The following is a 782772-nucleotide window of genomic DNA, read 5'->3' on the forward strand; positions in this document are numbered from 1 at the left end:
CAAGGAGCAAGGGGTGAATTTTCAGCGGTATGCTAGTGCGATGCAGATGCGAGCGCATGAAAGACTCCAGTTGGAGAATGATTTGCGGCGTGCGCTTGAAAATGAAGAATTTTCATTGGTGTATCAGCCACGTGTCCACCTGCAAAGTGGCGAGCTAACGAGTTTGGAAGCGCTGGTACGTTGGAATCATCCTCATCGCGGGATGGTGATGCCGGGTGATTTTATTCCAGTAGCTGAAGAAAGTGGCCTGATCGTGCCCTTGGGGGAATGGGTGTTGCGTGAGGCATGTCTCCAAAATAAGCAGTGGCAGGAGCTGGGGTATCCATCGATTCCGATTTCGGTCAATTTATCCATGCGCCAATTCCAGCAAAAAAAGCTGGTTGATGTCATTCGGGGCATTTTGTCCGATACGGGACTGGAGGCACGCTATTTAGAGCTGGAGATTACCGAGAGTATGACTTTTGATAAGGACCGGGCCTTTGAACAGTTGAAAAAAATAAAAGCTATTGGTGTTGCAATCAGTATTGATGATTTTGGAACGGGTTATAGCTCATTGCATTATTTGAAAAATCTTCCGATTGATCGTCTGAAAATTGACCGGTCCTTTGTAAATGAGGTACTGGTTGACAGCAAAAATGCGGCCATTGTATCTACCATTGCCTCTATGGCTCACCATTTGAAGCTGAAGGTTACGGCTGAAGGGGTGGAGAATGAGGAGCAGCTTCAATTTTTGCAGGCGCAGGATTGTCATGAAGGTCAGGGGTATTATTTTAGCCGTCCCATTCCGGCAGAAGTTTTTGAAAAATTGTTTTTACGTAAACCTGTGAATTGGCTGGCTCAGGATGGCGTCTAGTAGGCTTGCATTTTACAAAAAGGTAAGTTATACTAAATACCATCCTGATTCAGTTAGTTGACAAAGGTTTGTGCATGTCATACATAAGAATCAAGATGTTATATAATGCGGGTGTAGTTCAATGGTAGAACTTCAGCCTTCCAAGCTGATAGCGTGGGTTCGATTCCCATCACCCGCTTACGATTTTTAAAATTTCGAAACCCTCGTGACTCAAGGGTTTTTATTTTGTTTGCAATAAGAATATATTTTAGCCGGGATACCAATGGGGGATCCCGGCTTTTTGCGTTCCTACGAACTATTTTCACGCTGATAAATAATACAATATTAAATATTTTTCTTATATGCTAAAAATAAACAGATAAAAAGAACTATTTACCATTTTGCGAAAAAAGTATAGTCTTGTAATTGGAATTTAATATAAAAAAAGGATGGTGTAGCTGTGATGAGAAAAATCTCTTTTCTTTTAGCTTTAGCCTTTGTGTTTTTTACTTTTTCAGCAAGTGCTACGTTCGCTGCGACTGATTTCCCAAATACGTCGACGAATGGCATGATTGGTTTTGCTGGACAGGCTAAAAGCGAAACGGGAGCTTCAAAGCCTGCTACAACAGGGGGCAAAAATGGTCAGGTCATCTATATCAATAATCTAAACGAATTGAAAAATCAGCTAGGGGACTCAACACCTAAAATTCTGGTCATCGAAAAGAATATTTCTGCTTCTTCTAAAACCGTGATCAATATTGGTTCCAACAAATCGCTAATCGGCTCTTATGCGCAAAATAAGCTAATCAATATTCATTTGAAAACAACAGCTAACTCGGGAAATGTGATCTTTCAAAATTTAACTTTTGAGCACAGCGCCAGCATTAATGGTAATGATGATATCCAGCTATATCTTACTGCGGGCACAAATTATTGGATTGATCATGTTACTTTTGCAGGACATAATTATAATGCAAATGGCTCGGATCTGGACAAGCTTTTGTACATAGGGCAATCGGCTGATTATGTAACCATCAGCAACTCCAAATTTGCTAATCATAAATATGGCCTTATTCTGGGTTATCCAGATGACAGCAATAAAAATTATGATGGCATGCCGCATATTACAATTGCTAATAATTATTTTGAAAACTTACTTGTACGCGGTCCAGGTCTGATGAGATATGGATATTTCCATGTGAAAAATAATTATATTAATAATTTTCAGTTGGCTTACACAATAGCAACCAATGCACGAATTTATTCCGAAAATAATTATTTTGGAAAAGGTAGTGAAAAGGGCGGTATTCTGGATGATAAAGCCAATGGTGAATTTAAAGATGTAGGTAGTTTTCCAGCCATCACCAACCAAAAATCGCCTGTGACCCGATGGAATCCGAGCAAGAACTACAGTTATCAAGTTCAAACCCCTGAATATACTAAAGAATTTGTAACTAAGTATGCAGGTTCGTCCAATACAACGTTGGTATTTGGAAAATAAAACTGGTATTGCAAAAATATTGTGATCTGCTATACTAACTGCAAGTAAGTATCCCATAAAAAGGAAGGTAACCATACGTCCGATGAAGTAAGCACACTGATTTTCCCACTCAACTGCACGTTACTGGCAGGCGGCTGCAAGCTGCAACGGGAGAAGTGTGTCTGAAATGAAAGTAGGGACGTATGCGTATATTTCCGAAACGGGATTTGTTTTTTTCGTTCGCGGTGTTATTTTTCATATGCATAAGTTCTGAAATAATTCATAGCAGTCATTCTATTTTCCTGTATGCAAGCCGCAGCCTTCTGCGGCTTTTTTTATTGCTTCCGGTGTAAAAACCGGGCTGGGAAAGGATGATCGTGGTATGAAAACCATTTTGCGAGTTCGCAATGTAGTCAAGGAATGGAACGGGACATCTATATTTGAGAATGTGTCGATGGATGTGACGGAAGGAGAACGGCTCGCGTTGTTTGGGAGGAATGGAGCCGGTAAAACAACGTTATTACGAATATTGCTGGGAGATGAAGCGCCAACCTCCGGTCAAGTAGAATATGATTTGCCCATGGAAGAGCGAGGCTGGCTGAAGCAGCAGGATACAGTGGATAGGTCTCGAACCGCACTGGAGGCCGCACAGCAGGCCAGCCCTCGGCATTGGCGTCTCAAGCAAACGCTGGGAGAGCTGGAAGCTGACCTAGCCGATGCTGGTAAGGATATGGAGCAGCAACTGGAGCGTTACGGCGAGCTGATGGATGAATACGAACGCCTGCAAGGCTTTGCTTGGGAGTCTGAGGTGGAAAAGGCGCTCACCCGAATGGGAATGCCTGCACAGACGTGGTCCATTGCTTATGGTGATCTGAGTGGCGGACAGAAGACGAGAATACGACTGGCTGGCCTGATGGTCAGGCAGCCCAAGCTGCTGGTACTGGATGAGCCAACCAACCATTTGGATGCCGAAAGTATGCTCTGGCTGGAGCAGTGGCTGTCCTCGTATCCTGGAACACTGCTGTTTGTATCGCATGACAGAGCCTTTTTGGATCAGGTGGCTACGAGTATAGTTGAGCTTACATCCACAGGTATTGAGCGCTATAAAGGTGGTTATAAGGAATATAAAGCGCAGAAGGAGCGGGAACTGCGAGAGCAGGAGGCCAGCTATCGGAAGCAGGAACTGGCGAGACAGGCGCTGGAGGAAACGATTCGAAATTACAGGGAATGGTTTCATCAGGCGCATCGCAGCGCATCCAAGGTTGAAATGGCCATTACGCAGAGCTTTTACAAGGCCAAGGCTAAAAAAAATATTTCCCGTTATCATGCAAAGGAGAAGGAATTGGAGCGACTGGAGGCTAACAGGATAGAGCAACCACGTGAAGCTCCGTCTTTGCACATGAAATTAAATGACAGCGGGTTTCAGGCTAAATATTTGCTGCGTACTGAGCAGGTTGACTTTAGCTACGACGACCATGTCATCGTGAAAAATCTAAATCTGAACGTTGCACGTGGGGATCGTTTGGCTGTTCGAGGACCCAATGGAATTGGCAAAACCACGCTGCTTCGGTTATTAACAGGTCAGCTTGAACCGAAGACGGGAAAAATCACAGCCAACCCACAGTTGAATATCGGGTATTTTTCACAGGAGTTGGAGCAGCTTCCAGAGGATCAGACGTTGCTCGACAGTCTGCTTGCACTCCCAATCATGACCCAAACAGAAGCGAGAACGGTGCTGGGCTGTTTTTTATTTGCCAAAGAGGATGTATTCAAAAGGATCGGAACGCTCAGTATGGGAGAAAAATGCAGGGTAGCTTTTCTGCGTCTGTACTTTAGTGGAGCCAATCTGCTGGTGCTGGATGAACCGACGAATTACTTTGACATTGAAACCCGTGAAATTGTAGAGGACTCTTTACGCCGATATGATGGGGCATTGGTACTCGTCTCGCATGACCGGGAGCTGGTGCGTTGTACGGCAACTCGATTACTCGATATGCAGCCGGGGGGCGGATATGAAATCTACGAGGGGACGGCCGACGAAAAACAAGAAGATGAACGGAGAAGCATCCGAGAGCCCAAGGATCAGGGAGAGCGGGAGGAACGTCTACGATTACAGCTGCGTCTTACCGAACTGATGGGAATGACGGGGACGAGTGAAGCAAATGAGGAGCTCTTGAGCGATATCAGGCGCATTCGTGCCAAGCTGGATCAGTTGAATGATCCCGATATCTGAAGGAATGAAATATAGGCGCTGCTTGCCAAAGTGCAGTAGTTTGCATATAATAATGAACAATAGTTCGTATTTAGAAAATGTCTTGATGGAGAAGAGTAGGCAGTGTCCGATTGAACAGGGAGGAAGCGCCGTAGGATTGAGAGCGTTTCTGCAAATATTGGGCTGTTGAAGTTCGCTCCGGAGCAGTTCCTTGAACCTCAAGCGTCATGTAAATGGCGGTTGTGCAAGTAGGGGATACCGGTTCACGACCGTTACAACGTGCAGAGCGAGATGATGATGCATAGCATGAATGAACCCCCGTACTGATTGCCACAAGGCAACGCGTCGGGTAGCTGAACTTCATTGTCTAACGAGGGTGGTACCACGGTCTTTTCGTCCCTTTTCGGGAGAAAAGACCTTTTTTTGTTGTCTGAAAAGCTGGATATGAAGAAAGGGGACTGAACAGGCGATGAGCGAAACCATCCAAATGAAGGAACATTTGCTGGCCTTGAAGGAAGAAGCACTGGAAGTATTGGAGAAGGTGGAAACACCCAAGGAGCTGGCTGATCTACGAGTTAAATATTCGGGTAAAAAGGGTGCACTGACCGAAATTTTGCGCGGTATGGGCAAGCTGAGTGCGGAAGAGCGTCCAGTTGTTGGCCAGGTAGCCAATGAGGTGCGTGAGGCGATTGAAGAGGTCGTTAACCGTAAGCAGGACGAGTTCACGAAAGCAGAAACGAATGAGCGCCTGCAAGCAGAAAAAATCGACGTTACGTTGCCTGGACGCGCAATGCCGCAAGGCGGGCTCCACCCACTTAACAAAGTGATCGAGCAAATCGAAGATATTTTTACAGGTATGGGATATCGAGTGGCTGAGGGACCACAGGCAGAGACCGATTATTATAACTTCGAAGCTTTGAATCTGCCTAAAAACCACCCGGCACGTGATATGCAGGATTCATTTTACCTGACCGAGGATCTGTTGATGCGTACTCATACGTCACCAGTTCAGATTCGCGCGATGGAGGCGATGAAGGGTGAAACGCCTATTAAGGTGATTTGTCCGGGTACGGTATTCCGACGTGATGATGACGATGCAACGCATTCCTTCCAATTCCACCAAATTGAAGGCCTTGTGATTGGAAAAGACATTCGTATGAGTGATTTGAAAGGAACCTTGCTGCAATTTGCACGCGAAATGTTCGGGGAATCGACCGAAATCCGCTTGCGCCCAAGCTTCTTTCCGTTCACCGAGCCAAGTGCTGAAGTAGACGTGACTTTTGTGAAGAAAAACGGCGAGCGCGTGTGGATTGAAATTTTGGGCTGTGGTATGGTGCATCCGAAAGTGCTGGAAATGGGTGGTTTTGATCCCGAGGTGTACAGTGGCTTTGCATTCGGTATGGGTGTAGAACGGATAGCCATTTTGAAATACGGCATTGACGATATTCGCCATTTTTATAACAGCGATCTGTCGTTCTTGAAGCAGTTTGCGCGTCAATAAACAACTATATCAAGGGAAGTGAACCCATATGAAAGTATCATTCGAGTGGCTGTCCGAGTATGTATCACTGGATCAAGTGAGTGCGGAGGAGCTAGCAGAAAAAATCACCCGTTCGGGCATTGAAATTGATGAAGTTGAACATCGTAACCAAGGAATTACTGGCGTCGTTGTAGGCTATGTCAAAAGCAAGGAAAAGCACCCGGATGCGGATAAGCTGAATGTGTGTATTGTCGATGCGGGTCAGGGAGAAGACTTGCAAATTGTGTGTGGTGCCAAGAACGTGGATGCAGGTCAAAAGGTTCCTGTTGCAGTTGTAGGTGCCAAGCTACCAGGAGATTTCCATATTAAAAAGGCCAAGCTGCGTGGTGTTGTGTCCATGGGCATGATCTGCTCGGCCAAAGAACTGGGCATGAATGATAAGCTATTGCCAAAAGAATTGCAGGAAGGCATTTTGGTGCTGCCAGAGGATGCTGAAATTGGTACGCCAATTACGAAGCTGCTTGCTCTGGATGATCAAGTGCTGGATTTTGATTTGACACCCAACCGCTCGGATTGCCTGAGTATGCATGGAGCTGCATATGAAGTAAGTGCCATTCTAGGACGTGACATTTCGCTCGCTGACCCTGCTAAGGATCTGGTGGAAATTAGCGATGCTGCGGCAGATCACTTGTCCGTTAAGGTAGATACTCCTGAACTGTGCACACACTATGCAGCGCGTTATATCACAGGTGTTAAGGTGGGCCCTTCACCGTTATGGATTCAAAACCGTCTGATGGCGGCAGGTGTTCGTCCGATCAACAATATCGTAGATATTACGAACTACGTTATGCTGGAATATGGTCAGCCGTTGCATGCTTTTGATGCGGATAAGCTGGAAAATGGAAATATTGAGGTGCGACTTGCTCGTACAGGCGAAACTTTGATTACACTTGACGATCAGGAGCGTAAGCTGGAACCACATATGCTGTTGATCACAGACGGTGTAAAGCCGATTGCATTGGCAGGCGTGATGGGTGGAGCCAACTCTGAGGTTACGGATGCGACGGTTAGCATTGCGTTGGAATCTGCGAAGTTTGACGGCGGTACCGTTCGTAAAACATCCCGCCAACTGGGACTGCGTTCGGAAGCAAGTCTGCGTTTTGAAAAAGAAGTTGATCCAGGAGCTGTTATACCTGCTGTAAATCGTGCAGCTGCGCTGATTCAGCGTTATGCAGGGGGCACTGTACACCAGGGTATTGTAGAGTCTGCTTCCGCAAAAGCTGAAAATCATATTATCAAGCTGTCGCTAGATAAAATAAATCGATATTTGGGAACCGAACTGTCCCTGCTTGAGGTGAAGACGATTTTTGGTAGACTTCATTTCGGATGCGGCGACACAGAGCCAGGGGTGCTGGAAGTTGAAGTACCTACACGCCGTGGAGATATTACCATTGATGTGGACTTAATCGAAGAAGTAGCACGTTTGTATGGTTATGACAATATCCCAACCACGCCTATTGAGGGACCGACAACTCCAGGAGCTTTGACGGCATCGCAGTCCCTGCGTCGTTCCTTGCGCAGATTGCTGGCTCATGGTGGCTGGCAGGAAACGATCAGTTACTCTTTTGTGCATCCGCAAAGCACAGCTTTATTTAATGCTCTGACAGAAGGCACCCATCCGGTACGTTTGGCTATGCCTATGAGCGAAGACCGTAGTGTATTGCGTACAAGCATCATTCCGCAAATGCTGGATACAGCGGTGTACAACATGAATCGGAAGCAAGATAATCTGGCGATTTTTGAGATGGGAACTGTATTTTATACAGAAGAGCAAACCTTAACCCGCCAGCCGCAGGAAATTCAAGTGCTGAGTCTGCTGCTGACTGGAGTGCGCCGTGAAAAACAATGGAACATCGGAGCCGAAAAGGTCGACTTCTTTGATATTAAAGGTGCGCTTGAAACAGTGTTCGACTATTTTGGACTAAGTGCCAGCATTCGCTATGTGGCTGACCAGCCGCAAAGCTACCACCCAGGACGTTCCGCTTCGGTATGGCTGGATGTGAACGGAAACTCCCAACGGATCGGTACAGTTGGGCAGATTCATCCTGAACTGCAACAGTCCTATGGGCTGAACGATACGTATGTAGCTGAAATCGCGTTGCAACAGCTCGTTGAGCACGCAAACTCCCATATTCAGTTCAGAGAGCTGGCTCGCTTCCCGTCCGTGGAACGTGACATTGCCCTCGTGGTGAATAAAGACGTTGAGGCAGGTGAACTGCTTCGTGTTATTCACGCTGCAGGCGGAGAACTGTTGCAGGATGCACGGGTGTTTGATGTATTTACAGGCAGCAAGCTTGGTGAAGACAAGAAGAGCGTGGCTATTTCCCTGACCTATCGTCATTGGGAGCATACGTTGACGGATGAAGAGATTAATGCGGCGCATTCTCCTGTCGTTACGTCTCTAGAACAAACTTTTGGAGCGGAATTGAGAAAGTAGCAGGAAATGCGGGAAGCCGTATCGAATCTTAGTGACAGAGGTTCGATACGGCTTTTTGGCCTATCATCATAGAAGCTCTCTACTCTGATATTCACCCGCTGCGGGGAAGCCGGACTAATAAGGTTGAACGCTTCACGGAAGGCGGGTTACCCTAGTACCGGACACACCTTAGAATCAACATACAGTAGTATTGAAGGAGGGCATAATTGTGACTACACCAGATCGTACTCGCGTCACTGTAGAGATCTACGGTACTTCTTATAAACTTGTCGGCAGTAATAGCGATTATATGAAGCAGGTTGCTAATTACGTAGATGAACGTATGCACAGCATTTCTCAAGCACATTCGCGTCTGGATATGCCCCGAATTGCCGTGCTGGCTGCGGTTCATATGGCTGAAGAAGCTGTACAAATTCAGGAGATTCAGAGCCATATGAACCGCTTGGCAGCGGAACGGGCGGAGCTCCGGGGAGATCTGGCCCAACTCCAGACGGCTCTAGGGGAACAACAGCAGAAAAATACAGATATGCACCAAGCCCTTGTTCAATTGAGGGAAGAAAAAGAAACGACGCAGAAGAAACTGGTGGAGACCGAATCTACATCAGCCAAGGAAATTGCCGAACTAAGGGCAAAGCTTGAACAGCAGGAGAAAAAAGCGGCTGAACTTGAAAATGCACAAAAACAAGCTAAGCGTGAATTGGAGGAATCTCGTCAAGAAGCTTCTCGTAAGCTGAAAGAGCAGCAAGAGGCTGCAAATGCGCGTGTCCGGCAGACAGAAGAGCAGTTGAAGAAGGAAATAGCCGAAGCGGCTAAACAGGCTGAAGCTAAGCTTTCCGCTGCGGAAAAGGCTCATCAGGAGCGAAAACGTATAGAGCTGGACAATTTGCGATCTACTTTGCAGCAAGAGCATAGCCAGAAGATAAGCGAATGGCAGATCAAGTGCTCCGGGCTGAATGAGCAGTTGGAGCAGGAACGTAAACAGGCTGAATTGGCTCTAAATGAGGAAAAGCTTCAGTATGAGGAAGCGCAGAAACGTGCTGAAGAAGCTGCACTGGAGCAGGAGATTCGGATGGAGGAGCTTCAGAAGCAATTAGAACAAGTACAAGCAGGAAATGCAGAGCTTTCTTCTCGTCTGGAGAAGGCTCAAGAGCAAGCTGCAGCATTGGAGCAACAACAGTCCGAGCTGGAGGCTCAGCTACAAGCACAGCAACAGGCGGCAACAGAGCGGGAGCAGGCAAACACGCTTGCGCGTGAAGAACTGCAAAGCAGATATGATCAGTTGGTGAATGAAGCCAAGGCTACGCAGCAGCAGGCGGCTAAGCTGGAGGAAGAGCAGCGCCGGATGCAGAAGCTGCTGGAGCAAGCTCATGTATCTTCTCGCAAGCTGCAAAGCGAGCTGGCTACGCTGGCTGAAAGTGAGAAGGCATGGAAGAAGCTTGCAGAAGAACGTCAGTTGGCAGCCGATGAGTTGGAGCTTTCCCTGCTGGAAGCGCGTGAACAGAAGGAAGCGACAGAGGAACAACTACAGCAGACTGTGGCTGAGGTTGAGGCTGCTAATGATAAATATGCTTCACAACAGCAACGGCTGGTTCAACTTGAAGCGAAAATCAAGGAGCTGTCGCCTGAGCTGATTCGTGTTCAGGACGAGCTTGAGAAAGCCCAAGTCCGAGAGCAAGAGAGTGCGAAGGCGTATCAATCGCTTCAGGATCAATATGGAAGCATGAAGAGCCGAGCTGGACAGCTGGAGCAACATATTAAGCAACTCCAGCAGGAAAATCATGACCGGCAAAGTGAATTGGAACGTGCTGAGAAGGCCTCTGTGGAATGGCAGCTTAAATACGATCAGTTGAAGGCTGAAGCGGAACGTTTGGAAGCTGAAGATGCTGCCCGCAAGGAAGAATTTGCTTCTTGGGAACGGGAAATAGCGGTAACGATTGAACAAAAAGAACAGCTTCAGGAGGAGATTCGTTCCGCGGTTGAAGCTGCCAACACCGCAAAGGCAGAACAGCAGTCCATAGAGCAGGAACGCATGGCCTTGCAGTCTGAGTTAGATGAAGTAGGTCAAAAATATGAAATGGCGGCTCATCAGCTTCGTTTACTACAAGTACAACAGGACGTAGACCGAGAAAATGCAGAGAAGATTTCAACAGAATTGCGTCAACTAAAGGAAGAATACACCAAGCTTCAAACCGAGTATAATGAATGGATTGAGCTTATCGAACAGGATCAGTAGATACGGATTATAAATGTAAGGCAATCCCCGGCTGCTCATGGCCGGGGATTGTTTGTTTATGGTATCGCTAAGAAGTATAAATGACAAAAAGCTGTCCTTTGGCAGATGAATCTGCTTCGGGACAGCTATGCTGGAAGTGTTTGCCGAAATTATTTCCCTTCCTTGCGCCCGGCTTCAAATGGTGTCGATACCGGAATGAAGAGATCGATAATCCCGATAACCAATGCAGCGAGCAATGCGCCCATAATCGAAACACTAACATGGGCCACGACATATTGAGCGACCCAGATAACCAGAGCGCTCACTAGAAAACCAACGATACCGCGTCCAAATGGAGAAACGCGTCGACCAAATATCGCCTCGACGATATAGCCAATCAAGGCAATGACAATGGCAAGGATCAGCGCACTCCAAAAGCCGCCTACACTAAATCCGGGAACGATCCAGCTTACGACCATCAGAACCAGAGCGGCAACGATGAAACGTACAATGTGCCCAAGAATGCTCACGGAATAACCTCCTTTGTTTTTTTGAATTAACAGGGTTAGACAAAGGTTAGTGTGTGGCATGAAGAGCTTTCTTATGTGTAAAGCAGAGTTGGCAAATAGCGTAAGTTTGCTGCTTTCGGTATAATATAGATATAAGTGAAAGGAGCAGTGAAGTTGGACTCTAAAATTTTTAAAACCCTTGAATATCAAAAAATTCTAAATAAACTAAGTCACTATGCCCAAACGGCAACGGGACAACAGACAGCCCTTCGATTACAGCCCAGCGATGATTTGGAGCATATCAAGAAATTGCTGAAAGGTACGGATGAGGCCTATGCTGCTGATCGGCTGAAAGGAGTGCCTTCATTTAACGGAGTGGTGGATATCACTCCTACGGTGAAGCGTGCCCGTATTGGAGGAACGTTAAGTCCGCAGGAGTTACATGGTATTCGGACAACGGTTCAAGCTGCACGCCGTATACAGGTGTATGTAACAAGTTTGCATGAGGAAAATCCGGTTGAAACATTGCTGTATTGGAGTGAGCAACTTTCGGAACAAAGAAGTTTGGAAAACTCCATTAAAGGCTGTATTGACGAAAATGCAGAGGTACTGGATTCTGCCAGTACAGAGCTTTCACAAATTCGCCGGGAACTGCGCTCCGGTGAAGTGCGTATTCGTGAAAAGCTGGATTCCATGATTCGTTCCTCAACTGTGTCCAAAATGCTTCAGGATCAGTTGATTACGATTCGTGGAGATCGTTTTGTCATCCCGGTCAAGGCCGAATACCGTTCTTATTTTGGCGGAATTGTGCATGATCAATCCGGCTCTGGCGCAACCTTGTTTATCGAGCCAGAATCCATCGTGGCCATGAACAACAAGCTGAGGGAAACCAGGCTGAGAGAAGAGCGTGAAATTGAAGTCATTTTACAAAAGCTGACCGCACTTGTCGCAGAACAAGCGGATATGTTGCTGTATGATGTGGATATTTTAGGCAATCTTGATTTTATTTTTGCGAAAGCTCGTCTCGCTCGTGAAATGAAGGCAACGCTTCCCTTAATGAATGATCGCGGGTACTTGAAGCTGAAAAAGGGTAGACACCCTCTAATTCCGTTGGAACAGGTCGTTCCCATAGATGTGGAACTGGGTAATTCGTATACCTCCATTATCGTTACCGGACCGAACACAGGGGGGAAAACCGTTACCCTGAAAACGATAGGTCTGCTAAGCTTGATGGCGATGTCTGGACTGTTTGTGCCTGTTGAGGATGAAAGCCAGCTCTGCGTGTTTGATGCAATCTATGCCGATATTGGTGACGAGCAGAGCATTGAGCAAAACTTGAGTACATTTTCCAGTCACATGACCAATATTATTAGCATCTTGAAAAATATGACACCCAAAAGTCTTGTATTGCTTGACGAAGTGGGAGCAGGAACGGACCCGGCAGAAGGTTCAGCCCTGGCTGTATCTATTCTGGAGCATATACATGCTCTGGGTTGCCGCATGGTGGCGACGACTCACTATAGTGAATTGAAGGCGTATGCCTATGAGCGCAAAGGAATTATTAATGCAAGTATGGAGTTTGATGTTGCTACATTAAGCCCGACTTACCGCCTTCTGGTTGGTGTTCCTGGGCGAAGTAACGCTTTTGCTATTGCCGAGCGATTGGGATTACCAGGACGTATATTAGACTATGCCCGTGGTGAGGTAACCGAAGAAGACCAGCGCGTCGAGCACATGATTGCGTCACTGGAGCAGAACCGTTTGACCGCTGAGCAAGAACGGGAAAAAGCAGAGCAACTGCGTAAGGAAATGGAAGTATTGCGTACACGTCATCAGACCGAGCTGGATAAGCTGGAGTCACAACGGGACCGTATGCTAGAAAAGGCCGAAGACGAAGCAAGAGTTCTCGTGGATAAGGCTCGTAGTGAAGCAGAGAAAATCATTACGGATTTGCGTAAATTGGCTCAGGAAGAGGGAGCCTCGGTTAAGGAGCACAAGCTGATTGCAGCGCGTAGAGAACTGGATGAAGCAGAACCGAAACAACGTAAGAAAAGTACAGTCAAACGTCCGGCGACTCCGCGTACTCGTTCCATCATGGCTGGCGATGAAGTATCCGTTCACAGTCTGAATAAAAAAGGCCATGTGGTTGAACTAACTGGCAGCAAGGAAGCTATCGTTCAACTGGGTATCATGAAAATGAAGGTTAGTCTGGATGATCTGGAGCTGCTGCAACCAGCCCCAACGACTACTCCAAAGGTCCAAAAGCCAGTGACTGGCGTTAAGCGGACACGGGATGATAACGTGCGAAGTGAACTTGACCTTCGGGGGGCAAACGTGGAGGAAGCGCTGATGGAAGTGGACCGCTTCATGGATGAAGCGTTTTTAGCCAATCTGGGTCAGGTATACATTATTCACGGCAAAGGTACGGGGGTCCTGAGAACTGGTATTCAGGAGTACCTTCGCAAGCATAAGCATGTGAAAAGCTACCGTATCGGTAACTACAATGAAGGCGGCACGGGTGTAACGGTTGCTGAATTGGAATAGATATGGGTTGCTGACCGAGAACGCTTGGTAGAACGGGAGGGACGAGGTGAAGATGGCGATTGATGAATTGCTATCACATCCGTTGGGGATGATGCTGGGTTATTTCTCCGTGGCGGTGCTGGAGTTGATTGTATTTTTGTCCTGCTTTGAGCTGGTAACCCGTTATAAATGTTGGGAAGAGATCAAGCGAGGCAATGTTTCGGTAGCCATGGCAACGGGTGGGAAAATGTTTGGTATTTGCAACGTGCTCCGCTTTGCGATGGAGGCTAAATCCAGCGTATATGATACGATGATCTGGTCATTCGTTGGTTTTTTACTGCTACTTGCGGCGTACTTTCTTTTTGAATTTCTGACACCGGTATTTTCTATCGATCAAGAGATTAAAGAAGATAACCGTGCGGTCGGCTTGTTCTCTATGATTATTTCAATATCGTTATCGTATGTGATTGGTGCGAGTGTAACTTGACACATCCTGTATACTAAAGCTTGGTATACGCATCGGAACGGAAGGATGATAAAGCTTGGAAATGACTATTTGTCCATGGTGTAACATGGAAATTATTTGGGATGAAGAATTAGGACCTGAAGAAGAGTGTCCTTATTGCCATAATGATCTGAAAGGATACTCAGACATAGCCGATGACGAAGAGGAGTCTGAGTCAGTTTCTCCATCTGTTCACAGACATACGGATGGGCATGAAGATGCGACACACGATCATGCGGTTTCTGTAAGTCCGGCGCTCGGCGCTCATGGAAAAGAAGACCTCAAGGGTTATCGTACATTAAGTATTCAGCTCGGCGATGATGAGGAGCAGGATATTTTATACGAGGCAGAGGATGAAATCGTATCTGAAAAGCCAGCTGATGCACCGTTATTGCAGGATAATGAGCTTCATAAGCTGCCTGTGCTGCATACTTTACAAAAATTCGAAGAAAGCGGTGCGGATCTAATGGCTTATGAGCAAGGTGCTGAACAATTACTCGACAGACAAGATGAGGTTCTTGAATGTTCCCAATGTGGAGAGTATATGCTGCATGCGGGTTCGCAAACCGTAACCAGAGAGGGCTTCGAACCATCGATGTCTCCGGTGCTCGGCAAACCTGTTCTGGACTTGCCGTTCGTCTTGAATGTTTATGTGTGTCCTAGCTGCTTCCATGTTCAGCAGACTTTGTCAGAGAATGACCGACTGCGAATGCTGGAGAAGCTCAGCGGTTTTTCCAATAATTAAATGGCAATTCCCCGGATAGGTCCAAGCTCAATACGGGCATGTTAAATCAAAGAAATCTTTGAACAAGCTGACTCGTAATAAGCTGATTGGTGATTTTTCCGTTAGGGGGAACTGCATTGAAATCAAACCTGAACGGACAATCCATTCTGCTATTAAGCTTGAATGGATTGTTTGTGTTTGCAGCAGCATTGTCCGGCACATTTCTTAATGTGTATTTGTGGAAAAGCAGGCAGGATTACGCGATGATCGGCTGGTTTAATGTCAGTCAACAAATTGCGCTGGGAATTATGGTCTGGGTAGCTGGAAAGTGGGTCAAGGAACATAATAAAATGAATGCCCTGCGCGTGGGAACCGCATTGTCCGGCTTATTTTATCTCATCGTGTTGTATACAGGACCGCAGGCTGTAAACTACATATGGCCGCTCGGAATGTTGTTGGGTGCAGCCTTAGGTTTATTTTGGCTAGCGTTTAATGTCATTTTTTTCGAAGTCACGGATCAGGCAAGCCGTGATCATTTTAACGGATGGGTGGGTCTGCTGGGCTCGTTTTCCGGTATAGTGGGTCCTTGGCTCTCTGGTTGGATTATTGCGCGTATGGAGGATGACGCGGGTTATCGCGTGATATTCAGTATTTCTTTGGCCTTTTATGTCGTAGGAGTGGTGCTAAGTTTCTTTCTTCGCAAGCGTAAACCGACAGGAAAGTACAATTGGAAAGAGCCTAAGCAGCGTTTGTCACAAAAAGGAAGTATGTGGCGTCCGTTGTCGTTATCACTTGTTACACAGGGCATCCGTGAGGGAGTGTTTGCTTTCCTGATTACGCTGCTCGTGTATGTAGTTACTCAACAGGAATGGAAGCTAGCACAGTTTTCACTTATTACATCGGGGGTTTCATTTTTCAGCTTTTGGGCTGTCGGAAAATGGCTCAAGCCACACTATCGCTCGGCTGGTATGTTGTTGGGTGCCGTGCTGTTGGTGATCGCGCTTTTACCATTATTGTGGCGTATGGAGTATAGCACGCTGCTGATTATGGGGATTGGCACCGCTTTGTTCATGCCCTTGTATTTAATTCCTATGATCTCTGCGAGCTTTGATCTAATGGGTACGAGTGAAGGAGATGCTAATCAGAGAGTGGAACTGGTTGTACTGCGCGAATTATGCTTAATGATAGGTCGGTTGACAGGAACACTCATTTTCTTGGGTGTCCTAAGTATCAGCAAGGCTCCTACAGCGATGATCTGGTTGTTGATTGGGCTGGCATTAATGCCAGTGATTGGATGGGTTTTTATGCGAAGTGTGCTGAAAATGGAACAAAAAACGAAGCAAAGCAAGTCTCATTCCCATGCACGACGCTTGCACAAGCAAACCGAATAATTGAAAAATTCAATACAAAAGAGCCTCCAAATCCGTTGATATAGGAAAAGGAGGTCTTTTTGTATCACATTTAAATCATCGGTTCTGTTGTCTCAGGCGAGGGTTTGGTGGGACGGGTCAGAGAAAAAAGCTCCATTTCAGGTCGGTGTGTGCCCGTCAGTTCATCAGCCAATAGCTGTGCGGCCACCATGCTCGTAACCGTCCCATTTCCCCCGTAACCCTCCAAAAAGTAGCAGTTAGGAAAACGCGGATGTGGACCAATATACGGCAAGCCGTCGTGAGAAGAGCCGAATACAGCCGCCCAAGCATAATCGATTTGAAAGGGGACACCGGGAAAATGTTCCTGTAGTGCTTGCAGCAGCTTGTGCTGTTGGTGCAACAGCCTGATTTCGCGCTGCTTGGCAACCAGTACAGGTTCATCCAAACCACCAATGATGATGCGCCCTTCCTGTGTTGAGCGCATATATAGATAAGGACGAGCAGTTTCCCAGATCAGACACTGTTCATGCCATAAAGGCGCCTCTCCGATTGGATTGGTGGCGATAGCGTAAGAGCTTTCTAGCACGGCTCCGCGATCTGTTTTAATCTCTTGAGTTTCATAACCTGTTGCAAAAACAACTTTTTTTGCACGGATCATCCGGCCATTGGCATGACAAACGACCTCATTCTCTTTGAATTCAAAATGCTTAGCTTCTGTATGCTCATATAAGCGAACACCGAGACGGCTGGCAGATTGCAGCAGTCCCTGGGCAAACAAAAATGGATTAACCTCGGCATCTTCGTGCGTATACAAGGCTGCTGGTTTTCGAAATGGAAATCGGGCAGCAACCTGTTGCTCATCCCAGTATTCCACTGGAAATCCAAAACGGGTTAACTGTTTATATTCTTCCTGCAGCACCTGCACATCCTCTGCAGTACTTGCGTAGTACAGGCTGCTGCGGCGAATAAAGGAAGGGTCTCTGTCCAGTGTGGCAGCCAGTTGATCTAGCTGATTCAGAGCATCCCTACACATACGGTAAAACAGTACGCCGTTGGTCTCGCCAAACGTGTTAATAAAAGAGGTTAAAGTCTTGTCATTGCTATATTGCAGCAATCCAGTATTGGCTGAAGAACTTCCATGTACCAGCCTTCGCTTGTCAATAAGTACAGTGTCAACCTGTCGTTCTCCTAATAACCGGGAGCAGATGGATCCGCCCATCCCGCCGCCGATGATTAGTACATCACAATTTATATCCTCAGCTAAAGGAGGAAAATCCAGCGTTTGCTCCAAGGTACTCGGCCAATACGTATTCCCGCTTATTAATTCCATATAAATAGCACTCCCCATAGGCAATATGTAGTATCTCTTATGTGTACATAGTATTTCGCCAAACGGACAAGATAACCAGCGTGCAACAAAACATTTAAGGAGGGACAAAAAGACTATGCAATCTATGAACATGCAACCCTTGTCAGGCAAAGAACTGGAGTACATCGTTGACTCCATTTCCAATGAGGAACTCCTGTTAAAACAATGTGCGGCAACAGCGGCGTCTATTCAGCAGCCTGCCATTCAACAAGCCTGTTTGCAACTGGCGAAAACTCATGAGCACCACTTGAATGTACTTTTCAATGCTCTTCAACAACATCAACAGCTTGCTCCTATGCAACCGCAGCAGTAATTACTACAAAAGGAGGTTTGACAGGATGTATTCACAAAACAATATGTCATTTATGCCCGAAGAAGATTTGCTCTATAGCATTCTTGCTGATATGAAACGTACAGTACGCGAGTACACAACAGCGACGACAGAATCCAATTGTCCGTCTGTGCGTCAGATGTTCACCGACCTTACGAATGATACATTGCGTATGCAAGGTGATTTGTATCATCTAATGAGCCAGAACAATATGTACGCCGCCCCAACGAAAGCACTGCGCATTGATTTGGACAAACAGATTCAAGAAGCTCGCAAGACCCAACAGGAATGCCAACAGTTCATTCAGCAGAAGTCATCATCCGCCAGAGCATATGGCCAGCCTATGCATCAAGGCCAGTCTACTCACCAAAGTAACCCTTATTATATGTAAACGGGATTTTCCGTTTTTGAAGCAATTTCCCATAACAGCCGTCCGTCTGCCGGGTTTACCGGGGAGGACGGTTTTTCTTTGCAGGTTTAAAGTGCGTATTGTATGATGTATAGTAATCTCTTTCGATGGAGGCCTTATGTAGAATGACAGAGCTGAATGAATTGAAATTAAAAGTACTGGAATTGTTAAAAGAAGATGCAAGAAGAACACCGACTTTGTTGGCTACTTTGCTGGGGGTTGACGAGCAGGATGTACGCACCTCAATTAAAGAGCTCGAAGATCAACATGTGATTGTCAAGTACGCCGCTGTAGTCAATTGGGACAAAGTTGATGACGAAAAGGTTACCGCTTTGATTGAAGTACAGATTACACCTGAGCGTGGAAGAGGATTTGAAGGGATTGCAGAGCGGATTTATTTGTATCCGCAAGTTAAATCTGTTTATCTCATGTCCGGAGCATATGACTTGCTGGTAGAGGTGGAGGGCCGAAACCTCCGTGAAGTCGCTAATTTTGTGTCGGAGAAATTGTCGCCTATTGACTCGGTTTTGTCTACCAAGACTAATTTTACGCTTAAAAAATACAAGCAGGACGGAATTATCTTTGAGGACCATGAGGAAGATAATCGTCTGATGATTTCGCCGTAAAGGAAGATCATGATGAATCTCAAAACAGAAGCATTTACCGACAGCAACAAAGCCATGAGTTCTTATTTATCCCCATTGGTACGCGAGATCCCATCATCGGGTATTCGTAAGTTTTTTGACCTGGTGGGTGGTAACAAGGACATTATTACCCTGGGGGTAGGCGAACCCGATTTTACAACCCCTTGGCACATGCGGGAAGCCTGTGTCTATTCATTGGAGCGAGGCTTCACCAGCTATACATCTAATGCGGGAACGCCAGAACTGCGTGAAGCGATTAGTGAGTATCTGAATGAGCAATTTGACGTCCGCTATGATCCTAAAAATGAGATTATCGTAACAGTTGGAGGTAGCGAGGCGATTGATCTTGCGTTGCGTGCCTTAATTGTACCTGGTGATGAAATTCTTGTGCCTGAGCCGTGTTACATCTCCTATTCTCCAATCACTTCGATTGGAGGCGGGATTCCGGTCGGCATTGAAACGTTTGCCAAGGACGAGTTTAAGCTGACGGCTGAGGCGCTGGAGGCCAAAATTACACCTAAATCCAAGGTGCTAATTTTATGCTATCCGAGCAACCCGACCGGTGCTACGATGACTTATGAAGATTGGCTTCCGATTGCAGAAATCGTGGAAAAACATGATTTGATCGTCATCTCTGATGAAATCTATGCCGAATTGAATTATGGCGATAAGCACGTCAGCTTTGCTTCGGTACCAGGTATGATGGATCGTACGATTCTCGTCAGTGGTTTTTCCAAAGCCTTCGCTATGACTGGCTGGCGTATTGGATATACTTGCGGGCATCCTGATTTGATTGCTGCTATGCTCAAAATCCATCAGTACACCGTCATGTGTGCGCCCTCTATGGGCCAAGTTGCAGCCTTGGAAGGCTTGCGAAATGGTATGGGTGAAAAAGATCGAATGGTAGAAGCCTATAATCAGCGTCGTCGTCTAATGGTTGAGGGATTCCGTGACATTGGTCTGGAATGCCACGAGCCAAGAGGGGCTTTTTACGTTTTCCCGAGTATTCAAAGCACAGGCCTCAGCTCGGATGAATTTGCACAGCGCCTACTGGCAGAGGCCAAAGTTGCGGCTGTACCGGGCAATGTGTTTGGTTTGGGAGGCGAAGGGTATCTTCGTTGCTCATATGCGACTTCTGTCACTCAGCTGACGGAAGCTCTGGATCGAATTGGTCATTTTGTAGAAAAAGTGAAAAAAGAAGGTTAAATTTATTTTTTTATGGGTAATTCATAGAAAATAGTCTTTTATTTCTAAATTTCTATGCTATAATTTGAAATCGGAAGCAGGAAGTTCAATTTTTCAATTACAGGAGGAGTGCTCATGTCATATGTTGGATATAATTCGCCGAGTTCAATAGGATACGACATTTCCCTGGAAGATGAAATTTTGTTCCTGCGCAATGAGATGATGCGGACGTTTCAGGAAGAGCAGTCCTTGACCTCTGATCTTGTCATCGAGATTAGCTGCAAACTAGATTTGAAAATCAATGAATACATGAAGCTGTACGGTACGGAATGCAGAGTGTAACTGTGTGAAGTCACCATAGCTACGAAGAAGGCCGCAGGGCCTTCTTTTTTTGCGTTCACAACTTATGATATATTAGTGGCATGGAAGAGGGGGCGTACAGATGAAAGCAGGGCTAAAAAGGCTATCGCCATGGATCATCGGAATCATAGCACTTGTACTATTGGCTGGATGTGGGGGGCGAGACAAGGACAGCTTCTCCATATTTATTATGGATAAAGGGGATGCTTCAGTCATTCGTGACGAGCTGGCACAAAAGCTTAAGGATAAGCTGGGCGAACAGGCTCCGACAATCGAGATTTCAGTCAGCCCACTGTATAATCAGCAGAAGCTGGTCGTAGAATATGCGGCCGGAGAACATGATTTGTTTCTTTTGCCGGAAGAGGACATGAAGTTGTATGGACAAAATGGTTCGAATCTACCCTTAGATGATGCCTTTGACAAGAAGACATATGCCCGGGGTGTATTCGAAGGCGGCGTATTTAAGAAAAAGGAGCAAGGGGAAGAAGGAACGGATGTCATCAAGGAAACTCATTTGTTCGGAATTCCGGTGGAGCAGATGAAGATGTTTAAGGACCTAAAATATAACTCAAACACATTATTTGCTACCGTACCGCCACGCACAAGCAATAAGGAAGAAGCCATCAAGGTGCTGAAAGCACTCACAGAATGATAAAGGGGATGAAAAAGTATGGGGATTTATACCAGAACAGGTGATGAAGGTCAAACTTCTGTGATCGGCGGTCGAGTGTCTAAAGATGACGACCGTGTGGAGGCGTACGGTACCATTGACGAGCTGAACAGCTTTGTAGGACAAGCGATCAGCTTTGCCGAAGGGGAAAAGTTTGCGGACATTCGGACTCAATTGGAGGAAATACAGCAGGAGCTGTTCGATTGTGGTTCAGATTTGGCGTTTGTTAAAATCAGTGAAAGTAAATATAAGGTCAAAGACGAGCTGGCAGAGCGGCTGGAAGGCTGGATTGATGCATGCCAGGAGGAAAACCCGAAGGTGGAGCGCTTTATTATCCCGGGAGGCAGTACATTATCTTCGACGCTTCATGTTTGCCGCACGGTTTGCCGACGTGCGGAACGCCGTGCTGTTACACTAGGTAAGCACACAGATATCAATCCTGCGGTACGTCGGTATTTGAACCGCCTGTCCGATTATTTCTTTGTTGTGGCTCGCACTGCGAATGTACGTCAGGGTGTACCTGATGTCGAATATGTTCGCAGCAAAAAAGTGTTCCGCAAATAAGGAGGCAATCGGGAATTTGTGATGAGCTTGTACTATGAACCTATCGTATATATGATCCCTCCTGAGGAGGAGGGCATGCTGCTGAAGACCATTCTACAAAAACGTATGAACATTTCTCGCAAGCTCATATCCAAACTCAAGCTGACCGAACAGGGGATCATGCTGAACGGGATACGTGTGTATATCAGCGTAAAGGTGAAGTCCGGGGATCGAGTAGAGATCCGCATGGAGCGCGAGCGTTCCGATGATATTTTACCGGAACCCATTCCTTTTGAGATTTTGTTTGAGGATGAACATCTGTTAGTAGTGAACAAGGCGGCGGGGATGATTGTCCATCCGACTCACGGTCATTACACAGGAACGCTGGCGAACGGGGTTGTGCATTATTGGCAGATCAAGGGAGAGATGTTTCGGTTTCGTCCTGTTCATCGTCTTGATCAGGAGACGACGGGCGTGCTGGTTGTAGCTAAAAATCCGTATGTACACCAGCATATTTCCGAACAGATGATTGCGGGAACGGTGGACAAGCGCTATACAGCTTTGGTGCATGGGCGCCCTGAGCAGCAGGAAGGCAGGGTGGACGGACCGATTGACCGCAACCCGGATAATCCGCATTTGCGTATGGTGACTCCAGATGGTTATCCTGCCCTTACGCTATATAAGCTGGAGGAAGTATGGAGAGAAGGAAGCCGCATCGGTCTAAAATTGGAATCCGGACGTACGCACCAAATTCGGGTTCACATGACATATATCGGATGCCCGTTAATCGGAGACAAAATGTACCGGATTACACCCGATGACGCTGTGCAACGTGAGCGATATGATCAGCTTGATGCCAGGATGCCTCGACAAGCCCTGCATGCTTCAGAATTATCCTTGGTGCACCCTGTGACCGGGGAGCGAATGTCGTTTTGTGCTCCTCTACCGGATGATATGATCGGAATGCAAGAGCTGTTAAGGGCTCAATATCCAGAATAAATATTCAACAAAGATTGAAACCAAATGGAGGTTAATCTAGCGATGAGCCAACTGAAAGTATACCAGTATTCTAAATGCAGCACCTGTCGTAATGCAGTGAAATGGCTGCAAAACAAGGGGCATGAGACGGAACTGATTCCTATTTTTGAACAACCGCCCGGCCCGGAGGAATTGGAAGACTTGATTAAAAAAAGCGGGCTGGAACTGAAAAAGTTTTTCAATACGAGCGGTGAAGTATACAAAGAGTTAAAGCTGAAAGATAAGCTTGGAGACATGAGCCGTGAAGAGCAAATTTCGCTTTTGTCCTCGAATGGAAGATTAATTAAACGCCCGATTGTAACTGACGGGAATAAAGTAACGGTAGGATTCAAAGAGGAAACATTTGAGGGGACATGGGGAGCTCAGTAAAGCCCAATTTACCCCCACATTATGTTATACTGTGAGGGTTAAATATTATGATGAATGGGAGCAATACAATCTGTGACACAACGCAATGAACAATCCGTAATGCTGGTTGACGGCATGGCCCTGCTTTTTCGTGCTTATTATGCAACCGCTGCAAACGGTTATATCCGTCGTACAAAAGCTGGAGTACCAACGAACGCCATATATGGTTTTATTCGATATTTTTGGGATGCAGTTCAAACCTTTAATCCTACACATGTCATTTGCTGCTGGGATATGGGTGGAACGACATTCCGTGGGGAACATTTTGCTGCGTATAAGGGCAACCGTGCCGACGCGCCAGATGATTTGATTCCTCAATTTACTTTGATCCGTGAAGTGACGGACAGCCTCGGCATTCCCAACATTGGGGCGGAAGGCTTTGAAGCGGATGATTGTATCGGTACGCTCGCACGTCATTATTCGCAAAATGAGGATATGGATGTCATGATTCTCTCGGGAGATCATGATTTACTTCAATTGGTAGATGAGCGGACACGGGTCATTATTATGAAAAAAGGGCATGGAAATTATATGGTATATACCCCGGAGACCCTGCTGTCAGAAAAAGGGCTTAAGCCAAGCCAAGTGGTCGACCTCAAAGGCTTGATGGGTGATGCAAGTGACAATTACCCGGGAGTACGCGGAATCGGTGAGAAAACTGCCCTCAAGCTGGTGCAGGAGTACGACTCCATTGAAGGCATTCTGGAAAATCTGGATCAATTGACTCCATCGGTTCGTAAAAAGATCGAGAGTGATTTGGATATGCTGCATCTTTCACGCAAACTTGCTAAAATTCACTGTGATGTGCCTGTTGCGTGTGCTTTAGACAGCTGTCTGTTGACGCTGGATCACGTGCAAATTGTCGATAAGTTTGAGCAGCTTGAAATGAAGAGCTTGTGTACGTTGATGGGTGTCGCAACCGGATCATAATGAAGCTGTTAGGCTTGTGCTGTGCATTTCAGGTGGACTAAGTTATATAGGGATGCTGGCGCTTGGTGCGTTAGTGTCCTTATTTGTATACAACTAACTCAGCTTAGGTATATAACCATGTGAAGGATTTTATACAATTGTGATAAGGGGATTGACCTTAGGCTCGTTTCAGGTGAATATAATGGAGAGAGATCATGGAGAGGGGATTACAGCAGCTATGACAGTATTGGGAGCAATTGAGGCAGGCGGTACCAAATTTGTATGTGGAATTGGAAATGAACGAGGAGAAGTATTGGAAAGAGCAAGCTTTCCAACAACGACTCCAGCAGAAACCATGGAGAATGTCATTGCATTTTTTGAAGGCAAGGGGATTGAAGCGCTGGGTGTAGGCTCATTCGGACCGATTGATCCTATCGAAGGCAGTGATACATATGGTTATATTACAACAACGCCAAAGCCGCATTGGGGAAATTATAATCTGATTGGCAAACTGAAGGAGCATTTCGATGTACCTATGGGGTTTGACACGGATGTGAATGGAGCAGCACTGGGTGAGTCCATTTGGGGTGCGGCTAAAGGATTGGACAACTGTCTGTATATTACAATAGGTACAGGCATCGGAGCGGGTGCTTTGGTTGGCGGAAAGCTGGTACATGGATTATCCCACCCGGAAATGGGACATATTTTGGTACGTCGTCATCCAGAAGATCACTATGAGGGCACATGTCCATATCATGGAGATTGTCTGGAAGGACTGGCAGCGGGGCCAGCACTCGAAAAAAGATGGAAGGTTAAAGGGCATGAGCTTTCTGTGGATCACCCGGCCTGGGAAATGGAGGCGCATTATCTGGCCCAGGCTTTAATGAGCTATGTATTAATCCTGTCACCGCAAAAAATTATTATGGGCGGCGGAGTAATGAAGCAGGATCAATTGTTCCCGCTCATTCGTACCAAGCTTCAACAACTTTTAAATGGGTACGTACAGCATCCGAGTCTGACTACAGAAATTGAGCAATATATCGTATCTCCGGGCTTGGGTGACAATGCTGGATTGTGCGGTGCTCTGGCTTTGGCCAAGGAAAAGCTGAATTCTTAGAATTTATGGTTGACGGTACTCCAAGGTCCGGTTATCATATAGGCAACAGCATAGTACGGATCAAAAAGGGAAGCACCTTTCTTGCGAATACGCAGGATAGGTGCTTTTTTTGCGTTGTGTATTGTGCGAGTCAGTCATTTTAACCTTATGAGGGAGGAAGAACCATGGAGATTGTATTTTTAAATCGCTTGTCCAAACGGAATGAACAGGGCTGTGAGGACTTTGCGCAGGTATGGATCGGACAACATGAAGGGGGATGGAGTGCAGGCTGGAGCACACATCATGTACCAGATGAAAGTATAGACGACCTTTGGTATGAAGGCAGTTTGTGGCAGGAATTACTGCATGTATACCGTCATGAGCTGGCACTCAAGATGGCTGAGGGCTACAGGCCTCTAATTCATGGCGTTTTTCATGAGCAAGAAGGATCATCAGGACGTGGACAAACGCTACAAAAGCTGTATTGCTATAGTGATTTGTTTCCGCGTGATGAGGTGTATGAACAATTAACAATGTGGAGACGGCAAAAGGCAGCAACTGAGCGAAAAGCACCTTATTTTATCGCTACGAATCGACTACTTCGACTCATCAGCGTCTATCTTCCTCATACCGAAGAAGAATTGTTAGAACTACCTGGTATGGGCCTGGGTAAGGTGTCGCAATATGGGACGGAGCTATTGGCTATAACGAAACAAAATGATCGGACCACGCCCTTTCCGCTGAACTGGGTAACAGAGACACTTGAAGAAGAAGTTTTTTTGTCATGGCTGTACAAGCAAAAAGAAAACCAGTACAGACAGGAACTGAATAAGTTTAGCCTGACTAGAGCGATTATCGAAGGCATTTCGGACGGTCTTTCACTGGAGCATATCGGAATGAAGACAGGCTTGCACCGTCGAGAAATGATTGAAGCTGTGGAGCATTTGGATAGGGATGGAATGGATATGGAGAAGCTGATCCGCAAGGAATTGGCACATGTATCAGAGGAGGAGCAGGCAGCCATCTGGTCTGCTTATGCAGAGTTGGGAGATACGCTGCTCAAGCCCATTATGCTAAAAGTGTATGGAGAAGAAAAAGCGACGGAAGCAGGGCTGGATCAAATTTATGAGCGACTGCGACTGATTCGTATACGGTTCCGCCATCAGGAGATACCTGACCGACATGTTGGATAATATAGAGACGATTGAAAGTGTCCTAAAGTAAAAATAAGGTGCAACATAAAAAAAGCAGCAGCGAGTTCCTTATAGGAATCGGCTGCTGCTTTTGATGACCAAGCTTGAAAACCGAAATAATTCAAACCCAATCTTTCTTGCGGAAAATACAGAACATACTGACACCTAGTGCCACCATAATCCCAATGACGACAAAATAACCATAACGTGTATGAAGCTCAGGCATATTATCAAAGTTCATCCCATATATTCCGGTAATGACCGTCAACGGCATAAATACAGTTGTAATGGCGGTAAACACACGCATGATTTCATTAGCACGGTTGGCGATACTTGACTGATAAGCTTCTCTAAGGTTCCCCATCAAGTCGCGATAAGTTTCGAAAGTCTCCGAAATTTTCACAGCATTTTCATAAATGTCGCTAAAATATTTTTGTAGTTGATCGTCGATAAGCCGCAAATCCCGTTTGTTCAGGGTATTGATGACTTCCTTTTGTGGGCCGAGCACTTTTTTTAGCCATAGAATTTCACTGCGCAATCCGATGATTTCGTTCAAGTGCGACTTTTTCGTATGCATTAGAATGTCTTCTTCCAGCTTTTCAATACGAACTTCAATCCGGTCACCAACCAGAAAATAGTTATCAACGATCAAATCGACCAACAGATACATAAAACGGTCAGGCTGGCTAACTTCCTGCTCCCACAGCATAGGCTTGAGAGTACGAAGCTCATTGATTTTCTGCTTGGTCACCGTAATGATAAAATGGCGGCCGAGAAAAATGTTCAAAGCACGCAAAAATATTTCTTCATCATCAAAACGAATACTATTTACAACGATAAAATAATGGCTTTCATAAATTTCAATCTTTGGACGCTGTTCTTCTTCACTCAAACAGTCTTCTACTGCAAGATCATGCATAGAAAATAAGGGCTGAAGCACTGTCAGATCCTCGACATCGGCATCAATCCAATAAAAGCCTTCTGCCGGTGCAGTGAGCGCCATTTCAATTTCTTCGACAGGGGTAAAAACCCCGTTGTTAACCAAACGGATTTTCATATATGTCACTCCTTATGCTCCGTCGTAACGGAAATACGTTTACCTTAAGCATAAGGAATGGACTCAGTTAGCCAGTTAGCCGGTGCGGGTAAGCGTGCATACCATCAAAAGCAGAAGGCTTTTGGAGCATGCGGAGCCTGGCGTCCCGTCTTTCGGCAAGCTGAAGTCATTCCTATGCTGTTGTTCAGGGATCGCCGCCTATTCGGACTCGGGTCGCCTTCCATTCCGGATTCACCTCACATATGTTCTTTTTTAGGTTGCCACAGTATCGAAGAAAACACTCTAATCTACACTGTTGCACCGTATTTTTGCCTATTAGCACTTGTATAGTATAACGCTCGGCCTACGGCCTTTCAAGGGCAAAATCATGGGCTAAATCAACAGCAGTCATATGAGCTTCTGCGAAAGGGGGGGATATGATTTAACCTATGGAAAAGGTAGACAAAATGTGAATGCAGGGCACAAATTTACAAGTCCATCTTGACGAAGCCCAGCCGATGCATTAAAGTGAACAACAAGAACTTTGTGAACCCAAAATGAATATAGCGAAATCTTATCAAGAGCAGGTGGAGGGACTAGCCCGATGATACCCGGCAACCGGCGATTTTTATCGCACGGTGCTAATTCTTGCAGGACTCGCGCTTTGTACAAAGAAGCGTAGCCCTGACAGATGAGAGAGGCGCATATGGATACAAATATGACCTTTCTCTAACCGAGAAAGGTCTTTTTATTATATGCCCGGCATCTCTACCAGACGATTTTCGCACAACTTACCGATCAAGGAGTGAGTTTACATGCCGATTAAAATTCCAGATACACTGCCTGCTAAGGAAGTACTGGAGGGCGAAAATATTTTCGTAATGGACGAAAGCCTGGCTTATCATCAGGATATTCGTCCGTTGCGCATCGCCATTTTGAATTTGATGCCTACGAAGGAAACAACGGAAACCCAACTGTTGCGTCTGGTCGGCAATACGCCGTTACAAGTGGATGTCACGTTGGTGCATATGAAGTCACATGTATCTAAAAATACATCGCAAGAATATTTGAACATGTTTTATAAAACGTTTGATGAGATCAAGAACAGTCGTTTTGACGGCATGATTATTACAGGAGCCCCCGTAGAACAACTTGAGTTTGAGGATGTGACCTACTGGGAGGAGATCCGGCAAATCTTTGAGTGGACGAAAACAAATGTTACTTCGACCATGCATATCTGTTGGGCCTCACAGGCAGGCTTATACCATCATTTCAATGTTCCGAAATACGGGCTCGATACCAAATGCTTTGGGGTATTCCCACACACCGTTATTAAACCTAAAGTGAAACTGCTACGCGGCTTTGATGAACTGTTTTATGCTCCCCACTCTCGGCATACCGAGGTTCGGCGGGAAGATATTGACCATATTGCCGAATTAGAAGTTTTATCCGAATCCGAGGAAGCTGGAGTGTACCTGGTAGCCACGCTTGATGGTAAACAAATTTTTGTAACAGGGCATTCTGAATATGACCCACTTTCGCTGAAATGGGAATACGATCGCGATATAGCCAAAGGACTGGATATTGACGTCCCCAAAAATTATTATCCTAATGATGATCCTGGACGCATACCGCCCTCGATCTGGCGGGCTCATGCCAATTTATTATTTTCAAATTGGCTTAACTATTATGTATACCAAGAAACACCTTATGATATCGGACCTCAGATTTAAAAATGGGCTTGTAGTTTACCCTTATACAGTACCACCTTGCAGTAGCGCAGCAGTATAGTCTTGGACATCCATTTTTGCAGCATATGTTATAGCACCTACTATGGAAGTGAACAGGAGGATTCATATGAGTGATAAGCAGTGGAGAATCGAAAGCAGATTGGCACAAATCGGTTCAGTAGAGGAGCCAGTAACCGGGGCTGTTAATTACCCGATTTACCAATCTACGGCGTTCCGCCATCCCCGTCTGGGTCAAAGCACAGGGTTTGATTACATTCGGACGATTAATCCCACGCGAAAGGTACTGGAAGAGGCTGCTGCTGCACTTGAATCTGGTGATGCAGGCTTTGCTTGCAGCTCAGGTATGGCAGCGCTGCAAACGGTATTTGCTTTGTTTGGACAGGGAGACCACCTCATTGTATCGCTGGATCTTTATGGCGGGACCTATCGTTTGCTAGAGCGTATTTTATCCAAATTTGGTGTGACCGCAACTTATGTGGATACAAACGATCTCGAAGCACTCCAACAGTCATGTCGACCGAATACCAAAGCCGTATTCATAGAAACGCCTACCAATCCGTTAATGATGATTACTGATATTCAAGCGGTGGCTACATGGGCATCACAACATGAGTTGCTTACTATTGTAGATAATACGCTGCTAACACCATATTTCCAGCGGCCATTGGAACTAGGTGCGGATATTGTGGTACATAGCGCAACCAAATATTTGGGCGGACACAACGATGTGCTGGCAGGGTTGATTGTAAGCAAAGGAAAAGAGCTGTCAGCTGAAATTTCCTTCCTGCACAATTCCATAGGGGCCGTGCTTTCCCCAAGCGACTGCTATCAGTTGATGAAGGGGATGAAAACGTTAGCGCTACGTATGGATCGACATGAGCATAATGCTACGGTGTTGTCTAATTATTTACTGACGCATCCAGCAGTGGCGGAAGTATTTTACCCGGCGCTTGAGGGCCATCCAGGTCGTGAGATACAAAATAAACAATCCAGCGGAAACACGGGTATTTTCTCTTTCAAAGTAAAGGATGCTCGCTATGTGGAGCCTTTGCTTCGTCATATTAAGCTTATTGCGTTTGCCGAAAGTCTAGGCGGTGTGGAATCGCTAATGACCTATCCTGCTGTGCAGACACATGCGGACATACCGGCAGAAATTCGGGATGCAGTCGGGGTAGATGACAGGTTGCTTCGTTTCTCCGTAGGTATCGAGCATACAGATGACCTGATTGAAGATTTGCGTTCGGCACTGGAAGCGGCACGTCAAGAAGTAGAAGGAGGGGAGCAGCAATGATAGAGGATGCGAGGAAGATCGGAGAGGATCTGGACAAAGGGCGGAAATTCGCAACCAAGCTGCTGCATTTTGGCTCTGAAATTGATAGTGTTACAGGGGCATCAAGTGTCCCGATCTATCAAGCTTCGACCTTTCACCATCATGATATTTTTAATCCTCCACAGCATGATTATAGCCGATCAGGTAATCCGACACGACAAGCATTGGAAGATTATATCGCCTTATTAGAAGGTGGAGCTTGTGGTTTTGCCTTTGCATCAGGTATGGCTGCTATCTCCACTACATTTATGCTCTTATCCGCTGGTGATCATGTCATTGTTTCGGAGGACGTATATGGAGGAACATATCGACTGCTGACCTCCATCTTGAAACGGATGAATATCGAAACGACCTTCGTTGACATGACGGATCTCAACCTTGTGAAAGAGGCGTTGCAGGAAAATACAAGGGCTGTGTATATGGAAACCCCATCTAATCCGACCCTCAAAATTACCAATGTAGCTGGAATAACCTCTTGGGCTAGGGATAATGGACTTTTGACGTTGTTGGATAATACTTTTATGACACCTTATTATCAACGTCCGATTGAGCAGGGAGTCGATATTGTATTGCACAGTGCGACCAAGTTTTTGGGTGGACACAGCGACGTACTGGCAGGGCTTGCGGTAGCTCGTACCGAATCGTTGGGGAGACAAATCAAGCAGCTTCAAAATGGATTAGGTACTGTGCTGGCACCGCAAGAGTCTTGGCTGCTCATGCGTGGTATGAAGACACTGGAGGCGCGTATGGCTCACAGCGAAAAAAGTGCAGCTAAGCTTGCCAATTGGCTAAACGAGCGCAATGACATTGAAGCGGTATACTATCCGGGCCTGGAAAATCATCCAGGGCGTGTGATTCATGAGAGTCAATCGAGCGGTTATGGTGCAGTGATATCGTTTGATGTGGGTTCGGGTGAACGTGCAAAAGAGGTCCTCAGTCGCGTACGTATTCCCATTGTGGCGGTGAGTCTGGGAGCTGTGGAAAGTATTTTGTCGTACCCAGCAATGATGTCACATGCGGCAATGCCGCAAAGTGTACGGTTGGAGCGCGGGATTACAGACGGACTACTTCGTTTCTCCGTAGGTCTGGAGGACATTGATGACCTGATCCGTGATCTGGATGAGGCGCTGAGCTAGAATGTTAGACGCCCATAGCATCTCAACGTTATACGAAGGAAGCAAATAGGTACAGCCCTAAGCAGCAGGTTTCCGGTATTCAGGAGACTTGCTGTTTTCTATATGAAAGACATGATAGACAGTGTGAAAAAAGGCACTTTTCAGTCTAAGTATGGTTCCTTACCAAAAGATATGTTAGTATTATCATTAGGTTTTACTATGCTAAATAGCACAGACAACATACAAGGCTAGTCATGAACATACATTACGGCAGGGTTCGAACGCAGGTTTGTGAAAGCATTCTCGTTCATAAGTCCTGTCTTTCATTTCGTCGCCCTGTGACAGCGAAGGAGGATACACCATGAGTGTAATCGACCATATTTTAGATAAAGCCCTGCGCGGCGAACGCCTGAATTTAGAGGATACCGTTGCTTTGTTCGAATCAGACGAGGTTGAAAAAATAGGTCATGCGGCGAATAAAGTCATGAATCGCATGCATCCCGATCCCATAAAAACCTTCGTCATCGGACGAAATATTAACTATACGAACGTGTGTGACGTATACTGCCGCTTTTGCGCTTTTTACCGCAGACCGGGTTCCGATGAAGGTTATGTTTTGCCGGATGAGGTGATTTTCCAAAAAATTAAGGAAACGCAGGATGTAGGTGGCACCGAAATCTTAATGCAAGGCGGTGTAAATCCAAACCTGCCGTTCAGCTATTATACCGATTTGCTGAAAGCTATTAAGGAACGTTTTCCAGATATTACAATGCACTCCTTCTCACCAGCTGAAATTCACAAAATGAAGGAAAAATCCGGCCTATCCATGGAGGAAACGATCCGAGCCATTCATGAAGCTGGATTGGATTCGCTGCCGGGTGGAGGCGGAGAAATTTTGGATGACCGTACACGCCGCAAAATTAGCCGTCTCAAAGGCTCCTGGCGTGATTGGATGGATGTCATGCAAACAGCTCACAAGGTTGGGATGAACACAACGGCTACCATGGTAATCGGATTTGGCGAGCTGATGGAGGAGCGTGCGCTGCATTTGCTGCGTGTCCGTGATGCTCAGGACGAATGCATTGAAAACAAATATAATTCTGAAGGATTTCTGGCCTTTATTCCTTGGACCTTCCAACCAGACAACACTAATTTGAAGAAAGAACGCCAGACGCCAGAGGAATATTTGAAGACTGTAGCGATCAGTCGTCTTGTTTTGGATAACATCAAGCATATCCAGTCTTCATGGGTAACGATGGGACCGGAAATCGGTAAAAAATCACTGTACTACGGTTGTGATGATTTTGGCAGCACCATGATTGAGGAAAATGTAGTTTCCGCTGCAGGCGCAACGTATAAGGTTAACATCGAATCCATTTTACAGTTGATCCGTGAGACGGGTCACATTCCGGCACAGCGCAATACCCGTTATGATATTATTCGTACTTTTGACAGTGCCAGCAGTATTGAGCATGACTTTATTATGCAAAATTAATATCAGCTAATATATAGTACATTACAAAACGCTTATCTTTCACTATCCTATGTACAAGGATAGTGAAGATAAGCGTTTTTGTGCGGAAGAGTGGATACTACAATATCTTTAATCATTTTTCTATTATGGTTAATATATTTGGGATTTGCTACGTTTCCCATCGCTTCATATACATGATCTCAGCCTGTGGGTCTGCCATTTGGATGGCCGCCTTAAAGCGCTGCAAATCCAAAAGATGAACACTGTAAATGATGACCATTTGTTCTTTTTTATCTGATTCGCTTTTAATCTTGCCCTTTATCTGGGCGGCAGAACCTTCAATAGGTGTGCTGTGTAAACGCAACCTGCGATATATGGCATCTTCGACAGTTGGCTGTTTTTTGCTGACAACACAGACCATGCGTCTCAGACCAGTAAACATCAGCCGAGTCGTTTCATAGGCAGCGAGACAGGATAAGGCGGAATAGAGGGCTGGCTCCCAGCCTAACACAAAACCAGCCGTAATGAGCAGCAGGCCATTACACAACATTACGATCTGTATTAACGGAATTTTCCGATGAATTAGCAACAAAGTGGATGGACGGCCATCGTCAGATTCGCTGAGTCCTAATGAATCAAGCAACCCCCCGTGACGAGCTGTCAGCGCTGCGCCAAGTCCAATACAGATTCCGCCTCCCAAAGCGCATACGACCGGATGGCCGCTCACTGCCGGAAAAGGCGAGAGAATGATGGCTGAGCCTGAAAAGGCAAACAAGCCGGGGAGTGCGCGAAGCAGCATGGGTTTGTGAGTAGACAAAGAATACAGCAGCATTAGTGGCAAGTTCAAAACGAATAGCAGTAACCCAAAATGCTCCTGTGTATAAAGCGACATGAGTCTGGAGATTCCCGTAACGCCTCCAGCGATCATATCATGCGGATGTAAAAACAATTCCAGACCGACGGATGCCGTAATTCCGCCAATTACCGTATAAAAGACAGGGAACCTGCTCGCATCTCCTGAAGCGGGCTTCACAAGCCGCCTCATAAAGTTTCGGCATGTTTTACAGCGTGCGGCATAGCCTTCCCTCCTATGGATTGTCGTATCCAGCTTTTACAGTTACGCCGATTTGCTTTCTTCCTTTCGTAAGCGAGGGTCCTTAAATTTGAATATTTTGTTTAGCATATTAAAGATAGGCTTTGACTGCTTTGTCAGAAGCGGTCCAAGAATGGCCAATATGAGTACATAGATGGCTGCAAAAGGTTGAACAATATCAAGCAAACCGCCTTCTTTACCCAAATTGGCCATGATGATCGAAAATTCGCCTCGCGCCACAATAGTCAAACCGATATTTGCGGATGCTTTGGGAGATAGGGACGCTGTACGCCCAGCCAGCATACCCGCCCAAATGTTACCAAATAGTGTGAGAAGGACTGCTGCCAGCGCAAGCCATATGGCGTTACCTCCTAGGGACAGCGGATCAATGGACAGTCCGAAACTGAAGAAGAACAGGGCACCAAAGAAATCGCGGAAAGGAACAATTAAATGCTCAATCCGTTTGGCGTGTTCCGTTTCGGCCAGTACCAGACCGACCAACAGGGCTCCAATAGCTTCTGCTACATGGATCGTTTCTGAAAAACCAGCCACCAGAAACAGTGAGCCAAAAACAACGAGTCCGAATACCTCATTGGAGCGGATACGGAGAATCCGATTTAGCAGAGGGACGGCCTTTCGACCGATAATAATAACTGCAAGCATAAAGCCAAGTGCGATGAGTGCCGATAGCAGTACACCCCCGAGCGAGGAAGAGTCGCTAAGAACCAATCCGGAGAGGATGGAGATGTAGACGGCGAGGAAAACATCCTCAAACATAATAATACCTAAAATCATTTCTGTTTCAGCATTAGCGGTACGCTTGAGATCGACTAGCACCTTGGCTGCAATCGCACTGGATGATATTGTCGTAATTCCGGCAATAACTAGTGTCTCGGCTACAGGAAAGCCGCTCAGGAAGCCGAGAGCCAGCCCCAGTGTAAAATTGATGCCAATATAAATGGTACCGCCCACAGCAATGGAACGACCTGATTTAATCAACCGACCTACTGAGAACTCCAGCCCTAGGTAGAAGAGAAGAAACAGCACTCCGATTCTCCCCATAAAATCAATAAACGGGGCGCTTTCGATAAACCGAAAATCAAAATGCCATAGCTCCATCGCATGAGGTCCAACTGCCATTCCGATCAGAATATAAAAAGGGATGACCGAGAAGCGCAGTTTGGAGGATATCAGCCCCGCTGCAGCGATTAGAGCAATAGCCAATCCAACCTCAAATACCAGATGATCCATCCAATCACCCGCTTCCGTTCATAAGGATTTGTTTAAAGCGTTTCTGCTGGTCACGTTCTCCAACAACAACTACAGTGGCATCATCGCTAATAATCACTTCAGGGCCAGGATTTACATATTTTTTTCCCTTTTTCTCCACAATGGCAATAACCGTGGCACCCGAATTTTGCCTTACATCGAGCTCCCCAATGGATTTGCCTACACTTGCATAGTGGGATTCCACTCTGTACCATTCGATAATAAAATCGTCAAATGTCATCTCTACACTTTCGAGCTGCTTGGGCTTATAAGTCATACCACCGATGATGGAGGCTACTAATCGTGCTTCCTGATCATTCAGGGTCGTCATAGAAATGCTTTGTTCCAGATCCTCGTAATCAAAGTGATATAGCTCACGTCTGCCATCATCATGAATAATAATGACAATTCGGTCGCCACTCTCCGCATCAATTCGATACTTAATTCCGATTCCTGGCAAAATAGACTCTCGAATATCCATTTATAATGCCTCCTGTATAATACGTTTATTTAAGTGAATGATATGGGAAATAAATCACATACTTTGGAAGTGATATGAAAAAATAGATTGCATTAAATTTTAGATAAAAATGGAAAATTAAATTTTACGCAGTAGATGAATAGGAAAAGTTAGCAAAGAGACATGCAAATATGGTGATATGCATGCTAAAAGGAGGTTAAGCCACATAACTAGAGGTAAATTTGATGGGGAACAAAAACAATTGCTTCTTTAGCTTACAGATGACAGGAATAAAAGGCAGACGTAGCTTAGGAATGCTCATTATCAGCACAAGCGCTATCAGAATGACAAAGGGAAGTGATTTAGCCGCAGCGATTACCAGATGCAGTAATGGGGAGGATTTGCGCACCGCTGGTTTGGAATGATGTTCCAGACCGTGAGAATCCGTTTCTAACGAAGTAACATCAGCATGAAGCATAAGTGCAGATCCCGAAGTAAACTGAAGGGATTGAGTGGTATCTTCCGCGTGAAACGTCACAGGAAGGGACAAAATCTGAACGAGGCTCAATATGACGATCATGAATGTGCGCAGCATGTTCAGCATCGTTGACATCTTATCCCCTCCCTCTTGTGAAAAATTCATATCACTATAACCTTAACATACCCCACCCTAAATATTCAAACGTCTTTCAGTTTTTACCTAAACACGGTAATTGTTTATAACACGCTTAACGTCTCTTTGAAACCAGATCACCTCTTTTGCATATGTCTTTTTGTTTCCAGTCGTTCACTTCGTATAACCCTTCAGAGGCCGCCATATACTGAAAGCAGTGATCGAAAGGAGTGAGCCAATGGAACTGTTTACAGTGTGGACCAATACAGACGGAGATCAAGAAACCGACCGTTTTTACGAAGTGGTCAAAAGTAGAACCAAGGGACTACATATGTCACGGCGCGGATTTCGATTCACTTTCAGACAGCTGGACAACAAAGTGGCATGGACCTGCAAGGGCACTGAAAGCAATTCAGCGTTTGAAAGCTTTCTTCCCTGTGTATACAGCATCATGTCTTCGGCAATAGCGGATTATATTATCGAAGTCAGGGAGTGGGGGATTCTCGATCATATTCTCAACAAAGCCTGCTCGTTGCTGGAGAAAGAGGACGTTGAACAAATTCGTAGCATGATTCGCTCACTGTTAAATGATGATGGTCCCCGAGGACGTTTAAAGCGCCATGGTAAGCTGACCACCCTCTTGGAAAAGGACTTTAAGGAGCTTCGTGTAATCAATTTGGAAGGGCTTATTCAATTCAGACTGCATGCGTACAAAAAAGAGCTTGAAGAAATTGTTGACTATGCGATGGAAGAATTCTGGGCAGATCGGCAATACGAAGAATTTATGGGGCTGCTTAAATATTTTGTGTTTTTTCAGGAGAGCAAAGTTCCACTCGTGCATGTACTTCACCAAGGCGGGCATGATTTTATCATTCTCGATAGTGCCATGGTGCCCATACCGACTCCTGATGCAGATGATATTATTGTGGAAATGCCCGGTATTGAACTGGAGATGGAGGTAGAGGATCGAATCGTCAGCACTCTTATTTCGATATCTCCTGCTTCCATTATATTGCACACAGACGATGAGCACACCCCTATTGTGCGGACGCTTCTGCATATTTTTGAAGACAAAGTGAAGCTGAGCAGACTTTATCCGGGGCAGGATGTTCAAAAATAATTAATAGTCCGTATAAACTCATGGATTTCTGGAAAGCCTTTGCCTCAAGGGGAGGTTTTTTATGAGATCCATGTTGGTATGGAAACGGGTTTTGGGAACCATGTTAATCGCAATCTGTCTGGTATTATCCGGCAATGAGGTTTACGGTCACAAAGAACCGGTCCAGCATAAGAAATGGCAATCCGCACCTGTTATAGCTCCACGCGAAGAGCAGGTTATTACGACCATGACGGTCACGGCAACAGGTTATACAGCAGGGTATGAATCCACTGGCAAACGGCCGAATCATCCCGGTTACGGTATTACGTATTCCGGTGTAAAAGTGCGTCGTGACAAAAATACACTGTCCACGATTGCGGCTGATCCGAAGATGTTTCCTTTGGGCAGCATATTGTACATTCCAGGTTACGGTTACGGGATTGTAGCAGATACAGGTTCAGCGATTAAGGGCAATAAAATTGACTTGTATTTTAAAACAATCCGGCAGGTGTATTCTGAATGGGGCAAGAAAGATGTGGATGTTCAAATCATAAAAAAAGGAAACGGCAAGTGTACCGAAAAAATGATAAAATCGCTGCAAAAGGCGATAGAAACGCATAAGACCATTCCGCCCGAGACACTGGATGCTTCCATATAATCCTTGAATATTGTTTTTCCTGACTTCACATACTATGTTTCGGGATGAGCTTATCCCGCAAACCATACTGGGAGGTCGAGGAATATGCCAAATCAAGGCGGTAGTTCTTTCATGAACAAAGGCTTCAAAGCAAACACAGGAAATCAGTTCAAAGCGGAATTTGCACAAGACGATACGGTAGGCGTTGTTTCTCAAAAGGTGAAGCAGTCTGAACAAAATAAAATTCAAGACAACTTCCAAACACCAAATGAGAAGTATGATGAAGAATTTGCAACAGATCAAGGCGGTACAAGTGCAGTAGCGCAAAAAGTTCAAAACTCTAGTCGCAGCAAAATTCAAAGCAATGCACAAACACCGAACGAAAAGTTCGACGAGAACTTTAACACAAAATAAAAAGCATACTCAACGCGAAATGCTCCGGATTGAATTCCGGGGCATTTCGCGTTGAGTAAAAGTGGCTAGATACAATAGGTCTGAGGTTTTATCTCCTTTTTAATTTTTTTTAAGGTGGAATTAAGGTTTAAAGTGCAAAATAAAGTCAGCTAAACAACACCACCTTGAAGCATAGGGTTTGGGAGGAGATATACAATGGACGAATTTAAAAATAATAATTCCGGGCGCCGGAACGACAATGATCAGGTTGATAACGATAAAACAACTCGGCCAAACGATTCAAATGGTTCCTCATATTACTATTCCTATGGCCCTTTCTCCTCAGTGCAGTCGGACGGACAACGCAGAGAAGGGCAGTCGGTGGAGAACGTTGAGATTACGCCACCGCAGGCAGTGAGACCGCTTCCTTCCTCTTATCAACGTGCTATGCCTGAGCAACAGGATGGTTCTGGTCGGAATAGCGGCAACTGGCAATTTAAACCGAATAAGCCCAAATCCCAGGTAAAAACGATTTTGTTATCTTTTTTAGCCGGAATGCTGGTCATTACGGTATTGATGTATACAGCTGACCGAACCAATATGTTCACACCGGAGACAGCGTTGACTTCGGCGGCAGCTGAAAGCGGAGAAACGACGAATTCGGGAACCACTAACTCGTCTCCAAGCGCAGTTCCGGCTGTTATGCCTTCAGGTACGGCTGATGTTCAATCTGTTGTAGCCAAGGCTGGCCCGGCGGTCGTCAAAATTGAAACACTTGCCAAGCAATCTAGTGCTGGAAGCGGCAGACAAAGCAGCCCTTATTACAATGACCCGCTGTATCAATACTTTTTCGGTAACCAGTATGGGGATAGTGGCAGCAGCGGCAATAGTAATGAAAATGAAGGCAGCAACAGTGGACAGCTGACTCCGCTGGGTATTGGTTCCGGTTTTATTTTTGATAAATCGGGTTACGTCCTGACTAACAACCATGTTGTGGAAGGCGCGAGTGTGGTACAGGTTACAGTAGAGGGAACCAACAAGCCTTACGAAGCCAAAGTCTTGGGCAAAAATGCAGATCTAGATTTGGCAGTTCTTAAAATTGAAGGCAAAAATAACTTCCCAACCGTAACCTTGGGAGACTCCGATAACGCTAAAGTCGGCGAGTGGATGGTTGCAATCGGTAACCCAGAAGGCTTTGAGCATTCGGTAACAGCCGGTGTGCTAAGCGCGAAAGAACGTACCATCACCATTAATAGTGAGTCAACTGGAAAACCGACGCAATACAAGCATCTCATTCAGACGGATGCCTCCATTAATCCTGGTAACTCTGGCGGACCGTTGTTAAATCTGCAAGGGCAGGTTATCGGTATGAACGTAGCTGTTAGTGCAGATGCACAGGGGATCGGGTTTGCAATTCCGTCCAATACGATTTTGGAAGTCGTCGATAAGCTGAAAAATAACCAGCCTATTCCAAAAGAACCTGTACCTTTCATTGGTGCAAGTCTGTTGAACTTGAGCCCTGAAGTAGCCAAGGAATTGGGTACATCTCTGACCGAAGGCTCGGTTGTTCGGGATATTATATACAAATCACCAGCTTATCAGGCCGATCTACGTCCTTATGATGTAATTATCGGAGCTAATGGCACGCCTTATAGCACATCACAGGAGTTAATTCAATTCATTCAAAAACAAAAAGTGGGTACAGCACTTACGCTTAACATCGAACGAGCCGGGCAGAAAAAAGATATTCAGCTGAAAATAGGCAACAAAAATGACTTTAGCTCGACTCTTCAGCAGTAAGAGAATAACTCTAGAATTGAACACGAACGTAAGAAACGGAAGGAAAACGACCCTTCCGTTTCTTGCTGCATGGGGTGGCAAGATGCTACACGCGTTTACTCCTGCTACAATAGAGGGAAAAGAAGAAGAGATAAAGGAGTTTGATCGTGTATGCGTTCTACTATTCTGATCATTGATGATGATGAAAAAATTGTATCCATGCTGCGTAGAGGGCTGGCTTTTGAAGGATATGAAGTGCTGACAGCCGCCAATGGAGCAGAGGGATTAAATAAAATGCTAACAGCTGAGCCTGATTTGGTCGTGCTCGATGTAATGATGCCGCAGGTCGATGGTTTTGAGGTTTGCCGTCGTATGCGGGAGGGAGGAAGCACGGTACCTGTCCTGATGCTTACAGCTAAGGATGAGGTGGAGAACCGGGTGAAGGGTCTGGACCTGGGGGCTGATGATTATCTCGTAAAGCCGTTTGCTCTGGAGGAGCTGCTGGCACGCGTACGAGCGCTTTTGCGGCGTAAAACTGAACAGCAGGACAATAATGGGAATCGGCTTACCTTCGAGGATTTACAACTGGATAACGAATCACGTGAAGTAGTTCGTGGTGGCAAACGCTTGGAACTGACGGCCAAAGAATTTGAACTACTCCATCTGTTCATGCAAAACCCAAAACGCGTTCTGTCGCGTGATCTGATTATGGATAAAATTTGGGGCTATGACTATAGCGGAGAATCGAATGTGCTGGAAGTATATATTGCCATGTTGCGACAAAAAACGGAGCAGGATGGTGGCAAACGGCTTATTCGTACCATTCGGGGAGCTGGCTATATTTTAAGAGGTGATGTGTAATATGTCTATTCGGTGGCGGCTGACAGCTTGGTATTCGAGCATCTTGGCTATAGTGCTTGTCATTTTTGGTCTGGCTATTTACGGACTAGTATATTACTACACATATAATGAAGTGAAAAGTCAGCTTATGACTCAGGCGCCACAAATTAACAAGCAATTACGCCTTATTATAAAAGGGGGATTGTTTGAGGTCCCTAATCTGGATTTGGGATTGGAGCAGGGGCGTGGAATAGATGACTCACAGCTCTATGTTCAAATTTACAATTATACGTCCGGTGTAACCAAAACGACCCAAAATATGAAAGACCTCAGTATCACCTTCCCTGTTCCGTCTACAGCGGCAGGAGCAGTTCAAAATGAGGGGATTCGGCGTGTGAACGTAAATGGTGATTCCTTTATGATTATTCAACAGCCGATCAAATCCGAGGAGTTGGGCTTGGTGGTCGGGCTGCTACAGGTAGGGCAATTCACGGGCTCTCAGGACCGACTTATGAACAGGTTACAAAATGTGCTTGTGTACGGTTCACTATTTGCCTTACTCGCTGCTGCGACCTCTGGTCTCTTCCTGGCTCGTAAATCTATGAAGCCGCTGGTTAAGGTCATTGAGGGGGCCAATCAAATTCAATCCAGTAATGATTTGAGTGTTCGGATTGAATATGACGGTCCGCCAGATGAAATTGGACAATTGATCGGGACGGTTAACAACATGCTGGGGCGTACAGAAGTGTTCTACAAGGAACTTGAAGATGCATATGGTGCGCAGCGCCGGTTTGTGGCCGATGCTTCCCATGAACTGCGCACACCCTTGACGACGATTCGTGGCAACGTTGATTTTCTGCTCAAAATGTGGACTACCGAACCGGACGAGCGACCGAATATGGATGAAGCCATGATTCGCGAGCTTTCCATGGAGGCGCTGAATGACATGGCGGATGAAGGCAAGCGAATGAGTCGCTTGGTGAGCGATATGTTGTCACTCGCAAGAGCGGACACGGGGAAAACATTCGATAAAATGCCTGTTGCGCTGGAGCCGCTCGTAAACGAGGTTGCTCGTCGTGCTCAGTTTTTGGAGCGAACGGCCGAATGGAATGTGGGCGACTTTTCGTTGTTGAATGGTATTTATATGGACGGAAGCAAAGATTATTTGCAGCAAATGCTATTCATATTCATTGATAATGCTTTTAAATATACACCTGAAGGCACAGTCCGATTTGATGCGATTGTTTATCAGGGACAGGTGGGGCTACGGATCAGTGATACAGGTATTGGTATGGACAAAAGTGAGGTTCCCTTTATTTTTGACCGGTTTTACCGGGCAGATGAGTCACGCGGCGTGACAGAGGGAATTGGCTTGGGATTATCTATTGCCAAGTGGATTATTGATGAACATCAGGGGTCTGTGGAAGTGGTTACGCGCCAAGGAGAAGGAACGACCTTTGTCATTTGGCTTCCAGTCAGCTTTTCCGCGCCTTTGGAATAGGCTATAATAGGAGGGGAACTACATCATAGAATTGGCCGGTAGAGGCATAAAAGCCCACAGCTGTCCAGTTATTGGGGCTGTATACTGTGTCGAAGAAAGTGGGGGCTATTTTTGGAGGTACTCAGAATTTCGCCCCGGGGTTACTGCTACGGCGTAGTCGATGCCATGGTATTGGCTCGTCAGGCAGCCAGAAATTTGGACTTACCCCGGCCTATTTATATACTAGGCATGATTGTTCATAACAGTCATGTCACCAATTCCTTCGAAGACGAAGGGATCATTACATTGGACGGACCGAACCGCATGGAGATTTTAAGCCAGGTAGAGAGTGGTACTGTCATTTTCACTGCTCATGGCGTATCACCAGAGGTTCGCAAGCTGGCACGAGATAAAGGATTGACTACGGTTGACGCAACCTGCCCTGACGTCACGAAGACACATGATCTGATTCGGGAGAAGTCTGCCGAAGGCTACCAGATTATTTATATTGGCAAAAAGAATCATCCAGAGCCAGAGGGAGCTATCGGTATTGCTCCTGACCATGTTCATCTGATTGAAAAGGAAGAAGAGATTGACAGTCTTACACTGTCAGCAGACAAAATCCTGATTACGAATCAGACGACCATGAGTCAATGGGACATCAAGCACATTATGAAGAAGCTGCTGGAAAAATACCCAGGTGCCGAGATACACAATGAAATCTGTTTGGCGACGCAGGTACGTCAGGAAGCGGTAGCTGAGCAGGCAGGACAGGCGGATCTGGTAATCGTGGTCGGTGACCCGCGAAGCAACAATTCCAACCGATTGGCTCAGGTGTCAGAGGAAATAGCTGGTACTACGGCTTATCGTATTTCTGATATAACCGAGCTGAAGAGGGAGTGGCTTAAGGGCGTAGCCAAAGTAGCTGTGACCTCCGGGGCTTCAACACCTACACTGATTACCAAAGAGGTCATTACGTATTTGGAACAGTATGATGCGGATAACCCGGAAACATGGGAGATTCGGAGAACCATTGATATGAAAAAACTGCTGCCTCCTGTACGAGAAAAGTCAAAAACGACGAAATAGTATGTCATTGATTACAGCCGTTATTCGGATACAAACATCCGGGTAGCGGCTTTTTTCAAATTGTTTAAGTACCGATATTATTCAATTAGATCAGCTTCACTAAGTCAAAAAATAGAACTATTCGGGATAATTAAGCCTTGACGAGGCAAGTTAAAACAGGTATAGTTGCTTTAACGAATAAAAGCTTAAAAGCGAACAAGCGTCTAAGTGTCATAACATTATTCTATGTGGATAATAAAATATGGTTTATAGAGAGGAAGAAAAAAATGATCGTTATCGCTGGTGTTCAAACACCTGAAGAACATATTCAAGCTATTGTTGAAGTGATTGAAAAAGAAGGATTGCAGGCTCATGTATCCCGAGGATCGGATCGTACGATTATCGGACTGATTGGTAGCGTAGAGCCGAAGCTGGCAGAACATCTACGCCAAATGAAGGGTGTAGAAAATGTAGTTAAAATTTCGAAGTCCTACAAATTGGCCAGCCGTGATTTTCATCCGGAAAATACGGTGATCTCCATCAAAGGTGTAAATATCGGCGGCGGCGAGCTTGTCGTTATGGGGGGACCATGTGCTGTTGAGTCTGCTGCACAGATCGATGAAATTGCCGGATTGGTCAAAGCTGCAGGCGCGCAAGTCCTTCGTGGAGGTGCTTTTAAGCCGCGTACAGGGCCATACAGCTTCCAAGGAACGGGTGTAGAAGGTTTAATCATGATGGCTGAGGCGGGGCAGAAGCACGATCTCTTGACCATCACAGAGGTCATGACACCTGAGTACGTAGACATCTGCGCGGAATATGCCGATATTCTGCAAGTAGGTACACGTAATATGCAAAACTTTGATTTGCTGCGCAAGCTGGGTACTTGCGGCAAGCCAGTATTGCTCAAGCGCGGTTTCAGCTCAACTTATGATGAGTTTTTGAATGCTGCCGAGTACATCTTGGCAGGCGGCAACCCGAACGTTATGTTATGTGAGCGCGGTATCCGTACATTCGAAACCTACACTAGAAATACGCTCGACTTGTCCGCGATCCCTGTTTTGCAGCAGTTGAGCCATTTGCCGGTCATTTCCGATCCTAGCCATGGCACAGGTAGACGTGAACTGGTTGTTCCTATGACGAAGGCTTCGGTAGCGGCGGGAGCGGATGGTTTAATTATTGAAATGCATACAGACCCTGACAACTCGATGACGGGTGATGGTGTACAGTCCCTATTCCCGGATCAATTTGCAGATTTACTAAAAGACTTGGAATTGTTGGCTCCTGCAATTGGAAAAACATTCCACACACCTAGTGCTGTATCTTAAAACTAATTATTAACATTAATGCATAAAAGTTTTGCCGCAATGCAGTAAATAAGAGTAAAATCACCTAAAAGCCCGATGTTTCGGGCTTTTTGTATTGTTCAAATGTTATCAAGGGCGTAAGCATATCTAACATTAGTTTAAAAAATACCTTACATAGCTATTGACCCGTGTCATGTTTGAGATTTATAATGACGACAGAAAAAAACATTCGATCATGAACATTTCAGGGTTGTATAAGACTTAATGTTCGGAAAAATTGGGAGGAAGAAGACATGTCCGTTGAAAACGTATTGAAAACAATTCAGGAAAATAATATTGAGTGGGTAGATTTTCGTTTTGTAGATTTGTCTGGTCGTGCTCACCATATTTCATTGCCAGCTTCCGAAGTAGATGAAGAAACATTTGTTAACGGTGTTGCTTTCGACGGTTCTTCCATTCCCGGCTATCGTGGCATTGAGGAATCCGACATGGTTATGCTGCCCGATCCAGAAGCGGTTTTTATCGACCCTTTCACTCAGCATCCTACACTGAATATCCTGTGTGATATTGCTACGCCAGACGGCGAAAAATATGACCGTGATCCTCGTGGTATTGCCAAAAAAGCTGAGGAATTTCTGCAATCCGCAGGAGTGGGTACAGCGGCATTCTTTGCACCTGAATCTGAATTTTTCATCTTTGATGATGTTCGCTACGAAAGTGGCATGAACAGCTCCTCCTTCTTCGTAGATTCCGAGGAAGCAGCTTGGAACACGAACCGTAAGGAAGAAGGCGGCAACCTGGCCTTTAAAGTGGGTGTGAAGGGCGGCTATGTACCGGTAGCACCAGTAGACACCCAGCAAGACATTCGTAGTGAAATGTGCCGTTTGCTTGAAGAAGCAGGTCTGAGAATTGAGCGCCATCACCATGAGGTGGCTACGGCAGGCCAAGCGGAAATCAACTTCCGTTTTGATACACTCAAGAAAACAGCAGACAACCTGCTCGTTTATAAATACATTGTACACAACACAGCGCGTCAATATGGTAAAGTGGCAACATTCATGCCGAAACCGATTTTCGGGGACAACGGAAGCGGTATGCACGTTCACCAATCTATTTTCGATGGCGACACTCCTTTGTTCTACGAAAAAGGTGGTTATGCTAATCTGAGCGAAATGGCTCTTCATTACATTGGCGGTATTCTGTACCATGCACCTGCGTTGATCGCTTTGACCAACCCAAGCACCAACTCGTTCAAACGTCTCGTTCCTGGCTACGAAGCGCCGGTTAACCTGGTATTCTCCAAAGGTAACCGTTCTGCGGCTGTACGTATTCCAGTAGCGGCTGTAACGCCTAAAGGCTGTCGAATCGAGTTCCGTACACCAGACTCCACAGCTAACCCATACCTTGCTTTCTCAGCAATGCTGATGGCGGGTCTGGATGGCATCAAGCGCAAACTGAACCCAGTCGAATTGGGCTATGGTCCACTCGACACTAACATCTATGAGCTGTCTGACGCTGAAAAAGGCAAAATCCGCAGTGTACCTGGTACACTAGATGAAGCTCTGGACGCTCTGGAAGCCGATTACGAATTCCTGACTGAAGGCGGCGTATTTACGAAGGACTTTATCGATAACTATGTAGAGTTCAAACGTTCTGAAGCTAAATCAGTGAACATCCGTGTTCATCCACATGAATACAGCTTGTATTTTGACTGCTAATACTACATTGATAGCATAGCAGATTTGAATAACACTCATTAGCCTGCGGGGAATAGTTGTTGTTCAAGATAGGTCTCCGGTCTTATGCCGGAGACCTTTTACCATTATGATAAATACTACAAAATGAAGATGTTAAATATATTAACATTCACAGCTTTGTCACATCATAAAGGAAATCGGAAACATTTTTATACAAGTATTGAACGCATTTATGAATACTGCTATCATAGCGATAATATCCACACCAGAGTAGAGAAGGGATGGGAAATTGTTGAGTAAGAGAGCCTACAATTTTAATGCAGGACCAGCGGCATTGCCGCTCAAAGTACTGGAACGTGTACAAGCTGAATTCGTAGATTTCCAGGGGACAGGGATGTCCATCATGGAAATGTCTCACCGTGGAGCCGTGTATGAATCTGTCCATAATGAAGCGCAGGAACGTCTGCTATCTCTGCTGGGCAATCCACAAGGCTACAAGGTGTTGTTCTTGCAAGGGGGCGCAAGCACGCAGTTTGCCATGCTGCCTTTAAATTTCTTAGGCGAAGGACAGATCGGAAGCTATGTAATGACAGGCAGCTGGTCGGACAAGGCATATAAAGAAGCTAAGCTATTGGGCAAGGCTCACATTGCCGCCTCCTCCGCTGATGAGAAATTCATGCGTCTTCCGAATGTGGATTCCTTGGACTTGCCTGAGAATACTGCATATGTGCATATGACGTCCAATGAGACGATTGAAGGTACACAATTTAAGCAATTCCCGGATACGGGTTCCGTACCGCTGATTGTGGACATGTCCAGTGATATTTTTTGCAAGCCTTTTGATGTTACTCAATTTGGATTGATTTATGCTGGTGCGCAAAAAAATCTGGGACCTTCTGGTGTAACGGTCGTGGTTGCCCGTGAAGAGCTACTGGCTTCCTCACCAGGCAATATTCCTACGATGCTGCGTTACAGTACTTATGAAAAGAATAACTCTCTCTACAATACTCCCCCATCCTTTGCCATATACATGGTGAATGAAGTGCTCAAATGGATCCAGGAGGAAGGCGGTTTAGAAGGCATCGAGCGTGTGAATCAGCAGAAAGCTGATCTGCTATACGACCGTATTGACAGAAGCGAAGGCTTCTATCGTGGTTGTGTGGACAGCGCTGATCGTTCTATTATGAACGTAACCTTCCGCCTTGCGAATGAGGATCTGGAAAAACAATTTATTAAAGAATCCGAACATGCGGGTTTCATCGGATTGAAGGGGCATCGCAGTGTTGGAGGGCTTCGCGCCTCAATCTACAATGCGGTTCCACTGGAGAACTGTCAAGCATTAGCCGAGTTTATGGATGGATTTAAGCAACGTAACAGTTGATTATACAGACATATATTTCGATACACGATATTTGATATCGAAAAAGTAAAAATAAAGCCTTCCCTGAATGTGTATAGGGGAAGGCTTTTAGTGGTGTAGGGAAATTGATATTTTTTTGTCGTTTGATGTCTATATCCCTCTGATTTTGTTAAAATGAAGAAAGTGTATGTTTTCAGTATACACATTTTAGTTAGACTTTAGGTTATTTGTCTAATGAATTTAATAATGAAAGGAACGAAAAACTGATGCCATTACATATTGTGCTTGTCGAGCCGGAAATTCCAGCTAACACAGGGAATATTGCCAGAACGTGTGCTGCAACCGGAACTCATCTGCATCTGGTTAAGCCCCTGGGCTTCCGTACCGATGATGCTACGTTAAAACGGGCTGGGCTTGATTATTGGTATGCTGTTCACATTGAGTATCACGATTCTTTTGCTGAAGTACAAGAGAAATATCAAGAAGGTCGCTTTTTTTATGCGACGACAAAGGCAAAACAGCAGTATAGTGATATTGAATTTCAGGATGGAGACTTTTTGGTGTTTGGTAAAGAAACGAAAGGTTTGCCTCCTGAACTGTTAGCTGCTAATCCTGATACATGTATCAAGATGCCTATGTCAGATAAAGTAAGATCTCTAAACTTGTCGAATTCCGCTGCGATTATCGTATATGAAGCGCTGAGACAATTGGATTTTCCAGGTTTATCGTAAAGAACATCAATCGATCAAGTATAAATGCGAATAAAGAACCAGGACCTTAGTTGCTGATAAAAGTTGCACTATTATTGCTCGAAAGTACATGACAGTAGAGCTTAAATAAAGGATATATGGTCATAAATTTGCGGAAATTCTCTGTGAAGGCTAATGATAATTGGCTTTCCGGTCGATAAAAATATTATAGACATTCTGTACCATACTTTGATATGGTTCATGATTTTATGAAAAAATGTAATAAAATTTCCTGTGATCAGCAGGATTCGACAAAAAGACAGCGAATACTACATAAAGAATAGTGTCTTTGTACCTAGTTTTTCGCCTGGAAAGAAAATTGCAAGCTAATACTCAATAGGAGAGGTGTACGATCACGATGAAACCTGCCGGTGTGGTACGTAAAGTTGATCAGTTGGGGAGAATAGTTCTGCCTAAGTCATTGCGTAAAAGATATCAAATGAATGAGGGAGATCCTGTCGAAATTTTGGTTCAGGGCGACCATATTATTTTGGAGCGTTATCGTCCAAAATGTGTATTCTGCGGCTCAATAGAACAAGTGAACGATTTCAAAGAACGTTATATTTGTGCTCAATGCCTGACAGAAATGACACAGTACTCCTCCTAAATGAGGCAAAAGCATCACGACATTCGTTCGTGATGCTTTTTTTCGGATAGAGCTATGCCTGAACAGCATATATTTAATTGGATGGTAAACTACACTACACCTAACTATTTATAGAACAAAAAATGAGTAGGGACTGGACGCAAATTACCATCTGACGGTTTGTTTACGATTCGGCCGTTTAGTATAAGGGACGATGAACCGCCGCCGTCCAAATTATAAGCATCTTGAACACCCAGATTGAACATCTTCCCTTGGAGTTCTTCGAGCGTTGCACCTGAACCCCCGCTTTCATTGTAGCCGTCTACGACAATAATGAGCAACTGATCATCTTTATAGTTGCCAATGACCGTACGTGGAGCCCGCTTGGGAGAGACTTTCCATTTGTCAGGAATAGGCACTTTTTGTCCCCTTTGCAACAGAACGGGAACAAAGGTAGCTCCAAAGGCAGGTTTCAAGCTGTCAAGAGCACTTTGATTGTAAAATTTGCCCCCAATAAGCTTGCCATCGTTACTCAATCCGACGAATGACAAGTCCTTAAAACTCGACTGAAAGCCAGTAAGGTAGCGGCCGTTCAAGACAGTAGTGCTTAATGGATAGCGTTTGCCATCTCCATCGGCAAAGCCGCCTGCGTTGATGCCTGCAATGGCTCCGTGTCTCAAGACTGCACGCATGGTCGTTTCTGAGCCACCCAATTTGTCATTTCCCAAAGACATTTTCATTGCCGTAGGATCTTTAAGTTTGACTTTCATAGCGTATCCGTGATAAATTCCCGGGTTTACTTTAAACAATTCAATGGTAATCCGGTTGCTATCTACCTGGTAGTAGGGAACCCCCAGTTTGGCAGTGATGCGCCGATTATAGATAACCGCGGGTCGCTTGGACTGCGCAGAGGCAGTCACGACAAGCTGATTCATCGTTTGGGTCGTTTGTTTGTAGAGCTCAGACGTCCGGCGAATCGTAGATAAGGTATACGTTGCTGTTTGCTTGGCTTCATCAAGCTGCTTGCCTACTGATTGCGTTTGTAAAGTAATTTCGGCTTTTTGCAGACTTGGAGATGTAGATTCAGGAAAGCTCAAAGGGGGATGCACTAACAAAATACACCCTAACAAACCGATAAAAGGAGCAAGGGCCAACATAAAGAACCGGTTTACTAGCTTTGCATCTACATTCATTTTAGCAAGTCCATTTTTTTCTGAAGTGTATTGAGCTGCTGCTTGACTTCATTTAATTGGGTATACAGTTTATTGCTATTATCGGTCTTATTATTGGCATTATCCTTTGTAAAGGTCAGTAGTTCGTTGAAGGACTGAACCTTGCCCTGTAATCCGCTAACTTCCTTGGAAAGTGCAGTCAGTTGCTTTTCATAGTCGGATTTGAGTACTTGAATCTGTTGGTCTGTATGGGTTTGCATTTCGTTTAGCATTTGCTGCTTTAAGTGATTGCTATACAGATAGGTTGCGAGAGCACCTAGTATAATAAGAAGAAACCAAAATAGCAGAAAAGTCTTTACGGGCAACCCCTTTCTTGAATTGCTCCGCCGGGCTTCGGCAGGAGGACGTTCAGGTGAAGCTTGCATGTGATTTTCAACTCCCGTGTAAATTCAAATTTCCAGTCTTTATTTGCAGTACCAATTCTATCATGGGCCTATTTATTTCGCAAAAGCGAAATAGTCATATAAAAATATTGGAAAAAGAGATTGCATCGGAAGGAAGTCCTAGGATACAATTTCCTTAAATCGTTTTCGCTTCCTATACGTTCACATTTACGCAATTTCTACATAAGCACTCTCTAGTTTTGTGATTACTTTCGCTAAATATGTATTTTTTTGTAAATCAGGAGGTTTAGATATGAGAAAAGTATGGCAGGTGGTCATCATAGATATCCATCCTACAAGTATGCTGGGAACAAAGCTTATTTTGGAAGACCAGCAGGATTTGCTTGTTAGAGGGATGTCTTCCTCCGGCACAGAAGGCCTGGAGCTGGTTTGCTCCATTCGCCCGGAAATTATTTTAATGGACTATAGGTTGCCTGAAGGAACGGCGGAACCGTTTTTGACACAAATGCGGGTCTTGTCTCCGGACAGCCATATTGTTATTATGACGGATGAGGACAATATTACGTTGTTCCAGCAGTTAATCTCGCTTGGCGCAAATGGAATGCTATCCAAGCAGGCATCACCGAGCCAGTTAATTCACCTGATCAACGGTTTGCGCGAAGGATTTGCTTCATTACCAATGGATTGGATTCGTTGTGGAAACTGGCCATTTATGCCGTTAATGGCTTCTGAGCCTTTTGACGAATTGACGCAAACCGAAGTTTTTATTATGGAACGTATTGTACAAGGAATTACATATGACAAAATTGCTATTGAGATCGAAGTTAGCCGGCGCTCCATTGATAATTATTTACGTAAAATTTATGCGAAATTAGGTGTGTCCAGCCGGGCGCAGGCGATTGAACGTTATGCCTTATATGCGCGTCAGATGAAGCAGTTATATGCTTGACGCGTCAGCCCGGAGATCATGACTATTTTTCAGGAGAAGGAGGATGTTCATGCAATATTCCTTTGCTTCACGAACGGCTGCGATGTTGGCTTCTCCAGTGCGTCATATCCGGGAAAATGCGAGAAGACATTCCTTTATATCTTTGGCTGAAGAATTGCCTGCACAAGAGCTGTTTCCGGTGAAACTGTTGGAAGAAGCAGCTCATGATGTGTTTGGCTCCGGCCCTGACGCCCTCCAGTATGGTGAACCGGAGGGCTATTTTCCGTTGCGGGCATGGCTTGCGGGAGAGTGGGAGCAGCGTAAAGGAGTAAGAGTACCGCCAGGTCAAATTCTTCTCACCACAGGCAGCCAGCAGGCCATTGACTTGATCGTAAGGCTGATGGTGGATGAACGTGATCCGGTATTGGTCGAGAACCCGACATCCCCTGGGTGTTTACAGGTACTATCTATGCAAGGGGCGCAGGTCGTTCCTGTAGAATCGGATGGGGAGGGCGTTATTCCCGATAAGCTTGAAGCTTTAATGATCCGTTATCGCCCCAAGCTTTTTTTTGCTACGCCAACGTTTACGAATCCGACAGGCGCCTTATGGAGCGCGGCTAGACGGCAGGAAATTTTGGACCTCTGTAGGCGTCATGAGGTGTTGGTCGTTGAGGACGATTCTTACGGTGAATTGCATTTTAAGCAAAAACACGAAACCCATGATAAGAGTCCACATGCCCAGAGCCGAAAGTTTGCAGAGGCTTACCCCTCACTATTCGCACTGGATCATGCGGGTCAGGGAGGTCAAGTGCTATATATCGGTTCATTTAATAAAACAGTTGCCCCTGCACTGCGAACTGGCTGGGCGGCTGGTCCTGCGCCGCTGATCGAAGGGATGTACGCCTTGAAGCAGCTGGCTGACGTGCAATCCAGTACGATGAACCAACGGCTGCTGTTCCAATTGCTGACCAATTCGCGTTTTCAATGGCATGAGCACTTGGCAATGTTGAACAAGGAATATTCAACTCGGCTCCAATTACTCTTAGAGCTGCTGAAGCGTCCGTTTTGGAAAGACGTGACGTATCATATTCCATCTGGTGGGATGTATGTGTGGGTGAAATTGCCCGCTGGGCTGGACAGCGCCTTGCTGCTCAAAGCGGCGCTACCCAAGGGCGTAGCCTTTATGCCAGGTGCGTTGTGTGCGGTTGGCGATGAAGGTGCGGCCCATATTCGCCTTAACTTTAGCCACCCGGGTCGAGAACAACTGCTTATGGGCATGAATTTAATCGGTGAGACGATCGGTGAATTCACAGCGCGAAGCTAGTAATAATCACTATCCGGGGTCAGTCATCCTCTGCCGTCATTCCAGACGCCGCTTCAATGCCCTGTTGCTGCAGTACTTCTGCATACTCGCTCAGAGCGGCTTCACCGAACGGAGTCAGCCGATAACGCCCGCGGGCTACACGTTCAAACCAACCGTAGTAGTTGCGCTGGAGTACGGCAGCAGCGTCGCTGACGGCTGCTGTGCGGGCGAGCTGCGCCGGGGCGGCTTCCCCCAAACCCTGTAAAGCAGCGGCTACGCGCAGCGCTTTTTCCCGGTAGGCGGTGACCAGCTTGCGCCGGGTGCTCCCGCCGACATTGTGGTCACCGCTGCGTGCGTGAAATTCCCGCAGCAGCTTTTCCTTGCGCGAGCCGCGGCGAACGGTGGTCGTTTTGTGAACATCATCACTAGATGCCACGGGCTTACACAGCACCTCAACGAGCGGAGGCTTTGTTTTAAAATGCGTGACGGTGAGCAAGCCAAGCCCCAACTGGCGGCACAGTCCGACCAGCTCACTCCAGCGTTGATTCACCGCCCCTTTTTTGGCACGATTCCGTTCTACAGCCACATATACATTGCTGCTTAGCTTCAAGCGCTGCATGCCTTGCAGTACCAGCGCCAGGTTAAACGTCTTTTTTATCTCCACAATTAGAGGCGCTTGCTGCCCTGGCTTGATCCCCATCAAATCGCAGTTGCGCACTTCTCCTTTGACTTCATATCCCAAATTTTCAAAAAAGGCTTTGACCGGAGCGTACAGCTCCGTCTCATGCCGAACCGCCATGGATTCTCCCGCTCCTTTATCCCATTATTCCGAGCTTATATTGTACCATAATGCGTCAGGTCCGCGTTGTTGTTGTCTATTTTAGCATAGTGAATCCCTTTATTTTTGGAAAAAGCCTAGAGACCTGTCACAAAAAAATAGGTCAATTCTGAAATCAATCTGCATAGGTATGTATTACACTTTTTTTAAGAGGATCTCATTATATCCTGAAAGGCGTGACGAGTGTAGCCATAATCATCAAGAGTGGAGGATAGTCATTACGCAGTCATGGGAGGAACCGAGCATGAATATTTTTGACCGCCTTGCGGAGTACCGAGCGGAGAACAACCGCTTGGCCTGGAACGGCACTTTTAGAGAGTATATCGAGATACTCAAGAAAGACCCGACACCGGCGATGACCGCTCATGCACGGGTTTACAAAATGATTGAATCTTTTGGTGTAGAAGAGGTTGGGGGACATAAGCGATATAAGTTTTTTGAGCAGGAGATTTTTGGGCTGGATCGTGCACTGGAGAAGTTGGTGGAGGAGTACTTCCATTCCTCAGCCAGGCGGCTCGATGTCCGCAAGCGTATCCTTCTTTTGATGGGACCTGTTAGCGGAGGGAAATCAACACTGGTCACTTTGCTAAAGCGTGGTCTGGAGAAGTTTTCGAGAACAGATCAGGGAGCCGTGTATGCCATAGAAGGCTGCCCTATGCACGAAGATCCCCTTCATCTTATTCCTCATGAGTTGCGTCCCGAATTCGAAAAGGAATTGGGTGTGCGCATTGAAGGTAATTTGTGCCCATCCTGCCAAATGAGATTACGTACGGAATTTGATGGTGATATTGAAAAGGTTCGCGTGGAGCGGGTATTTATATCGGAAGAAAACCGGATCGGCATAGGTACGTTCAGTCCTTCTGATCCGAAGTCACAGGATATTGCCGATTTGACAGGCAGCATCGACTTTTCCACCATTACAGAGTATGGTTCGGAATCGGATCCACGCGCCTATCGATTTGACGGAGAGCTGAATAAAGCGAATCGCGGACTGATGGAATTTCAGGAAATGCTGAAGTGCGATGAGAAATTTTTGTGGAATTTACTGTCTCTGACCCAGGAAGGAAATTTCAAGGCCGGACGGTTTGCGCTCATCAGTGCAGATGAATTGATCGTAGCTCACACCAATGAATCGGAGTATAAAAGCTTTATTGCGAATAAAAAGAACGAGGCGTTGCAATCGCGGATGATTGTAATGCCAATTCCCTATAATCTGAAAGTTTCCGAGGAAGAAAAGATTTATGCCAAGCTCATTGAGCAAAGTGACATGCGTCATATTCACATCGCTCCTCATGCGCTGCGAACGGCTGCCATTTTCTCTGTACTCACCCGGTTGAAAGAAACCAAGAAGCAGGGGATGGATCTGGTTAAAAAGATGCGCATGTATGATGGTGAGGAGGTCGAAGGCTATAAGGAGGCCGATCTGAAGGAGATGCAACATGAGTTTCTGGAAGAAGGCATGTCCGGTGTAGACCCAAGGTACGTCATTAATCGTATTTCCAGTGCGCTGATTAAGCAAAATGTGGAGTCCATCAATGCTCTGGATATTTTACGAGCCATTAAGGATGGTTTAGACCAGCACGCTTCTATCACAAAGGAAGAGCGGGAGCGGTATCTGAATTTCATTTCCGTGGCTCGTAAGGAATATGATGAATTGGCGAAAAAAGAAGTACAAAAGGCCTTTGTGTACTCTTTCGAAGAATCAGCCAAGACGCTGTTTGATAACTATTTGGATAACATCGAGGCTTTTTGCAATTGGGCGAAAATCCGCGATCCGCTCACAGATGAGGAGCTCGACCCGGATGAGCGGCTTATGCGCTCCATCGAGGAGCAAATCGGGGTGTCGGAAAATGCGAAAAAGGCATTCCGTGAGGAAATATTAATCCGTATTTCTGCCTATTCCCGCAAGGGGCGAAAGTTTGAGTATCATCATCATGATCGGCTGCGAGAAGCCATTGAAAAGAAGCTGTTCGCCGATTTGAAGGATATTGTGAAGATCACAACTTCAACCAAAACGCCTGATGCTAATCAGCTCAAACGGATGAATGAGGTGATTAAGCGGCTGATTGAGGAGCATGGCTACACTGGAGCCAGCGCCAACGATCTATTGAGGTATGTAGGCAGCCTCCTGAATCGGTAAGGGGAAATAAACAATTGTGTAATGAGGCTATGGATTGAAATGGATGGTGAAGAGAATCCGGCAGGCACAGAGCGTTTGAGGTGCTGACGGGTTCTTTTTTTGTATGAATAGAGAGTTGGATTTATATGTTTTTCTGAAATTAATATGTAAACAATCACAATCAATCTTCTGCTTTTTTAACATTTTCTAAAAAGTTGCCGATAAATATGGTAATGTAAAATCTATGTAAACTATTATTTGGAGGAACTTATGATTCATGTCGCTGAGAGTAGATTAAAACAGATACAATACATTGGTATTACTGATGGCGATTTGGCTTTATTGCATCATTATCAGGGGTTATTCCAATCTATTGTAAATGAGGTAGTGGATCGTTTTTATAAGCATGTAGAAAAGGTTCCCCATCTCATGTCAATTATCTCTAAATGGTCGAATATTGAGCGACTAAAGCAAACACAACGTGAATACTGGCTTTCTCTCGCAGATGGGAAAATAGATGATCAGTTTATCGAGCACCGCCTTTTTGTGGGGCAGGTACATTCCCGGATTGGATTATCTTCCGATTATTATTTGGGTACGTACATTGCTTATCTGGATATTGCAGTAGACATTTTAAAGCGTTCGGGGATAGAGGATTGGTATTCTATTGTGCACGCTCTTTCCAAAATGTTCAATCTGGATTCCCAACTTGTGCTGGAAGCTTATCAGGAAAAGGAAAAGGAACAAGTTAACGAGCTAGCCGATGAACAAACGCAGATGCTGACTGTGGTGTCCCGAATTGCACAAAATTTGACGGGGATGATTGCCGAACTTAGGGAAAATACCGATAATATCGCGGAGAGTGCCTGCAACACTGCTTCTTCACAGGAACATACAGAGGAACTGGTACTGCAATTGAGCGATGAGATTAAGCATATTGAACAGATGAGCAGTACCATTCGAGAATTGTCCGATCAGACTCATTTGCTGGGACTGAATGCGGCAATTGAGGCAGCCCATGCACAAGAAGCAGGGCGTGGATTTCAAGTGGTGGCGCAGGAAGTGCGAAAGCTGGCATCTAATTCAAAGCAAGCACAGGAGCAAATTCAGCGCAAGGTGCTGGATATTGCCCGTATGCTTGACAGTGTGCAATCCGAAACCGCTGCCACAACAGCCAGTGCCCGGCAACAGGCCTCCAGCTCGGAAGAATTGGCTTCATTCACAAAGCTGATTGAAAACATGGTGAAGGAATTGGAAATGTTGCAGCACTCCTCGGAATTGCTGGAGGTGTGAGATGTAGCTTGAGCAGTATATCCTGGGGAACTGGAAGTTTTCGGGGCGTTAGCTGGCTGGATACTGGCAAAGCGGCGATCTTCCTGTTGGCAGTCCAGTCAACACAACAGAGGCAACAGAGGAAGTGCATATTCCTATGAAAGAATGACCGAATTTTTGAAACAAGGAATTAGAGGAAGCTTTTTTTCCAATCCATATGAGCCGCAAGTACTCTTTTCCATAACTCGTCCCGTTCCTGGTGGCTGTAGTTAACGAGCGGCTCACCAAATACATCAGCCAATACTTCCAGCCACTGCGATTTCTTATCCAGCTCTATTTTTTCCAAACCGTTTAGCCCGCGTTTTTTCCACATACATCCTCTGAGTTCATTCGCTTCTAATGCTTGCCTTTGCCGAATTAGAAACAGGTTAAACCATGGAGATTCCACGGAGCGGCTATAGAAATGATGTTTCGGCTTAAATTCTTCCAAATCCTGAACAACCGTAGGGGCAAAATCAACGCCAACAAATGAAGCGAGCGGGTCATGTTCTAAACGCCAACCTTTAGTAACAACTTCAGATTCCATAACTTTATAACGAAGAGGGGCTTGTTCATAAGTCCCCATAAGGAGTGGAAGAGGCTCATATGGCATATCGCCCAGTCCGACATCTACAATCCATACTTCATCTTCTTGCTGCTCATTTAGCAAGTTCACTGTTAGTCCAAGATGAAATGAATTAATGCGTGGCTCAGCTCCTAAAGGTTGTACCCCAGCATGATGCAAAGAAACTTTGTACCCTAGCGAATGTAGCAGCGCACTAAAGGCACCATTCAGATGAAAACAATAACCACTTCTCCCATGTAGAATGAGCTGAACGGATTCTTGAAAACCAATGGCAGCCGGCTTTCTTGCAAAAATGTCCAACGTTTGCCATGAAAGATTTTTTACATGTGCCTTATGCAACTCCACTAAATAGGATGGGGTAGGAGGCTGAACTTCGGAAATTCCAATTCTGTTCAAATAAGCCTTTATTTCTTCTTTTGTCATGGTGTACATGTGCAGTCACCTCTATTGTTAGTTTGCCAAATTCTCTTCTCGAAACAAATGAGCATTGAGTCTTAGCATCATTGTAAAAGGGGTACGTGCTGTGTACAATGCTATAAATTTATGGCTGTACCGGTACAATCAGCAAATCAATTCGTTTAGTAACATGTCGATTTCCCGTAGATGGCTGTCAGAACACAAAAAAACAGACCTGATTATCGGGTCTGTTTTTTTTCTTATTTTCAAGCTAACTAATTATAGCAGTGATCTAAGTTCACGTCGGTATTTGTTCAAATGCACGAACGATGGAATGACTCGCTTGGCAGAACGGAAGCCACCTATTCTAAGGTTGCGGACCACATGATAGGGAGAGATCAATAGCGTATGAAGCAGATGCAGATCCTGAGTACTCAACGGTCGATATCGTTGATAAAAGTCTATCGCGCGCAGCATCTTTGTCGCGTTCCAAAGACAATTCCGATGAAGAAGATGGGAGAGATCTTTCATCCTTACGTGTAGGGAACAATTTTCAAAGTCAATCAAATGGATTTTGAGCTGCCTGTCTTTGACCAGATTGGGATAGTTATAGTCACCGTGTATTAATGCAGCTGCTTTTTGCTCCTGCTGGATTGCAGCTCGAACTTTGGGCTGCTGTAGACGATATAACACTTCTTCACAAAGAGCTAGGAGATGTGCTGTGCCTTTGTAAGGACTGAGACGTTTTTTATATTCAGCTATTTCATCGCTCAAGCCTTCATAACGGATTCTGGAAGGCGGCGCTTCCGTGACAGGAAAGCCTACGGCACTGGTGTGGAATTTGGCTAAAGTAGAAATTCCCTTTTTGAAGTCTATTCTTTTTGTAAATTCCGGTCTGGGTCCATGAACCCAATTAGTTAGTGTATACGAAACACCTTCATAGGTCATGTAGGCTGTTTGCTGTACGGTTGGATAGACCTTTTGGCTACGTGTAAACCCGCGTTCATCCAGGTAGGACAAGACACGTGTAATAAAACGAATCTCTTCTTCCGGAAATTTGTAGGGTTTTAAGCAATAAGTTGTATTAGCGGTTTCAATCTTGTGAATGTCCTTCATTTGACGGCTACGCTGAATTTTGATTCCGTACATTTGCTCAACGTTCGATAAAATCGACATTTTGCTCCTCACTTTCTTTTATACACGGGCCCATTCCTGCAAAATATGGATGATTTGTAATCGAAGAGGCCACGACTGAGCCCAGTTGTCTAGGATTTCGCGGTCTCTTGAACGATTCGGATGTCGAGAAGCATGCCAAGCTTCTCGTGGCAGTTTATATAAAGCTGTAACAATCTTCCGCTCAGTTCGGCTGAGTGGTTTGCGTTTTTGATATCCCCTTAACAAAGATTGCACAAATTCAGGATTGAATTGAGTTGTATTCATAAGAGCCTTTGCCAAATCAGCATAGACGGAGCCAATCTTAGCCCGATCCCAATCAATGATTTTGAGATGACCGTCGTCTGAAATAATGACATTCGGGGTAGTGATATCACTGTGTATCAAGGAGGGATGCCGGCGTTCCGTTCGAAGTAGTCTTATAATGGATGCGTCCTGCAAATCCTTCCATGCACGTCTGGATAAACGTATACAGTCCTTGCCATGAGTGTTGTACCAGTTGCGATACTCTTTATCCTTGCGGCTGATTTTTGTCATTTTTTTTTGGAAAAGACGGTCTTGCTTTTTCCATATCCGCAATTGTTGAATGGTCGAAGGGGAATTTCCTTTCTCCATCCGATGTAAGCCGGTGGATGTAGCGTGAAGTGTGGCAAGGGCTAACCCTAGTTTTTCGAAATCTTCAGCGGTTTCCAGTCCCCGTCCTTTGATCCATTGACTTACATAAAATGGCGTTCCTTGATGTAGTGTCCATAGCTTGCCGGAATGAGTAGGGAGCCATGTGGGCATGTAGTTATACTTTCTCTTTTTCAAAAGCCTTATATAGCTCGCAGCTCGTTCCATCTGTTGAATCGTATTGGAACGAGCCATCTTTGAACGACTAAAGGGCTTTAATGCATAAGTTCCCTTTTTCGTTTTTACTTGGATTACTGCATTTTTTCGGTACAGTGATGAGACTAAGCTTGATTTTAAGGGGATCAGGCCGAAACGACGGGTGATTTCGCGAATCTGTGCTTTTGTATAGGATTTCGCCATAAGAACCTCACTTGACTTTTAATTGAAGAAAAAGGTAATCCTCTGTTAGTTATCAGTCTATTCATAAGGAAATAATAGGTGCAGTTTTATGGAGCTATTCTCTTACTTTTCCTGTTCACATTCGTCAAAAAAACGGAGCAGCGAAAGTTCGCTGCTCCGTTTTAATTTGCTCTGTATTACGCAAGCCTGATTATGAATGATTGATCAGTTATCGTTGTCATCTTCTTCGTCTGTATCCACGATCGCTCCAGACGATGCATGGATTTCAAGCTCGACAGTTCCTTCGTTGGTGAGTACCTTGACCTCATAGATGAACTGTCCGTCTTCCTTATCTAATTTAGAAGACAGAAGGGTACTCCCAGGCACATGCTTAAGTGCAATTTGTCCAGCCTGCTTTTCAGTTAGAGTGACGTGGTTGGGCTTGTAAAAGGAAGACTCGTCATTCGAGTCATGATCAAGCTCAGAATTGGAACGGATAGTTTTCCCGGTATAAGCATCAACATCTATATCCCAATCTTTATCTCCTTGCTGAAGATCCACCTCATAGTATACCTTTCCGTTCTTGCGCTCCAGTTCGACATCCTCAACTTGCGCATCATTTCCCACAGCCTTCTTGGCAATATTGGCAGCAGCAGTCGCTCCAATTAATCCCGTAGGTTTAGCAGCCCATACGGCATTTGCCGAGACACCTGTAACCGTAACTCCAAGCAGAACCGTGGCTGCTATTATTCCTAATGTATAGTTTTTTTTCATTACCTAATTCCTCCTTGAACTGTATGCTTGAATACAGCTTAACCCTTGAATATGAGAGGAACATAATAGAATCATGAGAAAACAATGAGAAGCTATAAGCAAGATCATCAGGGCGTCATGATTCGTCGTGATCCTGTTTTTCTTTTTCCCAAGTGATAGAGTCGATTGAGCCTGATACTGCATTGATCTGCACCACTGCCTCACGCCCATCTTGTATCTCAACCTCAACAAGATAATAGAGGCCTTTGTCATTGCGGTGCAGTTCAATATCATCGGATGTTCCATTCACTGCTTTTGCAGCAAGCTTGGCTGCTTCATTCTCTGTAATGACAAGAGAAACCGGGTCAGGTTTATGGACTGGATTTGATTTGTCATTGGGTTGTGAGGAACCGGGGGGGTGATCTTGGGGTTCCTGCTTTGCATCTGTATACATCTGTGTCCGCTTAATGGATTGAATGACACCATCATAGGCATTGACTTTTATTACATACTTCCCTTTGGTGCGTTCTAGCTTGATCACATAAAAATTATCCAAACGTTGGGATTCGAGCACCTCACCGGGATACTGATGCAATACAGATTGGACCACGGTTTTTTCTTCCAAGGGCGAAGCTGATAACGATCGTGCCCAGGGCCACTGTAAAAGGCAAATGGTGATTAATATAGCCGCTACCATACCTCCAATCATCCAGGTATAGATCGTTTTCATTGGTTTTGCCTCCTTTGGCTTATTATTCTGGAACAGTAGGGAGGATGATCGTTGCAGTTGTTCCACTTCCCTCTATGCTTTCTAGCCCAATTTGTGCTTGAATAGCTTGAGCAATTCCTGTAGCTAATGATAAGCCTAGCCCGGTCCCACCTTCCTCGCGGCTTCTGGCTTCGTCCACACGATAAAAGCGGTCGAAAACTTTAGATAACTTTTCTTCAGGGATTCCAATTCCTTGATCTGTGATTCTTATGCAAGGTTGAGCCGTACCGCCCACAATATCAATCATCAGGTGTATCGGCTCGTCACTGTATTTGCGCGCATTATCCAAAAATATAAATAAAAGTTGTTTTAATTTATTTTCGTCCGTATAGGCGATGCAGTCTGTTTGTACATCCAGTTGAATTTGTCTGGCGAAAGCATTTTCAAATGTAGCTTTCAGTTCTGTCCCTACTTTGGTCAAGCGCACAGGTTCTAACACGACATTCCATTGTTCTTCGTTTCTGGCCAATAGAAGAAGCTGCTCTGCCATATCCTTCATTCGGAGCGCCTCAGAATGGATCGCTTCAACGGATTCGGCAAAAATACTGGGATTCTGCAATCCCCGTCGTTTAAGCAGACTGGCATAACTTTCAATAATGGTTAGAGGTGTTTTCAATTCATGGGACGCATTCGAAACGAAATGTTCTTGGCGAACAAAATTCCGCTCCAGCAATTCAATCATGTCATTAAACGTTTCTCCCATTTCGACTAGCTCGTCGCGTGATGACGAATTGAGCGGAAGACGTTTGAATTTCCCGCTACGTTGAATCTCTTTCATCGTGTTAATCATGGATGTGATTGGATGTGTAATCAGTCTGCCCAGCAGTCTTCCCGATAGGACGACAGGAATAAAAGCAATTCCTGTGACTGCAATAAGTACGATCCTGAGTACCTGAAGCGTCTGCATCGTCGGTTGCAGGCTCTCGGTCACCTGAAGATTGACAACCTCTCCATTCGACCAAATCATGGGGACCGATACGTAAATATAACGGTTGCTTTCATAGGTAATGATGCGAACCTGCCGTGTTTCATTAAAAACGCCCTTCACCAAGCTGAGAGACTGCTCTGATGAAGAGGTGATAGGGGCAAGAAAGTCGCCTTCCGGTCTCATTAGCCGAAGCATACCATCCAGCGGCACATAAGCTCGTAGAAGATCCTCAGTGGCTACGGATACTGGAGCGCGTTGAATGCCATGAATCATGTTTTCTGCTGCGGCTTCTACCTGGTTTTTTCGACTGTCTATCGAAAGTTGGCTGAATAGAAAATAGACTAAGAAATTAATGACTACAAGTAAAACCCCGAATAGTAACGAGGTGTACGTATGGATTTTGTTCTGCAGCTTCATAACGATTCCTTCAGAACATAGCCAATTCCGCGTACAGTATGAATCAGCTCAGGGAGTTGGCGCGAAGGGTCAATTTTATTCCGCACGTAGCGAATATACACATCGACCACATTGGTATCACCAATATAATCAATGCCCCATACATTCTCCAGTAATTGTTCACGACTAAGTACCTGCCGCTGATGTCGAAGTAAATGAACGAGCAAGTCAAACTCTCGCGGCGTAAGCTCAATGTTGTGCTCTCCACGAAGAACTTCACGAGTACCTTCATGGAGACGTAAGTCCCCGGCACTAAGCCATTGATCTGCCACTTGTGAAGCCATGTCTTTCGCTGCACCTACCCTGAGCGCGGCCCTTACACGTGCAAGCAGCTCTTCGATCACAAAAGGTTTGGTAACATAGTCATTGGCTCCCAAATCGAGTCCCTCTACCTTATCTGCAATGGAACTTTTAGCCGTTAGTAAAATGACAGGAACGTTCGCATCATGTTTACGAATCCTCCGCAGGAGTTCGATGCCATTAAGACCGGGAATCATAATATCCAGTAAAACCAGATCCCAACTACCTTTGCAATAGGTCTCCAGTCCGTCAATTCCGTTTTTTTCTTTACTTACTTGATAGCCTTCAAATTCAAGTTCGATCTCTAGAAGTCGGGCAATCTTCTCTTCGTCTTCTACGATCAAAATGGATTGGTTCATAATCATGCCCTCCTGTAGGCGAATAGCCGATACGGAAGTATTTTAGCATATACGGACAGGTAAGACACTTCAAAGCACGGGACTGGGAGAGAAAGAGCTTAGCATAATGCGTTATAATTATGGACAATCCCCTCGGTCAGATGTGGCCCCTATCATAGAAAGGGCATTAGCGACCGGGGAGTCAGTGGGTCACATGGCAGTGATTTACTCAAAACATTATTTTATTGTTTGGAAAACAGGGGCAGTCTGATAGATACAGCAAATTATTTTTTTATACATCATAATTCGGTAAAATATAGACTGGAACGGATACGCGACATGACGGATTTTGATCTTAATGATTCCCGCGAGCAGTTTATATGCCATACATGTCTAATACATTATTATTTGCGGGAGTATAAGTAGTCGAACGTTTTTTGAGGCAGGGAGGGAAGGACATGGATAAAAGAATACTGATAGCGGACGATGAGGCGAGTATTCGAAATGCACTGGCCTATGCGTTAAAGCGGGAAGGTTTTTTGGTGGAAACTGCCGTGGATGGAGAGGATGCATTGGAAAAAGTGCGTTTGTTTCACCCGGATGTGCTCATACTGGATGTGATGATGCCCAAACTGGGCGGATATGAAGTGTGTCGCCGTTTGGAAAGCCGAAAGGGCATCGGTATTTTACTGCTAACCGCAAAAAACGATATCGTCGATAAGGTGCTTGGACTGGAGTTGGGGGCGGACGATTTTATGAGCAAGCCGTTTGACCTAAGAGAACTGCTCGCACGTATTAAGGCATTGGTACGGAGACTGGAACGAGAAGGAGCGCCTGCGCCGGAAGGAACGGAAATAATACTGGACCTGTTGCGAGTGCGTCCGTCCAGTCGAACGGCTGAACTCGGAGCAAAAGCATTGGATCTGACCCCCAAGGAGTTTGATGTGCTGGCGCTACTGGTGTCCCATGCTGGAAGGGTATATACGCGGGACGAGTTGCTGGAACAAGTATGGGGCATCGATTATGCAGGGGGAACGCGGACGGTGGATATTCATATTCAGCGCTTGCGCAAGAAGCTGGAGCCGCACCAGTCGATGCTGCAAACTGTGTATGGAATCGGCTATAAGGCGGAGAAAATGACGTGAACGAACATCATTCACTCCATCCAGAAGGAAGCTTGCAATCCACTGACCAGCCAAAGCGCAAACGTAAGCGTACAGGCTTGAGCCTGCGCTGGAAATTTCCGCTGGTCCTGGCGGCTTTACTGCTGTTTACTGTCGGTGTGCTGAGCTGGCTCGTACTTACCGGTATTCGTGCTAATCAGACAGACCAAATGGAACGCGGCTTAAAGCGTCAGGCGGAAATCGTGGAGATGCGCGTAAAACAGTCTTACCTGTTGGGAGTTCACCAATCGCCCGAAGACTTCATGAAAAAGCAAGCGCCGCAGCTTGCCGTGGAGCTTGGCGTATCCAGTAATATGCGCGTTATTTTATATGATGGCCGGGGAGATGAGGTCGGAAATTCTCTACCACTGGCTTATAGAACAAACGTCGGCCAGGCGCTTTCTTATGCGCTCCAAGGGAAAATTGCGTATATTACGGAAGGTAGCTCAGTTACTTATTTGGCTCCGCTGCAAGGTCCGGACGGCTTGCTGGGAGTGGTACAGCTTCATAGCTCAACAGAAGCGCAGCAGCAGTTCTACCAGGCGATTGCCCGCTTGTTTTTATGGACAGGAGGGGCGGTGCTGGTTTTAAGCTTTGTTCTGGGCTTAGGCTATGTCAGCCGCCAGACGAGGGACATCGGACGACTGACTCGCGTTTCTGAGCAGATCTCGGCAGGGCACTTTCCAGAAGCTCGATTGCTGCGACGTCAGGACGAGCTAGGAAGGCTGGATGAAGGGATGCTCCAGATGAGTCATGTGATCCGGGCTAGTATTACCGCGCTCGAGAATGAAAAGCTTCGGCTGGAAGAAGCAGTTCAGCGTTTGCGAGAGCTGGAGCAGCAGCAGAAGACTTTTATTGGCAATATCAGTCATGAACTGAAGACTCCGTTGACCTCTATTCAGGCTTACGCTGATTTGCTGGATATGTATGGGGATGATCCCGAATTGGTGCGTGAAGCCAGAGAAAGTATCGGTAAGGAAACAAAACGGTTGTATGAGCTTGTCGAGGATTCACTGAGACTATCTGTGCTGGACAAATACGATTTTGAATTACATACGGAGGAAGTGGAGCTGCATTTGCTGCTCGAAGATGCAGGTAGCCGAATCCGGGGGAAAGCTGCGGCGCGTGGACTAAATTTTTCGATGGATACCATTCCAGCCAAGGTGTGTGGAGATCCTAAGCATCTAATGCATATTGTACTGAATTTGCTGGATAATGCAGTAAAATATAATCAGGACAAAGGCTGGATCACGTTATCCAATCGAGTGGAAAAGGACACCGTGATAGTGTATATATGCAATTCCGGTCCATGGATTCCTAGGGAAGAATGGGACATGATTTTTGAGCCGTTTGTTACCTTAAGCCGTGATCGTTCTCGCCAGGACAGTGGTACGGGACTTGGCCTGCCTCTGGCACGCAGACTGGCGGAGCGCATGGGTGGAGAGTTGCAGCTTACAGCTTCGGGCGGTACTGGGTTGGAAAATAGCAATGGTCATTCAGTTGCAAGTGGCAATGAATTTTCGCTCAGGCTCCCCCTGTTGGTTCACGATGGCTCTCAGTAGATAGCTTTAGAACTGAAAATGTTGTCTTATTTACAATTTGGAAACAATTCGATGTATTCACGAGATGTTCAGGCATTAAGCTGGGGGTAACGTTAACAAGGAGGCCGTTATACATGATGAAGAAAAACCTAGACAGCTACGGGCAAAAGAACGGCTTTCCTCGTCTCGAATATCCCTATGCACGCTTTTTCAGACACAAAGTCACAGGCTTGCTCATGACTGGTTTGATCGCTGGAGGATTGCTCAGCGGCTGCGGCATAAAAAGCGCAGGAGAGACAATTCCAACATCCGGTATGAAAACGGGGCAAAAGCTTACTGTGATTGACATGGATGCAGCTCGGCAGCAAGTATCGGACGAACTGGTGGTACAGTCCATCGACAGGCTGGGAGATGTCTACGCGAGGTCATGGCTGAGTGATGAAGAATTGATTGTGGAGCGCCAGAATCAGTTATGGATTCATAATGTAAAGACCAACAAGGAGCGAGTTTTAACACCAGGTCGTAACGCTCTACAGTTACTTGCTGTGGTATCACCGGATCAACGCCATGTGTTTTTTACGGAGGGCAGTGCCAGCAGCAAGTATGATATCCAGGGCTATATTTTAGAACTCAGCAGTGGTAAGGTTACATCGGTTGGTCAGCTGGACATGACTAACGAAGTGAGCTGGGGCGATAAGGATCATCTCATTACAGGTACACCAGACGGTAAGATACATCTGATTGGTCTGAACGGCAAAGCAGAAGAACTAAGCTTTCAAGATCCGAATCACTCAGAATTAATTGCTCATGTCGAGAAGGTGGGTAACGACATATTTTATACAGGCAATGATAAACAAGGGTATCCGGTACTGAATCGGTTCTCTCTCAATCATCCTCAAGCTGTGACCATTGCAGAGGGGGCCATGTCTTTTGCTGTGTCGCTTGATGGTAAATCTATTGCCATTGAAAAGCGGAAATGGAATACATCCGAACCAGCCCGTATGATCATTTTGGATGAACAAGGCAAAGAGAAAGGGATCGTGGGTCAAGGGACTTTAATGAGTCGTGGAAGCTGGTCCAGCGACGGGACCAAGCTTGCTTTTTCCATTTATGATGAGGATCAGCAAGGAATGAGAGGGCTGTATGTGTTTGACCAATCCACGGGTAAAACCACTCCCGTTACGACCGATATCCAATCCTATGACAGTCCAACAGTGTGGAGCCCTTCCGCCCGGTTTTTATCCATGTACCAGAACATTTCGGAAGGTGGAAAACAACTGAATCAGAGCTACATCGTCGAATTTAAGAAAAAGTAGTAAAAAAGGGCGCATTTCCTTCTTCGGAATGCACCTTTTTTAAATTAGGCTGGCTATTCGATTGTGGGTCACTGCACAAACTTGCGATGATGTTTCTTCCCATCATATGAAAATAAGGCGAGCTTCCCCTCAATCATCGTTTCCAAATGAACGGTACGCCCCCACAGTTGATATACATATGGAAGCGTGCGCTCCATATATTTTAAATCCAGCTCAATGCCTTCATACTGATGCTTGAGCTTTAACTCGCCCGTATGCAGGTAGTCTCCGTCCTCAACGACGATGTAAGGGGAGCCTCCATTTACGCGTGAGAACACAAGCTGATCCCGTATGTTTTCCCAGGATTTATCGGTAATTTTCCAATCCGGCCCCCGTTTCTCAAACACGTACAAATCTAAATCCTCTGTTAGCTGCTTGGTCATGTAATTGCGTATAAAAGAGGTGTCCGAATCAAACTCTCGCACCTCGAACATTTTAGCTCGGCCCTCGCCCGGTTTGCGTCCTTGACGCTCTTGCTCCTCACGGGTCGGGTTATCCCATCGCTTTTCAATATCTTCAAATATCTTCAATCCCAAATAATACGGATTCAAGCTTTGCTTGGAAGGCTGCACAACGGAAGCATTTAGCATGGCAAATTCAACAGTTTCATCCCCGGTCAGATCCAGTTCCCTGACAATCCGTTGATGCCAATAAGAGGCCCAGCCTTCATTCATGATTTTGGTCTCCATTTGGGGCCAGAAATACAGCATTTCGTCCCGCAGCATCGTCATGATGTCCCGCTGCCAATCCTCCAGTACCTCGGAGAATTCCTGAATAAACCAGACAATATCCTTTTCAGGTTCCGGTGGGAACTGGCGTACCTTGATCCCCTCGGTCTCGGCCGAATCATGCTGCTTTACTGTGTCCAGTGACCACAGATCATCGTAAGGTCCGATGGGACGCTGGTGTTTTTTAGGTTCTTTTTGCTCCTTGATTTTGAGTTCCATATAGCGTTGTTTATCCAGATGTCTTGGTTTGATGAGCTGTGGGTCTACATGCTCCTGTATCGCCAGTACAGAGTCAATGAAGGATTCCACGGCCTTGGAGCCGTACTCCATTTCATAGCTGCTGATCCGTTCCGCGGTGGCAGACATGCTCTCGACCATATTGCGGTTGGAGGCCGAGAAGCGGGCGTTGTGTTTGAAAAAATCGCAGTGTGCCAGTACATGGGCGACAATCAGTTTATTTTGCACCAAAGAATTTCCATCCAGCAGGAAAGCGTAGCAGGGATTGGAGTTAATGACCAGCTCATAGATTTTACTCAATCCAAAATCGTACTGCATTTTCATCTTGTGAAATGTTTTTCCGAAACTCCAGTGGCTGAAGCGCGTGGGCATACCATACGCACCGAATGTGTATACAATATCCGCCGGACAAATTTCATACCGCATCGGATAGTAGTCGAGACCGAATCCATTTGCAATCTCCATAATTTCTGATATCGCGTATTCCAGCTCTTTCTGGTCGGTACTCATCCCACCGTTCCCCCTTCCCGTTTGCGAAAAAAGGTGCGTAGGGCTTGGTATACCTCACCTTTTTCCTTGATGACATAGTACATAAACTGATCTGTCTTAATATTCTTATAGGCTGACATCAGCGTACTGCTGCGATTATATTGGTTCACCTCTCCATAGCCGAACAGATTGCTGCGCTTCATAAGCTCCTCAATTAGTTTCACACACCGTTCATTGTCTGAGCTTAGGTTATCGCCATCGGAGAAATGGAAGGGATAAATATTATAAGTGGAAGGAGGATAGCGCTTGTCGATAATCTCCAATGCTTTCAAATAAGCAGAAGAGCAGATTGTTCCGCCACTTTCACCGCGAGTAAAAAATTCTTCCTCCGTAACCTCCTTGGCTTCGGTATGATGCGCAAGAAAGACAATTTCCACCTTTTCATATTGGCGGCGCAAAAAGCGAGTCATCCAGAAAAAGAAGCTGCGGGCGCAATATTTTTCAAAAGATCCCATGCTGCCTGAGGTGTCCATCATAGCTATAATTACCGCATTGGATTGGGGAATGGTTTTCTCTTCCCATGTTTTGTAACGAAGATCGTCCGGACTAATATGATGAATGCCCGGATTCCCCTCACGAGCATTGCGGCGCAGATTTTCGAGTATCGTTCGCTTCTTGTCAATGTTCGCTTGCATGCCTTTTTTGCGTATATCATTGAATACGATAGATTCAACCTCAATTTGATCCTTATCTTTTTGCTGCAAATGCGGTAATTCCATTTTCTCGAACAGCATATCTTCGAGTTCTTCTATGCTGACTTCAGTTTCCATAATATCGTGTCCTGGCTGGTCGCCTGCTTTCTCGCCTTTACCTGGCTTCTGGGAAGCAGGATCACGTCCGATGACATCCCCCACCTGACTGTCGCCATCCCCTTGACCTACATGCTTTTGCTTTTGGTAGTTATAAATGAAGCGATATTCATCCAGACTGCGAATGGGCACTTTGATAATCTGTTGACCGTCCGACATTATAATATTTTCTTCCGTTATCAGATCGGGTAGATTTTGCTTAATGACATCTTTGACCTTCTGCTGATGGCGTTGCTGATCCTGGTACCCTTTGCGATGCAGCGACCAATCTTCACGGGATACGACGAATGAATATGGCTGGCGTGGTTCCGTCATTGTTAGGCACCCCCCAAGTGGATACACGGCACAGTTTGGCCTTGTTGGTTATTAAGTATATTCACGGGGATGTACGATATGTGATGGAACTCGATTTAAATTCTGCCCGTTTGCTTTTATAATGAAAGTAAAAAATGTAAAAAAAGAATGGAGAACCTTGGTTATGGAAGAAATTGCAGTGCTTATCGTAGACGATGAACAGGGACTGCGAGATATGCTGACAACGGTATTAAAAAAAGAAGGGTTTCTTCAGGTTAAGCATGCAGCCACGGGTCAAGAAGCGCTGCAAATCGTGATGGAATCTCGAATTGATGTGATCGTGCTTGATGTTATGCTTCCTGATCACGATGGGTTTGAGGTGTGTCGTCAGATGCGTCTATATACGGAAGCTCCTATTCTTTTTTTGACAGCAAGAGATACAGATTTGGACAAATTAATGGGCTTTGGTATTGGAGGGGACGATTATATCACCAAACCATTTAACCCGTTGGAAGTCGTAGCGCGTATGAAAGCTCGAATGAAATATCGAAAAGTGACAACAGCGGACATGAAGCCTGCCTTACGAACCTTAGATTTTGGATATTTTTGTCTGGAATTGGAATCAGGTGTGTTGTATGTGCAAGACCAAGAGGTCGATTGTCCTGCGCGTGAATGGCTGCTGCTGGTATTTTTGTGCAAGCATCCTAACCGTATATTCAGTGTGCGTCAGCTATACGAAGCACTATGGAGCGAGACCTTCCTTGGTGATGAAAAGACAGTAGTCATTCATATCTCTCGTTTGCGAAAAAAAATAGAACCTGATCCCAAGCATCCGCAATTTTTAGTTAATGTAAGAGGGCTAGGTTATAAAATGATATCAGTCAAGAGGGGGGAGCAAGAATGAACTCTCTGATCAAGATGTCCTTTCGTTTTATAAAAGTAACATTATGTTTTGCTCTAGCCTATGTTCTTTGTTTTCTTATCTGTACTGTTATATATATTTTTATAAAAAGTACATTTGGTACATCTCATAATATGAATATTGATCTCTTCTGGATCGGACTTGGAATCATGCAGAGCCTTGTGTTTATAGTTGTCTATGGATGGTATATAGGCAAACCCTTGGTGTATGTAATTAAATGGATTGGAAATATAGCAACAGGGGAATTCCAGGCACCGCTAAGTGAGCTAGAACTGCCAGAGCGCAAAAAAAATCAGAGAAATAATTATAAGCCTCCGTATCAATTGTATAAAGAAGTTTTTGAACAAATGAACATCTTATCTGCTCAATTGCGCAGTAATGAGGAAGAGAGAATAGAAATAGAAAAGCGAAAACAGCAGTGGGTAGCAGGCGTAAGCCATGATCTCAAAACACCATTATCCTATATTGAAGGATATGCAGCCATGCTGACTACTCAAGAGTATGATTGGTCCGATGAAGAAAAAAGAAGCTTTAGTATGGCTATCAGTGAGAAAGTGACGGAAATGAAGCAGTTAATTCAGGATTTGAATGCTTCTATGCAGCTCAAGGAGGGTGCCTTGCCGATCCAACTGAAGAAGGAGGACATTGTGGAGTTTCTCCGCAATACAGTCATAGATATCGCTAACCATCCTTCGGCCGAGCAGTACGAATTTTCTTTTATGTCATTGGAGGCAGTATGTACCATGCCCTTCGATAGTAAATTATTAGGTAGAGCGCTGAAAAATTTTTTGATGAACGCAATCATTCATAATCCTTCAGGTACACATATTTCAATGGATGTAAATAAAGAGAGCGACAAGCTTCATATTTCGATCGAAGATGATGGAAAAGGAATGAATCCAACTGAATGTATACAGGTGTCTCATTCCAAAGAGCATGGCATACCTATTGCCAAAAGCTTTATTGAAGCTCATAACGGAACGCTTCATATTCTTCCGGGAAGTAAAAAGGGTACCAGGGTGGAAATTACTTTGCCGCTAAATATGTAACTCTTTAACATCTGTGCCTTCACATTTTGGAGTTCGCTCGTTTTTTTGCCTGTTGTTTAGGAACTGTTTACCTGATGTTAACTTTCCTTCTGTAAACTGTATGTAACTAAAACTTCAGCATTAAAAGTCGAGAGGAGATCAGGAAATGTCTGAATATATAATACATACACAGCAGCTAACCAGGCGTTTTGGAAAACGAGAATTTGTCAAACAAATAAATCTCCAGGTACCTGAGAAGCAAATTTACGGATTTTTGGGACCAAACGGGGCGGGAAAAACGACCACGATTCGTATGCTACTCGGGCTGATTAAATCCACATCCGGGGAGATTGAGATTTTTGGGAAAAAGCTCAAGGATCATCGCATGGAAATATTAAAGGATGTAGGTTCTCTGGTTGAATCACCTGCCTATTATGCCCATTTGTCTGCATATCGAAATTTGGAAATCGTTACAACAATGCGTGGGCTGCCGACCCGAAAAATTCATAAAGTGCTGGATTTGGTGAGATTAAGCAAAGATGCGTATCGACCGGTAAAAGGATACTCCTTGGGGATGAGGCAAAGGCTAGGAATTGCCATGGCGTTGATTGCTGATCCCAAATTGTTGATTCTTGATGAACCGACGAATGGTTTGGACCCGTCTGGTATCCAGGAAATTCGGGAGTTAATTATGAGCCTGCCTGATGCTTACGGAATGACGGTATTGGTTTCGAGCCATCTACTAAGTGAAATCGAACAGATCGCAACCTATGTAGGGATTATTAATCAAGGAGAAATGATTTTCCAGGGAACGATGAAAGAACTTACAGACAAAAGCAAGCCTCAATTATTCATTGAAACCCAAAATCCTGTTCAGGCTGCTGGAGCCCTGATGCAGCATGGATGGATTGCCGGAGCTGAATCCATGGAGCAAAAAGAGGTCATAACTCCTATTGTGGATCGGCAACAATCATCGGAGATGATCAAAGTGTTGGTAGAGCACAATCACCCCGTCTATCGGGTAAGGGAGAAGAAAAAAACATTGGAGGAAATATTCCTGGAGCTGACGGGTAAGGAGCGAAGTTTATGATACTCCAAGTTATCAAGGCGGAAGGATATAAGCTGAAAAAAATATGCTGGTGGCTTCCTCTAATACAGGGCTGTGTCCTTACAGGGATGACTGTCATGGAATGGTATCTCTACTTTCGTCAGGGGCCAGGAGGGGTCTATGCTGGTTTTGCGGTTATGTTTATGTTCATCTCGTTTGTAATGCTGCTTGGCGGTACACTTCTAGCAAGTATTATGGCGGGTACAGAGCATGATACCCAAACATGGAAGCAGCTTATGGCCATGCCGGTTCCCAGAAGCTACATCTACTTATCCAAAATGTTTTGGATTGTGATTCTGCAGTTTGGTACTGCCTTGATTACGATAGCAGGGATGAGTCTCATCTGGGTGCTGTATACAAACGAGTCCATTCCTTGGCGAGTTATGCTGCTGCAGCCGATTAACGCCAGCTTGGCTACTCTGCCTGTACTTGCAATTCAACTTTGGTTGTCTACGCTTTTTACTAATCAGGCATTCCCGTTAGCATTTGGCATATTTGGTTCTATTGCCAGCTTGTTTTTGGCACGAACCAGTATTCTTTGGATTAAATTATTACCTTGGTCGTATCCGGCTCTATCAAGTCCTCTAATTAAGGGATACGTAATGTGGGTGATCATTGCTTTATGTGCAGGGGTCATCTTCACAGGACTCGGTACTCTACAGTTTAGAAAGCATGAATTCAAATAGGAGGAGGAGAAGTATGGGATCCATTTTACGCGTGGAAGCGATGAAGCTTCAATGGGTCATGGTATGGATTCTCATTATATTAGATGCGGTTATCAATTCTTTAATGGGAGTCCTGGAACTGAACGATTTGAAGCAGTTTTATGAGCCTAGCTGGTTAATGCTATACACCTATGCGGCGCAATTTCACTCGATGTTTTTTTATCCGCTTTATTGTGGAATTATCGCTTCTCTTTTGTGCGCATACGAACATCGAGACGGGGGATGGAAGATTTTATTGAGCAGTCCATATCCCCGTCAGCGAATCTATTATGCAAAATATATATTGCTCATTCTCATCCTGTTTCTTGATCAGCTTACATTCATAGTAGGATATTTTGTAGGTGGGTATATAGCAGGTGCTCCAGGAAAAATCCCTTGGTTGCTCGTCCTTTCTACCGGATGGAGAGGGTGGTTCGGGATTCTACCATTGGCAGCCCTCCAGCTTATGCTCTCGGTGAAAATTCGCAATTTTGGAGCTTCACTAGGAATGGCTATTTGCTGTGTGGTGCCTAATATTGTTATGACAGGCTTTCACTCTTCCATAGGCGCATGGTTTCCTTTTACGATTCCTTATTATATCATGTTGCCGCAAACAGCGAGCTATGCTCCTAGAGTTGAGCCTTATAGTCTTGGTTTGATTGTACTTTTTACGTTTTTAGCCTATCTATTTGCTGGAAGAAAGATGTTTGTGAATAGAGATTGGCTGTAGCTAGGATAGCATGAGCATGTAATCCCAGGGCATCTCTTTGTTCTCAGAAACACTTAATAAAGCAGAAGCAATCCCGGCGACGCCTTCAAGCAGGCCTGCTTTTGTCAGCCAGGCCAAAGAGCTGTCTGCCCTTGGCTCGGGGTCCAGATATCCAAGTGGGCTATCGGCTTGAAAGCGATCTATCAGCTGACTGGTTAAGTGTTGAATAAGCGGGATAAACGCTGGTTCCTTACTGTGACACCACATTCGCCAGGAGATCGTAAGTAACCCGGCAAGACCATGGCACAATGCAGAGGAGTCCATTTCCTGCTTAGTAATCTCATAGGTAATGGCACCGATACAGGCCTTCACAGCCATTTTTTGCAGTTCTTCATCATGAAGAGCCTTCCCAGCAAGATATAAGGAACAGGCAACGCCGGGAGTACCGTAACACCAGGCTTCTCTTGCTCGTTTTAAATCTAACTGTAAAGAGGCTGTTTCAGCTTCAAAAGGAACAATATGAGGCCAGTAGTAGCCGTATGTATCCTCATTTTTATACTTAAGCAGCCATTCCGTAATCGTTTCAATCGCTTGATATTGGCCTTTTACTTCAATTCCAGAACTGTAAGCTACAGATAGTAAGGCCAGTGGTCCGGGAATGCCGTGTGCCATTCCGCAATTGAAATTACCCATAGCATAATTGCTTTTATCACGATCCAAAAATTGGAACTTTTGCGGAGAGTACCAGCCTGGAACATAGCGGTTGTGAATTTTTATAGGATATGTGAGATCGGTTAAAAATTGAAGAATAGGCTCGACAAGAGGAGTACAACTAGGATCGGTTGAGTTCATCACAATATATCTCCCAATCCCTGAGGCTCCTGAAATCGTATCAAAGGATTGCATGGGCATCCCTTCGTGCAGAGCTAATTGTGCTGTATTCAATTGCAGCCATTGTTCTGTCAGAGGAATCATCCATTCATGTATTTGCTGTAAAAAATGGCTGTAGTATTCGCCATGATTGGAGGCTTCTCTCACAGAAGAAGCAATGCCGGTCCAGCCGCTGTAAAGTGAGACATCATTCAGACCTTTTTTAGCAAGTGAAGCTTGAATGTGCTTCATATTCAAGTAGATTGCCTGATTCCAATCATACGTGGAGTCTGAAGCACGACATTGAGATAGTAAAAAAATATTACCCGGATAACCGTGTGAAAGTGAAGTATCTCCCCATGGGTGATATTTTGTTTCGGGTGAAATATTTTGCTCTGCGTGGACTGCTTTGTAGACCGATTCAGGGTTACTCAGGCGCAAGGCGATTGTTGTACTGAAGTCTTTTGCCTGTAATTGCTCGCATGCTTCCATAATAAAATGGTCCGTTTTCATACGAATGCCCCTTTCATTTTTTCCTTCATTATATTGTTGCTCAAAGCTGGCGAGTTGTCCTTAAAAATTCTAAAAAGTAACGAGGGATTATCTTAATTGCATTCACTAAATTTAAGATGTATGTAAGAGTTTTATAAAGTCTAGTTAAGATTATATAAATTATAATAAAATTGTAAAAAATAAAAGGAGGTAGCAAAATGAAAAATCAATTTGATCTGGACTTGCAAGTTGCCAAAAATGAGGTTGCTCCTAAAGAGGTTCAACCAGCTAGTGGTCTTATCTGTACTCCTTCATGTGCAACAGGTACTTTGAATTGCCAAGTTAGTCTTTCTTTCTGCAAAACGTGTTAATAACGAGAAACAAGGTACAAAAGGCACGGTTTTATAACCGTGTCTTTTCCCGGTTATAAAATAGGGGGAGGAATTATGGTTGGAGATTTGCAGGAAAGGTCAGTTGAGATCAGCAAAAATATTACACAAAAACTGATAGACCTATCATATACAGAAAAAATAGTTCATCATAGAAACAACCTTTCACCTTCGCGTGGGACGGCCCCTTGGAATCCCGGCTGGCTTGCTGATGGAGTTCCAGGTGTATTCGTGCTGTTGGCCGAGTGGGGTTATCTGAAACCTGATCAGAATTGGGCAGAACATGTGCATACACAGTTGTTGTATTTACATCGCAATTCTTTAATATTACTACCCGATATATCTCTGTACTATGGTTCTACAGGTGTAGCATATGGAATATTGCTTGCCTCAAATAACAGAGCTAATTATCAGCAACTGTTAAATCAAATAAATGATTATATTCGTACTCAATGGGTAAAGTCACCCGTTATAAATACAATTACAGAGTTCAGCAAGCAGATGGACGTTATCCACGGCCTGCTCGGAGTGGGCAGATACACATTAGAGATTCCTGAAGACGACGAGAAGATGTGCAATCTGACCCATCAACTATTAGATACTATAACGCACTTTATACCTGAATATATACATTCGGTATCAAGGGGAAGTTCGACTTCGATTCATCTAGGAATGGCGCATGGCATCACCGGAATCCTTGCACTACTTGTCACTGCCCTACAAAAAAAGATTAGAGTTAAAGGATTACATGAGGCTATAGAATATATAGCCGATTTTTTGCTTATTCAAATTCAGGAGGATCAATATGGTTTGTATTGGCCTGTAAGCTCTCAAGCGACTTCAATGAACAAGACAGATAACAAAGAAGGAATGAGAGAAATTGAAGGCTGGTGCCATGGAACCTGTGGGATAGCATGGACTTTATTCAGAGCAGGAATGGAGTGTAGCAATGAAGAATGGACAAAGATAGCTGAACAAGCTATGAAATCCGTATTTTGCTTGGATGATGAGCTTTTAAACGCGCTATCCCCCACTTTCTGTCATGGATTGGCGGGTTTGCTTCATATGGCTCATAGATTCTATTACTTCACTGGTAATCAAGCTGCATTAGGCTTTGCCGACCAAATAGCATTAAAGTTGATGAATCTATACGATGAAGAGCTCCCATTTGGTTATCAGGACTTGGAGGGGACAACTCATGTTCATAATATAGGAATACTGCAAGGGGCAACAGGAATTGCATTAAGCTTGTTGGACTATGGAGTAGGGAAGGAACAACCTAAATATTCAGGGAGATGGAGTGAATTGTTTCTAATTTCGTAAAAGCTCTGTCTTAACTGCTTATCTGAAGCCGTGCTTTTGGGGAGGATTAGATGAAACAAAAATTTATGGTTATATCATCCTTTAAGAAGATTAAGCATTTTTTTGAGACTTTAAGCACTCCAGAAAACATTCAAATTATGTTTTATGATTCGCTTTACCAGGCTCTACCGGATATTGATGAGCAGTGCATCGGTGTAGCTTTGAATCAGGATCACGTAACGCTAGAGGATTTATCTCACTGGCACACCATTAAAGAAAAATTTACAGTCCCATTTATCTTCCTATCCTATCATTGTGATGACAAACGGCAATTGGATCTCCTCAAACAACTGCTTTCCATGGCTTCATCTGAATATGGGCTGGAAAGAGATCAGGAGGCAATTAGTTTATCACCCAATGTCATTTTTGATCCTGCTGGTAAGGTTATTTGGAAGCAAGGACATGAGCATATGCTGACGATGATGGAATTTCGATTATTGATGTATCTCCTTACAGCGAAAGAGTGTGCATCCACGATTGATCACATTATAGACAGAGTATGGGGAGTTGATGCTTTTACTACATCTAATACGGTGTATGTGCATATCCGAAAATTGAGAGAGAAAATAGAAGATGATCCAAGTCATCCGAAAATACTGGTAACATGCCATGGAATCGGTTACAGGTTGAATATATTTCCTAAAAACTTGGAGGTGGCCAGTTGTGAAGAGACAACTGCATTACACTGATGCTCATAACCTACATAGAGAACCGAGAGATAAGAATGAACGATGGTTCAGCGCATGTGATTATTTTCTAATCAGAGCCCCATTACTACCGTTAGAGCAATATTTTGAGGTGTTTTCGGATCAAGATGTAGATAGCCATCTTTCTTTGGAGGAAATCACTCGTCGACTAAAGCTTGTGTCCCGTGAAGCTGTTATTCGAGAAGCTATTTCATTGGCCTCTCCGTCCCTTATGCAGTTTCTACACTACTTGAACGATGACGATGCTTTGGAAGATAAAGGAGAGTTACAAAAGTATGAGAAGACGCTGAATAGTTTTTATCGTTATTTTATTCGGATGACTACCCGAACGACTCCATTTGGATTATTTTCAGGGGTGGGGCAAGGGATTTGTAAGGATACTACCCATTTGGACATAGGTACCTATCATCAACATCTGAAGAGAGCTAGACCTGACATGGAATGGATATATAAGATTATCCGAAAAATGGAGTCTGACCCAGTCATATTTGATCAATTAAAGGTTTTCTTAAACCGAACGGTTATGATCAAGGGCGATCGCGCCAAATTACCATTTCGGCCTAAGCATGGAGCGGCAGAAACCGATGATTCGGCCGAAATGTTTAGTTCCATTCGGCTTACGGACGTCGTTCGCCTGACGTTTGAAGCTGCTGAGCATCCGATTCAGGTGATGGAGCTTAAAGAATTACTATTGAAGGCATTTCCTGACGCTACTACGGAAATCATCGCTCATTTTTTGCAGCAGCTTGTAGAGCAAGAGTTTATTTTGAGCGAGCTTAGACCTCCACTGATGGATCACTCACCTTTTCATTACATATTTGAAAAAATTAAAAAAATGGACATGTCTGATCATTGGACTGACATTTTACACGAAATTGATATTTTATTACGACAATACAATCAGTGCATGATTGGAGAAGGAGAGAAGGCCTACCGAGAACTATGTGGAAAAATGCTAGATATCATTGCTGTAAAAACGCCTGTACAGGTCGATGTCAAATTAGCTCAAGAAGTAACGCTGCCGAGACATGTGCTCGATGATGTTGCATTAGGAGCTGAAGTCATGTGCAGGTTGTTTTCATCCCCAAAAACGGATGAACTGGACGAATATTTAAATCGTTTTTTGGAAAAGTACGGAGTGTACCAGGAGGTCCCTATCAATGAACTGTTTGATGAGGATTGGGGACTTGGTATACCAAAGACGTATCGTACCAATGAGAAAAAATCAATGGGCATGGAAGCATTTAAACGCAACGCAGTTCTCTTTCAATGGCTTTCGAATGCCATTGCCAAACATGACATAGAAATCGTTCTTTCAGATGAGCAGTTGGAGCAGCTGACGATATCCGATAATGATGACACTTCCCCGGAATCTTTGGAGGTATACTACAGTATATTTGCCGAATCACCTGAAAAAGTTGATTTAGGAGACTATAAGCTTTTACTTGGGCCCAGCGCCGGTTCTAATCGGGCAGGTAAAACTTTTGGACGTTTTCTGGATATGTTTAATGAAGAGTATGTTCAGAAATTCTCTGATATCTATGATCATCACCGATGCTTTCATCCCGACGCCTTGTTGGCAGAGATGGTTTTTATGCCTGACCAGGGAAAAATATCGAATATATCACTGAGCAAAAATTTTATGGAATATGAAATCGTGTCCGGAACGACCTCTTCTAAAGATGAGGAGCAGACACTACACATGGATGATTTATTGATAGGTGCAACTCACGACCGTTTCTATGTCAAGTCCAGGCGTTTGGGTAAAGAAATCATCCCCCTGCAAACCCATATGCTTAATTACAAGCTTTCACCGCATATATTCAGATTCTTGACCGATATCACCAACAAAGAGCTTGGCACATGGTCATACTTTGACTGGGGGCCACTAGAGCAGTCTCCTTTTTTGCCAAGACTTGTATATGGAAAAATTGTTATTGGTGCTGCGCAGTGGAGGCTTGGCAAGGCTGCATTGAATATTTCAGATTTAACTGAGCCTCAAGCAAGGGAGGAGCTTTTTCATACTTGGAGAGAACAGTGGAATGTGCCACGCTATGTTTATTTAACGATGGGAGATAACCGACTGTTATTGGACCTGTGCAATCTCTTCCATATCAAAGAATTGCTTCGTGAGATGAGCAAGATGAGGGAAGGACAGGAACTGCTTCTTACCGAGTGTTTGGGCGATCCATTCCATACCCCGCTACATGGGACCGCTGGAAGATATATGGGGGAATTTGTGTTTCCGCTCAAGAAGAAAAAAATAAAGGGGAAGCCGAGTATTCCAAGTTTACCCCACAAGATGGATTCTCAAAAATTCATGGCTTATACCCCTTCGGGCATTCATAGAGGGTTCCTTCCAGGAGGTGAATGGCTGTACCTTAAATTGTATGGAGTCAAGGAAAGGGAAACGGATCTTATTTCCTTAAGCTTGGATCAACTCCGAAATAACCCGGAATTTGAGGATTGGAGTAAAAAATCTTATTTTTTGCGGTACGTTGATCCTGAGCATCATATTCGTCTGCGGTTTCAAGGAGAGCCAGGTCAACTATGGAGTGCTGGCTTGGCGCAATTAAATCAGTGGGCAGGTGAGCTGCGTGAAGAGGGATTTATCACACATATGGTACTGGATACATACCTTCCTGAGTTGGAGAGGTATGGAGGGCAGACACTTATGGACCTGGCAGAACAGGTTTTTGACGTGGATAGCCGATGGGTTATCGCCTATATGGCAGGAATTCGTTCCAAAGCTTTCAATCTGGACATAGAGATTGCAGCTGTGATTAACATTATTCACTATTTAAGCAGCTTTGGTTTAACGATTCAGGAGCAAGTGGACTGGCTAGAAGGTAGAATTGACAGCAAGCCTTATATGAAGGCGTTCAGGGATATTAAAAAAGCATTGATTACCGCTGTAGAATCGGAATATGAATGGATTAGACAAGCGGATACGGCTACACAGGTCGCTTTGTTGGCACTTGTAGAAAAAAGACAGGCCATGATTCAACAGTATGCTCAAGCGATAACCCTGGCTGAAAACAATCATGAGCTTACGAATCATGCTAATGATATTTTAGGCAGTATCATTCATATGCACCTGAATCGTCTGCTGGGTGTAAATCGGGAACGGGAAATGAAATGTATGGCTTTGGCAAAGCATACAGCGGCCAACCTGTTGCATCGGAAAGGAGTGCGCCATGTCACAGTCTAAAGGACAAACCAATGACCTGGTTTCCTTGTCCTACCAAAATATATTTCGTACCTTTTTATTTTGGCCTCGTATATTCAGGCTGCTTTGGGACACACACCCTACTTTTTTGATCGCTATACTTATTACAAATTTGTTGAAGGGTGCCGTTCCTGCTGTGATCCTTTTAGCAACGAGGGAATTAATTAATAGTGTTGTGGCAGGAGCGTCAGGAGGAAGCTTTCAGCCTGTTTTTATAGCTTTTGGTGTTCTAATAGGTGTCAATTTGCTGTACGATCTGATCAATATTGGGGAAAGCTTTTTTCGTAAAATGTTTCAAAGCCGGCTATCAAACCAGGTAAATATCAGAATTATTGAAAAAGCACAAAAGATGTCTTTGCAGTCGTTTGAGGATGCAGATGTGCAAAATATGCTTCAACGTGCTCAGGGAGAAGCAGATTACAGACCATTTGAAATATTTACTCAGATCCTCGCCATTATGAGCAGTGTGGTAACCTTATTTTCGACGGGTGCTATTCTTATTGCGTGGAGATGGTGGGCATTTTTATTCATTTTTCTCATTCCATGTTTGTCATTCTATTCCTTTTTACGCATTGGGCAAAGAGAATTTAATGTTCACTTTCAAAGAGCAGGAAGACAACGTGAATCCTGGTATTTGTCTTTTTTGGTGACGAGAGATAACAGCTTTAAAGAAGTGAAGATCTTTCAACTGGGAGATTATCTGCGAAAAAGGTATAAAACAATACTCGAAGGGTTTTATCGTGAGGATAAAGTGCTGGCGGTTCGTAGATCCTATACTTCTCTTGCATTTCAGATTGTGAATCAGGGTGCATGCGCATTTATTATTTTCATGGCCATACAAGCCACTTATGTTGGTCAAATTTTAGTGGGGAACCTGGTGAGCTTAATTCAAGGTATCACGTTAACCCAGTCAACGTCGCAGAGCATTGTACAAGGTATTTTAAGTCTGTGTCAAAATAATTTGTATATTAAGCAGCTTTTTGACTTTCTGGATATGCCGGAGGAAACAAAAATGCAAAAGTCAGTTCAAAACTTTCCTTTGTCTGCTATACACAGTATTGAATTTCGGAATGTATCGTTTAGATATCCTAACACGGAGGAGAATGCCATTTCTAATGTTAGCTTTACTCTTCATCAAGGAGAGAAGCTAGCCATTGTAGGGAGAAATGGATCGGGTAAATCAACAATTGTGAAGTTACTCACTCATCTGTATTCTGATTTTGAAGGAGAAATCTTAATTAATGGACACTCAATACACGAATTGGATAAAGACAGCTTTAGGGGAAAGATAGGCGTCGTTTTTCAGGACTTTGTACATTATGAGATGTCTGTTAGGGATAATATAGGCTTTGGTCATGTGGCTGCCAGAGAAAATGATGAGGCCATTTGGACAGCTATTGATAAGGCAGGCATTGTAGATTTGATAGCTGGTCTGCCAGAAAAACTGAACACTCTGCTTGGAAAATGGTTTGAAGATGGACAACAGCTATCTGGAGGGCAGTGGCAGCGCATAGCAATAGCTAGGGCTTTTATGAGAAATGCTGATATCTATGTGTTGGATGAGCCGAGTTCTTTTTTAGACCCACACGCAGAGAAGGAAGTTTTTCAAAAATTTGATCAGCTTGTTCACGAGAGAATAGGAGTATTTATTTCACACAGATTGTCCTCCGCACGTATGGCGGATACCATTATTTTAATGAAGGAGGGCAGAATTGTGGAAGCGGGCAGTCATAAACACTTAATGGATATGGACGGAGTATACGCTGAAATGTTCAGGCTACAAGCATCTTCGTATCTTTCACAAGGAGAAAGTGAACTTGAGCAAGAGATGCTGTCACCTCCGTTGGTAAAGGCGACAGGCGGATCGTAAGAAAGGACAAATCCCCTCCTATTTTAGGAGGGGATTTTCTATCCCAACCACAAAACTCGAACTACAGCCATACTCACAATACCCACAACCACAGTAGCCAGCAAATTTTTGCTCCACAAAGCGGTCACCAGCGTAGGAAGGACCGCTATAAGCACTTGCCCATTAAGAGTGACCGAGGTTTCAGTTCGTACGAGCAGATTTTCCATGACCAGTGCCGTGAAGATGCAAATGGGGATGTAGGACAGCCACTGTAACACAGGTTTGGGCAACGTCAGTTTTTGCAGCACGACGAAGGGGATGATTCTCGGAATTGCCGTGACAATCATGCCGCCGATAATGATATACAGGACATTGGGACTAATATTCATTTGTCAGTTAACACTCCAATCGTTGCGGTGATCATGGTCGCTACAATGACGGCGATATGTGATGGCACCCACCAGGATAAAAGGTACATTAGAACGGCCATACATAGCACAAGTAGCAGGCGATGCTTGAGTTTGGAGGTCTGGACACTTTGGAGCTGGGAAATGAGTAGGGCCAGAAACATTGCAGGTAAGGCAAAGTCTAGACCAAATGCTTCCGGCTGGGAAATCCAATTCCCTAGCACTCCACCAGCCACACAGGAAGCAATCCAAGCGAGATAAGCTGTAATATTAAGTCCGTTCATCCAGCGGTCACTGACCTGCCCGCCTTTAGCCAATTTATCCGACGCTACCCCAAAGGATTCATCCGTCAAAAGGATACCGATGCCTATGTTTTTCCACAGTGAGTATTTAGAAAAGTAAGGAGCCAATGACGCACTTAAAAGCAGATGGCGAGCATTCACAATAAATGTCGTTAAAATAATGACAGACGGAGGACTGGCTGCCGCCAGCATCGAGCACATAATAAACTGGGAGGCGCCTGCGTATACAAGCGCTGACATCAGACCAATTTCCATGGTGCTAACCCCTGATGAAGCGCCCACAATGCCAGCTGCGAATCCAATACATACATAACCAAGCAGTGTAGGAATACAATCTTTAACCCCTTGTAAAACGCTCAGTGAATCGGGCTTCGTTCCGCTCAATTCCGAAGCTATGGACATGTTAACCTTACCCCCAGTGTATAAATTTTATAATAGTATATAACGGAAATTGCGAAGTATCAATATATTATACAATTGTATGTTATATTGAATAATCCCTATAGCGAACAAGTAGTTCGTAAAAAAAGGGCGCCCCAGTCAGTTCATGACTTATGGGACAACCCTAAGGTGGTGGCTTATATAAGCTCTTGCCGTTTTTTCAGATATCCGTAGAGAATCATTCCCGAGACCGCGCAGATGGCTGCACATAGACCAATAACTCCATATCCCGCCTGAAGCCCGCGCAGTATGCCAAGCTCAGTGGTTGCTCCGTAGACTATCTTGACCCCTTCGATTACCCAGCCGATCACATAGTTGCCAATGACACTACCTATGCCCATCAGTGTGACGACGAACGTAATAGCTGTATCACTGTCTTTCGGATATCTCCGTGCTATGAACGCCATCACGGTCGGATAGATCATTGCAATGCCGGCACCCGATGCGGCAAAGAGAAACGCCAGTCTCTCCCCACCCGCGATTGCTGCAAACGTACATATCGCTGAGAAGGCGGAGAATAGAATCGTCGAAAGTACAAACCCCATCCGGTCTGTGAGCGGACCAAGCAACAGGCGCCCCAACGAGAAGGTAAGAAAAAACGCTGAGAGCATGCTGGACGCCTTCACCGTGCTCCATGAATACGCTTTCTCTAAAAAGTTGACTAGCCAGCCCCCAACTGCGAGCTCAGAGACTACCCCAAACGACAGGATCATTACCATCATCCAGAGTGCCGGATCGCGGGTTAGGGTCTTGAGTGAGGTCCGTTCCTCATGCTGCAGATCGTCTCCCGGGAAGGTGCTGAGCAGCGCGGCCACAATCGGCAGCAGGCAGAGCGACAACATAGCCAGATACATTCCCCGCCAGTCTAGCGTATGCCCAAATACCGTCAGTGACATGACTCCCGTCGCCAGCAAAGGGGCGACTGTTGAGCTAAGCCCATAGAAAAAGTGAGACAAATTCATCATCGTGCCGGTATTTTTCACAAAAATCCTCGCCCCCAAAATTGCGAGTGCAATCTCCAGCATGCCGTTCCCGATATACATCAAGAAGTAGGACGAAGCGAAGAACGGATACGTGTGCGACAGGTAGATGAACACTCCCGAGATGATCATGGAAGCAAAAGAAATGATGCTGACCGCCTTGATTCCCCACTTTCGGACAAGGACAGCGGTGAACGAGCAGGCAATCAAATAACCAAGTGCGTTTAGAGACAACAATGTTCCGAGCTGCTGTTCATCCAGATTGAAGTCGAATTGAATGCGTGGAATGGCAGGACCTTTTATATTCTCCGAGATACCAAATACAATAAAGCCAATAAAAATTGTCGCCAGCTGCATCATGTACATGTGGCGGGACTTGCGGGTTTGCGGATTCAAATTTAGTCCCTCCTAGATAGTCAACGTTGATTTTCTCGCCTGTTGGGTGTTCAGGGATGGAAAAGTCACAGGATAGCGGCCCCCTTCAGGATATTACAATAGTTTTGAAAAACGTTTTAGTAAGTGAAGTTTAAGGACATTTATAGTTAATGTCAACAGTAAATTATAGCTACAGCGGACACTTTTGTGTATTCTTCATATATAGACTTTGGGATACGAGGAGGTATAATTCGGTGGATTCAATGCAATATATTATTGGTTCTAATTTGGCTCAAATTAGGAAAACTAGAGGACTTAGTTTGGATAAGGTGGCTGAACTGACAGGGGTTAGCAAAGGGATGCTGGCTCAAATTGAGAAGGGGAAATCTAATCCTACGGTAACCACACTTTGGAAGATTGCGAACGGCTTGCACGTATCCTTTTCGACCTTTCTTAAGGAAGACCCGCCGCAAATCACGAAGATTCGTAGAGCAGATCTGCATCCAGTTATTGATGAGGACGGTAACTATTTTGTTTACCCTGTCTTCCCGTATCACTCGGAAAAGAAGTTCGAGGTATTCACGGTAAGTCTGAAGCCAGGCTTTACACACAAGGCAGAAGAGCATCTGGGAGAGGAAACGATCCTCATGATCCGTGGGGAAATGTACTTTGAAATGCAGGGGCAACAGCTCCGATTGAGTGCAGGGGACGCCGTACAATTTCAAGGATCTGATATCCATACCTATCGTAATGATTCGGATGAGGATGCCGATTTTTATGTATTGATTTATTATGCGGATTAGTGGGATGATTAATATAGTCTACAACAGACTTCCACACAGGATTCTGCAAAATCCTGAGATATAAAAAGAGAGCAACGAGGAAAAGAGAGGAAAGAACCCATGGAAAGCAAGTACATCCGAGAAACCTACTGCTTTAAGACGTCCCGAGTATTTCCCAACGATATCAACAATCATAACACGCTCTTTGGAGGCCGATTGATGTCATATATCGACGATATCGCATCTATTGCTGCCGCCAAGCTGTGCCGTACGAACACAGTAACAGCCTCGACGGATTCGGTAGATTTTTTGCTGCCTATCCACCCGAGCGATTCTGTCACGCTGGAAGCGTTCGTAACTTGGACAGGCCGCAGCTCGATGGAGGTGTTCGTAAAAGTGATTCGCGAGGGATTGATGACTGGTGATCGCAAAATTGCAGCTACCGCCTTCCTGACCTTTGTGGCATTGGACGAGAACAATCGTAAAGTGACCGTCCCACAGGTGATTCCGGAAACAGAGGAGCAAATACAATTACACCAGACGGCTCCATCGCGCGCAGCCATACGGCGTCAGCGGAGGGAAGAAAGCAAGCAGCTGGCTAGTTTTCTGACGACAGATTTTCCGTGGGAAGTGTAGTGTACTAGACATCACCCATTTTACCGTTTTAGCATAAAAAGGAGCCGTTTTCCGTTAGAGATCACTACGATCTGTTCGGATGACGGCTCCTTTTGATAAGGATCTGAGCTATTCCACTTTGACTACACGGAAATGCTGGTTCGTCCCGCCATTATCGCCCCATTGAATGGCTTTAGCTCCATCGGCAGTGGCACCTTCGGAAATGTCGATTAGCTTGCCCGTTGCCCGATTTTTCAGCTTGTAATAGCCTCCGGTTACGGATACGAGCTGCCAATGCTGGCTGGACCAGCCTCCATCATTCCACTGTTCAATAACTGCGCCGTCTGCTGTAGCACCGCTTTCAACACCAATCAGCTTCCCGCTGTTCCGATTCACAATTTTATAATATCCGCCGCCTGCATCCTTAAGCTGCCATTGCTGGCTTGGCGCTCCGGAATTCACACGCTGCTCTAAATCTGCTCCGTCTGTCATCGCATTGCCAATGATGCCTAGCGACTTGTTGCTCTTGCGGCTTACCAGCTGATAATAACTATCCGGGTCGATGACCATCGGCGTAGTTACGCCCTCCACCACACCACTGGCGGTATCAATATTAATGCTGTCGAACCAATCCATAGCTAATGAGGTCGCGGTTGGAAAACGCAGCGGCAGCCATACATATTGAGAATCCTGCACAGGACCACTCCACGCCCCAGCCCAACGGTCGCCCAAATACAGATACGAGGTCGTCTGCGTACCTTCAACAGGAATGACGTAGGCCGACTGTGAACCATAGGTTGTACTATCCCCGAAATTCATCGTATTGCTCCAAGTTCCCTCAATGCTGGATGCGGTAGCATACTTGGCCTGATTGGGATTCCAGCCGGTTGCCCCGGATGTAATCAGGAAGTAGACGTCTCCTTTTTTGAACATCGCTGGAGCTTCACGATATTGTCCTGGCCAAAGTGTAGTCACCAGCGATTCAACTTGAAGGAAATCCGGTGTCAGACGATAAATGTTCAGATCCGCGTTTACACGGGTAGCCGAAATCAGGTATGCAGTACCGTTATCGTTGTATACGGTCATATCGCGCGAATCATAATCCAGCGGACGGAAGCTGCCCTGATACGTATAATCTCCGTCTACAGTATCGGATGAGGCAACTGCCACTCGGGCTTCGTTGTAATTAATCCCGTTTTCCTTGTGCATCCATAATACGTATTTGCGTGTTTTTTCGTTGTAAATCACTTTCGGACGTTCAATATTCGATACATTCAGCTCTGCGGCCGAGCTGCTGGTCAGCACGTTTTTACGAAACTCCCAATTTTTTAAATCAGAGGAACGATAGGCGGAGACCGCCTTGAACGTTCCATTCGGATTACGATTTTCACCAAACCAATAATAATAACCGTCCACCTTAATCATCCCGCCCCCATGGGCATGGACCACGTTTCCATCTGTATCTTTAAACTGAATGCCATTTACTACATTCGCTGAAGCAGCTGAAGCGATCTTAGGTGAAAACATCTGAAAAATGCTTAACGAAAGCAAAATAGTGAGCATAATACACAGCAAGCGGGCAAAATCATATTTCATTGTTTCGTCCTCCTCTGTATGGTTATTTTAAAGCGCTTTCATTAATAGGGTCTATGAAGTAGTTTTGATAGAGCTGCTTATCCCAATTGTATCCATATTGAATTGAAAGTGCTAGAGTAGTATATTGACCATGTATATGGCAAGTGTCATCCTAATTTAACAGACTTCAATCGACTGGTGAGTGTTACAAACTGGCTAATATCCATTAGGAATACAGGAGGCGACCATGGAAATATACGCGATTGATACAAGCAAGCCGGAGGCTGAGGAACATTATGAATTACTGGTAAATCAGGTTTCACTGGAAAAACAGCACAAGTTGGATCGTTTTTTACATCGAGAAGACGCTTTGAGGGGGTTATACGCCGATGTGCTGTTAAGGTGGTTGGTTTGTCGGCAATTAAAAATACCAAATGTCAGCCTTCAGTTTACATACAATGCTTTTGGCAAGCCCTCCTTGTTGAATGCGCCGGCATTCCATTTTAATGTTTCCCATTCGGGAAAATGGGTAGTATGCGCCATTGATGATCATCCGCTTGGTATTGACATTGAACAGCTCCGTCCTATTGATTTTGAGGTAGGCAGGGTATGCTTTTCAGACACAGAGTACGATGCATTAATGCAGCAGGATGCAGAGAGTCGTTTATCCTATTTTTACGATCTTTGGACGCTTAAGGAAAGTTTTGTGAAGGCCGAAGGGCAGGGGCTAACGCTACCATTAAAGTCTTTTTCATTCGAGTTGGAAGCACGACCGTCTATAGGGTTCACGACAGAGGGCTTTACTACTGAGTATTGTCATTTTAAGCAGTATGAGCTAGACCCAGATTATAAAATGGCTGTCTGTGCAGCTCATGATCACTTTGCGCAGGAGGTACAGCAGGTAGATATAAATACACTACGTTTGGAAGTGGCAACCTTGGCGTAATATGCAGCAGATCAAGCATATAGTTGGAGAAAAGGAGATGAGTGGCGTTGACATTCGTTTTGTTCAAGCGCGGCAGGTTATATGGGGACTGGGCTTCCAAAGGAGACTCCATCGTTGTACAGCATGGCCGCATACAGGCCATTGGATATGCCCGGGAGCTTGAATTGCAGTTGTCAGGTAAGGAGTACGAGACGGTGGATTGGGAGGGTGCCAATGTACTGCCGGGCTTAACTGATGCCCATATGCATTTGTCTATGCATGGTATGAAGCTGGCTATGCTGGATTTCACATCAGCTACTTCCAAGGACGAGATGCTGGCTATGCTGCGCAAGCGGGTCGCTGTAACACCGCCGGGAGAGTGGATTTTAGGTCTTAATTGGAACGAAAACGCGTTTATTCCTGTTGAAATTCCAAATATAGCTGAGCTGGATGCCATTACAGATCAGCACCCGGTATATCTGACTCGTACGTGCTTTCATACGTTTTTGGCCAATTCAGAGGCATTTCGGCGTGCAGGTATTCACGAGAACACCCCTGATCCGGCTTCAGGAGCCTATGGACGAGACGCAGAGGGACGGTTAAATGGATTGATTTATGAGGAAGCATCCTTTGCCTTTACAAGCGTGCAGCCAGAGCCGGATTATTCGGCGAAGAAGGATACGATCCGGCGAGCTTGTCTGGATGCGCTACGGCTGGGTCTGACTGCTGCACACACGGAGGATTTACGTTTTTTGGGCAGCGTAGAGACGATGCAGCGAATTTACAAGGAGCTGCGAGAAGAAGGTCTTGCTTTTCGCACACACCAGCTCATCTATCATCCATTTATGGAAGAAGTGAAAGTACAGAAGCTCCGTGCAGGTACCGGAAATGAGTGGTTCAAAATCGGTGCAATTAAAATATTTGCTGATGGCGCTATTGGTGGAAGAACGGCTTTATTATCCGAACCATATAGTGATGCTCCACATACGTGTGGAATGGCGATTCAACCACAGCCAGAGCTGAATCAGATGGTGGCAGCAGCCAGAGCCGCAGGCTTTCCAGTGGCTGTACATGCCATCGGAGATGGGGCGGCGCACATGATTTTGACAGCAATGGAGGCCCATGGACTAACGGAGGAAAGCGGGTTGCCGGATCGTCTGATTCATGGGCAGGTGCTACGGGCTGATTTGGTTAAAAGAATGGCGAAGCTGCCGCTGATTGTAGACATCCAGCCTCGTTTTGTCGCAAGTGATTTTCCCTGGGTGCTGGATCGGGTTGGGAAAGAACGGACCGAGTATTTATATGCCTGGAAAAAGCTGCTGCAAGCAGGCATTCCGTGTGCTGGAGGCAGTGATGCGCCGATCGAGCCCCTAAACCCATTTCTGGGTATACATGCGGCAGTGACTCGCGCCAAGCCGGAAGAAATGCATGAGGGCTATCTTCCTGCTGAGAAGCTGGATGTTCACGAAGCCATTCATCTGTTTACTATGGGAAGCGCAGTAGCGGCTGGGGAAGCTGATGAAAGAGGGACAATCGCTGAAGGCAAAGCCGCTGACTTTACCGTTATTGACCGCGATGTATCGGAAAGTCACCAAGCTTTGCTTGATGTTAAGGTACGAATGACCGTTGTGAACGGGCAAGTTGCATACCGGTCGTAGGCTGGTAATACGTGTGTATGGCAAAAGCCTTCAACTTCACTTTTTACGTGAGGTTGAAGGCTTTTGAATTTTTACAAGCCACGCTGTATGAAGCGGTCCGCATTTTTCACACTGGCCCACAGATCAGAGCTTGCGCCGCCTGGATACCAGTAGGCGAAGCCAGCAAATCCTTGATCCTGACCCAAGCGGTACTTACGAGTGAAGGATCGCCCTTCTTCCAGCCATAGCTTATGAAGCTGAGTATCTTTGTAAGACACGGTATACTGCTGAATATCCTCGTTCCAGATCGGTTTGGAGGAGATACGGGACACCAGCAGATTTTGCAGATCTAGTGAAATATCAGAGGAAGCGATGGATTGCCCGTTAGCGTTAAGTGTCCAATTCCGTGTAAATAACGGCAGCGCCAAAATTGCTTTTTCCGGATCGGTGGTTTGTACAAAGCGCCGCACGCTTTCACGCAGCCATGGCAGGGAGGACACGGAGCCGGGGATCGAGCTCCCCCCCCAATGCTCGTCATATCCCATCAGGATTAGATAGTCTGCAGCAGCGCCAAGCTTTTGATAATCAAAAGCGGCAGTCCAGTCCGTTCCGTAATCAGGAGATACACAGAGCGCCAGTACTGCATTTTGACTTTTCAACTTCGCTTTTAATTGTTGGACGAACAATGTAAGATAGGCACGATCCTGACCATCTACATTTTCAAAATCAATGACAAGCCCATCTAAACCATGTATAGATACAGCATTGGCAAGTTGAGTTATGGTTTTAGCCCGTAGAACCTCACTGGACAGAATTTGGTGCGTCAGCGCCAGATTGGAACGGTTGCCCACCATAGCCCAGATTTTTTTTTGATGCTGTTTGGACCAGGAAAGCAGCGAAGAGTTAGTGTAATCGCTGATACTGCCCGTTTCGTTCAGAAAAAACCAGCGTGGTGACAGGGTGTTGATGTTGGATTGAAGCACCGTATTTTGAAATTGCTGAACGGTTTGGTCATATTGCCAGCCTAATCGAATGGAAGAAGCGGTGGAAGCAGCTTGGCGAGCATGCTGTGTTGAATACGTCAGCAGACGCTCCAATAATGCCGCTGTTTCTTCACGAGTGAGAGAAGATGCCGGGTGGAAATAGTTGTTTTCACCTTTCATAAAGCCGTAACGATTCACGGTGGTTACCCCTTCAAGAGCCCAATCTGCAATTTCGTCACGATCGGTGAAAGAGGATGTGGTGCTACCTGATCCGCCCGAAGAGCGGATGAGACGTGCAATCATTAAGGCTGCTTCTTGCCGAGTTATAGGACTGTTGGGTTGGAATGTGCCGGACGTTCCTCCCTGGACGATATCGAGCTGCGAAGCCGCTTCGATCCAACCGTAGTACCACGCTTGTTTGGGAACATCCCGATAGGAGGAAACAGCTGCTTGTACAGGCTTCAGAGCGAGGACACGGTCCAATGCGGTAACCCATTCAGCTCTGGTAACGGCCTTTTTAGGTGAGAAGTAACCAGGTTGTGTACCGTTCAAAATTCCTTTAGCGTGTAGGGAAATAATAGACTGATAGGCGTAGCTGTGTGAAATATCTCGAAAAGCTACGCCGGTTGCTGCTGCCGGGGCAGCTAAGTATGAAGTGAATGCTGTGAATATTGTAATGGCTGTAGTTGCCGATAGAGTAAACCTGGTTAGCCAACGCGATCGTTTGGAACTCATCCCAATAACCTTCTTTTTTATGATAGATTGTAAGTGTATATATTGTTACTCGACGAATAATACTATCAAAAAGAGGAAAGTTATTCATTGCTAAATTGCTGGAAAAATACCAAAAAACCCGCTACCGATGGGTAACAGGTTTGATATTGGATAAACTATGCTTTTTTGGCATACATAATACCGATCGTTTGTGGACCACAATGACTAGATATAACACAGCCTGCTGTTGTTAACAGTACCTCTTGTGCGTTCGTTTCCTCTTGTAGGCGTGCTTGCAGCATCAGCGCATCTTCCTCAGCCAGAGCGTGCACGACAATGATCATATCGTTATCCATCAAATCCCGCTGGTTCAGGGCATTTTGCAGCATTTGTTCCAGTGCTTTTTCACGTTTGCCGCGGACCTTATAGGCAGGCGTCATTTTTCCATCAATCACTTTGATTACCGGACGAATTTTGAGCAGACTGCCGATCAGGTTTTGCATGCCTGAGCATCTTCCGCCTTTATATAGATATTCGAGTGTATCAATCACAAATTCCGTGTCGATTAGCGGTCTGGTTGCCGTCAACATATCTACAATCTGCTCTATTGTACTACCGTTTGCTGCCGCGCGAGCAGCTTTCATCACAAGCAAGCCAAAGCCGCACGAGAGATTTAGGGAATCAAAAACCGTAATGCGACCTTCTGGAAATTCGGAGGCAGCGAGCAGCGCATTCTGGTACGTCGATGATAGCTCGGAGGACAGACTGATATATAAAATGTCCTCTCCTTGTTCTATGTAGGGCGTAAAGGCTTGAATAAAATCTGCCGGAGAAGGTGCGGCGGTACGAGGTAAACGTCCCTCGCGGCTGACACGCTGAAATAATTGTTCCGGGTGAATGTTCACCCCATCTTGCAATGCTTCATCACCAAATACGGTATACAATGGTACAATGCTAATCTCGTACTGTTGACGCCAGTGAGCAGGAACATCACTGGTACTGTCTGCAAAAATTTTAATTTTGTTCATACATTAAATCCTCTCTGTGAGATGCAGAAAAATCATAAAGATTGCACAGACGAAGGATAAATATCCGCCGTGCTATTCGGAATGGCGAGACCGATGGCAAGTAGTGCAATAAAGCCTACAATAATGAGTGCATTAATGATTAATCCAATAATAGCAAAGGTTTTCTTACGGTTTTTTAACGCAATGCCGATGATTCCGACCACAAGTCCGCTACAATTGAGCAGTAGGCTGGCTAAAAAAATAAAGGGAATCAGCATGGTTCCGGTTTGCTGCAAGGCGACTTCCGGGTTCATAGTTTGGTATTGGCTGAAATGAGCCATCAGATTAATGACCATAATAGCCAGAATAATATATCCGATCAGACTGACGAGCGACATAATAAAAGAAGCAATTCCGGGACCGGAATGCTTGAGCTTGACCGGAGGCTGGAACACAGGAGCTTCTGAAAAAACAGGATGCTCCTCAGACGCAGCAGGCTTTTGCAAATTAGGATCTTGGTAACTCATTTTTTCAACTCCTTGAACATAGTCCGAACAGGTACTAATTTTCCACAAAATAAACAAAAAAGCAAGCCACTTTACACATTACCCTCCAATAGACAGGGCTTAATCATCAAATTTTGTATGCGGTTTGTTTACACACACTGGCTGGTAAACTTCATGCTGTTCCGATAAAATAAGAAGAACATTCGGGTAAAAGGATCAGTGAAAAGGAGTATAAAAAAACATGCAACGAAGATGGATTATGGTAGGATCTATAATGATGATGTTGGCGGTAGCCATTGGAGCGTTTGGGGCGCATATTGTAAAAGCACGGATTGATGCGGATGCATTGGCCGTATATGAAACCGGTGTGAAATATCATATGATTCACGCTGTCGGATTGCTGATCATTGCGTTGGCTGCCGGACAGTGGGGCCCTTCGACCCGCTTAAGATGGGCTGCGCGGCTGTTGTTCACGGGTATCATTTTATTTTCCGGCAGCCTGTATGTGCTAAGTTTAACCGGAATCCGTGTGCTGGGTGCGATCACCCCATTAGGAGGCGTGTGTTTTATTGCAGGATGGATATTGTTGGCATGGGCTGCTGCCGGTCTAAAGAAAGAGAATTAGAAAGCTCATTGCCCCATTTTAAAAAAGAGAATCGATAGGAAAGACGCCATGTTTTTCCACCGATTCTCTTTTTTCATGCTTACTTGTTCTAGTGAGATATTACATTTACGATGTGATCTCATCAATCTCATTCATTTTAAAGGAGTACACTTGCTTCTCATCAACATGATACACACTCAGCAGGTTATTATCATGATCCAGGTTGAGTATGCGGCATGGAATGCTGCGCTGTCCGCCATAGCGGTTCACGATTAACCGTACAAGCGTATTATCATGTATATAGCGTTTGATCCATTCGTACGTACTAAGGTCTTGTTGTATTGCAGGCTTTGGCTGTACGTGGGATTGTTTGATCTCTTGAATAACGGGTGTCTTGTTCGTAATTGCGGCTGATTTCTTTTTGGAGAATTTTTCCGCAAGCGTAGCGGCTGCATCAGACGGGCTATTAACGGCCGACTGTTTTTTTAGATACAATGCAGCTTCAATTAAATTACCAAGTTCAATACCGGATTGAATCCGACTATCCGCAATTTGTTCGTTTTGGCTCAAGAGATGAAGCAGGAACTGAAGGGCCTCTACGTTCGAACGACCTTTAACTAATACATCAACATTAAATAAATAACTGGTTTCGTCTTGATTTGATTCCTTTTTCATACATCCTCCAGCCCAAGCCCTGGGTAATTAGTCTTTTGTAGTACCTATCAATATATCATTAAAATGTAATCTGTCATAGGGCCTAGGGCCCTGTTGTTGGACATTAGCAAAAATAAGTTCTATATAAAGCCCTATGCGCTAAATTTTTTCTGAATCCACAGGAAATGTACATTTTAGCATGTGTGTACATGAATGAGGACTGTATATGAGAAGAATTAATAGAGCTAAAGTATGCATATACCGAGAATAAGTGAGGTGGGGAATGAAATCAAGTAATTTAAAATTTAAATATTTTACAAAAAAGTATAGCGTGGCATATCTTCATTAAGGATCTTTTTCCGCCGAGAAAAAAATTAAAATCCCCCTTAACGAAAGAGGGATTTGGCATATCGAAAACATGGTATATTATAGTAAGCAAAAAATAAAGTGGATGTTATATTCAATCAAAATGGGATTCGTTGTGATTGAATATGATAGTCATGTTCGACTGCCCAACTCACAAGACCACTCCAGAAATTTTCACAGACTGAAATGATCTTTGTTGGTTCCGCTAAATCTCCGGACATAACCAACTTAACTAGATGATCAAATCCCTCTGGACGATCCGGCAGTTCCAGTGCTTCTGGTAGAACCATTGAGCCCGTTGAGAAAAGCTTCTGATTGTGTAACCCAACTAACATAGCTCCATATTGGGCAAACTGCATGATCAAGTACGGCAAGTAGGTACGAGGGCCATTTATACTGACATTTCTAAGCTTTCCAATAAACTCATACATTTCACCTACAAGCACTTCGTTGATTGCATGCCTGAAATCTTCCTTTGTTGGGGATTCGGCAGCTTCCTTTAATATGGAAAAAAAGTCTTTAGGATCATACAGACGAAGTGGGGAAAAGAAGGGTCCATGTGTCAACGGCCACGTACCCTCAACAGTAGAGGCGGTTTTCAGGAGAATGTCTGAACTACAGACGTTCACCTCGGCTTTCCAGGGACCGGCCGACCATTCATGGCTAAAATCTACGGGAGCGTTGGATTCACTTAGTACACAAAACATTTCAATATCTGAGAAAGGGCCGTCCGTACCTTTGGCAACAGATCCATAGACCCCTATAGCTAGAATTATGTCTTTGTATACTTCATGTAACCTAGCAGCTATTTCATGGCACGTCTGAAGCCTCTCATTTCGGGAAATGTGGACAGGTCCATTCATGTTCATTTGTGATTCTCCCTCCGTTTTTAGCAAGCATGGTATGGAGTGCTGTGGGGAAATAGCGACAAGTGAAAACATCTATTTTATCAGTAGTGTGGTGACTTATGAAGCCCTTTGTTAAGATAACTAAAAACATTACGGTCAATAATTTTATTTTTCATTGTGTGATTAATGAAATGCCTAGCAAAGATTTTGTCAGTCTTAGAATATACTCTTCCAAAACTTCATTTTTTGAAGTGAGCTTTTCATGGAAGGGGAGCTGGTCCATCAACCTTCATAAACCCAATACTTGTGCCCGTATCATTAAATATGCTATAGCACTCGGATGGGATTACAGCCAAGAAAAGAAACAGATGAAAATGGATCAGGCTGATTTTCTTATAGCCGAACTAGGCTTAGAGGACTAAGGTGAAGTGTTTGATCGTACCAACTAAGAGATTTGTCCAATCTACTGATTCGCCATTTGATTCGCCATTCAGCGAGGGTTTAATTTCACCTGTGAGCCCTTGCCGCCCGTCTGGATTCCAGTTTCCTTTACACCGACTTCCTTCAGATCGCCCAGTAGACGCTCCAGCACCGCTTTGGCGACAGGTGCTTCTTTTGCGCCTGAGGCCTTAACGACCAACTGTACCGGTTTACCAGAACGGAGTTGTTTGTCCGCCTGACGCAGCTTCGTGTCGTAATCATGCTCCTCAATGTGAGCGGTGAAGCGAAGCTCCTTGACCTTTACTTTACCATGGTTTCCTGCGGCTTGGCCGTTATTTGTTTTGCTTGCTGCGGCTTTTTTTTGCACAAGCGCTTTTCCTTTGCCCTTTGCAACCAAGCTGCACGGTGGCGGACTACTCATCAGTGAGGTGCAGACCAGGTCCACTCCCTTGGATCGGGCCATAGCCAAGGCTTCTGACTTGGAAACAACGCCGAGCTTCTCCCCTGAGAGTCCGGTGAGCACCACCTCGTCAGCTTTAATTTGCTCGTTGATTAATACTGCCACTTCAATGTAGCCTCCCTTAAACAATGATAAAACTATCATATACGGAACCTATGTGCGATTCAATTGAACTTCGATATATCCTTATTGACAAAAATCACTAACCCCTATACTCTTTTACTGATAATGATTATCATTTTCCGATGCATATACATACAGGGGTGATTGAGAGAAATGAAAAAGATGTGGAATGGCCTATTGTTATTTGTAGTTTTAGCGATTGTATTGGCAGGCTGCGGTTCGGCTGCGAATAGCTCGAAGACGGAAGGAGCTACAGGGTCTGAGCAGACATCTACAGCGGCTGGTCCGGTTACGGTTAAGGACGACCATGGGGAAGTCAAGCTGGACAAGCCAGCGGAACGTGTCGTTGTACTCGAATGGACGTTTACCGAGGATCTGATAGCACTTGGCGTACAGCCGGTCGGGAATGCGGACAATGCCAATTACAAGCTGTGGGTGACACCAGAGGCGAAGCTGGCTGATACCGTAACGGATATCGGTACACGGGGCGAACCCAATCTCGAAGCGATTGCGGCGCTCAAGCCGGATCTTATTATCTCTAACGCCGATAACAATGCAGCGATCTATGCACAGCTTAAGGGAATTGCACCGACGATAGAGTTTGATCCTTACAAGGGGAACGGCTATGATTACGACCGTATGGTCGAGATTTTCAAGCAAATCGCGATGGCTACCGGTAAAACGGAACAGGCTGATAAAGTCTTAAGCGAACTTGACCAGCACTATGTAGAGGCAAAGGCAACATTGGAGAAGGCGGGCAAAGCAGACTTTCACTATGCGCTGACACAGGCCTTTACAGCTCAAAATGCTGCCAGTCTGCGTATGTTCAAGGATAATTCGGTTGTAGCGGGAACGCTTGCGAAAATTGGCCTGGTGAACGACTGGAAGTCGGACCAGACTGAGAAGTACGGATTTAGTACCGTTGGAATCGAAGCTCTTCCAGCTGTACAGGACAGTAATTTTATCTACATTACGCAGAAGACGGACGATATATTTGGCGCTGCGATGAAGAACAACACGGTATGGAACGGACTGAACTTTGTTAAAGAAAAACGCACCTACCCGCTGGACGGTACAACATGGACTTTCGGCGGCCCAATTTCGTCCAAAGTACTGGTTGATCAAGTAGTTGGAGCTCTGACGAAATGACCCGAACGGACACAACGGGATTATCGAAGACTTGGCGTATAGGAAGCATCTTTGGGGGCGGCTTGATCGTCCTCATCGTGCTTTTTTTTGTAAGCTTGTGTTATGGGGAGGCTTCGATCCCGCTCCATACAGTCATCGAGGCGTTGACCCAGCGTCAGGATACGCTTGAGCATAACATGGTTTGGGATCTTCGGATGCCGCGTACGGTCATTGGAATCCTGGCTGGCGGTGCGCTGGCCATCGCGGGTGCTTTGCTTCAGGCCATCACTAAAAATCCACTGGCAGCTTCTGATACCCTAGGGATAAACGCTGGTGCCTACTTTGTGGTCGTACTGGGTGCGGTGATGTTTCCCGGATTGCTGCACCAGGCGCCATTTCTATTTGCCGCTGCTGGCGGTCTGTTGGCAGCGGTGTTGGCTTACTTTATGGGCGGGGGAAGAGCTGGAACTCCGATTCGGTTGGCGCTTGCCGGCTTGATCGTATCCATGGTTCTTGGTTCGTTCACCGGAGCGCTACATATCTTTTATTCATTTGAAACACAGGGACTGTTTCTCTGGGGTTCGGGCTCACTGGTGCAAAATGATTGGAGTGGGACGACTTACGCTTGGCCTTGGGTCGTAGGACTCTCGGTCATTGCTGTCTTGCTGTCAAGGCAGTTTGATGTGCTGGATCTGGATGAGTCCACATCCACGTCCCTTGGACAAAAGGTTAGCTTAACCCGGGCGGTGGGTATTGTATTGGCGGTTCTGCTGTCGACCATTACAGTCAGCGTCATTGGGCCCATCGGGTTTGTAGGTTTGGTGGCTCCGCATTTGGTGCGCCTAAGCGGGTTGAAAATGCATCGTTGGGTGCTGCCCGGTTCCTTCCTCTGGGGGGCACTGCTGTTGATCGGCGCAGACGTGCTGGCGAAAATGATTCACAAATCAAGCATGGATCTGCCAACCGGAGCGGTCATGGCCTTGATTGGGGCACCTTGGTTGATTTGGCTGATTTTGCGGAAAATGAAGCTGCCATCCGGTATCGGCGGACAGTCTTCCATGAACATAGGTGTGCGCTCTCGGAAATTACCGTTTGGCAGACTGGCTACAATATTTGCGTGCTGTGCCGTGCTGCTAACGGTATTCAGCCTGATGTTTGGAGGAATGCGCATTCCAGTGGGGGATCTGCTATCAGGCCTGTTTGGCGGGGAGAGTGCGAATTCGGCTTTGCTTCAATTTAGAATACCACGTACGCTGGTGGCGGCCGGGGCTGGTATCGCGCTTGCGGTCAGCGGCGTCTTGATCCAACTAGCGGTTCGTAATCCTTTGGCGGATGCCTCGATCATTGGAGTTTCGTCAGGGGCTGGTTTCGGTGCGCTTGCAGTGATTATCGTGTGGCCTGGGCTGCCTATTTATATGCTGCCCATCGCGGCGATTGCTGGAGCGACAGTGTCGGCAGCGGTGATCTTCTTTTTATCGTGGAACAAGCACCTAAATCCGTCAGTGGTCATCCTGCTTGGGATTGCCGTATCTGCCATCGGATCAGCCGGTATTCAGGTGTTGATCATCCAAGGTTCGCTCTGGGGTAGCACAGGCTATATCTGGCTGACTGGTAGCACCTACGCTCGAAACTGGGGGCAGGTGGCAACCATTCTGGCCTTTCTACTCGTGTTGTTGCCAGTAGCATGGTGGCTGGCTCGCCGTTTCGATCTTTTGGTATTTGACGATAGCAGCGCTATGGGACTGGGGCTTCCGGTGCGCCGCACCCGGCTGTGGGCGATGGTAGTAGGTGTGCTGCTGGCGGGTGGAGCAGTAGCCTGTGTGGGTACAATCGGCTTCATTGGGCTGATTGCTCCGCATATCGTGCGTACGTTGATCGGGCACCATGTACGCCGTTCCATTGTTCTGTCTAGCATCTTGGGAGCGGTCATGCTGGTGCTGGCGGATACGATTGGACGGACCGTGCTTGCGCCGACCGAAATTCCTTCTGGATTGCTGATTGCACTAATCGGTGCACCGTATTTTCTGTACTTGATGTACCGCTCGAATAAGAGTAAATCTGTGTAGTTGAGATGACACGAACAGGCTGTTTCCAAGCGGATTCTCCGTGAGGAAGCAGCCTTTATTATTTTTTTCTATGTAATCATCTGAGGAATCATCTGAATTAAATATTTACAAATCTAATAAAGTAGATATAATGTGAAGTATGGAACCGTCATTGATTTATAAAGCTTTGTCGAACGAGACTCGTCGTCTGATTATGCAGTGGTTAAAAAAACCAGAAGATTATTTTGATGAGCAGGCTTATTTAAAGCAAGGGCTCAATTTTCAAATTGGTGTATGTGTGGGAGATATTCAGGCCAAATCGGGACTTGCACAGTCTGTAATCTCAAGTTATTTATTAACGATGCAAAAATCCGGTTTGTTAGAGTCTGAGCGAGTAGGAAAGTGGACGTACTACCGTCGGAATGAAAAAACAATACAGGAATTTGCCGAGTACATCCAAAAAGAACTATAAACAGAAAGGAGTTTTTTTTCACATAACATATCTATAAATCTATATATATAATTAATTGGAGGCTTATACTTAAATATGAAAAAGGTTAACCCGTTACTTATTATCATTCTAGCTTTGGGCGTGTTCGGCATTATTACAACGGAAATGGGGATTATAGGCGTTCTTCCCCAAGTCACTCAAAAATTCAATATATCAGCTTCCCAAGCTGGTTGGCTCGTCAGTATATTTTCTTTCGTTGTTGCGATCTCAGGACCGTTTTTGACCTTACTCGTTTCTGGCATGAATCGTAAAGTTGTTCTATTAATAGCAGTATTCAGTTTTGTTATTTCAAATCTTGTCTATGCCTATACTACTCATTTTGAGGTCATGCTCATTTTTCGTGTTCTTCCTGCAATATTTCATCCTGTCTTTTTTTCAGTTGCCCTCGTGACCGCATCTAATCTTGTTCCCCCTGAAAAGAGCAGTAAAGCCGTCACCAAGGTTTTCGCCGGAATCACGGTGGGATTTGCTTTTGGCGTACCCTTGACTTCTTATCTTGCTGAGAAAATAGCGTTAGAAGCTGCTTTCTGGTTTGGAGCTGTCGTAAGCATGATTGCATTTGTAGGAATCCTCATATGGCTTCCTTCTCTACCTGTTCAGGAAAAAATGTCTTATGGCAGACAGCTAAGTGTATTACGCAAGCCTCAATTATGGTTCAATATTGTGTCAGTTATTTTTATCTTTGCAGCTATGTTTTCAGTGTATAGCTATTTTGCTGAATATCTTGGAGAAATAACCCGTATGAACGGGTCATGGATCAGTATGATGCTGATGGTCTTTGGAATCGTTATGATTTTTGGGAACTTTTTATTTGGGGGATTACTACATAAAAATCTGACAAAGACTGTCATCACGTTCCCGTTGCTATATATGGTCATTTACGTACTCACTTATGCTCTGGGTACTTCTTTCCTACCGATGATTGTGGTTGTGCTCATTTGGGGAGCTGTACATTCCGGAGGGCTAATTATTAGCCAAGCATGGTTAACCACTGAAGCGAAAGAAGCTCCAGAGTTCGGTAATAGCCTATTTGTCTCATTTTCTAATCTCGGTATTACGATAGGGGCTGCTATGGGTGGGTGGTTTATCTCTCACTTGGGAATACACCAGCTCATCTGGAGCGGAATGATGTTTGCACTGCTAGCATTTTTATCAATTATCATAAAAATAAAAATGTTCAAATCAAATGCAACGGAAGTCAACGTGCGTTAAAATATGGAGAGGCAAACGGGATCTTGGCGTTGCTCACCTGGGGAGTGATATCCTTAATTAAGCGTTTTCGCTAATCGTAATAAAGGAGTAGACATCTCTATGTGTTGAAATTACATAATTTATGGGGAGGAATCTGATGGATATTCGAATGTATCACGATCTGGAGGCTCAATTGGAAGAAGCGATTTGGGCTCTTGGAGAGGAAGCAGCTCTTACACTTCCCATAGATAGCGGTATGGCCGAGGAAAAGGCACAGAAGGCTTGGGATCTAATCCCTGAGCCAAAGCATACATGGGGCATTACAGGTGTAACCTTGCATCAGTATGTTCAAATACTCAACTATAACAGTCATATGGAGCGATCAGTAGAGCTTTTAAATGACGAAATTTTAGATTTGGAAGGTTCAGGGTACCGAATTATACATGCAGAGCCTTACATTTTAATGGCGGAAACGCATCTTCTTCAGAGCAAGCCTGGATTAGCTCATAAATATCTCAAGAAGGCATACTCGATTGGGGGCGCACGGGCATTTCGGGATCAGCCCAAGCTTTATCTCGAAATGGCGAAAAGTAAAGCTCTGGATGAACAGGATGTATTACTTCGATTTAAGGCGTTGGATGTGAATGCCAAACTTTTGAGCGAATTAAAAGATAGCCAATAATCAATGTAATGGTCTTATTTTTTATTTATGAGGAGGACGACTGCTTTGAAATTAAAAGAAGTGCTCTTAGGTACACACAGCTTCGAAGCGATGAAGATTTTTTACGGTTCTCTCCTGGATTTGCAGGTTGTAGAGGAGGGGACTTCGCGGTTATCGTTTCAAGTAGGTGAATCGGTGCTTGCTTTTCAGGAATCCTCCCATATGGAAAATGAGTTTTACCATATTGCCTTTACGATTCCAACCAATAAATTTATAGAAGCCAAACAGTGGGCTATCAACCGAGGAATTTCGTTGATTTCAAGGCACCAAGAAGATGAGTTTTATTTCGAAAACTGGAATGCAACCGCGTTTTACTTCTATGATCCGGATCAAAACCTCGTTGAATTCATTGCTCACCATACACTCGATAATGCAGTCGCTGAAGCTTTCGGATCTCACTCGATACTTCGTATAAGCGAGATTGGTCTTCCGGTCGATGATGTTCCAGAGGGTTCTAGAATAATTACCGAAACGTTCCAACTTAATTCATGGGGAGGGGCTGGACAGAAATTTGTACCGCTAGGGGATGTGGAAGGTTCCTTTATTGTTACAGACAAGCAACGTCCCTGGTTTCCTGATGATAGGCTTCCGACCGTGTTCAGCATCCGTGTCTTGTTTGAAGGTATATGCTCTGCCCGTCTTTCGCTTCATAATGGGTCGTATGAATTGAGATCAACCTGAGTTAAGGCTTCATCTCATTGCCACCACCCTGGATTTCTAGAATAGATCAATAAGAGGAATATCCGGGGATTACCATACATATAGGAGAGAATAGATGAATATTAGATTGCTAAATTCAAATGAAAATTATCCGTTAGAGCTCTTGTTACTAGCTGATCCTTCGCGCCAACTTGTTGAGGAATATTTGAAAAGAGGGCAGTGTTATGTAGCAGAAATTGACCATCAAATTGTGGGAGTCTATGTTCTTTTACCTACAAGACCTGAAACAATTGAGGTGGTGAATATTGCAGTATCGGAAGTCATGCAGGGTAAGGGGATTGGCAGACAATTAGTGACACATGCGATTGAAACAGCCCGGATACAAGGCTATAAAACATTAGAAATTGGTACAGGAAACTCTAGCATTGGACAGTTAGCTCTCTACCAAAAATGTGGTTTCAGAATTGTAGGTGTAGATCTAGATTTCTTTGTCAGACATAATTATGTAGAAGAAATTTATGAGAATGGCATACAGTGTAGAGATATGATTCGTATGTCTCAGGATTTGTAGAGCTTAATTTTCTTTGCAAACCCTTCAAAGGTATCTTAAGTAAGGTTCTGAAAGGTATATGATATTGTGCCAAAAGATGGTACAATGAATTGCGGAAAGGCTATACAATCATTGGATTGCAATAGTCCTTTTTTAATGAGCTGATATCCTACTAAGTTCCTGACAAGGGGTGGTTACTTTGTACAACACAACAACCACGATACTCACAGAGATAGCAAAACATATGAGAGATCATGATTTAATCCTAAGTGATTTAGCTAGAGCAGCCGAAATGAATCCGGGCACCATGAGCAGTATTATTAATGGGAATCGCACACTTTCAGTCGATCAGTTAGACCGAATTACACAAGCGATGGGCTATCCCGTTGGTTATTACTATGAACGCTACGTGTCTGAGTATTTAGCAGAGGCTAATCCGAATTGGCGTCGAATGAGTCCTTTTATACATAATTGTGCGAGACTCAATAAATTGGACTGCATTCATGATGTGGTTAATTTATTGATGGATAAGTTAGGCTATTCAGAATCTTTATTTGAGCTTGCCGAAGAATTATTTCATGAAAAAATGTATCAAGCGGCAACCATACTTTATGAAAATGTGGCTATAAGTGAAAAAAAGCAATATTCGGAACGTCTGGCTATGTGTCAGTACCGTTTGTTCCATACTAGGCAAGGAGATAATCAAGAGAAAAACTATGAAGCAGCCGTTCAATTTGAAATATACGTTGATCGACTAGATGAGATAGAACAGTTAGATGCATTAAAAGATCTGGCGAATACATACCGTTCGTTACGAAAATGGGACAAAGTAGAATTATTCGCTAAAGCTCTGGGAGACAAGGCAAAAATTCAATATAAACTGGAGCAAGAACGCCATCCATCCAAAAGAGAAAATGCAAAGAAACCAAGCTTTCCTCTGTTTGCGTATTGGGCTTTTTCTCATTTGCTTCGTGCAGAAGTTTGTGAGGCTCATAAAGATTATGAGAAGGCACTTCAGCATACGTACAAATATGGTGACTTAAGTTGGGTGAAAGATTCAGATGAAATCACTTCAGAATGGAAAATGAGATATAAAGAATGGTCTAAAGCCAATACTTATGTAAATAAACTTCATGCTGGTGAAATTGGTGTTCTGGCTGATTATGTAACATTATTTTCTTCAAGGAAAGAAGAATTACTTTCGGGATTAGATAACATACTTGAGGCTGCTAATCGATTTCATTTAAATGTTGATCATATTCTAAATCAATTTAAAACAGAAATTTTAGCTTTGCTGGATAAACCCGAGTGTGTAGGTACGTACAATCAACAATTAGTTATAGAACGTTATATCCATTTCACACATGAATTAGCAGTTTACTACTTTAACAAAAGTAATTTTGTAAATGGCTTTACTTTTTTGTTAAATTGTTTGGAAAAATCTACATCAATCAATAATAAGTCGTATATAATTAAGTGTGTAAAACTGTATGAGTTCTATCAAGAGTGTGCAGCATCTGAGACGAAGACAGCATATAGAAATATAATTAATGAGGTGGATAATGATGAGACGTAAAGTAATTCTATCTTTTTTAGTTACTAGTTTTATACTAGTAGTAGTAGTTCCCCCTCTTCAGTATCAAGACAAAGGGTCTATTTATGAGCCCACTGGACAACACGGAGGAATGTGAGAATAAAAAGGTCTCCAGTATAGGACACAGTAGAACCTAAAAATATACTATTAATAAGTGGTTAGATGGAATGATCCGTCTAGCCTTTTTATTACCTATTTTGCTGTATACCAGCAATATGAGGAAATTTTCTTTTGAGAAATATATGTAAAAAGTGCAAAAATATAATGTGTGCTGTTGTAAACAACTAAAAAGGGTGTTTGGCTTTGTTCTAAAAACAGTACAATTATGATTGATAAAGTAATATTTACTAACTATTTATCTATTACATCGCTTAACTATATATATCATATTCCGAGTCTACGTTAAAAGGAAAGGGTGGTATATCTATGGAGATCACACCTACGATTAGAGCAGAAGTTCAAACCTATCTGATACGGAAAAGCTTAACCATGACCGAGTTTGGTCACATGATTGATTTGAATGTAGGTACAGTTAGTGGCATTGTGACGGGCAACCGACCTATTTCTGTTCACCAGCTAGATCGCATCACTATGGGAATGAATTTACCACCAGATTATTTTTATGAACGTTATATTGTTGAGTGTATTGAAGAAGAACCGCTCAACTGGCGAAGAATCAGCCCTTTTTTGTACCGATGCGTGGAGTTAGGACGACTTGATTGCTTGCGAAGAGTTGTAGGTATGTTGCTAGATAATCCTATTTATCTTCCTTCACTTTTTGAAGTAGCCGAGGATTCTTATAAAAAAGGTTTTACTGAAGCAGCGGCGTTCCTTTATGAAAATGTGTCAGAAGGGGAAAAGTATCAGTATTCAGAACGATTGGCGGTTTGCCAGTATCGATTGTTTACGATTCGTATTGGAGACGATCAAGAGAAAAACTATGATGCAGCAGTTCAATTTGAACCTTACGTTGAACGATTAGATGAGATAGATCAGCTTGATGCGCTAAGAGCGTTAGTGAATACATATCGTTCTCTACGAAAGTGGGATAAATTGGATGTGTTTGCCAAAGCATTAGGAAATAAAGCTACAATACAATACAAAATTGATCAACAGCATCATGAAAATAATGAACAAACAAAGAAGCCGCTATACCCTCCATTTGTCTACTGGGCATTTTCGCATTTAATACGTGCTGAAGTTTGTGATGCTAATAAAGATTATGAGACAGCGCTCCAACATATCCAGAAATATGCCGATTTAAGCTGGGTAGAAGAGAAAGATGAAACGACTCTAGAATGGAAAAATCAATTTAAAGAATGGGCAACCGCTAATATTTATGTGAATAGGCTTATGTCAGGCGACTTAGGTGTAATCCCTGATTATGTTGCTTATTTCTCTTCAGAGAAAGGTGAAATACTCCCTGCAATAGATAATATAATTGAGGCGGCTAATCGATATAATATTAATGTAGATCACATCCTTGAAATGTTTAAAACAGAAATTCAATCTTTTTTGAATGAACAGAATCAGGTAGGCGTGTATACTCAACAAATTAGTTCAGAACGTTTTACTCATTTATCAAGGGGATTGGCAATCTATCATTTGCGTAAAGGGAAGTTTTCAGATGGGTTCACATTTTTGTTCAGCTGTTTGGAAAAGTCTGCTGAAGCTAATAATAGAATACAGGCAATCAGATGTATGAGGTTGTTTACACATTTTAAAGAACATGCATCTGCTCACACGAAGGCAGTCTATGGAGAACTGATTAAAGCGGTTAACGAAGAGGAAGAGTAAGCTGATCCCACCATTCCAATTGCAAATAAAATGCTTTTAAGTTCAAAACTACACCTGACACTGATTCCTGAGTTGCAGGATATGGTTGAGGGGCGAAGTTTAGGGCTAATAGTGCCACGTTAATAAATGTATCTTATAACAAGGGAGTATGATACTTAAGACATAATAAATCTGTTTATTTCAGTTCAAATGTCACAAGGATTAAAAGGAAATAACAGGATAGTAGATGGATTTTCCTAAATCACCCCTTTTGATAAGATTATTTCCATCAAAATTAAAGTGGGCGTGGTAGAATGGGGAGAATTTTAGTTCCACCTGACAAATTGATGGAAGTGGCTGATCAGTTCTTACACGGAAAGCATGAAATGGAACGTATGCTGAATTCTTTGAGCGGACAAATTGATTTTGTGCAACAAGGCTGGTCAGGGGCTACCCGAGAAAGATTTTTTCAGGAATTCCAGGTTTCTCGACAATCCATGAGTGTAACGCTTGAACGACTTTCTACGGTTGCACAAGAACTCATTTTTATTTCAAATAACTTCACACAAGTAGATGGGGAAAAAGTCGTATTAGATGTGCCAGGGAATGGTGTACCTATCAAAACAGCATCCAGCGGTGAAGGTTGGTTACATAAAATTTTTGAACAGATTGGAAAAGCGGAGATCACCAAGGCCGAAGCCCAACTGGAAGCTAGCAAGCTACAAGGAGAAATTTTCTGGGATACTGCACAGGGAGCAAAAGGTGCTATTCAAGAAGATTTAACCTTAGGGATACTGCCTGATAAAGAACGGGATTATGATCATCCTATGGCAGCTAAAGTAGGCGAAATTCTCGGTCACGTAGCTACGACATTGCAGGGCGCCGGTGAGGTAGTAGCTGGATTAGGTGGAGAAGGATTATCAGTTGCTGTTTCATCTACAGGAGTTGGAAGTATCGTTGGAGTACCAGGATTAATTGGATCTGCAGCTTTGGCAGCGCATGGAAGTACCACCGCATTTAAAGGTGCAAGTGGAATAGGGAAAAGCTCAGCGGAATTGTGGCAGATGGCGAAAGGAGAAGGTGGAGGCTCATCAAAATCTACCCCTTCTTCTGGAGCTAAGGCAGAAAGTGTACCTCATACACAAGGAAACGGTGAAACTGCACAGATTGGTGACACTTTTGGCAAGTCAGGGACATTAGTTGAAAATCCGGGGACACAAATAGATTGGTCTAATTCTTCTAATCATGCTTTAGAAAGAATGCAGGAGCGAGGCGTAACCAAAGAAATGGCAGATTCTTGGGTGGAGAATGGGAAAGCCCTTTCCCAGAATAATGGTAGTAAGCATTTGTTTTTTTCAAAAGAAGGTGCTGCTGTAGTTGCTAACGATGGGACACTTGTTACAGTTATTCCTAAGAGTAAGTATGATGATGTATATAAAGCACTATCAAAATCGTTATTTGGAGAGTAGGAGTGTATAGAAATGAACGATGATATTGTACAAATGATTAATGAATGGAACCCCGTCGAAATATATCCTCTATTAGAAGATGAATATTATTCAGAAATACGTAGAATCCATGAAAAAAGTAAGGAAACAAACTCTGTTGAAGAATTAGCAGAGCAGATTCATTCGGTATTCGCTCAATCTTTTAAAAAGGAATTCGATAAAAGTATTGAAGAATGTCGGTTAATCGCTGAAAAGATAATTAATGCTACAAAATAATTTATTTTTGAGCTTTCTCCCTTAACAATAAAATAAAGTAGGCTTTTTTTGCATAATTGGTCAATCAAAAATAAAGGACACGAGTTTTTGAATACAGCAAACAATAATATCATCCATGATAAGATGGTCGTGCCTGGATAGGGAAATAAGGAATTGGGATAATGGTTAATTTATAGCGAAACACTAGCGGTACCATTGAATTCAAAGACGAGAAGAGCCTTAAACCAAGGAGAAGGATATGGGATATGATTCCTTAATTAAAGCAATTATTTCAGTGCCAAAAGAAGAATTAACTTTTCATTGGGGAAATAGATTAAAAATTGTTGGTACTAGGGACACCATCTATGAAACAAACAATGGTTTAGATGAAGATGATCATGGGTTCCTTGAATATGATGCTGCGGTTATTGAAGTCAAAAAAATAGTATCTAAGCCGATTAACGAGGAAGGAAGTATCTATAAATGGTTGCAAAAAGGAAAAAGCTCCTTTATTGAAATTTCTCTCCATGACGACCCCCCTAGCATGATTACATCTTCAGATGGGTCTATTATCTGGAAAAATGAATAGCTTAGACCATCCTCAATTGAGTATTTTTCATTGAATTGAGGATGTTCATGACTATTACGACTGATAAGTTTTATTTTAATGCAGAACAGAAGAAAGTTATACTTTATATTGATAAGCCTTTGGGCAATCTATCTCAAAGAAAAATTAGATAATATCAAGAAACTAGGAGTAACTGTTGTAAATTCCTTGGAGGAATTAAGAAAGTGGTTAAGTGATGGGGAGTTCGGCTTTTATTTTAATAGAACGAGAAAAATATACACCTGAGAAATTACTAGGAGATGCAATCGTAGCTGCCTTTCATGCAGATGCTGGATTATATTTTGAGAATGATAAAAAATATAAAAATGAACAGTTTTTTTCAACAACTCTAAATATATCCTATAACCCACTGGGTGCTGAAAACAACCAGCAGTTTATATTCTATATTGACGGAATTGATAATTACGAAATTAATTATGAACATGATGAGAATATTAGTGGATTAGATTCAAGCTTGTCTTTGTACCAAGTAGGATGTATTGAAGATATCTATGGTGTTGAAAAGCTGATTTTTCGATTTATATATGAATATCTCAAGCTTAATCCTACTGATTATTTTTGGATTCCTGATTATGATTGGGTTTATAGTTTAGAAGATATGCAGAAGTTAACATCTCTACCTTATGATCCAAACTGGTGCTATAGAAATCCTAAATCAATATAATTCACAACGATTAATGAATATCTATAAGCTTGCTCCTTTAACAATAAAATGGGAGCAAGTTTTTTCATAGTAATTTATCTGATAAAGAAGATAATTTGCATGCACCTAAGAATTAAGAGGCGGGTTTAAACAGGAGAGTCTTCAGTCAGGCTACTAACTTAGCGATATGGGTAAAGTATACAGAAGGTGCGTGAATGTTATGAAGTATGATACATTCTTAAAATTATGGGAAGAACAAAATAGTCTAATGAGACTATTGTTCTGTGAAAATAAAGTGTTAGACTGAAAAACAAAGCATTAGACCGTGAAAAATAAAGTTGTAGACTGGCAGCCGGCGTTAGCAGACGGGCAGGACAACGCACCATTAGATGGACTTATGGTTCTCATATGATACAATTTATCCCAGAAGTATCTTCGCGGGTTAATGAAAAGCAGCGGTGACGAACTAATAGGAGACCAACACAAAAAAGCGGTAGTTTTATGGATATGCAATAGTTTACTATAGGATCTTATTCCTCGGTTCGTCTGAACCGATTGTAACGGAGATTCATGAAGTGCCTGGAGATATGGAAATAAAAGTGTTGCCTGACAATGGACAGAGCGGGATTGGAAGAGCGGAAGTGAAGTGGCAAAGCCCGTAAGCGTAGGTCACAGCTCATAATACGAACGGAGAACTATAGCTTAACCAGGAAATTACTGGGAAATGCGGAGGATAATTTGGATCGCAATTCGCTAGAATCGAGCGGAGATTCACTTCGCAGACAACTGGAGGCACTACGCGCCGAATGGAACTTGGTACTAAAAGGAGGGGTAGGACACATGCGAGAAGAACAGGAAATATTCGTGGGCAAAGGATATAATAGGTCGTACGCAATTGCTACGGGTCTACCGATTTTAAATATTAGGGGTAGCTTATCGCGTGAAAGTAACGGCCAACTACCGTTTCCGTGGGTGACAACGGGCATCAAGATTGATAAAGAACAGATGTTGGAAACCGTTATGAAGCAGAAGACACTCGAGTATTTGTTCAAGATGCAATTCAGTAAGGAGGAAATGACCGACCGCAATTTGGTTGTAGGCTGTTATGAATATAAGAATCCGAATGACAAGGAACAAATAACGCTATATGCGCTGGTTTCGTTGAAGGAATTTCTCGCGAGATACGGCGATGAACGGGCATCAGAGATTCTGATGCGAGTTGGCTGCGCATACGAGAAGATTATGGAAGAATGCGATGAAGCCATTGAAGAACACTATGCAGTGTTGCGCCGGGCACTTCATTTGAAGAATCTGAGGGGCAAATATGACGTCGTTTACGAGTGGGTTGAAGAGGAAGGGCAAAAGACGTACATAAACAGATACACCAAATCGAGTTATACGAAGATTAAAGCTGAATCATTCGTAGAGTTGACCAAACTCTATGATGAACAACGGAAGAAGGATGCAAAGAAGACGTTCTCAACTCTGGAGCCGTTAGAAGCATTCATGCAAGCATAAGAAAACCGCCCCTTTACGGGGCGGTTATTCAACGTTTCATCGAACGAAGATTCGAGGAATATCCAGCGATAGAGAGGATTCTCGACAGTCGCATCGGAAAGTGCTGACCCGTACGCCAGATATGGTCGAATGGAACTGATGGAAGACGTTGATCCAGCCAATTATTTCGGCAAAACCATAGAGGTGGAACGATTTAAGGCGATTGGAAGCCTAGCGATTCAGGGAGAATTTATCGACCTCGGTATTTCTTACTGACGACAAGCCGATCGGTAGCACCGAAACGGTTGTAGATATCAACGGGGGTGGCTGTTCTCGCTCCCTAGTGGCAAGCCGCTGCAGAGTATAAGTGGCAAGTCCTTCGAGGCGTGGCAGCGCGACTAGCTGGATCGGTACGGCGGATGACAAGAACCTCATCTTGTATCAAATAAAATTTATCAAAACAGCCAGTCTTATCGCATGAAATAATTTTACACCACTTGTTACGCTAACAGAGAACGTTAGTTCAATAAACCAGCGGCAGTCTAGGACTTTATTTTCAGGTCCTTGACTGCCGCTGGTTTTATATTTGGGTCAGTCTAAAACTTATTATTCCAAGTCTGACGATTTAGCAATTCAGAATCAGCTTAGGAGCAACAAATCCAGTCTAAATCTTTATTTTCATCGGACAACTATTAGAGAGAGGAGGGATTTAAGAATCGGAAATTTTTTATCATGGATTTGATAAGAGGTATTTTCAGTTATTTTCATTGTGGGCTGGGACTTGCAAAAATATTGGAGGCTTATAACAGATACAGTCTAAGAGGTTTTTTAATTGGAGCTACATCTTTCCTTATCGGAGGTTTGGGGCTTTACTTCACAAGGCGCTATGTATCATTGGATAGGTTATTATAGATAGACAAATATTTTATTAAAGGAGTATACAATGCTAACATCAAAACAAGAAGAGAGCCTTAGTAAATTTATGAGTAAGATTCTGAGGCATACACCAGAACAGTTTGGTCTTGAGCTAGACCATGAGGGTTATTGTGACATTCAAGACCTGATGCAAGGAATAAGATCAGAGAACAGATGGTCTCATGTCAGTGAGTCGGATATCGAGCAAGTAGTAAGCCATTGTCCAAAACAAAGATATGAGATGGTTAATGGGTACATAAGAGCTAATTACGGGCACAGTGCAGGCAGATTGAATTATAAGGAAGCTATTCCACCAACGATCCTCTATCATGGTACAAACACAAAGGTAATTCATAACATTTTCGCTGAAGGAATTAAGCCAATGGGCAGAAAGTATGTACATCTGTCTGAATCCCTTGAGTTTGCAATTTTAGCAGGCAAAAGACGTGGGGAACTATTGATCCTCGAAGTCGACACAGCAAAGGCATTAGCTAATCAAGTGAAGTTTTATAAAGCCAACCATGGTGTTTGGCTTGCCGATTTGGTGCCACCACAGTATTTAAAGAAGCTTGAATAAAGCATAACTCCAGAACATTAACGATGATCATAGAGACTAGATGGAACGATTCGTCTAGTCTTTTTGATATCGCCTGTTTTGCTGTACATACATGATCCGCCTAAAATTTTGAATGTATCTACGGGTGTCCACACCCGCCTGCAAATGCCGCATAAAATAACCCGGATGAACAAAGAGGAGGTGCATGTAATAACCATGATACACATGGAACCCATTCAAGTGGGTGAGCATACATTATCGGAGTCGAGGTCAAACTGCCTAAAACAACGCTGTTGACGACTCCAACTTCCGTGGTTACATCATGTGTGGTGTGTCTAAGATGTACCGAATTTGGAATAGTGAAATTTTTCGCTTTTTAAGCCGTAAAGTCAAACGGGACAAGCTTTCATAGCAATTTTCATTTACTGATCTGTACTGATTTATTCTATTAAAATCTTATAAATGACTGAATTTTGTGACCGCATTTGTGACCTTTTTAAGGGGAACAAGCATGTGACTGTGCATTTTACTTCTGTGAGGTCTGCTCAAATGGTTGTTTGAGTTGAATAAAAAATCTATTAAAAAGAAGATATATGTATATGGACAAAATGATCGAATGATATAGCATTCTTCGTAACAGTGGTTCTGGGAAATTTATTCTAGAGAAAAAAAACTACAACTATGAATTATGAAATGATCTTAAAAGATTATGAATATCAGCAGGAGAGAATAGTAAACAAGATAAGCTCAAAGGAGAGCATTAAGCCAACACTGATTAAAGTTACGGGGATTTTGAGACTTCCCTGTTTATAACGTGAATAACTGCCTTAAAACGAATGTGAGAGCGTACAAAGGACAATATATGTTTAATTCATTCCAAGTTCATGTGAAGTATCAATTTTACACACGATATATTTTAAATTTAAATGACTGTTCACAGAATGTTCATCGATATTAACATTTATTTCAATATATTGTTTACTTATGGTAAAAAAATCACTATGATAAACGTGTATCCCAAATATGAGAGGATGATAGAGATGAAAAAGAAACTTTTAGTTGGCCTGTTGACTGTTGTAGCGTGTTTCACTCTTGGATCAACATCTTTTGCTGCAACAGCAGTAACATCAAATTCGAGCAATGTATCAACAGAAAGTGCAGTAGCTCCTGCTGCTACTAAATATATTACTTGGCAAATAGTTTTACCAAAATCTCAGTTCCCTACCCTTGGAGACATTCCAACAACCGCTAGTTATAACGTAGATCCATATCGTGGAACATTAACGCTGAGTTCAGTCGATGGACAAACAGGTTACACTTGGACAGTCACTTATGCAGGATGGGTTACTTATTAATATTTAAAACTGTATAAAACCTCCTTGAGTATCTTTATATATTTGAGGAGGTTTTATTTGTTAACTTGTTACTCACTAAAATCTTTATTTTGCTGGATTCTTTCTTCTTAAAATAAAGGTGAATTATTCTATATTATCTTCAGTACTCCATATAAAACACCAATTTTACCATCCAGTTGTCCACATATTGACGGTGACTGGATTTTTTTGTATCCAAATGCGTCATTGGGAAGCTTCTAGGGAAATTTCGGGGAACCTTCTTGGTGTTCTTCCCTGTCGCCAAATACTTAAACAATTTCAGTATTAGGCTGCTAAGTTAAACGTAGGAGGTTCAAAGTAGGGCAAACCAAATTGTATTGTTGTCACTATATATATATGTCACCAAGTGACACGATACCTCGCTGGACAATTCTGTCCACCCTGCTATTTTACTTGCTTCGCGAAATACTCCTTCACTTAGGAAGGTACGAAATTGTGATGTCTCACTTTTATTCTTCGCTGGACAGAATTGTCCAATGTAACGATGTCGTTACAACTTGATGTCCGGTGAAAATAAAGTTTTAGACCAAGAAAACAAAGTTGTAGACTGGCTGCTGGTATTAAGCTAACGGGCAGTATGGCGTAGCCATGATATTTGAATATATGATACGGTTCACCGTACCGTAGTGTATTTAAACACAAAGTACAATTTGACCACAAAATATACCTCTATATAAAGACAAAGCCACTCCTTACAATGGAGTGGTTTCTTTGCATGGAACTTCTCTTTTACTTATAACTGAGTAACGGCTTTTTTCTATGTTTTGTTCGTTGTTCATATGCAAATGCTATACGAATTAGCATAGGTTCACTAAATGCCTTTCCTGCAAACGTAACTCCAAATGGTCTGCCGTTGTCTTTGAAGCCAGCGGGAACAGCTACTGATGGATACCCTGCCCTTGCACAAATTTCTGCTCCCACATATGATGGAAACATAATTGCATCCAATCCGTATTTCGCTATGGTATAATCTATGCCTTCATTCTGGGAATAATATAAATCAGTTAAAGACTCTAATATATAGTTCGGATTCTTCAATGGATTCACTAAATGTTGACGGTTCTTCAGTAAATCTTGTCCATATTTCAAAGCCTTCTCGGAGTTTTTTTCGTTCCACTCAACCAATTCACTAAATGTATGTACAGGCATACTTTGTGGAAGGTTTCGGAGATAGTTATCAAGACCATGCTTAAATTCGTTATTCAGCTTGTTCCAATTCCATTTCCTATCGAAGGCTGGCATTTCAATGTCTTCAATGACGATTGCTCCCGCATTTGTTAGTTCCTCTACAGTATTATTAAATAATATTTTATCATATTCGTCAGGGTCACGAAATTGCTCTAATGGTACATCTCTATAAACCCCAATTTTCGCCCCTTCTAAGCCATTCTTGTCTAAGTAAGTTGAATAGTCAATCGTATCATCATTTTTCCATGTAGCAGGGTCATTATCGTCTTTACCTGCAAGTACACTAAGTAAGATTGACGCATCTGATACGGTCCTTGCAATTGCTCCAGCGGTATCTTGAGAATAGGAATAAGGTATTATACCTGTACGACTTATAAGCCCAACTGTAGGCTTTATACCAACAATCGAGTTTTGAATAGCTGGACTTAAAATTGATGCTGAAGTTTCCGTACCAACTGCAACACTTGTAAAATTTGACGCCACAGCTACAGCAGAACCAGTGCTTGACCCACCCACGAAAAAGTCACCGTATGGATTTAATACTTGTCCGCCTTTAGAACTGTAACCTGCCCACATTTTTGAGGATACGCCGTTTGCCAATTCAGTCATGTTTGTTTTTCCAAGGATAATGGCTCCAGCTTCTCTAAGTTTTTTTACAAGAAAGGCATCAGTTTCGCTAATGTTGTTTTCCAGTGCCAACGCTCCTGCACTCGTCCGCATTTTGTCCTTTGTTTCAATGTTTTCTTTCAACAAAACAGGTATACCATGTAAATACCCTCTAATTCCTCTTGTTTTTCTTTCTTTGTCTAGGGCTTCTGCAATAAAAATCGCATCTGGGTTGATTTCCATTATAGAATTTATATTTTGGCCACTCTGGTCGTGTGTTGCAATACGATACATGTAGTACATAACAAGTTCCCTAGAAGTAACCTCCCCTTTTCCCATTGCTTCTTGCAATTCAAAAATGGTTACTTCCTCACCATTTAGATTCTTAAGTTTAAAATTAGGTTCCATTTAGTTGCTCCTTCCAATGATGAACTTTTCTATTAGAAATCACATGAAATCTATTCTTTGTATACTATCTTCTATACTACCATATGTTGGAACTCCCTGCTATATCCGTTATCGCTTCATATTCTGCTTATAGTCGGTCTATCAAAGTGCCTACGGTATATGTGATAACTCTGATTACGAAATAGCTCAAGTATGGGACAGATTACAAAAAAGGATTACAAACAGAAAAAGATATGGATTTGCTTAACCATGAATTGTTTGAATCCAGATTTGAGGGTATATTTAAAACAGACTATGAGACTGCTCATAAAGCTGCGGTAAGGTCGGGTCGTCCATGGGAAATAGAGTAGGGGAGATTTTATAATGGGAGCATTTGTTTTACTTTTTAAAAGAACATGAAGATGAGAATGTAGTTATTTATAGATATGGCCCTAATGAACACATTATGGGGAAAATTCAATTGAACAAAGAGACTAAGTTATTCTCTGAAATTGAACCTTTACCAGATCCGAGCCATTCAAATAAATTTTATTTTGATAGGGCTGCACAGAGGATGGCACGTTGCTTCGTTAAAGAAGGGGGGATATTTCCCGATAAGATGACATTTGAATCATAAAGTAATTCAATAATATGAACCTAGCTTGCTCCTTTGATAATAAAATGAGAGTAGGCTTTTTTTCATAGCAATCCATCTGATAAAGAGGAAAATTCTCATTTACCCTAGAATTAAGAGACGATGTTAAAAAGGAGAATCTTCAATTACACAGTTAGTTAAACGAAGAAACTTTCAACTCGTGATCCCTCAATTCGGTGAAATGCTCAATACTTTCAATCATGGTGGACTATTTAAAGGATGGAAAGCTATATCTAAAATTCCAGATCAATATATAAATAAATATTTTATTAGAAGGAGTACATCATGTTAACATCAAAACAAGAAGAGAGCCTCAGTAAATTTATGAGTAAGATTCTTAGGCATACACCAGAACAGTTTGGTCTTGAGCTGGACCATGAGGGTTATTGTGACGTTCAAGACCTGATTCAAGGAATAAGATCAGAGAATAGATGGTCTGAGGTCAGTGAGTCGGATATCGAACAAGTAGTAAGCCATTGTCCAAAACAAAGATATGAAATGGTTAATGGGTACATAAGAGCTAATTATGGGCACAGTGCAGGCAGATTAAATTATGAGGAAGCTACTCCACCAACGATTCTCTATCATGGTACAAACACAAAGGTAATCCATAACATTTTCACCGAAGGAATTAAGCCGATGGGGAGAAAGTATGTACATCTGTCTGAATCGCTTGAGTTTGCAATTTTAGCAGGCAAAAGACGTGGAGAACTCGTGATCCTCGAAGTCGACACAGCAAAGGCATTAGCTAATCAAGTGAAGTTTTATAAAGCCAACCATGGAGTTTGGCTTGCCGACTTTGTACCCCCACAGTATTTAAAGAAGTGTGAATAAAGCATAACTCCAGAACATTAACGATGATCATAGAGACTAGATGGAACGATTCGTCTAGTCTTTTTAATATCGCCTTTTTTGCTGTACATACATCATCCTCCTAAAATTTTGAATGTATCCACGGGTGTCCACACCCACCTGCAAATGCCGCATAAAATATCCCGGATGAACAAAGAGGAGGTGCATGTAATAACCATGATACACATGGAACCCATTCAAGTGGGTGAGCATACATTTATCGGAGTCGAGGTCAAACTGCCTAAAACAACGCTGTTGACGATCTCCAACTCCCGTGGTTACATCATGTGTGGTGCGTCTAAGATGTACCGAATTTGGGGTAGTAAAATTTTTCGCTGGTTAAGCCGTAAAGTCAAACGGGACAAGCTTTCATAGCAATTTTCGATTTACTGATCTGTACTGATACATTCTATTAAAATCTTATAAATGACTGAATTTTGTGACCGCATTTGTGACCTTTTGAAGGGAGACAAGCATGTGACTGTGTATCCTATTCCTGTGTAATAAAAGGAGAAATTAACAAATCAACAAGTGGGTGAAAAACATAATTGATTTTTGATATACAGAAAATTCCATCTATTATTATTCTTGCTCTTTTTGTTTTTTAGATTGTTGTATGGCATTGTGCATCCTGAAATCAGTGATAATTTTCCTGAAGGAGTTACGGGTACAGTTAAATGGTTCTTGGAGTTAATTCGAGGTGCTATTACCTTATTACAGCCCGATTTCTCGAATGCTTGATTATAATACCTCCTAACGATACAAATAACCTCCTTAAAAACGACGTTGAGAGCGTCTCGGAAGGTATGCGTTGCTCCCATATTGATGGTAATTAGATTTTACTGTATCTAAAGACGATAACATTGACTCATTTGAGCAGTTTGGACTGTATCACGATATTGGAAGAAAGGGAGAATAAATACTAGAACATTGCCCAACGGTCAATGCAGCAAAGGATCAATAATTCTACTGAAAAGATGTTGTTTATATAAAAGATCAAATACAAGAAGTCGAATTTCAAAGGGTGATTTCTTCATAATGAAGAATTCCTGACTTCTTGGAATTCATTAAAAATATTCTTTTTATACTTTATCTTTACTTTAATATCAAAGGTTTTCACATAATAAGAAAAGCCTAAGTTTAACTTAGTGTAAACTACTGCTGGTTGTTATTACTTAATCAAAATCAGTACTGGAGAAGCTTAGCATAGTTGGGAAGAACACAAAAACTCCGAGCTTTACGGAGTTTCTTGTGTGTTATATAAGTGCTTTACCATTTCGCCAGGTTCTCCGTGTTGATTGCTCAAATTTTGTACGCTCATTTTGAGTCTGCATGGAGGAAGAATCTACATGGTCAACTACGATCAATTGAGGTTTTATCTCAGTATCTATATAAATTTGTTCAATTTCATCGAACATAACTTTGTACATTTTTGTAACAGCGAGTTTGTCATTTTCAATTTCTTGCGTAGACTTTTTGCTATCACTTTCTGTAATATCTTGTGGAAAGTAAACTTGGCTTGGTTGATCAAAAAACATAATTAGAGGCATAGGCGATTTATTTTTTTGAGAAGTAAAATAGCGCAGAAGACTTAAAAAAAGTGCAATGTGGCATGATACCCAGTTAGCACCGCTTCCCATTTCACTTAGGCTAACTCTTTCTCCGTATTTACCTTCAAGTGCAAGTTCAAATTCCTCTAAATTAAATGTTAAATTATACTGTTTAAATTCTTCTTCAAAATCAAGTTCACTTTTTAGTCTGTTCATATTCTGATTAATTCTTTTGAGTGCTATTTTCTTCTCTGCATCAAAATTAAATTGAGCAAGTTTATTATTACATTCATCAATTTTTATTTGAATTTCTTCAAGTTCTTTATCCAGATTATTAAAAAGCCCCTTATCAATTGTCTCAATATAAATTTGAATTTCTAATCTACAGTATTCCAATTTTTTCTCTAAGCCAAATCGATTACTCTGGGACAAATAATTTCTTTCTATATTTCTTTTTTGTGCCCATAAGCTCTTAATTTTTTTTATAACTCGATCCATTTCTTCAGCAATTTTCCTTCTTTCTTCAGAAAACTGATCTGTACTTGTTGTAATTAAACTGATCTCATCTGTAAGCCATAAAGAAGCTTTTTCAACTTCTTGTGTGATTTCGTGTAGATCATTGCATTCTGAACCGCATAAAGGACAGGCAAACTCAATTTCATTGTGCATAGATAGTTCGGATTTATATTTTAATGTTTCTAATGAAGAAATATAGTCACTACTGTTGTCCGCTGCCGATTCTAGTTTAATCAATCTGCTTTTAAACAGTTGCTCTTGTGCTCTAAGATCCTCTATTTCACTATTGATTTCCTCATAACGTGATACGATTTGATCTGAGGTATATGAGTTCTCATTAAGAGTAGGTAAATTGTTCGCTATATTAATCAGCTCTTCTAAAGTAGGTTTTGTCTTAAAGTCAATTCCAATTAACGCATGATAATTTTTCACTTTTGGCAAAAGATTATTTAAAGCATCAGCTTTAATTCTCTGATCACTTACTAGATTGTTTTGAATTTTCTTTAATTCTTTTTTGTATGTGTTTAAGAGCATAAGAGTAGAGTAGTACTCTTGGCCGACGATACCAGCAAAAATGGGGAACTGTTGTATTACATCCTTTTTCTTCTGATAGTCATCAAATCTATAAAAAAGTGCGAATTTACTAGCCATTAAATTTTGGTGTTGAAACATGTATGACGTCATGTGTCTTAGGGAAGCCGATTCTTTAGTTTCCTCAGCATTATCTTTAACATTTGAAACTCGAAGATTTAAAGTTTTTTCTAATTGCTTCTGTACAATCTTGTAATCTAGAAATTTCTCATCATTTAAATAAGATTTAGTTAGTGTAAAACAAGTTACTTCACTAGGTATCGGTGAAAAAAACATTCGCTTTTTCTCTAAATAAGTATTTTTTCTTGCTAAAATATATCTTTTTGAATCAATAACGAGGATCAAAGAAAAAATACTTGCAAAGTCCGTGATTTTACCCTTTGGAATGGTTGATCGGGAACTACAAAAGCAATAATCAATAATTTCAACTAGAGCACTTTTCCCTGTTTTAGATTCTCCAGAGATGATATTCATTCCCTCGTTTAAATCGACAAAGCGTTTTTCTTCTTCGTTATTTAGTATAATAATTGCTTCTATTCTGCTCTTCATAATAGCACCTACGCTTCTATTTTAAGTTCTAAAAAGTTTTCTAATTCGGTTATTTCAACATTCCTAAGTATTACACCTAAATAATGTGCACTTTTGAAGTATTCTCTGACAGAAACAGGTATCCCTTTGAAATCAAGTTTATCTAATAAAATAATCTTTGTCTTAAATTTAATCTTCCTTTGACTTCCCAGAATGATAATGCTTTTTTTGGTAGCATCGATATATTCCTCAAATAAATCCGCGACTTGGCTCAAACTAAATTTCGAATTTAATTTTAAATTATAGTCGTTAAACTGAACTTCCTTTGAGAAGATGGAATATAAAGTACTATTTGATCTTGCTGTATTTAATCTATCTCTGGATTCTTTATACATTACAATAGGTAGTACGTAAAAGATTTTCTTTAAGTCGACTTCTTTGTTATAACCCGTTAGGAATGCTTGAACTATTTTGCTTAAAAAAAATGGGTTGTACATTAAAGTTTCAATGTGTTGTATGTTCATTAGTCATCACCTATATGCCATGTTAATTGTTTGTTATCTACTATGCTGTGAATAACGCCTCTTTGAAAGAAATCTCGATTATTACTTACACCATTTATTTTGCGTGCTTCCATCTTCATTGATTCTAAGTACAACTTTTGCGACTCTGTTAAAATCCTTTTGGTATCATTCTTGCAATTAAGCTTTGATAATTTTTTACTAGTAGACAATGTTTTTTGTAATTGTTTTCTGTAATCTTTTAAATCCTTAGATTTTACTATATTATTTTCAAAATATTTAATTACAGTTTTATTTGCCCTACAGTAATCATTTATGGCATCTGTTACTTCATCAGATAAATCTATCCTTTGTATCTCTGAAACAAAGTGCTTTTTGATTAATTCTTGCTGTTCAGAAATGTTTGGTTCATAATCCTCGAAGGAAAGTTGTAGTGGCGTTTCAGAACTATCTGTAAATCTTTTGGCATAATTTTTAAAAAGGGTATTAAAGTCCTCATACGTGATCTCCCATCGCTTTTGATGTATCGGGAGTGTAAGTAAAACACCTATTAGAGCAGATACAAACTCCTCCATTTGTTTCTCATTACCTAGAAATCTAAATGTGGTTTTGTAGTACTGATTAATAATTGTTTTTATGGTTTGTTGTTCAGAAAGAATTTTAAACCGACCTAGAATACATTTTAGTTTCTCTGGATCGTGTTCAGGGGAAAAAATTTTATCATACAATTTTCTGAACTTTTGTTCATTCGTTTTTTTGTTTTCGCCAATAGCTTTGAACACAAGATATCTTTTATCAAGGTCAATAGAATGCCATTCACGAAAAATTGATTTTTGAGATAGTTTGGCTGTTGTAAAAAGTATCATTTCATCAATTTTTATATATTTATTCGAGTTGTTGTACCAATTCCAAACGGTATTCCAAATTTCCTGGCTCCTATCGGATAGAGTAGTCTCATCTAAATGATGCTTAACCTCAATTTGTTGCGAAGATGTAGATGTAGATATCTTTGTGACATCTCCAAGATGCTCTATGACAATTTTCTCATTTGAATTCATTTCTAGACATTTAATTAAGCCAATGTAAGTTTGATATATAAAACCAAGAGTTTTTAACGTATTATCGTTGGTAGTCATTAGGTCCCCCCTCTTAATACCTATGCTTGTCTTGTTCAGGTGTATAAAGACAAGAAAAGACTACATTTTGGAATAATTTTTCTTCTATAACTATACTATATAGGTCGGAAGAGGGGGAGGGTATTGTTAAAATTTTCAATAAGATTCTTCGAATATACTAAATGTTGCTACGAGAGAGGTGTTAAAAAATTACCAATGTAAGCTTTTGATTTACTAAGCTATTGATATCATTACGTATTGGGAATGGAGTGCGGCTGGAGGTACATGTTTGAAGGCTATCCAGTACAAACGTGAGGAACCTTCGCTGTCGTTTATTCAGGCTATTGAACGTACTGAAGACGAAGCGCGAGGGATTGCTTCAGGCTTCTAATGTGTCACGTGACACAACTATAAACCGAATGGAGAAGATACAATATATGCCCACAACTAATAGACAAGTGATTGTCACGACCACTACGGAAATTCCGTACCACTCTGACCTAACAATTGAAAAGCTCTGCTACTTCCTCGAAATTTCACCTGAAGCAACGATCATTATTGACTTGATGAAATTTCACCTTAAAACGATTGATCGACTAAATGAGTTTTGTTGAACGATTGCTGTTTGAAACTAGCGGTAGCGTACCTGAATTATCATTGGTTGCTAAAATGAGAAAAGAGGACATCGACAGACACAGCTACACCGACAAAGCGACTTTCGTTTACGATTATTATTGCGATAAACAATCTGCATTGGAAAAGTTGTTTCAAGAACCGATGAAGGCGGTCAAGATTAGACGTTTTAAAACTGACGATCCAGAACGTATCTATGACGCCTACTTCAAACAATGTAGATATTCTTCATCGCTAATTGTGGCATTATCCATCTAATTCAACAATACATAGCAGGATAGGTTGCAATTACATATTCATTATAGATCATATCCTGTCCTGTTAAATCATATAACAAATAATTAGTAACATTAATGAGGTGTCGTTATGGATAATAATTTGCATCAATCATTATATGAAAAATTCATAAAAGAACATAATGGTGCAGCTATGTTACTTGTCTACATGTTCCAAGTTGCCAGCAGATACGAAGGAAAAACGTTTAACCCACTCGTTGATGTAATAGACAAGAGACAAGCCTGTAAACAGTCCTGAACTTAATTTGCTTAATAGTAGCATTGCTGAATCATTTAAGCTTGTTGTTAATCATGCATTAATTGACTTAGAAATTGAAAAGAAACAGAAGGAAATTGAAGAATTGCAATCAATGTAAAATTACTATTTCATTGTAACATCGTATCGTAACAGGATACACAGCACTGGAATAAGAACAATAATGTAGCAATACATTTAATCAACAAGGAGCGATAACAAATGTATAAATGCGGACGACTCATTAAAGGGAAGCTCTTCCTGCAAACTTGGGATGGTCAATTAATTAGTCTCAAAACATTAGCTCAGTGTGACAGAAAGGCTATGTAAGATGGATTTGGTTGAAATCCCTCCTTTGAATATTAGTCTAAAACGCCTAGCGATAGGTGCATTATCATTACTATGGACCTATAACTATAGGCGTGGTAAGCTAAAGGAAAATGTTGGAGGGCAACAATAATGAAAAATCACAAAATACTAATTATTGCTATGGTTGTAATATTGGTAGCACTCTTTAGCGGCTGTGTAAATAAAGAGGAGGAGCTTCAAAGTGAAGTAACAAGTTTGACAGATAGAGCCGATCAATATTATAAAGAGGATAAAATGGATGATGCTCTAGAAGTTTATGAAAAAGCTCTTGAGAAAAAAGAATCTTCTGAAATTAGAGATAGGATTGACTCAATAAAAGCTGAAATCAAATCAATAGAAAAAGCTCGGAATTTTAAAGATGAGTTGTATACGATTAGAAAAGAACGCCTTAGTGCAGGGGTTTCAGTAACACCAACTGATATGAAATTTATAATTGAAGATTTGGATAAGCTGGTGACTGAATTCGACAATATTGACACATCAACGGAGACTACAATCACAAACTATGTATAAGAAGTCAAGCGCAGCACTTATTACGAATTGCTCAAAGTAAACATTGACAGTTCCTTACATGATGATGCAGAAGTCAATGAAGCGCTTGGTGCAATAGATTCTGATTTTGAAGTCCTAAATTCTTTTACAGTTGCACATACAAGAAATGATCTTACAGATAAAATAGACAAATTACTCGAAATTCCATTTCCTTCTCAATATGAATGAAATGAAGACTATGAATGAATAAGAGTCAAAGGATCAATCACATTTAGCAAGTTTAAGCGCCTAACGAAAGGCGTTTTTTTGTTACTACTAGAGCAGACGCAATTCCCATATATAAATAAAGAATCACAACATGTAGTATAATAATCATTATTGACAGTCTACATATGGTGTAATAAGATAAGAAGTACCAATTATTTCATATAAGGGAGGTGTTTACAATGGCTAAATCTAGCACTCGTAAAGTGTCGTCTAAACAAATGTCTTCTAAAGCTTCTTCCGTGTTAAAAAGCAAGTCTTCAAGCAAAATAGCAAAATCACTAGCTGGATCTGTATTGTCTCAGTCTCGCGCTGGTCGTAAATAGGAAACTTCATTTAACTACGGAGAAAGTGATTTTATTGGAAAATCTCATTAATGACAATGAATTTATTTATAAAATTCTCAAAGAAAACAACCTAAATAGATTAAAAGAATTGAAGTGGATATATGGATTACAAGCAATGGATACCACATAAAACTACACGATGTTCCCGGGGTATTTATAGCTGTTGACCAATTTGGTGATATTCATGCAGGTTGCACTAAAAGTATAACTCAAAGGTATAAACAACTACCAAAAGAAGACAGAACCAGGTTTGCAACTCATTTTGCTTTTGCTAAAGTGATAGCTATTTTTGGCGATTTTACTATAGACATGAAATAAAATTGTATTACAAATTTAAGGAGTTAGACCAACAAGATATTACTCCCCAAGTGATTTAGCTTGGGAGTTTTATATGTAGAATGATGATTTTATAGGGAAGGTGGAATAACTATGACTGATAACAAATTAAATGAAAATACTCCAATTGTATTCCTGAAATTTTCCAATAATGTTGACTGGTTAAATGATATAAAGAACGGTAACTTATATATGAACAATGGAAGATACTTTATTGAGAGAGAAAAAGCAACTGGGGAAAAAGGCATCGGAGATAAATTTGAACTTTCGAATATTATAAAAAATGCAGAAATTAGAGATGCAAATACAGAGGTATTGTTTGGGACCGGAGATATAAATTTTAGATTTGATTTTTTGGGGAACAAGCCTTTATTTTGTTTAAGTTTGTTGCAACTAAAACATTTTAAACTAATTGAGACTAACGATGTGGAGAGTATTTACTCACTAAACTTAAGCAGGGAAAGTCTTGAACAAATGAGGGGAGAATTTGGGGAATACGCCCTTATAATAAACTATAGAGATTTTAGTGATCGTATTTCTGAGAGCTTCCAGAAACAAAACTACAAGTTTTTTCATGGTTCAGTTATTTATCATGATGAAAATTCACTAGCAGAAAGATTTCAAGCACACATTAAATTTGATCCTAAGTTGTTCTTTTATAAACATAATACTTTTTCCCATCAACTTGAATATAGATTTGTATTGGATAATGTTCAAAGTGAACAACCATTAAAAGTAAACATCGGAGATCTGTCAGATATAGCTCAAAGGATTTTAACTATAGAAGAATTGTCAACTTGTAAATTTAGATCTCCACACCGATGATTTATTCACGAAAAATTTGATAGTTATGAGATGAGTAAAGCATATAGACCAAGAAAACATAAATAATTTGGGAAAACGATGATTTTATTAGGTGAATAAAGAAATCTAGATAATGGAGGATAAGATATGGAAATTATAACTAAATATTTACCTTTAGTCGGGGCTGGATCTGTAGTCGCGCTCGCCTTACTAATTTTCAAAGGAATTGCGTTAATTAACTCAACTCCTCTTGAAAAGCTATTGTATAAGAGCAACAAAAAATATATGGTAACACCACTGTCAATTGCTCTAACTGTCGCTGCTACTGCTACACTAATTGTCATCATGAGTTTTTTTACTGGGGACATCAAAACTATAAAAGATTTGAAGGTTATAATATTAGGATCTGCAATTCTTAGTTTTTTATTATGCTTAATTGCTTATGTGTCTTTATATTTTGTAGCAAAGAAGATAGGAAGAGTATACTATTTCACAGATAACATAAACGGCATAGATATTGAGCTTTACTTATTAAAAACTACTGATGAGGGTTATATTGTATTGTCTGATAAACCAGACATTTATTCTAGGGATGGATTCAAGATATTAAAGAAACAAGAAGACATACTCAATAAGAAGATTTATTCAAAGAAAATCAATACGTAGTATTAAAGGAGCAGCTTCATATATGAATCTAAACCAGTATTATACTATGACCTACACGCTAAACAGCGGCATCAAAGGAAGTGTAAACCTATCCACCAAACAAATACAAGACTGGATAGAATCTTATCGTGTTGGGAGTAAATATGTAACCACAGTTGGTAAAGAATACTTCGGATTGAATCCTGAGCTTGTTGCAGATTTTAAAGTACATAATGAATTTTCCGAGCAAAGGGAATATGTAGCAGCAATACAGCAACCAACAGTAGCGAGTAAGGCCAGTGAACAGTTAGCGGATGCATATAGCCAGCACAAGGTATTGATTCAGGTAGAGTGTAAATGTGGGGCTTCTTATATAGAAGAGTCAGTGTACAAAATGAATAAATGGGGATGTAAAGAATGTGGTGAGATTGTATTTATGGATAGCAAGAAGGGTATGGTTAATACGAATAAAGGAAAAGCATGGTATATGACCAATAAGTACTTTGTTGAGAGGTGAACATTTAACATAGCGTTAAACTCAGTGATATCAAGGGTTATGACATAATGTAGAAAGGCAGAGTTCCAGCTTCAGCTATTCTCATATTAACAGTTACGGGTAAGATACTCACGCAAAGCCCAGACACAGCGATAGGTGTTACCACAGATAAAATGGTCGGTATTGAATTTGATGATAGAGAGTTGCAATCATGTAATTTTTGGGTGCTAACATCCTCCTGTGGGGCTATTTGCGGTTTGGTTTTTCTTACCATTGTAATATCATATGGTATAGTACTCAATTAAAAAAATTCGGAATCGGGTGAAAGTATGGTACTGACAGACAAGACAGCTCCTAAAAGTTAAAAACACATACTACTACTTTTAGGAGGATAATCATGAATTCTAACAAAATAAATTTGGAGCAGTGGAATCGCAAAGAACATTTTGAACAGGGAGACAACATACAACTGGCTGTTTTAAGCGAGGATAAAGTAATGATAAAACAAGAATTGAAAATAGAGGGTATCCCGGCAATTTTGTGGGGTGGTAAATCAGATAAGATATTTATAGCTATCCACGGTAATATGTCAAACAAGGCAGATGATGCGATCGTTATATTTGCTGAAGAAGCAACGGTACAAGGGTATCAAGTCATTAGTTTTGATTTGCCTGAACATGGTGACCGCAAAGAAGAAGCATACGCCTGTAAAGTTCAAAATTGTGTTCATGATCTTGACATAATCATGCGTTACACACAAAAGCAATCGGATGACATCAGTATCTTCGCTTGTAGCATGGGTGCGTATTTTAGTTTGCTTGCTTATAATAATTTCCCACTTAAACAATGCCTGTTTCTTTCTCCAGTGCTAGATATGGAGAGAATAATCAAAAATATGATGACATTTTTCACACGAAGGAGCAACTGCAGTTTTATAGGCAGTGGTTGAAAGAACATTTATTCGCCAAATAAGCATAATGGGAAGCAAGGAGTTTTATCTCACTGCTTCCCATTTTGCATACCATCCAGCGCTGTTTTCATCTTCTATAAGCTAAAAGCAAATTGCTGGGCAGTCGTTATTTGAGATTGGGCGACGATTGAAGCATGTGAAAGAGAATGACTTGGTACATGATGAGTGGGAGAAGTGGCTAAAGACAGTCGATTTTACTCCCAGAACAGCACAAAGAATGATTAAAGCATTTGAACAATTCGGGAATGCGACGTCGCAACTGCCAGTCAGAAAAATATTTGAAATGCTCTCCTGCCTGAATCAATTGACCGTCTGGAGTTTGTTAATCATCAGGAGCATACCATCCCTTCAACTGGTGAATGGAAGACAGTGGATGAAATGACTGTGCGTGAGGTTAGAGAAGTTAAGTTGAGTTTCTTCTATTATATACATGAACCAACTTGATAGAGTGAAAAAACATGAAAATAACACTTCCACTCCGCGATTCTTGTTACGATTCACGATAGAGATTTGCTGTTTTTAAAAACATAGATAAATAAAGGGTATTTCGAAACTAGATTTTGAACAATTTTATTTATAAAAACTTAAATATCCCTTGAGGCATCAAGCTTTTTTGCACATTATTTCTCGATACCTACGATTGAAGTCGCGATGCAAAGCAATTCTTCATAAATCCCTTTGTTTATCTGCATTTTAGCTATTTTTTCGATAGGTAACGATGTAAATATATTATGGTACAATTTTGAACCACAATGATTCAAAAAGCCATATGGAGTAAGTGTTTTATCATCATATTATCAATTTTGACGATTGAGCTTCGATAAGGGTGTCGATACAGGTCTTTTTCTATAGTGCGCTCAGAGTTGGCAATACCCCTATAATGGTTGACACAGCGTCAACATTGACTGGATGTACATCTATAAATCACACGAATTCGATATTTTCTAAGTTGTACATAGGGTTGTAACGCTGCGTAAAATGATAAACTTGTATAAACGAATATGTCGTAGAAGTAGACTTCCACGCAATAATCGGGTTATAATGTGTCGTAGAAGTAATTGATATGGAGGAGCTAAGTATGGAAAAATATTGCGTAGAAGTACTGTCATTCCTAAAAGAACAAGAAGCGCTTGGTAAGAGTGAGAATACTGTCCGTACATATATGAGAATAATGAATGCTTTTGTAAGCTGGATTGAACCCAATGGAGGAGAAGTGAATGACTTAACGAGATATGATGTGCAAGCCTATATAAAGTATTTAGAACAGGATGGAAAGAGCGCATCAACAGTAGATAAAGTGTTTGCTTGTTTGAGTGTGTATGCTCGTTTCATCTCACGACCTGATATTGTTGATCGGATTAAGCGTACTCGACCTCAAAGACAAACACAAACAGCCCCAAAGTCACTAAGCGACTTAGAACGTAAACGTATACTTCGTGAAGTTGAAAAGGACGGGATTTTACGAGATATTGCTATCATGTATGTTTTGATGCAATGTGGATTACGTGTATCTGAACTATGCTCACTCAACCGTAGTGATGTAACTTTGTCAGAACGTGGAGGGAAATTGATTGTACGCGAAAGTAAAGGTGGCGAGTCGCGTTCTCTACCGCTAGCTGTTGACGTGCGATATCATATCAGTAAATACCTTGACTCAAGGACGGATGAAAACGAAGCCTTGTTTATCAGTAATGAACGTAAACGTATTTCAGTTCGAACAGTACAGCATATGCTAAGTAAGTATGGAACACATCCCCATGCACTCAGACATACCTTTGTGCGTACCCTTGTTAAATCAGGGAATGATATTGCAGTTGTGGCTGAAATGGCTGGGCATAAAGATGTAAATGTAACGCGCCGCTATTCTAAACCAGATGAACAAGAAATGATTACAGCAATTGAAAGAGCATTCTCATAATAATCATGTGTACACTACGTACACACTGCGGCTTAGATGATTCATGTCTAGGCTTTTTTGTTTTTAATATCCACATATTTCCGCTTGATTAAATTAAGGGGGGATAGTTTACACCCAAAACGCCTATTAAATTTCCAAATAATGCAGCAGCACATCTAGCTCCACACTGAAGTTATTTTGCTTATGATGATTAAGCTTATGAACGGATTTGTCCGATGTTGGGGAATTTAAGTAGAGTAATCACTCTATATTCTAAATTTATCTCTAATAAAAATATTGATCGTAGAAAATATAGTATTTTCTTAGTGCTTAGGTTAAGATAAGTCCCCTGTTTAAGCACTACATGCTACCCGCGTACGTTCTTTAAAAGGTGATTGGAAATGGAATATAATGAGGAGGACGTAGCCCAAGCGAAGGCGCGGGAACGTTCTTTTTATTGAACTAACTGACAGGATAGTTCAATCGTTTCTCGAATATTTTCTGAATTGGATAATTTAATGAACTTTGTGAATATAACGTTATCTGAAAGATACGAAATAACTATTTTTTGAAGGGATGATTAAATTGAAGCAAGGGATATTAGTTTTTCTAAATGGAACTTCAAGTTCCGGAAAGACCTCCATATCGACTGAACTGATAAATCAGAAAGAGATCCTTTTTTATCATTTATCAATTGATGATTTTTTTAATAATTACTATGATTTTATTAATAATAAATTTCCAGATGATCCTCCAAAAGAAATAGATCATCAAGTTGTCTCACAAATACTTGATGATTCCATATTCTCAGTGTACCATTCGACAATTAAATTATTATTAGAATTAGGTTTTAATGTAATAGCAGATACCATAATCGACAATGACAAGAGGTTTAATGAGTTTCTTGATCAATTTTTCGATCAGCCTACGTTATTTATAGGTGTAATATGCTCGGAAGAAGAACTCATAAAAAGAGAGCAAACAAGAGGGGATAGACAGATTGGACTAGTAGCTTCACAGTTTAGCAAAATATATTGCTTTGATGAATATGACCTCGAAGTAAATACGGAAGAGATGAACCCAATAGAATGTGCCGAAAAGATATTAAGTTTTATTAAGTCCAATAAGAAATACTCGGTTTTTAAGAAATTAAGTAAAAGAAATGTTAGTGTTTCCTAGATGGCGTATCCATCAGATAACACCATATTCAAACATTGGGGCTATCGTCCCTCGGTCTGCCCGAGGGATTTCGGAATTAAGCTAACGGAGATTGTTAGCTCAATAAAGCAGCCGCAGTCTAAAACTTTATTTTTCAAGTCATAGGATGCGGCTGTCTTAACTTTGGGGTGAATCTAGTACTTATTTTTCGTAGTCTGCTGGTTTTGCAATTCAGAATCCTCGTAGGATCAACATAGTCGGTCTAAAACTTTATTTTCTTCGAACAAATATACCCCGGGGATGATTAAAATCAATTAGCCACTTAACATCTACAAATATCCCCATAGCACTTCCATTCCCCGACATAGCCTCGATACCATCCCTAATATCATTAAGGTTGCTTGTATGCCATACATCCATTCTAAGCTCAATCCATAGATAAATTATAATGGAATACGAACATAACTATTAATCTGGTAACTTGGTATTAATTGCGTTGTATTATGATTTTTCCAATAACTATACATCAATATGAGGACGATACTTTTAATCATATAATCATCGTAAACTATCCCAAAAGGTATCTATAGTACACATATGAAAGGTATATGATTTTATTCCAAAAGATGGTACAATCAAGAAAAATATTTTACTACTTGTTTCACAACTACATAATAATTTTAACTATGCATCGTATTATGAGTTCATGTTGAAAGGGTGGTTTATAGATGAAAATTACACCCACGATTAGAGCAGAATTGGAACAATATCTAAAACAAGAAGGCTTGAGTTTAACGCAGTTTGGGAATCTATCAGGGATGAATAGAGGAATAATAAGTAGTATTTTAGCAGGGAATAAGTCAATGTCTGTTAATCAACTTGACCTAATCACCAAGGCTATGGGTTTACCAGAGGGCTACTTTTACGATCTATTTATAGAAAACTATATCATCGACACGCCCCCGAATATGAGACGAATTGAGCCGTTTTTGTTTCGCTGTGCGGAATTGGACAAGCTGGATTCGATCCGTCGAGTAGTGGGAGCCATCATGGATAATCTGTTGTATTCACCCAAGCTATTTGAAATTGCAGAAGAATTGCTGGAACAGGGACGACATGAAGCCGCATTGCTGCTCTATGAAGGGGTAGCTGAAGCGGAGAGATATCAACATTCTGAACGTTTGGCAGTCTGCCAATATCGTATATTCACGATTCAAATCGGAGACGATCAAAGTCGTAATCTCAGGGCAGCTACGATATTTGAAGTTTTTGTGGAACGCCTAGATGATATAGAACAGCTTGATGCCTTGAAGGATTTGGCGAATGTGTACAGGTCTTTGCGCATGTGGGACAAGGTTGAGGAAATGGCTAAAAAAATGAAGGCGAAAGCAAAAATCCAATATTCAATGAAGCATAAACAAAAGAGCAGAGAACACAATGAGGTCATTAAGAAACTGAGCCGCCCAATGTTTGTATATATCACCTACGCTGATTTATTGTGTGCTGGTGTATGTGAATCACGTGAAGATTATGGACAGGCATTACAATATACGTATGAATACGCTAATTTAGATTGGGTCCAAGAGACAGATGAGAACACCCTTCATTGGGTTAAGTTATTTCAACATTGGGCGCAAGCTAACGTTATTGTGAACAAGCTTCTATCTGGAGATATGAAGGTCTTAAATGATTATGTAGAATATATTGCTGCATCGTCAGATACAACTGACCAAGATAGGGTTACCCAATTGTTGAACATTATGATGACGGCAAACCGATATCAGAAAGACGTAAATGATATACTTCAGCGTTTTGAAACGGAAGTTAATTCACTTTTGCAATTGCCTCAATTTAATGATATATATACTCAACATGTAATTCCAGAACAGTTTGCACGTCTGGGATACGAATTGGCTTATTATTATTTACATCGGGGGATATACAGTAATGGCTTTAAACATTTGGTGTATTCAATGGAGAAATATCATATACTAAATAATGAGACTTATTTTATAAAATGTATGGTGCTGTTTGAGCGTTATCGAGACTATGTAGTACCCGAAACTAAGGCAGCATATTTAAAGTTTATTGAAAAGGTGTGGATAGATGATGTTAAGAAAAATGGTGCTATTGATCTCCGCAATTAGTTTTTTGTTTATCGTGACTGCGCCTGTTCAGACTCATAGCCAACACCAGATTATCGTACTTTATGATCAACATGGGGGGGCTTAATATTTCGGACGAATAAGGAAAGAAAAAGCCCAGCTTTAAAAATACACTCCCTAGGATGGATATTGGATGAACCTAAAACAGGTTGAACCGATAATCTAAGGAGTGTATTTTTTATGTAATAGACAATTTAGAAGGAAGCAACCAGTATACAAATAAAAGTGCCGAGCAAAATAATTTTGGTCAGCAAAAAACACAGGCTGATATCGCTCAAGAACTTAATATCACGAAACAGCAGTTACATAACTATAAAAAACTTCTAACTCTTATCCCTGAATTGCAGGATATGGCTGAGGACTTAAGCCTTTAGACGCAGGCACAAAGGTGTCTAATTTCACATAACAATTAGGAATTAAGTTCGTTTTCCACAAATCGGAATAATGTTACTATGTCATAACGAACTCATGACTAGAGGTAAACTATGACAACTATTAAAGTGACACCTGAGCAGCTTATGACTGTCTCCAAGCAGTTTGAGTTAGCACAGCAAACGGCAACTCAAATGAACAGTAACTTAGTACAACAAATTTTATCTATGGGGCAGTTATGGGAGGGTATAACAAAGGAGCGCTTTTACTATTCCTTCCAGACCTCTCAAAAGAATATGAATGACTTTGTTACACTAACAGATTCTATTGCAAAAGAATTACGTCACCATGCGGACAAGTTTAGATTAGCTGATTTGATGGAAGCAGGTAACATTGACGCAAGCTGTTTACCACCTCCACCGAATTCATGTGCTACTCCTGCTCCAGATACACGAAATGCGTTCCAGAAATCGGCAGATAGCTTAACTGAACTAGGTCAGGATTTTGTAGACGCTAATTCAGTACGTTATGAGAAAAAGTTTGATTCGGTTTGGAGCTTCTTAGATTATATGACATATGGTATTCCAAAAGGAATGTACCAAGGGTACATGGAACGGGCAGCTAAACAAAACGATTCGTGGAATGACATGCTCAATTTCGGTACATTTGGAGTAACGGGTATGATTCAGGGAGCATTCAATCCTAACAATGCCTGGTCAAAGGAACACTGGGCTAATATAATCGGTACAGCAGGATTGTTTGGAGGAGTTAGTTCTGTAATCAAACCCAAACTTGGATTGAAATCATCCATTAAGTATGAGATTCCAAAGAACAATACAAATTCAAAATTGGGTAATTCAATAGAAACTGAACCTAAAACAGAAGTACAAACAGGTGGAAGAAACGATCTTTCAATTGATGAATATTTTCGTAGAGAAGCTGAAGCAGACGAGATGTATGATCAAATCAGAGCTTCTGATAGTGATGATGTAAGAGCAATAGCCGAAAATTCTGGAATGAAAGAAAGTAGAGTTCAAAGAATCAAAGAACATGTTTTCATAAATGAACACATAAAGTCAAGTGGTTATGGCAGATTTCATTCTGATTACGAAATAGCTCAAGCATGGGAAAGATTACAAAAAGGATTACAAACAGAAAAAGATATGGATTTGCTTAATCATGAATTGTTTGAATCCAGATTTGAGGGTATATTTAAAACAGACTATGAGACTGCTCATAAAGCTGCGGTAAGGTCGGGGCGTCCATGGGAAATAGACTAGAGGAGATTTTATAATGGGAGCATTTGTTTTACTTTTTAAAGAACATGAGGATGAGAATGTAGTTATTTATAAATATGGCCCAAATGAACACATTATGGGGAAAATTCAATTAAATAAAGAGACTAAGTTGTTCTCTGAAATTGAACCTTTACCAGATCCGAGTCATTCAAATAAATTTTATTTCGATAGGGCTGCACAACGGATGGCACGTTGTTTCATTAAAGAAGGTGGTATATTTCCCGACAAGATGACATTTGAATCATAAAGTAGCTTCAAGAATACGAACCGAGCTTGCTCCTTGGGCAATAAAATGGGAGTAAGCTTTTTTTATAGTTATCCAATCTGATAAAGGGGATAATTTTGCATACACCTTAGAATTAAGAGACGATATTTAAAAAGGATAATCTTTAATTAGGCAACTAACTTTGTGATATAGTTAAAGTATACGGAAGGGACGTGAATGATATGAAGTTTGATACATACTCAAAATTATGGGAAGAACAGAATAGTCTAATGAGACTGTTCGATAAAGCTCAATTACCATCGTTGCCTGTTGAATCGTTTAATTCTATTACACGGTTGGTTGAACGCAATAACTTTCAACGCATGATCCCTCAATTCGGTGAAATGCTCAATAATTTCAATCATGATGGACTGTTTAAAGAATGGGAGGCTATATCTAAAATTTCAACTCAAATGCTGTCTTTGAATTTTAATAATCACAGCTATATTGATAACCTCACTATTGATTATTTGGATGGCTTTGTTGATGCTATTGAAGAAGTATTACCTGATATTGTTGAGGAAGAGCAAAGAGAAGAGATAAAGGAATTAACTTCAAATTATCGTTTTTTCGATTGGAACGAAATTACTTTATCCAAAACTATTCCTTGGATTATGACCTTATTAGCTGTATTCCTAACATACTATCTCAATCATAACTTTAGTAATAGTGAACCAGCATCAGATAAATATGAAGAACTTGAGCAACGAGTCCACCAACTTGAAAGCAATGATCGTCTAAGACAATCAATTGAGAATCTAACGACTGATTTACAAAAGTATAATAACAATGGTGAAGAGAAGATTCAATAAAATAGTGAATTTTTACGACATAAGCTTAATAGTAAAAAAACGCCAATAAAGTTCCCGGGAATTACCCGAAGTTGGGTGTCCTCTTTTTACGGATGCCCAATTAGCTATGGTAGTCGTCATATCCGAAAATCAACCGTGATAAAATAGTCATGTATGGACACTTGAGAGATAAGCCTGTACTTTGAGTTGATGAGTGTTGCTGATAGTAATAGTGAATTTGAATGTAATCTGCTCGGCATAAAGGAGACTCAAATTTTTTCTTCATTATATGCATTATACGTTTCTGATATTCACATGCTGATGCACACGCACAATTCCTGATTGTAAAAAATATTTCGATTTACTGTTGACAGATATATTCCCATGATATACTATGGGTATATCAACCAGAGCATGACAGACTTCAGTTGAAATTACAATGAAAAGGAGAAAAAAAGTGAGGCGAAGGTGAACGAACCGAAGGAAATGAAGTTGAGCAGTAGATGACAATACATAAGCTTTACCAAGGACAAAATTAACAAAGTAGATTCAAATTACAGCAAGTAGACAAGATGGATACTAGATTAGATAAAATATTTTTTGGATCGGCGAACTTAATATTGTTTATTTGCTTTATCTGGAATGAGCGTTAAGTTTATTTGTTGTGCCGATCTTTGAAAACTGAATTAATGATACACACTTAGGTGGACTTTCTTTGTTTCTGGGAAAGCTTTGTTTTTGTGTGCGCTTCATTATAGTTTGCTCAATTATGACAAGGCTTAAATCAGTTTTGGGAGCGGAATTTATATCGAGCTTGTGGAGCTTGATGTTATTTCTTATCTAATTATGATCTAAAGTTATTTGTTGTATGCTTTTTTGAGGAATTATAAAAAACGGGAGTAGTCTATATTCTATAGGTAACAATGTCATTAGGTTGAGTAAACTACCCGTTTATCTTTAAATAAAGATACTTATGTGCTGAGCAGAAAGGAGAAATTTTGACACAATCAACAAAGAAAAGAATTACTGTTTCAGATGTACTAACTGAACATATCCATAAATGGCAACGTGGAGACATTATAACAATCGAAGCTGGTACGGGTGTGGGTAAAAGTCACTTTATAAAAAATGAACTCTATCCCATAGCGAAGAAGGAGAGAGCTAGAATTCTTTTCTTCCTCAATCGAACTAGGCTAAATGAACAGTTTCGAGAGGAAATTAATCGGGATGGCAAGTCAGATGTAATCACAATTATTCTGTATCAAAAGTATGAATGGGAGCTACGAAAAAATAGTGCGATTGTCAAAGCAGACTATAAATACATAGTGTGTGACGAGTTTCACTACTTTCTAACTGAGTCAAGATACAACAAAAACACAGAAGATTCATTCTATGCGATGATCAATGAGAAAAGTAAGATAAGAATATGTATGTCTGCAACTGCGGACGCTATGATTGCTTTTTTCAAGTATAAGGATATACAACACGAAAGCTATTCTATTCCTCATGATTACAGTCACATCAAGGAATTAATTTTCTATCAGAATGACAAAGTGTTGGAAAAGTTTCTATGTCAAATACCCAAGAATCACAAGGTAATCTGTTTCACAAATAGTTCAGCTAAGGCGTTCAAACTACATGATACATTTAAAGATTCCATGTTTGTGTGTTCGCGTTCTGGAACTGCTTCAGAGAAAAGATACATGAACAAAGAACAAGTTAGTAAGATGCTGATTGATGAAAAATTTGATGAACAGTTTGTATTCAGTACATCCACCCAAGACAATGGGATCAATCTTAAAGATAAACAGATTAAATATGTGATTGCCGATATTATGGATGTAGATGTTCTGATTCAGTGTCTAGGACGAAAAAGAATCATCGACAAAACTGAAACAGTCACTGTAATCATTAAAAATATATCAAATAAAATGTTGAAGAAGCTGATCAGAGATTGTGATAGACAAATAGAGCCAGCTCTGTACCTACAAGAACATGGAGCATCAAGTTATGTACAGAAGTATAAGAAGCAATCAAATCGAATTATATATGATCGTCCAGTAAATAATGAAGTTGGATATGATAAAGCTATCAATGATTTGATGTTCTTTAAAGAAATCTTTGACAAGCAGTTTTTTGAACAAGTAGCCAGTGAAGAAAACGGATATATGAACTACATAAAAACGAAGCTCCAACAAGATGCATATACAATATTAGATGATACATATGAAAAAGCTGATATTACAGATTACTTAGATTCAATTATAGGTACACGTTTATACAAGGAAGAACAAGCAGAACTAATTAAAAAAGTAAACTTGCGCGATGGAAGAGGTAGGCAACAGAAAGATGTTGAACAGTTGAATATCTACTTTCAAAAGAATAGTCTACCATACAATATCAACAATGATTCTAAAATGAACAAGGACAGAAGAAGACGATTAGATAATGGTAATGCCAATCCAAACTATAACAAGAGGTACTGGATATTAGCTAAACATATGGTTTTTGACTAATATGTTGCGTCCAAACGGTGGAAAAATGCCTATATAGACACCCTTAAATCACAAAATTGATAAAAAATCCTTTGTTTATATAGCTTTTTGTGCGTCCAGAACATGGATAGTATACTCTCAAATTGAAAAAAATCAAAATAGGAGCAAAGGGGTGAATTGCTGAAAGCAAGAGGGGAAACGGTGACAAGCAATACTACTATGTAGCGTAGCGGAATAGTTTTATTGCCGCTGAGTTTCCCTTGCACTTAAAGCTTTTAAAGATCAAGGTCAAAAGACTCTCCGCAAGCGCTGCGCTATTGCTACGTCATCCAGTCACAAGTGACTGTCTGTAATTTAGATATTTTACACCTAAAGAGAAATCTATTTGCTTCTGGCTCAGAGTTCCTAAGAAGTAAAGTAGTAGAATGAATATTCTTTAAGAGTTTTTACAACAAACAGGAGGATGCGTCGAACAAAAAGCAAAATGAGAAAGACCACCATAAAAAGAAGGTGGTCTAGATTAGGAAATGTTAATGGGAAGTTGTAATGTTCACATTTAATGTTCCATCTATTTTTTTAGCATCAACTTTAGCTCCCAATACTTCGGAAACAATTCGCAATGGAACTTGAATGCGAGTTGCCGGACTTTGTGGTGCGACAAGCAAGGTTTTCTCTTCACCATTGACATACGCAATTTTGCTACCGACCGCTAATTTAATTACAGTTCCGTCTTTCGATTGAATGGTGACTTGTTGCAAAGCTTTGTTCCAATCTGTTACTTTGCCACCTAAATTTTCAGAAACAAAACGAAGAGGAACAAAAGCTGTATTTGTAGCATTATCAATATACGGAGGCGCATCTGAATTAGTTCCGAAATTAACAGGAACACTGTTTACCTCTACATTAATTGCATAACTATAAGGATGTTTTGTTGCACTGGCTTGTACGCTTAATGCAAGTGAAAAAATAAGAAATACAGATACTGTAAAGAATCTTTTCATGATGTATTTCTCCTTTATAATTCAAAGTATAATCAATTTACTGAAAAGACATATCTTTCTGACTGACCCGATGTAGTATAATCTATTTTTCCTCCATGAGTCCATACATCGTTGCTTAATCCGGAGACACTACTTGGGTAAACTGAACTGGAACTATTGTTAGTTAGAAATTTCATATTGTTCCAAATAGCAGGTGTAGTGTATCCATAGTGGAATGGGCTGGTGGTTGAAGTGGCAGAACCCATAGCTATTGCAGTTAGCCGCTTAACTGATCTACCTGTACTTCCTAACCCATTAAATCTAACAACATAAATATCCGAGTAATTTATTTGCTCTCTAATGGTGAGAGTTGAGTCTGTTGAGTAATAATATACTTTATAGCCGTTAATTTTGTCACCACCATAGAACTTTTTAGTTGTATCATAATAATATTTTCCACTACTAGGTTGTGGTATGCCATTGGTATTTCCTGAATCAACAGTATGATTTGATTTTGCATGGAACATTGGATACCACCCAGCTGGAGTAAACTGAGAAGCAATTCCTTCAAATCCAACTTCAGCTACTCCATCAACACCAGTGTATAAGTAGGCCGCCTCTGAATATTTCAAAGCATCAGTGATATTATAAGTTGGCAAAACAACAGAGTCTGCAACTACGCCATTATATATTTTATTAGTGTTACTAGCGGGGGTTTGAAGGCGATGGAATGCCCCTGTTTCTTTGCCAGCTGTGTTTCCTTGATTACCTAAGTAAGATTGTGTAGAGATTCTTTCGTTTGGTTCAGTTCCGTATGTAGATTCTGTAGTTGTGATTTCTTTTGTTTCAAAATTTGATCGGATATCGCCTTTATCTGAGGAAGTTGCGTTAATTAATTCTCCATCTGAATCGAAATCTAGAAGAATAACTTCAGCATCCTCCAATTTTTTGATGTTTTCCTTTGTGGTTTGACTAATGCTAGAACTTTCTGTGATGTTGTCTAAAGTTTTATCGAACTCCTTATTGCTCATAGTTGACATACCTTTTGCAGCACTAGATGCGCCTTTATCTAGCAAGATTTCTTGTTCAATCGCTTCTTTAATATACTGGTCATAGTTGTTGGGGGTGGCATTTTCTTGGGCATTCGCCATTAAAGAAGGGATTGATGCAGATAGGAGCAAAACAGATAAAGCAACTTTAGCTACTTTTAACATAGTATATCCTCCTTGATATTGGATTTATATAGTAAGCTGGCCAGCATTACTTCTCAAAAAAACTTACTGAAAAAGTATAATATGAATAAAAATATATAGCAAGGAAAAATTTTGTGATTATTTACTAGTATAAAACATAGATTTTACCATAATACATACAAAAGGATGATAAAGTATGAGTAAGTTATATGAGCTTGGGGAGCAGTATAGAGTATTTAACAATTTTGTAGATTCTGCGTGGGACAATGACGATTTAACGGAAGATGATTTGCAACTGTATATTGAGACACTAGAATCTATTGAAGATAAGATTAGTAATAAGGCAGAGAATATCGCTAAGTTCATGAAAAACATCGAGGGAGATATCAAAGCCTTAAAAGAAGAAGAGGATCGTTTGGCTAAAAAACGCAAATACCTTCAGAACAAAGTAGAAGGATTAAAGAGCTACACTCAAGCTGTATTAGAAGTAAATAAGATTGACAAGATAGACGCAGGTCTATTCAAGGTTAGACTACAAAAGAATCCTCCATCCATCCATTAATATTGTGAATGAAAAAGCTATTCCAAATACATATAGAGTCCCACAACCCGATATAACGATGAACGTGGTCGTAATATCGGTCATGCGAACATCAAATTTGTAGAACGTGGATGGACGATTTCGTATCCTGAACTGTCAAAACTGTTGATTAAGCTAAACGATGTTGGACTAAGTGAGAATGAGATTGAGTAGCTGACTTCTTTTACCCGTTTTATATTCTTTAATGAGGTGTTTATTATGGAAGGTAAAAAATTTGTTCTTATGCTTTTACTTTTTTGCTTGTTCGGTATTATAGGACTAATCGCTTTAATGTATGGATTCCTCTGGTTAGTTTTCAACGGATAGTTTATAAAATTGGCATTTTACAATCGGTTGTTGTATTAAGAAGTGAGCATATACATACAAGTTGCTTCACACAGATGAAAACGTTGGTTTAAGGGCAATATGATTTAGATTAGTCCGAAGGGAAGGGCAATAAATTTAGAAGCTAAGAAGACAAGCTAGACTCTATACATAGGAAGTTGAGAAATAGCGCGGCAAGATTTATGAAGCAGTTAAACAAGGAATGGAATAGGACAAATTAAAACATACATAGGAGTATTTTGAGGTGAGCGTGATGACTAAAACGATGGAAAGCGGAAGAGTTATGATTGGTGTGACGGATATTATGCGTAAGATGGGAATCGGACGAGATAAGGCATATGAGTTAATTAAATCCAAGCAGTTCTACACCATAAAATTAGGAACCAGATATCTGGTGCATGAAGATGTGTTTGAAGACTGGATGAAAGGTCGGTTATAGCTGATTACAAATAGGTTATAGGGAGGCTTTCATGTGGTATGATTACTTTTAGTCACATGCTTGACCTCCTTTCTTATTGTCACAAGAAGGGAGTTTTAAATGGCAGAACCTTTTGTTAATGAGAAGACAAAAAAATGGGATTTTGTTTTTGGTTATTACGACGAAACGGGGAAGAGGCGGCAAATCCGCAGAAAAGGCTTTAAGACAAAACGCGAAGCAAATGATAAGATGATTGAGCTTCAGAATGATGTGAAGAATAAAGAATATATCAGGAAAGATAACACTACACTCAATGAGTTTATGGATTACTGGCTGGATAACATCCGGGTTCATGAATGTGGCGAAACAACGCTTTACAATAACAAGTTATATTTCAAAAATCATATTAAGCCTAAATTCGGAAAAGTAAAGTTGCAAAATTTTGATTTATTGAAATGTCAAAATTTCGTGAATGAGTTGCACAAGAAGAATTTTGCGAGGAATACAATAGATCGCATTACAACGATGGTCAAAAAAGTATTTGATAAGGCGATTGAATATGGCTTCATCAAAGAAAATCCCATGCGAAAAGTGACACTTCCCAAGCGAGTAAAAAAAGAAATGTCTATTTGGACGTTGGAACAAGTGAATCATTTTCTCCAATGTACCAAAGAAGATCGTTATCATTGTGTTTATGGACTCGCTTTATTAGCAGGAATGAGGCAAGGGGAGATTTTAGGGTTAAGATGGAAGGATATTGATTTTGAATCAAAGACAATTACCATCAGACAAACGCTTGCTCATTATGGAACTCGGATCAAATCTGGAGCTAAAACTACCGCCGGGGAACGTAAAATATCTATACCTAATCAACTGATTGCGATTCTTGAAGAACAGCGTAGGCTACATGAAGCTTACAAAGTAAAGTGGAAAAGAGAGTTTGGAGACGGTTTTATCGATATGGATATTGTTATTTTCAATTTAAAAAATGGTAAAACAGTGTTCCCTGCTAATTTGTCCAAGGCTTATAAAAAGGATGTTATAAGTGCCAAGCTTCCGCATATCCGTTTCCATGATATGAGACATACCCATGCGACGATGCTGTTAGAAAAGAAAATGAATGTCAAAGTGATTTCAGAGAGATTAGGTCACAGTAAGATATCTGTCACGCTGGATACGTACAGTCATGTACTTCCTAGTATGCAACAAGAGGTAGCCGATGAGCTTGAGCAGATGATCATATTGTGATTTTTGTGACCTTTTTGTGACCTCAAATGAGTTGTTGCTTAAAAACTGTTGATATACAAAGCTTTACTGATAGTTTACATCATGTGTGGTGCGCTGGATGTCGGATTGCTCAATGAACGGCTGGCGGATCGGAAAATTCTGGCCGCACGTGCTGTAGGGGTAAAAACACTAAAGGAACTGTTGGAAGCACCAATGGAGTCAGTGACGACGGAAGCTGAGCAACTTGGAATTAAGCCAGGGATGCCAGGCTATGAAGCATTATTGAAACTGGTGTAAGAAGCCTAGTAATAGTTGTTGGATAAAAGCAAAAAAGAAAAAGTTAAAAAACCGGGCGCTACGGCTCCGGTTTTTTCTGTGAAATTTTTCATTCTATCGAGTGGAACTATTTGAATTATATACGAAGTGTATAACCTGCAAGAACAATTAATCGGCAAACAAAGCGGTAAGGTTCTCGCTAAAGGGGGCTTGGACAATTCCTTTTTCGGTAATGATGGCGGTAATGTACTCATGTGGTGTAACGTCGAAAGCCGGGTTGTAGACTTTGATACCTTGTGGGGCAGTTCTTTTGCCAAAGCTCTCGGTAACTTCCTCCGCAGAACGCTCCTCAATCGGAATATCTGCGCCTGTAGCGGTCTGTAAATCAATGGTAGATAGTGGCGAAGCAACGTAAAAAGGTATACCATGCGCCTTCGCCAACACTGCCAGGCTATAGGTGCCGATTTTGTTGGCCACATCCCCATTAACGGCGACTCTGTCTGTACCGACAATGACTGCTTGCACCCATCCTTTAGACATCACCATGCCTGCCATATTGTCACAGAGCAGGGTGACATCTATGCCTGCCTGCTGAAGCTCAAAGGCGGTCAGACGCGCACCCTGCAATACGGGGCGGGTTTCGTCAGCAAATACTTTCAGGTGGATTCCGTTCTCCTGAGCCAAATACATAGGCGCGAGCGCTGTTCCGTATTTCGCTGTTGCCAAGCCGCCTGCGTTGCAATGAGTGAGTACGCCCATCCCATCCTCGAACAGAGGTAAAGCATGGATGCCGATTAGGCGGCAAACTTCTTCATCCTCTGCCTGAATGGCTATAGCTTCACGCTCCAGCCCTGCATTCCAGTCTTCGATCTGGCCCACCTCAGCCTCTGTGACGAGTTCGCCGGCTCGCTTCTTCATGCGGTCCAGAGCCCAGAACAGATTTACGGCAGTCGGCCGTGAGGTAGCCAAATGTCTGCACACCGCGTGTACATGCTCCAGCCACTCAGCAGCGTCATTGCCGCGATAGGAGGTAGCCCCCAGCACCACACCGTAGGCTGCGGCCATCCCGATGGCGGGGGCGCCCCGTACCTTCATGGCATGGATGCCATCCCACACTTCTTCGGTGGTGAATAAATCCAGCATGACTATCTTTTCGGGCAGTAGACGCTGATCCAGCATGGACAAGTGGTTTCCCTTCCACACCAGTGAAGTTAGAGCCTGTCCAGACACAGTTGCTTCATGGGAGGATGCGGGAAGAGATTCTTTATTTTCACTCATATGCGTGATGCTCCTTTAGTTTGGGTCGCTGTTGCTGTCCGAACAATGTCTTCTAGTTCCCGGATCGAATGAAGCTCGCGATTGCGGAGAACCAAGGCTTTTCCGATCGATAACGCGAGACGTTCCGCAGCTTCCTTAATATCAGGATCGGCAATGGTATCGATATCCGCCACATGCGACAGGCTGATGATCCGGCGGATCACTTTGCACCCTGCAAAGCCAATCGTATCTTGCAGTACTTTCTGGAGGTATAAGTCCTGATATCCGGGTGTACGTGCCAAATGATCGGTGACGTGCTCGTTCCACAGTGTACGAAACCTGCTCTCAAACTGCTCCCATACTTGAATGACAGTCTCCAGGAGCCAGTCACGTCGTTCCTTTAGCGAAGTCTCGCTAGAAGTCCATCCGGGCTGTGCTGCGTAGTTCAACAGCAGATTGGCGATGACTGCTCCGATATCAAACCCCATGGGGCCGTAATAGGCAAATTCAGGATCAATGACTTTAGTCGATTCAGCTGTTACAAAAATACTGCCTGTATGAAGGTCGCCGTGTAGCAGTGCTTCTGTTCGTGTCATAAACTTTTCTCGCAGCAAAGCTACTTCCAGATGAAGCAACTGATCTGTACGGAGTGCCTCTGCTTCGTCTTCAATGTACATACCATAGTTGTTATTATCTGAAAATCGGTAGGGTTCATCCAAAATCAGATCCTCAGTTATTTTGCAGAGTTCAGGGTTAATAAAGCGTTTAACCAGCTCTTTTTTAGCCTGCTGATTCATGCCCAAATCTGAGGTGAAAAAGAGCGTGCGTGCCAGAAATTCGCCAATATGATTAGCAAAAAGAGGGTATGTGTTGCCTTCAATTAGCCCCTTACGCATGATTGTGTGTGAGCTAAGATCCTCCATCACGGTTAACGCAAGCTCATCGTCATAGCCTAGTACCGCAGGAACCAATTCGGGGCAAAGCCGGTGCTCCTGCTGAAGTGCCTCGCGTTCAATACGGGCGCGATCCAGCGACAACGGCCAGGATTCACCCACAATTTTTACATAGGGAAGTGCCTGCTTGGCAATGATACTCTTGTTAGATTTGGAATCTGTAATATGAAAAACCAGATTTAAGTTGCCATCGCCGATTTCTCGGCATTCCAGATGAGCTTCCTGGCTAAAAAATCCGGGAATGTTCTTCACGAATTCGATTGCTTCTTCGGTCGTTAAGGGATGATATTTGGACAATGAGGTCACCTCCGTAAATTGCGCACATGTAAATGGTAAGAAAAAAAATCACAATATTAAACCAAGTATTTTGATAGGATAGAGAAAGTATAACGAAAATCACTGAATTTTTGTACATTTTTTTTATGATGGATTGGAAGAGGTGGGCTTCTTCTTTTTGTTTCGTCTCTGTATAGAAAGGGTAAATATGAAACAGACGTCCGGCAGGTGATATTCAAATGCCCGCTGGCGTCTTACCGTCAGCAGGGACGGTGATGGATACGTAAACGCTTCTGAAAGTCAATTTGATGAAAAAGGAAGGGATTTATGATGGCTAAAACAACAAGTAACTCGAAAAATACGCAAACCAAATCGGTGGAGGAACTTTTAAACCGTCAAGTCGCTAACCTCAATGTGTTATATGTGAAAATTCATAACTATCACTGGTACGTGAAAGGCTCCAGCTTTTATACACTCCATGTTAAATTCGAAGAATTATACAATGAAGTGACATTGAAAATGGATGAGATTGCCGAGCGCTTGCTTGCCTTGAAAGGTTCTCCTTCCGCAACATTGAAGGAATACCTGGAGCTGTCCTCAATTCAAGAGGCTACCGGTAATGAAGATGCTCCAAAAATGGTGCAAACCCTGATTGAGGATTTTGCGACGGTATGTGAGGAGTTTCAGGAAGGTATCGAATTGGCGGAAAGTAATTCCGACCAGCCTACTGCAGATTTGCTGATCGGCTACAAAGCAGATTTGGAGAAACACATGTGGATGCTTCGCTCTTATTTGGGCTAACTCATCAGGCTTTCGCACTAAAATAACCGCTTTACATGTAAAACGCTACTGACGTCAAGCTGTCAGTAGCGTTTTTATGGCTAAAAAAGAGATTATGTATCCCATGGTTTTTGTACTACACTATAACTATGTAATCATTCGAAGGATGTATTTTGCCATTTGTGTGATTGGTAGGATGAACATTTTATGAAGAAAGGTGGATAACGTGCGTCTGTTGGTTGCACCCTTAAAGATATTTATTATAAAATAACTTGAGAATCATTGAGAATCAGTTTAGAATGATTATAAATAAATTTTTAATTATTACATTTGCTTGAAATCAGGGGGCTCCCCTGTTTAAATATCTTTCTGATTTCGACACCACACTACATTTTTTGGAGGGTATTGCGAATATGGCTACAAACTTTAAGATTGAAGGTCTCAAAGCGACCATTGAAGGTAAAGAAATTTTGAAGGGGATTAACCTCGAAATGAAGGGCGGAGAAATCCACGCCATCATGGGTCCTAACGGAACGGGTAAAAGTACGCTCGCATCTGCTTTGATGGGTCATCCTAAATATGAAGTCACAGATGGCAAAGTAACTTTGGATGGAGAAGACGTGCTGGATATGGAAGTGGATGAGCGTGCACGTGCAGGATTGTTCCTGGCGATGCAGTATCCAAGTGAAATTGCAGGGGTAACAAACTCCGACTTTTTGCGTAGTGCTATCAACGCGCGCCGTGAAGAAGGACAAGAGATTTCCCTGATTAAGTTTATCCGCCAAATGGAAGGCAAAATGAAAGAGCTTGAAATGAATCCTGAGTTTGCTCACCGTTACCTGAACGAAGGTTTTTCCGGTGGTGAGAAAAAGCGGAATGAAATTCTGCAAATGATGATGCTTGATCCCAAAATTGTCGTTCTGGACGAAATTGACTCCGGTCTGGATATCGATGCTTTGAGAATCGTAGCTAACGGCGTAAACGCTATGCGTTCTGAAGACCGTGGCTTCCTTGTGATTACTCACTACCAACGTCTGTTGAACTACATCAAACCAGATTATGTACACGTAATGATGCAAGGACGTATCGTTAAATCCGGTGGTCCTGAGCTTGCTGAGCGTCTGGAAGCGGACGGTTACGACTGGATCAAGGAAGAGCTGGGTATCGTTGATGAAACTGTAGGACAAGAGGCGTAAGCCGGAAGCGAGGAGGAAAACTGATGACAACACAAACAATCCTTCCGGTAGATTCCGAGCAACTGCGTGTTCTGTCCGAACGTAATGGCGAGCCATCTTGGCTGGCCGAAGACAGACAAAAAGCACTTGAGCTTGCAGGCCAACTGGAGCTTCCGGTATTTGAAAAAACAAAAATCGAACGTTGGAATTTAAACGATTACGGTCAACATAAATTGAGCGAGGTCATTGCATCTGTAGGCGAGGTTCCTACAGCCATTGCTGATCTGGTTAAAGAACAGCAAGAGGGCGGTCTGATCATCCAGCGCAACTCCGGTGCGGTATACGTGAAGCTGAGCGAGGAATTGGCGGCGCAAGGCGTCATTTTCACGGATTTGCAAACGGCGGTCAAAGAGCATGCTGATTTGGTCAAAGCTCATCTGAACACTGTTATTAAGGCTGAAGAAAATTCATTGTCGGCATTGCATGCAGCACTCTGGAACGGTGGAGTATTTGCTTATGTGCCTAAAAATGTAGAACTGAACGTACCGCTTCAAGCTGTGTTCCTCACGGATGATGCGACTGCAACTTTTGCGCCGCATGTGCTGCTCATAGCTGAAAACCATAGTTCAGTGACGTACGTAGACAACTATGTATCTGCAGATTTGGCGGCACCTGTTCTTCATAACGGTGCGGTAGAAGTGGTTGCGAATGCAGGCGCTAAAGTACGCTACGCGACAGTGCATCAGTTTGGAGAGCAAGTAACGGATATTTCCATTCGTCGTGCCACGCTCGGAAATGACGCTGCTATCGAATGGATTGTAGGCGAAATGAACAACGGCAATACAGCGAGCAATACCATGTCTGTGCTCAAAGGCAATGGCTCCAACTCGGATGCCAAGGTTATTGCTGTAGGTTCTGGTTCACAAAAGCTGAACTATACGACACAAGCACAGCATTTTGGTAAAAATTCCTCTAGTCAGATGATTACACGCGCAGTTATGCGTGAAGAAGCATCTTCCATCATTAACGGAATTACGAAAATTGAAAAAGGCGCTACCAAAGCAGACGGTCAGCAAACGGAGCGTGTACTGATGCTCAGCCCGAAAGCACGTGGTGACGCTAACCCGATCCTGTTGATTGATGAAGATGATGTAACGGCTGGACACGCAGCCTCGGTTGGTCAGGTTAACCGTGAGCAAGTGTATTACTTGATGTCCCGCGGAATTAGCCGTGCAGAAGCTGAACGATTGATTATTTATGGCTTCCTGGCACCTGTCGTATCTGAAATTCCGCTCGAAGGACTTCAACATCAGCTGCAAAGCCTTGTTGAAAGGAAGTTAGGCCAATGAACACTGCATTGATCCGTGAACAATTCCCGATTTTACATCAGGAGATTAACGGTCATCCGCTGGTTTATTTGGATAATGCGGCCACTTCGCAAAAGCCGCTAGCGGTCATCGAGGCGATCAAGCACTATTACGAGTTTGATAATTCGAATGTACACCGTGGTGTGCATACCTTGGGTAGCCGTGCTACGGATGCTTATGAAGGTGCGAGGGAGAAGGTAGCCCGTTTTCTGAATGCCAAGCGCAGTCAGGAAATCATTTTTACACGCGGGACAACAACCGCGCTGAATCTGGTGGCTTCTTCTTACGGTAGAGCTAACTGTAAGGAGGGTGATGAAATTGTCATTACTCCGATGGAACATCACAGTAATCTGATTCCGTGGCAACAGGTAGCCAAAGCCACTGGTGCGACTTTAAAATATATTCCGCTTCAAGAGGACGGTAGCGTTGATCTTGCAGACGTGGAGAAAACCGTCACAGAACACACAAAAATTGTTGCGATTGCGCATGTCTCCAATGTGCTTGGCGTTGTGAATCCGGTCAAAGAGATTGCTGCTATTGCACATCGCAAAGGTGCAGTTATCGTTGTCGACGGTGCACAAAGTACGCCACATATGAAAGTAGACGTGCAAGACATAGATGCTGATTTTTATGCTTTCTCTGGTCACAAAATGTGTGCTCCTACAGGAATTGGTGCACTCTACGGCAAGAAGGCGTTGCTGGAAAACATGGAGCCCGTTGAGTTTGGCGGTGAAATGATCGACGATGTGGGATTGTATGAATCCACATGGAAGGAGCTACCTTGGAAATTCGAAGGTGGCACCCCGATTATTGCTGGGGCAGTTGGCTTGGGAGCTGCCATTGATTTTCTGGAAAGCATCGGACTAGACGCCATTGCACAGCATGAGAGCCGTCTATCGAATTATGCACTCAAACGTCTCCGTGAAGTGGAGGGTTTGACGATCTACGGACCTGCTGAACGTCATGTCGGGCTTGTAACATTCAACTTGGATGATGTGCATCCGCATGATGTAGCTACTGTACTGGATAGCAAAGGGGTGGCCATACGTGCGGGCCATCATTGCTGCCAGCCATTGATGCGCTGGTTGAAAGCCAGTGCAACTGCACGTGCCAGCTTTTACCTCTATAACACGGAAGAGGATATCGACGCTCTGGTCAGCGCCTTAATCCAAACGAAGGAGTATTTTGGCGATGCAACTTGATGACTTGTACCGACGCGTGATTATGGATCATTATAAAAATCCGCGCAATCGCGGACGTTTTGAGGACGATGCTGTTACAGTGGATTTGAATAATCCTACGTGTGGTGACCGGATATCCCTTCAACTCAAAACGAAAAACGGCGTAGTCGAGGATGCCCGTTTTACAGGCGAAGGCTGCTCGATTAGTATGTCCTCGGCTTCGATGATGACAGAAGCGGTCAAAGGAAAAACGATTGATCAGGCCTTGGATATGGCGAGTCGCTTCTCCTCTCTGATGAAGGGCGAAGCGGTCGAATTTGATGATTATGAAGAATTGGAAGCTTTGTCAGGGGTCAATAAGTTCCCGGCTCGCATTAAATGTGCGACATTGGCTTGGAACGCGCTGCGCAAAGGGATTGACGAAGATAAATAATTTAAATAGAACAGAGGAGGTTTGAGAAACATGGCCAAGAAAGCACCGGAAATGGAAGAGTATAAGTATGGCTTTCGTGACGAGCACAAGTCCATTTTCCAAACAGGTAAGGGTCTCACTCCGGAAATTGTAAAGGAAATCTCCAAAATTAAGGGTGAACCGGATTGGATGTTGGAGTTCCGTCTGAAAGCATTGAAGCAATTTGAAAAAATGCCAATGCCAAAATGGGGCGGAGACATGGATGAACTGGATTTCGATGATATCCAGTACTATGTAAGACCTTCCGAGAAGCAAGGGAAAACGTGGGAAGAGGTTCCTACAGAAATTAAGGAAACCTTTGATAAACTGGGGATTCCTGAAGCGGAACAAAAGTTTTTGGCTGGTGTATCCGCACAGTATGAATCCGAGGTTGTCTACCACAGCATGCAAAAGGACCTGGAAGAGCAGGGTGTCATTTTCATGGATACCGATACAGCGTTGCGTGAGCATCCTGAGATTCTGAAAGAGTATTTTGCCACAGTCGTACCTCCTGCGGACAATAAGTTTGCGGCCCTGAACAGTGCGGTATGGTCAGGCGGTAGCTTTATCTACGTGCCTAAAGGTGTGAAATGTGAAGTTCCATTGCAGGCTTACTTCCGTATCAACTCGGAAAACATGGGTCAATTTGAGCGTACGCTCATTATTGCTGACGAAGACAGCTTTGTGCATTATGTAGAAGGCTGTACAGCTCCAATTTACAGCACGAACTCGCTGCATAGTGCTGTGGTTGAAATTATTTGTAAGAAAAACGCACGCGTTCGTTACACAACGATTCAGAACTGGGCACCAAACATTTACAACCTGGTAACTAAACGTGCGGTTGCTGAAGAAAATGCAACGATGGAATGGGTTGATGGCAACATCGGTTCCAAGCTGACAATGAAGTATCCTGCCGTTGTATTGAAAGGTCGTGGAGCGAAAGGGATGGTCTTGTCCATCGCTGTTGCAGGCAAAGGCCAGCATCAGGATGCAGGTGCGAAAATGATCCACTTGGCACCAGATACTACATCCACCATTGTATCCAAATCGATCAGTAAGCACGGTGGTAAAGTAACGTATCGCGGATTAGCTTCCTTTGGTCGTCAGGCTCAAGGTGCAAAATCGAATATTAAGTGTGATACGTTGATTTTGGATAATCACTCAACTTCAGATACTATTCCTTATAATGAGATCATGAATGACGATATTACACTTGAGCACGAAGCAACGGTGTCCAAAGTATCGGAAGATCAACTCTTCTATCTGATGAGCCGTGGTCTGACCGAAGCTGAGGCAACACAAATGATCGTTATGGGCTTCATTGAGCCGTTCACCAAAGAACTACCGATGGAATATGCGGTAGAAATGAACCGCTTGATCAAGTTCGAAATGGAAGGTAGTATCGGTTAAAACGCGGTAACCCTTGGTGAGACAAGGTACTTGAGGTAATTAAAGCTGTTTAATCCGAGTCGTGCCGATTTTGTGCCGACTCGAATTTCCTTTTAAATGTAGAAGGCGAACTTTTTAAGTTCGTCTTCTTCTTTTTTTCTAATGCCATGTGAAACCAAAAATTTATTGTTAGGACTGCAGATAATCGCCTAGCACGTAACTATGCTTGCTTAATAGGATATTGTAAAAACTGCAAAACATAAGGAGGCAGGCAACGGATGCAGAAGAATAAACCTGTAGTCAAGAAGAAAACAATCTCAGCTAAACAGACACAGAGGCATGTACATGAATTTGAAGGTAGTACCAAACTGGCTGAAGCAGGCGCAGACCGACATAACCACCGCTTTGCAGGTGTTACTGGGCAAGCGATTCGAGTTGGAAGAAGTCATGTCCACGAAATTGATCTTACGAAAACTGATTTTGTGAACCATTTTCATAATCTGAGAAGGATTAGAACAGGACCAGCTATTCCAGTCGGAAATGGAAAACACGTACATTTCGTTACGGGCCAAACTACATTAAATGATGGTCATGTACACCAGTTTAATTTCGCAACATTGATTGAGGAACCTCTTGTTTAATGAACGATGGTTTGACTGAAGCAGAGGCCGATTGTGTACCGACTCGGATCTCCTGCTAGTATAGGAGGCGAACTTTTTAAGTTCGTCTTCTTCTATTTTTTTTGGTTACGTGTAAATACGTGTTTACGTTTGAAGTGGGTTTACAGATCCTTAATAGGTCGACAAAAAGCCAAAGCCGCCCCAAAAGTTGGGACAGCTCGCTTCTACATATTTATTTATCTGAAGTTTTATGGTCTAAGTCATGATGCAACTCGGTTGCTGGTATTTTGGCATTATAGATCTGTCCTTTGGCAATGGGGTTAGAGATGTATACATAGCTTCCGGTTCCATCCGGCGCACTTCCTGTTGCCCACAGACCTTCACTAGATTCTTCGCCTTCTGACAAGTTCCAAAACTCATATGCTTCAGGCTGAGATTCTTGCTCTGCTTCAGGAGGGAAGGAAGCCGGTACCACAACACCATTTTTTTCTTCTAATTCTTGAATTGCCGCCATCCATTGATATTGATGATAGCGGTCGCGTGCTAGCATTTTCCGTAATGTAGCCCTAACGCTTTCGTCTTGCGTCATATGATATAGTCTGGCTACCTGCAATCGACCTTGGCTCTCTGCATGCAGATTGGACCGCATATCTGCCAAAAGATTGCCACTAGCCACAATGTAAGAACCATTCCATGGAACTCCATTGGAATTAGTAGGCAATCCACCAAGACCGCTGACCAGCAGGTGCTGCGGGTTAATTCCTCCCATAATGGCAGCTGTAACAGGGTCTTTGGCAGCTTGCTCCTGATCTTCTGGTTTAGCCCCATCAAGTAATTGACTAATTAAAGCACACAGCATCTCCACATGTCCTATTTCTTCTGTTCCAATATCCATTAACATATCTTTATATTTTTCATCACCGCGACAGTTAAACCCCTGAAACAAATATTGCATCATCACGGTCATTTCTCCAAATTGGCCTCCCAAAACTTCTTGTACCTGTCGGGCAAATAGAGGGTCAGGTCGCTCTACTTTCACTTCGAACTGCAACTCTTTTTGATGTCTAAACATAATTAGTCCTCCTATAGGTTAAAAGCAGTTTAGTGAATCCAAGCTATATTAACCCATTCAATGCGCAACAAAACGAGGATCTGCCTAACCATAAAATCCCCTAATACTACTAGAATGATAGGAGCCTTCATGAAAATAACTTTTCTGGTTCTTTGACTTGTATAAAAATGATAAAAAAGGGTAGCATATGTTTCACTTCAAAATAAAACTCTAAGGGGGTTTTGGTATTGTATTTTTATAAAGAAGATTTAATTAACTTAATAGTACCTGATAAACCCGACCCAGCTGCTGCAAAAGTGATTCAGGAGGTATTGGGTGGTCGATTTGGAGAAATGCGTACCATGATGCAGTTTTTCTTTCAAAGTAATAATTTTCGTGGTAACGCTGTACAGTATAGAGATTTGATACGAGGAGTTTTTCTAGAGGAGCTTAGTCATGTTGAACTGGTCCAACATACCATAAATCAACTTCTGACTGGCTCAGGTGAAGACCAAGCCGGCGATGCTGGAGTTGATCATGCTCCTTTGGATGAAGCGATAAAACATGCCAATCCTCATCATTTTATTATGGGAGCTCAAAGTTCCTTACCCGTTGATGCAAGTGGAAATCCTTGGTTAGGCAGTTATGTCTATTCCCACGGTAATCTGATTAGTGATTTGCTTGATAATCTCGTACTCGAATCTACAGGGGTTCTGCAAAAATCTCGAATTTACGAAATGAGCTCGAACAAAACATTTCGGGAAACATTGGCTTTTTTGATTGTACGGGATAATGCTCATCAAAATGCATTTGCCAAAGCATTAGAGACACTTGGAGTGGATTGGGGAAAATTGTTCCCGGTTCCAAACTACGATATTAACAAGTATCCAGAATGTCGGAAGTATGTTGAAATGGGCTTTCACAATGCACAGTTTAATTTTCGATTGGACTCTACCCGTATTGGAGAAATATTCAATGGGCAAACTCCAAGCAGAAACGGTGGGGATTTGAATGTCATTGACCCTCCAGAAGGCTTTCCTCTTCCGTATATGCCTGAATTGCCTAATGAACATAGCCCAGGTCTACAAGATCTTAACTCCTAGGATTAAATATAAAAATACAGATAGTAATTAGGCTTATATCCGTAATACAAAAAGAGGCTGTCCCTTGTAGGAAAAACCTACGGATTAAGGACAGTCTCTTTTCATTCGTGTAACCTGTGCTTCGAACAATCATTCCATACAAACAAAGTAACGCGGGGTGGCAGTGGCAGATCAGGATTCCAGATAAATCTCATCAATGGATACATGGCGTTCCCTGGATAAATCTATATATTCATCGTCGTTAATTCTTACTAACGGTCTGAAGTAATCCACAGGATTGTTCAGAATAATGGTTCCTGTCTGGCCTGTAGTCAATAGAACTTGCTTATTAATAAAATTCGGTAGCATATGTCTGATGAACACTTGAGTAGTTTCTGGATTTAGATGTCCAAAACTCATACTGTGCAGCTCGCGTAATACAGTCAGCAACTCCTGCTTCGTCTGATACACACGATTGGAAATCATCGCGCTGTATACGTCGGCAACAGCTGTTATGCTGGCAAAAGGATGAATTTCTTCCTTGAACAGTCCATGGGGGTACCCACTTCCGTCTTCGCGCTCGTGATGCTGCAAGGCGACGATTGCTGAAATCTCATCGCTGGTTGAATTGCGAATAATATCATAGCCATACAGAGAATGCTTTTTCATCTCATGAAATTCTTCAGGTGTCAGTTTACCCGGTTTGTTCAAAATCTCATCCGGTATCATGGACTTGCCTATATCGTGTAAATATCCAGCTTTACCAGCGGCATATGCCTCTTCCTCTGTATATCCTAGCCAAGTGGCAATGTAATATGACAGTATGCCTACTTGGAGAGAATGATTATAGGTATAGTGGTCTCCTCGTTCCATAATTAACAGCAGAGATACGACATCTTTTTGACGAGCCAGTTCTGAAACGAGAGGGCCGAACAGCTCATCAACTCGATATTCATCAAATTTTCCAGTTGAGGAAGCTTCGAGGAACATGCTTTCAAAGCCGCTGATCGTCTGCTCTATGAGGGGAACGGCGCGTTTAAGGGACTCGGGGGAAGCTGGAACATCGGGGGCAAAGCCAACCGGAATGCTCGTAGAACCAGCATCAATGTCGATATAATCGACACCGTGCATAATGAGCTTGGAAATATCGTCATGCTGAAGCTCGGTGCCCTGTATCATGACAGGCACACCATGCCCATTGTATGTATCGGATTTGAGGCGATCGCCCGGCTTGGCATCGGTAACGTGAACTCTCATGCGCTAACCTCCTTATTGTCGTAAATTTGTCGAAAATACGAAACAAACTTAATATATCAAGAATTATATGGGATGACAACGACTAATTTACTATTATTCCAAGCTGTAAAATAGGTCCCAAGGACCCGTCACCTCTGAGTTACATATAGAAGGTAATGTCAATGATTTTCACTATCTATGTCCACCTCATATGTACCATATTGCTAAATAACATGGTATGCTTAAACATTAGAAGCTCCAAAGTCGATATATAAAATATAGAGGAGGGCGGTTATGGAGATGACGACTCGGCAAACGTTGACCATTTTGCATACCAATGATATCCATAGTCATTTTGGCAGTATGCCTTCGATAGCCGCGATGATCAATGAACGAAGAGCTGCATCAGGGGATGCGCTTCTTGTGCTGGACATAGGAGACCACATGGATCGGATGGCCCCCGAAACGGAAGGAACGCTCGGTGGGACAAATGTGGATGTGATTAATCTGACAGGATACGATGCAATTACGATCGGCAATAATGAGGGACTGACTTTTACCTCGGATATGATTGAACAGGCATATGCAGGCATTCATTGTCCAGTTGTATGTGGCAATCTGACAGAGCGTGCTACGGGGAGGAATCCTTCGTGGATGAAGGAATCCGTTATTTTGAACAAAGCAGGAATCAAGATCGGTTTACTAGGTGTGACGGCTCCTTTTACAGAGTTTTATCAATTGTTGGGCTGGGATGTGCTTGATCCGTTTGAGGTGCTGGGGAAGCAGATTGCGGCACTCAGAAAGCAGGTGGATGTGGTGGTCGTGATGTCTCATCTGGGTTTACCCTCTGATGAGAAATTAGCGTCCCAGTTTCCTGAGATTGACGTTATTCTTGGTGGTCACACCCACCATGTGCTGGAGGAACCGCTTCAGATCGGGAACACCGTTCTATGTGGGGCCGGGAAGTTCGGAACGTTGCTCGGTGAAGTGACACTAACCCGTAACCATAGTCTTGAACCGTTTCGAGTTACCTCAGGCGGCGTAGTTCCTGTGAATCAGACGCTGCTGGACGAAAAAGTGGCATCGGCCATTGTGTTGCATCGCAGACAAGCAGAACGCGCCATGGAGAGCACGGTGGCAGTAACGGATCGGGAATTGGAGATCGCCTATAATGAGGAGTCCCCTTTCGGGAATTTGCTGGCACAATCGGTATCCCATTTTACAGGAACCGAAATTGCCCTCGTCAATGCAGGTCAACTGCTTGGTCCGTTGCCTCAAGGAGATATTAGCAAAGGAATACTACATTCCTTATGCCCATCGCCGATTAATCCCTGTGTTATGAAGTTGCGGGGAAGAGACATTCGGTTGGCACTGGAGCAGTCCCTGCTGCCTGAATTTACAGACAAGCCCATGACCGGCTTTGGCTTTAGAGGCAAAGTACTTGGCACCATGTGTGTGGAAGGGTTGACCATTCAGTATGATCCGGACCGTGCTCCTTATGAAAAAGTGACGGACATTCGTGTAGCGGGTCAAACCTTGGAAGAAGATGAGGAATACACAGTGGGCACGTTGGATATGTTCACTTTCAAAGCAGGCTATAAGGTGCTTGCGAACGGAACAGATCTCCAATTTATGCTTCCAGAATTTTTACGGGATTTGATTGAAATGGAGTTGAAGCGTCCGGGCGCGATGGAAGAATGTTTTGCAGCTAGGTGGCTTCAGGTATCAAAACAATCGGGAGAGGATTAAGCTGCGACTGGTACCTGTTACATTATTGAGAGCCGGCATGAAGCTGGGCAAAAAAATATACAATGAAAATGGAATGGTGCTGCTCTCGGAAGGTGTTGAGCTTACTTCGCGATTGATTGAACGTCTAGGCCAAGTCGGAATTGGATATGTATACATTGAGGATGCAGTGACAGAAGATATCGTCATACCCGAGATGATCCATGAACAGACAAGGGCGGCGGCGCTACAGGAAATCAAAAAGCAGTTTCAGGGTTTGTCATCCTACTCCGTAGATCATAAGCACAAATATTTTGGCAAGTCTTTTTATAAGGTAATGGAATCCATTCTGGACGATATTGGAGGCCGCCAGGATGCCATCATAATGTTGATGGATATCGGGGCTGCGGATCAGGATTTGTATCATCATTCTTTGAATGTATGCTTGTATTCACTAGTCCTGGGGATATCCAATGGCTACGATAATAACCAGCTCATGGAGCTAGGGATAGGTTCATTACTGCACGATATCGGTAAAATGAAGATTTCACCTCAAGTGCTCTATAAGCCGGGTAAATTGACGGACGAGGAATATGAGCACATGAAAACACATACAGTGATCGGCTATAAGCTACTTAAAGACGAACCCGGGATTCCCTTGTTGTCAGCTCATTGTGCATTACAGCATCATGAGCGTATTGACGGCAGTGGATACCCACATGGTTGGAAAAAGGACCAAATCCACGAATATGCGAAATGGATCGGTCTGGCGGACTCGTATGACGCGATGACGGCAAGTCGAATATACAAGCAGGCTTTGCTGCCTTATGAAGCGATGGAGGTGCTATACGCCGGGGCAGGAACGCTGTATGAGCAGCGGATGCTGGAAGCCTTTCGTGACTGTGTAGCTATTTATCCTCTGGGGCTCTCTGTGGTGCTCAACACAGGGGAAGAGGGAGTCGTAGTGCGTATACACCCCAAAATCCCGCAAAGGCCTGTCATTCGTATTGTAAGAGACCAGGATGGACAGGAACTGAAGGCGCCTTATGATGTGGATTTGTCCGTATCCCTTTCGGTTATGATTACAAACACATTGGGTGCAGCTACCGGTCCTTTCGGAGGAGTTCACGTAGATTAGCAGAGGATGTGGAAGAAAGCATGCAGACACTTTACACATCATGATATGATAATTATACGTCTTTTGAGGTTAATAACAGAAATAAGGTGAAAACATAATGACAGTTCTACAAAATAACACGCTACCCCAAATATCGCCAACGTATGATCCGTGGGACCCGATTGTATCACTGCGTACGCATGGTCGTCATTTGCTTACAAGTGTGGAAATGACCGTAACACATTTATGTAATATGCGCTGTGAGCATTGTGCCGTCGGTGACATGCTGGTTATGAAGGAGGCCCCTTTTCTTCCTTTAGATCTGATGCTGAAGCGCCTGGATGAAGTTGAGCATCTGGAGACAATAAGTATTACAGGCGGAGAACCTGCTTTGCTTGATAAAACAGTGGACGATGTGATCGTTCCGCTGTTGAAGTATGCTAAAGAGCGCGGTATTCGTTCGCAAATCAACTCCAACCTGACATTGGATATCCGAAGATATGAGAAGATGCTTCCGTATCTGGATGTCATGCATATATCGTTTAATTATTTAAATGCTGACGATTTTTATGAAGTGGGATTTGCAAATACCGGACGTCCGACTCCACGCGCGGGTGCTGTGCGCCTGTATGAAAAAATGATAGAGAATGCACGCGAATTGAGCGAAATGGGAATGTTCATTTCAGCTGAGTCCATGATTAATTATCGGACACATACGAAGCTAGGAGGCATTCATCAGTTGATCAACGAAATGGGATGCCGCCGGCATGAGGTTCACCCGATGTATGCGTCGAATTTTGCTTCTGCCTTGCCTGTACTGTCCCTTGACGATATGCGGAACTCGATTGATAAGTTGCTGGATGTACGGAATCAGGATATGTGGATGTTATTTGGTACACTACCATTCTTTGCTTGTTCAGAGCGGGAGGAAGACCGTAAATTGCTTCGCCGTTTGCGACAAGAACCGAATATTACGGTGCGTAATGATCCAGACGGAAGAAACCGTGTAAATGTGAATATGTTCACGGGTAGCGTATATGTGACGGATTTTGCAGACATTCCAGATTTTGGAAACATTCAGGAAAACAGTCTAGATAATATTTTCGGTGAATGGCTGAATGAGCATCCGCTGAATCAGACCGTGAACTGTCATTGTGATGCGGCTGCGTGTTGCGGACCAAACCTACTCGTAGCAGATATGTATTACAAGGGTGTAGACTTTAAATCAAGAAAAGCTTTGCAATTATAAGCATTTTTACATGATTCTAATTACAGTTTCCGATCATAAATACTGAATTGAATAACTTACAAGTCGAATGGTGCAAAATGCTAACTAAAGAAATGGGGAGTTCGTATTGGATGGTCATACCGAGTTTCATTGGGGATTGCTAGGGGTGAATCTCTTCTTGGTACTGCTGCTTGTCTTTCTAAACGGTGTTTTTGTGGCCGCAGAGTTTTCGCTGGTCAAAATGCGCCAATCCCGATTGACGCAGCTCCAAAGTGAGGGTCATCGCCTGGCAGGCTATGCGCTGAAGGTGAACCAAAAGTTGGATGCTTATCTGTCTGCCACCCAATTGGGCATTACGCTGGCCTCATTGGGGCTAGGCTGGATTGGTGAGCCAGCAATATCCGGCTACCTGATAGAGCCACTCATGCACAAACTCGGTGTAACTGACGGTACACTGATTACAACGGTATCCGTTGTCGTCGGATTTTGCGTCATTACTTTTTTGCATATTGTATTGGGCGAACTGGCTCCCAAGTCTTTGGCGATTCAAAAGACTGAAGGTGTGGCGTTGTTTTTATCGGCGCCCTTGCTGCTTTTTTATAAGGTTTTTCTACCTGTAATCTGGGTGTTAAATGCTGCCGCAAACATGTTGTTACGGGCATTCGGCATTCAGCCGGCGAGTGAAGCCGAAGCGGCACATTCTGAGGAAGAGATCCGTATATTGATGAATCAGAGCGCCAAGAGCGGTGTAATCGATAAGGATGAAATCAAGCTGATGGATAATATCTTTGATTTTTCCGACTTGCTTGCTCGTGAAATCATGTTGCCGCGTACAGATATGGATTGCTTGTACACGAATTTGTCGTTTAAGGAAAATTTGAAGATTATCAGTGAGACCAAGCATTCCCGTTACCCGGTAGCGGTTGAAGATAAAGATCAGATTATCGGTTTTGTCCATATTACAGATCTTCTGTTAGCTGAGCAGGGTGAGCAACTGGATCTGGCCTCGGTGGTGCGTCCTATTCTGAATGTGCCTGAGTCCATGGAAGTAAGTCATGTGCTACGCCTTATGCAGAAAAAGCATTCCCAAATGACTCTCGTGGTGGATGAATACGGTGGAACCGCCGGTCTGCTGACAGCGGAGGAAATTCTGGAGGAAATCGTCGGGGATCTCTATGATGAGTTTGAGGATGAACGTCCAAGCGTGGAAATGAAGGAAGACTTTATCTCTGTGGACGGTCGTATGCTCATTGAGGATGTGAATGATTTAACTGGAGTGAACATTGAAGACGACGAAGTGGATTCCATCGGAGGCTGGCTGTTCAAGGAATTGGAAGGCAGTCCGGTGAAAGGGAAGAAAATAGAGTTTTATAATCTGACCTTTGAAGTGGAGGAAGCAACAAGGCTTCGCATTATGAGAGTGAAAATTCACCGTAAAACTGAGCCTGTCATTGAAGATGAGCTTTCTAACGATGAGGAATCCTAATCCACAGAGATAGCCATGATTAGTTCAGATATGTAGTTATATAGAGTGCGGAAAGAAAGAGCCTTTAAATCCACGTTACCGTGGTTTTAAAGGCTCTTTTTGAGTTAGTTACTACTGCAATTCAATCGAAATATAGATAGCGGGGAGGATGCCATAATCAGCTTGAGCAGCAGTTGTATAGTTTATTTCTTTGAACAAAAATTTGTATCCGTTATTTTTTTGTTCGAGACTTGGGCGATGCGGCATATGTTGAATAGTAAAGCAGATGGATCAATTAAAGGAGGTTCCGGCCCGTGAAATTTCCACAGCAAGGTCAGTATGCCCCGTTTGTCGGCCCGTTCGATCCGTGTCCGCCCGTTCTGTGCAAGACTTATGTGCTCCCGCCAAACTTGTTTATACAATTTCAGCCCCCTGGTCTGCCACAATTCAGTCCAGAGGAGGCACTGACGAAAGGAACGCTATGGCCATTGCTTTACAGTCCTTATGAGCCTAGGAGAAACCAGGGGGGAGGCGAATAAAATGGAGAATCCAAATCAGGGTCAGTCCCCAAATCAATTCCAACAGCCAAATCAGCCTGAGGGTGGACATCAACAGCCGAATCAGTCTCAAAGCCCTTATTCAAATTCATATCAATACCAGAACCAATATCAATATCAGAACCAGTATCAAAATCAAGCCCAGGACTATAGTCAACCCAGAGAACCGATCCAAGGTTATACGCCCCAAGCCTATGCGCCTCAAACCAAGCCAGGTGATGCCCAGTTTTATGCGCTATTGGAGAAGCTCCAAGCGGTGGATTTTGTGCTGGTGGAACTGAATTTGTATCTGGATACACACCCGGATGATTTGCAGGCCATCGAACAGTTCAACAAGCTGACACAGGAAAGAACGGCGATTGCTAACGAGTATCAACTCCTATATGGACCCTTACAGAATTTTGGTCGTGCCTATTCCAAGTATCCTTGGGAGTGGAGCCAATCACCTTGGCCGTGGCAGGTATAGGTAGGGAATCGTACAACCTTTTGTATAAAGGAGGAACATAAATGTGGGTATATGAGAAAAAACTGCAATATCCCGTACGTGTCAGTAAATGTGATCCTCATATGGCCAAACTGCTGATGGAGCAGTATGGCGGAGCGGATGGCGAGCTGGCAGCGGCTTTGCGCTATCTGAATCAGCGGTATACGATTCCCGATAAAGTGATCGGTGTACTCAATGACATCGGCACGGAGGAATTTGCGCACCTCGAGATGATTGCGACTATGATTTACAAGCTAACCAAGGATGCGAGTGTGGAGCAAATGGAGGCAGCCGGTCTAGGCGAATATTATGCGGCACACGACCATGCGTTATTTTACCAAAACGCTTCCGGAGTGCCTTTTACAGCGGCCTATATCCAAGCTAAAGGTGACCCGATTGCTGATCTGTATGAGGATATTGCGGCAGAGGAAAAGGCGCGAGCTACATATCAGTGGCTGATTGATTTGACAGACGATGTGGATTTGCAGGATAGTTTGAAGTTTCTGCGTGAACGTGAGGTGATTCATTCGTTGCGTTTCCGTGAGTCAGTAGAAATTTTGAAGGGAGAAAGAGACCGGAAAAAGGTGTTCTGAAGGAGTCTTGTATGACGAATAGGAAAGGCCATCTGCAAGCATCACGTGCAGGTGGCCTTTCCTATCTATAAAACTAGTAACTTGTAAACAAAGCAGATTGTAGCTAATAAAGTCGATTTTCTACAAAAGAAATCGACTTTTTCAATGGCGCTCAACAGAATATTATTTTTGGTCTAGCTGTGCAAAATACTGCTCGTTATATAAAACACTTGGATGAGTAGGATGGTGCAACTGGGCTATGCGATGATGCGATTTTGCTTTTTCGATGTCACCGATTCGGTCATAACAGAGACATAATTGCAAGTGTGGAAACCAGGTATAGTACGACGAATTGGTTAAGGCCATCACATTTTGCGGGGGCTCAATCAGCGTCGCCTGATGAAACCAATAAATGGCTTGAGCATACTGCTCATCTTCAATGAACAAATTGCCGAAAGCACAGCAGAATTGGGCGCGTGGTACATCGAGGGTAAGTGTGCGGAGCAGTGCCATCCGTTGCTCCTGTTTTTGTGCTTGACGACCGTAGCAATCCGCAAGCTTAAAGCAAGCAGCAATCCGATCTTCTATCCATCCTTGATTTAGCCCTAGATAATGTTCGTACTGCTGAATGGCTTCTAGTGTGCGTCCGTTATCATATAATTCATTGGCGAAGTAGTAGTGATCTCGTTCAGAAAATACGGTGCCCTGCTCCCGATGCTTGAGATATATGTGCAAATTACGAGCAGTATAAGCTCGTGTTTTGTTATGAGTCACCGCCATATTACTGTGAAAGATGCTGCCTGTTACATTCAGGAACTCGTGAACAAATCCGGTCCATCTGAATCTGCGATCACGCCGTACAATTCGGTTTCTTTTGAGCTTATACAACGGCTGTCCTTGTTCATCTACGGATAGCACATAATCCATTGTAATGCTGTCATAAGAGAGGGTGGCTTGTTTTTTCCAGTTGAGAAAGGATAGTCGATCTTTTTCTTCCAGTATGTCATCGGCATCCAGCCAAAATTGATATTCTTGCGTGGCCTGATCAAACGCATAATTACGGGCAGCGGAGAAATCATCGCACCACTCAAAGTTGTATATCCGAGCGTTGAATGATGCAGCGACCTCTTGGGTTCTATCGGTAGATCCAGTATCAACGATAATGATTTCATCCACCAGGTCATGGACTGATTTCAGACAGGTATGAAGGGCTTCTTCTTCGTTTTTGACAATCATACATAAGCTGACAGTCACCATGCTCTTAGTCCCTCCCAAAAAACTTGGTATAATTTCCATTTTATTAGGATAGCTTGCTCATTATGTAGTAATTCGGCTTGAACATGTAAAGGGGATATGATGATCATAAATTCAGTTCTGCTCTAATAAATTAGAAAATCAAAGCTGGATGTTTGGGGGAAGGGTATGGATTGAAGATGTGGGTGACGTTCCGGGTTAGGATGTGCGACAGGATGGGTTTTATCGTTGAGTGGGGAAATTGTATTTTGTATTGATGTCGTTTTCATTGATATTTCCAGGTGTAAGTCCATTCATACCACGCTCACTCCCATATCGCTTGGTCGCAATTATGGTATGCGTTAGGACATGGAGGGGGAATGGTTATGAGGCTTCCGCCTGATGGAGGCGTTGACACATGCGTATACTAATCGGCAGCCCGGTGCACCAGAAGCCGGAAATTTTGTCTTTGTTCCTTCAAGCATTGGAGCGTCTGGAGGCACCTGACGTGCTACCGGATTATTTGTTTGTCGATGATAATGACAATCCGATTTCAAGCCAGTGGCTAGTTGACTTTTCCAATCGACTTCCGGGACGGGTTTTACCCTTGTTAACAGGCTCGCAGCAAGTGGAGAACCGAAGTGATGAGCACACTCATTATTGGCCGCCTGCTCTTGTCTGGAAAGTGGCTGGCTTTAAAAATCGTCTTATTGATTATGCACTTCAGCACAATTATGACGCGTTGTTTCTAGTCGATTCAGACCTGGTTCTCCATTCCCGTACCTTGTGCAGGCTGGTGGAGACGGAGAAGGATATTGTATCAGAGATTTTCTGGACACGCTGGCAACCGGAAGGACCGCTATTGCCTCAAGTGTGGGTTAGTGATGAATATAACTTGTTCCATCGTGAAGATGGCGAAGTGTTGTCCGCAGAGGAGCGAGCGCAACGTGAGTTGCATTTTATACACCAGTTGCATGTTCCAGGTTTGTATGAGGTGGGTGGTCTAGGGGCGTGTACCTTAATCCGCAGACGGGCGCTGGAAGCAGGGATTCATTTTGGTAAAATCAAAAACGTTTCTTATTGGGGAGAAGATCGACATTTTTGTATTCGAGCGGCTGCATTTGGATTTCCACTTTTTGTAGACACACACTATCCGGCAATGCATCTATATCGGGAAGCCGATCGAATGAAGGCAGAACAGCTATTATTCACCCTAAAGTACTTTACATCGAACCGCCCAGAGCATGTAACACATGCGGAACACTCCGATATTTCTCCAAGCTCTCCAGCCTTCAATCGTCCAGCATCGTCAAGAACCCCTAAATTCAACGAACCTCCAGTTATACCCGATGATCTCCGCGAAACTGCTGTCTTTGCCAAGTACACGGCAGATTCGTTTGTTGTACCCCCGGCGTTCACTGGTCCACGACAAAGTGAGCTTTATACACCGCCTGTCTCTAATCCTAAATTGACGCTGACCATGACGGTATGCAATGAGGCAGATCGCAAGCTTACAGACGTGCTGCTGAGTCACCGGGAATACATTGATGAAGCAGTCATTATTGATGATGGTAGTCATGACGATAGCGGAGCGTTGTGCCGGGAAATCTTACAAGGAATCCCTCTGCGTCTGATCCGCAATGAAACACCCTCTTTTATCAATGAAGTCGAACTTCGAAAGCAGCAGTGGAGAGAGACATTGGCTTCTTCTCCCGAATGGATATTAAGCATGGATGCTGACGAAATGTTCGAATCCCGCTTTGCCCAAGGGGTACATTCTTTGTTAGCGGGAACGAAAGCGGATACGATTTGTTTCAGGTTGTTTGATATGTGGTCTTCGACGCATTACCGTGATGATGACTATTGGCAGGCTCATCGGTATTACCGTCCTTTTTTAATTCGCTATAAAGAGGGGTTCCCTTATAAATGGAAGGAGCAGTCCTTGCACTGTGGGAGATTACCCGAAAATGTACTTGACCTTCCCACAGAGATCAGCAACTACCGTATTCAACATTGGGGTTGGTATACACCTGCTATTCGCATGGCTAAATTTGAGCGGTACCAGCTGCTTGACCCAAGTGCTCGTTATGGATGGAAAGAGCAATATGAATCCATTTTGGACCCGAACCCACGACTCACGCTCTGGGTGGATCAGGACAACAAAAATACAGAAAAAGAACCTACATCAGAATATGAACCTGACCATCAGGTGAACGCCTTGGATGTCGCCAAGGTGGCCAGTGTACAGGTCATGAACAAACCCGAACTACAAATAAAAAGTGAAGCCAAGGACACCTTTTATGCTACGGAGAAGGGGAAAGGAGCAGAGCAGAGTGTAAAATGCAAACTGTGTGGCTCATCTGACACGGTAGTATTTCATGATTATCAACGCTTTACCTTGATGGGATGCGGCTCCTGTGGATTGGTTTTTCGTAAGGATGTAGATCATATTCAGTCTGAGGAAATGATAGCAGAGATTTATAATGCCGATTGGGTTGCTATGCGGGATAGTGCGGCGACGTCCACCTATGGGGATCATGCTCTTTTTGGACTTATGTTGCTCGATATGTTCAGTCCCAGAAAAGGAAAATTGCTTGAGATTGGCTCAGGCACCGGAGAATTTATCCATGCTGCCCTTCAAGCTGGCTGGAATGCAGTGGGCATTGAGCCGTCCAGTGACTCGCGTGCCTATGCCAAATGCAAATATGAGGTAGATTTATTATCAGGCTATTGGAACGGTGAAACAGAATTAGATGCTCAAATACAACAAACTGTGGAAATTCACCGAGATCATGAAGATCAGGAAGGGATTGAGACTGAAAGTTTAGAGGAAGAAGCGGACTTACCTCTGGAGCACCAATACGAAGCCATCGCATGCTGGCATGTACTGGAGCATATCGCGGACCCGATCACATTTTTGACGGATTTGCGTGATCAGCTTCAACCTGATGGAACGTTATATATTACGGTCCCCAATAAAAACTCGTTTACCAACGAGGCCTATGGCGTTCACTCGCCTTTATTTACGGAGGAAGATCATTTGTACCATTATTCGGATCATACACTGACGCTCTTGCTGGAAAAGTCCGGCTTGCGCCCGGTGGCTTTGTTCACCCGCCAGCTTCCTGCTGGTTTGGATGCCTTGCTGCAAGCACATCCTTTGTACGGTGAGCTTGCCTTTACAGAGCAAATGGGATTGTTGGCTAAGCTTCAAGGTGAGAAACGGGGTCATGAATTATGCTGTGTAGCAAGAGTAATCTAAACATCTCCAAAGGAGGCTACATTCATGAATATGGCTGACCCGTATCTGTCTCGCTTTTTTGTATATTCTGATCCCAATTCGTCCAATATGATTTACAGACTCCCTCAAAGCTGGTGGAGTCGTCCCTATGAGTATGAGTGGTGTCTCCAATTTATGTCCGGGCAAGATACAGTATTGGACGCGGCTTGTGGAATACCGCACCCGTTCAAATTCGAGCTTGCCCGCCGTTGCGCTCAGGTTTATGCCTGCGATTTGGATATACGCATCGTTTCTGTAGATGCCATCTTGGCTGAGGTGCGGCGGGATATTGGGGAGGAGGCTGCTGAGCGCATTCAGGAGATTTTACCGGTTCGGCTCCACTCCGCACATGCCAATTTAACTGCTCTGCCCTATGAGGATGCCAGTTTTGACAAAATTGTATGTATATCAGTGTTGGAGCACTTAACCCCCGATGAATCTTTGGCAGCCTTGCGTGAATTTCACCGAACGTTAAGGGATGACGGAATGCTTTTACTGACATTTGATTATCCTACAGTGGACCTTTCAGCGATGGAACAGTGGATAGAAGAGGCGGGGTTTTCGTATTGGAGTGGGGTGGATCTTAAGCTTCCACGGGGGGCTTTACACACAGATATGTGGGGCGGTTTACATTGTTTTAGGACTGTTCTAAAAAAATATAAGAGTTAACGATATGCGCAATGAGGTTTACACAGACCTCTCTTATTGCTTATCATGAGAGGGGTTGGAGTGTAAACTTACATAGGAAAGGAATGACTGATAACTACATGAACAATGCACCTGTGTTGAAGAAACCTGAGGCTATGGTATTTGATATGGACGGTACGCTTTTTCAGACAGAGACGCTATTGCTTCCTGCGTACCACAAGCTGTTTGATACGCTGCGCGCCGAAGGGCTTTATGAAGGAGAGACTCCTCCCGAGGAGCTTATTTTGAATAGTTTGGGTATGCTGCTGGATGAAATCTGGAGAAGAGTGATGCCAGAAGCCAGTGAAGCGGCTCACAGAAGAGCGGACGAGTTGTTGCTTCAGCTGGAGCTGGAGGGATTGAAGAATGGAAGTCATGCTCTGTATCCACATGTAAAAGAAACACTTCAGGCACTTCATGAGCAAGGTGTCCGATTATTCGTAGCCAGTAACGGGCTGGAGGATTATGTAAAGGGGATCGCTGCAGCGTATGAAATGGTTCCTATTTTTGAAGGACTGTACAGCGCTGGGGAATACAGTACGCTTTCCAAAGTGAATTTGCTAGAAATTCTGTTGAGCAAGCACGATATTTCGAATGTATGGATGGTAGGAGATCGTTCCTCAGATGTGGAAGCTGGCAAAAAGAACGGACAGACGGTGATCGGCTGTGCTTATGCTGGATTTGGTGTGAATGATGAGTTGGAAGGGTCCGATGCGATTATTACAGACTTTACGCAGTTGCTTACGCTTTATAAAAACGCCGAGTAACGGTGAAAACGCAGATAAGCGTTATAAATCGCTGTGGCGTACCATATAAATAATACATGCAAACGATGTTAAGCAGATAACAAAACAAAGGAAGGCAGCCACTTAGGCGGAGCCTTCCTTTGCTTTACTTTCTGTCTTATCTTCTGTTTGTTCTTCTGCTTTTTGTTCCGTCTGCGGCTTCGGATTAATCTGAGTGTGGTAGACCCATAGGGCATATTCCATAGGTTTGGTGATGGCACGACGATAGGTTTCTTTTTCGCCAATGCGTGAAAATACCTCGCGAGCCGGCTTCGGGTTGACCTCAAGCACGTAGATATGACCGTCCTTATTAATTGCCAAATCGAGCGCAAGCTCACATAATGCCCCATAGCTTTCTTCCAGATATGCAGCAATGTCCAGTCCGAGCTTTTCCCCTTGCTTGATGATTTTCTCTCTGTGGCCTTCATCACGAATCCATTGCGTCAGCAATTGCTTCATCGGTACTGCCTTGCCTCCGCCATGCAGGTTGGAAGTGACACTCCGATGTGCCCCGATGCGCCCGGCACATCCCGTTAGCTCCCATACTCCCTGGCTATTTTTCTGTACCAGCATACGGTAATCATGGACCCTGCCATTCGGCAACTGCACAGGAATGCCTTCCTGAACAATGTAGTTATCCATGTTCCAGCTACTCAGACGCGGCTCCAGACGATCCAGACGTACCCGTTGCTGGGGAATAATATGGCGCTTGCGATTGCGTCCCTCAATCAGATACAGGCCACTCTGCTTGTTAACAGGCTCAATGCGTAAAATGCCGCGGCCTCCTGTGCCGTTAATTGGCTTGAGGTATACTAGTGAATTCTGTTTGAGCATTCGCTTTACACTATGAAATCCATCGAACGGCTCTGTTGCAGGCAGATGGGGGCGAAAGGCAGCCTTTCTCGCAAGCTGCTGATGAATGGCCCATTTATTGCTCAGCGGTCGGTTTAAATAAACAAGGTCTGTATACTGCAATCGGAATTTCTTTAATTGACGATACCGCTCACTGCGCTGCACTCGGCAGCGGTCGAAAATCATATCCGGAAATTCTCGCCATTTTCGAGTCCATTTACCGCTATGTGGATCATAAATTTGGGCAAGGAGCAGTCTGCGATCCTTATGGACATCCGCAGGAGTGAATACATACATATCCAGCCCCAGCCTTTTGCCTTCTGCGATCATGCGTTCATATATGTCACGTTCCTCCAGTTGCTTCTTACTGTTCAAATACAAAGTCATGATGCCTAGGACAGGTTTTGGCACAGCATTCCACCTTCCTCTGCCGTCTGCTCATCTTCGGACAACTCCCCACAAAATATCAGCGTGGGCTTTCCCGTCGGTCCAGTCGTCATTTCATGCGCAATAAGTCCAGCGCCGAAACAGGTTTTGAGACTGGCCATATTGTCGGTGGCTACGCTGCACGTCAGACGGCGCAGCTGTTGGAGCTGGGCGGACAGCAGTCTAGCGCCCAGTCTGCGGCCCCGGTAAAGCGGACGAACAATCACGATGCAAGCATCTTTCCCATAATTCAGAGCGAGGGAAAATCCCGCAATCCGTAGCCCCTTCTCCGTGCGCACATATGCGCACAGGAGGGAGGAGCCAGGGGTGTTCAATTGCTCCGGCGTTAAAACAGCCAACTGCCGCAGAGCATTGCGAGTAATGCGCATGCCGCCCGAACTGCGAGCCAGAAACAGCAACTGTCGTCGTCTCAGTACCCAACTCCGGGCAGGCAAATGTTGAACATCGCTAATTTGCGGCATGATTCCACTTCCTTGAGATTATTTCATTCGTTCGGCCAAAAAGGAGCTGTATTGAAATATACGTCTAAGTGATTTTTGACGGATTTCGGGCTCGTCGAATTTCATCGGTTTGGCATTGGCTTCAAAAAACCAGAGGGTCCCGAGTGTGTCTACGCCCAAATCCATAGACATTTCACCGTGAGAAAGACCGGATGCGCGTTCAATTTGACGTGCAATCTGAATGGCCGTACTTTTAACCTTATCCAGCAAATCTGTGCTGTCCTCAGGTCCAAAGATTGAGGATAGCAGCTTGAACGGATCCTCCACACTTCCCCCACGCGGAACATGTGTTGTAATACTTCCCTTACCCGCTAGTCTGGCGCCTACTCCGGTAATGCTCCATGCGCCACGGGCATTTTTTTGCACCAGAAGCCGCAAATCGAAGGGCTTTTTCTGATAGGTTGCCAGATCGATACCCTGCTGAATGATATAAGGCGAGTTGCCTGTTTCTCGGCGAATACGTCCCCATAACCGAGACAAGGATACAGATCGGTAGGTTATGCTTTTTTTGTCATGTTGAATGGTCAACCTGTATGCCATCAGATGCTCAGGGTTGAATCTGAGAATCATAATTCCCTTTCCGGCTTTACCGTTTTCCGGTTTGAGATACAGGTATGGATATGCAGACAGCATTTTTCCTAAGGAAGACAGGTTGCTCAACCGTTTGGTAATTGGAACAAGTTGACGAGTGGATTCCGAGGTACGGAGCCATTTGAACAGTTCCCATTTGTTAAAAAAGCCCGGATTGTACAGCTCAACGCCTGAGGCATGTGAAATTTCATCCAGCTTTGCGCGCACAGAAGTTTTAAGTTCATAATTACGGTTGGGGATACGATTATAAATGACCTGTGGAGATGGGAAATCTTGTTCCTCCCATATTTGTGAGTTTTTGTTATAGATGTAGCCCTTCACTGTTTCATCTGCCAGCTTCAAGTCCCTGACAGTAACAATGTACACCTGATACCCCATGCGCGTTCCCGTTTCTAGAATATCCCTGAAGTTTCGCTGATTTCCTTTGAAAAATTGTTCATCGTCGTGCACTGTCAATACAGCAACAACTGGTTTTTGCTCCGCCCGGGTATTCATAGTTCCTCTTTTCTGCGGAATTTACTGAGGTAAAGACAGTGGTCCAAAATATGCTCCACGGATGCTTTACCCTCCGCACGCAACGATGGATGCTGAAAAATGGATCGACCTGGCTTAGAATTGGCTTCAAACATCCATACCTTTTCATCCTGATCAATGCCCAGGTCGAATCCGATTTCACCCAGTAGATGCTGGTGGTGATATTCAATGGCTTCTGCTAGCGTAACTGCTACATTCTTGGCACGTTGAAGCACTTCACCCGCTCGGTCTCCGAATACCCGACCGAGCGCTTGCTCGGGTGTCATCAGGGAACCGCCGTTTTTGATATGAGTCGTGACACTGCCACGTCCGGCCTTTTTGGCTCCAATGCCAACGACGACCCATTGGTTATTGCCGTCTTTGTGCATATGAAACCGGAAATCAATCGGGCAATTATCAATCTCGATTAGTTGAATGCCCTGCTGAATGACGTAGCCTTTTAGCGTCTGTCCCTTATTGGAGTGAAGCATCCGCAGCATGGAGTTAAAAGTGGTAAACCGCAGCAGTACATTGCTATTTTTCTTCCGATACCTCACATAGTATCCTTGTTTGGGGACATAGGACAGACGATAGATTCCTTTGCCCAGACTGCCGCTACTTGGCTTATAATAAGCAAATTGATGCCGCTCCAGCATACCTCGGATACGTTCAGAGCTGGGATTCATATAGGATTCAGGGACATAACGGTTAACCTCTGGATTATTTTCCAGCAGATGATAGATATCGGATTTATTGAAAAAGCTCCAGTTAAAGAAAGGAATTCGTTTGCGGGAAAAGCGTTCGCGTAGTTGATTAATCGCTGGGGAAAAATCTGAGCGGCGGCTCGGCAAACGATTATAAATTACGTCCGGCAGAGGTACGAGTTTACGTGTAAACTCCCCGCTGGATGACAGAAAATAGCCGTTAATCGTATCATTTTGCCAGTTGATATCCCGTGGGGTGAAGGCAAAAATATAAGATTTTTTGCTGCCTTCCTTCAAAAGTTGCTTAATAAAGCCTGTGCGTGATCCGAAAGGGCGGGTGGTGGAGTTAGTAGCATCAGACAATACTCCAATCAACGGTCCAAGCTGAACATCTCCGTCCAGATTCCGCAAATAAATAGACCCGCTTTTGGGAACACGGATTGCGTTGCGCAAGCCGGAGGTCAAGTATAAATGACGTCCCGCCTTCTGAATGGGTTTTACTGTTGCGGGAATCTGATCCTTGCCAAGTCGCAGACGAATGGACTTGGCTCCAGATAACTTAAGGCTTTTCAACAAGGCAGTGGATATATACGCCACCTTGTCGGGCTGCTGTGAGAAATGCACATTGCAATGCGTTAAACTCATCTGTTTATCCTCCTATACCGTATGTTCAAGGGAGGCGCCCGCGCCCTTTGGCCCTGTCGCTTTGGAATGGGTCATTAAATATCGAGCATATTCGAGCGGGCGGTTGACCGACCGAAAAGCGCACTCTGGCTGACGAGTCTGAAAAAAGGAGGCCCGGCCAGGGCGGGAATTAACCTCCAACAGCCAGATATTCCCGCTCCGGTCAATACCATAATCAATTCCCAACTCGCCAAGGCGGCCATAGCGTTCCTCCAACGCCCCGGCAATGGTCAAGGACAGCTCTATCATCTGTCCGATGATGAGACGTGTGCTGTCCACACCAAATTGTTCACGAAGGTAAGGCTCTGCCGGATGGGCTTCGCCCCCACCGTGCAGATTGGAAGTCAGAGTTCCTTTTCTGCCTTCCCTCACGGCAAAGCCCGTCAGGCGCCAACAGCCGTTGCCGTCCTTTTGCATGAGCGCGCGAACATCAAAGGGATGATTGCTTTGGCTTGTTAATTTCAAATAAGGCTGCACGATATAGGCGCGTTTGTGTGCAATACCGTCAATCCATGACAATCCTGCATCCAATTCAGTAAACAAGCGACGGAACGGGCGGTTTTGGGAGTTCCTGCCTTGTACGTACAGTCCCTGACCTCCTTCCGCCAGCCGGAGATACAGCGTGCCCTTGCCATGTGTTCCGGACTGTGGTTTCATAAATAGCTCCGAATGGCGTTGCAGCCACTCCACAAGCTGGGTCGTATCCCGGTATGGGGCCGTAGGCGGTACAAAGGGCCGTACTTTATCTACCGTATGCAGAGCGCGATACACCTGCCATTTGCCAGGCAAGTTACGCGACCAGTAGATGAGCTTGCGTGACTTTTGCTCCGCTATGTCTCCCAGTGTGCGCTTGACATTCTGGCTCTCATGGATATGGAGACAGCGGTTATAAACAATATCCGGCAAGGGAAAGCGGCCAAATGTCCATACTCCAGCACGATAAACATAACCCCGTATGGAATGATCTTCAGGTGAAACTCCTTCGGCGGTAAACGCCATTACGCTAATACCAGAGCGCTTGCCCAACAAGCTTAGCCTGCGGCAGAAATCGGCTTCGGTAATAGGGGGAGTAGCGTCCTGCTTTCGGCTAACAAGCACGCCCAGCATGCCTGGCATAACAAGAGACACCGACAACAGCTCCTTTGGCAGCCGGACTCTGGAAGAGATGGATTCATTTGAATCCGGCTGAATAACAGCAGTATTCAATCATTTTTTTTACGGACGGGCGGGTTTTCTGATCGTTTAACGGCGTATTGTCATTTTTTGATGGTTTGGAATTGACCTCCAGCAACCAGATACGCCCCGTGCTGTCAATCGCCAAATCAATACCAAATTCCGCGAAATGGGCGGGAATTGCCTTTTCTACTCCGCTTGCGATATCCAGTGCTGCTGTTTTGAGAGAGGTAAGACCATTCGATTTAACAGTTGCGGGCAGCGTGGTTTTGGCCAGTGCTTCCTTGACTGTACTGAGCGTACCGCCTCTTGCCAGATTGGATACAAAGTGGCTGCCTCCGGCGATCCGAGCGACAATGGATGTTACGGTCCAGGTTCCAGACGCATTTTTTTGTACAAGCGCGCGAAAATCGACCGGACGTTTACCGTGATCAATCAAGGTAAGGCCCTGTTGCAGCTGAAAGCGTGTCGATTTCATTTTTCCCGCTAAGCTTTTGTACAGTTTATCGACGTTGGCGTACGTTTGCTTTCGGGGTGTGCCCGCTGTTGTGGATAGCACCGAAAAGGTACCATCGGTTTGCTTGTTAATGCGCATAATGCCTTTACCAAGGCTTCCGCGCACGGGTTTGAGAAAAACAGAGGGATACTGGGTGCACATTTTTTTGAAAACGGCAAAGGTTTGCAGCAAGTGGGACTCGGGTAAATACTTGCGTAGGGAAGAATTCGATTTGAGTGCATCAAACACTTCATTCTTATCCAAAAACTTTTCATTAAAAAAGGCCGTGCCGTACTGCGATTTTACTTCTTTCATGAAATGCTGTACGCTAGTTCTGTTCTCGAGTTTACGGGAGGTAAGCCGGTTATTGACGACATCGCCGGCAGGCATGACCGTCTTTTTCCAGCCTCCGTCATACACCCATCCCTGAACTCGCCCGGGCTGACTTCCGATATGCTCCGGGGTGAAGAAATACACATATGCTCCTTGTCTGCGGCATTCCCCGACTAGTTCACGGCAGAACAGGGTGATCGACCCGAAAGGCTTGTCGGGTTGTTCGGGATAGTCCCGACTAACCAGCACGCTAATAAGTGGGCCCACTCGAAGTGTCCGGCGGCCTCGGCTGTAGGTTACTCGCAGATTACAACTGTCATGACTGGCATGAAGCCCCATTTTTCGGGCCAGTACGCTTCCCACGCGTAGACCGCTGTATCGGGGTACCGATATGACGGTAACCTCTTGGCGGAACGAACCGAAGGCGAGCTGAACGGGGTGGCCTGCGGATATTTTCCATTTGCGAAGCAGGGACTCGCCGACCATGAGTACGTCATCCTGCAAGATGCCCGATCCGATGATTTGAATCGTTGTTTTTTTGATGGACATCGTGGATCTCCTTCCGGGCAGCAACTTGATGTCTTGAAAGTAACGGGAAACGTGAATGGGCTGTAATAGCACTGATTCATCATATGAGGACATATATACCTTGGTGATTGACGGACAATGTGAAATGTTGACACAAAACTTGTAATGGAGGAATGAACAATCATGAATATCTATGACAAAGCCCATGATTTAGCAAAAGCATTGAAAGAAAGCAAAGAGGTAGAGGAAATTACGTCAGCGATGAAGCTGATTGAAACGGATCCAGAAGCCAAGAAAATGCTCGACGATTTCCGTGAACGCCAAATGGAAGTGCAACAGCGGATGATGAGCGGCGATATGCCAGCACAGGAAGAGATGGAAAAGATGGAAAAAATGTTCGAGGTACTCAGCTTGAACCTCAACATCCGTCGTCTGTTCGACGCTGAACGTCGCTTGAGCGTGATTATTGAGGACGTAAATAAGATTATTGCGGACAGTCTTCAACATTTGTACGGTTCGTCTCTGTAAGTTTGTCTCATATTCCTTCCTGTCCTCTCATAGACTAGATACATAGAGTCACAGGGAGAGGAAGGGATACGATTGGGTTCATTTAAGAAATGGAAACACGGTTTGTACACACTGATTGCATTGGCTATGGTATTGGTCGCATTACCACGCATCTCGTTGGCAGGTGGTTTGAACTGGGTCAACGGCTTTGGGATGGTATGGGTACTTTTTGCATTGCTTGTCATCGGAGCGAACCTCCATTTTTTGCTGGGTGTAGATGAGGAAAAGCGTAAAACGCTGGAGCGTGTGCGACGGGCCAAAATGCAGCAGTGGCAGATGAAATGGGATAATAAAGCTGACAAAGGCAATATGCTGTAAGTGTTTCTAGTACGAAGCGGTCTCTTGTAACAAGGGACCGCTTTTTTGTTATTTTCAAAGCAAAGATATCCTAATAACAAGGGTCTAAAACAAAGGGGTTTTGTGGTATAATAGATACAGAATGATACAGATTGAACGTTGGGGGTGTAACAGAGTTGGACGGGCTAGATGAAACAGTTACGAAGCATGAGCAGCTATTGCGTCATATCGAGCAGTTAAAAATAGGCTCCAAAATTTCTGTACGCAGGTTGGCTAAAGAAATGAGTGTTAGCGAAGGCACGGCTTATCGGGCTGTGAAAGAAGCAGAGAATTTGGGAATTGTCATTACCAAGGAACGGATCGGAACAGTACGAGTGGAGAAGCGTCCACGCGGCTTGTCTGAGCAGCTGACCTTTGCGGATGTCGTGAATATTGTAGAGGGACATGTGCTGGGCGGAAGCGAGGGGCTCGAGAAGCCGCTGCACAAGTATGTGATCGGGGCGATGCGTGAGGAAGCCATGGCTCGTTATATTGACGCAGGCAGTTTGCTGATCGTAGGTAACCGAGAGGATGCGCATTCGCTTGCATTAGAGCAAGGAGCAGGTGTGCTGATTACAGGGGGGTTCGGTACGAGTCGGGAGGTTAAGCAGCTTGCAGACCAGATCAGTCTGCCGATTATTTCCTCGCGTCATGATACATTTACCGTGGCTTCTATGATTAATAGAGCGATATTTGACCGTTTGATCAAAAAGAAAATTATGTTGATTGAAGACATTGCGGCCAGCAAACCGAAGACACTGACCTTGAAAATCAACAGCACGCTGACCGAATTTGAAGAGCTATCAGCGACCACGGGATATCATCATTTTGCCATAGTGGATGAATGGAATCGTTTAATTGGTATCGTCAGCCGTAAAGATGTGGAAGGACTTCAACCTGAGCATACGATGGATAAATGTATGATCCGTAACCCAATTACGGTCACTTACCAGACCTCGCTGGCTTCTGCTGCTCAAATGATGGCATGGGAAGGTGTAGATTACTTGCCGGTCGTGGACCGCAACCGTAAGCTGCTCGGGTCCGTTACACGGCGTGAGGTGCTGGAGGCGCTGCGTAACGCCCAAAAGCAGCCACAACTTGGCGAGACGTTCGACCAGCTGATCTGGAACGGTTTTGCTGAGGAGCGTAATGAGGACGGATCATTATTTTTTCGCGGCTTTATCATTCCACAGATGGCTACCAATTTAGGGACGATCTCGGAAGGCGTACTGGTCAACGTGATGACACAAGCGGGCTACCGGGCAGCTAGAGATATGAGCGGCAAGGATTATGTGCTGGATAATTTGACAACTTATTTTATTCGACCAGTACAGATTGAGGATGCTGTCGTTCTTCGTCCTTTACTGCTTGAGATGAGTCGCCGCACCTGCAAGCTAGAAATTGCGATTTCTCGGGAAAATCATTTGGTGTGCAAAGCAGTGATGACGCTTCAATCCATTGAACATGGTTAATCCACCTCTGGATTGGAGCAGAAGATGGAGTTAAATAGATCGACTTAGTGGCTTTGAGGCAGTCTTTCTTTGGCCTCCAGCCAGATTTGCAGCACACCTTCCATTACAAGCATCGTTTTGACCTGGATTGTATACTCCTTGTCACGAACGGTGTATTTTTTTTGGTGCAGCAACATACGTACCAGCTTGCTGTCAGAGTCAATCTCAAACATATCTCTGCCGCGCAGCACCTCCAGATCACGACTGACGCGGCGAAGAAGCTCTTTCAGATTAATAGAGTCAATTTTTTCAGCCGTGGCTTCCTCCGCAATCAGCTTGATTTCTTTGATGACGGTTTGGCGCTTGCTGTATTTACGTAATGTTTTGTTGTCCTCTTCAGCTTGCTGGAGCTGGAATTGAAGGTCCTGGTTGTTCATCCACAGCTGATTGAAGCTCGCATGCCAGATGGCATTGTAGATCAATCCTCCCGTAATCATACCGAGTACAAAAACGGAGGATAATTGCATAAAAGGGCGCAGGCGCTCAAAGGGAGGGACTCTCATAGTCGTTTCACCTCACGGCCGTCCGTTGCCGCATACCCACTTGACCAGCTCTGCACCCATATGAGCGCCTAAAAAGGCGAAAATCAAATACAATATTTGCTTAATGGCAGGTGACAAATTACCATCCAACATATTACTCTCAATGACCCGGATCGGGTCCATCGTTCCTCCCACAGCGGCGGCAAGCGCCCATATTTTAATCCTTCCTGCAACCTCCAGCATCGTCTGGGTAGGCGGCTGAAGCGATACTACAGCTCCCATTCCGCCGAGCATGGCTCCTCCGAGCACGATGCCGAAGGCAATGAAGAAGTCGAGAATCGCTTTGGATATAAAAGTGCTCATGCTCTTTTCCTCCTTGGGTATACGAATCAGGACCGCGCTTGTCCGCCCGGGTCTGTACTTTTATTCTATGGGCGCTACTAACGTGGATATGATAAAATAGTTTGAAGAAAATCAAGCGGTGAAGGGAAGAGAAGCGCATGAGTTCATTTGTGCATTTGCATGTTCACAGCGAGTACAGCCTGCTGGACGGCGCGGCTCGTACCGCGGAATTGGTCAAACAGGCATCAGCTTATGGAATGGAGGCGCTGGCTCTTACAGATCATGGGGTCATGTACGGTGCCATTCCTTTTTATAGAGCATGTGTAGAGAACGGCATTAAGCCGATTATCGGGTGTGAGGCTTATATGACGGCAGGATCGCGCAAGGAGCGTGGCAGCCGGAAGGATCAGCCCATATATCATTTAATTTTGCTCGCCAAAAATAAAACAGGCTATCAAAATTTGATGAAGTTGTGCTCCATTGGCCATTTGGAGGGTTTTCACTATAAGCCGCGCATCGATATGGATGCTTTGGCTGCCCATCATGAAGGCATCATATGCTTGAGCGCTTGCTTGGGCGGTGAAGTGCCGCAGCATTTGCTGCATGGTCGGGAAGCCGAAGCACGACGTGCGGCCGAACGATACCGTAGCATTTTTGGCGAAGATTTTTATCTGGAGCTTCAGGATCATGGTCTGTCGGAGCAAAAACGCGTAAATCCTCAATTGATCGCATTGGCGAAGGAACTGGATATTCCGCTAGTGGCGACGAATGACGTGCATTACTTAACCGAGCCGGATGCTGATGTCCAGGACGTTCTGATTTGTATCGGGACAGGGAAGACAGTTGACGATGAGGAGCGCTTGCGTATACCAACACGTCAGTTGTATCTGAAAAGTCAAGAGGACATGGCTCGTTTATTTCCACATGTAGCAGAAGCCATCGCTAATACGGTGCGTATTGCTGAAAAATGCGAGCTGGAGCTGGAATTCGGCCAATCGATTTTGCCTGAATATCGCCCGCTGCCAGAGGACATGACGTCTTCGTCCTATTTGCGTAGTCTGTGCATGCAAGGGCTAGAGCGTCGCTACGGAGGCGATCCTGTATGGGAGCAGCCGGAGGAGCGGGAAAAACTGGACCAGCGGCTAAACTACGAATTAAATACGATCGACAGTATGGGCTTCAGCGATTATTTCTTGATTGTATGGGATTTTATTGCTTTTGCTCATAAGCATAAGATTGCAACCGGTCCGGGACGGGGTTCCTCCGCCGGTAGTTTGGTCGCCTATGTGCTTAATATCACGAATGTCGATCCGATAAAATACAATCTGCTCTTTGAACGGTTTCTGAACCCTGAACGGATCAGCATGCCAGATATAGATATTGATTTTAGCGATGAACGCCGTGACGAGGTTATCGACTATGTAGTACAGAAGTACGGAAATGAGCATGTTGCGCAAATTATTACCTTTGGGACATTAGCGGCAAGAGCCGCAGTCCGTGACGTCGGCCGTGTATTGAACGTGCCGTATGGCGAGGTGGACAAGGCGGCCAAGTTGATCCCGGCGCAGCTCGGTATTAATATCCGGCATGCGCTGGAGATTACCCCTGAGCTGAAGGCTCTGTATGAAACGAAGCCCAAGACACGTGAACTGCTGGATATGGCGATCAAAGTAGAAGGAATGCCTCGCCATGCTTCGACACATGCGGCGGGTGTTGTCATCTCGCGGACTCCATTGACCGATGCGGTTCCGCTGCAAGAGGGGAGCGAAGGGGTTCCTTTAACGCAGTACTCAATGGAAAATCTGGAGCGCATCGGTTTGTTGAAAATGGATTTTCTTGGACTACGTACGCTCTCCATTATTGAACGGTGCATGCGCTGGGTTGCGGAGCAGCATGGAGAAACACCTGACTTTAGCCGTGTTCCCGACGATGACCCGCATACCTATGACTTGCTGGGCAAAGGAGATACAGGAGGCGTGTTCCAGCTGGAGTCGGCCGGTATACGCCGGGTACTCAAGGATTTGAAACCGAGTGTTTTCGAGGATATCATTTCTGTCCTGGCTTTGTATCGTCCGGGCCCAATGGGTTTTATTCCCAACTTTATACAGGCTAAGCACGGACAGATTGAGGTTTCTTATCCGCATCCTGATCTTGAACCGATCTTAAAGGATACGTACGGTATTATTGTGTATCAGGAACAAATCATGCAGATTGCATCGCGCATGGCTGGCTTTTCCTTGGGAGAGGCCGATCTGCTGCGCCGCGCGGTGTCTAAGAAAAAACGCGAGGTGCTGGATCTGGAGCGTGGTCATTTTGTCGAAGGCAGTATTAAACAGGGGTACACAGAGGAGGAAGCCGGCAGGGTTTACGATATGATCGTCCGTTTTGCTGACTACGGTTTTCCGCGTGCCCATGCAGCTGCTTATGGTGTGCTAGCATTCCAGACGGCTTATCTTAAGGCCCATTATCCAGTACAATTCATGGCTTCCATGCTGACGGCCGTCATGGGAAGTCATCGAAAAGTGGCTGAATATGTCGTCGAATGCCGTCGTATGGATATCGCAGTGTTGCCGCCTGATGTGAATGAGAGTGGGGTACTGTTTACCCCATTACAGCAGGGTGATATCCGCTTTGGACTGGCTGCCATTAAAAATGTCGGCACACAAGCAATGGAAAGCATTCTTGCTGTTCGTAAGGAACGCCCTTTCGACAGCTTGCTCGATTTTTGTCGACGCGTTGATTTGAGGGTGTGTAATAAGAGAGTGATTGAATCGCTCATTCAGGCAGGGGCATTTGATTCATTGACAGGCCATCGGGCACAGTTGCTTGCCATGCTGGATGAAACGGTGGATGCAGCTGCCAAATGGCGCAAGGAACGTGACGATTTGCAAATTGATATGTTTGGCTTTGTGGAAATGCCTAATTGGGATATTGAATACCCCAATGTACCTCCATTTAGTACCAGCCAGCAATTAGAGCTGGAACGCGAACTGCTGGGACTGTATTTGTCTGGGCATCCGCTAGATGATTTTGAATCGCTGCTGGAAAGCAGCCAAGCGGATCGTCTGATGGAGCTGAGCGACGTGCCAGATGAAACAGTTATTGTAACCGCAGGCATGGTGGTGTCACTCAAGACGATTACGACCAAGCAGGGAAAGGCCATGGCCTTCATTGAGCTGGAGGATCAGATTGAGCGCTGTGAGGTTGTGCTGTTTCCTGAGGTATGGAAGCGAAGCCAGCAGTGGATTGAAAAGGGTGCCTTGCTTGCACTACGTGCCAAGATGCAGCAGCAGGACGAGCACTTCAAGCTCCTTGCAGATGAGGCAGCCCCGCTGGCGGAAGACGCGTTGGCAAGGCTTCTTCAGCGCCGGCGTACCGGCGCACGTTCGTCAGCAGCAGCTGGAACATCCGTGTCAGCTGCTGGCAGTCCGGGCGGGAGAGCGCCGCGTATGTCGCCCTCGCCTTCAACAGCCGCTCCATCAGCTTCGCCGCAGCAGAAGGCGGCTCGTCCCGTAGCGGCCCCCTCACAACGCGGAGGCGAAGCGGCTCACGGTGAGCAGGTGCCTTCCCCGCGCGGCTCGGAAGCGTCCGCCCGTCAGCGGGTGTTTGTCAAAATCACCCGCCAGGCCGAGGAGGACGCCAGCTTGCTGGTCAGCCTCAAGGCATTGCTACAGGAGCATCCCGGTGCTGTGCCTACCGTACTTTTTTACGAGAGCAACCAGCGTCTGCTGGCGTTGAGTGATGCTTACAGCATTAAGCCTTCTCCTCAGCTTTTTGATCGAATGGAGTCGATGCTGGGTGAAGGCACCGTGAAAGTCAAATGACAGACACACAGCAACTCGCCCTTATTGTAACGGTTTAATGAACATTTTCCTTCCCTTTCGCATACACTTGGAAAACTGGCGGAACAGGAGATTCAACACGTGTCCTGCACCATTAGGTCCCGCACGGTGGAAGAATAGAACTGCATGGTGAAAGCGGGAGGGAAATTATGTCCTATGAATATGCAGAAACCTTGTTAAATCGCAGAGGCATTCGGATCGAGTCCATTGCGGACATTGTTTTTCAGCTTCAGCTAAAATATTATCCTCATTTGACTATGGAAGAATGTGTAGAAAGTGTCAAAGCGGTTTTGCAAAAGCGAGAGGTACAATATACACTGCTGACAGGCATTGCACTCGATGAGCTGGCCGAAAAAAAACTTCTTCCCCAGCCACTTCAAGCCATTATGGAGGCAGACGAACCGCTGTATGGAGTGGACGAGACAATGGCTCTTGGCATTACGAGCGTGTACGGCATGATTGGCTTGACCAGTTTTGGCTATCTGGATAAAGAAAAGATTGGAATTATCGATAAGCTGAACCAAAAAGGCAGTGGTATTCATGTGTTTTTAGACGATCTTGTCGCCGGATTGGCTGCCGCCGCTTCTTCGCGTATTGCCCATCGGAGCCTTCATGCCAAGCATTATCCTGCATCATTGGATGTTTAATTGGCCTGAATAAACAGAATTAATGATTATCTAGGCCCTCCGACGGAACTTGAATGATCAGGAGGGCTTTTGTTGCGGGAAAAAAGTAAGGTATGTTATCATGAGTCTATTATATGGGCTCAAAACTTGAGGCTTAGGGGGTAGAAACAAGGCATGTGGACGGTGATATATATTGCACCGACGGCCAGACTGGCTGACATGATTAAGCTCAAACTGTCTGAAGAAGGTTTTATGGTGCAGACCCGGGCCATCAGTGCATCCAAGCAACAGTTTGAGATACTTGTGCCTTCGGGTGAAGTCGAAGAAATACAGGAAGTGCTTAATTCGATTTTGCGCCCTTGAGTCCGGAACGGCGGAAGTGATACAGCAGCATGAATGGAACAAAGGATGCACGATCGGCGGTAATGTTGTATTAACAGGCGTTGACGTGTGTATGAACATAATGCTTAGAGGTGCCGCATCGACGGCAGAGGACCTTGTATCGGTTACGGCTGACAAATAAACGGCTGGAGAGGTGTAGTTGTGTTTAAAGATTTATTCCAAAAGAAGCGTAAATACGCGACCATCCCTTCGGAACGGGCGCTGAGCGGCGATCAAGCGGACATGCCGGATCGTCCCAAACGGGAAATTCCCGAAGGTCTTATGACCAAATGTGGCAAGTGTGGAAGTATTCAATACAGCAAAGAGTTGGAGAAAAATTTGAAAGTGTGTCCGGTGTGCGGATACCATATGCGTTTGAATGCAATGGATCGCATTCGCATGGTGCTCGACGAAGACACGTTTACGGAATATGATGCCGATATGATTTCGGTTGATCCGCTGGACTTTCCGGGATATGCAAGTAAGTTGGAGCAACAGACCCTGAAATCTGGCCTGCGCGAGGCTGTCGTTACGGGCGACGGCCTTATTCATGGGCATCCTGTTGTCGTAGCGGTGATGAGCTTTGACTTTTTTACAGGCAGTATGGGCTCGGTCGTAGGAGAGAAAATTACGCGTGCCATTGAGCAGGCGATTGACAAGCGCTTGCCGCTTATCATCTTCTCCACATCCGGTGGGGCGCGTATGCAGGAAAGTATTCTGAGTCTGATGCAGATGGCCAAAACAAGCGCTGCTCTCGCTCGTCTGGACGAGCAGGGATTGCTCTATATTTCTGTGATCACTGATCCGACTACAGGTGGAGTCTCCGCCAGCTTTGCTATGCTTGGAGATATTATTATTGCAGAGCCAGGTGCTGTATTTGGTTTTGCAGGTCGTATTGTAATTGAGCAAACGATCAGACAGAAGCTGCCGGATGATTTCCAAACTTCCGAATTTAATTTGCAGCACGGACAATTGGATATGGTTGTACATCGCAAGGAACTGCGTGATACCCTTGGGCAATTGCTTGATCTGCACAGTGTGAAAGGGGAGGAATAAATGGCTGGCGAATTGCCTTATGAAAAGCCCCTGGTCGAGATGCGACAGAAGATCGAAGAACTTAAGCAATTCGGACAGGACAAGCAAATTGATTTTACAGATGAAATTAACCGTCTGGAAGAACGTTATCTCCAGATGGAAGAAGAAATATACACGAACATTACAGCATCGCAAAAGATGCATCTGGCTCGTCATCATCAAAGACCAACGTCCCTTGATTTGATCGAGCAGGTGTTTACAGATTTTATTGAATTGCATGGCGACCGCTTGTTCGGAGACGATCTGGCGGTTGTGGGCGGGATTGCCAAGCTAAATGGTATTCCGGTGACCGTCATTGGTCAGCAACGTGGTAAGGATACGAAAGATAACATTGCACGCTTTTTTGGTAGTGCCCATCCGGAAGGATTCCGTAAAGGCTTGCGGCTGATGCAGCAGGCTGAAAAATTTAAGCGTCCTATTATTACATTTATTGATACGAAGGGCGCTTATCCGGGTAATACAGCAGAGGAGAGAGGTCAATCGGAAGCGATTGCCCGCAATTTGCGGGAGATGGCAAAGCTTTCGGTGCCTGTTATTTGTGTGGTCATCGGCGAGGGTGGAAGCGGCGGTGCGCTTGCGTTTGCAGTGGGTAACCGTGTGCTGATGCTGGAACACGCCATTTATTCGGCCATTTCTCCGAACGGCGCAGCCTCGATTCTATGGAAAGATGCTTCTAAGGCAGATCAGGCAGCTGAAGCGATGAAGATCACCGCTAATGACCTCCTGCGCATGGAGATTATCGAGGATATCGTGCCAGAGCCGAAAGGGGGCGCACATCGTAACTATGAAGTGACTGCTGCCGCAATCAAGGAGTTATTAGAACGTCATTTGGCAGACCTTACGAATATGAGCTGCGATGAATTGAGAGAAGACAGGTATCAAAAATTCCGGAAAATAGGACAATATACTTTCTTAAAACCTTCGGAATCTGAACCTATGTTGTAATACGCTGGAAACGGGTAACAATAAATATGACGAACTTCCTATACAAATAGGAAAAAGTGTAGTAGATTTAATTGTTGGAAAAAGATATAAAGAGTAGCACCTTTGAAAACGGAGGAAAAACCCAAATGCGCAAAACTAAGATTGTATGTACCATCGGTCCTTCCAGTGAATCATTGGAAAATGTGAAGAAACTGATTATGGCTGGTATGAACGTAGCCCGCCTGAATTTCTCTCACGGTGATTTCGAGGAGCATGGCAACCGGATTAAAAACATCCGTCAAGCTTGTAAGGAGCTTAACAAAAATGTTGCTATTTTGCTCGATACGAAGGGGCCGGAAATCCGGACAGGAAAGCTCGAAGTTGAACCTATTGAGCTTGTTCAGGACGAGTTCATTACGCTGACAACGGAAGAAATTCTCGGTACGCAAGATCGTATCTCCATTACGTACAAGGATCTTCCCTCGGACGTGGAGCCCGGCTCCACCATTCTGATCGACGATGGTCTGATCGGACTCACCGTTATTGAAGTATCAGGCACTGAAATCAAATGCCGCATTGTCAATGGCGGAACGATCAAAAGCAAGAAGGGCGTTAACGTTCCAGGCGTTGCTATCTCATTGCCTGGTATTACGGAGAAAGATGCGAATGATATCATTTTTGGTATTGAGCAGGACATTGATTTCATCGCGGCTTCTTTTGTTCGTAAAGCAAGTGATGTACAGGAAATTCGTGAATTGCTGGCTAAGCACAACGCAAGCCACATTCAAATCATCTCCAAAATAGAAAATCAGCAAGGTGTTGACAACCTGGATGAAATTTTGGAAGCTTCGGATGGTCTGATGGTTGCCCGTGGTGACCTCGGTGTGGAAATTCCTGCTGAAGAAGTGCCTCTGGCGCAAAAATTGATGATTAACAAATGTAATGTAGCTGGCAAGCCTGTTATTACAGCAACACAAATGCTGGATTCCATGCAACGTAACCCGCGTCCGACTCGTGCGGAAGCAAGTGACGTAGCCAATGCTATTTTTGACGGAACAGATGCAATTATGCTGTCCGGCGAAACAGCTGCGGGTAAATATCCGGTAGAATCTGTATTGACCATGTCACGTATTGCCGAAAAAGCTGAGTCTTCTCTGAACTACCGCGATTTGTTCAAAAAACAAAGAACGGCTCAAGAAATTAGTATTACAGAAGCAATCAGCCAATCCGTTTCTATTTCTGCACTTGACCTGCATGCCAAAGCAATCCTGACGTCCACGCAAAGCGGAACAACGGCGCGTATGATCTCTAAATACCGTCCTGAAGCTCCGATTGTCGCTGTGACAACACAGGAAAGAACAGTTCGCCGTTTGGCTCTGATCTGGGGCGTACATGCAGTACAAGGCAGACCCATCGTTGACACAACAGACAGTCTGTTTGACAATGCGCTGGAAGGTGGCCGCAAATCTGGCCTCGTTAAAGAGGGCGATTTGGTTGTGATTACAGCGGGCGTACCTCTTGGTGATTCCGGTTCCACGAACCTGATCAAAATTAGCTGCGTACCAGCACAAGCGTAATTGTAGTCCCCGCAAACTAATACAGGGATAGCATTTACTCGTTACAATAAGTAAAAGAGCATTCAGGTCCATAAGACCTGAATGCTCTTTTTTTGTTAACTAGTTCTTATTCCTTCTCGTCGTATAAAATCAAGGAATGCCTGTTGCATCATGTTCCTATGTGTATCTTGTTGATACACGATCTTTATTTGATAATAGCTCTTTTTTTTGTCAGCTTCGGGAAAAGGAAGCCATTCCACCGAGGGGACAGTATGATCCTCGCTACGAACTCCGCAGGCAGGAAAGAAGGCAAGCGCGTCACCGCCACTTACCACTTGCTTTACTGCTTCCCAAGAGTTGATTTCCAGATGGGATTTAATTAGCGAAGAATAGGAATCTACAACGGATGCCCCGCTATATTTTACCCATATGTGCTTATCCAGCGTATCGAGCCCATTGATGTCCAGTGACTTGGATGTCTCAGCCGATGCAGAGCGGATAATCCCCACCTGATCTGAAGCCACTGGTTCTGCCACCGTATTCTCCAGAAGAGATTCTCCATCGTCGAGAAAAGCAAAATCAATATCTCCCTCTTTCAGTAGCTGCTTGATTACATCCGGAGATTGAATCTCTAACTGAATACGCCATTCTGGATATTGTTGTGCAAATTCAGCCATGATAGTTGGGAGAAGATACATGCCTGAAATCGACTCTGCGCCCAGATGTAAGAGGCTCTGAGATTCTTCTGTCTGTTCATCTACAGCTTGTCGGGCCTCTTGCTCAAGAGAGAGAATCTGCTTTGCGTAAGGCAACATTTTTTTACCAGCCTCGGTTAGCATAATTCTGCCTTGTTGGAGAGAGAACAGAGTCGCACCCATTTCCTTTTCCAGACTTTTCATATGAAAGCTGACGGTGGGCTGTTTGATTTGTAAAGTTTCGGCCACCTCCGTCGCTTTATGGTATTTATCGATCAGCACTAAGATGCGCAATTTTAAAATATTCATAGAATCGAACAACTCTCCTTACTTGATATTTATGCGTGAATTTAAACTATAGATTAATTATATACCGAAAAATAATTTATCTATCAATATTTTATATTTGTTTTACAAAACCTAGTCGTTCGTCTAACATTCCGGGCCTACAATGTAAAAGTGTTGATGGTCATAAATAAAAAACCGTCACTTAACTAAGGGGAGGACAATAAAAAATGTTGAAAAAATGGCCGTTCATTCTGATGACTCTCACCATGGTATTTGCACTTGCAGCTTGCGGATCCGGTAACAATGCTGCACCACAAGGAGACGCTGCTGCAGGAACAGACAATAAAGCAGCTGCTGAACTGACAGGTAACATTCTGGCTGTTGGCTCCACTGCACTTCAACCATTGGTAGAGCAAGCGGGACAAAAATTTATGGCTGTCGATAAATATAAAGGCATTGCGGTTCAAGTGCAGGGTGGCGGTAGCGGTACTGGCTTGACTCAAGTTTCCGGTGGACAAGCGGATATCGGTAACTCTGACGTATTTGCAAAGGAAAAACTGGAGAGCGGCGCAGAAGAGCTGGTCGATCACCAAGTAGCTGTTGTAGCTATGTCAGCGGTAGCGAATCCTAAAGTAGGCGTAACAGACCTGAAGAAAGATCAACTGGTACAAATCTTCACAGGTAAAATTACGAACTGGAAAGAGGTTGGCGGTGCAGATCAAAAAATCGTGATCGTGAACCGTCCAAGTAGCTCCGGTACTCGTGCAACCTTTGAAAAATACGCGCTGGGACAAAAAACAGAAGATCTGCCAGGCTCCATTCAGGAAGATTCCTCTGGTACTGTGAAAAAGCTGATTGCTGAAACACCTGGTGCGATTGGTTACCTGGCTCTGTCCTACATCGACAACACAGTTACTGCTTTGAAGTACGACGGTGTGGAAGCTAACGTTGAAAATGTAGAACAAGGTAAATATCCAGTGTGGGCATATGAGCATATGTACACTAAAGGTGAGCCAAAAGAACATGTAAAAGCATTCCTGGACTATATTCTGTCTGATGAAATCCAAAAAGCAGACGTTGTAGACCTGGGATACATCCCGGTATCAGGTATGCAAGTGAAACGTGATGCTGACGGTAATATCACGAAATAAGGAGAGCGATCTCCTGTTCGGATGAACGCAGCTAACACGAGTATATTCACGAAGAAGAGGCGGACTAACGTCCGGCCTCTATTCTTCGCTTAAAGGAGTTACAGTATGGAACCAATTGAAGGGAAGGCATACATGGAACAGAATAAACGATCCCGAGTTATGAAAGAAAGACATTACTGGGAAGAATGGACCGGCCGCATCTATACGTCGGTTTGTGTCGTTTTTTTAGTTGCAGTCATTGTCTCCATCGTATATTTTGTTGCCTCAAAAGGTGTAGCTACATTTGCGGTGAATGGAGTCAGTCTGCGAGAATTTTTCTTTGGAACCAAATGGAGCCCGGATGGCGAGCCCAAGTCCTTCGGCGCGCTTCCGTTCATTACGGGTTCTTTTGCCGTAACCATACTAGCGGCCTTAATTGCCAGTCCGCTTAGCTTGTGCGCAGCTTTGTTTATGACGGAAATCGTGCCGAAATCGGGTAAACGTATCCTTCAGCCTGCCATTGAATTGTTATCCGGCATTCCGTCGGTTGTCTATGGCTTTGTCGGCTTGACCGTAATCGTCCCATTGCTGCGAAACGTGTTCGGGGGACAAGGCATCGGTATTCTCGCAGGTTGCCTTGTGTTGTCGGTTATGATTTTACCGACGATTACGAGTATTATGGCGGATGCGTTGTCTTCCCTGCCGGGGGGACTGCGAGAATCCTCTTATGCATTGGGGGCTACCCGCTGGCAGACAATTGCCCGTGTTATTATCCCGACGCTGCTGCCTGCTCTTTTAACAGGAATTATTCTCGGGATGGCTCGTGCCTTCGGAGAAGCGTTGGCTGTACAGATGGTCATCGGGAATGCTCCGCACATACCGCATTCCTTGCTGGAATCCGCTTCGACCTTGACCAGCGTCATTACTCTTAGCATGGGCAACACAGCGATGGGCTCCGTTCATAACAATGCACTCTGGAGTATGGCGCTTGTTCTTCTGCTCATGACATTTATTTTCGTGCTGCTGGTAAGGCTGCTTGAAAGGAGAAACCGGGTTTGATGAAAGCTAAAACGACCGACAAGATCGCTACATTTGTAATCTGTTTCTTCGCCTTGTTCATTGTTGCACTTTTGGTGGGATTGCTGGGCTTCATTTTGGCCCGTGGAGTCAGTCATATTTCTTTTGACTTTCTAACCAGTGCTCCGCAAACGTTACGTGCAGGTGGCGGCATTGGTCCGCAACTGTTTAATTCTGTATTTTTGCTAATCTTAACTTTGATTATCACCATTCCAATTGGCTGGGGCGCTGGCATTTATATGGCGCAATATGCAAAGCCGGGAAAAATTACGGACTTCATACGACTTGTCGTCGAAGTATTGTCCTCGTTCCCGTCGATCGTCATTGGATTGTTTGGACTATTACTCATCGTCAATACATTTAATTTTGGCTTTTCCCTCTTGTCAGGGGCGCTGGCTCTAGCCGTATTCAATCTGCCGCTGATGGTTCGCACAACTGAGCAGGCTTTCCGTGCTGTACCGAAGGAGCAAAAGGAAGCCGGACTTGCGCTCGGATTGTCCAAGTGGAAAATCATTACCTCCATTTTGTTGCCAGCAGCGCTGCCAAGCTTGATTACGGGTACCATCTTGGCTGCAGGCCGTATTTTTGGGGAAGCCGCCGCATTGCTGTTTACAGCAGGGATGAGTACACCGCCGCTTGATTTTACCGATTGGAATCCATTGCATGCCAGATCGCCCATTAATCCGATGCGACCTGCCGAAACATTGGCTGTTCATATTTGGAAGGTCAACAGTGAAGGCATTGCTCCTGACTCCAAAGATATCGCCGCAGGCGCTTCTGCGGTATTGGTGCTGCTCGTTCTGGTCTTCAACTTGAGTGCAAGATGGTTCGGAAGAGTCGTTTACCGTCGGTTGACAGCTGCCAAACGAATGGATTAGAAAGGGGATGGAGAACAATGGAACATGTGATTACACGAACGGCAAAAACCGCCACACCAGCAACATCCGTTCAGTCTACGCGTTCAGAACAACTTGCGGGGCAAGCGCCACATCCGTTCAGTACTGAGGATTTGAGTATTTATTACGGAAGCTTTGAGGCCGTGAAAAAAGTAAACTTAGCTTTTCCAGAGCAGACCGTGACCGCCCTGATTGGACCTTCCGGCTGTGGTAAATCGACTTTTTTGCGTTCCCTTAACCGAATGAATGATGAGATTGCGTCTTCATCGACAACGGGACATATTTGGATGGACGGACAGGATTTAACGGCACCTGAGACGGACGTGATCAAGCTGCGTCAGCAAATAGGCATGGTGTGGCAACGGCCTAACCCTTTTTACAAATCGATTTATAATAACATTGCGTTCGGTCCTAAATACCGGGGAGTGCGCAAAAAGAAGCAGCTCGATGAAATCGTCGAGAGCAGCCTGCGTAAGGCGGCATTATGGGATGAGGTCAAGGATCGTCTTCACGATTCGGCTCTTGCTCTGTCTGGCGGGCAACAGCAGCGGCTTTGTATTGCACGTGCACTTTCCGTTCAACCGAAAATCCTGTTGCTTGACGAGCCAGCTTCCGCGCTGGACCCTGTGTCTACAGGCAAGGTGGAAGAGCTTATTACCGAATTAAAAAAAGAACTGCGCATCGTTATTGTGACGCACAATATGCAGCAGGCTGCACGAATTTCCGATTATACTGCCTATTTTTATGTTGGAAGTTTGGTGGAACATGGGAAAACAAACGATATATTCACCAATCCTGAAAACGAGTTGACTCAAGAGTATATCATGGGTCGCTTTGGATAAGCCGTCCAGATTGACGACTTGTTATAGATATAAAACATGAGAAACATCTTACTAATCTAGTATTGGTAAGATGTTTTTTTATTAGTTTAGTAAACTCTTACATTTGTATATAATAAAATATATTGATTATTTGGTTATATTTTCATATAATACATGTGTTTAATAGTTCTTGAAATACCACAATCCAATTAAAGGAGAGGTTTGCAATGAAGTTTAACGTTAAAAAATCTGTCAAATGGATTGCTTTTTCTGGAATGGCTATTACCCTAACAACTGGACTTGTTAGCCCTTCATGGGCAGCAGCTGAGCAGAATGTGACTGATGCAGGTGCGAGTGTTACCCAAGCCGTATACAATGATGCAAACGTTTACAAAAATACTATTGTTCCACTGGCTAGTGTGAATGTGAGTAGTTTGCTGGATAAGTATCGTGATTTTAGTAAATTTTCTACAGGAAATACATCCAAGGACACTACGCTTGCTTTGAATATTGTATCGTGGCAATTGCCGCATGGTGGATTCTTCAAAGCGATGGAAAAGAATTATAAATCCAAATGGGATGGCAAAGCAGCACGTTCTACATGGAAGAGCAAGGATGGTGTTGAACTCGGAACGTTTGATAACGAGGCCACGACAACCGAGATCCGCTTTTTAGCGGATGTATACAAAAAAACTAAAAACAAAGACATTAAAAACAGTGTACAAAAAGCAGTTGATTTCGTACTAACCTCTCAATATTCCTCTGGCGCTTGGCCGCAGGTATACCCTAAACGTGGTAATTATTCTGATGCCGCAACCTACAACGATGATGCTATGGTTAGAGTGATGGTACTAGCAGATGACATTGTAAACAAAAGGCAGCCGTTTGATAGCGATATTCTTGACAATACATATCGCTCCAGACTTCAGCAGGCTCTGAATAAAGGCGTACAGTATACACTAAAAGCTCAAATTGTAAACAATGGCACACCAACAATTTGGGGAGCACAGCATGATCCGGTTACTTATGAATCTGTGCCTGCGCGAGCATTCGAGCTTGCTTCCAAAACAACGACGGAATCGGTAGGCATTACCGCATTCTTAATGTCTCAACCGCAGACGACTGAGGTGAAAAAAGCAGCTCAGAGTGCCTTGAAATGGTTTGACACGAATAGGATCGACGGTATGAAATACAATCGTCAAGGTCCGGAGTTTTTCCAAAAGGATGCATCAAGCGTGATGTGGTATCGTTTCTACAACGTGGAGGACAATAAGTATTTCTTCTCAGACCGAGATGGCAAAAAGTATACGGACATCATGAAAATTAGTGAAGAAAGACGACTTGGTTACGCCTGGGCGGGAAGTCAGGCGAAGAGTTTATTGAAACTGGCTTCGGAAAGTGGATATTATAAACTGTCCAAGCCGTTGCCACAATAATAAAGCCATCATTGTAAATGCTTTGAGAGGGAGAGCCGTATGGTTCGGCCCTCTTTTTGTTCCCAGGCGGTAAATATGGTTTAATGGAGAGAGGGCAAAATAGAGATAAAGATGCACAAAGATAGGAGAGCTTGTATGACTCAAGAGGAGAAACAAACGCAACTACGATGGTATGGCGCACCTCTACGTGTCCGTTATCAGGAAAGCGACCAGATGGGGGTCGTGTATCATGCGAATTATTTAAACTGGTTTGAGATCGGGCGTACGGAAATGATTCGGCAGGCAGGCTTTAACTACCGGAGCATGGAAGATCGAGGAGTTTTGCTGCCAGTTATTGAAATCAATGCGAAATATGCGAGCCCTGCTCGATATGATGATTTAGTTACTATCTATACCGCTATTACGGACTTCTCCAGACTACGTCTGAACTATACTTATGAGGTTCGACGGGTAACGGATGAGGAGCACCAAAACAATGTGGGAAAGGTATGGACAGAGGCTGACACGCTGCCGGGAGAACTGCTGGTCACAGGATCGACACGACATGTGTGGTTGAATACCGACTGGAAGCCCGTTCGGCTCGATCAGGCACTGCCTGAGTTGTACACTGCGTTAAGGTCTGCTTTTACAGGCGGGGAGGGACAGAAGTCATGATGATGCGTAAACGTCTGTGGCTGTTGCTGCTGCTCATTCCTTTGGCGGAGCTGTACGGGTTTATATGGGTAAGTCACTGGATTGGAGCGGGGAAAACTATTCTGCTCATTATTCTGACGACCCTGATTGGCGCTGCCATGATGCAATTTGAAGGTCGAAAGGTGATTGCCGATGCCAAAAATGAAATGAACCGGGGCCAAATGCCTGGCCGTAAAATGCTGGATGGATTATGTGTGTTTTTCGGCGGGAGCTTGCTGCTTATCCCTGGATTTATAACGGATATTATTGGTTTTACGTTGGTGTTTCCTTTAACACGAGTATTGTACCGACGTTTTTTATTAAAGTGGCTGGAGAAAAAAATGAAAAACGGCAGTATTACGTTTCGGCGGTTTTGACTGAGCTGCCGTTGTCCCCTCTCTATAACCTAGCGGACTCTTCCAGCAAGAATGTAGTTGCGCAAGTCCTGAATGACATTTGCACGATTCAGTGCATCAAGAACGATGAGTGATACAGGTCCGATAATGAGTCCTAAAACGCCAAACAGCTTGAGCCCGATGAACATACCGATGAGGGTGGGAAGCGGGTTCAATCCCACGCTGCTGGCCAGCACCTTAGGCTCCACGATCTGCCGTCCAATCAACAGGATGGCATAGAGGATCGACAATCCAACCCCTAGTGCCAAATTCCCTGACATATACGCATACAGTGTCCACGGAATCATCACAATGCCAACCCCTAAATAAGGTAACAAATCCACCAGCCCGATCATCAAACCGATGGTAAAGGCCGATTCCACACGCAAGATGAACAGCCCAATGATAACCGTTAATGCGGTAATGGAAATGATAATAAACTGTGCACGCAAATAGCCGTACAATGCTTTACGCAGATCGTGCCAAATATCTGACAATGGTTTGCGGATCGTATCAGGAACCGTATTCGAAAGTATTCGACTATGTCGATCCCAATCCTTACTAATAAAAAAGGCCGCTAATACAATAACCATTAGCACAGCTCCCATATTAGGCAGAGAGGTTAGCAAATTTAAAACCCCATTAAAAAATTGACCGACTAGCGTAGTAACAGCAGAACTGACGGTTTGAGTCGTTTTATCAATATTGCTGTTAATGGTGTGTTGGTAATCGGGATTATCCCGAATAAAATGGTTGATTTCAATAATTATATTTTGGATTAAATCGCTTTGCGTCCAATCAATAAACAGGCTTTTAAAACGCTCGATATGCCCGTCAAAAGTCATGGCCAGCTTAATCATTTCTCGAACCATTCGGGTGATTGCAGCAGACAGGATGATTGCGATTCCGCCTAAATATACAAATAAGGAGACCGTGACAGCCGCCCAACGTGGCATACGAGCCTTGTTACGCAAAAAAACGACCAATGGGTTCATAGCATAGGCCACAAGCCAGGCGAATAGGAAAGGATAAACGAGAGGGAACAGCATATATATGCCCAGCAACAGAGCTACAATCACGATTACGACCCATAGAGCACGAAATATGCGATTCAAGATTAACCGACTCAAGCTCTCACGACTCCTTTCTTTTCGATGGCACTCCTTAAAGGAAGTGCTCTACTATACTTATGCGGGAGGAGGGTAAGACAAGACCTATGTAAAAAAGTGCAAATGAACGCATATATTTTGTAAGGGGTTTCAAAAATTTCTTTATAGATGCGATAAAACATTTGAATGTGTTGGAATAGCCCTCAATGTTCACATAAACGACAAAATCCAGTATAGTGAAAGAAGGTTTAAATATTGACATATGGCGTTAACATTACTCAGCTAAATAAAAGACATATCTTACTTTTGAAAATGTTTACATTGCAAGTCCGTTCACAATGTTTTTACAAAGGAGAGATGTAACGATGACAGCGACTAAAGGTCTGGAAGGGATCGTAGCGACCACTTCCTCCATAAGCTCTATCGTAGATGGCGTTCTCACGTACCGGGGTTATAACATTGATGATTTGGCTGTTAACGCCGATTTTGAAGAGGTAGCTTATTTGTTGTGGTTTGGAAAATTACCTGACCAAGAGCAATTGCAAGAGCTTCGCAGCCAGTTAAGCGAATATGCTGCTATTCCGGATGAAATTATTACTCAATTAAAGTTATACCCGAAAGAATTGAGTACGATGGCTGCCTTGAGGTCAGCTGTATCGTCTCTTGCTTTGTATGACCCAGAGGCGGATGATATGTCAAGAGAGTCCAATGTGACCAAAACCGTCAAGCTTCAGGCGCAATTGCCCACAATTGTGGCAGCCATAGCGCGTATACGCGAAGGCTTGGAGCCAATTGCGCCTAAAAAAGGTGTTTCCATTGCTGAAAACTTTTTGTATCAGCTGACTGGCAAGGACCCGGAGGAGACGGCTATTAAGGCGTTCAATCAGGCTCTCGTGCTGCATGCCGATCATGAATTGAATGCTTCGACCTTTGCTGCGCGTGTAACGGTAGCCACTTTATCAGATATTTATTCCGGGATCACGTCTGCCATTGGGGCCTTAAAAGGACCGTTACATGGTGGGGCCAATGAGGCTGTTGCTAAAACACTGGAGGAGATTGGCGGATTGGATCAGGTGGACTCCTATATTCAGGCCAAACTGGATAACCGCGAAAAAATTATGGGCTTTGGGCATCGTGTCTATAAAAACGGTGATCCGCGTGCCAAACATTTGCACAAAATGTCCCGCGAGCTGGGAGAAATGAACGGCGACACTACGTTGTTTGATATGTCAGTTCGAATTGAGAGTATTGTAACAGGGCAAAAAGGCTTGAAGCCGAATGTGGATTTTTATTCTGCCTCCGTATATACCCAGTTGGGTATCAAGAGGGACCTGTTTACTCCTATCTTTGCTGTAAGCCGTGTATCGGGGTGGACTGCACACATTTTGGAGCAGTATGAAAATAACCGCTTGATTCGTCCGCGTGCGGAATACACAGGTCCGATGGATCAAAAATATGTGTCACCAGAGTTGCGCTAACCTTTGGAGGAAGATTGAGGTTGTATACCCTGAATTTAAAAAATAAGGTACAATAGAAGGGTCGGCGAGAGATATACGTTTTTGTCTGTGATAAAGATCATGTCTTTCGTCCTGTACCCATTCATATCTGAGGAGGAAAAGGAACTTATGGCGAAATTTGAAAAGTTTGAGCTCCCAACTGAAGGCGAAAAAATTACAATTGATAACGGTCAACTGCAGGTTCCAAATCATCCGGTAATTCCGTTTATCGAGGGTGACGGCACAGGTCGCGACATCTGGAAAGCTTCCAAGCGCGTACTGGACGCGGCTGTAGAAAAAGCATATAACGGTACGAAAAAGATTGCCTGGTATGAAGTATTCGCTGGTGAGAAAGCTTTCAATACATACGGCGAGTGGCTCCCTAACGATACTTTGGAAGCCATCCGTGAGTATATTGTAGCCATTAAAGGTCCACTTACGACACCTATTGGCGGTGGTATCCGTTCATTGAATGTGGCATTGCGCCAAGAACTGGACTTATACGTATGCCTGCGTCCTGTTCGCTACTTTAACGGTGTCCCATCTCCAGTAAAACGTCCTGAGTTGGTAGACATGGTCATTTTCCGTGAGAATACAGAAGATATTTACGCAGGGATCGAATATGCCGAAGGGTCTGAAGACGTGAAAAAGGTAATTCAGTTCCTTCAGCAAGAGCTGGGCGTGAATAAAATCCGTTTCCCTGAAACCTCAGGAATTGGGATTAAGCCAGTTTCCTCCGAGGGTTCAAAGCGTCTGGTACGGGCAGCTATTCAGTATGCCGTTGACCATGGGCGCAAGAGTGTAACGCTCGTACACAAAGGTAACATTATGAAATTTACCGAAGGTGCCTTCAAAAACTGGGGTTATGAAGTAGCTGAGCAAGAGTTTGCAGATAAAGTATTTACTTGGGCTCAGTATGATGTCATCAAGGAAAAAGAAGGTGAGGATGCGGCAAATGCAGCTCAAAAAGCAGCTGAAGATGCAGGCAAAATCATTATTAAGGATGCGATTGCTGATATTGCACTTCAACAAGTGCTGACTCGTCCTTCTGAATTTGATGTCATTGCTACGCTGAACCTGAACGGGGACTATCTGTCCGATGCTTTGGCTGCTCAAGTTGGTGGAATTGGGATCGCGCCAGGTGCAAACATTAACTATGTAACCGGGCATGCTATCTTTGAAGCTACGCATGGTACAGCTCCAAAATATGCAGACAAAGACGTAGTGAACCCTGGTTCCGTAATTCTGTCCGGCGTTATGCTGCTTGAACATTTGGGCTGGAAAGAAGCAGCTGACCTGATTTACAAGGGGCTGGAGACGTCCATTAATAAAAAGATCGTAACTTATGACTTTGCCCGTCTGATGGACGGTGCTACACAGGTGAAATGCTCCGAGTTCGCGGACACTATTATTAGTAACCTGTAAGGAAGGGGAATACTACTTGACCATTCAACGCAAAAAAATATCCATTGTTGGCGCCGGTTTTACCGGTGCCACTACCGCATTGCTGCTGGCTCAAAAGGAGTTAGGTGATATCGTACTCATTGATATTCCGCAACTAGAGAATCCGACTAAAGGCAAAGCGCTTGATATTTTGGAAGCTGGTCCAGTGCAGGGATTTGACACCCAGATCATGGGCACTTCTAATTATGAGGATGCAGCCAACTCGGATATCGTCATTATTACAGCCGGGATCGCGCGCAAGCCGGGGATGAGCCGTGATGATTTGGTCAACACGAACGCAGGAATTATAAAATCCGTATGTGAGAATGTGAAGAAGTACGCGCCCAATGCTATCGTCATTATTCTGAGTAATCCGGTCGATGCTATGACCTATACGGCGTACCAAACGCTTGGCTTCCCGAAAAATCGGGTTATTGGCCAATCAGGTGTGTTGGATACGGCTCGGTATTGTACCTTTATTGCCCAGGAACTGAATGTTTCGGTTGAAGACGTGCGCGGCTTCGTTATGGGGGGTCACGGTGATGATATGGTGCCGCTCGTACGCTATTCCAGCGTAGGAGGTATACCTATCGATAACCTGATTTCTCAGGAACGTATCGAAGCGATTGTACAACGTACACGAGTGGGTGGCGGAGAAATCGTTAACCTATTGGGTAACGGTAGCGCATATTATGCTCCGGCAGCTTCGCTTGCGCAAATGACAGAAGCGATTGTAAAAGATAAAAAGCGGATTATACCAGTCATTGCTTACCTGGAAGGAGAGTATGGCTATCAGGACCTGTTCCTCGGTGTACCTACACTTCTTGGCGGGAACGGCATCGAAAAAGTGTTCGAGTTGGAATTGACAGCTGCAGAAAAAGCAGCGCTCGATCAATCTGCCGAAGCGGTTCGTAATGTGACTAAAATAGTCAACGTATAAATACGATTTGCTACTAAAACGGTATACTTTTTTACTTAAAGAGGTGTCCACAAGTCATAGTTATGGCTGTCGGCCACCTCTTTTATTTTTAAATAGTCTATTGTTTTCTTCCTTTTCTTTTAATATTGAAAGTTTCAGTTAGGATTTGCTGGCACCAGCGGAGCGAACGGAATGATTGCGGACAAGCATCCACCCGAGTTGAAACTTTCCCCCTCATACTCCTTTGCTTTGACCCACTTCCCCGGTATAATAGAGTTCATATGCATTAATAGTTACATAGAAAAGCATGTCCCAAAACATTGCAAAGATGCTAGTCATTCGTTGGAATATGATCGTTCTATGGAAAAATCAGTTTGTAAGAAAACAAAGAATTGGAGGTTATAAAGAATGTTTTTTATTCACATTATTGGATCACTGGCAATGGGCTTTTATTTATTGCTTCCCTTCGTCGTGGGCAAAATCGACAAATTGGCTCCAAGTGCGCAGGAGGGAACGATATCGGCTGTGCAGCTATTGAACCGTTTGGCGCAATTTGCACTAATCCTTGTGCTTATTAGCGGCATCTATATGATTTTTGCTTGGAAGTCTTATTCGGTAGCATGGATCGTGGTCGTGTTGTTGTTGTTTCTTGCTATTTCTGGTATCGCAGGTGCTATGGGTAAGCCATTACGATTGTCACTGGAAGCGGTTCGCAACCAACAGCCAATTACGCAATACGCTGGTAAAGTGCGAATGTTCAGTACACTGTTGGCCGTCTTCATGATCTTAATTACGTTTTTAATGGTATACAGCCATATTATTTAATGAATCATTTTATGAGCGGTTGGAATTGAATAATGACAACGGCTAACGTTGAAAAAACGGTCTGTGCAGAATAAGCATAGGTCGTTTTTTTGTGTGCTCACATAGCTGGATTTTTCTTTTTTCGTTTAACGGATAAGTTTGTGTGGTAAATCAGGAGTAGAGTGGATGCAAATGTTGCATCCTAAAAAATATCTGATTTTGAAGGGAGAATGTACAATGGCTAAAAGCAACCAACCTCAGCAAACCTTGCCCCCGCAGCACCAGGAACAGCAACCGGGGATTGAGTCCAAAATGACGCCTGCACCGCAATTTGAAAAACCAACTTACAAAGCGGCTGGCAAGCTAACAGGCAAAGTTGCACTGATTACTGGTGGAGACAGTGGAATTGGGCGGGCTGTAGCTGTCACGTACGCCAAAGAAGGTGCGGATGTAGCTATCGTCTACTTGAATGAGCATAAGGATGCGGAAGAAACCAAACGTCAGGTCGAACAGGAAGGACGCAAATGCGTGTTGATTCCTGGCGATATCGGAGATGACCAATTTGCCAAAAAAGCGGTGCAACAGACGGTGAACGAATTGGGCAAGCTCGATATCGTCGTGAACAATGCGGCCGAGCAGCATCCACAGCAAAAGCTGGAGGATATCACCAAGGAACAGCTGGAGCGCACGTTCCGCACGAATATCTTCGGTATGTTCTTCCTAACACAAGCGGCATTGCCGCATTTGAAGAAAGGGAGCGCGATCGTCAACACAACGTCGATTACCGCATACGCTGGGAATAAAACACTCATTGATTATTCCTCCACCAAAGGGGCAATCACATCATTCACTCGTTCCCTATCACTCAATTTGGTGGATCAAGGTATTCGAGTGAACGCTGTAGCCCCAGGGCCGATCTGGACACCGTTAATCCCGTCTACCTTTGATGCCAAGACGGTCAGCGAATTTGGAGGAGCACAGCCCATGAAGCGACCGGGTCAGCCGGAAGAACTGGCGCCAGCTTATGTGTACCTTGCTTCAGACGATTCGTCTTATGTAAGCGGGCAGGTTATTCATATCAATGGCGGTGAAGTTGTAAACGGATAAGAGGATAAAGAAAAGGTTGGGGCAGTCTTTTGCTCCGGCCTTTTTTCTTTTCACAGTGGAACATAATGCAGGTAGCCTGTAGAATGAGATTAACTTACATAAAAGGATGGGCAAATTTCTATGAAATCGTTTCGTTTCAGGCTTACCCTGATCATGCTGATTTTGATTGGCGTATCTGTCCTTGCTGCTGGAATCACTATGGGACAAATTTTCAAAAATTCGAATATGAAGGTGCTAGAGGAGAACATGGGCCGCGAGATTGACTTGCTTCGCGCTACTTTCCCATTTGTTAATGCTGATGCCCTATCCAGCACAGATTACGTCTCCTATTATTCTGAGAAGGCGAAGGAAATTGCCCATCTGACCGATTCGCGAGTGACCTTCATTCGTAAGGACGGGACGGTGGTGGGTGATTCGTTAAGCGATCCGCGCAAAATGGAAAACCATGCATCGCGTGAAGAAATACGACAAGCTACGTCGGAAGGAATCGGACGGACGATACGCTACAGTGAAACTTTGCAACGAAACATGCTATACGTCGCTGAGCCTGTTGTATCGGACAAGGGCTTTGACGGATATATCCGTTTATCCATGAGTCTGAAAGCGGTGGAAGAGGGAATGCAGCGCGGCTGGACGGCCATCGGGGTTGGTCTTGTGTTGCTGTTTATTGCTGCTGGACTGATGAGCTATCGTATTGCTCGCAGCCTCACCTCGCCCATTGAACATATTACAGGGGTAGCCAACCGTATTTCAGGACTGGATTATGACGCAAGGGTCGGCGTACAGCGCCGGGATGAGGTAGGACAACTGGGTGAAGCCATTAATCGTATGGCTGACAGCCTCCAAAACCAAATGAAAACGATTCGTGACAATGAGGATCTGCTGCAAAGCGTCATGAGTAATATGACAGGCGGGATTCTGATGATCGATGCTAATGAACGCATTGCGCTTGTCAACCGTGAGTCTGAGCGTATGCTCGGTGTCGCGGGTAAGCGGGTGACAGACAAGCCGTATCATGAGCTGAAGAAGCACTATGAGCTCACAAAGCTAATTGAGGGCAGTATACAAAGCCGAGAAAGGCTACATGGTGAGGTGCATTTGTACAATCCCGAAGAACGACTCGTTTTGCTAGATGGTGTCCCTATGTATGAGGATGAAGGGGGATACCGGGGGATGCTGTTCCTTTTGCAGGATATTACAGCTATTCGACGGTTAGAAAATATGCGAAGCGAATTTGTGGCAAACGTCTCTCATGAGCTAAAAACACCGATTGCCGCAGTCAAGGGTTTTGCCGAGACATTGCTTGGTGGCGGGGTCAAAGATGAGGAAACAGCCCGTTCCTTTTTACAAATTATATATGACGAAAGCGAACGACTGAATCGACTGATCGGCGATATTCTGGAGCTTTCCAAAATCGAGTCCAAGCGCTCTCCGCTGGATTGCTCTCCAATTCATATCTCTTCTTTCATAGAATCATTGCTGGAGAAACTGAACAATGTAGCAGCGAAGAAAAGGATTACACTGCACATGGATATCCCGGATGAATTGTTTATGGAGGCAGATGAAGATAAGCTTCAGCAGATTTTCCTGAACCTTTTGTCTAATGGCATTAACTATACACTTGATGGCGGCAAGGTAAAAATCAAGGTTATAACGCTACAGCGAGACCATGACACGGAAAAGGTCGTATTTACAGTCAGTGATACGGGTATTGGGATACCGAAAAAGGACCTGCCACGTATCTTTGAGCGCTTTTATCGGGTGGACAAAGGTCGCTCACGCAACTCGGGCGGAACGGGCTTGGGATTATCTATTGTCAAGCACCTGGTTGATCTGCATCATGGTACACTTTCGGTCGAAAGCGAGCTTGGTTTGGGTACGACGTTTACCGTTGAATTACCGTTATTGCAACAGGAAGAATGAACTATAACATTTTTTACATTGTGTTAACAATGCCGTGATAAAATAAACGTGTGTCGCATGAGCATGGAAAAGATTTCAGGATTTTGACTAATGCGCCTTTAACAGGTAAACAGGAGATGAAGTTATTAATGGGACAACGTTTGCTGGTTATTGAGGATGAACCAACGCTTGCCAGATTGCTATCCTACAATTTGATACAAGAAGGTTTCGAAGTGGACACGGAGGATCATGGCAGTGCTGGGTTTGAAAGAGCCTCCAGAGAATCCTACGATTTGATCCTGCTGGATTTGATGCTGCCAGGAATGAATGGACTGGACATTCTGAGCAGACTTCGCCATCAGGGGCTGACGACACCTATCATTATTCTCACCGCTAAAAACGGGGAGGCTGAGGTGGTCCAAGGACTGAAGTCGGGTGCTGATGACTACATCACAAAGCCTTTTGGCGTTTCTGAGCTGTTGGCCCGTGTAACGGCTGTGCTGCGAAGAACATCCGGAGGGGATGAGGGAGTGCTGTCTGAACAGAAGGATGGCTCCAAAATTCAACTGGGCGAGCTGGAAATCTACCCTGAAAAATATGAAGTCATTCTTGGAGGTCAATCCATCAGCTTAAGACCCAAGGAATTTGAGGTACTTCTCTATTTGTCCCGCAAGCCGGGTGTCGTCCTGACTCGAGATGATCTAATGAATGCCGTGTGGGGCTTTGACTACATCGGTGGTCAACGGACGGTGGATGTACACGTCAGCTCCTTACGTAAAAAGCTGGAGCTTGATCCTGACTCGGTTCATATTGATTCGATCCGCGGAGTGGGGTATAAGCTGGTTGTAAATAAAAAAAGAAGCGCTTCTCATTTGTTATAAATGAGGAGCGTTTTTCTCTTTCCAGGCCGTAGCAGCAACTTTTATGTCCATTTTGTGATTTTACATTTCGTTGACAAAACTAGCCATTAAAATCAACAAATGACCGATATGATGTTCCCGTCACTCCAAGTAGTTAAAAAAAGGGGACTTCAGAACGATGATAACGGAACCAAAGACCCAGCCGAGTTCCACTGCCGTGATTGAACGTGAAACGTTCAAGCTGATTACTACCTATGTGCCATGCCGGGAGGTTCCGATCATTGGCACGGATATGTCTTGCAAGGAACTGTTAGCACTCATGAAGACACAGGAAGATATTCCCTGTGTCATCGTTGTGGATAAAAATGATCTTCCTTTGGGCATTATCATGAGAGATGCGTACAATCGTCATTTTACGGGCAGGTTCGCTGCGGCGTTGTTCTATGATAAACCGGCTTCCCTATTTGCCGATCCGAATACATTAATTGTGGATTTGAAAAGTCCGGCAGCGGAAATTGTAGAACAGGCGATGATGCGTGAAGATCAGCGTTTTTACGATTGTTTATTGATAAAGGAAGGGACAAGATTACTCGGTGTACTCACAATTCGTGATATCCTGTCTGTCGTTCAGCGAATGCAAAGAGAAGCAGACGAAGATCGGGGCGATGTGATTCGACATAGCTATGACGGAGTCCAGCGTATTCGGATGACTGTTTTGGATGCAGCGAAAGAGGCGGATGACAGTGTGCAGCTAACTCGCTCAATGAGTGAATTATCCCGCCGTGGTAAAGTGGAACTGGAGGATGTTCTGCTTTCTTATCATGCAGTAACGGAACAAATGAAGCGCCAGCATGAGCAGATGACAGCCTTAACCCAATCGCTGAATGATATTGCGGGCATGGCCTCATCCATTCGTGCATTGGCAGATCACAGCGGATTGCTGGCGATCAATGCGTCTATTGAAGCGGCCCATGCTGGCGAACACGGGCGTGGCTTTCAGATTGTGTCTCAAGAGGTTCGGAATATGTCACTCCAGACCAAAGCTTTTTCTGTACAGATTACCGGCTTACTCACTCATATTGAGCAAATGCTGCGTGACACTGCTGAACTGACGGATACGAGTATGCAGCAGATTCATACAGGCTCTAAATTTATATCTGCCGGAACCCAAACGTTTACCAAATTATTGCAGGCAGTCGATGAAATAGAGGCTAAAAATAGTGAAATGTCCCGTTCCGCAGAAGAAGCTGCCTTGAATGCAGCTGGAATAGCACAGGAGCTTGAGCTCATGCTGAGTTCTTGATCATTTTACATACCGTTAACAAATCCACCACACTGAATTTACACACAGCTTATATAATCTTCATATTGTGCAAATCAGGTGCAATGCTTGAGGACCATAACTGCAACACGAAGGAGATCATAAATCCATGAATGATTCCGTAATCCGGATTGATAAGCTGAATTTGTATTATGAAAAATTCCACGCGCTGAAACATATAAACCTGGATATTCCTGAAAAAACGGTAACAGCCTTCATCGGCCCATCCGGCTGTGGAAAATCAACCTTGCTGCGTACGCTAAACCGGATGAATGACATGATACCGGGAACGCGTATTGAAGGCACCGTGAGCATCGCAGGTCAGGATATTTACGGCGATACTATGGAAGTAGAAACGCTGCGTAAACAGGTGGGAATGGTTTTTCAACAGCCTAACCCGTTTCCCAAATCCATTTATGATAACGTGGCCTATGGTCCGCGGTTGCATGGAATCCGGCAAAAGGACAAGTTAGATGAACTGGTAGAGCAAAGCCTACGGCAGGCAGCACTTTGGGAAGAGGTTAAAAATTTTCTCAAGCGTTCTGCTCTGAGTTTGTCCGGCGGACAGCAACAACGGCTATGTATTGCCCGGGCGCTTGCTGTACAGCCAGATATTTTACTTATGGATGAGGCTACATCTGCGCTGGACCCGATCTCGACGATGAAAATTGAAGAGCTGGTTCAAGAATTAAGAGACACGTATACCATCGTCATGGTGACGCATAACATGCATCAGGCAGCGCGTGTGTCTGGTCGAACTGCGTTCTTTTTGAATGGGGTTGTAGTAGAGGCAGCGGATACAGAGGCGATGTTTTCCACGCCACAGGATTCACGTACGGAAGATTATATTTCCGGGCGTTTTGGCTAAAGCCAAATTTGATGATTATGCGAGAAGGGGTGACTTCGAAATGATACGTAGAAAAGGTTTTGATGAAGGATTAGAAGAACTGAGAGCCGTACTGCGCGAAATGGGTGCACACGTTTCGAAGGCGCTCGATCAGGCTATTGAATGTTTGCAGACCAAAAATACAGAAATGGCCCAACAGGTAGTCAAAAATGATGCATCCCTTAATACAATGGAAGAAAATATTCTGGATATGGGCTCCAAGCTCATTATTACCCAGCAGCCAGTAGCGAAGGATTTACGCCGGATCATTGTTGCATTTAAAATTTCCAGTGATTTGGAACGTATGGGTGATTTGGCACTTGATATTGCCAAGGTCACACTTCGCTTGGAAGGACAGCAGGCGATGAAGCCGTTGGTGGATATTCCACACATGGCTTCCATTGTTAAAGAAATGATCGACAATGCGATCAAATCCTATTTGGATGAAAATACAGATCTGGCCTACAAAATGGCTAAAGAGGATGATCGGGTGGATTCCTTGTACAGCCACATGATCAGCGATCTATACGCTTTTATGGTAGAAAAGCCAGCAGAGGCTTCACAAGCCATGCTGCAACTGCTCGTAGGACGTTACATTGAACGCATTGGCGACCATGCTACGAATATCGGTGAAAGCACTGTATATCTCGTGACAGGAGAGCGACCAGATTTGAACCAGTAAGGCTTTTAGTATATAGCGGTTGTTTCTAATCCAGATTTGTCTTTGAGCAAAAGGCAAATTTGGCTAGGAAACAGCCGTTTTTTTCTGAAAAAGAGTCTTGTATGTTAAGATAGGAAGAGGAATGCGTAATACGTAAGAACGTTACGAATGCATTGATGAACTTGCGAGGTGCGAAATGGATAAACTCATGCTTATAGATGGTAACAGTATCATATACCGGGCGTTTTTTGCTATGCCGCCGTTGACGAATTCAAGCGGACAGCAGACGAATGCGGTGTACGGATTTACGACAATGTTATTGCGGCTTTTGGAGGAGCACAAACCAACGCATATTTTGGTTGCGTTTGATGCTGGTAAAATTACGTTTCGCCACAAAGGGTACGAGGATTACAAAGGTGGACGGGAGAAAACGCCGCCGGAGCTGTCCCAGCAATTTCCGCTGCTGAAAGAGCTATTGACCGCCTTCGGCATTGCCCAATTTGAACTGGATGGCTATGAGGCAGACGATATTATAGGCACCCTGTCCAAAACAGCGGACGAAGCGGGTTTTAATGTGCTGGTTGTGACCGGCGACAAGGATATGCTTCAATTGGCTTCAGACCATGTCACAGTCGGCTTGACCCGCAAAGGGGTTACCGAGGTGGAAACGTATGGACCTGAGCAGATTCAGGAACGTTACGGCTTAAAGCCGCTGCAAATCATAGACCTTAAGGGCCTAATGGGCGATACGTCGGATAACATTCCTGGTATTCCGGGCGTGGGTGAGAAAACAGCGCTCAAGCTGCTGCATCAATATGGTTCAGTTGAAGAGGTGCTGGCGCATACGGATGAGCTGAAGGGTAAAATGAAAGAACGCGTGGAGACTCATGCTGACGATGCGCGAATGAGCAAGGATTTGGCGACCATTTATCGGGATGTAACGTTGGACAAGCAACTGGAAGATGTGGTTTTCAGCGGGCTACAGGCAGAGACGGCTGGACCAGCTTTGGCGAAGCTGGAGTTCAAGTCCCTGCTGGAGCGTTTATCCTTTTCGGGCGAGGTCGGCAGTGCTGGAGTCGGCGTAGAGGAAGCCGTAGCAGACGTGACTGTGCTGGATGAACAGCGGATCAGCGAATTGGTAGAAGTGCTGAATAACGTAGATGTGCTGCATGTTGAGACGCATGGTGATAATCCGCATCATGCTGAGATTGTAGGCTTGATATTTGCCGCAACAGGGCGTCAGTTTTTTATGACACTGGAAGTTCTACAAAGTGATGCAGCTACCCCTATTCGGGAGTGGCTTGCCGACCCTGAACGCAAAAAACGCGGTCATGATCTGCATCGTACGGACTTGGCTTTACACTGGCATGGAATTGAGTTTGCTGGAGCTGAGTTTGATGTGCAGCTGGCCGGATACTTGCTAGATCCGACAGACGCCAATCAGACATTGAGTGGGCTGGCAGCCAAGTATGGCTTGTCATCAATTCGTCCAGACGACGAAGTGTTTGGTAAAGGAGCTAAATATAAAGTTCCTGACGTAGATGTACTATCCGATCATGTGGCGCGTAAGGCAGCGGTGATCGAAGCGTTGGTACCTGTGCAGCAGGCGGAGCTGGAAAAAACGGAAATGCACAAGCTGTTCCATGAGCTTGAGATGCCGTTATCCCGCATTCTGGCGGATATGGAGAAGCAGGGTATTTTGGTGAATGTAGAGGAACTGCGCGCTTTGGGAAAAGAATTTGAAGCCCAGATTACAAAGTTGGTGGGTGAGATCTACAGTATTGCAGGGGTAGAGTTCAATCTTAATTCGCCTAAGCAGTTGGGTGAGATTTTGTTTGATAAGCTGGGTCTGCCCGTTATTAAAAAGACAAAAACCGGGTACTCGACCGATGCAGAGGTGCTGGAAAAGCTTGCGCCATATCATGATATTGTGCAAAACATATTGCAATATCGCACCATTGCCAAACTTCAATCGACGTATGTCGAAGGATTGCTTAAAGAAATTTCGGAGAAGACAGGTAAAGTGCATACGTATTTCCGGCAGACGGTTGCAGCAACTGGACGCTTGAGCAGTCAATTTCCGAATTTGCAAAACATTCCGATCCGTCTCGAAGAAGGACGCAAAATCCGCAAAGTATTTGTTCCATCGGAGCCGGGCTGGTCGATTTTGGCGGCAGACTATTCACAAATCGAGCTGCGGGTGCTGGCTGATATTTCGGATGATGAGCGTTTGAAAGAGGCTTTTGTTCACGATATGGACATCCATACCAAGACCGCATCCGATGTGTTCGGTGTACCGGCAGAGGCTGTAGACTCCGATATGCGCCGTTCTGCAAAGGCGGTCAACTTTGGGATTGTTTACGGGATTAGTGACTATGGTCTGTCGCAAAATTTGAATATTACGCGGAAGGAAGCGGCTCGCTTTATCGACCAGTATTTTGACGTGTTCCAGGGTGTTCGCCGTTACATGGATGATATTGTGAAGGATGCGAAGAGGGATGGATACGTAAAAACGTTGTTGGAACGCAGACGATATTTGCCAGAGATAAACGCCAGCAATTTCAACCAGCGTTCGTTCGCCGAGCGTACAGCGATGAATACGCCGATTCAAGGTACCGCAGCCGATATTATCAAGCTGGCGATGGTGCAGATGGACGCAGCGCTGCGTGAGCGCAATCTTCGCAGCCGTATGCTGTTACAAGTACATGATGAGCTTGTATTCGAGGTTCCGCCTGAGGAAATGGAAACGATGAAAGAGCTTGTTCCCGCTACCATGGAAGCTGCATTAAAGCTGGCTGTGCCGCTTAAAGCGGAAGTAAGCTATGGCAGCAATTGGTATGAGGCCAAGTAAGATATTTCAATGAGTAGATAGTCCCAATTTGACGTTGCTTCCGTTATAATATAGGGTGAGGTGAAGACATCATGCCGGAATTACCGGAAGTAGAAACCATTAAACGAACACTAAACGAGCTTATAGTCGATAAACATATAGATCATGTAACCGTAAATTTGCCGCGTATTATCCAACGTCCCGATGATATTCACGCATTTGCGATGGAATTGGCTGACCACCGGATTATTGGGGTGGAAAGACGCGGTAAGTTTCTGCGGATTTTGCTGGACGGGCTAGTGCTTGTCTCCCATCTTCGAATGGAAGGACGCTATGGATTGTATTCACAAGATGATCCTGTGGAAAAGCATACCCATGTCATCTTTCATTTTAAAGATGGTACAGAGCTGCGTTATCAGGATGTGCGCCAATTTGGTACAATGCACTTATTTCCGGCAGGACAGGATTTGCTGGAAAAGCCGCTGAATAAACTCGGTCTGGAACCGATGGACGAGGCTTTTACACCTGAAATGCTGCGTGCCGCTGTTGGAACTCGTTCGACTTCGATCAAGGCAGCGCTGTTAAACCAGTCATATGTGGTAGGCATCGGGAATATTTATGTAGATGAATCGTTATTTAAGGCAGGGATTCATCCGGCACAGCCAGCCAAAAGCCTAACGGATAGCCAATTTCGCGTACTGCATGAAGCTATTGTCTCCACGCTGGGCGCGTCGATTCAGGTTGGTGGCTCGTCCATCAAATCTTTCGTTAACGGACAGGGCAAAACGGGCGATTTCCAGCATCAGTTGCAAATCTATGGACGCAACGCGAAGCCTTGTATTAACTGTGGTACATTGATCGAAAAATCCGTCGTAGCTGGACGTGGCACACATCATTGCCCGGTCTGCCAGCCTTTGCGCTAAACAGGCACAGTCACCCCAAGCCCATCCCTCTCATATATTGTTCCAAGTACCAATACTGCGAAGGGAGTCGGTTGCTGTAAGGCCCAGCCTTCGCAATGGGAGGGAATTGGAGTGGCTAATCATTGGGGAGCCCTGCTGTTACTGGCATTTGCGCTAAGTTTGGACAGTTTCGGAGTCGGTGTTACATATGGTCTGCGCAAAATGAAAATTCCATTGTTGTCGATTGCTATCATCTCCGTATGTTCAGGTTTGGTGATCGGCATATCCATGCAGCTCGGCGCATTACTATCCCGTGTCCTGTCTCCTGTATATACGACGGTTTTCGGTGCTGTCATTCTGATCTGTATCGGCTGTTACTCTTTGATTCAGGCTCTGCAACGCAAGGAAGATTTGACGGAAGAAACAGCGGAAGTCCCTCGGGATCTGCACCTTACGGAACAGGTTGATTCAGATTCAGGGCATATATCAGCTCTTGCGGAGAAAAAAAGTGCTGAGAATGCCAATACAGAGTCTCTAACCAGCTCAGGAAGAGATCTATCGACAGAGACTTCTTTGGAGCTACAGCAGGAGGAGCGAACGTTATTTTCGCTGGAGTTCCGCAAATGGGGGCTTGTTATTCGGATTCTTCGAAGCCCGTCTGCTGCGGATATGGACCGTTCCGGCAGTATATCTGCTACCGAAGCGGTTTGGTTAGGTATTGCATTATCGGTCGATGCGTTCGGAGCGGGCTTAGGTGCAGCCATGCTTGGTTTTCAGCCCCTGTCTACTGCGCTGGCTATTACGTTATTCAGTGGTGTATTTTTGATTGCTGGTATGAAGGCAGGGTTCTTCCTGTCAGCATTTCGATTTATGAAGGCGCTCGGCGTATTGCCGGCATTATTACTGATTATGATGGGTATATTGAAGCTGTTATGAGGTGAAGAGCATGAATATCGGATTAACCGGAGGGATCGCTACCGGAAAAAGCACCGTGTCGGCTCTTTTGGTCGCCAAGGGTGCGCTGCTGATCGACGCAGATGCCATTGCCCGGGAAGTTATGCTTCCGGGGCATCCGGTGCTGGCGGCGGTCATACAGCATTTTGGACAAGCTATAGTGAACAGTGACGGAACCCTGCACCGCAAAAGACTGGGAGAGATTGTATTCAGAGATCCTGTACAGCGACAGGCACTTAACGATATTACGCATCCTGCTATTCGTGAGGAAATGCGTCTGCGCATGGAAGCTTATGAACGGGAGCAGCCGGACAAGCTTGTTTTGGCAGATATCCCGTTAATGTATGAGTCTGGGCTGGAGAGCCTGTACGAGGAAATTATGGTTGTATATGTACCACGTGATGTTCAGCTCCGACGTCTGATGCTCAGAGACGGTCTGACAGAAGAGCAAGCCGAGCTTCGTTTGTCCGCACAAATGGATATCGAGCAGAAAAAAAATTTAGCTGATATTGTTATTGATAATAGCGGAACACAGTCTGAGACGCAGATGCAAATTGATCAGTTTTGGCAGCGAAAGGGACTTGCATGAACATTTTACGTAAGAAAAGAGTCCTGCTCATTTTGTTTGTCGGATTTGTCCTGATTCTGTTCCTCAACTCGAATTGGATGTCCTGGTTTTACCCGATTCAATATAAGGATGAGATTCGGCAGTATTCACAGACCTATGAAGTGGACCCATTTTTGGTGGCGTCTATTATCCGTGTGGAGACAAATTTTAAAACCAGCAAGCAGTCACACAAGGGTGCGCTGGGGCTTATGCAGATTATGCCGAACACAGCCAATTGGATTATGGAGAGTGCCCAGATTCAGAAGGTCCCGCTGGATAGTGTCAAGCACGAGCCCGGCACCAATATTGAGCTGGGGACCTGGTATCTGCATAACCTGTCTATGAAGTTTCAGGATAATCCTGTGGTCATCGTAGCGGCTTATAATGCTGGTCCAGGTAAAGTTCAGGAATGGCTGGATCAGGGGGTGTGGGATGGCAAAGAAGAGTCCATTAAGCAAATCCCTTTTGGTGAGACACGGCATTATGTACAGCGAGTCATCTACTACTACAGGCAATATACAAAAATTTATAACGAGTTTTAAGGGACAGGTTAATGACAACATGAGCCTTTTCGCTTTAAAATGAAAAAAAGCGCAGGACAGGCTGTTTTTAGCAGCCTATCCCTACACTTTTTCGTATTACTTCTTCATTATTACCGAGATTATTGGTATTGTCCTGCCAATTGTTGTTCGGCAATCGTTACGAGGCGTTTTGTGATGTAGCCCCCGATCGAACCGTTCTCATAGGAAGTCATGTTACCTTGGTATCCATCTTGAGGAATGCTGATACCCAGCTCTTGAGCGATTTCATATTTCATTTGCTCCAGAGCACCGGAGGATCTGCTGACTACCAGGTTGTTGGAGTTGCCATTGTTTCCTTGTGCCATTGTTGTTCACCTCCTCGCGACGTGGTAAACATATTATGATCCGTTTCGACAAAATTATTACTAAAAAGCTTCGGGAATTTATTGGAAAAAGGAAGTGATGAGATTATGAAGTGCCCGTATTGCGCTTACAACGGCACGAAAGTGTTGGATTCGCGACCAGCGAATGATAATAAGTCCATCCGACGCCGCCGCGAATGCGAACAGTGTGCCAGGCGTTTTACCACCTTTGAAATGGTGGAAGAGACCCCACTGATGGTCATCAAAAAAGATGGCAGCCGTGAAGAGTTTAGCCGTGATAAAATGCTGCGCGGTCTCATTCGAGCCTGTGAGAAGCGTCCAGTATCAGTCGAGCAGCTCGATCTGATTGTATCTCAGGTGGAGAACGCCATTCGCAACACGGCAGCCACAGAGGTGGATAGCCAGCAGATTGGTGAGCTGGTCATGGAACAGCTCTATCCTGTGGATGAAGTGGCCTACGTACGCTTTGCGTCCGTCTATCGGCAGTTCAAAGACATCAATATGTTTATGAAGGAACTGAAAACACTGTTATCTAAAGATACAGACAGCGACTGATCGCTGACTGTATCTTTTTAGGGTCGTGGCGGGAAGATGTTAATATTTTTTTATAAAAGTATTGACACAGAGTCGAATATTTTATATGATATAGAAGTCGCTTGAAACGTTAATTCACTTACTTGTGACGGGGCCTTAGCTCAGCTGGGAGAGCGCATCGCTGGCAGCGATGAGGTCAGGGGTTCGATCCCCCTAGGCTCCACCATAATTTTATATGGACTCTTAGCTCAGTTGGTAGAGCAGTTGACTCTTAATCAATTGGTCCAGGGTTCGAGTCCCTGAGAGTCCATCCTTTAAAAAAACGGCAGAAATGCCGTTTTTTTTGCTGTTTATATATCTATTCCCGGTCTAATAGAGTATACAGCAGTTCCAAGCTTAACGCTGACTAACATAATCGGCGAGAATTTGTAGATAATCATCATTTACCAATTGTCTGGGGGCAAATACGGCGGTTAAGAAGGTTAGGGACTTGGAATGCGCGATTTGTTCATTCATCATGGAATGGTCAACTTCTGGCAAATGAATAACAGACAGCAGGTCTGGAGATATCTTTTGGCGATATACTCGCTCAGTGTCTTTTACATCTACGTTTATATCTTTCCCAGCCAGAACCAAGAGTACAGGAGATTTAAAGTAGCTTAATTCTTCCGTAGAATCAGAACGAAAATTTTTGCCTATAAAGCTCCATCTTTCTTTGGAAATGATATCGTTAGGACTGGCTATGCTTAGGTATTCTTCATAGGAAGCATGATTTTTCAGTAATTGTAGAACCTTATGGTCGTAGTCAAGTCTCTTTTTAATTTGCTGCGGGCTAGCTCCTTCTTGTTCCAACTCTTTTTTTGTGTTAAATTGCCCTTGTGTAATCCAATTAACAGCCGGCGATACAAGGATGCTGAATGCAATATCATGCTCCTCTTTAACGATTTTCGGAATGACCCAGCCTGCTTGACTGGCTCCCCAAAGGCCGATTTTGTGCTTATCAATCATCGGTAAGGTTTTGGCCCAGTCAACTGCATATCGAATCTCCTGTGCCCGGTCCTTCATACTTTGCTCCAGCCAATCGCCTGGAGCGCGGTTAATACCGGGCTTATTCAGGGATAAGGAAGCATACCCCTTAGAAGCAAACCTTTCCCACAGTGGTTTGTATCCATCATCATAGGTGTCATTGATTGGACCATCTCCATGGACAAAAACAACCAATCCAACCTTTCCCGAGTAGTTTTTAGGCAAAGCCAGTGTACCTGTTAATACTCCTTTGGGAGTTGCAATTTGTATTTTTTCTTCCGTCATCTTGTAGGAATTTTGATATAAAACAATCAATATCAAGGCAACAGCCAGACCTGCCGCAATACCAAGGGTAAGTTTATATGTTTTTTTCAATGCTGTTCTCTCCTCGAATGCAGTTTTGTTCTTTCCAGCTCATTAGATGCCATACAGGCTCCTTGAACCAAAAATGTCGCCAATAATTATATTGAGACTGCTCAATTTCAAATGCTAGATTGTGGTACAAGCGGATAGCCTGCCGGTTCTGATGTGCTACATGAAGTGTCAACGCATGGAAACCGGATTCAACCGTAAACTGCTGTGCGAAAGCTAGAAAATGTCGCCCGATCCCTTGATTGCGATGACTTGAGCGAATCGCCAAATGATCAATGTAACACTCATCTATGGCAGGTTTATAGTCCAGCGCATACATGCCTGTCAAAAATTTAAATACATTGAAGCAGCCAAACTGTATTATAAGCGAAGCCAAAGAAGTGAGATTTGTTTTAGGAAGTGAAGAGGAGGGAGTCTTCCATTTGAGCGAAAGGACACCAACAACATCTTCGTTCTCTTTAACCACAAATTGCTTCCCAGATGTAGAATCAGGATGTTGAACCCAAACCTGCATTAATAAACGCTGTATATCTTGATCCTCCAAAGTAACAAGAGCTTGAAATTTTGCCTTAAACGATTCCACTAAGAGCTTACATACGGCTTCATGGTCTTGCTCTTGATAAGCAACAATGTCATAGGATTGTGGACTCATGTAACGTCCTCCTGCACATCAGAAATTTTTACTTGAATCTCATATTGCAGCTCGTTGCTGTCGAATATGGATAGATAGGATTTTTCCACCACAATGACCTTGCTTAGGCATTCATATTGGTGCTGGGTCGCATAATGCTCCAGTTGTTGGACTTGGTGTTCGATCTCAGCGTCTTCAGTGGCAGAGAAGTGCTTATAAAGATAGCTGCCTTCTTCCAGAATATAGTCAGCTGCTCCTGATGTCGTTTCATAATATAGTTTCACCTGTCCAGAATCAGATAGATAATGTAGATCATTTTCAAATAATTGTGGTGGTGAAGGCCGCTGCTCAAATAGATTCCTGGCCGTGAGTTCTTGATCACTCTCCAATGCAAACCACAGCTTTAAATGTCGAGTATCCAAAAGCTTGATTCGATACTCATTGTTTTGCCGGGTAAGGTTATGATGTTCTTTTAGCACTTTATGAATAAACTGTTCGAGCAGCTTTAAGTTAGCGATTTCATCCTGTACCTTCTGTAACGAATGTTCTAAAAGCTGGTTGTAATCATCGGCAGTGTAGGAAGTCATGCATTCTTCAATTTGGCCGACAGGGATATTTAATTTACGTAGCATTAAAATATGTGAAAGTTGATAAATTTCATGAAGTCCGTACATTCGATATTGATTTTCATCTGTGTATAACGGATAAAGGATACCCTTTTCTTCAAAATACCGCAGCTGATGTACAGATACATTCATGAGCTGAGCAAGCTGACTAATCGTAATGTGTTTTTTCAATGACAGGTCTCCTTCTTGATAATTGAATAACTTCACTATAAACCTTAGGTCAGACCTAAGGTCAATAGAAAATATCCACAGAGTTTACCTCTCGTTCATAACCCGTTATAATCATAAGATTAGTGAGCATAAACCAAATGTTCAGGATGAAGGTTAGAATGGGGAAATTATGTTGAAGACATTTAAGAAGGTATACATTGAGATAACAAGCATTTGCAATCTTGCATGCAGTTTTTGCCCTCAGACACAACGTGTCAAAAAGTTTATTGATCCAGAAGTCTTTCGGAATGTGCTTGATCAGGTCAAGCCGCATACGGATTACATTTATCTGCATGTCAAAGGAGAGCCTTTGCTCCATCCCAAAATTGATCTTTTGCTGGAGAGTGCGCATGAGAAAGGCTTAAAGGTCAACATTACCACCAATGGTACCTTGCTGCCGAAGACCGGACATAAGCTGCTTGGTCAGCCGGCATTACGGCAGATGAACTTTTCTCTTCATAGTTTTGACGGGCATGAAGGTTCTGTGGATCGAGAAGGTTATTTGGGTCATATTTTCACGTTTGTCAGAGAAGCTGTGAAGCACAATGTCATTATTTCATTCCGTCTCTGGAACCTGACTCAAGATAATTTGACTAATGTGCAGCGTCAGCGCAACCGCGAGACACTGGAGCAATTGGAGCAAGAGTTTGGGCTGGACTATCGGATTGAAGAAAAAGTAATGCCGGGCAGTGGGGTCAAAATCGCCCCCAATGTATATTTGAATCAAGACTACGAATTTGAATGGCCTAGCCTGAGTGCACCAGAAGATGACGGAAAAGGCTTTTGTCATGCGCTTCGCAGTCAGGCGGCGGTATTGGTAGATGGAACAGTGGTCCCTTGCTGTCTGGATGGAGAAGGCGTCATTAATTTAGGAAATGTGCATGAGCAAACTTTTTCCGAGATCGTGGAAGGTGAGCGTGCAAACCGTCTGTACTTTGGATTCTCCAAGAGAGAAGCAGTGGAAGAGTTGTGCCGAAAGTGTGGTTATCGCAAACGATTTGGAACCTAATCATATCGGTGGAAATCCAAGCGACAATTGAATGGTTTACAAAAAAAGATAGCCCTTTACAGGGCTTTTTCTTATATTTGGATAGGGGGTGAGCGGTAGTAATGAAGTTGAACGAACACATTTTATTGTGGAATCATGTGTTTATACAAGTGATGGATGTTCGCCATAAGAAAATGGATAAAGGGGAAGAATTGCGAAACTACAGACTTCCGGTCAGTGCGTTTTTATATACTGTACGCGGAAGTGCGCGGGTATGGTTAGATGACAGTGTTCATAGGGTGGATCGTTTTCATGTCCTACATGGGGGAAAAGGAATGTGCCTGAGCGTCATGACGGAGGATGTGCTTGAATATTACATCATTCTGTACAAGGCAACTTTGGCCCTACCTGGTCGGAAGGAGATCGCACAATTGCTGGAAAAGGGAAATCCTTTTCAGAATCAGTATGCTTTCGCACCTCATTACCCGCTGCCCCTGTATGATAAAGTGAAGCTGTTGGAGCAAGAATGGCATAAGGGATCGGGACTTGGTAAACTGCACGTCAAAGCTTTATTTCATCATTTTGTCTTCGAATTGTTACATCAATTGGATCGACAAGGCATTCAGCCCCTTAAGCCTGACTTGGTAGCGCAAGCTGTAACTTATATTTGTGAGCATTTTAGTCGGTCTATATCACTAGAGTCCATTGCGGAGGAGCTAGAGTGCAGTAGCGGACATTTATCAAGGCTGTTCAAAAGTATAATGCATACCAGTCCAATTCATTACTTGGGCCAGATACGGGCAAATCGAGCGGCAGAGCTGCTAATGCAGACGGATGCCACTTTGCAGGAGATCGCAGAGCGTGTGGGATATCCAGATGCTCATTCATTAAGTCGCAGCTTCAAGAAATATAAGGGACTATCTCCTATACGATTCAAAAAAGAACGGCAGCAGCATATCCAGGCGCAAGATCAGGATATGCCCCAAACGAAGCTTAAATATGCCCTTCAGCGGACAGCTTTCACCCGTTATACTGATATTGATTATCAATATCGGTATCATGCGGAAGGGGATTTATTCATGCACGGAAGAAGCAAAATTACAGCAATGATGATCATGTTGTGCTTATCATTGATGCTGGGAGCCTGCTCAGCTTCGACGAATACAAATGGAAGCTCGCAAACGAAAGCTAATCATACAGCGACATCATCCAACAGCGATGGACAAGCGGCAGTACAAGTACAGACCAGAACGGTTAAGACACTAAAAGGCGATGTGGAAGTACCTGCTAACCCGAAACGAGTAGCATCGGATCAGTATATGGGTCATCTTTTAAAACTGGGGATTATACCTGTAGGGGTCAGAAGCTTTATGTTGAATGAGGCTTGGATTGATCAATCGGGATATCCCAAAGAGAAGTTAGCCGGAATCAAAGATCTCGGGGATTTTCCTATGGATTTGGAGGAACTGACCGTACTGCAACCGGATTTAATTATCGGCTCAATTGAAAAGAACATCGACAGCTACCAGAAGGTAGGAACGACTGTGTTCCTGCCGTATTGGGAGGGTGAATCTACAGCGGGACCACTGGATAAATTCCGCAGAATCAGTGAAATATTTGGTAAGCAGAAAGAAGCCGAGCAGTGGATTGCTGAATATGAGAAGAAAGTTGCAGAGGCTAGAACTAAAATTGACGGTATTATTAAAGATGGAGAGACGGTTTCGATCGTACAAGTCGCCAATAAATCAATCTATGTTTTAGCGGCGAAAGGCGGTAACTACGGAAGTCCAACCATATATCAAATGCTACAGCTGCCACCCACTAAGAAAGCAATGAATATGAAAGAAGGATTTGAAAATATTTCGCTTGAGGTTTTACCCGAGTATATGGGAGATCACATCTTTGTATATGGCTCAGAAGATGAAGGGGCCAATCAGATTCTACATAGTGAGCTATGGAAGGGTCTTCCGGCTGTAAAAAAAGGACAGGTGTACATGTACGGTTCATTCAGCGATAAAGGGGATGAGTTTGTGATGGAAGATCCCTATTCGCTGGAGCTTCAACTGGACACTATAGTTAATCTCTTATTAGCCCACAAAAGATAAGAATTAAGGTGATATAGTTCCATTTTAATATGGAGAAGTTTTTAGGATTTCAAGCTGTGATAGTCACATAGAAAAAATTCGCTTTACACAAAGATTTTTAAGGGTTTGGCGGATTTTGTCATGTCTATATTTCTTCTTCTCTATATGTTTTGGTGTATCTTTGAAATTCAGATTTTTGATTATCGTAATAATCAGCTCTCGTCCAAAAAATAATTTGAGAGAAAGAATCGGTATGCTCCAAATAAGTGATTAAATATACAACTTTCACTTTATCGTTCTCTGTCCATACTTCGTATTGCAAGCCTTGATTCCCGTTAATATTGACCTTTATTGGTCCCATCAATATTATCCCTTTTCCAGACCTTTTAAGTACTAATTGAGCTGAAAACTCAGCGTATTCTTTTAATGTGATCATTGAGGATTTCTCATAAGGTAGTTCAGATTTCCAATCCTTGATGACCACCATGTACGCATCGTTTTTCTCATACCAGGCTTGAATTAACGCATCTGGATTAAGAATTAAACCAGCCTTCCATACATAAGGGAGACGGATTCGTTGCTGGGCATCTTCGCTTTTAAAAGTTTTTAAAATAGTTGTTGAACGAAGATCAGGCTCCACTTGTGAGTCGCTTAATATTTTTAAGGAGCTGGCTATTGTCGCAAATTCGTGATGTTTTTCTATAGCTGAGCCTCCCCTTGAATAGATCAATACTTGAAGATAATGCTGTTTGCTCTCAAACATGGCACTGAAGTAATAGACCTGTTGGCCCTGGAAATTCCCACTATAATCGGCTGTTCTAGCGGTTGTGGAATCAATCTGGATTGGGGTAGTATCCACAGCCTTAAAGTTTTCTAGGCCCAGTGCGGAGATTTCTTCACGTTGCTGTACGAATTCGTCGAGCGTCGTATTATTTGCAAAAGCTGACTTGGGGACACGGAAAACCAGACCTACGTTCTTTTTTTCTTTGTCACAAACACTAAGCACTGAATCCAGTTGTCCTTGTTTAAATTTACGCCAGCCAGCGGGAATGGTGAGAGCCACAAGATCCTTATCCGAGGTAACGGTATGAGCTGACGACTCTGTGACGTGTGGGACAGGTTGACTTTCTTTGTCCACAACGGCTGTATTATGAGTCGTATTGTCTACATTAGAATTCATTTGGACTGTAGTTACAGCATTTTTGGAATTGCAACTGGTAAGAATGAATAGTGCTATAAGTGCAATAATATAAAATCGAAAATAGGCATAACTGAATCGCATGGAAATAACTCCCTCTGTTTCATATTTATAAAGGGAATTTTACCCTTTTATTAAATTATAAAAAAGAGGCGTTTGTCCTGTTTTACGTAGATCAGTCGCTTATTGTGGTCGTCACGGTGACGTTGTTGACAGATGTTGAGGAAGCGCTGGTGTTGAAATTGATCACCTCAATAACTACGGTAGCGCCAACTAACAAGCCAGTATTTATGATTAGATTAGTAGGAGAAAGTGTCGTTAGTCCGCCTCGCTGCAACGTTCCATTCACAAATACATTGTAGTAACCGTTACTGGTCGGAACCAGCAGACTGTTTGCCGCAACTGAAGTCCCACTATCATTCGTAAAATTTTGTGCCGGGATGGTGGTCACTCCCCCTAGGATGTTGCCGAGCACAACAACGGCTGTGTACCGATTGACAATTGGAGTGACATTTATATTCGTGGTGATCGCAATGTTCCCAGATACAACACTGTCTGCTTCCAGATAGATTCGGATAATAGACATAGGAATTCCTCCATTCCTAATATTCCAGATGTATCTCATAGTTTATGTAAATATTCTAGCTATGGATTGGATGGGGAGGAGTCTCCAGATTATTCCATTTTGTTCAAGCTTCTTTGTGCCCGAGTTACTATTCGCTTCGTTTCCTTTGTATCTGAAGCCAACAGCCATGTATCACATACCTGAATTACCCATTCCGGGTTAGTTTTGCTGGCATCATTCAGCCAATTGCCCACCGAGTCTTGAACATATTTGACAGGGTCAGATTGAACCACTTCCAAAAGTGGAAGGGCTAACTCGGGATGTTCTTTTAGTTCAGGGATGTGTTTGGCCCAAACGCCTTGTGGTCGGGTTAATTCTATAGCAAAACGACGTATGTTAGCATCCTTGTTTCGCATCCAGCTGTTTAACAGCACAAGCGCCTCATCCAGTTGCAAGGATATAGGTTCTCTCATTGCCATCCAGGCAATTTCACGTACTCCGAAATGGGAATCTGCTGCAAATGGTCGAATACCAGCTAATTTTTCTTCTAGACTTAAACGGGAATCTACCCCGATGATGTAGGCAGCCCAGCAGCGAATGCTATCTGAAAGATGAGAGGCCATCGCGTCAAAGATACGAGTACGCTCTTCTAACGTTTGTTGCTCAAACACATGAAGCCATGCTTGTGCTATTGCGGGTATTATTTTCATGATCTTTTTTTCCTTCAGATGATCCAATTCAGTCAAGAAGACATTGAATGATCGCTGCAATCCAAACTCATCAAGAGCGTTCCGCAGAAGTACAATATGATCTACAGCCAGCCATTCGGTAAGATTCACAGTCTCAAGTTGTCCCTGTTGTAGCAATTGAAGTACATCAGTAGGGATATCTGTTCTTTTGCGAGCCCCTTTGCGGTGTAGCATTTCATCACTCCATATCGTATATTTGCTGGTAGGTATACGATAATTCTTTTGTCAGGAGGAAAGATGTAATGTAGCTTACAACTTCACTAGCTTTTGGCGATGGATGTAAATTGTCTTAAAGCCGGTCTTAATGACCCTTTCTTTGACGAGCTCCTGTAGAGCGGTTGTTACAGCCTCACGGGTGGCTCCAACCAAATGTGCTATTTCCTGGTGAGAAAGCGGGAAATCAATTTTGTAATACTCATCATGCCTTTGAAGGGCAAATTGATCGCATAATTTTAAAAGAACATATAAAATTTTATCCTGTAAATTTCCCAAGGCTAAATGCTGGGCCAGACTGCTCATTCCTGAGATTCGGTCACTTAGCACCTTGATCATGTTCATCATAAACCGGGGATGTTGTATTAAAAAATGCTCAAACCGGTCTTTGTCCATCCGGCAGATATCGCATTCTTCTATCGTTTCTATATACATATCCCTTGTCCCTAATGAAATCATATCCATTTCACCAAATACATTCCCCTCATTGAGGATATCCAAAGTAAATTGCTTCCCGTCAGCATTTAGCTTATATAGACGTACTTTTCCCTTCTTCACAAAATAAAGCCCTTCGGAAAAGGTATCTGGGGTTTGAATAAATGTATTTTTTGGTAGAGTCGTAATGGAGGTCATTTGATCCATTTCAATCAAATTTTCTCGTGAGAGACTATACAGCAAATTGAATTGGGATAAATATTGAATGCTATTCATATGTTCTCCTTTTCGTTACATCGAGTATAAAGAATCAACTACAATTATAGCTTCTATAAGGCATATTCACCTATACTCTCAATTGTTTGCATTAGAGTGAGCAAATAAACTGGGGAGTCAGGCGGATTTAAGTAAACGGAAGATTGGTATAAAATAGATGTACATGAATAGCAGATACATAAAGAGTGAGGGTATACGATGATCCAATTAAAAGATATCGGCAAATTTGACGTTCTTCCAGAAATCGTAATGCATATTGTAGAAGGCAATATATCGGCATTACGCCAAGCGCTGACCGAAGGCTGGGATATAGAACAAGAAATTAAACTCAGCAAATATTCGACGTTAAGTCCATTAGACCTTGCGCTTATTTGCGAGCGATTGGATGTGTTGAAGCTGTTGGTGGAGCAGGGAGCTCAGCTCAATGCGAAAGATCGCCCTGCATTTTTAACAGCTGTTCGCTACTGCTCAGAAGAGATTGTCCGCTATGTGGTTGCCCATGGTGCCAAGCTGGATGGGAAAAATCAGGTCAAAGCCGGTGCTTATGAGCAAGCCTATTATGGCAATAAAAAGAATATCTTGCTGATTCACGAACTTGGCCTCGATATAAAGCAGCACGGTGGGGCAACGCTGCGCAACGCAGTTAGTAAACATGATCTGAACACAGTGGCACTACTGTTGGAGCATGGTGCGGATATTAATTACAATGCCCCTAATATGGTATATCCCTATAAAGCGACTCCTTTAACTGTGGCAGCACGAAATAATGATTTTGCGATGGTTAAGTACCTGGTAGAGTATGGAGCTGATGTGACACTGGCAGAAAAGGATGGAGATCGGGCATATACGATTGCTGTTAGCAATAAGAACGTGGAAATGGCCGAATATCTAAAGTCTGTGGAACCACCAGCGTTTCATAATCTGGAGAATAAACGACATACCTTAAAAAGCTACAAGCTTCCTAAGGATCTTGTAGCCTTTCTGATGGGAGATCAGCTCCGTGTGGATCTTCCAGAAAATGATTTAGATATCCAATTTGTTGAGTTCTTCTCTTTCATAGATACGGTTGAGATGAAGGTGGAACGGCAAAAGCTGTTGCGTTTGTCTCTAAACGTAGATAACTATTCGGATATCCTTTTGGTGTGGAATCCGAAGCACAAGTGTCTTGGTTATTATGACGAGGAGCATCAAGAATATGCGGATGTATGCAGCTTTGCTGAGTTTCTTGCGCAGCCGGAAGATTATCTAGAGAAGATGATTGAGGGGGAATATTTATCCTAATGAGGTGAGCCATGAATGCGGTATGCACGCAGTCATGGCTCTTGTTGAGTTAATCCAAGCTTGCAGCACTGACCCTCGCGTCCAGGCCATAAGAAAGTTTTATGATTTGCTGGCTGAAGAATCGAGAATTACAGCTACAGCAATCCAGACCGTAGGGAGCAAGGGATATGATGGGGCATATTAAAGTGTCAGAACGTTTTTGAACGTTTACTGCTGAATTCCTATGTAAGAAGAATGAATTTACATAAAAGTAGCTGAATTTTCTTTAAAATGTAAACGCAATCATGCTGATTGGAGCAGGAATTCACCATTTTGTAAAAAAATGAAGTTGGAATGAATTTTTTTGAATCTTTTTGGAGAAAAATGATTGTTTTTTGCTAGGTTTGTGGTACGATAAGAACAGTTGGGGGAATGAAGATGCTGACGGAAGAAAGATACAAGTTAATAATACAGCGCTTACAAGAGCGTGGTGTTGTAAAATTGCAGGAATTGGCTGATCTCTTGGGAGCTTCTGAGTCAACGATTCGGCGTGATTTGATAGATCTTGAAGGCCGTCAGTTGTTAAAGCGGATTCATGGCGGGGCAACCTTGCTGAATCAGAAAAGTCAGGAACCTGGCATGGAAGAAAAAACATTCAAAAACGTTCAACAAAAAAACGCAGTCGCTCGTATGGCAGCCAAAGAAATTTTGGATGGTGAATGTATCTATCTGGATGCGGGAACAACAACGATGGCGATGATTCCTTACATTGAAGCTAAAGACGTGACGGTCGTGACGAATGGTCTCTCCCACGTAGAAGCACTGGTAAGCAAACGAATTAGAAGCTATCTACTGGGAGGGATGATGAAAATTCATACCAAAGCCGTAATCGGGAGTATTGCCCTACAGAATTTGGACAATTTCCGATTCGACAAGTGCTTTCTGGGAACGAACGGGGTAGACGTGGAGATGGGGTATACCACTCCTGATCCTGAAGAGGCGCTGATCAAGCGGCGTGCCCACCAGCTGTCCGGCAAAACATATGTGTTGGCCGATTCCAGCAAAATTGGAGAAGTAACCTTCGCCAAACTGTTCGAACTCAAGGAAGCTATCCTTATTACTGAATCGGTGCCGGAACGTTCACGCCGATCCATCGCACAGAAAACTAAGATAATCGAGGGATAACGATGATATATACAGTAACGCTGAACCCTTCCATTGATTATATCGTGGAAGTTGACGATTTGAAGCTTGGTGATTTGAACCGGATGAAACGTGATTTAAAACTGCCAGGTGGCAAGGGAATTAATGTATCACGTGTACTAAACCAGTTGGGGGCAGACAGCACGGCGATTGGTTTTCTCGGAGGGTTCACAGGCAGGTTTATCGACGATACATTGCGGGAAGAATCCATTAAAACTGATTTTGTAATGATCGAAGATGATACACGGATCAATATTAAGCTCAAGCATGGTGATGAAACGGAAATTAACGGTTTGGGGCCTGCGATTCGTGAGCAAGAAGCCGATGCATTGGTGCAAAAGCTGGCGAGTCTCCAGAAAAATGACATTGTCGTCTTGTCGGGAAGCATCCCGCCATCCCTTGGAGGGGACTTCTACGAGCGACTGATTCGCGTATGTCAGCACACCGGGGCTGAATTCGTTATCGACACCACAGGTGAGGCGCTGATGAAGGCCTTGGTTCATAAACCGCTGCTCATCAAGCCGAATCATCATGAGCTGGCTGAGTTGTTTGGCGTAACTATTCATTCTGAGGAGGAGATCGTCACTTACGGTCGTAAACTACTGGAAGCAGGTGCAAAAAATGTACTCATTTCCATGGCAGGAGAAGGGGCTTTGTTCATTACGGCAGATGAAGTGTATCACGCAAATGTACCGGCAGGAACGGTGAAAAATTCTGTAGGCGCAGGTGATTCTATGATTGCTGGATTCGTGGGTACGCTGGCTCTACATGGCGATCCGATCGAAGCCTTCCGTGCAGGAGTGGCATCCGGAAGCGCAACCGCGTTCTCCGATGATCTGGCTACGAGAGAGAAAATTGAACAATTACGGCCGCAAGTCACGATTTCAAAACGGTAATCTGGCTACAGCATGAGCTTATTATGCGTGTGTCTACACGCTGATCGAACTTAGGAGAGTGTGAACAATGAGAATAACAGACCTGATGATTAAAGAAACGATGATCATGGACCTGCAGGCAACGACAAAGGACGGGGCGATTGAGGAACTCATCACCAGTCTCGAAGCAAGTGGACGTATTAATGACCGGGCCTTGTTCAAAGAAATGATATACAAACGCGAAGCTGAATCCAGCACTGGAATCGGCGGTGGTATTGCGATGCCGCATGCCAAGACGAAAGCCGTGAATGAAGCGACCGTCGTTTTTGCCAAAAGCAGTAAAGGCGTAGAATTCGAATCGCTGGACGGTGAGCCCGCGAAGGTATTCTTTATGATTGCAGCTCCAGAGGGAGCAGCAAACACACATCTTCGCACACTGGCTGCCCTTTCTCGGTTGCTCATTGATACTGATTTCATCGACAAGCTGATGAATACACAAACACCGGATGAAGTAACAGAGCTATTTGATACTAAGCAGGCGGAAGAAGAAGCTGCCAAGAAAGCAAAAGAGGCCAAGAAAGAGGCAGCCAAAGCACAGCAAACGCCGGACGTTATCGTTGGCAACCCGGATTCTGACGAGTTTGTAGTTGCGGTGACCGCTTGTCCTACAGGCATTGCGCACACGTTTATGGCTGAAGACGCTCTCATTAAGAAAGCGAAAGAAATGGGAGTCAATATCCGGGTAGAAACGAACGGCTCGGAAGGCGCACAAAACGTACTGACAGCAGATGAAATCCGTCGTGCCAAAGGCGTCATTGTTGCAGCTGACAAGAAGGTTGAAATGGCCAGATTTGACGGTAAACCTGTATTGCAAAGACCGGTAAGTGACGGTATCCGTAAATCTGAAGAACTGATTCGCAAAGCGCTGAACGGCGAAGCGCCAATTTACCGTAGTGAAGGTAAAGGCAACGCTGAAGAGTCAAAAGCCGAGAAGACCAGCGTAGGCAGTAAAATTTACAAGGATTTAATGAACGGTATTTCTCATATGTTGCCATTCGTTGTCGGCGGGGGGATCTTGTTAGCGATTTCCTTCTTGATCGAACAAGTGGCTGGAGAAGATAATGTACTCTTCCAACTGCTGCAAACGATTGGCGGAGGAACTGGTGCGTTTCACTTCCTGATTCCGATACTGGCCGGATTTATCGCAATGAGCATTGGAGACCGCCCGGCACTGATGCCAGGTATGGTCGGTGGTTTGATGGCTGTAAACTCCAATGCAGGGTTCCTTGGCGGTCTGGCAGCTGGTTTCATGGCCGGTTATGTAGTTATCTTCCTGCGTAAAGCTTTTGCAGGTCTGCCGAAAGCTCTGGATGGTTTAAAACCAATCTTGTTATACCCTGTATTTGGACTCCTAATTTCAGGCGCGATTATGTTCTACCTGTTCGATCCAATTTTTGGTGGTATTAATACGTGGCTTGTCAATGTTCTGAACAATTTGGGAACTGGTAATGCGGTTATTTTGGGTCTGATTCTGGGCGGAATGATGTCGATCGACATGGGCGGACCTTTCAACAAAGCAGCATACGCATTTTCGATCGGTGTCTTTACTTCCAGCGGTAACACAAACGGGGCTATGATGGCAGCTGTTATGGCAGGCGGTATGGTGCCTCCACTGGCGATCGCACTAGCTTCGACGTTCTTTAAAAATAAATTTACCGAGCAAGAACGCAAGTCTGGCTTGACAAACTATGTACTCGGATTGTCCTTCATTACGGAAGGTGCCATTCCATTCGCGGCTGCTGACCCTCTGCGAGTCCTGACCTCTTGTATTGTAGGGTCGGCGATCGCTGGCGGTCTGACGCAATTCTGGCAAATCAATCTTCCAGCTCCGCATGGCGGAATTTTTGTAGCAGCTCTTGCCAACCATGCGTTGCTATTCTTGCTTGCAGTGGCGATCGGCTCCGTGATTTCCGCGCTCATTCTGGGACTGTGGAAAAAACCAGTTGAAACGAAATAACGAGTATCACAAGAGTATAGAAATTAAAAGAGGAGCCGAACTCCTCTTGGTCGTATCATAAAAAAACCGCTAAACACTCGTATATCGAGGTGTTTAGCGGTTTTTTTATGGGCTCATAATATTTTCAGCTCCAACGGGTGTCATTCCCCACTGTTTTTTTAACCAGCTGCATAAACAGCCTTTGGGCCGAAGTCAGGTATTGTGGGTGCTGATTGTTTTGTAATAGTCCGATGGGGATATTCGGATCTGTTAGCTGGAGAGGAATGGTGACCAGGTCCTTCTGCAAAGGCATTGATGACAGAACCACTCCAACCGAAGGAAACGTATGTACAAATGAGGGTATAGACGAAATTTGACTGACGGTATAAAAAAAAGGCATCGACGGGAAGCGGGAAAGCTCCTTCTCCAGTCGTATATGATACAAGCAGTTCTTACCTCCGACGATAAGCGGATACTCATACAGATCTTCGAGCTGAAGCTCACTTCTTGCCGCGAAGGGATGACTGCGGGACACGATAAAAGCAATTTGTTCATGATACAGAGGTTCGAAATGTAGGGAAGGAATCGAGTGAGGTTCTCCAGAGATTGCAGAATCCAGCGTACCGTCCAACAAAGCTTTGGAGAGTGCATCCGTGTTTCCCACTGTAAAGTGGCACGTAATATTCGGTTTATGCTCTCGAAACTGTCGTAGAATCAACGGCAGTGCGATAGTAGCTACCGTTTCAATCACACCGATATGGAGCGTGCCAATCTCTTCATTTTTCAGCGACTTCGCCTGATCCATTACAAAATTCCAATGCTGAATAAGACCGTCAACCTCTTCGGCATACATTTTTCCAGAGGCGGTTAATTCCGCATCCCAGCCTCTTTTAAAAAGCTGAAATCCCAGCTCTTTCTCTAGCCTCTGGATTTGGTTCGTAACTGTAGATTGTGCGTAGTTTAATTTAGCGGCAGCTTTTGAGAAGGTTCCTTCTTCAATAATGGTACGAAACGTAGTTAACTCTTTTAAATCCATATGGACTCATCTCCATCGATAAAATTGAATATGCTTATGATTATTTTCAATTATACAGATGAAGATAAGGAGAGTACAATCATCTTATCCCAACGGATAGGAGAGAATGCATATGCCCTTTGTACGAGTAGGCTATATGGAGCAGCAATACACAGAGCAGGAGCTGCCTGGCATTAGCCGCTGTATCATGAATGCTTTGATTGAACATTTTCAGGTCCCGCCCAAGGATTATTTTCAGGTTTTTCATGCTCATAAGCAGAGCGAGTTTTATTATAGTTCCGATTATTTGAATGTACCCAGAACAGACAAGCTGCTCTATATCCAAATTACGATGGGATCGGGTAGAACTACGGAACAAAAAAAGAGTTTTTACCAAAGATTAGCCGAACTCATATCTATTAAATGCAAGATTAGACCGGAGGATGTATTTGTGACACTGGTAGAGACCGAATTAGAGGATTGGTCCTTTGGCAACGGACTTGCCCAGATGATATTATGAAGCATAAATTAATTAGATCGAGTGTTCGGGAAACGATAGGTGATTTTGCACCCGCTTTTGTAACCTATACGGAGGAGGTTCTTTTTGGAGATGTATGGAGAAGAAGTGAGCTATCTCTTAGGGAACGGAGTCTCATTACAGTTGCCGCTCTGGTAGCGGGGGAGCATGTGAATCAACTTCCTTATCATCTGAACCTGGCCAAGGAGAACGGGATTTCGGAGGAAGAATTGATTGAGGTCATTACACAGCTAGCCTTTTACGTAGGATGGCCGCGGGCAGCCTCAGCAGTTCAGGTTGCCAAAGACATATTTTGCAAAGAAAAAGAACGTTAAGCATCAACTTAAAAACTGCTGAGCACAGGGATTTCGAGTGTTTGGCGGTTTTTTGGCATGATTGTATTGTTATTCTGCTTTGAAAGCGGTATAGTAAGAGTAATTGAATGAGGGGCATAGTGTCCTTCGGGATTGTTACTGATAAGCAGGCGATACCCAAATAATGACTAATGGACTTAGTCGTTATTTGGTTTTTTTTGTTATTCCAACTTTGTTATTACATCAATGAGGTGAGCAGATAGATGATCATCCGGCAAATATTTAACAACAATGTCATTCGGGCCGAAAATCAGGTAGGTCATGAGTTTGTTGTCATAGGGAACGGTCTGGGTTTTAAAAAGAAAAATGGTCAAAGGGTCGATGAAGAAAAAATAGAAAAAACCTTTGTATTAAAGTCCGATAAAATTCCGCAAAAATTAATTGATCTCATTGGGGAGACATCTGTAGAGTATTTGAAGGTGGCGGATGAAATTGTAGGCAGCGCCAAAAAAGAAATGGGAGATATTTTTAGTGATAATATCTATATTTCATTGATTGACCATATTCAATTTGCCATCTCTCGATACAGAAAATCCGTGGGACTTAAAAATTCACTGTTATGGCAGATCAAAAAATTTTACAAAAAAGAATTTATGATAGGTATGAATGCATTGGACATCATTCATGCTCAATTTGGCATTCAAATGGATGAGCATGAAGCAAGCTTTATTGCCATGCATTTTGTTAATGCAAGACAAGACGGTCAGGGAATGAAACAAACGGTTGAGATTACAGAGGTCATTGATGACATTTTCAATATTGTAACCGATTACTATCAGATTACCCTGGATGAAACCTCATTTAATTATTCGCGATTTATTACACATTTGCAATACTTTGCCCAGCGCTTGCTGAGCAATGAACAAGAGCAATTAGCATCAGGGGATAACTTCTTGTATGACCAAGTCAAAGAAAAATACGAGAGGGCTTTTCAGTGCACCCAATTAATTAATCAATACTTGGAATTAAAGCATGAAAGTGCGATGTCGATTGACGAGAAAGTGTATTTGACGATTCATATACAGCGTGTAACCTCCAGAAATGATTTGGCTGATGCTTAGAAAAAAAAGCTTGCAAACGATTTCGGAGTGTTTTATAGTAGGCTCACAACTTAAATTTAAGGATTGTTACTGATAAGCAGGCGATACCTAAATGAATGGCAGTGATCATTTTTTATGATCATGCAGGCCTTTCGTTTAGGTATTTTTTTGTTTTCAGGCAATCTGCCCAAGAGGAGAATGAACATGGACCATAAGAAAATGGGCGAGGATATCGTACGTCTCGTTGGAGGAGAAGAAAATATCAATGGGCTTGTCCATTGTGCTACACGGCTCCGATTTGACCTGAAGGATTCACGAAAAGCTGAAAGAGAAGCGCTTGAGAAACACGAGGGAGTCATTACTGTTGTTGAAAGCGGAGGACAATTTCAAGTCGTGATTGGCAGCCATGTTGCCTATGTATATACGGAAATCATGAAAAACAGGGATTTTGGGTCAGACAACTCTGCGGCGAACGAATCCAGCGGAAAGAAGACATCAGTCATATCTACAATCTTTGAGGTTATTTCCGGCAGCTTCTTCCCGTTGATTCCGGCGATGGCAGGCTCGGGGATGCTGAAAGCCCTCTTGACGGTTTTGACCTTGCTGGGCTGGATGTCCGCAACAAGTGATACCTATCTGATCCTGTCTGCTGCCGGGAATGCTGTATTTTACTTCTTGCCGATTTTACTAGGGATTACGCTCGGTATAAAGCTAAAAGCGAATCCTTATGTAGCTGGTGTGATCGGTGCAGCGCTCCTGGAACCCAACTTTACGGGACTGATGGACAAAGGTTCTGATGTATCGTTTTTGGGAATACCGGTGGTCATGATGAACTACTCAGCGAGTGTTTTTCCGATATTCATATCTATCAGCATCTATGCGTTGGTAGACAAGTTTTTGAAGAAGATCATTCTTAAGGATTTGCAGCTGTTTTTAGTTCCGATGTTGGCTTTAATGATTATGGTTCCTTTATCTGCAATAGCATTCGGACCGTTTGGTACAACAGTAGGAGATTGGATTTCTTCGGGTGTGACATGGTTAATCGGTGTAAGCGGCATTTTGTCAGGGATTGTGCTTGGCGGTTTTATGACCTTTATGGTCGTCTTCGGACTTCACTGGGGCTTTACCCCGATCACGATTCAAAATATCGGTGTTGGCGGTGATCCGATTGAGGCTATGGCGGCTGCGGCTGTATTTGCTCAAATTGGTGTCGCATTCGGTATCTTCCTGAAGGCGAAAAAAGATAAAACACTTAGAACCCTTGCGGGTTCCACGAGTATTACAGGCTTGCTGGCGGGTGTAACAGAGCCGATTGTGTATGGTCTGGTGCTTCGCTTTAAACGAGTCATTCCAATTGTCATTATCGCAGGGGCTATAGGCGGTGCCATCAATGGACATTTTGGAGTGAAAATGACGGCTTATGTGTTTCACAACATTTTTGCGATTCCAGTCTATACGCCGACCTTGGTTTACGTGATTGCCATTGCATGCTCGTTCGCGGTAGCCACGGTGCTGACTCTTATTTTTGGGTATGAAAGCAAAGTGAAGGGGGAGACGGCAGCAACTGTTGAGGCCGTTAAGACGGAAGAACCTCTACCAGCTGTTACAGCAACTAAGGCTGTTGACATCAAGAAAGAAACGATATATAGCCCGATCACAGGCAAGACTACACCACTGAGCCAAGTGAATGATTCGGCATTTTCAACAGGGGCAATGGGAAAAGGCTTAGCCATTGAACCATCTGTCGGTGAGGTCGTAGCGCCTATTGATGGAGTTGTAACCTCGCTGTTCCCTACAGGACACGCCATCGGCTTGACTTCCAAGGCGGGTACGGAGATATTAATTCATATCGGAATTAACACCGTCGCGCTGAAAGGGAAGCATTTTAATCCGGTCGTTCAAGAGGGAGATATCGTAAAACAAGGGGACTTGTTAATCCAATTTGACAGAGAGCAGATTATAGAAGCAGGGTACGAAATCGTAACCCCTGTCATTGTCACACTGACGAAAAACAAAGTGGACGTATTTGAGACAAGTCAGGAGCAGATTCAAAAAAATGAAGTATTGCTAACTTTGGTGGTGTAATACAGGAAAGCTCATCCTCACGTACATGAATTGCGAAATCAGAAGGATATAACGATAACTGGAGGGACTATAGAATGAAACATAATCAATTGAAGGCATTTCCTGAAAACTTCTTCTGGGGAGGTTCAACTTCCGCCTATCAAGTAGAGGGTGCATGGGACGAAGATGGAAAAGGACCCTCTGTCATTGACATGGCTAACCACGTCGAAGGAGTCACTGATTTTAAGGTAACCAGTGATCATTACCATATGTTCAAAGAGGACGTAGCTCTGATGGCTGAAATGGGCTTTAAGGCGTATCGCTTCTCGATCGCTTGGACACGCATCTATCCACAAGGCGCGGGTGAAGTCAATCCGAAGGGAATTGCATTTTACAGCTCATTGATTGACGAATTAATTAAATATGGTATTGAACCCATTGTTACTATGTATCATTTTGATCTGCCCTATGCGCTTGAACAACAAGGCGGATGGTCCAAAAGGGAAACGATTGATGCCTTCGAGCAGTATGCCAAAACGTTGTTTGAGAACTTTGGGGACAGAGTCAAATACTGGCTAACCATTAACGAACAAAACATGCTGATTCTCCATCCTGGTTCTATTGGTACATTGGATACAAGTCTGGAAAATCCGCAAAAGGTACTGTATCAACAAAATCATCATATGTTAGTTGCGCAGGCGAAGGCAATGGTATTGTGCCATGACATGCTACCTAATGCGAAAATTGGACCAGCACCGAATATTGGGGTCATTTATCCAGCTAGTTCCAAACCGGAAGATACGCTGGCAGCTGACAACTATGCAGCTATTCGCAACTGGCTCTACCTGGATATGGCTGTATTTGGCCGCTACAACCACATTGCCTGGAGCTATTTGGTCGAGAAGGGCTATGAGCCTGTTATTGAAGAAGGGGATATGGATATATTAGCGAAAGGAAATCCAGATTTTATCGCCTTTAACTACTATACCTCCCAAACTGTAGGGGAAAGTTTGGATGATGGAAATGATTTTTCACATACAGGCGATCAGCATGAAATTGTGGGTGAACCCGGAGCATACCGAGGTTCCGTGAACCCCAACCTGCAAAAGACAGAGTTTGGTTGGGAGATTGATCCGGTCGGTTTTAGAACCACCTTACGCCAAATATATTCTCGCTACCACTTGCCTTTGATCGTGACAGAGAATGGCTTGGGTGCATTTGACAAGCTGGAAGAAGGCGATGTAGTAAACGATCCTTATCGTATTGACTTCTTCAACAAGCATATCGAGCAGATTCAATTGGCTATTACAGACGGCGTAGACGTATTCGGTTTCTGTCCGTGGTCTGCGATTGATCTTGTGAGTACCCATCAGGGCTCCAGTAAGCGTTACGGGTTTATCTATGTGGATCGTGAGGAATTTGATCTCAAAGATCTGCGCCGCATTCGTAAACAAAGCTTCTACTGGTATCAAAAGCTGATCGCTACAAATGGTGAAGTCCGTTAATTAATACAACCGTGCAAAAGCACCTCCTTGAAATGGATGTTACCATTTTGAGGAGGTGTTTCTATTATCCCTTTGCCCAGAAGCGTGATTATGTATTATATAATAGAAGAAACACAAACGGAAAGGACATCATTCATTGACCTTACAACAATTAAAATATGTCATCGAGGTTACCAATCGTGGCTCCATGAATGAGGCGGCGAAGCGGTTGTTCATTTCCCAGCCCAGTCTGTCGAACGCGATTCGCGATCTGGAGGAAGAAATTCATATCACTATTTTTGAGCGTACCAATAAAGGCATTTCTTTGTCCAAAGAAGGCGTGGAATTCCTCGGTTATGCACGTCAGGTCGTTGAGCAGGCGGAGCTGCTGGAAAATCGCTATCTGGATGCCAAGCCTTCACCACAGCATTTTGCTGTGTCCACGCAGCATTATGCTTTTGCAGTAAATGCATTCGTAAATCTGGTGAATCAATATGGACAGGATGAATATGAACTGGCTTTGCGGGAGACCAAAACCCATGAAATCATACAGGATGTCAAAAGCCTGCGCAGTGAGATCGGAATCCTGTATCTGAACGAATTTAACGCTAAGGTCATCAACAAGCTGCTAAAAGATGCAAATCTGCAATTCAACAGCCTGTTTACGGCCAAGCCGCACATTTTTATCAGTGCCAATAATCCGCTATCCCGGCAGTCTAGCGTGACCATTGACCAGCTTCATCCTTATCCATACCTGTCCTTTGAGCAAGGGGAGTACAATTCCTTTCACTTCTCCGAGGAAATTCTGAGTACGTTGTCGCATCCCAAAAGCATTCATGTTAATGACCGGGCGACCCTTTTTAATCTGCTTATTGGCTTGAACGGCTATACCATTTCTACTGGGGTAATTAGTGCGGATCTGAACGGTAACGAGATAATTTCCGTCCCTCTGGAGTGTGATGAGTCTATTAATGTAGGATGGATTTGCCATAAAAACGTCGCGCTCTCCAAGCTGGCTACTGTCTATGTAGAAGCGTTGCATGAGGCGATAGGGGAATAAAAAAGTTTGATATAGCCTTAGGCTATAACTAGCTATAGTTTATTGGAGTTACCTTATAGCTGAAAATGTATGTTATCTTTCTTACAACAACTTCACTACTGAAGCGAAAAAGGAGATAACCCTAATGAGCAGCATCCTTGACAATGCATCCCAACGTAAAGTGACCCCTTTCAGACATGACATGGTCGGCAGCTTTTTGCGCCCGCAAGCGATCAAAGACGCCAGAACTCAATTTCAAAATAATGAAATCTCTGCGGACGAGCTGAGAAAGATTGAAGATGAAGAAATTATCAAGCTGGTCGAAAAGCAAAAATCCGTAGGACTTCAAGCTGTGACGGATGGTGAATTCAGACGGTCCTGGTGGCATCTTGATTTTATGTGGGGACTGGACGGCGTGGAAAAGGTACAGCTTGCAAACGGCTACCAATTCCAAGGTGTGGAAACAAGAGCGGAAACCGCACGCTTGTCCGGTAAAATCGGACATTCTCATCATCCTTTCATTGAAGATTTCAAATTTCTGAAACAAGTGGCAGGAGAGGATGCCATTGCTCGTCAAACGATTCCGGCACCTGCGCAGTTCCTGGCTGAGCTGCTGCGCGGAGAAAATAAAGAAACAACCGATACGTATTACAGCAATCTGGATGAACTGGTGACGGACATTGCCAAAGCCTACAAATCTGTGATCCAAGCGCTGTATAATGAAGGCTGCCGCAGCCTGCAACTGGATGATTGCACATGGGGCATGCTCTGTGATAAAAACTATTGGCAAGCTAGACAGCATGCGGGTGAAAATGTGGAAGATACCAAAAAGCTATTCGCTCGCGTGAATCAGGAAGCCGTGAAGGATCTTCCAGCCGATTTGGTCGTTACAACCCACGTATGCCGTGGTAACTACCATTCCACCTGGGCATCTTCAGGCGGCTATGAGCCTGTAGCCGAAACCCTGTTCGGCATCGATAACATCGACGGCTACTATCTCGAATTCGATACCGACCGTGCGGGTGATTTTACACCGCTTAAGCATCTGAAAGATGAAAAACAGGTCGTATTGGGTCTCGTTTCCTCCAAAACAGGTGAACTGGAAGACAAACAGACGGTCATTAACCGCATTAAGGAAGCGACTCAATTCGTGGACATTAACCACATCTGCCTCAGCCCACAATGCGGCTTTGCTTCGACAGAAGAAGGTAATATTCTGACCGAAGAGCAGCAATGGAAAAAGCTTGCTTTCATAAAAGAGATTGCGGACGAAATTTGGAAGTAAGGGTTTAGTTTAGAGGAATTGAATTGGAGAGAATCTAATTACTAAAACACGCCACTTGAGGGCGTGTTTTTTATTTGAAAACCTACCTACAGCACCTATAAAATATGCACTATTCACTAGTAATAATCCAAACGTTTTAATCACCACCACATTAGAAAGACAAAATCCTTATAGAATTTCTATAAAACTGACGAGTTGCGCACAGCATAAGCTGACACTGGAGCAGGAGAATGAGCGCAAACGGAAATTAATGACGTGTTGATTGAATGTGTGTATGTTAAATCTGATGGGAAGGGATAGCAAGTTATTGTTTTAGTGTTGGAAAAACTAGAAATTGCCCCAATTTGCGGTGATTTTACGGTGACTATTATGGGTTTAAATGGTAGAGTGAATATATTAAGTTAAAACATGGGCAGCCAATAAAGATAGGTGGGGTGGGCATGCAAATTTCTTTTTACAATGAATATTTAAATCTAGAGCAAGATGGTAGGGAGATTTATTTAATATACAATAGTCTATCTAATGGTTTCGGTGAGATTCAAAAAGAATTGTACAATGCCTTCATTACAAATGATGTATCTTACCTTGCAAAATGTGAAGAAATTGATCATTTGATTCGGGGACAGTTTGTATACCAAGAACCAATCAATGAATTAGAACAAATGGAACAGCGTTTCACTGCGATCCGAAACCAGGAAGACAGGTTAAGTCTAACGATTCTTCCTACATTTAATTGTAACTTTAGATGCTATTACTGTTATGAGAAGCTAACCGAGAAATCAGGTAATCATGCTTTTACAGATAAAATACAGAAGGACATCCTTTTATATGTACAACAATCCATGGAGGCTTCACATTTAAAACATGTTTCTGTGAATTGGACAGGCGGAGAACCATTGCTTGAATTTAAAAAGGTAACAGCAATGATGGAAAAAATGAACGAATTGGCAATAGAAAACCAAGTTGAAATCGTGCATAACATGGTGAGTAATGGATATTTGCTGACGAGGAAACGAGCTCAAGTATTAAAGGACCTGCGTTTGAGAAAAATTCAAATTACTCTGGATGGTAGCCAAAAAAATCACGATCAACGGAGAGTATTAGCTAACCAGCAAGGAACATTTGATCAAATAATAAATAATATTAGAGATTCATGTGATCTAATTCACATAACTGTACGTTCTAACGTAGACCATAGTAATGTAGAGTCATTTGACGAATATATAGAGTACTTGGGAAAACAAGATTTTAAGCACAAGATGGATATTTATTTCTCTCCTACGACGGACTACGATACAGGAGGATGTTCAAGTAGTGGTGGTTGTTTTGCGAATAAGGAATTTTCGAGAATTATTTTGGAATTGTATAGTAAGGCGTTGAAAAATGGTCTTCACATATCCTACTATCCTAAATATGAACCAGTGATTTGTGCTGCAATTTCAAAGAATACGATGGTTATACAGCCGGATGGTTGGATACAGAAGTGTTGGGACACTGTAGGGAATCCTAATCACGTAATTGGGCACATAAGTGACTTCACCAACACAAAAGGAGATGACGGAAAATGGATGGGGTTTTCTCCTTATACTGTTCCCAAATGTCGAAATTGTTCTGTTCTACCTTTATGTGGCGGAGGATGTGCACAGCAATCGTTTGAGAGTGCAGACAAACAGCCGATCTGCTGTGAATACAAATATAATCTAAAGGAGATGTTGGAATTTAATTTTCAACAACTTAGTATGTAAACGCTAACTTTATAGGCATCACTTCTATTCTTATGAAAGGAGGTGAGAAAAATGCGTTGGATTGTTGAACCTCAAGCTGTTCAAAACTCTGTTGAGCCTAACTGGTGTCTTGTACGTAACAGTAATGGTTGTGTGCTCCACTTTTAAGGCATCATTATACTTCGTCGCCGTCTGTTCAGTTATTGGACAGACGGTTATCTTTCTCTATCGAGTCACGCTTAAAGATGTATAAAATATGGGGGTTAGAATATGAATACCATATTAATTATAGATCATGTACGCTGTTCAGGAGAGTCTATTCAAACATGGATTGAAAATGAGGGCCAAGTGGATGTAATGCTTGTACATTCTATTGCACAGGCGCTCGAAAAGCTTAAAGTACATAGCATTGATCTTTTTATTTACATCGGGCACAAATCGCTGTCTGAAGAGGTGAAATGCATTCAGTTGCTCCCTCAAATTCCTATATTATATATCGGAATAATTAATGGTTATCCAGCATTAGACAGACTTTTACATAATGGCGTCACAGCAATATTAAAACAAGAATCATCACCCGAACAGATACTTAGAGCTGTCCATTCCGTACTGAATGGAATGGCAGTTCTTCCAGTACATTTACTTCATCAATTGCACCATCGGGAAGGAATGAAGGATTATGTGCTGCTTAATAGGAAGGAACGCTCGATTTTAGAATGGATTGCAGAGGGAAAAAGCAACAAGGAGCTTGCCACAATTTTTTGCGTAAGCCAGAGAACAATCGAATATTATCTAACAAATATATACAATAAATTCAAAGTTAGTTCTAGATGTGAGGCAGTTATTGCAGCTAAGGATAGAGGAATCATTAATGTATAGAAAACCGCTTTGTCGCCTACTAAAAGCACCTTTAGCCACTGAGTATAGCGAAGAGTTAATCATATGGATGGGGGTTATAGAATGAAATTATTTGTGCTGAAATATAAAAGTCAATTAATATTACTCATTCTATTAATTATAGTATCAAGTTTGACAAATATGTATATGGCATTTATATCTAGGGGGCTAGTAGATGTTGCTACGTCAGGACAAGGACGGGGCTTTGCAGTAAAGGTATTATGGGCTGTTGGTTTTATTATTGCAAGCACTGCATTTAGATTTTTTGCGTTATTAACATATTCTTCTTATATCAGAAAGACAATGATTTATTTGAAGGAGGTAGTTTTTTGTCATATAATTGGAAAAAGTTTGATGCAGTTTTCTGCGCGTAATAGTGCCCAATACATATCTCTCTTTAATAATGATCTCAAGATTATTGAAGATGATTATTTTAAAAATATATTTAATTTCATTGGTATCGTCATTTCATTTACAGCTTCTTTAATTGCGTTATTTCTCCTTAGTCCTACTATCATGGTAGCGCTACTGTTACTTACCTTTTTATCCATGTTCATACCACGCCTTTTTGAGCAAAAACTGATACATGGAAAAAGCAAAGTCGTAGACTCTCTGGGAAAATTCACAGTTAAGATGAATGACATGTACTCCGGATTTGCAATCGTTAAAAGTTTTGGCATTGAAAAACATATGATTGGACAATATGATGTTATCAATACAGAAGTAGAAAACAACAAATATAAGTTTGCTAAATTGAGCGCCGGGGTTAACTCTCTCAGCGATTTGTTCGGCGGATTTATGTTTATTTCAGTATTTATTATCGGGAGTTTTCTCACCATACAAAATTCTATCACACTGGGGACGATGATTGCTTGTGTCCAATTAACTAATAGTGTAGTAAATCCAATTCAGATGAGTATTCAGTATATTGCTCAAATCCGCTCATTACGTGACATTTCAATGAAAATTATGGATATATTGCAAACAGAAACTCACGACACGAAATATATCCGTAAGGCAACAATTGAAAATGAAATTTTATTTAGAGACGTATCCTTCGGGTATAATAAAGAGGGGCATGATCTTCATCATTTAAATATGCGACTAGAGAAAGGCAAGAAGTATGCTTTGGTAGGAACGAGCGGGTCGGGAAAATCAACGATACTTAAGCTCCTTATGAAGCAGTACGAGACATACGAGGGTACAATTAGTGTGGATGATGTAAATTTAAAAGAAGTATCTGCTGAAAATTGGTGTCGACTACAATCGGTATTACAGCAGGATGTTTTCCTATTCGACGCAAGTATACAAGATAATATTACATTGTATGAACCTTATGAAGAAAACGAAATGGATGATGTCATCTTTCAATCTGGTTTGAATGCGCTTATTACTAGACTTCCGAAAGGAGTTGAAACACAAGTAGGAGAAAACGGAAGTGTACTATCTGGGGGAGAAAAGCAAAGAATAGCTATTGCCAGAACATTGATGCGTCATGCGCCTCTGGTGCTAATGGATGAGCCAACATCTGCGCTTGATGCCGAGACGGCATATGAGATTGAAGAAATGGTAATAAATTTGGAAAACACACTTTGTGTCATTGTGACCCATAGATTGTCAAAATACATATTGGAACAGTATGATCTCATCTATATGTTTGACAATGGAATTATTGTCGAGCAAGGAACATTTAAAGAACTCATGGAAAAGAAGGAACGTTTCTACACTATGTATGCAAGAACAGGAGAGGCGGAGATGACAGGAGAATTTAAAGATTTAAGCTTGGCTCATAGTCAAAGTAATGCCTGAAAATACAATTTTTAGGCAACGTCATTATAGCCCTTTCTCCATCTTAACATACGTGGAGTGCGTGGTAGTAATATTCGGTCTCTCATCATATTGGAGTGTGGAAAGAACCATAGTCGAAAACCCACCTGCATTGAAGAAACAGGTGGGCTTATTTGATTTTCATAAATTTGAAAATTCTTTTAATTTGTAATCTCCCGTATCACATTCCTCGCCAAGCGTACTTTCTCTGGACTCGATTTTTGAAGTATATTTACGATTTCTTGTATACCCTCTTCATGCTTCGTAACCTTAATATCCTCATTTACATAAGCGAACAGCTGAATCAAACTAACATCCAGTGCATCAGCAATTTTAGTTATGTTTATTAAAGATACGTTTTTTTCTCCAAGCGACTCCTGAGACAATCCTTTTTCTTTTCGCAAAGCCTGTATTCTGGCACCCCTAGTTTGAGAACTTCTTTGTCTTCCATCGTCTACACCTCACTATTTTAAAAGTGAAGACAAGAAATCTAAATGAAAACATTGGTCCATGGCAAATAAACTTGCCGATTCGCCCGGTCGTTATCCGCTTTTCTACATACGATAAGAGTAAGCTTTAACGCAAGGAGGGATTTAGATATGGGTGAAGTAGGTTACGGTGGAGCATGGACATCCACAGGCGCGATTTTGGTATTGTTCATTTTGCTGGTGATTATCACCAAATCTTTTCTGATCTAACAGCAGGTTCAGATTTTCTAAAATTCACAAAGCGGCCCTTTTTCACGACAGCGTGAGGGAGGGCTTTTTTAATGCAGAATGGATGGTAGCCCTAGTATGTTGTCTGGCCCTGCAAGCATTGTTATACTTTACATACAGGGATATTTTCCCTCAAGTGTATAGCAATTTGGATAGCGGAAGACGTGAGAAAACGGAAATTCGCTGACCATGATCAGGAGGATCGCATGATGAACATGGCAGGTAGTCCATTTCAATTTACGACAGACACGGCGACTCTTTGCCTATTTGATACGCAAGCTCTGAAGCATCGCTTGAACGATGAGCCTGATTGGTGGTCCATCGAAGAGGACGAGCTAGGGGAGTTAAATGCGGGAAACGCTGCTTTTTTGAATCTGGGAGCGGACGGGACGTATGAGGTTGTGATAGCAGATCATATCGAGCAGCCGACGGTGCGGCTGTTTTTGAAGGTACCCTCAGGAAACATATTTATTGGTGCAGGAGAGGAAGCCACAGGTGGTGAGTTGGAACCTGATTGTGTATGGGGAGGGTCATTCCTGTCTGTGCAACCCGGACTTTATGAATGCTTGGCCAGCAGAGAAAATAACCGTATATACCTTTCTTTAAAAAAAGGGAGCGAAGGCAGCAACAGCTTTTCCAGTCTGATTCGATTGTAGATTGTAGGATCAAACTGTAACGGATCAGGCAAGCCGCTTCAACACAGGGAATCTATAATAACCGTGACTGGGAAAATGAAAAAGGCTATCCCCACGGCTTGTATATCCGTGAGAACAGCGCTTTATTCGTCTATTGATACTTTACAATAATGGCGTTGCTGATTTGGCGGCCGGGTGTGGTGAGGTAAGAGCCGTTGTAGTACAGTCCGCTGGAAGCACCGCCATCCAGATTCATAGCCTGATAAGCACCAGCCTGCTTCATCATTTGGGCGAGCTGCGGAATAGTCGCTCCGCTTGTGGTCAGGAGGATCAGCTTATGATCCCTAGTAATTCCAAGTGCGCTACGGGCGCCGCCGCCTGTTAATATTTTAGGGTCCTTGAAGCCTTCGGCTTTGACATTCAGGGAAACCTGGCCGTTCGTGACCAGACGAGGTCCAGCTTGAAGAGCACCTTCGACGCTACCTTGGGTTAACCGTTGTTCAAAGGCAGAGCCCGACACGAGCTCAGCTAAATGGTTAGCATCGTAGGTGAAGACAGTGCGTTGATCGCCGGAGCTTTTTTTCAACATCTTGCCATGGCTGACCAGATAGCCGTAAGGTGTCTTGTAGGAGCTTTTGGTATAGGCGTCAAAGAATGTGCCATTAATGGCTACAACCGCTTGATTGCGTTTGGCGAGACTGCTTAAGTTTTCCACTTTACCAATGGTATTCCCCGCCAGTGCTACGTCCAAACTCACCTTGGGATGGAGCATGGAGATGGTGACTACCTTAGCGGAAAAGGTACGAGACCCAACCTTGAAGCTTTTATGAGCTGTCGTGATGGGGGAAGTATTTCCGGGTAGCTTGCCGGTAAGTACCGGAAGCGTAACAGACGTTGTACCTTGCGTAATACGCACAGCTGAGTTTTCTTTTAGCCATAAGACTTGCAGGTTTAGATGTTGGCTGATGAACTGTAAGGGTACATAGGTAGTGCCGTTATCGGTAAAAGGTGCATTTTGCATACGAACTGTTTGGTCATTTACTTTAGCAGCAGCTTGTCCCGTAAATAATGTAAGCCGGGTATTGCCTTGCGCAATTTCTATTTTTTTGTCTGCTGGGTTCAGGTTGAGTGTGATCCCTTCATAGCTGTTTAGGAGGCGAAGCGGGATGAAGGAGTGGTTACTCTGATCCACATAAACCAGCATAGGTGTTGGTGCAGCAGCGTAGATCGGGGTTACAAGTAAGAGCATAGACAGAATAATAAGTGCGGTGATTCTTTTCATGAATAGATCAATCTCCTTATGTAGTCTTAACTATTGACAAGGTGCTTGTACTTATATCGGGTTTTATGAGTTATAAATGTATGTTACGCGAATTTTGAGTGTTTGGATGATACAGAAACGGGGTGGCTGGAGATGAGCAGGTATGAGACAAGACTTGAGGATTACCGTCGCAGGGAGCGCCCTTCTTATCGTGTATTTGAAGGATTGCAGGAATTGGTGCGCAGCGTGGGGCAACTTCATAATAACTGGTTATATGTGAATGTGGATCAATGGGATCAGGACCCTGTTCAAACACCGATTTATTATTTGGATGAGCATTGGCTGGAGGAATGTGCAGAGGACGGTACAGCCGCAACCAACGAACAGGACGAGTATATTCCCCTATGGATATCAGATCGTCAGGTTCAAACTTGGTTTGAGCTGGCCACCTTTGAAAGTATTGTAGAAGTTCTTAAGGCTGCTAGACAGCCAGTGACGATTCAGATGGTGATTGTGGCGGTCAAATATTACGAACAGCACGATGCCTACCTGGATTATGAGGAGGTAAAAGCAGTGACAGACCTGTGGTCTGTGTTGACGAAGGTGAGAAACCACCTAACAGAATGAATAAAGCCTGTAGAACAAACCGGGGATACATAGACGACTGGGATGGGGGAGCAGAATGAGCTGGTTGAATCATGAATTGGCAGCACAGTGGCGACAGGAAGGCAAAAGGTATGCCGCAGATGTGAACGAATTTGTCAGAATCGGTATGGAAAGCCAGTGGCAGCAGGAGCAACCAGAGCCAAAGCAGGACGAACGCTCTAAGCTGGCCAAAGATATTTTTCGTATGATTCAGGAAGCGAATCAGGCAGGGGAAACAGAGCAGTTACGTCGGGAAATTCCGGCTGCATCCTGGCCGCTTACACCAGCGTTTGAAGAGGCCTTGCAAGCCGTTAGACCGATGGCATTTATGAATGGAAGCAACGAGGTTATTCTGCATGCAGGCAATCCTCGGGAACGTGGCAAGATCTATGTTACAGGGAAAGATGGAATCAGGCAAATCCCCGGAATGCATCGTGTAGGTTGTTCGCCGGACGAGAGTTATTTTGCGCTGGTGGACGGACAAGGGATTCGGATTATTCGTCACCCGGATCAGAACCTGGAAGGCGAAGAGACAGCGCATTTTCAATGGACGGATATACGTGTCCGCTTAAAAGCATCTATTCCTGACTTGGAATGCTTGGCGGATGAGGAACACCCTGAGGATATATTAGATGAAGTGATTCCGTTTGGCGATGGACAGCGCCTGTTGCTGGTTTGCGGTTACGGTGTTTATTTGCTGGCTGGTGATCAGGTGGATTTGATCCATCCCAAGGCGTCTGAACGAAGAGAATTGGGGCTGGAAGACACGATTGTGGATATGGCGCATGGAGCTGTGTCGAAGGATGGACGCTGGATCGCTTATGGAAGCCAGATGAGTGAGCATTTGCTCATGGACTTAACCGATAAGACGGTGCATACATGGGAGCCGAGCTCCAGCTATCCGCATTATGCTCTATTTTCCAAAGATGGTCTGGATGTCTGGTACAATGCCTGTCATTTCTACAACGGTGCCACCATTCAGGTGCCGATTGCCGAAGTGGAGCAGGGACTTGCTCAGAATACGGAAGAATGGCCGATAATAAATGAAGAAATGCGAGTATACGCTGCAGTAGCGCTGACGCAAGGAGCTATTCTAGGTGATGCCTACGGATATCTCCGTCTTATGGATCGAGAGGGACGTGAACTTTGGCGCTATTTTGTCGGAAGTACGATATCTGGACTGGCAGTTACATCTGATGAAGGCATGTTGGCGGTTGGAACGTATGGCGGTATGCTTCATTTGATTGATTTGCAGCATGGTACCAAGGATGAATATACCATTGGCACTGCTCCAATTCACGAGATAGAGCGTTGGTTGCTCTGGCGTAACTATGAGCCATTGCGCTGGTAATACTAATATTCCGCAAATGGTGAAAAAAGCAAGTTCTGATAAGCTGAACATAAAAAGTATAGTGGCATATGATTGCAATGCTATTCTCATATAGAGACGCATGAGGCATACATCTATGATGCAAAATGCGAATAAAAAGGAAAGAGGTGTGAGGACATGGACAAGAAAGCGGATATTCGCACATCCATGAAGGAGTTATTTGCACAGATGGATGAAGCCTTTTTTATGGATGTGGAAGAAAATGTACCGTTCGAAATGCGTGATGGGAACGTCGATGAGGAGGGATGGATCAAGTGGAAGCCCCTTCCTTCACAGATTACAGAACAGGAAGTTCGGGAGATGGAAGAAAAATACCATTTTGAACTGCCGCCTCTGCTGAGGAATTTTATCATGTCCTACCATTATGTATCTTTACAATTCGATAATGAATCTATTCCGGGAGTATACTGGAGCGATTGTACGTTTGTAGAGTTTCCACGTCTGCCAGCAGGTCAAGGCTTAAAGGCATTTTATGATTTGATCGATCAATGGTCACCTTTGCTGTCAGCAGGCTATATTCCATTTGCAATTGCAGAAGACGATCAAGGCCCTGTATGTTTAAATGTAGGCAGCAGACATAAGGACGGCGATTATCCTATTGTCTGGTTCTTTCACGAGGATCTCCGGCATTTGGATGAGGATGAGCTACAGATTAGGAGTAACCTGCTTCCCCATGTGCAGGGGCTGTTTCCATCCACTGTCGAAATGTTTAACGTTATGTTTAAGCAAATCGGGCACTAACGATTCCCTGAAATGGAATTTTACTGTGCAGATTAACCAAGATATTGACATAAAAAATGAGGAATGTTATAAAAAAGGTAGGCTAGCACTCGAATGATGGGAGTGCTAACAAAGCTGAATCGTTTGCATAGCTCTTATCCGCTGGCCTTACATAGGTTTATATTTGAAAGGAGATATTCGAATGGAGAAAAAACAGTTTCAGGCTGAGTCCAAGCGTCTGCTCGAAATGATGATTAACTCGATTTACACTCAAAAGGAAATTTTCCTAAGAGAGCTGATCTCCAACGCAAGTGATGCGATTGACAAAATCTATTACAAAGCACTGACAGACGATCAATTAGTCTTTGACAAAGAGAATTATTATATTAAAGTAATTGCCGATAAGGATCATAGAACGCTAACTCTGCGTGATACCGGGATTGGGATGACCAAGGAAGAACTGGAAAATAACCTGGGCGTCATTGCTAAAAGTGGCTCACTGGCATTCAAAAATGAAAATGAGTCCAAGGATGGTCATGACATTATCGGTCAATTCGGCGTCGGCTTCTATTCAGCTTTCATGGTAGCAGATGTAGTTACAGTAACGACCAAGGCTTTGGGAAGCGATACTGCTTATAAATGGGAATCTACAGGTGCTGACGGTTATACCATTGAGGTGGCTGAGAAGGACGAGGTCGGAACCGAGATTGTTCTGAAAATCAAGGAAAACACCGAGGATGAGTCCTACGACGAATATTTGGACGAGTACCGTTTAAAAGCGCTTATTAAAAAATACTCCGACTTTATCCGCTACCCGATTAAAATGGATGTTACAGGCAAGCGTCTGAAAGAAGGAAGCGATAACGAGTTTGAGGATTACAAAGAAGAACAGCGTATTAACAGCATGGTGCCCATCTGGAGAAAAAATAAAAGCGAGCTAACCGACGAGGATTATCAAAATTTCTACGCGGAAAAACGCTATGGCTACGACAAGCCGCTCCAGCATATCCATGTCAGCGCGGACGGCGCGGTAGTGTACCAAGCGATTTTGTTTATTCCTGAGAATATTCCGTTTGATTTTTACTCTAAGGAATATGAAAAAGGGCTGGAGTTGTATGCTAACGGTGTGCTAATCATGGAAAAATCTCCTGACCTGCTGCCGGATTATTTTAGCTTTGTAAAAGGTATGGTTGACTCCGAAAGCCTGTCACTCAACATTTCGAGAGAAATGCTGCAGCATGATCGTCAGTTGAAGCTGATTGCCAAAAATATTGAAAGCAAAATTAAAGGCCAACTGTTGACTCTGCTCAAAAATGATCGGGAGAAATATGATCAATTCTACAAATCATTTGGAAGACAATTGAAATTTGGTGTGTACAACGATTACGGCAGACATAAAGAAACCCTTCAGGATCTGCTTATGTTCTACTCTTCTACAGAGAAAAAGCAGGTTACTTTGGACGAATATGTATCTCGTATGCCAGAGGATCAAAAGTATATTTATTATGCTTCCGGGGAGTCCAATGAGCGTATTGAAAAGCTACCGCAGACCGAATTGGTGGCCGATAAAGGCTACGAAATTTTGTACTTCACTGATGATATTGATGAGTTCGCTATTAAAATGCTCTTAAGCTATAAAGAGAAAGAATTCAAATCCGTATCGAGTGGCGATCTGGGCATTGAGTCTGACGAAAATGAGAAAGAAACTGAAGCGGAACAAAACGACAACAAGGAGTTGTTCGAGTACATGAAGGGCTTGCTGGAAGGCAAAGTATCCAGTGTTAAAGCCTCCAAGCGCTTGAAGACACATCCCGTATGTCTGTCCGCTGACGGCGAAGTGACCATTGAGATGGAGAAAATTTTGAACGCCATGCCGAATAACGCCGATGTCAAAGCGAATAAAGTGCTGGAAATCAACGTGAACCATGCGGTGTTCAACTCTTTGAAAGAAGCCTTTGCCGAGGATAAGGAGAAAGTGAACCTCTACACGGCATTGCTGTATAATCAGGCTTTGCTGATCGAGGGCTTGCCGCTGCAAGATCCGGTTGAATTCACGAACGATATTTGCAAAATCATGGTTTAATTTGCTTTATTATGATATAGAGCCGTTCCCACACCGGGGGCGGCTTTATTTATTATGACACTTCTTAAAGCTCCACAATAGGCCATATAACGCTTACAGTAGAAGCATAAGGCCTTGCACTGTGCCGACTATTCAATACCTAGGAGGGCGATTGTATGAGTCTGGATCGAGATCCATTGAACCCCCAAAGTTTAAGCCGAAGTGAGCTTATACAGTTGGTGGAAAAAATCATCAGAGGCGAGGGAACAGAGGAGGAACTCGACAGCATGCTGACCGTAGTCATGCAAAATACACCTCATCCGGGGATTAGTAATTTGATCTACTGGGATGACCGTGATTTGAGTGCGGCAGAGATTGTAGATGAAGCATTACGCTATCAGCCCATTTTTCTACCGCCTCATGAATCTTCTTCATAGGACGCGGAGGGGTAGTCTTTTGTTAAAAAATAAGATAATATAATTTTTTTAAAGGTTATGAGCATCATATTCAAGAAAACTTCCGTTAAAGGTGTGCTGGCTTCCCTGTAATGTATGGAGAAATGTCTGCTTTTTGCTCGCTTTACGGAGAATTTATGCCTAATTTTGGGGTTTGTAAAATTTTTGTGACATGCTCCTGTGAATTTTGACACAGCAAATTGTCGTTTTTCTTGATTATTTGGTGGGATGTCTTTATAATCATTTTGTTTGCAAGAATGAATAGCGATTAGCGTATGGAATAAGGAGGTTATTTATTTTGGGAAAAGCATTGATTATTGGCGCCGGTGGCGTGGCCAGCGTTGTGGTGCATAAATGTTGCCAAAACCCAGATGTATTTGAAGAAATTTGTATCGCAAGCAGAACTGTTGAGAAATGCGATGCGCTTAAAGAGAAGCTGGGTGGAGGTCGTACGAAGATCCAAACGGCTCAGCTTGATGCTGACAACACCGACATGGTCATTGACTTGATTCGAAGCTTTCAACCGGATGTAGTTATCAATGTGGCTCTCCCTTATCAGGATTTGACGATAATGGATGCTTGCCTTGAGACAGGTGTTCATTACGTTGATACGGCGAACTATGAACCGCCGGATACGCCGAAGTTTGAATACAGCTGGCAATGGGCCTACAAAGAAAGATTCGAAAAAGCAGGAATTACAGCTCTGCTGGGCAGCGGTTTTGATCCAGGCGTGACTGGAGTATTTACGGCTTATGCTCAAAAGCACTATTTTGATGAAATTCATACGATTGATATTGTGGATGCGAATGCAGGGGACCACGGATATCCTTTTGCAACTAATTTTAATCCGGAAATCAATATTCGTGAAATTACAGCGAAAGGCCGTTACTTTGAAAACGGAGAATGGATTGAAACTGAGCCACTTTCTGAGAAAAAGGTATACGACCTGCCTGAAATTGGACCGAAAAATATATATCTTTTGTACCATGAAGAACTGGAATCTCTTGCAGTGAATATTAAAGGCGTGAAAAAAATCCGTTTCTGGATGACGTTCTCGGACAATTATCTGAATCATTTGAACGTACTTCAAAACGTGGGCATGACTTCGATCGAGCCAATTGATTATGAAGGGCAACAAATCATTCCACTGCAATTCCTGAAAGCTATTTTGCCGGACCCGGCTTCTCTGGGACCAAGAACAAAAGGCAAAACAAACATTGGCTGCATCATCCAAGGCGTCAAAGATGGAAAGCCAAAAACCTACTATGTTTACAACGTTTGTGATCATGAAGAATGTTATGCAGAGGTTGGCTCCCAAGCCATTTCTTACACAACAGGTGTTCCGGCTATGATCGGTGCAATGCTTATTATCAAAGGCCTCTGGAAAAAACCAGGCGTTTACAACGTTGAGGAATTCGATCCAGATCCATTCATGGAAGCACTAAATAAACACGGATTGCCATGGCAAGAGAACTTTACGCCAACGTTGCTTGATTGAGGTCTGCGATGAATATTGATATTACCGGACTCCCATCACCTTGTTATCTTGTTGACGAAAGACTTCTTGTCAAAAACCTTGAGGTTTTGAATTCTGTACAAGAGCGGACAGGTTGCAGTATTCTGCTCGCTCTTAAGGGTTTTTCGATGTTTTCGACCTTTCCTCTGGTTGGCAAATACTTAAAAGGCGTAACCTCCAGCTCGTTGTTCGAGGCAAGACTTGGTCGCGAGAAAATGGACAAGGAGGTTCACGTATACGCACCTGCTTATGTTGACAGTGAATTTGATGAGCTATTGGAATATGTTGACCATGTTGTTTTCAACTCTTTTGATCAACTGAAACGCTTCAAAAGCAGAGTGCAAGGCGTAACTTCCAAAAAAATCGACATCGGCATTCGAGTAAATCCGGAATATTCGGAAATCGAAACGCCGCTGTATGATCCTTGCTACAACAACTCCAGAATGGGTGTGACTCTGGCTAACTTTAGACCTGAGGATCTGGATGGCGTGGACGGTATTCATTTTCATACGATGTGTGAACAGAATTCAGATACGCTGGAGCGTACCATTAAAGTCGTGGATGAGAAATTTGGGCCATATATTAAGCAAATGAAATGGCTCAATTTCGGCGGCGGTCACCATATTACCAGAGAAGACTATGATCTGGACACACTGGTGCGTTGTATTCAATACTTTCAGGATAAATACGGTGTACAAGTTTATCTTGAGCCAGGCGAAGCCATCGCCTTGAACACCGGATATCTGGTTGCGACTGTATTGGATACAATGAAGAACGGAATGGACATTGCCATTCTGGATACTTCGGCTGAATGTCATATGCCTGATGTACTGGCTATGCCTTACCGCCCGAACATCATTGGCGCAGGCAAGCCTGGTGAATATGCACATACCTACAGACTCGGTGGACTTACTTGCTTGGCCGGCGATGTCATTGGTGACTATTCCTTTAAAGAGCCATTGAAGCCAGGAGACAAACTTGTATTCTGCGACATGGCCCATTACACGATGGTCAAAAACCACATGTTCAACGGAGTCAACCTGCCAGCCATCGCCAGCTACAATGACGAAGAAGGCATCAAGGTAATCCGTCAGTTCTCCTACGAGGACTTTAGCTCGCGTTTGTCATAAGACAAGGGTAATGTGAAATAACAGAGTGTACCAATTGCATGATCTTAAAAAAGAGCCTAGCCCCTTAAAAAAAGGGCTAGGCTCTTGGTGTAGTTAGAGTTTTTTGATTTTTGTACGCGCCTTTTGTATGTATCCAACACAACAGCAGGCAGTAAATAATAATTTAACTATTTGGAAAGTTACATAAATTTATTTAGGCTACCTTATAACTTCAGTAGAAATTTTATAGTCGAATACCTTTCCTCCAGGTTGAAGTCCTGGTACATCGACAGCTAGGTAATATTCCTTACCTTTTTCAAGATCAGCATTTAAAGAATATTGGGCGTTTTTTGAACGTTTAATTCGTTTACCATTACTATCGTAAAGAGTTAGTTCCATCCAAGAATCAGGGTATTCGTCGCCTTCAATTATAAACTGAACTTCGTTCGATCTAAAAACCTTAATTTTAAATACATCGTAGGCTTCCCAGCCTCCTTGAACCTCTTTACCAAGGGTACCGATGACAGCATCACCTATAAAAAAATAGTTAGCTTGTTCAAAACTATCATTTGGCTCCTGTTCATTATATTCAAGTACAGAGGTTAGAGTTGATTCCTTTGCTACTGGTACAGAATTTGCTTCTTCGGCTAAAGCGACACTGGCAGAAGTACTTAACATAAGTGTCAGGCCTAATGAAGTTAACAACATTTTTTTCATTGATAAATTTCCTTCCTTTTTTGTGATTTATATTCATTTATATGAATATATTAGTAATTACGCTCGAGTTTATTGTATATCATTAACCAGGGAATTGGAATAATAAAAAGGAAAATTTATCAATAAAATAGATATAATAGAACATTTTGTTACAAGATTGCACTTTGTATGTTTATAAGTTTGTTCTAAGGGATCTGTTTAAAGGTTAGGTTTCTTGGAGGAAAATATATATGGTATACTCTTTAGATTAGGAACATACTTAGGCATGACTTGGATAATAAATTGTAACGATAGGCAGAGGTGAATTGCACATGTTCGACCCGACCGTTTTTGATAATTTAAAAGTAGCTATAGAAAATGCGGTTTACGATCTGGATAATCTGGATTCTCGTATTAACATTACACAGCGGACCGATAGGTTGGAGATGTCGGTAATGTCCCGTGAATTTGGCGTACAGTTCAGCCTGAGAGAACAGCCGGGTGTGACGGCAGAGCTTCAACTAAAGATGGATTTAAACAACCTGGCTGCAGAAATATTGGAAATGGAAGATCAAACTCCGGGATGTAGCTTGTTGCTGTATTTTGATATGAAGATTCGAGAGATGGAGACACAATGCAGCCAGATTGAAAATATACTGACCGACATTTGGAAGCCCGAACTTCGACCAGTACAAACGTTAAGTCAGATTTACGGAGAGAAGACGTCTACATACCAAAACAGGATTGAACTCCGATTTTCCAGGCAAATCAACGAAGATCAGATGGAGGATATTTCAGAGTTGTTGGAACACGTGTTGCTGACGCTTATGGAATTAAACAAGGTCTAACCCCCTCTTTCTCTTAATGAAAGACAGGCTGTGTCGTTGGGGGGATGTAGAGGTAAAGGAGCTAGGGATATATGATAAATGAACACGATTTTTCTGAAATATATGCGATTATGGAATCTTCTTTTCCAGCATCAGAATGCAGGACGTTTGAGGCTCAAAAGGCTTTATTGAAGCATCCTAGCTATCGTATTATCACTGAAAAAAATGAGCAGGGGAACATAGTGGCTTTTTTGGCAGGTTGGGAATTCGCGCATTTTCGGTTTGTAGAGCATATTGCGGTAGATTCCCGTATACGAGGTGGCGGATTAGGCCAAAAGCTTATGGGTAGATTTATCTCACAGTCTAACCAACCGGTAGTGCTGGAGGTTGAGCCGCCAGTGGATGAATGGTCACGGAGAAGAATTGGTTTTTACGAACGATTGGGATTCCATCTGAACCATTTTGAATATGTACAGCCCCCTCTAAGAGAAGGACAGACGGATCTGCGGCTTCAAATTATGAGCTATCCAGGTGCGCTGTCTGAACAGGAATTTACTCCGTTTAAAGAGATTTTATATACCGAGGTTTATGGGCTTAAATAAGAGACTAGACAGTAGTAGATAAAAGTAAAAGGCTCTGCTTGTTCCGTATGGGTACGGGAGTGGGGCCTTTGCTCTAAAAAGCTAGATGTGCTTCATTGTTGTTAATGTTTTGTCCATACCATCACAAATTCCTTCTCACCAGTCTCGGCATCCACTGACTCTGCTTGAATGGTAAATCCATTTTTAGTATAAAAGTTAAATGCTTTCGTGTTTGACTGATACACCTTTAATTGAATTTCCTCATGCTGTTGCTTAACCCCATCTAATAGTAACTTGCCATAGCCTTTTCTTTGAGAGTCAACACGTATAAACAGAGCAGCCAAGTATCCATCCAACATGGAAACAAAGCCGCCAATCGTATGATCATCTTGTATGATAACGTAGTTTTGAGCGAGGGGAAGGTATTTGTTCTCCATCTCGGCAGCTTGAGATGTCCAATACTGCGGAGCAATAAAATGATGGGCTTCTATAGAAGCATCCAGCCAGATGGCTACCAGTTCCTTTAATTCTTCTACTTTCGCAGGTCTAATCGACATTGTAACGCCTCTTTTCACAATATGTATCTGTAGTAGAGTATGATGTTGAAATAAAAAAGACCGTCCGTGGACGGTCTTTCTACCCGTGGCGCTTAATTAAAGCCTTGATCCGTATCCCGCGCCTCCGTCAACTCTGCAAATTAGAGAATAACGGACCGGGTAAGGGATACGCTCAACATATGATTATTGATGTTGACGCACCTCCTTTCCTGATGCGTTCATCTTACCATATCTGGTTGGTGATATCCAGTGATTTTCTTATATTTACTAGCATTATTCATAGAAAATATAATATAAATCTGCTTGCTTTTAAGCTCTATTCAAGATATAATCTTAATTACGGTGATTAAAGTATCGCCATCAATACATAGTATGCGGTCGTGGCGGAATTGGCAGACGCGCACGGTTCAGGTCCGTGTGGGCTAACCCCCCGTGGAGGTTCGAGTCCTCTCGACCGCATTATACCTAACAATTACAGGTTCTTGGATTGGCTGAATGCCTCCAAGAGCCTGTTTTTATATGGTTAAGATGCGTGCTATTAAACAGCCATTTTATTTATGCTGGAATATATATTTAATATAATCTTTTGCACTCTGGTTAATGTCTTCATCACTTGCTTGAAACGAGGCTCCGAAGACAGCGAAATAGGGTAATGTTACGGCGCCCACATGTACTGCGCTTGCTTTAAAAGGGGCTATAACTTCATCTACCGTAAATGTAACGGAACCCGTAGATAAGTAGTTTTCTTTTTTATCGCCAATCGACATGGCGATCCCTAGCTTCTTTCCTTTTAACTTATCACCTTTTGAACCATAAGCCCATCCATGGGCAAAAACATCATCAAACCACTTTTTTAATAAAGGAGGGTAACTATACCAGTATAAAGGGAACTGAAATATGATATTGCTGTGTACTTCAAGTAACTTTTGTTCTTTCAAAACATCAATGTTCCAGTTGGGATACTCTTTATAAATTTCATGAATTGTCAAATCATTGGTATATTGAAGTAATTCTTGTTTCCATCTTTGATTTACTCTGGAATCTTCAATATTCGGATGTGCTAAAATCACGAGAGTCTTCATTATAAATCACCTTTCTTACATCGCATCATTTGCTTTTTGTGGATACGTACTATTATTCTGTAAGCTATAAAAAAAGTAAATACACACAATAAAGTAATATAGTTACTTGAAAGTGTGCATGGTACTTAGAATGAAGATATGTGATTATAAAATGAATTCGATAAACTTAGTTATTTTAGTCTCGAAGAGGTGGTCGTATGAAACAATATAATTTAGGCATAGAAGCAACACTGGAGATCATCGGAGGTAAGTGGAAATCCTTAATCATATGCTTATTAATGTCTGGTAGAAAGAGGACCAGTGAATTACAGCGTAGTATTGCAGGCATTTCTCAAAAGGTTCTTATACAGCAACTTCGTGAACTTGAGAAGGATGGAATCATAGGCAGACATGTGTATAATCAAATGCCTCCAAAAGTGGAGTATTATATAACGGAGTATGGAATTACAGCAAATGAAATTATTGATTTAATGTGTACCTGGGGAAGGACTAATATCAAAATAAGACGAGAGCAAGGAGAAGATGTGATATTGCTAGAAAATAAGTCCAAATGAATATTGGAGTAAAAGAGCGCTGTAGACTATGATGTTTACGGCGATTTTCTTTTTGGCGTAGAGTCGCAGCTCGGGGATATCTGTATCATAGTATTTGATCACTTACCTTCAAGACTATGTTATATGTTGAGCCGCAAGCTGATTTGTAATATAGTTATGACTGGACAACCATTCCATCAATATTAAATGAATGCCAAAGTAGGGGGACCCTTGCAATGATTATTAAACCGAAAATTCGTGGTTTCATATGTACGACTGCGCATCCTGCAGGATGTGCGGCTCACGTTAATCGTCAAATCGACTACATCAAAGACAGCACGGGATTACAAGGAGCTAAAAAGGTACTTGTGATCGGAGCATCCACAGGTTATGGACTGGCTTCCCGCATTGCTGCGAGCTTCGGTATGGGAGCTGACACCGTAGGAGTATCCTTTGAACGTCCTGCTTCAGAGGGGCGCACGGCTTCGGCAGGCTGGTACAATACAGTGGCCTTTGAAAGAGCAGCCAGAGCGGCTGGCTACATAGCGGAGAGCATTAATGGAGATGCTTTTTCCCATGAAATTAAGCAGGAGACGTTGAAGCTGGTCAAAGAAAAGCTGGGCAAGGTAGACCTGATTGTATATAGTGTCGCCTCACCGCGACGGACACATCCTGATACGGGAGAAACCTTTAATTCCGTTCTCAAGCCCATTGGACAGCCGTTTACGAATAAAACGGTGAATACGAACACAGGTGTTGTGTCGGAAATTACGCTTGAACCAGCAACGCAGGAGGAGATTGATAACACCATCACGGTCATGGGTGGCGAGGATTGGTCCCTGTGGTTAAAAGCGTTGGAAGAAGCCGACCTGCTGGCTGAAGGGGTAACCACACTGGCTTACTCGTATATTGGTCCTGAGATTACGGAGGCTATTTATCGTAAAGGAACCATTGGCCAAGCTAAAAATGATTTGGAAGCCACAGCACATACGTTAACAAAGCAACTGGAGCGTTATCGTGGGAAGGCCTACGTTTCAGTGAATAAAGCTTTGGTTACACAATCCAGTTCGGCTATACCTGTTGTGCCTCTGTATATTTCCTTACTGTTTAAGGTCATGAAAGAAAAGGGACTGCACGAGGGTTGTATTGAGCAGGCGCAACGTCTGTTCGAGGCATTATACAGTGGATCCACTGTGGAAACAGACGATGAAGGACGCATTCGTCTGGACAACTGGGAAATGAGAGAGGATGTACAGCAAGCTGTTAAAGCGGCTTGGTCTGAGATCACTACCGAAAACGTATCCGAACTGGGTGATCTTGAGCAATATCGTCTGGATTTCCTTCAATTGTTTGGATTCGGTTTTGATGAAATTGATTATGAATTGGACGTTGATCCAGAAGTTCACACAACTTAGGTGAAAATGTGCTAAACCAAAAACGGGTACTCTCAAGCTGCAAATGGCTTGTGAGGCCCGTTTTTTTATGTATGCAGTCAAATTAAAATGGTCTGGCTTTCAACAGAATTCATTGAGAATTGGACGTAGAAAGCGACTTTCGGTGCAGCAAGCGAAAAACGGCAATGGTAATGATAATCCCTGCAATGCCAAAAACCGTGACAGAAGTCAGTGCACGATAAGCTTGCCAGCCGAACAAAAAAGCAACCCCACTGCCAAACGTTGTACCTGCCAGTAAACCGAGCGCACAGGCAATATCTGTTCCAAATTTCATAATCTTGTTCCTTTCAAATGGTTGAATTGAATCGTAACTTGTACGTTTTTTCTGGACTTGTACCCACACTTGTGCGTACAATTAAATAGTAATCGTTTTCAAACGGAATCTATTATTAGTATGGATCATTCTTGTACAAATTATTCCTTTTTCAGGAGGCTGATGAAATGAATATGAATGAGCAGATTAAGCTGTGGAACGAAGAGGCGCAGGCTAGTAACACTGATCATCCTCACCGAAAGGTTGAATTGTTTATCGAGGTACGGGATGGAGCACTTGAATCCATTGCTTCTTATTTGAATCAACAGAATTATAAGCATGTTACTCTAGTAGAGGATGAGCATACTTCAGCGGCAGCAGGGAAGAAAGTAGCTGATTTAATCCGTGAAGCAGGTTTGACAGTTGATGTAGTTCGGCTGCCTCCGAATGCGGTAGGGGATGTTATTGCTGATGAAACTTATATCATGAAGGTTTTTCTGGGTGTGGCGGATCAAAGTCAGGCTGTGCTTGCTGTAGGGTCAGGTACGATTCATGATCTGGTTCGCTTTGTGTGCTATAAAATGAATCGTCCGTTCTTGTCAGTCCCAACGGCTGCATCTGTAGATGGTTTTACCTCAGCTGGGGCCCCATTAATTGTGGATGGCAGCAAGCAGACGTTCCAAGCCGTTCCGCCGGAGGCGATCTTCGCTGACTTGTCCGTACTGGCAAGTGCCCCTCAAGTGATGACTGCCGCGGGTTTTGGCGATATGCTCGGTAAGTTCACCTCATTAGCAGACTGGCATGTGTCCAGAGATTTGGGAAACGAGCCATATTCACCTGTAGCTAATCGAATTACCGAGGAGGCTTTACGTGCTTGTGTAGAGCATGTCGATGAGATCGCGGCCGGCAGTAAGGCAGGGGTCGAGGTGTTGATGAATGCGCTGATTGCATCCGGTATTTCGATGTTGATGATTGATCATTCCCGTCCTGCCTCAGGGGGAGAGCATCATATTTCTCACCGAATTGAAATGGATTTTATTGCAGAGGGGCGCAAGCAAGTTTTGCATGGTGCCAAGGTGGGCGTTGCCTCCGCTTTGCTGTCTGACATGTATAGGGAATTGGCTGCCAATCAGGATGTGGAGGCTTTTGAAGTATATCGGACTTTGCCTACGTCGGAACAGATGCGTGCATGGCTAGCTCAGGTGGGAGGTCCGTCTACCATTGCCGAGCTGGGGGTTACACAGGAACAACTTGCTCGTGCTTTGCGCACGGCACATACTTTGCGTGATCGCTATACCGGACTCAAGTATATGAATGAACACCAGTTGCTTCGTTCGTAATGTGTGTTACACCTACACTAGAGTCCTTTAGATACTCAGTTTAAGCATGAGGAAGGGATTTGTGAATGGGTTTACGCCTCCGGCAGCTATACAACAATAACCTGCTCTTGTTACATTTGTATGTACAAATGGACGATATGCTATAATCGGAATACGAATAGGTACATGATATGGCAAGTACGGAGGACATTATGGCGCCCAAATATATACAAGTTAAACAGGAGATTTTATCATGGATTCATTCATCTAGACTGGAGCCGCAAAGCCAGCTTCCTTCTGAACATGAAATGTCTGAACAATTTGCAGTTAGTCGGCAAACGGTGCGTCAGGCGCTGGGTGAGCTGGTACAGGAAGGTTGGCTGCTTCGCATACAGGGCAAAGGAACCTTTGTCGCGGTACGGGATCATAAGCAGCCTGAAAATCCAAGGACGATTGGAGTTGTGACAACTTATATATCGGATTATATTTTTCCATCCATTGTACAGGGAATTGAATCCAAGCTAAGCCGGCAGGGCTACAAGCTGCTGCTATCAAGCACAGGCAATGACCCTGAACAAGAACGTCAGTGCTTGGAAATGCTGCTGAGTCAACCACTGAGCGGAATTATTATTGAGCCGACCAAAAGCGGGGAACGTAATCCCAATTTGAACTATTATTTAACCGTGGAGAATCGCCAAATCCCTTATTTAATGATCAATGCGCGTTATGAGGAGATGGATGCACCTTGTTTGCGTTTGGATGATGAAAAGGGTGGTTTTTTGGCGGCAGAGCATTTGATCAAGCTGGGGCACCGGCGATTGGCCGGATTTTTCAAAACCGATGATATGCAAGGAATTCTGCGGATGAAGGGATTTGTAGCCGCTCACCGTAAATATGGAGTGACGTTACATCCAAACGCAGTAACGACGTACCGGACTGAAGAAAAAAATGAGCTTCCGTTACAACGCGCATCACAGCTGTTGGCGATGGAGACAGGGGAACGTCCGACTGGATGGGTGACCTATAATGATGAATTGGCGGTGCGGCTACTGGATATTGTACGTTCGGCGGGCCTCAGTATTCCCCAGGATCTGTCACTGGTTGGGTTTGATGATTCATTTTTGGCGACAGCCACGGAAGTCAAACTTACAACCATTCGGCACCCCAAGGAAGAATTGGGGTTACGTGCCGCCGATACCATGCTATCGATGATTGAAGAAAAGGGATATCGTGAAGAAGAGCGTCAATGGATTATACCCCCAGAGTTAATTGTACGCGAATCCACGGGGCCAGCTTAGGAAATATTTAGTTAATTTTAAGTTGATGGTATGTTACTGGATACACGGAGCAGCCTGTTTTCTGGATTGCAGAAAAGGGGCTGTTTTTCTATACATTTTGAAAATGTGTACATAAATCTATCAAAAAGATATATAAAAAAGGTTGATTAGTTAGTTGTACGTACAAGTGTGCGATGAGAGTGGTGCCAGAAATGAAAGTAAGAAGAGTGACCTATGTATGTTTGAAACATTAAATAAGGACGTTTGGGAGGTCAACTGGCAGCCATGGCTATGGGAGCTGAAGTTGGGGCGGAGGATATGACAATCGCCGAAACAGCGCGTCATATGGCACGTATGCGTGATGAGAGCTTCAAGCCAATCCCTGAGAACGTGGACATCTATAATAAGCTCTATGAGGAATACAGCCGTCTTCACGACTACTTTGGATGTGGGGGCAACCCGGTTATGAAAAGGCTGAAGGCCACCAAGGCAGAAGCTGGACGTTCAACTGAAGCGGCAAGCACTCATTCCTAAGAAGTTACAAATTATAAGCAAGAAGCATTTAAATTTTGCTATCTAAAAAGCACAGTACGCCAGAATCGGCAGACTGTGCTTTTTTGCTTTTATATTCTGTAAATCACATGATGTGAAAGTCTCATTGAATGAAAGATGGTAATGCGTTCCTTTCAAAGACTTTCATGAAAATTTCAATCGTTTCGTTTTAAAGGACATTGTTACTTTTTCAGCATGGCATCAGCAAACAAAATGGATTTTGGAATACGGAAAAACTGTTCCGCCTGATCCTGGAAGGTTTGCGAAGGAACGGTACCCTGATGCAACCATTTCCGAAATGTACCCGGGTGAACGCCAATCCAATGACTGACATCAGTCACCGAAATATCATGTACCATGCACAAACCCGCCAAAATCCGGTTTTTAACTGGAGAACGAGTTACAGTCCGTTTCATGAAACGGGACGGTGATGGTTGACAAATGAGCGGTGAACGCCGGACAACCTCTTCATTAAATAGAATATGGTGCGGATAACCAAGTGTATTACACGTCTTTTCCAGATTAGTGTTGCCGGGAATGCGACCTTCATATACCCACGCGCTGACGCTGCGAGAGGAGATGGAAAGCTCCTCGGCAAGTTGGGACAGTTTAATGTCATTAGCCATCAAAACGGCAAGCAAAACGCGATTGCGTACTTGACAGCGTGTTGGTTTGCGAAAACGTTTGACACGCACGCCTTTTCCCAAATATTTGCGATTGATCAGAGACCACGCCTGAATGGAATGTTTGTCTTGTTGTTTAGGCATATACCCTCCGATTTTTTTTAAACACATACTACTATACCCGAAGGGGGCTTTGCAAGTGACTCTTCTCCTGATTTTCTTTTAATCCCATGGGCTTAACCGGTTTATGGAAAATAAGGTCCATTTGGCCTATAAAAATGGAAGTTTAAGGTGTCGATATATTAAAATGTGACATTTTTTATGGAAATGGAGGTAATATGTTCTTCTCTTATGATTGTAAGGTTGTACAGAGAGAAAAGTGGTTTTTTACAGCCCAACATGCAATTTTTTTGACGAGAAAAAGGGAGGTTATACAGCTAGATGATTTGTAAAAAGGTAATGATATGGTTTCTGACGGCACTTTTGGCAACGAACACTTTGCTGTGCTTGCCTAGTGTGGCAGGAGCGGAAAAACAAGATTTAAAGGACGGAATGCAACTAAATCATGCGGATCAAGCAGATTTGGTACAGAAGGAACAGGGGCTCACGAATGAAACAGTTTCTTTTGAGCCGCCAACTTCTGCGACAAACAGCGTGTATAATGCACTCATGATGAGTTTGGCAGCGGTGGAGTATACGTCAATCGTTATCGACCCTGGAGAAAGTTATGAATTTCAGAATACAGATACAGTTAGTAAATCTATATACAGCAACGCTTCTCAGTCAAAAGGTATTCTGTACGATAGTGTGAGCTACAAAGAGGACGGAGATATTAGCACTGTCCATATGGACTATGGCACAAGCCCCATTGGTGTTCCTGGGGGAGGTACAGCGTTTATTACGAATACAGGGACAGCAGCATTAACTGTAAAAGTAACAGACGTCTTCACCTACAGTACATCGGAGGACCCAGCATTAGAGCGAGTTACGCTCTCTAAGAATGAAAGCTACCGGATTGTGAATGAAGGATGGACAGCCCGTTCCATTCAGCATGATGGGTCAAATACAGACAATCGCCGTTTTGATTACGCAAAATACAAGGCAGACGGAACCTTATCCGCTTCCGCCCTTAATAGTATTGCTCACCCTACTTTGGCAGATGGCGAGGAACTGATTATTACAGGCTCCACTGCCAATGCGGTGACCTTCGGATTTCCATACGGCAAATACACTATAGAAAGCACCGGTGAGCCGGCTTATGCGCGGGTTACCTTAAATCAGGGGGAAAGCTACCAGTTTATCAATGTGGGAACACGATTGGATACGGTGGAAAGTGATGGTACATCTAAAGATAAACTTGACTATGTTGTTTATCTGGCAAACGGAACAGAGGCTTCACGCGGCAGTAGCACTACGGCGAAGCCGCAGATTGCTGTGGACAGATATGCGGTAATTACCCAGGTCACTGCAAACCCGGTGACATACGGGGCCCCGTATCGCAATTTTATTGCCCGTCCAGTGGGCGGAGATGCCATCAGCCGTGTAGAGCTTGAGGTGGGCAAGAGCTACATTTTCCATAATAACGGTACACTAATGAATCCGATCTACAATAACTCCAAAAAGGTAGGAAGCTTGTTCGACTATGCTATTTACAAGCCGGATGGAACGGTAAATTCCTCGGGTTTTAACAGCCAGTCTGGTCCCATGATCCCGCCTTCGGGATATGCCATTGTGACTGTGATCGGTCCAAGTCCCATTATCTTTGACTATACGGATGATTTTTCTTGGGAAATCAGCGATGATCCTGCTTTTTTACGCGTAACACTGTCGAAAGGTGAAAGTTATGCTTTCACTAATATTAGCGATCATTTGAGGAATCTGCACAACACAGCCAGTACCATTAAAGGGAAATTTGATGTGGTCCTGTATAAAGCAGATGGTACAGAGCAATCCAGGCGCAGTACCGGGAAATCAACCTTTTTGGTTGGTGCAGGTAAAAAGGCCAGCGTGACGGTAACTAGTGACACGTCAATCACTTTTGGTGGAATCTATCGGAGCTTTAAGGTCAGCGAAGATGACGATGGTATCGGGAAAACGACATTGGAGCCGGGAGATTCATATGAGTTCCGTAATCATGACAGTCAATCGAATTCATTGCGGCATGACAAAAGCAGTGGCAATGCACGCTTTGATGCTGCAAGTTATAAAGTACTTCGATTACTGACATCAGATCATTTCAACAATACAGTGGATCCAGAGATTGTCGCTGGCGGTAAAGCCATTGTCACCAATGTATCCGATCGGCCAATAACCTTTACCTATAGCAATAAGGTGGAGGCTTTGCTCAGCGGGCAGGCAGCCTTCCATCGAATTACATTGAAACGCGGTGAAAGCCGAAAATTTATAAACGTTAGCACTTTGGACAAAGCCCTGGACGTCATTTCAGTCAGCGGTATGAAATGGAATTACATTAATTATAAGGCAGATGGGACTGTATACAGCCAAGCTAATGATACGACTCAATTACCATTAGTACAGGCTGGTGGCTACGCCATTGTAACGACTGTTTCTGATGTGCCAGTTACTTATGGAGCTGTATTAGGAATATTCGATGTTGAGGCTGCCGATGTGCCAACAGGCAATCAGGTTACCATCAAGCAGGGAGAAAGCTATGTATTCCATAATACTGGCTCACAGGCTTCCTCATTAACCACAGATGCTTTAGACACAAGCCGTCTCTATGACTATGCCATGTATGGAGAAGGTAGCGGTGTGAATTCCAAGGTGGATAGAGCAGGTATGAGTGTTTCTTTACCTGAAATCTCACTTGGCGCAGGAGGTACGCTTGTTGTAACCGTTACTTCACCGCAAGCTGTAACCATTCATTTCAACAATGACATTAAAGCAGATCCAAGCACAGAACCAGCGTTATTAAAAACATCTTTATCTGGTGGCAAGCAGGAAGTATGGATCAATCGCGGGAGCCAGGAAGCACCTGTCTTGACGAATGCAAAGGCAACGGGTGGAACATATCAGTTCACTGTTGCAGATCGTGCTGGAAAAGTGATTAGAGAGCATAAAGAGGCGACAGACAATCAGCAGCAAGTGCCAGCTAACGCAAATATTCATCTTGCCGTAGCAGCCGCTACTCCTGCTGTTAACTTTGGAGCACCTTATCGTGTATTTGCTGTAAAAAATAACGATGACAGCAAGCTGGATGAGCTCATTGAACTCATAGAAAAGGAAGCTGACTTTACAGCAGGTCAGCAAGGGAAATATCGTTTTACACCCAAAGAAGACGGGATTTACCGTTTCGCGGTGAAGGAGAAATCCAACTTTGCTGCGCAGCAGCCCATTGTAGCCTTGTTTACAGACCCTGATTTTAGTAGCCAGCTTGTCTCCTCAACAGAGCAAGCACAAATATATGGTTGGGATTACACGGTCTTAGAGTATGAGATGAAGGCAGGTCAAACGGTTTATGTGAAGCTGTCAGAAATTAATAGCGGTGCATTACAAACCGTAATTGAGGCAGCCCATATGGCGCTTGGCAAGGACACTTCATATGAATACGGCAAAGGAAACCGACTGAATAAAGTTATTTTATTCACCGGTGACCAAATTCAATTGGATTATGATTTAAACGGAAACGTCATAAAACGGACGAAAAAGGTATTTCCTTTTACAGATTAAAAGGATGCTCTTGGCTTCGAAAAAATATAACAGATCATTAGATGTATAGGCATTATTAATAGGGGTGAGCGAGTGTTTAAACGTTATATTTGTAGTCTACTATGTGTGCTGATGTTGCTGGGTCCATGGAGCACATGGGCATATGGAGAAGAAGGGCAGAGGGAGGCAGCAGCTTCTCAGTCTTCTACGTCTTCTACTCCACAGATTATTACCAGAGCATGGCTTGCACAGCAAACAGGTAAGGATCAGGCGTGGGTCAATGCACAGTTATCCAAAGGCTATACTTTATATGATATTTATAAAGCATGGCAAAAAGATGGTGGAGAAAATTCATTGCCAGAACAAAGTCCAAGCTTGTGGGTACAGCAGAATGGACTGACATTGAGTACAAATGCAAAGGTGGAGCCGTCCGATGAGTCGGCTGCGCTGAAGGAGGGTGAAAAGCCCGCTCAGGTCACCCAGGATGAAAAGCTAACTCAACATCCACTAGATAAGGAAGAGGGTAAAGCGCCGGCTCCAGACACGACTGAGATGGATATCCCATCTATACCCCGAGTAAATGATTCCGTATATGCTCCGACTCCAGGAGAAAACGGACTAATCGGGCAGGATTTACTTAAACAGAGTTTGTTTCAGGTATCTGCTACAGCAGATGTGTATGCTCCTTTTGATCAGGCGGCGCTTGCACAAAGCAGGCTAAGTGATGATACGTCGCGTTATGGAATGGATTACGGTGACAACAGTGTGTCCACCGTTTCAGGACAGCTCGTTGTTCAAAATACGGACTTGGTGCTGCCGGGGTCATTGCCCTTTGCATTGACTCGTGTGTATAACAGTTCATTGGCAAATAATCAGATTGGTGTGCAGCAAAATGAAGGGTTGTATACAAACACAAGTGCCATCCGCGAGGAAGAAGCAGCTTCTGGCCTGGGGAGAGGCTGGAAATGGGATCTTCCTCATATACAGAAACAGGATGGTAAACGGTATTTGTATATTCCGGGAACAGGCTCCTATGAACTGAGAGATGATTTGCAGCTAGAAGGATATGCATACAAAGATCTGAAGATCAGTACAGATCAAAGCGTAAGTGTGCAGGGAGTAAGCAGTGCATACAAAATATCAGTACTGAATGGAAACGACTATTATCTCGATCAGGATGGTTATTTGATTTTGATCCAGGATGCGTATAAGAATCGAGTGGAATTTGATTATACAAGTTCTGGTGGAGCAAAGCTTATTCGTTCGATTCGAAACAGTGATGGTAGAGAGCTTGACTTCACTTACAATGCCGGGCAGCTTGTTGTTAAAGAGCAGGGCACAGACCATCAGTACACCTATCGCCAAAGTGGTGAGGGAAGCAGCAAGGTGCTGTCAGAAGTATTGGATTCTCTTTCCCGAAGCACAAGCTATGCTTATACATTCATGGATGCTCCTTTTAATGTGGTCATAGATGGTGAAGGAAAGACTGGAGCCCTAAAGCCCAATGAAACCGCGTTGCTTACACGAATTGTACGACCTACTTCATCGATTACAGACATTCGCTATGAAGCCTATAACAAGCAGATAGGCGTGTACGGTACACAAGGCGTGTTCAAGGTGGCTTCACGCGCTGATATGTACAGTACAACTGCCGGCGATCGTTTCTTAAATAAAATTGATTTCGTGTATTCCGGAGAAGATCTAGCCAGTTATGGAAAAAATGCTGAGTGGACGGTGGTTGCCAAAGGGACACGTACAACAGAAACCTTCCATTTTGGTAAAGTCTTTAGAGGAGATAACACACCAGACAAGCTTGTTCTTAACCGCTATGATCAAGAGGGTGATTCTACCGGCTATCATATAAACTACACCTATAATGAGGCCATGGATTGGAATTTGCCTGTGCAAATGCAAGAGTCCTATACGGAGGGAGGTTCTTCGTCAGAATCTGTAACCACCTCTTATGACTACAATGAATATGGTCTTCCACTAAAAGTATCCCAAAGTACCGGATTGGAGACTGTTCATACGTATAAAACCTCTAGTGAGCCTTTTTTCTGGGTTCAACCTTCCCAGACGGTTACTAAAATAAGTGAAGGAAAAACTGGAACGACAGTTCGAACTTATAAAGCAGAGGGCGCATTGTATGAACTAAAAAACTACGAAGGTACAGAGCAAGGGAAGCTTTTATCACATACCTATACTTTTTACAATGCAAAAGGGAATGTAAGCGGTCAGAAAGTTCTCATAGATGACAGAAACTATACAGATGTTTCTATTGATTATAAATCGCCATATGGTTCACAGCTCCCAACAAGGCAGCTTTTGCCTAAAGGTGTTGAGTATACGTATGACTACTATCCGACTGGAGAAATCAAGTCCCAAACAGATGCCAAGCGCAAAACAGAGTCCTATGTATATGACGCTTTGGGACGTGTAACGAAGGTTACTTATCCAGATGGAACTCAAACCGTCGTGGTGTACAAGGATGATGCGAATGATGTCACTGTCACAGGACCAGATGGAGTAAGTGCTGAAAGAATGTATAATCCATTCGGACAGATACTCCAGCAGCAGGTGGGTGATGCGATTTACGGATATGGTTATGATGATCATGGAGATATGGTAGAAAGCACGGATGCCGAACAAGCAACCACTCGCTATGCCTATGATGCCTTTGGACGACCTGTGAAGACGACCTATGCGGATGGAACAACAGATACTGTGACGTATAACGCGGCGGATCGTTCTGTCACTCAGACGGATGCGTCCGGTTATCGTGTGCGTGAAGTATCAGATGCTTTAGGTCGTGTGACTTCCACACAAGAAGCTAAAAATGGATCATTTCAGCCGCTGGAATCGTTAGCTTATAATTATGCGGGTATGGTTACTAGCCGGACAGACGGTAATGGTCAACGCACGCTCTATGATTACGATGCTCTGGGACAAATGACCTCGGTTACCGATCCATCCGGACAGCAGGTCAGCTATATGTATGATCTGGCCGGAAATTTGAAGACCGTTCAGTATCCTGATGGGCAAAAGAATGTGTATTCGTATGATGAGTTGGGCAGACGTACGTTACTTGAGAAATCAAGCGGAGGAACTACGTTAAATATTTACGATACGGATGGAACCGTCTCCCGTATGTTGACAGGAAAATCGGAGGCCATTACCTTTCAATATAACGCTGACGGATTAGTTACCGAAGCGGCAGGTCCTGATTTTAAAACCAATTACACCTATGACAGCGCAGGACGAAGAAAAAGCATGACAGATGGTCAGGGAACGACCACCTATACCTATGATCCAGCAGATGGGTCGTTGACTGGGCTGAAGTACCCTGATGGTACGCACATCAGCTATGAATACAACAAGCAGTCTCGTACAGGCTATGTGCTAACAGATGCTGCTGGCACGTCTATGCATGTTCAATCCAAGCTGGACAGTGTGGGCCGAGTTACTCAAATGGACATTAGCGCTGGGACCGGTGCGGCAAATGTACAGAGCTTGGGAGAAGCGAGTGCTGCTGCGGGCGGATCATTGGATCGTATGACATTTGAGTATGCTCCGAATGGGTTGCTGAAAAGTCAGTCTTCAAGCAGAGGATTGAATACGCGATTCAGCTACAACGGACTGGATTTGTCCGGGGTTACGGTAGAACAAGGCGGTACGGCGCTGCACCAATTTGGTTATGAGCGGGATGGGAATAAAAACATCATCGGACGTACACAAAACGGAACAACAGACCAGTTTGGATATGACCCGTCAAACCGTATTGCCAGCGAAGCCGCTGGTGAAAAGAATAAGACCTATGGCTACGATCCGAATGGAAACCGAAGTGCTGAAGGCAGTGGCAAAGTGTTCGGCATGAAAAATGCTGAATATACGTATGATTCTGCCAGCCGTCTGACAAAGGTGAGCGGTGAAGGCAAAGAGGTAGGTTACAGCTATAACGGAGACGGTCTACTGTACGAGCGTACAGAGGGCGGCAAAACGACTCGGTATTACTATGACGAAGAAGCGAAGCTGATTGCGGAGGCCGAAGTCCAAGGTGGAACAGCCAAGATCACCTACGCTTACGTATATGACTTGTCCGGTCAACTGTGGGCTAGACAGGACAAGGCAAGCGGACAGTTGCAATATTATCAGCTGAACGGTCACGGTGATGTGGTAGGCTTAAGTGATAGTTCGGGGAAGGAACTGAATAGCTACAGCTACGATATCTGGGGCGGCCCGGAGAAGGTCAAAGAGACCGTTCCGAATGTGCTGCGTTATGCTGGTGAGTATTGGGATGATACGACCGGGCTACAGTACCTACGGGCTCGCTGGTACGATCCGGGTACAGCCCGTTTTATGGGCGAGGATACGTATCAGGGCGAGATAAACGAACCGTTGAGTTTGAATGGATATACGTATGTGCATAATAATCCATTGACAAACAGTGACCCGACCGGGAACTGGTGCACAGCAACGGTTAGAGGGAAATATTATTCCCACCCTGGATATTGCAGTGGCTCAGGTAAAAATGCAGACTATATTCCAGATTCCATTTCTATTAATTTTGGTCGGTCTATTTACGCTGCCGGGGTGAAACAGGGGACATGGTATCCTAAAGGCGCGGCTCGTGTTAAATGGGATAAATCAGGTATATCTGATGCAGTAATGGGTTGCTACTATGATGTACAGTGTGCAAGTTTTGTAAGTGGTTCTCTTGTAGAAGGACCTGCAATAGCTAAAGTAACTAAAGGCAAAAGCGCCAGTACGGGCAAAACAGTAAAAGATGTTATAAGTAAATGTAATTGCTTTACAGCAGGTACGAAGGTTCAAACAGACGAAGGGGAAAAACCGATTGAGGATATTAAAGTCGGGGATAAGGTCCTTGCCAAAGATGATGAAACAGGTGAGATGGCTTACAAAGAAGTTGAATGGCTCTTCCAACGTGATGTTGAAAAAACTTATAATATTACTGTTGGCGGCGAAGTCATTACAACCACTGATGAGCATCCATTTTGGATTGTTGGCAAGGGATGGGTGGAAGCACGACACCTTGTGGTGGGGAATGTTCTTACAACCTCTGCTGACAAAAAATTGGCTATTGAAAAGATTAAAGTCAAAAAGGGAGAGGCTACAGTTTATAATTTCAAGGTAAAGGATTTTCATACCTATTTTGTTTCTAATCTTGGAATATGGACACATAATAAATGTTGGGATGTTGACCCTTCAAAATTAACAATGTCTAAGACTGCTGAAAAACACTTTTTCGAATTAACAAAAGCCGGAAAATCGTCTCGTCCTTACGTGAATTCCAATGGAACTACATCATTATTGAAAGAAATTATGGAATTTAAAGACCCTATTAAAGACCCGGGTGGATTGAAAAATGGGTGGAGATGGGATGTTGAAGGGACTTTTGCAGGTAAGAATGGGATTTGGGAACTTGTAATCGATGCTGATAAAAATTCTGTAGTGCATTTCTTATTTAATTCAAGGAAAAAGAAATAGGGGGAAGTCTTGGTTATGTTTCAGTATTCTGATAAGGTAAAGGCGAATAACGGACAAGTAATTTATGTAAAGGATGAAAACTCCTTCGATTTTGACCCTTCTTTAAGTGCTGATTTTTCTATCTTGGTAGGCTATCTTAATATTACTTTTGATACTGAATCAAAACTTGCTCGGCAAATATGGGGATTAAGTCCTCTAGATGTGTGGATTGAAAAACCACTTGTTGTTCCTACAGCTATGCTTGGTGGCTTGCTTTTGGTAAGCGGTGTTGAGATGGAATCTGGAGAATGCCAAAGAATTGTTGATGTAAATTCATGGAAAACATTCTATGACAAGTGTTCTGGGTGGGTGTGTATTGGAGATCCCAAATATGATAATGATGAAACTGCGGTGGAGTTTGCAAAGGACACTATCTCAGTACTACGCAATAATACGTTAAAATCACTATGGCTTAAGCCTGTTTTTGTCTAAGTTAAGAAACCGTCTAGTGAAACAGAGACTGACCCCATAGTATGAAGCGAATTAAAAACACCTTCAAGAAAATGCTGCTCTCATGTCGAAAGATGGGAGGAGAAATGTTGAAGGTGTTTTTGCCTTGACAACAAAAATGAACTATCCATTGGAATTGAAAGCGAAAGTATACAAAAGACCCAGTATGCGGGCTATAGAGCAAAAAATCAGTTGTTAAGTGCATACCAAAAGTGGACAGATGACGAAGTTCTTGGCATGTTTATAATGGGTATTATTGGTAATTTAGGTGGGTAGTCTACTGGTAGTGGGAAGTATAGTGGTAAATTAAAATCACGGAAATGTAATTGCTTTACCGTGGGTACTAAAGTTCAAACAAACGAAGAAGAGAAAAATATCGAAGACATTGAAGTCGGAAATCAAGTACTCGCCAAGGATGAGAATAACCCTAATAGAGAGTTGGCTTATAAAGAATTAACTGCTTCGCTAGAACTGCCAAGAAAGGTTCTACAAAAAGTTATGTTGATGGAGCTATCGAAGGCACAATTCGCTATAAAAAGAATGGAAAATATGTAGATATCACACCGGATGGAACGATAGTTTCTTTTGGTAAGTCCTAATATATTTATCTAGTTGGAGGTCTTCGGGTATGAAAAAAGAAGAGATTCTATTAAAAATACTAGACATGCATAAATTCATAAGGGTGAATCCCTTTCCATATGAGGGAACAAGCAAAATAATGGTTGATTTTGAAAGGAATTTTGTATTACTTGAAGATGAAAGTTTAAACGCTGACTTTAATGACTTTTGTACTGTGATTGTTGGAACGACGAGTTATATTTTGAAGGGTAACGTTGACAAAATACCAAATAGGCAAATTAATTTGTTGAATAAGAGTTTTTTTGAACGGTTTCCTCGATACCATTTTTTTGAATCAAGTCTGGAGAAATACCTCGACTTTCAAAATGAATACAACAAGCATGAGAAATTAAGAAAGCTGATTATTGATTATATGCACATTTAATTATACATCAAATTCTTTGCAGACCTTGAGGGTTTTCTCAAGTCTTTCTTTTACCGCCACCTAGTGCTAAATGAATACCTTCATATGATATTTCCCTAATATAGCTGTAAGTAAGATGCAGTTGCAAATAATAAAAATGCCATTACATTTAATCCTTCAGTACCTTCACTAGGTAAATATGGTTTTTAGTGATAAGTACTTACGCACTCTAAAGCATATAAAGCTTGGCAAATGGTCAGAAACCATAAAATGGACTCCGTAATAAATGCTTTGAAGGAGAAGAGGTATAAATGAAAGTGAAAAAAACATTGCTAAGCATTCCGTTGTTGTTGGCATTTGCAATCATAGCGTTCATTGCTTTACCTTGGCTTCTAATATTCATAGGGATTCAATTAGAACCAAATCCTTCACATCCTGAAATCATATATGGGGAATTTCCATTTCGTTTGGAATATGAAATTAACGGGCAACGAAAGTTAATTCAAGATACTTTAATATGCGAATATGATGGCATTGGTTCAAATGAAGCTCGTGGCAAATATCGTAATTGAAAGGAAAGATTAGCCAGCGGAGGTAGATTACTACCGTTGCTAGAAGTCAATAGCAGAACTGAAATATCCTATCATCTAGGGATTGCAGAGTACTATATGGGTGATTTGGATAGTACTGACGAGTATAAGCAAACTGCTGCTGACTCTATATTTATTGAACAAGAAGGCTTTATCATTAAAAAAGATGAAAGGGTTTTTGAAAATGATGGAAGGACTATTAACACTCAATTTTCCAATTCAAATGAACTACTTGCTAAGTACCATATTAAACTGATAAGCTGGGACTCTACCCCACCAATCAAGGGAAATTTTCCTGAAACCAAATAACGAGTAATTTAAAACAAAATTATAAAGCACTTGAAATTCCTTATGGTGATTTCAGGTGCTTTTTTGCGTCCCCGTATAATTCTATAAATCTAGTAACATAACTATGACATTTGAGGTTTATAGCTTCTACACAGGAGGAGGCATACAATCCATTCCACTTTTATTCTTCTAAATACGGTCGATTTATTCACAACTTTGTAACTTATTTGGTAAGATGGATTGCGAGATTGTTTTCAAATTGTTTTACTATATTTACCTACTATAGTCTGTTAATCTATTAATATGTATAGGGGGCCAAAAGACGTCCGGTTCAGTCGATTGAGATGCGTTTATGTTCTATATGTTGAGTGAATGTCTATATTGCCATGTCTATATCGTCATGTCTGTATAACTTCATAGACAAGCTAGAGATAGCTCCCGCACATTATAAAATACAGCACAGGATGGTGTAATGATGAAGCTTTTAAAAGTAAAATGGATGGCTGTATGCTTGATGGCAATCTGTTGTTTGGGGTTGCTGGGTATACATACGAATACAGCGAGTGCACAAGCGAAGGCTCCTTTACTTGGGGTCAATGATGTGTTGCTAGATTCGAATACAATTAAGCCCGTAATGGAAAATGATAAGTTGTATGTTCCTATCGTGACACTGGGGCAAAAAATGGGCATTTCTACTTCGGCCAATGGAAATACATTGGTGCTGACTGGGCATAATCGCAGCTTTACGCTGGATTTGAACAAGGGTGATGTGTTTGAGCGTGGAGGACGTACGATGCTGCCAATCCGCACTTTGACCGATGCGTTTGGCTTCACTATTACGATTCCTACGAGTAATGTGTATCGAATTCAGAATGCAAACGCTAGTTTGTCTGATGCTCAGTTCTTGAATACATTTGCGGCAGAAATTAAACAGTATGCAGCTGTTAAGCCAGGCAAAGCTAGCAATGCAGGCAGCAGGGGAAATGCCAAGCCTTCCAGCCGTACAATCTATTTGAGCTTTGATGATGGTCCAACGGCGCATACGTCGCAGTTGCTGGATATTCTGGACAAATATAATGCCAAGGCTACGTTCTTCATGCTGGGACCTGAAATTCGCCAACATAGCGCAGTGATGAAGAGAATGGTAGACGCAGGGCATGGCTTGGGCCTGCATGGGATGACGCATCAGGTGAAAAAGATCTATGCATCCCCGGCAGCAGCACTGGCAGAGATGAATCAGGATAATGAGATTTTATTTAAGGCCACAGGAAAACGCACTTCTTTGATTCGTACACCTTATGGCAGCAAACCGTATTTGAAGAAAGCATACCGTGATCAACTGACGGGTGCAGGTTATCATATTTGGGACTGGAATATAGATTCCAATGATTGGCGTTATACTAAAAATCCGCAGCATTTTGTACAGACGGTCCTCAGTGATATTAAGAGACTGAAAAAGCAAGGTAGAATACCAGTCGTTCTTATGCATGATAAGCCATCTACGATCAAGGTGCTTCCACAAATCATGGCGGCCTTGCAGAAAGAAGGATATTCGTTCGAGCCGTTGAATGATAACCTGACTCCGCTTAATTTTTGGAATGATCACCGTTAATAGAATAAACTTGAAAGGAAAGCAGGCTGCCCTACTTCAATTTTTTGAGAGGGGGTAGCCTGTTTTTTTATATAAACGATAAGCAGAAACCAAGCGTCATGGATAAAGTAGATGCACAATTGTTATATTCCCTCAAAAAATAAGTAAGGCACCTTTATCGCTCCTTTATAGGGGCTTTGAAGGTGCTTTTATTGTATTGCTCGGAAATGGTGAATTTCACAGCTTGTTTTATATGAATCTATGAATTGATATCTATGCACAGGTCATATGACTTTACGGGTGACGACGTCGCTGCATATATTACAATAACCGCCCCGAGAGGAGGAGCAGGTATGAATATTAATCCGAGTATGTTTAGTATGATTTGTGCCACCGCAGGAGCCATTATTACGTTTGCCTTTGGCGGCTGGAATCAGCTTATGGTGCTATTCACGGTTGCCCTGGCTGTTGATTATGTAACTGGAGTCGCTGCTGCCGTGAAGACTGGACAAGGGTTAAGCAGTAAAGCTGGCTTTTGGGGGTTGGCGAGAAAGGCTTTAATGCTCATGGTGATTTCTTTGGCGCATCATATGGATCTTCTGATGGGTACGGAAATCATGAAGGGGGCGGCAACGTATTTTTATTTATCCAACGAATTGATCTCGATTACGGAAAACTGTTCACGAATGGGTCTGCCGCTGCCACCGAAGCTTAAGAATTTTTTTGCCCTACTAAAGGACAAGGAGTCTGATGGTAAAAATGGTGGAAAAGATCGCTAAGATTACAAAGTTTCTTTCCGTATGTGGGGCGTTATGATAAAATTTTCAAGAGAACATTTTTAAGATAAGGAGCCTATACGCATGATTAAACATATTGTTTTGTTCAAATTGAAAGACCGCTCCCCTGAAAGCATTGAACATACGGCATCTATTTTGCGCAGCATGACTGGCAAGATCAAGGAGCTGCTGTCACTTGAAGTAGGTACGGATGTGATTCGTTCGGAACGTTCTTATGATATTTCCCTTACCGCTGTGGTAGAAACACTGGAAGACTTGCAAACGTATCAGGTACACCCTGTTCATCAGGAAATTATTGTACACATGAATGAAGTGAAGGATGTATCTATCGCAGTTGATTATGAAATCTAAAGCGGTTACTGGAGGTGCAGAACTTTGTATTATGTCAACCGGGAACAAATTGAGCTTCGACTAGGGGCTGTTCCCGACATTGTCGACGGCCTTCGCCAGACATCCGCCGCCTGGAAAGGCGATCTGTTGCAGGGGCTAGTGCAGGAGCGGTGTCTTCATCTGGCCATTGAGACGGTAACGGACGTAGGGAGCTATATCATCGACGGTTTTATTATGCGTGACGCCAGTAGCTATGAGGACATTATCGGTATCATTCATGAGGAAGGTGTATTGGATGATACCGTATTTCATTCACTATTAGAGCTGGTAGCCTTGCGCAAACCCTTAGTACAGGAGTATTTTTATTGGGACCGGACAAGCCTTCACCCACTCACACCTGAGCTGCCTGGGTTGCTGGAGCTTTTTGTATCTAGCGTGCACGATTATTTAAATAAGGAATTGGGTCCTGAGGGAGTGTAAAGGCAAAAGTGACGGATAAGTATATCGTACCCGAAATGCCCACTAGGCGCATGATCTTGACACTATTGAAAACCCAGGGACCTGTGGGCGTCGGAAGCTTGGCAGCTCAATTGGGCATTACCGAAATGGGGGTGCGCAGGCATCTCAAATTGATGGAGCAGGATGGTCTGATTGTGGCTACGATCCTGAGACAGGCGATGGGACGCCCAACGTTTTTGTACAGCCTGAGCGATCAGGGAAGCGAGCAGTTTCCTCGTAATTATGATCATCTATTACTGGAACTGTTAGAGGAGCTGGATGAAGAGCAGGGAATGGAAGCTGTACACTCGTTATTTGATGGTAGAAAACGTAAAATGATGAAGCGCTACGCCCCTCACATCGAGAGTGAGTCTACACTAGCTTCACGTGTGGAAAAGCTTTCGGGCATCCAGAACGCTTCAGGTTATATGGCAGAGTGGCGTGAGGAAGAGGATGGCAGTTACTCTATTATGGAATACAATTGTCCGATCTCTCAGATCGCCAATCGTTACCGCAAGGCTTGTGAATGCGAACAGCAAATGTTTGAGGAACTGCTTGATGCCGAGGTTGTCCGTGAGGATTGTTTGGCGGATGGAGGTCGTTGCTGCTTGTATCGTATCCGCTCCAAAAATAAGTAGAAATTTTCTGGCTTGTTCTCTGTATCATGACAGGCTCTCCATGCTTATAATGCATTAACAGATGGGCATTCGCCCGGGCATAAGGGAGAGATGAATATGAAAGAGAACTGCAAAAGCTTTATCCGTGGCGCGTTGGTAGGCAGCATTGCTGGTTCGGTTGCTGCGTTGTTATTTGCTCCTAAGTCAGGTCGCGAGCTGCGTCAGGATATTATAGACCAGGCACGTCACGTGAGTGATAAGGGACAGGAGCTTGTGGGGAAAATTTCAGATACTTCCATCGAGTATACTGACAAAATTAAGGAGACAGCTTCAGCCGTCATTCATGAATTAGGTCAATGGCGTAAAAAGAGTGATATTGCTTCAAAGGTTGGCATTTCATCCGTGCCTGTTGAAGAGAATACGGATGAAGATGCTTTGTAACTGTCTGTATATCGTAGGTGAAACAACTGGCTATAGCTTGAGTTTGTGGCTTCTCCCGTTGGGGTGAAGCCTTTTTGTTGATCGCTTCCTCGTTTTAGGGTAATCTTTTGGGGTACCTTTTACGCTAATACGACATAAGTTATGTAGCAGCAGAAAGATTTCCGAGATGAAACAACTCATATTTAAACAAAAAAGGAAGCGGTGTGTACGTGCAGCAAGCGATTGCAATATTGGATTCCGGTGTAGGAGGTTTGACGGTTGTTAAAGAAGTCATGCGTCAGCTTCCGCGGGAAAAAATTATTTATTTTGGAGACACTGCGCGCACCCCGTATGGTCCCCGACCATCGGAAGAGGTTAAAAAATTTACAGAGCAAATGGTTGATTTTCTGATTCAGTTTAATCCGAAAGTCATTATTATTGCTTGTAACACAGCAACGGCTGCGGCATTGGAGTATATAAGCCAAAAGGTATCCATTCCGGTGATCGGAGTTATCCACCCTGGGGCTCGTGCTGCGATCAGTGCGACCGCTACCGGGTATGTCGGGGTGATCGGAACTGTCGGTACGATTCGAAGCGGAGCATATACAGCTGCGCTCAAGCAGTTGTCTCCCTATGTAGACGTGGTGAGCCACGCTTGCCCTGCGCTTGTGCCTTTGGTGGAACAAGGGTTGTTCCGCTCCAAAACGACATCGCAGGTTGTGGAGGAATCATTGAGACCTATTCAAACGTATCCGATTGATTGTCTGATTCTTGGTTGTACGCATTATCCTTTTTTGAGGGAAACGATTCAGGAAGTCATGGGTCCTGCGGTGAAGCTCATTAGCTCGGCAGATGAAACAGCGCGCGAGACAAGTACCATTTTGTATAACAAGGGCAAATTGGAGGCCGGGGACGAAACGCCAGTGCATCAGCTTTTTTGTTCCGGCGATCCAGAGTTGTTCCAGCGCATTGCCGCACAGTGGCTTGGGGAGCAGATTCGGCAAACGCCTGTTGTCTGGCAAGTCACTCATCTGGATTAACGAGACAACCAACTTTTTTGTCATTGGACAAAAGAAGTTGGTTGTTTTGCTTTTCGCTACATCAAGACACGCAGCGTCTGCATAACATGCAGTAAGGCAGATGGAAGGGGCGTAGTAAGATGAGGGAATATATCGTTCAAAAAGGAGATACATTGCACCGGGTCGCCTCGGCTTTTAAACTATCGGCGGATACTTTGATCGCAGATAATCCGTGGGCCGCCACGCAACCCTATCTGATTTGTGGTCAATTGCTATATATTCGTCCGTCTACGGATCGTAAATACGTTATTCAGCCTGGGGAGAATGCAAGACAGATTGCCAAACAGTTCGGTGTAGAGCTTGTTGAGCTGCGGCTCGCTAATTCGGGACTTGCGGAGCATAATTTCGTGGAAGGAAAGATAATTATCATTCCTGAAGACCATCGGGATCAGATTGTACGGTTACGTGGAGAGTATAGCTATGAAGATTTAATGGAAGACCTGAAGGCATTGGTCCACAGATTTCCGTTTATTGAAGTTGGCAGCATTGGCACCAGTGTCATGGGGAAGGATATCCCTTATATACGGATTGGGCAGGGAACGAGGAAAATTCATGCCAACGCTTCTGTACATGCTAACGAATGGTTGACGACACCTTGTTTGCTGCGTTTTATAGAACAATATGCACGAGGGATTGATGGGGCTGAAGGACGGGATGCTGAGCAACTTCACGATGAATGGGGGAAACAGAAAGGAAATCCATGGGTGTATGGAGGCTCTCCGCAGGATTTAATGGAGCATACATCCTTATGGGTGGTACCAATGGTCAATCCAGATGGAGTGGAGCTGGTGCAACAGGGTGTACTCCCAACTCATCCGCTGTATCATGAACTCAGAAAATGGAATGAAGGACGTGCTAATTTTCGTGGCTGGAAGGCCAATATTCGCGGTGTTGACCTCAACGATCAGTTTCCGGCGTATTGGGAGGAGGAGGTGCGCAGACGCGGTAAAACAGGTCCGTCTCGACGAGACTATGCAGGACCTGCACCTTTGTCTGAGCCAGAGTCCAAGGCCCTTGCCAATCTAACGGAGCGCGAACAGTTCGACATGGTATTATCCATACACAGCCAGGGACAGGAAATCTATTGGAATTATCGAGATCTAGAGCCTAAGGAGAGCCGAGATTGGGCATTGCAGCTGGCTGCCGCAACAGGGTATCGGGCGGTAAAGCTGGGGGGAAGCGATGCAGGGTATAAGGATTGGTTTATACAACGGTTTGGTAAACCGGGATTTACCGTTGAAGTTGGTCTGGGCGTAAATCCGCTGCCTATGTGTGATTATGAGGATATTGCAGCAGAAGTTGGCATGTTAATGGCGACGGTGCTGTCATGGTAACAGATCGGACCTGCTGAAACGTATTGCATCATTTACACGTATTAGGAGGAGCACGTTTTTTACACGTGTTCCTCTTTACTTGTCCCTTCCATAGGGTATATATACTTAGGAGCATTGGAAATGGAGTGAACAACCTATGAAGTGGAAAAAACTACTATCTCTCCGTCAGTGGTCACATGTATTTCGTCGTATTCCCCGATTGATTACCTCTTCGAGGATTCCTTTGGGTGAAAAACTACTTTTTGCGGTGCCTGTATTGCTTTATTGGATACTGCCTGATGTCATGCCATTTATGCCCATTGACGACATTGGTGTGACGTTATTGCTTATGAATTGGTTCGTCACCCGTGCTGAACGAAAATATCCTGATGTGATTGAAAAACAGCACGTACGTGTTCGATAGATGTAAACTTATGATTTTCATGATTGCGATTTTTTGCGATTTTCTTTACAATAGGAATATTGCCTTGTGCTATGCTGCACAACTTCTTTTCATCAAGGAGAGGGGCTAATTTTTGGAATTGTTGATTTTATCCGCTAGGTTGTGTGGTGTGAATATATTTCCATCGAACCACATTTCATTTAATGAATATGAAGGAGATGAAGTTTAATGAACTGCAAAATTACTCGTAATGCAGCTAAAGTATTGAAGCTTGAATTGGATAAGGAAGAGAACCAAGGGAAGAGCCTGCGCGTTGTTATTACTCATGCTCATGGAGATCATGCTCATTATGGGCTAGATTTGGACACGCCTAAGGAAACAGATACTGTTGTATCTACAGATAAAGGTATTGATGTAATTTTGGAAAGCGGTCAGCCGTTGCTGGATGGTGTGAAAATTGATTACTTGTACTTCCCCGAAGAAGGATTTGTTATTACTAACCCTTCCCAAGGTAATCACGGCGACCACTAAGCCGGAGCTCGGAGGGATGACAGATGGCCAATGATATTCGCGTATGTGATGAGTGCAATCATATCCGCTTAAAAACGATCTTGCCTAAGTTGAAAAAGATGGCACCCGATGCGGAGATCAAAATCGGTTGCAAGTCGTATTGCGGTCCTTGTGGAAAACGGGCGTTTGTGTATGTGAACGGACGTTATGTGAGTGCGGCCACAGAGGATGAAGTATTAGAGAAGGCTGCACGCTTTATAAAATAGTTCGAGTGCGCATCGTTGGCACCTTTTGAATAGTTCCCCTCCTTCTGATCCATGCTAATGAATGTAGACCATGCCCAGAAGGAGGAGTGACTCATGGCCCAATATGATTCCAATCTCGACAATCACAGTGTCGAAGCTCAAACACAAAACTCGGTGGACAAGCTCCATAATGCCGTGTCTCAGGCATTGTCACATCCGGCTGAACAGCTGATTGAGCAAGCGGAGCAATCTCGCACTCATGCGGAGCATGCTATACAGCAGGCAAAGGATAGCCTTGGTGACGATGCAGTAGAAGTTGCTGAGGAAATGCTTGGTGAAGAGGTACAACGTCTTGATCAGGCTAAAAAAACGTTGCGTTCCTGAGTATTTGTTAATGGTAACAAGCGCAGTCCAATGACTGTCAATACAAAAATCCCGATCCACAGCCCTAACAAGCTGATGGATCGGGATTTTTGTTATTTCTTGGCTTCAGTCTCCCATTCGCGAATAAGATCGTATGTGATGACCTGATCGGATATGTTCAATCGATTGAGAGCCTCAGTATAGCCCGGCCCGCAGGCGTTCACATCTGTAGGTTGTCCTGTGCTCAGATTGTAACAGGTTCCCTTGGAGAATGTACCATCCTCAGATGGAATGTAATACACTCGTCCATCCGTGAAAGCACCAGTACGCAGCACAACCATACGAGGCTTTCCGCTAAACAAATCGTTACCCATAAAATGATATGGTTTTGTAGAAATCCCAAGTAGATGCATTACAGAAGGCGTTAGATCTAGCTGTCCTGCCGGTTCTGTATACGTGCCCGCCTGACTTCCGTCAGGAAGATGCACAAGTAATGGCACTTGGTTCATGATTTTCTGCATGTCCAAATCTGTAAGTGGCTTGCCTAAAAACTTTTCATACAGTGCTTTGTCTTTAATGGAATTGTCGTGATCCCCATAGAACATTAGAATCGTATTATCCCACAATCCGTCTTTCTTCATCTGATCTACCAATTCACCCAAAGCCTCATCCACGTAATGGACGGATTTCAGATAGTCTCCGAACATCGTACCTTCAAACTCGCCAACATCCAAATCTACAGCGTCAGGTGACAGGTTGTACGGATGATGGCTCGAAATACCGACCATATAGGCGTAGAACGGCTGCTTCACTTCGGTTGTGAGATCGTTGAGCGTTTGTCTAAAAAAGGATTTGTCTCCCAGGGACCAGCCGAGGGGCTCATCTATTTTAAAATCCTTTTTACTGTAGAACTTGTCATAGTTCATCGCCTTATACATTGTGTAACGGTTCCAGAAGCTGCTGTCGTACACGTGAAACGCATTAGGACTATAACCTGTATCCTTCAAGATGGAAGGCAACGTATCGAATTTATGGTCCGCATAACGGATAAATACAGAACCCGTAGGGAGCGGATGCAGCGAAGCGTGGGTAGAGAAGTCTGCGTCCGATGTACGACCCTGTGCAGTTTGATGGAAATAATTATTGAAATACATACTTTCTTTCGTCAGTTTGTCAAAGTTAGGTGTAATTGCTTGACCGTTGATCTGTTTGCCGATAAAAAAGTTCATGAACGCTTCAGCTTGGATGACCATCACATTTTTGCCCTTATACTTGCCGTAGAGATCATTTTTTACCTGAAGTAATTTCTGGTGTTGATTGAACCATTCTTTATCTTTATCGGATTCCACCTGAGCCAATGTAGGCTGTGGCCCAAGATGGTCCTGACCGTAGCGGTAAATATCATATCCATGAAATCCGATCAATCCGGTTACGTTGTACAAGGCCATTGACCACCAGTTGCCGACAAATATGCCGGTTGCCCAAGTGGAGGTATATATTTTGATCGGTCCAAATGTCAAAACATAGCCAATCAGGAAAGCCAATGCCCCCTTGGAGAAGCGAAACAGAAATTTTTTTGTGAAAGAGCTTCGTGATGCTTCCAAGTAATGATCATTCGTTGTAAACCGACGCCGTAACGAAGCCACGAATATGACATACGGAATGAATAAAATCCAGTCTGCAAAAAAGAAAATATCCCACCAGTACATAAGGGATGCGATGCTTCCACCCAGAGAATCAACTTGTCCAGCTTGAAGCAAAACGGGAATCGTAATGAAATCCTGGAAATACCGATAATAAACCATATCGGAATAAATGAGCGCGGTGAGCAATATATCGAGCACCACAAGAGCAATCAAACGTCCGCGACGTGGCAGCCACAAGGTCCAGAAGCTTACAAGCAACAGCGACCCAATAGCAATGACATAATCCAGCGGATTCATGTCGATATTTTGGGCATGCAGGTTATAGTGAATCAGTACAAGCTTGCCAATCATAAGTACAAAAAACAGAACTAAACCGAAATATTGAGACAGCAGCAGTCTGCTGAACATGTTACCAGTGCGTCTTGCACTGGTCGTGCGAATAACCAACACTTTACCCCCTCCGGCAGAAATGTTCGGCTAGTATAAACTACACATTAACGTAATGTTAAAACCGAAATGCCTTTAATTATTATAGCGCTCATCCTGCGCATTTCAATGATTAAGTAAAGAAACACGGCACAAATGAGGCCAGGACAACGAACAAAGGGTTCGTTTCCTGGCCTATATCTCGAACATTTAGGACTGCAACGGCGAAGTATCTTTGCGGCGCGGAGGCAGAGGGCCCAGATACTGATAGTATTGGCATTCAATTCGGCCGTTAAACAGCTTACGGCGCTTGTCGGCTTTGCGGCCCCAATAATGCTCAAATTGCTTGGTGGAGCTGATGGCAAAGAAGGACCAAGTCTTCATTTCGGCTGCCGTGCGTGCGAGTGTACGAATCAGCTTTTCCACCTCGGCTTGCTCGCTCAGTCTTTCGCCGTAAGGTGGATTTGTAATCATTACACCATACTGGCCCTCAAGCCTAACCTTGCTGGCAGGCAGCACCTTTAGTGGGATGTCTTTAGCAAAGCCTGCTGCTTTTACAGCTGCTTCAGCAACTTGTATAGCGCTAGGATCGATATCGCTACCTGCAATCTCAAAAGGAATGTCATCACGAGTCAGATCCATCGCCTCGTCGCGAGCCTGATTCCATAATTCTCTACCAATAACAGGCCAGTCTTCCGAGTTAAAGGTACGTCTCAGGCCTGGAGCAATGTTCCAGGCTTGCATAGCAGCTTCGACCAATAAAGTACCGGAACCGCAGCATGGGTCATAGAAGGGTCGATCCGGGCTCCAGCGACTAAGCTGAATAAGAGCAGAAGCCATTGTTTCCTTGAGAGGCGCCTCTGTAACAAGCTTGCGGTAGCCTCGTTTGTGCAGTCCTGGACCAGTTGTGTCCAGCGTTATCAGTGCACGGTCATTCAATAGAATGACCTCAATGACGTAACGAGGACCATCTTCAGCAAACCAGTCTGTATAGTAGGTTTCCTTGAGTTTCTCTACGATCGCCTTCTTGACGATTCCTTGACTGGCTGGTACGCTACTAAGCTGTGATTTGTGTGAACGTCCCTCTACGGGAAATTCACCATCTACAGGAATCCAATCCTGCCAAGGCAATGCCTTAGTACCCTCGAACAGCTCGTCGAAGGTAGTTGCAGCAAATTCGCCCATTTTAATAAGAACGCGGTCAGATGTGCGAAGCCACAGGTTGCATCGGCATATATCCTTATAATCTCCGGAAAAAACGACGCGGCCATTCTCGACGGTCAGATCCATGTACCCCAGTTCTCTGAGTTCTCGGGCCACAACGGCTTCCAGTCCCATCGGCGCAGTTGCAATTAGTTGCAGTTGAGTCATTAAACGTATTCACTCCGTCTCATAATCATGTAAGCTTGGTTCAATCCCTATAGTATAGGTCATTGTACTCGAAGAGACAAATCGTTAAGGCAAATAATTTACGAAGGACACCGCGTCCAACCTGCGTTATGATAAAGCAAGAAGGAGAGATGAAACGTGGAAATCACACCTAATATGACACCTGAACAATATGTAGACCAGCTGGTACAGGAAGATGAAGCGCTGCGCAACATTAGGGAGGCTATTGTTAAGGAAGGGATGCCGGAGGTATCGGTTGCTCATCCTTATGGAAAGCTGTTGACCTTTCTCATTGAAGTCTCAGGCGCACAGCAGGTACTGGAGATCGGAGCATTAGGAGGGTACAGTGGATTATGCCTGGCCCGTGGGCTGGGAGAGAAAGGTCGCATCGTGTCCCTGGAGCTAAAAGAGGCGTATGCAGCGCTGGCTCATCAACATCTGAAAAACAATGGCTACGGTGATCGTGTCGAGTATCGTATTGGACCCGCAGTCGACAGCCTGAAGAAGCTTCAGGAAGAAGGAAAGACTTTTGATTTTTTCTTCATTGATGCGGATAAGGAAAATTACCCAGTGTATCTAGAGTATGCGATTGCACTGGCCAATCCAGGCGCTATAATTGCCGGAGATAACTGTTTTCTTCGGGGACGGACACTGAACACAGACAAGAACGGACCTGCCGTACAGGCCGTGAGACGTTTTAACGAAACGATAGCAACGGACCCACGGCTAGTCAGTACACTTTTGCCAGCTTATGATGGATTGGCATTGGCACGAGTGAAGTAACGGGCGTCCCTAAGTGAAGCTATACCAAAAGAACCTCCTTATCCACAGTAACGTGGAGCGGAGGTTCTTGTCTGTTAAGGCAGGCTGTCCTACCTGAAGGTTGTCTTACCTGAAATGAGGCGTAGCCTTACGATCAAAAAGCTTCATACGTACCCAGATGATATTGACGATCAGCAGCACACCAGACATAATGAACAGTCCTTCGATGCCGATAAATCCGGAAAGCACTCCGCCAATGACCGCACCCAGCATATTCCCGAGCGCCAGCGAACTGGTATTGAATCCGAAAGAGCGGCTTTCCATTCCTTCAGGTGTATAGGTGCGAATCAGCGCATTTACGCTTGGTAGCAGACCGCCCATAAACACACCCATGAAAAAACGGATAATGACAAGCTGCCATACTTCATTGACAAAAGCTTGCGGAATGAGCATAACTGCCGTTCCAAGCAGTGCGATTGTCAAGATCTTGTGTGCTCCTATTTTGTCACTTAATCGTCCAAGGAGCGGTGCGGCTACCATATTGGATACGCCTGTAATAGCGGTAACGAATCCGGCAACTAGTGCAATTCCTTCTGCCGAGCCATATAGCTTTTGCACATACAAAGGTAGCAGAGAAACGGTACTGATCATAGCAAACTGGAGTAAGAACGTTACGGTGAACAAAGCCGGAAGCTGGGGCGTATGGCTTAGCTCCTTTAATCCGGCAAGAACCGAAATTTGTGGAATTCGTGCGGCTTCCGCTTTGCTGAAATTTTCTTTAACCAAAAACATTGCCATTAGAGAGGCTAGGAAAATAAGAGCTCCTGTAATGTAAAAGATCGGTCTGAATCCCACCCAGTCAGCCAAAAATCCACCTAGCAAAGGGCCGAGAATCGTGCCAGCCATTTGACCGGATTGCATAATTCCCATAGCAAATCCGGTTCGCTCTTTGGGAGTGGTACCCGACACTAGGGAAATAGAAGCCGGGTTGAAACCCGAAATTGTACCGTTTAGCAGGCGAAGCGCCAGCAGTTGCCATGGGTGGGTGACCAAACCCATACACCCGATGACCAGAGCCATGCCAAAGCCTGAGCGAAGCAGCATGACTTTACGTCCATATCGGTCGGCCAGCTTGCCCCATAATGGCTGAAATATAAACGAGGTCAAAAAGTTAGCTGCAAAAATAACTCCTGCCCACAGACCTATATCGTGCTCGCCCTTCACATGGAGGTCTTGAGCCAAATACAGGGCAAGGAACGGAGTAATCATTGTAATTCCCGCATTGACCAGAAACTGACCGAACCAAAGCACAATGAGATTGATTTTCCACGTCTCCCACGTTTTCAATGTGCTTTCACTTCCTTTCTGCCATTCTCATCCTGTTGTAAAGGTGCTTATTCATGTATAACTTTCCCGGAGCTTTAAAAAAGCCATTTCTCTAGTATAGCACACTTCATTGAAACTTTATCCAAATGTCATGGGTTTGTCATGGTTTGTTTGAGAGCGGCGGTTGTTACGACTCTTGAAAAAGGGCATAATAAAATATAGTATTTATGATTCGAACTGGAGGCTGAAGTCATGACCTACAATGATACTTTTATCCGCGCTTGCCGCAAGCAAGCTGTGGATCATATTCCCGTATGGTACATGCGGCAGGCCGGAAGGTATGACCCTGAGTATCGCAAAATTAAGGAAAAATATACGCTGCTTGAAATTTGTCGCCAGCCCGAGTTGGCCGCAGAAGTGACGTTGATGCCCGTCCGCAAGCTTGGGGTGGACGCTGCAATTTTATATTCTGATATTATGAATCCGGTAGCCTCGCTAGGGGTTGATTTTGATATTGTCAAAAATATTGGCCCGGTTATTGATAATCCGATCCGGTCAGCTGCAGACGTAGACAACTTGCGTCCGATTGATGTAGAACGCGATTTGGGTCATATTTTGGAAACCATCCGTATTTTAGACCGTGAGTTGAACGTGCCATTGATTACGTTTGCTGGAGCGCCTTTTACTATTGCAAGCTATTTAATAGAAGGAAGACCCTCCAAGGGATATATTCGCACCAAAGCGATGATGTATGGAGAGCCTGAACTGTGGCGTCGTTTGATGGATAAGCTAGGGGATATGGTTATTACATACGTGCGGGCCCATATCGCTAACGGCGGTAAGGCTTTTCAATTGTTTGATAGCTGGGTAGGTGCACTCTCGCCTTATGATTTTCAAACTTTTGTGTTGCCGACCATTGTACGTATTTTCCATGAGTTATCTGATCTGAATGTGCCTAAAATTTATTTTCCAGGCGTAAGCTCCGGTGAATTGCTTCCGCATTTGAGCGGGGTAAAAGCCGATGTGATTGGACTGGACTGGCGGGTAAGTATACCTGAAGGCCGTCGTCGCTTGGGTAACAGTTTTGGAGTACAGGGGAATTTGGACCCTTATGTACTTACTGCGCCGATGAATGTGATCAAGCAGTATGCAAAAACCATTGTAGATGAAGGCATCCTGGAGCCGGGCTACATTTTTAATCTTGGTCACGGCTTATTTCCTGAAGCCTCGCTAGATAAGCTAAGAGAGCTTACCGATTATGTACATGAGTATTCTCGCTCTGTTTTGTCAAAGAACTAAATACAACTAGAAAAGATAAGAGGGATCTGCCAATGAAAACCAAAGTGGGTGTACTGGTCATGTCCTACGGGACGCCGGAGAGTCTGGACCAGGTTGAAGCGTATTATACACATATTCGCCGTGGTCATGCTCCCTCACCGGAGCAGTTGAAAGAATTAAAAGATCGCTACGAAGCCATTGTGGGCGGCGTGTTTCCGTTGCGTCAGAACACAGATCGACAGGTTCACAACCTGCAGGAAACCTTAAACCAGGAAAATCGCAACCCGGACATAGAATTTGTCTGTTATCAGGGGCTCAAACACGCCAAGCCGTTTATTGAGGACGGTGTCGAAGCGATGGTGCAAGATGGCATTCGTACGGCGGTGGGTGTCGTGCTGGCTCCGCATTATTCCGTTATGAGTGTAGGCTCTTATATCAAGCGTGCACAGGCTAAGGCACAGGAACTGGATCTGGCCATATCGTTTGTGGAGAGCTATTATCTTCATCCAAAGCTAATCAAGACGCTGACTGAGCGTGTGAATGCGAAACTGGCGCTTTTTGAAGAAGCGGGAGCCAAGCGGGACGAAGTTCGTGTTCTGTTCAGTGCGCACAGCTTGCCTGAGCGGATTTTGGCTATGGGTGATCCTTATGTGGAGCAATTAATGGCTACTTCGCAGGCTGTCGCGGATAAGGCGGGAATTACCAACTGGCAGTTTACGTGGCAAAGTGCCGGCCGTACAGCAGAACCATGGCTGGGACCAGATATTTTGGATACCATGCACAGTCTGAAGGAAGAGCAAGTGGAGTATGTGCTGGCTGCGCCAGTCGGCTTTGTTTCTGATCACTTAGAGGTGTTATACGACCTGGATATTGAAGCACAGGCTTTGGCAAAGGAACTGGATATGCGTTTTCAGCGTATTGATTCACTCAACAGTGACCCACTGTATATGGAGACGCTTAGTGATGTCATCATAGACCAATGGAAAAAGGGATGAGGACATAATGGAGCAAAAGGTACGTAATATTGTAATTGTAGGCGGAGGCTTGACCGGGCTTAGCACTGCTTTTTATACACGGAAAATGTACAAAGAAGCTGGCTACACACCTCGAATTACGCTGGTGGAGAAAGCTTCCGTGCTGGGCGGAAAAATTGAAACATTGCATAAAGATGGTTTTGTCATTGAAAAGGGGCCAGATTCTTTTCTGGCCCGTAAAACGGCCATGATCGACCTGGCAAAAGAGCTGGAGCTGGATCATGAACTAGTAAGCACGAACCCTGAGGCTAAAAAGACATATATTTTGCATGAAGGTCGGCTTCATCCGATGCCTCCTGGGCTGGTGCTGGGTATTCCAACAGAACTGAAACCCTTTTTACGTAGTGGCTTGATTTCTTTAGGTGGAAAAATGCGGGCTATGATGGATTTTGTCATTCCGCCTCGTCGTGAACCGGGAGACGAGGCGTTGGGTGATTTTATTGAACGCCGACTGGGCAAAGAAGTGCTGGAGAATGTAACCGAGCCACTGCTGGCGGGAATCTATGCTGCCAACATGAAGACGCTAAGTTTGCAGGCTACTTTTCCACAGTTTGCTGAGGTGGAGCAGCAATATGGAAGCCTCATTCACGGAATGATGACAGGTCGAAACCCTGCTGAAACGCATACAGGTACCAAGAAAAGCGCCTTTTTGACCTTCCGTCAAGGCTTGCAAAGTTTGGTGCATGCATTGCTGAATGATTTATATGACTGTGATTTACGCACCGGAATTGCTGTTACCGAATTCACAAAGACGACTGAAAATGAAGAAAGTTCCTATCGCGTTATGTTGGACAATGGAGAGGCGCTGGAGGCAGACGATATTTTTGTAACGACTCCTAACTTCGCTGCTGCGCCGCTACTGCGAGAGCATGTAAATGTGACTGCACTGGAAGCTGTAAAATATGTATCCGTAGCGAACGTAGTCATGGCCTTTGATAAAACAGATATTGAAAACGTCTTTGACGGCTCCGGTTTCCTGGTTCCTCGCAAGGAAGGACGTAGCGTGACTGCATGTACGTGGACGTCCGCCAAATGGCTACATACCAGCCCGGACGATAAGGTACTGTTGCGTTGTTATGTAGGGCGAGCAGGTGCTGAAGAAACAGTAGAATTACCGGATAATGAGCTGATTGCGGTGGTACGCAAGGATTTGAAAGAGATGATGGGGGTTACAGCAACTCCGTTGTTCACGGAAATTACACGTCTTCGCAATTCCATGCCGCAATATCCGGTGGGGCACCCACAGGCTATAGCTGATCTGCGGGAAGAACTGCGCAGTGCGATGCCAGGTGTGTACGTTTTGGGCGCTGGTTATGATGCGATCGGTTTGCCAGACTGTATCCGTCAGGCCAAGGAATGGGCTTCCCATGCTGTTCAAGCGGCACAGCAGGAAGTCGTTAAGGTAGAGGTATAAATGTTCGATAATGAACCCTTCGCGATCCAGGCGAGGGGTTCTATTTATATAGAAATTTGATATATAATGGAGAAGGTGTAAAATTCGCCAGCTAATAAGGAATTCATGCATATGTAGTAGCATAGAAGGAGTGAAGAATGTACCCTCCCAGGTCACAGAGAAATGAAGGTCGAAAGAGAGCAAAAAAACCAAAAATAGGCAAGGCTTGGATCATTACGAATCTGGTCTTGCTGCTAATGATCGTAGGTCTTTTCGGTTATTATTACATATTTGAACGCGATAGTAGTGATTCTCTTGCGGAAAACGCCCAGTATTCGCAAACTGAAAAGAACATCCAAACGGGGTCTGCTAATGATGATGAGTACCCTACTCCCTCAGGAAGTGAAGAAGTTAATGAAACGAAGGAATCTACCGTTCCAGGCACAAGCAGTTCTCCCGTGACAACGCCCGACACCAATGCCTCCGAAGGCAGCTCTTCAGGAGCAAAATCATCTTCGGAGAAAGACAGGCAAGCACAGGAGGATTCGCCAAAAAAGGATGCAAACAACGATGATGGCAATTCTCCAGCAGTTACACTTCACTTCATAGGGGATGTGCAGTTCTCTGGTAAAGTTGAGCAGAGGTTGGAGCAGAATGGGTTTGATTTTCCATACCAATATCTCGGAAGCTTGTTCCATAAAGACGATCTAACGATTGCCAATCTGGAAACACCGGTGACCCCTAATGGCATTGGTGCGTTAAATAAAACGTATGTGTATAAATCTTCGCCCAAGGCGCTAACTGCAATGGCAGCGGCAGGGATCGATGCTGTAAATTTGGCCAACAATCATATTTTGGATCAGGGGACAAGCGGATTACTGGATACACTGAACTATTTGGATGAAAAGGGTATAGCCCATGCTGGAGCTGGACGCAATGCCAAAGAAGCGTATGCGCCGCATTATTTTGAACGTAACGGGATTAAAATTGCGTTGTTGGGGGCTACACGTGTCATGCCTGAAGCCAACTGGAATGCAGGTGCCCAGCAGCCCGGTGTAGCGGGGGCTTATGATTCGACCGCGATCGTAAAGTCCATTCGTGAGGCACGAAATCAGGCTGATTTGGTGATTGTGGTTGCCCATTGGGGCAAGGAGCGAGCCACTGCACTTGAGCCCCATCAAACTGAGTTATCTCACGCTTTTATTGACGCTGGGGCTGATCTTGTCGTTGGCGGTCATCCTCATGTGCTACAAGGGATGGAGCAATATAAAGGCAAATGGATTGCATACAGCACAGGCAATTTTATTTTTTCTAAATCAACGGTGCCAGCCACCTGGGATACAGCGATATTTCAGGCCACCTGTACCCGGAACGGGGACTGTAAGATGAAGCTGACCCCTTACCGAGCGGACCTGGGTCAACCGATTCCATTGAAGGATGCGGAGGCCAGCAAAATTTTGCAGAAAGTAGCGGCACTGTCACCAAGCAATGTCTCGATAGGTGTGGATGGTACGGTAAGCGTTCAGTAGCAGTAAGAAAGAAATTGTTAATATGGACATGGACGGAACGATCGTATGAGCGACTCCTTTGTGAATGGAGGTCATAACGGGATGAATCATATGTGCGTGGCTCACCGCGGTTTCTCGGGGATTGCTCCCGAGAACACGATGGCAGCCTTTAAGCTTGCGCTGGAACAGCCTTTTGTGCACTGGATTGAACTGGATGTACAGCTGTCAAAGGACGGTGTTCCGGTGGTCTTTCATGATTTTACGCTGGAGCGAACGACGAACGGTACGGGACGAGTAAAGGATGCAGACTGGAAAGACTTACAACGACTCGATGCAGGTAGCTGGAAAAATGCACAATATCACAGGGAACCTATTCCGTCCCTCGCCCAAGTGCTTGATTTGTGCCAGGGACGTGTATCGCTCAATATTGAGCTCAAAACTGCTGGTGATATGTATCCGGGACTAGAGAAAGCCGTCCTTCGTGAAATTATAATTAGGGGGATGGAGGGTGAGGTGGTTTTAACCTCTTTTGAGCGTGCGGCCTTGCGCCGAGCAAAAGAACTGGCACCCGAAATCCGTACCGGGCTAATTATTGATGCACGTCCAGACGATTTGGCAAAGCAATTAGAAAATTTACAATGTACATTTTTATCTATGGGTTATCCACGGTTGGACCGAAAGCTCTTGAAAGATTTGATCGGGCGGGGGATTACGGTCATGGCGTGGACGGTGGATGACCGGCGTATCATGCGGAGATTGTCCTCATTGCATCCTGAATTGATGATCTGTACCAACTGGCCGGATCGCTGGGAGCAGGTTTTTTTGCTTTCCAAGTCCCGGTTGTGGCACTATATACGTAAACTTATTCGTTAATCAATTGGACTACATACGCAGAAAGGGTGACGGATCGTAATGAATGTGGAAATTCGTAATGTTTATTGTGTCGGACGCAATTATAAGTTGCATGCGGAGGAACTGGGGAATGATGTTCCCTCAGAACCGATGATTTTCTTGAAACCATCTCATGCGGTTGTGCCATTGGATGGTGCTAAGCTGGAGCTTCCTCAGGGTAAGGGAGATATTCATTTTGAGACTGAACTGGTGGTGGCTGTAGGACGTAACTACGAACCAGGCATGACCGCAGATGCGTGTCTGAACGCTTTTGCGTTTGGCATTGATTTTACCCTGCGTGATGTACAAAGTACGCTCAAGAAAAAAGGTCATCCATGGACTGCTGCCAAAGGCTTTAAATCGTCTGCACCTGTGACACCGTTCTTGCCTTTAGAGAGCTTGGACATGCTGGAGCAGCAGGATTTTTCCTTGCTCAAAAATGGACAAGAGGTGCAGCGTGGGCATGTCAAGGACATGATCTTTTCCATCCAGCACATCGTTGAATATATAGCGACTCAATATGGACTGGGTGAGGGTGACATTATTTTTACAGGCACTCCGGCGGGTGTAGGGCCTACAGCGAGCGGGGACCACTTTGAGCTTTATTGGGGGAGTGACCGTCAGGGAAGCTTCATCATCGGTTAAATCTACAGAAGGCATTAATGAATATGATTTACAAAGCCTTGTGAAGGCCGTGTCCTGTGCGAAAGCATGGGGCACGGCTTTTATATAAGCGTATAGCATTGTACAATGATGTACAGAACCTACAGAACTAAAAGCGAAAAACAGAGATTCATCTCAAATGCGGGGGTATATCATGGACTGGATCATTGGGTTGCTTTCCGCTGCTGTAGTGGCGGGGGCTGCATTTTATAAAAAATCCTTAACCTTATCCGGCTTTGCTGCGGCTGTACTGATGGGAACTGTGTATTATGGGGCAGGCAACCTGTTTTGGTTCGGCACATTGCTCTTATTCTTTATCACGTCCACTCTATTGTCGAAGTTCAAAAAGGAGCGCAAGGCTGAGCTCGAAAAGTCATATGCCAAAACCGGTAACCGGGATGCAGGACAAGTGTGGGCCAATGGGGGCTTAGGCATGCTGCTATGCCTAGGTTATGCGATATGGCCTCATGTTGCCTGGCAACTAGCATTTGTCGGTGTTATGGCTACGGTCACAGCTGATACGTGGGCAACGGAATTTGGAAGCCTGAGTCGTAAGCCGCCTCGTTCGGTGCTTACCGGGAAGGTGCTGGCACCCGGAACCTCGGGAGGAGTATCTGTATTGGGAACGGCTGCGGCCTTGGCCGGTGGCATACTGATCGGTATAGGCGCATGGGGCTTTGGATACGCCGTAGGTATGCCGGAATTGCCAATATGGCTGTGGGCACTGATCGGAGGGTTATCTGGCAGTGCTGGAGCCTTCGCTGATTCCTATCTTGGTGCTACAGTGCAGTTGATGCGTTTCTGCCCAGTTTGCAAACGGGAAGTAGAGGTAGACTCGCATTGTGGGCAAACGACAGTCTATCTACGAGGCTGGCATTGGATGAGCAATGATCGGGTGAATAGCATCAGCTCTATTTTCGGAGGATTGGTCGCTCTTGCAGGTATCTTCTTTATGCTATGAGCCAGGCTGGAGATCGTTCTAGAGAATAACTGCGTGCTTCAATCATTGTTTCAGGAGGTGCAAAGATGGGGGATATGCACGGAGATAAATATGAAGCTATTTTGGACGCCGCTTACACTGTCTTCGGCACCAAAGGCTTTTATGAAAGCAAAATTTCCGAAATTGCAGAACAAGCGGGTGTTGCTAAAGGCACGGTATACTTGTACTTTAAAAGTAAAGAGCAGTTATTTACAGCAGTCACACGTAGAGATTGCGAACAATATCTATCCGAAATGCAAGGTGCATTGGTCAATCGTACTTTGGGAGAGGGACTGCTGCGGATGGCGAATTTGCATCTCCACTATTATTACAAACGCAAGCAGCATACTAAATTATTTTTTATGACTCCGAATAGTGACCCTGATCTTATGGAGTTTATGCGGGGATTTATTCAGGACTATACCGATCTGGTCAAAAATAAACTGGCGTCAGAGGGTGTGCCGCAGCCCGAATTTCATGCCAAGGCATTCATTGGTATGATGGAACGCCTAAAAATGGATATTTTGTTGAACCAAAATTTCCGTGCATGTGACGTGGATCAGACGGCTGCATTGGCAGCTAATTTATTTATGCATGGCTGTGAGGCCGGAGTACAAAAATTCTGACATGTGGTCTTTTAAAACCGTACTGGCTTTGTTCAGCTAACGGTTTTTTTAATCATTGGCTGTGTCTGTGTTAAAATAAACAAGATGCATCACAAAATTGGGGAAGAGTAGGGAATCTGTAATGAATATTATGACCGTTGAACATATAACCAAAAGCTACGGCGAGAAAATGTTGTTCGAGGATGTTTCCTTTGGTATGGATGAGCGCGACAAAATAGGGGTTGTTGGTGTAAATGGTACTGGCAAATCAACGTTTTTACGTGTAATTTCCGGCCTAGAGCCGCCAGATGACGGTAATATTGCAGTGAACAACGATGTGCGAATTCAGTATCTGGCACAAAATCCGGAGTTTGATCCTGAAATGAAGGTACTCCAGCATATTTTTCATGGCAACCAGCCTGAAATGAAAGCAGTGCGTGAATATACAGAAACGATGGAATTACTGGAATTGAATCCGGGTAGCGAGGAGCTCCAAAACCGCCTGCTGCGAGCAAGTCAGCAAATGGATACGTTCCAAGCATGGCAGCTGGAGAGCGAGGCCAAAAATATACTTACCCGACTGGGAATCACTCAGTTTGAGTCTCGTATGGGCGTTCTCTCTGGTGGTCAGCGTAAACGGGTTGCTTTGGCTGCGGCTTTGATCCAACCTTGTGAGCTGCTCATTTTGGACGAGCCTACCAACCATATTGATAATGATTCCGTTGCGTGGTTGGAGCAATATTTGCAAAAGAGACGTGGTGCGTTGTTAATGATCACGCATGATCGCTATTTTCTGGATAGAGTTGCTAATGTCATGTTAGAGCTGGATCATGGTCGCCTTTTCCGTTATGAGGCTAACTATACCCGTTTTCTGGAGCTGAAGGCAGAACGCGAGGAGCGGGAAGCATCTTCGGAACAAAAAAGGAAGAACCTGCTGCGTAATGAGCTGGCCTGGATTCGTCGAGGAGCAAAGGCACGTTCGACCAAGCAGAAAGCGCGTATTGACCGATATGAGCAGCTTAGGGATCAGCAACCGGAAGCTCGTTCTGGATCTGTAGATATGTCCGTGGCCTCCACACGTCTGGGTAAAAAGATATTGGAGATCGAGCATTTGTCCAAATCGGTAGATTCCCGTAAGCTGATTCAGGATTTGAGTTACATTGCGGTTCCTGGTGATCGTGTGGGCATCCTGGGACCTAACGGTAGTGGAAAATCCACTCTGCTCCAAATGATTGCCCAGCGTGTAGAACCAGATTCCGGCAGTGTTGTATTGGGACCAACTGTGAAGCTCGGTTATTTTACTCAAGAACATCAGGAAATGGACGAATCCTTGCGTGTCATTGAATATATTAAGGAAGAAGCGGAAGTGATTCGTACGGCAGATGGTTCGACGATTACAGCTGCGCAGATGCTGGAGCGTTTTCTGTTTGCACCAAGTGCGCAATGGACGGTTATTTCTCGTTTGTCCGGGGGCGAAAAACGTCGCTTGTATCTGCTGCGTGTCCTTATGTCCGCACCAAATGTACTATTGCTGGATGAACCGACAAATGATCTCGATATTCAGACTCTTTCCGTTTTGGAAGACTATCTGGATGAATTCCCAGGCGTAGTTTTTATCGTTTCCCATGATCGTTATTTCCTGGATCGGACCGTGGACAAAATACTGGCATTCGAAGGGAATGGACAGGTACGTGTACATGTAGGCGACTATAGCGAGTATGCAGAATGGATCAGTAAAAATGCACAGCTTTCTGCGAATACGTCTGTCTCGCCGGGCACAGCTTCCTCGAATCGGTCTTCTGCACCTAAGTCTGCGGGTCCTTCCGAATCAGTCAATGGGGCAAATAAACCCAAGCTTAAATTTACCTTTAAGGAACAGCGGGAATATGAGCAGATTGATGAGCTGATTGAACAAGCCGAACAGAAATTGGTCGACATTCAGCGACAGATGGAGGAATCTTTCAGCGATTCGGCACGGTTGCAGGAGCTGATGGCTGAGCAAGCGAAGGCTGAACAGCATCTAGAGTACCAAATGGAACGTTGGACCTATTTGAATGAGCTAGCCGAGCAAATTGAACAAAGTAAATCTTAAAAATAAAAGCAAGTCTCCATTTAGATGGAGGCTTGCTTTTTTGTAGAAGTAGAAGTATGTGCACCTGTTTTCCATGCAGCATAAAATGGTTAGGCTGTTACATAAGCCACGAGCAGACGGGCAGTGTTTAATACGGCCTGCTTATGCGTGCGCTCCATTGCGTGAGAGGCGTGTACGCCAGGTCCGATCAGTGCGGCACGAATGTTATTGCCTGCTTTAAGCGCAGCCGAAGCGTCTGAACCATAGTGCGGATAAATATCTACCGCATACGGAATATTCAGCTCCTTGGCCAGCTCAATCAGACGGGTCGTCATGTTATAGTCGTAAGGGCCTGAGGAGTCTTTGGCACAGATGGAAACGTCCGTTTCCTTGCAGCTCAGATCTTCACCTATGCAGCCCATGTCGACAGCAATCATCTCACTGATTCCTTCAGGTATGTAGGCCGCTCCGTGCCCCACTTCCTCATAGTTGGAAATGAGCAATTTAACAGTATGTCGAGGCTTCCAGCCTCCATGTACAGATGATTCTAATAAACCAAACAGTGCCGCTACGCTGGCTTTATCATCCAAGTGCCGCGACTTGATAAAGCCACTGGGCGTTACGACTGGGCGCGCTTCGAACGAAATAAAATCGCCCACCGAAATACCGAGCTGAAGCACGTCTTCTTTCGACTCGACAAGCTCGTCAATCCGTACCTCCATATGGCTCTCCTTGCGCTCAAAGCTTCGTGCATCATCATAGACGTGCACGGATGGGTGGCTGGATAGAATAGTGCCCGTATACGTTTGTCCGCTTCTGGTATGAATAAGGCAGTATTCGTTCTCAATGCTGTTCATCATGAAGCCACCCACAGATGTCAGGCGTAGGGTACCTTGCGCTGTAATCGAACGAACCATCGCCCCCAATGTATCCACATGCGCGCTAAGCGCCACTGTATGGTCCGTTTCTTCACCTTCCAGAGTCAGGATAGCACCACCTTTTGCATTCCATTCGATGGGTACCCCTAGCTTTTCGGCTTCCTTACGAATCAGCTCCATCACATGATGTGTATATCCGCTAGGACTGGGCGTGTTCAAAAGCTGATTTAAAAAGCTCATGATATAGTTTTCATTGAATTGAATTGTCATTTGTTGCTCCTCCTCATTTGGACAACCGATCAGGGTTAGAGGACGGTTGCTCTATACCTGGGTCGGATGTAGACACCGTGCTGGAAGAACCAGTCGTGTCATTGGACACATTCGCGTATGCTTCCACTGCCGATGTGTGCTCTTCTTGTAGTGTATGAAGCTGATTAGTCAGACGCTTGATCTCTCTCTGAAGCCTATATTGACGGAAGATTCCGAAAGAACCGACAATAAGTCCACCTAAAAGAGTGCAACCGAGAATAAGCAGAATCAAAGGAATGCTGACCCTGCTAAACAGAAGGTTCACTTGAACCGAATTGACATTAATAACAGCAAAAACAGCTGTTAACAAAGCTATAACAAGTGCTGCAATCAAAGACCATTGTGTTTTCAAAATGCCACCTCCTCCCGTTACATTATAAAATCCCTTGTCCTCCATGGACAAGGGATTTATCCGTGCATCTTTTTAATGCGGGATTCGAAGTGTGCACGGTTTTACTTTCCTTCAGTTAGCTTTTCCATTTCCGTAATGACTTCTTCAAATACGCTCATGGCTTCGCGAATCGGCTGCGGAGAGGACATGTCAACGCCAGCTTTCTTCAAAATATTGATTGAATAATCACTGCCACCGCTCTTCAGGAAGCCTAAGTAACGGTCAACGGCTGGCTGGCCTTCTTCCAGAATCTGTTTCGAAAAACTGGTTGCTGCCGAGAAGCCAGTAGCATATTTGTAGACATAGAAGCTGTTATAGAAATGAGGGATTCGTGCCCATTCCATTTCTATGTCTTTGTCTACCTTCATGCCAGGTCCGTGATATTTCACATTCAAATCATAGTAAATCTCCGACAAAAGCTGCGGTGTAAGGGATTCTCCCTGTTCAGCACGCTCATGTACAATCTTCTCAAATTCCGCAAACATCGTTTGACGGAATACTGTTGTACGGAATTGGTCCGCATAGTAGGTGAGAAGGTACATTTTCTCTTTTGGATCGGTAGACTTGTTCAGCAAATAATCCATCAGCAAGGCTTCATTAGTAGTGGAAGCCACTTCAGCCAGGAAAATGGTATACTGTGCATCTCGGTACTTCAATGCGTTGTCTGAATAGTACGAATGCAACGCATGCCCCATTTCATGCGCAAGCGTGAACATGCTGTTCAGGTTATCTTTATGGTTCAGGAGCACATAAGGGTGGGTGCCATAAGCTCCCCAGCTATAGGCGCCTGTACGCTTATTTTCATTTTCGTATACGTCAATCCAGCGCTCATCGTAGCCTTTTTGCAATGAAGCCAGATAGTCCTCGCCCAGAGGCTTAAGGCCTTCTTTGGTTTGCTTTTTGGCGTCTTCATACGTAATGTCCATCTTGTATTCGTCCACAAGCGGAGCGAATAAATCATACATATGAAGCTCATCCACGCCTAACAGCTTCTTACGCAGCTTGATATAACGGTGAAGCAGGGGCAAGCTTTCATGAATCGTATCAATAAGATTCGTATACACTTCTTTCGGAATATTATCACCGTATAGTGACATTTCCAGTACGGAAGGGTATTTGCGAACACGAGAATAAAAAATATTTTTGTTCACATTAGCACTCAATGTAGAGGCAATCGTATTTTTATTTTTGGCATATGTGTCATAAACCGCTTTAAAAGCACGTTCACGTACTTCGCGGTGTGGACTTTCGAGAAATTGGATGTAGCTACCATGAGTCAGCTCGACCTCTTTGCCATGCTCATCCTTGATTTTCGGAAACTTCAGATCCGCGTTGTTAAGCATCCCGAAAATTGTTTGCGGGGCTTGAGCCAGATTGCCAACCTGAGCGAGCAGTGCTTCTTCTGTTTTGCCCAAAATATGAGCTTTTTCCCGCTTCATTTCTTGAAGTGTAAACTTATAATCCGAAAGCTTCGGATCTTCAATGAAGGCATCAAGCTGATGATCGGGCAGCGCCAAAATTTCAGGTGTCACGAATGAAAGAGACTCGCTGACTTCCACGCCTAGTTTTTTAGCTTTTTGCGAAAGACCCTGATATGTAGGTTCAGCCGTATCTTCATCATGGTGAAGATGGGCATACACATATACACGCTCGGTTTTAAGTGACAGCTCATCTTCGAGTTTGAAGCAGTTGCCAATCGCTTCGGCTGAATTGAGCTTGCCTTGGAATTGAGCAGCCTTTTTGGCCAATTGTTTGACTTCTTCGTATTCTTGATCCCATGCCTTGCGGTTGGGGAACAGGTCTTCCAGTTTCCATGTATTTTCCACTGGCGCATCAGCGCGTTTTACAATTTCACTCATGGAGAGCCTCCTCTGATCGAACGTAATGTGGGATAGGGCTGCGGCGGTAAGGGACGGATGCCAAAACGAAGAAACCGCCACGCTTACCGTAAGCAGCAGGGCAAGAGGTTTTACAGGATGCATGTAACGGCATATCCTCCTTATACCATGGCTTGTTATGCCATAGTATGACCTTTTGCCCCTGAAAGTATAATTTTCCTTACTGTGGGTTGGAACCTATATTTAATAAGCTGTATACAATAAGATAAAAGGCAAGGCAAATCATGATTACGGCAGTGAGGGCCATCCACTTTTTGAGAGGAGTCGGTATCGTTTCACGCTTCATGATCAGCACTCCGCCCAGCGTGAAGGCCAGAATAATGAAGATGAGATAGCTGTTGGACACCATGAATAGGCTACACCTGTTTGAAAGCGTTCATGATCCGCTGCCACTCTTCCTCATTATCTTGAAAGGACTGCTTGGGGAAACGATTTTCAGCCCAATGCATCAGCGCCGGACGGCTCAAAAACGTGTGAGCTTCCTCGCCCCAATCATCAGATATTTCCCGCAGAACGATGTAACGGCCCTGCACCTCGACAGTCATCATATTCCACTTGTCTTTTTTGTATATTTCGTGTTTTTTCATCATATGCATGTCTCCGATTTTATAGATGTTTTGGTTCATGATACCGCAGTTTCTGCCGCAAAAGCAAATCATTCCAGACCGTAAAACCCGGAAAAACACCAATTGCAATGTGAAAAAGCATGAAGTATAATATGGATATTCGCCATAGATGGCGGTATTTTTAGGAGGTTGTTCACTTGAAAGGTACAGTTAAATGGTTTAACGCAGAAAAAGGTTATGGCTTCATCCAAGTGGATGGTGGCGAGGATGTATTTGTACATTTCTCCGCAATCCAAGGCGACGGTTTTAAAACTTTGGAAGAAGGTCAAGATGTTGAATTCGAAATTACTGAAGGCAACCGTGGACCACAAGCAGCTAACGTAATCAAACTGTAAGTGTAACTGAATTGTAAGAAATGTTCCGTTTTTACGGATGTCTTATATATTACGGTTAAACGATGAATTGAGAGCGCAGTTCCTTACATTTAAGGAACTGCGCTTTTTTGCGTAAAACGTTTATGATATGAGAAGGTTGGGCTGGAATAGGGTATTATACGTAATAAAACTAAGCGTGAGTTATCTTAAGTTGAGGGAGCTGAGAAAATGAGTGCAGCAGAGGCTAATCGTAATCCTTCCCTGATTGAAGGCCCTATTGCCAAAACACTGTTTATGTTCTCTTTGCCGATGCTGTTCGGAAACATTTTGCAATCCTTGAATGGAACGATTAATTCAATCTGGGTTGGGAAGTTTCTGGGAGAAGCCGCATTGACTGCCGCTTCGAATGGAAATATTATAATGTTCTTTCTGATCAGCTCGATTTTTGGAGTCACCATGGCGGCCACTATTCTGATTGGACAACATATCGGAGCGGGTGACATAGCAGAAACGAAGCGTGTAGTAGGTACAAGCGCTGTCTTTTTCCTGGTGCTTGCTTTTGCTATAGGTATTATTGGGTTTTTGGGCTCACCTTGGATTCTTCATGTGCTCAATACGCCTGCCGAATCAGTCGATATGGCGATCACCTATACGCGCATTATTTTCGCGGGTATGCCCTTTTTGTACGGATATAACTACATCATGACCGTAATGAGAGGGGCTGGAGATTCCAAAACACCATTTTATTTTCTGCTCGTTTCCGTCGTACTGGATGTTTTACTCAACCCACTACTCATATTCGGATGGGGGCCGATCCCTGCTATGGGCATCGGAGGCTCCGCCACAGCTACCCTGATTGCTCAAGGGATCAGCTTTGTTTTGATTCTCATTTACCTATATCGTGTAAAATACTTTCTGCGCATTACATCTTCAGAGCTTCACTTACTTCAATTTGATTGGAAGATTATTTGGACCCTTATTCGTAAAGGAGTCCCGATGGGACTGCAGATGATTGCTGTCTCCACCAGTGCGATTGCTTTAATGAACCTGATCAACGGCTACGGGACAGTCGCAGCGGCAGCCTATACAGCAGCTAACAATTTGTCCAGCTATGTGCAGATGCCGGCCATGGCATTAGGTGCAGCCGTATCTTCCTTCGCCGCTCAAAATATCGGAGCCGGACGCTGGGATCGAGTGCGCAGGACAACCTGGATTGGGATTGTGTATAATTTTGTATTGACTGGTGGGGCTGTAATATTCATTTACGTATTTAACCGTCAAGCCTTACTGATGTTTCTTCCTTCTACGGGAGGGGCATTGGAACTGGGGATGCAGATTAATCTGATCACCTTGTGGTCTTTTGTTATATTCGGTATTACCAATGTCATTACAGGGGTTGTTCGATCTACGGGCTCTGTAATGGTGCCGCTGTTCATTACCATTATTTCATTATGGGGCATTCGTATACCTTTGGCCTATGCATTTGTCGATGAGTATGGGCTGGATGCTGTATGGTGGAGCTTTCCTATTGGTTTTACGATCTCCGCCGTAGCAGTTATTTTCTATTACGTTTTCGGAAAATGGAAGCAGGCTAGCATGGGAGAGGGAAACCAAGGCATGAAGCTGGCCGAGGACAAGGGATAGATAGGACAATTCTACTATTTGCGATTAAAGTTTTATAAGGGTGGATCTAGTTTGACTGTTATTTTTGGCTAATTCAGTGGCACGGCTACAAAGCGTTTTTGTGAGAAGAGCTCATTTTTCTTGAATAGTAAAGAAAAAAGTGAGGTTGTTCATTTGTGCTAAAAGGTCGATCATATTATAATGAATATGGTTTGGATAGGTATAATTACGTAGACAACAATGTGGAGGCACCGTCATTTGAGTTATGTTGAGCAAGGACGTTATCAAGTACCGAGAGGCCCCATAGGTCTAATGAGCCGAATGTACAAGCACATTCTCCCTGAAACGAAACAAGAATTGAGTAACTGGAAGAGCAAGGCCGAACAAATTCCGGACCCTGAGCTGAGAAGTCAGGCGCTTGCGAGCATAGCAGAGAAGACGTTTCACTGCGTGGGGGGAGCGGTTTATGCTGCAGCCAATATGTCTGACCGTCAGACGCTAATTCCACTGATTGTGGCGTACCAGACGATTAGCGATTATCTGGACAACCTGTGTGATCGCAGTACGTCGATGGACCCGGATGATTTCAGGTTGCTGCATCAGTCGATGCTGGATGCGGTTAATCCGACGGCTAGGCCAGTGAATTATTATGAGTTGCGTCGTGAGCAGGAGGATGGCGGTTATTTGACCGGGCTGGTGACAACCTGTCAGTCTTGTGTAAGCAGGCTTCCGGGCTATGAGGCGGCAATGCCTTACGTTCAGGATTTGGCGCGATTATACACGGATTTGCAAGTATACAAGCATATTAAACCCGAGCTGCGGGAACAAGCGCTTTTGGACTGGTGGTCGATTCATAAAGACCGTACACCCGAGCTGCGCTGGAACGAGTTTGCTGCGGCTACTGGCTCAACCCTGGGGGTCTTTATGCTGTTTCTTGCTGCCAGCGACCGGCATCTCACAGATGCGGGGGCTGCCTCAATACATGCATCGTATTTTCCACATGTGTGCAGTCTTCATATTTTGCTGGATTATCTAATCGATCAAGACGAAGACCGGAAGGGCGGAGATCTTAACTTTTGCAATTATTATGAAGATACCGACATGATGCTGGACCGGATCGCCTACGTTGTGAATCGGGCGCGGGCTGATATTGCAGATGTCCCTGCCAGCTCCTTTCACCGGATGATTATCGAGGGATTGCTGGCTTTATATTTATCCGACCCTAAAGTTAGTGAGCAGCAGGATGTTCGCGCTGTTTCGAGACGTTTAATGAAAAATAGTCCGCTCATGCGTTTGTTTTTCTTATTAAACAGTCGATGGATAAGAAGGCTTATATGATTATTTTGAGGAGGTCATAAATCATGACAGCAGTTAAGAAAATTGCAGTATTAACAAGTGGTGGAGATTCACAAGGGATGAACGCGGCAGTTCGCGCCGTCGTGCGTAGCGGATTGTATTTTGGACTGGAAGTATTCGGGATTCAACGTGGATATCAAGGCCTTTTGAACGATGATATTTTTCCAATGGACCTGAGAAGCGTCGGAGATATTATCCAACGTGGGGGTACTGTACTTCAATCTGCAAGATGTCTGGAATTTACGACTGAAGAAGGTCAGAAGCGTGGCGCTGAAATTTTGCGTAATCGTGGAATTGACGGCGTAGTCGTCATCGGTGGCGACGGTTCTTATCAAGGGGCTAACAAGCTGACCAAGCAAGGCATTAAAACCATGTGTCTTCCAGGAACAATTGACAATGATATTTCCTTCACAGACTACACCATTGGTTTTGATACGGCGGTAAGTATTGTAGTGGACGCAATCAACAAGCTGCGTGATACGATGTCTTCCCATGAACGTTCTTCCATCGTGGAAGTTATGGGACGCCATTGTGGCGATATTGCTCTCCATGCGGGTCTGGCTTCCGGTGCAGAAACGATCTTGGTACCTGAGGTAGAATTTGACCTGAATGAAGTATCCGATCGGATGAAACAAAACTTCAAACATGGCAAACGCCACAGTATCATTATCGTTGCTGAGGGTGTAGGCAAAGGCGAAACAGTAGCCAAAGTAATCCAAGAAAACTGTCCGGATTATGAGCCTCGTGTTACAGTGCTTGGACACATTCAACGTGGAGGTACACCAACCGCGTTTGACCGCAACCTGGCAAGCCGTTTGGGTGACTTTGCTGTTCGTCAATTGATTGAGGGTGTATCTGACAAAGCTTGCGGAACGATCGACGGTAAGCTGGTAGCTACAGATATTGGCAAGGTTGTAAGCACCAAAAAAGATTTCAACATGGAGCTTTATGAGTTGGCTCTGCGTTTGTCCCAATAATAAGAACCTTTACGTTTAGTAGATGGGCTCTGATATGGGGAAAATTAAAATTATGCGGATGACCTGAGTCATCCGCTATTTTTTTAGCTTTGAATAGGGGTCAGGAGGTAATCATGCATGTATTTATTCAAAATGGAAGTGGACAGCTCGGAAGGAGCACTGACCGTTATTCTTGCTGCTGAGAATGAGGAACAGGCTTTTGAGGAAATGGACCAACATGTGGAGAGACACTTTTTATATCCCCCCGAGCTAAAGGAAGTGGCTATCGTAGAGAAGAAACGAATTACTGCTGGTGCAGCATATGTAATCGAAACACGCAAAGACTAAGTAGCCTTTGCGTGTTGTTTTTGTTCGGCAAAACGATGTTGCACTCTTACCAAACGCCAGAGAAGTAAAATGGCGCCTACGGCCAGACCTGTAATCAAGCCAATCCAGTAGCCGTAAGGTCCCCACGTGGTCCAGCGTGCGAGTATATACCCTACAGGAAGCCCAATCACCCAATAGGACAGGAATGTGAGTAAAAAGGCCGGATTGACATCTTTATACCCGCGTAGCGCCCCTTGTGTTGGTGTAGCGACAGCATCAGAGATCTGAAAGAAAATCGCATAGATTAAAAAGTGCTGGGCCAATTGAATGACCTGCAGGTCGGTAGAGTAAAGTCGAGCGACCTGTTCACCCCAGATAAGCAGTATAATAGCTGTAATCAATGATAGGCCTACTGCGCTGCTAATGCCCATTACGCTATACGTTTTGGCATCTCGTGAACGGGAAGCTCCTGTTTCAAAGCCGACCAAAATCGTAAGTGCCATGCAAATACTGAGTGGAATCATATACAGCGTAGATGCAAAGTTCATGGCTGCCTGATGAGCGGCTATGGTAGCTGTGTTATAGCTGCTCATGAAGAGCGTGACAGCTGAAAAGACGGCAGTCTCAAAAAATATAGCAAATCCAATAGGTACCCCGATTTTGATAAGCTCTTTTAAAGCACTGGCCGCAATCCCGTATATTTTGCTAAAGATTCGGTATTCGGCAAATATTTTTCCTCGGTGCGCAGTAATACCAGCGACCAGCATAATAATCCAGTAGGTGGTAGCCGTTGCTACCCCGGAGCCTACACCCCCCAAACGGGGAAAACCCCAGTTACCATAAATAAGTAGATAGTTCAATAAAACATTGATGGGCAATGACATGAGCGTGATTAACATCGTAAAACGGGTTTGTCCTAATGCATCCATAAAGCTTCGGAGCACAGTGTAGGCAAATAGAGGGACAACACCAAAGGCCATCGCACAAAGATAGTACAGAGCCACATTATGAACTCTCAATTCCAGATTCATACCGTTTAATATAGGCTTTACCAAAATGATGCCAGCAATTAAAACGACGATGGATAGGACGAGAGACAGCCAAAGAGCCTGAATGACATAGTAGGAGACTTTATCTTTGCGTTGTGCACCCACCAATTGGGATACAATGGGGGTAATAGCCATAAGTATGCCATTAAGGCCTGTTTGTACAGGGACCCATAGGCTTACTCCGATAGCTACTCCAGCTAGATCGGCAGGGGAAAAGTGTCCCGACATATTAGTGTCGAAAAAAGTCATGGCAGATAGTGCAAGCTGGGTAATCAGAATAGGGAGCAAAATGTAAAAAAGCTGCTTCCATTTCTGTCCCATGGTTAGAGTCAATTGCATTTTTGTTATCCTCATTTACTAGGGTTTGATTATTTGTACATATCATAACATGTAAATTTTATTGTAAGGGATACTGCAACAATTGAACAGCCATAAAAAAGACTGCATCCGTTCGTCAAACAACGGGGCAGTCTTCGATAATAAAGATATAAGTTCTAAAATTCGTATAAAAAAGAGGAGTCAGAAGGATAGTTATTTGTAGGTTACTCCGCTTGTATAGCGGTTAGTGGCATTCCAGAGTAAATATTCGTCCACCTTCATGTCCTTAAGCGCGCGAATTTGGTCCTCGACTTGTGTTTTCCCATATTTGGCATAATGTCCGCTTCCTAACCAACTTGCGGTAAAATCCTGAATCCACGGACGAATAATTGGCTTTAGCTTGCCTGTAGGATCGAGTTTTTTGTGTGTATCGGTCATGGAGCCTTTGATCGTCTGGTAGGGGTTTTTATCTGGGTCCTTTACACCAAACCAGCCTGTTGTATAGTGACTTGGATAAACCATCGGTGAAATGACATCCACATTTTCAGAAATTTTAGTGAAATCCTGTCCGATACCCTCGGCAGCAGGAACGGATGCGGCATATCCGAAAATATCTACCGATACCCTCACACCTAGTGGAGCAAGCTCTTTACGGGCATATTGTACGAATTCAGCGACCGTATCCGAGCGGGATTGATCGGATTTGGTATATTTTAGTTTGTCTGCTCTTTTTTCAAAACCTTCAGGGAAACGTACATAGTCAAATTGGATTTCCTTAAAACCGAGTTTTGCTGCTTCCTTGGCAATGGCGATATTATAATCCCATACTTCTTTATTATAGGGATTGACGAACCCATCTCCCTTGCCGTTTTTCCAAACAGAGCCGTCAGCATTGCGGAAGGACATCTCAGGATTTTTGTTGGCCAATACCGTATCCTTAAATACAACAATACGAGCAATCGGATAGACATTATGTTTTTTCAAACGGTCCATCAAACCGGAAATATCTTTAATAAATTTTTGCGGCTTGCCCAATTTCAGAAGCTCGGGGTTGGTCGTTGGATAAGTGATGTAACCTGCATCGTCCTTAATATCGATAACCATGGAATTGAGCTCTGTCTTGTCCAGTAATTCGAGTAGCTGAGTCATACGTGAACCGCCTGCGCTATAGGCTGTGACATAGATACCTTTAATAGCTGTAGTGGTCGGCTGTGGGTCAATTTTAACCGGCGGATTGGAGGCATCTACCTTTGTATTACTGTGTTGTGCCTGGATCATGGCACTGCTGATTGTCGTTGCCACCGTATCTTTTACATTTGGAGCGTTGGCTGACTGGCCCCCGTTTCCGCCTATTCCCATTGCCAATAGCATAATTGCCCAAATCATATTCATTTCCTAACTCTCTCCCTTATGTATGGCGCTTACCTGATTATACGTAAAGTTATGGATCGAAAAAACAACACGCTTGTAACCAATACTGGTATCATCAGGCATAGTCTTACATGATTAACCTAACTATCGCTCGATGAATCCGTAAATAGGCATAAATAATGCCGCTCTCTTCACGGTTGTGGATGCAACCGGAAGAAGCGGCACTTGGCAAAAAAATTTATTGAAGATAGTTATTGTCTTGGTGCTCACAAATACTGTACTGAATAATTTCAAGCGCATCCGTTGGCTTGAGTATGGACAACCCGTCTCGAAGCACAATCATCGAGTTTAGCTCATTCTTTTTGAGAGAAGGGAGCATTTCCGGGTACCATCTTAAGACAATGTCGGACAGTTTTACCGTTTCCATTTCCACAAAAATCACCCTTTCCTGCTCGGAATCATTCCAAAAGAATCATTCAATACGATTCGGAAAAGCAAAGTGCCTGTGAAATAGCAGGTAAAGCTGGTCTTTATATACTATGGGAACAGCGCACATACAGTGTACCACAAAAACAGTATTTTGACACTTGGGTTTGTGCTTATCTTCGGCGGAATGAACCCATTACTCCAACCGTTTCCACAATATTGACAAAAGCAGAAGGGTCTACTTCCTTAATGATGCGTTTTAATTCAACAAGCTCGTAGCGTGTCGTAACAGTCATCAGCATGTCCTTTTCGGTATGTGAAAATGCACCTTCAATTTTTATTTTGCTGACACCTCGTGGCGTGGTCAACATTCGGCTGAGTAGCTGGTCAGTGTGCTCTGTAATGATGTAGACGGTGATCTTCGTATGGCTTACATAGATTTGATCCAACACTTTACCAGTCACAAAAATGGATAACATAGAAGCCAGTGCAATATTCCAATCATCGTTCAAATATCCTGCTGCGAGAATGACCAGTCCATTCATGCCCACAAGTACAGTTCCGACGGGGAAGTCACGATATGTGGTAACGATGGAGCCGATAATGTCAAAACCGCCCGTAGACCCTCCTACCCGAAAGGAAATACCCGCCCCAACGCCGACCATTACCCCACCAAAGACAGAGGCCAGCAGGGGATCAGACACAACAGATTGTACGGGTACCCAGGCCAAAATCCACGTGGTAACGATAACCGATAGAATGCTCAGACTAATAAAACGCTTGCCTAAAATAAACCAGCCTGCAATAAGCATCGGGATATTGATGATAAAATACATGGTGCTGATATCGAATTTTGTGAAATAGCCAATTAGCATGGAAAGTCCGGCTACTCCCCCGCTCAGTAAGTGATGTGGGACGAGAAACAGATTAAAACCGCATGCTATGGCAGCGGCTCCAAGAATAACAGTTAAGCAGTTTAACACTATTTTTAACAACTTTTTTTCACCTCATTTTAATTATACAGAAAGCAACTTACTGGTATTCATGAATTGTTCTGTGCTATAATGCGATGTGGATATTCTTGAGTAGGGACCTATGTCCAGAGAAACACTTAAAATTTAAACTGTTTTAAAAAGGATAAATTCGTTTAAGATGTATCGGATAGGGTTCCCCGAATTCATTACAGAAAGATGCAGTTATAGAGTTAAATAAACTGTCACTGTATTGGGGAAAACTTATACAATAATATCGCTACTTAAGAATACAGACAACATTGTGGATTGTCCACCACATCCACCATTATGAAGGAGTTTGAATAAATTTGACGACATTTGCAGAATTTGATCTTGAACCGAAGGTAATTCAGGCGATTACGGAGCTGGGGTTTGAAGAAGCAACACCTATTCAATCCAAATCCATCCCGATTGCATTGCAAGGGAAAGACATGATTGGTCAAGCCCAAACAGGTACTGGTAAAACTGCTGCGTTTGGTATTCCGATGATCAATAAAATTTCTAAGAACGATGAAAAAATCAGAGCCCTGATTATGGCTCCAACACGTGAGCTTGCTATTCAAGTGGCTGAAGAAATCGAAAAACTCTCCCGCTTCAAAGGTCTTCGCACTTTGCCGATCTATGGTGGACAAGATATCGTACGCCAGATTCGCGCTTTGAAAAAGAAACCTCAAATTATTATCGGTACACCAGGACGTTTGCTTGATCATATTAATCGTAAAACCATTAAGCTAGAAGACGTAAACACCGTTGTTTTGGATGAAGCAGATGAAATGCTGGACATGGGCTTCATGGAAGATATTCAGTCCATTCTGAAGCAGGTTCCAGACGAGCGTCAAACGATGCTGTTCTCGGCTACAATGCCTCCTAACATTAAAAGATTGGCTGAGCAATTCCTTAAAGATCCTGAGCATGTATCCGTTATTCCTAAACAAGTTAGTGCTCCGCTGATTGATCAGGCCTATATTGAAGTTCCTGAGCGTCAAAAATTCGAAGCATTAAGCCGTTTGATCGACATGGAATCCCCAGAACTTGCTATCGTATTCGGTCGCACTAAGCGCCGGGTAGACGAGCTGGCTGAAGCTCTGCAAAAACGTGGTTATTCCGCAGACGGTTTGCATGGTGACTTGTCTCAAAACCAGCGTGATGCTGTTATGCGTAAATTCCGTGACGGAAGTATTGACGTACTCGTAGCGACTGACGTTGCTGCCCGTGGTTTGGACGTTTCTGGCGTAACTCACGTTGTGAACTTTGACCTTCCGCAAGATCCAGAGAGCTATGTTCACCGTATCGGACGTACGGGACGTGCAGGTAAAGAAGGGGAAGCTTGGTCATTCGTAACGCCTCGTGAAATTGACCATTTGCATTTCATTGAGCGTGTAACCCGTCACCGCATTCCACGTAAGCCTCTTCCAACGTTGGCAGAAGCTCTGGAAGGCAAACAACGTATCATCGCAGAACGCCTTCTAGAGGTTGTAGAAAAAGGCGAGCTGAATGAGTACAAAGGTTTGGCTATTCAAATGCTGGAGCAATATGATTCTGTACAACTACTCTCTGCTGCTCTGAAGCTGATGACTGGTGAGAAGAGAGAGGCATCTATTGAGCTGACTCCGGAAGATCCGATCCGTGCAAAACGTCGTAAACCAGACGTGCGTTCTGGCGGACGCAAGCCTTCCAACTATAGTGGACGCAGCAACGGTGGCTACAATTCCAACCGTGGCGGTAGCGGCAGTAAAGGTGGATACGGCGGTTACAACCGTGGCAAAGAAGGCGGTGGCTACAACCGTGATTCCGGAAGCCGCTATAGTGGAGATCGCAAACCACGCCCAAGCAGCAATGGCGAAACTCGCCGTCCTGCAAGACGTGAAGATTCCTCTTCTGAATAATAAGAAATAAATGATTAAAAAGTCGAAGCTAATGCTAGCTTCGACTTTTTTTGATCGGTAAGTATGAATTTTATGGGATTTACTTTAATGGACCACGTATGGATTTCACTAGCGCTTTAGGGATGAAATACGGTATGATATAGTCAAGAGCCGGAATTAACAGGCATAGCAACATAAGTCTTGGAACTGCCAAGGCTTGCGGAGGGAGAGACTAACATTGGAATTTAAAGGAGCTATGGGGGGGATTTACCGCCTAACCGAGTGGATTACCCGGCTGGCGGCTAGCAATTTGTTGTGGGTGTTATGTTCATCGCCTTTTGTATTCTGCCTCATACTGAAATTACTGGTTATGAATCAGAATTTGGCGAATGAATCGTTACAAATGAACTGGGCGATGGCTATTTTGGCACCGCTTACTTTATTTCCAGCAACATCGGCTTTGTTCTCAGTGGTTCGCAAATGGGTGATGGGCGATACCGATACAGGCGTGTTTCGTACCTTCTTTAAAGGATATAAAGAGAACTATAAGCAGAGTCTGATTGGGGGTATCTTTTACACGTTACTGTTTGTCGTCATGTATGTGGATTACACTGTATATATGACACAGCTCAGCAACTTGCAAATCGTGGGCGTTATCATGCTGATCCTCATCATTATTTTGCTTGTGTCTATGTTTAACTTCTTTTCGATGGTAGCTCATTATCATATGTCTACCGGACAAATTATTAAAAATGCGGTTTTATTGACGCTGATTCGACCATTCCGTGTATTTTCCACCATGCTCGGCAGCGCCGTTGTTATATACATTGGAGTTAAATATCCCGTGCTTTTCTTATTCTTCATCGGCAGTGTAGTTGCCTGGTTCGCTTTTTTTAATTTTTACGGAACCTTCCTCAAAATGCAGGATCAAATGGAGAAAATGAAACAGAAAGACGAAGAAAAGGCAACCATTGAAGACAAGAAAAGTGATAACCTCTAAAAATAAAACATATTTCTCCTAGCATTTACTTTCTGAGTGAGAAGCGCTATAATAAGGTCACATCCTGCGATGCACGTTACGGTCATTTGTTGTTTTGAACCAATGACAATGTCTAGGGAGATCTATACGAATGAATAGCTGAAAAGCCCTGTCAATTGCTGACAAGGGGACTTCAAAAGTTTATTCTGCGGTCACCCACCTGCTAAAGCAGGTTCAGAAGACGCTATGGTCGGACGGCATCGGCGGGTACTCCATAATGTAATGAACACACTCTGATACTGCTTATGCAGAAACAGGGTGTTTTTTGTATGCAACAATGTTAAACTAAGACATGAGGTACTAAGGTCGCATACCACAGGCATGATCGGACTCAATTTCGGTTGTTTATCGTGTTTTATAAAGCGCTTGCAGCAGAGGAAGCCGATGTGTCGTATGATAGGTAGCGATTATCGTGAAGGAGGAAATGTCTTGTCGTTGAAGAGGACTCTGGTAGGGATTGTGCGCAGCCAAGAAGGTACAAGCGACCGGGTCAAGGACCCCCAAATGAAGACACGCTATTATAACTTATCGAGAGACAAGGCTTGGGAAGAAGTATCATCTATCTTGAAAAAGATTCCTGGCTACAAGGTACTCCATGAGGTAGCATCCGTAGGTGAGATTACGTTGGAGAAGCGAACGGCGTTCGGCAGAACCGTCGACATTACCGTTTCGATTTTATCTGTCTCGCCAGTTCGAAGTGCGGTGGATATTTATTCTGCTTCACGCGGATCGTTAGGGGACTTGGGTGCGAATTACCGCATAATTTTGCAACTGTTCGCTATGATCGACAAGAAGTTGTCCGCTCATAAGGTCGTACAGTAATAGCAGCTTGTGAAGCAGTGATGTGGTAGACAAACATCAAAAAAAGCGAGGAAGGCAATCCTTCACTCGCTTTTTTAATATTCGGTCTTGATTTAGACCAGTTTTTTTACGGCTGCGATCGCTTGGTCATAGTCAGGATGCTCGGCCATTTCGCTCAAGTATTCTACGTAAGCGATTTTGTCATTTTGGTCAATGACAAAAATAGCTCTATGATCCAAATGGAATTCCTTAATGAATACACCATAAGCTTCACCAAAGGAATGATCTTTGTAGTCGGACAGTGTCAATACGCGATCAATACCAGCCGCACCGCACCAACGAGCTTGAGCGAAAGGCAAATCCACGCTGACCGTTAGTATCACAACTTGGTCCCCCAGGGAGTCTGCTTCCTGGTTGAAACGTCGCGTCTGTGCGTCACACACGCCTGTATCTAGAGAAGGGACAACGCTAATCAGTTTGACTTTGCCTGCAAAGTCTTGAAGCGTAGCTGCTTCCAATAAGTCTTTCTGTAATTTGAAATCAGGCGCCTGATCTCCAATTTTCAGTTCAGGACCTATGAGAGTCAAAGGATTGCCTTTAAAAGTAGCAACTCCTGTACGTTCTTGTGCCATATGTAATAGCCTCCTTTGGTTTTTGGCATTGGTTATCGTTGCCGAAATCTATTATAATCTTTTATAAAAGACATTGTCCAATTTGAATAAGGTGGAGACACCCCATGAAGGAAGGATTGCCTTGATTTTTTTACGTTATGAGAACTGGAAAAGTTATTTACGGTTTTACCCGGTAACCTGTCTGATTTTGCTTATCAATATTGTGATGTTTATTGTACTGACCGTGCAAGGTGGATCGGAAAATAGTTTGACGCTGATCCGGTATGGGGCTTTGATTAATGAGGCGCCATTCACTGACCAGCTGTGGCGGTATGTGTCAGCTATGTTTTTACATGCAGGCTTTGATCATCTTCTGTTTAATTCCTTTGCAATACTTGTATTCGCTCCTCCACTGGAGCGTTTGCTCGGGTCCTTACGATATGTGTTATTGTATCTAGTCACGGGCATTGTAGGGAATATACTGTCCATTGCACATTACAACATGCTGGCGGAAACGACAGTCTCTGTAGGAGCCTCAGGAGCGATTTATGGCATCTATGGGGCGTTTCTGTACGTTGCCTTATTCCAACGTTCCTTGATGGATGATGCTTCGCGCAAAACGCTGTACACGTTGCTTGGGTTTGGTATTCTGTTTTCTTTTGCTGTAGCGAACATTAACTGGACCGCTCACTTTGGGGGATTGCTCAGTGGGTTTTTCTTTTATGGATTATTGATTAGATTAACTGGCCAGCGCAAACGTCACTAAAGACAGCTTTATCGTAAGTTATCAGGGTAAGAAAGAGGATGATGTTCGATGGACATCTTCTTTCGGATGTTGAAAAACAGATTGGAGCGAATATCGGAGTGGAATTACGACAGTTGCAATACTTCATGAAAGTAGCGCAAAAAGAACATGTCACTCAGGCAGCCGAGGAGCTACATGTGGCGCAATCTGCGGTAAGTCGGCAAATTCATCAGCTTGAAGAAGAGCTGGGAGTTAATCTTTTTATGCAAAAGGGTCGCAATCTGCAGCTTACGCCAGTGGGACAGCTATTTTGCAAACGGGTGGAAACGATCATGAAAGACCTGGAGCGGGCTGTTTTGGAAGTGCATGAGTTTTTAGACCCTGAGGGGGGCGAAATCCGTATCGGTTTTCCGCACAGTTTGGGGATTCATCTTATTCCTACAGTGGTGGCTGAATTCCGTAAGCGGTATCCCAATGTTAAATTCAGATTTAAACAAGGAATGTACCCGAGTTTAATTCGTGATGTGTTAGCGGGTGAGGTGGATTTGGCTTTTGTATCTCCTTTTCCAGATCGACATGACCATGTCGAGGGGGATGTGGTGTTAACCGAGGAGTTATTTGCAGTTCTCCCGCCTAATCATCCTTTGGCTTCAGCCGAACACATCACATTGAGCCAGCTTAAGGGAGAAAAATTCATCTTGTTCAGAGATGGATATTCGTTACGCCCGATTGTCTGGCAGGCCTGTCTGGAGGCTGGATTTACACCGGATATTGCTTTTGAAGGCGAAGAGACTGATACGATTCGCGGATTAGTAGCTGCAGGTATGGGGGTTAGTCTTCTGCCTGAAATGGCGCTGTTTCAGACTAACCCGTTGCAACCTGCAAGGGTGTCGATTGTTGATCCAGAGGTGACAAGAACGATTGGCTTGATTCATCGCAGAGATGACAAGCTTCCATTAGTTGCTAAATCGTTCCGAACTTTTCTATTGCAATATTTTGGCCTTCATGGTAATGCTGCTACTTCGAACAAAACGGCAAAAGCAGATTGAGGGTACTAAGTATAGTTTATTGGCTTAAGATCAAGAAAAAAAAGGTTGTTCCTCTACCGTCATTGGTGGAGGAACAACCTTTTTTGCAACACAAGTGATTAATCCCGGCTATTAAAGATGCCGATTAGGCGGATCAGTTCCAGCAAGGAAACGAGAGCTGCAGCCACATAGGTCAATGCAGCAGCATTTAAAACTTTAGCTATACCACGTTCTTCATCACTACGGATAAATCCTTCAGAAACCATGATTTCCCGTGCGCGATTAGATGCATTAAACTCAACTGGCAATGTAATTAATTGAAAAGCAACAGTAGCCGAGAAGAAGATAATACCCAGACCGATCAGGTTCGTAAAGCTAAATAAGAAACCGGCAATCAGCAGAAATGGTGCAATCCCGGAAGCAAAGTTTACAATCGGAAAAATCCGGTGGCGAAGTGCCAGCATAGGGTAATGCTCTTTATGTTGGATGGCATGACCGACTTCATGGCAAGCCACAGCAACCGCAGAAATGGATTTTTCGTAATAAACGGGCTCAGACAAGCGCACCACTCGTTGTATCGGATCATAATGGTCAGATAGCGCGCCAGGTACTGGCTCAATAGGCACATCGTGCAAGCCATTACGATCTAGCATGTGCCGAGCTGCATCATAACCAGTCAGTCCATTTTCATTTGGAACATCAGACCATTTGTTAAACGTACCTTTTACACGAAATTGCGCCCATAAGGATAATCCGAACGCAAGAATAATCAATATATACATACCCATCATAAAGCAACCCTCCATTATTGTTCATACTACTAGCTCGGGTATCTACATCATAGAACTATGCTCCAACAGATACTTCAAAGCCTCAATACAAGCAGCGCTTTGTGGCAAAAGACCGGTAAGCAGCTTGCGAGCTTGGACGGGCTTGAGCTGTCCGAGAAGAGGTTGTAGTTCATTGACTTCACGCTCTAGACGCTGCATGTGCATTTCTAGACTCGTTAATTTGTCAGTGACGTGCTCTTCTCCTGCAACGGAGTTCCATTTAATCAGTGTCTGTCTGATTTCCTCGAGGCTATACTTCTCTTGTTTCATTTGGTTAATACGTTCAAGCCTGCTTAAGGTTTCACCATTATAAAGCCGATAATTTTTCAATGATCGTTCTTCAGGTGTGATCAAACCGAGTTTAGTGTAATAATCAATCGTTCGTTCGCTGACACCAGCCGCTTTGGCTAGTTCACCAATTCGATATAGCTTCATATCCCCATCTGTCTTCACCTCGCGCTCTTCGTTCAATCTTCAATAATAACATCTTAAACCGAGAGTTTATAAAGGATATTTTACATGATCCTCAACCATACAGTCAAACGTTATGCTTTTGATGAACACAAACGAGCTATTTATATAGTCAGAAAATATGACATGGAAGATTTAAAGGCTTATTTTTTTAACATAATAAAAAAAATCTTGTCAACTTTCATGTATTCTGCTTATAATGACAATAAGAATTTCACGAAATGTAAAGAAACCTAACATTCGAGGGAGTGGTCTTCATGAGAAAAAAGTGGTTAGTTGTATTATTGGCCATGCTGACGGTTCTGGCTTTTCCTGTAGGTGCGTTCGCTGCTGACGGGCCCACAAATATCCAACTTCAAGCTGGACTAAACACGGCCTTTACGTTCTTGGCATTTATACTTGTGTTTTTCATGCAAGCGGGATTTGCATTGCTGGAGGCAGGCTCGACACGAATGAAGAACGCGGGTCATGTCGCTGGTAAAACGATTCTCACGACGGGTGTTGCGGCTTTGTCCTTCTGGGCTCTCGGATTTGGCTTCGGCTTCGGCAATGATGGTGGTAACGGATTTATGGGGCTGACGGGTTTCTTCATGAGCGGGACAGATGCTGCTGCATCGTTTGATACTCTTTCAGGTTTGGATGTTCCAATTACGATTATGTTTTTGTTTCACTTTGCTTTTGCTGCGGTATCTCTTTCGATCGCATGCGGGGGGATGGCAGAGCGTGCAAAATTAAGTGTATACATTATTTTCGGTATTTTGTTCTCCATCGTGATCTATCCAGTTGTAGCTCACTGGGTATGGGGCGGTGGCTGGCTTGGCAAGTTGGGAATGCAGGATTACGCTGGTTCAACAGTAGTCCATTTGACAGGTGCTACGGCGGCACTCGTCGCTACGCTGCTGCTCAAACCGCGTCTGGGCAAGTTTAATAAAGATGGCAAGCCGAACATTATCCCTGGTCATAATCAGGTGTACTCGATCCTGGGTGTTATTATTCTCTGGTTTGGCTGGTTTGGATTTAACCCAGGTAGTGCTGTTTCTGCGATGAATGACGGATTCTTTGGATATGTAGCCCTGACTACAAATATTGCTGCGGCGGCAGGCGGAGTTTTCGCATTGCTCGTATCTTGGATGGTATACGGAAAAGCAGATATTCCGGCTATGCTAAATGGTGTGCTGGCAGCCTTGGTTGCCATTACGGGTTCTTGTGCCTTTGTGGCACCTTGGGCGGCATTGGTCATTGGCGCAGTTGCAGGGATCGTCACTTTCTTTACAGCGCAATGGTTTGAGCGTGCGAGAATAGATGACCCGGTATATGCTTTCTCCGTACATGGGGTTGCAGGGATGTGGGGCGCGGTATCCACAGGGTTGTTCGCTACTCCTGAGCTTGTAAAAATAACAGGTGTAGGTCAAGCGGGCCTGTTCTATGGTGGTGGTTTTACGCAATTAGGAGTACAGTTGCTTGGACTGATTGGCACTTTGGCATTCGTATTCGTCATTTCCTTCATTATTTTGGGTGCGATGAAAGCTATTATGGGGATTCGTGTTACGGAAGAGGAAGAAACGATGGGACTTGATATCAGTGAACACGGTACGTACGGCTATCCAGAGCAAATGAAGTTAGTTACCGAAGCTGAAAAGCGTTCTGGAATTGTCAGCTAATATGTAAAATATAAAGAGCCAGTATGGATGAGCGGAGGAGATGGAAGTATGGAACTGCAAAATATGGCCTCTTGGGTGAGTTCCGCCGAAGCGATTGATCATGCAGACACACCTGAGTCGTTAAGGCAGGCCAGGATCGATTCTCAGAAATGGCTGCTGGCTTCCCAAGCCTCCGCTCCGTTATCAGACTGGTTACGAACGGTGAATAAAATGCATGACCGCATCGCAGCCAGAGCTGTACAAATGTGCGAAAAAGGGATGGTTGAGGATGGCTTTGGGCCTCCTCCCGTCCCTTACGCATTTATAGCCTTCGGAAGCATGGGGCGCTCGGAATCGACGCTGTGGAGTGACCAGGATAACGGTATGATTATCAGTGACCTTGTGTCTGCTGACAAAGAATTGTATTTCAGCGAGTTTGGTCGCAGAGTGTCTGCGATGCTAGAGTATTTGGGATATCCCAAATGCGAGGGGAAAGTGATGTGCTCGGAGCCATTGTGGCGCCATACATTGTCTGGATGGCAAGAACAGCTATCCAAATGGTCGGAAGATTTTGCTTGGGAGCCGATTCGTTATCTTATTATCTCGTCTGATATGAGACATATCGCAGGCGATCAGCAATTGTCTGCAGAATGGAAGCGAAGTTTTTATAAGTTGTTCCGCAAACATCCCGATTTACCTTCAGCCGTACTTAGGAACACGGTAAGGCATAAAGCGACACTTAATATTTTAGGTCAGATCGTTACCGAGCGATTCGGTGAGCATGCAGGCGATTTTGATGTGAAATATGGGTTATACATTCCGTTGGTGAACGCCGTCCGTTTTTTGGCATTGCAACATGGTGTAGAGGAAACTTCTACCCTGAAAAGGCTCAGGCGTCTCGCATCACTTGAAGCGGCACCGTTGCCTTTACTTGATGCTTGCGAGCGAGCCTTTCGGGTCGCGCTTCAGCTTCGAATGGCTACTCCGGTAAAGGAGAAGGGTGGGTTGCTTCTCAGTAATGGCTATTTGGCTGTCAAGCCGCTGAAGCAAGGGAAAGGCTGGCATGAGTTGCGCGAGGCTCTTTCGACAGTACGACGGCTGCATCGTGCGTTGCAAAGGCAGCTGCGATTTATGGAAGGGAGAAGGTCATGAAGGAACCGGCGCAGGGAGGTGGCTTCTGGAGTGCTCTCCGCAGAGGAGGGGTACCGTCGGCAATCGCATCTGTAATGGGGGCTCCTACGGCTCAGAAGATGGCGTTTATTCGGTCCTTAACACGGGAACAACGGCGTTCTGAAGTATTGCGTACCCCGCTGGAGCGTTTGGAGACGGTAGTTTTTGATCTGGAGACAACAGGATTTTCGGCACAGCATGGAGATGAGATTTTATCGTTCGGAGCGATTCGGGTAGTCGGGGATGTGATTATGGAAAAAGAGCAGTTTTATACGCTTGTTAATCCGCGGACTGAGATTCCTAAACACATCACTGAGCTAACTGGGATTACCCGGGAAATGACGGATGAAGCTCCGCCGCTTATGAATGGACTGCATGACTTTATGTCCTTTGTAGGTGGACGGGTGCTTGTAGCGCATGCTAGCGCTCATGATAAGGCCTTTTTAAATGCTGCGCTATGGAAAACATCTAAAGTTCAGTTAACTCACCGTGTACTAGACACAATGATGCTCGCCAAATGGCTGGAGCCACAGCAACACCAAACCTATAGTTTGGATGAATTGTTGGCCTATCAATCCATTCCGATTGAAGGGCGGCATCATGCGTTAGAGGATGCGAAGATGACCGCTAAGCTATGGGTGGCGTATGTTCAGGAAATGCTGAAGCGTAATGTGACCAATTTGGCAGATATCTACGCGCATTTAAGCCATGCCTGATCAGTACAAGGCATAACATCTGACCTCACATAATAACAGCAAGTTCGCGATTTTCGTGGGTTTGCTGTTTTTTTTGTGTCCTGTTCAGATTGTAGAAGGTTAGAGGTGGGAGCAGTATGGGCATCCTATGGGGAAGGATAAAGGTCATTTAGATGAAAGATAGGTGATAAGACTTTGAAAAGATTTCTTTTCATCAGAGCAATAATGGTATTGGTTATGGTTGGGGCTTCATGGGGAATTATTGCAAACACAGTCAATGCAGCAAGCCTTCCCGTGAGAAATGCACGGTTGGAAGAAAAATACAAGGGTGAAAAAGAGCTTGAAATAGAGAAGAATGTAGGGACTGAATCAGATGCGGCAGAGGTAATGAAAAGAATCAAACTTGGACAACAGCTTCCTTCTATGATTTTAAAGGGGTTAAACGGAAAGTCCTACGATGTAGGGGCTCCGCGAAATAAAGCGATGATCATTAGCTTTTGGGCTTCGTGGTGCGATCCGTGCCGATTAGAAGCGCCTATGCTGAATGAATTGTATAGTAAATACAAACATGCTGTAGATGTGTATGGCATCAATGTAACCCGCTATGATCGATTAGAGGATGTGCAGAAGTTTTCCCGTTCTTTGGCCCTCCGATTCCCCATTTTACTGGATGAACAAGGAGCATTTTTTGAACAATTTGGAGGAGCGGCTTTTCCAACTCATGTAATGATTGACCATCATGGACAGGTACGAGAAATCATAATCGGCATGCTCAGTGAACGGGAATTGGAGGGTAAAATAGAAGCTCTTCAAAAAATAAAGTGACTTTAGGGGCCGATTAGACCGCCAAAGTCACTTTATTAGCTCATGCTTGTACTTGATTAGTGGTTAACTAAACCGTGATGAGTAAGCTCTGTTTGTTCATTTTTTGGAGTTGGTGCTTCCAGCAATGCGTAACGGAAGCTGTCCAAGAGAGCTTCCCAGCTCGCTTCAATAACATTTTCAGATACACCTACGTTACTCCAGACGTCCTCGTAATTTTTGGACTCAATGAGCACGCGTACCTTGGCGGCAGTGGCGTCTTTTTCGTCAAGCACACGCACCTTATAGTCAGCCAAATGCATGTCCCGCAAGGCTGGGAAATATTGAGAAAGAGCCTTGCGGAGTGCGTTATCAAGTGCATTGACAGGACCATTCCCTTCAGCTGCGGTATAGACACTTGTCCCTGCAACATTCAACTTTAAGAAGGCCTCGGAGACGACCGATCGGCCCGCTGTTTTTTCCACTAGCACTTTAAAGGATTCAAATGAGAACATTTCCTTTACTTCACCGCCAGCTTCACGAATAAGCAATTCCAGCGAAGCATCCGCGCCTTCAAACTGATATCCCTGATGCTCAAGCTCCTTGATACGACTAATGACACCACGTGCCTCATCACTGGACGGATCAAGGGTGATGCCCAGTTCTTGCGCCTTGGACACAACGTTGCTTTGTCCGGCCAATTCGGAGACCAAGACCCGCTGCTTGTTCCCCACCAGTTCGGGAGCGATGTGCTCATAGGTTCGTGAGTCGCGCAGAATAGCTGACACGTGAATGCCTCCCTTATGGGCAAAAGCAGCATTGCCAACATAAGGCTGGTTTACAGGCAGATTGACGTTGGCGACTTCACTCACAAAGCGAGCCGTATTGTGGAGTTGTTTTAGCTTCTCGGGATCTAGACAGTCGTAGCCCAGCTTGAGCTGCAAGTTCGGAATGACGGAGCATAAGTTGGCGTTACCACATCGTTCACCATAGCCATTGATGGTACCTTGGACCTGCCTTGCGCCTGCTTGAATTGCACTGAGTGAGTTGGCTACTGCCAATTCGCAATCATTGTGTGTATGAATGCCCAACTGTGACTTCGTTACCTGGCTTTGCAGCGTAGTAACAATTTCCTGTATTTCATGTGGCAGGGTACCGCCGTTGGTATCACACATCACGAGCCAATCCGCGCCTGCTTCCTCAGCTTTTTTCATAACGGCGAGTGCATACTCGGGGTTGTTTTTATATCCGTCAAAAAAATGCTCGGCATCAAAAATAACCTCCATGCCCCCTTGCTTTAAAAAGGCGATGGAGTCGTAAATCATAGACAGATTTTCCTCCAATGTTGTCTGTAAAGCAGTGTGTACATGAAAATCCCATGATTTACCGACTAGAGTAGCGGCCTGAGCGCCGGATTCCAGAATCCGTTGCAGATTGACATCTTGCGCTGCGATGCTATCTTTGCGGCGCGTGCTGCCGAAGGCGACAATTTTTGCCTGAAGCCCCAGCTCTTGTACCCGTTTGAAAAATTCGATATCCTTGCTGTTGCTCCCGGGAATCCCGCCTTCAATATAGTGAACACCGAGATCATCGAGTTTTTTGGCGATTTTCAATTTGTCATCAGCAGACAAGCTAATTCCTTCTCCTTGAGTGCCGTCTCGCAGCGTTGTGTCAAAGATAGAAATAGCGGTGGACATGAGGGACTCCTCCTTCGCAGATTGCTCAGATTGGTGATGCTCTGCTTTTTTAAGCACATTAATTTAGTTGTTTAACGCTTAAAAACAGGAAAGCGTTAGTTTGTCGTGTTCGTATGATAGTCGATTATAACAACTAATGACTTCAAATGTAATATATAATTATCTTTTTTGAACACAAAACCTATATTTTTTATGTAAAATAGGAATAGCATTCAAGGGTAACCCAAGTATAAAATCAAAGGACATATTCCTGATCTAACGAGTGAATTACAGTTAAAAAGAAGGGTTGAGCATGAAAGATGTCAGTGCTTATTATCCGGTTGGTGGACGAGTTATTCTGCATGTGGATATGAACGCATTTTATTGTTCCGTTCATGCAGCGGAGGAGCCGGAAAAATATAAAGGATTGCCTACCGCAGTGGCAGGCAGCAGTGAGCTGCGCAAGGGTGTAATTGTAACCTGCTCTTATGAAGCACGACGATTGGGCATTTCAACAGGGATGGTTGTTCAGCAGGCTCGCCGGATTTGTCCGCAGCTCATCGTAATACAGCCTGATTTTCATTTATACCGTCGTTATTCCAAAGCATTTATGAGTATTGCTTACTCGTATACGCCTATGCTGGAAGCAACTTCAATTGATGAATGTTATCTAGATATTTCCGGTTCCAAGCAGTTTGGAACACCTTTGGATATTGCCGAGGAAATCCAGCGTAGAGTAGAAGAAGAGCTAGGCTTGCCTTGTTCAATTGGGGTAGCGCCCAACAAACTACTGGCCAAAATGGCCTCTGATCTGAAAAAGCCACGCGGGATATCTGTTCTACGTTTGCGTGATGTACCCAACATTTTGTGGAACCTTCCATGTGGGCAGTTGTTTGGTGTGGGCCGAAAAACGGCAGACAAGCTTCTACAAATGAACATTCGTACCATTGGGCAACTGGCTAAGGCAGATGAACACATGCTGGTTAGCATATTTGGTGTAACGGGTTCTTGGTTAAAATTGGCGGCAAACGGAATTAATCATTCTCCAGTCAGCACTGAGCGGGAGCCAAACAAATCCATCGGGCACACCACCACCTTGCCTATGGATGTAGTAAAGCTCGAAGAAGCCCAAAGGGTACTGCTTAACATTAGTGATCAGGTAGCCCGGCGGCTTCGACGGCACGGTATGCTGGCAGGAGGTATTCAACTGACGATTCGGACCCCGGATATGAAGACCTTTACGCGTTCTCAAGTCAGGAGTACGCCTACGGAAAGTGCAGAAGACATATATAAGGAAGCTTGTGCATTATATCGTCGCCATTGGGGAGAGGATAAGCCGGTGCGTTTGTTGGGGATTACGCTGCAACAGCTCATTCCTAAGGAGGAAGCGGCTGTTCAATTAGATCTATTTGAATACCAGGACCAGCCTAAAAAAGAAAGTTTACTGAAAACGATGGATGCGCTGCGCGATAAGTTTGGTGAAAATGCGATTTTGACTGCGGGGATGCTGGGAGATGATCCTTCGTTACTTCTTCGTAATTCCAAGTTGCGCGGAACTTCGCTGCAAAAAGACAATCTACCCACTCCAGAGTGAACTTCGGGGAGGATTATTGTTGTATCAGTAACACACGCTATAAGCGTTTTTTGCATGAAGGATAAAGGAAAATAATTTGTAATAATATTGGGTTTGTATTAATATGTGAATAGAATGCAAAAGCTGGTTTGTTCGATTGTATAGGAGGAAGAGAAAAGTTATGGCTAAATACACTTGGGTAGAAAAAGATACATGCATTGCTTGCGGAGCCTGCGGCGCTACAGCACCAGACATCTATGATTATGATGATGAAGGTTTGGCTGAAGTGATCTTTGAAGGGGATGCAAACCAAGGCATCAAGGCGATCTCGGAAGACCTGTTTGATGATATGCAGGATGCTTGCGACGGTTGCCCTACAGATTCCATTAAAGTTGCAGACGAACCTTTTAATAAAGAAGGTTAAGTGTAAGTTTTTTGGACAGGCATAGCACCGCCAGTACCCTTCGCCGTATAACGGTGAAAGTATGCTGGCGGTGCTGTTTTTTTTATGTGCTGTCCATCAGACCTATTGTGACCGATATACATAATAGTAAGCAAGATTACACGATCAGGAGGATCCGATGGACCATTCGCCTCATCTTAAATCGTATGTAAAAAAGCACCCTGATAATAAAATGGCCTGGTATTTACTCGGTAAAGAGTATGAAAGCAGCGGCCAGGAGGGCAAAGCAAATTATTGCTTCAATCGTGCAGGGGAAGTGTTCGAAGCCTTTGAGCATAAACAGATTCCGGCAGACGTATGGATGGAATATCAGGATAAACTGGTTCAGATGTCTAAGGAGAAGGAGCGGAGAACCGCTCGAACACGCCACCTTCTAACTGCGTTAATGGTACTTCTGCTCATCTGGGTCCCTTCAGCCAATTCACCGAGCACTTTACCTGAGAGCGCATCCGTTCCATCCGGAACTGAGGACGCAGCGATTGATCATGCCGAAGTTGCAAAAGTGGCTACTGCAGATCCAAAGGAGAGGGCGCAGAACGGTGAGACTTATGTTGGTGGTGTGTTTACGGCTCAAGCCAGGCAAGGAAGTGGGGCTGGAACAGCGCTTACGGATATGTTGGCAAAGACGAGTCAAATGCCGTCCAAGACCACGGTGCTGGGCATGGAGCAGAGCGGGGCGTGGCTGATCTGGAGAGAAGGCATGAAGCCGTTACTTAGTGTACAGAACAAGGGAAACGGCGGATTAGCTGTTCAGTCTTACGACGCCGCTGCATGTGCTTGCAAGCCATCAGATAGTGAAACCCTCCGCATAACAGGTCTAAAATGGGCTGCCGGACAGGAAGAGCTGGCTGTGCTGAATAGCGCCATGCGTGCTTTTCGCTCGCAGCATCAACGTCTTCCCCAGAGTCTTGAGGAACTAACCCGAGATTTTCCCGATAACACGATGTACGGTACGACTGACGGGATGAAGAAGGCTTTTACACCTATGCGCACTTTACTTGCTTCTCCAGGACAGGGAACAGGGAAAGATCAGAACACTGGCGCAGCGGCTGAGAAAAGTCTATTGCTGGCATCGTCATTGCACGGGCGTCCTTTTCTGGGGCAACCGCTACGAATTGTGATAGACAAATCCAAGCACAGGCTAGCATTGGTGAGCGGCAATATACTTATTCGCAATTATCCCATCGGTTTGGGCGGAGAAAGAACACCGGAAGGGAAATTTGTGATTACCGATAAAGTCGTAAATCCGAACGGCAAATCCAACGGTGAGTTTGGTAGCCGTGGTATGCAACTGTCTGCAACGAATTATGCTATCCATGGTACGAACGAGCCAGACAGTATCGGCAAAAATGAGTCACTGGGTTGTGTCCGCATGGGGAAGGAAGACGTGGAGGAATTGTTTGCATTCGTACCTTCAGGTACGGAGGTGGTCATTGGTAACGGGGGACTGCCTGATCAAGTGCTTGTACCTGGTTCCCGATTTACGAGTGAGCCGCAGCACGACCAGACGAATCCCCGCAAAACCTATCACTGGCTAAATTAACGTTGTGGTGCCGCTGTTACTTGTTGATTAACGATTTCCTGCTTGTGCTAAAACAATGACCAGAACAATCACAATGATGAGTAGAACAAAGCTGATAGCGGTCCATACGATCGCTTTCTTGTTCACCTCATCCTTTTTCTTTTGCAGACTGGGCGGTTTACGCTTGGTCTTCATATCAGCATCCCTCTTTTCTTGCGGGCTAAGATCCTGTCTTACTATGTCCATTGTAAATGGTTTGATTATACATTTTCAATGACATCTCCATGACAACTGAATTGTTCTGATGTTGGACCTCGCAAATTACTTTCTTTTTGGTATGGAAAAAGCTAAACTATTTTGTAGAGATGTTTTTTTAGGATTGTGCAAGGGCATAGAACGGAGTGGATGAATCGTGTTGTATCGAAGGATCGCGAAACCTGTTTTTTTCAAAATGAGTCCAGAGAGGGCCCATCATGTAGTCATTGACGGCTTAAAACATGCTGGCTCACTTCCTGGTGGTGCGGCGACGTTGCGAGGGATGTATGGAGTCAAGGAAACGGAGGATCTTGCCGTTGACCTGTTTGGCATTCATTTTCCCAACCCGATTGGACTGGCTGCGGGACTGGATAAAAATGCTGAAGCGGTTGCCGGTTTTTCTTCCATCGGTTTTGGTTTTATGGAAGTAGGCACGGTGACACCTGTCGGACAGCCCGGCAATGATCAGCCCCGTTTGTTTCGACTGCCTCCCGATGAGGCATTAGTCAATCGGATGGGCTTTAACAATCTGGGTGCTGAGAGCATGGCCCAACGTTTGGCTACCCTTAAACATCGACCTGTACCGGTTGCTGTTAATATCGGCAAAAATAAAGTCACGCCAAATGAGGATGCCCATAAGGACTATGAGAAGTGTATTTCCGCACTGTATCCGTATGCGGACTTCTTTGTAGTGAACATTAGTTCACCCAATACTCCGGATTTACGAAAACTCCAGCATGGCAGTGAACTGAAGTCATTACTGGAAGCGGTTCGGGCAGAGATGGGAGTTCAGGCGACAAAGTATGGTAAAGCCAAGTCTGTACTGGTCAAAATTGCGCCGGATGTATCGGACGAGGAATTGGAATATATGACGGATGCGATTGCAGCTAGCGGAGTGGACGGCATTATTGCAACGAACACGACGATATCCAGAACTGGTCTGACGCATCGGAATGCAAGTGAAACCGGAGGATTGAGTGGTAAGCCGCTACGTGACCGTTCCACAGAGGTCATTGGACGGGTGTACCGCCAGACGGAAGGGAAGCTGCCTATTATTGGATCAGGCGGTATTTTTACCAGTCGTGATGCCTATGACAAAATTAAAGCAGGCGCTAGCCTGATTGAAATTTATACAGCATTGATCTATGAGGGGCCGGAAGTAAACCGGGCTATACATGCCGGTCTGCGTGAGTTGCTTCGAAAGGACGGCTTTAGACATATTACCGAGGCTGTTGGTGCAGCTCACAGATAAAAAAGTGTTGTCGGAAGAGACAGGAGGTACGGGGATGGACGGAAGAGACTGGGGAACATTTTTACTGCCATACGATCAGGCGGTGGAAGAGCTTAAGGTCAAGTTCAAAACAATGCGTGCGGAGCTGAAAAAGCGCGAGGAATACGCTCCTATCGAATTCGTAACTGGACGGGTTAAAAAAATATCCAGCATCCTCGATAAGGCGAAGAGATTACAGGTTCCACCTGATCAGCTGGAGACGGGGATCGAGGATATCGCCGGCATTCGCATTATGTGTCAATTCGTAGAGGATATCCGGCGGGTAGCCGAATATATTCGAAGACGTAAGGATTTGACGGTATTGTATGAAAAGGACTATATCACCAATTATAAAGATAGCGGCTATCGCAGCTTTCATATGATTGTGGAGTACCCGGTTCAGACAGCAGTGGGGTTAAAGATCGTACTAGCCGAAATTCAAATCCGTACGTTGGCTATGAATTTTTGGGCAACCATAGAGCATTCTCTTAGCTATAAGTATCGTGAGAGCTTACCGGATGATATGCGAGCCCGGTTGAAAAAAGCGGCTGAGGCAGCCTTTGTGCTGGATAATGAAATGTCTTCCATCCGCCTTGAAATATTGGAAGCGCAGAAGAAGTTTGAGGATGAAGCCAATATCGTATCCAAAGTCCTAACAGGCATGCATCGTCTGTATTTCTACCATAAAATTAGTGAAACGATTGAGGCGCAGCGCAGATTTAATGAACTGTGGGAGCGGCACGACATGGAAGGAATCAAGCAGCTGCATGATGAGGTCAAGGAGATGCTGGAAGCTTCAACTAAGGAAGAAGACAGGGATGAGTTTTAAATGGTGAACCCTTCCTATGAACCGTTGTACGTGACTTATTTGGTATACTTCAATCGGGATCGGGATTACTTTGAATGTCATGAGGTACTGGAAGAGCTGTGGCTTAAGCTGGACCGAGACCCTGTATATAAAGGTTTGCTGCAAGTTGCTGTAGGACTGTATCATTTTCGCAATGGTAACTATCGTGGTGGATACATGATGCTGGACAGTGCGGTACACAGGTTGGAACATGCTTCTTCGCAGGCGCTGGGTATTAATATGGCGAAGCTGGTAGACGAGGCGCGCGCTTGCGCCCGGCAGCTTGCTGAAGCTGTTATGGAAGGTTCGGAAGAGCTTCATCGTCAACCGCCGATTTATCGGGACTTGACGATTGAAATCATCGAACCTGGGCTGCGTCGGGCCGTGGAGAAGGCAGCGTTGTCCGTTCCGGTCAACGTCCCTCAGCAGAGAGGTCCTCGGCGTGGCGAAAAGCATGAGCAGCGTCAGCAGGCGCTGGAAGCTTCGATTAGGCGAAGACAGGCTGCTGGCAGCTTACGCTCAGCTACGGTGGAAACGAAGGATGCGCCTTGATGTTGTAGCGCATAATAAACGAGCAGCCCGATCCGTTTTATAGGGATCGGGCTGCTTTATCATTGTCAGACGTGAGGAGATTTGTCTAAGAGGTCGCGTTCTTTTTATATTTCTCAAAGAAGGTTTTGAAATCGTCGAGTGTGTATCCGTTGTCTGAAGGACTTTCCTTCAATCCACCAACCATACGTTCCTTTTCCACGCCTTTTTCGTAATAAACAAGCGTGGGAGTATACTCAATCTTGTACTTGTCCCAGCCAGCCTCATACTCACGTAGGTTAAATTCGTGCATCGTGATATTCTCCTGCTTGCTCAAAGGCATGAGCTTGGGAGTAGTGGCACGGCAGTGAACACAGTCGGAAGCGAAATGATAGACGAAAAAGCTTTCCTTTTTGTCAATTTTACTTTGTAAATCTTCTGGCTTAATAATTTGCTGATAGTTCGGATCATTTAGCAGTTCCTGGGTAGCAGGATTTAACGAGGCTGTGGAAACGCCGTACAGCTTGTTTTTAGTGCCCGAGTTTAAAGCGAGCAGCACTCCAAGCAAAATGACAAGCACAACAAAAAAGCCAATGACAGGGATAAGCTTTTTTTTGTTGGATTTTTGTGCGTTCAATGGAATCTCTCCTATCAAAATCTAAAATATGTAACTATGAACCTCATTATTATACAACATTACAGCTTGTAGTGAAAGTTTGTAAATCACACAGATATTGCCGGATAACAGGTTGATTATGGTACAATAAAATTTATTTTAACAGGACAGGATGATTACGATTATGGGTGTACAGCTCCCCACAGCATTTGTAAAGCGCATGGAACAACTGCTCGGTGATGAATTTGAGGCTTTTATGGCTGCCTATGACCACACGCCCCATGCCGGGATTCGCGTCAATACATTAAAAATTCCAGTAGAGGGCTTTAAGGAACGTTCTCCGTTCGAACTGCGGCCGATTCCGTGGTGCCCCACAGGTTTTTACATTCCGCACGGCACTAAGCCTGGACTTCACCCTTACTATCATGCTGGGTTGTACTATGTACAGGAACCAAGTGCGATGTCTCCGGTTGAACTGCTCAATATAGCTCAGGGTGAAGCTGTTTTGGACTTGTGCGCTGCACCGGGGGGGAAATCAACCCAAATCGCAGCCAAACTGCAAGGAAGTGGCGTACTGGTGACCAATGATATTAGCGCCGATCGAACCAAGGCGCTAGCTAAAAATGTGGAACTGTACGGTGTGCGCAATGCCGTGGTATTGAATGAAAGCCCGGATCGTATCGCAGATGCTTTTCCTCATTTCTTCAACAAAATTTTAATTGACGCACCTTGTTCGGGTGAAGGTATGTTCCGTAAGGATGAAGATATGGCCAAACAATGGGAGACACACTCGGTAGAAAAATGTGTGGTCATGCAACGGGACATTTTGCGTGTAGCGGCCTCGATGCTGAGCGATGGGGGAAGAATTGTCTATTCGACCTGCACCTTTGCCCCGGAAGAAAATGAAGGAATGATTGCGGAATTTCTGGAGGCTCATCCCGATTTTAACGTAGTCCCTGTTCCTTCGGAAGCAGGTTTTGCACCAGGCCACCCGGAATGGATGAATGAAGAGATTGCATCGGCACATCCGGAACTGCGAGGTACAGCACGCCTATGGCCGCATCTTGTAGAGGGTGAAGGGCATTTTATCGCCATATTGCAGCATCAGGGTGGTGGTCGTGTCACTTCGACAGCAGATCACACTGAGTCAGGGGAACTGGCTCCATATACGAACAAGAATGAAAGAATATTAAAAATAGAAGCAGCATATTCGCACAAGAAGCAACATTTGCCCGTCAAGGAAGCGCTGCTCCCAAGTGTCCAAGGAAGGCGCACGACTGATGAGCCTAAACGAACCGGAAAAGGAATGGGCGGAAAGTCAGGCAAAGGAAAGACCACGCGCGGCTTTGATGGTAACAAGTCACGTATGGGCAAAGAAAATGCAAAATCTGCTGTACGCTCCCCGCATGATGTGTTGGAATCTTATCATCAATTTGTTCAGGAGCAGTTGGAGGTTTCATTTGCAGGCTACACGGTGGTCTACGGAGATCGAATTTATCAGTCGCCGCTGGCATCACATCGTTTGGACGGGCTTAAGGTGGTACGTCCGGGTTGGTTTATGGGAACCGATAAGAATGGTCGTTTTGTACCTTCACATCCACTGGCGGTGGCTTTGCGCCCTTTTGAGGCGGTTAGAAGCATCAACCTTTCCAGCTCGGACGCTGAAGCCATCCGGTATTTAAAAGGTGAAACCTTGTCCATCCCTGTTGAGAGAATGGAGCTTCGGAATGAAGTCCAACCCAAGGGCTATACTCTCGTGTGTATTGATGGTTATTCGGCCGGGTGGGGCAAATGGCAGGATGGCATGCTTAAAAATGAATATCCTACAGGCTGGAGGTGGACATCGGTATGAGTGGAAAAGGAAGACAAACTCAGCGTTTGGACAAAATTTTAACCCATATGGGCTATGGTTCCCGTAGTGATATCAAGAGACAGGTAAAGCAAGGTATGATCACAGTAAACGGACGGATCATCAAGGATAGCGGCTTACAGGTTCATCCATATCAAGATCAAATTGAAGTGAACGGCGAACTTGTTGTTTTTAGAGAGTATATTTACATTATGCTGCACAAGCCCCCAGGTGTTATATCTGCAACCGAAGATACGAGGGAACGAACGGTGCTGGATTTGCTGAGTGCGGAGGAACGACATTTCGAGCCTTTTCCAGTAGGGCGGCTAGATAAAGATACAGAAGGCCTATTGTTATTGACCAACGATGGCAAGCTGGCGCACGAACTACTATCTCCGAGGCGTCATGTCCCCAAAACGTATGAAGCTACGGTGTTGGGACTTGTCACGGAGGAGGATATCCTTCAATTTACAGCAGGAGTGGAACTGGACGATGGGTATGTCACCCTTCCCGCGCAGTTGACGATTCTTCGGCATGAACAGCCGCATCAGGCAGATGGGGAAGTCATTTCCTATATTTCGCTTGTAATCCATGAAGGTAAGTTTCACCAAGTGAAGCGCATGTTCGAGGCGGTTGGTAAAAAAGTGACCTACTTGAAAAGAACAGCCATGGGGCCATTGAAGCTGGATGATCAGCTTCCACTGGGCAGCTATCGAGAGCTGACTAGCGAAGAACTGGCATTGATCGGCCGTGATATAGTTTCCGCAACATCAGAAGCTTGATGGTAAGATTAAATATAAATGACGCACAGACTCGTACGAGATTCCTGTGCGTCATTTTAGGATATAGACAATTAGACAGAGCAGTATTCATAGGCAGTCTTCGATAACAAATCGTAATTTGCGAATTATTGTGCGCGTGCTGCCCGATTTTGTTTCACTTCCGCTGCCTTATAAGCTGTAACCTTGTTTTTACCTGTCGTTTTGGATATGTACATGGCTTGATCGGCCTGTTTGACGAGTTCATCCGGGTTCATTTCCTTCTTCACAGTACTGTGTCCGACACTGATAGTGACGATGCTTTCCTCAGCAACACGTTCGCGGATTCGTTCTGCGACCAGCGCCACCTTGGCCCGACGATCCACAACCATTGCGACCAGTTCCTCGCCACCGTATCGTCCGGTCAGCCCGATTTCATCCAGTTCGTCCTCCATAATCTGTGCCACCTGCTTGAGAACTTCATCCGCACGAGCATGGCCCTGCGTATCATTCAGCTTTTTGAAATTGTCAATATCGCAAAAAATGACCGACACGCGGATTCCCTGGTCCATATATCGTCGTAGTCGCCCCGAAAAATATTTACGGTTATACAGTCCTGTCAGGCCATCGGTAATGGAAGAACGATAAATCCTTTGGAGTAGCTCCACAATCCGTTCAAACAGGATGACAAATAACGTAGTGTAGTACAGCAATGGTAAAAATGACATCCACAGGATTGTGTTTGATCCGTCTGCTTCTTCAGGGATGTCAATTCGCAGCCAGAGAAAACCAAGCCAGAGCAGATAAGTGAATAGGCCTGCCATAAATTTCTTTGGCTGTCCGATTCGCGGGGTGATGAACAGAAGGCTTAATATAAGCACTAACACTCGATAAAACAAAGTGAATCCAACCAACTTCACTGGGCTAATCCAAGTAGGCAGCAAACCTAAAGTCCAAGCCATTACCGGCAGTATTAATAACGCAGCCAGCAACAGCAAGACCCATTTTTCCATAAGCTTTAGCTTTCGGTAAAGCTGAAATACAGCGGCATTGATGAGCACGAAGGCAAACGCCTCCAAAGCATTTTTCCACACGATTCCCTGCAGTTGCATTTGGCCGCCGCCTGCCGAATAGAGATTCATCGCTTCATATGTCATAATAAAAATAGCGGCAACCGAAAAAAGGATATAGGCTTTTTTTCGTTGTCTGCTATATATGATCACGCACATTAGCGCCATCATGAGTATAATATACAAACCGCAGGCTGCACTTATGGCCCCGGCCAGAGATGGGGAGCCCAAGGTTCCCAATAAGGACAACAACGTCAACATCACCGACTCCATTTGTAAAATTAATCTATCTATTGAACGGACGATATCGTTCCGATACAATAGACAGGATTTATTCCAGTTAAAATGTTATAATTTTCTTTTGTGCCTAACATTTATTCTCAATATATCATCTTTCAGAAAATCCGGAAACCTATACATATATCCTGTGTTCCGGGCAGTTTAATGCTTGAAAGGGGAAGCACTCATGAAATTGCTACAGGCTCTCTTTTTCCCACCCGAGCAACCGGGAGGCGTTTCATCCATGATTCCATATTTGCAAGAGCGATTTACGTCCCCCCGTTGGGAAATGGAGTTATTTTCAATCCCTAAACGGATTCGTAACAAGGGTAGGGACGAAGTAATCTTTGATACCTTCGACTGGACGAGATATGAGCAATATCCTATCGTTCAAAAATATATTCAGACGTACCGTGATTATTTGTGGTGGACTCGGCTTCGTATTCAGAAGCCCTTTGACCTTATTCATGCTCATCATCCGATTGCCGGGCTAGCTATGAAAAACGTATTTCCTGATACCCCGCTCGTACAGACGATTCACTCTTCCTATGAGAAGGAGTTAATTCTGAACGGGAAAATAGAGGAGAACGGGCCTGAACACCAATTCTTAGTGTCACTGTACCGAGAAATGGAGCAGAAGGCGGATCGCCTGATAGCAGTATCGCAATCCTTTCAGCATTACTTAACACCTTATGTACAGCATCCGCAAGATGTTGTGGTTATTCCAAATGGATATGATGAGAAGCGATTTAAGCCCATTCCTCACGAAAATGAAGTGACACAGCTTATAACCGTTTGCCGACTTGTTCCCGCCAAAGGACTTGATATTCTATTACAGGCTTGCGCTGAGCTGAAAAAAAGAAATCAGGAATTTGTACTTCATATCATTGGTGATGGTCCGATTCGGCCTGAGATGGAAGAGATGGCGCGACAGCTAGATATATACCATGAGACGATTTTTTATGGATATACTCTTCACCCGGAAGAGTTTATGCCTTTCTTTGATGTATTTGTATTGCCTTCGCGGGCGGAGGCCTTTGGCTCCGTATTTGCAGAAGCGGCATTGAGCTGTCTGGCATTGGTAGGTACAGAAGTAGGGGGAATACCGGAGCAGATTGAAAATGGGGTAAATGGTCTGCTCGTGCCACCCGATAATCCGAAGGCACTGGCAGACGCATTAGAAAAGGTCATCGCTGACCCTGCCTATCGTTATGAACTGGCTAGATCTGCCTGCGACAAGGCTAAATCAAGCTATTCATTAAGTCGTGCTGTTAACGAACTGAAGAAAATGTATTTGAAATTTCCGCACTAACCATGACGGGTATCACCTGGTTTGGAATCAGAATGCCGAAAGCTGGAGCGAGGACGTGAGGAGCGGAAAGGTCTTCCGCGTCCTGCTAAGATCAGTTTACTGACCCACATCAGACTGAGCATTCCAAAAATAGGATAAAGCACAGATAACAGTGAGCTGAAGCCGAACTGACTGATTAAAAAACAGGTGAGCATAATGAATAATGTAATGAGCTTGGGCGAAATTTGGACATGCTGACGAATTTGTAGACTGACTCCATAAATGTCGGCCACAAAGGTACTGAAGATCTCCATGAAAATGAGTAGAATGTATATGATTTCAACAAGGGCGCCTAGACGGTAAGCAATGCTTCCCATAGGGATTTCAAATTGCTGAATGCCTGGCATTTGCGCTGACATGACAAAATGTGCAGCCATCAGCATAAAGCCAACACCAATTCCGCCCAAAACACCGCCCCAGCGGATCGTTTTACGGGAGAAAGTTTGGCTGCCTAGAGGGACAAGCACGGCCTGAGCCATAGCCAGATTGAAGGACGTGTACAGGAGCGGAGATATCCATGTGCGTAGCACACTGTGGTCTGTCGTATTCGTAATAAAGCTTTGCGGATTGGGCATGGAAAGGGTACTGTGAACGAGCAAAAGAGATATAGTGATCATCAGCGGGACAACAATGGTGTTCATATGCAAAATCGCTTTAATACCTTTATTCAGCAGCAAGTAAGTTCCGATTAGTGTAATGAGCAGTCCAGTCTGGTAGTGCAGGTGAAGGTGCTCCACAAAAACAGAGCCGGCTCCTGCCAGCATGACGCTGTTCACGCCAATCAGCACAATAAGTGTGAATATGCTGATCCATTTTCCGGCATTGGCACCAAAAAGGTGCTTGTTCAGATCCTCGTAGGAGCGGGCTGAAATATCATGAGCGATCAGCATCATTTTCGTACCCAACCATACAAATATGAGTGTGGACAGCATAATCGTGATTGTAGCCCAACGTCCATATTGCGTAAAGAATTGCAATATTTCTTGTCCGGTAGCGAAGCCGGCACCGACGATTGTACCAATGTATGTAAAAGCAATCTGAAAAACATGAATATTACGTTTCATTCCCAGTCCCCCCTTGCCTGCTTGAATAACGCTGCAGTGAGCATATAATACAAACTATGTTCAACTGAAATAGGACATGACTGGATGAGACTGAAAATAATTATACTGCATTTAATGAATAGCTTGACGGGAGCGTAATTTATGGGTCAAATCCTTGCATGGATACTGGAATACGGATATTTGGCAATGTTCGGCTTGCTTGCCCTTGGAGTAGCTGGTATGCCGATACCCGACGAAGTGCTAATGATCGCCTTTGGCGGGCTCGTGTCTCAAGGACACTACAACTTTATTGCTGCGCTGGCAGTCACATTTTTCGGTAGTATGACAGGCATGATGCTTAGCTACACATTAGGTCGTCTGCTGGGCAAACCACTATTGCACCGATACGGTAAATGGGTGAGGCTTACGCCCTCCAGGATTGCTTCTTCCGAAAATTGGTTCGGGCGCTATGGTACCTGGGGAATTTTGTTCGGATATTTTGTCCCCGGCTTGAGACATGTGTCATCCTATCTGGCAGGTACAACCCGTCTAGGTGTTTTTCGCTATATCGGCTATGCGTCAGCAGGAGCGTTGCTGTGGTGTGGTACATTTTTGGGGATCGGGCATGCGGTGGGCATGCACTGGGAACAGGTGGCTAAGCTGATGGAGAAGGTGACTCATCGGGTGGGCCTTATCGTTATTCTTTTAATCGTTTTGGGAGGAATCACCGCATGGTTCTGGAACAAACGTAAAAAAAATATCACATGAATGCATGGAAAACAGGCTATAGCTTGAAAGCGACGGGTGAAGTATGGTACTTTTACCGCATAGGAATGCCGTGGGAGGTCATGGAATGGAAGTACTAAAGAAACGAATTTTAAATGAAGGTGTGATTGCGTCAGATCAGGTACTAAAGCTGGATGGATTGCTTAATCACCAGGTTGATCCAGAGCTGACAATGGAAATGGGACGAGAGTTCGCAGCCCGTTTCCGGGAAGAGAAGATCACCAGAGTAGTGACCGTGGAATCCTCAGGCATTGCCATCGGGTTTGCGACAGCGTTGGAGTTGGGTGTACCGTTGGTATTTGCTCGTCGTAAAAAGACTTTATTAGCTGATCCAGATGCGCTGTGTGAGCGTGTACCTTCGTTTACAAAAGGGATTGTCACAGATATTATGTTGTCTCGTCAATTTATTCATGAGCATGATCGTGTCTTGTTCATTGATGATATTATCGCTAATGGCGATGCGGCACGAGGCATGGTTAAAATTATTCAACGCTCCGGAGCGGAGTTGGTTGGATTCGGAGTTGCGGTTGAAAAAATGTTTCAGGCCGGAGCGAGAACCATTCGTGAGCAGGGCATTCGTGTAGAATCATTGGTTAAAATTTCGTCATTGGCTGACGGTAAGATAGAGTTTGCTGAATAGTAACAATTCGAAGCTTCGGATCCTTATTTCTAATAATAACCTTTGCATGAGCATCAATTTCGCTTATAATATATATAAGGTTTGGGAGAGGAGGCAGCAACATGGGGAATGAACAATTGACCGAACAGTTTTTTCTGGAAAAACTGGCAGCGGCTAAAGTGCATTTTGAACGCGCCTTGGATTGTAAGCATACGGAATTCGACGATTTGTATCCCTATATGATTGAACATCCTCAGTTTTTTTGGTATAAACGCTATGTGGCCTGGTCTGAGTTGCTGACATTGGTTAACCTATGCGAAGAATTGTCTTTCTCTTGGAAAGAAGAATTTACTGCTCACCAAGTGGAGTATGTAGAACAGCGAGTGTTGTCTGCACAAGTGCTGGACTTCTGGTACGAGAAGAACGATACAAAAGAACATGATCACAGTGTAAATCAGTCGGGATAATTTGTTGCTCTGTTGGCAATCCATATAAGTAGTAAGCGGAAAGAGACCTAAATGATTCGTTTAGGTCTCTTTTTAAACTTTTTCATGCATATAAAATTATGGCCGTTGTGTTGAAAAAAATGGACAAGGAGGGGACATGAATGATAATGGACGAAGAATTGGATGCTTATCGACTTTCTGGTGAAAAGGTACGCGTCGTACGCGATGGATTGGAGTCCAACGATGTGGTTGGCATTGTACTGGCATGGGATGATGAACAGGTGCTTATTCGCCGCCAGAATCGACGTGTGGTCAAGTTGGATCGCAGCTATACATATCAGCCGTTCAGCGAGCCGCGACACAATCCGATAGATCTGGATTAAGAAACGAGTTCCCAATGGGGGATTGGCTAAAAAACGGGTGTTTCATTAGGCATACAGAAACTCTAAATCGGACACAGTAATGAAGGAAAACTCAACAGAGAGGGCGTGCTGTGTCAATGACGGTTATGGACGAAAAAGTACATGCATACAAGGATCAAATCAGCCATTTGGAAGATAAGTTGCCCGAGGTAGTTCATGCCTATCATCGCTTTACCGGAGAATGCTTTCAAGCCGGCAGTTTAGATGAAAAAACCAAGCAACTGATTGCGCTAGGTATTGGCTTATTTGCCAACAATGAGGTGTGTACGTTTTATCATGTGAATGAGGCGCGCTCCAAAGGAGCCAGTGATCAGGAGATTATGGAGACCGTTGCTGTAGCTGCTGCAGTTGGTGGAGGACATGCTCTAAGTCAAGGGGTTACCCGTGTACAGAAGGCGTTACATTAAAGCGAATCATTCATACAGATAACTTATAATCGTAATAGCGGACATAGATTGATCTCAACAAATGATGGTTATGAAAAGAAGCTTCCGAGCACAGTTAGTGCCTGCGGAAGCTTCTTTTTGCGTGTAGTGCGGGGATTATGCTCTTTTACTTGCAGCAAAAGCAGCAGGGCGAGGGGATTTATGCTTGTAGGCAGAAGAGGATGCAACCCAACTTCGCCCAACAACGCGTAGGGGTTTGGGGGTTGAGTTATTGGGTAATTCGGGGCGATATTTCTCTGGTAAAGGTAGAGCTGCCGTATGAGGCAAAGAGGTAGGGAGCCCCAAATAAGCTCGCATTCGTTCATACATTTCTTTGCGGAATGCGGACATAGGCATACGGAACTGTTCTTTGACGCCTTTATATATATAGGTGGCGTGAACGCCGGAGTGGTTTTGTTGGATGTCTAGAACACGAATGTGATACTTCTTAAATTCATGTTTGATTTCAGATAGCAGGATTCCGGTACGATCTATTCCTGCGTTAACCATTTCGACATAAAGATCAGGGGTTTTCAGCACGCCGCTTTCCTCAAGAATTAGACTGTCACGCTCAAATACTTTTTGAATAAAGGTAAGGAGCAGATAACTTTTCACAAGAGAGCATGGATGCTGAGTAGTATCTGAAGAGATCATTACCATTCACCGCCTTAGGGAAATGTGATGATAATTCATAGTCATCGAAGTGAAAGAACATAAGTTCATAGGAACTTATGTTCTTATATTATCGTATTATTCCTTTTTTATCAAGAATAAATAAAGAAAAATAAAAGGTTTGACAACTTTATTTGAGCATGGTATGATCTATCTTGTCGCTAAGAAAGATTGATTCTTTTGAAATAGACGACAAATATATATGCGGTCGTGGCGGAATTGGCAGACGCGCACGGTTCAGGTCCGTGTGGGCTAACCCCCCGTGGAGGTTCGAGTCCTCTCGACCGCATCCATTTAGAAAAGGTTTATAGAATTGCTCTCGTAGCAGTTTTATAAGCCTTTTCTTATGTTTCGGAGTTATTGCAGATTTCCCAGGAAGGACAATGTAAGGACTTGAATTTTATTCAAGTCCTTGAGCAATTCTTTTATAAGTTCAATTTTTAAGATATGATAGAAAGTAACACGTTTTATGATGAAGCTATTGAAAGGTTGGATGGAGAAAGCAACTTTTGCAGGTGGGTGCTTCTGGTGTATGGTGACTCCGTTTGAGGAGCAGCCGGGGATTCATAGTATTGTCTCAGGCTATACTGGAGGGGCGATTTCCGATCCGACCTACGAACAGGTTAAAACAGGAACAACAGGGCACTATGAGGTGGTGCAGATTACGTTTGATCCTGAGCTGTTTCCTTATGAAAAGCTACTTGAATTGTATTGGCCGCAAACAGATCCTACCGACGGAGAAGGTCAATTTCAGGACCGAGGCACACAATATAAACCTGCCATTTTTTATCATACGGAGCAGCAACGTGAGCTTGCACAGCAATCCAAGGAACAGTTGGTACAAAGCGGACGCTTTGATAAGCCAATTGTAACGGAGATTCTTCCGGCTTCGATTTTTTATCCGGCAGAGGATTATCATCAGGATTATCACAAGAAGAATGTGAAACATTATAAGGAAGATCGAGCCCAATCCGGTCGTGATGAATTTATCGACAAAAACTGGTAATCGGCTTTAATATACGTTATTATGCGCACTTCAAGGCAGATCAGAGATTATATCTCAGATCTGCCTTGTACATATTTAAACGGTTTTACTCACACAATGAAGGGACAGAGAAGGAGGCTGACCCGCAAATGAGTACACGACGGAAGCTGCACATGAGAAATATCATAAAAAAGGCTTTAAAAGCATCACGCAGCCGGAAGGATTCGTCTTATGCGCTTGCACACCATGCAAGATCTAGAATGCAAATAATTGTAGTGCTTTGTATTTCAGTCTGTATGTTATTTATGATCTGTAAAACTGCTGTTGCCGAAGCAATAGACCAGCAGAACCAGCAGCAAAAAAGGGTTGCTGTCATTATTGATGATTTAGGGAACAATATGAAAGGTACCGAGGAGATTCTAAATTTACCCGTCAAAATCACCGTTGCTGTCATGCCCTTCCTGCCAACAACCAAACAGGACGCTATGGAAGCGCATAAGCGTGGTCATGATGTTATCGTCCATCTTCCAATGGAGCCCAAGCAGGGCAAGCCTGAATGGCTTGGACCTGGAGCAATCAAGGCTAATATGACGGATGAAGAAGTACGCGCCAAGGTGACAGCAGCAATTAAGGATGTTCCTTATGCCATAGGAATGAACAACCATATGGGCTCCAAGGTCACCTCAGACAAGCGCATTATGTCCGTCGTTCTTGATGTTTGTAAGGAATATGGACTATTTTTTGTTGATAGCCGTACTAATTATTGGTCAGTGGTGCCTGAACTTGCCGCTAAAAAGGGAATGCCACCGGTGCGAAATGATGTTTTTTTGGATGATGTTCATACACTCGCTCATGTGAATCGGCAACTTAGTAAAGTGGTCGAATGGTTGGCAGAGCACGACACCTGTGTAACGATTGGACATGTCGGCGTGTCCGGCATGTATACCTCCTCAGGGCTTCATTCATCGGTCCCTAAATTAAAGGAGCATGCACAATTTGTCGGTATTAGCGATCTGGTGCGTGATGTATGGGGATGGACAGGAGACCCAGCCACGAATACTACCATGCCGTCAGATGCGCAATAATGCCTTCGGCAATAGCTTCAGCAATCCTTTTTTGACCGTGATCCCCGGAAAGCATGGCTCTGTCCTGCTCGTTGCTGATAAATCCGGTTTCCACTATTACAGCGGGATGTTGGATTTTATTCAGAAGATAAAAGGGTTTTCCATATATGGTTTGTCTATTCATGCAAAATAAGCGGTTTAATGAATGCTGAATCCGTTCAGCTAACAGATAGCTGCTGCCTTCATCCTGATACAGCACAATGGGTCCGCGTTTTTCGGCACGTTTGGTCCAATTGACATGCAGACTGACAACCAAAGAAGTAGGCAGTTGCTCTGTCAGGCTTTTACGTTGGGCGAGATCTTTAAGATGCCGCGATTTGGACTGCAACCAACGGTTATCATCACTCAGTGCGTAGTCCTTGTCCCGATTCAGGACAGCAGGGTAACCCTGGGAACGTAAGATCAAGTATAGTTTTTGAGCAATAGCAAGATTGATATCTTTTTCCAGAAGTCCTTTGTGACTTGCTCCACCATCCACACCACCATGACCTACATCTATCAGGACCACGGGTTTGGCAAAAGCGTGATAGGACCGGTTAAACGGGGGTTCTGTATGCTTGTTTATTTCGGTGCTTTTCTCTTCAGGCTGAGTAGTTGCATAAGCAAACGGGGTAAATACAGCACTACAAAGGAGGCAAAAACTTAACCCCAGCCCGGCCAGGCACATCTTCTTTAACTTTTTATTCAACACGTTCTATTCCTCCAATGGACGAATTGATTGTTTACTGAAAACCATGCATAACAGACGTCAAACCTAAAGTAGCGTAGCTGTCTTCAAATATAACAATAAGCCTTGAGGAAACTGTTATATTGAAGATAGTATGTTCCATTTAAGGGAAACCATGCATAGTTATCCCGCAAGGGTTAGAGCTGCTGAAAACTGTGCAAGCTAGTGGTATCTGAACCTAACGTGTAATTTGGTATTTCCAAGATACGGTGATCGGAAATGTTAGGTCAGATGAAGGAGGTCATGGAGGATGGCGAAGAGTGACGAACTGGTGACGTATATTACAGAGCGGATTGTGCGTTATATGGAAACGCCGCGCGATGTTCGACGCAGCCAAAAACAAGCCAAGGAGCCGTGGGTAAGCAAATGGTTTGGAATGTTGCCTCTCGCTCTAAAAATGTGGATAAAATCCACACGCAGAGGGCGAAGAGAGCAACGTTAAACACGCCAAAGAGACCACAAGAGGCATGGGTATGCCATTTGAGGTCTCTTTTTATGTTGTTTAGGGATAATTTCGAATTATTTTTAATGGTCCTAAAATTACTAAGATACCAAACGGTAAAATTGACCATGAGGCAACAGTTGTTTTAGGGGCACAAATCGGGAAAGACCATCGTGGTAGGTTAATGCATATAAAATGGGTTCGGACGGATGATCTGTAGATACCCAAGCTTGAAACCCGCTAATGGATAAGGGTCCCCCAAAGGCAAAATTGATGCTTGTGGCTGAAAAAATCATACGTGGTGAATTACTTAGCGCGTCCATAAATTGGTCTGTGTCATGAATGGAAAGTTTTTGCTTAGGTTGGAGCCAGCCCAGATCCTCATAGGGATCGAAAGGATCAGACGAGACAGTAACTGCTTGGGCCTGAGTTTTCAAAAAGGGTATAGATGAAGAAATCGCGTTGTTCTGAAGCTTATGTTTCCAGCTCCCATCTGTTACTTCTGCAGGTAGCGGATCGCCAGTAACCGCATCAATACATATTTGGCTACCCGTAGAGGAACGTACCTGCCAGTAGGCTAATAGAGGTTCCTCATACATAGGTGTAATTTGTAGCTTGTCGATAGAAGAAAATTCGGTTTCTGTGAGCGACTTCAGGGATTGGCGAAGTATATCCATACTATAAGGTCCGCCTGGCCCATTCCCGTATTCGTTGAGTTGATAAGAGCCGTTTGAGTCTGATCCGATAATCAGGTAGCCAATGTATTCTCCTGCATGGTTCACTTGAACAAGCCAGCTATGGGTTCCAGGTCCGAGCGGATGGTAGCTGAGCTCGGCGTCTTTCCACGAAGCAAAAGGGGCTTGCGACGATAGAGATTGTACGGTATCGCTCGCTGCCCGTTTCACGTCCTCAGGCACCCCTTGCTGCTGAGTAGGAGGCTTTGATGAAACGTCACCCGGGGATGTGGAAGAAGTAGAAGGGCTCCTGGATTCCATTGGAGGAACATGGGAGCTTTCGTTGTAGTTGGGTGCTGAGCTTACATTGCTTTCTTGAACGGCTGAGGGAGCCGCATGAATGGAAGCGAACGGACAGACTGCGGACAGGCCGATCAGCACAGCTGCGATCATACCTACGCTATAATGCCCGGAATGATTTTTTTTCAATGGAATCCACCTTTCTGTCGGATGGCTTGCCGACGGAGGCATTCTTTTTTAACTAGCATACAGCTTGTCCGATGAAAAGACTGCTGCACTCTGTCGGCGCAAATGTCGTATCCAGGTTCGCTTTTTGCTGTCGATACATAGGAGACAGGTTAGACTATGCTTGTGTTTGCAGCAGCAGAAACTGATGTAGGCTGAAGCAAGATGTTACAACTTGACGACATGTCTGCAACTAACCTGCGAAGGAGCGTGAGATATCAGTTACCGCAGATGAAATATGCCGCAGTTAATGGCGGATACGAGTACCTTTGGCTCATATTGCCAAACCATTTCTTTACGACGGGCTTGATGCTGCTCTAATACGGATTCTTTTTTATCCTCTTCCTCTTTCTGTTCCTTGATTAGATCTTCGTAGTAGTGGTCAATAACCTCTAGCTCCTCGCGCAGTCGTTCCTTCGCCTGCTCAGCCCAATCATAATCTTGCTGTCGGAGCTGTTCGGTGAGATAGCTTTCAAGCGAGGTGGAAGCCTCAGGGACAGATAGCTGCGCTGGCTGTACATGCATATTGCCTGCCAGCAGCGGGCTGAGCTGCCGGGTTTCGAGCATAGCGCCAAAATTAGCTACAATAGTGCCACTTTTGAGTGAAATACCTAGCCAATGAAGTTCCTCGCGCTTCAAATCGCAGGCAAACTCAATCTTGTAGCAGACGCTGAGCCAAGCTTCATAGACTACAGGAGAACGGGCAGACAACTGACGGGCATCCGGCTGCTCGAACAAATAAACATATTTTCCTCCATCCCGAGCAGCTTCAAAAATTTGATGCAGCCGACGGCTTCCGTATCGGAGCTCCTCCTGCATAATGCGACCAGGCCCTAATTGCGGTAACGTCGGTACATGACCGAAGTAACGCCCCATGACCTGATCTTGTGCTGCGTTGCCAGCTACAGGAGCTGGTGGCGTCTGATCCGCTAAACGTTCCTGTTCTGTCCGATAGGCTTCCCCATCAAAGATGAATGTGAAGGACATGGTTTGCGCTGGAACGCCAGTACGCTCTACGTATCCCCAATAGTAGGGGCGATTTGTCAAGGCTTTATCTGCCTCTGGAGACAGCTTGACAGTTACATGGTGGGGAGACCTCTCAATGATGCTGCACCCAGTAGATTCCAGATAAGTGTGGACAAAACGCTGGACTTGCTGTGCATTCATAGTCAAGGCTAGCGCCCCCCTTTCACACTGCGTCGAGCTTTGGTTGGAGGAACTGCATCACCTGCTAAGCCTAACAAATCCTCGGTAACACTTGAGCTTACTCCTGTTAGCCGTCCTTTAAGCTGTTTTGTTCCAGGTGACTTATCGGTTACTACATTTGGAGAGACTGACGGGTCTGTGCGTATTTGTGCTATTTCTTGTTTGATGGAATCCAGCGAGTGGCCCAACTTTTGCATTTTTCTACGAATCTCATCATCACTACTGGACTCAAGCATGATTTTATATAAACTCTTTTCAATGGATTCTTTTTTCTCAAACTTTTCCAGAATAACGTCCAATCCGCCAATGACCATCTCAAACATATTAATCTTTTCATGCAGAAGGTGCAGGATATGCTCTTCAATCGTTCCGGTAGTGGATAGGTTGAAGATATTTACGTCATGCTTCTGTCCAAGTCGATGCACCCGTCCAATCCGCTGTTCCACGCGCATGGGATTCCACGGCAAATCGAAGTTAATCATGTGGTGACAAAATTGCAGATTAATGCCTTCACCGCCTGCCTCAGTAGCAATCATGACCTGAATGCGACCACGGAACAGATCCATCATCCAATCTTTGCGGCCCCGGTTCATACCGCCTCGGTAAGGAACAGCAGACAGTCCGCGATCCCGGAAATAGTTTAGTAAATACTCCTGTGTGGCCCGATATTCTGTAAAAATAATCACTTTTTCGTTCATCTTCCGGATGAGCTCCAGTGCTTTTTCTGCTTTGGAATTGGCCTTGATCGCTTTAATGTGTGCGACCAAGTCCCAAACACGATCGCGTAGGGGAGAGTCAGGAGCCATCTTTTTGGACAAATTGACCAGCGTGACGAACACAGCGTCCCGGCTACTGCACACCTCCCGTTGAAGGGTAACGAGAGACAGCATGCTACTTAAATTTCCGCCATTCGCCTGATATTGTTCTTTGACAAAAGAGGTCACCCCATCGTACAGCGCTTGCTCTTCTGGCGAGAGTTCCAAGTGAATGTTGGAAACATTTCGTTTAGTGAATTGAACCGGACCTTCTCCACGACGATTGCGGATCATGACTTTAGACAGCTCATCCTTGAGCTGGTCTTCATTTTTGGGCAGACGTTTATCTACAACAAAGTTGGCTGAAAAATCGCCTTGTCTTCCCAATTGACCGGGCTTGAGTAACGTGATCAGATTAAACAGCTCAGATAGATCGTTTTGTACAGGTGTGGCTGTCAGGAGCAAACAATATTTTTTACGCAACTTCATAATGAACTGGTAGTTGGATGTTTTTTTATTCTTCAGCTTATGAGCCTCGTCAATAATGAGCAGGTCATAATCGGTATCTAGCAGGATGTTACTATGTGGCTCCCGTTTGGCCGTATCCATAGAGGCCACGACGACCTCGGAAGACCAGGAATACGCTTTTTTCTGGGCGACTGCGGGAATGCCGAATTTGCTATTCAGCTCACGCACCCATTGCAGAACCAGAGAAGCGGGTACAAGAATAAGCACTTTGGAAGCCAGCCCGCGAACCAGATATTCCTTAAGGATCATTCCGGCTTCAATCGTTTTGCCTAGGCCGACCTCATCGGCAAGAATGGCACGTCCAGACATCTCAAACAGTACCTTTCGAGCGGTATCGAGTTGATGGGGCAGTGGAGTGAGGTCTTGCAAATGCTGAAGACATTGAAGCTCATCAAAGCTCGGCACCAGCTTGGCCTTTTCCGCCTCGATTGCCAGCTGATACAGATCCCAATCTCCCCAAGGACCTCCCTTGTGCAGGCGTTGGTCCAGCTCGTCCTGCCAGCTGCGGTCAAATTGTATCGGAACAGGCAATGGTGCTTGGCTTTGTGCGTGCTGGGAACTTGTCGGTTTGGCTTTCATGATGATTCCCTCCCTCCTAGTAGTAGCACCGTTGAAGCTCTTGGCTCTGTCACATATATGACATCTATTTTGCACAGATCGTAGATGTAGTATGGACGGAAAAAGATATCTTCATAACAGGAGGGATAAAATCCTTTAGCTGCCTTCCATTAACTTTTGGAGTTTACTTTCCGTAGAAGTTTGCGCATTGGGGGTGTATATGCTGCAACGGAGATCGACACTGCCTTGTACCTGAAGGGAAGTCAGGTCAAATAACATTTTGCCAGCCTTAGCATGACGAAATTCAATGAGCACTTCTGGAGCGGAGCTTACCTCACTCTGATTCCAAAGCTCGTTAAACTCTGGGTAGGCCTGACTCATGTTTTGTATAAACTGAGCATACCAGGGGTCTGTCACGTATTGCCCGTAATAAGCGCGGAATATAGCAAGAAACCCCTTTACAAAGTGTTCCCAATTCACAGCCAGACTTTTAAACTCCTTTTTGGTAAATAGCAGTTCGATCATATTTCGCTGCTCATGTGGTAGTTCGGCAAAATCCATAAAAACATGAGCAGCAGCTTCATTCCAGCCGACAATATGGCAGCGCCGATCTGAAATAATAGCAGGACAGTAGTGCAACTCTTGTACGATCTTTTGCAAAGATGGAGAAATGATCGCTTGTTCTTCAGGAGCAGGAAGGTTATGAGACCCGGCTTCCAGCGCTAAATCGTACAAATATTTACGCTCATCCGTGTTCAACTGCAAGGCAGCAGCAATAGCATCCAGCACGGAGGCAGAGACCTTAATATCCCGCCCCTGCTCCAGCCAGGTATACCAGGTTGTACTGACACCTGCTAGTTGAGCGACTTCTTCTCTGCGTAAACCTGGTGTTCTGCGACGTGATCCAGGGGGAAGACCAACCATATGCGGATGGAGGCGGGCCCTTTTTGTTTTCAGAAAAACAGATAGTGCTTCCAGACGTGCTTCCGTTTTCATTAGATATTTTCTCTCCATTCGATGAGTGTATCTGAAGTAATTAGGCGCTTACTATAGTAGTGTTCATTATACCAGGATAAACAAACACTTGTAATAGGATAAGACGAGGGTAAAATGAGGATTATAAGTAAGCCATCGAGCAGGAGGAATGAATAGCTTATGCAAAGAGTAGTGATAACAGGTATGGGTGTCGTTTCGCCATTGGGCAATGAAGTAGGCACGCTGTGGAACAATTTGCTGGAAGGCAATTCAGGTATACGTAAAATAGATTCATTTGATGTGTCCGATTTAAAAGCACAAATTGCTGGACTGGTACAGGATTTTGATGCAGAAAAGCAGTGGGGCCGTAAGGATGCCAGACGAATGGATCGATTTACCCAGTTTGCATTATATGCGGCAGAGCAAGCGCTCAAGGATTCTGGTCTGGAACTGGATCACACTGATCTGGAGCGTGTAGGTGTCTATGTGGGGTCAGGAGTCGGCGGTTTGGATTCGTTGGTAGATAATGTGGACGTGCTGTTACATCGTGGTCCGGGTAGAGTTAGCCCAACGCTGGTACCTATGATGATCTCGAATATGGCTGCTGCACAAATAAGTATCGCGTTCGGAGCGATGGGTCCTACGCTTTCACCTGTAACGGCTTGTTCTATTGGGAACACTGCAATTGGGGAGGCGTTTCGGACCATTCGTACAGGAGATGCAGATGTCATTTTTGCCGGCGGAGCTGAAGCAGCAGTGTCCCGATTGGCCTTGGCAAGCTTCGCTAATGCAACTGCCTTGTCAACACGTAACGAGGAGCCTTCTACAGCAAGCCGACCGTTCGATCAGGATCGTGACGGCTTCGTCATGAGCGAAGGAGCGGGTATCCTGGTACTGGAGTCGCTGGAGCACGCTACCCGGCGTGGGGCGGAAATCTATGGTGAGGTCATCGGTTATGGAGCGAGTTCGGATGCCTATCATATGGTTGCACCGCATCCTGAAGGAACCGGAGCTTACCTAGCAATGAAAGCTGCCCTTCATTCGGCTCGCATCTCCCCTGAAGAAGTGGATGTGATCAGTGCCCATGCAACGAGTACGGCTGTAGGGGATATTGCTGAGACCTTGGCGATCCACAAGCTATTTGGTGAATATGCCTATCAGATACCGGTTACCGCGAATAAGTCCATGCTAGGTCATATGCTAGGAGCCGCAGGCGGTGTCGAAGCAATTGCGCTTGTTCAAAGTCTTCGGGAAGGTATCATTCCGCCAACGATGCATCTGGATAATCCCGACCCTGCTTGCGATCTGGATTATGTACCTAACGAAGCACGCAAGGCTCCACTAAATATTGGGTTATCTAATTCTTTCGGCTTTGGAGGTCATAATGCGGTCATTGTGCTGAAACGCTATGAGTCATAATACGTAATGAGTTTTGAACCTCAGGTGCTCTATCCGACTGGATCTAGCATCTGAGGTTATTTTAATCTAGGCATGATAGATTCAATTTAAATAAGAGATAGAGTAAGATGGAGGGAAACATTTGGAGGGACGGGAAGTCATGATCATAATCAGGAACATAGAGCCAGCAGACGCTGAAGTATATTGGAATTTAAGACTGGAAGCCTTAAAAATGAACCCCGAAGCTTTTGGAACCTCCTACGAGGAAGCTGTACAAGTTTCGTTAGCTGATGTAGTGAAGCAAATACAAAATAAGAGAGACCATTACATACTTGGTGCATTTACAAAGGATCATCAGCTCGCTGGTATGACCGGATTTAGAAGAGAACACAAAATAAAGACACAGCATAAAGGTGCGATTTGGGGAGTTTATGTACCACCGATTTACCGAGGTCAGGGGATCGCTAAGAAACTTTTATTGGAAGTTATCAGTCGAGGTAGAAAAGTGGAAGGATTGAAACAAATCAATCTGAGTGTGGTGGCTGCCAATCAAGCAGCTATCGAGCTTTATAGGAAATTGGGGTTTAAAACCTATGGTATTGAAAAGAACGCTTTGGAATATCAAGGTCAGGGGTATGATGAGGAACTCATGGTTTATTTTTATTAAGGGTGAAAGGTTTTGAAAACATGAAAATTGATCGATTGCTTTCTATCGTCATTTTGCTGCTGAAAAGAAATAGAATACAAGCAAAAGAACTCGCTGATTTGTATGAGGTTTCGATTCGGACGATTTATAGAGATATTGAAGCGATTAGTCTGGCTGGTATCCCAGTAGTAACTTTTCAGGGAGCAGGTGGAGGAATCGGCCTGATGGAAGGATATCGCCTGGATCGTAGTATGTTGACGGATCATGATATCAAGGACATTGTGATGGGCTTGCAGAGTTTGTCCTCGTCGTTGGGCGGTCCCAACGTATCCCGGTTACTTCATAAATTTGAAAGCATTATACCAGAGTCTGAAAAAGAGCAATTTAGTGTCCGTACCACACAGTTTATCGTCGATCATTCGGGATGGGGAAATCAGTCTGTCCAGGAAGCCAAATTAATCAAGATAAAAGAGGCAATGAGTCAAGCCCGTACGGTTGCTTTTACCTATCGAAATGCGGAAGGAGCCCGAACAGAACGGGATGTGGAACCGCATACGCTTGTGCTGAAAGGGCAACAATGGTTTGTGTATGCGTATTGTCCCGACAGGGGGCAATTTCGGTTGTTCAAGCTTTCCCGTATGAATGAGCCTGTGGTTACAGAGACGGCTTTCACTCGCAGGGATCTTTCTAATGAAGTGCTGCCGTGGAATGAGGGGCGGATGACGGCATCCAGCGCTGTACAACCATTTACGCTACAATTTAACCGCACCTCAAGACATCTGGCGGAGGATTGGTTTGGTGTGGAAGCATTGAACGAGCAGGAGGAAGGGATTTACACGGTTTCAGTCCCGTTTCCTGAGGATGCGTGGGTGTACGGGTTTATTTTAAGCCTCGGACCGGATGTGATTGTCAAAGAACCAGCCCATTTGCGAGACAAGATTTATAAGATGGCGTTGCGTATTGCGTCTAATTATGAAGAAGAACAGAAATTATAAAATAATTATTAGACTAAAGTAAAACGAACCTGACCCATAGTTGTCAGGTTTGTTTCGTTATACTGGTGGCATACCAGATACGAATTGGCGAAAGGGGATTTACGAGAATGGATAAAGCTTGTCAAAGTTGCGGGATGCCACTGGAGCATGAGGGTCAATATGGGACGGATGCACAACATCATAATACAGATGAGTATTGCAAGTATTGTTACAAGGAAGGTGCATTTGTACAGCCTGACTTGACGATGGAGGGAATGATCCAGCAGTGTGTGCCGATCATGGTAGAAGAGGGGATGCAGGCAGAAGAGGCGATTTCGATGCTGCGTAATTATCTACCAAACTTGAAGAGGTGGCGATCTTCAGAGGATGCAGAGCTTCAATTTGATGGCCCCATTCGGGAGGAGTACCGAGGTGAAATCCATTTAATTGGACTAAAAGCACGTACAAATAATCAGAAGGAACAAACGTCCCACGGGATCATTCCAAACATGTGGGAACGTTTTGTAGGTGAGGATGTGGCAGGCCGGATCAGAGGTCCTCATGGACTTGCTTCCGTCTATGGTTGCTATACTGACTATGAAAATGGAGCTTTGGGCGAGTATACATTTTTTATCGGAAAGGAAGCGGCTGAGGATTTCCAAGCTCCTGACGATCTTGAAGAACTTGTAATTCCGGCTGCACGCTACGCTATTTTTCAGGCAACCCATGAACCTTCTTCTGTCTTCCGTGTATGGCAGACAATTTGGGCATGGGCCGCGACGGGACAAGGGGAGCGGACCTACACAGGTGATTTTGAAGTGTATGGCAATCCAGATGAACCTGTTTTGATTTATATTGCAATCAAGTGATGGTTTACAGTGATAGAAGAGAACCGCCTAGGCCGTTGTTGAGGCCCAGGCGGTTTTTCGTTGATCCCATCCATATGGATGTACCATCAAGTTGAACGTCGAGTCATCGCCCAAAAAATGAGAGCCAGAGCACTGACACCCGCCCCCAATAGGCAAACTCCGTTCCACCCAGCATAGGTATACATGTGAGTGGAGGTAATGGCTCCAGTGGCGCTACCGATGGAATAAAAGATCATGTAGCCTGCGGTAAGTCGGCTCCGTGCTTCAGGGCGAACGTTGAAAATCAAGCTCTGGTTAGTGACATGTACAGCCTGTACGGCCAAATCCAAAAGAATGACACCAAGAGTTAAAGCGAATAGAGAATGCTCGGTGTAGCGTATAGGTAGCCAGGACAGCAGTAATACAACTAGTGCGATACCTGTCGTTCGTTGTCCCAAGCCTTGATCAGCAAGTCGCCCTGCTTGGGCTGCTGCTAATGCTCCGGCGACTCCAGCCAGGCCGAAGGCCCCAATTGCAGTGTGTGAAAGAGACAATGGGGGAGCACTAAGAGGTAATACAAGCGAAGTCCACAATATGCTGAACGCTGTGAAAATAAGCAGCGCAAGGACAGCACGAATACGCAGAATTCGTTCTTGGACGAACAGTGCGATAACCGAGCGAAGCAGCTGCGTATAGGAGAGTGTGGCGCTTGTGGGTTCGTTCTTTGGGAGTACTCGCAATAGAGCCACAGCCATAAACAGCGTAAGTATAGCAGAAATAAGGTAAACTGAACGCCAGTCTGCCAGATCAGTTAATACACCAGCAACGGTTCGTGCGAGTAAAATGCCGATAACGACTCCGCTGGTTACCAGTCCTACGACCTGCCCGCGTTCAGTCGGATGAGCCAAGGTCGAGGCGAATGCCACGAGTGTTTGAGTCACTACAGCCAGCAGCCCAACCATTGCCATGCCCATAAGCAGTATTGTACGGGTAGGGGCAAAGCTAACCAGGATTAATGCCAGCACAGATAGCAGCATCTGTCCTGTAATCAAGCGCCGCCTGTTCAAGAGATCGCCAAGCGGGACGAGTAGCAGCAGTCCTAACGCATAACAAATTTGCGTGACGGTAATAACGATACCGACCGATGAGTGTGTAATGCCAAACTCGTGCGCCAGCGCATCCAGTAATGGCTGTGCATAGTAAATGTTAGCGACAGCCAGCCCGCAGGCGATGGCAAACAAGAGCGCCACAGACCGGGATAGGACCGGAATGGGAGCTATTTCGGCAGTGCTGGCTACCGTTTGATGGGGGAGCAGTATCGCTTTTTCTTCTGACGTCTTCATTTTCACATACCACGTCGCTTTCTGTGATTTACATACCAATCAGTATAATATACTGATTGGTATGTAATAATTTTAGGTCAATATAACTCTCGTAAATAAGATTTGTCAAGAGTTTAACCCGTACTTATTTGACAGCCGCTTCTGAAGATCATACAATCTTAATATACTGAACGATACAAAAAGAAGGGGTTAAATATGGTTCGACCACGAGAATTTGATGAAGATCAAGCGTTGGATGCAGCGATGCAAGTTTTTTGGGAAAAGGGATTCGAGGCCACGTCTTTAAGTGATTTGACCTCCCGTATGGGAATACAACGCCCCAGCATATATGCTGCCTTTGGGGATAAAAAGCAATTATTCGAAGCTGCGCTGCGTAAATATACGCAATCTCATGCAGCTTGTGTAAGGGCTAAACTGCAAAATAGTTCATCTGTAAAAGAAGCATTTTACAATTTTTTTGGGGGAGTGGTGGCGGAAGAGTACGAGAAGGAGTCTAACAAGGGATGTTTTTGCATCAATACAATGGTAGAGTTAGCCCCTCATGATGAGAGGTTTGAAATTTTAACCAGAGAACATCAGATGTATCTTTCTGCTGTCTTTCAGGCGACCCTCGAACGTGGTATTCAATCTGGGGAGCTTGAGGTGACTATGGATGCACGAGCTTTGGCACATACTTTAGTCTCTTTGTTAATCGGGATAACTGTGATGATGAAGTCACGCCCAGCGCGTTCTTTTGTGGATCATGCGGTTGCGACCGCACTTATGTTGCTGGATGGAAAATAATTTAGGACAGGAGAACACTTGGATGCCACACATAAAAGCTATTCAAACACCGCTTGGTGAATTGCATGGACGGGATGCGGTCTATTTGGATCAGGTTCATATGAATTATGTAAAAAAAGAGCTGGTTTTGAAGGGAGAGATTAATGGGAGTTTAGCGCCGGAAGCAGTAGACGATTTTGTACCCTATGAGCTCATATTTACAGGAGTCTATTACTTTAATATGATTGAACTGGATGTGGCTCTAGACATGTCTGAGCAGAAGTATGCGCAAGGTAGCAGTTTTGACGAGCTTACAGATACGCCAATATTAGCGACAATAGCTAGTGCACGGGGGAAAAATCTAAGACACTTTCTGTTGAAAACCTATGACGATATATTAGAAATCGCTTGTAGAGACTATAAGATGGCTATATAACAAAGCTGGTTTTTAGAAGAGAAGGAGGATCAATGGATACCCAAATTGAACGATTTAACGTGATCATACGTGTGGTGCAAGGGGATATTACCCGTTGTAAGGCGGATATTATCGTCAATGCAGCAAATACAAGCTTGCTGGGTGGCGGTGGTGTAGATGGTGCGATTCATAGAGCTGGTGGTCCGGCTATATTGGAGGATTGTGTCCGTATCAGAAACAAACAAGGGGGATGTCCAGTAGGAGGTGCGGTTTATACGACGGCTGGCAAGCTGGATGCCCAATATGTTGTTCATACGGTCGGCCCAGTCTGGAATGGTGGCGACCATCAGGAAGAAGAACTATTGGCGACATGCTACCGTCATACACTGCAATTGGCTCTAGAACTGAATGCACGCAGCATTGCTTTTCCCAATATTAGCACAGGCATCTACCGATTCCCAAAAGAAAAGGCGGCCGAGATTGCTATACAGGAAGTGACATGTTTTGTACAGGAACATGCTGGGTTGAATGAGATTATTTTTGTTTGTTTTGATGCGGAAAATGCTCAGTTATATAGCCGTAAGCTATAGTCACCTAAAGATTAATCTTTTAGTATACATACTTAAGCTCCTCATTTACCTTAATCCAACGAATGAGTTGATGTAAGAGTGCTCAACTGGAGGTGTGTTATGCTGGCTAAGCTGGTAAATAAGATCCCGCGGGATTGGCTTGTATTCATGTATAAGCATACGCCGTTTACTCGATTGAAAAATGCTTTGGTGTACCGGGCACAACATAAATTTTTAATTGCTGTGCTGGGCATTTTCACGAATGAGGCCGGGGAAGTGCTGCTATTAAAGCACGTATACCGGAAGCAGCCGTGGGGGATTCCCGGCGGCTGGATGGAGCTAGAGCAGCCGGAAATTGCCCTGCGGCGCGAAGTCCGGGAAGAAACCGGGCTGGAGGTAGAGATCACCTCATTGGCGCAAGCCCAGTTTGGCCAGTTGCCGAACCGTGTGGATCTTATTTTTACAGGCCGGGTGATCCCGGGTACCTTTCGACCAAGCGCTGAAATCTCCGACATTTGTTATTGCCGCGTAGGGGAATGGCCGGAAGGTTTGCCAACACACCAGAAAAAGCTTATTCAGAAGTTGCTGAAGTAAATGTTCACCCCATGCTCATGTTCAGTCCATGTTATGGAAAATCGGGTTTACAGGCGTTTCAGGAATACGCTGATGCGTTCCAGAGCCATTTCCAACTGTTCACGCGATGACGCATACGAGCAGCGGATAAAGCCTTCGCCGCCTGGGCCAAATGCGGAACCCGGGACCGTTATAACTCCTTGTTCTTCCAGCAGTCGCTTGGCAAACTGTTCGGAGCTTAACCCTGTATGCGCAATGGAAGGAAAAGCATAGAAGGTACCGTTTGGTTCATGACATGGAAGTCCTGTCTGACATAGGCCGGCAACGAACCATTTTCGACGTTGATTATAGGACTCCATCATACGATCTTTCTCCTCTAGCCCATTGCGCAGGGATTCAATCGCGGCAATTTGCCCGATAATAGGAGCGCACATGGCTGTATACTGATGGATTTTCAGCATGGCTGAAATCAATTCTTTCGGACCGCATACATAGCCGACCCTCCAGCCTGTCATGGCAAATGCTTTGGAAAAGCCGCTGATGAGCAGGGTGCGTTCTTTCATTCCTGGCAGAGAAGCGAAACTTACATGCTGCTGTCCATAGGTCAATTCAGCATAAATTTCGTCCGATATGACAATAAGATTATGCTCCTCAACCAGACGGGCAATGGGTAGCCAATCCTCATAGGTCATCACCCCGCCTGTCGGGTTGTTCGGATAACAGAGAATAAGCACTTTGGATCGTGGAGTCAGCTTGGATTTGAGCGCCTCAGCTGTCAGCTTAAACTGCTGGTCGGCAGACGTTTCAACCGTTACGGTATGTCCTCCGTTCAAAAACGTGATAGGCGAATACGAAATATAACAGGGTGCTGGTATGAGTATTTCATCGTGTGTTGTGATGAGGGCGCGTAGCGCCAAATCCAATGCTTCACTGCTGCCAACAGTGACCATGATTTCATCTGCCGGGTTATAGGATGTACTGAAGCTGCTCTCCAGATATCCGGCAATTTCCTCGCGAAGCTCAGGGAGACCTGCATTGGGTGTGTATGAGGTTTTACCATTTTCCAGTGCTGTGATACAGGCCTTTCTCACATGTTGAGGGGTTATAAAATCCGGTTCACCGACACCAAGTGATACGATATCTTTTCTGCCTGCACTATATTCAAAAAACCGACGGATACCTGAAGGCGGCATTTCCCGTACAGCCGGAGTCAAAAAATCAGTTATAGATACTGCTGTCGATACATTTGTCATGTTGATTCCTCCTTATTGAAAAACAAAAAAACCCGCCCCTGTAAAAGGGACGAGTTTATACCCGTGTTACCACCCTAGTTTCATTCCATAGGAAATGACACTCTGTTCACGTATCCATCAATACGTGTTCCGGTTAACGCTGGAAAGGCGGCAGAGCTTACTTCAGGTTCAGCCCGCTTCTCAGAGATGGCGTTCAGCTACCCTCGGAATGTTGGCTTTCACCTGCCCCAACTCTCTGCAAATCCGCTGTATAGCTTACTCGTTCTCGTCATTGAAATTTGTTACCGTATCAATTTAGGTGTAATTATAAGCACAACATTTCAGAATAGCAAGTCTTTTTTTATAATTCTGGAAGACAGAAGCATCATCATTGACGACTGGAAGATTACGTATATAGTGGTATCATGGGGAATTCTGCCCCAAAATTTCACTGTGTTAAGACTATATTGGCTAGAGAGGGATGGTGTCCATATGAATGTATTTGAAGGCTTTAACGAAAAGGTTTTGCCTCAAGGATGGAGGTGGATCAACGAACCAACTGTATGGAGCTTCGATGAATCCAAGGCTTTACAAGTCTCTGCACCTTCACAGGCAGATTTTTTTAGAGATCCGTCCGGCGCAGTTATCAAATCGTCCGCTCCTTTTTTGCATACCACCCTACATGGAGATTTTACAATCTGGACGAGGGTTCGTGTCGATATGAAGCAGCCCTATGATTCAGGATGCTTGATGGTGATGGCGGATGATACTCATTGGGCTAAGGTATGCTTTGAATACTTTGAGAATACCCCCTCGATCCTTAGTGTGGTCACACGGGATACATCCGATGATTGTATATCGGGGGCGATGGATGCTTCTAATCCATATTTGCGAGTAACACGAGCTGGAAATTGCTTTGCCTTTCATTATTCCTCGGATGGTCAACATTGGAAACTGGCCAGATATTTTGGCATGAATGTTCCCAGCCAGCTAAAAGTTGGGGTTGTCGCACAATCTCCGGTAGGGGCGGGGTGTAATGTTACCTTTGATACTTTGACGATAACAGATCATGTGTTCGAGGATATACGAAACGTGGAATAAATAAAAGCCCTCTTTCTAAATGTGAAAGCGCTATAAGAGAGAACTGAAGAGACGTAAATACGCGTTCTTAGGCAGGAGGTAGATGGAAGTTTGCTGTTAAGAAGGAAGGGTTACAAGCTGCCCGGTATGTTGGGGGTGATGCTTGTAGCTACGTTGGGCTGTTTCGGACTCATTATGTATCTACAGTCCACAAGCGGGACGAGAATATATCAATTTCTGTACTGGGATATATTCCTGGCATAGGTTCCGGTGTTTATTTCATTGTTCATGGTGGCGTTATTCAGATTGCGAAATGCAAAAGTAAGAAATATTCTTTTATTTTTCGCCGCATGGGTATGGTTGTTTTTTCTGCCAAATGCTCTTTATTTAGTGACCGAACTACTACATGCATTCCGTTTGTACGATGTGAATCCTGGTACGCGTTTTTGGTTGAATACTCAATTTTGGCTAATCTTATTTACGTCCTTTTCGGCCGCTGGAATTGGTCTTTTTCTTACATCCCTTTGTGTATTGATGATCCATCGTATGTTGAGGAAGATTTGTTCAGGTTGGCTTGCATGGGCTGTAGTTTTTGTGATGTTATGGCTGGCCAGCATAGGTGTGTATATAGGCAGATTTGCCCGCTGGAATAGCTGGGATGTGTTGCTGCAACCGCTGGTGCTTTTTGCGGATCTTTGGAGATGGGCAGTACATGCAGGGGAGAAGCTTCATTTGCTGTCCTTTAGCTGGCTGGTGTTTGGGATGGCAATCATCTTTTATCTATTTATTTATATCTCTTTAAGTGAAGATTAGGATTTAGGCCGAGGACATGTATTCAATGAATACAGACTTCGGCCTTTTATCTGTGGCGAATTAGGAGTTGGAGTTATCTTTCTTCGTGTACATCGTAAAGCACGCGCACAAGCAAATCTTGGCCGAAATTTCCGAATCTTTTACCAAAAATAGTGAGTCCTCCTTTGTTTTGCGATTGATCAGATACGGATAAACGCAGTGTAATATCGCTTTTGTAATCAAGTCCAATATCGTCTATGGTGACTTCTGATATACGGCACCCGTCAATGAAGCTTCCATGCTGGTTGATGCGAATTAACTTCAGCATGCCGTATTGATTCAAGTGTGGGGGCCACCAATCAGGATTGAGAACCCCGGGAACAGCTCCAAAATCGCCTGGGCTCGTCCAGTGACCGATGGCAATACCATTTATATGAAAACAAATATCAGACGGATAGTCCTCACAATAACACGGTGCTTCTGATCCCAGCTCTGCGGAAAATTGAATTTCGGTAAAGGATTGATTCGCTTTCAAGTAGTTAGGAATGCGGTATTCCAGAAAGCCTTCTGCCATCCAGATCATTTCAGAGTCCAGTCGCGCGGGATCTGCAAAATAGCGTGGATCATCAAAATCGCCGATAATGCTGTCTTTGGTCACTAATCCACAAGTAGGAACCGCCTGGTAGTTACTATAATGACCGATGCGAATTTCTACCTCATACACATTTTTTTGTTCTCTGCTGCGCAGATCTACCATTAGCTTTTCCTTATTTAAATAGCACATTTTTCGGGTCCCGTGTTTACCGCTTACCGTATTGATTTCCACAAGCCCGCATTCTTCCAGTTTGCGAATATGCATCGTAATGGTGCCGTTGCTCAAATTTAGCTTGCTCGCAATATCATTCATACTTTGTCCTTGAACAGCAAGTAACTCAAGAATTTGAATGCGAATTTCCGAGCCCAGTGCTTTGAAAATATCTAACCCCGACATTAAGTTCTTAATATAAATCATAGCTATAGCCCATCCTTATCTATAAAAAATGTAATGTAAGCGCTTATATTTTTACTTTGATTTATGTTAAAATAAAATCATAAAGAAGTAAACTGCTTTTCTGTAAATATTTTTTACTAAAAGAAGAAGAGAGGAAATGACGTTCTAAAATAAGGTGTTTTTTATAATATAAATCGTATTTAAGTATTTTATTTAGTATTCATTGCGAAAATATACTTAAAAACGATTTAATTTTGCTTTTTAAGTTACTCCAATCTATGTTTTATAATTATTTAAAAAGATTGAAAAATGCATTGACGAACCGTAGAATGGCGTGCTATATTTTATTTGTAAACGAATTCATTATTGATAAAGGTAAATGTTAATTATATGGTACATGAGAGGGATGATAATCACAGCGGCAATCAACAACGGGTTGTGTACCGCACAGTTAAAGATTAGGCCGAGTGGTATGAAGTTATTTTAACACTTAATGTATGCGGTTTCATTTTAATTTTAGGAGGGGTCGCGTTGACAAAGAAAAAAGGTTTTGCACTAACAATGGTTGTTCTGTTGTTGATGGTTGCTGCACTGGCAGGCTGTAGTGGAGGAAGTTCCAGTAGCGATGGAAGCAAGGAATTGACTTTCATGTTCCGTGGAGGAACGGATGAGCAGAAGGCTTATAAGGATGTTATCAAGAAATTTGAAGAAGAACATCCTGGTGTAAAGGTTAAAATGGTCGTGACGGCAGCAGACCAATATGCTACAAAGCTTAGAGCTGCAATTACAGGTAACAATCTTCCAGATATCTTCTATTATGCCCCTGGAGATTTGAAAGCTTATGTTAACAGTGGGGTGTTGAAGGATCTGACACCTTATATTGAGAAGAGCAAGGATATAAATCTGGATAACATTTGGAAATACGGTGTAGATTTGTATCGCTATGACGGTAAAATGGCTGGTCAAGGAAATATTTACGGTATGCCGAAGGACTTGGGTCCATTCGCCTTGGGTTATAACAAAACCATGTTTGAAAAAGCAGGTGTTCCATTGCCTGACAAAGACAAACCGTATACATGGGAGGAGTTCATCAAGGTTAACCAAGAGCTGACCAAAGATACTAACGGGGACGGCAAACCAGATCAGTACGGAACAGGCTTTAACGTTCAGTGGGCATTGCAAGCCTTTGTATGGAGTAATGGCGCTGATTGGCTGGATGAGAGCAAAACCAAAGTAACGATTGACGATCCGAAATTTGCGGAAGCGCTTCAGTTCTTTGCTGATATGCAAAACAAATATAAAATTACACCTGGCATTGAACAATCACAAACATTGGACACATATCAACGCTGGATGAAAGGCGAAATGGCGTTCTTCCCAGTAGGGCCTTGGGATATGAGTACATTTGAAAAACTGCCATTCGAATATGATTTGTTGCCTTTCCCAACAGGATCGACTGGCAAACCGGCAACATGGATTGGTTCTCTGGGTATCGGTGTTTCCTCTAAAACAAAATATCCAGATGAAGCTGTAGAATTGGTTAACTATCTGACTACTTCCAAAGAAGGCATGAAGCAGCTCGTAGATGCCAAGGTACAGATTCCGAATCTGCTGGATATGGCTGATGAGTGGGTCAAAGATACAAAAACAAAGCCTAACAACAAACAAGAATTTATTGATATCGTAAAAGACTATGGACGTGCATTACCAGGTAACTATACGTATAACGCAGAATGGTACGATATTTTCTTCACAGATATCCAACCTGTGCTGGATGGCAAAATTACGGCAGCAGATTATGTGAAGCAAGAACAACCGAAGATGCAGAAACTGCTGGATAAAGCGGTGGAGCAAGAGAAAAAATCACAGAAATAATGCGTAAATAGAGGGAAAAGGATGATGTTAGTGGCTGAATATCATGCTGCTAACATCATCTTCATTCCAAATCAGAAACAGAGGTGAGCCCTGTGATAACCAAATCTAATCTCTACCGCAAAGAGAAGATATATGGATACTTATTTATTCTTCCACCTATTCTCGGTCTGCTAATCTTTACGTTGTTCCCGTTTGTCTATTCGTTATACGGCTCTTTTACAGACTGGGACGGATTGGGACAAATGAACTTTATTGGGTTCGACAATTTTAAGGATTTATTTAGCGATGAACTCTTTTACAAATCGATGTACAATACTCTTTTCTTAATGTTGGGTATTCCAATTGGTCTGGTACTAGCTTTACTACTGGCACTGGGACTGAATCGCAAGATTCCAGGTACGACAACATTTCGTGTGATCTATTATATTCCGGTCATTTCTTCGTTGGCTGCCGTTTCTATTATGTGGAACTGGGCCTACAACGGAGATTATGGTTTGGTGAACCAATTCCTTGAATTGTTCGGTATTAAGGGACCTAACTGGCTGATGGATAAGGACACAGTCAAACCGGCCCTGATTCTCATGACTGTATGGAAAGGTCTCGGATATACAATGTTGCTATATCTGGCTGCGCTGCAAAGCGTATCTCGCTCTTATTATGAAGCAGCAGAGCTGGACGGAGCTAGCGGATTCCAAATGTTCCGCAATATCACTTGGCCAATGGTGAAACCAGTAACCTTCTTCCTGGTCGTTACCAACATTATTGGTGGTTCGCAAATCTTTACTGAAATGAACATTATGACACCTACAGGGGGTCCGGAATACTCATCCGCCTCAATTGTCTTCTATATTTGGGATAAGGCATTTAAAAACCTGCAAATGGGATATGCCTCCGCGATGGCTATGATTCTCGGCATCTTCATTTTTATCGTAACTTTGATTCAATTTAAAATGAATGAAAAATCATCCTTTGATGGGGATTGATTTTCGCGGAAAGGAGTGAGGCTGATTATGTCCCATAGTCAAAAAACGAAAGTTACCAATATCATTATCTTTATTGTACTGGCGATTGGAGCGATTGCGATGATCGCACCGTTGCTTTGGATGTTGTCCACTTCGGTAAAAGAAAAGCAGGATGTCTTTGCACTCCCACCAGTATGGATACCAGAGGTGTTTCAGTTTGGTAAGTACAAGGAAATTTGGGAAGCAGGTCCTCTATTAAGCGGGATCAAGAACAGCGTGATTGTGGCTGTAAGTGTCACGGTTGTGGGTACCTTCACATCTAGTGTAGCTGCTTTTGCATTCGCAAAGCTGAGATTCCCTCATAAAAATAAACTGTTTTTGGCACTCATCGCATCCATGATGATTCCTTACCCAACAGTTATGATTCCACAGTTTATGATGTTCTCCAAACTTGGCTGGATAGATACGCTGTTGCCTCTGATCGTTCCCGGCTTGTTCGGTAATGTAGTCATGATCTTTTTCTTGCGGCAGTATTTGCTCAGTGTACCGGATGCTATTATCGAAGCTGCTAAAATTGACGGAAGCTCTTATTTCCGACTTTATTCATCGATTACGTTTCCGCTCATTAAGCCGGCAGTTGCGGCACAGCTAATTTTATGGTTTATGGGAATTTGGAACGATTACTTGGCACCGATTATTTACTTGAACTCACCAGAAACGCAGACATTGCAGCTGGTTATCGCGAATTTTAATGCGACTTATGCCATTCAGACGGACTATCCACTTATTATGGCGGCTTCCATTATAGCCTTGTTACCTGTGTTGATTATATTCCTAATCTTCCAGAAACAAATTATTGAGTCGGTTGCCATTTCTGGTGTCAAGGGTTAATTGACACTTGCACTTGGACGATTCGGTTAATGATGTAACGCAGTCACCCTATGTACTGAGTAAAGGAAGGAGGAGAATAACAGTTATGGTTATGCTGCTAATGCTGGGTCTATCTGGCTGTGGGGATAACACTCCGGACCCTGTATATCCGCAGGCTCCGCCTCCTGATCACTTGTATGATCAAAGTACGATAGACGATGAACAGCGCTGGACTATTAACAATGCCCATGACCCAGCGATTATCAAAACTGATCAGGGATATTATGTCTATTCGACGGATGTAAAGACAGGTGGAGAATTGAGGCCGGGTGTTATGGTGCGCAAATCGACCGACCTGATTCACTGGAGCTGGGTTCAATATGCTTTACCCGGCATTCCAAAGGAAGCGGGGGCATGGTCATCAGCAACGAATCTGTGGGCCCCGGACATTATAAAGATGGGCGATACCTATCGAATGTATTATTCTGCTTCCACATTTGGCAGCACACGATCAGCTATTGGGTTGCAGACATCCAACTCCCCGGAAGGTCCTTGGAAGGATGAGGGGCTGGTTATTAAAACGGATGAGCATGACAAGCTGAACGCAATTGATGCTAATCCGGTATTGGATGCCGAAGGAAATCTATGGATGGTATACGGATCATTTTTTGGCGGGATTCATATTACACCGCTCGATCCGCAGACTGGAAAGCTCAAAGAGCCAGGCTATGGTAAAAATATCGCTGCCAGAGATCGGGCAACCGAGGACGGAGCTGTGGAAGGACCGTACATTGTGTACAATCCTGTGTTCCGTAAATACTACTTGTTCGTCTCGTATGATTCTTTATTCGAGGACTACAATGTTCGCGTAGCTCGCTCGGATTCTATCACAGGTCCGTACGTGGATATAAATGGACATGATATGGCGGATACCAGTTATTTGCCTCAATATGAGATTGGGAACAAGGTGCTGGGTGGTTATCGTTTCAGCGAAGGAGAAGGCTGGGTTGCGCCAGGTCATAATTCCGTGCTGAAGGACGGAGACGATTACTACATTGTTCATCATGCGCGGGGAGAAACGGATAAAAGCTGGCCTTACTTGCATGTGCGCAAAATATTGTGGACGGCTGATGGTTGGCCTGTCGTATCGCCGGAGCGGTATGCGGGCGAAAAGGAACAGGATATACCCAAAAGGTTATTATCCGGCAACTGGGAGCGCATCGTGATAAGGCAAGAAGTAGACGGTCAGGTGGAAGCTGAACCGCTTCGTCTGGAAGCTGGAGGGCGGGCAACCAGTGGTTCTCTGGAAGGTCACTGGAGTTTTGATGGTAGACGTACGCTAACAATGGATTGGAGCAATGCGTCCGAAGGGTCAAAGGAGGAATTGCTATTGCTTCCTTCATGGGACTGGGAGCTCGGTCGTCATACTCTAATTTTCACGGGTATGAATGAAAAAGGAATTTCCATCTGGGGAAAACGTATCACCGATTAATCATATGAACTACATATTACACATAGAGGAGAGAAAAACCATGAATCAACCTGTATCTTTTAATAATCCGGTCATTGAGCAACGTGCAGACCCTTGGATTTACAAGCATAGTGATGGGTATTATTATTTTACCGGATCTGTGCCAGAGTATGACCGCATTGAGGTTCGGCGGGCACGTACTATTCAAGGCTTGAATACAGCAGAACCAGTGGCAGTGTGGCATAAATATGAAACGGGTCCGTTAAGCGCGAACATTTGGGCACCGGAAATTCATTATATTAACGACAAATGGTACATTTATTTTGCAGCAGCTCGTACTACAGAAACGAAGGAAGGTCTGTTCGACCATCGGATGTTTGTGCTGGAAAATGCTTCAGCTAATCCGCTGGAAGGTGAATGGGTGGAAAAGGGACAGATCAAAACTCGCTGGGAGACGTTTGCTCTCGATGCGACAACCTTCCAGCATAATGGCGTTCTATATTATGTATGGGCTCAGAAAGACCCGGACATCATAGGTAATTCCAATTTGTATATATCAGAAATGAGCAATCCGTGGACGCTGCGTGGTGAGCAGGTCATGATCTCAACACCAGAATATGACTGGGAAGTTATCGGTTTTAAGGTAAATGAAGGAGCAGCCGTTCTGAAACGGAACGGAAGGATTTTTATCAGCTATTCAGCTAGTGCTACAGATCACAATTATTGCATGGGTCTGCTAACGGCAGACGAGAATGCCAACTTACTTGACCCGAAATCGTGGGCAAAGTCTCCTGCGCCAGTATTCTGCACGAATGAGGAAACAGGTCAATTCGGACCTGGTCACAACAGCTTTACTGTTGCTGAGGATGGTAGTGACGTTATCGTATATCACGCTCGTAATTACAAGGAAATTACAGGTGACCCGCTGTATGATCCGAATCGTCATACACGTGTTCAGCGTTTGAACTGGAATGAGGATGGAACACCTGACTTTGGTATCCCGGTACCAGATGGCGTTTCTGTTGGTTAATCCAGTCGAAATATATGCTAGATGATTAACGTGTCACACAGCGACACTATAATTTTATAAACAACGTAGGAAAGTAATTTTGCTGCGTGTAACAATCGTAATAAGATACCTTCGACCTTAGGGTTGGAAGGTATCTTTTTGCTTTTGGGAGACGGAGCGAAGTTACGGGTACTTTAAATCATGGGATGCGATACACAGAACATGTCAAGCGAATAATTGATACAAATGTTTAATATTTTCCACGAGATGGAAGCTACAAATGTATGGTAAAGTGTAGGGTATACAAGATATTTTCAAAAGTCTCCTGTGCATACCGAATCGAATCACACGAGGTGAGAAAAATGTTACAATCGTTAAAAGCCATTGCTAATTACAGGAAAGAAAGTGATCTGGCCTGGGATACACCGACCTGGCTAAAGCTGCTTGTTTCGGCTGAGGAGCGTATTGTAAATTTGGAGCGCATTCGATCCATAGGTGAGTTAAAGGATGCTAATCCTGTACTGGATTATGTGGAGCGCACATTGCTTATTTTGGACGGACTTCCATTGTCATTCTGGGTTAAAGAGCTACTGGAGGATGTATTGGTATGGTCTGAGACCGCCAAAGGAGGCACAGTCCGCGAACGGCTACGCTGGCAGCATGAGGGCATTAATTTATTTGTACATAATATTGGCTCCTCCCAGCTGTATGTCAGACAGGCTCAAGCAGAGTCCCCTGCATACCCGCGTAACAGCATGACCCGGATTCTGATTGAGACGCATGGATTGATCGGGCAGTATATACGGGGAGAAATACCTTTTGCGGAAAATCGACTGCTGCTTGAAATTACTCGTAAAGGCTGGCTGAGCTCGGAGGAATTGGAGCTTGTGTTACGAGCACTGAACGAATGCATTATCGCTGGTGTAGATCCTGCATTATGGGAGCAAGTACGCGGTGAAGTGGAGCAGTTAATCGGCTGGATTGCCTGGGATAACGCCCCTGTAGTCTGGAGTGTAAAGGAGCGACTGGAGAGATTGCGGTCGGTTTCGATTCATGAAGGTGAGCCGTTTGAGCAGGCTTACGCCGAGCTGGAGCGGGAGCTGAATGTAGAGAAGGCGCTGGCTCCGCTGGAGAATCGGACACTTTGGTATGTAGAATCAGCTTTGCAGGATTTTTCACTTCAAGAATTGGTTAAGGTATTTTTACTCACGTTGAGGGATGGCACAGGGCAGGAACAGCCTGCAACGGTACGGCATATTAGTTTTGAATCGCTTATGAATACGATGTATTATGACTATCGTGGTGTTAAGAAAATTAACGTATACAAAAAAAGAATGATAGAAAAATATTTAAGCGCATTGTCCTGGCAGGATATCACAAAAGGGAAACGGGAGCATAATCCTCATTTGAGTGTAGTCGTAGAGCATAAGGAGGAGTTGCCAAGTACCGTATTTTTTAATTTTGTATTTTCATCAGCTGCAGAAAAATTGATCGACTTTTGTATTGAGGCAGAAAAGACGCCTCTGTATGACAAAGCAGTCCTGCTGCTGTTTGATCTGTTCGGATTACGGCGCGATGCCTATGATCGCTTTCACAATGAGGAAACATACCTTACAGATATGAACCAGACCGCCGATTTCAAAAGGGTCATTCTAGATTACGTGACTGGAACCCGTATACTGGATATCGGACCTGGCGGGGGCGTACTGCTGGACCTGATCGAGCAAGAAAGACCGGACTCGAAGCCGTTGGGTCTTGACATTTCTGTGAATGTGATTGAGGCCCTTAAACGTAAAAAGCAATTGGAGCACCGTCGTTGGGATGTCATCAAAGGGGATGCGCTTCAATTAGAAGAGTATGTGGAAACGGAGAGCATGGATACGGTTATTTTCTCTTCGATTCTTCATGAGCTGTATTCCTACATTGAACGAGATGGAAAAAGGTTCAATTCACAAACAGTGGAGGCTGCTTTGCATAGCGCCTACCGTGTACTTGCACCCGGCGGGCGCATTATCATTCGTGACGGTATTATGACCGAACCAGTAGAGCAGCGCAGACGCATTCGATTTTTGGAGCCGGACGGAATGGAATGGCTGCTGCGGTATGCGCAGGATTTTGCGGGTCGCCCCATTGAAATAGAGCGCATAGGTGAGCATGAGGCTGTTTTGCCGGTAAATGATGCAATGGAATTTCTGTATACCTATACATGGGGGGCGGAAGCCTATGTGCATGAGGTACAGGAGCAGTTTGGTTATTTTACTCCGTCACAGTATGAAGAGTGTATTCGTAACACACTTGGACCACAAGCGATTATCCGGTTGAGCCGCCACTATTTGCAGGAGGGCTATGCCGAAGCGCTGTCCAGTCGTGTTGAGTTCATGGATGAGCAAGGTCAGCCGGTTCCTTTGCCAGACAGTACCTGTCTGATCGTAATTGAGAAGCCAAATAACAGGGATGAAGCAACTAAATGATTTATAATTTAAACAAGAGAATGCCTTCTGAGTTGTGCCAAGCGCACTGGGAAGGCATTTTTTTGGAAAATGAATGGAGGTGCGTTCATGTCCGCGCAGGTAGTGATATCCGAATATAATCCGCAGTGGGTAGCAGAGTACATACAAGAACAGGCCAAATTGATAGAGGCTCTCGGAGACGTGTGTGTCGGCGTAGAGCATATCGGTAGTACATCCGTTCCTGGTTTGGGAGCCAAGGCTATTATCGACATTATGGTTGGAGTAGAAGATTTGGCGATGATTCAATCCGAACAGCGAGAGCGTTTGCTAGGTATTCAATATGAATATGTACATAAGCCTGATTTTCCAGAGCGAGCTTTCTTTCGCCGTGGAGAATGGGGAGCTGGGACCCATCATTTGCATATTTACAAGTATAAAGGAGAGCATTGGGAAAACCATCTATTGTTCAGAGATTACTTGAAAGCGCATCCTGAGAGCCTGGGAGCGTATGAGACTTTAAAAAAAGATTTGGCTCACCAATTCAATCATGACCGTGCAGCGTATACCGAAGCCAAGGGACCTTTCATTCGGCAGGTGGTTGAGCAAGCGAAGCTTGAAAGACAAAGTAGAGACAAATGAAATTTTAGTACGCGTGGACAAGGTGGAGGAATGATGAAGAATAGGATGCTTGATGCACAGGTAACGCCGAATGGTTTAAAAGACAGAATGATGCTACTGTCAGCACTGGATATTATATTGTCTCCAGAAGATTGGTTGCGCACGTATCGAATGCAGTCTGGATGGTCTGGTGATGTGTGCCTAGGTGAGGTGAACAACGGCGCTGGAGATACGATTCATATGCTATGGACGCGTGGAGCTGTGCTATTAAAAGGTTTTGACCACGAATCCCCTGTAAGTCCTCATGCAAGAGACGAATATGAGATCTGGCCGGGCATGTACGACGGTGTACCTGATGATATGATGGAGCTTTTAGAAGATGAAGCGCTGGAGAAGGAGGACGTTACCTTTTGTATGTGGAGGGAAGCGGGAGATAAGGAGTGGCGTATGGGCAACGTGAACATTCCTGAGGAATATGACGATGGCTCATCCTTTTTGCTGGGGAAAATTATAGTTACACCGGAGGAATATCAGGATTGGGCTGAAAGTTACTATGAGCTGCCGATTTCTCTAGGGGTGGTAAGCCAGATTTTCAACGGCGTTCCGATCACTGCACAGATGATCTCTGCGCTTCATCCACAGCGTAACGTTAGGGAAGCGATAAAGGAGCTAAAACAGCTTGGCGTTCAGGTGCATGAAAGCTAAGAATACAGATTTGTTTTTCTTGACAAGTTTTGTATATAATACAGGAGAAATGGCTGGGCTAATTACCTCGAATTAAAGGAGTTGTGTTGAAGATGTCCAAACGTTTGATTCCTTACATCACGATGGATGGAAATGCAAAAGAAGCAATCGAATTTTATGAAAAGGCATTGGATGCTCAACTGCTTTTTATTCAAACCTTTGGGGAAATGCCGGAAAACCCCGATTTTCCCATTCCCGCAGAGGTCAAGGAACGTGTGGGACATGCCACCCTTAAAGTGGGCGAGACAGAGCTCATGTTTTCGGATACCTTTCCCGGATCGCCGTTTAGCAGCGGGAATCAGGTGAGTATCTGTATTACAACCGATAGTGTGGAGCAAGCTCAAAAAATGTTTGATGCTTTACAGCAAGGAGGGCAGGTGGGAATGCCTTTGCAGGAAACCCATTTTAGTCCAGCTTATGGGAATGTAACAGACAAGTTTGGTGTCACCTTTCAAATGTTCACAGAGGCTCGGTCTTAAGAAATGGAAAACGGCTCGGTTCGCTACTTTAGCGATCTGGCCGTTTTTTTGCGTGCATGTCCTCGTCTGAAAAATAAATATAATACATAAAGGTATGGGGAGTGTTCGGATCTCTTTTTTCATGTATCGCTCAATTCCTAAAATAATTGTTTTAATATTGTTGAAATGGAAACCAAAATATATTATATTAAATTGTTAATGCACCAACGGGTGGGAGGACAGTCCATGAACAAAGAAGAACAGGTCATAATGGGTTTCAGGGACTTATATAACAAGATGGTTTGGCTTAATAAGGACAAGATGGAAGACAGTCTTAAGGGTTATAAGCCTTCTGAAGTACATTGCATGGAATACATTGAAAAAAATGTAGATTCCAACGTGACAACACTTGCGGAGTCCCTTTATATGACTAGCGGTGCCATAAGTAAAATAACTAAGAAGCTCATAAAAAAAGGCCTTATCGAAAGCTACCAGAAGCCGGATAACAAGAAAGAAATTTATTTTAGGCTTACTGAGCAAGGGAAAGTAGTCTATAAAATCCATGAGGAACTGCACAAGGAGTTTCAAGAGCGGGATAAAGCCGTATTTGAGCAGGTAACCGAGGAGCAATTTGACAGTATGCTTAGCTTCTTGGAAAAGTATAGCAGGCATTTAGATGCAGAAATAAAGAAAAAGGATATAGATATCAAGTCGAAATAAATTTGAATAATGAAAATCAAACCACAGGCAGCCGGGCTCTATTGAGAACGGGCTGCCTTTTTTTTATTATTTTGTTTCCAGGGAAGAAAAAATGTGATACGATAATTTTGTTTCCTAGGAAGTAAAATCGCAACTTTTGAGGGGAGAATTTAAGTGTTCAAATTTAGATCACACCATAAACAGACCACAGAACAAACCGTAGATAAACACGCTTTAATATTCGGCCTTATCTCTGTGTTTCTTTGCGGAATAAGCTTCAGTATTATAATACCTGTCGTCCCATTCTTAGTGCAGCCTTATACAAGCAATCCGGGAGAACAAGCTATAGTTGTTACGCTCCTGACCTCTGTTTATGCATTCTGCGTGTTTTTTGCGGCTCCCGTACTTGGAGCTTTGAGCGACAAATATGGCCGTCGACCCTTGCTCTTAGTCTGCCTTTTGGGTTCCGCAATCGGGTACTTAGTTTTTGGTATAGGAGGAGCTGTATGGGTACTATTTGCTGGGCGTATCATAGAAGGTGTAACAGGTGGGAGCATAAGCACGATCTTCGCCTATTTTGCAGACATCATTCCTCCAGAACAGAGAACTAAATACTTTGGATGGTTGAGTGCAGTTGTAGGTGTCGGCACTGTCATTGGTCCAACTCTAGGTGGATTACTTTCCAAGTTTGGTTATTCTGTACCTATGTATTTTGGAGCAATAATCACTTTATTGAATGTTGTTTATGGATTCTTTTTTATGCCTGAGAGTCTTGACAAGAAACATAGACTGAAAGAGATTACCTTTGTAAGACTGAATCCATTTACACAGCTTGCAAACGTACTTTCCATGAAAAACGTGAAAAGGCTACTTGTCTCAGCGTTCTTACTTTGGATACCCAACGGATCTTTACAGGCAGTTTTCTCTCAATTTACAATGGATACCTTCAGTTGGAAGCCTGCACTAATCGGACTTATGTTTTCAATTATGGGTTTCCAAGACATCATTTCACAAGGTTTCATCATGCCAAAGCTTTTAAAAAAACTTAGTGATAAACAGATAGCCATTCTTGGAATGTTCTCCGAGATTATAGGCTACAGTCTTATTGCGCTATCTGCTTTGTTCTCATTCTATCCTCTTATTATCGCCGGAATGTTTATATTTGGTTTTGGTGATTCGATCTTTGGGCCCTCATTTAATGGGATGCTCTCCAAGTCTGTCGATTCTAGTGAACAAGGAAGGATTCAAGGCGGTAGTCAATCTATCCAGGCTTTGGCAAGAATGATTGGGCCTATCATTGGAGGCCAAATCTATGTATCACTTGGTCATGCCACACCCGCTTTTATGGGGATGATTCTTATAGCAGTGGCAATACCAGTTTTATATAAGAGAACGGATGTGAATATGTAAACTACCGCTCGAAGCTTTCCGTAATCACCTGCATAGCAGGTAGTTTTAAGAAAATAATAGGGTTTCAGAACTTAGGAACAAGTTCTGAAACCCTATTATTTTACAGTAACGCCTTGCTAAATTAATTTTACGTATGTGTACTTAAACGCCAAAGTTAAAATCATCATCTGTCAGCGGCTCTACATTCATTGCCCGTACATAGCCGTTTCCTTTTTTAGAAAAGAAATCGTGCTGCTTGGTGTGGGTGCTGATGCCGTTGAATACAATGGGATTGACTTCTTCTTCTTCAAAAAGTGGGTCAAAGCCCAGGTTCATCATGGCCTTGTTGGCGTTGTAGCGCAAGAAGACTTTAACATCGTCTACAAGTCCAATAGGGGCATAAATTTGCTCGGTATATTGTTCTTCGTTATTGTGCAAGTAGCGCAGCAAGCCTACCAGCGTCTGGTAGAGGTCACGTTGTTCTTCCTCGTCCAGTTCTGCATAAATCTCCTGTGCCAGTACACCTACATAGACACCGTGAATACTTTCGTCACGCAGGATCAGGTCGATAATTTCCCCGCTGCATGTCAGCTTGCCTTGACCTGCCAGATAGAGAGGGTAGAAGAAGCCGCTATAAAACAAATAGCTTTCTAACAGTACCGACGCAGCCATCGCGAGATACAGGTCTTTCGGTGTATGGATGTTCATATAATACTGACGAATGGTTTCTGCTTTGGTCTGAAGATGCGGATTTTCTTCCACCCAGCGGAATACACCGTCAATTTCTTCCGTGGAAGCCAGGGTGGTAAAGATGCTACTGTACGACTTGGCATGAATTTGCTCCATCATCGCCATAAAGCTTAATACCGCTTTGCGTTGCAGTCCGTCTACATGCTCCATAATTTGCGGCATCCCCACACCGCCTTGAATGGTGTCTAGCAGAGTCAAGCCGCCCAGCACCTTCATGTAGGCTTCTTTTTCGATATCACTGAGGGTTACCCAGGACATTTTATCGTCAGACAGCGGAATTTCATCATCCGTCCAAAATTGCATAATATTCTGATTCCAGAACATCAGTGTGAAATCATCGTCCGAGCGGTTCCAGTTTACGGCTTGTATACCTGTCATTGTTAGCATTCTCCCTTCAGCTTGCGAGATTCCCTAGAAACACACGTAAGATGTTACCGGAGAGTCATCGTATGCTTGACATACGGAAGCTGTATCCGTGAGGGCTTTGTCCAATCCTGTAAAGGTCTGAACCACGCGCTGGATACAGCTTCTAATGCCAAGCATTCATATCTATTCAAAATCTAATTTTATTTTATAGCTTGTTACCATATATGCATTAGATGGAGCAAGTGAGGCACTCTTCCACAGACAGTTTTTTGGTACGTGTGTAGTATAACGATTTAAGTCCTTTATGTGCGGCATACAGATAGCAACGTGCTAACTGACGCGTAGTCACGTCACTGTTCACATGAAGTACAGTCGAAATTCCTTGGTCCACGTGAGGCTGGATTTCGGCAATCAGATCAAGCACTTTGAATTGGTCCATTTGATAAGCGGATTTGTAAAAGAATACATTATCCTTTTGCAAATACGGCATCGGATAGTAAGTCGTCGAATTCGCATAGGTACGAGTCTCGATTTGCTCAACAATTGGCATAACGCTGGACGTTGCATTTTGAATGTACGAAATGCTGGCAGTAGGAGCAATCGCCATACGATAAGCGTGATACAGACCGTTCTTCTTGACGTCTGCTTTTAGTTTATCCCAATCCGCTTGAGTTGGAATATAAATGTCCTTGAACAGTTCTTGCACACGTGCCGTTGTTGGACGATAATCCGTGTTCAGATATCGGTCAAAATATAGACCTGTCGCATAATCTGATTCCTCAAATCCATAGAAGCTTTGTCCGGCTGCTTTTGCGATTTCCATACTCTTTTCAATAGAATGATAGTTCATCGTCATGAAGAAGGTACGGACAAAATCCTTCGCTTCATTGCTTTCATACGCAATTTTGTTCTTGGCAAGGTAGCCGTGCAGATTCATGACACCTAGACCAACGGAATGCATTTCACGGTTCGCTTTTGCAACACCTGGGGCATTAGCTACTTGGGTCATATCGCTGACCGAGGTAAGAGCAATCATACCCTCATGAACGGACTCACGGATTTTGCCATGTTCCATCACATTTACAATGTTCAGGGAAGCCAGGTTACAGCTTACATCTCGGCGAATAATATCCTGTTGTCCATAATCTGTAATTTCGGAAGTTTCCTGCAACTGGAAGATTTCCGTACATAGGTTCGACATCTTGACTTGGCCCACGTTTTTAAGAGCATGCGCCTGATTTGCGTTACTTTTGTTCATAATATATGGATAGCCAGACTCCAACTGAATCATGGCAATTTTCGTCAGCATATCACGTGCGCTCATCGCTATTTTTTTCTTCACTCGATCGTCAGCGAGCAGCGTATCGTACATTTCATCCAGATCCATGTCGTCCAAATGTGTTCCATAAGCCTTGAACACACTATAAGGTGCAAATACATGCAGCGGTTCATTATCTTGTGCCAGCTTGTAAAAGCGGTTCGGCACCAGCAATCCGATTGAAAGTGTCTTGAGACGTACTCTTTCATCAGCATTGATTTTTTTACTATCCAGGAACTCCAGCACGTCCCATCCGAAAATGTTGTAATAGGCTGCACCAGAGCCTTTACGTTGACCCATTTGATCCGCGTAGGAGAAACCATCTTCCATCAGCTTCAGCACAGGCATAATGCCTTTTGCTGCGCCTTCTACACCTTTAATTTCCTCGCCGCGTGACCGCAGCTTCGACAGGTTAACCGCAACACCGCCGCCAATTTTGGACAATTGCATGCAAGTGTTCAATACATAGTTGATTGAGTTCAGAGAGTCATCCATTTCGAGCAAGAAGCAGGACACCAATTCCCCACGACGGCTTTTGCCAGCGTTCAGGAAGGTTGGTGTAGCTGGCTGAAGACGTTGCTCCATCATCGAGCGGGACAACAGGCGCGCCGTATCGGCGTTGCCGCGTCCCAAATGCAGGGCGACAGCAGCCACCCGGTCAGGGTAGTGTTCCAGATAGACTTTACGGTCGTTACTCTTCATTGCATAATCAGTATAAAACTTGGATGCTGCCATATAGGAAGGGAATTTAAAATTATAGCTATGAGTGATATGGAAAATATCATTAATTTCATCAGCTGTATAGCTGTTATAGAAATTTTCGTAATAATCATTCTCAATCATATACAGCACTTGAGCAGCTGTGTCAGCAAACTTCAAACTTCGTTCTTGAACTTCCTTCATAAATTCTGCTACAGCCTCTTGGTCCTTTTCCAATTGGAAAAAGCCGTCTGTATCGCGTTTCATCAACATGTTGTTCAATTCAATATGCCGCAACTCGGCTCACCTCCTGTTTAAAACGCTCCACATCTCCGAACGTTCCAGATAATTCAAATTTGCTAATCACGGGGACATTATAATGGTCGGCAATCAAATCCGCACTTTTGGCAAATTTCTCACCCCAGTTACGGTTGCCGCTTGCAGCTACACCAACAAGGTTTTGTGCATTTTTTTTCAAAAATGAAGATACCCTCTCAGGTATCTGCCCAAACCCGGTTGTATATGTAATGAGTACGTAAGGTTCTTCTATAGTCATTTGCTCCTCAATCTGAACCGCCGGAAGCTTGAGCTTGTTTATAAATCTTTTTACATTGCCGGTCTTGGAATCATAAGCAATCAGCATGGTGTGCAACCTCCTTAACAATTAACGAAAAAAAGAAAACGGCATTGCCAAGAGACCCATCATAGCTGTAATCCCTTGCTGGCTGCGCCATTTAAGATTTTTGACTCTATATTTACATGTATTTTCATACCTTTATCTTCAAGATATCGGGCATAAATACGTTTTTTACACTATATTTAGAGTACATTTTCTATTTTATATCTATATATAGTTTTGTCAATCGGTCTAGAGAGGCTCAGAGGACCCAGATCGGGTGTAAGTCCAAGCAGGGTGCGGAAAAGAGCGAAAGAACTTTTTTTTCGTAAGTATGTTAAAAAAGTATTGGAGTTTTTTAAGCTGAGGATGTACGATTTGTCAATGGGCAATAGAATGGAAAATTTACATTTTACTGTAGAAAGGATGAAGCAAATGGGAAGTGGTTTTATGGCATTTCAACCGTTTAGTATTATCTTTTTTGTCGTGTTTGGACTCATTGCTTTTGTAATCATTATGGGAATTGTCAAATCGATAAGTGCAGGTCTTTCCAATCAAGCAGCCGAACAGGTCCAACGTTCTTGCAAGGTTGTGGATAAGCGAACGAGAGTGCGTGGGGGGTCAGGCAATTTTTCAGCTTCGACCGATTACTATATCACCTTTGAATTTGACAGGGGGGAGCGTAAGGAGCTGGAGGTGAAGGATACGGACTTCGGAATGATTGTAATCGGGGATCGCGGGGAGGTTCATTATAAAGGTACACGTTTCCTGGAGTTTGTGAGATTAATGGGAGCGTAAAAGGGGGACAGGGTGATAGAGTATTACCAGAACCAATACATAATAGGGAGGAAGCTGACGATGCCACATATCATTGGAGCACGAATTGTATTAAGAGAGTACCGTCAGGAGGATATACCTGATATCCGAAGATGGGTTAATGACCCGGCAATCACACATGGATTAAGCGACGTATTTATCTATCCGCATTCACAGGCTAATAGTGAATCTTTTGTACAGATGATGATTGACGGCAACTCTGAGATCAAGGGCTTTGTCATTGCACATAAAGATACACTGGACTATATTGGACAACTCGATTTATTCAAAATCAACTGGCTAAATCGGCACGCCACCCTTGGTATTGTAATCGGGCGCGACGGTGATCTGGGCAAAGGATATGGGCGGGAAGCGATACGATTGATACAAAAATTTGCATTTCATTCACTGAATCTGCATCGGCTGGAGCTGGAGGTCTATGCGTTCAATGAACGTGCATATCGTTGCTATCTGGCATGTGGCTTTAAGGAGGAAGGCCGACTACGAGAAAAGCTATTCAGGGAAGGACAGTACTATGACATCATTCAGATGGGGATGTTGCGAAATGAATATGAGGCTGTAGAGCAAGCGAAGGAGCCCTGAAAGTGAGGCCACATAAGCTATTTTACTCCGTCAGCTTTCTTCAATTTTTTATGAGTGAAATCACGGGAACTACGCTCATCTTATTTCTGTTAGCTAAAGGACTTTCTCTGCAAAGTGCGAACTTCTTGCTGGTTGTATTCTTTGTAAGTATTTTTCTGTTTGAAATACCAACTGGAGCTATTGCAGACAAATATGGAAGAAAAATTTCTGTTGTTTTGGGGCTTTGTTGTTTTCTAGTCTACAGTGTATTGTTCGTTTGGACAGATCGCATGTGGCTGCTTGTGTTCGCACAAGTTTTTGGGGGGCTGTCAATATGCTTGCAATCAGGCTCGTTGGAATCCTGGGTTGTGGAAAACAGTGATAAGCCCATGGAAGTTCTTTTTACAACCTCAAACAGTATACAGTACATTTCGGGATTTATTTGTGGTCTGTTGGGGGCCTTCCTCGCAACATTTAACTATTCACTTCCCTGGGCAGCCAGCATTGTCTCTATTATCTTATGTATTATTCTATGCTGCTTTTATATGAAAGAGAAGAATATTACCCATCGAGAAACATCTGCTACTCGCATTACAACGATTATCGGGGAAAGTGTCCGTATCGGTTTTGAAAATAAGTCGATCTGGATTGTGTTTGTTATTGGTTTATTTTTAGCTTTTCGAATTCGGCGGGGAATACATTTCAACAGCCACGTCTGGTCGGTCTTTCTGAACAAGGAATTTGGATTATGGGATTGATCAAGGCGGGCTATTCACTATGTATGACTTTGGGAAGCTATTTGGTTCGAAAGCTAGGCGCACGTTATAGTGATGTACATATACTCATGTATGCTTGCGGGATGATTGGGATATGGCTCATTTTAGCCGGTGTTTTCAACACGTTTTATCCTGTACTGCTTACCTTTTTAATCTATGAAATTGGGCGAGGGATGTACCCGGTTGCCAAACAAATTTTTCTGAACAAAAGAATCTCTAATGAATATCGTTCAACACTGCTATCTCTGGATTCTGCCATTTCCCAACTAGGTATGTGCATAGGTTTATTCGTGACAGGAGTCGTAAGCCGTAATTTTACCAATCTTGCTTCAGATCAAACACCTATTCAGATATCTTGGGTGCTGTGTGGCGGGATTGCATTGATCCCAATCTTTTTGTTGCTTTATGTCCACCGGGTGTCCAGGAAAAATAATAGCTGGAAAGAAAAAGTAACAAAACAGAATGTTTAGTGTAAAAAGGGGCTGACAGGTCTTGACTGTCAGCCCTTATATACTTTAGTAGCAATCAATCTCTACTTCTCCCCATACCATAGCTTCAGACGATTTTGAATCAGGCCAGTGAAGATTTCTTCAGCCTTTGGTACACCCGCCTGATCCAGCTCTTGGAGCATGCGGTCATACACGGCATCGAATTGATCTGGCTTGGCGAGTACAGCCTCAGGAATCCGTTTGCGTACAATGTCCTGCGACTTCTGATAAATAACATTGTAATTTGTATTGGTCGGAACAGGCATGTTGTAGGCAGCACCCCACTCTTTTACCGGAAAATCCTTTTCGTTCGGGAACAGGTCTTTCCATGTCCGAGCTTTATATGCCTGAAGGGATTCTTTTTCCGCTTGGCTATAATTTTCGGTAATCATCTCCGGATAATTGGTTGTGTAATAGTTGCCAGTAGGGTCCTTCACGCTATCGCCGTAATGTGGTCCCCATATCCAATACAAACCGATACCTGATTCTCTGCTAAAAGAAGCGTTATCTTTGTTTTTGCGTTCTTGCACAGCTGCAGGAATGACTCGTTTGCCGTTCTCTACATTGTAATGCTGGCCTTCGATTCCCCAATTACGTAAAATTTGCCCTTCATCGGAGGCCAGGAAGTCCAGAAACTTGATCGCTCGCACCGGATTTTTGCATGAAGTTGTAATGCCAATCCCAGACGCAGTATCGAAACCAATGGGCTGGAGGGAATGATCCTCGTATTGCTCATTTAAAGTGACCGGAAAGTGGGAATAGGTGTATTCATCCTTACCTGCTGCCTTGAGCGCATTTTCGGCATCCTGGTAGTTCCATTCCTGATCAATCAGTCCGATGACACGACCTGCGGCGATTTTGGATTTGTATTGATCACTTTTTTGTACAAAAGTATCCCTATCCAACAGACCTTCATTGTACATATGGTTTAACCAACGAAAATACTCTCGCTCCTCCGGGCGTTTGTAGTGAAGAATGGCTTTGTGTGTTTTAGGATCAATATAATATTCTCCATCGTCTGGTCCACCTGTAGCTGTAACTGCCGGGTTTGTCACAGTAATCTGCATTTTCCAGTCCTCGGCATCGAGTGATAAAGGGATGGTAGGCTGGCCATTGGTAGTAGGGTATTTGGCGACATAATCTTTAAGTGCTTTTTCAAAATCTTGAACGGTGCGAATTTTGGGGTATCCGAGTTTCTTAAGGGCTTGATGCTGGATTTCGAAGCCTGCTTGTGCATCAAACGCGATGTGATCTACGCCCAAATTGGTTGGGATGGTGTAAATGGCGGGATCTTCACTACTGTATTTAATACGATTAAAATAATCTCCATACACTTTCTTAATGTTAGGACCGTATTTATCAATCAGGTCGGTTAAGTCAATGAGTGCTCCGGCATCGACCAGCTTTCCAATGTCTCCTTTGGGGTACACGAGATCAGGGTACTCTCCGCTAGCAGCCATTAAGGCAAACTTTTCCTCACCTCGACCGTTAACAGCATGTTCGGCATTTAGTGTAACACCCGTTTTCTTGATAATTTCCTGCCCGACAGCGTCCTTCATGTTATTCCAGTTGGAGCTTGAGTCACCGCCAAAGAACGTTAATGTAATGGGACTGGTGTCATCGGGGTCTTCCTTTTCTGCCGTACCGCCTTTGCTATTCGCGCAGCCCGTTGTAACGAGCAGCAGCAAAGCCAGAAGCAGGATGGAGCATTGTTGTACCGACCTGTTCGTGAACATCTGCAAATCCCCCTTAATAAGTATGATTTACACAATGTAAGTGCTTTCATTAGTAAATTGTAGGAAATAAAGAACCTTACGTCAAGTTATTTATGTTTATTTGTTATGTGTTTTGTTTTTTATTAAGCAAACATATTTAATGAAAGGTGTGGATTTGTGCAAATCCATCGTTTGATGATCTAAAACAAAGTATGCTACGATGGTACCAGTTTATAGGCATACCTGTATATTTAGAAGACTAAGGTAGAAAAAGATTTCGAATAGGGTTGGGTGAGGAGATGCGTGGAAAAGTAACATTGCAGGAAATTGCGGATGCGGCGGGTGTTTCAAAGTTCGCTGTTTCACGTGCACTGTCAGGCAAACCCGGTGTAAGTGAAGAGACGAGGGCGCTGCTGGTTAAGCTTGCTGCCCAGATGGGTTATTTTCGCAGTCATCCCAAAATGACCGGGGTAGAGCCTCGGGACACAGATGCCAGAGAATGGTCGGGTACCGTGCTGGTGTTATTTCCGAATATTCGACACCAGAATCGGGAGTCCAGGTACTGGGGACCTGTATTTGAAGGGATTTCCGAGCGTCTGAACCGCAAGGGATTGGATATGATCACGTTAACGGAGCCTTCAACTGATGATATGTTTTCTTTGCTGAACCCGGAGGCCATTAAAGGGATTATCACAGTAGGAACAATTTCAACTACGTTGTTGCTGAACATTTATCGAATGGGTATTCCAGTCGTCATGGTGGATCATTGGGACTCTGCATTTTTAAGTGATGCGGTGTTTACGGATAATCGCACATGCATGAATGAATTAATGAAGGATTTGCTGTGTAGGGGTTATGCCCACTTTCAGTTTGTGGGTCATATTGACGACGCTCACAGTTTCTATGAACGTTGGGAAGCTTTTCGGTCCGCACTGGAAATGAGCGGAGTAGAATTACGGCAGAACAAAGCCCTTATTTATGGGGGAGCGCAGGCACTTGCCGAGGAAATGGACAAGTTGCCCGAGGATGAGCTGCCAGAGGTTTTTGTTTGCGCTAATGACGTGACTGCTTCGCAAGTCGTGGAAGTGCTGAAAGGAAAGGGGATTGACGTTCCGAGGCGGTGCGGGGTGACCGGGTTTGACGATACGAATGATCAAATGCCGATCTATGCCACGGTGAGAGTGGATAAGGAACTGTTGGGGATGCGAGCGGTGGACCAGTTATTATGGCGCATCATGAATCCAAGCTCGCCTGTGGAAAAAAAGCTGCTGCACGCTGATCTACTCATACGGGAAGTTCACGCGCCACGGATCAGCCGGGAAAATGATGATCGTGATCGTTCCTTTAGCACAATTAAATATAGTTGATGTGCGGATATGTGGGATGAATTCGATCCGCAGTGAAGACGAGGGAAGTCGCTTTTAGCCTGTTTAGGGGTAGAGGGCGACTTTTATTTTGTGTTTTACCGGTTGTTCCAAAAAAACAATTGACTAACTTGTTAGCTTAATGTTATTTTTGTTATGTTAATGAGTGATCCAGATGTTCCCAATCATCCTTATAGGGAGGCTTGCGACGATGATTAATGTAATAGGATTGGATGGCTGGAGGTTTAGGGAAGCACAAACTGATGAGTGGCTCAGTGCGAAAGTGCCGGGTTGTGTGCATACCGATCTTTTGCAACATGGTAAAATTCCTGACCCTTTTATCGGTATGAACGAGATAGAGGTACAGTGGGTTGATAAGCAGGATTGGATATACGAAGCCTATTTTGAGATAGATGCAAAGCAGCTTCAATGTCAATGTGTAGAGCTGGTGTTGGAAGGCCTGGACACATACGCAGATGTAAGAGTAAATGGTCAAGCTGTCTTATCGGCCAATAATATGTTTCGGGTATGGAGACAGGATGTGAAGGCATTTGTTCAGCAAGGGAAAAATCGGCTTGAAATCCATTTTCGCTCTCCAATTACGGAAGATGTGCCTAAGCTGGAAAGGTTGGGCTATGGACTTCCCGCACCGAATGATCAGTCCGAGATAGGTGGCTTGTCCGATAAAAAAGTAAGCGTTTTCGCTCGTAAGGCTCCCTATCACTATGGTTGGGATTGGGGACCAAGACTGGTGACGAGCGGAATCTGGAGAGAGGTTCGGATTGAAGCTTGGTCTGGACTGATCGTGAGAGACTTATTTATTCGACAGGACGAAGTGAGTACGGAGAGGGCTGAACTCACGGCAGTGGTAGAAATTGAAAATGCAGATGAGATTAGAGATGCCGAGTTGTGTATTTCTGTTGACGGCGGGGTATGGTCCAAACCGGTTCGCCTGCGGAAGGGAAAGCAAACAGTGGAGCTGGGGCTGGTGATAAAGGAGCCGAAGCTGTGGTGGTGTCGTGGACTGGGAGAGCCGCTTCAGTATACGTTTGTAGCCGAATTGAAGGAGCAAGCACAGGAAGCGGTGATTGCGGAAAAATCAGTGAAAACGGGACTGCGATCGATCCGTCTTATACGTGAGCGGGATACGGCAGGCGAAAGCTTCTATTTTGAACTGAATGGAATCCCCGTGTTTGCTAAAGGAGCCAACCATATTCCGAATGACAGCTTTGCTGCCGAAGTTACGTTGGAACGATATCGGCATGAAATTGCCAGTGCAGCCGCCTCCAATATGAATATGTTGCGGGTGTGGGGTGGCGGTATTTATGAACAAGACGTATTTTATGACTTGTGTGATGAATACGGCTTGCTCGTGTGGCAAGATTTTATGTTCGCATGCAGCATGTACCCGGGGGATCAGGCTTTTTTGGACAATGTGACGCAGGAAGCCGAAGATAACATCAAGCGATTGCGCCATCATCCTTGCATTGCGTTATGGTGCGGCAATAATGAGATTGATTCTGCGTGGGCCCATTATGAAGAAAATGCGGGCTGGGGCTGGAAAAAGGCCTACACGCCTGAGCAACGGGAACGCCTATGGGATGATTATGAGACGCTCTTTCACCGGATTTTACCGGAGGCGGTAAATACCTGGGCTCCGCAGACGGCATATTGGCCCTCCTCACCGCTAATTGACCTGACCGGAGATCGAAACCAGCATGCTCATCCGTCCTCAACAGCAGGAGACATTCATTATTGGGGAGTATGGCATGCGTCTGAGCCGTTTGAGAATTATCACATACATGTGGGCCGTTTTATGAGTGAGTATGGTTTTCAGTCCTTTCCTGAATACAAGTCTGTTCGCACGTATGCGGAAGAGAAGGATTTGGAACTGGAATCTGCGGTGATGCTGGCACATCAAAAAAACGGTTCAGGCAATCGGTTGATTCAAGAATACATAGGACGGTACATGCGGCAGCCCAAGGATTTTACATGTTTTCTTCTCATGAGCCAAGTTTTACAGGCAGAGGCGATGAAAATGGCTGTAGAGGCCCATCGTCGTCACAAGCCCTATTGCATGGGGACATTATACTGGCAGATGAATGACTGCTGGCCCGTTGCCTCTTGGTCGAGTATGGACTATTTTGGTCGTTGGAAGGCGCTTCAATATACAGCTAAACGCAGCTTTGCCGATGTGCTCTTGAGTGCAGTAGATACGGAACAGGGGAGTAAAGAACTGCATCTGGTTAACGATACGCTAGAGCCGATAGCAGGTACGCTGCGGCTGACGCTTTTGCATATCCGTGGCAGTCAGGCTATTCGTGATGAGAACGTTAAGGTAGAACAGCCGGCGGGCGGCGCAGGGATCGTACATATACTGCCTACCGACCAATGGCTGAATGGCCTGGATCGTACGGAGCATATGCTGGTCGCACGTCTGATACAAAACGGTGAACAGGTGGCCTCCAGCGAAATTTATTTTGCAGGCACGAAAGAGATGGATTTACCTCTGGCGAAAATTGAAGTGACAGAGATACAGGGAAGTGGGGGCAGTAGATTCATGCTCTGTTCGGATACACTTGCTAGACATGTGTGGTTGACCGCAGAACAGGAGGGGATTTTCAGTGACAACCACCTGGATCTGGCTCCCGGTATTCCCAAAACGGTGGAATTTTTGACCTTGCGTAACGGTGCCTCCGCATTTGAGGCAGCTGCGCCAGGTGCATTGACGGTACAATCATTGGTCAATTGGATACAAGGGTAGAGGACTGTAAAAGCTTATCCGCCTTGAATACAGTAAGCATCTGTCTCCCGGGGACATGAGGTCAACTTCGGGAGAACAGATGTTTTTTTATCTTCATTTTATGCAGAGTGGAGCGCTTCCATTGAGCTTGAAGCCATTGTGGTGTACACTGTCCAGAACAGGTGTAAATTGGAACGTCAGGAAGGATGGACGGTTACAAGGAGGGAAAGTAACATATGTATGACCGTTTAAGATCGTTAAATTATCCAGTCAAACTTTATATTTTTATTGCACTGGCCTTATGCTCCGTAATCAGTACATTGTGGATCATTAACGTGCGATTGCCCTCAGGGGGCCGCCCTTATTTTTTTATTTGGTGGAATATGATGCTGGCCTGGATTCCTATGCTGCTGACGCTTTTGCTAGATGTCATTCATTGCTCGTGGAGACGGGGAACGAGGACATTTATGCTCTGGATCATAGGGGCTGGCTGGCTTTTCTTTTATCCCAATATACCCTATTTGATTACAGATTTGCTGCATGTATTCGCCAGATATCCATTTCTCGGGGAGCAGCGTTTTTGGGGCAATCCGTATTTTTGGAATCATGTATTAGGGATGCTGTTGGTAGCTGTGCTTGGTCTCACCATGGGGGTTGTATCGCTTGAATCCGTACGACAATTGGTGCAGCGTGCTCGAGGCGGGATTGTCAGCTGGTTGTTTATGCTGGCGGTACTTCTGCTAAGTAGCCTGGGGATTTATATTGGTCGTTTCTTTCGAGGAAACACATGGGATATTGTGTCTGCGCCGTCCCAGTTGTACACACAAATATCTTCCTTATGGGCAGACTCTTTGCAACGCACGCATTTTGTGGAGTTTAGCGGGATGGTATTCGTGATTATGCTCGTTAGCTATGTATCCACGATGTGCGTGGTCTGGATGGGGAACAGCCGCCGGGACGAATGGCATCGCTGGTGATTACGATGGGGCTGAGTGGCTAATTATCATCATAAGATAAAATGTAAAGGCAAAGGAGGAATAGCTACAATGAACGGACAGAACCGATCTGATATCCGCGCTGGTCTTCAGGTGGATATTGTGCTTAAAAAGGATCAGCCCACGGGTAAGCTGACGCGAGGAACGGTGAAGGATATTTTGACCAATTCCCCGCGTCATCCGCATGGAATCAAAGTACGTTTGGCAGACGGGCAGGTTGGACGTGTCAAACATATTGTAATGAAAGAAGGATAGAGCTGTAGGATTAGGAGGGATGATGTATGAATCAGGCAACGGCATGGTCTAAAAATGATCGTTACCCGCTTGTTTTACTTGTACTGCTGGTGCTTGCTCTCATTTGGTCCTTGGTTCGTCCGGCGGATTATTTTACATGGGTACTGGAAGTTCTCCCAGCCGTTTTGGGAGGTGTACTGCTGGCGGCTATTTACCGTCGATTTCAGTTTACCAATCTGGTATACACCCTCATCTGGCTACATGCATTGATCCTGATTGTCGGCGGGCACTATACCTATGCTGAAATGCCGCTATTCAACTGGATTCGGGATACGTTTGGGCTGGAGCGCAATTATTATGATCGACTTGGGCATTTTGCGCAAGGTTTTGTGCCTGCACTCATTGTAAGGGAAGTGCTGTTACGTAAGACGGCTTTGGGAAGCGGGAGCTGGCTCACTTTTCTAACGGTTAGTGTATGTCTTGCGATCAGTGCTGTGTACGAATTGATTGAGTTTGCCGTTGCCAAGGCAACCGGTACAGCGGCAGAGGCCTTTTTGGGAACACAGGGAGATATATGGGATACTCAATGGGATATGCTTCTTGCGTTCATCGGTGCCCTGACAGCGGTGATTTTGTTAAGCGGGGTACATAACAAGCTGCTCAAGCAGCTAAAGGTGTAGCAGGGTTTCTTGAAAGTCCAATATTTTTGAGGGTTATATTCGCGTCACAGGGTAACTGTCGAGATGTAGGGTCGCTGCATCCATGTAGCTGTCCAGCAGCCGCTCAAAAATACGGTCCCATGTCTGCTCCAGACTGTATGCTCTACCGGTTCTGGACAGAAAGTCGCGAAGTGGGGCATCCTCGTACAACAGGAGTACAGCTTTGGCAAAGGCAGCCGCGTCCCCAGCTGGACACAGTAGCCCTGTTTCCCCATCAATTATATTGTCTTTGACCCCGCCTTCATTCGCGCCAATCACGGGTGTGCCGCTGGCCATAGCCTCCAACACGACGTTACCGAAGGTTTCTGTAGTGGAGGGAAAGAGGAATACATCGGCTGCAGCATAGAGTTCAGCTAATTCCGGTCCTTTTACAAAACCAAGCCAGTGAACTGTGTGCTCTGGCACCCCGATATCTGCTGCAGTTTTGTACTTAAACAATGGGCCATCTCCTGCAATGACCAGTACTGAGGCTGCGCGGACGTCGTCGGGTAACTGGAGATAGGAATCCAGTAACGTGTCTATCCCCTTTTCCGGTGCAAGTCTGCCCACATATAAAATCACAAATGCGTCTGCACGAACACCCCATTTTTCCCATATCGCTTCGCGATTCACTGTGGGCTGGAAGCGGTCGGTATCAATTCCTCTACCCCAGATTTCGAGCTGTCCCATTCCTTTATTGCGTAACAATTCCATGGTTGACCGAGAGGGGACATATACCCTTTCACAATGTCTGTGAAACCAGAGCATGTATTTCCATAATGCAGGTTCAAGCCAGCGAAGCTTGTAATATTCGAGGTATTTATCAAAGTGGGTGTGATAGGAGGCGACGAGTGGAATATGGTGTTTGGCAGCGTAGCTTGTTCCATACAAGCCAAGGTTAAACGGAGTAGCGACATGAATTAGATGCGGGGAAAAGGCTGACAGGCGCTCGTTGATTTGTTTGGCATTAGGGATCGCAAGTCTGCATTCCCGGTACAATAAAAAGGGAATACTTCGAAATCGCTCCACACCCGGCCCCGAGGACAGATGATGATCTGCCTCTGGTGCGAAGACAAGCGTAGATACCCCATGTGTCTCCAAATAGCCAATCCATCGTTCCAGTGTCAGAGCAGCGCCATTGACATCAGGCGTATACGTGTCTGTAAATAATGCGACTCGAAGCATGCCTTCATTCCTCCTCCGCCATTCTCATTTATTCTATGACGTTCCAGGGGAGTCTGCTTGGAGGCTCCGGCTTTTATTGTGTCATGATTTTGTTTACGGGCTTGCTGGGTTTTGTAAAAGTTGGCCTGCGGACAGGCGCTCTTCTCAGATTTTACTAATCCATGACACGATAAGTTCCTCTTGTGAGGTTGATGCATATCGGTTAATTCTGTTGATATGTATCCTAGTAGGAGCTGTACATTTCATAAATATTCCTGATCTCCGATGGTTTTGGGTAATAATAAAACATGGACTTTGTCTTGAAATTTCATTATAGTAATTCGGTATGAATAAATTTGAAGGGTAAGCAGGAGGGATGGCTGTGGCTTTTGGAGCACGGGTGTTAAAAACGGGAATCGCAGTGACGCTCGCCCTTTTTCTGAGCACGCTTTTGAACACCCATTCGCCTGTGGGGGCAGCGATAGCCGCTATTTTTGCCATGCAACCGTCGATATATAGGTCGTGGCGTTATTTTCTGGATCAACTCCAAACAAGCACATTAGGTGCAATCATGGCGTTGCTGGGCGGAATGGTATTTTCGAATGAGCCGATTGCGGTCGGACTGGTATGTGTATTGGTACTTATGATATGTCTGAAAATAAACATGGCTGATACGGTTGGATTGACACTTGTGACCGTTGTTTCTGTCATGGAAGCTTCAGGGGACTGGAAATTTGCGGTAACCCGCTTTGCGCTGACTCTGATCGGGATTGTGTCTGCTTTTGTCATCAACATTACCGTTTTTCCTCCCAAACCGAAAAGGCAGTTTATCAATCAGATTCAAAATGTATTTAACAGCATGTCCTTGCTGCTGCGAACTGCCATTTCTGATGAGATTAAGGAGTCTGTCTTTAGAGAGGAAAAAGGAAATTTGGAGGGGGCTATTAAATCACTCTCGGATAAATATCATTTGTTCGAAGAGGAGCAGAAAAAGCTCAAGCGCACCAAGTTCAGTCAGACGAGACAAATGGTCGTATACAAACAAATGCTCGAAAGTTTGCACAAAGGTTACGAGGTCTTGGATGCGGTGGAAAGGCACTACTTCCAATCTTTACGTCCAGAGGGAACAGATGCGTTTTTTGACGACCATCTGGAGCGGCTGATTCGTTTCCACGAGCACGCTCTGCTGAAATTCGAAAATAAACTGAAACCAAATGAGGATGAAAGTGAATTGTTCCAGCAGGCTAACGGTGATTTTATGAAGCATGCAATTACACGTTTTGACCATTGTCAGGAGGGAATGCTACGACTTTCCATCGTAGCTGCGACGATGTACGACTATGGTCATCAACTGGAGCGATTGAGCAGACTGGCCGACCATATTCATCCTGTGGAAGAGAGCCGATAGGCGATTTCGGAAAAAAGAAAAGGCGACCGTATTCATCAATCAGATGGACGGTCGCTTTTTTATGTAATGAATTTAATAAAGTAGGAACAGGCTAATGGAAGGTTGCCAGAAAGCACAAAAAAAGCCCACTGGTTGCGAACAGGGACTGAACTTGCTACAATAGAGGATGCTATGTTTTACATAGTAAAACCGTATTGCATAAGTTGTTAACACACTACTTGTTACATTATAGCATGCTTCAAAGGAATAGTCAATTTTCCCGGATCAGGGGGATGCGATGAGTATGCCCGGGTCCATAATAGAGCATAGTTTGTACGCAAGGGAGCCCTGCGCGGAGCAGGAGGAAACGGAACAGGAGCGATGTCAGTGACTACTGAGCAGCAATGGAATGAGGAACAACGAAGAGTAGAAGATGTGACCGCAGTCATTAGCGGGCGTATTCGGAAGCTGGAGACAGAGGTTGGTTCTGTGCGAGGCGATGTCGTCGATATGCGTAAAGACTTCTGGGATGAGGTAACGATCAATTTCAGTGAGGCGGATGATGTGGGAGAGACGTCCACCAGTTTGCGTCAGCAGTCTGAGATTTTGTCTGAGCGGGAACGAAGACACAAGCATTCCACTGAGGCGTTAGGTCGTTTGAAAAAGTTGCTTGACTCACCTTATTTTGCACGTATTGATTTTGCTGAGGAAGGGCAGACTGCGGAGCGTATTTATCTGGGGATTGCCTCCCTGCTGGATAACCAGGATGAGGAATTTCTGATCTACGACTGGCGCGCGCCTATTTCGAATCTTTATTACGATAACATGCCAGGTCCCGCTTCTTATAAGACCCCAGCAGGGGAGATGGAAGGAGAACTGACGCTCAAACGCCAATTCTCGATCCGTGACGGACAGATCCGCTTTATGTTCGATACCGGCGTCACCATTGGAGACGAACTCCTTCAAGCCGTATTAAGCCGGAGCTCGGATGCTCAAATGAAAAGCATTGTCGCCACCATTCAAAAGGAGCAGAATCGCATCATTCGTGATGATCGAAGCCGGATGCTGATAGTTCAGGGAGCGGCAGGAAGCGGTAAAACCTCCGCTGCGCTTCAGAGAGTAGCATATTTGCTATACAAGTATCGGGATCACTTGCGAGCAGATCAGGTCGTGTTATTCTCGCCAAACCCCATGTTCAACAGTTATGTTTCGACAGTATTGCCTGAATTGGGTGAGGAAAATATGCTTCAGGCCACATTTCAGGAATATTTGGAACGGCGTTTGGGCCGGGAGTTTCAGCTAGAAGATCCTTTTGAGCAGCTGGAATATGTGCTATCAGCGTCGTCACAGCCTGGGTATGAGGCTAGGATGGAAGGTATCCGCTTTAAGTCATCCAAGACGTTCTTATATGTGATTACAGGCTACAAAGCGCACCTGGAACAAAAGGGAATGCGTTTTAAACCGGTTCGTTTTCAGGGACGTGAGGTGATTTCAGTAGAGCAATTGGCAAGCAAGTTTTATGGATTTGACTCGGCTGTGCGGCTGGCGAACAGATTGGAGCTGCTGCGTGATTGGATGCTCAAAGAACTGGCTCGCTTTGGTAAGGAAGAATGCTCCGCTCCTTGGGTGGACCAGCAGATGGATCTGATGGAGCCGGAGGATTATCAGCGTGCATATAACCGCATGCGCCGGAAATCCAAGAATAAAGGCGATACCTTCGACGACTTTACGCGAGAAAGAGAAATATTGGCGCGTATGGTGGTCAGTGATCGCTTAAAGCCCCTGCGCAAGTGGATTAAGGCACTTCGCTTCGTGGATACAACCCGTCTATACAGCGAGCTGTTTATGAACGAGACGTTATTAAGCGAACTGTCGAATCATGCAGAGCTGCCCGTCAACTGGAGTGAAATTAGTCGGCAAACTCTGAAACGCATTCAGGCTGGAGAACTAGCGTATGAGGATGTGACGCCCTTTTTATATTTGCGTGAGCTGATGCTGGGCTTCCGCTCCAATAGCAACATCCGTCATGTGTTTATTGATGAGGCACAGGACTATTCACCATTCCAGCTGGCGTTCTTCAAACGATTATTTCCACAGGCTAAAATGACAGCACTGGGCGATTTTAATCAGGCTATCTATGCCCATGCTTCGGTGCTTCAGGATGCAGAACCATTGTATGATCTGTATGGAGCAGAACAGACCGAGATGATTTCCCTGACACGCAGCTATCGTTCCACACAGGAGATTGTAGAGTTTACCCGGGGGATGGTAGCAGGAGGGGAGCATATTGTTCCGTTTAACCGTAAGGGTGAGAAGCCTCTGGTAACCGAGGTGAACTCGCGTGAAAAGCTGCATCAACTGATAACTGAGAATGTTACAAAATTGCTGGCAGAGGGTTATGAATCCATAGCGGTGATCTGTAAAAATGCTGATGAAAGCGCGGCAGCCTACGAAGCACTAGAAGGACAACTGCCAGTAAAGCCAAAATTAATTAAGAAAACAACTCCCGCTTTTGAAAAGGGGATTCATATTATTCCGGCCTATCTGGCGAAAGGCGTGGAGTTTGATGCGGTTCTCATTTATGACGGATCGGCCCAAGAATACCAGCGTGAGAGTGAGCGTAAATTGTTCTACACGGCCTGTACGCGAGCGATGCATTTGCTGCATATATATAGCATAGGGGAGATTACGCCATTCGTGAGTTCGCAGGAATCGGAGACGTATATCCGTAAAGTGAAATAAAGTGACCAGGTTCTTTAGGGGCGGCTGGCAATATTGAGCGTATTCCAGTAACATAAGCAAATAAGCCAAACAGGTAAGAAGCATAAACGGAGGTTACAAACGTAATGGACATGAAAAGAGTATTTCAACGCCCACCGCTGGCGGACTGTGTGCCCGAGTTGGTAGCTACAGCTAGAGGGGAGCGCAAGGCATCGCTGGTGATCCGCGGAGGAACGCTGGTCAATGTGGTATCGGGCGAATTGTTACCGGGCATGTCTATTGCTGTGCAAGGCTCTCGTATCGCCTACGTTGGTAGAGACGTTAGCCATACGATTGGAGAAGACACCGTAATCATTGAAGCGGAAGGCCGCTATATGGCACCGGGTTTGCTGGACGGACATTGTCATATCGAAAGCACACAGCTCACCGTAACTGAATTCGCGAAGGCTGTACTGCCGCTGGGCGTGACGGGCGGTTTTTTTGACCCACATGAAATTTCCAATGTGCTTGGTCTAAAAGGGCTTCGTCTAATGCTGGACGAAGCCCGCACGACACCGCTGGCTGCTTACATGCAGGTAGCTTCCTGCGTGCCTTCCACAGGCCCAGAGCTGGAAACGACCGGTGCCTCTTTCGGTCCGGCGGAAGTCGCAGAGGCTCTAAGCTGGGGCCCAGATATGATTGGACTGGGCGAAGTAATGAATTTCCCTGGCGTCGTCTATGGTGACGACGTGATGATTGGGGAAATTCAGGCCACGCTGCGCGCCGGCAAGGTGGCGGACGGCCATTTTACATGGGCCTCCGATGATTGGCGGCTGCCGGTCTACGCAGCCGCAGGAATTACGGGCGATCACGAATGTGTCACGCCCGAGGATGTAGCCGAGCGCATCCGGCTCGGCATGTATGCCAAGATGCGGCAAGGCTCCGCATGGCATGATGTGGCCGAGACGATCCGTGCCAGCACGGAAATGGGTCTCGACACGCGCCGCATGATGCTGGTGACGGATGATCGCAGTGCGGAATCCCTGCTCCATGAAGGGCAGATGGACTTCGTGGTGCGTCATGCGATTGCGCAGGGCGTTAAACCCGTGACTGCCTTTCAAATGGCAACGCTGAATACGGCAGAGCGCTTCGGCGTAGCACGGGACATTGGCTCGATTATTCCCGGTGCGATTGCCGATATTATCCTGCTTGATGGCCGCTTAGCCGAAGTGAATGTGACGGCTACCATCGCAGCGGGCCAACTGGTGGCTGAGTACGGACAAATGGTCGCCGACTGGGAAGGCTTTGTTTATCCTGCGGAAGTGATGGACACGGTCCATTTGGGTCGAGAGCTGAGTGCTGCAGATTTTCGTATTGCGGCTCCAGTACAGGAAGGGAATGTACCTGTACGGGTAATTCGTGTCACGGAAAATCATGTGGATACGAAGGAAGTGCGGATGACCGTTCCGGTGCGTGATGGTGAAGTTGCATCAGATCCTGCGCAGGATTTGTGCAAAATCGCCGTTTTCGAGCGGCATCATGCCAGTGGCAGCCACGCGGTGGCGCTTGTGACAGGCGTCGGCTTCACCGAGCCGGCTGCAATTGCCATGACCGTAGCGCATGACAGCCACAACCTGCTTGTCATTGGTAATGATGACGAGCTCATGACCCAGGCGGCGAAGCAGGCCGTTGCTCTGCGTGGCGGCGTGGTGGTTGTATCCGCCTCGGGTGATACGCGCTTCCCGCTCCCAATCGCTGGGCTGATGTCCCCAGCTCCGTTTGCAGAGGTGGCTGCGCAGTCCGAAAGTATCAGCCGGGCACTTCAGCAATCCGGCTGCATGCTGAACAACGCGCTGATGACACTGTCGTTGCTCGCACTGGTCGTAATCCCTGAAATCCGCCTGTCGGATCAGGGACTTGTCGTGATCGGAGCCGACGGTATACGCAAGGTGTCTCTTTTCGTGGAAGAGGATGCTACGGAAGCCTGATAGAATACGTCGCTGGGGGTTGTCCTGCAGGTCTACCCAGACCTGAGGGATAGCCCCTGTTTTCTTATATAGTCCGAAAGGTATCTTTAATTCCTTAATCAACGTTTTGTGGGGTGGTGAGCAGATGCAATTATATTATCGTTCATTAGAAAAAATGGCTCATCAAGCCTCAATTATAGATCAGGATTGGAACAGGTTTGTAGAGCAAACCCGTGTGAGGCATGTTCAGCAGGGTACATATCTTATTGAAACAGGGGAACCTGTGAAACATGCTTATTTTTGTTCGGAGGGATTATTCCGGTTGTTTTATACTTTGGCAGATGGTAGAGAATATAATGTTGGTTTTTCACCAGAAAATGATTATGTAACCTCTTATGGCGCTATGGTTCAAGGTAAACCATCCACTTTTACGATTGAGGCCATGGAAGATTCGGTTGTTATTGAAATTCCATATCATGTCCTGAAGGAGCTTATGGATACAAGCCATATGTGGGAAAGATTCGTGCGTAACAGCGTGGAGAGACTATACATTCGCAAAGAGGAACGGGAACGTGAATTGTTGTATCTTTCAGCTAGGGAACGTTATAACGCCTTTCTTCTCAAGTACCCCGGATTGGATAAACGAGTTGCACAATACCATATAGCTTCGTACATAGGCGTATCCCCCGTCTCACTTAGTCGTTTGCTGCGCAGCGATCCGCATTAACCTATGTTAATGCGGTTTGGCAGACAAGTGGCGTACAATAACGGTAAATCCATTCAAGCTTCACAAAAAAGGAGATAGGCATATGCGTTATATGATGATTGTATTGTTGGAATTCTACCCTTCCTGGTTGGCTCTACCCAGGGAAGAACGCCGAAAACATGCGGGGGCCTTGCAGGCTCGCATTCAGAAATATAGTGAGCATGTACAGGTTCGTTTTTTTGATGCAGAAGCGCTGCCTGGAAAGGACTATACAGATTTCGTTGTATGCGAAACAGAGGATATGAAGCAATATCACTATATGTGGGAAGAAATTCGTGATTCGGAGCCGTATACTAAAGGGTACATGAAGATTAAAGATGTAGTAATGGGGATGGAAAATGCATTTCAGTCCTATGAGTCCGAAATGCTACAGATGGACAAATAACCCATCATACTCCCTTACTATGTAAAAAAGTTCAGCTTGTATAGGATTTATACAAGGCGAGTTCCCAGGCTTTTCTATTAGCTGGGAATTCGCCTTTTTCTATTAAAGACGCTAATAAGACAAAATCGCATTATACAACGGTATCACTTATAACCTTCAGAAATCCATTATTTGTTGCATTATTAATTAACTGATTAATAGATTTTGCTGCGCTATCGCTAAACAAGTACCACTCATCTTTGGATACGTCATGAATCAAAAACTTGGGATACCCGACTAAAACTTCGGATGGAAAGGACTGGATTAAAGAATACACGTCAAAACGAGCTAAGCTTTTCCCCTTTTGGTCTAAGAAATCGTATTGTGCATTTTTATAATAAGACCCAAGAGTGTCAATAGTGAAGCTCCAAGAATAGTTTTCAGGTGCTTCAACCTTTTCACCTTTGTTTTTTGCAAACATATTATAAATGGTTTTGTTATATGCATTGCCGTGAATTTGCTGAACTACGCCGCCCATGATCATATGGTACTCCTGTTGAACTGCCTTTACTTGTACACCGTTTATGAACAATGGTTCAGTAGTAATAGTCACTATAAGGTTGCTGTAATTGACTTTACATCCGAACGCCTCTGCAATAAAACGAAGTGGAACATATATGCGATTATTTTTCACGTATGGTTTTACATCAAGCAGTATCTTTTTACCGTTTTTCTCCGCTATGCTTCTGTTTATTGCTAATTTTACTTTCATATCGCTCTTAGCGAGAATAACCCCGGAATCGGACCACTCGACGCTAGCCCCCAAACTTTCGCTAATAACACGTAAAGGTACCATTGTACGTTTGTTCTTCATTTCTGGCTTCGCATCGGTTGCAATAGCCACACCGTCAATTTTGATTTGATTTTGTGCTGCATATGTAGTGGACGATGAAATACATAAAAAGATAGCAAGAAAAAAAACAAAGAATGCTTTGTTCATAAATGACTTCTCCTTTTTTAAATAAATTTGTTGCGTAGCAACTTTTCACCATATTCAGACGCGACTGGATAAAATTCGTTGCGCTTTCCTATTCATTAACTGAACGTAACAACCAGTTTGTACTATTCAATCTGATTTCCGATATTTACCAACTAAAAACTTCTAATCTCCCTGGGGAATTATGTCGATAACATTGAATATTGTTCATAAAATTTACAAAGTAAATCTTTAGGGGGAAAGTTAATGAGAAAACAGCTAAAAGTTGCGATTTCTCTAGCATGTTTATTGATGTTTATAGGTTGTTCAGCATCACCAGTATCAGAGCAGACGACTAAGATTACATTTTTGAATTCCAAATCTGAAATAAAAACCCAATTGGAAGAAGTGGCAAAACAATACAATCAAGAGCATCCGGAAGTATCTTTAGAAATTATTACTGCTCCAGAGGGAACGTCTGCATATCAAAAGCTGATGTCGATGTACGGCTCAGGAAGTCCAGCAACGATGTCGATGCTTGACCCGGGAGACACGCAGACATTCCTGGATAAAGCCGTTGATTTAAGTAAAGAGAAGTGGGTAGCCGATACGATAGAAAATGGACTTGACGCTGTTAAGAAAAACGATGCTGTGCTGGGATTTCCATTTGCAGTGGAAGGCTATGGATTAATCTATAACAAAAAAGTATTGGACAAGGCAACAGGGGGTTCTTTTGATCCTTCTTCGGTGCAAAGTAGAAGCAGCCTTAACTCATTAATGGCTAAGATTCAGCAGTCGGGAGTAGCACCGGTCATGCTTTCACCAATGGACTGGTCTCTCGGCTCTCATCTTTTAGCTCTGTCTTATTCTGTTCAACCCGAAGGTTTTCCAGAGTTTGTTAAAGGTATGCAGAACAACTCCATCGATTTGTCCCAAAACAGTGTAATGTCTGGATGGGTACAAACTTTAGACCTGCTCAAGGATAACAGCATCAATAAGCACTCGCCTTTGGACAGTACGTATGACGATGGAGCCAAAGCTTTGGGAGAGGGCAAGGTAGGGCTTTGGTTTATGGGTAACTGGGCTTGGAATGGAATAAAGAGCAATGATACGGCAAATGAGGAATACGGTTTTTTGCCTCTTCCGTTAAATGATAATACGAATGATCCAAACAATTCAAAGATCACAGTTGGTGTGACAAAGTATGTATTCATCGACTCCACAGCTACCACGCCTCAGCAGCAAGAGGAAGCCAAGAAATTTTTAAACTGGCTGGTATACGAAAAGTCCGGTCAGGAACTTTTGGTCAACAAGGCCAATGTTATACCGGCCTTCAAGAGTATTGACTTGGTGCCTACCGATCCCTTGAGTAAATCGATCAAGTCATATTTGTCGAGCGGAAAGACGCTGCCGTTTATGGCAACACTTCCACCTGATCATGGGGCCATCACAGGAGCATCTATCCAAAGCTACATTAGTGGAAAGATAGATAAGACTGAGCTGTTGCGCCAAATACGCATATACTGGAAAGCTCAGCGGGGATGATATGAGACCAGTCACGGGAAGGAAGATAAGGATGTTTAAATTAACGTTAAAGAAAAAAATAATTAGTGCAGCTCTCATACTGGTTGTCGTACTGTCCCTTTCAAGTGTTATAGGCGTCATTAAGATGTCGGAAATGGGAGAGGCTTCTGATAAGGTAAATAACAGGTCTTTACCTGCGGTTATTCTTCTTCAGGGTATGGATAAGCAGATTACAGAAATCGATAGACTAACTGTTCGATTGATACTCGAAGAGGATGAGGCTATTCGCACCACTTATCAAGAAGAACTAACCAAAGCTACAGCTTCAATGGATAAGAGTGTAAATAAATATCAAAGTTTAGCCTCTACAGCGGAGGAAAAAGAACTGTTCACCAACTTTTATGGTCAGTGGGCAATGTATCTTCGCCATCTAAAGGTGGTTTCCGCTGCCATGGAAGAAAACGACAAAGTGATGGCCTACATGATCGTTCATGGAAATTCTTCTATTTATAAGGCGGCATTAGACGATGTAAATAAACTGAAGGTGCTTAATGAGCAGTATGCCACTGAGGCAGCTAATCAATCGAGTCAATCTTACCATTCAGGTAGACTTTTGATGATTTCTTTGACTATCATATGTACGATCCTGGGAATTATCGGTTCTTTTTTACTGGCTCAATCGTTCACTAAGCCCATATTAAGGATAGCGGAACAGATAAAGCTGGTAACGAGGGGGAACCTGCAAGTGGAACCTCTTAGGGTCCGATCCAAAGATGAGGTCGGGGAATTGGCATCCGATTTTAATGAAATGTGCGATTCACTGCGCAACCTTTTAAAGGAAGTTGTGGATAATTCCTTACTGGTTGCTTCTACGGCTGAACAGCTAACAGCCAGTGCAGAACAGACAAGCATTGCTACCGAGCAGATAGCTATAAGTGCCACTCAAGTCGCAGAGGGATCTCAGACACAGCTTGCAGATATTGCTGAAACGCTGAATTACACGGTAGGTGTTTCTAAAAGTGTAGAGAACATAACCAATCGCTTTGTGAATGTAGCTAATCTCACAATCCAAGCACAAGAAAAAGCAAACAACGGGAAAACCCAAATGTCTTCCACTGTCTCTCAAATAAGAGATGTGCATACCAAGGTAACTCAATCCGCTGAAGTAGTAAATATTCTAGGAGAAAAGTCAGCGGAGATTAGACAGATCACAGCTATGATCAGTGATATAGCAGCCCGAACCAACTTGCTTTCACTCAATGCGAGTATAGAAGCTGCAAGAGCGGGAGAGCAGGGAAAAGGATTTGCGGTTGTCGCTTATGAAGTACGCAATTTGTCGGCACAAGCAAGTGAAGCAACCGGTAAGATTTCCTCTCTGGTCAACGAAATCGCATTAAGAACAGACGAAGTTGTCATCTCGATGAATGAAGGTGTTCAATCACTAAATGAAGGTATGATGCTTGTCGAAGGTGTCGGTAACGTCTTTTCTGAAATTGTCGGTGCCGTTGAAGAAGTGAGCGGTGAGGTAGACACTGCGGCTGTAGAAGCAAGATCCGTAAATGAAGGAACCGTTTCTATGGTGGAATCTATGAAGAAAATTGCCGAAATCTCCGAACGTGCAGCCGATTCTACTCAAACAGTCGCAAGCGTAGTCGAGGAAACTACTGCTTCCATGCAGGAAGTGTCTGCAGGTGCTAACATGCTTGCCAAGCGGGCGGAAGAGATGAATCAAACGGTGTCTGTATTCAAAATTTAAAGTAAGTTGGCGGTAGCCTTGGACGAGAAAAACAAGTCCTAGACTACCGCTGTTACCATTAGATTACGAGTGAACGGCTTCAGCTTTTTTAGCAGATCTTTTCAGATCCTGTTTACGGCGTTCCTCTAGGTACCGTTCTCCATTTTTCTTGTCAGCTGTCAGCGTAAAGCAGGAAATGATGGTGAACAGACCGGCAATGGAACCCAAAATAACATAAGTGATCGGGAAATTCAGAACTTCATACATATGTCCGACAATAGGTGAGAACACAGATACCACCAGGGAGCCCATAAACAAATAGAGCAGGTACATGGTGGACGATAAGCGCTGGTCAAAGTTGACGGTAATGTACTTGAAGATGGCGACCAGAATCAGCGGTTTCTCCAGAGAGTGAATCATTTTCATCGCAGCCACCCATATGGAACCGAACGGCAGTGAAGAACCGATAATACGCAACGACATGATCGTCCCGGCAATAATCAATGCCCATTTGGCAGTCGTTTTGTTCACAAACCATGGGGTAACAAACAGGAACACAAATTCCAGGAATACTTGCACAGCACTTAAGTCGCCAAGGAATTGATTTCCTTCTGCTTTAGAACTGAACTGAGATACGAAATAGGTGGCAAATTGCTGGTCATATACCTCATAAATTTGGGTCACGCCAACCATGAATAGCATTAGAAACCAGAACTTTGTGGTGCGTACGAGATGCAGTACGTCAATGAGCTTCAACGATTCAGTTTTCTGCTGCTCCTGTCCGGAAATTTCGACTTTGGTCAGGAAGATGCAGATCATGGCAACAACGGCAGATACGGAGGCAATCCAGAAGGTCAGATTTACATTAATATTGATGACCCGTCCCGCAACAAAGGTAGCAGCTGCCCATCCGAGTGAGCCCCACATACGAACTCGTCCGTATTCAAACCCGTATTTGCGTGACACTTTGTCCATATAGGAATCGACGACACCGTTACCTGCATTAAACACCAGGCCGATAAATAGGGCGCCGACAATGGCACCAATGACGAACTGTGTTTGAAGCAATGGACCGTACACATAGATAAAGAAGGGTCCGACGAGCAAAAGAATCGTAAAAAGTATGTACAGCAGATGTTTTCTCAAGCCCAGCTTGTCGGATAAGTACCCAAACAGGGGTTGCATGATCAAGGCGACGATAGAGTTTGCCGCGTATAAAAACCCTGTGTAGGTTTCTGAAATCCCCAGGCTTTGTCCTAGCCAAATGACAAAAAAAGACATGGCGGCAGACCATGTAAACAGATAAGCGAAGTTAAAAACGCTCAAAGACCAGTAGTTGCGTTTTGCCAAATTCCTCATGTATAAGCACCCCTTCAAATTGTAGCTGCTCAATGTGTTGACAACGTCATTAAGCATTGTCTGTACTATTAATTGTAAGGAGGATTGAATTGAATCCATAGGGCATTTTCCCAAGATTTCCTGTGCTTATTGCAATCAATTGCCAGGTTGGGTTGTACATAACTTTTCTCATCTTGTAAGAAATAAGTCCTACGTGTAAAATTCTTTATAGTTCATTGAGCTCATTTAGTAGGAGGAGAAACACGGCAAGAAGTAGAATTGTTCTAAGGTCTGGCTGACATGGTCATACTGATAGCACAATAAATTGCTAAAGCAAGGGGATGAAGTGGTTCTTTCGCAAGTACAAAGTTACTTGATACCGTGAACGTATATAGAGTATTGTGTAATGATGAGTTATCGAACCCCACATCTTGAATAACGTTTCACACCGATCGCGAAGGGTTAGCGGATGGCTATCCCTACTTGGTGCTGCTATAACCCTATGAGCATGTACTACACAAAATAAAAAGAAAATGAATGATAACAAACTGTTGTGATTTCATGGTTGGAGGATTTATTATGTCAAAAAGTGTTTCTTCGTCCTTTATTATTATTATAGGATCGATGCTATTTGCCTTATTTTTTGGTGCAGGGAATCTAATCTTCCCACCTATGCTTGGTCAAATGGCTGGAAAGAATGTGTGGATAGCCAATGCGGGTTTCTTGGTTACCGGAGTTGGCTTACCGTTACTAGCCATCACTGCCTTTGTTTTTTCAGGCAAAAGCAATTTACAAACTTTAGCGAGTCGTGTACATCCTGTATTCGGGATTGTCTTTACAACGATTCTTTATCTAGCCATTGGCCCGTTATATGCAATTCCAAGAACCGGTAGTGTGTCGTTTGAAATTGGAGTCAAGCCTTTTTTTTCAAACCATACAGATCATCCTGTCGCACTTTTTGTATTTACCATTCTTTTTTTTGGGGTTGCATGCTTGTTATCACTTAACCCTACAAAAATTATTGATGTGATCGGAAAGTTTTTAACACCCATTAAATTGACATTCATTGGGATTCTGGTGGTCGTAGCCCTTATTCACCCCATAGGAGCCTTCCAAGCACCTGCCGAAGGCTATACTTCGCACGTCTTTTTCAAAGGCTTTCAAGAAGGTTATTTAACATTGGATGCTCTTGTAGCCTTTATTTTTGGAATTATTATTGTGAATGCAATTAAGGAAAGAGGAGTTACTGCCAAAAAAGAGCTGATGATTATTTGTGCCAAATCGATAACCATTGCGGTTGTCCTCTTAGCATTTATCTATACGTCTCTTGCCTACATGGGAGCTTCTAGCGTTGAAAAACTGGGTGTTTTAGAAAATGGTGCTGAGGTGTTAGCCAAGGTTTCATCCTATTATTTTGGATCTTACGGCTCCATTTTATTAGGCTTAATGATTACAGTAGCGTGTTTAACGACAAGCGTAGGGCTTATTACGTCCTGTTCTTCCTTTTTTCATACCTTGTTTCCGAAAGTTTCTTATAAAAGAATTGCTCTCATGTTATCCATATTTAGTACCATTGTAGCCAATATAGGTTTAACACAGCTCATTAAGGTTTCAACACCAGTGTTAATTGCAATATATCCTATTGCGATTTCTCTAATATTTTTAACATTTTTACATTCCGTGTTTAAAGGAAAATCAGAAGTATATCAAGGCAGTTTAATATTAACCTTCATTGTTAGTCTATTTGACGGCTTGAATGCTGCTGGAATAAAAATTAAAGTAATTAATGACTTTTTTACTCAAATTCTTCCGTTATATGATGTAGGATTAGGCTGGTTAATTCCCTCTGTTTTAGGAGGAGTAGGGGGGTATATATTCTACTATATTAAACGAAGAAAAATTGTCCTTATACTTATGAAGCCCAAAAAATAAATGATTTGCTTATTCGGTGAATTGGACATGTATAACCAAAAGAAAGAACGAACGGAGAACTTGATCTTCTGTTCGTTCTTTCTTTTTGTAACTTTACGCGCAGCTATTCAAAACAAAATCATAAATTTCCGTCTGTTATAGAAAGGACAGCAAGCGCCTGATCTGCTTCGTGCTGCTTGCGGTATAGCGAAGGAGTCAGACCGTTCCATTTTTTAAAGGTTGCAATAAAATAGCTTAGATTTTCAAATCCCACATCCAGCGCAATATCAACTACTTTGCGGTCACTTTGCTCTAGCAACCTGCAAGCCTTCTGAATCCGCTGATAGTTGATATATTCAACCGGACTTTTCTGCACCATCTGCTTGAAGAAACGACAGAAATGTCCCTCACTCATCCCAACCTCATCTGAGATCTCTCGCAAACGAATGGGCTCATGCGCATGGCTGTTGATGTACGCCAGTGCTTTTTTGATCCGTTCGACCTTGTTGCGTTGACTCGCCATAACCACGTCCTCTCCGCTAGCCGGAGTCATGTGCGGGAACAGGCAGGCAATTATGCTATAGAGCTGCGCCTTGGTCGCCAGTTCACGGGCAGGCGCATTCTGTTCATGGCTAGTGATAATACGTTTCAACGCGGTCAATAGCTCCTGCTCCCAAGGCTGCACACCGCGAATGTGAGGGGGAGGGACGAGTTTTTTATTGATAAATGGTTCAATAAACTGCGTCTGAACTGTATCTTGCGTGCGGCTGTGCAGCATATCCGGGTGAAACACCACCGCAGAAAATACACAGCGAGGACTTTTTTGTAAATAACCAGCGTGAAGCTCGCCACTGTGTACAAAAAGGGCTTCACCTTCGCTAACCTCCGTATAGACCATATCCGTCTGAAATATAGCGCTCCCCTGTTCTACTACGATAAACTCCATTTCCTCATGCCAATGGGACTCCAATATACTATTTCCGTTCAATTGCTCTACGCTCGGATATACGCTGACTGGATACATGGGATTGCCGTGAATACGGTTTTCTCTTAACATTTCCCTTTGCATTTCACTGATTCCTTTCGGCACACTGATTTATATAGAAAACATCAAAATATTGATACTAAACGTCAAAATAAAAGAAGTAAACCCTTACATAAATCAATATTATTATAGTAAGGATTTCGAAAAAATCCAATCAGCGATTTGGGAACAAGGAATATAAAAGTCGAGATGGAGGAAGAGACAGATGAAATTTACTGATGGCTATTGGTTGGTTCGCAAGGGCTATGAAATACAAAATCCTGCTGACATCCGTGATATCGTGACGGACGATGCTTCCATGACGGTATATGCAGCAACCCACCGGATCGAGCACAAAGGGGATACGCTAAATGGAGCGTTACTGAAAGCGACCTACAGCTCTCCCATGCCGAATGTTATTCGGGTGCGTCTGAACCACCATAAGGGACGGGTGCATCATGGACCAGATTTTGAAATTCACACCTTGCCGACAGAGGTGGATATTACGGTGGGTGAGGACGTAGCAGTACTGAAGAGCGGCGATCTGAGTGTGCGAGTCGGTCGTGGAAAGAGCTGGGACGTAGGCTTCTATGTCAAGGATCGTAAAGTCACGGGCAGTGGGCATCGGGGACCCGGCTATATTACAGACCCGCAGGACCAGCCATTTTTCCGGGAGCAGCTGGAGCTGGGTATGGGGGAGTACGTATACGGCCTTGGAGAGCGTTTCACTCCATTTGTGAAAAATGGTCAGGTCGTTGATATTTGGAATGAAGATGGCGGGACCAGCAGTGAACAAGCATACAAAAACATTCCATTTTATTTATCCAATAAAGGGTACGGTGTATTCGTCAATCATCCGGAAAAGGTATCTTACGAGATTGCATCGGAAAACGTTTCGAAGGTACAGTTTAGCGTTGCTGGCGAATCGTTAGAGTATTTTATTATTGGTGGAGCTAATCCTAAGGAGGTACTGGACAATTATACCAAGCTGACAGGCAAACCTGCATTGCCACCGGCCTGGACCTTTGGTTTGTGGCTGACCACTTCGTTTACGACCGATTATGATGAAGCGACAGTAAACCATTTTGTCGACGGGATGGCTGAACGGGATCTGCCACTCTCGGTATTCCATTTTGACTGCTTCTGGATGAAGGAATACCAATGGTGCGATTTCCAGTGGGATCAAGATATGTTCCCAGACCCAGAAGGTATGTTGCAGAGATTGAAGGCTAAGGGACTCAAAATTTGCGCATGGATCAATCCGTATATTGCAGAAAAGTCCATTTTGTTCGATGAAGGTATGGAGAATGGCTATTTGGTCAAAACAGCTGATGGCAGCGTGTGGCAATGGGACATGTGGCAGGCGGGGATGGGGCTGGTTGACTTCACGAACCCGGCTGCAGTTGCCTGGTATCAGGATAAGCTGAAGGTGCTGATCGATCAAGGCGTGGATTGCTTCAAAACCGACTTTGGTGAGCGTATTCCAACAGATGTAGTTTATTATGATGGCTCTGATCCAATGAAAATGCACAATTACTATACGCATTTGTACAACAAAGCTGTGTTTGATGTGCTGGAGGAAAAGCTGGGCAAAAATGAAGCCGCATTATTTGCACGTTCTGCCACAGCCGGGGGACAACAGTTCCCAGTTCACTGGGGCGGAGACTGCTCGTCCACGTATGAGTCGATGGCAGAGTCCTTGCGGGGCGGATTATCGCTTGGTTTGAGTGGCTTTGGCTTTTGGAGCCATGATATTAGCGGCTTTGAACTAACGGCTGCGCCGGACTTATACAAACGGTGGGTACAGTTTGGATTGTTATCCTCCCATAGCCGTCTACACGGAAATGTGTCATACCGTGTTCCTTGGCTGTTTGACGAAGAGTCAGTCGACGTGGTGCGCAGCTTTACCAAACTCAAATGCTCACTGATGCCACACCTGTATGCTTCTGCTGTGGAATCCTCGGTGAGGGGACTGCCGATGATGCGGGCTATGGTATTGGAATTCCCGCAGGACCCAACCTGTGCAACGCTGGATTTACAATACATGCTGGGGGATTCCATTTTGGTAGCCCCGATCTTTAATAAAGAAGGCAATGTAACCTATTATGTACCCGAGGGACAATGGACGAATTTGTTAACGAATGAAATCGTGTCTGGTGGTCGTTGGGTCAACGAGCATCATGATTTTACAACCTTACCTGTGCTCGTGAAGCCAAACACATTGTTGGCCATCGGTCATGAGGATCGTCGTCCGGATTATGATTATGCAGATCAAGTGACGCTTCATTTGTTTGAGCTCGGCGAAGGGCAACAGGCTCGTTCGGTTATCGTGAATACATCAGGCGAAGAAGAGCTCACGGTTACTGCCAGCCGTAAGGATTCTGTCATTACGGTGAAGGCAGAAGGTGCCGTTAAACCGTGGTCGTTAGTACTGCGCGGTATCCATAAGGATGTTCAAGTGGAGGAAGGCAGCAGTCTGGCAGGAGAACAGGGGGTAATCATTACACCAGCCTCCAGCGGACAACAAGAGCTTACTATTCACTTGGGCTAGATCAGGAGTCCATCTGTAGATGGATAGATTATAATATAGCGATTATATTGCGAAAAAAAGGCTTGCCTGATACAAACCAGGCAGGCCCTTTTTGATGTGTCATTCCGATAATATCTTCAACTTTAGCTTTGATATCAAACCCTATGCATTCTGCTGAAGTAGTAGTGGTATAAGGTACTGCCGGAAAATATCCACAGGAGTCCGCTTCTTTTTAAATGTATCAGCCGTGAGGACAACTACCAAGTCATAGGACGGGACGACAATAATATATTGCCCACCAAAGCCTAGTGCGTAAAAATAGTCTATTTCCGTTCCAGTCTCTTCATCAGAAAAGGAAGAAGCCCACCAGTGACAGCCATAATATGCTTTTTGTGGTTTGGAGGCTGGAAGAAATGGACGAGTCGAATATCGGACGGTCTCCGTCTGGATGATCTGCCGTCCTTCCCAGCTTCCTTCGTTCAGATAAAGGCGTCCGAATTTGAGCATGTCCAGCGGTCTGAGATGCAGCCCGAAGCCTCCGGTGTGAGTGCCTTGCGGATCGGTTTCCCAATGATAGTTATCGATACCGAGCGGCTGGAATAATTGCTCCTCGGCAAATTCAGCAACGGCTTGTCCAGAGGCAGAACGCAGCAAGGTGGCCAAAAGTTGAGAACAGCCAGAGCTGTACTCCATTCGCGTACCTGGTAAATCCGATAATGGCTGTGAAAGCACAAATTGCACCCAATCGGACGTTTTGCTCATGGTAGGAAAAGAATTTTGTCCCCCAAATTCCGTCCAGTTAAAGCCAGCAGACATCGTCAGCAGGTGTTCAATCGTAATATCACGCTTTCGAGGGTCACTATCTTTGGCCAGCCGGGGGAAAAATTCGAGGATCGGTGTCTCTGGTTTGGGTACCAGTCGTTGATCCATAGCAATACTAACTAATGCGGAAATCACACTCTTGGTACAGGAATTTATTTTATAGAGTTGGTTGGCAATTTGAGGTTCACGGTAGTAATCCATGATCATGTTTCCCTGCTGCTCAATAAGACAGCTGCGGGTTTCCAACTCGTTAAGTACGTGAATAAGCGGTTTGAGCTCCAGACTTTTCATGCAGTTCCTCCTTGAGGCTTTTAGCATACCATTACATAGTATATCATTTTTAATCTTCCGAATCCGACAAGTACAAACGGATAATAGTTCTTATCTTTTACCTAATTTGAATTTTTTTGTTTTTTGATATTAAAAAACATATATATGTTCACTTAATAGACACAAATATATTTAAAAATCTATACACTTTTCCGCTTTCATTTAAAAAAACAGACCAATAAAACGATATATAGTAAGTTGAACATTTTATTTTGAAACAACTGGGGGACCAATTCATGAACTTAACAATTAAGGCCAAAATGATTCTCAGCGCGATACTGATCCCAAGTGTGATTGCTGCCATGCTGCTGACCAATTACATTTTAAGTATACATAGTGAGAACGAGTACAAAGATATTATGAATCGTGAAGAGACGATTGCGTATAACTCCAAGTCTCTTCAATTTTTATTAAACGGGATATCCAATGATGAGCGGGCATATTTGCTGACTCGTGACGAACAGTATGGGAACGAGATCGGAAACAAGCAGAGTGAAGTTGCAAAGTTGCTACAGGAGACAGAAGCTCTACTCAATACAGGTAATGAGGATACAAAGAAGAAGATGACTGATCTCAAAACAGGGATTAATACCTATATGAATCAGGTTCATAGTCTACTGACTACAGCGGGGTATAAGAGTACAAGAGATGATGCTTTCCCTCCATTTTCTGAATTGCTCGATGATTTTGAAAACGAACGGGTTTTGCGTAAGCAACTGGATACCAAGGTGGTAGCATTTGTCAAGGCGCAGGAAGATATGGTAACGGTGAAAATACAGCAGGCGCACCAAACGATGACGAATACAACTTTGATTACGAGCATTGTAGGGCTTTTGGTTATTATTTACAGCATTGCTCAATCTATCGTTTTGATTCGTTCGATTCGTCCATTACACCATATGAATGAGCAGTTGTTGCAAATGTCTCAAGGTGGAGGAGATTTGCGAAGTCGACTGGATATTACGTCCAAAGACGAAATCGGTATGATTGCGAGCTCCTACAACAAGCTTATTGAAGGGTTCCGCAGTATCATTGTGGATGCTCAGGATACGGCTCGTACATTAACGGTAACCGCAGAGCGTGTTAACGTCAGTACTGAGGAAATGAATCAGGCCAATCGTCATACCTCCGGTGTAATGGAAGAGCTTGCGACGGGCATGGAGCATCAGGTCGATGATATTACACAAACTACAGATACCATGAAAGAACTTGCCTACGAGCTGGAACAGATTGCTGCCACAAGCGAGCAGGTATATGAATTGTCTGATACCGCCGCTAAAGATGCAGAAGCAGGGGAACAATCGATAGGTCAGGCTATGCGTCAGATGGAGAAGGTAAGCGAAAGTGTAGACAGCTCTGCACGTGCTGTACGTTCACTTAGTGAACAGGCGGAGCAGATTGGCATGATCGGATCTGTTATTACCGGATTTGCCAAACAGACTGGAATGCTGGCGCTTAACGCATCCATTGAAGCGGCAAGAGCGGGAGAACAGGGCAAAGGATTTGCTGTTGTGGCCTCTGAGGTAAAAAGATTGTCCGAGCAGGTATCGGTTTCAGCAGCAGAAATCACACAGTTTGTGCAAAACATTCAGGAGCATGTTGGGCATGTCGCTTCCACCATGCAGTCTGGAACAGTTGAAGTGCAATCTGGCGTAAAGGTCATGCAATCCGCTGAAACTGCATTTCGCCAGATTGGAAGTTCCATTCAACAGGTCAGCGAGCAGATTCACAGTGTTAATCGGTCTGTAGAACAAATGTCCGGTGGATCAGAGCGAATGGTGAAGGCGGCGGAACGCATACGTGAAGTAGCGGAGCAGACGGCAGGAGGAACCCAAAGCGTCAGTGCGGCGGCTGAAGAGCAACTGGCTTCCATGGAGGAAATTGCATCGTCCATTCACACTCTGGCGGATATGTCGCAATTGCTGAACGCAAGGGTCGGTGGTTTTAAAGTATAGTCGTATAAATTCCCACCAATGTAAACACAATAACATCTGTTGAACGAATCTGGACAGCTGTGTTATTACTTTTGCAAAGGTGGTAACGGGATGCAACAAAATAAAGGGAATCTGGTTGCATTAGGTTCCATCCCGCTGATGATGACGCTGGGTAATTCCATGCTGATTCCGGTTTTACCGGAAATCGGACGTAAGCTACATGTAAGCTCCTTTCGGATTAGCATGTTGATTACAGTGTATGCGGTGGTGGCCATTTTACTGATACCGATTGCTGGCTATCTATCCGACCGTTTTGGCCGTAAAGCGGTGATTGTTCCCTGTCTGATTCTGACTGTGATTGGAGGGGGCATTTCTGCGGTTGGAGCATGGCTGCTTCATGACCTGGCAGCTTACTGGACCATTATTGCAGGTCGTCTACTTCAGGGCGCGGGAGCGGCGGGGGCTTTTCCTATAGTCATTCCACTTGTGGGCGATCTGTATGAGAACGAGGATGAAGCCAGCAAGAACCTGGGGGTAGTCGAGACCTACAACACATTCGGTAAAGTATTAAGTCCGATTCTCGGTGCTGCGCTGGGAGCTGTACTATGGTTTTTGCCATTGGCAGTGATTCCGGGCCTCTGTCTGATTTCGCTTATTTTGGTCATTTGGCTGATCCATGTACCCAAGCGTAAAAACCAACCGATTAGGTTTCGAGAATTTGTGGGGAATGTGAAGCAGGTGCTTGCCGAAAAGGGACGCTGGCTCTATGCTATTTTTGCTATGGGCGGTATTTGTATGTTCGTCATTTTTGGCGTCTTGTTCTACTTATCCGACATACTGGAAAGTCGTTACAACCTCCATGGCGTCTGGAAGGGCTTTGTGCTGGCCATACCGCTTATTTCCCTCTGTCTGTGCTCTTATTTAGGTGGCAAGGTTATTGGCAAGCACAAAAAGCGTATGAAATGGATCGGTTTCGGTGGTTTGGCCATATTGACGATCAGCTTTGCTATTCTCGGATTTTTTCAACATATTTATGCTGTGATTGGCCTGTTTACGCTAGGGGGCGGTGGTATTGGGCTCGCACTCCCTTGTTTGGATGCACTGATTACTAAGGGAATTGAAAAAGAAGAGCGCGGAACCATCACTTCCTTGTACAGCAGTATGCGCTTTGTCGGAGTATCTTTAGGCCCTCCGGTTGTATCCTTGCTGATCGGCAGCAGTGGGCATGGTCTGCTTTTTGGCGTCATGGCCGCAGTGGGGGGGATTGCGGCTCTGCTTATGCTATTTGCGGTCAAGCCAGAGCAGGATGAACCCGCAGGGGGCAAATCCAGTGATCGTAGCCATAAGACTGAGGGAATGACATACGTGTCTCGAGAAAAGCCTCTTTCTTCTAAGCTAAGACACAAAACTCCTGCGAAATATAAATAAATTGCAATTGAAAAAGCTTTGAAATAAAAAAAGCACCCGTTTTCCATGTAAAGCCATGGTAACGGGTGCTTTTGATATTTGAGCAAATATAGATGGATACTCATTTTAAAGAATAGTCTTACCCCTCCAGAGGGACATTTGTTTTAGGCTTGCGGCTTGCGATAATCTGAATGACGTAAATCAGCAAGAACAGCACAACAAACAGCGACGAAAGACGATACATCCATGCATAATCACTGGCTTTGGCGATAACGCCAAGTATAAGTGCTCCGGCTGCGACTCCAAAATCGAGGGAATTGAGAAACATACCGTTTGCCATGCCCCTCTGTTTAGGTGACACGACCTGAATCATCCAGGTTTGCAAGGTTGGCTGCATAACACCAAACCCGATACCGTAGCAAAGAGCAGACAGATACATAAAGGCGTCACTGTGTGCGTAAGAAAGCAGAATCAGACCACCAATGAGAAACAGGGAACCAGGGATGAGCAGTGCCTTTGCCCCTTTTTTGTCATAAATACGGCCCGAGAAGGGGCGCACGATCAGTACAGATACCGCATTAAACAGGAAAAAGTAAGCCGGGTGCGCCAGATTAGCTTCATCTCCATAGAGCGCCATAAAACCGAGCAACCCGCCATATGTGATAGACATCAACATGTTCAACAAGGCGGGAATCCACAATTTACGGTTAAATGCCGGTTTGCGCCCTTCCTCCAAAGGGACCATAGGTGGTTCGACATGCCCCTTAGGCAGTGTGCGAATGAGCCAGTAGGCTAGAGGGAAAATGACAACAATGACAGCAGATGTCGAATAGGCAAGCAGGTTAAAACTGCCGTATTGCAGCATCGAAATACCGATGGTTGGCCCAATAGACATGGCTAAACTAGTGGACAGACTAAAAAATCCCATTCCTTCACCGAGACGTTTGGGAGGGATGACGTCAGTGACCATTGTTGGAAAGGCAGTGCTGCTCATACCAAAGCCAATCCCAAACAGCATACGCATGAGCAGGAGTACCGCAATTGTCGGTGAAACACTGTATCCCAGCGTTCCTGCTAATGCAAACAGCAGTCCAACGAAGATCAGGGCGCTGCGATGTCCTTTTTCCAGCATACGGGCAGAAAAAAGTCTTGCGACAATTGCACTTAATGCGAACAAAGTCGTAACAAGACTGACCTGCACGGAGGTAGCATGGAATGCATTTTTCACATAGGAAGGAATGGAAGATACAATCATCTGTAGTTCCAGAAACAAAAATAAATTGGAAACCGTAAGAACGATAAATTCCTTGGTCCAAAGAGGTTGCTTGCCTTGTTGCATATTAATCGTTCTCTCCTTGTTTTTCTGATTCAGTCATGTTGGTATGAATTTGTAAAAGCGTTTGGCGGAATTGCTTCAGATCTGCAGAGGAAATACCTTTTACAAAATCGTGGTTGGCATCTCGTTCGACGGGGAGAGTCTCCTTCACAAGCTGTCGGCCTGCTTCAGTCAAATGAAGCAAATAAGCCCGGCGATCCTGTGGGCTGTTCACACGCTGTACCCAGCCCTTCTTGTCCAACAAATCAATAATACGAGTCGTGGTGGGCTGGTCCTTTACAGCCTTAGCTGCAATTTCTTTCTGATTTAAACCCTCGGACTGATAGATTTGGTACAGAACCGACCATTGCTCTGGGGAAATATCATAAGGTTTAAGCCGATGCGAGAGCTGTTGACTCATTTTGCGATGGGTGATTCCAAGCAACATCCCAATAGAGCAATCGGGAGGCAAATTATTCATATGACACTCCTTTCTAATTTTCCGCACAGGATACTTTGAAATTAATTAGTTGTTATAACAATTATATGGACAACAAGTTGTTTTGTCAAAAGAAGTTGTGCAGCGTTTTGTAAACATACATTCCTTTTCCACTTTACTTTTACTTGTCTATGCGGGAAAAAGAGCAAAAAAACAGCCCGTAAAAAACGGGCTGTTCGGGTTTTAGTACAATATAGTTTGCCATGACTGGCGAATTAAGCTTTAGGTACGGTTTCCCAATCCTTAAGGAAACGTTCGATACCGCTGTCTGTCAGTGGGTGTTTCCACAGGGAAGGAAGCAGGGAACCCGGAATGGTGGCGATATGTGCACCAGACAGAGCAGCATCTTCTACATGCTTAATGTTGCGGATGGAAGCAGCGATGATTTCGGATTTCAAACCATGAATGTCCAAAATTTGTCTCAGATCACGGATCAGCTTCATGCCGTCAACGGCGATATCATCCAGACGTCCCACAAACGGGCTGATAAAAGTAGCACCAGCTTTGGCTGCCATCAAACCTTGAGCTGCGGAGAAAATCAATGTTACATTCGTTTTGATTCCGTTCTTGGTCAGCTCGTTACAAGCGTACAAACCGTCTTCGGTCATAGGAAGCTTGATCACCACGTTAGGTGCCCACTTTGCGATGTCATAAGCTTCTGCGAGCATATCTTCAGCTTTCAGGCCAATTACCTCAGCACTTACGGGACCCTCAACGATACTGCAAATCTCCTGAATGACTTCCTTGAACACTCGACCTTCCTTAGCGATCAGGGAAGGGTTCGTTGTTACACCATCAACCAGACCCAAACGTTCAATACGTTTGATTTCTTCAATGTTACCAGTATCCAAGAAAAATTTCATTTGATTTTCCTCCTCAGGGTTATATAGTACATAATACATATCATATGGCGTACATTAGCTCATTTAAATGTAGCATATTGCACACGTTAAACTTATAATTAGTATGTATTACATTTTTAATTGTGACACATTTTAAATTTGAAAACAAGCGGTCTTTGATTAAAATTTGATGAATTGTCGAAACATGCTGAAATTGACCGACCTAAGCTCATTAATAATGTATACTACCCCATTCCATAAGGAGGTAATCATTATTCAACTGTCAGAAAGACAGCGGGAAATTGTAGATATTGTCCAGCGTCTGGCGCCTGTTACAGGGGATAAAATTGCTGAAGAGCTGGGACTATCGCGGCCGACTTTGCGTTCTGACCTTGCTTTGCTCGTTATGCTCGGGCTTGTAGATGCCAAACCAAAGGTGGGTTACTTGCCAGGGCGTTATCCAAACTATGATAGCCATATTGGCAGTATGCTCAAAAAGCTGACTGTGGCAGATATACTGAGTGACCCGATTTTGATATCAGGTGATGCTACCGCCTATGATGCGGTGTTAATGCTATTTCAGCAAAATACAGGCACGCTGATGGTCACGGGGGAGGAGCAGGAGCTCATTGGTATTGTTACCCGCAAGGATTTGCTGAAGGTCATGCTGGGACATACTGATCTTCACACTGTCCCGGTGACCATGGCTATGACTCGCCGGGCCCAAATGACGACGCTTGCTCCAGGAGATTCTTTACTGGAAGCAATATCGAGACTGATCCGGCATCAGATTAATTGTCTTCCTGTTTTGGACGAGCCATGTACCTCCTCGGCTCCAATTCAGGGGCTAGTAGGGCGGGTTACGAAAACGGATATTATGAACGCCATTCTGAATTTGACGGAAGAAAAGACCTAAAACATGAATAAGGGGGCCTTATATGTACTGGTTGGCCATGCTGACGATGCTGATTGACCATGTCGGACTTGTGTTTTTTCCGACAGATCCGGCTTGGAGAATTGCCGGCAGGCTTGCTTTTCCAATCTACGCGTACGCCCTCTATATGGGCTATACCCGTACCCGAAATATGCGGAGTTACATGCTTCGCCTGCTAGGGCTGGCCTTGATCTCCCAGGTGCCCTATATGCTGGCGTTTGATGTGTATAGACCCAATGTGATCTGGACGCTACTGGCGTCGTTACTCGCGCTGGCTGCTGCATCTCGCATGAAGCATTGGGTGGCTGTATCGGGTCTGTACGTCCTCACAGCCCTGTTCATGGAGCTCAGCCAGATGGATTACGGAGCCTATGGTCTGCTGCTTGTTCTCATCTATCGATACACCCGTTCATATCTGATGATTGCTGCCCATTTTGTTTTGAATGTTGTGTATGATATGGTACACCATGCGAATATTCAGCACTTTAGTCTGCTGTCCAGTATTCTGATTGTATGTTTTGCCACAGGGGAGAGCGGATTTTATCGTCGGGTACCGCGTTGGTTGTGGCGCAGCTTTTATCCCGTACATCTGGCTGTTATTGCGCTAATTCGTATCTGGCCCTGAACTCGAATCCATACAACAAAAGAACCTTTACAACCACGACTTATAGTGGTTGTAAAGGTTCTTTTTATCCTAAATATACTATGCTGTTCAGGATACTTTGTTGGGACCTTGGGCAAAAGGAAGTGGGCGAAGTGGAGCCCCTTCTTTCATATATTGCACCAATACTTCGGGAATATTGTGTATTCCTCCTGCATTGACGCGATAGCCGTTCGTTTGCCCTGGTGAGTTAATTCCTCGTTTCACCGTAAACGTAACGTCAATTCCCAAGGAGCGGCAAATTTCCAACGTCTCCTTGGTATACCCACCATAAGGGAAGGCCAGCACATTCTGATCATTGTGTAGATGTTTAAACAGCTTCTTGTCAGCCATGTCCAAATCGGTATAAACCCGCTGTTTGAACTCGTCCTCGGTTTCCATTCGCCCCAGCTTTTTCGAATACACCGGACCCATCAGAAGTGGTTTTTGTTTGGTGCGCTTTGTGTTGGAGTATCCGTAAGCATGCTGGTCATTGGTATGATTGTAAAAATCAATGCCCTCTGCATGCATCTGATGAATTTGATCCCATGTCAGCTTTGGTATACCAATATGTTTAGGATTGCTGATTGTGGATGTAATGAGAAAATTGGTAGCCGGAACATGATACTTCTTCAACACGGGAAAAGTGTCCGTATAGAAGGATTCATAACCATCGTCAAATGTCATAAGGACCGCATTAGCGGGAACCTTGCCTTTATGTAAAATAAAATCCGTATACTCTTTCATGGTGATCCAATGGAAGCCATTTGCTTTCATTTCGTCCAATTGTTTCGTTAAATTACTAAGCTTGAGAGCACCGGGATCAGGTGGAGTCTTGGTTACTTCATGATACATCAGGACAATTACTTTGTTTTGGTAATATACCTTATCTGGCGTAGGCGTCAGTGAAAATAAATGGCGTACCAGTCGATCTGCATTAGCAGTGCGTGTACGATGAGTTCCTTTGACTACAGGTGTGTGATAAATGTTACGTGCTTCATGCACCAAAATCCCGAGAATAGCTACCAAGCTTATGATGAGCAATGTTCTTTTTAAAAAAGTGTGTTTCATTGAATGACATCCCCCGCATGCAAAAAATTCTGAAAGTATAGAGGTTTATACTAAATATGAAACTAGCAAAATCTAGTCTATCATACCGAAAACACGCGGGGGAAATATCACAACTTTGTTACCTCTGTGTTGCTTGTACAGATACCGAAGATGAGGCCGGGAAGTAACCGATCTCGACCGCATGCTGGATCATATTGCGAATAAACTCCAGGTTGGTTACCGGACACTGTACGCCAGCTTGTTCCAGCAGAGCTGTGGTTACAGAGCAGCCGTAACGGTAAGCTGAATCCTTGGCACCATCACCTTCGAGTTGTCCCATAGCAAGGTGAAGTGCATCTTCCTGAATGCCAGAAGACGGATTCAGCAGCCAAGCGCTGTAATCGTCAAAAGGCAGCGTTTCTACTGCGTAACCAAGCTGGTTTACCATAGCGATCAGTTCATCATATGGCAGTGGGTTCGGATTACAGATATGGAAAATGCGGTTCGCACTTTTTTGTTTGACGGACAGTTCTACGATAGCACGGCTGGCGTAATCAATTGGTGTAAAGTCTGTATGCCAATCGGCTTGTGGAGCTTTGCCCAGCAGCAGCATCGCCTTCATCATACGATAATAAGCATTGCTATCGATATTACGTTGGAAGCGTCCGTTGGCCGAATGGGCTGTCAAATTACCCGCACGGTAGATCGAGACAGGTGTACCTGCTTGAGCTGCTTGGAACAATAACTTCTCTGCCGCAAGTTTACTGTTCGTGTACAGGTTGTCCACGTTCAGTTCATCTGGGAAGGCAGAGAACTCTAATGTCGATTCCCATTTTCCTTCGTTTGCAAGATCCTCAGGTATTCCCATGGTGGAAACATGATGGAAGGAGACTCCTGGCTTAGCTTGAGCGATTTTTAGCAGTTCCAGTGTTCCGGTCACATTCGTGCGATCGAAGGTTGCCGAATCACCAAAATGGCGAACGTCAGCGGCGCTGTGAATGATACCGTCGATGTGGTGCTCTAGCATATGGCGGTCGACAGAAGAGAGACCCAGATCCGCTTGCTCTAAATCGCCATAGACAGCCTTGACCCGTCCTTCCATCAAGCTGGAGATATCTTGACCAAAATATCCTGTCAATACGGATTGAATACGCTCAAAGCCAGATGGACCGTCCTGAGAAGGGCGTACCATTGCGTATACTTTGGCTTCTGTCTGGTGGAGCAGGTCATACAGAATGTGTGAACCCAGATATCCTGTGGCTCCGGTTAACAAAATCACGCGCAAGTCGCGGATTTCAGCTAAATCTGAAGCGCCAGGCAACTCAATAGGATGTTCATTCAAATCTGTTTTTTCCCGAGAAATCGCGAGTGACTTGCGCTGCGGCGCTTGTTCTGTACCTAATTGCTCCACGTATTCAGCAAGCTCACGAACAGTTTTGTAGCGGAAGAAGTCTCCAATACGCAGCGCGCCATAACGCGGCTTCAAAATAGCCAGCACATGAATGACACGAAGCGAATCGCCTCCGATCAGGAAGAAATCATCAGTCGCGCCAATGTTATGTTTACCAAGAACTTGTGTCCATGCTTCGGCAATGAGTGTTTCAGTTCCTTCACGGAGAGGTTCTCCGCCGGACGTAAGATCAGACACTTCAGGAAGTGGGCGCAGAGCCAACTTTTTACGATCGATCTTGCCAGTTGGTGAAATAGGCATAGCTTCCAGGTGAATGACATGGGTTGGTACAAAATAGGAAGGCAGCTTGCCTCCAATATAAGACTGTATAACGTCCTGTGGAATGGACTGTCCGTCCGAAGTGGTGAAATAGCCCACTAACATGTTCTGATCTGTGTGATCCTTGACGGCGACAACAGCTACGTCCTGAACACCTGGATGTTTGGAGAAATGGTCTTCAATTTCTCCTATTTCAATCCGGTTCCCCCGAATTTTGAGCTGCGAGTCCTTCCGGCTTACGTATTCAATCGTACCGTCTGGCAGCAGCTTGGCAATATCACCTGAACGGTACATTTTTTCACCTGGGACAAAAGGATTGTCCACGAACGATTGGGCTGTACGCTCCGGCTGATGGAGATAGCCGTGGGCCAACGCAGGCGTAGCAATACATACTTCACCCGGAATATTGACTGGGCAAAGCTTGTTATCGTCGTTAACGATGTACACTTTGTAATTGTAAATCGGCTTGCCGATCGGGATATTAACGACATGTTCAGGTACGGCACCGCGGACCCGATGGGTCGTCGTCGCTACGGTGCATTCGGTTGGTCCGTATACGTTGACGATGTCTGTGTCTGTACCGAATTTGCTTTGGAACGCCCGAACTTGTGAGCCATACAGTGCTTCGCCTGCTACAGTAACAATTCGAACATTTGCGAGCTTGCGATAACCTTCATCTGACAGGTACGTAGATAGCTGATTAAAGAATACAGTTGGCAAAATGGTAATAATCGTCGTGCCCGTACGTTCGATGGCTTCAGCGAATTCTTCCACAGATACGCGCTCTTCGGAAGACAGTAAGTACAATTTTGCACCGTAAAACAAGGCTCCAATCGTATCCCATACAGAAGCATCGAAGCTATAGGTGGCGAATTGGGTCAATACATCCTGAGGCGTAATGTCACAATCGCGTTGTACGACAGCTCCTAGGTTAACGACACCGCGGTGAGCGATCAGGGCACCTTTTGGTTTGCCTGTAGAACCGGAGGTGTAGATGACATAAGCTAGATCATCTGGACTTACTTCAACGTTTGGATTGCTTGCTGCATAACCTGCCAGTGGTCCGTCAATAGCTAATATTTCTTTTACGGTTTCAATGGACCCGCATAGTTCAGCCGCTTGTTGGGTGAGTGCGGAAGTTGTTAAGACAAATGGAGAACGCGTGTCCTCGACAATGTAGCTACTCCGGTCAGCAGGGTGAGCGGGATCAACAGGAACGTACACGCCTCCGGCTTTTAGGATGCCGAGCAGGGAAATAACGGTCTCCAAGCTTCGTTCCATGAAGATGGTCACGAATTCACCTTTGGTGAGACCTTTGGATAACAAAACACGTGCGACTTGGTTAGCACGCTCGTTCAATTCACGGTACGTATACTCCCCAGTATGGGAAGCAATAGCTGGACGATCAGGGTACTGGGAAGCCGCTTCTTCAAACATTCCGTGAATCGTCTGATGCTCAGGATATTTTACGACGGTATCATTTAAAGCTTCGTGAGCAGCTCGATCTGCGTCCGATAATATGTCAATGGAATTTACAAGTGCATGGCTGTTGTTGAGCGCGCCTCGCAGAAGGGTTGCAAAGTATTCTGCGTAGCGAACCACCGTTGTTTCCAGCAAGAGTGATTGATCATACCGAATCTGTAATTGATAAGTGCCATTGTTATCACGAACAGCCCAGTCCATAATACGGGATTCTACACCGCTGTCTGTAGGAAGTGTTGTTGAAAATGAAGTATCAGCTTGCGGTTCTGCCAGGAATGCATTAGGCTCACGGAGCATCTCCTGAAATAAGCTTGCCAGTTCATGAAAAGTCGTTTCCTTTTCAACTGTCAACGATGCTGTAAGCAGACCGGATTGAGGCACAAAAGTAGAGAAAGAAACTTCTTCCTCTGCGGATAGACGATATAACCATGCAGTATACGCTGATAAGAGCACTGCTTGTTTGTCTTCCGGAGTGTTTTGTTGATTCAGTTGTTCCGAGATGGATGTTTCTAACTCTACTTGATAAGTAGAGGATGTATACTTGCGCTGTATACGTGCAAAATCCAAGGGAACTAGGAATGGGGATGGAGCTGTCTGTGTGCTGTTTTGTAGTAATGAAGCCATTACGCTAACCTCCTGAATGTTTGATGTTTCAATATAAGTGATGAAGCTAATAAATGCCTCCGATCCCTTCAAATGGATGAACAGGAGGGAGGCATCACCGAACGACTTACTTATGAAATATGCATTGAAATCGATAAATGGATATTATGATTTGGTACGGTTTGTGTCTGCAATTTTGAAATAAGATGTAATTTCTTGAAGCTCTTCAGACATGGACGTCAGCTTATGGGATGACTCAATGATAGAATCCAAAGAGGCTTTTTGTTCCTCTACCGTTTGCATAATGTGAACACTGTTATTGGCTGTTTTGGTTACGGTGGAGGAAAGATCGTCTGCTGTCGCGGTCATTTCCTGTGTCCCCGCAGATATTTGCTCAGTAGCACTGGATACTTCTTGGATTTGCCATGCTAGATTTTTAGTTGCTTGAAGAATGTCATTGAACAACTCGCCTGCTTGTCCAGCAACGACGATACCGTTTTGAACTTCAACGTTCCCTTGCTCCATCGAATTCACAGCTTGTCCGATTTCACTTTGAATTTCTTCAATCAGAGACGTAATTTGTTTAGTTGCCTCCGCAGATTGTTCTGCCAGCTTGCGTACTTCATTGGCCACAACGGCAAAGCCTTTACCTTCTTCACCGACACGCGCAGCTTCAATAGAAGCGTTCAGGGCGAGCAGGTTCGTTTGGCTAGAAATTCCTGAAATGGTGCTAATGATATTGCCAATTTCCTGTGAACGGCTGTCCAGCAACTTGATGATACGGGAAGTATTCGTTACTGAATCGGTAATCAAATGCATTTGGGATGATACCTTATCTACAATCTCGTTACCTTCATTCGAACGCTTCTCTACCGAATTGGCTTCTTCCGCCACATTGGAAGAACTTGTAGCAATATTTTGAATGACTGATGCCATTTCAGCCATAGCTCGTGCACTATCGCCTGTCGCTTTTTCCTGTGAACGGATATTATCCGTAATTTCATTGATATTTTGGTTGATGATGTTGGAATTGATTCCGTTTTGCTCACAGATTGCGAGTAATTCCTTCGCAGATTCATTGACTTCATCAGTAGTCTGCTTCACTTTGGTCATAATGCTGTTAATATGGCTTACCATATCGTTGAAGTTCTGATTCACGAGTCCCAAATCATCCTGACCAGCATGGATTTGAACATCCAGGTTTCCTCTGCTTACTTCACTGATACCGTACATCAGTTGCTTGATCGGAGACAGTGTGCGTTTCACTACCCAGTATTGAAGCGCCAGGCAGATCAGAAGGAATATCACCAAAATGGTGGCGCCGCTAATGAGCAGCTTGGTCAATCCGGCAGGTACAGCACCAGCATCAGCATCGACAGCAAAATAGGCAAAGATTTTTCCACTAGAATCTTTAATCGGCGTCATCAAAGTCGTCCATGTACCAAAAGAGTCATCGTAAAAACTGGTGAATGTAGGTTTGCCGGAGTCCAGCATGCTAGTTACGCCTACAGCTACGACATTGGGTTGCTCGTACATAGCGCCGACACCCATTTTATCTTTCTCAAATGATTCTCTCAGATCTGTTGGCATGGCGACAATGGATGTCTGATTGCCATTTTCCAGCTCTGTTCCGAAAATATAGGCGTGAGAGATATTCGGGTTCGTTGCCATGATGTTATCTAGATAGGTACGAAGTTTGGTTTGAATGGGTCCATCATAATTTTTTTCTTGAACCGCTTGGGATACTTCATCGGAATTAATGCCCTGCGCCCACTTCAATGTGATTTTTTCCACTTGCCCATGCAATTGGTCAATCAAAATCGTACGTTGGATCAAATAGCTAGACACAATAAGGACTAGCCCGATCAATACGATATTGAAGAAGGATAATAATAAGTTTTTGGTGAAGAATGATAAGCTACTCCACTTTTTCAAAATGTTCCACTCCCTGGTAGTATTTTTGTATATGGTGTTGAACCGCTTATCGAATGAGATAATCAAGTCCCCCTTACAAACACAATAAATAGAGATAATTGACCCTTGATTTTTTCAAAATAGGTCTTAAGTCTTTTTCAGACAAGTATGATATCCCTATATATATGTCGTACAAAAAGCTCATGAAATGAATACCTAACGCAATAAAAAATTAATTTTTAATAGGTAAAGGTTGTGTGTATTTCAGTATTTTCCAATTTATACTCCTGCTTGAAATTCGAGTTCATTTCAGTCCATAAGCAACTATTCAACAGAAACCATCATACTTTATAATAGAGTCAAATGCACTTATCAATTTGGGACATTTTTCATATTTGAAGCCGCGAATGCTTGATTTATCGCGGTTTTCGTGATTTGTTCGCGAAATGAGTCCATGTATCTATGCATAGAGAAGAGGGATGAGAAAAGTGTCGAGGTTTACGATTTTAAAGGTTGAGAGCGATCATGCGGATCTGCATGATTTGATTCGTAGGCTGGATGAAGACTTGTTGGAAAGGTATCCTGCCGATCAAATTTACTTGGTGGATTTTTCCAACCCGAAAGTTAAAAATATGATTTTCGCTGTTGTGTATATGGATGGAAAACCAGTTGCTTGCGGAGGGCTTAGGCCTATAGATACGGAAGAGATGGAGCTTAAAAGATTTTATGTTGATTCCTCTTATCGCAGACAAGGAATTGCAGTTAGCCTATTATCTTTTCTGGAAGAGGAAGCCAGAAAGCGGGGAGTAGTAAGGATTAATCTAGAGACTGGAGCAGCTCAACCTGAAGCAATTGCCTTCTATACCAAGCAGGGATACGAACCTATTGAACGATTTGGGGAGTATGAACACGATGAAAATAGTCTTTGTTATGGTAAAAAGCTGTCTCTGTCTTTATAAAGCGTTCTCATATAAAATAGATGTTGATCAACACTAGCCTATATAGCGGGAGAGATGATAATGAATTTGAAGCAAAAAGCGGCCGAAAAAGCAGTTGAGGCGATTCAGGAAGGTATGAAAGTAGGACTTGGTACAGGCTCGACAGCCTATTGGGCTATTCAAAAAATCGGAGAGCGTGTGGCACAAGGATTACATATACAGGCTGTAGCTACATCCCAAGCCTCGGAGGATCAGGCCAGGGAGCTGGGAATTCCCATCATTCCGTTTGATCAGATTGGGAGGCTTGACGTTACCATTGACGGTGCAGATGAGGTGAATGAGCAACTGGTATTGGTAAAAGGTGGAGGCGGTGCTCTGCTGAGAGAGAAAATTGTGGAAAGCAATACCGATCGATTAATCATTATTGTGGATGAGTCCAAGGATGTGAAGGTACTGGGCGCATTCCCTTTGCCGGTCGAGGTGGTGCCTTTTGCCAGTGAATGGACGTTAGAGGCTCTCCGGCAGACAGGCTGTAAAGCGGAATGGCGTATGAAAGACGGCGAGCGCTTCCTTACGGATAACGGAAATTATATTGCCGATTGCCGCTATGGTACGATCGAAAACCCACAGGAACTGGAAATTCGCTTGAATCAGATTCCGGGTGTAGTCGATAATGGACTGTTCATTAACATGGCGGATCAAGTTATTATCGCACGAGCTAATGGACAAATTGACGTACGGAATAAATAATGTCTGGTAACCGTCTGTTTTATAATGTAGCATTCGTGTTATTGATATTATATACAGGGCTTCTATTATATTGGATGTTTCTCGGTTTTGGTCGCACGCTGCGTCCAGGACCTCCGTATTCATATAATGTTGTTCCCTTGGATACGATCGGGCGATACTGGCGGGCCATGCATTCTTCCCCTTTTCGGGTATGGGGTGTTAATTTGCTTGGGAATATTGGTGTGTTCATTCCTTTCGGTATTCTTTTGCCGATCATTTGGGTATCTATGCGAAGGGTAGGCAGGCTGCTGTTAGTGGTGGTGGCCGCATTGGTCATTCTCGAAGTAACCCAAATGCTGCTGGGCGCAGGTACGATGGATGTGGATGACATCATACTGAATGTACTGGGAGTATTATGCGGACGTGTTGCCTACGTATTTTTACGTAAGAAATTAAGAATTGAATCATAATCGCCCTGCTCTCGATATCAGTATTTAATGACTGGTCGAGGGCAGGCTTTTTTACATAATGAACGGCAACTTTCGCATAATAGATGGTAATTCCTTCAATACAGACCGTAAAAGCAGGAAGGGAAGCGCTTAAACTTGACAAAAGTACGCAATTAAGATATCTTGGAATAAAGATATGAGTAACGGAGGCTGTTAATATGTCTGTAAAACCAGATGATCAGGACTTAGCGCTTAATTTGTTCGTTGTTCTGGCTCGTGCCTATAATTCGGTCACGTCTCGCACGAATCGGGACATTCATAGTCATGGATTAAATACAACTGAATTTGGTGTGCTTGACCTTTTGTATTATCGCGGACCGCAGCCTTTGCAAAAGATTGGAGAAAAGGTACTGATCTCCAGCGGGAATATTACGTATGTGGTGGATAAACTCCAGAAAAAAAACCTGCTTACCCGCCGTGCGTCACAAGATGATCGGCGTGTAATTTATGCAGAATTAACTGATGATGGACGTCATTTTTTTGAGCAAATATTCCCGCAGCATCATCGTGTTATTATGGAGACTGTGGATGGCTTATCCGTGGAAGAGAAGGAGCAGGCTATTCATCTGCTAAAAAAGCTTGGACTAACAGCTGAGGGACAGAAGAGTAACGGATCATAAGTGTTGCATTTTCTGGTTAAATCAGCTTTAAGATAAAATACCGACTTTTCGGTATTTTATTTTTTTGTCTAATTTTGGGCAGTGGGGACGCAAATCAGGTATAATTGTCTAATAGTCTCGATCTGAGGTCATCCCTAGAACCTGTTTCATATACAAATACCTTGTCGGGGAAGGAGCTGTACATGAGTATACAGCAATATACCGCAGGTGAGTCGCTATTGATGCAAGCAGGAGATTTGGCTGAGCTAGTTACCCACAAACAATACGAATTACAGCCAGATCTTTTGGAGCGCTTTGGGGACAACGGTAAAATAAAGACAAAACAGGACTCTTTATATAGTTTGAACTATTTAGCTGAAAGTGTAATCGTGAGCAGTCCTATTTTATTTACGTATTATGTTTCCTGGTTAAAGAGACTTTTAGAAGGTTTCGGCATAACCCAAGAAGATTTGATCATCAATTTTCAATTAATTCGGGAGACATTGGTAGAGCAGTTTCATCACAGGGAAAAAACGGTGGTGCTGGAGCATTTGGAATTGGGGATACAGCAAATTGGGAAGAAAGAGGAGTACGCCTCTTTTATTACAGATGATAATCCCTATGCTGCCGATGTGGCTCAATATTTGGAATATTTACTGTTTGGTAATCGCAGACAGGCTTTGGATTGGATCGTCCATTTGCTAGATGAAGGTATGTCTATTCAACATACTTATAAATATATTTTTCAAATTTCGCAATATGAAATAGGTCGTCTGTGGCATGAAGGCAAAATTACGGTTGGTCAAGAACATTTTTGTACTGCCGCGACTCAGTTTATTATTTCCAGCCTGTATCCCAGATGGATAGGTGCTGGAAATAAGGGACGCAGCCTCGTAGCAGCATGTGTAGGCAGCGAGCAGCATGAAATAGGTCTACGTATGCTGGCTGATATCTTCGAGATGGATGGTTGGGATACGTACTATTTAGGTGCCAATGTACCTGATCGGAGTCTGCTTCAGGCCATTGTGAGCTATAACGCAGATGTGGTGGCTATCTCAGCTACCATGGCTTACCATGTCCATCTGGTGAAAAAGCTGATTACTGTGATCCGCCAAAATACAACTACGAGTCATGTGAAAATTATGGTCGGTGGATTGCCCTTTAATCTTGATTCACACTTATGGCAGGAAGTGGGGGCGGATGGATATGCACCAGGTGCGGAGGAAGCGCTGGAGGTAGCAGAGGACATACTTTCGCTCAAGAGATAATGTTAGTGTTGGCAACCCGTAAGTCATTTTGTAAAGGGGGCCTTTTAATATGAAGGAACCGACAGCAGAAATGGCTGTCCTGCGGAGAACGGTCGAACAATTAACGGATGAGGTTCTGAAAAGCAAGGCTGAAGAAGAAAAGCTGCTGAATGAATTTTCAGCAATGAACAACGAACTGGTCAATCTGCAGCGTCAGCTTGCCAAAAGCAATGCGGAATTAAAGCGGACAAAGGAAGAAGCGATAAGGGCTAATGACCTGAAGAGCACTTTTCTCGCCGTGGTTAGTCATGAATTTAGAACGCCAATGAACGGAATTTTGGGGATGATCGAAATGTTAGCTTCATCCAAACTATCTCCAGATCAGCGGCAGGCCATCGGTGTGATACGTGAGTCGGCCTCTCTGCTGCTAAACATGATTAATAATCTGCTCGATATATCCAAAGTAGAAGCAGGACAGATGGAGTTAGAGATCGGAAATGTCAGAGTTCAGGCGATTATGAGCCATGTTGCCCAGTTGTTGGAGCCGCAAATTTATCAGATGGGCAACCAGTTGAGTATAGAGACTGATCGTGCCGTGGCAGAGCATCTCGAAGGAGATTCGGCAAGGATTATGCAGATCTTGCTCAATCTGTTGAACAATGCGAATAAATTTACAAGCGAAGGGAACCTTGTTGTTCGGACAAAATTGGTTGAGGAAACTAAAGATTCCCAACGTGTTCGTTTTGAGGTGCAGGATTCGGGCATCGGGATTTCAGCGGAGGATCAGGACAAGCTGTTTCAGCCTTATGTGCAAGCTGGTGAAGGCAGCGCCTCCCAATATGGAGGAACGGGACTGGGGCTGTGGATATGCAGCTCATTTGTGAAACTTATGCAGGGAGAGATTGGGGTCGTTAGCGAAGAAGGCCAAGGCTCCACGTTCTGGTTTGAAATTCCCTTCAGGAAGGCATCAGGACAGGCAGTTGAAATAGAGGAACATGAAAATGGTGAATTGACGGTACGTAGCGAGTTGCTTCGTGAGCATAGTCATTCTCAAGCTATTTTGGTAGCAGAGGATAATCGGGTGAATCGTCAAGTAGTGCAATTACAGCTTAACCACCTGGGATTCCAGCATATTGACTTTGTCGAGGATGGACAAGCTGCAGTAAGAGCGGCCTCCGAACGATCCTACGCCTGCATTCTAATGGATCATCATATGCCTCTGCTAAATGGTCACGATGCGGCGAAAGCGATCCGCCAGTGGGAAGCAGAAAACCAACAGCCGCCTGTGCCGATCATTTCTTTGACCGGAAATGTGTCCGAGGAAGACCAGGCTCGTGGGCGGGAGATTGGTGTGAACGATTACTTGATGAAGCCAGTGACGATTGAAAATCTCTCAGAAAAGCTGGTCAAATGGCTACCCATTCCGGAATCCGAGCCTATTTTGGATGAGGATGTTATTCGTGAGATCATGCTGCTGGACGAGGATGGTAGCACGGGATTACTTGAGTCATTGGTCGAAATGTATACCAGTGATACACCTGCCAAAATCAACAAGTTAAAAGAACTGGTTGCTGCGGGCGAAGCCACAAAAGTAGTAGAGGCTGCTCATGAGTTGAAATCAGGCAGCGTGAGTCTGGGTGTCGGGCGTTTGTCCAAAATGCTGTCTGATATTGAACAGCTTGCACGGGAGAACCGACTTGAGAATGTACAAGGGAAGTTGTCTGCGCTCCAGTCTGTCTATCAGGCAACGTGTTTAGAACTGGAACGTTATATTCACCAGTCGAGACTGTCTCCCCCTTGTTAGACTTGTACCTAGAAGGAGGACCTAAAATATATATATGAAAGAACAGCTGAGTTCCATTCACCCGCTGGCCTGGACAATTATAGCGGGTACGATTTTTGGTCGGATGGCGACCTCTATGAGCATCCCATTTTTGTCTATTTATCTGACCACCCGTCTGGGGGTTACCCCCTTTCATACGGGGGTGATCGTATCGGTCAGCTCGCTGGTTGGCATTTTTGCCAGCTTTTACGGTGGATATATTTCAGATCGGATCGGACGACGTAAGGTCATGCTGGTATCCATCGCGAGTTGGGCGCTTGTATTTGTCGCTTTTGCGTTGGCAGAAGCGGCTTGGGCCTTTTTTGTCATTAATGCTCTGAATGGACTGTGCAGATCCTTGTTCGAGCCAACTTCGCGGGCGCTATTATCCGATGTAACCCCCAAGGAGAAGAGATTGCTTGTCTATAACATGAGATATGCGGCGATTAATGTTGGTGTGGTGGCAGGACCGCTGCTTGGTTTGATGTTGGGATCGGCATCTACAGGTACGCCGTTCATGGTAGCCGCTGGTGTGTATGCTCTGTACGGGGTACTGCTGTTGATCCAGTTTACTCGGTATGCATCGGATCTGCATGTAGGCACAACAGCGGGAGAGGCTCCGCTGCGGATAGGCGAGGCGTTCCGAACAGCCAGCAGGGATCCCATATTTATGCCGATTCTGTTGGGAACTGTATTCTGCGTAATGGGCTATGCCCATTCCAATTCGACAATGCCTCAATTTTTATCGTTGTCCTTCGAGGAAGGTACCCGGTGGTTTACATACATGCTAACGGTCAACGCGGTTTGCGTATTGGCTTTTCAGTATCCACTGGTGCGGCTGGCAAGCCGCTTTTCTCCAGTGAATTCCTTAATAGCAGGGAATATATGTATTGCGGTCAGCTTGCTGCTGTGCGGTATGCTAAACTCAGGCTGGATGTTTATACTGGATATGGTGCTGTTTACAATAGGCGAAGTATTATTGTTCACGATGCTGGACGTACTGATTGATCAAATTGCTGATGCTCAATATAAAGGGACCTACTTCGGTACGATCGGCTTTAATAATTTGGGTAGTGTACTGGCTCCTTTATTTGGTGGCTGGTTGCTGGATGTCTATGGTCAAACGGCACCGCTTGCCGTGTTTGTTCCGGTTGCACTGTCGGTTGTGATCGGTATTCCCTTCCTGCTGGTCGCACGCCGCCGTTTGGCGCAGCGTACAGCCCGGTTCGCGGCTCAAGGAGCAGAGTCTGTGCAGCAACTGTCATCATAAAAAAAGGGGGCTGAGTACAGGATGAAGTCGGAAGAAGATGTGCTACGAATCATACAATATATGAATGATCCACAGGTCTTGGAAGACTTGCGCTATGTGCGAGAGCTGAAGCTTCCGCAAGGTTGTATAGCCGCGGGCTATGTACGCAACCGTGTGTGGGACAAGCTACATGGTTATACAACAGCTACACCACTAAACGATATCGATGTTATTTATTTTGACCCCAAAAATACGCTAGAGGAACGAGATGAATTTCTGGAGCAGTCCTTGAATCGTAAACAGGCGGGACGCAACTGGTCTGTCAAAAATCAAGCTCGGATGCATATTCGCAATGGGGAGGCTCCGTATTCCTCGATAGAGGATGCGATGAGTCGCTGGCCAGAGACGGCAACTGCTGTAGCCATTCGATTGAATGCCAAGGATCAAATGGAGGTCATTTGTCCGCATGGGCTGGAAGATCTGCTGGATATGCGGGTACGTCAAAGCCCATTGTTCCGTCACACTACGGCTTTTCGTCAGCGTGTATTTGAAAAACAGTGGCTAGATAACTGGCCGTTGCTTATTGTGGAAAATTAAAGTGTAATCTCATTTCAGATTGTAAGGAGAGACGACTAACGATGTTTAAAAATATAAAACCAGATTCAGCTCGTGAGGAGGTGCTGGAGCTGCTTACCTACGCCGTGCTAGATCATCCTGAACGCGGAGAGGCAGCTTTGCGTGCTTATCAAGCCTCGGATGAATGGAAGTTGTTCGGTGTGGAAGATGAAGGACTTATTGTAGGTGTTGTCGGTTTTGAGGAGCGGGAGAATGGAACGATTGTGCTCCATCATCTGGCTGTATTGCCTGAAAATCGTCATAGAGGCTACGGCAGAGGGATGTTGCTTACGCTTATTAAGGAGCGTAGCCCGAAGCGACTTATGGTGGATACAGATGCGGAGGGGGCAGATTTCTTCCGCAACGTGGGGTTTGCTGTATATGGATCAGAGGATTTGCCAGATGGTGGGCAATTTCATTGTGTATATGAAATAGACGAAGAATAAGCGAATCTCCGGGTCCCGCTTCCTTTTTTTCTACATAATATATGTTATGTCGGAGGGAGGTGGGGTTCATTGGCGTATCACTACACAGCGATTGGAGATTCTTTAACGACAGGTGCAGGGACGTTGCTAGGTGGCGGCTTTGTACCTGTCTATCGGCAAATGGCAGAAAGATATCTCCGTACACCAGTCAGTTACGAGAATCTGGGAATCAACGGACTGACATCGCAGGAGCTGCTGTCTATGGTTCGCAACAATCCGCTTTTTCGGTCAGCAATCAATCGGGCTGAACTCATAACGGTGACGATCGGCGGCAATGATCTACGTCCATATATCAGTACACTTGCTGGAGGCCCAGGCTCTTCAGGTTCTTCCATTCCACAAGCACTGAATCATACCAAAGAACATGTACGCCAAATTGTACATGCCCTGTATCAAATAAAGTCCGGTCAGCGTGAGCCATTTATCATCCGAATGGTGGGATTATATAATCCTTTTCCAGGGATAAGAGAGGCGGGAGTATATGTACGCCAATTCAACTCGTTTCTCTATACATTGGGTGGACCCAATTACCGGGTAGCGAACATTTATCCCGCGTTCGAAGGCAATGAACGGGCATTGCTTTCGCTGGACCGGATACATCCGAACAGCCGTGGTTATCGCGTGATTGCGGAAGAACTGAATCGACTTGGTTATGCGCCGTTACGATGAGTGTGAGCGGATGCTTCGGATCGGACAAAGTATATGAAAGAAAGAGGTTCATGATGCCAGTAGGAACTGACCATCATAAGCCTCTTTTTTTTGCGTTTCAGTGTGCGGTTTAGCCGATTAATTTACGGAATAAGCTACGAGCAGCCCACTTGCGCTCACTTCGTTTGCGGTATTTGGGCAGAGAACGATAGACAGCAATGGATTGGTTAAATGCAGCGCTGGCTTCATCCTTGCGTCCCAGCATACGGTACATTAGGCCTGTCAGATAATAGCCCTCACTAGAAGAAGACTGGATCTCCTGAAATTGCTGTAGATAGTGTAGTGACTTATTTACGTCACGTTCCTTGAAAGCAGCGGCTAAATGCAAATAGGGCTCACCGTATTGCACTCGCGGGTTAATGTCCAGGGCCTTGAGTAAATGCTGTTCTCCATCCTCCAGATGGGTTGTGTGTACCTCAGCCGTACCCCGCGCGTTCCAATAGTCTGCTGAATCTTCATATCGGGATTGAATTTCCAATAGTAGCTCCAAAGCCTGCGAGTATTTCTTGCTTTCGATCCAAATTCGAGCCAAATCAAACTTGGCAGCCACATCGTTGGTGTTTAACGCAATCTGTTGACGCAATCGTGCTGCATTGCGTCTTCTTTTCCACGGTTTGCTGATGCTGGGCAATACACCGACAAAGCTGCGATCCAATATATAGATCAAGATTAAGAGTACGAGCATTGCCAAAAACGGGTTACCGAGCAAACTCCACAGTAGAGAGAAAATCAAAAATTTCCCAATCATTCTGCTCCAATCCTCCTGTATATGTAGCTATCCATACTTTCCACATTATAGCATAGGGGCGCTTTCAGGGGCATTAGCATGATGAGATTTCGAAGAATGATAGCTTTCTATGTGGGTGGGGGAATGGAAGAGTATACATCGTTTAGATTGATGCTTGTGAAAATGTCGTATGTACAAAGACTCCTCCTTGTATGGAGGAGCATGAGAAATATCAGTATTACATTGAGTGACTGAAGACAACTTGGGAATATGCAGATGAGTTAGTTGCATTGGTCCATCCTATTTTTTTATTCCCGCCAAAAGGTTGAACAGTCGGCCTTATCCAAAATATTAAACTCGACTATTTTCTCAAGTAATGAGAAATCAACTGCACTATCCCATGGGATACGTATCAACTGCTTGGTGTGATTATAGCCAGCCTGCACAATTAAATCAGAAAAATGATGAATCCCTGCCCTTTCAGGGGCAACAGCCAAATGATGTTTGGCTATGCTAAAGCCAATAATAAATGTGCCGTGATCGGTAAACATAGGCTGTTTCCACGCAATTTTTGGCATTAAATTTGGAAACTTCTTGATTACCCAAGCTAAAACCTCTTCCGTTCGGGCTTGATGTTGCGGGTTATCAATATGCGCTAAATATTCTGCAAAAGCTTCCATGTAAGTTCCCTCCTAAAATCAAAATTGTATCGTTCAGAGGAATTCCTCAACAAGAATAGAGTACAAATATGAATCATGAAACTCGCCTTTGTAGTACCAGTGTTCTCGCATTATACCTTCACGTTGCATTCCGATCTGTTGCATAACCTTCTCAGAAGCTTTATTTTCTGGACGACATGTTGCATAAATACGATGGACATCAAGTGTACTAAATCCAAATCCTAGCAGGGCTCGTGCCGCTTCTGTTGCATAACCCTTTCCTTGATAATCTGGGTTTAAAATATAACCCACTTCTGCATTAGTATCTTTGACATGAATACCAACACCGCCGATCAGAATTCCAGTGTTTTTCAGACATATAGCTAGTTCGTAGTCTTGTCGTGGCTTTTCCTGCTGTGAGACTAGAACTTGTTCTATATATGCCTTTGTATCTTCTTCTGTATTGGGTCCCCATGCTGTGTGCCTAGTAACTTGGGGCAATGACGTGTAGGTATGTATACTTCCCCAATCGGATCTGCAAATATCACGAATGATGAGCCGATCTGTTTCAAATTGCATAACGATTCCTCCTGTCCATCATTAGCATACATATTCGTGTTTTCTGCACAAGCTATTAAACCTATTTAAGCAGATCTGATGGAATATTCAAGATTTTGAGAGAAAGTGTTAAAGAAGAGGATCGAATTACGTGTTGAATAAGGGGAACGAATCAATCCTTTTGCCGCCTGAACGCAAACCGCAAGGGAGGCGTCCGGCAAAAGGCAAACAGAAAAAATTGAATGTGGTACTGGATTAGCTACTGTTATTGGCTATCCAGTCCGTCTTAAAACAGTCTACGGGCTGTTACGAAACGTTTCTTCCATTTATCGTCAAACGTATCAAAATGAACGCCGCGCTCTTTGGAGAAAGTATGCAGCAATTTGTTGTTCCCTGCATAGATCGCCACATGGCCGATCTCCAGCCCACGCGCACTGAAGAACAGCAGGTCACCTTTGCGCAGTTCGTTCAGCCCCACCTCCCGGCCTTCTTTTGCCTGATCGTAAGAGACACGGGGGAGGTCGATAGAGAGCGTATGTCGGAACACTTCCCCTACAAATGAGGAACAATCAAAGGTCGCTGTCTGTCCGGTTGCTGCGCCGAATTTATAAGGGGTACCAAGGAATTTTTGCCCGTAGGCGATCAGTTCATCACCCTGCCGTTCTGCTAGAGAAGTGCTGGTGTAATCACTGTATTTTGGTTTAGCCGATATGTATCCGGTCAGGTTGTTTTTAGTGCGTACTTCCAGCCAGAGAGCATTAACCTCGCGGATGACATGAACCTTTTCACCGGTTGGAATAAGCCGCAGGGAAGGAGAAGCTTCTGATGAATCTGGTTTGCTGCGCAAGTTGACTCCAGAAAGAATCGTTGTGAAAAAGTCTTCTTTAGAGGCAATTCGGATCGTTCGGGTTAGAGCGTCCCATTTCACTGTGCTCCCGAGTGCTTCGCTCACAAAACGCAGTGGAATCATTGTGTTGCCCTTAACAATCTGTCCGGGAACGTTCAGGGACAGCGTTTTGTCGTTGAGGGTGGCAGCAACTTCTCCAATACGATAGGTCAGCGTCGTGTCGTTTTTGGTTGCTGTTACGGTTTTGCTGGCTCCGTTCCAGGAAAGCACAGCTCCTTGCGCCTCAAACAACTGACGCATAGGGACGAGCGTTGTCCCGTCTAGCAGTAGCGGTTGGGCAGTAAGCTCAAGCGGGCGGTCATCCACATAAACGGTTGTTACTGGAGTTAGCGGCGCCGACTTGGCGTAAGACGGGGTTGCTTGCAGCAGTGATACGGCCAGCAGAGCCAGCCCTACTTTCTTGTTGATTGTCATGCTGTCATCACCTCGTTGTTAAGTTGTTCATCTAAGTTGTACGAGACTGCCTCCGATTAGTTGTGTACCAATTATTGGATTAATTCAAAAACCAAAATAAACAAAAATAAAACAAAGTCATATCTGTGTTTTTATGTTGACATCAAAATTAAATAAAGATAGAATTACAAATGTGAAATGTTTCACTTTAGAGTAGTTCTGTATTTAGCGAGGGATCAAAAGTGAATCCTTAGGAGGCAGATTTTTATGAGCGCACATGTATTTTTTGTACCATCTATCAATCTGATGGGAAAAGGCTGTTTGCATGAAGTTGGACCCTATATAAAAGAACTACATTTAAACAAAGCACTGGTCGTGACCGATAAGTTTCTGATGAAGAGTGGAATTGCAGGCAAGGTCACATCCTTGCTGAATGATATTGGCTTGAACTATGTAGTATACGATGAGGTCAAGCCCAATCCAACCTGTAAAAACGTACATGATGGCGTTCAATTTCTACAGGACAACGGCTGCGACTTTTTAATTTCTATTGGTGGAGGATCCCCACAGGATACGGCCAAGGGAATTGGCATTATTGCTACCAATGGGGGACATATAACGGAGTATGAGGGCGTTCATCAATCCAAGCATAAATCGCTGCCCATTGTCGCCATTAATACAACGGCAGGAACATCCGCAGAAATTACAATCAATTATGTCATTACGGACGAAGAGCGCAAAGTCAAAATGGTTATGGTTGACAAGAATAGCGTAGCTACGATTTCAGTCAACGACCCTGAACTGATGGTAGACAAACCCGCCGCATTAACGGCAGCTACAGGACTAGATGCTTTGACTCATGCCATTGAAGCTTTGGTTACTCCGGGTTCTTATCCTGTTACAAATGCGACCGCGTTGGCAGCAGTAGAACTTATTTTTAACAACTTGGCCCGTACAGTGAGCGACGGTCATGATATAGAAGCACGTGAACAAATGGTTTACGCTATTTTCTTGGGAGGACTTGCATTTAATAATGCCGGGTTGGGTTACGTCCATGCTATGGCCCATCAGCTAGGCGGCGTATACGATTTGCCTCATGGGGTTTGCAATGCCATGCTGCTGCCGATTGTGGAGGAGGAGAATGCCAAGCATGTACCAGAGAAGTTTCGTGCCATCGCTAAGGTAATCGGTTTTGAAGATAAGGGGAAAACGGATAAAGAATGCGCGGACTATGTAATTCAAAGAATCAAAGACCTGTCGAAGGAAGTAGGGATTCCTGCCAAACTTTCTGAACTAGGTGTAAATGAGGTGGATTTAGATTTGCTTGCCGAAAACTCCATGAAGGATGCTTGTGCTCCGGGCAATCCGTTCATACCTAGCAAAGAACAAGTTATCGAAATGTTTAAGAAAATTCTATAAATCATACTGCTATTATTTTGTTATATACTTTAAGGGCTGTCCCAGGAACTGATTAAGAACACCAGGGACGGCCCTTTGCATTCTTATTATAACAGACTTAAATCTTATTCTTTGAAGCATTTCATACGTGAAAATCCGATCAGACTGACTGAATACTTGATTTGTATAGATGTCTATGCAATAATGCTTGTATGTTAAAAAATAATGCAGCTGCACTTGTAGGAACCATTAGGGACTCGATCAATAAATTAATTGTATCTGAGCTCGAATCCTATGGAGTTGAAGGAATTGTACCTACCCATGGTGGAATACTGATGTTTCTGTATCAAACGGATGGACTTTCGATTAAGGAATTGACGCAAAAAATTGCTCGTCAGCAGCCCACAGTCACTGTTTTGATCGACAAGCTAGTAAAATTGGGGTATGTGGAGAGGAAAAAAGAAAGGGAGGATAGCCGGCTTACTCTGATCTATCTTACCGAAAAGGGAAAAGAGCTGGAGCCTATATTTGAGACGATCTCCTATAAATTAAAAGAAACCATCTATGGGGGTCTCAAAGACGAGGAACAAAAACAACTGGAATATCTGCTGGAGCATGTAAAAAACAGGTTTTAAATTTTTTTAAACAAATGTATAGATATCTATACAAATGCCAAAATAACAATAAAACATCTGGAGGTCATGAAAATGAAACATCTTATCATCTATGCTCACTCTAACGCTGAAAGCTTTAATCACGCGATACTGGAAACGGTTGTAACCACCTTGAAGGAAAAAGGTGACGAAGTCGTTGTACGCGATCTATACGCTCTTAATTTTCAACCGGTATTAAAACCTGAGGATACTGCTGCGATGAGAGCTGGACAAACACCGGCTGATATCAAATTAGAGCAGGAGTATATCACGCAGTCCGATACGATTACGTTTATTTCGCCCATTTGGTGGACAGGACTTCCTGCGATCTTGAAAGGTTATGTTGATCGTGTATTTGCATACGGCTTTGCCTATACGGCTGGTACAGAAGGGATTAATAAGCTGCTTACAGGTAAAAAAGGGTTTATCGTGAATACACATGGTACTCCCAACGCGATCTACGATGAAATCGGTATGACCACAGGATTGAAGCTCACATCAGATACAGGAATTTTTGATTTCGTTGGAATTGAATCGGTTGGCCACTTGCTGCTTGGAAGTATCGGCTACCTTGATGAAGACGGTTATAAAGGATTGCTGAAACAAGTACAAGACACGGTTAAAACAGTGCTGTAAAGTTAGTTCATATTCGTTCAGAAGCGTAGGACATTCTTTAAACGACAAGGTCAACCAGCATTTGAGGGTTGGCCTTTTCTTATAAGTGCTAATACTTTTCTAATATAGTCCAGACAACGATCTGATCCTGCTTGTTATTATGGGGATATACAAAACTAGCCTTTGTATGATTTGTTTTGTCATAATATACTAAGGCGTTTAGGCTTTGGGCGGAGTCGTAGCTTTGATCCACGAAATGGTTACCCAATTTATTTTTTACATCATCAAGTTTCTGAAGCTTGTGACCATCGATACTGGAAAATTCACTCTCGGACAAGGTTTGCAGTTTCATAATCTCTCCACTAGAGCTATAGACAATCAAGAAATTTTCAAAATATCTGTGATCGGCATCTTTCGTGTGTTTATCGTTAAAATCCGGATTCTTTCTATAAGCAGTCAAATCAATCTCCGCAATATTCTTGCTTAGTGGAATATGGTTTATTGTCAATTCCGATAGATCCGTTGATTTTACCGACATCTCCGTCCATAGATCTTTTGTGAAATATGCCGTTAAAGCGATCAGGATAACAATACATATAATGAAGCTTTTTTTGGAGATTAGCTTAAGCATAGTTTGAAGACTCCTTACTATCACAGAGATTAGCATGGTTTATTTTATCGCAAATATTGGAGTATACTATTTAATTGTAACGAGTCGATGAATGAGATTAAAGAATTTTTTTGTTTTGGGCTAAGAGACCTCTGAAGGTGTAGGGGGAAAGTATAATAATTCACAAATATTTCATTGTTATTATCGTTGGCAATTCTTTATAGTACATAGTATCCATATTTAGTTTAACGTCGAGATAATGAAATTAATTTTCCTTACTTAGTGATCATCTGCATGTATTCAGAACAAGAATTACGGGAAAAATAACATAATGTGAGGGTGTACTGGGTGAGATATAAAATCATAGCAGATAGTTGCTGCGACTTAACGACAGAGCTTAAAGAAGAGATGCAAGTAACTACGATTCCATTAAACATGACATTGGGTGAAAAATGCTTCATAGATGATGACACATTGGACTTGCCTCAGTTTATGGAAGAAATGAAAGCCTGTACAACCAAGATTGGTTCCGCATCACCATCACCTATGCTGTATAAGGAAGCCTTTCAAGGCGCGCATACTTCTTTTGCCATTACATTATCCAGCAACCTGTCCAGCTCGTATTCCAGTGCGTTGGTAGCAAAGGATATGGCGGAAGAAGAGGGAGCGGATGTTCATGTATTCGATTCGAAAAGCGCATCGGCTGGGCAACTCTTGTTAGCTTTAAAACTACGCAAGCTGATCGACGAAGGATATCATAAAAGCGAAATTATCTCTTCCCTGGAGAGCTTTATCAGCAAGATGAAAACCTATTTTGTTTTAGAGAATTTGGATAATTTGGTCAAGAACGGACGAATGAATAAAATTACTGGAAAGATACTCTCATTCTTGCATATCAGGCCCATTTTAGGTTCAGATGGTGACGGAAACATCGCATTATTTACTCAAGCCCGTGGTCAAAATCAAATCATTGAAAAGTTGGCAGATACCATTGAAAAAAGTGGTCGAAGTACCGAAGGAGAAAGCATCGTTATTACTCATTGCAATAATCCCGGACTGGCGCAAAAGTTAATGAATACCTTGAAGAACCGCTATCAATTTAAAGATATTCATATTGTGCCCACCAGGGGAATTAGTTCAATGTATGCCAATGACAAAGGGATCATTATCGCCTTTTAAAAAGTATTCAGGGTTTATCCTCGTGCGATGGATAAACCCTTTTTAGTATATTGGGGCTTTGCATGAGTCTAAGCCTATCCCAATTTTCTAATGAGAACAGAGGCGTTTATGCTGGCTTGAGTTCCTCCGGCCTGTGTTTGCAGGGCAACAGCAGCAGTAGAGCTATGGTTACGCAGAGTAAGGACATCACCGCATGCCAGGGCGAGGATGGCTTGCCCGGTGTTCTGTTGTGTTCCCGCTCCTGAGCCGTACACGGTTCCCTCAGCCAGTACGCCATTAATAAAGATGGCGAATTGGTTAGGTTCCACACCCGACACCGAAAAGCGGACTTCATACTTTCCTGCATCGGCTACAGCAATTTGTGTAGTCCCTGGAAGGTGAGCAATCCCAGGTGTAAGTATGCCGTTCGTATCGAAAATGACCTCCCCTTCAATCGAAACGAGTTGGGGCCTCACATTATAAATGTAACCGAACTGCGCTATATCACCTGTGGTTCTGGAATCCCCTTCAGCATCATGATTAATGTTCACACGTACAACTTGCTTTTTGACAATGATGTCTTTACCAAACGATTTCCGTTTCGAGCGGCTTCTTTTTTTGGGGGGCATTTCCTCAAACTTTTTTTCTAGCTTATCAAACCAGGCACGAACGAAAACATCTTTTTTACGGCCTTTTTTTTGGTTCAATTTTGGACGACCCAATACAAACACCTCCATATGGTTTGTTGTATAGTACTCCATTCATCTAGAGGAGGCATAGATATCTGTCCTGTGTTTCATAGGAAACGATCTATTTTGACTAAAAACAGGCTTCTGTACAAGGTACATTCGTCTAGTATGTAAAAAGCACCTCCAAAAGTATCCTTGGTTGTCAACTAAGGATACTTTTGGGGTGCCAGTAGTAGCTTATATCATGATGAAGCGGTTTGAAGCCGCTTTTTGCGCACATATAGGGCGTACAGGATACCGCCAAGCAGGCACAGGATACAAGCGAATACTGCCAATAACCAAGCTGAAGCAACTGCCCCTCCACGATCCATACTGTTTCCAAGCCATAGGGGCAGCAGGGCCCCTCCGACTCCACCTGCACCGATAAGCAGGCTGGTCGTCGATTCTTCTGTACCTGGCATCATTTTGCTGGCAAAAACAAGAGCGATGGAAAAGATGCCTGACATGCCGAGTCCCAGCAGTACGATAAGGACAAAGGCACCAGCAGTGCCTTGGATCAACGGGAACACACACAGCAGCAGAGTCGCTGCCAGTGAGCTCAGAGCGACAAAGACACCGTAGCCGTATCGATCGGCAATGTAGCCTGTGAACAACCGTCCAAAGGCCATTGCCAACCAAAAGCAGGTGACGCTGAGTGCTGCTTCGGCTTGTGTGAGACCGAGTCGCTCGATGAACATGGAGGGCAGGAAATTGGCCAGACTCATCTCTGTTCCTACGTAGATAAAGAAAAAAACGATAAATAATGCAAGGAGCTTCCAATTGCCTATAGGGCTGCTTTTAGAAGCCTTTACGGTAGGTGACTCCAGTGAATTAGTGGCACGCTTATGGTAGTCACCTCGGTGTTCTTGTTCGTCCAATAGAGCGTCCATTGTGCCAAAGGACCCGCGTAGCCAGGCTATAGTGGCTACGGCTGCAAACAAGGAGATGATGGGGAATGCCAGTCGCCACCAACCTAGAGCAATGAATTGGCTGGCGATAGCCGGCATTGCTAAGGCGCCGATCCCGAAAAAGACTTCCAGACGGCTCATAGCCGCGCCCGTTCCTTGGGTAATACCCCCAATAACAATAGTACCTATGACTGCTTCTACCATGCCGAAGCCAAATCCGGCTACTGCCCCGACGGCATATAGCCAGCCCCAAGGCGGCAGTAGTGAATATAGCACTTCAGCCGCACATAGCAGGAGTAGGGCAAATATCAGGCTTCGGCGTTTGCCAAAAGTCCGGGCAAGCCACGGTGACAGTAGGACTCCAGCCAGAAAGCCGGAAAATTGAGCGAATATCAGGCTTCCGCCATCCGTATAGTTTCTACCGTAATGCTCTAGCAACACGGGCAGTAGGGAGCCTACAACCACATGGGCTAGACCAATTAAAAAATAAGACAAGCTGCCGATCCATAGCAGTCGTTTCATGATTAACTCCTTTGGTACTAATTACCTTCATGCAGTAAAGTGAATGGTATAAGTCAGATTTGAATCATTAGGATAGCTCCAGTACTTGAAAGCCATAGCCTTCAATAGAAATATCTCCTTCCAGGAATTTCCCACTGATTAGCTCTTTTCCTTTTTGGTCATCCAGATGATATTGCTGTGTCTGGGCATTATGGTTCAGAACAAATAGATAAGACTTTCCATCTTTGGACCGCATAGTGGCTTCTATGCCCGCAGGAGCACGCAGCAGGGATGAAATCCCTTTTTGCTCACAAATGTAGCCCAGCAGACCATCAAGGAAAGGTTCCTCAGGGTCGGAAGCGACGTACCACGCCTCACCTTCACCAAAACGATTGCGTGTCAGCACTGGCATGCCCTGATAGAAATCATCGCCGTATTCCGCCAGCACCTCGGCTCCTTCGCTATGCAGCAAGTCGCAGAGCAACCCACATTTATATTCACCTTCTAATACGCCCACTTTTTCTTTCAATATAATGCGATTGTGTGATTCAGGCAGAGGCGCATCAATTTCCTCCACCCAGATCCCGAGCAGATTACGCAGCTTACCAGGATATCCTCCGGTTGTGACCAGATCGTTTTCATTTACAATGCCGCTGAAAAAGGTTGTTAGGAAGGTGCCGCCACGCTCTGTGAATTGTTCCAGCTTCTCAGCAGTACCCGGCTTGACCATGTAGAGTACAGGCGCGATAATGAGATCATATTTTTGGAAATCTGTATCCACAGAAATCATGTCTACCTGTACGTTGCGCCGGAAGAAGGTAGCATAATACTTATGCACCTGATCTAAGTATTTCAAGGCGACAGAAGGGCCGCTTGATTTTTCCAAAGCCCACCAATTATCCCAATCAAACAAAATAGCTACTTTGGCATGAACAGTTGCGTCAAGCAGCGTGTTGCCTAAAGCACCAAGCTCGCTGCCAAGCTGTGCCACCTCGCGAAATACACGTGTGTTCTCATGCCCGGCATGCTCAATTACAGCCCCGTGGAATTTCTCACAAGCACCGATCGAGCGGCGAAGCTGGAAAAACATGACCGTATCCGCGCCATGTGCTACAGCCTGATAACTCCATAAACGCATAACACCAGGCCGTTTAAGTGAATTATACGCCTGCCAATTCTGCTGGCTCGGTGTTTGCTCCATCAGCATAAAGGGCTGCCCATCCTTCAAGCCGCGCATCAGATCATGCGCCATCGCCGTATAGCTTATCGGGGTATTAGCTCCGGGATAACTGTCCCAAGATACTATATCCATGTGCTTAGCCCATTTAAAATAATCCAGTTGCTTAAAAAAGCCCATCAGATTGGTTGTTACCACGGCATCGGGAATATGTTTTTTAATCGCGTTATATTCCAGCAGGTAGCAATCCAGAATACTGTCTGAATTGAAGCGCGCATAATCGAGGGATATACCCTGGAATGTGGAGTGATTTTCTCCCCAATGTTCACTTAGATTATTTGGAGGTACAATTTCATCCCAATCATAGAAGGTGTGACCCCAGAAGGAAGTATTCCACACCCGGTTTAGCTCTTCCAGTGATCCGTATTTTTGTTTGAGCCACACTCGGAACGCTGCGGCACAATTGTCACAATAGCAATCCCCGCCATACTCATTGGAAACATGCCACACGAGGATCGCGGGATGGTCTTTGTATCGCTCTGCAAGTCGGTCAGCCATCTGCTCCGCGTATTTCCGATAGGTTGGGCTGTTTGGACAAGAGTTATGGCGCCCACCGAATTTTCGCTTACGCCCGTCAGCATCGACCCGAAGAATGTCGGGATAACGGGTAGCCATCCAAGCAGGGTGCGCTGCCGTACTAGTAGCTAGACAAACGAAGATATCGCTTTCATAAAGATTATCAATTAGCTGATCTAGCCACTCAAAATGATATGTGATTTCATCAGACTGAATTTTAGCCCATGAGAAAACGTTGAGTGTGGCGATATCAATGCCGGCCTGCCTGAACATCCGTAAATCCTCCTGATGCGTGGCCTCATCCCATTGCTCAGGATTGTAATCCCCACCGTAAAATACTTTAGGAAGTTTGCTGCTTATCATGCCAATCACCTCTGTATATAAGAATAATCCTATCTTATAATACAAATTAATGCTTTTAAATATAATAAAATGAACATGTATATAACAATATGGATCTACATGAGACATAAATACCGCATACGCCGGAGGTGCTTTTTATGATTTTGACTCCCCATCATTTGCGATTTTTCCTGACTACTCGTGAGCACTCTTTACCTCTTTTTATTGAAAGTATCGGATTTAATAGCAGACAGGAGGATGTGTCCCGTCCAGAGGGCTATCCATGTTTTCACTGGATTCAGACGGTGTCTGGTGAGGGGATGTTTACATATAAAGGGGGGACCTTCCGTTTGGGCGAGCAGTCCGGGGTCCTGCTGCTGCCAGGCGAAGCCCATGCATACAGACGGGCGACCAAGGTATGGCGAACGTTATACATCACATTTGACGGACCCATCGCCGCTGCTGTATTGACTGCACTCGGATTGAAGCATACGCGAGGGTATCATTGGGACCCGGATAGCGAGCTGCACAGCTTTGGGGAAAACATGCTACACTCTATGGTTAGTGAACGTGATTTGTCTGGATTAGATGCTTCGGCCAATATGTACCGTTTTCTGACTCTGCTGCGTAAACATGGACAACATAGCTCGATGCCTTCCCTTTCTCATAATGTGGAACGTTTAACCCCTGTACTGACCTTTATGGAGCAAAATTATGCCAGCCCAGATGTGGGTTTAAGGGATATGGCCGTGATGATGAATGTCAGCGCTCGTCATTTAAATACATTGTTTAAGCAAGCGTTCGGTGTGACTTCGTATGCTTATCTGATTGTAATTCGGTTGCGGAAGGCGAAGGAAATGATGACGGAGTATCCGCAATTAACGGTGAAGGAGATTTCGGAGCGCGTAGGCTTCCGAGATGTCAGTCATTTTGTGGCAACATTCCGCCGAGCGGAAGGAATTACGCCTGAAAGGTTCAAAATACTGTATACATAAGGGTATTTTATCAAAATACTCTTTCTTACTCGGGAATGCTCTTTTTAGGGAGCATTCCTTATTGTTTTTTTCTGGATGAGGGAGTATAAAATAATAGTTCATTTGTTTCATCAATCTGATGTGCAGGTGACATAATAAATATACGATTCATAGTTCTTTTGCAAAACCCTCATCCAAAGAAGGAGTCAACGAAATGCTGAGTAAAGTCAAAAGGTTATTAATCGGTCGTCCGCGAAAGTCGACGGCCCTTGAAGATGAGAAACTGAATAAGCTCAAGGCACTGGCCATTCTGTCCTCAGATGCATTGTCCTCTGTAGCTTACGGCACGGAGCAAATTCTGCTGGTTTTAATTACAGCGGGCTTCGCTGCCCTATGGTATTCCATCCCTATATCCATTGCGGTGTTGGGTTTGCTTATCATCCTGATCCTGTCGTATAGACAAACCATTTTTTCCTACCCTGGTGGTGGGGGAGCCTACATTGTCGCACAGGACAATTTGGGAAAGAGTCCAAGTCTGATTGCAGGCGGCTCTCTGCTGGTCGATTATATTCTAACGGTAGCTGTTAGCTCATCGGCAGGTACAGATGCCATTACATCGGCGTTCCCATCGTTACATGATCATCGGATCGCAATTGCTTTGGTGATGATTATCTTTTTGACTATTATGAATTTGCGCGGGGTGACGGAATCTGCCTCGGTGCTGGCGATACCGATTTACTTATTTGTTGTTGCCATTTTTGTTTTGATTATTAGTGGTATCATTCACTATCTGGCAGGAGGAGCCCATGCGGCGGCGCCGCAATTTGGAGCTACGGTATCCAACGTCAGTCTGTTTCTCTTACTGAAAGCATTCAGCTCGGGCTGTTCGGCGCTAACCGGTGTAGAAGCTGTCTCCAATGCCATTCCGAACTTCCGCAAGCCTGCTGCCAAAAATGCGGCAACTACATTGATGATGATGGGCTTGATTCTCGGCTGTATGTTTATCGGAATTAGTTTGCTGGCTTATTGGTACGGTGTTCGTCCTAATCCGCAAGAAACAGTCATTTCGCAAATTGCGAATGCCACTTTTGGGCGCGGTGTGATGTACTACATCATTCAAGGTGTGACGGCGCTTATCTTGTTTTTGGCGGCCAACACAGCCTATTCAGCCTTTCCGTTGCTCGCTTTTATGCTCGCTAAGGACAAATATATGCCGCATATGTTTATGGTTCGTGGAGATCGACTCGGTTATTCTAACGGTATCCTGTTTTTGAGTATCTTCTCGGCATTGCTGGTCATCGTTTTTGGTGGCAATACCGAAAATCTCATTCCGCTTTATGCTGTAGGGGTATTTATCCCGTTTACCCTGTCCCAGCTTGGTATGATGATTCGATGGATTCGGCTCAAACCTGCTGGCTGGGTCGTCAAGCTGGCTATTAATACGGTTGGGATGCTAACCACGCTGTCGATTACGCTCATCTTTATCTTCACTAAGTTTAGCCAGGTGTGGGTAGTCTTTATCTTCCTGCCTTTGGTACTGTATTTCTTTATGAAGATCAACAAACATTACAAAAATACGGCTGAACAACTACGCATTGATATCACGAAGGACAAACCTATGGTCAAGGGCAATACGATTATTATTCCGGTGGCAGGCATTACACGAGTCGTTATGAATACCATCAGCTATGCCAAAACATTGTCGGACAATGTGGTTGCTGTATATGTGGGTGTGGATGATGAAGCGATTCAAAAAATGGAACAGAAGTGGGAAGAGTGGGATGTAGGTATACGTTTAGTAGTGCTGAGATCCCGTTATCGCAGCATCATTAATCCGCTCCGCAAGTTCATCGATACAGTAGAGTGGAAAAAGGCAGACGAGGACCATATCACAGTTCTCATTCCACAATTTATCACTAAACACTGGTGGGAAAATATACTGCACAATCAGACCAGTTTGCTGATGAGAGCTTATTTAATCAATTACAAAGACGTCATCGTAACGACCGTACCTTTTCATTTAAACAAATAAAGCCATATTAATACTCATTAGCATGATAAAATCAACACTTTTTGACCGCATCTTGGTGCGGTCGGAGAGTGTTTTTTTACATAATGGGGATATTTACTTGGGTGATACATTTTGTGTATTATGGATACAAAACGTATCATTAAGAATTGTTATGGAGGGATACGATGCCCGAAGACAAGGGGAAGATGGAACAAGATAAGTTGCAATTTGTAGATACGCTAAGGGCGCTGGCGATTATCGGAGTGTTACTTGTGCATGTCAGTCAGTATGTGGACGGATTAAACGGTTGGTTGCAAAAAGGCTTGAGCATAGGAGCCAAAGGAGTCGCTTTATTTTATATGGCTAGCGCTTTTACGCTGTTTCTATCTCTGAGCAGGCGTTCGAGTGACAAGAGAGAAGGAATGGTGGCCTACCTGTTGCGTCGTTTTTTTCGGATTGCACCCTTGTATTACATAATGTTAGGAATCTATTTAGTTGTAAATGGGACAGGTCCGCGATTTTGGCTTGGAGATCAGGAGGGAGTTACTGTCACTAATATTGCAGCCCATGCTCTGTTTTTGAATGGTCTCAATCCGTATTGGATCAACAGCATTATCGGTGTGGAATGGTCCATTGCGGTGGAATGTATGTTTTATCTATTTATCCCCCTCTTATTTAAGTTGATTCAATCGGTTCGCCATGCGACTTGGTTTGTCGTGATGGTGCTTGTGGCAAGCTTCGGGTTAAATACGGTGTTTGCTCAATATCCATTGATTAGTGATCAATCTTTATGGGGGCATTATTTGTATTTATGGTTTCCGAATCAGTTGCCTGTCTTTGGGCTGGGGATATTGTTGTTTTTCATTTGGAAAGACGAGCGTCATTGGAAAAGTGTAGACCCGCTCAGTGGGGGGCTTCTGCTTGTTACTGTGCTGTTTGCGTTTTTTGGAGGTATGACGGATTATCTCATAGGTGTTGGCTTGCTGTTAGGGGCGTATGCTTTGTATCATTGGCAGCCGAAATGGCTACTTAATCGCGTGTGGTCATGGATCGGCCGCCTCAGCTACAGCATGTATTTGACGCATATGCTGGTCCTGGGACTAATCGTACAGATTAAATTACCGTTTGCTCCCTTAGTCAGCCTCTCACTTCTGTTCATCATGACGTTGCTATTCACCGTCGGACTTTCCTGGTTTACCTACACGTGGATAGAACAGCCCGGCATCCGATTGGGGAAAAAGCTTATATCACGTATAAAATCTGTACGCGAGCAGGAAGATTCGGTCAAAGAAAGTGTTGCCTAGTTGCAACTTGAAGCAGCATCAGATAACATTTGGTTGAAGTGCTTGAATAAATCTACGAAATTATTGAAAAGACCTCTTGAAAAGTAGCTCCCAGCCCTTTATATTCGATGTACATCCAAGTTTTTGAATACACCGATGAGGTTTGTTGGAATTGTAAAGGAGATGCACGTATGCTTTTGGAGCCACTTGGCTTTTTGCTTTTCTCTACACTGGAAGGAGTAGCTGTTTTTGCGCTGATTCTCAGTATCTTTAAAGTTAGAATGACTCCTTATCTATGGCAGGCTATTTTTGTGAATCTGATTATGAACCTGCAAAGCTATTTGCTCCGAGAGGAATTTTCACTCTCCTATTTAGTACCTGTCATTAATATGCTGCTTTTTATTTTTTTACTTGCTACAGTGGTGAAGATTCCGATTGTTTGGTCAGGTATTATGACAGTTACCGGTTATTTTGCATATGCCGTTATTCAGTCGGTACTCCTGAAAGCTATGTTCGGTAACCTGCCGGTTGCTGAGCTGCAGAACGGTTCCTTGAAGGGCTATCTGTTACAAGTGGTTAGCGCAACGACAGGACTACTAATTTCATTTATATTGTATCGAAAAGAGATCGGCTTTTCCCCAAATTTCAAAAAGCTTAAGTTCAAAGAGGAATATGGCATTGTCATCACACTGATCATTCTGTCTCTCATTTCAACCTCTATTGTGCTTTACTATAGCGAGGTATGGTTGAGTATGATATTTTTTGCACTGGTATCGGGATTTTTTATCTACTATGCAGTCGGAAAGGAATACCGAGATGATTGAAACGATGGCTTTCAAACTTGCTAACCAGATTAAACGTACTGTGCCTGATCATCCGGCTTCCGTCCCAGTACTTAAATACGCACTTGCTCTCATTCTGAATGCGTCTATGATCATCGTGTTGACACTATTCGCCTCATTCTTCACGGGGCGGATGGTCGAAGCTGTAACGATTCTCGTCGCTTTTGCCTTGCTGCGCCAAGTATCTGGTGGTATTCACTTGAAAACGGGTATGGCATGTGTGCTGGTGACCTCTGTAGCTTTTACATACATATCTTGCATTTCCTTAAATAATGGGTTGACAAACCTGTTTACCGGAATCGCTCTCATTCTTGTTTTATGCTTTGCCCCGTCCAGAATTGAAAAGCAGTCGCGCATTTCAGTGCGATTTTATCCCCTCTTGCGATTGTTATCTTCCTTGCTTGTATGTACTAACTTTGTAATAGGTTCTTCTGTAGTGGCTGTTGCTTTTTTGGTTCAAAGCCTAACATTAATCCGGGGAAGGAGGTGAGTGGAATGATGAAAAAAGTAGTATACGGGTTAGCCACATCGTTGTCTATGTTCGCGACTTTTGCTGTATCAGTGGCAAGTTATGTGTATGTTTATCAAGGAGATACACCCGAGGAACTGCTGAAATAAGCAAAATGCAGAATAGAAAAAATAATACATAGAGCTGCTATGAAGCAGCTTCTTTTTATGCAAAAAAAACAGGCGCTCTACGAAAGAGCGCCCGAATGGGAGAGGAGAAACCGGACGAAGAGCTTATGGGGAAACGTAAGTCTTCTCCGCGGTTGTCTACGACATTGGTTGAATGCCGATATCCTAAGGATGCCCAGGAGATGGTTTTTTATACCTGCTTCATCACTAAGTTTTTCAAACGGCGATGCATGTGGTACGATAACGTCATAATCTTTATATGGTTATGAACACATATAGAAAATAGGTGAGTTTCAGCGTGAGAGTGGTATCGGGTAGTGCCAAAGGAAGGCCGTTAAAGGCAGTTCCCGGCACCGGGACGCGACCGACCACGGATAAGGTCAAGGAAGCGCTATTTAGCATGATAGGTCCTTATTTTGATGGAGGAGTCGCGCTTGATTTGTTTGCTGGCAGTGGCGGCCTGGGTATAGAGGCGCTTAGTCGGGGAATGGACAAGGCAGTTTTTATTGATATGGAATCCAAAAGCATTGATGTCATTAAAGAAAATTTGCGAAAAACTGGATTGGAAGGAAAGGCAGAAGTGTTCCGCAATGATGCCGGACGAGCGCTTAAGGCGCTGGCAAAACGTGGAGCTCTTTTTGATGCTGTTTTTCTGGACCCGCCTTATCGTCTCAAGCACGGGGATGAATTGATGAGCCGTATGGCCGAGTTGGACTTGCTTCGTTCAGGTGCAATCATCGTGCTGGAGTATGAATCGGGACATGAGTATCCGATAAGTTTCGGACCGTTTGAACAGGTTAGAAAAGCGGTCTATGGTGAAACAGCGTTATCCATTTATCACTTTGATGATGCTTTGTCAGACGCCGAAGAACATACAGAAGCCGAAGGGGTCAAATTCGGCATCACCGAATCAGACGGGGAGGACCATCATGATTGAGCACAAACCACGTATTGCCGTATATCCGGGAACCTTTGATCCCGTGACGATGGGGCATCAGGATATTATTCAAAGAGCGGCCCGACAGTTTGATTTACTGATCGTCGCGGTTCTTAACAATATTAGTAAAAATCCGCTGTTTTCACTTGAGGAGCGAATGGAGCTGCTACGTACGGTAACTCGCGATATTCCGAACGTTGAAGTGGACAGCTTCCGTGATCTGACAGCCAATTATGTACGCCAAAAAGGGGCTCAGGTTATTGTCAGAGGAATTCGGTCAGTGACCGATTTTGAATATGAACTCCAATTAGCCTCTACAAATCATAAGTTGAACCCGGATGCGGAAACGATCTTTATGATGACCAACCCGGCTTATTCATATCTGAGTTCCAGTATGGTGAAGGAAATTGCGCATTTTGATGGCAAGGTCGTAGATCTGGTGTCACCAGAGGTGGAAGACGCACTGCGTGCCAAGGTTAGCGCGAATCGCGGTGGCTCCACCATGAAGTCATAAAGGAAACGGCGAGCAGAGCAAGTATAATCGTACTCAGAAGTACAACGGACAGTACGGTTAGTTGCCAGGGGTACATGGATGTTCCTACTATTTGTGTTAATAAGCTGCTGGCTCCGGCCATGACAGATTGCGATCCGGAATCATTTACACTTTCGGCAAAAGAAGATACAGAACTGCGGCTGACGTAAGCAGGAATTGTATTACTGACAATGTGGCTAAGCGGAGTCCATGCCGCCAAGGTTAGTCCAAAAGCAATGATCCCATGTAGCACTCGTGATAAGGTGAAGGTGATGCCCTTGTCGGAAGGTTTGGTGACGGCGGTAATTTGAAGCCAGCCGCACAAGCCGCCCCAGCCCAACACAGCACTGATCAGCGCTGCTTGTGTACGGAGATCGTAGGGCAGGCGGCTGATTTCATAGGAACCCAGATGGATTTCCATCCAGGCAGGCCACACCATAGAAAGCGTTCCTTGACCTGAGTATAAGGTCAGCAGCCGAATCAGTACGGAAAAGAAAATAATGAATCCACCTGTCACCATCAGCATCTGTACAGCATGGGATACGGTTTCGCCTAACAGTTTTCCAAAGCTGCGGCCATCCCGTTCTCTGGCAGAGCGGGTAGCTTCCCATGCGGATCGGATCAGGGAGGTGGTAGTGCGGGAAACAGAAGCGCGCCGGATGGCAGCTGGCGTTTCCCGTTTTTTCGATTTTCTGGACGAATCAGGTATTCTGGCTGTGATCCAACCTGCCAGCAGCCCGGAAATCCAGTGAACGGCAAGTAACAGCCCACCTACAGCAGCATTGTGCAGCAGTCCTGTGCCAATGACGAGCAGGATCGTAATCGGATTGCAGAAATGAGCGATAGCGGTCAGACGTCGAAGCTGAAGCGCGGTCATATCCTCCTGTTGTGCCCATTGGCGTACCGCTTCCGCAGCAGCCGGGAATCCCGCAGTTAGACCGAGGGCCAATACCCAGCCGCTTCGTCCCGGCAGCCGAAACCAGGATCGCATGAACGGCTCCAGCAGAACACCTAGACCATGTACCAGACCAAAGGCGATGAGCATTTCAGATAGCATCAAAAAAGGCAGCATGGCCGGGAAAATAATGCTCCACCATAATTTAAGTCCCTGGGTAGAGGCTTGAAATACTTCTTCTGGTGAGGCAACAATAGCCATTACAAGCAAAATGGCTCCGAGGCCAAGCAGCAAGGTTGTCCAGTAAGGAGCAGGGCGGGCTTCCTTTTGCATCAAAGATTTCACCTCTCATAAATATACTAAGGAGAGTCGGATGCTGTCTCCAGCGTTATTCACCTTCATTGTCTGGATATAGGTTGCTCGTACATGTTGTCGTAAACAATGTATGCTTTTTTGAAAGGCTTGAGAACAGGTGGTGCAGAGGCACTTGGGTAAGATAAGAGAAGTTAGGCTGCAAGGGGGAGAAGCAATGATGCGAATTAACCGGAAAAGAGCCTTTTTTACAACCGGTTATGTCTTAATGCTGGCTGCAATGGTCTATGTGCTGGTTTATATGCCAACCCCTTATCTGATCTATGGACCAGGTGGGGCAAACGAGATCAAACCGATGGTTAAAGTACAGGAAGGTGATAGCAACGAACGGGGGAGTTTTATGATGACGACGGTATCGGCGCGATATGCCAATGTCATCATGCTAGCTATGTCCAAACTGGACAGCAACTCGGAGATTCAGCGCAAAGAGGATCGTCTGCATGGCAGAAGTGAAGATGAATATGCAGCAGAGCAGGTATGGTATATGGGGGATTCCCAATCTTCCGCGATGGAGGCTGCCTATACCCGTGCCCATGTTTCCTATCGCATTGTGCCGAATTATGTGTATGTATTTAAGGTTCCGGGACCGAACAGCGTGTTTGAGCCCGGAGATGAAATATTAGAGTTAAACGGTACGAGGGTAACTGATAATCATTCCATTCGGAAGGCATTGGAGGATGAGAAACCCGGAACGCTGGCTAAAGTGAAGCTAAAGCGCGATGGAAAGTTGCTGGCAGTGCAAGCTCCATTAACAACCATCACGGACAGTGAGACGAGAAAACAACGTTCCGGGTTTGGTGTCAGTATTGCTACAGTACAGAAGGTAGAGCCAAAGGATGGACGTAAAACGATTCATTTTACATCCACGGATGTCGGCGGACCTTCGGCAGGTTTGATGTTTACTATGGAAATCTATAACCAGTTGACGCCAGGTGACTTAAGTAAGGGATATCGTGTAGCCGGTACGGGTACTATTGATAAGGATGGTCAGGTTGGAGCGATTGGTGGCGCCAAGTATAAAATCGTCGCTGCTGACCGTCAGGGTGCGGAATTGTTTTTCGTCCCGGCGGATAATTATAAAGAGGCCAAAGCCAAAGCAGAGCAAATCGGAACCCAGATGAAGCTTGTCCCGGTTCGCAAGCTTGGCGATGCGCTGAATTATATGGAAAAGCTGCCTATTAAACCATAAGGGGCGGTCGCAAGTAATCAGCATACATGTCACGTATGGCGGGACGCGGCATCCCGGCTGCATGTATGGCGGCTGCGGCAGTATCCCAGTCCAGATGGGCATGTGATCCGGCAGACGGCTTGACCCATACTGGCAGGGTGGCGGTGTCTTTCATTCGCGCCAGCAGCTCGCGTCCAGCCCTATTAAAGCCGAGCACGCGGATATAGCCGGGACCTTTCGCCAGCTCAGTGGGAGTCATATCAGCTTTGGCATGATTCAGTAAAATATGTGTACACATCCGCTGAAGCTTTGTACGAGTATAGCGCTTTGTCTTGACAGCGGCAAACAGGGCCTCCATAGAGGGATGAGGCAGCGTGTACAGCGATTGCTGTAGGCGATGCTCCAGCCCTTCGGTGACCTCGTGCAGCTCCGCCAGCTGCTGCGGGCTACGCGTGATCAGGGCGTTCAGCAACGGCTGGCAGAACGCTTCCCAATGCAGCGGGGCACGTTCTTCTTGCCACTCGCGCTGCAAAATCTCCAGGGTCGCCGCAGGTACGTACGGCGACGCGGCCTCCGGCCCGCCGTCCAGCAGCAGACGGCGGATGGCCGTGGCGCTGGCGATGACTCCGTCCGCAGGCGCCACCGTCTCATGGTATCCCGATCCCGTGCGGGCCACCGTAAAGGGCTTGATTGTGCTGCCCAGCCGTTCCAGCGCAATCAAGTAATGCAGCCCGAGCGTATTGTTGGGCTGCTGCATGAGAGCGGCGAGCGCAGCACCGTCCGCTCCTTCGGCTGCCAGCGCGGCTGCGGCTCCTGCGTAGGCGGCGGGATAGCTCGCGCCCTTGCTCAGGCGCTGGGCGATGCCGGCCTTGAGTTCGGCAGGCTCTGCCGCCAGCACGCGGGCCAGCGTGTGCAGCGGGGCGATATCTCCGCTCTCGCTGCCGAAGCAGAGCGCGTCGACGATGCCCGTCGCGCAGAGCAGGGTCACCGCGCCGCGGGCAAACCATTCTGCGGGCTGGACAGCATAGGCCACAGGCAGCTCCAGAATCAGGTCTACGCCCATAGCAAGTGCCATTTCGGTGCGTGACCATTTGTCTGTAATCGCGGGTTCGCCTCGTTGAAGGAAGGGACCGCTCATCACAGCCACCGTTCGCTGTGCACCAGTGATACGAAGAGACTCCTTCCAGTGATGGACATGTCCGTTATGCAGGGGATTATACTCTACAATGATACCGAGTGTTTTCAAGACTGTATGTCGGCTCCTTTCTTGAAGTAGCTTATTTGATAACTATTTTGAATGAGTGGTTTACTACTAGCGAATGCATGTTTTCAGGGCAGCTATCTGATATTTCATCATGCACTTGAACAAGACCATTGAGACCTGGAGCAAAAAGCTTTATACTCGCATTATTGTACACGAAGAGTGGCGGGGGTACGAATACTCACAGGTACATGATAAATACAACACATTTTTGCATCCGCATAGATCTTGCCGAACCATTGGAAAATCGATGGATTTGTAAGTGGTGTAAAGTGAAAGGTGTTGACAAACGACTCGATCAGTCGGTATAATAATTTTTGTTTGTTTGGAGTGATAGTGATGCAACTATTTTTTCGCAAAGTAGCAACAAGTGACGGTCCCTTTCCTATCCGTGAATCTCTTAATGTGAGTGAATTGGTGGATGATCGTGCTGATGTTACAGCCGTTTCCCCGCTGGAGACCGACTTGGTCGCCGTTAGTCTGGGTCAAGGCTCGATGAGTGTGGAAGGCACGTTGACCGCAGGTCTGGACATGCTTTGCTCCCGCTGTTTGAGCCCGATGCACGAGGATTTGAATATTGAATTTCGTGAGCGGTTTAAGCAAACCTCATCTTCAAATGTTGAAGAGGAGGATGAAGATGGCGATTTTATCGCAGTGACGGAGGATTCCTTCGACATTGCACCGTATTGTGAAGAACTGTTTGTACTGCATGTGCCGTTTGCGCCTATATGCAGTGAGGATTGTCAGGGGATCGCGCCAGCGGCCGGACAAGACTGGAGCCTTGGCTCCGACGACAGTAACGATAGTGATACGGAAAAGATTGATCCGCGTCTGGCAGGGCTTAAGGATTTTTTTAAATGAGAATTGAGTTCAATTCTGAAAAAAATCATCATCCGCTTGTGCCGGGAAGTTATTGAACCGATACGTGGATGTTGCAGGCTTGATTCACCGGCTGTAAGATCATTGTCTTTTGGCATTTTCTTTCGGTCTTGAATGAGATAAGAAGTCATACCCGTCATGCGGGGTTGATCTGTTTAAGGAGGTGGGAATAATGGCAGTACCTCAACGGAGAACATCCAAAACTCGTCGCGACAAACGTCGTACTCACTTTAAACTGGAAGTACCAGGTATGGTGAAATGCTCCGAATGCGGCGAATTGAAACTTGCTCACCATGTGTGCAAAGTTTGCGGAACGTACAAAGCTAGAGAGATCATCTCTCAATAATGTCCGATAAGCGGATTCTTTGGAATATTCGCAGAGAAAGTAGCGCTTCACTACAGTGAGGCGCTACTTTTTTTTATCAGCATGCTTTCTTTTTGCGTCAGCATGCTATATACTGTTTTAGTACCAGGTTCTAAGAAAGAAGGGCCTAAGGGGTTCCTTTATACATACAAGAAGACAAACCGGCTTGAAGTTTAGCCGTTAGAACGTGAAGTAACCTGAACTGTCGGCTGAACGGCAGTTTACTGTAGGGAAAGGAGGCGTCACTGATATCGAACGTTTGCCGAAGAGACAGAGACAGCAACGGCTGACTCAATTAATTGACGATAATCCGTTCGTGACGGATCAGGAATTGACAAGACAGCTGAAGGTAAGCATTCAGACCATTCGGCTGGACCGGATGGAACTGGGAATCCCAGAATTACGGGAGCGGCTAAAGCTGATGGCTGAGCGCTCCTACGATCAGGTTCGTTCCTTGCCTTTACATGAAGTAATTGGGGACATCGTTGATCTCCAGTTGGATCGAAGTGGTATTTCGATTTTTGAAATCAAAGAGGAACATACTTTTTCACGTACAGGCATTGCGCGAGGACATTATGTGTTTGCACAGGCCAATTCATTGGCCGTTGCCGTAATTAACGATGAGATAGCATTGACCGCTTCAGCGGATATTCGCTTTGTTCGTCCGGTTCATTTGGGTGAAAAATGTATTGCCAAGGCATATGTACGCTCAAATCCAGAACAAAAAGGGAAGGCCAAAGTGGAAGTGTTTGCTTACGTAGGAGAAGAAATGGTATTCCAAGGCAACTTTGTCATTTATCGCTCCACGGAGGAAGAGTATAGCGAAGGAGGAAGTCAGCATGCGGATCGCCATTGATGCCATGGGAGGAGATAATGCTCCTGAGGCGACAGTAGAGGGCGCGTTATCTGCGGCGGCGGAATGGAAGGATACAGACATTACGCTGGTTGGTGACCGGGAACGGATTGAAGCGGTTTTGAACGGGAGGGCGCTGCCGACGAACCTCACCATTCGCCATGCGTCCGAAACGATAGATGCACAGGACGAACCTGTAAAGGCAGTGCGGCGTAAAAAGGATGCCTCCATGGTCGTAGCGGGTCGAATGGTTAGAGAAGGCGAAGCGGATGCCATGATATCCGCAGGTAATACAGGCGCTCTGATGACTACAGGATTGCTAGTGGTTGGAAGAATGGAGGGCATTGAGCGTCCTGCTCTTGCGCCGATGATACCGACGATTGATGATCAAGGTATTCTGGCGCTGGACTTGGGGGCCAATATGGATGCTAAGCCTGAACATCTTGCCCAGTACGCACTGATGGGGAGCTTGTACCGTCAGAAAGTTCACGGAGTGGCTTCTCCAAGGGTAGGTCTGCTGAATGTTGGGACTGAAACAGGGAAAGGCAATGAACTAACAAAGTTGGCGTATCCTCTTATCGAGCAGTTACCTGTCAATTTTGTGGGGAATGTTGAATCCAGAGATGTGTTAACCGGAAATTGTGATGTACTGGTGTGCGACGGATTCGCCGGAAACATTATGCTAAAATCGCTAGAGGGAACAGCCGGAGCGATATTTTCTCTCCTTAAAGAGCAGTTCACCAAATCCTTAAAGACCAAGCTTGCGGCAGCCTTGATTATGCCTGAACTTCGGGGGCTGAAAGGGAAACTCGATTATAAAGAGCACGGCGGGGCTCCTTTGTTGGGGTTGAGCGGACTCGTCTTAAAAAGTCACGGTTCGTCTGATGGCATTGCCGTCAAAAATGCGGTAAGGCAGGCTCGTACGGCCTTGCAGAACCGGTTGGTGGAAAGTATATCCAAGGAAATCAGCAGGAAGTGAGTGACGATATGAATAAATTACGGCCGGTTGGTGTTATCGGAACAGGGAAATACGTACCTGAGAAAATTCTGACCAATAAAGATTTGGAAGAAATCGTTGAAACAAGTGATGAGTGGATTGTTAGCCGTACAGGGATCCAGGAGCGCCATATTGCTGCTCCAGAGCAGGCTACATCTGATTTGGCTTATGAAGCAGCAGTTAAGGCGTTGGAGTCTGCGGGTATGACGGCACAAGATCTGGACCTGATTATAGTAGCTACGGTTACACCAGATATGGCGTTTCCGTCAACTGCTTGCATTCTTCAGGACAAGTTGGGGGCCAAAGGCGCAGCGGCCTTCGATTTGTCTGCTGCATGCTCGGGTTTTGTGTACGGGCTGGCTACGGCAACGAGTTTCATTAAGACAGGTATTTATAACAATGCATTAATCATTGGTGCAGACTGCCTTTCCCGGATTACAGATTATACTGACCGCAACACCTGCGTTCTTTTCGGAGATGGAGCAGGAGCTGTAGTGATTGGTGAAGTACCTGAAGGTAGAGGATTCCAATCCTTTGATCTGGGGGCTGAAGGCGCTGGAGGCACCTTGCTCAAGTTGGAAGCTGGGGGCTCACGTTTGCCTGCGAGTGCAGACACACTGGAAAATAAACAGCACTATATTTACATGAATGGACGCGAAGTGTTCAAGTTCGCGGTTCGCGTTATGGGAACAGCAACGGTTGATGTGTTGGAAAAAGCTGGGTTGTCCAAAGATGACATCGATCTGTTCGTTCCGCATCAAGCCAATATCCGAATCATCCAATCAGCAATGCAACGTTTGGATTTGCCAGAGGAAAAGGTAGTTATTAATGTTAATAAATATGCGAATACATCCGCAGCATCCATTCCTCTTGCTCTTGTGGAAGCAGCTGAGGAAGGCCGCATGAAGGAAGGCGACCGTATACTAATGGTGGGCTTTGGTGGCGGTTTGACTTGGGGTGCGTCGGTTCTTATCTGGTAATTAAGTGGAAGATTTGATATAATATTGAATTTGTCTGGTGTTTTACAGAAGAAGCATTGGATACAGAGAGGTGCATGCACGATGGGCAAAACGGCATTTATATTTCCCGGTCAGGGTTCACAAGCTGTAGGTATGGCTAAAGATGCTTATGAAGCAGTTCCGGCTGCAACAGAAGTATTCCGTAAAGCGGACGAACGTTTGGGGTTCGCGCTAAGCACACTGATCTTTGAAGGGCCTGACACAGCCTTGAAGCAAACATCCAATACGCAGCCTGCGCTGTTAACGGCGAGTATTGCGTTGTATGAAGCGTTCAAGGAAAAGGGCATCCGCCCTGATTATGTGGCTGGGCACAGTCTAGGAGAGTACAGTGCGCTAGTGGCTTCCGGTGTTCTCACATTTGAGGATGCAGTTGAGACTGTTCGTGCACGTGGTCAGTTTATGGAGCAGGCCATTCCTGATGGACAAGGCGGGATGGCTGCTGTGCTGGGCGCTGATCGTGAAGCATTGGCGGCATTGTGCCGTGATATCACAGAATCTGGTCAACTGGTAGAACTGGCTAACATCAACTGTCCCGGACAAATTGTTGTATCCGGTACACAGGCGGGCGTAGCTGCCGTCGCTGAACGTGTGAAGGAAGCAGGCGGCAAGCGTGCTATTACTTTGGAGGTCAGCGGACCTTTTCACTCGTCATTGATGAAGGAAGCGGCAGATAAGCTCTCCGATAAATTGGAGACTGTGAAATTTGCCGAAGCCCAGATTCCGGTTGTGACCAATGTGACAGCAAAACCTGTACGTGAGGGAAGTGAAATTCGCCAACTGTTGGTGGAACAGGTCTATTCCCCGGTACTATGGGAAGACAGCGTAGCATGGCTGCTGGAACAAGGGGTGGACACCTTTGTTGAGTTCGGACCGGGAAGTGTTTTGACCGGACTGGTTAAAAAGATTGACAAAACGGTTAAGCTGTATAACATGAGTAGCCTGGAGTCGTTTGCTTCTATAACAGAAGCCCTAGAGGCCCGTTAAAAGTATTAATGATTACCTTTACGGGTTAAATACTTGCAAGGGAGGATAATGATGTCTAAGGCATTAAGTGGAAAAATAGCGCTGGTTACGGGAGCATCGCGCGGAATTGGCCGTAGTATCGCACTGGCGCTGGCTGAAGCAGGCGCTAATGTTGCAGTAAACTATGCTGGTAGTGAAGCGGCTGCGACTGAGGTAGCAGAGCTGATTCGTGCCAAAGGTGTGGAAGCTATTACAGTTCAGGCTAATGTGGGACGTGCTGAAGAAGCTGATCAGTTGATCAAGGATGTGGTCGGCGCTTGGGGCAAGATTGATATCCTGGTGAATAATGCTGGCATAACAAGAGATAATTTAATCATGCGGATGAAAGAAGAGGAATTCGATCAGGTGATCGAAACGAATCTCAAGGGTGTGTTTAATTGTCTCAAAGCGGCGACACGTCCAATGATGAAGCAGCGTTCCGGCCGAATTATCAATATCTCTTCCGTTGTTGGTGTGCTTGGTAACGCAGGACAAGCCAACTATGTTGCTGCTAAAGCGGGAGTGATTGGACTTACTAAATCCTCTGCTAGAGAGCTTGCCTCAAGAGGAATTACAGTCAACTGTGTGGCTCCTGGATTCATTGACACTGAAATGACGCAGGTGCTGGCTGATGATTTGCGTGACAATATGCTTAGCGGTATTCCGCTGGCCCGTCTTGGACGGCCTGAGGAAATTGCAGATGTGGTGCTATTTTTGGCCTCGGATGCTTCCTCATATATGACGGGCCAGACTTTGCATGTGGATGGCGGCATGTATATGTAGTTCATGTTGCCAATCCGCATGCCCCGATGGAGAGTAGTTAATGAAAACTCTCTTCTATGGCATTTTAATTGTAATTTTCGTATAATACCATAAGGAGGAGGTGAGCCGGATGTCCGATGTATTGGAGCGCGTAAAACGCATTGTCGTTGACCGTTTGGGAGCCGACGAAGCCGAAGTTACACTTGAAGCATCTTTTAAAGATGATTTAGGCGCTGATTCTCTCGATGTAGTTGAATTGGTTATGGAATTGGAAGATGAGTTTGATATGGAAATCTCTGATGAAGATGCAGAGAAAATTACAACTGTAGGTGAAGTTGTGAAGTACATACAATCTCATACCTAATTCATGTCATCAAAAGTCCCGTTCTGTTACAGGCGGGACTTTCTCCTAATTATACAGATTGAACTAAAGACGGAATTGTCGTGTGTTTTTGAATTTGCTTAGTTTCACTTCGTCAACGGCTGAGTAAAATGCGGCATTACTAACTTTAGTTGATTCTATATTATTTTTGTACACAAGCGTGTGCGATCTAAAAATACAATTTGCAGTAGACATAGAGGTGATTATCTTTGAAACAACGTGTTGTCATAACAGGAATGGGTGTAATCACTTCGCTGGGACAGGATTTGAACACACTATGGGATAATCTGATGGCTGGTAAATCTGGTATCAGTAAAATCGAAGCTTTCGATACAAGTGAGTACACTACAAAAATAGCCGCTTCCATTAAAGATTTTAATCCAGAGGATTATATCGATCGTAAGGATGCACGCAAAATGGACCGCTTTGTGCAGTTTGCGGTTGCTGCTAGTAAATTGGCACTTGAGGACAGTAAACTCGTAATCGGAGAAAATGTGGATGCCGAGCGTGTTGGTGTATCTGTCGGTTCTGGCATTGGCGGATTGGGCACTTGGGAAGATCAGCACAATGCATTGATCGAAAAGGGACCTAAACGCGTAAGCCCTTTCTTCATCCCGATGATGATTGCTAATATGGGTTCCGGTCAAGTTTCGATTTCACTCGGTGCTAAGGGCCCCAATACATCGCCAGTTACGGCTTGTGCCACAGGTAGTCATGCCATTGGTGATTCCTTCCGCATGATTCAGCGTGGTGACGCTGACGCTATGATTTGCGGTGGTGCCGAAGCGACGATTCGCCCGATTGGTATTGCTGGATTTTGCTCCATGAGAGCGATGTCCACACGTAACGATGAGCCGGAAAAGGCAAGTCGTCCATTTGACACCGAAAGAGACGGGTTTGTTATGGGCGAAGGCTCTGGTGTTCTGATTCTGGAATCGTTGGATCATGCCTTGAAGCGTGGTGCACATATTTACGGCGAAGTGATTGGCTACGGTCTTTCTGGTGATGCCCATCATATGACAGAGCCGGATCCAGAGGGAGCAGCACGCTGCATTAGAATGGCGATCCGTGATGCTGGGTTGAATCCTGAAGATATCGATTATATCAATGCACACGGTACATCTACACCGGTTGGTGACAAGTCGGAAACAGAAGCAGTCAAGAAAACGCTTGGAGAGCATGCCTATAAGGTAGCGATCAGCTCAACCAAGTCGATGACAGGGCATCTACTGGGTGCAGCGGGAGGTGTTGAAGCTGTAATCTGTGGTCTTGCGCTTCAACATCAGACGATTCCGCCAACAATTAATTTGGATAATCAAGACCCGGCTTGTGATCTTGATTATGTGCCTAATGAGCCAAGAAAAGCGGAACTGAATGTGGTTATGTCCAATTCCTTTGGTTTTGGCGGTCACAATGCTACGGTTATTCTAAAAAAATATGAAGCGTAAGGGGTCAGTTCGTTGAGTGGAGACTTGAAGCAATTACAGCAGAAACTTCATATTCAATTCAACAATCGGCAGCTTCTGAAGCAGGCCTTTACGCACGCTTCCTACGTAAACGAACATCGGTTCAGTCAGCATGCAGATAATGAGCGTCTGGAATTTCTGGGTGACGCTGTTCTGGAGCTGACGGTGTCCGAGCAATTGTACAATCAGTACCCTAACCGGCCCGAAGGCGAACTAACCAAGTTGCGTGCAGCTATTGTCTGTGAGCCTTCTTTGGTGAAGTTTGCTGTCGGGCTTGAGTTCGGGCAGTATGTACTGCTTGGAAAAGGTGAAGAGCTGACAGGCGGACGTACTCGTCCTGCTCTGTTGGCTGATGTGTTCGAGGCGTTCGTAGGCGCGCTTTATTTGGATCAGGGTCTGGAAGCCGTCCGGTCGTTTCTAGAACGTTATATTTTTCCTCAAATTGTATTAAACGGTAAGCTTCAGATGAGTGATTTCAAAACAGAGCTTCAGGAACTGACACAGCATCATAACATGGGGATGCTTGAATACAAAATTGTCGAGGAACGCGGACCTGCCCATGAGCGCGAGTTTGTAGCCGAGGTATATATGGACAGTGAACGGCTGGGAGCAGGTACAGGACGCTCTAAAAAAGAAGCTGAGCAGCAAGCGGCGGCAGTTGCTTTAAACCGTTTGAAGCTGGCGGAATCGTAATCGGTACCTGAGCGACCCGAACGGGGGACGCAAGCAGAGGACACAAAGTAAGAGCAAAGGGCAGTCCGCGGGGAGTCCCGGCCCGTAATGGCGAATGGACTGCGTTTTGCTCTTTTTTCGTGGCTTTACTGCTATAACGTGAGCGTCGATACTGTGCTTTTTCCACATTAGTCTTATGCTACAATAGGGATAATTCATATCAATCAGGTCAATGGTGTTGTACAAGCATATTTGAATGTTAGAGGTGAGATTGAGGATGTTTTTAAAGCGCATTGAGCTGGCGGGCTTCAAATCGTTTGCAGATAAAACGGAAATGGAATTTGTCCGCGGCATTACGGCAGTCGTCGGACCCAATGGGAGCGGGAAAAGTAATATTTCCGACGGAATTCGTTGGGTGCTGGGCGAACAGAGTGCCAAATCACTGCGTGGCGGCAAGATGGAGGATATTATCTTTGCAGGTAGTGACGCTCGTAAGGCTGTTAATTACGGTGAAGTATCGCTTACGCTGGATAATGAAGATCAGGCGTTGCCTCTGGATTTTGGTGAAGTGACGGTAACGCGACGTGTGCATCGGAGTGGGGATAGTGAATATTTCATTAATCGTCAATCATGCAGACTTCGAGATATTACAGAGCTGTTTATGGATACAGGGATTGGTAAAGAAGCTTATTCGATTATTGGGCAAGGACGTATTGAAGAAATTCTGAGTACCCGATCTGAGGATCGACGGGGGATTTTTGAGGAAGCCTCGGGTATTGTAAAATATAAATCACGTAAAAAAGATGCGGTTCGTAAGCTGGATGAAACAGAGCAAAATTTGCTGCGTATTCACGATTTGGTCAGTGAACTGGAGGATCAGATTGGACCTCTTAAGGAACAGTCTGAAAAGGCGATTCATTATAAAGAGCTGCGCAGTGAATTAAAATCAAAAGAAATTTCGATGTACGTCCATCAAATCGAACAAATTCACACTTCATGGAGCGAAGCAACTTCCAAACTAGCTTTGTTGCAACAGGAGCAACTTCAATTGTCTACAGTGGTGTCCCGCCACGATGCAATGCTGGAAAACGACCGTAATGAATTACGGCAACTGGAAGAGCAAGTAGAACGTCTGCAAAAGGATCTGCTGCAATACAGTGAAGCTACGGAAAAAAGTGAAGGCTACGGTGAATTGCTCAAAGAGCGCACACGCAATTTGGAGGCCAATCGGGAACAATTGATCTTATCCCTCAGCACAAGCGAATCACGGCATTCCGAACGCAAAAGCGAACTGGATCAACTAAATGAAAAGCTGTCAGCGCTGAATGTAGAGTTGGACGAGTTGCGTGCGCGACTGTCTGACGAAGAAGCCAAACTGATTGGCGTCACAGGTGGAATCAGCCAGGAGCAAGAGGAGAGCCTTAAGGGTGGTCTGCTGGAGCTGATGAATCAGATGGCGCAGGCGCGTAACGAAATTCGTTATACCGACCAACAGAGGGAAGCGTTGGAACGCCGAGTGAATCGCGTGAGTGATGAATCCGGCAAATGGGAAGCCCAGAAAGCTGAGCTTGAACAGCGAAAAAAAGGATTGGAAGCAGCGATTCAGAAGCTGGGACAGGAAATTAGCAGTTTGCGCAGTGGCTATATTCAGGGAAGTGAACAATACCAGGCCCTGCAAAAACTACTGGAAGAAAACCAGGGTACGGTTCGTAAATGGGAACAAAAACGAGAGGCCCAAATTTCACGACGAGATACAATGAAAGAAATGCAGGATGACTTTGACGGCTTCATGCTCGGAGTTAAAGAGGTGCTAAAGGCTTCACGCAAGGGAACTTTGCACGGTGTGCATGGAGCGGTAGCGGAGCTCATTCGAGTACCTGAGCATTTAGAGCAGGCGATGGAAACTGCTTTGGGTGCTTCAGTTCAGCATATTGTGATGGAAAATGAATCGGTATCCAGACAGGCGATCAGTTTTCTAAAGCAACGTCAACTGGGCAGAGCGACATTCTTGCCTATGGATGTTATCCGTCCGCGTCAGATCGGTGCGGGGGAACGCCAGATTGTGGAAAGCGCAGAAGGCTTTGTCGGGATCGGTGCAGATCTTATTCAGTACGATGATCGATATGCCGGAATCGTAGGCAGTCTCTTGGGGAATGTGGTCATTGCTCGTACGTTGGAAGATGCCAATCGCATTGCGGCCCGTTGCCAATATAGATATCGTGTTGTCACGCTGGAAGGCGATGTTGTCAATGCAGGTGGTTCCATGACTGGGGGGAGCCAGTTCAAGAAAAATGCTAATCTGCTAGGCCGTAAACGTCAGCTGGATCAGTTAGATCAAGACATTCTAGATACGGAACAGCAAATTGCAAGATTGCGTCAGAGTGCAATAGATACCAAACGGCAGTTGGAGGAGACGCAGACCCGTCTGGACGAACTGCGCCAGGGTGGCGATGTGAAGCGGACCGAAGAGCAGCAGATGGCAATGGAGCTCAAACAACTCGAGCATGAACTTCGTCATGTACTGGAGCAGGTAGCTGCGTCTGGTCAGGAGAAAAAGGGCTTTGACCAGGAAATCAAGGAGCTGGAAGCTTCCCGTGCAGAAGCACTGGTAAAGTTGGCTGCGCTGGAGGAAGAAGAGAAGAAAACGCATCAGGCCATTCACGCTGCCGAATTTGCGCGTAAAGCGAATGAATCAGCCAAAGAGCAGCTGCAGGGAGAGCTTACGAATCTCAAGGTAAGAGAAGGCAAGCTGGACCAAGAGCGTTTTTCATTGGAAGAGCAGATTCGCAGATTGCGTGGGGATTATGATACCCTTGGTAAGGATTCAAGACAAAACAAGACCTTGCTTGCTTCCATTGAAGCGGATTTGCTCACCAATGAGCAGGAGACCGTAAAACAGATTGAAAATCTCAATCAATACCGTTTGAAAAAGGAAGAAGCTGCAGAGCAATTGGAGTTCAAACGGGCTGCACGTAGCAGCTTATCCAAAAAACTGGAAGCTGCTGAGAATGATACAAAAGAACAGCGAATTCAGCTTAAGTCGGTGGAGGAACTGCTTCGCCAAACAGAAATTGGAGTAAACCGACTTGACGTGGAACTGGAAAATGTTTTGAAAAAATTAAGTGATGATTATGAACTCAGCTATGAGCTGGCCAAGCAGCGTTACCCTATACCGGAAGATATTGAAGGTACGCAGAGTGAGGTGGAAAGGCTCAAACGCGGGATCTCTGCGCTGGGTGAGGTCAATCTGGGTGCTATTGAGGAATACCAGCGTGTACACGAGCGTTATACGTTTCTGGATGAGCAAAAGTCTGATTTGGTAGAGGCCAAGACAACGCTCTACCAGGTTATTCGTGAAATGGATGATGAGATGTCCAAGCGCTTCAAGACCACGTTCGATGCGATTCGTCGTGAATTTGGAACGGTTTTTTCCAAGCTATTCGGAGGCGGACGTGCAGACCTTGTGTTGCTTGATCCAGAACGATTGCTGGAGACGGGTATTGACATTGTAGCTCAGCCTCCAGGCAAAAAACTTCAAAACCTGCAGTTGTTGTCAGGCGGTGAACGGGCTCTAACAGCAATGGCTTTATTATTTGCCATTTTACACGTTAAACCTGTTCCATTCTGTGTACTTGATGAAGTAGAGGCAGCATTAGACGAAGCAAATGTGGTGCGTTTTGCTCAGTATTTACGGGAATTCTCAGAGCAGACACAGTTTATCGTAGTTACACACCGTAAGGGCACCATGGAAGAATCCGATGTGCTGTACGGGGTGACAATGGAAGAAGGCGGGGTTTCTAAACTCGTATCTGTCAAGCTGGACAACGATGAAGCTGAGATTGCCTGACATCAAATAACATACTTTCAGATCAACGGAGGGAATCCATGAGTTTCTTTAGAAAATTGAAGGAAAGCATCGCAAGCAAAACGGAATCGGTCACAAAGCAGTTCAAAGATGGCTTGGAAAAGACACGTAAAGGTTTTGTTGAAAAAGTAACGGACCTGATGATTCGCCGTAAAAAAATTGATGAGGAATTTTATGAGGAACTGGAAGAAATTCTGATCGGAGCGGACGTAGGCGTCAATACGGTTATGAACCTCATTGAAGACTTGCGGGGAGAAGTGAAAAAACGCAAAATCGAGGATGCATCCGAGTTACAGCCTGTACTGTCGGAAAAGCTGTCTGAGTTGCTGCGGGGCAATGACAATAGTCAGCTCAAAATGAATCCAGACGGGATTACAGTCATTCTATTCGTAGGCGTCAATGGAGTCGGCAAAACAACGACCATTGGCAAGTTGGCTCATCGTTTTAAACAAGAGGGCAAAAAAGTATTGTTAGCCGCTGGCGATACGTTCCGGGCGGGCGCGATTGAACAGTTGGAAGTTTGGGGTGAGCGGGCAGGTGTAGAGGTCATTAAACAGCAATCTGGCTCTGATCCAGCTGCGGTTATGTTTGATGCTGTACAGGCTGCCAAGCAGCGTCAAGTAGATGTTTTGTTGTGCGATACAGCAGGACGTCTTCAGAATAAGAGCAATCTAATGGAAGAATTAAACAAAATTTTTCGCGTTATCCAGCGTGAAATTCCAGACGCTCCACATGAAGTATTGTTGGTACTTGATGCGACGACTGGACAAAATGCACTTAACCAAGCCAAGCTATTTGGTGAGAAGAGCGGCGTAACCGGTCTGGTACTGACAAAATTGGATGGTACAGCAAAGGGCGGGATTGTCGTGGCCATCCGTCAGGAATTGAATTTGCCTGTTAAGCTGGTGGGCTTAGGTGAAAAAGTGAATGATCTTCAACCGTTTGATTCAGAACAATTCGTTCATGCCTTGTTCGCCGGTTTGATCCAAGAAGAGGCTGTCGAAGCAACTGTTACTGGCGAGGAAGAGCAGAACTAATCCGTTTGAGTAGGTTTGCTTATAAGTCTGCGACTAAGCAGTGCTCCTGTTGCTGCTTAAGCCCGCCCAACTGTATAATGAAAGCAAAAGGTTTGATGATGCCGGATAAATTTCTTGTAAAAAAATATTACTCAGGAAGCCGGGTGAAAAACGATGGCAAACACCTATACTTATTCCCGACGGGAAGAAGTAGCTAACGCGATTACACATGGTATTGGAGCCGTTTTAAGTGTGGCGGCGCTTGTGCTGCTCATTGTTTTTGCTAGCATGAAAGGAACTGCTTGGCATGTCGTAAGCTTTACAATTTACGGGATTACAATGTTGTTGCTGTATACCAATTCCACGTTGCTTCATAGCCTGCGTGAAGGAAAATTGAAGGATTTGTTCGAAATATTCGATCATTCTTGTATTTACCTGTTCATTGCAGGTAGCTACACCCCTTTTATGCTCGTTGCATTGCGAGGCACTCTGGGATGGACGCTGTTTGGAGTGATTTGGGGGATCGCTTTGTTTGGTGTACTGTTCAAGGCGTTCTTCACCAAACGCTTTCTGTTTATGTCTACTGTGTTTTACATTATAATGGGCTGGCTCATTACCATTGCCTGGAATCCCCTGATGGCCATTGTTCCCGCCGGAGGGATGACGCTATTGTTCGTAGGTGGTCTTATGTATACGCTGGGCACGATTTTTTATGTGTGGCGAGCATTTCCATATCACCATGCAATCTGGCATCTGTTTGTTTTAGCAGGCAGCATACTTCATTTTTTGGCTGTTCTGCTGTATCTTACTCCGGTAAGGGTGTGAATGAGGGGGACAAAAAAGTCGATCTGTTTTCCCGTTTAAGGGTAGCGGATCGGCTTTTTTTTATATGACAAGGGATAACGCTTGACATCTTCTTTTCTTTTATGTATGATAAGGAACGTTGAAAAGAACTGTAAAGTGTTTTTCCTTGACGATGGAGGTATACATGATGAGTCAGGAGAATCGGCTGGAAAAGACAAACCGGATTAACCGACTGTTTGACTTCTATGAACCTCTACTTACAGAGAAGCAACAGATGTTTTTAAAATATTACTTCCATGATGATTTTTCTTTAGGGGAAATTGCATCGGAATTCCAAATTAGCCGTCAGGCAGTCTATGAACATATTAAACGTGCTGAACAGGTATTAGAAATGTATGAGGAAAAGCTTGGATTGCTAAGTAAGCATGAACGTAGACTCCAAGATTTAGAGGAGCTGAATGTGACGCTATATGATGCATTCGGTAAAGTTGGTAAGCCTGATGAGGGGACATTGCAACATGTCCAACAAATTGTAAATCGCCTGCAGGAATTGTAGGATATATAAATGAAGAACTAACAACCCTGGTAGACAAGGAGGTGCGAAAGTATGGCATTTGAAGGATTATCGACTCGCTTGCAAAATGTATTCAGTAAATTGCGCGGCAAAGGAAAGGTGTCTGAGGATGATGTGGCTCAGGCAATGCGTGAAGTGCGATTGGCTTTGCTTGAAGCGGACGTTAACTTCAAGGTTGTAAAGGACTTTATTGCCAAGGTAAAGGAGAAATCCGTTGGTAAGGAAGTAATGGATAGCTTTACGCCAGGTATGGTCATTATCGACATCGTAAACAAGGAATTGACCGAGTTGATGGGTGGAAGTCAGGCCAAGCTTGCCAAAGCAAACAAACCGCCTACAGTCATCATGATGGTGGGTCTCCAGGGCGCAGGTAAGACGACGACGTCAGGTAAGCTGGCGAAGTTGCTGCAAAAGCAAAACCATCGTCCATTGCTTGTAGCTGGTGATATTTATAGACCTGCCGCGATCAAGCAGCTTCAGATTCTCGGTGAGCAGATTAATGCACCTGTATTTACATTGGGAGACCAGACAAGCCCGGTGGAAATCGCAAAACAGGGTATGCAGCATGCTAAGGATAATGGTAATGACTACGTTATTATAGATACTGCCGGTCGTCTTCATGTTGATGAAGAACTCATGGAAGAGTTGCGCCAGATCCATACTAATGTCAAACCGGATGAAGTTCTGCTGGTTGTAGATAGCATGACAGGACAGGACGCAGTTAACGTTGCGGAGCACTTTAACAATAGCCTTGAGTTAACGGGAGTTGTACTGACAAAGCTGGATGGCGACACTCGTGGTGGCGCGGCCTTGTCGGTTAAAGCTGTGACGGGATGCCCGATCAAGTTTGCTACATTGGGTGAAAAGCTGGATGCGATGGAGCCGTTTCACCCTGAGCGAATGGCTTCACGGATTTTAGGCATGGGTGACATGCTGTCCCTGATTGAAAAAGCGCAGTCCAATATCGACGCTGATAAGGCGAAGGAAATGGAACGGAAAATGCGCAATGCCGAGTTTACTTTCGAGGATTTTCTGGAGCAAATGGATCAGGTTAAGAAGCTTGGCCCGATCGACCAGATTCTCGATATGATTCCTGGTATGGGCAACATGAAGCAAATGAAAGACATCAAAGTGGATGACAAACAGATGGGCCGGATTGAGGCTATCGTTCATTCGATGACTACACAGGAAAAGCAAAACCCGGACATGATTAATCATAGCCGTCGCAAGCGGATTGCTGTAGGCAGTGGAACATCGCTGGCTGAGGTAAATCGTCTCATTAAGCAATTTGACGAAATGCGCCGTATGATGAAGCAGTTCTCAGATATGATGGGACCTAAGGGTGGCAAAAACAAGGCTCTGAAGCAGCTGAAGAGTATGGGCAAAGGTATGAAGTTTCCTTTCCGCTAAAAGGTCAATAGGCCTTTGGAGTTATGGGATAGCAATATACAGTCTACTTTTTGAAGGAGGTGAATTTTCGTGGCAGTTCGTATTCGTCTGAAACGTATGGGTGCACATAAAGCTCCTTTCTATCGCGTCGTGGTATCTGATTCTCGTTCCCCGCGTGACGGTCGTTTTATCGAAGAAATCGGTTACTACAACCCTATTACAGTACCAGCGGTTGTAAAAATTGATGAAGATAAAGCGCTGAAATGGTTGCAAGATGGTGCACAAGCATCCGACACTGTTCGCAACTTGCTTAGCAAAGCGGGCGTGTTGAAAAAGTTTCATGAGCTTAAAACACAGAAATAAGGTGCTGATACGGAGGGTCAACCATGGAAGAATTAGTGATAATCATTGCTAAGGCTTTAGTCGATCATCCGGATGATGTGACCGTGAAGACCTTGGAGAAGGATCGACTTGTAGTGTATGAGCTTAGTGTACATCCTGAGGATGTGGGCAAGATCATTGGCAAGCAGGGACGTATCGCCAAGGCGCTTCGCACTGTGGTTGCATCAGCAGCCGTTAAGATGGATAAACGGGTTACCGTAGACATCATATCTTAAAGATATACGAAAGTGGGTTAGGATGTATGTCCTAACCCTTTTTCGTACATGATGAAGATGATATGGAGCGGAACCGATCACATGCAGGAGGAACACGATGCAGCAAATGTTTAATGTCGGGAAAATTGTGAATACACATGGAATTCGCGGTGAGCTAAAAATATTAACGACAACTGATTTTCTTGAGGATCGTTTTGCCAAAGGCAGCGAGCTAATGATCTTTCCAGCAGATGACAAAGCACCGATTCCCGTAACTGTAGAAACAGCGCGTTTTCAAAAAAATATGGTTATCGTGAAATTTAAGGAATATCACAACATCAATGATGTTGAAAAATATAAAGGTACTTTGTTAAAGGTCTCTGCTGAGCGGCTAGGAGAATTGGAAGAAAACGAGTTCTATTTTCATGAAGTAGTTGGTATGGAAGTAGTGACGGAAGACGGAGCTGAGCTCGGTGTGGTAAAAGAAATTTTGACACCAGGAGCCAATGATGTATGGGTAGTCCAAATGCCTAAAGGTAAGGAACTGCTATTGCCGTATATAGAGGATGTTATTTTGGATGTAAACGTGCGTGAAAAACGGGTTACAGTACGGTTAATGGAAGGTCTGCTGTAATGCGGATGGATGTACTGACCCTGTTTCCAGAGATGTTTGATGGAGTTTTTAATGCAAGCATTCTGGGAAAAGCAAGGGATAAGGGGATTGTATCACTGCAAGCGGTTAATTTTCGCCAGTATGCTGGTAACAAGCATGGGCAAGTGGATGATACGCCCTATGGTGGTGGGGGCGGCATGGTTTTGAAGCCTGACCCTATTTTTGCTGCCGTGGAGGCGCTGTTGGATAAATCAGAGCAACCAGCATTTGAAACTGCCGTTGAAGGTATTCTACATGAAGATGCCGAACGTAACGCAGACATAAAAACTCCGCGTATTATTTTGATGTGTCCACAAGGAGAGACTTTTACGCAAAAAAAAGCGGAAGAGCTGGCCAAAGAGGAGCATCTTATTTTTATATGTGGACATTATGAGGGTTATGATGAGCGTATTCGAGAGCATTTGGTGACGGATGAGCTTTCGATCGGAGATTATGTATTGACTGGTGGCGAGTTGCCAGCCATGGTCGTCATCGATAGTGTGACACGGTTGTTACCAGGAGTGCTAGGTAATGAAACGAGTGCTGTAACAGATTCGTTTAGTACAGGGCTGTTGGAATACCCCCATTATACTCGGCCTGCTGAGTTTCGGGGCTGGAAAGTGCCAGATGTACTCTTATCAGGGCATCATGTCAATATTGACTCTTGGAGACGACAAGAGGCGTTACGTCGGACGATGGAACGTCGACCGGACTTGCTGGAACAGGCTGAACTGACAAGCAAGGAGCGCGCGTGGATTGAGGAGCAGCACCAATCGGACCGTTCGGGGGACAAGTGATAAAGCACTATTAACATGAGTGGATTTGAAAGCAGGCGGTGACCTGTTTTATAATGAAGTCAATTAAATAATGTTTGGTCAAATCCCTTTTTGTTGTTGCAATGCGGTAACCTCCATGATACAATACATCTGTTGTGTGTAATACGGTGGTCCTCTGTGGATGATGAAGGAAACGGAAGAGTTTCCAGAAGAAACATGAACACCTGTACGGAAGGAGGGAGTCATAGATGAATATCGTCCAAGCGATTACTGAAGAACAACTGCGTAAAGATTTGCCTAACTTTCGTCCTGGTGACACTTTGAAAGTGCACGTGAAAGTTATCGAGGGAACTCGTGAGCGTATCCAGTTGTTTGAAGGTGTAGTAATTAAACGCCGTGGTGGTGGAATCAGTGAGACTTTTACAGTTCGTAAAATTTCTTACGGTGTAGGTGTGGAAAGAACTTTCCCGCTTCATTCCCCAAAAATCGATAAAATCGAAGTGGCTCGCCGTGGTAAAGTGCGTCGTGCGAAGCTTTATTATCTTCGTGAACTGCGCGGTAAAGCAGCGAGAATTAAAGAAATTCGTCGTTAATACAACGAATAACGAAAGGGGCTTGGTTACAAGCTCCTTTCGTTTTTTCTACGTACATAGGGAACTGTGGATTATTGACCGTAAAGAGAGGACAGTGAGCTATGGAACAAGAAGTAGGACAAGGAGCTGTACAGCAGCCAACTGATCAGGATGGTACGCCCAAGCGTAAACCAAAAAATGAGATTTTTGAGTGGCTCAAGGCCATCATTATTGCGTTAGTGCTTGTCTTTTTAATCCGCTGGCTTCTCTTTAAGCCTTTTATTGTGGATGGCCCGTCGATGCAGCCTAACTTTCATACCGGAGAACGCGTCATTGTAAATGAGATTTTGTATGATTTTCGTGCTCCTAAACCGGGTGAAGTAATTGTGTTCCATGTCCCGGAAGAAAAAAGAGACTTCATTAAGCGCGTCATCGCCGTTGCGGGTGATACGGTCAAAGTAGAAGGTGACACGATTACAGTAAATGGTAAGCCGATTCAAGAACCTTATCTCAAGACTTCTTTGGAAGAAGCACATCAAAATGGCGAGCTTTACAACAAGTTTACCAATTTTCCAAATGAGAAATTTAAGGATGGAAAAGTGCCAGAAGGGCATATTTTTGTTATGGGCGATAACCGTTCCAATAGTACAGATAGCCGGATGATTGGATACATTGATTTGAAGGAAGTCGTTGGCCGGGCTGATGTCATTTTTTGGCCGGTGAAAGATATGCAGTGGATTAACCACTAGAAATAACTAATAAGCAGCATAGCTGCCGTAATCCTAACTATGACCCTAAGGGTGAAAGTAGGAGTTACGCTCAATGGGGTGATGACGGTGACGATTCAATGGTTTCCTGGTCACATGACCAGAGCGCGCCGCCAAATTGAAGCAAAATTAAAGCTGATTGATTTGGTTATTGAGCTGATTGATGCTCGGTTGCCGCTTTCCAGCCGAAATCCAATGATTGATGATATTTTGCAAGGCAAGCCGCGAATGATTATTTTGAACAAGGCAGATTTGGCGGACCCTGTAGTATCACAGCAATGGATTGCCTACTTTAAGGAACAGGGGCATGTAGCCTTTCCGGTGGATGCCACGACAGGGACGGGGCTCAAAGAAATTCCGATTCAGGCCAAGCTGTTGCTTAAGGAAAAAATAGACCGGCAGATTTCGAAGGGAATGAATCCGCGTCCTATACGTGCTTTGATTGTCGGAATTCCAAATGTCGGAAAATCGACATTGATCAACCGAATGGCAGGACGTAATATTGCAGCTACAGGCGATCGCCCAGGAGTAACGAAGGCACAACAGTGGATCAAAACCGGAGAAATTGAGTTGCTGGATACACCAGGTATTTTGTGGCCTAAATTTGAGGATCAGAACGTCGGCTATCGTCTGGCAGTTACAGGCGCGATCAAGGAAGAAATTCTAAATGTAGAGGACATTGCCTTTTTCGCGACAAAATATTTTGTCCAATATTATTGGGATACCATGGCAGAGCGTTTTGAGCTTACCGAACGTCCTGAGGATACAGAAAATCCAGATGATGTTGTGAGCGTTATGGAGGCTATCGGACGTAAACGTGGCTGTATTGTGAGTGGCGGGCGTGTAGATCTCGAAAAGGCGTCAAAAATTATTTTGCGTGAGCTGCGTGCAGGCAAGCTGGGACGATTCAGTTTAGAAGCACCATACTGATAATCTTAGTACACCCGATACAGAAGATTGCATTTTGTGGCAAGGAAGAACCTTCCTCATCTCTCCGGAGAGGAGGAAGGTTTTTTGGTATGTAAAGGTAGTTAGAAAAGGGTTTTGAACGGTAGAGGTATGTGGTAAGCTGAATTCAATCGCTAGAGCTACGGCATGAGTGAAGCTTAAACTACGTAAAGATGGGCAGGTATTGAATATGGAAGCTAAAGAGAATGCAGTAAAGGACATGCTACACTATGAAAAAAAATGCTGGGAGCAATCTTGTGAGCGGATTGCAGGTATTGACGAGGTGGGGCGTGGATGTCTGTTTGGAGATGTTGTGGCGGCAGCAGTCATTCTGCCAGTAGGTGAGCTATTGGAGGGTGTAGACGATTCCAAAAAATTGACGGACAAGAAAAGAGAAGCCTACTACGAACTGATTATGGAGAAGGCAATCGCTGTAGGAATTGGTCATGTAGACGCGCGGATGATTGATGATATCAATATTAAACAAGCGGCTCGTTTAGCTATGAAAAAGGCTATTGAGGCTTTGCATGTGTCTCCCGATTATTTACTTGTGGATGCAGAAAAGGTAGATATGCCTATTCCTCAGCTATCCATCATTAAGGGGGATGCGAACAGTCAGTCTATTGCAGCAGCTTCTATCATTGCCAAGGTGACCCGTGATCGGCTATGCAAAGGTGAATGGGATGCGAAATATCCGGAATATGGGATTGGTATACATAAAGGTTATGCTACCAAGTTGCATAGAGAACAAATTTTGGCGCTAGGGCCTACAGAAATGCATAGACGCAGCTTTCTGGGCAATTTGTTAACCGAGCAACCGACGTTGTTTGATTTGTAGGTACTTATTATGAATCAGGACAATACCGATATAAAATATATCTAATATTACAGGCCCTTTTGATAGGGGAAGAGCGAGGGGAGGGGCGATATGAACATCGGATCTGTATTCCGTGGATTACTTGGAGATGTGAAGGCGGGAGAGGCGAAAAAACTTGATATGCAGCCAGGCCAGGTCGTAAGAGGAGTCGTATTAAAGGTGTCTGAGGACGGCGACGAGGCAGTGTTGCAAATACAGGGTTCTCAGGTTAGGGCAAAGCTGGAGACCCCTCTTCAACCTGGACAGACTGCAACGTTTCAGGTACAGCCGGCTTCTTCCAGTGGAATGACTGTGCTTAAGCCTCTGAATGATGCTGCCAATATGCCACAGCAAACCGTAGCGCTGACAGATGTATTGGAATCGGTGGGACTGCCGGATACAGCTCAGAACAGAGAGCTTATACAGGCAATGCAAAAGAATGGTGTGCCGTTGACATCTGAAAATGCGGCTTCTTTACAAGAAGCCTTGTCGAAGCAAAGCGGAAATGTGCAATTGGGCACATTTGTACAGGCAGCGGCAGTTGCCTTTCAGCGGGGACTCCCATTAACAGCCGAAAGCATAAATGGATTGCGCCAAACGATGTTTGGGCCTCCTTTAAATGATCTGTTGTCATCGTTGGAGCAAGAACTTGAAGCGGTGTTAAAGCAGCAAGGGCAGGGAACGCCCACTGACCGTTCAGTTGGGGAAGCAACAATAAAAAGCGCTGACCGAACATCAGCTAGTCCAACAGGCACTTCTTCTGTGATGATTGCAGATGGACAGGAAGGCCAAACTCTTACATTGTCCAAGGAGCCCTCTGGCTCTGCCGCTGCAAAACAGGCAGAAACGGGACAACAAGCCACAGGTGGCAAGGAATTGTTAAAAGGGACTCAGGCAGCCAATCTCGCTGCTACAGTGAGCGAAGCGAGTGTTTTGGCTACCGATTTGGATACTCCGGCGGGATCTACTGCATTTGCAGCCAACGGGACTGCTTCAGAAAAGCCGGAAGCAGTTAACGGACGAGGAGCGACAGTGGTATTGGACGATGGTGCAAATGCGCCTGAATCGGACGCTGCTGACGCATTAAACGGCTCCCGCACTAAAGTGGAGCAACCACAGCAAGCTACTGCGGCAGGTACGCAGCTTAAGGATGCCGATGGTGCTCCAGCTCCGGCCACGGCAGAGCCTGCGGGGGCGAAGTCTGCCTTAAACGTAGTCATGGCAGACCGTCCTTCTGCACAGTCAGCAGCTGGCTCTGCGCCGCCCTCCGCGGCGGGCAACGCTGCTACGCTAGAGGCTCCGATCCAGCGGCTGCGTCTCCTGCTGCAAGAGCTGCGTGCAGCAGTGCCACCCGAACTGAGCACGGCTGCGCCAGATCAGTCCAAGGGAGAGGTAGCGCAGCCAGCGGCTGGCGCTTCGCGTACGGCAGATGCTGCCGCTTCACAGCCTACGGCGACGAGCACGAAGATCAGCCCTATGGAGGATCCGTGGGTAGGCCGCGTGCTGAAGCTACTCGGTGCTGAGCACGAGCAGCAGGTACACCGCTCGACTGCACAGCTCGCGCAAGGGACGGCGGCACGTACGGAGCCGCCCGAGGGAGTGCCGCAGACGCTGCCGGGATTAGCGGCTACGGCAGACGACTCCGTGTCAGCGGCCGCAGACACCGTAAAAGGGGCACTACTCCAGCTAATGAGCAGTGACGACCTGCCGCCTGCTTTGAAAGAGGCGGCACAGCAGGTTGTACAGCACCTGACAGGCCAGCAGCTGCTGCTCAATACAGACCGAACGGCGCCTTTTGCACAAGTGCATATGTTTATACCGTTTATTGGACCGGACGGTCGTGAAACAGCTACAATCCAGATTCAGTCCCGCCGCGGCAAACGCGGAGAACTGGATGCCTCCAACTGTCGACTTTGGTTTGATTTGGACATGAAAGGGCTTGGTCCGACGCTGGTGGATGTGCAGGTTGTAGATCGGATTGTAAGTCTCAAGCTTCATAATGATCAGGATTGGGCGGCTTCGCTGCTAACCAGTGGACGTGAGTCCATTCGCACCGCGCTGGAGTCGCTAGGCTACCAACTTCTAACGTTGCGAACCGAGCCTATGCCCGTAAGGACTGAACAGAGCAGCCCTGCCTCTTCCGAGGTACAAAGCTATGTGCCTCAGCCGTACAAAGGAGTCGATCTTAAAATATGAAAGAGCCCTTGGAACCTCCTTCACCTTCCATGAAGAAGGCGGTCGCCCTTAAATATACGCCCGGTGAGAGCGAAGCGCCGATTGTCGTTGCCAAGGGGAGCGGCCGCATTGCGGACAGTATTTTAGAAAAAGCCAAAGAGCATGGCGTTCCTGTTCAGGAGGATGCTGCGCTGGTTGAAGTACTGTCCAAACTTGATTTGGACGAGCAAATCCCAGCTGAACTCTATCAGTTGGTAGCAGAGGTGCTAACCTATATTTATCAAATGGATCGGCTTGCTCCAAGAGATGACTGGTGATGGGGTATGATATGAAGACGAGAGGCAAGGATCAACGGAAAGCCAAAGGAGCAATGGGAGAAGATGCTGCAGCTTTGTTTTTAGAAACCCTGGGTTATCGTATCCTAGACCGCAATTGGCGATGCCGCAGCGGGGAAATAGATCTGATTGCCAGGCAGGAGCATATACTCGTGTTTATTGAAGTACGTAGCCGAAGTAGCTCCAAATATGGAACACCAGCAGAATCAGTTACTCCGCGTAAAATCACCCAGGTTCGTCAAACAGCCGCAGTATACTTGCATATGAACGGAATTGGAGATGCTCCAATTCGTTTTGATATGATTTCTGTACGATTATCTGATGAAACGGCTGTGGTTACGGACCATTTTATAGATGCATTTTAAAAGAGTAAGAACTTTTGCAAAGGTTGGAGCGCAGGACTGAATTCATATGTACAGGTTGACAGAAAGGAAAGCTGCAGGTATATTTTATTGAGAATAGTTATCATTTTCATTCTATAATGAATATCTAGTCGTTGTACCTGTGAAGGAGGATTTACGTGACAAAGCATACCTTTAGTGAACATGTCATAGATGTAATTCAGGAACGCCGGACGATTAAACGATTCAAATCTGACTCTATCCCGGTAGATACGATTAAAGAACTACTGGACGTCGCGGTATGGGCTCCTAATCATAAAATGCGTGAACCGTGGCGCTTTCTGTTGTTTGCTGGTGAGGGACGGAGAAAGCTTGCAGAGGCAATTGCCGCCGATATCGGTAAGGATAACAAGTTTGAAAATGGGATTCTACACAACCCGATACAGCTTTTAGTGGTGATGGAAGAAGACCCGCGTCAAGCAGTTTGGGATGAAGATTTTGCAGCGGTCAGCGCGCTTGTACAGAACTTTATGCTTGCTGCATGGAGCAAAGGAATCGGAACGTTTTGGGTGACAAAACCATTTTTGTATTCGCCTAAATTCCGTGAATGCTTGGGAATTCAACCAGGTGAGAAGGTAATTGGAATGATATATGCAGGCTATCCTGATGTTATCCCGGAATCAAGATCCCGTACTCCAGTAGCCGATAAGTTAACCTTGATTGACAAATAATCTGTCGTCAGATAAGCTTAGTTGAGGATCTGAAATTAGGGTTGAGAGCTAAATTTAGAACATTATATTTTTTTGCAATGAATGAAAATTTGGAAGCACCTTTTTTCATATAGGCAATGATTCCCGAGAGGAACATTTCAATATGAGGAAGAGGTGCTTTTTGATATGTATGGAAAATTACATGGAGCGTGTCTATATGGGATAGATGGCGTTCTGATCGAAGTTGAGACTGATTTGTCCAATGGCTTGCCTCAAACCGCGATAATCGGATTGCCGGATTCAGCGATTCGAGAGGCAGTAGAGCGTGTGAGAGCAGCAATCAAAAACTGCGGATTCAAATATCCATCCCAGCGTGTCACGATTAACTTAGCTCCTGCTGATTTGCGTAAGGAAGGTTCATCTTTTGATCTTGCCATCGCTTTAGGCTTGCTGACAACCAGTGAGCAGGTGTTTTACCGGTGGGGGAACGAACGCTGTTTATTGGCGAGCTGGCGCTGGATGGCAGCATTCGTCCTGTGATGGGGTGTTGTCCATGGTTGATCTGGCCAAGCGAGAGGGATTCGATTCCGTGCTGCTTCCTCAAGAAAACGCAAGCGAGGCACGTCTAATTACGGATATACGTATTTACGCTATACGTCATACGCCATCTAGTGCATCTTATTCCGGTTAATGATCATGCACAAGGCACTCCGGACGGCCACGTGATGGAGTTCCTTGATCTTCATTTGTAGCGTGGCAATCCGCTTGAGCAGCTCTCCGTCGTTTTTCATTCGCTCACTTCAATCAAGTTTACGAGCATAGCCCTGACATCGCGGGTTTTTTTTTATTGCCTACTGATAAAGATGGTCATCTTTTCCAATCTGTTTGTCTGTTTCGATTCTATAAAAACTAGCATATTCTATATTATTACAAAAGAAGGGAAGTTGATTCGAATGGGAAAAGTAAATTCTTCTAGAAAAATTCTGAAACCTACGCGTCGCCTAAGAACTAAAGCAGGTACCGCATTCATTTTTAGTCTCAACAATGTAGGTCCGAATTTGTTCCAAAGTCGCTTGAACTTGGCTGGGTTTGTTAATTCCTCAAGTAGGGTACTTGTCTCGATTACGGAAATTGGTATTTTTGGTGGTCAAGTTAAGCCGTTTCAAGGAGCTGCTACCATGACGATCCATAACGTCGTTCCGCATGACGACGGTATAGTAATTGTACGTGGGAATACTGGCTGGGGTAGTCCCCTCAATATACGACTTTCAGTCGTGGTTTTCTAATCGTTCAGATCTGCTGAACGCACTTCTCACGGGTGAAAACTGAAAACTCCCGCCACTACGCGGAAATAAAATGTCGAATTCGCGGCAGGGCACAGAGCAAAAAGTCCTGACATCTCAGGTTTTTTTGTTCCTTCAATTTCTCATCAGACTTATCTATCAGAGAACGCAGTTATCCATGATGATCCATCCTTTAGTTAGGATAAAAAAAATCAATAAAGAATGGAAATCGCACTCCCGCGTACGGCAATAGGAAACGCTCGTCAAGCCTTCGGCTTCTCCTCTTCGCGCCGACCCAAAGGGAGACGGCTTACTTGTCTTCTTTTTAGAGTTACATCATCGTGGAAAGTAAACTCGACAATACATCATTCCTGATAAATTTTAAATTAATAATATTTATGAAATTATAAGAAAATCACAAACGTGTTTTAATAGAGCCTAAAAGAAAAAAGCGATCTCCCACCGAAAGGAAAACCGCTTAGTATCGTCAAACCCTTGATATTACTTGGTTTTTCAATGCGTGAAAATGTATCATAATATCCTTCTTATGGGACGGCCGGGTGCTAGAAAAACGATGCTCATCCGCAGGTCGCCCTTAAAAATACGCCCGGTGAGAGCGAAGCGCCGATTGTCGTTGCCAAGGGGAGCGGTCGCATTGCGGATAGCATTTTAGAAAAAACCAAAGAACATGGTTCCTGTTCAGGAGGATGCTGCGCTTGTTGAAGTGCTGTCCAAACTTGATTTGGACGAACCCCGGAATCAAGACCACGTACTCCAGCAGCCGATAAGCTAACCTTGATTGACAAATAATCTGTCGTCAGATAAGCTTAGTTGAGGGTTTGAAATTAGGATTGAGAGCTAAATTTAAAACATTATATTTGCAATGAATGAAAATTTGGAAGCACCTTTTTTCATATAGGCAATGATTCCCGAGAGGGACATTTCAATATGAGGAGAGGTGCTTTTTTGATATGTATGGAAAATTACATGGAGCGTGTCTATACGGTATAGATGGCGTTCTGATCGAAGTTGAGACTGATTTGTCCAATGGCTTGCCTCAAACCGCGATAATCGGATTGCCAGATTCAGCCATTCGAGAGGCAGTAGAGCGTGTGAGAGCAGCAATCAAAAACTGCGGATTCAAATATCCATCCCAGCGTATCACGATTAACTTAGCTCCTGCTGATTTGCGTAAGGAAGGCTCATCTTTTGATCTTGCCATCGCTTTAGGCTTGCTGACAACCAGTGAACAGATTGTTTTGCCAGTGGGGGAACGAACGCTGTTTATTGGCGAACTGGCGCTGGATGGCAGCATTCGTTCTGTAAATGGGGTGTTGTCCATGGTTGATCTGGCCAAGCGAGAGGGATTCGATTCCGTGCTGCTTCCTCAGGAAAACGCAAGCGAGGCACGTCTAATTACGGATATACGTATTTACGCTATACACCATCTGGCGGATCTTATCCCAGTTAATGATCATGCACAAGGCATCCCAGACGGCCAAGTGACCGATCAAAATTGTACTGCCAGTAAGCAAGTTATAATCCATTCCTATGACCATTTACCTCAAGCAGAGCATATACCGTTGTGCGAGCAAGAAGAACTAGCCAGTAATATGGAGGATTACAGCGATGTGCTGGGTCAGCTACACGCCAAACGTGCATTAGTTATCGCTGCAGCAGGAATGCACAATATTCTTCTTATGGGACCACCGGGTGCTGGAAAAACGATGCTCATCCGCAGGTTGCCCTCTATCCTACCGCCTTTGACTGAAAAGGAGTCGCTAGAAGTGACCAAGGTATACAGCGCAGCAGGAAAATGGAAGGAGTCCTCGTCTCATCTTATGCATGTTCGTCCCTTCCGTGCGCCTCATCATACAATCTCTGCTGCTGGATTGGTGGGCGGAGGAGGCATACCCAAACCAGGAGAAATCAGTCTTGCACACCGAGGGATTTTATTTCTAGATGAGTTGCCAGAGTTTAGCCGCCATGTGCTAGAAGTGCTGCGGCAGCCCCTGGAAGACCACCATGTGACAATCAGTCGTTCACGTGCTGTATTTAAGTATCCGGCGCATTTTTTACTTGCAGCTTCTTTGAATCCGTGTCACTGTGGCTTTTTCGGCAATAACACGGAACATCAGCGCTGTACCTGTTCACCTGCAGCAGTAGCTCGATACCGTTCACGTATTTCCGGTCCATTGCTGGATCGAATTGATCTTCAGCTTGAGGTATCACAACCAAAGGATTGGCGGGAGGAAAAAGAATCCCTGTCGTCTGCTGACATGAGAAAGCAGGTGTTGGTTGCTCGAGCAATACAAATCCGCAGATACAGTAAGCTTCCTTTTTCATGGAATAGTGAGCTGTCCGGTCAGATGCTGCGTAAATATGCAGTATTAGATCAAAATGCAGCGGAGCTGCTTGATCAGACGATGGATGCACTTGGTTTAAGCATGCGTGCGTATGATCGAATTCTCAAGCTGTCCCGCACCATTGCAGACTTACATGAGTCAGAGAAAATTACGACTTCACATGTGGCTGAAGCTATTCAATACCGCCATATGGATAAAGCAAGCGCCAATTTATCCGAAATGTAAAAAGGCGATAAAATTAGCAGATACAGTACGATCATTTTTAAGGAAAAGTTTTCCAAAGGATATGTGTACGAGAGAAAACGGAAAAAAGGACAAAAAAAGCTCCAGGCAAAAAGACCTGGAGAAGAAAAAAAGATTATGACAATAGTGATTATACTATGAGTATATCAATTTCGTATATACGATTATGCATCATCTCCCATGTTACTTGATGGAAAAACAACAAGCCCCTTGACCAATACGGTTGAGGGGCTTGTTGTGAATTTCATTCTAACTCTGAGTTACAAAACGTTCAGTTTCACTTCAATATTACCGCGGGTAGCGCGGGAGTATGGGCATTGTTCATGTGCGCCTTCCACCAGTTTTACCGCAGTTTCATGATCTACGCCTTTGACCAGAACGTCGAGGTTTACTCCGATTCCGAAGCCACCGTCTTCGACTTTGCCAAAATGGACCGTAGCTGTGACTTCGGTACCTTCATGTTTTACACGCTGCATGCGAGCCACCATATTTAAAGCACTGTCAAAGCAAGCAGAATAGCCTGCGGCGAACAGCTGCTCTGGATTTGTACCTGCACCACCAGCGCCACCCATTTCTTTTGGAGTATCAATATCTAAACGAAGTTCAGGGGAAGAAGACTCGATATAACCGTTACGCCCACCAACTGCTTTTACTGTTGTTTCATACATTTTTTGTTGAATGGTCATCATAATCCAATCACTGCCTCTCGCTCAATTTATATTTTACGCAATTTAATTTATCAAAATAATTATCGTTTGTAAAGTATTTTAGGCAATTAGAATGTATTTTGTTATATAATGTGCTAAAATAATGACGAAAGCAGGTGACTAGACAGCATGGAAAACAATTTTAATAAAGATGCAGCGTTGAAACTTGATAATCAGTTATGCTTTGCCATATATGCATGCTCCAGAGAGATTACAAAGCTGTACCAGCCTTATCTGGAAAAGCTTGGTGTAACGTACTCGCAATATTTGGTGCTCATCGTGCTTTGGGAGCGTGAAGAGTGTACAGTGAAGGAATTGGGTGAGGCGTTATATTTGGATTCTGGCACACTAACTCCACTATTAAAGAGGTTACAGAATGCCGGGTTGATCGATCGAAAGCGTTCCACTCAAGATGAGCGTAAGGTGCTGATTTCTTTGACGACAGAGGGAAGAGCGTTGCGGGATAAAGCCCTGTCTGTACCAGGATGTATACAGGAAAAAACAAGTATGACTCATGATCAATTTGGGTCGCTTTTGCTTCAGTTTAATGATCTGCTTGATCGTGTTCATCAAGCGAATGTACAGATTGAAAAATCATAATAGATACTTTCAGTTGCTCTTGCGAATTCTTACGACATGAGTTGTTGTTAACTGAAAGAAAAATGCCCTTAAATTCTAATGAAATAAAGTACCTCTCATTGCGGATTAGGTAATCCCATTTTGCGGAGGTGCTTTTTTGTGTGAATTTGTATTAAAAAATAAAATCCAATAATATCCAAACATTCGATTTTGGGAATGATAATGATATCAAAATACTGTAATTCATGAGGTTAAATTATAAGGAAAGCGTTTTAAAAACATGTTACAATGATGTAGGTTTAGTATAGATTTCCTTGTGAACCGCCCTTGTTGCAGTCATGTTGATAGGAGGATTCCAGAATGAATATCCATGAATATCAGGGTAAAGAAGTATTAAAGCAGTACGGAGTGGCTGTACCGAACGGCAAGGTTGCCTACACGGTGGAAGAAGCCGTTGCTGCGGCAGAAACGCTTGGAAGCGCTGTTACGGTCGTAAAAGCACAAATTCATGCTGGTGGACGCGGTAAAGCGGGTGGCGTAAAAGTTGCCAAAGGTTTGGATGAGGTGCGTACTTTCGCTTCTGAAATTTTGGGTAAGGTGCTTGTGACACATCAGACCGGACCTGAAGGTAAAGAAGTCAAACGCCTTTTGATTGAGGAAGGCTGTGATATTCGCAAAGAATATTACGTAGGCGTTGTCGTGGATCGCGCGACTGGACGCATCGTATTGATGGCCTCCGAAGAAGGCGGTACGGAAATCGAAGAGGTGGCTGCGGCTACTCCGGAGAAGATTTTTAAAGCAGTTGTTGATCCAGTAATTGGGCTTCAGGTGTATCAAGCTCGTAAACTGGCGTATGAGATTAATATTCCCAATGAGCTGGTAAATAAAGCGGTTAAGTTTATGCTGGCGCTTTACGAAGCATTTGTGGACAAGGACTGTTCGATTGCAGAAATTAATCCCCTAGTCGTTACGGGTGATGGGAATGTAATGGCGCTGGATGCCAAATTGAATTTTGATTCCAATGCGTTGTTCCGTCATAAGGATATTCTGGAATTGCGTGATTTGGATGAAGAGGACGAGAAGGAAATTGAGGCATCTAAATATGATCTAAGCTATATCGCTCTGGACGGCAATATTGGCTGTATGGTCAATGGTGCAGGTTTGGCGATGGCCACGATGGATATTATCAAATATTACGGTGGCGATCCGGCCAATTTCCTGGACGTTGGAGGCGGTGCAACAACGGAAAAGGTAACCGAAGCGTTCAAAATCATTTTGTCCGATCCGAAGGTAGAAGGTATTTTCGTCAACATTTTCGGCGGGATTATGCAGTGTGACATCATTGCGAACGGCGTCGTGGAGGCTGCCAAGCAGTTGGGGCTGACTCGACCGCTTGTTGTCCGTCTTGAAGGAACGAATGTTGAGCTCGGCAAACAGATTTTAGCGGAATCCGGTTTGAATATTGTGGCAGCTGATTCCATGGCGGATGGTGCCCAAAAAATCGTTGAACTTGTTCAATAGCCTGTTTGCATTCCGATATGCCGAATAAACGATAGGGGATGTGAAGATCGTGAGTATTTTGGTCGATAAGCATACAAAGGTGATTACACAGGGGATTACGGGAAAAACGGCGTTGTTCCATGCCAAAGGTGCACTTGATTACGGTACACAAATGGTAGGTGGCACCTCTCCAGGTAAGGGAGGCACCGAGGTAGAAATTACACTGGAAAACGGGCAACAGGTCAAACTGCCAGTGTTTAATACAGTAAGCGAAGCCAAGGAAGCTACAGGCGCAACTGCTAGCGTCATTTACGTGCCGCCGGCTTTCGCAGCGGATTCCATTTTGGAGGCTGTGGATGCGGAACTGGACCTCGTGATTTGTATCACAGAGGGGATTCCGGTGCTTGATATGATCAAGGTCAAACGTTTTATGGAAGGCAAAAAGACCGTTCTGATTGGCCCTAACTGTCCGGGTGTTATTACGCCAGGAGAGTGTAAGATTGGTATCATGCCAGGTTACATTCATCTGCCAGGTCATGTAGGCGTTGTGTCACGTAGTGGTACTTTGACCTATGAGGCAGTGCATCAGTTAACCACTAGAGGTATAGGTCAATCTTCCGCGGTTGGTATTGGTGGTGACCCAGTTAAAGGTTCAGAATTTATTGATATTTTACATCGCTTTAATGAGGACCCCAACACTCATGCTGTCATTATGATCGGAGAAATCGGTGGTACAGCCGAGGAAGAGGCTGCCGAGTGGATCAGGGACAATATGACGAAGCCGGTGGTTGGCTTTATCGGTGGGGTGACTGCGCCTCCAGGCAAACGGATGGGGCATGCAGGTGCCATTATTTCTGGCGGAAAGGGAACGGCAAAAGAGAAGATTGCTACGCTTGAAGCCTGCGGGATCAAGGTGGCGCCGACTCCTTCCGAAATGGGCTCGACACTGGTAAGTGTGTTGGAAGCGCGTGGTATTTTGAATCTGTGTACGACACATTAAATCGTGTTTCTTCATTAATATACAGGCTGTAAATCAGCATCGAAATTTGCTGCTGGCTAGTGTATAATGAAAGAAAGGTAAGCAACCTTTTTATCTTCTGAAACAGGGGATGAAAAGGTTGCTTTTTTTGCGTTAAGACAGGCTTGTCAGGGAAACGCTTGCAAAATGATTCATTGTGCCACAAAATAAGGAAGGGTTCACTCTTCCATGAATGGGGGAACCACAGTTTGGAAGAAAGATGGCTTTTATTAGGTCTACATGAGTTAGAAGGAATCGGAAGAAGAACAATTCAGCGTATTTGGTCGAGTGATTATCGATTGCATGAGCTACTGCATTTTAGCGAACAAAAGTGGATTGAGATAGGCTTAAGTCCCAACCAGGCACGCATTGCGGCACAGTGTTACGATGAAGAATGGGTACATGAACGATATCAGCGAATTCAATCGAGTGATATTGGTATGGTAACTTATGTGGACGAAGATTACCCCCTATTAATGAAGGAAACAGTTGACCCACCTTGGGTAATGTATACAAAAGGGGATAAATCACTTTTGCACACATGTTCTGTAGCCATGGTAGGAACTCGCGTTCCTACTGCGTATGGTCGAAGAGCAGCGGAGATACTAACAGAGGAATTATGTAATGCAGGGATTACAGTAGTGAGTGGATTAGCGAGAGGAATTGACAGTATTTGCCATGAAACAGCCCTACGCCGGGGAGGCAACACGATTGGTGTGCTTGGAACAGCGATTGATCAAATTTATCCTCCCCAAAATGCCTCTTTGTTTGCAGAGATGGTTAGTAAAGGTCTGATCGTATCGGAGTATCCTCCAGGTACGAGGTCGCATCCCGGGATGTTTCCACAACGTAATCGCATTATTGCCGGTTTAACGAAGGGGACACTCGTTGTCGAAGCAGACGCTAGGAGCGGTTCCTTGATTACAGCGGATGCTGCGCTGGAGGCAAATCGAGATGTGTTTGCTGTTCCTGGGCCCATTACGTCACCGAAGAGTAGAGGCACGCTGAACTTGATTAAGCAAGGAGCCAAAACGGTCACTGAGGCTTCGGATATTATTGAGGAGTATGAAGCAGATTTGCGTACAAGGCAGGTTTCTTCATACAATAGAGAACAGAGTCTTAATCTTAAGAAGGTCTCCAAAGCATCAGAAAGTGAGACTTCTGAGGAAAATCGTGTGGTGGTGCTGCTGGAACAAGGAACCATGACACTGGATGAACTGCTTGATGCTACGGCATGGGATTTTGGACTTTTACACGCAGTTCTGTTATCGTTAATCATAAAAAAAAGGATCGCTCAGCTAGCGGGCACAAAATACAAGCTTATTTAGTAGTTGTTTTTGTCAAATCCTTAGTTAGTAAATGCGCAAAATTCAATTTTAATCATAGGTGGAGGGAAAAATGGCGTTTATCCGCATCGCGGATACCTACTCCTTCCCCACTTCCTGAAATGTGTTGAATTTATAGCTCGCACTAACGAACTATACTCACCACATTTCAGGAAGTCTATCATATTCATGTGTGTAATTGAGAGGAGGAAGAGCCTATGGCGGATTCACTCGTCATCGTGGAATCGCCTTCCAAGGCGAAGACGATCGGCAAATACTTAGGCAGCAAATATATCGTCAAGGCTTCCATGGGTCATATCAGGGATTTACCTAAGAGCCAGATCGGCGTAGAGGTCGAAAATGATTTTAATCCCAAATATATTACCATTCGAGGTAAAGGCTCCATTCTAAAAGAGTTAAAGGATGCCCGAAAAAAAGTAAAAAAAGTATATCTGGCGGCTGACCCGGATCGCGAAGGTGAGGCTATTGCTTGGCATCTGGCGCATGCGCTGGAACTGGACGATACGGCGGATTGTCGTGTGGTGTTTAATGAAATTACGAAGCAGGCCGTCAAAGATGCTTTTAAAACCCCACGCAAGATCAATATGGATTTGGTCAATGCGCAGCAGGCACGACGGATATTGGATCGACTTGTCGGCTACAAAATTAGTCCATTGCTCTGGAAAAAGGTAAAAAAGGGTCTGTCAGCTGGGCGTGTACAGTCGGTTGCAGTGAAAATTATTTTGGACCGGGAAAACGAGATCAATGAGTTTGTACCGGAAGAATACTGGACGATAACAGCTAAACTAGCTATTAAGGACAGCACTTTTGAAGCGAAATTCCATAAGCTACGCGGCGAAAAGAAAGAGCTCTCTAGCGAAGCGGATGTACAAGAAGTGTTAGAAGCTATCGGAAAATCGTCTTACAAGGTGCGCGATGTGAAAGAGAAGGAGCGTTTACGCAATCCGTCTCCTCCATTCACAACAAGTTCCTTGCAGCAAGAGGCGGCTCGAAAGCTCAACTTCCGGGCATCTAAAACCATGTCTGTAGCGCAGCAGCTGTATGAAGGTGTGGATTTAGGTAAAGAAGGGACTGTGGGTCTGATTACGTATATGCGTACGGATTCCACACGGATCGCTACTTCGGCTCAAGAGGAAGCGAAAGAGGTCATTATTCAAAAATATGGCGAAGATTTTGTGCCTGAAAGTCCTCGTCAGTATTCAAAAAAATCGGCTAATGCTCAGGATGCGCATGAAGCGATTCGTCCAACCTCCGCCTTGCGTGATCCGGAAACCGTTAAGCCTTTTATGAGTAGAGACCAGTTCCGATTGTACAAACTGATATGGGAACGTTTTATGGCGAGTCAGATGGCTTCGGCTATTATGGATACTTTGTCCGTTGATATTGAAGCAGGCGAGACGATATTCCGGGCAGCCGGTTCGAAGGTTCGCTTTCCAGGCTTCATGAAAGTGTATGTGGAGGGGAATGACGACGGTAAAACCGAAGAAGATAAGCTGTTGCCCCCACTTCAGCCGGGCGATAAGCTGAAAAAGGAATCGGTTGAACCGAAGCAGCATTTTACACAACCGCCTCCTCGTTATACGGAAGCACGACTGGTGAAGACACTGGAGGAATTGGGTATAGGACGCCCGAGCACGTATGCACCGACCCTGGAAACCATTCAGAAGCGCGGTTACGTCGCTATTGAGGAAAAGAAATTCTTCCCAACCGAGCTGGGAGAGTTGGTCATTGAGCAGATGGAAGAATTTTTTCCAGAGATTCTGAATGTAGAATTTACTGCGAATATGGAAGGTGATCTTGACCACGTCGAAGAGGGCGAAGGTGATTGGGTCAAGGTGTTGAGCGACTTCTATGAGTCATTCGAAAAGCGCCTGGAAGTGGCTGAAGAAGAAATGAAAGAAATTGAGATCAAGGATGAAGTATCCGACGTTATCTGTGACAAGTGTGGCAGTCAAATGGTATATAAGCTAGGCCGCTTTGGTAAATTTCTGGCCTGCTCTGCCTTCCCGGATTGCCGTAACACCAAGCCAATTGTCAAGGATATCGGGATGAATTGTCCTACATGCGGTGAGGGACATGTCGTCGAACGACGAAGTAAAAAAGGACGTGTCTTTTACGGATGTGACCGCTACCCAGAATGTGATTTTGTATCCTGGGATAAACCGTCCATTAAGCCTTGTCCAAGTTGCAGTGGCCTAATGGTCGAAAAACGTACTAAACAGGGGACGAAGCTCAACTGCACCGTCTGCGATCACAGCGAAATGCTGGAAGAGAGCGATGAGAGTGTAGAGACTTCTTAAGAACAAAGAAGCAGGGGGATTTAAAAGTGAGTGAACTACAAAAGGTAACGGTCATCGGAGCAGGTTTGGCGGGCAGCGAAGCTGCCTGGCAAATTGCAAGCCGTGGAGTGCCAGTTAAATTATATGAAATGAGACCGGTTGTAAAAACACCCGCACATCATACAGATAAATTTGCCGAACTTGTATGTAGTAATTCCTTGCGCGCGAACGGTCTGACGAATGCAGTAGGCGTATTGAAGGAAGAAATGAGAATACTAAACTCTTTGGTTCTGAGTGCGGCAGATCTCCATGCTGTTCCAGCTGGTGGGGCATTGGCAGTGGATCGTGATGGATTTTCCGGTCATATTACAGATACGCTTCATCAACATCCTTTGATCGAGGTCGTTAATGAAGAACTTCAGGAACTCCCAGAGGACGGTATTGTGGTCGTTGCCACGGGACCATTAACTTCTCCAGCTTTGTCAGAACAGATCAAAACGCTGATGGGAGAGGAGTATTTTTATTTCTACGATGCGGCAGCTCCGATTGTAGAGAAGGACTCCATCGATATGAGCAAGGTCTATCTGGCTTCCCGTTATGATAAAGGAGAAGCAGCTTACTTAAATTGTCCGATGAACGAAGCGGAATTTGATGCTTTCTATGAGGCTTTAATTACTGCTGAGGTGGCACAAGTCAAGGAGTTCGAAAAAGAAATCTACTTCGAAGGCTGTATGCCTATCGAAGTGATGATGCAGCGCGGGAAACAAACGGCATTGTTCGGACCGATGAAACCTGTAGGTCTTGTAAATCCACATACAGGGGAACTACCCTATGCAGTTGTTCAGCTTCGACAAGACAACGCTGCAGGTACGCTATATAATCTGGTTGGTTTCCAGACTCACCTCAAATGGGGGGAGCAAAAGCGTGTGTTTTCAATGATTCCGGGACTCGAAGAGGCAGAGTTTGTACGTTACGGTGTGATGCATCGCAATACCTTTATTAATTCTCCACAACAGCTTCACCCAACTTATCAGTTCAAGGGAAGAAGTAATCTGTTCTTTGCCGGACAAATGACAGGTGTAGAGGGTTATGTGGAGTCGGCGGCCTCAGGTTTGCTGGCTGGTATAAATGCAGCACGAGCAGCACGTGGACAGGAAATGTTCGTATTTCCTGCGGAAACGACACTAGGCAGTATGGCACGATATATTACAACTGCTGACTTCAAACATTTCCAACCGATGAATGCAAACTTTGGTCTTCTTCCAAAGCTGGAGACACGCATTCGTAACAAAAAGGAAAAGAATGAAGCTCTCGCAAATCGCGCGTTGGAAAGTTTGCGCGGTTATATCAACCAAACGGGAGTTATGTCAACAGAAGTACAGGCATAAGGATGAAGGAAAAGGAGGAGCGCGTTATGGATATGTCCTTTCATGCTACCACCATCTGTGCTGTACGCCATAATGGCAAAGGAGCTATTGCGGGTGATGGGCAGGTAACGTTCGGCAACAGTGTTGTGATGAAGCAGACGGCTAAAAAAGTACGTAGATTGTATCGTGGTCAGGTCGTTGCGGGATTTGCGGGTTCGGTGGCCGATGCTATCACATTGTTTGAAAAGTTTGAAAATAAGCTGGAGGAACATCACGGCAATCTTCAAAGGGCTGCTGTAGAACTGGCTAAGGACTGGCGGCAGGATCGTGTACTACGCAAGTTGGAAGCGTTAATGATTGTGATGGACTCGTCCGGGATGCTGCTCATCTCTGGAGGCGGAGAAATTATTGAACCTGACGATGATGTGTTGGCCATTGGCTCAGGTGGTAATTTTGCATTGGCAGCTGCCCGTGCTTTCAAACGTCATGGCTCTGGTATGGAAGCAAAGGACATGGCACGGGAAGCGTTAGAGGTTGCTTCGGAAATATGCGTGTATACGAACAGTCAGATTATCGTGGAAGAATTGTAAATCGGCTCTGAGTATTCAAGGGTGGAGGAATGCAAAATGAATAATCAATCGTTGACGCCCAGACAAGTGGTATCCGAGCTGGATAAGTATATTGTCGGACAAAAGGAAGCTAAAAAATCTGTTGCTGTTGCCTTGCGCAACCGTTATCGGCGTAGTAAACTGCCGGATGATATTCGGGATGAAATTGTGCCCAAAAATATTTTGATGATCGGACCGACAGGTGTGGGTAAAACTGAAATTGCACGTAGACTTGCGCGGCTAGTGGGGGCTCCTTTTGTCAAGGTAGAGGCAACCAAATTTACAGAAGTGGGTTACGTCGGTCGTGATGTGGAATCCATGGTGCGGGATCTGATGGAAACCTCTATCCGTATCGTCAAGTCGGAACGAACAGAGAATGTGAAAGACAAAGCAGAGGACATGGCAAATGAACGGATTGTCAATATCCTTGTACCTGCAGAAAAGTCAAATAAATCGCAACGAAACCCTTTTGAAATGCTGTTTGGCAATAACACAGGGACTTCGGTAGAAGAAGAACCGCCACAACAGGACGGAACCTTAGCAGAGAAGCGACGTAAGGTTAAATTTGATCTGTTGTCCGGTAAGCTTGAGAATGATGTCATAGAGATTGATGTGGAGGATACCGCACCCAATATGCTCGATATGTTTGCTGGGCAAGGGAATGAACAAATGGGAATGAATATGCAGGAGATGTTTGGAAGTTTCCTGCCTAAGCGGACGAAGAAGCGCAAGCTACCAATCAAAGAAGCCCGCAAGGTACTGATTCAAGATGAAGCAGCTAAGTTGATCGATATGGATGATGTGATTCAGGAATCTGTGAAGCGTGCTGAGCAATCAGGTATTATTTTTATTGATGAAATAGATAAGATTGCCAGCCAAGGCAAGGGAAGTGGCCCAGATGTGTCGAGAGAAGGAGTCCAGCGCGATATTTTACCTATTGTCGAGGGCTCTACCATTATGACCAAATACGGCCCGGTAAGAACAGATTACATTCTGTTTATTGCTGCAGGGGCTTTTCATGTGGCTAAACCATCAGACCTGATCCCAGAGCTTCAAGGTCGTTTCCCCATCCGGGTGGAGCTAAGTAGCCTGACCTTGGATGAGTTTGTGTCGATATTGACGGAGCCTAAAAATGCGCTGACCAAGCAATACACTGAACTGCTCCGCACCGAGGATATAGAAGTCGAATTTTCTGCGGAAGCGATCCGTGAGATCGCTAGTATTGCCGAGTCCGTTAATCGCAACACCGAAAATATCGGCGCACGGCGTTTGCATACCATCCTAGAGAAGCTGCTGGAGGATCTGTCATTTGAAGCACCAGAGCTTACATTGGATCGTATGATTATCACCCCGGAATATGTGCGTGAGAAGCTGGGAGATATTGCCCAAAACAGGGACCTTAGTCAGTATATTTTGTGAACTGAGTCTCTAAAAATAGGGTGTGTGGTCCAGAATAACACTATCTTGCACCGTCGTTTAGTCCTAGACACAGGTTAAGTTGATGATTTTTCTGTCTATTCCAAAAGTAGGACGTATAATCTTTTACAGGTGTAAAGTGCTAAGAAAACATTCATTTTCTTGAAAAAAACCTGAAAAATTTAACATTTTATGCATCTAAAGCCCTCTTTTTTAAAAAAGATAGGGCTTTTTTCTTATTGTAATTAGGTCCCAACTCTACGAAACTTAGAATATATGACAGAAAGTTAAGATTTTCTACTTAAGACCTAAAAGAAATGTATAATTATGAAATTTTATTGTCGAAAAAAAGTGAAAAATCTTGTTTTATTGAATCTTACTTTGGAGTAGACGCTGGAGGGAGGAGCTAAATGAATCTGCTGGGTGATATAAGCTTTCAAAAGCTTCAGGCAGGTGTACAGGCGGCCAATACGAGACAACGTGTGATGGCCGATAATATTTCCAATGCGGATACCCCGTATTTTAAGCGTTCGGAGGTTTCATTTGAAGAACTGCTTCAGCAGCAAATGGACGGTGATGTCACGCCATTGCGTGGAAAAGTAACCAATTCAAGACATTTTCAAATAGGACCTGTGAACTCCATTCCTGATGCCACGGTCACCAAAGATGGGTACTCAGTCATGAATAACAACATGAACAACGTAGATATAGACAGAGAAATGAGTCTTATGGCTGAAAATCAACTAAGATATAATACCTACATCCAAGAAATTAATGAGCGCATCAAAATGATGAGAACAGCGGTAGAAGGGAGATAGGACGAGGTGAAGATTAACAACGGCTTTGATATTAGTGCATCTGCTCTTACGGCCCAGCGGTTGCGGATGGACGTTATATCGAGCAACATTGCCAACGCAGAGACAACTCGGGCGAAGGTAGAGAATGGACAAGCAATTCCATATCGGAGAAAAACGGTTGTTTTGGAGCCGAACCAATCTGGCTTTGCCGATGTTTTGAAGGCTCAAATGGAAGGAAGTAGTACAAGCGCCGCTGGCGTTAAGGTTTCGCAAATTCAGGAAGATCAGTCACCTTTGAAGCCAGTGTACAATCCGGGTCATCCGGACGCTGATAAAGATGGCTATGTATATATGCCTAATGTAGACATAATGAAAGAAATGGTCGACATGATTTCCGCAACACGCTCATACGAAGCCAATGTAACAGCTCTGAATGCTTCAAAGGCGATGGTTTCCAAAGCGCTTGAAATCGGCCGCTAAGTTCCAGGACTACTAACTACTTAATAGGGAGAGTAAAACATGATTCAGAACGCCATGTTTAACGTACAGACACCGGTAATACAGCAGATTCAATCGCCTAACAATGAGTTGACGAAAGCGACGCCTTCCGAATCCTTGAAGGATTTTGGGTCCTTCCTAAAGGATGCTCTCAATGAAGTAGGGCAGCAGGAAGCCGCTACACACCAGATGTCCGACCAATTCATGGCAGGCAAAGTTGATGTAGATCAAGTCATGATCACTTCACAACAAGCGCTGCTTTCCCTGCAGCTTACTACACAGGTCCGAAACAAAGCGATCGAAGCCTATCAGGAGATCATGCGTACACAGATGTAAAGTGAGGGTTTAGCAAAGTTTCGGATGGGGTGACGGAGTGAACGAGAGAATCGCCCAATACCGGGATAGGATTTCCGGGTATTGGAATAATTTCAGCAAAAAACAGAAGATATTACTTGTTTCGACATTAGCATTCATCATTATCGCCATTGTAGTGCTAACGATGCAGTTTACCAAAACCGAATATGAAGTGGCCTTCCGGGATTTAAATGCAAATGATGCCGCTGGGGTCATTAAATATCTCGATTCTGCGGGTATACCGTATCAGCTTAATGCTGGTGGGACACAAATTTCAGTCCCAACCGCTAGTGCAGATAAGGCGAAGGTAGATGTTGGGTCCCAAGGGCTGATACAGAAGGGGTCAATCGGCATGAGCGCCTTTGACCAGTCCTCCTCGGCCATTGGCATGACGGAGAACGAGTTCAATGTGAAGTACAATAACGCATTGAACGGCGAAGTACAGCAACTGTTGGAACGGATGGACGGTGTCCAAAGCTCCAAAGCTGTCATTAATATGCCAAAGGAAAACATCTTTGCCGGACTTGAAGAAAAGGACAAAGCCTCTGCTTCGGTTCAAATGGAATTCGAACCTGGTTTTACTCCCAATCAACAAGCGATCGACGGATATTTTAACCTGGTAAAAACGGCTGTACCGAATTTGCCAGTAGAAAACATTACGATCACCAATAAGGAGTATGAGTTAATTCCAACGGCCAAGGGCGGCCAAGGCGGACTCACGAGTGGTGTTCAGGAAAACATGGCTCTACAGAAGAAGTTTGAGAGCGATGTAAGGAATAATGTCCAACAATTTTTGTCGAAAATTGTTGGAGACGACAAGGTAAACGTGCTGGTTATGTCCCAGCTAAATTTCGACAAAGTAACATCAAAGGAACAAATGGTCACACCTGTTGACCAAACGAAAATGAAGGGTATTGAAATCAGTGCCCAACAAATTCAGGAAAGTTATACGGGCAGTAGTGGACAGACTGGAGGAGTTGCAGGGACAGGAACGCAGGATGTCCCGGGTTACCCTGGAGGAGCCAATTCCGGCAATACCAGTTCGGATAAGAGCTCAAGTACGATTAACTACGAAGTTAACCGAATTGCAAGGGATATTATCCAAAGCCCGTACACTGTAAAAGATTTAACCATTAATGTAGCAGTTGAACCACCAACAGGTCAGCAAACGTTGGATACTGCAACTCAGACAGCAATTCAAAACATTTTGGTTAATATTGTAAGAGCGTCGCTTGCGAATTCCGGTACTACTTTTACAGACGCTGATTTGGCTAAAAAGGTTTCAGTGTTCTCGCAAGCTGCTCCGGCGCCTACGAGTACCAATACATTCTTCTCAGCTTCCAACCCGTGGATGTGGGGCATCGGAGCTGCAGTTCTGGCACTGTTGGCGGGTGTAATCTTCTTCATCGTACGCAGTCGTCGTAATCAGGAAGAAGAGTTGGATGAAGAATTGCAACTCATGCCAACGCCGACGGAATTCCCGTCCATTACGATGGAAAGTGTGACAAATGAAAGTCAAGTGCGTAAACAGCTTGAAAGTCTGGCGAAAAAGAAACCCGACGAATTCGTCAATCTGCTTCGTACATGGCTGGCTGACGAATAGAGGTGAGTTCATTGGCAAAGGCAAGCAGTCAAGGTTTAACGGGAAGACAGAAAGCAGCTATTCTTTTGATCACAATGGGGCCAGAAGTATCTGCTCAAATATTCAAGCATTTGCGTGATGAAGAGATCGAGCAACTTACATTGGAAATTGCCAATGTACGGAAGGTCGATGCCATTGAAAAGGACTCCATTATGGCCGAGTTTCATCAAATTTGCCTGGCTCAGGAGTACATTTCCCAAGGCGGTATTAATTACGCCAAAGAAATATTGGAAAAAGCGCTCGGATCACAAAAAGCTGTTGAGGTCATTAACCGTTTGACAGCGACATTACAGGTGAGACCTTTCGATTTTGCTCGTAAGGCGGATCCGAACCAGATATTGAATTTTATACAAAATGAGAATCCGCAAACCATTGCTCTCGTGCTTTCATACTTGCAGTTCGAGCAAGCGGCGGCAATTCTATCGTCCCTGCCACAGGAAAAGCAGGCAGAAGTGGCCCGGCGTGTTGCTGTCATGGACAGTACATCTCCAGAAGTCATCTCTCAAGTGGAGAGAGTATTGGAGCAAAAGCTCTCGGCAACTGCGACGCAGGATTACACGAATGCAGGCGGTATCGAGTCTATCGTTCAGATTTTGAATGGCGTAGACCGCGGAACCGAGCGTACAATTCTCGACTCGCTTGAAATTCAAGACCCTGAACTGGCTGAGGAAATCAAGAAAAGAATGTTTGTTTTCGAGGATATCGTCAATGTGGACAACCGGTCCATTCAACGCATTATCCGCGATATCGACAATGCAGACTTGCAATTGGCGCTTAAAGTGTCCAGTGAAGAAGTACGCGATGTGATTTTCCGAAATATGTCGAAACGTATGGCAGAAACCTTCAAAGAGGAAATGGAGTACATGGGACCGGTGCGGCTGCGTGATGTGGAAGAAGCACAAACACGTATCGTATCAACGATCCGCAGATTGGAAGAGGCCGGTGAGATTATAATCGCACGCGGCGGAGGAGATGACATCATTGTCTAACTTGATTAAATCTTTCCAATATGTGCCTGTAGAGGCTTTGAAAACGATTGATGTGGCACATACGTACGTGTCAGAAACGACGGATGAAGAAATCACAACCGAATATACGGAGCCGGAGCCTCAGCGAGATTATGAGGCAGAACGGCTCCGAGATGAAATGCTGAATGATGCTAAGGACTTTGCCGAACGTCAGGTGCGCGAGGCGGCTGAAGAAGCGGAACGAATGCTTCAGGAAGCACAGCAGCAGATTGAAGATTGGTGGCAAGAACGACGCGAACATGACGATCAGTTGATTCAGTCGATAAAAGCAGATGGATTTCAACAAGGGTATGAAGAAGGCCAGAAGCTGGCCGAGGCTGAGCTTCAGACGAAATCGGAGCAGATGATGGAAGAAGCACAAGATATTCTGCGTCAGGCCTATGAGATTAAGGAACAACTAATTCAGGAAGCCGAGCCTTTTCTGGTTGAACTGAGTAGTGCGATTGCCGAGAAGGTGATTGAAAAACAGCTTAGTCTTGAACCGGAATATACGATTGAGTTAATTCGCAAAAATTTGGCTCGTAAGCGAGAAAAAGGAATCATCACATTGTGTGTGTCGCCTCAGCATTTCGCATTTGTGCAAGGTGCGCGGGAGGAATTGTCATTAACTGTCGATTCTCAGGCAGAACTGCAAATTATTCCTGATGGTACCGTAAAGGATCGCGGTTGCGTCATTCGTTCTTCCTTTGGAAGTGTGGACGCCCGGATCGATACGCAATTAGCTGAGATTAAAAAGGAACTACTGCGTCTGGCACATGAAAATGAGGAGCGAAGACATGAAGGGGCTTAATGCGCAGCGCTACATGGATCATTTGCGACAGCTGGACCCAGTTCGGGTGAATGGCAAGGTTACACAGGTTATCGGCTTGATGGTTGAATCGGAAGGTCCAGACGCTAGTATCGGGGATGTTTGTTATATTTATCCGGGCAAAGCGGCAAAGCCATTGCAGGCAGAGGTTGTTGGCTTCAGAGACAATAAAGTGCTTCTGATGCCACTTGGAGAACTACAATCCATTGGTCCTGGTTGTGATGTCGTAGGCACAGGGAAGCCGCTGAATGTGCAGGTGGGATCGGAACTCTTAGGCAAAGTGCTGGATGGTTTGGGCCAGCCTTTGGACGGATCACTGATTCCCTCGCGGATGGCGAGATATTCAACTTTTAATATACCGTCTAATCCGCTGAATCGTCCGCGTGTACAGGAACCCATTAGTATCGGAGTACGTGCAATTGACGGGTTGCTTACGATTGGTAAAGGACAACGGGTTGGTATTTTTGCGGGTTCGGGTGTAGGTAAGAGTACTTTGATGGGGATGATTGCCCGTAATACGGAAGCAGATGTGAACGTAATTGCCCTGATCGGAGAACGTGGACGCGAGGTGCTGGACTTTATTGAACGGGATTTGGGCCCAGAGGGACTAGAACGCTCTGTAGTCATTGTGGCAACTTCCGACCAACCTGCGTTGATCCGCATTAAGGGTGCACTTATTGCAACGACGATAGCGGAGTATTTTCGGGATCGCGGGTTGAATGTCATGCTAATGATGGATTCAGTTACCCGGTATGCGATGGCTCAGCGTGAAGTCGGTCTAGCAGTAGGGGAACCACCAGCAATGAGAGGATACACTCCATCTGTGTTCGCTAGTCTGCCTAAGCTGCTGGAACGCGCAGGGACAGGACCTACTGGCTCTATAACCGCCTTTTATACGGTGTTGGTTGATGGTGACGACATGAACGAGCCCATCGCAGATGCGGTGCGTGGGATATTGGATGGACACATTGTCTTGAATCGCGGGATTGCGAACAAAGGACATTTTCCTGCAATTGATGTGTTAGCAAGTATTAGCCGGGTCATGAAGGACATTGCACCACGAGATCAGATAGATGCTGCCGAAAACATTAAGCGCTTGATGGCCATTTACAAAGATTCAGAGGACCTCATTAATATTGGGGCTTATCAACAGGGTTCGAATGCAGAAATTGACGAATCTATGGAGCGCATACGGGATATATGGGATTTTACAAGACAAAGAACGGATGAAAAGGCTGAACTGGACGAAGTACGAGAACGTTTGATTTCTGAATTTACGAGGAGATGAAGGTTGAACGATGAGATTTCAGTATTCCTTTCAAAAAGTTGTAGACTTGAAAACGAACGAAAAGTCACAGGCCGAATGGCTGCTTTCCAGTGCTGTTGGACAATTGCAGGTTGAGGAGCAGACATTAACACAGCTTATAGGCGAAAGGAATCGGGTCATATCCGCCATTCAAAAGGCTGCCGAAGATTGCGCGCCACTCTCTAGCATTCAGGAATTACAAGCTTATGTCAATCATCTGGACCAATGTATTACACGCAAGCATAGGGATGTTCAATATGCGCAGCAAAATGTGCAAAGCAAACAAACCGTTTTGACCGATAAAATGCTGGATGAACAAGTTTGGCTGAAAGCGAGAGAGAAGGCCAACGTGAAATTCCAACAGGAAATGCTCCTGCGCGAGCAGAATGAGCTGGATGAAATGGCTTCCGTGCGATTTGCCATGAAAGCCCGGTAAGCGGAACGTCATAGGATACGCATATCAGCTGCCTGAGGAGGAAGACGATGGCACAGAAGTTAGCAGAAAATGAACTGGATATGGATTTAGGGAAGGAATCAGGCGGGGGATTTGAACGGTTTATGTTTTTCCTGATTCCGATTGTCTTCACAATTGTTCTGGTCGGGGTCTTGCTCACACTGTTCAATATGGACTTCAGAAGCGAAATGATCTCATTAGGGAACAAAATACCAATTGTTAAAAATTGGATTCCTGAACCGAAGGATAAGGCAACCCAGACAAAAGAGGCAGATCAGAAGGCACAGTCTGAAAGCTCTGAAGCAACCATTCAGCAGTTAAAAGCGGATTTAGCCAAGCAGACGGAAGAACTCAAAAAGGCTACGGCTGCTAAAACGACACAAGATAAAAAGGTTACTGAACTTCAAAATCAGGTCAATACACTGCAAACGCAACAGGAACAACAGTCGCAGACGGGTCAACAGGGACAGGTTGGGCAGCAGGGACAAGCAGGTACGCAAACTACAGACGGAACATCAAATGAAGATCCTTATGTAAAACAGACCAGAGAACTTGCCAGCATGTATGAAGGAATGACGGCAAGTAAAGCTGCACCGATTATGGAGAATCTGACTACGGAAGAGACCGTGCAGCTGTTAAGTTATATGGACCCTGCCAACAGTGCGAAGATTTTGCAAAAGATGGACGCTAAAAAAGCAGCGGATATTACGATGGCTCTGAAAAACGTAACGCCATCTACGGATTTATCGGTAGCGGCGTTGCAGTCCCGTTTGAAAAAGGATCAGGGTAGTACAGCTGGAACGACGAGTAAAAGTCTGCAAAGTACTCAAATCAGCAGCACATTTGCTTCCATGGACAAGAAAAGTGGTGCCGAACTTATTTTACAAACTTACAAAATCAGTCCAGATAAGGCATTAAACATATTAAATACAGTAGATGATTCGACACGTGCTTCTTTACTGCAAAATATGTCTGCGAAGGATGCAGGTCAGACCGCGAAAATTTTGAATAAGCTGATGGGCAGTAAGTAATTTAAAATTGAAGGGAGGTGAAAAATATATGACCCTTATTTCTCAAAGTGTATCTCTTAGCTCTAGCCCAACAGCTAGCAGTACGACAGCGTCAGCAACAAGTACAACCACGGCTGCTGGAGCAACCACGGGTGCCTTTAATCAAACACTAACGCAAATGATGACAGGCGGGCAAACAGGCTCGGCTGGAACAGATGCGAATGGTTCTCCATTAGTTATGGTACTACCGCTTATTGCAAACGGAGAATCTGCGGAAGCTCCAACCGAGCCGCTTGTTGAAACATTGGCTCCTTTGCTGCAAAATCTCGAAAAGTTGGATGATCAGGTAGTTGCCGATCCTGCGCTGCTTGCAGCTTTACAATCATGGATTCAGCAAGTACAACAGTTTTTGCAAGGCAATGGAACAAATCAAAAGGCAGACGGCGGGGAAACGGCAGAGGCTACAGGCTTAACAGCCTTGGCAGCTAATCCGGCAACTCTTCGGTTTGCATTACAGGACGCTTTGTCACAACTTGCCAATGTAGCAGAGCAGGCTTCGGGCGACCAAAAGGCTAAGGTGACACAGTTACTACAATCGCTTCAAAGCGCAACAGCTGGGACTGGAGCTATTTCCGATGAACAGTGGAATGGAGTATTGAAAGCTGTGGAACTTGCTGATAGTGGAGATTCACAAGTGGTTCAGCCTTCTGCACAACGGGCAAACGGTGCTCAGACATTAACTGCAGCATCTACAAACAAACAGGTTACTCCTCAGCAGCAAGCAAGTCAGGGTGAAACTAGCCAGCAAGGCTCAGAAGGACAACGTTCATCAACGAATCTTCTCGTTCAGTCCGCAGTTAAAACGACTGTAACGGATGAAGCGGGTACATTCGTAGATGCAGCTGAGCAAGCGGATCCGTCGGCAACTGATAATCAGACTCCGGTGATCACGACTGCGGGGCAGCTTTCGGTACAAACGCAGGGAACAACACCTTCGGCTCCGGCTCAACCAGTCGTACATGTACGACAATTTGCCAAGGAGATGACTGAGTTTGTAGTGCAGAAACTTGATATTGTAAAGCACACTGGTTTGACAGAAGCGACCATCATGCTTCGTCCAGATCATCTGGGCCAGCTGGAGGTTAAGCTGACGATGCAAAACGGCCATCTGGTTGCCCAGTTTATGACTGAGCATAGCGGGGCGAAGGATCTGCTGGAACAGCAAATGTCTCAGTTGCGTACGAGTCTTCAGAGTCAAGGTATTCAAGTGGATAAAGTAGAAGTAACGCACAATGAGTCGCTATCCTCCCATATGTATCAGGATGGACGCGGTTCTGGAGCTAATCAGCAGCAGCAATCTAACCAACGTTCTAAAGCTCGAGGTAGAGAAGAGAGCGAGGATGCTTTGAAAGTAGCTGAAATGACAGAAGAGCTTCGTAACTGGACAGCAGAACAACGCGCAGATGACATGAATCGGACAGGCTCCTTTACAGCACAAGCGTAATGATGGAGGTGAGAACACAATGACGACTACAGACAACAATGTATCCACCAGTAACGTCTGGCCGAATTACAATGTGAATAATGTCAAAACAGCAAGCGCCAAGGATACTAAGACGATGGGTAAAGATCAATTTTTAAAGATATTGATCACTCAGCTACAAAATCAGGATCCAATGCAGCCTTTGGAGGATAAAGAATTTGTCGCTCAAATGGCACAGTTTTCCTCGGTGGAACAACTGATGAACATATCTACGCAGTTGACTGCATTGGGACAGTCTTTGGGTACAGCTTCTGGTTTGATAGGAAAAGAAGTTAGCTGGATTGAGCCGGGTAAAAAGGATTCCATTACAGGTGAAGCAGGCGCAGGTACAGTGAAAAGTGGAATCGTAGATTCCATCGTTATTCGCGACGGTGTGCAGTATGCCAAAATGGGAGCGGCTGAGGTGGCATTAAAAGATGTAACATCAGTAAGCCAGGCTAACACAACGGCTCCTGTTACTGATACGTCAGATACTACATCTTCTTCCTCTACTGGAAGCGGTGAGAACTCATGAATGACAGGATAACGGTCGGACGCCTTTTTCCTACCAACGTTCCTCCGGCAGCGATTTCTCAAAACCGAGTAAATTCGGTAATTAAGGACACCAAGCCGTTTGGTCAGGTGTTGCAGGAACAGGTGCTCAAGCTCAGCAACCATGCAGCCAAGCGACTGGAGCAGCGAGGAATAGAGTTGAGAAGTGACCAAATGGCGAAAATCAACTCTGCTGTGGATAAGGCTGCTGCCAAGGGCGCTAAAGAATCTTTGATTTTAATGCAAGATATGGCTTTGATTGTTAGTGTGCCTAATCGAACAGTTGTTACTGCGATGGACAAGCAGTCCATGGAGGATAACGTATTTACGCAGATAGATAGTGCTGTAATTATTTCATAAAAAGTGGCTGGCCCGAATAGGAAAGCCATGAAAAAGCCGCGGATCGACTGATGCGGCCAACTAAGCAACCAATCAGAGGAGGATTTATACTCAATGTTGAGATCAATGTATTCAGGTGTATCGGGCATGAAGGGCTTTCAAACAAAGCTGGACGTTATCGGTAACAACATTGCAAACGTAAATACTACAGGCTTCAAGTCCAGCCGAGTGATGTTCAAGGATATTTTGAGCCAAACCAGCTCGGGCGCAAGTGCACCTGATGCTACGACAACTGCAGGTCAAAATGCCAAGCAGGTAGGTTTGGGGGTCTCGGTTAGCTCAATTGATACACTGCATCTTCCAGGTAGTGCGATGACCACGAATAACCCAACGGATTTGCGGATTAATGGTGACGGATTTTTCCTGGTCAAAATGAATGATGCACAGGAAGTTCCCTATCTGACTCGTGCGGGTGATTTCCACATAGATGCAAACCGGAATCTGGTGACTTCCGATGGATTTTTTGTGGGAAATTTGGATGGAGATCCAATCACACTTGAAGACAATGTTACGGCAGTCTCTATCTCACAGGATGGCACGATTGTACAGCAATTAGATGATGGTACAGTGAATAATGGCACGCAAATTGGTATAGCCAGAGTTACTAACCCGGAAGGTTTGGAGAAAATTGGAGGCAGCCTGTATCGTACAACGGTCAACTCCAACATTGATGAACTTGAGCCTGGAGCAGCCAACTCAGAGGGGCGTGGAGCTATCATCGCGGGTCAGCTGGAAATGTCCAACGTTGACCTGACAGGCGAATTTACCGAAATGATCGTAGCTCAGCGTGGATTCCAAGCGAACTCACGTATCATTACGACTTCGGATGAAGTGCTTCAGGAAGTTGTAAACTTGAAACGATAATCTCATTTAAACGCGGAGGAGTAGAGGCTCCTCCGCACCTATCAGGAGGTTGGTGTTACGATGATCCCGTTAACGCGGCTGAACGGCTCGCCTATGTGGCTTAATGCGCTGCTCATTGAGACTGTGGAGGAAACACCGGATACATACGTCACTTTGGTGACGGGGAAACGGTTGATTGTATTGGAAAAAGCGGCAGATGTCGTCTCCTTGATCAAGAGTTACAGCCGTGAAATCGGCATGCATGCCGCCACGATAAAAGTGCAACAAATGGAGGAAGACGAATGAAGAAGATGCTGCCATGGCTCATTACAATTTTACTCGCGATTACTTTGATTGCAGGCGCGGCCTTTGTACTTATACCAGCGCTTAGCGGGAAGAAGTCGGAAGTCATACCGAATGCGCAAGCCGCTCAAGCAGAACAACTTCCAAGATTGTCAGCGGATGAATTGGTGGAAGTAAGCTCTGAAATTACCGGTATCAAAACGAATTTGGCAGACGCAGATTACATTGTACAGATGAATCTTGCTTTTCAATTGAATGATGCCAAAGCAAAAGAAGCTTTTGAAAAAATTAAGGACATCAGTATTAAGCCCATCGTTATTCAATTACTTGCAGACACCAAACCTGATGAGCTCAGAACGGCTAAAGGCCGGGATCAGTTCAGTGACAAGCTGACGGATCTCATCAACAAGTCGCTCCCTGAAGGTCACCTGGGGAACGCCAAAATTACAGACTTTTTGCTGGCAGCCATTTGATTCCAGGTGATCTTGTCAGGAACACGTAAGGGGGTGAATAACATTGGTGGATGTACTGTCACAAGGGGAAATTGATGCCCTTTTAGCAGCTCTCTCGTCCGGTGAAATGGATGCGGAAGAACTCAAAAAGGAAGAAACCCAAAAGAAAGTTCGCGCTTATGATTTCAAGAGAGCGCTTAGGTTTTCCAAGGACCATATACGAAGTCTGACGCGGATACACGAGAACTTTGCACGGTATCTGACCACTTATTTTTCAGCACAGCTTCGTACTTTTGTCCAAATTAATGTCGTTCAGGTGGAGCAGCTTCCATATGATGAATTCATTCGCTCCATTCCGAAAATGACCATTCTAAACATTTTTGAAGCTGAACCACTGGAAGGCCGAATGGTGCTTGAGGTTCACCCGAACGTAGCTTATGCCATGCTGGACAGGCTTCTCGGAGGAACAGGTTCGGCACCAACTAAGGTTACCGCATTGACCGAAATCGAGACGACGATCATGGAGCGAATTTTCAGCCGTACCTTTGATAGCCTGCAAGAGGCTTGGAAAACGGTACTGGACATTGAACCACGTCTAGAGGCTATGGAAACAAATCCGCAGTTCATGCAGATTGTTTCGCCGAATGAGACGATTGCTCTGATTTCGCTTAGCACCAAAATTGGTGATACCACAGGGATGATTAACCTCTGTATCCCGCACGTGGTATTGGAACCTATTATGGCCAGACTGTCCACGCACCAGTGGTTTACATCCGAAAAGAAATCAAGGGCGCCTGAAGAGATAGACGCCTTGAGATTACGGGTCACCAAAGCAGAGCTTCCTATTATTGCGGAGTTGGGTGAATCCCGGATAAATGTAGCTGAGTTTTTGGGCCTTTCGGTAGGGGATGTCATTTCATTGAACAAGCCAGTCAAAGAAGGACTATCCATCCGGGTAGGCGAGAGATTGAAGTTTATGGGAAGTCCCGGCATGGTAAGAGATCGTGTTGCCGTACAAATTGATGAAATTGTCAACGAAGGAGTTGAAGAAATTGACGAGTAAAGACTATTTGTCCCAGGAGGAAATTGATGCCTTGCTGAAACAGTCTGAAGCGGGGACGGATTCTACTCCCGCAGGCAAGACCGTTGACGATTTTCTGACTTCCCTGGAGCAAGATGCTCTCGGGGAAATCGGTAATATAACGTTCGGCAGCGCAGCTACGGCTCTTTCCACACTGCTCGGTCAAAAGGTGGATATTACGACACCTAAAGTTTCAATTATTACACGTTCTGAATTTGAAACTGCATTTCCAAAGCCGCACGTAGCCGTACATGTAAATTATGTCGATGGATTTGAAGGCATTAACTCGCTCGTAATTAAAAAGCGTGATGCGCAGGTTATAGCAGATTTAATGCTTGGTGGTGGAGGAAATCCGGCAGATGAAGAATTGAATGAAATTCACATCAGTGCCGTGCAGGAAGCGATGAACCAGATGATGGGATCGTCTGCGACCTCTATGTCTACCATGTTTAATCGTTTTGTTAATATATCTCCACCAGGGATTGATATTTTGGATCCTCTGCACGGTGATGGAGTATCCAGCCTGCCAGATGAAGAGACGTTGATTACAGTATCCTTCCGGTTATTGATTGGAGATCTGATTGACTCTACGCTGATGCAACTGTTACCTGTTAATTTCGCCAAGAAGATGGTGAGCATCTTAATGAATGGCGGAGAGGATGACGAGCAACCGCAAGCATCCGTACAGCAGGCAGCTGCAACAGCTGCTCCCGAAGCGCCGACACAAGCTAGTACTCCGCAGCCGCCGTCACCAGCCTACCAACAGCCGCCTGCAGCCGCGCAGGTGCCGCAAGATGTAGGCTATGGGCAACAACCGCCGATGTATCCTCAAGACCCGGGATATGGGCAGCAGGGCGCTCCAGGGTATGGAACGCCGGGTTATGGAATGCCAGCAGGTGTACCGCCGCAAGTGCCTTATGGAACGCCTCATCATTACGGGGCCGTACCGCCAGGGCGCAATGTAAATGTGCAGCCTGTACAATTTTCTAACTTGCAGTCCGGTGGATTTCCGCAAGTGGATGAAAACAATTTAAATTTATTGATGGACATTCCCCTTAGAGTCACCGTAGAATTAGGAAGGACCCAAAAGCAAATTAAAGATATTCTGGAGCTCTCACAAGGTTCAATTATTGAACTGGACAAGCTTGCCGGGGAGCCGGTGGACATTATGGTTAACAACAAACTGATTGCCAAGGGCGAGGTTGTCGTAATCGACGAGAACTTTGGCGTGCGTGTAACGGATATTGTAAGCCAATGGGACCGAATTCAAAAATTACAATAAAAGCATAATTTAGGGAGGATTTATTTCAGATGGCAAACCGTATTTTGATCGTGGACGATGCTGCATTTATGAGAATGATGATTCGGGACATCCTGTCCAAAAATGGATTTGAAGTAGTAGGAGAGGCCCAGGATGGATCACAGGCCATTGAAAAATTCAAGGAGCTTCGTCCGGACCTGATTACGATGGATATCACGATGCCTGAGATGGACGGCATTGCCGCTCTGAAGGAAATCAAACAAATTGATCCGAATGCAAAGGTTATCATGTGTTCCGCGATGGGTCAGCAAGCTATGGTAATTGATGCCATTCAAGCTGGCGCAAAAGATTTTATCGTTAAGCCATTCCAATCGGATCGGGTTATCGAAGCCATCAACAAAACACTGGGTGTGTAAGGCGCATCCAGTATGGATACACAACAGGGTGCCTCTGACGCTTTGAGTACATCCAGCAATATAGGAAACATTGCTTGGGTCCTTTTCGTGCTAATCTTTATCATCGTACTGATCGTGTACTTGATACGGTTTTTGAGTAAAAGAAATCAGAGCTGGTTCAGCAACCGCTCCGTTCGCATACTGGGAGGCGTGGGGCTTGGCCCCAATAAATCCCTTCAGCTTGTTGAAGTTGGTAGCAGTGTGTACCTCATTGGTGTGGGAGAAGATATCCGGCTTGTTGACAAAGTATCCGATCCTGAAGAAGTGGAGCAAATTTTGGCCGCACTGGAGCAGGAAGCTTCTCTGCAGCGCGGCCCGATTGCCCCGCTATTCGCTAAAATTGCGGATAAGCTTCGCCGGAACAACGCGGCACAGCAGCAGCAGTCTGAAGAGGAGACGTCTTTTCATGAGATGTTTGAATCCAAGCTCCGGCAGATGCCGAATCGCAAGGATAAACTTGAAAAGCTGCGCAATGAGGAGAATACTACAGATCGGTCGGGAGATTCATGAGAAAAAAGATTATACTAGCATGTTTGCTGCTTGTCTTATTCAGCTTCATTTCGGTGACGGCGGCCTCTGCGGAACCGATTCCGAACATTGATATTCAAGTCGGCAATTCGGACAAAGGACAGCCCGGTGCCACCTCGCTGTCTATTATTTTACTTATTACTGTCATTAGTGTAGCGCCCGCGTTGCTTGTACTTATGACAAGTTTTACGCGTATCGTGATTGTACTTGGCTTTGTGCGAACTTCACTGGGAACTCAGCAGATGCCGCCCAATCAGGTGCTTGTCGGACTGGCCTTGTTTCTCACCTTATTTATTATGGCACCGACCTTCTCCGCTATGAACGAAACTGCGCTTCAGCCGTATCTCAAGGGGGATATAACACAGTCTCAGGCACTGGATAAGGCATCGGTACCCATTAAGACCTTTATGTTCTCTCATACACGTGAGAAGGATCTACTGCTCTTTATGAAATACACCAAGATGGAAAAACCAAAGAATTATCAAGATATTCCACTAACGGTGATGGTTCCGGCTTATGCAATCAGTGAGTTGAAAACGGCATTTCAGATGGGCTTTATGATTTTCATACCCTTTTTAGTTATAGACATTGTGGTGGCGAGTACTCTCATGGCTATGGGGATGATGATGCTACCGCCGGTAATGATCTCGCTTCCTTTTAAAATACTGCTCTTCGTACTTGTAGATGGTTGGTATTTGGTCGTCAAATCATTACTACTGAGTTTTAATACATGAATACTTTCTGCAAGGACAGCAATCAAGGAGGACGGCAATGACTTCGGAGTTTATTATTTCCCTGGCTGGGCAAGCGGTGTACATTGTACTCAAGGTGAGTGCTCCGATGCTGATTTTGGGGCTAGTCGTGGGTTTGATCATCAGTATTTTTCAAGCGACAACTCAAATTCAGGAGCAGACACTGGCCTTTGTTCCGAAGATTGTCGCCGTATTGCTGGCATTGCTTTTGTTCGGGCCCTGGATATTGACTTCATTAGTGGACTTTACGTATAACATTCTGGACAATCTGTACAAATATATAGGTTAGGCTGAAAGTGATGAACATATTGTTGCAGAGTTTTCCTGTTTTTTTGCTGATTTTTTGTCGGATTACCTCGTTTTTTGTAGTAGCGCCTATTTTTTCAACCCGAGGGGTACCTAATATCTTTAAGGTCGGAATTTCAGGATTTCTAGCTTTGGTCGTGTATCTTACGTATGGTACGCATCAACAGGTGCCGACCGATGTAGCATATGTGCTGTTAGTAGGGCGTGAGGTGCTGATCGGATTGTTGTTGGGGTTTACTGCATACATGTTAATGACAGCGATCCAAACCGCAGGCTCTTTTATTGATCTTCAGGTGGGCTTCGGGATGGCCAATGTGCTCGATCCTATGACAGGTGCTTCATCGCCTTTGACAGGGAATTTTAAGTTTGCTATAGCTATATTGTTTTTTTTGAGTATAAACGGGCACCATCATCTGCTAAATGCTATTTTATACAGTTATGATTGGGTACCGTTGACAAATGATTTTTTTATAAAGCTGTATGGTGGCAGTGTAACTGAATTCCTGGTACGTTCTTTTGCGGAATCATTTATGCTGGCCTTTCAAATTGCTGCTCCCATAGTAGTAGCTACCTTTTTAACGGATGTGGGACTTGGCTTTTTAGCTAAAACAGCACCGCAGTTTAATATTTTTGTCATTGGTGTTCCGCTCAAAATTTTTGTTGGATTGTTCATGTTACTGCTTCTCATGCCAAGTTTTGCTTTTATATTCGAAAGATTGTTTTCTGTGATGTTCGAATCCATGCGCAACTTGTTGGATATTATGGGGAATCGTCCTTAATGTCTGGTCTGGAGGAACGTAGTTTGTCATTTAAATATGCTATGAACCTGCAGTTGTTCTCAGGGGAAAAAACGGAAAAAGCTACACCCAAGAAGAAACAGGATGCAAGACAAAAAGGGCAGGTTGCCAAGAGCATGGAGTTGCCCGCTGCTGGTGTCCTGCTAGTTACGTTTTTTTGCCTCATGATTTTCGGCGGGTATTTTAAGGATCATGCGGTCCGCTTATTTCGGGATATTTTTGTGAATCGGCTGTCTATGGAAGTAACACCGAATACAACGCTGCTCATGATGGGTGAGTATGGTGTGCAAATTTTAATTATGCTGGCTCCTATTTTTGTGGGTGCCATTGTCATCGGGGTAGTGGCGAATTACATGCAGATCGGTTTTTTATTAGTTGGAGAGGGTATTACACCCAAATTTAGCAAAATCGACCCAATTAAAGGATTCAAAAATATTTTTTCCATGAGGTCATTAGTTGAATTCCTGAAATCTGTTTTAAAAATGACCGTAATTGGTTATCTGGTGTACAGCGTACTTTGGAAAACAAAGGCTGACCTACCCAAACTGGCTGAGATGTCCGGCGACCAGATGTTGAGTTTTACGGCTTCATTAACAATGGAACTGGGACTCAAAATTGGTGTGGTGCTGTTCATTTTAGCAATATTGGATTATATGTATCAACGTTATGAGCATGAGAAAAATCTGAAAATGTCCAAACAGGATATCAAAGATGAGTACAAGAAAATGGAGGGTGACCCGCTGATCAAAGGGAAAATTCGCGAGCGGCAGCGCCGTATGGCTATGCAGCGCATGATGCAGGAGGTTCCTAATGCAGATGTCATCATCACCAACCCTACGCACTTTGCTGTGGCTTTGAAATATGACGGTTCGGAGATGGAGGCGCCGCAGATTATTGCGAAAGGACAAGATTATGTCGCGCTCCGAATTAAGGAAATTGCCAAGCAAAACGGCGTTATAACGATGGAAAACAAGCCGCTGGCGCGGGCACTGTTTCAAAGAGCCGAAATCGGGGATGCGATACCAGCTGATCTTTTTCAGGCCGTTGCTGAAGTGCTGGCGTATGTATATAAATTAAAAGGTAAAGTGAAATAAAGGGATCGGAGGCCAAGAGACCCGTGAAAATAAAAGAAATAACCGTCCTTGCAGGCGTCATCGGTATCGTTCTTATGATGATTCTCCCGATCCCTTCATGGCTGCTGGATATTCTGCTCGTCATTAATATTTCTATTGCTTTGATGATTCTACTTGTTTCAATGAACACGAAGGAAGCTTTACAGTTCTCTATCTTTCCTTCATTGCTGCTCATTACAACGTTGTTTCGTTTGGCGCTCAACATTTCTACGACCAAACTTATTTTAGGTGAGGGTCATGCCGGCGAAGTAGTTGCTACGTTTGGTAGCTGGATTGCAGGCGGCCAAATTGCCGTCGGCTTTGTTGTCTTCCTCATTCTTGTGGTCGTACAGTTCATTGTTATTACCAAAGGATCGGAGCGGGTAGCAGAGGTGGGCGCCCGGTTTACATTGGATGCGATGCCAGGTAAACAAATGAGTATTGATGCTGATTTGAATGCAGGTCTAATTAATGAGCAGCAAGCCCGTGAACGACGCAGTAAAATCGAACGGGAAGCGGATTTTTACGGAGCTATGGATGGTGCGAGTAAATTCGTTAAAGGCGATGCGATCGCCAGTATTATCATTTTGATCATTAACCTGGTGGGCGGCTTTATTATCGGTATGGCCGTTCAGGGAAAAGGATTTCAAGAAGCGCTGTCAACGTATTCTGTTCTCACGATCGGTGATGGATTGGTCAGCCAGATTCCTGCGCTGCTCATATCCACGGCTTCAGGCTTGATTGTTACGCGGGCTACGTCGGATGGCAACTTGGCAGAAGATTTAACCGGACAGCTCTTTTCATATCCAAAATTGATCTACATAGTGGCTGCCACCATTGCATTATTGGGCCTTTTCACACCTATTCATATTATTACAACTCTTCCACTTGCGATTCTATTGTTTTTTGCAGCCCGAAGAATGCAGGGCAATATGGAACGCAAGCAAATTGCTGATGAACAGCTGGAGGAGGAGCAACAAATCGAAGAGGTGCGTAGTCCGGAAAGTGTCATTAATTTGCTTCAAGTAGATCCGATTGAATTTGAGTTTGGGTACGGGTTGATTCCGTTGGCGGATACACAGCAAGGCGGTGATCTACTGGATCGGATTATTATGATTCGCCGTCAATGCGCCTTGGAGCTGGGGTTGGTTGTGCCGGTTATTCGTATTCGGGATAACATTCAGCTCAAGCCTAACGAATATGTAATTAAAATTAAAGGCAATACGGTAGGCGGTGGAGAACTGTTGTTGAATCATTATCTGGCTATGAGTCCGGGATACGACGACGACTCCATTACAGGGATTGAAACGATAGAACCGGCCTTCGGACTGCCTGCGCTCTGGATTGACGAGAACACGAAGGATGTTGCTGAACTGTCAGGTTATACGGTGGTTGATCCACCTTCAGTTGTAGCTACTCATCTAACAGAGACGATCAAGAAACATGCCCATGAGTTGCTTGGCAGACAGGAAACACGTTCGCTGGTTGACAATCTCAAGGAGAATTATCCAGTGCTGGTGGACGACCTTATTCCTTCTGTGCTTGCGATTGGGGACGTACAAAAAGTGCTGGCCAAGCTGTTGAAAGAAAAAATCTCTATTCGCGATATGGTGACTATATTCGAGACGTTGGCTGACTATGGTACTTATACAAAAGATCCAGACGTGCTGACTGAATATGTTCGTCAAGCGTTATCACGTCAGATTACGCAGCAATTTGCACAGCAGGGAGAAACGTTGCGTGTTATTACCGTGGGACCAGGATTGGAGAAGAAAATTGCTGAGAGCGTGCAGCAGTCGGAGCAAGGTAGCTATTTGGCTCTTGATCCGGTGTCAACGCAAACGGTGTATCAAAGGATGATGGAGCAAATCAACCGTCTTATTCAATCGGGACAGCAGCCTATTGTGTTAACGTCACCGACAATACGTATGTATTTGCGGCAAGTGATGGAGCGGACGATGCAGGATGTCCCGGTGCTGTCGTACAGTGAGCTGGAGCCGAACGTTGAAATTCAAAGTGTCGGGGTGGTGAACTTATGAGAGTGAAACGATATCTAGTGGATACCATGCCAGAAGCCATGCTGCAAATCAGGGGTGACTTAGGAACAGATGCCGTCATTTTAAGTACCAAGGAAGTGAAGGTCGGCGGTTTTATGGGGATGTTCAGTAAAAAGAAAATTGAAGTGGTTGCTGCAGTTGAGGAGCAGCAACCTCAAAAGCCTCGGCGGACTGAACGCTCGTCACACCAGCTTGCCCGGGCTGCTTCGCCTCTAATGAACACCCCTGAGAAGCTGGAAAAACCATCAGTACCTGTAGTCCCCAGACAAGCAGCTCCAGAAGCTTATCGGCGGGTTACACAACAGATAACCGGTAGTTCCAAAGAAGAACAAGCTGATTTAACGGTTAATACAGAACAAGTTGCATCAGCAACGGAGCATTTGTCGCCAAGGTCTGCTAATAACCTGGAGACTCTATCTCAGGCATTTGATCAAGAAGTATTGCTTTCGAACCTGAAATCATCCAGTGAGCTGCATAAACAGCCAATCGAAGCAAGTGTTCCAGACAAGAGTGGAGCTGAGGAAAATCAGGCATTGCTTAATGAATTGCGGGAAATGAAAGCGATGATGACTCGGTTCTCCAGAAACTCTTCAATGGAAAGTACTTGGCCTGAGGCGCTACAAGAGATTTGTGAGCATGTGTTGGAACAGGAAGTGGCACGTGATTTACTGGAATATTGGATCGAACAGGTACATGTGCGTCGAAGTGAGCATCCTTTTGCGCCTGAAACTTTTGATTGGGAACAAGCCTTTCGTGAGGAAGTGACCAGTTTTATACAGACAAGACTGGATAAAGGGATCTCCCAAGATACCAAAATTGTGTATGTTGCAGGACCTACCGGAGTAGGAAAAACGACAACCATTGCAAAGTTGGCAGCAGAACAGTTGTTCAAACATCATCGCAAAGTTGGATTTATTACTTCTGACACGTACCGGATTTCAGCCGTCGAGCAACTGCGTACATATGCTACGATTTTGAATGTACCGCTTGAAGTTGTGCAATCTCCCGGTGACGTCCAAAGGGCTATTCAACGTCTGGAGCATTGTGACTTGATCCTCATGGATACTGCAGGGCGAAATTATCGTAATGAACTGCTTGTATCAGAACTGCAAAGTCTGCTCTCACCTATTAATGAAAGTGAGACGTATCTGGTACTCAGCCTGACATCCAAAAGCAGGGATATGCTCAATATAACTGGACATTTCAGTAGGTTTGGTCTTGGGAAGGTTGTATTTACCAAGATGGATGAGACGGGCAGTTGTGGCGGAATGTTCAATCTTTTGCACCAGTTTCCGATGCAGTTGGCCTATATTACGAATGGACAAAATGTTCCTGACGACCTGCTTCATCCCGATGCAGAAATGGTGACAAATATGCTGCTTGGAGCCAAAGTATCGTCAGGAGTTAACGGAGATTCCATATGAGTGATCAAGCCCAATCACTTAGACAAATGACTTCATCCTTGGATAAGTATCGATTACCCCCACGTAATCGTCACGCAAAAATTATAACGATCACCAGTGGTAAAGGCGGGGTGGGCAAATCCAATTTTACGCTGAACTTTGCACTGGCCCTGCAATCACTTGGTCGAAAGGTACTTGTGTTTGATGCTGACATCGGTATGGCTAATATTGATGTGTTGATGGGGGCCCATTCACAATACAATCTTCTTCACTTGTTAAAACGTGAAAAATCAATTGATGAGATTATTCAGACGGGTATAGGTGATTTGCCTTATATTGCTGGAGGCTCAGGCTTAAGCGAACTGTTTGCGTTATCAGATGAGAATCTGAATTATTTTGCCGAAGAAGTAGAAAAAATGGCAGCAGACATGGATTATATTCTTTTTGATACAGGTGCAGGTTTATCCAAAGAAAATCTTAAATTCATCACTTCAGCGGACGAATGTATGGTAGTAACCACCCCAGAACCGACGTCTTTAACAGATGCGTATGCACTAATTAAAGTCGTCAACGGGTTGCAGAAAGATACGGTATTCAAAATTATAGTCAATCGTGCCGATAACGATAATGAGGCCCGTCAAGTTGCCGATAAGATCGCACTTGTTGCGAAACGCTTTTTGGAGATCGAAATCCCGCTGCTTGGACATATCAGTGATGATACTCATGTCATGCAGGCAGTCAAAAGACAAGTACCTTTTATGGTTGCTTTTCCGGGATGCGCGGCTTCAAAAGATGTACTGAATCTGGCACACCGTTTTGCAGCAATGCCACAGGTTCCACAACCAGGTGCATTGAGTGGAATCAAAGGATTTATGCAAAAATGGTTGCGGCGTTCTATGCATTGATTTTTGATGAGAGGAAACAGGGGTGTTTAACATGTGTGCTTACCGGGTGCTGGTTGTAGATGATTCGGCCTTTATGCGCAAAATTATTACAGATCTTATTGTAAGGGATGAGTCGTTCAACATCGTAGGTACAGCCGCCAATGGCAGAGAGGCTGTAGAGAAAGTGAAAGAATTGCAGCCTGATTTGGTCACCATGGATGTCGAAATGCCTGAAATGAATGGTCTTGAAGCGTTGCCGCTGATTATGGCAGCCCATCCGTTACCTGTCATTATGTTGTCAGGCATTAATGAACAAGGCATGAAGGAGACCATCATGGCTCTGGAGGCAGGAGCTTTCGATTTTATAAGAAAGCCTTCCATTGCTCATGCGCAAGATATTGAGCAGGTGAGCAAGGCGTTGCTCGAACAGATGCATACTGCTATGCAAGCAGTACGCAGCCGCTTGGAGCGCAAGGAAGCGAATGAGCGCAAAGCTGCAATGGAACAAGCGAAAAAAACGCCAATGGAAAAGCCACCTGGACAGGCTGCGGCTGAGAAACGAGCTGGAAGTCAAGCTTCGGCAGACAAGCCTCCTGTTGTTCCGCTTGCTCCTCCACCTGCTGCATCGGCTCAACCCAAGAAAGATGCTGGGAAGTCCGTCCCAACAGCTGCCAAGCAGGAAACTAAAAAGCAGCTGTCTGGAACATCTGCTACAGGTGGCCGCATAGACAAGCCAGCTGTTCAGCCAAGGAAACCAGTGCAAGCACCTCATGTGCAGAAAAAAGAAGACTTGTCCATGAGTACGGGAATAACGTCGGGACAGCTGAAGAGCTCTGATCCGGCTGCTGGCAAATCAATACAGGGTAAGGATAAAGCAGGGCTTGTCAAGCCGGAGTCACGGAAGACGGTAACTTCATCAGCTTCTTCCGCTCCTGCGGCTGCAACGCCTCCAGTAACAGCACCTACAGCTCCAGCTGCACCACAGGGATTGTCACTTAAAAAAGGTGTGCATACGTCCAGCTTTCGAAAACTGGTGGCGGTCGGATGTTCTACTGGCGGACCACGGGCTCTTAAGACCCTGTTGGAGCGCATTCCTGGGGATTTTCCAGCTCCAATCGTTATCGTTCAGCATATGCCACCAAACTTTACTCGTTCGCTAGCACAACGTTTGAACACGTTGAGTCCACTACGTGTTGTGGAGGCTGAGCAGGGGATGACGCTGGAGACGGGAACAGCCTACATCGCACCAGGGGGATATCAGCTAAGAATTGTGCCTGGAGCCGGTGGTAAATACACGGTGTCACTGAAGATGGAGGAGGCTCGCAATGGTCACCGTCCTTCTGTAGATACGATGTTCGAATCGCTGCTCTCTTTAACCGCGCTGGAAAGACATCTAGTATTGCTTACTGGAATGGGTAGCGACGGGGCTAAAATGATGAAAAAGCTTTATGACGCTGGGGTTCAATCCACATTTGCTGAAAATGAGGAGACTTGTGTAGTGTACGGAATGCCCCGCTCAGCAGTTGAATTAAAATGTGTGCGCCACCTTCTGCCAATGCAGGAGATCGCCCCCAAGCTTGTACAAGTTGTGAAATAATCGGAGTGTAACTCATGGAGGAGGTGTCTCACAATGGACATGAACCAATATTTAAACATGTTTATTGATGAGTCGAATGATCATCTGCAATCTCTTAACGAAAATATGCTTCAACTGGAAAGCAATCCAACCGATCTAGGCATCGTTCAGGTGATTTTCCGTTCTGCCCATACCCTCAAAGGAATGGCTGCTACGATGGGGTTTGAAGACCTGGCATCGCTCACTCACCAAATGGAAAACGTTCTTGATCTGGTACGTAACAACAAGCTGGCGATGCATGAATTTATATTCGATACCTTATTTAAAGGTTTGGATGCCCTGGAATCCATGGTGCAGCACATTACAGAGGGAGGCGATGGAAAAGCGGATGTCTCCTCTATTGTATCTTCATTGCAATCTATCGTGAGCGGGGATTTCCTAAAGTCCGGCTCAAATGCTGCCACTGAAGAGTCTCCTTCTACAAAAGCAGGCACTAACGATAGTGCTGGATTGGTTTTGGACCAATTCCAGTATTCTGTACTGGAGCAATCGATTTCTGAAGGGCATCGTGTTCACTATATACAGGTAACAATCAGTTCAGAGAGCCAGCTGAAGGCGGCACGTGCCTTTATGGTATTCAACACACTGGAAAACTCTGGTGAAATCGTCAAGGCCTATCCGTCCGTACAGGATATCGAGCAGGAAAAATTCGAACAAAGCTTCTCGTTATATTACATAACGCAGAAAGAAGTTGGGGAGCTGGAAAAGGAAATCACGGGTATCTCTGAAATTGACACGGTCTCAGTGGTACAACTGGATCAGGAATCGCTTAAACAAATGAGCGAAGTTACTGCTGGACTCGCTGAGACAGCGGCGGTACAGGAAGCAGCTGTTGCCGTGCAGCCACCCGCTCCATCTCAGCCGCAGTCTCCAGCTGCGGCCTCTGTTGCCAAGCCAGCTGCAGGTCAAGCGCCAGCAGCCAAGGCGGCTGCTCCTACGCACAACCGTACGATTCGCGTAGATATTGAACGTCTGGATGTACTTATGAATTTATTCAGCGAGTTGCTCATTGACCGTGTACGCTTAGAACAGTTAGCAAGTGAGGCTTCCAATCCAGCACTGACGGAAACGGTTGAGCATATGAGTCGTGTGAGCAGTGATTTGCAAAATGTTGTTCTCAAATTGCGGATGGTACCTGTAGATACTGTTTTCAACCGTTTCCCGCGTATGGTTCGCGATCTGGCCAAGTCGCTGGATAAAAAACTGGAATTGGTTATTACTGGAGCAGAGACTGAAATGGATCGGACGGTTATCGACGAGATTGGCGATCCTCTGGTGCATTTGCTACGTAACTCCGTGGATCATGGCATCGAGTCGGTAGCCGACCGGATTGCAGCTGGTAAACCAGAAACTGGAACCGTTCAACTGCGTGCTTTTCATAGCGGTAATAACGTATTTATCGAGATTGAGGATGATGGGAACGGGATTAACCGTGAAAAGGTACTAAACAGTGCTATTTCCAAAGGGATTTTGACAGCAGAACAAGCAGCTTCCATGACCGACGAGGAAGCTTATCAAGTATTGTTTGCTCCGGGCTTTAGTACAGCTGCAGTCATTTCAGACGTATCAGGACGCGGTGTCGGTCTGGATGTTGTTAAATCTAAAATTACCGCTTTGGGTGGTAATGTTACGGTTCACTCCACATTGGGCCAGGGCACTAATTTCTCTGTACAATTGCCGCTGACTCTATCCATTATTGCAGCCATGATGATACAGATCGGTTCTGAAAAATATGCGATTCCTTTGTCTTCCATTGTGGAAACTGCGATCGTCAAGCGTAAGCAAATCCGTTCTGTGCATGGCAATAAGATGATTGCTTTCCGCGATTCTCATATCCCGCTTATCTCCTTGAGTCAGCTGTTTGAGGTACCGGACTTCAACGAAGATGAAGAAGAAGAGACAGAGGTCGTGGTCATCCGTAAGGGAGACCGTCTGGCAGCTCTTTCCGTACAGGACTTTTTGGGACAAAGTGAAATCGTCCTTAAAAATCTGGGCAAGTATCTTCCAAACATCCAAGGAATTTCAGGTGCCACGATTCTGGGTGACGGTCAGGTTGCTTTGATCATTGACCCGAATGTTTTCATTAAATAATGTCTTCATTAAAAATGAAAGAAATATGAGATTGCGGACATCAATAAGGAGGGTTTTTAAACATGGGAGAAGAAATTAAAGTTATCGTATTTAAGCTTGGTGAAGAGGAATACGGTGTTGAAGTAGAAAAAGTCCAATCTATTGAACGCATGGTGCCGATTACACGGGTTCCGAGAACTTACGATTTTGTTAAAGGTGTATTCAACATGAGAGGCGTGGTTATTCCGGTTATTGATCTTCGTGGCCGTTTTGGATTACCAGAAGCTGAATATACCGATCAAACACGTATTATTATCGTTGCTGTGGGCGAGATGCAAGTCGGCTTTATCGTGGATTCAGCGAATGATGTTATTGACCTGAATACTGACAACATTGAGACACCACCGGAAGTGGTTGGCGGTGTTAAGGCTAAATATCTTCGCGGAGTTGCTAAAATTGGTGAAGAACGTCTGTTGATTATGCTGAACTTGTCCGAAGTTTTGAACCGTAGCGAAATGAACCAACTGGAAGGTTTAGAGGATTAATATATGGAGAATCTGGGAAATCTCGAAGACTTCAAGTTGGATGTATTGAAAGAAGTCGGCAACATTGGCTCGGGGAACGCTGCTACAGCGCTCTCCCGGCTTCTCAATAAACCAGTCGATATGGGTGTGCCCAAAGTGCAAATGCTGCCCTTTGAGGAAATTGCGGACAAAGTCGGCGGAAATGAACAACTTGTTGTTGCAATATTTTTTAGAGTCGAAGGGGAAGCCCCTGGTAATCTATTCTTCATATTGCAACCTCAGGCGGCGAAAAGCTTACTTTCCCGTTTGGCGAATATTCCTTCGGATGACGAGGATAGCTTTAACGAAATGGAGCATTCAGCTCTGTCGGAGATCGGCAACATTTTAGCAGGCTCCTACCTTTCTTCGTTGGCGGATTTCACACGTTTATCCATGTATCCAACAGTCCCTGCGCTGGCACTGGATATGGCAGGAGCTATTCTCAGCTACGGACTGCTGCAGTTTGGGCAGATGGGGGATGCTGCTTTATTGATTGACACATCGTTTCTGGAAGGGCAGAATCAGATTGAGGGTCAATTTTTCCTGATTCCTGATCCAGAATCGTTCGGGAAAATCTTTAGGTCGTTAGGAGTCCCGATGAACGATGATTGAGGATAAAAGCATCATTAAAGTCGGCATGGCAGATTTAAATGTTACCAGCAACCCGAACTCGATTCGCACGACAGGGCTTGGCTCCTGCGTCGGATTGACCCTCTATGATCCTCATTTGAAACTGGCAGGCATGGCACATGTGATGTTACCGTCCTCGGATATTGCGCGTGAAGGGCAGTTGAATATTGCCAAATATGCGGATACAGCACTGCCAGAGTTATTTGAACGAATGTTAAAACTGGGTGCTGAACGGCGCAGACTGATTGCCAAAATGGCAGGAGGGGCGCAGATGTTTGCCTTTGCAGGTAGTGGAGACACCATGCGGATTGGCCCGCGCAATGTAGAATCGTGCAAGGAAATGCTTGTAGATCTGGGCATTCCTTTAATTGCGGAAGATACGGGTGGCAATTATGGACGAACGATTGAGTTGGACTCTGAAACTGGCGTTTTGAATATTCGAAGCGTACAAAAAGGTGTAAAGGAATTATAAACATGTTATTTGGTAGCTTACGCATTAATCTTTGGTCTGGAGTAGTCGGATTTATTCTGACTTTTGTGTTGTCCGTTGGCAGCAATCTGCTGACCACGAGCTTAATTCGTGGCTTAATCGCCTTCGTTTTTTGGTTCCTACTTGCATTTGTGCTGCGCTGGACACTGGGTGTGGTAGCGCGGCCAGATCTGGGTAATGCCCAAGACCGGGCAAGCTCTCAGGTAGATGGCGTAGGGGGAAATCTGGACCTGACGACACCAGACGAAAATGAAAACCTGAATGAATTGCTGAAACCGAAACCAGAGCAGACGGACGAGGGGAATAATGGTTTTGCACCTTTAAACCCACCCAAGCTGGTTTCCAACAAGGACCCTGAAGAATTGGCCAAGGCCGTTCGTCACCTGACAGACAAATAAGGAGGGTGAAGCCGATGAACGAGCGAAAAGCCGCTCATTTGAACCATTCCGAGCTGTGGGAGCAATGGAAAGAACACGGTGACAAGGAAGCAAAAAAGCAGTTAATTGAAAAGTATCTCCATATTGTGGAATATGTGTCGGGTCGTCTTGCAGTAGGCTTACCTAAAAATGTATCCAAGGATGATCTGGCGAGCAACGGTGTTATGGGTTTGATTGATGCTTTAGAGAAATTTGATTATGAGCGTGGTTTGCAGTTTGAGACTTATGCTTCTTGGCGTGTTCGCGGAGCAATTTTGGATGGTCTTCGTCAAGGAGATTGGGTTCCTCGTTCAGTTAGGGAAAAAGCGAAAAAAATCGAAGACGCCTACCAGCATTTAGAACAAAGGTATTTACGCACAGTAAGCGACGAAGAGATGAGTCATTATTTGGACGTCTCCGAGAAAGAGTTTCAAAGTATGATCCAAGAGGTCGCTGTAATGTCGATTGTCTCACTAGAGGACCCGATCCGCGAAGAAGAGTCGGAAACACGGCTTTCCCTGTTGGTAGATGAAAAGGCGAAAAATCCAGATCATAAGGTCAATGAATTCACACTGCGTGATGCCTTGGCACAAGGCATTGATAAATTAACTGAAAAAGAGCGTATCGTTGTTTCTTTATTGTATTACGAGGATTTGTCACTCAGCGAAATTGCTGAGGTCATGTCACTTTCTCCTTCGCGAATTTCTCAGTTGCATTCCAAAGCAATATTACGTCTGAGAGCGACACTGGACAAACAACGGGATTTGCTAATGCGTAAAGATTAACGTACGGGAGGTTACAGTAACAGTTAGACGGAAGGAGCACCCATGTGGAGAAGCAGTATGCTTTGGATCAGTTTTTAAAAGTGGTTGTCTCACCTGACAAACAATCCGCCTACTTGGAGTTTGCCAAACGTGAAGAAGGCTTTGCCTGTTCTGTGGAAGAATTAGAACGTTTTCTAAGCAACCAAAAAATATCCTACGGTGTAATTACCGATGCAATCCGCACATTTGCTGCAAATCCGGAAGATCATTTCTTCGGGAAATTACTGATTGCTCAGGGAAAGCAGCCGATCCACGGTACAGACGGAAAAATTAATCTGGCCGATATTGTGACCGGTGAAGATGCACATAAGCCACTTGAAACTGTGGATGGACGGGTAGATTATAAAGAATTAACTCGTCTAAGAAATGTAAAACGTGGACAACTGATTGCCGAACGTGTGGATCCTCTGCCAGGTGCACCAGGGATTGCTGTAACCGGAGAGGAAATTCCTTTTCTTCCAGGTAAAGAGGCACGCTTTAAAGTTGGAAAAAATGTAGTGATCCATCCGGAAGGCGTTGCGATGTATGCGGCTATTGATGGTTTAGTGACTACAACTGAAAAGGGCAAGCTTAATGTGTTCCCTGTGTATGAAGTGAACGGGGATGTCGATTATAGCGTCGGTAACATCGATTTTGTTGGAACCGTCGTCATTCGCGGGAATGTCTTGACCGGTTTTCGCGTTCGGGCGGCTGGCGACATTCGTGTCATTGGCGGTGTGGAAGGCGCTGAAATTGAGGCAGATGGTTCAGTGGAAATCAGCGGCGGTATTATCGGATACCATAAAGGATTTGTGAAAGCTGCACAAAATGTAAAATGCTCGTTTATACAAGATGGTAACGTGATCGCGGGAGCCGATGTGCTTGTATCCCAGAGCATCATGCATTCCCAGATCAAAGCGAGTAATAATGTAATCTGCGAAGGCACAAAAGGACTTATCGTAGGTGGCAGTGTACAAGCTGGTAAAAAGGTAGTGGCTCGTACCGTCGGTAACACGATGTCCACAGCTACTAATATTGAAGTGGGTGTGCTTCCCGAACTGCGTGATGAACTGACAGAACTTCGCGCACGGTTGAAGCAACAGACAGACAGCCAGGATAAAACGAAAAAAGCTCTTACAATATTGGATCAGCTAGCGGCTGCTGGACAGCTCGCACCTGACAGAATGGCTATGCGAATCAAGCTTACATCTACTAAAAAATCTAATGAACAGGAACTTTTGGAAACTAAGTCCAGAATGCTTGAAATAGAACGAACATTAGAAGATACGAGCCGCGCCCGGGTAGAAGTGAAAAATGTAATTTATGGTGGCTCTAAGATAGTTATCGGCAGATATACAAAATTTATTAAAGATTCTGTGGAAAGAATGGCGTTTTATTATCATGAGGGAGATATTAGCATGTCCTCCTACATGTAATTCATTACACTGATAATAATTCAATTTATTATATTTCTCGGTAGTCTGATACGGATGCCCAATCGGAAAGGGTGTGGTCCCATGAGCTTGAAGGCTGTTGAATTGCAAATTGCTGTACCTCGCACCAGTGAAGCAGGCAAATACCATAGTGAGTCCCAGCAGCGGCCAATGAATGACCAGGCATTACTTGGACAAAAGACTGCGCTGGAGACGGAGAACATGCGTCAGCGAAGCAGTGCCATAGATCAGTCTGCGGAAACATTCGTCGGTGAGAGGCAAACAGGTGAGCAGAGCAGAGATTCTTCCCAGCAGAGCCGCTCTCGCTCAGATGAGACTGAGCTACCTAAGGAGCATCCGGCAGAGCATCCGTATAAGGGACATCATATTGATTTTTCGCTCTGATCCAATGGGTGGAGAAGCGTTATAAAAGGAGACGATGGGCAGTGGATCAACCATGGATTTATATTGTTCTGCTGGGAGCCGCAGCTGTTGTCTACGCCTGGCTTCTGCCAAAGCGCCAGCCAAGCCGGGGAACAGAAGAGGCCGTCGTTCAAAAGGTTGAGGCTACATTGGAGCAATATATGGCCGATATTGAAAACGATAATGACGAGCTGATTGAACTCGTATCTGGTATGAAGCAGGAGCATGCGGTTAAGCAGGCAGCATTACAGGAGCAAGTAGCTGAGCTTCGGAATCGTATTGTGGAGCTTGAGCGTCAGGCAATGCTTGCTACCGTCTCTATGCCAATCTCAGATTCAGAAGCTTCTTTTGTAACTTTAGAGGAGCAAACGGCATTGCAAGAGCCTCAAACTGAGCAGGAACAAGAGTCCATCCGAGATCGTTATCAAGAGTTATTCGCGATGCATGAGCAAGGCAAGTCGGTGGATTATATAGCTAAGCAATCAGGCATCCAGCGGGGCGAAGTACAGCTCATATTACAACTCGCGGAACGGGAGGATGTGATATGATCAAAAACCGCTCATTTATGTTAGGCATGGGTACTGGTCTTATCATGGGGGCATTGCTGCTGCAGCTGGCAATAATTGGTCAGGGGCAGTCGCAGCAATCTTCGGCAGACCCGAAAAACATGACGCGAGAACAACTAGAAGAGGCAGCAGCCGAGTTAAATCTTCAGATCAGTGACAGTTCTGATCCGAAAATGACAGAAGAGGAATGGCGTAATAAGCTGATCAAGGAAGGCAACAAGACTCCAGTTGCACCTCAAAAGGCTAAACCAGCTCGAACGCCTTCAACACCTAAGGTACCTACAAACAGCACATCCTCGGCTGCTTCTAAGCCTTCGACCAGCACTTCGGTACCACAAAGTCCGAACAAGCCGGAAACTCAAAGAACTGGCACTACAACTACTCCTAATATTCCCAAGCATCCTGCCCCCCCACAAGTGCAATATAGCATTGCATCAGGGAGTAATTTAAGAAGTGTGGCATCTGGATTGGAACGGGCAGGAGTCGTATCGGATGCTAGTGCATTTGAGGCAGCAGCTAAGGCTCAAAAAATCAATACCAAAATTCGTACAGGCACCTATCAGTTTGCTAAAGGTGAGGATTTCAGTTCTATTATTACTAAAATAACGAAAAAGCCGTCCAACTGACCTAATCGGGAAGAGGACGGCTTTTTATTTTTTTCGATGCGAACGAAAGTGATTTTTTATTGTTTAGTTCAAAGTGGGTATGAAGCGCCCACAATAGCTTACAGCATAGCCTATTGCAATTCAGAGCTAGTTGGACATAAAAAGACCCCTGAAGGATTCAAAGGTCATCTCCTGGCGGATTACACCACGGTGTATTGTTAAAACTATCCTCAATTTGGATCAATATTCAGATCTATCGGAGAGGGATATAAAATAAATTGAACACAAATTAACGCTATGAAATAATCGATAGCGGCATTGATGAATAAAAAAACAATAAAACAATTCTATTCCTAATTTTCTCTATTCATCTTGTCCCGTATATCGGTGGATTCTCCGCTCTGGGTTATTATCCTATGCATCTGCACCATGGGTCTCGGAATGGGTTTCTCCATGATGCCGCTCAACACGCATGTTCTGAACTCTGCGCCTCGCCGCCTGGTGAGCCGAGTCACACCATTGACAACAGCGGCTCAGCAAGTTGTCCTCTCGTTCGCGGTCGCAGGCCTGACGGGTTATCTGACGTCGCAAATCGCTTCCCACACCGCAAATGCGGGAGCGGACGCGAATCCGTTGAATGCTGTCGTCGCGGGTTACGGCGATACGTTCTTCCTGTCCGCGTGCCTAACGACTGCGGGTGTAGCTCTGTCGCTCCTTCTGCGTAAACCGCAGCAGCAGGAAGAAGAAGGTACCGTCGGCGGGGACAGCTAGGACCCAGCGATGATGGGGCACTAATCGGGAATTGGTACCGATTTCGATCGTGTGTAAAAAGCCTTGGCCGTTAGTCGGTCATGGCTTTTTAATGTACGCCCAGCATGGCGCCATCTATATAAGAAAGACTTGAACAGATGCGGCTAACAGGGCACATATTGGAACTATCTGTCCGTTCAATGCAGTGCGAGAGTCTAACACTTTATTTTCACAAACATTTTTCTAAGAAGCCAGGCAGATGGAAGTGTACGGGTTGCTTTTTACACCGTTTCAATTATTGTCGAAAAGCTGGTTGCAACGCTGCAAGTGTTATGGTATATTAATTGACGGTGTTAAAAACGCACGTCGGTTAATTTTATAAAGGGTGCTTCCAATAGGAAGTCTTTATAAAAAATGATGTCGGCGGAGGACACACAAAAAAACCAAACTTAGGAGGTGCGTGAAGATGGCAGTAATCTCCATGAAACAGCTTTTGGAAGCTGGGGTTCACTTTGGTCACCAAACACGTCGCTGGAACCCGAAAATGGATCGTTATATCTTCACTGAAAGAAACGGTATTTACATCATTGACTTGCAAAAGACAGTGAAAAAGGTTGAGGAAGCTTACAACTTCGTAAAAAGCATTGCAGCTGAGAATGGTACAATTCTGTTCGTAGGCACGAAGAAACAAGCGCAAGATTCTGTTAAAGAAGAAGCAGCACGTGCTGGTCAATTCTACATCAACCAACGTTGGTTGGGTGGTACACTGACTAACTTCCAAACCATTCAAAAACGTATTGATCGTTTGAAACAATTGGAAGCTTGGGAAGAAGATGGTACATTTGCTGTTCTTCCTAAAAAAGAAGTTATCATTCTTCGCAAAGAAAAAGATCGTCTTGAAAAATTCTTGGGCGGTATCAAGAACATGAAGGGCCTTCCAAGTGCTCTGTTCATCATTGATCCGCGCAAAGAACGTATCGCGGTTGCTGAAGCTCGCAAATTGGGTATCCCAATCGTGGGTATCGTTGATACAAACTGCGATCCAGACGAAATCGACTATGTTATCCCAGGTAATGACGACGCGATCCGCGCTGTTAAATTGCTGACAGGTAAAATGGCTGATGCAGTTATGGAAGCTAACCAAGGCGAAGAAACTACAGCATAATATTTCCAATCGGAAATACCTATACGAATTAAATGAAAAGGGTGGTTGGTAGGTGGAAAACCTCTCACTACCCTTTTTTTAAGGAATAAAGCTCGCATATACCACTGAAAATCAAATTTGGAGGGAAATAATATGGCAGTTAATGCTAGCGCAGTAAAAGAGCTTCGTGAAAAAACAGGCGCAGGAATGCTGGATTGTAAAAAAGCGCTTGAAGAAGCAAATGGTGATTTGACAAAAGCGGTTGAAGTTCTACGTGAAAAAGGACTTGCAGCTGCAGCCAACAAAGCAGGCCGTATTGCTACTGAAGGCGTTGTTGAATCCTACATCCATGCTGGCGGCCGTATCGGCGTACTGGTAGAAGTAAACTGCGAAACAGACTTCGTGGCGAAAACTGACCAGTTCAAAGATTTTGTTCGTGACATTGCAATGCATATCGCTGCATCGAACCCTCGTTATGTTCGTCGCGAAGAAGTGCCTCAGGAAGAGATTGAAAAAGAAAAAGAAATCCTGAAAGCACAAGCTTTGAACGAAGGTAAACCAGAAAAAATCGTTGAAAAAATGGTTGAAGGCCGCATCGGTAAATTCTATGAAGAATTCTGCTTGCTGGAGCAATCTTTCATTAAGGATCCAGACAAAACGATTTCCACACTGATCAACGAGAAAATCAGTACGATTGGTGAAAACATCTCCGTACGTCGCTTTGTTCGTTTCGAACTGGGTGAAGGTCTGGAGAAAAAAGAAGACAACTTCTACGAAGAAGTTATGTCTCAAGTGAAACAATAATTACCAACGATCGGTAATTGCATATGAATAAACAGAAATGGAACACATCGGTGTTCCTTTTCTTGCAACAGGACACCTATCCTGTTACATAAAGAATATATGAAATTGGAGGGTGATCATTTGGAAAAACCTGTGTTTAAACGTGTTGTTCTGAAAGTTAGTGGGGAGTCGCTGTCAGGTCCTAACGGTTACGGTATTGATGCGGATACTATTGCGTCGATTGCTGAGCAAGTCAAGGACGTGGTGGAACTAGGAGTAGAAGTTGCTATTGTGTGCGGAGGCGGTAATATCTGGCGTGGTATTGCTGGAAGTGCCAATGGGATTGACCGGGCAACGGCAGATTACATGGGTATGCTCGCAACGGTGATGAACTCACTGGCTTTACAGGATGCTTTGGAACAAATTGAAGTGCCTACGCGTGTACAAACATCCATCGCGATGCAACAGATTGCAGAACCTTACATCCGCCGTAGAGCTATCCGTCACTTGGAAAAAGGTCGGGTCGTAATTTTTGCTGCAGGTACGGGTAATCCGTTCTTCTCGACTGATACTACAGCTGCTCTACGTGCCGCTGAGATTGAAGCAGAAGTGATTCTGATGGCTAAAAATAAAGTAGATGGTGTGTACTCCGCCGATCCGTTTAAAGATAGCACAGCTGAAAAATATGAGCAGCTTACGTATTTAGATGTGCTTAACAAAAATCTCGGTGTCATGGATTCTACAGCTTCCTCGCTGTGCATGGATAACAATATTCCGTTGATTGTCTTTGCTATTACAGAGCAAGGTAACATTAAACGTGTCGTACTGGGTGAAAAAATTGGTACGATCGTCAAAGGGAGTGTAAATTAATGCCACAATCTGTGAAAAAGAGCGCTGAAGAGCGCATGCAAAAAGCAATCCAGGCATTGCAACGTGATCTTGCATCTTTGCGTGCAGGACGGGCAACACCAGCATTACTGGACCGTGTGCAGGTTGAATATTACGGCGCAATGACTCCAGTCAATCAGCTGGCGAATATCAATACACCTGACAGTCGGACCTTGATGATTCAGCCTTGGGACAAATCTTCTTTGGCTGATATCGAGCGTGCTATCCAAAAATCCGATTTAGGTTTGACGCCTTCGAATGATGGTAACACCATTCGTCTGAGTATTCCTGCTTTAACGGAGGAGCGCAGAACTGATTTGGTGAAGCTGACGAAAAAGAGCGGTGAAGAAGCAAAAATCGCTATTCGTAACATTCGTCGTGATGCAAATGATGATATCAAAAAAATGGAGAAAAGTGATATTTCCGAGGACGAATCTCGTAAGCACCAGGAAGATATCCAGAAGACGACTGACAAGTTTATCGCTGAAGTAGATAAAGTTTTAGCTGCAAAAGAAAAAGAAATTATGGAAGTTTAAAAAGATTGGCAGCCCCTCCCTTACGGTGGGGTTTGTCTCTTTTCAAGCCTGAGGCACATTTTCAGAGAATGCTGGAGGAACTGGAATGATCAAACGGGTTCGGTCTTGGTGGAACGGGGAACAAAAACAGCAAACACCGGCCATTTCAAAAGACAATATTCCGCAGCATGTTGCTGTCATCATGGATGGGAACGGCAGATGGGCCAAACGGATTGGAATGCCGCGGATTGTAGGGCATCAAAATGGAATGAAGGCAGTGAAACGCACAGCAATTGCAGCGGATGAACTGGGTATTAAGTATTTAACTTTATTTGCTTTTTCAACCGAGAATTGGACACGTCCAAAGGACGAAGTTGATTTTCTAATGAAACTGCCTCAAGAATTTTTGGCAATTGAGCTGGATGAGCTAGTTGAAAAAAATGTGCAAGTGCGTATGATGGGAAACAAGGAGCATTTACCTTCTCATACCGTTGAAGCGCTGACTGAAGCGACTCGACGTACCGAAAATAATACCGGACTTGTACTTAATTTTGCATTAAATTATGGCAGTCGGTTGGAGATCACAGAATGCATGCAAGCATTGGGCCGTCAAATTGAGGATGGAAAGCTGAAGCCGGAAGATATAACATCTGAGCTAATTGGCAACACGTTGCTTTCTACGGGTATGCCAGATCCTGATTTATTGATTCGAACAAGCGGGGAGCTTAGACTCAGTAATTTTATGCTTTGGCAGCTTGCTTATAGTGAACTGTGGTTTACTGATATTTATTGGCCCGAGTTTAAGAAAGAGCACTTATACGAAGCAGTGATCGAATATCAGAAAAGATCACGACGGTATGGCGGACTGAAGTAAATGGAGGATGAAAGCCGTTGAGACAGAGATTAATTACCGGTATTCTGGCAGGCATATTCTTTTTGGCAATGGTCCTGTGGGGCGGCTTGGCCTACCATTTGCTTATATTGGTGATGGCCCTAATCGGATTTTATGAGTTCGCTCGAATGACGCAGGTATCTCCTTTTGGAGGTACAGCAATACTTGGCTACGTAAGCATATTAGCATTTGTATTCCCATATCAACCTTTGGGTTTGCATTCACCGCTACCCTTTGCCAGTTTGCTCTGGTTGGTAATGATAGTGTTTATGATGATCACAGTAGGAACGAAAAATAAAATCCCGATTCAAACGGTAGCTATACTATTTCTTGGTACTGTATATATAGGATTTGGATTTTCGTATATTGCGGAATCACGTCATATGGAACATGGACTGTTATGGACTTTTTTGTTGTTGTCTTGTATTTGGGCAAGCGATGCAGGGGCATATTTTGTAGGCAAAATGGCAGGGAAGACGAAGCTATGGCCTGCGATTAGTCCAAATAAAACGGTCGAAGGGTCCATTGGCGGAGTTGTTTTAGCGCTGGTTATAGCTCTGGTATTCGCTGGTTTGTCAGGTGGACTGTTACCCTGGGGTAAAGCCTTCGGCATCGGTTTGTCATGTGCTGTTGTAGGACAACTGGGCGATTTGGTACAATCTGCATACAAACGAGTGTACGGCATCAAAGATTCTGGTAATCTGCTGCCAGGGCACGGTGGTATACTAGACCGCTGCGACAGCTGGATTGTCGTTTTTCCATTTGTACATATGCTGATGCTGCTTCCATAAGCCTGGTGATTACAACTTATGCTGAGGATCAACCTTTATACTGTTAGCCTTGCGCTATTAGAAGGATAGAATCAGCTCCATAGTTGCCTGGATAACAAACAATGAGCTCCTGATAAAAGTGATTTTCAGGATAGGAAGGTGCATCATGAAAAGAATTACGGTACTTGGTTCAACCGGATCTATTGGAACTCAAACGTTGGATGTGGTGTCCATGCACCCAGATCAGTTCACTGTTGAGGCTTTAGCAGGTGGCTCCAATATAAAGTTGCTTGCTGAGCAAGCGCGTCTCTATCATCCCAAAAAAGTGTCTGTCGGTACTCAGCAGTTAGCGGATGAAATTCGTCCTTTACTGCCTTCTGGAATCGAACTACACTGGGGAAATGAAGGACTCGTTGAGCTGGCCGCGAACACAGAGGCGGATATGGTTGTGACAGCTGTAATGGGCAGTGTCGGATTGCACTCCACGCTGGCCGCGATTGAGGCTGGAAAACAGATCGGTTTAGCCAATAAGGAAACACTAGTTACGGCTGGTCATCTGGTCACAGCGCGAGCTCGGGCGAAAGGAGTGCCGTTGCTGCCGATTGACAGTGAGCATTCAGCTATTTTCCAATGCTTGAATGGTGAGCGTATGAAAGATGTGGCACATATTACCCTCACAGCATCAGGCGGTTCTTTTCGAGATTTGACAAGAGAACAGCTGCGTGAAGTTACCGTGGAAGATGCACTTAAGCATCCTAATTGGTCAATGGGGGCCAAAATTACAATTGATTCAGCAACGATGGTAAACAAAGGGCTGGAAGTCATCGAGGCACATTGGTTGTTTGGGCTTAGCTATGAGCAGATCCATGTGCTGCTTCATCCGGAAAGCATTATTCACTCCTACGTCGAGTTTCAAGATACAAGCATTGTGGCTCAACTTGGGAACCCTGACATGAGAGTACCCATTCAATATGCATTAACTTATCCTGAGCGGATGAAGTCTCCGGCAAAGCCTCTGTCATTGGCTGAAGTGGGCAAACTCCACTTTAAGGAAATGGATTTTAATCGTTTTCCTTGTTTAAGGCTTGCCTTCGAATGTGGTAAAATGGGTGGTACAGCACCGACCGCTTTTAATGCTGCTAATGAGATTGCTGTTGCTCGTTTCTTACGTGGAGAAATTTCTTTTCTGCATATTGAAGCGATTATTGAACAGGTGCTAGAACAGCATGTCAATATGGCTGATCCTGATTTGTCCGCGATTGAAACCTGTGACCGCGAGACTCGTAGTAAAGCTTCGAAGTTGTAGGTTAATGTTGGGGTCAAGAAACGAATTGTGATTCTCTTGTGCGGGTTCGGAGAATAATGATAATCTAGGAAGACAAACTCGATCTCATTGAAAGGGGAACGGAAACGATTGGAAACGATTCAAATAGTGTTGATGACGGTGCTCATGTTTTTCGTCATAGTGACGGTGCATGAATGGGGGCATTATTATTTTGCCAAACGCGCCGGGATTCTGGTACGGGAGTTTGCGATCGGTTTTGGTCCGAAACTGTTCTCTTATAAAAGAAACGAGACACGATTTACGCTACGGTTGCTGCCGTTCGGTGGTTTTGCACGTATGGCGGGAGAAGATCCGGAGGTCAATGAAATTGAAACCGGACAAACGATTGCTGTGCGCGTGACAGATGGCGTCGTTAAGACCATCTATTTGGACCAACTGGATAACCGCAAGAATGTAGTGCGCGGTGAAGTGTTGGAGATTGATCTGGAACAAGCGTTAACTGTAAAATTGGATGTGGATGGCGAAGATCAGCAATACACTGTACACCCACAAGCGATGATGGTAACCAAAGGACAATCCATTCAAATTGCACCGAAGGATCGACAGTATGGGAGTAAAACAGTAGGACAGCGTGCGATGGCTATATTTGCTGGACCCCTGATGAATTTTATTCTTGCCTTTATTCTGTTTGGTTTGCACATCCAGATGGTCGGCATACAAGTGGACAACCCGACGTATGTCCAAATTAGTGAAATTACAGCAGGTATGCCAGCTGCTGAAGCTGATTTGCATAAGGGAGATATCATCGAATCGGTGAACGGAGTTGTAATTGGTGCGAATGTTGAAAACATGATCAAACTGATTGCGGATTCTCAAGACAAGCCGATGAAGTGGACAGTTCGCCGTGATGATAAAACCTTTGATCTTACGATTACACCTCGTGCAATGGAAGGACAAAAGGGTGGCAAGGTGGGCATTGTGCCTGAACTTCCAAAACGCCAAGCTGGTGTAGGGGAAACATTCAAATTTGCCGGACAATCCATGGTCAGAACGACAGATATTATTTTTCAAGGATTTAGCCAGCTTATCCAACGTTTTTCTATCAATGACCTGGGAGGCCCCGTACGTACTTTTGAAGTGACGGGACAAATCGCTAAGCAAGGCATTGAGCAGTTGACATATTGGACTGCGATCATGAGTCTTTATCTGGGGATATTCAATCTACTGCCTATTCCGGCGTTGGATGGAAGTAGACTTGTTTTCCTTGGTGTTGAGGCGGTAAGAGGACGTCCTGTTGATCCGAGCAGGGAAGGAATGGTCCATTTCGTTGGTTTTGCTATGCTATTCCTGCTAATGATTGCGGTCACGTATAACGATATTTTACGCTTAATTAATGGTTAATTAGAGACGGTCATTATAAAAATGGTCTGTATGGGAGGACATGCATTTCTATGTCGAACGATAAACAGTTTGTCGAGGAAATCACGCCGCAGAGCGAAGATTTTTCCCGATGGTATATTGATGTTATTAAAAAAGCAGAACTGATGGATTACTCGCCAGTTCGCGGGTGTATTGTATTCCGTCCCGATGGTTTTGAGATTTGGGAGCACATTAAGGAAGCTATGGATGTGCGTTTCAGAGAAACGGGACATCGCAATGCTTATTTTCCAATGTTTATCCCAGAAAGCTTTTTCCAAAAAGAAAAAGAGCATGTGGAAGGATTTAATCCTGAATTGCCATGGGTGACTGAGGCTGGTGGGGAAAAGCTGGAAGAGCGTCTTGCGATCCGTCCAACTTCGGAAACCATGATCGGTCATATGTATTCTAAATGGATTCAATCCTATCGTGATCTGCCTGTGCTAATTAACCAATGGGCTAACGTGGTGCGTTGGGAAAAACGTACGCTGCCTTTCTTGCGAACAAGTGAATTTTTGTGGCAAGAAGGTCACACAGCACATGAAACAGAAGAAGAAGCACGTGAAGAAACGATGAAAATGCTGGAAGTTTATCGTGAGGTCATCGAGGAAGTTTTAGCTATTCCGGTTATTACTGGACAGAAAACACCTTCTGAAAAGTTTGCAGGTGCGAAGGATACATTTTCACTGGAAGCGATGATGAAAGATGGACGAGCGGTACAAGCTGGAACGTCCCACTACATGGGAACTAACTTTGCCGTTGCGTTTGACATTAAATATTTGAGCCGTGAAAACAACCTGGAATTCGCGCATACGACTTCATGGGGAACAAGTACACGTTTGATCGGTGCATTGATTATGGTCCATGGAGATGACCGTGGTCTTGCACTGCCTCCTAAGGTGGCACCTACGCAGGTTATTATGGTTCCTATTGGACCACCTAAGAAACGTGATGCAGTTATCGCTCGTGCAGATGAATTGTTTGCCGAGTTGAAACAAGCGGGTGTCCGTGTTAAAATGGACGACCGTAGCGATGTAAGTCCAGGCTGGAAGTTTAATGAATATGAAATGCGTGGTGTACCGGTTCGTCTGGAAATCGGCCCTCGTGATATGGAAAACGGTGTCTGTGTGCTCGTATCCCGTATCAGCGGCGAGAAAAAGATTGTCCAACAGGACAATCTGCTTGAAGAAGTACACGCGATGCTCGCACAGGTACAACAAGAGATGTTTGACCGTGCAAAGAACTTCATGGCAGAAAACTTCTATTCCGTCGATACATTGGATGAGATGAAGACTCTCATGGAAGAGAAACGTGGCTTTACTTTGGCTGGTTGGTGCGGATCTGAAGAATGTGAAGACAAAGTTAAAGAAGTGACAGGCGCTACAAGCCGTAACATACCGTTTAAAACAACCGAACAAAAGACAACATGCTTGTGCTGTGGCAAACCAGCCAAGCATACAGTAGTGTTCGCACGGGCGTACTAATAAAGAAGAGCAATACCCTATACTCACTTCATTCTCTTCGCCAACAGGAATAGCTGTTACGGATTAATATTCCGGACTACTATCTATATTATTGTGATGAGGGTTGAAGAAGGCTACGAAAAGCTTTTGCGGTCGGAGATGTTTTAGACGCAGAAGCTTTTCATGTTTTCAGAAAGGTAGATTGGAAATCGGGGGGAGAGCCATGGGCGGAGCTGAAGAAAAGAGAAAGCGGCTGGAGCTGCTAATGAAGCAGGTTGTAATGCCGGCAGGAGTGGTTGATCCTTATTTTTTGGACGGTTGGATCGATCAGGTTGAGATTAGCCGTACCAACAAGGATTGGAATATCACTATTGCCAAGGAGACACTGGTCCCCGCTCAGGTGTATCGTACGTTCTGTATTCAAGTACAGGAAAAAATGAGTCATATCGCTAAAATCACATTCCGCTTTCAGTACAGTGAGCAGGTTCAACCTGGTGATATTATCGGTGAATACTGGAAGCTTTTTTTAGAGTGGGTGCACCGTGAAATTCCATCTGTTAACGGTTGGATGAACCGGGCTGTGCATGAGTGGGAAGACGGTCTATTATTACTAACAATGAGCGATAGTATGTCATTGGAACTAGCGCGTAAAAAGCAGATAGATCAAGCTATTATTAAGTTTTACGATAAATATTTCGGGCTCTCTATGCGTATTAAAGTTCAGGTGGGTGAAAGTAACCAGGAGGCATTACAGGAATTCCAGGAAAAGAAAATGCAGGAAGAACGCGAAGTCATTCAGCAGATGATGGAAAGTATGGAAGCTGAAATGCCACCTTTGGAAGAAGAAGAAGGGGACGTGCGGCTTCAATTTGGTTATGACATCAAAGAAACGGCTATTCCGATGCAAGAGATTCAGGACGAAGAGAAGAAAGTCACCCTACAAGGAACAATCTTCGGTTTGGACAGTAAAGAATTGCGCAATGGCAGTACGTTGTTTACGTATTATTTGACAGACTTTAGTGATTCCTTGCAAATGAAAATGTTTGCTAAAACTAAAGAAGATCTAAAAATTCTCAGTCTGTTGGCTAACGGTAAATGGGTCAAAGTGCGGGGACGAGTTGAATATGACCGTTTTATGCAAATTCCTGAGCTGGTTATGATTCCTTCCGATCTAGTTGAAGTACAGGCTCCACCCGGACGTAAGGATAATGCAGCGGAAAAACGGGTTGAGTTTCATCTACACACAAAGATGAGCGCCATGGATGCTGTCGCCTCGATTGATCAATATGTCAAAACAGCCGCCAAATGGGGGCACAAAGCGATTGCGGTCACAGATCATGGCGGTGTGCAATGCTACCCTGATGCTGCTAAGGCTGCAAAGAAGAACGGCATTAAAATGATCTACGGCATTGAGGCCAATGTAGTTAATGATGCTGTCGAGGTTGTAATGCAGGCACAGCCTTTAAATTTGAAAACAGCGACTTATGTCGTTTTTGATATTGAAACCACCGGTTTGTCAGTTACACAAAATAAAATCATTGAGATTGCTGCTGTTAAAATGCATGAGGGTAAGGAAATTGATCGTTATGCAACCTTTGTCAATCCGCATGAACGTATACCCTACAACATTCAGCAACTGACCAACATTAATGATGAAATGGTCAAGGATGCGCCGGATGTCGAACCTGTTATGAAGGAGTTCGTAGCTTTTGCTGGTGATGCTGTATTGGTTGCTCATAATGCGCGGTTTGATGTCGGCTTTATCCAGGCCACTCTTCGAAAGATGGGTTTGCCCGAAATGACCAATCCGGTGCTGGATACGCTGGAACTGGCTCGTTTGCTGTTTCCTACGTTGAAAAATCACCGTCTGAACACACTGACTACTAAATATAAAGTTGCGTTGGAAAGCCATCACCGGGCTATTGATGATACAGTTGCGTTGGCAGAAGTGTTAAACGGACTACTAAACGATGCAGAGCAAATTAAGGGTTTTAAAATGCTCGACCGCTTGAATGATTATGTGGGAAAGGACCTATCGACTGTTCGTCCTTTCCACTGCTGCATTTATGCTCTCAATCCGGTTGGTAAAAAAAATCTGTACAAGCTGGTTTCTATGTCTCATACCGAATATTTCAAGCGTGTGCCTTGTATTCCTAAATCGAAATTGTCTGAGATGAGAGACGGATTGCTTATTATTTCTGGCTGCGAAAAAGGAGAATTCTTCGAGGCCGTGTTAAACAAGTCCGAGGAAGAAGCCGAGGAGATTGCACAGTTTTATGATGTGTTGGAGATTCAACCTTTGACGATGTATATGCATCTGGTGGAAAAGCAACTGGTAAGCGGGCCTGATGCACTAAAAACGGCCATACGTAAAGTATGCGAAATAGGAAAACGTCTTGACAAGCCCGTGATTGCTACAGGCAATGTTCACTATTTGGAAACTCGCGATAAGCTGTACCGTGATATTACCATTCACGGCATTACTGGATTTAGCCCGCTAAAGGATATCCGAAAGCCAGATGCTCATTTACGTACAACGGATGAAATGCTGGCAGAGTTCGAGTTTTTGGGCGAGGAAAAAGCGTATGAAGTTGTTGTGACAAATACTAGCGAGCTGGCAGAGCGTTTTGAAGAACTGGAACTGTTCCCTGACAAGCTTTTTACGCCATTACTGGACGGAGCAGATGAGGAAATTCGCAATACATGCTATGAGACGGCTCGATCCATTTATGGTGAATCCTTACCTGAGGTTGTTGTAGCTCGCCTTGAAAAAGAATTGGAACCTATTATTAAATACGGTTTCTCCGCTAACTATCTCATTTCTGAACGTCTGGTTAAAAAATCTAACCAGGATGGATACTTGGTAGGTTCACGGGGGTCTGTTGGTTCTTCTGTAGTTGCTACTTTTCTCGGTATTTCTGAGGTAAATCCGCTGCCCGCTCATTATATTTGCGGTAATTCTGACTGTAAACACAGCGAATGGTTTTTGGATGGAAGTGTTCCAAGCGGTTTTGACTTGCCAGATAAAAACTGTCCAAATTGCGGTGGCAAGCTCAAAGGTGAGGGGCAAGATATACCTTTTGAAACGTTCCTCGGTTTTAAAGGAGATAAAGTTCCCGATATTGACTTGAACTTCTCTGGTGAATATCAACCTGTTGCCCATAATTATACGAAAGTATTGTTTGGTGAAAAAAGCGTTTTCCGTGCAGGAACTATTGGTACAGTAGCTGAGAAAACGGCGTTTGGATTTGCCAAAAAATATGAAGAGGCACATCATAAAAAATGGCGCGGAGCCGAGCTGAACAGGCTGGCTTCTGGTTGTACGGGTGTAAAACGTAGTACCGGACAGCATCCGGGCGGGATCGTTGTTGTTCCTGATTATATTGAGGTCGAGGACATTACACCAGTGCAGTATCCGGCTGATGATACGAGCTCGGAATGGAAAACGACGCATTTTGATTATCACGCTTTTGATGCGAACTTACTCAAGCTCGATATTCTGGGCCATGATGATCCGACCATGATGAGAATGCTTCAGGATTTGACCGGGGTTGACCCTACGACCATTCCAATGAATGACCCCAAGGTGATGAGCATGTTCAACTCCACGGAGGCACTCGGTGTAACACCGCAGCAAATCCGCACGCCTGTTGCCACCTATGGTGTACCAGAGATGGGGACCAAATTTGTACGCCAGATGCTGGTAGAGTCGCAGCCGAGTTCTTTTGCCGATTTACTGCAAATATCCGGTTTGTCTCACGGTACGGGTGTATGGCTGGGGAACGCACAAGAGTTGATTAAAAATAATACATGTAACATCAAGACCGTAATTGGTTGTCGGGATGATATTATGCTGTTTTTGATTTACAAGGCGGGGATGGATGCAGGTCTGGCCTTTAAAATTACGGAGAGCGTACGTAAAGGTAAAGGGCTTAGTGCCGAATGGATTGAAGAAATGAAAAAATGCAAGGTGCCGCAGTGGTACATTGATTCCTGTCTTAAAATCCAGTACATGTTTCCGAAGGCGCATGCTGCAGCCTATGTTATTTCAGCAGTGCGTACAGCGTATTTCAAGCTGTATCATCCGATCGAGTATTATGCAACTTACTTCTCAGTACGTGCAGCCGATTTTGATATTGATCTGTGCTGTCAAGGGTATGATGCGATTGCACGGAAGATTGTCGAAATTGAGCAGCTTGGTTTTCAGGCTCCACCTAAAGAAAAAGGGATGCTTCCAATTCTGGAGATGGCTTTGGAAATGACGGCTCGCGGGTTTAGTTTTAAATCTATTGATTTGTACCGTTCCGAAGCTACTCGTTTCAAAGTGGACGGGGACTCGCTCATTCCTCCGTTCGGAGCTCTTCAGGGTATTGGAGATAATGCAGCACGTAACATCGCAGCGGCCCGTGAACAGGGTGAATTTTTGTCCGTTGAGGATTTTCAACAGAAATCGAAGGCTAGTAAAACCATTGTCGAAATGCTGTCCCAAATGGGTTGCTTTCGAGGTCTGCCAGAGAGTAATCAGCTGTCTCTGTTTTAATCTGAACCACAGTAGTCAAGCTCTGGCACTTGTCACATAACTACGGTTATGTTATAATTTTTTTGGTAATCATGGAGATAAAACCGTTGCTAAAAGAGTGGGGAAACCCACTCTTTACTGTTTGATATACAGGTACAACGTGAAAAAAGGTTATTTTTGGGCAGGCAACCGGTACGCCGGTTTATTTGCAGTGAGCCCAAAATGAACATTACATCAAATGAAAATGAAAATGCCGGTGATGGAGAAGCATTGCCCACAGTAAGAGGGTATCTCTTTTTCACCACAGGAAAGTTCACTTTTGGAGGTTATAATCTTTGAGCACACCAAAGATCAAATCAGTAGTAGAAGAAATGGCCCAACCTTACCTCGATGAGCATGGTTTTGAACTGGTCGATGTCGAGTATGTCAAAGAGGGTAGCAATTGGTTTCTTCGCGTTTTTGTAGATAAAGACGGAGGAATTGATCTGGACGATTGTAGTATGATCAGTGAATATTTGGGTCAAAAGCTGGATGAAAATGACCCTGTTTCTACAGCATATTTTCTGGAAGTGTCTTCACCAGGCGCCGAAAGACCGCTGAAAAAAGCGGAGGATGTCACTAAAGCGGTAGGCAAAAACGTATTCGTTACTACATACGAGCCGATTAACGGTCTGAAGGAATTCGAAGGCCGTTTGCTTTCTTTTGAAGATGGGGAACTTACCGTCCAAAGCGGACAAAAGAAGCATACCATACCTTATGACAAGGTAGCTGGTGCAAGGCTCGCGATCATATTTTAATTCAGATTTGATTGTTGCTGTTTGACATGTACCACATGTTTTTTGCCTCGTGTGCCGACCAGTACGCAGGTGCCATCATTTGAAAGGGGGAGCAGTAATCCATGAGTATGGATTTTATTGAAGCAATGAACGAGTTGGAAAGAGAAAAGGGGATCAGTAAGGACGTGCTGTTTGAGGCCATTGAAGCAGCCCTGATTTCCAGCTACAAACGGAATTTCAATACCGCACAAAACGTGCGTGTTGATATGAACCGCAACTCGGGAGTCATTAAGGTATATGCCCGTAAGCTGATTGTTGAGGAGGTATTGGACCCTCGCACCGAGATTTCGTTGCCAGCAGCCCGTGAGATCAACCCACATTTTCAGTTGGAGGATATCGCTGAAATTGAAGTCACACCACGTGATTTTGGACGGATTGCTGCACAAACAGCGAAGCAGGTTGTAACTCAGCGCATTCGTGAAGCGGAACGGGGATTGATCTACAACAAGTTTGTGGACAAGGAAGAGGATATTGTAACAGGAACTGTACAGCGCCAAGACCCACGTAATATTTATATTGATCTTGGCAAGGTGGAAGCAGTTCTTCCGTTGAGCGAACTGATGCCTAATGAGAAATTTAACCATTTAGATCGGATCAAGGCTTATATTACCAAGGTGGAGAACACAACCAAAGGACCGCAAATTATGCTGTCCCGATCACATCCGGGTCTGCTTAAGCGTTTGTTCGAACTCGAAGTACCTGAAATTTTTGACGGTGTTGTAGAGATTCGTTCCGTAGCGCGTGAAGCAGGCTTCCGTTCTAAGATCGCAGTTCATTCTCGTAACGCCGAGGTTGATCCGGTAGGTTCTTGTGTAGGACCAAGAGGAACGCGGGTGCAGACCATTGTAAACGAGCTGCGTGGCGAAAAAATCGACATTGTACGCTATTCTGATAATGTTGATGAATACGTGGCTAATGCTTTGAGTCCGTCCAAGGTGCTTGAAGTACAGGTATTTGAAGAAGAGAAAATGGCCCGCGTTATAGTACCTGATTATCAACTTTCTCTAGCTATTGGTATCAAAGGGCAAAATGCTCGCCTTGCTGCTAAGCTTACTGGCTGGAAAATTGATATTAAGAGTGAAACACAGGCGGAGGAAGAGCTCGGCAGACCGAGAACATCCACCGATGAAATGCATCAGGATTCCGTTTCTGTAGATTAAGCGGAGTGTAGGGGGGTTAATGCATGAAACAGAGAAAGATACCTTTGCGCAAATGTGTCGCCTGTCATGAAATGATGCCAAAGAAACAGTTAATTCGTGTCGTCAAAACCCCTGAAGACGAAGTATTGATTGACTTGACTGGCAAAAAGTCGGGACGCGGCGCTTACTTGTGCGGCAAAGCCGCCTGCTTCAAGCTGGCTCAAAAGAGCAAGGCACTGGATCGAGCATTGAAGCACTCGGTCCATCCTGATATTTATGAGCAGCTAAGTCGTGATTTTGCTGCCGTCGAGGAAGAATTCCTGGCGGCACAAGGCAGCGTGCAGGATGAATAAGGCGCTGTCTGGATTGGGGCTTGCCATGAGAGCTGGCAAGCTGCTAACAGGTGATGAGATCGTTTATAAAGCGATCAGGTCTTCAGAAGCCAAGCTGGTCATTCTTGCGAAAGATGCTTCAATGAATACTCAAAAGAAATTCCGCGACAAATGCGGGACGTACAAAATCCCCTTATTGATAGGATTTGACCGGGAAAGCTTGGGAAGCAGCATCGGCAAACCTGAACGGGTCGTGCTGGCTGTGACGGATCAAGGATTCGCGAAATTGATCATGAAACATGCGGGGATAATGTCGGAGGTGGAGTATATTGAGTAAACAAGAAAGCAAAGACAAAGTGCGGGTATACGAATACGCCAAATCGTTGAACATGAGCAGCAAAGAAATTATCACCATTCTTAAACGGCTGGATATTCCCGTAAACAACCATATGAGCGTCATGGAACATGATGCCGTAGGTAAAGTGGAAAACTTTTTTAAGAATATTAAATCCAATGCTGCGGTCAAGCAAGGCGAAGCAGGCACGGCGCAAGTAAGCTCGAATCAGACCGGTTCAAGCCAGAATAGTAATCATTCAACGGAGCAAACCAAAAATCAACAGGAAAAGCAGGTAAGTATGAATAGGACAAACAACAACCAAAACAGTAACCGAAGTAGCGCTCCAAAAGCGCAAAGCAGTCAGCAGGGCGGTCAAAACCGCAGTCAACAAGGTTCTAGTAGACCAAGCGGCCAGCAAGGCACTCAGAACCGCAGTAATGGTCAACAGCAGGGAGGACAACAGCGTACCGGTAGCAATAACACAGGTTCGCGTCCTCAGGGAAGCAGCCAGGGTGGTGCGGCAGTAAGAACTTCTTCTTCCGCAGGAAGCAACAATTCCAACCGCAGTGGTGGCAACCGTACAGGTGGTAACTCCAACAACAGCGGTAACCGTTTCGGTCAAGGACGTTTTGACGATAACCGTCAAGGCGGAGGACGGGGTGGTAACGGTGGCCGTGGAGGCAACAACCGCGGTGGAAACAATCGTGGCGGCAAATTCAACAACCGTGGTAAAGGTCAACAACAGGAGCGTCGCGAGAAAATCGACAACACGCCTAAGAAAATTATTGTGCGTGGTGAGATGACTGTAGGTGAAACAGCCAAGCTTCTTCATAAGGATGCGTCAGAAGTCATCAAGAAGTTGATTATGCTCGGAACAATGGCGACCATCAACCAAGAACTGGATATGGATACCATTCTCTTGCTTGCTGGTGACTTTGGCGTCGAGGTAGAAGTGAAAATCCCAGTGGAAGAAGATCGTTTTGAAACTGTGGAAGAAAATGATGATCCAGCGGATTTGAGAACACGTCCACCGGTTGTAACCATTATGGGTCACGTCGATCATGGTAAAACAACTTTGCTGGATGCCATTCGCTCCACGAATGTAACAGGTGGCGAAGCTGGTGGTATTACACAGCACATTGGTGCATACCAAGTTGAAATCAACAGCAAAAAAATCACTTTCTTAGATACACCGGGTCACGAAGCCTTTACCGCTATGCGTGCACGTGGTGCTCAAGTAACAGATATGACGATTATTGTGGTTGCAGCTGATGACGGTGTTATGCCACAAACGGTTGAAGCCATTAGCCATGCAAAAGCAGCAGGTCTACCAATAATCGTTGCTGTAAACAAGATCGACAAACCGGATGCCAACCCGGACAAAGTAAAGCAGGAACTTACAGAATATGAATTGGTGCCCGAAGAGTGGGGCGGCGATACAATTTTCGTCAACGTTTCCGCTAAACAAAGAATGGGTCTGGAAGACTTGCTCGAAATGATCCTGCTCGTAGCTGAAGTGAATGAGTACAAAGCGAACCCTGATAAACGGGCACGTGGTACTATTATTGAGGCTGAGCTGGATAAAGGTCGCGGTTCTGTAGCCCGTATTCTCGTTCAAAACGGGACACTGAAAGTCGGCGACGCATTCGTAGCAGGTAACTGCTTCGGACGTGTACGTGCCATGGTCAACGATAAAGGCCGTCGTCTTAAGGAAGCAGGTCCTTCCACACCAGTTGAAATTACTGGTTTGACAGAAGTTCCACTTGCAGGCGATCCGTTCATGGTGTTCGAGGATGAGCGTAAAGCTCGTGCTATCGCTGATAAACGTGCGATTACACAACGTCAATCCGATCTGGGCAGTAATACCCGCGTAACGCTGGATGACCTGTTCCAACACATCAAGGATGGCGAGATGAAGGATCTGAATGTCATTATTAAGGGTGACGTACAAGGTTCTGTCGAAGCGCTGAAAGGCTCCTTGAACAAGATTGAAGTTGAAGGTGTACGCGTCAAAATCCTTCACAGTGGTGCAGGTGCAATCACCGAATCCGATATTATTTTGGCTGCAGCATCCAATGCCATTGTTATTGGCTTTAACGTTCGTCCTGATAATCAGGCGAAATCTACAGCAGAAGCTGAAAAAGTGGACATTCGTCTACATCGAGTCATTTACAATGTCATTGAAGAAATCGAGCAGGCTATGAAAGGCATGCTGGACCCTGAATATAAAGAAAATGTGATTGGTCACGCTGAAGTTCGTAACGTGTTTAAAGTTACTAAAGTCGGTACGATTGCTGGTTGTATGGTAACGTCTGGTAAAATTACTCGTTCAGCAGAAGCACGTCTGATCCGTGACGGTATCGTTATTTTTGAAGGTAAAATCGACTCACTGAAACGCTTTAAGGACGACGCAAAAGAAGTTGCCCAAGGTTACGAATGTGGTATCACCCTTGATGGTTATAATGATGTTAAGGAATCCGACATTATTGAAGCGTTCGTCATGGAAACAGTGGAGCGCTAACGGCAGAGAGGTGAGCACCCATGGCTAAAATACGTACAGGTCGAGTTGGCGAACAGATTAAGAAAGAACTAAGCCTACTCATACAGACCGAATTAAAAGACCCACGTATCGGTTTTATTACGGTGACTGGTGTCGATGTCACAAACGATTTGTCCCAAGCGAAAGTATACTTGAGCGTACTTGGAGATGAAGAACAAAAAACTTCTTCTCTAAAGGCGCTGGACAAAGCGAACGGTTATCTTCGTTCTGAACTTGGCAAACGGATACGGCTTCGCCATATTCCTGAGCTGATTTTCAAAATTGACGAATCTATTGCTTATGGCAGCCGAATTGAAAAGCTGTTGAGTGATATCGACAAGGATGAGAAATAGGTTTTTGTTAGTCTGAAGAACCATGAACTGAATGTAAAGGAGACGGCAATGCATACCTATGAACAGGCGCTTCAACAAGCGAAGGAATTTATTCTGGAGCATGATGATTACCTGATCGTATCGCATGTACAGCCGGACGGAGACGCAGTCAGCTCCACCGTAACGGTGGGCTGGCTTCTCTCATGTCTGGGGAAGAAATTTACCATGCTGAATGAGGGACCTATTCCTAAACGCATGGATTTTTTATGGCATGCCGATGAGATTATGGATATGAGTCAACAACCGCCAGAACGGAAATACAACCGAATCATTTGTGTAGATTGTGCGGATTACCGTCGTGTTGGTTTGACAGAGCAGTTTTTTACGGAAGATGCCATTATTCTGAATATTGATCATCATCCAACGAACGACGCTTATGGTGCGATTAATGTGATTAAGTCAGATGCTGCGGCAACAGCGGAAATTCTTTTTGATTTATTGGAAAAGTTTGCAGTAACTTGGGATGTAGAAGTAGCAACAGCTGTATATACAGGGTTGTTAACGGATACGGGAGGCTTCCGCTACTCCAACACTTCACCGAAAGTGATGTCTACGGTATCGCAACTACTTGCTTATGGTGTTGATGGCCCATTTTTGTCCGAGAAATTGCTTGAGGAAATGACATTTCCCCAAATGAAAGTGCTGACCAAAGCATTGCAAACGCTCACGATGTCGGAGGATGGTAAAGTTGCTTGGGTCGTTGTAACACCTGATGATATGACAGAATGCGGTGCTGTAAATGAGGACTTGGAAGGTATCGTGAATTATCCAAGAAATATTCGTGGGGTTGAAGTAGGCATTTTCTTTAAAGTTATTAATGATCAAGCGACCAAGGCAAGTTTGAGATCGGCAGGGAACGTTGATGTAGCTGCGCTCGCTCAATCGTTCGGGGGCGGTGGTCATGTACGTGCGGCTGGCTGTCGGCTAGAGGGTAAGCTAGAAGATATCATTGAGACCGTTGTAGGGCGGGTGAAGTCTGAGCTATGAACCCAATAAAGAAGGGACAGGCAACTTGGGAAGGTGTTCTACCTGTCTATAAACCTGCTGGATTTACCTCTCACGATGTCGTGGCCAAGGCTCGCCGTTTACTGGGGATGAAGCGAATCGGACATACTGGGACGCTAGATCCGCAGGTAACTGGTGTTCTGCCCTTGTGTCTGGGACGCGCCACCCGAGTGGTGGAGTACATGCAAGAGCGGCCCAAGGAATACCGGGCTACACTGCGATTAGGCATTGCCACTGATACCGAAGACCTGACTGGGACAATTACAGAAGAGAGCGAACGTCCGGTTGAGGTTACCGAAATGGAAGCCAAAGCGGTTCTGGAACGTTTCGTTGGTACGATCTCCCAAGTCCCACCCATGTACTCTGCTCTCAAAATAGATGGAAAACGTCTATACGAACTGGCTCGAGAAGGCAAAACTGTGGAGCGTAAAAGCCGTGAAGTGAGCATTTATGAGCTGGAAATGACAGGATTTGCGAAGATGGGGCCGCATGTGGATATTTCTTTTCGTGCTTTGTGCTCTAAAGGTACTTATATCCGTACACTATGTGTTGATATTGGCCGTGAATTGGGATATCCTTCAACAATGGTTAAGCTGGAGCGAACGATGTCTGCGGGAATTTCTGCGGAACATTGTTTAACATTTGAAGAAATTGAGCGCTATGTAGCCGAGGGTAGCCTGGGTGAGCGGCTTATCGCCACCGATAAAGCGATTGACTATATGCCTGAGCATACAGTGGCTGAAGCTAAGGCAGCTGCGGCTCTGCAAGGCCAACGCCTGTCGCTGAGTATGATTACACCACCAGTGACAGACAACCAACCTTTCCGATTATATAAAGAGGATAAAACGTTTTTAGGCATATATGGACGGGATGAATCAGGTGCAATCGCCCCAATTAAAGTTTTTTTAAGTTTATAGAATTTATAAAATTACAGTGGAGCTGAACCATTCTATAAACGCCAGAAATTTTTCCCAAGGCACGGCCTGGCTTCCGTGAAATTATGCTGATAGACGTTTTTCACCTTGAATTGTGCTATAATTTTTGACGAAGTTAGTCAAATGATGTGAAATGCAGGTGAATGAATATGATTACCGTATCGTTATCTTATCCTTTGAGTGATGAGTTATTACAGCAATGGGGACGTCCACAAGTCACGGCGATCGGCCAGTTCGACGGCCTTCATCTGGGACATGCAAGCGTAATACGTAAGGCTGTCGCGCTCGCTCATGAACAGAATGTGCCAGTATCTGTCATGACATTTCACCCTCATCCGAAGGAAGTCATGAAAAAAGGCGATTATGAAGGTTATTTAACACCGCTTGCGGATAAGCAGACTATTCTGTCCGATATGGGTGTGGATGTACTTTATATTTTAAGTTTTAACGAAGAGTTTTCCAAGGTTAGCCCGGAGGCTTTTATAACAGACGTGCTGCTTCCATTACAAATTCGAACGGCGGTAGTAGGTTTTGATTTTAGGTTTGGCCACCGGGGAGCCGGGCATGAGGATACGCTTCGGAAGCTGGGAGGGGAGCTGATGTCTGTTTACACTGTACCACCGTTCGAACTGGATGGGGATAAGGTAAGCAGCTCCGGCATTCGCCGTGCTTTACAGACGGGGGATTTAGCACATGCGTCGCGCTGGTTGGGACGCCCTTATCGTATCCAGGGTACTGTGATGGATGGAGAGAAGCGCGGACGCACAATTGGTTTTCCGACAGCTAATCTCAAGCTGGATGATTCATATGTCATTCCAGTTAAGGGTGTGTACGCTGTACGGGCGCTCGTGGGTGATCATTGGATAAATGGTGTAATGAATGTAGGAGTTAAGCCTACGTTTCATGAAGGTGTGCTGAATCCGTCGTTTGAGGTACATCTTTTTGATTTTAATCAACAAATTTATGGGGAGCCTGTGCTTGTTGAGCTTCATCATTACATCCGTCCTGAACGCAAATTCTCTTCAGTGGATGAGCTGATCAGCCAAATTGGCAATGACGCACAAACGGCTAAAAAGCTGTTGGGCTAATTTATTTACATAAGACAGGCGCTGTGTTATACTGACTTATGTTGTGTAAACAACGATGAACCTTAGCTTGGTTGTCCGCTTTCACCGGCGGTTACGAGGCTAATGGCGATTATAATGAAGGAGGTGAACAGGATGGCATTGACTCAAGAGCGTAAACAGCAATTGATCGAGGAGTACAAAACTCATGAATCCGATACAGGATCACCTGAGGTACAAATCGCTATCCTTACTGAAAACATCGTCAACTTGCAAAGTCACTTTCGTTCGCACAAGAAAGACCATCACTCCCGCCGCGGGTTGTTGAAAATGGTCGGTCAGCGTCGTAAACTTTTGGCTTACCTGAAGAAGACTGATGTTAAACGTTACAGTGCGTTGATCGAGCGTCTCGGACTGCGTCGTTAATTTTCAGACATGTAATGAGAAAAGAAGCCTGGTTGTTCACCGCTTGTCCCTGCTAAGGCGACGGCGGACAGCAGCCGGGTTCTTTTTTGAAATGAGGAATCTTTTTTTGAATTACATATCCTATTTTGTCTGTGAGCTTCTTATGAATAAGACCTGCGCAGGAAATACTGGATGTGTATAGAACTTTTACAATGAAATGAAATGGAGGGATACCATGGAGCAACGCGTAGAAATGCAACTCGGCGGAAGAAAGCTGGTGCTTGAAACAGGACGTCTTGCAAAACAAGCCAATGCGGCAGTTAAGGTGAGTTACGGAGAAACAGTTGTGCTGTGTACTGTGACCGCTTCCCGTGAACCGAAAGATTTGGACTTTTTTCCGCTGACCGTGAACTATGAGGAAAGATTGTATGCTGTGGGGAAAATTCCTGGCGGATTTATTAAGCGTGAAGGACGCCCGAGTCAAAAGGCGATTTTATCCAGTCGTTTGACAGACCGTCCAATTCGCCCATTGTTCCCTGAAGGTTTCCGTAATGATGTGCAGGTGTTAAACCTAGTCATGAGTGTTGATCAGGATTGTGAACCTGAAATTGCAGCCATGATTGGAACCTCGGCAGCACTCAGTATTTCGGATGTTCCTTTTAACGGTCCAATTGGCGGGGTTGCTGTAGGTCGTGTAAACGGACAATTTGTAATTAATCCAGATATTGCACAGCAGAACGCGAGCGATCTGTATCTCGTTGTAGCTGGAACAAAAGATGCTATTATGATGGTAGAAGCAGAAGGCGATGAGATTCCAGAGGAAGTTATGCTCGAAGCTATTATGTTCGGACATGATGAAATTAAGAACATTGTGGCAGTTATTGAACAATTGGTGCAAGTAGCAGGTAAAGAGAAAATGCAGGTTAAGCTGCATGCTGTTGATGAAAAAGTGAACAGTGAAGTACGTGCTTATGCAGCTGATCGTTTGGTGGAAGCTGTTAAAATTGCAGAAAAACATGCCCGTCAAGAGGCGATTGATGCCGTTAATGAAGAGACCGTTGCCCATTTTGAAGCACAATACATAGAGACACCTGAGCTTTTGAGTGATGTGAGCGAAGTTCTCTATGATATCGTTAAGGAAGAAGTCCGTCGTCTGATTACGCATGATAAAGTGCGTCCTGATGGTCGTAAGCTTGACGAAATTCGTCCAATTGAAAGTGACACTAGCATTTTGCCGCGTACGCACGGTTCAGGCTTATTTACACGCGGGCAAACGCAGGCGCTTAGCGTTTGTACTCTTGGTGCTCTAGGGGATGTACAAATTCTAGACGGTATTGATCTGGAAGAAACCAAACGCTTCATGCATCATTACAATTTCCCTCCATTCAGCGTAGGTGAGGCTCGTCCTTTGCGCGCGCCAGGTCGTCGTGAAATCGGACATGGTGCTCTTGGTGAGCGTGCGCTTTCCAAAGTAATTCCTTCCGAAACTGAATTTCCGTACACGATCCGTCTGGTTTCCGAAGTACTGGAATCGAATGGATCGACCTCACAAGCTAGTATTTGTGCAAGCACACTGGCTATGATGGATGCAGGTGTACCGATTAAAGCTCCAGTTGCAGGTGTGGCCATGGGATTGATTAAGGACGGAGATCATGTTTCCGTACTGACAGATATCCAAGGTATGGAAGATCATCTGGGCGATATGGACTTTAAAGTTGCTGGTACAGCGGAAGGCGTAACTGCCATTCAAATGGATATTAAAATTGACGGTATTGACCGCAATATTTTACAGGATGCGCTCAAGCAAGCCAGAGAAGGACGTTTGTTCATTCTTGGCAAAATGATGGAAGCGATCCAGAAGCCACGTGAGCAATTGTCTCCGTACGCTCCAAAAATTATGACAATGCACATTAACCCGGACAAAATCCGTGATGTTATTGGAGCTGGTGGTAAAATCATCAACAAGATCATCGAAGAAACCGGCGTGAAAATCGATATTGAACAAGATGGTCGTGTGTTCATCGCTTCTACAAATCAAGAGATGAATGAGAAGGCGCGTTCCATTATTGAAGGTATCGTAAAAGAAGTCGTGGTCGGCGAGATTTACATCGGTACAGTCAAACGAATTGAAAAATTCGGCGCATTTGTTGAAATTTTACCGGGTAAAGATGGTCTGGTTCATATTTCTCAACTGTCTACTGAGCGTGTAGCCAAAGTTGAAGATGTCATTGCTATTGGTGATACGATTACGGTGAAAGTAACTGAAATCGATCAGCAAGGTCGCGTCAATTTGTCTCGTAAGGCAGTACTGACGGCTGAAGCTCCTGCTAAGTCCTAGGTTGTGAGACCGCGAACTACTGTAATAGGGAGTCTATACGTTTGTACAGAATAAGGGATTTGAATAGCATAAATTAAGCTTTTGGAAAGAGGCAGAGCTACGTTTCTGGCTCTTTTTTCATACATATGCACAAGCTGCACCCAAGTGGGCTTCTATAGCTTACTACGTCATAGATCTTGTCCTCCCCGCATACAATGTGGACAAACGAGCGGGAGGATGAAGGAATGATGAGTAGGGTGAAACGAGCGGTGTGGGTGGTAGCCACTTTAGCCGTCACACTGGTAATCGGGCAGTTTAGCGGGGTTCGTGACTACGCTAGTCAATTACGCAATGGAAACGCTACAGGAGCCGAAGAGCTTGAAGCTACACCCACGATGGCGGTGGCAGCTTTGCCTGATAATGCGCTTATGCAGCGACTAAGGACAGAAGCAGCACGTCAGCGGAGAGAACCAGTTGATGCCAAGGTCGACAGGGTATGGAAGGCTATTCCAGGTTATAACGGACTGGAGGTCGATTTGGATGCTACCTATCGCAAAGCCATTGCAGCTCCAGATCGGCCTATTCAATATGTATATCGCCAATTGGCACCCAAAATACATTTAAATCAACTGGGGAATGTCCCAATTTACAGGGGCAATCCTGAAAAACCGATGGTATCCTTCATGATCAATGTAGCATGGGGGAATGAGTTTATCGTGCCTATACTGAATACATTGGATCAGGAGAGGGTTAAGGCTACATTTTTTCTTGATGGAAGTTGGCTGAAGAAAAATCCTGAACTTGCCAAGGAAATTCAAAGAAGAGGGCATGAGCTTTCGAATCATGCTTATTCTCATCCCAATATGAGTCGTTTGAGCCGAGCCAGAGCCGTACAAGAAATCGAAAAGACGGAAATGCTTCTTCAAGAAACTTTGGGTGTCAAAAATAATTGGTTTGCCCCTCCATCGGGGGATTTTAATCAACAAACAGTGGATATAGCCGCAGAGCATGGACTCAAAACTGTGTTGTGGACATTGGACACCGTAGATTGGAAACATCCGTCACCAGAATCGGTGGTTCATAAAATCAACAGCAAGGTTGAGTCAGGCTCCCTGATATTGATGCACCCAACAGATTCTTCGGCTGCTGCTCTCAAAGGTATGATTCATGCCATTCGTAGTAAAGGACTTGTGCTTGGAACTGTCAGTCAGACGCTTTCCCCTGATCGGCAGCTACTAGCTCCGGTTGAGTGAACGTCTTTTTTCTGTTAGGATTGAACATTATGGCAAAGTATGCAATTCAGTTTAGGAGGGCCAAGCGTGGAAAGAATTCAACTCAAAAACGGCCTAAGAGTGGTCATCGAAAAAATTCCAACCGTGCGTTCTGTTTCTTTCGGCATCTGGGTTAAAACCGGTTCCCGGAACGAAACACCGGACAATAGCGGTATTTCTCATTTTATTGAACACATGCTTTTCAAAGGAACAGAGCGTTTTAGTGCTAAAGAAATCGCTGAGCAATTCGATGCCATCGGAGGAAATGTTAATGCTTTCACTTCGAAGGAATATACGTGCTATTATGCGAAAGTGCTAGATGAGCATCTACCGATCGCAGTCGATGTACTGTCTGATATGTTCTTTAATTCCAAATTGGATCAGGAAGAGCTCGCAAGAGAGAAAAATGTGATTTTGGAGGAAATCTCCATGTACGAGGACACACCGGATGATATGGTGCACGATCTTGTATCTCGGGCGGCCTATGGCGAACACCCACTGGCTTATCCGATTCTCGGAACCGAAGATCACCTGCTAGCTATGGATAGCTCACATCTCAGCCATTATATGAAGGAGCACTATACAATCGACAATACAGTTATCAGTGTAGCTGGTAATGTTGACGATCGTCTTGTAGAATTGCTGGAGCAACATTTTGGGCATTTCGATAATCACGGAACCGTTTCGCCACTGACAGTACCTGCGTTTAACGGTCAGCTCTTGTACCATGAGAAAGCAACGGAGCAGAATCATATTTGTCTATCTCTGCCTGGATTTGCAATAGGCGACGATCTCCAGTATGCTATGGTTTTGCTGAATAACGCGATCGGCGGGGGCATGAGCTCACGTTTATTTCAGGAAATTCGTGAAAAACGCGGACTGGCTTATTCGGTCTATTCCTATCATAGCTCCCATGCCGATAGTGGAATGTTCACAATCTATGCAGGTACCGCTCCTAAGCAAACAAAGGATGTGCTCGATTTGACGCTGGAGCTGTTACGAGATGTGGCTATCAATGGTTTGGACGCTAATGAGCTTCGTAAAGGCAAGGAGCAGCTAAAAGGAAGTCTGATCTTAAGCCTTGAGAGTACGGGTAGCCGAATGAACCGTCTTGGAAAAAATGAGTTAATGTTGGGTCAGCATTATACGCTGGATCAAATGATCGAACACATCGAACAAGTGACGGCTGATGATGTGAACAAAGTGCTGGACCGGATGTTTTCGGAGCCGTTTGCTCTGTCAATGGTCGGAGCGAGCGATTCAGCGGTTAAGGATATGAGGAGGGACTATTTTGTTAACTTACGTTGAAATTAACAGACTCGGGGGCAATGAAGATATTGAGCTCCCTCGCAAAATGTCAGAGCTTGCATCGGGATTTGACTTGTATGCAGCAGTACAGGAGGATTTGGTTCTGGAACCTGGCAAACGTTGTCTCATTCCAACTGGATTTGCAGTAGCTATGCCAGCAGGATTAGAGGCACAAATCCGTCCGCGTAGTGGACTGGCTCTCAAGCATGGTATTACTTGTCTTAACACGCCTGGAACGATTGATGCAGATTATCGTGGAGAGATTAAGGTGCTTCTTATCAATTTAGGCGAGGAACCGTTCACCATTACGCGCAATGAGCGAATTGCACAAATGGTATTTCAGGTTGTGCCTGAGGTGGAGTTAAAACAAGTAGACCATTTGTCTGAAACTGTACGCGGTGCTGGAGGCTTTGGTCATACAGGACGCTGAGTCTACGGTTCACTTGCATGCAGTGTAATACAATTGTCCATTTTGTAGGAAGCTTCAATATTACTCGCTTAAGAGTAAGCATACACATAAAAGTCGTTCCGTAGAGGGGCGGCTTTTTTGTGTTTTTTCACCCCTTCCCGGGCATCTGCATAGAATAAAAGCATATCGTGTCTCGGAAAGGAGTGATCCGGATGCTAACAGGAATGCGCATCGTTGTTTTGGGTGGCGATGCGAGGCAGCTTGAGGTAATCCGCAAATGTGTCGACATGGATGCTACTGTCACTGTGGTCGGCTTTGACAAGCTCGAAGTACCACTCAAAGGAGTCACATTAGAGCCATTGTCTGTCAAGCTGCTGGAATCGTCAGACGCACTGATTCTGCCAGTGGTGGGATGCGATGAGGAAGGCAACGTGAATGCACTTTTCGGAGCACAAAAGCTCCAGTTTCTGAATGAGCATGCTGCTGCTCTTCCACCGCATTGCGTTGTATATACAGGGATGGCGCGAGCGTACTTAAAAGAAATTTGTACCAGGCATGAATTGAAGCTGGTTGAGCTGCTGGAGAGAGATGATGTGGCCATATACAATTCTATACCTACAGCTGAAGGCGCACTGATGATGGCAATTCAGCATACTGATTTTACGATCCATGGTGCAGATTGTATGGTTCTAGGCATGGGACGGACTGGATTTACCATGGCAAGGGCACTACAGGGGTTGGGAGCCAAAGTGAAAGTTGGAGTACGGCGGGCGGAGGATGCAGCGAGAGCCGTGGAGATGGGTTGGAAGCCTTTTATGACAAGGGATTTAGCGAATGAGACAAAGGGAGTTGACTTGATTTTTAATACGATACCCTCTATGATTATCACAGCGCAAATTCTGTCTAAATTGCCACTGAGTACCGTGATTATAGATCTTGCTTCCGCCCCAGGCGGTTGTGATTTCCGGTATGCGGAAAAGCGTGGAATTACGGCTATGCTTGCCCCCGGTCTTCCCGGTATTGTTGCTCCCAAAACTGCTGGTACCATTATAGCGAATACGCTGGTGCAGTTGTTAATGGAAGATAATCCTGATCGGGGGGATGCACAATGAGTTGGCAAGGGAAAACGGTAGGTTATGCTATTACAGGCTCACATTGCACATTTGAAGAGGTAATGCCTGTTATACAGCGCTTTGTTGATGAGGGTGCGAAGGTCGTTCCCATTATATCCAATACCGTACTAACAACGGATACTCGCTTCGGTACTTCGCAAAGTTGGCAAAAACAGTTGAAAGATATAACAGGGAATGATATCATTTCTACAATTGTGGAGGCTGAGCCACTGGGACCCTCCCAAATGCTCGATGTGCTGGTGATTGCACCTTTGACGGGGAATTCGATGAGCAAGTTAGCGAATGCGATGACGGATAGTCCGGTTTTGATGGCTGCCAAGGCGCAATTACGCAACGGCCGTCCACTTCTTTTAGCCATATCTACTAATGATGGACTTGGTCTAAATGCTGCCAATATCGCCAAGTTACTAGTAGCCAAGAACATCTTTTTTGTGCCGTTCGGACAGGATAATCCAGTTAAAAAGCCGAACTCGCTTGTAGCCAATATGGAATTGATTCCCGAGGCTGCCTATGAAGCATTGCAGGGCAGGCAGATTCAGCCGATGATTGTGGAACGCAAGACCCCATGAAGTACTATAATTAACTGCTGAGCATCCCTCGCCTAGAAGATGATTCGATAATCCATCGGGTCTAATTTCTTGTTGGCGGTGGATGCTTTCAGAATAAAAAATGGTTTTTTAGTCGAGAAGGGGAGATACACCAGATGAGCAATAGAAAGTTTAATGTAGCTGTCGTTGGAGCGACAGGCGCTGTAGGGGAACAGATCGTAAATCTGCTGGAAAAACGCGATTTTCCTGTAGACAAAATCAAATTTCTTTCTTCGCCTCGTTCTGCCGGCACGTTAATTAGCTTTAAAGGTCAGCAGATTCCAGTAGAGATTGCTACCCCCGACAGCTTTGAAGGAATCGACATTGCTTTGTTTAGTGCAGGCGGAGACGTGAGTAAGGAACTGGCGCCGCATGCTGTTCGTCATGGGGCAGTTTGCATTGACAACACCAACGCATTCCGAATGGAACCGACAGCTCCTCTTGTAGTACCTGAGGTGAACAGCGACAAAATTGCCGAGCATCAGGGAATTATCGCGAACCCGAACTGCTCCACCATTCAGATGGTAGCTGCTTTGAAACCATTATATGATCAGTATGGTATTTCTCGTATCATAGTATCCACGTACCAGGCCGTTTCCGGCGCTGGAAGCCGTGCTATTGATGAATTGAATCGTCAAAGCGCAGCCATTCTTAACGGTGATGAAGTTCAGCCAGATTTGCTGCCGGTAGGTTCGTTGCCAGTAAAGCATCAGATTGCTTTCAATGCTATTCCGCAAATTGATAAATTCCAGGATAATGGTTATACACTGGAAGAAATGAAAATGGTACGCGAAACGAAAAAAATACTAGGTGACGATTCTGTAGACGTAACGGCAACGTGCGTTCGTATTCCTGTTGTATATGGTCACTCGGAATCTGTCTATGTAGAGCTTAAAAATGATTATGATCTAGAAGAAGTTCGTAATCTGCTGGCTTCCGCACCTGGAGTAACGCTGGTAGACGATCCTACTGCCCAGCTTTATCCGTTGGCATCCGAAGCTGCAGGAAAACCTGACGTATTCGTAGGGCGTGTACGTCGTGATTTGGGCAATAGCCGTGGATTGAATTTGTGGGTCGTATCCGACAATCTGCTCAAGGGAGCGGCATGGAACGCGGTGCAAATCGCGGAAATTATTGCTGCAAAGGCGGAGTAACGTTCCTAAAGCAGGGAGTAATATGGGGGAAAAATAATGGGTATTTTGGTGCAAAAATTTGGGGGAACCTCGCTGTCCACACCTGAAGCGCGTCAACTTGTGCTGGCACATGTGAAGCGGGAGCTGGAGCAAAATCTTCGATTGGTTGTTGTTGTGTCGGCCATGGGGAGAAAAGGAGAGCCCTATGCAACGGACACGCTGCTGGATTGGGCGGCTTCTAACGGTGACAGTCTTCCTAAGCGCGAGCGGGATTTACTGCTGTGCTGTGGTGAAATCATTTCTGCCGCTACGTTATGCAGCCTGATGGAGAAGGAAGGTATTCCTGCTACGGTGCTGACTGGAGCACAGGCAGGCTTTATTACGGATGATCAATATGGCAATGCTCGCATTTTGGATATCAAGCCAGACCGGATTGTGGAAGAGCTGAACCAAGGCAGAGTTGTCATTGTGACAGGTTTTCAGGGACAAACTGCTGATGGTGATATGACTACCCTTGGTCGGGGAGGCAGCGATACGTCAGCTACGGCGCTGGGGGCTGCTCTACATGCAGATATGGTGGATATTTATACAGATGTGAATGGTATATTAACCGCTGATCCGCGTATTGTGGAAAATGCGAAGCCGCTTGCACATGTTAGCTATACAGAAATTTGTAATATGGCTCATCAGGGAGCCAAGGTGATCCATCCTCGTGCTGTTGAAATCGCCATGCAGGCGAATATTCCGGTACGGGTTCGCTCAACCTTCTCCGAAGGAGAGGGGACGTTGGTTACCCACCCAGAAGGCTTTAAAGACGTGCAGGCAGATATCGTAGACCGTTTCGTGACCGGTATTGCGTATGTCGGCAATGTTACTCAAATTACTGTTGAATTAAAGTCAGGTTTGGAGCACTTGCAATTACAAGTGTTCAAATCTATGGCTGAACATGGAATCAGCGTTGATTTTATTAACGTAACTCCATCAGGGGCGGTTTATACCGTATTTGATAATGATGGAAGCAAAGCGGTTGAAGTACTTAACGGTTTAGGACTAGAGCCTAAGATACTGGCCGGATGTGCTAAAGTTTCGGTCATAGGCGGTGGTATCAACGGGGTACCAGGTATTATGGCGACAATTGTGGAGGCATTGACAGAATCAGACGTACAGATCCTTCAATCGGCAGATTCCAACACCACGATCTGGGTACTTGTTAAAAAGGAAGATATGGTGCAGGCTGTACGCGCATTGCATAATAAATTTGAACTCCATCAATAGGCGCATTGTCCGTGCTCGGACTTGCAAAAAAAGGAGGCAGCATGGTGAACTTCGGCAGATTGATTACCGCAATGGTGACACCTTTTGATCAGCAAGGAGAGATTGACTGGACTGCATTGTCCTCGTTGATTGATTACTTAATAGAAGAACAGCATTCAGAGTCACTTGTTGTATCTGGAACAACAGGGGAGTCTCCTACCCTGAGCGATGATGAAAAAATTAAGTTGTTTGCATTTGTTGTAGAAAAAGCAGCTGGGCGATGTAAAATTATTGCCGGGACGGGAAGCAATAATACACGTCATTCCATCCATCTCACCCGTGCTGCGGAGCAGGCGGGAGCAGACGGTGTGCTGCTGGTAGTGCCATATTATAATAAACCGAATCAGGAAGGGATGTATCAGCATTTCAAAAGTATTGCAAACTCCACATCCCTTCCAGCTATACTGTATAATGTTCCAAGCCGTACCGGAGCCAGCCTAACAGCTGAAACGACACTGCGACTTGCACAAATTCCGAACATTGTAGGAACCAAAGAATGTGCATCACTTGCACAGGTCACACAGATTGCAGCGTCAGCACCAGAAGGCTTTCTGGTTTATTCCGGGGATGATGCATCCGGACTGCCAGCCATGGCTGTAGGTGCTTATGGCATTATCAGCGTAGCGAGCCACGTGGTAGGTGCAGAAATGAAGCGGATGTTGGATTCATTTGTAGGGGGACGCGCGCAGGAGGCAGCCAAACTGCATCAGCAGTTGTTCCCAATTTTTAAGGGCATGTTCGGCTGTCCTCATCCTCTACCTAATCCGGTGGCTGTAAAGTATGCATTAGAATTACGAGGGATTAAGGTAGGTTCAGTTCGGTTGCCGCTTATTCCTCCTACCGAAGATGAAGCGAAGTTTATTAAGAATTTATTTACCCGCTAAAAAGAAATAGCTGTAAGATGTTTATAAATATAAGGAGTACCCTTGTTAAGGGCAGTCGGTAGGTGCAACACCGACTCGGTTATTGTCTGACAAGGTCCTCTGGCATGAAGGGCGTTCTTATAGAACGTCCTTTTTGCTATGCTGTTAATCAGGTATGTAGATAAAATGACACTTACTTATGGTTTGGGAAGGCAATGGGAAACCTAGCGTAACGAACAGGATGACTTGTTTTTTCGTATTTTAATCATGTATAATGGGGTCAAGTGACTGGGTGCGGTATTTTTTTGAAAATTAAATAACAAATCAAGGTACGACGTCCAACTACCATAGGAGGTTTAGATTCATTTGTCTAAAAAAACAAACAACGATAAATTGATGATTTTCGCTTTGGGCGGCGTCGGTGAAATCGGGAAAAATATGTATGTCGTTCAATACGGCAATGACATCGTCGTGGTGGATTCCGGTCTGAAATTTCCGGAAGAGGACATGCTTGGCATCGATATCGTTATTCCTGATATTTCCTACCTTACAGAGAACCGCGACAAAGTAAGAGGCATTGTGCTGACTCATGGTCACGAGGACCATATTGGCGGTTTGCCTTACGTGCTGAAACATTTGAATGTACCTGTATATGGTACCAAATTGACGCTGGGACTGGTGGAAAACAAGCTGAAGGAAGCGAATCTGCTTGGTGAAACCAAACGTATTTTGATCAATGCTGATTCCGAAATCAAACTGGGCTCCACATTGAAAGTAACATTCTTCAAAACCAACCATAGTATTCCTGATTCAGTAGGTGTTTGCATTGATACTCCTGAAGGCGCTGTTGTTCATACAGGAGACTTCAAATTTGATCATACTCCGGTGAACGGACAATATGCAGATTTGCAGCGTATGGCTGAGATTGGCACACGTGGCGTATTGGCTCTATTGTCAGACAGTACCAATGCCGAAAAACCGGGCTTTACACCTTCGGAAAAGAGCGTTGGCATTGTGTTGGAAGATATTTTCCGCAAGTCGAGACAGCGTGTGGTCGTAGCCACTTTTGCTTCGAACGTACATCGCATTCAGCAGGTCATTAATGCTGCTGAGGCAACCGGACGCAAAGTAACGGTGATTGGTCGCAGCATGGTTAATGTCGTAGGTATTGCTTCTGATTTGGGCTACTTGGAAATTCCAGATGGAATGCTGATTGAGCCTGAAGAAGTTGGCAAAATGTCAGCGGATCGCGTAGTTATTCTCTGCACAGGTAGTCAAGGTGAACCGATGTCCGCTTTGACAAGAATGGCTCGTTCTACGCATCGTAAGGTAGATATTCTTCCAGGGGACTCAGTGATCATCGCAGCTACTCCGGTACCAGGTAATGAAAAATATGTTGGACGCACTATTGATGAGCTGTTCCGTCTGGGTGCCAATGTATACTACAGCGCAGCTAATCCTGGTATCCACGTTTCTGGACACGGCAGCCAGGAAGAACTCAAGCTGATGCTGAATCTGATGAAACCAAAATTCTTCTTGCCAATTCACGGTGAGTTCAGAATGCAACGTCGTCACGCTCTTCTGGCTGAAGGAGTAGGTATCGAGCCTGAAAATATCTTTATCACGGATATCGGTGAAGTCATTGAAATTCAGAATGGCGGAGCACGCAGAGCTGGTAAAGTTACAGCAGGTAACGTACTGATCGATGGACTAGGTGTAGGAGATGTAGGAAATATCGTGTTGCGCGACCGCAAATTGTTGTCACAGGACGGTATTTTGGTAGTGGTTGTCACACTGAGCAAGCAAGATGGCACGATTAAGTCAGGCCCAGATATCATTTCCCGTGGTTTCGTGTATGTTCGTGAATCAGAAGGTTTGCTAGATGAAGCAAATCGTATTGTTTCAAGTACACTGCATAAGCTCATGAGTGAAAATGTAAATGAATGGGCTTCCCTGAAGACAAATGTCAAGGATGCACTGGGTCGCTTCTTGTATGAGCAAACTCGTCGCAGACCGATGATTCTGCCAATTATAATGGAAGTGTGATTCGATTGAAATATGTTCAAAAACTTGAATTAAAAACTTAAGTCACAGGCACACAGTCGCCTCTCTTCCCGCAGGAAATATTGGACGGTTTCCGCGGAAAGAGAGGCTTTTTTTGATTTTAGAGTCGAGGAAAGGCATGGAGGTGGGTATAAAATATTCCATTTCCATCCCATACTATAGGGTGAAGACGGGGCACATAGATGCGTATAGCGAAAGGAAGATCACCCATATGGAACATTACAGCAATTTATCTTCTGGCAACGAGGAAACGGAAGCGCCAGAACAACCAGAGGTTGGACAAAGACCCGTTTTACCTGCTATGGAGGCTTTACAGCAGCTGGGTCAAACCTCCATGCCCGGAAGCGAGTCCAATATTTTTTGTATGACGATTATCGGTCAGATTGAAGGACACCTCATCTTACCGCCTCAAAACAAAACAACAAAATATGAGCATATTATTCCGCAGTTGGTAGCGGCAGAGCAAAACCCACGTATCGAAGGATTAATGATTTTGCTGAATACAGTTGGTGGTGATGTAGAGGCAGGACTGGCTATTGCAGAAATGATCGCATCGATGAGTAAACCAACAGTGACCATTGTTATAGGGGGTGGACATAGCATCGGTGTGCCGATTGCTGTATCTTCTACGTATTCTTATATTGCCGAGAGTGCGACGATGACCATTCATCCAATTCGTATGAGCGGCCTGGTCATCGGAGTCCCACAGACTTTTGAATATATGGAAAAAATGCAGGAGCGTGTCGTCCGCTTCGTCGTTTCTCATTCTCGCATTACAGAAGAGCGGTTTAAGGAACTGATGTTCAAAACTGGTGAATTAAACCGCGACATTGGTACAGCGGTCGGAGGAATTGATGCAGTAAAATACGGTTTGATGGATGCGGTTGGTGGTATAGGAGAGGCGCTGAAACAGTTGAATACCATCATTGAGACGCGCCGTCAGCAGAACGGCATGACAGGGACTCCACAGCAGCCCCCTTATGCACCTTTTTCGCCCAATGCCACAGGCACCCCTACAGGAACCCTTTCAAGTGAGCACAGCAAGGAGCTGCCCCAATGACACTATATACTGTAATGCCAATGGAATTGGTGTGGGAAGGTATGTGGAAGGAGGCAGAGGAGCTTGTAGAGGTCCGGGTAGATGGTCTGCTTATGCAGGTACAGCCGCTTGAAAGTCGTCGGGGGATCATAGTAAGGCTCTTGGACTGTCCATTGGATGCCTACCTCAATCCTCGTTATGGACCAGGTCAGATCATTGAGTGGTCATAGAAGCTGTCGAATAGTACAGAAATAGGTCATTTGCTGCTGAAAAAGAACATATGTGCGGATAGCGAGTGACGTGGTATAATATTCTTCTGGGGGGTGACCTTGTATGTCCAGAAGAAGAAAAAGAAAAAAGAAAGCCATATTTGGCGGAGTTTTAAAATATGAAATTTACGGCATTGTGCTGATTACATTGGCGGTCATTGCGTTATCGGGTGAAGCGGCAGTTGGTCGGTCGCTATCCAAGATGTTTGGGCTTGTACTGGGGAAATTCTATTTTGTGATTCCCCTGATTGGCATTTATTATGGTCTGATGGTGATGATTCACCGCAAGTGGCCGAACCAGTGGAACTCACGGAAGACGGGTTTGCTGTTGTTGGTATTTGCCTTTACACTTATGAGTTCTATTTCATCTATGGAGCAGCGTTTGGGACCGATTAACGCGCTTCAGCCGGGCGGAGTGATGAGCCAGATACATATAGATATGCGTGAGCAGTTGCTGTCGCCTGATCAGCAAGGCCATACCTCGATGCTGAATAAGGATATTAGCGGGGGCTACGTTGGCGCATTACAGCTTACCGTTCTGTTGTGGCTGTTTGGTCTCACAGGAGCTAAGCTGATCATGATTGTCATGTTCGTCATTTGTTTTATGCTGATGACCCAGCTGTCTTATGTGGATTTAGTGAGGATTGTAAAGACCAAGCTACTGACAGCCGGGGGAAGCGTGCGGAAAAAATGGACTGGTAAAGCCACTCCGCTTTCTGCATCTAGCAAAGGCAGTGGAAATAGAAAACCCAAATCTGAGCCTATTCCTGCCTATGAAGAGGATATGGATGATGATTTTGATGAAATGCAGCCTCCAGCACGCAAGCAGCCAATTTTCTTTCAGTTGTTTGGCCTTAAAAATACAGATAAGGCGGACAAGGAAGAGCAAACTGCACATGCGGATGAAGATGAACATGATCTTCTATATGAGGCTGGTGACGCGCAGCCTCAGTGGAGAAATGGCAATCAGGGAGAAGAGCTGTCTGACGTAATCGAACACGCTGAGCAGGAAGCCTCAATTCCGGTAAAAAGATCGCCAATCATTAGGGACTTCTTCGAACAAGTGAAAAATGAGGAAAAAAGATCAGAGGCTGAACTTGAAGACTCCCTGACAGGTGGAGTGCGGAACGATTCCATTGATGAACCTCTGGATAGTAATTTTATGGATGCCGATGCGAATACGAATATAAATATAAATGATTCGGCAACGATCCATGGGACATCAGAAGAAGCTCAGGAACTGGCTCAGACGATTGCTAATGGATTGACAGGCGAAGAAGCTGAAGGGAACAATGTAGCTATTCCAGCTCCACCACCGCCTAAGCCGTACAAGCTTCCATCGTTCCGTTTGCTTGCCAAACCGCAAAATGCAGGCAAAGGTATGGGACAAAAGGATTACATGCAAACAGCACGCAAGCTGGAGGCCACGCTGGAAAGCTTCGGTGTTCGGGCGAAAGTGCTGGAGGTTGTACGTGGCCCAGCCGTCACACGCTATGAAATCCAACCGGACATTGGCGTGAAGGTTAGCCGGATTGTAAGTCTGACGGATGACATTGCACTTGCGCTTGCTGCAAAGGATATCCGTATGGAGGCACCTATTCCCGGCAAGTCCGCCATAGGAATAGAAGTTCCGAATAATGAAGTTTCTATCGTAACCATGCGTGAGGTAATGGAAACGACAGTTTTCCAGGAATCAGTTTCCAATTTGTCCATTGCATTTGGCCGTGATATTGCAGGACAAACGATTGTTGGTAATTTAGCTAAGATGCCCCATCTGCTTGTAGCTGGAGCTACGGGTTCGGGTAAATCGGTGTGTATCAATGGGATTATCACGAGTATTTTGTACAAAGCGAAGCCAGATGAGGTGAAATTTCTGATGGTTGATCCCAAGATGGTGGAGTTGAACGTGTACAACGGAATCCCCCATTTATTGGCTCCGGTCGTGACTGATCCCAAGCGTGCCTCACTGGCATTGAAGAAAATCGTAGTTGAAATGGAAAAAAGGTATGAGTTGTTTTCCAAATCAGGCACCCGTAATATTGAGGGCTACAACAATTTGATGAAGGATAACCCGGATGCATTTCTGCCTTACATTGTCGTTATTGTGGACGAGCTGGCAGATTTAATGATGGTTGCTGCAGGAGATGTGGAGGATGCGATTGCGCGACTTGCCCAAATGGCGCGTGCAGCAGGCATCCATCTGATTATTGCAACACAAAGACCTTCGGTTGATGTAATTACAGGGGTTATTAAAGCCAATATTCCTTCACGTATTGCTTTCGGCGTTTCTTCGCAGGTGGATTCCCGCACCATACTGGATATGGGCGGTGCTGAGAAACTGCTTGGACGTGGTGACATGCTGTTCATGCCGATGGGGGCTTCCAAACCAGTCCGCGTTCAGGGAGCGTTTATGAGTGATCAGGAAGTGGAAAACATTGTTAACTATGTGCGTGAACAGGGTGAAGCTCAGTATGATGAAACGCTTGTGCCTGAGGTGGAAGAGGTATCCACTGATGCGGATGAAATGCTGGATGAGCTGTATGATCAGGCTGTCAACATCATTTTGGAGGCTAAACAAGCTTCCGTTTCGCTCCTTCAGCGCCGTATGCGGATCGGTTATACACGTGCTGCCCGACTGATTGACTCCATGGAAGCCCGCGGTGTCATCGGTCCTTACGAGGGAAGTAAGCCTCGTGAGGTACTTATCTCAATGGAACAATATCAGCAAAATAAAGTTAGCTCCTGAGCATTATCTTTTATCAGCATTCCACTTAAACGCTGTTTGTACGCATGATGAGTTGTTAAATATGACAACTCCATGCACGCAAATAGCGTTTTTTTGTGATGTTTTTTTGAGGTGTGGAACTGCCTGCTCAAAGAAGATTAAAAGGGTGAATAGCTTCTAGCGGAGCTTGTCATAATAAACGTAGCCATCCTGTTAATCCCACAAAAGAAAGGTAGAGCGCAGCATATGAAAAAAACAATGGTCTGGATTTGCACGGGTATCCTCGCAGCCTCGGCTATTACGTACACGGGACTTTTTAAAAACGACTCTGTACAGCAGCGAGTAGAGTCGCCAAGCACGCAGCAGAAAGTAACAGCGCCGCAGCCTGTTCAGCCGACATTCAGTTCAGAAGCGGTTGATTTTGGCTCTTATGGCCAGGATGTATATGAACTGCAATCACGATTGAAGCTGCTGGGTTTTTTTGGCGGAAAAGTGGACAGCCATTTTGGCAGCAGTACACTAAAGGCTGTAAAGGGTTTTCAAAAGGAGTTTGGTATCAGACCCGATGGAGTGGTTGGTGCGAAAACCAAATTAAAGCTGGTGAATGCTACTCCACACTGGAAGCCGACGGAAACGCCTATGCATCGTAATAATCAAGGTTCTGATCAGGGACAGGCAGCGAACAAAAACGATAAATCTGATCAAAATGAGGAAACGATGGGATCAGCCAACACCATGGGACTGTCTGAAAACGATCTTAAAATCATGGCCAATGCGGTCTATGGTGAATCCCGTGGTGAGCCGTTTGAAGGACAAGTTGCCGTGGCGGCTGTTATTTTGAACAGGGTCAAGTCGCCAAGTTTTCCAAATACACCGTCTGGGGTAATCTTCCAGCCGGGGGCTTTCACTGCTGTAGCAGACGGCCAAATCTGGCTCACGCCGAATGAGACTGCACAAAAGGCGGTACGTCAAGCCCTGAACGGCTGGGACCCAAGCGGAGGATGTCTATATTATTTTAACCCTAAAACAGCTACCTCCAAATGGATTTGGAGCCGTCCGCAGGTGAAAACCATCGGGGAACATATTTTCTGCATGTAAAACGCCGAAGCAGCCGGGAGCTTGTCTCCGGTTGCTTCTTGGCTTTTGCATGGTTAGAATAAAGATTGGTACACTTTACCTCTTTACAGGAAAAAGATGTACAGTAGCTATTGCTAATCAAAGGCTAGACGCAAATTGACGTCACAAAGGAGTTTTGGACTTGAACAAAACAGGTTTCGAGCGTGGCACACGCAGACAACTAAGGATTCATGTACTGCCCACCAAGCGCTTTAAGACGTTCGCCATATCGTTGTATGTAGGTACTCCGCTACGTGAGGAAACTGTAACTCGTGTGGGACTGGTACCTTTCGTTCTGCGACGGGGTACAGAATCGTATCCGCAGACTACACAATTTAGAGAGCAGTTAGAACAATTGTATGGTGCGGGTTTTGGATTCGATGTATATAAACGTGGAGATTATCAGATCGTGCAATTTCGCATGGATACAATTAATGACAACTTTGTAAGCAGTCCGGATAGTTTGCTGGATCGTTCGTTTTCTTTCCTTGGAGAGGTTCTGACGAAACCTGCATTGGAAAACGGTGCATTTCAAACGGGATATGTACAGCAGGAACGAGAAAATGTTCGTAAGAAGCTGGAATCTATAGTTAACGATAAAATACGTTATGCTGGGGAGCGTTGTATGGAGGAGATGTGCAAAGATGAGCCTTATCGTCTGCATCCTCTTGGTCAACGATCAGATCTGGACAGCATAAATGCACAAAATTTGTATGAGGCTTATGGAGACTGGCTGAATAATGCCAGCATGGATTTATACGTCGTGGGAGATACCACGCTGGAAGAAGTTGAAAAGTTTGTGGATCGCTATTTTCAATTAAACCGCTCGACGGAAACGGGATATGTACCTGAACAGCCCAAATCGGTAGAACGTGATGTTCAAACTATAGTAGAGCGTCTTGATGTAAACCAAGGCAAGCTCAACATGGGGCTACGAACCTCTATTACGTATGGCGATGAACGTTATGCTTCTGCATTAATGTACAATGGCGTTCTGGGTGGGTATCCGCATTCAAAGCTGTTTGTCAATGTGAGGGAGAAGGAGAGTTTGGCGTATTATGCTTCGTCACGCTATGACGGGCATAAAGGCATTGGCACAATACAATCCGGTATCGAAATTCCTAATTATGAAAAAGCGGTTACTATTATCCGCAAGCAACTGGAAGATACACAAAATGGAGCAATTACCGAGCTGGAAATGACCCAAACGCAGGCAATGATACGCAACTTGCTAAAGGAAATGCAGGACTCCGCTTTTGAGATGATTGCCTATGATTTTAACAGACAGCTTTCCGGCAAAGAGCGGACGGTAGAGGAGCTGCTGAGCCAGGTGGAGGCAGTCAAGGTGCAGGATGTTCAGGATGCCGCCCGGACGTTCCGACTGGACACTATTTATTTCTTGAGAGACCAGAAGGGGGAATAGCGTTGGAGCATATATCGTATGAGCACTTGCAGGAGACGCTGTACTATGAAGTAATGGATAATGGCTTGCACGTTTATGTGTTGCCCAAACCGGGCTTTCAGAAGACGTATGCCACATTTGCAACTAAATATGGCTCGGTTGATAATCATTTCCGGGTAGAAGGTCAACAGTCCGTCAAGGTGCCGGATGGCATAGCTCATTTTTTGGAGCATAAAATGTTTGAAGAGCCCGAAGGCGATATTTTTGCTACCTTTTCCTCTAATGGAGCATCGGCGAACGCATTTACGAGCTTTGATCAGACTGTATATCTGTTTTCGGCAACCGAACGCATTCAAGAGAATTTGACCACACTAGTCAATTTTGTTCAGCATCCTTACTTTACAGATGAAAATGTGGAGAAGGAAAAAGGCATTATAGGCCAGGAAATCAATATGTATGAAGATAACCCCGACTGGCGGAGTTACTTTGGTCTGATTGAGGCATTGTACAAGGTCCATCCGGTGCATATTGATATAGCAGGTACTATTCAATCCATCAGTACGATTACGAAGGAAACGTTGTACAGTTGCTATGAAGCTTTTTACCATCCAAGTAATATGATTCTTTTTGTAGTAGGTGGAGTGGATCCAGCCGAAGTAATCGAATTGGTACGTAATAATCAGGCGAAAAAGGACTATAAGCCGCAGGGGGAGATCGAGCGGATTTTCGATGATGAACCCACAACGGTTGCAGAGCCGCGTCATGAGGTAAAGCTGGCTGTTTCTTTGCCAAAGTTGCTGTTTGGATTCAAGGAGGCTGAAGTAGGTCTAACGGGAGAAGCTTTGCTACGTCATGATCTGGAAACCAAGCTGATGCTTGATCTCTTGTTTGGTTCCAGTACACAGCTATATCAGAAGCTCTACGATGAGGACCTGATTTCGGACAGTTTTGGCCATGAGTACAATAGTACGCAACAGTATGCATTTTCTGCGATCGGCGGGGATACCAAAGACCCTGATCGGCTGTTGGCTAGGATACGAGAAGAGGTAGAGTCTATTCAGAAGCAGGGGTTTGCAGCAGAACATTTTGAACGAGCGCGCAAAAAGAAGATCGGCGGTTATCTACGCACTCTCAATTCTCCCGAAAATATTGCGCATGAGTTTACAAGACATCGCTTCCGCGGCAGTGATTTTTTTCAATTGCTTCCGGTTTATGAAAGTATCACGCTTGAGGATGTAAACCGTCGTCTGAAAGATCATATAAAGTGGGATCAAATGGCAATATCGCTGGTGGTGAGTCCGTAATGTCCAGGGAGAGGGAACCGATGACCACCGAGGGCGGAGAGTTAAAGGCTATTGGCGATACGACTGTGCTGATTACAGGAGCAAGTGGTGGAATTGGTGCGGCTATTGCCGAACGTTTTGCAGCAGTAGGGATGAATGTGGTCATTCACTACATGAAGTCCCATGAAAAAGCAAATGAAGTTGCTCGTCGTTGTATGACTTATTCAGGCAAGGTAATGACTGTTTCAGCCGATCTGCGGAGTAAGGAGCAGATTGAACGTATGCGGGAAAAGCTGGATAATCACGGAATGAAGCCAGATATTCTAGTGAATAATGCTGGATTATCACATTATGGGCTGCTTTCAGATGTATCGGAAGAGGAATGGGACGAAGTGATGGCCGTGAATGTTAAGGGAACTTTTTTGTGTACGCAGGTTTTTATGCCGCATATGATTTCCCAACGCTATGGCCGTATTGTGAATGTTTCGTCTGTGTGGGGCATATGTGGAGCTTCGTGCGAGGTATTGTACTCCACTACCAAGGGAGGCATTAACGCTTTCACTAAAGCACTGGCTCAAGAGGTTGCGCCTTCTGGCGTAACAGTGAATGCTGTGGCTCCAGGGGCGGTAGACACGTCGATGTTGGATCACTTGGATGCAGGCGAAATTAACAGTTTGGAAGAAGAAATCCCTGCTGGACGATTGGCACGGCCTGATGAAATATCGTCCCTGGTTTATTTTCTTGCGCTTCCTGAGTCAGGTTATATTAATGGCCAGGTCATAAGTCCTAACGGAGGATGGGTGACGTAAGGAAAACAGCGCTTGGAGGAATCCACCAGTATAGTAAGCGTCTGTGAAGAGCATATTACAACTGTTGATTTTAAATCTGAATCATCTAAGGAGGATTTAAGTATGTCAACAGTTGTTCAGAATTTTGATGTTTGGAAAAAGTTCCTTGGTCAGCGTGTAGAGCAAGCAGAGAAGCTGGGAATCAGTCAAGATACCATTGCGGAGCTTGCTTACGAAATCGGTGATTTTCTGGATGAGAAGGTCGATCCAGCTAACCATTCCAACCGCGCACTGAAAGAACTGTGGGGAGTTGCCGATGAGGACGAACGTCACACCATCGCCCGGCTAATGGTTAAATTAGCTAAGAGCAACGCATAAGTAGGAACCAACATGAAAAGCTCCCTTTTGGGGGGCTTTTCTGTAATGGTTACAGAGCTGTTCTTGTAATTCCATTGTAATTTATATATCATAAACGTGATTGAGGCTTACAACACACTGTAGCCTATCGAATTTCAATAATTGGGTTTTGTCGAATGATGCTATCTTATGATACAATAAGGCTTTGATTTGGCATTGTTGACGGTTTGAATGTGAATGAGGTGCTAACGTGACGGAAGAGACAAAACAGTGGTACATGGAATACAAGATACATAAAAATCGACCCGGACTGCTGGGGGACATTGCTTCCATGCTTGGTATTCTGGGGGTTAATATACTGACGATTAACGGTGTTGAAGGCGAAAGACGGGGGATGCTTCTCGAAACAGACGATGACGAGAAAATACGCATTCTCGGAGATACGTTGAAAAAAGCCAGCAACATTACAGTCACGGCCTTACGTGCTCCGAGACTGGTCGATATATTGGCAGTAAGACACGGCCGTTACATCGATCGGGATTCGGATGATCGTAAAACTTTCCGTTTTACACGTGATGAGCTTGGGTTGCTGGTCGATTTTTTGGGTGAAGTATTAAAGAGGGATGGCAATCAGGTAATCGGTCTTCGCGGAATGCCGCGTGTTGGTAAAACGGAATCCATTATTGCCAGTAGTGTATGTGCAATGAAGCGTTGGACTTTTGTGTCGTCGACGTTATTACGACAGACGGTACGCAGTCAGCTTTCTGAGGAAGAAATGAATCCCAACAATGTGTTTATTATTGACGGCATTGTGAGTACCATTCGATCCAATGAAAGACATTATCACCTGCTTCAGGAAATTATGAGCATGCCAAGTACCAAAGTGATTGAGCATCCTGATGTATTTGTGCGTGAATCGGGATACAGCTTTGACGATTTCAATATCATTATTGAACTTCGCAATAATCCGGCTGAGGAAATTATTTATGATACCTTTACAGCCAGTTATACAGAAGATCTTTAAATAAGTGTAATTACACAAGGAGATGATGACATGTCAGAACTGGGTCAGCAATTAAAGGAGGCCCGGCTGCAAAAAGGATTGAGCCTTGACGATGTTCAGGAAATGACGAAGATACGCAAACGTTATCTGGAAGCCATTGAGACGGGCGATTACAAAGTGCTGCCGGGAAGCTTTTATGTCAGAGCTTTTATTAAAACATACGCCGAAACGGTTGGGTTGAATCCCGATGAGCTTCTGGAAGGGCACCAAAGCAATGTGCCTGAACCTGAACCGGAAGCAGTCATGGAGCCTGTTACACAAAAACGCTCCAGCCGTCCCGCGACGATTGGCAATCTTAAATGGTTGCCTACAGCGTTAATGTGGCTTTTTCTAGTTCTCATTGTTGGGGTTATTTATGCTTATTGGGTGAGTAACAACCATTCCACTCCAAAAACAGCAGAAAATACAACGCCGATTACAACACCAAGTACAACACCAAGTACAACACCTAACACAACGCCAAGTACGACACCAAACACGTCTACTCCAAATACAACTACGACACCGAATAATGGTCAGACAACGGCACCAAATGGTGCTGGCGGGCAGACCCCTGATACGGGAAAAACCGGGGAAACCCAGCCAGGTGGTACGGGAACTACAGATGCGACTACTCCAAATCCTGGTCAGCAGCCGGATACGACTACGCCAGCGCAGGGAGTAACTGTGGCTCAGGATGGTAAGCAAGGCAAGACGACGATCTTCAAAGTCTCCAGTGCAACGGGGGCCACGGTCAAGGTTGATATTAAAGCAACGGGCGAAAGCTGGCTTGAGGTGTACAAGGGACAAAATTCCCGTGGAGAAAAGCTGAGCTATGGTATGACTAAAAGTGGAGATGCCATGTCTTTCGATATCGGTCCTGAAGGCTTATATATCAAATCAGGACGGTCTTCTGCCACGGATATTTCCGTCGCCGGCCAACCGATAACCGATAATAAATCGACGACTCGGGTGTTGATACAGCAAGGGGAAGCTTCTTCCACTGGAGCGAGTACTGGGGTGACGGGCTCAACGGATACGACGACAAATGGTAGTACGGATACTACACAAAGTGGGACAGATTCTAGTACAACTACTGATGGTGAATAAACGCCTTGTTGCGGGGAAATACTAATGACTGTAATTCTTGGAAAGTCAGTCATTTCATTTTCCGCAAAGTGAGGTGTATACGTTATGACCGTCAGCTGGATTGTGACTGGGCTCGGGATTATTGTCAGTTTACTGGGCTATTATCTAACACCGAATGCATGGGGCTATGGCATATTAGGCTTTGGTCTTGCTCACATTGTGCTTGGAATTTTGGATATGTTTAGAAATCCAACACGAAGTCACTATTAGAAATGTTAAACTGTAATTGTAAATAAAGGCGTTTTTGTCGGGGAACTGGCAAGAACGCCTTTTTAGTGAACGGATTATTGGATTTTTGTAAATGACTAGCCTATAATTAGATATTGAACTTTGTTGTGGAAAGGAAAGTGAAACGATGGCTTCAGAAAATTCATTTGATATCGTCTCCAAAATGGATATGCAGGAGTTAACAAATGCGGTTCATCAGACGGAGCGTGAAATTGAAACGAGATTTGATTTCAAGGGGAGCAAAAGTAGCCTCAAGCTTGAGAAAGATGCTCTTACGATTGCATCGGAAGATGAATACAAGCTGAATGCGGTGATTGATATTTTGCAATCTAAAATGGTCAAACGAGGTCTATCCCTTAAAAATGTGGAATTTGGAAAATTGGAACCAGCCTCTTTAGGTTCAGTGCGTCAGCGTCTTTCTCTTAAGCAGGGAATTGATCAGGATAACGCCAAAAAAATTAATATCCTTATTCGGGATTCCAAGCTAAAAGTGAAAAGTCAGATTCAAGGTGATCAAATTCGAGTAACTGGAAAAAACAGGGATGACCTACAGGCCATTATTCAATTGCTGCGGAAAGCTGATCTGCCGTTGGAGCTTCAATTTACAAACATGAAATAAGACGTTTTCTCTCATAGATTTTGTAGGACTAAACGTTGCTTGATGTGCAGCAGGTTATTTTGACATGCGTTTTGCGCCATATTATACTTGTAACGAAAATGCAGACATTAAGGTGTATAACGCTCGTCGAAAGCGATTTTACATAGGATTGATTTCAATCCGAAAGCTGCCATTTGTAATCAAGTACGATAATCAGGGGAGAGTGTGTTGTGAATTTACCCAACAGAATTACAATAACGCGGATTTGCCTTATCCCGGTGATGATGCTGGCTTTGCTGGTGGATTTTGATTTTTATCCGCCACCGATTGAGATCGGTGCTTTCAAGCTGCCGTATAATCAGCTGATTGCGGCTATTATTTTCCTTGTAGCAGCCAGCACAGACGGCCTTGACGGATATTTGGCTCGTAAAAATAATATGGTCACCAATTTGGGCAAGCTGTTGGACCCCCTTGCTGATAAGCTGTTGGTAACTGCTATTTTGGTTTCTTTGGTAGAAATGGGAAAAATTGATTCATGGGTTGTCGTTGTGATTGTCAGTCGTGAGTTTGCGGTTACGGGTCTAAGACAGATCGCTTTATTGGATGGCTCTGTGGTTGCTGCAAGCAATTGGGGGAAATTAAAGACGATCATCCAGATCGTTGCTATTGTAGCACTGCTCATTAATAATTTCCCGTTTGTTTTTCTGGGTATTCCGTTTGATTTAATAGCGATATGGGCAGCTGTGTTAATCACCATTTATTCGGGTATTGATTACTTTGTAAAGAATATCCATTTGCTGAGCTCCTCTAAAGTGTAACAGGATAAATCTTATGGAAACAGCAATAGGGACTTAACTTATTGCTGTTTCTTTACATAATTCCCACAATATACGCATCATAGGAGGACGAATTGATGAAAGCTGAAATCATTGCAGTAGGAACAGAGTTATTACTTGGACAAATAGTAAATACAAATGCCCAATATTTATCACAAGAGCTAGCTACAATCGGCATTGATGTATATTTTCAGACTGTAGTTGGCGATAACATGGATCGACTTCAGGAAGCGGTACGACTTGCTCAGAAGCGTGCGGATATTATTTTGTTTTCTGGTGGGCTGGGACCAACTCAGGACGATTTGACAAAAGATGCGATAGCGGCTGTATTGGGGCGGAAATTGCAGATAGATCGTCTTGCCATGGACAAGCTTGATCAGTTTTTCCGGAACCGCGGGGTCGAAATGACCGAGAATAACCGCCGGCAGGCGCTTTCTATTGAAGGAGCCACTCCGCTTGAAAATGAGACAGGTTTAGCTATAGGGGATGCAATTGCACAGGACGGTAAATTTTATGTGGTTTTGCCCGGACCGCCTAAGGAGCTTAAACCTATGTTTGCAAATCATGCCAAACCATGGTTGCTTCAGCAGGCATTGAGCGGTGAGGAGATGCCGATTTATTCGAAAATGCTAAAATTTGCAGGGATCGGTGAGTCAGCTCTTGAAACTCGCTTGCTAGATCTGATCCAATCCCAGACGGACCCCACGATTGCTCCTTATGCCAAGGAAGGGGAAGTTACGATCCGTATATCCACCAAGGCGGCCAGTGAGAGTGAAGCTTTAATTAAGCTAACGGCTACGGAAGTACAAATTCAACAACGTCTTTCCGAATATATGTATGCAAGTGAAGATGTTACGCTGGAGAAGGTGATTGTAGATTTAATGGCCAAACGCGGACTCACTGTGAGTGCGGCGGAAAGCTGTACAGGCGGTATGCTGATGGAACACATCACTTCTATACCTGGCAGTGCTGTTATGTTTCAAGGTGGAATCGTGTGTTATTCCAATGAAATGAAGATGAAATTGCTCAATGTGCCCTATGATTATTTGGAAGGCGATCATGCGCCAGGCGCAGTGAGTAAGGAAGTAGCCCTTGTGCTTGCGGAGCAGGCAAGAATGATTATGGACAGTGATTTCGGACTTTCCGTTACTGGTGTAGCTGGGCCCGGATATTCCGAGCGGAAGCCAGTCGGTCTGGTGTATATTGGTATTGCTCAGCGTGACAAGGAAACGGAGGTATATGAGCTAAATTTAAGCGGTAACCGTGAGACCATTCGCTTGCGATCCGTCAAAGCTATCTTGTACAGATTGTGGCGTCGATTGGTAGAGAACGAGAAACTCTCTTAATTATCGATGAGTTGTTTTAGATAGATATTCATGATATAATCTCCTTATCGGAAGAACCGTTGCAAAGCTTTTTGCCAGCGGTTCTTTTTTCGTTTTATGAGAAAGGTTTAATTATAGAAGAGAGTTGTGGGAAATAAAAAAACGAATGTATGTTCGAAAAAATGCTTGGCAAGCGTGTCAAAACAAGGTATTATTAAAGTACAAACAATGAAGGATGTGAGTTTATTGTCAGATCGTCGTGCTGCGCTGGATATGGCGCTCCGTCAAATAGAAAAGCAATTTGGTAAAGGTTCCATTATGAAGTTGGGTGAGTCTACCCACATGCAAGTGGAAACAATCCCCAGTGGTTCGATTGCTTTGGATATTGCGTTAGGAACGGGCGGCTTTCCAAGAGGCCGGATTATTGAAGTATATGGACCGGAATCATCCGGTAAAACGACAGTAGCTCTTCATGCTATCGCAGAGGTGCAAAAAACAGGCGGACAAGCCGCCTTTATCGATGCCGAGCATGCGCTTGATCCGTCGTATGCGAGCAAGCTGGGTGTCAATATTGATGAGTTGTTACTATCGCAACCAGATACAGGTGAGCAGGCATTGGAGATTGCCGAAGCTCTTGTGCGTAGTGGGGCAGTGGATATTATCGTCATAGACTCTGTAGCGGCACTTGTACCGAAGGCAGAGATTGAAGGCGAAATGGGAGATTCCCATGTCGGTCTTCAAGCGCGTTTGATGTCACAGGCATTACGTAAGCTGTCTGGAGCCATTAATAAATCGAAAACCATTGCTATCTTTATCAACCAGCTCCGTGAAAAAGTAGGTGTTATGTTCGGTAACCCTGAAACTACACCAGGTGGACGTGCTTTGAAGTTTTACTCTACGGTACGTTTGGATGTTCGTCGTATCGAAAGCTTGAAAATGGGTAACGACATCGTGGGTAACCGCACACGTATTAAAGTCGTGAAGAACAAAGTTGCGCCTCCTTTCCGTCAGGCCGAAGTGGATATTATGTACGGTGAGGGTATTTCCAAAGAAGGAAGCCTGATTGACATCGGTACGGAGCATGACATTGTCGACAAGAGCGGAGCTTGGTATTCCTACGAAGGCGAGCGCCTTGGTCAGGGACGTGAGAATGCAAAGCAATTTTTGAAGGAAAATCCGAACATTGCTAGTACGATCGAGCAAAAAATCCGGGTGGCCAGTAATTTGATTACAACAATTGCTCCACCGACAGAAGAAGAGTTGGCGCAGGAGGCCAAGGAAGAACAGGAATTGCTGGAGCTTGAATAAGCTTGCCTGAGACTTCGCTTTTGATCTGTCATGTGAACTGTAGCCGGGGATTACGGTACAGTCCGTTTGAATAGCATAATTCTGATGCCCTGCACAGTTGTGCAGGGCATTTTTGCATCAAATAAAGTCTGCTTTGTCAGCAGAATCTAACTTTTGCGTAGCAGGTGATCGTAGGCTGCTTTCGTGAATTTCAAAGTGAGGGAAACATAGTGCAGTTGGACGATAAAGATGAATACACTTCGGAAGAAGATAAACAGCAAGGGATTTCACTTTTTCCAGATCATGAGGAATTGATGATTACTAGAGTGGAGCAGGGGCAGAGACGCAACCGTGGAAGATACATCATTCATTTTGGTCCATATTCACTGTCTGTATTGGAAGATGTAATGATCAAGTACAACATGTTCAAAGGAACGTCATTCGTCAAAAAAGAACTAGAAGATATCGTTCTGGCAGATGAAAAACAACAGGCTTATGTACATGCGCTGCGCTATTTGGGGCAAAAGCCTCGTACACGTCAGGAAATTGCCCAGCGTTTAGCGCAAAAGGAAGTGGATCAGACTGTTATTGATGAGATATTGGTGCGATTGCAACGGGAGAAGCTTGTAGATGATGATTTATACGCCCGTCAGTGGGCAAGACAGCGTATAACAAGCCAACGTAAGGGTAAGATGTGGATCAGACAAGAACTTCGTCAGAAGGGCATCTCTAAAGCCTCTATCGGGGAAGCATTAGGTGTGATCACTGACAATGAGGAGTGGGAGAGTGCATTGTCGATTGGACGTAAGAAATGGAATCAGGTACGTGGTGATATAATGGATAAAAAAAGGAAAACATTTCCGTTTCTTATGAGACGCGGATATTCGGGGGATATGACACGCCGCGTGGTCAATCATCTCAGTGCGGCTGAGCAAGACGGAGCTTTCGATGACGAGGAATTACTGCATTGGGAGGAATAAGTTGCAAAACGGTAGCTGAACTTCTGGCTAGATGAGCTGATTATGATATGGACAGCTGCACGGTAGTCTACTAATGTTTGCATTCCCTTGACAATGCCATTTGTCAAATAATAAAATATATATGAAACGATATTTGTGGAGTGCCCTTTTTCCTTCCAAAAAAGCGGAATCCACGGTAAAGTTCTCATCGCCAAATAACAAGTGATGCCGCTATGCCAGGCGGAATTGTACGTGTGAAAGCATGTGCATATGAAATGAAGCGACCTTGAGTCGTTATCTTAGTTTGACGATCAAAGTAAATGTGACAATTTCAAAAAGTCCCAAGGAATGCCTTGGAGGAACCAACGGGGAGGTGAACAGTATGATGACTGCGATCTGGTTCGTTCTCGTTGCTGTAGCCGCGTTATTCTTTGGGTTCGGGATTGGTTATTTTATTCGCAAATCTATTGCAGAAGCTAAGATCTCCAGTGCGGAAGAAGCTGCCGCGCAAATCGTGGAGAACGCGAAAAAAGAGGCAGAAGCGCTGAAGAAGGAAACGGTATTGGAAGCGAAAGATGAAATTCATCGCATCCGTGCCGAAGCTGAAAAAGAAACTCGTGAACGTCGCAATGAAATTCAACGACAGGAACGAAGATTGCTGCAAAAAGAAGAATCGCTGGATAAAAAATTGGAATCGCTGGAACGCAAAGAAGAACAAGTGGCCAACAAAGAGAAACGAATCGATGAAACCCAGCAGCAAATTGATTTGATTTACAAGAGCCAGGTAACTGAGTTGGAGCGTATTTCTAATCTTACGATGGAGGATGCAAGAAGTATTATTCTGACCAACGTAGAGCAGGAAGTTCGTCATGAAACAGCTCAGATGATTAAGGAAATTGAACAGCAGGCCAAAGAAGAAGCGGACAAAAAGTCCCGTGAAATCATCACACTGGCCATCCAACGCTGTGCGGCAGATCATGTAGCAGAAACGACGGTTTCTGTTGTGACATTGCCGAACGAAGAAATGAAAGGCCGGATTATCGGACGCGAAGGCCGTAACATTCGTGCACTTGAAACCCTTACTGGAATCGACCTCATTATTGATGATACGCCGGAAGCTGTTATATTGTCCGGATTTGATCCGATTCGTAGAGAGATTGCGCGTACTGCTCTTGAGAAGCTCGTAGCGGACGGACGGATACATCCGGCTCGTATTGAAGAGATGGTGGAAAAATCCCGTAAAGAGGTGGACGAACGAATCCGTGAGTATGGCGAACAGGCCACCTTTGAAGTGGGTGTGCATAGCTTGCATCCGGATTTGATCAAGATCTTGGGACGTCTCAAGTTCCGTACGAGTTACGGACAGAACGTATTGAAGCACTCGATGGAAGTTGCATACTTGACAGGTCTAATGGCCGGGGAACTGGGCGAGGACGTTGTACTGGCAAGACGGGCAGGCTTGCTGCATGACATCGGGAAGGCGCTGGATCACGAAGTGGAAGGATCACACGTTGAAATTGGCGTGGAACTGGCGAAGAAGTACAAGGAACACCCGGTCGTTATCAACAGCATTGCTTCACATCACGGCGACTGCGAAGCGACTTCAGTGATCGCCATGCTGGTTGGAGCGGCAGATGCTCTGTCAGCAGCAAGACCGGGAGCGCGGCGTGAAACGCTAGAGACGTACATCCGTCGTCTAGAGAAGCTCGAACGCATCTCCGAATCTTTTGAAGGCGTTGAGAAATCATACGCAATTCAAGCCGGACGCGAAGTTCGTGTCATGGTACAGCCAGAGAAAATTGATGATGCGGAAGCATTCCGATTGGCCCGCGATATTACGAAAACGATTGAGAATGAACTGGATTATCCAGGGCATATTAAGGTTACCGTTATTCGCGAGACCCGTGCGGTAGAATACGCAAAATAAAAGCATTTCAATGAAAAGTGGCCGCTGCTTGTAGGGCCACTTTTCATTATGTAAGGCAGACTAGGGAGGGTTTTCTATCAACGTATTATTTATTGGAGACATCGTCGGCAGTGTAGGCAGAAAGGCACTGAGGGAGAATCTCCCTTCGCTAAAATCAAAATACAACCCGCATGTTATTATTGTGAACGGAGAAAATGCAGCTTCGGGAAGAGGAATTACTCAAGCCATCGCCAGAGAGTTTTTTGATTGGGGCGTTCATGGGATTACGATGGGCAATCATACATGGGACAATAAGGAAATATTTGATTTTATAGATGATGAGCCGCGGATCATCCGTCCGGCTAACTTTCCGCCAGGGACACCAGGTCGGGGTTACACTGTTGTAAAAGGTGGAGGTAAGGAACTAGCCATTGTTAACCTGCAAGGTAGAACCTTTTTGCCAGCTATTGACTGTCCATTTCGGGCAGCAGATGAAATTGTAGACGAGCTGCGCAAAAAACATAAACATATTCTAGTAGATTTTCACGCTGAAGCCACTTCCGAAAAAATTGCCATGGGCTGGCATCTGGATGGACGTGCATCAATCGTGGTAGGAACACATACACACGTACAAAGTAATGATGATACGATTTTGCCACAAGGAACTGCGTATCAGACAGATGCGGGAATGGTAGGTCCTTATGAGGGCGTGCTTGGTATGCAGAAAGAGGCTGTATTACAGAAATTTCAGACCCAGCTTCCGGTACGCTTTCAAGTGGACATGGGCAAATGGCACTTTCATGCCATCAGCGTAGAGCTCAATGATGACGATGGGAAAGCCCGTAAAATTCAGAAAATCAGGCTTAAAGAAGACGAATGGCGGATGGATTAACTTTGTTGTGAGCTACTTAAGGAAAGAATAAGGAAAACTGTCACCAAAAAGCAGGAATTTTTTGCTGACCCTCGAATAACATCTAATAGTGGAATCAAACCATCATCATTCCCAGGGGAGGTACTTACTATGGATGTATTAAAAGTATCAGCAAAATCCAATCCCAATTCAGTTGCAGGCGCACTCGCAGGAGTACTGCGTGAACGCGGAAATGCAGAATTACAGGCGATTGGAGCGGGTGCACTAAACCAAGCCATTAAAGCGGTAGCCATTGCCCGGGGATTTGTCGCACCAAGCGGAGTGGATTTGATTTGTATTCCTGCTTTTACAGACATTGTTATTGATGGAGAAGATCGAACTGCGATCAAACTGATTGTAGAGCCAAGATAATAAATGGAAGTTGCCTGAGCCTGTTTACGTTTTGTAAACGGGCTTTTTTGCTTTGTGGTTTAGTTACTATGGTTTTCAAAATAAATTTGTGGGCGTTAATCCAATGGGGGTATAGTGCATGAATGATAAGTTTGAAGCGAATTGGCCAGTTGTTGACCTTCACTGCGACGTGTTATGTAAAATGCAACTCGATTCGCAGGTAGATTTCAGTCATTCATCGCTTGATGTCACAAAAGAGCGTTTGCTAGAAGGCAACGTAAAGTTGCAAACGTTCGCTATATATATTTCACAGGTATTGGGTACGCCAAAATTTGAGCATGTGGTTCGTCAAATTGAACTGTTCAGGCAGCATGTGACTTCTACCTCAGGCGGGTTAAAACCTTTGCTATGGAGAGAGGAATTGGTAGCACTTAAAAATATGTCCGCTGCACGTCAAATGGAGCAAGTACACCAGACAGACGTGGAAAAGCAAGCTGGAAAGATAAGGAGTTGGGATGGTAATGGAACGAATCATGCAGAGTCACCTTGGGCTTTACTCTCACTTGAAGGGGTAGATGCGCTGGAAGGAAACCCGTTTTATGCGGATGTGTGCTATGCATTGGGAATACGGTTGATCGGGCTGACGTGGAATTATGCAAATTGGGCAGCTGATGGCATTATGGAGCTTAGAGGTGGTGGTCTAACCCGCAAGGGACGTGATTTGGTCAATCGGTGTAATAGTCTGGGACTGCTGCTAGATGTATCACACTTGTCCTTACAAGGCTTTTGGGAAGTGATGGAGGAGGCGGCCTTACCGCCCATCGCTTCGCATTCGAACGCCTTTGCGAGATGTGCTCATCCCCGTAACTTGCGGGACGAACAGATTCGGGCACTGATTGCCCGTAACGGACGAATTGGGTTGACCTTTGTCACGATGTTTCTGAAAGAGCAGGGTACAGTACACGCTGAGGATCTGTTACCGCACATTGAGCACATTTGTTCATTGGGTGGCGAAAGACATTTGATGTTCGGCTCTGATTTTGACGGTATCGAGGCCCATGTGAGAGGACTGGAGCACGCGGGGAAATATCCGGCTTTTGCAGAACTACTGCTGAAACATTACTCTGAGGAGCTGGTCAAGGGATGGCTTGGAGAACATGCACTGGACTATTTAAGAACAAATCTGCCATCTAAAATGTTGTCCTAAATAGCTTAATATCGCAGTTATTTTCGGCTGAGCATTTTCTTGACAAAGCGAGAACGATTACGAAATAATTGGAGCATCCGAGGATTGCATGGTGCTAAAATAACGCTTTCCGAAATTGGGCATACGTAGAAGCGAGCCTGAAAGCACCATGCTATACCGCCATACTAGAGGGGAGCTCCGTTACATAATGCTGATAAAAAAGGTTACCTGGCTTGAACTCTTTTATGATTTATTGTTTGTAGCAGCTGTCTCCAAGGCGACTCATGTTTTACTACATGTTGAGCATGGTAGTGTTGGTTGGCATAATTTAGAGAAGTTTATTTTGATTTTTATTCCGATCTGGTGGGCATGGGTGGGGCAAACAGTCTATAACAATCGTTTTGGTCAAGACAGTATAATGCATCGAATTTTTATGATTTTGCAATTATTTTTTGTGTTAATCATGACTGCTAGTCTTAATATAGATTTTGATGCGTATTATGTATCTTTTTTTGTTGGCTATATTGGCTTAAGAGGTTTGACTGTCGTTCAATATTTGCTTTTGGCCCCCAAGGAAACGGCTCATAAACAGGAAACAGCTCGTTTTTTTGGAACCTATCTTTGGGTTGGGATCGTAATCTCTAGCTTCTCCCTTTTCTTCGACTCGTGGGTTCGATATTTAATTTTGTATATTGGCATTGCGGTTGATATCCTCGTTCCATTAATCGGTCGTAAAAAATTGGTGATCACACCTATCCATACAGAGCATCTTTTGGAGCGTTTTGCACAGTTCACCTTAATCCTGCTTGGAGAATCAGTGATAAGTATACTTTCTGTTTTACAATCCGATCATTTCACGATCTCTTCCATTGTATTTGCTGCTTTGACATTTGTATTGGTCATCGCAATCTGGTGGCAATATTTTGAGAATATAGAGAAGCGCGTAGACAAATCCAAACAAACAGCAGGACAGACTATTATCTATGGTCATTTGTTTATTTATCTTTCTCTTAGCATGCTTGCGGCTTCCATACAGCTCTTGTTTTTAGGGCAAGCAGCCTATACTTTTGTGCTTTGCTTTACTTTTGCTTCTGTTTTTATTTATTTTTTGTCAGTTTTGCTGGTATTCCATCAGTACAGATTGAGTCATCTTAAACCTCGTCTCAGAGTCATTCTTTTCTTAACTGGAATCCTCTGTGCGCTGTTTATTCTGAATATATTTATTGTAGTTCCTCATCTCATCGTAGCTGAGATCATGCTTTTCTTTCTTCTGTTTGCAAAAATGACGGTTTGATCCCAGTTTTATATGGACGATATGTATGGCTGGTTAGGGCGAAAAAGGGAACTTTATGCGCTATCCTTTTCTTTATTGTCGAAATAGGAGTATAATAGCATAGATGTGTAAAGTATTGTATAGAGAAAAAGGAGTGACCACACGATGACTAAAATCGTACCTGTCGGCGTTTCCGCCCGTCATATTCACCTGACTCAAGAGCATATTGAAATCTTGTTCGGAGCAGGCTATCAATTGACTGAATTTAAACCTTTGTCCCAACCAGGACAATTTGCCGCAAATGAAACGGTAGCTGTAATTGGTCCTAAAGGCCAATTTGATAAGGTTCGCATTTTGGGACCAGCTCGTCCAGCTTCCCAACTGGAAATCTCTCGCACAGATTCCTTTGCTATTGGTGTAAAGGCACCTGTACGCGAATCCGGTAGCATTGATGGTACACCAGGAATTACAGTGAAAGGACCAGCCGGAGAAGTGGAACTGCAAGAAGGCGTTATCGTAGCAGCCCGCCATATCCATTTCCATACATCCGATGCAGCTAAATGGGACATTAAGGACAAGCAGTTGCTGAAAGTACGTGTTGGCGGCGAACGTGGCCTTGTATTTGAAAATGTTCTTGCACGTGTGTCCGATTCTTTTGCTTTGGATATGCATATTGACACGGATGAAGCGAACGGAGCCGGTGTGAAAAACGGTGACACTGCTGAAATCGTAGACTAATACACGTATTGAATACACAAGTTGTAAAAGTCCGATTCTTGCAAAAGAGTCGGGCTTTTTTTATATGCTATAAATACACCAATGCTCACCTATATACATAAAAAACTTTGTGCATCACACTGCATCTGATTCGTATCCGGGGATGATCTATGGCTATGACCTATAAATCATGCTATAATTTAGTGTAATGCCTTTTTCAAAGGTTTTTTTGGAGCATAAAATAAAATAACCAACTGCCTAAAGATACAGTAAATCACAAATTAGCTCGTGAAATAGATGGTGTAAGGAGTGACCAGCGAATGGCTAAGGAAACAAAAGATTACTCCAAATATTTTGATTTCTCGGATGCGAAGATTATTTCTGAAGATGAGCATAGCAAAAAGATTCGTATTCGCGGACGTGAAATCAACATTATGGCGGAGCCGAACCATAGAAAAGAAAAGCAGCGTGGTAAAGAGGACGTACAGGTATTGTATGATAACGCAGTCCCGGATGAGCTAAAGCATATCGGTGAGGGCAAGCATTATATTGTATATACATTCGGTTGCCAGATGAATGAGCATGATTCCGAAACAATCAAAGGTTTGCTGGAGCAAATGGGCTACCAGGCAACCGAGGATCGGAAGGAAGCAGACATCATTTTACTGAACACCTGCGCTATCCGTGAAAATGCGGAAGATAAAGTGTTTGGTGAGCTGGGTCACCTCAAGCATCTCAAAACAGAAAAGCCAGGACTTTTGCTCGGTGTGTGTGGCTGCATGTCGCAGGAAGAGAATGTCGTGAACCGCATTATGCAAAAACACGGTTTTGTCGATATGATCTTTGGTACCCATAATATTCACCGTTTGCCTCAGCTCGTTAAGGAAGCACTCTTTAGCAAAGAAATGGTGGTCGAAGTGTGGTCCAAGGAGGGCGACATTATCGAAAACCTGCCGAAGAAGCGCGAGGGTATGCGGGCTTGGGTAAACATCATGTACGGCTGTGATAAGTTTTGCACCTATTGCATCGTTCCCTTCACACGTGGTAAGGAAAGAAGTCGCAGACCAGAGGATGTTATTGCTGAGGTACGGGATTTGGCCCGTCAAGGATTTAAAGAAATTACCTTGTTGGGTCAGAATGTCAATGCCTATGGCAAGGATTTGAAGGATATGAATTACAGATTCGGAGATCTGATGGATGATATGCGCAAAATCAATATTCCGCGTGTACGTTTTACGACCTCTCATCCGCGTGATTTTGACGACCATTTGGTTGAAGTCCTTGGTAAGGGTGGCAATCTGGTGGAGCATATTCATTTGCCTGTACAATCCGGTAATACGGATATATTGAAGAAAATGAACCGAAAATATACTCGTGAGCGTGTTCTGGAACTGGCCGCGAAGATAAAAGCAGCTGTTCCGCATGCTTCTCTGACAACGGATATTATCGTCGGTTTCCCGGGTGAAACAGACGAACAGTTCGAAGATACTCTATCTTTGGTGCGTGAAGTGGGCTATGACTTTGCCTACACATTTATTTATTCACCACGTGAAGGCACACCAGCGGCTTCGATGGAAGATAATGTGCCTATGTCGGTAAAAAAAGAGCGTCTCCGGCGTCTGAACATTGCTGTGAATCAAAACAGCCTTCGCTTTAATAGTCGATTGCGTGGCGAAGTGGTGGAAGTGCTGGTGGAAGGCGAGAGCAAAAATGACAGCAACGTGCTTGCTGGTCGGACTCGTTCCAATAAGCTTGTTCATTTTGAAGGATCGAAGGATCTGATTGGTTCCTTTGTCCAAGTTAAAATTACAGAACCTATGACCTTCTACATTAAAGGTGACTTGGTTCAAACGCCAGTAGCGGTTAACGGATAAAAAGAATAGTCTAGCGGGCTGCATGCGGTTTGAATAAAAGGCTGCGTGCAAGACCATCTAAGTGAGAAAAGGAGCGATAGACAATGACAGAGGAGCGGTTGCAACAAACAGAACTTCAATCGGCGGCGCGCCAGCATGATCATTTGGTCAATCGCGATATGATATTGGCAAAGGCCAAAGAGTTGGCGGGTATTCTGGGCAGCAGTGAGGAAGTACAGGTGTTCCGGAAAGCAGAAGAAAAGATTCAGGACCATGAGCGCATCCAGCAACTGATTGCAACGATGAAGAAGAAGCAAAAGGAAATTGTAGCATTTGAATCTTTAAAGAATCAAAAAATGATTGCTAAAATAGATTCTGAACTTCAGGAGCTACAGGAAGAGCTTGACGGTATTCCAATTGTAACAGAGTTTCAGCAGAGCCAGGTGGAAATTAATGAGCTACTGCAAATGGTGATCACGGCCATCCGTGATACGGTTGCTGAAAAGGTGAACGTAGAAGAGGGGAAGGTCACTTCCTCCTCTAATTGCAGTGACTAGAATAAGATTTGTGGTGTGGAGGCTTAGCTTCCACGCCTTTTTTTCGGAAGCAATTAGTCATCGTATATGTTCATGGGACATCAAGAGAATTGCGACAGCATAGAAGGGATGGAAGAGAGGGAATGGATAAGTTGCGTAAGATGCTAGAGGGTGAAGATAATACCTTTTGGGAGTATTTAGGATGTGAGCTGATCACAGCTGACGCTAACGAGGCACATATCGCTTTGGAGGCCAAACAACATCATACCAATGTGATGGGGATTGTACATGGGGGGGTGCTCACTTCATTGATGGATCAGGCGATGGGGATGGTCAGTATGGCTTCAAGAAATATGGATCCATGTGTAACAACGAACCTGAATGTTCATTTCTTGTCAGCCATGGGACAAGGACGACTGGAGGTTAAAGCACGGATTATTCATCAGGGAGGCCGCACTATAACCACCGAGGCAGAAGTAAGGGATAGCGAAGGTACACTCGGTTGTACAGCTACAGCAACGTTCCGAGTGTTGCGTCAACAAGCAAGTGACTCAGGCAAGGCCTAACGCTTGACAAAAATTTTTATTATGTCATAATGAATTTATCAAAACGATATAATATGGTGATGCCAATGGATAGCAATCGTATAAACGAAGAGGCGCAGAAGGCGTCTTATAACATTAAGAAATACCGTACCCCGGATGGTGCTCCGGCGGATATCGTAATGTTTACTTTAACGAAGCGTGAGCGCAAGACGGTAACAAAGACATTGCCGATTCGTGAGCTGAAAGTGATGCTCATCAAGCGCCGGAGTTGGCCGTTTGCGGGACGCTGGGCGTTGCCTGGAGGGTTTTGTCAAGAAGATGAATCCATATATGGAGCGGCCAAGCGGGAACTGTTAGAGGAAACCGGTGTAGACGGCGGGCATCTGGAGTATTTGGGCGTATATAGTGGACCAGGCCGTGATCCGCGCGGGTGGATCATATCGCATGCTTTTTTTGCGCTGGTAGAAGAATGGATGCTAGAGCAACGGCAGGCGGCTGATGATGCTTCTGAGGTCGGGTTATTTACGATCAGAGAAGCGTTGGAGGAATTGGAGCTGGCGTTCGATCACCGGGATATCATAGTCGATGCTTATCGCAAGATTCAGTTGCAGATGCTTCAGACAACGATAGCCAAGCAGTTTTTACCGCCACATTTTACACTGGGTGAATTGTATCAGGTGATTCAGAGCGTCGTACCGGATTTCGAAGAGCCGAATTTTATTCGCAAAATAACATCGACTCGTAGCAGACAGGGAATACTGGAAGAGGTTCGGGATGAGAATGGTAAACCGCTGAGTTCCAATCAATATTCACAAAGACCGGCCCAGTTATATCGCTTTAGTGATAGAGTACCGCGTTTATCTATCTATACGTAACGTTTATTGGGATAGGTTACGCATAGAGCGTGCAATCTCACTTTGATGATAAGGAGCTGACTGTACGATGAAGGCACTGATTGTTATTGATTACACGAAAGATTTTGTGGACGGTAGTTTGCCTGTGGGACAACCTGCGATTGAGCTGGATGAACGGATCACAGCCATCACGCAAGCCTATGTAGAGCAAGGGGACTTTGTTGTCATGGCTGTTGATTTACATGAGGAGAATGACCCTTATCACCCGGAGAGTAAGCTGTTTCCTCCACATAATATACGTGGAACCGATGGACGACAATTGTATGGTAAGCTTCATAGCCTATATGAGCTACAAAGTGATCGTATCTACTGGTTGGATAAAACACGGTACAGTGCTTTTGCTGGTACAGATCTGGAACTCAGGTTGCGCGAACGCGGGATTCTGGAAGTACATCTGATTGGTGTGTGTACAGATATTTGTGTGCTGCATACGGCTGTAGATGCTTATAACAAAGGTTTTGCTATTACCGTATATAAGGACGCTGTGGCGAGCTTTAATCAGGCGGGACATGACTGGGCTTTGGGCCATTTTGAGGGAAGTCTTGGAGCCACGGTGTGGTCGGCTGAAGATACGCTTTTGCGCCAGAAGAAGTAAAATAACTGAATGATTGTGCACCAATGTCCGATAACAAAATGGAGTCGGATATTGCTGAATCTGGGCAGATAAGACGGTATGCCGTCACCAAGCCAGGGACCAGGGACAGTCAGAGAGGATGATACGATGAAGTCAACGAGCCTCGCATTACATACAGATAAATATCAGATTAATATGATGTACGCCCATTGGGTGAACGGAAGTCACCAACGTAAAGCTGTGTTCGAGGCGTATTTTCGTAAGCTCCCTTTCGGTAATGGATATGCCGTGTTCGCTGGTCTGGAACGCATTGTGAATTACATCTCAAATTTGCGGTTTACAGAAGAGGACATTCGCTATCTGTCAGAGCAGGAGGAAAAGTACGATCCCATGTTCATGGAGGCATTGCGCCAGTTTAAGTTTGGCGGAACGGTCCATTCGATGAAAGAAGGGGCGCTTGTTTTTCCAAATGAGCCTCTGGTCCGTGTTGAAGGAACAATTATGGAAACGCAGCTTGTCGAGACGGCGTTGTTGAATTTTATGAATTACCAGACACTCATTGCGACAAAAGCATCGCGTATCAAGCAGGTGGCCAGTGACGATACACTGCTCGAATTTGGTACACGGCGTGCGCAGGAGGCAGATGCAGCCATTTGGGGAGCGCGTGCAGCTTATGTTGCAGGTTTCGATGCGACTTCTAATATGCTGGCAGGCGAACATTTTGGGATTCCGACAAAAGGAACACATGCCCATTCATGGGTACAAACCTTTATGACGGAGCAAGAGGCGTTTGACGTGTATGCGAAGGTTTTGCCAGATCAGGTTACATTGCTGGTAGATACCTTTGACACGCTGGAGAGCGGTGTTCCTCATGCGATTCGGACAGCAAAGATGCTGGAGAGTCAAGGCAAGCGTATGAATGCCATCCGTTTGGATAGCGGTGATTTGGCTTATCTATCTATTCAGGCCCGGGAAATGCTGGATGCCGAAGGTTTGGATTACGTACAAATTGTTGCTTCCAACGATTTGGATGAAAATACGATTTTCAATCTAAAAGCCCAAGGTGCACGTATTGATGTATGGGGTGTAGGAACACAGCTGATTACGGCTTCAGATCAACCTTCATTAGGCGGAGTGTACAAGCTGGTTGAGCGGGAAGTAGACGGTGAAATGCTGCCGACGATTAAGATCTCGGGTAACCCGGAAAAAGTATCTACACCAGGCAAAAAGGATGTATACCGCATTGTGGATAAGAAGAAAGGGAGAGCTGTAGCTGATTACATTTCTTTCCCGGATGAAGAACGTCCGCGCAATGGTAAGCGCCTGAAGCTGTTTAACCCTTTGCATCCATATATGAAGAAGTATGTTGAAAATTACGAAGCTGTACCGATGCTTGAACCTATTTTTATAAATGGACAGAAGGTATACGAGCTTCCCGAACTGGATGAAATTCGTGCCTATCATGCTTCACAGTTGAAACTGTTTTGGCCAGAATATTTGCGGAAGCTGAATCCTGAAATTTATCGTGTTAATCTTAGCGAGAAGGTATGGGAGCTGAAGCAAAGGCTGATTGATAGCTACATGCAGCCCGAAGTTGAAGAAAAAGAATAATGTGAAAAGGCACCTCATTCAAATATGGGGTGCCTTTTTGTGTCGGCGCATGTGTGGAATAGGAGCTTATTTATAAATTTCTCTCATCACATGTCGCAGTTCAGGGACAATAATGCGTTCCATTGCCAAACGAACGGCTCCGCGGGAGCCAGGCATAGAAAACACAGCTGTCTGGCCCACAGTACCCGCTACAGCCCGGCTTAATATAGCTGCTGATCCAATGTCTTCAGCAAAGCTTAAGTAACGGAAGATTTCACCAAAGCCAGGTAGTTCCTTATCCAGTAAAGAGGAGATGGCTTCATATGTAGTATCACGCGGAGAAATGCCAGTACCACCTGTTAAAAGTACAGCCTCGATGTCCTCATGTGCTGCAGCTTCGGTTACCAACTGCCGGATACCCTCATAGTCGTCTTTGACGATAACATATCGAACAACCTTATACCCATTCGTTTCTAGTAGTTCCTTGAGCAGTCGGCCCCCAGTATCGGTTTCCATGGTTCGTGTATCAGAGACGGTCACGACCATGCAGTTAACCTGCTGCGGAGACTCCCGTCGGTGCTCCTCTACAGATGTTATGTTCATTACAATCTTCACTCCTTGATTCATGGTTAAGCATATTCTTTTTTTACAATAGAGGAATGACCGACTGGATGCAAGTCAGAAACGAGGGATAAAAAGTTATGTGATTAATATCCTTGCGCTTGCACCTTGGAATATAGTACACTTCCTTACATAAGTCGGGATTTTCTGGGTTTATTTTGTTGAAAGCGCGAACATCAATTGATTAATTTCAAGGCTCAGCGGGTAATAGTACAGCAGGATCAACAACTGGGAGGTAATGTATTATGAATCATTCATACCAAAAATGCGTGGATGCTTGCCTGGAATGTATGAACGCTTGCAATGTATGCTATGTAGCAAGTTTGAAGGAATATGATTTAGCTATGCTGCGTGAATGTATTCGAGTGAGTAGGGAATGCGCAGAGATATGTGGGTTTGCTGCTCAAATGTTGCAGCGCGGAACGGATTTTGCCGAGGAAATCTGTGAGCTATGCGCCAAAGCCTGTGAGGTATGTGCTGCTGAATGCAGCAAGCATTCCCATAATCATTGCAAACATTGTGCAGAGGCCTGCCGTCATTGTGTTGAGGCTTGTCGCCAATTGGTGGCAGTGTAATTACATATACAGAACTAGTCCCTGAAGAGGGAATAAAAGGTTGCTTTCTACTAAATAGGTTTGTATAATGGTGGGAATTAACGTCAAGGAACGGGAGAGTAGCAACGGAACCGTATCATTACAGCGAGCCGGAAGAGGTGGAAGCCGGTATGAAATCCGATGTGAAGCGCACCCGGGAGACGGTTGATCCAACGATAAGAACTTCTAGTAGATCAACCCGGCTGACACCGTTATTTGTCAATGGAGTGAAATCGCGATTTGTGTAAGCTAGCTTTATCCACACAACCGATTTACAAAGAGTGGTACCGCGGGGATATCGAAGTTCTCGTCTCTTGATTATATCAAGAGGCGAGGGCTTTTTTTTGTTAGATCCTATAAAAAGAAGGAGAGAGGAACATGTTGTTGATGATTGCTACCCAAGCTATTTTAGCTCATACGGGCTTGGAGGAGAAAGAAGTTTTATCTTTATTCGAGGTGCCTCCGCAGCCTGAATGGGGAGATGTGGCGTTTCCCTGTTTTGTGCTGGCTAAGAAATTTCGAAAGTCTCCACAGCATATTGCAATGGAATTGGCAGAGCTAGTAAGCCATGAAGCGGGTCTAACCGCTACAGCATCGGGTGCCTATGTAAATATTACATTGGATCGATCTGTTCATATTCCACCGATGCTAGCTGAATTGAGCAAGACTGAGTTTCTCAAGCCCAATATTGGGCATGGACAGCGAGTAGTAATTGATATGTCCTCGCCCAATATTGCGAAACCATTTGGTATCGGTCATCTTCGCTCTACTGTTATCGGTGCCGCCTTGTATCGCATACTTGGTGAAACCGGATATGTACCGATTAGTGTGAATCATCTAGGGGATTGGGGAACACAATTTGGCAAGCAAATTGCGGCCTATAAAAGATGGGGTAATGAAGAGCAGCTACAACAGGATCCGATCGGGGAATCATTGAAGCTATATGTCCGTTTTCATCAGGAGGCTGAGCATGACCCGTCTTTGGAGGATGAAGGCCGCGAGTGGTTCCGACGTTTGGAGCACGGGGATACTGAGGCTCAACAACTATGGGAGTTTTTTGTTGAAGTCAGTCTGGGTGAATTTGATCGTATGTACCAACGCCTTAACATTTCGTTTGACCATGTGTTGGGGGAAAGCTTTTACAATGATAAAATGCAGGCAGTTGTTGCCCAATTAAGAGCAAAAGGATTGCTGGAGGAAAGTGATGGAGCCCTTGTGGTTCGTCTGGAAGACGAGCAGCTGCCGCCGTGTCTTATTTTGAAGAAGGATGGGACTACCATTTATCCCACCCGTGATCTGGCAACAGCGATTTATCGTCATGAAGTGATGAAGGCTGATCGGCTGCTGTATGTCGTTGGCGGGGAACAGAAGTTACATTTCCAACAGGTATTTGCGGTGCTCAAGCATGCAGGGGAGGCATGGGCAGAGCAATGTGAGCATGTACCGTTTGGTTTAATGCGGTTTGCAGGCAAAAAAATGTCCACAAGACGCGGCAAGGTGGTGAAACTGGAGGAAGTGCTGGATGAAGCTGTAGCGCGTGCTCAAGCCATTATTACGGAGAAGAATCCCAATTTGCTGGAACAAGAGGCAATAGCTGAAGACGTCGGCATCGGCGCGGTTATTTTTGGCGATTTAAAAAATAACCGTCTGAATGAAGTGGATTTTTCGTTGGAGGAGGCATTGACCTTCGAAGGTGAGACTGGCCCTTATGTGCAGTATACCCATGCGCGTATACGCAGTCTTCTGGAGAAAGCTCGCGCTCGCGCTGAGGTTGATTCTAATTCCAGTGACAACGTCCTTGGTCAAGAAGGGCATTCTCCTGAATGGAATATCGTTTCGGATGAAATGCTGGGTGACGCAGGCTGGACCTTGCTTAAGCAGTTGGATCGCTATCACGGGCAGCTGATACGTGCTGCTCAGCAACTGGAACCTTCGGTTATTGCTAGATTTGCATTGGATACAGCACAGGCGTTCAACCGTTTTTACGCTAAGGAAAGGATTGTCGATGGTGGACAGTGGCGCATTCAGTTGGCGGAACAGACTGCAGATATGCTGGCAAGTACACTGCGAATTCTTGGACTGAAAGCCCCTAACCGGATGTAAGCTACCACAAGTGGGTATTTTTGTTAGGTACACTGCTGCTTTTGCTAGCTAAAATTACTGCGAATCAGCTCTTTTCTCTAAAAGGCGCTGTAAAAGGAAAACTATCATAGACACTTTTGGGTTTGCATGGAGATGGTGAGCAGAAAAGAGCAAGACGGGTTACACTAATCGCAGGGTATTCCAATGTTTTGCAACCAATTTGTGCATATTTGAAACATTTGATGGTTTTATTGCGTCCGTAAGTATAGAAGCAAAGTAAACATGGAGGTGTATCTCATGATCAAAAATAAAAGCGTGGCAGCTGCGCTGCTTGTCGTCTGTTCATTGGCTGTGGCTACGTCGGCTTCTGCTTTTCGTGATATAAAGGGAGCTGAGCAGGAGAAGATCGTAAGTTCACTTCAGAACAAAGGAATTATTCAAGGGATAACCAAGGATAAGTTTGCACCGGATCAAACGCTCACGTATGCACAAGGAGTACACTTGGTTGTTCGGGCGATGGATCTTCAGGTTATGCCTGATTTTACAACGGGCTCCTTTGCAAACATTCCGACTTCCGCATGGTATGCCGATTCCTATCGGATTGCAGTCCAGCACCAAATCCCTCTGTCACCGGATATTGATCCAAGTACCCGCATGACTAGGGAGCAATTCGCGAATATTCTGTATAAAGCAGTGAGTGCAACGGGGGAATATCCAACGGTCCGTATGCTTATTAACGTAGCAGATGGCAAAAAATTAGACCAAGAGTCGAACGAAGCAGTTCAATTTCTTTTGTTGACCAAAATTGCAACATTGGATGAAAAGAGTAACTTTAACCCGGATCGTAAAGTAACGCGGATGGAGGCAGCAGAAATGGTCTATCATGCATCCGAGTTTGTACAAAATCATAAACCGGTGCAAGTCACTCCGGAAAATCCAGCTGAGCCTGTAGATTCAGATCAACAAACCAATATTAGCATGAGCATAGAGAAGGCGAATGACCAGCAGAACAAAGTGACCATCACTCGTCTGCAGGCGCCTAATCCGGGTTACGGCATTGAAGTGGATCACATCGACTACGTAGATGAAACGAATGCAGTCATTTACTACAAGCTGACGAGTCCAAAACCGGGTGAAATGAACATTCAAGTCATTACGGATACCCATACCAGTACATTGGTAGACAGTAAGTATAAGGTTACGCTCAAAGCAGTCGATGGAACCGTGCTTCCGCCTACCGGAACAGGCACGTCTGTAGCTAAATAAAACGACAAGATATGTCATATATAAAATAAAGCCAGCGAGTCCCCAATATGAATGGAGACCGCTGGCTTTTTCATGCTAAATATTAATTGTTAGCCCCAGGCTCTAGTATTATTTAAGCTTTAAATGCGACTTTACCTGTAAGCAAGTCATTTTGCGCAGAAGGTGTAGCTGAGGAAGACGCAGATTCTGCTGCAACCGTTCCTGACTGAAGTTGATACATTTGGAAGTAACGGCGGCCTTGGGCCATAAGCTCGTCATGGCTACCCCGTTCAACAATTTCACCCCGATGCAGCACCAAAATTTGGTCTGCACTACGAATGGTGGACAAACGGTGGGCAATGATAAAGGTCGTACGTCCCTTTTTGAGCACTTCAAGAGCAGATTGGATGAGCGCTTCCGTTTCGGTATCAATATTGGCGGTAGCTTCATCCAGAATTAAAATGGCCGGATCAAAGGCTAACGCGCGAGCGAAAGAAATAAGCTGACGTTGCCCGGCGGATAAGGTGCTGCCTTTTTCAATAACAGGCTCATCAAATCCTTGGGGCAAATGGGCTAGCAGTTTGTCGGCTCCAACGTCATGCAGCGCTTTATTCACCTGCTCTCTCGTAATTCTACTATCTCCGAGACTGACATTAGAGGCTACCGTACCTGTGAACAAATATGGGTCTTGAAGCACAATACCCATATGATGGCGAAGCCATTGCTTAGGAATACTTTTGACAGGCGTTCCGTCAATGGTGATCGTTCCTTTTTGCGGATCATAGAACCGGAATAGCAGGTTGATAATTGAGCTCTTACCTGATCCGGTATGCCCGACAAGAGCAACCGTTTGGCCGGGCTGTGCTGTAAAGGAAATATGCTTAAGCACATCATCCTTTTTGTAGGCAAAGGAAACATCATTAAATTCTACCTGGCCTTTGTAACGCGGCATCGTACCATCTGTCACCGGCTCTCCAGTTTCGTCCATCAATTCAAATACGCGTCCTGAGGATACGATGGAAGTATCCAGTACGGCGAGCTGGTTGACCATCCCCGTTATAGGTTGGAACAATCGACCCAGCACATCGACGAAGGCATACAATACCCCTAGTGATATCGCACTACCTGTAGTGCCAAGCGCCGCAGATCCAAAATACCACAACACGACAGCGAAAGCGAGGTTTCTCAACACGTTGACCAAATTGTGCGAAGTAAAAGCGTTCAAATTCAGCATTTTATTCTGATGCTTCATATAGTCATCATTTAACTCTTCAAACTCTTGCTGTGTTTGTTTCTGATGCCTGAATACACGAATAATGGACATCCCCTGAATGGATTCATTAATAATCGCATTAATCTCGCTGAGCCTGGATCGGATGATCGTGTTATAGCGGGTTGCAACCTTGCGGTACAATACAATCCATAAGATCAGCAACGGTACAATAAATAGAGAGATAAGACCCAGTCTGAAATCCAGTAGAAAGAGTGCTACATATACCCCTGCCATCGTTACAATCCCTGAAGTGAAGTTTGAGAGTACAGCCACAAACAAATCTTTGACTGCCTCCGTGTCATTCGTAACACGGGATACGACCTTGCCTGCGGGTAAGTTATCAAAAAAGTAAACTGGCAAGCGCTGAATGTGTGCATAGAGATCAAGCCGAAGCTTCTGAATGACTTTGTTCGCCGAGGATTGCAGCCAGTATGTTTTGCCGAACTCGGCAAAAATCGAAACGACTAAAAAGAAGCAATACCACCCAATCAGCTGAAAAATGCCGGGCATTTCCGGTTTGTAAAAGCTATACAGCTCATCAGCCGTTAGAGCCTTAGCTTTATAATGAAAGGTGTCGGAGCCGCGTGTCACGGTCAGCGTACCGTTCGTAAAGGATCGGTTACCATCCGCTACCTGGACGGAACCATCGACAAATACAAAAGATCTGCCGACTTGTAAAATCCTCGCTTCGCGCCCTTTGGTCTCCCCGGCCTTAAAGCGATCTTCACGTTTAAAATGGGTTCCAGCATAACTTATAGTGCCGTCCACACTAGTCGTTTCATAAAATGGTTTTTCAATAGCGAGCATGTGGTCGTCAATCATCGTTTTGGCGATGAAGGGACCGGCCAGCTCAGCGGCTACTCCAATAGCCAGGGCGATGAGAGCGGCAATAAAACCCGCTTTGCTCGTCAGTGCATACTGGAACAACCTTTTGCCGATATTGGGTTTCATTAGGATACCTCCCCTGAGGTCAGATCAGATTCCACTTGTTGCCGTTCATATTGTTGTCGGTACCATCCGTCAGCTTGAAGCAGCTCATTGTGGGTTCCTTCCTCAATAATACGTCCTTGCTCCAGCACGACGATCCGGTCTGCATGCTCTACAGCCGATAGACGGTGGGTGGAGATCAAGGTTGTTTTACCCGAGCGTTTATGACGGATATTGTCAATAATACGTGCTTCGGTGCGGGCATCTACTGCTGATAGTGCATCGTCGAGTACTAGAATATCCGGATCACCAATAAAGGCGCGCGCAAGCGAAACACGCTGCTTCTGACCGCCGGACAGGGCGATGCCTTTTTCTCCGACCAATGTATCCAGTCCATCGGACAGAGTTCCCAGATCCTGATCAAAGGCGGCCGTACGAATCGCTTCCATGATGTAATCATCATCGGCCCCAGGCTTTCCGAACTGAATGTTCTCGCGCACCGATTTGGAGAACAAAATTTGTTCTTGCGGCACGTAGCCAATCCAGCTGTGTAATTGTTCCGCTGCAATGTCCTCCAGCCGAGTGCCGGAGATTAAAATATCACCACTGCCAGTCGGATATTCATGCAATAGCTGTTTGAGCAAAGTGGATTTTCCACTGCCTGTTCGACCGACGACACCTAGTGTTTCTCCACGTTTGAGCTCCAGATTCACATGTGACAGATTGTCAACCGTGGAGGTAGGATAACGAAAAGTCACGTCTTTCATAGTGATGGATTCGGGATGATCCACTGGAACAGGTTGGGCTACATCCTGAACGTCTGGCTGGACATCGAGAGTTTCATTGACCCGGTCCAGGGAAGCGCTACCGCGCTGCATAATGTTAATCAGTTCGCCAATGGCAAACATCGGCCAAATCATCATTCCTAGATACATGTTAAAGGATACCAGTTCGCCTAGCGTGATATCGTTATGAAATACCAGATAAATACCATACCCGAGTCCGATAACGTAACTAAGTCCTACACATAAACGGATTGTTGGTTCAAAGAGAGCATCCATTCGGGCCACTGCCAAGTTTTTACGAAACACATCCTCAGTAATATCGGCAAAACGTTTTTCGTCCATTCGTTCTTGCACATAAGCCCGAATGACACGGATACCAGCCACCGACTCCAGCACCTGATCGTTCATATCGCCAAATGCATCTTGTGCCAGTGTGTAACGCTCATGTACGGCTTTACCGTAAATACTCATGGCCAGCGCAATAAAAGGAAGGGGCAGAATGGCCGCCAGTGTTAGCTTCCAGCTAATCAGGGTGCCCATGGCAACCAATACAACGGTAAGGTAGACAGTGGAGTCCGTTAATGTCAACATACCGAAGCCTGCTGTACTTGCGACAGACCGAAGATCATTCGTGGCACGAGCCATCAGATCGCCTGTACGATTGCGTTCAAAAAATGGAGGGGTCATCCGCAGCAGATGATTCATAAAACGTGTGCGCAATAGGCGCTCCACCAGATTAGCACCACCAAACAGCTTGTGCATCCATATGTACGTAATGTAGTAGATGACGGCAAGAATGCCTATGATGTACAAAATATAACGCCAAAGCGAGGACCAGGAAATCGAACCGCGTACAATCTCATCAATGGCGCTGCCTAGCAGCCGAGGTGGAGCAAGCTCTAAAACGCCAACCGCAATCAGCAAAAACAATCCAATGGCGTATCGGCTTCGTTCTCTTTTAAAAAACCAGCCTAAATTTTTGAGTACTGAGAACAAGAGGAATCCCATCCTTTCATGTCAAGTTCATTCGAGAGTTGTGTACCATTTTGAAGAAACAACAGCGGCTTGTTGCCACAAGTACGATTCGGCAACAGGCGCAAAAAAGGCATACCGTCCGCAGACGATATGCCTTAAATCTCAATATCATATGGCGCGCAGGTATTTTCAGCACACTCACCACTGAAAAACTGCTCAAACGCAGGCAGCCACTCGTATTAAACCATACAACAGAAATGGCCCAATTCTAAAGGATGCGACAGGGGAGATGCTCCGGTATGAAGTTGTTTTGTTTGTAGATGTGGGTGAAATACAATCATAAATTTTAGCACCGGAAACACTCCTTTCTTCCTCAAAATGGGGTTATTCTTACATGAGTTATCGTTCAAATTGGTAATAAATTTCAAAATGGATCTCGTATGGTTGAATCTTAACACCCTTTTTTACGAATTGTCAAACCTTTTTCAAAAAAATGTATATGACTTGTCCAGGAAGCCGCATGGGGAGAGACGGTTGGTCGTTATTCCAAAAGATGCTATGATATAGTTAACAGGACGTCATTGTACAAGGAGATGAGCATAACGCATGAGCATACAGGTAACTGAACCTGCGGCACAGTGGTACATTAAGGAGCTCGGTTTGAATCGTGGAGATTCCATCCGTTTTTTTGTTCGCTATAGTTCCGGCGGTGGGTTGCATCCAGGCTTTTCTCTGGGAATTGCCGTAGAGCCTCCGCAGCACCCTGCATTACAGCATGAAGCGGCTGGCATTACGTTTTATATGGAGGACCAGGATTACTGGTATCTGAAGGGCCATCATCTGGAAGTTAAGTATTTGGAGGAACATGACGACATTATTTACACCTATGAAAAGGATGAACAAGCTTAATGCCTCTACGTTAAAAATAGCATGCCAGTAATGGTTTATGGACATGAAAAGCGGCGGAGTATCGTGTGGCAGGGGATGAACCTGCACATGATACTCCGCCGCTTTATTGTGGTTAGGGCAGGATGCCGCATTGTTAAGGGTTGTTAAACATCGGACCATCGACTGCAAAATCAAAATCATCAATATCGTACACATGTACAGGTACGGAAGCTTCGATAATGCGGTGAATCCAGTCCAGTTGATCAGTCAGGATGGGTAATGCTTCACGCTGAGCTGTCAACACCAGTTCGGTTTCAATCGGATCAAAATATTCTCCGTAATGCGCCGTATCAACAGCATTAATGACAATGAGTGATGTATTGGCATCGAATAGGATTGGCAAGCTTTTCGCCCAAGGCATCTGAAGGGCACGCCGAATTTTTTTCTGATTCAACGGTTCTTCAAAATAACTGATCAGCTCACTTACCTTTCGCTTCACATGTTGATCATCCATAGGGTTATCCATGAGAGGCTCTGTACTGTCCTGGAATTCGTACAGCTCTAGCAGTGATGTGTAAGGCACTATATATTCCACAGGGGCGGGAGATGTAAGCAACTGGCCATATATAGCCACCATTACAGCTTCCGTTACAAATTGTCGAGACATCGGTCAAGCCTCCTGCATTTACCAAATTATGCGATTTGAGTATAACACAAAGCGGGACTGAATTCAGCCAGATATGCAGATTGCCATCATTCATTTGTATATTTGTTGAACGGCTCTTTTCAATCCTGTGTCTAGAAATTTAGGAGCGACCGATTAATAAGGAGAGCAGCCCGGCAGCAATCAGAGGTCCAACAGGAACCCCTTTAAAGAAGGCAACGCCAATGACGGTCCCGATCAGTAGACCTGTCACAATAATAGGCTGTCCGGACATCAAAGTTACTCCGCGGCCGCCAAGGTAGGCTACCAGAATTCCGATACCAATCGCGAGCAGGGACTTCCAGTGCAGGAAGGACTCTGTCACCTGATTGATGCTGATTTTACCGCTGGCTAGCGGGGTCATGACCCCAATCGTCAAAATAATAATTCCGATCGTCAAGCCATACTTTTCAAGCCAGGGGAAAGCAGTATGAAAGCTGGTTACCCGCAGCAGTAGTAGTACTACCATAGCAATCGTCACGGTTGAGTTGCCACTGATAATTCCAAGGCCAGCCAGTACCAGTAGGATAATTGAGCTGTAATCCATTTCAGTTGTTCTCCTTCGATCGTTTAACTTTGGATATGTTCGGCGATTTGACGCCCGTGCCAGCGACCTGTTTCGATAAACACTTCATTGGCATTGCTGCCTGAAGCGATAACTCCGGCGACATATATACCTGGGATGTTAGTTTCCATCGTGGCAGGATTAAATTCGGGTTTGTCCAGATCTTCAGCCATGTGGACGCCGACAGACTCCAGTAGTTTTCGCTCTGGGTGAAATCCAGTCAGTGCCAGTACAAAATCATTTTCGAGCTGGAATGCTTCTGTGTTCATCGGAGTGACGATGACATGGTCTGGATGAATTTCAGTAATGCGTGCGCCTAAGTGCAGCGTGATCTTCCCTTTTTGTACCATACTGTCGAACAATGGACGAACCCACGGTTTGATATATGGAGACAACTCATTACGACGATAAACCATATCAATCGTAGCCCCGACCCGCACCAATTCCATTGCAGCATCTACCGCAGAGTTACTACCGCCGATGACTGCGACCCGGGTTCCTGTATAGGGGTGGGCTTCGCTGAAATAGTGAGTGACTTTATCCAATTGTTCCCCGGGAATGCCCAAATAGTTCGGATGATCAAAATATCCCGTAGCCACGACGACATAGCGTGAAGAATAGCTCTTGGTTATTTCCCGTTTGCTTAGAGTATGTACGGTAAATGTACCGTCTTCCTGCCGCTGAATGGATTGAGCTTCCTCATAATGCTGAATGTCCAGGTTATAATGTGAGGCTACTTTGCGATAGTACGCAAGTGCTTCATGACGAAAAGGCTTGTCATTGGGAGTGCTGAACGGAACATCACCGATTTCCAATAGTTCGGCGGTGCTAAAAAACTGCATATTTGTTGGATACAGAAAAATGGAGTGAACGATGTTGCTTTTTTCAATAATGATCGTACGCAAACCTCTGCGGCTGCATTCGATTGCAGCGGATAGTCCGCAAGGTCCGCCACCGATAATGATTACGTCGTGCATTTGGATGAACCTCCAGTTGTATTAGTTTATTTCGTCAAACGGATCTCAGAATTGATGCAAATAGCTCAGTGTGTGAGAAGTTTTCAAATAATAATCCTACCGTAATGTGTGCACAATATCCAGCCGTTTTCAGAAAGAGATGATGGAAGGGAGAATTGACAGACACATTTGAAAAACATATAATTAGATAATTATCTATTTAGATTAAACGAATTTGCTTGCATAGCAAATCTGTAGTAATGAAAAGAGGTGCAGTTACGGTGCAACTAGATAAAATGGTCAATTATCATAAAGCACTTGCGGACCCAACGCGTATGCGAATATTACTCCTTTTATCTCGTGGTGAGATGCATGGTCAAGCTTTGGCGAAAAAGCTAAATCTGTCACAGCCTACGGTTACGCATCATGCTTCCAAACTCCGAGAGGTCGGGTTGATTAAGGAACGCCGTGATAAAAACACAGTGTATTTTACACTGAACCCAGAGCTGATTCGGCAGCATGCCGAGGCGACAGTGCGTTTTATTTTTGAAAAAGGAGAGGAAGAGGAAGATATGTCCGAATTGAATGAAACGCTGGAAGCAACGGTTTTACGCAATTTTTTTGCCAAGGACGGCAAGTTGCGTCAAATTCCTGCCCAGTATAAGAAAAAATTGATCGTACTTCAGATGCTCGCCGAAAAGCTGGAGCCAGGGCGCATCTATCCTGAACGTGAACTAAACGAGTGGATCAAGCAATACCATGAGGATTTTGCGACGATTCGGCGTGAGTTGATCATGCATCAGTTTATGTACAGGGAGCGAGAAATGTACGAATTGAACCCGCGTGAAATGTGGACACGATGGGATCAGGTACGTTAAACAAAACTTGAAATAGTTTAAAATGTTTAGAATCAGCCTTGACAGACAATTGATGGACTTGTATGATAAAGGAAATTTTAGGAGGAGGCGATGTTATATGCGTACGAACATGAGTGAATGGGTTCAGCAGCAGAATGACTTGTCTCCCGCACGGACGATGCACGGCTAAAGACTGTTAGATCTATAGTCTTAGCTCAGCAGTTGGTTGGACAGTAGAACCAACGAAATCCGCAGGGAGTGATTCCCTGCGGATTTTTTTATGGTCAAGTGTTTTGTTATCCGGTTGTTGGTTTCGAAAGTAGTCCGTGTAAGACTGCTTGCATAAGTGAACGAACGGATCACATCGCTTGAGCTGTATACATTCCGCAGGGGTTTCCCTGCGGATTTTTTGCGTTGTTTGCTTGCGGAGAGAAAAATGTACACCTATTGAGTAACACCAAAAAAAATTAAACATGATCTCAGGAGGAAAATAATGAGTATACATGAATACGGTTGGTCTGATTACTGGAACGGTTTGTGGGACCAATGGAAGCAAAACTATGAGGAACGAGCAGGAAACACGCAGATACGCCCTGCCCGCTTGATTGCCGATTATGGACAAAAGGTGAAGCTTATTACGATGGATGGGGAACGCTGGGGAGCCGCTTCAGGTAAGCTAAGACATGCTATTGTTGACCCGGCGGAAATGCCGGCTGTAGGGGATTGGGTGGCCATCACCACGTCGGACGAAGTATCGGATGCAGTAATCCATGCTCTCTTGCCACGCAAAAGCCAAATATCTAGACAGGCCGCAGGCTTTGAGACGAAGGAGCAACTGATCGCGACCAATGTAGATACGCTTTTCCTTGTTAATGCGCTGAATCATGATTTTAATATGCGCAGATTAGAACGGTACTTAATCATGGCCTGGAATAGCGGAGTAAACCCGGTTGTCGTGTTGAGTAAGAGTGACCTTTGTGAAGATGTCGAACAGCGGGTTGCAGAAGCGGAAGGAGTTGCTCCTGGAGTACCCGTTATCGTAATTTCTGCTTTGCAGAACGAAGGCAGAGAGCAGCTGGAGGCGTTCCTTGAGCCTGGGTGTACGGTTGCTTTGACTGGCTCTTCCGGTAGTGGCAAATCCACAATAGTGAACTGGCTATCCGGGGCTGAAGTTCAACTGACACAGGATGTGAGGGAGGAAGACAGCCGAGGCAGGCATACAACCACACACCGACAGCTTTTTCCCATTGCAAAGCAAGCCGTTCTGCTCGATACACCCGGTATGCGCGAGCTTAATCTATGGGATGATTCCACGGGTGTAGCTCATACCTTTGCTGATATTATGGAAACAGCTCAGCAATGCCGTTTTGCCGATTGCAAGCATAAGGGAGAAGCTGGATGTGCGGTGGAGGAAGCTATCCAAAGAGGGGAATTATCTGAATCCAGAGTGAACAATTATCGCAAGATGCAGCGGGAACTGGAATATCAGGCACGCAAGGAAGCAGACCGACGTAGAAAAGATAGCCGTCCAAGTACAACTCCGGGCCGCAGGGATCAGCGAGGTGGTTGGCGACGTGATGTGGAGTGGTAAGGCGAGCTGTCATGAAACATCATTTGTAGAAATTTAAGAAAATCTATGTGGTAGTCGGCATATGGTGTAGAGGGGTGAACATATGCCGAACTACAGTATTGTGGTGGATTTATCGGATCGTCGTCTATATTTAAAAGATGGAAGTCAGATCGTTCTTAGTTATCCAGTCGGTATTGGGAAGGTGGCTACACAAACACCGCATGGGCAATTTACGATTATTAACAAACAGCCCAATCCGGGCGGTCCTTTCGGAGCGTTCTGGATGGGGCTGTCCAAGCCGCATTATGGCATTCACGGCACCAATGAGCCATGGTCCATTGGCAAGTTGGTGTCACATGGCTGCATTCGAATGCATAATAAGGATGTACTGGAGCTTCAAGAGAAGGTAAGTATAGGGACGCCGGTCACGATACAGCCATAACAGCTAGATGATATAGGATTCCTTTGGCTGCCTAGTACGATTTGGGTTGAATTTGGACACGGGCTTCAATCCGTTTGGAGCCCTTTTTGTCGTCTGCGGATTTAACTAATGATCCCGCAAGACGCTCTCCTTTTGTACCGTAAGCCTGTTTGGCGTTGATCCACATATCTTCGTTCGGCTCGAAACTTATGACCAGGGTGTAGCGGTTAGCAAGGCTCGGCTTTTTGACCCTCATGCTGAAGGAACCATCAGGCATGACCTTGGTTTGATCATCGTAGCCAAACTGCCATCGTCCCGGAAAATCAATTGTGAGCTTGACGTCCGAACCCTCGAGCAAATTGCTGCGCGCATATACGTGATAATAATTTCCTTTTTGCCTCACATCGGGCTTAATCCACACTTGAGGATTACCGTAGTCCTTTGGTTTGTTCCAGACAGGCTTAATTAGAGGGACATGGCGGTCTTGTTCAGGATCAAACTCAGCACCTATCCGAATTTCTTGCAAAAGTTGTTCGTTTTCTTCGTATTGATATACATAAGGGCCTTCTAATTTGTTGCCACCACTACCATACAGAATTCGTATTTCTTTGTCTTGGTCATCTGGACGGAACAGAACAGTCAGATCCATACTGCCCTGTATACCAGGTCGGTGCACTTGGAGTACAAAACTTCCGTCCTTTTGAATAGTTGTCTCGTCCGTATATCCGGTTAACAGAGAGTTTTTGACTGCAAGATTCCCTTTGATCCGTGCTCCAGCCGGCAGATTGGAATGCCCTGTAACCTTCACTGTATTTTTATCTATACTTACGTCACCTGATATTTCGACATAGCTGCTACCTTGCTGATGGACAGGTGCATCGTTGGCAGCTCGTTCATCAAGGGATGATGCAGCTTGGTTCGGATTACCTGTCACGGTATAGGCACGTGCTTCAGCTTCGTGTTGGGCCATACTTCGAGTTGAGGCTTTCTCCCTGCTGCATGCAGCCAGCATAGTTAGGATGAAGAACATACATAAAAGGTTCCAGCTTATTTTGGTCATTATGTGCTTACTCATGGTTTTTGCTCGCTCCTTATCCGTAGCTTCCAGGCTAAACTGATAAAACTTTCGAAACTTTATGTATTTACCCTATTTAAAGGGTATGTAATCCCGTCTGCTTTATCCTAGTCAAAGCGTACGTGTTTAAACAACAGGTGGAATGGTTAAAAATGGATAGCCGGATCATCCCCTTGAAAAGCAGGGGCAGCTTGCTGTAAAGGAGCCTGAGTCATATGTCCATTGACCGTTTTATCTTAAAAAAGCTGGACAACTGCCGGGAAGAACATACACGCGCTAATTTACTAGAACTGTTTAGAATACGAATTGAGAAGGCGCAGAAAAAGGAACGAGGCGGTAAAAAAGGTTATCGCAGAATACTATAAATAGAGTCTGATCAAATGCATAGGCTGCGGTAAGTCACATGTAGCATGTTTCATAACCGCTGATTTGGAGAGGGTGCTGAAATGCCCCTCTCTTTTTTGTGTCTAATGCAAACAAAAAAAAGTCCCTCTTAATAGAGGGACAATGCCAATGAATCATTTTCACTAACGCTATGCAGGATGGCTTCACAACCGACAATCTCTATACTGATCAAAGAGTTAAGACATTTTTGAAGGGCACGCTTGCCACTGGAGATTTTGTTCTCCAAAGTATTACTTAGAAGTTTTAAGGTTTTTTGTACCGGTTGCTTATTTTCTTGATTGAAGTATACGGGAATACGTTTGTTTTGAAATGTAATTAATGTTCTCACAAAAATCACCTCACCTGAGTTATTTCATGGCTTTATTGTAGTGCCCGTTTCTTAAAATTACCTTAAAAACACCTTATAAAAACATAAAGGTCTGAAAAATTTACAAAGTGTTCACAACAATTTGGGTAACAATCGAATTTAGTTCTACCTAATCGACAAAATGACGTAAGCACGCAAATGAAATTTGTAAATCCCTATTTTTGATTCATATGGCTCTACTATTAATTTTAAGTATGACTATAGTCACCGTTTTATTTTGAGCGTGGGCATTTTGTAACAAATTGACAGTCTAATAGGCGGATGCTACAGTTACGATAGCCATATTTCCGTAGAAATAGGCTTTTTGCGTGGGTATTGCTATATAAATTAAGGATCGGGAGGGATGACAGATGATCCTGACCGTGCTTTCAGGACGACAGGAAACAGAGTGGTTTGATATTGAGGTGGCAGATGAATACTCGGTAGAACATTTAAAATTGATGCTGGGTGTGCGTATTTTTGGTGAGCCTCCGGCTGAAGGCATGCAATATATTATGGAAGCAAAGTTCCCGGAAGGGCTTTGGTTCAGAGTGGAGGATAACCAGCTACTCACAGGAGCAGGCTTACGGGAAGGCTGCACCGTGCGCATTCAGCGAGCTTTTTCGACAACTCAGGACGAGGCGCCTGTATATGGAAGGCGTTCTTTGTTTCAAACTGAAAAAAATGGGTAAATACACACATGAAATAATATGAAACCTTGGTAAAATGAAATAGTAAGCGAAAAGGGGGACTTTTGTCTTGAATGTATTATACCAGCGATCCCCGAGATTAAGACCGGCCCTCCGAGAGGAGAAGCTAGAGATTTTACGGCCTCCGGCTGAGCCGAGCAAGCCGTCTTTTTCTATTATATCTATACTTATTCCGTTAATGATGACGTTGGTGACTATAGGCTTTTATGTATATATGAGCAGAACAGGCAAGATGGGCAACAGTAACTATTTGATGTTCCAGATGGTCACGGTGGTCATGATGCTTACATCTTATACGATTCCTTTTTTCGTCTATTTAAATAATAAGAAGGAATATAAGCGCAAGTTGGAGGAACGGGACCGCATGTACCGGGAGCAGCTCCAAAAGCATCGTGAAGAACTCAAAATGAAACGCGAAGAACAAGTTCGCACGCTATATGAAATTCACGGTGATCCGCAAATATGCACTCAAATCGTAAAAAACCGCAACAGTTCTCTTTGGGAACGATCACCGGAGGATGAAGATTTCTTGCAGGTACGTATCGGGACTGGACAAGTTCCCTTTCATATTAAACTGCAAATTCCACGACCTGACGGTTATGACCGAGATCCTTTGTTGGGAGCTGCAGATGAACTGGAAGAAGAATTTCGTTTGGTGGACGCTGCTTCCATTACATTGCCACTGTTTCAATCCAAAGTGATCGGATTGGTCGGCGAGCGGGAGCATACCCTGGCTGCGTTAAGAGTCATCTTGGCACAAGTAACGGTTCGTCATTCGCCAGATGAAGTGAAAATCGCCTCCTTCTATGATGAGCGAGAGGAAAGTGAATGGACTTGGATGCGCTGGCTCCCACATGTATGGGATGATGACCGAATCCAGAGAATGATGTCAGACCGCAGTAGTAGCGCCCATCAATTAGCTGACTTTCTGTTTGCTAGATTGAACCGTCGAAAAAATAATCGCAATGAACGTCAGGGCAAAGGGATGGAAGCCCCGTGTTATGTGATTGTTTTATCTGACACCCAACTGATTGAGGAAGAACCTTTGTTGCCGTTGTTGCTGGAGGACGGTCGAGCCATAGATGCGTGTACAATTGTGCTGGCTTCTCGTAAAGAAGCTTTGCCAATGCAGTGTCAGCTGATCGTGGAAGCTTCCAAGGAACAGGGTGTATACGCCCTTAAATCAGAATCGGCGGAGGTTGAACAGCAAAGTTTTAAACCGGATCGTTTGTCCAAAGAGGAAGCCGATGCACTGGCGCGGTACATGGCGCCTATTCGCTTGAAGCGTTCTTCGGCTTCTGATATTCCCGCTGTTCTGCCTCTTTTTGATATGATGAGTGTAGCAAGTGTGGAAGAACTGGATGTGGCAGACCGGTGGCGACGTAACCGCCATCCTGATACATTACCTGTGCCGATGGGCGTGCGGGCAGGCGGCAAAAAGATTATGATTAACTTGCATGATAAAATAGAGCGTCAAGGGCATGGGCCCCATGGCTTGATCGCTGGTACGACAGGTTCAGGGAAAAGTGAGGTTATCCAGTCTATCGTAGCCTCGCTCGCTGCTGAGTTTCACCCACATGATCTTGCTTTTATGCTGATCGATTACAAGGGTGGAGGCATGTCCAACACGTTCGTTAACTTGCCGCATGTTGTGGGTACAATCACGAACCTGGACAATAATTTGATTGAACGTGCTAAAATATCTCTTAAAGCAGAACTGGTTCGTCGACAAAAGATATTGAACGATGCAGGCAATTTACAGCATATTGATGAATATTACAGACTACTCCGGCAGCGGCAGGAACAACCGCTGCCTCATCTGGTTATTATTATTGATGAATTTGCACAGTTAAAGCGGGATCAGCCAGAGTTTATGGACGAGCTAATCAGCATTGCCGCGATTGGGCGGACATTAGGTGTCCATCTGATTTTGGCGACTCAAAAGCCGGCAGGTGTTGTCGATGATAAGATTTGGAGTAACTCCAGGTTCCGCATCTGCTTGCGGGTGCAAAGCGAAGGTGATAGCCGTGATATGTTGAAAATACCGAATGCCGCGTGGATAACGAAGCCGGGACGAGGATATTTTCAAGTGGGTAGCGACGAAGTGTTTGAAGAAATGCAATTTGCTTGGAGCGGTGCGCCGTATATAGGCAACAGAGACATTTCTTCTGCCTTACCTGTTCATGAAGTGAGACTGAACGGCAAACGTGAAGCGCTATTGACGGGCGGAGAACGGGCAAGCTCAGGCTTAAAAGGAGAAGAAGCTCCTAAACAGCTTCAAGTATTTATTGATTATATTGCAAAAGAAGCAGCTAAGGCAGGAATCGAACGTCTTCAGGGACCGTGGCTTCCGCCGCTGCCAGAAATGTTGGATTTAACTAATCTACCGCAATGTACCGAAATAGATAGTACATCATCATCGTTGGAGCTGAAGTCTCTTATTGGGCTGGTCGATGATTTGCCGAATCAACGGCAGGAGCCGATGTATGCGTCGCTGGATCATGGTCATTGGGCTGTGTATGGCATGCCGGGCATGGGAAAAACGACCTTTTTGCATACGTTGCTGATGTCCACGGCACAGCGTTACGCTGTGAATCATTGGAACGGTTATATCATTGACATGGGTCGAACCATGCGCGACTTTGGAGAGCTTCCACAAATCGGTGCTGTTATGATGGCAGAGGAGGATGACCGGATTAAACGGTTGTTCCGCTATTTGTTCAAGATGGTGGCCCTACGCAAGGAAATGCTTTCTGAGGCTGGCGTCAAAACAATAAGTTCTTTTCGACGTTCTGCTGTTGAAGATGTGCCGCAAATTGTCGTAGTTATTGATGGATATCTTAATTTTCGTAATGCGTATCCGGATGAAAATGAACTGCTGGAATCACTCTTGCGTGAAGGAGGCAGTCTAGGCATCACCTTCATCATTACAGCGAACCGGATTACCGATGTGTTTGAGAAGTTCCGCAGTAACATACCTAATGCTGTTTCTTTCGAATTGGCTGATCCTAGTGACTACTATTATGCGGTAGGACGACCGGCCAAAACACCAGGACCTTTAATTCCGGGCCGGGCTCTGGTTAAAGGGCATGTTCCTCCGCTGGAGTTCCAGACGGCACTGCCTTCACCAGGAGAAGATGAGGCGGAACGATCAGCACAACTACGTCGCAATATCGCTGGTATTGCGCAGGGATGGAAGGGTAAGCACGCACCGGCCATTCTCCCATTGCCTGAGCGGATTCCGTTGCTGGAACTGCTTCAGCAGTGGGATCGGACGAGTGGACCATCAGGTGCGCTTCCTTACGAAGTACCTGTAGGCCTACAGAGTGACGATCTTGAGCCTTTTCTCATAAATTTAAAAGAAGGGCCTAATTTTATCGTAGGTAGTCCAATGGAGGGTGGAAAAACCTCCTTCCTGATGAGTTGGATTATATCGCTCGCTTATTACACCTCGCCGGATCAAATGCAAGTCTATACGATCGATACACGCTATGGAGGTGGGGGACTATCCCGATTACGGCATCTTCCTCATGTCAAGGCTGCTGCCGAAAGCGAGGAAGAAATGGGACCTCTGGTACAACAGGTGCATGATATCGTTCAACAACGGAGCAAGGATGGAAATGATCCCGAACTGCTCCTGGTCATTGATGATGCGGATATGTTAAGCAAGCAACTGAACGATTTTATGATAAAGGATCAGCTTTCCGCCATTGTACGGTTGGGACGTGATCGCAATGTGCATGTCGTGCTATCGGGTGTGCCAGCTGATTTTCCTACCTTTGGTGTGGACTGGTTTAATGATGTCAAAGCAAGCCAAAGCGGTATGCTTTTTGGAACACTGGATTCGAATGATTTATCGTTCTTTCGTATCCCTTATTCAGAAGCGAATGCCGCTGCTGGTGGCCTAAAAGTCCTGCCTCCTGGGCAGGGATACTACGTACGACGCAAATTTACCAGGATAAAAGCGGCAATTCCCTTCTCAGAGCAAATGAGTTGTGAGGATTGGATAACGAAAATTCGTGACCGATGGCATGTTGTAGTTTGAAGGGAGGTGGCTCATAATGTTAACGTTTCAAGCTTCCAAGCAGAAGTTAATAACCCTCAAGGCAAAGGAACTGTTTTTTCTGGCAGGCGTATTGGGTTCTGACAGACTGCTTGGGGTGGAAGATCCGTTTAAGGGCTATCTAGCAGAGGAGTTGGCGGAAGAGTGGGAGCAGGTCAAAGCTGCTCTTCTGGAAAAAGGTTATCTGAAGCAGGCCGATAAGGGTAAAGAGCTGGCTATGCCTCCTACCGTTTTTTCAAGAGTTGCTATCGCGGGATTATCCAACAGGGCTTGCCGTATACGCTATGTAAGGGGAGGTAAGCAGTTTGAAGGCTATCTTCATTGCACGAATGAGCGTGTGGTGGAGCTTGTGAAATCTGTTGACGAACCCGATGAATATCGTCTGTACGATCTGGGTAATGTGGAAAAGGCTTGCGAAACATTGATTGATAAAATGGGCTGGGTTGATCGGCTTGTACCTGAATCTCCTGCGCTTATGTTTTCCAAGCAGGCCTTTAATAAAATTTACGAGCAATCTGCAGGAGAAAGTTTGTCTCAAATCAGCAGTAAGCTAACTGAGGCTAGCGGAGATGAAGAGGGAGCAATGAGACTGGCTCAGTCCTTGAGTTCCCGTGTAGCCGAGGGAGAATTGCAATTGCTGGTCTGGAACGGCAGAGAGTGGGAGTCACAACGGGCAGCTTTTGTCCTTTGTCCTGCAATGAACTGGATATTTCGGATGAGCTCTGCGGGTAACGGAGACTGGTTGATTGCAGCTATGGCTTCGAGAGATCAGTTTGTGGACTTATTATTGAATTGGTTGAAACAGTCGGCAGTGACTGAAGAAGTGACAGAAGAAGGGTGATGGATATGCGCATTCGAGTTGAACCGGATGTGCTTCGGGGGCTTAGCGGGCAGCTACAGCATGCGGCGGAGCAAATTCAACAGTTAACAGCAGGTTTGGAGCAGGCGTTACAATCGCTGGATTGGGATGTATCTGCGCGTGAGGCGATCTTGAATCAGTGGATGCAAGCCAAGCGGATGTCAGAACAGATTCATGCTTATCTCCATACATCAGGTACACAACTGAACCGAAAGGCAGAGCAGTTTCAGTCTGTTGACCACAACTATCAAACGATTCTGCCATTTGCCAGCCAACCATTGGGACGACCCGTCACGATGCTCGATTGGTCGAATCAACAATCACCGTCTATTCTGCCTGGGAAAGCTTCGGAAGGAAGCAGTCTAATTTCAAACCCGCAGTCTGTCGTACATGCTATTGCAGGTGTACAGCCTTCGGATGTGGGCACCTTGCATCAGGATATTCTGAAGCAGGCGTCTTCTAGCAGTCCGCAGGATTGGTATTTTACTGATCCGTCTATAGCAAGAGATCAGCCTGTCGCTTAGTTCGGATCGTTCCGGGATATTTGGATCGGCCTGTAATCCATATGAATTTGTTATACCATTCCCGGTTTTATGGGACTAATATGGGACTTATTAGGTGGTTGTTTTATTAAGATTGTACTGTTAGATGCTGTTTTATAGTTAAAAAGTGGGATTATTGCAATTAGGTCCTTTGCCTTTTGTATGGGATTAAATAGCCATAGTACAATTTGAACCAGCTAAACAAAAACATTTTTTATCATCAAGGAGGACGCAAAAAATGGCAGGACGCATTTTAATTACCCCAGAACAGGTTGATCAGGTAGCTAACCAATTTAAACAAAGTGGTGAGCAAAGCCAGCAGATCGTTTCCAGTTTGACTCAGTCCATCTCCGGTATGGAAGGTCAATGGGAAGGTATGACTAAACAACGCTTTTTCCAAGAGTTCCAAGAAGCAAGCAAACAAATGCAAGCTTTCGTAACGACTTTGAATAGCATTAGCCAAGAATTGACAGCTATCGCTAACAAATTCCGTACGGTTGACCAAGCGAAATAAGTTGTCGTGCCTGATCGGCATTAACTTATCATATATCACTCTATAAAGAAGCAATATGTGAACCCATTCCTCACGGTTTGGCACAGATTGTACAGGAAAAACCGGGCGATCTTCGGATACCCGGTTTTCTTGCCATCCATAGACGTATATAATAAGGTGAGGAAAACTAGCATACTGAACGATATAAGGAGAGGGATGTTTCATGTCTTTTCAACCGAATCCGGGAGACGAATTGATCATAAACGGCACAGCTTATGTGGTTGGACGACATCCCGCTGCACCCGGTTTAGCCTATGCACAAGCAGGGAGGCAGGGAATTGTATACCAGCTGATTGCCAAAAACGGAGCACCGCATGAGGCGAAAGCCCTTAAAGTGTTTTTTCCGAAGTTCCGCATCCCGGCTATGGTTTATCAATCTGAGCATATGGAAACATACGGGGATATTCCCGGTTTGCAGGTATGCAAGCGTGATGTGCTCACTCCAGAAAGAAACGGAAGTCTGATCGCTGAGCAGCCTGATTTGCTGTATGCGGTGCTGATGCCATGGGTTCATGGTATGACATGGTTCGATTGTCTCACAGATCAGCGTCAGCTTGAGGCTTCCGATAGTCTGGCTTTAGCCAGAGCACTGGCAGGGATCGGTTCAGCGATGGAGCAAAAAGGATTGGCTCACTGTGATTTATCGGCGCCCAATGTTATGCTTCCGTTTTTTTCTGAAGTGGAACTGCCTGAAGGCACGTCAGCTGTGGAATTGGTAGACGTGGAGCAAATGTATAGTACCAAAATGGATCGTCCAGATGCACTATTGGCAGGATCGCCAGGGTATGCTGCACATCGTACCGTTCACAGCGGGTTATGGAGCGCGTATGCAGACCGTTTTGCAGGGGCTATCATTATTGGAGAAATGCTAGGCTGGTCTGACCGTGTGGTGGTCGATAAAGCGTGGGGCGAAAGTTATTTTGATCAACATGAAATGCAGACGCCTTGCGAACGTTATTTTATTTTGCGGAAATCGCTTGAAGCCCGATGGGGCAGCAAGGTGGTAGAACTATTCAGCCGTGCTTGGGATAGTCAGGATCTAAGCAGTTGTCCTACCTTTGGCGAATGGCTAGTTGTACTTAATGCCGTTACTGAGCAGGAAATTCTGGTGGAGGATACAGAAACGGAGCCAGTTGGGACAGATACAGTCGGTGTGGCTGCTGTGAGCGGCGCTTCCAGTGAAGCGGTATCCTCGTTGGCAACACCTGCCCCGCTCAAAGCTGAACAGGCTGAAATGTTAAATCAGGCTGCCCTAGAGCAGGGAGAGCGTGGAGTAACGGACAAGCTGTTTCGACAGGCACGTGAACTGGAGCAGCAGAACAAACCTGCTGCAGCGCTGGAAGTATATCGTTCGTTGTATCACTTTGTAGAAGATGGCAGCCCTCTGCATGTAGAGGTGTCGGCTGCGATCACAGGACTGGAGGAGCAGCTGAACCCCAAGATGCCAGAGCAACCTGATAAATCGAAAGCCTGGTATCGCTCCAAAATGTTTATCGTGACAGCATCGGCCGCAGTCGTTCTTTTGGCAGCGGGAATCCCAACTGTGAGTATTCTTGCGGATCAGTCTAATCAGCGACAAATCGAGGCTGCAAAGCAAGAAGAGGCATTGAAGGCTGCAAAAGCAGCCGAGGAAAAGTTGGCTGCTGAGCAGGAGGCCGCTCAAAAATCGCTAACGGAGAAACAACGGCAGGAAGCTGAACAGCAGGCCAAACAACAGGCTCTTGCTGCTCAAAAGCAACAGGAAGAGCAGAAGAAACAACAAGCCCTGATCGCTCAACAGGTTAAATATGAAGCTTATCTCGCCCAAAAGGAACAAAACAAGCAGGCTGCTGCCAAGTTGGCGAAGCAAAAAGCATATGATCAACAGGAAAAATATGAAAAATACCTGGCCTTGAAAAAGGAGCAGGAAGCTCGTGCTGCCAAGGAAGAAGCAGCTCGTAAAGCAGCAGCTGAGTCGGAACAAAAGCGAAAAGATGCTGTACAGGCACGTAACAAGGAGAATGTTCTCCAGCTTATTTCCCTCTATAACAAGGCGTATGCTTCTCAGGAAGGTGGAAGCACCGCGAAGGCCAAGAGCTTTGCCAAACGTTTTAGAGCATTATATGATAGCAATCCTTCTTATTATCGTTCAGTAGGTGAAGTGGGCTATCGGGCTTCCTCTATTTATAACTTTTTAGGAGATACGAATTTTAGACTGCCTAAAATTTGATGTTTCATATGTTTATATAATGGCGGAATGATAGATTAGGAAACAGATACAGATCGAAGGTAACTGAGGGGAGCATGTACAAACCATGAATTATACAATACAGGCTTCACAACGTACTCCCGCCCTGATCATTTACCTGATTGACATCAGCGCGTCGATGAATATGCTGATGGAAGGGCGGCGGCGTATTGACGTTGTATACGAAGCTATATCACTGGCGATCCGACAGATGGTTTTCCGATCGACCAAGGGAAATCGGTTGACTGCGCGCTATCGGATTGCAATTTTGGCTTATAGTGACGACGTATATGACCTGCTGAATGGTGTCAAGGGAATTGATGAAATCGCGGCTATTGGTTCGTTGCCTGATTTGACACCCAAACGATTCTCAGATTCAGCAAAGGCTTTCCTGCAAGCTGAACGTATTTTGCAGGCGGAATTACCAGGGATGCAGGATTGTCCTGCACCTTTGGTCTGCCATATGACAGATGGTGTTTCTACAGGCGATGATCCGGAACCGATTGCGAAGCGCATTATGAACATGAGTGTACCAGATGGCAATGTACTGGTGGAAAATATATTTTTATCCGACAGGTTGCTGGAAACGCCTATTCAGGACCCCCGTCGCTGGAAAGGTCTGACGCATAATACGCCTTTGCAGGATGAACATGCTGTGAAACTGCGTAATATGTCTTCTGTGCTTCCTGAAAGCTATCGGGAAATGCTGTTTGAGGCAGATTATCAGTTAGGTGAAGGAGCCATCATGATGCTGCCTGGAACCTGTGCGGAACTGGTGTCCATTGGTTTTCAAATGTCAGCTGCAACGCCTGTACGGTAAGGAGGTAAAAGCATGAATCCACTGCTGTCCCTGCTCCCCACGAGCAAAAAAAAGGGATTGAATGCAAGGCTGACTCAGCAATTTGCTTACATAAGCTCTCAGACAGGCGATCAGCCTTTATCATCTCATCACAGTCGTTTTATGTGTCGTTATGGCTATGGAAGGTCTGCTGAATCTGCCAGTATGGGAGAAAGCGGACAGGATTTTGCCGCAGTACGTATTCATAAATCTGTCTGTTGTTTTGTCTTGTGTGATGGTGTCGGGCTCAGTTACCGAGGAGATTTTGCAGCTCGCTATCTGGGTTCTTCTTTACTGGATTGGATGGAACAGAGACAGGATCTGTCTGCTAATCAATTGAGGGAGTATCTTGAGCGTCTGGCAGGTGCAGCTACTGAGGAACTGGATCGGCAGCCTCTGGATCACGAATCAGGCTTAATGCGTTCAGTATTGGAAGATAAACGTCGACAGGGAAGCCAGTCCATGTATATTTGCGGTAAAATCGAACTGCCGAAACGAGGTACCCGTGGTCGTCTCCGACTTGCCTGGCAAGGGGATTCACGTTTGCGATTGTGGAACGGTACGGAAGAAATCAGCGAACTATTTGATCATACCTTCTCTACTGCGGAACGCTGGTCTACAAGCCGTGGACCGATTGGAGGGAAGCCGCATTGGTACGAAAGAAGCATACCCGCAGATATGCCAATGAGATTACAGGTATACACGGACGGTTTGTCCGATTTAGATCCTATTCGCGAGCCTGTCCCTGATGAGCAGATACAGGTATTACTTGATGCGTCTCATACCGGGGGACTTGATGATGATGCGGCATTTATTGAGCTGCAGTGGTAAATGAATAAGCCAAAGGACGTATGCATCCATATCGATGGTTGTAGAACGTCCTTTTTTGATAGATACATAGAAAACTGCGAATAGGTAAGATATTTACGGAATGTAACGAGAGAGAAGAAGAAAAGATGCACTAATGCGCGAAATATTCAATCTTTTCTTGAATATCGCAAAGGAACAGCAAAAAATGCGCAAAAATGGTGATTATAAAGTATACCCTTTTGGGTAATCTTGTGATTATACAGATTATTGAAAGGGAGCGATACGTATGAACTATACATATGCAGGAGGCGCGCGCTTTGAAGGCAAAACTGCTCTAATTACGGGTGCTGGTTCTGGTATTGGCAAGGCAACGGCCATCCAAATGGCTAGAGAAGGAGCAAATGTCGCTCTTTTTGACGTAAGTAATGATCGCATTTTGGAGACGGAAAGAGAAATTAATGCCATACGTGAAGGGTCAGCCCGGGCTTTTGACGTGGACATTGCCGATCCGGTGCGTGTTGAAAAAGCAGTGCTGGAAGCGGTTGAATTGTTTGGCGGGCTGCATATCATCTTTGCCAATGCGGGGATTAACGGGGTCGTCGGACCGATCGAGGAGCTGAGCATTGAGGATTGGCGGCAAACCTTGTCTACGAATCTGGATGGCACCTTCCTGACGGTAAAATATACAATACCGCATTTGAAAAAGAATGGCGGCGGCAGCATTATCATTACCAGCTCGATTAATGGAAATCAGCGCTTTACCAGCTTTGGGATGTCAGCCTATAGCACATCGAAGGCAGGTCAAACCGGTTTTGCAAAAATGGCAGCCCTAGAGCTGGCCAAGTTCCGTATTCGTGTCAATGTCATTTATCCAGGGGCCATTTCGACGAATATTGATGAAACCACGGAGAAATCGGAAGGGTTGAAGCAGATTACCATCCCTGTGCAATTTCCCGAGGGAGATCAGCCGTTGGCAGATGGACCGGGACAGCCCGAACAGGTTGCTGATTTGGTAACATTCTTGGCCTCTGATCATTCGCGTCACATCACTGGCGCACAAATTGTGATTGATGGGGCAGAGTCGTTATTGTTTTAGAAAATGGAGTATTCTCTGGGACAGAGAAATGTTTTGTGGTATCTTAAGTGTATTCTTACTTACGGTGCGAATGTGAAGCTCACATAAAAACCCCAGATCCTTCGCACCTCGAAATTTGTCGAGATGGATTTATATTCATTTTATCGTTAGAAGTCAATAGTCGATTCAAGCTTTTTAAGCATCGTTATTTTCGAAATTATAAGGAATTAATACCGTTAGAGTATTAATTCCTGCATTTTCGCTGTCGCACTCTATATGAGTGCGTGGATTGAAATCATAATCCAAACTTGGAACAGTACATTGTTACTTGTCGCACTCTATATGAGTGCGTGGATTGAAATAGAACCGTATCCGGGTAATAGTAGTCGTCCCGGTAAAGTCGCACTCTATATGAGTGCGTGGATTGAAATCCTCCTGGGGTTTAAGTTCCACGCCGTTATACGGTCGCACTCTATATGAGTGCGTGGATTGAAATCACGTCAGAAGCTGCCCCTTAAACGTATTAACTTCGTCGCACTCTATATGAGTGCGTGGATTGAAATCAGATCACCATCCTCAATCACCACACGCAACATAGTCGCACTCTATATGAGTGCGTGGATTGAAATTGCATTATCAAACTCATTCCAGGCAGCGGACAGGGTCGCACTCTATATGAGTGCGTGGATTGAAATCACTTGGCTCGCTCGGCATCTGTTACCCCGCTCTGCCGTCGCACTCTTTATGAGTGCGTGGATTGAAATATCGAGACTGGAACAATGCTTTAAGCTCATTAGCGTCGCACTCTATATGAGTGCGTGGATTGAAATATGCAAGGGTGCAGTATTACTGTCTATTTTTTGTAGTCGCACTCTATATGAGTGCGTGGATTGAAATATGATTCTGGTGGTAATTTGATTGCTAAATCGTAGTCGCACTCTATATGAGTGCGTGGATTGAAATACCTCATGCTTTATTAAGTAAGTTCCCCGACCAAGTCGCACTCTATATGAGTGCGTGGATTGAAATTACCTCAAGGCTATAAATACGTATCCGTCATTAACGGTCGCACTCTATATGAGTGCGTGGATTGAAATTTCCTGGATGTGAATGTACATTTGATGCGTCCAAGTCGCACTCTATATGAGTGCGTGGATTGAAATTCTCTTGTTGTTTGGTTTATTGCCAGGTGTACCAGGGTCGCACTCTATATGAGTGCATGGATTGAAATAACTAAATAAACAACAAAGGACTCCATACTGGTTGTCGCACTCTATATGAGTGCGTGGATTGAAATTAAAATTTTTGGAAAAGGGTAGGGGGCTCAAATTGTCGCACTCTATACGAGTGCGTGGATTGAAATCCCTAGTTCCACCTGAAGAGCTAGAATTTTTTCGTCGCACTCTATATGAGTGCGTGAATTAAAATTATCTATAGTACCTAACTTGCATAAGAACTCCCAGCAGATTCTTCATGATTGTAGCCAAGACATAATTGATATTAAACTTTAGGAATATCGGTTTAGTTATCTTAAAAATATTATTTCCACATGACTATAAAAATATTTGTTTACATAATGAGAATAAATCTAATATGATTAAGAAGTCGTTGAGAATCTAGTGTTTTTAGGCGAAATACAAACCTCTTCACATTAAACAACCATAAGTTCGTAAAATGAAACCTGAGATAGGATACGGAAACCAAAGGCTTTAAATTAAGTAGATAAAAGAGGAGTATGTAGCATATAACGCTACGACAATATATAAAGAATTGTCGATGAATTCACTTAACAACGCAAGTGTTTAAGTGGTTATTCTAGGCTTTGTCGATATTATCTTATGCATGGTCACACATTTAAATATTTGTTCAATGGAGGTAAATAGATGAATTTATTAGCTATTCCTGGTCTGTATTTTTATATCTATCTAGGCATAGGCCTTATCGTGGGATATCGGTTTGTATCTCAGGAATTAACTGAACGTGCACAGGAAAAACGGCAAGACAACGAAGAGGAAAACGATAAGGAACTGTCTGCAGCAAGAGAGGGGCTTTATCAATCTCTACATGATCTTCATCGTTTAATAGGTCAGAAAGGTGTTATTGCTACGATATATATTTTATTTATGCTTTTTTGGCTTCCGTCTTGGTTAGTAATTACTTGGAAAAGGCTATTTACAAAGAAAACTGAAGGAGATTAAAAAAATGGAATATATCGCCCACATACGGGAAAGCAACCAAGAGATTCAAACAGTTGGTGAACATCTATACGAAACCCGACAATTAGCAGAAGTCTACGGTGACAAAATAGGTATACGACATATTACCGGATTAGCTGGTATGCTGCATGACTTGGGGAAGTACACGGAAAAATTCCAAAATTACATACGTTTAGCGGTACAAAATCCTGATAATCCGCCGAAGCGAGGAAGTGTAGATCATTCTAGTGCAGGTGGGAAATTATTATATACTCTCTTTCACATCCAACCTCAAGGTACGTTTGATAAGCAGGATGTATTTATTAAATATGTATTGACCGAAGTTGTAGCAAACGCTATTATTTCACACCATTCTTATTTACAGGATTTTTTAAATCCACAGCTGGAATCTAGATTTTTGTATCGGGTGCGTGACCTAGATATAGAGGGTTTTGAAGATGCAGTAGTGCTTTTTTATAAGCAGGTCATAGACAAATCTGCATTTTTTGATTATGTGAACCAAGCAATGGCTGAGTTGGATCAATATATGAAACGAGAAGGTGAGGTGGATTTTGAACTTAAATTAATGTATTTATCCAAGTTTGTTTTTAGTGCTTTGATTGATGCGGATCGAACTAATACCCGCTGCTTTGAAGAAAAAAAGAGTGCAGGTGATAAAACCAAAGTTGAACCAATGCATCACCAAAAGCTATTTCATAAGTATTACAAAAAATTAATGATGCACATCAAATCCCTGCAAGCAGGCAGTGATGCCAATACACCTATTAATTTACTTAGAAAAGAAATGTCCGAACAATGTGAGCAGTTTGCAAAAAGACCTTCTGGAATACATACGCTCTCTATCCCTACAGGCGGTGGTAAAACACTCGCCAGTTTTCGTTATGCCTTAAAACATGCTGCAACATTTGAGAAGAAACATATCATTTATGTCGTTCCATTTACAACTATTATTGAACAAAATGTACGAGAGATTCGCAAAATAATATTGGACGATGCGAATATTTTGGAGCATCACTCTAATGTGGTCGTGGACGATCATGAAGAGGAAGAGAGCAGTGAGTTCGAAGATGTAGTTGTGAGTACGCGTCAAAAATTAAAACTGGCTAAGGATAATTGGGATTCGCCAATCATTTTCACCACAATGGTGCAATTTTTAAATGTCTTTTATGCTGGCGGAAGCAGAAATATTCGTAGACTTCACAATTTAAGCGAGTCCGTCATTATTTTTGATGAAGTACAAAAAGTCCCTACTCACTGTATTTCATTATTTAATCAAGCAGTGAATTTTTTGAAAACGTATGCTTACTCAAGTATTGTTCTTTGTACGGCTACACAACCAGAATTAGATTTTGTACATAACAAGCTGGCAATTGAGCCAGACGCTGAAATGATACATGATCTGGATCATGTCATAGAATCGTTTAAGCGGGTTGATATTGTAGATAAAGCAACGGATATGAAATTTAGTACGGAGAAACTCGGCGATTTTGTTGAACAAAAACTTGCTGATGAACAAAGTGTACTCGTTATTTTAAATACAAAAACGGTAGTGAGAAATCTATATCAGAGATTAAAGGAAGGAAACGGTACAGTCCCGATCTACCACTTAAGTACATCCATGTGTCCGGCCCACCGTAATTCTATATTGGAGGAAGTTAAAAATCACCTGAAACATAAAAAACCTGTCATTTGTATTAGTACACAATTAATTGAGGCTGGAGTAGATATCAGTTTTAAGTGTGTCATTCGATCATTGGCTGGTCTGGATTCCATTGCTCAAGCGACGGGGAGATGTAATCGTCACGGAGAGTATAAAAAGAAACAAGTGTATGTCATTGACCATGAGGAAGAGGATCTCAAGAGATTAAAAGAAATCAAAATCGGTAAAGAAATAACTAGAAAAATGTTTATTGACTTAAAAGATGATAAAACTTGCTTTGGTGGAAATATATTATCTGCTCAAGCCATGGAAATATATTTTCAAAAATATTATTCCGAGTTAAAGACTGACTTAAATTATTTTATTCCTAAACTGAGAAAAAACATGACTGAATTATTATATGCCAATCACATAGAGAATACTTACTATCAATCTTATTGCAAAGAAAATGAGACGATTCTACCCTTACTCTTAGCGAATAGCTATAAGACTGCTGCAGACCATTTTCAAGTCATTGAGGATCATACGACTGCTGTTATTGTTCCTTATGGGGATGAAGAAAAAGAAGGAAAGGAGATCATCGCGGATCTAAACGGACAGAAAAGCATAGAAGATCTTACGGATCTGTTGCGCAGGGCACAACAATTCACTATTAATATATTTAACTATGAGAAAGACCGATTAGATCAAAATAAGGGGTTAGTCTCTTTTTTGGATGGGAAAATATATGCACTAACCGATGGAGCTTATGATGATTGTTATGGGCTTAACCTTGAAAATGACAGTCTGCATCATGAATTTATCCTTTAAAAACACTTCGATTGGGACTCGAGACTTATATTCTACATTGACTGCCCCTGCCAAAAGTAATATTGTGGAACTATGTTTAGAAAATATAGGCATAGAAAGGAGGTATATGCTAGTTGAGAAATGCGATCGAGTTTAAAGTTTATGGTGATTATGCACTGTTCACAGATCCACTAACCAAACTTGGTGGTGAGAAATTAACGTATAGTGTTCCAACGTATCAGGCATTAAAAGGAATTGTCGAAAGTATCTACTGGAAACCCACAATAATGATGGTAGTAGACAAAGTTCGCGTTCTACATGCCATCCGGATGGAATCCAAAGGTGTTCGTCCCATCGAGTATAGCGGCGGTAATACGCTTGCTAATTATACTTACCTGAAAGATCCCTGTTACGAGGTTCAGGCTCATTTTGAATTTAATCCGCATCGTCCTGAGATGGAATATGACCGCAATGAAAACAAGCATCATAATATCCTAAAACGCTCGTTGCTAGCGGGTGGGCGCAGAGATATTTTTCTAGGTACACGAGAATGCCAGGCTTATGTGGAACCTTGTGTTTTTGGTATAGAAGCTGGTTTCTACGATAACTATGGTGACATTCATTTGGGTAATATGGTACATGGAATTAACTATCCAGATGAGACTGGCAGGGACCAGATGGAAGTCCGCTTGTGGAATCCGGTAATGAAGGACGGAGTCATTGATTTTATTCGACCGGAGAAATGTATACAAGTTCGTACAATAGCAAATATGCAATCCAAACAGTTCGATACAAATAACGTTCAGTCCGCGGATGAGTTGCTTGCGCAATGGGAGGGGTGGGGGAATTAAATGAGCTGGTTGTTAAATTTATATGAAACGTATGAATCTAATCTTGATCGTGTAGGTGTGATTGAGAAGAAACATAATGATCGTGAATATACATTATTGCCTATTTCCCACACGACCCAAAATGCGCAGATCGAAGTCGAAGTTACAGAACAAGGTGATTTTCATTCGGCCAAGATTTTGGATAAAAATGAGTTTAGTACATTGATTCCCTCTACAGAAAAATCCGCCAGTCGGGCTGGTTCTGTCATATCCCCTTATCCGCTCCATGATAAATTAAGTTATGTTGCCGGAGATTTTGTAGCATATGGTGGAAAAATAAAAAAAGAAGAGCCATTTGCTGCTTATATTCAGCAGTTAGAAGGCTGGGCTACCTCAGATTATGCCACTTCTAAGGTGAAAAGCATATATCGATACTTAAGCAAGCGCCACTTGATCAAAGACTTAGTAGACAATTTTATTTTATATCTTGATGAGGATCAGAAATTAATAACGACATGGGACAAGAAGTACGAACCTTTACATGGAGAAAAACCACCTATATTTACAGCGGTCCCAGGTGAACAGGAGAGCGTATTCATTCGTTTTAATGTGTACTCTCCAGATAAAGCTTTAGATAAAGTTTGGGAAGATAAAGAGATGTATGATTCATTTGTGGGTTACTATAGTCAGTTGCTTGGAGAAGAAGACATTTGCTATGTGACTGGAAAGCAGCTCCCTAGCACAGACAAGCATGCTAATAAAATCAGAAATTCTGGGGATAAGGCGAAGTTGATTTCTGCCAATGATACGAGTGGATTCACATTCAGAGGACGATTTGCCCACAGTCATGAAGCTGCAAGTATCAGTTATGAAGTATCGCAAAAGGCTCATAATGCCTTAAAATGGCTCATTAACCGTCAAGGTAAAGTCATAGAGCAACGTGTTTTTCTAGTGTGGGGAAATGATGAACCGAGCATTCTGAATTTTACTGAAAATGATAATATCTTTGCAATGGGCTTGCCAGCCAAGGCTAAAGAAATAAAAAGTCATACGAACGAAGAATTTGCTTTTGAATTTGCCAAAGCCTTAACGGGTTATGCCAATACACTTGCTGTCAAATCTAGTTCCAAGGCAAAAGTTAATATTCTTGTACTTGATTCAGCAACAACGGGCCGGATGGCCGTAATCTATTATCGGAATTTGGATAAAAAATTGTATTTTGAAAAGCTTATTCATTGGCATTCCACCTGTGTATGGCTTCATCGCTATCAGAAGGATGAGCAGGGTGAATATTTACAATTTTGGGGTGCTCCAGCAACCAAAGACATTGCCTTTGCAGCATACGGTTCTAAAGCTAATGATAAGCTCGTTAAAGGCTTGATGGAACGAATGCTCCCCTGTATAGTAGATGGTCAAAACATCCCTCAGGATATTGTGAGGAGTGCGATTAACCGTGCCTCTAATCCAGTATCCATGGACAAGTGGGAATGGGAGAAAACACTAAGCGTGACCTGTGCTTTGGTTAATCAACGGGAGGGATACAATGTGGCATTAGATAAAGAAAATATGGATCGCAGTTATTTATTTGGCAGATTGTTGGCGATCGCTGATGTGATGGAACGAAGCGCATTAGATAAGGACGAGAAGCGATCTACGAATGCAACCCGATATATGAGTGCTTTCTCACAACATCCAGAAAGAACCTGGAGGACCATTCAGAATGCCTTGCAGCCACATCAGGCAAGACTTGGGAAACGCTTAAGCTATTATACCAATATGATTGATGAAGTGCTTCACAAAATCCCCTTTAACGAATTCAACAATAAACCATTGACCGGAAAATATTTGTTAGGACTCAGTAGCCAACGCTATGAAATCTATCATAATAGTCATAAAAAAGATCTTGAGGATAATAACGACAACAAATAGAACAACACCATAGACATGATTGAACACCAGGAATCCTAAGTGACTTTAAAAATATGTAGGTACATTAAAGGAGAGTAATCATATGTCCGTGTTGGATCACAAAATTGATTTTGCAGTTGTATTGTCTGTGACGAAAGCAAATCCCAATGGCGATCCTTTAAATGGCAATCGTCCGCGGCAAAATTACGATGGATATGGCGAAATCTCAGATGTCGCTCTAAAGCGCAAAATAAGAAATCGTCTGCAGGATATGGGAGAGTCTATTTTTGTCCAATCTAACGATCGGAAATCCGATGCTTTTAATAGTCTGAGAGAACGTGCAGATGCCAATCCAGAATTGGAAAAATTCTTTAAGGGTAAGGAATCCTCAAGTGATGAATTTGCTAGAATCGCTTGTCGTGAATGGATAGATGTCCGTAGCTTTGGTCAGGTGTTCGCATTCAAAGCTGCGGGTAAAGGAGCCGGAGTTTCTGTAGGGGTAAGAGGTCCTGTATCCATACATACAGCAACCAGTATTGATCCTATTGATATTACAAGTATGCAAATCACAAAAAGTGTGAACTCCGAACCAGGGAAAGAAAGAGGCTCCGACACGATGGGGATGAAGCATCGAGTGGATTTCGGCGTATACCTTTTCAAGGGAAGCATTAATACACAACTAGCTGAAAAAACAGGGTTTACCAACGAAGATGCTGGTAAGATCAAGGACGCGCTAATTTCGTTATTTGAAAACGATATCTCATCCGCTCGTCCCGACGGGAGTATGGAAGTTCATAAAGTATATTGGTGGGAGCATAGTTCAAAACTTGGACAATACTCATCCGCTAAAGTGCACCGTTCTTTGCAGGTGATATCGAAAGAAAACGTAGACGAATCTGACAAATACTTTGATACTCATTATGAATGTATTCTCACACCGCTCGAAGGTTTAAAGGTTCAAGAGTATGCAGGGCTATAACGAAGAAGATTATCTGCTGCTATCCGGTTTACAGCATTTTAATTTTTGTAGAAGACAGTGGGCGTTAATTCACATTGAGCAGCAATGGGAAGAAAACGTAAGGACAATTGAGGGGAATCATTTACACAGGAAAGCCGATCAGCCTATGATTCGTGAGAAAAGAGGGGAGAAACTCATCGTACGCGCATTACCTATACATTCCAGAGAGCTTGGGATTACAGGTATCTGTGACGTAGTAGAGTTTATACGTGATCCTCATGGCGTTCCACTTGCAGGGGAGGAAGGAACATACCTTCCTTTTCCTGTGGAATACAAGCGCGGCAAACCGAAACGAAATGACTCGGATCATGCACAATTGGTCGCACAAGTAATGTGTCTTGAAGAAATGCTCGTGTGTGAGATTTCCAAAGGCTACTTTTATTATGATGAGATCAAACACCGTGTAGAGGTCATCATCACGGCCGCTGACCGAGAGCGTGTGCGCGCAAGCTTGCAGGAGATGCGGCATTATTTTGAACGAAATCATACACCTAAAGCCAAAGCGGGACCACACTGCCTGAACTGCTCACTACATAACATATGTGTGCCCGAGATACTGAGTAAAAAGTCAGTTTCAAGCTTTATTGAAAGCAGGATAGCTGAATGAAAAAACTACTAAATACATTATTTGTGACCATGCCAGATACGTACTTGTCATTAGATGGCGAAAATATCGTAATCAAACAAGAAGAGTCCATTCTTGCACGGTATCCTTTGCATAATTTGGAGGCAGTCTGCACTTTTGGCTATTCAGGAGTCAGTCCAGGCCTCATGGGAGCTTGTGCCACACGCAACATAGATCTAACCTTTATGACGCGAAGCGGACGTTTCCTGGCACGAGTTACCGGGGAAAGCAGGGGAAATGTGGTGCTGAGAAAAGAACAGTACCGCATTTCCGATGATAATAGAAGAAGTGCTCTTGTCGCTAGAAATATGATTATAGGCAAAATATATAACCATAAATGGATTTTGGAACGGGCAACGAGAGACTATCCACTTCGTATTGATACGGAACGCATGAAGAAGGTGACTGCTTCTTTAACCGAAATCATGAAGCAAGTCCGCGAAGTGGAGGAATTGGACATTTTACGCGGTTTGGAAGGAACGGCGGCGGTACAGTACAATTCCGTATGGGATGATCTGATCTTACAGCAAAAAGATGATTTTTACTTCCATGGACGTCATAAGCGCCCGCCGTTAGATAATGTGAATGCCCTCTTATCTTTTGCCTATACACTGTTGTCCAACGATATGAAATCGGCACTGGAAGCTGTGGGTCTGGATGCCTATGTAGGTTTTCTGCATAGAGATCGCCCAGGGCGAGCCTCATTGGCACTGGATGTGATGGAAGAACTTCGAGGAGTATATGCCGACCGTTTTGTCCTTACACTGATTAACAAAAAATTGATTCATGGCAAAGGATTTTACAAAAAAGAAAACGGGGCTGTCATGATGGACGATGATACGAGGAAAATCGTATTGAAGGCATGGCAAGAACGAAAGCAGGAAAAAATAATTCATCCTTATTTGAATGAGAAAATATCCTGGGGACTGGTTTCCTACTCGCAGGCTTTGCTCTTGGCTAGATATATTCGGGGAGATTTGGACGAGTATCCTCCATTTTTGTGGAAGTAGGTGTGAACACTTGCTCATTTTGATTACGTATGATGTAAGCACGGTAGATAGAGAAGGCAGAAAAAGACTGGCAAAAGTTGCGAAAAAGTGTGTAGATCACGGACAAAGGGTGCAAAATTCAGTGTTTGAATGTATCTTAGACTCGACCCAGTTCCGCCGCTTAAAATATGAACTTGAAGAATTGATAGACAAAACGGAAGACAGCTTGCGCTTCTACAATTTAGGAGATAACTATAAAAAGAAAGTAGAGCATATAGGGGCTACGGAAGCTTACGATATGGAAAGTCCTTTGATTTTATAAGGTGCGAATGTGAAGCTCACATAAAAACCCCGGGTCCTTCGCACCTCGGAATTTGTCGAAAAGCAATTGAATCAGTTACCATCAGTAAAAGTCGATGGTTGATACAAGCCTTTTTGGCATCAGTTTTTGCGACAATGTGTGAAATTGATATCATTAGAGTATCAATTACTGCATTTTCGCTGTCGCACTCTGTATGGAGTGCGTGGATTGAAATCTTCTGGATCGGCGTTTGCTCGGATGATTGATTTGGTCGCACTCTGTATGGAGTGCGTGGATTGAAATTGATTTACTCGGAGTATTGGATTGGCGAGATTGGCGTCGCACTCTGTATGGAGTGCGTGGATTGAAATCCTTTATAGACGAACTACTATTATGTTTAGGAATAGGTCGCACTCTGTATGGAGTGCGTGGATTGAAATTGCTCCTGATCCTGCTCCTGATCCTATTCCTAAAGTCGCACTCTGTATGGAGTGCGTGGATTGAAATTGTAAATTAACATAGAAGGAACGACAAGACACAAAGTCGCACTCTGTATGGAGTGCGTGGATTGAAATTGGCTTTGGGTAAGTCGATGCAGAATTTTAGTCGTGTCGCACTCTGTATGGAGTGCGTGGATTGAAATTTCTGCGTTCTCCTTGCCTTCGATAAGCGTCTGCATCGTCGCACTCTGTATGGAGTGCGTGGATTGAAATCAAGTCCTCAATCAACTGGCTTATGATTTCGTCCGGGTCGCACTCTGTATGGAGTGCGTGGATTGAAATTGACCAGGCTGTTTCATGTTTCCGCTGGTTAACGTCGCACTCTGTATGGAGTGCGTGGATTGAAATCGAACTGCTTGCGGAAGCTCTCTGCACTTAACACAGTCGCACTCTGCATGGAGTGCGTGGATTGAAATCCCCTCACCGTGTTATAATTTGGTGAAGGTTTGAAAGTCGCACTCTATATGAGTGCGTGAATTAAAATATCTTTCATTGTGCCTCCTATCGGATAAGCTGGTTACGCTCCATGTGAGTGCATGGATGATATGAAAAAGAAGTCTCGTTTCGTGCCCCGCCCAGCAGTAAATAGTGCAAATTTCTTTTTAACGGATTCCTTTTTCGACAAATTCCCCCTTACTTTTATGCAATAATTAACTAACATTACTATGTTGAAGCATAAAATTAACTGGGGAGTTGCTTATGAGAATTTCCATGAGTAAGTTTCTAAAACGCTATGTAACGATTTTATTGAGCTACGCAATAGGTATAGGGTTATTTTACGCTTTAGGATATAAGATGAGCGCTATGGGCATCTATGCAATTTTGACAGGAATTGTGACTGGAGAAATAATCAACTTCGCATTATTAAAGCGCGAGAAATGACTTATGTATCCCTTGATTGTATCAATATCAGGGGATTTTTCATGTAATTAAAAGGTCCCGTGAGTTTCCGCATGGGACCTCTATACCATTTGTTGGTGAGAATTCACAAAGGGAAATGAATTAGTCATGTCAACTCATTGAACCTTTTACTTGGATCAATCCAATCATTTCAGGATGTCGCTCGTCTAACATGTCTCAATATGTGTAAGATATGCTGAATTTTCGTTATAAACATTAGTTGCATAATATATTGACAGGTGGTTAATTTTGGAGAAGAATAGAGGGTGATTTTTAAAATTATGGAATTTTTATGTGAAGGGTGGTTATGACTTGAAGCATACACCTACGATTTCAGCGAAGTTTGAGGTTTATCTAAAACAAAATGATATGACGTTGAGTCAATTTGCCGAATATTCAGGGGTTCATCAAAGAACGCTTAGTAATTGAATTGCTCAGCATCGTCCTGTTTCTGTCCAGCAGCTTGACCGAATTACTGTGGCTATGGATTTGCCAGAAGGCTATTTTTACGATCTATACATAGAAAATTATATCATTGAACTTTCTCCGAATTTTAGGCGAATCGAGCCATTACTGTATCGTTGTGCGGAGTTGGACAAGCTGGATGCAATCCGTCGAATGGTTGGTCATATTATGGACAATCCGCTGTATGCGTCCAGACTATTTGATATTGCAGAAGCATTATTTGAACAGAGAAGACATGCTGCTGCGCTGTTGCTTTATGAGAATGTCGCAGAAGTGGAGAAATATCAGCATTCTGAACGCTTGGCCATCTGTCAATATCGCATATTCACGATTCAAGTTGGAGACGATCAAGGTCTTAATCTCAAGGCAGCCACATTATTTGAACCCTTCGTGGAACGACTGGATGAAATAGATCAGCTTGATGCCTTAAAGGATTTGGCGAATGTGTATCGTTCTTTGCGCTTATGGGACAGACTTGATGTGATTGCTCGCAAAATGAGAGATAAAGCTGAAATCCAATATACATTGGAGCATCAGCAGAAGAAGCGAAACCATGCGCAACTTGAAAAGAAGCTGAGTCGTCCCTTGTTTGTGTATATTACCTATGCCGATTTATTGTGTGCCAGTGTATATGAGGCCAAAGGCGATTATGATCAGGCATTAGAATATACATACGCCTACGCTAATTTAGATTGGGTCAAAGAGACGGACGAGAATACTCTGCATTGGATTAAACAGTTTCAAGATTGGGCAGAAGGTAATACTTACACCTATAAACTATTATTTGGAGATATAAGTGTACTAAACAATTATGTTGAATATATTGCTGCATCGCCAGATGCTTCTGAAAAAGAAATGATTACAAAGCTGTTGAATATTATGATGGCGGCTAACCGATATCAAGTTGATGTGGATGACATACTTAAACAGTTCGAAACGGAGATTGATTCGATTACTCAACAGCAATTATCTGCTGATATGTACACTTATCAAGTGGTTCCAGAACAATCAACACGTTTTAAATATGAGCTGGCTAAATATTATTTAAATAAAGGTAATTACTCACTTGGCTTTAAACACTTACTAGACGTTTTATCTAAATCATTAGTCATTAACAAAGAAGCTTTTTTCATTAGTTGCATAAAATTATTTGAGCAGTTTAAACAATTTGCAGACTTTAGATTGTGTACGAGGTATGAGAGTTTAATTAGAGAAGGGCGGAAAGAAAGATTATTTTATTATTAGTAGTAATCAATTATTTATCAATGTTGATTCCAAGCTGAAAAAACAAATGTAGATGGAAAATGGAGAAGATAATATTGCTGTGCAAGTAAAGCGTCACTGTTGCTACAAATTTTAACCCACACCTGACTTTATCCAGGAAATATGGAGGGGGTGGCAAAGGAAGTAATATACGACTGTATAGTGAAATAATAGTTGGGTTTTAAGCTAAGTTTGTAAGAGTCTGTTATATTTTAACCAAACATAAACCGACAAAAAGTGCATCTGGAATGTTCCAGAAGCACTTTTTTTGTTAAGCGTATTTTAAAAAAATCCAAAAAATTACGTTTTGCATTAGAATATGACACAGAAGGGGGAATCATGCTGATGAATCCAGGTGTGACTTTACTTCGTGTCGAACGGGCCAGAAAAAGACTGTACCAAGTGCAGAAAAAATACGGATTTTTAACGCATCCTAAAGTAATTGAACAATCCATGAAACTGGATGAATTATTGAATCAATACCAAAATTGCAAAATGAAATCTTAGCTAATGTGTGTGCATGATGCATTTTAAAGGAAGACGAACTCCAATCTCCAAACTCCAATAAAAATCCTAAATCCTATACTATGAAGATGTGGTAGCGCTGTTGAACAAACGAAATCCTGTAACCCCTTTGGGCTGGAAAATCAAAGAAAAGCTAGTTGAGAAGCAAATGGATCAGAGAACTTTTTGTGACACCTATCATATTCCTGCTAGCCGCTTGTCCAATCTCATTCATGGAACACGTAAGGCCAAAAAATATAGAAAACAAGTATGTCAGTTGCTTAGAATCGAAGAATAACCATCACTCTCCGACAGAAATACAGGACAACCTCATAATATGTAAGCTACAGTGGCAAAGGACTCCCGGTTTATTTAATATAGATTGTACATAGGACGCTTATTACAAGGAGTGAATGAGAATGTTCTCTAGAATGGCAGAGCAGAAGATTGCCGAGGCGATGGCCAAAGGTGAGTTTGATCATTTGCCGGGAGAGGGCAAGCCACTGGTGATTGAGGATTTGTCACATGTTCCAGAAGAGCTGCGGATGTCGTACAAGCTGTTGAAAAATGCAGGTATTTTACCGGAAGAGCTACAGCTGCAAAAGGAATGTGTCCAGCTACGTGATTTGCTTCACGCTTGTCATGAGGCAGGAGAGCAACAGCGAATCAGTCGCAGGCTGACTGAAAAATCACTTCGTCTTCGTATGCTGCTGGAGGAAAGAGGGCTAAATATGTCGTCTGTATTTTATGAATATGAGTCTGCTGTGCGTCAGCGACTGGAGGAATAACAGCGAAAGGAGCAAAGGGCAAAATGCCCTTGTCCACACACTTTGCTTTCCGTGTTTATTCTCATTACTGTTGCAGTGCAGATAACTTCGTGAGGCATTGCTTGGTCAGGAGGACTGGCCCCCGAGGCAGCTTGTCCAAATGAAAGCCATCGATTAAATCCACAGCCTTCACAGGCTCGGGAGAATCCAGCAGCCCGGAAAAGTAGGCGAGCCAGCCAATGACGGCTTCCGGTGTAATTCCTTGCCGACGCATGGCTCGGAGTGCTACGCCACCATGTCGTTTGGCCAGTCTACGTCCATCAGGGCCCAGGACAAGGGGAACGTGTGCGAAACGTGGCGGCTCTAAGCCCAGTGCTTGGTATAACAATAGCTGACGGGGAGATGAATCGAGAAGATCATATCCGCGCAGCACATCGGTCATATGCATATCCGCATCATCGACGACGACGGCAAGTTGATATGAAAACATGCCATCCGCCCGTTTGATGATAAAATCGCCCCCCTCCGACGCACGGAAGGATACATGACCAGCTACCTGATCATGAAAAGAAATAATATCATCTGAATGCTGCGGTACTTTAAAACGAAGTGAAGGGAGTTTATGCTGTGCTTTAGCTAGAGCTTCTGAAGAGCTAAGGTTACGACATGACCCTGAATATGCAGGTCCTTCACCCGACAGTCCGTGCGGAGCATGGGCGGCAGCCATAATGTCTGCCCGACTGCAAAAACAAGGATACAGTAAATCTTGCCCCTGGAGTTTCTCCAATGCAGATTGGAAGCGTTCCAGTCGCTGGCTCTGACTGTAAGGACCATAGGGACCGCCAATGTCGGGTCCTTCGTCCCAATCCAGCCCGATCCAGCGCAAATCCTCCATAATTCCTTGCGCCAATGCGCTGCGAGCTCGTGTCATATCAATATCTTCTATGCGCAAAATATAGGTTCCGCCTAGGGAACGAACATGCAGCCAGGATAATAAGGCGGTGCGAGCGTTTCCTAAGTGTATCCATCCCGATGGTGTTGGGGCGAATCGTCCTCTAATGGGTTGGGTTTGTAATTCCATACGAAGTTACCTCGATTCTGTATTCCGTGTTTCTACAATCCGTCCTTTAGCAATCCATATCAACTATATTATAAAACGATCTTGCCGCGAGTGCATCTCGACAAGTATAGGAACTGGCACGGGAAAGTGTGCATACCTGCGAGGACCAGACGGCAAATTTAAATATCTGTATAATAGATTTAGAAGAATCATGCACGACAGATGAGATGAAATCCCTTTGCTGTGGACCAGTTTAACATTTTTTATTCGATTTTCAATAATTACAGGTAGTGAAAAATTCATAATAGCAAAAGAATTCAAACTTAGATTCTACGCCTCAAGCGTATCATTGGAGAGATTTCATTGACAGATAAACAATTGCCTATTACGCAAGTCATCCCCGAGCTTAAGCATGCCTTGCTATCCCATTCAGCGGCGGTCCTGATTGCACAGCCGGGAGCGGGGAAAACAACAGTAACACCATTAGAACTGCTGCATGAGCCGTGGCTGGCGGAGCAAAAGATAATTATGCTGGAGCCGCGACGCTTGGCAGCACGTGCGGCAGCAGCGCAAATGGCAAGGGCGCTAGGCGAGTCAACTGGGAAGACCGTAGGTTACCGCGTTCGTGTGGATACAAAGGTAGGACCAAGCACGCGGATTGAAGTGGTTACGGAGGGCGTACTGACCCGGATGTTGCAACATGATCAGGCTTTGGAGGGGGTCGGGCTGATTATTTTTGATGAGTTTCACGAACGCAGCTTGCATGCAGACTTGGGCTTGGCACTTGCCCTGCAAAGCCAGGCGCTGCTGCGACCGGATTTGAAAATATTAATCATGTCTGCCACCCTAGAGGCAGAGCCTGTATGCAGACTGCTAGGGGATGCACCCTTACTGGAGTGCCCAGGCACCGTATTTCCGGTAGAAACCTTGCATATGTCCAAGCCTTCGTCAACCTCATTAGAGTCTTTTACGGCTGAGACGGTAGAAAAGGCGCTTTATGCCCATGAAGGCGATTTACTGGTGTTTTTACCAGGGGCTAGAGAAATTCATAGAACAGAACGAGAACTGACGTCCAGAAATTTACCGGCCTCCGTCAAAATCATTCCGCTGTACGGCAGCATGAAGCTGGAGCAGCAAGATGAGGCAATACGCCCGTCGGCTCCGGACAGCCGTAAAGTGGTATTAGCCACCTCGATTGCCGAGTCCAGCTTGACCATCGCGGGGATTACGGTGGTGATCGATAGCGGACTGTCACGCGAATCGGTGTTTTCCGCGCGAACCGGCATGAGCCGTTTGACCACCGTTAAGGTGTCCAAGGCCTCCGCCGATCAGCGGCGCGGGCGGGCGGGCCGTCTCCAGCCGGGCGTGTGCTACCGGCTGTGGAGCGCGCAGGAGCATGCCGCGCTCCCTGATGCCAGCCGCCCGGAAATCGCGGCGGCGGATCTGGCCCCGCTCGCGCTGGAGCTGGCGGCCTGGGGCGTGCGCGAGCCCGCCGAGCTGGGCTGGCTGGATGCCCCGCCTGATGCGGCGTACCACCAGGCCACAGGTCTGCTGCGCCAGCTTGGATGCCTGGATGCCGCAGCCGATGGTACAGCAGGCGGCATCACCGCGCATGGGCGCGAGGTATCCGCCTTGGGTACGCACCCGCGCTTAGGACACATGCTGCTGCGCGCAGCAGCTCTCGGCCTGGCCCCAACCGCCAGCCGTCTGGCGGCGCTGCTGCAAGAGCGGGACCCGTTCCGTGCTCATGGCGGAACGGATTTGCGCCCGCGGCTGGATGCCTTGCGCGAGGCGGCTCATGCCCGCAGCACGCACAGCCTGCTGGGAGCGGCAGACGATACGGTGATTCGTCGTATCGTGCAGGAGAGTCGGCAGCTGCTAGCCACGCTGCCGACCACAGCCGCATTGCAGGACGAGCCTGACGGCTCCGCGGCCTGCGGGCTACTGCTGGCCTTTGCGTATCCGGATCGGATCGCGCAGGGCCGAGGGGATGGCCGCTTTTTGCTTAGCGGCGGCCGGGGGGCGCGACTCCGACAAGTGGAGTGGATATCGCGTTCGTCCTATCTCGTCGCCGCCGAAGTGGACGACGAGGGAGCAGATGGCGCCATTCAGTTGGCGGCTCCGATTGAATTGCAAGAGCTGATCCAGCATTGCAGTGATTTGCTGCTGGAACAAGCCAACGTATACTGGGATAGCTCCGCTTCAGCCGTGAGAGCCCGTAAGGTACTGCGGCTGGGCTCGCTTATCCTAAAGGAAGCGTCCTATGAGCGACCTCCGGCAGAGGAAATCGCTGCTGCCTTAATGCAGGGTGTCCGGGAACGTGGTCTCAAACTGCTGTCCTGGAATCGGCAAACTCTCCAGTTGCAGGCGCGTTTGATTTTTATGCACTTCTCTGCGCCCGAGGATTGGCCTGACAGTTCGGAATCCGCGCTGCTGGATTCACTGGAATCGTGGCTGCTGCCATTTGCAGTTGGTGCCAAAAATTTAGCTGATCTGCAACGACTGGACGGTAGTGAATTGCTGCTTGGCAGATTGAATTGGGAACAGCGACAGCAGCTCGAACAGGAAGCACCGACGCATATACGTGTAGCCAGTGGTTCTCGTATTCCTGTCGATTATTCTCAACCTGAGGCACCTTCACTGGCCGTGAGACTACAAGAACTGTTCGGCATGAAGGATACGCCCCGTATTGGACGCGGACGAGTTCCGATTGTGCTGCACCTCCTGTCACCAGCCCAGCGACCTGTGCAAGTGACATCCGACCTGTCCAGCTTCTGGAGCGAGGCATATTTTGAAGTCAAAAAGGACCTAAAAGGAAGATACCCCAAGCATTATTGGCCAGATGATCCACTAGAAGCTGTGGCGACTAACAGAGCAAAGCCCAAGCGATAATCGGCAGCCGAACCTGGTATAGACATCATCGCGAATTTTGTAAAATCGTTTAAACGTCAGGATAGTGGGGTAATAAAAAAACGAACCACTCAACAACAACATATTGGGAGGTAACTATCATGGCTAATAACTTAAACGATTATAATGAAAAGAAAATTGTTGGTGTTTTTGATACCGAGCAGGAAGCATCTCGTGCAATTGGACAATTGCAGAGCAAAGGAATCCCAAGCAGTGAAATTTCTGTGATCACACGTGACCGTGACGACTTAAGGACGATTAGTGAAGAGACAGGCACCAAAGCACCGGAGGGTGTGGCTACAGGAGCGGCTACTGGTGGTGTTGTAGGCGGTGTCGCTGGATTGCTGGCAGGCATTGGTGCCTTGGCTATTCCAGGTATCGGACCTATTCTTGCAGCTGGACCTATTGCGGCTACCCTTACTGGGGCAGCTGTCGGAGCGGGAGCAGGTGGCTTGGTCGGTGGGCTGGTCGGACTAGGCATTCCAGAAGATGATGCCCGTCAATACGAGACATACGTCGATCAGGGCAAGATTTTAGTGCTGGTGGATTCCGCTGATCATCACAGGGATGTTTATGATATTTTCCGCACCAATCGTTCTCTGAATGCGGATCGTTACAGAACATATGATGATACGGTGGCAGATTCGCGGACAGGTGCGTACACAGATACTAGAAGGAACCTGTAAACACCGAACGGCTAGTTAAGGACGTGATTTAACAGGCTTTTCTATCTCCTTTGTATACAGGTTATTTCTACAGCAGCAGTCTCCCCCAGAGGGAAGACTGCTGCTTTTATGTGTTACCTACTTATTGAAACCACCTAAGTCAGATGATGCTTGGCTTGCATTGGCACGTTTATCCTCCTATATATTTTTATAGAATTGTCGTTATAATAGATTTGGGGATTTTACAAAAATCCTGGATTTATAAATTGCTAGATGCAACAGGAGAGTGACATGAGTCAAAAAGAGAGAATTTCCGAAGTTGCTTTGCTGAGAGGACTGGCTTTTGCAGCCGTTGTTCTTCAGCATTCCGTCGCACACTATGCGGTTGCGCAGGGGGCGCGCATCCAGGACGGAGTTGTGATGACACTATTACTGCTGTGTTCCAAATTTGCAGTGCCTGTGTTTGTGTTTATTACTGGAATGGTGTTATTTTACAATTATGATGGAGCCTTAAAATATGGAACGTTTTTACGTAAACGATTCATGGACATCATTGTTCCTTATATTATATGGTCTCTTTTATACGAGTTGGGGAATCAGCTTGCGCAAGGTGGAGGATTTATTCACCCGTTAGATTTTGTCCAGAAGCTGCTGAACGGGAAAAGCAGCTATCATCTATGGTATATCGTTATGATTATCCAATGTTATGTGTTATTTCCCGTGTTTCGTTATGCTGTACGTCGTTTGTCCGCGCTACTGCCTTCAACATGGCGACCCACTGCATTGGCTGGATTCAGCGTACTCTATATTTTGCTTATGTTCGCGGTTGGACCCGTATATCAAGTGATGGATCAGCTCCAGCTTCCCGTCATTTCTTCTTGGTTTACCATATATGCTGACCGGAATGTGATCTATTTTTTCTTTTATTTTATATTAGGAGCGGCAGCCGGGATGAACATCAAGCGTTGGAATGCTTGGGTCATCAAGGCACAGTTGGTATACTGGCCGTTGTTTATCGTGATTACAGGGTACTTGCTGTATGAGATGATTGGTCAGTTCCAGACGCCGCAAGGTACGGTTCTTTCCTTTAATTACTTGTCTCTGCTACGTCCGGTCATGGCTTTATATTGCATCACGTCTATTTTTGTAGCTTACCGGATAGCAACGTGGATTGCTCACAAGGGAGGACGTGCGGCGAGGGTGCTAACGGCCATCGGAACATTGTCCTATGGAGCGTATCTGATGCATGCCTTTATGTTGCGCGCAACCTACTATTTTGATAGTGCGTTGTTTGCCGATTGGAGTCACGTTCTTCGTACACTGGCTTCATTTGTTCTTTGTATGATCTTTTCCATTGCTGGAACATGGGTGCTGGCACATTTGCCTTTGGGTAAATGGATTGTGGGTCTTCGGATTCGTCCTCGTCCGGCAGGAAGTCCGCCAGCCATACAAAAGCAAGCTTGATTCAGCGATCAAGTTACATTATTTCACAAAAAGTATCCCGAAGCCCTCAGAAGAAGGCCGAGGGATACTTTTTTAAATGTTATTATGCTATTACAATACATGAAAAATTCACAATAGAAAATCATAAAATCACCCCTCAGCGCTACGCACACTACCCTAGAATGCTTCATTCCATAGCTCTCGTCATCTTAACACCGGTCACAAGGGAGGGAGAATTCTCGTAAGCTCTCATATTTATGAAAGGAAATAGTCTATGGACGCAGAGTGGTTTATAATGGAAGATAAGAGACTTGAATAAGGTGTAGAGGAGGTTGTGAAATGGCGTTTATGATATCCCAGCGGGCTTTTATCAAAATTTATCTGATCACAATGGTAGAGAGGCATCGCGGATATGGATATCAGATGCTCGAATCGATGAAAGATGAGTTTAGTGGTTTCGGATATGTTCCGCCTCAAAGCGAGGTCTACCGGGCACTGCATGAACTGGTTCAGGAAGGCGTTTTTTACCGTACCAAACGATTAAAAGGAACAGACCCGCGTGTAGATTTCCAGGAGATTGTGCTCTATCATTTCACAGACGATGGAGAGGAGAAAGCTCGGCTGTACAAAAAGCAGGTCAAAGCCGACCTGGACCGTTGCTTAGGTATGCTGCATAAAGCGGAACAAGACAACTATTCCTGACGACGAAAGGATGAGAATGATGGGTAGAAAGCTGAAATGGGGAATTTTAGGCACGGCGGAGATCGCCAAAATCGCTGTAATTCCGGCGATTCAGCAATCCGAACGCGGAGAAGTACTTGGAATTGCTAGTCGTAATGCGGATAAAGCCACTGAGGCCGCCCGGGAGTTCGATATTCCGAGAAGTTATGGAAGCTATGACGAGCTGTTGGCCGATCCCGAAATCGGAGCAGTGTATATACCGTTGCCGAACCATCTGCATGAAGAATGGACCATAAAAGCAGCGGAGGCCGGCAAGCATGTTTTGTGTGAAAAACCATCTTCTCTTAGCTCGGCCGGGACAAGCCGTATGATTGAAGCATGTCGCCGTGCAGGAGTGACTTTTGCAGAAGCTTTTATGTATCGCTATCATCCCAAACATCGAAGAATTAAGGAAATCATCAATAGTGGGGAAATTGGTGACATTCGCGGTATTCATTGCACGTTTACATTTAACAATACCGATCAGGCAGATAATGTGCGCTTTAATAAAAGCATGGGCGGTGGCTCGTTGTATGATGTGGGCGTGTATCCGATATCAGCGGCTCGTATGTATTTGGATCGGGAGCCGGAGGCAGTGACGGTACATGCTTTATTTTCCCCGGAGCATGACAACGTTGATATGATGGCCTCCGGTCTGCTGGAATTTCCGGGTGGAGTCAACCTTACTTTCGATTGTGGCATGTGGGCAGCCAACCGTTCCAACATGGAAATTCTCGGCAGCAAGGGTACGATTGCGATGCCCAAAATGTTCGGTTGGGAAAGAACCTCTGTCGTACCGCAAATTTTCGTTCACGTTGGTTCGGTTACGCGTGAGGAACGTCTAAAGGGTTTTAATTCTTTTGAACTGCAAGCTGATGCTTTTGCCGAAGCCGTACTTGACGGTATTCCTTTGCCATATGAGCCAGAAGATGCGGTTAGTAATATGAAAGTGATCGACGCCTGTATTGAATCAGCTCGCAGTCGTAAACGGATAGAGATTGGATAAGCAGGATTACCGTATTCCCAGAAGACATAAAAAGGCAGCCTGTCTCAAGGACAAGCTGCTTTTTTAGATGAACTAATACATAGATATTTTTAATGAGTCTTTGCACATTCGAGCATTACATATTTTCATCATAATCTGTGACATCACGCTTGGCGGCTTTCGCAGGCGAATTCGATGTGCCGTATTTTTCTACTGCGTCCCATGCGCCCGCATCGTCAAATCGTCCTGCATTCCGTTGGCGAACCTCACCTGCACCTTTGGGCGGCGGAGTCATAACCTGTTCCTCGATTGGACGGTCATTCGATAATTCCCGTGTTGGCGTGTGCTCGACGGTATAGGCTGTATATGGAATGGCTTGTAACCGTTCAAAAGGAATTTCTTCGCCGCTCTCCACACATATTCCATACGTCCCATCTTCCATCCGTTGCAGGGCTGCATTAACCTGCTCCAGTTCGTTTTCCAGCGACTCGTTAATCGCCAGGTCACGGGATCGTTCAAAGGTTTCCGTCCCTATATCAGCAGGGTGGTTATCATAGGATGAGAGTTCCCCTGTGGAATCTGTCAGTGTTTCTCCCAATTTCGTATTTTCCTGACCATTTTGTTTAAAATGTTTTTCTAAATCCTTTTTCTGCTCCAATAACATATGTTTCAGCTCTGCAAGCTGCGAATCGTTCAAATGGTTCATGATCATCTCTCCCCTTCATGGTCTGTATGAGTGGCGTGTATGCTCTTTTATACCCGTTCATAAAGCCTAGCAATCACAGAGACTTTTATTCCCAGCCTAGAATGTGATATAAAAAGAATAGTGTGTTAAGGAGGGAAAACCGATGGATGAACATATGAAGCGTCGTCTGGATAAGCAAAAGCAGTTGTTTAAACAACTGGGCATTCAGCTGGACGCGCTCTCCATTCATGAGAAACAGTTCAAAAATAAAATGCGCGGCTATGATCCGGATGAGGTAGATGCCTTTCTGGATGAAGTAATCAAGGATTATGAACGCTTTTATGCGAATATAGCCGACCTGATGGACAAGTGGCAGGAGCAGCAGGCAACCATACGTGATTTGAAAAGTGCACCCAAGCCTGCCACCGACTTTAATGCACTTGACCGACGTCAACTGGAGGATATCATTAAGCAGTTGGAATATAGTGTGCGCCAATTAAAAGTGAGAGTACGCCCTGAAAATGACTATTTTCCGGAGTAAGGAATAGTTAGCACTGTGTCGTTGCCTCTATTGTGGTATGATGGAAACATGCATTTTACCAAACATTTAATGAGGCACACATATAAAGGTGGTTAACATGAGTACCCATTTTTCCGTTAGTATCCATTGTCTGCTTCTTCTTGCCGAAGGGGCACCCGAGCGAATGACTTCGTCACTTATTGCTTCCAGCATCAATACTAACCCGGTAGTTGTAAGAAGAATTATGAGCCGACTCAAGCAAGCGGGTCTGGTGGATTCGTCACCAGGAGCGCGCGGCTTTCGTCTAAGCATGTCGAGTTCAAACATCAATCTGAAAATGATCTATGAAGCGACCAAGGATGAAGGCCCGCTGTTTGCCATCCATACCGACAGCAATCATAATTGCGAGGTTGGCAGGAACATAGACGCTTTGTTGGATGGTTTATATACCGTGGCAGAGCAGAAAATCCAGGCGTTTTTCGAGACCGTTACGTTGCGAGATCTGGAGCAGGCGCTCCAGCAGCGGGTTGGGCAACAAAGTTCATCCGTGTGAAGACGCTGGTAAGGAGAAATTGATATGAAAATCATCGTACTTTCAGACACTCATATGCCACACAGAAGCAAAACGCTGCCTAGTCGGCTTGTGCAGGAGTTAAAAGGCAGTGACCTCATTCTCCATGCCGGAGACTGGACGGATTGGTTCGTCTATGAACGTCTAGCTGAATTTGCGCCTGTGCAAGGCATTGCCGGGAACAATGATGGAACCGACATCGTGGAGCGTCTGGGCTACCAACGAATCGTGGAAGCCCAAGGCAAGCGGATCGGCATGGTTCATGGTCACGGCTGGCGCGGCTCGACAGAGAATATCGCACTGAATACATTTAAGGGAGAAACATTGGATTGCCTGATTTATGGACATTCGCATATTCCTGTGGTCAAAAAGATAGATGATCTGCTTGTCCTTAATCCGGGGTCTCCCACGGACAAGCGCGGTGAAGACGAATACTCATTTATCGTGCTGACGATTGAAGACGGGCAGATGGAAGCACGGCTTGTTCTTTATCCAGATAAACATTGATATAAAACCAACAACTGTTGATTAAAGGGGAAGCTATGGCTATTTTTGATTTAGAACCGATGAAGCATCATGTGTTGATCTGCAATGGAGGCACATGTATGCGACATGAAGGCGAAGAAGTTACACAAGCAATTCGGGATGAAATTCGTAAACAACATGCAGAAGCCTATATTCATACGACCAGAACTCGTTGTAATGGGCGCTGTCATGATGCTGCGGTTGTGATCGTATATCCGCAAGGGGACTGGTATGGTCAAATGACCCCCGCCTCAGGTACAGAGCTGGTGCAGAAGCTCGTAGCGGGAGAGAAGCTGGAACCTCATCTTTTTCATGAGTGTACACGTAAATCCAGCTCGGAATAACCCAGTCAACGATCTATAAGAGCATGAGTAGAGAAAATCTTTCGGAGATTTTCTCTTTTTTGCGTTTAATCCCCAACCTGAAAGGTAAAAGTATACTGTGGATACCAATCCGATAGGGAGGGAAGAAAGATGAACCCATTTGAAGATAAGCTACACGGTGAGAATGAGCAAAAAAGCCAGACGGGGAAAGAGACAACGGAATCTAAACATCAGGAACAGCCGATTAATCGTGATCATGCAGAGCAGTATCCGACAGATCAGGAAAGCTTGTTCGACCGTTTTGAAATCGAGCAGACGGTAGATGCCATTCCCGTAGAGGATTTAAAGATGGAAAGACAAGAGGAGAGAGACAAGGATGTAACCAAGCACACCTCTTCTAGTGAGAAAAAATATAATGGCGGCGTATAATTTTCGACTAACTGGTAATATTTAAAAAGAAATCTCTTGACTTTAAGATATATACGATGTATATTAAGTTACGAAAAGTAATTAATTTTTCTCAGGAGGTAACAAAATGACTAAAGACTTCTTCACAGCTCTGAAAGACAGACGCTCCTATTATGGCATTAGCAAAGAACAAGTAATTTCTGACCAACGGATTCAAGAGATCGTAGAGGAAGCTGTGAAGTACACACCTACCTCTTTCAATTCCCAAACTTCACGCGCTGTAGTGTTGCTCGGAGAGCATCATGACAAACTGTGGAATATTACAGAAGATATTTTGCGGGAAGTGGTAGGCAATGAAGAACAATTCAAATCTACTGCTGAGAAAATGAACGGTTTCCGCAGCGGTTACGGAACGGTCTTGTTCTTTGAAGACAACAACGTGGTAGCTGGTCTGCAACAACAATTTGAAGCGTATGCGGACAATTTCCCAATCTGGGCCAATCAATCTAACGGTATGCTGCAACTGGTTGTATGGACGGCTCTGGAGCAAGAAGGATTGGGCGCATCTCTTCAGCACTATAATCCTTTGATCGACGAAAAAGTGAAAAATGAATGGAACATTCCTGAGCATTGGAAACTGATTGCTGAAATGCCATTTGGTAAACCGACATTCCAACCAGGTGATAAGGAATTCCAACCAATTGAGGAACGCGTAAAAACATTTAAATAATGATCATATTAGTATGATGATTCAGGTTTGACATGAAAACCTGAAAACAGCACTGTGGATAATCCGCAGTGCTATTTGTCATTTCATTTTTTTGAACTTGTGACCTTTGGAATACATAGAGCACGAGGTTAATTCATCCGTAAGTGGGTGATATTATGTTTGAAACTGGATGAGAAGTTTACATAAGTGTGATTGCTTTTTTTGGCAGATGTTTAGCATTTGTGCGTATTTGAAGGAGGAATTAGGATATGAACTACGATTGCATTATTGTCGGTGGGGGAATTGCCGGATTGCAAGCAGCCATTCAATTGGGCAGATACAGCAGTCATCGGGTGCTGGTGATCGATTCGGGCTATGGTCGATCTACGCTGTGCCATCAGTATCATAATATTTTGGGCTTTCCTGATGGGATTTCTGGTGAAGAGCTACGACGGCTTGGACGTAGTGAAGCCACGAAGCTAGGCACTAAATTTGTTGACGGTAAGGCGATAAAAGCGACCAAGAGAGATGAGCTTTTTGACATTGAAATGGAGACAGGGTCAGTTTATACGTCAAAAACGCTGTTATTGGCCACAGGGCTAACGGACCGTTTTCCAAAGCTGGAAGGGCTACAAGCCTGCTTGGGCAACAGTGTATATGTGTGCCCGGACTGTGACGGGTATGAGGTCCAGGATCGCAGTACAGTCGTCATGGGGGCGGGCAAAGCGGGAGCTTCCATGGCCTTGATTTTGTCGGCACGTACCGATCACCTTGTCTATGTCAATCATGAGCGTTCAGAAGTACCGGACGAGCTGATCGTGAAGCTGCGGGAAAAAGGGATTGAATATAAGGAAGCAACCATTTCTGAGATTATCACGGGACAACCGGGCTGTTTTGAAGGAGTGCGGCTGGCTGATGGACAAGTGGTTCGAGCAGAGCGGGGCTTCTTAGCCTTTGGAAGCAACCATGTTCATTCAGAGCTGGCGGAGCAACTGGGTGTGCATCTGCTGCATAACAAGCATATTGAGACGCATCCCCGCAGCAAAATGACAAACGTGGAAAATGTTTGGGTGGCCGGAGACTTAGGGGCTCATGCCGAGCAAGCGACGGTTGCAATGGGAGAAGGAGCTATGTCAGCGATCTGGATACACAAGGTATTATCTGGTATGAAAACAAAAATACCGCAACTCTGAGAGCTGCGGTTTAGAACGATGGGCGTGTACTTGGTTGAAGATGAGACTCGAAGCGTTTTAATTGATCGCTCATGCCATACTTGCGTAAAATTTCCGTCTGTTTGTTACCGATGAGATCAAAATGAGGATAGGGCTGACGCTGATGTATATACTGGGGGTCCAATCCGTTGAGCTTGCACCATGAGCGTAGCTTATTCAAATCAGAACAGCCCACCTTGGTGACAGTTGTAATGCTTGGAAAGCGGTCATCCAGCCAATAATGCGTTAGAAAAGCAATCTCGCCACGGCTGACCTCTCTTTTCCAGGTCAGTAGTTCCTGTCGGGTGATGCCAAATGCCATCGGTCTCATCCTTTCCTGGCTCATTACTGAAATCATGAGCTATTGCGTGGTTGTCCCATTATTTTCGTCCTATTGCTTGTATTATGATCCACATGGAGTAACACAATAACAGGAGAGCGTGTTTGGCGATCTCCTGTTAGCGGTTAGAGCCATCTTTCGGCCCAGCTCTCCACACCATTCAATGCATCACCTAGCTCTTTACCCTTACGTGTCAGCGAATATTCGGTACGCACAGGCCGCTCTGTGATGACATTGCGAAGGATTAGGCCGGAAAGCTCTAGTTCCTTGATGCGCTCGTTGAGCATGCGTTTGCTAAGATCAGGTATGGAGACTTGAATTTCACTAAATCGTTTGGGATGTTCCATCAAAGTATGAATGATGAGAGCGGTCCATTTTTTGCTGATGATCTGAAAGGACTGTTCCACCTTACCGCACAAAAGCTTAGGCTGCCTGTCGTCGCTCATCTGAATCCCCTCAATTTCATTGTTGTTTTAAACAGTATACTAAAAGTAACTCTGTATACCAATAGTAACTATAATGCATTGTATCAACTGTGACAATTTTAACAGTTTTTTCTCTTTCCTATCGTCAATCATACCACAGAAAACGTTATCATTACAGGATATATCGAATGTTCACGATTTCGCTAAAATTTGATTGACTTGCCCCTTATTTTGGGTGTATTATGGGTTACGTTAATTCCTCAGGTAACTTTTAATAACCTCATCTTTTATAATGGGAAGAAGGAATATTTCATGGATTCAATGACATTTGTCTTATTTGGAGCGACAGGGGATTTGGCCAAACGCAAAATTTACCCTGCCTTGTATAATTTGTTTGTAGAAGGTAAAATTCCGGCTTCCTTTTCTGTAATTGGGATGGGGCGTCGTGAAGTGGCAGACGAGCAATTTCAAAGTAATGTAGAGCAGTCCATTAAGGATTTTTCCAGACATGTGAATGAAGACCGTGCACAGATGGATCAGTTCTTAAGTGCTTTCCGTTACAGCGCATTGAACGTTAACCACCCGGAAGATTATAAAAAGCTGCTACAGCTTGCTGAGCAACGTGAAAATGACTTGGGAATTCCGGGGAACCGCATGTTTTATTTATCGGTGGCACCGGAATTTTTTGATGTGATTGCCCACAACATTCGGGAAAGTGGTTTGGCTGAAACGAAGGGTTGGAAACGACTCATTATTGAAAAACCATTTGGGCATGATTTGGAATCGGCACGTGAGCTGAATGATCGCCTGAGCAGAACCTTTGCTGAGGATGAAATTTATCGTATTGACCATTACTTAGGTAAGCCCATGGTTCAAAACCTGGAAGCCTTGAAATTTGCTAATCCATTGCTTCAAGGGATATGGAACAACCAGTACATTGCCAATGTGCAAATTACCGCTTCTGAGACTGTAGGTGTAGAGGAGCGAGCAGGATACTACGATCACTCCGGTGCTATTCGTGATATGGTACAAAATCACATGCTGCAGGTGCTGATGATGACGGCGATGGACAAACCGGGACATATCACAGCTGACCAGGTGCGGGACGAGAAAAGTAAGGTGATGGACGCGCTTCGTGCCCTCGATCCTTTCGATATTAAATCCAACGTAGTTAGAGGACAATATACCGAAGGTGAAATCAACGGAAAAGCAGTTCCATCCTATAAAGAAGAGCCGGACATCGGACCTGATTCGCAAAATGATACGTTCATTTCAGCTCGTCTTTGGATTGATAATGAACAATGGTCGGGTGTGCCGTTCTATATTCGTACTGGCAAACGCATGAAAGAAAAATCCACTCGTATCGTTGTGGAATTCAAAAAAGATAGCACAGATCCTTATGCTGCTCAAGGGCAGCCGACAGACCCGAACTTGCTGATCATCCATGTTAACCCGGATGAAAAAGTAACACTTCGTTTGAACAGTAGAGATCCGCTGAACAATGGCCAGTTGGAGACGATTCTGATGAATTATCATTCCGAGGCTAAGGATGTTCCAGAAGCCTATGAACGCCTCATCTATGATGCGCTGCGCGGCGATTCCACCTTCTTTGCTCATTGGAACGAAGTGGAGCTGTCTTGGGTGTGGGTTCAACCTGTACTTGAAGCCTTTGCCCGTGGTGAAGTTCCGCTTCACACGTATGCGGCAGGCTCTTACGGTCCAGAAGCTTCAGATCAATTGTTGGAAGAGCAAGGCTTTACATGGTGGTTGGACGAAAAGTCCGAAAGCTCTGAAAAAGCAGTCGTTCGTGCTTAATCCAACATAAAAAAGTGTATACAAAATATATATTTGCTACGGCAGGAGGCCTTTATAATGCAAGTAGGATTAATTGGTTTGGGAAAAATGGGCTTGAATCTTGGAAAAAACCTGATCGATCATAAGCATGAAGTTGTGGCTTACGACGTCAACGCAGCTGCAATCCAAGAAATGAAGGATTATGGAGCTAAGGGTGCTTCTACTTTGGAAGAGCTTGTGCAAGCAACTCAATCCCCTAGAGTGCTGTGGATTATGGTTCCTCACCAAATTGTTGATTCTGTACTGGATCAGCTTCAACCGATGTTGTCCAAAGGAGATATCATTATCGAAGGCGGAAACTCTCATTACAAAGAGTCCATTGCTCGCCATGCCCGTCTGAAAGAATATGGTATTAGCTTCATGGATGCAGGAACTTCTGGCGGTATGGAAGGCGCGCGCAACGGTGCTTGCTACATGATCGGTGGCGATCCAGAAGCTTGGGCAGTTGTTGAGCCTATTTTCCGCGATACAGCGGTGGAAAATGGATATCTGTATGCAGGTAAATCCGGTAGCGGACATTTTCTGAAAATGGTTCACAATGGTGTGGAATACGGCATGATGGCATCCATCGGTGAAGGCTTTGAAGTGCTGGAGAAAAGTAACTTTGACTTTGATTACGAACAAGTAGCGCGTGTGTGGAACAACGGTTCCGTTATCCGCTCTTGGCTGATGGGCTTGACAGAACGCGCATTTTCCAAAGATGCAAACCTGGACGAAATCCGTGGGGTTATGCACTCTTCCGGCGAAGGTAAATGGACAGTTGAGGAAGCACTGGATCTTCAGGCAGCAACTCCGGTCATTGCCTTGTCCTTGCTGATGCGCTACCGTTCGCTGGATGCCGATACATTCAACGGAAAAGTAGTTGCTGCACTGCGCAATGAATTTGGCGGCCACGCTGTAGAGAAGAAGTAATAACGATATAAGTTAGTATCTATCCCCGTAGCTTCATGACTGCGGGGATATTGCTATATGTTTTGAGTATCAGATTTTTGTAAAATTCTTCCTTATGCATATTTTTCCTTGTATATCCGCACAATAGGTAAAAAAAGGCGGAAGGATGAATTGCATATGTGCAAAAGATTTTCGTTATCGGCAGATTTGGATGAGGTCAGGGATCATTTTGGTATACAACGTGTCATGTATTATTATAAAACACGTTATAACATGAGTCCCACCCAGCATGTTCCAATCGTGCTGCATCAGGATGGAGAACGGGTGCTTGATGAATTTCGCTGGGGATTTATTCCCTATTGGGGCAAGGATTGTGTCAATGCAGACCTGAATACCGTTCGGGTAAATCCCAGTTATCGCAAGATGGCGGAAACCCGTCGCTGTATTATTCCGTGCAATGGATTTTATTATTGGCGAAAATTAGGAAAACGCATGTGTGCCGTCCGAGTGGTATTGCCGGAACAGAAAATGTTTGCGGTCGCGGGGCTATATGAGATATGGCAGGATAGCCGAAAGGAACCGTTACGCACCTGTACGATGATGACGGTTCAAGCTAATACGGATATACGTGAATTTGACAGCCGTATGCCCGCTATTTTGGAAGTAGACCAAATAGATTCATGGCTAGATCCGTCGCTCCAGAACATTGATGAGTTGCTGCCTTTATTGCGTACGTATGAGCAAGGTGATATGAGCATTTATCCGGTGACCCCGCTGGTGGCCAATGATGAACATGATAGTCGTGAATGCATTCAGGAAATGGATTTGCAGTGGTCCTGGATTAAACCTTAAATGTATGTTTGAAGATTTGTGTCTAATATTGATCATAAGCTTCCCGCCACCTGCATAGGTATGTAGTGGGGAACAAGCGTCATAATCCGGGGAGAGGGGAAACGGCCGAAGGAGTATCTCATATGGGATGGAGGCGATTGGAATGAGTAACGATACACTCATCCAGCTGCTGGTGCTCATGGTGACGATCATCGGTCTGGTCCAAAACCGGTAAGTGGCAGGTTCCAGAAGGCGGGAGAATTGCCATAGGCAATCTTCCGTTTTTTTTGTATTAAAATGCTCGCGGATTGAGGAAGCTTGCGGTACAATAGAGGCTGGACTACAGGTGACAAGACACCTGGATATACGTCTACATACGATGCATTTTTAAGGGAGAGCGGATCATGAGTGAATTAACTTCATTACCACCAGCCAAAAAAAGGAAATTGCTGTTTAGCGCAGGACTTAGCTGGCTGTTTGATGCTATGGATGTGGGGCTGCTCTCATTTATAGTCGCAGCATTGGCTAAGGAGTGGCATCTCGGGTCAGAGCAGATTGGTCTGCTGACTGCAATGAATTCGATAGGAATGGTATTTGGGGCTGCTTTGGCAGGGATTTTGGCAGATCGTTACGGCAGACGCGCTATATTAGTGTGGACCCTGTTGATCTTTTCCATTGCCAGTGGCTTGTCTGCTTTGGCTACAGGTCTCGGTATGCTGCTGGTGCTGCGTTTTATTGCTGGCGCAGGCTTAGGTGGAGAATTGCCTGTTGCTTCGACACTGGTGTCAGAATCAGTGCCTGTGAAAGAACGAGGGAGAGCGGTTGTGCTGCTGGAAAGCTTCTGGGCGGCAGGTTGGATTCTTTCGGCTCTTATTGCCTATTTTGTTATTCCGAAATATGGTTGGCAGCTTGCCTTTATTCTCGGCGCAGTACCTGCCCTGTACGCTCTTTATTTGCGCAGAGCTATTGAGGATTCACCGCGATACAAACAGCAAAGCGTCAAACTTCCGTTACGTGCACGCTTGGCTGCGATTTGGTCAGGACCCCATCGCAAGTCTACGCTAATGCTGTGGATTTTATGGTTTACAGTTGTATTTTCATACTATGGCATGTTCCTGTGGCTGCCAAGTATAATGTTTATGAAAGGGTTTGAGCTGGTTAAAAGCTTTGAGTATGTCCTAATCATGACACTTGCACAATTACCAGGTTATTTTACCGCTGCCTATCTGATTGAAAAGCTGGGTCGCAAATTTGTACTAATTATCTACTTGTTGCTCACAGCAGTGTCCGCTATTTGGTTTGGAACTTCGGAAACGGCGGGGATGTTGCTGGCTGCTGGTATCTGCTTGTCCTTCTTTAATCTCGGTGCATGGGGCGCCATGTATGCTTATACCCCGGAGCTATACCCAACGTCTGCCCGTTCTACCGGTGTGGGTATGGCAGCTGCATTTGGCCGTATTGGGGGCGTAATCGGGCCTTTTGTGGTTGGTATACTCGTAGGACAAGGCATAGCGTTACCATCTATCTTTGCGATTTTCTTCGTAGCGATCCTGATCGGAGCAGCTGCTGTATGGTTGCTGGGTACCGAAACTAAAAATCAGGAGATTGACTAACCTTTACATTCACCTGTGTAAAGATTCATAATACAAGAGAGAGGAGTGACCTGAAATGGAGCATACCTTTCTGCTCAAGGCAGACTGGAACGGGGGGCGCAACAGCGACGGGCGTATTGAGGCCGGACAGTTGCGAACAGCGATTTCGATTCCGGCTGAGATGGGAGGCCCTGGTGTGGGCACCAATCCGGATGAAATGCTGCTCGGTGCAGCTGCTACCTGCTATCTGATTACTTTGGCGGCGATGATGGAGCGTGCCAGTCTCCCGGTGGTATCACTGGCACTGGAATCGGAAGGGATCGTCGATGTAACGAACAACATTTTTACATATCGCCGAATCGTGCATCGTCCGCGAGTTCTATTGTCCGTCGATGCAGCAGAATCACAAATCGAACAAGCATTGCGCCTTGCAGAGCAGGCTGAAACCTCATGCATGATCTCGCGTGCCGTAGCAGGAAATGTAGCATTGTCTACAGAGCCTGTGGTGGAGCGCGCCTCTTAAAGCAATATCTGTAACAGGAGCAATCATTCCAATTGCTCATCATTTTTTTAATCCAAGGAGGACACAACCATGACAGCACAACAAAAATTGCTCGTATTCGCAGGCTCTTACGCCGAATTGGAAGGTAACGGAGTTTATTCGTATACTTTTAATGAACAGACAGGAGCCCTGACGCTACAGGATGAGTTCTCCGGCTTGAAAAATCCTACATTCCTAAATGTGGACGTTAAAAATCGGAAGCTGTATTCTATTGGCGAGACAACTTCCGCTGCAGGAGCGAAGGTAGGCGAAGCCTCTGCTTTTGAAATTGACCCGGTTAAAGGCACATTTACATTGCTAAATCGTGCGGAAAACGTAGGCTCCACAACTTGTCATATTCAGCGTGATCCATCCGATCGTTACCTGATTGTGGTCAGCTACCACGGAGGTATGGTAGGGCTGGTCTCTCTGACTGAGGACGGACGTATCGGTGAGTTGCTGGATGTTCAACAGCACGAGGGCAAAGGAGCGCATCCTGAGCGTCAGGATCGTCCACATCCACATTCCAGCTTCTTTAGCCCGGACGGCCGTTTCCTGTTCGTACAAGATCTTGGACTGGATCTGATCCGTATTTATACCATTGATGACAGCAAAGGGCAACTGGTGCTGCACGGTGAAACAAAAACCCATGCAGGTGCAGGTCCACGTCACTTGACGTTCCACCCGAACAGTAAATTTGCTTTTGTTATTAACGAAGTGGATTCTTCCATTACTTCTTTCGCATATGATGCAGAAGCTGGTAAGCTTACTGAGCTGGAGAGTGTACCGACATTGCCGTCTGACTTTACTGGCGAAAACACAACAGCAGAAATTGCGATCTCACAGGATGGAGCTTATCTGTACGGTTCCAACCGTGGACATGATAGCATCGTAGTGTACGCTGTAGACGCTGCAACAGGCAAGCTGAGTCTAGTGGAGCATGTATCTGCTGAAGGCGAGCATCCGCGTCATTTTGCTTTGACACCTAATGGTGATTATATGCTCGTGGCTAACCGCGACACCAACAATATTGTTACCTTCAAAGTGGACAAGGCAAGCGGTCGCTTGACCTATACTGGACAACAAGTAACTGTGTCCAAGCCTGTATGCGTACAGCCTTTTTACTTTTCCGTGTAAAAATAGGGCAAAAACATCAGAATTATTGAAGTAACGGTATGCGGCTCGTGACCGCTACGAGAACGGACCAAACATAAAAATTTATTAGTAGAAACGGCTTGTAGGATAACTGCAGCCGTTTTTATTTTATACCCAGTCGTTCCAAATAGATCATTACCCACGGAAGTAATAAAAGTTTTAAGATCATAAATAAAATACGAATAATCTCGGTGGGAAAAGGGTACATATGTTATAAGCGGAACAGTTATCCCTTTTGCAATTTAGGACAAGCACTGTGGCTCCCATATATAAGGGTTGGAGCTTTGAAACGAAAAGATATATTTTAGTCTGAGTATTGGTATCAGTTTGTTAGATCGTTGTTGTTTTGGATAAATTCATGAAAGATGATAATGGCAAGGATAAGCTGAGTAACGAAGCGGGCAGTTGGATTTGGAGTAGCGATCGGAGAAACCATCTGTTTGCGCAGTGGGCTACACATTGCACGCATTCTTGAGGAGGATGGGATTCATATGAAAATAATCATTACACAAAAGGAAGCCGCCGACAAAGGAATCTGGACAGAGATTATGGGGATGTTTGCTGTAACCAAAGAGGACGAGGTATGGCAAAATGAAGAGTTTATTCTCACCGAGGAACAGGCACGTCAGGTGGGATTACTAAAATAACAAAGGTAAATTAGGACATGTCATCAAGTTTTAAGACCAAGTCTTAAAAAATCGTAACTTATTTTTTATGTATCTGATACACTTTTTAACCGTTCAAAGTTTATGATAGGTACACAAGGGTAATGAAGCTTACAGACACCGTGTACATACCCAAACGGCAAGGAGAGATCAGACATGATGAAATTAGCTTCGAAATGGACCGTATTGACTTTGATGATGATGCTGATTACGACGGCAGGGGCAACAGCGCAAGGCTACACACCTGTAGCAGCTGCTGAAAATCAGGAGACCGTATATATAAACCAAATGGACATTCGCGATGGACAAATTTATTTGTCAGCAGACCCGATTGAATGGTATGAAGGCGCAGCAGCAGACAAAGCATTTGTGGAGCATGAAGGAAATACAGGATTGGATGGAGCGCCGGATGGCTACTACATCGTAAACAATTCCGTACAAAATGACGTGTATCAGGTTGCACCAGATGCTACGGTAGAGGTGCAGATTTATGACCACACAGGGAATATAGAAGACACAGACGTGCAATGGAACGAATCCATTCCTTTGGCACAGTTTGAGAAGGATTTTGCTAAAAAGGATGTTCTGGACCTCAGCCAATTTCCATACCATGTTACGCTTCGTGACGGTAGGGTTGTAAAAATCGTGCAGCAGTTCATTCCTTAAATAGAGGTAAGCTCATACAGACACGTGCTTCTTACTTGATCACAGATCAGGGGAGCACGTGTTTTTGTATTTTGTAGCAAAAAAAAGAGGATTTCCATCCCGTAAAGGGTGCGGACATCCTCTTTTTTTCATATATATAATTAGAACGATTTTGCTGCGTCTACTGCACGTTGTACGGCAGAAGCAACGATCTCTTGTGCTTGGTCAGGAGCTTGGTTATGCCCTTCCAGTACAACCTTCACAATGTCTTTAACACCGAAGAAGGTTAAGATGTTGCTCATGAAGTTCAAAGACATTTCAGCAGCAGCAGCAGGCCCTTCGGAATAAACGCCGCCTCTTGCATTCAACAGGGCTACTTTAGTGTTAGTTACAAGACCTACAGGACCTTCAGCAGTGTATTTGAATGTTTTACCAGCTTGGTTCAGGTAGTCAATGTATGTGTGCAGTACAGCTGGAATCGTCATATTCCAGAGCGGGAAAGCAAATACGACTTTGTCTGCTGCCAAGAATTGATCCAGGTAACCATTAGCGATGTTTGCCAGGCGAGCTTCTTCTGCGTTCAGCTCCATGCCTCTTGCGGATTTGAACGTGCCGTTGATCATGTTAGCGTTCAGATAAGGAAGCTCGACGGAGAACAGGTCCAGCTCAGTGATTTCATCAGATGGGTGGGAAGACTTGTAGCTTTCCACGAATGCGTTATACAATTTAACTGTTGCAGATTCTTCAGCTGTACGATCATTAGCTTTGACAAATAATACTTTAGACATGATTTATTTCCCCCTAAGTAAGTTGAATAAGTAAGTTTAGTTAGTAAGTTACCACGTAATATTACAATATAAAGATAATATCTGTCAACACTTCTATATTAAATTTACTTTGAAAAGCTGCTTTATTTTTTACACTGTGAAATTTACGTGTTTCTTTTGCAAAATATCAGTTTTGCGGTAAAATTTAAATGTAAAGTCTAATGAAGAGTATGCTTGGATAGGCGAGGAAGGAAATGAACATGGTGCCATCAAGATTTAACACCATAGTTGAACGAAAAAAGGTGAGTAGCTTGAAGATAGGTTTTTTTGATTCGGGATTGGGTGGAATTACAGTATTGTCTGAGGCGCTAAGACGTTTGCCAAACGAAAATTTTGTTTACATGGCGGATACGCTTCATGTTCCTTATGGAACGAAAACACCCCAAGAGGTGCTTGGTTATGTCAAGGCTTCGGTGCAAACGATTCTAAAAGAGGATATTAAGGCATTGGTGATTGCCTGCAATACGGCTACAAGTATCGCGGTGGCGGAGCTAAGGAAGGAATATAAATTTCCGATTATCGGAATGGAACCAGCCGTGAAGCCAGCGGTCGAGATGAACCGAGCCAATGGTAAAAGAGTTCTGGTGCTGGCGACACCGTTGACATTAAAACAATCCGGTTATGCGGCACTAGTATCCAGAGTTGACGATCACGGAAGTGTGGACTCATTGCCTTTGCCGGAGCTCGTACAATATTGCGAACAGTTGAATTTTGACCGTACGGAATTGTTCAATTATTTTAACCATAAGCTGTCTTCGTTTAACTTAGACGTCTATGGTACGGTCGTATTGGGATGTACACATTATCCATTTTATAAGGAAATTTTGAGAGAACTGCTGCCTTCTCATATTCAGCTCATTGATGGGAGCCAGGGAACGGTCAAACGCTTGAAACAGGTGCTGTCCGAGCGTAATTTACTGGCAGCTCCGTTGACAACGGGCCAATTGCAGGAGGGACATGTCACTTTTCTATGTACCAGTCAGGATAAGGCCTATGTCCATAAGATGGAGCGGGCGCTTGAAATCTATGCGGAGCATGAAAAAATATATTTGTAAGAAAAGAATGGCTGGCGAACAGGTGGGCTAGATTAGCAATCCGAAGCGCCAGCCGCATTATTTGTCGTATTATTTATGGATCAGATGCATAGGGAGGTTTTACATGGACATTCAATTTATCCTGAATGAGCTGTATGAAGCAGGCGTGCTTGAAAGCCATATGCAAAATCTCAAACCGCTGACTGGCGGAACTTCGAGTGAAGTGGTTGTTGTCATGGACGGTACCAGACCACGATATGTCATTAAGCAAAATGATCCCGCGATTGTAAAAGCCGAGGCAGAATTTTTGCTAACCTATGCACAGATTGAGAAGCTATCTCGAGTGATTTATGTAGATTCGCTGCATCGTTATTTGGTATATGCGTTCAAGCCAGGGTTCACTAGGCAATATAGTGAAAGAAATAAGGGTGATTTGCTGCTCAGTCTGGCGACAGAGGTCATTGCACACTACAAATCCCTTCGAGAGGAACGCAAGTATGGTTATTCGGATCATCCGTTTGTGGAATGGAGAGATTTTTTGCTCCACAGAACGAAAGAATCCGAAAAGATTATACAAGACGTCTTACCCTCAGAAAATCATCGGTTCATCCATACTCTTGTGGCCGGATCACCGCAGCGGAATATTAAATATTTGCTTCATGGCGATTTCGGAGTACATAATTTTGTGTTTGCCGAAAATGGTACATTGACAGGTATTATTGACCCTGATCCAGTGGTGGGAGAACCTCTGTATGATTTGATATATGCCTTTTGTTCTTCACCGGATAGGCTGACCATCGATACCATTTTGCCGGCGGTAGAGAAGCTTAGTCCAGAGATGACAGGGGAATATGAGCTGAACAGGGAAGTGCTACAGGGATTATACTTTCGTATAGCTACCTGCATTCGCCATCATCCGGAAGATCTAGACCAATATACAGAAGCATGGAATTACTGGCTGAACAGGGTTCGCTGAAAGGAATAGGAAGCATGAGCATACAAGGATGGAATCACATTTGCTTTTCGGTGTCTAATTTGGATAAGTCTATACAATTCTATCAGAATGTACTAGATGGAAAATTGCTCGTTAAAGGACGCAAGCTGGCTTATCTGGATTGCCTGGGAATGTGGTTGGCTCTCAATGTGGAAGAGGATATTCCGAGAAATGAAATTCATCATTCCTACACGCATATTGCATTTTCAGTAGCGGAAGCGGATTTTGAAAGTATGCTTAACAAGCTGAAAACTCTTAATGTCCCTATTCTGCCCGGACGGGAGCGAAATGAACAGGATAAAAGATCAGTCTATTTTACAGATCCAGACGGACACAAGTTCGAATTCCACACAGGACAATTGCAGGACCGCTTGGAATATTATAAAAATGATAAAAAACATATGACTTTTTACGAATAAGTAAGCGTTATCAAAAAATGTATGAGTAAATTTGGATTTACATACGGAAGCGGAGGAATACAGAAGTATGTCATTGTCGCAGGAAAGTGGCTCCAAGCAAGCGCAGGCCGTTAAAACGATGACGGTTTTCGCGATTACTTGGCCGATCTTCATAGAAATGCTATTTCATATTTTGATGGGTAGCGTGGATACGTTCATGCTTAGCCATGTTTCAGATGAGGTTGTATCGGCTGTCGGTGTATCCAGACAGTTAATTGAATTTACGATTATACTCTTCAATCTGCTTGGTCTTGGAGTAGGTGTGATCATTGCTCAGTTATTAGGTGCGCAAAAGCATGTGGACGCAAGCCGTGTTACCGCATCGGCACTAACCTTTAATCTGGTATTTGGCCTGGCGCTGAGTTTGATGTTTATCGTGAGCCGGGATTTTTTACTATCCTTCTATCATATTACTCCGACCATTAAGGAAAATGCAGAAATCTATATGATGCTGGCAGGGGGTTCGCTTTTTTTGGAAGCCCTTATGCTAACCGCAGGGCCGGTCATTCGCTCGCATGGTTTTACCAAAGATACGATGATCGTAGGCATCGGCATGAATATATTGCATGTTGTGGGAAATGCATTGCTCATATACGGCTGGTTTGGTCTGCCGCAAATGGGAGTGGCGGGAGCAGCGATTTCAACGGTTATTAGCCGCGTCGTCGCATGTGTGTGGATTTTTATCCTGCTGTACAAACGTGTAAGTGCGCCGATTCGTATCCAATATTATGTACAGCTTCAATGGAGCAAGCTGGTGGCGATCCTTAAAATTGGTATTCCTGCGGGGCTGGAATGGCTTTCTTATCAGCTTAGTCAAATGATGGTGACCCGATTTGTCAGCTTTATGGGTACAACAGCGATTGCAACTCATTTCTATACGAATACGATTGTGTATTTTTTTATGGTATTTGGAATGGCCGTCGGCGAGGGAACCGAAATTATTGTGGCTCGCCTGATTGGAGCAGGAGACAAGGAAAAAGCATATCATCAACTTTTGCGAAGCCTGAAATGGTCACTAGTCATTACGATTGCTGTGATCGTGGCTGTATACTTTTTCCGATATGAAGTGATGGCGATCTTTACGGACGAGCCAGCGATCATTCAATTAGGGGCAGCGATTTTGTTGTTCTGTATATTGCTGGAGCCGGGCCGTGTGTTCAATCACGTGGTCATTAACTCCCTGCGAGCAGCAGGAGATGTTCAGTTCCCCTTAATGATGGCCATTATTTCAATGTGGGGGATCAAAATCCCGCTAGCATATGTGCTAGGCATTCATATGGGATATGGTGTGCTGGGTGTGTGGATAGCACATGCATGCGATGAATGGGTACGAGGTATTTTTCACTATTTACGCTGGAAAGGCCGGAAATGGCAGCACAAATCGTTGTTATCTAAGGCTGAGCTACAAGCAGAATCAATCTAAGGCTCATAGAGGCAGACATTTCCCAATTGATTTGGTTGATGTCTGTTTTTTTTGCAAAAATAAGCAAATTGGGATGTTCAAACTTTTCAAAAATTGCTAGAATATAGTAACCTCGAATGCAGTAGAGGTTTTCAAAGTTTCAAAGACGGATGGTTTCCAATTGAATCCATGAAGGAGGGAATAAGATGGAACGTAAAGTGCATATCATTCCTTACCAAGTGATCAAGCAGGAGCAACAAGTGAATGAAATACCGCGAGGGGTGGAGATGATCCAGGCACCTGCGGTATGGAACCAGACTCGAGGCCGAGGAGTAAAGGTGGCGGTGCTGGACACGGGCTGTGATGCGGACCATCCGGATCTGAAGGCACGCATTATTGGTGGCCGCAATTTCACGGATGATGATGAAGGTGATCCGGAAAATTTCAAGGATTACAACGGTCACGGTACACATGTGGCAGGAACCATTGCGGCAGCGGAAAATGAGAATGGTGTCGTAGGTGTCGCCCCAGAGGCAGATCTGCTCATCATCAAAGTGCTAAACAAGCAGGGCTCCGGTCAATATGACTGGATCATCCAAGGTATCTATTATGCGATTGAGCAAAAGGCAGACATCATCTCAATGTCGCTTGGTGGCCCTGAGGATGTGCCTGAGCTTCATGAAGCAGTAAAAAAGGCTGTAGCCAGCCAAATCCTGGTCATCTGTGCAGCTGGAAATGAGGGAGACGGTGACGACAGAACGGACGAGCTCGGCTACCCTGGCTGCTATAATGAAGTGATCAGCGTAGGTGCTATCAACTTTGACAGACACGCCTCAGAGTTCAGTAATTCTAATAATGAGGTGGATTTGGTTGCACCAGGAGAAGATATTTTGTCCACAGTTCCGGGCGGGAAATATGCGACCTTTAGCGGAACATCGATGGCTACTCCGCACGTAGCAGGTGCATTGGCGTTGATTAAGCAGCTGGCGAATGCGAGCTTTGAGCGTGATCTCACCGAACCGGAATTATACGCCCAACTCATCAAACGCACAATTCCACTCGGCAATTCTCCTAAGATGGAGGGCAACGGCCTGCTGTACTTGACAGCAGTGGAGGAGCTTTCCCGTATTTTCGACACGCAACGTGTAGCGGGAATATTGAGTACAGCATCGTTGAAGGTTAAATAAGTCGTAACAACGGACTATAACGACTCTCCTAAGCGGAGAGTCTTTTTGTGCGCTTCATTATATTTGAGAATCTCCATTTACATCGTATTCAAATGTCGGGTAACATGTATCTCAAGGAAATAGTCAAGAAAAAAGTGGGGAATTAGCATGGAACAAATGATTGCAAAAGTCAGCGATCTAAGACGTACAGGACAGGCAATGGAAGCACGTGAGCTTTTATTAGAGGCCCTTGAGCAGGAGCCGAAAGAAGCGGAGTTATGGTATCAGACAGCCTGGACGCACGACGTATTGGGCATGGAAAGGGAGGCGGTTCCCTTTTATGAAAAAAGCCTAGGTATGGCACTAGCCGCAGATTCCAGGAGAGGAGCCATCCTAGGATTAAGCAGTACATATCGTGTATTAGGGGATTACGCCAAGGCGAAAGCGTGGTTGGACACAGGAATGAACGAATTTCCGGATTACAGACCGTTTCGGGTATTCTACGCTATGGTGTTATATAATCTGGGGGAACACGGGAAGGCCATGGAGGGGCTGCTCATGGAGTTGGCTGAAACGACCGCAGACATAACATTACAGGAGTACTCCCGTGCCATTCAATATTATGCTGATAAGTTAGACCAGATCGAGGAATAAGTAGGCCGGAGTGAGAGCATAAGCGGCATTGTGTATATATGTTGCCTACATAAAAAGATCACAGTCAGAGAGCAGTAGCCTCATTTTCTGACTGTGATCTTTTGCTTTTTTATTGTCTAGAAGGGACCGTACCTTGATGAGCTATATGCGTAATTATTGTGCACCTTCAGTAACAGCGATTTCTTTCTCCAAGTCTACTCTGGACAAATTAGCCTTCAAGTAATCTGGTGTATCGGGCAGCACAAGATGTAGATTGGATTTTTGACAAATACGGATTGTGCACTTGTCGACAACAAAATCAAAAACATGCCCGCCTCCAGTGCGTTCATCATTAATAAAATGGAGATGAAATCCGGCTACTCCAATCCCTTGGGCATAAGCAGGTGTCCAAAAGCCTGTGATCACGCCGGAAGCGTCATTAAAAGTAAAGGTAGGCTGTGACTTGGTTGCTTCGATAAATGGTTTGTAAGGCTTCACTTGATGAGGCACAGTACGTGTCTTTACTTCACGAAAAGTGCCATCCATACGGAAGGCATAGAACAGATTACGGCTTGGAAACAGCTTTAGCAGCAAAGCTTCCAGCTCTTCACGATGCATGGGATGGTCAATAGTATATGTGAAATCTTCGCGGAAAAAGGTGACGGTGGAAAACGGAGTAGTTTCTTCCGGTTTTACGCGATGGGCCGTACCGTCTGGAAGCAAGTGATAAAATTCACCATCGAACGCGATCATCTCGCCATTCAGTTGATCAAAGGTACCAATTCCGAAATCCCCGTGCTTTTGCAGCTCCTCAAAGGCAACAACTCCATCATAAAGACCATCTAATAGAGCAAGCATAGTGGACGTTTGGTAAATATCATGATCAGTTTCTTGCTTGGTTTCCAGTCCTGCAACGGTCATGGTAATACACTTCCTTTTGTAATTGTATGCATTCATTTTCTTTCTTTTTCAATAATAAACGTAATGTTTCAGTAAATAACACAAATAGCTCAAAAAAATTATAAAAAATAACGTGTTGCTCTTTAATTGTCACGAAACCGTCACGAGAAAGTCTCGGTAAAAGTTAGTTTAATTGATTTGGTAGCAGTTTGCGTCCCAACTGGATATTATCTTGATAATCAATCGGAATATCAACGACCACAGGGCCATCCGTATGAAGAGCTTGCTGCAATACGTTTTCCAGTTCTTCAGGAGAGTGGACGCGTAATCCAGTGGCCCCAAAGCTTTCCGCATATTTCACGACATCGACATCTCCAAATTTTACGCCAGACGTTCTGCCGTATTTAATCTGTTGTTGAAAGGCGACCATGTCATAGGTACCATCTCTCCATACAATATGCACTAGCGGTGAGTTAAGACGTACAGCGGTTTCGAGCTCCATGGATGAAAACAGAAATCCTCCGTCTCCAGAAATAGACACGACTTTTTGACCGGGGTTGACGAGTGTAGCGGCAATCCCCCAAGGCAGTGCTACGCCCAACGTCTGCATTCCGTTGCTGAATAGCAGGCGTCGCGGTTCATACGAACGGAAATACCGTGCCATCCAAATGTAGTGTGAACCGACATCACAGGTGACTGTGACGTTATCATCAATCAGACTGCGAAGTGTGCGAATAAATTGTAATGGATGAATCAGAAAATCATGCTTGTGGGCTGGAACAGCTGCTTGCTCGTTCAGATCATGGCGTAGACGATTCAATTGGTCGCAGGAGGATTTAGGTAGCTTTAAGGTAGGCAACTCTTCTGCGAGGCCACTCACAATCAGACCTATGTTCCCGATTAACTCGTAGTCCGGTTGATAATCATGATCAATATCGGCTTGATGGTCATCCAGATGAATGAGTGTTCGATTTGCCGGGATGTTCCAGTTTTTTGGGTCGTATTCGATAGGATCATAGCCAATCGTCAGTACCAAATCTGCGGCTCCAAGCAGCATATCACCCGGTTGATTTTGGAACAGCCCCACTCTTCCAAAATAGTGGTCTTCCAGTTCACGGGAGATGGCTCCAGCGGCCTGGAAGGTTTCGACAACAGGCAGATCTGTATCTCGAATAAGAGCACGGATAGCTGCGGTGGCTTCAGGCGTGCTGGCTTTCATACCGAGAAGAAGTACGGGCAGTTTGGCTTTTCTGATTTGGTCTGCGACTTGTTTGATGAGCTCGGCGGGTGCAGTCCCAAGCTGGGGAAGGGAAACCTTCTCAATGACTGTTACTTCGGATGACGAAGTCAACACGTCCTGCGGCAGGCTGACGAATGTGGCTCCAGGCTGGGCTGAGGTCGCAATCCGAAATGCATTAGCAATGGCTTCCGGTACATTATCAGGGTGTTCTACTTCTACACTGTATTTAGTGATAGGTTCGAATAGTCCGGCATTATCCATAGATTGATGTGTGCGTTTCAGGCGTTCCGATCTTGGGACTGCACCTGCAATGGCGACGACAGGATCACTTTCTGCATTCGCGGTGACAAGTCCTGTCGCCAAGTTAGACGCGCCTGGACCCGAGGTAACAATGCATACACCCGGCTTACCAGTTAATCGACCGACCGCTGCTGCCATAAAGGCGGCATTTTGTTCATGGCGGCATACGATCAATTCTGGACCCCGATCTTGAAGAACATCAAAAACAGAATCGATTTTGGCACCTGGAATGCCAAAAATATGCGTAACCCCTTGCTTAATCAAACAGTCGACAACAAGGTCGGCTCCTTTTGTATCGGATTTGGTTTTAGTTTTAGTTTGAACAGCTTGCACTTTTGTACTCAATGCTACCACCTCTTCTTCTTCGTGTGTGAAATAAACTAATGAAATACTTTCAATGTAAATCAATGGATGTATATTGCAATTATAATACAATAACTGGTATTTTCAAGAAAGAAATTTTCAGAAAAAAAGAGAAAATCGTATAAAACGTTTTCAAAGTTTGATTTATCGCGGAAATTAAAATTTGTGGAATTTTCTTATGGTCTCGGTCATCGAGAAGGTTTAGAACAGTTCTCCTCAAATGGGGCAGATCATTTTTATCCGCTCACATGATAAAAATCACTTTCCTCCACAAAGGATAGCGGTTACAATGTAATTGTTGTTAACGTAAACATTAAATTTAAGGTGAAGTAATCCAGCGTGATAGGATATACAGGAATCATATTATAGCTTTTTCATCCTGTATAACCACGTGTATTTCTATGTTATGAGAATGTAATTGTTAAAAGGAAAGTAGTGTCTCGGACATTTTTGTTAACGTTAACAATTAATTAAGAAACACGATTATAGAAGGGATGAGAAAGTAATGACCAAAACGTTTTTAGACGAAAACTTTTTGTTGAGTAATCCAACGGCTGAAACCTTGTATCATCAATATGCCAAGGATATGCCGATTATTGACTATCATTGTCATTTAAGTCCACAAGAAATTTATGAAAATAAAAAATTCAAGAATATTACGGAAGCTTGGTTGTACGGTGATCATTACAAGTGGAGACTTATGCGGGCCAATGGGGTCGAGGAGCGATTGATCACGGGTGATGGTGAAGATTATGATAAGTTTCTGGCCTGGGCCAAAACTGTACCTACATTGATCGGCAACCCGTTGTACCATTGGACACATTTGGAGCTTCAACGCTTTTTTGGTGTCTACGAGTTGCTGAATGAACAGAACGCACCTGTGATTTGGGAAAAGGTAAACCAAAAGCTGCAGGGGCCGGGCTATGGGGCACGTGATCTGATTGTGAACTCGAAGGTAACTGTCGTGTGCACCACGGATGATCCGACCGACCATCTCGAATACCACAAACAAATCAGCAAGCTGACCGATTTCCCAGTAGCTGTGTTGCCAAGCTTCCGCCCCGACAAAGCTTTGGAAATTAATCGTGAAACCTTCCAGCCATGGGTGGCTCGATTGGGTGAAGTCAGCGGATTGGACGTTTCCGGGTTTGAAGGATTTTTGAATGCGCTGGCAAGCCGGGTGCGCCATTTTCATGCTGCCGGAGGTCGGGTATCTGATCATGCGCTGGATACTGTAGTTTTTGAAGAAACAACACCAGAGGAAGCAGCAGCCATATTCAGCAAGGGGCTGGAGGAAGGCCGTGTGACTCCTTTGGAAGAGGCGAAATATAAGTCGTACGTGCTGGTCTTCCTTGGCAAACAGTATGCAGAACACGGCTGGGCGATGCAGTACCATATTCACGCGCTGCGTAACAACAACACTGCGATGTTCCGTCGTTTGGGACCGGATACAGGCTACGATGCTGTTAATGATGGTTCCCTCGCCCGTCCACTGGCAGCATTACTGGACGCACAGGAACTGGCAGGAGGATTGCCAAGAACCATTTTGTATTCGCTTAATTCGGTTGACTATCCAGTATTGGCAAGTCTCGCAGGCAGTTTCCAATCCGGTGGTACAGTAGGGAAAATCCAGTTTGGTACCGCTTGGTGGTTTAATGACCATATCGAAGGCATGCAGGAGCAGATGAAGCTGCTGGCTAATTACGGAGTGCTATCCCGCTTTATTGGCATGCTGACGGATTCGCGCAGCTTTCTATCTTACACACGTCATGAATATTTCCGCCGTATCCTTTGCGATTTAATCGGAACGTGGGTTCAGGAGGGCAAGGCCCCTGAGGATATGGAACTGCTCGGAGCCATGGTACAAAATATTTGCTACAATAACGCCGAGCAATATTTTAACTTCCCAACGGTTGTTCATAGTAAGTGACGCTACATTCTAAAGTGAGGACTCACTAACTTCAGAGAAAAGGAGCTCTTGCTAGGAGCTTGTACCCAACTCTCGGCAAGAGCAATTAAAAACCAAAATAGATATCAATGAGTATGTGAAAATAATTACAAGTGTAGAGGAGTGTGTAGGTATGGGAGTGCCTATCGTGCAGGAGAGCGTCCAAACTGACAACAAGACAGGTGAGCATATTAGCCTGAAAGAAAAGATTTCGTATGGTATGGGTGACTTTGGAAACGGATTCATGTTTGATTTGGGGCAGTTGTATTTGCTGAAATTTTTTACGGATGTAGCAGGGGTTTCTGCAGGAGCCGCCGCAGGCATCTTCTTGGTCAGCAAGCTGTTTGCCGCCGTCTGTGATCCCATTGTAGGGTCCTTTGTTGATTATCGCAAACATATCGGTACACGCGGAAAATTTAGACCTTTTCTTGTCGTTGGAAGCGTTATCCTAGCAATTCTTACGGTTCTTACCTTTATTTCGCCGAATATTTCACCCACAGGCAAACTCATTTACGCCTACGCGTCCTATATGATCTGGGGGATTGGTTACTCTATTGTAAACATTCCATACGGCTCGTTGGGTGCTGCCATTACGCAGGATACTCAGCAACGTGCTTCGTTGTCATCTTTCCGTCAGGCGGGATCACTAGGCGCATTATTCGTAACCAGTGTCGTGGTCATGCCGCTTATTTTATTGTTTCCTAACCATCATGTTGGCTATCCGGTGGTCATGGGGATCATGTCATTCATTGGTGTGATCGCTTTCATCATATGTTACCGAGGAACGAAAGAACGTATTATTAGCCAGTCCGGGCCCAAAGAGAAGCTATCTTTAGGCGTGATTGTGCACACCTTTACGAATAATAAACCCTTGCTGGTGCTCGTTTTAATGACGATTTTCACCATTTCCGCTTACAATATCAAGTCCGCACTGTTGATCTATTTTGCCGAATATAATTTGGGACATGTAGAATTAATGGCGTATATGAATTTTATTATTATCGGTTCGTCACTGCTGGGTGTATTGTTCCTGCCCAAACTGGTACGGCGTTTTGGTAAACGAAAAACAGCAATCTTAGGGATGCTAGTTAGCGTTATTGCCGATTCGATTAACTTTTTGATGCCTTCCAACGTATATATTTTCACAATTCTGGCGAGTATTTCGTTCATTGGTATTAGTATTCCCAACGGGGTTACCTGGGCATTCGTGTCCGATATCATTGATTACGGCGAATGGTCATCCGGGGAGCGCAAGGAAGGGATTACCTACTCACTATTTAACTTTTCACGTAAATTGGCTCAATCCTTGTCCGGCTTTCTATCGGGTATTGGACTGGCGCTTGTAGGATATGTACCGAATGTGATTCAATCCTCTGGAACGCTGCTTGGAATCAAAGCCTTGCTTTGTCTTTATCCGGCTGTTGCCTTGGCATTGGCCATGCTAGTAATCGGTAAAATGTACAAACTGACGGACAGCAGACATGCAGAAATGGTTCAAGAATTACAGCGTCGACATGCGGACAACCGCGTATAATTTGTGAAGGTCTTCTTTTCCGGGCGGCTCCTGTGGTATGGTGAGTATATAATTTTTTAGAGCCTTACTAAGGAAAGGATACGTATATGGCAGCTACTATTAAAGACATTGCCAAACTGGCTAATGTTTCCCATACAACCGTCTCCCGGGCGCTCAATAACAGCCCGCTGATTAAAGAAGATACGAAACGCAAAATTATGGAGTTGGCAGAGCAGCTCAATTACATTCCAAATTACAATGCTAAAAGCCTGGTTCTCCAGCGCTCGCATACGATAGGCCTGTTTTTCACCAGTATTTCAGAAGGCACCAGCTCCAGTTTTTTTGCGGATACCATCCGTGGAGTTAACAACGTCATTGGGGTGGATTACAATCTGTTTGTGCGAGGAATTGACGATTACGCTGATTTTTCTGCTATTCATCGCAAGCGTTTTGATGGCATCATTCTGATGAGTCAAAGCGAAGCGGACAACCCTTTTATTTATCATGTGCTAGGTCAAGGCATTCCGCTAGTTGTACTGAACCGGCAGGTGTCTGGGGCTGGGATTGTAAATGTGATTTCTAATGATAAGGAAGGCTCCTATGAAGCTGTTTCCTTTCTCATTGAAAGCGGGCATGAACGCATTGCGATTATCGAGGGGGTAGAAGGCTTCAAGTCGACCCAGCAACGCCGCGAGGGTTTCATGAATGCATTAATTGATCGTGGTAAGCCGATCCGACACGAATATATTGTGCAGGGTCACTATGATACGGAAAGCGGAAGTCTGGCAATGAAGCAACTGCTTGCCTTGGAAGAACCACCGACAGCAGTGTTTTGCTCTAACGATGATATGGCTATTGGTGCGATGAATGCGGTATTTGAAAATGGCTTGAAAGTACCGGAGGATATCTCTATCATTGGGTTTGACGATATCGGCTTCTCAATGTATACGACTCCACCGTTAACGACGGTCAAAAGACCGATTGAGCAGATTAGCGAGCGCGGAGCCGCTTGCATTCTGGAACGAATTCAGTCACCGTCCAATGAGGGCGAGCTTATATTTATGGAAACCGCGCTCATGAAGCGGAAATCGACGGCAGACAGACTACGCTGAGTTTTGTTATGTAAAAGAGGCAAGCCCCAAAGGGGCAGGAACAATGCTCAAGCACTGTTCCTGCCCCTTTTTTGTTGAAATGAGCACTGCTTCGTCATGTATTTAACGAAAGAGATTGGTTTTTGCCAGTTCAACAATCTCGTCTCCGCGTCCGTTCAGCACGGCTTTCATCATCCACAGCGTAAAGCCCTCTGCTTGCTTAAGATTAATTTTAGGTGGCATGGATAGTTCCTGACGGTTCACCACCACATCTACCACAACAGGGCCGTCATGAGCCAATGCTTGCTGAATGGCATCCTCCAGCATGGTCGGATCTTCAACCCGAGTGCCCTTAAGTCCCATGGCTTGTGCTACAGCACCAAAATCAGGGTTAACCAGTTCAGTCCCGTTTTCCAAGAATCCGGCTGCTTTCATTTCCAACTCGACAAAGCCGAGAGCGCCATTGTTGAAAACAATAACTTTTACAGGCAGTTGATGCTGTTTTAGGGTGAGCAGGTCGCCCATCAGCATCGTGAGTCCACCATCGCCTGAGAGGGCAATCACCTGTCGGTCAGGCTCAGTGGCTTGCGCACCGATCGCCTGCGGCAGTGCATTTGCCATCGTACCATGATTGAAGGAACCTAAAAGTCGGCGCTGACCGTTCATTTGCAAATAACGTGCTGCCCATACTGTGGGAGTACCGACATCACAAGTGAAAATAGCATTTTCCTGGGCGGCATCACTGATAACCTTGGCGAGATATTGCGGATGGATCGGCATATGGCCTGGCTTACCTACCGCCAGATCGTCCAGCTCCTGGCGTACCTTGGCATAATGGGAGACGGTTTTTTCCAGATGCTTGGCATCATGCTTCGACGTTAAATGAGGAAGCAGCATTTCCAACGTTGCCCTTACATCCCCGCATAAACCATACGTCAACGGAGTTCGTCTGCCGAGATGGGAAGGATCTATGTCTACCTGTAGGACAATCGCATCTTCAGGATAAAATTGTCTGTAAGGAAAGTCTGTTCCGAGCATGAGCAGGACGTCACAATCCATCAAGGCATGGTACCCGGAAGAATACCCGATCAGCCCCGTCAATCCAGCATAATAAGGGTTGTTATATTCCAGATATTCCTTGCCTCGCAGAGCGGATACCATGGGAGACTTTAGCTTGTCGCACAGCTGCATAAGCAAGTCGTGAGAGTGAGCACAACCAGCGCCACAAAGCAGCGTAATTCGTTTACCGTTATTTAAATATTCGGCCAGCCGGGAAATTTCAGAAGCGGACGGATGGATGACAGGTGCTGTGGGGTGATAGACATGTTCAGGAGTGGGCACCTTTTCAGCTTCCAAAGCTGCTACGTCACCGGGAAGAACAATGACGGAAACACCTGAACGTGAAACTGCCTCCTGAATAGCCATGGTCACTGTTCTTGGAATTTGACGCGGTGTCGTAATTACCTCACAAAAGTGACTGCATTCTCCAAAAAGATGCTCAGGGTGTGTAGCCTGAAAATATTCACTTCCGATTTCATCACTTGGAATATGAGCCGCAATAGCAAGTACAGGCACTCGATTGCGGTGGCAATCATATAAACCGTTAATCAGATGCAGATTCCCGGGGCCGCTACTACCGGCACATACGGCAATGCTGCCACTAAGATCAGCATCTGCTCCAGCTGCAAAGGCAGCCACTTCTTCGTGCCTTACATGAATCCATTCAATTTGACCATTGCTGCGAATGGAATCCACCATATTATTTAATGAATCTCCAACGATGCCATAGATCCGCTTGACCCCTGCATTAACTAAAACTTGTACAATAGTATCTGCGATTGTCTTCATAGATGCTCCTCCTGCCTAGTAAGTAGTGTTATCCTGCCCGTGCTTTCTTGCGTCTATTCTGCTGAAATGTATATATGAACAAGGTCTCGGGATAGGGTAATAGTTAGCCTTAACCGTCTTGGAACAGGTGCGAAACAACGCAAGAAGGACAATATACTTGCATATTTTTATATAAACGTATATGTTAACGTGTTCATATTATTGTCATTATTATTTTTTTAAACTAAAAATGTTGATAAAACTATTTTGTTAACGTGTGCATTGTGATAAAATAACGGTGAAATCATTATGGTACTAGTGGGAGGCTACTCCAGATGAAACATGTAGATGAATTAGACCAATTAAACAGAAAAAGCTTTATCATTACAGAACCACATCCCGAGAGGGTACTGCAATTCGGGGAAGGGAACTTCCTGCGTGCTTTTGTAGACTGGCAAATTGACAAAATGAATAAGCTGGCAGAATGGAATACAGGGGTTGTGATTGTACAACCGCAGCCAGGAGGCCTTGTGGAGAAGCTTAACGTACAGGATGGTCTCTATACGGTTATCCTTGAAGGAATTAAGGACGGGAAAGCCATGAAAGAGCATACCGTTGTGGAGTGCGTCACTCGTGGTATTAATCCATACGGCCCGGAATTCATGGAGTATGAAGCATTATCCCAAAAGCCAGAGCTGCGCTTTATTGTTTCAAACACAACGGAGGCAGGGATCGCTTATGCACCTGAGGATCAATTGGAAGATCGCCCGCAAAAAAGCTTTCCAGGCAAGCTGACCGCCTTTCTGTACAAGCGCTTTCAATTTTTCAAGGGCGATCAAAGCAAGGGACTGGTCATTATTCCGTGCGAACTCATCGACCGTAATGGAGACGCTCTCAAGGAAATCGTGCTGAAATATGCGAACCAATGGGAGCTTGGGGCCGAATTTATTGCATGGCTAGAGAAAGCGAATACGTTCTGCAACAGTTTGGTGGATCGGATTGTACCTGGTTATCCCAAAGACCGGATTCATGAAATCCAAGCGGAATTGGGTTACAAGGACGATTTGGTTGTTGTGGGCGAGCAGTATCATTTATGGGTTATTGAAGGGCCACAGTGGCTTAAAGAAGAATTACCTGCTCATTTGGCTGGATTGAATGTACTGATTGTCGACGATATGGCGCCATATCGTACACGGAAGGTGCGCATTTTGAATGGAGCACATACGGCGCTTACCCCAGTAGCCTATCTATATGGCCTGGATACAGTGGGGCAAGCGGTCGAGCATAAGGTTATGGGCGAATATATCCAGTCGTTGATTCGAGAAGAAATTATTCCGACACTGGACTCGCCAGCAGCGGAATTGAATGTATATGCCGACGATGTGATTGAACGGTTCCGTAATCCCTATGTAAGTCATTATGTCATGAGCATCGCATTGAATTCGGTATCCAAGTTCAAGACACGGAACTTGCCATCCTTGCTACAGTATGTGGCACAGCGTAAGGCGTTGCCTGCCAAAATCGTATTTTCGCTAGCATCCTTACTCGTATTTTACCGGGGAGACAGAAATGGCGAGTCGATTGCATTGGCCGACGAAGCGGAAGTATTGAGCACGTTTGGCGAACTGTGGAGTACGTATGACGGATCTCTCGCTGGAGCGAAGCAATTGACCGAGCAGGTACTCAGCAAACAGACATGGTGGGGTCAAGATCTGAATCAGATCGAAGGGCTGGCTGAACAAACGGCGCAGCACGTGTATGAAATTACAAGCAGAGGAATGAAGGAGACGCTCGATTCTCTAACCGGGAACAGCGTACCCGGAGCATAAGCAAGGAGGAGACTGGAATGCTGGAATTCATTCAAATTCATGATCAAGATAACGTGGCTGTCGCTTTGCGTGATTACAAGCAGGGAGAGACGCTGGCATGGGGAGCACAACAAGAACAATGCGTGGAGCTGGCGGAGGATGTAGCGCGTGGGCACAAAATTGCGTTGCAGGACATCCCTGAAGGTGGGCATGTTCTGAAATACGGATATCCCATCGGTCATGCCATTCAGCCCATTCAGGCAGGTCAACATGTGCATACGCATAATACGAAAACGAATCTGACAGGTGTGGAGGAATATACTTACAAGCCTAAGCCAGCTCCTCATATTTATGAACAGGAGAGTCGGACGTTTCAAGGATTTCGGCGCAAGGATGGTCGTGTAGGGATTCGCAATGAGTTGTGGATTGTGCCGACGGTAGGCTGTGTGAACGGAATTGCCGAACTCATTTTAAACCGCTTCAAGCAGGAAGTGGGAGATATCTCACCTTTTGAAAATGCACTTGTGCTCAAGCATAACTATGGATGTTCTCAGTTGGGCGACGACCATGCACATACGCGCACGATTTTGATTGATGCAGTGAAACACGCGAATGCAGGTGGCGTACTAGTACTTGGTTTGGGCTGTGAGAACAATGAAATGAAAGAATTTAAAGAAGCCATCGGGGAATATGACGCGGAGCGGGTGAAGTTTTTACTTTCCCAGGAGGTGTCGGATGAAGTGGAGGAAGGGGTAAAGCTGCTCCATGAAATTTTTGCAGCTGTGCAAGAAGATCGACGGGAGCCTGTACCTTTGTCTGAGCTGAACATCGGCTTGAAATGCGGTGGATCTGACGGTCTGTCGGGTATTACTGCCAATCCACTGCTTGGACGATTGTCGGATTATATGGCAGCACAGGGTGGAACGACCGTACTGACGGAGGTACCCGAAATGTTCGGCGCGGAGACGATTTTAATGGAGCGCGCTGCCGATGAGCAAGTATTCGATAAGATCGTACATTTGATTAACGATTTCAAACAATATTTTCTGGATTATAAGCAGCCAGTATACGAAAATCCGTCACCAGGCAATAAAGCAGGCGGCATCACGACACTGGAGGATAAATCACTGGGCTGTACGCAAAAATCCGGGTCCTCCACGGTCACCGATGTTATTCAGTACGGGGAGCGTCTCAAGACCAAGGGACTTAATCTGCTCAGCGCGCCGGGGAACGATCTGGTTGCTTCTTCGGCGCTTGCTGCAGCGGGCTGTCAGCTCGTCATATTCACAACCGGGCGAGGCACGCCTTTTGGCTCGTTCGTTCCGACGATGAAGGTGTCGACCAACTCGCCGCTATATAAGGCTAAACCTCACTGGATCGACTATAACGCTGGTTCACTGGTGGAGGATGTCAGTATGGAAGATGCGCTACGCAACTTTGTCGATTACATTATTGACGTAGCCAGTGGAACCTGGGTGAATAATGAGAAAAACAATTTCAGGGAGCTTGCTATCTTCAAAAATGGTGTTACATTGTAAAGGGTTGTAACCTAAAGGAGGCGGAAGAATCCGCCTCCTTTTTGTGTTTGAATGCTGCTAAATACACATGTTAGACTTACTGCAAACCATACTATACGGATATTCGCATAAGGGGGAAATACAGTGCCACATGACATTATTGCTTATCGAGAAGAAAATCATGATCAACTCGTAGATATTTGGCTTCGGGCAGTACGCCAAACGCACACATTTTTGTCTGAAGAGGACATTCAATTTTACCATCACATCGTAAGTAACGGCGCTTTTAGAGAACTTGAAGTTTGGGTAGAATGTACTGAACTTCAGGAGCCCACGGGTTTTATCGGGCTGGACGGGCAGAAAATAGAGATGCTGTTTGTCGACCCAGAACGGCATAGACAGGGCACAGGCAGCCGACTTATCAAGCATGCTGAAAAAATAAAAGGGACGCACCTCAAAGTAGATGTGAATGAGCAAAACGAGAAGGCGCATGCTTTCTATAGACATTATGGCTTTAAACAAACAGGACGATCTGCGCTGGATGGATCAGGCCGGGCATTTCCGTTGCTTCATATGGAACTGAACAAATGAATGCTCTATAGGATCTACATTTTGAAAACTGGAATATTTTATAATTTTCCTTGTCATATGTTTGATTTCATGATATAACTTAATTACGTTATAAATACGTAATTAAGTTATTTTTGATTGGGATATAGATCATGGTTTGTTTGATGAGTACAAAAGTCGGACAAGGAGGTGGGGAGGGTGGATGATCTTGTTCACTCCGACATCACAGATCTAGACACACTTGTTAACATGATTAAGCTGTCCTTTTCGTTTATGGATGGTACCCATATGATCGCTTTATGCGATCAGCTGTATTACCACGTCAACCAGAAGTATCAAGAGTGGCAGCTCTACAAAGCATTCAAGAAACCTATACAACCGATACATACCAAACGGCCGTTAGTCTACTATTACGGCTACAGTCATCTTATGAAAGGCATGGCCTTCCAAAAACAGGGCAAGTATGAGGCCGCCCGAGACTGCATTGAAAAATATGCAGAGTTAGGCTGGTTTAATGGTCTCGATCCATATGGAGAAGCAGAAGTGGATTATTATCGCCATGCTGCGAGAGCTAATTTATATGCTCTTGATATTTTGTCAGGTCGTTCCGAAATGTTGCAGGAATACGTTCAATTTCTTCGTGACAATCCGGAAGAGCTGTTACCAGGACTTCTTTCCATTGTTGAGGGAGCGACCAGACACGACTATCCTTTGGAGCGCGTGCTTGAATCATTTGCCGAACAAATTGAGGATTTTAAATATTTTGAAGAGCCTGTGAATGTTTCATATTATTTTCGCTTCTGCTATCAGTTGGCTCTTTATTATATAAAACTGCGGCAGTTTAGGGTTGCGTTGGGCTATATCCTGCAATCTCTCAAGCTGTCCGATACTCTGGGTATGGAACATGAGCATGAGTTTAGGAAATGTACTGCTATATTTGAGATTTTCAGATCCCAAGCTACGGCAACACAGCAAGACCAATATATAACTATTCTAAAAGGAGTGTTAAAGGATGAAAAAATTGATTTCACGCCCGTTGTCGCTCAGTCTGTTTAGTTTGCTGGTGTTTGTTACTAGTCATGATCTCATCACCGTGTTTTATCATGGAGCCAATCATTAATAAGTGAGAATGGTAAAAAGTAGGATGTTTTGATTAACCAAATAGCAAGTAAGCTCATGAAGATCAGAGCTTGCTTGCTATTTAGCGTTTTTTATGAGGAATATTTAAGCGGTTGTAGGCTTGTGCAACAAACCTTGTTCTAATGGATGCAATGAAATCCTTGTCTGTTGGTAAGCGGGGAATGTTTCTTCTGTACTGTATGATCCAATTTTTAATGCTGCGTCCAGTGCTCGTAGCAAGCAGCCCACGAATTGCTCTGGCGAAAAGTAAATGCTTTTCCCGACCATATGAATGTGAAGCTCGTTATGGTCACGGTTGCTTACAGACAGTAATAAACCTTGACCCTGAAAACCCGTACCGATGGCGCGTACTTTGTTTATACCTGAAAGTAGTATTTCTGTTTTCAACGCACGTCCTTGTTCCTCTACAAACACAGATATCAGCCGTTTGTCAGTAACGATAACAATTTGGTTACCCTGAAACGTATGGCTAAGGTGTAGGAAATCTTTATACACTCCAATAGTTTGCTCATGCGGAGAGACAATCCCCATCCGTACAAACTCATCCAACTCTGTGACGTCGGGCTCCTGATGATTTTTAATTCGTTTTTTGATACTGAATTGAATGGTCAAGATCCCCAAGATAGCTATAAGAAAAGCACTAAGGCGGACGTGGTATATAAAGAACATCAAAACGATAAAGCCGCCGAGTAACCACTGTCCCCAAGTCAAATAACGCAGCTTTTGTTGTGCCGTACGGCGATAATAACCATAGCCCTTTCCTGGCTGATACTCTTTACTTAACTTTGTCATACCGCGTAGCATGGTCAATCCATAAATCGATAGGACTGTCATCCCGAGCCCCAGGAGGGTCATAAACCATTCCTGAGCTGCCACGCCGACTAAAGTACACAGGCCAAACATGAAGAACCCTGCCCAGCAGGCAAACCTTTTAATCCGAACCTGTTTCTGAATCGAACGAACTAATTCTTCCATTCTTAATCCTCCTGATCTAGGTACATAGGTAATGATTGGAATTCTATATAGTCTTATCGTACCATCTGATAGTCTTTTTCGTAAATTAATAGAAATAGAAAATCCAAGGGCTGGAATAATTTTTTTGCGTATTGTCCTATCTTCACCTGAACTTTAGACACCAAAATCAAAAAATCCAGTACTACTCATTAAAAGCAGAAGCCCCTAAAATAATTAATGTAAGTGCTTACATTATGGAGAAGGGAGGTCTTCTGTATGAGTACAGGATGGAAGAGTCCACAGCCACAGCCGCAGCCGCCGATCCGATCGGGGAGATGGACGTCACTAGCCCGCAGATGGAGGGGGCAAAAACATTTGCAGACCATGGCACTGCTTGGAGTGGTATGGATGATTATTTTCCATTACATTCCGATGTACGGCATTTTGATTGCTTTCAAACATTTTGACATTATTGGTACTATATCAAGCGCACCATGGGCGGGGTTAGAACATTTTCGTGCCTTCTTAGAGGATGATAGCTTCTGGTATATTGTCAAAAATACACTGGGCATTAGCCTGCTCAAGCTGGCAATCGGGTTCCCGTTACCTATTGTGTTTGCTCTGTTTCTAAATGAAATCCGGTCTACGCGGTTTAAAAAATCCATTCAGACCATTTCGTACCTTCCTCACTTTCTATCATGGGTCATTCTTGGCGGAATTTTAACCACATGGCTGGCAGATACCGGGATGATCAATCAACTGTTGCTGGCTTGGGGCTGGATCGACCAGCCGATTAGTTATTTAGCGGAGCCAGGCTATTTTTGGACTATCGTCGTCAGCTCGGATATTTGGAAGGAGCTTGGATGGTCAGCTATTATTTATTTGGCAGCCATGGCGGGCGTATCTACGGACATGTACGAAGCAGCCACCATTGACGGAGCGGGACGGTTTCAGAAAATGTGGTACGTCACACTTCCCGCCATTAAGGGCACAATATCCATTTTGTTTATTTTAGCGGTCAGCGGCATATTGAACTCCAACTTTGATCAAATTCTTGTCCTGCGTAACTCGCTAAATGAAAGTGCAAGTAATGTAGTTGATATTTATGTATATCAGGTGGGCATTCAGCAGGGACGCTTCTCGTATTCTACTGCGGTGGGATTGCTAAAATCAGTTCTTGCTCTCATTTTGCTGCTGATAGCCAATTCGGTGACCAAACGGATGAATAATACCTCTCTATTTTGAAGGAGGACGGATGTATGCAGTTATTGCGACGCAGAACAGCAGGCGAAGCGATATTCGATTTCTTCAACAACATCTTCATGCTGGTTATTTGTTTTGTGACCTTATATCCCGTGTGGTATGTGCTGGTGAACTCCTTTAACGAAGGAGCTGACGCAATGCGAGGCGGCATTTACTGGTGGCCGAGACTCTTTAGTCTGGATAGCTATCAGGCTGTTTTTGCCAACAGCGGCATCATGACTGCGATGGGGGTAACGGTTGCCAAGACGCTAATTGGCACGATTGTACATGTGTTTTTTACCGCAATGATTGCATATGCATATTCCCGTAGAGAGCTGATCGGGCGTAAGCTGTATATGCTGATCGGCACCATTACCCTATTTTTCGGTGGAGGTTTGATTCCTACGTATTTGCTGATCCGTGATCTTGGGCTGCTGGACAGCTTTTGGGTGTACATCATTCCTGCAATGTTCAGCTTTTTTGACCTTATTATTTTTATGGCTTTTTTCCGGGAGCTGCCGGATGCGTTGGAGGAGGCGGCGAAAATAGACGGTGCTAACGACTTCAGCATCTTCTGCCGGATCGTACTTCCTGTATCGATGCCTGTAGTAGCGACCATTTCGTTGTTTCATGGGGTGTACCAGTGGAACGATTATTTTACAGGAATGATCTATATCAATAATACGGATCTTCAGCCGATTCAGACGTATTTGTACCGAGTTGTTGCCCAATCCAGCTCTAATCAAATGATGTCTGCCGCACCCGGGATTGTCGCCCAGTCCGTTACTTCGCAGTCCATCAAGCTGGCGACGATGGTCATAACAACGTTGCCGATTGTACTTGTATATCCATTTCTGCAAAAATATTTTGTCAAAGGGCTAATGATCGGCTCGGTTAAGGGCTAGCATATCATCCAAAGGGGAGATTTATGATGAACATTCGCAAATGGCAGAAGGGGCTGTTAGCTGTTGTTCTACTGGTAGGAACGCTCGTGGGATGTACATCCGGTGGAAGTGGCGCTGTCACGGAATTGAAGGACGAGAAGACTAAGGCTTCGGCAGATGCGCCAGGCTGGAAGGCCGATACAGAGCCGATTACGTTTGACTGGTATTTAAATTTTTCCTGGTTCCCGAACAAGTGGGGGACGGATATGACTTCGAAATATGTGACGCAAAAGACTGGAGTCAATGTCAATTTTATCGTACCTGCTGGGAATGAAAATGAAAAGCTGAATACCATGCTCGCCTCCGGTAAGCTGCCTGATTTTGTCACGCTTGGTTGGGGGGAAGATGCGGTCAAAAAAATGATCGAGGGCAAGATGGTTCTCCCGCTTAACAAGCTGGCCGAGAAATACGATCCGTATCTGATTAAAATGGCTGACCCGGCCAAAATGTCCTGGTATCGTCAAACAGACGGGAATGTATATGGGTATCCCAACGCGTCCTCTTCACCGCAGGACTACCAAAAATACGGCCAAAATTTTGTCTCCAATCAGACGTTTATGGTTCGGAAGGATATGTATGAGGCGATTGGCAAGCCGGATATGAGAACACCGGAAGGATTTTTGAAAGCGCTTCAAAAAGCGAAAGAGAAATTTCCAGAGGTGAACGGTCAGCCGTTGATCCCGATAGGGTTCCACGAATTTACGGATAACGGGAATTATTCTTTTGAAGACTATTTACTCAATTTTCTAGCCATTCCGCATGAAAAGGATGGAAAGCTGTACGACCGTCGTTCAGACGAAGAATACATTCGCTGGCTCAAAACATTCCGTCAAGCAAATGAGCAGGGTCTGATCGCCAAGGACGTTTTTATCGACAAACGTCCGCAAATGGAGGAAAAGGTGGCACAAGGCCGATATTTTGCCATGCTATATCAGCGTTCCGACTTTGCTACACAACAGGTGATGTTACATGCGAAGGACCCGAACTCCGTCTACATTGCGGTGGATGGACCCTCCAACAGTAAGCTGGACCCGCCGACGCTGGCCGGTCCGGGCATTTCCGGTTGGACGGTGACGCTCATTTCGAAGGATGTCAAAGACAAGGAGCGGGCTATTGAATTTCTGACTTATCTGATAAGCGAGGAAGGGAACCGTGATCTATATCTAGGGGAGCAAGGAAAGCTGTGGGACACGGTTAACGGTAAGCCAGCCTTCAAGCCGGAGGTACTGGAACTGCTGAACAAGGATCGCTCTGCTTTTGACAAAAAGTATGGCGCCTCCTTCACTTTCTGGATGCTGATGGATACGAATATGAATTTGCAGTGGGCGCCGCCCAGCGTCGAGCCGTATAAGCAGCCGGAAGATTGGACGAAAGGCAAGACCCACAGCTTCTCCCAATATGAAAATATCAAACCGACCGGAACCTCGGCAGAAGGCATTGCTTCAGGCCAGATAGACAAAATTTGGGGCAAGGCATTACCGAAGCTGCTGCTAGCTTCCTCGGATGAGGAGTTCGATCAGCTGTTTGCCCGCTTTTTGGAAGACCGCAGAAAAGCAGGCTATGACAAAGTAATGGCTTATCAACAAAAAGCCTATGAGGAAAACCTCAAAAAAATGGAACAGTTCACAAAATGATCTCGCTCAATCATTTATCTATTGAATGTTAAGGATGTGATTTCATGTCAGGCCGTGTACGTTCACAGCTGAAGAGCCTGCTGCGCCGCCATATATGGCAGTGGCTGACGGATACGGCCGATCGGCTAGGCGGTTGCTCCCTTCAAGTCAAGCTCATTGTCGCTTATATTGGCGTCATTTTAATCCCGGTGGTATTGTTCTCGCTATATACCTTTCATCAATTGTACGAGAACACCATGCATGACATTACCGTACAAAATCAGTATGTACTGGATACAGAGCTGGCCCAGATTCACAGCAATATGGAAATTATGGAGCGGACCGCACAGCTTGCGATTTCAGATCGCAACGTACTTCGTTATCTAACCGAGGAACGTGAAATAAGCAGCGATGAACTGGTTCAATTCAACTTAAATGTGTTTCCCAATTTACAGCACTTGCTATACAGCAATCCCAACGTAGAGAATATCCGGCTATATACGAGTAATCCCCAGGCACATGAGATATGGCCCATGATTTTCAATGAATCACGCCTGCCCAAAGCTTCCTGGCTGACAACAGCTCAACATCAGCAAGGAAAAATATGGTGGGATATATACAAGGGACCTAAGAGCTTATTGCTGGGGCAAGCAGGGCAGGAAAGTGAAGCGGTACGGTATATGGCATTGCTGCGTGAAATTCAGGCTAGCGGGGGAAAACACGCAGGCTTGGTGGAAACCAACATGAGGCTGGAACTCTTTTCACCTAGAGTATTCGGAACCGCACCACGTGATTATGCATGGCAAATGTTCATCCTGAACGGTGGAAAATCAGTGTCTTCTACCGATATAGCTACAGCTTCCTTTCAACCTGATCCCATTCCGATCCCTCTGTCCCATGTGCACCATCTGTTACAGTCCCGCGTTCAGGGACAGGGTGGTGCTTTTGACTTTACCTATGGAAATAAGCCCTATCTTGGTTTGTACCGTTATATAGAAGGACTAGATGCCTATCTGCTAAATGTAGTGGCGCTGGACGGTCCGCTGGGTGACCTTCGTCAAAAACGCAATGCCATGCTGCTCATTATTTGTATATTAATATTGCTAATGTCCGTCATTTCTTATACCTTGCACGCCCTTATTCTCAAGCAGCTGCATACACTGCGTGAATCTATGAAAAAAGTACAGCAGGAGGGCGACTTTCAGCTTACAATCCCGGTATATGGGCGGGGAGAAGTCGCGGAGCTAGCACTATATTTTCGCAGTTTGCTAAGTCGGATTAACGTGCTCATTACTGAGGCTGTACAGAAGCAGGCCGCTGCTCAGGAGGCCGAGCTACAGGGACTCAAACATCAGATTGATTCCCATTTTCTCTATAATACATTGGAAAATCTAAAAATGATGGCGGAGATCGAGCGACAGTATCCGCTGTCGGATGCGCTCACCTCCCTTGGTTCGATGATGCGCTATAATCTCCAATGGTCTGGGTCGTGTGTTTCTTTGCGGGATGAAATCCGTCATATTCAGCATTATGTAGCCATTATGAACATCCGCCATGATAACCAAATTGCACTGGACATTCGCCTGTCGTCGACGTTTATGGAACTGGAAATACTGAAAATGTCGCTGCAGCCTGTAGTCGAAAATGCGATAAAGCACGGTTGGAGTGCATTACAAAGCCCGCTGCGCATCACCATTGAAGCCTTCTCCAAGCAAGATATCGTTGAACTGCGTATACAGGATAATGGAGTGGGGATGTCTGAAGAAAGAAAAAACGCCATCATGGCTGGTCTGGAACAGACGGATATGGGTTCCCACGAGCTCGGGGTAAATAGGGGGATCGGTTTGTATAATGTGCATCGCCGTTTGAGTATGCAGTATGGCCTAGGGTTTGGCGTAAAACTGGCCAGCATTCCTGGACAATCGACGACAGTAACCCTGATTTTGCCTAGACGTCACATCACGAGGGGGGCGAACCATGACGACTAAGCTGTTGATTGCAGATGACGAGAAGAACATTCGAATGGGGCTTCAAGCTATGATCGAACGGGAGTATTCCGATCTCTATGAATACGTGCTGGTCAAGGACGGAGGCGAAGCCTGGCAGCATGTAAAGGAGTTTTCACCCGAGTTGGTGATAACAGATATCCGTATGCCTGTTATGGATGGAATTATGCTGATGCAGCATATTCGCAAGCTGGAGCCAAGAGACAGACCTTTGGTAATCATTCTCAGTGGATATGACGAGTTCCAATATGCGCGCGAAGCGATTCGTTGTGGAGCGCGGGAGTATTTGCTGAAGCCGATCGTGAGAGAGGAACTGTTCAGTGCGTTAGCAGTTTTGAACGAAGAATTACAGCAAAGGAACTCTCTAATAAACGATTGTGTGAATAGCGGGGAGATAGATAGACTGACTGGAAGAACGAACGTTGCTAGTGCGATTGCCGATAGAAGCGGCAGCTTGACGAGAGCAATCCAGTACATCCATGCTCATTTCAGCGAGGATTTGAACATGGCGGTAGTATCTAATGTAGTATCCTTGAATTATACGTATTTTAGTCAGGCGTTCAAAGCCTATACAGGTCTTAGTTTTGTTCAATATTTAAAAAGGCTGCGCATTGCAGAAGCCAAAAAGCTGCTAGGGCGTCAAGAGGGCAAGATTTATGAAATTGCGGCTACTGTGGGCTTTGACAATGCCAAGCATTTTAACAAGGTGTTCCGTGAACTGGAAGGGATGACTCCGCAGCAGTTTCGATTGAAGAATCTAAGGGGTAATTGAAAGTAAGGATGGAGAAAACTTCACTGCCTTTTTACCCTTATCCTGATATAATGAATGAAGGTAAACATAACCATGGCCTTCGATCAGAAAGTTTGTACACATATCAGATAGACGCCTAACGGAAGGGGATAGCATATGGTTATTTATGAAACGGATCAAGCTTATATCATGACGACGCAGCATGACCATGCTCGTATTTCAGGTGAGTTGGCTTCACAGTGGGAAGACAGTGCCTTTAAAAATAGACGTCATAGACAGGATTTTATATATGCAGCGAGGGAGCATGACCGGGGTTGGATTAGGCTGGACGCTGCTCCTTTCTGGAATGATTATGTGTCAGCACCTTATACGTTTATCGATTTTCCGCTTAGTCCACGTTTTGTTTTTTATCGTCTCGGGATTGATGAAGTCGAGCAAGAGAATGCGTATGCGGCGTTGCTGTGCAGCTTGATGTACAAGGAGCTCGTCGGACGGACCGAGCATGAACAAGCTCAGGACAAGCAGATTACGCATGCTTATCAAGAGGCAGAGGAACAGCGTCGCCAGAGGCTAAGACAGGAGTTGGCATGCGGTGTAACCTTCGAACATCAAGTACGGACGGATGTACGGAGAATGTTGTTTTGCGACGAATTGAGTCTGTTTTTATGCAGCCGAGAGCCGGGTACTCCTACAGCAGATTATGAATGGTTTGCTGAAGGTTTGAGCTTCCCGGCTGTTCGTCATGAAAGCGGACGGGTTCGGGCTGAGTGGTTATCGGACCAGACAGTAGGTCTGTCCTTTTTCCCTTTCAAGGGTAAAGTAGAGATTACTCATACCTTCAAGAAGGTGAGTAAAGAGAACATTCGTACCTCGGGTCTTCTAGAAGCGTACCGTTCCTCCGAATGCACGCATCGAACCTTTACCATCGAACATATCATGGAAGTAGAAGAGCAAAAGGAGAATGCCTGAACGTCTAATGATTCAGCCTCGAACCGATGTGTTGTGCATTGTTCGTGGTTGCTGAGTAGCGTCAGAGCAGAGCCTCCCTGAACAATTTTTCAGAGAGGCTCGTTTGTTTTCTGGCTTTAAAATTTACGATTAAGATTTTGCAGATGTTTTTGCACGGTTGACCATCGTCTGTACCTTATTCAACACCTTATCACGTGCTCCTTTATTTTTCATCAGATACGTAACACCCATTCCCAATGCTGCTACTACCCATTTTTTATTCTTCATCAATAACGCCTCCTTATGATCATGTTGTCATACGCTAATGCCTAAAAAGCATCCAAAATGTGAAATGATGAACGGGATTTTACGATTTAGTGATTCCTTGCACTCGTTCCGCATAACTATGATTTACCCTTTCCATCACATCTTACCCGTTCCATTGGTAATGAAACGATTACGACTGTCTTTTCACGTTTAATGGATATTATCAAATATCCTGCCACAATTGCTTCAGACGCACATGACAGGGAGGTCTTTGTTATGAGAAAGAAGGAAGTGGTTGCCATGCTGCTCGCCGGCGGACAAGGCAAAAGACTCAAAGGACTAACCCGCACACTGGCCAAACCGGCAGTATTTTTTGGAGGAACTTATCGTATTATTGATTTCCCTCTCAGCAATTGCTCTCATTCGGGAATAGACACCGTGGGCGTATTGACCCAATATGAGCCGTTGGTGCTTCATTCCTATATCGGCGTAGGCAGCGACTGGGATTTGGATCGCCTGGATGGAGGAGTTTTCGTTTTACCACCGCACGAGAAAGAGAATGGAAACAATTGGTACCGTGGGACAGCGGATGCGATTTATCGGAACCTGCATTTCCTGGATCAGTATGACCCGGAGCATGTGCTCATTCTGTCAGGGGATCACATTTATAAAATGGATTACAGTCGAATGCTCCACTATCACAAGGAAAAGGGAGCCGATTGCACCATTTCTGTTATCAATGTCACGATTCAGGAGGCCCAACGATTTGGGATACTGAACGCCGATGAGGACCTGAAGATATACGACTTTGAGGAGAAGCCTGAACAGCCGAAAAGCACATTGGCCTCTATGGGTATTTATTTATTCAAATGGGATGTGTTGCGTCACTACTTATTGGAAAGCGCAAGTGATTCTGAATCTTCACATGATTTTGGTAAAGACATCATTCCGCTATTGCTTCAGCATGGCCGGTCGCTGTATGCATACCCGTTTGCTGGGTACTGGAAGGATGTGGGCACCATTCAGAGCTTGTGGGAGTCTAATATGGATCTTCTGGTTCAGGACCCGCCGCTAGATCTGAATGACCCGTTCTGGCGCATCTATACCCGCAGCCCCAATCAACCTGCCCAGTATATCACCCAGCGGGCGATCCTGAAAAACAGCATCGTAAATGAAGGCTGCATGGTGGATGGAGAAGTAAGACACTCCGTACTGTTTTATGGGGTTGAAGTCGGTGAGGGGAGCGTTATTACCGATTCTGTCATCATGCCGAATGTAAAAATCGGACGCAATGTACGTATTCACCGGGCCATCGTGAATGAGAACATGGTTATTGAAGACAACGCAGTCATTGGACCTGAAGATAGCCTGGATGAGATTATTTTGTTCGATCAGGAAAGCCAGCTTCACGCACGAATATAACTCGGATAAGGACGGTGTCCGCTATGAGCCGGCTCATTGGAGTGATCAACCTGGATCACGAATTGGATCAATTGAAGGAGTTGACTTATTTCCGGTGCGGGGCAGCAGTACCCTTTGCTAGTCGATATCGGCTCATTGATTTCACCTTATCCAATATGATGCATGCAGGGATGCAAGATATTGCACTGTTTATCCGCCGCAAATACCGTTCGCTGCTGGATCATTTGGGTGAAGGTCGGCCATGGGATTTAGACCGCAGAAGGGGTGGGTTGTTTATTTTGCCACCGGACTGGAACGATCCGACGGACACATCACGTGGGGACTTGCAGCATGTGCACAATAATCTGGATTTTTTCCATCGCTCATCGGGGCAAACCATTGTTCATGCAGGAACTCAGCATATCAACAAGGTTGATTTAGAGGATGTATACCGATATCATCTGGAAAAGAATGCGGATGTCACCCTCGTATATAAACCCATTCACCAGCTCGAAACTGAGCATGCACCGTGTGTACGGCTTGAGATTGACGACAGCGGACGAGTGACCGGTATTCATCAGGAGCAGGATCATCATAATATTTATCTAGAAATGTTTGTGATGGACAAAAGCTTGTATCTGGATCAGGTAAAGCATTGCATTGCTCATCAGGATAATCATTTCTTTCGCGATGCGATTCAGAAAAATCCAAGTGGCCTGCGCATCTACGCGTATCGCTATGATGGTTATCATGCAGTTATTAATTCTATCGAGAGCTATTATAAAAATAGCATGAAACTGCTGGATCAGGAGCAATATCAAGCCCTGTTCCAGAATCAGCCGGTGCATACCAAAATCAAGTATGAAGCTCCGACGCGTTATACGTACAGCGCCGAGGTGGATCATTCCCTTGTTGCCAATGGCTGCACCATTGGGGGGAAGGTCGAGAACAGCATTCTTTTTCGTGGCGTGCAAGTAGAGGAAGGCGCGCGGGTAAGCAACTCGATTATTATGCAAAAATGCATCATCCGTAAAGGCGCAGTTGTGCAGAATGTGGTTTTAGATAAGGATGTACAGCTTTCACCAGATCGAACTCTGATTGGAGACATTAAAGTTCCCTATGTGATTGCCAAGAATAGCGTGATTTAAAAGATCATACTTAGCCATTAAAACGGAATTAACAGGAGGTACCACTTTGTTCAGCAATAAAGAAGCATTTAAGCAGGCCTTTCGAGAGCAACTAGTCGGAAGACTGGGTAAACCGATGCAGGAGGCTCAGTCGGAAGACGTATATAAGGTTTTGGGCGGCATGATTCGTGAACAAGTCGGTAAGAATTGGGCAGAAACGAACCAAGCCTACAAAGAAGGACAAGTGAAGCAGATTTATTATTTTTCATTGGAATTTTTAATAGGTCGTCTATTGGGCAGTAATTTGCTGAATTTGGGCGTATTGGATATGGTTCGGCAGGCATTGGGGGAATTGGGATGGAATCTGGAGGAAATCGAGGAACAGGAAGCAGACGCAGGGCTAGGCAATGGGGGCCTCGGCCGTCTGGCGGCTTGCTTCATGGACTCATTAGCATCCCTTGGCTATGCAGGGCATGGCTGCGGGATTCGATATAAATATGGCCTGTTTGAGCAGCGTATTGTAGACGGAAATCAGGTGGAACTGCCGGATTACTGGCTACAGAAAGGGAATGTATGGGAGGAACGTCGTCCTGACAAAAAGGTCGAGGTTCATTTTTGGGGACGTGTGGAAACTCGTGAACAGGAGGGGCGTCTTGTGTTCGAGACACAGGATGCCGAGACGGTCTGGGCCGTCCCTTACGATATTCCGCTGGTCGGCTATGGTCATGCGCAGGTGAATACGCTACGGATTTGGAGTGCGGAATCCGCGCTTGATCCCGTTCGAGGACCGATTCGAGGCGAGGGCGGATATTACCGCTTTCTCGATTACAATCGATCGGTAGAGTCCATCTCGGCATTTCTCTATCCGGATGATTCCAATTATGAGGGTAAGCTGCTTCGCTTGAAGCAGCAGTATTTCCTCTGCTCGGCCGGATTACAGAGCATTTTGCGTACGTTTGAGAAGCTTCGTTTACCTTACAGTCAATTGCCTGATAAAATAGCACTGCACATTAACGATACCCATCCGACACTGGTTATACCGGAACTGATGCGTATTTTGATGGACGTGAAAGGCTTGGGGTGGGACGAAGCATGGGATATTACGACACGGACCGTTTCATATACGAATCATACGATATTAAGTGAGGCGCTGGAACAATGGCCCGTCAACATGGTGAGAGAACTGCTTCCTCGGATTTACTTGATCATTGAAGAAATGAACAAACGTTATTGTGCTATGCTATTAGAGCGTTATCCGGGTCAGGACATCAAAATTGGTGAAATGGCGATTATTCATGGTGAACAAATTCGTATGGCTCATTTGGCCATCGTCGGCAGCTACAGTGTGAATGGGGTAGCTGCACTGCATACGCAAATCTTGAAGGAACGAGAGATGAAGTCCTTTCATGAATTGTATCCTGACCGGTTTAATAATAAAACAAACGGAATTGCCCATAGACGCTGGCTGATGCATGCCAACCCGGAGCTGGCAAGCTTGTATGATGAGACTATCGGTACACGCTGGAGAACCCGTCCACGCGAACTCATTGACCTGCTTCGCTACAGTGGGGACGAATCGTTCCAAGAACGGATTCAGGTGATTAAGCGAAATAATAAGGTCAGGCTTGCTGAGCATGTGTTTGCAAAACAGGGCGTACGACTCGATACATCCTCCATTTTTGATGTACAGGTCAAACGGTTGCACGGATATAAGCGACAACTGCTCAATATTTTGCATGTGATGCATCTATATAACCAGCTCAAAAGTAATCCTGCGCTGGATGTTACGCCACGCACATTTATTTTTGGCGCGAAAGCAGCCCCTGGTTATTTTCTCGCTAAACAGACGATTAAGCTCATAAATAATGTGGCGGACACGATCAATCGGGATGTAGATGTTAAGGACAAGCTGAAAGTCGTTTTCCTTGAAAATTATTCGGTCTCGCTGGCGGAGCTGATTATTCCTGCGGCGGATGTCAGTGAACAGATTTCTACGGCAGGCAAGGAAGCATCAGGCACAGGGAACATGAAATTTATGATGAACGGCGCGCTCACACTGGGTACATTGGACGGAGCTAATGTTGAAATGCATGAAATGGTAGGCGATGCTAACATGTTCATTTTTGGATTGAAGGTAGATCAGATTGAGGACTACTATCGGAATGGACAGTATTCGGCACGCATAACAGCTAACAGTGATGAAAGATTGCGTGAAGTGCTGGATCAACTGGTAAACGATGCACCTTTTACGCGGCATGAACGGGAATTTGAGGCCATTTATCAATCTCTGATTGATCATAATGATGAATACTTTGTGCTTAAGGATTTTGCAGCTTATGTAGATACGCAGGTTCATATTGAACAGGTGTATCGCAATCCTTCGGAGTGGACACGACGTGCTATTGTAAATATGGCCCATTCCGGGAAATTCTCCAGTGATTGTACAATCCAGCAATACGCGGCTGAGATTTGGGACCTTGTACCTCTATCCAGCGATGTCAATAAGCGAATTGTGTTCTAAAATAGCGAAACAGGCGGAATAGCATTGCTTTTCGAACGCTGAGGGTTATAATGACAGTATAGACTAAGTAAGGATGGGGAGTTATTTGAACTCATTCCTAAACTTGAATTTGTACTGTTGAAGGAGTCCTCCTATTGATAAAGTTCAATCCGAAAAGGCTCAAACCTCATAAATCAAGGAAGAAATACAATGTGTTTCAAAATATATGGCGGGCGATTCGTCTGAATTTTATTAAGCTGTTGCGCGCCCCTGGTGGAGTTAAAAAGATCTCTTTGGGCTTCGCCATTGGCTTTGGTCTGGAGATGATCGTAATTTCCACGGCCTCTCTCGTATACCTCGTGTTTTACCCGATTGTTCGGCTGTCCGGTGGTTCGCTGCCTGCCGCCATTGTGGGTAACGTTGTCGGCAAGCTGACCTTTTTGCCGATTGTACTGATGCCATTCGCCAAGCAACTGGGAGCTTGGATTTATCCATCACATTATCCGGTACATGTCAGGGGCGGTCGACTTCACGAGCATTCTTTTATGGAGCTTTTTCACGGCAACTGGTCTGTATTCAGAGACTTACTGCACGGAGGCCTCCACATCCTGATCGGCATGTCTATTTTCGGTGTGGTGCTGGGCATAATTTCGTATTTTGTCATTCAGGTTCTGTATAACCGTTCGCTGCACAAACGGTTGGAAAAGCGGAAACTGCGTCATGGCGCAGGATTTTCGCCGACCAGATTGCTGAAGAATGGATAATGTTGTGCATCAGAAGCTCCTTGAGCCTATCGTTTAGGCCTTGAGGGGCTTCTTTTGGGTTAAGCAAATCTTTACTTTTATGCCACGTCTAAGGATTATGTGTATATCTCTTTTTGGAATTAACCTGGATGGATTTACCGTGAAAATATAGAAAAACGAATATACATTCTTAAAAAAGGCACGACTACTGTTGTGGGAAAAATTTACCGATTGGCGGAAAGATATTGTACTTCTCTAGCATTCTAGACCTGTACAACGGGGAGATTGTGGCTTACAGTATAGCGGACAAGCAAGATACGTCCTTGGTTGTGGGTACGTTAAATCAACTTCCAAAATAGACAGGCATGCTGCTCCATAGCGTTCAGGGAAGCGTATATACGTCACAAGCTTATCAAGCTGCAGTAAAGGGAAAAGGCATGACCATGAGCATGTCCCGTAAAGGAACACCCGCTGATTATGCCCCTATCGAATCGTTTCATTCCACGCTAAAGTCTGATGTACTGAAAATAATTTATTGACATGAAACCAGTTACATATTTTAATCTTGTTTTGTAGCGAGAGATCATAGATAAGCATGTTACCAACTCGTTTTGAATTTTTTTAGATACTTTTTAAAGATTCATTATAAAGTATCTAAAAAAAGACCTTTATGAACTTCACAGGAAGCGAATACTCATGGGAATATTAGTGGGAATTATATTGACCACATGCATTTTGATAGGTTCGTATTTTATCATCAGCGCAATTGTATATTCGCAAAAAATTCAAATTCTTGTGGAAAACATGCAAGTGAAACATGTAGATCATTTCAATCAAAAAGACAAAAAAGACAAGCAAAAAACTGGAGGGCATAAGTATGATTAAACTTGTAGTCACGGATCTAGACGGAACATTTCTGAACAATAAAAGTCAGTACGATGTCGAACTTTTCAAAAAAGTTTATGCAGAGATGCAGCAAAAAGGAGTCACATTTGTCGCATGTACAGGTAAACAATGTGAACGTGTTGAAAAATTGTTTGACGAACATGGCAAGGGAGTTTGGATACTGGGTGACAGTGCTGCTCGAATTAAAAAAGATGGCCAAGTGGTTAAAGAGTTTAGTATTGATCGGGATCTAGCTCTACAGGCGATTGATCAAATTCAAGACTTCGACAACAATATGACGCTTATTGTATGTGCAAGTGATGCTGCGTACGTTCATTCTTCCATTTCAGAAGATATGTATAAAGTTGTTAAAGGCTCCTATGAACGTGTATTAAAAACAGACTCTTTTGCAAACATAGATAGCCGTTTTATCAAAATCACGGTCTTCGACACGGAGGGGCGAAGTACAGCATTAAGAGCACATGTTGAGAATACGTTGGGTGGACAAATTTATATTGTTGATTCTGAAGCTAGATGGCTGGATATCACGGCATTGCATACGCATAAAGGTGAGACAGTAAAGAAACTGCAAGAAATGTTGGACGTCACATACGAGGAAACAATGTCATTTGGTGACGGCGAGAATGATGTGGAACTCATGGCAATCGCGAAATACAGTTTTGCGGTGAGTAATGCTTGTGAAAATACTAAAAAGGCAGCAAACTTCATTACTAAGTCAAACGAAGAAAATGGTGTTCTTCTCACGATTCAAAAAATACTGGATTTGCAGTGACCCTTGTCTGTCAAATGGTATTGTATTCTGTAAAAGAGCGGGGCAATGGTGTGATTGCCCCGCTCTTTTATCATTTGAGTTGCAGTGCCCGTACTCCTTATTGTTTGAATTTCTATATTACGCTTTTGACAAAATAATATTTGAGTTGGAAGACTGTTGTAATCCAGATGATTTCAAATCGGCTTGTATTACTTCCATTCAAGTTGAATCGTTATTCGAAACTTGTTTTCGATAATTTTGCGGAACTACACCCATCTGTTTATGGAAAATGGACGAAAAATAGCTAGCACTTTGAAAACCGCAGGCAAGTGCGATTTCACTAATGGATCTTCGTGTTTCTTTTAACATTTCGCAACTTTTTTGAAGGCGATATTGAGTGACATAGTTGTTGGGCGTCTGGCCCACATATTTGTTAAATAATGTACAGCAACGGCTTCTGCAAACGGCTCCTGCAGATGCGATCTCCTCAAGAGTTATTTTTTTATCATAGTTTTGATGAATGAAACGAGTCATTTCCTGAACATGTGTCAATACTCCAGATTGCCCAGAAATGGGTTGCAAATGATCCCCTATAGTAGCACACAAAGATAAAGCTTGTGATGCCAGACGAAGCGGATTGGGAGGAGTATGGTCCTTGTGCATTTCCTGATAGATTTCTTGAATGGAAAGTAATACTCTTTGCTGCCAATCAATCTGATTTGTAAGCACGACAAAATCATCCATCATTAAACTAAACTTATCCCCCCAGTATGTTTGAACAAATGAAGGCTTTACACCAAGGATAGACGGATGAATGACGATGACAAGGAATAAACAATCGTTGTGGTCTGCAAGAGAATAACCGAAATGCAAACGTTGGCTATTCACAAAAAGTCCATCTCCCTGCTGCAATCGAGTGATAGTTCCATTAACAGAGAAATCCATCGCTCCTTTTAATACGTAGATAAACTCCACGTCCACATGCCAATGCGCTACTGCTGTATGATTGTTAAATTGATGAAGGCTTCCCTTTCTTACGTAAAGTGGTAAATCAGGAATATTATAATTTAAACGTTCTGATAAATCAGAAAACACCTCTAAATTTGTCATCAACAAAATCATCCTTTGAATATATACGATTTTTATAAAATTATAGCCAATTTTAATGGAAATAACAATGATACTATCCTATTCTTATATTGTGGAAATCAACGAGAGGACAGGGTATAGGTGAGAAACCGTATACAATTTAGAGGATCTAGCAATCGTGATTTTAATCGAGAGTTAATGATGCTCGTCATTCCCATTGCATTACAAAATTTAATATCAGCAACCGTGATATCCGTTGATGTATTTATGCTGGGTATGATTAGTCAATCTGCAATGTCAGCCGTATCACTCGCAGGGCAAATTACTTTTGCATTAACATTGTTTTACATGGGGATGTCAGCGGGGGCAAGTATCCTGACTGCGCAATACTGGGGAAGGGAGGATTTACTAACCATACAGCGCATTCTTAGTATTGCTTGCATGTTCTCCTTTTGTATCTCCATTTTGTTTTTTTTGACTTCCTTCTTTCTTCCAGAGGCACTTATGTATTTATTCACCAATGATACTGAACTGATTCAATATGGCTCAAAGTTTTTACAAATGAATTCCTTTTCTTATCTCGTGATGGGAATATCGCAGATGTATCTCAGTGTGATTAGAAGTATGGAAAATGCAAAACTCAGTGCGTGGATTAGCTCCTTATGTTTGATCTTAAACATTTTGTTCAATGCCTTTTGCATTTTTATTTTATTCCCATCAAGACCCGAACTGGCCATTTCCGCAGTAGCTCTTGCCACGGTTTTAGCACGGATTATTGAACTAGTATGTTGTATGATTCACTCCGTAACCAAGGGGGGCATTCGTTTTCGTTTGCCTGTACGTGATGGCATTCAACGAAATTTATTAAAAGATTTCTTAAAATATACTCTGCCTGTACAGGGGAATTATATTGTATGGGGAGGAGCTCTTACCGCTACGGCTGCAATTATTGGCCATGTGAACTCCGATATGGTAGCAGCTAACTCGATAGCGTCTGTAGTTAAAAACCTAGCAGTTGTTCTCTGTGGAGGCATAGCTACTGGAGGCTCTGTACTTGTTGGAAAGTATTTGGGACAGGGTGACATCGAGAAGGCAAAGCATGCGGGCAACAAAATGTGTTTTTATGCTTTGATATTTGGAGTTATTGCAGCCTGCACGATTCTGTTCATTAAACCATTGGTATACTCCATCGTCAATTTGAATTCAATTGCTCAAAGTTACCTAGATGGAATGCTTTACATTAGTGCGTATTATTGTATGGCTAAATCTTTAAACTCCACAACTATAGCGGGTATATTTACGGCTGGTGGGGATTCCAAATTTGGATTTTGGTGCGACACTGTTGTCATGTGGCTTATTATTCTGCCGCTTAGTTACCTATGTGCTTTTGTTTGGCAAGTGCCGCCTATCTTTTTGTATATCGTCATCAGCTTAGACGAGATGATTAAATTACCCATTGCTTTTATTCGATATCGACAGTTTAAGTGGCTTAACAACATAACTAGAAACTTTGCATAAACCTGATCATAACTAAGGGTTATGCAATTTACTCTAATAAATACAAGCATTTATAAGGGAGAATGTTGCATGAATATCCAAGAACGAATGGCTAGCAAACAATTATTTACAGATCACGATGCTAATTATCCGAAAGAGGCTGCAGAGTTGGCGAAAGCACGCCAGCGTGGTAAGGCAATATGCTATGAAATTAATAATTTGCATCCGGATGATGTTGAAATGCGCAAAACGTTAATGAAACAACTCTTTGCAAGCATTGGAGAAAATGTATGGATGGAGCCGCCAATTCGCATGTCTTATGGTTCAAATACGACCGTAGGAAATAATGTATATATCAATTTCAATCTAACCGTGGTTGACGACTATAAAGTTACGATTGGTAATGATGTCATGTTTGGCCCGAATGTAACGATTGCTGTAACGAATCATCCTGTACATCCAGAAAAGCGCAAAGAAGGCGGGATGTTTGCATTACCAGTGGTCATTGAGGATGGGGCATGGATCGGGAGCGGAGCGATTATTGTTCCAGGAGTCACGATTGGCAAAGGGAGTGTAATTGGTGCTGGTAGTGTGGTAACCAAGGATATCCCTGCGAATGTAATAGCTGTTGGAAATCCATGCAGAGTTCTTCGTGAGATTACGGATCATGATAGGGAGTTCTACTATAAAGACATGCGTTTTGATCAAGTTGAATGGTAAGAAAAAGTGACCAATAGTTTTATAAAATAAAAATGCAGCTCACATAAAGTCAAATGGAACCATACAATCTTCGATCATCTACCTTCTGAGAGGGGTTTTTCGATGAATATACTTTATTTTTTTCTAACAATAGTTTCCCTTTATTTTGTCATTACAGCAATTGTGCATTCACGCCACACAAACTTGGTAGCCGATAAAATGGAAAAACAGTTTGAACATTACTTTAATGAAGATGCGCATCAAAATGATCAGCATATTGTATCAAATCGATAGCAATGCATTATTAAGCTAACGGGAGACGATAACTCAATAAAACTTAAAAGGCAACCGATCAACGTGGTCGGCTGCATGATTCCAATCGCGGTAACTGGCAGTTTGCTGTTTTCTACACTCCTTACTTTATTTGTGGTACCGTCTCTTTATATGTTGCTGGCAAAATATAAACTAAGACGCAAACTAAAGAAAGAACTGCCTTCAGCTTAAGAGGAACAGCCCTCATAACGTGAGACAAATCAAAACACCTTCAAGAGAATCAAGCCATGTCGTAAGATATGAAGATAACCTTGGAGGTGTTTTTACGTTAGCAACGAGAGTGAGTTATCAAAGCTATTGAAATGAGATTGGCAAGAGTTTCGATAAGAGAGGTTATGGAGCAACTGGGAATAAAGAATAAGGCACAGCTACAAACATGAATGAGGTGGTATCGAAATGGCGAAGAACCAATGTTTTGATCCTTGTCTCACAAATGGGGGGCAGTCCCCAAATCAATAAATAGGGTGCTTTTTATTCGCTGGAGGCTATGCCTGCAAATGGAGTTCGTTTATTACATTCGCTTCAGCCGCTCAAATCGTTTACAATACGTGTGCATACAACACTGGACGATAGGTTAATGTACATATGAGGAGTGGTGAAGTTGCGGAAGATATGGCAAATCTACTTAACAGACTGGAAAAATGTATTCAAAGTATCGACCGGGACTTTATTAGTCATTGGCATCATTCTTTTGCCTTCCGTCTACGCATGGGTGAATTTGAAAGCAATGTGGGACCCATATGCGAATACATCAGGTATTAAAATTGCAGTAACCAGCCAAGATCAGGGTGCTGAGGTAAATGGTAAAAAGATTAATATCGGCGACGAGGTTATACATAGCCTTCAAAATAACAAGAAGCTGGGTTGGACTTTTGTCAATGAAGCGGAGGCGCGAAAAGGGGTGCTGAACGGTGATTATTATGCCAGCCTGCTGATCCCAAAAGATTTTTCAGAGAAAATTACGAGTGTGCTTACAGAAAATCCGCAGAAGCCGGAGATCGATTATGCTGTGAATGAAAAAATCAACGCGGTCGCTCCGAAAATTACTTCTTCAGGGGCAACCTCTCTGACAAACCAAATTAGCCAAAACTTTATTGAAACGGCCAGCCAGGCGGTTTTGACGAAATTAAAGGAAGCCGGAGTAAAGCTGGAAGAGGAGTTGCCGACGATTCGCAACATTGAGAATCGGGTGTTGGAGCTGAATAATCGGTTGCCTGATATCGATCGGTTGGGTAAGCAGGCATTAGAGCTGGAGCAGAATTTACCGAAAATTAAGGCTCAGGGCCAAAAGATCATTGCATTGAAGGAAAAAATTCCTGAAATCAACCGAGCTGGCGACCTGGTGCTTAAAATTGACAAAAACCTGCCTGAGCTGGACAAGGTGGCCGCAGTTATTTTGGATATACAAAAAAAACTGCCCGATATTCAAAAAGCCGGTGATCGAATTGTTGAGCTGGATCAGAATTTCAGTAAGGTAGAAAGTGCACTCGCTACCGCCTTGGAGGACACGCAAACGGCCCTTAAGGTCATTAATGCTGCCCGGACAGCACTGCCGGAAGTACAGAAAATAGCCGATACAGGCAAGGATTTTACAACTGGTATACTTGACTTTCTGGATAAAAACGAAGGTGCGCTTGATTCGATCGGAACCATAGTTAAAGAAGATTTACAGCTGGTGCAACAAATTGCGAATGAAGTTTCACAGATTACAGGCATCATTCGTGGTGTGGATTTTGATCCTAAAGCAGCACAAGCTGCGGCGAATCGGATTAGCGGTAGGCTCACGACTGCCGTAGGTGTGCTGGACCATATTTCTCAACTGCTGAACCGTGTGAACGGATATTTGCCTAGCCAGCCACTGAAATCACTTATTTCCCGGGTAAACGGGGTAGAGGATCGCTTCCGCCGATTGAATAGCACGGTCACTAGCATTGGGGATGCTATTCAGCGTGGTGAGAAGCCTGCCCAAAATCTGCTGGATGATGCTGACCGCCTTGCAGGAGAAATCAGTAGCGGAATTGACAGCATTTTGGACAATTATGATACGGAATATGCTCCTGCCATTCAAAAGGCGCTGGATCAAATCAAATCCGTTGCCCGCAATTCTGCCAATGTGTTGACCACAGCTCAAGAGCAGCTCCCGAATATTGAAAAGCTATTAAATGACGCACAGGTCGCAGCCGAATTCGGGCAGCAAGAGCTAACACGTCTCCAGCAGGACTTGCCACAATATCGCCAAAAGCTGCATGAAGCCGCTACGACGATTCAGGGACGCATGGGCGAGTTTACGAATGCTGTGAACAAAGCAGCAGACTTTGTGAAGCACGATTTGCCAACGGTTAAAAGTAAAATTCATCAGGCGGCAGACTTTGTACGTAATGATTTGCCGAAAGCGGAACAACAGTTTGTTAAAATGGCGGATTTGATTGAAAACAAATTTCCTGAAGCTGAAAAAGCGGTACACCAGGTAGCCAATTTTGTCAGAACCGATCTTCCTGCTGCCGAGGATTCCATACGTCAGGCAGCAGACACGATCCGTAAGCTTAAGGGCGAAAATGCCCTCGGAAGAGCTATTGCGTTGCTTAAGGGAGATGTAAAAAAGGAAAGTGATTTCCTCGGTAGTCCGGTATCACTGAAGCAGGAGCGGATATACCCGATTCCTAACTATGGTTCTGCGATGTCACCTTTTTACACTACATTATCGATTTGGGTAGGTGCGATGCTGCTGGTCTCCATGTTCAGGGTAGATGTGGATGACCCGGAAGGTCAATATAAAAGCTACCAGGTGTATTTTGGACGGCTCATGACGTTTTCTACAATTGGTATTTTTCAGGCGCTGAGCGTATCTCTCGGTGATTTGTTCCTGTTGGGAACATATGTGGATGCCAAAGTAGCATTTGTACTCTCCTCTATGCTGATCAGTCTAGTATTTACGGCCATGACCTATACTTTGGTTTCGGTGTTCGGCAATATCGGGAAGGGTCTGGCAGTCATCCTGCTGGTGCTCCAATTCTCCAGTTCAGGGGGCACATTTCCTATTGCGACGAGTACAGCTTTCTTTCAGACCCTGAATCCGTTCGTACCGTTCACCTATGCGGTTAGTCTACTACGGGAAACGGTAGGAGGAATGTTGCCTTCAACGGTAACACGAGATGTAGTGATGCTGTTTGTGTTTATCGGAATTTGCTTCTTGTTTGGATTAGTACTTAAGAAGCCGCTCAGCAAGCATACGAAGAAAATGGCAGAGCGAGCGAAAGAAACAAAATTAATTCCTTGATTGTTAAAAAGAGAGTGAGTTACGGTGGCTGAGGTGAGCGGCTCCGCCGTAAAGTCACTTTCTTAACATTCGGCGTGTAGTATGTAGGGGTGGCCTCCGCATGTAATGCTTCGGCATGGTGCGGAGGCTTTTTTGCATATGCTATCTACCTTTTCAAATGCATTTTGGGGTGTTTCAAAGGGGGTTATTCTGGTGAATAAAGTAGGTATGGTCTTTTTTTATGCAATTTTTCGGAATTTAAAAAAATCCTTAAGCAAAGGCGGGAGATAGTATGGAATATTCATACTTAGGAAAGTCAGGCTTGAAGGTTAGTCGGTTATGTCTAGGCACAATGAATTTCGGACCGGAAACTGAAGAAAAGGATGCTTTTAAAATTATGGATGCCGCGCTGGATGCGGGCATTAATTTCTTTGATACGGCTAATGTATATGGCCATGACCGTAAAGGCTGGACAGAAGAAATTATCGGACGATGGTTCCAACAGGGTGGTGGAAGACGCGAGAAGGTCGTATTGGCGACCAAGGTATATGGAGACATGAAAAATGAAAATGACGGACCCAATGCAGGGTCGGGCTTATCTGCATACAAAATTCGCCGTCATTTGGATGCGTCGCTGAAACGTCTTCAAACAGACCATATAGAGCTATATCAAATGCATCACATTGACCGCAACGTGTCATGGGATGAGCTATGGGGCGTATTCGAGTCCGTAGTGGATCGGGGACAAGTTGGCTATATCGGTTCCAGTAATTTTGCGGGTTGGCACATTGCGGTGGCGCAGGCCGAAGCGAAGGCACGGCGTTTTCTGGGACTGGTCTCGGAGCAGCATTTGTACAACCTGAACGAACGCTCAGCTGAGCTTGAAGTATTACCGGCAGCTCAAGAGCTGGGTCTGGGTGTGATTCCATGGAGTCCGTTGGCGGGCGGACTGCTGGGACGCAATGCATTAGCAGGTACTGGTTCCCGCAGCGCACGTGCCAAGGAAAAGGTAGAGCAGAATCGTGCGAAGCTGGAGCAATTTGCAGCGTTGTCCCGCGAGCTGGGCGAAAAGGAAGACGTGATTGCCCTGGCTTGGGTGCTATCTCATCCGGCCGTGACGGCTCCAATTATCGGACCACGTACATTAGAACAGTTAGAGGATGCGCTGCGGGTACCTGAGGTTAAATTAAGTGAAGATGTGCTTGCCAAGCTGGATGAGATTTTCCCGGGTCCGGGAAAACCTGCACCAGAAGCCTACGCTTGGTAATGGATTGATCATAAATCGGCAAAAAGCAGCAGATCAGAAGCCTCTTCTATGATCTGCTGCTTTTGCATTAAACGGAATCTGCCTTTTTAGATCGTATTTGCTGAACAGTCGTTTTTTGATGTGATACATAGCTATGCAGACTCATACCAAGGATGACGATGAACATTCCCAGCCATGACCAAGCAGATGGGATGGGGATAGACAAAAAGATTAATTCCCCCATTAGTGCAAAAAGCACTTCCAGCGATTGTGTGGCTTCTACTGTGGCCAGCTTTTGCATATTTCCACGTACCTGATCTGTAGCTTTAAAAAATAAAACCGTAGCAATGACCCCTGAGAACACGGCCACCAGAGCAGACTGTATGGTCTGATCCTTGCTTGGCAATCCTGTGCTAAAAACCCCGTATAACGAAAGCAATAACCAAAAAGGCAGGCTGGCTATAGTCATTCCGAGCACACGTTGATAGGCATCTAACCGCCCCGCACAAACTTCCATCATTTTACGATTACCTAAAGGGTATGCGAAAGAAGCCAGTATGACAGGCAATATACCGAATAAAAAATCTTGAGTAGAAATAGATTGCGACTGTTCGACCTGCATCACAATAATTCCGATTAAAATAATCAGAGACATCAATAGTCCTTGGATAGGGATTTTTCCTCGCACTTTGACAGGTCCGTTCTCCGTATGCACAACCTCAGCAAATAAAGGAACAAGCAAAGAACCGGAAATAATGGTTATTTGCCAAGTTCCTGCGATCAACCAACCCGGTGAATATGCCGATGCGAAGCATAACGGAGCATAAAATAACCCAAATCCAATGAAGCTCCACCACAGCCACCTTCCCGGTTGTTCCTTCATAACTTTCCACAGAGGCTTAAGCTTATGCTGGGCCATGACAATGACAAACAGCATAGGAACCATAAACAGATAACGTAACGAAGCACTCCAGATCCAGCTTCCTCCAGACAGCTCCATAGACCGATTGAGAACAAATGTAAAAGCAAAAAAGAAAGCTGCAAACACACCTAACCAGATTGAGCGCATAGCATTCTCCTAATTCTTTAAGTGTCGTTATTTCTCATATTAATGACTCAAGATCATTCATTTCAAGAGTTTCTTTACAGTTGACAAAGCAAAAGGAATAATGTATATTTCTGAATGCTGATTTAATAGTAATAATTACGATTAAAAACAATAATAAACCAATATTAAAGGGAGTGCACCAGCAATGAATAAGAAACCAATCCCGGTAACCGTGTTGAGCGGGTATTTGGGTGCAGGAAAAACGACGATTCTGAATCATGTATTAAACAATCGAGACGGAATGAAAGTAGCAGTCATCGTTAATGACATGAGTGAAGTGAATATAGATGCCGAGCTGGTTAAAAAAGAGGGCGGCTTGTCCCGAACAGAAGAAAAACTCGTCGAGTTGTCTAATGGCTGTATTTGCTGTACATTGCGTGAAGATTTATTACTTGAGGTCAAGAAGCTGGCGGAACAAGGTGAGTTTGATTATATATTAATCGAATCTACAGGCATCAGTGAACCCGTACCCATCGCTCAAACCTTCACATACGCTGATGAAGGAACAGGCATTGATTTAGCTTCGCTGGCAAAACTGGATTGTATGGTGACTGTAGTCGATGCGAACCGTTTCTGGCATGACTTTGAATCAGGAGAAACGCTGCTGGATCGCAAGCAGGCTACTGGAGAAGATGACACACGTGATATCTCGGACTTGCTAATTGACCAGATTGAAACTTGTGATGTATTGATTCTGAATAAGTGCGATCTGGTTCAGCCCGCAGAGCTGGACAAGCTGGAGGGTGTGCTGCGGAGATTGCAGCCTGAAGCCCGAATCATTCGCACCTCCAAGGGAAAGGTCACGCCTACGGACATTTTAAATACGGGGCTGTTCAACTTTGACAAAGCTAGTCAATCCGCTGGATGGATTCGCGAGTTGGAGCTGGAAAGCCACACACCGGAGACGGACGAATATGGAATCAATTCCTTTGTTTATCGCCGCAGAAGACCGTTCCATCCTGCAAGATTGGCAGAATTTATGAGCTACTGGCCGGAGGAAATCGTTCGCGCCAAGGGTTTGGCCTGGATTGCAGCCCCCCAGGATTGGGCAGCGAGTATCAGCCAGGCAGGGCCATCTATTCAATTTGGTCCAGCGGGAAGCTGGCTTGCGGCGTTGCCAGAAGAAGAACAGCAGGAAATCGTCGCGGCCAACCCTGAGGTTCTGGACCATTGGGATGAGCAATGGGGAGACCGCTTGAACGAAATCGTTATGATCGGTATCGGAATGAATCGGCTGAACTTGGAAGAAGAGCTAGATGAATGTCTGCTGAACGATAGCGAAATGGAAATGGACTGGTCCAGCTTTGAGAATCCGTTGCCTTGGCCAACAGGAAGAAACTAGTTGATCCATTCAGTAATAAACTCCATACACTTTTTGGCGGCTGGAGCCATGTTCTTTGAGGAGGCAGTAGCGATACCAACGGAACGGAAATATGGTCCATCCAAGGGCCGAATACAAATTTCATAAGGGTTTTGAACTAAAATCATTTCGGGCAGGATACTTACGCCCAGGCCATTTTGCACCATAGCCATAATGGCATGATCATCTTCTAATTCATATTTGATTTTCGGAACAAGCTTATGCTGGGAAAAAATTCTCTGTACATCTGTGTCACAGCCTGAAGCCGGCATAATGAAGGGCTCATGGAGAAGCTGATCCACACGTATGCTTGTTTGCTCCCGAAGCACATGATTAGATGGAAGTACGCACAGCATTCTTTCTTTTTTTAACGGTAATACTTCCAGTCCATCGAGAGTAGGCAGATTAACGAAGCCAAAATCAGCTTCTCCGCTGGCTATCCAATTTTCAATGTCATGGTAGTTCCCGTCGAGCAACTTTAGTTCAATAAGTGGGAACTGCTCGTTAAACTTTTGGATGATCCCAGGCAACCAATGGATGGAAACACTTGAGAATGTACCTATCTTTACAGTTCCGGTTTCCAATCCTTTGATGAGGGCGACCTCTTGATACAGCTTTTCATTCATTTGTATGATTTCTCTGAAATGTTTCATCAGACGTTCTCCGTTGCTGGTCAATTGGATGCCTGAACGTCCTCTAATTAATAGAGTCAGGCCCAATTCCTGCTCCAAAGCGGAAACGGCATGGCTAATAGCGGATTGTGTAAGATTGAGAAGTTCTCCTGCTTTGGTAAAGCTTCCTGCTTCTATTACGCTAAGAAAGACCTTATATTTAAACAAATTCATATGTCCTCCAACTTAGAATGAAATATATTCATACATAGTATCATATATATTCATTTTTTTTATCTCAGCTTTGTGGTTATAATCGAACTTGAGAAAAATGCCGATTAATCATTAATTTCTAGGAGGTACCTATGAGTTCAATTGCAAAGACACCACAGCCCCCTTATTATGCAGCTATTTTTACTTCTGAACGTTCGGAAGGGGATGGTGGATACGGAAAGATGGGGGACAAAATGGTGGAACTGGCTGCCAAGCAGCCTGGCTTTCTAGGTGTGGAAAGTGTTCGTGACCAAAACGGAGTGGGCCTCACAGTGTCCTATTGGGAGTCCTTGGACGCTATAAAACATTGGAAGGATAACGAGCTGCACAAGGTCGCACAGGAGAAAGGGAAATCCGAGTGGTATACAGCATTCGGTTTAAGAGTGAGCAAGGTAGAACGAGATTATTTTTTTACAGTGTAAACATGAAATGCGCACTGGCCCTGTAATTACAAAAGGAGCGTCTTCCAAGCCATAAACGGCTGGTAGGACGCTCCTTTTTTTGTTCCTATGCTTATACTCTTACGGGCTATGTGTATATGCTCAGGAGTTAGATGTATTTACCGGCTTCATCTCCTGTATAGCTTCTTTCAAACTTTGTGAGCATTGTTCGTATAGTTGTTTTCTTTGCTGCTCACTGGAGCCAGATGCGAGCTTTTGCAATTCAGTAGTGCACTGTTCTAATAGAGTCAGCACGGCTTGATTAGAGTCCTGTACCTTGGATTGTTGTACATTATCGCTATATTGGTCAATATATAGTTCTCCTTGTGTGTCCACCTGGGCAAAAAACACATCTTTGACCGTTAGACTCTTTTCCTTTAGCTTGGCATCCAGCCATTGCTGAGTAATCCCCATGTATGCCATTTGTTGCTCCATAAGTTGTCCATCCATAATGACTGCTGTAGGTTCCTTCTCCGGTAGCTGCAGCATATTCAGATCCTTAAGCGTCACAGGCTGCTTGTCTTTGGTTAACAGCACATTAACTTCGCCACTAGTTTCCATAAGAGCAAATTCTACATCAGCTACTTTGAATACATTCTTGCTTCGAAGCTGTTCCATGAGTTCATCCAGGGTGAGTCGCTCTTTTCTCAGATTATCCTCTAAAATTTTGCCGTCTTTGATTAGGACTGTCGTCTTTCCATCTGATAAATCCCTGACTTTCTTGCTTTTAATTTGCAAAAATTCAATGCCAAGTGTTGTCAGTACCCATACGGCTAACGATACAGTACCCAAGTACCAGGAGGATTCGCGTTCCAAAGGGATAGAAGCAGCCAAGTTACCGATGGTGATTCCAGTTATATATTCGAACAAGGAAAGCTGTGATACCTGACGTTTTCCGAGAATCTTGGTAATCACAAAAAGAATAACGATGGCTAATAACGTACGTAAAGCTACAATGGTCCATTCCTGCATTTGTCCAACCTCATTTCATTTCGCCATAAGGGCGCTACTATTCCAAGGATGTCCGCGCCAAGTCCCATTTAAACTCTAATCTACCCAAATTTAAATAACAGGCTGTCACCTATCCGATTCAATGCAATATAAAATTAAAATTTTCTATCGTTCAATTACCATTGTCTATTAGTCAAGTGATTGACGGAAAGGAGGGAGCAGGATACATTATAGATATAATTCATATTTAATCAATCGGGATTATAAACATTAAACTCGCGGAGGTATGTATATGTCATCCAAACCTAAAGTTGTAGTGTGGAGCAAAACCGGCTGTCATTTTTGTGGAGAGATCAAATCGTACCTAAAATCCCAAAATCAGCCGTATGAAAATATCCAAGTGGACGGTAATGATGCACTGCGTGATGTGTTGGAGACCAAATATGGTATTCGCTATGTTCCTGTCGTAGAGGTAGGCGGAGATAACAAATATGAAGCACTTCTTAACCCGGATCTGGAAGAGCTGGGTAAAGTGCTGGAAAGTTATAATCAAGCGGTATAACAATTATATTCAAGAGAGGTGGAAGAGCCATGGCTAAGAATAGACAGATTAAATTGGGTGCGATAATTCACGGTGTTGGGGGAAGCATGACGACTTGGCGCCACCCTGATGTACCGGCGGATGCCAGTGTTAATTTTGAATTTTATAAAACGCAGGCGCAAAAGGCAGAGGAAGGGAAGTTTGATCTCGTATTTATCGCAGACGGTTTGTTTATTAACGAAAAATCCATTCCTCACTTTCTGAACCGTTTTGAGCCAATTACGATTTTGTCTGCTTTGGCTGGGGTGACGAAGCATATTGGACTGGTCGGCACATTGTCGACTTCCTATAGCGAACCGTTCACGGTAGCACGCCAGTTTTCTTCCATTGATCATATTAGTGGAGGTCGTGCAGGCTGGAATGTAGTGACTTCCCCGCTGGAAGGTTCTGCTCTTAACTTTAACAAAGGGGAGCATCCATCGCATCCACAGCGCTATAAAATTGCCGATGAATATTTGCAGGTGACCAAAGGACTATGGGACTCGTGGGAAGAGGATGCGTTCGTTCGTGATAAGGAAGCCGGCGTATTCTTTGATCCCGACAAGCTGCATACACTGAACCACAAAGGTGAGTTTTTCTCTGTGCAGGGCCCGCTGAACATTGGACGATCCAAGCAGGGACAGCCGGTCATTTTCCAGGCGGGTTCCTCAGAAGATGGCAAAAACCTGGCTGCCAAGGAAGCGGATGCTGTATTTACAGGACATGAAACCTTGGAGGAAGCACAGCAGTTTTACCGTGATGTGAAGGAACGTGCGGTACGCTATGGCAGATCAGAAGAGGATATTGTCATTTTGCCAGGCATTTCGCCGATTATCGGCAGTACGCCAGAGGAAGCGGAACGCAAGTATGAGGAGATTACCAATCTAGTAACGATCGAGGCTGCGTTAAAATATTTGGGGCGTTTCTTCGATCATCATGATTTCTCACAATATCCGCTGGATGAGCCATTCCCTGAGCTTGAGGGTATTGGCAGTAATTCATTCCGTAGCGGTACAGATAAAATCAAACGAACAGCCAAAGAGCAGAATTTGACCCTGCGTGAGGTTGCATTACGTTCAGCTACGCCGAGAACCTCTTTTATTGGAACTGCTGAGCAGGTAGCGGATCGAGTGCAAGAGTGGTTTGAAGGAAAAGGCGCAGACGGATTCATTATCGGTTCCGACGTACCAACGGGCCTACATGATTTCGTAAATCTAGTTGTGCCTATTTTGCAGGAGCGCGGTATTTACCGTCAGGATTATGAATTTAGCACATTGCGTGAAAACCTGGGCGTACCGATTCCTGAGAATCGTTATACAGCAGCCAGATCCAAAGTGAAAGTTGACGCATAACAGAAGGAGGGAATGAGATGTCCAAGGTTGTCATCCTATCAGGCAGTCCATCTACACAATCCCGTTTGTACGGCTTGATTCACTATGCAACTAAGCAGTTACGGGAGGCTGGAGCAGAGGTTACATTACTGAATGTGGTCGACTTGCCAGCTGAGGATTTGATCAAAGCTAACTTTAATAGTCCCGACGTCACAGCATCGCTTGCGTTGCTTGCAGACGCAGATGCCGTCATTGTGGCTTCGCCAGTATATAAAGCCGCCTATTCAGGGCTATTGAAAATATTTCTGGATCTGGTTCCGCAGGAAGGTCTGAGAGAGAAGCCTGTCTTGCCTTTATTTATCGGCGGTACACTGGCCCATCTGCTGGTCATTGACTACGCCCTGAAGCCGGTGCTCAACGCGCTGGGGGGAAGACATATTCTTGGTGGGGTGTATGCGGTGGATCAGTGGGTCGAGCGCCTGCCGGGTGGAGCATATGGATTGTCCGAAGAGTTGGTTGTACGATTGGACCGTTCGGTTAAAGAACTAAATGAACTGTTAAAGTTATAGATATTTTCAATATTTCCATTGACAGGTCGTTCAGTGAGTTTTATGATACAAAAAAACCAAGTTAACTCATTGGATAAATGTATATAAAACTTACTGGGGGACTTGCGTATGAATATCGAGAATATGGAAGCCTTTGTATACGTGAATCATTATGGAAGTTTTAATAAGGCGGCAGAAGCGTTGTTCTTGTCACAGCCCTCTGTCACAGCCCGGATTCAGACGCTGGAACGCGAGCTTGAGTGTAAGTTATTCGACCGTCAAAGCAAACAAACGATTCTGACCGAGGATGGACGAAAGTTCCTTCCTTATGCGGAGCAGATGCTCCAAGTGCTGCAAAAAGGGAAGCAAAAACTTCAACAGCGCAAGAAAGCCCCTCAGCAAATTCGAATCGGCTGCACGATATCGGTGTCGAACTACATTATTCCTGAAATATTAAAGCAGCTTCGTGCTCGGTATCCGGAAATCAACTACAAAATTGTTACGGCTACGACGGATCAACTGGTACATAAGCTGTTGAACCGTGAGGTAGACATTAGTTTTGTCCGTAAAGTGATGCATCCGGCTATTCGTACGCTTGCCTTTTATGAAGACCCGATTTCCCTGTATGTATATGAAGGCCACCCGTTTACGAAGACAGGTAAGGCTAGCATACAGGATATCCAACGTGAAACACTGGTGTTTTTTGAGTGCGGATCATTAGATTGGATGAGGATTCATCGATCTTTTGAATCACTGGAGCAACCACCGGATATAGCTTTTCAGGTAGACAATGTGGTCACGGCCAAAAAGCTGGTATTGCAACAGGCGGGCATTGCCTTTTTGCCGGATGTCTGTGTGAACCGCGAAGTGAAGGATCAGAAGCTGTTCCGTATTCATGTTCCGGAGGTGGCTGGGGTATCTATGCAGATTAGCATAATCGCGACCAAAGAAGACTGCGCAGTGACCTCGGATTTTGCAGATGCACTGACAGAAGGCTTCAGGGAGGCCGTTTTGTTATAGAAAAGTTCTATAGGTTGGTGGATTGACGTATTGATTTCCAAGTGTTAAATTAATCACATCCTAAAACCAATTAAGTTTATAGGAATTATAAAATATCAAATGTTATAGCTACCATGTATGTCGCAAACTGCTGATATGCAAAGAGATGAGGGGGATTCATATGAAAAAGTGGTTTGCAATATTGTCTGTTATGGCAATCATTCTGGTGTTGGCAGGCTGCGGTTCCTCAGATGACACGTCTAGTGCGTCAGGTTCAAGCGGAGACGTGAAGAAAATTATCGTAGGCACAGGTACTCAATTTAAAAATGTATGCTTTATTGACGAAAATGGAAATTTAACAGGCTTTGATGTGGAGCTGATTAAGGAGCTGGACAAGCGCCTGCCTCAATACGAGTTTGAATTCAAAACGATGGATTTTGGAAATCTGCTGCTCAGTCTCGATGCCGGCAAGATTGATCTGGTATCGCATCAAATGGAGAAAAACCCGGAACGCGAAGCCAAGTATCTGTTCAACAAAAATCCGTATAGCATTTTTCTGAACAGAGTGGCTGTAGCGAAGGATAATAATAGTATTCATTCCATTGATGATTTAAAAGGGAAAAAGGTACTTACCAGTCCAACCAGTAATGCGGCGTATGTGCTGAAAGAGTATAACAAAACCCACGGGGATGCTCTGAATATCGTATATACGTCTGGTGCAGCCAATGATACGGTGCAACAAATTACGAGCGGCCGTATAGATGCGACCATTACGACAGACTTTGCGAACCGTTTTAACACCGATGAAAAAGGAGAAGTAGCTCTGAAAACCGTCGGTGATCCTTTGACTCAATCGGATGTGCTGTATGTACTGAACAAAAATGAGCAAGGATTGGCGGATGACCTGGACAAAGCCATTCAGGAAGTGAAGGACGACGGCACGTTGTCGAAGCTGAGCATCAAATGGCTTGGAGAGGACTTCACAAAGTCCCTGGAGGATGTGAAAAAAGAAGGTTCCAGCAGTAAGAAGTAAGGACAGACTTGGACATTTCAGCGGTCAGGGTACTTTATGTATTCTGACCGCTGATGTATAGAAAGGAGGCAGGCATATGAGCAGAGAGTTCAATATTGATTATGTTTTTAGCTTTATCCCGAAAATGCTGTCCTATTTGCACATCACCTTGTTTATTGTGGCAAGCTCGCTTGTGTTGGGACTGATCATTGGTCTGTTGGTTGCGCTGCCTCGCATGTATAACATTCCATTTCTCAAACGTGTTTCTCAAGTGTATGTTTCTTTTTTCCGTGGAACCCCTATTCTAATTCAATTGTTTCTGGTGTATTACGGCCTGCCAGAGCTACTAAAGCTGGTGGATATCAATTCCTCCAGATGGGATGTGCTGTGGTTTGCTGTAGCGACCTATGCGCTCAACAGTGGAGCCTTTATTTCTGAAATTATCAGGTCTGGTGTAGGAGCTGTAGATCGGGGACAAATCGAGGCTGCACAGTCAGTCGGCATGTCAGGCTATCAGGCTTTTACACGTATCATCTTGCCACAAGCGCTGGCTGTGGTGGTTCCCGTATTTTCCAATCTGGTCATTGGTAATTTGAAGGATACTTCGCTGGCGTTTACCATCGGTGCGATGGAGATGACAGGAAAATCGCAAACATTAGGCTCGGCTACCCAGCATTTTGTTGAAACGTATATCGCGTTGTCTCTTATCTATCTGGTGATCAGTCTGATTGTACAAAAATTATTCAAGGTGCTGGAAAATACGCTTCTCCGGCATGAGCATAGAGATTCAGTACAGAAAGAGCCCGCAAAACGAAAAGGTTTTGTGGTGCGTTACCTGAGAAGTCCTCGTCTGAGTAAAGGAGGTAAAGGCATATGAGTCTGGACTTTGGATTTGTATACACCGCCTTTTTGGGATTGTTCTCGGCGTTGCCCAACACTTTAATCATTACAGTGGTTTCCGTGCTGGCAGGGTTGGTCATCGGGATTATAACGGCGTTGGCACGAATTTATAACGTTCCTGTGTTGTCGCAAATCTCTCACGCTTACGTTACTTTTATCCGAGGTACACCGATGCTGATGCATCTGCTGCTTATTTATTTCAGTTTGCCCTTGTTGATTGATGCAGGAGCGAAGCATTTCGGTTGGTCACTGCAATCCAAAGACGTTCCTTATATGGTATTTGCACTCATTTCGTTCTCCATTACCAGTGGCGCCTATATGTCTGAGGTCGTCCGTTCCGGAATCCAGTCGGTCAACAAGGGCCAAATTGAGGCGGCTTATGCGGTTGGTATGACGACATGGCAAGTATTGAGACGCATCGTATTTCCACAGGCGTTTGTGGTGAGTTTGCCGAACCTGACGAATTCGGTTATTGGGATGCTGCATGGCTCTACCTTGGCCTTCACGGTTTCGGTCACGGAAATCCAGGCACAGGCTGAAATTCTGGCATCCACCAACTGGAAATATTTAGAGGTGTATATTGCGGCAGCACTGCTATTTTGGGGCTTGACGGTATTGATTGAGCGAATATCCGGCTTGGTGGAGAAAAAAATCAATGTGTTTAATGGAGGTCGAGCATCATGATCCGTCTGCAAAATATTACAAAGTCGTTCGGCAAACATGAAGTGCTCAAAGGCATTGATTTGACGGTAAACAAAGGCGAGGTCGTTGTTATCTTAGGACCAAGCGGTTCAGGAAAAACAACCTTGCTACGCTGCATTAATTATCTGGAAAAGCCGAATGACGGAGAAGTCAGCATTGGCGATTTTACCGTGAACTGCAAGCGACCTGCGAAGAAGGATGTCTTGGCCTTGCGTAAAAAGACGGCTATGGTGTTCCAGCAATATCATTTGTTCAAGCATAAAACCGCGCTGGAAAATGTCATGGAGGGACTTGTCGTTGTCCGTAAGGTTAAGCAAGAGGAAGCCAAAAAAATTAGTATTGAAGTGCTGGAAAAGGTTGGTCTCGGCGAAAAACTGAATCATTATCCGAGCCAGCTATCCGGTGGGCAGCAGCAGCGTGTCGGCATAGCGCGTGCTTTGGCGCTGAACCCAGAGGTGATTTTATTTGATGAGCCGACTTCGGCGCTGGACCCTGAACTGGTGGGTGAGGTGCTGTCGGTGATCCGCAAGATTGCGAAGGAAGGCATAACGATGATTGTCGTGACACATGAAATGGGCTTTGCGCGTGATGTTTCTAATCATGTGGTATTTATGGATGGCGGCCATATTATTGAGGAAGGCACACCGGACGCCATTTTTAACCACCCCAAAGAGGAGCGTACCCAACAATTCCTGAAGCGAATTACACCAGAATATAACTATTCCATTTGACGGGAGAGGGAGACATGAGCATAAAAATCGGAGTATTGGATCAAAGCCCTATACACGAGGGTGAAACGGCGGCACAGGCCCTTCGCAACACGATTAAGCTGGCGCAGCGTGTAGAAGAGCTGGGATTCACACGCTTTTGGGTATCAGAACATCATGATTCCGAGCAGGTTGCAGGCTCATCACCAGAGGTGCTTATTTCCCATCTATTAGCACGTACCGAGCGTATTACCATCGGGTCTGGCGGGGTAATGCTTCAGCATTACAGTCCATATAAAGTGGCTGAAAACTTTAATGTGCTAGCCTCTCTTGCACCGGGGCGTGTAGATTTGGGTATCGGACGTGCGCCAGGCGGGTTGCCGAAATCTACACAGGCGTTACAACGTAACGTGCATGATGCGCCTTCTCTTGAAGAGAAAATTGATGAAGTAAGCCGCTATATTCATAATATCCCGATTGAAGAAGGACCGCTGGCCGGATTACAGGCGAATCCGATTCCAGAAATCCCAGCAGAGATTTATGTTTTGGGTACAAGTACAGACAGCGCTGGAATTGCTGCGCGTTTGGGGTTGCCCTATGTTTTTTCGCAATTTATTAACAGTAGTGAGCAGGTTGCACTGGATTCATTCCGTACGTATCGGGAGTCTTTCGATTACAGTTATGGGCGTGAACCAAAGGCACTTTTTGCGCTATCGGTTATTGTGGCAGACACTTCCGAGGAAGCAGCGGAGTTGGCAGGTAAGCAGAAGCTGTACAAGATTCATCTGGCCAGTGGCAAAACGGCTACAGTGGGGGCGCTGGAAAGTGCAGAGGAATTCGGTAAGCAATCGGGTGAAAAATATACAATTGAAGCCACACAAGCACAAATTAACAAAGGAAATAAAGATGAAATTTATACTGCGCTGACGGAAATACAAGCGAAGTATCAGGCAGATGAGCTGATTGTAACGACAGGCATACGGGATATCGGCAAGCGTGTGCGCTCATTCGAGTTGTTGCATGAAGCTTTTGCCGGGTTGCCTGTGCAGTCCTAGATACTATTGACATAAAAATTGTAACCAATATGGATTCACGAAGGAGGAATAGGGATGAGTGGATCAACCGGGACGAAGGAGCAGGTTTTGGAGCAGAAATTGGTGGAGATTCGCCGTCATCTGCACCGTTATCCCGAGCTGTCTAACGAGGAGGTTGAAACTACCGCCTATATTCGCCGCCTGCTCAAAGAACAGGATATAACGATCTTGGATGTGCCGCTGCGTACCGGATTGGTAGCGGAAATCGGCGGACAGCAGGAAGGTCCAACGGTTGCGCTTCGTGCAGACATTGATGCACTGCCCATCCAGGAGGAGACGGGATTGCCCTATGCTTCGCTACATCCTGGCAAGATGCATGCCTGTGGGCATGATTTTCATACGGCATCCCTGTTAGGTGCAGCCGCATTGCTGAAGCAGCGGGAGCAAAAGCTGAAAGGGACGGTTCGACTGGTGTTCCAGCCAGCCGAGGAGAAAGCCAAAGGCGCTGCCCAAGTGCTGGACAGCGGTGCGCTGGCAGGGGTGCAGGCCATCTTCGGCCTGCATAACAAACCAGACCTGCCCGTAGGCACGGTCGGTATCAAAGAAGGACCGCTAATGGCAGCGGCAGACGGATTTTACATTGAGGTGGAGGGTCAGAGCACACATGCGGCAGTTCCGCATGCAGGGATTGACCCCATTGTGGTATCCTCGCATATCATTACGGCGCTGCAATCGATTGTGAGCAGGAGCGTTAACCCGCTCGATAGCGCGGTCATCAGTGTCACGAAGCTGCACAGTGGCAATGCTTGGAACATCATCCCAGACCGCGCTCATTTGGACGGAACCATCCGCACATTTGACGAGAACGTCCGAGCCCAGGTGGCTGAACGCTTCGAGCAGGTCGTCAAGGGCGTAGCCGATGCTTTTGGCACGAAAGCGACCATTCGCTGGATCGAGGGTCCGCCACCTGTACTGAACGACGGTAAGTTGGCTGTTATCGCGGTGCAGGCGGCCGAAGCGGTTGGTCTGGAGGTCGTTCGCCCCATACCTTCCTCTGCAAGCGAGGACTTTGGATTTTATCAGAAGAACGTCCCAGGTGTGTTTGTCTTTGTCGGCACTGCGGGAAGGCAGGAATGGCATCATCCTGCCTTTGATCTGGACGAACGCGCGCTGCCGGGAACAGCGAAGTTGCTAGCTTCACTGGCTGAATCGGCGTTGAAATCCATAGAGTAGGAACACAACGCTACTCTATGGATGCTGACCCCCTCTCTATGAAGAGGGGATCTTTTTGTTTGACGGTATATTATTCCAATGATAATATAAAATTGTTATTTAATTCAAAATTGAGAGTGGGTGTAGGTGAGAGATAAACGTTTGTTATTTTGAATGTGCTCGTAAAAATAACAGGTACGGAGGTTGAAAAAATGCCGAAGAAAAAAGGAATGATCATGGCTTCTTTTTCATTGGTAATGGCTGCTTCTTTTCTGGTTGGCGGAGCTAATGTCGGTTCAGCAGCCTCAGATTATGAAAGCACCTCGAATATAGAAATAACGAGTAATAGCTTGGCTGCCGCTGACTTACCTGCCAAATTTAAGCCTTCGGTAGAATGGGTTTGGAAGAATAGGATAGTCAAAGAAGGCTCGACCAACCGTAAAAATTTGATTTTTGATCAAATTTATGCGGGAAAAGGAACGATAAATTATGTAGTGCGCTGGCAATCCTCTAAAAATATCACTCTTCAGCAGCGTAAAGATATGGCTTCCATGCTAAGTCGCCAAATAAATAACTGGAATAAGCAGCTAAAAGGATATGACGGCTGGCCGTATGATTATATTACTGTAAAAATAGTAGGCTGGGCCGTTGCAAATCCGTCGCAGATCCTTAACAAACAATCGAATGAAATCGTTTACACGGATACGATTACCGATGAGTTGAGTAAAACAGACCCCAATATTCCGGCAAAACTTCCGGTTGCTCCTAATGCACTGTCGAGATTTGAACATTTTATGGACTCTAACTATACGTATCCGGGGGGACTGGACAAGCGATTTGATATGTACTTATGGGGAACGTCTAATTTTCAGGGTGGAGCCGGTGGTGACTGGGGACAACGTATGCCTGATGATTATATCCTGAGCACCTTGAATTCGGATGAAGTTCAGATCACAGAGCATGAGATGGGGCATGGATTCGGCTTGCCTGATTTCTATGAAGAGCACGAGCGTCCACCTGGCGGGTTCCCTGTGCCTACGATTATGTGGGCCGGAAATTCTCCTAAAATTACGGAGTGGGATACCTGGATGTTGCGTTATACCTGGAGCCAGGTCAAGAAGGACACCTCTCGTTTTCCCACCCGTTAAAAGAAAATGTATGTATTCAAAGGTTGTCTCCTGCGATTTTTGGTGGGAGACAACCTTTTTTATTTTATAGATAAACAGTTTGACTCGGATGGGACTGACTTTGGCTTTGCATCAGTATTGTGCCTTCATTTTCGTATGAATGAATCACTAAGAATGAACGGATGTACGATAGTATGTATAATGGACATCAGATATGAAAGAAAAGAGGACAGAAAGCGATGAGTCACGACGTGAATGCTCCTTACGATGTACATGTAGCATATGGACCAGTGTTTGAGCTGCTCAGTAGCTTACACACTTTTATTTGCCGTAAAGCGTATAAGAAGACAGATTTAATAGCATCCAGATGGGCGGACCAAGTGCGTGGAACGCTGTCTCCGAGGCTGTCCGCGTTACTGGAGTCCATGGAAATCAATGCAGACTGGAAAATTATTTATGGACTTGTATGTATGCTTTCTGATCAGGGGGGCGTTGAAGAGGTCGTGGATCGTTTGGAAAGCCAGTCTTTACAGGAACTAAAGCAACAGGCATCAGCCTATGGGATTCCGCTGTCTGACGACATGGAGAACCTCCGTAAACTTGCTTTGCAACTGCTATCCGGCTGGAACGAGGAGTATTTTCGTCACGTGGATACAAGTATCCTTAGCGGCCTGGAACTGGAAGCTGAATGCAGAAAACGGGAGGAGAACGCATATAGCTCTATGGAGCGGGTGGATCGTATAACTAATGGCTTCCGATTCGAGCCTTCCGCTGGACTGACGCAGGTGTTGCTGGTACCGCAATATCATTTTCAGCCGATGAATATTATTTATCGATTTGGGTCACTTTTGTTATGTCATTATTCCGCAGGAGTATATGTTCAGGAGGATGATTTTTTATCACCACAGGAATACCGAATGATTCGAAGTTTAGGGGAGAAGAGCAGGCTCAAGATTTTAAAATATTTGTACCAAAGCCAGTCCCCGCGAACCTTCATTGAGATTGTCCGTCATCTCAAGCTATCCAAGGGAATCACGCATGATCATATATTTAAGCTCCGTGCCGCTGGCTTTATTCATGCACATTTTGATGGCGAAACATTGCTTGGCTACAGTGCACGGCTTACGGCTGTGGATGAGATGCATGGGAGTATCCTTGGTTATATGGAGCGAAGGTAGGTCGCAATATTAATCATTGACAAAATTATTTATTTGTGCTATAATTTACAATTAATTATATTGATATTATAATAAGATTCTCCTGGCCAGGGGAATCTTATTATTGTTTTTATAGGAGGATCAATGTATGAAGCCAAATGAGTCTAGTTTAACTTCCTTAATATCAGCTTTTGGCCGAGCATATCATAGTCAACATGACACACCCAAAATTTTTGATGATTTTATGGCTAAAGATTTAATTTCCCAAAATGAGTTTTCAGATATCAGAGAGAATATGATTAAAGGAATAGCGTTTTTCAATAAAGATATTGCGCAAAGGTTCCAAGATGATCCGGATGAAATTTTAAAATGGATTACACAAGTTCAACTTTCTCCAACGACCTTAGCACGTGCTGCATATTGTGAAAAAGTATTACTTAATGAAGTTAGGTTAGGATTACAGCAGTATGTCATACTAGGGGCCGGGTTAGATACTTTTTGTTTCCGACATCCAGAATTGAAAAATAGCTTAGAAATATTTGAAATGGATCATCCAGCAACACAGGAATCTAAAAAGAAAAGGTTAGCTCATGCAAATTTAAAAATACCGAGCAATCTTCATCTGGTTTCTATGGACTTTGCCCATCCATTTTCGTATTCCAATCTATTGGATGAAGGGTTTGCTAATAAAAAAACATTCTTTAGCCTTCTGGGTGTTTCTTATTATTTAACTAAGGAGGAAATTTCAAGATTAATAAATCATTTGTTTACCAAGGTCCCATCGGGGAGTTCGATCGTTTTTGACTATGCAGATGAAAACCTTTTTAAAGAGAAAGGCATGTCTAATCGAGTTGAAAATATGGTGAAAATGGCTTCAGTAAGTGGTGAACCCATGAAATCATGCTTTGCTTATGATGAAATTGAGGGAATGTTAGAAGCTTCAGATTTACTAATTTATGAACATCTATCCCCGGATACAATAAATAGCCTTTTCTTTGGTGAGAGGGCAGATTATTTGTCCGCATTCGAAACGATTCATTATATCCATGCTATAAAAAAATAATATAACAATAAATAAGAGACAGCCTCTCAATCTACTATTAGGGATTGAGAGGTTTTATTTATATTTGTACAAGAATTCGGATAGATATTGATGAGCAGAGTTTTTATATAAAAAAATGCAGTTCTCCCTTTACAGAACCCTAATAAATTCCTATAATGAGGTTTATCTTCTTAATCACAACTTGTTCTATCGGAATTTAATCATTTAACTCGGGGGGATTATGTTGAAAAAGGGTATTATTTTACTTAGCAGTCTACTTCTGGCGAGCTCTACCTTGCTGGCAGCTTGCTCTAACGGTGGATCGGAAAGCAACAACAATACTACTGCCCAAAATAATGGGGACACACAGACAACTGCTACAGCGCAGCCATTAACAAGTCTGGTAAAGGCTTCTGATATGTCCAAATTGCCGGAAGTGTCCAAAAAAAGAAACGACACCATTATTGTAGGCCTGACTGACCCGGCCGGAGTATTTACGCCGTATTTTAACCAAAGCGGCTATGACGGCAACGTCATTTCGCAGTTATGGACTCCGCTGGTTACGGTAGATGAGAAGGGACTTCCGCTGCCCAATCTGGCGAAGAGCTGGGATATTTCCAAGGATAATTTAACATATACGTTTCATCTGGTTCCCAATACCCAATTCAGCGATGGCTCACCTTTGACAGCAGAGGATGTCGCATTTACCTGGACGTTAATCTATGACAAAGCCTATCCGGGCGATAGCCAAATCCGAAAGCTGAACATTAAAGGCGGCAAAGCCTATACGGAAGGCAAGACACAACAAATTGATGGAATTAAGGTAATTGATCCACAGACTATTTCTGTGACATTGGAAAAGCCAAACGCGCTGGCTCTGACTATTCTCGGTGAATATGTATTGTCCAAAGCTTACTACGGCAAGGATTATAAGTTCGGACAGCTGGATTATTTTAAAAATTTGCATGGTAGCCCATTGGGGAATGGGGCATATAAGTTGGAAAAATTCATTCCAGGGCAAGAAGTTCGTCTGGAGGCAAACGATCACTTTTTTAAAGGCAAACCGAAAACGAAACACTTCATATATAAGACAGCGGAAGGCGATGCTTGGCAATTCATCGAAACAGGGGATACCGATTTTGCTTCCTTTACCGCAACGCAAGAAAATATCGACAAGCTGAAAGGACTCGGCTTTTTGAATATTTTGCCTTATACACCGAGCACCTATGGATATTTGCAAGTCAATCTGGAAAATGAAAAGCTGAAGGATAAAAAGGTTCGTCAAGCGTTGACCTATGGATTGGATCGCAAAAGCATTTATGTTGACGCAGCACAGGGAGCAGGGGCGGTCGCCAACATTCCAGCTTCTCCTATATTCTGGTCATACACGACCGATGGAATCAATCCATACAACTATGACCCGGAGCAAGCGAAAAAGCTGCTGGATGAAGCGGGCTGGGTAGAAGGCAGTGATGGCATTCGTGAGAAAAACGGCCAGAAGCTGACCATTCACTTGCTGACCTCCAAACGTCCAGAAACAGACACCTTTATCGCGCTTGCGGCTGAAAACTATAAAGCGATTGGCGTTGACTTGCAACCGGAAATCTTTGCAGACTTTAATGCAATGGTCGCCAAAGTAGAAGGTAAAGATTATGATCTCGCCGCCTTCTCGACAGCCATGCTGACAGACCCATCTGATGGAATCGAGCCGTTCGTCAATGGTGAAATCAAGGGATATAACAATCCGAAGCTCAAAGAGCTCTATGAAAAAGGTTTGGCTACAACGAATATGGAAGAGCGTAAGAAAATATATAAGGAATTATATGTACTGCTAAATGATGAACTACCCGTTATTTTCACCAACTACAAGAAGACTGTATATGCTTACAATGGTCGAATGGAACATGTAAAGGTCAGCCCATTCATTGGTTTGTCTGGTAATCTGTTCGAGTGGTCCCTTAAATAAGCCACCTTTGCGGGCCCCTTGTGAAGAACTTCAGGTTCGGATCAAGGGGTTTGCCAAATGGAGGACGCGTAATGAGTAGCCCGACCATGAATTGAAAGGAGTCTGTCATGAGCTCGTTTTTAACGAAAAGACTGACGTATATGATTATTATTTTGTTGGCCGCTTCGATGATGATTTTTTTTCTGTATGCCATGACACCGGGAGATTTCATTAGCGGTAATCTGAAGCTGTCGCCGGAGAGAAAAGCGGAGCTGAGGGAAATTTACGGGTTGAATAAGCCTATTCTTGAGCGCTACGGAAACTGGCTAGGCAATGCGCTGCATGGTAATTTCGGCTATTCGCTCGCTCAACAGAAACCGGTGCTAACCTTATTTAATGAATATATCTGGAATTCATTCTTGTTGGCCATTGTATCCACCTTCCTGACCTGGCTGATTGCAGTCATTATTGGTGTGGTTGCTGCTTACAAGCAGTATTCATGGTTCGATACGCTGGTCATGGTGGTGATTTTTGCCGCGATGTCTGTTCCCTCTTTTTTTATCGGACTGTATCTGATCAAAATTGCGGCGGTCGATCTGAAATGGCTGCCACCGGGCGGGATGCTCAATACGGGCAGTAACGCTACAGGCATGGAGTATGTGAAGGAGGTTCTCCAGCATATGACCTTGCCGGTGATCGTGATGACACTACTGGGTTTGGGTTCGCTGACCCGCTACTTCCGTAGCAATATGATCGACGTGATCCAGCAGGATTATATCCGCACAGCTCGTGCAAAGGGCTTAAAGGAAAGAAAGGTGCTTTTTACACACGCATTGAGAAATGCATTATTGCCTGCCATTACGCTCGTTGGCTTTGAATTGCCTGCGTTGTTTGGCGGATCTCTGATTATTGAAAAGATTTTTAACTGGCCCGGGATCGGTCAGCTGTACATGCTATCCTTTTCGCTTAGGGATTATCCGCTGCTGATGGGCTTCACGATGCTGATTGCCATATTGAGCGTGATCGGGACGCTGTTATCCGATATTTTGTATCGCATTGCTGACCCGCGTGTAAAAGTGTAAGAAGGAGGCTATGGAATGTCATCCGTGAGCAGTAATTTGAGCAAGAGCAACCGCAGACTGCGATTAAATGCCAAATCTTCAATGTGGCAGCAAGCGCTCCGGCAGCTGTTCAGAAACAAGCTTGCTATGGCTGGACTGCTCGTCGTGGTATTTATGTTTTTGCTCTGTTTTATCGGTCCGTTATTTTCTCCTTATTCCGATAACAAAACGAACATATTAATAATGAACAAGGCGCCGAATATCCATCACTGGCTAGGAACAGACAAGCTGGGACGGGATGTGCTGACACGTGTGATGCAGGCAGGTCAAATTTCTCTTACTGTGGGTTTGGCTTCTATGGTGTTGTCTGTCTTTTTAGGAGCAACGCTGGGGGTTATATCCGCCTATTTTCGCGGAATTGCGGATCAAATCATTATGCGCATTGCCGATTTGCTGCTGACTATACCCAGTTTGCCATTGCTATTTATTATGGGTGCGCTGTTATCTGACTGGAAGGTTCCGCCTGATCAACGGATGTATATCGTCATGTTGATGCTGAGTCTGGTCAACTGGCCGGGGATTGCACGGATGGTGAGAGGTCAGATGCTTAGTTTGCGAGAACGTGAATTTATGCAGGCAGCGACGGTACTAGGACTATCGAATCGCCGAAAGCTTTTTAAGCATCTGCTGCCGAATATTTTGCCATTGTTGATCGTTATCGCTACATTGAACATTGGCGGAGCCATCCTGAGTGAATCTGTACTCAGCTTCTTTGGTCTTGGCGTGTTGCCCACGACACCGACTTGGGGCAATATGATTGATGCCGCCAACAATGTACTGGATTTTCAGCAACGACCTTGGTTGTGGATACCACCAGGCCTGTCTATTTTTGCAACAGTCATCGCTATTAATATTTTTGGTGACGGGCTGCGGGATGTACTCGACCCGAAACATAAGAGGTAGGTGATCATGCACCATGGACAATTTACTTTCCATTGAACATTTAAGCACTCATTTTTATACAGAAGAAGGAACGGTCAAAGCGGTGGATGATATCAGCTTTCGCGTGAAGCCGGGGGAGACGGTATGCATTGTCGGTGAATCGGGCTGCGGCAAAAGTATTACCGCCATGTCGATCATGGGCCTGATTCAGAGTCCCGGTGGTAAAGTGGCAGGTGGAAGTATCCGTTTTGAGGAAACCGATCTGCTAGAGCTTAGTAGAAATGAGATGCGCACGATTCGCGGACATGAAATCTCCATGATTTTTCAGGAGCCGATGTCTTCATTAAATCCGGTGATGACCATTGGTGAACAACTGTCTGAGCCACTGATTGAGCACTTAAAGATGGGCCGAAAGCAAGCTCGCAAGCGGGCGCTAGAGCTGATTGAACAGGTCGGCATATCCCGACCGGAGCAGATTTTAAAAAGCTACCCCCATGAACTGAGCGGAGGGATGCTGCAGCGAATTATGATTGCTATTGCTGTTTCTTGCGGACCCAAGCTGCTTATTGCGGATGAGCCGACCACGGCACTGGATGTAACAATTCAGGCACAGATTCTCGACATGCTGCGTGAATTTAAAGCCCAATCCAATATGTCGCTCATGTTAATCACCCATGATTTGGGTGTTGTTGCGGAGATGGCCGATTATGTAATCGTGATGTATGCGGGCAAGATCGTCGAGGAAGGCGAAGTGGTGCAGCTATTCAATCACCCCAAGCATCCCTATACACAGGGGTTGCTCAAGTCCAAACCGGTGCTTAATCAGCGCCAAAAGGAGCTGTATTCCATCCCCGGACAGGTACCTAATCCACTGGAGCTGACGACTTCCTGTTATTTTTATGACCGCTGCGGGCATTGCATGGACATTTGTCGTGTAAAGGAGCCTACATTAAAAGAAGTTTCAGCTCAGCAGAAAGCATCCTGCTGGTTGTATGAGGAGGCGGTTGTTCATGGCTGAGCCGTTGTTGGAAATAGACCGTTTAAAAACATACTTCCCGGTGAAGTCCGGTTTTATGAATCGTACTACAGGGCACGTGCGGGCAGTAGACGATATAAGCTTTACGATCCGTCAGGGTGAAACCTTCGGTCTGGTGGGGGAATCGGGGAGCGGTAAAAGCACGGTGGGCCGCACGATTGTCAGATTGACGGATAAAACAGATGGTACCGTAAAATACAAAGGGGTGGATCTCCACAGCTTGTCGGCCAAAGGGATGCAGGAACTTCGTCCTAAAATTCAGCTGATCTTTCAAGACCCGTACAGCTCGCTGAATCCGCGTGTACGGATCGGAGATGCCATTGGTGAGGCGCTGCTCGACCACGGTATAGCTACCAAAGAGGAGGTTCGGCAGATCGTGCTGGACGTACTTAAGCTGTGTGGATTGTCGGAATATCATATCGACCGTTTCCCGCATGAATTTTCGGGAGGTCAGCGTCAACGGATTGGCATTGCCCGCGCGCTGGCGCTTCAACCGGATCTGATCATCGCTGATGAGCCGGTGTCAGCGCTGGATGTGTCCATACAGGCGCAGATTATTAACCTTTTTGCCAAATTGCAGGCCGAGCGGGGTCTGACATATTTGTTCATCTCCCACGATTTGAGCGTAGTTGAACATTTATGTTCTCGTATTGGCGTGATGTACCTAGGCTCTATGGTCGAAACAGCTTCGCGTGACGAGTTATTCGGCAATCCGCTGCATCCGTATACGAAGGCGTTGCTGTCGGCTGTGCCTATACCAGTGCCGAAGCTGAAAAGAGAACGTATTTTGCTCAAAGGGGATATTCCAAGTCCGGTGAATCCGCCTTCGGGCTGCAAGTTTCATACGCGCTGCCCCTTTGCAATCGACCGCTGTTCTCAAGAGATTCCATTCTATCGTGAAGCTCGCCCAGATCACTGGGTGGCTTGCCATTTGGCTGAATGAACGAAGTTAACTCAGCAAGTTTTGTGCCGTTGTCACGGCAGACCGTTCACCGCAATGAAACGGTTCTGCTAGAGCAACGGCTTTTTGCTGTATAGTGTTTTGAAATGTTTGAGTTGACAATCTACTTGAGCAGAGGTATATTAAACATTAATCGTAATTATTACTATTAAAACGCAAAAGCATGTCCATATTTGTGTCCTTCCGTCCCGCGATCGCGATGGGGAACCTTTATGATTGGCATATATAACAAGGAGGAGCTTTAGATGGCCAAGAAGTCGAAAATCGTAAAAGAGAAGAAACGTCAGGAAAATGTAGCGAAATATGCGGATTTGAGACGTGAATTAAAAGCAAAAGGGGACTATGAAGCTTTGCAAAAGCTTCCTCGGGACTCATCCCCAACCCGCTTGAAAAACCGTTGCGAGCTGACAGGCAGACCGAGAGGATATCTGCGCAAATTCAAGCTGTCCCGAATTGCGTTCCGCGAGCTGGCCCATAAAGGCCAAATTCCAGGTATTACGAAATCTAGCTGGTAATTTAGAAACCGATTAATTGTTTGTATGTTTATCTGATAGCAGGTTGTAACGAGAATGCTTCATGCCAGTAGGGTGGCGTGGAGCATTCTTTTTCGAAGGAATATATTATCATTTGTATTGATTCTCCTCAGTTGGTTAGGTAGAATATGGACGGGTTAAAAATAATACATAACAAGCGATTACATAATGTGGATATGTCAGATTATGTATACCTCAGGAGGAGCTACAAGATGGAAGTGAAACAGAGAGAGGACTCCTTTTGGAGTATGGTCAAAAAAGGAAATAAATCTTCAGGCTCGGCAGCGTTGGGTAATACCGGCATTGCCCTGATTAAGGGGATTGCTTTTGCCTTGACAGGCAGTGGCTCTATGTTTGCTACGATGATGCATTCCATTGCGGATGCAGTGAACCAAATGTTTGTATTTGCGGGCAGTGTATTGGCAGAGAAAAAACCTACGAAACGGTTTCCTACTGGCTTTGGACGGGTAATTAATCTTTTTTGTATGGTTGCTGTTATTGTCGTAACGATTATGGCCTACGAAACTGCATTGGAAGGAATTCATTTGCTACAGCATCCGGCTGAATCTGCACAAGGATTTTGGATTAATGTAGTGGTGCTGGTTTTGTCATTGGCGGTTGACGGATTTGTATGGAGCAAAGCGATGAAAGAAGTGCTGCATGAATCCAGAGTGGAAGCTAAGGGGCTAAGTATTTTTACTTCTGCCTTTCGTCATGTGGGACGTGCTGCGCCACCAACCCGTTTGGTGTTCTATGAGGATTTGGTTGCAACGACAGGTGGGGTACTCGCCCTGCTAGCTGTAGTGGTCACATCGCTGACTGATTTTAAGCTGCTGGACGGAATTTCAAGTATTCTCATCGGCTGTCTGATGGTCGGTGTAGCGTTCCGAGTCGGTTATGACAACATGGTGGGCTTGATTGGTGTATCTGCACCTCCTGATATCGAAGAACGTGTTGCTTCCATTATCTTGGCAGATACACATGTGACTGATATTTCTCAAATGCGTATTTTGCAGGAGGGACGTTACTATCACGTCGAAGGGGTAATTGAGCTTACTTCGGGCATGACGCTGGCTGATGCTGATGATATCAAATTTAGAGTCGAGGATGCTCTGCTGCGTGATCCTAATATTTCAGATGCCGCATTGGGGATTCTAGAGGATGACGGGATTAGAAACTGGAAACAAGAAAAGCCTAAAGCTTAGAAAAATGGACCAAAGCGAACCTGGACGGAGCTTAAGAATGTAAATAAGAACCTTCATGACCACGACAACGTGGCGTGGAGGTTCTTTTATATTTTTCCAATTGTATTCCTACCCCTTTGAATTTAGGCTGATTGTTAGATACAATGAAAGCGTTAACAAAAAGAGGGTGAAACGAATGCTTCTCATGGGGAGGAAATGCGAATGAGTCTTCTGAAGGAGGCTTGGCCTGCTTCGCGGCTCGTCAACGCGCTGGCTGGCGGAGTGCAGGGTTCAGCAAGACAACGGTTAAGGAGCAATTGGACCCAAAGGCTACGGGCAACTGTCGATAAACCGGCATTCGCCGAGCTTTGGAAGGACATCGAACGCATCTGCAATGATGTTCGGGAAGCGCCTTGGCCTGAACTACCATTGTCTCTGTTCCGGCAATTTGCTAATACAGGGGAGCGCAAGCCGTATGAGGATGTATACTTTGAACGGCGCGGACGACTAGTTGCTATCGTGCTGGCAGCTGTTGCCGATTCGGAGCCTCGGAAGATGAAAGAGGTGGAAAGCGGACTGCTGGACATATGCAGCGAGTACACTTGGGCGCTTCCTGCACATGTCAACGAAGAGGACACTGTAACACCGCCTTGGCAGCAGGTGGATTTATTCGCGTCCGAAACAGCGCAAATGCTGGTTGAAATTTTATTGCTGCTTGAAGAAAAGCTGGCTGATCACGTAGTCGTTCAGGTGCACAAAGAGGTTGAGCGCCGTGTACTGGAACCTGTTTTTTGGCAGCCTCATCATTATGATTGGGAAACGGCAGAGCATAACTGGTCGGCAGTATGCGCTTCGGGTTGCGGAATTGCTGCATTGCTGCTGGCAAAAGACGACTTTTCCAAAGCGGTAGCCATCGAGCGTATGCTGGGCGCACTGGATTGTTTTTTGGCAGGCTACAGAGAGGACGGGGGATGTCCCGAAGGCGTAGGTTATTGGGTGTATGGCTTTGGGTACTTTATATATTTTGCCGATATGCTGCGTGAGTTTACCGAGGGAGCTGTGGATATTTTGAACTCGGAAAAGGTAAGGCAAATCGCAGCCTTCGCAGAACGGGTCCATTTGTCGGACGGTATTTTCGCTAATTATTCAGATAGTAGTGAAACTGAACGGTTACCTTCCGGACTCATCTCCTATGTGAATTTTTTGCAAGGACGTCCATCTACACTCCCTTTTCGCGTACCTGGTTTGTTAGAAGATCCGTGTCGCCGCTGGGCTCATGTATTGCGTAACCTAGTCTGGACGAACCCCTTGGTGTATGGATGCGGAGAAGCCGTAATCGATTATTTGCCGCAACTCGGCTGGTTGATGTGCCGTAGCCTCAGATCTAGTCATCATGGATCTGGGGGGCAGCAGGATCATTCAGATGCCGTACTTGCTTTTTCAGCCAAGGGTGGGCATAACAATGAGCCGCACAATCATAATGATCTTGGACATTTCATCCTTCATGGCGGCGGCGAAAATCTACTCTGTGATCTGGGAGCAGGCTTGTACACGAAAGCCTATTTTTCGCCCGGACGGGAGTCGATTATCAATATTTCCTCCAGCGGCCATTCCGTGCCTATCATCAATGGGACCGCGCAGCAATCCGGAGCAAAGGCAAGGGCGGTTGTGCTGGATGTTGCTATGGATGAGCAGGAGGGAGCACAGACAGTCACAAGCTTTAAGCTCGACTTGACATCTGCTTATGCTGTTGATGAAATGGCAGTTTTCACCCGTTCCTTTGCCTGGAGTGTACTGGAGGGAAACGAGGGAGCAAGGCTTACTGTCACAGATCATTTTGAGTTTGAAACGTCTGGTATGAACGTGAAGCCGTGGGATGTGGAGGAGCTTTTGATCAGCCGTATTCAGCCTAATACAGGAGCAGGCTTCGTGGAATGGAAAGGAACGAATGCAGTGGTTAGGCTAAATTATGATGCTGGCGCGCTGAGGCAGAGGCTGGAGGCTGTGAAGCATATAGATCATGACGGAGTGCCCTTTGTATTTTATAAGACATCACTGCAACTGGATTCCAATCGCTGGAACGGCTCAGCAAGTGTCGATTGCAATCTATTTTTTACCATACATCAATCTTCATGTTGAATGGGAGGCATACAGAATGAATAAGCTTCAAACAGGCAGCGTATACCCTTGGCAGACGGAACTGGAGAGATTTATACAACAGGTGGAAAGCGCACCAAATCGAGAAAATGATGGATGGACACACGAACGTAAGCTGGCTGTGCTGGAAAAGCTGGTTCGTGCATATGCCTTGTATCAAGATGAAAACGGAGCTATCATTGACCCTCATTCTGAAAGTGAACGGTATTACTCCACCCCATCCTATGCGTTGGCTGCGGCTGTGCTGGTCAAAGAAGGCCGGCATGATTTACTCGAATCTGCTGCTGCGGCCTTGATGCATAGCATAGCCTGTGTAGTGGACGAAAAAGCGCCGGATCATCACCCGGACTTTTTTCCAATTATGATGATGGGGGCGTATCGTATCCTTAAAAATCTGCTGCCAGAGCAAGCCACGGCTTGGAAGCAGCAGTTGAGCAGGATTCAACCTGAGCAGACTTACATTTTTACGATGAGCAAAATGAAAAATCCAAACCGGATGATCAACTGGAACGCGATCATGATTTCCGGCGAGTTTTTGCGTGCCACTGAAGGGATTGCAGCCGATTCTGAGTGGATGGAGACGTATATCCGCAACTACCATTTACCTCGCTTTACCGGTTTGGGGCTGTACCAAGATGGTCCGTTGGATCGGCCCAATAGCCCATTCGCCTACGATATTGTTACACGGTTTCATCTGGGCGTCATGATGGAGAGCGGATATAATGGCGGCTGTGCTCTCGAAGTGCGTGACTACCTTCGCAGAGGAGCACTTAGCTCATTGCTGACTTTATCCCCGCATGGGGAAATTCCTCCGCGTGGAAGAAGCGCGCAGCACCAATGGAACGAAGCGGCTGCGGCTTTTGTTTTTACAACACATGCTCAGCAGGCGTATACAGCAGGCGAGCATGGGCTTGCAGGTGCATTTCGACGGGCAGCAGATCTATGCTGGCAATCCATTAGCCGATGGCAGACCGATGATGGCAAGCTGCATATCGTTCGCAACCATTATTCGTCTGAGGCACGCCATGGCTTTGAGGTGTACTCGAATCATACCTGCTACAGTCTGTGGACGGCAGCGGTGCTGGCCCATACCCTCCTACATGGGAAGGAGATTGATCGTATTCCTCCGACCTCTATCCCGGCGGAGATCGGCAGTCGGGTGTTGGCAACGGACGGCTGGTTTCAGACCGTCATTGCAGCTGTAGACGGGCAGCAAATGCTTGTGCAGACCTCAATCAACGATCCGTACAATATTCCGGGCATCGTACGTGTTCAACGTTCTGCGCTGCCGTCTCTGATCGGCCCATCCTCAGCAGGACACGCAGATCGCGGCTTTACGGGTTTCGCGGAGGGAGATATTTTCCCGCTGAGCTATACACCAGCCTGGCAAACCGAAGACGGAAAATGGCACAGCTTGTCAGAAGGAATCCCCGGTACATTGGAATTCGATCGTGATGGAGGGATTGATCCGCAGGATGGCGGAGGAAACGTACAGATGGAGCGCAGCTCAGCGTCTGATGGAGAGACAGATTTCACTCTGCTGTGGGAAGGTCCATTCCCGGGGGTGAGGGAAATCCGAACGCATTATCGTCAGGTGCCCGGCAAAATTGAAGTGTCGTATGAGCTTCAGGGCAATATTCAGAATGTGGGGGCACTTATTCCATTGATGGCGTATGACGGTCGGGAACGAAGTGTGATTCATCATGTGATGGCAGCCGGGGAGGAAACTGAAAGCATTCGCGTAGAATATGCGGGCGCAAGCCTTGAAGTTATCCCCACGACGGAAGGAACAAACGTCGTATGGCCGGATGAATTGACTGCCGTAGCCTGCCGAAATGGTTTACTTAAGGGAGCGCGTCTAGAGTGTGGCGGCAGTCGCATTTCCTTTATCATTCGGTTACCTGAATAGATAGTTCGGGAGCCATAGTTATCTTCAATCATGTGGAAAGGGAGAGGGAAAAAAGAATGATAAAATCAGAAGCGTGGCTGGAGCAATCGTGGGAGCTGGCATTGGATAAAACGCTTGCCTTGGCGGCAAGACTGGGAGACGCCTTTCCACATGTTGCAGAGGGTGGACGTTATGATAATCGTGAGGAAGCGTGGTGGACAGCAGGCTTTTATCCGGGACTGCTATGGCTGGCCCATCGGGCACGTCCTGATTGGGAGTCTGCCAAAATTGCACAACGGTGTGAGGCCCGGTTGGAAAAAATACTCTATAATAGCGAAGCTGTAGACCATGATCTCGGTTTTATTTGGCTGCTCAGCGGTGTGGCCGCCCATCGGTTGACTGGAGATTCAGAGTCAAGAAGACGGGGGTTATTGGCTGCTAATTTGCTGGCTGCCCGTTTTAACGTAAATGGCCGCTTTATTCGCGCGTGGAACTTCCACTCGAAGGATATGGATACACGGGGTGTTGCGATTATAGACAGTATGATGAATTTACCCTTGCTCTATTGGGCCTCGGAGGAAAGTGGAGATCCACGCTTTGCGGCTCTCGCTGTCCAGCATGCAGATACCGTGGCACGTGAGTTCGTTCGTTCGGACGGCTCCATTGCGCATGTGGTTGAGTTCGATCCGGAGATTGGAAAAAAGGTCGCTGAGCATGGCGGACAGGGATTTGCTCCCGGTTCCGCCTGGGCACGTGGCACGTCTTGGGCTTTGTACGGTTTTACGCTTTCGTATGGATACACACGCGATCCGCGTTATTTAAAGGTGGCCGAGAACACGGCTGACTTTTTCCTGTCCCAGTTGGGCGATGCTTGCCTGCCTGTATGGGACTTTAGAGCAGAAGAAGGACACCGCGAAGCATGGGATTCGTCAGCTGCGGCCATTGCAGCTAGCGGTTTGCTGGAACTAGCAAAATATTCGGCACGTGCAGAGCAATTTACAAAAGCTGCAGAATCCATCCTCCAAGGCTTGCATCACACATGTACGGCATGGGGCGAAGAACATGAGGGATTGCTGATGAACGGAACCGTACATTATCCTGAGCAAAGACACATCAATGTGCCCATTATCTACGGTGATTACTTCTTTGTCGAAGCATTGGCAAAGCTGCGTGGTGAGGAAGGTTTGTTTAGTGTAGAGGGCAAAAAATATAGTGAGTAAGATGGTCAGGAACAAGCTCATTCGAGCTGAGTTGTTGCTTGTCAAATCGATATAATAAATAGTGAGGCAGCGTATGTGTAAACCCATTTACACATACGCTGTTTTTTTATGCGTGAAAAGGCTGATTTTAATTCGATGCCAAAGTACTACATATAGGTAGATAAGAGCCATAGCGGCATTTTTTCGTGCCTAAACAGATGAAGATCATGGTATATAAGCTCTTAATTACAAATGAAAATTTTCATCTTGATGCATGAAAATAGGTCCTTTTACTTGTTTATGAGCGTTTCTTTGTAAATTGACAATTTAGGGAGTTGAGCCTATGATATCTTCTTGGATAAAGGAATAAAATGGATTTTAACGAATACAAAGGAGTTATGCATCATTATGACAGTAACAAGTGATAGGGTAAGAAAGATTTATGGAGGATTTTGGGTGAGAACGGTAGCGTTTGTGATTGATCTGGTCATTCTCTTTGCCATAGTCCTTTTAGTTGGGGGGACATTTTCCATAATTCCAGTTCTTCTGAATATAGAGAAGACGGGTTTCATACTAGAATTTTTTATTTGGATGCCGCTGATTCTTTGGCTGGTGCTACCATGGCTATATTGTGGTTTTTGGGAATCATCGAAAGTACAGGCTACACCGGGGAAGCTTGTGTTTTCTCTAGTTGTAGTTAACAGCAAAGGAAACCGCCTAGGATTCTTATACGCGTCCGGACGGTACTGGATTAAAGTCATTTCTTTTATTCTTGTTCATATTATTTATATTGTGGTTGCTTTTACGGCAAAAAAACAAGGAGTGCACGATTTATGTGCCAGCACCTTGGTTGTAAATAAAAAAGAATTGCGACGATATGAGCATGACTCGCCCTTGCCACCAGTGGCTTCTAATATCACGAATTAAGGGAATTGTCGTTGCAGAAAAGGGAATATTTTGTAATATAAAGAGAATAATAAATAGAACGATTGCTGGAACAAATTCCAGATTTTATGCAGCAAAAGTGAAAAAGAAGCCAGCCAGTGCCTGAAAGCATTGGCTGGTTTCCTTGCTATTTCGTTATGTCATGAAAAAATTCCATTGTAACAAAATAAAAAATGTAAGTTGTTCTTACAGTTTACATGTTCTTTTTAGCTTGTTTTGCGTTATAATGAAAGGATGCACATTATGAACGAATTGGAGGCACAGCCCGATTGACTACTTACCCTTTTGCCTTTGATCCGTCCAAGCCGTTTATTGAGCAGGCAAGTGACTGGATTGCAGATGTATTTTACGAAGTTTTGCCTGAAGTCGGCTTTGAGGTTCGGGATGAACAAATTTATATGGCATTCCAGCTGGAACGTGCCTATAAGGGAAAAAAGACCATTTTTGCAGAAGCAGGTGTAGGCACTGGCAAAACGCTGGTATACCTGCTGTACGCTATTGCATATGCCAGATACATGAGAAAACCGGCGATTATCGCCTGTGCGGATGAATCATTGATTGAACAACTGGTGAAGCCAGAAGGAGATATCGCCAAGCTGGCACGGCACTTAAGCTTGACGATTGATGCTCGATTGGGGAAGTCACCGGATCAATATATTTGCCTGAACAAGCTGGATGAGGGGCGAAGCGGACTGGATGAGGACGCAGATGTTTTCCGCGATATTTATCAGGGTCTGCCTGATTTTGTTCATTTTCCAGATACGTTACAGTCCTTCACTCCATACGGGAATCGGAAAGAGTATCCCGAGCTAACAGATGGACAGTGGAGCAGACTGGGATGGGATGTATTTCAAGACTGTCTCGTTTGTCATCAGCGCCATCGTTGCGGACAGACGTTGTCTCGTGATCATTACCGCAAAGCGGCAGATTTGGTCATCTGCTCTCACGACTTTTACATGGAGCATGTATGGACCTACGAAGCGAGAAAGCGCGAGGGTCAACTGCCGTTGTTGCCAGAGCACAGCTCTGTTGTTTTTGATGAAGGGCATTTGCTGGAGACAGCAGCACAAAATGCGCTTACTTACAAGCTTAAGCACACTCAATTTGAGTCTATTATTACCCGACTGCTAGAGGGGGAAGTGCGGGAATCTCTGGCTATGACGATCGAGGATGCAATCTCCCAAAGCGAGGCATTGTTCGCCGCGCTCAATAAGAACAGTCAGCCAGTACAGGGGTCTAATCGCAAGGAGTTTATCCTGAATGAATCGTTGATTCGGGAGGTGAACCGTTTTGGTGAACTGATCGGCACGATCGAGGAAGAGCTTGTGTTTGAAAGCGGGTTATTCTCTCTGGATGAGTATCAAGTCAAAATTGTAGAAGAACATTTGGAAATGATTCAAACTGCTTTGGCTTTGTTTAAGCGTCCTGAACTTCTCATCTCGTGGGTGACGGAGGACCAGGATGGATTAACGCTTGTGGTTATGCCGAAGATGGTAAAAGAGATTCTCAAAGAACGAGTATTTGCGCAGCATATTCCAATCGTATTCTCTTCGGCTACACTTTCCGTGGAGGGTTCATTTGACTATATGGCGCAGAGTCTCGGTATTGAAAACCCGTTAACGTTTTCCGTCGCTTCACCTTATGACTACAGTGATCAGATGCAAGCGGCATTGTACCCGTTGCAAGCGGGACATAATCCAATCCAGAGAGCGCTGACGCTACTGAAGAAATCGCAGGGAAGAGCGCTTATCCTGTTTCCTTCTCAGGAGGAACTGACTGCCTTCCAAAGGGGACTCGCTGCTTACCCAGAGGCATCTGCCTATCGTTTTCTGTATGAAGGTTCGGCTGAAATCAGCCATCTGATCTCCGCTTTTCAGAATGATGTGGAGAGTGTGTTGTGCGCTGTTACATTATGGGAAGGATTGGACATCCCTGGACCATCCCTGTCACATGTTATCATCTGGTCGCTGCCATTTCCTCCGAACGATCCGGTTTTTACGGCTTTGCGCAAGGATGCAGCAGATCCGTTCAATGAGATAGATATGCCTCACATGGCACTTAGGCTCCGACAGGGCATAGGGCGTTTAATCCGCTCGCGTAATGATCAGGGCTGGATCTCGATCATGGGTCACGATTTGAATCGTCCAGAAGTACGCACACAAGTTGAACAACTACTGCCTGCGGGCGTAGAATGCACCGTAATTGAAGGAAAACCGGAGGGAATAAAAACATGTTGAATTTTACAGCATATACAGTAGATCAAATTAAAGATGCTTTTGGTATTTTGAGTGGACAGCGTTATGAATTTATCATTGAGATAGAGGTAGAGGAAGACGACGAGCTATACACTGAAAACGGAATATATATCCGTGCTCTTTATTTAGTAGACGAAGGAAAGACAGGACTGCTGAAGTATGAATTGTTTGAAAAAGCAACGGATCGTTACATCGAGCTTGAACTTGAAGAGGATGAGCTGCAAGCAGTTGAAAACTTCTGTAAAGAACATGTACAGGATGGAGCAGTAAATTAACAGTAAGGGCACATAGCTAGCACAGCTATATATTGCAACTTATAATGAGGACATCAAGGAGCCTTGGCAATGACCAGGCTCCTTTTTTCTATGACCAGTGAAGTGAACCTATGTGCTCTAACGCAGTCTGTCCCACATATTCACCATAAACAGCATAATACCCGCCGCCAGTAACACCCATCCTATGACGACCCACACTCCAGCCTCTGCAATCGCGTAATTTTTACCTATAATCGCCAATATCAACATTGGCAGACTGATGTTATGTATCCAAAAATGGATACGTGCCAAAATCGTAACTGAAAGTGCAGGAAAGGCCACATAGATTAGACCTATGATCCCAAGAGTCGTCCAACCCAGTAAATGGATATGAGACTGAATAGGGGACAGGCTATAATCACCCGACACGCCAATGATTGCACTGAGCAGCGCACCGAGGGCAAAATATACGGCAGCTATCTTTAAGCATTGCTTACCCATAGATAGCATCCTCCTATGTTAGAAAAGGGAATTTTGAGAGATTATTCTCCATCATATCGAGGCAGGATATCAAGGGTGTGGGTGTTGTGACTGGTCCATTTGACAAAAGCTTCAAATACACATAAAATCTTATTGCATCAATACTTACCGCATTACTATGTTTTTGGAGAAGACAGCGAATTTCTCCGACAATGGGCGCTAATTTTTGACCGTTGGTTTATTTTGGATTCGCCATTAAAAGGAGCTTGAAATTATGAATGTATATCGCAATACCCTTGAACTCATCGGGCGCACGCCATTAGTGGAGCTGAATAGCTATTCTCTACCCAGAGGAATTCGCCTGTTCGCCAAGCTGGAGTTTATGAATCCCGGCGGCAGCGTGAAGGACCGGGTGGGAAAGGCTCTAATTGAAAAAGCGTTAAAGACAGGCCAGTTGAAGCCGGGCGGGACTTTAATAGAAGCAACAGCAGGCAATGCAGGTATTGGTCTTGCGATGGCCGCGCTTCATTATGATATCTCGGTTATTTTTGCTGTGCCTGAGAAGTTCAGCCAGGAGAAGCAGGACCTGATGAAGGCATTGGGAGCACGCATCGTTCATACCCCGACAAGTGAGGGGATGAAGGGAGCCATTGAAAAGACAAAGCAATTGGCTGCTGAAATCAAAGACGCATACTTGCCACAGCAATTTAGCAATCCTGATAATCCAGAGGCTTATTATACGACAATGGGACCTGAAATTTGGAACGATCTGGACGGTAAAGTGGACGTATTTGTGGCAGGAGCAGGCTCGGGGGGCACATTTATGGGAACCTCGCGTTATCTTAAGGAGCAGAATGCAGCCATTAAAACGGTCATCGTAGAGCCTGAAGGGTCCATTCTGAATGGTGGCGAGTCAGGCCCTCATAAAACAGAAGGGATCGGCATGGAATTAATCCCTGAGTTTGTGGACAAAGGCTTTTTTAATGCCATTCATACCATTAGCGATGTGGACGCATTCAACCGCGTCAAGGAACTGGCGGAACGTGAGGGTATTCTCGTCGGCAGTTCCTCCGGTTCAGCCCTGCACGCTGCTTTACTGGAAGCAGAGAGCGCACCGGATGGTGCACATATTGTCACCATTTTCCCAGATAGCAGTGAACGTTATCTGAGCAAAAAAATATATGAAGGCGGGATTTAAAATGAGACGCAAAACAAAACTGATTCACGGTGGACTCCCTACCGATCCTCATACTGGTGCGGTTAACGTTCCTATTTATCAGGTAAGTACTTATGAGCAAGAGGAAATCGGCGTTCATAAGGGATACGAATATTCGCGTACAGGCAACCCGACCCGGTTTGCACTGGAAGAGCTGATCAAGGAACTGGAGGAAGGCAAACGTGGTTTTGCTTTCGGTTCCGGTATGGCAGCGATTCATGCAGTATTTTCCTTGTTTAAAGCAGGGGATCATATTTTGTTGACCGATGATGTATACGGGGGCACTTATCGTATTGTAAGCAAGGTGCTTAGTCGGATCGGGATTGAGTCCACATTTGTGGATACAACTGATCTGGAGGCTATTTCCCAAGCAATCCGTCCCAATACGAAGGCATTGTATGTCGAAACACCAACCAACCCGCTGTTGAAAGTTACTGATATCCGCGCGGTTTCAGAGCTGGTGAAAAAGCATGAGCTTTTATTGATTGTGGACAATACATTTGCTACCCCTTACTGGCAGACGCCAATTACACTCGGGGCTGATATCGTCGTTCACTCGGCAACCAAATATTTGGGTGGACACAGCGATGTTGTAGCCGGTTTGGCTGTAGTCAACAGTGAAGAGTTGGGCGAGCAGCTTCATTTTCTACAAAACGCCATTGGCGGTATTCTCGGCCCGCAGGATTCCTGGTTATTGATCCGCGGTATCAAAACCTTGGGTCTGCGTATGGAAGCAATCGAGAAAAATGCAAAGGAAATTGCAGCCTTTTTGGAAAAGCATCCGAAGGTTAGTAAGGTGTACTACCCTGGGTTGGAAAGCCATGCACAGCACGAGCTGTCCAAAACTCAAGCTGAAGGCTTTGGCGGCATCATTTCGTTTGATGTAGGTAGCGATGCCAACGCGGTTGCCCTCCTGAAAAAAGTGCAGTTTTTTACACTGGCTGAGAGCCTGGGAGCGGTTGAAAGTCTGATTAGCGTTCCGGCACGTATGACGCATGCCTCCATTCCCGCAGAACGTCGCGCAGAGCTAGGTATTACCGAGGGCTTGGTACGGATTTCGGTTGGGATTGAAGATCTGGAGGATTTGATCGAAGACTTGCAATCAGCATTGTAAGAAAATAAGCATAATGATCCAGAGAGGTGGCAGAAGCTGCCTCTTTTTTTGTTGTGAGAATAGCTTCTTTTTTGGAAAGCACAAAGGAGTACATAGAGGTGACAACGAATAGTTTTATATAGTTCATTTGAAGGTTAAACCGAATATAACGCGGCTACGTCTCTGAGGAAACAAAAACCTGGAGGGGGAATGTTATGAGGTTCACACATCTGGAAAAGGCAACTACTGTGCTGTTGGATCATCCGGTACGTCTGGCGTCTGCTTATGCAGTCGGTCCAGTCGAGCTTCCGGAAAATTGTGGTGTGGGCAGGGAATGGTCTAGTCATTTTACGCATGAGGAATGGAATTTGGAAAAGGCTTGTAGTGAAGATGGAATTGAGCTTTCAGCAGGGGGAAGGGCAGCATGCCGATTATTGACCGAGCTTGATCCCCGGACCTCTGAACTGAATCTAGGTGTTTTTCCGCCTTTGGCTGAACAAGAAAGACTTTTGCTGGTTTCAAATCTACGTTGTATGACAGCACAGGAAGTGATTTTCAGACCGTTTGAAGGAACTGGACAAATTTGGATAGATGGAACATTGGTATATGCAGAATCTGGTCCCTTTCGCTTATATCTGGAGGAAGGTGACCACACGGTCGTTATCATTGCTGCGTTTATTCCTGATGAGGCTCGTTCTATTCGTATCAGTGGAAATCAGGTATGCGATGAACCAGATGTGATAGAACTGCATCGTGAATTCGTAGAGCGTAATATACGTAATCATATGGCTTGGTTAGAAGTTGAGCAAAGTGCTGGCAGGGAAGGAGAAAACAGCCCGATCCTATTTTACTTGCTGCGTAAGGATCGGATACTTCTTCCCTCAGATCAAACGTTATGGGTCGAGGTAACGAATGATGAGGGTATGAAGCTGGATCGGTTTACAGCCCATTGGGAGCAGGAGCAAAGCTACGCCTGGGATGAGGAGAAGGCCAGGAAGACGGGAATGCTGCACTTCACCGTTACATATCGGGATCATGAGGCCGTAGAACATCATTTTGTGTATTCGGTACTTGTGCGGCCTTTGTCAGTCGTCGTGGAGTGCTTACAGGAAGAGTATGATCATCTCATTCAAGCCTGCGCCAAAGATGTTCTTCATTCTGCGCAGAAAATACAAATAGAGGGCCTGCTTGAGGAATTAAAAAGATTAACGGATTTGCCGGAAGATCCTTTTGAAATCTGGGATTCACGGGCGGTGCGTGAATATATCAAGCTATTAAAACAAATTTTTATGCATGGACATACCGAACAGTCACAGCACCCATCGGTGCTCCAGAAAGAACATATTTTTTTGACGGCTGACGGCATTAGCGAAGGTTTTTTTGTCTCCCGTTTGGACAATAGTTTACAACGGTATACAATCCAGCTTCCCAGCAACTACACGGCTGAGCGACGGTATCCTCTGATCGTTCTAATGCCTGGCAAGCGGTATGAGCTGGGACTGCCGGATTTTCAGGATAGAGGTTTTGGGCAGGGCTGGGAAGACGAAGCTATATTTGTTACTTTTTCGTGTCGTGGCGTTACGCTGGGCAGTTATATTGGAGAAGCAGCTTTTTTGGAGGGACTAGATGTCATACTGCAAGCGTACCGAGTGGACGAAGAACGTATCTATCTGACGGGTTACTCGAATGGCGCATATGCTGCCTGGGCGATGGCACAGGCTTATCCTTCTCGGTTTGCAGCTATTGCAGTAATCTCAGGGGCGCCACATCCCAAGCATCTGAAAAATTTGATCAATATGCCAATATTAGATGTATGTGGTGACCAGGATTATTTATTTGCCCAAGCATACACAGCTCCTGTAACAGAGCTTTCATCGAACCATTTTAAAGGTGTGATAGAGCGACAGTCTAATCATTGGGATACGCATGAGTTAAGACTTTTGGACGGCATACTGGGTTGGCTTATGCAATGGAAAAGAGATGTTGTGCCTCAGCGTATTGCCTATCGGACGGAACGGGGCAGACATAATCGGGCTTACTGGCTGGAACTGACGCGCATGGATGAAAACGAGGAATATGCGGAGTTGTATGGCGAAATGAGCTCCACTGGTGAATTGGATATTGAGGCTGTTCACGCAGAAGAATTTGTGATTCATCTCTCGGAAGAGGACATGTCCTTGGAACTCGCTCAGGTTCGTATTGGAGCCCGCATTTTCATGTTGGATTTACGAGAATACAGCCGCTTTCGCTTTGTTAAAACACACTCGCACAAACGCCCCTCACCCGAATACCGTTTGATTGCTGAACGGGAGGGAGAGAGCAGTGAAGACTCCACCAAAAATGCGGATGCAGCTAAGAGTATTGCGGGTTTGCAAAGCGTGGGAAGAAATGGTGCTAGTCACGGTATGGGTGTACTTGACGTTTATATGGATCGACTTCACATCGTTCTTCCATCCAGCTATACTACATCAGAGGAAGAGCAGGCAGTGAAACGAACGGCAAACGCCTTGGCTAGCCCGCGGACAGCGACCTGGAATCCGTACATTGGTGTTCATTATCCCGTGGTGTCTTCTAATGATATTTCAGAGAAAGAGCTAGCTGAAAGCAACGTGATTTGTATCACTTCGGACTTGTCCAGACATGAGTTGCTTCAGAAGTATCAAGCGCATCTTCAAATTGCATGTACCGAGGACGGGTATACATGGGGTGACGATTTTACGACAGGCGAGTACTGTTTGTCATATATTCAGCCTAGCCCATGGTCAGCAACCCAGCAGATGCTTGTTGTAGCGACCAATTCACCCCGTCTGCTGGGTAAAAACCTTTTTATGCGCAGACTGATTATGCCCGGATATTTTAATGGTCTACACCCGTATTTGAATAAAGAGATTATTGTGTATGATAGCAAGGGAGTACGAGCATTTAACTTTACTTCCATTAGGCATGCGCAGCATAAGCTACAAGGCCAATGAAAGATTCAAGTGTGTTATCATAATCCATATTAAAAAAACGTCTTGATGCACCTTGGGACTGACCCCTGTTTGTGAGACGGGGATCAAAACACCTTTCAAGTTTAGGCAGCCAGTCGTTGTATAGATGAGATCTTCAAGGTAGAACGTTTCAGACTTTAAGGTGGAATGAAACGATTCGGTGGGGGCATGATCAGCGGGCGTTCCTTTACGGAACATGCTCATGGTCATGCCTTTTCTCATTACTGCTGCTTGATAAGCGGTGTGACGGATATACGCTTCCCTGGTCGTTATGAAGCAGCATTTTTGTCAGTTTTGGAAGTTGATTCAGCGTATTCAAATAGGTGATGTCTGTGACGAGCTTTTGCAGGGGCGCTTCGGCATGGAATTGCCGCTTTAGTAGATTTTCTGCTGGATGAGCGGGCTGCCCAGTGACCTTTCGTTTCTTCATCCTCACGCGGCACTGTAGTCCATCACGCTGCATCATCCGCTGAACCCGTTTGTGATTCATTTTTTGCTCTGCCCGAAGGAGTGCGGTTTTCCGGTACCATACCGAAATTTATGACGGATGCAAAGCTCACTGATTTTCTCCGCCACAGCTTCTGTGTGCTCTGTCTCCACGGCTGCTTCCAGCGGTAGTAGGTCGCTCTTGCGATCCCGAGCCATGAACAAGCCTCAGACACTGACACTTCGTCTCGAATGGATTCAATCCAGGCAACGACGACTTCTGGTTCCACCTTCCACTTCCTTGTACTTTTTTAGCAGGTCCAATTACTGCTTCAGACGATGCACTTCCCCTTTTCGATACCGCCTCATCCATGTTTTTTTCTGTGTCTTATTCCGTATTCCAACTGCTTCATAACCTCTCTTACTGGAACTCCTGCCAATCTCATTTCTTTTTTTCATTATCGAGAACACGAATTACGCACACCTTCTTATATTTTTTTTGCAAATGAATTTCCGAATGATTCAGACCTATCATGCAATATAACTTCTCGATCCGCCAAGCGAAAGAGGGTGGGCTAACAGCGGTTAGAACGTAGCTTAGCAAGCACGTCATATAAGACAGTTTACAGTTTGTCATGCGGTATATGTGACAGGTCCAAGTACGATGTCATCAAAAGCTTGGCGGTTTTATCACTGTTCGATTTAACAATATTGGAGATAAGGTGAGGGGGTAAAGCAGAACAACATTCTAAAATAATAGGGGCGATTGCGTTATGAAATCATTCACCATTCGAAAAGGAGTGGCACTTACTTTGGTAGCTATATTGGCGGGTACACTGGCTAATGGAACTGTCCACGCAGAGGGTCAGACGGCAACTTATCAAGCTATCGATAAAGCTGTCAACACCGACAATATTTTATCGTCGGAGTTCGCAAAAGAATCCAAAAAAGAACTCAACGAGAAAGAAAAGAAAAGAAAGCATCGGGAAGAAGTTAAACGCGTCATGGATCAAGTAGTTACCAACAAAAGAGTTCCAAGTGTCGTGGCAGGTGGGCTACAGGACGGGGAACGCTGGTCCTACGCTACGGGTACAGCCAGTTTCGAAGTGCCACGCCCGGTGGAGCCGGATTTTTCATTCCGTATTGGAAGCATCACGAAGACATTCACTGCTACCGTTGTATTGCAGTTGGCTCAGGAGAAAAAATTGAACCTGGATGATTCGGTCGAAAAATGGCTGCCAGGGGTCATAAAGGGTAATGGGTATGACGGCAACAAAATTACGATTCGTCAGTTGTTGAACCATACAAGCGGGCTCGCGAGCTATACTGATCTTGATTTTCGAGATATTACCTTGCCTCAAAATCCATTCCGTTACTATTCGTCCGACGAGCTTATCAGCATGGGACTAGCAAAGCCGCCTGTATATGCGCCAGGGAAGGGCTGGAACTATTCGAACATGAATACTATACTAGCCGGTCAAATTATTCAGAAGGTAACAGGAGATACGTATGCGGAGCAGATCAGGAAACGGTTGATCGAACCGCTCGGAATGACAGGGACATTTGTAATGGAAAATAGTCACAATATTCCAGGTAAGCATGCCACAGGATATAATATGGACAGATCGGGTCATTTGTATGATCTAACAGAAATGAGTCAATCATGGGCAAATGCAGCCGGAGATATAGTCTCAACAACCAAAGATTTGACCACCTTCTTTAGTTCGCTGTTGGGCGGAAAGCTTCTAAATCAAGAGATAATGGACCAGATGTTCACGACAGTAGATTCACCTATAGGTAAAGTCGGACTAGGAATTTATGAAATAAAAACAGCTGACGGGCAATCATACTGGGGGCATGCCGGCGGTACTTTCGGATTTGAATCGAGAGCCTTCGGATCTTTAGGCGGGCAGCATATTTTGGTAACGTGCATCAACTCGGTAGCCCAGGAAGTGGAGCTGGCTCACAATAAAATAATCGATAAGGAGTTTGGCCGTTAAGTTTAAAGCCGACATCGTGCCCTTTATTTGAGGGCGGATGTCGGTTTCTGCTATAGTTAACTCCCGCCAACAGATTCTTTACCGCCGAGTCATAGAAGTCGAAGAGCAAGGGAGTCAGGAAGCACAAGAAGCAAAAACTGAATGTGACCCCTATATCGTGAGTACCATCGGGAAATTCATCAGCTACACGATATTCTTCATTCGCGCCATTTCTATTGCTTCTTCGCGGTTGTTGACGCCGAGTTTCGAGTAGAGAATCGAGCAGTAATTGCGGATCGTTCCCTCTGATAAAAATATCTTGACGGCGATCGATTTGTAGCTCAGTCCCGCTCGACAGATGCTTCAGAATCTCCATTTCGCGTTTTGTAAGCCCGTACGGTAGTTTCCCTGACTTGATCCGATGTTCTCCAACTGCTCACGTTGACACTTCATCTCTTCAAAAACTCGCGTAGCGACTGATTGGTCGATCCAGGTTCCTCCATTTTAAATAAGTTTCAAGGCTTCCTTCATATCCCGCGGATGAATCGACTTCAGCATGTAGCCTTCTTCCCCGCGTTCCAATGTAGTTGCTGCCTGCAAGGAATCCTTAAATGTTGTTATGAATAAACCTTCATATTAGGCCATCGTTGTTTCATCTCTAGTAAAGCTTCAATCCCGTCCATTCCCTGCATACGAATATCCATTAGCACGATATCTGGTTGGGAGGGATCACAATGTTCTAATGCTTCGCGCCCGTCCCGGCTGTACCAACGACGTTAAAATCAGCATGTTGATCTAAAATTTGCTTCAAGCTGTCGGTATAGATCAGCTAGCGATAAACTCATACGGGAGACGAGCAGCAATCCAACCGTTCAATATCCGAATACGATTCCGCTAAGGATACCTGTCCACACATAGGTTCTTCGACTGCTCGTCAAGCCGATAGCTATCGTGAGTAAAACAAAAGACCAAAGCAATCCCGGGGCTGCGTAGGCTAAATAGAGATAAAAAAGCCCATTACTGTGATTTCGATTGTGAGATACCAGTCTTCTTTCCTATAGAGGATGATTAATGGAACGAGATAAACGACGAAAGCAAAAGAAAGTACAATCCAAAGCGACACAACGGTCAATGACGGATTGACAAAACCAGCGCTCGCGATAATGACTAGCCAAAGCGTGCGTATGGCTACAAGTATCCAATCATACCAGAACCTTTTTTTCATTATCGAGAACACGAATTACGCACACCTTTTTATATTTTTTTGCAAATCAATTTTCGAATGATTCAGACCTATCATGCAATATAACTTCCCAATCCGCCAAGCGAAAGAGGGTGGGCTAACAGCGGTTAAAACGTAGCCTAGCAAGCACGTCATATAAGACAATTTACAGTTTGTCATGCGGTATATGTGACAGGACCAAGTACGATGTCATCAAAAGCTTGGCGGTTTTATCACTGTTCGATTTAACAATATTGGAGATAAGGTGAAGGGGTAAAGCAGAACAACATTCTAAAATATTGGAGCGATTGCGTTATGAAATCATTCACCATTCGAAAAGGAGTAGCACTTACTTTGATAGCTATATTGGCGGGTACACTGGCTGATGGAACTGTCCACGCAGAGGGTCAGACGGCAACTTATCAAGCTATCGATAAAGCTGCCAATATCGACAAGATTCACATAGAAATATCATTTCAGTTTGACAATTTCAATAAAATTTGTCAATTAAAATAAGAATGAGGGATGGTTGGATCAATGTTTCTTCGTTTACGCAAATCTTCAATGCAGGCGGCCTGGATGGTGTGGGAAAGAGGGTTCGAGTGGATTTCACGCTTTCGCGGCTCGCATACATCGCACTTTGGAATTTGCAAAGTCATGATTAAGAAACACCGAGGGGAGAGCATCGTCTGTGCGGACTCCACCATCATCGATAAAGGCGATCTGGTCGGGGAACTCCATCTCAATAATGAAACGATTCTGACGCTGATCAAATCCGAAGACTCAGACCGCGCGGCGCTCGTGGCGGCCCGGCTTACACGGAAATCCATGCAGCAGATCAGCGAGGCATTCGCAAGTCAGCCGGAGTTCAGAGAGGTGAAGGCGTTAGTCGGCATTACGCTGCTTCATCGTGGTTTGATACATGGTCTTGGTTTCGAACAACAACCGATGAAGTCCGATCTGCTCCAACGCATTACAACGGCTTATCTACGATTATTGTTATCCGTCATGCACCCTGAAGGCAAGAAGCGGATTGGCCGCAAGACCGAAAAATTGATACCGATGATGCTGATTCACTCCCGCAGCTCGTTGAGGAACCGATTTATGACGGTGAAGAGGCAGTCCATTTCAAAGGAGTTATGTCTACCCAAACCATGCTCCAATTAATTAAAACAAAAGAAACTAAGAGCGTGGTGAGTAAGTTCTTGGAGGGCGGTATGGAGTTGGAACACAGCGAGTGGAAACCCATACCGCCCGGAGGCAACCTATTTTTCATCATGCTCTGTAACAAAGGCGGGATAGGCATTCATGGATAAAATTATGGAATTTTTACAGAACTTCGGAGCGACGGGACTTTTCATTCACGCTATGCTTGATGCGATTATTTTCCCCATCCCGGCGTTCTTCCTGCAGCTTTCTTTAAGCGCGGTGCAACCGGAGTCGGCTTTATGGCTCGCTACGGTTGGCTTTGCAGGAAGTCTGCTTGGGACACCGATCGGTTATGGGATCGGCAAGGTGTCGGGAAAGCATGTTATGGGCGGTGTAATGAAGAAAAAATGGCTGGATTCGGCAAGCGACTTATTTGCCCGCCGCGGCGAGGCCGCAATCCTGATCGGATCGTTCACTCCGATCCCGTTTAAAATATTTACGATTTTATCCGGATGCATGAATTATCCGTTATGGAAGCTGCTCAGCTACGCGGCCATTGGCCGAGCGGTGAAGTTTTATGTAGTCGGTTTTCTCTTCTATATATGTGGCCGCGCGGCAGAGAATATGGTGAACCAAGTTCTCACGATTATGCTGGTGGGCGTTGGTGTAGCGATTGCTGCAATATGGTTCTTGATACGGAAGCTGTCTGATCGGAGGAAGATAAGGGATGAACATCAGTCAATCGAAAAAACAGGGAACGGAGGTGGAAAGCAGGATGCAGTGGATAAGGCGAATTGATCAAACGATGTTCTTCTGGTGCAACCATCGGCTGAGCAGCCGGGCTCTGGACCGATTGTTCGGATGGATTACCCATTTGGGCGGAGCTTTATTTACCATCATTTGCGCAGTGTCCTTGGCATGGTTCGTCGAGGGGGAGTTCAGCAGAATCGGGCTGCAAAGCTTGATCGCACTGGCCGTTAGCCATATCGTTGCTGTCCTGATCAAGAAAAAGGTGCGCAGAGACCGGCCTTTCCGCAAGCTGGAGCAGGTAAAGGTAGGCAAATTCCCGTTGAAGGATTATTCCTTCCCGTCCGGTCATACAACCGCTATTTTCGCCTTGGTTACACCTTTTATGTTGGCCTCATCGCCGGCAATTATGCTTGTCTTGATTGGTCTGGCCTTGTTGGTGGCCATATCCCGGGTTTATTGGGGCTATCACTATCCGATCGATTGTGTGGCTGGTGGGATGGTCGGATTCCTAACGGCGGTGCTGGTTGTTTTGTTCATGCATAGTTAAATTTCACGAGGGAGGCGATTGTTGATGAATAGCATGAAACGGGAAAAGCTACTGATTCTGTCCGGCGCGCTCGGGGATGGACATATGCAGGCGGCCAAGGCGATTTTGGAGGCATCGGTGCTGTACAAACAGGGAGTAGAGGTGGTCGACTTCATGCAATGGATCCATCCCCGCATGCATGTGGTTGAACGGTATTGCTTCCTGCAATGGGTGAAGCATTTTCCTTCCTCATACGGATATATGTATCAGAAGACCCGGACGGACAGTACACTTACTTTCTTCCTGAAGCATTTTCTCACGACCAGCCTGCAGCGGCTGCTCAAACTTCTGAATGAGGAACAGCCGACGTTGATTGTCAGCACGTTCCCGCTGGCATCAGCCGCCATTTCTTTGCTTAAAGAAAAAGGGATGACGGATCTGCCTGCGGCAACAGTCATTACCGACCATTCCGATCACAGCTATTGGATACATCCGTCTACGGATCTGTATCTGGTTGGTTCTGAAGGCGTGCGTGCAGCTCTGCAGAGAAAAGGCGTTGCTGACCACAAAATCGCTGTAACGGGCATCCCTGTTCGCCCATCCTACAGTCAGCATGACAATAAAGACCGGCTGCGCGAGAAGCTGGCCTTGGGTCTTGACGCCTTTGTCGTGCTGGTGATGGGCGGCGGCTGCGGGATTATCGATAAATCCTTCATCGAGCAAATGCAATCTGACTCTTTTCCCCCTAACGTGCAATTTGTTATCGTATGCGGACGCAATGTGAAGCTGCTGTACCGCCTGCAAGAAGCGTTGGGAGACAGGGATAACGTCATGCTGACAGGCTTCCTGGAGGGAATCCATGAATGGATGGCATCCGCAGACGTATTGATTACCAAGCCGGGCGGACTGACGACCTCCGAAGCGCTGGCGCTTCAGCTTCCCATGCTGCTGCTGGAGCCACGGCTGGGGCAGGAAAAGGATAATGCCGATTATTTGATTCAAACGGGAGTAGCTTATCTATGTCAGATTGACAATTTGCAGGATCAGCTTCAGCGGCTGGTTCAACAGCCTTCCCTATTGGAAGAAATGAGGGAGAAAGCAGGGCTGTGCAGACAGCAGGATTCCGCCAGACATGCGGTCATGCAAATTCTGAGCATGCAGAACGATACACAGGAAGAAAAATGGGTTTGCTCCTTGCAGCAGTATGCTTAAGCTTAACTTTCACTAAGGGGGATAAAGACGTTGCTTGTTAAATATTTGTTGATTGGGCTCATAGGCTTCATCAGTCTGTATATGTTAATTCCAAGTTTTCTGCCACGAATCATCAGATTTGGAGCTTTTCGTAAGGGAACCACCAAGAACCAGGTAGCGTTCACGTTCGACGATGGGCCGCATCCGAGGTATACACCGGAATTATTGGATTTATTGCAGGATTATCAAGTGAAGGCCACATTCTTCGTGCTTGGCTCGCAGGCGGAATTGCACCCGGACCTGATCAGAAGAATGGACCGTGAAGGTCATCAGATTGGAATCCACAATTACAATCACATCTCCAATTGGCTGATGCTTCCCTGGACGGTGCGGCGTGATCATATGAAACGGACCGCAGATATTATTGAATCTATAATTGGAAAAAGGCCGGATCACTATCGTCCGCCGTGGGGGCTCATGAACGCTTTCGATTTCTTTCATCCCAAATCGTACCGCATCGTACTCTGGTCCTTGAAGGCGGGGGACTGGCGCAGCAGAAGCTGCCGCAAAAAGCTGAAGGCAACGCTGCTGAACGGAATTACGGACGGATCTGTTATTTTGCTGCATGACAGCGGAGATTCGCCGGGAGCGGACCGTCACGCGCCATATTTTATGCTTCGGGCTCTGGAGGAAGTACTGCATCAATTAAAGGGACGCAACTTGCAATTCGTTCGTCTGGATGAAATGGCTTGACAAGTGAAATGAGGTGACAATAGTGGGACATGAACCGCAAATTTTAATTTTAACGGCCGATTACGGAGAAGGTCATCATCAGGTGTCCAAGGTGTTGCAGCAAAGCTTGATTCGCAATGGTTATAGCCAGGTGGCGGTTGTTGACTTGTTCCGGGAAGCTTATCCTGTACTGAACAAAATAATCCGCTATCTGTACCGGCAAAGCCTGTATGCAGCCAGCCTGGGCATTCCCTATTACGGATGGACCTACCATCTGACCAACCAGCTTCCCATGAAGGGAAAGATCGCAGCCTGGATGAACAGTCTTGGCGGCGACAGGCTCAAGAAAATCATCCTCCAGTACCAGCCGGAAGTCATCATTTATACATTCCCGTTCGGCAGCTTGCCAAGCAGCGAGGCATTATCTGCGATTCGTCCCCGGACTGCGGTTGTCATAACGGACTTTGACGTTCACCGAAGATGGCTGTTCGCCAGGCCGGATCATTATTTTGTCCCTACCAGGGACGTGAAAGAGGCTATGGTCAGGCAGGGCGTCCCCGAGAGTCGTATTACCGTGACCGGGATTCCGGTCAGGGAGTCATTTTATGATGCAGCAATGATCGGTTCCGGCTCCGCTAAAGAAACAGATGAGCATGTGATTCTGCTTATGGCTAACGTCTGCGGCACATTGCATTCGCTATCGAAGCTCATCGGGAAGCTGCTGCTCTTGTCAGGCGTCCGCATTCAAGTGATTTGCAGCCGGCAGGAAGGATGGAGACGGAGGCTTGCGGAGAGCTGGGAGGATGATGCAAGAGTGGATGTATTCGGCTTCACCGATCAATTGCATGTTCTAATGAGCAGCGCCTGCTGCGTCATCACGAAAGCGGGAGGCGTTACACTATCCGAGACGATTCAGGCCGGGGTTCCGATTTTCATCCTAAATCCGTTTCTGGGGCAGGAGAAGGAAAATGCCCTGTACTTGCAGCGCAAAGGAGCGGCAGTCGTGGCCTTTACGATTCATGATCTGGTGTTGCAGATACAAGCGATGATCTCCTCTGAGCCGATCAAGCAGTCGATGATGAACGGGCTGCTCGCAGTAAGGCAGAAAACGTCTGCGGACCATATTGTCCGGCATTTGTTTCCTGAGGCAAGTCCCTTAAGAAGGGGTGGAATATGATGAGCGGGAGGAGCGCGTTCAAGCTTTCTACTCTGACGCTGTTCACGGTGCTTTTTTGCACAGAGTTTGTCCGAAGCGCTTTCTTGTTCTCGTTTCTGCCGAACTTTGCCGTCAACGAGTCGGGGCAAACCGTTGCTTTGGTCGGTCTTGCCGTCTCACTTCATTATACAGCCGATACGCTGATTAAATGTGTGGCTGGATATTTGCTGGACAGGTTTTCGCTGCGCTGGCTGCTGCCCACCACTTTCGTCCTGATGCTGTCCGGACTAGCCGTCGTGTTCTTTAGCCCGTATGCCTGGGGGCTCGTTGTCGGTTCCGTGATGCTTGGGATGGGGGCGTCGCCTATATGGCTGATTTGTCTGGAGAAAATCCGGCTGACGGAGCGGGCGGCCCAGATTGGGGCGATATACACTGTGTGGCTGGCCTGCATCGGTCTGGGGCCGGTCACAATCAATCTCACCTTCGATTATGGCTTCGAACCTGCCTTCCGGCTGATGGTTGCGCTGCTCGCCGTCGGCTGTATCGCATCGTTCGGGATTAATAGAACAACCTCCTTGCATCTCCAGAACGTCAGCTTTGCCGAACAAGCGGCAGGACTGCGAAGAAGACTCGTTCAGCTGAAATGGCTGCTGCCAGGTATGGTCCTGCAGATGACTGCCGCGGGACTGCTGCTGCCGATACTGCCCGGTTTTGCCGCTGACCATCTCGGTCTGAGCCAGCCACAATATTCGCTAATGCTCATATTAGGCGGGGCCGGCGCGATGCTGTTTCTTGTCCCGATGGGGAAGCTGGCCGATCAATGGGGGCACAAGCAAATGCTGTTCGCCGGTTTCGTATCGCTTACGGTCGTATTGGCTCTGTTAATCGTATCCATGCCGCCGCCTGCATTAACGATGCTGTTTGCCTTTATGCTGGGATTGTCTTACTCAGCCGTGCTTCCGGCCTGGAATGCGGTGCTGTCATACCTTGTTCCGGAGGATCAGAAGGGGACCGGGTGGGGAGTACTCTCCGGGATTGAAGGGCTCGGTATTATGATTGGCCCGGTCATCGGGGGATGGATAGCCAGCCAGTATACGAATGCTGCTGCCATTAGCCTCAGCGCTGCTTTACTGGCGGTTCTTGCACTTTTTTATTTGATTTTGCCGCAAAACAAGCTTGTCTCGGCTGGCGGGACTTTGCAGCACAAGAGGGAGAAGGCTCATGGACCTGATCGGGGTAGTTGAACAATTATTTCACGAATATGGATACCTGGTCTTGCTCATCGGCTTGCCGCTGGACTTCATGGCGCTCCCGTTCCGCCGGGCAACAGCACCTTGACCCATACCGGTTTCTTAGCCTCTAAAGATGTGCTTCATGGGCTGTCGGCTATTGTGATGGCCCTGACGGGATCGATTATAGGGTCAGCATCACGTATGTGATTGGCTACAAGGCAGGTATGCATGTGATCGAGCGTTACGGCCACTGGCTCTTCCTCAAGCAGGAGTTGGTCGAGAAGACGCACCGCTACTATGACAAATACGGGGGCCCATTGCTGCTGGTTAGCTTCTTCATTCCTGGAGTCCGGCAGTTTATCGGCTATTTTATCGGGGAGCAGTGGCCAAATATGTTCAGCATCATTGAGCAATATTTGAAGTTCTTTTTTATCGGAGTGGCTTTTCTCGCGGGGGTGTGGGTTGCTGGTTCAAGTTCGAAGCGCGAGGAGGAACGGATGCAAAGCTTACTGATTTTCTCCGTCACAGCTTCTGTGCGCTCTGTCTCCACGGCTGCTTTCCAGCGGTAGTAGGTCGCTCTTGCGATCCCGAGCCATGTACAAGCCTCAGACACCGTCACTTCGTCTCGAATGGACTCAATCCAAGCAACGGGAACTTCTGGTTCCACCTCCTTTCCAGTTCCTTGTACTTTTTTACTAGGTCCATTTTGCTGCTCCAGACGATGCACTTCGCCTGTTCGATACCGCCTCATACATGTTTTTTTCTGTGTCTTATTCCGTATTCCCAACTGCTCCATAACCTCTCTTACCGAAACTCCTGCCAATCTCATTTCAATAGCCTTTATCTTTATTTCTAAGGGGCAACTCACTCTCGTTGCCAACGTAAAAACACCTCCAAGGTTATCTCCATATCTTACGACACATGGCTTGAGTCTCTTGAAGGTGTTTTGATTTGTCTCATGTTATGGGGTCAGTCCCGTTCCCCTTGGCGATCCTGACGTTTTTTTTTGCTGATTCATTGCAGTGATTCATTGATTGGGATACGTCATATATAAAAGGGCATTATGGCAGTCAGCTTTTATACTGCTCCATCAGGTACATGATCTTCACTTCATCGGCCAAATCTCCAAAGGGTTCTAACGGATTCTCCTGAATGATATGATATAAACGTTGGATTCGTTCCTTTGGTAGCTTCCGAACATATCTGGAGATGAAAGCGGCATGGGTGACTACGTAGCGTTTTTTACGGACTGCTGCGCTGGCTACGCGAACGAGAATATCTTCGCCCCCGGCCATTTCCAAAATACGACGCTCATAAAAAACCACATATCGGAATGTCCGATCCTTAATCAGCTCACGATTGAGTCTGGCAACCTCTCCAATGTATCTGACCATAAGGGGTTCAAAGCTTTTGATCAGAAGAGGATCGAGCGTTAATTCCATATCTTTGCGGAGAACAAAAGATTGCAGCAAAGCGACCTGCTGGAGCCTTATCCGATCATTGTGAATGAGTACGGCAATCTCGCGTAGCATTTCATAGCAGACACGCTCACTAAGCTGCCGCAGGGCAACTGCGTTCTTATGATTCACGCCCAATCCTTCCTGGATCTGTCCTATACGGCCTCTGAATAGGCGTATAAGCTGCCTACGCTGTTCATAAAGAACAATGCGGTGCTGTAGAAGGACCAAGGGCAGGAGGAGAAACGCACCGACGATACCGCACAGTAGCATTTGCTGTGACGAGTGAGCGAAAAAGATAGAAGCAGCCAGCAACGCAATGCCGACAGCAAGGTCTTTATGAAAATAACGTTTGGCTCTGAGTTTAGCATATTGCTCTACAGGAACCAGCGTATCCCGACCACATGCTGTACATTTCTCTTCCCAAAGGGCGGTGAATTGTCCGCAACGCTTGCAGACTCTCAGCTTTTGGAAGGCATGCTCTGTGCGGGTAAAGGGGCGAAATTGCACAGCCTGCTTGGAACTATTCATTGTGCTCACTTCTCCGATTCAGCAGCGCAAGAAGCTCGGTGTCGATTTGTGCAATCGACGGGGCGCGTTTTTTATGTATATAGTAAATTAGTGATTTAATGGCGACAAAAAGAAACATAATCGCCAAACATCCGTATGAGATCATAGTGTACTTCCTCTTTCTGCTTAGATTTTTATTTTTACTGTTTTACATGAGTGGGTTTCGCTAGGGTTATTTTTGTCGTATAAAGGAGAAGACTGGTGCCCGATTGCCCTTGTTGGGGTATAATTATATCATTACTGCAGGATATTGGTAAAATCTCGCGATATAATAGGCTTTTTGGTCGCATTCAGGCCGCTCGGGCAGGATTTTCAGCTAGCGTTCATGTAAAACTCATTATAATTTAATAGTAGTGGAGTACAACTGTAATTTAGAATGAGAATTAATCGGCAAAGGGGTATAAGCGATGTTTAGTAGAGACAGAAAATGGTTTTTGGTCATCGGAATCATATGTACAATGATCATGACTTCGATTTCGGCCTGGCAGCCACAGACGGCCAATGCCGCTTCACCCTCAGCTTCTAAAGTGGATGCGGTGTTGGTAGTCGATGTAAGTAATTCGATGAACACCAGTGATCCTGGGAAGATTGGCAATGAAGCCATGAAAATGTTTATTGATATGTTGTCAACGCAAAATGACAAGGTTGGGATTGTAGCGTATACGGATGTCGTACAACGCGAGAAAGCCTTGCTTAATATTTCATCCGAAGCGGATAAGCAGGAACTGAAGACATTTATTGACGGGCTGAACCGGGGAGCGTATACTGACACCTCCGTAGGTGTCAAGGAAGCGATCCGTATTTTGCAGGATGGCAAAACAGCCGGACATGCGCCTATGATCGTTATGTTAGCTGATGGTAACAACGATTTTAATAAGACGACAGGTCGAACTGAAAGCCAATCCACTCAGGATATGGCGCAGGCTGTAGCCGAGGCTAAAAAAAGCGGTGTGCCGATCTATACCATCGGTTTGAATGCAGATGGAAAGCTAAATAAGAATAAACTCGCCGACATCGCGCAGCAAACGGGAGGCAAGTCCTTTATTACAAGCTCGGCGGACGATCTGCCGAACATTTTGAGTGAAATTTTCGCCAGCAATCTGAAATTGAAAGTGGTGCCTTTGCAGTCCATTACGGCCAACGGCGACTATCAGGACGTTACGGTAACCGTACCAAACGATAGCGTGCTGGAAGCCAATATTTCAATTATGTCCTCGAAACCAGTGGACGCGAGATTAATAGACCCGTTGGGCAATACGAAGCCGATCCCTTCGAGTGATGTACTGCTGTCCAAGTCGAAAAGCTACTCGTTGATTAAATTGCTCAAGCCTGTGGCTGGCGACTGGAAGCTTCAAGTCAAGGGAGTGCAGCAGGATAAGATTGATATTAATCTGGTATTTAACTATGATTTGGAATTGAAGCTGGACGCGCCGCCTGCGAAATCATACAAAAAAGGTGACACGGTACAGATTCGTTCCTATCTGACGAGCAATAACCAGCAGTATCAGGATCAGGAATTGTATGCGAATATGAATGCTGTCCTGAAGGTCAAAGACCTTGATACGGGTACAACAAATGAAGTGCCCCTAACTAACGCAGGGGATGCTTTTACCGGCTCTTATACGATTCCAGATGAGCATGACTATGAACTAACCGTCAGAGCAGAGGAGAAGAGCTTTTACCGTGAAACGCAGCCTGTAACCATCAGCGCCAAAGCTGGGGCGGCGAGTGGTACGAATACTGGCACAACCCAGCCTACGACACCTGCTGAGAAGTCTAAGCTGCTGCCACTCATTCTTTTAGGGGTGGGACTGCTCGTTCTGCTGGTAGCGGCATATTTCATCTGGAAGGCTGTCAAAAAAGCTAATCGTGGCTTTGTCGGCCAGATCGTACTGGAAATCCGGGATGAAAATACCGGCGAAAAGACATACCCGCAGTATAAGAAGCTGAACACCTTCCGGGGCAAATTCAATTTACACCAGTTGCTGCAACTGGCGCCGGAATTTGCCGGAACCGATAAGGTCGTGTTCACGCCAGCAAATCAGGATCGGATTGTGGTGCGTAGCACTCCGGAGATTACGATTGAAAAATCCGGGCGTGCTGTAGACACAGGCAACGGTCTTGAACTGAAAAACGGTGATCGTCTGACGATCCCGCTGGCTAGTGTGGACAAAACCATTTTACTGGAGTTTATTTCAGTAAACAGCTAAACGAACCCTTAGGAGGTCATATCTATGAAACCAGTAGTTAGAGAGCATATCCAACAATTAGACGTATCACTCGGCGGAGGGATCGTAAGCGATAAGATCAGAGTAGATACCATTGATAATCCTATTTTAATTATCGGACTTGGGGGAACGGGGATTGACGCCCTTCTCCGCTTGAAATATCAAATAAACCGCAGATTCAAGTTGCCTGCAGACCCGATTTCCAAGAAAAAGAGCGAGAAGCCGGATAATGTAGAATTTCTCGCTTTTGAAACGAATGAACAAGACCGTAACAAAAAATACAAAGGGATTGGTTTGGACCCCATCAATGAGTTTGTACTGCTATCCAATGCGGAAATCGGTGGATTGCTGCAAAACCGCAGTATTCTAGAGCCATATATCACTGACTGGCTGTCTCCTGAGCTGAGCATTACCGACGGTATGAACGGGGCGGCAGGGGTGCGTCAGGCTGGACGGTTGTTATTGTTCACCAAAATCAATCAGGTCGTACAAAGCATTGACAAAAAAATCAAAACCCTGTCTGAAGGCACCAACAAGAAGCTTATGGTATTCCTGCTGTCTGGATTGTCCGGCGGTACAGGAAGTGGTACTTTCCTCGATATCTCATATATCGTCCGAGGCATCATTGAGCGCGATTATGGTTCCGCTGGTGTAGACCGTGTTAACACACTGGGTTATCTGTTCACGCCGGATATTAATCTGGCGAATAAAAGCCTGAGCGAGCATACGCGTGAATATATTAAAAAGAACGGCTATGCTGCATTGAAAGAACTGGACTACTGGATGAATGTGGATAGTCGTGGCGAACGCTTTAAGCAACAGTACGGTAACATTTTGACTGTAAACTCGCCGCTGCCGCCATTTAATCTGTGTCACCTTATTTCGGCTACGAATACGGAAGGCAAGCTGCTGGAAAATGCTTATGATTACTGCATGAATGTCACCGCTGAGAACATCACCAACTTTATGGCGAGTGAGGAAAAACAGTCGGGCGAAGAATTCGCCATTCATGACTATATCAGCAACATTCGTACCAACATCGCGCAAATGAATAAGGCGTATCCAGCAAACTACGATTACAATATTATCGGAGCTTCTTCGGCAGTGCTGCCCATGGAGGAAATGACGACATATCTGGCTTACCGGATGTTTGGTAAAATGTCCAAAATGTTTGAGCAAGCGCCGAATCAGGAGGATGTAGAGAAGTTTGCCCGCAAGCTGGGTGTCGATCTGGATAGCATGATCAAAAACTTTGAATCTCGTGTACCTGAGCCGCTTCCGGGTTTTGAGAACAGTGAACGGTTAAGTTATAACAATGTTGTTAAAATGCAAGTAGTCAATATGGACACTGAGCTGGAGCAAACGTTCCTGACGCGTGCCCGCGAAGAGTATATCAAAGCGAAGAAACAACTTCCCGGTGAAATTACAGGACAGTTTACAGACCAAATCCGCCGAATGTTCCTGCATCCCGAGCAAGGACCGTTTTATGTATCTCGCATGATTTATACTGAAAAAGGATTTAGCTTGCTGAAAATGCTGCTTTCCTATGTTGAAACGCTGCGTGAATCGCTGCACCGTATTCCAACGGACATTGAATGGGCGCGTGAGCAAGCGAATGAGAAGCTGGGTGATGCCAAGAGCGCGTTTGTATCCAAGGATAAGAAGAAAAATGCATATATTGAAGCAAAAATTAATGAATATTGGTTGCGGGCTGATGTGGAACGTACAGAGCAGCTCATTGAATTTTATGAAGATCTGTATGACCTACTAAATAAAGAAAATAACCGCATTTATAATGTATTTACTGAAATTTTGAATGCACTGAGTGCCATTTTCGAGAAGAATGGCGATCTGCTGATTAACGGCGAGGAACAATCCGATCACAAAGGGAACAAGACGTACTATTGGAATCTGGTAAGTGTACCGGATATCTCAGAAGTTGTGACCAAGCTGCTGGATAATCGCAATGGTGACGATTTGATCCGTGATTTTGCCCAAGAATTGCTGGAAAATTCAGATCAATGGGTGAAAGATCAGGATATGGATATCATCAGCTCGATTTCTAATTTCTTGACTGACAAATTCGGTGATCTCATTACCCGTTCCATGGAAGATTTCCTGGTCATGAAATACGGACAGGACGAAGCAATTGAAAAATTTGTGGAGCGTTACATTGCAAGCAAGCTGGATGAGGAGGCTGTACCTGTCTTCCATTTGAGCAATAGTTCTGGCAATTTGTACTTCCCGTCATGGGGATTCGTTTCGGTACCTGTACAGTCGCCTAATATCCTGAAGGGCGTTCGCAATTATCAAAATAATGCAATTGGCAAATCGCACTTTACTATTAAAGAAAGTGAAGTCCGTAACCGGATTTTCTGGCTCAATACGCGTAATGGTGTTCCTCTGTTTGTATATACGCCGCTCAAAGTGTATGAAGAGAGCTATGAGAAAACCATTCTTGACCGCGAAGGTATTGGCCGACATCTGGTGCAGACAGGTCAGAACAACTGGACGAATCTGCCGTCGCCGATTCCTGAAAAGTCATGGGGAGAAACTTACGTCAACTCCCGTGTGCAAGCCCACAATGCCCGCATTCGCAATGACTTCGACCGAGCCAAGTCACTCGGCGTGATTCGGGAGAAGGATGTTGATCAAAATACAAGTAGCCGCTTTACTGTAATTCGCTCAAAAGCGCTAGATCTGAATGCGTTACTGGCAGGCTATGATATGCGATTGCAGGAATCCAAGCCGAATTTGGGTGAGGTGAAAAGAGCATGGTCTGAGCTGAAGCGTCTACTGGCTGAAGGGCTCGAACAGGCCGGAAGCAAGGACATCTTTGGCAGCATCAATGAAGAGATGGCGAAGGAAAACCTGATCCGTTCACCAGAGCTAACGCAGGTAGTTCGTGATGAGCTGGCGAAATATATACAAATCGAAGCAAAAGCCGCTGAACTGGAAGCTTTGCTGGGCAAATATCAGGATGAAGAAAAATGGTTGGATCAGTTCATTCAGGCACTCTACACGGACACAATTACGAAAAAAGGCGCTTTGTACGTCTATGATCGTGATGAAGAGGAAGAAGCGTGGGAGCCGTTTGCCAACGTCATGAAAAGCCGCAATTATGTGGAGTTTGAAGTCTTCACAAACTTCCGTGGTTTGGAAGAGAAGAAATTTGCAGCTCTAATGCGCAAGGCGGATCGCCGTGATGCTGTATTGACTTCATCTGAGGATATTACACCACTGCTGGCGAAGTTGGATGAATTGGCTGCAACTTACACAGAGGCTCGCAATCAATTGGAATATGAAAAGGTAGAGCTGGCTAATGGAGCGGAACTTTATGCATTCTATGCTCAAATGGCTGGAAAATTAAACGACATCCGCAGAAAGTTGAAGTAAGTATGAGAGAGCAGCTGTTACGTTATGCGGCTGACTATGCAGCCGCAGAGGACCAATTAATCGGAAGCGGGGATGGACGCAGCAGCATCCATTTCCCGTCCGTGTTTCTTTTTATCGGCGATCGCATGAGCCCGGTGATGAACACAATTGCAGATATCAACCGGACCAAGTGGGATAACAGCACAGGGGTAACCTATATTCAGATTCGCTCACAGGAAGAACATGCGGCTGTAGACCGCTCGGTGGATGCCATCGTTCATACGATAGCAGTACCGGAAGAAAGTAGCCACCAAACGCTACGCCGTGACTTGCACCAGGCTTTTTATACCCATGAATCGAAGTTAATTGAACTTAACACCGCGTTGCGCCGTGCTAGTGGACATCTGGCTGATTACGGACGGTTGTATTCCTCGTTCGAGCGTGTACATTTGTCGATCTTGACAACAGCGGATGATCCCATGAACGTATTAATTCCTGAAATTACGCTGTTGGCAGAGTATATTTTTGCGCAATCTTTTAAATCGGTACAAATGGATTTGTATGTGTTGGTGAGCGAAAGCGATCAGGCTGCCCAATTCGGCTACAGGAGTGCAACATCCGTTGCTTTTATGCGGGAGTTGGATTATATCCAGAGCCCAGCATATACGTTTACAGCACCGCTGCATATGACCGAGGACAAATTGACCATCCCGGTATCCCATGCTCCATCTCCGTTGTTTGATCTTGTCTATGTGCTGTCCGACAAAAATGAGCGCGGCGTAACGGTGGCGAATAGTCTGCGCGAGAGCTGTGATATTATTTGTCACATTCAGCTTCTAAAAAACCGTTATCAGGCAGGAGATTCCTATCGGTCACAGGATGGGGGCTACAATAATACATCGTTTAAGAACAACATCATGACGGAATCCGGGCGGCAGGGTTATGTGTCGGCCGGATTTTCCCGAGTTAACCGCCCTAATCAATCGATTGCCCTTACGGTGTTGTATCACTTTTATGTGAAGTTGTTAGAGCGTATGAGAACCGAGCAAGAGTGGGACATACGCGATAAGCTAATTTATTTTGGTTTAGATGCTGCCGAGCGTGGCCGCACGCGAAATGATCTAGTTCCTGGTAATGAGGCGATCATGGACATGAGCGCACTAATGACCAGCGGAGCCAGTTACGGCTCGTTGAAACGAATGACATTACGTGAAGCAGAGGAAGCCTTGTTTGGTCAGGGCTGCGAAGCCTTTTTCCGTGACAACTGCGAACGGATCGTACATAAACGCTTGGGAGATTTTCAGGCGGATTTGCGTTTGCAGACGGCTGTGAACGCAGCTGCTAAGGAACATCCTCATATCGGCTTTTTCGAGCTGACAGATTGGACAGATGAAAATCAAACAGGAAATGTGCTTACGGCTGTTCGGGGAATGATTCGTGATATGTCCAATGATTTGCAGATTAGTGCAGCCGAACTGGATGCGCTGTATAGCGGACGAGTGGAGGATCAGCCCTTTCAACGACTGCCACTTATGGATAAACATAATGTGCGCAGCTTGATCCGTTATCTGACCGAGACAGTCTACGGACATAAATTGCACATGTTGCGGATTCAAGTGGATTTGGAGCTACTTCGCCGCTATGAACTGGCATTGGAAAAATGGCATGCACAGGCCAAGCATATTACAGTACAGCTTGCCAACCTGGAGCGTGAATTACATCAAACTGCAACGGACAGTATTCGACAGGCTGACAGTTACACAGGCCAAAACCTGTTCGAGTATTATGAGCGTGTGACGGAGGATGTCATGCGTGAGCTAGAAAGCAAGCGGGGAAAATCTATATTCTTTGACACCCGGCATATGGGACCTGTATCTGGGTTGCTGGATGGAGGTTTATCCGCGCTGGTGGATAGACTTACACAGACCTGCCGTACCTTGATTCTCAGCTCACAGCCATTTAATCAGACATTCGAAGAAGAATTATTACGTCGTGCCAATGTAGCTGCTGCATATGAAAATCGGCTGGTCGTTCCAAAGGATGAACTGTTTAAAAAACTGTATCAAACGTTAGAAGAGCATGGCGGAATTAATGTACGTTTGCTCGATTACACCCATGAGCATCGGTATGAAGAAAAGTACTTCTTTGGTGATTACGAAGGCGAGTTTCTTCCTTATGCGATGGATGTGGACATTACTTCGCGAATTTACAAGCTGGGTTTTGTACATGAGCGTCGCAGCAGCGGGGTGGAAAAGCTGCATTTGATGGGCGGCTTCCATCTGGAGGATCTGATGGTTTACCGCAACGGCAAAACGTATTATGAGACATATACTGCGAATGGTTTCGTGTTTCATGGAATCGACGTGGACCGGTTGCCGGAATTGCGGTAGCCACATATTATCCTACTTTAATGATGGAAGGAAGCAACGAATCTTATGAAGCAACGTAAATTTAACGTTCTCCTGTTGGTGTTCGGCTTGCTGGGCGCTGTAGTAGGCTTCATCTTGGGAGAGCTTATTCTTCACAAATTGATAGGCCACTGGCCACATATCATCGTGATCGGGCTGTATTTTGGCATCATGGCGCTGTGCATTGGTCTAGGTTGTCTTATCGGCGAACTGATTTCGCCACAGTTAAATGGGCATTCTTGGCGACAACGATACTCGGGATTATCTTGGAAAATACTGGTACCTGCTACGCTGGTCATGTTATTCGTGGCAGGTCTGTTATTGGAACTGGGGTATCAGGTTAACCCTGAAGGGCGCAAGAGTGTACAGGACCTCGTGCTTGTGATTGATAATTCCGGGAGTATGCAGCAAACAGATCCCGATAATGAGCGCCTAACGGCTGCGAAGAGTCTAATTGGGCAAATGGATGGTGATAAGCGCGTAGCCATTGTTTCATTTGAATCCACTGCGCAGTTGGTGCAGCCATTTACTCCCGTTGGCACAGACGCAGAGAAGCAAGCGGTTTATTCCAAAATCGATAGTATGCAGACTATAATGTCAGCCGGTACAGACATTGGGCTTGCTTTGGACGAGACGATCAAGGAGATTGAAACCCAAGGCAATGCGGAAAAAGGTTCACTCGTTATTATGCTCTCTGACGGCTTTAGCGAACTGGATACGCAGACCGCATTGGCTCCTTACATTGCCCGCCAGATTCCGATTAATACGGTCGGCCTGAAACTGGCAGAATCAGAAGGTATAGCTTTGTTGCAAAATATTGCCAGCCTAACGGGCGGAACTTATTCTAATGTAGCTAATGCCCAAGGACTTACTCAGGCGTTCGGTAAAATATATAACAAAATTGGTGATCGCACGCTGGTAACGGAGCGGACAGGTGAGTATGCCCACAGTCTGTATTTTGCCATTTATCGCGTAACGGCTCTGGTTATCATTGGGGTTCTATTAGGGTTGGCTCTTGGATTGATGTTTGATAACCGTTTTCTCGCGAGGAATTTCGCAATTGGTGGAGTTCCAGCCGGCTTGCTCGCTGGCTTGATTTTGGAAAGAGGGTTATCTGGCTCGCCTATAGGTGACTTGATGATTCGTTTGCTGGCAGCGCTCGTACTGGCGGCCCTTATTGCTGTCTTTTCGCTCGTTCTGCCGATTGCGGAAAATACTCGCCGATCTTCTGGTGGTGGGAGCCAGGGGGGACCGTCAGGCCACCGGAGAGGGACACCAGAAGGCCCGACGCGCAATCGACGTAACAGTGGGTTTTAGAACGGGAGGCGGGAACTTATGCAGTATAGGGATGCACAGCCCGATGATCCTGTGATTTCGGAGCTGAGCCACAAAATTGACGACAACCGGGTTGTGTTACGCTGGCAGTGGCCTGAAGGCGCAGCCGTGGTCTATATTGCCAAACAATCAGCTGATACAGGTGCGAATGGACAGAATGAAGCACCGACTTCTGAACTGAAGCTTTTTACACGCGAGGAATATAAGGCCGCTGGCAGCTATCGTGATCGAATTGAAGGCATTGGACGTGTGCGGTATACCGTGTATCCAGCTGTTCGGGAGGCTGGTGAAACCTTTGTAATCCGCCAGCAAGACGGAGCCAACCAACTGGAGTTGAGCACAGGTAGGGCTAAAATCAAATATGCGGTTCACCATAAAAAAAGCTGGTTTCGCAGCCGCAAAACAGTCCAGATTCAGGTGACAGCCGAAGTTCCTGTTCCGCAGGAGGCGCTTTGCTACGTGAAGAAGCGCGGTGGCTATCCGGCAGACCGGGACGATGGAACCTTGTATGCGTTCACGGCACCCTTTGCCGCAGGACGGAATGTTTTACCCGCTATTGAAGTGGGGGGAGATGAGTATGTGCGGCTGTTTTTTACGGACGGTCAGAAGTATGGCACGATATATGAATTAGTCCCTGAATGAAAGGAGGCCACAACCGATGAGTTTTCTTAGCAATTTATTTAGAAGAAAGCCACAGGCCGAGCCACGGCCGTTATTCTATGATATTGTGTGCCCTTATTGCTTTAGTAAATTTTCACCAGAGGAAGTGGTATTCCGTGCTTCTCATCACCGCGAAGATGATGAGGATTACGCTTTGGGTGAAGATGAGCTGTTGAACAAATATCGGGAGCGTTTTGGCTTGGATAGTGTGCATGATATGGAGGCAATTCTTCATCCCTATGATGTACCTGAGGAGCATCGCTTGTATTCAGATCATGTGCTGACAGGTCTGACGGACCGTTACGGTGAGCTGACGCGTCACCGACTGTGCCCACACTGCCATAACGAGCTGCCTGTAACCGCAGGCAAGGTGCCGAGTAATATCATTTCGATTATTGGAGCTTCACAGGCGGGGAAATCTGTATATATGACCTCCCTGATTCACACGCTGCAGCATGTGACGGCCGATCATTTTGACGCGGCTTGCATGCCGCTCAATGCAGAGATCAGCCGCAAGTTCCGAACGATGTATGAGGAACCACTGTTTGAACGTGGCGATCTGCTTACATCGACGCAAAAAGAAAAGATGCAGGAGCCTTTTATTTTCCAGTTTGTATTTAAGGATGAGGAAAAGCCACCACTGACTTTGGTATTTTTTGATGTAGCTGGTGAGGGGATGGTCGATCAGGACTATCTGGGACTGCATGGACAGCATATTAAAAATTCTGCGGGTATTCTTTTTATGGTCGATCCACTGCAAATCCGTTCTATCCGGGAACGTATTAAGATTAATCTCGGCGATAAGCCTGGTGAATGGGTCTCGCAATATGATGAGCCGCGTGATGTCGTACTTACGATGTTCGGTGACTTTATCGCATACCAGGAAAAAGGCAAGACGGACATTCCAACCGCTGTGGTCCTGACCAAAAGCGACATGCTTACTGCGCTGGCAGATGAAGAAGGCACGTATATCAAGACGAACAGCAATATTTTTAATCCAATGGAACATCGCAAATACATGGATTTGGATGAGTTCTCGAACATCGATGGCGAAGTTCGGCGCTTTATCGAGAAGGTGGATAAGCCGTTCAAGGGCACAATGGATGTATATTTTACAGATACAGCCTATTTCGCGGTTTCTGCTCTAGGTAGCAATCCGGTGGAGCAAAAGCTGCAAGGGTTGGTTAGTCCGATCCGTGTAGATGAGCCATTCATTTGGCTGCTATACAAGTTGAAGTACATCGAGGGGAGAGAATCACAGTGAGTTATCCTACCTCTCGTATGATACAGCAGCAGATGTACACACGGGAACGGCGTGGTATTTTCCGTTCTACCGAAGGCTTTGATACCGTGGCTAATTCCAAAGGACTGGATACTTCATTTATTAAAAAGGTGTTGCATCCTTTATGTGTGTATGATGCGCCTGCGGCATTGACAGCGCGTGGTGAGAAGCAGGAGAGTGTCTATCCAGAAGCTTTACATCTGGTACGGACAGAGTCCGGGGATGTAGTGCTCGGACGCAGTATTTATAAAGCAGCGGATTTCACTGGGCTGCGGAGCGCATTTTTTACGCATAACTATGTGATTCCGGCCGGACATGGTGAGTCTCCATCTGATTATAAGCAGTGGCTGAACACTTCGTTTGTCGATACCTATGATATTGAGCAGGGAACGGAATTACCGGAATTAGAGCGTCTACCAGGTGGAAGTGTATTTCCCGCTGTTGACCCGTCTGCAGTACTGGCTCAATTGCAGCTGAGCGAAGAAGTGTTCAAGCAGCTCTTGTACGCAGTCATGATGTCAGCCGCGGGTCGCAAAAAGGTATATGTAGCGCTGAATGTGCCAGCAGAAGTGGTAGCATCCTCAGCCAAGCAACTGCTGGGTGTGTTGTACGCGGCACTGCCTTATGCATTTCGCAACAGACTCGGATTTCTTACATATGCGCAGGAACCGAACAGCAGAAAAGGCATTCACTTAATGTTCGTTGAGCCTTTCAGCTTGCGTCCCGGTGATCGGAATGTAGAAAAGGACTTTGTATTTGACCTCTCTAACAATAGTCGAATACTGAATGTGGATGCAGAACAGGTGAAACAGCCTTATTTTGACTGGATTGTCCGTACGCTATTGAATGGCGGGGCTGCGGACGATTTTCTCAAATTTGCCGAGCAAATGCTGACAGGCATGGAGGCAGGACGTGAACTATTGCCCTCCAGCTATCATGAGCTCATTACGCTGTACAGAATTGAGCAGGGAGAGCGGTCATTATACAACGAGCAGCGAATCGCTGTATTACGAAGCTTGACTGATTATTTATCGCCATCTGATGCGCTACCACGTAAAATGCGGCTGAATGATCTGTTTCTTTCATTTTTTGATCATGAGTTTGATCGGGTGAAGGATGGACATATTCCGGATGTAGGGCTGGTCGATTGCTTCAAGGACTATTATAAAGTTCATGCACGCAGCAGCGAAAATCGGCTGGTGGAATATTTAATCCGTTCGCTAAACAATGCTTATACTGCCAGGAATACGGAAGCAGTCACATATATTTATCATACGATTGAAGAGAATCCGTCATTAGGCAAGGTCTATTTTACGAAAGTACTGGGTAATCCGGCACTCACCAAAATGCTGTTCATTCCCTACATGGACAGTCAGATGAAAAGAACGCCTGATGTAAAGGGCCTGTTGGCCGTGGTGCATGAATGGGGCAGTCGGTATATCGAAGTGTCGGCGAATGTCGATTTTCAGCTTTTGGCCGAATCTGCATTGATGGGCAAGCTACGTGCTGAGAGAAAGCCGGTAGAGGCTGTGGCTGCCATTCACCAACGCTTGCGTCAATGGGACAGTAGTTCTGCCGTAGGCACACTGTCCCCGCTGGAGCAATCTGGATTGACAGAGCGCTTACAGGAAGCAGCGGATCGGTATTTGCTCACTGAAGTAGAGCTAAAAGAAATTTCACCTGATCAGGTCGTACAGATTCCCTTTTTCACACGGCCCGATTTGGTACAGTGGGTTGGAAAGTTGCCTGCTCCTCTCAAGGGACAGGCAGTGCGATTGATTGCGGCTTATGATTGGTTTAACACGGAGGACCCGGAACCATCGGTGCTAGACGGTTTGGAGCCAAGCGAAGTAGAAAAGGTGCAAGATTGGGCTTATGGTTGGCTGCCCCAGCAGCTTGCAGAAGGCCATTTTGCCCGTCTGTTGCCAGCTTTCTATCGTTCTGATGGTACTGGCGAGGGAATACTGGATTTTGCTCGCCTGGTCAGTTCGATCCGCAAATGGGCGAAGGATAACGATACGATGTACCGCTTTATCCGCTGGTCGGAGGAACACGCTGAGTTTGCTACTCCACGTGGTGGTTTTGAGCCAGCCTATCGGCGTGCGTTGCTTTTATTCTTCCAAAAGGAAGGACGAGAGGGACTGCATAAAAAGACGCTTTGGCGTCAATATTTTGAATCTGCTAAGCCTGTGTTTAAAAATTTCTATTTGGCAGCAAAGCGTGAGACAGATACGCCTTTGGTCAAAACGCTTCGTCGTTTCCGCAAAGGCGGGGTGATTTCCGGGATCGTATTAATCATTATTGCAGGTACATTAGGCGGCCTGAAAGCAACCGGGGTAATCGGATCTGTTGACACACCAACGCCTGCCGCTGCTCCAAAGCCTGTACAACAGCCAGTAGAGCCTATAGTGCCGGTAAAAGAGGAGCCTACTGCAATAGTGACACATGTACCTAATACCAAGTCCACTACGAAAATGGTCAAGCTGTTGTTTGCGTTTCAAACATCGGCAGAGCAGGCAGAATTTAAGCCTAAAAAACTCGTCATTGTCGGCGCGGATCAACAGGAGCACTCATACGAAAATTTTACGCTTGCTGAACAGAATGATAAGGAAGCAGCCAGTAAAGCTAACAATGGTTCGTCCGGTGACGTTAACACTGAGGGAGCTACCACCAAAAGCAAGACAGCAGACAGAGAATCCACAGGTGGTGGTTCTACAGATCTGAACGGTACATCCAGCGGAAAAACCGCTGATCAGACTGGAGCAGTGACAGACAACACAGACGGAGGCGCGACTTCAGAGATATCAACTGAGGGTAGCGGTATAGCAACTGATAAAACCACGACCAGCACGTCCGATAATGGTACAGGAATAACGGAATATGACCTCGACAAGTATCCTTATCGTACGTTGTTGACCATTTGGCAACGGCTAGAGCTAAATGATGCTAGCACGGTTACCGTTGATGGGAAAGATTATCCGCTAGTTCAAGTGAAAACTGCGGACTAAGCAACTATAGACAGTAAAAAGACGGGTTCCTTTCAGGGCCTGTTTTTTTGCTATGTATAAGTTTATATATATAGAATGTATTCGTTATTTTGAAACTGACTGTATTTAGTAGACGATCATTTTACGAAGGTATTGACACCAAATAGGCGGCTGATTAAAATTAGTTGGAATTCAAACTATTAAAATTCGATAGATATGGAGGTTAGCAGTGAAATGGGAAGTGAGGTGTACCCCGTTTGTCTTCCATGGGAGGAGGAGAGCACGATGTATTTAATTAAATGGATTTTCACCACTGTCCGGCGTGAGATTGAAACAGCACTGCGCCCTTTGGGGCTTACCTCCCCACAATCGCAGACGCTCTATATACTGGCGATGTCGCCTGGAGTCACCAATACGGATTTGGAAAAGCTATTGCTTATTGATAAATCAAGTGTTACCAGCCTGGTTAACGGGATCGTTAAGAAAAACTGGGCAGTACGCCAAAGTCATCCGGAAGATGCGCGAATGAAGCAAATCTATTTGACCGAGGAAGGCTTGGAGATTCACAAGGTAGCCGAACGTACCATTGAGCAAATTAAAAGCTCCGTAGGCAAAACGTTATCTGTCGGAGAGTCAGAGGCGCTGCGCGGTTTGCTCAAAAAAATTCTTCACGATTACCGTCCTGCGAATACCTGCGTTTGAACGGATAAATAGAAAAATGTGCCCGGATGGGGAATCCATAAGCTATAAAAAGTCACCTAGATAAGGTGTTAACAGGAGAGGGAGAAACCAAATGATAAAAGAACAAACTTATCCCAATGCGGATAAGCTTATGCGTGTTTTGGCCTTCACACTTGTTTTTTCAGTGATGAACGCTTTTATGTTTAATGTAGTAATGCCTGTGATCCGGGAGAAATTTCATATTAGTGCCTCCGATGTAAGCTGGCTGCTGACGGGTTATATGATCGTGTATGCGGTTGGCTCGGTGACCTACGGTAAGCTGGCAGATAAGTATCGTCTCAAGGATTTGCTGACATTTGGGATTATCTTTTTTGCACTAGGCTCGCTTATTGGGCTGTTGGCCAATCAATTTTGGATGCTAATTGTAGCTCGTTTGCTTCAGGCCACAGGGGCTGCTGTTATTCCGGCAACTGCTATGATTGTTCCTGTTCGTTATTTCTCGGCTGAAAAAAGAGGGCGAGCTTTGGGCGTCACAGCAATCGGCTTAGCATTAGGCACTGCACTGGCTCCTATTATTTCTGGTTTGATTACAGGCTTTGCGAGCTGGCGTTTTCTGTTCGTCATTTCCATGCTGCCACTGATCGCTTTGCCGTTCTTTCGCAAATACTTGGACGATCAGCGAGGAGAGGATCAGAAGTTTGATTTTCTGGGTGGATTATTGCTGGGTGGAACAGTGGCCTTCTTGTTGCTTTCCATTTCACAAGCCAATATGGTATTTTTTCTGATCGGTGTGGTTTTATTTGGACTGTTTATATGGCGCATTAATACTGCCCACGATCCGTTCATCCAGCCGAAGCTGTTCCGTAACAAGCAATATTCATATGGGCTTCTTATCGCTTTTTTAGGGACGGGGATTAGCTTTGGATTGCCTTACTTGGCACCACAGTTTCTGAATAGTCTCAACCAGCTTACACCAGCAACGATTGGACTGATTATGTTTCCCGCTGCTATTGCGTCAGCTCTATTAGGAAAAAAAGGGGGGCGCTTGGCCGATAGCAAAGGGAATTCAGTTCTGGTGTATACAGCCGTATCGCTATTATTTATCTGCTTTATCAGCTTGTCCACGTTTGTAGGTGCGTCTCCGTATCTGATTTTGTTTTTGCTTATTTTCGGGAATGTAGGTCAGACCTTTATGCAGATTGCCATGTCCAACACAATTTCTCGTACTTTGTCGAAAGATCAGATTGGTGTTGGAATGGGGCTGTTATCTCTGTTGAATTTCATTGCCGGGGCGATCACAACAAGTATTTTGGGCAAAACGTTAGATAGTTCCTCGTCCTTTCATTTGAATCCTGTTGTATCTAATGTCCAGGTGTTCAATTTTAGCAATATATTTACGGTGCTTGCGCTGATTGCACTTGTGACGATGGGGCTTTATGCGTTGCAGTTCCGGCGAGGGGCACGTGGCAATAGGCCTGCTGTCGAATAAGGATAAACATTTTATGTAAGCTCATGCCATAACAAGGGTATAATATAGAAGGAGAAATTTTCTATGGAAGGACGGAGTGCCCAGCATGACAAGAAACCTTCAATATGTACCCTATGGTTATGAACCACCAATCGAAACGCACAAAGGGACTATGGTCTACTATGATACGTTTGAGCAGACTACAGCCAGTGAGCTGGAGCTTTTTGCCGAAACGGGGGCTGCACTATCTTTTACAAAGTTGGTGCTGTATCCACTACATGAAGAAACCGTCAGAAGAATGTGGAAGCAGCCAGTACGCTCGTATTATAAGCGGGTCGACGAGCTGGGAGAGTGGCAGCGAGAGCAGGCTTTGAGTGCTGTTGTGATTGAGAACTGGGAAGGTAAGCGAAAAAAGTATACGCCGATTGAAGCAGCCATTCGTTTTTTGGCGGAAAAGTATGCAACTCCTCTTTTTTTGTATATGAGTCCTGAAACTGCTAATTTGTGCGCTTCCTATGTATCCTTTGGAGAATGGATTAGAAACGTCAGGTTGGTGCTTTCGAGTGAACCCTTGGAACTTCATCCTAAGCTAGTACAGTACCGTAATCGCTGGAACACGGTGAAAGAAGCAACAAACCGCGACTCCAAGGTTGACAAAGAGGAGCATGAATTATAGAATAGAACTAATCGTAAAAATTACTATTGTAATTGTATACCATGTATTCCAATTGAGGAGGAAGAACAAATGCGCGTTATTGTTACCTTGGCATGCACCGAATCCGGTGATCGCAACTATACAACAACCAAGAACAAAAGAAATCATCCGGAGCGTATTGAAATGAGAAAATACTCTCCGCGTTTGAAAAAGTACACGATTCATCGTGAAACTAGATAATTTGTGGTTTGCTGCATAGCAACCTGAATGATTCTGCTTCGTGAGCGGAGCCTGTTAAGTTTGCATAAAGCCTGCGTTATGGAACCGGCGAAAACTTGAATTAGTCCAGTGGACAGAGTGTCCAAAGTTAAAGCTAGCACCTAAGAGGACGGCTTCTTTTCATGGTTGTTTGATAGATGCTAAGCTACATGGCACGCTTTGCCTTTTGAATCGAAAGCACGTGGCCACCGAGTTCTCCTATGCTGATGTCAGCATGCAGGACGAGCCGGAGAACCATTCACAATATGCTTATATAACGATGGAGGCTAACGAAAGATACGGAGCGTTCGTGTAATGGGCGATGCGATATATACGGCATCGTTCGCTTGTCGTTTACGACCTTGAGCGCAACTGTTACGATCTGTCGTCTTTTTTTCTGAGACATAACCGCTCTTTTTGCTAACTGATAGAGCATTGCTGCAGTGCGTTTGAGTTTGAAACTAAAACTACATGAAAGATTAGGTGAAACAAATGAAAAAAGATATTCATCCAACATTGAATAAAGTTATCTTTTTAGACCCTAGCTGTGGATTCTCTTTCCTGAGTGCTTCCACTAAGTATTCGCAAGAAACGATGGAATGGGAAGATGGCAACACATACCCAGTTATCCGTGTAGATACTAGCTCCGCTTCCCACCCGTTCTTCACTGGTAAACAAAGAAACGTGGATATCGGTGGACGTGTGGATCGCTTTAACAAAAAATACAACCTTAAGTAAGACTCTTCGAAAGCTAGGTTTACGGATTATGTTGATAATTCGTAAACCTAGCTTTTTTGTTATCTACGGACTAGTTACGTCCGAAAACAATGCGAATAACAAATGTATTTTGCGCCTCAAATGTAACACTCTTTTACTAGCTTTAAGTAAGCTTGATCAAGTAAACCCGATTTGTCATTGCCATGTGGCTCACTTCTCCTCTGGAAAAAGCCGTAGATCGCATCACGCACGTTTTGCTCAAACTGCACGTTGTTCCAATCCCAACACTGTTAATCGGTACCGCTTATCCTGATTGTTTGATAACATGCTCATTTTGCAAGTGCCAAAGTGTAATAAGAACATGAAAGCAGCAGTTTTCCCGGAACGGTACGAGAAGCTGCTGCTTTCCAATGTAAAATGAACGCGCACAATTGTCGACAATGCTAATCTTGGCAAACTAATCATTTTATAACGTAATTCTATACTTCGAATAAGATTGTCTTACTTAAAAATAATCGCAGGTATCTAGCCTGCGATTATTTTTTTATAGAACATGAGTCGCGATTAATGGAGGATTCTGATAAATCACTCGCGGAAATGAGTTCTTTGAAGAATAGAGTTGGGAACTTGCTGTAACTAGCACCATTATAATAACTTTTGTTCAGAATTGGTTCAGTGGTTCCGTGTATATTAATTCGAAACGACATAAATCACTTATTTTCGATAAATATATGAACAAAAGATTAATATAAACGTGTTTTTTTTGTTGAGAAATTTAGTGGATCGGACTTATTACCCGACTTTTCGAAGATCGAATGGGTCGTTTTACTCAAAAGTAATTAGGAGGTACAACCATTGAAGGTTTATTCACTTAAGTGGGCAGCCGCTCTTGTTGCTCTTCAGGCGACGTTCAGTACTTCTGCTTACGCTGCAACGCCTGCCGATAATTTGTTTTCAGATACATCCTATGTGACGAGTGATAAAATGGCAGCCATCCAAGAAGCTGTACGCCAGGGGCTTTTATCGGGAGATCCTCAAGGAACCTTTCGCCCTGCAGCAACATTAACTCGTCAGGAACTGGCAGTATTATTGGTCAGAGCTATAAAATTGGACCCTGTTTCGAGTTCTTCTACTTTTAAAGATGTGCAAAGTAAACAATTTGCTGCGCCATATATAGAGGCCGCACAAAAAGCTGGATTTCTATCCGGGGATGGATTAGGGAATTTCCGTCCGAACGATCCTGTTACACGTGAAGAGCTGGCAGCCGTGTTTGTTCGTGCAGTTGGAGGGGTTAATGCAGAGGGTGGATCAAGCATTTTGCCCAAAGATCAGTCCTTGGTAAGCCAATGGGCGGCTGGATCGGTAGATACGGCACTTCGTCTGGGCTTAATTGACATTCATGACAGCAAGCTCAATCCCACAGGTGAAGTAAAAAGGGAGGATATTGCTCCTTTTCTCTTGGATATTTTCAAAACTCAAGAGCAAACAGCTACGATCAATAGCATTGATGGAGACATTGTAACGATCGATAATGTTCCTTATTTAATAGAAGGAAAGTTGAAAGAGTTGATCGGAAACTCCAATAAAAATGCGTTAAAAGGAGCTATATTAAAGTTTAATTCGCGCAATCGTAATGTGGACGGGCTGCAACAATTGGAGATCGTGCAAAAAGATGTTGTGTTAAACACCAATGGTCTACCGGAAAGCAGTCTGCTTCGAATTTCAGGTGATGGTGTTCAGATTAAAGGAGATATCAAAGGAGTAATCGAGCTTAACGACGGTGTCTCTAATACCCAACTGAATGGAAATGCAAACCATCTTATTGTGAATTCCAGCAATGGTATTTCTATCAAAGGAACAGGGACAATTGGGGAGCTTAAAGTTGCCAACGCAAATGCTAAAGTGACATTGAACCCGAATTTTAAAGTTGAAATGATTCAGCTTCCTAAAGATGTATCTGTTTCACAAGTTATCCAAAATTACAACGAAGTACAAAAACAGATTGGGAAAATTCAGTCGGCTGACAGGACGGTTCATGAAGCGACTACAGCTACGTCGAGTAGCGTGACATTTTCCTCTGGAGGTGGAACTTCAACAAACTCAGTGACTAACCGTGCGCCAAGCGTTACTACTGGGTTTACTGATACTACGTTAAGTACAGCAGATGAGCCTAAAAAGATTAATCTGGCAAATAGTTTTACTGATGCTGATGGAGACACTCTGACTTACACAGCAGAATCTTCTGCCACGAACGTAGCGACGGTAGCAGTGAATGGAAGTCAGCTGACTCTCACACCGGTGAGTGCAGGAACAACCAAGGTCACGGTTACGGCGAACGACGGCAAGGGCGGGACCATAAACAGCCAGTTCAACGTGACAATCACACCGGTGATTCCAGAAGCCGTGAACCATGCGCCGATGGTGGATACGTCGATCAGCAATGTGACGACAGGAGTTGCAGATGGCATCAAGACGGTGAGTCTTGCAGGTGTGTTCGCAGATGTAGACAGCGACGTACTGACATTCACCGCAACTTCGACGAATGCGGGCGTGGCGACAGTAGCGGTAAACGGGAGTGACCTAAAAATAACGCCAGTGAACGCGGGAACAGTCACGATCACGGTAACGGCGAACGACGGCAATGGTGGCGCGGTGGATACGCAGTTCAACGTGACGATCACGCCAGTGATCTCAGAAGCCGTAAACCATGCGCCGACGGTGGAAGCTTCGATCAACAATGTGACGATAGGAGCCGCAGACGGAGTTAAGACGGTGAGTCTTGCAGGTGTGTTCGCAGATGAAGACAGCGACGTACTGACATTCACCGCAACCTCGACAGATACGGGCGTAGTGACAGTAGCGGTAAACGGAAGCGATCTGAAAATAACGCCAGTGAACGCGGGAACAGTCACGATCACGGTAACGGCGAACGACGGCAATGGTGGCGCGGTGGATACGCAGTTCAACGTGACGATCACGCCAGTGATCTCAGAAGCCGTAAACCATGCGCCGACGGTGGAAGCTTCGATCAACAATGTGACGATAGGAGCCGCAGACGGAGTTAAGACGGTGAGTCTTGCAGGTGTGTTCGCAGATGAAGACAGCGACGTACTGACATTCACCGCAACCTCGACAGATACGGGCGTAGTGACAGTAGCGGTAAACGGAAGCGATCTGAAAATAACGCCAGTGAACGCCGGTACAGCCACGATTACGGTAACGGCAGATGACGGAAACGGCGGCACAGTGGATACGCAGTTCAACGTGACGATCACACCGGTGATTCCGGAAGCTGTGAACCATGCGCCGACGGTGGAAACGTCGATCAGCAATGTAACGACAGGAGTCGCAGACGGCATCAAAACGGTGAGCCTTGCAGGTGTGTTCGCAGATGAAGACAGCGACGTACTGACATACACCGCAACTACAACAGATACGGGCGTAGTGACGGTAGCGGTAAACGGAGGCGATCTGAAAATAACGCCAGTGAACGCGGGTACAGCCACGATTACGGTAACGGCAAATGACGGAAACGGTGGCACGGTGGATACGCAGTTTAACGTGACAATCACACCGGTGATTCCCGAAGCTGTGAACCATGCGCCGACGGTGGAAACGTCAATCAGCAATGTAACGACAGGAGTCGCAGACGGCATCAAGACCGTGAGCCTTGCAGGTGTGTTCGCAGATGAAGACAGCGACGCGCTGACATTCACTGCAACTTCGACAGATACAGGCGTGGCGACAGTAGCGGTAAACGGAAGCGATCTGAAAATAACGCCAGTGAACGCCGGTACAGCCACGATTACGGTAACGGCAGATGACGGAAACGGTGGCACGGTGGATACGAATTTCACTCTAACGGTGACTCCTCCACCCGCTGTTAATTATGCTCCTGTTGTTCAAAGCGCGATTAATGATATTTCTACAGAAGCGGGTGCTATGGACACAACTATCGGACTTGCTTCAACTTTTGCAGATGAAGATTTGGACTTGCTAACGTATTCTGCTGATTCATCGAACCCTGGCGTAGCAACGGTTTCCGTTACCGGTGACCAACTGAGTATTACTCCGCTTGCATTAGGAAGTGCTACAGTAACAGTCACCGCAGATGATGGGAAGGGGGGAACCGTTCAAACGATCTTCCAAGTCACTGTTGGAGAAAAAAAGGGACTTTTCTTCTCTGAGTTGGCATGGGGGGAGAGCGACTCTATGATGCAGATTATTGAGCTCTATAATGCAGGTTCTGAGGAATTGGATGCTTCAAAAATTAGAATTGAACGCAGTAACGGTGGAGATCCGATCGAAATAAGTCAAGACGCTGGTGCTTTTATTCCAGGTGGAGCTACTTTTGTGATAGGAGATACCATGTATTTTGGTGATGCACATGTAGATTACTTCACGGATATGGGATTTTATAACGATGATTCAGCACCTGTCACTCTATCGCTCTATTACGATAATCAGTTGATTGATACGACGGTGTTTCAGCCTCATACCACTATAGCTAGACAATCCGGTGTTACCCATGGAAATGCAGGCCACTACGAGGAAAGTGAATGGATTGATGAAGGAATCGATTATACGGATAATATCGGTATCTTTAGCAGCGAGGCGCCATAATGAATAAAAAGAATAGAGGGAACATCATGAGTTCTAAACCTAATAAATGGCTGATTACATTAGCTTTGGCTGCACTTGTTGCTCCAACAGCCTTGCAGACGATGGCATCTGCTGCCAGTGATGCATCAAACGGAGCAGCTCTGGCCAGCCTGCCTTTTAAAGACATCAATAATGTTGCTTCTAAGCAAAAGACAAGCATCCTCCAAGCCATTGAAGCTGGGCTTCTGCGTGGAGATCCATCCGGATCTTATCGGCCAACGGATTTGTTGACTCGTCAAGAAATGGCGGTTCTATTAACTCAAGCTCTGCAACTCTCTATTTCTAAAGCAGCAACCAGCAGCTTTGCGGATGTAGACTCGAAAAGTTGGTCGAGTCCCTATATTGAGGCTGTACACCGTGCAGGACTCATGAATGGAGACGACGGTAACAAATTCAGACCCAAAGCGGTAGTGACCAGAGAGGAGGCGGCAGTACTGCTTATGCGGGCCGCCGGGCTTCCTATCGCAGCTGACGCCACGGAGTCTGCTAAACTTACTGATTGGAATCGGGTTAGCCCGTGGGCACGGCCTTACGTAAATACGGCTTTACAGTCGGGTTCCATGGAGACGGATCAATCCGCTTTCAAACCTAAATCGTCTGTTCAACGTCAAGATATAGCCCAGTATATGATGTCTACCTTTTTCCCTAAGGACCATGTTGTCCAACTCCAAAAAGTGGAGGATGGAAAGGCTTGGATTAACGGGATTGAATATAAACTTTCGGATTCAGTTAAAGGAATCTTGCAAACCTCTAACCAGGAGATTCTCAAAGGAGCAGATATTCAATTTGTAGCATCACAGCGGACCATTGAATCGATCACCAAACTAGTCATCCATGCGAGCGGGCAAGCCCCGATAGGGCAAGCTTCCGAATTCAGTGGTAATCTTGTATTAGATGGTCATAACTCTACGATTGACGGAGATTTAACTATTGACGGTGATTACATTTCAGTTATGAATTTGAATGTCAAAAATAGCTTTACAGTTACGTCAAGCCTTGGACATGATTTCTATGCCTCTAAATTTACGGTACAAGGAAAAACATATATTCAGGGTGGTGACCAGAACACCGTATTATTTGATGCATCTGAGCTGAAGGATGTCGAGGTCTCCAAACAGGATGTCCACGTTGTCATTCAAGGAAATTCGACGGTGGATCAAATGACATTGACTTCCAATGCAACGATTGAAAATGATTCATCCTCAACGATACAGCATTTGAATGTTCTTGCCGGTGCCCAGCAGGTAGAGTTGCAGGGGACTATTCAGCAAATGTCGGTCAACAGCGATCAGTCCGTAGCTCTGACAGGCAAGGCCTCCATTAATACATTGGCTGTGAACAGTTCCACCCCGGTCAGTCTGGAGGTAGCTGGAACCATTTCAAATTTACAAGTAAATAACTCTGCAGCAAATATTAGTGTAAGCTCCTCCAGCCAAGTCACGAATACTTCATTTGCAGCAGGTGTGTCCTCTTCGACGGTATCAGGAGTCACTACAACTTCTTCTGGCAGCTCGCGTTCTACGGTTGTGACCAATACAGCGCCGAAGTTAGTGACCAAATATGACGATCAGGCCGTAACGGTGGGCGATTCTGAACTTCAAATTGACTTGCTTGGTCATTTTACGGACGAGGAGCAGTCCGAGCTCAAATATACGGCAGTGTCGTCTAGTACAAAAATCAGTACAGTTCGAGTAGAGGGAACAAATCTATTTATTAAGGCTGTTGGCAAAGGGACTGCAACCATTACGATTGCCGCCGATGACCAGGCCGGGAAAAAAGCGGGAACGAATTTCAAAGTTCGTGTCAATGAATCTCCTGTTTCATCAGGTATCCCTGATCAAAGCAAGCAGTTGGGGAGCGGCGACGTAAACTTATCTTTGGGATCGTTTTTTACGGATTCTGAAAATGATCCCATGACCTATGAGGTTGCGATCGATGATCCTTCCATTGCCACCTTTACCCTGACTGGTGATCAATTGGTATTAACTCCGGCAACTGTAGGACATGCCCAAGTTACCGTCAAGGCATCCGATGGTCGTGGAGGCAGCGTAAGCCAGTCGTTTCAATTGGCGGTAACTGCAGTACCTAATCAAAATCCGGTTGTAAATCAGAAGCCAGGCAACCAAACGCTTACTGTTGGCGATGCGGACTACATCCTGGATTTATCCCCGGTATTCCTTGATCCGGATAGCAATCCGCTAACCATATCGGCAGAATCCTCGGATCCATCTATTGCGACGGTCTCTGTTAACGGAAACCAGGCTACGGTTCATGCGGTTTCCTCAGGAACAGCAAACATCCAGCTAAAAGCGGCAAATGGCCTTGGAGGCGAGGTTAAGGCCAATTTTGATATTACCGTTAATGAACCTCCGGCATCCTTGGGAATTCCGGATCAAACGAAACAAATCAATTCAGGAGACATTCAATTATCTTTAAACAACTTCTTTACCGACCATGAGCAGGATACGTTATCATACAGCATTGATATTACCGATTCTTCGGTTGCGACTGCAGTGTTGAATGGGGACACGCTTACCATTACACCGTTAAAGATTGGCAGCACAGCAGTATCCGTTAAAGCATCTGATGGCCATGGAGGCAGCACAAGCCAGTCATTCCAAATGGAAGTAACCGCTGTTCCTAACCAAAAACCGGTTATAGATCAGAAGCCGAATAATCAGACACTGATTTTAGGCAATGCAGATTATATCCTGGATTTATCTTCTGTATTCCACGATCCCGATGGCGATCCTGTGGATGTTTCGGTAGAATCGTCGAATTCATCAGTTGCTGCTGTATCCGTTAACGGAAACCAAGTCACCGTCCATGCAATTTCTTCAGGAACAGCAACGATTCAGCTTAAAGCAGAAGATGGTCGCGGGGGCGAGGTCACTACTGATTTTGATGTTACTGTCAATGAATCCCCAGTTTCGTCAGGGATTCCGGACCAGATAAAAGAAATAAATACAGGCGATATTCAATTGTCCTTAAACGATTTCTTTTCCAGTCCTGATAGCGATATTTTAACTTACGATGTTAGTGTTTCTGACTCGACTGTTGTGACGGCTGACGTTTATGGGGATATGCTCACTCTTACACCGTTAACGATCGGTAGCACATTAGTATCGATCAAAGCAACAGATGACCGGGGAGGGCAAGTGATCGAAACTTTTAAAACCACCGTCACAGCTGGAACTCCGGAGAATCAGAATCCAGTAGAAACTAAACCTGCTGACCAGTCGCTTACTGTAGATGGTGAGGTTTACTCACTCGATTTAGGTTCCGTTTTTACTGATCCTGATGGGGATACGTTGACCTTTAAGGCAACCTCTTCCGATCCGTCCGTTGCTTCGGCGGAAATCGCTGGAGCTCAATTGGAAATTCAGGCACTAAGTGCAGGAACGACGAGCATAGAAATCACAGCTATGGATGGTCGTGGAGGGGAAACCTCAACCAGCTTCCAGGTCAGCGTCCAATCATCCGGCTTGCCTAACCCGTCTTCTAATCAGCCGCCTCAAGTAGATGCGGTCATTTATGAACAAGTGTTGACTGCAGGAGTTACGAATGCAAGAAGCTACGACTTATCTCAATTGTTCAGTGATGCTGACGGGGATGCCCTGACGTTTACTTCTACTGTTGAATCAAGCGGTATGGTAAATGCAGAGGTTAACGGATCAACGCTGACTCTTACTCCAGGTAATCAGGCAGGAAGTACCAAGGTAACGATTACTGCGGATGATGGGCATGGCGGAAAAGCCACCTATAATTTTCAGGTAACGAATGCCCCCCTTGCAACGAATGGAATTATTCAAATCCGGACTAAGCAAGGGGTCAAAGATCCGATTACTTATGACATGTCAACAGTGTTCCCAGGTGAAACTTCATTTAAAGTCTATTCGGGTACGGCAGATTCTACCTTTACTGGACCAACCCCTCTTAATGGGACGGTTTGGACGTGGAACGGGGGTGTTTTTCAATACTTCTGGGTGATCGGAGCAAACGGATCTGCTACTGTATTTCAAGTGATCTCAAATCCTCAAGGACCGGAGGAACTGTATTTTTCTCAGTATCTATCCTTGGATAAAACCCGTACTGCCATTGAGCTGTTTTACAATCCGGTAGGAGATACTTCTAAGCCTATAGAAAATGCAGGATACTCACTTGAGATTCATCAATACAATTTAGCTACAAATACTCCTAAAGTGTGGAGCCAGCCTATTAATTCGTTTTACAAAGGCATGCCTTATATATATATCGATTCCATCTTTTATGACTTTTTCGATATTATTCCTGCGACATACTATAATGATGAGATAATGTTATTAGAGACAGATAAAAACGTAACGACAGGCTATGTTCTGAAAAAGAACGGCGTAACGATCGACGTCTTAGGTGATCCTGACGGCAAAACGCAATTTATGCCGAATAACGGGACTATTATCCGAAAATCGGGGATTAAGTCCGGTTCCTCCTCTTATAACCTTCCGGGAGAGTGGAACTCTTATCCAAGTGGAACGCTCCAATATTTTAGTCATCATACTCCATAACATTTTGTGGAATTAACGGGAAGCCGGCGATTTTTTCGTCGGCTTTTTTCTTATATTTTTTCAGATTTTAATCCTCTTACTTTGTGCTTCCTTAAAAGGCAGTAGAAGTGCATAACGATTATCGGTTTTGGAGTTTGTTTTTGATTTTAAATTAAACTTAAATTTTTTTTGATAAAACACTTGCTAAATGATTTCATTATGTGATATAT

At 44.8% G+C, this 782772-nt stretch carries 715 protein-coding genes, 5 tRNA genes, 1 other RNA gene, 12 pseudogenes, 2 CRISPR repeat arrays, 1 riboswitch and 2 other annotated features (1 of these 738 cut by a window edge); of the genes and pseudogenes, 584 read left to right on the forward strand and 149 right to left on the reverse strand.

Translation table 11 applies throughout. The features are described from left to right. The 7 genes from ACUC6J_RS07240 to ACUC6J_RS07270 all read left to right on the forward strand — a co-directional run. On the forward strand, positions 1 to 853 hold the final stretch of the coding sequence (locus ACUC6J_RS07240; protein ID WP_447249988.1) for a putative bifunctional diguanylate cyclase/phosphodiesterase. 1289 nt of this gene lie to the left of the window's left edge; the window shows 853 of its 2142 coding nt (coding positions 1290-2142); its start codon lies beyond the left edge, outside the window; it ends in the stop codon at positions 851 to 853. Positions 854 to 960: 107 nt separating this feature from the next. Beyond that, a tRNA-Gly gene (locus ACUC6J_RS07245) sits at positions 961 to 1031 on the forward strand. Positions 1032 to 1295: 264 nt separating this feature from the next. Then, a complete protein-coding gene (locus tag ACUC6J_RS07250) occupies positions 1296 to 2333 on the forward strand; it encodes a pectate lyase family protein (protein WP_019686694.1) in 1038 nt (345 codons plus the stop codon). Between the two features lie 361 nt (positions 2334 to 2694). Beyond that, positions 2695 to 4545 carry a ribosomal protection-like ABC-F family protein gene (gene abc-f / locus ACUC6J_RS07255; protein WP_447249989.1) on the forward strand — a complete coding sequence of 617 codons (1851 nt, stop codon included), beginning with the start codon at positions 2695 to 2697 and terminating at the stop codon, positions 4543 to 4545. Positions 4546 to 4993: 448 nt separating this feature from the next. Further along, positions 4994 to 6025, forward strand: a complete 1032-nt coding sequence (gene pheS, locus ACUC6J_RS07260; RefSeq protein WP_016820540.1) for a phenylalanine--tRNA ligase subunit alpha — start codon at positions 4994 to 4996, stop codon at positions 6023 to 6025. 28 nt (positions 6026 to 6053) lie between these two features. Next, complete coding sequence (pheT, locus tag ACUC6J_RS07265; RefSeq protein WP_290403398.1) at positions 6054 to 8501, forward strand: phenylalanine--tRNA ligase subunit beta; 2448 nt, start codon at positions 6054 to 6056, stop codon at positions 8499 to 8501. A gap of 208 nt (positions 8502 to 8709) precedes the next feature. Then, entirely contained in the window at positions 8710 to 10734 is a 2025-nt protein-coding gene (locus ACUC6J_RS07270) for a cell division protein ZapA (protein WP_447249990.1), read from the forward strand. A 149-nt stretch (positions 10735 to 10883) separates the two neighbouring features. Here the strand turns inward: ACUC6J_RS07270 and ACUC6J_RS07275 are convergent, their stop codons facing one another. Then, the gene (locus ACUC6J_RS07275; protein ID WP_016820537.1) at positions 10884 to 11243 is read right to left on the reverse strand and encodes a phage holin family protein; all 360 of its coding nucleotides are present in this window, start codon (positions 11241 to 11243) and stop codon (positions 10884 to 10886) included. A 153-nt stretch (positions 11244 to 11396) separates the two neighbouring features. On the opposite strand from ACUC6J_RS07275, the gene ACUC6J_RS07280 reads away from it, so the two are divergent. The 4 genes from ACUC6J_RS07280 to ACUC6J_RS07295 all read left to right on the forward strand — a co-directional run bounded on the left by ACUC6J_RS07280 (position 11397) and on the right by ACUC6J_RS07295 (position 16365). Next, a complete protein-coding gene (locus ACUC6J_RS07280) occupies positions 11397 to 13766 on the forward strand; it encodes an endonuclease MutS2 (RefSeq protein ID WP_044785881.1) in 2370 nt (789 codons plus the stop codon). A gap of 52 nt (positions 13767 to 13818) precedes the next feature. Then, on the forward strand, positions 13819 to 14232 hold the full coding sequence (locus ACUC6J_RS07285; protein ID WP_014599569.1) for a DUF350 domain-containing protein: 414 nt from the start codon (positions 13819 to 13821) through the stop codon (positions 14230 to 14232). A 55-nt stretch (positions 14233 to 14287) separates the two neighbouring features. Continuing rightward, complete coding sequence (locus ACUC6J_RS07290) at positions 14288 to 14995, forward strand: hypothetical protein (protein ID WP_126666754.1); 708 nt, start codon at positions 14288 to 14290, stop codon at positions 14993 to 14995. 116 nt (positions 14996 to 15111) lie between these two features. Further along, complete coding sequence (locus ACUC6J_RS07295) at positions 15112 to 16365, forward strand: MFS transporter (protein WP_263560101.1); 1254 nt, start codon at positions 15112 to 15114, stop codon at positions 16363 to 16365. 70 nt (positions 16366 to 16435) lie between these two features. Here the strand turns inward: ACUC6J_RS07295 and ACUC6J_RS07300 are convergent, their stop codons facing one another. Beyond that, on the reverse strand, positions 16436 to 17674 hold the full coding sequence (locus ACUC6J_RS07300) for an NAD(P)/FAD-dependent oxidoreductase (protein ID WP_330720176.1): 1239 nt from the start codon (positions 17672 to 17674) through the stop codon (positions 16436 to 16438). Positions 17675 to 17789: 115 nt separating this feature from the next. Between ACUC6J_RS07300 and ACUC6J_RS07305 the strand changes: the two genes are divergently transcribed. The 12 genes from ACUC6J_RS07305 (at position 17790) to ACUC6J_RS07360 (ending at position 26499) form a co-directional block, all read left to right on the forward strand. Continuing rightward, positions 17790 to 18026 (forward strand): hypothetical protein, encoded by a 237-nt coding sequence (locus tag ACUC6J_RS07305; RefSeq protein ID WP_016820532.1) that lies wholly within the window; start codon positions 17790 to 17792, stop codon positions 18024 to 18026. Between the two features lie 25 nt (positions 18027 to 18051). Beyond that, entirely contained in the window at positions 18052 to 18435 is a 384-nt protein-coding gene (locus ACUC6J_RS07310) for a spore coat protein (protein WP_016820531.1), read from the forward strand. Positions 18436 to 18578: 143 nt separating this feature from the next. Further along, a complete protein-coding gene (locus tag ACUC6J_RS07315) occupies positions 18579 to 19079 on the forward strand; it encodes an Lrp/AsnC family transcriptional regulator (protein WP_016820530.1) in 501 nt (166 codons plus the stop codon). 12 nt (positions 19080 to 19091) lie between these two features. Further along, positions 19092 to 20303, forward strand: a complete 1212-nt coding sequence (locus ACUC6J_RS07320) for an aminotransferase class I/II-fold pyridoxal phosphate-dependent enzyme (protein ID WP_016820529.1) — start codon at positions 19092 to 19094, stop codon at positions 20301 to 20303. A 114-nt stretch (positions 20304 to 20417) separates the two neighbouring features. Then, complete coding sequence (locus ACUC6J_RS07325) at positions 20418 to 20624, forward strand: aspartyl-phosphate phosphatase Spo0E family protein (protein WP_016820528.1); 207 nt, start codon at positions 20418 to 20420, stop codon at positions 20622 to 20624. Positions 20625 to 20724: 100 nt separating this feature from the next. After that, entirely contained in the window at positions 20725 to 21294 is a 570-nt protein-coding gene (locus tag ACUC6J_RS07330; RefSeq protein WP_016820527.1) for a hypothetical protein, read from the forward strand. Between the two features lie 18 nt (positions 21295 to 21312). Further along, on the forward strand, positions 21313 to 21876 hold the full coding sequence (locus tag ACUC6J_RS07335; RefSeq protein WP_016820526.1) for a cob(I)yrinic acid a,c-diamide adenosyltransferase: 564 nt from the start codon (positions 21313 to 21315) through the stop codon (positions 21874 to 21876). Positions 21877 to 21897: 21 nt separating this feature from the next. Beyond that, the gene (locus tag ACUC6J_RS07340) at positions 21898 to 22854 is read left to right on the forward strand and encodes an RluA family pseudouridine synthase (RefSeq protein ID WP_447250289.1); all 957 of its coding nucleotides are present in this window, start codon (positions 21898 to 21900) and stop codon (positions 22852 to 22854) included. Positions 22855 to 22896: 42 nt separating this feature from the next. Further along, entirely contained in the window at positions 22897 to 23262 is a 366-nt protein-coding gene (locus ACUC6J_RS07345) for an arsenate reductase family protein (protein WP_019686701.1), read from the forward strand. Positions 23263 to 23334: 72 nt separating this feature from the next. After that, positions 23335 to 24231, forward strand: coding sequence for a 5'-3' exonuclease (locus tag ACUC6J_RS07350; RefSeq protein ID WP_016820523.1), 897 nt, complete (start codon positions 23335 to 23337; stop codon positions 24229 to 24231). A 217-nt stretch (positions 24232 to 24448) separates the two neighbouring features. Next, positions 24449 to 25327 (forward strand): ROK family protein, encoded by an 879-nt coding sequence (locus tag ACUC6J_RS07355; protein ID WP_031463162.1) that lies wholly within the window; start codon positions 24449 to 24451, stop codon positions 25325 to 25327. Positions 25328 to 25491: 164 nt separating this feature from the next. Beyond that, entirely contained in the window at positions 25492 to 26499 is a 1008-nt protein-coding gene (locus ACUC6J_RS07360; protein ID WP_447249991.1) for an HRDC domain-containing protein, read from the forward strand. A gap of 121 nt (positions 26500 to 26620) precedes the next feature. Here ACUC6J_RS07360 and corA read toward each other — a convergent pair whose 3' ends face one another. After that, positions 26621 to 27556, reverse strand: a complete 936-nt coding sequence (corA, locus tag ACUC6J_RS07365; protein WP_013370115.1) for a magnesium/cobalt transporter CorA — start codon at positions 27554 to 27556, stop codon at positions 26621 to 26623. Between the two features lie 550 nt (positions 27557 to 28106). Beyond that, positions 28107 to 28233, forward strand: a riboswitch (SAM riboswitch). A 117-nt stretch (positions 28234 to 28350) separates the two neighbouring features. Here corA and metA point away from each other — a divergent pair. The 4 genes from metA (at position 28351) to mqnC (ending at position 33226) form a co-directional block, all read left to right on the forward strand. Continuing rightward, on the forward strand, positions 28351 to 29268 hold the full coding sequence (gene metA / locus ACUC6J_RS07370; protein ID WP_016820520.1) for a homoserine O-acetyltransferase MetA: 918 nt from the start codon (positions 28351 to 28353) through the stop codon (positions 29266 to 29268). 124 nt (positions 29269 to 29392) lie between these two features. Further along, positions 29393 to 30577 carry a PLP-dependent transferase gene (locus ACUC6J_RS07375; RefSeq protein ID WP_016820519.1) on the forward strand — a complete coding sequence of 395 codons (1185 nt, stop codon included), beginning with the start codon at positions 29393 to 29395 and terminating at the stop codon, positions 30575 to 30577. After that, positions 30574 to 31752, forward strand: coding sequence for an aminotransferase class I/II-fold pyridoxal phosphate-dependent enzyme (locus tag ACUC6J_RS07380; protein ID WP_016820518.1), 1179 nt, complete (start codon positions 30574 to 30576; stop codon positions 31750 to 31752). Before ACUC6J_RS07375 ends, ACUC6J_RS07380 begins: the two co-directional genes overlap by 4 nt. A gap of 340 nt (positions 31753 to 32092) precedes the next feature. Continuing rightward, entirely contained in the window at positions 32093 to 33226 is a 1134-nt protein-coding gene (gene mqnC, locus ACUC6J_RS07385) for a cyclic dehypoxanthinyl futalosine synthase (protein ID WP_016820516.1), read from the forward strand. Positions 33227 to 33374: 148 nt separating this feature from the next. Here the strand turns inward: mqnC and ACUC6J_RS07390 are convergent, their stop codons facing one another. From ACUC6J_RS07390 to ACUC6J_RS07405, 4 genes are all read right to left on the reverse strand, one after another. Further along, a complete protein-coding gene (locus ACUC6J_RS07390; protein WP_017426652.1) occupies positions 33375 to 34238 on the reverse strand; it encodes a YitT family protein in 864 nt (287 codons plus the stop codon). Between the two features lie 84 nt (positions 34239 to 34322). Beyond that, positions 34323 to 35549: a cation:proton antiporter gene (locus ACUC6J_RS07395; RefSeq protein WP_017426653.1), complete on the reverse strand. Its 1227-nt coding sequence runs from the start codon at positions 35547 to 35549 to the stop codon at positions 34323 to 34325. A 4-nt stretch (positions 35550 to 35553) separates the two neighbouring features. Beyond that, complete coding sequence (locus ACUC6J_RS07400; protein ID WP_017426654.1) at positions 35554 to 36048, reverse strand: cation:proton antiporter regulatory subunit; 495 nt, start codon at positions 36046 to 36048, stop codon at positions 35554 to 35556. A 196-nt stretch (positions 36049 to 36244) separates the two neighbouring features. Further along, on the reverse strand, positions 36245 to 36640 hold the full coding sequence (locus ACUC6J_RS07405) for a hypothetical protein (RefSeq protein ID WP_290409018.1): 396 nt from the start codon (positions 36638 to 36640) through the stop codon (positions 36245 to 36247). A 238-nt stretch (positions 36641 to 36878) separates the two neighbouring features. Here ACUC6J_RS07405 and ACUC6J_RS07410 point away from each other — a divergent pair, with 238 nt between their 5' ends. From ACUC6J_RS07410 to ACUC6J_RS07465, 12 genes are all read left to right on the forward strand, one after another. Continuing rightward, entirely contained in the window at positions 36879 to 37760 is an 882-nt protein-coding gene (locus ACUC6J_RS07410) for a putative sporulation protein YtxC (protein ID WP_016820511.1), read from the forward strand. Between the two features lie 61 nt (positions 37761 to 37821). Next, complete coding sequence (locus ACUC6J_RS07415) at positions 37822 to 38397, forward strand: 3D domain-containing protein (protein WP_016820510.1); 576 nt, start codon at positions 37822 to 37824, stop codon at positions 38395 to 38397. Positions 38398 to 38481: 84 nt separating this feature from the next. After that, on the forward strand, positions 38482 to 38790 hold the full coding sequence (locus ACUC6J_RS07420; RefSeq protein WP_016820509.1) for a hypothetical protein: 309 nt from the start codon (positions 38482 to 38484) through the stop codon (positions 38788 to 38790). 195 nt (positions 38791 to 38985) lie between these two features. Continuing rightward, entirely contained in the window at positions 38986 to 40569 is a 1584-nt protein-coding gene (locus tag ACUC6J_RS07425) for a S1C family serine protease (RefSeq protein WP_017426655.1), read from the forward strand. 150 nt (positions 40570 to 40719) lie between these two features. Continuing rightward, complete coding sequence (locus tag ACUC6J_RS07430) at positions 40720 to 41409, forward strand: response regulator transcription factor (RefSeq protein WP_016820507.1); 690 nt, start codon at positions 40720 to 40722, stop codon at positions 41407 to 41409. 1 nt (position 41410) lies between these two features. Then, a complete protein-coding gene (locus tag ACUC6J_RS07435; RefSeq protein WP_016820506.1) occupies positions 41411 to 42889 on the forward strand; it encodes a sensor histidine kinase in 1479 nt (492 codons plus the stop codon). 111 nt (positions 42890 to 43000) lie between these two features. After that, a complete protein-coding gene (locus ACUC6J_RS07440) occupies positions 43001 to 43957 on the forward strand; it encodes a 4-hydroxy-3-methylbut-2-enyl diphosphate reductase (protein ID WP_117290173.1) in 957 nt (318 codons plus the stop codon). Between the two features lie 266 nt (positions 43958 to 44223). After that, complete coding sequence (gene aroF, locus ACUC6J_RS07445; protein WP_017426658.1) at positions 44224 to 45261, forward strand: 3-deoxy-7-phosphoheptulonate synthase; 1038 nt, start codon at positions 44224 to 44226, stop codon at positions 45259 to 45261. Positions 45262 to 45533: 272 nt separating this feature from the next. Beyond that, positions 45534 to 46958, forward strand: coding sequence for a type I glutamate--ammonia ligase (glnA, locus tag ACUC6J_RS07450; protein WP_016820503.1), 1425 nt, complete (start codon positions 45534 to 45536; stop codon positions 46956 to 46958). A 268-nt stretch (positions 46959 to 47226) separates the two neighbouring features. Further along, positions 47227 to 48318 (forward strand): 3-phosphoserine/phosphohydroxythreonine transaminase, encoded by a 1092-nt coding sequence (gene serC / locus ACUC6J_RS07455; RefSeq protein ID WP_117290174.1) that lies wholly within the window; start codon positions 47227 to 47229, stop codon positions 48316 to 48318. A 245-nt stretch (positions 48319 to 48563) separates the two neighbouring features. After that, entirely contained in the window at positions 48564 to 49028 is a 465-nt protein-coding gene (gene trmL / locus ACUC6J_RS07460) for a tRNA (uridine(34)/cytosine(34)/5-carboxymethylaminomethyluridine(34)-2'-O)-methyltransferase TrmL (RefSeq protein WP_017426659.1), read from the forward strand. Positions 49029 to 49404: 376 nt separating this feature from the next. After that, on the forward strand, positions 49405 to 49653 hold the full coding sequence (locus ACUC6J_RS07465; protein WP_014599574.1) for an AbrB/MazE/SpoVT family DNA-binding domain-containing protein: 249 nt from the start codon (positions 49405 to 49407) through the stop codon (positions 49651 to 49653). A 104-nt stretch (positions 49654 to 49757) separates the two neighbouring features. Here the strand turns inward: ACUC6J_RS07465 and ACUC6J_RS07470 are convergent, their stop codons facing one another. After that, positions 49758 to 50825, reverse strand: a complete 1068-nt coding sequence (locus tag ACUC6J_RS07470) for a phosphodiester glycosidase family protein (protein WP_016820500.1) — start codon at positions 50823 to 50825, stop codon at positions 49758 to 49760. Next, positions 50822 to 51229 carry a hypothetical protein gene (locus ACUC6J_RS07475; protein WP_016820499.1) on the reverse strand — a complete coding sequence of 136 codons (408 nt, stop codon included), beginning with the start codon at positions 51227 to 51229 and terminating at the stop codon, positions 50822 to 50824. The genes ACUC6J_RS07470 and ACUC6J_RS07475 overlap by 4 nt, the downstream gene beginning before the upstream one ends. Before the next feature lie 271 nt (positions 51230 to 51500). On the opposite strand from ACUC6J_RS07475, the gene ACUC6J_RS07480 reads away from it, so the two are divergent. Together ACUC6J_RS07480 and ACUC6J_RS07485 are read left to right on the forward strand one after the other, a co-directional pair. Beyond that, positions 51501 to 52157 (forward strand): response regulator transcription factor, encoded by a 657-nt coding sequence (locus ACUC6J_RS07480; protein WP_016820498.1) that lies wholly within the window; start codon positions 51501 to 51503, stop codon positions 52155 to 52157. Positions 52158 to 52206: 49 nt separating this feature from the next. Continuing rightward, positions 52207 to 53460, forward strand: coding sequence for an aminotransferase-like domain-containing protein (locus ACUC6J_RS07485; RefSeq protein ID WP_016820497.1), 1254 nt, complete (start codon positions 52207 to 52209; stop codon positions 53458 to 53460). A gap of 19 nt (positions 53461 to 53479) precedes the next feature. Here the strand turns inward: ACUC6J_RS07485 and ACUC6J_RS07490 are convergent, their stop codons facing one another. After that, a complete protein-coding gene (locus ACUC6J_RS07490) occupies positions 53480 to 54238 on the reverse strand; it encodes a DUF2161 domain-containing phosphodiesterase (RefSeq protein WP_447249992.1) in 759 nt (252 codons plus the stop codon). A 283-nt stretch (positions 54239 to 54521) separates the two neighbouring features. On the opposite strand from ACUC6J_RS07490, the gene ACUC6J_RS07495 reads away from it, so the two are divergent. Together ACUC6J_RS07495 and ACUC6J_RS07500 are read left to right on the forward strand one after the other, a co-directional pair. Beyond that, a complete protein-coding gene (locus ACUC6J_RS07495; protein WP_013370145.1) occupies positions 54522 to 56417 on the forward strand; it encodes a PrkA family serine protein kinase in 1896 nt (631 codons plus the stop codon). Positions 56418 to 56666: 249 nt separating this feature from the next. After that, entirely contained in the window at positions 56667 to 57689 is a 1023-nt protein-coding gene (locus tag ACUC6J_RS07500) for a protoglobin domain-containing protein (RefSeq protein ID WP_447249993.1), read from the forward strand. A 169-nt stretch (positions 57690 to 57858) separates the two neighbouring features. Here the strand turns inward: ACUC6J_RS07500 and ACUC6J_RS07505 are convergent, their stop codons facing one another. From ACUC6J_RS07505 to ACUC6J_RS07535, 7 genes are all read right to left on the reverse strand, one after another. After that, positions 57859 to 58725 carry an arylamine N-acetyltransferase family protein gene (locus ACUC6J_RS07505; RefSeq protein ID WP_447249994.1) on the reverse strand — a complete coding sequence of 289 codons (867 nt, stop codon included), beginning with the start codon at positions 58723 to 58725 and terminating at the stop codon, positions 57859 to 57861. 243 nt (positions 58726 to 58968) lie between these two features. Then, positions 58969 to 59865 carry a phosphotransferase gene (locus ACUC6J_RS07510; RefSeq protein WP_016820493.1) on the reverse strand — a complete coding sequence of 299 codons (897 nt, stop codon included), beginning with the start codon at positions 59863 to 59865 and terminating at the stop codon, positions 58969 to 58971. 18 nt (positions 59866 to 59883) lie between these two features. After that, complete coding sequence (locus tag ACUC6J_RS07515) at positions 59884 to 60894, reverse strand: phosphotransferase (protein WP_447249995.1); 1011 nt, start codon at positions 60892 to 60894, stop codon at positions 59884 to 59886. 204 nt (positions 60895 to 61098) lie between these two features. Beyond that, entirely contained in the window at positions 61099 to 61647 is a 549-nt protein-coding gene (locus ACUC6J_RS07520; RefSeq protein WP_447249996.1) for a PepSY domain-containing protein, read from the reverse strand. Positions 61648 to 61762: 115 nt separating this feature from the next. Further along, on the reverse strand, positions 61763 to 62356 hold the full coding sequence (locus tag ACUC6J_RS07525) for a PepSY domain-containing protein (protein WP_420539971.1): 594 nt from the start codon (positions 62354 to 62356) through the stop codon (positions 61763 to 61765). A gap of 22 nt (positions 62357 to 62378) precedes the next feature. Continuing rightward, on the reverse strand, positions 62379 to 63740 hold the full coding sequence (locus ACUC6J_RS07530; protein WP_447249997.1) for a sensor histidine kinase: 1362 nt from the start codon (positions 63738 to 63740) through the stop codon (positions 62379 to 62381). Beyond that, a complete protein-coding gene (locus ACUC6J_RS07535) occupies positions 63737 to 64438 on the reverse strand; it encodes a response regulator transcription factor (protein ID WP_016820488.1) in 702 nt (233 codons plus the stop codon). The genes ACUC6J_RS07530 and ACUC6J_RS07535 overlap by 4 nt, the downstream gene beginning before the upstream one ends. 165 nt (positions 64439 to 64603) lie before the next feature. Between ACUC6J_RS07535 and ACUC6J_RS07540 the strand changes: the two genes are divergently transcribed. The 4 genes from ACUC6J_RS07540 (at position 64604) to ACUC6J_RS07555 (ending at position 68437) form a co-directional block, all read left to right on the forward strand. Further along, positions 64604 to 64843 (forward strand): PucR family transcriptional regulator, encoded by a 240-nt coding sequence (locus ACUC6J_RS07540; protein WP_447250290.1) that lies wholly within the window; start codon positions 64604 to 64606, stop codon positions 64841 to 64843. Positions 64844 to 64875: 32 nt separating this feature from the next. Further along, positions 64876 to 65562: a response regulator transcription factor gene (locus tag ACUC6J_RS07545; protein ID WP_025364467.1), complete on the forward strand. Its 687-nt coding sequence runs from the start codon at positions 64876 to 64878 to the stop codon at positions 65560 to 65562. Continuing rightward, positions 65559 to 67142: a sensor histidine kinase gene (locus ACUC6J_RS07550; RefSeq protein WP_447249998.1), complete on the forward strand. Its 1584-nt coding sequence runs from the start codon at positions 65559 to 65561 to the stop codon at positions 67140 to 67142. The genes ACUC6J_RS07545 and ACUC6J_RS07550 overlap by 4 nt, the downstream gene beginning before the upstream one ends. A 113-nt stretch (positions 67143 to 67255) precedes the next feature. Continuing rightward, entirely contained in the window at positions 67256 to 68437 is a 1182-nt protein-coding gene (locus tag ACUC6J_RS07555; protein WP_017426672.1) for a hypothetical protein, read from the forward strand. A gap of 68 nt (positions 68438 to 68505) precedes the next feature. On the opposite strand, the gene ACUC6J_RS07560 is transcribed toward ACUC6J_RS07555, so the two are convergent. Beyond that, complete coding sequence (locus ACUC6J_RS07560) at positions 68506 to 69951, reverse strand: SpoVR family protein (RefSeq protein WP_102997733.1); 1446 nt, start codon at positions 69949 to 69951, stop codon at positions 68506 to 68508. Continuing rightward, the gene (yhbH, locus tag ACUC6J_RS07565) at positions 69948 to 71114 is read right to left on the reverse strand and encodes a sporulation protein YhbH (protein WP_447249999.1); all 1167 of its coding nucleotides are present in this window, start codon (positions 71112 to 71114) and stop codon (positions 69948 to 69950) included. Before yhbH ends, ACUC6J_RS07560 begins: the two co-directional genes overlap by 4 nt. Positions 71115 to 71277: 163 nt before the next feature. Between yhbH and ACUC6J_RS07570 the strand changes: the two genes are divergently transcribed. The 5 genes from ACUC6J_RS07570 (at position 71278) to ACUC6J_RS07590 (ending at position 75585) form a co-directional block, all read left to right on the forward strand. Then, complete coding sequence (locus ACUC6J_RS07570; RefSeq protein WP_447250000.1) at positions 71278 to 71997, forward strand: response regulator transcription factor; 720 nt, start codon at positions 71278 to 71280, stop codon at positions 71995 to 71997. Positions 71998 to 72128: 131 nt separating this feature from the next. Next, positions 72129 to 73064 (forward strand): sensor histidine kinase, encoded by a 936-nt coding sequence (locus tag ACUC6J_RS07575; protein ID WP_447250001.1) that lies wholly within the window; start codon positions 72129 to 72131, stop codon positions 73062 to 73064. Between the two features lie 145 nt (positions 73065 to 73209). Continuing rightward, the gene (locus tag ACUC6J_RS07580; protein ID WP_447250002.1) at positions 73210 to 74133 is read left to right on the forward strand and encodes an ABC transporter ATP-binding protein; all 924 of its coding nucleotides are present in this window, start codon (positions 73210 to 73212) and stop codon (positions 74131 to 74133) included. Then, a complete protein-coding gene (locus ACUC6J_RS07585) occupies positions 74130 to 74837 on the forward strand; it encodes an ABC transporter permease (protein WP_447250003.1) in 708 nt (235 codons plus the stop codon). Before ACUC6J_RS07580 ends, ACUC6J_RS07585 begins: the two co-directional genes overlap by 4 nt. A gap of 13 nt (positions 74838 to 74850) precedes the next feature. Then, on the forward strand, positions 74851 to 75585 hold the full coding sequence (locus tag ACUC6J_RS07590; RefSeq protein WP_447250004.1) for an ABC transporter permease: 735 nt from the start codon (positions 74851 to 74853) through the stop codon (positions 75583 to 75585). Here the strand turns inward: ACUC6J_RS07590 and ACUC6J_RS07595 are convergent, their stop codons facing one another. Then, positions 75586 to 76947 carry a lanthionine synthetase C family protein gene (locus ACUC6J_RS07595; RefSeq protein WP_447250005.1) on the reverse strand — a complete coding sequence of 454 codons (1362 nt, stop codon included), beginning with the start codon at positions 76945 to 76947 and terminating at the stop codon, positions 75586 to 75588. A gap of 197 nt (positions 76948 to 77144) precedes the next feature. Here ACUC6J_RS07595 and ACUC6J_RS07600 point away from each other — a divergent pair, with 197 nt between their 5' ends. From ACUC6J_RS07600 to ACUC6J_RS07620, 5 genes are all read left to right on the forward strand, one after another. Beyond that, positions 77145 to 77297, forward strand: a complete 153-nt coding sequence (locus ACUC6J_RS07600) for an FDLD family class I lanthipeptide (RefSeq protein ID WP_016820476.1) — start codon at positions 77145 to 77147, stop codon at positions 77295 to 77297. 75 nt (positions 77298 to 77372) lie between these two features. After that, positions 77373 to 78638 carry a lanthionine synthetase C family protein gene (locus ACUC6J_RS07605; RefSeq protein WP_016820475.1) on the forward strand — a complete coding sequence of 422 codons (1266 nt, stop codon included), beginning with the start codon at positions 77373 to 77375 and terminating at the stop codon, positions 78636 to 78638. A gap of 50 nt (positions 78639 to 78688) precedes the next feature. Next, entirely contained in the window at positions 78689 to 79366 is a 678-nt protein-coding gene (locus tag ACUC6J_RS07610) for a winged helix-turn-helix domain-containing protein (RefSeq protein ID WP_016820474.1), read from the forward strand. Beyond that, on the forward strand, positions 79341 to 82595 hold the full coding sequence (locus tag ACUC6J_RS07615; protein ID WP_447250006.1) for a lantibiotic dehydratase: 3255 nt from the start codon (positions 79341 to 79343) through the stop codon (positions 82593 to 82595). Before ACUC6J_RS07610 ends, ACUC6J_RS07615 begins: the two co-directional genes overlap by 26 nt. Positions 82596 to 82749: 154 nt before the next feature. Beyond that, entirely contained in the window at positions 82750 to 84483 is a 1734-nt protein-coding gene (locus tag ACUC6J_RS07620; protein ID WP_447250007.1) for an ABC transporter ATP-binding protein, read from the forward strand. A 38-nt stretch (positions 84484 to 84521) separates the two neighbouring features. Here the strand turns inward: ACUC6J_RS07620 and ACUC6J_RS07625 are convergent, their stop codons facing one another. From ACUC6J_RS07625 to ACUC6J_RS07635, 3 genes are all read right to left on the reverse strand, one after another. Beyond that, positions 84522 to 84851, reverse strand: a complete 330-nt coding sequence (locus ACUC6J_RS07625; protein WP_016820471.1) for an AzlD domain-containing protein — start codon at positions 84849 to 84851, stop codon at positions 84522 to 84524. Further along, a complete protein-coding gene (locus ACUC6J_RS07630) occupies positions 84848 to 85573 on the reverse strand; it encodes an AzlC family ABC transporter permease (protein ID WP_016820470.1) in 726 nt (241 codons plus the stop codon). The genes ACUC6J_RS07625 and ACUC6J_RS07630 overlap by 4 nt, the downstream gene beginning before the upstream one ends. A gap of 176 nt (positions 85574 to 85749) precedes the next feature. After that, positions 85750 to 86988 carry an MFS transporter gene (locus ACUC6J_RS07635; RefSeq protein ID WP_017426681.1) on the reverse strand — a complete coding sequence of 413 codons (1239 nt, stop codon included), beginning with the start codon at positions 86986 to 86988 and terminating at the stop codon, positions 85750 to 85752. 233 nt (positions 86989 to 87221) lie between these two features. Here ACUC6J_RS07635 and ACUC6J_RS07640 point away from each other — a divergent pair, with 233 nt between their 5' ends. Further along, on the forward strand, positions 87222 to 87770 hold the full coding sequence (locus ACUC6J_RS07640) for a helix-turn-helix domain-containing protein (RefSeq protein ID WP_016820468.1): 549 nt from the start codon (positions 87222 to 87224) through the stop codon (positions 87768 to 87770). A gap of 99 nt (positions 87771 to 87869) precedes the next feature. Further along, on the forward strand, positions 87870 to 88385 hold the full coding sequence (locus ACUC6J_RS07645) for an acyl-CoA thioesterase (protein WP_014599583.1): 516 nt from the start codon (positions 87870 to 87872) through the stop codon (positions 88383 to 88385). Between the two features lie 108 nt (positions 88386 to 88493). On the opposite strand, the gene ACUC6J_RS07650 is transcribed toward ACUC6J_RS07645, so the two are convergent. Continuing rightward, the gene (locus ACUC6J_RS07650; RefSeq protein WP_447250008.1) at positions 88494 to 89960 is read right to left on the reverse strand and encodes an RICIN domain-containing protein; all 1467 of its coding nucleotides are present in this window, start codon (positions 89958 to 89960) and stop codon (positions 88494 to 88496) included. Between the two features lie 226 nt (positions 89961 to 90186). Between ACUC6J_RS07650 and ACUC6J_RS07655 the strand changes: the two genes are divergently transcribed. Further along, positions 90187 to 90885, forward strand: coding sequence for a 4'-phosphopantetheinyl transferase family protein (locus ACUC6J_RS07655; RefSeq protein ID WP_447250009.1), 699 nt, complete (start codon positions 90187 to 90189; stop codon positions 90883 to 90885). Positions 90886 to 90932: 47 nt separating this feature from the next. Next, entirely contained in the window at positions 90933 to 92522 is a 1590-nt protein-coding gene (locus tag ACUC6J_RS07660) for an amidohydrolase (protein WP_447250010.1), read from the forward strand. Between the two features lie 71 nt (positions 92523 to 92593). Here ACUC6J_RS07660 and ACUC6J_RS07665 read toward each other — a convergent pair whose 3' ends face one another. The 3 genes from ACUC6J_RS07665 to ACUC6J_RS07675 form a co-directional block, all read right to left on the reverse strand. Then, a complete protein-coding gene (locus ACUC6J_RS07665) occupies positions 92594 to 94219 on the reverse strand; it encodes an S-layer homology domain-containing protein (RefSeq protein WP_447250011.1) in 1626 nt (541 codons plus the stop codon). Positions 94220 to 94374: 155 nt separating this feature from the next. After that, on the reverse strand, positions 94375 to 95226 hold the full coding sequence (locus tag ACUC6J_RS07670; protein ID WP_016820463.1) for a DegV family protein: 852 nt from the start codon (positions 95224 to 95226) through the stop codon (positions 94375 to 94377). A gap of 32 nt (positions 95227 to 95258) precedes the next feature. Further along, positions 95259 to 95732 carry a hypothetical protein gene (locus ACUC6J_RS07675; RefSeq protein ID WP_103042333.1) on the reverse strand — a complete coding sequence of 158 codons (474 nt, stop codon included), beginning with the start codon at positions 95730 to 95732 and terminating at the stop codon, positions 95259 to 95261. Between the two features lie 220 nt (positions 95733 to 95952). Here ACUC6J_RS07675 and ACUC6J_RS07680 point away from each other — a divergent pair, with 220 nt between their 5' ends. Then, positions 95953 to 96336: a DUF423 domain-containing protein gene (locus tag ACUC6J_RS07680; RefSeq protein ID WP_016820461.1), complete on the forward strand. Its 384-nt coding sequence runs from the start codon at positions 95953 to 95955 to the stop codon at positions 96334 to 96336. A gap of 105 nt (positions 96337 to 96441) precedes the next feature. Here the strand turns inward: ACUC6J_RS07680 and ACUC6J_RS07685 are convergent, their stop codons facing one another. Together ACUC6J_RS07685 and ACUC6J_RS07690 are read right to left on the reverse strand one after the other, a co-directional pair. Then, positions 96442 to 96990, reverse strand: coding sequence for a hypothetical protein (locus tag ACUC6J_RS07685; RefSeq protein ID WP_016820460.1), 549 nt, complete (start codon positions 96988 to 96990; stop codon positions 96442 to 96444). 443 nt (positions 96991 to 97433) lie between these two features. After that, on the reverse strand, positions 97434 to 98204 hold the full coding sequence (locus ACUC6J_RS07690) for an ANT(4')-I family aminoglycoside nucleotidyltransferase (protein ID WP_447250012.1): 771 nt from the start codon (positions 98202 to 98204) through the stop codon (positions 97434 to 97436). Positions 98205 to 98302: 98 nt separating this feature from the next. On the opposite strand from ACUC6J_RS07690, the gene ACUC6J_RS07695 reads away from it, so the two are divergent. Beyond that, positions 98303 to 98605 carry a hypothetical protein gene (locus tag ACUC6J_RS07695; RefSeq protein ID WP_447250013.1) on the forward strand — a complete coding sequence of 101 codons (303 nt, stop codon included), beginning with the start codon at positions 98303 to 98305 and terminating at the stop codon, positions 98603 to 98605. Between the two features lie 68 nt (positions 98606 to 98673). Here the strand turns inward: ACUC6J_RS07695 and infC are convergent, their stop codons facing one another. Then, on the reverse strand, positions 98674 to 99189 hold the full coding sequence (infC, locus tag ACUC6J_RS07700; protein ID WP_447250014.1) for a translation initiation factor IF-3: 516 nt from the start codon (positions 99187 to 99189) through the stop codon (positions 98674 to 98676). Positions 99190 to 99360: 171 nt separating this feature from the next. On the opposite strand from infC, the gene ACUC6J_RS07705 reads away from it, so the two are divergent. The 17 genes from ACUC6J_RS07705 to ACUC6J_RS07785 all read left to right on the forward strand — a co-directional run bounded on the left by ACUC6J_RS07705 (position 99361) and on the right by ACUC6J_RS07785 (position 116680). Beyond that, positions 99361 to 100356, forward strand: a complete 996-nt coding sequence (locus ACUC6J_RS07705) for an ABC transporter substrate-binding protein (RefSeq protein ID WP_447250015.1) — start codon at positions 99361 to 99363, stop codon at positions 100354 to 100356. Beyond that, positions 100353 to 102401, forward strand: a complete 2049-nt coding sequence (locus tag ACUC6J_RS07710) for an iron ABC transporter permease (RefSeq protein ID WP_340864473.1) — start codon at positions 100353 to 100355, stop codon at positions 102399 to 102401. Before ACUC6J_RS07705 ends, ACUC6J_RS07710 begins: the two co-directional genes overlap by 4 nt. A gap of 139 nt (positions 102402 to 102540) precedes the next feature. Further along, positions 102541 to 102852 (forward strand): ArsR/SmtB family transcription factor, encoded by a 312-nt coding sequence (locus ACUC6J_RS07715; protein WP_014599587.1) that lies wholly within the window; start codon positions 102541 to 102543, stop codon positions 102850 to 102852. 75 nt (positions 102853 to 102927) lie between these two features. Continuing rightward, positions 102928 to 104103, forward strand: coding sequence for an MFS transporter (locus tag ACUC6J_RS07720; protein ID WP_447250016.1), 1176 nt, complete (start codon positions 102928 to 102930; stop codon positions 104101 to 104103). A gap of 136 nt (positions 104104 to 104239) precedes the next feature. Beyond that, positions 104240 to 104764, forward strand: a complete 525-nt coding sequence (locus ACUC6J_RS07725; RefSeq protein WP_017426694.1) for a hypothetical protein — start codon at positions 104240 to 104242, stop codon at positions 104762 to 104764. Between the two features lie 45 nt (positions 104765 to 104809). Continuing rightward, on the forward strand, positions 104810 to 105484 hold the full coding sequence (locus ACUC6J_RS07730) for a VOC family protein (protein ID WP_090887761.1): 675 nt from the start codon (positions 104810 to 104812) through the stop codon (positions 105482 to 105484). Between the two features lie 94 nt (positions 105485 to 105578). Next, entirely contained in the window at positions 105579 to 106034 is a 456-nt protein-coding gene (locus ACUC6J_RS07735) for a GNAT family N-acetyltransferase (protein ID WP_016820451.1), read from the forward strand. Between the two features lie 223 nt (positions 106035 to 106257). Next, positions 106258 to 107589, forward strand: a complete 1332-nt coding sequence (locus tag ACUC6J_RS07740; RefSeq protein ID WP_164965406.1) for a helix-turn-helix domain-containing protein — start codon at positions 106258 to 106260, stop codon at positions 107587 to 107589. A 444-nt stretch (positions 107590 to 108033) separates the two neighbouring features. Beyond that, positions 108034 to 109404, forward strand: coding sequence for a transcriptional regulator (locus tag ACUC6J_RS07745; RefSeq protein ID WP_447250017.1), 1371 nt, complete (start codon positions 108034 to 108036; stop codon positions 109402 to 109404). A 293-nt stretch (positions 109405 to 109697) separates the two neighbouring features. Next, positions 109698 to 110852, forward strand: a complete 1155-nt coding sequence (locus ACUC6J_RS07750; protein ID WP_447250018.1) for a WXG100 family type VII secretion target — start codon at positions 109698 to 109700, stop codon at positions 110850 to 110852. A gap of 12 nt (positions 110853 to 110864) precedes the next feature. Then, a complete protein-coding gene (locus ACUC6J_RS07755; protein WP_031463188.1) occupies positions 110865 to 111107 on the forward strand; it encodes a DUF1871 family protein in 243 nt (80 codons plus the stop codon). 238 nt (positions 111108 to 111345) lie between these two features. Further along, positions 111346 to 111675, forward strand: coding sequence for a hypothetical protein (locus ACUC6J_RS07760; RefSeq protein ID WP_031463189.1), 330 nt, complete (start codon positions 111346 to 111348; stop codon positions 111673 to 111675). A gap of 214 nt (positions 111676 to 111889) precedes the next feature. Next, positions 111890 to 112378, forward strand: coding sequence for a hypothetical protein (locus ACUC6J_RS07765; protein WP_447250019.1), 489 nt, complete (start codon positions 111890 to 111892; stop codon positions 112376 to 112378). A gap of 717 nt (positions 112379 to 113095) precedes the next feature. Beyond that, positions 113096 to 113875 (forward strand): hypothetical protein, encoded by a 780-nt coding sequence (locus ACUC6J_RS07770; protein ID WP_243208125.1) that lies wholly within the window; start codon positions 113096 to 113098, stop codon positions 113873 to 113875. Between the two features lie 129 nt (positions 113876 to 114004). Further along, positions 114005 to 114130, forward strand: coding sequence for a hypothetical protein (locus tag ACUC6J_RS07775; protein ID WP_257126825.1), 126 nt, complete (start codon positions 114005 to 114007; stop codon positions 114128 to 114130). Between the two features lie 667 nt (positions 114131 to 114797). Then, positions 114798 to 115346, forward strand: coding sequence for an RNA 2'-phosphotransferase (locus ACUC6J_RS07780; protein WP_447250020.1), 549 nt, complete (start codon positions 114798 to 114800; stop codon positions 115344 to 115346). Between the two features lie 1019 nt (positions 115347 to 116365). Then, positions 116366 to 116680 (forward strand): hypothetical protein, encoded by a 315-nt coding sequence (locus ACUC6J_RS07785; RefSeq protein ID WP_100212680.1) that lies wholly within the window; start codon positions 116366 to 116368, stop codon positions 116678 to 116680. A gap of 768 nt (positions 116681 to 117448) precedes the next feature. Here ACUC6J_RS07785 and ACUC6J_RS07790 read toward each other — a convergent pair. Then, the gene (locus ACUC6J_RS07790; protein WP_447250021.1) at positions 117449 to 118921 is read right to left on the reverse strand and encodes an amidase family protein; all 1473 of its coding nucleotides are present in this window, start codon (positions 118919 to 118921) and stop codon (positions 117449 to 117451) included. A gap of 919 nt (positions 118922 to 119840) precedes the next feature. Between ACUC6J_RS07790 and ACUC6J_RS07795 the strand changes: the two genes are divergently transcribed. Both ACUC6J_RS07795 and ACUC6J_RS07800 read left to right on the forward strand, forming a co-directional pair. Then, positions 119841 to 120389: an RNA 2'-phosphotransferase gene (locus ACUC6J_RS07795; protein ID WP_045243947.1), complete on the forward strand. Its 549-nt coding sequence runs from the start codon at positions 119841 to 119843 to the stop codon at positions 120387 to 120389. A 195-nt stretch (positions 120390 to 120584) separates the two neighbouring features. Further along, positions 120585 to 120704 (forward strand): annotated as a pseudogene (locus tag ACUC6J_RS07800) (DUF1805 domain-containing protein); the annotation flags it as partial. A 959-nt stretch (positions 120705 to 121663) separates the two neighbouring features. Here the strand turns inward: ACUC6J_RS07800 and ACUC6J_RS07805 are convergent. The 3 genes from ACUC6J_RS07805 to ACUC6J_RS07815 are packed head-to-tail and all read right to left on the reverse strand — an operon-like array spanning position 121664 to position 125249. Continuing rightward, positions 121664 to 123613, reverse strand: coding sequence for a DUF3732 domain-containing protein (locus ACUC6J_RS07805; protein ID WP_447250022.1), 1950 nt, complete (start codon positions 123611 to 123613; stop codon positions 121664 to 121666). An 8-nt stretch (positions 123614 to 123621) separates the two neighbouring features. Beyond that, positions 123622 to 124116: a three component ABC system middle component gene (locus tag ACUC6J_RS07810; protein ID WP_447250023.1), complete on the reverse strand. Its 495-nt coding sequence runs from the start codon at positions 124114 to 124116 to the stop codon at positions 123622 to 123624. Next, positions 124116 to 125249, reverse strand: a complete 1134-nt coding sequence (locus ACUC6J_RS07815) for an ABC-three component system protein (RefSeq protein ID WP_447250024.1) — start codon at positions 125247 to 125249, stop codon at positions 124116 to 124118. The genes ACUC6J_RS07810 and ACUC6J_RS07815 overlap by 1 nt, the downstream gene beginning before the upstream one ends. 416 nt (positions 125250 to 125665) lie before the next feature. On the opposite strand from ACUC6J_RS07815, the pseudogene ACUC6J_RS07820 reads away from it, so the two are divergent. From ACUC6J_RS07820 to ACUC6J_RS07895, 16 genes and pseudogenes are all read left to right on the forward strand, one after another. Then, positions 125666 to 126119, forward strand: a pseudogene (locus tag ACUC6J_RS07820) (hypothetical protein). Between the two features lie 108 nt (positions 126120 to 126227). Further along, entirely contained in the window at positions 126228 to 126395 is a 168-nt protein-coding gene (locus ACUC6J_RS07825; RefSeq protein ID WP_447250025.1) for a hypothetical protein, read from the forward strand. A gap of 456 nt (positions 126396 to 126851) precedes the next feature. Then, positions 126852 to 127274, forward strand: a complete 423-nt coding sequence (locus ACUC6J_RS07830) for a hypothetical protein (RefSeq protein ID WP_447250026.1) — start codon at positions 126852 to 126854, stop codon at positions 127272 to 127274. 425 nt (positions 127275 to 127699) lie between these two features. Beyond that, positions 127700 to 127843, forward strand: coding sequence for a hypothetical protein (locus ACUC6J_RS07835; protein WP_447250027.1), 144 nt, complete (start codon positions 127700 to 127702; stop codon positions 127841 to 127843). 450 nt (positions 127844 to 128293) lie between these two features. Continuing rightward, complete coding sequence (locus ACUC6J_RS07840; RefSeq protein WP_447250028.1) at positions 128294 to 129025, forward strand: hypothetical protein; 732 nt, start codon at positions 128294 to 128296, stop codon at positions 129023 to 129025. 126 nt (positions 129026 to 129151) lie between these two features. Further along, complete coding sequence (locus tag ACUC6J_RS07845; protein WP_447250029.1) at positions 129152 to 129670, forward strand: hypothetical protein; 519 nt, start codon at positions 129152 to 129154, stop codon at positions 129668 to 129670. Positions 129671 to 129692: 22 nt separating this feature from the next. Further along, entirely contained in the window at positions 129693 to 130166 is a 474-nt protein-coding gene (locus ACUC6J_RS07850) for a hypothetical protein (protein ID WP_447250030.1), read from the forward strand. Between the two features lie 475 nt (positions 130167 to 130641). Then, a pseudogene (locus ACUC6J_RS07855) lies at positions 130642 to 131055 on the forward strand (alpha/beta hydrolase); the annotation flags it as partial. 196 nt (positions 131056 to 131251) lie between these two features. Then, a complete protein-coding gene (locus ACUC6J_RS07860; RefSeq protein WP_447250031.1) occupies positions 131252 to 131497 on the forward strand; it encodes a DUF3102 domain-containing protein in 246 nt (81 codons plus the stop codon). 696 nt (positions 131498 to 132193) lie between these two features. Next, positions 132194 to 133033 carry a tyrosine-type recombinase/integrase gene (locus ACUC6J_RS07865; protein WP_447250032.1) on the forward strand — a complete coding sequence of 280 codons (840 nt, stop codon included), beginning with the start codon at positions 132194 to 132196 and terminating at the stop codon, positions 133031 to 133033. Positions 133034 to 133597: 564 nt separating this feature from the next. Next, positions 133598 to 134191: a chloramphenicol phosphotransferase CPT family protein gene (locus ACUC6J_RS07870; RefSeq protein ID WP_447250033.1), complete on the forward strand. Its 594-nt coding sequence runs from the start codon at positions 133598 to 133600 to the stop codon at positions 134189 to 134191. Positions 134192 to 134898: 707 nt separating this feature from the next. Further along, entirely contained in the window at positions 134899 to 136317 is a 1419-nt protein-coding gene (locus tag ACUC6J_RS07875) for a transcriptional regulator (protein WP_447250034.1), read from the forward strand. A 503-nt stretch (positions 136318 to 136820) separates the two neighbouring features. Then, positions 136821 to 137987 (forward strand): WXG100 family type VII secretion target, encoded by a 1167-nt coding sequence (locus tag ACUC6J_RS07880; RefSeq protein ID WP_447250035.1) that lies wholly within the window; start codon positions 136821 to 136823, stop codon positions 137985 to 137987. A gap of 13 nt (positions 137988 to 138000) precedes the next feature. Continuing rightward, positions 138001 to 138252: a hypothetical protein gene (locus ACUC6J_RS07885; protein ID WP_447250036.1), complete on the forward strand. Its 252-nt coding sequence runs from the start codon at positions 138001 to 138003 to the stop codon at positions 138250 to 138252. A gap of 200 nt (positions 138253 to 138452) precedes the next feature. Further along, complete coding sequence (locus ACUC6J_RS07890) at positions 138453 to 139082, forward strand: hypothetical protein (protein WP_447250037.1); 630 nt, start codon at positions 138453 to 138455, stop codon at positions 139080 to 139082. Positions 139083 to 140059: 977 nt separating this feature from the next. After that, on the forward strand, positions 140060 to 141577 hold the full coding sequence (locus tag ACUC6J_RS07895; RefSeq protein WP_447250038.1) for a hypothetical protein: 1518 nt from the start codon (positions 140060 to 140062) through the stop codon (positions 141575 to 141577). 509 nt (positions 141578 to 142086) lie between these two features. Here the strand turns inward: ACUC6J_RS07895 and ACUC6J_RS07900 are convergent. Together ACUC6J_RS07900 and ACUC6J_RS07905 are read right to left on the reverse strand one after the other, a co-directional pair. Then, a complete protein-coding gene (locus ACUC6J_RS07900) occupies positions 142087 to 142557 on the reverse strand; it encodes a copper amine oxidase N-terminal domain-containing protein (RefSeq protein WP_447250039.1) in 471 nt (156 codons plus the stop codon). Positions 142558 to 142589: 32 nt separating this feature from the next. Continuing rightward, the gene (locus ACUC6J_RS07905; protein ID WP_447250040.1) at positions 142590 to 143750 is read right to left on the reverse strand and encodes a hypothetical protein; all 1161 of its coding nucleotides are present in this window, start codon (positions 143748 to 143750) and stop codon (positions 142590 to 142592) included. A 175-nt stretch (positions 143751 to 143925) separates the two neighbouring features. On the opposite strand from ACUC6J_RS07905, the gene ACUC6J_RS07910 reads away from it, so the two are divergent. The 4 genes and pseudogenes from ACUC6J_RS07910 to ACUC6J_RS07925 form a co-directional block, all read left to right on the forward strand. Further along, positions 143926 to 144291, forward strand: coding sequence for a siphovirus Gp157 family protein (locus ACUC6J_RS07910; protein WP_447250041.1), 366 nt, complete (start codon positions 143926 to 143928; stop codon positions 144289 to 144291). A gap of 616 nt (positions 144292 to 144907) precedes the next feature. Then, on the forward strand, positions 144908 to 145093 hold the full coding sequence (locus tag ACUC6J_RS07915; protein WP_013309546.1) for a helix-turn-helix domain-containing protein: 186 nt from the start codon (positions 144908 to 144910) through the stop codon (positions 145091 to 145093). 99 nt (positions 145094 to 145192) lie between these two features. Then, positions 145193 to 146320, forward strand: a complete 1128-nt coding sequence (locus tag ACUC6J_RS07920) for a site-specific integrase (protein ID WP_447250042.1) — start codon at positions 145193 to 145195, stop codon at positions 146318 to 146320. Positions 146321 to 146395: 75 nt separating this feature from the next. Beyond that, positions 146396 to 146596: pseudogene (locus tag ACUC6J_RS07925) on the forward strand (YunC family protein); the annotation flags it as partial. Between the two features lie 147 nt (positions 146597 to 146743). On the opposite strand, the gene mtnA reads toward ACUC6J_RS07925, so the two are convergent. Next, positions 146744 to 147853: an S-methyl-5-thioribose-1-phosphate isomerase gene (gene mtnA / locus ACUC6J_RS07930; protein WP_447250043.1), complete on the reverse strand. Its 1110-nt coding sequence runs from the start codon at positions 147851 to 147853 to the stop codon at positions 146744 to 146746. Next, the gene (mtnK, locus tag ACUC6J_RS07935) at positions 147850 to 149082 is read right to left on the reverse strand and encodes an S-methyl-5-thioribose kinase (protein ID WP_447250044.1); all 1233 of its coding nucleotides are present in this window, start codon (positions 149080 to 149082) and stop codon (positions 147850 to 147852) included. Before mtnK ends, mtnA begins: the two co-directional genes overlap by 4 nt. A 309-nt stretch (positions 149083 to 149391) precedes the next feature. Here mtnK and ACUC6J_RS07940 point away from each other — a divergent pair, with 309 nt between their 5' ends. From ACUC6J_RS07940 to ACUC6J_RS07970, 7 genes are all read left to right on the forward strand, one after another. After that, a complete protein-coding gene (locus ACUC6J_RS07940; protein WP_013309551.1) occupies positions 149392 to 149862 on the forward strand; it encodes a Dps family protein in 471 nt (156 codons plus the stop codon). 392 nt (positions 149863 to 150254) lie between these two features. Beyond that, positions 150255 to 151037 carry a Fe-S cluster assembly ATPase SufC gene (gene sufC, locus ACUC6J_RS07945; protein WP_017425928.1) on the forward strand — a complete coding sequence of 261 codons (783 nt, stop codon included), beginning with the start codon at positions 150255 to 150257 and terminating at the stop codon, positions 151035 to 151037. A gap of 23 nt (positions 151038 to 151060) precedes the next feature. After that, on the forward strand, positions 151061 to 152365 hold the full coding sequence (gene sufD / locus ACUC6J_RS07950; protein WP_447250045.1) for a Fe-S cluster assembly protein SufD: 1305 nt from the start codon (positions 151061 to 151063) through the stop codon (positions 152363 to 152365). Further along, positions 152362 to 153585: a cysteine desulfurase gene (locus tag ACUC6J_RS07955; protein WP_031463200.1), complete on the forward strand. Its 1224-nt coding sequence runs from the start codon at positions 152362 to 152364 to the stop codon at positions 153583 to 153585. Before sufD ends, ACUC6J_RS07955 begins: the two co-directional genes overlap by 4 nt. Beyond that, a complete protein-coding gene (gene sufU / locus ACUC6J_RS07960; protein ID WP_045243944.1) occupies positions 153575 to 153997 on the forward strand; it encodes a Fe-S cluster assembly sulfur transfer protein SufU in 423 nt (140 codons plus the stop codon). Before ACUC6J_RS07955 ends, sufU begins: the two co-directional genes overlap by 11 nt. Positions 153998 to 154027: 30 nt before the next feature. After that, entirely contained in the window at positions 154028 to 155425 is a 1398-nt protein-coding gene (gene sufB / locus ACUC6J_RS07965) for a Fe-S cluster assembly protein SufB (protein WP_447250046.1), read from the forward strand. Between the two features lie 257 nt (positions 155426 to 155682). After that, positions 155683 to 156045 (forward strand): YmaF family protein, encoded by a 363-nt coding sequence (locus ACUC6J_RS07970; protein WP_016819591.1) that lies wholly within the window; start codon positions 155683 to 155685, stop codon positions 156043 to 156045. A gap of 211 nt (positions 156046 to 156256) precedes the next feature. On the opposite strand, the gene ACUC6J_RS07975 is transcribed toward ACUC6J_RS07970, so the two are convergent. Next, positions 156257 to 157096, reverse strand: a complete 840-nt coding sequence (locus ACUC6J_RS07975) for a manganese catalase family protein (RefSeq protein ID WP_016819592.1) — start codon at positions 157094 to 157096, stop codon at positions 156257 to 156259. Positions 157097 to 157323: 227 nt separating this feature from the next. On the opposite strand from ACUC6J_RS07975, the gene ACUC6J_RS07980 reads away from it, so the two are divergent. Then, entirely contained in the window at positions 157324 to 158178 is an 855-nt protein-coding gene (locus tag ACUC6J_RS07980; RefSeq protein ID WP_016819593.1) for a manganese catalase family protein, read from the forward strand. 171 nt (positions 158179 to 158349) lie between these two features. Here the strand turns inward: ACUC6J_RS07980 and ACUC6J_RS07985 are convergent, their stop codons facing one another. Further along, a complete protein-coding gene (locus ACUC6J_RS07985; protein ID WP_016819594.1) occupies positions 158350 to 159414 on the reverse strand; it encodes an HD-GYP domain-containing protein in 1065 nt (354 codons plus the stop codon). Positions 159415 to 159687: 273 nt separating this feature from the next. On the opposite strand from ACUC6J_RS07985, the gene ACUC6J_RS07990 reads away from it, so the two are divergent. The 7 genes from ACUC6J_RS07990 to ACUC6J_RS08020 all read left to right on the forward strand — a co-directional run bounded on the left by ACUC6J_RS07990 (position 159688) and on the right by ACUC6J_RS08020 (position 166562). Next, positions 159688 to 161142 carry a bifunctional metallophosphatase/5'-nucleotidase gene (locus ACUC6J_RS07990; RefSeq protein ID WP_447250047.1) on the forward strand — a complete coding sequence of 485 codons (1455 nt, stop codon included), beginning with the start codon at positions 159688 to 159690 and terminating at the stop codon, positions 161140 to 161142. Continuing rightward, complete coding sequence (locus ACUC6J_RS07995; protein WP_019686832.1) at positions 161096 to 162256, forward strand: HD-GYP domain-containing protein; 1161 nt, start codon at positions 161096 to 161098, stop codon at positions 162254 to 162256. Before ACUC6J_RS07990 ends, ACUC6J_RS07995 begins: the two co-directional genes overlap by 47 nt. A gap of 97 nt (positions 162257 to 162353) precedes the next feature. Continuing rightward, positions 162354 to 163484 (forward strand): radical SAM/CxCxxxxC motif protein YfkAB, encoded by a 1131-nt coding sequence (gene yfkAB, locus ACUC6J_RS08000; RefSeq protein ID WP_045243942.1) that lies wholly within the window; start codon positions 162354 to 162356, stop codon positions 163482 to 163484. Between the two features lie 106 nt (positions 163485 to 163590). Further along, a complete protein-coding gene (locus ACUC6J_RS08005) occupies positions 163591 to 164949 on the forward strand; it encodes a hemolysin family protein (RefSeq protein WP_016819598.1) in 1359 nt (452 codons plus the stop codon). Between the two features lie 293 nt (positions 164950 to 165242). Continuing rightward, entirely contained in the window at positions 165243 to 165467 is a 225-nt protein-coding gene (locus ACUC6J_RS08010; RefSeq protein ID WP_016819599.1) for a spore coat associated protein CotJA, read from the forward strand. Position 165468: 1 nt separating this feature from the next. Then, positions 165469 to 165951: a spore coat protein CotJB gene (locus tag ACUC6J_RS08015; protein WP_016819600.1), complete on the forward strand. Its 483-nt coding sequence runs from the start codon at positions 165469 to 165471 to the stop codon at positions 165949 to 165951. Between the two features lie 41 nt (positions 165952 to 165992). Next, positions 165993 to 166562, forward strand: a complete 570-nt coding sequence (locus ACUC6J_RS08020) for a manganese catalase family protein (RefSeq protein ID WP_016819601.1) — start codon at positions 165993 to 165995, stop codon at positions 166560 to 166562. A 162-nt stretch (positions 166563 to 166724) separates the two neighbouring features. Here ACUC6J_RS08020 and ACUC6J_RS08025 read toward each other — a convergent pair whose 3' ends face one another. Next, a complete protein-coding gene (locus tag ACUC6J_RS08025; protein ID WP_045243941.1) occupies positions 166725 to 167798 on the reverse strand; it encodes a glycosyltransferase family 2 protein in 1074 nt (357 codons plus the stop codon). A 394-nt stretch (positions 167799 to 168192) separates the two neighbouring features. Between ACUC6J_RS08025 and ACUC6J_RS08030 the strand changes: the two genes are divergently transcribed. The 3 genes from ACUC6J_RS08030 to ACUC6J_RS08040 all read left to right on the forward strand — a co-directional run bounded on the left by ACUC6J_RS08030 (position 168193) and on the right by ACUC6J_RS08040 (position 172508). Then, a complete protein-coding gene (locus ACUC6J_RS08030; protein ID WP_045243940.1) occupies positions 168193 to 171036 on the forward strand; it encodes a bifunctional glycosyltransferase/class I SAM-dependent methyltransferase in 2844 nt (947 codons plus the stop codon). A gap of 24 nt (positions 171037 to 171060) precedes the next feature. Continuing rightward, positions 171061 to 171723 (forward strand): class I SAM-dependent methyltransferase, encoded by a 663-nt coding sequence (locus tag ACUC6J_RS08035; RefSeq protein ID WP_016819604.1) that lies wholly within the window; start codon positions 171061 to 171063, stop codon positions 171721 to 171723. 83 nt (positions 171724 to 171806) lie between these two features. Next, on the forward strand, positions 171807 to 172508 hold the full coding sequence (locus ACUC6J_RS08040; RefSeq protein WP_016819605.1) for an HAD family hydrolase: 702 nt from the start codon (positions 171807 to 171809) through the stop codon (positions 172506 to 172508). Positions 172509 to 172610: 102 nt separating this feature from the next. Here ACUC6J_RS08040 and ACUC6J_RS08045 read toward each other — a convergent pair whose 3' ends face one another. From ACUC6J_RS08045 to ACUC6J_RS08070, 6 genes are read right to left on the reverse strand one after another with little or no spacing between them, the layout of a single operon-like run. Then, positions 172611 to 173789, reverse strand: coding sequence for a YheC/YheD family endospore coat-associated protein (locus tag ACUC6J_RS08045; protein WP_019686837.1), 1179 nt, complete (start codon positions 173787 to 173789; stop codon positions 172611 to 172613). After that, positions 173771 to 174286: a GNAT family N-acetyltransferase gene (locus ACUC6J_RS08050; protein ID WP_016819607.1), complete on the reverse strand. Its 516-nt coding sequence runs from the start codon at positions 174284 to 174286 to the stop codon at positions 173771 to 173773. The genes ACUC6J_RS08045 and ACUC6J_RS08050 overlap by 19 nt, the downstream gene beginning before the upstream one ends. 18 nt (positions 174287 to 174304) lie before the next feature. Beyond that, on the reverse strand, positions 174305 to 175411 hold the full coding sequence (locus ACUC6J_RS08055) for a YheC/YheD family endospore coat-associated protein (RefSeq protein ID WP_017425918.1): 1107 nt from the start codon (positions 175409 to 175411) through the stop codon (positions 174305 to 174307). Next, on the reverse strand, positions 175408 to 176778 hold the full coding sequence (locus tag ACUC6J_RS08060; RefSeq protein WP_016819609.1) for a YheC/YheD family endospore coat-associated protein: 1371 nt from the start codon (positions 176776 to 176778) through the stop codon (positions 175408 to 175410). Before ACUC6J_RS08060 ends, ACUC6J_RS08055 begins: the two co-directional genes overlap by 4 nt. A gap of 12 nt (positions 176779 to 176790) precedes the next feature. Then, a complete protein-coding gene (locus tag ACUC6J_RS08065) occupies positions 176791 to 177945 on the reverse strand; it encodes a YheC/YheD family endospore coat-associated protein (protein ID WP_016819610.1) in 1155 nt (384 codons plus the stop codon). 43 nt (positions 177946 to 177988) lie between these two features. Continuing rightward, positions 177989 to 179368, reverse strand: a complete 1380-nt coding sequence (locus tag ACUC6J_RS08070; RefSeq protein ID WP_016819611.1) for a YheC/YheD family endospore coat-associated protein — start codon at positions 179366 to 179368, stop codon at positions 177989 to 177991. Positions 179369 to 179530: 162 nt separating this feature from the next. Here ACUC6J_RS08070 and ACUC6J_RS08075 point away from each other — a divergent pair, with 162 nt between their 5' ends. The 3 genes from ACUC6J_RS08075 to ACUC6J_RS08085 all read left to right on the forward strand — a co-directional run bounded on the left by ACUC6J_RS08075 (position 179531) and on the right by ACUC6J_RS08085 (position 181722). After that, positions 179531 to 179875, forward strand: a complete 345-nt coding sequence (locus ACUC6J_RS08075; protein ID WP_016819612.1) for a YlbF family regulator — start codon at positions 179531 to 179533, stop codon at positions 179873 to 179875. 72 nt (positions 179876 to 179947) lie between these two features. After that, positions 179948 to 180232 (forward strand): hypothetical protein, encoded by a 285-nt coding sequence (locus ACUC6J_RS08080; protein WP_039276954.1) that lies wholly within the window; start codon positions 179948 to 179950, stop codon positions 180230 to 180232. 155 nt (positions 180233 to 180387) lie between these two features. Further along, positions 180388 to 181722, forward strand: a complete 1335-nt coding sequence (locus tag ACUC6J_RS08085; protein ID WP_013370334.1) for a DRTGG domain-containing protein — start codon at positions 180388 to 180390, stop codon at positions 181720 to 181722. Between the two features lie 44 nt (positions 181723 to 181766). Here the strand turns inward: ACUC6J_RS08085 and ACUC6J_RS08090 are convergent, their stop codons facing one another. After that, positions 181767 to 182264: a hypothetical protein gene (locus tag ACUC6J_RS08090; RefSeq protein WP_016819615.1), complete on the reverse strand. Its 498-nt coding sequence runs from the start codon at positions 182262 to 182264 to the stop codon at positions 181767 to 181769. Between the two features lie 12 nt (positions 182265 to 182276). After that, positions 182277 to 182606, reverse strand: a complete 330-nt coding sequence (locus tag ACUC6J_RS08095; protein WP_013309582.1) for a YtrH family sporulation protein — start codon at positions 182604 to 182606, stop codon at positions 182277 to 182279. 137 nt (positions 182607 to 182743) lie between these two features. Here ACUC6J_RS08095 and ACUC6J_RS08100 point away from each other — a divergent pair, with 137 nt between their 5' ends. From ACUC6J_RS08100 to pyk, 6 genes are all read left to right on the forward strand, one after another. After that, positions 182744 to 186409 (forward strand): DNA polymerase III subunit alpha, encoded by a 3666-nt coding sequence (locus ACUC6J_RS08100; RefSeq protein ID WP_290409065.1) that lies wholly within the window; start codon positions 182744 to 182746, stop codon positions 186407 to 186409. Between the two features lie 167 nt (positions 186410 to 186576). Beyond that, positions 186577 to 187074, forward strand: coding sequence for a phosphatidylglycerophosphatase A family protein (locus tag ACUC6J_RS08105; protein WP_025364511.1), 498 nt, complete (start codon positions 186577 to 186579; stop codon positions 187072 to 187074). A gap of 153 nt (positions 187075 to 187227) precedes the next feature. Continuing rightward, positions 187228 to 187416: a hypothetical protein gene (locus ACUC6J_RS08110; protein WP_007429680.1), complete on the forward strand. Its 189-nt coding sequence runs from the start codon at positions 187228 to 187230 to the stop codon at positions 187414 to 187416. 180 nt (positions 187417 to 187596) lie between these two features. Beyond that, complete coding sequence (accD, locus tag ACUC6J_RS08115) at positions 187597 to 188490, forward strand: acetyl-CoA carboxylase, carboxyltransferase subunit beta (protein ID WP_016819618.1); 894 nt, start codon at positions 187597 to 187599, stop codon at positions 188488 to 188490. After that, positions 188491 to 189474 (forward strand): acetyl-CoA carboxylase carboxyltransferase subunit alpha, encoded by a 984-nt coding sequence (locus ACUC6J_RS08120; RefSeq protein WP_016819619.1) that lies wholly within the window; start codon positions 188491 to 188493, stop codon positions 189472 to 189474. A 125-nt stretch (positions 189475 to 189599) separates the two neighbouring features. Continuing rightward, positions 189600 to 191030 (forward strand): pyruvate kinase, encoded by a 1431-nt coding sequence (gene pyk, locus ACUC6J_RS08125; protein ID WP_016819620.1) that lies wholly within the window; start codon positions 189600 to 189602, stop codon positions 191028 to 191030. Positions 191031 to 191125: 95 nt separating this feature from the next. Here the strand turns inward: pyk and ACUC6J_RS08130 are convergent, their stop codons facing one another. After that, positions 191126 to 192013 carry a LysR family transcriptional regulator gene (locus ACUC6J_RS08130; RefSeq protein WP_039276957.1) on the reverse strand — a complete coding sequence of 296 codons (888 nt, stop codon included), beginning with the start codon at positions 192011 to 192013 and terminating at the stop codon, positions 191126 to 191128. Between the two features lie 206 nt (positions 192014 to 192219). Here ACUC6J_RS08130 and ACUC6J_RS08135 point away from each other — a divergent pair, with 206 nt between their 5' ends. The 7 genes from ACUC6J_RS08135 to ACUC6J_RS08165 all read left to right on the forward strand — a co-directional run bounded on the left by ACUC6J_RS08135 (position 192220) and on the right by ACUC6J_RS08165 (position 198401). Then, positions 192220 to 193143 carry a phosphate ABC transporter substrate-binding protein gene (locus ACUC6J_RS08135; RefSeq protein WP_016819622.1) on the forward strand — a complete coding sequence of 308 codons (924 nt, stop codon included), beginning with the start codon at positions 192220 to 192222 and terminating at the stop codon, positions 193141 to 193143. A gap of 105 nt (positions 193144 to 193248) precedes the next feature. Further along, the gene (gene pstC, locus ACUC6J_RS08140) at positions 193249 to 194181 is read left to right on the forward strand and encodes a phosphate ABC transporter permease subunit PstC (protein ID WP_013370343.1); all 933 of its coding nucleotides are present in this window, start codon (positions 193249 to 193251) and stop codon (positions 194179 to 194181) included. After that, on the forward strand, positions 194181 to 195077 hold the full coding sequence (pstA, locus tag ACUC6J_RS08145) for a phosphate ABC transporter permease PstA (protein WP_016819623.1): 897 nt from the start codon (positions 194181 to 194183) through the stop codon (positions 195075 to 195077). Before pstC ends, pstA begins: the two co-directional genes overlap by 1 nt. Positions 195078 to 195094: 17 nt before the next feature. Then, entirely contained in the window at positions 195095 to 195937 is an 843-nt protein-coding gene (pstB, locus tag ACUC6J_RS08150; RefSeq protein ID WP_016819624.1) for a phosphate ABC transporter ATP-binding protein PstB, read from the forward strand. Positions 195938 to 196143: 206 nt separating this feature from the next. After that, complete coding sequence (pelA, locus tag ACUC6J_RS08155; RefSeq protein WP_025364513.1) at positions 196144 to 197352, forward strand: pectate lyase; 1209 nt, start codon at positions 196144 to 196146, stop codon at positions 197350 to 197352. Positions 197353 to 197487: 135 nt separating this feature from the next. Beyond that, positions 197488 to 198006 (forward strand): acyl-CoA thioesterase, encoded by a 519-nt coding sequence (locus ACUC6J_RS08160; RefSeq protein ID WP_017425912.1) that lies wholly within the window; start codon positions 197488 to 197490, stop codon positions 198004 to 198006. After that, on the forward strand, positions 198003 to 198401 hold the full coding sequence (locus tag ACUC6J_RS08165) for an FxsA family protein (protein WP_013370347.1): 399 nt from the start codon (positions 198003 to 198005) through the stop codon (positions 198399 to 198401). The genes ACUC6J_RS08160 and ACUC6J_RS08165 overlap by 4 nt, the downstream gene beginning before the upstream one ends. Before the next feature lie 29 nt (positions 198402 to 198430). Here the strand turns inward: ACUC6J_RS08165 and ytvI are convergent, their stop codons facing one another. Then, on the reverse strand, positions 198431 to 199549 hold the full coding sequence (gene ytvI / locus ACUC6J_RS08170) for a sporulation integral membrane protein YtvI (RefSeq protein WP_016819627.1): 1119 nt from the start codon (positions 199547 to 199549) through the stop codon (positions 198431 to 198433). Positions 199550 to 199893: 344 nt separating this feature from the next. Between ytvI and citZ the strand changes: the two genes are divergently transcribed. The 15 genes from citZ (at position 199894) to ACUC6J_RS08245 (ending at position 216762) form a co-directional block, all read left to right on the forward strand. Then, on the forward strand, positions 199894 to 201006 hold the full coding sequence (citZ, locus tag ACUC6J_RS08175) for a citrate synthase (protein WP_016819628.1): 1113 nt from the start codon (positions 199894 to 199896) through the stop codon (positions 201004 to 201006). 147 nt (positions 201007 to 201153) lie between these two features. Beyond that, entirely contained in the window at positions 201154 to 202449 is a 1296-nt protein-coding gene (gene icd / locus ACUC6J_RS08180; protein ID WP_016819629.1) for an NADP-dependent isocitrate dehydrogenase, read from the forward strand. Between the two features lie 16 nt (positions 202450 to 202465). Next, positions 202466 to 203407, forward strand: coding sequence for a malate dehydrogenase (gene mdh / locus ACUC6J_RS08185; RefSeq protein WP_016819630.1), 942 nt, complete (start codon positions 202466 to 202468; stop codon positions 203405 to 203407). A 387-nt stretch (positions 203408 to 203794) separates the two neighbouring features. Continuing rightward, positions 203795 to 204211, forward strand: coding sequence for a hypothetical protein (locus tag ACUC6J_RS08190; RefSeq protein WP_017425909.1), 417 nt, complete (start codon positions 203795 to 203797; stop codon positions 204209 to 204211). Between the two features lie 216 nt (positions 204212 to 204427). Next, a complete protein-coding gene (locus ACUC6J_RS08195) occupies positions 204428 to 205297 on the forward strand; it encodes an SDR family oxidoreductase (protein WP_029514976.1) in 870 nt (289 codons plus the stop codon). A 120-nt stretch (positions 205298 to 205417) separates the two neighbouring features. Then, positions 205418 to 207220, forward strand: coding sequence for a two-component system histidine kinase PnpS (gene pnpS, locus ACUC6J_RS08200; protein WP_102997785.1), 1803 nt, complete (start codon positions 205418 to 205420; stop codon positions 207218 to 207220). Between the two features lie 128 nt (positions 207221 to 207348). Beyond that, the gene (locus tag ACUC6J_RS08205) at positions 207349 to 208080 is read left to right on the forward strand and encodes a response regulator transcription factor (RefSeq protein WP_013370356.1); all 732 of its coding nucleotides are present in this window, start codon (positions 207349 to 207351) and stop codon (positions 208078 to 208080) included. A 157-nt stretch (positions 208081 to 208237) separates the two neighbouring features. After that, a complete protein-coding gene (locus ACUC6J_RS08210) occupies positions 208238 to 209362 on the forward strand; it encodes a methyl-accepting chemotaxis protein (RefSeq protein WP_447250048.1) in 1125 nt (374 codons plus the stop codon). Positions 209363 to 209489: 127 nt separating this feature from the next. Then, positions 209490 to 210248, forward strand: a complete 759-nt coding sequence (pstB, locus tag ACUC6J_RS08215; protein WP_016819635.1) for a phosphate ABC transporter ATP-binding protein PstB — start codon at positions 209490 to 209492, stop codon at positions 210246 to 210248. 40 nt (positions 210249 to 210288) lie between these two features. Then, entirely contained in the window at positions 210289 to 210948 is a 660-nt protein-coding gene (gene phoU / locus ACUC6J_RS08220) for a phosphate signaling complex protein PhoU (RefSeq protein WP_016819636.1), read from the forward strand. Positions 210949 to 211123: 175 nt separating this feature from the next. After that, a complete protein-coding gene (gene polA, locus ACUC6J_RS08225; RefSeq protein ID WP_447250049.1) occupies positions 211124 to 213778 on the forward strand; it encodes a DNA polymerase I in 2655 nt (884 codons plus the stop codon). Positions 213779 to 213849: 71 nt separating this feature from the next. After that, positions 213850 to 214680, forward strand: coding sequence for a DNA-formamidopyrimidine glycosylase (mutM, locus tag ACUC6J_RS08230; RefSeq protein ID WP_016819638.1), 831 nt, complete (start codon positions 213850 to 213852; stop codon positions 214678 to 214680). Positions 214681 to 214791: 111 nt separating this feature from the next. Next, on the forward strand, positions 214792 to 215595 hold the full coding sequence (locus tag ACUC6J_RS08235; RefSeq protein ID WP_016819639.1) for an MntP/YtaF family protein: 804 nt from the start codon (positions 214792 to 214794) through the stop codon (positions 215593 to 215595). Between the two features lie 10 nt (positions 215596 to 215605). After that, positions 215606 to 216202 (forward strand): dephospho-CoA kinase, encoded by a 597-nt coding sequence (coaE, locus tag ACUC6J_RS08240; protein ID WP_019686847.1) that lies wholly within the window; start codon positions 215606 to 215608, stop codon positions 216200 to 216202. Then, entirely contained in the window at positions 216199 to 216762 is a 564-nt protein-coding gene (locus ACUC6J_RS08245; RefSeq protein WP_016819641.1) for a lytic transglycosylase domain-containing protein, read from the forward strand. Before coaE ends, ACUC6J_RS08245 begins: the two co-directional genes overlap by 4 nt. 119 nt (positions 216763 to 216881) lie before the next feature. Here the strand turns inward: ACUC6J_RS08245 and ACUC6J_RS08250 are convergent, their stop codons facing one another. Continuing rightward, entirely contained in the window at positions 216882 to 217106 is a 225-nt protein-coding gene (locus ACUC6J_RS08250; protein WP_013309613.1) for an alpha/beta-type small acid-soluble spore protein, read from the reverse strand. A gap of 105 nt (positions 217107 to 217211) precedes the next feature. On the opposite strand from ACUC6J_RS08250, the gene nrdR reads away from it, so the two are divergent. The 3 genes from nrdR to ACUC6J_RS08265 all read left to right on the forward strand — a co-directional run bounded on the left by nrdR (position 217212) and on the right by ACUC6J_RS08265 (position 217968). Next, positions 217212 to 217679 (forward strand): transcriptional regulator NrdR, encoded by a 468-nt coding sequence (nrdR, locus tag ACUC6J_RS08255; RefSeq protein ID WP_013370366.1) that lies wholly within the window; start codon positions 217212 to 217214, stop codon positions 217677 to 217679. Positions 217680 to 217808: 129 nt separating this feature from the next. Next, a tRNA-Ala gene (locus ACUC6J_RS08260) sits at positions 217809 to 217884 on the forward strand. A gap of 11 nt (positions 217885 to 217895) precedes the next feature. Further along, positions 217896 to 217968, forward strand: a tRNA-Lys gene (locus ACUC6J_RS08265). 86 nt (positions 217969 to 218054) lie between these two features. Here ACUC6J_RS08265 and ACUC6J_RS08270 read toward each other — a convergent pair. From ACUC6J_RS08270 to ACUC6J_RS08280, 3 genes are read right to left on the reverse strand one after another with little or no spacing between them, the layout of a single operon-like run. Continuing rightward, on the reverse strand, positions 218055 to 219059 hold the full coding sequence (locus ACUC6J_RS08270) for an alpha/beta hydrolase family protein (RefSeq protein WP_447250050.1): 1005 nt from the start codon (positions 219057 to 219059) through the stop codon (positions 218055 to 218057). Further along, positions 219043 to 219708, reverse strand: coding sequence for a GNAT family N-acetyltransferase (locus ACUC6J_RS08275; protein WP_447250051.1), 666 nt, complete (start codon positions 219706 to 219708; stop codon positions 219043 to 219045). Before ACUC6J_RS08275 ends, ACUC6J_RS08270 begins: the two co-directional genes overlap by 17 nt. Further along, a complete protein-coding gene (locus ACUC6J_RS08280; protein ID WP_025364520.1) occupies positions 219705 to 220484 on the reverse strand; it encodes a helix-turn-helix domain-containing protein in 780 nt (259 codons plus the stop codon). The genes ACUC6J_RS08275 and ACUC6J_RS08280 overlap by 4 nt, the downstream gene beginning before the upstream one ends. Positions 220485 to 220653: 169 nt before the next feature. Here ACUC6J_RS08280 and ACUC6J_RS08285 point away from each other — a divergent pair, with 169 nt between their 5' ends. Together ACUC6J_RS08285 and ACUC6J_RS08290 are read left to right on the forward strand one after the other, a co-directional pair. After that, positions 220654 to 221532 carry a radical SAM/SPASM domain-containing protein gene (locus tag ACUC6J_RS08285; RefSeq protein WP_016819646.1) on the forward strand — a complete coding sequence of 293 codons (879 nt, stop codon included), beginning with the start codon at positions 220654 to 220656 and terminating at the stop codon, positions 221530 to 221532. 101 nt (positions 221533 to 221633) lie between these two features. Continuing rightward, positions 221634 to 223616: an ABC transporter substrate-binding protein gene (locus tag ACUC6J_RS08290; RefSeq protein WP_447250052.1), complete on the forward strand. Its 1983-nt coding sequence runs from the start codon at positions 221634 to 221636 to the stop codon at positions 223614 to 223616. Between the two features lie 124 nt (positions 223617 to 223740). Here ACUC6J_RS08290 and ACUC6J_RS08295 read toward each other — a convergent pair whose 3' ends face one another. The 4 genes from ACUC6J_RS08295 to ACUC6J_RS08310 form a co-directional block, all read right to left on the reverse strand. Continuing rightward, positions 223741 to 224877: a DcrB-related protein gene (locus tag ACUC6J_RS08295; RefSeq protein WP_447250053.1), complete on the reverse strand. Its 1137-nt coding sequence runs from the start codon at positions 224875 to 224877 to the stop codon at positions 223741 to 223743. 91 nt (positions 224878 to 224968) lie between these two features. Continuing rightward, on the reverse strand, positions 224969 to 225379 hold the full coding sequence (locus ACUC6J_RS08300; protein ID WP_019686855.1) for a DUF4183 domain-containing protein: 411 nt from the start codon (positions 225377 to 225379) through the stop codon (positions 224969 to 224971). An 89-nt stretch (positions 225380 to 225468) separates the two neighbouring features. Next, positions 225469 to 226281 carry a DNA alkylation repair protein gene (locus ACUC6J_RS08305; protein WP_031463218.1) on the reverse strand — a complete coding sequence of 271 codons (813 nt, stop codon included), beginning with the start codon at positions 226279 to 226281 and terminating at the stop codon, positions 225469 to 225471. Between the two features lie 75 nt (positions 226282 to 226356). Continuing rightward, entirely contained in the window at positions 226357 to 227031 is a 675-nt protein-coding gene (locus ACUC6J_RS08310) for a Crp/Fnr family transcriptional regulator (protein ID WP_447250054.1), read from the reverse strand. A gap of 198 nt (positions 227032 to 227229) precedes the next feature. Here ACUC6J_RS08310 and ACUC6J_RS08315 point away from each other — a divergent pair, with 198 nt between their 5' ends. The 4 genes from ACUC6J_RS08315 (at position 227230) to ACUC6J_RS08330 (ending at position 232386) form a co-directional block, all read left to right on the forward strand. Further along, complete coding sequence (locus tag ACUC6J_RS08315; protein WP_447250055.1) at positions 227230 to 228312, forward strand: ankyrin repeat domain-containing protein; 1083 nt, start codon at positions 227230 to 227232, stop codon at positions 228310 to 228312. A gap of 417 nt (positions 228313 to 228729) precedes the next feature. Further along, a complete protein-coding gene (locus tag ACUC6J_RS08320) occupies positions 228730 to 229476 on the forward strand; it encodes a DeoR/GlpR family DNA-binding transcription regulator (protein ID WP_016819655.1) in 747 nt (248 codons plus the stop codon). Between the two features lie 2 nt (positions 229477 to 229478). Next, on the forward strand, positions 229479 to 230390 hold the full coding sequence (gene pfkB / locus ACUC6J_RS08325) for a 1-phosphofructokinase (protein ID WP_044785455.1): 912 nt from the start codon (positions 229479 to 229481) through the stop codon (positions 230388 to 230390). Positions 230391 to 230457: 67 nt separating this feature from the next. Then, positions 230458 to 232386, forward strand: a complete 1929-nt coding sequence (locus ACUC6J_RS08330) for a PTS fructose transporter subunit IIABC (protein ID WP_016819657.1) — start codon at positions 230458 to 230460, stop codon at positions 232384 to 232386. Positions 232387 to 232510: 124 nt separating this feature from the next. Here ACUC6J_RS08330 and ACUC6J_RS08335 read toward each other — a convergent pair whose 3' ends face one another. Continuing rightward, positions 232511 to 233401, reverse strand: a complete 891-nt coding sequence (locus tag ACUC6J_RS08335; protein ID WP_222821722.1) for a LysR family transcriptional regulator — start codon at positions 233399 to 233401, stop codon at positions 232511 to 232513. A gap of 112 nt (positions 233402 to 233513) precedes the next feature. Here ACUC6J_RS08335 and ACUC6J_RS08340 point away from each other — a divergent pair, with 112 nt between their 5' ends. The 10 genes from ACUC6J_RS08340 to ACUC6J_RS08385 all read left to right on the forward strand — a co-directional run bounded on the left by ACUC6J_RS08340 (position 233514) and on the right by ACUC6J_RS08385 (position 245613). Further along, positions 233514 to 233900, forward strand: coding sequence for a tautomerase family protein (locus ACUC6J_RS08340; protein ID WP_044785458.1), 387 nt, complete (start codon positions 233514 to 233516; stop codon positions 233898 to 233900). Next, complete coding sequence (locus tag ACUC6J_RS08345) at positions 233897 to 234232, forward strand: carboxymuconolactone decarboxylase family protein (protein ID WP_016819660.1); 336 nt, start codon at positions 233897 to 233899, stop codon at positions 234230 to 234232. Before ACUC6J_RS08340 ends, ACUC6J_RS08345 begins: the two co-directional genes overlap by 4 nt. A gap of 242 nt (positions 234233 to 234474) precedes the next feature. Further along, a complete protein-coding gene (licT, locus tag ACUC6J_RS08350; RefSeq protein WP_019686863.1) occupies positions 234475 to 235332 on the forward strand; it encodes a BglG family transcription antiterminator LicT in 858 nt (285 codons plus the stop codon). Positions 235333 to 235515: 183 nt separating this feature from the next. Continuing rightward, positions 235516 to 237396: a beta-glucoside-specific PTS transporter subunit IIABC gene (locus ACUC6J_RS08355; RefSeq protein WP_447250056.1), complete on the forward strand. Its 1881-nt coding sequence runs from the start codon at positions 235516 to 235518 to the stop codon at positions 237394 to 237396. A 74-nt stretch (positions 237397 to 237470) separates the two neighbouring features. Beyond that, complete coding sequence (locus ACUC6J_RS08360; RefSeq protein WP_025364529.1) at positions 237471 to 238880, forward strand: glycoside hydrolase family 1 protein; 1410 nt, start codon at positions 237471 to 237473, stop codon at positions 238878 to 238880. Positions 238881 to 239016: 136 nt separating this feature from the next. Beyond that, positions 239017 to 239919, forward strand: coding sequence for a LysR family transcriptional regulator (locus tag ACUC6J_RS08365; RefSeq protein ID WP_016819664.1), 903 nt, complete (start codon positions 239017 to 239019; stop codon positions 239917 to 239919). 124 nt (positions 239920 to 240043) lie between these two features. Further along, positions 240044 to 241183 carry a 5-methyltetrahydropteroyltriglutamate--homocysteine S-methyltransferase gene (locus tag ACUC6J_RS08370; protein ID WP_017425888.1) on the forward strand — a complete coding sequence of 380 codons (1140 nt, stop codon included), beginning with the start codon at positions 240044 to 240046 and terminating at the stop codon, positions 241181 to 241183. Between the two features lie 440 nt (positions 241184 to 241623). Further along, the gene (locus ACUC6J_RS08375; protein WP_447250057.1) at positions 241624 to 242928 is read left to right on the forward strand and encodes a radical SAM protein; all 1305 of its coding nucleotides are present in this window, start codon (positions 241624 to 241626) and stop codon (positions 242926 to 242928) included. Between the two features lie 249 nt (positions 242929 to 243177). Next, the gene (locus ACUC6J_RS08380) at positions 243178 to 243786 is read left to right on the forward strand and encodes a helix-turn-helix transcriptional regulator (protein WP_340864510.1); all 609 of its coding nucleotides are present in this window, start codon (positions 243178 to 243180) and stop codon (positions 243784 to 243786) included. Between the two features lie 81 nt (positions 243787 to 243867). Then, positions 243868 to 245613 (forward strand): ABC transporter ATP-binding protein, encoded by a 1746-nt coding sequence (locus ACUC6J_RS08385; RefSeq protein ID WP_447250058.1) that lies wholly within the window; start codon positions 243868 to 243870, stop codon positions 245611 to 245613. Between the two features lie 179 nt (positions 245614 to 245792). Here the strand turns inward: ACUC6J_RS08385 and ACUC6J_RS08390 are convergent. After that, a pseudogene (locus tag ACUC6J_RS08390) lies at positions 245793 to 246082 on the reverse strand (helix-turn-helix domain-containing protein). 148 nt (positions 246083 to 246230) lie between these two features. On the opposite strand from ACUC6J_RS08390, the gene ACUC6J_RS08395 reads away from it, so the two are divergent. Together ACUC6J_RS08395 and ACUC6J_RS08400 are read left to right on the forward strand one after the other, a co-directional pair. After that, positions 246231 to 246329, forward strand: coding sequence for a hypothetical protein (locus ACUC6J_RS08395; protein ID WP_014599622.1), 99 nt, complete (start codon positions 246231 to 246233; stop codon positions 246327 to 246329). Between the two features lie 224 nt (positions 246330 to 246553). Then, the gene (locus tag ACUC6J_RS08400) at positions 246554 to 247003 is read left to right on the forward strand and encodes a DUF6386 family protein (protein WP_447250059.1); all 450 of its coding nucleotides are present in this window, start codon (positions 246554 to 246556) and stop codon (positions 247001 to 247003) included. Between the two features lie 130 nt (positions 247004 to 247133). On the opposite strand, the gene ACUC6J_RS08405 is transcribed toward ACUC6J_RS08400, so the two are convergent. Next, on the reverse strand, positions 247134 to 248264 hold the full coding sequence (locus ACUC6J_RS08405) for a phosphodiester glycosidase family protein (RefSeq protein ID WP_447250060.1): 1131 nt from the start codon (positions 248262 to 248264) through the stop codon (positions 247134 to 247136). A gap of 132 nt (positions 248265 to 248396) precedes the next feature. Between ACUC6J_RS08405 and ACUC6J_RS08410 the strand changes: the two genes are divergently transcribed. From ACUC6J_RS08410 to nspC, 7 genes are all read left to right on the forward strand, one after another. Then, on the forward strand, positions 248397 to 248870 hold the full coding sequence (locus tag ACUC6J_RS08410) for a DUF7716 domain-containing protein (RefSeq protein ID WP_029514331.1): 474 nt from the start codon (positions 248397 to 248399) through the stop codon (positions 248868 to 248870). A gap of 55 nt (positions 248871 to 248925) precedes the next feature. Beyond that, positions 248926 to 250239, forward strand: coding sequence for a PQQ-binding-like beta-propeller repeat protein (locus tag ACUC6J_RS08415; protein WP_025364537.1), 1314 nt, complete (start codon positions 248926 to 248928; stop codon positions 250237 to 250239). 156 nt (positions 250240 to 250395) lie between these two features. Beyond that, on the forward strand, positions 250396 to 251019 hold the full coding sequence (locus tag ACUC6J_RS08420; protein WP_045243918.1) for an SMI1/KNR4 family protein: 624 nt from the start codon (positions 250396 to 250398) through the stop codon (positions 251017 to 251019). A gap of 181 nt (positions 251020 to 251200) precedes the next feature. Next, positions 251201 to 253081, forward strand: coding sequence for a molecular chaperone HtpG (gene htpG / locus ACUC6J_RS08425; RefSeq protein ID WP_017425881.1), 1881 nt, complete (start codon positions 251201 to 251203; stop codon positions 253079 to 253081). A 155-nt stretch (positions 253082 to 253236) separates the two neighbouring features. Further along, complete coding sequence (locus ACUC6J_RS08430) at positions 253237 to 253497, forward strand: bacteriocin immunity protein (protein ID WP_016819675.1); 261 nt, start codon at positions 253237 to 253239, stop codon at positions 253495 to 253497. A gap of 316 nt (positions 253498 to 253813) precedes the next feature. Beyond that, positions 253814 to 255013: a saccharopine dehydrogenase family protein gene (locus tag ACUC6J_RS08435; protein WP_016819676.1), complete on the forward strand. Its 1200-nt coding sequence runs from the start codon at positions 253814 to 253816 to the stop codon at positions 255011 to 255013. A gap of 8 nt (positions 255014 to 255021) precedes the next feature. Then, positions 255022 to 256161 (forward strand): carboxynorspermidine decarboxylase, encoded by a 1140-nt coding sequence (gene nspC, locus ACUC6J_RS08440; protein ID WP_430100069.1) that lies wholly within the window; start codon positions 255022 to 255024, stop codon positions 256159 to 256161. Positions 256162 to 256359: 198 nt separating this feature from the next. Here the strand turns inward: nspC and ACUC6J_RS08445 are convergent, their stop codons facing one another. Beyond that, on the reverse strand, positions 256360 to 256857 hold the full coding sequence (locus ACUC6J_RS08445) for a hypothetical protein (protein WP_126665753.1): 498 nt from the start codon (positions 256855 to 256857) through the stop codon (positions 256360 to 256362). Between the two features lie 311 nt (positions 256858 to 257168). Here ACUC6J_RS08445 and ACUC6J_RS08450 point away from each other — a divergent pair, with 311 nt between their 5' ends. Then, entirely contained in the window at positions 257169 to 257684 is a 516-nt protein-coding gene (locus tag ACUC6J_RS08450) for a hypothetical protein (RefSeq protein WP_017425877.1), read from the forward strand. A 71-nt stretch (positions 257685 to 257755) separates the two neighbouring features. After that, positions 257756 to 258265 (forward strand): GNAT family N-acetyltransferase, encoded by a 510-nt coding sequence (locus tag ACUC6J_RS08455; protein ID WP_045243916.1) that lies wholly within the window; start codon positions 257756 to 257758, stop codon positions 258263 to 258265. A 101-nt stretch (positions 258266 to 258366) separates the two neighbouring features. On the opposite strand, the gene ACUC6J_RS08460 is transcribed toward ACUC6J_RS08455, so the two are convergent. Beyond that, on the reverse strand, positions 258367 to 258801 hold the full coding sequence (locus ACUC6J_RS08460) for an N-acetyltransferase (protein ID WP_045243915.1): 435 nt from the start codon (positions 258799 to 258801) through the stop codon (positions 258367 to 258369). A gap of 374 nt (positions 258802 to 259175) precedes the next feature. On the opposite strand from ACUC6J_RS08460, the gene ACUC6J_RS08465 reads away from it, so the two are divergent. Continuing rightward, a tRNA-Leu gene (locus tag ACUC6J_RS08465) sits at positions 259176 to 259260 on the forward strand. Between the two features lie 92 nt (positions 259261 to 259352). Here the strand turns inward: ACUC6J_RS08465 and ACUC6J_RS08470 are convergent. Then, the gene (locus ACUC6J_RS08470; protein WP_045243914.1) at positions 259353 to 259883 is read right to left on the reverse strand and encodes an NAD(P)H-dependent oxidoreductase; all 531 of its coding nucleotides are present in this window, start codon (positions 259881 to 259883) and stop codon (positions 259353 to 259355) included. A 197-nt stretch (positions 259884 to 260080) separates the two neighbouring features. On the opposite strand from ACUC6J_RS08470, the gene ACUC6J_RS08475 reads away from it, so the two are divergent. Together ACUC6J_RS08475 and fabV are read left to right on the forward strand one after the other, a co-directional pair. Further along, complete coding sequence (locus ACUC6J_RS08475; protein WP_016819684.1) at positions 260081 to 260437, forward strand: winged helix-turn-helix transcriptional regulator; 357 nt, start codon at positions 260081 to 260083, stop codon at positions 260435 to 260437. Between the two features lie 215 nt (positions 260438 to 260652). Further along, the gene (gene fabV / locus ACUC6J_RS08480; protein ID WP_017425872.1) at positions 260653 to 261831 is read left to right on the forward strand and encodes an enoyl-ACP reductase FabV; all 1179 of its coding nucleotides are present in this window, start codon (positions 260653 to 260655) and stop codon (positions 261829 to 261831) included. Between the two features lie 109 nt (positions 261832 to 261940). On the opposite strand, the gene ACUC6J_RS08485 is transcribed toward fabV, so the two are convergent. After that, positions 261941 to 262144, reverse strand: a complete 204-nt coding sequence (locus tag ACUC6J_RS08485) for a hypothetical protein (protein ID WP_016819686.1) — start codon at positions 262142 to 262144, stop codon at positions 261941 to 261943. Between the two features lie 167 nt (positions 262145 to 262311). On the opposite strand from ACUC6J_RS08485, the gene ACUC6J_RS08490 reads away from it, so the two are divergent. The 3 genes from ACUC6J_RS08490 to ACUC6J_RS08500 all read left to right on the forward strand — a co-directional run bounded on the left by ACUC6J_RS08490 (position 262312) and on the right by ACUC6J_RS08500 (position 265253). Further along, on the forward strand, positions 262312 to 263463 hold the full coding sequence (locus tag ACUC6J_RS08490) for a sn-glycerol-1-phosphate dehydrogenase (RefSeq protein WP_447250061.1): 1152 nt from the start codon (positions 262312 to 262314) through the stop codon (positions 263461 to 263463). Positions 263464 to 263654: 191 nt separating this feature from the next. Next, positions 263655 to 264740 (forward strand): GntR family transcriptional regulator, encoded by a 1086-nt coding sequence (locus ACUC6J_RS08495; protein ID WP_045243912.1) that lies wholly within the window; start codon positions 263655 to 263657, stop codon positions 264738 to 264740. A gap of 264 nt (positions 264741 to 265004) precedes the next feature. Then, complete coding sequence (locus ACUC6J_RS08500; protein ID WP_016819689.1) at positions 265005 to 265253, forward strand: hypothetical protein; 249 nt, start codon at positions 265005 to 265007, stop codon at positions 265251 to 265253. Positions 265254 to 265453: 200 nt separating this feature from the next. Here the strand turns inward: ACUC6J_RS08500 and ACUC6J_RS08505 are convergent, their stop codons facing one another. Next, a complete protein-coding gene (locus ACUC6J_RS08505) occupies positions 265454 to 266038 on the reverse strand; it encodes a helix-turn-helix domain-containing protein (RefSeq protein ID WP_013370447.1) in 585 nt (194 codons plus the stop codon). A 297-nt stretch (positions 266039 to 266335) separates the two neighbouring features. Here ACUC6J_RS08505 and ACUC6J_RS08510 point away from each other — a divergent pair, with 297 nt between their 5' ends. The 19 genes from ACUC6J_RS08510 to ACUC6J_RS08600 all read left to right on the forward strand — a co-directional run bounded on the left by ACUC6J_RS08510 (position 266336) and on the right by ACUC6J_RS08600 (position 285604). Beyond that, positions 266336 to 269584, forward strand: coding sequence for a hypothetical protein (locus ACUC6J_RS08510; protein ID WP_447250062.1), 3249 nt, complete (start codon positions 266336 to 266338; stop codon positions 269582 to 269584). 72 nt (positions 269585 to 269656) lie between these two features. After that, positions 269657 to 275068 (forward strand): polymorphic toxin-type HINT domain-containing protein, encoded by a 5412-nt coding sequence (locus tag ACUC6J_RS08515; protein WP_447250063.1) that lies wholly within the window; start codon positions 269657 to 269659, stop codon positions 275066 to 275068. A 15-nt stretch (positions 275069 to 275083) separates the two neighbouring features. After that, positions 275084 to 275539, forward strand: coding sequence for a hypothetical protein (locus ACUC6J_RS08520; protein ID WP_257126846.1), 456 nt, complete (start codon positions 275084 to 275086; stop codon positions 275537 to 275539). Between the two features lie 354 nt (positions 275540 to 275893). Continuing rightward, a complete protein-coding gene (locus ACUC6J_RS08525; RefSeq protein ID WP_257126847.1) occupies positions 275894 to 276112 on the forward strand; it encodes a hypothetical protein in 219 nt (72 codons plus the stop codon). A 73-nt stretch (positions 276113 to 276185) separates the two neighbouring features. Next, complete coding sequence (locus ACUC6J_RS08530; protein WP_447250064.1) at positions 276186 to 276560, forward strand: YxiJ family protein; 375 nt, start codon at positions 276186 to 276188, stop codon at positions 276558 to 276560. Between the two features lie 290 nt (positions 276561 to 276850). Continuing rightward, the gene (locus tag ACUC6J_RS08535) at positions 276851 to 277111 is read left to right on the forward strand and encodes a hypothetical protein (RefSeq protein ID WP_257126849.1); all 261 of its coding nucleotides are present in this window, start codon (positions 276851 to 276853) and stop codon (positions 277109 to 277111) included. A 36-nt stretch (positions 277112 to 277147) separates the two neighbouring features. Further along, the gene (locus ACUC6J_RS08540; protein WP_257126850.1) at positions 277148 to 277438 is read left to right on the forward strand and encodes a hypothetical protein; all 291 of its coding nucleotides are present in this window, start codon (positions 277148 to 277150) and stop codon (positions 277436 to 277438) included. A gap of 454 nt (positions 277439 to 277892) precedes the next feature. Continuing rightward, positions 277893 to 279029, forward strand: coding sequence for a polysaccharide deacetylase family protein (locus ACUC6J_RS08545; RefSeq protein WP_447250065.1), 1137 nt, complete (start codon positions 277893 to 277895; stop codon positions 279027 to 279029). A gap of 332 nt (positions 279030 to 279361) precedes the next feature. Further along, on the forward strand, positions 279362 to 279787 hold the full coding sequence (locus ACUC6J_RS08550) for a phage holin family protein (protein ID WP_447250066.1): 426 nt from the start codon (positions 279362 to 279364) through the stop codon (positions 279785 to 279787). A gap of 81 nt (positions 279788 to 279868) precedes the next feature. Beyond that, a complete protein-coding gene (locus tag ACUC6J_RS08555) occupies positions 279869 to 280156 on the forward strand; it encodes a Dabb family protein (protein WP_017425864.1) in 288 nt (95 codons plus the stop codon). A gap of 24 nt (positions 280157 to 280180) precedes the next feature. Beyond that, complete coding sequence (locus ACUC6J_RS08560; protein WP_447250067.1) at positions 280181 to 280615, forward strand: DUF86 domain-containing protein; 435 nt, start codon at positions 280181 to 280183, stop codon at positions 280613 to 280615. Between the two features lie 8 nt (positions 280616 to 280623). Continuing rightward, positions 280624 to 281271, forward strand: a complete 648-nt coding sequence (locus tag ACUC6J_RS08565) for a helix-turn-helix transcriptional regulator (RefSeq protein ID WP_016819697.1) — start codon at positions 280624 to 280626, stop codon at positions 281269 to 281271. A 96-nt stretch (positions 281272 to 281367) separates the two neighbouring features. Next, positions 281368 to 281691, forward strand: coding sequence for a YtxH domain-containing protein (locus tag ACUC6J_RS08570; protein ID WP_447250068.1), 324 nt, complete (start codon positions 281368 to 281370; stop codon positions 281689 to 281691). Between the two features lie 209 nt (positions 281692 to 281900). Beyond that, positions 281901 to 282710 carry a glutamate racemase gene (gene racE, locus ACUC6J_RS08575; protein ID WP_107734330.1) on the forward strand — a complete coding sequence of 270 codons (810 nt, stop codon included), beginning with the start codon at positions 281901 to 281903 and terminating at the stop codon, positions 282708 to 282710. Positions 282711 to 282829: 119 nt separating this feature from the next. Beyond that, positions 282830 to 284083: a M14 family zinc carboxypeptidase gene (locus ACUC6J_RS08580; protein ID WP_447250069.1), complete on the forward strand. Its 1254-nt coding sequence runs from the start codon at positions 282830 to 282832 to the stop codon at positions 284081 to 284083. A 136-nt stretch (positions 284084 to 284219) separates the two neighbouring features. Further along, entirely contained in the window at positions 284220 to 284486 is a 267-nt protein-coding gene (locus ACUC6J_RS08585; protein ID WP_017425861.1) for a hypothetical protein, read from the forward strand. Positions 284487 to 284693: 207 nt separating this feature from the next. Next, positions 284694 to 284996 (forward strand): heme biosynthesis protein HemY, encoded by a 303-nt coding sequence (locus ACUC6J_RS08590; RefSeq protein ID WP_013370462.1) that lies wholly within the window; start codon positions 284694 to 284696, stop codon positions 284994 to 284996. Positions 284997 to 285019: 23 nt separating this feature from the next. Continuing rightward, the gene (locus ACUC6J_RS08595; RefSeq protein ID WP_013370463.1) at positions 285020 to 285241 is read left to right on the forward strand and encodes a DUF1450 domain-containing protein; all 222 of its coding nucleotides are present in this window, start codon (positions 285020 to 285022) and stop codon (positions 285239 to 285241) included. A gap of 93 nt (positions 285242 to 285334) precedes the next feature. Further along, positions 285335 to 285604, forward strand: a complete 270-nt coding sequence (locus ACUC6J_RS08600; protein ID WP_013370464.1) for a hypothetical protein — start codon at positions 285335 to 285337, stop codon at positions 285602 to 285604. Between the two features lie 92 nt (positions 285605 to 285696). On the opposite strand, the gene ACUC6J_RS08605 is transcribed toward ACUC6J_RS08600, so the two are convergent. Further along, entirely contained in the window at positions 285697 to 287679 is a 1983-nt protein-coding gene (locus tag ACUC6J_RS08605; RefSeq protein WP_019686893.1) for an LTA synthase family protein, read from the reverse strand. Between the two features lie 186 nt (positions 287680 to 287865). Beyond that, on the reverse strand, positions 287866 to 289026 hold the full coding sequence (locus ACUC6J_RS08610) for a THUMP domain-containing class I SAM-dependent RNA methyltransferase (RefSeq protein WP_447250070.1): 1161 nt from the start codon (positions 289024 to 289026) through the stop codon (positions 287866 to 287868). Positions 289027 to 289182: 156 nt separating this feature from the next. Between ACUC6J_RS08610 and ACUC6J_RS08615 the strand changes: the two genes are divergently transcribed. Next, a complete protein-coding gene (locus tag ACUC6J_RS08615) occupies positions 289183 to 289827 on the forward strand; it encodes an O-methyltransferase (protein ID WP_017425857.1) in 645 nt (214 codons plus the stop codon). Between the two features lie 105 nt (positions 289828 to 289932). On the opposite strand, the gene ACUC6J_RS08620 is transcribed toward ACUC6J_RS08615, so the two are convergent. Then, positions 289933 to 291153, reverse strand: a complete 1221-nt coding sequence (locus ACUC6J_RS08620) for an MFS transporter (protein ID WP_016819707.1) — start codon at positions 291151 to 291153, stop codon at positions 289933 to 289935. 231 nt (positions 291154 to 291384) lie between these two features. On the opposite strand from ACUC6J_RS08620, the gene hemE reads away from it, so the two are divergent. The 9 genes from hemE to ACUC6J_RS08665 all read left to right on the forward strand — a co-directional run bounded on the left by hemE (position 291385) and on the right by ACUC6J_RS08665 (position 301575). Next, positions 291385 to 292431 (forward strand): uroporphyrinogen decarboxylase, encoded by a 1047-nt coding sequence (gene hemE / locus ACUC6J_RS08625; RefSeq protein ID WP_318301039.1) that lies wholly within the window; start codon positions 291385 to 291387, stop codon positions 292429 to 292431. A 32-nt stretch (positions 292432 to 292463) separates the two neighbouring features. Beyond that, positions 292464 to 293405, forward strand: a complete 942-nt coding sequence (hemH, locus tag ACUC6J_RS08630) for a ferrochelatase (protein ID WP_016819709.1) — start codon at positions 292464 to 292466, stop codon at positions 293403 to 293405. A 7-nt stretch (positions 293406 to 293412) separates the two neighbouring features. Then, positions 293413 to 294858 (forward strand): protoporphyrinogen oxidase, encoded by a 1446-nt coding sequence (hemY, locus tag ACUC6J_RS08635; protein WP_447250071.1) that lies wholly within the window; start codon positions 293413 to 293415, stop codon positions 294856 to 294858. Between the two features lie 137 nt (positions 294859 to 294995). After that, positions 294996 to 296366: a CapA family protein gene (locus ACUC6J_RS08640; protein ID WP_447250072.1), complete on the forward strand. Its 1371-nt coding sequence runs from the start codon at positions 294996 to 294998 to the stop codon at positions 296364 to 296366. 81 nt (positions 296367 to 296447) lie between these two features. Next, positions 296448 to 297218 (forward strand): glycerophosphodiester phosphodiesterase, encoded by a 771-nt coding sequence (locus tag ACUC6J_RS08645; protein ID WP_447250073.1) that lies wholly within the window; start codon positions 296448 to 296450, stop codon positions 297216 to 297218. Between the two features lie 39 nt (positions 297219 to 297257). Next, a complete protein-coding gene (locus ACUC6J_RS08650) occupies positions 297258 to 297881 on the forward strand; it encodes a fumarylacetoacetate hydrolase family protein (protein WP_447250074.1) in 624 nt (207 codons plus the stop codon). A gap of 172 nt (positions 297882 to 298053) precedes the next feature. Beyond that, on the forward strand, positions 298054 to 298860 hold the full coding sequence (locus ACUC6J_RS08655; RefSeq protein WP_107734324.1) for a DUF92 domain-containing protein: 807 nt from the start codon (positions 298054 to 298056) through the stop codon (positions 298858 to 298860). A 65-nt stretch (positions 298861 to 298925) separates the two neighbouring features. Beyond that, positions 298926 to 299504, forward strand: a complete 579-nt coding sequence (locus ACUC6J_RS08660) for a TetR/AcrR family transcriptional regulator (protein ID WP_016819715.1) — start codon at positions 298926 to 298928, stop codon at positions 299502 to 299504. Between the two features lie 121 nt (positions 299505 to 299625). Further along, positions 299626 to 301575, forward strand: a complete 1950-nt coding sequence (locus ACUC6J_RS08665; RefSeq protein WP_016819716.1) for an ABC-F family ATP-binding cassette domain-containing protein — start codon at positions 299626 to 299628, stop codon at positions 301573 to 301575. 89 nt (positions 301576 to 301664) lie between these two features. Here the strand turns inward: ACUC6J_RS08665 and ACUC6J_RS08670 are convergent, their stop codons facing one another. From ACUC6J_RS08670 to ACUC6J_RS08690, 5 genes are all read right to left on the reverse strand, one after another. Continuing rightward, positions 301665 to 302702, reverse strand: coding sequence for a M42 family metallopeptidase (locus tag ACUC6J_RS08670; RefSeq protein WP_016819717.1), 1038 nt, complete (start codon positions 302700 to 302702; stop codon positions 301665 to 301667). Between the two features lie 13 nt (positions 302703 to 302715). Continuing rightward, positions 302716 to 303138, reverse strand: a complete 423-nt coding sequence (locus ACUC6J_RS08675; RefSeq protein ID WP_016819718.1) for a LapA family protein — start codon at positions 303136 to 303138, stop codon at positions 302716 to 302718. Positions 303139 to 303194: 56 nt separating this feature from the next. Further along, on the reverse strand, positions 303195 to 304991 hold the full coding sequence (pepF, locus tag ACUC6J_RS08680; protein WP_017425846.1) for an oligoendopeptidase F: 1797 nt from the start codon (positions 304989 to 304991) through the stop codon (positions 303195 to 303197). A gap of 199 nt (positions 304992 to 305190) precedes the next feature. Beyond that, a complete protein-coding gene (locus ACUC6J_RS08685; RefSeq protein WP_016819720.1) occupies positions 305191 to 305379 on the reverse strand; it encodes a hypothetical protein in 189 nt (62 codons plus the stop codon). A gap of 7 nt (positions 305380 to 305386) precedes the next feature. Next, positions 305387 to 305620, reverse strand: coding sequence for a hypothetical protein (locus ACUC6J_RS08690; protein WP_014599632.1), 234 nt, complete (start codon positions 305618 to 305620; stop codon positions 305387 to 305389). A 173-nt stretch (positions 305621 to 305793) separates the two neighbouring features. On the opposite strand from ACUC6J_RS08690, the gene ACUC6J_RS08695 reads away from it, so the two are divergent. The 5 genes from ACUC6J_RS08695 (at position 305794) to ACUC6J_RS08715 (ending at position 310253) form a co-directional block, all read left to right on the forward strand. Next, the gene (locus ACUC6J_RS08695) at positions 305794 to 305991 is read left to right on the forward strand and encodes a cold shock domain-containing protein (protein WP_016819721.1); all 198 of its coding nucleotides are present in this window, start codon (positions 305794 to 305796) and stop codon (positions 305989 to 305991) included. A 207-nt stretch (positions 305992 to 306198) separates the two neighbouring features. Continuing rightward, entirely contained in the window at positions 306199 to 307614 is a 1416-nt protein-coding gene (locus tag ACUC6J_RS08700) for an MATE family efflux transporter (protein WP_019686905.1), read from the forward strand. Positions 307615 to 307851: 237 nt separating this feature from the next. Beyond that, on the forward strand, positions 307852 to 308931 hold the full coding sequence (locus ACUC6J_RS08705) for a tetraprenyl-beta-curcumene synthase family protein (protein ID WP_016819723.1): 1080 nt from the start codon (positions 307852 to 307854) through the stop codon (positions 308929 to 308931). Between the two features lie 23 nt (positions 308932 to 308954). After that, on the forward strand, positions 308955 to 309926 hold the full coding sequence (gene pfkA, locus ACUC6J_RS08710) for a 6-phosphofructokinase (protein ID WP_016819724.1): 972 nt from the start codon (positions 308955 to 308957) through the stop codon (positions 309924 to 309926). A gap of 117 nt (positions 309927 to 310043) precedes the next feature. Further along, on the forward strand, positions 310044 to 310253 hold the full coding sequence (locus ACUC6J_RS08715) for a DUF3906 family protein (RefSeq protein ID WP_290409107.1): 210 nt from the start codon (positions 310044 to 310046) through the stop codon (positions 310251 to 310253). On the opposite strand, the gene ACUC6J_RS08720 is transcribed toward ACUC6J_RS08715, so the two are convergent. The 4 genes from ACUC6J_RS08720 to ACUC6J_RS08735 all read right to left on the reverse strand — a co-directional run bounded on the left by ACUC6J_RS08720 (position 310250) and on the right by ACUC6J_RS08735 (position 314391). Then, complete coding sequence (locus tag ACUC6J_RS08720; RefSeq protein WP_447250075.1) at positions 310250 to 311620, reverse strand: MATE family efflux transporter; 1371 nt, start codon at positions 311618 to 311620, stop codon at positions 310250 to 310252. The genes ACUC6J_RS08715 and ACUC6J_RS08720 overlap by 4 nt on opposite strands. Before the next feature lie 192 nt (positions 311621 to 311812). After that, entirely contained in the window at positions 311813 to 312991 is a 1179-nt protein-coding gene (locus ACUC6J_RS08725) for a putative glycoside hydrolase (RefSeq protein WP_447250076.1), read from the reverse strand. Positions 312992 to 313208: 217 nt separating this feature from the next. Further along, positions 313209 to 313397 (reverse strand): hypothetical protein, encoded by a 189-nt coding sequence (locus ACUC6J_RS08730; protein ID WP_014599634.1) that lies wholly within the window; start codon positions 313395 to 313397, stop codon positions 313209 to 313211. A gap of 172 nt (positions 313398 to 313569) precedes the next feature. Next, entirely contained in the window at positions 313570 to 314391 is an 822-nt protein-coding gene (locus tag ACUC6J_RS08735) for a YitT family protein (RefSeq protein ID WP_016819728.1), read from the reverse strand. A gap of 326 nt (positions 314392 to 314717) precedes the next feature. Here ACUC6J_RS08735 and ACUC6J_RS08740 point away from each other — a divergent pair, with 326 nt between their 5' ends. The 4 genes from ACUC6J_RS08740 (at position 314718) to ACUC6J_RS08755 (ending at position 318135) form a co-directional block, all read left to right on the forward strand. After that, entirely contained in the window at positions 314718 to 316295 is a 1578-nt protein-coding gene (locus ACUC6J_RS08740) for a DEAD/DEAH box helicase (RefSeq protein WP_013370492.1), read from the forward strand. A 217-nt stretch (positions 316296 to 316512) separates the two neighbouring features. Beyond that, positions 316513 to 317274, forward strand: coding sequence for a YesL family protein (locus ACUC6J_RS08745; RefSeq protein WP_016819729.1), 762 nt, complete (start codon positions 316513 to 316515; stop codon positions 317272 to 317274). 58 nt (positions 317275 to 317332) lie between these two features. Further along, positions 317333 to 317527, forward strand: a non-coding RNA gene (ssrS, locus tag ACUC6J_RS08750) — 6S RNA. 215 nt (positions 317528 to 317742) lie between these two features. Beyond that, complete coding sequence (locus tag ACUC6J_RS08755) at positions 317743 to 318135, forward strand: DUF1499 domain-containing protein (RefSeq protein WP_126665742.1); 393 nt, start codon at positions 317743 to 317745, stop codon at positions 318133 to 318135. Positions 318136 to 318227: 92 nt separating this feature from the next. Here the strand turns inward: ACUC6J_RS08755 and tpx are convergent, their stop codons facing one another. Further along, the gene (tpx, locus tag ACUC6J_RS08760; protein ID WP_447250077.1) at positions 318228 to 318746 is read right to left on the reverse strand and encodes a thiol peroxidase; all 519 of its coding nucleotides are present in this window, start codon (positions 318744 to 318746) and stop codon (positions 318228 to 318230) included. A 121-nt stretch (positions 318747 to 318867) separates the two neighbouring features. Between tpx and ACUC6J_RS08765 the strand changes: the two genes are divergently transcribed. Together ACUC6J_RS08765 and ACUC6J_RS08770 are read left to right on the forward strand one after the other, a co-directional pair. Continuing rightward, positions 318868 to 319491, forward strand: a complete 624-nt coding sequence (locus ACUC6J_RS08765) for a rhomboid family intramembrane serine protease (protein ID WP_016819731.1) — start codon at positions 318868 to 318870, stop codon at positions 319489 to 319491. Between the two features lie 98 nt (positions 319492 to 319589). Continuing rightward, positions 319590 to 320519, forward strand: coding sequence for a LysR family transcriptional regulator (locus ACUC6J_RS08770; protein WP_025364562.1), 930 nt, complete (start codon positions 319590 to 319592; stop codon positions 320517 to 320519). A 98-nt stretch (positions 320520 to 320617) separates the two neighbouring features. On the opposite strand, the gene ACUC6J_RS08775 is transcribed toward ACUC6J_RS08770, so the two are convergent. Further along, entirely contained in the window at positions 320618 to 321289 is a 672-nt protein-coding gene (locus ACUC6J_RS08775; RefSeq protein WP_016819733.1) for a zinc metallopeptidase, read from the reverse strand. Between the two features lie 42 nt (positions 321290 to 321331). Further along, the gene (locus ACUC6J_RS08780; protein ID WP_430101024.1) at positions 321332 to 321763 is read right to left on the reverse strand and encodes a MerR family transcriptional regulator; all 432 of its coding nucleotides are present in this window, start codon (positions 321761 to 321763) and stop codon (positions 321332 to 321334) included. A gap of 293 nt (positions 321764 to 322056) precedes the next feature. Here ACUC6J_RS08780 and ACUC6J_RS08785 point away from each other — a divergent pair, with 293 nt between their 5' ends. The 4 genes from ACUC6J_RS08785 (at position 322057) to ACUC6J_RS08800 (ending at position 326129) form a co-directional block, all read left to right on the forward strand. Beyond that, positions 322057 to 323460, forward strand: a complete 1404-nt coding sequence (locus tag ACUC6J_RS08785; protein ID WP_330707951.1) for an ammonium transporter — start codon at positions 322057 to 322059, stop codon at positions 323458 to 323460. Positions 323461 to 323508: 48 nt separating this feature from the next. Next, positions 323509 to 324591, forward strand: coding sequence for a DUF294 nucleotidyltransferase-like domain-containing protein (locus ACUC6J_RS08790; protein ID WP_025364564.1), 1083 nt, complete (start codon positions 323509 to 323511; stop codon positions 324589 to 324591). Then, positions 324588 to 325325 (forward strand): exonuclease domain-containing protein, encoded by a 738-nt coding sequence (locus tag ACUC6J_RS08795; protein ID WP_447250078.1) that lies wholly within the window; start codon positions 324588 to 324590, stop codon positions 325323 to 325325. The genes ACUC6J_RS08790 and ACUC6J_RS08795 overlap by 4 nt, the downstream gene beginning before the upstream one ends. 174 nt (positions 325326 to 325499) lie before the next feature. Beyond that, positions 325500 to 326129: a TlpA family protein disulfide reductase gene (locus tag ACUC6J_RS08800; RefSeq protein WP_447250079.1), complete on the forward strand. Its 630-nt coding sequence runs from the start codon at positions 325500 to 325502 to the stop codon at positions 326127 to 326129. Positions 326130 to 326185: 56 nt separating this feature from the next. Here the strand turns inward: ACUC6J_RS08800 and cimA are convergent, their stop codons facing one another. After that, complete coding sequence (gene cimA, locus ACUC6J_RS08805) at positions 326186 to 327802, reverse strand: citramalate synthase (RefSeq protein ID WP_420540063.1); 1617 nt, start codon at positions 327800 to 327802, stop codon at positions 326186 to 326188. A gap of 292 nt (positions 327803 to 328094) precedes the next feature. Between cimA and ACUC6J_RS08810 the strand changes: the two genes are divergently transcribed. The 3 genes from ACUC6J_RS08810 to ACUC6J_RS08820 all read left to right on the forward strand — a co-directional run bounded on the left by ACUC6J_RS08810 (position 328095) and on the right by ACUC6J_RS08820 (position 331360). Further along, positions 328095 to 329375, forward strand: coding sequence for a DNA polymerase IV (locus tag ACUC6J_RS08810; RefSeq protein ID WP_447250080.1), 1281 nt, complete (start codon positions 328095 to 328097; stop codon positions 329373 to 329375). A gap of 160 nt (positions 329376 to 329535) precedes the next feature. Next, positions 329536 to 329778, forward strand: coding sequence for a ferredoxin (locus ACUC6J_RS08815; protein WP_013309730.1), 243 nt, complete (start codon positions 329536 to 329538; stop codon positions 329776 to 329778). A 157-nt stretch (positions 329779 to 329935) separates the two neighbouring features. Further along, the gene (locus ACUC6J_RS08820) at positions 329936 to 331360 is read left to right on the forward strand and encodes a L,D-transpeptidase (protein ID WP_447250081.1); all 1425 of its coding nucleotides are present in this window, start codon (positions 329936 to 329938) and stop codon (positions 331358 to 331360) included. Positions 331361 to 331387: 27 nt separating this feature from the next. Here ACUC6J_RS08820 and ACUC6J_RS08825 read toward each other — a convergent pair whose 3' ends face one another. Next, complete coding sequence (locus ACUC6J_RS08825) at positions 331388 to 331534, reverse strand: hypothetical protein (RefSeq protein ID WP_016819743.1); 147 nt, start codon at positions 331532 to 331534, stop codon at positions 331388 to 331390. Positions 331535 to 331751: 217 nt separating this feature from the next. Between ACUC6J_RS08825 and ACUC6J_RS08830 the strand changes: the two genes are divergently transcribed. Genes ACUC6J_RS08830 through ACUC6J_RS08840 form a run of 3 tightly spaced genes read left to right on the forward strand, consistent with a single transcriptional unit; the run spans position 331752 to position 334263 of the window. After that, positions 331752 to 332846 (forward strand): quinone-dependent dihydroorotate dehydrogenase, encoded by a 1095-nt coding sequence (locus tag ACUC6J_RS08830; RefSeq protein WP_025364570.1) that lies wholly within the window; start codon positions 331752 to 331754, stop codon positions 332844 to 332846. Positions 332847 to 332880: 34 nt separating this feature from the next. Next, complete coding sequence (locus ACUC6J_RS08835; protein WP_016819745.1) at positions 332881 to 333693, forward strand: GTP pyrophosphokinase; 813 nt, start codon at positions 332881 to 332883, stop codon at positions 333691 to 333693. Beyond that, the gene (locus ACUC6J_RS08840) at positions 333694 to 334263 is read left to right on the forward strand and encodes a DUF309 domain-containing protein (RefSeq protein WP_031463249.1); all 570 of its coding nucleotides are present in this window, start codon (positions 333694 to 333696) and stop codon (positions 334261 to 334263) included. Between the two features lie 85 nt (positions 334264 to 334348). On the opposite strand, the gene ACUC6J_RS08845 is transcribed toward ACUC6J_RS08840, so the two are convergent. Continuing rightward, complete coding sequence (locus tag ACUC6J_RS08845) at positions 334349 to 334876, reverse strand: thioredoxin family protein (protein WP_447250082.1); 528 nt, start codon at positions 334874 to 334876, stop codon at positions 334349 to 334351. Between the two features lie 163 nt (positions 334877 to 335039). Here ACUC6J_RS08845 and ACUC6J_RS08850 point away from each other — a divergent pair, with 163 nt between their 5' ends. Together ACUC6J_RS08850 and ACUC6J_RS08855 are read left to right on the forward strand one after the other, a co-directional pair. Beyond that, positions 335040 to 336707, forward strand: a complete 1668-nt coding sequence (locus tag ACUC6J_RS08850; protein WP_039277031.1) for an RsmB/NOP family class I SAM-dependent RNA methyltransferase — start codon at positions 335040 to 335042, stop codon at positions 336705 to 336707. Continuing rightward, on the forward strand, positions 336704 to 337486 hold the full coding sequence (locus ACUC6J_RS08855; RefSeq protein ID WP_019686917.1) for a pseudouridine synthase: 783 nt from the start codon (positions 336704 to 336706) through the stop codon (positions 337484 to 337486). Before ACUC6J_RS08850 ends, ACUC6J_RS08855 begins: the two co-directional genes overlap by 4 nt. Positions 337487 to 337611: 125 nt before the next feature. Here the strand turns inward: ACUC6J_RS08855 and ACUC6J_RS08860 are convergent, their stop codons facing one another. Beyond that, on the reverse strand, positions 337612 to 338793 hold the full coding sequence (locus ACUC6J_RS08860) for a GGDEF domain-containing protein (protein ID WP_039277035.1): 1182 nt from the start codon (positions 338791 to 338793) through the stop codon (positions 337612 to 337614). Between the two features lie 205 nt (positions 338794 to 338998). On the opposite strand from ACUC6J_RS08860, the gene ACUC6J_RS08865 reads away from it, so the two are divergent. After that, positions 338999 to 340123, forward strand: a complete 1125-nt coding sequence (locus ACUC6J_RS08865) for a glycosyltransferase family 4 protein (protein ID WP_031463252.1) — start codon at positions 338999 to 339001, stop codon at positions 340121 to 340123. Here the strand turns inward: ACUC6J_RS08865 and ACUC6J_RS08870 are convergent. Further along, positions 340120 to 341226 carry a YkvI family membrane protein gene (locus ACUC6J_RS08870; protein WP_016819752.1) on the reverse strand — a complete coding sequence of 369 codons (1107 nt, stop codon included), beginning with the start codon at positions 341224 to 341226 and terminating at the stop codon, positions 340120 to 340122. The genes ACUC6J_RS08865 and ACUC6J_RS08870 overlap by 4 nt on opposite strands. Before the next feature lie 141 nt (positions 341227 to 341367). Between ACUC6J_RS08870 and ACUC6J_RS08875 the strand changes: the two genes are divergently transcribed. The 5 genes from ACUC6J_RS08875 to ACUC6J_RS08895 all read left to right on the forward strand — a co-directional run bounded on the left by ACUC6J_RS08875 (position 341368) and on the right by ACUC6J_RS08895 (position 343885). Beyond that, positions 341368 to 341973 (forward strand): DedA family protein, encoded by a 606-nt coding sequence (locus tag ACUC6J_RS08875; RefSeq protein ID WP_016819753.1) that lies wholly within the window; start codon positions 341368 to 341370, stop codon positions 341971 to 341973. An 85-nt stretch (positions 341974 to 342058) separates the two neighbouring features. Continuing rightward, a complete protein-coding gene (locus ACUC6J_RS08880; protein WP_016819754.1) occupies positions 342059 to 342631 on the forward strand; it encodes a xanthine phosphoribosyltransferase in 573 nt (190 codons plus the stop codon). 101 nt (positions 342632 to 342732) lie between these two features. Next, entirely contained in the window at positions 342733 to 343077 is a 345-nt protein-coding gene (locus tag ACUC6J_RS08885; protein ID WP_013370520.1) for a hypothetical protein, read from the forward strand. Between the two features lie 140 nt (positions 343078 to 343217). After that, the gene (locus ACUC6J_RS08890) at positions 343218 to 343439 is read left to right on the forward strand and encodes a hypothetical protein (RefSeq protein WP_016819755.1); all 222 of its coding nucleotides are present in this window, start codon (positions 343218 to 343220) and stop codon (positions 343437 to 343439) included. A 116-nt stretch (positions 343440 to 343555) separates the two neighbouring features. Beyond that, on the forward strand, positions 343556 to 343885 hold the full coding sequence (locus tag ACUC6J_RS08895; protein ID WP_016819756.1) for a carboxymuconolactone decarboxylase family protein: 330 nt from the start codon (positions 343556 to 343558) through the stop codon (positions 343883 to 343885). 135 nt (positions 343886 to 344020) lie between these two features. Here ACUC6J_RS08895 and ACUC6J_RS08900 read toward each other — a convergent pair whose 3' ends face one another. Further along, positions 344021 to 344557 (reverse strand): hypothetical protein, encoded by a 537-nt coding sequence (locus ACUC6J_RS08900; protein ID WP_019686921.1) that lies wholly within the window; start codon positions 344555 to 344557, stop codon positions 344021 to 344023. Positions 344558 to 344779: 222 nt separating this feature from the next. Here ACUC6J_RS08900 and ACUC6J_RS08905 point away from each other — a divergent pair. From ACUC6J_RS08905 to ACUC6J_RS08915, 3 genes are all read left to right on the forward strand, one after another. Continuing rightward, positions 344780 to 344864: transfer RNA gene (locus ACUC6J_RS08905), tRNA-Leu, on the forward strand. Positions 344865 to 345068: 204 nt separating this feature from the next. Continuing rightward, a complete protein-coding gene (msrA, locus tag ACUC6J_RS08910) occupies positions 345069 to 345581 on the forward strand; it encodes a peptide-methionine (S)-S-oxide reductase MsrA (RefSeq protein WP_016819146.1) in 513 nt (170 codons plus the stop codon). Between the two features lie 128 nt (positions 345582 to 345709). Next, entirely contained in the window at positions 345710 to 346645 is a 936-nt protein-coding gene (locus ACUC6J_RS08915; RefSeq protein ID WP_017425825.1) for a divergent polysaccharide deacetylase family protein, read from the forward strand. On the opposite strand, the gene ACUC6J_RS08920 is transcribed toward ACUC6J_RS08915, so the two are convergent. Continuing rightward, complete coding sequence (locus ACUC6J_RS08920; protein WP_031463257.1) at positions 346620 to 347375, reverse strand: N-acetylmuramoyl-L-alanine amidase; 756 nt, start codon at positions 347373 to 347375, stop codon at positions 346620 to 346622. The genes ACUC6J_RS08915 and ACUC6J_RS08920 overlap by 26 nt on opposite strands. A gap of 286 nt (positions 347376 to 347661) precedes the next feature. Here ACUC6J_RS08920 and ACUC6J_RS08925 point away from each other — a divergent pair, with 286 nt between their 5' ends. Beyond that, positions 347662 to 347853: a YqzE family protein gene (locus tag ACUC6J_RS08925; RefSeq protein ID WP_025364580.1), complete on the forward strand. Its 192-nt coding sequence runs from the start codon at positions 347662 to 347664 to the stop codon at positions 347851 to 347853. Positions 347854 to 347954: 101 nt separating this feature from the next. Here ACUC6J_RS08925 and ACUC6J_RS08930 read toward each other — a convergent pair whose 3' ends face one another. From ACUC6J_RS08930 to ACUC6J_RS08945, 4 genes are all read right to left on the reverse strand, one after another. Next, on the reverse strand, positions 347955 to 349016 hold the full coding sequence (locus tag ACUC6J_RS08930) for a hypothetical protein (RefSeq protein ID WP_447250083.1): 1062 nt from the start codon (positions 349014 to 349016) through the stop codon (positions 347955 to 347957). Between the two features lie 258 nt (positions 349017 to 349274). Further along, complete coding sequence (locus tag ACUC6J_RS08935; RefSeq protein WP_447250084.1) at positions 349275 to 350225, reverse strand: YqhG family protein; 951 nt, start codon at positions 350223 to 350225, stop codon at positions 349275 to 349277. Positions 350226 to 350227: 2 nt separating this feature from the next. Next, positions 350228 to 352120, reverse strand: a complete 1893-nt coding sequence (locus ACUC6J_RS08940) for a DEAD/DEAH box helicase (RefSeq protein WP_025364583.1) — start codon at positions 352118 to 352120, stop codon at positions 350228 to 350230. 135 nt (positions 352121 to 352255) lie between these two features. Continuing rightward, positions 352256 to 353095 carry a helix-turn-helix transcriptional regulator gene (locus ACUC6J_RS08945; RefSeq protein WP_016819153.1) on the reverse strand — a complete coding sequence of 280 codons (840 nt, stop codon included), beginning with the start codon at positions 353093 to 353095 and terminating at the stop codon, positions 352256 to 352258. Positions 353096 to 353254: 159 nt separating this feature from the next. On the opposite strand from ACUC6J_RS08945, the gene fabF (ACUC6J_RS08950) reads away from it, so the two are divergent. From fabF (ACUC6J_RS08950) to ACUC6J_RS08965, 4 genes are all read left to right on the forward strand, one after another. Then, positions 353255 to 354493, forward strand: coding sequence for a beta-ketoacyl-ACP synthase II (gene fabF / locus ACUC6J_RS08950; protein ID WP_025364585.1), 1239 nt, complete (start codon positions 353255 to 353257; stop codon positions 354491 to 354493). Positions 354494 to 354632: 139 nt separating this feature from the next. Then, on the forward strand, positions 354633 to 355139 hold the full coding sequence (locus tag ACUC6J_RS08955; protein ID WP_447250085.1) for a GNAT family N-acetyltransferase: 507 nt from the start codon (positions 354633 to 354635) through the stop codon (positions 355137 to 355139). 20 nt (positions 355140 to 355159) lie between these two features. Further along, positions 355160 to 356113: a helix-turn-helix transcriptional regulator gene (locus ACUC6J_RS08960; RefSeq protein ID WP_172494061.1), complete on the forward strand. Its 954-nt coding sequence runs from the start codon at positions 355160 to 355162 to the stop codon at positions 356111 to 356113. A 107-nt stretch (positions 356114 to 356220) separates the two neighbouring features. Continuing rightward, positions 356221 to 356961, forward strand: coding sequence for a zinc ribbon domain-containing protein (locus ACUC6J_RS08965; RefSeq protein WP_025364588.1), 741 nt, complete (start codon positions 356221 to 356223; stop codon positions 356959 to 356961). Between the two features lie 86 nt (positions 356962 to 357047). Here the strand turns inward: ACUC6J_RS08965 and ACUC6J_RS08970 are convergent, their stop codons facing one another. After that, positions 357048 to 358283 carry an MFS transporter gene (locus tag ACUC6J_RS08970; protein ID WP_447250086.1) on the reverse strand — a complete coding sequence of 412 codons (1236 nt, stop codon included), beginning with the start codon at positions 358281 to 358283 and terminating at the stop codon, positions 357048 to 357050. Positions 358284 to 358478: 195 nt separating this feature from the next. Here ACUC6J_RS08970 and ACUC6J_RS08975 point away from each other — a divergent pair, with 195 nt between their 5' ends. The 4 genes from ACUC6J_RS08975 (at position 358479) to ACUC6J_RS08990 (ending at position 360623) form a co-directional block, all read left to right on the forward strand. After that, positions 358479 to 359066 (forward strand): TetR/AcrR family transcriptional regulator, encoded by a 588-nt coding sequence (locus tag ACUC6J_RS08975; protein WP_017425814.1) that lies wholly within the window; start codon positions 358479 to 358481, stop codon positions 359064 to 359066. Between the two features lie 22 nt (positions 359067 to 359088). Further along, the gene (locus ACUC6J_RS08980) at positions 359089 to 359481 is read left to right on the forward strand and encodes a hypothetical protein (RefSeq protein WP_447250087.1); all 393 of its coding nucleotides are present in this window, start codon (positions 359089 to 359091) and stop codon (positions 359479 to 359481) included. Positions 359482 to 359513: 32 nt separating this feature from the next. Continuing rightward, entirely contained in the window at positions 359514 to 360050 is a 537-nt protein-coding gene (locus ACUC6J_RS08985) for an O-acetyl-ADP-ribose deacetylase (RefSeq protein WP_031463268.1), read from the forward strand. 99 nt (positions 360051 to 360149) lie between these two features. Then, a complete protein-coding gene (locus ACUC6J_RS08990; RefSeq protein WP_016819162.1) occupies positions 360150 to 360623 on the forward strand; it encodes an NUDIX hydrolase in 474 nt (157 codons plus the stop codon). A gap of 47 nt (positions 360624 to 360670) precedes the next feature. On the opposite strand, the gene ACUC6J_RS08995 is transcribed toward ACUC6J_RS08990, so the two are convergent. Further along, complete coding sequence (locus ACUC6J_RS08995) at positions 360671 to 361855, reverse strand: aminotransferase class I/II-fold pyridoxal phosphate-dependent enzyme (RefSeq protein WP_039277073.1); 1185 nt, start codon at positions 361853 to 361855, stop codon at positions 360671 to 360673. A 42-nt stretch (positions 361856 to 361897) separates the two neighbouring features. Next, positions 361898 to 362136 (reverse strand) — a binding site (T-box leader). Between the two features lie 190 nt (positions 362137 to 362326). Here ACUC6J_RS08995 and ACUC6J_RS09000 point away from each other — a divergent pair. Beyond that, positions 362327 to 362935 carry a DUF1349 domain-containing protein gene (locus tag ACUC6J_RS09000; protein ID WP_017425810.1) on the forward strand — a complete coding sequence of 203 codons (609 nt, stop codon included), beginning with the start codon at positions 362327 to 362329 and terminating at the stop codon, positions 362933 to 362935. 90 nt (positions 362936 to 363025) lie between these two features. Then, positions 363026 to 363727 (forward strand): annotated as a pseudogene (locus tag ACUC6J_RS09005) (DUF1361 domain-containing protein). Between the two features lie 73 nt (positions 363728 to 363800). Here ACUC6J_RS09005 and ACUC6J_RS09010 read toward each other — a convergent pair. Next, entirely contained in the window at positions 363801 to 364718 is a 918-nt protein-coding gene (locus ACUC6J_RS09010; protein ID WP_447250088.1) for an ArsR/SmtB family transcription factor, read from the reverse strand. A 510-nt stretch (positions 364719 to 365228) separates the two neighbouring features. Here ACUC6J_RS09010 and ACUC6J_RS09015 point away from each other — a divergent pair. The 11 genes from ACUC6J_RS09015 to ACUC6J_RS09065 all read left to right on the forward strand — a co-directional run bounded on the left by ACUC6J_RS09015 (position 365229) and on the right by ACUC6J_RS09065 (position 377263). Further along, a complete protein-coding gene (locus ACUC6J_RS09015) occupies positions 365229 to 366572 on the forward strand; it encodes an ABC transporter substrate-binding protein (protein WP_025364595.1) in 1344 nt (447 codons plus the stop codon). A 92-nt stretch (positions 366573 to 366664) separates the two neighbouring features. After that, complete coding sequence (locus tag ACUC6J_RS09020) at positions 366665 to 367555, forward strand: carbohydrate ABC transporter permease (protein WP_013370548.1); 891 nt, start codon at positions 366665 to 366667, stop codon at positions 367553 to 367555. A 27-nt stretch (positions 367556 to 367582) separates the two neighbouring features. Beyond that, positions 367583 to 368425: a carbohydrate ABC transporter permease gene (locus ACUC6J_RS09025; protein WP_013370549.1), complete on the forward strand. Its 843-nt coding sequence runs from the start codon at positions 367583 to 367585 to the stop codon at positions 368423 to 368425. Between the two features lie 85 nt (positions 368426 to 368510). Then, a complete protein-coding gene (locus ACUC6J_RS09030; protein ID WP_117289693.1) occupies positions 368511 to 369896 on the forward strand; it encodes an arabinan endo-1,5-alpha-L-arabinosidase in 1386 nt (461 codons plus the stop codon). Between the two features lie 40 nt (positions 369897 to 369936). Continuing rightward, on the forward strand, positions 369937 to 370905 hold the full coding sequence (locus tag ACUC6J_RS09035; RefSeq protein ID WP_025364598.1) for a glycoside hydrolase family 43 protein: 969 nt from the start codon (positions 369937 to 369939) through the stop codon (positions 370903 to 370905). Positions 370906 to 371246: 341 nt separating this feature from the next. Beyond that, complete coding sequence (locus tag ACUC6J_RS09040) at positions 371247 to 373355, forward strand: class I SAM-dependent methyltransferase (protein WP_025364599.1); 2109 nt, start codon at positions 371247 to 371249, stop codon at positions 373353 to 373355. Between the two features lie 87 nt (positions 373356 to 373442). Continuing rightward, a complete protein-coding gene (locus tag ACUC6J_RS09045) occupies positions 373443 to 373973 on the forward strand; it encodes a GrpB family protein (RefSeq protein WP_250247105.1) in 531 nt (176 codons plus the stop codon). A 33-nt stretch (positions 373974 to 374006) separates the two neighbouring features. Further along, entirely contained in the window at positions 374007 to 374657 is a 651-nt protein-coding gene (locus ACUC6J_RS09050) for a hypothetical protein (RefSeq protein ID WP_447250089.1), read from the forward strand. Between the two features lie 92 nt (positions 374658 to 374749). Then, positions 374750 to 375175: a VOC family protein gene (locus ACUC6J_RS09055; protein WP_016819177.1), complete on the forward strand. Its 426-nt coding sequence runs from the start codon at positions 374750 to 374752 to the stop codon at positions 375173 to 375175. A 225-nt stretch (positions 375176 to 375400) separates the two neighbouring features. Beyond that, positions 375401 to 375874: a MarR family transcriptional regulator gene (locus ACUC6J_RS09060; protein ID WP_016819178.1), complete on the forward strand. Its 474-nt coding sequence runs from the start codon at positions 375401 to 375403 to the stop codon at positions 375872 to 375874. A gap of 153 nt (positions 375875 to 376027) precedes the next feature. Continuing rightward, complete coding sequence (locus ACUC6J_RS09065; protein WP_447250090.1) at positions 376028 to 377263, forward strand: MFS transporter; 1236 nt, start codon at positions 376028 to 376030, stop codon at positions 377261 to 377263. A 141-nt stretch (positions 377264 to 377404) separates the two neighbouring features. Here ACUC6J_RS09065 and nrdF read toward each other — a convergent pair whose 3' ends face one another. The 3 genes from nrdF to nrdI all read right to left on the reverse strand — a co-directional run bounded on the left by nrdF (position 377405) and on the right by nrdI (position 381018). Continuing rightward, complete coding sequence (gene nrdF, locus ACUC6J_RS09070) at positions 377405 to 378370, reverse strand: class 1b ribonucleoside-diphosphate reductase subunit beta (RefSeq protein ID WP_013370558.1); 966 nt, start codon at positions 378368 to 378370, stop codon at positions 377405 to 377407. Between the two features lie 217 nt (positions 378371 to 378587). Further along, on the reverse strand, positions 378588 to 380672 hold the full coding sequence (nrdE, locus tag ACUC6J_RS09075; protein ID WP_447250091.1) for a class 1b ribonucleoside-diphosphate reductase subunit alpha: 2085 nt from the start codon (positions 380670 to 380672) through the stop codon (positions 378588 to 378590). Next, a complete protein-coding gene (gene nrdI, locus ACUC6J_RS09080) occupies positions 380659 to 381018 on the reverse strand; it encodes a class Ib ribonucleoside-diphosphate reductase assembly flavoprotein NrdI (RefSeq protein WP_016819181.1) in 360 nt (119 codons plus the stop codon). The genes nrdE and nrdI overlap by 14 nt, the downstream gene beginning before the upstream one ends. Positions 381019 to 381426: 408 nt before the next feature. Between nrdI and ACUC6J_RS09085 the strand changes: the two genes are divergently transcribed. The 4 genes from ACUC6J_RS09085 to ACUC6J_RS09100 are packed head-to-tail and all read left to right on the forward strand — an operon-like array spanning position 381427 to position 383635. Next, positions 381427 to 381789, forward strand: coding sequence for a DUF2500 domain-containing protein (locus tag ACUC6J_RS09085; RefSeq protein ID WP_025364603.1), 363 nt, complete (start codon positions 381427 to 381429; stop codon positions 381787 to 381789). A gap of 60 nt (positions 381790 to 381849) precedes the next feature. Continuing rightward, positions 381850 to 382410: a GNAT family N-acetyltransferase gene (locus ACUC6J_RS09090; protein WP_447250092.1), complete on the forward strand. Its 561-nt coding sequence runs from the start codon at positions 381850 to 381852 to the stop codon at positions 382408 to 382410. Positions 382411 to 382412: 2 nt separating this feature from the next. Then, positions 382413 to 383147 (forward strand): MFS transporter, encoded by a 735-nt coding sequence (locus ACUC6J_RS09095; protein ID WP_447250093.1) that lies wholly within the window; start codon positions 382413 to 382415, stop codon positions 383145 to 383147. Beyond that, the gene (locus tag ACUC6J_RS09100; RefSeq protein ID WP_447250094.1) at positions 383138 to 383635 is read left to right on the forward strand and encodes an MFS transporter; all 498 of its coding nucleotides are present in this window, start codon (positions 383138 to 383140) and stop codon (positions 383633 to 383635) included. The genes ACUC6J_RS09095 and ACUC6J_RS09100 overlap by 10 nt, the downstream gene beginning before the upstream one ends. 62 nt (positions 383636 to 383697) lie before the next feature. Here ACUC6J_RS09100 and ACUC6J_RS09105 read toward each other — a convergent pair whose 3' ends face one another. Beyond that, the gene (locus ACUC6J_RS09105) at positions 383698 to 385389 is read right to left on the reverse strand and encodes an ABC transporter substrate-binding protein (RefSeq protein ID WP_031463280.1); all 1692 of its coding nucleotides are present in this window, start codon (positions 385387 to 385389) and stop codon (positions 383698 to 383700) included. Positions 385390 to 385667: 278 nt separating this feature from the next. Between ACUC6J_RS09105 and ACUC6J_RS09110 the strand changes: the two genes are divergently transcribed. The 5 genes from ACUC6J_RS09110 (at position 385668) to ACUC6J_RS09130 (ending at position 391384) form a co-directional block, all read left to right on the forward strand. Next, positions 385668 to 386735: a LacI family DNA-binding transcriptional regulator gene (locus tag ACUC6J_RS09110; protein ID WP_016819186.1), complete on the forward strand. Its 1068-nt coding sequence runs from the start codon at positions 385668 to 385670 to the stop codon at positions 386733 to 386735. A 208-nt stretch (positions 386736 to 386943) separates the two neighbouring features. Then, positions 386944 to 389496 (forward strand): beta-mannosidase, encoded by a 2553-nt coding sequence (locus ACUC6J_RS09115; protein ID WP_447250095.1) that lies wholly within the window; start codon positions 386944 to 386946, stop codon positions 389494 to 389496. A 215-nt stretch (positions 389497 to 389711) separates the two neighbouring features. After that, the gene (locus tag ACUC6J_RS09120; RefSeq protein WP_447250096.1) at positions 389712 to 390452 is read left to right on the forward strand and encodes a DUF1361 domain-containing protein; all 741 of its coding nucleotides are present in this window, start codon (positions 389712 to 389714) and stop codon (positions 390450 to 390452) included. A gap of 69 nt (positions 390453 to 390521) precedes the next feature. Next, entirely contained in the window at positions 390522 to 390725 is a 204-nt protein-coding gene (locus ACUC6J_RS09125; protein ID WP_016819189.1) for a YwbE family protein, read from the forward strand. Between the two features lie 26 nt (positions 390726 to 390751). Then, positions 390752 to 391384, forward strand: a complete 633-nt coding sequence (locus ACUC6J_RS09130) for a DUF2238 domain-containing protein (RefSeq protein WP_113050637.1) — start codon at positions 390752 to 390754, stop codon at positions 391382 to 391384. A gap of 33 nt (positions 391385 to 391417) precedes the next feature. On the opposite strand, the gene ACUC6J_RS09135 is transcribed toward ACUC6J_RS09130, so the two are convergent. After that, on the reverse strand, positions 391418 to 392587 hold the full coding sequence (locus tag ACUC6J_RS09135) for a glycosyltransferase family 4 protein (protein WP_447250097.1): 1170 nt from the start codon (positions 392585 to 392587) through the stop codon (positions 391418 to 391420). Between the two features lie 355 nt (positions 392588 to 392942). Between ACUC6J_RS09135 and ACUC6J_RS09140 the strand changes: the two genes are divergently transcribed. The 5 genes from ACUC6J_RS09140 (at position 392943) to ACUC6J_RS09160 (ending at position 399771) form a co-directional block, all read left to right on the forward strand. Beyond that, positions 392943 to 393974: an FUSC family protein gene (locus tag ACUC6J_RS09140; protein ID WP_031463284.1), complete on the forward strand. Its 1032-nt coding sequence runs from the start codon at positions 392943 to 392945 to the stop codon at positions 393972 to 393974. Positions 393975 to 394334: 360 nt separating this feature from the next. Next, positions 394335 to 396695, forward strand: a complete 2361-nt coding sequence (gene helD, locus ACUC6J_RS09145; RefSeq protein ID WP_447250098.1) for an RNA polymerase recycling motor HelD — start codon at positions 394335 to 394337, stop codon at positions 396693 to 396695. A 104-nt stretch (positions 396696 to 396799) separates the two neighbouring features. After that, on the forward strand, positions 396800 to 398641 hold the full coding sequence (locus tag ACUC6J_RS09150; RefSeq protein WP_031463286.1) for an adenine deaminase: 1842 nt from the start codon (positions 396800 to 396802) through the stop codon (positions 398639 to 398641). 124 nt (positions 398642 to 398765) lie between these two features. After that, the gene (locus ACUC6J_RS09155; RefSeq protein WP_017425788.1) at positions 398766 to 399347 is read left to right on the forward strand and encodes a Crp/Fnr family transcriptional regulator; all 582 of its coding nucleotides are present in this window, start codon (positions 398766 to 398768) and stop codon (positions 399345 to 399347) included. An 82-nt stretch (positions 399348 to 399429) separates the two neighbouring features. Continuing rightward, positions 399430 to 399771 (forward strand): darcynin family protein, encoded by a 342-nt coding sequence (locus tag ACUC6J_RS09160; RefSeq protein WP_013370578.1) that lies wholly within the window; start codon positions 399430 to 399432, stop codon positions 399769 to 399771. Positions 399772 to 399901: 130 nt separating this feature from the next. Here ACUC6J_RS09160 and ACUC6J_RS09165 read toward each other — a convergent pair whose 3' ends face one another. Next, on the reverse strand, positions 399902 to 400750 hold the full coding sequence (locus ACUC6J_RS09165) for a copper amine oxidase N-terminal domain-containing protein (RefSeq protein ID WP_019686952.1): 849 nt from the start codon (positions 400748 to 400750) through the stop codon (positions 399902 to 399904). A gap of 243 nt (positions 400751 to 400993) precedes the next feature. On the opposite strand from ACUC6J_RS09165, the gene ACUC6J_RS09170 reads away from it, so the two are divergent. Together ACUC6J_RS09170 and ACUC6J_RS09175 are read left to right on the forward strand one after the other, a co-directional pair. Beyond that, the gene (locus tag ACUC6J_RS09170) at positions 400994 to 402271 is read left to right on the forward strand and encodes an ABC transporter substrate-binding protein (protein ID WP_017425786.1); all 1278 of its coding nucleotides are present in this window, start codon (positions 400994 to 400996) and stop codon (positions 402269 to 402271) included. A gap of 31 nt (positions 402272 to 402302) precedes the next feature. Further along, entirely contained in the window at positions 402303 to 404006 is a 1704-nt protein-coding gene (locus ACUC6J_RS09175; protein WP_017425785.1) for a methyl-accepting chemotaxis protein, read from the forward strand. A 63-nt stretch (positions 404007 to 404069) separates the two neighbouring features. Here the strand turns inward: ACUC6J_RS09175 and ACUC6J_RS09180 are convergent, their stop codons facing one another. After that, entirely contained in the window at positions 404070 to 405344 is a 1275-nt protein-coding gene (locus tag ACUC6J_RS09180; protein WP_017425784.1) for an oligosaccharide MFS transporter, read from the reverse strand. A 558-nt stretch (positions 405345 to 405902) separates the two neighbouring features. On the opposite strand from ACUC6J_RS09180, the gene brnQ reads away from it, so the two are divergent. Beyond that, the gene (brnQ, locus tag ACUC6J_RS09185) at positions 405903 to 407255 is read left to right on the forward strand and encodes a branched-chain amino acid transport system II carrier protein (RefSeq protein WP_016819201.1); all 1353 of its coding nucleotides are present in this window, start codon (positions 405903 to 405905) and stop codon (positions 407253 to 407255) included. Positions 407256 to 407373: 118 nt separating this feature from the next. Here brnQ and ACUC6J_RS09190 read toward each other — a convergent pair whose 3' ends face one another. Next, a complete protein-coding gene (locus ACUC6J_RS09190) occupies positions 407374 to 408303 on the reverse strand; it encodes a helix-turn-helix transcriptional regulator (protein ID WP_016819202.1) in 930 nt (309 codons plus the stop codon). Positions 408304 to 408484: 181 nt separating this feature from the next. On the opposite strand from ACUC6J_RS09190, the gene yicI reads away from it, so the two are divergent. Continuing rightward, positions 408485 to 410809, forward strand: a complete 2325-nt coding sequence (yicI, locus tag ACUC6J_RS09195) for an alpha-xylosidase (RefSeq protein ID WP_017425782.1) — start codon at positions 408485 to 408487, stop codon at positions 410807 to 410809. A gap of 141 nt (positions 410810 to 410950) precedes the next feature. Here the strand turns inward: yicI and ACUC6J_RS09200 are convergent, their stop codons facing one another. Further along, positions 410951 to 411901, reverse strand: coding sequence for a serine hydrolase domain-containing protein (locus ACUC6J_RS09200; RefSeq protein ID WP_045243878.1), 951 nt, complete (start codon positions 411899 to 411901; stop codon positions 410951 to 410953). Positions 411902 to 412176: 275 nt separating this feature from the next. Between ACUC6J_RS09200 and ACUC6J_RS09205 the strand changes: the two genes are divergently transcribed. Both ACUC6J_RS09205 and ACUC6J_RS09210 read left to right on the forward strand, forming a co-directional pair. Then, complete coding sequence (locus tag ACUC6J_RS09205; protein ID WP_447250099.1) at positions 412177 to 413895, forward strand: methyl-accepting chemotaxis protein; 1719 nt, start codon at positions 412177 to 412179, stop codon at positions 413893 to 413895. Positions 413896 to 413985: 90 nt separating this feature from the next. Beyond that, entirely contained in the window at positions 413986 to 415302 is a 1317-nt protein-coding gene (locus tag ACUC6J_RS09210; RefSeq protein ID WP_016819206.1) for an MFS transporter, read from the forward strand. A 118-nt stretch (positions 415303 to 415420) separates the two neighbouring features. Here the strand turns inward: ACUC6J_RS09210 and ACUC6J_RS09215 are convergent, their stop codons facing one another. From ACUC6J_RS09215 to fsa, 3 genes are all read right to left on the reverse strand, one after another. Further along, a complete protein-coding gene (locus tag ACUC6J_RS09215; protein ID WP_016819207.1) occupies positions 415421 to 416620 on the reverse strand; it encodes an MFS transporter in 1200 nt (399 codons plus the stop codon). Position 416621: 1 nt separating this feature from the next. Beyond that, positions 416622 to 417077: a MarR family winged helix-turn-helix transcriptional regulator gene (locus ACUC6J_RS09220; protein WP_107734272.1), complete on the reverse strand. Its 456-nt coding sequence runs from the start codon at positions 417075 to 417077 to the stop codon at positions 416622 to 416624. A 233-nt stretch (positions 417078 to 417310) separates the two neighbouring features. Then, a complete protein-coding gene (gene fsa / locus ACUC6J_RS09225) occupies positions 417311 to 417958 on the reverse strand; it encodes a fructose-6-phosphate aldolase (protein ID WP_013370592.1) in 648 nt (215 codons plus the stop codon). 184 nt (positions 417959 to 418142) lie between these two features. On the opposite strand from fsa, the gene ACUC6J_RS09230 reads away from it, so the two are divergent. Together ACUC6J_RS09230 and ACUC6J_RS09235 are read left to right on the forward strand one after the other, a co-directional pair. Next, on the forward strand, positions 418143 to 418853 hold the full coding sequence (locus tag ACUC6J_RS09230; protein WP_017425779.1) for a CBS domain-containing protein: 711 nt from the start codon (positions 418143 to 418145) through the stop codon (positions 418851 to 418853). A gap of 22 nt (positions 418854 to 418875) precedes the next feature. Then, positions 418876 to 419496: a TraX family protein gene (locus ACUC6J_RS09235; protein WP_250247129.1), complete on the forward strand. Its 621-nt coding sequence runs from the start codon at positions 418876 to 418878 to the stop codon at positions 419494 to 419496. An 87-nt stretch (positions 419497 to 419583) separates the two neighbouring features. Here the strand turns inward: ACUC6J_RS09235 and ACUC6J_RS09240 are convergent, their stop codons facing one another. The 3 genes from ACUC6J_RS09240 to ACUC6J_RS09250 form a co-directional block, all read right to left on the reverse strand. Then, the gene (locus ACUC6J_RS09240) at positions 419584 to 420582 is read right to left on the reverse strand and encodes a polysaccharide deacetylase family protein (RefSeq protein ID WP_017425777.1); all 999 of its coding nucleotides are present in this window, start codon (positions 420580 to 420582) and stop codon (positions 419584 to 419586) included. 118 nt (positions 420583 to 420700) lie between these two features. Next, positions 420701 to 424396 carry a non-ribosomal peptide synthetase family protein gene (locus ACUC6J_RS09245; RefSeq protein WP_290409141.1) on the reverse strand — a complete coding sequence of 1232 codons (3696 nt, stop codon included), beginning with the start codon at positions 424394 to 424396 and terminating at the stop codon, positions 420701 to 420703. Positions 424397 to 424540: 144 nt separating this feature from the next. Then, positions 424541 to 426310 carry a methyl-accepting chemotaxis protein gene (locus ACUC6J_RS09250; protein ID WP_447250100.1) on the reverse strand — a complete coding sequence of 590 codons (1770 nt, stop codon included), beginning with the start codon at positions 426308 to 426310 and terminating at the stop codon, positions 424541 to 424543. Positions 426311 to 426777: 467 nt separating this feature from the next. Here ACUC6J_RS09250 and ACUC6J_RS09255 point away from each other — a divergent pair, with 467 nt between their 5' ends. The 10 genes from ACUC6J_RS09255 (at position 426778) to ACUC6J_RS09300 (ending at position 435151) form a co-directional block, all read left to right on the forward strand. After that, entirely contained in the window at positions 426778 to 427248 is a 471-nt protein-coding gene (locus tag ACUC6J_RS09255; protein ID WP_340864560.1) for a GNAT family N-acetyltransferase, read from the forward strand. Positions 427249 to 427308: 60 nt separating this feature from the next. Continuing rightward, positions 427309 to 427977 carry a ribose-5-phosphate isomerase RpiA gene (gene rpiA, locus ACUC6J_RS09260; RefSeq protein ID WP_016819237.1) on the forward strand — a complete coding sequence of 223 codons (669 nt, stop codon included), beginning with the start codon at positions 427309 to 427311 and terminating at the stop codon, positions 427975 to 427977. After that, the gene (locus ACUC6J_RS09265) at positions 427977 to 428426 is read left to right on the forward strand and encodes a VanZ family protein (protein WP_017425774.1); all 450 of its coding nucleotides are present in this window, start codon (positions 427977 to 427979) and stop codon (positions 428424 to 428426) included. Before rpiA ends, ACUC6J_RS09265 begins: the two co-directional genes overlap by 1 nt. Before the next feature lie 197 nt (positions 428427 to 428623). Further along, positions 428624 to 429085, forward strand: a complete 462-nt coding sequence (locus ACUC6J_RS09270; protein ID WP_013309820.1) for a MarR family winged helix-turn-helix transcriptional regulator — start codon at positions 428624 to 428626, stop codon at positions 429083 to 429085. A gap of 182 nt (positions 429086 to 429267) precedes the next feature. Then, positions 429268 to 430332, forward strand: a complete 1065-nt coding sequence (locus tag ACUC6J_RS09275; protein WP_107734270.1) for a cobalamin B12-binding domain-containing protein — start codon at positions 429268 to 429270, stop codon at positions 430330 to 430332. A gap of 49 nt (positions 430333 to 430381) precedes the next feature. Beyond that, positions 430382 to 432115 carry an ATP-binding protein gene (locus tag ACUC6J_RS09280; RefSeq protein ID WP_257126869.1) on the forward strand — a complete coding sequence of 578 codons (1734 nt, stop codon included), beginning with the start codon at positions 430382 to 430384 and terminating at the stop codon, positions 432113 to 432115. Positions 432116 to 432149: 34 nt separating this feature from the next. Beyond that, the gene (locus tag ACUC6J_RS09285) at positions 432150 to 433403 is read left to right on the forward strand and encodes an MDR family MFS transporter (protein WP_031463297.1); all 1254 of its coding nucleotides are present in this window, start codon (positions 432150 to 432152) and stop codon (positions 433401 to 433403) included. A 21-nt stretch (positions 433404 to 433424) separates the two neighbouring features. Next, the gene (locus ACUC6J_RS09290) at positions 433425 to 433979 is read left to right on the forward strand and encodes a nucleotidyltransferase family protein (protein WP_016819242.1); all 555 of its coding nucleotides are present in this window, start codon (positions 433425 to 433427) and stop codon (positions 433977 to 433979) included. 41 nt (positions 433980 to 434020) lie between these two features. Next, on the forward strand, positions 434021 to 434443 hold the full coding sequence (locus tag ACUC6J_RS09295) for a GNAT family N-acetyltransferase (RefSeq protein WP_045243874.1): 423 nt from the start codon (positions 434021 to 434023) through the stop codon (positions 434441 to 434443). A gap of 69 nt (positions 434444 to 434512) precedes the next feature. Further along, the gene (locus tag ACUC6J_RS09300; protein WP_045243873.1) at positions 434513 to 435151 is read left to right on the forward strand and encodes a GDSL-type esterase/lipase family protein; all 639 of its coding nucleotides are present in this window, start codon (positions 434513 to 434515) and stop codon (positions 435149 to 435151) included. 109 nt (positions 435152 to 435260) lie between these two features. Here the strand turns inward: ACUC6J_RS09300 and ACUC6J_RS09305 are convergent, their stop codons facing one another. The 4 genes from ACUC6J_RS09305 to ACUC6J_RS09320 form a co-directional block, all read right to left on the reverse strand. Continuing rightward, positions 435261 to 435938 carry a tetratricopeptide repeat protein gene (locus tag ACUC6J_RS09305; protein ID WP_016819245.1) on the reverse strand — a complete coding sequence of 226 codons (678 nt, stop codon included), beginning with the start codon at positions 435936 to 435938 and terminating at the stop codon, positions 435261 to 435263. Positions 435939 to 436225: 287 nt separating this feature from the next. Then, positions 436226 to 436597 (reverse strand): iron chaperone, encoded by a 372-nt coding sequence (locus tag ACUC6J_RS09310; protein WP_447250101.1) that lies wholly within the window; start codon positions 436595 to 436597, stop codon positions 436226 to 436228. Between the two features lie 33 nt (positions 436598 to 436630). After that, on the reverse strand, positions 436631 to 437155 hold the full coding sequence (locus tag ACUC6J_RS09315; protein ID WP_031463300.1) for a GNAT family N-acetyltransferase: 525 nt from the start codon (positions 437153 to 437155) through the stop codon (positions 436631 to 436633). Between the two features lie 265 nt (positions 437156 to 437420). Then, on the reverse strand, positions 437421 to 438455 hold the full coding sequence (locus tag ACUC6J_RS09320) for a stalk domain-containing protein (RefSeq protein ID WP_045243871.1): 1035 nt from the start codon (positions 438453 to 438455) through the stop codon (positions 437421 to 437423). 246 nt (positions 438456 to 438701) lie between these two features. Here ACUC6J_RS09320 and ACUC6J_RS09325 point away from each other — a divergent pair, with 246 nt between their 5' ends. The 3 genes from ACUC6J_RS09325 to ACUC6J_RS09335 all read left to right on the forward strand — a co-directional run bounded on the left by ACUC6J_RS09325 (position 438702) and on the right by ACUC6J_RS09335 (position 441121). Continuing rightward, positions 438702 to 439853 carry an iron-containing alcohol dehydrogenase gene (locus ACUC6J_RS09325; RefSeq protein ID WP_016819251.1) on the forward strand — a complete coding sequence of 384 codons (1152 nt, stop codon included), beginning with the start codon at positions 438702 to 438704 and terminating at the stop codon, positions 439851 to 439853. A 191-nt stretch (positions 439854 to 440044) separates the two neighbouring features. Beyond that, positions 440045 to 440467, forward strand: a complete 423-nt coding sequence (locus ACUC6J_RS09330; protein ID WP_016819252.1) for a MarR family winged helix-turn-helix transcriptional regulator — start codon at positions 440045 to 440047, stop codon at positions 440465 to 440467. A gap of 72 nt (positions 440468 to 440539) precedes the next feature. Next, positions 440540 to 441121, forward strand: coding sequence for an NAD(P)H-dependent oxidoreductase (locus ACUC6J_RS09335; protein WP_016819253.1), 582 nt, complete (start codon positions 440540 to 440542; stop codon positions 441119 to 441121). A gap of 88 nt (positions 441122 to 441209) precedes the next feature. On the opposite strand, the gene ACUC6J_RS09340 is transcribed toward ACUC6J_RS09335, so the two are convergent. Continuing rightward, entirely contained in the window at positions 441210 to 441731 is a 522-nt protein-coding gene (locus tag ACUC6J_RS09340) for a hypothetical protein (protein ID WP_016819254.1), read from the reverse strand. A gap of 327 nt (positions 441732 to 442058) precedes the next feature. Between ACUC6J_RS09340 and ACUC6J_RS09345 the strand changes: the two genes are divergently transcribed. After that, complete coding sequence (locus tag ACUC6J_RS09345; protein ID WP_016819255.1) at positions 442059 to 442889, forward strand: DegV family protein; 831 nt, start codon at positions 442059 to 442061, stop codon at positions 442887 to 442889. Between the two features lie 74 nt (positions 442890 to 442963). On the opposite strand, the gene ACUC6J_RS09350 is transcribed toward ACUC6J_RS09345, so the two are convergent. The 3 genes from ACUC6J_RS09350 to ACUC6J_RS09360 form a co-directional block, all read right to left on the reverse strand. Next, positions 442964 to 443590 (reverse strand): BclA C-terminal domain-containing protein, encoded by a 627-nt coding sequence (locus ACUC6J_RS09350; protein WP_123797091.1) that lies wholly within the window; start codon positions 443588 to 443590, stop codon positions 442964 to 442966. Positions 443591 to 443799: 209 nt separating this feature from the next. Then, positions 443800 to 445026 (reverse strand): MFS transporter, encoded by a 1227-nt coding sequence (locus ACUC6J_RS09355; protein ID WP_117289541.1) that lies wholly within the window; start codon positions 445024 to 445026, stop codon positions 443800 to 443802. Positions 445027 to 445093: 67 nt separating this feature from the next. Then, a complete protein-coding gene (locus ACUC6J_RS09360) occupies positions 445094 to 447121 on the reverse strand; it encodes a beta-galactosidase (protein ID WP_447250102.1) in 2028 nt (675 codons plus the stop codon). A gap of 137 nt (positions 447122 to 447258) precedes the next feature. On the opposite strand from ACUC6J_RS09360, the gene ACUC6J_RS09365 reads away from it, so the two are divergent. The 8 genes from ACUC6J_RS09365 (at position 447259) to coaD (ending at position 454297) form a co-directional block, all read left to right on the forward strand. Further along, positions 447259 to 448095 (forward strand): AraC family transcriptional regulator, encoded by an 837-nt coding sequence (locus ACUC6J_RS09365; protein WP_019686969.1) that lies wholly within the window; start codon positions 447259 to 447261, stop codon positions 448093 to 448095. 193 nt (positions 448096 to 448288) lie between these two features. Further along, positions 448289 to 450106, forward strand: a complete 1818-nt coding sequence (locus ACUC6J_RS09370; protein WP_013370622.1) for an APC family permease — start codon at positions 448289 to 448291, stop codon at positions 450104 to 450106. 164 nt (positions 450107 to 450270) lie between these two features. Continuing rightward, positions 450271 to 451389, forward strand: a complete 1119-nt coding sequence (locus ACUC6J_RS09375; protein WP_447250103.1) for an acyltransferase family protein — start codon at positions 450271 to 450273, stop codon at positions 451387 to 451389. 170 nt (positions 451390 to 451559) lie between these two features. Next, positions 451560 to 452192, forward strand: coding sequence for a hypothetical protein (locus tag ACUC6J_RS09380; protein ID WP_290403832.1), 633 nt, complete (start codon positions 451560 to 451562; stop codon positions 452190 to 452192). Beyond that, positions 452185 to 452700 (forward strand): accessory gene regulator ArgB-like protein, encoded by a 516-nt coding sequence (locus tag ACUC6J_RS09385; protein WP_447250104.1) that lies wholly within the window; start codon positions 452185 to 452187, stop codon positions 452698 to 452700. Before ACUC6J_RS09380 ends, ACUC6J_RS09385 begins: the two co-directional genes overlap by 8 nt. A 5-nt stretch (positions 452701 to 452705) precedes the next feature. Next, on the forward strand, positions 452706 to 452828 hold the full coding sequence (locus ACUC6J_RS09390) for a cyclic lactone autoinducer peptide (protein ID WP_013370626.1): 123 nt from the start codon (positions 452706 to 452708) through the stop codon (positions 452826 to 452828). A gap of 316 nt (positions 452829 to 453144) precedes the next feature. After that, on the forward strand, positions 453145 to 453783 hold the full coding sequence (gene rsmD / locus ACUC6J_RS09395) for a 16S rRNA (guanine(966)-N(2))-methyltransferase RsmD (RefSeq protein ID WP_016819263.1): 639 nt from the start codon (positions 453145 to 453147) through the stop codon (positions 453781 to 453783). Then, positions 453776 to 454297: a pantetheine-phosphate adenylyltransferase gene (gene coaD, locus ACUC6J_RS09400; RefSeq protein ID WP_016819264.1), complete on the forward strand. Its 522-nt coding sequence runs from the start codon at positions 453776 to 453778 to the stop codon at positions 454295 to 454297. Before rsmD ends, coaD begins: the two co-directional genes overlap by 8 nt. Here the strand turns inward: coaD and ACUC6J_RS09405 are convergent. Further along, the gene (locus tag ACUC6J_RS09405) at positions 454260 to 455543 is read right to left on the reverse strand and encodes a nucleoside recognition domain-containing protein (protein ID WP_016819265.1); all 1284 of its coding nucleotides are present in this window, start codon (positions 455541 to 455543) and stop codon (positions 454260 to 454262) included. The genes coaD and ACUC6J_RS09405 overlap by 38 nt on opposite strands. A 196-nt stretch (positions 455544 to 455739) precedes the next feature. Here ACUC6J_RS09405 and ACUC6J_RS09410 point away from each other — a divergent pair, with 196 nt between their 5' ends. Beyond that, on the forward strand, positions 455740 to 456771 hold the full coding sequence (locus ACUC6J_RS09410) for a SepM family pheromone-processing serine protease (protein WP_039277102.1): 1032 nt from the start codon (positions 455740 to 455742) through the stop codon (positions 456769 to 456771). On the opposite strand, the gene ACUC6J_RS09415 is transcribed toward ACUC6J_RS09410, so the two are convergent. Next, positions 456761 to 457996, reverse strand: coding sequence for a nucleotidyltransferase (locus ACUC6J_RS09415; protein WP_090887238.1), 1236 nt, complete (start codon positions 457994 to 457996; stop codon positions 456761 to 456763). The genes ACUC6J_RS09410 and ACUC6J_RS09415 overlap by 11 nt on opposite strands. A gap of 354 nt (positions 457997 to 458350) precedes the next feature. On the opposite strand from ACUC6J_RS09415, the gene ACUC6J_RS09420 reads away from it, so the two are divergent. From ACUC6J_RS09420 to ACUC6J_RS09565, 30 genes and pseudogenes are all read left to right on the forward strand, one after another. Next, on the forward strand, positions 458351 to 458872 hold the full coding sequence (locus ACUC6J_RS09420; protein WP_017427905.1) for a YceD family protein: 522 nt from the start codon (positions 458351 to 458353) through the stop codon (positions 458870 to 458872). 190 nt (positions 458873 to 459062) lie between these two features. Beyond that, a complete protein-coding gene (gene rpmF, locus ACUC6J_RS09425; protein ID WP_013370634.1) occupies positions 459063 to 459236 on the forward strand; it encodes a 50S ribosomal protein L32 in 174 nt (57 codons plus the stop codon). Between the two features lie 277 nt (positions 459237 to 459513). Next, on the forward strand, positions 459514 to 460110 hold the full coding sequence (gene fapR, locus ACUC6J_RS09430; RefSeq protein ID WP_014599659.1) for a transcription factor FapR: 597 nt from the start codon (positions 459514 to 459516) through the stop codon (positions 460108 to 460110). Continuing rightward, positions 460094 to 461086: a phosphate acyltransferase PlsX gene (gene plsX, locus ACUC6J_RS09435; protein ID WP_447250105.1), complete on the forward strand. Its 993-nt coding sequence runs from the start codon at positions 460094 to 460096 to the stop codon at positions 461084 to 461086. Before fapR ends, plsX begins: the two co-directional genes overlap by 17 nt. A gap of 8 nt (positions 461087 to 461094) precedes the next feature. Continuing rightward, a complete protein-coding gene (locus ACUC6J_RS09440) occupies positions 461095 to 462084 on the forward strand; it encodes a beta-ketoacyl-ACP synthase III (RefSeq protein ID WP_017427907.1) in 990 nt (329 codons plus the stop codon). An 81-nt stretch (positions 462085 to 462165) separates the two neighbouring features. Further along, positions 462166 to 463107 (forward strand): ACP S-malonyltransferase, encoded by a 942-nt coding sequence (gene fabD / locus ACUC6J_RS09445; protein ID WP_016819271.1) that lies wholly within the window; start codon positions 462166 to 462168, stop codon positions 463105 to 463107. A gap of 51 nt (positions 463108 to 463158) precedes the next feature. After that, positions 463159 to 463908, forward strand: coding sequence for a 3-oxoacyl-[acyl-carrier-protein] reductase (gene fabG, locus ACUC6J_RS09450; RefSeq protein WP_039277108.1), 750 nt, complete (start codon positions 463159 to 463161; stop codon positions 463906 to 463908). Positions 463909 to 464017: 109 nt separating this feature from the next. Beyond that, positions 464018 to 464251 carry an acyl carrier protein gene (locus ACUC6J_RS09455; protein ID WP_007429985.1) on the forward strand — a complete coding sequence of 78 codons (234 nt, stop codon included), beginning with the start codon at positions 464018 to 464020 and terminating at the stop codon, positions 464249 to 464251. 227 nt (positions 464252 to 464478) lie between these two features. After that, entirely contained in the window at positions 464479 to 465717 is a 1239-nt protein-coding gene (gene fabF / locus ACUC6J_RS09460; protein WP_016819273.1) for a beta-ketoacyl-ACP synthase II, read from the forward strand. Between the two features lie 12 nt (positions 465718 to 465729). Further along, on the forward strand, positions 465730 to 466428 hold the full coding sequence (rnc, locus tag ACUC6J_RS09465) for a ribonuclease III (protein WP_013309856.1): 699 nt from the start codon (positions 465730 to 465732) through the stop codon (positions 466426 to 466428). Positions 466429 to 466684: 256 nt separating this feature from the next. Beyond that, positions 466685 to 470254 carry a chromosome segregation protein SMC gene (gene smc, locus ACUC6J_RS09470; RefSeq protein ID WP_447250106.1) on the forward strand — a complete coding sequence of 1190 codons (3570 nt, stop codon included), beginning with the start codon at positions 466685 to 466687 and terminating at the stop codon, positions 470252 to 470254. A 38-nt stretch (positions 470255 to 470292) separates the two neighbouring features. Further along, positions 470293 to 471309, forward strand: coding sequence for a signal recognition particle-docking protein FtsY (gene ftsY / locus ACUC6J_RS09475; protein ID WP_447250107.1), 1017 nt, complete (start codon positions 470293 to 470295; stop codon positions 471307 to 471309). A 153-nt stretch (positions 471310 to 471462) separates the two neighbouring features. Beyond that, on the forward strand, positions 471463 to 472113 hold the full coding sequence (gene trhA, locus ACUC6J_RS09480) for a PAQR family membrane homeostasis protein TrhA (RefSeq protein WP_013370644.1): 651 nt from the start codon (positions 471463 to 471465) through the stop codon (positions 472111 to 472113). Positions 472114 to 472279: 166 nt separating this feature from the next. Beyond that, positions 472280 to 472648, forward strand: a complete 369-nt coding sequence (gene ylxM, locus ACUC6J_RS09485) for a YlxM family DNA-binding protein (RefSeq protein ID WP_016819277.1) — start codon at positions 472280 to 472282, stop codon at positions 472646 to 472648. Between the two features lie 51 nt (positions 472649 to 472699). Then, positions 472700 to 474076, forward strand: coding sequence for a signal recognition particle protein (ffh, locus tag ACUC6J_RS09490; protein WP_017427912.1), 1377 nt, complete (start codon positions 472700 to 472702; stop codon positions 474074 to 474076). Positions 474077 to 474145: 69 nt separating this feature from the next. Further along, positions 474146 to 474418 carry a 30S ribosomal protein S16 gene (gene rpsP / locus ACUC6J_RS09495; RefSeq protein WP_013370647.1) on the forward strand — a complete coding sequence of 91 codons (273 nt, stop codon included), beginning with the start codon at positions 474146 to 474148 and terminating at the stop codon, positions 474416 to 474418. Positions 474419 to 474441: 23 nt separating this feature from the next. Next, positions 474442 to 474672 (forward strand): KH domain-containing protein, encoded by a 231-nt coding sequence (locus ACUC6J_RS09500; RefSeq protein WP_013370648.1) that lies wholly within the window; start codon positions 474442 to 474444, stop codon positions 474670 to 474672. 97 nt (positions 474673 to 474769) lie between these two features. Next, entirely contained in the window at positions 474770 to 475285 is a 516-nt protein-coding gene (rimM, locus tag ACUC6J_RS09505) for a ribosome maturation factor RimM (RefSeq protein ID WP_016819279.1), read from the forward strand. Further along, entirely contained in the window at positions 475285 to 476100 is an 816-nt protein-coding gene (gene trmD, locus ACUC6J_RS09510; protein WP_044785590.1) for a tRNA (guanosine(37)-N1)-methyltransferase TrmD, read from the forward strand. The genes rimM and trmD overlap by 1 nt, the downstream gene beginning before the upstream one ends. A gap of 227 nt (positions 476101 to 476327) precedes the next feature. Continuing rightward, positions 476328 to 476672, forward strand: a complete 345-nt coding sequence (gene rplS / locus ACUC6J_RS09515; protein ID WP_007429998.1) for a 50S ribosomal protein L19 — start codon at positions 476328 to 476330, stop codon at positions 476670 to 476672. A gap of 101 nt (positions 476673 to 476773) precedes the next feature. After that, positions 476774 to 477400 carry a signal peptidase I gene (gene lepB, locus ACUC6J_RS09520; protein ID WP_016819281.1) on the forward strand — a complete coding sequence of 209 codons (627 nt, stop codon included), beginning with the start codon at positions 476774 to 476776 and terminating at the stop codon, positions 477398 to 477400. A gap of 87 nt (positions 477401 to 477487) precedes the next feature. Beyond that, positions 477488 to 478348 (forward strand): ribosome biogenesis GTPase YlqF, encoded by an 861-nt coding sequence (ylqF, locus tag ACUC6J_RS09525; protein WP_447250108.1) that lies wholly within the window; start codon positions 477488 to 477490, stop codon positions 478346 to 478348. A gap of 208 nt (positions 478349 to 478556) precedes the next feature. Beyond that, positions 478557 to 479204, forward strand: a complete 648-nt coding sequence (locus ACUC6J_RS09530; RefSeq protein ID WP_080902261.1) for a ribonuclease HII — start codon at positions 478557 to 478559, stop codon at positions 479202 to 479204. A 90-nt stretch (positions 479205 to 479294) separates the two neighbouring features. Beyond that, positions 479295 to 481418, forward strand: a complete 2124-nt coding sequence (locus ACUC6J_RS09535; RefSeq protein WP_447250109.1) for a DNA ligase — start codon at positions 479295 to 479297, stop codon at positions 481416 to 481418. After that, complete coding sequence (locus tag ACUC6J_RS09540; RefSeq protein WP_016819285.1) at positions 481415 to 481714, forward strand: EscU/YscU/HrcU family type III secretion system export apparatus switch protein; 300 nt, start codon at positions 481415 to 481417, stop codon at positions 481712 to 481714. Before ACUC6J_RS09535 ends, ACUC6J_RS09540 begins: the two co-directional genes overlap by 4 nt. Further along, entirely contained in the window at positions 481714 to 482097 is a 384-nt protein-coding gene (locus ACUC6J_RS09545; RefSeq protein WP_016819286.1) for a YraN family protein, read from the forward strand. The genes ACUC6J_RS09540 and ACUC6J_RS09545 overlap by 1 nt, the downstream gene beginning before the upstream one ends. Before the next feature lie 155 nt (positions 482098 to 482252). Next, entirely contained in the window at positions 482253 to 482804 is a 552-nt protein-coding gene (locus ACUC6J_RS09550; RefSeq protein ID WP_090887219.1) for a nitroreductase family protein, read from the forward strand. Between the two features lie 165 nt (positions 482805 to 482969). Then, positions 482970 to 483508: pseudogene (locus ACUC6J_RS09555) on the forward strand (magnesium chelatase domain-containing protein); the annotation flags it as partial. 1146 nt (positions 483509 to 484654) lie between these two features. Beyond that, positions 484655 to 484817, forward strand: a pseudogene (locus ACUC6J_RS09560) (EscU/YscU/HrcU family type III secretion system export apparatus switch protein); the annotation flags it as partial. 220 nt (positions 484818 to 485037) lie between these two features. Beyond that, positions 485038 to 486657, forward strand: coding sequence for a YifB family Mg chelatase-like AAA ATPase (locus ACUC6J_RS09565; protein ID WP_090887215.1), 1620 nt, complete (start codon positions 485038 to 485040; stop codon positions 486655 to 486657). Positions 486658 to 486935: 278 nt separating this feature from the next. Here ACUC6J_RS09565 and ACUC6J_RS09570 read toward each other — a convergent pair whose 3' ends face one another. After that, the gene (locus ACUC6J_RS09570) at positions 486936 to 487364 is read right to left on the reverse strand and encodes an organic hydroperoxide resistance protein (RefSeq protein ID WP_013309874.1); all 429 of its coding nucleotides are present in this window, start codon (positions 487362 to 487364) and stop codon (positions 486936 to 486938) included. 147 nt (positions 487365 to 487511) lie between these two features. Between ACUC6J_RS09570 and ACUC6J_RS09575 the strand changes: the two genes are divergently transcribed. The 104 genes from ACUC6J_RS09575 to ACUC6J_RS10090 all read left to right on the forward strand — a co-directional run bounded on the left by ACUC6J_RS09575 (position 487512) and on the right by ACUC6J_RS10090 (position 594321). Next, complete coding sequence (locus ACUC6J_RS09575) at positions 487512 to 487982, forward strand: MarR family winged helix-turn-helix transcriptional regulator (protein ID WP_016820941.1); 471 nt, start codon at positions 487512 to 487514, stop codon at positions 487980 to 487982. A 339-nt stretch (positions 487983 to 488321) separates the two neighbouring features. Then, the gene (gene sucC / locus ACUC6J_RS09580; RefSeq protein WP_447250110.1) at positions 488322 to 489482 is read left to right on the forward strand and encodes an ADP-forming succinate--CoA ligase subunit beta; all 1161 of its coding nucleotides are present in this window, start codon (positions 488322 to 488324) and stop codon (positions 489480 to 489482) included. A 49-nt stretch (positions 489483 to 489531) separates the two neighbouring features. Next, entirely contained in the window at positions 489532 to 490461 is a 930-nt protein-coding gene (gene sucD / locus ACUC6J_RS09585) for a succinate--CoA ligase subunit alpha (protein ID WP_013370665.1), read from the forward strand. A gap of 227 nt (positions 490462 to 490688) precedes the next feature. Next, complete coding sequence (gene dprA / locus ACUC6J_RS09590) at positions 490689 to 491807, forward strand: DNA-processing protein DprA (RefSeq protein ID WP_025364647.1); 1119 nt, start codon at positions 490689 to 490691, stop codon at positions 491805 to 491807. Positions 491808 to 492022: 215 nt separating this feature from the next. Next, entirely contained in the window at positions 492023 to 494125 is a 2103-nt protein-coding gene (gene topA, locus ACUC6J_RS09595) for a type I DNA topoisomerase (RefSeq protein WP_016820944.1), read from the forward strand. A gap of 26 nt (positions 494126 to 494151) precedes the next feature. After that, positions 494152 to 495492 carry an FADH(2)-oxidizing methylenetetrahydrofolate--tRNA-(uracil(54)-C(5))-methyltransferase TrmFO gene (trmFO, locus tag ACUC6J_RS09600; RefSeq protein WP_016820945.1) on the forward strand — a complete coding sequence of 447 codons (1341 nt, stop codon included), beginning with the start codon at positions 494152 to 494154 and terminating at the stop codon, positions 495490 to 495492. Between the two features lie 26 nt (positions 495493 to 495518). Continuing rightward, positions 495519 to 496061 (forward strand): ATP-dependent protease subunit HslV, encoded by a 543-nt coding sequence (gene hslV / locus ACUC6J_RS09605; RefSeq protein ID WP_013370669.1) that lies wholly within the window; start codon positions 495519 to 495521, stop codon positions 496059 to 496061. 36 nt (positions 496062 to 496097) lie between these two features. Beyond that, positions 496098 to 497498 (forward strand): ATP-dependent protease ATPase subunit HslU, encoded by a 1401-nt coding sequence (gene hslU, locus ACUC6J_RS09610; RefSeq protein WP_107734247.1) that lies wholly within the window; start codon positions 496098 to 496100, stop codon positions 497496 to 497498. A 407-nt stretch (positions 497499 to 497905) separates the two neighbouring features. After that, the gene (gene flgB, locus ACUC6J_RS09615) at positions 497906 to 498313 is read left to right on the forward strand and encodes a flagellar basal body rod protein FlgB (protein ID WP_017427923.1); all 408 of its coding nucleotides are present in this window, start codon (positions 497906 to 497908) and stop codon (positions 498311 to 498313) included. A 6-nt stretch (positions 498314 to 498319) separates the two neighbouring features. Next, on the forward strand, positions 498320 to 498772 hold the full coding sequence (gene flgC, locus ACUC6J_RS09620; protein WP_013370672.1) for a flagellar basal body rod protein FlgC: 453 nt from the start codon (positions 498320 to 498322) through the stop codon (positions 498770 to 498772). A 39-nt stretch (positions 498773 to 498811) separates the two neighbouring features. Next, a complete protein-coding gene (fliE, locus tag ACUC6J_RS09625; protein ID WP_007430020.1) occupies positions 498812 to 499126 on the forward strand; it encodes a flagellar hook-basal body complex protein FliE in 315 nt (104 codons plus the stop codon). A 37-nt stretch (positions 499127 to 499163) separates the two neighbouring features. Continuing rightward, positions 499164 to 500747, forward strand: coding sequence for a flagellar basal-body MS-ring/collar protein FliF (gene fliF, locus ACUC6J_RS09630; protein ID WP_016820948.1), 1584 nt, complete (start codon positions 499164 to 499166; stop codon positions 500745 to 500747). 11 nt (positions 500748 to 500758) lie between these two features. After that, positions 500759 to 501775 (forward strand): flagellar motor switch protein FliG, encoded by a 1017-nt coding sequence (fliG, locus tag ACUC6J_RS09635; protein WP_045243858.1) that lies wholly within the window; start codon positions 500759 to 500761, stop codon positions 501773 to 501775. Beyond that, positions 501768 to 502604 (forward strand): FliH/SctL family protein, encoded by an 837-nt coding sequence (locus ACUC6J_RS09640; RefSeq protein ID WP_019686987.1) that lies wholly within the window; start codon positions 501768 to 501770, stop codon positions 502602 to 502604. The genes fliG and ACUC6J_RS09640 overlap by 8 nt, the downstream gene beginning before the upstream one ends. Then, positions 502591 to 503910, forward strand: coding sequence for a flagellar protein export ATPase FliI (fliI, locus tag ACUC6J_RS09645; protein ID WP_016820950.1), 1320 nt, complete (start codon positions 502591 to 502593; stop codon positions 503908 to 503910). The genes ACUC6J_RS09640 and fliI overlap by 14 nt, the downstream gene beginning before the upstream one ends. A 10-nt stretch (positions 503911 to 503920) precedes the next feature. After that, positions 503921 to 504364 carry a flagellar export protein FliJ gene (gene fliJ / locus ACUC6J_RS09650; RefSeq protein ID WP_013370677.1) on the forward strand — a complete coding sequence of 148 codons (444 nt, stop codon included), beginning with the start codon at positions 503921 to 503923 and terminating at the stop codon, positions 504362 to 504364. A gap of 47 nt (positions 504365 to 504411) precedes the next feature. Further along, positions 504412 to 505413, forward strand: coding sequence for a magnesium transporter MgtE N-terminal domain-containing protein (locus ACUC6J_RS09655; protein ID WP_107734243.1), 1002 nt, complete (start codon positions 504412 to 504414; stop codon positions 505411 to 505413). A 28-nt stretch (positions 505414 to 505441) separates the two neighbouring features. After that, positions 505442 to 506896 carry a flagellar hook-length control protein FliK gene (locus ACUC6J_RS09660; RefSeq protein WP_045243856.1) on the forward strand — a complete coding sequence of 485 codons (1455 nt, stop codon included), beginning with the start codon at positions 505442 to 505444 and terminating at the stop codon, positions 506894 to 506896. Between the two features lie 19 nt (positions 506897 to 506915). Then, the gene (locus ACUC6J_RS09665) at positions 506916 to 507449 is read left to right on the forward strand and encodes a flagellar hook capping FlgD N-terminal domain-containing protein (RefSeq protein WP_017427927.1); all 534 of its coding nucleotides are present in this window, start codon (positions 506916 to 506918) and stop codon (positions 507447 to 507449) included. Then, positions 507446 to 507826: a TIGR02530 family flagellar biosynthesis protein gene (locus tag ACUC6J_RS09670; RefSeq protein WP_019686990.1), complete on the forward strand. Its 381-nt coding sequence runs from the start codon at positions 507446 to 507448 to the stop codon at positions 507824 to 507826. Before ACUC6J_RS09665 ends, ACUC6J_RS09670 begins: the two co-directional genes overlap by 4 nt. Positions 507827 to 507919: 93 nt before the next feature. After that, positions 507920 to 508729 (forward strand): flagellar basal-body rod protein FlgF, encoded by an 810-nt coding sequence (flgF, locus tag ACUC6J_RS09675; protein ID WP_016820955.1) that lies wholly within the window; start codon positions 507920 to 507922, stop codon positions 508727 to 508729. A 60-nt stretch (positions 508730 to 508789) separates the two neighbouring features. Continuing rightward, a complete protein-coding gene (locus ACUC6J_RS09680; protein WP_013370683.1) occupies positions 508790 to 509014 on the forward strand; it encodes a flagellar FlbD family protein in 225 nt (74 codons plus the stop codon). Continuing rightward, positions 509011 to 509484 (forward strand): flagellar basal body-associated FliL family protein, encoded by a 474-nt coding sequence (locus ACUC6J_RS09685; RefSeq protein ID WP_013370684.1) that lies wholly within the window; start codon positions 509011 to 509013, stop codon positions 509482 to 509484. The genes ACUC6J_RS09680 and ACUC6J_RS09685 overlap by 4 nt, the downstream gene beginning before the upstream one ends. Before the next feature lie 43 nt (positions 509485 to 509527). Then, positions 509528 to 510526, forward strand: coding sequence for a flagellar motor switch protein FliM (fliM, locus tag ACUC6J_RS09690; protein ID WP_016820956.1), 999 nt, complete (start codon positions 509528 to 509530; stop codon positions 510524 to 510526). Then, positions 510516 to 511826 carry a flagellar motor switch phosphatase FliY gene (gene fliY / locus ACUC6J_RS09695; RefSeq protein ID WP_016820957.1) on the forward strand — a complete coding sequence of 437 codons (1311 nt, stop codon included), beginning with the start codon at positions 510516 to 510518 and terminating at the stop codon, positions 511824 to 511826. Before fliM ends, fliY begins: the two co-directional genes overlap by 11 nt. A 29-nt stretch (positions 511827 to 511855) precedes the next feature. After that, positions 511856 to 512221, forward strand: a complete 366-nt coding sequence (locus tag ACUC6J_RS09700) for a response regulator (protein WP_013370687.1) — start codon at positions 511856 to 511858, stop codon at positions 512219 to 512221. A 12-nt stretch (positions 512222 to 512233) separates the two neighbouring features. Next, positions 512234 to 512770: a flagellar biosynthetic protein FliO gene (locus ACUC6J_RS09705; RefSeq protein WP_017427929.1), complete on the forward strand. Its 537-nt coding sequence runs from the start codon at positions 512234 to 512236 to the stop codon at positions 512768 to 512770. Continuing rightward, positions 512767 to 513522 carry a flagellar type III secretion system pore protein FliP gene (gene fliP / locus ACUC6J_RS09710; protein ID WP_016820959.1) on the forward strand — a complete coding sequence of 252 codons (756 nt, stop codon included), beginning with the start codon at positions 512767 to 512769 and terminating at the stop codon, positions 513520 to 513522. The genes ACUC6J_RS09705 and fliP overlap by 4 nt, the downstream gene beginning before the upstream one ends. Before the next feature lie 37 nt (positions 513523 to 513559). After that, a complete protein-coding gene (fliQ, locus tag ACUC6J_RS09715; RefSeq protein WP_016820960.1) occupies positions 513560 to 513829 on the forward strand; it encodes a flagellar biosynthesis protein FliQ in 270 nt (89 codons plus the stop codon). Between the two features lie 10 nt (positions 513830 to 513839). Next, the gene (fliR, locus tag ACUC6J_RS09720; RefSeq protein WP_447250111.1) at positions 513840 to 514625 is read left to right on the forward strand and encodes a flagellar biosynthetic protein FliR; all 786 of its coding nucleotides are present in this window, start codon (positions 513840 to 513842) and stop codon (positions 514623 to 514625) included. Continuing rightward, positions 514625 to 515737, forward strand: coding sequence for a flagellar biosynthesis protein FlhB (flhB, locus tag ACUC6J_RS09725; RefSeq protein ID WP_016820962.1), 1113 nt, complete (start codon positions 514625 to 514627; stop codon positions 515735 to 515737). The genes fliR and flhB overlap by 1 nt, the downstream gene beginning before the upstream one ends. Before the next feature lie 23 nt (positions 515738 to 515760). Continuing rightward, entirely contained in the window at positions 515761 to 517794 is a 2034-nt protein-coding gene (flhA, locus tag ACUC6J_RS09730) for a flagellar biosynthesis protein FlhA (protein ID WP_447250112.1), read from the forward strand. Further along, on the forward strand, positions 517791 to 519236 hold the full coding sequence (flhF, locus tag ACUC6J_RS09735; protein ID WP_447250113.1) for a flagellar biosynthesis protein FlhF: 1446 nt from the start codon (positions 517791 to 517793) through the stop codon (positions 519234 to 519236). The genes flhA and flhF overlap by 4 nt, the downstream gene beginning before the upstream one ends. Further along, positions 519233 to 520120, forward strand: coding sequence for a MinD/ParA family protein (locus tag ACUC6J_RS09740; protein ID WP_151255765.1), 888 nt, complete (start codon positions 519233 to 519235; stop codon positions 520118 to 520120). Before flhF ends, ACUC6J_RS09740 begins: the two co-directional genes overlap by 4 nt. Before the next feature lie 31 nt (positions 520121 to 520151). After that, a complete protein-coding gene (locus ACUC6J_RS09745) occupies positions 520152 to 521696 on the forward strand; it encodes a chemotaxis protein CheB (RefSeq protein ID WP_290409157.1) in 1545 nt (514 codons plus the stop codon). A gap of 33 nt (positions 521697 to 521729) precedes the next feature. After that, a complete protein-coding gene (locus ACUC6J_RS09750; protein ID WP_447250114.1) occupies positions 521730 to 523826 on the forward strand; it encodes a chemotaxis protein CheW in 2097 nt (698 codons plus the stop codon). 62 nt (positions 523827 to 523888) lie between these two features. Beyond that, complete coding sequence (locus ACUC6J_RS09755; RefSeq protein ID WP_013370696.1) at positions 523889 to 524350, forward strand: chemotaxis protein CheW; 462 nt, start codon at positions 523889 to 523891, stop codon at positions 524348 to 524350. 3 nt (positions 524351 to 524353) lie between these two features. Beyond that, positions 524354 to 524980 carry a chemotaxis protein CheC gene (locus ACUC6J_RS09760; RefSeq protein ID WP_013309909.1) on the forward strand — a complete coding sequence of 209 codons (627 nt, stop codon included), beginning with the start codon at positions 524354 to 524356 and terminating at the stop codon, positions 524978 to 524980. After that, positions 524973 to 525470 (forward strand): chemotaxis protein CheD, encoded by a 498-nt coding sequence (locus ACUC6J_RS09765; protein WP_010346358.1) that lies wholly within the window; start codon positions 524973 to 524975, stop codon positions 525468 to 525470. The genes ACUC6J_RS09760 and ACUC6J_RS09765 overlap by 8 nt, the downstream gene beginning before the upstream one ends. Before the next feature lie 2 nt (positions 525471 to 525472). Further along, on the forward strand, positions 525473 to 525886 hold the full coding sequence (locus tag ACUC6J_RS09770; RefSeq protein WP_013370699.1) for a hypothetical protein: 414 nt from the start codon (positions 525473 to 525475) through the stop codon (positions 525884 to 525886). Between the two features lie 14 nt (positions 525887 to 525900). Next, positions 525901 to 526689, forward strand: coding sequence for a FliA/WhiG family RNA polymerase sigma factor (locus tag ACUC6J_RS09775; RefSeq protein WP_016820968.1), 789 nt, complete (start codon positions 525901 to 525903; stop codon positions 526687 to 526689). Positions 526690 to 526733: 44 nt separating this feature from the next. Further along, positions 526734 to 528143, forward strand: coding sequence for a DUF342 domain-containing protein (locus ACUC6J_RS09780; RefSeq protein ID WP_151255767.1), 1410 nt, complete (start codon positions 526734 to 526736; stop codon positions 528141 to 528143). A gap of 81 nt (positions 528144 to 528224) precedes the next feature. Further along, entirely contained in the window at positions 528225 to 528545 is a 321-nt protein-coding gene (locus ACUC6J_RS09785; RefSeq protein ID WP_016820970.1) for a hypothetical protein, read from the forward strand. 41 nt (positions 528546 to 528586) lie between these two features. Then, complete coding sequence (locus ACUC6J_RS09790; RefSeq protein ID WP_016820971.1) at positions 528587 to 529111, forward strand: DUF6115 domain-containing protein; 525 nt, start codon at positions 528587 to 528589, stop codon at positions 529109 to 529111. Beyond that, on the forward strand, positions 529108 to 529755 hold the full coding sequence (locus tag ACUC6J_RS09795; RefSeq protein ID WP_447250115.1) for an endolytic transglycosylase MltG: 648 nt from the start codon (positions 529108 to 529110) through the stop codon (positions 529753 to 529755). The genes ACUC6J_RS09790 and ACUC6J_RS09795 overlap by 4 nt, the downstream gene beginning before the upstream one ends. A 432-nt stretch (positions 529756 to 530187) precedes the next feature. Then, on the forward strand, positions 530188 to 530505 hold the full coding sequence (locus ACUC6J_RS09800; protein WP_277507641.1) for a hypothetical protein: 318 nt from the start codon (positions 530188 to 530190) through the stop codon (positions 530503 to 530505). A 445-nt stretch (positions 530506 to 530950) separates the two neighbouring features. Then, positions 530951 to 531649: a 30S ribosomal protein S2 gene (gene rpsB, locus ACUC6J_RS09805; RefSeq protein ID WP_013309916.1), complete on the forward strand. Its 699-nt coding sequence runs from the start codon at positions 530951 to 530953 to the stop codon at positions 531647 to 531649. Between the two features lie 132 nt (positions 531650 to 531781). Beyond that, positions 531782 to 532432, forward strand: a complete 651-nt coding sequence (gene tsf / locus ACUC6J_RS09810; RefSeq protein WP_013370709.1) for a translation elongation factor Ts — start codon at positions 531782 to 531784, stop codon at positions 532430 to 532432. A gap of 120 nt (positions 532433 to 532552) precedes the next feature. Continuing rightward, entirely contained in the window at positions 532553 to 533281 is a 729-nt protein-coding gene (gene pyrH, locus ACUC6J_RS09815) for a UMP kinase (protein ID WP_013309918.1), read from the forward strand. Next, a complete protein-coding gene (gene frr / locus ACUC6J_RS09820) occupies positions 533281 to 533835 on the forward strand; it encodes a ribosome recycling factor (RefSeq protein ID WP_014599669.1) in 555 nt (184 codons plus the stop codon). Before pyrH ends, frr begins: the two co-directional genes overlap by 1 nt. 85 nt (positions 533836 to 533920) lie before the next feature. Further along, on the forward strand, positions 533921 to 534688 hold the full coding sequence (locus tag ACUC6J_RS09825) for an isoprenyl transferase (RefSeq protein ID WP_016820974.1): 768 nt from the start codon (positions 533921 to 533923) through the stop codon (positions 534686 to 534688). Positions 534689 to 534705: 17 nt separating this feature from the next. Further along, positions 534706 to 535497 (forward strand): phosphatidate cytidylyltransferase, encoded by a 792-nt coding sequence (locus ACUC6J_RS09830; RefSeq protein WP_016820975.1) that lies wholly within the window; start codon positions 534706 to 534708, stop codon positions 535495 to 535497. 145 nt (positions 535498 to 535642) lie between these two features. Beyond that, complete coding sequence (locus ACUC6J_RS09835) at positions 535643 to 536782, forward strand: 1-deoxy-D-xylulose-5-phosphate reductoisomerase (protein ID WP_016820976.1); 1140 nt, start codon at positions 535643 to 535645, stop codon at positions 536780 to 536782. A gap of 108 nt (positions 536783 to 536890) precedes the next feature. Next, complete coding sequence (rseP, locus tag ACUC6J_RS09840; RefSeq protein ID WP_031463327.1) at positions 536891 to 538162, forward strand: RIP metalloprotease RseP; 1272 nt, start codon at positions 536891 to 536893, stop codon at positions 538160 to 538162. Between the two features lie 50 nt (positions 538163 to 538212). Then, positions 538213 to 539661: a proline--tRNA ligase gene (gene proS, locus ACUC6J_RS09845; protein WP_447250116.1), complete on the forward strand. Its 1449-nt coding sequence runs from the start codon at positions 538213 to 538215 to the stop codon at positions 539659 to 539661. 202 nt (positions 539662 to 539863) lie between these two features. Then, entirely contained in the window at positions 539864 to 544180 is a 4317-nt protein-coding gene (locus ACUC6J_RS09850; protein ID WP_447250117.1) for a PolC-type DNA polymerase III, read from the forward strand. 314 nt (positions 544181 to 544494) lie between these two features. Then, positions 544495 to 544956 carry a ribosome maturation factor RimP gene (gene rimP / locus ACUC6J_RS09855; protein ID WP_013370719.1) on the forward strand — a complete coding sequence of 154 codons (462 nt, stop codon included), beginning with the start codon at positions 544495 to 544497 and terminating at the stop codon, positions 544954 to 544956. Positions 544957 to 545057: 101 nt separating this feature from the next. Next, positions 545058 to 546155 carry a transcription termination factor NusA gene (nusA, locus tag ACUC6J_RS09860; RefSeq protein ID WP_016820980.1) on the forward strand — a complete coding sequence of 366 codons (1098 nt, stop codon included), beginning with the start codon at positions 545058 to 545060 and terminating at the stop codon, positions 546153 to 546155. A gap of 23 nt (positions 546156 to 546178) precedes the next feature. Beyond that, entirely contained in the window at positions 546179 to 546487 is a 309-nt protein-coding gene (gene rnpM, locus ACUC6J_RS09865; protein WP_007430067.1) for an RNase P modulator RnpM, read from the forward strand. After that, positions 546480 to 546803, forward strand: a complete 324-nt coding sequence (locus ACUC6J_RS09870) for a L7Ae/L30e/S12e/Gadd45 family ribosomal protein (RefSeq protein WP_007430068.1) — start codon at positions 546480 to 546482, stop codon at positions 546801 to 546803. The genes rnpM and ACUC6J_RS09870 overlap by 8 nt, the downstream gene beginning before the upstream one ends. Continuing rightward, positions 546796 to 549324, forward strand: a complete 2529-nt coding sequence (gene infB / locus ACUC6J_RS09875; RefSeq protein ID WP_016820981.1) for a translation initiation factor IF-2 — start codon at positions 546796 to 546798, stop codon at positions 549322 to 549324. The genes ACUC6J_RS09870 and infB overlap by 8 nt, the downstream gene beginning before the upstream one ends. 20 nt (positions 549325 to 549344) lie before the next feature. Beyond that, on the forward strand, positions 549345 to 549695 hold the full coding sequence (gene rbfA, locus ACUC6J_RS09880; protein WP_013370723.1) for a 30S ribosome-binding factor RbfA: 351 nt from the start codon (positions 549345 to 549347) through the stop codon (positions 549693 to 549695). Between the two features lie 48 nt (positions 549696 to 549743). Beyond that, positions 549744 to 550721, forward strand: coding sequence for a DHH family phosphoesterase (locus ACUC6J_RS09885; protein ID WP_016820982.1), 978 nt, complete (start codon positions 549744 to 549746; stop codon positions 550719 to 550721). Next, on the forward strand, positions 550718 to 551656 hold the full coding sequence (truB, locus tag ACUC6J_RS09890; protein WP_017427943.1) for a tRNA pseudouridine(55) synthase TruB: 939 nt from the start codon (positions 550718 to 550720) through the stop codon (positions 551654 to 551656). Before ACUC6J_RS09885 ends, truB begins: the two co-directional genes overlap by 4 nt. A gap of 167 nt (positions 551657 to 551823) precedes the next feature. Next, positions 551824 to 552762 (forward strand): bifunctional riboflavin kinase/FAD synthetase, encoded by a 939-nt coding sequence (locus tag ACUC6J_RS09895; RefSeq protein ID WP_016820984.1) that lies wholly within the window; start codon positions 551824 to 551826, stop codon positions 552760 to 552762. Between the two features lie 132 nt (positions 552763 to 552894). Further along, positions 552895 to 553164 carry a 30S ribosomal protein S15 gene (rpsO, locus tag ACUC6J_RS09900; RefSeq protein ID WP_007430074.1) on the forward strand — a complete coding sequence of 90 codons (270 nt, stop codon included), beginning with the start codon at positions 552895 to 552897 and terminating at the stop codon, positions 553162 to 553164. A 214-nt stretch (positions 553165 to 553378) separates the two neighbouring features. Further along, positions 553379 to 555481: a polyribonucleotide nucleotidyltransferase gene (pnp, locus tag ACUC6J_RS09905; protein WP_016820985.1), complete on the forward strand. Its 2103-nt coding sequence runs from the start codon at positions 553379 to 553381 to the stop codon at positions 555479 to 555481. A gap of 224 nt (positions 555482 to 555705) precedes the next feature. Then, a complete protein-coding gene (locus tag ACUC6J_RS09910; protein WP_447250118.1) occupies positions 555706 to 556713 on the forward strand; it encodes a polysaccharide deacetylase family protein in 1008 nt (335 codons plus the stop codon). Between the two features lie 66 nt (positions 556714 to 556779). Beyond that, a complete protein-coding gene (locus ACUC6J_RS09915) occupies positions 556780 to 558039 on the forward strand; it encodes a M16 family metallopeptidase (protein WP_017427946.1) in 1260 nt (419 codons plus the stop codon). Continuing rightward, a complete protein-coding gene (dut, locus tag ACUC6J_RS09920; protein WP_447250119.1) occupies positions 558023 to 558469 on the forward strand; it encodes a dUTP diphosphatase in 447 nt (148 codons plus the stop codon). The genes ACUC6J_RS09915 and dut overlap by 17 nt, the downstream gene beginning before the upstream one ends. Positions 558470 to 558660: 191 nt before the next feature. Next, positions 558661 to 559560 carry a dipicolinate synthase subunit DpsA gene (gene dpsA / locus ACUC6J_RS09925; RefSeq protein ID WP_016820989.1) on the forward strand — a complete coding sequence of 300 codons (900 nt, stop codon included), beginning with the start codon at positions 558661 to 558663 and terminating at the stop codon, positions 559558 to 559560. Beyond that, positions 559557 to 560150: a dipicolinate synthase subunit B gene (locus tag ACUC6J_RS09930; protein WP_016820990.1), complete on the forward strand. Its 594-nt coding sequence runs from the start codon at positions 559557 to 559559 to the stop codon at positions 560148 to 560150. The genes dpsA and ACUC6J_RS09930 overlap by 4 nt, the downstream gene beginning before the upstream one ends. 134 nt (positions 560151 to 560284) lie before the next feature. Beyond that, a complete protein-coding gene (locus ACUC6J_RS09935) occupies positions 560285 to 561322 on the forward strand; it encodes an aspartate-semialdehyde dehydrogenase (RefSeq protein WP_016820991.1) in 1038 nt (345 codons plus the stop codon). A gap of 36 nt (positions 561323 to 561358) precedes the next feature. After that, complete coding sequence (gene dapG / locus ACUC6J_RS09940; RefSeq protein WP_016820992.1) at positions 561359 to 562576, forward strand: aspartate kinase; 1218 nt, start codon at positions 561359 to 561361, stop codon at positions 562574 to 562576. 41 nt (positions 562577 to 562617) lie between these two features. Next, positions 562618 to 563499 (forward strand): 4-hydroxy-tetrahydrodipicolinate synthase, encoded by an 882-nt coding sequence (dapA, locus tag ACUC6J_RS09945; protein ID WP_016820993.1) that lies wholly within the window; start codon positions 562618 to 562620, stop codon positions 563497 to 563499. A gap of 345 nt (positions 563500 to 563844) precedes the next feature. After that, positions 563845 to 565524 (forward strand): ribonuclease J, encoded by a 1680-nt coding sequence (locus tag ACUC6J_RS09950; RefSeq protein ID WP_013370737.1) that lies wholly within the window; start codon positions 563845 to 563847, stop codon positions 565522 to 565524. Between the two features lie 229 nt (positions 565525 to 565753). Next, positions 565754 to 566602, forward strand: coding sequence for a ClpP family protease (locus ACUC6J_RS09955; RefSeq protein WP_017427948.1), 849 nt, complete (start codon positions 565754 to 565756; stop codon positions 566600 to 566602). Beyond that, entirely contained in the window at positions 566599 to 566811 is a 213-nt protein-coding gene (locus ACUC6J_RS09960) for a YlzJ-like family protein (protein WP_019687008.1), read from the forward strand. Before ACUC6J_RS09955 ends, ACUC6J_RS09960 begins: the two co-directional genes overlap by 4 nt. 103 nt (positions 566812 to 566914) lie before the next feature. Beyond that, complete coding sequence (locus ACUC6J_RS09965; RefSeq protein ID WP_090887165.1) at positions 566915 to 569596, forward strand: FtsK/SpoIIIE family DNA translocase; 2682 nt, start codon at positions 566915 to 566917, stop codon at positions 569594 to 569596. Positions 569597 to 569821: 225 nt separating this feature from the next. Further along, a complete protein-coding gene (sleB, locus tag ACUC6J_RS09970) occupies positions 569822 to 570673 on the forward strand; it encodes a spore cortex-lytic enzyme (RefSeq protein WP_257126949.1) in 852 nt (283 codons plus the stop codon). A 160-nt stretch (positions 570674 to 570833) separates the two neighbouring features. Beyond that, a complete protein-coding gene (gene yfmF, locus ACUC6J_RS09975; RefSeq protein WP_167438447.1) occupies positions 570834 to 572114 on the forward strand; it encodes an EF-P 5-aminopentanol modification-associated protein YfmF in 1281 nt (426 codons plus the stop codon). A 2-nt stretch (positions 572115 to 572116) separates the two neighbouring features. Beyond that, positions 572117 to 573397, forward strand: a complete 1281-nt coding sequence (gene yfmH, locus ACUC6J_RS09980) for an EF-P 5-aminopentanol modification-associated protein YfmH (protein WP_019687011.1) — start codon at positions 572117 to 572119, stop codon at positions 573395 to 573397. Positions 573398 to 573417: 20 nt separating this feature from the next. After that, entirely contained in the window at positions 573418 to 574185 is a 768-nt protein-coding gene (gene ymfI / locus ACUC6J_RS09985) for an elongation factor P 5-aminopentanone reductase (protein WP_016821000.1), read from the forward strand. A 102-nt stretch (positions 574186 to 574287) separates the two neighbouring features. Next, positions 574288 to 574542 carry a DUF3243 domain-containing protein gene (locus ACUC6J_RS09990; RefSeq protein WP_016821001.1) on the forward strand — a complete coding sequence of 85 codons (255 nt, stop codon included), beginning with the start codon at positions 574288 to 574290 and terminating at the stop codon, positions 574540 to 574542. Between the two features lie 229 nt (positions 574543 to 574771). Next, entirely contained in the window at positions 574772 to 575545 is a 774-nt protein-coding gene (locus ACUC6J_RS09995; RefSeq protein ID WP_013370747.1) for a DUF3388 domain-containing protein, read from the forward strand. A gap of 30 nt (positions 575546 to 575575) precedes the next feature. Then, the gene (locus tag ACUC6J_RS10000) at positions 575576 to 576673 is read left to right on the forward strand and encodes a helix-turn-helix domain-containing protein (protein ID WP_039277139.1); all 1098 of its coding nucleotides are present in this window, start codon (positions 575576 to 575578) and stop codon (positions 576671 to 576673) included. Between the two features lie 84 nt (positions 576674 to 576757). After that, complete coding sequence (locus ACUC6J_RS10005) at positions 576758 to 576922, forward strand: hypothetical protein (protein ID WP_013370749.1); 165 nt, start codon at positions 576758 to 576760, stop codon at positions 576920 to 576922. Between the two features lie 145 nt (positions 576923 to 577067). Next, positions 577068 to 577559 (forward strand): YajQ family cyclic di-GMP-binding protein, encoded by a 492-nt coding sequence (locus ACUC6J_RS10010; RefSeq protein WP_013370750.1) that lies wholly within the window; start codon positions 577068 to 577070, stop codon positions 577557 to 577559. A gap of 209 nt (positions 577560 to 577768) precedes the next feature. Then, entirely contained in the window at positions 577769 to 578356 is a 588-nt protein-coding gene (gene pgsA / locus ACUC6J_RS10015; RefSeq protein WP_016821003.1) for a CDP-diacylglycerol--glycerol-3-phosphate 3-phosphatidyltransferase, read from the forward strand. 95 nt (positions 578357 to 578451) lie between these two features. Further along, on the forward strand, positions 578452 to 579720 hold the full coding sequence (locus ACUC6J_RS10020) for a competence/damage-inducible protein A (protein WP_016821004.1): 1269 nt from the start codon (positions 578452 to 578454) through the stop codon (positions 579718 to 579720). Between the two features lie 225 nt (positions 579721 to 579945). Beyond that, the gene (recA, locus tag ACUC6J_RS10025) at positions 579946 to 581007 is read left to right on the forward strand and encodes a recombinase RecA (RefSeq protein WP_025364668.1); all 1062 of its coding nucleotides are present in this window, start codon (positions 579946 to 579948) and stop codon (positions 581005 to 581007) included. 209 nt (positions 581008 to 581216) lie between these two features. Next, positions 581217 to 581966 carry a regulatory protein RecX gene (locus tag ACUC6J_RS10030; RefSeq protein ID WP_153794866.1) on the forward strand — a complete coding sequence of 250 codons (750 nt, stop codon included), beginning with the start codon at positions 581217 to 581219 and terminating at the stop codon, positions 581964 to 581966. Between the two features lie 361 nt (positions 581967 to 582327). After that, positions 582328 to 583872 (forward strand): ribonuclease Y, encoded by a 1545-nt coding sequence (rny, locus tag ACUC6J_RS10035; RefSeq protein ID WP_013309958.1) that lies wholly within the window; start codon positions 582328 to 582330, stop codon positions 583870 to 583872. A 76-nt stretch (positions 583873 to 583948) separates the two neighbouring features. Beyond that, on the forward strand, positions 583949 to 584743 hold the full coding sequence (locus ACUC6J_RS10040) for a TIGR00282 family metallophosphoesterase (RefSeq protein ID WP_025364670.1): 795 nt from the start codon (positions 583949 to 583951) through the stop codon (positions 584741 to 584743). A gap of 129 nt (positions 584744 to 584872) precedes the next feature. Further along, the gene (locus ACUC6J_RS10045) at positions 584873 to 585133 is read left to right on the forward strand and encodes a stage V sporulation protein S (RefSeq protein WP_007430104.1); all 261 of its coding nucleotides are present in this window, start codon (positions 584873 to 584875) and stop codon (positions 585131 to 585133) included. Between the two features lie 118 nt (positions 585134 to 585251). Then, positions 585252 to 586319 (forward strand): dipeptidase, encoded by a 1068-nt coding sequence (locus tag ACUC6J_RS10050; protein WP_123797108.1) that lies wholly within the window; start codon positions 585252 to 585254, stop codon positions 586317 to 586319. Between the two features lie 187 nt (positions 586320 to 586506). Further along, on the forward strand, positions 586507 to 587592 hold the full coding sequence (locus ACUC6J_RS10055) for a low temperature requirement protein A (RefSeq protein WP_019687015.1): 1086 nt from the start codon (positions 586507 to 586509) through the stop codon (positions 587590 to 587592). Positions 587593 to 587736: 144 nt separating this feature from the next. Next, the gene (pduL, locus tag ACUC6J_RS10060; protein WP_016821010.1) at positions 587737 to 588309 is read left to right on the forward strand and encodes a phosphate propanoyltransferase; all 573 of its coding nucleotides are present in this window, start codon (positions 587737 to 587739) and stop codon (positions 588307 to 588309) included. 299 nt (positions 588310 to 588608) lie between these two features. Beyond that, positions 588609 to 590162, forward strand: coding sequence for a tRNA (N6-isopentenyl adenosine(37)-C2)-methylthiotransferase MiaB (miaB, locus tag ACUC6J_RS10065; protein WP_019687016.1), 1554 nt, complete (start codon positions 588609 to 588611; stop codon positions 590160 to 590162). 83 nt (positions 590163 to 590245) lie between these two features. Then, entirely contained in the window at positions 590246 to 590698 is a 453-nt protein-coding gene (locus ACUC6J_RS10070; protein WP_447250120.1) for a RicAFT regulatory complex protein RicA family protein, read from the forward strand. A 122-nt stretch (positions 590699 to 590820) separates the two neighbouring features. Beyond that, entirely contained in the window at positions 590821 to 591243 is a 423-nt protein-coding gene (locus tag ACUC6J_RS10075) for a PaaI family thioesterase (protein ID WP_016821013.1), read from the forward strand. Positions 591244 to 591308: 65 nt separating this feature from the next. Next, positions 591309 to 592097 carry an NUDIX domain-containing protein gene (locus tag ACUC6J_RS10080; protein WP_013370763.1) on the forward strand — a complete coding sequence of 263 codons (789 nt, stop codon included), beginning with the start codon at positions 591309 to 591311 and terminating at the stop codon, positions 592095 to 592097. Positions 592098 to 592164: 67 nt separating this feature from the next. After that, positions 592165 to 592731 carry a cysteine hydrolase family protein gene (locus ACUC6J_RS10085; RefSeq protein ID WP_447250121.1) on the forward strand — a complete coding sequence of 189 codons (567 nt, stop codon included), beginning with the start codon at positions 592165 to 592167 and terminating at the stop codon, positions 592729 to 592731. Positions 592732 to 592857: 126 nt separating this feature from the next. Beyond that, positions 592858 to 594321 (forward strand): nicotinate phosphoribosyltransferase, encoded by a 1464-nt coding sequence (locus ACUC6J_RS10090; protein ID WP_016821015.1) that lies wholly within the window; start codon positions 592858 to 592860, stop codon positions 594319 to 594321. A gap of 66 nt (positions 594322 to 594387) precedes the next feature. Here the strand turns inward: ACUC6J_RS10090 and ACUC6J_RS10095 are convergent, their stop codons facing one another. Then, complete coding sequence (locus ACUC6J_RS10095; protein ID WP_016821016.1) at positions 594388 to 594903, reverse strand: MogA/MoaB family molybdenum cofactor biosynthesis protein; 516 nt, start codon at positions 594901 to 594903, stop codon at positions 594388 to 594390. 263 nt (positions 594904 to 595166) lie between these two features. On the opposite strand from ACUC6J_RS10095, the gene ACUC6J_RS10100 reads away from it, so the two are divergent. The 3 genes from ACUC6J_RS10100 to ACUC6J_RS10110 all read left to right on the forward strand — a co-directional run bounded on the left by ACUC6J_RS10100 (position 595167) and on the right by ACUC6J_RS10110 (position 598862). Further along, a complete protein-coding gene (locus ACUC6J_RS10100; protein WP_016821017.1) occupies positions 595167 to 595496 on the forward strand; it encodes a four-helix bundle copper-binding protein in 330 nt (109 codons plus the stop codon). A gap of 77 nt (positions 595497 to 595573) precedes the next feature. Continuing rightward, positions 595574 to 595832, forward strand: a binding site (T-box leader). Positions 595833 to 595892: 60 nt separating this feature from the next. Further along, a complete protein-coding gene (argS, locus tag ACUC6J_RS10105) occupies positions 595893 to 597617 on the forward strand; it encodes an arginine--tRNA ligase (protein WP_031463340.1) in 1725 nt (574 codons plus the stop codon). A 276-nt stretch (positions 597618 to 597893) separates the two neighbouring features. Then, entirely contained in the window at positions 597894 to 598862 is a 969-nt protein-coding gene (locus ACUC6J_RS10110) for an S-layer homology domain-containing protein (protein WP_447250122.1), read from the forward strand. A 112-nt stretch (positions 598863 to 598974) separates the two neighbouring features. Here the strand turns inward: ACUC6J_RS10110 and ACUC6J_RS10115 are convergent, their stop codons facing one another. Further along, the gene (locus ACUC6J_RS10115) at positions 598975 to 601065 is read right to left on the reverse strand and encodes an ABC transporter ATP-binding protein (protein WP_447250123.1); all 2091 of its coding nucleotides are present in this window, start codon (positions 601063 to 601065) and stop codon (positions 598975 to 598977) included. Beyond that, entirely contained in the window at positions 601065 to 602822 is a 1758-nt protein-coding gene (locus ACUC6J_RS10120; protein ID WP_025364676.1) for an ABC transporter ATP-binding protein, read from the reverse strand. The genes ACUC6J_RS10115 and ACUC6J_RS10120 overlap by 1 nt, the downstream gene beginning before the upstream one ends. A 50-nt stretch (positions 602823 to 602872) precedes the next feature. On the opposite strand from ACUC6J_RS10120, the gene ACUC6J_RS10125 reads away from it, so the two are divergent. Both ACUC6J_RS10125 and ACUC6J_RS10130 read left to right on the forward strand, forming a co-directional pair. Beyond that, positions 602873 to 603073 (forward strand): hypothetical protein, encoded by a 201-nt coding sequence (locus ACUC6J_RS10125; RefSeq protein ID WP_231124967.1) that lies wholly within the window; start codon positions 602873 to 602875, stop codon positions 603071 to 603073. A gap of 334 nt (positions 603074 to 603407) precedes the next feature. Continuing rightward, positions 603408 to 603710 carry a HesB/YadR/YfhF family protein gene (locus ACUC6J_RS10130; protein ID WP_016821022.1) on the forward strand — a complete coding sequence of 101 codons (303 nt, stop codon included), beginning with the start codon at positions 603408 to 603410 and terminating at the stop codon, positions 603708 to 603710. Between the two features lie 133 nt (positions 603711 to 603843). On the opposite strand, the gene ACUC6J_RS10135 is transcribed toward ACUC6J_RS10130, so the two are convergent. The 3 genes from ACUC6J_RS10135 to ACUC6J_RS10145 all read right to left on the reverse strand — a co-directional run bounded on the left by ACUC6J_RS10135 (position 603844) and on the right by ACUC6J_RS10145 (position 605934). Continuing rightward, positions 603844 to 604356: a hypothetical protein gene (locus ACUC6J_RS10135; RefSeq protein ID WP_013370774.1), complete on the reverse strand. Its 513-nt coding sequence runs from the start codon at positions 604354 to 604356 to the stop codon at positions 603844 to 603846. A gap of 139 nt (positions 604357 to 604495) precedes the next feature. Continuing rightward, positions 604496 to 604939, reverse strand: coding sequence for a DUF441 domain-containing protein (locus tag ACUC6J_RS10140; RefSeq protein WP_447250124.1), 444 nt, complete (start codon positions 604937 to 604939; stop codon positions 604496 to 604498). Positions 604940 to 604962: 23 nt separating this feature from the next. Then, on the reverse strand, positions 604963 to 605934 hold the full coding sequence (locus ACUC6J_RS10145) for a YpdA family putative bacillithiol disulfide reductase (RefSeq protein WP_016821023.1): 972 nt from the start codon (positions 605932 to 605934) through the stop codon (positions 604963 to 604965). Between the two features lie 260 nt (positions 605935 to 606194). Between ACUC6J_RS10145 and ACUC6J_RS10150 the strand changes: the two genes are divergently transcribed. The 3 genes from ACUC6J_RS10150 to ACUC6J_RS10160 all read left to right on the forward strand — a co-directional run bounded on the left by ACUC6J_RS10150 (position 606195) and on the right by ACUC6J_RS10160 (position 608782). After that, on the forward strand, positions 606195 to 606791 hold the full coding sequence (locus tag ACUC6J_RS10150) for a DUF2087 domain-containing protein (RefSeq protein WP_013370777.1): 597 nt from the start codon (positions 606195 to 606197) through the stop codon (positions 606789 to 606791). Between the two features lie 472 nt (positions 606792 to 607263). After that, entirely contained in the window at positions 607264 to 608361 is a 1098-nt protein-coding gene (gene rsgA / locus ACUC6J_RS10155; protein WP_123797112.1) for a ribosome small subunit-dependent GTPase A, read from the forward strand. Positions 608362 to 608443: 82 nt separating this feature from the next. After that, complete coding sequence (locus ACUC6J_RS10160) at positions 608444 to 608782, forward strand: L,D-transpeptidase (protein WP_019687026.1); 339 nt, start codon at positions 608444 to 608446, stop codon at positions 608780 to 608782. Positions 608783 to 608813: 31 nt separating this feature from the next. On the opposite strand, the gene ACUC6J_RS10165 is transcribed toward ACUC6J_RS10160, so the two are convergent. Further along, positions 608814 to 609836 carry a flagellar motor protein MotB gene (locus ACUC6J_RS10165; RefSeq protein ID WP_447250125.1) on the reverse strand — a complete coding sequence of 341 codons (1023 nt, stop codon included), beginning with the start codon at positions 609834 to 609836 and terminating at the stop codon, positions 608814 to 608816. Positions 609837 to 610051: 215 nt separating this feature from the next. On the opposite strand from ACUC6J_RS10165, the gene ACUC6J_RS10170 reads away from it, so the two are divergent. Then, complete coding sequence (locus ACUC6J_RS10170; RefSeq protein ID WP_016821028.1) at positions 610052 to 610201, forward strand: hypothetical protein; 150 nt, start codon at positions 610052 to 610054, stop codon at positions 610199 to 610201. Between the two features lie 128 nt (positions 610202 to 610329). Here the strand turns inward: ACUC6J_RS10170 and ACUC6J_RS10175 are convergent, their stop codons facing one another. Further along, positions 610330 to 610569 (reverse strand): hypothetical protein, encoded by a 240-nt coding sequence (locus tag ACUC6J_RS10175; protein WP_013370782.1) that lies wholly within the window; start codon positions 610567 to 610569, stop codon positions 610330 to 610332. 389 nt (positions 610570 to 610958) lie between these two features. Between ACUC6J_RS10175 and ACUC6J_RS10180 the strand changes: the two genes are divergently transcribed. From ACUC6J_RS10180 to ACUC6J_RS10280, 21 genes and pseudogenes are all read left to right on the forward strand, one after another. Next, the gene (locus tag ACUC6J_RS10180; protein WP_013370783.1) at positions 610959 to 611279 is read left to right on the forward strand and encodes a hypothetical protein; all 321 of its coding nucleotides are present in this window, start codon (positions 610959 to 610961) and stop codon (positions 611277 to 611279) included. 67 nt (positions 611280 to 611346) lie between these two features. Further along, entirely contained in the window at positions 611347 to 615342 is a 3996-nt protein-coding gene (gene essC, locus ACUC6J_RS10185) for a type VII secretion protein EssC (RefSeq protein ID WP_447250126.1), read from the forward strand. A gap of 16 nt (positions 615343 to 615358) precedes the next feature. After that, positions 615359 to 616201, forward strand: coding sequence for a hypothetical protein (locus ACUC6J_RS10190; protein ID WP_016821030.1), 843 nt, complete (start codon positions 615359 to 615361; stop codon positions 616199 to 616201). Between the two features lie 5 nt (positions 616202 to 616206). Then, positions 616207 to 616743: a WXG100 family type VII secretion target gene (locus ACUC6J_RS10195; RefSeq protein ID WP_447250127.1), complete on the forward strand. Its 537-nt coding sequence runs from the start codon at positions 616207 to 616209 to the stop codon at positions 616741 to 616743. 256 nt (positions 616744 to 616999) lie between these two features. Beyond that, a complete protein-coding gene (locus ACUC6J_RS10200; RefSeq protein WP_007430133.1) occupies positions 617000 to 617275 on the forward strand; it encodes a WXG100 family type VII secretion target in 276 nt (91 codons plus the stop codon). Positions 617276 to 617477: 202 nt separating this feature from the next. Continuing rightward, positions 617478 to 619523 carry a hypothetical protein gene (locus ACUC6J_RS10205; protein ID WP_340864584.1) on the forward strand — a complete coding sequence of 682 codons (2046 nt, stop codon included), beginning with the start codon at positions 617478 to 617480 and terminating at the stop codon, positions 619521 to 619523. Positions 619524 to 619608: 85 nt separating this feature from the next. Continuing rightward, the gene (locus ACUC6J_RS10210; protein ID WP_013370788.1) at positions 619609 to 620361 is read left to right on the forward strand and encodes a vWA domain-containing protein; all 753 of its coding nucleotides are present in this window, start codon (positions 619609 to 619611) and stop codon (positions 620359 to 620361) included. A gap of 12 nt (positions 620362 to 620373) precedes the next feature. Next, positions 620374 to 621210, forward strand: coding sequence for a hypothetical protein (locus ACUC6J_RS10215; RefSeq protein ID WP_016821033.1), 837 nt, complete (start codon positions 620374 to 620376; stop codon positions 621208 to 621210). A 265-nt stretch (positions 621211 to 621475) separates the two neighbouring features. Continuing rightward, complete coding sequence (locus ACUC6J_RS10220; protein WP_016821034.1) at positions 621476 to 622285, forward strand: SDR family oxidoreductase; 810 nt, start codon at positions 621476 to 621478, stop codon at positions 622283 to 622285. Between the two features lie 243 nt (positions 622286 to 622528). Further along, a CRISPR array of direct repeats spans positions 622529 to 623692; the repeat unit is 32 nt; unit sequence GTCGCACTCTATATGAGTGCGTGGATTGAAAT. Positions 623693 to 624147: 455 nt separating this feature from the next. After that, positions 624148 to 624462: a hypothetical protein gene (locus ACUC6J_RS10225; RefSeq protein WP_017427969.1), complete on the forward strand. Its 315-nt coding sequence runs from the start codon at positions 624148 to 624150 to the stop codon at positions 624460 to 624462. Positions 624463 to 624466: 4 nt separating this feature from the next. Further along, positions 624467 to 626950 carry a CRISPR-associated helicase Cas3' gene (gene cas3 / locus ACUC6J_RS10230; protein WP_447250128.1) on the forward strand — a complete coding sequence of 828 codons (2484 nt, stop codon included), beginning with the start codon at positions 624467 to 624469 and terminating at the stop codon, positions 626948 to 626950. A 113-nt stretch (positions 626951 to 627063) separates the two neighbouring features. Continuing rightward, complete coding sequence (gene cas5c, locus ACUC6J_RS10235; RefSeq protein WP_017427971.1) at positions 627064 to 627780, forward strand: type I-C CRISPR-associated protein Cas5c; 717 nt, start codon at positions 627064 to 627066, stop codon at positions 627778 to 627780. Further along, on the forward strand, positions 627781 to 629688 hold the full coding sequence (gene cas8c / locus ACUC6J_RS10240) for a type I-C CRISPR-associated protein Cas8c/Csd1 (protein ID WP_017427972.1): 1908 nt from the start codon (positions 627781 to 627783) through the stop codon (positions 629686 to 629688). An 82-nt stretch (positions 629689 to 629770) separates the two neighbouring features. Then, entirely contained in the window at positions 629771 to 630646 is an 876-nt protein-coding gene (cas7c, locus tag ACUC6J_RS10245; RefSeq protein WP_017427973.1) for a type I-C CRISPR-associated protein Cas7/Csd2, read from the forward strand. Continuing rightward, on the forward strand, positions 630633 to 631292 hold the full coding sequence (cas4, locus tag ACUC6J_RS10250) for a CRISPR-associated protein Cas4 (RefSeq protein WP_017427974.1): 660 nt from the start codon (positions 630633 to 630635) through the stop codon (positions 631290 to 631292). The genes cas7c and cas4 overlap by 14 nt, the downstream gene beginning before the upstream one ends. Beyond that, positions 631289 to 632320 (forward strand): type I-C CRISPR-associated endonuclease Cas1c, encoded by a 1032-nt coding sequence (cas1c, locus tag ACUC6J_RS10255; RefSeq protein ID WP_447250129.1) that lies wholly within the window; start codon positions 631289 to 631291, stop codon positions 632318 to 632320. The genes cas4 and cas1c overlap by 4 nt, the downstream gene beginning before the upstream one ends. A gap of 10 nt (positions 632321 to 632330) precedes the next feature. Next, positions 632331 to 632621, forward strand: coding sequence for a CRISPR-associated endonuclease Cas2 (cas2, locus tag ACUC6J_RS10260; RefSeq protein ID WP_025364686.1), 291 nt, complete (start codon positions 632331 to 632333; stop codon positions 632619 to 632621). A 181-nt stretch (positions 632622 to 632802) separates the two neighbouring features. Beyond that, a CRISPR array of direct repeats spans positions 632803 to 633516; the repeat unit is 33 nt; unit sequence GTCGCACTCTGTATGGAGTGCGTGGATTGAAAT. A gap of 796 nt (positions 633517 to 634312) precedes the next feature. After that, positions 634313 to 635710: pseudogene (locus ACUC6J_RS10265) on the forward strand (helix-turn-helix domain-containing protein). 357 nt (positions 635711 to 636067) lie between these two features. Next, positions 636068 to 636235, forward strand: a complete 168-nt coding sequence (locus ACUC6J_RS10270; RefSeq protein WP_017428319.1) for an aspartyl-phosphate phosphatase Spo0E family protein — start codon at positions 636068 to 636070, stop codon at positions 636233 to 636235. A 100-nt stretch (positions 636236 to 636335) separates the two neighbouring features. Further along, positions 636336 to 636530, forward strand: coding sequence for a Rha family transcriptional regulator (locus ACUC6J_RS10275; RefSeq protein ID WP_017428320.1), 195 nt, complete (start codon positions 636336 to 636338; stop codon positions 636528 to 636530). Between the two features lie 115 nt (positions 636531 to 636645). Further along, the gene (locus tag ACUC6J_RS10280) at positions 636646 to 637020 is read left to right on the forward strand and encodes a DnaJ family domain-containing protein (protein WP_025364688.1); all 375 of its coding nucleotides are present in this window, start codon (positions 636646 to 636648) and stop codon (positions 637018 to 637020) included. A gap of 64 nt (positions 637021 to 637084) precedes the next feature. Here ACUC6J_RS10280 and gluQRS read toward each other — a convergent pair whose 3' ends face one another. Beyond that, positions 637085 to 638080: a tRNA glutamyl-Q(34) synthetase GluQRS gene (gluQRS, locus tag ACUC6J_RS10285; RefSeq protein ID WP_447250130.1), complete on the reverse strand. Its 996-nt coding sequence runs from the start codon at positions 638078 to 638080 to the stop codon at positions 637085 to 637087. Between the two features lie 342 nt (positions 638081 to 638422). Between gluQRS and hrpB the strand changes: the two genes are divergently transcribed. The 5 genes from hrpB (at position 638423) to ACUC6J_RS10310 (ending at position 644803) form a co-directional block, all read left to right on the forward strand. Next, positions 638423 to 640951, forward strand: a complete 2529-nt coding sequence (hrpB, locus tag ACUC6J_RS10290) for an ATP-dependent helicase HrpB (protein ID WP_447250131.1) — start codon at positions 638423 to 638425, stop codon at positions 640949 to 640951. Between the two features lie 119 nt (positions 640952 to 641070). Then, positions 641071 to 641655, forward strand: coding sequence for a general stress protein (locus tag ACUC6J_RS10295; RefSeq protein ID WP_017428324.1), 585 nt, complete (start codon positions 641071 to 641073; stop codon positions 641653 to 641655). A 270-nt stretch (positions 641656 to 641925) separates the two neighbouring features. Next, on the forward strand, positions 641926 to 643098 hold the full coding sequence (locus ACUC6J_RS10300; protein ID WP_447250132.1) for an acyltransferase: 1173 nt from the start codon (positions 641926 to 641928) through the stop codon (positions 643096 to 643098). Between the two features lie 318 nt (positions 643099 to 643416). After that, entirely contained in the window at positions 643417 to 643779 is a 363-nt protein-coding gene (locus ACUC6J_RS10305; RefSeq protein WP_013310011.1) for a helix-turn-helix transcriptional regulator, read from the forward strand. A gap of 19 nt (positions 643780 to 643798) precedes the next feature. Then, positions 643799 to 644803: a Gfo/Idh/MocA family protein gene (locus ACUC6J_RS10310; protein ID WP_193190043.1), complete on the forward strand. Its 1005-nt coding sequence runs from the start codon at positions 643799 to 643801 to the stop codon at positions 644801 to 644803. Positions 644804 to 644918: 115 nt separating this feature from the next. Here the strand turns inward: ACUC6J_RS10310 and ACUC6J_RS10315 are convergent, their stop codons facing one another. Then, positions 644919 to 645488: a TraR/DksA C4-type zinc finger protein gene (locus tag ACUC6J_RS10315; protein ID WP_447250133.1), complete on the reverse strand. Its 570-nt coding sequence runs from the start codon at positions 645486 to 645488 to the stop codon at positions 644919 to 644921. 142 nt (positions 645489 to 645630) lie between these two features. Between ACUC6J_RS10315 and ACUC6J_RS10320 the strand changes: the two genes are divergently transcribed. The 7 genes from ACUC6J_RS10320 to ACUC6J_RS10350 all read left to right on the forward strand — a co-directional run bounded on the left by ACUC6J_RS10320 (position 645631) and on the right by ACUC6J_RS10350 (position 649716). Next, positions 645631 to 646008 (forward strand): DivIVA domain-containing protein, encoded by a 378-nt coding sequence (locus tag ACUC6J_RS10320; protein ID WP_016821045.1) that lies wholly within the window; start codon positions 645631 to 645633, stop codon positions 646006 to 646008. 97 nt (positions 646009 to 646105) lie between these two features. Then, complete coding sequence (locus tag ACUC6J_RS10325; RefSeq protein ID WP_013310015.1) at positions 646106 to 646540, forward strand: Rrf2 family transcriptional regulator; 435 nt, start codon at positions 646106 to 646108, stop codon at positions 646538 to 646540. A 24-nt stretch (positions 646541 to 646564) separates the two neighbouring features. Continuing rightward, a complete protein-coding gene (locus ACUC6J_RS10330; protein ID WP_447250134.1) occupies positions 646565 to 647065 on the forward strand; it encodes a metallophosphoesterase family protein in 501 nt (166 codons plus the stop codon). Between the two features lie 35 nt (positions 647066 to 647100). After that, complete coding sequence (locus tag ACUC6J_RS10335) at positions 647101 to 647427, forward strand: (2Fe-2S) ferredoxin domain-containing protein (RefSeq protein WP_017428329.1); 327 nt, start codon at positions 647101 to 647103, stop codon at positions 647425 to 647427. Between the two features lie 129 nt (positions 647428 to 647556). Beyond that, a complete protein-coding gene (locus ACUC6J_RS10340) occupies positions 647557 to 647835 on the forward strand; it encodes a hypothetical protein (RefSeq protein WP_025364693.1) in 279 nt (92 codons plus the stop codon). A 106-nt stretch (positions 647836 to 647941) separates the two neighbouring features. After that, positions 647942 to 648544 carry a nitroreductase family protein gene (locus ACUC6J_RS10345; protein ID WP_016821049.1) on the forward strand — a complete coding sequence of 201 codons (603 nt, stop codon included), beginning with the start codon at positions 647942 to 647944 and terminating at the stop codon, positions 648542 to 648544. A gap of 248 nt (positions 648545 to 648792) precedes the next feature. Further along, positions 648793 to 649716 carry an NAD(P)/FAD-dependent oxidoreductase gene (locus ACUC6J_RS10350; protein ID WP_290409179.1) on the forward strand — a complete coding sequence of 308 codons (924 nt, stop codon included), beginning with the start codon at positions 648793 to 648795 and terminating at the stop codon, positions 649714 to 649716. Between the two features lie 10 nt (positions 649717 to 649726). Here ACUC6J_RS10350 and ACUC6J_RS10355 read toward each other — a convergent pair whose 3' ends face one another. Together ACUC6J_RS10355 and ACUC6J_RS10360 are read right to left on the reverse strand one after the other, a co-directional pair. After that, entirely contained in the window at positions 649727 to 650056 is a 330-nt protein-coding gene (locus ACUC6J_RS10355) for a hypothetical protein (protein WP_031463355.1), read from the reverse strand. Positions 650057 to 650199: 143 nt separating this feature from the next. Next, positions 650200 to 650520 carry a winged helix-turn-helix transcriptional regulator gene (locus ACUC6J_RS10360; protein WP_014599691.1) on the reverse strand — a complete coding sequence of 107 codons (321 nt, stop codon included), beginning with the start codon at positions 650518 to 650520 and terminating at the stop codon, positions 650200 to 650202. A 291-nt stretch (positions 650521 to 650811) separates the two neighbouring features. Between ACUC6J_RS10360 and zwf the strand changes: the two genes are divergently transcribed. The 8 genes from zwf to ACUC6J_RS10400 all read left to right on the forward strand — a co-directional run bounded on the left by zwf (position 650812) and on the right by ACUC6J_RS10400 (position 658694). Continuing rightward, a complete protein-coding gene (gene zwf / locus ACUC6J_RS10365; protein WP_447250135.1) occupies positions 650812 to 652314 on the forward strand; it encodes a glucose-6-phosphate dehydrogenase in 1503 nt (500 codons plus the stop codon). A 57-nt stretch (positions 652315 to 652371) separates the two neighbouring features. Then, the gene (gene gnd / locus ACUC6J_RS10370; protein WP_102997927.1) at positions 652372 to 653265 is read left to right on the forward strand and encodes a phosphogluconate dehydrogenase (NAD(+)-dependent, decarboxylating); all 894 of its coding nucleotides are present in this window, start codon (positions 652372 to 652374) and stop codon (positions 653263 to 653265) included. A 156-nt stretch (positions 653266 to 653421) separates the two neighbouring features. Next, on the forward strand, positions 653422 to 654096 hold the full coding sequence (locus ACUC6J_RS10375) for an SOS response-associated peptidase (protein ID WP_017428335.1): 675 nt from the start codon (positions 653422 to 653424) through the stop codon (positions 654094 to 654096). A gap of 383 nt (positions 654097 to 654479) precedes the next feature. Beyond that, a complete protein-coding gene (locus tag ACUC6J_RS10380; protein WP_016821055.1) occupies positions 654480 to 655688 on the forward strand; it encodes an MFS transporter in 1209 nt (402 codons plus the stop codon). A 55-nt stretch (positions 655689 to 655743) separates the two neighbouring features. Continuing rightward, a complete protein-coding gene (locus ACUC6J_RS10385) occupies positions 655744 to 656190 on the forward strand; it encodes an OsmC family protein (RefSeq protein WP_019687051.1) in 447 nt (148 codons plus the stop codon). 69 nt (positions 656191 to 656259) lie between these two features. Next, entirely contained in the window at positions 656260 to 657345 is a 1086-nt protein-coding gene (locus ACUC6J_RS10390; RefSeq protein ID WP_404303710.1) for a lactonase family protein, read from the forward strand. A gap of 509 nt (positions 657346 to 657854) precedes the next feature. Further along, positions 657855 to 658010 carry a hypothetical protein gene (locus ACUC6J_RS10395; protein WP_013370850.1) on the forward strand — a complete coding sequence of 52 codons (156 nt, stop codon included), beginning with the start codon at positions 657855 to 657857 and terminating at the stop codon, positions 658008 to 658010. Between the two features lie 174 nt (positions 658011 to 658184). Then, a complete protein-coding gene (locus tag ACUC6J_RS10400; protein ID WP_019687054.1) occupies positions 658185 to 658694 on the forward strand; it encodes a hypothetical protein in 510 nt (169 codons plus the stop codon). 140 nt (positions 658695 to 658834) lie between these two features. On the opposite strand, the gene ACUC6J_RS10405 is transcribed toward ACUC6J_RS10400, so the two are convergent. Beyond that, positions 658835 to 659461 carry an FMN-dependent NADH-azoreductase gene (locus ACUC6J_RS10405; RefSeq protein ID WP_031463358.1) on the reverse strand — a complete coding sequence of 209 codons (627 nt, stop codon included), beginning with the start codon at positions 659459 to 659461 and terminating at the stop codon, positions 658835 to 658837. A 239-nt stretch (positions 659462 to 659700) separates the two neighbouring features. On the opposite strand from ACUC6J_RS10405, the gene murI reads away from it, so the two are divergent. The 6 genes from murI to ACUC6J_RS10435 all read left to right on the forward strand — a co-directional run bounded on the left by murI (position 659701) and on the right by ACUC6J_RS10435 (position 665208). Then, positions 659701 to 660555 carry a glutamate racemase gene (gene murI / locus ACUC6J_RS10410; RefSeq protein WP_045243833.1) on the forward strand — a complete coding sequence of 285 codons (855 nt, stop codon included), beginning with the start codon at positions 659701 to 659703 and terminating at the stop codon, positions 660553 to 660555. Between the two features lie 103 nt (positions 660556 to 660658). After that, entirely contained in the window at positions 660659 to 661510 is an 852-nt protein-coding gene (locus ACUC6J_RS10415) for an aminoglycoside phosphotransferase family protein (protein ID WP_167440916.1), read from the forward strand. A 14-nt stretch (positions 661511 to 661524) separates the two neighbouring features. Next, on the forward strand, positions 661525 to 661947 hold the full coding sequence (gene fosB, locus ACUC6J_RS10420; protein ID WP_167440917.1) for a metallothiol transferase FosB: 423 nt from the start codon (positions 661525 to 661527) through the stop codon (positions 661945 to 661947). A 67-nt stretch (positions 661948 to 662014) separates the two neighbouring features. After that, the gene (locus tag ACUC6J_RS10425) at positions 662015 to 663409 is read left to right on the forward strand and encodes an MATE family efflux transporter (RefSeq protein WP_447250136.1); all 1395 of its coding nucleotides are present in this window, start codon (positions 662015 to 662017) and stop codon (positions 663407 to 663409) included. A gap of 185 nt (positions 663410 to 663594) precedes the next feature. Continuing rightward, positions 663595 to 664575, forward strand: coding sequence for a S8 family peptidase (locus tag ACUC6J_RS10430; RefSeq protein ID WP_153795175.1), 981 nt, complete (start codon positions 663595 to 663597; stop codon positions 664573 to 664575). Positions 664576 to 664722: 147 nt separating this feature from the next. Then, positions 664723 to 665208, forward strand: coding sequence for a tetratricopeptide repeat protein (locus ACUC6J_RS10435; protein WP_019687058.1), 486 nt, complete (start codon positions 664723 to 664725; stop codon positions 665206 to 665208). Between the two features lie 153 nt (positions 665209 to 665361). Here the strand turns inward: ACUC6J_RS10435 and budA are convergent, their stop codons facing one another. Then, positions 665362 to 666108, reverse strand: a complete 747-nt coding sequence (budA, locus tag ACUC6J_RS10440) for an acetolactate decarboxylase (protein WP_016821069.1) — start codon at positions 666106 to 666108, stop codon at positions 665362 to 665364. Between the two features lie 163 nt (positions 666109 to 666271). Further along, the gene (alsS, locus tag ACUC6J_RS10445; RefSeq protein WP_026065499.1) at positions 666272 to 667981 is read right to left on the reverse strand and encodes an acetolactate synthase AlsS; all 1710 of its coding nucleotides are present in this window, start codon (positions 667979 to 667981) and stop codon (positions 666272 to 666274) included. Positions 667982 to 668495: 514 nt separating this feature from the next. Between alsS and uxaC the strand changes: the two genes are divergently transcribed. From uxaC to ACUC6J_RS10460, 3 genes are all read left to right on the forward strand, one after another. Continuing rightward, positions 668496 to 669920 carry a glucuronate isomerase gene (gene uxaC, locus ACUC6J_RS10450; protein WP_447250137.1) on the forward strand — a complete coding sequence of 475 codons (1425 nt, stop codon included), beginning with the start codon at positions 668496 to 668498 and terminating at the stop codon, positions 669918 to 669920. A 151-nt stretch (positions 669921 to 670071) separates the two neighbouring features. Further along, positions 670072 to 671472, forward strand: coding sequence for an MFS transporter (locus ACUC6J_RS10455; RefSeq protein WP_016821072.1), 1401 nt, complete (start codon positions 670072 to 670074; stop codon positions 671470 to 671472). 86 nt (positions 671473 to 671558) lie between these two features. After that, on the forward strand, positions 671559 to 672563 hold the full coding sequence (locus tag ACUC6J_RS10460) for a LacI family DNA-binding transcriptional regulator (RefSeq protein WP_016821073.1): 1005 nt from the start codon (positions 671559 to 671561) through the stop codon (positions 672561 to 672563). A gap of 102 nt (positions 672564 to 672665) precedes the next feature. Here the strand turns inward: ACUC6J_RS10460 and poxB are convergent, their stop codons facing one another. Beyond that, entirely contained in the window at positions 672666 to 674390 is a 1725-nt protein-coding gene (gene poxB, locus ACUC6J_RS10465) for a ubiquinone-dependent pyruvate dehydrogenase (protein ID WP_447250138.1), read from the reverse strand. A 314-nt stretch (positions 674391 to 674704) separates the two neighbouring features. Between poxB and ACUC6J_RS10470 the strand changes: the two genes are divergently transcribed. From ACUC6J_RS10470 to ACUC6J_RS10485, 4 genes are all read left to right on the forward strand, one after another. Next, entirely contained in the window at positions 674705 to 676198 is a 1494-nt protein-coding gene (locus ACUC6J_RS10470; protein ID WP_447250139.1) for a tagaturonate reductase, read from the forward strand. A 17-nt stretch (positions 676199 to 676215) separates the two neighbouring features. Beyond that, entirely contained in the window at positions 676216 to 677715 is a 1500-nt protein-coding gene (locus tag ACUC6J_RS10475; protein WP_045243827.1) for a UxaA family hydrolase, read from the forward strand. Between the two features lie 123 nt (positions 677716 to 677838). Next, on the forward strand, positions 677839 to 678285 hold the full coding sequence (locus tag ACUC6J_RS10480) for an acetyltransferase (protein WP_017428348.1): 447 nt from the start codon (positions 677839 to 677841) through the stop codon (positions 678283 to 678285). 177 nt (positions 678286 to 678462) lie between these two features. After that, a complete protein-coding gene (locus ACUC6J_RS10485; RefSeq protein ID WP_016821078.1) occupies positions 678463 to 679320 on the forward strand; it encodes a DNA-binding protein in 858 nt (285 codons plus the stop codon). Positions 679321 to 679488: 168 nt separating this feature from the next. Here the strand turns inward: ACUC6J_RS10485 and ACUC6J_RS10490 are convergent, their stop codons facing one another. After that, positions 679489 to 680379 (reverse strand): hypothetical protein, encoded by an 891-nt coding sequence (locus tag ACUC6J_RS10490; protein ID WP_016821079.1) that lies wholly within the window; start codon positions 680377 to 680379, stop codon positions 679489 to 679491. A gap of 255 nt (positions 680380 to 680634) precedes the next feature. On the opposite strand from ACUC6J_RS10490, the gene ACUC6J_RS10495 reads away from it, so the two are divergent. From ACUC6J_RS10495 to ACUC6J_RS10520, 6 genes are all read left to right on the forward strand, one after another. Next, the gene (locus ACUC6J_RS10495; RefSeq protein ID WP_167440920.1) at positions 680635 to 681603 is read left to right on the forward strand and encodes an ABC transporter permease; all 969 of its coding nucleotides are present in this window, start codon (positions 680635 to 680637) and stop codon (positions 681601 to 681603) included. A gap of 14 nt (positions 681604 to 681617) precedes the next feature. Further along, a complete protein-coding gene (locus tag ACUC6J_RS10500) occupies positions 681618 to 682505 on the forward strand; it encodes a carbohydrate ABC transporter permease (protein WP_016821081.1) in 888 nt (295 codons plus the stop codon). Positions 682506 to 682531: 26 nt separating this feature from the next. Then, entirely contained in the window at positions 682532 to 684178 is a 1647-nt protein-coding gene (locus tag ACUC6J_RS10505) for an extracellular solute-binding protein (protein WP_257126991.1), read from the forward strand. Positions 684179 to 684222: 44 nt separating this feature from the next. Further along, positions 684223 to 686145 carry a sensor histidine kinase gene (locus tag ACUC6J_RS10510; RefSeq protein WP_447250140.1) on the forward strand — a complete coding sequence of 641 codons (1923 nt, stop codon included), beginning with the start codon at positions 684223 to 684225 and terminating at the stop codon, positions 686143 to 686145. Beyond that, a complete protein-coding gene (locus tag ACUC6J_RS10515; RefSeq protein ID WP_447250141.1) occupies positions 686135 to 686935 on the forward strand; it encodes a response regulator transcription factor in 801 nt (266 codons plus the stop codon). Before ACUC6J_RS10510 ends, ACUC6J_RS10515 begins: the two co-directional genes overlap by 11 nt. A 135-nt stretch (positions 686936 to 687070) precedes the next feature. Continuing rightward, positions 687071 to 687883: a DUF3891 family protein gene (locus ACUC6J_RS10520; protein WP_447250142.1), complete on the forward strand. Its 813-nt coding sequence runs from the start codon at positions 687071 to 687073 to the stop codon at positions 687881 to 687883. 129 nt (positions 687884 to 688012) lie between these two features. On the opposite strand, the gene ACUC6J_RS10525 is transcribed toward ACUC6J_RS10520, so the two are convergent. Continuing rightward, positions 688013 to 688150: a hypothetical protein gene (locus ACUC6J_RS10525; protein WP_013370876.1), complete on the reverse strand. Its 138-nt coding sequence runs from the start codon at positions 688148 to 688150 to the stop codon at positions 688013 to 688015. 255 nt (positions 688151 to 688405) lie between these two features. On the opposite strand from ACUC6J_RS10525, the gene ACUC6J_RS10530 reads away from it, so the two are divergent. The 7 genes and pseudogenes from ACUC6J_RS10530 to ACUC6J_RS10560 all read left to right on the forward strand — a co-directional run bounded on the left by ACUC6J_RS10530 (position 688406) and on the right by ACUC6J_RS10560 (position 695578). Continuing rightward, positions 688406 to 689551, forward strand: coding sequence for a glucose-1-phosphate adenylyltransferase (locus tag ACUC6J_RS10530; RefSeq protein WP_016821086.1), 1146 nt, complete (start codon positions 688406 to 688408; stop codon positions 689549 to 689551). Positions 689552 to 689574: 23 nt separating this feature from the next. Continuing rightward, positions 689575 to 690678, forward strand: coding sequence for a glucose-1-phosphate adenylyltransferase subunit GlgD (gene glgD / locus ACUC6J_RS10535; RefSeq protein ID WP_016821087.1), 1104 nt, complete (start codon positions 689575 to 689577; stop codon positions 690676 to 690678). A gap of 46 nt (positions 690679 to 690724) precedes the next feature. Continuing rightward, on the forward strand, positions 690725 to 693178 hold the full coding sequence (locus tag ACUC6J_RS10540) for a glycogen/starch/alpha-glucan phosphorylase (RefSeq protein ID WP_016821088.1): 2454 nt from the start codon (positions 690725 to 690727) through the stop codon (positions 693176 to 693178). A gap of 134 nt (positions 693179 to 693312) precedes the next feature. Then, the gene (locus ACUC6J_RS10545; protein ID WP_016821089.1) at positions 693313 to 693921 is read left to right on the forward strand and encodes a DUF2062 domain-containing protein; all 609 of its coding nucleotides are present in this window, start codon (positions 693313 to 693315) and stop codon (positions 693919 to 693921) included. Positions 693922 to 694124: 203 nt separating this feature from the next. Continuing rightward, positions 694125 to 694418: pseudogene (locus tag ACUC6J_RS10550) on the forward strand (transposase); the annotation flags it as partial. Positions 694419 to 694596: 178 nt separating this feature from the next. Then, positions 694597 to 694785 (forward strand): hypothetical protein, encoded by a 189-nt coding sequence (locus ACUC6J_RS10555; RefSeq protein WP_016821091.1) that lies wholly within the window; start codon positions 694597 to 694599, stop codon positions 694783 to 694785. Then, complete coding sequence (locus ACUC6J_RS10560) at positions 694778 to 695578, forward strand: Cof-type HAD-IIB family hydrolase (protein WP_447250143.1); 801 nt, start codon at positions 694778 to 694780, stop codon at positions 695576 to 695578. The genes ACUC6J_RS10555 and ACUC6J_RS10560 overlap by 8 nt, the downstream gene beginning before the upstream one ends. A 198-nt stretch (positions 695579 to 695776) precedes the next feature. Here ACUC6J_RS10560 and ACUC6J_RS10565 read toward each other — a convergent pair whose 3' ends face one another. Further along, positions 695777 to 696667 carry an AraC family transcriptional regulator gene (locus ACUC6J_RS10565; RefSeq protein WP_447250144.1) on the reverse strand — a complete coding sequence of 297 codons (891 nt, stop codon included), beginning with the start codon at positions 696665 to 696667 and terminating at the stop codon, positions 695777 to 695779. A 120-nt stretch (positions 696668 to 696787) separates the two neighbouring features. Here ACUC6J_RS10565 and ACUC6J_RS10570 point away from each other — a divergent pair, with 120 nt between their 5' ends. From ACUC6J_RS10570 to ACUC6J_RS10585, 4 genes are all read left to right on the forward strand, one after another. Then, a complete protein-coding gene (locus ACUC6J_RS10570) occupies positions 696788 to 698164 on the forward strand; it encodes an MATE family efflux transporter (RefSeq protein WP_447250145.1) in 1377 nt (458 codons plus the stop codon). A gap of 69 nt (positions 698165 to 698233) precedes the next feature. Beyond that, a complete protein-coding gene (locus tag ACUC6J_RS10575) occupies positions 698234 to 698863 on the forward strand; it encodes a sugar O-acetyltransferase (RefSeq protein ID WP_017428360.1) in 630 nt (209 codons plus the stop codon). Positions 698864 to 699776: 913 nt separating this feature from the next. After that, entirely contained in the window at positions 699777 to 702452 is a 2676-nt protein-coding gene (locus tag ACUC6J_RS10580; RefSeq protein WP_447250146.1) for a YhgE/Pip family protein, read from the forward strand. A gap of 271 nt (positions 702453 to 702723) precedes the next feature. Further along, the gene (locus ACUC6J_RS10585; protein WP_016821099.1) at positions 702724 to 703698 is read left to right on the forward strand and encodes an aldo/keto reductase; all 975 of its coding nucleotides are present in this window, start codon (positions 702724 to 702726) and stop codon (positions 703696 to 703698) included. Between the two features lie 67 nt (positions 703699 to 703765). Here the strand turns inward: ACUC6J_RS10585 and ACUC6J_RS10590 are convergent, their stop codons facing one another. After that, entirely contained in the window at positions 703766 to 704746 is a 981-nt protein-coding gene (locus ACUC6J_RS10590; RefSeq protein ID WP_031463380.1) for a DMT family transporter, read from the reverse strand. Positions 704747 to 704930: 184 nt separating this feature from the next. Between ACUC6J_RS10590 and ACUC6J_RS10595 the strand changes: the two genes are divergently transcribed. Further along, entirely contained in the window at positions 704931 to 706127 is a 1197-nt protein-coding gene (locus tag ACUC6J_RS10595) for a GTP-binding protein (RefSeq protein ID WP_025364720.1), read from the forward strand. Here the strand turns inward: ACUC6J_RS10595 and ACUC6J_RS10600 are convergent. Next, a complete protein-coding gene (locus tag ACUC6J_RS10600) occupies positions 706124 to 706990 on the reverse strand; it encodes a LysR family transcriptional regulator (RefSeq protein ID WP_447250147.1) in 867 nt (288 codons plus the stop codon). The two genes, ACUC6J_RS10595 and ACUC6J_RS10600, sit on opposite strands and share 4 nt — an antisense overlap. A gap of 131 nt (positions 706991 to 707121) precedes the next feature. Here ACUC6J_RS10600 and ACUC6J_RS10605 point away from each other — a divergent pair, with 131 nt between their 5' ends. Further along, a complete protein-coding gene (locus tag ACUC6J_RS10605) occupies positions 707122 to 707451 on the forward strand; it encodes an antibiotic biosynthesis monooxygenase family protein (protein WP_151255782.1) in 330 nt (109 codons plus the stop codon). Between the two features lie 120 nt (positions 707452 to 707571). Here the strand turns inward: ACUC6J_RS10605 and ACUC6J_RS10610 are convergent, their stop codons facing one another. Beyond that, complete coding sequence (locus tag ACUC6J_RS10610; RefSeq protein ID WP_019687077.1) at positions 707572 to 708441, reverse strand: DUF421 domain-containing protein; 870 nt, start codon at positions 708439 to 708441, stop codon at positions 707572 to 707574. 271 nt (positions 708442 to 708712) lie between these two features. Here ACUC6J_RS10610 and ACUC6J_RS10615 point away from each other — a divergent pair, with 271 nt between their 5' ends. The 26 genes from ACUC6J_RS10615 (at position 708713) to ACUC6J_RS10740 (ending at position 737152) form a co-directional block, all read left to right on the forward strand. Next, a complete protein-coding gene (locus ACUC6J_RS10615) occupies positions 708713 to 708982 on the forward strand; it encodes a glutaredoxin family protein (protein ID WP_447250148.1) in 270 nt (89 codons plus the stop codon). A 29-nt stretch (positions 708983 to 709011) separates the two neighbouring features. Continuing rightward, positions 709012 to 710352 carry an LLM class flavin-dependent oxidoreductase gene (locus ACUC6J_RS10620; RefSeq protein ID WP_017428369.1) on the forward strand — a complete coding sequence of 447 codons (1341 nt, stop codon included), beginning with the start codon at positions 709012 to 709014 and terminating at the stop codon, positions 710350 to 710352. Between the two features lie 17 nt (positions 710353 to 710369). Further along, positions 710370 to 710900, forward strand: coding sequence for an NADPH-dependent FMN reductase (gene ssuE / locus ACUC6J_RS10625; protein ID WP_447250149.1), 531 nt, complete (start codon positions 710370 to 710372; stop codon positions 710898 to 710900). 108 nt (positions 710901 to 711008) lie between these two features. Then, the gene (locus ACUC6J_RS10630) at positions 711009 to 711899 is read left to right on the forward strand and encodes a LysR family transcriptional regulator (RefSeq protein WP_025364723.1); all 891 of its coding nucleotides are present in this window, start codon (positions 711009 to 711011) and stop codon (positions 711897 to 711899) included. 160 nt (positions 711900 to 712059) lie between these two features. Beyond that, positions 712060 to 712911, forward strand: coding sequence for a transporter substrate-binding domain-containing protein (locus tag ACUC6J_RS10635; protein ID WP_016821109.1), 852 nt, complete (start codon positions 712060 to 712062; stop codon positions 712909 to 712911). A 76-nt stretch (positions 712912 to 712987) separates the two neighbouring features. Then, entirely contained in the window at positions 712988 to 713767 is a 780-nt protein-coding gene (locus ACUC6J_RS10640) for an amino acid ABC transporter permease (protein ID WP_016821110.1), read from the forward strand. Further along, complete coding sequence (locus tag ACUC6J_RS10645) at positions 713764 to 714474, forward strand: amino acid ABC transporter permease (protein ID WP_016821111.1); 711 nt, start codon at positions 713764 to 713766, stop codon at positions 714472 to 714474. The genes ACUC6J_RS10640 and ACUC6J_RS10645 overlap by 4 nt, the downstream gene beginning before the upstream one ends. Further along, positions 714471 to 715223, forward strand: coding sequence for an amino acid ABC transporter ATP-binding protein (locus ACUC6J_RS10650; RefSeq protein ID WP_025364725.1), 753 nt, complete (start codon positions 714471 to 714473; stop codon positions 715221 to 715223). Before ACUC6J_RS10645 ends, ACUC6J_RS10650 begins: the two co-directional genes overlap by 4 nt. Positions 715224 to 715237: 14 nt before the next feature. Then, positions 715238 to 716254: an LLM class flavin-dependent oxidoreductase gene (locus ACUC6J_RS10655; RefSeq protein ID WP_447250150.1), complete on the forward strand. Its 1017-nt coding sequence runs from the start codon at positions 715238 to 715240 to the stop codon at positions 716252 to 716254. A 54-nt stretch (positions 716255 to 716308) separates the two neighbouring features. Next, a complete protein-coding gene (locus ACUC6J_RS10660; protein ID WP_447250151.1) occupies positions 716309 to 717466 on the forward strand; it encodes an amidohydrolase in 1158 nt (385 codons plus the stop codon). A gap of 191 nt (positions 717467 to 717657) precedes the next feature. After that, positions 717658 to 718593: a dockerin gene (locus ACUC6J_RS10665; protein ID WP_447250152.1), complete on the forward strand. Its 936-nt coding sequence runs from the start codon at positions 717658 to 717660 to the stop codon at positions 718591 to 718593. A 218-nt stretch (positions 718594 to 718811) separates the two neighbouring features. Further along, positions 718812 to 719750, forward strand: a complete 939-nt coding sequence (locus ACUC6J_RS10670; RefSeq protein WP_016821116.1) for an ArsR family transcriptional regulator — start codon at positions 718812 to 718814, stop codon at positions 719748 to 719750. A gap of 127 nt (positions 719751 to 719877) precedes the next feature. Then, positions 719878 to 720792, forward strand: a complete 915-nt coding sequence (locus ACUC6J_RS10675; RefSeq protein ID WP_017428376.1) for a class I SAM-dependent methyltransferase — start codon at positions 719878 to 719880, stop codon at positions 720790 to 720792. A gap of 220 nt (positions 720793 to 721012) precedes the next feature. Beyond that, the gene (locus ACUC6J_RS10680; protein ID WP_447250153.1) at positions 721013 to 722737 is read left to right on the forward strand and encodes an ABC transporter substrate-binding protein; all 1725 of its coding nucleotides are present in this window, start codon (positions 721013 to 721015) and stop codon (positions 722735 to 722737) included. A gap of 107 nt (positions 722738 to 722844) precedes the next feature. Continuing rightward, entirely contained in the window at positions 722845 to 723798 is a 954-nt protein-coding gene (locus ACUC6J_RS10685; RefSeq protein ID WP_016821119.1) for an ABC transporter permease, read from the forward strand. A 15-nt stretch (positions 723799 to 723813) separates the two neighbouring features. Beyond that, positions 723814 to 724740, forward strand: a complete 927-nt coding sequence (gene opp4C, locus ACUC6J_RS10690; RefSeq protein WP_107734166.1) for an oligopeptide ABC transporter permease — start codon at positions 723814 to 723816, stop codon at positions 724738 to 724740. Between the two features lie 13 nt (positions 724741 to 724753). Then, the gene (locus ACUC6J_RS10695) at positions 724754 to 725737 is read left to right on the forward strand and encodes an ABC transporter ATP-binding protein (protein ID WP_447250154.1); all 984 of its coding nucleotides are present in this window, start codon (positions 724754 to 724756) and stop codon (positions 725735 to 725737) included. Next, positions 725730 to 726698 carry an ABC transporter ATP-binding protein gene (locus ACUC6J_RS10700; RefSeq protein WP_016821122.1) on the forward strand — a complete coding sequence of 323 codons (969 nt, stop codon included), beginning with the start codon at positions 725730 to 725732 and terminating at the stop codon, positions 726696 to 726698. Before ACUC6J_RS10695 ends, ACUC6J_RS10700 begins: the two co-directional genes overlap by 8 nt. Before the next feature lie 263 nt (positions 726699 to 726961). Then, the gene (rpsN, locus tag ACUC6J_RS10705) at positions 726962 to 727231 is read left to right on the forward strand and encodes a 30S ribosomal protein S14 (RefSeq protein ID WP_447250155.1); all 270 of its coding nucleotides are present in this window, start codon (positions 726962 to 726964) and stop codon (positions 727229 to 727231) included. Between the two features lie 230 nt (positions 727232 to 727461). After that, entirely contained in the window at positions 727462 to 728454 is a 993-nt protein-coding gene (locus ACUC6J_RS10710) for a cation diffusion facilitator family transporter (protein ID WP_016821124.1), read from the forward strand. Between the two features lie 201 nt (positions 728455 to 728655). Then, positions 728656 to 730572 (forward strand): heparinase II/III domain-containing protein, encoded by a 1917-nt coding sequence (locus tag ACUC6J_RS10715; protein ID WP_447250156.1) that lies wholly within the window; start codon positions 728656 to 728658, stop codon positions 730570 to 730572. Between the two features lie 16 nt (positions 730573 to 730588). Continuing rightward, the gene (locus ACUC6J_RS10720) at positions 730589 to 732499 is read left to right on the forward strand and encodes a glycosyl hydrolase (RefSeq protein WP_447250157.1); all 1911 of its coding nucleotides are present in this window, start codon (positions 730589 to 730591) and stop codon (positions 732497 to 732499) included. A gap of 56 nt (positions 732500 to 732555) precedes the next feature. Beyond that, the gene (locus ACUC6J_RS10725; protein ID WP_447250158.1) at positions 732556 to 733698 is read left to right on the forward strand and encodes a glycoside hydrolase family 88 protein; all 1143 of its coding nucleotides are present in this window, start codon (positions 732556 to 732558) and stop codon (positions 733696 to 733698) included. 387 nt (positions 733699 to 734085) lie between these two features. Further along, positions 734086 to 734604 carry an RDD family protein gene (locus ACUC6J_RS10730; protein ID WP_447250159.1) on the forward strand — a complete coding sequence of 173 codons (519 nt, stop codon included), beginning with the start codon at positions 734086 to 734088 and terminating at the stop codon, positions 734602 to 734604. Between the two features lie 287 nt (positions 734605 to 734891). Then, a complete protein-coding gene (locus ACUC6J_RS10735; RefSeq protein ID WP_031463408.1) occupies positions 734892 to 736859 on the forward strand; it encodes an ATP-dependent DNA helicase in 1968 nt (655 codons plus the stop codon). Next, positions 736853 to 737152 carry a DUF6509 family protein gene (locus tag ACUC6J_RS10740; protein ID WP_019687094.1) on the forward strand — a complete coding sequence of 100 codons (300 nt, stop codon included), beginning with the start codon at positions 736853 to 736855 and terminating at the stop codon, positions 737150 to 737152. The genes ACUC6J_RS10735 and ACUC6J_RS10740 overlap by 7 nt, the downstream gene beginning before the upstream one ends. A 117-nt stretch (positions 737153 to 737269) precedes the next feature. On the opposite strand, the gene ACUC6J_RS10745 is transcribed toward ACUC6J_RS10740, so the two are convergent. Then, positions 737270 to 737632, reverse strand: coding sequence for a hypothetical protein (locus ACUC6J_RS10745; protein ID WP_031463409.1), 363 nt, complete (start codon positions 737630 to 737632; stop codon positions 737270 to 737272). Positions 737633 to 737885: 253 nt separating this feature from the next. Between ACUC6J_RS10745 and ACUC6J_RS10750 the strand changes: the two genes are divergently transcribed. The 3 genes from ACUC6J_RS10750 (at position 737886) to ACUC6J_RS10760 (ending at position 742892) form a co-directional block, all read left to right on the forward strand. Next, positions 737886 to 738809, forward strand: a complete 924-nt coding sequence (locus ACUC6J_RS10750; protein WP_016821132.1) for a PLP-dependent cysteine synthase family protein — start codon at positions 737886 to 737888, stop codon at positions 738807 to 738809. A gap of 1 nt (position 738810) precedes the next feature. After that, positions 738811 to 739941: a bifunctional cystathionine gamma-lyase/homocysteine desulfhydrase gene (locus ACUC6J_RS10755; RefSeq protein WP_447250160.1), complete on the forward strand. Its 1131-nt coding sequence runs from the start codon at positions 738811 to 738813 to the stop codon at positions 739939 to 739941. A gap of 194 nt (positions 739942 to 740135) precedes the next feature. Continuing rightward, positions 740136 to 742892 (forward strand): PHB depolymerase family esterase, encoded by a 2757-nt coding sequence (locus ACUC6J_RS10760; RefSeq protein ID WP_447250161.1) that lies wholly within the window; start codon positions 740136 to 740138, stop codon positions 742890 to 742892. 111 nt (positions 742893 to 743003) lie between these two features. On the opposite strand, the pseudogene ACUC6J_RS10765 reads toward ACUC6J_RS10760, so the two are convergent. Next, positions 743004 to 743477 (reverse strand): annotated as a pseudogene (locus ACUC6J_RS10765) (IS3 family transposase); the annotation flags it as partial. A gap of 632 nt (positions 743478 to 744109) precedes the next feature. Between ACUC6J_RS10765 and ACUC6J_RS10770 the strand changes: the two are divergent. After that, the gene (locus ACUC6J_RS10770) at positions 744110 to 745336 is read left to right on the forward strand and encodes a serine hydrolase domain-containing protein (protein WP_447250162.1); all 1227 of its coding nucleotides are present in this window, start codon (positions 744110 to 744112) and stop codon (positions 745334 to 745336) included. 183 nt (positions 745337 to 745519) lie between these two features. Here the strand turns inward: ACUC6J_RS10770 and ACUC6J_RS10775 are convergent. After that, positions 745520 to 746552 (reverse strand): annotated as a pseudogene (locus ACUC6J_RS10775) (response regulator transcription factor). 300 nt (positions 746553 to 746852) lie between these two features. On the opposite strand from ACUC6J_RS10775, the gene ACUC6J_RS10780 reads away from it, so the two are divergent. The 9 genes from ACUC6J_RS10780 to ACUC6J_RS10820 all read left to right on the forward strand — a co-directional run bounded on the left by ACUC6J_RS10780 (position 746853) and on the right by ACUC6J_RS10820 (position 753842). Next, on the forward strand, positions 746853 to 747053 hold the full coding sequence (locus ACUC6J_RS10780; protein ID WP_045243811.1) for a hypothetical protein: 201 nt from the start codon (positions 746853 to 746855) through the stop codon (positions 747051 to 747053). Between the two features lie 21 nt (positions 747054 to 747074). Then, positions 747075 to 747704, forward strand: coding sequence for a YkoP family protein (locus ACUC6J_RS10785; RefSeq protein WP_045243810.1), 630 nt, complete (start codon positions 747075 to 747077; stop codon positions 747702 to 747704). Positions 747705 to 747845: 141 nt separating this feature from the next. Next, on the forward strand, positions 747846 to 748484 hold the full coding sequence (locus ACUC6J_RS10790; RefSeq protein ID WP_447250163.1) for a YqaA family protein: 639 nt from the start codon (positions 747846 to 747848) through the stop codon (positions 748482 to 748484). Then, positions 748462 to 748983, forward strand: coding sequence for a phosphatase PAP2 family protein (locus tag ACUC6J_RS10795; RefSeq protein ID WP_447250164.1), 522 nt, complete (start codon positions 748462 to 748464; stop codon positions 748981 to 748983). The genes ACUC6J_RS10790 and ACUC6J_RS10795 overlap by 23 nt, the downstream gene beginning before the upstream one ends. A 24-nt stretch (positions 748984 to 749007) precedes the next feature. After that, positions 749008 to 750174: an MGDG synthase family glycosyltransferase gene (locus ACUC6J_RS10800; protein WP_290409203.1), complete on the forward strand. Its 1167-nt coding sequence runs from the start codon at positions 749008 to 749010 to the stop codon at positions 750172 to 750174. A gap of 30 nt (positions 750175 to 750204) precedes the next feature. Continuing rightward, on the forward strand, positions 750205 to 750906 hold the full coding sequence (locus ACUC6J_RS10805) for a polysaccharide deacetylase family protein (protein ID WP_290409204.1): 702 nt from the start codon (positions 750205 to 750207) through the stop codon (positions 750904 to 750906). Between the two features lie 22 nt (positions 750907 to 750928). Beyond that, entirely contained in the window at positions 750929 to 752062 is a 1134-nt protein-coding gene (locus tag ACUC6J_RS10810; RefSeq protein ID WP_447250165.1) for an MGDG synthase family glycosyltransferase, read from the forward strand. Continuing rightward, on the forward strand, positions 752062 to 753285 hold the full coding sequence (locus ACUC6J_RS10815; RefSeq protein WP_330721435.1) for an MFS transporter: 1224 nt from the start codon (positions 752062 to 752064) through the stop codon (positions 753283 to 753285). The genes ACUC6J_RS10810 and ACUC6J_RS10815 overlap by 1 nt, the downstream gene beginning before the upstream one ends. A gap of 191 nt (positions 753286 to 753476) precedes the next feature. Beyond that, positions 753477 to 753842: a DedA family protein gene (locus tag ACUC6J_RS10820; protein ID WP_447250166.1), complete on the forward strand. Its 366-nt coding sequence runs from the start codon at positions 753477 to 753479 to the stop codon at positions 753840 to 753842. A gap of 501 nt (positions 753843 to 754343) precedes the next feature. On the opposite strand, the gene ACUC6J_RS10825 is transcribed toward ACUC6J_RS10820, so the two are convergent. Then, positions 754344 to 755261 (reverse strand): hypothetical protein, encoded by a 918-nt coding sequence (locus ACUC6J_RS10825; protein WP_019687097.1) that lies wholly within the window; start codon positions 755259 to 755261, stop codon positions 754344 to 754346. After that, on the reverse strand, positions 755254 to 755406 hold the full coding sequence (locus tag ACUC6J_RS10830; RefSeq protein ID WP_017428401.1) for a hypothetical protein: 153 nt from the start codon (positions 755404 to 755406) through the stop codon (positions 755254 to 755256). The genes ACUC6J_RS10825 and ACUC6J_RS10830 overlap by 8 nt, the downstream gene beginning before the upstream one ends. 301 nt (positions 755407 to 755707) lie before the next feature. Between ACUC6J_RS10830 and ACUC6J_RS10835 the strand changes: the two genes are divergently transcribed. The 14 genes from ACUC6J_RS10835 (at position 755708) to ACUC6J_RS10900 (ending at position 782563) form a co-directional block, all read left to right on the forward strand. Further along, the gene (locus ACUC6J_RS10835) at positions 755708 to 757510 is read left to right on the forward strand and encodes a vWA domain-containing protein (RefSeq protein ID WP_447250167.1); all 1803 of its coding nucleotides are present in this window, start codon (positions 755708 to 755710) and stop codon (positions 757508 to 757510) included. A 24-nt stretch (positions 757511 to 757534) separates the two neighbouring features. Beyond that, the gene (locus ACUC6J_RS10840; protein WP_447250168.1) at positions 757535 to 760924 is read left to right on the forward strand and encodes a tubulin-like doman-containing protein; all 3390 of its coding nucleotides are present in this window, start codon (positions 757535 to 757537) and stop codon (positions 760922 to 760924) included. A 2-nt stretch (positions 760925 to 760926) separates the two neighbouring features. Further along, positions 760927 to 763293: a transcription initiation factor TFIID gene (locus ACUC6J_RS10845; protein ID WP_447250169.1), complete on the forward strand. Its 2367-nt coding sequence runs from the start codon at positions 760927 to 760929 to the stop codon at positions 763291 to 763293. A gap of 45 nt (positions 763294 to 763338) precedes the next feature. Beyond that, entirely contained in the window at positions 763339 to 764628 is a 1290-nt protein-coding gene (locus ACUC6J_RS10850) for a vWA domain-containing protein (protein WP_447250170.1), read from the forward strand. Positions 764629 to 764646: 18 nt separating this feature from the next. Continuing rightward, the gene (locus tag ACUC6J_RS10855; RefSeq protein ID WP_017428406.1) at positions 764647 to 765288 is read left to right on the forward strand and encodes a hypothetical protein; all 642 of its coding nucleotides are present in this window, start codon (positions 764647 to 764649) and stop codon (positions 765286 to 765288) included. A 16-nt stretch (positions 765289 to 765304) separates the two neighbouring features. Further along, positions 765305 to 766570 (forward strand): TRAFAC clade GTPase domain-containing protein, encoded by a 1266-nt coding sequence (locus ACUC6J_RS10860; protein WP_017428407.1) that lies wholly within the window; start codon positions 765305 to 765307, stop codon positions 766568 to 766570. Beyond that, positions 766567 to 769596, forward strand: a complete 3030-nt coding sequence (locus tag ACUC6J_RS10865; protein WP_031463423.1) for a GAP1-N2 domain-containing protein — start codon at positions 766567 to 766569, stop codon at positions 769594 to 769596. Before ACUC6J_RS10860 ends, ACUC6J_RS10865 begins: the two co-directional genes overlap by 4 nt. Positions 769597 to 769809: 213 nt before the next feature. Continuing rightward, positions 769810 to 770277: a MarR family winged helix-turn-helix transcriptional regulator gene (locus tag ACUC6J_RS10870; RefSeq protein WP_016821155.1), complete on the forward strand. Its 468-nt coding sequence runs from the start codon at positions 769810 to 769812 to the stop codon at positions 770275 to 770277. Positions 770278 to 770368: 91 nt separating this feature from the next. Continuing rightward, positions 770369 to 771745, forward strand: a complete 1377-nt coding sequence (locus ACUC6J_RS10875; protein ID WP_016821156.1) for an MFS transporter — start codon at positions 770369 to 770371, stop codon at positions 771743 to 771745. Positions 771746 to 771830: 85 nt separating this feature from the next. Beyond that, positions 771831 to 772400 carry a hypothetical protein gene (locus tag ACUC6J_RS10880; RefSeq protein ID WP_016821157.1) on the forward strand — a complete coding sequence of 190 codons (570 nt, stop codon included), beginning with the start codon at positions 771831 to 771833 and terminating at the stop codon, positions 772398 to 772400. Between the two features lie 69 nt (positions 772401 to 772469). After that, positions 772470 to 772619: a 50S ribosomal protein L33 gene (gene rpmG / locus ACUC6J_RS10885; RefSeq protein WP_013370941.1), complete on the forward strand. Its 150-nt coding sequence runs from the start codon at positions 772470 to 772472 to the stop codon at positions 772617 to 772619. Positions 772620 to 773129: 510 nt separating this feature from the next. After that, the gene (locus ACUC6J_RS10890) at positions 773130 to 773375 is read left to right on the forward strand and encodes a type B 50S ribosomal protein L31 (RefSeq protein WP_016821159.1); all 246 of its coding nucleotides are present in this window, start codon (positions 773130 to 773132) and stop codon (positions 773373 to 773375) included. An 834-nt stretch (positions 773376 to 774209) separates the two neighbouring features. After that, entirely contained in the window at positions 774210 to 777977 is a 3768-nt protein-coding gene (locus tag ACUC6J_RS10895) for an Ig-like domain-containing protein (protein ID WP_447250171.1), read from the forward strand. A gap of 26 nt (positions 777978 to 778003) precedes the next feature. Beyond that, on the forward strand, positions 778004 to 782563 hold the full coding sequence (locus ACUC6J_RS10900) for an S-layer homology domain-containing protein (RefSeq protein WP_447250172.1): 4560 nt from the start codon (positions 778004 to 778006) through the stop codon (positions 782561 to 782563). Positions 782564 to 782772 lie beyond the last annotated feature (209 nt).

It is taken from the genome of Paenibacillus sp. JJ1683 (assembly GCF_053006485.1).

What these genes read in the sequence shown, in the direction of transcription:
- ACUC6J_RS07250 (WP_019686694.1), top strand. Translation starts at nt 1,296, where the DNA reads ATGAGAAAAATCTCTTTTCTTTTAGCTTTAGCCTTTGTGTTTTTTACT.
- abc-f (WP_447249989.1), top strand. Translation starts at nt 2,695, where the DNA reads ATGAAAACCATTTTGCGAGTTCGCAATGTAGTCAAGGAATGGAACGGG.
- pheS (WP_016820540.1), top strand. Translation starts at nt 4,994, where the DNA reads ATGAGCGAAACCATCCAAATGAAGGAACATTTGCTGGCCTTGAAGGAA.
- pheT (WP_290403398.1), top strand. Translation starts at nt 6,054, where the DNA reads ATGAAAGTATCATTCGAGTGGCTGTCCGAGTATGTATCACTGGATCAA.
- ACUC6J_RS07285 (WP_014599569.1), top strand. Translation starts at nt 13,819, where the DNA reads ATGGCGATTGATGAATTGCTATCACATCCGTTGGGGATGATGCTGGGT.
- ACUC6J_RS07300 (WP_330720176.1), bottom strand. Translation starts at nt 17,674, where the DNA reads ATGGAATTAATAAGCGGGAATACGTATTGGCCGAGTACCTTGGAGCAA.
- ACUC6J_RS07305 (WP_016820532.1), top strand. Translation starts at nt 17,790, where the DNA reads ATGCAATCTATGAACATGCAACCCTTGTCAGGCAAAGAACTGGAGTAC.
- ACUC6J_RS07310 (WP_016820531.1), top strand. Translation starts at nt 18,052, where the DNA reads ATGTATTCACAAAACAATATGTCATTTATGCCCGAAGAAGATTTGCTC.
- ACUC6J_RS07315 (WP_016820530.1), top strand. Translation starts at nt 18,579, where the DNA reads ATGACAGAGCTGAATGAATTGAAATTAAAAGTACTGGAATTGTTAAAA.
- ACUC6J_RS07320 (WP_016820529.1), top strand. Translation starts at nt 19,092, where the DNA reads ATGAATCTCAAAACAGAAGCATTTACCGACAGCAACAAAGCCATGAGT.
- ACUC6J_RS07325 (WP_016820528.1), top strand. Translation starts at nt 20,418, where the DNA reads ATGTCATATGTTGGATATAATTCGCCGAGTTCAATAGGATACGACATT.
- ACUC6J_RS07330 (WP_016820527.1), top strand. Translation starts at nt 20,725, where the DNA reads ATGAAAGCAGGGCTAAAAAGGCTATCGCCATGGATCATCGGAATCATA.
- ACUC6J_RS07335 (WP_016820526.1), top strand. Translation starts at nt 21,313, where the DNA reads ATGGGGATTTATACCAGAACAGGTGATGAAGGTCAAACTTCTGTGATC.
- ACUC6J_RS07340 (WP_447250289.1), top strand. Translation starts at nt 21,898, where the DNA reads ATGAGCTTGTACTATGAACCTATCGTATATATGATCCCTCCTGAGGAG.
- ACUC6J_RS07345 (WP_019686701.1), top strand. Translation starts at nt 22,897, where the DNA reads ATGAGCCAACTGAAAGTATACCAGTATTCTAAATGCAGCACCTGTCGT.
- ACUC6J_RS07355 (WP_031463162.1), top strand. Translation starts at nt 24,449, where the DNA reads ATGACAGTATTGGGAGCAATTGAGGCAGGCGGTACCAAATTTGTATGT.
- ACUC6J_RS07360 (WP_447249991.1), top strand. Translation starts at nt 25,492, where the DNA reads ATGGAGATTGTATTTTTAAATCGCTTGTCCAAACGGAATGAACAGGGC.
- corA (WP_013370115.1), bottom strand. Translation starts at nt 27,556, where the DNA reads ATGAAAATCCGTTTGGTTAACAACGGGGTTTTTACCCCTGTCGAAGAA.
- metA (WP_016820520.1), top strand. Translation starts at nt 28,351, where the DNA reads ATGCCGATTAAAATTCCAGATACACTGCCTGCTAAGGAAGTACTGGAG.
- ACUC6J_RS07375 (WP_016820519.1), top strand. Translation starts at nt 29,393, where the DNA reads ATGAGTGATAAGCAGTGGAGAATCGAAAGCAGATTGGCACAAATCGGT.
- ACUC6J_RS07380 (WP_016820518.1), top strand. Translation starts at nt 30,574, where the DNA reads ATGATAGAGGATGCGAGGAAGATCGGAGAGGATCTGGACAAAGGGCGG.
- mqnC (WP_016820516.1), top strand. Translation starts at nt 32,093, where the DNA reads ATGAGTGTAATCGACCATATTTTAGATAAAGCCCTGCGCGGCGAACGC.
- ACUC6J_RS07395 (WP_017426653.1), bottom strand. Translation starts at nt 35,549, where the DNA reads ATGGATCATCTGGTATTTGAGGTTGGATTGGCTATTGCTCTAATCGCT.
- ACUC6J_RS07400 (WP_017426654.1), bottom strand. Translation starts at nt 36,048, where the DNA reads ATGGATATTCGAGAGTCTATTTTGCCAGGAATCGGAATTAAGTATCGA.
- ACUC6J_RS07405 (WP_290409018.1), bottom strand. Translation starts at nt 36,640, where the DNA reads ATGTCAACGATGCTGAACATGCTGCGCACATTCATGATCGTCATATTG.
- ACUC6J_RS07410 (WP_016820511.1), top strand. Translation starts at nt 36,879, where the DNA reads ATGGAACTGTTTACAGTGTGGACCAATACAGACGGAGATCAAGAAACC.
- ACUC6J_RS07415 (WP_016820510.1), top strand. Translation starts at nt 37,822, where the DNA reads ATGAGATCCATGTTGGTATGGAAACGGGTTTTGGGAACCATGTTAATC.
- ACUC6J_RS07420 (WP_016820509.1), top strand. Translation starts at nt 38,482, where the DNA reads ATGCCAAATCAAGGCGGTAGTTCTTTCATGAACAAAGGCTTCAAAGCA.
- ACUC6J_RS07425 (WP_017426655.1), top strand. Translation starts at nt 38,986, where the DNA reads ATGGACGAATTTAAAAATAATAATTCCGGGCGCCGGAACGACAATGAT.
- ACUC6J_RS07430 (WP_016820507.1), top strand. Translation starts at nt 40,720, where the DNA reads ATGCGTTCTACTATTCTGATCATTGATGATGATGAAAAAATTGTATCC.
- ACUC6J_RS07435 (WP_016820506.1), top strand. Translation starts at nt 41,411, where the DNA reads ATGTCTATTCGGTGGCGGCTGACAGCTTGGTATTCGAGCATCTTGGCT.
- aroF (WP_017426658.1), top strand. Translation starts at nt 44,224, where the DNA reads ATGATCGTTATCGCTGGTGTTCAAACACCTGAAGAACATATTCAAGCT.
- glnA (WP_016820503.1), top strand. Translation starts at nt 45,534, where the DNA reads ATGTCCGTTGAAAACGTATTGAAAACAATTCAGGAAAATAATATTGAG.
- trmL (WP_017426659.1), top strand. Translation starts at nt 48,564, where the DNA reads ATGCCATTACATATTGTGCTTGTCGAGCCGGAAATTCCAGCTAACACA.
- ACUC6J_RS07465 (WP_014599574.1), top strand. Translation starts at nt 49,405, where the DNA reads ATGAAACCTGCCGGTGTGGTACGTAAAGTTGATCAGTTGGGGAGAATA.
- ACUC6J_RS07470 (WP_016820500.1), bottom strand. Translation starts at nt 50,825, where the DNA reads ATGAATGTAGATGCAAAGCTAGTAAACCGGTTCTTTATGTTGGCCCTT.
- ACUC6J_RS07475 (WP_016820499.1), bottom strand. Translation starts at nt 51,229, where the DNA reads ATGCAAGCTTCACCTGAACGTCCTCCTGCCGAAGCCCGGCGGAGCAAT.
- ACUC6J_RS07480 (WP_016820498.1), top strand. Translation starts at nt 51,501, where the DNA reads ATGAGAAAAGTATGGCAGGTGGTCATCATAGATATCCATCCTACAAGT.
- ACUC6J_RS07485 (WP_016820497.1), top strand. Translation starts at nt 52,207, where the DNA reads ATGCAATATTCCTTTGCTTCACGAACGGCTGCGATGTTGGCTTCTCCA.
- ACUC6J_RS07490 (WP_447249992.1), bottom strand. Translation starts at nt 54,238, where the DNA reads ATGGCGGTTCGGCATGAGACGGAGCTGTACGCTCCGGTCAAAGCCTTT.
- ACUC6J_RS07495 (WP_013370145.1), top strand. Translation starts at nt 54,522, where the DNA reads ATGAATATTTTTGACCGCCTTGCGGAGTACCGAGCGGAGAACAACCGC.
- ACUC6J_RS07500 (WP_447249993.1), top strand. Translation starts at nt 56,667, where the DNA reads ATGATTCATGTCGCTGAGAGTAGATTAAAACAGATACAATACATTGGT.
- ACUC6J_RS07505 (WP_447249994.1), bottom strand. Translation starts at nt 58,725, where the DNA reads ATGTACACCATGACAAAAGAAGAAATAAAGGCTTATTTGAACAGAATT.
- ACUC6J_RS07510 (WP_016820493.1), bottom strand. Translation starts at nt 59,865, where the DNA reads ATGTCGATTTTATCGAACGTTGAGCAAATGTACGGAATCAAAATTCAG.
- ACUC6J_RS07515 (WP_447249995.1), bottom strand. Translation starts at nt 60,894, where the DNA reads ATGGCGAAATCCTATACAAAAGCACAGATTCGCGAAATCACCCGTCGT.
- ACUC6J_RS07520 (WP_447249996.1), bottom strand. Translation starts at nt 61,647, where the DNA reads ATGAAAAAAAACTATACATTAGGAATAATAGCAGCCACGGTTCTGCTT.
- ACUC6J_RS07525 (WP_420539971.1), bottom strand. Translation starts at nt 62,356, where the DNA reads ATGAAAACGATCTATACCTGGATGATTGGAGGTATGGTAGCGGCTATA.
- ACUC6J_RS07530 (WP_447249997.1), bottom strand. Translation starts at nt 63,740, where the DNA reads ATGAAGCTGCAGAACAAAATCCATACGTACACCTCGTTACTATTCGGG.
- ACUC6J_RS07535 (WP_016820488.1), bottom strand. Translation starts at nt 64,438, where the DNA reads ATGAACCAATCCATTTTGATCGTAGAAGACGAAGAGAAGATTGCCCGA.
- ACUC6J_RS07545 (WP_025364467.1), top strand. Translation starts at nt 64,876, where the DNA reads ATGGATAAAAGAATACTGATAGCGGACGATGAGGCGAGTATTCGAAAT.
- ACUC6J_RS07555 (WP_017426672.1), top strand. Translation starts at nt 67,256, where the DNA reads ATGATGAAGAAAAACCTAGACAGCTACGGGCAAAAGAACGGCTTTCCT.
- ACUC6J_RS07560 (WP_102997733.1), bottom strand. Translation starts at nt 69,951, where the DNA reads ATGAGTACCGACCAGAAAGAGCTGGAATACGCGATATCAGAAATTATG.
- yhbH (WP_447249999.1), bottom strand. Translation starts at nt 71,114, where the DNA reads ATGACGGAACCACGCCAGCCATATTCATTCGTCGTATCCCGTGAAGAT.
- ACUC6J_RS07570 (WP_447250000.1), top strand. Translation starts at nt 71,278, where the DNA reads ATGGAAGAAATTGCAGTGCTTATCGTAGACGATGAACAGGGACTGCGA.
- ACUC6J_RS07575 (WP_447250001.1), top strand. Translation starts at nt 72,129, where the DNA reads ATGAATATTGATCTCTTCTGGATCGGACTTGGAATCATGCAGAGCCTT.
- ACUC6J_RS07580 (WP_447250002.1), top strand. Translation starts at nt 73,210, where the DNA reads ATGTCTGAATATATAATACATACACAGCAGCTAACCAGGCGTTTTGGA.
- ACUC6J_RS07585 (WP_447250003.1), top strand. Translation starts at nt 74,130, where the DNA reads ATGATACTCCAAGTTATCAAGGCGGAAGGATATAAGCTGAAAAAAATA.
- ACUC6J_RS07590 (WP_447250004.1), top strand. Translation starts at nt 74,851, where the DNA reads ATGGGATCCATTTTACGCGTGGAAGCGATGAAGCTTCAATGGGTCATG.
- ACUC6J_RS07595 (WP_447250005.1), bottom strand. Translation starts at nt 76,947, where the DNA reads ATGAAAACGGACCATTTTATTATGGAAGCATGCGAGCAATTACAGGCA.
- ACUC6J_RS07600 (WP_016820476.1), top strand. Translation starts at nt 77,145, where the DNA reads ATGAAAAATCAATTTGATCTGGACTTGCAAGTTGCCAAAAATGAGGTT.
- ACUC6J_RS07605 (WP_016820475.1), top strand. Translation starts at nt 77,373, where the DNA reads ATGGTTGGAGATTTGCAGGAAAGGTCAGTTGAGATCAGCAAAAATATT.
- ACUC6J_RS07610 (WP_016820474.1), top strand. Translation starts at nt 78,689, where the DNA reads ATGAAACAAAAATTTATGGTTATATCATCCTTTAAGAAGATTAAGCAT.
- ACUC6J_RS07625 (WP_016820471.1), bottom strand. Translation starts at nt 84,851, where the DNA reads ATGAATATTAGTCCCAATGTCCTGTATATCATTATCGGCGGCATGATT.
- ACUC6J_RS07630 (WP_016820470.1), bottom strand. Translation starts at nt 85,573, where the DNA reads ATGTCCATAGCTTCGGAATTGAGCGGAACGAAGCCCGATTCACTGAGC.
- ACUC6J_RS07645 (WP_014599583.1), top strand. Translation starts at nt 87,870, where the DNA reads ATGGAAAGCAAGTACATCCGAGAAACCTACTGCTTTAAGACGTCCCGA.
- ACUC6J_RS07650 (WP_447250008.1), bottom strand. Translation starts at nt 89,960, where the DNA reads ATGAAATATGATTTTGCCCGCTTGCTGTGTATTATGCTCACTATTTTG.
- ACUC6J_RS07655 (WP_447250009.1), top strand. Translation starts at nt 90,187, where the DNA reads ATGGAAATATACGCGATTGATACAAGCAAGCCGGAGGCTGAGGAACAT.
- ACUC6J_RS07665 (WP_447250011.1), bottom strand. Translation starts at nt 94,219, where the DNA reads ATGAGTTCCAAACGATCGCGTTGGCTAACCAGGTTTACTCTATCGGCA.
- ACUC6J_RS07670 (WP_016820463.1), bottom strand. Translation starts at nt 95,226, where the DNA reads ATGAACAAAATTAAAATTTTTGCAGACAGTACCAGTGATGTTCCTGCT.
- ACUC6J_RS07675 (WP_103042333.1), bottom strand. Translation starts at nt 95,732, where the DNA reads ATGAGTTACCAAGATCCTAATTTGCAAAAGCCTGCTGCGTCTGAGGAG.
- ACUC6J_RS07680 (WP_016820461.1), top strand. Translation starts at nt 95,953, where the DNA reads ATGCAACGAAGATGGATTATGGTAGGATCTATAATGATGATGTTGGCG.
- ACUC6J_RS07685 (WP_016820460.1), bottom strand. Translation starts at nt 96,990, where the DNA reads ATGAAAAAGGAATCAAATCAAGACGAAACCAGTTATTTATTTAATGTT.
- ACUC6J_RS07690 (WP_447250012.1), bottom strand. Translation starts at nt 98,204, where the DNA reads ATGAACATGAATGGACCTGTCCACATTTCCCGAAATGAGAGGCTTCAG.
- ACUC6J_RS07695 (WP_447250013.1), top strand. Translation starts at nt 98,303, where the DNA reads ATGAAGCCCTTTGTTAAGATAACTAAAAACATTACGGTCAATAATTTT.
- ACUC6J_RS07705 (WP_447250015.1), top strand. Translation starts at nt 99,361, where the DNA reads ATGAAAAAGATGTGGAATGGCCTATTGTTATTTGTAGTTTTAGCGATT.
- ACUC6J_RS07710 (WP_340864473.1), top strand. Translation starts at nt 100,353, where the DNA reads ATGACCCGAACGGACACAACGGGATTATCGAAGACTTGGCGTATAGGA.
- ACUC6J_RS07715 (WP_014599587.1), top strand. Translation starts at nt 102,541, where the DNA reads ATGGAACCGTCATTGATTTATAAAGCTTTGTCGAACGAGACTCGTCGT.
- ACUC6J_RS07720 (WP_447250016.1), top strand. Translation starts at nt 102,928, where the DNA reads ATGAAAAAGGTTAACCCGTTACTTATTATCATTCTAGCTTTGGGCGTG.
- ACUC6J_RS07725 (WP_017426694.1), top strand. Translation starts at nt 104,240, where the DNA reads ATGGATATTCGAATGTATCACGATCTGGAGGCTCAATTGGAAGAAGCG.
- ACUC6J_RS07735 (WP_016820451.1), top strand. Translation starts at nt 105,579, where the DNA reads ATGAATATTAGATTGCTAAATTCAAATGAAAATTATCCGTTAGAGCTC.
- ACUC6J_RS07740 (WP_164965406.1), top strand. Translation starts at nt 106,258, where the DNA reads ATGAGAGATCATGATTTAATCCTAAGTGATTTAGCTAGAGCAGCCGAA.
- ACUC6J_RS07745 (WP_447250017.1), top strand. Translation starts at nt 108,034, where the DNA reads ATGGAGATCACACCTACGATTAGAGCAGAAGTTCAAACCTATCTGATA.
- ACUC6J_RS07750 (WP_447250018.1), top strand. Translation starts at nt 109,698, where the DNA reads ATGGGGAGAATTTTAGTTCCACCTGACAAATTGATGGAAGTGGCTGAT.
- ACUC6J_RS07755 (WP_031463188.1), top strand. Translation starts at nt 110,865, where the DNA reads ATGAACGATGATATTGTACAAATGATTAATGAATGGAACCCCGTCGAA.
- ACUC6J_RS07760 (WP_031463189.1), top strand. Translation starts at nt 111,346, where the DNA reads ATGGGATATGATTCCTTAATTAAAGCAATTATTTCAGTGCCAAAAGAA.
- ACUC6J_RS07765 (WP_447250019.1), top strand. Translation starts at nt 111,890, where the DNA reads ATGGGGAGTTCGGCTTTTATTTTAATAGAACGAGAAAAATATACACCT.
- ACUC6J_RS07775 (WP_257126825.1), top strand. Translation starts at nt 114,005, where the DNA reads ATGGAACTGATGGAAGACGTTGATCCAGCCAATTATTTCGGCAAAACC.
- ACUC6J_RS07780 (WP_447250020.1), top strand. Translation starts at nt 114,798, where the DNA reads ATGCTAACATCAAAACAAGAAGAGAGCCTTAGTAAATTTATGAGTAAG.
- ACUC6J_RS07785 (WP_100212680.1), top strand. Translation starts at nt 116,366, where the DNA reads ATGAAAAAGAAACTTTTAGTTGGCCTGTTGACTGTTGTAGCGTGTTTC.
- ACUC6J_RS07790 (WP_447250021.1), bottom strand. Translation starts at nt 118,921, where the DNA reads ATGGAACCTAATTTTAAACTTAAGAATCTAAATGGTGAGGAAGTAACC.
- ACUC6J_RS07795 (WP_045243947.1), top strand. Translation starts at nt 119,841, where the DNA reads ATGTTAACATCAAAACAAGAAGAGAGCCTCAGTAAATTTATGAGTAAG.
- ACUC6J_RS07805 (WP_447250022.1), bottom strand. Translation starts at nt 123,613, where the DNA reads ATGAAGAGCAGAATAGAAGCAATTATTATACTAAATAACGAAGAAGAA.
- ACUC6J_RS07810 (WP_447250023.1), bottom strand. Translation starts at nt 124,116, where the DNA reads ATGAACATACAACACATTGAAACTTTAATGTACAACCCATTTTTTTTA.
- ACUC6J_RS07815 (WP_447250024.1), bottom strand. Translation starts at nt 125,249, where the DNA reads ATGACTACCAACGATAATACGTTAAAAACTCTTGGTTTTATATATCAA.
- ACUC6J_RS07825 (WP_447250025.1), top strand. Translation starts at nt 126,228, where the DNA reads ATGGATAATAATTTGCATCAATCATTATATGAAAAATTCATAAAAGAA.
- ACUC6J_RS07830 (WP_447250026.1), top strand. Translation starts at nt 126,852, where the DNA reads ATGAAAAATCACAAAATACTAATTATTGCTATGGTTGTAATATTGGTA.
- ACUC6J_RS07835 (WP_447250027.1), top strand. Translation starts at nt 127,700, where the DNA reads ATGGCTAAATCTAGCACTCGTAAAGTGTCGTCTAAACAAATGTCTTCT.
- ACUC6J_RS07840 (WP_447250028.1), top strand. Translation starts at nt 128,294, where the DNA reads ATGACTGATAACAAATTAAATGAAAATACTCCAATTGTATTCCTGAAA.
- ACUC6J_RS07845 (WP_447250029.1), top strand. Translation starts at nt 129,152, where the DNA reads ATGGAAATTATAACTAAATATTTACCTTTAGTCGGGGCTGGATCTGTA.
- ACUC6J_RS07850 (WP_447250030.1), top strand. Translation starts at nt 129,693, where the DNA reads ATGAATCTAAACCAGTATTATACTATGACCTACACGCTAAACAGCGGC.
- ACUC6J_RS07865 (WP_447250032.1), top strand. Translation starts at nt 132,194, where the DNA reads ATGGAAAAATATTGCGTAGAAGTACTGTCATTCCTAAAAGAACAAGAA.
- ACUC6J_RS07875 (WP_447250034.1), top strand. Translation starts at nt 134,899, where the DNA reads ATGAAAATTACACCCACGATTAGAGCAGAATTGGAACAATATCTAAAA.
- ACUC6J_RS07880 (WP_447250035.1), top strand. Translation starts at nt 136,821, where the DNA reads ATGACAACTATTAAAGTGACACCTGAGCAGCTTATGACTGTCTCCAAG.
- ACUC6J_RS07885 (WP_447250036.1), top strand. Translation starts at nt 138,001, where the DNA reads ATGGGAGCATTTGTTTTACTTTTTAAAGAACATGAGGATGAGAATGTA.
- ACUC6J_RS07890 (WP_447250037.1), top strand. Translation starts at nt 138,453, where the DNA reads ATGAAGTTTGATACATACTCAAAATTATGGGAAGAACAGAATAGTCTA.
- ACUC6J_RS07900 (WP_447250039.1), bottom strand. Translation starts at nt 142,557, where the DNA reads ATGAAAAGATTCTTTACAGTATCTGTATTTCTTATTTTTTCACTTGCA.
- ACUC6J_RS07905 (WP_447250040.1), bottom strand. Translation starts at nt 143,750, where the DNA reads ATGTTAAAAGTAGCTAAAGTTGCTTTATCTGTTTTGCTCCTATCTGCA.
- ACUC6J_RS07910 (WP_447250041.1), top strand. Translation starts at nt 143,926, where the DNA reads ATGAGTAAGTTATATGAGCTTGGGGAGCAGTATAGAGTATTTAACAAT.
- ACUC6J_RS07915 (WP_013309546.1), top strand. Translation starts at nt 144,908, where the DNA reads ATGACTAAAACGATGGAAAGCGGAAGAGTTATGATTGGTGTGACGGAT.
- ACUC6J_RS07920 (WP_447250042.1), top strand. Translation starts at nt 145,193, where the DNA reads ATGGCAGAACCTTTTGTTAATGAGAAGACAAAAAAATGGGATTTTGTT.
- mtnA (WP_447250043.1), bottom strand. Translation starts at nt 147,853, where the DNA reads ATGAGTGAAAATAAAGAATCTCTTCCCGCATCCTCCCATGAAGCAACT.
- ACUC6J_RS07940 (WP_013309551.1), top strand. Translation starts at nt 149,392, where the DNA reads ATGGCTAAAACAACAAGTAACTCGAAAAATACGCAAACCAAATCGGTG.
- sufC (WP_017425928.1), top strand. Translation starts at nt 150,255, where the DNA reads ATGGCTACAAACTTTAAGATTGAAGGTCTCAAAGCGACCATTGAAGGT.
- sufD (WP_447250045.1), top strand. Translation starts at nt 151,061, where the DNA reads ATGACAACACAAACAATCCTTCCGGTAGATTCCGAGCAACTGCGTGTT.
- ACUC6J_RS07955 (WP_031463200.1), top strand. Translation starts at nt 152,362, where the DNA reads ATGAACACTGCATTGATCCGTGAACAATTCCCGATTTTACATCAGGAG.
- sufU (WP_045243944.1), top strand. Translation starts at nt 153,575, where the DNA reads ATGCAACTTGATGACTTGTACCGACGCGTGATTATGGATCATTATAAA.
- sufB (WP_447250046.1), top strand. Translation starts at nt 154,028, where the DNA reads ATGGCCAAGAAAGCACCGGAAATGGAAGAGTATAAGTATGGCTTTCGT.
- ACUC6J_RS07970 (WP_016819591.1), top strand. Translation starts at nt 155,683, where the DNA reads ATGCAGAAGAATAAACCTGTAGTCAAGAAGAAAACAATCTCAGCTAAA.
- ACUC6J_RS07975 (WP_016819592.1), bottom strand. Translation starts at nt 157,096, where the DNA reads ATGTTTAGACATCAAAAAGAGTTGCAGTTCGAAGTGAAAGTAGAGCGA.
- ACUC6J_RS07985 (WP_016819594.1), bottom strand. Translation starts at nt 159,414, where the DNA reads ATGAGAGTTCACGTTACCGATGCCAAGCCGGGCGATCGCCTCAAATCC.
- ACUC6J_RS07990 (WP_447250047.1), top strand. Translation starts at nt 159,688, where the DNA reads ATGGAGATGACGACTCGGCAAACGTTGACCATTTTGCATACCAATGAT.
- yfkAB (WP_045243942.1), top strand. Translation starts at nt 162,354, where the DNA reads ATGACAGTTCTACAAAATAACACGCTACCCCAAATATCGCCAACGTAT.
- ACUC6J_RS08015 (WP_016819600.1), top strand. Translation starts at nt 165,469, where the DNA reads ATGGAGAATCCAAATCAGGGTCAGTCCCCAAATCAATTCCAACAGCCA.
- ACUC6J_RS08020 (WP_016819601.1), top strand. Translation starts at nt 165,993, where the DNA reads ATGTGGGTATATGAGAAAAAACTGCAATATCCCGTACGTGTCAGTAAA.
- ACUC6J_RS08025 (WP_045243941.1), bottom strand. Translation starts at nt 167,798, where the DNA reads ATGGTGACTGTCAGCTTATGTATGATTGTCAAAAACGAAGAAGAAGCC.
- ACUC6J_RS08030 (WP_045243940.1), top strand. Translation starts at nt 168,193, where the DNA reads ATGCGTATACTAATCGGCAGCCCGGTGCACCAGAAGCCGGAAATTTTG.
- ACUC6J_RS08035 (WP_016819604.1), top strand. Translation starts at nt 171,061, where the DNA reads ATGAATATGGCTGACCCGTATCTGTCTCGCTTTTTTGTATATTCTGAT.
- ACUC6J_RS08040 (WP_016819605.1), top strand. Translation starts at nt 171,807, where the DNA reads ATGACTGATAACTACATGAACAATGCACCTGTGTTGAAGAAACCTGAG.
- ACUC6J_RS08050 (WP_016819607.1), bottom strand. Translation starts at nt 174,286, where the DNA reads ATGCCGCAAATTAGCGATGTTCAACATTTGCCTGCCCGGAGTTGGGTA.
- ACUC6J_RS08055 (WP_017425918.1), bottom strand. Translation starts at nt 175,411, where the DNA reads ATGAATACCCGGGCGGAGCAAAAACCAGTTGTTGCTGTATTGACAGTG.
- ACUC6J_RS08060 (WP_016819609.1), bottom strand. Translation starts at nt 176,778, where the DNA reads ATGAGTTTAACGCATTGCAATGTGCATTTCTCACAGCAGCCCGACAAG.
- ACUC6J_RS08070 (WP_016819611.1), bottom strand. Translation starts at nt 179,368, where the DNA reads ATGTCCATCAAAAAAACAACGATTCAAATCATCGGATCGGGCATCTTG.
- ACUC6J_RS08075 (WP_016819612.1), top strand. Translation starts at nt 179,531, where the DNA reads ATGAATATCTATGACAAAGCCCATGATTTAGCAAAAGCATTGAAAGAA.
- ACUC6J_RS08090 (WP_016819615.1), bottom strand. Translation starts at nt 182,264, where the DNA reads ATGAGAGTCCCTCCCTTTGAGCGCCTGCGCCCTTTTATGCAATTATCC.
- ACUC6J_RS08095 (WP_013309582.1), bottom strand. Translation starts at nt 182,606, where the DNA reads ATGAGCACTTTTATATCCAAAGCGATTCTCGACTTCTTCATTGCCTTC.
- ACUC6J_RS08100 (WP_290409065.1), top strand. Translation starts at nt 182,744, where the DNA reads ATGAGTTCATTTGTGCATTTGCATGTTCACAGCGAGTACAGCCTGCTG.
- ACUC6J_RS08105 (WP_025364511.1), top strand. Translation starts at nt 186,577, where the DNA reads ATGTCCTATGAATATGCAGAAACCTTGTTAAATCGCAGAGGCATTCGG.
- ACUC6J_RS08110 (WP_007429680.1), top strand. Translation starts at nt 187,228, where the DNA reads ATGTGGACGGTGATATATATTGCACCGACGGCCAGACTGGCTGACATG.
- ACUC6J_RS08120 (WP_016819619.1), top strand. Translation starts at nt 188,491, where the DNA reads ATGGCTGGCGAATTGCCTTATGAAAAGCCCCTGGTCGAGATGCGACAG.
- pyk (WP_016819620.1), top strand. Translation starts at nt 189,600, where the DNA reads ATGCGCAAAACTAAGATTGTATGTACCATCGGTCCTTCCAGTGAATCA.
- ACUC6J_RS08130 (WP_039276957.1), bottom strand. Translation starts at nt 192,013, where the DNA reads ATGAATATTTTAAAATTGCGCATCTTAGTGCTGATCGATAAATACCAT.
- ACUC6J_RS08135 (WP_016819622.1), top strand. Translation starts at nt 192,220, where the DNA reads ATGTTGAAAAAATGGCCGTTCATTCTGATGACTCTCACCATGGTATTT.
- pstC (WP_013370343.1), top strand. Translation starts at nt 193,249, where the DNA reads ATGGAACCAATTGAAGGGAAGGCATACATGGAACAGAATAAACGATCC.
- pstA (WP_016819623.1), top strand. Translation starts at nt 194,181, where the DNA reads ATGAAAGCTAAAACGACCGACAAGATCGCTACATTTGTAATCTGTTTC.
- pstB (WP_016819624.1), top strand. Translation starts at nt 195,095, where the DNA reads ATGGAACATGTGATTACACGAACGGCAAAAACCGCCACACCAGCAACA.
- pelA (WP_025364513.1), top strand. Translation starts at nt 196,144, where the DNA reads ATGAAGTTTAACGTTAAAAAATCTGTCAAATGGATTGCTTTTTCTGGA.
- ACUC6J_RS08160 (WP_017425912.1), top strand. Translation starts at nt 197,488, where the DNA reads ATGACTCAAGAGGAGAAACAAACGCAACTACGATGGTATGGCGCACCT.
- ACUC6J_RS08165 (WP_013370347.1), top strand. Translation starts at nt 198,003, where the DNA reads ATGATGATGCGTAAACGTCTGTGGCTGTTGCTGCTGCTCATTCCTTTG.
- citZ (WP_016819628.1), top strand. Translation starts at nt 199,894, where the DNA reads ATGACAGCGACTAAAGGTCTGGAAGGGATCGTAGCGACCACTTCCTCC.
- icd (WP_016819629.1), top strand. Translation starts at nt 201,154, where the DNA reads ATGGCGAAATTTGAAAAGTTTGAGCTCCCAACTGAAGGCGAAAAAATT.
- ACUC6J_RS08190 (WP_017425909.1), top strand. Translation starts at nt 203,795, where the DNA reads ATGTTTTTTATTCACATTATTGGATCACTGGCAATGGGCTTTTATTTA.
- ACUC6J_RS08195 (WP_029514976.1), top strand. Translation starts at nt 204,428, where the DNA reads ATGGCTAAAAGCAACCAACCTCAGCAAACCTTGCCCCCGCAGCACCAG.
- pnpS (WP_102997785.1), top strand. Translation starts at nt 205,418, where the DNA reads ATGAAATCGTTTCGTTTCAGGCTTACCCTGATCATGCTGATTTTGATT.
- ACUC6J_RS08205 (WP_013370356.1), top strand. Translation starts at nt 207,349, where the DNA reads ATGGGACAACGTTTGCTGGTTATTGAGGATGAACCAACGCTTGCCAGA.
- ACUC6J_RS08210 (WP_447250048.1), top strand. Translation starts at nt 208,238, where the DNA reads ATGATAACGGAACCAAAGACCCAGCCGAGTTCCACTGCCGTGATTGAA.
- pstB (WP_016819635.1), top strand. Translation starts at nt 209,490, where the DNA reads ATGAATGATTCCGTAATCCGGATTGATAAGCTGAATTTGTATTATGAA.
- phoU (WP_016819636.1), top strand. Translation starts at nt 210,289, where the DNA reads ATGATACGTAGAAAAGGTTTTGATGAAGGATTAGAAGAACTGAGAGCC.
- polA (WP_447250049.1), top strand. Translation starts at nt 211,124, where the DNA reads ATGGATAAACTCATGCTTATAGATGGTAACAGTATCATATACCGGGCG.
- mutM (WP_016819638.1), top strand. Translation starts at nt 213,850, where the DNA reads ATGCCGGAATTACCGGAAGTAGAAACCATTAAACGAACACTAAACGAG.
- coaE (WP_019686847.1), top strand. Translation starts at nt 215,606, where the DNA reads ATGAATATCGGATTAACCGGAGGGATCGCTACCGGAAAAAGCACCGTG.
- ACUC6J_RS08245 (WP_016819641.1), top strand. Translation starts at nt 216,199, where the DNA reads ATGAACATTTTACGTAAGAAAAGAGTCCTGCTCATTTTGTTTGTCGGA.
- ACUC6J_RS08250 (WP_013309613.1), bottom strand. Translation starts at nt 217,106, where the DNA reads ATGGCACAAGGAAACAATGGCAACTCCAACAACCTGGTAGTCAGCAGA.
- nrdR (WP_013370366.1), top strand. Translation starts at nt 217,212, where the DNA reads ATGAAGTGCCCGTATTGCGCTTACAACGGCACGAAAGTGTTGGATTCG.
- ACUC6J_RS08275 (WP_447250051.1), bottom strand. Translation starts at nt 219,708, where the DNA reads ATGAGTCCACAATCCTATGACATTGTTGCTTATCAAGAGCAAGACCAT.
- ACUC6J_RS08285 (WP_016819646.1), top strand. Translation starts at nt 220,654, where the DNA reads ATGTTGAAGACATTTAAGAAGGTATACATTGAGATAACAAGCATTTGC.
- ACUC6J_RS08290 (WP_447250052.1), top strand. Translation starts at nt 221,634, where the DNA reads ATGAAGTTGAACGAACACATTTTATTGTGGAATCATGTGTTTATACAA.
- ACUC6J_RS08295 (WP_447250053.1), bottom strand. Translation starts at nt 224,877, where the DNA reads ATGCGATTCAGTTATGCCTATTTTCGATTTTATATTATTGCACTTATA.
- ACUC6J_RS08300 (WP_019686855.1), bottom strand. Translation starts at nt 225,379, where the DNA reads ATGTCTATTATCCGAATCTATCTGGAAGCAGACAGTGTTGTATCTGGG.
- ACUC6J_RS08305 (WP_031463218.1), bottom strand. Translation starts at nt 226,281, where the DNA reads ATGCTACACCGCAAAGGGGCTCGCAAAAGAACAGATATCCCTACTGAT.
- ACUC6J_RS08310 (WP_447250054.1), bottom strand. Translation starts at nt 227,031, where the DNA reads ATGAATAGCATTCAATATTTATCCCAATTCAATTTGCTGTATAGTCTC.
- ACUC6J_RS08315 (WP_447250055.1), top strand. Translation starts at nt 227,230, where the DNA reads ATGATCCAATTAAAAGATATCGGCAAATTTGACGTTCTTCCAGAAATC.
- ACUC6J_RS08320 (WP_016819655.1), top strand. Translation starts at nt 228,730, where the DNA reads ATGCTGACGGAAGAAAGATACAAGTTAATAATACAGCGCTTACAAGAG.
- pfkB (WP_044785455.1), top strand. Translation starts at nt 229,479, where the DNA reads ATGATATATACAGTAACGCTGAACCCTTCCATTGATTATATCGTGGAA.
- ACUC6J_RS08330 (WP_016819657.1), top strand. Translation starts at nt 230,458, where the DNA reads ATGAGAATAACAGACCTGATGATTAAAGAAACGATGATCATGGACCTG.
- ACUC6J_RS08335 (WP_222821722.1), bottom strand. Translation starts at nt 233,401, where the DNA reads ATGGATTTAAAAGAGTTAACTACGTTTCGTACCATTATTGAAGAAGGA.
- ACUC6J_RS08340 (WP_044785458.1), top strand. Translation starts at nt 233,514, where the DNA reads ATGCCCTTTGTACGAGTAGGCTATATGGAGCAGCAATACACAGAGCAG.
- ACUC6J_RS08345 (WP_016819660.1), top strand. Translation starts at nt 233,897, where the DNA reads ATGAAGCATAAATTAATTAGATCGAGTGTTCGGGAAACGATAGGTGAT.
- licT (WP_019686863.1), top strand. Translation starts at nt 234,475, where the DNA reads ATGATCATCCGGCAAATATTTAACAACAATGTCATTCGGGCCGAAAAT.
- ACUC6J_RS08355 (WP_447250056.1), top strand. Translation starts at nt 235,516, where the DNA reads ATGGACCATAAGAAAATGGGCGAGGATATCGTACGTCTCGTTGGAGGA.
- ACUC6J_RS08360 (WP_025364529.1), top strand. Translation starts at nt 237,471, where the DNA reads ATGAAACATAATCAATTGAAGGCATTTCCTGAAAACTTCTTCTGGGGA.
- ACUC6J_RS08370 (WP_017425888.1), top strand. Translation starts at nt 240,044, where the DNA reads ATGAGCAGCATCCTTGACAATGCATCCCAACGTAAAGTGACCCCTTTC.
- ACUC6J_RS08375 (WP_447250057.1), top strand. Translation starts at nt 241,624, where the DNA reads ATGCAAATTTCTTTTTACAATGAATATTTAAATCTAGAGCAAGATGGT.
- ACUC6J_RS08380 (WP_340864510.1), top strand. Translation starts at nt 243,178, where the DNA reads ATGAATACCATATTAATTATAGATCATGTACGCTGTTCAGGAGAGTCT.
- ACUC6J_RS08385 (WP_447250058.1), top strand. Translation starts at nt 243,868, where the DNA reads ATGAAATTATTTGTGCTGAAATATAAAAGTCAATTAATATTACTCATT.
- ACUC6J_RS08395 (WP_014599622.1), top strand. Translation starts at nt 246,231, where the DNA reads ATGGGTGAAGTAGGTTACGGTGGAGCATGGACATCCACAGGCGCGATT.
- ACUC6J_RS08400 (WP_447250059.1), top strand. Translation starts at nt 246,554, where the DNA reads ATGATGAACATGGCAGGTAGTCCATTTCAATTTACGACAGACACGGCG.
- ACUC6J_RS08405 (WP_447250060.1), bottom strand. Translation starts at nt 248,264, where the DNA reads ATGAAAAGAATCACCGCACTTATTATTCTGTCTATGCTCTTACTTGTA.
- ACUC6J_RS08410 (WP_029514331.1), top strand. Translation starts at nt 248,397, where the DNA reads ATGAGCAGGTATGAGACAAGACTTGAGGATTACCGTCGCAGGGAGCGC.
- ACUC6J_RS08415 (WP_025364537.1), top strand. Translation starts at nt 248,926, where the DNA reads ATGAGCTGGTTGAATCATGAATTGGCAGCACAGTGGCGACAGGAAGGC.
- ACUC6J_RS08420 (WP_045243918.1), top strand. Translation starts at nt 250,396, where the DNA reads ATGGACAAGAAAGCGGATATTCGCACATCCATGAAGGAGTTATTTGCA.
- htpG (WP_017425881.1), top strand. Translation starts at nt 251,201, where the DNA reads ATGGAGAAAAAACAGTTTCAGGCTGAGTCCAAGCGTCTGCTCGAAATG.
- ACUC6J_RS08430 (WP_016819675.1), top strand. Translation starts at nt 253,237, where the DNA reads ATGAGTCTGGATCGAGATCCATTGAACCCCCAAAGTTTAAGCCGAAGT.
- nspC (WP_430100069.1), top strand. Translation starts at nt 255,022, where the DNA reads ATGAATATTGATATTACCGGACTCCCATCACCTTGTTATCTTGTTGAC.
- ACUC6J_RS08445 (WP_126665753.1), bottom strand. Translation starts at nt 256,857, where the DNA reads ATGAAAAAAATGTTGTTAACTTCATTAGGCCTGACACTTATGTTAAGT.
- ACUC6J_RS08450 (WP_017425877.1), top strand. Translation starts at nt 257,169, where the DNA reads ATGTTCGACCCGACCGTTTTTGATAATTTAAAAGTAGCTATAGAAAAT.
- ACUC6J_RS08455 (WP_045243916.1), top strand. Translation starts at nt 257,756, where the DNA reads ATGATAAATGAACACGATTTTTCTGAAATATATGCGATTATGGAATCT.
- ACUC6J_RS08460 (WP_045243915.1), bottom strand. Translation starts at nt 258,801, where the DNA reads ATGTCGATTAGACCTGCGAAAGTAGAAGAATTAAAGGAACTGGTAGCC.
- ACUC6J_RS08470 (WP_045243914.1), bottom strand. Translation starts at nt 259,883, where the DNA reads ATGAAGACTCTCGTGATTTTAGCACATCCGAATATTGAAGATTCCAGA.
- ACUC6J_RS08475 (WP_016819684.1), top strand. Translation starts at nt 260,081, where the DNA reads ATGAAACAATATAATTTAGGCATAGAAGCAACACTGGAGATCATCGGA.
- fabV (WP_017425872.1), top strand. Translation starts at nt 260,653, where the DNA reads ATGATTATTAAACCGAAAATTCGTGGTTTCATATGTACGACTGCGCAT.
- ACUC6J_RS08485 (WP_016819686.1), bottom strand. Translation starts at nt 262,144, where the DNA reads ATGAAATTTGGAACAGATATTGCCTGTGCGCTCGGTTTACTGGCAGGT.
- ACUC6J_RS08490 (WP_447250061.1), top strand. Translation starts at nt 262,312, where the DNA reads ATGAATATGAATGAGCAGATTAAGCTGTGGAACGAAGAGGCGCAGGCT.
- ACUC6J_RS08495 (WP_045243912.1), top strand. Translation starts at nt 263,655, where the DNA reads ATGGCGCCCAAATATATACAAGTTAAACAGGAGATTTTATCATGGATT.
- ACUC6J_RS08500 (WP_016819689.1), top strand. Translation starts at nt 265,005, where the DNA reads ATGGCTATGGGAGCTGAAGTTGGGGCGGAGGATATGACAATCGCCGAA.
- ACUC6J_RS08505 (WP_013370447.1), bottom strand. Translation starts at nt 266,038, where the DNA reads ATGCCTAAACAACAAGACAAACATTCCATTCAGGCGTGGTCTCTGATC.
- ACUC6J_RS08510 (WP_447250062.1), top strand. Translation starts at nt 266,336, where the DNA reads ATGATTTGTAAAAAGGTAATGATATGGTTTCTGACGGCACTTTTGGCA.
- ACUC6J_RS08520 (WP_257126846.1), top strand. Translation starts at nt 275,084, where the DNA reads ATGTTTCAGTATTCTGATAAGGTAAAGGCGAATAACGGACAAGTAATT.
- ACUC6J_RS08530 (WP_447250064.1), top strand. Translation starts at nt 276,186, where the DNA reads ATGAAAAAAGAAGAGATTCTATTAAAAATACTAGACATGCATAAATTC.
- ACUC6J_RS08535 (WP_257126849.1), top strand. Translation starts at nt 276,851, where the DNA reads ATGAAAGTGAAAAAAACATTGCTAAGCATTCCGTTGTTGTTGGCATTT.
- ACUC6J_RS08545 (WP_447250065.1), top strand. Translation starts at nt 277,893, where the DNA reads ATGAAGCTTTTAAAAGTAAAATGGATGGCTGTATGCTTGATGGCAATC.
- ACUC6J_RS08550 (WP_447250066.1), top strand. Translation starts at nt 279,362, where the DNA reads ATGAATATTAATCCGAGTATGTTTAGTATGATTTGTGCCACCGCAGGA.
- ACUC6J_RS08555 (WP_017425864.1), top strand. Translation starts at nt 279,869, where the DNA reads ATGATTAAACATATTGTTTTGTTCAAATTGAAAGACCGCTCCCCTGAA.
- ACUC6J_RS08570 (WP_447250068.1), top strand. Translation starts at nt 281,368, where the DNA reads ATGAAAGAGAACTGCAAAAGCTTTATCCGTGGCGCGTTGGTAGGCAGC.
- ACUC6J_RS08580 (WP_447250069.1), top strand. Translation starts at nt 282,830, where the DNA reads ATGAGGGAATATATCGTTCAAAAAGGAGATACATTGCACCGGGTCGCC.
- ACUC6J_RS08585 (WP_017425861.1), top strand. Translation starts at nt 284,220, where the DNA reads ATGAAGTGGAAAAAACTACTATCTCTCCGTCAGTGGTCACATGTATTT.
- ACUC6J_RS08590 (WP_013370462.1), top strand. Translation starts at nt 284,694, where the DNA reads ATGAACTGCAAAATTACTCGTAATGCAGCTAAAGTATTGAAGCTTGAA.
- ACUC6J_RS08595 (WP_013370463.1), top strand. Translation starts at nt 285,020, where the DNA reads ATGGCCAATGATATTCGCGTATGTGATGAGTGCAATCATATCCGCTTA.
- ACUC6J_RS08600 (WP_013370464.1), top strand. Translation starts at nt 285,335, where the DNA reads ATGGCCCAATATGATTCCAATCTCGACAATCACAGTGTCGAAGCTCAA.
- ACUC6J_RS08610 (WP_447250070.1), bottom strand. Translation starts at nt 289,026, where the DNA reads ATGACTCAACTGCAACTAATTGCAACTGCGCCGATGGGACTGGAAGCC.
- hemE (WP_318301039.1), top strand. Translation starts at nt 291,385, where the DNA reads ATGACCTACAATGATACTTTTATCCGCGCTTGCCGCAAGCAAGCTGTG.
- hemH (WP_016819709.1), top strand. Translation starts at nt 292,464, where the DNA reads ATGAAAACCAAAGTGGGTGTACTGGTCATGTCCTACGGGACGCCGGAG.
- hemY (WP_447250071.1), top strand. Translation starts at nt 293,413, where the DNA reads ATGGAGCAAAAGGTACGTAATATTGTAATTGTAGGCGGAGGCTTGACC.
- ACUC6J_RS08640 (WP_447250072.1), top strand. Translation starts at nt 294,996, where the DNA reads ATGTACCCTCCCAGGTCACAGAGAAATGAAGGTCGAAAGAGAGCAAAA.
- ACUC6J_RS08645 (WP_447250073.1), top strand. Translation starts at nt 296,448, where the DNA reads ATGAATCATATGTGCGTGGCTCACCGCGGTTTCTCGGGGATTGCTCCC.
- ACUC6J_RS08650 (WP_447250074.1), top strand. Translation starts at nt 297,258, where the DNA reads ATGAATGTGGAAATTCGTAATGTTTATTGTGTCGGACGCAATTATAAG.
- ACUC6J_RS08655 (WP_107734324.1), top strand. Translation starts at nt 298,054, where the DNA reads ATGGACTGGATCATTGGGTTGCTTTCCGCTGCTGTAGTGGCGGGGGCT.
- ACUC6J_RS08660 (WP_016819715.1), top strand. Translation starts at nt 298,926, where the DNA reads ATGGGGGATATGCACGGAGATAAATATGAAGCTATTTTGGACGCCGCT.
- ACUC6J_RS08665 (WP_016819716.1), top strand. Translation starts at nt 299,626, where the DNA reads ATGAATATTATGACCGTTGAACATATAACCAAAAGCTACGGCGAGAAA.
- ACUC6J_RS08670 (WP_016819717.1), bottom strand. Translation starts at nt 302,702, where the DNA reads ATGACAATTCAATTCAATGAAAACTATATCATGAGCTTTTTAAATCAG.
- ACUC6J_RS08675 (WP_016819718.1), bottom strand. Translation starts at nt 303,138, where the DNA reads ATGGAGGACAAGGGATTTTATAATGTAACGGGAGGAGGTGGCATTTTG.
- pepF (WP_017425846.1), bottom strand. Translation starts at nt 304,991, where the DNA reads ATGAGTGAAATTGTAAAACGCGCTGATGCGCCAGTGGAAAATACATGG.
- ACUC6J_RS08685 (WP_016819720.1), bottom strand. Translation starts at nt 305,379, where the DNA reads ATGGTGTCCAACAGCTATCTCATCTTCATTATTCTGGCCTTCACGCTG.
- ACUC6J_RS08690 (WP_014599632.1), bottom strand. Translation starts at nt 305,620, where the DNA reads ATGATGAAAAAACACGAAATATACAAAAAAGACAAGTGGAATATGATG.
- ACUC6J_RS08700 (WP_019686905.1), top strand. Translation starts at nt 306,199, where the DNA reads ATGAGTGCAGCAGAGGCTAATCGTAATCCTTCCCTGATTGAAGGCCCT.
- pfkA (WP_016819724.1), top strand. Translation starts at nt 308,955, where the DNA reads ATGACAGCAGTTAAGAAAATTGCAGTATTAACAAGTGGTGGAGATTCA.
- ACUC6J_RS08715 (WP_290409107.1), top strand. Translation starts at nt 310,044, where the DNA reads ATGTATTTATTCAAAATGGAAGTGGACAGCTCGGAAGGAGCACTGACC.
- ACUC6J_RS08720 (WP_447250075.1), bottom strand. Translation starts at nt 311,620, where the DNA reads ATGCAATTGACTCTAACCATGGGACAGAAATGGAAGCAGCTTTTTTAC.
- ACUC6J_RS08725 (WP_447250076.1), bottom strand. Translation starts at nt 312,991, where the DNA reads ATGAATATGATTTGGGCAATTATGCTATTGGCAATGGGAATAGGCGGA.
- ACUC6J_RS08730 (WP_014599634.1), bottom strand. Translation starts at nt 313,397, where the DNA reads ATGGAAACGGTAAAACTGTCCGACATTGTCTTAAGATGGTACCCGGAA.
- tpx (WP_447250077.1), bottom strand. Translation starts at nt 318,746, where the DNA reads ATGGCACAAGAACGTACAGGAGTTGCTACTTTTAAAGGCAATCCTTTG.
- ACUC6J_RS08775 (WP_016819733.1), bottom strand. Translation starts at nt 321,289, where the DNA reads ATGATGGGTATGTATATATTGATTATTCTTGCGTTCGGATTATCCTTA.
- ACUC6J_RS08780 (WP_430101024.1), bottom strand. Translation starts at nt 321,763, where the DNA reads ATGAAGCTATATCGAATTGGTGAACTAGCCAAAGCGGCTGGTGTCAGC.
- ACUC6J_RS08785 (WP_330707951.1), top strand. Translation starts at nt 322,057, where the DNA reads ATGAGAAAAAAGTGGTTAGTTGTATTATTGGCCATGCTGACGGTTCTG.
- ACUC6J_RS08790 (WP_025364564.1), top strand. Translation starts at nt 323,509, where the DNA reads ATGGAACTGCAAAATATGGCCTCTTGGGTGAGTTCCGCCGAAGCGATT.
- ACUC6J_RS08795 (WP_447250078.1), top strand. Translation starts at nt 324,588, where the DNA reads ATGAAGGAACCGGCGCAGGGAGGTGGCTTCTGGAGTGCTCTCCGCAGA.
- cimA (WP_420540063.1), bottom strand. Translation starts at nt 327,802, where the DNA reads ATGTCCACCGCTATTTCTATCTTTGACACAACGCTGCGAGACGGCACT.
- ACUC6J_RS08810 (WP_447250080.1), top strand. Translation starts at nt 328,095, where the DNA reads ATGAAAGATGTCAGTGCTTATTATCCGGTTGGTGGACGAGTTATTCTG.
- ACUC6J_RS08815 (WP_013309730.1), top strand. Translation starts at nt 329,536, where the DNA reads ATGGCTAAATACACTTGGGTAGAAAAAGATACATGCATTGCTTGCGGA.
- ACUC6J_RS08820 (WP_447250081.1), top strand. Translation starts at nt 329,936, where the DNA reads ATGGACCATTCGCCTCATCTTAAATCGTATGTAAAAAAGCACCCTGAT.
- ACUC6J_RS08825 (WP_016819743.1), bottom strand. Translation starts at nt 331,534, where the DNA reads ATGAAGACCAAGCGTAAACCGCCCAGTCTGCAAAAGAAAAAGGATGAG.
- ACUC6J_RS08835 (WP_016819745.1), top strand. Translation starts at nt 332,881, where the DNA reads ATGGACGGAAGAGACTGGGGAACATTTTTACTGCCATACGATCAGGCG.
- ACUC6J_RS08840 (WP_031463249.1), top strand. Translation starts at nt 333,694, where the DNA reads ATGGTGAACCCTTCCTATGAACCGTTGTACGTGACTTATTTGGTATAC.
- ACUC6J_RS08850 (WP_039277031.1), top strand. Translation starts at nt 335,040, where the DNA reads ATGGGTGTACAGCTCCCCACAGCATTTGTAAAGCGCATGGAACAACTG.
- ACUC6J_RS08855 (WP_019686917.1), top strand. Translation starts at nt 336,704, where the DNA reads ATGAGTGGAAAAGGAAGACAAACTCAGCGTTTGGACAAAATTTTAACC.
- ACUC6J_RS08860 (WP_039277035.1), bottom strand. Translation starts at nt 338,793, where the DNA reads ATGTTGACGTTGTTGTCCTTATTGGGAACCTTGGGCTCCCCATCTCTG.
- ACUC6J_RS08865 (WP_031463252.1), top strand. Translation starts at nt 338,999, where the DNA reads ATGAAATTGCTACAGGCTCTCTTTTTCCCACCCGAGCAACCGGGAGGC.
- ACUC6J_RS08870 (WP_016819752.1), bottom strand. Translation starts at nt 341,226, where the DNA reads ATGAAACGTAATATTCATGTTTTTCAGATTGCTTTTACATACATTGGT.
- ACUC6J_RS08875 (WP_016819753.1), top strand. Translation starts at nt 341,368, where the DNA reads ATGGGTCAAATCCTTGCATGGATACTGGAATACGGATATTTGGCAATG.
- ACUC6J_RS08880 (WP_016819754.1), top strand. Translation starts at nt 342,059, where the DNA reads ATGGAAGTACTAAAGAAACGAATTTTAAATGAAGGTGTGATTGCGTCA.
- ACUC6J_RS08885 (WP_013370520.1), top strand. Translation starts at nt 342,733, where the DNA reads ATGGGGAATGAACAATTGACCGAACAGTTTTTTCTGGAAAAACTGGCA.
- ACUC6J_RS08890 (WP_016819755.1), top strand. Translation starts at nt 343,218, where the DNA reads ATGATAATGGACGAAGAATTGGATGCTTATCGACTTTCTGGTGAAAAG.
- ACUC6J_RS08895 (WP_016819756.1), top strand. Translation starts at nt 343,556, where the DNA reads ATGACGGTTATGGACGAAAAAGTACATGCATACAAGGATCAAATCAGC.
- ACUC6J_RS08900 (WP_019686921.1), bottom strand. Translation starts at nt 344,557, where the DNA reads ATGATCTCTTCAGATACTACTCAGCATCCATGCTCTCTTGTGAAAAGT.
- msrA (WP_016819146.1), top strand. Translation starts at nt 345,069, where the DNA reads ATGGAGAAAGCAACTTTTGCAGGTGGGTGCTTCTGGTGTATGGTGACT.
- ACUC6J_RS08915 (WP_017425825.1), top strand. Translation starts at nt 345,710, where the DNA reads ATGAGTACACGACGGAAGCTGCACATGAGAAATATCATAAAAAAGGCT.
- ACUC6J_RS08925 (WP_025364580.1), top strand. Translation starts at nt 347,662, where the DNA reads ATGGCGAAGAGTGACGAACTGGTGACGTATATTACAGAGCGGATTGTG.
- ACUC6J_RS08940 (WP_025364583.1), bottom strand. Translation starts at nt 352,120, where the DNA reads ATGAAAGCCAAACCGACAAGTTCCCAGCACGCACAAAGCCAAGCACCA.
- ACUC6J_RS08945 (WP_016819153.1), bottom strand. Translation starts at nt 353,095, where the DNA reads ATGAAAACGGAAGCACGTCTGGAAGCACTATCTGTTTTTCTGAAAACA.
- fabF (WP_025364585.1), top strand. Translation starts at nt 353,255, where the DNA reads ATGCAAAGAGTAGTGATAACAGGTATGGGTGTCGTTTCGCCATTGGGC.
- ACUC6J_RS08955 (WP_447250085.1), top strand. Translation starts at nt 354,633, where the DNA reads ATGATCATAATCAGGAACATAGAGCCAGCAGACGCTGAAGTATATTGG.
- ACUC6J_RS08960 (WP_172494061.1), top strand. Translation starts at nt 355,160, where the DNA reads ATGAAAATTGATCGATTGCTTTCTATCGTCATTTTGCTGCTGAAAAGA.
- ACUC6J_RS08965 (WP_025364588.1), top strand. Translation starts at nt 356,221, where the DNA reads ATGGATAAAGCTTGTCAAAGTTGCGGGATGCCACTGGAGCATGAGGGT.
- ACUC6J_RS08970 (WP_447250086.1), bottom strand. Translation starts at nt 358,283, where the DNA reads ATGAAGACGTCAGAAGAAAAAGCGATACTGCTCCCCCATCAAACGGTA.
- ACUC6J_RS08975 (WP_017425814.1), top strand. Translation starts at nt 358,479, where the DNA reads ATGGTTCGACCACGAGAATTTGATGAAGATCAAGCGTTGGATGCAGCG.
- ACUC6J_RS08980 (WP_447250087.1), top strand. Translation starts at nt 359,089, where the DNA reads ATGCCACACATAAAAGCTATTCAAACACCGCTTGGTGAATTGCATGGA.
- ACUC6J_RS08985 (WP_031463268.1), top strand. Translation starts at nt 359,514, where the DNA reads ATGGATACCCAAATTGAACGATTTAACGTGATCATACGTGTGGTGCAA.
- ACUC6J_RS08990 (WP_016819162.1), top strand. Translation starts at nt 360,150, where the DNA reads ATGCTGGCTAAGCTGGTAAATAAGATCCCGCGGGATTGGCTTGTATTC.
- ACUC6J_RS08995 (WP_039277073.1), bottom strand. Translation starts at nt 361,855, where the DNA reads ATGACAAATGTATCGACAGCAGTATCTATAACTGATTTTTTGACTCCG.
- ACUC6J_RS09000 (WP_017425810.1), top strand. Translation starts at nt 362,327, where the DNA reads ATGAATGTATTTGAAGGCTTTAACGAAAAGGTTTTGCCTCAAGGATGG.
- ACUC6J_RS09010 (WP_447250088.1), bottom strand. Translation starts at nt 364,718, where the DNA reads ATGATTTATATTAAGAACTTAATGTCGGGGTTAGATATTTTCAAAGCA.
- ACUC6J_RS09025 (WP_013370549.1), top strand. Translation starts at nt 367,583, where the DNA reads ATGTCCCATAGTCAAAAAACGAAAGTTACCAATATCATTATCTTTATT.
- ACUC6J_RS09030 (WP_117289693.1), top strand. Translation starts at nt 368,511, where the DNA reads ATGGTTATGCTGCTAATGCTGGGTCTATCTGGCTGTGGGGATAACACT.
- ACUC6J_RS09035 (WP_025364598.1), top strand. Translation starts at nt 369,937, where the DNA reads ATGAATCAACCTGTATCTTTTAATAATCCGGTCATTGAGCAACGTGCA.
- ACUC6J_RS09040 (WP_025364599.1), top strand. Translation starts at nt 371,247, where the DNA reads ATGTTACAATCGTTAAAAGCCATTGCTAATTACAGGAAAGAAAGTGAT.
- ACUC6J_RS09045 (WP_250247105.1), top strand. Translation starts at nt 373,443, where the DNA reads ATGTCCGCGCAGGTAGTGATATCCGAATATAATCCGCAGTGGGTAGCA.
- ACUC6J_RS09050 (WP_447250089.1), top strand. Translation starts at nt 374,007, where the DNA reads ATGAAGAATAGGATGCTTGATGCACAGGTAACGCCGAATGGTTTAAAA.
- ACUC6J_RS09055 (WP_016819177.1), top strand. Translation starts at nt 374,750, where the DNA reads ATGTCCAAACGTTTGATTCCTTACATCACGATGGATGGAAATGCAAAA.
- ACUC6J_RS09060 (WP_016819178.1), top strand. Translation starts at nt 375,401, where the DNA reads ATGAACAAAGAAGAACAGGTCATAATGGGTTTCAGGGACTTATATAAC.
- nrdF (WP_013370558.1), bottom strand. Translation starts at nt 378,370, where the DNA reads ATGACAGGTATACAAGCCGTAAACTGGAACCGCTCGGACGATGATTTC.
- nrdI (WP_016819181.1), bottom strand. Translation starts at nt 381,018, where the DNA reads ATGCTGATTGCTTATGATTCCAAGACCGGCAATGTAAAAAGATTTATA.
- ACUC6J_RS09085 (WP_025364603.1), top strand. Translation starts at nt 381,427, where the DNA reads ATGGGAAGTGGTTTTATGGCATTTCAACCGTTTAGTATTATCTTTTTT.
- ACUC6J_RS09090 (WP_447250092.1), top strand. Translation starts at nt 381,850, where the DNA reads ATGCCACATATCATTGGAGCACGAATTGTATTAAGAGAGTACCGTCAG.
- ACUC6J_RS09100 (WP_447250094.1), top strand. Translation starts at nt 383,138, where the DNA reads ATGGGATTGATCAAGGCGGGCTATTCACTATGTATGACTTTGGGAAGC.
- ACUC6J_RS09105 (WP_031463280.1), bottom strand. Translation starts at nt 385,389, where the DNA reads ATGTTCACGAACAGGTCGGTACAACAATGCTCCATCCTGCTTCTGGCT.
- ACUC6J_RS09110 (WP_016819186.1), top strand. Translation starts at nt 385,668, where the DNA reads ATGCGTGGAAAAGTAACATTGCAGGAAATTGCGGATGCGGCGGGTGTT.
- ACUC6J_RS09115 (WP_447250095.1), top strand. Translation starts at nt 386,944, where the DNA reads ATGATTAATGTAATAGGATTGGATGGCTGGAGGTTTAGGGAAGCACAA.
- ACUC6J_RS09120 (WP_447250096.1), top strand. Translation starts at nt 389,712, where the DNA reads ATGTATGACCGTTTAAGATCGTTAAATTATCCAGTCAAACTTTATATT.
- ACUC6J_RS09125 (WP_016819189.1), top strand. Translation starts at nt 390,522, where the DNA reads ATGAACGGACAGAACCGATCTGATATCCGCGCTGGTCTTCAGGTGGAT.
- ACUC6J_RS09130 (WP_113050637.1), top strand. Translation starts at nt 390,752, where the DNA reads ATGAATCAGGCAACGGCATGGTCTAAAAATGATCGTTACCCGCTTGTT.
- ACUC6J_RS09135 (WP_447250097.1), bottom strand. Translation starts at nt 392,587, where the DNA reads ATGCTTCGAGTCGCATTATTTACAGACACGTATACGCCTGATGTCAAT.
- ACUC6J_RS09140 (WP_031463284.1), top strand. Translation starts at nt 392,943, where the DNA reads ATGGCTGTGGCTTTTGGAGCACGGGTGTTAAAAACGGGAATCGCAGTG.
- helD (WP_447250098.1), top strand. Translation starts at nt 394,335, where the DNA reads ATGTCAGTGACTACTGAGCAGCAATGGAATGAGGAACAACGAAGAGTA.
- ACUC6J_RS09150 (WP_031463286.1), top strand. Translation starts at nt 396,800, where the DNA reads ATGGACATGAAAAGAGTATTTCAACGCCCACCGCTGGCGGACTGTGTG.
- ACUC6J_RS09155 (WP_017425788.1), top strand. Translation starts at nt 398,766, where the DNA reads ATGCAATTATATTATCGTTCATTAGAAAAAATGGCTCATCAAGCCTCA.
- ACUC6J_RS09160 (WP_013370578.1), top strand. Translation starts at nt 399,430, where the DNA reads ATGCGTTATATGATGATTGTATTGTTGGAATTCTACCCTTCCTGGTTG.
- ACUC6J_RS09165 (WP_019686952.1), bottom strand. Translation starts at nt 400,750, where the DNA reads ATGAACAAAGCATTCTTTGTTTTTTTTCTTGCTATCTTTTTATGTATT.
- ACUC6J_RS09170 (WP_017425786.1), top strand. Translation starts at nt 400,994, where the DNA reads ATGAGAAAACAGCTAAAAGTTGCGATTTCTCTAGCATGTTTATTGATG.
- ACUC6J_RS09175 (WP_017425785.1), top strand. Translation starts at nt 402,303, where the DNA reads ATGTTTAAATTAACGTTAAAGAAAAAAATAATTAGTGCAGCTCTCATA.
- ACUC6J_RS09180 (WP_017425784.1), bottom strand. Translation starts at nt 405,344, where the DNA reads ATGAGGAATTTGGCAAAACGCAACTACTGGTCTTTGAGCGTTTTTAAC.
- brnQ (WP_016819201.1), top strand. Translation starts at nt 405,903, where the DNA reads ATGTCAAAAAGTGTTTCTTCGTCCTTTATTATTATTATAGGATCGATG.
- ACUC6J_RS09190 (WP_016819202.1), bottom strand. Translation starts at nt 408,303, where the DNA reads ATGCAAAGGGAAATGTTAAGAGAAAACCGTATTCACGGCAATCCCATG.
- yicI (WP_017425782.1), top strand. Translation starts at nt 408,485, where the DNA reads ATGAAATTTACTGATGGCTATTGGTTGGTTCGCAAGGGCTATGAAATA.
- ACUC6J_RS09200 (WP_045243878.1), bottom strand. Translation starts at nt 411,901, where the DNA reads ATGAAAAGTCTGGAGCTCAAACCGCTTATTCACGTACTTAACGAGTTG.
- ACUC6J_RS09205 (WP_447250099.1), top strand. Translation starts at nt 412,177, where the DNA reads ATGAACTTAACAATTAAGGCCAAAATGATTCTCAGCGCGATACTGATC.
- ACUC6J_RS09210 (WP_016819206.1), top strand. Translation starts at nt 413,986, where the DNA reads ATGCAACAAAATAAAGGGAATCTGGTTGCATTAGGTTCCATCCCGCTG.
- ACUC6J_RS09215 (WP_016819207.1), bottom strand. Translation starts at nt 416,620, where the DNA reads ATGCAACAAGGCAAGCAACCTCTTTGGACCAAGGAATTTATCGTTCTT.
- ACUC6J_RS09220 (WP_107734272.1), bottom strand. Translation starts at nt 417,077, where the DNA reads ATGAATAATTTGCCTCCCGATTGCTCTATTGGGATGTTGCTTGGAATC.
- fsa (WP_013370592.1), bottom strand. Translation starts at nt 417,958, where the DNA reads ATGAAATTTTTCTTGGATACTGGTAACATTGAAGAAATCAAACGTATT.
- ACUC6J_RS09230 (WP_017425779.1), top strand. Translation starts at nt 418,143, where the DNA reads ATGCTGAAATTGACCGACCTAAGCTCATTAATAATGTATACTACCCCA.
- ACUC6J_RS09235 (WP_250247129.1), top strand. Translation starts at nt 418,876, where the DNA reads ATGTACTGGTTGGCCATGCTGACGATGCTGATTGACCATGTCGGACTT.
- ACUC6J_RS09240 (WP_017425777.1), bottom strand. Translation starts at nt 420,582, where the DNA reads ATGAAACACACTTTTTTAAAAAGAACATTGCTCATCATAAGCTTGGTA.
- ACUC6J_RS09245 (WP_290409141.1), bottom strand. Translation starts at nt 424,396, where the DNA reads ATGGCTTCATTACTACAAAACAGCACACAGACAGCTCCATCCCCATTC.
- rpiA (WP_016819237.1), top strand. Translation starts at nt 427,309, where the DNA reads ATGAATTTGAAGCAAAAAGCGGCCGAAAAAGCAGTTGAGGCGATTCAG.
- ACUC6J_RS09265 (WP_017425774.1), top strand. Translation starts at nt 427,977, where the DNA reads ATGTCTGGTAACCGTCTGTTTTATAATGTAGCATTCGTGTTATTGATA.
- ACUC6J_RS09270 (WP_013309820.1), top strand. Translation starts at nt 428,624, where the DNA reads ATGTCTGTAAAACCAGATGATCAGGACTTAGCGCTTAATTTGTTCGTT.
- ACUC6J_RS09275 (WP_107734270.1), top strand. Translation starts at nt 429,268, where the DNA reads ATGAGTATACAGCAATATACCGCAGGTGAGTCGCTATTGATGCAAGCA.
- ACUC6J_RS09280 (WP_257126869.1), top strand. Translation starts at nt 430,382, where the DNA reads ATGAAGGAACCGACAGCAGAAATGGCTGTCCTGCGGAGAACGGTCGAA.
- ACUC6J_RS09285 (WP_031463297.1), top strand. Translation starts at nt 432,150, where the DNA reads ATGAAAGAACAGCTGAGTTCCATTCACCCGCTGGCCTGGACAATTATA.
- ACUC6J_RS09290 (WP_016819242.1), top strand. Translation starts at nt 433,425, where the DNA reads ATGAAGTCGGAAGAAGATGTGCTACGAATCATACAATATATGAATGAT.
- ACUC6J_RS09295 (WP_045243874.1), top strand. Translation starts at nt 434,021, where the DNA reads ATGTTTAAAAATATAAAACCAGATTCAGCTCGTGAGGAGGTGCTGGAG.
- ACUC6J_RS09305 (WP_016819245.1), bottom strand. Translation starts at nt 435,938, where the DNA reads ATGATTGGGAAATTTTTGATTTTCTCTCTACTGTGGAGTTTGCTCGGT.
- ACUC6J_RS09310 (WP_447250101.1), bottom strand. Translation starts at nt 436,597, where the DNA reads ATGGAAGCTTTTGCAGAATATTTAGCGCATATTGATAACCCGCAACAT.
- ACUC6J_RS09315 (WP_031463300.1), bottom strand. Translation starts at nt 437,155, where the DNA reads ATGCAATTTGAAACAGATCGGCTCATCATTCGTGATATTTGCAGATCC.
- ACUC6J_RS09320 (WP_045243871.1), bottom strand. Translation starts at nt 438,455, where the DNA reads ATGACAATCAACAAGAAAGTAGGGCTGGCTCTGCTGGCCGTATCACTG.
- ACUC6J_RS09325 (WP_016819251.1), top strand. Translation starts at nt 438,702, where the DNA reads ATGAGCGCACATGTATTTTTTGTACCATCTATCAATCTGATGGGAAAA.
- ACUC6J_RS09330 (WP_016819252.1), top strand. Translation starts at nt 440,045, where the DNA reads ATGTTAAAAAATAATGCAGCTGCACTTGTAGGAACCATTAGGGACTCG.
- ACUC6J_RS09335 (WP_016819253.1), top strand. Translation starts at nt 440,540, where the DNA reads ATGAAACATCTTATCATCTATGCTCACTCTAACGCTGAAAGCTTTAAT.
- ACUC6J_RS09340 (WP_016819254.1), bottom strand. Translation starts at nt 441,731, where the DNA reads ATGCTTAAGCTAATCTCCAAAAAAAGCTTCATTATATGTATTGTTATC.
- ACUC6J_RS09355 (WP_117289541.1), bottom strand. Translation starts at nt 445,026, where the DNA reads ATGAAACGACTGCTATGGATCGGCAGCTTGTCTTATTTTTTAATTGGT.
- ACUC6J_RS09360 (WP_447250102.1), bottom strand. Translation starts at nt 447,121, where the DNA reads ATGATAAGCAGCAAACTTCCTAAAGTATTTTACGGTGGGGATTACAAT.
- ACUC6J_RS09365 (WP_019686969.1), top strand. Translation starts at nt 447,259, where the DNA reads ATGATTTTGACTCCCCATCATTTGCGATTTTTCCTGACTACTCGTGAG.
- ACUC6J_RS09370 (WP_013370622.1), top strand. Translation starts at nt 448,289, where the DNA reads ATGCTGAGTAAAGTCAAAAGGTTATTAATCGGTCGTCCGCGAAAGTCG.
- ACUC6J_RS09375 (WP_447250103.1), top strand. Translation starts at nt 450,271, where the DNA reads ATGCCCGAAGACAAGGGGAAGATGGAACAAGATAAGTTGCAATTTGTA.
- ACUC6J_RS09380 (WP_290403832.1), top strand. Translation starts at nt 451,560, where the DNA reads ATGCTTTTGGAGCCACTTGGCTTTTTGCTTTTCTCTACACTGGAAGGA.
- ACUC6J_RS09385 (WP_447250104.1), top strand. Translation starts at nt 452,185, where the DNA reads ATGATTGAAACGATGGCTTTCAAACTTGCTAACCAGATTAAACGTACT.
- ACUC6J_RS09390 (WP_013370626.1), top strand. Translation starts at nt 452,706, where the DNA reads ATGATGAAAAAAGTAGTATACGGGTTAGCCACATCGTTGTCTATGTTC.
- coaD (WP_016819264.1), top strand. Translation starts at nt 453,776, where the DNA reads ATGATTGAGCACAAACCACGTATTGCCGTATATCCGGGAACCTTTGAT.
- ACUC6J_RS09405 (WP_016819265.1), bottom strand. Translation starts at nt 455,543, where the DNA reads ATGCAAAAGGAAGCCCGCCCTGCTCCTTACTGGACAACCTTGCTGCTT.
- ACUC6J_RS09410 (WP_039277102.1), top strand. Translation starts at nt 455,740, where the DNA reads ATGATGCGAATTAACCGGAAAAGAGCCTTTTTTACAACCGGTTATGTC.
- ACUC6J_RS09420 (WP_017427905.1), top strand. Translation starts at nt 458,351, where the DNA reads ATGCAACTATTTTTTCGCAAAGTAGCAACAAGTGACGGTCCCTTTCCT.
- rpmF (WP_013370634.1), top strand. Translation starts at nt 459,063, where the DNA reads ATGGCAGTACCTCAACGGAGAACATCCAAAACTCGTCGCGACAAACGT.
- plsX (WP_447250105.1), top strand. Translation starts at nt 460,094, where the DNA reads ATGCGGATCGCCATTGATGCCATGGGAGGAGATAATGCTCCTGAGGCG.
- ACUC6J_RS09440 (WP_017427907.1), top strand. Translation starts at nt 461,095, where the DNA reads ATGAATAAATTACGGCCGGTTGGTGTTATCGGAACAGGGAAATACGTA.
- fabD (WP_016819271.1), top strand. Translation starts at nt 462,166, where the DNA reads ATGGGCAAAACGGCATTTATATTTCCCGGTCAGGGTTCACAAGCTGTA.
- fabG (WP_039277108.1), top strand. Translation starts at nt 463,159, where the DNA reads ATGTCTAAGGCATTAAGTGGAAAAATAGCGCTGGTTACGGGAGCATCG.
- ACUC6J_RS09455 (WP_007429985.1), top strand. Translation starts at nt 464,018, where the DNA reads ATGTCCGATGTATTGGAGCGCGTAAAACGCATTGTCGTTGACCGTTTG.
- smc (WP_447250106.1), top strand. Translation starts at nt 466,685, where the DNA reads ATGTTTTTAAAGCGCATTGAGCTGGCGGGCTTCAAATCGTTTGCAGAT.
- ftsY (WP_447250107.1), top strand. Translation starts at nt 470,293, where the DNA reads ATGAGTTTCTTTAGAAAATTGAAGGAAAGCATCGCAAGCAAAACGGAA.
- trhA (WP_013370644.1), top strand. Translation starts at nt 471,463, where the DNA reads ATGGCAAACACCTATACTTATTCCCGACGGGAAGAAGTAGCTAACGCG.
- ylxM (WP_016819277.1), top strand. Translation starts at nt 472,280, where the DNA reads ATGAGTCAGGAGAATCGGCTGGAAAAGACAAACCGGATTAACCGACTG.
- ffh (WP_017427912.1), top strand. Translation starts at nt 472,700, where the DNA reads ATGGCATTTGAAGGATTATCGACTCGCTTGCAAAATGTATTCAGTAAA.
- ACUC6J_RS09500 (WP_013370648.1), top strand. Translation starts at nt 474,442, where the DNA reads ATGGAAGAATTAGTGATAATCATTGCTAAGGCTTTAGTCGATCATCCG.
- rimM (WP_016819279.1), top strand. Translation starts at nt 474,770, where the DNA reads ATGCAGCAAATGTTTAATGTCGGGAAAATTGTGAATACACATGGAATT.
- trmD (WP_044785590.1), top strand. Translation starts at nt 475,285, where the DNA reads ATGCGGATGGATGTACTGACCCTGTTTCCAGAGATGTTTGATGGAGTT.
- rplS (WP_007429998.1), top strand. Translation starts at nt 476,328, where the DNA reads ATGAATATCGTCCAAGCGATTACTGAAGAACAACTGCGTAAAGATTTG.
- lepB (WP_016819281.1), top strand. Translation starts at nt 476,774, where the DNA reads ATGGAACAAGAAGTAGGACAAGGAGCTGTACAGCAGCCAACTGATCAG.
- ACUC6J_RS09530 (WP_080902261.1), top strand. Translation starts at nt 478,557, where the DNA reads ATGGAAGCTAAAGAGAATGCAGTAAAGGACATGCTACACTATGAAAAA.
- ACUC6J_RS09535 (WP_447250109.1), top strand. Translation starts at nt 479,295, where the DNA reads ATGAACATCGGATCTGTATTCCGTGGATTACTTGGAGATGTGAAGGCG.
- ACUC6J_RS09540 (WP_016819285.1), top strand. Translation starts at nt 481,415, where the DNA reads ATGAAAGAGCCCTTGGAACCTCCTTCACCTTCCATGAAGAAGGCGGTC.
- ACUC6J_RS09545 (WP_016819286.1), top strand. Translation starts at nt 481,714, where the DNA reads ATGGGGTATGATATGAAGACGAGAGGCAAGGATCAACGGAAAGCCAAA.
- ACUC6J_RS09565 (WP_090887215.1), top strand. Translation starts at nt 485,038, where the DNA reads ATGTATGGAAAATTACATGGAGCGTGTCTATACGGTATAGATGGCGTT.
- ACUC6J_RS09570 (WP_013309874.1), bottom strand. Translation starts at nt 487,364, where the DNA reads ATGATGACCATTCAACAAAAAATGTATGAAACAACAGTAAAAGCAGTT.
- ACUC6J_RS09575 (WP_016820941.1), top strand. Translation starts at nt 487,512, where the DNA reads ATGGAAAACAATTTTAATAAAGATGCAGCGTTGAAACTTGATAATCAG.
- sucC (WP_447250110.1), top strand. Translation starts at nt 488,322, where the DNA reads ATGAATATCCATGAATATCAGGGTAAAGAAGTATTAAAGCAGTACGGA.
- topA (WP_016820944.1), top strand. Translation starts at nt 492,023, where the DNA reads ATGGCGGATTCACTCGTCATCGTGGAATCGCCTTCCAAGGCGAAGACG.
- hslV (WP_013370669.1), top strand. Translation starts at nt 495,519, where the DNA reads ATGGATATGTCCTTTCATGCTACCACCATCTGTGCTGTACGCCATAAT.
- hslU (WP_107734247.1), top strand. Translation starts at nt 496,098, where the DNA reads ATGAATAATCAATCGTTGACGCCCAGACAAGTGGTATCCGAGCTGGAT.
- flgB (WP_017427923.1), top strand. Translation starts at nt 497,906, where the DNA reads ATGAATCTGCTGGGTGATATAAGCTTTCAAAAGCTTCAGGCAGGTGTA.
- fliE (WP_007430020.1), top strand. Translation starts at nt 498,812, where the DNA reads ATGATTCAGAACGCCATGTTTAACGTACAGACACCGGTAATACAGCAG.
- fliI (WP_016820950.1), top strand. Translation starts at nt 502,591, where the DNA reads ATGAAGGGGCTTAATGCGCAGCGCTACATGGATCATTTGCGACAGCTG.
- fliJ (WP_013370677.1), top strand. Translation starts at nt 503,921, where the DNA reads ATGAGATTTCAGTATTCCTTTCAAAAAGTTGTAGACTTGAAAACGAAC.
- ACUC6J_RS09655 (WP_107734243.1), top strand. Translation starts at nt 504,412, where the DNA reads ATGGCACAGAAGTTAGCAGAAAATGAACTGGATATGGATTTAGGGAAG.
- ACUC6J_RS09660 (WP_045243856.1), top strand. Translation starts at nt 505,442, where the DNA reads ATGACCCTTATTTCTCAAAGTGTATCTCTTAGCTCTAGCCCAACAGCT.
- ACUC6J_RS09665 (WP_017427927.1), top strand. Translation starts at nt 506,916, where the DNA reads ATGACGACTACAGACAACAATGTATCCACCAGTAACGTCTGGCCGAAT.
- ACUC6J_RS09670 (WP_019686990.1), top strand. Translation starts at nt 507,446, where the DNA reads ATGAATGACAGGATAACGGTCGGACGCCTTTTTCCTACCAACGTTCCT.
- flgF (WP_016820955.1), top strand. Translation starts at nt 507,920, where the DNA reads ATGTTGAGATCAATGTATTCAGGTGTATCGGGCATGAAGGGCTTTCAA.
- ACUC6J_RS09680 (WP_013370683.1), top strand. Translation starts at nt 508,790, where the DNA reads ATGATCCCGTTAACGCGGCTGAACGGCTCGCCTATGTGGCTTAATGCG.
- ACUC6J_RS09685 (WP_013370684.1), top strand. Translation starts at nt 509,011, where the DNA reads ATGAAGAAGATGCTGCCATGGCTCATTACAATTTTACTCGCGATTACT.
- ACUC6J_RS09700 (WP_013370687.1), top strand. Translation starts at nt 511,856, where the DNA reads ATGGCAAACCGTATTTTGATCGTGGACGATGCTGCATTTATGAGAATG.
- ACUC6J_RS09705 (WP_017427929.1), top strand. Translation starts at nt 512,234, where the DNA reads ATGGATACACAACAGGGTGCCTCTGACGCTTTGAGTACATCCAGCAAT.
- fliP (WP_016820959.1), top strand. Translation starts at nt 512,767, where the DNA reads ATGAGAAAAAAGATTATACTAGCATGTTTGCTGCTTGTCTTATTCAGC.
- fliQ (WP_016820960.1), top strand. Translation starts at nt 513,560, where the DNA reads ATGACTTCGGAGTTTATTATTTCCCTGGCTGGGCAAGCGGTGTACATT.
- fliR (WP_447250111.1), top strand. Translation starts at nt 513,840, where the DNA reads ATGAACATATTGTTGCAGAGTTTTCCTGTTTTTTTGCTGATTTTTTGT.
- flhB (WP_016820962.1), top strand. Translation starts at nt 514,625, where the DNA reads ATGTCTGGTCTGGAGGAACGTAGTTTGTCATTTAAATATGCTATGAAC.
- flhF (WP_447250113.1), top strand. Translation starts at nt 517,791, where the DNA reads ATGAGAGTGAAACGATATCTAGTGGATACCATGCCAGAAGCCATGCTG.
- ACUC6J_RS09740 (WP_151255765.1), top strand. Translation starts at nt 519,233, where the DNA reads ATGAGTGATCAAGCCCAATCACTTAGACAAATGACTTCATCCTTGGAT.
- ACUC6J_RS09745 (WP_290409157.1), top strand. Translation starts at nt 520,152, where the DNA reads ATGTGTGCTTACCGGGTGCTGGTTGTAGATGATTCGGCCTTTATGCGC.
- ACUC6J_RS09750 (WP_447250114.1), top strand. Translation starts at nt 521,730, where the DNA reads ATGGACATGAACCAATATTTAAACATGTTTATTGATGAGTCGAATGAT.
- ACUC6J_RS09755 (WP_013370696.1), top strand. Translation starts at nt 523,889, where the DNA reads ATGGGAGAAGAAATTAAAGTTATCGTATTTAAGCTTGGTGAAGAGGAA.
- ACUC6J_RS09760 (WP_013309909.1), top strand. Translation starts at nt 524,354, where the DNA reads ATGGAGAATCTGGGAAATCTCGAAGACTTCAAGTTGGATGTATTGAAA.
- ACUC6J_RS09765 (WP_010346358.1), top strand. Translation starts at nt 524,973, where the DNA reads ATGATTGAGGATAAAAGCATCATTAAAGTCGGCATGGCAGATTTAAAT.
- ACUC6J_RS09770 (WP_013370699.1), top strand. Translation starts at nt 525,473, where the DNA reads ATGTTATTTGGTAGCTTACGCATTAATCTTTGGTCTGGAGTAGTCGGA.
- ACUC6J_RS09775 (WP_016820968.1), top strand. Translation starts at nt 525,901, where the DNA reads ATGAACGAGCGAAAAGCCGCTCATTTGAACCATTCCGAGCTGTGGGAG.
- ACUC6J_RS09785 (WP_016820970.1), top strand. Translation starts at nt 528,225, where the DNA reads ATGAGCTTGAAGGCTGTTGAATTGCAAATTGCTGTACCTCGCACCAGT.
- ACUC6J_RS09795 (WP_447250115.1), top strand. Translation starts at nt 529,108, where the DNA reads ATGATCAAAAACCGCTCATTTATGTTAGGCATGGGTACTGGTCTTATC.
- ACUC6J_RS09800 (WP_277507641.1), top strand. Translation starts at nt 530,188, where the DNA reads ATGATGCCGCTCAACACGCATGTTCTGAACTCTGCGCCTCGCCGCCTG.
- rpsB (WP_013309916.1), top strand. Translation starts at nt 530,951, where the DNA reads ATGGCAGTAATCTCCATGAAACAGCTTTTGGAAGCTGGGGTTCACTTT.
- tsf (WP_013370709.1), top strand. Translation starts at nt 531,782, where the DNA reads ATGGCAGTTAATGCTAGCGCAGTAAAAGAGCTTCGTGAAAAAACAGGC.
- frr (WP_014599669.1), top strand. Translation starts at nt 533,281, where the DNA reads ATGCCACAATCTGTGAAAAAGAGCGCTGAAGAGCGCATGCAAAAAGCA.
- ACUC6J_RS09825 (WP_016820974.1), top strand. Translation starts at nt 533,921, where the DNA reads ATGATCAAACGGGTTCGGTCTTGGTGGAACGGGGAACAAAAACAGCAA.
- ACUC6J_RS09835 (WP_016820976.1), top strand. Translation starts at nt 535,643, where the DNA reads ATGAAAAGAATTACGGTACTTGGTTCAACCGGATCTATTGGAACTCAA.
- proS (WP_447250116.1), top strand. Translation starts at nt 538,213, where the DNA reads ATGTCGAACGATAAACAGTTTGTCGAGGAAATCACGCCGCAGAGCGAA.
- ACUC6J_RS09850 (WP_447250117.1), top strand. Translation starts at nt 539,864, where the DNA reads ATGGGCGGAGCTGAAGAAAAGAGAAAGCGGCTGGAGCTGCTAATGAAG.
- nusA (WP_016820980.1), top strand. Translation starts at nt 545,058, where the DNA reads ATGAGTATGGATTTTATTGAAGCAATGAACGAGTTGGAAAGAGAAAAG.
- rnpM (WP_007430067.1), top strand. Translation starts at nt 546,179, where the DNA reads ATGAAACAGAGAAAGATACCTTTGCGCAAATGTGTCGCCTGTCATGAA.
- ACUC6J_RS09870 (WP_007430068.1), top strand. Translation starts at nt 546,480, where the DNA reads ATGAATAAGGCGCTGTCTGGATTGGGGCTTGCCATGAGAGCTGGCAAG.
- rbfA (WP_013370723.1), top strand. Translation starts at nt 549,345, where the DNA reads ATGGCTAAAATACGTACAGGTCGAGTTGGCGAACAGATTAAGAAAGAA.
- ACUC6J_RS09885 (WP_016820982.1), top strand. Translation starts at nt 549,744, where the DNA reads ATGCATACCTATGAACAGGCGCTTCAACAAGCGAAGGAATTTATTCTG.
- truB (WP_017427943.1), top strand. Translation starts at nt 550,718, where the DNA reads ATGAACCCAATAAAGAAGGGACAGGCAACTTGGGAAGGTGTTCTACCT.
- ACUC6J_RS09895 (WP_016820984.1), top strand. Translation starts at nt 551,824, where the DNA reads ATGATTACCGTATCGTTATCTTATCCTTTGAGTGATGAGTTATTACAG.
- rpsO (WP_007430074.1), top strand. Translation starts at nt 552,895, where the DNA reads ATGGCATTGACTCAAGAGCGTAAACAGCAATTGATCGAGGAGTACAAA.
- pnp (WP_016820985.1), top strand. Translation starts at nt 553,379, where the DNA reads ATGGAGCAACGCGTAGAAATGCAACTCGGCGGAAGAAAGCTGGTGCTT.
- ACUC6J_RS09910 (WP_447250118.1), top strand. Translation starts at nt 555,706, where the DNA reads ATGATGAGTAGGGTGAAACGAGCGGTGTGGGTGGTAGCCACTTTAGCC.
- dpsA (WP_016820989.1), top strand. Translation starts at nt 558,661, where the DNA reads ATGCTAACAGGAATGCGCATCGTTGTTTTGGGTGGCGATGCGAGGCAG.
- ACUC6J_RS09930 (WP_016820990.1), top strand. Translation starts at nt 559,557, where the DNA reads ATGAGTTGGCAAGGGAAAACGGTAGGTTATGCTATTACAGGCTCACAT.
- ACUC6J_RS09935 (WP_016820991.1), top strand. Translation starts at nt 560,285, where the DNA reads ATGAGCAATAGAAAGTTTAATGTAGCTGTCGTTGGAGCGACAGGCGCT.
- dapG (WP_016820992.1), top strand. Translation starts at nt 561,359, where the DNA reads ATGGGTATTTTGGTGCAAAAATTTGGGGGAACCTCGCTGTCCACACCT.
- dapA (WP_016820993.1), top strand. Translation starts at nt 562,618, where the DNA reads ATGGTGAACTTCGGCAGATTGATTACCGCAATGGTGACACCTTTTGAT.
- ACUC6J_RS09955 (WP_017427948.1), top strand. Translation starts at nt 565,754, where the DNA reads ATGGAACATTACAGCAATTTATCTTCTGGCAACGAGGAAACGGAAGCG.
- ACUC6J_RS09960 (WP_019687008.1), top strand. Translation starts at nt 566,599, where the DNA reads ATGACACTATATACTGTAATGCCAATGGAATTGGTGTGGGAAGGTATG.
- ACUC6J_RS09965 (WP_090887165.1), top strand. Translation starts at nt 566,915, where the DNA reads ATGTCCAGAAGAAGAAAAAGAAAAAAGAAAGCCATATTTGGCGGAGTT.
- sleB (WP_257126949.1), top strand. Translation starts at nt 569,822, where the DNA reads ATGAAAAAAACAATGGTCTGGATTTGCACGGGTATCCTCGCAGCCTCG.
- ymfI (WP_016821000.1), top strand. Translation starts at nt 573,418, where the DNA reads ATGACCACCGAGGGCGGAGAGTTAAAGGCTATTGGCGATACGACTGTG.
- ACUC6J_RS09990 (WP_016821001.1), top strand. Translation starts at nt 574,288, where the DNA reads ATGTCAACAGTTGTTCAGAATTTTGATGTTTGGAAAAAGTTCCTTGGT.
- ACUC6J_RS10000 (WP_039277139.1), top strand. Translation starts at nt 575,576, where the DNA reads ATGTCAGAACTGGGTCAGCAATTAAAGGAGGCCCGGCTGCAAAAAGGA.
- ACUC6J_RS10005 (WP_013370749.1), top strand. Translation starts at nt 576,758, where the DNA reads ATGACCGTCAGCTGGATTGTGACTGGGCTCGGGATTATTGTCAGTTTA.
- ACUC6J_RS10010 (WP_013370750.1), top strand. Translation starts at nt 577,068, where the DNA reads ATGGCTTCAGAAAATTCATTTGATATCGTCTCCAAAATGGATATGCAG.
- ACUC6J_RS10020 (WP_016821004.1), top strand. Translation starts at nt 578,452, where the DNA reads ATGAAAGCTGAAATCATTGCAGTAGGAACAGAGTTATTACTTGGACAA.
- rny (WP_013309958.1), top strand. Translation starts at nt 582,328, where the DNA reads ATGATGACTGCGATCTGGTTCGTTCTCGTTGCTGTAGCCGCGTTATTC.
- ACUC6J_RS10045 (WP_007430104.1), top strand. Translation starts at nt 584,873, where the DNA reads ATGGATGTATTAAAAGTATCAGCAAAATCCAATCCCAATTCAGTTGCA.
- ACUC6J_RS10050 (WP_123797108.1), top strand. Translation starts at nt 585,252, where the DNA reads ATGAATGATAAGTTTGAAGCGAATTGGCCAGTTGTTGACCTTCACTGC.
- ACUC6J_RS10055 (WP_019687015.1), top strand. Translation starts at nt 586,507, where the DNA reads ATGCTGATAAAAAAGGTTACCTGGCTTGAACTCTTTTATGATTTATTG.
- pduL (WP_016821010.1), top strand. Translation starts at nt 587,737, where the DNA reads ATGACTAAAATCGTACCTGTCGGCGTTTCCGCCCGTCATATTCACCTG.
- miaB (WP_019687016.1), top strand. Translation starts at nt 588,609, where the DNA reads ATGGCTAAGGAAACAAAAGATTACTCCAAATATTTTGATTTCTCGGAT.
- ACUC6J_RS10070 (WP_447250120.1), top strand. Translation starts at nt 590,246, where the DNA reads ATGACAGAGGAGCGGTTGCAACAAACAGAACTTCAATCGGCGGCGCGC.
- ACUC6J_RS10075 (WP_016821013.1), top strand. Translation starts at nt 590,821, where the DNA reads ATGGATAAGTTGCGTAAGATGCTAGAGGGTGAAGATAATACCTTTTGG.
- ACUC6J_RS10080 (WP_013370763.1), top strand. Translation starts at nt 591,309, where the DNA reads ATGGATAGCAATCGTATAAACGAAGAGGCGCAGAAGGCGTCTTATAAC.
- ACUC6J_RS10085 (WP_447250121.1), top strand. Translation starts at nt 592,165, where the DNA reads ATGAAGGCACTGATTGTTATTGATTACACGAAAGATTTTGTGGACGGT.
- ACUC6J_RS10090 (WP_016821015.1), top strand. Translation starts at nt 592,858, where the DNA reads ATGAAGTCAACGAGCCTCGCATTACATACAGATAAATATCAGATTAAT.
- ACUC6J_RS10095 (WP_016821016.1), bottom strand. Translation starts at nt 594,903, where the DNA reads ATGAACATAACATCTGTAGAGGAGCACCGACGGGAGTCTCCGCAGCAG.
- ACUC6J_RS10100 (WP_016821017.1), top strand. Translation starts at nt 595,167, where the DNA reads ATGAATCATTCATACCAAAAATGCGTGGATGCTTGCCTGGAATGTATG.
- argS (WP_031463340.1), top strand. Translation starts at nt 595,893, where the DNA reads ATGTTGTTGATGATTGCTACCCAAGCTATTTTAGCTCATACGGGCTTG.
- ACUC6J_RS10110 (WP_447250122.1), top strand. Translation starts at nt 597,894, where the DNA reads ATGATCAAAAATAAAAGCGTGGCAGCTGCGCTGCTTGTCGTCTGTTCA.
- ACUC6J_RS10115 (WP_447250123.1), bottom strand. Translation starts at nt 601,065, where the DNA reads ATGAAACCCAATATCGGCAAAAGGTTGTTCCAGTATGCACTGACGAGC.
- ACUC6J_RS10130 (WP_016821022.1), top strand. Translation starts at nt 603,408, where the DNA reads ATGAGCATACAGGTAACTGAACCTGCGGCACAGTGGTACATTAAGGAG.
- ACUC6J_RS10135 (WP_013370774.1), bottom strand. Translation starts at nt 604,356, where the DNA reads ATGTCTCGACAATTTGTAACGGAAGCTGTAATGGTGGCTATATATGGC.
- ACUC6J_RS10140 (WP_447250124.1), bottom strand. Translation starts at nt 604,939, where the DNA reads ATGGATTACAGCTCAATTATCCTACTGGTACTGGCTGGCCTTGGAATT.
- ACUC6J_RS10145 (WP_016821023.1), bottom strand. Translation starts at nt 605,934, where the DNA reads ATGCACGACGTAATCATTATCGGTGGCGGACCTTGCGGACTATCCGCT.
- rsgA (WP_123797112.1), top strand. Translation starts at nt 607,264, where the DNA reads ATGAGTATACATGAATACGGTTGGTCTGATTACTGGAACGGTTTGTGG.
- ACUC6J_RS10160 (WP_019687026.1), top strand. Translation starts at nt 608,444, where the DNA reads ATGCCGAACTACAGTATTGTGGTGGATTTATCGGATCGTCGTCTATAT.
- ACUC6J_RS10165 (WP_447250125.1), bottom strand. Translation starts at nt 609,836, where the DNA reads ATGAGTAAGCACATAATGACCAAAATAAGCTGGAACCTTTTATGTATG.
- ACUC6J_RS10170 (WP_016821028.1), top strand. Translation starts at nt 610,052, where the DNA reads ATGTCCATTGACCGTTTTATCTTAAAAAAGCTGGACAACTGCCGGGAA.
- ACUC6J_RS10180 (WP_013370783.1), top strand. Translation starts at nt 610,959, where the DNA reads ATGATCCTGACCGTGCTTTCAGGACGACAGGAAACAGAGTGGTTTGAT.
- ACUC6J_RS10190 (WP_016821030.1), top strand. Translation starts at nt 615,359, where the DNA reads ATGTTAACGTTTCAAGCTTCCAAGCAGAAGTTAATAACCCTCAAGGCA.
- ACUC6J_RS10195 (WP_447250127.1), top strand. Translation starts at nt 616,207, where the DNA reads ATGCGCATTCGAGTTGAACCGGATGTGCTTCGGGGGCTTAGCGGGCAG.
- ACUC6J_RS10200 (WP_007430133.1), top strand. Translation starts at nt 617,000, where the DNA reads ATGGCAGGACGCATTTTAATTACCCCAGAACAGGTTGATCAGGTAGCT.
- ACUC6J_RS10205 (WP_340864584.1), top strand. Translation starts at nt 617,478, where the DNA reads ATGTCTTTTCAACCGAATCCGGGAGACGAATTGATCATAAACGGCACA.
- ACUC6J_RS10210 (WP_013370788.1), top strand. Translation starts at nt 619,609, where the DNA reads ATGAATTATACAATACAGGCTTCACAACGTACTCCCGCCCTGATCATT.
- ACUC6J_RS10215 (WP_016821033.1), top strand. Translation starts at nt 620,374, where the DNA reads ATGAATCCACTGCTGTCCCTGCTCCCCACGAGCAAAAAAAAGGGATTG.
- ACUC6J_RS10220 (WP_016821034.1), top strand. Translation starts at nt 621,476, where the DNA reads ATGAACTATACATATGCAGGAGGCGCGCGCTTTGAAGGCAAAACTGCT.
- ACUC6J_RS10225 (WP_017427969.1), top strand. Translation starts at nt 624,148, where the DNA reads ATGAATTTATTAGCTATTCCTGGTCTGTATTTTTATATCTATCTAGGC.
- cas3 (WP_447250128.1), top strand. Translation starts at nt 624,467, where the DNA reads ATGGAATATATCGCCCACATACGGGAAAGCAACCAAGAGATTCAAACA.
- cas8c (WP_017427972.1), top strand. Translation starts at nt 627,781, where the DNA reads ATGAGCTGGTTGTTAAATTTATATGAAACGTATGAATCTAATCTTGAT.
- cas7c (WP_017427973.1), top strand. Translation starts at nt 629,771, where the DNA reads ATGTCCGTGTTGGATCACAAAATTGATTTTGCAGTTGTATTGTCTGTG.
- cas4 (WP_017427974.1), top strand. Translation starts at nt 630,633, where the DNA reads ATGCAGGGCTATAACGAAGAAGATTATCTGCTGCTATCCGGTTTACAG.
- cas1c (WP_447250129.1), top strand. Translation starts at nt 631,289, where the DNA reads ATGAAAAAACTACTAAATACATTATTTGTGACCATGCCAGATACGTAC.
- ACUC6J_RS10270 (WP_017428319.1), top strand. Translation starts at nt 636,068, where the DNA reads ATGCTGATGAATCCAGGTGTGACTTTACTTCGTGTCGAACGGGCCAGA.
- ACUC6J_RS10280 (WP_025364688.1), top strand. Translation starts at nt 636,646, where the DNA reads ATGAGAATGTTCTCTAGAATGGCAGAGCAGAAGATTGCCGAGGCGATG.
- gluQRS (WP_447250130.1), bottom strand. Translation starts at nt 638,080, where the DNA reads ATGGAATTACAAACCCAACCCATTAGAGGACGATTCGCCCCAACACCA.
- ACUC6J_RS10295 (WP_017428324.1), top strand. Translation starts at nt 641,071, where the DNA reads ATGGCTAATAACTTAAACGATTATAATGAAAAGAAAATTGTTGGTGTT.
- ACUC6J_RS10300 (WP_447250132.1), top strand. Translation starts at nt 641,926, where the DNA reads ATGAGTCAAAAAGAGAGAATTTCCGAAGTTGCTTTGCTGAGAGGACTG.
- ACUC6J_RS10305 (WP_013310011.1), top strand. Translation starts at nt 643,417, where the DNA reads ATGGCGTTTATGATATCCCAGCGGGCTTTTATCAAAATTTATCTGATC.
- ACUC6J_RS10310 (WP_193190043.1), top strand. Translation starts at nt 643,799, where the DNA reads ATGGGTAGAAAGCTGAAATGGGGAATTTTAGGCACGGCGGAGATCGCC.
- ACUC6J_RS10315 (WP_447250133.1), bottom strand. Translation starts at nt 645,488, where the DNA reads ATGAACCATTTGAACGATTCGCAGCTTGCAGAGCTGAAACATATGTTA.
- ACUC6J_RS10320 (WP_016821045.1), top strand. Translation starts at nt 645,631, where the DNA reads ATGGATGAACATATGAAGCGTCGTCTGGATAAGCAAAAGCAGTTGTTT.
- ACUC6J_RS10325 (WP_013310015.1), top strand. Translation starts at nt 646,106, where the DNA reads ATGAGTACCCATTTTTCCGTTAGTATCCATTGTCTGCTTCTTCTTGCC.
- ACUC6J_RS10330 (WP_447250134.1), top strand. Translation starts at nt 646,565, where the DNA reads ATGAAAATCATCGTACTTTCAGACACTCATATGCCACACAGAAGCAAA.
- ACUC6J_RS10335 (WP_017428329.1), top strand. Translation starts at nt 647,101, where the DNA reads ATGGCTATTTTTGATTTAGAACCGATGAAGCATCATGTGTTGATCTGC.
- ACUC6J_RS10340 (WP_025364693.1), top strand. Translation starts at nt 647,557, where the DNA reads ATGAACCCATTTGAAGATAAGCTACACGGTGAGAATGAGCAAAAAAGC.
- ACUC6J_RS10345 (WP_016821049.1), top strand. Translation starts at nt 647,942, where the DNA reads ATGACTAAAGACTTCTTCACAGCTCTGAAAGACAGACGCTCCTATTAT.
- ACUC6J_RS10350 (WP_290409179.1), top strand. Translation starts at nt 648,793, where the DNA reads ATGAACTACGATTGCATTATTGTCGGTGGGGGAATTGCCGGATTGCAA.
- ACUC6J_RS10355 (WP_031463355.1), bottom strand. Translation starts at nt 650,056, where the DNA reads ATGGCATTTGGCATCACCCGACAGGAACTACTGACCTGGAAAAGAGAG.
- ACUC6J_RS10360 (WP_014599691.1), bottom strand. Translation starts at nt 650,520, where the DNA reads ATGAGCGACGACAGGCAGCCTAAGCTTTTGTGCGGTAAGGTGGAACAG.
- zwf (WP_447250135.1), top strand. Translation starts at nt 650,812, where the DNA reads ATGGATTCAATGACATTTGTCTTATTTGGAGCGACAGGGGATTTGGCC.
- gnd (WP_102997927.1), top strand. Translation starts at nt 652,372, where the DNA reads ATGCAAGTAGGATTAATTGGTTTGGGAAAAATGGGCTTGAATCTTGGA.
- ACUC6J_RS10375 (WP_017428335.1), top strand. Translation starts at nt 653,422, where the DNA reads ATGTGCAAAAGATTTTCGTTATCGGCAGATTTGGATGAGGTCAGGGAT.
- ACUC6J_RS10380 (WP_016821055.1), top strand. Translation starts at nt 654,480, where the DNA reads ATGAGTGAATTAACTTCATTACCACCAGCCAAAAAAAGGAAATTGCTG.
- ACUC6J_RS10385 (WP_019687051.1), top strand. Translation starts at nt 655,744, where the DNA reads ATGGAGCATACCTTTCTGCTCAAGGCAGACTGGAACGGGGGGCGCAAC.
- ACUC6J_RS10390 (WP_404303710.1), top strand. Translation starts at nt 656,260, where the DNA reads ATGACAGCACAACAAAAATTGCTCGTATTCGCAGGCTCTTACGCCGAA.
- ACUC6J_RS10395 (WP_013370850.1), top strand. Translation starts at nt 657,855, where the DNA reads ATGAAAATAATCATTACACAAAAGGAAGCCGCCGACAAAGGAATCTGG.
- ACUC6J_RS10400 (WP_019687054.1), top strand. Translation starts at nt 658,185, where the DNA reads ATGATGAAATTAGCTTCGAAATGGACCGTATTGACTTTGATGATGATG.
- ACUC6J_RS10405 (WP_031463358.1), bottom strand. Translation starts at nt 659,461, where the DNA reads ATGTCTAAAGTATTATTTGTCAAAGCTAATGATCGTACAGCTGAAGAA.
- murI (WP_045243833.1), top strand. Translation starts at nt 659,701, where the DNA reads ATGGTGCCATCAAGATTTAACACCATAGTTGAACGAAAAAAGGTGAGT.
- ACUC6J_RS10415 (WP_167440916.1), top strand. Translation starts at nt 660,659, where the DNA reads ATGGACATTCAATTTATCCTGAATGAGCTGTATGAAGCAGGCGTGCTT.
- fosB (WP_167440917.1), top strand. Translation starts at nt 661,525, where the DNA reads ATGAGCATACAAGGATGGAATCACATTTGCTTTTCGGTGTCTAATTTG.
- ACUC6J_RS10425 (WP_447250136.1), top strand. Translation starts at nt 662,015, where the DNA reads ATGTCATTGTCGCAGGAAAGTGGCTCCAAGCAAGCGCAGGCCGTTAAA.
- ACUC6J_RS10430 (WP_153795175.1), top strand. Translation starts at nt 663,595, where the DNA reads ATGGAACGTAAAGTGCATATCATTCCTTACCAAGTGATCAAGCAGGAG.
- ACUC6J_RS10435 (WP_019687058.1), top strand. Translation starts at nt 664,723, where the DNA reads ATGGAACAAATGATTGCAAAAGTCAGCGATCTAAGACGTACAGGACAG.
- budA (WP_016821069.1), bottom strand. Translation starts at nt 666,108, where the DNA reads ATGACCGTTGCAGGACTGGAAACCAAGCAAGAAACTGATCATGATATT.
- uxaC (WP_447250137.1), top strand. Translation starts at nt 668,496, where the DNA reads ATGACCAAAACGTTTTTAGACGAAAACTTTTTGTTGAGTAATCCAACG.
- ACUC6J_RS10455 (WP_016821072.1), top strand. Translation starts at nt 670,072, where the DNA reads ATGGGAGTGCCTATCGTGCAGGAGAGCGTCCAAACTGACAACAAGACA.
- ACUC6J_RS10460 (WP_016821073.1), top strand. Translation starts at nt 671,559, where the DNA reads ATGGCAGCTACTATTAAAGACATTGCCAAACTGGCTAATGTTTCCCAT.
- poxB (WP_447250138.1), bottom strand. Translation starts at nt 674,390, where the DNA reads ATGAAGACAATCGCAGATACTATTGTACAAGTTTTAGTTAATGCAGGG.
- ACUC6J_RS10470 (WP_447250139.1), top strand. Translation starts at nt 674,705, where the DNA reads ATGAAACATGTAGATGAATTAGACCAATTAAACAGAAAAAGCTTTATC.
- ACUC6J_RS10475 (WP_045243827.1), top strand. Translation starts at nt 676,216, where the DNA reads ATGCTGGAATTCATTCAAATTCATGATCAAGATAACGTGGCTGTCGCT.
- ACUC6J_RS10490 (WP_016821079.1), bottom strand. Translation starts at nt 680,379, where the DNA reads ATGGAAGAATTAGTTCGTTCGATTCAGAAACAGGTTCGGATTAAAAGG.
- ACUC6J_RS10495 (WP_167440920.1), top strand. Translation starts at nt 680,635, where the DNA reads ATGAGTACAGGATGGAAGAGTCCACAGCCACAGCCGCAGCCGCCGATC.
- ACUC6J_RS10500 (WP_016821081.1), top strand. Translation starts at nt 681,618, where the DNA reads ATGCAGTTATTGCGACGCAGAACAGCAGGCGAAGCGATATTCGATTTC.
- ACUC6J_RS10505 (WP_257126991.1), top strand. Translation starts at nt 682,532, where the DNA reads ATGAACATTCGCAAATGGCAGAAGGGGCTGTTAGCTGTTGTTCTACTG.
- ACUC6J_RS10510 (WP_447250140.1), top strand. Translation starts at nt 684,223, where the DNA reads ATGTCAGGCCGTGTACGTTCACAGCTGAAGAGCCTGCTGCGCCGCCAT.
- ACUC6J_RS10515 (WP_447250141.1), top strand. Translation starts at nt 686,135, where the DNA reads ATGACGACTAAGCTGTTGATTGCAGATGACGAGAAGAACATTCGAATG.
- ACUC6J_RS10520 (WP_447250142.1), top strand. Translation starts at nt 687,071, where the DNA reads ATGGTTATTTATGAAACGGATCAAGCTTATATCATGACGACGCAGCAT.
- ACUC6J_RS10525 (WP_013370876.1), bottom strand. Translation starts at nt 688,150, where the DNA reads ATGAAGAATAAAAAATGGGTAGTAGCAGCATTGGGAATGGGTGTTACG.
- ACUC6J_RS10530 (WP_016821086.1), top strand. Translation starts at nt 688,406, where the DNA reads ATGAGAAAGAAGGAAGTGGTTGCCATGCTGCTCGCCGGCGGACAAGGC.
- glgD (WP_016821087.1), top strand. Translation starts at nt 689,575, where the DNA reads ATGAGCCGGCTCATTGGAGTGATCAACCTGGATCACGAATTGGATCAA.
- ACUC6J_RS10555 (WP_016821091.1), top strand. Translation starts at nt 694,597, where the DNA reads ATGGGAATATTAGTGGGAATTATATTGACCACATGCATTTTGATAGGT.
- ACUC6J_RS10560 (WP_447250143.1), top strand. Translation starts at nt 694,778, where the DNA reads ATGATTAAACTTGTAGTCACGGATCTAGACGGAACATTTCTGAACAAT.
- ACUC6J_RS10565 (WP_447250144.1), bottom strand. Translation starts at nt 696,667, where the DNA reads ATGACAAATTTAGAGGTGTTTTCTGATTTATCAGAACGTTTAAATTAT.
- ACUC6J_RS10575 (WP_017428360.1), top strand. Translation starts at nt 698,234, where the DNA reads ATGAATATCCAAGAACGAATGGCTAGCAAACAATTATTTACAGATCAC.
- ACUC6J_RS10585 (WP_016821099.1), top strand. Translation starts at nt 702,724, where the DNA reads ATGGAATATTCATACTTAGGAAAGTCAGGCTTGAAGGTTAGTCGGTTA.
- ACUC6J_RS10590 (WP_031463380.1), bottom strand. Translation starts at nt 704,746, where the DNA reads ATGCGCTCAATCTGGTTAGGTGTGTTTGCAGCTTTCTTTTTTGCTTTT.
- ACUC6J_RS10595 (WP_025364720.1), top strand. Translation starts at nt 704,931, where the DNA reads ATGAATAAGAAACCAATCCCGGTAACCGTGTTGAGCGGGTATTTGGGT.
- ACUC6J_RS10600 (WP_447250147.1), bottom strand. Translation starts at nt 706,990, where the DNA reads ATGAATTTGTTTAAATATAAGGTCTTTCTTAGCGTAATAGAAGCAGGA.
- ACUC6J_RS10605 (WP_151255782.1), top strand. Translation starts at nt 707,122, where the DNA reads ATGAGTTCAATTGCAAAGACACCACAGCCCCCTTATTATGCAGCTATT.
- ACUC6J_RS10610 (WP_019687077.1), bottom strand. Translation starts at nt 708,441, where the DNA reads ATGCAGGAATGGACCATTGTAGCTTTACGTACGTTATTAGCCATCGTT.
- ACUC6J_RS10615 (WP_447250148.1), top strand. Translation starts at nt 708,713, where the DNA reads ATGTCATCCAAACCTAAAGTTGTAGTGTGGAGCAAAACCGGCTGTCAT.
- ACUC6J_RS10620 (WP_017428369.1), top strand. Translation starts at nt 709,012, where the DNA reads ATGGCTAAGAATAGACAGATTAAATTGGGTGCGATAATTCACGGTGTT.
- ssuE (WP_447250149.1), top strand. Translation starts at nt 710,370, where the DNA reads ATGTCCAAGGTTGTCATCCTATCAGGCAGTCCATCTACACAATCCCGT.
- ACUC6J_RS10630 (WP_025364723.1), top strand. Translation starts at nt 711,009, where the DNA reads ATGAATATCGAGAATATGGAAGCCTTTGTATACGTGAATCATTATGGA.
- ACUC6J_RS10635 (WP_016821109.1), top strand. Translation starts at nt 712,060, where the DNA reads ATGAAAAAGTGGTTTGCAATATTGTCTGTTATGGCAATCATTCTGGTG.
- ACUC6J_RS10640 (WP_016821110.1), top strand. Translation starts at nt 712,988, where the DNA reads ATGAGCAGAGAGTTCAATATTGATTATGTTTTTAGCTTTATCCCGAAA.
- ACUC6J_RS10645 (WP_016821111.1), top strand. Translation starts at nt 713,764, where the DNA reads ATGAGTCTGGACTTTGGATTTGTATACACCGCCTTTTTGGGATTGTTC.
- ACUC6J_RS10650 (WP_025364725.1), top strand. Translation starts at nt 714,471, where the DNA reads ATGATCCGTCTGCAAAATATTACAAAGTCGTTCGGCAAACATGAAGTG.
- ACUC6J_RS10655 (WP_447250150.1), top strand. Translation starts at nt 715,238, where the DNA reads ATGAGCATAAAAATCGGAGTATTGGATCAAAGCCCTATACACGAGGGT.
- ACUC6J_RS10660 (WP_447250151.1), top strand. Translation starts at nt 716,309, where the DNA reads ATGAGTGGATCAACCGGGACGAAGGAGCAGGTTTTGGAGCAGAAATTG.
- ACUC6J_RS10665 (WP_447250152.1), top strand. Translation starts at nt 717,658, where the DNA reads ATGCCGAAGAAAAAAGGAATGATCATGGCTTCTTTTTCATTGGTAATG.
- ACUC6J_RS10670 (WP_016821116.1), top strand. Translation starts at nt 718,812, where the DNA reads ATGAGTCACGACGTGAATGCTCCTTACGATGTACATGTAGCATATGGA.
- ACUC6J_RS10675 (WP_017428376.1), top strand. Translation starts at nt 719,878, where the DNA reads ATGAAGCCAAATGAGTCTAGTTTAACTTCCTTAATATCAGCTTTTGGC.
- ACUC6J_RS10680 (WP_447250153.1), top strand. Translation starts at nt 721,013, where the DNA reads ATGTTGAAAAAGGGTATTATTTTACTTAGCAGTCTACTTCTGGCGAGC.
- ACUC6J_RS10685 (WP_016821119.1), top strand. Translation starts at nt 722,845, where the DNA reads ATGAGCTCGTTTTTAACGAAAAGACTGACGTATATGATTATTATTTTG.
- opp4C (WP_107734166.1), top strand. Translation starts at nt 723,814, where the DNA reads ATGTCATCCGTGAGCAGTAATTTGAGCAAGAGCAACCGCAGACTGCGA.
- ACUC6J_RS10695 (WP_447250154.1), top strand. Translation starts at nt 724,754, where the DNA reads ATGGACAATTTACTTTCCATTGAACATTTAAGCACTCATTTTTATACA.
- ACUC6J_RS10700 (WP_016821122.1), top strand. Translation starts at nt 725,730, where the DNA reads ATGGCTGAGCCGTTGTTGGAAATAGACCGTTTAAAAACATACTTCCCG.
- rpsN (WP_447250155.1), top strand. Translation starts at nt 726,962, where the DNA reads ATGGCCAAGAAGTCGAAAATCGTAAAAGAGAAGAAACGTCAGGAAAAT.
- ACUC6J_RS10710 (WP_016821124.1), top strand. Translation starts at nt 727,462, where the DNA reads ATGGAAGTGAAACAGAGAGAGGACTCCTTTTGGAGTATGGTCAAAAAA.
- ACUC6J_RS10715 (WP_447250156.1), top strand. Translation starts at nt 728,656, where the DNA reads ATGAGTCTTCTGAAGGAGGCTTGGCCTGCTTCGCGGCTCGTCAACGCG.
- ACUC6J_RS10720 (WP_447250157.1), top strand. Translation starts at nt 730,589, where the DNA reads ATGAATAAGCTTCAAACAGGCAGCGTATACCCTTGGCAGACGGAACTG.
- ACUC6J_RS10725 (WP_447250158.1), top strand. Translation starts at nt 732,556, where the DNA reads ATGATAAAATCAGAAGCGTGGCTGGAGCAATCGTGGGAGCTGGCATTG.
- ACUC6J_RS10730 (WP_447250159.1), top strand. Translation starts at nt 734,086, where the DNA reads ATGACAGTAACAAGTGATAGGGTAAGAAAGATTTATGGAGGATTTTGG.
- ACUC6J_RS10740 (WP_019687094.1), top strand. Translation starts at nt 736,853, where the DNA reads ATGTTGAATTTTACAGCATATACAGTAGATCAAATTAAAGATGCTTTT.
- ACUC6J_RS10745 (WP_031463409.1), bottom strand. Translation starts at nt 737,632, where the DNA reads ATGGGTAAGCAATGCTTAAAGATAGCTGCCGTATATTTTGCCCTCGGT.
- ACUC6J_RS10750 (WP_016821132.1), top strand. Translation starts at nt 737,886, where the DNA reads ATGAATGTATATCGCAATACCCTTGAACTCATCGGGCGCACGCCATTA.
- ACUC6J_RS10755 (WP_447250160.1), top strand. Translation starts at nt 738,811, where the DNA reads ATGAGACGCAAAACAAAACTGATTCACGGTGGACTCCCTACCGATCCT.
- ACUC6J_RS10760 (WP_447250161.1), top strand. Translation starts at nt 740,136, where the DNA reads ATGAGGTTCACACATCTGGAAAAGGCAACTACTGTGCTGTTGGATCAT.
- ACUC6J_RS10770 (WP_447250162.1), top strand. Translation starts at nt 744,110, where the DNA reads ATGAAATCATTCACCATTCGAAAAGGAGTGGCACTTACTTTGGTAGCT.
- ACUC6J_RS10780 (WP_045243811.1), top strand. Translation starts at nt 746,853, where the DNA reads ATGAAATCATTCACCATTCGAAAAGGAGTAGCACTTACTTTGATAGCT.
- ACUC6J_RS10785 (WP_045243810.1), top strand. Translation starts at nt 747,075, where the DNA reads ATGTTTCTTCGTTTACGCAAATCTTCAATGCAGGCGGCCTGGATGGTG.
- ACUC6J_RS10790 (WP_447250163.1), top strand. Translation starts at nt 747,846, where the DNA reads ATGGATAAAATTATGGAATTTTTACAGAACTTCGGAGCGACGGGACTT.
- ACUC6J_RS10795 (WP_447250164.1), top strand. Translation starts at nt 748,462, where the DNA reads ATGCAGTGGATAAGGCGAATTGATCAAACGATGTTCTTCTGGTGCAAC.
- ACUC6J_RS10800 (WP_290409203.1), top strand. Translation starts at nt 749,008, where the DNA reads ATGAATAGCATGAAACGGGAAAAGCTACTGATTCTGTCCGGCGCGCTC.
- ACUC6J_RS10815 (WP_330721435.1), top strand. Translation starts at nt 752,062, where the DNA reads ATGAGCGGGAGGAGCGCGTTCAAGCTTTCTACTCTGACGCTGTTCACG.
- ACUC6J_RS10825 (WP_019687097.1), bottom strand. Translation starts at nt 755,261, where the DNA reads ATGAATAGTTCCAAGCAGGCTGTGCAATTTCGCCCCTTTACCCGCACA.
- ACUC6J_RS10830 (WP_017428401.1), bottom strand. Translation starts at nt 755,406, where the DNA reads ATGATCTCATACGGATGTTTGGCGATTATGTTTCTTTTTGTCGCCATT.
- ACUC6J_RS10835 (WP_447250167.1), top strand. Translation starts at nt 755,708, where the DNA reads ATGTTTAGTAGAGACAGAAAATGGTTTTTGGTCATCGGAATCATATGT.
- ACUC6J_RS10840 (WP_447250168.1), top strand. Translation starts at nt 757,535, where the DNA reads ATGAAACCAGTAGTTAGAGAGCATATCCAACAATTAGACGTATCACTC.
- ACUC6J_RS10845 (WP_447250169.1), top strand. Translation starts at nt 760,927, where the DNA reads ATGAGAGAGCAGCTGTTACGTTATGCGGCTGACTATGCAGCCGCAGAG.
- ACUC6J_RS10850 (WP_447250170.1), top strand. Translation starts at nt 763,339, where the DNA reads ATGAAGCAACGTAAATTTAACGTTCTCCTGTTGGTGTTCGGCTTGCTG.
- ACUC6J_RS10855 (WP_017428406.1), top strand. Translation starts at nt 764,647, where the DNA reads ATGCAGTATAGGGATGCACAGCCCGATGATCCTGTGATTTCGGAGCTG.
- ACUC6J_RS10860 (WP_017428407.1), top strand. Translation starts at nt 765,305, where the DNA reads ATGAGTTTTCTTAGCAATTTATTTAGAAGAAAGCCACAGGCCGAGCCA.
- ACUC6J_RS10870 (WP_016821155.1), top strand. Translation starts at nt 769,810, where the DNA reads ATGGGAAGTGAGGTGTACCCCGTTTGTCTTCCATGGGAGGAGGAGAGC.
- ACUC6J_RS10875 (WP_016821156.1), top strand. Translation starts at nt 770,369, where the DNA reads ATGATAAAAGAACAAACTTATCCCAATGCGGATAAGCTTATGCGTGTT.
- ACUC6J_RS10880 (WP_016821157.1), top strand. Translation starts at nt 771,831, where the DNA reads ATGACAAGAAACCTTCAATATGTACCCTATGGTTATGAACCACCAATC.
- rpmG (WP_013370941.1), top strand. Translation starts at nt 772,470, where the DNA reads ATGCGCGTTATTGTTACCTTGGCATGCACCGAATCCGGTGATCGCAAC.
- ACUC6J_RS10890 (WP_016821159.1), top strand. Translation starts at nt 773,130, where the DNA reads ATGAAAAAAGATATTCATCCAACATTGAATAAAGTTATCTTTTTAGAC.
- ACUC6J_RS10900 (WP_447250172.1), top strand. Translation starts at nt 778,004, where the DNA reads ATGAGTTCTAAACCTAATAAATGGCTGATTACATTAGCTTTGGCTGCA.